A 922,746-nucleotide genomic window follows, 5' to 3' on the forward strand; every position below is an offset into this window, starting at 1 on the left:
TCTCCGAAAAACTCAACCATATCCGTACGTTCGAATTCCCCGTGAACAAGCACATCAAGTCCGAGTTCCTCTTGAGTCGTAATCCATTGTGCAATTTGTTCTTGAATAAACGCCTCGTATTGTGCAGGGCTCCATTCGCCGCTTCTCCAATGCTTGCGTGCATTTCTAACCTCAACCGTTTGCGGAAAGCTTCCGATCGTCGTCGTTGGGAGGAAAGGGAGCTGCCACTTCTGTTCTTGTAGAACGCTGCGTTCAGCAAAGCTTTTGTTCCGCTTGCTTGGAGCGGCGGAGATATTTGCTGTCGCTTGCTGAACTTGCTGCTTATTTCTGTAAGCCGAAGTGCTTATCGCCGCAATTGTTTGTTGGTTGGCACTCAGTTCAGCTGCAATTGCATCTTTGCCTGCGTTCAGAGCCTCTGTTAAGATTGTGATTTCACTTAACTTCTCTTCGGCAAAAGATAAAGCATTGCGCAGTACGGGCTCCAGTTTGGATTCTTTGCGCGTTGTGACCGGAACATGGAGTAAGCTGCTTGAAGGCTGAATCAGTATACGCTCATAAGGAACAGACGAAGCGGCAAGAGTTTCTAACAGTTGAAGCTTCTGCTGAAGATCCTCCAGCCAGATGTTACGACCGTCGATTAGACCCACACCTAGGACTTTATCGGTTGGAAACCCAATCTTTTGGATGTTCTGTAAGTTCTGTACCAACCCATGAACAAAGTCGAGTCCAATTCCTTTCACAGGCAGAGCCACGAGTTCTTCATAGTATTCGACAGCATCGAAATACGTTTGCAGCATGATGTTGAGCTTAGGTGCAGCTGCGGCAAGCGCTGTGTAAATATGGTGAATACGCGTTAGGTCCTCTTTAGACAATGATTGAACCAAGATCGGTTCATCAATTTGTACCCAAGTCACACCTTCCTGCTCAAGCTCAGTCAAAATCTGCGTGTAGAGCGGAAGGAATACTTCAATAAGCTCATCGATTTTATCGGATTTAAAGCCTTTTGAAAGCTTTAAAAAAGTATAAAGCCCAATAAGTACGGGTTTTCCCTCGATGCCTAGCTTTTGTTTGGCCTCACGGTAAGCTTCCAGCGGTTTGTTCACGGTTAGCTTAGGTTCAGTCTCATTTAATTCTGGGACAATGTAATGATAGTTGGTATTGAACCACTTGGTCATTTCACAAGCTGTTGCCCCTTGGCTTCCGCGCGCCATTGCATAATAGGTAGTAAGGGGAACAACGCCGCCTTCGTAAGGAAATCTTTTTGGAACAATACCGAACATGGTGGAGGTGTCCAGCATATGATCGTAAAAACTGAAATCATTGACTGGAATAAGCGCAATGCCTTTTTCCTGTTGAAGCCTGAGGTTACTTAACCGAATTTCTTCGATCTGCTTTAAAAATGCAGGTTCTTCCAATTTGCCAGCCCAGAACGCCTCCAGTGTTTTTTTCCATTCACGATTTTCTCCGATTCTTGGAAATCCCAGGTTACTGCTTACGATTGCTGTGGACATTTGAAAATACCTCCCGTGAATATTAATTTTTTGAAAAGTGGCCATAAAAAAGGGCATCTTTAACCTTTAGAAAAAGGTTAAAGATGCCTCGTGTTTGTGCAAACCCTGGCTGCCATCTCTAACACCTCCCTATCTCCCGTAGGTAAACACAGTGCTGTCAGAATAGGCAGGTCTCCTGGCTTCAGGATCATCATCAGACGTCAGCCTTCCCAATCCTAAGATCAGTGGCGCTAGTGGCGTTGATTCCTCTGTTACAGTGGCGGGACCGCGTCGGTATTACACCGAACTTCCCTTTTAAGCTCTGGTACGACATCATGCCAGAGCACCTATTCCCACAATATAAAATTTATAATTTATCTGAATAAATATACAATTTAATTGATAATTATGCAAATATTTTTTGTGTTAATGTTTTAAACTCTTCAACGCTCCTCGGGGGAAGCATCCCCTTCTCTTGGCGAATGGCTGCTGGTAAAGCGTGCCAAATGTCTAAAAGCATCGGCATATCTAATCCCAAACCTAAGATGGCGGCTGGATCGCTAAATATGTCATAAGGAGTTCCTTCCATGATACACTGACCTTTCTCCATGATCAGAATCCAGTCGGCCCATGAATAAGCTAGATTCATATCATGAGTGGCCATTACTAAGGTTACGCCTCGCTTATGAATACGTTCAAGTTCTTGGACGAGCTGCTGCTCAGATATGCGATCCAGATATGCGGTAGGCTCATCAAGGAGCAGCAATTCAGGTTCCAGTACTAGCACGCCTGCGAGCGCTACACGCTTCTTTTGACCGAGGCTTAAATGATGGATTGGCGTGTGAGCTAAGTGCTCTAGCCGCATCGTTTGAAGCATCTCTTTGGTTCGCTGCTGGATTTGCACCTCCGCGATGCCCGCATTGCGAAGCCCATAAGAAACATCCTCGAAAGGTGTGTTTAGGATAAGCTGCTGCTCGGGATCTTGAAAGACGAGTCCTACTTGCTGGCGTAATTGTTTGAGCTCTTTGCTGGTATAGGATAGAGGCGCGTGCTTCCAAAGGACTTGTCCTGAAGCAGGTGAATTAATCCCTATTGCCTGAAGGAATAAGGTGGATTTACCGGAACCATTATGGCCGCATATGGCTGTTTTTTTTCCTTCAGGAATGCGAAGGTTTAATTTGTGCAGAGCCTCGGTATTTGTACCTGGATAACTGAAACTTAATTCAACGGTTTCTAAAATCGAACTCATGCGATATTCCCCCAGCGGAGCCAAATTTCCAAAAGCAACAGCAGCGCAACGCCGATGCAGCTTTCCACTTTATAGCGACGAGGGATGGGCTTGGCTTGATAAGGCGCCATCTGAATGATATCCGTAAATCCTCGTGACAGCAGTCCATCGGACAGTGCTTTATAGCGCTGCATCGTTTTTATAAACATCCTTACAATGAGAATAGCTGTATCCTTTAAACGGTTACGGAAACCAGTTTGACCGCCTCTAGAGCGTTGGGCTACATACATGTCGTGAGCGATTTCAGAAAGGATAAACAGAAATCGATACATAATGAGCATGATTTCAAGCACGAGTGAGGGCACACGCACTTTTTTCATAACCTGTAGCAATTCCGAGAAAGGTGTGCTGAACATGAGAAAAGTCATACAGGAAAGGCTTGCCAAGATACGTATGAACAGCTTGCCCGCCAATACAATTCCTGACGAAGTTACGAAAGCGCTCCAACTTAGAAAAGGATACGAAATGATAACATTTGATGTCCGTACATTTTCATACAAAGGTCGGATTTCAATGATCATAGCAGGTAGGCTGGCCACAAAAAACAAACAGGCTGCTCCAGTGATAAGAAAATAGTTTTTCATAGGGATTCGAGCATAGCCTATCGTCCAGATAGCCATCCACACCGTAAGAATGATTTGTACCGCAGGGTGCGTTACATAAGAGAGAAGCAGCATAACAACTGCGAATCCACTTTTCCACATTGGAGAGATGGCTCGCAGCTGATTATGATAAGAAAGCGTGTCAATGAGCTTGATCATTGGTCTTTGGATTTGGAAGCTTTCCCTTTAAATAGGCCAATAGCAAATCCGATGAATCCGGCACCGAGGGCTGCTTGTAAAGCGAACAGCATGCTTTCTGTTTCTGACGGCAGCTCAAAGAGCGAAGAGAACCAGGGTTCATAGGAGGGATGAAGGGACTGAATCAATTGCTCAGCCGCATCATCGGCCCCTCCGAATTCGCCTTTAACAAAAACAAGCGGCAGCACAGCAAGTAACACGACTGCGATGAGCATTCCTATATTTTTCGTGCGAGCTTTCATAGTTCTCGTGCTCCTTTCATTTTACGTTGCAAAATGGATAGTTCCTTTGGATTGTAGGATTGGATCCAGTTCCAAATTAACACCGTGAGAATCCCTTCACTAATTGCGAGAGGAATTTGCGTAATAGCGAAGATACCGCCGAATTTTACAAAAGAAGCTGCAATGCCGCCATGTTCGGCAGGGAAAGCAAGCGCTAGCTGAATGGAAGTTACTATATAAGTAGATAAATCCGCGAGAGCGGCAGCTAGGAAAATGGACCACTTCATCTTACCCGTTGTTTTCATCATAGCTTTGTAAACGAAGTAACCGACGATTGGGCCGCAAACGGCCATAGAAAACGCGTTAGCCCCAAGGGTTGTCAAACCGCCATGCGCAAGTAAAACGGCTTGAAATAAAAGAACAATGGAACCTAGCACGCTCATTGGCAACGGACCGAACATGACAGCGCCCAAGCCTGTCCCTGTTGGATGTGAACTGCTTCCTGTAACCGACGGGATCTTCAGGGCAGACAATACGAAAGTAAAAGCGCCAGCTAACCCTAGCATGATTTTTAATTCTGGGTTTTCTTTTGTGATTCGGATGAGCGAGCGAAGTCCTAGAAAAAAGAAAGGTAAGAAGGCAACCCACCAGAATATCGCCCATCCAATAGGGAGGAAACCTTCCATAATGTGCATAGCAAAGGCCGATTCAGGTTCATTTAGAAATAAATACAGCGTAAATCCGAGCGCTACAAGCAAAAAGCTTGTAAGCTTAGTTGTTTTGGACTTCATTTCCATGTTCTTCTTCATTCCTCCTAATTATAGTTAAGTAAAAAAACCAATCCTGACGGATTGGTTTTGGGTACGTACGAATAGACGACAAAACATAGTAGTGTCGAGTCTCTTGACGTACACCGCTCCTCTCCGCGAAGGCACTTGTGTGTATAAATGAAGGTAGGTCTCCTGGCTCTCGGATCGTTGTGTTCTTTCGCCTTCCCTGATAGTTGATCAAGTGACGTTTTGAAAGAAACTCCCCGAATACAGTGGCGGGACCGCTCGGGATTTTCACCCGATTCCCTGTTACCCCTTGCTGCTTGCAAGGGCACCTCATTTATTGATATTTGCAATTACTTGATTATAGCACAAAAAAAGTAGATTTGATGAGAGAAATCTACTTTTTTACTATTATATGAATGAACACAAAAAAGACCGCGATTTCTCGCGATCTTTTTAATCAAACCTAAACGTCCCAGGAGGGATTCGAACCCCCGACCGTACGCTTAGAAGGCGTATGCTCTATCCTGCTGAGCTACTGGGACACGGACTTGTTTCACTTGCGGATAACCATCCGTGTAGCGAAGCAAGAGTTATATTATCATATCGATTTGATTGAAGTCAACCCCTTCTTCAAAATTATTTTGCAATCGAGTACGCAATCAAGTAAACTGTCACCAGCGAGACCAAGTGCTTGAGGTGATTATCATAACGGAACCATCTATCAACAATCTAGTTCTGTTTCCCAAAACAGAGCAATTTTATGAAGAAGAAATTACTCGATTTCTACAACATGAACAGTATAACGATGCGCTGCAACTGCTCACGTTTTTACTGCGATTCCCCAATGCCGATCAGCAAAAGACGGACCAGTGGGAGGCGCTGCTTCACTGGCTCCAGACGATGCATCCGGAAACTTTGTTTCCAGCAACGAGCGTAATGGAAGAGGAGCAGGAGGAAGAAGAGGAATTGCTGCGTCAGTATATCCAGGAGAAAACGACAGACGACAGCGCCTATATTGAGAAGACGTTGAATATGCTCCGGGAGGGCTCGCTAGAACAACAGGTTGCTGCGCTAGAGCAATTAGCTTTTGTGGAGCTTTCGGAAGTAAGCCAGGCTGTTAAACGTTGGATTACAGAAAAGGGAAGACATCCCCATGTTCAGTTCAAGGCGCTACAAACCTTGAAAAAGATGGGAGAGCAAGGCTTCATCGAACTGCCTAAAAATGGAGGTTTAGTCTTAGTAGAAATCGAAGAGACGCCTCTTATCCCGGAAGATTTTCCAATGCAAATTAGGGATATGATTCGCAGAGTCGGAGAAATTAGTGAAACAGAACAACCTGATTTTGTTTATTTTGCTAGCCAAACATGGCATGAATTTCTATCATACGCGTACGGAACTTCGATTTACTCTGACTTACTGAGGATGGAAGAAGGGGCTGTTGATGTCTGGGCTTCCGCTTTGCACGTAACCCTTCAGGAGAAATTGTTTGGGATGGCGAATCGGGAGGAGCTTCTGGATGCCTATGGGATTGTCGATTCCATGAAACTCCAATGGAAACGAGCTCATCTGACGTTGCAGACGTTCATGAATCAAATGAATCCCAACCCTTCATAAGGGGGAGAAAGTATCTGCCTTGAAATGAAAATGTTATATGGTATAATAGAATGGTTATAATGGTCGGTAGAGGTATTTTTACATACGCTCCACTCGCCAGAACGTGAAAATAATGTCATGGAACATTTTTGGAGGGGAAGGCATAAAATGAAAGCAAGTTGGGAAAAAATAGAGAAGAACGTAGGCGTTCTTGAAATTGAAGTAGGCGCAGAGCGCGTCGCAGATGCATTGGATAAGGCATTCAAAAAAGTATCCGCGAAAGTGAACGTTCCAGGTTTCCGTAAAGGGAAAGTACCTCGTTCTATCTTTGAAGCTAAATTTGGTATTGAAAGCCTGTACCAAGATGCATTGGATATCATCTTGCCAGAAGTTTACGTACAAGCTATTGAAAAAACGGGGATTGAGCCAGTTGATCGCCCAGAAGTTGACGTTGAGCAATTCGGTAAAGGTCAAGTTCTGAAATTCAAAGCAAAAGTAACCGTGAAACCGGAAGTAACGCTTGGCGACTACAAAGGCATCGAAGTTCAAGCTGTAGACGCGAACGTAACAGACGAAGAAGTGAACGAAGAATTGACTCGTTTGCAACAACGCCATGCTGAGTTGGTTGTCATTGAAGAAGGACAAGCAGCAAACGGAGACGTCGTTGTTCTTGATTTCGAAGGATTCGTTGACGGTGAAGCGTTCCAAGGCGGTAAAGCGGAGAAGTATTCCCTTGAGCTTGGTTCTAACAGCTTCATTCCAGGTTTCGAAGAGCAACTAGTTGGACTTGCAAAAGGTGAAGAGAAGGAAGTTGAAGTTACCTTCCCTGAAAACTATCACTCCGAGGACCTTAAAGGCAAAGTAGCTGTGTTTAAAGTGCTTATTCACGACATCAAACGCAAAAACTTGCCAGCTCTCGATGATGAGTTTGCAAAAGATATAAGTGAGTTCGATACCCTTGAAGAGTACAAAGAAGAAGCCAAAAAACGTCTTCAAGAGCGTAAAGAAAAAGACGGCGAAGCTGCTGTTGAAACAGCTGTTGTCGAAAAAGCTGCAGCTAACGCTGAAGTTGAAATTCCAGCAGCGATGGTGGAAGCTGAGCTTGATGTGATGGTGAAAGAATTTGAGAGACGTCTTCGTTCCCAAGGAATGACACTCGAAATCTACTTCCAGTTCTCGGGTCAAGATGAAAGCGTACTGAAAGATCAAATGAGAGAAGATGCTGAGAAGCGTGTTCGCAACAACCTTGTTCTTGAAGCTATCGCAGCAGCTGAGAAAATCACAGTTTCCGATGAAGAAGTAAACGTGGAACTCGAAAAATATGCACAATCTTACCAAAAATCCGCAGCTGAACTTCGCGAGTTGTTTGCTTCCAATGGCAGCCTTGAAGGTTTGACTAACGATCTTGTAGTAAGAAAAACCGTTGACTTCTTGCTCGAAAATAGCAAGCATGTTTCCGCAGCAGTGTAAATAAGGTAAGTAGAGGCACGTACGGAATGCTGGCGTGCCTTTACTTTACCCACTTTTATGCCAAATTTGTCTCGCTTACATAAGAAATATCGCTATACATAGGCTTGCCTTGAAAAAATGACTTTGCTACCCAAACGTGTTAAACTGTTAGTTAGATGGGAAAGGAGCTTATTGAGTTTCCTGTTTCTATCATAGATCCCGCATAGGGTGAAACATGGCTATTGCCGTAAAAGGAGTTGGTACAATGAGTCTTATTCCTATGGTTGTTGAACAAGAGGCTCGTGGGGAGCGTTCATACGATATCTACTCGCGCCTGCTCAAGGACCGCATTATCTTCATCGGGAGCGCCATCGATGACGATGTGGCTAATTTGGTCATTGCCCAGCTGCTCTTTTTATCCGCTCAGGATCCTGAGAAGGATATCCACTTATATATCAATTCCCCAGGTGGATCTGTAACAGCGGGGATGGGTATCTTTGATACCATGCAGTTTATTAAACCGGACGTTTCTACGATTTGCGTAGGAATGGCTGCAAGCATGGGTTCTTTGTTGTTAACAGCAGGAGCCAAAGGTAAGCGATACGCGCTGCCGAATGCAGAAGTAATGATTCACCAACCGCTCGGAGGCGTTAGAGGTCAAGCGACTGATATCAAGATCCACGCGGATTGGATTATTAAAACGAAACAAAAACTCAACCAGATTTATGTAGAGCGCACGGGTCAGCCGCTTGAAAAGATCGAAAGAGACACCGATCGCGATAACTTTATGAGCGCTGCTGAGGCGAAAGCGTATGGGTTAATCGACGAGGTTATCACTCGAAACGACTTGAAATAAAGGAGTGATCCCATGTTTAAATTTAACGATGAAAAAGGCCAACTCAAATGTTCCTTTTGCGGGAAATCCCAAGACCAAGTACGTAAACTTGTAGCTGGTCCGGGAGTTTACATTTGTGATGAATGTATAGAGCTTTGCACGGAAATTGTAGAAGAAGAATTAGGTCATGAAGAAGAACTGGATCTAAAAGATGTTCCGAAGCCGAAAGAAATTCGGAATATTTTGGATCAGTATGTTATTGGTCAAGATCAAGCTAAGAAATCGCTAGCTGTAGCGGTTTATAACCATTATAAACGTATCAATTCACAGAATAAGCTTGAAGATGTAGAGCTTCAAAAAAGTAACATTGTTCTTCTCGGACCAACAGGAAGCGGTAAAACGCTGCTAGCGCAGACACTTGCCAAAATCCTAAACGTTCCGTTCGCAATCGCTGATGCGACTTCTTTAACGGAAGCTGGTTATGTTGGCGAAGACGTAGAGAACATTTTATTGAAGCTGATTCAAGCTGCTGATTACGATGTAGAGAAAGCCGAGCGCGGTATTATTTACATCGATGAAATCGATAAAGTAGCTCGTAAATCAGAAAACCCTTCGATTACGAGAGATGTTTCTGGTGAGGGCGTACAACAAGCTTTATTGAAAATTCTCGAGGGAACGGTTGCTTCTGTACCTCCGCAGGGCGGACGCAAGCATCCACACCAAGAATTTATTCAAATCGATACTACGAATATTTTGTTTATTTGTGGCGGTGCTTTCGATGGCCTCGAGCAAATCATCAAACGTAGGATCGGCAAAAAAGTTATCGGTTTCAGCACTGACGGGTTGAAAGTGGATTTGAAACCAGGCGAATACCTTTCCATGGTGCTCCCGGAGGATTTACTGAAGTTTGGTTTGATCCCGGAATTCGTTGGTCGTCTACCGGTTATTTCGACGCTAGAGCCACTTGATGAGCCTGCACTTGTTCGTATTCTCTCCGAGCCGAAGAATGCGCTCGTGAAACAATATCAGAAGATGCTGGAGATGGATAATGTCTCGCTCGAATTCGACGCAGAGGCACTTGATGCCATTGCCAAAGAAGCGATTAAGCGCAATACTGGCGCGCGCGGTCTGAGAGCGATCATCGAAAGCATTATGCTCGATGTGATGTTTGAAGTCCCTTCAAGAACAGACGTCTCAACTTGCATGGTAACCAAAGAAACCGTGCAAAACAAAATAACGCCCGTTTTGACTACCAAAGAAGGCGTTCAGACGGCTGGAAAGAAGAAAGAAGAAAGTGCGTAACCCATAATTTCACAAATACATTCACAGCCTCCAATCCGGTTTCCGTTAGGAAATTGGAGCGGAGGATGTTTGGTGTCATGGGGAGAGAAACCATAATGTTCCATAGAAAAGAAACCCGCCCTGTACGTGTGGGCGATTTAATGATTGGCGGCAGCGACGAAGTCATCATTCAAAGCATGTGTACGACCAAAACGGCAGATGTGAAAGCAACTGTTGCCGAAATTCTCCGTTTGGAGGAGGCCGGCTGCCAAATTGTCCGTGTAACTGTTAACAATAAAGAAGCTGCGGAAGCAATAAAGGAAATAAAAAAACAGATTCATATTCCACTTGTTGCCGATATTCATTTCGATCATCGCTTGGCACTTGCTGCCATTGAGAACGGAATTGATAAAGTTCGTATCAACCCGGGGAATATTGGCCGCCGCGAAAAGGTGGAAGCGGTTGTTAAAGCATGTAAGGAACGCGGCATTCCAATTCGGATTGGCGTCAATGCAGGATCGCTAGAGAATCATCTTCTTGAGAAATATGGCTACCCTACACCAGATGCAATGGTGGAAAGTGCTTTGTTCCATATTAACATTCTTGAAGAACTTGATTTCCATGATATCATTGTTTCACTGAAAGCATCAGATGTGCCAATGGCTATCGCGGCGTATGCCAAAGCGGCCAAAGCATTCAACTACCCATTGCACCTTGGCATTACAGAGGCTGGGACGCTGTTTACAGGCGCTGTGAAGAGTGCCGCGGGCATTGGTGCACTGCTCAATATGGGCATTGGCAACACGCTGCGCATCTCGCTTAGTGCAGATCCAGTCGAAGAGGTTAAAGTGGCTCGCGAGCTGCTCAAAACGTTTGGGTTGATTACGAATGCAGCAACGCTTGTCTCTTGTCCGACCTGTGGCCGCTTGGATATTGATTTGTTTTCCATCGCCAACGAAGTTGAGGCGTACATCTCGAAGATCAAGGTTCCGATTAAGGTATCTGTTCTCGGCTGTGCGGTAAACGGCCCCGGCGAAGCGCGCGAAGCGGATATTGGCATCGCGGGAGCTCGTGGAGAGGGCATGCTTTTCCGTTATGGGGAAATGATTCGTAAAGTTCCTGAAGCGGAACTGCTTGCTGAGCTTAAGAAAGAAATTGATATCATTGTTGAATCTTATGAGAAGACGGGAGTAATTCCTGGTCGTAAACATTAAATGAAAAGCCCATGAGGAGAAATCCTTATGGGCTTTTTTGCTGTATCAACCTAATCATGCATATTCCTCGAGCAAGCGAAGCATAATGAGTAAATCTGGAAGGCACTGCTCGCAAAGCAAGTTTTTTTGCAGGTTAAAACTCAAAGGAGAATGAATATGGTCATGAAAAAATTAGTGCCTTTACGGCAGGTTATTCTACCTGTTATGGTGAGCGCTTTGCTGCTAATCCTTCCCTTTCAGGTGGGGGCTTCTGACGAGCCTATGCCATCGACTCAACCGCCTAACGGTCCTACCAAGCAGGTAGCCATCGTCATTGATGATTTTGGTAACAATATGGAGGGGACAGCCGAGATGTTGAGCTTACCCATTCCACTCACTGTTGCTGTAATGCCCTTTTTACCCTCAACCAAGCAAGATGCCCAACTAGCTCACGAGAAAGGGCATGAGGTTATTTTGCATCTCCCAATGGAGCCTGTGCGCGGTAAAAAGAGCTGGTTGGGGCCAGGGGCGATTACAACTGATCTTTCCAATGATGAAATTCGTAAACGAGTGCTTGCAGCTATTGAGGATGTTCCCTATGCGATAGGTATTAATAATCATATGGGCTCCAAGGCCACAGCAGACGAAAGAGTCATGAAAATTGTGGTGGAGATATGCAAAGAAAAAGGCTTGATCCTTCTGGACAGTAAAACTTCTTCCAAAAGTTTAGTTGGGAAAATAGCAGGACAGATGGGAGTCCCCTACTCAGAGAATCAGCTATTTTTCGATGACCTCTATACGTACAGTCACATAAGCAAGCAAATGGTTAAATTTAAAAAGCTGATCCTTCAAAAAGAAACCAGTATTGCTATTGGCCACGTAGGCCCTCCAGGGAAAAAAACAGCGCAAGTGATCAAAGAAGCTATTCCTTCTATTCAGAAGGAAGCTACATTCGTTTCAATTTCTAAAACGATGAAAACTCCAACCGTTAAGAAGGATGAATCATAGCAAAATATTGCTGCACAGCGGTACTGATCGCTTCCGCCAGCTTCGTTTGATGGTGGGAGTTATTCAGTAGTCTGCGATCTGTTTTGTTAGTGATGAATCCCAACTCAATAATAACAGATGGGCTCTTTGTATGTTTGAGTACGTAGTATTTTTTTCCGTATATAGGCAGCTCATTAGTGCCATATAAATGATTTAATGATTCCTGTAAAAGATGAGCCAGTAGAATGCTGTCAGATTGATTTTGGTAAAATACAAGCGGCCCGCGACGATCAGGTTTGCCTGCATTAATATGCATGCTGAGCATCAGCTTGGGCTTAAGCGTGTTGGCAATTCCTGATCGCTGGGCAAGATCTTTACGGTGTCTTCCACCAGAAGACCATGAATTATCGTCACTTAGCGCATAATCCTTGTTGCGATTCATAACGACGCGGTAGCCTTTCTTTTTTAATAACTTAAATGTCTTTTGCGAGATGGCTAGATTCATGGCTTTCTCTTCATATTTTCCAAATATTGCTCCGCTATCGATACCGCCATGTCCTACATCAAGGAGCACATCGGCATCAGGAAGATAAGGGTCACTCCTATGCGCCTTAGCATCTGTACTCATGAAACAAAGGCAAAGGGAAAGTAGAAGGATAGCTAAACAGTGTTTCAAAAGGTCACATCCTTTTTGCAGCCATATGTACCTATATCTTTCTTCCGAAGATGTACTATCATGCATCCAGCAAAAGTTTGCAGCGATTGGATTAACCTTCTTTTACACGGGAATAATGGAAAGTAGTGTGTGTAGACGAGGCCGATTTTCTGAGGAAAATAAAGTCTGAAAGAACAACGACAGTTTTCCAGAAGGGAAACTCTTAGGAGGTATGAAAGATGAGCTTAAGTATTATTCTTATGGTAATTCAGGTTTTTTTCGCTGTTGTAATTGGTTTGTATTTTTGGAATTTGCTGCGCAATCAACAGACGAATCGGTCTGCAGTCGATAGAGAGTCTAGGAAGGAGCTAGAGAAGCTGCGGAAACTGCGCTCGATCTCGTTAACGAAGCCATTATCCGAGAAGACAAGACCTTCCTCCATGCAGGATATCGTCGGTCAAAAAGAAGGGCTAAAAGCGCTGAAAGCCGCGCTGTGCGGGCCAAATCCACAGCATGTCCTTATTTATGGTCCTCCTGGCGTAGGTAAAACAGCAGCAGCTCGTGTCGTTCTGGAGGAAGCCAAGAAAAACCAGGACTCTCCGTTTCGGCCTGATTCTAAATTTACAGAGATTGATGCGACAACAGCGCGTTTTGATGAGAGAGGGATCGCGGATCCTTTGATAGGTTCGGTTCATGACCCTATTTATCAAGGGGCTGGCGCGATGGGGGTGGCTGGGATTCCACAGCCAAAACCTGGAGCTGTGACCAAGGCGCATGGAGGTATTTTGTTCATCGACGAAATCGGCGAATTGCACCCAACCCAAATGAACAAGTTATTAAAGGTGCTTGAGGATCGCAAAGTGTTTTTGGAAAGTGCTTATTATAGTTCTGAAGATACGAATATTCCAGGCTATATACATGATATTTTTCAAAATGGATTGCCCGCTGATTTCCGCTTAGTAGGAGCGACGACTCGGACACCCAATGAGATTCCACCAGCGATTCGTTCTCGCTGTTTGGAAATTTTTTTCCGTCCTTTGCTCCCTGAGGAAATTGGAGAAATTGCGCAAAAAGCACTTAAAAAGATTGGTTTTCAAGAAAGTCCTTCTGCTGTCAATGTTGTAACCAAGTATGCAACTAACGGTAGAGAAGCTGTGAATGTTATTCAACTTGCCGCAGGTATTGCGTTAACGGATAAACGTGAAGAAATTACAGCCGCGGACATTGAATGGGTTGTGAATTCTTCGCAGATTCCGCCGAGACCTGAGCGCAAAGTGCCGGCGCATCCGCAAATCGGCTTCGTGAATGGTTTAGCTGTATATGGTCCTAATCTAGGCACATTACTGGAAATCGAAGTTACAGCCATTCCAATTGCCGTTCCTGGTACAGGAAAATTCAACATCACAGGTGTTGTGGATGAAGAGGAGATGGGTGGCGGTTCCCGTACGATTCGGAGAAAAAGCATGGCTCGGGGATCTGTGGAGAACGTGCTTACGGTTCTTCGGAAGCTTGGGTTTAATACAGCTGATTACGACCTGCATATCAATTTTCCAGGTGGCGTACCGATTGATGGGCCCTCAGCAGGGGTTTCGATGGCTACGGCTATTGCATCAGCGATACATAAAATACCTGTCGACAACAAGTTGGCGATGACTGGAGAGATGAGTATTCACGGTAAGGTAAAGCCTGTAGGCGGGGTTGTTGCTAAGGTAGAAGCAGCTTTTCAAGCTGGAGCGACCAAAGTCATTATTCCAAAAGAGAATTGGCAGGAATTGTTCGCTGATTTGCCTGGTGTTGAAGTTCTGGCTGCTGAATCAATTGAGGAGGTGCTTCAAGCTGCTCTTGGTATCGAGCTACAGGATAATGTGATTCCAATGCCGCTTGCTTCTGAGCGAACAATATCCGCGCCAGCTTTACCCATTTTACATGCCAAATCGCCTAACGTTATTGAGTCTTAATCGGCATTCCTAAGCCTCGCAAACCGCACCACAGCGCCAATTGGTGTTTTGTTTGTAGTTTTGATAAAATGTAAAGCAACAGGGATACAATTATTAGGAGGTGCAGAGGATGGGACCTGGTAAAATCAAGGTGCGCAGATTACCGCTTTTACCTTTAAGGGGACTGTTAGTCTATCCGAGTATGGTTCTACATCTGGATGTGGGGCGGGAAAAGTCGGTAAAAGCGCTCGAGCGGGCGATGGTTGATGACAGCATGATTCTCCTCTGCTCTCAATCCGAGATCAATATAGAAGAACCCTCCAAAGAGGATATCTATCGTATCGGCACGATTGCAAAAGTGAGGCAAATGCTTAAATTGCCGAATGGGACAATTCGTGTGCTTGTCGAGGGTGTGCTTCGTGCTGAAATCACGGAATATCTCGTTAACGACGAGTACTATGAAGTAACAGCCAAAGAGCTTCCGGAGCAAGAAACCACGGATCCAGAGATCGATGCGCTAATGCGAACGGTATTGAATCAATTCGAGCATTATATTAACCTTTCGAAAAAGGTGACGCCCGAAACGCTCGCGGCTGTTTCTGATATCGATGAACCCGGCCGATTGGCCGATGTGATATGCAGTCATTTATCGCTGAAGATTAAAGATAAACAGGAAATTCTCGAGACGGTCGATGTTCGTGAGCGTTTAGAGAAAATGCTGAACATCTTGAATAATGAACGCGAAGTGCTTGAATTGGAGCGCAAAATTAGTCAGCGTGTCAAGAAACAGATGGAAAAAACGCAAAAAGAATATTATCTTCGTGAGCAAATGAAGGCGATTCAGAAGGAGCTTGGCGATAAAGAAGGCCGCGCTGGCGAAGTAGATGAGCTGCGCGCTCAACTTGCTGAAGCTGAGCTCCCAGAAAAAGTGCGTGAGAAAGTCGAAAAAGAAATCGATCGATTAGAGAAGATGCCATCAACTTCAGCTGAGGGCGGCGTTATTCGCAACTACATTGACTGGCTGCTAGGACTTCCATGGTCTAAGCAGACTGAGGATGATCTTGATCTCGTTCAAGCAGAGCAAATTCTCAATGAAGATCATTTTGGACTTGAAAAGCCGAAGGAACGCGTGCTGGAGTATCTAGCTGTTCAGAAGCTTGTGCAAAAGCTGAAGGGACCTATTCTTTGTTTAGTTGGTCCTCCAGGCGTAGGAAAGACGTCGATTGCGCGTTCGATCGCTAGATCGATGGGAAGACAGTTTATTCGCATCTCACTTGGCGGTGTAAGGGATGAAGCGGAGATTCGCGGTCATCGCCGCACCTATGTAGGCGCGATGCCAGGGCGTATCGTTCAAGGAATGAAAAATGCTGGCGCCAATAACCCTGTCTTCTTGCTCGATGAAATCGATAAGATGGCAATGGATTTCCGCGGTGATCCTGCCTCAGCACTGCTAGAAGTACTTGATCCTGAACAGAACAGCACTTTTAGTGATCATTTCATTGAAGTACCGTTTGATTTATCAAATGTTATGTTCGTAACGACGGCCAATGCCGTTCACAATATCCCCCGGCCGCTGTTAGACCGGATGGAGGTTCTCTACATTCCTGGTTACACGGAAATCGAGAAGCTCCAAATTGCTAAGAAATATTTGCTGCCCAAACAAAAGCGTGATCATGGTTTGCAAGAAGAGCAGTTGATTGTTGAAGAAGCGGCGTTAATGAAAATTGTTCGAGAGTACACCAGAGAAGCGGGTGTGCGCAATTTGGAGCAGCAAGTAGCGGGGATGAACCGCAAGGCGGCCAAACAGATTGTGACAGATCCGTCTACACCGGTACATGTAACCGAAGAGAATTTGAAGGACTATCTAGGACCAGCGAAATTCCGGTATAATGTAGCAGAAGAGAAGGATCAGATTGGTGCTGTAACGGGTCTTGCTTGGACAGAAGTCGGTGGCGACACCCTGGTCATTGAAGTCACGGTCATGCCGGGAACAGGAAAACTGACTTTGACGGGAAAACTCGGTGATGTGATGAAGGAATCGGCGCAAGCCGCATTCAGCTTCACACGTACCCGTGCAGCTGAATTTGGAATAGCGGCTGACTTCCATGAGAAAAATGATATTCACATTCATATTCCGGAAGGCGCGATTCCAAAGGACGGTCCTTCTGCTGGAATTACGATGGCAACTGCACTTATCTCCGCATTAACGAATATTCCTGTTTCCCGCAAAGTTGCGATGACGGGCGAGATTACGCTGCGAGGGCGGGTGCTGCCCATCGGCGGGCTGAAAGAAAAAGCGCTAGCCGCGCATCGTGCGGGTATTCGCATCATTTTGCTCCCGCATGATAATGAAAGGGACATCGTTGAGATTCCAGAAAGTGTCCGTAACGAGATGACGTTTATACCGGTGAGCCACATGGATCAAGTGCTTGAACATGCGCTCGTGAAAAATAACCCGCCGGTCCACGTCGGATAACGACAGAAAGTAGTTGAACAACCATGAAGGTCAATCAAGCTGAATTTATTATCAGTGCGGTTGGACCTAGCCAATATCCTGAGGATGCCTTGCCGGAGATTGCTCTGGCAGGGCGTTCTAATGTTGGGAAATCATCGCTTATTAATCGTTTGATCTCCCGGAAGAATTTGGCTAGAACCAGCTCACAGCCAGGTAAGACGCAAACATTGAATTATTACAAAATCAATCAGGACTTATATTTTGTCGATCTTCCCGGCTACGGCTATGCGAAAGTATCCAAAACGGAGCGCGAGAGATGGGGGAAATTCATTGAGAATTATCTCCTGAATCGAGAGCCGCTCAAGTTAGTCATGCAATTAATTGATTTAAGACATCCCCCGTCCAAAGACGATCAGGCGATGTATCAATGGCTCAGACATAATGATCTTCCTGTGCTCGTTGTAGCTACGAAGGCAGATAAGATTCCAAAGAGCCAATGGCAAAAGCACGCCAAAATCGTTCGGGAAACGTTGGGTATGGATCAAGGTTACCATCCACTTCTATTCTCTTCTGAAATTGGGCTCGGTAAGGATGAATTATGGGCAATCCTAGAAGAAGCAATTGATTACGGAAAACCTACAAGTGAAGAAGAAAATCGTGAAGAAGAACCGTCCTCTTAAACAGAGGGCGGTTTTATTTTTTTATAAAGAGGTTTAAAAGATGGAGAGAACCTTGAAGGAGTTGGAGGGAAATTGAGATTTACTGGTGAAAATTTGCTGGCATTCCGTCTTTCCTTCGTTTTTTCAGAATATTTGGCTGATTATCATGAATTCTACGCAGGAATATTAAGTGTTCATGTAGTATAATAATAAGCAAGGTAATAACTTAGGGCTTGAAAACAAAGAATCGAGGGATTTTTATGGCACAAAGGTTAGCGACTGAATATGTCAAAACCTGCCTACAGTTAACAGAAGCCGAGATGTTCAAGTTTTTTCAAATGTTCGTGGATCATCAAGTGACATTGCAAGTCAAAGTTTTGGAAAATGGCAATCAAGAGGTTGTTTTTCAAGACGGTGCAGGTCAGGAAATTGTCCTCTCATTTGAGCAGAAATCGGGCCTATATGAATGCACGGGATCCTGTCGATTAAGCAATACCTTGCTGGCTAATTTAATGCGCAAAGCGGTTTCTGAATACAAAGGAAGCGCGACTGTTAATCGAATTTATCCAGGTTATACGATGGTTTATTATTATGAACGCGGTACAGTTGTTAAGATCGTCGAAGTTAAAGGCACATTATTGACTGTTATTTATGAATACCAAGACAAGATCGGTCTTATGCAGCAGTTGTTCCAAAAGAAAGAAGTGGAACAGGAGATTGAAAGAACTCATGACCAAATTAATCATCTTCTTGACCTACGCAATACCTTGCAAGAGCAAGAAGCACATCAGCAGATCGACTCTCGCCTCAGTGAACTAACGCATCGCTTGTTTGCATTGGAGGCTTAAACCCACATATATCCATTACTTGTAAGGACCTTGTTGATAGGGTCCTTTTTGCATTGTCGCGCACATGTAGGGCGGGATATTCATATTGTAGGTACGAAGTTAAATGACGAGAAAGGTGCTGGCAAAAAAAACTATTGCATTTCTGTTCGATAGATGTTATTTTTAATCTCGTTGACAACAATATAGGAACCAGGATTCACTCAGGACATTGAATGTTGCGAGAGATTATTCCCTCGGGAAGTGAATGACGTAGGTCCTAGCGGATGAAATTTTTTTCAGACATTTTATTCCTAGGAAGGGGGAACCGGAAGATGGAAGAATACTCAACTTTCGGAAGACACGTTGCTGTAGATACTTGGGGGGTAGATTTCGAACTTCTGAACAATGCAGATTGGCTGCAAGCTCAGATGGTAGAAGCTGCCGAGGTATGCGGAGCAACCGTACTATCTGTACAATCTAAGCAATTTGAACCACAAGGAGCAACAGTACTTGTTATGTTGTCCGAGAGTCATCTCTCCATTCATACTTATCCTGAGAGAGGTTTTGCCGCATTAGACTGTTATACTTGCGGTGAGACAGTTGACCCTCAGTTAGCAATCGACTTCATGGTATCCGTACTAAAACCAGAGACGGTTTATGCGAAGAAATTAGTTCGTGGAATCGGTGAATTGCAAGTAGAAACTCCTGAAATAAAGCAAGCAGAGCTTGTTAAATAAGAGACTGCGCATATGGATAACAATGGCCACGGAGAAATCCGTGGTCATTTGTTTGTCCCAAATCCCATAAACTATTACTGCGGTACTTGGAATTCGTATCAGGGGAGGGACTGGGCGCGGTATGAGGAAGAGCCTTACGAAAAAAATGGTTATGTACGGGATTATACTTTGTCTCGTGGTAGGGTCGTGTTACCAAATGATTAGCATGCTGAGCAGTCATAAAGAAGATCATGATGCTACACATCTGCTTTTTCAAGTATCGCTTTTCCAAATGGAACTTTTGAATAGCTACCTAGAGGAAGCGAGGAAGATGAAGGATACAGCGGAGTTGAATGCCATCAAACAGGCGTTGTATTCGGCAGCCTACACGCACGAACGGTTAGTGCTCGCAGTTGGGGGAAATGAGCACTTGAATTCGATGTCTAGCCTAACGCAGCTTATGCAGTACATACAGAGACTTCAGATAGGCGGCGAACGGCAGTTGAAGCCCGACGAAATTCAAACCTTGCAGGAAACAGCGAATCAATACAAAGACATGTACCAGCTATATGAAAAAATTATGGCTTCCAGTGGTGGCGTAATTTCTTCTCAAAACGTGAAGCTGACTGAGCTCAATGATGCGTTGACAATAAAAATTCACAAAAAAATGCTGCAATGATCGGGTTATATACCAATTCTGGTATATACGAGCAATTTGCTGTTAAAACTAACGAGCAGAGCGAAGCATTCATAATTTAGTCAAAAAAATTGTCGGATTGCTTGTTTTGCTGTGCTATAATAATTCATAGAAATGAACGGGAAGGCAGGTGACCCCATTGCATATTATCGCAGTAGGCTTAAACTATCGTACAGCTCCGGTTGAAATTCGTGAGAAATTCACTTTCTCAGAACGTGATTTACCAACGGCTATAGCAGAATTGAAAGAGACCAAAAGCATACTTGAATGTGTAATTGTCGCCACCTGCAACCGTACGGAAATTTATGCGGTCGTAGATAGAGCCCATTTATGTAACTATTACATTACAAATTTCATCGAGCGTTGGTTCGGTGTTGCGAAAGATCAATTTCAAAAGCATTTATATATGTACGAAAACGATAAAGCTACTGAGCATCTTTTCCGAGTCACAAGCGGCTTGGATTCGATGGTTATCGGAGAAACGCAAATTCTTGGACAAGTGCGAGATGCTTTTTTATTGTCGCAAAATTTGAAAGCGACAGGAGCTTTTTTCAATACGTTGTTTAAGCAATCCGTTACACTTGCCAAAAGAGCGCATTCAGAAACAGGGATTAGCGATAATCCCGTTTCAATTAGCTACGCGGCGGTTGAACTTGGCAAACGTATCTTTGGTTCCTACATGAATAAAACCGTCATGATTATAGGAGCAGGCAAAATGAGCGAGTTAACTGTAAAACATTTGTACGTAAACGGGGCAGATAAAGTTATTGTTGTGAATCGTACGTATGAACGGGCAGTTGAACTGGCTGAGAAATTTAATGGGATTGCTTGCACCATTGATAAGATGCTGGAAAGGTTGCCTGAGGTAGACATTATTATTAGCTCTACTGGAGCACCTGGTTATGTTCTCACGAAAAATGATATTCAGCCTTATTTACAGAAAAGAAAATCACGACCTCTCTTTATGATGGACATCGCGGTGCCCCGAGATCTTGATCCGGAAATTAGCGACTTACCGAATGTGTTTCTTTATGATATTGATGATTTGGAAAATATTGTTGATAAGCACTTGCAGGAAAGAAAAAAGGAAGCCGCTAAGATTGAAACGATGATTGAGACTGAAATGGCTGTTTTTGAGCAGTGGACCAAAACACTAGGCGTAAGCCCAGTTATTCACGCGCTTCAAACAAAAGCGAATCAGATTCATGAAGAAACCATGGAAAATATGTTAAAGAAGCTTCCTGATCTGGATGAACGGGAAGTTAAAGTTATTCGCAAATTAACGAAGAGTATTGTAAACCAAGTGCTTCGCGATCCGATCCTGCGGATAAAGGAAATGGCGGGAGAACGTCACGGGGACGATGCTTTAGAGATGTTTACCAAGCTGTTTGCATTGGAAGAAACGTTGGAGATGCAGGAGCAGGCAGATCAATTGGCGCAAGAAGCAGAGCGAAGAGCAGTGGAATTGGAAGATCAGCGTATAAAGGATGAGAAGATGTCCGTACGCAGCTTACAACCTGCAGACGGTCTAGCGAGATCTTGAGAGAAGGCGGGATATAATCGCCAAGGAGAGGTGCCATGGTCACACGTAGTTGGTTGTTTGATGCAATGATTTATATGTATGCCCTGAGCCTACTGTTTTACTTTTCCGACTTCGCCAATGCGAACCGGAACGCAAAACGGATGGGGACTGGGCTGCTTTTGTTTGTATGGGTTTTGCAAACCGTTTATTTGGGGCTCAACCTTTATGATCATTTGACGCAATGGGCGTTTGAACGTTCGGATGTTCTATTTATGTTTTCGTGGTTAATCGTGACTATTTCGCTGATCGTCAATCGTTTTTTTCGTATTGAATTGTTCGTGTTTTTTGTGAATGTACTTGGGTTCGCCATTCTTGCTTTAAATGTGTTTGGAAATCCGCGGGTAAAGCCGATTATAGCAGGTTGGGACATCAACGATGAGTTATTATTTATCCATATCACACTAGCTATCGGAAGCTATGCGGCTTTCTCGATTGCTGCAATATTTTCAGGCATGTATCTGTTTTTGCATAGAATGTTAAAGGAGAAGAAATTCTCCCAGACAGTTATGAGGCTGCCCTCGCTAGAGAAAATTGAGCAATATACCTATACAGCGGTTATTATCGGGGCGCCTTTGCTAATGTTAGCTTTAAGTTTAGGTATTGTGTGGGTTTTACTTGAAGGTAACAATAATTTGCTTTACGATCCAAAAGTGCTCAATTCCGTTTTTATTTTACTAGCGTATGCCTTTTACTTATTTCAGCATTACGCTATGCGCATTTCAGGCAATAAGCTTGCGGTATGGAATCTTACGGCATTTGTCATTGTGGTTATCAATTTTGTAGTCTCTAATTTTTTATCAGGTTTTCATGGCTGGATTTGGAGTTGAGCGAAATGAAACACAAGTATCCAATTATGTTGAATGTAGAGGGGCGGAGATGTCTCGTTGTTGGCGGGGGAAGCGTAGCTGAACGCAAAATACGTTCTCTCTTAAGCGTTGGGGCTCTTGTAGCAGTGTTAAGTCCAGAAGTAACCGAAGGCCTTGTCGAGATGGCGTGCCGTGGTGAAGTAGTTCTATACAGACAGACGTTTTCGTTGAACCGAATGTCTGAAATTTTATCGGTAACAACCTCTCCTTTTATGCTTGTGGTTGCCGCAACGAATGTAGCCGAAGTTAATACACAAGTGTATGAAGCAGCAATAAGCCAGGGCTTGCTCGTCAATGTAGTCGACCAGCCCGAGCTGAGCTCTTTCATTGCACCATCGGTTATACGAAGAGGTAAGCTTGTCATTGCCGTTTCTACTGGAGGCGCAAGTCCTTCCGCGGCAAGGAAAATAGCCAAAGAGCTTGAACATACATATGGTACTGAATATGAGGTTTATTTTGATTTTTTAAGTGAAGTGCGCTTGAAGGTGCAGAAGCAAATCGCGGATAAAGAAACACGACAGATCTTGTTCAGAGAGATGTTGGAATGGGACGTGTTAACCAGAATTCGTTCAAGCACGTTTGAGCTATGGAAAGATGAACTATATACGCTTATAGATAAAGAACCAGGATTGTCTGCGATTGCGGCTTTTGGTCGGCAAGTACAGAGAGGCGGGGTTACATAGAAATGAGAACAATTACTGTAGGTACTAGACAAAGTGCGTTAGCCTTAACGCAGACAGGACAAGCGGTGGAACTGTTAAAGCAGTTAGCTGCTGAACATGGAATCGAATGTCAATTTGAAATTAAGAAAATTGTGACGAAGGGTGACCGCATATTGGATGTAACCTTATCCAAGGTAGGCGGTAAAGGTTTGTTCATCAAGGAAATCGAACAGGCTCTAATGGACGGAGAAATCGATATAGCCGTCCACAGCATGAAGGATATGCCCTTCGAGTTACCTGAAGGGCTTGTCGTAGGGGCTGTACCTCAGCGCGAGGATGCGCGCGATGCGCTGATTACTCGCGGATACAGCTCGCTGGACGAGCTGCCGCAGGGCGCTCTTGTAGGCACTAGCTCGCTGCGCCGCGCAAGCCAACTCCAGCACCGTCGCCCTGACCTTCGCATCGAGTCGATCCGCGGGAATATCGATTCGAGGCTGCGCAAGCTCGAAGAAGAGAATTTCGATGCGATTCTGCTTGCCGCGGCCGGTTTGCACCGGATCGGCTGGCAGGATCGCATCAGTGCGTATTTGCCGCCCGAGCTGTGTCTCCCTGCTGTAGGGCAGGGAGCGCTGTGCATCGAGTGCCGGAGCGGCGATGCGTTCATACTGGACCTGCTCGGCAAGTTCCAGCATGAGCCTACTGCGCTCGCGGTGCGAGCGGAGCGGGCCTTCCTGGGCAGACTCAATGGAGGCTGCCAAGTGCCGCTTGGCGCTTACGCGAGTATAAGCGAACCAAACTCCGGCGAAGAGCCGCTGCTGACGCTGACAGGCATGGTAGCGTCGCCAGATGGCCGTACCATGTTGAAAGAAGCGGCAACTGGAACAGATCCGGAAGCGCTTGGTTTGCTCGTAGCCAACAAGCTAATCGAGCAGGGAGCTGACCGCATCCTTGCTGAAGTAAGGGAGTGATCGGGTGAACAAGGGGAAGGTATACTTAGTAGGCGCGGGTCCAGGAGATCCGAAACTGATCACGATTCGCGGCTTGGAAGCAATCCAGAAGGCGGATGTCATCGTATACGACCGTCTGGCAAGTCCCCGTTTATTAAAACACAGAAAACCGGATGCTGAATTAATCTTTGTAGGCAAGCTTCCGGATAAACATATGTTGAAGCAGGAAGAAATTAATCAACTGCTGGTTGATTTGGCTATGAAAGGAAAAGTGGTCACCCGTCTTAAAGGCGGGGATCCAAGCGTTTTTGGACGCGTAGGCGAAGAAGCGGAGCTGCTTGCGGATAATGGAGTTACTTATGATATTATTCCGGGAATAACCTCTTCCATTGCAGTTCCAACTTATGCGGGTATTCCCGTTACACACCGGGACTTTACCTCATCCTTTGCTATCGTCACGGGGCATGAATACCCGAATAAAACGTACTCGAGCCTCGATTGGGAGCATCTTGCGAAAGCCATCGGCACGATGGTTTTTCTCATGGGAGTAGCTAATTTAGAACAAATCTGTCGCGAGCTGATTCGCTGCGGCAAACCGCCGCAAATGCCAGTAGCCCTTGTGCGTTGGGGAACCTGGACGGAGCAGCAAACCCTAACGGGCACCTTAGAGGATATTACTGAAAAGGTCAAACAAGCGAATTTCAAATCACCTGCTGTTATCATTGTCGGGGAAGTTGTGAAACTGCGTGAGAAGCTGGCGTGGGTCGAGAAAAAACCGCTATTTGGGCGCAGAGTCCTCGTTACACGAGCGCGAAGCCAAGCGAGCGAACTGGTTGATTTGATTGATGAGCTGGGTGGAGAGGCTGTGGAGTTTCCAGTCATTCGTCTTCAAACCCCAAGCCGTCCTGAGTCTTTGCTGGCGCTAGACGAAGCTCTTGATAAGCTTCATGAGTTCGATTGGATTTTGCTTACAAGCGTTAATGGCGTTGAATTCTTTTTCCGCAGAATGTTTGAGAAGCGCATTGATGTGCGGCGGATGGGGAAAGCGCGCATTGCGGCAGTGGGCCCTAAGACCGCAGAAGCCCTCGCTGAGCGAGGCATCATTGCCGATGTACTTCCTGATAAATATCAAGGAGAAGGCATGCTAGAGGCGATTCAATCGGAGCTAAAGCCAGATCAAAAGGTGCTGCTGCCGACAGCTGACCTTGCTCGTGATTATTTACCGTCTAAACTCAAAGAATTAGGGCTTCAGGTAACGGAAGTTGATGTGTACGAGAACGTGCTCTCCATCGAGGATGGGGAGGAAGTGGTTAGTCTTTTGCAAGATCAAGGCATTCATATTATAACTTTTACGAGTTCATCAACCGTTACAAATTTGCTGGAGGCTTTGAGACAGCTTGGGATCGAAGACCCGTTGGCTTTGCTGCAAAACGTAGAGATCGCTTGTATTGGACCCAAAACGGCAGAAACCGCTCGTCAGGTTGGTTTGTCGATTACGTATATGGCGGAAGAAGCAACCGTCGCTTCACTAGTTGAAAGCATAGCTGAGCGGAAATAACAACATGACATAACGGATAACGTTAACGTTAGTTATCCATCATTCATCAATAGGAGGTTGATTCCTTATGAGTTTTCCAGTTATTCGTAACCGCCGCTTGCGCGGTACAGCAGCACTTCGTAATTTGGTTCGTGAGAATCAAGTTACGGTGCATGATGTGGTGCAGCCTGTTTTTGTCACTTTTGGCACGAACATTAAATCAGAAATAACTTCCATGCCTGGTGTTTACCATTTTTCATTGGACCGTGTTGAAGAAGAAATCAAAGAAATTACGTCTCTGGGCATTCAGGCGATTCTGTTATTCGGAGTACCTGAGCATAAGGATGCTGTAGGAACGTCCGCTTACGACGAAGAAGGTATCGTACAGCAAGCGACTCGACGTATCAAAGAGTTAAACCCTAACTTACTGATCATTGCTGATACGTGCTTGTGTCAATTTACGGATACAGGTCATTGTGGTGTTATTCATCATAATCCAAGCACAGGACATGCTGATGTTCATAATGACCATTCCTTGGAGCTGCTTGTTCGTACGGCTGTGTCTCAAGCAAAAGCTGGGGCTGACATTATCGCTCCTTCCAATATGATGGATGGCTATGTCCATGCTATTCGCTCAGGTCTTGATGAGGCTGGATTCGAGAACGTTCCGATTATGGCGTATTCCGTTAAATTTGCTTCCGCTTATTATGGTCCTTTCCGTGATGCGGTTCACTCAGCACCCCAATTTGGAGATCGTAAAACGTACCAAATGGACCCGGCGAATGGTCGAGAAGCTTTACGTGAAGCAGAAAGCGATGTGATGGAGGGGGCTGATTTCCTCATGGTAAAGCCAGCGCTGGCTTACATGGACATCATTCGCCTGCTGAAGGACAACTTCGACTTGCCTGTGGTAGCTTACAACGTTAGCGCGGAATATTCGATGGTTAAAGCAGCAGCCCTACAAGGCTGGATTAATGAAAAAGATACGGTTATGGAAACGATGACGAGCTTCAAACGTGCAGGTGCTGACATTATTTTGACATACTTTGCTAAAGATATTGCTCGTTATTTGCAGAATCGTTAGGATCTTGATGGAAGAACCATTCACCCTAAGGCAATTAGGGGAGTGGTTCTTTTGTCATACTTTTGTCGCAATCCGTGGGCTTCCTTCGGTTGTGGCAGGCGTATAATTAGGGCATAATGGATGAGAATAGAAGGAAACATAATGGTTGGGAAAAAGAGGAAGGTGCCTCATGAGTTATAATGACAATTTTATTAAGGCTTGCCGTAAGGAAAACGTAGACACACTGCCTGTTTGGTACATGCGTCAGGCGGGTCGTTACGATCCAGATTATCGTAAAATTAAAGAAAAATATTCACTTCTTGAAATCTGTCAACAACCTGAGCTCGCAGCGGAAGTGACGATGATGCCGGTTAAAAAATTAGGCGTGGATGCTGCTATACTTTACTCGGATATTATGAATCCAGTTGCATCGCTTGGGGTCGATTTTGATATCGTCAAAAATATTGGTCCGGTGATCCATACACCTGTACGAACTGCTCAAGACGTAGAACGTCTCCGTCCTATCGATGTTGAGAAAGATCTCTCTCATATTATCCAAACGATTCAAATTTTACATAAAGAACTTGAGGTTCCTTTGATTTCTTTCGCTGGGGCTCCTTTCACGATCGCTAGCTACTTAATCGAAGGCAAACCTTCTAAGAGCTACATCCTCACCAAACAGATGATGTACTCGGAGCCTAAAGTCTGGTTTGCATTGATGGACAAACTTGGAGATATGGTCATTACGTACTTGAAATCTCACATTGCCGCTGGGGCAAAAGCAGTTCAGGTGTTTGATAGCTGGGTTGGAGCGCTTTCCCCTAGGGATTTCCAGATGTACGTATTACCTACAATGACTAGAATATTCAATGAACTATCCGATCTAAAAGAACCGAAAATTTATTTCCCAGGCGTAAGTTCTGGCGAATTGCTGCCTTACCTGACCCATCTACAGGCGGATGTTATTGGTCTTGACTGGCGTATTCCGATTACGGAGGGCCGCAAAAGAGTCGGGGACCGTTTTGCTGTGCAAGGAAACTTGGACCCTTACGTGTTGACGGCTCCGATGGGTGTCATTGAGAAACAAGCTAAAGCGATTATTGATGAGGGGCTCGAGCTTCCAGGCTACATTTTTAACTTGGGTCATGGTTTGTTCCCAGAGGCTTCCTTAGAGAAGTTGAAGGAGCTTACTACATTCATTCATACGTATTCCCATTCGGTTTTAACTCAACGAGCAGAAAAGAGTGGTGTCTAAAATGGCAAATCGTCGTGTTGGTGTGTTAGTTATGTCCTATGGGACTCCGGAAAGCTTGGATCAAATTGAAGCGTACTACACACATATTAGGCGCGGTAATCCGCCAACGGCAGAGCAGCTTCATGAACTGAAATCACGTTATGAGGCGATTGTGGGCGGGTTCTTTCCACTGCGGGAAAATACGAACAAACAGGTGAAAAGTTTAGAGAATACACTTAATCATGAACATCCTGATCTGGATTTCGTCTGTTACCAAGGCTTAAAGCACGCGCAACCTTTCGTAGAAGACGGGGTTGAGCAGATGGTGAAGGACGGTATTACGGAGGCTGTTGGCGTGGTGCTTGCCCCTCATTATTCGACAATGAGCGTTGGCGGCTACGTGAAACGAGCGAAGGAGAAGGCAGAAGAGCTGGGCTTGAAGATTGATTTCGTTCATAGCTATCATTTACATCCAAAGCTATTGGAAGCACTAAGCTCACGTGTCGAGAAGGCGCTGGAGAAATTTATAGACGTGGGCCCAGAAGACGTACGTGTTATTTTCACCGCGCATAGCCTCCCAGAGAAGATATTGGAAATGAAGGATCCATATCCAGATCAACTATTGGCGACATCCGAGGCAATCGCAGAACGTGTGCAGTTGACGAATTGGCAGTTTGGTTGGCAGAGTGCCGGTCAGACTGCAACACCGTGGCTAGGTCCAGATATTCTGGATGTTCTCCGAACCGTTCGGAAAGAAGATGATGTCAAAAACGTCTTGTTGTGTCCAATCGGTTTCGTATCCGATCATCTGGAAGTTCTGTACGATATCGATATTGAAGCGCAAGCTTTAGCTCAAGAGCTTGGACTTCATCTAGAACGTACGGAGTCGCTGAATACAGATCCCCTGTACATGCAAACTTTGAGTGATGTTGTATTCGAGAAAGTGACTAGTGTTTCGGAGTTGTCATGAGTACGACTAAACCGCACTTCCTGATTATCGGGGGGGGGATTACAGGACTAAGCGCTGCTTTCTATTTGAAGAAGAGCTTAGCGTCTGCTGGCATTGATGCTCATCTGAGCATCGTCGAGAAATCATCAGTGATGGGCGGTAAAATCCATACGATAGAGCGAGATGGGTTCGTCATCGAGAAGGGGCCGGATTCTGTTCTGGCGCGTAAACGACCAACCATTGATCTTGCGCGCGAGCTAGGCCTTGAAGGCGAACTGACCGGTACGAATCCCAAAGCGAAGAAGACTTACATTGTGCGACAAGGGAAGTTGCACCAAATGCCCCCAGGCCTTGTTCTGGGCATTCCGACTAAAATGGCACCGATGATGAAAACTGGACTCCTATCGCCACTTGGCAAACTGCGTGCTGCGATTGATTTACTAAAGCCCAAGCGCGAGGAAACCTCAGATGAGTCATTGGGGCACTTTTTGGAGCGCAGGCTGGGTAAAGAAGTATTAAAGCGTATTGTGGAGCCGCTCCTTGCTGGTATCTATGCAGGCGATACTTATAAGCTCAGTCTGAAGGCAACGTTTCCACAATTTCAAATGATGGAGCAGGAGCATCGGAGCTTAATCCTTGGCATGATGGCGAGTCGCAAAAATAGTGTAGAAGAAAGTGCCCACGTGCCTGCGGCCGTTCGTAGCTCGGCCTTTGTAACCTTTAAGAAAGGTCTTCAAACGCTTGTAACAGGTCTAGTAGGTGCGTTAGATGGCGTTAATATGCGGACTGAGGTTGGCGTCCTTTCGATGAAAAAACTTACGTCTGGGAAGACGGAAGTTATCTTTGAAGATGGACATCACGAAGTGGTTGATGGCGTCATTGTTTCCACAACAACATTTCAGGCTGCGGAACTTTTATCAGATTTGCCCGCTGCTGCAGTTTTAAAAAAAATTGAATATATTTCAGTAGCTAACGTGATCATGGCTTTTGATCGTAAGGACATTCCATTCGAGCTGGATGCTTCTGGTTTTCTGGTTCCACACTATGAAAATAGAGCAATTACAGCGTGCACGTGGACGTCAGCAAAATGGCTTCACACGGCACCCGAAGGCAAAGTATTATTGCGCTGCTACATTGGTCGGTCTGGACAACAGGAATGGTTAAAGTGGAGTGACGAAGAGCTGGTACAGAAGGCCCGTCATGATCTTGGTGAACTGTTAGGTCTTCAAGCCGTGCCGTTATTCACTGAGGTGACACGGTTGATTAAGTCGATGCCGCAATATCCAGTCGGTCACTTGGAGCAAATCGCGAGCTTTCGTAATGAGCTTGCTGCGACCATGCCGAGCGTATTCGTGACAGGAGCGGGTTTCCATGGAGTTGGAATTCCTGATTGTATTAAGCAAGGGCAGGAGGCAGCTTTACAGCTTGCTGATCACTGGATGAAGAGAGCGCAAAAAGAGCTGCAAGCTACGTTTTAATAACATAGGTTGATAACATCGACACATTTTTACCATATCTAGCAAGGTAGGAGTATGAAACTTATGAAAAATTCAAGCAGAATCGATACCCTTTCTTCTGCTGCTTTTGAGGCGTCTAAGAAAGTGATTCCGGGCGGGGTGAACAGTCCTGTACGCGCCTTTAAGTCGGTTGGTCTAACTCCGTTGTTTATGGAAAAAGGCGTTGGATCCCGCGTAACGGATATCGATGGAAACAGCTATATTGATTATGTGGGTTCATGGGGTCCGCTAATCGTTGGACATGCTCATCCCGTTGTTTTAGAAGCGATTAAGGCTACGGCAGAAAATGGCACAAGCTTTGGAGCGCCGACTTTGTTGGAAACCAAAATGGCTCAACTGGTCATTGAACGTGTTCCGTCTATCGAAATGGTCCGCATGGTTAATTCAGGTACGGAAGCAACGATGAGTGCCCTTCGGCTAGCTCGCGGATTTACGAAGCGGAACAAGATCGTCAAATTCGAGGGCAGCTATCATGGGCATGCGGATGCGCTTCTTATTAAAGCAGGCTCTGGCGTAGCGACCTTAGGGTTGCCAGATAGTCCAGGTGTGCCAGAGGGTGTCGCTGCAAACACGATTACAGTGCCTTACAATGATTTGGAATCGGTCAAACTCGTATTTGAAAAGTTTGGCGAGGATATTGCTGCGCTGATCGTGGAGCCAATAGCAGGGAATATGGGCGTTGTCCCTCCAGCTCATGGCTTCCTTGAAGGCCTTCGTGCAATAACGAAGCAGTATGGCACCTTACTTATCTTTGACGAAGTAATGACTGGTTTTCGCGTTCACAAGCAGTGTGCACAGGGCCTGTATGGCATTACCCCGGATCTGACTTGCCTTGGCAAAGTTATTGGAGGAGGGCTGCCGGTAGGCGCATATGGCGGCCGACTGGATATTATGGAGCAGATTGCTCCAGCAGGGCCGATCTACCAAGCAGGCACGCTATCGGGAAATCCCCTTGCAATGGCAGCGGGGTTCGCGACACTATCTTTGCTAGGAGAGCCGGGAGTATATGAGGAATTAGAACGCAAATCAGCTCTGCTGGAAGCTGGTTTTGTAAAGAATGCGGCTGAGGCAGGTATTGCGAGTACAATTAATCGTGTCGGTTCCATGATTTGCCCCTTCTTCACCGAGCAGAAGGTGATTAATTACGAAACGGCTAAAACCTCGGACTTAGGCAAGTTTAATGCGTATTTTGGCCATTTGCTAGATCTTGGTGTTTCGGTTGCACCATCCCAATTCGAAGGCATGTTTATGTCCACTGTTCACACGGATGAGGATATTGCAGAAACGATAAATGCTCATCGCGAAGCATTGAGACGTCTATAAGGCAAACAAAAGAAGCTGACCCAATCGGGTCAGCTTCTTTTATGTATACCGTATTAATTCGTTTTGGTCGATGGTTCAGATGTCGGAGATGCGGAGTTCCCGGTGCCTGTTTGTGATTGCTGAGCTGAAGGGCTTGCGCTAGCCACAGGTGCCTTACTCTCTTTAGGCGCTGAGGAGGCCCCAGCGTTGTTGCCTCCTGTTTCAGTTCCATTCCCTGATCCTGTAGTTGCATTGTTATTTCCTTGTGCATTCCCTTGATTAGGGGAAGCTGTTGGTGAGGATTCCGGCTTTCCAGACTGGCTTGGTTTGACTGATCCGTTATCCGTGCTGGATGGCGGATTGGATGCCCCATTTTTCCCAGCTTGCACATCTGAGCTTGATTGCGGTTTGGTCGAAGGCGTTGTTGATGGCCTCGGAGTCGCCGTTGATTTAGGTGGATTCGCTTTTTTCTCTGCTTGCTCTTTCAAAAATTCAGGATGGTCATAAGCGCCACCTGGATCGATTGTGGTGAGACCTTCCCAGATATTTTTCACTTTTACATCCTCTGGATGGTCAAAAACAAGAAATGCCGATGGCAATCTACGCTCTCCGTAACGACTTGAAGGTTTGGTGACCAAGTCATTGTTGTAAACTAATTCAGATGAAGCGCCACCATCTAAGAAGCCTGCATTAATGACGCCATCCTCAAGAAATAGATCCTGAACTTCTTTCAGCGTTGCTCCTACGCTATGCGTTTGACGACCATCAATGACGATGAAAATAACGGTTCCGTCCGCTTTTTGGCCGACAGCTGTGCGAGGCGCTCGTCCCCATCCGCCATCACCGCTAGTAATGAGCGGCTTGCCGTTAGCGATAACGCGGGGATAGAAAGACACAGCTTCCGTCACACTAAGTTTAACAAGATCATTAATCGTGTACTTACCGATAATGAGGGTTCCTTCTTTGGTAAAGCCAACAATGTGTTGAGGTATGGAGCCGTCTTGGTCGGTATAAAGGATGTTGCCTCCGGACATAATAGCTCCAATTGGGGCAAAACCATTTCCAAGACCGTCTGGATCATTAAATCCTCCGCCATTGACACCTGCGACAGCTCCAGTACGAGAAACCATGGATGTAATTCGTTCTCCTTCACCTTTCTTGGAAGGAACAACCACTCGAATTGTTCTAGGGTCATAAACGTACATTTTTTTGCCCTTCCAGAACTGGCCGGAAATGTCTTCAACTTTCACTAGACTCTCCATAGAGCGGTTTTTGTTATACTTCACCGCATGTAGATCTTGTTTCTCTACAGAGTTAATTTCTGTAAGATTCTGCATTTCTTGAACAAGCTGGTCTCTACGCTCCGCTCCCACGAAAATCCAAGCCCAATCGCGATGTTGCGTTGTGATGACCGTCTTGGCCAAGTACTCGCGGATATATTCCCCAGGCGGGGTCAAAAATAAAAAGCTTGAACAAAGAAAAGCTAACGCTGCTATGACAAGCAGCATTCGTTTCAGCCAACTATAATTACGAAAATGATCCATTATTGCAGTACCCAAGGTTGTTCCTCTCCTGCTCTCTTTTTCTATTTACTCTATGTTGTCGAAAAAACTCAATACTAGACTTATATTATCATAATTTCACATGCAATTGTTATTGGTAATTGTTAAAATAAATTGTACGATATTCCTCATCCTTAAGGAGCTTTCATAATTATGAAAAGATATTACTTTTTTGATTTCCCGATAGATCTATGGGTACTGATGTTTGGCTTTCTTCTTATTTTATTCGTCATCGTGATGGCCTTCCGTAAAGGGACTCGGTCATGATCGATTGGGTTCGCCAAGGAGAATGGCTTGAGCTGCCTATTCCTCATGACAAGTGGAAGCCGCTGCAGCCGCGTGCGATTGAAGAGTTGGAAGGCATATTGCGGGTGCCTCGCAAACTATTTCTGAGATTAGCGTCTCAAGGCGGCGTCCGCGTGCTAGACAATAAGCTATTGCTGCATGTGTTCCCCAAGGAGAAGGCTGCTATTGCGCCAGAGGTTTATCAGCTTGATATCGGGTATGAAGATGATTTCTGCCTTGTTGTTAATAAACAAGCAGGCATGTCCATTCACCCCGCTGAAGTTGGCCAAAAAGGGACGTTGGCTGCTGCTGTAGCATACTACTACGCTTCAACGGGCCAAGCCTGCTCGATTAGACATATTCATCGCCTGGACCAAGACACAACAGGCGCTGTGCTGTATGCCAAAAATGAATGGGCACACATTTTGCTTGATGAAGCCATGCGGGAGAAACGAATCGATCGTAGATATGTAGCCATCGCGGAAGGGGTGTTCCGCAGCAAGCAGGGAACGATTGAAGCCCCCATTGGCAAGGATCGCCACCACGCGGGCAAACGTCGTGTAACTCCTGGAGGTGATGCAGCGGTTACCCATTATCAAGTACTAAAGCAAATGAAGAGAGCAGCGCTAGTCGAACTTGAACTGGAAACAGGACGCACCCATCAGATTCGCGTGCATTTACATTATTTGGGTCATCCTTTAATTGGAGATTCGCTTTACGGCGGATCTACAAACTTTCTGCGTCGGCAGGCGCTTCATGGAGAGAGACTGTTGTTTGATCATCCTGTAACTCGTAAACAGATTGTTGTGCAAGCCGCTTGGCCGCAAGACATGTTAGCCTTGTTGGAGAAGCTGAACACTTTATAAAAATGTAGTCATGCCTAGCCCGACTCACCCATATACTTTTAAAGACAAACAAGGTAAATGGTTGAACAATTCGAAGGTTTGCCAGTACTTCGAATTAGAGGAAGGGAGGATCTATATAGTGGCTGAACAACAAACAGGCTTAAGATTTGATATTTATGAACGTGTCCATTTGCAAGAAGGGTTAGCGGGGATAGAGGAGTTAAACGATGTCGAGCTGCTTCCGCATATTCAGGTAATTACTCTTGATGATCAGGCTATTCTCAAAGGGAATTTGTTGTTAACAGGCAATTATATCAGTGATGGAAGCCAAGAGCCTCGATCTTTAGAACATTTGATTCCTGTAGAAATTACCCTTCCGTTGAATCGTATTCATCGGGTAGAGGATATTTTGGTTGAAATTGAGAACTTTGATATTGATCTTTTATCAGAAAGAAGCTTGAATGTGACAGGCGTCTTGTCTTTGCAGGGAGTAGAAATGGTGTCTGCACCTGTGCAAAGTTGGCGTGAGGAAGAAGAGATAACTTTTGTCCATCAGACGGATCACCCGCGCTTTGAGCCGGGGCCTCCAACGCCTCCCCCAGCGCCTACGGTTTCAACAGGTCCAGTTGCTGGAGAGCCAGAATCTTCACTAACTGCACCTGCGCAAGTAGTGCCAGCGCCGATACCTACCTCTTATCAAGAGCCAGCGACGCACACATCAGAGCAGTCGTACGCGGCGCCGTTTACTCAATCGCCACTCGTCCAACAACCAGAGGCTGCGATTGAAGAACCCCCAACGACTGAACAGAATGACCTTATTATTGGACAAATTGAAGATACAGAATTGAAGTTGACTGACTATCCAGAAAGCACGATTGTTACGGAGGAAAAGAAAGAACTCAAAGTTGCCTTCGGAAAGAAAGCGAATGAAGCCGTTGATATTAATCCGCACGGCATCAAATCGCTTTTGTCCAAAGCGGGCTCGTTTCTTCACGACAAACGTAAAGAAGAAGCGCAAGCTGCGCTTGCAGAAGAAACGAGAATAGATGCCGTTGAATGGAAACGTCTATTTTTACAAAGCAGCACAAGCTCGAATGAATTCCGCAAGTTGAAAATGTGCATCGTGCAGAGGGAAGAGACGCTGGAGACGATTGCCAAGCGCTATCAACTGAATCCTCGCGAGCTTCAATTGTTAAACCGTCTCAGCGATCAAGACGTCAGTGTGGGCCAGGTCATTTACCTCCCTAAATAAAGTACATAGGCAAGAGCCTCTAGCTGCGTGATGATGCGGCTGGGGGCTTTTATGTTGTTTGCATGGTCTTTTGTTCGGAAAGGCGCTACAAGCTCTATTTGCTTGATCAGTAGCGCGAACTGGAGGCATTAATTGGAGGCTGTTGATGTGAAAACAGATTATTATGCAAGTTTGCTGAAAAATCAGAGTTCCTTTTCATATGAAGCATAATTTGCTTATAATCGGTAATACTTGAAGGATATATTGACTCTATTTCAAATGTTCGTTATCATATGATGTAAACCATTTTGAGTTATATTGGAAACGTTGAACGGGAGTAGTAGGCGGTATGCCCTTCAGAGAGTGGAACTGCAGCGCTGAAAGGTTCCATAGGAAGCAGCCGATCGAAGTCGCCCCGGAGTTGTAAGCGTGATAGGAAGTATGAGTACTGCTCATACATTTTTTAGCGTTTGCCGGCCGCAGCCGTTATCTGTTTGAGAGCCACGCGCTTCTTATTTGAAGTTGTGTGGAATGAAGGTGGTACCACGGAAGCAATCCTTTCGTCCTTTGCGACGAAGGGCTTTTTTTATTTTCCGGCCTCATAACATAAAAAAGGCCAAATACAAGGATTCACAGGCTTCCTATGCCTGTTTGACAGCGATAATAGTGATGGAGGTATTCATATGACCGAAGCCAATGAAACGAAAGCGCAGCTCGAAATGCCGACTACGTATGATCCGAAGGAAGCAGAACGCAAATGGTACGACTACTGGATCAAAAATGAATATTTCAAAGCCGGTAACCGTCCGGATGCAGAGACGTATACAATCGTCATTCCGCCTCCTAACGTGACAGGGATGCTGCACATTGGGCATGCGCTTGATTTTACGCTGCAGGATATTTTGACGCGCACGAAGCGGATGCAGGGCTACGATACGCTCTGGCTCCCAGGATCTGACCATGCTGGGATTGCAACGCAGACGAGAGTGGAGCAAAAGCTGCGCGAGCAAGGGCAGAGCCGATACGATCTCGGACGTGAGAATTTTCTAGAGAAAGTTTGGGAATGGAAAGATCAATACGCGAATACGATTCGTGAGCAGTGGGCCAAAATGGGCTTCTCGCTTGATTATTCACGCGAGCGTTTTACTCTCGATGAAGGCTTATCACAAGCGGTTCGTGAGGTGTTTGTAAGTCTATATAAAAAAGGCTTAATTTATCGTGGAAATTATATTATTAACTGGGATCCGGCTGCGCGCACGGCATTGTCCGACATCGAAGTTGAGTATAAAGAAGTTCAAGGCGCTCTTTACCATTTGGAATATAAAACGACAGATGGTTCAGGCTCCATTGTTGTTGCAACGACGCGACCTGAGACCATGCTTGGCGATACGGCTGTTGCCGTTCATCCTAAGGACGAGCGTTATCAGCATCTCATTGGCAAAATGCTGCATCTCCCCATCGTAAATCGTGAGATTCCTGTTATTGCCGACGAATATGTGGAAAAAGAGTTTGGAAGCGGAGCGGTTAAAATTACGCCTGCCCATGATCCTAATGATTTCGAAGTTGGTAAACGTCATGACCTTCCACAAATTCTTGTGATGGATGAATCTGGAACAATGAATGCGAACGCGGGTCCTTATCAAGGCATGGATCGTTTTGACTGTCGCAAGCAAATTGTAGCGGATTTGAAAGAGCAAGGTGTGCTTCTGAAAATTGAAGAACATGTGCATCAAGTGGGCCATAGCGAGCGAAGCGGCGCGGTCATCGAGCCGTATTTATCCACGCAATGGTTCGTGAAAATGCAGCCTTTAGCCGCTCAAGCGATTGATGCGCAAAAAACAGGCAAAGGCGTTAATTTCGTGCCGGATCGTTTCGAAAAAATTTACTTGCACTGGATTGAGAATGTGCGCGATTGGTGTATTTCCCGTCAGCTGTGGTGGGGACACCGAATCCCGGCTTGGCACTGCGCAGATTGCGGCGGCGTAACTGTAGAGTGTCAAGACGCGACAGTTTGCTCGCACTGTCAAAGCACGAATATCAGTCAAGATAATGATGTACTTGATACTTGGTTCAGCTCCGCATTGTGGCCGTTCTCAACCCTGGGCTGGCCCAATGAGACGGAGGATTTGAAGCGATTCTATCCGACGGCTGTACTTGTAACAGGTTACGATATCATTTATTTCTGGGTATCTCGAATGATTTTCCAAGGTTTGGAGTTTACGGATCAAATGCCGTTCAAAGATGTGCTGCTTCATGGGCTGGTGCGTGATTCAGAAGGTCGTAAAATGTCCAAATCGCTTGGCAATGGCGTTGATCCTTTGGAAGTCATTGAGAAGTATGGGGCGGATGCTATGCGTTATATGATTTCCACAAGCAGCACACCGGGCCAAGATCTTCGCTTCCGCTGGGAACGTGTGGAGCAGGCGCGTAATTTTGCTAATAAAATATGGAATGCTTCCCGCTTTGCTCTGATGAACCTTGAAGGTGTAACTGCTGCGGATATCAATCTCACAGGCAAATTAGGCACAGCAGATCGTTGGATTTTGCATCGCTTGAACGAAACGGTTCGTGATGTCACGCGATTGATCGATAGCTATGAATTCGGCGAAACAGGACGTTTGCTGTACAACTTTATATGGGATGATTTGTGTGATTGGTATATTGAGTTCAGTAAGCTTAGCTTATATGGGACTGATGCAGAAGCGAAGAAAACAACACAGTCTGTTCTTGCTTATGTGCTCGATCAAACCCAACGCTTGATTCATCCATTCATGCCGTTCATAAGTGAAGAGATCTGGCAGCATCTGCCACATGTCGGCGATACGATTACGTTGGCAGCATGGCCAAAAGAAGATCCAGCATTTGAATCTCCGGAGGCCGTTCGTGAGATGGAACTTCTCATGGAAGCAATTCGATCCGTTCGCAACATCCGCGCTGAAGTGAATGTGCCTATGAGTAAGAAGGTTGAACTGCTAGTGAAACCGGCGGGTAGCGAGGCTCAACATATTCTTCGCACGAATGAAGAATACTTGCGCCGCTTCTGTAACACATCCCTACTTGAAATCGATGCAGAGATGGCAGCGCCTGAGAAGGCGATGACGGCTATTATTACAGGCGCGGAGTTATTCTTGCCGTTGGCAGGCCTTATTGATATCGCTCAAGAATTAGTTCGTCTGGATAAGGAACTGCAATCCCTCCATGGCGAAGTTGAGCGGATTGAGAAAAAACTAGGTAATGAAGGTTTTGTTGCCAAGGCGCCTGCCAAAGTGATCGACGAGGAGAAGGCCAAACTGGCTGACTACGTTGACAAGCGGGACAAAGTCATTGCTCGCTTAGCGGAATTAAAAGGATAATGATTGGAAAATAATCTAATTGCCTAGTTACGAAGACAAGGTGATTCATATAGTAAATGAGGATGAGGTCAATGAACGAAATTAAAGATTCCAATCCGACTTCTTTTCAGACAGCAAAAGAAGCGATTGCATGGATTGTAGGGCGTATGGAGAAGCTTGGCATCAAGCCAGGTCTCCAGCGCATGCAAATGCTCATGGAGAAGCTGGGTCACCCGGAACGCAGGCTCCAGTTCATTCACGTAGCAGGAACGAACGGCAAAGGCTCCACTTGCGCGTATTTAACCTCTGTGCTGCGCACATGCGGGTATGATGTCGGTTCCTTTACTTCTCCTTATTTGGAGAAGTACACGAATCGTATTCAAGTTAACGGAGCAGATATTGAAGATGAAGAGCTGCTGCGCCTAGTAAATAAAATGAAACCTATCGTAGATGAGATTGCAGAGACAGAGGTTGGGTCTCCGTCTATGTTTGAAATCTCTACGGCATTGGCCATTTTATATTTTGCGACAGTTGCTTATCCGGATTATGTGGTATGGGAAACAGGTCTAGGGGGAAGGCTGGATAGCACGAATATCGTGAATCCGATCGTTACCGTTATTACCAATGTTGGTCATGATCATATGGAAATACTGGGAGATAGCTTGGAAATGGTCGCTGCTGAGAAGGCAGGCATCATTAAAGCTGGCGTTCCCGTCATCACAGCAGTTGAGCCTCAGGACGTGTGGAATGTGATCGCGAAGACGGCTAAAGAAAAGAAAGCAACCCTTTACTCACTTGGCAATCAATTCGATTATACGACCGTTTCGAATCAACTGGATCATCAAATTTTTGATTTTTCCGGTCCTTTTCGCAATATGAAGGAACTACCGATCTCGCTAAATGGTAAGCATCAGCTGACGAATGCGGCTGTTGCCGTTATGACACTGGAAGTGCTTCGTCAGTATAACGCTTGTATTGTAGAAGATGATGTCCTTCACAAAGGTCTCTTTGAAACACGCTGGCCTGGTAGACTTGAAATGGTCTCTCACGATCCTCGGATTTTACTTGATGGTGCGCATAATCCTGAAGGTGCAGAAACATTAGCTGCTGCGCTGCAAAGTGTATACAGCTATGGGAAGCTCCATTTAATGATAGGGATGCTATCAACGAAGAATCATACAGGCTATCTCAGGCATATACTACCATTGGTGGATACTCTCATTCTTACGGAACCGAATTTTCATAAAAAAGGAGACGCTTCCCGACTTGCTGAGCTTGCTCAGGAACTGCTGCACGATATGGATCGTAAGGTTGATATCCTAGTAGAACGAGATTGGAAGCGAGCTCTAGAAACTCTAAAAAGCAGAACTGAGCAGGATGATCTGGCGGTCGTATCCGGCACGCTGTATTTAATCTCCGATGTTCGTTCTTGGATTACCTATCAAACCGATTCTGAAAAGGGATGGTGAGAACGGCGTGAGTCAAGCAGAACATGTACATTTTATCGGCATCGGCGGATACGGAATGAGTGCCATTGCCAAGGTCATGCTTGAAATGGGATATCGCATTTCGGGCTCTGATTTAGCTCAGCAGGAGCTTACAGATAAGCTAAAAGCAAAAGGGGCACAAGTATATATCGGACATGAGGCGCGGAATGTATCAGGCGCAGATCTGGTTGTTTATTCCACAGCGCTTTCCAAAGATAACGTGGAGATGCAAGCGGCTGAGGAACTGAACATTCCAATTATCCATCGCTCTCAAATGCTCGGACGGCTTATGAATGAGCGCAAAGGCATTGCTGTAGCAGGGGCGCATGGCAAAACAACGACTTCTTCGATGATTGCTCTTGTGATGGAGATTTGCAAGTTGGACCCGACCTATATTATCGGTGGGGAGATTATGAACGTGGGCAGTAATGCTAAAGCAGGCAAAGGGGAGTTCGTTGTTGCCGAAGCAGATGAGAGCGATGGTACCTTCCTTCAATACCATCCAACGCTTGCGTTAGTAAACAACATTGAAGCCGATCATTTAGAAAACTACAATGGGGATTTCGAAAACCTAAAAAAAGCGTATGCGCAATTTCTTAGTCAAGTGAGACCTGGCGGGAAAGCTGTCGTTTGTAAGGATGACATTTTCTTAAGTGAAATGATCCCGCAAATTAAAAGCGAGGTTATCACGTATGGTATAGATGCGGATGCTGATTACGTAGCTTACGATATAACTTTGGGGGACCGCAAGGTTACTTTTAGCGTACAGCACAAGGGTACAAACTTAGGTCAAATCTCACTGTCCGTTCCTGGAAAGCATAATGTTTATAATGCGCTTGCGACACTTATCACATGTTTGGAAGCTGGTCTTTCTTTTGATCAGATCGCCGATGCTATTCTAGAATTTCGAGGAGCGAAGCGGAGATTTCAAGTTTTGGGCGAAATTAATAATATTTTGGTTATCGATGACTATGCTCATCACCCAACAGAAATCCAAGCGACAATCTCAGCGGCGAAAGCAACTGGCAAACGGATTATAGCGGTCTTTCAACCGCAACGCTATACGCGGACCTATTATTTATTCGAGCAGTTCAGCCGTTCATTTGATGAAGCAGATGAGGTCATCATTACCGATATCTACTCTCCAGCAGGCGAGAAACGCATCGAAGGTGTGGATTCCGACAAGCTGGTGGGGCTCATTCGGAGTAACAGCAATCCGAACGTTCAGCATATTCCGACGAGGGATGAAGTGCTCGAATATTTGATTCAGCACGTGAAGCAAGGGGACTTGGTGCTCACGATGGGGGCAGGTGACATCTGGAAAGCGGCAGACGGCTTGGCTAAGACGTTACGCAACCAGTATGGTACTAGTTAGTTAAGCAAGATAAAAAAGATCGCTAGCAGGCCTCTACCAGCTTGCAGCGGTCTTTTTTGCGCATTGAACATATTTGGATTCTCTCAAACATAATCTAGTAGTATAAGACAAGATTGGATAAGGAGAGAATACGATGAATAAAGCAAGAATTACATATCGCTTTAATCAAACGGATCAGTCTGAATCAAGCGGCAACACAAGAGGCCCATCGAACAAAGAGGACAAGGTGATTCCACTCTACCAGGAAGAATTTGCAGTCATAGAAACGCAAGAAGATGAGAGTCCCTCAGTGGGGAGCGTTACACCCACGCAAAAAGCAGAAAGGCAGCAAGTCGAGAGTATGTTTGAATCTCATGCCTTAAACACGTTCACGACGGATTTCGGCAACTGGAACAGTTCCATTGAGACGGAAGGGCAACGAGTGGAACGTATCATTCGAGAGTCACAAACAACTGCTGAGAAACCAGTGGATCGTGTTCAGTCTTCAGATAGACCAACACCGGAAAAGAATAACAATCCAGAGGATTGGACAACCTGGACGAATAGAGGTCCTTGGGTAGAACCGGAAGTTGGAGCTAGATATGCCAAATCCTCAGGCACACCTTGGATTCGAATCGCTACGTCTGTTGCAGGGGCAGTCATTACCGGTGTTGCCTTTGGATTTTTTGTCCTCTCCATGTTCTCCACAGAGCGACAACAAGGAGAGACTATTGGGAAAAATACCGTAACGGTGGCTTCCCCGAATGTGCAGACTACAGTTCCTAGCAAGGCAGCAGCAGGCACTGCTGTGACGGTTACGGATGCGCCTAAACAATCGACAAACCAGGCTCCTGCAATACCGGCAGCTACTGGGAACATCACGCAGGTTCAAATTCCTGCCAAAACATATGCTTTTTTGCAAAATGGCGTATTTAGCTCTTTGTCCAGTGCCCAAGCTGCGCAGGATAGCTTGAAAAAGAAAGGGTTAGCTTCTGCTTTGGACGGAAGCGAAAAGCTAGTCGTCTTCGTAGGTTTCGCACAAAGCCGAGATGAAGCATTAGCTTTGAGTCAACGATTGCAGGTGCAGGACAAATCTTTGGAGGTCTATATCAAAAATGTGGAGATCCCAGCTGCTTCGGAAATCCGTTGGAGTGGTAAGAAGCCAGAGACGTTCGGTTCCTTTATCGCACAGGGGGATAAACTCATTCGGAGTATTTCGGGGGTAACCGTTGCACACTTGGGGGAAACAAAGCCGACAGCGTTGCCTGATAGCTCTCTCCAAATGATTCGCTCTTCACATCAGTCGCTTACAGCTTTGTCTGCGTCGGTTAATGAAGGACTTGGCGATGAAGGGAAGCCGCTCGTGCATAATATGACAACAGCATTGGGCAGTGCGGTTCAAGCTATGGAGGAGTATAAGAAAACGCCATCCACCGCCATACTGTGGCAAGCTCAATCTTCCATGATGCAGTACATTATTGCACAAAAGGAACTGCTCAAGAATGTTGTCGTTTCGTAAATAAATAAGCAGCCTATCGCCGTTGACTTTTCGGTGATAGGCTGCTTATTTATTTGGAATCGTAACGATCCATCATAGCGGCAATTTCCGCTCTCGTTATGGTTCGTTCAGGTTTAAAGGTGTTTTCGCTAGTTCCATTAATAATACCTAAATGCTTCAAAGTGTAAATCGCATTTGCACTCCACAGTGTGGCGGGTACATCGTCAAATGAGGGGTAAAGTGCTTTAGGCCTTTGTTTGGCCGCAGACTGTGCCATTTGAAGTAACCGATCGAATAGAACGGATACCTCACCTCGCGTGATGGATTGATCGGGACGAATCGTACCGTCTTCATAGCCTTGAAGCAAGTTCAAATCTTTCGCTTTTGCGAAAATGGGACTTGCCCAGTGAGTTGCGGGAAGATCTTTGTATTGTTTATTAGACGTGAATGTCGCAGACGAGCTATTGTTGAACGAGCAGCCATACACTGCTGCTGATACTGTTGAGCTATTGCTCGAACTGCAGGGATCTTTTAGTTTGCTGAATGTAAATAATCGATCCATCAACGTTAGAAATTCAGCTCTCGTTAATGCCCGTTCGGGCTCATATCGATTGCCGATGCCTTCGATCAGGTTTTTGTTTTTCATGCGCAGGATAGCTTCACGCGCCCAGTGTCCTATTGTGTCTGTGAACACGGGAGGCGCGTATGCTTCGATGCCTCTTTCAATACCGATAGCCATACGCGTGCGTGCGGTATCATCGGCTAGTAAAGCGGCATCGCCAGTATTGCTTAGAAAAGCGGTCTCAACCAGAATACTGGGGATGGTTCCCATTCTAGCGACATAAACAGCGCTTGGTACGAGGCCTAGATTCACAGTGCCAGAAGCGGCGAGCAAGGAGTTCAACACATGTTGGGCTAGATCTTTACTATAAGGAGTCATTAGCTTCATTGTATCGCTTGCTGGATAATCCTCTTGGGGATAAGCATCATCATAGTAGAGTACCATCGATCCATTTGTTTTCGAACTCGTGTGTGAGTTTGCGTGAACGGATACGAATAAGTCGGCTTTCAAGCTATTCGTGAATTCGACTCGTTGGGCTAATGACCAATAGCGATCGTCCGTTCTCGTCATGACGACATCATAGCCTCTGCGAGCGAGTTCGTCCCTTAATTTTTGCGTGATGTCCAGATTGACATCCTTCTCATTCAAGCCGTTAATACCGATGGCTCCCGGATCGCTACCACCGTGGCCGGCATCGAGGACAACTTTGTAAGCGAATGCTTGATATGGGAAAGCAAACGTAAGTAAAAATGACAAAATGAGGAGTTTTTTCAGTAAGTTCATTTGCAGCAGTACCTCCAGTTACTATCTTACTAGGATCAGCTCGCTGTGTAAGCAGGTAAGATACGCCATTCGATCATGGTTTTCATGGAAAAAAGAAGAACATGCAAGTATAATAGGCTTGTACATAAAAGAGAGGATGGCAGCAATGAAAAAAGGCACCGTCACATTGATCATATTCTTAATCGTGGGGCTCATAACCGGAATCATCGTAGGCCAGCTGCTGGCTCCAGTACCTGCTCTTGCATTTTTGACTAAATCTGCTCAGATCAGTTGGGAGCCCAAAGCGGATTTACAAGTAGTGAAATATGAGTTTCATCTTCTGGTGAAACTAAACTTGTGCAGCATTCTCGGATTAGTCGGAGCTTTCCTCCTATACCGCAAGCTGTAAGCGGAATAGAGAGCGCAACTTGGTGAAATTATCAATCATGTTAGGAGTTGTTCATATTGAGCCATAACCCTACTCAAAGGCTTATTCTTGCTTCGTCTTCGCCGCGCAGGCAGGAGCTGATCCAATCGCTAGGACTTCCCTATATCATTCGGGTTAGTGACGCAGATGAGACCGTCGAAGGAGAAATTACCCCTGCCGAAATCGTGGAATTACTTTCTTTACGTAAAGCTTCCGCTGTACGCGAGCTGCTTCAGGACTCAGAGAAGCATGGAATTATTGTGGGATCGGACACCATTGTCGTTTACCAAAATGAGGTTCTGGGGAAACCGGTTGATGAAGAAGATTCGTTTCAAACGCTCAAAGCGCTTCAAGGCAATACACATGAAGTGTACAGCGGTGTTGCCTGTTTGGATGCGAATACAGGCAGACATGTTGTTTCTCACTGTGTAACTCGTGTATCGATGAAGCCCTTATCTGATGATCAAATCAGACGTTATATCGCAACTGGGGAGCCTAAAGATAAAGCGGGTTCTTATGGCATTCAAGGACTCGGCGCCACCACGATTAAATCGATTGAAGGCGATTATTTCAATGTGGTAGGTCTTCCACTATCTTTACTAAGCGACCTTCTGCTTTCCTTTGATATTCAGGTCTTGTAACTGCCGCTTCGTGCTGAGGTGATCCTTGTTGATGGTTGGTGCGCATTGACTGTGTAATCTGTAACGGTTACAATGACAGTAAGCGATAAGACTTCGCATTTTACTGGGAGGTATCTGGCCATGAACAGCGAATTTACGATAGCCGTTCACAGTCTCGTATTGCTGGCTCATTTGCCTGATCATATGGCAACTAGCGAAGAAATTGCTGTGAATGTTTCTACGCACTCTGCTCGCATTCGCAAAGTGATGGGTTTTCTTCGCAAGGCAGGGTATGTAGCGACGAAGGAAGGCATCGGTGGCGGTTTTATATTGAGCTGTGATCCCCATCAAGTTACACTTGGTGAAATATATCGTTTAACATGCCAAGGATCTCTGAAGCCAAGTTGGTGTTCCGGTGATGAGAGTAAGCCCTGTGTAATATCCTCGAAGATGGATCGATTGATGGGAAAAGTGTTCTCGGATGCGGAAAAGCAAATGGAAATGTATTTCGATCAGCATACCATTGGCAGTATGCTCCAACGCATTATCGAATTGGAATGCCCACAATTGAATAATGAGCAGTTGTCCTAGAAGCCCTCGGATCTTTCATAGCCGAGGGTTTTATTTATGCCTATAGAAGGCGCTGAGTAATGAATGGGATGTAAGGAAGTAACGCAACCTACATAATATGAAAGAGGGGAATTCATGGAAGCTACCAATTTGATGCTTCGAGAAGTACCGCAAGAAGAAAGACCGAGAGAGCGAATGCTTCAGTATGGAGCAGCGGCGCTTAGCAACGCAGAGCTACTGGCTATTTTGCTTCGGACAGGAACCGTTTCTGAATCAGCCCTTCGGCTAGCGGGACGTATTCTAAGTGAATGCGGCGGATTACGCAGTCTCGTCGATATGAGCAAGGATCAACTTACAGAGATCAAGGGAATCGGAGATGCCAAAGCCTTGCAAATTCAAGCGGGAATCGAACTTGGACGCCGATTATCTAAGAGTTCATTGACGGAAAGAATCACGATCCGTTCGCCCAAAGATATAGCGGATTTATTAAGCGAGGACCTTCGCTATCTGCAAAAGGAGCACTTTGTGTGTTTATTTTTGAATACAAAAAATCATGTGCTTGCGCAGGAGACATTATCAATGGGCAGTTTGAATGCATCTATTGTTCATCCGCGAGAAGTATTTCGTGCGGCGATCAAGCGAAGCAGCGCTGCCATTGTTTGCGCACATAACCATCCGAGCGGAGATCCAACGCCAAGCCCGGAAGACATTCAATTGACACATCGACTGATGGAAGCAGGCTCAATAATTGGTATCGAAGTGTTGGATCATGTCATTATTGGCGATCAAAAATTTATAAGTTTGAAGGAACAAGGCTATATGTAATATAATAGTATTTATGCTCGTTATGGCATACTAAAAACCTCGATCCAGAACAGACACAGAGAATAGACGCAACAGGAAAGGAGTAACTGCCATGTTCGGTGGTTTTACAAAAGATTTAGGTATTGATTTAGGGACTGCGAATACGCTTGTTTATGTAAAAGGCAGAGGCATTGTCGTTAGGGAGCCTTCCGTGGTTGCCCTTCGTACAGATACAAAAACAATTGAGGCTGTCGGAGACGCGGCTAAAAAAATGATCGGTCGTACGCCAGGCAACATTCGTGCGATTCGTCCAATGAAGGATGGCGTTATTGCTGATTTCGAGACAACATCGACGATGATTCGTTACTTTCTGAGGCAGGCTCAGAAGCAGCGTTGGTTGTTTCCGCGGCATCCGAATGTCATGGTGTGCGTGCCATCAGGCATTACAGCTGTCGAGAAACGTGCTGTAGAAGATGCTACTAAGCAAGCGGGAGCTCGCGATGCTTATACGATTGAAGAACCATTCGCAGCAGCGATTGGGGCTGATCTACCTGTATGGGAACCGACTGGCAGCATGGTTGTAGATATTGGCGGAGGTACAACGGAGGTAGCGGTCATCTCTCTCGGAGGGATTGTTACAAGCCGCTCGATCCGCATCGCAGGCGATGAGATGGATGAAGCCATCATTCAATACATTAAACGTACATATAATTTAATGATTGGAGAGCGAACATCCGAAACGCTCAAAATGGAAATCGGCTCAGCACTTCCGATGGAAGTTCCAGAAACTTTGGAAATCCGTGGGCGAGATCTTGTTTCCGGTTTACCAAAAACTTTAAGCGTTACTTCACATGAAATTACAGATTCTTTGACTGAAACTGTGAACGCGATTGTTGATGCGGTGAAGGTAACGCTTGAGAAATGTCCGCCAGAGCTATCTGCGGATATTATGGATCGTGGTATTGTATTAACAGGTGGCGGTGGATTACTGCGTAATCTGGATCGTTTGCTGGCCAGAGAAACAGGGATGCCTGTTCTTGTTGCGGAGAACCCGCTGGATTGTGTAGCGATCGGAACAGGGAGAGCTTTGGAAAATATTCATTTGTTCAAAACAAGATCAGGTCCAACTTCAAGGTACAAGCGCTAAACATTGGGTTAGAGGTGTTCATTTTGTTTAAATTCATGGGGAACAAGAGGCTGATCTTTCTGATGTTTGGTCTGGTTTGCTTCTTTATATTAATGGGACTTACGCTGGGAAACCGGGGGCCAATGACGTGGCCTGAGAAGTTTGTGAAAGACTCGGTTTCATGGACGCAAGGAATCTTCTACAAGCCCGCTGCTTCAATAGCGGGTTTCTTTGAGGATATTCGTCAATTGAGAGTCATTTATGAAGAAAATAAGACACTAAAGCTGACACTCACGCAATATGCTAGAGATACGCAGCGCCTGAATGAGCTGGAAGCTCAGAATAAACGGTTGATGGAAGCTCTTGGATTTACCGAGCGGCAGCGACAAGCGAACGTTTATACGTATCGCATAGCTGAGGTAGTCAGTATGGACCCTGATCCATATAATACGACAACAACGATCAATCTAGGAGATAAGGACGGCATTAAGGAAAACATGGCTGTCATGACGGTAGATGGCCTGGTTGGTAGAGTGAGTAAAGTATTTGGTTTTCATTCTAATGTGCAGTTGCTCAAGGAAATTAATGATTCAGACAATAATTCCAAAGCGATAGCCGTCACAGTTAAGGGGAATGAAAATGAACCCTTCGGAATGATCGAATCTTATGATTCCACAACAGGCGAACTCGTCATGAACAAAGTCGAAAAAGCGGATACGATGAAAGTTGGGGACACCATCGTTACTTCAGGACTTGGGCAAGTTTTTCCAAAGGGGATTGAAGTTGGAACGATCACTTCAATAGGCCCAGGGGAATTTGGAATCACATACAAAGTAATGGTGAAGCCCAAAGCTTCGTTCAGCCATATACGCGAAGTGTTTGTGGTTGAAGTTCCAGAAGTGAAATGAGGTGGGGCGCAAAGTGAAACGACATCTACTCTGGCTCATTCTTTTAGGGTTGTTTGTTCTACAAGGAACAATCGTTACTTGGCTTATTCCTTCCTCATGGCAGGCTCAAGTATTCGTGGCGCCGCATTTTACACTCGTTTTCATCTTATTTATCGGGCTTTTTCATCATCGTCATACAGCTCTAATCTATGGGCTGCTTTTCGGACTATTGCAAGATTTCAATTACTATAGTTCAATTCTTGGTATTTATTCCTTTGGAATGGGGCTCTCTGGCTACTTGGCGGGTCTTGCCCAACGAAGACAACCGAATCTTATTTTTTATAATTTACTGATCACGAGCATGGGCTTGTTCATATTTGAATTCATTAACTATGGGATTAATCACTTGTTCAAGTTGATCGATATTGATTTTAAATTTGCACTCACTCACTATATGCTTCCAAGTGTTCTGTTTAATTTGCTCTTTGCCTTGCTATGTTACGTGCCGATGCGCAAACTGCTTGAAGGAAAGACAAGTGCATCGTCTGGGACTGAAGATTAATTTTGCAGGCTTTAAGCAGGAGAACTCAGGACATGAACCGAAATGTATAGTTTGGGAGGTCGGAACGCAATTATGTCCGTATCAAAGCATCATGTGATGATAAAAGGGGTCAAAGACGGCCTTATATTTCTACTTAACGACGCTTGCGATTGGGAAGTTTTGCTGAAAGAGCTTCAGCACAAGCTAGAGAAAACGCATCAGCAAATACTGACTGGACCTATAATCCATGTGCATGTCAAATTAGGCAGCCGAGAAGCAACTGAAGATCAAAAAGAAGAAATTCGCGCGATTATCCGTCAAAAAGGAAATCTGCTTATACAGTCCATTGAAAGTGAGCCCCCTTCAGAGCAGGAGGCCGAAGAACCGGCCATTGCAATCACTACGCTTAGAGGTATCATTCGTTCGGGACAAACCCTCCATCACGAGGGTGATTTGCTTTATCTTGGCGACGTGAACCCCGGAGGAACGATTATTTGCACAGGAAATATTTATGTGATGGGCTCGCTTCGCGGCATGGCACACGCTGGTGTGGATGGGGATGAGAGTGCCATTATCGCGGCATCCCATATGCGTCCAACCCAACTAAGGATTGCTGGGGTCATCAGTCGTCCGCCAGATGAATGGGGTATTGAAGAGGCTTTTATGGAGTTCGCCTACATCAAAGAAGGCAAAATGGAAATCGACAAGCTGCATCAACTCCATCGCATTGGGCCTGAATCCATGATGGGATAAGACTTGTACACGTGAAAATAGAGTGTGGGAGTGAGGATATATGGGAGATGCTATTGTAGTCACCTCAGGAAAAGGCGGCGTCGGTAAAACAACAACTTCAGCCAATCTGGGGACGGCTTTAGCCTTATTAGGCAAGAAGGTTTGCATGGTTGACACCGACATCGGACTGCGCAATTTGGACGTGGTGATGGGTCTTGAAAACCGTATTATTTATGATTTGGTCGATGTAGTGGAAGGGCGCTGCCGCTTACCGCAAGCGTTAATCAAAGATAAACGGTTTGATGAGCTATACTTACTTCCGGCTGCTCAAACCAAAGACAAAAATTCGGTACAACCAGAAGATGTTAGAAATATTATCCTAGAACTCAAAAAAGATTTCGATTATGTTATAATTGATTGTCCTGCCGGTATTGAGCAAGGCTTCAAAAATGCAGTCGCTGGGGCAGATAAAGCAGTTGTAGTTACAACGCCAGAAAATGCGGCCGTGCGTGATGCAGACCGAATTATCGGGCTGCTTGAAAATGAAAAAATCTCTTCGCCAAAGCTAGTCATTAATCGGATTCGTCAGAATATGGTGAAGAAAGGCGAAATGCTGGACATTGACGAAATATGTTCAGTACTTGCAATTGACTTGCTAGGAATAGTTCCAGATGACGAATATGTTATAAAGGCGGCCAATCAAGGCGAGCCAACTGTTATGAATCCCTCTTCACGAGCGGCGATTGCCTACCGCAATATTGCTCGTCGTATTTTGGGAGACACGGTACCGCTTATGCAGTTAGATGACAAAACTGGCTGGGTAAAACGAATGAAAAAGTTTATCGGGATAGGATGATTGTCCTTTGCTTGCCAAACTAAAAAACATAGATATCCCTATCGTTATTATTTTGTTTGCTTTCATGATTATTAGTACGATGATGGTGTACAGTGCATCGGTTGATCATCCGACCATTTCGATCAGCATAACTAAAATTCTGGTCTTGTATGCCGTTGGCTTACTCGCTTTCTTAGGCATCAGCTTGTTCGATTATCGGGTGCTCGTCCGAGTAGCCCCCTTCCTTTACGGAGCGGGCATCATATCCCTCATTGCCGTCTATTTCTTTGGGGCCAAAATTCATGGCGCTCGAGGCTGGTTTGAACTTCCGGGTGGTTTGACATTCCAACCAGCCGAGCTAGTCAAGCTGATTCTAATTATATGCGTTACTGCTTTGTTAGCTAGGCGCGGGGGCGATGTCCTCCGGCTGAAGAGGGATGTTATTCCTGTAAGCGTGGCCGTTTTAATACCTTTTATTCTAGTGCTCATACAGCCTGATTTAGGTAATGCCATCATCTTTATCATAATCCTCGTTGGGATGATTTGGATTGGTAACATCAAGTATACGCATGTAATGTTCACGATTGTCATATTGGTCGGCGCCGGATTTTTGTTGCTTACCCTTTACAAACATTTTCATGAGCCATTGTACCTTTCATTAGAGAAGTACCACTTCAGTCACTGGATGGATAGGATCGATACTTTCCTTTATCCGCAAAACGTTTCTGATGACGATAGCTACCAGGTGCGGAATGCCGTGCGCGCGATTGGATCAGGGGGCTTGGAAGGGGAAGGCTTTCTGAAAGGAACTTCGGTTCATAGTAACTTTATTCCTTTTGCCTACTCGGATTCGATCTTTGTTGTCGTTGGTGAAGAGTTTGGGTTCCGTGGCTCTGCTGTCCTGCTTTTGATTTACTTCTTACTGATCTACCGGATGATTCTTATTTCCATTCAAAGTACGCAGCTAAGTGGTGCTTACATTGTAGTGGGCGTTGTTTCAATGTTCGTATTTCAAATTTTCGAAAATGTCGGAATGATGATTAATATCATGCCATTAACAGGTATTACGCTGCCCTTTATCAGTTATGGAGGCACGTCCTTGCTCATTAACATGCTATCTTTGGGCCTAGTGATGAGCGTCAAGCTGCATCAAGAGCGTGAACCCGAATTATTTTGAAAAAACTAAAGATTTTGGGTAGTCTTAAAAATGATTCCCCTATGCGAAACGAGCCTTAGAAGCGATTCTAGAGGCTCGTTTTTCTGCATTCTTAAACTTGAAAATCAGACTTTTGCAGTGGTCTCGATATCGGGGCTTTTTTCTTTGACCCCATCCACATAATCTTGTCCCTCTACTCATAGGCTGTACTATGCAAGCTCACGATAGTAAATGCTTTCGAGACGAGTTTTCCAGTTGGGAAACTCAGTAACGCTTACGAAGAAAGTTTTACCCAAGCGAAACTCTTAGGAGGGGACTTCCATGGAAGTCAAAGATAAAGTCAAGCAGCGTCGTTTGGAACGGCTACGGAATTTGCGCGAAACAACGGAAACCAGTACTGGAGCTGGGCGCACAATGAAGCCGTATGGTAAGGGAGAGGTCAGTCCTGCCGTTCGATCGACTCGCAGAGAGCAGGGGGTTCCGGTTTACACGGATCCAGAATGGAATCGGCTCATGGAGGATCCCGAATTCGCATGGCGTCATAAGCTGCGGATGGATCCTTCGTTGATTGGTCGCGATGATATCGATGAGGAGCAGAAGAGCTTGTTTTCCCCTCCTACGCGTAGATCGATAGTGATCAAGCTGGTTATCAGTTGTGCACTTTTTGCAGCTATGTATGGCATGTTTCATGTTAATCACCCCTTGGCTGTCAAAGGGAAGCAGTTTGTTACAGCATCCCTTACACAATCCTATGATTTCTCTTCGTTGTCCGCTTGGTATACCGAGCGATTCGGAGGATCGCCTTCGTTCATTCCAAGTTTTCATAATCGAGATGGAGACGAAGCGGTGAAAGTGAGTACAGCGAAGCGCACTCTTTTTTCTCCTGCGAAAGGGAGTATCTTGAGCCCTTATGATGGTACTTCTCATCTGGGTGTGATGCTGAATACAGCGGAGAATGCGCCTGTTTATGCGATGGATACGGGGCAAGTTATTTTTGCGGGTGTAACGACGGAAACAGGCTTAACTATAGTTATTCGCCACGCAAACGGTCTGCAATCCATTTATGGGCGAATAAGTGAGGCCCATGTCGAGGTGAATGATTGGATTAACCGTGGTGAAGCGGTTGGAAAAGTAACGAATAGCCGTACATCCAACGGAACTTTTTATTTTGCGGTTACAAAGGACGGGCACCCTATGAATCCGACGGAAGTGATCACTTTTGATTAAATGGAGGGGAACAACGTATCGCTTTCATCCATTGCTAACACTCGTTTTCATAGGGGCGGCTCTGACTGGTTATTTTCTGGAAGCTGTAACACTGTTTGCTATCGTATTCGTTCATGAACTTGGGCATCTGGCTGCGGCCAGCGGCTTCGGGTGGAGAATTCGTGAGGTGCAATTGCTACCATTTGGCGGGGTTCTTATTGTGGATGAACTTGGGTCTGTTTCAACGAGGGAAGAGCTTGTTGTTGCTTTAGCGGGTCCGTTACAGCATGTGTGGATGATACTGACCGCGATGCTTTTCCAATGGCTTGGTGTTGGTGAACGTGAATGGTGGAACTATTTCATTGAGGCAAATATAATGATTGGCTTATTTAATTTGCTACCCGTTATGCCGCTTGACGGTGGCAAGGTCATGCAATGCTTGATAGGCTATGTTCTCTCTTACCATAACACGATTCTATATACGACATGGATCAGCATGTCCTTGAGCGTAGGCATTATTTGCACAGCGGTCTTCCAATTCGTAAATGGGCGCCTTCCATTAAACCTACTAGTCATCGGTGTCTTCCTGCTTGTGTCGAATTGGTATGCGTATCGTCAATTACCGTACCATTTTTTTCGGTTTTTGATGGCCAGAGGGCAGCGTGTAAGTCAACTGCTGAGAAAAGGTACTTTGGCACAGCCAATCATTGTCACGTCTCGCCGCACAATGGCGGAGACACTAAAACTTTTTATGAGGGAGAAATATCACCTGATCTATGTCGTAAACGAGAAGGGACGCATACAAGCGATACTGCCAGAACAGCAGCTGGTGAGTGGTTATTTGGACGGAAAAAAACCGGGGAGTGCAGTTTCCGATCTTTTCATGTAAAATAACTGTTGAGGTGAAAGCATGAAGCAGCTCATAATCCACTGCGCACCTGAGCTTATACAAGCGGCATTGTTGGAAGAGAGTCGTCTTGTTGAGTATGATACGCAGTATCCGCTTGATTCCCAAAGAGCAGGAAGCATTTATATGGGGCGAATCGTCAATGTACTTCCCGGTATGCAGGCGGCATTCGTCGATATCGGACTTGCTAAGAATGCCTTTCTTTATATAGATGATCTGCTCCCTGTTCACATCGACAAACAGCCCAAGATTAAACCATCCATCACAGAGATTGCCGAAGTCGGGCAAACACTCCTGGTGCAAGTAACGAAAGATCCTCAAGGAACAAAAGGCGCAAGGGTGACGACGCATGTTTCCATCCCGGGGCGCTGGATTGTGTACATGCCTGATGCCGATTATATTGCTATTTCGAGAAAAATTGACCTTGATGCCGAAAGACAACGCTTAAAACAACTCGCGGAAGGAAGCTTGCTTCCTGGTGAAGGTGTGATTATTCGCACTGGAGCGGTTGGACAAAGCGAGGAAGATATTCGCGATGACCTGCAAAATTTACGGGATTTGTGGAGTACCATCCAATCCAAAAGGGATGAGGTCCATGCACCCGCTCAGCTCTATCATGATCTTGATTTATTGCCTCGTCTTGTTCGCGACGTCATCACAGATGAGGTCAAAGAAGTATGGATGAATAATTCGAAAATTTATGAAGACATGAAGCAACTGCTTCGCAAGCAAAATCCGAGTTGGCGTGGCCGGGTGGCCTTTTATGATAGAAAGGTGTCCTTGTTCGACCAATTTGGCGTGACTGATGAATTAAGTCGTAGCTTCAGACGTAAAATATGGCTGCCTAGCGGTGGTTATCTGATCATAGATCAGACAGAGGCTTTGACAGTAATAGACGTTAATACCGGCCGTTATACGGGTTCAATCGATTTGGAGCAAACGGTATTTGACATCAATCGAGAAGCAGCCATTGAAATTCCAAGATTGCTCCGCTTACGTAATATACGAGGCATTATAATTGTTGATTTCATTGATATGAATTTGGATAGTAACCGACTGGCTGTTATGGATAATATCTCGCTTGCGGTGCGCAAAGACCGTTCCAAAACGGTTATCGTGGGTTGGACGAAGTTAGGCCTTCTGGAGATGACACGTAAGCGTAAGTAATTGAAAATAAAGCATTGCATAGTAAAATGTTTCTGTGATATAATACTCGGAGTGTGTTGTTTAGGCATGCTGTAACCGCACGAATCGGGTTTAAGTACGGCGTTGGATTTATATCCTGGCCGTCACCTGGACAAGGCGAGTCTGAGACATGAGGAGGTAATTAAAATGTACGCAATTATTGAAACAGGTGGTAAACAGTACAAAGTTCAAGAAGGCGATGTTCTTTACATCGAGAAATTGAACGCTGCTGAAGGTGATGTTGTTTCTTTTGATCGTGTTCTTGCAGTATCCAAAGAAAGCGGTCTGGTTGTAGGTGCTCCATTGGTATCTGGCGCTGCAGTTTCCGCGAAAGTGGAGAAACACGGCAAAGGCGCGAAAGTTATCGTGTATAAATACAAACCGAAAAAGAACTATCACAAAAAGCAAGGTCATCGTCAACCGTACACAAGAGTGGTTGTTGAGAAAATCCAAGCGTAAGAGGAAGCCATATGATCTATGTGACCATAGAGCGGCTCTCACCGGATTCACCTCAAATCGCATCTTATGTAGTGGAAGGCCATGCTGAATATGACGAACCTGGCAAAGACTTGGTCTGCGCAGCGGTATCGGCGGTAACGTTTGGTACTTATAATTCTATAGAGACTCTGACAGGTATCATTCCGATTCATGAGATGGAACTGGGATTTATGGATATAACTATTCCTGATATTCCTGAGGCAGATCATGTGAAGAGTGAGCAAGTTCAATTGATTATAGAATCGATGATCGTCATGTTACAAACGATTGAACAAAATTACGGTGACTATATAACGATTGAAACAACTTATCGCAAAGGAGGATAACATCATGTTACAATTGAATCTTCAGTTTTTCGCTTCCAAAAAGGGAGTTGGTTCCACAAAGAACGGTCGTGACAGTCACTCTAAGCGTCTTGGCGCTAAACGTGCAGATGGTCAGACAGTTACTGCAGGAAGCATTCTATATCGCCAACGCGGTACGAAAATTCACCCAGGTACGAATGTAGGCATCGGTTCGGATGATACGCTTTTTGCTTTAGTACAAGGCGTAGTGAAATTCGAACGTTGGGGCCGCGATCGCAAAAAAGTGAGCGTATACCCAGTTGATGTAGCTCCTGTGGCTGCAGCTTTAGAAGCATAAAAAAATCCCCGGCGAGCGATAAGTTCGCTGGGGTTTTTATTTATTTGAGCATGATTTTGCTTTCTGGTGTCAACTGTGCATGTGTATGGTGAATTTTACCAAATGTCATGCTATACTTGATAAACGGTTACTAAGCAGGTGAGAACGGAGCGAAGTGGCAATGAAGCAAGCGGGCAGCGCGCAGGTATATCTGACAGCAATTGTGCTTATCGGATTAACTGGATTGATGTTTGTGGAACCCTGGGTAGTCAGGGCGGCTTTATTACTGATTACAGTACTTTGCGGTTATACCGCTTTCAAATTGGAAGCAAGCAGAATACAAGAAAGATGGAGCGAAGAGCTTCATCAGCAGGAGCAACAGTCTGACACGAATGTGCTTAACATCGTCAATCGCTTGCGTCATGATTGGATGAATGAGATGCAGATTTTATTTGGCTATATTCAACTAAAGAAATTTGATAATTTACAGCCCTATATGGAAAAAATAAAGATGAATATGCAGCAGGAAAGTAACCTCTCCAAGCTGGGTATACCGTCGCTAATCGCTTTTCTGGTCCTGTTTCGCGTTCAATCCAAATCGTTGCAGTTAGAAGTTGCTCTAGATCAAGAAGTTAATTTGGGGCAGCTGCCGTTAGGTGGAGGTTTGATCGAGAACGTGGTTCGGAAAACAGTGGAAATCTTCAATCGGCACACAGCTATTGAAGCGGATGAGAGCGGTGTACTGAGTTTGGAGTTTGATGCTCAAGAGGATCACTTACTGCTTGATTTTGTATATCAAGGATCTTATGATAGGGTCCAGCTTGAAGAAGCAGTGAGCCATATGCTCCTGCAGGCAGCAGGCTTGTATTCGTTAGAAGAGAATGAATGGCAAGAGGAAGAAGCGGTCGTCACTTTGCGGTTGCCGTTTCGTACATAATGAGGTGTAGGTATGTTTGTAGATAAAGCGAAGATATTTGTAAAAGGCGGCGACGGCGGCGACGGCTTAGTTGCTTTCAGACGCGAGAAGTATGTGCCAGAGGGTGGACCAGCAGGCGGAGACGGCGGGAATGGCGGAGATGTCGTTTTCCGCGTTGATGAGGGTTTACGGACACTAATGGATTTCCGTTATCAGAAGCATTTCAAAGCAGATCGCGGCGAAAAGGGACGTAATAAGTCTCAGCATGGTGCGAATGCCGAGGACATGATTGTGCGGATTCCTCCGGGAACGACGATTGTTGATGATGATACGCAAGAGGTTATCGCGGATTTGACGCGTCATGGACAAGAAGTTGTAGTAGCTAAAGGCGGGCGAGGCGGCCGTGGTAACACACGCTTCGCGACGGCGCGCGTAACCGCTCCTGAAATTGCGGAGAACGGCGAAGAAGGCGTAGAACGCTGGGTTGTGCTTGAGATGAAGGTGATGGCCGACGTCGGTCTTGTGGGCTTCCCGAGCGTGGGTAAATCAACGCTGCTATCCGTGGTTTCTGCTGCGAAGCCAAAGATTGCAGCGTACCATTTTACAACGCTGACTCCGAACCTTGGAGTGGTGGATGTAGGGGATGGCCGAAGCTTCGTGATGGCTGATCTTCCTGGTTTAATCGAAGGGGCCCACGAAGGCGTAGGACTCGGTCATGAGTTCTTGCGTCACGTGGAGCGCACGCGAGTGATCGTGCACGTTGTTGACATGTCAGCAGCTGACGGGCGTGACCCTTTTGAAGATTTCCTCAAAATTAATGAGGAAATCAAGCTCTACAATGCGAAGCTCGAGCATCGACCACAAATTGTTGTTGCCAACAAGATGGACATGCCAGAGTCAGAAGAGAACTTGGCGCGATTTAAGGAACAGCTTGCTGCTGATGGTAGAGAGCTGAGCATCCATCCAATTTCTGCTCTGACGCGTGGTGGCGTGCAAGAGCTGCTGTATAAGATTTCAGACATCGTGGAGAGTATTCCTGATGCGCCAGAAGTTGAAGATGTAGCGGATAAGGAAGAACGCAAAGTGTATCGATTCGAGAAGCGTGAAGAGAAGGATTACACAATTACTCGGGATAACGATGCATTTGTAATCGAAAGTCCGTCTATCGAAAAACTAATCAAAAGAACGAATTTCAGTACGCAAGATGGTATCGCTCGCTTTGCTCGAATTCTACGTAATATAGGGATTGATCAAGAATTGCGCAGCCGCGGAGCCGTTCACGGACAAACGATTCGAATTGGCGATTTTGATTTCGAATTTGATGAGAAGCAATAAATGAAAAAAGAAACACTTTTCCTTATGGGATGAGTGTTTTTTTTATTTCATCTAACTTAATGTGGTTTGATAAAGTAGGGGTCATGAGGAAGGTTTTCAATTGGCGAAATCGTCGCAGAGAAGAAAAAAATGCTAAAAGTGATGCGACGTTGGGTGGAACAGAATCATCGTATCAGAAAGCTACAAAAACGGTGGCTATGGATATATTACTATCAAATAGTAGGATAATAGATAGTTTACCAGAAAATATAAGAGTAACACCCTGAAACAAGCATGTACATACGAATGTATATGTGGAGGGCATTTCCTTACGAAGAAAGCTTTTCTTCAAGCAAACGAAAACTCGTAGGAGGCTAGGACACACCATGAGAAAACATCTATTGACCTTTATGCTCGTTCCTGCTATTGCGTTTGGCGCAATTACGGTACCACTTCCTGAGCATGCATCGGCATCCACTGCCGGACAAATTGTAAGCAGTGTTAGCTTGAGACAGAGCCCAAATGAGAATTCGGCTCGCATCCGTTATTTAAAATCTGGTGAGAAGGTAACCATTTTAGAAAAAGTGAACAATTGGTGGTACAAAGTTAAGGATGGAAGCGGGCGTATAGGTTACATAAGCACAGCTTCAAAATACATACAGACATCAGGCGGCTCGTCGGGCGGCTCCAATAACGGGTCAGGATCTAACGGTGGCTCTACAACTACTAAAGTGCAGAATGTCATTGCAGCAGGTAAAAAATATATAGGAACTCCTTATGAATACGGCTCAAGTCGTGACAATACCAGTACATTTGATTGTTCCGATTTTGTGCGTCAAGCTTTCTTGGACGGAATTGGTTTGAAATTGCCGAGTGACTCCCGGGGCCAAGGGAATTACGTGAAGTCACTTGGAAACGCCAAAACGAATTGGCGCGATTTGAAAGCCGGTGATCTGATGTTTTTCATGGATTACAGAGGGACGGCCGCTTCGAACTACACGGGAATAAACAAAACAACACAAAGGATTACCCATGTTGCTATGTATTTGGGCGATGGGAAAATTCTATCAACCTATTCCAAAGAGAGCGGAGGCGTTCGGATAGATTCAATCGCTGGTCGGCATTGGGAATATCGGTTCCTCTACGGAGGAAGTGCGTTGTAAGTCAAACAACAAAAAGGACAGCTTCGAGAAAGATCGTGGCTGTCCTTTTTGCGTTTATTACGTTTGAATTGGATCTAGCAGCGGATTCCAATGGATGGTGGGTTCGCCGCTTTCGGGATCAAGGCCAGCTGAGCCTACCCAGGGATGAGGTGTCAACCCAAAAGTGAAAAAATGTTCGAGCAAACAGCGGAATATGAAGGGGATAGGACGGTCTAGCACTTGTTCTCTTGGAATCCAGTGAAGCTCTCCTTCACTCGTGACGATCCGGGGATTAACGTCTGTCGTTCCGATATAGAAAAATTGCTGACGAACTTCTTGTCCATTCAGTCGCAATAAGACGTACTGCATGCGAAGTCCGTGGATCTCATCGTGTTCAATGCCAGTTTCTTCCCAAACTTCGCGTAAGCATGCGTTTCTGGGATGGTTAAGTTCTTCAGGCTCTAAATGTCCGCCGACAGCTGCCCATAATCCTGGGGACAGCTTGCGGGTTAAGGAACGCTTCATCATAAGAAGCTCATCTTTGCTATTCCAAAGGAGGGCTGTGGACATCATGCGTAAGTTAATCACTACTGGGTCTCCTTCTCCTGTGTTTCTTTCAGCTTATCACAGTAAAGAACCCCAAAGATAGTAGCTGCATTTGACGTTTTCATGAAAATTGCCTATTGCTTCAATCAACGTATTTCGATATAATGTCCTCTATAAAGGTACAACAGTCTTTCCAGAGAGGACGGTAACGTGGTGCCGGACAGCAAAGAGTTTTTTCATCCGATTAAGCATGCCGGGCCCGAGCGATACTATTTAGTCCGGGAAGATATTTTGCCGGAAGGCGTGCTTAAGACGGTTCAAGCGAAAGAACTGCTTGCTCGCGGAGAAGTGAAGACGATTCACGAGGCTGTTGAACAAGTAGGGCTTAGCCGAAGTGCTTTCTATAAGTACAAGGATGGTATTCATCCGCTAAGCAAGCTGGAAAGAGAACGTATTATAACGATATCTATGGATTTGGAGCATAAGTCCGGTATTTTATCTAGAGTACTGGCACTCATAGCGAATTTAGATGGAAATGTGTTAACCATTCATCAGACGATTCCTCTTCAGGGGATGGCCAATGTTGTTATCTCCGTTGAAACGTCCTCGATGGGGGAAGAGATTCGTCAATTATTGGATCGACTGCATGCTCAAGAAGGTGTTAAGCGTGCAATGGTCATTGGTCAGGGCAGTTAAAGCTAGAGACTATTCAGGAGGTAATTCGGAATGAAACCGATCAAGATTGGATTATTAGGACTTGGAACTGTTGGAACGGGGGTAGTCCGCATTATCGAGGGACACCAGGAAGATTTACAGCGTCAAACGGGTTCGGCGATTGAAATCGCAAAGATTTTGGTGCAAGATAAAATGAAGATCCGTAACATTTCGGTTGATCCGGACAAGCTGACAGAGAGCGCATGGGATGTCATTAATGATAGCGAAATCGATGTCATCGTAGAAGTAATGGGCGGTGTTTCGACGACAAAAGAACATATTTTAGCAGCCCTCAGCAATGGTAAGCATATTGTAACGGCTAACAAGGATTTAATGGCCATGCACGGTGCTGAAATTTTGGCGAAAGCAGCTGAACATGGTTGTGATGTCCTTTACGAAGCAAGCGTTGCTGGCGGTATTCCAATCATTCGTGCGTTGGTTGAGGGGTTCTCTTCCGATCGTATTACGAAGATCATGGGTATTGTGAACGGAACGACGAATTATATTTTGACCAAAATGAGCCAAGAAGGCGCTGCTTATGCAGACGTACTGAAAGAAGCTCAAGATTTGGGTTATGCCGAAGCAGATCCTACCTCTGATGTTGAAGGGCTTGATGCGGCGCGTAAAATGACGATCCTTTCTACACTAGGCTTTCATGCAAATGTAGCTTTGAGTGACGTTGAAGTAAAAGGGATTTCTAGCGTAAGTAAAGAAGATATTCAGTATGGCAAAAAGCTTGGCTATGAAGTGAAATTACTTGGCATTGCAGAGAATCACGATGGCCACATTTCAGTTAGTGTACAACCTACAATGGTTAAAAATACGCATCCACTCGCTTCCGTAAACGGTGTATACAATGCCGTGTATGTAACTGGGGAAGCTGTTGGCGAGACGATGTTCTATGGCCCAGGCGCAGGCGAGCTGCCTACGGCGACGTCTGTCGTTGCTGACTTGGTTGCTGTAGTACGCAACTTGAAGCTTGGCGTGAATGGACGAACAGTTTTGGCGCCGTACAAAGAGATGAAGTTGAAAACGGACGAACAAATCGCTTCTAAAAACTTTATTCTTCTGCATGTCGAAGATAAAGCAGGCGTACTCGCGCAAATTACGCAAATTTTTGCTCAACATGAAGTCAGCTTGGAGTCTGTATTCCAACATCCGAATACAACGAATCCAAAAGCAGAAATCATTATCATCACTCATGATGCGAACCAAGCCAGTATGAAGAATGTGCTGAAGCAGTTCGAATCCATGGATGTTATTCACTCTGTCAAGAGCCACTACCGTGTAGAAGGCTAAGAATTGCAAGATATCTAGGAAAACTATGCAAGCTAACTTATAGAAAAGAGGCGCTACATCGAAATGAGATATATGGGCTTATTGCAAACTTATAAAAACTATTTACCTGTTAACGAGAACACGCCGCTGCTTACTTTGCATGAAGGAAATACGCCTTTAATCCGCGCTGATAAGCTATCCGATGAGCTTGATCTAGATATTTACTTCAAATATGAAGGCTTGAATCCTACAGGTTCTTTTAAAGACCGTGGGATGGTTATGGCCGTAGCGAAGGCGATGGAAGAAGGCAGTCGCACGATCATGTGCGCGTCAACAGGCAACACTTCGGCCGCTGCTGCCGCTTATGCAGCCAAAGGTAATCTGAACTGTATCGTTCTTATTCCTAATAATAATATTGCACTTGGTAAGCTGGCTCAAGCTATTATTTATGGGGCTAAAGTTATTGCCATTGAAGGAAACTTCGACCGAGCGCTTGAAATTGTACGTGAAATAACAGCAAAGCATCCCATTACGCTTGTTAACTCGGTTAACCCTTACCGCATCGAAGGTCAGAAAACTGCTGCATTCGAGGTGAGCGACCAACTTGGTAAAGCGCCTGATTACTTAGCAATTCCTGTAGGAAACGCCGGGAATATTACGGCTTACTGGAAAGGTTTTAAAGAATATCATGCAGAGGGTAAAATTGCTTCTTTACCGAAAATGATTGGCTTCGAGGCCGAAGGCGCGATGGCGATTGTGAAAGGTGAACCTATTCGCGATCCGGAAACGATTGCTACAGCAATTCGCATAGGTAACCCGGCAAGCTGGGACAGTGCGGTTAACGCAGCGAAAGAATCGAACGGTCAAATTAACTACGTGACAGATGAACAAATCTTGCATGCCTATCGTACGATAGCAGCTAAAGAAGGTATTTTTGCAGAACCCGCATCCGCGGCTTCCATTGCCGGTGTCATGAAGCTGAAGGCGGAAGGCTACTTCAAAGGCGGGGAAAGTGTCGTGTGCGTGCTCACGGGACATGGATTGAAGGATCCAAATATTGCTATTAAAAGCGTTGCTGGCGGCGACCCTGTGGTCGTTCAAGACAATGAGGAAGCGGTTATGGAAGCAATCCGTAAGCTAGAGGGGTGAGCTCTCCATGCCAACACAAAAGGTGAGAGTAAGAGTACCAGCTAGTACAGCAAACTTAGGTCCGGGGTTTGATTCTTTGGGGATGGCCTTGAATTTGTACGCTTGGATCGACATGTCTATCTCAGACAATACGACGATCCACTTGATCGGCGATCAAATGAATGGTGTCCCGGCCGATAAGTCGAACTTGATTTATAAAGTCGCGCAAATGGTGTTTGAGCAAGCAGGGGTTTCTCACCCTGAGCTGGACATTGCCATGTATAGCGAAATTCCGTTGACGCGCGGCCTTGGCAGCAGCGCGTCGGCGATTATTGGCGCGCTTGCAGGCGCGAATGCGTTAATCGGGTATAAGCTCACGCAGGATGAGCTGTTCCAAATCGCAACTCGTCTAGAGAAGCATCCTGACAATGTTGGGGCAAGCTTATTCGGGGGTATCGTAGTTGCATTTTGGGATGGGCATCGAGCGGAATCGATACGGCTTGAGCCTGATGTGAACTTGGAAGTGCTAGTGGCAATTCCTGCTTTTCAACTTTCCACAGAAAAGGCCAGAAGTGTAATGCCACAGCAAGTTATGATGAAGGATGCGGTATTCAACCTCAGCCACTCTTCGCTGCTCGTTGCCGCGCTGAGCACTGGTAATTTGGGTATGATTCGCTATGCTATGAAAGACGCGCTGCACCAGCCTTACCGTGCTCCGCTCATTCCAGGCATGGCAACAATTCTGGAGCAAGCCGACCAATACGGCGCGTTAGGTGCTGCACTTAGTGGAGCAGGCCCTACAATGCTTGCGCTTGTAGATGCGCGCAGCGAGCGGAAAGCTGAACTTGAGACCTTCTTGAAAGAAACGCTCCTCAAGGAAGGCATAGAAGCACAGACGCTCTGGTTGAAGCCAAGTGCTGAAGGAGTAACAACTTCGCAGTTACATGAGGGGGAAGCAGATCTTCAAGCCTTGGTTCAGGGGGAGGTTCTTACATGAAAAGAGTCGCCATCCTAGGGCCCAGTACGTTCTCAGAAGAAGCAACCCGTCATTTTTTCGGGGGGAATTTTGAATATGTATCTTATAAGCTGATTTCTGATGTATTTACTGCAACTGCGTCAGGGGAAACAGATTTAGGCGTGATTCCAATTGAGAACACGTTAGAAGGTTCAGTTCATTTACACGTTGATTGGCTTGTCCACGAAGTAAATCTTCCTATTCGAGCAGAATGGGTTTTTCCAATCGATATGAATCTTATTGGTTACCCTAATCCCAAGGGCACAAGTGAGGGAACGAATCCCTACGGGCATATCCGTAAAGTGCTTTCTCATCATGTTGTGCCTGCGCAGTGCAGCAAATTCATGAAGCGATATTTGAGTGATGCGGAGTTCGAGCAAGTCAGTTCCACAGCGGAAGGCGTCAGGATTGTATCTACGCTCGAAGATCCGTCGGTTGCTGCGATTGGTACTGCAATCGCTTCGATCAATTATGAGGTTCCCATGCTTCAAAAGGAAATTCAGGATCATAAAGATAACATGACACGCTTCTTGCTTGTTGGGGTTGAAGCCTCGGAATTAAAACCATCGAATGATGTGAAAACGACGATCCTAGTCACACTGCCTGAGGATTATCCTGGCGCTCTACATCAAGTTTTATCGGCGTTCGCGTGGCGAAGGATCAATATGTCTAAAATTGAGTCGAAACCAACGAAGAAGAAGCTGGGTACTTATTATTTTTATATCGATATTGCAGGTTCGATGGATTCCGTTCTGCTTCCTGCAGCGATTCAAGAAATTGAAGCAATTGGCTGTCAGGTCCGAATTTTAGGCTGTTATCCGAGTTATTCATATCCCGCGAATATTTCGGAGGTGTAGGAAGCGATATGGCACAATGGATATATGTAGACGGTGATTATGCAACCCGAAATTTATCAAGTGTGGTATTGTCTACACATCACCTTGCTACTGCGGGGCTCTGGAAGGCATTATACGAGCAGCAATAATTGAATTGTGTGTGAGACTGGGCTATACGTTGAAAGAGGAGCCTTCACACTCCATGATGTGTATGTGGCTGATGAAGCTTTTTTCAAGGGTACCGCTGCAGAGGTCATCGTTGTCCGAGAAGTGGACGCCCGATTCATTGGGGAAGGTAAGCCTGATTACGAGTCAGCTCCTTCAAGCGTTTCGAGGTATCGTCGAAGTAGATGGTGTTCGTGTTTTTGAATAAGTTCTTATTACGAATCCTTTGCGCGTCAAGCGTAAGGGATTTTTTTTGTCCGAAAGGAGGTCAAAAGCCCAGAAACGTGCATAAACTGTAATGTCATTGTGAATGGGTAACCGGAAAGGGTACCGCTGAATTATGGTTACGAAACAAGTTTTCTAACGAAAACTCGAAGGAGGTATTGGTGTTGAAAATCCATATTGTCAAAAAAGGCGACTCCCTGAACGAGCTGGCAAAAAAACACCATGTCGAGCTGGATCAGATCATTGCATTCAATCCGCAAATTACCGATCCGAATCACCTGAGTATCGGCGAAAAGGTGAAGATTCCATCGCATCCAAAGCCCGTTGAACTACCTGCGTCCGAGTATGTGTATAAGCATATCGTCCAACAGGGAGATAGCTTGTGGAAGCTGGGAAAAGCCTGGGATGTTTCATTACAGGCGATGATTCAAGCCAATCCGCAGCTGAAAAATCCAAATGTACTTATGACGGGTGAAGTTGTTTATGTTCCGAAGGCACCTGATGGGCATTCGAATGGACTTGAGCATGGGCATGATCATGTGCATATGGGGCATCAACCACTGCCAGGTCACCACCACAAAACGTCAACAGCACCGTTTGTGCAACCAGAGGTTGTGCAGCAAGGGACGCCTACGGAACCGGCTGAACCGCCTTTTATGCCGATTGTTGAAGGTCCAATTAGCCAAGTAACGCCTTCGCCGATTGAAAGCACAGCGCCTTCCCAAGAGATTCCGAGCGTAAATGCGCCAGCGCCAGTCATTCCAATACCTATGATCCCATTGCCTGAAAAAGAGCACAACGAACTCAACGAACCTTATACGCAACCTGCTGTTCATCCATTTCAACAATTTCATATTACGGCAACGGAGGTTTTCGCTTATCCAAGTGCGGAACAAGCAGAAACCGTAAACTATCCTGAGTTCGCTCCGTACCCTCAACTGCCTTGGGAGCATGAACACTATCCGGCGCAGACCGGCCAAATCCCTGTAAGCAATGGTGGATGTGGCTGCGGAGAAACGAATTATACTGAACCGTCATGGAAAGGGTTTCCAACAGGAGGGCCGATAGCATCTCCTTTTTCCGAAGAAGCTCCATGGCAGACATACGCGCAAGCTGCTCCACCGATGCCTGGCTTTTATCCGCAGACTCCTCTGCAAATGGGATCTCCTTATGACATGCAGCAGCCACCCTGCTATCCGCTTGGACCAGAGTTCTATGCTCCGCAGCATGGCACGTTGCCGCATTACGGAATGCCGTTTCCAACACCTTATGAGTCTCCGATTTTGCCACAGGTTCACGCGCATCAGCTAGCAGAAGAGACAGATAAGGAGGAAACGGTAGAGATTGATATTCGTTCCGATAAAAAGAGTGGAAAAACAACGAAGGCAAACACCAATCCCGCTAAAAAAGCAAGGCAGTCAGGTTCGTCAAATATTAGCGCGCTTTCGAGAAGGCAGCAGGCTTCAGAGAAGCAAGAACCAAAAGCGAATGTTCCCTGGATTAACGTCTAAATGGTGTAGATTCCTTCTAGGCTTAATAAAAAAGCAACCCATCAACTTTATTAAAAGTTGGGGGTTGCTTCTTTATTAAGCGAGCATGCCTATTGTGAAGAACACCATTAAGCCAACAACAAAATTCATGCCCCATTTTTTGCGGAGGAGTTCTCTTCCACGGTGAAGACGTGTTTTAATTGTTGTTATGGGTAAATTCAACTTCTCGCTAATTTCTTGCAGCGAAAGTTCCTCTAAATAATACAGGGTTATGACGCTTTTATATTTATCAGCCAATTTATTGATGGATGTGTGCATGTGCTCTTGAATTTCGGTTTGGAGAACAGCATGCTCGGGCGTATGATCTTGACTAGCTAATTTACTGTAGTAGCTGTAATCATCGTCATTCTCCGACAATTCTGCATCTAAAGATTGAACCGGCTTCTTTTTGCGAAGCAGATCGATGGCCACGTTCTTACCGATGCGGTAAATCCAAGTGGAGAAATTTTGACTTTCGTCATAGTGGTTTAAGTTCAAGTAAACACGGATAAATGTTTCTTGGACGATGTCCTCGGAATCAGGTTTATTGTGAAGCATACGAAAAGCAAGTCTTTGAATTTTGTTACGGTACAACTCCACCAATTCCACAAATGCGTTCCGGTCTCCCCGGCGCGATAACTGAATCAATTGAAGTTCTGCCACGTTCATGCTGTTCCCCTCCTTAAGAGTTTTCCTTGGGAAAACTATCTTCATAAACAAGCACTGTGTTTTTCCATAGGAAAAATGTCTTCAGACGTAAAATTAGTTTATTCAAATATATATCATTTTGCCTGAATAAGTGTGAGAAAAATTCATCTACTTCTGACTATAACATTTTTGTGGCTACAGTCAAATTCTCCTTTTATGGCGAACTGATTTTTTGACTATTTGTGTCTGGATGAATAGCCGTATGATTGTTTAATTGCGTTGGAGTTACGTTTGAAGCCGTAGTAGAACGTGGAGAGGATAATCCGGCTTCGCTTCGCTGCACCCCGTTCCAAATCGCTACAGCACCCCAAAGAAGGATCGCTCCAATGACGAGAAGTGTTGTTCGTTTGATTCGTTTTCTGGCTTTCATCCAACTTCACCGTCCGTCTTTATTGGTTTCACGCTTCTCTCTATGGTAAATGATGTATAGCGTCTAGTGCAAATGGAAACAATACGGAGAAACGAGAATAGAAGGGGATATCGGTGAATGTATTTAGCTTTTTAAAACATTTGAAAAGAAGGCTGCGCTGGAAACGTGGTTGGATCGTATTGGGAACGGTTATTGTCATTTGCACGCTTGGATGGATTGCTCATACATCAGATTTACTTCCCTCCAATAAGGAAGCATTGTCTCAAACGACATTCGCCAAGCTGACGCCAGGTGTGGATCAACGATTAAAAGAAGCGATTACAACATTGAAAGGTATTACAGATAGCAGAACAACGTATCTGCTTAAATCATATATATGCGGCGAAGAACGGCAACAATTGGGTATGCAGTCGCCCGATCAAATGATTGAAGCCCAGATGAAGCATCCGAATTGGTTTCTTAGTGTGAGTGCAAACGGAGAGGTCTCTTTTACGGAGCACATCAATGATTTATCGCCGGAATGTAAACTGAAAGCCGTCTTTGGTTTGGATGAAAGCGGCAATTTGTCTCTTTTCAAGGGCACTCCAAGCAAGGAGAACATCATACGAACCTTTTTCCAATTAAACATTAAGCATCTGGAAAGCAGTTTGCCAAGTGAAACGGTTAAGCAATTACATGATGGCATTCGTGTATCGGATCTAGAGGAGTATAATAGTGTACTGTCGACATTCAGTGATTATGCAGTAGAAGAAACGGAGCGGGCGATGATGAGTCCGTGAACAAACAGGATAAAAGAGGTAGGCGGGGGGGAGACCCGAGTCTATCTCTTTTTTTTGTTATCTGCTATAATGAAATGACTACATATGTTCGCTTTTTTAGGATGGGAGAGAAATAGCTTTGCGTATTCTGGGTATTGATCCGGGGATCGCTATTGTTGGTTTTGGCTTTATTGATAAAATTGGTAGCAAGCTTGTTCCCGTGCAGTATGGCTCTATTCAAACTGAGGCTCATACGGACCCAGGCATCCGGCTTAAGGATGTCTATGACGCGACTACACAATTAATAGAAAAGTATAAACCAGATGCGATGTCGATAGAGAAGTTGTTCTTTAATCGCAATGTGACAACGGCATTTACGGTAGGGCAAGCGCGAGGTGTGATGATACTTGCGGGAGTTCAAGCGGGTTTGCCTATTGCTGAATATACACCGCTTCAAGTCAAACAAGCAGTAGTCGGATATGGGAAAGCAGAGAAGCATCAAGTCCAAGAAATGGTCAAGATTTTACTGAAACTATCTCAGGTACCTAAGCCTGACGATGTTGCGGATGCTTTGGCCATTGCTATTTGCCATGCGCATTCCTCGGCTTTGCAATCTAGGATAAATGAGGTCGTGAAAAGATGATAGATTTCCTTAGAGGAAAAGTAGCCCTGCGCGAGAGTGACTATGCAGTTCTGGATGTGAACGGAGTCGGGTATCGTGTGTTTTGTCCTAATCCTTACGCATTGTCGCATAAGGAGGACGAGGATGTGACGATGTACCTTCATTATCATGTTCGTGAAGATGCGCACTTACTATTTGGCTTTCTTTCTCGCGACGAGCAGTCGCTGTTTCGGCTCTTATTGGATGTCACCGGAATTGGCCCTAAGGTAGCGCTCGGTATTTTGGCTGCAGGAGGAAGACCGGAAGCGGTTATTATGGCAATTAGCCAGGAAAATTTGGCTTTTCTGACGAAGCTTCCAGGGATCGGTAAGAAAACGGCGCAGCGAATTATTTTAGATTTGAAAGACAAGTTAGGTTCTGTAAGCTTGTCCAGTCCGGAAGCAGCGGTGGCCATGAGTATTGTTGGGTCCACACAGATTGGTGAGGGCGGTACGGCTTGGTCAGAGGCTAAGGAAGCTTTGATGACGCTAGGTTACACAGAAGCGGAAGCGGATCGTGCTTGGCTGCAGGTGAAACCGAAAGCCCAGGCATCGGATTCTGTCGATGTGTTGATGAAGCTTGCTTTGCAGGCTCTGTATACGATGTAAGGAGGACAATTGATGGATAATGACCGTATTATATCGGCTAATTTGATGATGGAGGACAATGCAATCGAATACAGCCTGCGTCCCCGTTATTTGTCCGAATATATCGGCCAGAAGCAGGCGAAGGAAAATTTGAAAATCTATATAGAGGCAGCGAAAATGCGTAAAGAAGCACTCGACCATGTGCTGCTCTACGGACCTCCAGGGCTCGGTAAGACGACGTTGTCCAACATTATCGCTAATGAGCTTGGCGTGAATATACGAACGACCTCCGGCCCTGCTATTGAGCGGCCGGGGGATCTCGCTGCCATCCTGACCAATTTGCAGGAAGGCGACGTGCTTTTCATCGACGAGATTCACCGACTCCACCGTACGGTGGAAGAGGTGCTGTATCCAGCGATGGAGGATTATGCCCTTGATATTATTATCGGCAAGGGACCTAGCGCACGATCAGTACGTTTAGACTTGCCAGCTTTTACCTTAATTGGCGCAACTACGCGGGCCGGCTTATTGTCAGCGCCGCTGCGCGACCGCTTCGGGGTCGTTAGCCGGCTGGAATTCTATACGGTGGACGAACTCACCTACATCGTCAGCCGGACAGCTGATATCCTGCAGGTTGGCATCGTCGGCGAGGCTGCGCGCGAGATCGGCATGCGCTCGCGGGGGACACCGCGAATCGCTAACCGATTGCTTAAACGGGTGCGCGATTTCGCTCAAGTAAAAGGCGATGGCATCATTACGCTAGACATCGCTAAAACTGCATTAAAGCTCATTCAGATTGATGACCTCGGTTTGGACGAGATCGATCACAAGATGCTGAGAGCGATCATTCAGAGCTTCCAGGGGGGGCCTGTAGGACTGGAAACAATTGCAGCGACGATTGGCGAAGAGAGTCAGACGATCGAAGATGTTTATGAGCCTTATTTATTACAAATCGGCTTTCTACAGAGGACTCCACGGGGGCGAATGGTCACGCCTCAAGCCTATCAGCATCTAGGATTACCGTTGCCGGAGCAACGCTAGTTTCCCTGTTCAAACGTGTCTCTTGTCTCTGCTGGAAGGCGGCAAGAGATTTTTTTGTCCCAAATGTCTCTATTAAACAAAACTTCTTGACGTTCCTAGAGTCTAAAACACTAGAATACCAACGAAGGAAAGGAATTTTTGTCGAATGAAATGGAACAAGCTGCTTAAACCTAAGACCATCGTATTCATTACTACGGCTGCTTTGACCCTAGTAACATTGCCCGTCCTTCCATTGAATGAAGCACATGCAGATGGTGTGCCACAACAATTAGATCAGATTCGTGTGGCCCTCTTTATAGATTCAACGAAGTATAGTCTTGTAGAACCTACCATTACACTGTCTTCTCCGAGTGGACTTGAGATCGGGGTTCGTAATGGCGGGGCTGGAACTGAAAAAACATGGGTATCATCCTCAGATGCTTCTGCGATTCGATTGTCTTTGGACCAATACAGTGTAAACATGCTGGAAACGCCAGACTTTGCAGTGGCAAAAGCGCTGCATACGAAGCTTTCAACGATGCAACCAGATAGTTATGTGTTGAGTCGTGTAAAGCTAGGTAAAACGCTATATCAAGTGCAATACGGCAGCTTTCCAACGAAAGAGGCAGCAGAAATTGCAAAGGTGCAAGCACTGAAAGACAGCACAGTTGCGGCATTGACGAAGTCTGTTTCGCCTGTCTTGTCAGGCCCACTGCATTGGAGCGCGGGTGTTTATCCCACTGAGGCTGCGGCCGTGCAGCAAGCGGGCGTTTACGCGCAGGCTGGGGTTAACGCAGACGTGGTTCTTCAGGAGGATTCAGCCGGTCAACTCACCTATGGTGTGTGGGTTGGGGGTGAAGCTACGACGGAGCAGTTAGGCGCAGTGAAGCAGCTTGCATTGGGCGTGGCTCCTATGGTTCCACTGCAAGCGGCTAACATAAAAGATTCTTATCTAATCCGCCGAACAGATGTAACTGCCTCAACAAATGGCGCCGTTTCAGCACCTCATTATGCAGCCGGAACTGCTGGGCAGAAAACTTGGATTCATCCCAAGGGTACGGGGATAACGGTTAAAGAACGAGCAGAGCGCAGCTATCGAGGTGATATGGAAGTGAGCGCTTATCACGATAAGCTGACATTGGTCAATGAGGTGCCGCTTGAACAGTATTTGTACGCTGTCATGGGCTCGGAGCTGAGCGCCGGATGGCCGGTAGAAGCGCTCAAAGCGCAAGCTGTTGCAGCCCGTACATATGCACTTAAACAAGGGAATAAATATGAGATCGCTCAAGTGACAGATACCACTTTAGATCAGGCCTATTACGGCATGCAGAAAGAGTTTGCCAGCGGAACACAAGCCGTTGAAGCGACTAGGAGTGAGGTCCTTAAAGATAAAAACGGGTTGATTTCACCTGTTTTTTCATCGAATGCTGGAGGTATGACAGCAGACCCATCCGAAGTATGGGGGAATCCCGTTGCTTATTTACGTAGTGTGCCTAGTCCGGATGAGGGCGCGGAGAAAGGGAAGGCCAACTGGTATCGCATCCAGCTCACGAATGGTAAAATTGGCTTTGTGCATGCCATGTATGTGAAGGATACCGGGGTTAAGAACAAGGAAGGCGCTGCGTACTTTGAGGCAACCGAAGCAGGTGTTAATGTACGCTCGGCCCCTTACGTGGACAATACGGGGAATCCATCCATTGCGCAGTTAGCTGCCAAAGAACGCGTGCTGATTCTTGGCCAAGAGAAAGAATCCAACGCCTTCTCATGGGTGCGTGGCCCCTATAGTGCAGAGGAACTCAAAAGTAAGCTGAATACAGCAGGGGTTGCCATCAGTGGGGAGTTATTGTCGCTAGAAATTTCTAAACGCGGCCCTTCTGGCAGGGTCACTGAGCTTAAAGCAAACGGAGTTGTTGTTAAAGTTCCTTACCCAGATGCCTTACGTTCTGCATTAGGAGGACTCCCGAGCACACGGTTTGAAATTGAAGCAGCAGGAAGTTATACTGGTACTACGCCTAGTCCATCCAGTGTAGTTCTTATAGGAGCAGGGAGTACGGGAGGCAACACGGTAAGCTCTGATTCCATTTACGTGTTAGCCAGTTCTAATTCGCAACCGACAGCAGTAAAGAAGACAGATCTTATTGCCCTTGGATCGGCCGGAACGTCAAAATCGGCAACGTCATCTTCAAGTGATCCTTCTCTCCCACAAACCAGTGGATCAGTGCAAGGCAAGCAGTTTATTTTTCGAGGAACAGGTTTCGGACATGGTCTTGGTATGTCGCAGTGGGGAGCAAGAGGCTACGCAGACCTAGGCTATAATTATCAGAAAATACTCCAGACTTACTATACTGGGGTCAACATAACTAAGGAATGAATGCAGATCATGGATGTACATGCTTTTGATTTTGAGTTGCCTGAATCATTGATTGCCCAGACGCCTCTCCTTGATAGAACGGCGTCTAGGCTGCTAACGTTAAAGAAACAAACAGGCGAAATTAGCCACCAAAGGTTTGAACAATTGGCTGATTATGTGGAAGCCGGGGATTTGCTCGTGATGAACGACACGCGAGTCATTCCAGCCCGGCTTTTTGGCGTGAAAAAAGATACCGGCGCCAAAGTAGAAATTCTCCTTTTAAAGCCTGTGGGCGAAGACCGGTGGGAAGCTTTAGTCAAGCCTGGTAAAAGGATGAAGCAGGGTGCTGTTGTAGTTTTTGGAGTTGAAGCTGGTTCCATGGAACGGCCTCTTCTAAGCGCGGAAGTACTAGAAGTGGGCGATATGGGAGCGCGCGTGCTTCAATTTAGCTATAGCGGTATTTTCAATGAAATTTTGGATAAGCTTGGACAGATGCCACTCCCGCCTTATATTAAAGAGCAACTACCTGAGAAGGAACGCTATCAAACCGTGTATGCGAAGCACGAAGGGTCAGCAGCGGCACCAACGGCTGGACTACATTTTACAGAAACGTACTTGGAACGACTTCGTTCGAAAGGCGTGCAGATTGCTTTTGTCACCCTGCATGTAGGGCTAGGCACTTTTCGTCCCGTTTCCGTGGACACGGTCGAAGAACATCAGATGCATGCGGAATACTATGTATTGTCACCGGAGACAGCTGCATTGATTAATGAAACGAAAGCAAAAGGAAAGCGTGTAATCGCTGTTGGAACAACGTCAGCACGGACTTTGGAGACCGCAGCCGGGTTAAGCAGGAAACAAGGTGAAACCTCTGGTACTCAAGATGCGTGTTTTGAAATTGAAGCCTCTCAAGGCTGGACGAGCATTTTTATTTATCCCGGCTACAAATTCCAGGTCGTAGATGTTTTACTCACCAATTTTCATCTACCTAAATCGACGTTACTTATGCTCATCAGCGCTTTAGCTGGTCAAGAGCATGTGATGGAAGCTTATCATCAGGCGGTTAGAGAGCAATACCGTTTTTTCAGTTTTGGAGATGCAATGTTGATTTACTAGAGGATGCTTAGAATAGGAAGTGGAAATTTTGGCAGCAGCAGTAACTTACGAGGCTATAAAAACATGTAAACAATCAGGGGCGCGTCTGGGACGTGTTCACACGCCGCATGGTGTGATTGAAACGCCAGCATTTATGCCAGTTGGCACACAGGCAACAGTGAAAACGATGAGTCCTGAGGAATTGAAAAAAATGGACGCTCATATTATTTTGAGCAATACGTATCATCTTTTTTTGCGCCCAGGACACGAGCTCGTGAAAGCGGCGGGTGGACTGCATAAGTTCATGAATTGGGATCGACCGATTCTGACTGACAGTGGCGGTTTTCAGGTATTCAGCTTAAGCGATATTCGGAAAATTACGGAGGAAGGCGTTCAGTTTAAGTCCCATTTGAATGGGGATAAGCTGTTTCTTTCCCCTGAAAAAGCAATGGAAATTCAGAATGCGCTAGGCTCCGATATTATGATGGCTTTCGATGAATGCCCGCCGTATCCAGCGGAGTATGATTATTTGAAGAAATCGTTGGAACGGACTTCACGTTGGGCAGAGCGCTGTTTGCAAAGTCATGCGAGACCAGAAGATCAAGGCTTATTCGCCATCGTTCAAGGTGGGATGCATGAGGATCTACGTCGACTCAGTGCGCAGCAGTTGACTTCGATGGATTTCCCGGGGTATGCTATTGGTGGACTGAGTGTAGGCGAGCCTAAGCACTTGATGTATGAAGTGCTTGACTATACGACACCTCTGCTTCCAGCAAACAAGCCTCGTTATTTAATGGGTGTTGGATCACCTGATGCCTTAATTGAAGGTGCTATCCGCGGTATTGACATGTTTGACTGTGTGCTGCCAACCCGTATTGCCCGCAATGGAACCTGTATGACAAGCGCTGGTCGGCTTGTGATTCGCAACGCCAAGTATGCGGCAGATTTCGCTCCCCTTGATCCGAAATGCTCTTGTTATACCTGTCAGAATTACAGCAGAGCTTACATTCGACACTTAATTAAAGCGGATGAAACCTTTGGGATCAGACTGACTACTTATCATAACCTTCACTTTCTATTACAGCTCATGCGTGATGTGAGACAAGCGATTATGGAAGACCGATTACTCGATTTCCGTGATACTTTTTTTGAGGCATATGGGCTGAATGATAATGATAGAGGATTTTAAGAAAGGAGGATACCCATGTTTTTATTAGCTGACACTGCGCCTGCAAGCACAGGAGCGGTAGGATACTTGTATACATACGGGCCGTTAGTACTCATGTTTGTAGTACTTTACTTCTTACTTATTCGTCCACAGCAAAAGAGACAAAAGACCCGCAATCAAATGCTAGGGGCGTTAAAAAAAGGGGATAAAGTCGTAACAATCGGTGGGCTGCATGGAACGATTATGGAAATTACAGACGATATTTGCGTGCTTCGTGTTAACGATGCAACGAAAATGACGTTCGATCGTTCGGCAATTAATGCTGTTGCTAAGGAATAGTTAAGAAATACAATAAAAAGCGAGATCCTCTTATCAGGCTCTCGCTTTTTATTTGGTTTTTTTAATTGAGTTGGTTACAACTGGTTTTTCTTAATACGTTGGAATAGCGCGCGTTCCCCGAGCACCAATCGGCCTTCGGCTATGCGAAGTGCAAGTCTTGCCGCAACGACACCGAGCACCACGCCTGCACACATGTCAGACAACCAATGAATACCTAGATAAAATATTGTGAAAATAATAAAACCAGAAGAGCAAGGCACAAATACTTTCCAAAACGTGCTGCGGCTCTTCATTGCGATGACTGCCATGGATACAGAAATCGACGTATGCAAGCTAGGGAAACAATTATCCAGCCCTGATAATGGACGATAGTCTTGTTCAAAGGTCGGGAATACATCGAGGATAAGCAGCTTCACATTAGGATGAAACGACCAAACTTCGTTAACCGGGAAAAACAGATAGAACGGGATCGCAATCATATAATTGAACATGAGCGCATAACAGAGTGCGTAAAATAGCTTATAGTTTTTTTGATACGTATAGATAGCGATAGATGCAATCATAACAGCTGGAAAGATGACTACATAAAAATAACTGCTGACATAGGTGAGTATGTCTTGTTGAAAGAAGTGTTGAATCGTCGGTACAAAATTCCCTTCAATGAGATAAATAGACTTTGTAAAATCAGCTTTAAAGTCTATTTTTTGTTCCATCCAAAGCTCGACTTTATTAAAAAATAAAATGATGACCAAAGCAAAGAAATGCAGCAGATACTTCCGTGACGTGAATATCTCTTGAACAAAGCTTCCGGCAATGGCAAACGGGTTGGTACGCGTTGATAAGATTAGAAAGGCGAGTACCGTTATGACGATATAAACCGTCGCGTGTGTCATAGACTGAAAGGGACTCATGGTGTTTTCCCCCTAAAAATGGAAATTAATTGCGTCAAGAACTATGACATTATACCACACTAGTAGGGGGAGAGTGTTAATTTCACGAAAACGTCTTATTTACGTGTGTTTACGCCAAGCATGCCACCGAGGGCTCCTGATACGAATAAAATGATAACTAATTGCAAGGAACGCCAGTTGAGCCCTGCGTCAAAAGCGAGAAAACCAACTAAGAAAATAAGGATGAAGTAAATAAGGCCAAGCATGCCTCCATAGTACCAACCGCGATTGCCAGCACGTTTGCCAGCAACCCAACCGCCAATAAAAAGAGAAGCGGCATGAATGATTGTAGTTAACGCATGCAGAGAGCTTTCCTGCGTACTCGTCAGCAACAAAAACAAAGATGTAACTAATGTACCGATTGACATCATGATTAATGAATATACAAGTCCAGAAAATAAAGGAGACGTAATTCGAACCTGACTGACGTTGCGCATGGGGTTCATAAGCACCAATCCTTTCTTATTTTCGATGATTCCGTTAACATCATTGTATGGTCAAGCACATAGAATTAGTACAAACTGTTCGAGAGGAAGTGAATATATGACAGAATTTTCACAAGGTCCAGTGATGTGGCAATCCTATATGGCCATAATTATTTTTGCAGCCACTTATATTTGTATATTAATTGAAAAATGGAGCCGTACGTATACAGTCTTAGGTGGCGCTCTGCTTATGGTTTTACTAGGCATTGTACCTATTGGAAAGGCGATATCCACGTATGCAAATTGGCACGCTTTGATTTTCTTTATTAGCCTTTTTATTATAAGCGTTGTTTTTCAAAAAAACGGTCTTATTGCTTATTTGGCAAGCGCAGTTATTCGAAAGTTTCGACTACAGCCATTGATGATTATGTTAGGCTTATCTTTACTAGCAGCAGTAATTTCAGCTTTTGTTGATGGTATTCTAGCTATAGCTATTATTATTCCTATAACACTTAGCACGGCCAAGATGTTGAAGTTGTCACCTGTCCCGTTTTTAATTTCAATTATTTTGTCAGCTAATATTGGTGGAGCGGCATCGCTCTTAGGCAATGTACCCAATCGCTTAATTGGAGCGGCTGCTCATTTAACCATGGGGCAGTTTCTTGCTGCACTCGCTCCTTTGGTCATTGTTATGCTAGCTGTTATTTATATCGCTATGTGGATCCTGTATGGCAAAAAGATGATTGTCTCTGACGCTCATAAGAGGGAGCTATTGAGTCTACAGCCAAAGTCTTATCTAACGCAAGACCGTATTTTATTGTATGGTGGCAATGTAGTTCTCGCGTTAACAGTGGTTGCCTTTGCTTTGCAAGGATGGCTTGGCTGGAAAACTTCTTACATTGGTGCGGCCAGCGCTCTGGTCCTGCTGGCGTTGGACTATAAATCATTGTGGCGCTTAGTGAAAAGTAAAAACTATCGACTTGTTCTAAATGGTTTGTTGGAATCTCAAATCTTGTTCTTTTTTGGGCTTTTTATTATGGTAGGAGGGCTCGCGTACACGGGAGCTTCCGGTTATGTGGCGATGAGAGGATTAGAAATCAGTCAAGGCAGCGTACCTTTTCTATCTATGCTGGTGATGTGGTTGACAAGTTTCGGTTCGGCAATGATGGATAATATTCCCTATGTGGCGGCTATGGTCCCTGTTATTGAACAAACAGGTACGCTGCTTTCGGGCGTTAGCGATGTAGCTATCACGCCTCTCTGGTGGTCCTTGTTGGTTGGTGCGGCAGTTGGCGGTAGTGCAACGTTGCTAGGATCCACGGTTAGCATGTTTGCTGCTGGAATTGCGGCGCAGGATGGGGGAGGGCTTTCGCAGCGAGAGTATCTCATCGTGGCTGGTCCTCTATCCATACTTCTTCTTATCGTGGCTACAATTTATTTCAACTTCTTTTTGCTGTAATTGCCAAGAATTGAATACGCAAAATCTGTATGAGTATACACAACAGCGGTCAGAATACCATTGAACTCCGAAAATAGCTAAAGCTTTCCGTAGGAAGGCTTGTATCGTAAGCATAAGCTTTAGATCAGGGAGGCTCAATCAATGGATATTCTGACCATTTTTTTACGTACGGTGCTGATTTATTTCGTTGTATTCCTGATGCTTCGCATCATGGGGAAGCGGGAAATTGGTAAGCTGTCTCTGTTTGATTTGGTGATTTCAATCATGATTGCCGAGATTGCGGTGTTCGTTTTGGAGGATGCTCAAAAACCACTCATGGACGGGCTTATTCCGATGGCGACGCTTGTGCTAATTCAAGTTGTAATAGCTTGGATTACATTGAAAAGTCGAACCATCCGTGTGTTGTTTGATGGGAAACCAAGCGTTTTAATTCAAAATGGTTCATTGAATCGCGAGGAAATGAAGAAACATCGCTATAATTTGGATGACTTGATGCTCCAACTTAGACAGAATAGGATCATGAATGTGGCTGATGTGGAATTTGCCATCTTGGAGTCCTCAGGAAAGCTTAGTGTCGTGGAGAAGGAAGTGAAAGAGACAGAAGTCTTTGATGATTCCCTGAAGGGGAAGATTCGCTTTGAAGGACTTCCCTTGCCTCTCATTATGGATGGTAAAGTGCAGGACGATAATCTTGAGAAAATTGGGAAAACAAGATTTTGGCTCAAAAATCAGCTTCAACTGAAGGGTTCGCATGATTTCAAGGAAGTATTCTATTGTTCAATTGATTACAAAGGCAGATTATTTTTAGATCGCAAAAGATGACAAATTAGCGGATAAATTTCTTGCCCATCTTGAAAATGCGGATAAGATCATTTTGATGAATGAGACGGAACAAAATGATGAACAACAAGTACATGATAAACCCAATGATACAGGAGGCCGTAAAACGCAGCCATTCCGCAGGTGACCAAGGCGTGTACATGACTGCATAGCTGCAGAGACCAGAGAGTGCCATGGCCGCCACGATTTTGGCTAGATCGCTGCCCTGCATGCGGAATTTCAAGAGCCTTACGACACTATTCCAGTGAAGAAGCGTCACAAGCACAATGTTTACATTGATTGCGAATACAGCTCCACGAATGCCCATTTCAGGCTTACTGGCGAGCCAGTAAATTAAGATGAGCTTAATGGTAGAACCAATTAATGTATTGATTAAAGCTGCCCCCGGTTTGTTTAAAGCTTGAAGCGCTGATTGCAAGGGCGCTTGAAAATAGATGAACAAGGCGACGGGGGCCATCATTTTCAGCAGAATGCTAACATCGGGTTTATTGTACATAAACGTACAGATGGGCTCGGCAAGCACGAACATTAGAACTGCAAAAGGGGCGCCTGTCACTAACGCGAGTCGAAGTGCTTGATGCAAGCGCATATGAATCGACTTGGTATCTTTACGCGCTGCTGCTTCACTGAGAGAAGGAACCAGTGAAACGGATAAGGACATCGTTAGTGCGCTAGGCAGTAAGATGATTGGGATAATCATACCTTGTAGGGCGCCGTATTGCGCTGTAGCTAAGGAGGTCGAAATTCCAGCAATGGCCAGGCTTTGGGCAATAAGAATGGATTCAAGAAGGTAAGAACTAGCTCCGATTAACTTACTTCCAGTTACAGGGATCGAAATCCGCAATATCCGCCAGAGATTGGAGAGTCTTCCGCCTATTTTGTTTGTTACTATTTGTATTTTCGCTGCCGGGGGAGATTGGTTCTTGCTGTGTTTAAAATGTATGGCGAGTACGAGCAGTCCGGCAATTTCGCCAGCTAATACGCCAACCATGGCTCCAGCGGCTGCATATTCGATGCCATATGGAATCATAACATAAGAACAGATGAGCACCATCACGATACGAATGAGTGTCTCAACAATTTGTGAAGATGCGGTAGGAATCATGTTTTGTCTGCCTTGAAAGTAGCCGCGGTACACAGCAGATATTCCGATAATCGGAATCATTGGACTCATACATAAAAAGGTGTAATAGACTCGGGAGTCGGTTAGCAGATGACTTGTAATCCAAGAAGCCCCGGCTACGCAAACTACGGTGAAAATGAGGCTTAGGCTTATCGTCAGCAAGAGAGAGATTCTCAGAATACTGCGAATGCGTGCTTCGCTGCGCTCAGCTTCAGCCTCTGCGATCAATTTGGCAATGGCTATGGGAATTCCACCTGTAACAATCGTTAAGATGACAGAGAGGAAGGGCCAACCCATATGATAAAGACCGATGCCTTCCGCTCCGATGACGCGCGGTAGTGTAATACGCGGTATGAATCCAAGAATGCGGTTCAAAATACCTGCGACTAACAGGATCATCGTTCCCCTGATAAATGACTGCTTGGTCAATGCCATTCCCTCTTCCCATATGAATATATCCTATGAATATGCGGACATTGGCCAAGCTCATGCTAACATTTTATGGACATGTTGGAATTTTGGCAGGAAAATGAAGGATAAACAGCGAATAAAGTAGCAGTTATTGCTTACGATGCCAGTTTTGCTTAAGCAAAACTCCTAGGAGGATCTCCCGATGAATGAAAAAGACGATCAGGTGCAGGTAGTTCCAGCGGATAAAGAGGATGAAACAATCGAGGAGTCTGTAACAGAAGCCGAGGAGATGGATGGCGAAGGGATTGCAATGTCTGATTATGAATTGAACGAGGTCATAGAAAGCCTATGTTTAAGTAAAGTGGAAGAGTTTATCATGCTGGGCTATGAGCATGTGACGGGGAAAGATATTTGGGATTGCGTTAGCGACAAATATCGTAAAGTCGGCACACCGCCTCTTCATCAAATTGTTAACGATATTTTATCTCTGAAATCGACCCAATTTATGAACTGGATGACCCTGAGTGCTTTTAAAGGAGCCCAATTTTAAGCTAAGGGCTTATTTCTTTTGGATTCATTGTGCATGAAGCATGCAGAATTGAGCACATTACATAAACTGGCTTAAATTGACTCGATTTTCGCACCTGAGTATAATAGGAATATTGAGTATGGAAGGGAGACAAGCAAGAGATGTTGGATTGGAAAAGAGTCTCGTTCTTTTTTTTAACGGTCATAGTTGTACTGGGATGCATTGGTGCAACAAGTCCGAATCTTGTAGACCGAATTAAGCTTGGATTGGATTTAAAGGGTGGGTTTGAAATTCTGTATACGGCAGAACCTTTAACAGCAGGTCAACCACTGACAAAGGTAACACTTAATCAAGCGGCTGAAAGTCTTGCCAAACGCGCAGACAGCCTTGGTGTTGCAGAGCCTGAGGTCAGTACGGAGGGAAGCGACCGCATTCGTGTTCGTTTAGCTGGTGTGAAGAATGAAGAAGAAGTTAGAAGCTTGATGTCTAAACCAGCTGTACTTACCTTCAGAGGACCAGACGGTACGGTCTATATGAATGGGACAGATTTCGTAGAGAATGCTGCGAAGTTGAGCTACGATCCAAATACGAAACAACCGATTGTAGAAATTAAATTGAAAAGCAGAGAAAAGTTTAAAGAAGTTACAACAAAACTTACGGGAAGCACGCTTTCTATTTACTTGGATGAAGAATTACAATCTACCGCATCAGTGCCTTATCCAATTGATAGTGATGCCGCGATTATTAACCAATCCAGTGTGACTGAAGCAACCAAAGTTGCAAAATTAATTAACTTAGGCGCAATGCCTCTAAAGTTGACTGAAAAGTATATTCAACGTGTTGATGCTACGCTAGGTACAGCATCGTTGCATGAAACAGCACGAGCGGGACTGATTGCTTCAATTTTGATCTTTCTTTTCATGGTGTTTTATTATCGTGCACCTGGCCTTGTAGCTGCGTTCACATTAATTACATATGTTTGGGTACTATTGGCTGTATTTGACTGGATGAATGCCACGTTAACCTTGCCGGGTATTGCCGCTCTCGTCTTAGGAGCAGGTATGGCGGTCGATGCCAACATCATTACATACGAAAGAATTCGTGAGGAAATCCGGTCAGGTAAGAGTATTCTTTCATCTTTAAAAGCGGGCTCCAAACATTCGTTCCGAACCATTATGGATGCCAACGTAACTAACTTGATCTCTGGTATTGTTCTCTATTATGTCGGGAATGGTGCTATTCGGGGGTTTGCGGTTATTACGATGATGAGTATTATAATCAGTATTTTAACGAACGTCATTTTGTCCAGATGGCTGCTTCATCTGATTATCCGAGGCAACTTGCTGAAAAAGCCAAGTTATTTCGGTGTAAAGGAGGCAGACATCCGTGGGCTCTAAGAAACAGTTCGATTTTGTAAAGAATCGTAATAAATTTTTTGCTGCATCTATCATCCTTGTAATTGTAGGCTTGGCCGTCATGCTCTTCGCTGGCATGAACTTCGGGGTAGATTTTAAAGCGGGAACGAATATTGATCTTGTTGTAGGCAAGCAGCTTGACAAAGCTAAGGTTGAAGAGATTATGAAGCAACTGGCGTCAAGTGGCGATGTGAAATCGAAATACGCGGATCCGACGATTGGTGGTAACAATAGCGACCGTGTCTCCATTCGTTTCGATGATGTATTAGCGGATGCTGTAGTGAGCAAGATCCAAGCTGCATTTGCTACCGCTTATAGCACGGAGGTTTCGAAGGAAGTTAATACTGTAGATCCGCAGCTTGCAAAGGAATTGCTGTTGAAGGCTGTTTACGCAGTGGCTATTGCGAGTGTTCTGATTTGCGTGTATGTAAGTATTCGTTTTGAATGGCGTTTTGCTTTGGCAGCTATTATCGCAATTCTCCATGATGCGTTTCTCGTTATTGCGGTATTCGCCATTTTCCGTCTCGAAGTAAATTTACCGTTTCTTGCGGCAGTTCTAACAACGATCGGTTATTCCATTAATGATAAAATTGTTATTTTTGACCGAATTCGGGAGAATCTCAGATTTGCCAAGCTGAAAACAGATGAAGATCTCACTAAGCTTGTCAACGATAGTATTTGGCAGACGATGGCGCGGAATATCAATACGGTTCTTGTCGTGTTGTTAGCCGCAGGCTGTCTCTACATTTTCGGAAGCGAGTCAATTAAACTATTCGCACTCGCGAAACTAGTCGGATTAACAAGCGGAGCTTATTCATCTATCTTCATTGCTTGTTCACTCTGGTATTTATTCAAAAGAAAATCTTTAGGTTCTAAAAAGAAAGCTGCAGCGTAATAACCATAATATCCGGCCGCGTGTATGTTGCGCGGCCTTTGTATCGGTTCAGGGGGAGTGCCAATTCATGAATGATGAGCGGTTTCAAAAGGCTGAATTCGCTGCCTGGGTAGGTATTGTTGGCAACATAGCTCTTGTACTTCTCAAGGGTATTGTCGGTATTATGGCGCAAAGTAAAGCACTGCTCGCAGATAGCGCTCATTCGGCAACAGACGTTGCAGGTTCTTTTGCTGTGTTAATTGGACTGCGTGCAGCTAGAAAGTTGCCTGAGGAAGTTCAATCATTTGGAAATGGAAAGTCATCATTCATCTCATCTATTGTTGTGTCTGTTCTTTTAATGATTGTTGGGGTAGAAATCGCGCTTTCAGCTACTAAGTCGATTTGGCAAGGAATTGAGATGGCTCCAAAGGTATATGCTCTTGCCGCGATTGGATTTTCTTTCGTTATAAAAGAAGCGATGTTTCAATATAAATTAAAGCTAGCAAAGCGAAAAAACCCTCAGGTAATAATTACCAAGGCATGGGAGCGTCGTTCCGATGTATACTCTTCTATTGCAGCGCTAGTTGGAGTCTTTGGGGCTCTGCTAGGTCAGTATTTGGATATTAGGGTTCTTTATTACCTAGATCCATTAGCGGGTTTATTCATCTCGCTGCTTATCTTGAGAAGGGGATATTTGCTAGTTAAGGAAGCTTTTCATGCAACGATGGATCATGCGCTGCATCATGAGGATGCCGCTGACCTTATTACAACGGTTCAAACGATTAAAGGGGTCATCACTGTGGATGACTTGCGTGCAAGAGAACACGGTCATTATGTTATTGTAGATATTAAAATAAGCGTTAACCCACGGATCTCGGTACTTGAAGGACACGATATCGCTAAATTCGTTAAACATCAATTGATGAAACGGTTTCATCATGTTTCAGATGTTTTCGTTCACGTCAATCCTTACGATGCGGGATATCCTTATAAAAATAATTCGGATATGGAACGAAGTGAACATCCGTCCATTTTCCATTAATAACGTTAGTCAAGAAGGTTTTGCGCAGCAAAACTCAGTGAATGCTTACGAAGAAAGTTTTGCGAAGCAAAACGCTAAGGAGGACACATCAGGTGCTATCCGCTAAGGCAAGATGGAGCATAGGCAGTGCAGATGAGGCGCTTGTCGAGACATTCGTCAGCGAGTTACAGATCGATCCGCTTGTGGCCAAAATGCTCGTTCTCCGACATCTAGGCACCGTTCATGAAGCCGAACAGTTTTTGCATGGAGGACTTGAAAATTTTCACGATCCCTTCCTGTTGGATGGGATGCTTCCAGCCGTAGAACGAATCAAGAAGGCATTGGAGCGCAATGAACACATTCGTGTGTACGGCGATTACGATGCCGATGGCGTAAGCAGCACATCGCTGATGGCACATCTGCTTCAGGGTCTAGGAGCGCGCTTCGATACCTATATTCCCCATCGGATACGTGAGGGTTACGGGTTGAATCGTTCGGCGATTGCGTTAGCCAAAGAACAAGGGGTTTCGCTGTTGATTACGGTTGATACCGGAATTAGCGCGGTAGGTGAAGTCCAGTATATTCAGGAGCTGGGCATGGATGTTATTGTTACGGATCACCATGAGCCACCAGAGACACTCCCGGATGCATTGTCTATCATTAATCCGAAAAAACCTGGGTGCCCTTACCCGTATAAGCAGCTTGCAGGGGTTGGCGTTGCTTTCAAGCTTGCACACGCGCTGCTCGGTCGCATACCTGAAGAACTGCTGGAGTTTGCTGCGCTTGGCACGGTAGCTGACTTAATGCCTCTAACAGGCGAGAATCGACTGATTGTGAAGATGGGCTTGGTTCGCATGCAGGCTTCCGCTTATCCGGGTTTTCGCTCGTTAATTGGTGTATCAGGCATAGAACGCAAGGAAGTGACGGCTTCTCACATCGGATTTTCACTTGCTCCTCGTATTAATGCAAGCGGGCGCTTGGAATGTGCGGATGATGCGGTAAAGCTGCTTACCACAACAGATGAACAAGAAGCGGAACAAATCGCTTTCGAACTAGACATGTTAAACAAAGAACGTCAACGTATCGTTGAAGAAATGGCAGCGGAAGCGCTGGAGATGGCTGAGCAGCAGCGGAGCAAGGGACTAGATAAAGTCATTGTCGTTGCTAAGGAAGGCTGGAATGTCGGTGTAGTCGGTATCGTTGCCTCTAAGATCGTGGAGAAATTCTATCGGCCAACGCTTGTTTTAAGCATTGATCCCGAAACTGGCATTGCTAAAGGCTCTGCTCGTTCCATTGTCGGCTTTGATCTATACAAAGCATTAACCGAATGCAAGCATTGGCTTGACCATTACGGTGGGCATCAAGCAGCTGCTGGGATGAGCTTGAATCATATTCATTTGGATGCTTTCTCGCACAAGTTGAACGAGCTTGCAGAAACAACTTTGTCAGAGGAAGACTTGATTCCATTCCTTAGAGCGGATGTGGCATGCAGTCTGGCGGATGTTCCCATATCGAGTATCCAGCAGTTGGAGAAGCTTGCTCCGTTTGGTATGGGGAATCCTGCTCCGAAGTTTGTATTCACAGATTTGCTGCTAGGGGACATCCGTACGATGGGCAAAGAAAAGCAGCATCTAAAGCTTGGACTATCACAGATGGACAATGAAATCAGCAATTCTGTTGAAGCGATCGCTTTTGGCAAAGGTAATCTTGCACATGTAATCGCCCCAGCGGCACGACTTGATGTACTTGGCGAGGTTTCCATTAACGAATGGAACGGTATGCGAAAGCCGCAAATCGTCATGCAAGATTTACGTATCACGCATGTGCAGCTGTTTGATTGGCGCGGAGCACAGCAATTGGAGGCCAAACTTAGCCAACTGAAAGAAGCTCTTTCATCGGGTATAGGAAATATGGCCGTTAATAATTCCATTCCAGCCATTGTGTTATTTAATGAATCCGATGTCGCAACATTTGCAAGCTCATCTTTTCAAATAGGTGAAGCTATTCCTTATTGGATTGTTCAAGATTCGGGTGGGTTGATGGCAGGTAATGAGCAAGCTGCTGAATTAGATTTTGCAAGCATGCAAGATATTGTGCTTTATACAATTCCTCGGAATGCAGAAGATTTACGGAATATATTGCAACAAGCTCGCGGGATCATGCGCTGCTATGCAATTTTTGCGGAATTTGGGACAAATAGTGGAAGTACAATGCCAACTCGTGATATGTTTAAGCTTCTGTACGGCACATTGCAGAAAGAGGGATCTCTCAATGTGCAAGACCAAAGGTTGATGCAAGCTTTAAGTAAACGTTCAGGTCTTTCCCCGACTATGATACAATTTATCGTATCGGTCTTTGAAGAGTTAGGCTTTATAGAGCGACAGGGGGCTGTCGTTAAGCTGCAAGCTACACCAGCCAAAAAAGATTTAACTACATCGCGGTTATATCAAGATAGATTGCATCGTCAGGAAGTTGAAACGATCGTGATGTATTCGTCAGCCAAAGAGCTAGAGCAATGGATTGTCGAACAGCTAACATTTCAAAATGAATTATTGGAGGAAATTGTATGAATTTCAAAGATTACATTCGCATTATCCCGGATTTTCCGCAACCAGGTATCCGCTTCAAGGATATTACTACATTGCTTCAAGATGGACCTGTGTATAGAGAGGCAATCAATCAGCTTAAAGAGCTTATCAAAGAAAAAGAAATCGATGTCATCGCAGGTCCGGAAGCTCGTGGTTTCGTAATCGGCGCTCCTTTGGCTTACGCTTTGGGTGTAGGTTTCGTACCGATTCGCAAGAGCGGCAAGCTGCCTGGGGAGACGATTGAAGCCGATTATGCCCTTGAGTATGGCAAGGACAAATTAGCTATGCACAAAGACGGTATTAAGCCTGGTCAAAAGGTCCTCATTGCTGATGATCTGCTCGCGACAGGCGGTACGATTCAAACCTCGATCGATTTGATCAAACAGCTTGGCGGAGATATTGTTGGCGCAGCATTCCTTATCGAGCTTTCCTACCTAGACGGCAGGGATAAGCTTGATGGAATTGACGTCGTTTCATTGCTTCAATATTAATTTATGAGAAAACACCTCGTCATTGCCTTGGCAATAATGAGGTGTTTTCTCATTCAGGGCAGCAGGATTATTTAGCTCCTAAATGGTTGATACTAGTAAAATATTAAAGTACTGATCTACCTGCTCCTTGTTAGATTTGATTAAAAAGTGAGCGCTTTAGTAGAGAAGGCTGTTATTTTGTCGAAAGTATGCGAGCGAGCAGTTGACGCGGAGCCTGCCTTGCAGGCATAATGGATAAAAATCGACTAAAGGGAATGGGTAAATGCATGGGTATAGAGCAGCTGCTAGAGAAGGCCGCCACCTATCTGAAAGAGAATGACTTACAGAGGATTCGGGAGGCCTATGAATTTGCCGATGAGGCCCACCATGGCCAAGTGCGCAAATCGGGAGAACCCTATATTCTGCATCCCTTAGCTGTTGCAGATATTTTGGTGAATATGCAGATGGATGTCACCTCGGTGATTGCAGCATTGCTTCATGATGTCGTAGAAGATACGACGGTTTCACTTGAAGCCGTTCAAAGTAAATTTGGGAAAACCTGCGCTATGCTTGTAGATGGGTTGACCAAGCTAGAGCGTATCAAGTTTAAATCCAAAGAAGAGCAACAAAACGAAAATTACCGTAAAATGTTTGTAGCGATGGCTCAGGACATACGGGTTATTTTGATCAAACTAGCAGATCGTCTGCATAACATGCGCACATTAAAATATCAGTCAGAAGAGAGTCAACGTCGCATTGCGGAAGAAACACTGGAAATTTTCTGTCCGATCGCGCACCGTCTCGGTATTTCCACCATCAAGTGGGAGATGGAAGATATTGCCCTTCGTTATTTGAACCCGCAGCAATACTACCGGATCGTTAATTTAATGCAGAAAAAACGCACTGAGCGTGAACAATATATTGAGGACGTCATTCAGAGCATTAAAGAGAAGCTCGAAGAGATGGGTATCCAAGGTGATATTTCGGGGCGTCCTAAGCATTTATACAGCATTTATAAAAAAATGAGTTCACGCGGCAAGCAGTTTAATGAGATCTATGATCTAATGGCGCTGCGAGTTATTGTCGACGGGATCAAAGATTGCTACGCATCGCTTGGAATTATTCATACATTGTGGAAACCAATGCCGGGGCGTTTCAAGGACTATATCGCAATGCCGAAGCCGAATATGTATCAGTCGCTGCATACGACCGTGATTGGACCCAAAGGCGAGCCGCTCGAGGTGCAAATACGCACTTTTGAAATGCACAAAACCTCAGAATTTGGGATTGCAGCCCACTGGGCCTACAAAGAAGGTGGCTCAGTTGTTCCCTCGGGCACATTTGAAGATAAGATGAGCTGGTTCCGCGAAATTCTCGAACTGCAGCATGAAACAAACGATGCCTCTGAGTTCATGGAATCCATGAAGATGGATTTCTTCTCCGACCTTGTATTCGTTTTTACGCCAAAAGGAGAAGTGATCGAGCTTCCTGCCGGCTCTGTGCCGCTTGATTTTGCTTATCGGATTCATACTGAAGTTGGCAATCGGACGATTGGCGCTAAGGTGAATTCTCGAATTGTTCCTCTGGACCATAAGCTAAAGACCGGTGATATTATCGAAATCTTGACCTCTAAGCACTCTTACGGACCAAGTCAAGATTGGGTGAAAATCGCACAATCCTCACATGCCCGAAGTAAGATAAAGCAATGGTTCAAGAAAGAAAAACGCGAGGAAAATGTAGAAAAAGGCAAGGATATGATTGAGCGTGAGCTAAAGCGCTTGGCCATTGACCCGCCAACGCTCATGAGTGATGATAAGATGCTGGAAGCAGCGAAGAAGTTTAATTTTAATGATATTGAAGACATGCTGTCTGCCGTTGGTTTTGGCGGTATCACAGCTGCGCAAATCTGTACCAAACTCACAGAGAAGATGCGCAAGGAAGCAGAAGAAGCGCAGGTCATGCAGTTGACCAGTGAGGTTAAAGAGGTTAAGTCACAGACACAAACTGCGCGTAAGAGCGGTCCAACAAATGGTGTACGGGTTAAAGGTGTCGATAATTTGCTCGTTCGCTTTGCCCGCTGCTGTAATCCAGTTCCCGGTGATTTAATTATGGGTTATATTACACGCGGGCGTGGTGTGTCGGTTCATCGTTCAGATTGCACGAATATCCCTTCCAGTATGGGGGAAGAGGAGCGCGTCATTGAAGTGGAATGGGCGGAAGTAGTGGAATCAAACTTCAATGTTGAGATCGAGATTACTGGGCACGATCGTCGGGGCTTCCTTAACGAAGTGCTGCAAGCTGTTTCCGAAAGCAAGACGACGTTGTCAGCTGTATCCGGGCGTTCGGATAAAAATAAGATGGCTACGATTCACATGACGATCCTGATAAAAAATATCGATCACCTGCAGGCAGTAGTGGAAAAAATTAAGCGGGTGAAAGACGTATATTCTGTGCAGCGGATTATGCAAACGTAACGGACAGCTGATACACACAGTTTTCCGACTGAAAATGCTAAGGAGTTATATTAAGCGATGAGAGTTGTTGTGCAACGTTGTAAAAAGGCTGAAGTGATGGTTGGCGAAACAACCGTTGGCCAGATTGAGCATGGACTTATGCTGCTCGTAGGTGTTACTCATGAGGACACAGAGCAGGATGCCAAGTATTTGGCTGATAAAGTAGCGGGACTGCGCATTTTTGAGGATGAAATAGGAAAAATGAACCTTTCTGTCCTTGAAACAGGCGGTCAGATCTTGTCTGTTTCTCAGTTTACCTTATATGGCGATTGCCGGAAGGGCAAAAGGCCGAATTTCATGTTAGCTGCAAGGCCGGAGCTCGCGAAGCCCCTCTATGAAAAATTCAACGAGCTGCTGCGTGCGCAAGGTCTCATTGTTGAAACAGGGGTTTTCGGTGAAATGATGGATGTTAATTTTACAAATTGGGGGCCAGTGACCCTTATCCTTGACAGTAGATAGCTGCGATAGACTGCGAAAAAAAGGTTGAATGTTTGATCGGCTGGCTATACTAGATCTGTAGAATCTAGTTAGTTAGGAGCATCCAGATGCGGCAATCGATTAAACATAAAGTGATGACGGCACCCGAGCAGCAGCTTCTTCAGGCTTCGGTAGCGGAGCGGATGAATCAAGCGCCTGTGCTAGCCGACGTAGAAATGAGCGCTGAATTCACTTCTGAGCAGGAAAAGTTGAAAAGCATTCCAAAGAAATCATATCGTTAAACGTAAAGCCATCACTCTGTGCGAATACAGCGTGATGGCTTTATTTGATAAATGCGGCAAGATTTCTCTCTAACTTGAAAATGTGGTAAACTAACATTTGGTATTTGCACAAGAATAAAAGCCGGAATGAAGCTCAAAGAACAGAAGTAAAAGAGGCAGGTGTTTTTGAACGAATGACAAGTTCTAGACGTAACGAATCCACATCCAAGGGATGGATGTTCTTGATGGGAGCCTTAATACTACTTGCAGTGCTTGCAGCTGCATCCTCTCTCTATTATCAATACAAGCATCCCGCAAATCGTGGACACAGTATGAAAAAGATGAACCTCGAAGAGGTGAAATCGGTAAAGAAAGCCAAAGATGCTTATGATGTTATCGTAATCGGTACTGATCCTGAAGGCGTTGCAGCTGCTGTATCAGCGGCTAGAAATGGCCTATCGACTTTACTCGTGGATGGGCGCAATCGAGATATTCTGGGCGGGTTGATGACTTTGGGATGGATTAATTCCATCGATATGAACTATTCCCCTAACAAAAATATTCTCGGTAAAGATGATGTGTTTAATAAAGGCTTTTTCTCTGAGTGGTACGCCAAGATCGAAGGCGATTCGTTTGATGTTAACACAGCGGCAAATGCTTTTTACGATTTAGCTAAAAATGAAAAAAACATTGATATTTTGTTGAAAACACAAAAAATAGAGCCGCTGCTAGCCCAAGGACAAACGCAGATACAAGGTGCCACGATTACGTTGGAGGGTGGAAACTCGCAGGTTGTGAAAGCATCTGCTGTTATCGATGCCACACAGGATGGTGATTTTGCAGCCGCAGCGGGTGTGCCGTTCACAATTGGTCATGAAGACATTGGTGATCCCAAATCGAAGATGGCAGTCACACTTGCATTTCGTTTGAAAAATGTGACACCTGAAGTATGGGATATGATGGCGAAGCGCCTAAATAATGACGATGACGTTAATTCAGGTGTGAATGAAGTGAGTGTATTCGGATACAAAGAAATGAGCAACTACCCGCCTCTTAACAAGGAACGTGCCAAAATGAGAGGGCTCAACATGGGTAGAGAGAATGATAATACAGTTCTTATAAATTCATTGCAAATTTTCAATGTAGATACCTTTAATCCGAAGTCAGTTGAGGAAGCCTTTGAGATCGGAAAAAAAGAATTGCCTAATGTAGTTGCTTATATGCAAAAATCGTTTCCAGAGTTTGCTCATCTGGAGCTAGATGGCACTGCACCTGAGCTATATGTGCGAGAAACTCGCCATATGCAGGGTGAGTACCGCCTAAGTATTGTGGACGTTTGTACCAATAATGATCAATGGGATCGCATTGGCTTCGGTTCATATGCAGTTGACATTCAGCGGATAGCGCCTACAGATTCAGGAAACGTAGTATGCAAACCCAAGCAATACGCAATTCCTTTCCGCAGCATTGTGCCGCAGAAAGTAGATGGTCTGCTTGTAGTTGGCAGAGCGGCCAGCTATGACACGCTTCCGCATGGTAGCGCGAGAGTCATGCCTACGGGAATGGCTGAAGGGGAAGCAGCAGGCGCAGCAGTGAAAATTGCGCAGGCAGAGAAGCTGACGTTCCGTCAAATGACGGCATCCAAAGAAGTGATCGCTAAGTTGCAAGACCAGCTTACCAAGCAGGGGATGGAGATACAGCCAATGACGCTGAAACCTCAGCCTTTCATGGAACATAAGGAATACGAAGGTTTGAAAACAGCAATGATGCTTGGGCTAGCCTCTGGAGCTTACAATAATGATTTTCACTTGGATGATAAAGCTAATCCGAAGCGTATGACGAATCTGGTGAATGGTGCGAAGAAAATGAAACCAGATGCTTTTAAAGGAGATGCGACTGCTGCTATCGCGAAGCTGGAAAACAACGATAAAATCGCATTGACGTTAGAACAAGCGAGCTATACGCTCACACAAGCGATTGGTTTGAAAGTAGATGCGCAGCAAGCGCAGGCAGAGCTTCTTAGCAGTAAATTATTGACAGATGCCACTTTGAATCTTATCGGCGATAAGCAAAACCTAACGAATGCCGATACGTATATGATGATTAGAGATTTGAAAATTGGACTAACAGGCAAGCCATAGGTTGATAAATAAGAGCCTTACTACCGTGTGAATGAGGGTAGTAAGGCTCTTAGCTTTTTGTCAGATGGGGGTGAATTTCGCTTGCAATTACTCGGTGGTGTCTGGGGAATCCGCTTCAGCTTCAGCGGATTCCTCGTCAGGCTCTTCGCTATCCGCCTCCGCTTCCACTTCGGCTTCCGCATCCTCAGTATCTTCTGATAAATCTTCCTCCACGGCCTCTTCTTCTGTCTCCTCAGAAGCTTCTTCAGCTTCCTCTTCAGCTACTCCACCGATTTCTTCTTCGGCTTCTTCTGAGAAGAACACGAGCAGATCTTGCAATTCTTCTTGAATTTGAGTTGGCATGGTATACAGCCTCCTGAGCTTGTATTCAAGGTTATTTGCCTTGTTGTACAATGTATATGTGAAAAGGGGCTGAATATACGAGGACATAGAAATGAAAATCCGTGAAAATCACTTACATCAAAGAATCCAAGGAATATTCGCCTGCGCCCATGAGAGCAACGCCTACAGCGATGGCAATTAAGGCAATATTGTACTCAATTCCGTTAGAAGTAACCCAGTACCCGTTCTTACCGTGAACTTTAATAATGGCAACTAGCATTGTCAATACAATGAGAGCTGCTCCAACAATGGTCCATAATCCAGCAGCGAAGAGCAGGCCTCCTATCAATTCGGCCAAACCCGCTAGGATAGCCATGAGGATGCCTGGCTTTATACCGATAGATTCAAAGAACCCCCCAGTGCCTTTAGGGCCGTATCCACCAAACCAACCAAACACCTTTTGAGTACCGTGCCCCGCGAATGTCAAACCGATAACTAAACGAATAATAAGCATGCCTAATGCCATAACTAACAACTCCCTATTTGATATATTTTGTATAACAACTTACTTTATGTTAGTATATTATTACGAAGCACTTACTTTTGTCAAGCGACTATGCTAAAATTGTTAATAAGGAGATGATTCATATGAAAGACTATCAACTGTGTCCTAAATTTGAGAATGCATTTGAATTGCTGGGGAAGCGTTGGACTGGACTCATCATTACGGTGCTGCTTTCTGGACCGAAGCGTTTTAAAGATATATCAGAGCTTATCCCGAGTATGAGCGATCGAATGCTTTCAGAGAGATTCAAGGAGCTTGAGGCTGCTGGGATCATCCTCCGTCATGTATACCCTGAAACCCCAGTTCGAATTGAGTATGAATTAACGGCTAAAGGAAAAGGTCTAAAACCTGTAATGGAAGAGTTGCAAAAATGGGCTGATCATCATTAATGAATATCGTGGAGCAACCTGTATTTTAGCACCTCTCTCTCTTGACTTTGATGCTTTCAATGTTTACAATTAGCAATAATGTAAATCGATATTTCTATGATCCGCTGAAGGGATAAAGTAATTCGCCTCCACATAACCAGAGAGGGAAGTCAAGGCTGTAAACTTCCTTATGATGAGCGAATGAAAGGACCTCCCCGAGGACGAGTAGGGAACTGTATAATTACTTTCAATTTGAAAGTTGTATGCATAGTAGCTGCTACGCGTGTAACGGGCGTTAACCGTAAAGAGCAGAACCGCTATGAAATGGCCCTATGGCTATAAAAAGCGTTATGCTGAATGTGGGTGGTACCACGGGTGAATTTGGTTATCAAATCTCTCGTCCCTGACGCTAAGTCGGGGGTGGGGGATTTTTTTGTTATATTAAAGGATTGTATGCAAACCTTGGAGCGCTTATAAGTAAAAACTATGACTAGGAGGTTGAACAAATGAGTATTCAAAAGCCGAAAGGCACACAGGATCTCCTCCCCGGCGAGGTCGAGAAATGGCAGTATTTGGAGTCGAAAGCAAGAGAATTGTGCAGGAGATTTAACTACAACGAAATCCGCACACCGATCTTCGAGCATACTGAGTTGTTCTCAAGAGGGGTCGGAGAGACGACAGATATTGTAGAAAAAGAGATGTACACGTTTCTTGACAAGGGAGATCGCAGTGTTTCGCTTCGTCCTGAAGGAACAGCTGGGGTTGTGCGAGCTTATGTAGAGAATAAAATTTACGGAGAGCCGGATGTCAGTAAGCTTTACTATGTTGGACCCATGTTTAGATACGAGCAGCCGCAAGCGGGCAGATACCGTCAGTTTCATCAGTTTGGCATTGAGGCTTTCGGTTCGGTTGATCCGAGTATCGATGCAGAAGTGATTGCGCTTGGCTACACGTTCTACAAGGAGATAGGGCTGAAGGAAGTTACTGTAGAAATCAACTCCGTTGGAACGCCGTCAGTTAGAACCGCCTACCGCGAAAAGCTTCAAGAGTTTTTCGCACCTGTTAAGGATCAGCTATGCAAAGACTGCCAATCTCGTTATGATCGAAACCCAATGCGTATTTTAGATTGCAAAAAAGATCAAAAGTTCGGAGAAGACGCACCGAATATTTTGCAATATTTGGATGAAGAATGCCAAACCCATTTCGAATCGCTTCAAGAGCATTTGCAGGGAATGGGAGTTCCATTCCGAATCAATCCTCGCCTTGTTCGCGGGCTTGATTATTACACGCACACGGCTTTTGAATATAAAGCGGCAGGCATTGGAGCCATTGATACGATTGGTGGAGGAGGACGTTACAACGGCCTTGTAGAACAAATCGGGGGCAATGATCAACCAGGCGTAGGTTTAGGACTTGGACTTGAACGGATTCTGCTTGTGCTGCAAGCGCAAGGCGTTGAAGTTCCAAAGCCGCAGCCACTGGATGTATATTTGATTGGCTTGGGTGATGCGGCTGAAAAAGAAGTAACGAAGCTATTGCATCAGCTCAGATTGCAAGGCATAGCGGCGGAGAAAGATTATTTGGGTCGCAAAATGAAGGCTAAAATGAAATCAGCTGATCGCCTTCAAGCGACTTATGTGGCTATTCTTGGAGATGATGAGCTAGCTCGAAACGAGATTACTTTGAAGAAGATGGAAACTGGTGATCAAGTAACCGTGAGTTTAGCGGACCTGACCGCGAACGCAGCTAAGACGCTTTTTGCATAAAAAACAACCAATCTTATTACCTATGAGGAGGATTTATTATTATGATGCTCAAAACACATCATTGTGGGCAGTTGACAAAAGCAGATATTGGACAGACCGTATTACTGAATGGATGGGTGCAAAGAAGACGTGATCTTGGGGGCGTACTATTCATCGATCTTCGTGATCGCAGTGGTCTGGTCCAAACGGTATTTAACCCGGATTTCTCTGGGGATGCACTTGCTATCGCGGATCGTGCGCGTAACGAATATGTGCTAGCGGTTAAAGGAAAAGTAGTTGAACGTGACGCGGAGACGGTTAACAAAAATCTTGCTACAGGCGAGATCGAAATACAAGTAACTGAAATCGAAATCATGAACGCGGCTAAAACGCCTCCGTTCTTTATCGAAGACGGCGTAGACGTCGATGAGGCTGTACGTTTGAGATATCGCTACCTCGATCTGCGTCGCCCAGAAATGCAAAAAACACTGATGCTGCGCTCCAAAGCATCGAAGGTATTCCGTAATTTCCTTGATGACCAAGGATTTATTGAAGTAGAAACACCGATTTTGACAAAAAGCACGCCAGAAGGCGCACGTGATTATTTGGTTCCGAGCCGCGTACATCCAGGCGAATTTTTCGCGCTGCCGCAGTCTCCACAAATCTTCAAGCAATTGCTGATGGTTGGTGGCTTGGAGCGTTACTACCAAATCGCTCGCTGCTTCCGAGATGAAGATCTGCGTGCAGACCGTCAACCTGAATTCACACAAGTCGACATCGAGACTTCCTTCTTATCTCAGGATCAGCTTTTGGATATTTTGGAAGAACTCGTAGTTAATCTAATGAGAGATACAGCTAATGTTGAAATTCCACGTCCGTTCCAACGGATTACTTATGCGGATGCTATGGGTAAATACGGCTCTGATAAGCCGGATCTTCGTTTCGGTCTAGAGTTGGAAGATGTCTCGGATATCGTTGAAACTTCCGGCGTTCAGGTGTTTGCGAATGTCATTAAAGGCGGTGGCCAAGTTAAGGCCTTGAACGCCAAGGGCTGTGGAACATGGAGCCGCAAAGAAATTGATGATCTTGCCCCTTTTGCAGCGCGCTACGGTGCTAAGGGCTTAGCTTGGATTCAAGTGAAAGACGGTGAATTCAAGGGACCTATCGTAAAATTCTTCAATGAAGCTGAGATTGCTGCTTTGACAGAACGTTTGGGCGCTGAAGAAGGAGATTTGCTGCTTTTCTCCGCTGATAAGAAAAAAGTAGTTGCAGATGTACTTGGCAACCTGCGTCTTAAAATTGGCCGTGAGCTTGGACTCATCGATGATTCAAAGTTCAAATATGCGTGGGTCGTCGATTTCCCATTACTTGGATATGATGAAGAAGCGAAACGTTATGTAGCTGAGCATCACCCATTCACGCGTCCGAATGAAGAAGATGTTCATTTCTTTGATACGGATCCAGGTCAAATTCGTGCACAAGCTTACGATTTGGTCTTGAACGGTTATGAAGTAGGCGGCGGTTCCATGCGGATTTACCAACGCGACGTACAAGAAAAAATGTTCGCAGCCCTCGGTTTCTCGAAGGAAGAAGCAACTGAGAAGTTCGGCTTCTTGCTTGAAGCATTTGAGTACGGCACACCTCCACACGGTGGCTTTGCATTCGGATTTGACCGTTTGGTTATGCTGATTACGGGCCGGACAAACTTGAGAGAAACGATTGCATTCCCGAAAACGGCGAGTGCGACTGATCTGTTGACCGATGCGCCTGGTACTGTAGATGATAAACAATTAGAGCAACTGTCGATTCGCTTGGCGCTGAAGCAGCCTGCTGCTAAGGCTTAAGAAACAAAGAAAGAGGACGTGTTTCCATGCTTCATCAATTTTCCCGGACGGAATTAGCTATAGGCCCAGAAGGCCTTGAAGTGATGAAAAATAGCACGGTCGTTGTGCTGGGCATTGGCGGCGTAGGCGCCATTGCAGCCGAAGCGTTAGCGCGCACAGGGGTTGGGCGTATTATTCTCATCGACAAGGATGTTGTCGATATCACGAATATTAACCGTCAAATCCACGCGCTTACGACGACTGTGGGACAGCCTAAAGCAGACCTTATGCGCGAGCGGATTAAATTAATTAATCCGGAATGCGATGCTATTGCTCTTCGTATGTTTTATACGGAAGAAACCTATGAACAAGTGTTTGCTTATCCCATTGATTATGTGCTGGATGCAAGTGATACAATTTCTTACAAGATTCATCTCATCAAGCAGTGCTTAGAGCGGAATATTCCAATCGTATCCAGTATGGGTGCTGCTAACAAGATGGACCCTTCGCAGTTCAAAGTAGCTGATATCTCCAAAACAAGTATGGACCCGATTGCGCGAGTCGTGCGTCAGGGGCTGCGTAAGGAAGGAATCAAGAAAGGCGTGAAGGTTGTATTCTCAACGGAACCGCCGATGAAACCTCGTGAGGATGTTACTCAGCAGATCGTTCCTGAGAATGCGCCGGAAATTCGCAAAGCCAAACAGCCGCCTGCTAGCAATGCCTTCGTGCCGCCTGTGGCTGGATTAATTATGGTGAGTGTTGCTGTAAAAGATTTACTGGAGCAAGCACAAAAGAAAAGTTAGCGGGGCTGTCTCAAAAGTCATTTTTGGAATTCTGAGCCCCCACTATGTAAGTGATTTTAGGATGGAAAAGAACCTTCACAGTGGTGTGAAGGTTCTTTTGCTCGTATATTGGATGCCTCCACTCGCCTTTACCATTTTGAGACAGCCCCATATAATGGAATTGCTACCTTTGGGCTCTCTTGCATCTGAACCAAAGACCGTGATTATTTCTTCTAAACCCCATGAGCAGTCGTCTCTCTCTTTTGTATTCCGCTTATCTAGCGGGTTATAATAGAGCATAAATTAAATAGAACCTAGTAAAGGAATTTACCAATATGGATTTATTCACATTTGCTTCAGGACAGGAACCAAGTGGGAAGCTGTTAGCCGATCGGATGCGACCAACGACGCTTGAAGAATATATCGGTCAGGAACACATTGTCGGCCAAGGAAAGTTATTGAGACGAGCCATCGAGGCCGATCAGGTTACTTCTATTCTGTTGTATGGACCGCCAGGAACAGGTAAAACTACCTTGGCGAATATTATCGCGAATCGGACACAAGGTGAGTTCATCAAGCTGAATGCTGTTGATGCATCAGTCAAAGATGTGCGGGAAGTCATTGAGCTAGCGAAGTCTAACAAGTCCTTATATGGACGCAAAACTACGCTGTTTCTTGATGAGGTGCATCGCTTCAACACCTCTAGACAAGATGCGCTATTGCCCGCCGTGGAGCAGGGCATTCTGATCTTCATCGGTGCGACGACAGAAAACCCGTTTCACCATGTGAACGGGGCTTTACTGTCACGCTCGACGCTGTTTCAGCTTGAAGCCCTCACGGCGCACCACGCGCTGATCGCTATGCGACGAGCCATCACTGACCCCGTGAAGGGACTTGGTTTCATGCGCCTCGAGGTTCAAGAGGAGGCGCTGCAGCATATTGCGACGATGGCTGTTGGTGACATCCGCCGCTCACTTAATGCGCTGGAGCTGGCAGCGCTCACGACCTCCCCTGAACCGGATGGTTCGGTTCAGATTACGCTAGAGGTGGCGGAGGAGTCGATCCGCCGCCCTATCGTGAAGGCAGACGAGTCCACGCAGTATGATGTGCTCTCAGCCTTTCACAAGAGCGTCCGCGGCTCTAGCGACGCAGCGTTGTTCTGGTTCTTGTATGCGGTCGAGAAGCTCGGCATGGACCCCATGACGTTCTTGAGGCGGCTAATCGTCGCCTGTAGTGAGGATATAGGTCTTGCCAACCCACAGGCCATGGTGCAATCGGTGACGGCCATGGATGCTTATCACAAGATCGGGTGGCCAGAATCAAAGTACGTCATTTCCCAGGCAATTTTATTTGCCGTAGAAAGTCCGAAGTCGAATTCGATTCCAATAGCTATCTCACGAGCGACCCAGCTTATGGAACTTGTTAAATCTGCAGATGTGCCGATGCATCTGAGAGACACGCACTACAAAGGTGCAGAAAAATTAGGGCATAAAGGGTATATGTACCCGCATAATTTCCCAGGACATTACGTTGAGCAGCAATATTTACCGGATGAGATTAAGTATGAAGTCATCTTTAGCGCGAGTGATCAGGGAACAGAAGAGAAAATGAAGCATAATCAACATAAAAGAAGAGGGAGACCTGCCGACTCATAAGAGTTGGAGGTTCCCTCTTTTTTCTTCTTCCATCGAAATCGTGAACATTTTCTGTGTTACTGGATCATACCGAATGGATACGATCAAGGGAAATTCATCGTCGTTCTTTTTTGCCCAGAAGCGGAATTGCTGTTGGGCTACTCCTGGCGCTACGTTCGAGCGTCCCAGATAAAGATAGTTTAACAAGGTGTATACGTTGCCAGCCTCTTTAAAGGCGACGCGGCTCCATTGAGCATATTCGAGTTCCGATTGCTGGGATTGCTCTTGTCTATGAAATACAGCTTCGCTTTTTACATTTATCGTAGCTGCTGCATTTCCGCACGCAAATGTACAAATAAAGAAAAGTACGGCTGCTGCTTTGCTCATTCGCTCACACCCTTCGTAATTATCCTTTGCTTGAGACAAAGCCAACATACGAAAGAAGGTGGAGGTAATATCTTCAACAAGCTGTGGCAAACTTATTTATGAACCTTGTCAATGATACCGCCACCTAGACATACTTCACCTTCATAGAAAACAACAGATTGACCTGGTGTCACTGCCTTTTGAGGTTTATCGAAGACAACTTCACAAGTCCCATCTGAGGAAAAAGTAATTTTTACACCTTGGTCAGGCTGACGATAGCGAAATTTGGCTGTACAGGCGAATGTGTTGGAAGGCTTGCTCGGACTAATCCAATTCACGTCCGTTGCCGTCAAACCTTTGGAATAAAGCCCAGGATATTGCTCGCCCTGAACAACTAACAAGCGATTAGTTTCTAGGTCTTTATCAACGACGAACCAGGGTTCTCCTGTACCAGATCCACCAATACCTAGACCCTGTCTTTGCCCCAGCGTATAGTACATAAGACCATCATGACGACCCCTAACCTCATTATTGCGGATATCGACCATATCACCTGGCTTGGCTGGCAGATACTGGCTTAGGAAGCTCTTAAAGTCCCGCTCACCAATAAAACAAATACCCGTGCTATCTTTTTTCTTCGCTGTAGCTAAGCCAGCAGCCTCCGCAATCTCCCGAACCTTCGGTTTAGGCAAATGGCCAATAGGAAACATCGCCTTCGACAGCTGCTGTTGGTTAAGCACATTAAGGAAATAAGTTTGATCCTTGTTAGTGTCATTGCCACGAAGCAGCGTATACTCGCCATTATGTTCCTTCACTTGCGCATAGTGACCTGTAGCGATGTAATCGCCACCCAGATCCATGACCTTCTGGAGCAGTTCGCCAAATTTAATCTCCCGGTTGCACATCACATCTGGATTGGGTGTGCGTCCCTTGGTGTACTCGTCCAAGAAGTAGGCAAATACCTTGTCGTAGTATTGCTTCTCGAAATTAACTGTATAGAAAGGGATATCGAGCTGGTCGCATACCCTTCTGACATCCTCTGCATCTTCTTCAGCCGTACAATGTCCGAACTCATCGGTATCGTCCCAATTTTTCATGAAAATGCCAATAACCTCATAACCTTGCTCCTTGAGCAGCAGCGCGGCGACTGAAGAATCGACACCTCCGGACATGCCGAGAATGACTCGTGTTTTTTTACTCATAGCTGTGAACCTCTTTTCTATCCTTCAAGACTTTGTGAAACTCTCACTATTATACATCTCTGTCCTAGAAATTTAAAATATTTCATGAGAATGTCATTGTTTTTTCACCACAATAGAAGGAATTATGATAACATATATACGATATACGGGTGTTTAGGAATGTTTTGGCTCAAAATGGAAACGCTGTTTATCAGGATAGGGACGACCTTGATGGCATAAATGTTGAATGAGGTGTTATTTTTGAAAATTTCTACAAAAGGCCGCTATGGTTTAACAATCATGATGGAGTTGGCCAATCGTTTCGGTGAAGGGCCGACTTCACTTAAAAGCATTGCGGAGAAGCATCAGCTTTCCGAGCATTATCTGGAACAACTTGTAGCTCCGCTGCGTAATGCGGGTTTAGTTAAAAGCATTCGTGGAGCTTACGGTGGCTATATTCTTTCTAAATCTCCCGAGCAGGTTACAGCAGGAGAAGTTATTCGAGTGTTGGAAGGGCCAATTAGCCCGGTTGATTTTACGGAAGAAGACGATCCAGCGAAAAGGGATCTTTGGATTCGTATTCGCGATAGTATTGCAGACGTATTAGATTCAACTACACTTGCCAACTTGATTTCTTTCGAAGATCAAGGCAAGAATGACAACTATATGTTTTACATTTAAGGTGAGATATGAATCCTATTTATCTCGATCACGCGGCGACAACGCCAGTGCATCCCGACGTCTTGGAAGCCATGCTTCCTTTCTATACAGCTTTTTTTGGCAATCCTTCTAGCACACACAGCTTCGGAAGAGGGACAAGAACCGCTTTAAACCGGTTTCGTGACTCAACCGCCAAGTTGTTAGCCTGCCCGCCCTCACAGCTCATTTTTACGAGTGGCGGGACGGAGAGCAACAATATGGCAATCTTCGGGATAGTGAATGCGGATAAAGTTGGCAAAAAGCATATCATTACGACACAAATCGAGCATCATGCTGTTCTGCATCCTTGCGAGCGGTTGGAGAGTCTCGGGTACGAAGTTACCTATCTGCCAGTAGATCCGACCGGTCTTATTCAAATCGAGGATGTAGAGGCAGCAATACGTCCGGATACGGCTCTAATCTCCATGATGTATGTCAATAATGAAGTGGGTACGATTCAGCCCATTGAGCAAGTAGGGCAGCTGGCGAGAAGTCGCCAAATCCCATTTCATGTGGATGCGGTGCAAGCTCTTGGCAAACTCTCGTTGAACTTGGATACGCTGCCTGTTGACTTAATGAGTCTGTCGGCTCATAAAATATACGGACCCAAGGGCGTCGGCGCGCTTTACATTTCTAAGAACATGATGGTTTCGCCTCATGTTTATGGCGGTTCCCAGGAAAGAAAGCGCCGAGCAGGCACGGAAAATGTGGCCGGCATCGCGGGGTTTGCGAAAGCTGTCGAAATTTTCTTGCCGATGATGGAGCAAATGCAACCAAAAGTTGTTGAGCTTCGTCAAATTATGATAAGCGTTCTAGAACAACAATTAGGTCTTGAGAGTTTTACCATCAATGGTCACAAGGAACAGTCGATCCCACATATTCTTAACATCAGCTTCCCAGGTATTTCTACTGAAACATTACTCATGAATCTTGATCTTGAAGGCGTAGCAGCTGCAAGTGGCTCCGCATGTACTTCGGGATCATTAGAAACTTCCCACGTATTGAAAGCAATGAAGCTTCCAGAAAATGTTACAGCCTCCGCGGTTCGATTTAGCTTTGGAATGGGGAATTCTATAGAGCAAATTGAAACAACTGCCCAAAAGCTTGCAGCCATTGTTAAAAGGTTACGTAAGATATAGAACTGGGTAGTTCTAGGAGGGTATGACGTTTGCGCAAAGCGCACGATCTAATCGGACTTCCCGTGTTAACGGTACAATCCGGTAAGCAAATAGGTCAAGTCAAAGATTTGTTGTTAGACCCGATGTGGAACATAAAAGGCATCGTACTTGAAACGAAGCAATGGTTTTCTTCCCTTCGTTATATTCCTTGGGAGGATCTCGTTGCAGCTGGAGAAGATGCCGTTACCATACTGAACGATAATGTCATTCAAGAGCTGGAGCAAACGGAAAGCCTGCATGCATTACTTGAAGGAAGCCGCAAGATTAAGGGTCTTCCCGTCATTACGGTGGGTGGACAGCAATTAGGCATGGTAGAAGATGTTTATTTGAACCAAGATTGGGGTAAACAAATAGTAGGCTATGAACTGTCCGAAGGGTTTATTTCTGATTTGAAGGAAGGGCGTAGATGGCTCCCGATGCCGGATTCGGCAACCAAAGGGGAAGATGCTATCATAGTGCCTGTACATTGCACTGAAGAAGTAATAGATCTCTTCGTATCCAAAGAAGAATAGGGTGAGTAACATGATGCGTTGTCCAAACTGCAATTCCAAAGATATCGGGAAAATTGGTTCCCATCAATTTTACTGCTGGGGCTGCTTTATTGAGCTCAGCGTAAATGGCGATAAAATGTCCGTGTATCAAGTAGAGGAAGATGGTACGTTAAGCTCTCTTGATGACTTGTTTTTTGAGGAAGAGATTCCTCAAGTTCACGTTCACGCCAATTAAGAGGTATGTTAATTAACGAAACGTCATGACTCAGGTGCTTACCCTAAAGCGCTTGAGAAGATGGCGTTTTTTGTTGCGTTTGTTTTCATTTTCCTGCGTCGGATTAATTTTCTAAGGTTGTACATATACTGTACTAGCGAAAGATTATGCCTGTGTCGGGGTGAATAGATGGAACGATTCTGGAAAAATAAATGGTTTATTGTATTAATCTACGCGCTGCTCGCGTTGTCGACGCTCTGTCTTTTGTTGCAAATAAAGCCGATTATTTTTAGTCTATTTGGTTTTTTTAAAGCGATTTTAACTCCTTTTTTTATCGCTCTCATTATTTCCTACATACTGAATCCCGTTGTGAATATTCTTAACCAACGGAAAGTACCGAGAACGATCGCGGTGCTTTTGATCTACAGTGTGTTCATCTCGTCATTAACGGTTGTTATTATGAATATGACGCCTATGTTTATCGCACAAGTCGCTGAGCTGAATGAGCATATGCCAGAGATGTCCATGCGCGCCCAATCGTTAGTGGATGGATTTAATCAGAATCAATTATTACCTGACAGCGTACGGACGGGATTCAACGATTCATTGGCAAAGTTGGAGAATGCCATTTCAATGGCGATTTCTAATTACGTGCATCAAATTGGAAATACGATTAACATGCTGTTAATTGCCTTCATCGTGCCTTTCGTTGCCTTCTATATGCTTAAAGATTTTCAACTTATGGAGAAGACAGCATTGGCTATTGTGCCGAAAGAGCATCGCAAAAAGATCGTCAAGCTGCTTATTGATATCGACACAGCGCTAGGCAATTACATTCGTGGACAGTTGCTCGTCTGTTTGATTATAGGAATTTTTGCTTATTTAGGGTATTGGCTCATCGGGATGCCTTATCCGCTGTTGTTGGCAAGCGTTGTGGCTGTGTTTAATATCATTCCGTATCTAGGCCCCTTCTTTGGCGCGGCCCCGGCGATTCTTATGGCCTCGACTGTTTCCTTAAAAATGGTTTTATTGGTGGCGATGATTAATTTGGTTGTGCAAATATTGGAAGGAAATGTAATTTCTCCGCAAGTGGTTGGAAGAACGCTTCACATGCATCCATTATTCATTATTTTTGCCCTTCTTGTGGGTGGAGAGGTGGCGGGGATCGTTGGCTTGATCTTGGCTGTTCCGTTTTTTGCTGTGCTAAAGGTGATCATTCAGCATGTGTTTTTGCACTATGTGCATCGTCCGACAACGTAAAGATAAATGGATAGAGCTAAGTGAACGCACAAAACCCCTCTGAGCCATGACTTGCGGGATCATGGTTCAGGGGGCTTTGCACGAGGGTTGAGGATATGAAAGGAGTGGCAATACGTAAACCATCGAATAGGAGCCACGGAATTCGTATATCTAACAAGCAGCATTTCCATTCGATAATGAAAATCATTATCACTAAAGTAATTATACTTCCATTGAGAATCATTGTCAACTAGAATGTTTTTTGCTTTTTTAGATGTTTATTTTTGTCGTCGCCTTGATCGTCATCTTCTTCTTTTTGTTCTTTTTGTTCTTGGAATTCGATCCTCGTTTGACCAGTTATATAGTCAAAAGGGTTATATCTATTATCAGGTATTTCTTTTTTTATAAGTGTTTTAGCCATGATGTAAATGATTAAAATAAACACCGGCCCGATTAAGGCTAATACGACAAGAGATGAGAAATCCATCGTAAGATCCTCCTAACGCTTATACATCTTCTTAGGTTATACGATACCTAGACAGGGAGGTTTCATGAATTTGTAATTACAAAAAAATAAGTTTATGTTCTGATTGAATGTGTTATGGCAAATGGCCAATATTGACAGGGTGAGAGCATAAAGCTATAATTTGCCTTATCTATAACTATTGTGAAAACATTGATGAAACTTAAGTAGGTCATAGTCCATCGTCAGAGAGAAGGTTCCGGTGCACAGCAAATAAAACGCTCTGTATTTGGCTGAGAGAACCTTTCGATGTTAGGATGACTGAACGCTCGTTTCGGAGTGTGGATGAACTCCACCGGTTGGACCCGTTACAGTTCGCACAAGGAGATTGAGTTTGTTGTCCTGACTAGGGTCGGATGCCATGAACGCAATAACCAGGGTGGTACCGCGATGATTCGTCCCTGTTTAGCTACAGGGGCGTTTTTTGTTTAAATACATGAGAACACATCTATATTGGGGGCATGAAACAGATGAAAGCAAGTGAAATCCGTTCGAAGTGGTTACAGTTTTTTGCTAGTAAAGGTCACAAGATTGAGCCTAGCTCATCGCTAGTTCCACACAATGATCCTTCCCTCCTTTGGATCAATGCAGGGATTGCTCCCCTCAAACCTTATTTGGATGGTCGCGAAATTCCCGATAATCCAAGAATTACGAATGCTCAGAAGTGCATTCGAACCAACGATATTGAGAATGTGGGCAAGACGCGTCGTCATCACACATTTTTCGAGATGCTAGGTAATTTCTCAATTGGCGATTATTTTAAGCAAGAGGTTATTCCATGGGCATGGGAGTTTCTTACCGACCCGCAGTGGATTGGTTTTGACCCCAATCGGATATCCGTTACTGTCCATGAGGACGATGAGGAAGCTTTCGAGATATGGCATAAGCAGATCGGAATTCCCGAAGATCGTATTTACAAGTTGAAGGAAGATAATTTCTGGGATATTGGCGAAGGGCCTTGTGGTCCATGTACGGAAATTTTCTACGATCGCGGTGACGCTTATGGAGATCTGGCAGATCCAGAATGCTGGCCTGGTGGGGAGAACGAACGTTTCCTAGAAGTCTGGAACCTGGTGTTTACACAATTCAATCATAATAAGGATGGCAGCTATACGCCGCTTCCGAACAAGAACATTGATACAGGTGCAGGACTAGAGCGCTTTGCTTCGATTCTGCAAAATGTAGATTCGAATTTTGACACGGACCTGTTTAAACCGATCATTGATAAAACATGCGAGCTTACTGGCGTAGCTTATCACACGAACGAAGAGTACGATGTTGCATTGAAAGTAATTGCGGATCATATTCGTACGGTAGCCTTCTCCGTTGGAGACGGTGTGCTCCCTTCTAATGAAGGACGTGGCTATGTCATTCGCCGTTTGCTTCGCCGTGCGGTACGTTACGGTAAGGTACTAGGGTTGGATAAACCGTTTCTGCATAAGTTGGTTCCCATTGTTGGAGATATCATGGGCGTTTACTATGCAGAAGTTGTGGACAAGCGTGAATTTATCGAGAAGGTCATTCGGACAGAAGAAGAGCGTTTCCATGAAACGTTGAGTGATGGCCTGAACATCCTTGCAGAAATGGTAGAAAAGAGTCGTCAGGCTGGCGAAAACCAAATCAGCGGGCCGGATGCATTTAAGTTGTATGATACGTATGGTTTCCCTTTCGATTTAACGGAAGACTTCGCAGCAGAAAAAGGCTTAACCGTTGATCGTCAAGGTTTTGATGCTTCTATGCAAGAGCAGCGTGATCGGGCAAGAGCAGCCCGTCACGACGAAGGCGGCATGAAGGTACAAGGCGGCCCACTGGCCGATTTCACGGTTAAAAGCGATTTTGTTGGATATAATGAGTTGGTAGTTACTGCTAATATCGTGGCTATTGTTCATGAGAATCAATTTGTTGATTTCGTTGGGGTTGGAGAATCTTGCCAAGTTATCCTGGATCAAACCCCTTTTTATGCAGAAAGTGGCGGTCAAGCTAGTGATTATGGTACAATCTCGAATACTCAAGTAATACTGAAAGTGGAAGATGTGAACAAAGCGCCCCACGGTCAGCATGCGCATAGAGTTATCGTCGAATCTGGTGTACTGCGCAAAGGAGATACCGTGCAAGCAGCTGTAGCTCCCGCACAGCGAGGAGATACGATAAAGAACCATACGGCGACTCATTTGCTGCATAAAGCGTTGAAAGAGGTACTTGGTACGCATGTTAATCAAGCAGGGTCGTTAGTAGAACCTGATCGCTTGCGTTTTGACTTCTCGCATTTCGGCAGCATTACTGCTGAAGAGCTGCTTGATGTCGAGCAACGTGTAAATCGCCAAATATGGCATAACACGCATGTAGACATTTCGCTCAAAGCAATTGCTGAAGCGAAAGAGATGGGCGCAATGGCCTTGTTTGGCGAAAAGTATGGCGATATCGTGCGTGTTGTGCAGGTCGGCGACTATAGCCTTGAACTGTGTGGTGGTTGCCACGTTCATAATACCGGGCAAATCGGTTTGTTCAAAATCGTAAGCGAGTCCGGTATTGGTTCCGGCGTTCGTCGGATCGAAGCCGTAACGGGGCGCAGTGCTTATGAATTCCTCGACCAGCAGCTGCAATTATTGAAGGAAGCGGCTGGAATGCTGAAATCCAATGTGCAGGATGTCCCGAAACGTTTGGAGAGCACGTTAGGACAATTGAAAGAGTTATCTCGCGAAAACGAATCGCTGCGGAGCAAACTTGGTCGTATCGAAGCGGGGTCGCTTATCGATCAAGTGAAGCAAGTTGTCGGTGTTACTGTACTTGCGGCGCAAGTGAACGCAGGTGACATTGATTCGCTTCGCAACATTGTGGATGAAATGAAAGTAAAACTAGGGTCGGCGGTAATCGTTCTAGGTTCAGTAGCGGATGATAAAGTCAATCTAGTTGCTGCTGTTACGCCAGATCTTGTTGCAAAAGGCTTCCATGCTGGGAAGATCATTAAAGAAGTCGCCTTGCAATGTGGGGGAAGCGGCGGTGGACGTCCAGATATGGCGCAAGCAGGCGGTAAAGATGCATCTAAACTGCAAGGCGCACTCGCTGGAGTCGAAGGTCTCGTAGCACAATTTGCATAATTATTTTTATTTGGGACAGGAATTATTAAACCCGTAGAGAATATATCACTGTATATACGGAACATTTTCTAATATTTTACAAAGGTATCAAACGGAAAGTGGGGTGCTCCTGATGAGTTCCATGGATAAAACGATGAAGTTCAACGTTAAGGCGGAAGAGATCGAGACATCACCCAAAGATGTGTTACTAGCGGTTTACGATGCTCTTCAGGAAAAAGGATATAATCCGATAAACCAGATTGTCGGGTACTTGCTTTCTGGAGATCCTGCGTACATTCCGCGTCATAACAACGCTCGAAGCCTTATTCGTAAACGCGAGCGTGACGAACTGATCGAGGAACTAGTACGCGCTTATCTGGGCCAACACAAATAGTAGGAAAAGAGAACCGGCATGAGATGGATGGGCTTGGATTATGGAGACAAAACGATCGGTGTGGCGATAAGCGACGAGCTGGGGTGGACGGCTCAAGGGCTTGAAGTCATACATCGCCGTAAGCCTGGAGAAGATTTTGACCGACTTACGGCGATAGTTAGTCAGTATGGCGTCACTGAGATTATCGTAGGCTTACCCAAGAATATGAATAACACAATAGGCCCACGGGGCGAAATTGCAATTGCATTTTCTGAGGAATTAAAGCAAAAAACTAATGTACCTGTACACTTGTGGGATGAGCGATTAACAACTGTTGCTGCGACCAGAGCGCTTCTTGAAGGCGATGTGAGTCGCAAAAAACGGAAGGCGGTTATTGATAAAATGGCTGCACAGCTTATCTTGCAAGGGTATATGGAAGCTAATATGAAGAGGTGAACGAACATGTCCAAAGAAGAATTGCGTGAAGAAGAACCAGAAATCATTTACATCCCAGACGATGAAGGCAACGAGGAAGAGTTCGAGGTCATCATGAAATTCGAAGTGGACGGTTCTGATAAGAAGTATATGATGGTCGTACCCATGGATAGCGGAGACGAAGAAACGGATGAAGTGTATGCATTCCGTTATGAAGAAGATGATGACGGCGAGGATTTGAAGCTATTCACAATTGAAGATGAAGAAGAGTGGAATATTGTTGAAGAAACCTTCAATACGTTAATGGCTGAGTATGAAGAGGAAGAAGCATGAGTACATCGCCTTCGACCGTATTGCGTAATGTTTATGGGGATGATATCATTTTGTTTGATGAGCAAAATGAATCGACCGTCTTCCATTTGCTAGCGGAATTCGTTTATGAGAATCAGACGTATGCTGTTTTGCAATCTGATGAACTCAAGAAGGAAGATGATGTTGCCATATTCCGAGTAATCGAAAATGCCGAGCAGCAGTATGAGTTGGAAACGATTGAGGATGACGATGAATGGGAAACTGTTTCTGAACTCTACGACGAGATGGTGTTCCCCGAGCAGGAAGATTTGTAATAAGGAGACATCCTAGTGGAATGCATCTGCTTTTTTACCATATAAGAACGTACATGTTTTCGATTCGCGGAAATGGCATTCTTATTGGAGATAAAACATACCTCTAAGCGCGGTCACTCATCCATGAGTGGCATCGATAGAGGTTTTCTCATTTGTTGGGGGAGGAACCATGTGAACGATTTATTGGATCAAGAAAACGAAGTAGAGAGGCCCAAGCGAAGCAAAGTCAAACTCGTGCTGCTCATTATTGGCTTGATCCTGCTTCTGATCATCGGAGGAGCGAGTGGCATCGGGCTGTACATTGCTAATGCCATGCAACCTATGCCAGCATCAGATCAAGAAGTTAGGGTGTCCATACCGCAAGGAGCGGGCTCATCAACCATTGCTAAGGAGCTTGAGGCGAAGGGACTTATTAAGAACTCATCCATTTTTACTTATTATTTAAAAGTAAAGAAGCAAGGGTCTCGTCTTCAAGCAGGGGAGTACAATATGAAGCCGGGCATGTCCTTTGATGCAATGATTGAAAAGCTAAATAAAGGCGATACCGTGAAGAAAGAAGTTATTCGCGTGACGATACCAGAAGGTTACACGATTCAGCAAATCGCGGACAAGCTTCCGGAGCAAACGCCTTGGAAATCCGATGTATTCCTCCAACAAGCAGATGCACCGGGGCAATTTCAAGCTGAAGCTATTGGAACACTTCCTGATAATAAGAATATTAAGCATCGGTTGGAAGGCTATTTGTTTCCGGAAACTTATGAATTTAAAAAAGACTCGACGGAACAAGAATTCATCGAACGGACGTTGCAAGAGCTTGATAAGAGGCTCTCTACACTGCCTCCAGACTGGCAGACTAAGCTCAAAGCTCGCGGCTTGACTATCCATCAATTGCTGACCATTGCTTCGCTGATTGAGCGTGAGGTCGTTGTGGATGAAGAGAGAGCGCTTGTATCAGGTGTTATTAACAATCGTTTGAAAAAGAATATGCCGCTGCAAATTGACGCAACGGTGCAGTATTTATTCGATAAACCGAAAGAGCGGCTGATGGAAAAAGATTTACAAATCCAGAGCCCTTATAATACGTATTTAAATGCAGGCTTGCCACCAGGGCCGATTGCTAGTCCAAGCCTAGCGTCTATTAAAGCAGCGTTATATCCAGAGGAAACGAAGTATTTGTTCTATGTGACAAAGAAAGATGGCACCAAGGCACATTTATTCGCGGAGACGTTTGAGGAACATAAGAAAAATATCGCAGCGAGTAAGAAAGTTGCTAATTAGCCCGCAGGAATGCGAATGGATAGAAGGAAGGTAAGCACTTGAAAAAACCAGAGTTAGTAGTAAGCAGCGGCTCTGTCACTGAACTGAAGCGATTGATTGAAGCAGGTGCAGATGCTGTAATTGTAGGAGAAGAGCGTTATGGGCTTCGCCTTCCGGGTGAAGTGACGCAAGAGGAACTTCGGACTGCCGTGAATTGGGCTCATGAGCGAGGGGCCAAGGTCTATGTAGCCGTAAACAACATTTTGGATAATGCTAGTTTGGAAGCTCTAATCCCTTATCTTGCTAATCTGCAGGAATTTGGGGTAGATGCGTTCATCTTCGGTGATCCTGCGGTTTTAATGGCTGTACGTAGCTTGCCAACTCCAGTAAAACTGCATTGGAACGCAGAGATGACGTCGACCAATTATGCTACCGCCAATTATTGGGGGCAGCACGGTGCAGCCAGGGTCGTTCTGGCACGTGAATTGAATATGGAGCAGGTACTGGAGTTTAAGCAGCATACGGACTTGGAGATTGAAGTTCAAGTACATGGTATTACGAATATTTATCATTCTAAGCGAGAGCTAGTAAAAAATTATATGGAGCATCAAGGGAAAGATGCTTCTTCGCAAGATCGTTCGATCGAGCGCGGGTTATTTCTTATTGAGCACGAACGGCGTGATCAGCGTTATCCTATCTACGAGGATCAAAACGGAACGCATATCATGAGCTCTGAAGATATTTGTATGTTGGAAAATTTGCCTGAGCTTATGGATGGGTTTGTTGATAGTGTGAAAATCGAAGGTCTATTAAAATCAATAGCCTATAACGAAGCGGTTGTAAGAAGCTATCGTGCGGCCATTGATGCATATGCTGCGGACCCTGAAGGGTATATATTTAACCAAGAATGGCTCGATGCGATTAATCAATTACAAGATCCTGATCGTGAATTGTCCTATGGTTTTTTCTATAAAGAACAGGTTTATTGAGGGAAGGTGTTATTCAACATGACTATAGCAGTGGAAGAACGCGCGCGAGGCAAACGAGTCCGCTTGGATAAACCGGAATTGTTGGCTCCAGCTGGCAGCTTGGAAAAGCTGAAATTTGCGATTCATTATGGTGCGGATGCCGTATATATTGGCGGGCAAAAGTACGGTTTACGCTCTAACGCGGATAATTTTACGTTTGAAGAAATGCGCGAAGGCGTACAATTTGCTAACCAGTACGGAGCCAAGGTGTTTGTTGCGACGAATATTTATGCTCACAATGAAGACATAGATGGTTTAGAAGCCTATCTAGCTAGTTTGCAGGAAGTGGGAATCTCGGCGATTATTGCTGCGGATCCAATTATTATGCAAACCGCTAGACGAGTAGCTCCAAAGCTAGAAGTTCATTTGAGTACACAGCAGTCTACAATGAACTGGCAAACGGTAAAATTCTGGAAAGAGCAGGGCATTGAGCGCGTCGTTCTCGCGCGTGAAGTAAGCATGAAGGAAATTGATGAGATTAAACAGCATGTAGAAGTAGAAATCGAGGCCTTCATTCATGGTGCAATGTGCAGCTCCTACTCAGGCAGATGCGTGTTGTCTAACCACTTCACAGATCGAGATTCGAATCGAGGCGGTTGTTCGCAATCCTGTCGTTGGAAGTATGATCTTTTTGCGAAAGATCAACCATTATCTGCGCCGCTTGCAACGGATTTGCCTTTGTTCGGAGAAGAAGACGATGCCTTTACAATGGGCTCGAAGGATTTGAGCATGATTGAGCACATCCCGGAGATGATTGAATCAGGGGTTGACAGCTTCAAAATTGAAGGTCGAATGAAAAGTATTCACTATGTGGCAACGGTTGTGAATGCTTACCGTCAAGCGATTGACGCTTATTTTGCAGATCCAGAACACTATGAGCTGAATCCGCTGTGGCAGGACGAAATTTATAAAGCAGCTAACAGACCGCTGAATTCCGGGTTTTTCTATGAAGCCCCAGGGCATGAAGATCATATTTTTGAGCCGGAGGATAAAGTCGTAGGCTTTGATTTCGTCGGTCTGGTCATGGATTATGATGCGGAATCAGGCATTGCGGTTATTCAGCAGCGCAATCATTTTAAACCAGGCCAAGAAGTGGAATTTTTTGGACCTAACGGCACGCAATTCAAACAAAAAGTCGATACGATTTGGGATGAAGAAGGGCAGGAATTAGATGCTGCGCGGCATCCGTTGCAAATTGTAAAGTTCAAGACAAACCAAATTGTAAAAAAATGGGATATGTTACGTAAGAAAACAGGTAAATAGTACCATGGAAGCTTTCACCAATGTAGGTTATATTGGTGAAAGTTTCTTTTTTTTTTGGAAAATAGCGCAATATTTAAAGGAAAATGTTGCAAGATGTCGAAAACATTAATACAAAGCTCGTGAAAACCTTTTGATTCTAGTGCAAACGTAAGAATACTCTAGCAAACAGAAACTAATGGTGGTGAAAGCAATGAAAAATGGACTTCAAAAGATAACTTCGTCTTTAGTCAAACTTGGTAAGGCATTCATTCAAATCATTCAAAATGTGAAGTGGGGTAAGCTCGCACGAGTCGCGCAGCAAAAATCAAAGCAAGTAGGTACGGTCGCTTTTCAAGAGATGAAAAAAGTTAAGATTGAAAACCCAGTGAAATCGGTTGGCATGAAATTGTTTTTAATGTTTTTTGCTAGCATTCTTTTCTTTGTTATCATCGTAGGGATGATCTCCTATTCGATTTCGAAAAGTGTGATCAAGAATAAAGTAGCTGAGTCGAGTTTGCAAACGGTGACGCAGGCAGGCCAGAAATTAGATTTCCTGTATCAGACGTTTGATGATGCAACCTTACAAATCATGCTTAATAAGGATTTGCAAGATTTATTGGAAAAAATACCGAATTTGGATCCTTCTTCTTACGAATCGCTAGATGTTATCCGTCAATTGACGGAGAAGTTAAATGTAATTACTTTTTCTAATAAAACGATTAAAACGCTTCATCTTTATAAACCAGACGGCAAGCTCATTGTTATAACGGGCAGTGGCGGTAACACATTGTCTGATAATATTGGCAGCAGCGATTGGTTTAAAAAGATTGTTGACGGCGCTGGAAAAGTGGCTTGGCTAGACAGCAAGGTTAAAGGATATTCGAGTAACTCGGCTAATACATTCGCTATAGGCCGCGTGATGCGAAATACGTTGACGAATAATACAGCAGCGGTGCTTGTGCTCGAGCTCAGCACGGAAACCTTAAATAAAGAAATTAATGGCATGTCGTTAGGTGACGGTAGCAAAGTCGTTATCACAAATGCAGATAACAAACATATTGCTACACTGGTTCCAGAAGAACTAGAGAAGGATGCAGCAATTAAGTTGACGAAAGAGCAACAGCAAAAAGAACATGATTCCTTTACAACCAAGGATGATCATCTGGTTTCTTATTACAAATCAAATGTATCCGGTTGGAACCTTGTAGGAGATATTCCAGTAAGTTCTTTGGTGAAGGATGCAAAGGAAATCTTTAACTGGACACTTGTGATTGCCCTATTTGCGGCACTTGCAGCGGTCTTAATAGGCTTGTTTGTAGCTAGAATGATAGGCCGTCCGCTCATCAATCTCCGCAATTTAATGCAGCAGGGTGCCAAAGGCAAGCTGACAGTTCGTGCCAACTACACGACACAAGATGAGATTGGTCAATTAGGAGCAAGCTTTGACTTGATGATGCAGCAGATTACTTCGTTAGTTCAGCAAACGAGCGAGTCTGCAAAGCAGGTGTTTGAAACAGCAACCGAGCTAACGAATTCTTCCAAAGTGACGGCTACGGCAGCGAGAGAAATTGCAGTGGCTACCGATGAGATTTCCAATGGTGCTGCGGGTCTGGCAACTGAGTCGGAAAAAGGTAACGAGTTAACGCATCATATTGGTCTTCAAATGACAAATGTAATTGAAGCTAACTTAGAAATGGGTACGGCAGCTGCGGATGTTCAAAGCGCTAGTGAGCAGGGTACCCGATATATGACGGAGCTCATCGGTAAAACGAACCTGACGGAAGAAATGATTCGTTCGATGGTAGATAAAGTTGATAATTTAAAGGATAGCACGAGATCTATTCGTAAAATTCTTGATGTCTTAAACAATATGACGAAGCAAACGAATATTTTGTCTTTGAATGCTACAATTGAAGCTGCACGTGCTGGAGCTGCTGGCAAAGGCTTCATGGTTGTAGCTGATGAAATCCGCAAGCTGGCGGATCAATCCCGACAATCGATTGATGTGGTTGGTCAAATCACAGAGACGATTCAAAAAGAGATCGATGAAACTGTGAAAGTGCTATCTAACGCAAAGCCGATCTTCCAAGAACAAATTCAGGCTGTCAAAGAAGCGGATACCATTTTCAAACAAGTGACAAGTCATATGGGTGGATTTATCGAGCAGCTCAGTACGGTGAGCGATTCAATCAGTACGTTGGAACAATCACAAGTTGTTCTCTCTGATGCAATGACGAATGTCAGCGCTGTGGCTGAGGAATCACTTGCAACTTCTGAGGAAGTAGCTTCCTTAAGCTCAGAGCAACTAAGCATAAGCGATGGTTTGGTAAAGCTTTCGGATAAGCTGGATCTGCTCTCCAAATCGTTGAATGATACACTCTCCAAGTTCGAAGTTTAATACGATGAATTCAAACAAAAAGAATCTGCTCTCCGACTTGGGGGCAGATTCTTTTTGTTTGAACAAGGAGGTGAACGTTGGATCTTTAGCGTTTGCTGATGAACAGGAATGACTATACTGAAATCAGAAGCTTAGCTTTGTAGCGTAGAAGGGGACATGGTATATGAAGGAGAGTTGCTTGACTGCAGTTGAAAAACGCAGAATGTTTCTAATACTCGTCGTCATTTTGCTCATATTTAGTGCGATTGTAAGTAAGTTGTTCTGGATTCAGATAGCAGCAGCGGAAAACTATTCTTCAAGGGGAGTGAATCTCGTTAAAAATTCGGTTTTGCAAAGGCAGCGAGCGCTCGTGCTTGATAGCGGTCGCGGTCAAATTGTGGATCGAAATCAAAGATCTTTAACTGGAACCATGGTTAAAGTGCTCGTTGCTTTCCCGATAAATAAAAAAATAATAAAAGATAGCCAACAAGTGGAGCAGCTTATTAAAATTTTACGGACTACGAGGGAAGCCTGGTTCGCTTTTTCTACCGACTTGAAGGACCCGAAGGTGTGGGGCGATTCTAAAGGTGGTAGGCGAGTTGCTCTCAGCGCGGAACAAGAGGAGCGGATCCAAGCTCTGAAACTGCCGAATCTTAAAGTTGTTGAGATGGAGGATCGTTATCCTTCCGAGATGACAGCTCGACAATTGATTGGTTTCATCGGACAAAATCCGGATAGGATCATGCATGTCTATGGATCAGAACTGGAGTCGGGTAAGCTTGCTCTAACGAGTAAAATCGGTGGAGCTGGGCTTGAGAAATCATTTGATTTCTGGCTCCGCGGTATTGGTGAGACATCCATCTCTTATTTTATGGATGCAGGGAAAAAGCCGCTTCCTGGATTAGACGCGCGGATGATAGCACCAGATAATGTTTTCTATCCGTTGAAATTAGTCACTACACTGGATTTGGCTATCCAGCAGCAAATCGAAATGCTCATGGACAAGCTGCATATCCGTGAAGGAGCCGCAGTTGTTCAGGATGCGTTACAAGGGGATATCGTGGGAATGGCCAGTAGGCCAAATTTCGATCCTGACGAAGTAGACTTAAGCACTAATAACTGGAGTAATTATGCAGTAAAGGCAACAGCACCTGGGTCGATATTCAAGACTGTCGTTGCGGCAGCAGCACTCGATGAAGGACTGGTTGGTTCGAATGAGACCTTTGATTGCGAAGGTGCACTGGGCAAATATGGGTTTACTTGTTGGAGAAAGGATGGGCATGGTCCATTGACACTGGAGGAGGGCTATGCGCAGTCCTGCAATATTGTGTTTGCTAAAGTCATGCAGCGACTTAGCCCTACGCAACTGGAAAGTTACGCGCGCAGGCTTGGTGTACTTGATGAAGTTGGATGGTCAGGGAAGACAGACAGCAGCACTGTCATCCATCAACTGGATTCGGAGGAGAGCGGTCAGTTGTTTGCTTCACATACCCCTCACGACGATGAAGGTGTATTGATGCAAACGGCTATCGGTCAACGAGATGTCATGATGACACCCTTGCAAGCATCCAACATGATTGTGACGCTTCTCCACGATGGGCAAGGGTTTACGCCAAGGGTTGTTCGAGAAATTCGCTTTCAGACTGATCGGGTGATGGAACAGTTCCCAATCAAGAAGTTGGAAGTAGGGAAAAAAAGGGTGACCGCGACTACAAGTCGGAAACTGTTAAGTTGGATGCAAGAGGTTGTCACAGAAGGGACTGGGCAGGGATTGAAAGGGGCGAAATGGGAGCTGGCCGGAAAGTCTGGTACCGCTCAAATACAAAACGGTAAACAGGAGAAAATAAATCAGTGGTTTATTGGTTATGGACCTGTCCATATACCCAAATATTCGGTATCCGTTGTAATTAAGAACACCGATCCTCTGGAAAGTAATAAAGCCATTCCATTATTTAAGGGAATTATGGATATCTTGGCGACGTCGTCAAACGGAAGGTAATGAAATCGTAAAGGAAGTACCTCTATCAGGCTGACTCGTTACTTCAATGCTTCCTCCGAACGTTTTGATAATCCGGTAAGAAACCATCATGCCAAGACCTGTACCTTTATTTTTGGTTGAATAAAAGGGAGTGCCTAACCGCTCAACCTGTTCAGCTGTCATCCCGATTCCGCTATCTTTAATTTCAAGCATAATCGTAGAAATATGTTTGTAGCCAATAATATGAAGAGTGCCTCCATTGGGCATAGCTTCAATCCCATTTTTAGCTAAATTGACGAGACATTGAATGAGTTTCTCACTGTTCGCACTGACGAGCAAAGAGGGTGCCATGTTGAAGTTAATGTCTACTCCACGCATGGAAGCATAGGGATTGATCAGATTCAGTAGTTTCAGTGCGGACTCGTATACATCGATTTCTTCTAGCTTCTCTGCTTGAGGCTTGGCAAAAGATAGATAATCACTTATTATGCTTTGTGCACGATCGATCTCTTCGATGACCATGGTTGTATACACACGTTTTTTCTCTTCAGTTACTTCGGATTGGCTAAGAATTTGCATGAAACCACGGGCGACAGTCATGGGATTGCGAATTTCGTGGGCAACGGAAGCGGCCAATTCGCTTAGCACATTGAGTTTTTCAGAACGCTGAACTTCCTGGCGCATGGCAATATTTTCGCGTATTCGTTCAATTAAATAAGTTAGCAGCCACATGGTCAACATATGGACGATGCAGAACAGGCCTCCGACAAGTAAGAAACTAGCATTGATAGTCTCATTCATTTCAATACGGAAAACGAGTGTAATAAAGAAGGTAGCTACACTGCTAACAAACGCAAGTAAGCTAGGGAACATAACCTTGGGCGTGCGGTGTTTCCAATTCGTAAGGGCAATAAAGGCAAGGATGAAAGGTACAAGCAAGGCTGTTAAGGTTGCGATCCAAATAAAATCAGGGCCTCCCAAGTAATACCTGTAGAGAATAATAACGAGAGAAACGAGCAGACCTGATCGGATGCCTCCATATAAAAATGCCGCTAGCAGCGGGATGATACGTAAATCGTAGTCATTCCCTGTTAAAGTGAAAAAAGGATGAGACATACAAAAAAGGACGGCTAATGAACAGATCATACCTACAAAGGTTCGTCCCCATACGTTGAAATTGATGGAGACTGGACGATCGAGCCAAAATATATGATACAGCAAGATAGGAACCGTCAAAACAAGCACATTAAGCAGCAAATCGTTTATCGCATTCAATGGTTTCGCCTACTTATCGAATTTTGGGTATATTTCTACTATTTCGACAAGGAATTTGAAATTCCTCTGAATTCCTACCAATATCTTGATGTTTTTTGCCAAGTTCTGGCGGATGCTCCGTGTAAAAGACAATCCTCTATTCCTGTCAAAAAAAGCGGCATTTGAAGGGCTTTTATTGCGGCAATGGTGCCTATCGCTTACAATTCTAGAGATAGACAAAATGCAACGCAGGAGTGACAACTAATGACGAATACACAACTACCTTCCCAGATGGTCATTTGGGATCGTTCTCATGATAGTGAAGCGCGGGATATCTTGCATGCATTTGCGTTGGAAGAACTTCTATGTAGGGCAATTGGTCAAGGCGCTCCACCTATCCTCCATATTTGGAGGCATCCGCGCGCATTCGTGATGGGACTCCGAGATAGTCGCCTCCCTAAAGCTAGAGAAGCAGATCGATGGCTCCGCGATCAAGGATATGACACAGCGGTGCGGAATTCTGGCGGCGCCGCCGTTCCCCTTGATTTAGGGGTAGTAAATGTATCGCTGCTGCTGCCTAAGACTGCAGGAGATATGGAGCATCGCAAAGATTTTGAGCTCATGGTGACGTTAATCCGCGATGCGATGAATAGGATGACAAACCGTATTGAACAAGGCGAGGTTGTGGGATCCTTTTGTCCGGGCGAATTTGACTTAAGTGTGGGAGGAAGAAAGTTTTGCGGTATTGCGCAGCGGCGTCAGCAATATGCTTTGTCTGTACAAGCGTTTATTATCGTAGAAGGAATAGGCGAGGGAAAAGCGGATTTGGCTAGGGATTTCTATAGACAAGCGGCCGGTTCGGTTGGGGAAGGTGAGTATCCGCAAGTCGCGCCTGGCAGTATGGCAAGCTTATCTGAATGCTTACATATGCCTTTGACCGTTGAACAATTTATTTCGAATTTAATTGAGGTAATGCAGGCCAGAGGGATCAAATCTATGGACTCGGAGCTGCTTGCGGAGGCACCCGAAGAAGAGAAGATAATGGAGATGGTTGAACTGCTTAGGAAGCGGTATGCCATTAAGGCGTAACTTCAATAGATAATTTAACTATAAAAGCGGTCCCGAACTTCTTCAAGAGAAGGAAGGAACCGCTTTATTAATTGTAGGTCTATAACAAGCAGCTAACCTAAGAAATAATGAAGCGCAGCGTCCAGTTCGCCTTGCCAAAAGCCCCATATATGCTTGCCGGGCTTCTCAATATAATGAAGTGCGGTATCTTTGCTTTCCAGCATTTCCTTCGTCAATCGATTTTCCCGAACGAAGTCGAAGGTACCTCGCTCTGTTTTTACATCGGTCTCATCCAAGCCAACAAGCATATAGAGCTCCAGCCATGACAAATCGTCCTCTGCTTTAATACGTTCTCTTGTAATGTCAAAAAATGCCCCTGACAAGGATATAACGCGGCAAAAAAGGCTACGATAATCGAAGGCGAGATGCAGAGAGACAGTTCCTCCTAAGGAATCTCCAGCAACAATCCGTTCTGTGCGATCATCTCGAATCGGGTATCGGCTTTCTACATAGGGGAGTAGTTCCTCTGCGAAAAATCGGCAATAAGCGTCATGACGCTCTCCCTCAGGCGCATATTCGGAAGTGCGAGTAGTTGTGTCCACGTCCACGCCAACGACAATCGCTGGCTCCAAACCATCATCAAGGATGCAGCGTGTCAGTGTAGTAGCAATTCGTCCAAAGTTAAAAAATTGTTCCCCATCTTGACAATAAATAACCGGATAGGAGAGCAGTTCATTATAACCAGGTGGAAGATAGATGCGAAGGGTTCGGGTTTCACCGAGTAGGGTCGAAACAAGCTCGTCTTTCACGACGGTTCTTTTGTAATAGCGAGAGTCATCCACTTGTTAGCCTCCTTAGCTTTTTTGTTCAGGAAAACTTGCATCATAAGAATGGTTTTGGCGTGCTTGAAATTTCTGAATTACGTAAGCCATTGGTGTGAAAATGGGTAAGGTGTATTATAGCAGTTGTAAATTTTTGATTAACTGTATTATACATTTTTCGAAACTGTACTATTCACACATCACAAAAAACATCATATTCTTAAAGGATACAGGTGTACAATTCAACAAAACAGGTTTATAATAATACTATAACAGAAGTGAAGCTAGCAGGCATTAAAATCATATACGAGGTGAAATGGTATGAGTAAGCCACTTGTCAGCCATGCAAATTATGAAGTGACCACAGAGAAGATTGAGCCTTTACAGGTTCTTGCTCCAGACGGCACCGTTGTCAATCCTGACAAAATGCCTAAACTTAGCGATGATCAATTAAGAGAACTAATGAGAAGAATGGTATTCACACGCGTATGGGACGAGAGAGCAGTTAATCTCGGTCGTCAAGGACGTCTTGGTTTCTATGCGCCGGTATCCGGACAAGAAGCTTCCATGATCGGTAGTGAATTCGCACTAAATAAAGACGATTTCATTTGCCCAGGTTACCGCGATATGCCGCAGCTCGTGTGGCACGGTCTTCCGATGTATCAAGCATTTTTGTATTCCCGCGGTCATCAACATGGTGGTCAAATTCCGCAAGACGTGCACGTGCTTATGCCGCAAATCATCATTGGCGCACAAGTTCTGCATGCTACAGGCGTAGCGATGGCGTTCAAAAAACGTAATCAACCACGCGTAGCGATAACGTATACAGGCGACGGAGGAAGCTCCGAAGGCGATTTCTATGAAGGCATGAACTTTGCAGGAGCATTCAAGCTGCCTGTGATTTATTTTGTACAAAATAATGGCTATGCTATTACAACTCCATATGCGAAACAAACCGCTGCTCATTCCGTTGCTCATAAAGCGCTCGCTGCTGGTATTAAAGGCGTGCAAGTAGACGGTATGGACGTTCTGGCTGTTTTCCAAGCGGTTACCGAAGCGGCTGAAAGAGGACGCAGAGGCGAAGGCGCTACGCTGATTGAAGCATTAACTTATCGCTATCGTCCGCATTCCATGGCGGATGACACGACGAAATATCGTACTAAAGACGAAGAAATTGAGTGGGAGCCTAAAGATCCGCTTACTCGCATGCGTCTGTTCCTTACCCAAAAAGGTCTGTGGAGCGAAGAAGAAGAAGCTCGCGTGAAAGAAGAAGCGAAAGCAACAGTTGCCGAGCACATTAAAAAAGCCGAGGAAACTGAGAAAATGACAGTTGCAGGCTTGATTGATTCCATGTTTGAAAAGACACCAGCGCATCTTGAAGAACAAAAACAAGCGTTTAAATAGGTTTATGCTTACGAAACAAGTTTTCTAGGAGAACTATTAGGAGGCACGGATAAGTCATGGCACAAATGACGATGATTCAAGCGATTAAAGACGCAATGCGCGTCGAACTAGAGAGAGATCCCAACGTAATTTTGTTCGGAGAAGACGTAGGACACGTAGGCGGCGTATTCCGTGCTACGGAAGGTTTGCAAAAAGAATTCGGCGAAGAGCGCGTATTTGATACGCCTCTTGCTGAGTCCGCTATTGGTGGGCTTGCTGTAGGTCTTGGTATTCAAGGCTTCCGTCCAATCGCTGAAATTCAATTCGTAGGTTTCATCTACGAAGCACTTGATCAAATTTGCGTACAAGCTGCCCGTATGCGTTACCGTTCCGGCGGTCGCTACAACGCACCTATCGTTTTCCGCACACCTTTTGGTGGCGGTGTTAAAGCGGCTGAGCTGCATACCGATGCACTGGAAGGCTTATTGGTTCAAACACCAGGTATCAAGGTTGTTGTTCCATCCAACCCTTACGATGCCAAAGGCTTGCTTATTTCTGCAATTCGCGATAATGATCCTGTTTTCTTCATGGAGCATCTGAACTTATATCGCGCATTCCGCGCAGAAGTACCAGAAGGCGAATACACAATCGAGCTAGGCAAAGCTAATGTCGTGCGTGAAGGTTCTGACGTTACTATCATTACTTACGGCGCGATGGTTCATACTTCGGTGAAAGCAGCTGAAGAAATCGAAAAAACACAAGGCGTTAAAGCCGAAGTTATCGATCTTCGTACACTGATTCCACTCGATATCGAAACGATTGTTGCCTCAATTAAGAAAACAAACCGCGCAATCATTGTGCAAGAAGCACAAAAAACATCCGGCGTAGCCGCTGAAGTGATTGCTCAAATTAACGAAAAAGCGATTCTGCACCTGGAAGCTCCAGTACTGCGTATTGCTCCGCCAGATACAATCTATCCGTTCGCACAAATCGAAGACGCTTGGTTGCCTAGTCCAGCAAGTGTCATTGCAGGCATCAATAAAGTTCTCGAATTCTAATCACAGTCGAAGGTAATAGGAGGTAGTGCACGTGGCATTATTCGAATACAAGTTCCCGGAGCTTGGTGAAGGCATACATGAAGGCGAGATCGTGAAGCTTTTGGTCAAAGCGGGTGATACCGTAACCGACGAAACGATTCTCATGGAAGTTCAGAATGATAAAGCAGTTGTTGAAGTTCCTTGTCCAGTTGATGGGAAAGTCGTTAGCGTTACTGTTAAAGAAGGTCAAGTCTGTAACATCGGCGAGCTCGTGATGACGATTGAAGTGACAGGCGAACTGCCTGCGGCATCCATTCACGGTGGCAGCAGCCACGCCGCTCCTGCGGCAGCGGAACCAGCTCCTACAGCGGCACCTGCGGTAGCAGCACCGGCACCAACAGCAGCGCCTGCGGCAGCTGCTGCACCTACAGCCGCACCAAGCACTGGCGCGGCAAAAGAAGTGCTTGCGACGCCTAGCGTGCGTAAGCTGGCAAGAGAAAAAGGCATCGCACTCGCAGAGGTGACGCCAACAGGTAAGCACGGCCGCGTAACACGCGAGGACGTGCTGGGCTTCAACGGAGCGGGCGCTGCCGCGGCTTCGGAAGCAGCAGATCCAGCTGCGATCGCAGCAGCTGGTGCAACGGCACCTGCGCCTGCAACGCAGCAAGTGGTTGTAGGCGATCGCGTCGAAGAACGGATTCCGTTCAAAGGTATCCGTAAAATCATCGCGAACGCAATGGTGAAATCTGTGTACACGGCTCCGCACGTGACATTGATGGATGAAATCGACGTATCCGCGTTGGTTGCTCTACGTGAGCGCACGAAGCCGCTAGCTGAGAAAAAAGGCGTGAAATTGACTTACCTGCCTTTCATCGTCAAAGCATTGGTTGCGGCTTGCCGTCAATTCCCAGTGATGAATGCAATGATCGACGAAGAGAAACAAGAGATTGTCTACAAGAAGTACTACAACATCGGTATCGCAACGGATACAGATAACGGCTTGCTAGTTCCAGTTATTCATGATGCTGACCGCAAAAACGTTTGGAACATCGCTTCTTCCATCAAGGATTTGGCTGTTCGCGGACGCGAAGGCAAATTAGCTCCGAATGAGCTGAAAGGCAGCACGATTTCGATCACAAACATTGGTTCCGTAGGCGGTATGTTCTTTACACCAGTTATCAACTTCCCTGAAGTTGCGATTCTGGGTGCAGGTCGTATTACTGAGAAGCCTGTTGTGAAAAACGGCCAAATCGTAGCCGCATCGGTTATGGCGCTTTCCCTAAGCTTTGATCACCGTATCGTAGATGGAGCGACGGCGCAAAGTTTCCTGAACTACATCAAGCAGCTTTTGGCTGATCCTGAGCTTCTAGTTTTGGAGGTGTAACAGCATGGTAGTAGGAGATGCTTCTTTAGATATTGACGTATTGGTTATTGGTGCAGGTCCTGGCGGTTATGTGGCTGCCATTCGCGCCGCTCAACTAGGCAAAAGCGTTTTAATTGTTGATAAATCGGACTGGGGCGGCGTATGTTTGAACCGCGGCTGTATCCCATCCAAAGCTTTAATCTCTGCCGCACACACTTACGAGCACGCCCAACATGCTGACAGCATGGGGATCTCAGTTGAGAATGTGAAGGTTGACTTCGCGAAAGTGCAAGAGTGGAAAAATGGGATTGTGAAGAAGCAAACAGGCGGCGTTAGCGCGCTGCTTAAAGGCAACAAGATCCAAACATTCCAAGGCGAAGTGATGTTCATCAATGAGCACGAAGCTCGTGTGTTCAACGATCAAGAAGCTCCGCGCTACCGCTTCCAGCATTGTATCATCGCGACGGGTTCCCGTCCGATTGAGCTGAAGGCATTCCCTTACGGAGGCAGAATTATTTCTTCCACGGAAGCGTTGAATTTGCCTGAGATTCCGAAAAGCATGGTCGTTATTGGCGGCGGCTACATCGGAATCGAGCTTGGCCAAACGTACGCGAAGTTCGGTACGAAAGTGACCGTGCTTGAGGGCTCTGACCATGTGCTTCCAGGTTTCGAGAAAGAATTGACGAAGCTTGTAGCGCGCAACTTGGATAAAGTTGGCGTTGAGGTTCATACCGAAGCGTTGGCTCAGTCTTGTACCAAGAACGAAAATGACGTAACAGTTACGTTTACAGTTAAAGGTGAAGAGAAACAAGTCACAGCTGATTATGTACTGGTGACGGTTGGTCGTCGTCCAAATACAGACGGCGAGTTGGGTCTGGATCTGATCAACTTAAAACTGACGGATCGTGGTTTAATCGAAGTCGATAACCAAGGCAGAACAAGCATTCCTCATATCTTCGCAATTGGCGATGTTGTTCCTGGTCTATCCCTTGCACACAAAGCTTCGTATGAAGCCAAGGTCGCTGCTGAAGCAATTGCTGGGCAATCCAGTATTGTTGATTATAAAGCCATGCCAGCTGTCGTATTCTCCGATCCGGAGATTGCGGGTGTAGGTCTAAGTGAAACTGAAGCGAAAGCTCAAGGTCTCAACGTAACGATCGGTAAATTCCCTTACGCAGCTAATGGCCGCGCTAACTCTTTGAATGCGGGTCAAGGCTTCGTGAAGCTTGTCGGTGACAAAGAAACAGGCCAACTGCTTGGTGGTCAAATCGTCGGTCCAGAAGCCTCCAACTTGATCGGTGAGCTTGCGCTCGCGATTGAAATGGGTGCTAACTTGGAAGACATCGCGCTTACCATTCACGCACATCCAACGTTGACGGAAATGGTCATGGATGCAGCGGAAGGCGCTCTGGGTCACCCGATTCACCAACTGAAATAATTTTTGTTCTCCAAGTGGTATGACTACCTTTAGATAAAAGTCCTGAGAGCTGGCATGATGCCTCTCTACGGGACTCTTTTTATTAATAAATAGGGAGCTCATGGGCGAAAACGCTTCGGAGTTGGATTCGGAAGACCTGGCCGCTACGGCTGGGTCTATTTGTTTTTCTACCGACGTCTTCCTCGGTAGATGGGTAAGGTATCTAAGTATTTATCGCAGCAATGAGAAGGGGAGTCATGGGAGATTCTTGACTTTTGACAAAAGTAAAAATAGTGCACACTTCCGTAAAAATCGTTGCCGGGAAAATTTGAGTTTGCCCGTTATAGTTAAGGTATAACAAATGACTGAGGTGAGCATCATGTCAAGCGTACTGGAAAAGGCGAGGCCTTCCACGAAGGTGCGGGGCCGATTATGGAGCAACAGCCGGAAGGAAGCTTTTTTTGGATGGTTGTTTCTGGCTCCTGAATTAATTGGTACCTTACTGTTAGGAGTATTTCCTATTCTTTTCTCGCTGTTTCTAAGCTTCAGCGATTGGAATTTGGTTGGTGGCCTTTCCACGATTAAATTCGCAGGACTCGATAATTTCAAAATGCTTTTAGAGGACGATAAATTCTTGCTTGCGCTGAAAAACAACTTCACCTATACCATCATCGTCGTTCCGGTCGGATTGTTTCTTGCTTTGATTTTATCAGTACTTATTCATTCGCGGGTATATGGAAAGAGTTATTTCAAAATTGCCTTTTTTATTCCGTACATTTCCTCCATTATCGCTCTTGGTGCTGTCTGGAGTGCTTTGTATCATCCTTCTCAAGGGCCCATCAATCGTATTTTAGTCAGCATAGGCATTACGGAACCGCCGAAATGGTTGGCAGATACGCACTATTCGCTCTATGCGATTATCCTTATTTCCATCTGGGCGGCTATCGGGTATCAGATTATTATTTTCATTGCCGGTTTAACGAATATACCGGACGAACTCTATGAGGCCGCGAGTATCGATGGCGCTACATCTGTGCAGCAGTTTTTCCGTGTGACGCTGCCGTTGTTAGGTCCGACCGTTTCGTTCTTGTTTATCACGACGTTGATGTCCTCCTTCAAGGTATTCGATTTAATATCGTTCCTTACCGCTGGTGGTCCCAATGACTCCTCAACCGTGCTGGTGTACCGGATCTATGAGGAAGGATTTCTGAACTTCCGCATGGGTTACGCTTCGGCGATCTCGTGGGTACTGTTCCTCATCGTCGGTATCATCACCGCGATAACGTGGAAATTACAAAAACAAAGCAATACGGTATAACAAGGAAAGTTGGTGTAAAGTGATGAAACAGATCAGCCTATCGAAGCTTGTCACAACGATTCTCATGGCGCTGCTTTCTATCGTTTTTCTGATCCCGCTCTTTTGGATGGTATCGGCGGCGTTTAAGTATGAAGCAGATGTGATGACGTATCCCATTCAATGGATTCCTGTGAGATTTAATTTCGTGGATAATTTTAAGCAAGTTTGGTTCGGTAAAGTTCCGTTCTCGCTCTTTTATTGGAATTCCTTCAAGCTATCCTTGATGATGACGCTCTCGACGTTAGTTTTCTCTTCCATGGCGGCCTATTCGTTTACTAAGCTGCAGTTTCGCGGGCGCAATGCGGCATTCATGCTGCTGCTCAGCTGCATGATTATTCCGAATGAGGCGACACTTGTCCCGCGCTATCTTTTGTTGAAATGGCTGCACTTGTATAATACGCATACAGGGCTCATTTTCATGGGGATGTTCTCGATTTACTTCACGTTTTTGCTTCGCCAATTCATGATGGGCGTTCATAATGAATACATTGAGGCCGCCAAAATAGATGGTGCCGGATATTTTCTCATCTACGCTCGCATCATGCTGCCATTGACCAAGCCTATCCTGGCCACGGTCGCTATCATTAAATTCATATGGTCGTGGAACGACTACCAAGGGCCGCTTATTTTTCTGATCAAACAAAAGCTATATCCGATTCCATTAGGCATTCAACTGTTTAAAAATGAGTTTGCTGATAATTACGCGGTGCTCATGATGGCTTCATTGGCTGCTATTGTCCCCTTGCTCATTGTTTTTATCGTCATGCAAAAGCAAGTGATCAAAGGGATTGCCATCGGCGGTGTCAAAGGATAAGGTCAACAGAGTGCACAAACAACTCAAAATTGTACACGGATCAAGCAGATCATCCATTGTATGATGCATGTGTAGCCAAAACATAACCTCTGGGGGTAATTCAATATGAGAAAGATACAGACAACTCTTCTTGCCAGCGTATTCATGAGCATGTCAGTCCTAAGCGCTTGCGGTTCGACAGGCGATAACGCTGGTCAGTCATCCTCGACGGCTGCGTCATCGGCAGCTTCTTCATCTAAGCCAGCTCAAAATATAACACTTAAATATTATAATTGGGATAATGACGTACAGGCGGCTTCGACGAAAAAATTAATTGAAAATTTCCAAACCAAAAATCCAAACATTAAGATCGAGCATATCTCATTGGTTCCTAACAATTCTGTTGAAAGCTTGAAAAAGATGGATGTAACAATGTCCTCTGGTGAACAAGTGGACATTGTGCTGCTGCCAAATATCGAAGAAGTGACGGCAAGAGCTGCACAAGGCGTACTTGCACCGTTGGATGATTTATATCAAAAGGATAATGTAAAGGCAGAGGATGAGTATTACATTAATCCGAAGTTCAAGGGTAAATACTATGCGACGATGAACACGTCAAGCGATTGGTTCGTTGTGTTGAACAGCGATGCCCTTAAAGAAGCCAATCTGCCTGTACCGACGTTCGGTTGGACATGGGATGATTTCCGTGATTATGCGAAGAAATTGACGAAAGGAGATGGCAACGACAAGCGTTACGGGGCTTACTTCCATTCTTGGGGCGAGTACACCAATCCAATTGTCTACACGGATAAGAAGAACCCGTATTTAACGGCAGAATTGAAACCGCAATTCGATGATCCTTCGTTCAACTATTATTTTAATCTTCGCCGAGCGATGGAAAAGGACGATAAATCCGTGAAGCCGTTATCTGATGTCATTGGCGCGAAGTTAAACTATACAAATGAGTTTGCAACAGGTAAAGCAGCGATGCTCATGAGCGCTACGTTCATTTTGCCTAACATTGCCGACACAGCCAAGTATCCGCATACGTTTAAAACGGCTGTTGCTCCGCTTCCACGCTCTTCGAAGGATGCGCCAACTGGCTTAACGAATATCGGTGGGAACTATTCAGCGATTGCCGCAACATCTAAGTATAAGGAACAGGCGTACCAATTTATTCGTTACATGACCACAGAGCAGGATGCTCGCATCGAATTGTCTGGCTGGAAAAAAGGCGATTCCAAGTCCGTTATTGAACGTCTGTACGGCGCTAATAAAGACTTAATCGATATCCCTTCATTGACTTTGACATTGAATGATAAGCAAGTGAAAACTTCCTTCTCCTCAGAAATTGCTGTCTCCTATGGAGCTCAATTGAAGAAAGTCATGGAAAATGGATTTTCCAAGTATATGTTGGATGGCGTTTCTGCAGAGGATGCCCAGAAATGGATGGTAGATGAAGCGGATAAGGTCATTAAGCAGTCAGCGAAATAAAGGTAAAGCAGTCGGGATAGGGCGCAATTGCCCTATCCTTTTTGTCAATAAGCGGGCATTCCCTTTATAATAGAAGGACACATTCCGTATGGGGAAGAAGAGGAGATGTTCGCATGATTCCGCAGTTTCGGTTTACTTTTTACCGGCGCATTCAAATCTCCTTTCTTCTGCTGATTTTGCTGCCGACGGTGCTCGTTTCTTTTTTTAATTACTCAACAACAAACCGACATGTCAAAGAAAAGATAACGCTTAGCAATGAAGCGGTTCTTGCTATCATGGGTAAGGATTTAAGCAAAATGATTGATGATTTAACGTTCGCCTCTAACTTTTTCGTGCAGGACCCCAATGTCAGGAAGCAATTGCGTAGTTTTGCTGATGTTGAAGCCATTGATAGCTCTGCAAAGCTAAATAGTTACCAGCAGATTAAAGATTTTTTCAGTATGATTACGGCCAAAACGATGAACCGAGAAATTATTATGTTCCTAGCTAATCGCTCAGGATTTATTGTGCAATCGGCTGACAGCTATGAACCTGATGACATCATTCATGATTGGAATGCGGTTAGAACACGTGTAGATGCGGACAAACCTCTATTCATTCAATGGCTGGGGTTAGTTGAGGGTGGAGGCAAGCAAGGCCACATTTATTATATGTCCCGCGTTTTACGCGATCCTAGTGATAATGCGTTATTAGCTACACTGCTTATCGGTGTGCCTGACGCGTATTTTCGTAAGTTTTTTCAGCAAACGCCATCGGAAGCGTTGAGCCTGTTTGATGCCAGTGGCGAGCGAATCGCGGGAAGCGCCAATATTCCGTATGAACGTCAGTCCAAGGATCATCGTAACATCCGCAGTGAGCTGGTGATCGATAATGCGGGATGGAAACTTGTATACGAGACGCCAAGCTCGCAGGTAACTGGGCAAATCTCTCGTACCTTCTATTTATCTTTGCTCATTGTATTGCCATTTTTCATTTTATTTTGGCTGATCTCCTTTTTAATTGCTAAGCGGCTTTATCGGCCTGTTCGGTTATTGCAACGAGGCGTTCGGCAATTCGGCGAAGGCAACCGTGCGATTCGTTTCCAAGCCGAGGGAAAGGATGAGATAGCAGAGCTTGGACAAACGCTCAATGAGATGCTGGAACAAATCAACACGCTGATTAGTGATATCGAGCAGGAGCAAGAACAGAAGCGGGTGATGGAGCTGCAGGCTTTGTTTGCGCAAATTAGACCACATTTCTTGCTGAACACACTCAATTCGATTAAATGCAATCTTCGCCTTGTAGATGACACGGTTCATAGTGGACAGATTGATTCTCTAATGAGCATGCTTCGAGCCTATATGCGTATAAATGAGCCTTCTACACTGGAGAGCGAATGTAAGCTGCTTGTTCATTATGTGGATATTATGAAAATGCGCAGCGATCTTGAAGTTTCACTGGATATAACGCTGGCGGACGCAGTTGCTGACAAAGAAATTCCGAAGCTGCTGCTGCAGCCTATCGTGGAAAATGCGATGGTTCACGGCTTTGCCGAGACCAGGCAGGCGCAATCGCGCATTGAGGTTGAAGCGATAGTGATGGAGGGAATGTTGGAAATCCGTGTTTCCGATAATGGCATTGGATTGGTAGCATCCAAGCAAACGGAGTTGAATGAGATGTTGGAGCAAGGCGAGGGGGCAATCCAAGCTTCTTACAAAAGAATTGGATTGTTTAATGTACGGCAAAGGCTTCGTCTTACCTATGGTTCTACGGCAATCATGCGACTGGAAACAAATCAAGGCGGAGGAACAACCGTGCTTTTGCGAGTCCCTTTGTAAAAATACTTCACAAAAGGGTAAAAAATATGCCTTACTATGAAATGGTATCCGGCCTATAGTGGAGAAGTTAAGTAAGGATGTAAGCGCTTAACAATATTATGGGGGAGGGTGAAGTAATGAAACATGTTCGAAGGTTTACAGCGATTTTATTAGCATTGTTGCTTAGTTTGGGACTCGTCCCTATTGCTGCACCACCGCTTGCTCTAGCAGCTGGGAGCACGTACTATGTCGATGCTTCAAGAGCCGACGATAGCGGGAATGGATTAAGTCCTTCCGCTGCCTGGAAGTCATTAGGCAAGGTAAACAGCACCACCTTTCAACCAGGGGATCGTCTATTGTTTAAAACGGGTGGCGTGTGGACAGGTCAGCTATGGCCCAAAGGTTCGGGAGCTGCAGGTAGTCCTATCGTCATCGATCAGTACGGAACAGGCAGCAAGCCTGTAATCCATGGCGCTGGTAATAGCTACAATCAGACGATATCCAAATCAACAACGACTTATAATACGGGCACAGTGCTGCTGAAAAACCAGGAGTACTGGGAGATCAATAATCTGGAAGTGACGAATGACGAAGATTTTGCCACGGATAACAATGATACATCTGCCCTCAGAGGCGGGATCTACTTCGTTATCGATTCCAACGAATCGGATCGCTTATACAGCCACATTTATATCCAAAATTGTTATGTTCATGACGTAGACTCTTATAATAATGCAGGTTCCAAAGAAAATGGAGCGATCATTGGTGTGATTAAAGGAACCTCCGCGACCTCGCAAGTGACAAAGGCTCGTTTCGACGATCTGCGAGTTGTGAACAACACGATTGATAAAGTAGACCGTGTCGCGATTCGATTGGCGGCTCATGCCAATTATGTAGGCGATGACAGCTTTTCTACAACAGCGACGTACAAGTACGGCAACTGGAATACGAACGTCTACATTGCGAATAACGTGATGTCTGATGTGGGTGGAGACGGTATTATTTTGAGGGATACCGATGGAGCGGTTGTTGAGTACAACACGCTTAACAATTTCAGTAAGCGTATTTCCAGCGCAGCAGCCGGAATATGGACGGCCGTTTCGAAAAACTCCGTTTTTCAGTACAACGAGGTGTATGGAGGTCCAGCTTCTAATCAAGATGGATGCGCTTATGATTTGGATGAATTTTTGGAGAACGATGTCTACCAGTACAACTATAGCCATGACAACCCAATGGGCTTCATGCTCTTCATGGGAACGAACAAGAATGATATCGTTCGCTATAATGTTAGTCAGAACGATGGCCTAATTTGGCGCCATTTTGCCTTTAATGAGTTGTCCCCGGCATATGTGTACAACAATGTTTTTTACTATAACAGCGCAAGCAGTGCCATTAATGGAGATACGTCCGTGAAGACGGGCTACAACTTCTACAATAATATTTTCTACAACACGAATCCATCACAGACAACGAACTGGAACTGCACAGGCTGTTGGAACGCTTTGACTTACAACAAAAATGTGTTCTACGAAGCAAGCGGTAACCATTCCACTAATGAGCCGACCGATACGGGAAAAATAACGGCAGATCCACAATTCGTGAATCCAGGCGGTGCGACTCTGGGACTCGCTTCAGCGGATGCCTATAAATTACGCACAGGCTCGCCAGCGCTTGGAACAGGCAAAGTGATCGCCAATAACGGAGGCAAGGACTATTTTGGCAACACGGTATCGGCCACAGCAGCTCCGAACATCGGGATCTATAATGGGGCTGGCCTGAGTGTTACAGCTCCTTCACCTTCCAAGGCTAATCCGATTGCTGACGCCTATGTACGGGATGGTAGTTACGCAGGCAATAATTATGGCTCAGCGAGCATTCTCGGGGTGAAAAGTGAAACCTCAAGCTACAACAGGAAAGCGTACTTGAAATTCGATGTTTCGGGTTATTCTACGATTTCATCGGCTAAGCTGCGTTTATATGGAGGTAATGGTCAAAATTTTGCAAATGTGAATGCTCAAATTTATGGAACTGCGACGGATAGCTGGTCGGAGACAGGCCTTACTTGGAATAATGCTCCTTTGGCGACGACGGGGCTGCTCCAGTCGATGAGCTTAAACAGCATGTATGCATATCGGGAAGTGGATGTTACATCGTTCGTGCAAGACCAGCTTACTGACGGAGCGGCGTCGTTCATCGTGCAGCAGGCAAATCTTGAAGCGAAGCTCATTGAGTTTTTTAGCAAAGAGAGCAGTATCAAGCCTCAGCTTATTATTGTGGGACAACAAGCGCCAGTCTCGTTAACTAAGAGTGCTATAGCCGATGCATACGTACGCGATGGTTCTTATGCAGCAGCCAATTATGGGAGTGACACCACTTTAGTTACCAAAGACGGCACATCGAGCGGATACACGCGGAAATTGTATTTGAAATTCAATGTATCTGATTTGACTAACGGCATTCAGTCAGCGAAGCTCCGTCTTTATGGAGGTAATGTTCAGGACAGCGCAGCTGTAACGGTTCAAGTGTACGGTTCAACGACAGATAGCTGGGTGGAAGCCAGCCTGAATTGGAACAACGCGCCAGCGGCAACAACCAGTCTGTTGGCAGCTGCCACAGTGAATTATGTACTTGGTTACCAGGAGTTCGATGTGACCTCCTTTGTGCAGGATCAACTTATGGATGGCACTGTCACACTTCTTGTACAAGGCGCTAATGACGAGGATAAGACGATACAGTTTAATAGCAGAGAGAACACAGCAAACAAGCCACAGCTTGTGATGAACTAAGTTGTTCTTGATGGACTGACATGAATCTGAATCCAGAATAAAGTTGTTTTCTAAGAACTTTGCTGATTTTTAACAGAGGGTTGTTTTAGCTAGTTCGGAAGGGTGATCTTGTAAAGCACCCTTCTTACTCTTAGATGATCAGGTATTTAAAGCGGTACGGTTAAACAAAAACGAGGAGGACTTGATATGCGTTATAAATACGCAGCTGCAGCGGTCTTCCTTATGATCGCGCTCGGGTGTGCAGGGTACTGGTTTGCGGAGAACAAAATTCAGCTCCACGATGATACGGTTATTGCTCTTGTAAATGGAGAACCCATAGCGTATAGGGAAATGCTGCAAGTATTGAAGCCCCTGCGCAGTACAGTTTCTGCTGAGAAGTTGAAAGAGAACGCGCTAGATGAGCTGGTTAAAATAAAAATCGAGCAGCTGTGGGCCAAGCAGAAAGGGCTTGTGGACCAAATCGATTATGAACATTTTCGTGCAAATTGGATCAATGAAAATAACCGGCGTAAAGAGGCGCTAGCTAAGAAGGAGCCTGTCTACGGACCGAAGCAATATACAGAGGGAGATTATTACCGATACCTACATACGAATCTACAGATTCGGCTGAAGGAAGCGCATGGCAAGGAGGAGTTCGTCTTGACTTCTGAACAGCTTATAGCACGCTATGAGTCTACGAAAGAACGTACATTCAAAAAGCCTGCCTCAATCCGCATTCAGAAAATTGTAGTAGCCTCAGCAGGTGATGCTGCTCAAGAGAAAATCAATCAGGCCGCGGCAAAGTTAGCGCAAGATGAGGATTTTGAACAGGTTGCTCAGGTGTATTCGACGCAACCTAGGATCGAGCAGTTTTTTGACGCGTCGAGGCGTAAAATAGATTTGGAAAATGATCAAGTTGTCGTAGAAATTGCCGATAAACTGGTCATTGGCCAAATTAGCGATGTTATTCAAGATCGAGGGATGCTGATGATCATCAAATGCATAGAGCGAGTAGAAGGTGGTTATGAAGCATTTGATAAAATGAAAGCCAATTTGCAAGCGATCTATACAGATGAGCAGTTTGGGAAGCAGCTAGAAGCTCGCAAGAAGGAAGCGACGGTGGACATTAGGCGTGAAGCGTATGATCGGGTAAAAATAGATGCGATTAATGGACAGTAGGAGATTATGCATACAGAGGGCCGATAGGCTCTCGAATGAAGGAAAATGCTAAGGAGGAATGACGATGTTCAAGGTCATGCTCGTCGACGATGATGTGCCGATGATGAAATACGTAACAAAGCTGATCGATTGGAGTGCGCTCCAATTAACACTAGTAGGCTCTGCCTCATCCGGAGTTAAGGCGCTCGCTTTGTTTCACGAGCATCGACCAGACTTGGTCATTACAGATATTGGCATGCCGCAAATGGATGGCATTGAGCTAGCGGCCGAGCTTCAAAAGCTAAAGCCGGATGTGAAAATTATGTTCCTGACCTGTCATGAAGAATTTCATTACGCGCGCAAAGCGGTCCAGCTAGACGCCGAGGATTACTTAATTAAAGATGAACTGACGACACAGCAATTAGAGTCAGCCCTGCTCAAAACGATTCAGGCCTTAACATCGGATAAGGAGCGGTTCGAAGAGTTAACGTACAAACAAGATATGCTCAAACATCGCGAGACATGGAAAGCGCAATTCTGGAGCGAACTGCTTTCTGGAGTATCCGTAGCGTCAATTCACAGCCAGAGTGCTAGGCTAGGGATTGCGTGGAAGCGGCCGCATTTTATGTTAGCCATAGGCGACATCCAGTATGGTTCATTCCCTCAGAAGTATCGCTATAACGACGTCCCCTTATTGTTGTACGCCATTTCCAATATTTGCGATGAACTGCCGTTAGACGGCTTTTCGTTAGTTACGCTTACTGACAAAGAGACGCGTCTTGTGTGTATTGCTAATTATCAGCATGATCTAACCCGTAATGCGGTTGAAGACGTCCATAAGCACCTTACTCTTTTGCAGCAAAACATCGCCGAATATTTGAAAATCGACATTAGCTTTCGTTTCGGGATGCCATTCAAAGAGGTTGAAAACATTCAACACCAATACCGTTCATTAATGCAGCGAGAGCGCTGGATGTTCTATGAGCAGATGAATAACGTTCAGCCACGCATCGTTGAAAGTAGAATCTGGAATCATGATATTATGGGGGTTCTTGGAGGCGATTGGCAGCGACTTGAAGAGGCGGTCAAAGGCGGCAATGAATTGCTATTAGCAGAAAGTTTAAATGCGCTCCAAGCTAAAGCAGAGACATTGAGACTCGATCCTGATGAGCTTCTGCTCAAAAGCTCGCAGTGGATGCGTCATATGGAGCTGCAGCACAACCAGCCGAGCTTGGACGCGTTTCATCGTTGCTTGCTGCATTGCGGGAGGTGGGAACAGGCCATGCAGCTGCTGCGTAGTGGGATGAGGTCTTTGTTAGGCAGTGCGACAGATGCGTGGATTGAAAAGAAGCCGAAGCTCCAACTCATCGATCAGTATATTTCGGATCATTTGTCGGAAAATATTTCTTTAGTGGATATTGCCAATTATTTGTTTCTAAATCCGAGTTATTTCTCTCGGTATTTCAAACAGGAATCCGGCCTCAATTTCACCGACTATATGCACCGATACAAAATGAAGATTGCGTGTAAATTGCTAAAAGAAAAGCAGCACAGCACGGAAATCATCGCGATGAAGCTCGGCTACATGGAGCGAACCTATTTCTCGAAGGTGTTTAAAAAATATGTCGGCGTAAGCCCAAAGGACTATCGGTGATCAGGCAGTTAGGAAAGAGAGAAGATACCTTGCATGCATAACACATGTAAAGTCTCTTCTCTCTTTGTGACCATAGAAATAAGTGCTTAATGATAGGGCTACTTCACGGTTTTGTTGTAAGTGGCAATTTTCTCTGTAATGCTTTTGGCGGCGCCGTCAAGTGCATCTTTCGGTGCTTTCTTCCCTGTCAAAGCTTCTTCAATGGCACCTTCTACGATTTGGCGAGCCTCTGGGAATACACCCATGACAGCGCCTTGTGTTGCTTTGTTTGCTTTCGTATTGTGCAATTGGTCAATTGCGGTTTGGAACTGTGGATATTTGGTAAGGTTATCTTTCACTAATTGCTCGTCATATGCTTTTTTGGTAATAGGGAAGTAGCCTGTGTTCACGTGCCACCATGCTTGTGTTTGTGGAGTAGTTAGAAATTTAATGAACTCCCAAGCGCCTTTTTGTTCAGCTTCGGATTTGTTGTTCAAGATGTACAAGCTGGCTCCGCCGACAACAACTCCACCGTCTTTGGCATCTGCTGGTTTGGGCAGGGATGCAGTGCCAACTTGGAATTTGCCGTCTGCGCCGGCTACGATACCGCGAAGCGATGCTGTTGAATCCAATGTCATAGCAACCTGACCGGCTAAGAATGCTTTCTTCGTATCATCGGTTTTGCGACCAAGGTTAGCTGCTGATTTGTTGTCGACCATTTGTTTCCACCAAGTCAATGTCTTCACGCCAGCCTCATTGTTGACTTGAGATTCAGTGGCACCCGCTGTACGACCGTTGCCATTATTCAAGTACTCTACACCTTGGTTAGCAAAGAATTGCTCCATAAACCAGCCGTAAATAGCGAAGGAAGCGCCTGATTTGCCATCTTTGCTAAGCGTCTGTGCGGCTTTGGCAACATCTTCGTATGTTGTAGGCGGTTTCTCTGGATCAAGGCCTGCCGCTTTAAACAGGTCCTTGTTGTAATATAGAATCGGATTGGATGTATTGAAAGGCATGGAGTAAAGCTTGTTGTCGAATTTATAATAGTTCAAAATGTTGTCTTCGAGTTGGGATAAATCGAATTTATCGGCATCAACAAAGCTTTGCACGGGTGTGATGGCCTTGGAATCGATCATGAAACGGGAGCCAATTTCGTATACTTGAATGAGAGAAGGGCCGCTCTTGGTGTCCATAGATGCCTTCATTTTATTGATACTCTCGTCATAAGTACCTTGGAATACGGCTTCGACTTGAACATCTTTATGGGAAGCGTTGAAATCCGCTACGAGCTTGTCCACAGCTTTACCTAGTTCTCCGCTCATGGAGTGCCACCAAACAACTTTGACTGGGGTCGTTGATTTTTTGGCATCTGCGGCTGTCGGGCTTGCGGCTGGGGAAGTTTTGGCGTCTCCGGTAGGGCTGGAGCCTGGCTTCTCGGCGGTACCGCAAGCCGTAGTGAGCATCATAACGAGCGCTGTCATCGCAATGACGGAGCTTCTCATTTTCAAATGTTTCATTTCTTGGTTTCTCTCCCTTTATGGTTGTTTATTTATGGTGATCGTCTCCGGCATCAAGCCGCAGATGAGGGTCCATCTGGTAATCGGGTAAGTGAAATTATTAACCTTTCACAGCGCCAGCGGTCAGACCGCGAACAAGCTGTTTCAAGCCAAGCACAAGCAGGAGGAGCGAAGGCAGCAAGACGATGGTGACGCCTGCCAGCACCAGATTCCACACAGTAAGCTCTTCGAATTGCAACATGGCAATGCCAATTTGTACGGTTCTCATTTTCTCGCTATTCGTGATCAGCAGTGGCCACAAATACATATTCCATGAGCTGAGGAAGGAATATACCGCTAAGGTTGCAAGCGCGGGACGCGAGAGCGGCAGTACGAGACGGAGGAAGCAGCGGATATGACCGCAACCGTCAAGCTTGGCAGCTTCGAATAGCTCGCGTGGCAGCTGAAGGAAAAATTGGCGCAGAAGGAATGTGCCGAAGGCGGACGCTAGGAACGGAATCGTCAAGCCCTGCATGCTGTCGAGCCAGTCCCATTTCTTCACAGTCAAATAGTTCGGGATGATGGTAACTTCCCAGGGAATCATCATCGTAGCCATGAAAATGGCAAAGATGAAGGCTTTTCCTTTGAAGGAAATATTGGCAAAAGCATAGGCAGCCATACTCGCGGTTAGCAGCTGCCCGAGCATGATCGTGATGGATACAATCAAGCTATTCGTCATAAATGTACCGATCGGCACTAATTTGATAACGTCTAGAATGCTGCCGATATAGAAGCTGCTGGGCCAGAAGCGCGGAGGGTAAGATGAGGCTTCAGCTGGCGTCATGAAAGTCGCCGTAAAGGTATAGAAGATTGGATATAAAATAAGAGCGGCGAAAATCGATAGCACGACGTAAACGAGTGTATGTTGTAAACGATTTTTCATTGATAGTGTACGTTCCTTTCAAAAGCTTTAAATTGCACAACGGTAAGAAGGAGAATTAACACGAACAGTACGATCGCTTGCGCGCTTCCCGTTCCAAACCGGAAGTTGATAAAGGCATCCTGATAAAGCGAGTAGACGAGCACATCGGTAGCGTTCACGGGACCGCCCTTGGTTAAAATATGAATTTGACCAAAGGACTGAAAAGCCCCTATTATCGATACGATCGTGACGAAAAACACAGTTGGCGACAAGAGCGGCATAATAATTTGCACAAAAGTACGGAAAGGTCCGGAGCCGTCGATTTTAGCGCTGTCATAAATCTCTTCAGGAACGCTCTGCAGTCCGCTTAGAAGAACAATGTAATTAAACCCGAGATTCATCCATACGGTCATCATTGAGACGGAGAGAAGCGCCCATCTTGGGTCAGTCAGCCAGGCAACAGGTTCAAGCCCGACTAGGCTGAGCATGTAATTGAGCATGCCTACGCTTGGATGAAAGAGCATCATCCAGATGACGGCTGATGTACCGACGGAGAGAACAACAGGCAATGAGAACACGAATTGAAAAATGCGCATGCCTTTTAAATGGTTGTGCGTGAGTGCGGCAAGCAGCAGAGCAAGCGCGATGCCAGTCGGTACGGTTAGCAGTGTGAACAAGCCTGTAACTTCAAGGCTTTTGTAAAAGCGTTCGGATGTGAAGATGGCAACGAAATTATCCAAGCCAACAAAAGAAGCGACCCTTCCGCGCGGATCGGTTTCATGCAGGCTAAGATAGACAGACTGCACAAGAGGATAAAAAAGGAAGATGCCGAACAGCAGCAAGGATGGAAATAAAAATACATAGCCGAGCGCGGTTTCTGTCCATTTGGCTGCGGTGAGTGTTCTTGTTTTGCCTTGCAGCTTGAGCGTTTGGGATGGAAGCTGTAAATCTTTTTTTATGGTATGCATGCTGAATCCTCCACGAACTTAATTAAGCGCTTAACCCATCTCTAGGTTATCGCTACTGTATTTGTGCAGTGTTAAGCGGATGTAATATAATTGTGGATTTTCTCTATTCATTTACATAAGCTTAATGAATGTTCACTGGGCAAAAGTTGATAAATACCCTTATAATTTGAACATAAAATTAAGCAGATCAGTTGGGAGTGGTAACGATGGAGAGGCAAAAGCCGATCGTAATTGGACATCGAGGAGCGGCAGGAGAAGCGCCGGAAAATACGTTAGCCTCTTTTGCGCTTGCTTTGGAGCAAGGGGCCGAGGGTATTGAGCTGGATGTACATATAACGAAAGACGGAGAGATCGTCGTCTGTCACGATCCTACTTTGGAGCGGACAACGAATGGTGCCGGATGTATTTGCGAGATGACATGGGATGCTGTGAAACAATTGGATGCGGGGGCTTGGTTTTCAGAAGCATTCCGTGGAGAGCGGGTTCCCTTGCTCCGCGAAGTATTTGCTTTGGTGCCCGCGGGGATTCTCATCAACGTGGAAGTCAAGCATTCATACGAAGGCCGCATGGAGCATGCACTTTTGGATTTTTTACGCAAAAGCGGTAGATTAGAGGACGTGGTGATCTCATCATTCGACCACAAATGCATCCGTCGGATTAAGCAAGCGGAGCCTGCGGCAAAAGTAGGCTTGCTGTATGCGGCTAACTTACTTAATCATGCCGCTTACGCGCAGCAAATGGATATCGATGTGTTCTCGCTGCATCCGTACTTTCACTCTTTTGATCAGGATGACGTCGATGGCGCCGCAGCCGCGGAACTTGCCGTTTATCCTTACACGGTTAATCGTCCAGAGGATTATCAGAGGATGATTGATTACGGGGTGACGGGGATTATTACGGATTACCCAGGGCGGTTGGCGGAGTTTCTTAAATGATTGGATAAAGATAAAATAAATGCGATGGTTATCCAAGGAGTCAGTTAAATGGCTGCTGGGATAGCCTTTTTAGTATATACAACTAAACTCTTTACTATTAAACTATGAACTAGTATATACTAGTAAAGGAATTATAAACCAATTTTAAACGGAAAATAGGAGGAGTTAATTTTCATGTTCAGACATCATCGACAGGTGCTAGGACTTACTTTATTTATGTTTATTTTTTCTGTTTTTATGCCTTTAGTTGTTTTTGCAGCACAGTCATTTCAAGTAAATTATAGTTTCTCAGATGGTAAAGTAAGTGGAGCTGTATATACGGATGTCTATGATTCTAATTCTATCAAAATTAAAGCGAACCTATCTGATGGCAGTTCAATTAATATTACTGACGCCATTTATAAAAATGTTTATGCTGTTTCAGATGCGGTTTATAGAATAGAACTTGCTGGAATAGCACCAACTCAGTTAGCTATAAGTTCAATAACAGTTTTTGATGGAGTTTATAGTAATTCTCAGAATAAAAGTGTAGTTGACGCAGTTTATTCGTTCTCATATGAGAAGAAAGACACTGTTTGTAGTACGGATTCACAAATTAGCTCAGGATATTTTACTTCTTATATTTTAAAAGACGATTGTAGTGTCTGGTTTGCTGGAGCAAGCAATAGCGGGAATGTAGTAAATTTTGAGAAAGTTTCTGGGTTAGATCATGTGAGTAAAATAGCTGCAGGTGGTGGTCATACACTGGTGCTAAAACAGGATGGAACTGTCTGGAGCTGGGGCAGTAACTATAATGGAGAATTAGGCAACGGTAGCACTGTAACCTCACAAACATATCCGCAACAAGTGAAATTGCTTGATGATATTATTGATATCACTGCTGGAGCACAGCATTCTTTAGCGCTTAGCAAAGATGGTACTTTATGGGCTTGGGGAAGGAATGATTTTGGTCAGTTAGGAATAGGAACATATGACGATCATACAACAAATTATGGGAAAAATATTCCAGTTAAAATTAGCAGCATAGATCATGTTGTGCAAATAGCTGCTGGAAATATTCATTCTCTAGCGTTAAAAGATGATGGCACAATCTGGTCATGGGGGCAAAATGGCAATTTTCAATTAGGCGATGGTACAACAGTTTTAAGTAGAAATACGCCGACTTTAGTTGAAAATTTAACTCATGTTACAAAAATATCAGCTGGACTATTTCACAGTTTAGCTGTGAAAAATGATGGAACGGTTTGGTCTTGGGGGACAAATTTTTATGGGCAGTTGGGAGACGGTACTTTGACATGGAGAAATTATCCCGTTAAAGTATTAAATTTAGAAAATGTAGCGTCAGTAAGCTCAGGTTTCCATAATCTGGCGTTAAAGAAAGATGGCACGATCTGGAGCTGGGGGCATAATTCGTCTGGACAATTAGGTGATGGCACTACAACCGACCAATTAACTGCACTAAGAGTAACTGGGCTTGAAGATGTTAAAAATATATCTTCTGGCGCCTATCATTCCGTAGCGCTTGAGAAAAATGGTAGTATCTGGGTTTGGGGTAATAATGCATATGGACAATTAGGCGATGGAACATTTAAAGATTCTTTCTTACCCAAAGAGATCGTGCCCGGAAGTGTAGAAGAAGGTTTTATATATGATTTAAATAGCCTTACTAAAAAGTTTGATGCTTATATTGTAGGAGATCAGAACGGACTACATTTACAAAATAAATCAGGTAAGATTATTGGAGATTTGTATTATGACACCATAGAGAAGAGATATAAGTTTAAATAAAAAGTGGTTGGGGGATTTTCAGATTTGACGTAAATCAATAAGATTTTAAGTTGTATGTATAAAAGTAGCGCCAAGATGTTTTATGGCGTTACTTTTATTATTTTCTGAGGTACTAGTCAAAGTTAGTACTATCACCTTTGTCAGAAATGCATACAATGAAATTATGACCAGGTATTAAGAGAAGCCTATAATTTCATTTATGCTTATGATGCGGAGGGATTCACCATGATGAAACGCTTGTTTTATATGTTGCTTAAAATCGTACTCCCTATCTTGCGTCCTGTCGTTTTAGCGAGCTTCCGGGTAAAGGTTAGCGGCTTGCAGCAATTGAACTTTACAGAACGGACCGTGCTTATTCCGAACCATGTTTCTTTGCTGGATGCTGTGCTGTTAGCGCTCATTTTACCGAAGGAAGTAGCGTTCGTCGTCAATACAAAAATAGCCCAACGATTTGCTTGGCTGCTCCTGTTCAGGAACCATATCCCAGTCGATCCGCTCAATCCGTATTCGGTAAGGAAAATGCTCAAAACCGTGCAGCGCGGAACCCCGCTGGTTGTATTTCCCGAGGGGCGAGTGACAACGACGGGGGGCATGATGAAGGTTTATGGAGGAATCGGCTACATTGCGCTAAGATCGCAGGCTCAGATGGTTCCCGTTGCGATAAGAGGGTTGGAGCACGCCAAATTATCTTATCTCCGCGGCAAGCTTAAGCAACGTTGGTTTCCAGCCGCGACAATTTCTATCGGCGCACCGTTTCAAGTACCCGTGAGTGATGAAAGTTCGATGCGTGTGCAAAAAGAACGGGCTACCGAAGTTATCCGCAGCCATATGCAGAACCATTTGCTGCAAAGCCAGTTGAAGCCCGAGCTGAATTTATTTAACGAATTGCTGGCTGCCAAGCAACAGCATGGCGCTTCCTTCGTTATCTGTGAAGATATTGTCAGTGATACGTCCTTAACCTACCGAAAGCTGCTTCTAGCTGTGTATACGATGGCTTATCGATTAAAGCCGGAGCTTGTTCATCAGCAACGGGTTTCGGTGCTACTGCCCAATGCCGCGGCGCATGTTATTACATTGTTTTCTTTGTTTCGTTTAGGCGTGACACCAGCCCTTCTCAACTATTCGGCCGGCAAGCAAGCGATGCTGGATGCCTGTGAGACGGCTTCGGTTCAGATCATCTTGACGTCCAAGACTTTTATAGATAAAGCAGGTTTGCATGATTTTATTGAATCAGCGGCCAACAAACACACGATTATTTACCTCGAAGAGGTTAAACAAACGATTCGATTAAAGCACAAAGTCATGGCTCTAATTCAATACATGAGCAAGGTGCAAGGCCCAGTTGATAAGGATAGAAATGAAGTTATTTTATTCACTTCGGGGAGTGAAAGCAAGCCGAAGGGCGTCATCTTGACGCACAGGAATATTTATGCGAATATTCAGCAGGCACGGACTGTCATTGCGTTCAATTCTACAGATGTTGTGCTTGGGGCTATGCCAATGTTTCACTCATTCGGGCTGACGGCGGGTACGATGCTGCCCATTCTTTCTGGTATGAAAGTCGTCATGTATCCGAATCCGCTGCATTACAAAGTGATTCCAGAGCTTGTGTATGATCGGAGTATTACGATACTTTTTGGTACTTCGACGTTTCTGGCCGCTTACGCAAGAACGGCTCACCCTTATGATTTTGCCTACTCGCTGAAATATGTGGTGGCAGGGGCGGAGAAGTTGAAGGAGGAAGTACGCCAGACCTGGTCGGATAAATTCGGTATTCGTATTTTAGAGGGGTATGGTACGACAGAAACAGCGCCTGTTGTTTCGCTGAATACACCGATGCATACGAAGAAAGGCACCGTTGGACGACTATTGCCCGGAATGGAGTATCGATTAGAGACCGTAGAAGGCATTGAGCATGGAGGCAATTTATTGGTGAAAGGGCCGAACGTGATGAAAGGCTATCTGATTCATGGAAAAGGGTTCATGCCTTGTGCAGAATGGTACAGCTGCGGAGATGTAGTGCAGATTGATGAGATGGGCTACCTCACCATTCAGGCAAGACTTCAGTCCTTTGCTAAAATTGGCGGCGAAAAAATTTCACTGCCAATGGTAGAAGAGTTCGTTGCTGTTGCCCTTCCGCATGCAGTTTGCGCAGCGGTAAGCGTTCCAGATGCTCGCAAAGGCGAGCGGATCGTCATTTATCACAATGATTTATCGGCTCAACTCCAGCAAGTGAAAGAGTCGATCAAGCAGCAGGGACAGCCAGCTATTTACATGCCTTCAGAGCTGCGCTATGTAGAGAAGCTTCCGCTTCTAGGGAGCGGGAAAGTTGATTACGTAACGATCAAACGAATAGCGGTGCAGGAAAACCAAGATCATCCGGCCAAAGGAGCTAATTAATATGAAAATGAAGCCGATTCAAACGCTCTATGTGACGCAATTTCTTTCTGCTTTTGCCGATAATATGATTCTTTTCATTACACTGGCTATCATTAAGCAAAATGCGTATCCAGATTACTATATTGGTGTTGTGCAAGCTTCTTTTCTGGTAGCTTTCGTGGTTCTGGCTCCGTTCGTTGGGGCGTTTGCCGACAAAAACGCGAAATCGCATGTGCTGCTGGTTGGGAATGCGATTAAGGCATTTGGTATCCTTGCTTTGTTTATGAATCTGGATCCTGCGATCAGCTATGGCATCGTTGGCATTGGAGCAGCTGTTTACTCGCCTGCCAAATATGGGATTCTGCCTTCCCTTACCCATTCCGAGTCAGAGTTGTTGCGAGCGAACGCGCGGATTGAAGGCTATACAATTATGGCTATTTTGCTTGGTTCCGTTTGCGGTGGTCTCTTGGCCAAATTTTCATTGACAGGTGCTATTGCAGCTTGCTTCGGGCTCTATTTCATTTCTTTGATCATGACGCTGCAAATTCCCAAAATTCAAGGGAATCCCAGTATCCGTTATAGGAAAGAAGCGAAGCTATTCACTTCAGACCTAGCCGTGCTGCTCAAAGATCGCGCAACGCGCTTTTCGCTAGTGGGCACAGGTTCTTTCTGGATGACCTCCTCCGTTGTCCGTCTTGCCATTATTGCTTGGGTGCCAGCACATTTGGGGATTCAGTCCGTTGACCAGATATCGATGCTCGTTGCGGTGACGGGAATAGGCATCATGACAGGAGCACTTATGACCCCGAAGCTTATTCCTGCGCGTAAATACTATAATTCGTACGTATTTGGCCTCTTAATGATTGTGAGCATTCTGCTGTTTCCATTAATTACTAACTTGTATATAACCATAGCGCTTCTACTTCTTGTAGGTTTCAGCGGCGGTGTGTTCATCGTTCCGATGAATACAGTGCTTCAACACAAGGGGCAGGGAATGGTTGGAGCCGGTAAAACAATCGCTGTCCAAAATTTAATTGAAAACGCGATGATGCTTGGCGGCGTAACCTTATATACACAAATTGCAAAAGTAGGCATTTCACCGGATTTCTCGATTACGGGCATTGCCGCGATACTCGCTGGCTTCGTTGGTTACCTCATGCTGCAACGTAGACAGCTGAAATTGGCGTCCTAGACAGAATGATTTCGGCCTACGCGACCGATAACGGTTATTGCAGAAGGTAGAATTTCGATGTGCAGCGGCGTAGAGTTAGCAAACTCTCCATCCGCTTGTATCATTAAAGGATGTTCGGTGTGGAGACTAAGCTTTTTTCCTCTAAAAAAAGAAACAGCGGAATGCTCGGTATGCTTTCCTTGATACACGGTAAATAGAATGGGCAGCAATCTGAACCTTCCTCTACTTTGGATGACAACGACATCAGCCAGTCCGTCATAGGGGGAAGCGGAAGGACAGATTTGCATCGAACCGCCATAAAAAGGGATGTTCGCTGTCGCCGCGAGCCACATATTGGGTAATTCATGAACGATACCGTCTACCTCTAACCAAGCTTTGCTAGGTTTATATGTTACAAATACACGAACAATCGTAATGAGATAGGCAAGCTTTCCGAGGCCGAGTTTATTCAAAAGCTTTTTGTAACTAGCTTCGTTCGTTAATTTGGCTACCAGACCATCAAACCCGGCTCCGATACTGTTTACGGCGATCATTCCATCGGGAGTGCGCAAGAGGTCAATTTGAGCAAAATTCCCTTCGGATAGTGCTAGATCCAGTGCTAGGTTGGCGTCAGTTGGGATGCCATAAGCTTTGGCAAAATCGTTGCCAGTTCCAGCAGGGATGACTGCAAGTTTACATGCGCTACCGCTTATGGAGCATGCTCGCCATAATCCGCCCGCCACTTCATGGATGGTACCGTCTCCACCGATAACAATAACTCTTTCTACGCCATGCTCCCTAACGAATGACTCCGCTAATTGACTAGCCTCGCCGGATTTTTGTGTTATGACTGCCAGGTAGGGAATGGATGTCTCCAGCAGTCTCGTACTTACTTCTCTCCATATGTCAGAACCTCTGCCATCACCAGAAAAAGGATTTACAATAATCCCGATCATATAACTCTTCCTTTCTTTCTGCGATTTGTCTGTTTGCTGGAAGAAATTATCGTTCGTTCTGCCTATCCCCATGCGGTTTGTGTCGATAATTGTCTTTACAGGAATGACTGATTTTTGTAAAATAAACCATAGGTAAATTAATTGAATATGATGTTAGATATTGTGTCACCAATTATTAGAAGAGATGGTTTTCTTCCGGACTGGACAAGGCAGACGCAAGATCAAACTACTCGAGAAGGGGAACTGTCCAATTTGAAAGCCAAGATGAGATTGAATGTAAAGTCCGTTGAGCGGTTGAAGAACTTGAACTTAAAAGTGAATATGACCATGCTCCGGAATTTGAAGCTTCGGTTTAAATTGCTTCTTATGAATGCGATTGCGATTATATTTTTGTTAATTGTAGGTTTTACGGGCTATCATTACATGGATAAAATGGCTAGTAATTCTATTAGAATGTACGAGGAAAGTCTATTATCTGTCAAATGGATAAATCAATTGAAATCGAATTTCAATGAAAGCCAATCGACTTTACTCGAAATGATGTTGACTACCGATATTAAGTACAAAGGTAAATTAAAAACGCAGTTGACTGATGGCACGATGACCAACAATGAATTGGTTATGAAATTGGGCCGGATTCCAATGAACGATAATGAAACTGCAGCTTACAATAAATTCGCGAAATTGAACACGCAATATCGTGAGATTAGCGCGACGGCGGTAGAGCATGCCACGACTAACAACCAAGTGGCTTACACCGTATATAACACGCAGGTATCCCCACTAGGGAAGCAAACGGTGGAGGCATTAACTGAATTGGTTAATCTGAAGGAGTACGCAGCGGAACAATTCGCGAAGAGCAGCTCTAGCGACTCTGCAATTTCACACTGGGTTATTATCATCACTGTTATACTTGCCTTCATTATCTTAACGGCGAATGCGTTGGCGTTAAACATGATAATTACAACGCCGATTCGTAATTTACAAGAGAACATGGAGAAAGCCGCCAACGGAGACTTATCCGTGCAAGGAGATTATCCTTATGAAGATGAGGTTGGCAGATTAACGAGCTCCTTCAACGTTATGACGGGAAGTCTGCGCAACTTGGTTGCTCAGATTGCCGATAACGCGTTAACTCTTTCAGCAAGCTCGGAAGAATTGCTCGCAAGTTCAGAGCAAAGCTCGACCGCGGCTAAGCAAGTTGCTTCTTCCAGCCAACAATTGGCGGCAGATTTTGAAAAACAATTTGCTGGCGTTAGCCAGGCCAATGAGGCTGTGGCGCAAATGCTTTCTAGTACGAAGCGGATTGATGCTTCTTCTCAAGAGGTTGCTGTTTTAGCTGAACAAGCGACAACAGCTGCTCAGAACGGAAAGCAGTCTGTGATATCTATTGCAGGCCAGATGAACGAAATCTCAGAAGCCGTTAAAGAAGTGAATGGCGTCATCGAAGCGCTAGGTAAAAATGCACATGAAATTGGCAAAATCATTAATGTTATTAACGAAATTGCAACACAGACGAATCTCTTGTCTCTCAATGCGGCTATCGAAGCCGCAAGAGCGGGAGAGTCAGGTCGAGGCTTCGCTGTTGTTGCCGATGAAGTACGGAAGCTGGCGGAACAATCGTCTTCTTCAGGACGTAACATCACGACGCTAATCGCAACCATTCAAAGACAAATTAATCATGCCGTCGTCTCGATGCAAGTGGGGGCCACGAAAGTTGAAGAAGGCTTGATTATCTCTGAACACGCGCAAGAGTCATTTATACATATCGAAACCTCTGTAGATAAAGTAAACGCCAAAGTAGATGATGTGAATCAAGCCATCCATCACCTGGTTGAAGCCAATGTGCGCATCGAAGAAGTTATGCATATCGTGAGTTCCGTTTCCGAGACAGGCATCGGTGTGAGCCAAGAAACCTCCGCCGCCAGCCAAGAGCAAATGGCAACAACTGAAGAAATTGAAAATTCCGCGAAGTCCTTAGCCGGATTAGCGGAAGAGCTGCAGCTCTCTCTGCATAAGTTCACTGTATAAGGAGAACCGCGGGAGCGATCCCTGCGGTTTTTTTGAATATTGGGCGCTTCTTTTCTTCGATAGTCGCAGGGGATTTCCTTTTTAGAGGGATTTAAATTTTTGATAAAATGTTGTTTTGGATTCGCCCCCTCTAAAGCCAATCTTTTTCGATAAACATCATCACTGGGATGCATGTATAGAAAAAGGGCCGTCAGGATGATCTTCACTGACAGGTTAGCAAAAAGGAGTAGAAGGCAGCCCCAAGTAGAACAAAAAGGGGATGGGTATGGGGTGGAGAAGCGTAAGCGGCCGCCTTTAAAGTCGTGTTCACACCACCTTGTAAATTCAAGGAACACGACTTTAACAGCGGTTGGAACCCCATACCCAATCCACTCCCATGCATAAGCATATGGGTTTAGACAAGGACCTCGAACAATAAGTGGAAATTTGTTGACATACATGCTGTGAAGTGTGTATAATATAAAGATTGATTGAAATGAAACATATAAACACTTTAAACCAAACCTCATTTACCCCACGCGAACGATTAGCGAGATGAAAGTTTTAACCCCCTTTCCTTGTTTGTTCTTCTCCCAATGCGCAGAAAACTTAGCTCATTTATGGTAAACCCGAGGCGGCGTTTTAGTGTTTCGGCAACAGGTGTTTGTAAAGCAATTCGCACTGGCGCGGTCATTGGAGCCGCAAGGATGGAAGAGAGGTAGGGCTTTCATTGTTTTGATTCCAACACAGTATATACGCAAATCATAGATATCAATGTTTAGAAGGCTGTTATATCCGAGAGGATAGAACAGCCTTTTGTATTGCCGCTTATTCAAATAAGGATGGGCACATAGTTGGTAATCTTATAGAATATTGTCTATAGTGTGGTGAATATAGGAAGAGTGAATTCAAAAAGATCATTTCCTGCGGGTTCAAGCTGCAAATGGGAACGGTCTTTTTGCATGTAAGCAACCCTGCATTTTATAAAATGGACATCTCCATATCCATAAACAAAATCCACAAACTGGAATAAAAAAGCCTATTGAATTACAATGAATAAAAGAGATTTGTGCGAGAACGCACATGAATAGCTGACCCGCAGTGGAAACGAGAAGAAAGAGGTGTCGGGGATGAACGAACATGAATTTGGACTTAAAGCCACATGGTCCGGAGGCCTGTATGGGATGGGGATGATCCAAACAGGTAGTTTGGCATCCTCCATATCCATTCCTGCTCCCTTAGGCGGGCCAGGAGTAGGGACGAATCCAGAAGAAATGCTGCTGGGTGCTGCCTCTACTTGTTATTTAATTACGTTAGGCGCCCTGCTGGAAAGGCAAGGTATTGATCAATTGCAGCTTACCTCACAATTATTTGTGAGCATGAAGCCCGTTATGAAAGTGAGCAAGCTTATTCACCGACCAATTATTTTAGTGGCTTCCCAAACATCAGAAGATGAATGGGATAAAATAAAAAAATCTGCGATTCGAGCAGAGCAGACATGCATGATCAGTAAAGCGCTGCGAGGCAATGTAGAAATCGTAGTAGAGCCTGTAATTAAAAGGCTAGATCGTATCGAACGATGAGTATTTGTGTCCTTGTATGTGATGTTCACCCTTCATAATTGAAACCTATCCCTAGGAGCTCAAATTAAGGGTCATTTATAATAGAAGGTAGTGAGAAGACACCTAGACATAAGAAGGGTGCCTGATCCTGTTTGGAGGGAGCCTGTACCTGCCGATGAATTTAAACAAAAAAGTATTTATTGGGTTTCTTACCTTCATCATTATTCCATTATTCGTCTTAGGGTCAGTGGTTTATACCGTCTCGCAGCAGTTGATTGAAAAGAAGTATGGTGATTTGACTGAGGTTACCCTGCAAGCGATTTCTCGTAATATTTACTACATGTTCAAAGAGGCAAATTATTTTTCTGATTTTTGGATGGTCAAGGAAGGCATTCAGGGCATTTATCGCTCGATCGATGAGGTAAAGCCTAACGAAGATACACTTTCTTCCTATGATTTAAATACGTTTGATACGTTATTGCGAAGCTCCATTTTGACTTACTCTCCCGTGCAATCTGTTGTTATTTATAATAATCATGGGAAATCCTTCAATGCTGGTCGGACTAGCGCTAGTTCCTTACCTTGGACATCGCTGCTGGATAGCTCGGCGTTTAAGCAGATTCAGCTGTTAAATGGCAGCCCGCTTTGGATTGGACCAGCTGAATACAAGGAATTTCCAATCGGGCATCGGGAATTTTATCAAGCGCGTATGGTCAAAGATTTTTGGACGATGGATAACCGCGGCTACATGCTGCTTCGTTTTCGTTTCAATGAGTTGGATCAAATTTTCCGTTCTTTCAATACGAGCGAGGAGAGCTCCAAACGATATTTGCTGGTTAACAACAGCGGGTTAATTTTTTATGACAACAAGATGAGCTTGGAGGGGGCTAACGTTCTTCAGCTACTGCCTGGCAAATTAGATCTTTTGAAGCCAAATGGCAGCTTTCAAGCCGATTTTCAGAATGAACGTAGCCTTGTCTCACTCTACCATCTGGATTTGAATCAAATGGGTGTCCAAGATTGGAGCGTTGTGTCTATTACTTCATGGAAGTATGTGGCTGGTGAAATTGAGACCATTATGAAATGGGTTGCTGGCATTACGTTTATCTGCTTATTTTTTGCCCTCGTTTACAATTTGGTTTTCGTGAGAAGAATCATTCAACTCATTCTGCGTATTGTGTCTTCCATGAAAAAGGTGGAACGCGGGGACCTGACCACTCGACTGGACGTCAGCGGTAGCGATGAGACTACGGCGCTAGTCAGAGGTTTCAATAGTTTAGTTGCTCGTGTAGAGGATCTGCTTGAAGAGGTCAAGCGGCAGCAGGATCGTAAAAATAAGGCCGAGCTCATGCTGCTACAGGCCCAGATCAAACCTCATTTTTTATTCAATACGCTCGAATCAATCAATGTGTTAGCGATTCAAAACCAAGGGAAAAAGGTTAGTCAAATGGTCTACCGCCTTGGCAATTTGTTACGTATTGGCATGGAGAACAGAGAGGAGATCACACTTAAGCAAGAGTTGGAGCATCTGAAAAGTTATTTGGAAATTCAGGAATATCGCTTCGAGGACCAGTTTCACTACGAAATCGTCGCACCACCCGAGCTGCTTGATTTCTACATCCTTAAACTGACCCTCCAGCCGCTAGTGGAAAATAGCTTGCAGCACGGTTTTGAACCGATCGACTACATGGGCTTTATTTCAATAAAGGTTGTGGATGAGGGGGAGCGCATAGGTATTTACGTAACGGATAATGGTGCAGGCATTACGGAAGAGAAGTTGGCTAAATTCCGTTATAAGATGGAGCTAGAGACCCCTTTTCACGAAATTATGGATGTGAATGAAGAGCGTAGGGGACTCGGCGTAAGCAATGTGGCTGACCGAATCCGCATCCAATATGGCGGGCATTACGGAATGTTTATTTGCAGTTTGGAAGATCATGGCACAACGATGAAAATTATCATTCCCAAAAACAAGGGGGTAGGCCTATGAGATTGAAGGCAATCTTGGCTGATGATGAGCCTAACATTTTACGCAATTTACAGGTAGTTATTCCATGGGAAGAGCTTCAAATTGATATCGTGGGTACAGCGAAGAACGGTGTTGAAGCGTTGGAGTTATCTAGTTTACTTAACCCTGATCTCGTTATGAGCGATATCCGGATGCCTCAGATGGATGGGATTACATTTGTCGAAAAGCTTCGTCAGATTAATGAGAGCTGCGTAGTCTTGATAGTTACAGGTTATCAAGACTTTGAATATGCGCGTTCTTTGATGCGATTTGGCGTTAGCGACTACATATTGAAACCAATTAATTATGAAGAATTAGAAAATACCATTCGCAAGCTGGTTGAACAAATGCGGGCAAAGAAGCAGAGTAAGTACGAGGAAGAACAAAAATGGGGGAAGATGAAGAATTTGGCCTATGAGAAAATTTTGTGTGATGTGCTTTTGAATTACACAGAAATAACGCCAAGTACGCTTTTACCCATCGACGAAATCGACTTGGAAAATCTGACTTACTCATTTGCCATGATTGACGTGGATGATTACTCGCAAAAGTCTCTGCAATGGACGGAAGAAGAAAGGAAGCTGTGGAACTTCGCGGTGAGAAATGTCATGCAGGACTCCCTCACCGACGAGAAACTGAAGTTTAAGGTACTCCAGATGCGTGAGGGGGAGTGGTGCTTACTTATTCAATCCGAGGCTTCGACAGTGGGACATGCACCTCCTTGTATGGAGGACTTAGCAGTTAAGTTGCAAAACAACGTGCTTCGGACAGTCAAATTAGGGATTAGCGTTGGCTTGTACGCAGACGCTGTAGGTATTCGGCAGCTGGCAAATGTATATAAGAAGCTGCAGCGCTTCATGCAGCTCAGCCTTGGCAAGCAACAATCCGTGCTTCATTATAAGGACTCGAAAGAGCCGTCGGATGCCAACATCTCTCTATGGTATTTAGTTGAGGAGATTGTCACTGGTTTGAAACAGCCCAACCGGACGAAAGCTGAAGATGCGCTTGATCGTTTGAAGTCCTTGTTGGAGGGGCTGCCGGACAGCTCTTTTGCCCGAGCCTATCAAATGCTGCATTTTCTTATTCTTCATTTACTGCGCGAATTGCGTGAAATGAACAGTATCGATAGTAACGAGGAAGAAGAAGTATGGCGGAAGCTAGATAAGAGCGAGAGCATCCAACATTTGCTTCAAGTCATGGTGCAGCTTGTGGCTTTCGGCTTGGAAGGTACGAATAAAAAGAAAAACAGCGAACTTCTCATGACGGCGGCAAAAGAATATATCCGTACCCATTATTCTACGGATTTCGGGATTGAGGATATAGCCAGTGCGCTGGGGATCAGCAGCTCCTACTTTAGCTTATTATTTAAGCAGCATTTTGGAGAAACGTTCGTTGAGTACGTAACGAAGCATCGAATGGAGTTAGCCAAATCCATGCTGCTGCTCACAGACAAGAGCATTACAGATATCGGAAAATCAGTTGGATACACGGAACGTCGCTATTTTACAAAGGTATTTCAGAAGTTTACAGGGGAAATTCCATCGGAGTTTCGCGACAAACGACGGGAGGGTTATTAGAGGATTTTACCCCTCTATTAGGAGTTTATAGGCCTTTAGCCCGCAGTGCCTCCACTTTATAATTATTTTGCAAGCCCAAAGGAGCTCATAATTAAATGAGAAAAAGAACGTTGATATCCGCAGCAGGTATGCTTGCTTCTTCGTTCGTGTTGTCTGCTTGCGGTGGTCCCAATACGGTAAATGAAAGAAATCGGATCCTACCAGCAGCTACCGATAACTTGGGAAATGCTAAAGTTGAGCCGATTTCGTTAACCATCCGTCATACTCAAGTGAAGGATACGCAGAAGAAACGCTTTGCTATGCTGCAGGACGCTGTCAAAGCAACTGAAGCAAAGGTGCCGGGTCTATCGATTACCTTGGATGGTGTGGAAGATAAAGTCAATCGCTTTGAAAAGCTGCGGGCAGAGATGGCCGCAGGCAATCCACCAGAAATATTCGATTTGTTCGGGGGTACGGATACGCGGGACTACGTCAAGGCAGATCGACTTCTGGATTTAACGCCCATTTTGAATGAGCTTGGGCTCATCGATAAGTTTTATAGCTTCGATGAATTTACGGTAAATGGTAAGATTTACGGCATCCCGATGGCTGGTTATGTAGAAGGATTGTTTTATAACAAAAAGATTTTGGCTGCTCATAGCTTGAATCCGCCACAAACCTGGGATGAGTTACTGGCAGCAGCGGAGATTCTGAAATCCCGGAAAATAACGCCATTTGCAATGGCAGCCAAAGATTCGTGGGTTATTAATATGATGAGCAATACGATGTGGGTACGTACAGCAGGTGTTGAATCCATTGAAGGATTCCTTGATGGGAGTAGGCATTGGACGGACCCAAGCGTCGTGGAGGCTTTTTCCAAATACGATACCTTGGTGAAAAAGGGTTATTTTCAGGAAGGCAGCTTAGCGCTGGCCTATGCAGAGCAGCAAAACAAGTTTAGCAGTGGGGAAGCGGCATTCATGTTCGATGGCAGTTGGGCAAACACACCGCTGCTTGACATGGAGAAGTCGTCCATCGTGGAAGATTTGGGTTTTATCAATTTCCCAGCTATGGGGGGGCCTGGTGACGGGTTTATCAATGGTGGATGGTCAAATGCCTATGGTTTCAACAAGAAGTTGAATCCAGATCAACTGCTGGCAGTTAAAGAGTTTATCAGACAGATGTACAATGAACCTATGCAAAAAAGACAGCTCATGGAAGAAGGCATGCCACCCGCTATGAAATTGCAGGATGTGTCCAATGTAAATCCAGTGATTACGGAGATTCTGAACGTATTCTCGAATGCTAAAGGGACGTTTCCTGCGTATGATTCACGGATTCAAACGAAGGTGAGAGAAAAATTGGAGCGCGGTATGCAGGAGCTAATCGCCGGTAGAACAAACCCAGTTTCGTTGATGGCGGATATACAGAAGCAGCAGGAAGCTTCAAATAAAGAAGAAGCGCATACGAAATAGCAGGATGAAGAATGAATAAAACACTAAAAAACCCATATGCCTATGCGCTCTTTACGATTCCTACGATGCTGCTGTTCTTGATTTTTTTCTTATATCCGCTATTGACTTCTCTGAGGTATGGTTTCACTCAGTGGAACGGTATATCGAATCCCAAATTTAATGGTTTTGACAACTTTATTGCGGCGTTTCAGGATAAATATTTCTGGGTTGCGGTGAAGAACAATGTTTATTTTATTGGTTTTTCGCTGTTTGTGCAGATTCCGCTCATCCTTGTAGTGGCTCTGCTCATCAGCCGAGTAAGACGCTTTGTGTCATTTTATAGAACAAGTATTTTTCTTCCTACAATACTTTCAACTTCGGTTGTTGGTGTGTTATGGGCATTCGTCTATCATCCGCAAGCGGGCCTGCTTAACCAGCTTCTTGAAATTGTTGGTTTACCGACTTGGAAGCATGTATGGCTCGCGGATGAAGCAACAGCTATGTTGTCTGTACTAGTAACGAATGCCTGGCAGTGGAGCGGGTTCTATGTCGTCATCGTGTTATCAGCTATTTATGCAATTCCTAAGGAGATTATGGAAGCGGCGGAAATTGACGGCGCTAAGAGCTGGATACGAGCTTGGTTCATCACATTACCGCTCTTACGTCCGGTCATTCTATTGATGCTGCTGCTATCTGTAACGGGAGCGATGAAAGCACTGGATATTGTCTTCGTTATGACAGGCGGAAATCCATATGGAATTACTGAAGTGATGGCAACCTATATGTATAAAAAAGCATACCGATTAGGTGAGTACGGGTATGCAAATGCAATTGCTATTCTGATTTTTGTATTCACGCTCATTCTGACATCTTTGTTTCGACGGCTATCCAAGACATCCGAGGAGGTACAATATTGAAGGGGAAACCACTCGGCAGCGTCCTCCCACATATTGTGCTTATAAGCTATTTGTTCGTTATCCTTTACCCATTGCTTTGGGTGTTGAACTCCTCGTTCAAACAGAATAAGGAAATCATCACGTCGCCGTGGTCATTTCCGGAGCAATTGACGCTGACGAATTATATGAATGCATGGACAAGTTCAAATGTTGATATTTATTTCTTGAATAGTTTGTATATCTCGGTGTTTTCAGCCGTTGCGACCCTCATCCTGGGCACAGCAACGGCCTATGCGATTGCGAGAATGAAGTTTCCGAGACTTAGCAAGTTAGTGTCAGGTGCCTTGATGCTGGCTTTGCTCATTCCCGCCGGTTCTTTACTCGTTCCGTTATACATATTACTTAGAAAGATGCACATCTACAATACGCCCTTTGCGCTTGTGATGCCATATGTAACCTTCGGGTTACCCTTGACCGTATTCATCGTAGCCGCTTACTTAACATCCATTCCTCGTGAGTTGGAAGAAGCAGGGATTATGGATGGTTTATCGGCCTACGGTCTTTTGCGGCGTATCATTATGCCCATTACGATGCCAACGCTTGTCACTGTATTCATGCTTAATTTCTTAAGCAACTGGAATGAGTACATGATGGCTAATCTTTTTCTGGCCAAAGAAAAGCTTAGGACATTGCCAGTTGCTATGGTTGCTTTTTATGATCAGTTGAATATGAACTATGGCTCGTTGTGTGCAGCAATTATGTTTAGTGTCATTCCGGTTGTTCTGATTTATGTTTTTTTGCAAAACCGAATAATAGAAGGTTTAACTACAGGAAGCAACAAAGGATAGTGTCACTATATAGAGGAGAGTGTACTGATGTTACCTAACAATCAACCGTTAACCTTGCGTCAAAAAGTTGGGCAAATGTTTATATGTGGATTTGGAACCTTGGAACCAAACGCTGAAATTACAAATTTGATTGAGCAGTATGGCTTGGGTGGCGTCATTTATTTCCGCAGAAATGTAGAAGATGCCCACCAATTGGCCCATTTGTCAGCAGAACTGCAAGAAATGAGCCGCAAAAGCGGAGGTCAACCCTTATTTATTGCTGTAGACCAAGAGGGCGGCATGGTATCCCGCATTGAGAAGGGGGCAACGCTGCTTCCAGGCAATATGGCGCTAGGTGCCACTTTCGCACCGTCTGGCGTTTACGCTAGCGCGAAGGTGATGGGGAAAGAACTGCGCCAAATGGGCATTAATATGAACTTTGCTCCTTGCCTGGATATTAACAACAATCGCCTTAATCCGGTTATTGGCGTGCGCTCTTACGGGGAAACAGCTGAGCTTGTCAGCGATCTGGGAACGCATGCTGTGAAAGGGCTGCAGAATATGGGCGTCATTGCAACGGTGAAGCATTTCCCTGGGCATGGTGACACCTCTGAAGATTCCCATCACGATCTTCCTGTTATTCCGCACAGTATGGAACGTTTGTTGGAGCTGGAGCTTGCTCCTTTCGCGAAGGCGATTGAAGGCGGCGTGGACGCCATTATGACAGCGCATGTTGTTTTTGCAGCGCTGGAGGAAGCAAGTGTACCCTCTACGTTATCGTACCGCATCTTGACGGAATTACTTCGTCATAAACTCGGCTTTGAAGGCTTAATCGTAACCGATTGTCTAGAGATGAAAGCTATTTCTGAAGGCATTGGTGTGGCTGAAGGCGCAATTAAGGCAATTGAAGCGGGTTCAGACTTGATCCTCGTCAGCCATTTGCTGGATCGGCAAGTGTCCGCACTCGAAGCGGTTATCGCTGCTGTGGAGAGTGGGCGCATTCCTGAGTCCCGTATCGATGAGTCGGTTCTGCGAATTATGACATATAAATGCAAAAGAGATATTCAATTTGATAAATTGACTCCCATTCCGGAGGAAGCTATTTCGACGCCAGAGCATCAAGAATTAGCTCTTGAGCTTAGCCGTAAAAGTATTACACTGGTTAAAGATGAAGTAAACCAGCCATTGAATACGAACGAGCCGACGCTTGTCATCTGGGCCGAGGTGCAATCGAATACCGAAATTGATGAAATCGTTGAGAGAGAAGGAACGCTGGGGTGCATATTATCCGAGATTTCGGATATCCCTGTTGAAGAAGTGTACGTTGGGCTGTTTCCAACCGAGGCTAATATTGAAAGCATACTAAAAGCAAGTGAGGGCAAAAAACAAGTTATTATGGTAACTTACAATGCCACGTTCTCTGAAGGGCAGACGAAGCTCGTGAAAACATTAGCAAGCCAGCCAGACCTGCATTTCATCGTGGCTGCCGGTCGCAATCCTTATGACTTGCTTGAGTTCCCAGAAGTTAAAACCTATTATGCTTGTTATGAAAATCGTCCGCTTGCAATGGGCTCTCTTGCGAATATTCTTCTTGGAAAAGAAAAAGCTGTTGGGCGTCTTCCTGTGACGATATCCGAGCAATATCCAATTGGATGGAGGCAGGTATAAAAGTGACAATCATAGCGGAGAAAACAAAGCTGCAGGCGTATTATGTAGGTGTAGATTTGGGTGGGACTAAAATGCTTGCTGCGCTCGTTAGCAGCGATGGGCAAATTATCACCAAAGAGGAAGTTCCGACCCTTGCGCAGCAGGGGCATGAAGCAGTGCTCGATCGGCTGGGCAACCTGATCGAAGGGCTGCTGGTGGCTGCGACGAGCGGCAGCCGGGATGCGCTCCGCGGTATTGGCGTCGCCATCGCGGGCACGCTCGATACGGCTAATGGTGTCGTCGCGTTAGCTAGCAATCTTGGCTGGCGCGACGTCCCCGTCGCCGCGGTATTAGCGGACCGTTTTGCTTGCGCGGTCCTGGTGGAGAATGACGCCACCGCAGCCGCGGTGGGCGAATGGCTTGCCGGCGCGGGGCAGGGTACGTCGGATTGCTTGTACGTGACGATCTCCACGGGGATCGGCGGTGGCATTATTTCCGGCGGTCGCGTAATCGCCGGTGTGAACCACAACGCAGGGGAGTTCGGTCACATTTCCATCGATGGAAATGGGCCGCTCTGTCCCTGCGGGAATGTCGGGTGCCTGGAGCTATACGCGTCAGGCACTGCCATAGGTCGTCGCGGCGCTGAGCACGTGCGCCGCGTGGCCGAAGGCGCCGGCGATAGCTCCGGCGCGCTCGTACGGCTCGCGGGAGGCGACCCGAACCGCGTTGATGCGCGGCTTGTCGCAGTCGCAGCCGCTGAAGGAGATGCCGATGCAAGCGGCATCCTGCGTGAGGCCGGACGAGCCCTTGGTGTTGGGTTCGTCAGCATTCTCCACCTGCTGAATCCGCAGGTGGTCGTTTTGGGCGGAGGCGCTTCGCATATCGGCGAGCCGCTCTTTGGACCGATGCGGGAAATTATTGAGGCACGCTGCTTACCCGCGATTCGCGGCCCGGTCCGTTTCGTCCCTTCCGTTCTGGGATCCTCTGCTGGTGCAGTCGGAGCGGCATTAATGATGTCAAGACCTACGAATTAATTGATCATATGACTGGTCATATGACGGATGTCACTAGACGATAGAACACTCTTTTAGGTAAGGTAGATAGGCAGTAATCACTTTTTTTCCTGAAATTGTAAGGGAAAAGAGGGAGGTTGGCTATCTACTTTTGCAAAGGGGTGTTTTCTTTTTATGTCTTCATCAACGACTATGGAAGCTCCAACGATGCGTTCATTTTTCGCGAATCGCTTCGTGCGAGCCATTTTACTATCTGGTTTATTTCTTCAAATCGGAATCTGGGTGCGTAATTTTGCTGTACTCCTCTATGTAACCGATATGACAAACAATGATCCAGTTTCGGTTTCTTTAATTTCCGTTGCAGAATTTGCGCCGATTTTTATTTTCTCATTTATCGGCGGGGCATTTGCGGATCGTTGGAGGCCCAAATTAACGATGGTCTGGTGCGATATTCTTAGCGCCGTATCGGTGTTTGCCGTTATGCTTACGCTTTATTATGGATCTTGGAAAATGATTTTCTTTGCAACGTTGGTATCGTCGATTCTGTCGCAATTCTCTCAACCTTCTGGAATGAAATTATTTAAAGTTCATGTGCCAGAATCTCAAATTCAGTTGGGGATGTCGATGTACCAATCGATGATGGCTATCTTTATGATTTTGGGTCCGATCATGGGTACATTCGTATATTTTCACTATGGCATCCAAATTGCCGTAGCTATTATGGGCGTTTGCTTTCTTTTATCCGCAGTTGTGCTCATGTACCTACCTTCCGATCGTAAAGCAGAGCGGGCTGAAAATGAGCCGCGTACACATGTGTTTACTGACATTGGTCAAGGGTTTCGCTATGTATTGAAAAATAAAATGCTTGTTACATTAGGCGGTTGTTTTGCTGTAGCTGGGCTGGCCTTGGGTTTAATTAGTCCTCTAGGGATTTATATCGTCACCGAGAATTTGGGCTTGCCCAAGGAAAACTTGCAGTGGTTAATGGCAGCAAATGGAGTGGCGATGATCGTCGGCGGTGGATTAGCGATGGGCTATGCCAAGAAAATGTCTCCGCAAGCCATGCTAACGTTAGGGATGGCGGTGAGCATAGTCACGATTGCGGTGATTGGCACGACGCATCTGGTATGGCTAGCACTTGTTACGCAATTCATTTCTGGACTCGTGATGCCAGCCATCCAAATTGGGATCAACACGATGATTCTTGGTAATACGGAAGAATCTTACGTAGGCAGAGTGAATGGGATTTTGAATCCGTTGTTTATGGGAGCCATGGTGATCACGATGAGTTTGGCAGGGAAAATCAAAGCTTATTTCCCGCTTGAAGCGATTTATCTTACGTCATCAGCCTTATTCATAATCGGTGTCCTCATTATGCTACCTTCACTTAAGTATCGGTCACAAAGTGAAAAAGAAAGCCAAACAAACCCCTCGTGATGAATACTGAAACTAAAAAACTCGATCCCTCTGGCTAGGCAGCCGGGATCGAGTTTTTATTTATAATGGGATTACAGAAAAGTAGTCCCCGCTTCTTTGAACGCGTGGATCATTTCAGGTGTGATGGATGAGTCGCTGATGATGCCGACCGTGTCTTGGACGTCGCCAATTACAAAGAGCGAGCTGAGGCTGAATTTGGAATGATCGGCAACAAGGTACGTTTCCATGGATCGTTTCATCATGCAGCGGTTCGTTTCGGCCTCGAGTTCGTTATAGATCATCATGCCGCGGGACAAAGAAACGCCATCCACGCCCATGAAGGTTTTGCGAATACTTAGATTTTCTAAGGTTGCGTTCGCAAGAGGGCCGGAGAGTTCGAAGGTTTGGGTACGAATAACACCGCCTGTCACAATAAGCTGAAGCCCAGGAGTACCAATCAACTCGTAGGCGATGTTAACCGCATTCGTAATGACTGTAAGATTCTTGAACTGATTCAGTTTTTTGGCGATAAAAGTAGTGGTAGTTCCACCTGTTAAACCGATGATGTCGCCATCTTCGATGTAACGAAGCGCTTTTTCAGCGATTTCTTTCTTTTCATCGGTATAAAGATCCATTTTGTTAAAAAAGGGGACTTCGACCTTTAAGCTTTCCAGCACGGCACCGCCGAATGTGCGGATACAGCGTTTTTCTTGTTCGAGAATTTCCAAATCTCTTCTTGCTGTCGCCTCAGACACTGTAAATTGCTGTACAATGTCCGTTAAAGCGATAGATCCTTTATCTTTAATCACCTGCATAATCGCATCTCGGCGAACGTCTGTCTTTCCCATGGATCCTCCTAAAAACTTTCCGTGAGGAAAGTCAGTATCTGTAGTCTATATTTTTAGACTTTCCAGCTGGAAAGCTATTTCCAAAGCTTGGGTAGCGCTACTCTTTATCTTATCATGTCCATTGATAGAACGTCTATCTATCGAGTAAGGAAGAGCAATGTCTGTGCAATTTCAAGCACTGGAAGAGTAATGCAACTAAAGAACCTCAGACCCTATGGAAATAAGGTCTGAGGTTCTTTTGCACGTAGTCTTACGGTAAGTTCTTCCTTTGAGGGAAAGTGCTGATACAGCGTCATTTTTGCTATGCCAGCTTCTGCGGCAATGTCATCCATGCTAGCTAATGAGTGACCTCTGGAATTCATCAACTCATGGGCTGCAGTCAAAATGGTTTCTTCTACTAAAGTTGATTACTTTTTTTCGGACATTTTCTGAAAAATATCATTGATATTTTTCATGCGATCTTCCACTTTTTTTGCTGCCGCATCGAGTGTATATCCGTCTTCAACGAGCTCCTGGACGAGCACGATTTTTTTGATGTTCAAATAGTCATAACGGCGTGTGGAGCCATCGGCTTCCTGTACGGAACACACGATGCCCTTGTCTTCCCAATAGCGAATTTTGCGCGTAGGGACGCCAGTTATTTCCGAGACTTCACCGATGCCCACAACGAGCTTGCTCAGCAGGTCAAAATCGTAATAGGTTTGATTTTCATCTTGCGTCATCAGATACTGCCTCCTTGGTCAGGTGCTTAAAATGTTTCTTTTCTTGGCTATATTATAATCCATATTGTTTCTTTCTTACAATGAATTGAACATATTAACAATATAACAAAGTATCAGTACTACAAAAAGTTAGTACTTTTAGAAATAGTTGTGTCGAGGTAACCTAATCTTGAGAGATAAACAAGGGGGCACAACGATGATATACAGAATCCCGTTTAAACAAAATTGGCAGTTGCATCTTATCATGGCTATTTTTATAGGCGTATGGATTTGGATGGCCGTGGCGCCCTATAATAGGTTCGACTGGTTTTTGGAAAATTTATTGATCTGGGCTACGCTTCTGCTTCTTGCTGGCACCTATAATCAATTTGTTTTTTGTAACTTTTCCTACGCATTGATTGCTTTGTTTTTGCTGTTGCATACCTTGGGAGCACACTATTCTTATAATGAAAATGTGATTGATATTTGGTTAAAGCTCATTTTTCATTCAGAGCGAGATCATTACGATCGATTGGTTCATTTCAGCTTTGGCTTGCTTCTTGCTTACCCGATTAGGGAAGTTATGCGCGCATGGACCAGTCTAGGGAGTAAATGGCTCTACGCAATCACTTGTATCTTTGTGCTTGCTATGGGGGCTTTTTATGAGCTGATTGAAATGTGGGTGGCTTTGATGGTCGCTCCCGAAATCGGAACGATGTTTCTAGGGACGCAAGGAGACCCTTGGGATTCTCAACACGATATGGAGCTAGCCCTGTATGGATCGATCATCGCGATGCTCTTAACAGCAGTAAATCGAACTGTCTTAGCGAAAGCAAGGAAGTGAAAATGCAGAAGTTTAAATAAAATTTGGAATATAAATGAAAAAGTTGATAAAATAGAGGAATGTGAGTAAATAAGCATGGAAGTGCTGAATGGAGGTTGATCGTCAAAATGGCTAATGAACTGGAAAACGTGTTGTATATGTATGTTGGTTCCTACACAGATGAGCAAAATCACGAGGGGATTAGGTTATATGCTTTCGATCGTCAAAATGGGGGAATTCAGCTAGTCGATTCTTATGCTGATCTTCCAGATGCCTCTTTTCTAACGATTAATCAGGCTCAGACTAAGCTCTATGCGGTAAGTGAAACGGCATCGTATGAAGGATTGTATGGGGGTTCAACTGCTGCCTACGAAATCGAGCCGGGCTCAGGTAAGCTAACGAAGTTGAACCAACAGCCAACCCATGGCGCAGCCCCTTGTTATGTCAGTATGGATGCAAATAATCGCAGCGTATATGTGGCTAATTACACAGGCGGGAACGTTACGGTTTATCCGGTTGAAGCAGACGGAAAGCTAGGCGAGAACTCGCAATTGCTGAAGCATGAGGGAGGTCTTGGACCTGTTGCGGATCGTCAAGAAGCCCCGCATGCGCATTCGATTGTACCGGCACCGAATAATCGATATGCCATCTCAGCTGATCTAGGACTCGATCAGCTCATTATTTACACGATTGATGCGGAGACTGGCGCTCTTGAACCGCACGGAACCGCGGCGCTCAATCCGGGCTCAGGCCCGCGTCACTTCGCTTATAGCACGGACAATCGGTACGTGTATGTAGCAGGCGAGCTGGATAGCACCGTGACGGCAATGCATGTTGATACAGATGCGGGAACGTTGACTGCGTTCCAAACGCTCACGACGCTGCCGGAAGGCTACAGCGGAGAGAACTCTTGTGCGGACATTCATCTCTCTGGAGATGGCCGCTATCTGTATGTTTCAAATCGCGGGCACGATAGCATCGCGGTTTTTGCCGTTGATGAACAGCATGGGACGCTATCATTGGTTCAGCTGCAGGCTACGCTTGGACGGACGCCGCGTAATTTTGCGCTGACGCCGCAAGGAGATTATCTGCTAGCGGCCAATCAGGAATCGCACAGCATTACGGTATTCCGCATCGATGCGGAGTCCGGGAAGCTGGAAGCGACCGAACAAACGGCTGCGGTATCGCGGCCGGTATGTATTCAATTTCTTTAGGCGTAAGTATATAAATGCCAAAAAGGCCGCTGCACCCAAGATGAAAATGCTTGGGGTAACGGCTTTTTTGCTGTGAGTAAAGACTTGCAAATATTCGGAGTCGAAGAAGGTGAACTCAAGGACAACCCAATTTCTCTTTTACGTATCCTGAAGATTTAAATATGGATGATCGCATAAGGCAGAAGGGAGATTCTTGTCCTTTTTTGAAACGACAAGGTAAAATTTTAACAATTGATAGAAAAACATTTTGACATCGGTTACGTCTAATTTTGCGAATACATCTTATGTGGTTTTCCAATTTAATCCTAAGGAGATTGTTATGTTAAATAAATTCATACCATACATATTCATGATTGCTCTGTTTTTTGTAGGCACAAGTCACAGTGCTTATGCGTCTAATAGTGATAAGATGGTAGTATCAATGCCCGATTTTATGATATCAGTCAATGATTCAGTCATCGATAATATACACAGCAAGTACCCGTTATTCCTCTATCAAGGAATCACCTATTTTCCGATGACCTGGCATAATGCGGCGGCGTTAGGACTTCAAGTAAGCTGGGATCAAGTTCATGGATTAAATGTATCCAAGCTTCAATCCTGTCAACCTCTACAACAGGAATTAAAGCCTATAGTAAACGTGAATTCGGAGAATCAAGCAACATTGGTAACGTTCCCTGTTACGGTGAACGGAAAGGGGATCGATAATGAAAATGAATCTTATCCAGTGCTCTTGCTTCAAGATATTGTTTACTTCCCTATGACGTGGGCATTTACGAATGATGAATTTAGCTGGCATACCACATGGGATCAAACCGACGGTTATCAGATAGCTGCTTGTGGCGCGCATGAGCTTGCAATCGAGCAGGCGAAGAGGGAACAGTTTGCTGCGAGAAATCTATTAAATGGAGGAAAACTCGCGGCCAGTGAAGAGTGGATTTTCACAAATTCGTCTGACAAAAGCTCCTCTCTTGCTAAATGGTCGAAGGATGGGACTCAAACATTCAAGCTGTCAGACGATGATGCTAGGTCAATAAATGCAATTGGAGAGTGGTTGTACTATACGGTGCAAGCCGATTTATTGCCTAATGGTCAATATGATTATTCAGGGATTTATAAAATTCGTCAGGATGGAACAGAAAGAACAAAGATTTCCTCCGTTAAGGCTTCCCATATAAGGGTAAAACAAAATTGGATTTATTATCTGGATGCAAACGATATGGGCATCAACCGGATGAAGCTCGATGGATCTTACACCGAAAATGTGATGCCAGATAAAGGGGTATATGATTTTATTATCTACAATAATGAAATTTATTATTTTCAAACTGGCACAACGTCAGTTCTTTATCGAATCGATATAAACGGCGCTGGCAAACATAAGATTGATGAAAACGTCTCAAGCAGTATTATTATTGTAGATGGTTGGATTTATTATATAAAGTGGGATAACCAGTTTTATAATCTCTATAAACAAAGTATAGACCAGTCTACCTCAATTCTGTTATATAGCGTAGATCCGATGAAGGACAATGGTCCACTTAGTTCTCTTCAGTATCGTAATGGATGGATCTACTTTCTACACGGAAAGATCAGTTTGAGTGGGCATGTCAATATCGAAAAGATTCGCATGGACGGAACCAAGCCTATGATTGTGTCCAATATCGGCTATGCATCAGAATTATATGACGTTGATCCTTTCTTTTATTTATGGAAATTTGGTCCTTACAGTACCGAAAAATATATATGGCGAGTCACCGAATGAACGGAGCGAGAAAAACGTAAGAGCTAGGAAAAAGCGCAGTCAGTAACCTATTTGTTAGGTTGCGGCTGCGCTTTTTTGCAAGCAAGTACATGCACAGTTACGCTCTATCTCACCATTATTTGATACAGATCGTAGAATTAAACTTTTTCAGCAGTTGTCCGAAGCTTTCGCACTCTTCCTCAGACCAATCCTTGAGTAATTCGGTGATTCGCGCTAATCGGGCCTGTTTGTACGCGATTAATTCCTCTGTCCCTAGTTCTGTTATTTGAAAGGAATAGGCTCTCCCATCCAATGGATCAGGTATTTTGTACAGGTATTCTTTTTGTTCCAATGCGGCAGCTTGTCTGCTGACCGTAGATATATCCAAATGGAATTCATCTGCTAAAGCTTTGACGCCAGATGAACCATAAACAGAGATTTGATGCAGTAAAAGATAGGCGGACCGATCCAGATTGGCAATTTTCTTGTCAGATGCGATGGAGGTGATCCGGCGAATTAATAATGCCATTTCAAGCTCAATGCATGCGAGCGAATGATGTTCCATTTCTTTACCACCTCACTACGATAGGGAAACTTTTAAAGAAATCCAATCGCGATGTACATTATAATGCTTGAAATAAAAAGAGTATTGACATCACTCATTATAGTTGTATAATGCAATAATATAGTTTCATGATACAACTTGTTGGAGGGGGAGTCAATTCAAATCAGGCTTTACCTATAAACTCAACTTAATTTGCTAGGTAGATAGAGTGAAAGCATGAGTCTTATTAAACAGGATTCAGCAACCTATCGACTTGATTATGAGACAAAAAGGAAAAGAAGGTAGAGGAGAAAATATGAAGCGTAAAGCAATGTTGTATGTCATATTGACAGCTTTGGTAGTCGTCGGCGGGGGAATCGGCGGTTATTTTTGGTATGAAGGTCATAATTTCGTCTCAACCGATGATTCAAGGTTAGCCGGAGATATCTACAAAGTAATGCCGCGCATTACCGGTAAAGTCACTTCCCTGCAGGTTAGCGAAGGGGAGCATGTGCTTGCAGACCAGATTGTCGGCCAGCAGGATACTAACAATTTGCCTACAAGCAGCCTGGATCAAGCTGTGCTGCGATCGCCGATTGAAGGTACCGTTATTCGCACACTGGTCAAAGCAGGGGAAGTTTCCTCGCCAGGTCAGACCGTAGCAATGGTCGTGGATACGAAGAAATTGTACGTATCGGCCAATATCGAGGAAACGATGATTACCAAGATTCAGGAAGGCCAACAAGTGGAAATCCACTTGGACAATTTCCCAGGCAAAGTGCTAACAGGCAAAGTGAAAGAGATCAGTAAAGCCACTGCATCGACTTTTTCGCTGCTACCTTCAACGAATACCAGTGGTAATTTTACTAAAGTGACGCAACGGATTCCGATCAAAATCGCGATCGACGATAACCAAGGGTTGGATTTGTCACCCGGCATAAGCACTACGATTAAAATTCATTTAAAGGGCAACTAGAAAAGAGGAGTTAGTCAACGATGAAAAAACTTAATAACTTAATCGTTCCCGCGGTTCTTATGCTTGCGGTAGTCAGTGTACTCCCGGGCTGCGGCGCAACAGTTTCAGGACAATCAGATCGTATGGCGGTTTCCGTCCAAACAATTAAGCTTGGTCAACCCGTAACCGCCGGCTTGAGCGGGAAAATCATACCCGATCAGGATATCAAAATTGTATCCAAGGTAGCAGGTAAAGTTAGCGTTGTGAACGTGCAGGAAGGCAGTAAAGTAAAAAAAGGCGATGTGCTCGTCCAACTGGAGACGGATGATTTGGCGAAGCAGGTCAAACAAGCGGAATCCTCTGTTCTTGCTGCTCAAGCAAAGCTGGCTGATACGCAAGCAGGTGCCCGTGTACAGGAGATTAGGGGACTGGAAAGCACAGTAAATGCGGCTCAGGGGGCTTACGGACAAGCAACGGCAGCGGTGGAGCAAGCGAAAGCGGGGTTAGACCTATCTACAAGCGCTTATAATCGCTTACGCAATATGTATGACAGCAGCTCCGGTGTTACGCAGGAAGATCTGGATAAAGGGACGTTTGATTATGAGAAAGCAAAGGCTGGCTATGCTCAGGCACAAGCTGCACAAAAAGCAGCGGCAGCGCAAGTGCAGGGAGCAGAAGCTAAGCTTGAGCAGGCCAAGGCCGGACCGACGGATAATACGATCAAAGCGCTGCAGGCGGATGTTGATCGTTTGCATGCAGGCTTGGAACTTGCGAACAGCGGAATCAATAATGCGATGATCACCGCTCCGATTGATGGTGTTATCGTGAAGAAAAGTATTTCCACAGGCGAGATGGCTCAGCCAGGTGTCCAGCTCCTTTCTTTGGTCAGTATGGATCAGGTCCAAGTGGAGCTTAGTGTGGCTGACAGTCAAATTTCACAGGTAAAGGTTGGTATGCCGGTAGATGTGAACGTACAGAATGTACCGAATAAAAGTCTACAAGGGGAGATTGCTTTCGTCAGTCCTGTTTCTAACCTGAACAGCAGTACGTTCCCTGTTAAAGTGAAAGTTGACAATAAAGAAGGATTGCTTTTTGCCGGTATGGTGGCAGAAGTCAAATTGGACGCTGCCGAGCAAAGCCGTCTAGAAGTGCCAAAGAGCGCGATGATTAAAAAAGACCAGAAAGATTATGTATTCACGGCAGATAATAATACGGCACACCTCGTTGAAGTGAAAACGGAGGAGAAAAACCAGGATTGGCTGTATGTACGGTCAAACGATAAGCTTAAAGCCAATCAACAAATTGTTGTGAATCCAACAGACAAGATCGTTGAAGGCACGAAGATAAAAGCCGAATAGGAGGTGCAGTTATGGCCGATGCATCGGCAGATCATCAACAACAAGCAGAAGGCAACGGCAAGATGTGGTTTTCACTGATTGCTATTGTTATGGGTACCTTTGTCGCTGTTTTGAACAGCAGCTTAATGAACGTGGCCATGAACAAATTCGTAGCTGTATTCGGATCGGATATCAATACGATGCAGTGGATCATAACGGGATATACGCTGGCATCGGCGATGGTCATTCCAATGAGCGGGTTTCTAGGCGCGAAATTCGGTAACAAGAACATATTTATATACTCGGTCGCCGGTTTTACGTTATTTTCAGTTGTTTGCGGTTTGGCATGGAGCGCAAGTACGATGATTCTCTTTCGGATCATTCAAGGGTTCGCTGGCGGATTCATCATGCCGATCGGGATGTCGATTATTTATACGACGTTTCCTCGGGAGAAGACGGGGACGGCGATAGGCCTTTGGGGTGTTGCAGCCATGGTAGCGCCTGCTCTAGGGCCAACCTTCGGCGGTTATTTAATTCAAAATTTCAGTTGGCGGCTTCTGTTTTTCATCAATGTGCCAATTGGGATTCTTGCCGTTATTTTAGGTAAGATTTTGTTAAAGGATTCACCGAGAAAAGAAGGCTTGAAATTCGATACGGCGGGCGCGATATTGTCCATGCTTTTCTTTGGCAGCTTGCTGCTGGCCTTAAGTAAAGGGCAGCAGCAGGGCTGGACGTCCTTATTTATTATTAGTTTGCTGTTTATCTCTGTGTTTAGTTTACTATTGCTGATTTGGGTAGAGCTCGGTGTGAAGCAGCCCGTGCTGGACTTGAAGTTGTTTAAAAATCTTAAATTTACCATTAGTGTCATCGCGGGCAGTTTGGTTATGATGGGGATGATGGGGGGGACGTTCCTAACCCCCTTGTATCTTCAAAATATTCAAGGACTTTCTGCGATGCAGACGGGTCTTCTTATGATGCCCCAATCTATTGCGATGGCACTCATGATGCCGATTAGCGGAAAGCTAGCCGATAGATTCGGAATTGTTCCCTTATGTATTACAGGTCTAGCCATATTAGGGGTAATGACTCTGGAAATGCACCATTTGACGACAGATACGCCAAATCATTGGCTTAATGTGCTGTTAACCATCCGTGGTATTGGGATTGGGCTTTGCATGATGCCGTTAACCTCGGCGGGCATGAGCGCGGTGACTCCGCAGCAGGTCGGCAACGCCTCGCCGCTTTCTAACGTTTGCCGTCAGGTCGCAGGTTCCCTTGGGATTGCTATGTTTACAGCGCTTATGAGTAACCGCCAGCTCTTACATTATCAGCATATTTCGGATAGTGTGCCTGTGGATGCCATTACAGCGAATGACACGATAACCATGCTCTCCGGAGCGATTTACGCATGGTCGATTGATAGGGGAACTGCCTCGGGAACCGCAGCAGCCTATCTAGCAGGTTTCATGCAGAAAGAAGCGCTGGTACGCTCGATTGCCGATACTTTTTTCATCTCCGCGATCCCGGCTTTTGTTTGTATTCCTTTCGTCCTTTTCTTTATTAAAAGAAAAAAGGCCTCAGTTGAAGTCAAAGAATAGAGTCATGCACGAACAATGCTGGCTGGCATAGGTCTTAAATTGATTTATTTTTAGGAGGAGTAAGAACATGAAGAAAAGTTTAGCAGTTATGATGAGCGCAACAATGGCTCTTACCGTATTTTCATCGGTGGCTTTAGGAGCCAATGGACCGAAGTCTTCCGCTGATTTCAGCGATTTAACGAATCTAGATGCCGGAACGAAGGCCAAATTCGATAACATGATTTCCGCGGGTATTTTCGATGGGGTCAGTGAGCGGATTTTTGGCTTGAATGATAAAATGAACCGCGCCCAATTCGCTAAAGTAGCCGCTTTGATTTTCGGATTGAAAGTGAATGCTTCTCAGCGCGTTTCCAGCTTCACCGATGTGAGTGCGACAGACCCGGCTAACGGTTACGCTTTACCTTATATCGAAGCCCTTAAAGCAGCCAACCTTACGGATGGCTATGGTCAAGATACGTATAACCCGGCGGGCGAAGTAACCAAAGAACAACTGGCGGCGTTCCTGATTCGCGGATTGAATAAAGAAGCTGATGCTAAAGCAATCGTTGGTGGAAGTGACAGCACGGTCTCTAGCTGGGCAAAAGGGTACGCGGCTTTATCCGTACGATTGAATCTGCTGGGGAATCAGGCGGACGGTACGTTTGGGGGGATGTCAGCGGCAACTCGCAATTTGCTCGTGACTTCCTCTTATGAAGCCAAGCAGCAATATGTACCTGGAAACCGAGGAGGAGCAGCACTTCCTGAAGAAGAAAAGATAGCCTATACGATTACGGGCGATGCTCAGGCTGAAATTAAAAGCTTACTTCAAGAAAAAACACCAGATGGCTGGAGAGTTGGGGCTGTCATCAAACTAAATAACACATCGAGTGCCACAATCCGAATTCCAGATTATGAGCTTCGCGTGAAAACGGCAGACGGTACCATCTATACGCTGCAGGCAAGCGCTAGCAATGCTCGATCGATACTTCCTCAGGGCTATGTCACCTTAAGCTATCTGGCAGACATCGATGTGAAAACGGACGTTAGCTTGACAGATCTGCTATGGATCGATGTTAATCAGAACGTATATCCGAAACAGGAAACGCTGCTTGTTGATGCTCCGATCCTATCCAAAGTATGGCGCGGTAAGGATGCTGTCATCAATGACCCGTCCTTACTTGGAGACTGGGGGGCAACCTTTTCTGTTCCGGGCGCAACTTCCGCTTTGAAGTTTTCGGCATCGAGCTTGTCTAAGCAGTTTACAGGACAATTACCGACCTATCTTGTCCAAATAAGAGTGGACAATCCGGGAAGCAATGCGGAAACCGTGCCTGACTTTACGCTGAGCGGGAAGTCTGACGGGCAATCATTTATTGGTAAACGCGTTGAAGAGGGGCCCATCAGTCTGAATGCGGGAGAGCAAAAATATATACATTTTGCAATCACAACCGATACGGATACCAAGTTGAATGCTTTTTACATTCTTACGCCTGAAAGCTTCTTAAAGCAAGGACAGACGACGCCGATTCCATACTTTACGGGACGAATCGGATTCGGACTTCCTGCGAATGCAGCCGAGGGAACTCATACAGGAACGGTTGCAAGCGACTATACCTTCGGTACGCCAATGGTATTCGAGCAATCAAATGCATTTATTAATCCGAATTTAGCGGTTTCTCTGGAAGAACTGCATGTAACGAATAATGAAGAAACCGGTAATAAAACCGGCCTGGCCAAATTCAAGCTGACAAACAAAGGGGATAAGCCTATCCCCGTTCCAGTGCTGCAAGCGGAATTGGTCGGAAAAGACGGCTATACGTATGCGGGAAGCCGTCAGACGATGGGTACGCAGGATATAGCTCCTGGATCAGGGATCGTAATTAACTATGGTTTTACCCTTCCTTCAACGGATCAAAGCGATCCATATAGGTTGAATGTACAAGGGGTACTGGGAAGCGGAGCTCAGGGCCAACCACCAGCAGCGGGGACTGCATCCTACAAATCCACAATCGCCAGTTACAATGTGAGTATTCAGAGCGACAACGATCATCATAACGTTTCCTTATATCCATTCAAATTAAACTTTAAAAGCTGGACGTTGTCGCAGCTGACCATGATGGGCACCACTGGATTTACCTATACGTATAAATTGAATTTGGATATGGACATTACCCGTAATCCTGAGGTTGAGCTTGATAGTAACAGCTCCAAGCTGAAATTCGATCTGGTTGATTCTTCGGGTCGTTCCTTAGGCTCAAGTTCTTTCCCTCTCATCGGGACTAATCGTTTAGTTAGCGGTACGCAGTTACTGAGTTTCGCTAATCTTACTCAAAATCAAATACAAAATAATGTTTCCATAAAGGTGTACGAAACGGTCAATACACCAACGGGTGAAGTGAACAGATTCATCACAGAACTGAAATAAGTCTAGGTGAAAAAAGTGGAATAATCTAATAAGAAGGTGGATCAAATGGTTAACTTTGATCTGCCTTCTTTTTATTGCGGAATAATAGTTGCACTTGCAACGGATCAAGCGTATGATAAAAATAGTAGCAAGTGCAACTAATTTTCATGCGAGTAGAGATGGGGGAGATTGCCATGATAGACGCCAAGAACTCGATACCTCGTTGGGTATCGCTTCTTTATCGCTATGGACAAATGTACATCGGTGAACACCTCAAAAATTATGAGATCGGCAGAGGTCAACATATTTTTCTTAACGCGCTCTATAAAGAAGATGGCTTGAGCCAAGAAGATTTGGCCGATTATTTGAAGATCGACAAAGGCACGACGGCGAAAGCATTAAAGAAGTTGGAAGAGCAAGGCTACATAACAAGGAATGTAAGTGAAAAAGATAAACGGTGCAACGAAGTGCATTTGACGCAGAAAGCGCTGCTGATTAAGGAAGATGTGCGTAAGGTGTTAACCGATTGGCGAGAGCGGTTGACGTACGGATTGACCGATGAGGAGAAGCAGCTCGCTCATTCTATTTTGGAGAAAATGGGCAACAACGCAGCCCGATTCGCAGAGGAGAAGGTGGAGGTATGAACATTCGTACCGCGGGATCTACGTTTGTCGATCAACATTTTCACGCGCTGACGCATCGCAATTATCGGTATTTATGGTTTGGCCAGTGTGTGTCGCTGATTGGTACTTGGATGCAAAATATTGGGCAATCCTGGCTCGTGCTTACGATTACTGGCTCGCCTTTCAAGCTCGGTGTTGTTGGAGCGTTTCAATTTCTGCCTATTCTTTGTTTTTCATTGTTTGCAGGTATTATCGTGGATAAGTTTCCAAAGAAAAACATTTTGCTCGTCACCCAAACGGTGTCAATGATTCTTGCGTTTACCTTAGCGATCCTAGTCCTAACGGATACGGTAAAATATAGCTATATCTTGGTGCTTGCGCTTCTCCTCGGGCTTAACAATACGCTCGATATGCCGACGCGGCAGGCCTTCAATATTGAAATCGTAGGCAAAGAGGATTTAATGAATGCAATCGCCTTAAATTCGGCGACCTTTAACATGGCTCGAATTTTGGGCCCTGCTATTGGTGCCCTTATGATGGCGCTGCTCGGAGCGGGCTGGTGCTTCCTTTTGAATGGCGTTAGCTTTCTTGCCGTTCTGTATGGTTTACTCCACATTAAAGCTGCGCCTTACGTCAGGAAACAACGATCCCGTGAGGGGATGATGAAAGAAATAAAAGATGGGATTGTTTATATTGCAAGAGACCCGCTGTTGGCTCAAACGGTTCTACTCGTTACGGTAATTGGGACATTGGCGTTTAACTTTAACGTCCTTATTCCGGTGTTCACCAGAAATGTGCTGCACATGGGAGAAACCACATATGGCACATTAATGTCTTGTCTGGGCATTGGCTCCTTCGCCGGTGCGCTGACGATGTCATTACGGAGTAAACAAGGACCGCGAATGAAGGTAAGCATCATCTGTAGCTTACTTGTCGCTATATGCTTGATTTTCAACGGATTAAGCAGCTCAGTGTGGATGGTCGGGGCACTGCTCGCCTTCACCGGATTTTTCAACATTATGTTTGCAACTAATAGTAATTCCGCTCTGCAGATGCATGCCAAAGACGAATATAGAGCACGGGTGATGAGCGTCTATTCACTTGTGTTTGCGGGCTCGACGCCAATCGGCAATTTGTTCGCTGGTTATGTCGCTGATCGTTATGGCGCGAACGGCGCATTCCTCAGCTGCGGCGTACTCGCTATCCTTCTCTGCGGTCTTATCATTTGGAAGTTTAGGAAAACGTCTAAGGGGAATTTGTTGGAAGAAGCGGAAAGCAGCGCAATGTAGAATAGAAGATCAAGATCTGACTGCTACGAAAACCAAAAACGCAATCTTCCATTCGTTGAAAAGTAGAATAATGCTTGAAAAGGTGGGAGTTTAGACTCATTTTTAAGTGGATATCCATAAACTGGATTGTCAACCTTCGAAGTTTCTACTACAATATGTTGTAGATTCATGTCAGAAATGGGGGAGAAGACAATGCTGGGGCTTTTCAAAAAATGGCTGCGTACGCCAAAGCAGGAACCTGCCAAATCTGTGGATTACAAGACAATGGAAGTTGATGTTGTAATCAAATGTTTCGTTTCGGATAAAGAGAAGCCGTTTCGGGTCATATTTAAAGTCGAGAAACAGGGTTCTTTTTTTAGTAAAGATATTTTCGTGGAAAATGTGGATGCCAAGACAGCTTACGAGCTCGCTCATAATTTCTCAACGCTTGGAATGAATTATGAGGAGCTGAAGAGGTATGGAAGCATCGATCATGCTGAGTACAGCTTCGCAACTTTAGAGGAAGCCAAAAAGGTGAAGGATACGACCGTTGATTACATCCGGTTTCTACTTCGCGAACATCAACAAGAAACGCTTGCCCAAATATCATAAAGAAAAGGAGCTTGCGATTACATCGCGGCTCCTTTTTTGCCTATTTATTCATTTCTTCCAGAGCGGCTTCTGTTCGGTGCTGCTGCCAAATTTCTTTCAAACGATGCTGCCGAAGCTTCGTAATCGTCGTATGTTTGGACTCAGAGCCTTTAGTTTCAAAGTAAACTTTACCGTCCTGTATGTGGATGATTTTTCTTGTATTGACGTAACAGTCAGTGTTGGCTTTAAAGAAGACGATGTCTGATGTAATTTCAAGAATTTGCTCCGACGACATTCGTTTCTTAACGTGATAATTTTTTCCGTGAAAACTGACAAGTCCTCGTTCTCCAACCCGGAAGTACATAATATCCTTTTGCAGTATAAAGTCTTCATAGGTATTTTTGAAATCGAGCGCTACATTCATTTGTTCAGCCCCCTCATTTACAATGGCAACGCTTACAAATTGAGAACGCTTTCATTTTAACATACTATGGGGCGTTGGAAAAGGGTTTTGAAGGAAAAAATAGAGGAAAACCCACTTGCTTTCACAAGGTTTTTTTCCTCTTTCGCTACCCTTTATTATTCATACGGTCAATTACATGCTGTGCAACTCAGACGCCAGCAGCACCTACTTGAGCCAAGCCACGTGTGATACCAGCCCTGTCGCCTCGTTCGTTTTAAACTAGATTAGAGGGTCTGTAAATAGTATAATAGCTATCGGAAATGAATGGAATAAGATGGGGATATGTAGAAGAATTTTCTGCTTATAGCTAGACACAGAGAGGACTCGGAGGGATTAATTTGAAAGTAACCTTTTTAGGCTGCGGAGATGGGTTTAGTGTGCTTCAAGGTCATAACAGTGCTATCCTTGCTTTTAACGGCACGAATCTTGCGATCGACTTCCCAGAATCAAACCATTATGCTCTACACCAAATGAACATGACGCTCAATCAAATCGAGCATATCTTTATTACACATCTACATGAAGATCACATGAATGGCCTTCAGAAGCTAGCGCTGTTTCATCGGGTGTACCCAGGGAGGACAAAACCTAAGCTTATCGTCCCAATTGGTCTCAAAGAGGATTTATGGCAATGCCTGCGGCATGGACTTGAGCTGACCACGCGTGGAAAGTTAACCTTCGAGGACTATTTTGATATTGAATGTGTGGACAGTGAGTTTATCGTTGAAGGAGTAAAGTTTGAGCTTGTTCGAACCCTGCATGTGCCAGACATGCTAAGTTACGGACTTGTATGTAAACCTTTTTTCTATTTCAGCGGGGATACGAGGTTTGATGAGAGCTATATTCGGCGCATTGCCGATGAGGTACAGACGATTTATTATGAATGCCACATGCAGGACGATCAGCTTCCCTCGCATACTTCTTTAGCTGAACTGCTCACGCTGCCTGAGACTATTCAGGAGAAGCTAGTTTTGATGCATTATGTAGATGATTATTTGGAGCCAAATCTGAGGGAACCGTTTCACGCGAAGATGAAGGTTCGATTGGCAGAACCTGTATGGCGAAATAGGGTATCACAGTGAAAGGGATAAGGTGCAATGAAAATCGAACAGAAAATGGGGAAAAGAAATGATAAAGATCTCAACCAATATTACAAGATCAGATTACTGGAATTACAATAAGTATGCTTATTTCAATATACCTAAACTAAGAAATAGATTTATTATTAGCAATTTATCGTTACCAGTCATAGTGATGGTTCTCCTATTATTATTTAAACTTCCATTGATTTTCTCTTTATGTTGGGGAATCTTTGGAGGAGGATTAGCGAGTTTATTTGCCTATTTACGTATGAAAAAAAGAGTTATGAGCCTTCCAGAAAGTAATGATGGAATATTAGGAGAACGTTTGATTGAAATAGATGAAACCGGAGTATATCAATCAAATTCAGTAAGCCAAAGTAGTTATAAATGGAATGGAGTTAAATCTATAGAACAAAATGAAGCATATATATTTATCTTTGTTGATACAATTATGGCTTATATTATTCCGAAGCGTTCGTTCGTAAGTGATAAGGACTGCTTGGAGTTCTATCATCAAGCTCAAATTTATTTTTCTAAGTATTTATCTTAGTGCGATGACATATTTGGTGCGCTGGTAGAGAAGAAGCTATTCTCTCGCCAGCGCATTTTGTATTTGTATAGAAAAGTGATGTGCGCCGATAGTTTAAACTTCTTGAAGAGAGAGATAAGTTACATCCCAATACGTTCCTTTATCGGCAACATCATAAAAGCGCAAATCATCAAATTCATCAGTGGAGTAATTACGTGGAATTGAATTCGTTGTTGGATAAAGTGATTTACTAAAATTAATGTGAACTTTAACTTTAATAATGCCATTAGGAGCGCTTGTAGAAGTAGTGTGGGACGTTGCTGCTTGAACGGATGATGATAGTGCCAGTGCTGCTACAATAGATGCTGCCAGTAAAATTTTTTTCATTTTCATTTGTGATTACCTCCATTTTTTTATAATGCTAATAAATTAGCCATACAATGAAACATCTCGTTATTTCTAAATATGTCATATAGCATCATTTATTACATTAAATTCTAGATGTTTGTTCATGCGTTGTTTGTTAGATTGCGCTGTCGAATCTATTCTTTTTTCAGGAATTTCACAAAATCATATACAGGTAATATTCGACAAAGGTATAATTTAACAGCATACAAGTTATGGGATTGTTGCTACTGATGCTCTTCATTTCGTTGTAAAAAGAATGGTATATAAATGTCAACATTTTTGCTAATCGTACTAGTGCTTGATATAGTTACTCTGTATGACGGGTCTCCCAATAAAATACATTCCTAATATTACCTTGTATATTTTGATTATGAAACGTTAATCCATATCTAGGATTGTGGTGAGGTTAGTATGAACATCAGGTATGAACAAACAACTTCTCTCAATATTCGTATCATCGCCGTTTTAGGAGATAAGTCTCAAGATAAGAACGTGTGTTTCTGTTATCATTTGAGTTAGCAATGTTGTGGAAAATAAATCCGATAAATGCTTCTGAATATTTACATGTAAGGTGGAGAAATCATCTGTGAAATTGTACGTAACGGTTAAAAGCTTGGGTAAACGGAAAAATGTACTGACAAGGCTTGCAATAGAGCTTCAAGTCAATCCGACAACGCTGAGGGAGCTCATTACCGAAGTTGTTCTCATGAATGTGCAGAAGCTAAACGATAAGCAACAGAATACTGCACTGATTCCATTCTTAACGAGAGCGGAGATTGAGGAGCGCGGGGAGAATGGAAAGGTAGGATTTGGTTCGGTATACAATGAACAGATTCCTGAGCTTGCCAAAGCAGTCGAGACCGCATTATTAGCTTTTGAAGATGGGCTATATAAAGTATTTATTCGCGAAGAAGGGATTAGTCACTTGGAATCACCGCTTAAACTTATGGAAGAGGATGAAATTGTATTTATCAGATTCACAATGTTAGCTGGAGGCCTATGGTGAAGGAGACAATGATTGATGGAGAAGCATGAACAAGAGAAGCACTACTATGCATTATTACAAGAAAAAGCAGAGGGGGTAGATCCTCATCTTTTACCATTAGCAAAGTTAGTGGTAGAGATGGCGCAAGTAGGGTATGTGCGTCCGGAAGAAGAATGTTTTTTGAAATGCCAAGAGATATTGCTTTCACTTGCTGCGGGGAATGACAATCTACTATTCGAACCATTGGTGAAAGTTGTGAGGCAGCTTACAAATGAGTACATAGGCGAAGTATTTGATTATATTACTGATCATGCGACTGAATACCCATATAGCACAGGATACGCGCGTAGGCCTTTCCGCACATCGGATTGTAATGCCCACTTGGGCAAGGTGATTATCAAGATGAACTCACTTATATTTATGGATTGTCAAGGGTTTGCTATTATAGATTATTTGACATTAGCAGACTATCCATTGAAGCATAATTATAAGTTGGCGCAGACGATCAGTGACGTTATTGCTTATGAGTTAGATCGTAACAATACAGAAGTACTTACGGCACTTAAGGAAATTGTATATGGAGATAACCAAACGGCGTTACTTACTCAAGGCATGATCAAAGGGATATTTATGAGTCATCATGAGGAATTGTACGTAATGATGAGCGAACTGTTAACTGCTGCGCGCCTGCAAGAAGGGCTTCGACAATCTATTGTGGAACGAATGGATGAGGGGACGTTGAAAGCGAACCTGTACATGCTCAAGGTTATCATTGACCAAGGAATGATTCGCTATAGTTCTGTCGTGAGAGCGCTTGGCGTATGGACAGGTATGGGATTAGAATCAACAAATCAGCGTGTAGCTGGACAACTGATCGAGGGGGCTTATCGTGCTCTAAATGATGTTGCGATTCGTGAGTCTTGGTTGTCTAGCGATAATGCGAATCAAGTTTATTTAAGCTTATGGGCTACAGCGGTATTTGAAGAATGTGATTTTTTTAGTAGGATTGAGTATTTGATGGAACATGGAAAGCTGTATCAGAAGATCATAGCTCAGTATGTACTCGCGAACAGTGAGAATAAAAATGTTCGTTACGGAATAGCTCGACAATACTTAGATGTTGCGGACCCTGAATTACAGCATTGGATTCTATCCAACTATAGTTATGATTACAATCGCATATGGAAAAAAGAGGAGGATGATGGGCCGAGTATTACGATTGAACGTAGTACTCTTCTAGAGAACAAGGAGGAGCGGCGACGTGAATTTGAACAGCTTGAGGCGATGTTTCTTGGCGGTATTCGCAAAGAGACATCTGCTCCTTCCAAAGTGCTAGATTTTGCACATGTTCATTACAACCCTGATCTCCCTATTCGCAAAATGCTTTACCTTACAGCGTATGACATGGATAGCGAGTGGATCGCAAAAATCATTGCCTTGAAGGATCGGTTAAGTGCGGATATGCGTGGAGAGCTGTTATTTCATTTCATGGAGGATATGGACCATAGCATACAGCGTGAGTTTATATTTACCTCTTTATCAGATAAGAGCATGAGTAATCGCGAGAAGGCACTCGATAAGGCGAAAAAATTAACGTTAGCGGACGAAGAGTTGAAAATGGTGGAAGATTTGTTGAAGCTGAAGACGGGCTCCTTACGCCAAAGTGCTATTGAGTTGCTGCTGCGTCAGCCCGAGGACAGTGTGAATGTCTCACTAACTAGGCTATTGCAAGGGAAGAGTGAATTGCAGAGACTGGCGGCGCTGGAGACGATTGTTGAGATTTTTGAGGATAATGAACGCGCTGAGCAGTATGAAGTCTTGAGCTCGTTGCCTAATTTAATCGAGAATCCGACGCATAAGGAACAGCAATTGATCGGGAGACTTCGTCAAAAAAATGAATATACAGCAGCGAATGGCTTCGGTTTATTCGACCCGAAGGTTATCGAACCTTGGCTTACAGAGATACCAGTAATAGGAGAATTCGACTGGAAGCATATTTTCACTATGTCGGTGGAAGATGTGATCCGTTTTCTCTCTGGGCTGGAGCAAGAAATTCATAATCATCGTGATTATGAATATGAGGCGGAGTACTACTCTGGTTACAAGGATACGCTGCTGTTGGGGACAGAATTAAGAAGGATTCGTCCATTCCAAGAGGAAGAGGACGATACAGCTGAGCTTACGAAATATCCGCTGTACGAGGTTTGGAGAGATTACTTAGAACGAAGTAATTTAGCGGCCTCTGAATTAATGGAGATCTACTTCTATTCCATATTGGCCCCCCTTGATCAGACACTGAACCAGTATTATCGGTATTTCTCGGATGTTGAGAAGGATTACGGCAAGCTTGAAAAACATACGCTGTTAGAGGGTTCGCGTAAGGAGTTTGCGGAGCAGGTGTATCCTGTTGCTCAAATTCAAGAGATTAAAGATGTGCTCAAAGGATTTAAGTATAGTAGACAGATCAGTAACCTGCTTTTTGCTTACTTCATGGATAGCGATAAAAGCTCAACATTTGACTTAACGATAAATGCCTTGAGTGCTGTGATGCAAGCGATGCCTAAAGAGAAAATATCCAAAGAGTGGGGGATATTGCAGCTCTTAGCGAATCCATGGTTCTCAATGTCCCGTAGTCGAATGCATGATGATGACAGCTTTAAGCGAATGTTCCATACTTTCTATACATTTAATATCATGAACCCGAATGGGAATGTTGATTCCACACTTGACCTTAAGGATTATTTACGTGCTTTTGAAGCGGGAATGATCGGTACAGGGGAAGTATATCGGGAATTAGTAGGCAGTCATGGCAGTCGCAATCATATACGCAATATTACGTCTAAACGATATGATTGGATAGATCACAAGTCTAAGTTAATGACGATTCGTCAGACCGCTGTTGAGCGAATTCTAGAGGTGGAGCTCGAACGTGGCGATCTGGCTACTGAGTTAACACCTCTGGCCATGGGGCTGGAGCGGATCGAGGGTATGGAGCATTTCATTCATATATTATCCGGGCTGCAGCAGGAAACCTTCATCCGTGGCTATATCTATGGATATGGGGATAGTATTACGAAGAAGGAATCTTTCAGTCATCTGCTTAAGATCAGTTATCCACGTAAAGGTGAAGACGATACACGCTTGAAACAAATGTTAGAAGGTCTTGATATTACGGAGAAAAGGTTGTTAGAGGCAGCCATGTATGCCCCTCAATGGTTAGATATTGTAGCGAAATATTTAAATTGGGATGGGCTGCGCAGTGCAGCTTGGTATTTCCATGCGCATATTAACGAAGGCTTCTCTGCCGAGAAAGAAACGGTAGTGGCGCATTATTCACCGATTCTAGCGCAAGACTTCAATGATGGAGCCTTTGATATAAAATGGTTTAAAGAGGCTTATAATACGTTGGGCGAGAAGCGATTCGACTTATTGTACGATTGCGCTAAATATATTTCGGCTGGAGCTAATCACCGAAGATCACAGCTGTTCGCAGATGCGACATTGGGTAAGCTTGATATCATCGAAATACAGAAGTCAGTAGAAGAGAAACGGAATAAGGATCACTTGCTCAGCTATAGCCTTATTCCACTAGTTAACAATCGTGAGCAAGATATTCGAGAGCGCTATGAATTTATCCAGCGTTTTCTGGCGCAGAGTAAGAAATTTGGCGCTCAGCGTCGGGCAAGTGAAGGTATGACTTCGCAAATTGCACTTGGCAACTTGGCGAGAAATGCCGGATATGGAGATGTAATTCGGCTGATGTGGGATATGGAAGCACGAAAGCTGGACGATATGCAATCTTATTTCCAGCCATATATGCTAGACGAGGAGACGGCAGTACAGCTTCTTATTGATGAAGAAGGACAATCAGAGATTGGCATTACTCGAAAAGGTAAAGAGTTGAAAGCCATCCCGGCTAAGTATAAGAAGGATGAATATGTTGACGCATTGAAAGAAATGAAGTCGGAACTAACAGAGCAGTATCGGAGGGCCCGCAAGGAGCTAGAACGCTCCATGGAATCAGGAAATACATTCACTTTGCAAGAATTGAAGGGGTTATCAGGGAATCCAGTGATTACACCTCTATTGCGGACGTTGGTGTTTAAGTCGGGAGAGATATTGGGATACTTCGATGCAGCTTCAGGAGGACTTATCGATCCAGCGGGTACATTAATGCTGATAGGGGATTCAGAAGAACTCCTTATTGCGCACCCCCTTCATTTATACGAAAGCGGAGATTGGAGTCAATATCAGAAGGACTTGTTCGATCGTCAACTTCGTCAACCTTTTAAACAGGTGTTCCGCGAGTTGTATGTTCCGAATGCAGATGAGCGGGCTCAGGGTACGATTTCCCGCAGATATGCTGGGCACCAAGTGCAGCCAAGAAAAACAGTTTCCTTGCTTAAAGGCAGGCAGTGGACAGTTAGTTATGAAGAGGGACTGCAGAAGGTATATTATGCTGAGAATTTGATTGCGAACCTCTATGCGATGGCGGATTGGTTCTCTCCTTCGGAGATTGAAGCACCTACGCTGGAAACAGTTCAATTCTTGGATCGGAACACGTATAAGAGCGTCACCTTGGATAAGGTTCCTCCCATTCTATTCTCAGAAGTGATGCGCGACATCGATTTAGTTGTGAGTGTCGCTCATGTTGGCGGCGTCGATCCAGAAGCCAGTCTGACAACGATTGAGATGCGGAGAGTGATTGTCAAAGAGTCACTGCGTCTCTTGAAGATTGATAATGTTCGCTTAGATGGTAATTATGCTCGAATTGAAGGTGCCCTTGGCGAGTATGGCGTACATTTGGGCAGTGGTATGGTTTACAGACAAGCTACAGGAGCTATGCATATCATTCCTGTACATTCACAGCATAGAGGTCGTATATTCTTACCCTTTATTGATGAAGATCCGAAGACAGCAGAAATTCTGTCGAAGATCGTGATGTTGGCCGAGGATAAGAAGATTAAAGATCCGCAGATTCTAATGCAATTGCAATCATAAAGAAGGGAGCAAGCTCTCACACCACTTGTATTACGGCATGAGTGAGAGAAATCTATTTGCTCATTTTAAGGGGATAGCCCGTGTTTAGGGGTTATCCTTTTTCATGATTAAGGGAGACATGCACGCTAACATCGTAGGGTATAAGGATCATTTCGAAGATAATGGTACGGCTTGCAATTTTTGCTTCACTGGGATTTTCTCCGCTTGAGTTCTATTTGGGGCCTATCTTATATAAAAAGCTCCCCATGGCATGAGGAGCCTTTTGCTAAAGTTTAATAACGATTACTTAACACCAAAATAAATTTTTGCAGCAGCAATGTCAGCTTCATACTGTGCATTTTGTTGGTCAAGTTCCCATTGGTCATGAGCGTTGCTTCCATCAGTCCAATATTGTTGTGTCAATGCAGTTAAATATGAACCATAGCTGTTGTAATCATGTAGATTAACAAGAGGATGGGCATAAGCAGCAGAGGCACTCAAAGTCGAAAGAACGATGACAGCAGATAGTACAACAGATTTAAAAGATTTCACTAGGAATACCTCCAAATGGTATAATTTGTATTACACAGGTATCATATAACATGGGAATTGGTGCTTCAAGTGATTTACTGAAAAATAACAATTTTTGGGGTTTCTAAAATATGGGAGTTAACGGTTGTCTAATTTCATGCAAACTAACTTTTATCAAATCAATATAGGGGTGGACGTCGTGTTTGAAAAAATACTTAACAAAAAAATCTTATCGGCAAGAATATCAGAGTTTAAAGAAGAACTAGTTTTAGAGTTAGAAGATGGAGTGGAGATCAATGTTCAGATTGTAATGCCAGTAAAAGGGCAGTTTGAGCTTGAAGTGGATATAGAATGAAAGTTCACAGATCAAAATAATAAATTGGAGTTAGGTGGAATAGGCAAATGATTATAAGAACATATGTAGAAAATGATCTGGACAGAATGATGGAGATTTGGCTTGAGGGTTCAAAACAGGCTCATAATTTCATTGATGAAGATTATTGGGAATCAAATCAGATAGCAATGAAAGACGTATATCTTCCTATGTCTCAGTCATATGTCATTGAAGTGGATGGTGTTATAAAGGGTTTTATTTCTATGGTTGATAACTACTTGGCAGCTTTGTTTGTAGATACCAATGAGCAAGGAAAAGGGTATGGAAAGATACTTCTGGATCACGTTAAAGATCAAAAAGAGACTGTGGATTTAAAAGTATATCAAGAAAACAAAAATGCGATTAGATTTTATCAGAAAAATAGCTTTAGTATTTCAACAGAGTCGATTGATGAGAATACGTCTGCCAAAGAGTATGCTATGACTTGGAGAAAAGAGTAGATCAATGAAAAGGTCTGTTGTTTGATTGTAATCAATTGGACGCAGTACCATAAGAAATCCATTTAAAGGGTTGATGAAGAATATGAGCAAACTATATGCAATCGATTTAGCAAAGAAATTATATAGAGAAAATAATAAATCTTATTATGTGATTCAAGAACCAGAAACAGATGAATTTAATGTTGTGGATAAGGATGAGTTGGTAAAAAAGAATTTGAATCGATATGTTATTTTTAGTATAGAAACGGATTAAAACTTTAAATTGATTGGAAATACTAGCGTTACTTTCGGAATTCAGAATAAATGTTACTCCGATGAGTTTGAAACGGTATGCTTACGATTGTCCAATACTTCAACGCCCACATCGAACGTAGTCTCTTTGCCCATAAAATGAAGCAATATTTTTGCTCTATTCTTATGTTTATCGATCTTATGAATGATGTTCTCTTTACCCTGCAGGGGACCGGAAATGACAGAAAATCTGGAATTTTCCACATATACATTCGAATAATTGATCGTATCTCTCTCATCCAGAAGCTGCAAAATTGGAACGATCTCATTTTCACAAATTTTCGAAAAATAGATACCTCGATCTCTTGAATAATAGGGGCCATTATTTACCAGCCATAAGCTTTTGGGAATTTTTTCGAGCCGATAAAAAATATCGGTGTTCATGTTCGTTTTTATGAGTACATAACCTGGGAAAAAAATTTTGAGCACATGATTGACGGTGCCAAACTTTTTCTCAGGAATTTTTCTTTTGGGCACTATGGATAATAAAGTTTGATGATCAAAATAGAGCTGCAAAAATTTCTGAACAACTTCTTCTTTCCCTGTTTCTACGAAAAGTGCATACCACTCCAAGAAGATCAGTCCTTTCTATAGTAAAATTGGTTGCTTGAAAATAATAGAAAAATACGTAAAGAGGATATATTTGGACAATTATATAATGTTTGATTTAAAAAAATTGTATAAGCATGTCGACTGGAAAAAGATGGGGCAAACAGCCTGTTTGTTCATTCGCGTTATCATGTTTTTATTATTAATAGTTTGACACGCATCAAATGATTGAATATACTAGATTTAAAATAATATACAATTTTTGTAACTTCTTGGGCATCTAATTATATTCTATAGTAATCATATAAGTAGTCTAATCGATGTTTCGGCACGTTGGAGGAGCTTAGATGATCAGAGAACCAATCGAATGGATATAGGGAGTAGTTTGCCTATAAATAATAGCGTATATCCTAAGATATCAGAAAATTCAGACTTGTATAAGGAGGTGAATTATATTTCTGCCAGACTCCTTTCAACAAATCCAAACACGATGATGCAAGAGCTGTTATTCGAAGGAGTAACTCGAGAATATAAGGCTCATTTTTGCATTTCTTATTTTCCTGAGGACTATCGGTACGCTGATATGAAGCCGATTCTGCATCCGAAAGAACTTGAATATTACACGACGCTCCGATTCGAACGGCGGGCACAGAGCTACCTTGCTGGCCGATATGTTGCTAAGAAAGCAGCCTCGCTCCTTTTTAAAGAGGATAATATGGCCTCTATTTGTATTGACCAAGGAATTTTTTATCAACCGATTGTTATATACCCGGCCAGTTCCAATACGCAAGTAAGCATTACACATGGCGGTGGTCTTGCGGCAGCACTTGCATTTTCAGAACGATTTCCGTTGGCAATCGATATAGAAAAGATATTGATTAAAAAAGAGTTTTTTATGAGTCAATTTACGGATCCAGAAATTACGCTCATTCAAAGCTTGTCGTTTGCTAATGATACGGCCTTTACCGTATTGTGGACGGTGAAAGAAGCTTTGTCTAAGACATTGAAAACAGGTTTGATGGCCCCGCTTTCCATTTATGAAGTAAATCACATGGAAGTAAAGGATGGCGTTCTATACAGTTCCTTTGCAAATTTTATGCAGTACTCGGCGGCTTCGCTTATTTTCGATACCTATGTATGCTCGATTGTCTATCCGAAGAGGATGCCACTTGTGGTCGGCACTCTCAATGAGACGTTGGTACGTTTCATGGCGATTTCCAAAATCCCCCCCAACAAAATTGGAGGGGGTTTTTTTCAGTGAATGTCAAGGTACCGAAGCGATTATCTGTATGCCAAGGGGATACTCAAATTTACTATATCAGGAGGAATTTAGGATGAGTACACGTGTTGAACCGATTTATTTGAAGGAAATTTCCAAGCTTGGATCGCCTAAGGAAGGCTGGGGGCCGTATCAATGGTACAAGGATATGAGAGACAATCAACCCGTTTATTACGATGCTGAGCAAGCTTTTAGCTCGGAAAATTTAGTGAGTTGGGAAGCCCGAATTCAACGCATCGTCAACGAAATGCTGGATGAGCTTGCGGACCGCTTCGAAGCCCGCTTGAAAGTAAAGACGGCATTAACGACATTTATTCAACGCTTTTCACATGCACAGCTAATTGTAGCATGAAGAGTACCTATGAGATCATTCGACTGAAGGCTGGTTCGCCGCTGATGCCCAACTACATGTACGTGATTTTGGACAGAGCTACTCATGAAGCTGCGATTATTGATCCCGGGTGGGATCTGGAGCTGATTACGACATGTTTTAGGGAATTAGGGGCGCAACCCTCTATTATCCTGCTGACACATTCCCATTTTGACCATGTAAATATGGTAGAGCCTTTAGTTGAAAGATTCGGATCACTGGTGTATATGTCTGCTATAGAAAGCGAGTATTACCAAATTAGACCAACTAATTTAATCCAATTTCACGATTTGGATGCCATTTATTTGGGCCAAACTCGCATTCAATGTATGATAACCCCAGGTCATACCGCAGGGGGGAGCTGCTTCCTTCTGTCTGACAGTTTATTTACTGGAGATACGGTTTTTATTGAAGGCTGCGGCGTGTGCAATATGGAGGGAGGATCTCCTGAGCAGATGTATGAGAGTATTCAAAGAATTAAACGGGTCGTAGCTCCCCATGTTCGTATTTATCCAGGACATTCGTATGGAAAGCCGTTAGGCAGTACGTTGGGTGATTTGGAAAAGTGCAATATTTACTTTGGTTTGGATGTCAAAAAGCATTTTGTCGATTTCAGAATGCGTAAAAATCAGAAGCCTTATTTTCCAATAGACTTTAGAGAATTGTAATTCGGCAGATCAGAATGAAAGAAGAGGTGACACATGGGCAATCCTGTCGTTTTTATGTTTTCCGGACAAGGTTCTCAATATTGGAATATGGGAAAAGAACTCTATAATCAAGATCCTGTCTTTCGTAAATGGATGCTGGAACTCGATGATCTCGTGCAGCCGATGATAGGGAAATCTGTGCTGGCTCATCTGTACAACCCTCAAAAAGGGAGGAATGAGATCTTCGATCAACTGACATACTCACACCCGGCTGTATTCATGGTTGAATATGCGTTGGCTCAATCGTTGAAAGCCAGTGGCATTACTCCCGACCTTGTCATAGGGAGTAGTTTGGGGGAGTTTACTTCGGCTACGGTAGCTGGTGTTCTCGATGTGGAATCGTCGCTCGAATCGATTACAGAGCAAGCGCGGATTATTCAGACTTATTGTGAGCGAGGGAGCATGTTGGCGATTCTTCACAATGTGAGCCTATACGAGGAAACAGAAACGCTGAACAAGTTCTCAGAGTTGGCTTCGGTTAATTTTGACTCCCATTTTGTCGTTTCGGGAGGAAGTGAGCCTATCAAGGAGATTCAGTCCATGCTTAAGGCGAAGGGGATACTGTGTCAGGCGCTGCCAGTATCTTATGCATTTCACTCCACCTGGATAGATCCTGCAGAAGATGTGTACAAAAACATACTGCAAACGCAATCATTTCGGACTCCTCAGATCACAATGGTGTCTTCAGTCAATGGTCAGGTTGAAAGCCACATACAGAGGGAGTACTTCTGGGAGGTTGTGAGAAAACCGATTCAATTCACAATGGGCATTCAGCAAGTTGAGAAGCTAGACTGCCCTGTTTATGTGGATTTAAGCCCGTCGAGTACTTTGGCTAACTTTGCGAAAAGGAATATAGATCGTTCAGAGCTCAAATGTTTACCCATTTTGACGCCCTTTCATCAAGACTTAAAAAATATGGAAATGGTGAAGGGGATGCTGCGCAATTGGCAGAAGTGCCCAGAGAATCTCTAATGCTGATGAAAGAGCACATGACCGAACCAATCAAGAAACGGATTACAGCTGTGTTAGAGAAAGAATGGGAGATGCAGCAAAAAAACCTTCGTTAACAAGCCGGAGGTGCTGCGAAAGATCTTGACTGTTTTCGAGCAGTCTCCCGCGGGGAAGAATGCGCCTGAACTCATTTCCCTGAACCGCAGTACGCGGGGGAATCCTGTGTTTTGGCTGCATGGAGAGCGGAGCTTGTCTCGCCGAGGGCAACCTCAAAAAAAGCGATGGCACGATGGTCAAAGGCCCTGCCTTGCATTATGATACAGTAAAAGAAATGCTTAAATATGCGGCTGTTTCCGCGATGCTGGTAGCGACCTTGTCGTGTTGCTGGATCTATAGCCGATCAGGGTCTTTCTCGATTACGGGAATACTGCTTCTTGTTGAGCTGAGACTTTTCAATCGGGAGAGCCATGAGCACCAGCTCTCCAAAATACCGATAACAGATATGAAATGAGGGTTGGTATGGAGGATTTACCATGTAAAGGGTGCAAGGGCTTGTGCTGCGGACCTGTTCCTGTTACGGAGCAAGAGCTTAAACTGATCAAAAAGAAAGTGAAATCCATGCCCAAAAAGAGCAGGATGGAGCTTGAGAATCAAACGAGATATTATGGGACCTGCATGTTTTATGATTTAGAAAAAGATAGATGCGGTATTCATTCGGCCAGACCCGGGGTTTGCCGCGCCTTCGGCTATTATAAATCGCTTGTTTGTTTTCGTAATCCGGAAATGGCAACCCAAGATAATTGGACTCCTCAGGATAAACCGGTTGGTATGCTATCGATAGACATTACGTGGAAAACTTTTTAAACAGCAGGGGTGTGTTTCCAGATCATTGGAAATGCACCCTTGTTTGTTGTAAACATTTGGCGCAGGCATTCATGATTGCCCAATTTACAAAAAACTAAAAAAACCTTATTCGAAGGAGCATCGAATAAGATTTAAAAGACTATTTTATAAGGATCAAAGATCTTTACATATATAAAATGAAATAAAATCCTGAAAATGGAATAAGAAGTTGAAAAAGGTATTATATTAGTTTATAATATAAAAAAGGCATTCTTACATATCGTAACACAATAACGACATGATGTCAAGAAGTGAAATTAGCATTTTACAGGAAAGAGGTTAAAGAAAGTAAATTTAAACGAAATTGTTTCGATCTGCGTTTAGAAAATCAAACGAACGCAGCAATCCAGATGTCGGCTGTTGAGAAATAGGAACGATTGGAAAGGATCATACAAGCTTGAAGAACAAGAGTAAGTTCTGTTTTCCAGGAAGGAGGAGTTAAAGGATGACGAACGAACAGCATGCAGGATTAGAGACTGAACTTACGCTTGAACAGACGAAAGAACTTTTATTTGAACTAGGGAAAAAAAGCTCTTCGCTGGCCTATAAAGAAATTATGGAGAAACTTGCCCCTTTCGATCAGGATTCAGAGCAAATCGATGAATTTTTCGAGCAGTTGGCTGAAAGCGGGATTGATGTCGGCAACGAATCAGATGACGATCCTGTTCATGGACCAGGCGATCATGATCAGGATGACTTGAATTTTGAGGATAACCTGACCTTGCCGCCTGGCATTAACATTAATGATCCTATACGCATGTATTTGAAGGAAATCGGACGTGTCCCTTTGCTTTCAGCAGAGGAGGAAATCGTGTTAGCCAAAAGGATCGAGCGGGGTGACGAAGCAGCGAAGCGCAGATTGGCTGAAGCGAATCTGCGCCTTGTGGTCAGTATTGCCAGACGATATAACGGCCGTGGCCTGCTTTTCCTAGATTTAATTCAGGAAGGTAATATGGGTCTGATCAAAGCGGTAGAAAAGTTTGATTATACTAAGGGGTACAAATTCAGTACGTATGCAACTTGGTGGATTCGTCAGGCGATTACGCGAGCCATTGCCGATCAGGCTAGAACGATCCGGGTTCCGGTGCACATGGTGGAGACAATCAATAAGCTTATCCGAGTTTCCAGACAGCTGCTGCAAGAAATCGGGCGTGAGCCTACGCCGGAAGAGATCGCTAAGGTGATGGAGCTCAGTACCGACAAGGTGAGAGAGATTATGAAAATCTCTCAGGAGCCTGTTTCATTGGAGACACCAATCGGTGAAGAGAACGACTCGAATCTAGGTGATTTTATCGAGGATCAGGAAGCGCTGGCCCCAGCGGATGCCGCTGCGTATGAACTGTTGAAGGAGCAGCTAGAGGATGTGCTGGATACACTCACTGAACGTGAAGAGAATGTTCTGCGCCTTCGATTTGGACTTGATGATGGTCGTACACGTACCCTTGAGGAAGTGGGCAAAGTGTTTGGAGTTACCCGTGAGCGCATTCGCCAGATCGAAGCGAAAGCGCTGCGTAAGCTGAGACATCCGAGTCGCAGCAAGCGATTGAAAGATTTTTTGGAATAACAATGGATGAATAACGAATGAAGGCGGTGGGTATATGGAATCTGGATTTATTATCCGGTGTTTGAAATGCGGCGAGGAACAAAAAATAGTGCCCGGGAGACGTTCCAACTATCGCAATGAACCCATTGTTTTTGGGACGGACAATTACGGCGCGGATCAAATGTCTTGTGAATGCGGGAATGCTCTTGAAGAGCTGAGCAAGCATGAAGGCGAGGGATTTGAAGGAGAATTTATTGTAGAATGGCGCGACATTTCTAAGTAAGGGATGTTGACGTTGACATCCTCTGCCCGAAATAAAATCCTTGATGGACATATGAATAACAATGAATTCGTTACATAACGGCTAGAAGCTAAAATCTCCGTGCGGCTGCTGATTTGCTGAGGAAATCCGATATTGTAGAGGATGTTATCAACGCGATGACGAAGCGATAGAAAAGATGAGACCCGATGGAAGCAGGAAATAAGGGCATCGCAATGAAGTAAACTTTTGTGTACATGCACGTCTAGGCATTCACCCACATACAATATTACTATTCACCATGTGACCAGTAGTTGGCGACATCATTGAGGGGGTAGTTGATAATGCCTGGTTTTTTTTCTGCAATAGCCATATTTGTAAAACAGTTGATGATGCTCGTTTCATATGTGAAAAACAATGCTTTTCCTCAGCCTCTTACTGAGGAGGAAGAAGAAAAACATCTTCGTTTAATGGCTGAAGGGAATGATCACTCTCGGAATATGCTGATCGAGCATAACTTAAGATTGGTCGCCCACATCGTCAAAAAATTCGATAATACGGGTGAAGATCTGGAGGATTTGATCTCCATCGGGACGATTGGATTGATCAAAGCGATCGAATCGTTCTCGCCGAACAAAGGCACGAAGCTCGCGACCTTCGCAGCTCGATGTATCGAGAACGAAATCTTGATGCATCTGCGATCGCTGAAGAAAACGCGGAAAGACGTGTCCTTGCATGATCCCATTGGAACGGACAAAGAGGGGAATGAGATTACGCTGATCGACATCCTGGGCAGCGAAGCGGATGACGTGGTGGATGTGGTACAGTTAAAGATAGAGAAGTCGAAGATCTATAAGAATTTGGAAATATTGGATGAGCGGGAGAAGGAAGTCGTCGTAGGGCGGTTTGGGTTGGAGCTTGGCGGGGAAGAGCGCACGCAGCGGGAGATTGCGAAGGAGCTGGGGATTTCGCGGAGTTACGTTTCGAGGATAGAAAAAAGGGCGCTCATGAAGCTGTATCATGAGTTTTATAAGGCGAAGAGATAAACACTGTAATAGCTTGCCTTGTTGGCAGACCTCTATGCCTTTTAGACGGAAATTCATCTTATGTCAGTATTGCTTTATTTGATAAGGACGGAGGGGTTACGTGTGTTAAACTAATTCTTCGATATTTTTTGCGGCTTGGCTTGATGCGGGAAACCTCCAATCCCCTTGCTCCCACGGCTTAGATATATTTAACGTTTACAATTGGGACCTGCTCTACGGTGGTCGTCCAATCTTCTAGGGCTACCCTGTACACGAGCTTGGTCGCATGCACATGACGCTAGATCGCATTTCTCAATCTTAACAATACGCATACGTATAGGTCTATTCGATGTTCAGAAGATCGCCAGCCAGCCTCTTATACAGCTGGTTGGCGATCAACTTTAAGAACTTATTAATTGCGGGGATCCCCGCAAAGTACCTGAATCCGCTTTGAAGCCAAGGCACCACTTTGAGGTGGTGTTTCTTTTTATTTCAATAAGTTGTAAACCGCTTGAGCCGCTTCTGCTCGTGTCGTGTGTTCAGCCGGTACGAACAGCCCTTCTTGGCGTCCCGTCAACAGCTTCGCTTTGATTGCACTATTAACATAAGGCAAGGCCCAATCGCTGATCATTGAAGCATCAGAGATTTCCGTTGAAGCTTTTTCTAATTTTACACCCGTTCGATATTCATAAGCGCGGACGAGCATAATGGCCATCTCTTCTCTGGTAATGGTTCGATTCGGATCGAACATTTGCCGGGAATCACCTGTGATAATGCCTGCTTTATAAGCTGCGAATACTTCTTTGGCATACCATGCGTTTCCAGCCACGTCACCGAATGGAGCCGTCTCGGAAGACTTGAGATTAAGTGTCCGTACGAGAAGCGATGCAAACTCAGCACGGGAAACATCTTGGGTTGGTGCAAAGCTTGAGTTCGTCACTCCGTTCACGATATTCCGGGCGGACAGCTCTTGAATCGTCGAGTATGCCCAATGCATGCGTGTTACATCACTATAATTTTTTTCCAATGAAAGGACTGCGTAATGGCCGAGTCGGTCAATCCCGACTTCGATTGCGGTATTGCCGATTGTAAGCGTTCCACCTAAGTACGTAAGATTTCCGTCATCCAGAATCTTATAGATACCGGCCAGCTTCGGATTCATTCCGACTGGGATCGGGAATGTAATTGTTACAGGCTTTTTCAACTCATTCATTTCATACTGCTTCCCGGCTGCATCGGTCACGAAGATCGCGAGGTCGAATACCTTTCCGCCGAGCGTATAAAGACCGTTATCCTTGCTGCTCGCTTCTTTTAATGTCCGGTTCGCTTGTTCTGCTGAGATCGGTTCAATTTTCACCGTAATCGCAGCGGTATTGTCAACAGATGGCAGCAAGCTGGCTACGGATTTCAATAAATCAGCAGGAGCGCTCAGTTTTACATCGTGTGTCTGGACATTTAATGGACGCCCATTAAGCTGATTTACCTGCGCGATTGGAATGATAATGCGATTCTGTCCTTCCGTCAGTGCGACGGATATGGATGCAGAGTTTTTTTGCAGGTCTTCGTCCTTGATTACAGCCGAGTTACCCGGCCGCTCCGGCTTCATTGGCGGTACTACTGCCGTTGGAGATGAAGGTGACGAGTTTGATGATTCCGACGAATTTGGCAATCGACTAACTAGTATCACATATTCTTTAGTAGTTCCGTTCTGTGCAGTGACAAGGACAGAGATACGATTCAAGCCGACGAGCAGGCTACTGCCACCAGTAACAACTACTTGGGATGTGGCATGCTCGGCGGAATAAGTCACCGTCGCTACCGTTGTGCCAAAGGATACATCAATCGTATAACTCAGCTTGTCCGGTGCGAATCTGTTCAATGCGATATTATTGACACGCAAATCAAGCAGGTTAGCGTTGGACGATAGCGCTTGAGGTTGTCTGCTTATCGCGATGCTATAAATACGCTTAGTTCCGTCTTGAGCTGTTATCGTAACCGTAACCGTATTTACTCCGACAATTAATTTATCGCCACCGGCAATCACAACTGTTGCAGCTGGATTTGCTGTTGAGTAAGTTATGTTTGTCACCGTAGTCTCATACGGTACCGACAATGAATAATTGAGCTTGTCTGAAGCGAATCCATCCAACGTCTTTCCGTTTACGCGCAGATCGAGCAAGGAACTGTCGGACGATAGCGCCTGAGACTGTCTGGTAATCACGATGCTATAAATGCTCTTAGTCCTGTCTTGAGCTGTTACCGTAACCATAACCGTATTTTTACCGACAGTTAATTTATCTCCGCCAGTAACCACCACAGTTGAAGTAGGACTTGCTGTTGAATAAGTTATGCTTGTCACCGTGGTCTCATACGGTACCGATAATGAATAGTCAAACTTATCCGATGCGAAACCGCTTAACGTCACCCCGTTAACGCGCAAATCACTCAAAGAAGCAGGCGATATGTCGGCACGGTTCAGATTGATGACATACGATCTGACGTTTCCGTTCGGTGCTGTTATGGTCACTGTCACAACGTTATTGCCAACCTGAAGGTTGGAGCCGCCATTGACAACTACCGTTGCCTGAGGTTCTGAAGTCGTATAAGTAACTTTCGCATTCGTCACGTTATTCGGAACGTTCAGCGAATACTCTAATGTATTCGGAGCGAAGCCGTCTACCAAGACACCGTTAATTTTCAGATCCGTCAGGTTCGCGTTCCCGCTTGTAACTTTATCACCGGTAAAGTCGATCTCGCTCATGCTTGTAAATGTTTTGGATGGATCCGTATTGTAGGTTCCGGTAACTATGAATTTTACGTAGCGGCCCTGCAGAGCCTTATCCAAAGAGACAAAGTCTGTATATACGTTGCCTGTCCAAGTTTTCCTAAACATGCCGGAGGCTTTGTTGGCCGCATTGCTCAAGAATGCAGGATCGTTTAAGTCGGCCGGGTTATCGGACGCGTACAATTCGAATGTTTTCGGAAATTCGACCGCACTTTGGTTAGCTCGGCTCTTTCTCTGAATACCATTCAGTTTATACGTGCTCTCCATATCAATAATGACCCAGTGCGGGAATGGTGCAGCAGGCGCTTCCCATTTGGAATGCCAGATGGTTGTTTCTTGACCGTCCAAGATGTTGCTGGGTACAGCGTTCTCATTGTCCGCATAAGAGCTAAAAGAATGGATAGAGAAAGCCGTTTTTGGAATGAATGTATAGATAATGCCATTCTGGGCAGTTTGCAAAGCCCACATCAAATCGAGATAGGCTTGATCGATCGCAGTAGCGCTATTGCCAGAAGTAATAGTCTTGGCATTAGCAAGTCGAGCCTCCAGTTCATTTTGTGCCTGTACGGGAAGCGATAATCCTGTAGTTCCTTTGACATACGCAGTGAATTGTTCCGCTTCCTGAATTTTAGCTGTCAATTGATTAAGGTTGTACAAAGTTGTCGACTGGTACGAATCGGATAACGCTTTGGCTTCCGTGGCGGATAGGGCGCGCTTCCATATCTTTAAATCGTCCAGCGTAACGGTTGCTCCGCCGTTTCCTTTATTACCGTCTGCACCGATGATGACGTGATAAGGAGTATCCATACTGGACGTACCCAGTGCGGTGATATCCTTGGTCGCCTTCATGACACCGTCGACGTAAGTGGAGGCCGTCTTGTTCGTCCTGTCTACTGATATGGTGAAGTGGTGCCATTCTGTCCCTACACTTTGAGCCGAATAATCGATACGATTGGTGCCGTCTGCCATGTTAAGCGTCATATTGTTTGCAGTCGCAGGCCCAATATACCATCCGGCATTCTTACCGGAATTCCAGTCTTTGTTAGAGATTACCGATTGATCGCCTGCCAAATTGCCGGCGTGCCAGAACGATACGGTGAAATCGCCATTACCGAACTTCAAGTCGGATCTGTCTCCAAGATCGATATAATTGGCATTGCCAGCCGTAATGCTGGCCGCTTGTCCGGATTTGCCTGCCAAATAAGTGACATTACCAGCAGAGGTGGCCAGACCTGTTGCACCGGCAGCAGCATCATTCAAATTGCCGTCAAATTTCATGTCGGACACAAGCTGGTTCCACATTGTACTAGGATCGATCGGCGTCAATTCCGGTGCCGTGCCCTCCGTTCGTAAGTAAGTCTGCAAAGGTGCGCTTTTGTTGCCGTAAGCATCCACTGCCGATATGGTAAGGACGTAGGACGTAGCCGGGCTCAGACCCGTTATCGGGATATTCATTTTGTTCGGAATCGGAGAGAAGTAAAAGTCCGATAAAACATTGTACGACTTTGCGACTTCTGCCGTACGCTGGTTATACACTTTGATTTCATAATGATGCATGGATTGATCGTCTATGGCTTGCTTGAATGAGAGCATCGGCACGTTATTCGAACCCGGCAATACTTTAAGGTCGGGGTTCGCCGGGAATTGCGGTGCCGTTTTGTTGCGGTTGCTTGAGGTATACGTGAAATTACTTTTTATTTCATCCTTCGTATTGCCTATTAATTTCACTACCCATTTTTTTCCCGCTAATGCACCGGCACTGTTATAAGGTGTTGGGGAATTATTGCCTTGCCATACGCCCCCCAGATAGATAGAGCCTGGATCTCCGTTATACTCCATGCGTTCAATCTCTACACGGTCCTTGTATACCTCAATGAGTTGGGATTGGTTGACAGGAAATTCGAATCGCCCATCCATCAATCCTTCTTCCGTGACAGCGGAATAGCCATGATCTGCCTCTATGTATGACATGGATCCAAGATTGATAGCGGTAAAATCTTTCTGATAGATCGAACGATCATCATTAATATCCAAATGCGAATGGCCGGATAAAACAATGACTTGAGGATAATCCTTCAAATCCGTAGACAGGATCTGATTGCTTCCTTGCTGGCCGTCCATGGCGGTGCCGGACACAGGATGATGCAAAGTAATGAAGATAGGCTTATTCAGATTCGCCGGATCGGCTGTTATTGCTGCGAGCCGACCCTTCAGCCAGTTTCTTTGTCCTGTGTCACCGTTATAATTGTTCCCGTTTAAAAAGAAAAACGAATAGCCGCCGATTGTTTTCTCGTAATAGCCATTCGGCTGATCAGTAAACCATTCCGCCGGGTAATAGTTTTTCACTTCGGCTACGCTTGCGTCATGGTTGCCAATCGCAATCTGAACGGGCATGTCCGACCAATTTTTGCGTGCCAATTGTTTTTGCAGAACATCGCGTGCAAACAGATGATCAGGCCCTTTGCCATTACCGTTGTCATTGATGATGTCGCCTGCGATAACTATGGCATCCGGATTGGGAAAGATGGAAGAAAGAACATCGAAATTGCTGGCATACCTTGCGTGTGTCTTGGCATTCTCAGCATCCGTGCCGGGACCTACATGGATATCCGACATCGCAGCGAATTTCAGCAGCGGTTTTTCGGTCGTTTTGATGATGTAGCCGTATGTAGCGGGTTTACTCCAGACGCCGTCTTTCAAGGCGATTACTGAGATATTCGTCGACCCCGTAAGGACAATCGGCGTTCCGTTAAACTTAAGGCTTGTTTCGTCAGGCATGGTCCCGTCCAACGTGTAATAGATGTCGGCACCTGATGTGGTGGAGTTAAGCGCAACAGTAACAGATTGCTCATAGCGTCCTGCGGGTACGGAAACGACCGGCGTGTCGACTGTAGCTGCTGCGATCGCTACCGGTATAGAGCCTGCCCCTACTGAAAAAACAACAGAAGTTGCTATGGTGCAAGCCAGGAATGCGGATACAAATTTTTTGGTTCTCAACAAGCGAAGTCCTCCCTTTCACAAGCTTGAATGATTGATTGATGTAAATAGCTTCATGTGTGCTTGTACCGATGATTTAGATAGGCATTCCTCCTTTACCTATAAAACAATATAAAAACATATTAATTAGTTGTTTTTATAATTGTTTAATTGCATTTTATTTGTATTTTGTTTTTGTGAGATTAAATAAAGGTAATGTTTTTGTAAAGGAAAAGAGGGCTGGGCTTTTGAAAATCAATAAAAACGGCTTGATGGTCTTCGTATTTTCTTAATAATGCGTTGATGTTGATATAACAATCAGAAGTTAAACTAAATAAAGGGAAAAACACGATAAACAAATTATTCAAATTTAAATTAGTTGTTTTTATTATGATTTATTCTTGATGAGGTGGCCCGATGAGTTTTCTAAGTGATTTTCGCACAATGGTGGTTGGCATTTTACTCGAATCGTTTCCCTTTATTTTACTTGGTGTCGTGATTTCTGCTTTGCTCCAAACGCTGGTTAGTGATCAACTGCTACAGCGATGGATACCGAAAAAAACGATTCCCGGCATCCTTTTCGGATGTTTGCTGGGTATAATTTTTCCGCTATGTGAATGCGGGATCATCCCTGTTGTGCATCGGTTGATTCGCAAAGGCATGCCGCCTTATATCGGCATTGTGTTTATGATGGCAGGGCCGGTCATCAATCCGGTCGTATTTACTTCTACGTTTGTGGCCTTTCGGGCCCAACCAGAGATGGCTATCTCCCGTATGGTGCTGGCATTTGCCGCATCGGCCTTCATTGGGTTATGGGCTTCTCGGGGAGTACATGCTTCTGCGCTCCCTAATACAGTGAGCAACGCTAATGAACAGGCCGCTACAGGCAAAAAAAACATCAAGCACCATCCCAACAAAGCGCCAAACGCAGCATGGAAAACTAAATTGCATGAAACGTTGGAGCATGCTGCCATTGAAATGTTTGATGTAGGCAAATATTTAGTTTTGGGCGCTGCCGTTACAGCTTTGCTGCAAACAGCTGTAAGCAAGAAGTGGCTTCTTACGTTAAGTGATGGGGACTGGACCCCGCATTTGTTTATGATGGGGCTTTCCTATGTCCTTTCCATTTGCTCCACAGCAGATTCTTTTGTCGGAGCTACGTTCATTCCCGATTTTAGTTTAGGTTCAGTGCTTGCTTTTCTCGTATTTGGCGCCATGCTGGATATCAAAAGCACTTTGATGCTGCTAAAAGTCTTTCGCTTCAAAACCGTCGCTACGGTTCTGATCATTTCAGCAGTCGTTGTTCTGTTGGGGTCTGTCGCCTTCGATCAACTGTATATGCACTTATAAAATGGAGGCGGGGTAATCATGAAAATAAGTTCCGCGTTTGCACATCGAACGATTCGAGCTGCGGTCTTGATCGCATTTGTTTTTTTTATTGTCTGGATTAGCCAGTCGGATGCGTTGAGCTATTATGTGGCTCCAAGAATGGAGCTTTGGGTAAAAGGTCTTGCCGTTGGTTTGTATGTACTGGCCATGCACCAGCTTTATTTGGCGGTTCGAGATGTCTTGTCCAAAAAGAAGACTGCTGCGATCACTTGTGCTTGTTCATCACATAGTCACGATCAATGGAAACCAAGCGTTATTATCATGTATGGGGCTTTGATCGTTCCGCTTGTTCTTGCCTTTTTATTTCCCGATGCGGTATTAGGAAGTCAGATGGCGGCCAAAAAAGGGTTGAATTTAACCCCTTCAGGTATATTGCTTAATAGCAATTCCGGTGATGCAGCTCCAAACTTAATTCCCAATAATAATTGGATTCGGGACCGTCTTTTCCATTCAATGAATACACAAGGCCCTATGCCAAACAGGCTGCGGATATGTACAATCAGCCTCTCATTACGATTAACGATGATATTTATATTGAATCGCTGACGTCGATGGACTTGTATCAAGAGCAATTTATCGGTAAAAAGGTGCAGATTAGCGGATATGTTTACCGTCTCGACAGTATGAATAAAAACCAATTTGCCGTGGGAAGATTCGCGATGCGGTGCTGTGTCGCAGACTCCATACCGCTTGCTATCCTTGTAGAAACCGATACCCCCGAACAATGGAAAAACGATATGTATGTGGTCGCTCTCGGCACCATTGAAAAACGTAATTTTGATGGCAAAAGCGTATTGGCTATCGATGCCAAATCGATAGACACCCAAAAAATGCCTACAAATCCTTACGTTTATGGAAATCCGTATTTTGGAAATTGATGAAACAAAGAAGAGTTCCACTGGTTACATCGTTTTGTGTTCACATCGTCAAAAAATTCGACAACACAGGCGAAGATCTGGAGGATTTGATCTCCATCAGGACGATCGGATTGATCAAAGCGATCGAATCGTTCTCGCCGAACAAAGGCACGAAGCTTGCGACCTTCGCAGCTCGATGTATCGAGAACGAAATTTTGATGCATCTGCGATCGCTGAAGAAAACGCGGAAAGACGTGTCCTTGCATGATCCCATTGGAACGGACAAAGAGGGGAATGAGATTACGCTGATCGACATCCTGGGCAGCGAAGCGGATGACGTGGTGGATGTGGTACAGTTAAAGATAGAGAAGTCGAAGATCTATAAGAATTTGGAAATACTGGATGAGCGGGAAAATGAAGTTGTGGTTGGACGGTTTGGATTGGAATTAGGCGGGGAAGAGCGGACGCAGCGGGAGATTGCGAAGGAGCTGGGCATTTCGCGGAGTTACGTTTCGAGGATAGAAAAAAGGGTGCTCATGAAGCTGTATCATGAGTTTTATAAGGCGAAGCGGTGATTTTTCTTAAAGTTGAAAAGCAAAAAGGGGCAGTGGATTTTCAAATTATCTCTGCCCCTGTTTGATCATTTGCAACGTTTCAAGCTGGGGTTTGTATGCAGCCATGGTAAGTTTGTACTTCGGAATTTCTTTTTGGATGAATGGCGAATGTAAGTTTTTTGAAAAAGCGCACATATCATGCAAATGGATCGATCTACCAGGCGAGATATCCTAGTGTTCCAGCATATAACATTTCTGACTGTATAGAGGGATTTAATTTACGGTAATTACCAGTGTGATCGGTCTGCTAGAATCTTAGCAGTGAATTCGCAGAAATATTGGAGACCGAATGCTATAAGCAATATCTCGGAAGAGTTTCTCACCTGTAAGAAGTGCGCTAAATATCATTAAGAACGAGTATTAAAAAACCGAATTTATTAGTAGTGTTAATACATGTGGAATGGGGACTGACGTTATTTATATAAAGACAGTTATCTTTGCTAAAAGTCCATTATTTTTATTAATGTTATTGTTGACTGCTGCCAGAGGAAGATACGACTAAGGGAACTTGGCGAGTTGGTTGACGGGGCGAGTAATGCTGATCCCGTCTTTGACTCCTTGAATATATAGCCATTCTTTTTCAAAAGTGTGTTTCCCATTCGGTGAATAAATTGTTGGTAGTTTCGTTGGAGCTACATTTAATATGATCCGATAACAGTGAAATTTGCTTGCTAAACGGTGAATGTGGATTTTGTTGCCCGACGATGAATGATAACTCATCAAAACGATGTTTAAGCGCATGAATGAACCAATCTGGCCAATCTTCCATAGTGCTGTCCCCTTCCTGTTGTTCGAGTGTGTGTATGTTAACTCTGATGGGAAGGGATGGCAAGTTGTTTGTTAGTCTGTAAGATACTATAAATTTATTGTTGGAATTGTTGGAATTGTTGGGATTTCATATATATACTGGAATGAGTGAAGGCAGTAATAATCGGTTAAAAGAATGATTTTATCTGGTGGGGTGAGCTTCTTTGATTCAATCGCTATCAATAGATAGTTGGAATGGTAATATCGACATAGGCGAAACTTATGATAATCCTTCTTGGGAGTTAATACTAGCATCAATTGCAAGGCTGAACGGAAAAAGACACACCTTGGTATCGTTGAATATGAAAGACGATTCATACATGCTAATTGGTGGTGGTGAAAGCGGTAAGTACATTGTAACAACGTCTTTTAATAACGTTTCTTTTTATAACTTAGTGTTCGGGTCAATGGGATGTGAACCTATACAATTGGTGGTTGGTGGACAACTTGGGGATTATCCTCAAAAGATGTGCGTTGATTTTGATACCATGTCTTTAGCTGTGAAGACGTATGCATTAGAAGGGAAAATTGATAATTCATTGGTATGGGAACTTGATTAAAACATGGATTTCATTAACAAGTAGGAGGATATGTTGAAGAAAATTATTATTATTGCATCTTTCCTTATAATCATTCTCATCAGTTTTGCTATTTATCAATTTAATCAACCAGCCCTAACGAAAAATGATGCTATAGCTAAAGCAGGTATATATCTAACCACTGTAATTGAAAAAATGAATCTTCCTTATAACACGAAGAACGTAGAAGAAAGCAGTTGGTATATTAGTAAAAACGATTTTTGGAATAAGGCAATTGGCAATACAAGATGGATTGGTTTTATTGATGGAGTTGGTATTAACATAAAAGCGGATACAGGAGATTTTATTCAAATGATATTTCCACTAGATGGTGTCATAACGAAAGAGGAACATCCTGATTGGTTCAAATAAAAGAGAAGTTTCATATGATCTCGTTTGAGTTAAAGTCGAGGACGGGTAAAATAAAATTTGTCTCTCATTCTAGTAGGACCATCCCCTTCCTGTTGTTCGAGTGTGTGTATGTTAACTCTGATGGGAGGGGATGGCAAGTTGTTTGTTAGTTTGTAAGATACTTTAAATTTATTCTTGGAATTATTGGGATTTCGTATATATACTGGAATGAGTGAAGGCAGTAATAATCGGTTAAAAGAATGATTTTATTGAACGGGCTTTTAGTTTAAACAAAGATTATTTTTATTGACTATGTCCAGTAACATGGAGTTGAGTATATGAACATTAAACCAAATGCACAGGAGTTAACTAAAGTCAGTAATATTTTAGGCATAGATATAGTTATATTGAATGATAATGACTCGAATAATTACATTAAAAGTATAATCAATAAGTTTAAGCCTTTTAAAATTATAGGACACTTATCAATTGGAAATGATTCTCTAACTATCCCATTGGAAAAATACGAATTTTTATACTCTAAGTTATTAAATTGTGAGCCAGCTTACATTTTCTTTGACCAAGAAGGTTTTGATAGAAATACAGTTGTTGTAGTTAAGGATGCTAAGTTAATTGGGAGTTTAATGGAGAACTCTTATGGAATGGAGTACTTTATATCTAATGAAAAATTGGATTATCTGATTGCTGTAAATTGGTACGTGATTGAAGCTTCGGGGTCTGCAATAGAATACCTATCTAAATTAAGTTTGGGCTAAAACCCAAAATTTTATCTGTACATATTTGGAAAGCGAAGAACATAAAAGCACGATTTTATTTGTAAAAGTAAAGGGAGGGTTACTATTGCAAAAGTACACTTGCCCATGTTGTGGCTATAAGACGTTGGAAAGTGATGGTCATTTTGATATATGTGAAATTTGCTTTTGGGAAGATGACCCTTATCAAGAATTTAAGCCGTATGATGGGTATGGGGCTAACCATGTATCATTAGCGGAAGCACAAAATAATTATATTACTTTTGGAGCATGTGACAAGAATGGTATCGACAACGTACGGAAGCCAACTCATGACGAAAAAAGGGATGCTAACTGGAAACCAGTAAAGGAAGATGTAAGGGCAGACAACCTGTTTGAATTGAAACTTACTTGTAGAAAATTTAAGCAAGGTATCTATAGCATTGTTGAATTAGGGCGTAGCTTGGCATGGATAGATGTACCAAATGAATTTGTTCATATTGTAAAGGATGCTGAAAATCAGCTTGAAATGATACGCTTTTGTTCGAGTGATTACAAGCAACAAGAAGAAGCAGATGAAGTGGTTAAACGGTTGCAAGAACAGTTGAATATCGAAATAGAGGATTAGTTAAAAGAGCAATTTCATTATGGGGGTATAATGAAGAAAAGATTAAAGAAGAAACTAGGCTTACCTTGGTTGTATCCAAATAATGTTTTGCAAAATGCAATACGTCTGAACCGCCAGAATAAGCGTAATAAGAGTTGGTACGTTTTACTCTATGAGTTTATTCCAATAGGGGCAAAGGATTATGAAGCCTTATGTAAAGAATATTGGGATGATGAAATCCAAACAAGCAAGTATGCATATGCCACACATTGGTTAATTACCTTATGTTATTATGACCACAATATCCCACGTATTCTGATAGCACCCACAGCAAGTGACGGGAGCAGTCCAAGCATTTCACCTGTTGGGATGACTGTATACGATAGGAAAAATCCGCCAGAATTAGATTCTGTTTTGAGAACTTTTAATCAGAATGTGGAAACAATGAACAACGATAAATATTGGAAATGAATTCAAATAAAACATAGATTTCATAAATGAAAGAAATTCAAAAAAGGTTGGTATGAAATGACAAAAAAATCAAAATACATACTGTATAGTGGTTCTTTACTCTATGCTGTAATCATTTATTTACATATTAGCTATCAATGGCAGTTTCTCACTCTGTGCATAATTTCACTTATATTATCATTCTTGGTTGATGAGCCAAGTAAAAGTTACATTAGAAAATTAATTAAAGTATTTCTTTTGGTTCTGTTTGTTGGTTCATTAATGTTTGTTGCGATTGCTTTGTTAATGGTTCTAGCAAAGAATTTGTTTTGAAATGATATTCAATAAAAGAGAATAAAATTGAGGTTTTATTGGGAGTTGAATCACGATGCAAGTTATAATTAAAAAAGTCAGATCGGAGTATCCATATAGACTAGTTCTCTAATTGGGAATAGAATCCAAGCCTTTGAGGTTTCGACTGCTTGGACTCTATTCGGTTAGAAAGTGCTACAGAACGAGCAAAGTGATGATCGTATTCTACATAATGTTGTGACTAAGGAGATTTGGGAGAAGAGTAACTGAATTGCAATTTGATAATAATTGAGAAGACATGAAGAACTTGAATTTAGTAGCGCTTTGTGATTAATATGCTTGATGTAATGTCGTTAAATCCGTATGGAACCAAATCGGGAATCGTGATGCCCTGTTGATAAGGATTAGCACTAAAACTCAAACTTCTTCCAGTAAAGTCTGCATGTTCGAATATCGTTATATCGTAGAAGCCGACGATACGAATGGATGAAATCTTGTCATTAAGCGGGATAGTGTTCGCGCTTGAGTTTAACTTGATCCAATCGCCGCTCATTCCGTAGTTATCGTACAAGTAAACTCCATTAAGCGCTTCAGCTTGAACAGGCCCATTAACCCACAAAGAAGAAGCTTCATCGTTCCCAATATATTCGTCACTCATGTCACGATCATTGAACAAATAAGTAGTGCTACGTCCATTATAAGCTAAGTGTTCGAAAACAGTTACACTGTATCGATTATCTACAATCTTGATTGAGGAAGCCTTGTCATTGAAGCTATAGATGGGTGGGTACCCCCCAATTTCATCAAGTCTAAGAATCCTCTGGTCCGCGTATAGAGGCATGCAATAACCTTGATAGTCTGCATCTTCACACAAATATGCAACTGGTTGAGGACCAATGATTGAACCTGTCCCATTCGCAGATACGGGAACTGACCATAATGTAACAAAAAGCAACAAATACGTTGTTAAAGCACCTATTAACTTCACTACACCTTTCATTTTAAATCCCCCCTATTTAACTAATTTTTACTACAAATATACTTTATTACAATTATCAAAATATGGCAATATATTTATTTTATTACTCAACTTCACATATAATGTTAATTGATATTAGTTCAAAAAATAATTTAAATAAATTGGCTGCGTGTTATTTTTATATTGCTATTAGGAGAAAGATTGGTAATGAAACTGAGATTTCATGGGGAAGGACTGAATGATGGACGAGAAAGTAGAAGTTAAAGATACTGCTGTTTGGAAAGAGGAAAGAGGCAGTTGGAGCAACTGGAACCATTAAAAGTGTATTAACCAATATTTCAAACTCAGAAGACCTTTATCTTATTAACTTCGATGACGCAAAAGTTTTATTAAATAGTCGATCATATGGAGGATTTACCTTCAGATATGACGATTTATAATTCCTTTAAAACGGATACTTCATGTACTTAAGTTTATACAAAGATTTAAAAGTTTTGAAAACCAATATATCCCTTTCAAGGTCTCCACACATGTGGAGTGCGTGGTAAGGATATATCGAGAGGATTGAAATAATTTTAAAGTAAGGGGCTTTCTTAAGAGGAGGTTCTTTTTTTGTGCACACTTCGATTACTAATGTATTAATTTGGTGAAAATTGGTATAATTAATGTAGTGAAATTCAGATTTTATCAAAATACGATAATCAGTTAATCATACTTGATTTGAATGTGTCAGTATGATTTATGAAATTGACCCAAAAAAATTCCTGAACAGTTTAAAAATAAGAGAATAGTTATTGAAAATCTCGATGATGAGGGTGAGATCATATCATCAATGGTACTGGAATTTTATGATAAAGAAGCTGTTTTATCAGCACTATGGGCTAAGCACGGCCCTATAATTTATGTTAGAGAAAAATATAGTCACCTGTTCAACGAAAATGAGTTTGAATTGGTCGAAAAAGTGTTTTATACAAATAAAAGTCTGATTTTATAAGAGGTGAGTCATGGGTAATTATGGGTGGACAGAAGAACAAGATAAAATACTTGCTGAAACTGTACTATCTTTTTTGAATAAGGGTAAAACAAGACTTGCTGCATTTGAGATTGCTGGAGCGAAACTTCTTAAAACCGCATACACTTGTAAAGCAAGATGGGATAACGTTTTGAGGGACAGGTATAACATTCCAAAAGAAGTATCTACTCAAGTTATCGATCCTGATTCGCTTGGATTTAGGTTGAAAGCACTTAGAATAGCAGTGGGTTTGACTCAGGAGGAACTTGCAAAGAATATATCTCTTGTAAGCAAATCAAGTGAACTAAGATCATTAATTGCTAGTTATGAGTTGAATAATAGTAAGCCACCAATAGATGTTATTGTTAAACTATCTGATTACTTCAATGTGAGTTGTGATTTTCTATTGCGCGGCAAAGAGTTTGAAAGGCGATGAAACACGGATTTTATAAGGAGATGATTGGTAATGGTTTTAAATAATTTCATTCACAATTGCACATGTGGAAGGAAATGGGAAGTTGTTAAGCGCAAATTGATAATTAGAGATAATGATAGTGAAGTGTGTAAGTGTGGAGAAACGATCATTAGTTGGAATGGAGCAGTTATGTATATTGCAAAATTGATTTCGAACGAAGAAACCAAATAAAAGACTGGTTTTAATCAAAATTGGGAGGTAAGTTTTAGATGAAAGTATATCTATTGGATACTCATCCATACTTTTTGCAATTAGGGTATAAAGACTACGAGGAATATAAAGAGCATAAAATTTTATTTAAGGGGAATTCGCTAAAAGAAGCTTGGAATATTTATGAGATGATTGTCGAAAAAGAAGGAGAGCATTCCGATTTTCCATATGCCAACCTTGGAACAGTCATGGCGTCGGAAAGAGTTAGAAATTTATTAATTGAAAAATTACAAAATAACATAGAATTTTTGCAAGTAACCACACCTATTGGGAGTCATTATTTTATTAATGTAATTAATAAGTTAGATTGTATTGATCATGATAATTCACTCGCCAAAAGATATTCGGACGGTATGTTGGACGAATACACTAACCTCAGTCTATTGGAAGACAAATTACAAGATCAGTATATCTTTAAAATATATGTGCCAGAAATTAATGATGTTCTATTTAAAACATATGTAACAGATAAGTTCAAGTCAATTTTAGAGGGCAATAACTTGACTGGATATCAATTAATTGAGGTTTGGGACTCTGAAATATCTTGGCAGGAAAAAGAACGTAAGTACAATGATTTGATCAATTCGATAACTGAATCGCTAACACGTAAATTCGATTTTGGTGAAGCGTGTAGACTTGTAAAAGAAGAGAATGCAACTGTCTTTAGTGAAAAATGGTCAATGAAGTTGACTACAGAGGGAGAACTTTCATTAGGAAGACTTCTTGAAGATGGTACATATTCATGGATATTACCAGCATACTACCCTCCCGTTATTCTATATCAAGATTGGGGCGTTAAATAATTAATCTTCCGATAAAATACTAGTTTCAATAGGAGTTATATGAGTGTATATAATCTTGATTCAATACTCCTATATTAAGTACAGCAATAACAGCAATAACTAAGTTTATGTGTCGGAAGTGAAACAATTTATGAAGCGGATAAACTCATAAAATTTTAATTTTATCGGAGCAGATTGCATTTAGACTACTAACATAAAAAAGCAGGAGAGATTAATCTCACTGCTCTTTGGAGTGCTATATTTACCATTTATTTACATATTATTAGAGAATGGAGTTAGAGTCCAGTTACTTCCATATCCACTTAGTTTGCACTCAAGAGTAACTCCTACAACCGGATCTCTAGCAACACTCCCAGATTTTGCGGTATCTACAGATGTCCAGTTTGAAGGCGCAGTATATGAAAAAGTATCAAATGGGGGATTAAATGTTTGGGATTGTTGAACAGGCGTAACACCATGAAGTCCTGTTGTTCCCATTCTCACCACTTTGTTCGTAACAGCTACTACCGGATCAGAGTTAGCAAATCCGCCTGTAGCTGATGTAAGTCTCCAATAATCACGACCATTTTCTGATGTTCTTTCAACATAAATCGTTGAATATACCCTAACTGATATTGTCTTATCCCAATCCTCATTGCTTTTAGATTCAGTGGCAGCGGTTACAGCAAAAGTTTCAACAATATTATTATCAGGAGTTAAGGCTCTTTCCAAAAGTTGAGCAGTGCGGTATTTAGTTACTTTAAACTTACCTTTCTTTCCTGAATCTGAAGTTAGCGTGGTTTCAGAAGATTCAACTGTACTATCATCTGATTTATAATCGGTAATTCCTTTTTCTGCTCTTTCGATCAATGAGTCTAAATTGGAAATCTGATCTGCTTTATAGAGTACCTTCTTGCTATGCTGGTTGCTGTTTTGATTCTGTTCAGGAGAGGCGAACGCTAAAGAAGCTGAACTAATAAGTAACATTGAAGTGAGGCATAAAGTAACTGCGATTTTCTTTTTCATAGAGTGTGACTTCCTCTCAGTATGTATTGTGCTAATCTTTAAAAATAGAGTATAAAAATAATAGTCCACTTACTGTTGCTAAAATATTAATGTTTGGATTGAGATTGAATAGGATATTGATAGGTTGAAAAAATGACAATACAAAACAAGGCAATAAAATAATAATGGCAAGAGGCAGATTGATTTTTAATTTCCATCTACGTATTAATGGAATGGCAATATACACTCCTAAGAAAAAATAAATCAAATAAATATCCAATGTATGAATTTCATAAGTTTGCTGAGCTTGCTGTTTAATTTTTTCTTCAAAAAAACTAACTAACCGTAATACCAATACAAATCCTACCATCCATAAAATGTATAGAAGGTATTTAAGTTGTTTTCGACTCAATCTTCACTCCACCTTTTGTAAATCATCAAATTGTTGTGGTATCAACACCTCACTTATACCGAACTTGCCTTTATCAATAACTTTTTCCACATATTGAGAATACCATGTTATTATTAAAAATGGAATAGGATGTTAGAATTTAGGGAAAAATGTAAAACTATGAGAGTACATGTGAGTCTAATTTACTAGTAAACTTTCAATTGTTTGATGATGATGCCCCATGAAATGCAAGTTTCAATGGATTAGTTGAAATTAATTAACTTCACAACAGAGGAATTCTGCTGAAAATGTCGAATAATGGAAATGGGATAAAATAAGAGTAAGGTGGTTAACCTCTTGGTTAAAGCATTTAGAACAATTTTCATTGTATCTGTTTTGAGTTTTACTGTTTTAGTTGCATGTAATAATTCCGATTCATACAAAAAGAAAATCTCTGCTTTGGAAACTGAAAACGAGGGTTTAAAGAAGCAAATAGAGGAATTTAAAAAAACTATGCTTCGAGAAAAAGAAACTGCTTCTCCAATTCCATCGCTTTCAGATAAAAAAGCAGAGAATATTAAGAAAACTATTGAGGAAAATAAAGCAATAACTGTGGTAGATGTTGGTGAGTTTACCTTAAAAAAAGCAGTATTTGCAAAAGAAGTTGCGCCACCAAAAGCTACTGGAAATACTATAAAATTTGAAAATAAAGAATCTATCATATACTTGGATACTATAATTAATTTGAAAAATTTATTACCAAACTCGATGTTCGTCGGAAGAATTGTTGACGTTAAAGTGAAGTACGATGGGAAATATAACTACAACTCCTTTGGACTAGTTGAAACTTTTAAAGGAGCAAATTTTGGCTTTGCTAGTGAATCAGTAATTGACCCTTTGCATACTGAAATTGTGCATTTTGTCACTGAACTACCTGAAGAAGCATCTACAGATGGAAAGTCAATCCAGATATCAGTATTATGCAATGAGGAAGAGTATATTTATAATTTACGATAAAGGATAGAGTTTAATTGTTATAAAACTATGCAGTTAGAGGGTATTTGTGTACGTGCTGATCAACGATTGTTTAAAATTGAATGTTACAGCTATGGATAATGGGAGTCCAGTTGCAAATCCAACGATTACTTTTACATCAAGCGATCCCAGTGTTGTTAGTATAGATAATCAAGGTAGGGTCATAGGGATACAAATGGGACAAGCAACGATAACCGCGAAATTGATGTATCATTCAAGCATTGTAGCTACGATTCAGATTACAGCAGTTGAGATGCTGACACCTACATATACGATTTCGGTAACAGGTAATTCTACTATTAAAGTGGGTCAAACCGCCTCTTACGTCAGCCATATTTATGACAATGGAACAGAAGTGTTTGACCAGTCTGTACAGTGGAGTTTGCGAAATGAAGATCATTCGAATTCTATAATGGGGAATATCACAGCAAGCATAGGAAATAGTCTAACATTGAAGGCTGGCAGCAGTAGTAGATATATCAACAAATACATCGTGTTGATTGCCACGCTTACGAGCGATCCCACGATTACAATAGAAAAGACGATCCAGCTTAAAAGTCTATTATAACCACCAAACATACGGCTTGCCCTCGTGGGTGGGCCTATTTTTATTTATAAGGAGTCAACACATATGAACAAGAAATCTATCGATTACATGCTAAGCGTAAGCCTATTAAAGCAATTAAAATCACAAAATTTAATCACCGAAGAAGAGTTTACGGAGATCGATTTATTGAATAAAAAGTCCTTCAACAGCCCGTAGAATGGGTTGAAATGGACTTGATGATGTGTAGAAGTAATCGTAACATGTGACAGTAAAAGGAATATATCTAAGGGGGAATTGTATGGTAAAAGTATTGAAGAAAGTAGTCGTTGTACCAGTCAAATCGTTAGACATTATAGATGGAATTATGAGAATACAAAAGAAACGAGTAGCAGCGTATTGTCGAGTGAGTACTGAGCATATGGAACAAAAAGAGAGTTACGAGAACCAATTACGACATTATACTCGGTATATTCAAAACAATCCTGATTGGGATTTCGTAGACATCTATGCCGATGAAGGAATATCAGGCACTGGAACCAAACACCGAGCTGATTTTAATCGGATGATACAGGATGCGCGGGAAGGCAAGATAGACTTGATATTGGTCAAAAGTATATCGAGGTTTTCGAGGAATACTTTGGACTTGTTGAAATATGTGAGGGAACTGAGAAGCCTCGGAATAGCCGTATTATTTGAAAAAGAGAACATCAACACACTTGAATCATCCGGCGAAGTATTCTTAACCATTTTCAGTTCGATTGCTCAGGATGAAAGTCGGAATATCTCGGAGAATTCTAAATGGGGCATTCAAAAAGGATTTCAGAATGGTAAAGTACACTGTAACACCACGCGTCTCCTCGGCTATGATAAGGATAAGGAAGGCGAACTTATTATTAATGAAAAGGAAGCCGAAATTGTACGCCGTATTTATGAAGAGTATTTGGAAGGGAAAAGTTATCAAGCGATAGCGAACGGCTTGATGAAGGATAAGATCCAGACTGTAACAGGGAATGTGAAATGGTGGGATTCGACCATTACGATCATACTAACCAATGAGAAATACTACGGAGCTTTACTTCAGCAAAAGACAGTCACGGTTGATTTCCTCACCCATAAGCGGGTTAGAAATAAAGGACAAGAACAGCAATATCTGATTGAAGATAACCATGAACCTATCATATTCAAAGAAATGTTCGAAATGGTACAGAAGGAAAAGGAACGCCGAGCAAAGCTAAAAGGAAGTGTGATGGGAGAGCATAAGAAATATTCCAGCAAATATTCACTTAGCGGTAAAATATTCTGTGAATGCTGTGGAGCTAATTTCAAACGTCGAACATGGAACAGCAATAATATATCCAAGAAAGTTGTGTGGCAATGCCGAACCTATGTGAATGAAGGCAAAGAAGCTTGTGATGCCAAAGCAGTAGACGAATATGTGTTGCAGGATGCCTTTGTACGGGTATTCAATCGGATGCATGAAAACAAAGATAGATTTATTCGAACGCTGAAGGCGAATATTGAAACGATACTGTCAAAGCGTGATGGGCATGAGCCGTTACTTCAAATAGAGCAGAACATTGAACAGTTAAAAGCAGATCTCAAGGGATTAGTTAGTTTGAAACTTCGGGATCAGATTAACGAGACTGTATATAATGAAGAGAATGTCCGGCTATCCTATGAGTTGGATGAACCCGACATAAGAGGGCTATGCTGGAGAAGGACAGAGATCAGAAAGAACAAATTGCACAACAAGTTAGTGAAATGATAGAAGTCATGAACGAAAGACAGGGTTTACTTGAACAATTTGATGATGACCTATTTAATGCGCTGGTAGAGACGATAACCATTCTCTCGCCAGCGCATTTTGTTTTTGTATTGAAAAGTGGGTTAGAGCTTGAAGAAGAAGTATAGGAAGATACGACTAAGGAAACTTGGAGAGTTGGTTGACGGGGCGAGTAATGCTGATCCCGTCTTTGACTCCTTGAATATATAGCCATTCTTTTTCAGAACCATGTTTGCGAGTGAGGGCATCTTCCCATTCGGTGAATAGATTGTTGGTAGTTTCGTTGGAGCTAGATTTAATATGATCCGATAACAGTGAAATTTGCTTGTTAAACGGTGAATGTGGATTTTGTTGCTCGACGATGAATGATAACTCATCAAAACGATGTTTAAGCGCATGAATGAACCAATCTGGAAAATCTCCCATAGTGTTATCCCCTTCCTGTTGTTCGAGTGTGTGTATGTTAACTCTGATGGGAAGGGATGGCAAGTTGTTTGTTAGCTTGTAAGATACTTTAAATTTATTGTTGGAATTGTTGGGATTTCGTATATATACTGGAATGAGTGAAGGCAGTAATAATCGGTTAAAAGAATGATTTTAATTGAGCAACTTATGGTAGATTTGGGTTTATGACAGTGGAGAAAAGAGATATAAACGAAGCGAGGGAAACTTTTGAATATATACATAGTAAGGCATTGTAAGGCAGAAGGGCAGTCACCAGAAGCAAATCTTACCCAAGATGGACAGAATCAAGCGGAAAAACTAGCTGAATTTTTATTGGGTAAGAACATTGATGGAATTATATCAAGTCCTTTCGCAAGGGCATATCAATCAATTTATCCTTTTGCAATGAAGTCTGAAATAAAACTGATAACAGATAATCGCCTTTCGGAAAGGATATTATCTGACGAAAATCATCAAAACTGGCGTGAAATGCTTCGTAATACATTTATTGATTTTGAATTACGTTACGACGGTGGAGAATCAAGTAATGGGGCGACAAATCGTATTTTGGCAGTTATCAGGGATTTGAAGAATAGCGGACTAAACAACGTTGTTCTAGTTACTCATGGCAATCTAATGTCGTTATTACTTAAACATTATGACAATCGATATGGATTTGAAGCATGGGAAGCATTAACGAATCCTGATGTATATCAACTAAATTTTAGCGGTGTTTTGTCGTCTACAGTAAGTCGAATTTGGGTTGAATAAAATTGAGATACAAGCACGATTTTATTTGGAGAGGATATGGTTTCAATCATGGAAGTGAACTCTTATACCTTATGGATTGAAGCAGAGAATTGGGCTGAAGGAGAATGGGATGAGTTTGACTCCAACACGGATGTGATTGTTCACTTTCCAGATGCGTCAAAATGGATTGCTTCTTTTTTTACCTATAAAAATATTAATACACTTGTTGAAAAGAACATAATAAGTGGCGAGTGTTTGCATGGTAGATACTACTGGTCAAGTGACTTGATACTTATTCAAAAATGCAGTAGAAATCTAATTGAAGAAGTGGTCAATTACCTAAAGGAATTTAAACGACGAGCAGCAGATGTCCAGATCCAAGCATTGAAGAGTTTTAGAGAAGCCCACTCAAGTCTATCTCACGCCCCAACTAGCTTATTACAAGGACTCGAAGCATATGAAGAATATAAACTGGCTAAGAGTAACTTCAAGAAAATATCAGATAAAATAATTACTGAATTGCAGTCCATCTCGGAGGATAGAAGTAAGGATATAGTTTTTAAAAGTGTATTGGAAATTTATTATCTAAAGGGAGTAACTTGTGTTGAAAATAATCCAGCTATAATTGAAAGAGCAAAAATCAGGCACTTACTGGGCGAGCCTCCGGGGTCTAATAGCGTAACTATTGGAGATGAAGTTATTTGGGAAGCTTTGCTTGACACAGTTCAAGAAGATCTAATAATTATTACTAATGATAAATCCTTCAAAAATAACATTATTGTTTTGAAAGATGAATTTAATGAAATAACTGGACGTAACCTTTTTATGGTAGAGAAATTATCTGAAGCTATTAAGATGTTTGGAGGTTTGCCATCGAAATCATTAGAGGATTATGAGAATAAAGTCAAATTAATGACTTATGCCGAGGTAAAAGAAAAAGTAAAACAAAAAGGTTATAATTACTTTCCTGGAGATATTCATATAATAATTTTTAGTATTGGACCTGATAAAATTGTTAACATGTCTGAAGAAACATTAAAGCAACTGTTAAATGATATGAAAAGTGACGAAATAAGAAACATAAGGGATAGCGAAAATGTAGAACTAAAAGAAGCCATTTTAAGGCTTGAAATTTATGATTTAGAGCAAAATTCTGTAACGGATTCATACGTCAGGCGCATTAGGAAAGAAGCAATGACTTTAATATAGTGATGTATAGTATTTTAAGCCTATTTTTGAGTTGATACAAAAAATGATGTTTCAATAAAAGAGAAGATTTATTGTAGTGTTCGAATAACCACAGAGAGACCAAGTAGATATAAATTGTAGAACGTGAGGACTATTGCTCAATGATAAAGCAGGTATTTTTCCTATCATTCATTTGTTTTATTTTAATTTCTTGTTCATCGAATCGTGCCACTTTAGAAAATGATAATTCACAAAGTTTTGAGCGTAGCAGAACAGGTTTCCATACAAAATTGATAAAAAATGAGCCAGCCCCTCAAGAGTATTCTAAAGATCTACCTCCAAGAGGTGTTTCGGAAATTAAATATAAATCAGGTGATTTGGAGTTAAGAGCGTGGATATCTGAATTACCTAACAATGGAGAACAACATCCTGCGGTTGTTTACGTTCATGGTGGCTTTTCTTTTGGAACAGAAGATTGGAAAAATGCAAAAAGGTTCCAAGATGCTGGATACATTGTTTTAACACCAATGTTAAGGGGGGAAAACGGTAATCCAGGAAGTTTTGAATTATTCTTTGGCGAAGTAGATGATGTTATTTCAGCAGGGAATTTACTGTTATCATTCAAAGATGTCGATCCTAAAAGAATCTTTTTAGCGGGGCATAGCTCAGGTGGGACAATTTCAATGCTTGTTTCTATGCTACCATCGACATATAGGGCAATTGCTACTTATGGTGCGGCACCAGATCAAGAAAGATTTTTAAAAAGTGGTTGGGATAAAGTAGCTCCTTTTGATGCGAAAGACGTAACAGAAGTGGCAATGAGATCACCAAATAAATTCATTCAGAGTATCCAGAAACAACTAATTGTTTACGTTGGTAAAAAAGATACAGATCACTTAAAAGAAAACAATAATTTTGTTCAAACTGCGAAGCAAAATGGGGAAAGTTGCGACTTTACTTTAATAGAGGGCGACCATTTTACTTCACTGGACAAGTCAATATTAGACAGCATAGACAAGTTTAATAAAATGCAATAACAAATTTTGGAATGGTTCCAGTAGGAATCAGATTAGATGGTTGCAAGAAATATATCCCTTTCACGGTCTCCACACATGTGGAGTGCGTGGTTGGGATATATCGGAAAGGCCTAAACCACATTTCAAAACAATAGATTTTGAACTATCTCATGTTGAGATTGCATGAGATAGTTTTCTTGGGTTTTACTCAGTGGGAGCATGTTTCGCTTGCAGTGAAAATGTCAGGGGTTCGACTCCCTTCCGCCTCCACCACTAAAACCAACAAATTTCGACAAGAAGTTTGTCGGTTTGTTTTTGCGAAAATTTATGATATTTTGTAATAGAAAAAAATTGCATATCTTCGTCTTAGGCAAAGAAGGCGAACTATGGGTTATTTATAACACGAAAGGCAGAATAAATATGGGTGATATAATCGGTTCCTTACCGGAGAAAGGCGAAAAGAGAGCCAATGAAATTTTAGCATTGGGAAATGATAAAACAAATGCGGAAGCGCTAATGACCCTGATTTCAACGGAAAAAGGGAAATGCAAAACAGCCGCGCAGAAAGCGCTTGCCCAGCTTGACGGGCTGATTCCTGTTTTTACGAAAGCAATTTTAACAAAGCCAAAGGAAACCGTATATGATGAATTTTCGAGATACTTGACTGACCGCAAAACCGCTGTTTATCTATATAATGTTTTCGGAATACTTTTCTATGAGGACTGTCCTAAGGCATTTGAAAAAGATAAAAATTACATAAAAAGCCATAAAAAGGATATTATGCGTTGATTTTTTTGGCAATGTCTCCTATGGTTTGTATGATACTCAGCACTCGTTCAAATGTCCTGTTGAACTTGATGAAAGCTGGCTGTTCTAGCTTGCGAAAAATCCCGAGGAAGAAAAACCAAAAGTTACACTGCAAAGTTATAATCGCCGTATGGGCGGGGTGAAATATGAAGATTATGATGAGATGCTCTTGGGTTTGTTGCCGCTTGAGATAGAAACCGGAGAGTTGAAGCAGGCTTTAGCCAATAACTATTTAATACGGTCAAAGACAGATGCTGGACAAAGCAGTGTATACGTGATGCGTTGGAGCGTTTTTCAAAATAAATGAGCACAGATTATGAGCATTTGGCTTAGTGCGCCCCATGGGTCGAAGGCGGCTAATATATGCTTCAATGAAAAATATCTTTTTTCCCTATTGCTCCATAATTTTTTTGTCGAAACCTGTCGAATTTAAGTAGGTAAATACTGGTATTTAAGTAAATATTATTTATATTTTGTGTGCCTTTGGCAATAGAGGTGCAGATTTATTCACAGTTTTTATGGTAAACTTGTTTTGTCTCTTTTAGGCACACTTTCTACAAATAGGAACAAGGCAAGGGAATCATGATAATAGGCAGAATAAGCCCAAAAGGAGCATTGGAATGTTAGTAAACATAAATGGTACAACGATATTTTATAGAACAGCAGGAACGGGATCACCACTTATCTTATTACATGGTAATGGTGAAGACCATCATATTTTTGATAAGATAATAGAGAAATTGGAGGGCGATTTTAGCATTTATGCAATTGACAGCCGGAATCACGGCCAGAGCATGAAAACAGGGGATTACTCGTATGAAACCATGTCTGAGGACATTTATGCATTCATTCAAGCCTTGAAATTAGAGAAAGTTAACGTTGTCGGTTTTAGTGACGGTGCAATTGTTAGTTTGATTCTTGCGATGAATCATGGAGAGTCTATTGAAAAGATGGCTCTGCTGGGGGTCAATCTTAAACCAGAAGACTTTACGGAGAAAAGCTATCAATTCATCATGGATACCTACAAAGAGACAAGTGATCCTTTATTTAGATTAATGCTTGAGCAACCAAATATCGAACTCAAAGATGTCGAAAAAGTGAAAACCCCTTCTCTAATAATTGCTGCTGATAACGATATATTTAAACCGGAAACTTTTGTGAAACTTACAGAAGCCTTACCTAATGCGGAATTGAAAATCATGAAAAACCATGAGCATGATAGTTATATTGTAGACCAAGATATTCTATATGCAGATTTTATTCACTTTTTCAAATAGAGGATTTACTCACTTTTAGTCTGAGGCGTAGGTAAACAGAATTATATCCCGCCTATTTGGCCTGCACAACCGGGCTTACAACAGATGATGGCTCATTTGGATTTTTCTGTCCCGGATAATGTTTGAAGACGTAAGAGAACAGCTCAGGATAAATGGCTGATGTTGGTTATTGTATTATGGATAATAGAACGAGTGCCTCAATAGGTATTTATAATATAGAACATAGGAGGATTACATGGCCTGGAGCAAATTGAAGCAACATCTGGAGGGTTTTCTCTGTCCTGCGTTATATGGAAGAGTCGAATACCGTGCAACTAGCTACCGCTATTTACCTGATAAAGCAGGACTTTGTTATATTATGGTAGATAAAAAGAACGTACTCAATATGAGTGATATAACTACCTTAATCAGATGGTATCAGACGGAGCTGGAAATTAAGAATGATTCAGATATCCAAATTCCTATCAACAATGAAGAAATTGAAGCGGTCAGAATAGATACCAAGGGGGTAGTTCCGGAGGAACGTCTAAAAGTAATTGCAAGAAGTAGAAAAATATCAGAATATGCAAAGGAGATTTTGTCTGCACAGTCATCATTAAGTAAATCAAATTTTACCGTTGTAGCTAATAAGTTTTTATCCACTTCTATAGAGGACAGCATAGAGAGTGATGATATTTTATTGAATATTTTAGCTTTGGTGGACAGACGAGTTGGCAAAAAGCGGATTTTAAACATGACCGAGATGATGAAGTTAAAGCATCCAATTGTACAGTATTTTTATGAACTACGGCTTAGTACGTTATGAAAATAAATAACTCATTCACCTCCAATCGGGAGGTTTTTTCATGTGAGCATATACTTACTAACAGATTAGTCTCGGTTGTACGGTGTATAATGATGGAAATCATTTGTCGAATAAAGGAATTTCCAGTGAATAATTCAAATGACAGGATTAAAAATGTGTTTATTAATATTTTCCCTTCACAATATAAATCCTTTTGTCTTTTTTCTTGGCTTATGGTTTATTACTTTGGAAGAACTAGCTGTTCCATTTTCTAATAATTTAATTGAACATTTGAAACTCAATGATAAACAAACCACTTCCCAATCGAGTACTATGCTCAATGCTTGTCGGCAATTTATTGCTGGAGAAATTTTATAAATGAGCAACTGATCCAGCAAACAGTAAAATATGGTTTTGTTTGTGAACCAAGGGGATATCCCAGTAAAATTTTTCGAGAGTGACAGGAAGGCAAAGCACAGCTTTATGATTGATAGCCATCATCCGCTAAGAGAGACTTTGATAAATCAATCTGGAAAAACTGAAGTTGAACGAGCAAAATTTTTAGGTGATGTCGACAGGCAAGTCATAAACAAACTTATACATCGCTGGCAGCCAGTATATGAATTTGAAGCTGTATTTTAAAATATTATTAGGGGGGAAATCAAGTGATAGTCTACAACAAACTTATTCGAGATAAAATCCCGCAAATTATTGAATCTAAAGGCAAGAGAGCGGAAGTTCGAGTAATGGATACTGATGAATATGCAAATATGCTTAATGTAAAGCTTCAAGAAGAATTGGATGAATATAAAGAAGCAGGAGAAGCAGACCAAATTGCTGAATTAGCTGATCTGGTCGAAGTAGTTTATGCGATTTTGGATAATAAAGGAGTAAGTATTGATAGTTTTGAAAAGGTTAGATTAGATAAACAGGCAGAGCATGGTGGTTTTAAGGACAAGTTATTATTGGTTAAGGTTGAATAAAAATCGGAGCCGTATCCTTTTTAGTCCTTAAACTTGAAGATAGAGAAAGAGGGTATAAGTGGCCGCAGCGATTTGAATACCTACCACCAGGCTTCTGGTCAAAGGTGAAATCCATCATATCCTCATTCAGGATTTGCGTTTTGAACGGGATGAGACGCTGGTCTTTTTTCGGAATTCGACAGATTTATTGCTAACGAAGGAGCAAGTGACGGAACTGTACGATCAGACCGAGGGTTGGATCGGCGGGCTGCGGCTGGCGGCGATCTCTCTGCAGCGCAGTGATAATATAGCGGAGTTTATTCATCAATTTAGAGGTCATCAGCACCATATATCTGATTATCAGTCTACTCGGAGCCAGTTATTTTTATTTCTCTCACCGTAATGCTGTAAAGAAGTTTTACGTTGGCTTGGAGGAACCGGACATCGTAGAAATACAGTGTTTATTTAGTAAAAGGTGACTATTTATAGGTTATTGCTGAAATATGCAAATATTATTCATGATCCCTTGGATAAATATAACTTGAAAAATGCTTCTTAAGAAATCTTTTGGGGCAGTGTAACTTGTGGGAGAGCGCATCGCTGGCAGCGATGAGGTCAGAGGTTCGATCTCCCTAGGCTCCACCATAACTATGATAATAACTCTTCGATATTTTATATCTGATTAGAATTAGCCTAAAAGGAGAGTGTTTACGGAAATGGGTAAAAATCTTACTGATCATTTAATTGATCTATCGTATAATCAATTTTTAACAGTCTGTTGTTCTGTTATTTAGTTATGAATAAGGAGTTGTGTCATAATGACAATGGATCAAATGCAAACGCGGGAACGTAATGAAACGAAGCTGGTTGGTTACACTGTAACGGCGTCGTTAAATCAAGATCTAGAATCTAGAATTGTCGGAAGATTACGAGAAGAACTCTTTGGCAAGCGTCATGAAATTGCAAATCGATTAGACGGGATTTACTTAGTCCAAGTTTACCCGGACGGCGAATGGACGCCAGATGTTCCGTTCGTAAGTATTGTTGCGGTAGAAGTCAGCGATTTTGCCCATATTCCTGAGGGATTAGTTCGGCATACGATACCAGCTGGAAAATATGTGAAGGTTACTCATAAGGGACCTGAATCCCAAATAGGAGAAACCTATGATTCAATCCGTGATAAAGGTATCGGCGGTTCTCGGCCTTTTGATTTCGAGTATTGGGCTGATATTGATTCTCTTGAGCAAGAGGAGAGCACTATAGATATTTATTTGCCCTTGGAAGCTTAAACCGGTGCCAACAACAAATGTCGGATGACAAGAATATGTACCGATTCAAACCCGCGTAAATCGTGGGTTTTTTCATTTTATCGGAATAGATTCTTGTCACAAGTCAAAGTCAAGAATCTGTTTCGAAGGGTAGTGTAATACCCCAAGGTGGTAGTACGAGCTGGTTGGTTACACTATCCCAAAGAAAATGCATATCAGCATTAGGATTGATCTTGGCTGAATTAGTTCAACTGGTGAACGTGGGTCACAACTAAATATGGGGCTATAGTTTAGGGGGGAAATAGGTCGCTAGCAGCGATCAGTCCGCGGTTCGATTCCGCGTAGCTCCACCACATCTTAAACACAAACGGCAGAGATGCCGTTTTTTTTGTTTTACGTACTATAGACATGTGAAGTGTCTAATAATGATGGCAGGTTACCGCAATAGAAATCAATTGCATTCCCATGGTTTTTCTATGTTAATATAGCAATAAGAAGAAAATTATTCGGGATGGACTAATACCGTCATGAAGCTTCTTATTTGTTTATTGATGTAACGGGCAGCATTCCTATTATGAGAAAATACGAGGTTTGAAGAATAAAAAGACTCCTTGGTATGATGTTTATGGGTCCCAGATGCAGGCCAGCGTCGGATCCAAAAACAAAACCAAGGAGACTACAACATGCATTCTACTCAAAATGAACGAATTAATCAAATCACTTATTCTACCTTAATTATCGGAGTCGACATCGCAAAATTCAAACATGTGGCTCGTGCACAAGACTTCCGCGGAGTCGAGTTCGGGAAGCCTATTACGTTTGAAAACAATAGAGAAGGCTTTGAGTTGTTCATGAGCTGGTTTCAGAAGATTTCAATGGACCAAGGGTTTCAGGATGTTATAGTTGGCATGGAACCTACAGGTCACTACTGGTTAAACCTTGTTCATTTCCTAAAAGAAAAGCAAGTGAAGTACGGTGTGGTGAATCCATTACACGTGAAAAAAAGCAAAGAACTAGACGACAATTCACCTACGAAGAATGACACTAAAGATGCGAAAGTGATTGCACAGTTGGTCAAAGACGGGAGATACGCCGTACCTAGCCTTCCTAAGGGCATTTATGCCGAACTCCGGGAAGCTATGAAAATTCGCGAACACCTAACAACTGACCTTTGTGTTGTACAAGCACGTGTCCATAACTGGTTAGATCGGTATTTTCCAGAGTTTCTGACGGTCTTTAAAGATTGGGAATGCAAATCTGCCCTCCAAATGTTAAACCTTCATCTACTGCCTCACGAACTTGTTCACGTGCCGGATACAACCTTACTACAACACTTGAGAGAAGCTGCAAAGCGAGGGCTTGGTCTTGGTCGAATTATTAGTTTGAAAGCAGCAGCAAGCTGCTCTGTCGGCATACGAGACGGTTCAGAGTTAGCTAAAATGGAGTTGAAGCTGCTGCTGACCCAGTACGAATGGTTTCAAAACAAGCTTGAAGAGCTCGGGGCAAAGTTGGATGAACTGCTCATACAGATCCCACATGTGCAGCAATTGTTGGCCATAAAAGGGATCGGCAGGGACACCATTGCAGGTTTTCTAGCTGAGGTGGGCGACATTGGTCAGTACCGTCACCCCAAGCAGATCACGAAACTTGCTGGATTGAACTTGAAAACAAACTCATCAGGTACACACATTGGACAGACGAAGATAACCAAGCGAGGTCGTAAACGTCTTCGTGCATTGCTCTTTCGAGTGATGATGCCGTTAGTCGCTAAAAACGCAGCCTTCCAGGCCTTGCATGAGTATTACACCAAACGACAGGTGAATCCGCTCAAGAAGATGCAATCTCTCATTGCTTTGTGTAATAAGCTTATACGAGTCTTTTTCGGCATATTAACAAAAGGACATGAATTTAGTGAAGAAAAGATGATGCAGGATATCCCTCGATTTACAGAATTACCGCAAGCAGCTTAAATAGCGAACTTAGTATTGATGATCTAAGCAAAGAAAAGAAAAGAAAAGATAACAAGAAGCACGGATGAGTCGGAAAGGCACTATCCATACGGACGAAGATCCCGTCGGGCAGCATATCTGACCTCCACCTCATGGACAGGTTGAATGAAGGAATGTGGGAGCGTAGACTCTGCGAGACATGGGAGGGTTGACCGCCATGAGCACATGTGGAGATCCAAGGGTGCAACCATACTTTACCATATTATCCACAATTTAAAATAGGTGGTTTAGGGGAAGAGATTTTTGCGCACCTACATACCCATATATTTCTTCGAGCACAACTTAATTCCAATTAAAAGTTATCTTCTAAGAAGTAATTATGGTCTAAATCTAAGGAAACGAGAGCATTTAAGAGCTAAGTGATTCTCCATAGAGGGAGGATATGTTAATCAATTCGCGAATACTTCAAATCATCATTAGCAAAGATTCTGCATGAACAATAAAAAATGGTATCCTCAAAAAAGTGAAGGGGCAGCATAGCCTTATGAAACTAGGACATATAATGATTTTCGTCAATGACATGACAAAGGCGAGATGGTTTTATTCTGAATTGCTGGGTTTGGAAACACTGTCAGAGCAAGAAAATAAGCTTGTATTTGCCCTTGACGGCTGTCAGCTTATTGCTTTTAAGTGTGAAAAGACCAAAGAAATTGGAGATTATTCAAACGAGGCTAGAACAGTTTTGGTGTTTGAGGTCGTATCTGTTGAGCAAACTTATAAGGAAATGAAGGAAAAGGGTATTCAATTTTTGCATGATAAACCTACTCAAGGGCGATATGCTGCTTTCGTTGATCCGTTTGGTAACGTGCATGAAATCGCTGAATCGTTCGATTGAGAGTCGTTAACTTTGTTACAAACAACGTGGTGAAACATATTACAAAGGTATTGCACTAACGGAGAACAATCGTTCAATTAACCGCTCTTATCATGGGCGGTTTTTTTGATGTCTAAAATCAACAAGAAATGATACACATAAAGGATAGCTCTGCATATCTTGCACGACTTTCCCGATCAAGCTAAAATCAACAAAATTTGTTTGATGGAGCAAATCTGACTGATCTCGTACAAAATCCTTGAATATAGAGCCATTCTTTTTCAGAACCATGTTTGCGAGTGAGGGCATCTTCCCATTCGCTGAATAGATTGTTGGTAGTTTCGTTGGAGCTACATTTAATATGATCCGATAACAGTGAAATTTGCTTGTTAAACGGTGAATGTGGATTTTGTTGCTCGACGATGAATGATAACTCATCAAAACGATGTTTAAGCGCATGAATGAACCATTCAGGTCAATCTTCCATAGGACCATCCCCTTCCTTTTGTTCGAGTGTGTGTATGTTAACTCTGATAGGAAGGGATGGCAAGTTGAGTTTTCATTCGTTATTGATTTGAGCAGCTATTATAAAGAACATTAAGCAAGATTACCCGGAATGTACCTTTATAGACAGTTTTGAAATGTATTCTTACAAATCCCCCTTTTTTCAATAGCCAGACTGATCTACTCTCAAAATCCATGGTATAATTTTACTATTCTAAAACTTGAAATGGTTTAATCGTCAAAGGTGGTGGTACTACTGAGAAATATAATTAACTTCTTAGTGACTGTGTTGGTTTTTTGGATTGGTAATCAATATTTTAGTCAATACATTTCTATTTCTGATACGAAGACATTGATACTTGCATCCTTACTTATGTTCATAATTAGCTTCATCTATGTTTGATAATGGCGGCGTCAATGGTGTCAATTGTAATAGGCATTGGCTGTTTAACAACGCCGTTGCTAATCTTAGCTTCCCTTATCTTAACACCGATAAAGTTATGGTTGCTTGACAGATATTTATCTGGTTTTGAAATTCATGGCTTCTGGACATACGTGATAATGTCTATTGTATTAAGTATCTTCACGGCAAAAGCAAAGTCTAACAACAAGGAACGGTAAAAAGAAGAAAACAATCAAAGGAGAGAAGATACATAATGACGTGGAAGCTAGATAATGCTTTTGAACTTCATAAGGAGTCACCTTATACGTTTTATCTTCCAAGCGATCAAGTAATAAGTCAACTGAAAGTAGGCGATTTAGTTAAGCTAATATTCATGGCAGCGGAGACACTTGATAATGGATGTCGAGCGGAGAGAATGTGGGTGGATATCCTTGAGCGAAATGAAACTGACTTCCGTGGGAAGTTAGTTAATCAGCCGTACTATTTGAGTTCACCTCAACATGGTGACTTGATTGATTTTAAATCAGAACATATATGCAGTACTCAGCTAGATGATCCGTATTCTAAGGACATGGACTATTATTTTGATAAGAAAATTACAGTAAGTAATGACGTATTATCACGAAATGAGTTTAACTTCATGTTACGGTTCGACCCAGATGATGAGCATGATTTGGGATGGGTCTTTTTTAGTGGATATGAGGATGATGAATTCACTGCTGATTCAAAGAACTATCAGGTGATTTCAGTCGGAAAAATGTTAAACATTGATGATTCTATTTTGGAGTTTATCGATAATTCCGAAACCATTCATTGTGCATATGAGAGAAACAAAGATACAGGAAACCTTGCTAAAATTGAGAATTATGACTGGAGTATACATGATTGAGGCAGAAGGTGTGAAATACCACGAGATTATAAAGTGAAATTAGAAATATACTGGAGTAATTAGCATGTTACATATAGCGTTTCTTGAGAGCAGAATAGCAGATGTGTATTCTAAAATATCCTTTAAAACAAAAAACTTCTTTCACACGGCACTCCAAGATGATCTTACAAGATCAACTCAGGTATTTCAGCGTAAAGGTATTAAGGAATTCAAAGTCACCGAGATAATTGGATATGAAGGGAGATCTGGCTTTATCGATGTTGTACTCGTTGACAGTAATAATCAGAGGATTTATAGAATCAACTGATCCCAACAAAGGCGTAACATTTATTCAAAATCCCCTCAAACTTGGAAAGAACAAAGATTTTGGAATAACAAAGAAGTTTTATAGATAATCTTTCAATAAAAAATGAATTGTTACTGGACTTGGCAATACAAATGAAAAGATAATTTTATGGAGATGAAAAGCAGATGGACTTGAAGAAAATTAATTCACTAACCAAATATCCAAGCATCCTTACATATCATGAATTAGGTGAAAGAGGTCGCTTAACCAATGAATTATCTGAGTCAAAAGGATTTTCTGATTACGATGAAGTCTTTGTTTACGAAAAGGTAGATGGTGAAAATTCAAGAATTATATTCTTTAAAAATAATTACAATGAAGTCGATTATCTAATCGGATCGAGAGAAGAATTACTGTATGCAAAGGGTGATAGGATCGGCAATCCTTACGGTAACATTGCAGAGTTCCTTAGACCACTGGCTGAAAGATTAACTGCTGACATATTTCCCAAAGGAGATTGGGCATTAACAGTAATTTATCAAGAATCTTATGGAGGAAAGACAAAAGCTGCTAAGAACTATACGGATATTAAGACTCAAGGGTATCGAGTATTTGACGTATTTTCTTTAAATCAGGATGAATTAGACAGGCTTTTTGAGTTACCACAAGAGAAGATTGCCGAGTGGAGAGATCATGGAAATCAACCTTTTTATGATGAAGTCGAGAAAAAGAAATTTGTTGAGAGTATGGAGTTAGAATTTGCACCTCTATTAGGAATGGTCAAGGGTTCGGATTTTCCAACTTCTCTTGAGAATACATTTTCGTTTTTAAAGCAGTTTGAGGGTACAAAGGTAGGAATCGATTCTTCTGGAAAATCTGAAGGAATTATTGTTCGTACCTTAGATCGTAAACACATTAGGAAAATTCGTTTTGAGGACTACGAAAGAACCTTTAGGAAATAAGTTAATAAAACAACAATTTGATTAGGAAGTGTATCAATTTGCACATGAAGAAAATCAATGAATATGAATAATTAAAAAGGTAACACATACTAGATCATAATAGTTGGAGGTTCGTGATGAGAAGAGAAACAATATGCCCTGAATGTGGTGAAACTAAATTTGGTGAAGGTACGTCACGAGGCGAAGGTAGAATGTATCCTAGTAATAAACTCTTCTCTATGGGTTCAGAAATTACCCATGTTATCTGCATTAAGTGCGGATTAATTATCAGAAGCTTTGTTAAAGAACCTGAAAAATTTGATAAAAAATAAAGTGTATCTTTACATTTATGAATACAGTAAAACAAATATTTCAATGGGAGATGATATATCATGAATGAGAAAGAAATAGAGGTTGTAGAAGTTTTAACGGGATCTTATGGAATTTATTACGATTATGCAGTACAAATCGCTAAGGTGACTTACGGCGACATGACTAAGGCGAAAATTGCTGCGGATATGATGAATATTCAGAATGCATCGATTGAATCAGTCATTGCAGCTATTACATTGAAATAATACTTTCAATGGGTAGCAAAATCTTAAGTGAAGAAGGCAAGAAATAATGAAGTTATTTGATTGTCCCAATTGTAATACCTACAGTAAGGAGTGTATCATCGTCACTCATAATATCTTGACCCTAATAAAGAGAGACTGAAGTGCAGCCTTTGTTCATAGAGCGGAAAATGGGAGGACATGAAAGTGCGGGAGGTTCAACATTATTATTTGTATTTTTTTCATAAGAATAACCAAAACTAGTTTTAGATGATGTTCGTGTTTTACTAAGCTAATAAAACAATTCTTTTAAGGGGAAAAGGAAGGTATATAAAATGAAAAAAGATGATTTTGGCAACAGGATGAAGGCATATGAGAATGCTTATAGATACAATTTACCAAGTAGACTTCCAGTCATATTAAGAATTGACGGTTGTCACTTTCATACTTTTACAAGAGGAATGAAAAAACCTTTTGATGAAATTTTAACAAGTGCTTTGTGGGAAACATGCAAGTACCTAGCTGAGAACATTATGGGATGTAAAATCGTATATCATCAAAGTGATGAAATATCCATCTTACTTACCAACTATGATAAATTAACAACTCAATCATGGTTCGAAAATAATATTCAAAAAATGGTCTCAGTATCTGCATCGATGGCGACAGCGAAATTCAATGAGATAATCAAACAGTATTATCCAGATAAGCCTTTGGCAACTTTCGATAGTAGGGCGTGGGTGATCCCACATGATGAAGTTACGAACTATTTCTTATGGAGACAACAAGATGCTACAAAGAATAGCATTTCTATGGTGGCACAAGCAAACTTTCCTCAAAAAGAACTACATGGTCTTACTGGAAAGCAACTTCAAGATAAGTTATTTTTAGAAAGAGATATTAATTGGAACGACTTACCTGTGTGGCAGAAGCGAGGAGTTTGCATCACAAAGCAACAGTATTACAAAGGTGAAACACAAAGAAGTAAGTGGGATGTCGATCACGAAACACCGATCTTTTCACAAAATAGAGATTATATCAATAAATACGTCTATCTGGATAAGGATGAGTAATTGTGGAATGCGTGATTTTTACTGGTATTCAAGCTTCAGGTAAATCAAGTTTTTATAAAGAAAGATTCTTTAATACTCACATAAGGATTAATATGGATATGTTGAAGACAAGATATAGAGAAAAATCTCTAGTAATGGCTTGTATTCATGGCAAACAATCTTTTGTAATAGATAACACAAATCCAACAAGAGAAGATCGAGTAAAGTATATTGAAGCAGTGAAGCAATGGCGCTTTAAGGTGATTGGATACTATTTCGAACCTGATTATGATGAATCCGTTTTAAGGAATGAGACGCGACAAGGGAAAGAGAAAATACCTAATGTTGCAATTAAGAGTACGATTAGCAAACTTCAAAAACCATTGTTTGAAGAAGGATTTGATGAACTGTACCATGTGAAATTGATCGATGGGTATTTCCATGTGCAAGAATTACAATAAAAGTGATAACTTTTATCGGAAATGAGGTATGACATGTCAACTTTATCTAGAGCAATTATCATTGCTACACAAGCTCATGAAGGTCAGATAGACAAAGGTGGGAAGCCATACATACTGCATCCATTACGATTGATGTTGAAAGCCCCAGACAATGACTCTAAAGTTGTATCCGTTCTGCATGACGTAATCGAGGATACGGATGTGACGATGGAGCAACTTAAAGAAGAGGGTTTTTCAGAAGTTATCATAGAAGCTGCTAACATTGGCATTCCCAGCCTCAATAATTACTCCTGTTCAACAGACACTAGTTTTATAAGTAGCTCGAAGTCGTCTAACATCCTATAGATATATCGGGAAAACTCAATCGAATAGCAGATCTTATAATTTAGCCCTTTCGTATAGAGAGAGGGTTATTTACATTTCCAAGACATCTCTAATAAAGTGAAATTTTAAATATTTCAAGTGAAAACTATGGTGAATAATGACTGTTTGCGATGATACATTGAAGTACGTTGGAATTGATTGTCGAAAGGAGTCATTATATGACGCATAAATGGAGAAAAAGAGTATCAACGTTAGTAATCAGTTCAGTTCTATCAACTTCACTACCTTTGGAGGTGTTGTTGCTTCGCCAACTATTAGAAGGAGTGAGCTAAGCAAAGACATAGCTCTGGAGCAAAGAACTCAACAATCAAGTTCGAGTACAGTGAAATTGGTACACCCAGCTTACAAATCATCAATGCTGTCGTCTCTGAGACGTTTTAGTTGTTGGGGATACGCATGTGAAACCTAACTATTACCAAATCGTATACATATCAGAAAATATATTTTTTTGTCGATAAAGGGGAGAAACGATTGTTTATCCATGTTGCTTCAATTTTATTAATTTTATTCGGTTTGATCGTACTTCCATTCGTTTCGTACAAGTACTTTAAAAAGAAAGAAATTTTTTGGATATTTTTTATTATGAGTCCTTTGGTTCAAATAGCTATGGTATCAGTAGGTTTGTTGATCAATTTAAGTTGGTTTGATAAACATCTGAGCTTTACAGAACCATTCTATTATTTTGTGCTTGCTTCAGCATCGGTGCAAATTTATTATTTTATAGTAATTGCCGGAAAGTGGTTAATACGTTTCCTGAGTGGAGAAAGTGAATTAGATAAAAAGAAGCCTAAAACGAGAATTATTTTCATGTTAGGGCTTTTGGTGTGTTTTTTATTACTCCCCAATGTTGTATCAGCTTTGCTGTACCAACTATGGGGTGTTCTATTTTCAGATACTAATCTAGGTGTGGGTGATAGTATTTATTTTGCATTTGCAATAAACTATTCCCTTCCCTTGTATGGTGTTTTCGCGGACTTTCAGGTTGCCGTTAATGAGCATGCAGTTTTAAGATATGTGCAAGGCAATCAAGTTGTAATCTCTAAAATTATTGAGTTTGTAATCATTGGTTTCTTGGTAACAAGGCTGACAGGAAGTATTCAACAGACTCTTAATAAAAAGAAAGGTGCAAAATATTCCAAGCGAAAATAGCTGAACCATTCGCCGCTCTGCGACTACGGGAGGGATGGTTTCTTTTTTCTCAGATTTATTATTGATAATACAGGCGAACATCTGGAGGATCTGATTTCCATAGGGACTATTGGGCTGATTAAGTCAATCGAGTCGTTCTCCGCCAAGCATAACCCTTCACTTGATTTCTGGACTTCATGTGATGATCTAGGTATGCTATTGATGTACGAAACATTGTCGGTTATTTCATAGCGTGGCCAGCCAATACTAAGCGAAGTACATCTTGGCTCAACAGAAGTCCTTGTCAGATAGACAGTTATACCTTTAATACTGCTTTTGTTACAACATTGTTTTTAAACTTGCAATGGTCGAAATCGTACAAGCAGGAAGTCGAAAACGGAGTAGTGAGTGTCCGTTCCAGTTTCTATAATAAATATCATTGTATGATTCACAAATCGTTAATAGGAGAAACCAGCTGACTGCTGGTTTTTTTGAATTGAAAAGGGGGAGCATGCATGCAAGGCCAATTTTTTCGAATTCCTTTCAATTCCATTCGTTTCAAACTGATCGTCGGCGTGCTGCTGATCACGGTACCATTAAGCTTGCTGCTCATCTATAGCAATTACTATGCGATCGGCGTTGTTCGGAGCCAAGTAGCCGATTCCAACAAAAAAATGATGTCTTTGTATATGGGACAAATCGATGAACAATTACGGTTCGCAGAATCATATTTAATGGGCTTGACTATCGCCGAAGCCGACTTTACTGGCATTGAGAACAAAGTTTCGGAAAGTGATCGCTACTTCGCTTTAAGAAGATTATCTAACCGGATTACCGAAAATATGTTGAATTTCAAATCGGTGGACGGCTTTTTTATTTATTCAGCTCCCAATCAATATTACATGAATGCATTTCGGGAAGTTACGAATTATGCTGAACGAGAATCGGTCAGAAACTTTATTGAGGATGAAACCGGAAAGGCAACGCCAAATCTGCCGATCAATAGTTGGTACGTGCAAGAAATCGGAGAAAAATATTATTTGTTGCGTACGATCAAGGTGAGCAATACGTATGTCGGTACATGGATCTTGATCGACAATTTAATGGTGCCGCTAAATCTTATCGGACTAGGGGAAAAAGGGGCGGCTTTATTTACGACGAATGACGGCGTGCCTTTGGTGAATGCGGAAATTGTCAAAGATAACCGACTTGATGTCAATAAAAATCTTCAACACTATTATTTAACCGGGGACGATCATCGTTATCTGGTAGTCGGCGAAAAGTCGGCTGTGGGGAATTTCAATCTGATTGCCCTCATACCGGATGAACAAATATTGAAAAATCTCCCTATCCTCCGAAACATTGTCAATTTCATTCTCGTCGGAGTTTTCATCCTATTACCCGTCTGTTTGCTCCTTCTCCGGAAAACAGTGCTCCTTCCGATCAATCGCCTGATTTTGGCGATGAAACGGATTAAGGACGGCAATTTGGACATGCGGATTCAATCGTTTAGGACATCTGATGAATTTCAGCTTGTTTATGAAACCTTTAATACGATGATGTCACAAATTCAAGAATTACGAATCCATGTCTATGAAGAGCAGATGAACAAGCAAAAGGCGGAGCTCCAGCATTTGCAGTTGCAAATCAATCCGCACTTTTATTTGAATTCGCTTAATATTATGCACACGCTCGCGCGCGCCAAAAATTATGCGTTGATTGAAGAGATGGCGCAATGTTTAGTTGGCTATTTCCGCTATATGTTCCGAAGTAATTTGACTTTTGTCTCTGTGCAAGAAGAATTACAGCACGTTCGAAATTATTTGCGCATTCAGGAGCTGCGATTCCCGAATCATTTACAGTGTACGATTCATGTTCCTGACTATTTGCTGCGTACCCCGATCCCGCCGCTTGTCGTTCAAACCTTTGTGGAAAATGCGATCAAGCATGCGGTAACAATGGACGAACCGGTTCTTTTGACGATCGATATGGAACTTGACGATGTGGCTGCGGCCCCTACACTCAAAATAACCATACAAGATACAGGGCCGGGTTTTCCGGAGGATGTGCTGGAGGGAATTCGCAGCGGAATCCAGATGATGAGTACGCAAGGTGAACATATCGGAATTTGGAATGTTCAACAAAGGCTGCTGCTGTTGTACCAGAGCCGTGCTGACATCTCATTTGCCAATAACGCTTCTGGAGGTGCTGTCATTGTCATTACGCTGCCATTACAGCCAGATATGGGAAAAGGAGAGCGATTATGATGCAAATGCTCATTGTGGATGATGAAATGCTGTTCGTGGAAGGACTCAAATCAGATTTGCACTGGGAGACGTTTGGGGTCTCAATCGTCCACACGGCTTATAATATTAGGCAAGCGAAGGAGATTTATGAGGCTCATCCCATCGATATCATGCTTTGTGACATTGAAATGCCGCAAGGTAGCGGTCTTGAGCTCTTGACATGGGTACGGGAGCATTATCCGAAAACGGAATCGATTTTCTTAACTTGTCATGCCGATTTTAAATTTGCGCAGCAAGCTATTCAGCTTGGCTGCTTTGATTATTTGTTGAAACCCGTTGCTCTTGCTCAGCTGGAAGAGGTGATTGTAAAAGCAGGGGCAAAGATCAATAAAGAGAGCGAACTTCAGCAATATAGCCGTTACGGCCAATTCTGGGTCCAGCACCAGCCGATCCTGATTGAGCGATTTTGGCTCGATATTTTGCATGAAACCATTCCATCAGACCTGGAAGCTATTCGAGAGTCTGCCGCGGATCGCAATATTCCTTTTTCAGAGGAAATGAGGTTTTTGCCTGTTCTGATCAGCGTTCAACGTTTCTATAAAGAGTTGAGTTTGCGCGATGAGAAGATTCTGGAATATGCCATTCAAAACAGTGCCGAAGAAATGATCGTTGAACAGAAAGAGAAGGGACAAGTGCTGCAGTTGGGCAGCCAAAATCTGCTTGCGATCGTGTCCTGGGATCAGGAGGCTGAACCGGAGATGGAGCAATTGAAACAAAAGTGCGAAGCCTTCATCTCGTCCTGCAGACAGTTTTTCAATTGCGATATCTCCTGCTACATCGGGAATCGGGCGTTCGTACACGAACTGCCATCGATGGTTCACGAGCTGTCTCATCTCGTTAAAAATAATGTTGCCTATAACAATAAAATTTTCATGTTATCTGGAAAAAAACAATCTTCAAAGCCTGCTTCAATGCCGGATATGCATGTGTGGTCGGTCATGTTGAAGGAAGGTTCAATGACGAAGGTGTTATCGGAGGCTGAGCGATATTTGGAGAGCATGATGCATACAGGAGAACTAGATGCGAAGGTGCTGCATCAATTTCATCACGATTTCCTGCAAATGCTGTACCACGTCATCATGCTCAAAGGCATTCAAGCACGTGAACTGCTAAGTGACGCCATATCGATGGAGCTTGCCCCGCGTGCTACGCGTTCTGTAACGGATACGATTGCATGGATCAAGCACATCATGGAGAGATCTCTTCAATACGTGAATACGGTTGAACAAACGCAATCCGTCGCGGAGCGTGTTAGAAATCATATTACGCTTCACTTAAATGAACAAGATTTGTCACGCGAGGAAATTGCTAATCATGTCTATTTGAATCCGGATTATTTGGATCGCATCTTCAAGAAAGAAACCGGAATGTCGGTTACTGAATATTTGGTTCAGGAGCGTATGGGGATAGCCAAGGAGCTGTTGTCCAAAAGCGGCATGTCGATCAGCAGCATCGCCGCGCATGTCGGGTATTCGAATCTCGCGCATTTCTCCAAACGATTCAAAAGTATGACAGGGATGAACCCGAATGATTATCGACAGCATGGTCGGAATGGTACAAACGGAAAGTCGAAAACGGAGTAGTGACAGTTCCGCTCCGTACTTATAATGAAATTGTATCGGATAACAACAAAAAAAGGAGATAACCATGAAGAAAAGATTGAGTTTCTTAAGTTCAATTGTGGCATTGACGGTTATTGTTTCAGGTTGCGGTTCCGAGAATGGTGCAGCAAGCTCCAAGCAGCAGGACGAAAAGACGACCGAAGCACCATTTGAACTCACGGTGGCGTTTCCTGTTAAAGGTGCAATTCCGAAAGACATGCAGTTGGTAAATGACGAGATTAACAAAATTGCCAAAGAGAAAATCAACGCCACGGTTAAGCTGCTGCCTATCAGTTACAGTGCATATGTGAACCAAATGAATTTGATGATGACTAGCGGTGAAAAACTCGATTTAATGGTGCAGTGGGGAGCGTTTTACTCCAGCTATATCGCAAAAGGACAAGTGCTTGCGCTTGATGATTTGCTTAACAAGTATGGTAAAGATGTTTCAGAATCGTTGGGGCCTGTATTTCTAAATGCTCCGAAAGTGAAGGGTAAAATTTACGGCGTGCCGACCATTCGTGATTTAGCGCAAGATTACGGATTTACCATGAGAAAAGACTTGGTAACCAAATACAACATCGATTTGAGTAATGTGAAAAAATTGGAAGATCTTGAAAGTGTACTAAAGACACTCAAAGAAAACGAGCCGAGCATGGCTCCTATGACGAATAAGGTGACTACTTCCCTATACGGTTCGTTTAGCACTAGAGATTCTTTGGGCGACGATTTAGGGGTGCTTCTGAATAATGGTCAAGGCGAGTTGAAAGTCGTGAACTGGTACGAGACTCCTGAATACGCCAACGTGGTGAAGCTCATGAGAAAATGGAATCAGGCGGGATATGCGATTAAAGATGTCGTGACAAACAAAGAAAGTGAGAACACCATTATTAAAGCAGGCAAAGCAGCAGGAAATCTTACACACATGAAACCGGGTTTTGCTGAACAACAAACAAAAATAATCGGAACTGAAATGACCGCGATCAAACTTGCGCCAGCAGTTGTGAATACGAGTACGGTAAATGGCGTGATGTGGGGAATTCCTCAAGGTTCAAAAAATCCGGATAAAGCTATGCAGTTCCTTAATCTCATGTACGCTGACAAAGATATTGTCAACTTATTCAATTGGGGTATTGAAGGCAAGCATTATGTTAAAAAGCAGGATGGTTTTGTAGGCTACCCTGCAGGAGTGAATGAGAATAATTCAGGTTACGATTTGAACCAAGGGTTTATGTTCGGTAATTCATTCCTTGCCGATGTATGGGAAGGTAATGACAAGAATATATGGCAAGAAATGAAGAAGTTCAACGAGAGTGCTACCCGGTCGAAGGCGCTTGGGTTTACGTATGACAACACTTCGGTGAAGACAGAAGTTGCCGCTGTAAGCAACGTCGTGAATCAGTACCGATTAGGGCTGGAGGATGGAGCCTTCGATCCGGATAAAGAACTGCCTAAGTTCATTTCTGAGTTGAAAGCTGCCGGAATCGACAAAATCATTGCCGAAAAGCAAAAACAGTTGGATGTTTGGGCCAAAGAAAATAACGTGAAGTAAGCGAAATATCAGTGAAATTCAGGAGGATATGATGGAAACTGTCTACAAGCAAAGAGTAGAGGAAATAGAGCGCAGAACCAACTTGCGTAATTTAGGTGGATATCGCACTGCAGATGGAAGGACAATCAAGCCTAATCTATTGTTCCGTTCCGCAGAGCTAGCGGAAATGAACGAAGCAGATATTGTTTACCTGCAAGAAAACGGTTTGCGTTATATTTGCGATTTCCGTTCGGAAGGTGAACAAGAGGCAAAGCCGAATCCAGTCGTCGCTGGTGCGGAAAACATCCATATTTCCGTACTTGGCGGAGTTGTCAATCCGCAAGATATGATTGCCTTTATTAAGGGGATTGACATAGCCGAGCTCGAGGGGGATTTCCTGGAAAAGGTCTATGTACAGTTCGTCTCTGATCCTATTGCTCAGGCTGCTTATCGTCGTTTTTTTGAGCTGGTGCTGCAGGCAGAAGGCAGTCCGCTGCTCTGGCACTGTGCAGCAGGTAAAGACCGAACGGGATTTGCTGGAGCTATCTTGCTTCTTGCGCTAGAGGTGCCGATGGAAACCGTTATGGAGGATTTCTTAAGAAGCAACAATAACCGGAAAGAAGCGATTGATCACATGCTTAGCTCGATTCAAGAGAAGCTAGGAGATGACAACAAGTTTGCCAAGGTTAGAGAAATGATGGCAGTAAAACAGGAATACTTGACTACGGCACTGCGTGCAATCATAGAGAATTATGGGACCATGGAAACTTATATGGAAGAAGTGCTCGGATTGACATCCGAAGCGCGCGAAAAACTGAAAAGCATTTATTTAGAGTAAAGGTGAAAAGGCCAAATCGACATAAGAGAAGAGGGACGATACATGGTTGATTTGCATGCAAAACCTTTTCATCTAGACGATGATGGGATTGAGTGGGTTAAGGACACCTTGGCCTCCATGGATCTTGCTGCCAAGGTGGGACAGCTGTTTTGTCCGATCGGATTCACCGATGATAAGGAGCAGCTTGCGAAGCTGACGCAAAAGATGAGAATCGGTGGTATTCTGTATCGACCTGGTTCAGGGGAGAAAGTCCAAGAAACGCATCGCTACTTGCAGGAAACTTCGGAAATTCCTCTGCTTATTGCTGCCAATCTGGAAGCAGGGGGCAACGGCTCCGCTGTGGATGGTACTTTTTTCGGCAAGCAATTGCAAGTTGCAGCTACGGACAATACGGAGATGGCTCGGAGGCTCGGTGTTATTGCTGCCCGGGAAGGTGGTGCCGTAGGCGTAAACTGGGCGTTCGCTCCAGTTGTGGATATCGACGTTAACTTCCGCAATCCAATCACGAATGTGAGAACATTTGGTTCCGACCCAGAGCGCGTTGCTCGCATGAGCAAAGCTTATACAACTGCGGTTCAGGAACATGGCGTGGCTGTTTCGATTAAGCATTTTCCAGGTGACGGCGTGGATGAGCGCGATCATCATTTGTTAACATCGATCAATTCGTTAACGATAGAGGAGTGGGACGCTACGTTCGGCAGCGTGTATCAAACCTGCATTAATGCTGGAGCCATGAGTGTTATGGTCGGACATATTGCTCATCCTGCTTACAGCAGGCATCTTCGTCCGGAGCTCAAAGATGTGGATACTATGCCTGCGACTTTGGCGCCGGAGCTGCTAAACGATCTGCTCCGAGGGAAGCTCGGATTCAATGGACTTATTACGACGGATGCTACGCCTATGGCCGGTTTTATGATGGCGATGAAGCGGGAGACAGCCGTTCCAGCTTCGATCGCAGCCGGCTGCGATATGTTCTTGTTTAATAAAAGTGTAGAGGAAGATTTTTCCTTTATGATGAAAGGGATCGAGCAAGGCATCCTGACTTTGGAGCGAGTGGATGAAGCGGTGACACGCATTCTCGGTGTTAAAGCGTCGCTTGGTCTGCATACGAAGAAGCGGGAAGGGATCCTTGTGCCGGGTGTAGAGGCGCTATCCATTCTGAAATGCGACGAGCATAGGAGATGGACTGGGGAATGTGCGGATCAATCCGTTACGCTCGTAAAGGATACGCAGCAATTGCTGCCCATCAGCCCAGAGCGTCACAAGCGTATTCTACTCTTCTCGCTCGGCGGCGAGGATGGCTTGTTCAAAAGTACGAACATTACGCCGTACTTCATTTCCAAACTGGAAGTGGAGGGCTTCGAGATCAAGGTGTTTGATACGAAAAATTTCGATTTCAGAACGATGTTTGCTGGGGTGAAGGAGATGAGTGATCAACATGACGTTGCTATTTACTTCTCCAATTTTGAGACGCACAGCAACCAAACTGTTGTCCGTGTTAACTGGGCGCCTCCTTTTGGTGTAAACATGCCGTGGTTCATTCAGGAGCTGCCAACGATGTTTATTTCCGTAGCTAACCCGTACCATCTCCTGGATGTGCCGCGTATACCAACGTTTATTAATGCGTATTCAGCCAGCGAGCATGTCGTGGACGCGATTGTCGAGAAGCTGCTGGGACGCTCCTCCTTCAAGGGGATCAGCCCTGTAGATCCATTTTGCGGCTATTGGGATACACGTCTGTAAGCAATACGTGCAAGCCGGATTATGAAAGGGAATTCTACCATGTCGATACTAGCAGTCATTTTTGATTTGGACGGAGTGCTTGTGCATACAGATCAGTATCACTACCAAGCGTGGAAGCGTATGGCGGACGAAGAAGGCATTGTATTTGATGAGTCCGTTAACGACAGACTGCGTGGCGTTAGCCGGATGGAGAGCTTGGAAGTTATCCTTGAGAAGAGCGGCAGAACGTATACAAGCGTGGAAAAAGAAGCTTTGGCTGAGAAGAAGAACGGCTACTACCGAGAACTGCTTGACCGTTTGACTCCCGCAGATGCGGCACCTGGTTCCCGTGAGATCATAGCTGCCTGCAAGCAGCAGGGAACTAAAGTCGCGATCGGATCATCGAGTAGGAATACGCCGGTCATTTTGGAAAGGCTTGGCCTTACGCATATGTTTGAAGCTGTGGCGGATGGCAATGAGATCGTTAACAGTAAGCCGGATCCCGAAGTATTTCTACTCGCAGCGAAGAAACTTGCCATTGATCCTGAATGTTGTATCGTCGTAGAAGACGCCGAGGCTGGACTTGTCGCCGCTAAGCGTGCTGGCATGAAGACGGCTGCCATGGGTACTATGATAAACAGCCCGACAGCAGACTATCGGCTTCATCGTTTGGACGAGCTGAAAGCTGTCATTTGGGGTTAAATAAACATAAAAAGAAGGAGCAGGCGAGGTGGCTGCTTCTTTTTTTTATATTACACGTCTCACTTTTCCATAAGGAGAGATCTTTTATGATGGAAAGTATTAATTATCGGTCTGGAACGCGAAGTTCGCGATAAGCCGCTAGGGCTGTCGGCAGGTCGGAATGGTACAAACGGGAAGTCGAAAACGGAGTAGTGACTGTTCCGCCTAGTTCCTATAATGAAAGTGTAAGCAAACAATAGATGCCATGAAGTGGAGGAAGTGAGTATTATGACACAAGCAATAACGAATAAATCCTCAACGAGTAAAAGGCTGAGTAGGTGGAAAAATTATTATCCGCTTTACCTTTTGATGATCCCAGGCGTGCTTTACTTACTCATTAACAACTATGTACCGATGTTCGGTGCTATCATCGCGTTTAAAGATATCAATTATCAGGCAGGTATTCTCGGCAGCGATTGGATCGGCTTTAAAAATTTTGAATACTTGTTCAAGACCAAAGATGCCTTAATCATTACACGCAATACGATTCTGTACAATTCGCTTTTTATCGTTGTTCACACGGTAATAGCTATATTTGTGGCAATTTTGCTGAATGAAGTGAAGAAGAAATTTTTATCCCGTTTTTATCAAAGTGTCATTTTGCTTCCTTATCTGATTTCGATGGTCATTGTCAGCTATCTCGTCTATTCCATGTTAAGTGTCGAATCAGGCTTGATGAACAAGGCCATTCTTCCGCTGTTCGGAATTGACAGCATTTCTTGGTATTCGGAAGCGAAGTATTGGCCGTACATTCTAACGCTGGTGCATATCTGGAAAGGTGTCGGATTCCTATGCGTGGTTTATTTAGCATCCATCATCAGCATCGACACGGAGTATTACGAGGCCGCGACACTTGATGGCGCTTCAAGATGGTATCAGATTCGCTCCATTACCATTCCTTTGATCATGCCTGTCATTATTATGATGACCATGATGGCGATCGGACGCATTTTTTATTCGGATTTCGGCTTGTTTTATCAAGTGCCAATGGACTCGGGCGCGTTGTCCAAAACGACAAATGTCATTGACACCTACGTGTATAGAGGTCTGATGAACCTCGGGGATATCGGGATGTCTTCGGCAGCCGGTTTGTACCAATCGCTTGTCGGATTCGTGTTGGTTATCGTATCCAACTATGCGGTGCGCAAATTTAGCAAAGACAATGCATTATTTTAGAGGGGGAAAAGATTCATGGCACAAGATAGTAAAGCGCTGCAGTGGACTACTCATATTGTTCTGATCGCATTATCCGCTGCAAGCCTTCTGCCTTTTTTACTGCTCATCATGTCCTCCATTTCAAGTGAGACAAGCATTATTCAACATGGATACTCACTGTTTCCGCAAGAATTTAGTTCCAAAGCGTATGTGTATTTACTGGATCACTGGCAAGAGTTGGGCCGCGCGTATGGGATTACCGTATTCATTACGGTAGTGGGCACCACTGCCAGCTTAGCCATCACGTCGATGCTGGCGTATCCGATTTCCCGTCAAGATCTGCCGTGGAAGAAATTCTGGGCATTCTTTGTTTTCTTTACACTTTTATTTAATGGGGGCCTTGTCCCTACGTACTTGATTTATACGCAGGTTTTACATGTGAAAAATACGATTTGGGCGCTGCTTATTCCTGGATTGCTCATGAACGGATTTAACGTCCTGCTCGTCCGCACCTTCTTCATGACGTCCATTCCGCCAGCGCTTATCGAAGCGGCCAAAATCGATGGGGCGGGTGAGATTAAAACGTTCTACAAAATCGTTCTCCCGCTGTCAGTTCCGATCATGGCGACCATCGGACTTTTCGAAGCCATCTTGTATTGGAACGATTGGTTTAACGGATTAACTTATGTGACCAACCCGAAGCTGTTTAGCATTCAAAATATTTTGAATCGGCTCATTCAAGATGTCCAATTTTTGAGTAGCAACTCCGACATGGCATCGGGCGCTGGTGCGAAGGTCGCAGAGCTCCCGAGCACATCGGTAAAAATGGCGATTGCTGTCGTCGGCGTACTTCCGATTCTAGTGGCGTATCCGTTCTTCCAAAAGTACTTCATCAAAGGGATTACAATTGGTTCTGTGAAATAACGGAAAATATTGGGAGGATACAGCTATGAGAGCAGTCATGATCATGTTCGATTCTTTAAATAAGCATATGCTGCCGAATTACGGCTGCGAATGGATTCACGCTCCTAACTTTCAACGTCTGTCTGAGCGGACAATGACGTTCGACAAATGTTACGCGGGCAGCTTGCCCTGTATGCCGTCACGGCGCGAGATTCATACAGGACGTTATAACTTTTTGCATCGAAGCTAGGGGCCGCTTGAGCCTTATGACGATTCGATGATCGATTTGCTTCGGAAAAGCGGTGTGTATACGCATCTAACGACCGATCATAATCATTACTTCGAGGACGGGGGAGCTACGTATCACACGAGGTACAATTCGTGGGAATTTGCCCGCGGTCAAGAGGGAGATCCGTGGAAAACCATCACCGGAAGTGAGTGAAGATGACGTTGTCCAGCTTGCGACGAGCTTGTTTGGCAATCACGCGCCACGGCTTGTCGGTTTTCTGAAAATGCTCTTGGTGTAAGGGATGATATGGCGGATAAAACACATAAAGGAGTTTGCAAAATGAAGGATGCAGGACGAAAACCTAACTTCTTGTGGATTACATTGGAGGATACGAGCCCGAGAATGGGCTGCTACGGAGATTCTTTGGCGCGTACACCCCACATAGATCGCTTAGCCCAAGAGGGGACTTTGTATCGTAACGCATTTGCCACGGCGGGAGTATGCGCTCCCAGCCGATCCGCGGTCATTACGGGCATGTATCAAACCGCGATAGGCACGCATCATATGCGAACCGCACATACCAATGTGCACACACCGGAGCTGCCGACACCTTATTTTGCAGTCCCCCCCGCTCATGTCAAAACGATTCCCGAAATCATGCGGGCCAGCGGATATTATTGCACGAATAATGCTAAAACAGATTATCAGTTTCAGGCGCCTCTAACGGCATGGGACGAGAATGGCAAGGAAGCCCACTTCCGCAAACGGGATGACGGTCAGCCCTTCTTCGCCGTATTTAATTATGACGCTACGCATGAAAGCGGCATGTGGCCGGCTGAGTCAATGAGGCAATTTATGCCTAACTACGAAGAGAGACCGCTCACTACCGACCCGGATCAGGTTGAGCTTCCACCCTACTTGCCGAATACGCCGAAATCGCGAGCAGCGCTTGCCAGACATTATGATAATGTGGCCAATGCGGACGAGTTTGTAGGTCGCATTCTTCAACAACTTGAGGAAGATGGTTTGACTGACAATACAATCGTCATGTTATGGAGCGACCACGGAGAAGGATTGCCGCGTGCCAAACGGTGGACGTATGATGCAGGAATCTGCGTGCCGCTTATCGTCAGGTGCCCCGAAAAGGTGGAAAACGGCCAAGTCAGCGAACAACTGGTCAGTATGATCGACTTGGGACCAACGGTGCTCTCCTTGGCTGGGATACCCGTTCCCCGGCATATCCAAGGTCAGCCGTTCATGGGAGAGCATGCAGAATCGAGAGACTATGTATTTGCCACGCGTGACCGTTATGACGAGGCTTATGATAAGGTTCGCGCTGTAAGAAATACGCAATTCAAATACATTCGTAATGATTATCCCGATCAACCTTACCTTCAGTGGATCCCGTTTAGTCATCTTCATCCGATATTCCAGGAGCTGTGGAGATTACAATTGACAGGCGAATTAGAGGGCGATAAGCAAGTGCTCATGCAAAATAAGCGTCCTCCGGAGGAATTATATGACTGTTTAAACGATCCGCATGAACTGCATAATTTGACGAACGATCCATCGTATCGGGATGTAAGGATTCGTTTGCGCAAGGAGCTTGATGATTGGTGCGGAAAATACGATGTTTGGGGAGATATTCCAGAGGCGCAAATGGTTGCGACCATGTGGCCGAATGGCATTCAACCACAAACTGCTAAACCGCTCTTCATCCCGATCAATAGCCAGTTGCTGGGTAAGAATGCGGTGGATGAGGGAACCTTCAAAGAACCGACAGCGGTCATGCTTCATTCAGCAACACAAGGTGCTTCCATTGCTTATACGACTGATGAAGATTTGAATCCTCGTTGGAAGCTGTACACAGGCCCGATCATCTTAACCGATGGTCCTGCGTGCATTCGAGCGATTGCGGTGCGCATCGGCTATAAGGATAGTGAGGTGACGGAGGCTGCGTTTGAACTCGGTTTTTGAACGATATTGAGATATTTAATGTTAAGGAAAGGAGCGATCTCCAATAGATAGCAATAAACTATCCTGTTGCTCAGCGGGGCGGAGCCCTATTCATCAAACTGACGTAATCCCAGAGCGATTAATTGATCTTTCACAGGTGCAAACAAAATCAAAGTGCCAAACAGAAAATATGATTTATCTACCAGGAGGCAAGTTTTTAATGGGGACTGACGATCAAGAAGGCTTTCCATCTGATGGTGAGGGACCCGTCAGAGAAGTTTTCGTTAACCCATATTACATCGATGCTACAACAGTAACAAATGAAGAATTCATGAAATTTGTTGAGGATACAGGATATCAAACAGAAGCTGAAGCCTTCGGGTGGTCCTATGTTTTTCATCTTTTTGTTTCTGATGCAACTGCGTTGCAAGTGAAAAATTCGGCACAACAAACACCATGGTGGTGGGTTGTATATGGTGCTGACTGGCTTCATCCCGAAGGACCTGATTCCGGGATTCAAGATCGGATGGACCATCCGGTCATCCATGTATCCTGGAATGATGCAGTTGCGTATTGCCAATGGGCTGGGAAAAGGCTATTAACAGAGGCTGAATGGGAGTTTGCTGCCCGTGGCGGACTCGTGCAGAAGAGATACCCATGGGGTGACATATTGAAGCCGGACGGAAGGCATATGTGCAATATTTGGCAAGGAAAGTTTCCAGAGAAAAATCATGCTAGCGATGGGTATGTGGGCACGGCGCCAGCCAGATCCTTTGAACTAAACGGATACGGTCTTTATAATGTATCTGGTAATGTATGGGAATGGTGCTCGGATTGGTTTAGCCCTACCTATCATCATGATGGTGCAAGGGATAACCCCACTGGCCCTCCATCTGGAGACAACAAGGTTCTAAGGGGAGGTTCGTACTTGTGTCATGCTTCCTACTGCAATCGATATCGCGTGGCGGCGCGGAGTAGGAATACAGCTGATAGTTCTGTGGGAAATATAGGTTTCCGTTGTGCTGCTGATGCTTAATTACGCACAATTGATTTCATGCTGAATCGTTGGTGTATCCAAAGGCAGCCATGAGATGGCGAGTTTCCGAGGTAATCGTGGAATAAGCGCAATTGTTATTCTCTAGGGTGCTGAAATCCTGCGAATGAGTAAGTATACGTAAGATAAACCCGGAGAACCAAGGAAAGTGCAGGAATGTTGAGGGACTTTAGTGAGAATCTGAAACAATTGCGTGAATCAATACGTTGATAGTAGAAGAACTAGCGTGGTTGAAGGGAGTAGTTATTAAATGCAAATGAAAATCGGGTTATTATTGGGGGTATCACTTATAGTTCTTACAGGTTGTTTTAACAAGGAAAACAAATCAGTTGAACCAGTGCCAAGTCAAACATCAACTCCCACGTCATCACACGATTTTAAATTATCCGCCAAAGAACAAGAGGTGTATAACAACTTTCAAAAAGACTTAAATGAACAAAAATTAAATGAGTTAGAACCAATGAGTATTGCCAAGTTATATGTTCAAGCAAGATTAGAAAATAAAAATGATGTTGTTTATGCACTATACACGGATAAAGAAGGGCATGTTGAATGGACAAAAGAAGAGGATGAAAAAATCCCTAATTCCGACAGAGGAACTAGAGAACAAATCCTCAAAACATTTAATAATATTGAAAAAGGAAAATTCATACAAACAAGCGATGTTGAAGGATATATTGAGTATCAGTCACGCGAAGACGAAGAAAGTAAGTCTGGCTTTAACATGATTAGAGATGATGATGGTATTTGGAATGTTTCATTTAAACCTATTCAATAACTTAAATTAAGTGAGATTACGCTGATCGACACCAACGTTCTTCTGTGGCGCAGGAAGCTGTCGACTTCATAAATTAGCTGATATATAGGAATGAACCAATCGAATAATGTATCGGATAGGATAGCCCTCTTGTGGTAGAGAGGGTTATTTTTAATTTCTGAAATGCGGATGAAAATTTCAAATGTATAATAATTTAAATCGAAAGTTACCATGGTAAATAATTACTGTATAAGATACATTTAAGTATGTTGGAATTAATTGTTGAAAGGAGTCGTTATATGACTTGGACATGGAAAAAGAGAGTATCGGTACTCGTAGCAAGTGTAATTCTATTAACCTCATTACCGTATGGAGGTATAGCAGCATCGCCATCAAGTGGAGGTAGCGAATTAAGTAACGTAGTACCGACAAACGAATTACCTACAAACCTATTACCAACAAGCCTAGTACCTAGAAACGTAGCACCGACAAACGAATTACCGACAGAAGATCAAAGCGTTCAACCAGTAGAACAAAGTGTTCAACAACAAAATAGTGAGGTTTTGGCTACGACTCCTCCTACTCAATCTGCTATATCCGAAAGTATTACAGGTGAGGATGAACAGCGGGTTATTGTAACGTTCAAGGACAAGAAAAAAGTCGATAAGAGTCTTATTAAAGGAAAAATTAAGCGAGAATATAAGCATTTGCCATCTGTATCTGCAAAAATGTCTTCGAAAGAAATTGAAAAGTTGAAGAAGAGTGCTGCCGTGGAGTCCGTTGAGCCAGATATTCAGCTGCAAGCAGCCTCTCAAACAATGGATTGGGGAATAAGTGTAGTTAACGCAACCTACGCTTGGAATAACGGCTACACAGGTAAAGGGGTTAAGGTTGCCGTTTTGGATTCTGGCATTAATACGCATCATGACGACCTTAATGTAGCTGGAGGGGCTTCGTTCGTTAGCTATACGTCCTCGTATGATGATGATTTTGGGCATGGCACGCATGTTGCTGGAATCATCGGTGCTAAGAACAACGATATCGGAGTTGTGGGTGTTGCTCCAGATGCGTCTTTGTATGCTGTGAAAGTATTGGATTCACACGGTATAGGCTATCTGTCAGATGTGATTCAGGGAATTGACTGGGGAATAGATAATAAGATGGACATAATCAACCTTAGCATGGCAACCAGCGTGGATTCTCCTTCGTTACATCGTGCGGTAGATAATGCACATGCAAGCGGGTTACTTGTGGTAGCTGCTGCAGGGAATACGGGAAATGCGCAAGGATCAGGCGAAAGTCTGCAATACCCCGCAAAGTACATGTCTGTCATTTCCGCTGGAGCTGTTGACCCAAGTCATCAGCGGGCCCCTTTCTCTGCAACCGGCAATCAGTTGGAAGTAGTAGGGCCGGGTACTAGCATTAATAGCACTTATTTGAATAATGCCTATGCGACACTTAGTGGGACATCCATGGCAGCAGCTTTTGTGAGCGGTGAGTTAGCGATTTTGAAACAGAAAAATTCCGCCTATACTAACGTTCAACTGCGTGGCCAGTTAGATCAGAGCAATGAGGATCTTGGACAAAAAGGTAAAGATTCATGGTACGGATATGGTTTGGTTGGTGTAGAAAAAGGAATAAATACGATTCCAGTGGATGCACCAGCCCCTCCGAAAGACACCGTCTATGCCAGCGTATATGCCAGTGTATACAGAAATAGCATGATTAGTTCTGCGGGTGTGAGTATTACTACTGGGGCGAACATGCAGTTTACTACATATCTACATACACAGAGCGTTTTAAAAGATGGGAGGGTTTTAGTTTCAGGTGGTAGGATGGGAATGAATACTATTTGTTCAGGGACATGTGCTTTTTCTATGATTTATGATCCTGCTGCAAATAAGTGGACAGACACAGCTTATATTCCACTTCCTCGAGACGAGGTCTTGGCATATCATGGACAAAGCACATTGAGCGATGGCCGCGTTTTTATTACAGGGGGTACAAAATCTAAACATAGCTCATATATGTATAACCCCTCAACTAATTCTTGGTTGAAAAGTGAAAATTATGTTCCAGTTGCATATACACATGCGCAAAGCATCTTAAATGATGGAAGAGTGTTAGTAACAGGAGGCATTGATGATGACGAGGATAAACCTAGAAGGTATTCTGTGATTTTTAATCCAATCAGCAACACGTGGGGCGAGGTAGCGACAGCAGCTATGCCAAAGGGCTTGTTACTACACTCTCAAATAACTCTAAAAGATGGAAGAGTGTTAGTGACTGGGGGAACTGATGATTATGATAGCCCTAAGGGATTGAATTCAGCCTATATTTACGATTTGACAACTAATGTATGGACTAAAGCCGCCGATATGCCAATATCAGTAAAGCTACACTCTCAAAGTGTTTTGCTTAATGGACAGGTTCTATTAACTGGCGGTGAGTTGGCTGACGGGACAATCAACACAAATGCTTATCTATATGACCCCATTCAAAATACATGGAGTGCAGTTATGGCCAATATGCCGCCAAGATTTGGACAGGCTCAAAGCACAATGCCTGATGGCCGCGTTGTTATTACAGGAGGCTCAGACAATTCTAATTCAGACAATTCTCGTACGTACTCGACAACAACGATATATACAATCAATACACCGTCAATGTTAACGGTCAATCCCACCAATCAGGTAGTCCTTAATCAGGCTGGTCAGGTTATTACTCTTTCTGGTACGGTCAACGACATGGATAATAATAATGTAACGATAAGCGCCTCTATCGGTGGGATTACCAAATCCGTCGTAGTAAGTAATACGATGTCGTCCCCAGTATGGACCTTACAATGGGTGCTAGGTACGGATAATGTTCAGTCCAATGCGTACACCAATATTACAATCACAGCAAACGATGGGTTCTCAACTTCTTCAACGACCTTTGTGGGCAGTATTACGATCGATCAGTCACCTAATATATCAACAAATTTAATCCCAACTGGCTCTTCAGCGAGTCCCGCATTTATTGCCGGTACAACCCCGGTACTAACTTGGGGCTTTTCAGATCCTGATAGTGGAGACAGTCAATCTGCCTATGAAGTCGTTCTTTATGAGGGCGCGAATGTTATTTTGGATACGGGCTGGGTTAGCTCTAGCGCTTCGTCGTATACCCTTCCAACGGGTAAGCTTATTCGAGGTAAAACGTACTCATGGAAGGTCAACGTGAAGGATAGAGTGGGAATCGCATCAAATTTCACAGGCCTGAGTTATTTTCGGACGAATACCATCCCTACACTCTCATTGACTTCCTACTCAGATGGCCAAACTGTTCCAGATAATAAGCTTACCTTTACATGGACTTATGCGGATACGGACGGGCAGCAGCAAGCAAGCTATCAGGTTCTAGGCACTCAGGATAATTGGTCAACGATAGGATATAACTCGGGTGTTCAAAGCGGTAACTCAGCTGCATTTGCTACACCACCTCTGGCCAGTGGGACATGGAGCTTTAAAGTACTTGCTAGCGATGGGTTTGAATGGTCGGCAGGTGTGCTCAGAAATAATGTAACGCTTCCGAATGCATATGAGCCAAATGACACGAGTTCACAGGCATTTGCTGTTAACTACGGACAAAACTACTCGTCGCTCATAAGCTCAGCGAGTGATATTGATTTCTACACCTACAAAGCTGCTGCAACAGGTATTGATCGTATTACGGTAAATGTACCAAGTGGCTTGAATTACGATGTCTTTGTTTATGATGCAAGCTTGAATTTAATTACTTCAGGAAACAGGATCGCTGGTCTTTCTGAAAATGTGCTGTATGACGTCACAGTAGGCAGTACCTACTACATTAAGCTGGCTGGTGTTAGCGGCAATTTCAGTGCGGCAGTACCGTATTTTTTCAAATTGAATAAAGCGATAATACAGGCGCAGTCTACTTATCAATACGATAGCAATGGGAATATCACTAACAAAACTACGACTACAACTCATAACTAAGGAGGTATTCCATTGCATAAGATGTTAAAACGAGTATTAAGCATTGTCCTCATTAGCCATGTATTGTTAACCAATCTGCCTTTAGTTGGTTTGCAGGATACATATGCCGCCACTTTCCAGTCAGAGCCCGAGCGTAAAGAAGGTGGAGCTGCAGAAGTAAGGAAACGGGAGCTGGAGTCCGTTTACTCTGTTTCTGATGAAGACATACAGGCGCTCTTGGATCAAGGCTATTCGTTAGACGACGTAGCAGTGGCACTGGAGGATCAACGATCCTCTGGCGGTCAGCTTGCAGATAGTCTGAATAAAGTAAGGCCTCAATTCGCGAATACTTCTGAGGAAGCGAAAAGCACAATCACTAGTAATGTGGGAACAGTTAGCTATGCTGCAACGGAGATAAAGGCAGCAGCAGCTCCGCCAGATTATAGTTATGTGCAAACGAAACCGGATGAAGCCCCTTACTCTGTCCGACTTAACCAAGAAACCATTTCTACGCTTTCTGGAGGGGTCTCCTTACAAGCCTCCGACCTTTCGCTACCTGGGCGCAATGGTCTTGGCTTCACACTCACGAGAAAGTATGACAGCGGCGAATCTCAATTGAACCAGATGGTTACATATGGAGATTCTAACAGTACCATACAGCCTTTTTCGGAAAAATATTTCCCTATAGGTAAAGGCTGGAGCTGGAACCTCTCATATATCGAAATTAACGGAAGCAATAAGTTTCTTCACTTGGCAGGTTCTGGCGTTTATGAAATTGTTAATAATAATTTGCTAGGGAATCCTTGGAAGGATCTGACCTTTAGCGCAGATACATCAGTTACAGTTAATTCCGTAGTATCTGCTTACTCAGTAAAGAGCATTCAAGGGATTACCCAGCATTTTGACTCACTAGGCCATCTGATTCAAATTTCAGATCCTTACGAGAATAAAATTACGTTCTCTTATATTTCGGACGCAACATATGGAACAGTACTTAATGCTATCTCCGATTCAATCGGAAATAGCATAACCATTGCCTATAGCACAACTTCGGTGGTTCTAACCAAAGGGAGCGAAATTGTAAAATATAATAAATCTGTTCAAAATGGCAAAGAACTCTTGGGACAAGTCATTGACCCGCTAGGCAGAACGACGACTTATGATTATACAGTCAAGGATGCCCAGTTTAATCTTCTTGGAACTTCCCCCAATACGAGTAATCCTTACGCTCTTCTAACTGGTGTGACTCATCCAACCGGTGGAAAGACAGTCTACACGTATGAAGAGAATGCAGTAACGCGATATATTGGAGCGAATAAAGTCAACCAGGTGTTTAGAATGCAATCGCGTAAGGATCAGATAAATGGATCCTCAGAAAAAAATAACCATAAGGATATTACCTATCCTTCCGGGGATATGGGAATAATTTGGGGCTCGGACAACACATTTTCTGTCATGATCAGCGACGGTCTTAGCCAAACTACGTTTAACAATAAAAGGGATTTTATTGATGATAACATTCCGGCTGCCTTTTACAACACGAATATTACGGCGGTTGCTACTCAAAATGGGGTTACTTATACAAACAAAACCGACTATACGTACGCTGAAGCAAGCCGCTATCCAGTACCTTTAACAACAACGGAAACGAGATCAGCTTCAAACACAAGTAATTTGGCAACTTACGATTCATCGAAAGTGTATGATCCTTACGGCAATGTAACAAGTTCAACGGACATCATGGGAATAACGACCTTATATGCGTATGATAATACTTCCCATCTATTGAACAGTGTGACGAAACCCATTAGTTCCTCGAAGCAACAGTTCACAACCTATTTCCGTAATAAACAAGGGACGGTTACTCAGGTGCAGGTTTATGAGGGTTCTTCAACAGCAGGGACGCTTTTGCAGCAGATAGGATACGAAAACATAGATGGCTATGGCAACGTAAGACAGATTCGTGTGAAGAACGGTACGACAGAAAATTTGTATCAGACACAGTACGACACCGCTGTCTACAAAGGGGCATTTCCGACTATGCAAGCCTTTACGGTGCGCAATGCAGACGGACAATCGTCTACGATTACTAAACAGTATGAATATAACCCCTCAAACGGCAGACTAACAAAATATACAGATGGAAACTCAAACGTTACGCAGTACCAATATGATGCGTTAGGAAGGGTTTTGAAAGCGACACATCAAGCCGACGGCAGCTACGTTACTGTCAATTATGTGGATGGTCAGAACCAGATTCAAACGACAGATGAAACTGGAATCATTTCGGTTACGAATTGGAACCCGCTTGGCTGGAAAACAGACGCGGGGATTTTAGACCGTGGAATCTATAAGGCTAAAGCCAAGTACGGATATGACACAAATGGACGTTTAACTTGGACAGAGGATGCTTTAGGTAATCGCATCAGCTATGGCTATGATCAATGGAGCCGACAAAATCAGGTTACAAACCCCGATGCTACTAAAGCAGGCATTTTTTACGATGATATGACTAACACAAAAACGAGCACAGATGCAGAAGGCTATGCAATTAAGGAGTACTACGATAAAGCGGGTCGAACAAAGAGCAAGGAAGAGACGAAAAAGGTAGCCGCCGGTACCCAGACTACGACGTTGGGTACATTCACATATGATTATGCGGGCCATATGCTCACAGCGACAGACAATGTAACACCGCAACATACGACCACCTATAGTTATGATGTACTGGGACAGTTAACCAGCGTGCTGAACGCCAAGAGCGAGCTGACCTCGTACCAGTATGATAATGTGGGTAATCTGTTGCAAGTTACCTATCCAGACGGTAAAACTAATCTTAAGAAGTACGATGAGATCGGCCGATTGATTCAAACGACGGATGCGAACAGTAAATTAGAAAAATTCTTCTATGATGCGAATGGGAACCAGACGGGCTTACTTGACCGAAATAGTAATCGATTCAAGTATACATTTGACAATCGGAACTTCCTCATCAAGAAAGAAGTCACGGATGCCGCTTGGAATCCCTTAGCTGGGGAAGAAACGATTGGATTCAAATACGACTTAGCGGGACGCCGCACAGAAATGAACGATGGCACAGGTACGACGAAATATGCCTTTAATTCTTCAACAGGTGCATTGAATACGCAAACTTACCCTGATGGAAAAACCATCAAGTATGATTACGATGCTGCAGGTAATCGCTTTGTCATGAACGATCCGTTTGGTGTGAATACGTATTATCACTACGATTCACGAAATCGTTTGGATATCGTTGCGCCATCTGCAGATTTCCTCAAAGACACGGAGACAACTAAGACAACAGACTACGATGCCAAGTATACGTATTACAAAAATAGCTTGCTTAAGCAGATAACACATCGTAATGGGGTTACATCGGATTTTGGTTATGACGGTCTTCGGATTGGTTCTCTTACTGAGAAGAAATCTGATGGAACTACGCTGAATACATTCGCCTACACCTATGATAACAACGGAAATCAGAAAACAAAGACAGAGAATGGAACGACGAATAACTTCAACTACGACCAGCTTAATCGTATCTCAACGTCGGATCAGTTTAATGAGAGTTACGGATATGATAATCGTGGTAACCGTACCAGCATGACGACGAATAATCCATTTGAAAGTCCGGATTCAGCACGTACCTTTGATAAAAGGGACAGGCTGAATAACGTTGCTTTAGCCAGTGGTGGCAACGTATCTTACAAGTACAACGGTGACGGATTGCTTTATGAAAGAACAGAGAATGGGCAGACGACGCGGTACTACTGGGATGGCAGTCAGGTTATTGCAGAAGGTAACGTCGTAGGTGGAATTGCTTCGCTGAAAGCACGTTATGTTCGCGGTCAGGGGCTTATCGCTCGTGAAGATGGTCAAGGTAAGGCGTACTATCTTCAAAACGGACACGGTGACGTGGTAAACTTGATGGATAGCACGGGGAGGACGAAGCTTAATTCGTACTCGTATGACATTTGGGGCAATATAGTTAGCCAACAAGAAAATATACCACAGCCGTTTAAGTATAGCGGCGAGATGATGGATGATAAGGTTGGGCTGCAATATTTGAGGGCTAGATGGTATGATCCGAGTATGGGGCGGTTTGTTGGGGAGGATAGCTATGGTGGGCAAATTGATAATCCACTGAGTTTGAATCGTTTTACTTATGTTAGTAACAATCCTTTAATCTATACTGATCCGACTGGTCATGAACAAGAAGGTGATAAGGATCTTTTAGGTCCTGTTGGATACCAACGTATTTTAGAGTTAACTGAAGCGTATAAAACTGCAATTAGGAATAAGGCAGATGCCGAATGGGCTCACGATTACTATCATGGTCTTGCAGAAACAATAAGAAAACAATATGGTACACATACTGTGATTATTAATAACGAAGAAAAAACATTTATACAACCAACTACAGTTAGCCGTAATAGTAGTCCTAATGGTAGTGGTTCAGATAGTTCAGGTAGGCCATCTAGCAGTTCAAGTGAACCTAGTGAACCATATGACCGAAAAGCACAAAAGGATTTAATTGACAATGTACTTGATTCAGAAGAGGCAAGAGAAGCTCAAGAAATAGTTGTTGGAATGTATACTGGTGGTGTTAAAGGAAAATCATTTAGAGGAGGAAATAAAAATACTCGTGACAATTGGTACGGATATAGTGATAGTGAATTCCAAAAGTGGTGGCATAGAGAAGGTAAGAGAGATTTCGGTGGCGATGATATCGAAGATGCTCAACATGCAAGAGAAATATATGAAGCGTGGGTAGCGGCTGGAAAACCAAAAGTAAAATAGGGAGAATAAAGAATGAAACTTAATGAATTGCAAATCGCAATAAATGAAAACAATATTGACTTGGCAATAAGTATAGTCGAAGAGATTGGGAATACTAGAGTCATAGAGGCGGTTCCAGTTCTTATTCACTTTCTACTAAATACCGAGGAGAATATTTTGAGAAATGCAATAGCGATTGCGTTATCTGATATCGGTAGTGAGGAAGCTGTGGAACCATTGATTAGCCTGCTTAAATCCCCTAAGACAATAAAATCGAGAGGAACAATATTATATGCTCTTGAATCATTCGACTGTTCTGTACATGCGGAACTGTTGTTAGACTTATTAATCAATGGTAACTTTGAAGTGAGTAGGCAAGCATTTCTGCTTTTAGATTCTAATGTCAGTAGAATCTCGAATCAAATGAAAGTTAAATGTTTAAAGATTATACGAGAAGAGATTAAGAAACAAAAAAACAATACTGAAATTCTTTTAGAACTAGTTGAAATCTTCAAGTAGTAAACATATATCCTAACCGCCTTGCGACTATCGCTTGGCGGTTCTTCTTTTCCGCCGCTGTAACGCTAACAACGAAAAATGCGGCACAGCAAAGCACAACTTCCCTTCTGTGGAATCCTACGTTGCGTTGTTCATCAGCTCCACCGAATCAACTACACAATCACAGAGATTCGTTTTTGCTCGTCAGGATTTAAGGGACTCACCTATGCAGATGAATATTTTGCAAATATCATGATACATGGTATTATAAAAATAAAATATGTTAAAAGAGTTGATGTTTATGGCAAATGTTATCTATGAAGATCGAATGTTCAATGAAGAAATAAAACGAAAATTCATGATCCAGTATAATGAGGGTAGTCAGAAAGTCATACATCGTCTGTTTAAGATAGCAGCTTCAATCGAATATAAACTAAATCAGGACTTATACTCGTTCAATGAGAAGCAACTTATCCATTATTTCTCTCTACTGATGCCAAGTACCGAGCATTCGTCTAAGAACAATGTCCGATGGATTGATTTGTATATACGGTGGTCAATTGCCATGGGATACTGGAAAGAAAGCAATCCGCTTGATGAAGTTTCCACGGAATGGAAAGAACAATTTACTCATCGACGTAACAAGACGCTGTGGACTGAGGATGAAATGGTCTCAATTATTAGTCGATGTGTCAATGCACAGGATGCGGTCATTGTCTCTCTGATTTTCAACGGTATATATGGAAAGCAATACAGCGAAATATTAAATCTTACCAAGAGCGATATCGATGCGGAGAATAGTCAGTTACATGTAGTAGATGACGCTGGAAACGAGTCAAGAATCGTGACTGTTTCAGAAAGTTGTATCCTCTTATGTGGTAAGGCACTCCATGAAACTTGCTACGAAAAGAAAAACGGTAAAGCTGTCAATAGTAAGGCTCCTACAGCGCAATTAACTGAAAGTGATTATGTTGTAAGACCCGCGATTACGCAAACTAAAAATATGGATCGAGCTGATAAGCACACGGTTCATCGGAGAATTGCCATGCTTGGGGAAGACATTGGTGAGATGGACTTTATCCCACGAAATATTGCTTATTCGGGCATGCTGGCTATGCTACACAAGTTTTATTTACAGGAGGGCGAGATTACGAAAAAAGCCTATCTTAGTATTTTGAAACAATTCGGCATTTCTGGAAAAGCTGGAGAAAATCAAACGCTATTCCGACTCAGACATGGATTTCTGAATGAAGAGAAAATGAAGGAGATGTATCCAAAGTCTTAATTCTTCTTCAAGTCAATAAAATAAAAAAAGTTAAAAATATCTTGACTTGTTGATGTTCAATTTGTTAGGATAACCTTACCAGCAGGGGAAAAGGAGAGAAGATTGGAGGGAGATTAGTCGAAGGTTACTTACGATTAAACGTAAAATATGTTAAATTTAAAAATAAAATAAGTTAATCAAATTGAAGCAATATATCGTACTTCCATGTCAGGCGCGGTAAAAATGTTGAAAGGGGTGATGCGTGGATCAACTTAGCAAATGGGCCAAAAAGCAACCGACACACAATCGAATGATGCTCGTTGATTGTTCTTATAACATGCCGAATTTTATCCAATATTTTAGAATCCAATTAATCCAAGGGGGAATTATTCACTTACATGTTCGATACGATTAAACTGAAAGCCAAATTTATTACCATTGATCCTATGATTCTTGATCAGCTACAAGCTAAATCTATTACTTTCCTAGAGAAAAGTACAGGGCAACTAATAACGAAATATACCATCAAAGATGCGCTATTACCTTCGATTACATACTACGAATTTAGTCAAACGCTAACTATTCAAGTATCCATCCCCAAATTTTTATACGGAAATAATGTTACCCTCCTTAAAGAAAGTGATATTCCTCTCTTCTTTCAAAGGTTACATGAACGACTGTACGAATTGTTCCATATTCAATTACATACACAGAATTGGAAAGATACTGAACGGATCGACGTTTGTTGGAACTTCCCGAGACAGGATACTATAAGCAGTTATATAAAGGAACTGAGCGGAATTCAGTTGCCATTTACTAAGCCAAGCACCCATGGGCATTCAGAAACAGCCATACATAGCAATAAGAGCAAACGAATTTGCTTTTATAATAAACAGCAAGAATGTATCGACCATAAGGAACCGCAGTCTATCATAGATCAAGCTAAAGGTTTGCTCCGAATGGAAATTAAACCGAGCTACGTTGTCATGAGAAAGTATTCAGCACAGCGGCGAGCAATTGATTTGCTTACGAAAGACTTTTTTGAATACATAACGAATCAAGTTCTCACAAAGATATCTCTTCCTACACACATAGAAGGGCTTACACTTGAATGGTTTCAATCACAATCTCATTCAATAGGTCAAATTGAGAGTATGCTTGGTTTTCAAGTCTTACAGACTTACTTAAATGAATCAGAATTAAAACAAATATATCGCCCATCTACCTTTGCAAATAAGAAAAAATTAGCTAAGCAAATTCAGTTTCCAAGTGACCTATCACTGGAACCATTAACGATTGATTACTCACATATAAGCTAATAAAGTCATCCATACATACCAATTTGTTATCGATACGATTGTAGTATTATTTGCATCGAAAATGACCATAAAGCCAGTGTTTATAAGGCTTTCTCGATATAGCTTCATCATACATATGATTTTGTAGTAAACGGGATTAAACGCGCTAATACCATAGGAAACAGGAGGAAAGAAACGATTCCCCCGATTGATTGACGTTAAAATAATGATTTTATAGCAAGAAGGTAGTCGGGGGTAATTTACATTGTTTGACTGCTTGGAATTGGCTGTAGAGCGCATGTCTGATGCTGCCATACATCGTTGTTAGAAATTGGACGATTGGGACTTATCCTTTTTCAGTAACAACTAACTCGCTGATATCAATTTCTAAGGCGTCGCATATTTGTTCTAAGGTTCTGAGGTAAACTCGATCAACGTTTTCAGAACATAGATGATTTACTGTAGCTATTCGCATATTCATTGATAAGGCGAACTGTCTTTGAGAAATTTCACGTTCAGCTAGAATTTCTCTCAAACGGATTTTAATTTTCATAATGTCCTCCGTCTATTACTTTTAAGAGTTCTAAAAACTACTAGTACTATATCATATTTTAACTAAAAAGTGGTTGAATTATACTCTTAAAAGTAATAAAATAAAGAAACAGAATATTACTCTTAACGGTTTAAACTATTAAGCGTAACAGTAATCTCAATTTCTGTAACGGAGGATGCTTTCAATGAATGTAATCGGCTATATAAGAGTATCAACAGCAGGACAAGCAAAGGATGGTTACAGCTTGTCTTATCAGCAGGAGGAAATCGAAAGTTATTGTCAGCAACAAGGCTGGAACTTGATTCATATTTTTTCTGATGAAGGCATCAGTGGTGCAAAGGTGGACGAGGACGCATTAGAGGTAAACAGGGAAGGGTTTCAAGATATGCTTTCCCTGCTCTCTACGCAGCCTATCGCTTATGTGGTGGTACTGAATACAAATCGCCTGTGGAGAAGCGATATCGTCAAAGTATTGGTTCATCGGGAGTTCAAGAAATTCAAAGTTGATGTGAAATCAATTGAACATCCTACTTACTCCATTTATAAGAAAGACCCTTCCGACTTTCTAATTAATGGCTTGATGGAATTGTTGGACGCCTACCAACGCCTAGAAATTGCGATGAAACTAGGCAAAGGACGCAACAAGAAAGCCATGGAAGGCGGTTATGCAGGAGGACGAGCAACATTCGGCTACACGGCAAAGAAAGGCTCTAAAGTTATTGAAATTGACGAGAAACAAGCCGTAGTCGTTCAACGCGTATTTGAGTTAAAGGACTTATACCCATGTTGGAGTTTATCTGAAATTGCAAGTCAACTGAACCTTGAAAACTTAACAACACAGCAAGGAAACTCATTTACCAAAGTCCAAGTCAAACGTATTCTTGACCGCAAAGCTTTTTATAGTGGCATGTATTGCTATGCAAATGTTCAAGCGATTGGCAAGCATCAAGCCATTATCTGAAAGGTGGTCACAGAATGAATACGTTGGCTGAAAAGTATAGTCAATTAATTCAGCAAGAAGATTCTTATTTCAAGCAAGTGAGAACGACTGAAATGTGTATGACAGCGTTGTTTGAGTACACCATCCAGTATGGTGAATTGTTGAATAAGTTAGCTGTCGAAGACATTTTGAATGCCATTCATCAAATTGAAATGAATATGCGTACAGAGCTACTTCATTTGCGATTAGAAAAAGCTTTTCTGGCTTGTGCAATGAAAGAATATTAATAACCCTGTTCATCCAAAAGGTTGCAGGACAATATGTTTGAACCAAGTTTCGCTCTACCGTTGTTGTAGCCTCGTCTACTTTTAAGTACAATGCGACCGCCAAACATATTGTCTTGCAACGTTTTAGGAGATACAAATAATCTTTGGAGGCGTTCATATACTGCAACCTGAAAGAACGATTTACATAGGAATCGATTTACATAAAAATCATCATACAGCCTGCATTATTGATTGTTGGGGGAAGAAGCTAGGGGAGATAAAAGTTGAAAATAAACCCTCAGCCTATCCAAGCTTTATGAATGAACTGAAAAAGTATTCAAAGAAGAATACGACTGCTGTTTTCGGATTAGAAGATGTAAGGAATTACGGTAAATCATTATCCAGATTCCTTGTTGAACAAAAGAAAATCGTCAAAGAGGTTAATCCAGCTTTATCGAGTGCCAGACGCAATAGCAAACCCATTCCTCAGAAGGATGATAGTTGGGATGCTGAATGTGTTGCAAAGGTTCTACGTGATGAATTTGAAGCCCTTCCTGATGCAAAGCCACTTGATGTGTATTGGGCGATCAACCAATTGTCGAATACCCGTAAAGGATTGCTCAAAAACATGACTGCGACGGTGTTTAGACTGCATCAAAGAATTAGTAATCATTATCCGTCATATCGGAAATTCTTTGGTCATGTTGATGGGAAAACGGCTTTATTGTTTTGGGAAACTTATCCCTCACCTTCCTATCTAAAGCATAGTTCACCCGAAGAAATCGGGGTATTCATTAAGCAAATTCGCTCACCGCTTACATTGGAAAAAGCGATTGCAAAAGGAGCTAGTATTTTAGAAATGGTTCATGCGGATGGTGCAACAGAAATTCAGTTTCAAGAACAACAAAACGTAATTGTTCGCTCACTGGTAAGTAGTATTCGTAACTCTCAGCAAGAAATCGAGGTCTTAGATAGAGAGCTAAAGTCACTAATAAAAGACTTAGGCTTTAAACTGGAAACGATGATTGGGCTAGACTGGGTAACGGTTTCCTCATTGATTAGTGAAATTGGAGATATTCACCGTTTTCCTTCTCCTAAGAAGTTAGCGATGTATGCTGGAATAGCTCCTGTTGTATTTGGCTCAGGAAAAAAGGTGAAAAACCTTAAGAACTATCTTGGTAATCGAGAGTTATACATGATGTTCAGGAATCTAGCCATTAAGCAGATCACCGTTCAAAAAGGTAGAGACCAAGCGAATAATCCCTATTTGTTTGCGTATTTCGAAGGCAAAATAAAGGCTGGAAAGACAAGACAACAGGCGTATGTTTGTGTAATGCGTAAGCTCGTTAATGTCATTTTTAGCTTGATGATGAGTAAAAACGCATATGTAGTACCAGCCATAGAACAGAAGCAAGCTGGATGAGATGATGACGTGGTGATGGAATTTCATTGCCACTTTTATTCTTTAAAAAGGATGTCTTACTAGTACAACGGTGACGGATTGCTGTGGGAGCGTACGGAGAATGGTCAGGCAACGCGGTACTATTGGGATGGCTCACAGGTTATTGCAGAAGGTAATGTAGTAGGTGGAGTAGCAACGTTAAAAGCTCGTTACATTCGAGGACAAGGGCTTGTCGCCCGCGAGGATGGTCAAGGCAAAGCCTACTATCTTCAAAACGGACATGGTGACGTGGTAAACTTGATGGATAGCACGGGGAGGACGAAGCTTAATTCGTACTCGTATGACATATTCGGGAATATAGTTAACCAACAGGAGAATCTGCCACAGCCGTTTAAGTACAGCGGCGAGATACAGGATGATAAGGTTGGGCTGCAATATTTGAGGGCTCGATGGTACGATCCAAGTATGGGGAGATTTATTGGGGAGGATAGCTATGGTGGGCAAGTTGATAATCCACTGAGTTTGAATCGTTTTACTTATGTTCATAATAACCCTCTGACGAATGTTGATCCTACAGGTCATTGGTGTAGCTCTGGACCATATTCTCATGCAGGAGATTGTGATGATGGTAACAGATCTGATGGTAGATATAGCCCTGATTCAGATCATGCTGATAACGAACGACAGTACTGTGGTGCAAGTAAATGTTCTGAATATCGTACTAGTACTGGAGTTACAATTCCATCTGATACTGATTGGAAGGGATGGGTAGATCCTTCTGGAGGAAATAAAGGTAGTTCAAGTTCAATTGACAAAGAAGCTAATTTAGCTACAGCATTAACCATTGCTTCACTTGCTTCATGTGGGATGTTTTGTATGAATCCGTCGGGAGCGATGGAAGATTCATTAGAATCACAGGCAATATCTAGGTTTGCACTAAGTCAGTGTTTTATTGCTGGAACCATGATTCTTACGGATAACGGTGAGAAACGGATCGAAAATATTCGGGTTGGAGATAAGGTTCTCGCAAAAGATGATAAAACAGGGGAAATGCAATACAAAGAGGTTAAACAGCTTTTCCAACATGAGGTTGATCAAACAATTACTATCTCAGTAGGTAGTGAAAAAATTACGACAACTAAGGAACATCCATTTTGGATTGTTGGGAAGGGCTGGGTTAGCTCAGAAGATTTGATGGTAGGAGAAAGGTTAACTACTAGTGAAGGTAAGGAAATTTCTATTGATCGTATAGATGTTAAAAATGAACATGTAATTGTCTATAATTTTGAGGTTCAGGATTATCATACTTATTTCATTTCTGATTTAGGAATATGGGTGCACAATGCATGTACCACCAATTGGAAAAGTTCAAAGCAATTTGGACATACATTTACAGAACATGGTGCCAAAAGAGCTACCTCTAGCTTGATGGATCGCGCCAGAAGTACAAAAGATGATCAAGGTCAATGGCTTAATAATGAACAAGCCGCCGATTTCCTACATTCACTAGGCTCCATATCAGAAGTAATAGATGTTGATATACCTACGGGACTTGGACAGATAATTACTCCTAGTGGTGAAATAATATCTGCTACAAGAGCTAGAATTGTCCCGTCTGGCACTGGAATAAAAACTGCTTTTCCTATAAAGTAAATAAAACTATTAAGGAGATTACAAGATGTTTTCAATGAATTTGATACCTACAGAATCTTTAGATGAATTTTCTAAATTGAATTATGTATTAGATAAAGATTATGATATTGAGTTAGATGATGGAAGAGCAATCATATATGATATTTGCAAAATATTTGAAGAGTCTAAAAAAATACAATTTATTGTTTCTGGGTTTGGACAAAAGAGATGGTCTGTAGATTGTGGGATAGATTTAGTTACTATTATTGAACAATTACCAGATATTCTAAAGAAATTGAATAGTGATGACTACAATTTTGTATTGGATTTCTATGAACAAGGTATTGAACGAGTAATACAGTTTGAAGAATATGCTGATTTCATTAAACTAAAATGCTTAAGTAGGACCTCGTGGATTCCTAATCCAGTTGAGATTATTATGGACAAAGGACAAGTTTTATATATGTTTAAAAGTTTATACGACATGTTCGTAAAATTGGCAGAGTACTATTGTTATGATTTGGCTAATCATCCACTGTACAAAGAATGGATGAAGGGATAAGACCTAAAAGGTCAGTATTTATATTAATCCCTAACCACCTTGCGACTATCGCTTGGTGGTTCTTCTTTTATCCGCTGTTTAGGTGTCTTACTAGTACAATGGTGACGGGTTGCTTTGGGAGCGTACGGAGAATGGTCAGACGATGAGGTACTATTGGGATGGTTCACAGGTTATTGCGGAAGCTAATGTTATTGGTGGAGTTGCGACATTGAAAGCACGTTACATCCGTGGGCAAGGGCTTGTCGCCCGTGAGGATGGTCAAGGTAAGGTTTACTATCTTCAAAACGGACACGGTGACGTGGTAAACTTGATGGATAGCACGGGGAAGACGAAGCTCAATTCGTATTCGTATGACATTTGGGGGAGTATAGTTAGCCAACAGGAGAATCTGCCGCAGCCGTTTAAGTATAGTGGTGAAATACAAGATGATAAGGTTGGACTGCAATATTTGAGGGCTAGATGGTATGATCCGGGCATAGGGCGGTTTGTTGGGGAGGATTCGTACAAAGGGCAGATTGATAATCCGCTGAGTTTGAACTTGTATACGTATGTGGAGAATAATCCGTTAACTAGATGGGATCCAAGTGGGCATAGTTTACTCGATCCTGGAAAGGTTCTTTCTTTATGGAACAATACAAAAGACTGGGTTACTGATAAATACGAACAGTACAAAGCGTGGAAAGAAAAGAGAGATGCTGATTTTTATGAAGGTAACATAAGCTACGAAGAACTGAAGGACATCGCACTGTCTTTCGCTTTTCCACTAGGCGCAAGTAAAGGTGCTATTAAAGCGGGAGTTAGCGTAGCAAATATAGAAAGAACCACGAATTTTAGTTCTGGTGCAATGGAGCATATTTTTACTGGAGTTGCTGGGAGGAAACGTTCATCAGGATGGCACTATGCTGGGAAGGATTCTTTAAACGGAAATACAATTTTAGATATTCAAGAGCCCGCTGACACATACGGTACTATTGTTGCACAAGTGCAGATAGGTAGTAACAAAAAGTACTCATCATTTTTCAGTTCAGAGTATTCATCACAAGAAGTTGTAGATATGATCAACCAAGCTTTCTCTAATAGAAGTGCCTATAGCATTACTAATACAGATGGATCGATTACTACGGCATATAGAGGTACAGCAGGCAACGGAATGACAATCGATATGTTTTTAAATGGGGATGGGTTAATTGATACTGCTTTTCCTGTCCACCAGAGTTACCTCGGCGGTGCACCGTATAAGTAATAAATTTATCTCAAAGCTAGCCTTAGGGATGACTCTAGGGCTGGCAATATTTAAATATGGGGATGATTGATAGTGATGGAGAGTTTAATAAAAATCATTGAAAAAACCTCGAATTTGTTAGAGGGAAACTATGTACCCAGTATCAATGGAAGTATTGAAATATGTATGTTAGACACATGCAACAAAGATGAACTCAAAACTTATTACATGGAAAACATAGAGGATAAGATTGAACGCTTAAGTCTAATAGAAATGAACGACTGGCGAAAAGAATTAATGGAACAATTCTCTTTTTTTGTAGTCATCAATCAGTTAAGCCAAAACTTCATTAATGAGTTTAATGATGCTATCGCTTGTATTGAAGATAACATCAGTGTACTTGCTATTCAAACTCAACCTCAGAGGTACCACTCATTTATGTTAAAAGAGTATTTAATTAAGTTTGATCAAAACCAATATTTATTCATTATGGATATACTTCCATAATGAATAAATTCTATTATTGAGTTGACTACAAGGTTTAACAACACAATTTATCAATACTGGTGCTTCAACTTCTAAAACAGTGATTGGGTATGGACCTGATATTAAATACTCAGTAGTAAAAGGAGCACAAAATGAAGGGTTTACTGTAATCACTAATTTTAATGAACTTTTGGAGTTTGTTGGTAAATAACTTAAGAAAGCGAGACTAAAAGTGCAGTCAATTATATTAATTGGTGATGAAAGTTTTAACTTAAGAGCTATAAGCCAATTTGGTCATAGTGGAAGCCGTAGTGAATACATGATTGTTCCTAACAGATATGTTATCGAATATGAAAATGTGCATGTATATTATGACGATATTAATAACTTTGTTAACGAGTATGATGAAGACGAATTATTAAAAATACCATTTATAAAACCAGTATTTATCTCAATGACCTATACTTCTAACGAGTTAATGAGAGATATATTAAGCCAAAGTTTTTTCTCGAAAAATTTATATGTAGATAATGACCATGGTTGTATTGTTCCTTTAAAAGACTTTATTAATATTTAGCATCATTTTTACCGCCTTGCGACCATCGCTTGGCGGTTCTTCTTTTTTGCCGCTGAAAAACCTTAGAAACAATCTCGGTAATCGAGAGTTGTATATGATGTTCAGGAATCTAGCCATTAAGCAGATCACCGTTCAAAAACTCATTGCCACTTTTATTCTTTAATAAGGGTGTCTTACTAGTACAACGGTGACGGATTGCTGTGGGAGCGTACGGAGAATGGTCAGGCAACGCGGTACTATTGGGATGGCTCACAGGTTATTGCAGAAGGTAATGTAGTAGGTGGAGTAGCAACGTTAAAAGCTCGTTACATTCGAGGACAAGGGCTTGTCGCCCGCGAGGATGGTCAAGGCAAGGCGTACTATCTTCAAAACGGACACGGTGACGTGGTAAACTTGATGGATAGTACGGGGAAGACGAAACTTAATTCGTACTCGTATGACATATTCGGGAATATTGTAAGTCAGACGGAGAATCTACCACAGCCGTTTAAATACTCTGGCGAGATGATGGATGATAAGGTTGGGCTGCAATATTTGAGGGCTAGATGGTATGATCCGAGTATGGGAAGATTTATTCAAGAAGATTCCTATATGGGGCAGATTGATAATCCACTTAGTTTGAATTTGTATACTTATGTTGGGAACAACCCTCTAACTCGAATTGACCCAACAGGACATGACTGGGATTATGTTTGGAAAAGTGTGAAAGAGTTTCTTACAATGGCTTTAGAATATCCTGGTTCCCCAACAGGTTCAGTTAAAAATTTGGCGAAGGGGTATATAACTAAACGGGCAGCAGGCGAGGCTGCAGAGCGAGCGGCAAAAGAAGCTACGGAAGATTCAGCATTATATATGGCAAGACAAGCAGCAAAGGAGACAGGAGAACAAGCAGATAATTGGTTTCAAGCATTCCATTCTAATACAAAAAATCGTGTATCTGATTTAGCCTCACTTGAAGCTTCTTACGCTAAAAAGGGAGCACATTTGCTTTCAAAACATTCAGGCAAGACTAATGAATTCTTGTACAATCGTATTAAAAATAGTCACAGCATACCTTCATCAACATCTTTTATGCCAGGTGAAGCGCAAAAAGCTGTTAATAGTATTGTAGCGGATGAAGGAAATGCTAAACAGATCGCAAGTTGGCTTGCCAATGGTAAAAGTGCCACTCTTGATCTCTCTTATGTAGGTAATGGAGTTGATCCAATCGGTTATGGTTATGTTAAAGGTGCAAGTAGTATTGATGATGTTCAATTCTTTTACAATGCAAAGATAACTTTAAAGATGGATAATAATGACTCGTTCTTTATTCTAACTGGAGAATTAACGAAATGAGGTGATGATTGTTGAAAGTTATTTATGGAACTAAAGGAAGACCTAAATATGATGTAAAATATTACGGAAATACTGAACAGTATAATTATATTGGCAATGATATATATGATTTTTCTCATCATGATATTAATCAATTCCCTTATATTGGTGATTTTGAGATCATTCTAGTAGATAATGAATATCATAAGATAGGGAATCACATTAAATTCTATAGTCATAAAAACGGAATTTTGGCAGATTTTCCATGGTGGGATCACGCAGACAAAGATATTAAAAATTATAATAGGAACGATATTCCTAACGGAATTTTGAATGCGCCGTTCGATGACTTCGAGGAAGGTTGGCAAATCGTTATTTTTGAGAAAGAGAGCTTTGTCTATGTTTTAATTGGTTCCAATCCATCATTTAGTAGGGTTTTCCATACTTGGTTTAAGGTGGACAAACATGAGTACGAAAGAGCATGGGTAACTTTGATCGAGCATTTAAATTAATTCACTCCAAACCGCCTTGCGACAATTCGCTTGGCGGTTTTCTTTTTCTGCCGCGGTATTGTTTGTTTTAAAGATACGATAGATAAAACGGACACGGTGACGTGGTAAACTTGATGGATAGTACGGGGAAGACGAAGCTTAATTCGTACTCATATGACATATTCGGGAATATTGTAAGTCAACAGGAGAATCTACCACAGCCGTTTAAGTATAGCGGAAATGCAGGATGATAAGGTTGGGCTGCAATATTTGAGGGCTAGATGGTATGACCCGAGTATGGGGAGGTTTGTTGGGGAAGATAGTTTTACTGGTCAGGTAGATAATCCGCTGAGTTTAAACCGATTCACTTATGTGAAGAGTAATCCCTTGATTAATATTGACCCTTCAGGGCACTACCCAGTATGTGATGGTTGCAGTGACAAGGAGCAAGAAAAAGAGAAAAAGGATTATGTTAAAAGTCGTAATCCATCCAGTGTCAGCGAGAAGTTAGTTAAATTTGTTGCCAACTATAAACAATATTTTTCTAGATCATATCGTGGGCAGGATAATAAGAACCGAACCATAGGGTATGGGCATGCGATATTAAAGGGTGAGGACTTTGGCGAAAAAACGGAGGAAGAAGCTCGTGAACTACTTCTGAGAGATCTACAATCACGGATAGAAACGGTCAGTAATTGGGCAAATAAATACAATGTGCAGTTAAATCAACAACAGTTTGATGCACTTGTGAGTTTTGTATTTAATGCGGGGCCAAAGGTTCTAATAGATAAGGATGCAGATGTTGGGAAAATAATTAAATCTGGAGATTACACATCTGAAAAATTAAAAGAAGCTTTTTTAGATGTTGTTAAAGTAAGTACTACAGAAGGAAAGATAAATTCCGCAGGGCTGTTTAGAAGAAGAATGGATGAATGGCAGATTTTTAGTTTCGGAGAGTATAATCGTGACTTTCCGACTACACCCAAAGGATATAAATAATTAAAAAAATTCTGAAAAGGAAGTGATAGGAAATGAAATTTCTACTAACTTCATCTTTTGTAACATTGATTATACTGATCATTGTATCTGCGTGCAGTGATCGTTACTCTGTAAGAGAGGGAGTGCCGTCAGCCACTCAGATTCAAGCAACTTCTAAAGTTATTAAAGGAGATGAAAAGAAAGTAGAACTCTTAGAAAAAGAGGAAGTAAGCATAAGCAAGAAAAATACAGTGTTCTATGGCGACTGGATTGTTACGGGAGTTTTAAAAAGTGCTCCAGTTAGCACACATGATGATGATGACATTAAGTTTTTAAAAGGCAAAAAAATTACGTATTCAGAGGGAAATGCAATTTTTGATGGGAATGTATTAACTCGTCCATTTTACAGTGAAAGTAGTATTTCAAAAAAAGATTTCTTTCCACTTTATTATGTAGATTTAGAAGAATTAGGTATGCAAACAGATTCTGTAATCTCGATAGATGTATGCAGTGATCAGAAGTGTATTGATGATTGGCCAGGTATTGGTAGAAATAACATCGGCGGTAGTTTTATTATCAAAGATAAAGATACCTTAATTGTTAGTAAAGGTGGCGACTTTTTTGAGTTAAAAAGAGTTGAGCCTAAGTAACATGTTTTCCAACCGCTTTGCGACTATCGCTTGGCGGTTCTTCTTTTCTGCCGCTGAATCGTTGAGTTTCGATGACACTATAGATAAAACGGATACGGTGACGTGGTAAACTTAATGGATAGTAGGGGAAGACGAAGCTTAATTCGTACTCGTATGACATGTTCGGGAATATTGTAAGTCAGACGGAAAATCTGCCACAACCGTTTAAGTATAGCGGCGAGATGATAGATGATAAGGTTGGGCTGCAATATTTGAGGGCTAGATGGTATGATCCGAGTATTGGGCGGTTTGTTGGGAGGAAAGTTATACTGGTCAAGTAGATAGTCCGCTGAATTTAAACCGATTCACTTATGTGAAGAGTAATCCCTTGATTAATATTGACCCTTCAGGGCACTACCCAGTACAGGGATTATCCCGACTTACCTAAAAAGTCAAAATAGTGATAGGTATAACATACTAGATTTTCTCGAAAGGATTGATTTATATGAGGTTTATTATGTATGTATTGGTGATTTTATCAACTTCATCTCTCGCAGCATGTAATGATCATAATCCAGTTAACTTATCATCTAGTAATGAGTTGTCGCAAGAATCTATCAAAGTCTCCCCCACCCCCTCAGTGTCACAAAAGAAAGATGAGGTGTTTTATGGAGAGTGGGTTATTAAAAAGTTGCTGGCAAGCGACTCGATCACTACGCACGGGGATGAGGATATACAATTTCTACTCGGTAAGAAAATAACTTATTCTGCCGACTCGGTAATTCTCTATAACGAAACAACTCTAAAAAATCCGCATTACAAGCTCAGTTTAAATACGAAAGAAGAATTTTCAAAGGAAAATGATAACGAAATTAGTCTTGAACAATTAGGGATCGAGGGTAATTCAGTTACAAGTGTTATGATATATGAAGATGAAGCTTCTAAAGTACCTTGGATCATATCAGGGAAAAATAAAATAGGTTGGAGTTTCATGATTAAAGATAAAGATACCTTAATAATTGGTAACGGTGGCGATTTTTTTGAATTGGTTAGAAACTCCAAGTCCTCCTAAAACTTAACCATTGTAGCCTTATGAAAAAATATAGTACTTAGCCGCCTTGCGACTATCGCTTGGCGGTTTCAGTGAGCCATGGGATCACCAAACAGAGGTTGAAAATGCCGCGGCAGGATTGAGGAAAGCGGTACGTGGTCTGGAAGGTAGTTTAAATAATCCTAAGTTAAATTTAGAAGTAAGAAATAAATTTGAAGAAGCAGTTAGACAAGGTAAAGAGATACTCGATAGGGTGGATAAAATAAAGGAAAAGTACCCTCAAAAATAGTGATATTACAAACCCATTTTGTGTAAGGAGTTGAATATTCAATGATTGACAGAAAAATAACTATCTCGGCAATTAGAAAAATAGAGGGGCGTACTCTCCATGTAAACAAAAATGAATCAGCTCCTTTATCAATTTGGTATCAAAGTATTCTTGATAATTCTCTTGAAAAACTTCCAGAAGGCGATCTTGCAAAACTTATCAGACAAAAGAAACACCTTAACTTTGTGCTTTGCGAGGCAATGATCAGAATCTCTAACAATCCACTTGCAGGTGAACTGTATGATGGTTGTATTTGTCAACTGAAAATCCAGCCACGCAGTCATTTAAAAACCAGCCACCCCGTCAAAAAAATAAAGGCCTTTCCAGCCATGGTTTTAATGGAACCAGTAAAGAAAGTGTGGAACCAGTAAAAAAACTGTGGAACTAGTAATAAAAGTGTGGAACTGCTAGAACAGTCCCGATGATGCTTGTATAGATCATCGGGACTGTTTAATTAAGAAGGGGCTGTCGCCAGTGTTAGGAGAGCAAATTAGAGAAATTAGAAAGAAACATCATCAAACTGTTTTTTCTTACCTTATTGGTGTGTCTCAAGGAACTTTGAGTGAGCTAGAGAAAAACAAATACAACCCTTCTTTGGAGACTATTCTAAAACTTACCCCTACAAAAATTAAAAAAGGCTTCTCTGCCCGACCATCAAGTATAATGCAAGTAAAATGACCACCATGGCCAAAAAACCGATCGGGATCGATATTTTGCTCCATTTCCAATAATCGCCCGGCATCTCGCGCCACTTGTTTTCTTCCGAATGCAAGGCGATGCGGTGCAACCGACTCTCGTACCGCAAACCGATCCCAAATAATGCGAATAAAGCTATAAGCATGATCACAGATTGGAAAATCCACCCTTCCAACAAAGAACGATGAAGGATGGAGGTTAACCCGATGCCGCTGATCGCTAAAACAACTAAAGAAGGAAACATGAGAATTTTATTAAAATACATGGTGAACGTCATGGCTGAAGCGATTCGATGTACATTTCCGGTGCGATCCGATAACAATTTGGCCATACCATTGGTTATCGTCGTACCAATCATAATGATTGCAGCCATAATATGGATATATTTGAACCATTCATATATGCTCATTTTTTTTCACTCCCTACTGGTGCTTGCTCCCGCAATTTATGCTCAAACAGGAAGTCGAGCTGCTTATGCATGCGGCGAGAAACTTCATCGACCGTAACGTGGTCGTTAAAAACAAATTGAATAAATTCAAACATAAATAATCCGTATAAACTTCGCGCTAAGGCAAATTTTGGTCTGATAGCCGAATCTCTGGTCGTTGACCTCGGCTATTTTTTGCTGAGGATCAGCATACTGTATTGGTGGAGCATGATGTGGATGTCGTAACGGAACTAAAGAAAAATACCAAGATTCCGGAACACTGTTCCCCTGAAGGCAAGCCAGAATGTCCGTAAGGGCACGCTCTTCATTGGGATGGATTTGAGAAAGAGAGCTACATATTATTGCTACACATTATGGTTTGTCGACGATCAAGATAAATGTAATTCCTGCCCGCTGCAAGGTCGCTGTGATCAATAATTCGGATATTCGTTCGTCGATAAAACCTTCTTGTACGGCCCCGTTCTGCAAGGCAGTGAGTTGCAGGAACGAATGATGCGCTACCGAAAACAGGTGGAGGTTGATTTTGCCCAAGAGTCCAACCAACAGGATTCTGTCATGCGACAAAAAAAAATTGCCCGTACGCCAAACGACGAGAGTACAGTCCTTCCTGATCATGAGGGACATGCTCCGGCTCATCCAGCGTATGATTGGTCATATACGGAAAACAATACTGCCAGTCAATCATATGGAGCAAATTCACAAATTGCGGGACCAGCAAATTGAGCAGTTGTCACTGCCGTTCGCCTCGTAGTAACTACTGCAACCCCAAAAAGCTCAACAAGGAAGACGAGATATGTCTGTCCAAATATAGACAGAGACATGGATTTTCTAGATTCGTAAGAATCCAAAATCCATGTTGCTTTCATTTCCATTTTAGGAAACACGTCTGACTGGTTTGTAACCGCAATCTCATGAACATAAAAGGTTTTAAACAGACTCTATAAGATCCAAAAAGATCTTATATTTTGAGAAAGCTTGGATTGTCTATTGTGATGGCTCACCAGATAAACGGAATTAATTTTTTTGTTTTCTTTTTGTATGCTGTAAATTGCTCTCCATATTTGTTTTGTAAATAATCATCTGATTTTGGAATATAGCCAAAAACAAATACTAAGAATATACCTAGAGGAATAAGCAAACTATAAATATTATTAGATATGAGTGCTAAACCTAGTACCCAAAGGCAATCTCCAAGATAATTAATATGAATCGCATATTTAAACAACCCGCCTGAATACAACTTTCCTTTATTAGCAGGATTGTCTTTAAAAGGTTTTCTAAGCAATTCTGAAACAGTGTTTAACATACTGCCTACAAAAAACAATACCCAACCTAGAATAAGTAAAGTCAAGTTAGGCTCCTGATTACCGACTATCATTAAAATGGGGAAGCCTAAATAATAAATTCCAAAAGCTGCACTGTTCATGATGGCTTCTTGCCAACTAATGCCCCTAGGTAGCCAGATAAACATCATAGCTGTTAATCTTAATGTTGTAATAATTAAAGCGATAAAAAGCCCGATTGAAATGGCTGATTTTTCATAAGCAATGAAAAGTAAATAATATGCAATGATTAAATATATAATTTCGGCAAAAAAAATCAAGATTTTTTCTTTTATAGTTGATGTGTTTATACCATACATGGTGATATGCTCCTTCGTGTATTTATTTTATTGGGAAATATATTTCTATGATAGTATTTTCCTCCTGTGTTGTATGAGGGTCCGTTTGATAAACTTCAAAAGGAGCACCACTCAGTTTATAATGATTTTCTTCAATCCATGCATGTAACTTTGTATGAATAGAAGGTAATTCATCATAAGAACCAATTAACGTTGCCATTGCACAAAGACCAGGGTTAAACACTTTTGTTTCATTTGTGGTTTCTACAATGGGGATCGCAATTTCTACGTCATAATTTTCTGGTACATATTCTGCACTATGAAAAATAGCAAGCGGATTAGCCGCAGGTCTTAATTTTTTAAAAACTACTTTGCTAAACAATTCATTAAAGTGCATTAAGAAGTCAGAAATATTAATTTGTTTTCTCTGAGATAAAATATTTAATTTTAAGTGATCGACAAGTTTGATGTCAATCTGGTTTAAATAACCCATGATGGTTTTCTCTTCTTTTAATAGTTGAATATCAAGCTCCAATTTCTTTAATAGAGATGAATAACAAGTTATCTGTTGCGTTAGATTTTCTTGTTTGGCCTTCATTTTAGCTTGAAAAAGATCGGCATCCTGCCAATTAGTAAAAATAACCTTGATTTCTTCGAGAGTAAATAAATAGTTTTTTAAGCGTGTAATCAATAATGCTGTTTCCAATTGTGAGACATTATAGTAACGATATCCGCTTGTAGCGTCTGTGCAAGCAGGCTTTAGAAGACCAATTTCATCATAGTAGCGAAGCGTTTTTAGAGTGAGATGTGATATTTTAGAGAACTCACCAATTGAAAGCATAACAATCACCTCCTGTTGTGTAGTACTTTAAATATAAAGGTTCCTGTAAGGGTAAGGTCAATCAATACAGATAAATTTTCTTTAATTATTTATAATTTACGTCATACATACAATATTGAATCTGTCTTCCAAATTAACAAGGTTTTTAAATGTTCCAATAATATAGACCAAGAATAGCCTCCACTTTGTTTAATTAGATTATGTAGACACAGCACGAAGATTCACAGCACATCAATTTCTGATATTTTTCACTCACACTGCCCTTGGAGTGTGGGAAACGAAAATGGCCGTCAGACTAAGTTTCCAACTTTTTCTAAATGGTAAATTCTAGTGGTTCCAGACTTTAACTTTTTCGTCCTTATCACTTATCGAGGCAAATCCAGTTAAATCAACAAAAATGGTTCCCCACTTTTATATCACCTAACATTTAATTTAATTGCTGAGTTTGCAGCCACTCCTTCGTTTCCTTTAACCGGTACGAATTTCCGTTCATATTCACAAGGTAGGATTGGTGGGTCAAACGGTCTATCATCGCAGCGGTCATGACTGGATCACGGAAAATTTCACCCCAACGCTCAAAAGATAAGTTCGTCGTGATGATCGTAGATTTTCGGCCTGCACGAAGGGACAGATGGGTAAATAACAACTCGGAGCCCTCCTTGTCAAAAGAGATATAGCCCATTTCATCGGCAATGACCAGGTCATACTTTTCGAACCGGTTCTGGAAGGCCCGCAGCGTTTGCTGGGAGCGGCATTCCTTGATCTGGTTAATGAGCAAAGGGACGGTGGTAAACCACACTTTATACCCTTCTTGGCAAGCCCTCAGGCCCAACCCGATCCCAATATGGCTTTTCCCGGTCCCGGGATTTCCGGACAAAATGACGTTTCGCCCTTCTGCGATGAAGGTTAAGGACTGGAGGTGCTTTAGCTTTTTCTGGGCATCCTCAGGCAAATCCTTCAGGGACAGGTCCTCCAAATATTTCTTGTGGGTAAATTGGGCGAGGCGAATGCGGCTGGTACGCGCGGCCTCCACCCGGGCATCACACTCTTTCTGTAACAAGAGTGCCAAAAATTCCTCATAGCACAGGTCCAGTTGGTTCGCTTCTTGTACGTGCGTTTCCAAATGCTGGGCCATCATGGGCAGCCTCAATTCCTTGCTGTAGGCGGCCACTTTTTCCATCCACGCTTTGCGTGACAGTTGGCTCATGCAACGGCCTCCTTGGGCGGTACAGGCTGGGTTTGGAACAGTTCGTCATACAGGCGTAGATGTTGCTGGGCATGCGCCTCAATGTCTTGGGACTCTTGTGAGGACAAGGCTTGTGGCGGCAGGACTTCCCGTGCCCTGGCACACAACGCCTTAATTTTATCGGTAGTTACGTGGCTCGGATGGATCCGGCACAGCTCTGCCACACTATGCTCCACCTCCACGAGGGTAACTCCATCTGCCATCATTTGCAGGAGCTCTACAAAATCTTTCTCCCGTCTGGTATAATAGGTTTCATAGATGTTTTTCCATTTTGTTTGTGCCTGCTGCAGTGCCGTGCTACCGGCCAATGCACCAGGTTTTTTCTTTAGGGTTTCGAGGTAATGGCTAAGCTCCAAACGCCATTCGTGGCACCCCACAAGCCGGGCATGTTCTGCGACTTGCCTACCGTCATGGAAGCATTGGATCCGGCCTGAATAGACCTTGATCGCTAATTGGCCGACGAAATGATCCGGTACGGAGTAATGGTTCTGGTCAACAATGACGGTTGCATACTTATCCACACGGGCGAAAAAGCTGCGTGACGCATCGAATAGGGGCATCTTCGGCAACAGGCAAGAACGTTCTTCTTCCAGGCAGGCTTCTGCGCTTTTCCCTTCGCGGCTATCCTGGGGTTTACCATTTAGCTTCCCACAGACCGCAAGCAAGTAAGCGTTCGCTTCCTCCAAGGTATCAAATGTATCCCGAACCGAGAAGGCTTTACGGCGGGCCACTTCCACCGTGCGTTCTACGTGCCCTTTTTCATTTCCACTGCGGACATTACAGAACCGGAACTGGAATCCGTAATAAATAGAAAGCTGCAAAAGCGCTTCCGTCGGTTCTTTCTCTGCCCCTATAAAGCTTTTGACGGCGACTTTCATGTTGTCATAGACCAGGGTTTGGTGCACGCCACCTACATGCTCGAAGAACCGGGCATGGGCTTCCTGGAAGCATTCTGTCTTTTGTTTAGTGAACAAGCAGGCATACCGGTAGTTGCCATAGGCGGTTGTGAAGGCAGCCATTTGGAACGTGCGAAGAGTGCCGCCAATGGTTAATTTAACCTCTCCCCAGTCGAATTCACACACGTCCCCAAGCTCGTAGGATGCTTTAATAAACGCTTCTTTAGGCTGCTGTTCCAGGCTGCGGACCACACGGAGTACCGTACTGTAGCTGATGTCCATCCCTTCTGCTTCCATCGCTTCAAAGATATCCACAGGCTTTTTCTGCTGCTTGCGTTGCCCCTTATTCCGTTTCTCTTCATTTTCATCCAAATGCTCTTGGATCTTTTGCTCCATGGATTCGGTTAGCTTTCGCTTAGGACGGTTGCCTACTTGGTATTTCGGTGCTGCCGTTAACGATTCAATTAACGCTTCGATTTCAACGGAAGAACTCCCCTCCGCCAAAAGCTGCCGCCTTCTTTCTTCATATTTTTTAATGTGCTTGCCTACCGTTTCCCGGTTCATTCCCACTGATCTTGCAATGGCTCTGCAGGACATTCCCTCCTGCGTGTGCTTCATGATGATCTGCTGCATGATGTTCATTTGGATCATTCTCTCCTACCCCCAACCTGTCTCTGATCTACAGGTTGGTTTATCGGTTGTGGCTGGTTTTTCAATGACTCCGCTGGCCTACTTTTAAGTTAACAGATACAATGATGGTGAAGTTGTCAATTCTTTAAACAAGGTATCTCCAGAATATTGGAAAGGAAATATAGGATTACTCGATGATCTTTTGGAAACTCTTAATAGAACAAATACATCAAAGAAAGAAAAGTTGCTTACTTTTAATGACGAAATTGAAGAAGATGAGTATTATTCTATGCTAGAATCCACAATAAGATATTTACAAGAAATGAGAAATGAGAAATGAGAAATAAGAAATAAGATATAAGATATAATGATCTACCGCCTTGCAACCATCGCTTGGCGGTTTTTTTGTCCGCCGCTGTATCGCTACATTAATTTTTAGAATAATATCTGGAAAATAGTTATTGCGTAAATTACGCAATGGTGTTATATTCTTAACGAAGTGCGTAATTTACGCATAACGACTGGAGGATAGTCATGACAGGATTTGAGTTTATCGCGAAGGCATTTAAAGCATCATATACCGATATTGCCAAGAGACTTAATATGACCCCTTCGGCTATAGCAGATTGGGCAAGTGGCAGAAGACCGATTCCCAAGGATAAGCTTCCTCTGGTATCCAAGTTGTTCAGAATTGATGAAGAATACTTTAAGAAAAAAGAGTTGACTGAAGTAGAGAAAATTAAAATCGAGATTAATTATCTGGAAAGATTATCAAAACGAGATACAGAGCAAATTCCCGATACTTACACAGACGATGAAGGCAATCAGCATGAGACTTATTTTTGGTACAATCCGCATGAAGGAGAACTGCGTTACAAGTATGAGGAGTTAGCATATGAAGAATTAGTTTTACGGATAAAACGAATCCTTACGCATGATTTTGCTTTGGATATGGAATATCAACGTACCAGAAATCATTTTCACGTTGTTAAAGAGCTTACAGAATTACTAGATCAAGACGATGGCACAGTTGGGATTATGGAATTTGAGGATATCTCAAAGGAAGAAGCACAACGCAGAAGAAATCTCGCTGATAGGGTGAATTCGATAAGTAGAATGTTGTATTTCTTAAATGGTGGAAAGTTACATGCGTTTGGAAAAATAGATGAGTTTGATGAGGAATTATTCAAGTTACTTCGTAAATTCAAGATTATCGATACGAAGTTACCTAAAAAATTGAAAGAACTTGATGACCCCTTTGATCATCGCTTATGAATATTTTGCTAATAGATTAGCATTACAATCATAAAGATTGAAAAGATTAAATGGTTGTATGACGCACAGACAGTAGTATTTATACCATGGCCCCAACCGCCTTGCGAATATCGCAGGGTGGTTTTTTTGCAAAGGAGTGGCGTTAAAGCCACATTTATACGCTTTAGATACTAGGAGCCTTGCGTTCAGTTTACCTTCTTCACAGATAGGCGTATTACAAGAATTACAAACGAGGGCACCTTCAATGGGTGTCCAAATACAACAGAGGGAATGTGTAAGTATAACCCATAATTCGACATCATTCTGGGATTTATCACCAATTTGGAGAAGATACCACTTTTTAGGTATGGAAGCATATGGGATTACACCCTAAAATCACAAGTGAGCCACAATTACTTTTATTTAGAAAAGGAATGATTCGATGTATTTAAAATTAGGGGAACACGGTTATGTTGAGTGCGGAGGTCGGCCAGAACTAAGCTTTGAGGGGTTTCGCAACTACACTTTCGCTGCTTGGATCAGAATGAATGAACATGGACAAGGTGGAACATTATGGGCTAAGTCGGACAGTGTGTCTGATGTCGAATACCTCGTATATATTGACGGAAACACTCGCAAGGTAAATGCCTATCGCAATGTAGAGGACTGGGTGGCTGTCAGTGAAACCATTTTGCAACCCAACCAATGGTATCATATTGCGACTACCTATGAGGCACCGATCAGCGGCCCTTGGCCTCAACGTTTTCCGAGCCGTCTGTACATTAACGGCGTGCTTGAGGGAGAGATGTATTCTACGTCGATCCCTGGATATAAACATTCACCATTCATGATCGGCGCAGGGTACAACGCCAATGGTCAACATGCAAGCTTCGGAGGAGATATACGCGAGCTGCGCGTTTGGGACGCGGCATTAACGAAAGAAGAAATTCGGCAGGAGATGGAATCATCCGTACCCATACATCAAGGCATTGTTAGTTGGTTTAACTTTCAGAAAGCGACCGGTCCGCAAGAGGCAGGCGTGCATTTAGGCGGTGGCGCTTCGCTTTTCGATGACAGCCCCATGATTACACTGTCCAATCAATCTCAAATTACGCAGCACTATTGGACCTCATTCTATGAACCGTTAACCGAGGCGGAATCGAATCAAATCGTTGGAGAAATTGAACCGGATGGCAGCCTTGCATTTTACACAAGCTTATCCAACCCGATTCAACCTGAAGCAAATGGACTAACCTTCCGTATTCGCGAGGAAAGCAATGGCACGGGTTGGATGGAAGAAAATTTACATATTCCAGCTATTTCAACAAAGTTGTATTATAGCAAAAATAGCGGATCAGAAGGACATGAACTTGTAACACTCGGTCAGACTACTAATAACCTACGCGAGTTAGCAGTATGGAGCGTACATCATCAAGAGGGTACCGTGTCCAAGCGGGTGTCTACGCTGATTAACAGTAAGTTCGAGCAATTATACTCGCATACGCACGAAGGCTCGCATCAAACGATCGTTTACCTATATGCTGAACAACTTCGTAGACTTATAGGGTATGACATGGAAAGCATGCGATATTTTGAAATGATTTTGAATGAAGAATTGGGCTCTTTCATTGAACGCCAAGAACCTGAGTATTATGTGGAACCTAAACAAGGAATATCACCAGATTTTTATTATCTATCTAAGCAAGGCCGCTTGTATGCAATTCTTGAGCTTAACAACGCTCCGGATATTATATTGGATCAAGCCCAGATCCTGCTTCCGTGTCAAGGAATTCGGAGTGGTGCTGTAATCGAAGATTATGAGCAAAATATTCATATGTTCATGATCGACTCAAACGGACAGCTACAGTACGGTAAAGGTAAATTCGAGCAATTTATGCATCACCCGGATCAAACTAGTTGGACGCCGCTCTTTGATCGAACGTTTAAGAGCGTACAGGGGGCTATCGTAGATAAAAGAATCGAGCTCTTTTTAACAACAGAGACTGATGAACTACAGTACGCATCGTATGACTTTGCAGAGTGGGAACTTCCTGCTTACGTAGGAGTCCCTTGCAGTTCATTAATTGTTTGCCCTTCTTGGAACGGGGAAACGAACTTGCTAGCATTGAAAGAAAAGGAAATCCACCGAGTCCGTCGCAATCGCAACACAGGATACTGGAGCTCAGACAGAATCCGTCTTGAAGCGAAGGTAAAAGCGGCGCAGGAGTTTCTGTCGTACTCCACGCAGATTTTCGTTGTTGATCAGGATGACAATCCTTTGGCAAATGAAATGATCGAAATCGAGGCAGAAAAAGATACGCTCCTGCTGGTTAACCAAAAAAGGCATCTGTTGCGATCAGGTGGGAAATTGACAGTGCCAACGTTGATGGACGGTACCATCTCGATCATCCTGCAAGCGGAATCGTTATATACATTCGCTCTTAAAGCAAGACCTGTTCGTAGACCCGAAGTAGAGATGGTTATTGACCCGCATCAGGATATAAAACGTAGATTATCGGCTCTAACAACGGATGATCTGATGCAAGCAAAGGAAAACGGCGTGTATCTTGTTCCTGATCAATACCGAAATACGGAGGCGTTGCAGCAGGTCGTTCAAGGTGTACAAAATTGTATCACAATCGCTAATCAGCCTCCATCAGCCAATATCGCTTCTAATACTAGACTGCATGGAGAAATTCAAAGCTTAGAGAACTCCTTTCCCTTTGTTGTGTTTGATTTTACAAATATGACTTCAAACGAATTCTCCAACATCCCGCTAGCGACGAGAAACGAGACAAACCTGCTCGGCGGGTTCTGGGATTGGATTTGGAGTGCTGGGCAATTTGTTGCAAGTGTTGTGAAAAAGGCAGTACAAGTTACCAAAATGATCGTCGAGAAAGTTGTCGATGCCGTAAAAGCCACCTTCACGGCTATTGTTGATGGCATCAAAAGAAGCATTCAAGTCGTCTTTGAGCACGTTGGGCAAGTGGTTGATGCCATTGCAGGAATATTCAATACGATTGGCGTGAAAGCCAAGCAATTGATCCAATACGTCGCTGACAAAATCGGTTGGAGTGATATTATAAAGGCAAAGGATACGTATAAAAGTTACTTGACTGGCTATTTCGATTCCATGGGTACCATGATCGAAGTTTTTCAAGACAAGGCGGATTATTTATGGAAGACGCTGGATGACTATCGCGCAGAGGGCTTCCGCAAATTGAAGGAACAACCCTATTATGCAAATACGAATAAGCTCAAAGAAGAGCAATCTAAATACAAGTTAATTCAAAGAGACAATCGCTTCGCGCTCATAATGAATCCACTTATGGGGATGTTGGGCACAAATAATGAACAAATAAACCCGAATGAGCGATGGAATGATGTGAACAGTGACTTGCAGGCGGATACATTAAGTGACTCCGGTGCAACCATCTTGGATAAATTGAAATCTTCCATTAAAGAGATCAAGGAGGATTCAAGCTTTGAGGATTTGAAGTCGAGAGTTTCCCAAATTGCTTCCAATCCCTCTCGCCTGTATACAGAAGGTGTCTCCTTACTTGTGGACATAACTGACCTCATTTTATCGGCAACAGTGAAAGGCGCTAAGGTTGCCACGAATGTGCTATTCGATGTGCTGAGAGATATTGTCGGCGCATTGGCTGATGTCCTGAAGATGGAGCTGCAAATTCCAGTAGTATCTGATCTGTATGAGTTTATAACCGGCTCAAAGCTTACCTTGATCGATCTATTATCGCTTGTGATGGCAATCTGTTTGAACATTTTCGACGGACTTTTCAATATTTCCGTGAATTACGACAAGATGTTCCAATTGAGAGATAAATTCACCAAATCATACTTCTCTAATGGCGTTCGCGGCATTCAGTCTGTGAATACAACCCAGGTGGATCCCATAGAAGAACTCGATCAGGATCTCATCCAAATCAATAAGTATATGCAAGTCGGTGGATTCGCATGGATTACAATTTCAGACACGGTGAGTCTCCTCTCAAGCATGGTCAAGGTGGGAAGGATTAATAAATTCTCGAAGAAACCGATGGATACCTCGAAGTATCCGAACTGGAATAACATGACACAATCTGAGAGAACGAAGGCCAAATTAAAACAGATCAGCGAAGATATGAATCAAGATAGTACGATGGGCGCATTTGATTTTTTAAATTTGTTTTTTAGCTTTGCCCCGCTCCTTCGTACAGCACTGATTCCGCCAGTATGGTTCAGCGAGTTTGGTAAAGAGTGGCGCAGAGGCTGGGCTAATGCTGCGGGCATTTGCATCTGGGGGTTGCAAACCATATTTGCTCTCGGGTCTGTCCTATGTGGTTCAATCTGGATTATTGTGTCCAAAGCGATGAAATACTTTAACGTCAATCTACGGGGTGGTTTGCGTGCATTCACTGATAAGATCAGTCCTTATGTAGTGATATTTTTCCAGGTTTTAACGACGCTATCGAGTTTGAGCTTTGCGATAATTTCCTGCTGTGCCCCAAAGGATAGCAATAACAATCCGAATGGGGTCGCAATTGCGAACAATTTCGTCATTTTCGCGAGCTATGGCTTCGGTACAACGGCGACGATACTCGGACTATCAAAGTCCAATATTTATGTAGCTGCTGCGGCAGCCGCTTGCACGGGTCTCATGGTTCTGTCGGATGGAACATCGCTCGGGTTGACAGCAGCACAACTATAAGCCTATTTGATGTCGTAATTTCATTCAGACGCGAATTGATAAAACGATCATGGGCGAAGCTGTCGTAGATCAGGTTATTGATCGGAGCAAAGTGACGGGGGAGCGGGTTTCCCGTATCGTCATGGATCATCTCCCGGGCGATATTCCCGATGAGCTAGCCGTAGAACTTACTCCAGGCAGTGTTTCAACGCTGGCTAATGCCAATATGTCCCTTCAGGTTGAAAGTGAAACAGCGGTATTAACTTTAAATCAGTCTGTTTTAGAACGAATGAGACAACAAACGATGGATTTGTATTTCCGAATTGTACCTATTCGAAATGAGCAAAAACGCCAGGTTATCGCCAATCAAGTTATGCGAGAACCCCTTGTCGGACAAGCTGCCGGAGCAGGAAGCATCTCGATTGTCGGCATCCCTCAGACGATCGAAACAAATTATAGCAACTTTAGAACAAAGCTGCTCATTCCTTTCAACGGCATTGTTCCACAGTCGAATCAAAGTGCTTTTCTGAACGTGCTGCGTGTATTTATTGAGCATAGCGACGGAGAGAAGGAGCTTACAGCCGGCAAGATCGTTTATCAATCAGGTCAGCCATATGGCATTGAAATTGAAGTTGATAAGTTCAGCACCTTCACATTAGTACAGCTCGATAGGGTGTCCAGCTCAGAGTCAGACAACTCCAGCTCTAATCCAACGCCGGCTACTAAGCCAGCCGACGAGAAATCTACTACAGCTTCGGTTACGGATGGGAATCGAATTGTCATCGAGCATAATGGCTCAAATGAAGGCATAGCGAACAAAAATTTTGACGTAGAAATCAATGGCAAGACGGTAGAAATTATTGGGATCACTTTGGAAAAAGGGAAAATTATACTCGTTCTGGGTCAATCTGTTCGACCAGGGGATCATATTACTGTCATGTACGCGGGTGATAGCACTGGCGAAAGCGACGCTCGCAAAAAGCTTTTTCATTTGACAGTTACAAATAAGAGCGAGCATCGCGGTTATGTTTATGGGTATCCCGATGGCACGTTCAAACCAGAAAGATCAATTATTCGTGCCGAGATGGCTGCTCTGCTGTCCCGTGTGTATGAGGGGAAATCTAGTGAAACGTCGTCTTCCTATGCGGATTTGACCGAAGACTACTGGGCTTATAAAGATATTATGGATGTAGGGCGCACAGGACTGATGAAAGGGATGCCGGACGGCCCTTTCCAGCAGGAAAGGGCGATTACAAGGGCTGAAATGGCTTCGATCATTACTGTATGGGCGGGATTGGAAAAGCCAGCTTCTGCGCAAACAGCGGATATTCGAGGACATTGGGGCGAGGCTATTATTGCTCAAGTCATGGCGGCAGGATTAATGGATGGTTACCCGGATGGGACGTTCCAGCCAGACCGCGAATTAACAAGAGCAGAAGCTGTTGCTATTCTGAATCGCCTACTGACAAGGGGCCCTCTGTATGGCATAACGAATCCTACTTGGTCCGACGTTCTTCAGAAGCATTGGGCTTTTGGGCACATTGAAGAAGCATCTACGAATCATTTCTTTGAGCGTCGAGCTGAAGGTGGAGAAAGGAAGATGAATTAATCTTCTAAATTAAGAGAAAAAGCATGCTTGAACAGTGAGTCACTGTTGAGCATGCTTTTTCTTTTGTCTCAATTATTTTGGAAACGAGGAAATGCAATCCGAAACCAAGATGAGGTCTTGTGAGTTTTTTGCGAGTGTGAAATGATAGAATGAATGGTGTCGAATTTTGAAGGTAGGGGTGCTTAATCGTGAAGAGTTTTCGCAAACTCATCGGAATCAGTTTGATCTTTTCATTCTCTATCTTGTTATTCATAGGCATTTATTCTCAGACCATACCTAATCGGGACATGCAACCTGCGAAGCGGGGGGTGCTTGATTTAACAAGCTGGGATTTCCGTGAGATGGGATTGGTCAGTCTGGATGGCGAGTGGGAGTTCTACGAAGGTAAGCTGCTGAGTCCAGCTGATTTTCCTCAAGGAACGCGCGCTGATGCGTCGTATTTATCTGTACCTGGAACCTGGAAAGGGAAATCCAAGGATGGGGGAATGAGCAAAAAAGGCTTCGGGACCTATCGACTCAAGGTGCTTGTGCATGCTACGGACGATATATATGGCATGAAATTGAGAAGTATTCGAATGTCTCATCGGTTATACATTGATGGAAAGCTAGAGGGGATGAGCGGGCGCCCTGCAGCAGATAAGGAAGCGCATGTACCGGGGAATACACCGTATAGCACTTTTTTTCATACAGATGCCAAAGAAATTGAGATCATTATTCAAGTGTCAAACTTTGTGTTTGTAAACGGCGGTATTGTTAACTCCATCCAATTCGGCTGGCATGAAGATATTACGAAGTTGAACAGCATACTCATCGGAAGCGATATTGCGGCTATATTTATTCTGATTATCTTCGGGGCCTATCATCTCAGTCTTTATTTTCTGCGTAAAAGAGAGAAAACCTATTTGCTCAGCGGTGCGTACATGTTGTCCCTTTCATTGATCCATTTACTGTTTGGCGAGAAGATTTTTCAGAGACTGCTGCCAGACGTTCCTTTTGATTTTGCCTACAAGGCGCTGGATGTGAGTGAGTTTTCGAGTGCGGTCTTAAGTATTTTGTTTTTCTGCTCTATCGACACTCGGCTTATCTCACAGAAAAGGAAGGGATGGTTATTATCTCCGCTTGTGCTTTACATAGCCTTAATAATCGTGCTGCCTTATTCCGTGTACAATGAGTTTAGAAGTGTATTCTTCATTTATTTAGGGCTTGCTCCCATTTATATTCTAGGTAGAATGATCTATTTGTACGGCCGAACACAGCGAGGCTCGTCCAAACGAAAAGAGCTCCTGTTGTTTATTGTTTCGAACATTTCATTGCTGGTTTATCTCGTGGATGGGACTTTGTATTCAGAAAATCTGGTCGCTACAGATCTGACAGGTAAAGTCGGCATTGTTTGTTTCATTGCCTTGATGAATATTTTGCTAGCGGTTCGGTTTACGAATGCTTATGAGCAGACTGAAATTTTGATGCAGCAACTGACGGTTTCCAATCAGCTGAAGGACGAATTCTTAAAGCACACTTCACATGAAATCAAGACTCCGTTGCATGGGATTATGAACATAACGTCCTATTTACTTGATGACGATGAACATAATCTTTCTTCCAAGCAAAAGCAAAATCTTTGGCTGATCAAGGATACGTCTGTCAAGCTTTCGATGTTGATGCACGATTTGATCGATGTCACCCGCTTGAAGCATGGTGAACTGCATTTGCAATTAACGATTGTAGATGTAAAAGTACTGACGCAGATTGTATTCGACGTTTTGCAATTTGAACTTTTAGGTAAATCGGTCCGCCTGGTCAATCAGATCCCCGCGAATATATGTGTGCATGCAGATGAAAATCGGTTGCGCCAAGTTATGTACAATCTTGTGCATAATGCTATCAAACATACGGATCAAGGTACAATCCGCGTGAGTTCAACTATCGCTGATGGGGAGGTATACATCTCCGTAGAGGATACGGGAATTGGTATTTCCGAAGAAAAGTATTCGAAGGTTTTTGAGTATTTTGAGCAGCTTGATCAAGTTCTTCCGAATGATGGCTATACGAGGATGGGAGTAGGCTTGTTTATAAGTCGTAAGCTTGTCGAGCGTATGGATGGAGAGATTTGGATCGATTGGTCAGAGGTTGGGCAGGGAACACGCATGACTTTTTCGCTGCCAAGCGTAGAGGAGCATTTACTTACACAGCAGGCTCCCACCCATATCCATACCGATCCGCAGCTGCAAAGGATTTTTGAAGATCCTTACTCCCTCGATATACTTGAACAGCATGCGTATACGATACTGATTGTGGATGATGAGGCTTCGAACATTCATACACTACTAAACATATTGAAGCGGCATCGGTATAATGTGATTGCAGCATTCTCGGCTAATGAAGCAATGGTCAAAATAAAAGAACATCCACAAATTGACCTTGTCATTTTGGATGTGATGATGCCTGGCATTTCAGGCATCGAGCTCTGCCGCCTGCTGCGCATCCAATATTCGATTCTCGATTTGCCCATCTTGTTCGCTACGGCCAAGGATACTTCGCAAGACATCACACTCGGCTTTAGGGCTGGCGCGAATGATTATTTGACCAAACCCTTTGAAGCGGAGACGCTGATAGCTAGAATTCAGACGCTAATAGCAATGAAAAACTCGATTAAAGAGGCAATTCGTAATGAATTAGCGTTTCATCAAGCCCAGATTAAGCCGCATTTTCTATATAATGCGCTGAGCAGCGTCATCTCCTTCTGTTATACGGACGGAGAAAAAGCAGCCTATTTATTATCTAAATTGAGCCAGTATTTACGTTACATTCTAGATATGGATCGCAATCATCTGTTCGTACCCCTTCATCGTGAGTTAGAACTGATTGAAGCGTATGTCGAGATCGAGAAGGCACGCTTCGGGGAGCGATTCGACTTTTTTTGTCACGTTGATAAAAGTGTACAGCATACAGCCATTCCTTCTTTGTGTATCCAGCCGTTTGTTGAGAATGCAATTCGCCATGGACTGTTCGAAAAGGAAGGCTACGGTGAGGTTACGCTGACTATTCAGGAAGGGGATCGTTACATCCAAGTCACGGTTGCTGACAATGGCGTTGGGATTCCTGATGATCTTCTTTATCAGATTGCCAGTGGTGAGCGAGGAATGGGTGGCATTGGCATCTCAAATATCCACAGGCGTCTAGATTCGATCCCAGGGGCTACAATGAATGTCAGCTCAGAGATGGGGCGTGGAACGAAGGTAACGATGTATTTGCCTTTGGCTAGTCCTGATCATGAAAGCATCGATGAAAGGAGGGGGAAAGTTGTTTAACGTTGTTATTGTGGAAGACGAAAAACCGATTCTTGAATTAATGAAAGTCATTATCGGGCGGAATCCGCACTGCGTGATTATTGGCGCCTTTACTAACCCCCTTGAAGCGCTAGCCAGCTTGGCTGAGCTTCAACCTGATATTGCCTTCCTTGATGTGGAGATGCCTAAGATGAATGGGCTTGAGCTCGCGCTCAAGATCAATGAAATCTCGGAGCAGACACGAATTATTTTTACAACGGCTCACAGAAATTATGCTTTGAATGCCTTTGAGGTATATGCCTTTGACTATATTCTGAAGCCAGTAACGCCAACTGCTATTGAGCGAGTTACGAATCGTTTGATCAAGCTGGTTAACCGAACCGCTGTGGTAGAGCAGCAGGCTCAACAACCTTCGATTCGGTGCTTCGGAGGCTTCGAGGTTTGGAATATGGAAGGCGCGCTTGTGCGATGGCCAACACGTAAGACGGAGGAGCTGTTTGCTTATTTCCTCTGTCATCCAGGTCAAGATATAAATAAATGGCATTTGGCCGATATTTTATGGCCGGATATGCTTGAAGATCGGGCCTCACATAATTTGCACAATACCATTTATCGATTAAAGAAGATTATGAAGGAGCAAGAAATCGGCATGGATATTATCAAAACGAATGAGGGGTATATGTTGGATACTTCGAATGCGATGTATGATCTGTTGGAATTCCAAAAAAGTGACTTGGCGCTAGGGGAAGGCATGCAGGACACAGCAAAAACGGAACAGGTCTGTTCCTTGTATAGCGGCCCTCTTTTGGAACGGAAAGATTATTTATGGAAGGCTAAGCTGGAGGAAGGGTACTATAAACAGTATACATCGCTTGTTCGCAATCTGATTCAACGAGATATGGATGGAAAAGAATGGAGTAAGGCTGAACAGAAGCTGGACGTTTACTTGTCTATGTACCCCTTAAATGAAGAGATGCACCAATTGTTAATGGACATCTATGCGAGCAGCGGGAAAAGAGAACGAATCGCAAAGCATTTTGCCCGTTTCGAAGCCCTATATCTCAGGGAACTGGGGATGGAGCCGTCGAAGGAAATGAGAAGCAAAGTAGCCGCTTATTTGGAATAAGGGTAGGAAGCGGAGCGACAATTGTAGGGCAGGGAGAAGAGAAGCTCCTTGCTCTTTTTACTTCTGTAGATTGTAGAATGGTCAGCAGCAAAAGGAAAAAGTTGTTCGTGCAGCTGAAATACATAGGAAATTAGACTCGGATCCGGCATGGATTCCGATTTTTTGTCGTTTTTGTGAGAATCTTGTGAGTGACATGTAGTAATATACCTAAATAATGTTCAATATATCGCTGGGTTGGTGGTGAATTGGGTAAATAGACCTATGAATGAGGTACTATATCAAAAAATGATAGACGGACTTGTGAGAGGAGAAGCGAGATGAGACAGAAGCGGATGAGAAGAAAGAAAGATAGGTTGAAAAAAAAATATTCGCTGTTAGTTGCTATGCTGGCAGTGCTAGGCATGCAAACGACTTTAGCTAGTAAGGCTGAGGCTAAGCCTGCTTGGGCAGATGATAACTTTCTTCAGTATGTTAATTACAGCAGCAAGTTCTCAGAGTACGATGGCTATGATGAATCAAATTTACAGGCAAACAAAAGCTATAAACCTAAATTTCCTAATGATCTTCAATTAAGAGCCAAAATTGCAGACGATGAAGACGATGATGGGTTCGCTCTTGGCGGTGTCATCGGTCCATCCGATCTACCCGCTGAAATGGTGGATTCTGCCAAGATGGGGCAGTTGGAATATAGAATCGACACGGTAGCAAGAATCGATAATAATGACACCATGATTGTTGTAGCTAACGGAGAGAAATATGCTAGATCCAAGAATAGCGAGGATGGAGGGTTAGCAGTACCCTACCCAATAACATCAGGATGGAACGCATTTAAACCAGGCGAGAACGTGCTTCAATTCGTGCTTGACGATGTAAGAACGCCACTCAGCTATTTTGAGAGTATCAAACTGTCTTTGGTGGATAGCGTAGGGCCTGGCTTGCAATATATTGCCTTGCCGAATGCTGGTGACGGTAAGTTCCATCTTGGCGAATCGATCGATATCGTCCTTCACTTCGATGAGGCTGTGACGATTGACACCTCCTTCGAGCTGCCGATGAATACAGGCAAGAAGGCGATTTATTACGCGGGCAATGGTTCCAAAGAAATCACGTTCCGTTATACCGTTGTAGCCGACGATATGACGCGCACCGATGTAGGTAAGATGCCCTACAATCAGGGGAAATACCTCGGTATAGGCGTTAGGACCAAAAATGAATGGGAGCTCCCTCAAGGCGGAGACGATAAGATCGGTGGTACCCTTCCATCTAACGTGAAAGATCCGTCAGACAATCAGATGCTTGGTAGCACAGATGCAAATCCTTACAACTGGAAAAGTAAATATGACACTGCTTATAACTACACAGGGGGCTCCAGTTACTATAACCAACTAGACAGCAGCAAGCTGCAGGTTGACGGTATTGTGCCGATTATTAACGATGCTGAGGTCACAACTTCAACAGGAACGAAATATTTGAAAGCAGGAGACAAGCTCACGATCAAGCTGACGTTGGATGATGTCGTCGTCGGCACCGCGGGTTACATTGCGTTCAACAATGGCAAGGAAGCTGTTTATAAATCGGGCAGCGGCTCCAAAGTAGTTACCTATGAATATGTTGTTCAGCCTGAAGACGAGGGTAACAACCTAGCCTATAAGGACTTTGTCAAAAATTTAGGGATTACAGACGACTTTGGAAACACGCCAATCGTACAGAATGGCTACAACCCTCCTCTTTCGTTAGCGGGTGAAGCGATCTGCGTCGATGCAAAGCTGCCGACCGTAGAGTTTATTCCCGATACCGCAGGAACGTATGAGCGTCAGCATACAGTAAAGCTGAATGTCATTGAGAAAGGTTCAGGTCTTGAGGGAGATGTGCTTAAGTACGCATGGGTTCAGTCCCCAGAAGAGAAGACCGTCACATGGGTAACTTATGGCATAATGGATGGTAAAATTCCATCAGTTTCCAAAGATAAGGTCAATGGAAACTGGTATGTAACCGTCTTGATGTCGGATAAGGCTGGGAATATCAATCGGGTTACGAGTCCAGTGATTCGTTTTGATAATATCATACCGGGTATTTCTTTGCGGCGTGATGGCAGCGATAAGTATGAAGGCACGCTTACGCCACAAGTGAATGTGACCGATGCGCATGCCGGTCCTGACGATACAAGGCTGGAGTATCAGTGGCTGTATCATGATGATGAAATCAGCGAATCGTCCTGGCTTCCGTTTCTCAATGGCCAACCCGTACAGACGCCGAAATTCCCAGAACACGGAAGGTATACCTTGCAGGTACGTTCATTTGACCGCGCGGGGAATAAGGCAGAGATGACTTCCCAACCGTATTACCTGGATACGAAACCACCGGAGATCACGATTACGCCGGATGGCAATATGACGCAGCAAAAGACGCAAAAAGCCCAGCTTCACATTCTCGACGCGAACAGTACCCTGAAGCCGATATCTTATTACTGGAGCCAAGATGCCGACACGAAGGAGCCCAAATGGAAGGATCTTGGGGGACAAATTGAGGTGTCAACGGATGTCGAGAGCCAGCCGATGGAAGGCGTGTGGTTCCTGCACGTTCGCGCAGCAGATATTTGGAACAATGAGAGTATTCAGAGTAGAGCCTTTTACGTTGACAACACGCCGCCTAAGGTAGCGTTCGAATACGCGCCTTCTCTCACGGAATCGGTTAAGGAAGCTAAAGTAAGCGTGAAAGCAACCGATGTGAATACGATCTCCGCGCTTTCTTATCAGTGGACGAACACAGGGACGAAACCTAGTTCATCCGACGCTGGCTGGGCTAGCTTGAACAATGGCGACACGTTGACGAAGGACAAGGCTGATGGCGATTGGTATGTTCATATCAAAGCGATAGATTCCTTTGGCAACGAGAGCATCACCACATCTCGCGTGTTTAAGTTAAGCAATGCAGCACCGAAGATCTCCGATTTTCAAATTGAACTGCCGAGTCATACGAATGTGTCTGAGGTGAAGGTTCATATTAGTACTGCATCCAAGGAGCCATATACCTATCATATTGAGGATCATAACCATAATGAGATCCGAAGCGGCGCAGTAGCGGGTGGTGCAGCTGATTTCACGCTTGATGTGCCGACCGTGGAGGGAACCTATGATTATTTTTTCAGTTTTGAAAATGAGGTTCATAACCACAGCGAGAAACTGACGAAGTCGATCGTGTATGATAGGACGTTATCAGTTGCTGATGCGGTGTATAGCGAAACGGCGGCAACCCGCCACCCTGTGACAGTTAGTCTCGTGAACTTAAGCGATAATGCAACACCTGTGAATGAGATCAAGACACCTAACGGCAGCAGCCATGTCTTTGCGGAAAATGGCAGTTACACATTCACAGTGGTCGATCTGGCAGGAAATGAGCGGCAGATTCCTGTTCATGTGGGGAACATTGACACTGTTCTACCGAATATCCGAATCGTTCCTGTCTGGGGACTTCAGCCGAGCCAGACTGTCAGCGCTACCGTCTATGGCACTGACAATATGACAGCCTTGACGGACATTAGCGTTTCGTACCAGTGGACGAATACGCAAAGGACGCCTGAGGCGTCAGATAGCAGTTGGAAATCTGCCGTCAACGAATCTGTGATTTCAGGGACAGATCTAGCAAACGGCGAGTGGTATCTGCATGTGAAAGCGGTCGATCAGGCCGGTAATACAGCCATCCAAACGAGCGAGAGGCTGCTTGTCGATCGTGTGGCACCCTCAGCTTCCGTTACGTACTCGATGTTAGAGCCGACGGCAAATACGATAACTGCTCATCTTGTATTTGACGAACCGGGTATTCGTGTGCTGAATACGCCACAGGGTATCCCGTACCATGAGTTTACAGAGAATGGCTCTTTCACCTTTAGGTATGAGGACGAAGCTGGCAATCAAGGTGCCACAGAGGCAGTGGTAAATCACATCAATCCGATGCTGCCAAGGGCGAAAATCGTGTTCTCGACCAACGAGGTAACGAAAGATGATGTGACAGTTACCGTTGCCACGTACGACAATCGTTACATTTTGACTGATTTCGTGTTCGATGCGGATATGGGCGAACATCTGGTAAGCTCCAAATTGGACGGTCAATCTGTGACAGAATCCGTTTATAAAATTTCTCATAACGGGAATATCGCATTTGTAATTAAAGATACGCTCGGAGCAAATGCTGATCAGCCTGTCAAAGTTCCAGTGTGGAACATCGACAAAAAGGCGCCAGTTGCGATCCTACGGTATAGCTTATCCAACATGACAAGAAATAGCGTGAGCGCTAGCTTGGTGCTTGAAGATGAGTCACCGACCGTTATTCTTAATAATGGCGGCAATAATACCGTCCTGTTCAAGGAAAATGACTCCTTTACTTTCGAGTTTCAAGATATCGCAGGTAATCGTTCCACAATGACGGCTCAGGTTACTAACATTGATAATGAAATTCCAACAGCAACTGTCACATACAATACGACGGAGATGACGAATAAGCCGGTAACAGCTACCATTCTTCCCGTAGATAACAGCGGGGCACCTGTAACGATCATGAATAATGGAGGTCAAGCAAGCTATGCGTTTACGGAGAATGGCAAGTTTACCTTCATCGTGCGAGATCGCGTAGGCAACGAAAGCACAATTCCTGTCGAGGTTGCGAATATTGAGAAATCGAAACCGACAGGCAGTGTGGCTTACAGCGTCAAAGCGCTGACGAATCAGGATGTGATCGCTACGTTAACGGCGGTTGACGATAGTGGCGAACCTGTAGCGATCACAAGCGAAGGCGGCCCTACGCATACGTTTAAGTCAAATGGCGTATTTACTTTTACGTTCAAAGATAAAGCAGGTAATGAAGGAACCGTTGTCGCGGGCGTGAATTGGATCGACAAAACTCCGCCTCGCGGGTATATCGTGGCGTCGGAAAGTAAACCAACACAGAACGATGTCACTTTAACGCTGAATCTGCCTGATGGCGGAAACATTCTGAATAACGACGGCAAGCCTACGATCGTGGCCCATGAGAATGGCGACTATACGTTTAAGGTTGCTGACAGCCTAGGCAACTCGGTGGATATGACGTATCAAGTGAGCAACATCGACCGTAAAGCTCCGATTGGACAAATCGTTTACACCACAGACCGGCCGACGAATAAAGATGTTATTGCAACGGTGATGGCTGGTGAAAGCTTTAAAGTGCTGAACAATAGCGGAAGCAAGCAGGTTGTGTTTAAAGAGAACGGCGAATTTATTTTCAACCTTGAAGACGAAGCAGGCAACAGGTCATCGGTAAAAGCGACGGTGAATCAGATTGATCGGACAGCTCCAACTGTCACTGTTAAATACAACATGACGCAGCTTACGAATCAAAATGTTACAGCTGCCGTATACGGTGAAGAAGGCGAGAAGCTGATCGCTATTAATAATGATGAGAAGACGAGTATGGTGTTTAAACAGAACGGTTCCTTTACTTTCATCGTCGAAGATGAAGCAGGAAATCGGGTACGTGTAGGCGCGAAAGTTCAAAACATTGATAAAACAGCGCCTCTAATCAAATTTGTTAATCCATTTATGGTGTTTCAGCCTGGCGAGAGAATCGACCTGAAGGATTATGAAGCGTATGACGATCATGATGGCGCCCTAGCTGCCGATGCTGTCAAATTTACGCCAACGGAGTTGGATGCCTCCAAGGGTGGCAACTACGAGGTCACGTACAGTGCGACGGATCAGGCGGGTAACGTTGCCGAGGCGAAGCGTCCTATCAAAGTATTGTCTCCCAAAGACTTCCTTGTCCTTGTGAATGGTCGGTTCGAGCCTAGCGCTCAATACATGGTTGAAGGCAGTCAGGTCACGTTCAAGGTGGTTAACTTCGTTGAGCAATACAAAGCTGCTTATAAAACCGGGGGCGGGATTCTGAAAAGCGGCGATTTCAAGCTAAGCTCGGAGGTTCTAGAAAATGGCGCTCATGGAGAGCCCGTTGCTAAAGAAATTGTGTATCAGGCTAAGCAGTCTGGCTGGCACACTTTTTATTTCCAGGATTTAAATCGAAGAACCGTTGTCATCAACATTTTCTTCCTTGGAAGCGAATAAGAAAGGAGCCAAACTGTGTACAGATGGATAAGTAGTTTATTAGTGATGTTAATGCTGTTTATGTACCCTTTTGTGGACATTGTTAGAGCTGCTGGGGAGGATGCGCCATTAGAACTAGATAATGGCATTGTGAAGTTAGTTGTCGATGGCAAAGGGCACTATACGATTAAAACCGTGGCAGGCAACCCGCTCAGAAAAGCCGACGATGATAAATGGTTATTGTTCCAAAATAAGAGTCCGGACACGTCGTTCACGACGTTCCGGATCAATGATGAGGACTACATTTTCGGGGAAGGCTACGGGTTTAGTTTAGCCAGAAAAGCTTCCCTGCAAGGTCAACCAGAAATCCGAGGGAAAGGAATTGTGACGACCTGGGATATTGATGGCGTGGAGATCAAACAAAAGTTGGAGTTAGTGGTGGATAAAAGCAATCCCAACTTCGGAAATGTGTTCATTCAATACACCGTTAATAACAAGACATCGGCCTCTGTTCAAGTAGGCAGCCGCATTCTGCTGGATGTCATGACAGGAACAAACGACGGCGCTGGCATTAAGATCGGGAATCAGTTTATTGATACAGAAAAGCAATTCAAAGGTAGTGAGGTGCCCAAAATTTGGCGCGCAAGCGACAATGAGTTTGCTCCCAATGTAATTTCCTACGGACTTACTAGCGGATGGGGGAATAAAACACCCGATGCGATGACCATTGGCCATTGGCAAGGATTATCCAAATCTGCCTGGGACTATCAAGTGAAGCCGGAGCTCAACTTCACGATTGAATCGGAGTACGGGAAGAAAGATACGGCGGTCGCCTTCTATTGGAATCCGACCCCGCTTCCAAGTGGTGATACAACCGTTTTTGAAACGTATTACGGAATTGGGGAAGTACCGGATAAAGCGTACACGTATAATGTGCAGCTGTCCTCTATTTCCAAGCTGAACGTAAACGATACTTTTAATGGTTATAAAGAAGAAGAATTTGAGATCACGGCTTATGTTGAAAACAACCTGCCGGGATCAACGGAGGTTTATGGTTTAACGGCTTCCATTAGCTTCGAAAAAGGGATTCAACTTGTTAAAGGCGAGGAAACTACGAAGGTGAAGAGGCTTCTCAAAGTAGGCGAGCAGCAAGCATTTACTTGGAGAGTCAAGGCTTTGCCGCAAGATATTTACAAGATGGAAAAGTACCGGGTTGATGTGTACGATGAAAGGCATATCGAGCCTGACGGCAAGGTCAACACTTCCGAGATTTATAGTACAAGCCGTTTTGTACTGCTGCCGAGTGTAGATGGAGGACCGCCGAAGACGCATTACAACACCGTGAGTCCAGACAAGCTCTACTATAGCGGTAAACGTTCGTTCACGATCAAAGGAACGGGCTTCGAAATGTTCAAGGACACGAATAAATGGAAGCTGCTGCTGCAAAATGCGGCAACCAAGGACGAATTCAAAGTGCCGTCCAATCAAATTTCGGTGCCCGATGATACGACAATTTTGGCCACTTTAGAAGACGAACTGCCTGTCGGGGAGTATAAGATTATTGTCGAAAAGAACGATAACACAAGAACGGAATTGCCGTTCAAGCTGATGTTCTCCAAAGACAAAAAATATATTTCCAGAAATTACGGAATACTGGCGGTTCTCAAAGATTATGAGCTGAATAGCTCAAATGGAGAGCCGAAATACTTCTATCGCCTCTTGCCGCTTAAGAATGAAGAGCAGCTTGAGCAGCTGAAAGCAAGCTTGCCTAAGGGCGAAAAAGCAGAGAAAAGCGTGCTCTTGACCGTGAAAGGCGATATTCGCGAGGTTCTCACGCCTGCGGGGAAATTGTCCAAGTATTTGGTCTACTCCGCTCACAAAAAGGCGATTATTAACGATGTTATGACGTATAGCTCGCCTGTTCCGATGATTATTTCGGATAATAAGCAGCAGGTGCTGAATATAGATCCTGCTCATAAGTTCGATTTCGATTTCAAGAAGAATCCGGAACTCGGTGATAGCTTCCAATGGAAACCGGAGCCTATAAGCGGAGCGCTTCAGCAAGGGACCAATGTGATTCCAGATATGGGCGCTGATCTGGGGTTGCCCGAGTTTGGCTTCGACCGAGCCTTTAAAGCTACAAACACAGGATTCGATATTGATTACCCTTATAACTCGGGTCAAGCTGGCATGAATAAAGATCAATTGAACCAGTTGAAGAAAACGTACGTGTATATTCAAGGGCAGGGCTTGCTAGGCGTTAATGCCAAGAACGGCTTTGATTTCTGGTATGACAACTTCTCCATCGCGCTGGAGGACGGTCACAAATACACGTTGGAAGGTGATCGTGAAAAAGCGAAGGATGAAATGATCGTTGTTCATATGGATGGCGTCGGCAAATTCCTGAACGTCATGCTGTCTGGCTTGCCGATCGATATTAATGAACTGGTCCTGGCCAATCATGAGGACAAAGATATGCTTTCCTTTGGCGCCAAAGTGTCATTACCGTTTCTGGGAGGTAAGAAGGGCGAGGGCGAAGAGGAATCCAAAGGAGCACTTTCCATTGATGCCAAAGATATCTTTTTCTCCAGAAAAGGGTATGAAGGATTGATCGCAGAAGGGGAGCTATCTTTATCCAATTTCGGTATGGTCAAGGGTATAGAAGCCAAAGTAGGCGTTGACACGTTCAATGGCAAATATAATGTAGACGGATCTGCAGAAATAGGTGTTGTCAAAGCGGAGGTTAGCTTCGAAATTGTTCGTGAACGCCAAAATGATACGTGGTATTTAAACAAGCTTGTGTTGTCAGGCGAAGGCGATCCTGGTATCCCTGTTGTTCCAGGCAGTGTTTATGTCACGAAGCTTGGCGGCGGCGTAGAAAATTTGGCTGAACTGACCAATCCGTATTATGGCGGAGCGGAAATTTTTACGGTTGTCGTGCTGAGCGACATCAGTGCAGTTAAAGTATTCAAGGGTGAGTTTGAAGGTAAATTCAACCGCAGAAAAATGCGTATTGACGGTAATTTGGACGTTGCTAGCTTGCCAATCTTCAAAACTGCTTATCTGGAGGCTTCCTGGGATACAGGGACAGATGAGAGCTTCTATGTGACGGGCGGAGGCACCATCGATATTTTGGATGGGTTAATTGAAGGTGGCGGCAGCGTTTATATTTCCGATAAACGATTTGACGGAAGAGCGTATATTGAGCTGAAAATTCCGAACTCGGTTCCATTTATTGGTGGAGAAACGCTGGCGAAAGCTTCAGCGGGCATTAACGATGAAGAAGTTTGGGCGGCGGCACAGATTAATCTACTGCTCGTGTCTATCGAGCTTTCTGCCGATTATTATTGGTCTGGAGGTTTGGAGGTAGGGGTTGATATCGCATCGTCTGATCCCCGATACGTGCCTCGCATGGACCGTCCTCAGGGCATATACGAGATGCCAGTCAAAGACGGAGATAAAGAGGGCACGATGGTGTACGGTACGAATATGCGCATTATTGGCAGCTCGAAGCCGACATCTACACTGGCATCACTTGGCGGGAACCTTGGCTTGAATGAGTCTCCTGTTTATGGTACGGGCTCAGCTCTTGCAGTAACGAATGGTAAAAAGACACATGCGTTTACGATGGATGGCTCGAGCAGCTATTTAGTTGAAATGGCCTACGAGGGAACCCTTCCCAACGTGAGTGTAACAGATCCGGGTGGTGCATCGATAGATCTCGTAGAGAAAGGAAACTATTTCATTCGTAAAGCAACTGTGGCTGGTGTGGAAAAGCAGTTCATGGTCATTGCTTTTGAGAAGCCGGCTGCAGGTGTATACACGTTGAATTCTGACCAAGAGGTCGAAACGAAGTTGGCGCAGGTGCTTCCCGTGCCGAAGCTGAAAGGTGCGAGCGCTGCGCTTACAGCTGACAACAAGTTGAAGCTGAATTGGAGCGGTGAGCATTACAAAGAATCCGCTAATGCCGAGGATGCGTCAAAGCTAATTATTTCGTTGTCAACGGAGGAGAAAAATGTAGGCAGAGTGATTGCTACTGTGGATCCGAAGACAGGCGGGCAGACAATTGCCATTCCAGAGGATATGCAGACAGGTGATTACTACGTACATTTCGGTCTCTCAACGAAGAAAATGTCTTATAGCGAGTTGGACTCCGAGAAGCTGCACATCGTGAATCCGAAAGCTCCGGCGGCCGTTAGTTCGGTGAAGGGCGTGAAGAACGGCAACGGCATGCTGCGAGCGAGCTGGCCAGCTAGCGTAGACCCTGCAACAACGGGGTACAACATTGACGTATTCGACACGAACGGCAAGGCTATTGAGAAGTTCGGTACGGCTTATGTCGATGCGAAAAAGGCAACTAAGGATAAAGATGGGAATTTGAATGTAGTCATCGGAGGCACATACAAAGAGCATCTACCGAAAGATTTCTTTAAAGATCCGAGTAAGAATAACAAAACGCCTGAAGTATTGGGACTAGAAACAGGCAAATCTTATAAAATCGGCATTACGCCAGTACGCAAAGAGGCTGATGCAACAGATAGTATGAAGAGCAAAACGTATTATGGAGCTACGACGATCAGCACGCAGGTTGATTTGCCAAAAGCGAATCCTCCGCAGATAACTGTCGGAGTTGTTGGGAAAACGACTGAAGCAACGCCGATCAACGATACGGAAACAGTTAAAAATGTCAAGGATATAACCTCTTTGACAACGCTCGGTGTTAAGGAACGCGATGTTAAGCTCAAGCTTAGCGCGGAGGAAGAAGTTACGGCTGATATTTATGTGGATGCTGTTAAATCGAGTAAACAAATGAAAGGCAAGTTAGACGAACTCATGCTGTACCAACTGACGGACGGCAATCATATTGTGGATATCGTTGCCAAAAATAAAGATGGAGATATAACGGTGAAGCGACTGAAGTTCATCGTGGATACCAAAGCTCCGGTCTTATTACTGGATAACCCTACAACAGATTCCATTGCTCTAGGCGGGAAGGCAGAGATTCTAGGAAGGACGGAAGCGGGATCTAAGGTGGTTATTGACGGTCAGGAAGTTACCACTGACGACAAAGGATATTTCCATACTTCGATTCCGTTAAGCAATCAGTTCAAGAGTCAAATTCAAATCGCTTCAACTGACGCTGTTGGCAATAAGACGACTTCTCAGTTGCAAGTTATCAACGGAGCGATTAGGCCGTTGAAGAAAGTACACTTGACTCCGAATGTGGAGAAAATGAAAGCCGGAGAGTCTGTACAGCTTCAGCTTACTGGGATTCAAAATGATGCTGCGGGGACCGAAATGGTCATTGATCCCGAATATGTGAAATGGGAGTTTATGGAGGGCAGCTCCATTGCTAACGTGGACGCGACCGGGAAACTTACAGTCAATCAGGAAGGCGATGTCGTTCTTCTCGCTTCTTATCAGGTGACTGACACGTATGCATTCCAGGATGCGGTTGTCGTGAAAGTTGGTTATGTTTCGGATATCAAACCGGTTAGTAAAGTGAAATTGTCTCCACAAGTACAGAAAATGTATATTGGAGATTCAATTAAGCTAGATCTTATTGGTGCCAAAGATGATAGTACCGAAGTCATACTCGATGAGACCAGAGTAAAGTGGGAACTTGTGCAAGGCGAAGATATCGCGAGTATCGATCGTAAAGGTAACTTGTCTGCTCACGGAGAGGGAAATGTAAAAATACGCGCTTCCTACAAGCTGAGCAACGGAAGTCTTACACAGGATGAAATCACGGTTAAGGTAGAAAAGAAACCGCAGATTATGCTACTTACTGGTGTAAAGATATCGCCAAAAATCGAGAAGATGAGAGCCGGGGAATCACGCCAGCTTAAGCTTACAGGCGTTCAGAAAGATGGAACCGAAGTTGTGCTCGATTCAAGTAAAATAAACTGGGTACTGGAAAAGGGCAGTTCAATCGGCTCCATCGATACGTCAGGCAAATTGACAGTCCATGAAGCTGGCGAAGTAAGTATTCTTGCCTCCTACACGTTGGATGATAAGACGGTTATGCAGGCTAGTATGACGATCAAAGTCGAGAAAGATGCTAAAGATGAATCCGACAAACCGAATCCGACTTCCCCGACCTCTCCTCCTGTCGAGGTTGGCAAGAAGGATAAGGAATTGGAAGAGCAGCTCAAACAAGCTCTTGAGCAAATGAAGACGCAAGGGATGACGGAAGCAGGTATTTTCGATCTTTATCCGGATACTGATTTGCGCGGTAAGCGAGTTGAAGAAGTGACCATTTCTGTGAATAAAGGAACGGTTAGCGAAGCAGATAAATTGTACGTTGGTAAAGTAACCGATGCCACTAAATTAATAAATGACGAGGAAAGTCGCAGCAAAAAAGCGATTACTAGCATTTATGAGTTGGGTATCGTCAAGAATGGTAAGAATGTGAGCAAGCCCGTTGAGGTGAAGTTCCACTATGACACAGGGCGCGTTCAGAATTCGAGCGGTTTGGCAGTTTATCGATACAATGAATATATGCACAAATGGGAAGTCGTACAGGGGACTGTCGATTCCGCTACTGGCGAGGTTGCAGTGAATATTAATCGTCTAGGCAAATATGCACTATTCAATGTAGACGCTCCTTTCAAATTTACTGACCTCTCCAAAGATAGATGGTCCGCTGCCAGCGTTTATGCCCTGCAGTCGTTGGGTATCGTTGATGGCGTTTCAAGAGGGAACGGCTTATTCTATGAGCCGGAGCGCAGTATCTCACGGGCAGAATTTATTAAATTGCTTCTTGCAGCGAAGAAGCTGCCTGTTCAAGTGGGTAATTTGGAAAGTGATTTCAAAGATTGGAATAAGGTTCCGGACTGGGCTAAACCGTATATGTATACCTCCATCCTTCATAATATAATGGGAGGCCGCAAGACGGATAATGGCCTTGTACTAGATAGCGAGACACCGGTAACGCGAGCAGAAGCCGTTACGCTTCTTGGCAGAGTGTTGGAGAGTAAAAATGCTTCAGCCGCGCATGCACAATCGTTTGCAGATGCAGCGGACATACCGGATTATGCGCGAGTTTATGCTGATCAAATTCGTCAAAAGGGACTGCTGAACGGGTATGAAGACGGAACATTCAGACCTAACAATCCTATGACGCGTGAAGAAACAGCTGCATTGATTTACAGATTAATTAGTCATCTAGACATGTAGAGATGTAGGCATATTGTCGATGAAGCAGCAAGTAAATAAAAATGGGATAGATCCTTTGGGATCTGTCCCATTTTTTAATTTGTGAGGACATTCTGCGCAACGTAGCGCGAGGTTTACAAAGGTTGGAACCCCATATTCCTCCCTCCTCATGCACACATCAATGCATCCGCAGAAGAGAATTAATAGCATTCGGGCCTGAGAGAAATTTGAGAGAATGGTTTAGTAAAATAGGTATTAACCCACATGATGACACGCTCCCTTTAGTCAAGGTCGGAGAGTCCTTTATAGATTTGAGTGAGGAGCGTCAACTGCGTATTCAGGAAATAATTTTTTGAATGTACGTTGTCAGAAAGCATGTAGTCCGCATGAGAAGGAGCTTGATGATTGTGAAGGCTAAAATAATGATTGTGGATGATGCCGCATTTATGAGAGCAATGTTAAAAGATATCTTAACAACCTTAGACTATGAGGTCGTGGCGGAAGGCAGCAGCGGTCTTGAAGCCGTACATTTGTATAGACGGTTGAAACCCGATTTAGTGACGATGGACATAACAATGCCAGAAATGGATGGGATCACAGCACTTAAAGAAATTAAACTATTCGATTCGCAAGCAAAAGTGATTATGTGCTCCGCTATGGGGCAACAAAAATTGGTAGTCGAGTCGTTCCAAGCAGGGGCTAAAGATTTTCTCGTTAAGCCTTTTAATAAGGATAGAATCGTTGATGCTATTGGAAAAGTATTAATATCAAAGTAAAGCTTGAATTCGTTCTATGAAAGCAATAAGGGCGAAAACTCAGCGCTTAATATGCTATATGTTGAATTAGTAGGAACTAAAAAAGAGTAAACTGCCGCGGCAGTTTACTCTTTTTTTGAAACGAGCCCCAAATTCTCAATTAGAATTAAACAGGATTTCTCTTTTTGTATCAAAAAAGTATCATTTAGGTAACTATATGAATTTAATATCACTACTTCCGAAAATGAAATTACTTCATATATAATAGGTGAACCGACCCGATCTCATTTGTAAAGAGGAGGTGACTATCTGCCGTTGGCACTTTGCAAACGGGCGCATTCTTCGGAGTTGGATGATACGCCATTAAAAGATAAGGGAGCAACAATATGCGTTTACAAATAAGAATGAAGAAAACAATGACCAGTATGGCTATTCTCTGTGGGATTGTTATTCTAATGACTGCATGCAGCGGTACGAAAACAACAGCTTCTGCGACTAAGACATATGAGCAATCCCAAACCGATATTCAATTGTTACAGGATCTTCCCCAACCTAAGTCGATGACAATTGATCCTTCCTTGACTCCTAAAGAAGCAACCGCAATCGTTCAAGTTGCGCAGCATTTCTACGCATTTTGGAATACTGGCAATGAGGAACTCATTTCACAAACGGTTGCGCCTAGCTTCATCGACAACACGTTACCCAAGGGAAGACCACAAGGTCCAGAGGGTTTGAAATTTGCCTCCCGCGGCTTTCGTCATGCTGTTCCTGACTTGCAGTGTACGATCGAAGATTTATTGGTAGTTGGCGACAAGGTGACAGCCCGTCTTGCATTCACGGGCACACATCAGGGTGAATTTATGGGAAGTAAGCCAACAGGCAAACCCGTTCAATTCTTTGCTATCGATATTTTACATATCAAGGATGGGAAGGTCGTGGAGGATTGGCACTTAGAGGACAATCTGACCTTGATGCAGCAACTTGGGGTAGTACCTGTCAATTAAGCGATTTTGAACGGGTGCTTATCGAAACTAAACAATGTTAACACAAAAGGAGAAGAAGCAGATGAAAAACATCCTAATTATTAATGGTCATCAGAAATACGGTTCAACAGAAGGTAAATTAAACCAAACGTTGGTAGACCGTATGCAGACTCTATTAAGTGAGAAGCACCATATACAAACAACGATTATTCAAAACGGTTATCGCATCGAGGAAGAACAACAGAAGTTTCTGTGGGCGGATATTATCATTTACCAAACCCCTATTTATTGGTTTAGTGTTCCGGGTTTATTTAAAACGTATATGGATGAAGTTTATGCGTATGGGGTGTTTTTTAAAGGATCTGATGAATATGGAAGAGGTGGACTATTAACTGAGAAAAAATATATGTTTTCGACGACATGGAACGCTCCTGAAAAAGCATACAACGATCCCACACAGTTTTTTGAAGGTAGAGATGTAGAAGAAGCGATAAGTCATTTGCATCGCGTACAGGAATTTCTCGGAATGAAACCTCTAAAGAGCTTCACTTGTTATGATGTCATCAAAAATCCAAATATAGATAAGTTCTTATCCGAACTTGAAGTTCATCTGCAAGAGGTAATCGAGCAATAATTCGCTTTACGTAGTTCTATTCAGACAGTAAGTACGAAGCTTTGAGAACCCACATTAAAAGTGGAACTCAAGGCTTCTTTTTTTACAAGCAAAAACGTCATTTATTCCTGCGATAGGATCAGGCTTAACAATTCATCGGGTGGAACAGGTTTACTAAAATAGTAGCCTTGATAATAATCACAGTCTATTTCCCTAATTATGTCCAACTGTTCCTTCAGTTCCACGCCTTCAATGACGATTACAATCCCCAATGTTTTGGCCATGGTTGTTATCGAATTTAAGATGATTCGGTTTTTCAGATCATACGGAAGACTTTCTGTGAATGTTTTATCAAGCTTGACTTCGTCAAAATTCAGCCGTGAAAAATAATGAATGGACGAATAACCAACCCCGAAATCGTCAAGTGAAAAAGAGAAGCCGTGATTTTTCAAAAGCTGTATAGATTCATGAACTCTTTCGATATTGCTGATGAGCGTGGACTCCGTGATTTCGAACGTAACGAATGCCGGATTTATGTCATAATGGGCGGCAGTCGTCTTAACTAATTGCACGAAATTAGGCTCCATTAACTGAGAGGGCGATAAATTAATCGACAATCCAATGGAAACATGGTCTTTTGTCTGAATCTTCCTAAGGAAAGAGAACGTCGTTTTCATCACATGATAGCCGATTTCATGGATAAGTCCCAGTTGTTCGGCCAATGGAATGAAAATTTCTGGTGAAATATAAGTTCCGTGATGATTCCAACGAATTAAAGCTTCTGCACCTACTATGCGGTTATGAAGTAAGGAGACTTTAGGCTGGTAAACGACTTCCCATACATGCTCATCTGAAGCCTCACGAAGGGCATTTTCCAAGGATAATCGTTGTTTAAGAATTTGGAACATTTCATCGCTATAATAAGCAATCGGTTGTTTCTGAATGAAAGCAGATTGGGAGGCTAGCTCCATTTCTTGTATGAGTATATCGAACGTTTTTGGAGCTGTTGACCATTCCGTTGCTCCAATATAGGAGTCGAAGCTTCTACCAAAGAAGCGGTTGGCGTTAAACATCTCTTGAATATTGCTTATTAAGCCTTGACCTGTCTCATGATCGCCAAAGTGTACAAGAATGAAACGATCTGAGTAAAATCGATAAATTTCATCTTTTACGATACATAGTTTTTTAAGTCGCAAAGCAACTTCAAATAAAGTAGAGTTTCCCTTTTCGTAACCTACAAAATTACTGAAAGCTTTGAAGTTATGTAAATTAATTAAATAAAATTGAATCTGCACCAATGAGCTTGCGCGCCAGTTCGAACGAAAGGTAGTAAGATCCTCTTGCAAATGATAAACGTTTTTGATTTGCGTGATTTGATCGAAATAGGCAAGCCATGTGATCCGCCTCTCTGCCTCAAGTAATCGATCATTTTTTAATTGGATCCGCTGGATATTGTCCAAAATATGAATTGAATAAATTTCGCAGTAATACACAAAAAAACCGACAATTAACAGCATGGAGAGTGCGAGGTCAAGCGTAAGCGTGAAATGAAAGCTAATCCATGGATTTAAGTTATTAATGATAATAATGATAATAATGATACTGATCCCGCTCAATAAATAGAGAAGGCCTACATGCGCTGCTTTTCTGTTGTGCTTTAAAGCCGCTTTAGCAAATAAAATCGACATGGTAGAAAATAGACCCAAGGAGAAATTCAGTATGGTGTGCAGAGGTAACTTGAGCCAAAAGCAGACAATAACAGCTGAAATAAGGAGAATGCTTGCGGGAAAAAGGGGGATGAAATGAAATTTCTTTTTCTTGAATAGATCGATGGCACCGATCAAAAGAATACTGACAATTAACGCTGTAAAACACATGATTTCAAGTACAACTCTATGGTGTTCTGAGTTATTTTGATATAAGAAGGAAAGCACGATCACCATGCAAAAGATAATCCAAATCATTGAAAAAGCGATAATATTATCAACAAAATGAATATGTTCAGCCTGTTTACCATTTTTAATCTCACAATACGCAAAAAAAACATACATCGATAACGATAGGATGGTCAATATCACAATGAGTACTTCGAACTGATCGAAAATCTGAGAGATAGACATTTTGATTGCCTCGCGCAAGAAGGTTATTTTTGTAAATGTTTCAACAAACTTTTTACTATCTTAGCATAAATACTCGAATTTTGTTTACTTTTTTCCAAATTAAATACAATTTACGTTAATTTATGGTTATTTCGAGTGGCGCTGAATAAAACGAGCCTCAGAATCGCATCTAAGGCGTGTGTGCTTTCTGTAAGTCCCTATTTATCTGATCTCCTTCTTATTGATCCTCTATTAGCTGAAGATTTAGCCACTCGCCGGAGTGGTTTTTTTGACTTCAACCGGATATCCATAATCGTTTTTAAATGATAACGAGCATTTGAATTGGATTCAATTGTCCTAACAATCGTAATTTTCTATCCAATCTATCCTGAAAATCATCCGAAATCGAAGCTATTTGAGTTCGATTTTATGAAAATAGCAAAATTGTATGTATAAAAAACGAACTAATCCATGCAATTTGGAATAAAAAGATAGCAAGAATTATCTGAAAATTGATTTGTATGACCTAGACATAGGACGTCTAGCAGGGGAGCCATTCATCTCATCAGTGTTTTCCAATTCACACCATGCAGGTATGTGTTGTCAGGAGTCAGCTAACCTAAAGACCTAGTCTTAGTGTGATTGGCCTAAAATGTGATTTAAAACAAGAGTCGAACAGCTGAGGATTATTAGGTAAGAACCTTTTATTTATACGCTCTAGTTGAGGATTTTCTATATTCCTAATTGCTGGCGGATTAATATTACATTTAAATGCATAAAAACAATTACAAAACCTATATATGTAAAAATATGTATATTAAATTTTAGTTTTTACCCTAAATAATGGATTATAATTACCAAAAATCATAATTAATTAACAATTAATTGGACTTTAAATAATCTTATAAGACTAAGTAATACACAACTATGCTCCCTGATCGCCTGAAAAAATATATGTCATAATTTAGATATAGTCAGGATCAGGCGGGAGGAAGAAGCAGGTTGATCGATATCCATAGCCATATTCTACATAACTTGGATGATGGGCCTAGAACGATGGAGCAATCGCTCGAACTCGCTCTGATGGCCGTTCACGAAGGAGTTTCGACTATTATAGCAACACCTCATCATCGAAATGGAAGCTATATGAATGCTGCAGATTCCATAATAGAGGCAGCATCTCTTTTCCAGGAGCAATTGATCAAGAATCATATACCATTGACGGTTTATCATGGACAAGAGATTCGTGTGTATCCGCAAATGATCGACGATTATGAAGGAAATTCGTTATTAACGCTCCATGGATCTTCCTACATGCTGATCGAATTTCCGCCGTCCAAGCTGCCTGAAAGAATTGATGAGATATTTTACGAACTATCGCTGTTACATATTACACCGATTATTGCTCATCCAGAACGAAATAGAGAGATTGCGGATCAACCGGATAAATTATTCCGTCTAGTGGAGCAAGGTGCATTAAGCCAGATAACTTCCCATTCTATCAATGGCCTATTCGGACCCAGTGTTCAGTCTTTATCTTTGGAGCTCTGCCGTAGGAATCTCGTACATTTCCTTGCATCGGATGTTCATGATGCCATTCATAGGCCTTTTCATTTGCAACAAGCTTATAGGACTGTGGAGAATTTGCTTGGAGGTGATTACGTTAAGTACTACCAACAAAACGCGGAGCGTTTAATCCGTCATACAGAAATTGAAAGATGGAAGCCTATTGCAAAGACGCGGAAAGGATTTCCTTTAAATATAATTTCAAGAATATTCAGTCTATAAAGTTACGCATGAATGGAGAATGCATACATGTCAAGAGAACTGGACCTAAAAATGCTTACGGGCATACTACGAAAGAGGATATGGTTAATTGTTCTCATTGTAGTCTTAAGCTGTACGGCAACAGGAATTATCAGTTATGTATTCATAAAACCTACTTATCAGGCTTCAACGAAGTTGATTATTAATTCGTCAGCCGATCAAACGGGACTTGTGAAGCTGGATTTAAATGCGGTAAACACGAACATATCGCTCATCAACACATACAAAGAAATTATTAAAACGCCGGCCATCATGGATATTGTCTCCAAGGAACATCCTGATTTTGGAATGACATCGGATCAATTGATCGACAATATTAGGCTGAGTTCGGTGAATGAGACCCAAGTACTTACGATCTCCATCCAAGATCCCTCCTACGAAAAAGCATCAAAAATTGTAAATGCTGTATCTCAAGTGTTTAAAAGTCAAATACCACGGATTATGAAAGTAGATAATGTTATTCTTTTGAACCAAGCCGATTCGGCTAAACTTCCGAAGCCAGTTAAGCCGAATCCCAATTTAAATATTGCGCTGTGCTTTCTAGTCTCGATAATGCTTTCCATCGGTTCTGTATTCTTGCTGGAATACTTTGACGATTCGATAAAAACGGAAGCTGATGTCGAACGTTATCTTGGGCTGCCAACCTTGGCCATGGTCACACAGATGGGCGAAGGGGATCTGAAAAGGCACGGGGAAAACATGTCCTCAAGGGGGAAAGTTGGTGAATTATCCAATGTCTAGATCCGTTAAGCAGCGCCCTATCATTACTAACCTTAATCCGAAATCGCCTATTTCTGAGGTCTATCGAACGTTACGAACGAATATTCAATTTTCATCTGTGGATATGCACTATCAAACTTTAATGATTACCTCTTCAGGACCCATGGAAGGAAAATCGACAACGATTAATAATTTGGCGGTTGTATATGCACAGACGAATAAAAAGGTACTGCTGATTGATGCGGATCTACGCAAGCCAACCGCACATCATACCTTCAGAATTTCGAATCGGCATGGTCTTACAGACATGATTACGAATCAATGCTCGCTCGATATGTCGATTAAGGAAACAGACATTCAGAATCTTTCTGTAATGACAGCGGGGACGATCCCTCCGAATCCTTCGGAGATTCTGGCATCCCAGAAAATGAGCGGGCTGCTGGAAGAATTAAAAGAGAAGTTTGACTTCATTTTGATTGATACGCCTCCAGTGTTGGCAGTAAGCGATGCGCAAATTATCGCGACTAAATGTGACGGCGTCATTCTCGTTGTGGATGCTGGGAGGGTCAAGCGCGAGGTAGTGCTTAAAGCCAAAAGTTCTCTGGAATTTGTAAAAGCCCACATATTGGGAGTGGTGCTCAACAAGATATCTCAGAAGGAATCCGTCAATCCCTATTTCTATTACGGAGGAGAGGAAAGCCAATAATACGAGTTGATTTTCAACAAAATGATGGAGGGATATTATGAATTACTCAAAAAGAACGGGCATTTTGGTCATAATTGATCTTTGCCTGGTTTGGCTCAGCGTATATTCCGCATTCTACTTTTCTTACCGAAGCGCTATTCCTGCAGAGCAGGTTCAGCTTTGGCTATTATACAGCAGTATTTCATCCATAGTGAGTACGATATGTATGTTTCTTTTTAAGTTATATAACCGAATTTGGCAGTATGCCAGCATCGGAGAGCTGATTTCCATTGCCAAAACGGTCGTGGTCAGCACGCTAGCTTCTTACCTAATTACGAACGTAATCGTTACGAATGACATTCCATTATCTATGTTTATTCATACGGCTGAGACGATGTTGTTACTGCTTGGTGGGAGTCGGTTTGTATGGAGGGTATTTTGCGATAAATTTGGAGTTAAAAAAGTAATGGGTACCGATATGCCTAAGAAAGCACTCATCGTCGGTGCAGGCAGTTGTGGAACGCTTTTTGCTAAGGAACTTAAAAATAATGAAAATTACCACTCTGTACCGTTTGCTTTTGTCGATGACGACCCCTACAAACAAAATCTGCAGGTATATAATCTACCTGTTCTAGGGGGCAGTAAAGATATTCCTGCTATCGTAGAAAAGTACGGTATCGATGAAGTGATTATTGCGATGCCCTCCGTATCAAAGGCGCAAACGACCTTGATTATTAACATTTGCAAAACAACGAAAGCGCGATTGAAAATTATTCCTCATTTGCAAGAAATTATTTTGGGCAAGACAACGCTAAACCAAGTACGCGATGTTCAGGTAGAGGATTTGCTCGGTAGAGATCCGATTAGAATCGATCTGGATGGCATTGCGAATTATGTGGAAAATAAAATCGTCCTAGTCACTGGTGCGGGTGGTTCCATAGGTTCCGAGCTTTGCCGGCAGATTGCGCCCTTCCAACCTAAAAAGCTGCTGCTGCTGGGTCACGGTGAAAACAGTATTTATACGATTGAAATGGAGATGAGAAGGCTCGCGCCGGAGTTGCAGTTGGAAACCATTATTGCCGATGTGCAGGATCGCTCGAGATTGGAGGAACTGTTTATGACTCATCAACCCCAAGTTATTTTTCATGCGGCTGCTCATAAGCATGTGCCTTTGATGGAGCGTAATCCCTCCGAAGCGATTAAGAACAATGTGTTTGGAACGAGAAATGTGGCAGAGTGCGCTGATATGTTTCACGCTGAACGTTTCGTCCTCATCTCTAGCGATAAAGCGGTAAATCCAACAAGCGTTATGGGAACTACCAAGCGAATTGCTGAAATGCTCATTCAAAGCTTGGACAAACAAAGCCAAACCAAATTTGTCGCTGTACGTTTCGGTAATGTGCTCGGATCAAGAGGAAGTGTGATTCCCATGTTCAAGGAACAAATTCAACGAGGCGGACCGGTTACGGTCACCCACCCGGAGATGGTTCGTTATTTTATGACGATTCCAGAGGCCGTACAGTTGGTCATTCAAGCAGGTGCATTTGCGCAAGGTGGAGAGATTTTCATTCTAGATATGGGTACCCCTGTCAAAATTTATGATCTAGCTGCCGATTTGATCCGTCTATCCGGCTACGAACCTCAGGTTGACATCCACATTCATTTCTCAGGCATGCGTGAAGGAGAGAAATTATATGAGGAGCTGTTGACGAACGAGGAGGGAATATCCTCCACGGTGCATGACAGGATCTTCATCGGAAAACCAATGAATATTAACCGGACAGAGCTTGAGTTCGAGATCCGTAAGCTGGAAAAAGTGCTCGGTAATGGTCAGAAGGAAATTCGCGAAGTGCTTAAACATTTGGTCCCGAGTTATAGTAACGTATCTTAACCCAAGTTTAGATCATACCATGAATAAAAGAAGGTAGTTATGAACCCAAATAATGCTCAACCAGAAACGAATATTTCTAGAAAACTGGCAAAAAGCGGTTCATTATCTTTTCTGCTCAATGTTGCAGGTGTGGGCCTTGCTGTGCTCATGCAGGTAGTGCTTGCCAGAGTGCTTGGCGTTACGAGTTACGGCAACTATGCCTATGTGATGACGGTGATAACCTTCCTTGTATTTCCCGCCAATCTTGGGTTTGATACGGCGATTATGCGGTATGTCTCATCCTATAAATCGAATCATTTATGGGGAGAAATTAAAGGTCTTTTACGCAGAGCGAATCAACTGACATTCATCGTTTCAATAACCATTATGGTGATTAGCGGAGTGGTTATCTATGTGATGTACAGGAACAATCAAGGCGAATTATACAGCACATTCTTAGTTGGCTTGTTGATTATCCCTCTGATGGCTGCATCCAGCTTAAGACAAAGCTCGCTTCTTGCTTTAAAAGAAGTGATGTTCGCCCAGTTTCCGGAGAAAGTGATGCGGCCTGTATTCTGCATCTTAATTTTACTCGCCTACAAGGCTGTCTTTCATGTGCAAGCCAATGCCTACGAAGCCATGGTTATCTTCCTCACTTCTATGCTGCTATCGTTTGGATTCGGAGCTTGGGTGTTACATCGCAAGCTAACACCAAGCACGAAGCTGCAGCCAGTAAAGTACCACACCAAGACTTGGGTCTCGGAATCCATGACGCTCATGGTGAATTCAGGAATGTATCTGATTCTCGGACAGCTAAGCGTTGTTATGATTGGCATGATGCACGGTACGAGCGAGTCCGGTATCTTCTCGGCAACCGTACGAATCGCAACGATGGTATCTTTCGCCATCACATCGATTAATATGATTGCAGCGCCGATCATCTCAGAGTGTTACACCAAAGGTGATATGAAGCAAATGCAAAGAATATGCACCCTCTCAGGCAGATCTGGATTTGTGTTTGCGAGTTTAGTATTCTTGACGGTTCTGTTTTTCGGTCAGTGGCTATTGGGATGGTTCGGTGAGGAATTTAAGGCAGGTCAGTCGGCATTGATTCTCCTGTCCTTAAGTCATCTGGTTCATTCCTACTGTGGGCAATCCGGCACAGTGATGACGATGACCGGGCAACAGCGTGCTTCCAGCCGACTATTGATGATCTCAACCGTGATGAATATTGTTCTAAATCTAGCGCTCATTCCGAGTCTGGGTATGATTGGAGCCGCCATTGCCAATTTAATTTCTACGGCGTTCTGTTACTTTAGCATGATGGTTAAGGTTAAGAAGTCGATGCAGATTACTACGGGTGTCTGGATGTGGAGAACAAGATGAATAAAATAAAAATATTGCATGTGGTCGGAAAAATGGATCCTGGCGGCATCGAAACACTGCTCATGAACATCTATAGGAACATTGATCGGGAACGATACGAGTTTCATTTTGCCGTTCAGTATGTAGATAGGGGATTTTATGATAGCGAAATCGAGGAATTGGGCGGTAAAATACTCATTCAGCCGCATCCAAGGAAGGGATTAAGAGCATTTCAAGAACAATTTATGTCTAATGTCAACAATTATGGACCCTACGACGCTATTCATAGCCATATTTTTCAATTTAGTGGTTATGTTCTCAAAATAGCTGCACAATTACAAATTTCAGTCCGTATTTGCCATAGTCATACGATAATGCCTCAAAAGCGAGCGACTTTCATTCGGAGTCTATATCGGCGGTATATGAGGTCGCTCATCTTCAAACACAGCACGCACATGATTGGTTGCTCCAAATCAGCTTGTGAATCGCTCTTCGGAAACCAATGCTGGCAGGATGCGAGAACGGAATTGATGGCGAATGCGATAAATCTCTCACCCTATGAGCAGTTGCCCCTAGAAAGAAGCGGACTGAGGAAGCGGATTGGCGTAACCGATCCAACTTTGCAAGTTATAGGCCATATCGGTAGATTCAGTGAAGAGAAGAATCATCGATTCCTACTTGAGACGTTTGCGCTTTATGTGGAGCATCATCCAAATACAATGCTCGTGTTGGTAGGAGAAGGCAAACTGCGTAAGGAGATGGAGGGACTAGCTGAAAGCTTAGGAATACGAGAGCAGGTCGCTTTTTTAGGAATTAGAAAAGATATCGCTGAGATTATAGGTGCCTTCGACCTCTTCCTGCTGCCTTCTTTGTATGAGGGTTTAGGGATGGTTGTGATCGAAGCTCAAGCTGGCGGTGTCCCAAGTATTGTATCCGATCATGTTCCGCCGGAAGCTAACCTCAAGTTGGATATGGTACAGCATCTGGGGCTGCAGCCGCAAGTTTGGGTAGCTGGCATCGCGAGGGTTATGAGCCACTCAAGTTCAAGTAGGCCGGATTGGTCGACGAGATATCGTGCCCTACAAAAGCATGGCTATGATATTCACACGAATATCCAAAGGCTGGAGAAGATCTACCATGCCTAACAGGAGTGAAAATCTTCATCAAATGCGAAGGGGTTTAAATCTATTTCAAGGGATTATGATTTGCCTCTATCTATGTTTGCTATTGCTAATGACCAAGTGGATAGGTGAGTGGGATCTTAATATTGGCATCGTTGTATTCTTTATACTGATGATTCCCTTCTATTTTATGTTGAAATGGCCCCACCAGCCGTTCGTCCTTTATGTCGGGTTTATGGTTATGTTGATTGGGAAATTTATTTATGCCCGAACAACAGATCCGTTGTTCGGTCCAGATGCCAAACATTATTTTGGTCAAGTTTCCTTTTATCCGCAACTGACGGATTTCATGCAGTACGCTACCGACCACATTACAACCAATTGGCTAAATTCTTCAGCATATCCTGTTTTCGGGCTGCTCTACATGCCTTACTTTAAGTTCCTGAACATGTCAGACCCGCTAGTGATTATTACGTTTAACTCATTCTTGTTAATTGTTTGCTGCAATATGACGTATCGGCTTAACGAGAAGTTTTTCACGTATGAGCTGCCGGAAGTGCGAACAAATACGTATCATGCTGTGTTGATCATCGGCCTGCTCGCTAGTCCAGCGTTCATGTACATGTCTTCTGTATTTGGAAAAGACATAACCTGTGCCTTACTTGGCTTGCTTTGCACCCAGCTTTTACTAAACCGGAAATATCTGCTATTCCTAATTGTGTTATTTTATGCGAGTATGCTTCGGGATTATTCGATTGTCTACATCCTTTCCTTTTACTTTCTATTTCGGCGGAGTCTTAAATCTGCCATTGCCATGCTGCTAACCGCTATGGGGGTAGTATTGTGGAAAGTGGGAACGGTTGGTTTATTGAATGCTTTTCTATTGACGTTATTCTTATTCATTTCGCCCAATCCTTCCAAGGCTATGAATTGGGATGTGGAATACATCATGCGCACACTCGAAGCGGTATACATGATGGTTACTCTAGGTATGTCAGTTATCGTCTGGTTTCTTCATAAAGAAACACGTTCCTTTTATACGATGTGCTTGCTCCTGTTGTTTACCTTCGGGTGTACGCTCGTGCTTGTCGGTTATATGACGGTAACTGAAAGAGATCTGGATTACGGGGTAGGTACGGTTGGAGACAACATGGTGCGTAAAAAAGTGCCCATACTGCCGATCCTCTACATGATGAATGCCTATACCTTGGCCTGGTTGACTAAATCCAAAGCATCTTATTCGAAGAGAGGAGGAGCTTATGATCAGGGGCAGGGACAAGTTCAATCGATACAAAACCATGTTGCAACTGCTAACCGCTATGTTAATCGTCCTGCCAAAGCCGCTTCTCACCTCCATGTGGAGGGCAAGCGATCTGCTGCCGGAGAGTCCAGGGCTCGCGCTGCGCTATTGTCTTCTGAAAAGATTGATTGCGAAATGCGGAGATAACGTATTTGTCGGCAGATCTGTAGAAATCAAGCATTGGGAGAAGCTCAGTATCGGAAACAATGTAAGTATTCATAAGCAATGCTATTTGGATGCACTGGGAGGAATCCACATCGATCACGATGTGTCGATCGCGCACCAGACGTCGATGATTTCGTTCGAGCATACATGGGAAATACCGTCCTTACCTATCCGGGATAATCCGGTAAAAGCAGCGGAAATTAAGATTCATTCCGATGTCTGGATAGGCTGCGGCTGCCGTATTCTTGCGGGTGTGCAAATCTTCAGCAGGGCGGTTGTCGCTGCGGGTGCGGTTGTGACTAAAGATGTAAGTGCGCATACGATAGTCGGCGGCGTTCCTGCAAAACCAATTAAAACCATATGAGAAGAGGGTATAAGGAATGAAAGTATTGTGGGCTCATGACCATACATTTTATTTTAATGATTCGGGAAAATTCTTCTCCAGCGGTAAGCTTCCTTATGCGGTTTGGGAAAGATACCTATCCGTGTTTGATGAAATAACGGTTGCCTCCAGGGCGAAGAAAATTTCGTCCGAAACAGAAATTGAAAACAAGAGCCTATCCAGCGGGAAAAATGTCGATTTTATCGTGCTGCCGTCACTAAGCAATCCTGTGAATAAGCTTACAAAAAAGGGTTACATCGAAAGAGTGCTAACGGAGTCGATTCAACAAGCGGATGCTGTTATTGCCAGATTGCCGAGTGAAATAGGATCCGAAGCGATTGAAATCGCGAAAAAGCTAAATAAGCCTTTTGCCATCGAAATGGTCGCTTGTGCGTGGGATGCTCTATGGAATTATGGAAATGTCCAAGGAAAGGCATACGCCTTGTTTGCTACCTTAAAGACGAAATCACAAGTTAAGGATGCTCCTTTCGCTATCTATGTGACGAAGGAATTTCTACAGAATCGGTACCCGAATGCCAAAGGTCATACCGAAGGATGCTCGGATGTGGAAATACCTGAGACTTGCTCGACGATACTCGATAAACGTTTGAATAAAATAGAAACAGCTACGAAGCCCGTCGTATTGGGGCTCATTGGAAATCTCAATGGGAAAACGAAAGGGATTGCGACAGCGTTGGAAGCTTTGGCCAAAGTACAATCTAAACTTCCCCCATTTCAGTTCCGTATCCTAGGAGGGGGTGAGATTGGTCCATGGAAGGCTCTCGCTGCCAGGCTTGGGCTGCAGGAGCAGGTGTATTTCGATGGTGTTCTGCAGAGTGGCGAGGCTGTTTTTCAGTGGTTAGATGAGGTGGATGTTTATTTACAGCCGAGCTTTCAAGAGGGTCTTCCTAGAGCGACGGTTGAGGCTATGAGCCGAGGGTGTCCGGTTATCGGATCCACAGCCGGAGGTATTCCAGAGCTGATTGATAAACGATATTTGCATAAGCCTGGCAATGAGAAGCATCTCGCCCGCCTAATTGAAGAAAATATAACCAACAAGACGTGGTTAATGGAACAAGCAAAGGCGAATTTTCTCAAGGCAGGCAGCTATACCAAAATTCATTTGGATCAAAATAGGCAGGAATTTTGGGAGAAATTCTCGAGATTCGTCAAGGAAGGGGGGCTTCAGGCATGAAGATTCTAGTCACCGGAGCTGCTGGTTTTATCGGGTATCATCTGGCTGCAAACCTATTACAGAACGGCTATTCCGTTGTCGGCGTGGATAACCTGAATAACTATTATGATGTGGGGCTTAAAGAAGATCGTTTGAATGGGTTAACGGCGTATTCCGAATACACCCATTACACCTTTGACCTCTGTGATCAAGCTGCTCTAGATCATGTATTCGCTTCCCATGAATTTTCGGCTGTTGTTCATCTAGCCGCACAGGCAGGGGTTCGCTACTCGATGGTCAATCCGATGGCCTACATTGATTCCAATATTACTGCATTTACCCATATGCTGGAGTGTTCACGTAAGAATAACCTTGCGCATTTCATTTATGCTTCATCCAGTTCCGTTTATGGTGCTAATGTGAAGATGCCATTCTCCGTGCATGATGCCGTTGATCATCCCGTTAGCCTCTATGCGGCAACGAAAAAGGCGAATGAGCTTATGGCTCATACCTATAGTCATCTGTATGGATTACCTACGACAGGGCTGCGTTTTTTTACCGTGTATGGTCCTTGGGGAAGACCTGATATGGCCTATTTCTCTTTTACTAAAGCGATTTCGGAAGGCAAGCCCATTCAAGTTTTTAATGAAGGCCAAATGATGCGCGACTTTACATACATCGACGATATTGTTCAGGGGATTGTTAGACTACTGGGTCGTCCTCCAGTTAGCAACGAAGATTGGGATCGTGCTCATCCAGATCCTTCCACCTCCTATGCGCCTTATAAAATTTATAATATCGGCAATAATCAGCCTGTTCCGTTAATGAAATTTATCCATACGATCGAAGAATGCCTTGGGAAAAAAGCGATTATCGAGTACATGCCTATGCAACCAGGAGATGTTCAAGCTACTTTTGCCGATATCAATGAAATTACTAAAGAGGTCGGCTTTAGCCCGCAGACAAGCATTGAGGACGGCATAAAAGCTTTCGTTCATTGGTATTCCTTCTATTATAAAAAGGTATTCGTATGATGAAAGTAGCTCATATTTGTACAAGTAGTATTTCTCATAAAATATTGGCAGACAAGCTGACTGTTCTACAGCAAACAGGCTATGACGTTCATCTGGTCTCTTCCCCGGATGGTTATGAAGAGTCGTACATGAAGCCATATAACTTAAAGCTTCACTTCTTACCGATGAACCGCCGCATTCACATTTGGGACGATATGCAGTCGATCTGGCGGATGCGCAAGCTGTTTAAGGACGAGCAATTCGACATTGTGCACACGCATACCGCCAAGGCGGGACTCATCGGACGGATTGCAGCTTGGCTGAGCGGTACGCCGATTATCCTGCATACCAGTCACGGGCTCCCCTTTTTCGATGGGCAGAACAGGATCCGAAGTTCGGTATACCGCAGCTTAGAGAGATTGGGTGCACTGTTCTCCGATGCGTTATCTTCTCAAAACCGTGAGGATATGTCGAAACTGCAAGAACTGGCGCCAGGGAAGCCAGTTTATTACGAGGGCAACGGGGTCGATTTGAATAAGCTCGATGCCATTCAAAAGAGCATAACCGCATCAGACATGAGAATGCTGCGGATACAGGCTGATGTACCTGAAGGTAAGCGAATTATCCTCATGGCCGCCCGTTTGGAGCCGATCAAAGATCATGCGTTTTTGTTAGATGCACTTCAGGCTCTAAAAGTGAATTTCATTCATGATTTTGTATGTCTAATCGCCGGAAAAGGACCCTTGGAAGCCGAAATAACCCAAAGAATCAAGGAGCTTGGCCTTGAGAATGAAGTGCGGATGATCGGTCATCAAGCGAATATTTACCCTTGGATTAAGTTGGCGGATCTCGTGGTATTAACCTCTGAGAAGGAGGGAATTCCCCGTTTTTTGATGGAATCGATGGCTTTTCAAAAGCCTTCTGTAGCTAGCGATGTGTTGGGCACAAGAGAGCTTGTCAAGCACCAAGAAACGGGAATCTTAGTTCCTTACAAGCAATCAGAGGCATTCTCCTTAGCGCTGAATGAGCTTATGAAGAGTGATATCTTGCTCAAGAAATTGGGTCAAGGGGCACGAAGAGTGATCGAGAATGAGTATACCGAACAAGCGGTTGTTCAAAGACTTCATAAGATCTATACGGAAATCAAGCTGATGAAATCAGCACAAAGAAGAAGACAGTTACAGTGGATCAAACGTGTGGTGGACTTTACTGCAGCATTAGGAGCTTTTATTGTTCTGAGCCCTCTATACGTGATAGTCGCGATATTGATTCGTACGAAGCTGGGCTCGCCAGTGGTCTTCAAGCAGCAGCGACCTGGATTACATGGAAAACCATTTTATGTATACAAATTTCGTACGATGAATAATCAAAGAAATGAAAAAGGTGAGCTTCTGCCCGATGCGCAAAGACTTACACGCTTTGGTAAGCTGCTTCGGAAAACGAGTTTGGACGAGCTGCCGCAGCTTTTCAACGTGATACGTGGCGATATGAGTTTAATTGGCCCAAGACCGCTGCTAATGGAATATTTATCTTTATACACGGAGGAACAGAAAAAGCGGCATTGGGTACGACCTGGTATTACCGGATGGGCTCAGGTAAATGGCAGGAATGCGATATCCTGGGAGGCCAAATTCAAGCTCGATGTTTGGTATACAGAACATCAAAGCTTGAAGCTCGACGCAAAAATCGTCTGGATGACGGTGAGAAAGGTCTTCTATGCCGAGGGTGTCCAGCAGGCAGGCCATGCCACAACAAGTAAGTTTACAGGCAACCGAAAAGTGGGGGGTTATTAATGAAAAAGCTCATCCTTATAGGTGGCGGCGGCCATGGTAAGGTTGTCCTGGATGTCATGACGGCACAAGGCGTATACGTGCTTGCAGGTGTTGGAGATGACAGATTCTCACATACTTTCTTGCAGCATGGAGTCCCTCACGGGCCAATAACTGACATGATAAAGCTACTGGAATATGATGAGTTTTCCCTCCTTATCGCTATAGGCAGTAATCGAAGCCGACATGCTGTCGAACAACGAATTGGAGTTGCAAAAGCTAAGTATGCGACCCTGATTCATCCCAAAGCGGTTATTGGAAGCGGAGTGACAGTTGGTGAAGGTTCTGTCATTATGCCGGGGGCGATTATCAATTGTGGGGCCCATATAGGTCGGCACTGCATTATCAATACGGGTTCCATCATTGAACATGAGAACGTGATCGGAGACTTTGTCCACCTCTCTCCTACGGCTGCTTTAGGTGGCGATGTCGCCATAGAAGACGGTGCGCACATTGGCATGGGAGCTAAAGTAATCGAGGGAAGAAGGATAGGCAGTTGGAGTACGCTGGGCGCAGGGGCAGTTGCCATTACGGATATTCCTCAGCTATGCACAGCTGTTGGAGTCCCTGCCAAGCCTATTAAGTATGCAGAGGATAAACAGATTCTGATTCGACAGAGGAGGGCATAACAGGATGCAGGTAAATCAAAGGATATATTTATCTCCACCACATATGGGGCAAGAAGAGCAGCAATGGGTTCATGAGGCATTTGCAACGAATTGGATCGCACCATTAGGCCCCAATGTGGATACTTTTGAAAAGGACGTAGCGCATTATGTTGGAGCAAGTGGCGCTCTATCGTTAAGCTCTGGAACTGCGGCCATTCATCTCGCATTGCGTTTGCTCGACGTGGGTCCAGGGGATGTAGTGTTCTGCTCGACGTTAACCTTTGTAGCCAGTGTGAATCCCGTTCTTTATCAAGGAGCCGAACCTGTCTTTATTGATTCTGAGCCCGAAACATGGAACATGTCATCAAGAGCGCTGGTACGTGCCTTAATCTCTGCACAACGCAATGGAAAATTGCCAAAGGCGGTTATTGTCGTTAACCTCTACGGGCAAAGTGCAGATATGGATCCAATCGTGAACATATGTGAGGCTTACAATATTCCGATTATTGAGGATGCTGCTGAATCTTTGGGCGCGACCTACCAGGGCAAGGGAAGCGGCACGATTGGAAAGTTCGGAATTTATTCATTTAATGGGAACAAGATTATTACGACCTCTGGTGGAGGTATGCTGGTGTCCGATGATCTTGAGGCCTTGGATAAAGCCAGATTCTGGGCGACGCAAGCGAGGGATCAAGCTCCGCATTACGAGCACAGCGAGGTTGGCTACAATTACCGGATGAGCAATGTGCTAGCGGGTATAGGCATTGGTCAGCTTCGGGCGCTTCCTTCACGAATCCAGGCTCGACGCGCTATTTTTGCCAATTACGTGGAGGCACTAGGTCCGATTAAGGGATTTAACTTTATGCCGGAAGCAACTTTTGGCACATCGACTAGGTGGCTGACAGCACTAACAATCAATCCACAGCAGGCAAAAACAACGGCAGCCAGCATCATCCAAGCACTATCAGCATTGAATATCGAATCCAGACCGGTTTGGAAACCGATGCACCTTCAACCGCTATTCAAAGATTGCACGTATATTTCGCACACCGAAGGGAACAGCGTATCTGATCAGTTGTTCGAGCAGGGATTATGCCTGCCGTCTGGCTCAAGCCTAACTGAATATGAGCAAGAACGTGTTATCGAAGTCATTAAATCACTTGTCTATGGAGGAATGACTCATGAAATTGCGTAAAGCGATTATCCCAGCAGCGGGACTAGGAACACGCTTCTTGCCTGCAACGAAGGCGCAGCCGAAGGAAATGCTTCCAATCGTTGATAAACCAACGATTCAATATATTATCGAAGAGGCGATTGCCTCCGGTATTGAAGATATCCTGATCATTAGCGGTCGCGGAAAACGAGCCATCGAAGATCATTTCGATAAATCCTTTGAACTGGAAGAAACCCTGGATAAAAAAGGAAAGCAAAAAGAACTCGAACAGATCCGAGCGATCTCGGAAATGGCTAATATCCATTATATTCGTCAAAAGGAACCAAAAGGTTTGGGACATGCGATCTGGTGTGCACGCAGTTTTGTCGGCGATGAGCCTTTCGCCGTTCTGCTTGGAGATGACATTGTCCAATCGAATGTGCCTTGCCTCAGCCAATTAATGCGGGTTCATTCCAGGTATTCATCATCCGTTGTGGGTGTTCAGAGAGTAAGTGATGAGGATGTATCCAAATATGGGATTATAGCGCCTCGTGGCTCATCCATCGAACCGGAAGTGTTCCTGTTGGAAACGTTAGTCGAGAAGCCGTCGAAAAAAGCTGCGCCTTCGAATTATGCTATTATGGGCCGATACATCTTAACTCCGGATATTTTTGACATCCTGGAAGGACTTCCAGCCGGTGCTGGCGGTGAAATTCAATTAACGGATGCGCTCAAACGACTCAATGAAAAGAAACCAGTCATTGCTTATAATTTTGAGGGCATTCGTCATGATGTCGGTGATAAATTCGGGTTTATTAAAGCGACCATTGATTTTTCCTTGCAGCGGGAAGATTTAAGGAACGATGTTCTGAATTATATCCAGACGGTCTACGAGGCACAGCCCAAACTACTTAGTAAGGTGGCGAAATGATTTTATGCAAAAAATTACAGTGATTGGCACCGGCTATGTCGGTTTAGTCTCAGGTACATGTTTTGCAGAGTTGGGCAATCAGATCGTCTGCTGTGACGTTAACCAAGAGAAAATCGCGATGCTGCGCCAAGGGGAAATCCCTATTTACGAACCAGGGTTACAAGAGCTGGTCGCCAAGAATGTGAAAGAAAATCGGCTTTGTTTCACATCAGAAGTCGGAGAGGCGATTGAAGACTCGGACATCATCTATATCGCCGTCGGTACCCCAATGGGAGAGAATGGGGAAGCCGATATGCGTTATGTAAAAGAAGTAGCCAAAACCATCGGGAAGCATTTGAATACTTACAAAATTATCGTTAATAAAAGTACGGTACCGGTGGGTACCGGAGAACTCGTTCGCACGATCATTAGCAATAACAGATCGAACGACCGCATTCATTTTGATGTAGTATCGAATCCAGAGTTTTTACGTGAAGGATCAGCGATTATGGATTGCATGAATATGGATCGAGCGGTGATCGGAACGACGAGCGATAAAGCGGCTAAGGCGATTGCTAAGCTCCATGAACCGCTGAACACGAAGATTTTCATCACTGATTTGCAGAGCGCGGAGATGATTAAATATGCGGCGAATGCTTTTCTGGCAACTAAGATTTCTTTCATTAATGCCATTGCCAACATCTGTGAACGCGTCGGGGCGGACATTAACCAAGTCTCAGAGGGAATGGGGCTAGATAGCCGAATCGGCGGGAAATTTCTGCAGGCAGGGATCGGTTATGGCGGCTCCTGCTTTCCGAAGGACACGTTGGCTCTCACCCATATGTCGGATCAAGTTGGATATGATTTCTCGTTGCTCAAATCAGTTATTTCTACGAATAACTCACAGCCGTCTGTGCTTCTAGACAAGCTAGAGCATTCGCTTGGCGATTATGCAGGAAAGCGGATCGCTGTGTTGGGATTGGCATTTAAGCCGAACACAGACGATATGAGGTGCGCTCCGTCTCTTGTTATCATTCCAGAACTGCTCAAAAAGGGGGCCATTGTGCATGCCTATGACCCGGTTGCTACGAAAACTGCCAAAGCGCACCTTCCAACTGAGGTCACTTATTATCAAAGTATAGAGGAAGCGGTAGCAGGCTGTGATGCCTGTCTCATTTTGACGGAATGGCAGGAGATTGTGAGTATGGAACTATCTGGTATTCATAAACTGATGAATGTCCCTAATATTGTGGATGGACGCAATTGTTTCTCGCTAAGTAGGATGTATGATCATGGGTTCGACTATCAATCCGTGGGCAGGCCAGCAGTAAAATCGGCTAGGAGTGAATCTCATCCGGTCAATTACTAAGCTTATTCCCTTAGTGTCTGTATGGCTGTGGACGCTGCTCATTTTTTACTTCTCCTCCCAGTCGCATCAAGAGCAGAGCATACAGCCAATTTTACATAAATGGTTCACGAAGGAGGGGATGCTTAGCGTAATACCTGAAATTACGGTTCACTATCATCATGCTACGATTGAAGCCAAGGAGCAGCCCTACGAGTTTGCAGAATTTATTTTTCGTAAAAGTTCTCATTTATTTATGTACGCAGTACTAGCGGTTAGTGCGTATTGGGCGCTATTTCATTTAAGATGGAGATTTATAGCCAAGATGCTGCTAGTGGAAATTTATGTGATACTTATCGCCACTGCAGATGAATGGAACCAAACGAGAAGCGTACAGCGAACTAGTGCATTGCAGGATATAGTCCTGGATTCAGTTGGTGGTCTCCTTGGCCTGGTGGCAATCAAGTTTTGTTTGTTCATATTTCCCAAAATCAGACGTAGTAGAACGCTTCGAAGAGGTGAGGTTAAATGGCAACGAAAGTGAAAAAAGCTATAGGGGTTAGCATATTGGCTGTTCTTCTGTTTATTGGCAGTTATTTGGCGAAGAATACTTGGAGCGATAAGTCATTGAACGCGACAACGGATCAAGTCGTTTACCCAGCTCAATTGGTTCCTGATGTCCAAGCTGTTCAATCGCCGAAAAATAGTGAACTGCCAGCTGCTTACCAGAAGAACCCAATACCGACAGCAGTTTCAAGCCCGACGATAGCCCCCGTTCCGACGGAGGTCTCTGTCCCAACCCCGGCCAATGAACATTCCACTGCCACTTCTCCAAAGCCCAAAAAAGAAGCGTACTCGGCTGAGGTCACCCATGAGAAGGCAGCAGAAGTAAAGGATGAAATTCCGCTATCTGAACAAATGAAGATTACCGCCATTCTGCTCAAAAAGCTTAGTGCCAGTGATCTTAAGCTGTTCCAGAATCTTTTTGATAGCGGGATGTCTCTGGATGAAAAGAAGAAGGCCAAGCAAGTCATCATGGAGAAGCTAACGGAAAAGGAATATGACGAGTTAATTGCGATTGCCTCCAAATATGGTTTAAGCAAAGGCAAGAGCTATGAGGAATCTCTTCAAGAGAAGAAATAAGTAAAACAGACTTATAATAAAGTAAGGAGTGAATAAAGTGAAGGTAAACAAATCAAAGCATTATGTATCAAAGCTGTTGTCGGCTATGGTATTGGCCGCATTAATTTCTCCTGTTTTACCTGCTAAACAGGTAGAAGCGGCGTCCGTTAATATTCAGAACAACGCCCCAATCATCATTATCAATGGATCTACAATTAATTTAGGCTCGTTCTTCGAGCAAATATTTAATTTCGAAAAGTGGAATAACAATAATAACGGCAATTCCAATAAGCCCGACCAAGGAAAGCCAGGCAAAGATAAGCCGGAGCAAGGAAAGCCAGACAAGGATAAGCCGGAGCAAGGAAAGCCAGACAAGGATAAGCCGGAGCAAGGAAAGCCAGACAAGGATAAGCCAGACAAGGATAAGCCGGACAAGGATAAGCCAGACATGGATAAGCCGGACAAGGATAAGCCAGACAAGGATAAGCCGGACAAGGATAAGCCAGACAAAGATAAGCCGGACAAGGATAAGCCAGACAAGGATAAGCCGGACAAGGACAGCAAAAAAGAATATGAGGCCATTACGAAAGAAGCGACTAGTCAACTGAGAAATCTCCGAAATGAGAGCAAATTCGAATTAATGGATATTGCTATACAAGCAAAAAACACGAAAAACGCCAAAGAGCGTTCCAAAATGTACGAAAAAGGTCAAGCCATATTTAAAGAAAAGGAAAGTCAGTTTAACGAAATTATTAACAATGTAAGGAGCAAGCTGGAAACAAAAGGTTTCAGTACAGAAATAATCAATGAATACAATGCAGAATTTACAAAAGAAGTAGAACTAGGAAAGAGCCTACTTTCAAATTTGGTTAAGTAAACATCAAGACTGGCGACGCCACGTGTCATTGTGAAATCTATGCATGGGACAGCGTCATAGTCTAACCCAATAAAGCCCTGAGAATCCTCTGTTTCATCAGAGAACTCGGGGCTTTGTTTTATTTGCGTAATTTTACTTAAAACCAGTCCTTTGGGCTAGAAAAAGATTTTTTCTTGCAATAGGGAATGATTGGGTGTATATTAATTAAGTAATCAATCAGTTAATTAATAGATGAAAGAATGGAAAGCGAGGCGGAGAATTTTGGCAAGACCCATCAATGAAGAAAAAAGACAAGAAAAGCGTAGTCTGATCCTCAAGGAAGCTATTTCCCTTTTTGCAGAAAATGGTTACTCGAATGCGACAACGGCTCTCATTGCACAAAATGTAGGAGTGACTTCAGGTACAATATTCCAATATTTCCCTAACAAAGAAGCTTTATTCTGCACCGCTGTCCTTGAGCCGCTTAAAGACATCAGGGAAAAGGCGATTGCCAATCTCAAGCAAGAGGGAAGGCCAAGGCTATTAATCAAGAAAATGGTGGAGGAACAGTTCGATCAAATTTATTCTTATTCGAATGAATTGCGACTTGTTCAATATGTATTGGGACAGCGAAACAGATTTCCTGAACTTACACAAGCGATTCTTCAAAGTACAAAAGAAATGACTGATGCCATCGAACACACGTATGCCATGGGACAGTTATTGGGCGAATTCAATAGGAATTTCTCTCCAGCTACGGTCTCTCGGGCCTATATTTCTTACTTAAACGGAGTATGCTTAACGCTCGAGGAAGGTATCCATCATCCTGAGTGGGATGGTCTGAAAGGACATGCATTTTATTTGTTTGGATCTCTATAAAATGAAAAACAACAGGAGGAAGTCAGATGAGTCAAACATCTTCTTTACAATCGAATACAACATCTCGCGTTCGTACGAGAAAATTGCGTAAAATCTTAATAGGCACAGGGGTTTTGCTGTTACTTTTAGCTGCTTTTGTATTTTTTATCTCATATAAGGTAATGGATACCTTGATGCACCATCCTAGAGACACTAATGTCAGTTACGAAATGAATCCCGATAAAACGCCTTATGAAAAAGTTGAGTTTAAGAGCTTGAGGAATAATTTGACAATTAGAGGTACCTTCTTTCCTGGAAGCAATCTTTCCGACAAAACGAGTGATCGAACGATTATTGTCGTCCACGGATATACAAGCAATCGTTTAGTCAAAGGACGGACTAGAAGTCTAGTTGAGCATTTAGTTCCGAAGGGGTATAACGTATTGGCATTTGATCTCAGTAGTCAGGGAGAATCCGATGGAGATCTTATCACACTTGGTTTCAATGAAAAATACGATGTCCTTGGAGCTGTCAGCTATTTAAAGTCCAGAGGAAGTGCTGGGGATAACATTGGTGTTATAGGCTTTTCAATGGGAGCTGCGACCTCCTTGATAGCCGCTAGTGAAAGTGATGACATCAAAGCTGTGATCGCAGATAGCCCTTTTCGTAATGCGGGTTTATTTCTGAGAGAAGGATTGAGCTTTTTTTCCGGTTTGCCTTCGTTTCCATTCGGTTGGACATCGATATGGGTAGGAAATTGGATCTTTAAGGTTGATTTTGATTCCGTATCTCCAATGGATGCAGTAAAAAAGATGCCAAACAAGCCGATTATGTTGATTCATGGTACTGGAGATCCCCAAATTAGCTACAAAAATTCAGAGATAATCTTTAGTTCATTGAAAGGGAATTCTCATGCGGAGGCTTGGTATCCGGCAAACACAGAGCACATCGATGCTATTAATCACTATCCCACGGAATATTTCCAAAGAGTAGACCGCTTTTTGGATAAGTATATAGGAAGCCCTGCTATAGAAAATTAGAATTCCGGGTGCTGACGAGTTGATCAATTAAATCCATATTAACACGATTGGAATTATATGTTATACTTTCGCTAGGTTTATATAAACGAAAGGAGTGAGCATTATACCTATTACAACATTTAAAGCGACAGCACATTTACAAGAGGGTGTTGTTGTCAAAGTTCGTTCCAGAAATTTCGAGTTTACGATCGACGAGCCGAAAAGCTTGGGGGGAACCGATACAGGCCCAAATCCAGTAGAGGCGCTGCTCGGTTCGTTGGGTGCATGCCAATCGATAGTAGCCAGAGTTTATGCGAAGAAATTTAATATTCGTCTTGATGATTTTTGGGTGGAAGTCGAAGGCGACCTTGATTTGGACGGATTCTTTAAAAAATCGGATGTCCGTCCGGGTTATTCCGAGATTCGTTACACCTTTCATATCAAAACGGATGCACCCAAAGAACAAGTTGAAGAATTTGTTCAGTTTCTGGAACAGACTTGCCCAGTTGGGGACACGATTGCTAACCCAGTCACTCTCAAATTAAGCGGTATAATCATCGAAAATTAATAGCATAGAACCAATAGATTTTTAGCGCACCTCGTTATTGCTGTAATAGCAATGACGAGGTGCTTTTGTCATTTGCATCTTGGTTATACAAAGCGTTTACACTTTTTTCCGCTCAAGGAGAGGATCAGGCGTGTAATAAAATACGAGCATTGCCAATTTTATGAGAATGATTATCATTTACATTGGTTTCTAAACCTGTTATGTTAATCTGTGTCGGAGAGAATGATAGAATGACCAAGGACATGAGCGGTTTAGAAAGGGATGAAGTAAGAAGGATGAAACTTAGTGACCCTATCATGCTGTGGAATCATGTTTTCATCAAAGTGATGGATGTGCGCCATACAATCATAGAGGCAGAGAAGGAATTACACGCCTATCGGTTGCCGACCAGTGCGTTTATCTATGTAGTACGCGGCAGTGCTGAGGTACGGTTGGATGGAACAGTAAACATTGTGAAACGGTTTCATATTCTGCATGGTGGCAAAGGGTTGAGCCTAGATATTGCGGCTAAAGAAATCTTTGAGTACTACATGATTTTGTATAAAGCAATTTTGCCATTACCTGGTCGTCAAGAGCTACTGAGGCTTATGGAATCCGATAATCCGTTTCAAAGGCAATATGGCTTTGCTCCGCTTTACCCGATTTCTTTATATGAAAAGGTTGAGTTGATTGTTAAAGAGTGGCAGCAATCAGACACACTAGGGCAATTGCATGTCAAAACGCTGTTTTATCAATTTGTATATGAGGTTTTGGGACAATTGCATCAACAAGGGATCTCTACCAGCAAGCCTGATCTGGTGGCACAAGCCATTCGTTATATACACGAACATTATAGGGAGCACGTTACGCTCGAATCATTGGTAGAAATGTTGGATTGTAACTCTAGGCAGTTTTTGAGATTGTTTAAAAGTCAGAAAAATACCAGCCCCATCGATTATTTAATTCATGTTCGCATGAACAAAGCCAAAGAATTATTGCTTAACACGTCGCTTACATTGAAAGAAATTGCGGAGAGTGTCGGATATTCCGACAGCTATTATTTTAGTCGTATCTTTAAGAAATATGAGGGGGTCGCTCCAACAAGTTTCAAAGAGAATACCCATAAAATGGATGGAAGTCGATATAGTCCATCCTATTTGTCGAATTATCCTATTGTGGCAAGAAAGCCTCGACGTTATATTGTTAATGAATATGATAATCATTTTCAATATAGAAGAGAAGGAGATTTACCAATGTATAGAAGCTCTAAAACCTCAATGGCGGTAACTTTGTTATTTTGCTTCACTTTATTGTTAAGTGCTTGCACGACTGGCACGACAAATTCGAGCGTTTTGAATGGGAGTTCGGCGGTACCGAGCAGCAATGTCGCAACATCGGCTCCAACGGCAACTCAGTCATTGGAAGTTGAAGCACCCCGAGTAATTAAACATGCGATGGGCGTAGAAACCTTAACTGGTACTCCTAAACGCGTTGTTATATTAACTAACGAAGGAACCGAGGCCCTTCTTGCAGTCGGTATAAAGCCAATCGGTGCTGTTCAATCTTGGATTGGAAATCCATGGTATGACCATATCAAACAAGAGATGCAGGATGTCACCGTTGTTGGTGATGAATTACAGCCGAATATCGAAATGATCGCCAGTCTTAAACCGGATCTGATTATTGGCAATAAAGTCAGACAGGAGAAAATATATGAACAATTGAAGCAAATCGCCCCCACCGTATTCGCAAAAGATTTAGGCGGGGACTGGAAGGACAACTTCAAGCTGTATATGGAAGCAGTGAATAAGAAAGAAGAAGGCGAGAAGGCTATGGCCATCTTCGACAAACGCGTTTCTGATGTAAAGGCTAAACTTGGCAGCAAAGCAGCTACGAAGGTTTCGATCGCACGCTTCTCCGCTACACAGGTGCGAATTTATCAGAAGCAAACATTTTCTGGCGTACTCTTAAGTCAATTAGGATTTGATCGCCCTGCTTCACAGAATAAGGACTCCTTTATCGAGGTAATGACTAAAGAAACAATTCCTAGTATGGATGGGGACGTTCTATTTTACTTCGTCACAGAAGCTGCTGGTAAGACCGATGCATCCAAAGCAGTAAAAGAATGGATGAATGATCCGTTATTCAAAAACTTGAATGTATCGAAAAACAACAAAGTTGTGCAAGTAGATGAAGCAATTTGGAACACGGCGGGCGGCTATAAAGCAGCTAATTTACTTCTGGATGAACTCATTACCTATTTTGAAGTGAAGTAGATTGGCTGAGTTAAACAGCAAGCTGATGTCAGTATTTTTTGGCATCAGCTTGTTTATTATTTCAACCGCGGTGTCTGACTGCTTGTGGGCATATCCAACTGGGTGTAAGAGTCAGCCTCGTCGCAATGACCAAGCATGCACGTGAAAGGGTGAACGAAAATGGCATTATGGATGCAAAGCCGTTGGCGAAAGCTAGTTGGTCTGGGCGTAGGATCAATCTTGCTGCTTATTAGTATTCTTGCCAGTATTTTATTCGGTCTTAATCAATTCGGAATAAGAGACTTATGGCTGGCTTATAGTCAATTTGATGGCTCCAATGAACACCTTATTATTACGACTACACGTGTACCCCGAGCATTAATTGCTGCTGCGGTAGGAGCCAGTTTGGCTATTGCTGGGGCTATCATGCAGGTATTAACGAAGAATCCGTTAGCTTCCCCATCCATATTTGGGATTAATGCAGGTGCAGCCTTATTTATTGTGATCGGATTGGTTGCTTTTGGCTCGTCTCTAACGATGAGCAGCATGATCTGGATTGCGTTTATAGGTGCAACCTTGACTTCCGTATTGGTATATACTTTGGGCGTACAGGGAGGAAGCGGGTTTGAACCTATTAAACTCATACTAGCCGGGGCGTCTGTTGCTGCATTCGCATCATCTGTCACATCTGGATTGATCCTGATTAACAAACAGTCCCTAGAAACTGCTTTGTTCTGGATGATCGGCTCCGTTTCGGGAAGGCAATTGGATCATCTGCTGATCGTGTTTCCATATATGGTCATAGGATGGTTCATATCCATGCTGCTATCAGGATCGTTGAATGTAATGGCGCTGGGAGATGATAGCGCGAAGAGTCTTGGTCAACGGATGATGCTCACACGTGTAGTGTCGGGTATTGCTGTCGTTTTGTTGGCCGGAAGTTCTGTTGCGACTGTTGGCCCTATTGCTTTCATAGGGCTTATCGTCCCTCATCTATGTAGGTACATAGTAGGGAATGATCATCGTTGGTTGCTGCCTTATTGTGCTCTAACAGGTGCATTGTTGCTTGTGACAGCAGATATTGCTTCGCGGTTTATCCTCATGCCTAAGGAAGTTCCTGTAGGTGTAGCTACAGCACTTATTGGCGTTCCGTTCCTAATTCATGTGGCGAGAAGGAGGAAACATGCTTAAACATCGAAGACGGAAATACATGGCAATCCTTTTCACACTGAGTCTTCTTGTAGCTGTCTTGTCTCTAATTTGTTTATCAATAGGCGGAGTGCGTATTCCAATCAAGGAAGTTTTCCTCTCGCTCATCGGTCGGAACGAAGGCAGCAGTGACTTAATCGTCATGCAGTTCCGTTTACCTCGAATCGCAGCAGCGCTATTGATCGGAGCGGCGTTGTCCGTTTCTGGGGCCTTACTCCAAGGAGTTGTTCGCAATCCGCTTGCCTCTCCGGATTTACTTGGAATAACAGGAGGAGCCTCGGTTGCAGTAGTCGCTTTTATGACCTTCTTCGCAGGCTACAGTGTTCACTGGGTTCCATTCATAGCCATCGCGGGTGCCTACATTGCTGTTGCTCTCAATTATGTGCTTGCATGGAAAAAAGGAGTGTCCCCGTTCAGGCTTGTGCTTATTGGCATTGGTATTTCCTCGGCGATGGGCGCACTTACGATGTTCTTGCTCATAAGCGGTCCTGCTTACCTGGCTGCACAAGTATTGAATTGGATGACGGGAAGCATCTACGGCACCAATTGGAGATATATCGAAGCCCTATGGCCTTGGATCGCTGTTTTTATTCCTCTGTCCCTGCTATATGCGAAAGAATTAAATATTCAATCGTTGGGTGAAGAAGCGGCTGTCGGGCTTGGAAGTCGCCTGCAACTTAGTCGCATCCTATTATTATTCTATAGCGTCGCACTCGCTGGAGCTGCGGTCGGGGTAGCCGGAACGATTTCGTTTATCGGATTATTAGCTCCACATATCGCAAGAAGGCTTGCAGGCAACTCTTATTTAATCTTGATACCAGTTTCTGCGTTACTTGGTGCAATTATTTTACTATTGGCAGACTTGGCAGGAAGAATGCTTTTCCAGCCACTGGATATTCCAGCAGGCGTCTTCACCGCAGGTATAGGCGCTCCCTTTTTTATGTATTTGCTATTTAAACGTAAAGCTGTTTAAATCAGCTGTATCCGATAGAAGTTCGTAAGCCAGCAGTCGGGTCTTGAGACGACCTTTTTGTTGGCTTATTCGAATTTAAAATCAGTCTTGGCAGCTTAATTCATTTTGTGTGCAGACCTGTTGTATTACAAATTGGCATTGGATTTGCTTACAGCTGTTGATGCCAGACTCTGCTTGGCGAACAAGATTGCCAGACCCATGATCAATGCTGTGCAACCAAATAGCAGGAAGATCCCTCCCCCTTGATAGAGCAAACTTCCCAACAACGGTGCTGCAGCCATCCCTAAGTAACGTACAAAGTTATACACTCCGAGGGCTGTCGCCCGTTCATTTACGAATTCCTCTGTAAGAAGTGTAGGAGGGACCGACATGGTAAGACCTGCTGTGAAGCCTGCTAGAGCAAGCGATACAAGCAGCCACACTAAGGCAATCTTGGCTACGAGCATGAATATAACAAGACTAAGTAACGCGAGCGTACAAGTGAAAAACAAACTTTTGACTGATCCCATGTTCCCTTGCAATTTTCCGCTGATTTTACTTCCAATGAAGCTAAAAGACATCAACATCAGAAAAGTGGAGCCGATTTGTTTTAAATCAAGCTGATAGGTATGAGTCAAGATATCGGGTAGAAAAACAATGAAGTTATAGAACATATCGTACAAAATAAATCCTAGTAACAGAACGGCAGCTCCGGTTTTATTTCTGAAAATCCGAGCAAACGATTGAACACCGAAGCTTTTTCGTTGTGTTACGACCGGCTTGGTCTCTGGAAGAACAAGAGATGCGACGATTAACATAATCACGGCCATCACAGATAAGAAGAGAAAAGCACCCTGATACCCTGCGAAGCTACCTATAATGCCTCCGATCAGTGGACCCAATGCGGGTGCGATACCTAAGATCATCTGATAAGTCGCCATTCCTTTCGCTCGTTCCTTGCCTTCAAATATATCTCCAATCATCGTTGCAGCAACTAGCGGTACGGCTGCCGCTCCTATTCCCTGCAGGAGACGGAAAAACAAGAGTGCATCTATCGAGCTGGATAAAGAGCAGCCGATGGAAGCTAAAGCATATACAATCATGCTGGGAAGTAATACGGCTCTACGCCCTTTATTGTCAATCATCGGGCCAAAGACAATTTGCATCACGGCGAGTGCAATTGTAAAGATCGAGACGGTCATATTCACGAGATAAAAAGAAGTATGCAGGTGATCTTGCAAATTGGGAAGAAGAGGTACGTACAAATTCTGGGCTAACGATACGATAGCCGCGCAGAAGCCAAGCACATACAAGATGAGTTTAGAATTCATAAACATCACACATCCTTTTCAAGTAGTTAACTTTAACTGACTGACTGTCAGTCAGTTAATAAAATCATTTTAGTACATTGACTGACTATCAGTCAATAATTATATTTAACTGTAGAAACATAAACGGTGAAGGGGACATAGATATGCCACGAATTGCGAAAGATCCTCTAGAGCGGCGCAACGAAATCTTGGATGCGGCTATGGAGTTATTCAATACCAAAGGCTATGAACATACGTCCGTCAGCGATATTGTCAAGAAGGTCGGCGTCTCTCAAGGGACATTTTATTATTATTTCAAATCCAAAGAAGAGATCGCCAATACCGCTCATGAGCGGTCCCTGTCTGCACGGTTGTTTTTTGTGAAAAATGTAATTGAAGACACGAGTCTCTCCGCCTTGGAAAAACTGCGAAAAGTACTGCTGCAGGGGTTTCCTACTCCAGAGTCAGACAAAGTGATTTTGGAATACTTACATGATGAAAGCAATAGCGTCCTTCATCAAAAATGGTTAGTAGCTAAAATTACCGCCTTTACACCTTATCTGACGGAAATTGTACAACAAGGAATCAAGGAAGGTGTATTTCGCCTCGACCTCGACACTTCCGGAGAGGTCACCGAATTTCTATTAGTAGGCATATCATTTTTATTCGATCGTGGATTATTCAACTGGTCCGATGAGGAATTAACCAGGAAGTATCAGGCTCTAGAGAAAATTGTTGATGCTCTGTTGGGAGGGGATAATCTGATCTCGACGGATGCATTTTTGGAGATTAAGAATCGTCAATAGAAGGTTTTTAAATGATTATGGTAGGGATGTGGAGAAAATTGGGATACCTACAAATAACAAAAAACAATATTGAAAATGAACATATATGTTGTGCTCTAGGTGCAAAGCAATATGAGAAAGCAGTGCACGAGAAGAAGAAATGGTTGACAGAGCGAATGGATGAAGGATTAGTTTTTTATCGTTTAAACGAACGTGCAAAAGTATTTATTGAATATTTACCAGCTGTGATGGCATGGGTTCCTATTCAAGCACCGAATTATATGTATATCAATTGTTTATGGGTTTCTGGAAGATATAAAAATAGTGGATATGCAAAACAATTATTAGAATACTGCAAAAAAGATGCAATTAGTCGTGGAATGGATGGGATTGTACATATCGTAGGCAAGAAAAAGTACCCTTATTTAAGTGATAAACGTTTTTTTGAACATGTAGGTTTTGAGTTAGTAGACCAAGCAGAACCCTATTTCGAATTAGTTGTTTTAAGTTGGAATCAACGAGCTGTTGTACCATCATTTAAAAAACAGGCGAGGACATCTTCGATGGAAGAAGGTATATCCATTTATTATACAGCTCAGTGTCCCTTTGCTGTTGGAATTTTGGAAGAGCTAAGAAAAGTAGCGGAAAATAAAGGTGTTCCCTTTAATGCTCGTAGGTTAACAACGAGAGATGAAGCACAAAACTCACCCGCAATATGGACAACTTTTGGTCTGTTTTTTAATGGGGCATTCATTACACACGAAATGATGAGTTCAAACCAATTTGATAAATTACTAACAAAACTCATAGCAGAAGTCTAAGGGGCTTCTAATTTATTCAGCTAACTGAACATATCGTGCGTTTTTTCCACCGCCTGTAGGCGATAGAGTTGTGGTGGAACAGCTAAACGGTACCTATCCAAATCTACCATTCGGGACGTATCAATTAACTTGGACAGGAAATCTGGGTGGAAGATTCAGCATTCACCTCTAAACCTGAATTATCTATCATTTAACGCTGTATAACTAAGCATCTCGTTATTGCTGTAATAGCAATAACGAGATGCTTTTGTCATTTTAGTTTAGGTTAGTCCATCTCCATGCTGCTATCCATCAAACAATGGTTTCAACTAAGATTTTGTCAATTTCCCCTTGGACGTCTCCTTGGAACAAACCTCCATGGTAGCAAATAACCGTCTCAATCTCATAAGCTTTCAGCCGTTCCAAGGACTGAACGGCCTGCTTCATGTCGGGCGTGTCTGCGGGCTTCGGCGCTTTCAGTCTGCCCTCCGCGGCTATCATCGCATCCCCGGCGATCAATGTTTTACTTTTTGGTAAATAGAAGCTTATATGGCCTAGCGTATGGCCTGGTGTCTCGATTACATAGATGCCGCCGCACAGAGGAATGATATCTCCACCAGCCACTAGCTTGTTAACTGGGGCTTTCGGGGGATTCATGCAAAGCGCCTCTGTTTTCTCGCGAGCCTCTGGAGGAAGCGACTGCAGGCGCTGCTGCAAGCTTGGTTGGCTCAAATCCATTTTCATTAAAGGTTTCAGACCCTCAATGTAGGGGCGCTCCAATTCATGCGCGTAAACCATGATTTTGGCCGCGTTCTGTTCAATGATCGCTGGTAAGCTTCCAATATGGTCGATGTCGTGATGCGTGAGAAGGATAGACTTTAATTTGCTAAGCGGCACTCCAGCATCTTCGATTGCCTTCATAATCTGGCGCTCCATTCCTGGCATTCCCGTATCCACAAGCACGGCGTCCTCCCCGTCCCAGATCAGTAGGGGGTAAAGTGACAACATATGTCCGAATGCCTGTACTTCCATTTTAAGCAACTTCACTTCGACTGTCATATTCATTGCTACTCCTCCTTGTAATTAATTAGCATGCTAAGTTTATGATCAACAGAACTTCCTGTTAAAAGTTCTGCAGTACACGGGTTAACAGCCGCATAAAGAACGCTATCTCATCCTGCGTAAGCCCTTCAAGCGCTTTCGCATTGACGGCATTCGCTTCTTTATCCAGTGCTTCAATCATTGCTTTACTTGAATTTGTTAAATATACGCGTTGTACTCTGCGGTCAGACGCATCGGGAACGCGCTTGATTAAGTCTTGTTTCAGCAGACGATTCAGAAGCCCAGTCACCGTTGCTCCTTCAATGGATAAGCGTTGTTGGATCTCTACCTGTGAGATGCCTTCCTTCTGCGATAAAAGGGTAAGCACAACCCATTGTGAGATCGTGACGCCATGACGCTTTAGCCTCACGTCCAAATCGTTACCCATGCGGTGGGAAAGCTGGCTTACGAGAAACCCAACACTTTCGGGTAGGTTCATCTATTACATCACCTCTATATACTTAGCATGCTAATAATATAACAACTATGTTTTTAATTAGCAAGCTAATTTTTGTGGAGATGTTTTTGTAAGGACCTAATAGTGATAGTGACTGAATATTAAAGAGGTGCATGCTAGTACTTTATTTACAAGTAATGGACTGCACCTCTTTTAGTTTATATGGTCAGTCTAAGACGATATTTCTACAAACAGTGGGCACTTTTAAAGTCCAAAACAAGGCTTCAAGTTCATCGCTCCGCAAACAAATACCAAACTCGAACCTTAGCTTGAATGGTCAACTGTCCCGTTTGAATGGGAGTGACTGCGCTCTTCAAAGATAGGGAGGCTGCGTAGGGCGTAGGTTCAGCTGCTCCGAAAACTTCTTGGACGCGACTTGGTACTGTCAAGAGGGTAACGCCCATCGCAGCGGCGATTGTCATCGCTTTTTGATATGCGTTTTGAATGGCATGTGACAATGCCGCATTCTTATGAAATTCTGGATGTGAAGTCGTAAACGAAATGCTTGTGATATGATTGGCACCCTGGGCAACGGCAGCGTCAACAATAATTCCCGTCTGTTCAACTACTTCATTGGTGATTTGAAGGAGATGGGTCACTTTATAACCGCGAAAAATTTGTTTGCCTTCTTGATAATCGTATTGGGTCTGGATGTCATAATCATAGGTCTGTATCTTCTCTCTGGGTATGTTTAGATGGAGTAGAGAATTAATGACGTTTGTTATGATTTTTGCGTTATCGCTTTGCGTGGAAGGTAAGACAGAACCTTCTGTAATGGCTCCTAGCACGATCACAGCCTGGTTAGGAGTTACAGTCGTTGCTCCCTCACCTAAGACTTCGATGGTGCCCGGGGATTTAGCTGGAGAAGTAGAAGGCATGGTGTAACCTGGATAGCGGTACATGGAAGCACTCCTTTCTTATGAAGCCTATAACCTAATGTATGGAAAATGAGCATCCAAAATTCCCATTTAGTTAGCTTATGCATGAGTCCATTAGCATTAAGGGGAGAGTAAGTCTTTACGTCGTTCCTGATTCTATGTGGTAAAATCGCGAGTTTTTTCCTGTAATAGTAGTTTTTGTAACAAAAAAACCGCCTTCGCAGGCGGAAAAATAATCGTTTATTTGCACATGTACAGGTCTACGAGCCGACGTTAAAAGCGCTCACGCCAAGTACGGCGGCAGTGGTCAAAACCGCACTCCAGAAGACGATTCCAATCGTCATCCATACAAACAACTTACGCGGGTTGGCGCCTAAAGAAATTCCAATAGCTGCCCCTAAGGGTGCTCCGGTAATGAGCGGTGATAAGAAGCCTAGTCCTGGGATGCCAAACTTGTCCCAGATGCGGGTCATGCGGCTGCCTCTTCCGCCACTCTTGCGTTGCAAGCGCTGGATCAACCAATTTCTTAATGAGGTACCGAAGAAGATGACGACTATCGCGCTCAGCATGGAACCAAGTCCGCTTAGTAAAGCTGTTACTATGGGATGCAGCTTTAGGGCAAATCCAAGCGGAATCGCCGCCCATAATTCCAATACGCCGGTGCCGATGACCGATGCCCATGCCAGCAGATTATTCATTCAAATCACCATTCATTGCTTTGCATTTGATTCTACTCAAGCTGTCTTCAATCCTTCCATGATGGCATATTTTATTGCTCAGGAAATACTATACGTTTTGGGCTGAAAAAAAGTAACAAGTAACTAAGGAAAAAGATCAGCATTCTGTTGGTTTCAAAAGGTGTGAACGGAACTTATGGTAACAAAGGAAAGAAAATATTGTCAATAGGCAAGGAGTTTGTTAAGATATGACTGATCAGTCAGTCATGCGAGTAATTGGGAGAGTGAAGAAGGAAATGAGTAAGATGAATAATAAAAAAAGCCTTTCAATCATGATGTTAACTCTTCTACTCGTTGCTTCCGGTTGTGGAGTAAAGCAGACAGAAGAAAAATCAGCCTCGTCTTCTCTTTCAGCCGCTAAGGTAGTGAGTGTGGGTACGGTTCAAAAAGTTAAATGGGATGAACATACCGAGCTAGCTGCCGATGTGATACCCTTTCTCGAATTGGACGTGGTAGTGAAAGCTAACGGAGATGTCGTCAACGTAAACAAAAGACGGGGAGACACCGTTAGCAAAGATGAAACGATTATGGAAATCGATAAGACCGATATATTAAGGGAAAAAGAGAAGGTCGATGCAGCGCTGCTATCAGCAACCGAACAGTATGACAAAGCAAAAAAAGATTTGGCAGATAGCAAGAAAGAAATTGAATTGTCGATCGCCAAAACTGATCTATCGGTATCAGATTTGGAACGGGATTATGCCAAGCTGCGGAACGACTATGATCAAGGTCTAGCCGAAAAGAATCAGATTAAACTGATGGAAACAAAGCTGAACCAAGTACGTTTGGATCTTGAATTATTACATAGCAAGAAAAATACCCTTGAAACGAGCAACCCACTCAGCCAAGCGGAGTATCAGCTTAAATCGGCACGAATTTCCCAAGAGAATTGGCAGCGGTCGTTGTCATATTACGATGTGAAGGCGCCAATAAGCGGGATACTAACGTATATGCCTGCTGAAGAAGGAATGACTTTACAAAGTGGGATGCAAATCGCGAAAGTGCAGCAGCAAAATTTGGTTAAGCTTAAGGCTAACCTAACAGAGTCCTACTGGCTGCTCGCCCAGGGTAAAAATGAGTTGGGCTTTACGAATCCAAGCACTGGAGAATCCTTTACGGGAAAAGTGATTTATGTGTCTTCCACAGCGGATTTGCAGACGAAAACGTTCGAATTGCAGCTTCAAGCGGATAATTCACAAGGCAAATTAAAACCCGGCACACGTGTAATGCTCCAATTCAATGAATCCTTGCCTAATGAATCCCTAACAATTCCGGCAGATGCGATTGTGAGTGACAATGGACAAACCTTTGTTTTTATTGTTAAAGGGGAGAAAGTGGAGAAGCGGGTAGTGAAAACGGGGAAATTGAAGGATAACAAGCAAGAAATCACCTCCGGTCTAGACGGAAGCGAAAAGCTTGTCACGCATGGTCAACTGAGATTACAGGATGGAGAACAAGTATCAATCGCACAACCCTAATTAATGAGGTGCTAACTGTGGTAAAGGATAATGAACAAACCAAACAAAAACTGCTTAACGCAGCCTTAGAGATTTTTACGGAAAAAGGCTATTATGAGACGAAAGTTTCTGACATTGTCAAAAAAGCTGGTGTCGCCCAAGGTACTTTCTATCTGTACTTTCAAACGAAAGAGAGTATTTTCACCTCAATAATCAAAAGTACGAATGAGGTGATGATCGATCAGGTTGAGCGTATTTTCACGGAGAAGGCTTCTCCATTGATGTCCAAAGAAGAGTTTATGCAGCGCTTGCACGAAACCGTCTATAGCTGTATGTCCGTATATCGTGATCATAAGGCAATTATGTATATGATGCGGGTACACGGCGCTTCGCAATTTGGGGAGGCGGAACAAGTCGTTGAAGCATGGAATGAATGCTTACTCGGTATTATTATTAAACTTTTTCACAAGTTTCAGCTATTCCCTAGCTATAATGAATTTCAATTTGAAATCGCGGCGCGTGCAATAGATGGGATGCTAAATGAAACTTGCATGCAATATTTAATTTTACGAGATTCGACCGATGAGCAAATCTCCCAAATATCCGGGGTTGTCACGGAAATGATCTATGATATGACACTTGGAAGAACCCAGTAAGCAGATGGAAGGAAGAGTATAAATGATCGCTAAGGCGCTGAAATATCGTAAAATCACTTTACTGTTTATGCTGATTGCGATAATCATCGGTATAACGAATTTTATCGGGCTTCAGCAGCGGGAAAATCCCGAGATTACAGCGACAGTAGCAAGTATTCGCACCCTCTATCCGGGGGCATCTCCCGATAAGGTCGAGCAATTCGTTACCAAGAAGCTCGAAGATAAAATCAATGAGATGGAAAACATCTTGAAGATCACTTCGACTTCGCAAGAAAGCGTGTCATCCATTGTCGTAGAGCTCGTGCCTGGAACAGACACGCAGCAATCGTGGGATACACTGCGTCAAAAGCTCCAATCTGCCGAAGGAGATTTACCAGACAACGCCGAGAAGCCTGTCATCAATACGAATATAACCGAAATATCAGAACAGATTCTGCACCTTGTTGTGGAGCGACCTGAGGAGTTCGAAGGGCTGCGTACTCTGACCGAGAACTGGAAAGAACAGCTCCGCACCGTATCAGGGGTTAGCAGTGTAGAGATTATAGGGCTGCCTGAGCAGCAAATCAAGGTGGAGTTGGACGCTGCTAAGCTGGAGAAATACAAGCTGCACTGGGGATTGATTTCCCAAGCTTTGCAAAACTCCCGGGAGCGCATTCCTATTGGCACCCTTGATCAAAATAACAAGCGGCTCTATCATCAATTAACTGGTGAGTGGGGCTCCGCAGAAGACGTGGCGAATACGATCATATTCCGGACGGAGACAGCAGGCTCTTCGCTGAAGTTGAAGGATGTCGCAGATGTACAGCTCTCTACCAAAAAGCTAGAGCAGAAAATCTTTTATAACGGTAAACCTGCTATCGACGTTGCTATTAAAGCGCAAAAAGGGGTCGATATTCCAGCGCTGCAAGAACGTATCGATGAAAAGATGGAGTCGCTTAAACCCCAGCTCCCTTCGCAGGTTCAGCTCATATCCGCTTTTAATCAAAAAGATAACGTACATAAGTTATTTTCCGATCTTGGCAAGGAATTGCTGATCGGAATTATTGCGGTAATTCTCGTATGTTCACTGGGCTTATCGTTGAGCACTTCGCTGCTCGTTTCAACGGCAATCCCTTTATCCATCCTGATCGGTTTAATTCCAATGAAGCTGTTTGGCGTGGATTTGAATCAAATTTCAATTGTGGCGCTTGTTATTGTACTCGGTATACTCGTTGACGATGCTATCGTGGTGAATGATAACATCGAACGCCGATTGCAGCTTGGAGACTCTCCGCATGCAGCCTCCTTAGGAGGAAGCCGTGAGGTCGGAATCTCGATATTGACGGCTACGATTGCCACAGCGTCGGCCTTCTTTCCCTTGTACTTTTTAAAAGGAAATATCGGTGATTTCATTCGCCCGATTCCGCTTGTCATTACGTGTACCTTAATTGTTTCCATGGTCATGTCATTGACTGTGGTACCCATTGTACGGCAATGGCAGCAGGAACGATTGCAAAAACGAAGCCGCAACCGCATCGTACAAGAAAAAAGCGCTCGTTACCCGGGTCTCCTCGGACGGCAATTTTATAGGCTAAGTCAGTTCTATGAAAAGCAGCTTCGTGGCATTATGAAAAGGCCATTACTAGCAGGTATTATCGCTATGGCGATTGGGACTTCCAGCTTTGGTTTACTGCCTTTGTTGGGTGTCCAATATTTCCCTCCGGCAGAACGAGAGCAAATGTTGGTTGACATCGAATTGCCAACGGGAAGTACCTTTGCAGATACCACGGATACGACAGCTGCAATTGGGGCTTGGATCCAAAAGCAAAATGGCGTGAAAAATGTATCTGCTTACGCAGGTCGTACGTCTCCGAAGTTTTATTATACGGAAGTGGATAAATTCGACAGCCGAGTCGGTCAAGTATTAGCAATCGTCGATCAGCGAAAGGTTACTACTTCAGAGCTCGTTTCTAATTGGCGTAAAGGGCTTACTGCCCTGTATCCTGGTGTCCAGATTACCCCGCGTGAGCTTGAAAATGGGCCACCAGTAGGGGCACCAATTGCAATTAGAATCAGCGGAACAGATTTGAACGAGCTGCGCGTTGTATCGAATCAAGTGCAGCAACTGCTTCATGACTTACCAGGTGCTGTTGATATTTCTGATGATATTGGGAAGGCGATTCCAACAGTCAAGATGGCGCTGGATAAAGATAAGGCCAACTACTTTGGCGTCACGGAAAAAGATTTATCCGCGACGTTACGTTTAGCGACGGATGGCATACACGCCTCCGATATGCAGCTCGCTAATCGGTTAATCGATATTAACTTGTATAGCGATGTAGCTTTAGGGAATGGAAATGGCAAACAAACGGTGGAAAATTTGCTGATTCCATCCCAGAATGGACATTTGTATGCCCTAAAAGAGTTCGTGTCTTTCCATGAGGCGGAAACAATGTCCAAAATTCAACGTTATAATCAGATGCGAACGATTACTGTTCGTTCCTATACAGATGGCGCGCTTGCGGCTGATGTGATGAAGCTCCTACAGCCGAAGCTGAATGCCTTGAAACTGCCAGATGGATATTCCATCAACATTGGCGGTGAGAACGAGGAGCGCGACAAATCTTTTGCTGCGATCGGTCAGCTGTCGCTAGTGGTCCTGATGCTCATTTACATCATTATCGCTATGCAATTCTATTCCTTAACGACACCAATCCTTATCTTATCCACGGTATATCTTGCTTTGGGTGGAGCTTTGATCGGTTTATACATTACGGGGGCACCAATCGGTTTCATGGCACTTATGGGGGTCGTAAGTCTTTCGGGAATGGTAGTAAGAAATGGGATTGTCATGGTTGAATTCGTTGAGCAGGCAAGGGAAGAGCGAGGATTGAATTTAAATGATGCTATTGTGGAAGCAGGTAAGGCACGACTGCGCCCGATTCTGCTAACGGCAGCTACAGCGGTTAGCGGATTAATGCCAATGGCGATTGCAGGCGGGAGCTTATGGCGCCCGATGGCGGTCTCCATCATAAGCGGTTTGATCTATTCAACCGTCTTAACCTTAGTTGTTGTGCCATCGCTCTATAAAATTTTGGCGTCATGGAAGATGCGTCGTTCGGCACATCATGGTCAACACGAAGTTGAGCAGCCTCCGATCGATTTGTAAGCATAATGAGCATGGTAAGGCAAATCCATGGTATAATTTATGTCGAATATTGTCGCATCAGCAAGATTTCCCCTTGAAACGATAGGATAGATCGTGTACGATATACAAAGTAAAAACTTCATAGACTCGTATAATTGTGGGGATACGGCCCACTAGTTTCTACCGGACGACCATTTTAATCGACCGACTATGAGTGAAAGTGCATCTAGGGTTCCGTTTTTTTCCAAGAGAGAAAGAAGGACTGGTCCAAGCGATGCAGGCACTTTTTTGTGTTACACCATAAGGGGAAAAAGCCCAGAAGGACAGCTTCACTTGAGAGATTGACTCAAGGAATCTGTCCTTTTTTTATTTGGAGAAGGAGCGATAAACGTAAAATGAAAGTACTTGAAGAACGCATACGGCAAGAGGGATTGATCCTGTCTGGTACGGTTTTGAAGGTAGATTCCTTCTTGAATCATCAGGTGGATACCGAGCTTGCGTTGGAGATAGGGCGGGAGTTTGGACGAATTTTTGACAATCATGGCATCACAAAAGTATTAACAATTGAGGCTAGCGGCATTCAGTTCGCGATGGCGACAGGGATTGCCCTGCATGTTCCTTTTATTTATGCAAAGAAGAAAAAAGCCGTTACGCTCACTGAGCGTGTATATGCGGCCTCTGTGCATTCGTTTACCCGTCAGGAAACTTATCAGGTTAGCATCTCGGCAAAATATCTTAACGCAAATGATAAAGTGCTGATTGTAGATGATTTTCTGGCGACAGGCGCGGCGCTTGTGGGACTAGTTGATATCGTCGGGCAATCGGGAGCCGAGCTTATGGGTGTCGGTTGCGTTATCGAAAAAAGCTTTCAAGAGGGACGCAGCCTGTTAGAAGAAAAAGGCGTGCGTGTCCATTCCTTGGCTCGCATTGCTTCCATGTCGCCGGGTGAGGTTCATTTTATAGACAACGATCGTATCGTTCATCACGCTTGAGGGAGAAGCCAAGATGTTAAGTAAACAGAAAGTATTCACGTTAGGCTTTCAACATGTGCTTGCCATGTATGCCGGAGCCGTCATCGTGCCTCTTATCGTTGGGGGAGCGCTTAAGTTAACAGGCGCTCAAATGGCGTATCTCATTGCAGCTGATTTATTTACCTGTGGAATCGCTACGATTTTACAAATAATGGGTACGAGGTTTTTTGGCAGCAGGCTGCCAGTTATTTTGGGCTGTACCTTTACGGCGGTAGGTCCGATCATTGCCATTGCTTCCACTTCGAATTTAGCGACAGCATATGGAGCTATTATTATTTCTGGCCTGTTTGTTGTCCTTGCAGCACCACTTTATGGGAAATTGCTGAAGTTCTTCCCTACGATTGTGACGGGGGCAGTGGTGACAATTATCGGACTTTCATTGATTCCAGTAGCCATGAACAATGCAGCCGGAGGTCAAGGTAGCGCTGATTTCGGTCAACCGAGAAATTTACTTCTGGCGCTTCTTACGCTGATTGTTATTTTAGTAATCAACCGTGTGGCAACAGGCTTCTTACGCTCCATTTCTGTGCTCGTCGGGTTAGTTGTCGGAACGTTAGCCGGGTACGCGATGGGCATCGTTCATTTCTCACCCGTATTGGACGCGTCATGGGTAAGCATTGCACAGCCATTCTATTTTGGAATCCCTCAAATTAGTATCACAGCAATCATCACGATGATTATTGTTAACATCGTTAGTATGGTTGAGTCAACAGGCGTTTATTTCGCAGTTGGAAAGGCGATTGAACAAAAGGTTGAGCAGAAACAGATTGTGAATGGTTTGCGCTCTGAAGGTATCGCGATTATGCTTGGCGGGATCTTCAATGCGTTTCCTTATACCGCTTTTTCACAAAATGTCGGATTGATCACATTAACGCGCGTTAAAACCCGAAATGTAATTTTCGCTGCTGGGAGCATTATGGTTGTTTTGGGCTTACTGCCTAAGCTTGCTGCATTAACCACAGTAATTCCGAATGCTGTGCTTGGCGGCGCGATGATTGTCATGTTCGGATCGGTTGCCGCATCGGGGATAGCCATTCTTTCGGAGGTTGACCTTCGTAAAGGAGATAATCTACTCATTGTGGCTTGCAGCATTGCTGTCGGTCTCGGTTCAGCTACCCTTCCGCAAATGTTTGATCAACTGCCGAATTTCGCCAAAATGCTGCTGCAAAACGGCATTGTTTCTGGGTCTTTGACTGCTATCGCGTTGAATTTACTCTTATCTAGGCCGGAAAGTGTTGCGTCTGAGACGAAATCCAAATGAAATAGTAGACTCATGGTTCAATTACCGTGGGTCTATATTTGTTGTAGAAAGGAAAGAATTCGCATGAAGTATAAATGGCTTATTATTTTTGGTGGTATTGGATCGGTAGTCATTGCTACAAGCTTTGCTTATGGAGCATGGATAAATAAGCATATGAATTTTAGCTCTGATGGCACATGGGGTGGATGGGAATCAAGTGGAGTATTTGGTGATTCGTTCGGGGCACTAAATACCGTATTTTCGGGATTGGCTTTTGTCGGTGTAATCACCACCATTTTTATGCAACAAAAGGCATTAAGGGATCAAGATTCTGTAAGTAGAATGCAGTTTAATCAAAATCGATATGAGTATTTGATGGGCCAAGTAAAGGCCTGGGTACGCCATAACCCTGATGTTTCCAAAAATCTTACTGAAATAGATAAATTCGTAGAAGCTCTGTCTTCCACCGGTAGTTCTACGTTTATAACTGATGCTGATTTCTTACTTGTAAAAGCTGAATTCAGCAGTAAAGTTAAAGAACCTTTGGATTTAAACCACTTCGCGTATATGTTTAAAACCGTATATCACTTCATTATGAAAGCATACGTACCTCAAAATCCTTTTTTACAAGATATTGAAGAAGAGAAAAGAGTCTATGTTAACATTTTAAAAAGTAAAGTTAGAAAGGATCATATCATTTTATTAGCTGTTTACGCGATTATTGAGCAAGATACTGTTTTACTACATATATTTAAAGATAATCATGCAAGCAAGGTTGATTTAGCTATAGCTGACTTTAAAATGGATGATCAAATCTTACATTCTTTACCTTTAATTATGAGATTACTAAAAGAAGAAGGAATTACTTAAAAAATAGATGGAAGTAGACCCATGGGCTAATAGCCGTGGGTCTCTTTTTTGTGTTAAATAGGTGAGCAAAGATTGAAAATGACATAAGTCACCGACGTATCATTACTTCTTTCACTACTTTCATCTCACCTAATTAGCGATAATTCATTTATAAACGTACGAAGGAGTGTTTAAAAAATGAATGCCACAGTATCTTTGGTAATCTCAATACTTATCTTTTTCTTAATCATGCGGGGACAATTGCGCGGGATGCAAAAGCCGCTTAAAAAGTCAGGAATTCCTTTGTTACTGCCGATTTTATACATCTCCACCTCCTTGTTTCAATTATTAGATCCAACGATGCATATACAGAGAGAGCAAGTCATCATTTCGCTTTTGTTAGGCTTGGTTATTTCCGTCCCGCTTATTTTAACAACGAATTTTGAAATTAGGGGAAATGGAGAACTGTTCATTAAACGCAGCAGAATCGTGTTTGTCCTTCTAATCGTCATCTTTGCCTTACGGTTCGTGTTTGTTGCGAATTATAAGCTTATCGATCCAAGTACGTTGGGATTTATGTGTAATTTAATCACTTTGAGTTATGTAACGGTTTGGCGGTTGGTTAGTTTTATGAAGTTTCGCAGTCTCATTCATCATAAATCCTTATCAACGAGAGCATAAGGGAGGATTGAACGACTTCGCTGGTCCTGCAAAAGTTAGTTATCAAATTCCAAAATAAAAGGAAAGAATGGTTCATATATACTATTACAGCCTGAGGAGCCCCAACTTGTGATGTCAGCACTTTCATCCAAGGTTTAACTGGAAGCGAAGGGGAGGTTCAGTAGATGGGGATTATCGGTTTATTTGTGGTCGGATGTTTGGCTGGATACATGCTATTTAGAAAAAATAAGGTGTTGGTCAGCGATGAACCTTGTCTGAACAAAGCGAGGTTGTCCGTCATTATTCCGGCAAGAAATGAACAACACAATTTACCCAATCTTCTCCATTCTCTTCAAGCACAAACGATTCAACCCTATGAGATCATCGTTGTGGATGATTGTTCGGACGATCAAACGAAGGAGATAGCGGAAAGCTATGGGGTCAAGGTCATTGCGAATCCGAGTCTTCCCCAGGGCTGGACAGGTAAGAACTGGGCGGTATGGAACGGCTATTTACAGGCTTCGGGTGAACTTCTTGCTTTTCTTGATGCGGATATAAGGTTGGCCCCACGCGCTTTGGAGTCGTTGATTAAGGCGAGGGATGGAGCGAGTGGAGTCATTTCCGTCGTTCCTTTCCATCATACTGAAAAGTGGTTTGAAAGACTTGCGCTCATTTTCAACTTTCTTGGCGTGTTTACGTTTATGTCGCCTTTTGAGAAGAAAAATCCTAAAAAAGGACTCTATGGCTCCTGTATCCTAACGACAAGGAAGGATTATGAAAAAATCACTGGCCACGAAAGCATCAAGTCTGAAGTGTTGGATGATTTGAGTCTAGGAGCGAAATATATGGAAGCCGGAATCCAAGTAACCAATTTCATCGGGTATGATTTGGTTTCCTTTCGGATGTACCCACAGGGCATCAAAAGTGAGATTCAAGGCTTCGGCAAAGGAGCTGTCCTAAGCACATCCACGTTGAACGTTTACACAATCATACTGATTGCGATTTGGGTTGCTGGGCTGATCGTTGCGGAAAGCGCCTTATTTTTTATCAACACATCGTGGTTTATCCCCTTAATCATTGGCTATCTCCTTTATACGCTTCAATGCCTGTACTTCGTTAAGTATATAGGCATTTTTGGTATCTTCATGCCGATTTTCCATATCCTTTCAACCTTGTTTTTTATTTTCGTCATGTTTTATTCCGTCTATCAGGTTGTTTTTTTGGGGCATGTTTCTTGGAAAGGCAGACACATCAAAGTAAGGGGCAGACGGGACCTATGATTATTCTGTGGACAGTTTGTGCCTTTGTATCGGGATCTTTGATGTTTTCTTATTGGCTTGGTCTTATCGCTCGTACTAATATTAAGAACGTTGGCGATGGAAATCCGGGAGCTTCGAATTTGTGGCGGGCTGCAGGCTATAAGTGGGGGATTGTCGGCATTCTCCTTGATTTTTTAAAAGGCTATCTGATCCTAATAGGGCTAAGTAGCAGTGTCAACGGTTACGAAATCGTTCCGCTTGCCATAGCTCCTATTATCGGTCATGTCTATTCACCTTTCCTTAAAGGTAAAGGGGGGAAGGCGATTGCAGTCACTTTTGGCGTATGGAGTGCGTTAACACAATTTGAAGTCGCGCTTGTGTATGCGCTGATTCTTGCGCTTTTACTAGGTCTCACGAAAGTCATCATCCCAAATAAGCCGACATCTACCGATGCGGACGGCCTTCAGGTCGTTGTAGGTATGCTGTTCGTAGTTATCTATTTGTGCATAAGGGATTTTCCGAATGAAATCCGTTGGGTTGGGTTTGGGAATTTTGTTGTACTCGGTTATACTCACAGAAACGAGTTTAATCAAATTCTAAGAAAAATTTTGCGAAAAGTGAACAGATCCGATAAGCAAGGATAGTCAACCCTATAAGCTTGCGGAAAACATTCCAAGAGGTGAAGAAGGATGAGCATACAACTTGAGACAGCTGTTTGTCGACTATTTAATATCCGCTATCCAATCTTTCTAGCATGGCGGGAGGTCCTTCAACAGCGAAATTGATGGCTGCTTACATGGAGCCTGCTGCAATCCGTGAAGCGATCCGAGAAATTCGATTGCTAACGAATGCTCCTTTTGCAGTTAATTTATTTGTTAGTGGACGAAAAGGTGCCGGTCATTAGCACGGCGTTCGGCGTTCTTCCAGAACCGTTCATGCGACTGGCCCACTCGGCTGGCCTCTAGTTGTGACGATGGTGACGACGGTTCGTGAGGCAATTGTGGCTGAGCAAGCAGGCTGCGATGCACTTGTTGCTCAAGGAAGCGAGGCGGGGGGCATCGGGGAACATTTGATGTATCAGCTCATCCCATGGGCGCCAATATTGGTACATTTGCATTAGTGCCGCAAAGTGCTGGCCATGTGAAGATTCCCGTCATCGCTGCAGGAGGCATTATGGATGGACGCGGGCTTGCTCAGGGGCACACCTCGCTTACAAGCAGGCACTGCTGGAAAGTACGGAAGAGAGCACCGTGTTAACGAAGGCGTTCTCAGGTCGACCTGCGAGAGGGCTGCTCAAAGTAACGCAGATTATATGTCCTTATGGGCAGGACAAGCTACAAGCTTGCTGACATCTGGACAAACGGCAGGAGAAATCGTTGAAGAGACAATCAAACAGGCGAATACGTTATTATCATAGATTTTGGGAAGCTTAGAACCGAGGGGCCGTAAGGGGCTCCTCGGTTTTTTTGCAAATTTTAGTCTGATCCTAGATGGCCTCCGTTGGCCTGAATGTTTTCGGTGTTCGTCCTTCGGGCAGATGCGCAGGCTGGTTCTTTAAGAGGGTTCCGTCTTCAAGATGAAGCCAAGAGTCGAAATCGCGTTGGCCTTCCGTTAGCTGAATTATTCTTGCCCCTGTCAAGAAGGGGCGATTCAGATAAGCATTGCGCGTGGTCCGGCCATAACACAACCGAATACCGTGCAAAGTTCCCCAGAAATCATTTCCGTGATCATGACCGACAAAGGTTCCCATGATGTCACCCATTTCCACCATAGCTGCGAAAAACCCCGTATTTATCCAAGGTGCAGAGCAATAGGAGTCTTGCTTTTGTCCATAGCACACGCTCATATCCCAAATCTCATTATACTCTGGTAATGGAATATGAAAGAAGGCTAGCGAGGGCAACGGTTGTCCTCCATTTTCTGTTGTTAAACGGTACGATTGTTCCACGTACCAATTGATTTGGCTTCTCCGAATCCAGTCGTAGAAGCCCAACCTCAGGTATTCAAGCGGGGAATAGCTGCCTGAATCCAGAAAATAAAGCGCTGCGGCAGGATCATTGTACCGATCATGAATCGTCAGAACGTAATTACCAACTCCGCTGACTTGCGGAGGATCAGGTTTGGCATAACAAAACGGATGTGCCAGTTGTAAGGCATGCAGCTGCTCCCGGGTCAGGTTCGCCGCTTCGGAGTCATGATTGCCGAAGACGACTGCCCACGGAATTTGCATCTGGTCAGGAACGGATACGGCATTGCGAAAAGCTTGCACGGCATCTGAACTGCTGCCGCTAGCGATAACGTCTCCCGTGTAGACGACGAGGTCTGGCTTTTCCGACTCCAAGATACGCTGCATCATGGCTTTCATTTTGATTTCATCTGCATCTTCACTGTGACAGAACTCTGCGTCAGCGAATTGGACGATCTTAAATGTGGCATCCTCACGAAATTTTAGCTGCTTTTTCATAATTCCCTTACCTCCAAGGAGGAATCCTTATAGCCATATCGCGATAAACTTTCCAAAAGGCGACGGTGTGCTTGATGAAAAGTTGTTATATCGACGTTCACCTCTGTAAAGCTTTTCATACAGGAATTGAGGATTTCATCTGCCAATGGTTGGTTATGTGTCGCAAGCAGTTGGAACAGTTCATAATCTTCGACGCCGGCTCTCATAGCTTCTAAGCGCATGCTAAGCATGGGCCCGTCAGAGCCTGGATACACAATATGGGTATCGCCTGAGGGAACTCGTTTGGCATGTACGCCTGGCGCGAGATACGGACAAGTTAATTCAAATGGGTTTTGATTGTCCAAATACTGATTGAATCCCCAGTGCAGGTATCCCTTCAAGCCATACTTATAATTGCCCCAGTGCAAATAACGCGTTTTTAATAATGAAACATCCAGGAAGCGATTTAAATAGTGTCCCCCAGGATTCCAACAGGTGTAGAACCATACCGTTTCCCCAAGCTGGGCAAGACGTTCAAAATGTTCTCGGTGCTGGTCATACCCTTCATTCGTAGGGACCCAGATGTCGATCGATCCTTCAATTTCGGGATAAATCATTGCTTCAATGAGCGGGATGCCCGGCATGAACTTACGAACGATGCTGGATAAGACGCGGAAATCAGTGGCAGACTCCAGAATCGGTTCGTCGGCTACGTGCTGAATCGTTAACTCCAACCAATCGTTTTGCTGCAAAAATGCGTACCATGCCGGAAGAAATTGGGACAAGAAGGCGTACCCTTCAGATTTCGTAGCTTGGATATCTTGCTTATAGGAAAGAACAAAATAGGGAGCATCCCACTCTGTGCGTCCGGCAATATGCCCCGCCTCGATCCATCTAAACCCAAGCCCAAGGAAAAGCTCAATGTATCTTTTCACACGGGAGAATTCAAAAAGATACTGACCGTCCTCCTCTTGAATAGTTATGAGCTCTAAGCCAACTAAGAAATGTGTCTGTCTCGTCCGGCGCATGGCCTCGCCATATTGACGAAGCATCGTCCAGTGCTCTTCAGACCATTCTTCTAATCCGTGATATTGAGCGACATTCTTATTGGACAGCCAATTGGTCGTTTCTAACGTTTCCTGCTGCGGAAGCGTTGCAGGGAAAACTTCTAATGAGACAGCAATGCTCGTAAGCTCTTCGCCAACTTTCACGATGAAATCTCCTTGGTAGATTCCAGGATCCATTGAAGTGGGGATGTTCCAACATACATAGATCGCTTCTGTATGTGAATGCGCTAGGAATTCATGCCCCACGGATTGCAAGGCATCATAGACACGAAATGGAGCAGGTCGAGTGACATACTCCGCGGGCGTTCCTATAGGAATTGTTGAATATTTAGGTCCTGTATTTTCGTTTACGAGTACATCAATCATTTGGTAGATTTCAATCTGAATCCAATTATTCTCAGAAGGAGAGGCCTGATTGGAGCGGTACTCCCATTGAATAGAAGCTCCATCAGGTAACGATTGGAGCAAGAGTTGGCAGCTTGCACGAGATCCGCGAGCGGCTGAGATCGAGATGCTGCGCATGCCTGAATCGGTTATTTCGCTATCGGGATAAAGCCACTCACACGCATGAAAAACTTGATAGTTCATTTACTCAACACCTTTCTTCATGGTTACCTCAAACAGAGAGTCGGGTAATTTCGCATCCCAAACGGCTGGTGCCTGCAATCCTAATGCATAAGCGACAATAGCAGCTGTATCGACAAGGGACAATTGTTTGATTTCAGTACCAGCCGCAATGGATGAACCGACACAACTCCAAAATACTTGTTTATCCATCGGATGATCGCTGCCGTGACTGTACTTATCTGCTCCCCCACCGCCATGATCGGTCAAGAGAATGACAAGGCTGTCGGCAAGAAGACCTAATTTCTCTATCGATTCAAGTACTCGACCAAATAGATGATCGCATGTCGTAATCGCTTTCAAGTACTCGGGAGAATCAGGACCATAGCCATGCGTATGTCCAGATCCATCTGGCTCATCCAACTGCATGAACAATAGTTTGACATCCTGATTATCCGTTAGATACTTTTCAATCGAAGCTACAAGCTGTTGATCGGGGAGTGATTCTTTATGGATATTCAAGCCGTCCTCAACAATGCCATGGTTAATCGGCGACCAGCTCGTAAATGAGGCTAATTTAGCTGTTGGCCAAGCTTCTCTTGCCAAACGGAATAAGGAAGGATATGGGGAGTCAGCTGGATACACCTCTTTTGCTGCGGTTTCATTATTTAATAAATGTTTATTCGGCAGTACGCCATGTAGGACAGAACCCCAACATTGGGCGCTAATCGTAGGCGATACTGCGAAATACGTTATCTCGTCAATCAGTTTGTCATTTTGTTTTTAGCATAAAGAGTCCCATTTCCACTGTCAATAACGCTAGCGCCCATTCGGACAACAAGTCACGATCGTTGCAGTAGGAAGTCATGATCCTAGTGGTTGCCAGGTTATAGGCTGTATTATAATCATGTTGTAAGCGATTGCAAGTCAGGAAGGGTGGGCTCATGAAAGCATCAGGGACGGTTTCAAGGCAAACAGGTTATGCGACTACAATACGTAAAAAGCATGTATTTCTCAGAAAGCTGAATAAGTTCAAGTGGCTGCTGCTAATGACGCTGCCCGGGGTACTGTATTTGTTCATCAACAATTATATTCCGATGTACGGACTGATCCTTGCCTTTAAAAATTTTAATTTTGCTAAAGGTATGTGGGGCAGTGATTGGGTAGGGATGAATAACTTTAAATTTCTATTTAACTCGCCAGACGCTTATATCATTACACGGAACACGATTCTGTATAATGTGGCATTTATCTTTCTTAACCTGGTGCTGGCATTGCTTGCGGCGCTCCTTATCAATGAAATCAAAGACAAAGTCATTTCGCGTTTCTACCAAAGCACCTTCTTGCTGCCGCACATTATTTCGATGGTCATCGTTGCCTATCTCGTGTACAGTTTCTTAAATATGGAAAGTGGGCTGATCAATCGGTTGATGGAGAAATGGTTTCATAAGGATCCCATTTCCTGGTATAGCGAAGCAGGTTACTGGCCTTACATTCTTGTTATTGTGAATGCTTGGAAGAACGTTGGCTATTTATCGATTATTTATTTCGCAGCGATTATCGGTATTGATAAAGAATATTATGAAGCTGCCAGAATTGATGGCGCTAACAAGTGGCGGCAGATGACTCGGATCACTTTACCGTTAATTGCTCCTATCATCACGACCATGACCTTATTATCGGTTAGCAGCATTCTTCGCTCAGATTTTGGCTTATTCTATCAGGTGCCTATGAATACTGGCGCGCTCATCTCGACCACGAATACGATCGATACCTTCGTATACAGGGCGATGGGACAACTGGGGGATATCGGGATGTCGTCTGCGGCTGGATTGTATCAATCGTTCGTATGTCTAATCCTCATCCTTGCTGCAAATTATGCTGTACGTTTTATAAATAAACAAGATGCCTTATTCTAAGAAAGGGGCGAGCTTGATGGTCATCAAGAACAAAATAGGTCAATGGGGCATCCATATTTTCTTCTGGTTATTTACAATTGGATCATTACTACCTTTTGTTCTTATTTTTATGGTGTCGATATCCGATGAAACTTCGATTGAATTGAATGGTTATTCGTTATTTCCCAGTAAAATCAGCTTTGCGGCCTATCAGTTTTTATTTTTTGATTTCACTGAAATCGCTAGAGCTTATGGGGTTACTATCCTATGCACAATTCTTGGAACATTGTTAAGCTTATTCATCACAACGCTTTTGGCGTATCCGCTATCTCGGATGGAGCTGCCATTCCGGCGCAGCCTCAGTTTTTTCATCTTTTTTACGATGGTATTTAGCGGAGGCATGGTACCTTGGTACATGACGTTCGTAACGCTCTTTGCTATGAAAAATACGCTGTTAGCCATGATTATTCCAGGTATGCTGTTAAGCGCATTCAATGTGTTGTTGATGCGAAGCTTCTTTTCCAATTCGATTCCTGAATCGGTTATTGAATCGGCAACGATGGACGGGGCAAGCGAATTTCATATTTTTTATAAAATAATTGTTCCGCTTTCCTTGCCCATCATGGCCACAATCGGATTGTTTACAACGTTAGCTTACTGGAACGACTGGTATAACTGCATGCTGTTTATCGACAAACCGACGCTTTATAACATTCAATATTTAATGACGAAAACCCTTACCAATATTCAATACCTCATTATGAAATCAAACACCTCTGCCCAAGCGGGAGAGCTGCTGGCCAAGATGCCAAGAGAAACCGTTCGGATGGCGCTGGCCATTATCGGTATCGGTCCCTTGCTGCTGGCCTACCCTTTCTTCCAAAAATATTACATCAGCGGGATTACCAGCGGTGCGGTCAAAGGCTAACGAAGTTAATTATGCTTCGCTTACATACATAGCCATACACATTGAGAGGGGACTTACTATCCATGGAAAAAGCTTTGAAGATTGTTATGGCTACGATGGTTTGCAGTGTCGTTACTTTATCAGGTTGCAGCAGTTCTGTAAAAGAGGGGGCTTCCGCAACAAACCAGCCGACGTCCTCATCCGCAATAACAAATTCCGGCTCTACGTTGTCTCCTTACAAAATTACACTTGTTTATCCAGGCTCCGCACCCAAGGACTTAGCTCTTGTTCAAGCTGAAATGAGCAAATACTTGACGGAGAAAATCAATGCGACGATTGAGCTGAAGCCGATCGAGTGGGGGTCATGGGATGATAAGACGAATTTGATGAAAATATCCAATGAACCGTTCGACCTGATGTTTACAGCGAGCTGGTACTACTATCCGCGTGATGCAGCGAAAGGGCAGTATCTAGAGCTGGATGACCTCATGTCCAAGTACGGAAAAGAGATTCCGGGTATTCTTGGCCCTGATTTTATCAAAGGTTCTCGGATTGGCGGTAAATTGATGGCCCTTCCTACGAATAAAGAATTTGGCCAGGGTTTTGGATTTCTATTAAATAAAAATTTAGTGGATAAGTATAAGTTTGATACGAACGGGATCAAATCCATGGACGAGCTCGAAGCGATGTTTAAGACAATCAAAGATAAAGAACCGGGAGTTACGCCTATTATTAGCAGTAAATTTTCGAAAATTTGGCAAGCAGCTAACTATGATGGAATCGTAGCAGGTCTGTCCGTACCTCGCGGTAGTAAAGAAATCAAACTCGTAGATACGTTAGAAGACCCGACGATCATCGATTTTTATAAACGAATGAACCAATGGTACAAGAGCGGTTGGTTTGATAAAGATGTCCTGACATCCGATATCGATCAAGCGATGAACATGATCAAAGCAGGCAAGGGCTTTGCAGTGGCCTCCTCCTTGAAACCAGGCAAAGATAAAGAGATGAGCCTAACCTCGGGAACCGAAGTTGTCCAAATCGAAACGGCCAAGCCGTTCACGACAACAGGCGATGCGCAAGGAGCGATGCTGGGAATTTCACGCACATCCAAAGACCCGGCAAGAACAATGATGTTTCTGAACCTGTTATATACAGATGCCAAATTGTTAAATTTGCTGGATTGGGGCATGGAAGGCAAGCATTATGTGAAGAAATCGGACTCCATCATTGATTACCCGCCGGGAATGAAGGCGGATACGCAAACTTATCCGAACCCAGGCGGCTGGATGTTCGGTAACCAATTCAATTCCTATTTATTCGCTAACGAAGACGCGAACAAATGGAAGCTTTTCAAAGAATTTAACGATCGCTCGGAGCGCTCGATTCTTCTTGGTTTCTCTTTCAATCAAGAGCCTGTGAAATCCGAATTAGCCTCGATAGCGAACGTGGAAACCGAATTTAAATCTCTTTACACCGGAGCCGTGGATGCGGAGAAGACGATGGCTAAATGGAAAGAGAAGCGGGCAGCGGCTGGCTTCGACCGGGTGAAAGCTGAGGTGGAAAAACAATTGAAAGAGTGGGCAGCTTCACAAAAATAATGTAATCTCCCTCATAGGGAATCTTGTACCTTTATAGAATATATATAAAGGGAAGGGTTCCCTATTTTGTACGTTATCTTTATACTTTAAGTATCATCTATCGATAGGAGTTCGTGTACAGATGAGACGTTCTCTTCGCTATAAACTAATTATCGGGTTCATGACCATCGCCATCCCGTTGGTCATTTTGCTTATGTATAACAACTTATACGCTTCCAGCACGGTGAGAGAACAAGTTGCTGAATCGAACAAAAACGCGATTATCTTATATTCGAATCAAATTCAGGCGGAGCTTAATCGAGAAACGAATTTTTTATACAATTTAGCTTACGAGGATCCGAATATTGCCTTACTTTCACGAACTATTGATGATCCAACTGAGTATATTTTGACCAAGGGGCGCATCATCAACGAATTGAACCGTTATCATCGCTTTGACAGCAGTGTTGATTTTCAGTTTATTTATTCGCTTAAAAATCATGATTTGTTTAATACGTTGATTAAAACCAAATCTTATGATGAACTGATTACGATTCAATCTACGATTGAACAGCTACTGAATGATATCAAGCCAGATAGCGCTTATTTTCAAATGTGGAAGACGATTAAATATGGGGATGAATACGCTCTAGTCCGTTTGGTCGATACGGGGGAAGGCTATTATTTGGGTGCTTCCGTTCGAATGAGCAACCTGATGATTCCACTGGATTTGATTCAATTGGGCCAAGAGGGTTATGCCTCCTTTCTCTCGCAGGAAGGAAACATCATCGCCAACAGAGAGATGATGAACCAATTTTCATTGGGATCCTCATTCAGCTTTCAACCACGAGATTCGTACCAGCAAATTAAGCTTCAAGAGAAAAAATATATCGTAGTGACGAATCCGATTAAAGGGACGGACACTTTGTTAAGCGCTTTCATTCCGGAGCGAAAAATGCTTCAGAAATTGACCTATTTTCAAGGCATTATTTTCATCATTCCCGTACTGGCCGCTATCGTGCTTTGCTTTTATTTATTTTACTTGAATAACATGATCCTAAGACCGCTGAACAACTTAATTCAAGGGATGCGGAAAATTAAACAAGGAGACTGGAAATTTCGTCTGCATCCGTCCAAATCTAGAGAATTTACGATCATTAACGAAGCGTTTAACGATATGGCTCTGCAAATCCACGAGCTTAAGATTAATGTGTATGAAGAACAAATCAAAGCGCATAAAGCGGAAGTAAAGCATTTGCAGCTGCAAATTAATCCCCATTTTTTATTGAATTCAATGAATATCGTTTATAATCTCGCTCAGATTAAGAAATACGACATCATTCAATTGATGTGCCTCAATCTGATGAAATATTTCCGGTTTACGACGCAAACTCATCGTAATGTCGTAACGATTGCTGAGGAAATGGAGCATATGGAAAGTTATATTAACATTCAGCAGCTTCGCTTTCCAGAGCGGATCACGTACACGTTCGATATTGAGAAGGAACTGGAACAGGTGTGTATTCCCCCACTGCTGATTCAGCCTTTTATCGAAAATTGTATGAAATATGGCTTTGATTTTATGGAGCATCCTTTTCAGATAAGCATTCGCATCCTAACCGTCCCAGACTCGCCTCTGATGAAAATTGTAATTTCCGATAATGGAGCCGGATTTTCAGAAGAAGTGTTGACAGAACTGCATAATGGACTTTATTTTGCCACGCAAAATGGCGATCATTTAGGCATATGGAATGTGTATCATCGATTAAAGTTTATTTTTGGGCAAGAGTCCAATTTACTCTTCAATAATGTGCCAGATTCCGGCGCAAACGTTACGATTCTGATGCCAATTCGAACCCTTGAGCAATTCAATTAAATCATACGAGTCGTAGGAAAGGCGGATATCGATGAACAGGAAAGCACTCATTGTGGACGATGAAATCTATGCTGTCATGGGAATTAAGAGTGGGCTGAACTGGAAGGATCTCCAGATTTCTGACGTGTACGAAGCATATAATATGCGCGAGGCGATTAAGATTTTTGAACGGACAAGCATTGATATTCTTATATGTGACATTGAGATGCCTAGAGGAACGGGGATCGAATTGCTGGAGTGGGTGAATGAGCATTCACCGGAGACAGAGACGATATTTCTTACGGCGCACGCTGATTTTGGTTTTGTTCAAAGAGCAGTTCAGTTAGACAGTTTTGACTACATGCTGAAGCCCATCGCATTTGATGTCCTGCAATCGACCGTAGCGAAAGCGCTGCAGTCCATTCAACAAGAACAAGAGCTGTACCAGCTTCGGGAACAATATAAACCGTATTATGAGCTTTGGATAAAGAAAAAAACGCTTATCGCCGATAAGTTCTGGAGTGATCTGTTCACGAAAAGGATGCTAGCAACGCCGGAGAATGTGGACAGCTTAATTGAAGAGTATGAACTTCCTGTAACGCCTCAAGTGCGGATTCTGCCTATTGTTATTAGTGTGGAAGCATGGCTTCAAGAATTCAGCAGTCATGATGAAGAGATGTTAGAGTATGCGCTGAGAAAAGCAGCCGCTGAGCTGCTGCTGACTGGCGCTAAGGGAGAGGTCATTCAAACCAAATCGGGTGTCAATGTCGTAGTGCTGTTTATGGAGCAGGACGAGAGAGAGCCAGAAGAGCTTATTCATCAAAGGTGCGCAGCTTATATTGCGTATTGCAAACAATCGCTTAGCTGCACGATCTCTTGTTACATCGGTGAAGCCTCAGCTTTGTATGAAGTTCGTGGGACATACAATCAGCTGTTAGAGATGGAATATAACAATTTACAGAAATCAAATCAAGTTTATTGGTACAAAAATTACAATAGCAGCCTAGTTATCCCCAAGCTGCCAGAGTTTTCTGCGTGGACGATTCTTATTGAGCAAGGCAAAAGGGCAGAGATGGAGAAGGAAATCAAGCGATATTTCGCAGAGCTGGCGGCAGATCATCGACTAGGCGCGAATGCACTGCATGCTTTTTATCAAGGATTTTTACAAATGATTCATTATATTTTGCACAAAAACGGGCTGTCTGCCCACGAGTTATTGCAGGAGAACGGGGAGATGCCGAAGGGAACCTTCCCCCGTTCGCTTGAGCAGTTACAAGTTTGGGCCTTTCAAGTCATTGCGATTATAACCCGCTATTTGCACGATAATGATTCTGTCATTCAAAGGCTTCAATGTTATATAGCTGATCATTTGAATGAACCGGTTACTAGAGAGCAGCTTGCGGCTTATGTACATTTAAATCCGGCCTACTTATCCCGTCTTTTTAAAAGAGAGGCTGGCGTATCCATTACGGATTATATTTTGCATGAACGCATGAAACTAGCAAAAGAGCTTATTCGCAATTCGACGATTCCGATTTCAGACATTGCCAAATCGCTCGGTTATAGCAATTTCTCGTACTTTTCCAAAATGTTCAAAAAAGTGTGTACGAAGACGCCCCAGCATTATCGGCGGGAAGTGGAAGCTCCCTCATAGAAGGATTGAGCAACAAGTCACCATCGTCTTAATAGGAAGTCATGATCCTAGTGGTTGGCAGGTTTTAGCTCGTATTAAAATAGGAGTTGAAAGCCAATACCGATTCATGGGAGAAACAAGTTTCTAGACTCGTAATCAAGTATCAGCCAAAAGATAGATCATTCAAGCGAAGATCACGTTTGATCCGATTCAAGGATGCATATCGTGGTTGCAGGAAGGCGAGGAAAATGAGAAAACAGAGAATAGCCATCATTGGGGCAGGCCTTCGTGGTGATATTTATGCCAATTATGCCTTGAAACATCCACACGAGGTGCAGGTTGTCGCAGTTGCTGAGCCTAATCCAAGCAGAAGAGCCAGCTTTCAAAAGCGGCATCACATTGAAGACGCTCATTGTCATTCCGATTGGAGGAGTCTACTGGACGTTCCCAAATTGGCAGATGCTGTTGTTATCTGCACACAGGATCAAATGCATCTCGAACCTGCGATGAGAGCCCTGGAAAAAGATTATCACGTACTGCTTGAAAAACCAATGTCCACGACTGCGGAGGCATGCATCTTACTGGGTGAGCAAGCCGATAAATGGAATAAAGTATTTTCCATCTGCCATGTTCTTCGTTATACGCCTTTTTTTTCGCTGCTCAAAAGCATGTTGGATAGGGGCAAAATCGGTAGACTCATCTCGATCCAGCATAATGAAAATGTGGGCTACTGGCATCAAGCACACAGCTTTGTGAGAGGAAATTGGAGGAACACGAAGGAATCCAGTCCCATGATACTGGCCAAATCATGCCATGATCTGGATATTCTGCTCTGGCTTGCAGGTGCAGACTGCGTCAATATTGCCTCCTTTGGAGCACTGACGCATTTCAAAGCCGAGAATGCCCCTGCAGGTGCACCCCTTCGTTGTTTAGACGGATGTCCGGTAAGCGATGAATGTCCGTATTACGCACCGAGGCAATATTTAACTGCGAATACCGAGTGGCCGACCGCAGCGATTTGTGAAGATATGAGCTATGAAGCGCGCTACAAAGCTCTTCAAGAAGGGCCTTATGGCCGATGTGTATACCATTGCGATAATGATGTTGTCGATCATCAAGTAGTGAATATGGAATTCGCCAATGAGGTGACGGCGGCCTTTACGATGACGGGTTTTACAAATGATTGCAGCCGTACGTTGAAGCTCATGGGAACCAAAGGTGAGATTCGCGCTTCGATGGAGAAGAATGAAATCGAGATCACGTACTTCGGTTCAGGGATGCAGGAGCTCATTCGGTTAGGGACAGCGCAAGGACATGTGGGCCACGGCGGAGGCGATGATGGGTTAATGCGCGATTTCGTTAAGCTGATCGCGCAAGATACAGCGCATACTGGGAAAACGGCAGCAAGTCATGCGGTGCAAAGTCATTTGATGGCCTTTGCAGCGGAACAATCAAGGCTTGAACGTAGAGTTATCCATCTGCCAGTATTTATGACTTAATCATTGTTTTACTAGGAGAGGTACAGGATGGAAAGATACGAGCTTGCAAAGCCGACGAAACAACAAATGGAGTGGCAGGACTTGGAACTGGGGATGTTCTGCCACTTTGGCATCAATACTTTTTGCAATAAAGAGTGGAGTGACGGGACGGAGCCTGTGAGCATATTCAACCCTGCTGAGCTGGATGCGAGCCAGTGGGTAAAGACGGCGAAACAGGTAGGGTTTAAGTACTTTATCTTAACGGCAAAGCATCACGATGGTTTCTGTCTTTGGCCGACCCAAACGACGGACTATTCCGTAAGGACCACGTCATGGAAGGAAGGTCGGGGGGATGTTGTTCGGGAAGCAGCGGAAGCTTGCAGGCGCGAAAACATCGGTTTTGGCATTTATGTGTCGCCATGGGACCGCAATGCTGCTTGTTATTCGGACCCGCAGGCTTATGATGACTTCTACGCTGCGCAATTGATAGAGCTGTTGACTCAGTATGGTCCCCTTGTTGAGGTTTGGTTTGACGGAGCAGGCTCTGAGGGAAGGCAATATGATTGGAAGCGAATCATTTCACTTGTTAAACAACATCAACCGGATGCGATGATTTTCAATCTGGGGGCGCCAACGATACGCTGGGCCGGTAATGAAGATGGCGTTGCTGAATACCCATGCTGGAACACTGCCGAAACGGCTAAGGTCAGTATGTTTACGAATAGCACCAATCAGTGGCTGCCAGAAACGCCTAGATGGGTGCCGGCCGAATGTGATGTTCCGATTCGAAAAAATCACTGGTTCTGGCATCCGAATGATGAACATAGCCTGCTTAGCCTTGATCAATTACTCGATGTTTACTACCGTTCAGTTGGGCATGGAGCCACTCTGCTGCTTAATGTGGCACCAGATAACAGGGGACTGCTTCCTGAATGTGATGTACAAAGAGTGCTGGAGTTTGGTAAAGAAATCAGGCGCAGATTTTCTCAGCCTAAAGGCTCTGTTTCAGCAAGTGGGGACTTCATTGAACTGGTGTTTACTTGCGAAACAGCAATCAATCATGTGGTTACAATGGAAGACATCGCACATGGCGAACGTATTCTAGCTTATGTCATAGAGGCTGAGCAAGAGGGACATTGGGTCGAAATAGCCAATGGAAGCGCGATTGGTCACAAGAAAATAGACCGATTTCCCTCCATACGCACGAAGCGAATTCGGTTGCTTGTCAAGGAGCAGGCAGCGGAGCCCAGGCTCAGAAGTTTCGCTGGTTATTATGCTGCGGAAACGGAATCGCTGGATGAAGAGTAGGTGAAATGAAGAAGAGAAAGGCGGGGAGCTCCCTGCCTTCTTTTCTTCATTTTATGGCTTAGAGCTGATGCCATGCTGCTGCTTATACTTTTGGGAATTAAACCGAATTTCTGTTCTTTTTGGCATTTGAAGAAGAACATACGACAAGCATAAAAGGATATATTCGGAAAAAAGGATGATTTTTAAGTAGAATAGAATAATAATGCTTGATTTTAGAGAAAAAGACGAACGATTTACTTGATTAATTCAGAAATCCTATGTATTATTAGGATAGATTTTAATGAATAAAGGTCGATTATTATCTTTGAAGGTGATTTCATGTCCTTGCCAGATACGAATGATTATAAGAAGAAGCTGTGTCACCTGTATAATGAGATTTCCAAAGAATTGTTCGGGTTTGGTACAACGCTATTGAAGGTGTCTCTGGATTCGAACATTATTACTTTTCACGCCAAGCACCGTCGTTCTCCGCGTTCTTCTGCCTTAGAAGGTGAGGCGCCTACGCTTAAACACGAAGTTGATTTCTATATGTCTTCGATTTACAAGAAGAGAATTCGCGAAAAGCTGGAGCAAGAACTAGGTTTATCCAACATTGAAGCGGTATTAAGAGACTACGATCCGCCGACGCAGTGGGCCATAACGAACATCATTCTTAAATAAAACGAATAGTCAAGTAGGCGGTGTTTCTCTTTTGATCTATCTTAAGAGGAAACTGCATGTATATCCGCAGATGTCTCTTTCCATTGTTTACAATGAAAAGTGCTCTTGTTAGAAAGCAATTTCTATCAAGGGTACTTTTCTTTTTTATAGCTAGAGAAGCAGGGCGCGCATATAAGTGGAGCTGTGGGAAGCATACTAGTATAAATTTAACAGGTGATTGACGATTCAAAACATACATATTTTAAACTTGGGAGGATAATAAAGATGAAAAAAATAATGGTTCGAGGTTTGCTTTCTCTTTCCGTAGTAGGACTAGCTTTGACAGGATGTGGGACAACACCAGCGAAGGATCAGAGTCCAAGTACGGCGACAACTGCGCCTAAAGGAGAGACTAAGCAATTAGTTATTTCCACTTGGGGTTTCTCTGATGATTACTTTAAGAAAGAAGTTTATGCGCCTTTTGAGAAAGAGCATAACGTCAAGATTGTTTTGGAGATAGGAAACAACTCAGAACGCTTAAACAAAGTGAAGCAGAGCAATACAAGCGTAGACCTTATTTATTTGTCCGACTACTACGCGCAACAAGGCATTGAAGCAGGGCTGTTCGACAAGATCGACCGCAGTCGAATTCCTAACTTAAAAGACATTTACGATGTTGCGAAGGCGCCGTTAGGCGAAGATTACGGTCCTGCGTACACGATAGGTCGCTTGGGCATTGCCTATAATCCGAAGACTGCCGGCAAGGAGATCAAGTCGTGGAGCGATTTATGGAGTCCTGAACTTTCGAAGAAGCTTACTCTGCCTAACATTACTTCGACGACAGGCCCAATGATCCTGGATGCAGCTTCGCTTGTTGCTGGGAGTAGTGCCTTTAATGAAGATCAAGCTTTCGCTAAAGTGAAAGAGCTGAACAAAGGCGTTGTCAAATACTACGGCCAAACTTCCGAATTCGTCAACATGTTCGCCCAAGGAGAAATTGCTGCCGGACCGATTATGGAAATGTATGTGAAGGACCTGAAAGCGGCTGTACCGGAAACACAATTCGTCGCTCCGCAAGAAGGGGCTTATGCCGTCATGAATACAGTTAATGTGATCAAAGGAAGTAAAAATAAGCAGTTGGCGGAAGACTTCATCAACTGGCATTTGAGCAAGGAAGTGCAGGAGAAATCCGCTAAAGCGAAAGTGGATTCACCTGTGAACACCACGCTTCAGCTTTCGGCTGAAGAAGCTCAAGGGATTACTTATGGCGCAGACGTCGTCAATAAGCTGCGCAAATTGGATATGAAATTCGTTAACCAGCACCTCAAATCATGGATTGATCGCTGGAATAAGGAAGTTGCTCAATAATTCCTGATAAAACGAGGGAAGTGTAGTCATGAAAAAGAAGGTTATCTTGGATGTGGATACAGGGGTAGACGATGCGCTTGCTATCCTGCTTGCCATTCGCAGTGGGGAGTTGGATATACTTGGGATTACGACGGTGAACGGGAATGTTTCACTGGACCAAGCGACACAGAATACGTGCAAGATTCTTAAGCTATTAGGGATGGAACATGAGATTCCGGTCGTTAGAGGGGCCAATAAACCTTTGATGCGAGCCGCTCATTTTGAGCATCGTGTTCATGGCAGCGATGGACTTGGCGGTGCTTTACAAGATATGCAGGTCGATGTGCTGCCGGCTCACGGGCATGCAGCGGATTTTCTTGTAGATCAAGTAAGGCAACATGACGGCGATGTTACTTTGATCATGACCGCGCCGTTAACGAATCTCGCTTTAGCGGTTATGAAGCATCCCGATCTGGTTCACCAGGTCAAGGAAGTGATTGTGATGGGAGGCGTAGTTCAGGGGTTTGGCAATGTGACCCCTACGGCGGAGTATAACATGTACGTCGATCCGGAAGCTGCCAAGATCGTTTTTCAGGCTGGCTTTCCCGCTTTAACACTCGTAGGGTTGGATGTAACTCGTAAGGCGCTGCTCACAGATGAACATATTCAGGCACTCGGGGACTCTCCCCTAAGCCGCTATATAAAGGAAAGTACGGCAGATTACATGCAGCGTTATTACGAACGCAACGGTGTTCGCGCTTGTGCGCTTCATGATCCACTAGCTGTTGGAGTAGCTTTGAATAAGCAACTCGTTACTACGCATCCTTATTTTGTTGATGTAGAAACCAAGAGTGAATTATGCGATGGACAAACGGTTTGTGATTTTCAGAACCGCTTGTTAAAGGAAGCGAATGTTCATGTATGTACCGATGTATCAGCCGATGAATTTCTCCAGCTATTTATCCACGCGCTGCGTGCCTAGCGAACCAAGGAACAGGAGTAAAGCTGCATGAAAAAAACGTACTTATCTTTACTATTGCTACCAGGACTGCTGTTCCTTATGGTTTTCATGGTAGTTCCGATTCTTCTTACGATAGGTTCAACCTTTTTCGATAAAGGGACATTTACGTTCGGGGGCTACTTGAATTTTTTTAAAGATCCGTATTTTCTCAAAATATTGTGGACGACGCTGCGAGTCAGCTTGGTAACGACGCTTCTCTGCATCTTACTTGGCTTTCCGGTAGCATACTTTATCTCCAAACAAAGTCCCAGACAGAAGGCCATTCTACTAGCGCTAGCGATTTTCCCCCTGCTTACAAGCTCGGTCGTTAGGTCGTTCAGTTGGATGATTATTTTGGGCAAAAAAGGGCTTCTCAACAATGCCTTGATTGCCATCGGTCTTATTAAAGAGCCATTAGATCTTTTATATACACCTACGGCCATGATGATTGGTCTGATTCATTTATTTCTGCCGCTCATCATTATTACGTTGGTTGGTGTTCTTGAGAACATAGATCCAGATTTGATCAAAGCAGCAGAGAGCCTAGGAGCCAACCGATTTACAGCTTTCATTAAGGTGATTGTGCCGCTTAGCGTACCTGGATTAATTATAGGCAGTATTCTGGTATTTGTCGGAAGTTTGACGGCTTATACAACACCAGCGCTGCTTGGAGGCAAGCAGCGGGTTATCTCTACATTCCTTTATCAGAATGCGATTACACTGAACGATTGGTATCTCGCCTCTGTCATTGCCGTCATTATGATCGTGATTACGTTCTTAGTCATCGCGCTTATGAACAAACTGGCTACTAAATTAAATCCGAAGGGGTAGACGTATGAAGGAGAAGAATCGAGGCCTGGCCTTATTTACACTTCTGGTCTATGTATTTTTACTCGGGCCGCTCGTTATTATAGCTTTTGCTTCCTTTGAACCTGGGAGTATATTGAAATTCCCGCCGACAGGATTTTCGTTGAAATGGTACCGAAACATTCTGGAAGTCAAGATGTTCCTAACCACCTTCAACACTTCGATTATTGTATCTTTGATCGGTAATTTGTTTGCGCTGCTGCTTGGCATCCCAGCCGCTTATGCGTTGAGCCGGTTCGAGTTCAAGGGGAAAACGGCGCTAAACGCAATTTTTATTTCCCCTGTGCTCATTCCTGGAATCGTGCTTGGTTTTACGATGCTTAAGTACCTGATCGTTGCCTATCACCTGCCGATTTATGCAGCGCTGCTGATGGGTCATACTGTGATCATGCTGCCATTTATTATCCGTGTCGTAGCATCGAGCTTGTCCAATTTCGATTTTGCGGTTGAGGAAGCAGCGTTGAGCCTTGGCGCTGGTCATCTGAAAACTTTTTTTAAAGTCGTATTACCTAATATCAAGTCCGGTATTATCGCCGCTGTTCTCATTGCGTTTCTGGAATCATTTAACAATGTCGACATCTCGGTCTTCATGACGGGGCCTGGGGTCAGCACGCTGCCTATTCAGATGTTGACGTACGTTGAAAACCATTTTGACCCTACGATCGCCGCGATTTCGGTGTTGCTAATGATCTTCACTGCGGTACTTATGTTTATTATTGAACGGTTGATGGGATTATCCTACTTCACCAAACGATAACGGAGGCTTTCATCCATGGCATTGCTATCACTGGAAAATATATCGGTTGCCTATGACCAGAACTATATCCTGCAGGACTTCAACCTGAGCGTTGAAAAAGGAAGTCTGATCTCGCTGCTTGGACCAAGTGGATGCGGGAAAACTACGACCTTACGGCTTATCGCGGGGTTCATAGAGGCGAAGGCGGGGAAATTCTCATTAAACGGGAAGGATTATACGCGCATTCCTGTTAACAAAAGGAACTTCGGATTCGTGTTCCAGAGCTACGCTTTGTTCCCGCACTTATCCATTTACGATAATGTGGCCTTCGGTCTGCGACTTCGGAAAGTGAATGGAACGGAAATGGATCGGCGTGTTCGCAATATTTTGGATATCGTCAGCTTATCCGGCTTTGAAAAGCGCTTTCCTAAGGAGCTTTCCGGGGGGCAAAGACAGCGGGTGGCCATTGCCCGCGCACTTGTGATTGAACCAGAGCTGCTGCTCTTTGACGAACCGCTAAGTAATTTGGACGCGAATCTGCGCATCAACATGCGTGTCGAAATCCGTCGCATTCAGCAGGAGCTGGGCATCACTACCGTTTACGTATCGCATGATCAGGAAGAATGTTTCTCTATTTCAGATCAAGTTGCCATCATGAACAAAGGGATCATCGAGCAGTTAGGCGCACCTGCTGCGATCTTTAAATATCCGAAGACCGAGTTCGTTGCACGCTTTATTGGGTTTACTAACTTTATTACGTTCGATGAAAGACGAGAAGGCGACGAAGAGATCGGACTGAAAGTAAAGGACTATACCTTTACCGTAACGAAGCATCCCAATAAGGGTGAGCAGCTTGGGAAGCAAGGGGCTATACGTCCGGATGATGTCCTTATCGGATTGACAGAGGACATCCAGGAGGGGCCGAATCGATTGACAGGCCGCGTCAAAGTGAGCACTTTCCTCGGGAGAAGCTATCAATATGTCGTCGAGACAGAGCTGGGTGACTTCACTGTGAATAAAGAAATGGAACATCCTTACCTTGGCGGTCAAGAAGTCCGGCTTCTATTTCCTAGTGAGAAATTAGTTCTAGTTGAGTAGTGGACTTGGAGGCGAAGATGATGCATGTGGATTTACTGATACAGAATGTACAGATTTATAACAGCTATTTTAAAAAATTCATCCAAGGCAACGCAGCGATCTTGGACGGGAAGTTTCTATATATCGGTAAGCGGGGAACGGAGAGCTTCGAACCAGCGGAACAATTGGACGGAAAAGGACGGTATTTAATTCCTGGTCTTATTGATATTCATCTGCATATTGAAAGTACGATGGTCACGCCAGAGACTTTTTCCTACGGTCTCATTCGTAACGGTGTTACTACGATTGTGCCGGAGCCCCATGAGATGGCCAATGTGTTCGGAATTGACGGTGTGAAGGAAATGATCAAAGCAAGTCGGGATTGCGTTGCCGACATGTTCTACGCATTGCCTAGTTCGGTTCCAGCAACTTCGATGGAAACATCGGGAGGCTCGATTGAAATTGAGGATTTAGATGAGCTTCTGCGGACGGAAAGAATCATTTGTTTAGGTGAGATTATGAATTTCGTGGATGTCATCACGAATCCAGATTGCAAGACGAATCACATCTTAACCCACATCCGCGGTCAGTACCCTCACTTAATTATCGAAGGGCATGTGCCGAAGCTGCTGGATTTGGATTTGCATCGAATGATCTATAGCGGTGTGGATTCTGATCATACGCATCAAACGATTGAAGGCATGGAAGCGCGGATTGCAGCTGGCATGTTTATCGAAATCCAAGAGAAGTCGATGACGCCAGAAGTCATGGCGTATTTAATTGAGCAGGACGTCTCCGAGCATTTTTGTTTTGTAACGGATGATGTTATGGCCGATTCCTTCGAACTTCGCGGTCACTTGAATCACATTGTTCGCAAAGCGATCGAGATGGGGATGGCGCCTGAGCATGCCATTTATGCCAGTACGCTTTCTCCAGCCAAAAGGATGCGGATGTATGATCGCGGCGTGATTGCGCCGGGCAAAATTGCCGATTTTCAGCTGATTTCGAATCTGGAGCAGTTGGCCATCGACCAAGTTTTCAAGCAGGGTCGTAAGGTTTACGATAAAGCGGAGGGCTACACCGCTAAAACAAGCGCTCCGGCTTTTCCGGCACACTATTATAAAAGCGTCAGCATGCCGCTGCTAACTGAAGCGGATTTCACAGTGAGCACAGAAGCTGCGGATGGCCGTTATCCTTGTCGCGCGATGATGGTCAAGGATGGGTCAACGTTTACGGAAGAGCAGCATGTGGACGTTGAAGTGCAGCAAGGCAAGCTGAACTGGCAGCAAAGCAGCCATGGACTTATTGCAACATTCGAACGTTACGGGAAAAATGGCAATCGCGCCTATGGTCTGATCGGCGGAGATACGATCAAGCGAGGCGCAGTGGCAACAACCTATTCGCATGATAATCATAACTTGCTTGTCGTAGGGCACAATCCTGAAGATATGCGGATTGCGGCTAATGAAGTGATAGCCAAGCAAGGGGGATTTAGCGTCGTTGAGAATGGTAAAGTCATCGCTAGTCTTCACTTGCCGGTTGGCGGGATTTTGACAGAAGCGCCGCTTGAGCAACTTGCCAAAGAAGTAGAGCAGCTGCGCAAAGCCATGGAATCGTTAGGCTACCGTCATTATAATCCGATCATGTCCATTAGCACGCATTCTTTACCGGTCAGTCCTGCATTGAAAATTACGGATTTCGGTTTGATTGATGTGAATAAAGGTGAAGTCGTACCTTTGATTGTGGAAGAAGCATTGATTGCCACTCACCGTTCTATGTGAGGCAATGAATCATTGGAAAAAGCTAAGTCCCGTGGATACTACCACCTGGACTTAGCTTTTTCTCGTTGCTTTCACGTTCAAGGCGAAAAATGTAATGTTTTTCTGAAATTTTATCGGTATATTTGATCAGCATGTGGTTGAAATATGACGGGGATGTCGTTCGTGAAAAAGCAAGTAATCTTCTAGAAAAATAAGTTTTTTTAGTTTAATATTGTATGTACTAGTTATAGTTATTTAAAAATAGAACGGAGTGAAGAGCAAATGAACTCAAGTTTGAAGTCATCGAAAGTTTTTATGGTTGGGTGGTTGTTTTTCTTACTTTTGTTACCTTGCTCGTATCGGCGGGTATTCGTTCCATGCCGAGCATTTTCATGCTTCCGTTTGAGAAGGAATTTGGCTGGAATCGCGGAAGCATCTCGGGTGTCATATCGATGGGGATCTTATTATATGGATTAACGGGTCCTTTTGCCGCCGCTTTGTTGGCCAAATTCGGTATCCGAAGAGGTATGCTTGTGTCTCTTGCCGTGTTAGCAGTTGGGCTCCTTCTTACACCTCAAATGAAGTCTTTGTGGCAGTTTGAGCTATTGTGGGGACTTGTTGCCGGACTTGGGACGGGGATGATGGCTAATGTGCTCGGCGTAGCGGTCAGTAATCAATGGTTCGTAAAGCGCAGAGGTCTCGTCGTTGGGCTGTTAACAGCAAGTGCCGCCACAGGTCAATTATTGTTCTTGCCTCTGTTAGCCAAAATAACGGTTGAGGCGGGCTGGAGAACTTCGATTTATACAGCCGTAGCAGTCATCGTTGTCGTGTTTGTCCTAGTGGCTATTTGGATTCGAAATAATCCGTATGAGGTTGGTGCCTCTCCTTATGGTACGGTTGAACTTGTCAAACCCGAGACGTTCAAGGGAAGTGTATTTCTCACGCCGATACGCACCCTTCGTGCTGCACTAAAAAATAAAACGTTCTGGTTGCTTGCTGGAACTTTTTTTTCTGTGGTTTTTCGACAAATGGTTTAATTGGTACGCATCTGATTCCAGCATGTGGCGATCATGGTATTCCAGAAGTGATGGCGGCAGGATTACTTGCTTTAATGGGGCTTTTGATCTCGTTGGCAATACACTTTCGGGATGGTTGTCAGATCGGTTCGACAGCCGTATGTTTAGTGAAAATAAAGTATTAGATCGTGAAAATAAAGTTGTAGACTGGCGATGCGTCATTAAGCTAACGGGCAGTAGAGCGTGGTGGAAGTTTGTGTTAGGACTACGGCTTTTTTGAGATGATTGCTTGATCAATGCAGTTGCATTAGAAGGCTGTCTAGTCGTTATGATGATGTTATGTAAGTTTGAGGTGGGGGCTTGGTTTCCACCTTTTTTTGTTTATCATTTTTTGAATATGCCATAGGGACTACCAGACCTATTAGGGGTACCGCCAACAAAACGCGGAAAACGTAAGCTAAGCGAAAATTTATTCAAACAAGCTGGATAATCCGGCTTGATTTTACTGGTATTTATTTTCTTATGGAAGATCAACTTATAAACGTATTGCTTCTTAGCTTCCTCGTCAATTATGACACAGGGATATGCAGTAAAAGCGACTCGCGCAGCCGCTTTTAACGAAGTGTTCTAATACACAACCACCTGGAGTATGGGTTACAGAAAATTAGAAATTTAAGAGACATGTTCAATCTTATTTGTTAATATATAAGTATATTACTATTATTAGACATATACACCCTGTAATTATCATGGCATTGTGAGGTGAATGTAAATGAGAATAAGAGCGACAATCTCATGGTTAGCTGTAATTGTATCAGTTCTTATAGTGTCAATGTTGTTTTATTATTTTTTTGCATTATCTAGAGTAGCTGCTGTTGGAACGGTAACGAAGAAGATGGAGGATTCTATAACGGTTAGTTTCGAAGATGGAGTTATTCAAACTATTAGGGTTCCCTCGGATATGCAACACTTAGTAAAGGAGGGGGGGAAGTATTTTGTAGTCTACCACCAAAATGTTTTAAGAAAACCTTTTATTATTAAGCTTGATGAATTACAAAAAAGTTGAGGTCCTAATGACAGTGCATATGCAAAATTTATTTTTTTCTGTTAAGCGGCTCATTCCCTTTTTGTATTTTCAATTGTAAGCAAAGTTAACTTATTCTTCTTTAATGATTTATTTTCCAGAAATGCCGGCCAGTATGGGCAAGGCAAAGTAATTTAAATAAAGAGAAAACCCAGTGCTGGACTGAGCACTGGGTTTTCTCTTTCAATTTAGTCGTAGCACCCGTGAATTTCTATGAAGAACTTCCAATGGTGAAAGTGTTTACCCAATTATATTCATCTCCTATGAAATCATCCCAGGAAATTGAAAGGTAGTTTAACGCAGCCCTCACTACAGCGCTAGAGTAAGGATGAGCATAAGAAGAAATGAAGGTACCTGTTTGGCTTTTATTACCAACTGGTATTCGCACTTCATCATGGAGTGCTCCCCATTGTTTGCATACAGATCCATAAAGTTCAAACTTCGATTGGCTTCCACCAATTGAAAGCTTTATATCGTCATTTGGATCATAAGGAATCTGCTGTGTAGAAGGATTTAAGCAGTTATTCTGATAATTGTGCGCTCCGTTAGTGGTTACTCTGGTAGTATGAGACTGCCATGCTTGTCCTACAGAATCTTCATAATTGAAATTAGGGGGACCATTCCAGTTGTAAGACGTATAGTAGTCATATTTATACTCTGCCCCATTTGTTGTGGTTCCGAGATAAAAGAGATATGCTTTTGCGCTGAATATACCATCTGAAACAGATCCCATGCTCAAAACAGAAACAGGTCGATCTAATTTTAAATTTTTCTCATCATTTTTACGTATACGATCAATGTCTTCTTTATTTTCAGGCGTAACAATATGCTGGTTACCTTCTCTATCTCTATAAATTTGTTTCTTCTCTGAGTTTAACTCTACCTTGACTCCACCGCGGGAAACTAAATTCTGCTTGAATTCGAGGGGGAAATCTTTAAGATCTGAATTCTGAACATTCATTTCTCGTAAAATTTTATCAACTTGGACTTCTGTCAATTTTGATACATTAGGAATCGGAACTATACGGCCATCCTTGTGCTTTACGATTTTGATACCGGGTTCAATTTCAAGCTGCAGATCTGAATTTTCTGATGTTGCAAAAGCAGAAGGCACAAGAGATACTAAAAGCAATGCGGTTGCGGCGATGGTTGATACGATTTTTTTCATATAAATATCTCTTATTCCATTTAGTGGGTTATTTATCATTTATAGTATAACTTATATTTCTATATATTGGCAATATATGATTTTAATATATGATAGAATCAAAATTTATCATGGAGCATTTCCGGCGAACCTGTTACCAAGTGCCAACTTGTAATATCGGAAATTGGTAACGTTATCCCAGTCTATGAGCTATTTTTACATATTAACCTGAATTACGAAAGTCCGTTTTAGCTAGGAGTATCCTAGAAGCTGTTTAGGAAATCGGTGGTAACAATGGTGATTTAGATGATGGAATTCAGGGATTATTCCTTCTCAGGGCAGACTTTCCCCCTCCCCATTAGAGCGGTCTACTCAATTTCCATGTTATGTTGTTTGAAAATTTCATTCCAGTAAGACTACCTTATTGGCGATTCGTTGCCATGAATGCCGATTAAAAAAGTCATTTGCAAGTTTCAGCACAATTCTACGACTGTGCTGAACCATGACACCAGCGCACTGGAAGAATTCCAAGCGAAATCGAGCAATGGTATATCCTTGCTGAATCGGTTCGCAACAATCCTTTTTAAACCGTTCGTACAGGTTGTACGCCAACAACTTGGTATGCATGTCGATTTCGTTGGCTGTAAAATCATCGGTAACAATGCGATCGATTGCAAATCCATATTTGACTTCCTTGATGTGGTTTTCCATGCAACAACGTTGGTTATAAAAGCGCCAAATATCAATCGGCTCCCAGTCCAGATTCGTTACGATGGCTTCAAATTGCCAATCTGATTCCAGTATCATTTGAGTCTGATCGCCATAGAACTGCTGCGCTTTACGAATAATAATGATGCGTCTTGGCTTATCCCATGAGGTTGCTTGGTAGATGAGAGTTATGCCTTCGATGATCCATTCTTCATCTACAAACCGTTTCCAATAACGGCATTGCTTGACTTCGGCTTGCAAGCGCTTAGTCCACTTCATCTTCCCGACATAGCCGATCTTTCGAAGTTCCCAGAGACTATAGAATTCTTCACCTCCAAAACCTTTGTCAAATCGAGCATATTTGACTATTCGTTCACCAAGTAAGTCTAAGGTTTCTTGCACGAAGTTTCCTGCATCGCGAGAGGAATGTACGTTGCCTGCGCGAAGAACTGCATTTAAACACAAACGGGATTGACCTTCAAAGGCCAGAAGAGGATGCAGACTTTTTCGTCCTGGCTTATGTGAATTGGCCCCAACAGCAGCCCCTTCCTGATTTCCGTATACAGTCTCAACCGTTGAGTCTAAATCGAGAATCATTTCAGTTGGTAAGCTCGGCGCAATGATTTGTTGATTAAGTTTCTTTAGATTTGGTATAAGGAAGGGTTGGTTTTACTGAGCCGTTTCAACCCTTTATTCAGAAGGGTGTGATGAGGACAACGCCCTCCTAGCAATCGCTGGATTAATGAATCATTTTGCAGTTTGCGAAAATGAAAGAGCCGCTGGCAACCGAGCATCCAGCCTACAATGAGATACAGTAGAATTCGGCAAACTGGAAACATAGCGTTCCAATGTTTGCTGCAATGGAGATCAGCTAGGGCCTGAGGGAATTTAATTTTTTCTAGGTAGTCCAGAAAAATCTTTATTCCTCCGTTGGAGGTTGCGTTTTGGAGAGAAAATTCGGTCTTGATTTTAGTTGTAGATGTGATAGACTTCACCTAAAGGGTGCTCCTCTCTTGGGATAATGTGGTCTTCGCAAACTCCATTATACCAAGGGATCGGGCACTTTTTTACTATGTTTAGGAGATTTTACTTTCGTAATTCAGGATTAATCCTTGTGAGGGCAGGGGCATGACTGATGAATCTTCTGTAATGGGAGTGGAGGAACAGCCCCAAGTCTAACTGAAAAGAAAAATTGTTTTCCAAGCGTGAATTGCACCGATCAGGTAGGAACGTGGGGACATCAATGGATGCCACAGTGCAAGCTACTAGGATGACAAACCGTCAATATCCTTGAGTAACGAGGAACTTATGATTTAGTAAATTCAGTTAGAGGGAACGCCGGATGCCGGGAAACTGGCACGTCCGGTGTGGAGCAGGGGAAAAGCTGGAGATGACATCAAATGCTTACCTATTGTTACCGATAGCTCAATAAAACAGTGGTAGTCTAGGACTTTATTTTCTCGTCCAAGGCTGCCGCTGTTTCTTTTATTGGGGTCAGTCTAAAACTTATTTTACGAAGGCTGCCGATTTTGTAATTCTAAAACCCGCGTGGGATCAACAACTCCAGTCTAAAACTTTATTTTCAACGAACGCCGTAAGCTGCTCTTCTGGTATTATGGGCTTCGTGGCCTTTCCTTACTTTTCTTACCGTATGCACTTGATGCGAGTCCAATGGCGCTCTTGATTTTCTCTATCTTCTATGGTCTTGATTGGATTGCTACGGTACCGCCTACCGTCAAACTGGCGTCGAATGAATTTGGTAAAGAAAAGGCTGGCATGATCTTTGGATGGGTTGTTGTTGCTCATCAAATAGGCGCTTCCACGGCTGCCTACGGGGCAGGACTTATGAGGGATTTGCTAGGCGATTATACAATTCCATTTGTCACGGCAGGTTTCGTGTGTTTGTTTGCTGCTGTAATGGCGATTCGTATTTCGAAACGTAGTAGTGCGGCAGGGCAAGTGCAGGCTTAAGAAAGCCTGTTTTTATGCAAACGCGTTATTTGATAGCTGAATGCTCCGTTATACAACCAACTGCTCTTTGAGTCCATTTCATACACATGCTCTGGCCGCTATAGGCGGCTTTTTAGACGTTTTACTGCTTGCAATGACCCATTCCTTTTGGTTGGCATTGACATATGATAATCCAAATACTTGTTAAATGGAGTTGAAAATATGTCACTTTCCCCAAACGTCCAGTTAAGCAGCACAACAAAAATAGATATTTTAATCCCTGCGATCGAGAAGGATTTAGGGACACTGCCTTTCGTCATTGATGCGGTAAGAAAATATGTCAAGCATCCAATTGGAGAAATCCTCATAGTTGCCCCAAAAAGAAAGAAAATGATAGAGATATGCAGAAGAAAAGGATGTAAATTCGTCGATGAAGATAAGGTTCTTCCCCTTACAAAAAAAGACATCAACTATCGGTCAAAGACATGGGATCGATCAGGGTGGCTTTTCCAACAATTTTTAAAGCTTAGCGGCGATTCCATCTGCTCTTCTAACTTTTATTTGGTTATTGATGCGGATACAGTGTTGATTCGTCCGCATACTTTCAGATCGGCTCAAAAGACGGTGTTTTATTGCCGCAACTGGAGTCAAGATGAATATTTTAAAACGTATAAAAAGCTCTTGGGGAGAAAGCCTTCCTCGTCCTTATCTTTCGTTACCCATTACATGCTGTTTGAGAAGTCGAAGCTTGTACAGCTGAAAAGGGCAATAGAGTCCAAGCATGGCACACGCTGGTATTTGGCGATCTTGCGAAATATGAACAAATCGAAGCAGTTCGCTTTTTCAGAATTCGAGACCTATGGGAATTTTATCCATGCGGCTGTTCCTAGCAAGCTTATTCTAAAGCAAGCTTTGAATAAGGGGTTACACATGAATGTTACACAAATTTCGAAATCACAAGTGGCCCTGTTATCGAAAAAGTACAGGTCCATCTCTTTCCATAAACGTAAAGACTATGTAAGGAAATTACAGGTGGGGCGCCCATGACAAATTATGAAGTCGTTTGGAAGGGCCCTGTACAAAAAGCGTCTGGTCTTGGCATTGCGAGTAGATCGTATGTTAGGGCCTTAAAAAGGCACGGTGTAAGCATACAGGTAGGTAGTGCGATGAAAAAAAACTTGCGTGAAGGGAAAATAAAAAAGCGGAGAGTATTAATATATCATCAGCTTCCTAAAACGATCAACTTTAAGAAGGATCGAGCATCGTTTAACTCGATCATTCTGAATACCGTTTGGGAAACGAGCCGGATACCTAATCGCTGGGTGCCATATATGAATAAATTTGATGCCGTGTGCGTACCCTCGAATCAAAACAAACAGGCACTGAGAAATAGCGGCGTCAAGGTTCCAATATTCCTAGTCCCCCACGGTGTAGACACAAAGATGTACACGCCCAACAATAAGAGTTTTCCCTTACGCGGCGCAAAGGGCAAGTTTATCTTTGTTTCTATATTTGGTTTCCAGCATCGGAAAAATCCCGAGGCTTTATTGAGGGCCTACTGGGAGGAATTTTCACCTGCTGATAATGTGCTTTTGGTCATCAAGACGAATGGATACGCGGCTCACGAAAATGAAAAATGGATTAAGACTACCATACGACGGTACAAAGAACGATTAGGAATTCGTAAAAAAACGGCTCCTGTCTTGGTTATTAGCCATTATCTAACTTCTAAAGAGCTTAAAGGGCTTTATACGCTAGGCAACGTATTTGTTCTTCCTACTCGTGGGGAGGGAGTCGGATTACCATTCCTTGAATCATTGGCAAGCGGTATCCCTGTCATCACTACGGGATGGGGGGGACATATGGACTTCCTAACTCATAAAAATTCTTTTCTAATTCCCTATCAATTACAAAATCCTGTAAGTAGCATGAATAGTAAACACGCGATTTCGCGTAAATTTCGCAATTTGTTTGCTGAAAAAGGCCAGCGATGGGCAGAGCCAAACCTGGGCAGTTTAAGAAGGCTCATGAGATTGGCTTATCAGAACCCCCGTTTATGTAAGAAAAAGGGACTTCAAGGCAGAAAGGATATATTGAAGCTAACCTGGGGTAGGGCTGGCTTGTCCTTCAAACAAGCTGTAGAAAAAGTGATTAGGTCAAAAAAATAGGGATGATACTCAGCTCGTCTAAGGGAGGGATATATCTTGCGTATCGTTCTGTTGTCTGGCGGTTCTGGGAAAAGGCTTTGGCCGCTTTCTAATGAGATTAGATCTAAAGCATTTCTTAAAGTTTTAAAATCGGATGACGGTGTAATGGAATCCATGATTCAAAGAGTGTGCAGGCAATTGGATGAGGTAGGACTGCTTCAATCCACTTGCATCGTAACCCATAAAAGTCAAGTAGAAATCATACAAAACCATGTGGGCGACAGAGTTCCTATAATTAGTGAATCCCATAAAAAGGGTACATTTACAGCAATCGCTTTAGCTGCTAGTTATTTTCATTCAGTGAAGCATGCAGATCTGAACGAAACGATCTGTATTCTTCCGGTCGATACTTATGTCGAAACCGCATTTTTCCAACTGCTTCACAAGTTTCCTCCTGTTCTTTCTCACTCTCAAGCCGATCTCGCACTTCTGGGAACTTCTCCAAAGCATCCTTCCAGCCAATATGGTTATATTGTGCCGATCCCGCCAATTGATAATAAGCATGGTTATTTATCCGTAAGCCAGTTCGTGGAAAAACCAGATGAAGAGAATGCAAAGCTTTTGATAGATAGGAATGCTTTATGGAACTGCGGTATTTTCGCTTTTTCTTTAGCGTTCATGCTTGCTAATTTAACGGACAAGGGGCTACCCACACGATACGAGGACTGGCAACTTCATTATGAAAAGCTTCCTGAGATCAGCTTTGATCATGAAGTTGTAGAAAAAATAAGCCATGCTGTGGTCATTCCTTATAGCGGAACTTGGTGGGACCTAGGGAGCTGGAGCACATTAACAAACCATTTTGAAAGTAACGTGATCGGGATAGGTCAAATATCAAAAGAATCGGTTAACACACATCTTGTTAATGAGCTTTCTTATCCCATCCAGGTTATTAACGTATCTAATATTATTGTAGCTGCAAGTCCTGATGGTATTCTTGTCGCAAATAAAAATAATTCTGATCAAATTAAAGAAAGGCTTAGTTACACGCGCCAAATACCTATGTACGAAGAAAAAAGATGGGGTAATTATCGGGTATTGGATCATTCCATAGCGGAAACGGAAGCAATCGTTAAGAAGATGATGCTGCTCCCAGGAAAAAACATAAGTTATCATAAGCATCAGAGGAGAAAAGAAATCTGGACCATCCTATCTGGATCTGGAGAGTTTATTATGGACGATCATTTGTACTGTATTCAGACAGGAAGCGTTCTCGAGATCCCATGTGGCGCCAAACACGGAATGAAAGCTACTACAGCGCTCGAATTTATTGAAATCCAAATTGGGAGCGAACTTGTTGAAGAAGATATCATACGTATAGCGATGACCTGGGAAGATTCTGTTCAATTTTGCAAGAACAGAGATTGAACGATTCGACTATCCTTTACGATGATCGACCAGTGCGGACAATCAATTGGCGAAGAGATGATATCGGAGACTACTGTGTAAACAGGAAGTCTCTTTTTTTGTGCTGAAAAAATGAGATAGCGCTGAGGGATGCTGCTGTCCGCAACCTGCTTGGTATATGGGTTTAAGCGGCATGGTAAATTTATTTTCTGGTTTATAGAGGGATTTATGTATTTTTATACTAGTCGTTTCGTAGATATTATTGTATGATAGTTTTGTTTGAAAGCACTTACAAGTCTAATTCTTTGAAGTATGAGAGGAGATTGGGTAAATGAAAAAGAAATGGCTGAATTCTGTCACAACTGTCGCAATTGCAGTGACTGCGTTGTCCACACCGTTCATTCCGTTAAGCACGGAGACGGTACTCGCAGCTGTTGATCAGGCAACGGAGACAAAACCGTCTTATACAACTCGCGCAGACATACCGTCCACATACAAATGGAAAACGGATGATATCTATGTGGATAAGGCGGCATGGGAGGCGGATGTAAAAAAAGTACGCGACCTGGCAGCAACATTTACCTCCAAGCATCAGAATAAGCTTGGGTCTTCATCTGCCGAACTGAAAGCAGCACTTGATGATTACACCGAGCTGAATCGTATTTTTGATAAAGCTTATGTGTACGGGCATCTACGCTTCGATGTAAATAGCAGTGATGCGAATATGCAGACGCTTTCGGATGGCGCAGATGCACTTAGTACCGACATTGGTTCCAAATTGGCTTGGTTCACTGTAGAACTCAATGCCATATCGGACGACCAATTAAAGACGCTATTGAGCTCGCAGGAACTGAAGGCTTACAAAATTTTTGTTGAAGACAAGGTTCGTACGAAGACACATATCCTTTCTAAGGAAATGGAAGAAGCGCTGGCAAAAACAGCTCCACTTTCTCTTAATCCAGAAGACACGTTTAAGATGTTGACGAAGGATATCAAATTTCCGACGATCAAAGACGAGAATGGCAAAGATGTTCAATTGAGCCGTTCAAACTTCATTACTTATATGGAAAGCAAGAACCGCGATGTCCGTAAGTCAGCTTTCGAGGCATACTACGGCACGCTTGAGAAGTATCAGGACACCTTCTCCAAAACGCTAGGCGGTGAAGTACAAGCGAATAATATTAACGCGAATTTACACAAGTACGGCTCTGCGTTGGATAGCGCTTTGACACCGAATAACGTTCCAACCAAAGTATACGACGAGCTGGTTGATACCGTAGACCGTAATTTGCCTCTGCTGCATCGTTATATGGATGTAAAGAAGAAACTGCTCGGTGTCGACCAATTACATATGTATGATATTTACACGCCTGTTGTCGAATACCAAGAACGTTATATCCCTTATGAAGAAGGCAAGAAAATGGTTCTCGACGGCCTGAAACCAATGGGCGAGGCTTATGTGAATGTCCTTAAGGGCGCATTCGACAAGGGATGGGTCGACGTCTATCCAACGGACGACAAGCGAAGTGGCGCCTACCAATGGGGAGCCTTCGATACCCATCCTTATGTGCTGCTTAACTATGAGGGCACGTATGATTCTGTGAGTACGATCGCGCATGAACTCGGACATGCAATGCAGTCTTACTATACGAACAGTAAGCAGAATTACGTAAACTCGAATTATCCGATCTTCACAGCGGAAGTAGCTTCAACCATGAATGAAACGCTTATGTTCAAGTCCATGTATGCAAATGCGAAATCTAAGCAAGAGAAGCTTTACTTGCTCAATCAGTACCTGGAAAATTTCCGAACCACCATGTTCCGCCAAACCCAATTCGCTGAGTTCGAACGTGCGATCCATGAGACAGCGCAGAAGGGTGAATCGCTTAATGCGGAAACATTGAAGAAGCTATATTTAGACATCAATAAAAAATATTATGGCCCAACCATCGTGTCAGATGATGAAATTGCGATGGAATGGTCAAGAATTCCGCACTTTTACTACGGCTACTACGTGTATCAATATGCGACCTCATTCGCAGCCTCGGCTGCATTGGCGAATCAAGTGCTGACGGAGGGTCAGCCTGCGGTTGATCGCATTCGTGACAACTTCCTGTCCGCCGGTAACTCGGCGTCGCCGATTGATGTGCTGAAGGCCGCGGGCGTAGATATGTCCTCGCCGAAGCCAATCGAAGAAGCCATGAAAGTGTTTGAAGGAACATTGAACGAATTTGAGAAGCTCGTTGCCGAACTAGAAAAAGAATCGTCTTTAAAAGTTACCGTAAATGGAAAAGAACAGAGCTTCAAACAAGCGCCAGTCAATCTAAACGGCAATGTTCTCTTGCCGACTAGCGGTGTATTCGATACACTGGGCGCAATCGCAACATGGAACGACGACAAGAAGTCAATCACCATAACCAAAGGGGATAAGAAGATCGTTCTCACAATCGATGCCGAGACAGCAACGGTTGACGATAATGTTGTAGCGCTGGAGCAGAAGGCGCAGTTGGTGAATGAAGATAAGATGGTTCCGGTTCGATTTATCGCAGAAGCACTTGGTGCGAAAGTGACCTGGGACAACGACACCCATACTGTTATCGTCGTAACAGAGTAACAGTATCAGTAAGCGGGTTTGCTGAAAGTTAGCTTCACCCCAAAAAACCACCGTAAATAAATGAGACTGCTGAGAAACTTTCCTGTTTTTCAGCGGTCTCAAATAAACACGGTGGTTTTTTTGCATGCGCAGCTCCGTAAATACTAGTTGTGCATATTACATTCAAGAAAAACGTAAAGGTTAGGAGCGTAATTCCCGCAGCTTTTCACTGCGGTTTTTTCGTTTTTCAACTAATGAAAGTAAGCCGTCTAGATTGGCAATAACAGTTCCTACGATTATCGTAATCACCCCAATCATCGTTACCCAAGTCATGCTCTCTCCGTAGAACAGCACGCCAATTGTAAGGGCGATAAGTGGAGAGATGTAGAGCCATGTTGCAGGAAAGACAGGGTTCGTTTTGGCGACAAGCCAATAGAAAAGGCTGTGCCCGACCATGGAGCCAATGACAATTAAGTAAAATAGCGAACCAATCGCACTTGGTGTCAGCAAACTATTGATCTGTACGTGCTCGGTGCTAGCTGAAAGCACTAACAAAAGCAGGCCGCCATACAGCATTTGAGCCGCGTTTAGTGCAATGGGCGAGGCTTTTGGGAATTGTTGAATGACCCGTTTGGAGTAAAGGGCCCCCGAAGCATAGAAAAACTCGCCGAACAAGATCGCCATGCTTCCGAGCACCCACCAACCGCTTGCGGAAAGGGTAAGGCTTGGCAGCAGAAGGAGAATGACGCCTGTGAAGCCTACGAGGCAGCCAATTGCTGCACGCGCTGATGGTTTCTGGCGCAGCACGACAAGCTGGAGGAGAAGAATCATGAGTGGACCTGTAGCCGATAATACGGCTGCGATACCGGATGAAACGTATTGTTCGGCCCAATACAGCGTTGAAAACGTACCGAACGTGAGACCGATTCCTGTAAACAGCATTTCTTTGCGAAGCAGCAGCGTAAAACTAGCTTTTTTCCTCCAAACCATCCAAAGGAACAGCAGCAAGCCTGCAACAAAAAAACGAATGCCCGCCGAGAAAAAAGGTGGAGAAGCGGCATCCACACCAATTTTGATAGCCAGAAAGGTTGTGCCAAATATTAGACATATGAGTAAGTAATTGAAAATGATCATCGTGGCACGCCCCCTTTGTTAACTATCATACAGGGAACGCAATAGAACAGATGTAGGTGAATAGAACAGTTTAGCCGGAAATGGTGTACAATCATACTAAAGAGGAGGGTGGCACCTATGTTATTCAAACAAGTTTATGATTATATAGTCACCCGGATTGAACGGGAAGAATGGAAGGTGGATGACAAGCTGCCTTCCATTCGAGTGCTTGCTCAAGAGTTGGGGATTAACCGGCTAACGGTATTCAAGGCGTATCAACTGTTGAAACAGAACGGGAAAGCTTATGTAAAAGAGAAATCAGGCTATTACGTGTGCTCACGCAATCTAAATCAACTCACATACGAGCCCATGGAGAGTCAGCCCATTCAATCCTCCGGGCATTTGAAAAACAATTTGTCGGAAATTCAACAGGTGCCTGTCAGGTATCAGTTTTCTCAAGCGTTGATCGATCCGAATTTACTTCCGAATCTGTTCCTTTCCGAATATGTGAAAAAAGTATTCAACATCTATCCGAAATTAATGGGCACTTATTCGACCGCACAAGGGGATGAGGAGCTGCGAGAGGTTCTTTGCCAATATATGGTCCGACATCATCGTGTTCAATTAACGGCAAATGAACTCGTGATTACGACGGGAGCGCAGCAAGCGATTGATCTTTTGGCGCGTGTGTTTATTAGACCGCTGGACGCTATCTTGGTAGAACGGCCTACATATAGTGCGGCAATTGATATTTTTCGTCAACAGGGTGCTCGCTTCCTTCCTGTGGATATTCGCCCGGACGGCTATGATTTGGAGAAGGTCGAAGACCTGATGAAGCAGCATCGACCGCGGTTTTTCTATATGAACCCAACCTTTCATAATCCAACAGGGTATACGGTTCCCTCCTCGCAACGCAAGCAGCTCGTCGAGTTGGCAGAAAGATATCGATGCTTGTTGATTGAAGATGATGCCTTTCATGACATGTATTTTGACCAGCTACCTCCCCAACCTTTGTTCACCTACGATACAGAGGGGTGGGTTGTGCATCTTCGCAGCTTTAGCAAGTATGTGGCGCCTGGTCTACGGGTATGCGCGGTCATCGGCCGGAGCTCGGTTATCCAGCCTCTTATTACGGCTAAATCACTGGCTGATAACGGAACACCGCTAGTTAATCAGAAAATTTTTCTGCATTACTTCGAATCAGAACGGCTGCAGAAGCATTTGGCTAAATTGCGCATCGCTTTGCAAATAAGAAGAGACATTATGGAGGAAGGACTGAAAGCCACCGGCTGGGAATGGACGACTCCTCAAGGTGGGCTTAGCTTGTGGCTCCAACTGCCCGACAAGTTTCCGGTTGAAGCATTCTTACAAGACTGTTTCCAACAATCGGTTTCCTTCGTTCCCGGCATAATTTGTGATCCGTTGAACGAAATACGGTCAAGGATGCGTTTGAGCTATTCCTTTGTGAATGAAGATGAATTGCGAGAAGGGATAAGGCGACTCGCGAACGCTGCGCAAGGCTATTAAATACGAGAAAAAACGCTCATGAGAAGGATGATGGACATATCCACATCTCATGAGCGTTTTTTTCGTATTTTTCAAAGAAAACGGGGGGGGGGTTAGGGAATAGGATTGAAGTCTCGATTAAGCTTCTACTTTCTGTAATTTCCGTTCTTTCAGCGTTAAGCCGGACTTCGAGGACTTCGAACGGGATAAACTGAAGGATGCGGCGGCAGTTCCTACTGCGATGGCGACTCCCGCGGCGCCGATCCAGCTAATGGAGGTCAGCGAGGTTTGTTCCACGACAATGCCTCCAATACCAGCCCCGGCAGCCATTGCGAGCTGCAAAACAGAGCTGTTAAGGCTAAGCATAATGCCCGAGGCTTTCGGGGCGAGCGATATTAAATGATACTGCTGCGTAGGGCCAGTTGACCAGGCAGAGAATGCCCATAGCATGAGCAGTGGGAACACGAGCACAGGGGAACTAGCCGCGAACGATAGGAGTAAGAGCGACGCGGTGTGCAGAAGCATGCCACCGATTAGCGTGCGGGGAGCTCCCCATTTGTCCGTACTAAAGCCGCCGAGCTTGGAACCGATTAAGCTGGCGATACCGAAAGCAAATAATCCTGCGCTTACCGTCTTTTCACTCATACCTGTAACGGTAAGGAGGAACGGGGAAATATAGGTGTATGCGATGGAGTAGCCCGCAATCCAGAAGAAGGTTACGGATAAGGCCAGAGCGATTCGGCGTTCTTTTAACAGCCCCAATTGTTTGCGAAGAGGTACTGGCTCTTCGCCTTCTGTTCGTGGAATGACGAAGGCTACGATGAGCATGGCGAACAGACCCAATAACCCGATGCCTCCAAAAATTGCCTTCCAATCGTAGACGGAAGCAATGACTCTTCCCAGAGGCACACCAACAATCAATGCAGTGCTGAAACCCATAACGAGCGTGGCAATAGCGCTCCCTTGCTTTTCGGGCGGAGCCATATTAGAAGCTACGGTTAATGAGGTAACCACGAATACGCCAGAGCTTAGAGCTAAGATGATTCGTGAGGCGATAAGGGATTCAAATCCAGGCAGTGCTAGGGCAATCGCATTTCCAATAATGAACACGCCCAAAGCGTAAAGCATTAACTTGCGTCGTTCCACGCGGGCCGTCATAGCCATAAGGAAAGGGGTGCCAAATGCGTAAGCTAGCGAAAATACCGTAATTAATTGACCGGCTGCAGATACAGAAACGCCAATGTCGAGCGCAACCTTATCTAGTATTCCTGCGATAATGAATTCCGACGTTCCGACGAGAAAACTGATGATAGCCAGCATGTATATTTTCCACGTGTATGACATAATTGTACTTGCTCCTCTCTCTACTCCATTATTTTATATTTCTAAAAATATAGAAATAATAACAAAAAATTATTCCAGCAAATACGGTGCGTATTTTCGCGCCATGTCGCGGTTCACGCTGTAGTATATATACGTTCCGTCTTTTCTGAGCTCTAACAGGCCGCAATCTGTCAATTGTTTCAAATGGTGTGAGAGCGTCGATCCAGCGATGGATTCAAGCTTGCCCCCGATATCAGAGCAGCACAAATTCCGTTCCTCAGTAAGCATGAGGGCAATTTTGAGTCGAGTTGGTTCCCCGAGTGCCTTATATACTTTGACGGCTTGTCGAACTTCCACGTTATCTTCTACCATTGTAAACTCACCTTTGCCTATGTTGTAGTTATTTCTATATGTATCGAAATAAAAATACCATAGGTAACTGCTAAAGTAAATAAGTATTTTTAAAATATCTCTTGCACGTTGGCTTCTCGACAAGAACCAGCAAACCTTAACGGGAGTGGGGTATGGGTTCCGCTTACGGCATAGGCGCTAATGGGAGGAGGGATGCCCATCCCTGAAGGAGGTAGCGAAAAGCTTGCACAAGCCTTGGTTCAGCTGGCGCAAAACTATGGCGGAACCATCCGTACACGTGGCGCAAGCGCAGCGTATTGTTGTGAAGCATGGCCGTGCCGTTGGCGTCCGAACATTGGACGGCGAGGAATTCCATACGAAGCAGGCGGTCACAGCTTCGACGGGTCCGGATCAGATGTTTCGCCGCTTCCTGCTCAGCCCAGCCATCGAACAGAAGTGCCTAATCTGTTTATGCTAGGTGCGGCAACTTTGCCAGGGCACGGGATCAATGGAGGCTCGGGCTACATTGTTGCCCAAAAGCTGCTCTCTAACGACTAACATGTTTAACACAACTTGTAGGTAGTTTTCATCTTCGGATAATAAATGAATTCTATAATAGGAACATAACCCCCTTTAAAGTTATGAATTAAGATCCGCAGCGTTTGCTGTGGGTCTCTTTTTTTATGAATCTTAAAATCTTTAGAAATCCCCTCTAGAGTTCTCAGGAGGGGATTTTAAATGTTAGATGAGAAAATATTAGAAGTTATTCATGTATCCAAGACAATTGGTAGGAGAGCACTAGTTAGCGATGTATCCTTTGAGGTCAAGCGGCGTGGGGAAGTGTGCGAAATCGTTGGCCCTATTCTGAAATAATTATTCAAGATTGATTTCCAGTTAACAAAGATCAGTCTTTAGGTGGATGAGGGAATGGGTGGCATGCTGACGCAGGTGTTCGAGGAAGTCGCTCTAACTACGGCTGCTGACGGGACAAAGGGGATGTAACGGTTGTATTCGCTTCTGGTTGGGGTACGGCCAATCCGTATGTTGATTTTTATCCGCTGTATGAGAAGCTTGCGCCACATGCTAAATTTCTACAATCGGGCTATAGTTTTTGCAACCATTGATATTTTTGAATCGACGTATTGAAATTTCGATTATTGGGATCAAATAGAGTAAAGTACGAGCGACGCAGTTCGTACTTGGATGGGTCAAATGTGAAAAAAACCGTACATTCATTCCAAAAGAAGGAATAATGTACGGTTTTTCTATAGCATGCCAGTCAACTAGTTCAACATCACCAAATACGCGGCTCAATTGAATGTATTGGATGGGGCTTTCTTCGATCTTGAGTTCATCGTATTTCTCCTTGCAAAGACTCTGCCTTAATTGCTAACTGGGCTATCTGAAGTTGTTCCGTCAGGGTTCATAACAAATAAGTAAACTCGATTATCTTTAGGATTAACATAAGAAATTGAATACAGGTGTGTTTTATTATTTTTCCATCCAATAAATAAATAAGCTCCAATTTTTTTGGTCTTCAGACCGTCTTCGTCAACAATATGATCAGGTATGTCTGGACGACTATAACCAGGTTCTTTAAAGAAATTATATTTCCAATAGGCATCACTTCCATTTTCTAAATCACCATTACCTTGTGCTAACTCATACTTTTCTTTAAATAATGCTTGTACTTCTTCTTGCGTTAATCCTAGTTTTAATTTCTCTTTCACTTCATTTACTTTTTTTATTATCATTTGATCTCTTTCAGTAACTTCTCTAGTAGAAGTGATCACGATGGTCTTTGTATCGTCGTTCCACTGAGCCTGTCCGTTAACCGCCTGAGCGACTGCTTTGATAGGTAGATAAGAGGTTCCATTAAGGATGACCGGAGCCAGCACAACACCTTCATCGTCTTTAGGTGTCCAAGCTTTACCATTGACAGTAAACTTGATATCGTGATTTAAATAAGCTTGTATCTTCTCTATACCTCCGGCTCCAGCCGCGTAGCAAGTAACTCCAAATACCAAGCTGCAAACACAAATTGTTGTAATAGGTTTCCATTTCATTCTTTACCAACCTCCATTTAATGGGTAGTAATATATTTTTTAACATAGATACAAAATAAGTGTATCATAAACGATACACTTATTTTAAATTTCTTTTATTTACTATACCTGTTTGTATGTATGTTAAAGTAACTTATACCATACATAATTCTCCGCTATTCCGCCGAAGACCCGTATATTCTTAGTTCGGTTGCTTTAACTTTCTCTACTGTAAGCTCATTGATTTTTTTCTCTGATAAATTAAATTCTTTTTTAAAATTTGTTAATGTACGATTATCTAAATTTGTTGATTCAAACCATCTGTTGAATTTATCCTTACCGACAAAGTTTATAACATTATTATCGAAAAAGTACTCTTTACTATTATGATATTTATTATCATGTTTTTCATCTGAGTCTACTGGATTAGAAAGTTTTGCAAATGAAATACTAGGATAGAATTGCATAGGATTTATAGTCTGAGAATCAGTAGGATACGTTGCATTCACATTATTAACATCAAAATGTAAATGATATCCTACGTTTCCAGTATTGCCAGAAGTAGCAATAGTAACATATTGACCAATGTTATCTCCTGTAGAATAGGTTTGACTATTTGCCTTTAAATGTAGGTATCGTGTGACCAAATATTTATCAGTTGCAGGGTCTTTTGTGTTATGTCGCATTGTCATTGCTACAATACCATCAGAATATGTACCAGATTGAATTATCACCCCTGTTGCAGCGGAACGAACAGGTACTAATTTAACTCCTATATCTACACCTTTATGATAACGTGAGCCTACGTTTCCAAATCCTTCTGTAATTGTTGTGCTGTCTGTAGGCCAAGACCAGTTTAAGTCAGCATAAAAATTACTTAGTAAAGATTGAGAAGAAACTACCTGTGATGTGGAACTTCCATTATTACTAGTGTCACTCCATGCAGCAGATGCAGCAGTAGCACCTCCTAAACACAAAGTAAGCGACAGTGATGCCAACAACATTTTTCTTTTAGTAAATTTCATGATTAAATATCAACCTCCTAATTGGGATGTAAACAATATACTACAAAAAAATAACTAATGGTTATATTTGTATAAAAATGATTATATTGGACTAGTCTATCGTATTTTTTGAAATATTATGTAAAAAAATTTATCTTAAGCCCCCCGATAAATGCGAGTAATTTGTTATTTGAAGTCGTTTTAATAACGAAATTTTAATTTAGAATTTTTAGCCAAAATCTAAAATAGGGTGTACACCTTTTGTTAGCCAGGGCTTATGCAACGCTAGTGATGAATCTTATAAAATCTTTAGAAATCCCCTCTAAGATGTTCTCAGGAGGGGATTTTACATGTTAGATGAGAACATATTGGAAGTTATTCATGTGTCCAAGGCAGTTGGCAGAAGAGTACTCGTTAGTGAGGTATCCTTTGAGGTCAAGCGTGGCGAAGTGTGCGGATTCGTTGGCCCTAATGGTGCAGGCAAAACAACGTTAATTCGGATGATAACGGGCCTAATTAAACCGAATGCAGGGCAAATCATGATTGCTGGGGTTAATGTCCAGCAGGAACGTATAAAAGCTTTGTCACAAGCAGGAGCTATTGTTGAGTCTCCAATCTTCTTTCCCTATATGACTGGAAGAGATAACTTATTGAACCTTGCAAGGCTCCACCCTAACTTATCTGCTGCGCAGAGGAAAGACCGGGTTGAAGAAGTTCTTGCAATTGTTGGTCTAAGCCAGCGTGGAGCAGACAAAGTGAAAACATACTCCCTTGGGATGAAACAACGCCTTGGCATCGCACAGGCTCTGCTTGGTTATCCTGAGTTAATTATTCTGGATGAACCAGCCAATGGTCTGGACCCCATGGGGATTCGAGATCTGCGTAATCTAATTTTGAAGCTGCGCGATGAGCATGGAATTACCTTTTTCATATCGAGCCACCTTCTAGATGAACTTCAGCGGATCTGCAATCGGTTTGTCATTCTGAAAGAAGGTCGCATGATTTGGCAAGGAACGAGCGAGCAATGGTTGGAAATCGCGGGTACGCAAGGACTTGAGGATCATTTTGTGGAGATGATGACTTCATGAAATCGTTATTCCAAAGTGAGTTTGAACGTTTATGGAAGCAAAAGCTAACCTGGTTGTTTTTTGCTGCGATTCCATGTATTTTGTTTGCCACAGCAAAGTACTATTTATCAAATAATCTACGCGTACCTCTGCAAAGTCCGGAGTATGTGACTGCAAATAATTTTCCAGTTATGGCACTGGTCGAGCAGCTTATCGTTGTATTTAACGTCATGTCACTAGTACTGCTGACACTGTCTTTTACGGAAGAATATCGGACAGGACAACTGAGAATGGTCATGCTGCGTGCGTTTACTTTGGGCCAGTTATTTCGTGCCAAAGCGCTGGCTTATCTCGTGACGATGCTCATGTTCTTCCTAACTTATCTGGCAGTATCAGGTGTAGTGGGGCAGTTATTTTTTGATTCCAGCGTTACGACGAATTTGTTTTATCAGGATACGAAAGCTTCTACATTAGATGTAATTATGTATACAGTTAACTATTACGCGATTTCTCTTGTTACAGTGGTCACCATTGGAAGTGTGTTCATTGCCGTTGCCGTGTTGAGCCAATCGACGACGGCCGCCATTGGCATGGGTATGGGCTTTCTGCTGCTTTCATTGGGTTATCCAATTGTGTTCACGATGATGAATTACGCATGGAAGCTGGGGCTGCCCTCATCGTGGCAGTTTCTCTCTCTGACTCAAGTTCAATATGAAGGAATTGCATTCCTGCTTGCGGATACAGTTGCCTTTTCTAATCGCCAATTTTGTTTGACAACATGGCTGATATTAGTCGGCTATATCACCGTTTGTGGATCAACAGCCTATTTTGCGTTTACGAAAAAAGATCGATGGATTTAGGAGGGACGAACATGAAGCGACTATTTCAAAGTGAATGGGAACGAATGTGGAAACGGAAAAAAACAAAGGTGAGTTTACTTCTTTTGATGTTGATTGTTTGCTTTGATTGTTTATTCTTGAACATGCAGCGGGTTGGCGCATTTAATGCCAGCGACTCTGTGCCCTTAGTGGCTCAGAACTTCTCTGTATTTTTGCTTAAAGAAGTGTCGTTCTTTCTTACGCTAATTATAGGTCCACTTTTAATTGTCGATAGTCTGAATGGAGAGAACACATCAGGACAGCTGCGGCTTGTGTTAATACGCCCGATCTCCATTGCTAAATTGTTTCTGGCTAAATGGCTTAATCTTGCTTGCATGCTGTTCCTATTTGTTAGTCTAACGTTTGTCATTGGGGAAGCGTTTGGACATTTGCTATTACCAAGCGTAGATAGCCTATTTTATTTAAATCCTACTAACAGGTACGATAGCTTGGGCGCATTTATGTATGGGTTAAAAAGCTATGGATTATTTTTCCTTATTTTACTAGCGGAGTTAAGTATAGTTTGCTTGATCTGCACCCTATTGCCGAATGCAATTATTTCCTATTTCATATGGATTGGGGTGATGATTGGGACTCTCTATGTATCCGATTCACTTCAGTTCTTTCTGTTAAGTGCTTCAACGATATTTAAACTCATGGCCGATAGGTACGCGTATCCTTTTTATCTGCCTTTAGGGGGATGTATCGGATTCGGATTCCTTGTTACAATGGCGATATGGAACCGGAAAAATTGGTCCAAATGACACCGAGTCACGAACTGCCGAGGGAAATGAGGAAATAATGAGCCAAAAAATAGTCATTGTCGATGATGAAGCCGAAATTGTATCGCTGATCCAACAATCGCTTGCGCTAGAGGGGTATGAGGTATACACGGCAAGTAATGGGCAAGAGGCACTTAAACATCTTGAACGTCAACCGGATCTCATTATTCTGGATGTTATGATGCCCATGCTAAATGGATTTGAACTTTGCCAAATGATTCGAGATGAAGTAAGCTGTCCCATTCTATTCGTCAGCGCAAGGCAAACGGAAACGGATCGGATTCAAGGATTGTCCATCGGAGGGGACGATTATATCACGAAGCCGTTCAGTCTCCGGGAACTCAAAGCGCGAATTGCTGCGCATCTAAGAAGGAATCAGCGCGCAGCAGCTGTGATAGATCAGCGAGTGACCCTGCGTTATGGTTATTTACAATTGGATCTCAAGGGACGTAAGGTTAAAATTAGACAGACGATAGTTCCTTTTACAACGAAGGAATTCGATATTATGGAGTTGCTCGCTTTGCATCCGGGTCAGGTGTTCTCCAAAGAACAAATGTACGATAAAATTTGGGGGCTAGAGGCGATGGGGGATGCTGCAACGATTACAGAACATGTGAAAAAGATTCGCGGCAAGCTGAGCGTGGCAGATCCTGACACCAATTACATAACTACGGTTTGGGGTGTAGGTTACAAATGGGAGGCACTTCCTTCATAGAACGGTATTCGATCAAAAAACAGCTGAGTATTACATTTATTATGATGATGGCTCTGAGTATTGGGATGACGGTTCTTACACTCGGCGCAGGCGGGTATTGGCTATACGCCGCTGATTTCTTACGACCAGCTAATCACTATGAACAAGAGATTCCAATCATTGAAGCTTATGTAAAGCAGCATGGGGAGGAGTTACTGAATGTAAGTGCCCGCGATGCACTTGAGCAAGTGATCTCACTGGGTGGCATTCAATATCAGATCATGGATGTACGAGGAGCCTTCAAATACGGTTCAATAGAAATGCCTTTGATTAGCAACAATGAAGCCTTGATTGAGAAAATAAATACAACAACAATCAGTGACGCTTCCCTTGGAATAGGAGGCGTAATAACAAAGGTTATCCCGATTACGGCAGCGGAGGGGCAATGGCGTGGAGCGATGCTTCTACAATATAAAATGGAAGTGTCCTCCAGTAGTAAAGCCTCTCGTCTTTTACTGGTACTCGTTATTTGCTTATTATTTGCTTCGCCCTTTATGTATATCGCCTTATTCACCTGGCTATTCGCAACAAAGCTTGGGAAGCGAATGAATAAGCCGATTTCGGAATTAATTCATGCTGCAAAGAGAATCCAGAAGCAGGATCTGGATTTTTCGATTTCTTACGCAGCCAACAACGAAATTGGCATCCTATCCCAATCTTTCGAAAGTATGCGACAAGAATTAAAAAATGCACTGCTACGGGAATGGAAAATGGAACAAGAACGACGGGATATGATGGATGCTATTGCTCACGATTTTCGTACCCCAATGATGATTATTCAAGGGAATGTGGAGTTGTTGACGGAAGTAACGGAGCTTACACAGGAACGATTACATAATCATTTGCGCGTGATTGAACATAATGTGAGACGAGTAAATCGGCTCTTTCAAGATATTCAGGTTGTTTCTGGGAAAGACTTAGAATACTTCCCTTTTGGATTAGAGAAAGTGGATTTGCCGACGTTTATCGACATGAAGGAACATGAAATTCGCTATTTATGCGCAAGCAAACAGGTGGGATTTAAGTTCAGTATAGAAGAAAGGCGCCGCCTGCAGGATAGTCCCATTTATATGGATATGCAGAGGATAGGACAAGTGTTGGATAATATAATTTCCAATAGCCTCCGTTTCGTGCCAGCCCATGGTGAAATTGACGGACGTGTCATTCTTTATGACGGTCTCATCCAATTTGAAATTTGCGATACAGGTCCAGGGTTTGATCTGAAAGACATTCCCTTTCTATTTCAAAAATTTTACCGTGGAGAGAAAGGACAATCAGGGCTTGGGCTCTATACGGCGAGCATTATCGTTGAGAAGCATGGAGGAAAGATAGAGGCATATAATCGTGCAGAGGGCGGAGCCTGTCTGGTGTTTACCATGCAAACTACTTTGCAGTCTTAAGTTTATGACGTTCAACATAATCATTCACGCTTAGCGTGAGCATGGATGATCGAATGTGTTACATGATGGAAAAGCGACTGCGTTGTTGAAGACAGGCAGAAGATGGGTGTCATCCAAAGAAGGACTTTAGAAAGGATTGTTGGGTAAATTGGGGCGTTCTCAGGGAATGTACTATTGGGGCATGGTCTTAACGATGATTTTATGTGTGCTGGGCGAATTAATTTGGCTGCCCGATCCTTTGCGTTTTGGTATCGGCTATTTTTGGATGGATGCTCTTAATCTGCTCGTTTATTTACTCGCCCTTATTCCACTTCTGTGGATGATAGCTTCAATACGGACATTGCTTAGGGTGAGACCCGCTGCAATCGATTTTCGTTGGACTCGCATCCGCAATTGGGCTGTATGCATCGCGGGTATAGCTGCAATACTCTGCATTCTCATTGCCCCGAAGCAGCTAACATTATCGTTAGGCGCATTTGGATTAACTTGGTTACTCGTGTTTGTGGAGGTTTACTTCAGTGAGCGCTTGCGGCGAAAGCTTCCCTTTCGAAGTTTAACTGCGTTTGTGTTGACGATTTGTTTCTTATGCTTCCTGTTTTGGCCGACTCGTTATATGGTCACTTATCCTGGTCTATCCATGAATATGAATCGTTATGCGCAGGTGAGCGGTGGAAATGTGCATGGGGAAATTTCGGGTGTGCTTGTTTTTGAACGACCTGCATTCCCCGTAGACTGGGTGTATGCAAAACTATTTCCACATTATACGTTCGAACGAGAGAATTTGGGCATGTCGTTAGGAGCTTACAATCAACTTGTACAAACGATGAAGGAAGATGCGAACGCGTCAGGTAGCGCGATTGCTTTTCAAAAGGTCGGTAAAGGAAAAGGGATTATCTCAGAGGGGGTTCTTGTCACAGCTATCGCGAAAGGCAGTCCTGTGGAAGGCATTATGCAGCTTGGCGATGTGATCGTCGAAGTGGAGGGTCATCCCCTTATAACCTTGCAAGAGCTTACTGCGCGCATGGCGGTGATTAATCCGGGTGATCGGGTAGAGGTCTCGGTGCTGCGCGGCAATCAACGAGTCATGCTCGCTACCGCGACTCGCGCTAATCCAGATGATCCTAAACGGGCTGTTTTTGGCATTCAAGCAAGCAATAAATTGCAGTATGATATTCCTGAAATTGTGCGCTACCATAATTATTTGCTTCACGAAGGAGGGCCATCGCATGGGGCGATTCTTGCCCTTACATTGATTGACCAGCTTACACCTTGCGGCGTAACGTACGGAAATCATGTAGCCGGCACCGGAACCATTGGAGCTGATGGTTTAGTAGGCACAATCGGAGGCGCAGAGCAGAAGGCTTATACGGTCAGCCGGACGGATGCTGATGTTTTCTTTGTTCCTGTTGATAATGAGGCGGACGCTAGAAAAGGAGCGCCGGGCTTGCAAGTCGTGCCCGTCCATTCGCTGGACGACATGATCAACTGGCTGCGAGCACATCCAAAGCAAGGGAATTCGCCATCCTGCACAAAAGAGAGCCATTGAGGGCTCTCTTTTGTGTTGGGCTGTTCTTTGATTGTTTATTTATCCAGTTGCCTTAATGGCAGACTCGCGCAGCTTCGTCACTTCCGAGGCAAAATACGTTTGCAGCTCCACAAGCTTCCGCGGATCGGTAAGCGCGACCTTGTCTTTCAAATAATGTTCAACAAGGAAGTCCCAGTCGTGAACATATTTTTTAACTGACATGTCGCGGACGGCATTTTTCACGAGTCTTCGTTCCTTGGCATTCGAGTAGACATCTTTGTACTGCTGTATGCGTTCGAAATCTAACTCGTTGAAAATGGCCCGAAATATCTCGGCTGTCATCCGTGCGTCGTCCAATGCGCGATGGGCCGAGCCTTCGTTCGTAATCGAGAGTTCGAGTAAAGCAGCCTCGACGCTTACGTCGTTCGTGACATTTGTATGGCGCAGGTAGCCTTTTAACAAATCAAAATAGTTAGCAGCCATCCAATAGGTATCATCGAGTTTATGCATCCGTGTATCAAACACGATGCGTTTCAAATCCTCGCCGCCCCAGGTAACGAGCAGGACAGATTGGCTTCGATTGAGCCAGTCTGAGAAGTCAGTGATCACTTTACGAAAGCCATCTGCTTGATCAATGCCTTCCTGCGGAATCCCTGTCTTCTTCTTAATAAAGCTGTTTAAATTGGAGAAATAAACAGGTTTGATCAAGGATGAGAACTCATCTATGTGCTGTAATGACGAATTGAGCCTGACGGCTCCGATTTCGATGACCTCCATCGGTAAATCGCTGGCAAATTTTCGTCCGTTGAATTCGATATCCAAAATAATATAGTCCATCATACTGGCCCCCTGATTTCTAGCTCGTGCTTTTCATTCTATCAGAAAAAGGTTACTTAATGGGCTGCCATATTTTGCTTAGCCAAAATTTAAAAAAGCTAAGTCAAGTAGCCGTGAAGCGGCCTGACTTAGCTTTTGATTATGAACAACGTCTTGCCATGTTCTTAGTATGCTAGAGCAAACAGACCTTCGATATGGGACAAGTAGCGAATGTTGCTCGCTTCTTTCATAAGTGTAGCCGGCAAGCCTTTCAGCTGAGTGCCGTTTGCACCAATGGTACCGATACCGTCTTTGCGGCCAAGGCTTCCCAGTGTTCCGGAGAATACCGGTGAGAACTTGTCCATGACGCCGCCCTTGAATTGGACAGATAGGTTGTAGCCAACGGTCTCGCCCATTTGCCATGCAAGCTGAGCAGTCGGCGGGAACGGACGCTCGCCACCTTCTGGGAATACAACTGCACAGTCGCCTGCAAGGAAAACATCAGGATGTGAAGAGGATTGCAGGGTGGACGTAACCGTCGCACGACCGCGATCTTCAGCAATGCCACAGCTGCCGACAACCGGGTTACCTTTAACGCCGCCAGTCCAGATGATCGTGTTGGACTGAATCGTCTGGCCAGTTTTGAGGGATACTGAATTTTTAGTAGCTTCCGTAATCGCAACGCCCATCAGGAAAGTCACGCCGCGCTTCTCAAGGCTCGTTACCGCGCGCTCGATAAGTACTTTAGGGAAAATAGGCAAAATCGCCGGTCCAGCTTCTACGCAGTATAGCGAGATATCGTTGAAATCGATGCCTTTGCTGCGACATACCTCAGGCAGCTTGTCAGCGAATTCGCCTACAAGCTCAACGCCAGTTAAACCGCCGCCGCCGACGACGATTGTTGCATCGGCTTTATCTCCGGATTTCTTGTAAGCATCTAGACGTGCTTCAACATGCTCGCGAATACGATTAGCATCAGCGGCAGATTTCAGAACGAAGCTATTTTCTTCAAGTCCTGGGATACCGAAGTAGTTAGTTTCACTTCCAAGGGATACAACAAGCGCATCGTAAGAGTAAGTTGCGCCGCTTTCCAGAATCACTTTTTTGTCATCTGGCTTAATTTCTTTGATGGTATCAACAACGACATTAACATCTTTACCGCCAAGCAGCTTGTTTAAAGGAAGAGTAACAGCTTTCTCTTTAATCGTGCCTCCTGCTAAACGGTGAAGCTCCGTAATAATTTGATGCGTTGGAAAACGGTTGATGATTGTAATGCTCGCTTCCGCCGCAGTCAAGTATTTCCGTGCTGTCAGCGCAGTTAGAACACCGCCGTAACCGCCGCCCAAAATTAGAATTTGTTTCGACATGTTCATCATCCTCTTGTCCGTATTAATTTTTGCGCTCAGCCAATACGTTCAAAAACGCTTGAGCAAAACGAAGTGTCTTCTGTACTTCTGGATCTTTCAGCATTTTCAACATAGCGAATAGGCCAACTGTCGAAGTTGCTTCAGCTTGTGAACGCTCGCTAGCTTCGATTGCTGCTGATGCGATGCCTTTTGCTTTTTCTTGAACGGGTTTCACAAATTCGCCAATTCCGTGCGCAAACTCGTTAATTAACACTTTGTCGGTTGCAATGCCTTGGGCAAAATCGTAGGCTTTCGTCATCAATGTGACCATTTCAGCCAATTTTGGCAGGTTATCTACCAGAATAGTCAAGGATTGTTGAACCTCAGGCTTCATCAACTGGTCAAGTACGTCTAATGATTTTTGTTCTTCGACAAGAGCTGGCTCTTGAAGAGCATTTGTCTGTGACATAAGAGAAAGTCCTCCTTTACATTGAAAAAAATTCCGGTGCTGTCGCGATTGTGTTATGGGGTTGTACCATTTTTCACATAAGAGTTTGAAGGATGCAATCATGTATGAACACATTTATGCGGTCGAGCTCTTGATGCAAAGATAGTGTCAAGTCTACATGACCCAATCGGATTTGAACCTTATAGATATTCTACATCTTTTGACAACAAATTTAAAAAGAAAATATTTCAATTTCGTGACTAATTTTTAAATCTTTCTATCGAAGCTGTCACGAATTGTTCTTATTTGGATTATTCTGAATTAATTTCCCTTTTTCGGAATTTTCCTGGAGGCAGCTTCTTTACTTCCATAAACAAACGTGAAAAATAATGAACAGAAGAAAACCCGACAACTTCGGAGATTTCCTTTATCGACAGATTACTGGTCAATAAAAGGTGAGTAGCTTGGCGTATCCGTTCGCTGCGAATAAAATCCGTATACGATTCGTGGATGCCAGACGAAAACAGTCGTGACAGATGGCGCTCAGATACATGCAAATATTCGGCAACATGCTGTAGGCTGAGCGGCTGAGACAAATTGTCGCGAATATAGAGCTTCGCTTGCTGCAGTAGTGAATTCGGTCTTTTACGATGCGTGCTCGGCTCGCGCTGCCTGCTGCCAAAAAGAGTCAGAAAAGAAAGCAGCAAGGTGTAGGCCAGCGTCGGAATGGCGACTGCTGGAAGATTGCCTGTAGCGCCTTCTTGAAGCAGCAGCGACTTCCATAGAAGTGCTGTCGGATTGTGCGCATCTTGTCGAACGCAGCTTTCTATGTTCTCTGCTAGCTGGCGGAAGGCGTCGCACAGGGTGTCCTTCGATTGCGTCTCATCAACCTCAAAAGCTACATATAAGAGAAACAACCCTTCTTGCGTCCGAATCTGATGGCTAACTCCCGGCCGGGAACAAAAGTGAGTTCCTGCCTGCAGGGAATAGCTAATGCCCATGTCCGTGTATTCGCCTTCGCCTTCAAGGACATAGCAAACTTCAAAGAAGGAATGCTTATGTATAGGATTGTCGAACAACCTCGGAACAATACCCCAATAGTGCACATTAAAACAAATTTCGCTTCCTCTAAGCACCGTGGCAATTTCATTTAACCTTGAATTGGTTTCTTTACATAGATACATGGGTACACCTGCTTTATTCAATATGTCCTTATTTTATAAAAAAATGTCCTCTTTCAAAAAAGACAAGAGAATCTAGTTTTTCCTATAATTATAGGAGCAAGAAGGGAATAAAACTAGCTGTTCTATTGGGAGGATTAAACATTGATAAGCGAAAAAGAAGTAGAATTTTATAAAGAAAATGGGTACTTGCTCGTCAAGGGAGTGTTTAATAAACAGGAAGTGGAGGAGATGAGACATGCGGTTGAAGGCATCATCCTTCGTGCAGCACAATCAAAAGCGGATAGCAATGCGGCATGGCAGGGTGATTTTCTTCCAGCAGATGAGCTTAAGAAGCTGGTTTTGAAAGGATTTCATGATGTGCATTATCACGATGCCTCATTTACACGCGCGGCTACACACCCTCATATGCGGGCTGTGCTCGAACAAATCATAGGGGCAAATGTACAGCTGCATCATTCCAAAATGCTGGTAAAGCCGCCTGAGCATGGCGCTGCCTTCCCGATGCACCAGGACTACCCGTATTTTCCTCATGAGAAGCATTCCATGTTAGCGGCTAGTGTGCATCTGGATCATGCGGACGAGGAAAACGGCTGCCTCCGCGTCATCCCAGGATCACACAGGGCCGGTTCCTTGCCGCATGTGGGCTCTTACTATTTGAATCATAAGGAATACCCGATTAAAGAAGGCACGCCATGTGTCGCTGAAGCGGGCGATGTCCTGTTCTTTAATTACTTGACGATTCATGGATCTGAAGCGAACCGAAGCTCGAGAACGAGAAGAAACGTCTTGTTTCAATATCGCGATGCAAGTGACTTTCCGACTGAAAATGTTCATTTCGATTGGGGAATGGGACTGATGGTGAGCGGGGAAAATCCACATTTTACGAAGGTAAAACCTAATTTCACCGTTTCTTAATGACTGAAAAGTCTTGCTGGCTATTGGCCAGTTAAGGCTTTTTTTTGTGCTGATGTTGGCTTATGGATAAAAGTGTCGATGAAACATAAAAGCCTATTGAATTAAATGATATATTTAATATATTATTAAGACATATTGAACATATTCCCAAAAGGATGGTGTCTGAAATGCCGTATGAAATCATTCGTGTAGAAAGACTGAAGCAGACTTTGAAAAAGATTGAAGAACATATTTATGAACCTATAGCTTCTTTGTCAGTTAAGGCTTATGTAACGAAAGAGCCTGTTAGCTATGAAGAAAAAACAGCTGGACGAGAAATTCAGTTGAATCCCGGCGACAAGTGGGGAGAGCTGTGGGATTGCGCATGGTTTCATTTTGAGGGCATCGTGCCCCCTTCGGCTGCGGAGAGTAAAATTGTCCTCCTCCTCGATATCAACGGAGAGCTTTGTCTCTTCGACGAAGAGGGCACTCCCCTACAAGGTTTAACGAATGTGAATTCAGAGTTTGACCTTACGCTTGGTTTGCCTGGAAAACGTGTCGTCCCCATTCATTCACAGGCGGCTGGGGGAGAAATCATCGATTTATGGGGCGATGCTGGATGCAACGACTTGTTTGGTTATTATCGAAGCGGGACGTTGAAGGAAGCGCTAATTGCCGTTTGCGCAGAAGAGACTAGACAGCTCTTCTATGATTATGAGGTGCTTTTGGAGTTAGCGGAGCATTTGGAGGCGAATTCGGCAAGAAAAGAGCGCATTCTGCAAACGCTGTATGACGCGCATCTGCTGCTCGTGGATCTGTCAGCGGAAACGGTTGCGAAGGCGCGTGAACTGCTTGATGAGCAGTTGTCCAAGCAAGGAGGGGACGCGACCTTGTCTGTAAGCGCGATTGGTCACGCGCATATTGACTTGGCTTGGTTATGGCCTATTCGGGAGACGAAGCGCAAGGGAGCACGCACTTTCGCGACCGTGCTCAGGTTGATGGAGCAGTATCCCGACTACGTTTTTGGTGCCAGTCAACCGCAATTATATGCATGGATGAAGGAAGAGCATCCCAAGCTTTATGAGCAAATCAAGCAGCGCGTGGCAGAAGGCCGTTGGGAAGTTCAAGGCGGCATGTGGGTAGAACCGGATTCTAACATTTCCGGGGGCGAAGCGCTTGTGCGGCAAATTTTATACGGGAAGCGCTTCTTCTTAGAGGAATTTGGAAAAGATATGAAAATCTTATGGGTCCCGGATATCTTTGGTTACAGCGCCTGCTTGCCGCAGCTGCTGCAAAAATCAGGGATGACCTATATGATGACGCAAAAGCTTTCATGGAGCGTTTATAACGACCATCCTCATCATACATTTTTCTGGGAAGGGCTTGACGGAAGTCAGGTACTCACCCATCTGCCTCCGGAGGATACGTACAATGGGCCTGCTGCACCTCGGTCTGTCCTTAAAGCGGAACGGGGGTATACGGATAAAAATGTGTCCGATCACTGCCTGCTGCTGTTCGGTATCGGCGATGGCGGAGGAGGTCCCGGCGAGGAACATTTGGAAAGGCTGAAACGGGAAAAAAATTTGCAGGGGCTGGCGCCCGTACAGCAAGAGCCCGCGCTCCAGTTTTTCGACAAGCTGGCGGCAAAAAGCGAGCGGTATAAGCGTTGGAAGGGTGAGCTTTATTTAGAGAAACATCAAGGAACGCTAACGAGTCAAGCCAGAAATAAAAGCTACAATCGAAAAATGGAAAAGGCCCTGCGTGAGCTGGAATTTGCTGCGGCGCTGCACACAGCCTCGGGAGGCGACTATCCTAGCGATGAATTGGATGAGATTTGGAAAGAGGTACTCTTGTATCAGTTCCACGATATTTTGCCGGGTTCATCGATAAAGCGAGTATACGATGAATCGTTAGCCAGATATGAAATCTTGCTGTTCCGCGTTCAAGAAATGATTCAAACTTACTACGAGCAAGCAGCAAATAAAATTGATACGACAGGAGAAAAACAGCCAGTTGTCGTCTTCAACTCGCTTCCTTGGGAGCGAAAAGAGTGGCTGCAAGTGAACGGTCATTGGATAGAGGCTGCGGTTCCATCAATGGGCTACCAAACGATAGATGCTGCCGCGGCTAGAACTGTAGAATTGCACGATCTAAGCGCTGAACGCGATACACTTGAGAATGAAGTTATTCGAGTGAAATTTAACATAGATGGCAGCATTCATTCGATTTTTGACAAGGAGCTTCAAAAAGAGATCATCGACGTTGGCGGCAAAGCAAACGTTCTGGCTGTTTATCACGACGATGGCGATGCTTGGGACTTTCCCGCGGATTATGCGCAGACGAAGGCTTCAGCGATGAAGCTAACGGAGGTTAAAGCCTATCTAGATGGGCCCCGGGCCATTGTGGAACAAGTTTATGCATATGGTAAATCGTCTCTCACGCAGAAAATTATCGTAACCTTGGCGAGTAAACGCGTTGATTTTGAGACAAAGGTCGACTGGCAGGAGGATGGTAAAATGCTCCGTGCTTCTTTCCCGGTTCAAGTGTATACGGATCACGTGAATTGTGAAATCCAATTCGGTCATCTGAAACGGCAAACACATCGGAATACGCTCTGGGATCACGCGAAGGACGAGATCTGCGCGCATCAATGGATTGATCTTTCTCAGCCTGATTACGGCGTGGCGCTTTTAAACGATAGCAAGTACGGGTTCAGCGCGCAGCAGAATGTGCTCGATATCCATTTGCTTCGCAGCCCTTCTTTTCCAGATCCGACTTGCGATCGCGCTCAGCATGAGTTCGTCTATGCGCTTCTACCTCACAAAGGGGATTTCGTGAATGCTCAAGTTTATAAACAAGGCTATGAGCTGAATGTGCCGCTTCAATTGATCCCTGTAGCGACTAAAGTGGGGGAGCTGCCTAACAATAAGTCTTACTTTGTCGTCAATTCCTCTCAAGTGATGGTCGAGGCAGTAAAAAAAGCGGAGGATCGGGAGTCGCTGATCATTAGGCTATACGAAACTTCTGGCTCCAATGCGACCATTGATTTCCAAATTAATCTACCCTACGAGAGAGTAGCTTTAGTTGATTTAATGGAAAACGAGCTGGAGCAATTCGTTCGTGAAGGAGCTAGTCAGGATGCAGCGGTACAACTTGATTTCACTCCTTTTGAAATCAAAACACTAGAGATAAAGTTGACGCAAAAGACCTATTTGATATAATGAGACCATTCATTATATAGGTGATTTGGAGGCGGTACACGTTGCAAAATGATAGACAACCGCTTTATATACAAGTGCAAGATCATTTTAAGTCTTTAATTGCATCGGGCGATTTGGCTGAAAATGACAAAATTCCGTCAGAAAGAGAGTTGATGGAGCAGTTCAGTGTCAGCCGAATTACCGTCGCTAATGCGCTAGCAGAAATGGCGAAAGAAGGATGGATTTATCGAATTCCCGGTCGCGGCAGCTTTGTCAATCATGGCGTACAAGATTTGGTCGAGCAGTTGAAGCCGCTGAATGCGAAGCAGGAGGATCATCAGCCGTCTCAATCTGCGAATCGGTCACGCCGCAAAATGATCGGTCTCATCATTCCGTCAATTGGCGACTATTTTGCCATACGGATGGTCGAAGGCATCAATCAAATCGTGGGTGAATCTGACTATTATTTGGTTATTCTGTTTACTTACAATTCAGCTCATCGTGAAAAAGAAGCGATCGTCGAGCTGATTCAAAAAGGGGCAGAGGGACTTATCATTTTTCCGTCAGACGCGGAGAATTATAATGAAGAGATATTGACCTTGAAGCTTAATGCTTACCCTTTCGTTCTGGTTGATCGTTATTTCCCTGGCGTGGAAACGAATTACGTTTGCTCGAACGGGTTTCTGGGGACGCAGTTAGCTGTGGATCATTTGTGGGAGCTTGGACATCGCGATATTGCCATATGCTCCGATTCTCCACTGCCGACGTTCACGGTTGAAGACCGTATAGCGGGTTACATGGATGCGCTTAAGAAGAAAGAGGCATTGATTAACCCTGCGCTGATGTTAACGGAAATCGACATTGTTGACGATGATACTGAAGAAGAGCACATGTTATTGTCTCAAATGAAAAATCGGCTGGCGACTGCTTTTATTGCATTGAACGGACGGTTAGGTCTGCATATTGCTTCAATGGCCAAAAGTTTGAATTTGCGAGTACCTGAGGATATTTCAATTATTACTTTTGATGATCCTTCACCTAGCTTTGAGCCCTTTCACTATTTCACGCATGTGGCTCAGTCCGAGGAAACGATGGGGGCCCAGGCTGCGCAAATATTGTTAAATCAGATCCAAGCGCCAGCGCAATCCCCTGCGAGTTACAGTAAGGTTGTCTTACAGCCTCAATTGGTAATCAGGCATACAACGGCTCGGTTCGTTTAACGCTGCGAATGAAAAAACGGTTAGGACAATTGTCCATAACCGTTTTTTATTATAAGGAGAGCGTTGGTTGTAAGATGGGAAGAAGCCCAGATAAGTTCTTAACCTCGTAGGTTGGCTGATTATCAAGAGGAGCAGTTCGCTGAGCATGATTGATCCAAATATTAGGCATACCCACCAGGTTCGCACCTTTAATATCGGTATTGAGGTTATCCCCAATCATCATCGCTTCGTTGGGAGCTAATCCTAATAGCTTCAGGGCGTGCTCAAAGATTGATGGTGACGGCTTTCCCGCACCGAACGTGCCGGATATGATGATGTGATCGAAATAGCCAGCTAAATGAGGGATGCTGTCTATTTTTTCTTGCTGTAGATCAGGTGCGCCGTTAGTCAAAAGCAACAACGGGTAATGAGGCTTGAGAAGGTCAAGGATTCGGAAGGTATCGTCATAAACGAGCGGACGCTTCCTGCGCTCGGCGGCAAAATATTCAGCCAGCACCGCGCCAAATGCAGGCTCATCGATGCCGAGTTTACGTAAACCGCTAATCCAAGATTCCCGCTGGTAGATGGGAGCCCATTGATGCAGTTTGTTGAATGAGGGATTCTCGCCTCGCTCAAACCGCCCCCATAGGGCCTCTAGATAGGTGACCTCAAGCATATTCGCCCACTCAAACATGTCCATTTCGCTGAAAAGCTTCTCGGCGCATTCGCGTACAGCGCTCTCCAAAGCTTCGGGCTGCAGGGTCAGCGCTGCTGAGGCTTTTAAGCAGGTTGCTTCGAAAGCTTCGTCAATACTTCTCTCATCCCATAACAATGTATTATCCAAATCAAAGATAATGGCTTTTATATTAGACATTGATACCCATCCTCTCCGTGCCATGTAAGTCTAATTTGCAACAAAAACGGTAAAAAGTCAACAAAAAACTAATAGAAACAACAAGATTAAAGGTTGGAATCAGCCGAATACAACAATCAATAGGGAACCTGATTGGAAAATTCGTTCGATTTAGCAGAAGGCGGGACAAAAGTCACAAGACTACGAAAGTTCAAATCAGAGAGACTCAGGTTCAAACTTGACAAATGTATCACTTTCAAGTGAAATTAAGCAGATGGAGAAATCCTTTGACCATCGAGAAGCAAGTATACGGGAGGTAAATAGATGTCGCGTAAGTGGGAAAGAATGGTGACTAAAAACGCGAAGACAGTTAATAAAAACCGGTTGAAACAAGGCATTGCTCCGGTCACTGATCCAGATCAGTCCGTCGTATTTAAGGGGAGAAGCATCTTACTTTCACTGTTTTTTGTTTGCGTAGCTGTATTTCTGATGTCGAGTTTGGCTAGGTCGGGTGCAGACAGCATGTACTGGTTTACGACAATTAGTTATTTCTTTGTTGGTTTGTTGATTTATTTTGTTCGTCGTCCTTATTTGAAGGTGGGCAGAAATAGTCTCTCCAAGAGAGGGTATGCAAAAGAAAAGATCCTAAACGCAGAAAATATTAAGCAAATTATTTATACACCAGGTAATATACTGATTGAACTGGATGGGAAATCGCGGTGGGGTTATTCGAAGTTTTTTAACCGTTTCGATGTGGCAGCAATGGCTGACAAGCTAAAGCGGTTTTCGGAGCAGAATAACATTACGTTCGTAGATAAAACAACGAACGGATAAAGCGGACAAGTGTAGTGCAGGGATAGTTGAGGTGACGAATAAGCATGGCGAGGTTTGCCTGAGCAAACTTCGCTATGCTTTCTTTTTTTCAACTGGACGACCTCTAGGCAGAGAATGTTCTAGGAAAATAATGAATCGTATAATTTAACATAGAAAGAGCGATTAATATGAAGAACAACTTAAAAGAAGGAAAAGCGATTGTTATTGGCGGAAGCATTGCTGGATTGCTAAGTGCAAGAGTACTTTCCGATTATTATACGGAAGTTTTCATTGTGGAACGAGATGAGCTTCCCGAAGGACCTGTGAATCGCGCTGGTACCCCCCACTCTTTTCATCCCCATCGGTTGACACCACGGGCTAAGAAAATTATCGATCGTCTCTTTCCGGGGTACAACGATGATTTACTGGCAAATGGAGCCTCCTCGTCTTTGAACAAGAGCCTACATATGATGAACGAGCATGGAAGCATCGTTCTGGGGCCAAACGCGCAGAATCACGCAACAAACAGCAGGGCCTTACTGGAGTGGGTTTTTCGTAAGCGTGTACAAAGGATTTCTAATGTTCATTTCCTTGTTAAGCGAGATGTCCTCGGCTTGCAAGCAACACCTGATCGGACACAAGTCACAGGTGTTATTTTGAGAGAAAGGGGAGGATCGGGGAAGACGCAGATACTTTTAGCTGACAGGGTACTGGATACCAGCGGCCGCTCCTCGCAAATCGTGGAATGGCTGCAGAATCTTGGTTACGATGTGCCCCAGCCAGACCTCCTGAAAGTTGCCCTAGGGTATAGTACTCGTCACTATAAGGTTCCGCCTGCTATCGCTGAAAACTGGGATACAATTCGCATTGAAGGCGATCCTTCTAAAGGGAGCTATACAGGTGTTTTTTCGATGATTGAAAATCAGCTTGCAGAAGTGATGCTTTACAGGCCGGGCGGGCAATATCCGCCAACGAAAGTGGAAGATTTCGAGAAGGAGGTTGCTCAACTCGCAAGTCCCCTGATTGCTGAAGTATTGCAAGGGCTCGAACCGATCGATACCCCTCGTGGCTATCGCCTTCCCGCGTGTTTTCGTCACCACTTTGAGATTATGCAGAGGTGGCCATCCGGCTTCTTAGTTTTGGGGGATGCGTTCTGTAATTTTGATCCGATATTTGCTCAAGGAATGACGGTCGTTGCGTTGGAAGTGGAAATGCTAGAAGGCTGCCTGCAAGAGCAGCGTCAAGACCCTAGGTTGGATTTTGAGCGTAATGTAATTCGAAAGATGCAGGAAGTTGTTGAGCCTGCCTGGTGGTTGAATTGCGTTGCGGATCTACGTTGGTCCGGTGTAGAATATGTAGGCTCTGAGCCGCTAAGAGGCATAGCTTTTGCCCAAAAATATTTGGATCTATTTCTCAAGCTTGCTATGAGTAAGGAAAATAGTCAGATGTATGGATTATATTGGCTAGTGTCCTCCGCAAGCATATCGCCGCGTGAATTGATCAACCCACAAATGATTTCCAACATTCTTGCTGCTGATGGATCAGATGAAGCCAAACAATTTCTTAACGAATTCTTGCAAGGAAATGGTCAATCTTTGGATGACTTTTTGAATCAGATCCTCCCGACTTAATCATACTTCTCATCGTCAATCCGGCTCGTATGTTCAAGGATGAGCTCGGCTTCGGTTTCGAAATTCAAATGTAGAGGTGCAGGTAGCTTATTAAGAATATGCTTAATTAACGTTAATTTAAGCAGTTCATCCAGTGTCTGAGGTCGTTGATCTAAGGCATTTACCCATTCCCGGACTGCGTCGATAAATTGATAAAAAGAAGATTCAAATTCATCCGCGGTGGATTCTGCTTCACTTTGTCCTGACCCCGACATCATGTTCCAATTTCTTAGAGTGACTTCTAGAGCCTCCTCAACTTTCACATTCATAGGGTAACCTCCTGAGTTGAAAACGGTATATGATTTAAAATGATAACTTGTTTTATTGTGCTAGTAAAGGCGATTCAATCAAGGATGGAATCAATTCCCACCCGTTAAAAAGAGAAGAGACCTTCCGTAGTTGGAGGGTCTCTTCTTATTTTCTTAATCCTAATGGTTTGAGCTATTTTTGCGTTAATTCAACAACGATTTTCCATGCATGACCGATTGGCGGCAAGCTTTTTGTCATGGCTGGCTGATAAAAGCCTACAACCTTAACTCCCTTAACAAGTGTGCTTTTTTCGACGGTTTCCCCAGCGTTGTTGATGAAAGAGGTTCCGTTTGTAAGCTGCAGGATCACTTCGCTTGGTGATTGATCATTTAAGCCAGTTCCTTTAATCAAAAGACTGGTGCTGCCGTCAGTATTGCTTCGCACTTCTTCAATTGTACCAGATGTGCCTAGCAGATCAGCCTGCTTCTTAGCGTCCAATACAGTAATTTTGTACGTAGGCGTTTGAGGCGGCAAGCTGAGCGTAGCAGCCATGGAGTGTTCGGCTTCAACAGTTAGACCGATATGTAGATCGGAGAGGTTAAGCTTAGTACCGTCAGCCATTTGATAAACGGTATCTTTTCCTACATTTAGCACGATTCCATCCATGCCTACGCCTTTAATTTGTACAGAGGCATAGTTGCCCGAATTTTTGATAGCTGTGATAACGCCTTTTTCTATCATGGTTTTCTGTTGTTCTTCCAGCGAAATTGCAACAGAGTTGCCTTCTGTTGTAACCGTGCCATGTAGTACTTTACTAACAAAGGATGCAGGCACATACAATTTGTTGTCTAACAATTCAGGCGCTGTACCGAGGGTTGTTAACATTTTATTGATGCTATAGCGATCTTCACCTGTCTTTACAGTGGTGAAGAGGTTCTTTTTCGTTAAATCGACAGAAAGACTCTCTTGATTCCAAACCAAAGTAAATCCTAAGTTTTCTGCAACCGTGCGAAGAGGAAGCATAGGCTCTGTGCCACCTGATTTTTGAAAGCCCTTCTCTGTCACCGCTTCACCGTTAATTTGGATAGAAATTGGCAATGTGGTAGATTGAGAAGTAGTGACGGGTACGACTGTATTCGTTTGTTGTAAATCATTCGTTGCAGCGTAAGCAGCGCCGGTAGTCATCAGTGTGGACAAAGCTAGAACAGTGAAGCTTTTTTTCATTATGGGATTCATGATAGTAATTCCTCTCTGAAGTCAGTTTTGATGTTGCTTGCAAAGTTATTAACGAAGTAGTCTGTAATTATGTTGCAGAATGCAATTATTTTAATGGCAAGCTGTGGATTATTTGTTGTTTATGTTTCAAATAGTAGATGCGCTAACTTGAAGAAAATGAATGACTATGGTAAATTAGCTGGAAATATCTTCATGGTTCAGATTGTTTATGTGCATACAAATTTTTATGAGGAGACTGTCCGATGTATCGCATTATGATTGTGGAAGACGATCCGAAAATTGCTGAATTACTGCAATCCTATATAACCAAGTATGGCGATGAAGGGGTTATCGTTAGTGACTTTGAACATGTGCTCGATAAGTTTCAAGAGACTCAAGTACATGTCGTGTTGATGGATATTAATCTGCCAAGTTTTGATGGATTTTATTGGTGTCGTCAAATTCGCACAGTTTCGACTTGTCCGATTATTTTCATTTCAGCGCGAAACGGCGAGATGGATCAGGTAAGGGCAATTGAAAACGGAGGAGACGATTATATAACGAAACCGTTTCACTATGAGGTTGTCATGGCCAAAATTCGTAGTCAACTTCGACGTGTGTATGGGGATTATGCCGCTAAGATGAAGGAGCGGACTGTGGAAAATGCCGGGATTATCCTCTATCCAGAAAGAATGGAACTCCATTTAAAGGATAAAATGGTTCCGTTGACGAGGAAGGAAACGATTTTGATGGAAACCTTAATTGAACGCTGTCAGCGGATCGTTAGCCGAGAAACAATTCTCGAAAAGCTCTGGGACGATGACACCTTTGTCGATGATAATACACTTAGCGTAAATATGACGCGCATCCGCAAGAAAATGGCGGAACTGGGGATTGAGGATGCGTTAGAAACGATACGTGGTGTCGGTTACCGGCTTAGCGCAAAGTGGCAGGATAAGGAGTAGTCATGAAATTATTTCTGCGTGAACAAGTGCCTTTGCTTATATTTACGATTGTGCAATTATTCGTGGTTTTACTTGTATTTTGGTTTGATGGGTATAATCGACTTTCGACCGCCTTATATGCCGTTTTTTTAGGCGTATGTATGTTGATTGTCTTTCTCGTCTATCGGTTTCTTAGTCATCGTGCTTTCTATAAGCGGCTATCTCATCCGCCAGCGATGTTAAATGAAACGATAGAACCGTTTGAAAGCACGCCGTTACCCACCGCGCTGCACGAATTGTTAACAGCGCAATATGGGCATTACGCGAGCCAATTGAAATCATGGGAACACAAACATCAAAAGCATGTGACCTTCATGAATCATTGGGTACATCAGATGAAGACGCCATTATCGGTTATTGAATTAATAACGGATGATGGTGACGATCCAAGGCTGGAAAGCATATCCGAAGAGGCAGATCGGATCCGGCAAGGGCTGGAAATGGTGTTATATATGGCTAGATTGGAGACATTCGAGCAAGACTTTCATGTCGATCAAGTATCGTTAAAGGAACTTGTCAACGAGGTGATACATATAAATAAACGGCTATTCATTCGCAGTTACGTGTACCCTGAAATCCACGTGGATGCTATATTCTCGGTGAATACCGACGCGAAATGGCTCCGTTTCATTCTCCAACAGTTAGTATCCAACGCGATTAAATATTCAGAGGGCAGCCGAGAGAACGTGACGGTGAGCGTTAGTTCGCAAGGTAGGGCCGTTATACTAGAAATACGGGATCGGGGTGTTGGTATTCCGGCTTCGGACATAGCGCGTGTATGTAATCCTTTCTTTACGGGCGAAAATGGCCGAGCATTCAAAGAGTCCACAGGAATGGGGCTTTACCTCGTCAAAGAAGTGCTGGATAAATTGAATCACGAATTCCAAATTGAATCCGTTGTTGGCAAAGGAACGACGGTACGCGTTATTTTCCCTTATGCTGCCGAGTAAAAGTGGCTATCCTAGAAGGGTATTAGCGAATTTATTATGTATTTTGGTGAACGAAGATTACCCCTAGTGGTAGTGAATACAAGATTAGTCATATACGTCAAATCTAAAAAGGACCGTCAGGATGATCTTCGCTGACAGGTTAGCAAAAAGAGAAGTAGAAGGCAGCTCAAAGCAGAACAAAAAAGGGGATGGGTATGGGGTGGAGAAGCGATAGCGGCCGCCTTTAAAGTCGTGTTCACACCACCTTGTAAATTCAAGGAACACGACTTTAACAGCGGTTGGAACCCCATACCCAATCCCCTCTCCATGCATAAACATATGGGTTTAGACAAGGACGCCGTTAGGCGTTTTTTTAAATCCTGCCGCCAACCTTACAAAGTTGTTAGGTAAATGAAAGGCTTTGTCATATGAAAAAAGATAAGGCTAGTTTAGACTGAAACAAGAACGCGCGGTACTTGTGGAAAGATAACTAAAGGTAAGGAGAATGACCATGGATATTTTAAAAGTGAGTAAGTTGAATAAGATTTACCCGGGAAAGGTTGCCTATGAAGCGCTTTCCAATATTGATATGACAATTAGCAAAGGTGAATTTGTAGGCATTATGGGGCCGTCAGGAAGCGGAAAAACAACCTTGTTGAATCTGGTTTCAACCATCGATTCCCCCTCTTCGGGAGAGATCTGGATTCAAGGAGAGAATCCGCATCGATTATCAGCGGAAAAGCTTGCTTTTTTTCGGCGTCGTGAATTGGGGTTTGTTTTTCAGTCGTTTAATCTTCTCCATACCTTAACGGTAAAAGAGAACATTATTCTCCCGCTGACCTTGGATGGTAAGGATATCAAGGAAATGAATAGGCGAGTAGAAGCTATTGCAGAGAAATTGGGGATCGTTCCCATCTTAAATAAGCGCACTTATGAAATTTCTGGCGGACAGGCGCAGCGAACAGCTATCGCTCGTGCGCTGATTCATAGTCCCAAATTAGTGCTTGCGGATGAACCTACAGGCAACTTAGATTCAAAATCCGCTCGTGATGTCATGGAGCTATTAGCCAAATTGAATCGAGAAGAGGATGCCACAATGATGCTTGTGACGCATGACGCGATGGCGGCCAGTTATTGTGATCGCGTCATTTTCATTAAAGACGGACAACTCTACAATGAAATACACCGCGGTGACAATCGATCTTCTTTTTATCAGAAAATCATGAATGTGCTGTCGTTATTGGGAGGGAATGGACATGAACTTCCGACAATTCGCGTTTAATAATATCCTCCGAAATAAACGTGCGTATATGGCCTACTTCTTGAGCAGCGCCTTCTCGGTTATGATTTTTTTCACTTATGCACTGTTGTTGTTTCATCCTAATTTACAAGGCGAGCTGGCTTCAAGCAGCGCAACATTGAGTATTTTAGCAACAATGGGCATGAAAGTTTCGCAGTACTTAATATTTATATTTTCATTCTTCTTTCTGCTCTATTCAGTGAGCGCATTTCTCAAAATGCGAAAAAAAGAGTTTGGGATTCTGATGCTGCTTGGAATTTCACCCAAACAACTAAATAAGCTTGTATTCATCGAGAATATGTTCATTGGGATTGCATCCATAATGTCAGGCGTTGTTATTGGGTTGATTTTTTCCAAGCTGATTTTATTAATTAGCGCAAGCGTCCTCTTCATTCAGAAGGGATTGCCTTTTTATGTGCCGATACAAGCGGTTTGGATGACTGGGGGATCGTTCTTTCTACTCTTTCTTGTGATTTCGTTATTTACAGCTAGATTAGGAAAGCGGGTGCAGTTGGTTGAGCTTATGCAATCAGAAGATAGACCGAAGCCGGAACCTAAATCGTCTATCTTACTAGCATTGCTAGCGATAACGCTTATCGGATTAGGGTATGCAGTCGTGTTTTTTGTTGTACTAGAGAAGGCATTTTCACTAGTACTCCTAACTGTAGGGGTAGCACTGGTCGTGTTAGGAACCTATTTCTTATTCACCCAATTGAGTGTGCATGTTATTCGAGCCTTAAAAAAGAACGAACGTCTGTTTTTCAGAAAAACTAATGTATTGACCTTATCTGAATTGACGTATCGCATGAAAGATAATGCGATTATGTTCTTTATCGTAGCTACTGTATTGGCCGTTGCATTCACGGGAATGGGGAGTTGTTTGGCCCTCGCAAATCCGGGTCTGGCCCAAATGATGAACCCGTATGCCTTCACCTATGTCTCCACCCAGAAGAATCAGCAAGACAGTGCTCATCTTCTAGCAATCAAACAGCAGCTGAAGGACGCTAACTTCGCTTATCGAATGGGTTCGGCTCTTCCGAAATATACGGAAAACGGGTTAACTGTTGTGAAGTTAACCGATTTTAATAGTCTTGCCGAAGCGCAAGGTTACCCAAAGGAAATGCTAAGTAGCGATGACGAAATCATCTATACGCCAGCAAACATGACGGAAAAACAAGAGTTCTCCAAGCACGGGAAGGTGCCTGTTTCCGTTCCCTTCCGGCAAGGTAAGATGGAGATCAATTTGCAAGTAAAGAAGGCTGTTCCTTATGTGGTCCTGCCTAATGCGGAGAGAACCATTGTTGTTACCGATTCGTTGTATGACAAGCTGCCTGCAGATGCGGAAATGCATCATTTGCAAACTTCTTATTACTTCATTGTAGAAAATTGGAAGGATACTCAAGAAGTATCCCAAAAGCTAAAGGAAATTATCAAGGAAGATGTTGATAGTCAATATCATTTCCGAGCTCTTGTTTTCGAGTGGATTACGACCAAACAACAAAATGGTATTTTGTTAATGGTCAGTGTATTGGTAGGCATTGTATTCTTCACATTTGCAGCAAGCTTCATCTATTTCCGCCTGTATGCGGATATGGAACGTGACGAGCGGCAATACCAAATGATTTCCAAAATCGGTTTAACTAAAAAAGAGCTAAGGAAAATCGTTACGGGGCAGCTTCTGCTGATGTTTTTCCTGCCAATTGTGATGGCAATCATTCACAGTGGAGTTGCCTTTGCAGCTTTACAGCAGCTTATCGATTATTCAGTCGTGAACAGCTCGATCACTATTTTCGCGTCCTTTGTAGCCGTTCAACTCATCTACTACTTCATTTATCGTTGGTGTTATTTGCAGCATTTATACCAGAAGATGGTCTGATTCCGGTTTACAAGGGTTACAAGCGATACAAGGTTTGCCGTAAAGTCCCTTCCAAGGTAAAATATTTATTAACGGTAAAAGCAGTTGCGATCTGCTAAGAGGGGACTTCAAACGGATATGAAAATAGAAACGCCGAAAATGCCAAAGAATCTGTCTAACCGGATAGCATTCGAACACCGGATAGAATCAGAAGATGAGTTCAGTCTGGGAATGATTAGCGATTGTACAATTGAAGACCAGAGGGCTCATAAGGTCTCGTTTGAGAAGGTCATCTTTCAAAATGTCACGTTCACAGATACAGCATTGACGGATATTGAGTTCACCGATGTCATTTTCGAAAAATGCGATCTGTCCAACGTTAATTTTAATGGAGCAACCATTCATCGAACCGAGTTTAGGAACTGCAAAATTATAGGTATCGATTTGATGGGGGCAACGTTAAGAAATGTTCTTTTTGACCATTGCTTGGGGGACTATGCGACTTTTCGTTTTTCCAATTTCAAGCAGGTCATTTTTCAAGACTGCTCCTTAGTAAGCGCGGATCTATATACGTGCACCTTGCAGAAGGTAGATTTTAACGCTACGAATATAGATCGTGCTCAACTATCGAGCACGAAGCTAGACGGAATTGACTTAAGCGATTGTGCCTTCATGCAATTAGGGGTAGGTGTTGAGGATTTGCAAGGATGTATCATTTCACGGGGACAGGCGTCTGTCTTTGCAGAGCTCTTTGGCCTAGTGGTTAAAGAATAAGCGGAATTGCATAGGTTGAAAATAACCCCAAAGGGTAAATCGAGTGTAGATTTTCATGCTCGATTTACCCTTTTTTGCGTTGTATTTGGGGAGCAAGGGAACGAAGAAGCAACATATAATCTTCACGTCTAATTAACACTCGGATAACACTAGCTTGTTATTGTTGAATTGTTGTAAGAAGGTTTCGAGTTTAGATACGCAAATTGGAGGTTCTCGATTGAGTGTTACGATTATTGACATTGCGAGGCGTGCAAACGTTTCAAAATCTACGGTTTCACGAGTAATTGCCGGAACGGGCTATACAAGTCCTGAAACTCGTAAAAAAGTCCTGGATGCCATCGAAGAACTGGAATACAAACCGAATGCGGTGGCTAGAGCGATGGTATCGCAACGTACCTATAACATTGGCGTCATCATTTACCGGCAGCATCACCCGATTATTTCCCATCCTTTTTATGGGAAAATACTCGATGCGATTCTGGCGACAGCTGAACGTCTGAACTACTCGGTTTTCGTTTCGACGGATAAAGAGATGTCGCTGCGGTCCGCTGACGATATGCTGGAGAAAAGAGTCGACGGTTTGGTGCTAATTAGCCGGCTTAACCAGGAAATGATTGGCTATCTCGATCGTTTCCATATTCCATTTCTAATGGTGAACGGCACGACGGAAAGCGAGCACGTGATTCAACTTGTGAACGATGACAGACGATGCGGCGTATTGGCAGCAGACCATTTATTTGCCTTAGGCCATCGGCAAATTGGCGTCATTGCAGGCCCGCAGGAACACCGGAGTCACTATTTGCGTTTAGAAAGCTTTCGGGGGCGGCTGCGTGATTTAGGCTGTGGAGTTTCGGAAGAGCAGGTGGGCTATTCGCCTACATCGATGTTTGATGATGGGCAACAATGTCTTTTGGCAATGTGGGAACGTTCCCCTATTAAACCGACTGCTGTTTATGCGACCAATGATCTGCTAGCGCTTGGTGCCATAAGGGCTATTTTGGAAAAGGGACTGCGAATTCCGGAGGACATTTCGGTTATTGGGTCAGACAACATTGACTATGCCCATTTATCTACGCCATCGTTAACTACGATTCATATCGAAAAGGAAAAGATGGGAGAGGATTCGGTTTACATGCTGGATCGTCTGATACAGAAACAGGCTTTGGACGGGAAGAGAATTGAGTACGAACCGAAGTTGATGGTTCGGGGAACCACGAGTGCAATAAGTACGAGCAAGTAATAGATTTGTTTAATTTATCTGGATCTCCAAGTCACAATATGTTTATTTCATTGCAGCATTATGAGTTATGTGGGAACGTTCCCACTAGGAAAGGAGATCTTATGCGAGGCCACACCAATCCACGTAAACGAAATTCAGTCATCTGGTACTTTTTTCTGCTTCCCACTTTTATGGGTATTCTATTGTTTATGGTGTACCCCGTTATGGAATCGTTCCGCTTAAGCTTTTATCACGCAGGGGGAGCCATTGAAACGTGGGCCGGGCTTGATAATTACAAAACGGTATTAAGTTCAAATGTATTTTGGCAAGCGGTGTTTAACACCTTCTACATGGGCTTTTTCCAACTGCTTCTCACCATTCCTTTGGGATTTATTTTAGCTACGCTCATCAACGAGCTAAAGTGGGGGAAAAACTTCTTTAAGGTGATGTTCTTTATCCCTTACATAACCTCGGTTGTTGCTGCTTCGATGTTATTCTTGTTCGTGCTTCATCCTGATTTCGGACTCTTGAATTATTTTCTTAGTAAGCTTGGCTTGCCAACTTCGGTTTGGTTAGCGGAACCTGCGAGTGCGCGTTGGGGTGCGATTTTACTTGGATCCTGGCATTGGCTCGGCTTTGTCATCATCATTTTCCTAGCCAACTTGCAGGCGATCTCGGAGGATATTTATGAAGCAGGAGCTATTGACGGAGCAACGGGTTTTCAGAAATGGCGCTATTTGACCATTCCGAATATGACGGGGACGTTCTCCTTTCTTATTGTCATTGGTTGGATTGGCAGCCTTCAGCGGTTTACAGATATTTATTTGCTGGGGGGAATCCAAGGAAGTCCTGCTCGTTCGCTTTATACGATCGTCGGCTTTATTTATGAAAGAGGTTTTGGCGGTACAGAATACGGCGTTGCTTCGGCAGCGGCTTATGTACTCTTTGCAATGATTTTATTTTTCACCGCACTCAATTTAAAAATAACGAAGATGAAAATCTAAGTAAGAGGTGAACTACATGCGCATCACGAGTCTTTTTCGAAAGAAGCTGTCCGCAGCGGATATTATCATTTTAGCGGTTCTTCTTGTCTTAAGTATCCTCATGATTTCACCTTTTATTTGGATGCTGAGTATTAGTTTTGAACGGACTGCTAATTTGCAGCCGCCGTTTCCGCCCTCTTTTTATCCGAAAAATGCGTCTGTGTTCAATTACGATATCGTGATGGAAAATGCGACGCTATTCAAGTCGTATTTGAACTCTGGCCTTGTGGCTGCATGTGTCGTGTGCTTAAGTGTCTCCAGTTCACTGTTGGCAGGGTACGCGTTCGCTAAGGGGCAGTTCAAAGGTAAAAAAGCGTTGTTTCTTATCGTCCTCGCTACGATGATGATTCCGATGGAAACGAGACTTATCCCCTTATTTACGATGTTCAATAAATTTGGACTGATTAATACGTTCATCCCGCTCATTGCACCTGCCATTTTGTACGGTTTTGGTATATTGCTTTGCAAGCAGTACTTTGACCAGCTGCCCGACAGTTTGCGGGAAGCTGCACAGATTGATGGCTCTAGTGAGGGAAGGACATTTCTCCAAATTTATGTGCCGCTAACGGGACCGATTATCGCCACATTGGCGATCCTGTCCTTCCTTGAAAGCTGGAATGCATTTCTTTGGCCGCTAGTTGTGATTAACGATCACGAGCTGCGTACGATTCCGATTTTTCTTGCCAGCTTCTCTTTTGAGAATGGGACGCGTTTGGCTGGGCTCACGATGGCACTGGCGGCAGCCAGCATTGCGCCGATTATTGTGGTCTTCCTCTTTTTACAAAAATATATCATTCGCAGTATTGCATTAAGCGGTTTGAAGGGAGAGTGAGCGGAGCCAGGAGCTGTGGGCCGATTTCCGATTTCAAGATAAGGTTATGAACGAGGTCAAAGTCAATTTAATTTCAGGAGGCTGAGAAGCATGGTTAACAAGAAGACGAAAAAATGGATGGTAGCAGGCAGTTTGGTCACTTTATTAGCGGTGCAAGCATTGACAGGCTGCGGAAGTAAGGCTGTTGAAAATAAGGCAGCTCCATCGAGCGAGACGAACGCCGCAACGAAAGTGTCTGATAAGAAAATGTCAGGCTCGCTCAAGGTGCAATTGATTGGCGACTTCAGCATGGACGACAAAACAGATCCGCTTTCGGGCAAAAAAATTAAAGGTGTGTCTGTTCTGAAGAAAGAGTTCGAACGGATTTATCCAGGTACGACCCTTGATTTCGTCCTGATGGGCTGGGACGGTTACACGCAAAAAACGGAAGCGATGCTCAGCTCCAAAGGAGCAGATGTATTTCAAGTGCCCGGGATCGCGAGTTGGGCCAATCAAGATTTACTCGAACCGCTGGCTCCTTATATCGAGAAGGACAAGCTTGATTTAGGCCTGTACATCGACAATCAAGTTGAAGGCTGGAAAGCGATGGGGCCTAAGGATAAAGAACTGCAAGTGTATGGCCTTCCTTTTATTGGAGATACTCGCTTTATCGCTTACGACAAAAAGATTTTCAGTGACTGGGGCGTAGAGCCGCTTACCAAAAATCCGACACCTGAAGAGATTTTAGAAAAAGCAAAGAAAATGACGGGCACGAATCCTAAAACGGGCAAACAAAACTACGGCGCTTTCTATGCTGGAGCAGATGCTGCGGATTCGGTTGTTAATGCGGCCGAATCGTACGGCGGCACTTGGGGGAAAGGCTTTCAGTTCAAAGGAATGGAAGTGAACTTCAACTCTCCACAAATGCTTAAAGGGTTAAAGTGGATGAATGAGCTGAATGCCCTTTCACCAAAAGGGGCACTTGTGAAACAAGGTGGCGAGAAATGGGGGACGGCAGCGAATGACATTGCCATTCACATCCGCGTACAACCGATCTTCATCAATACCATTTATGCTGCGGGCTTGCAGGATCAATATGGCGTCTCTCAATTGTTCGTGAATCCGGATAAGAAAATGGGTGGTATGTTCGCAGGCAGCCCGTACTCGATTGCCAAAAGCAGCGCAAACAAAGAATTGGCTTGGGAGTTTTTGAAGTTCAGCTCTAGCGAATTTTTCCAGAAATATATGTGGGATGAACAAAGCGCTCAGTTCCTTCCTGTCATCAAGTCGGCTATGAAATGGGACAGTATCCAAAAAAGTCCACACGCGCAGCTAGAACTGGAGTCTATGGGTAAACTGTGGGCGCCACGTTATCCGTATCGTTCAGGTCAGCCGAGATCCATCTTATCTACAAGCGTAGAAGAGGCTTTGCTGAACAAATCGACACCGGAGGCTGCACTGGATAAAGCGCAAAAAGAATCGACAGATTGGTTGGCTGCACAAAAATAAGTCGAGCAGATCGCCCGTAAGGGCGGTCTACTTTTAACTAAAGGTGGACATCTAGATGAGGAAATTGCTAGTGGTAGAGGAAACGTTAACGTTCGTACAGTCACAGACGCATGTGACGTATTCGTTTGTCGTATCTGAACAAAGTAAAAAGTTAGGTATCGATTTTAACTATTCGCCAAAATCATTGGACGATGAAAGGTTGTCTAAAGAGATCATTCAGCTCAGCTTGCAAAAATATACCGTTGCTAATGAACTTAAAAGCAATGGGCCATCTTTTGAGCAAAACTGGCAGCGATTCCTGCCGTTGAAAAATTTAATCACGGTTTCAGTTGACGACCCTAATGGGTTCAGGGGAGCTTGTCACCGTCATGATCCTGAACAAAGCTTGTATCTTACGCAGGAGTTGGCGTCACCAGGGTTAATGCCTGGACCCATCGGAAGCGGGACTTGGTCCGTAACGCTGAGTATCCACGCGTTGGTGACCGCTACGTGTAACTTTCAACTGATCGTATGGGAAGGAGTGGATACCGTATGAAACAATGGCTTCCCTATGAGCTGCACACCCATACGTATCATAGCGATGGCGAGCATTCGCTGCTTGAGCTGGCCAAGAGCGCCAAAGAGCTAGGACTGTTCGGTATCGCGATGACCGATCATAATACGATGTCTCCTTTATTAGACGGCCAGTCCGTTCAATCCGAGACGAAGCTGCACATCATTCGAGGGATGGAATGGACGACATTCTTTGGCCATATGCTCGCTATCGGGATTAGCGATTATGTTGATTGGAGAGATTTGGGCATTAAGGATATTCACAAAGGTATTGAGAGGGTTCATCAGCAAGGCGGGATTGTTGGCATCGCGCATCCGTTCCGAATTGGCAGTCCTTTGTGTACAGGCTGCTACTGGGAATATGAGATTACAAACTGGCATGATATTGATTATATTGAGGTCTGGTCTTACACGTTTCCGTCCATCTTGAATAGCAATATTCGAGCATTTCAGCTCTGGACTGATTTACTGAACCAAGGCTATAAGATTGCCGGCGTTTGCGGTAGGGATTGGCATGTTTCTTCCGTTTCCGTAGTGGAACCCATCGCTGTGTCCTATTTGGGCATGGAGAACGATGCCTGGCTGACTTCCGATGAAGTGGATTACGAGAGGCTGGCAGTTAACGCGATCCGTAGAGGCGCAGTTAGCGTTACGATGGGACCACTGATTCTGTGTACGGTTCAACTCGCTGACTCAGGACATAGATTCCATAGTGGAGACGAGGTTCCTGCAATTGGTGAGGCGGAGAAAGTGCTCATTCATGTAGAAGTAGATTTCGCGACAAGGTCGTCTTATTGGCAATTAGCTGAGCAGGAATTGACGGTCACTCTGTCCAGTAATATGGGCCAGCTTGCTAAACTCAATGTGTCTAGATCCGATTCTGCCGTGTGCTGCGAAGTTGATCATAGAGGGTTGAAGTGGCTTCGGGCAGAGCTCAGTGGGGTATTTCATAGCTGCTACACGATGATTGGTTTTACGAATCCGATTTATTTTCAAATTTGACCAAGGCGTGGGGGATATTGATGATTGAAGCTGACTTTCCTATAATTGCTGCGCATACGGGGTGTGGCCAAGCACCCGATAACACGATCGAATCCTTTCTTGAAGGAGTTCGCTCGGGGGCGAACATCGTTGAAGTGGATCTAAGAATAACGAAGGAGGGGACGGTTGTATTGCTCCACGACGACCACCCGTATCTTCATACATATACCTATGAACAGTTGAATCAATATGAAGTAAGATCCAGCATAAGTCCGATCTATGAACAGCATGAATTGGTCAAATTGACCCAACTGCTTGAGGTTGCGAAGCAATATGAGGTGGCTTTGAATTTGGACATCAAGATACCTGCAGCGATTGAACCTGTTATGAAGGTGATTAAACAGTTTGATCGTTTAGATCACATCTTTATTACCGGCTGCAGTGATCAGATCACGAACGGCCATATGGATACGCAGGTCTTATACAATACGCCGAGAGAATTCACTGCGCAAGAGCAGGCAGCGTATACCTTATACGCGACTAAAGTTTGCCAAACAGCTTTAGCTGGTCGTTATTACGGGTTAAATCTGGACTATTTAACGTGCCGTCAAGAGCTGGTGGAGCTTGCGCATGCTTCGGGACTAGCCGTGTGGGTGTACACCGTAAATCTTTCTGCAGATTTAAGGCGATTTATCGAGATGGGAGTAGACGTGATTACGACCAAAGAGGTCACCTTGCTGGCTGAACTCAAAACGGGAAGGTAAGTTCGCTGTTTGGAATTCGCAGTTTTCAGTTTTCAGTTTTGAGTTCTGAGTTCGCTGCCTCCTACGAGTCCGAGAACATACTCGGCTCGCGAAGGAGGCAGGAACAAAGGGGCCTTCACTATCAATGAGGGGATCTCCCAGTAGTTGAAAGATATCGCTTACAATGATGTGAGGTTATATAACACAACTATTTTAAAATGGTTGACACCCTTAATGAAAAAAGCTACTATGTATGTATTAAGTATAAACGTTTATACTTTGTGAAAATGCATATTTGTCTTGTGGCTTATAAAAAAGAGGAGGGTTACATTTGAAAAATTTAAAGCTGAAAAGTGTTGTTTCATTTTTAACGGTGACTGTTTTTCTGGCGGGCTGCGGTACGGTGCCAACGAAATCAGACGGTGTCAACGCATCATCCACTGCTAAAGCGACAGAGTCTTCTACTGTCTCGGATAAATCTGCTAGTGAATTAAGCTGGGATAAAGTGAATGATCCATCGTTAAAGGGGCAAGAAATTACGGTTCTTGTCGTAGATACGGACGGGAAGATTGGAACGTTATTCAAACAATTCACGGAAAAAACAGGAATTAAAGTCAACGAGCTTGCTGTAGATTATAACTCCTTATACGGGAAAATTACGACAGCAGCTTTATCCAATTCTTCTGACATTGACGTTGTTGAGATGGACACCATTTGGGCGGGACAATTTTTCAAAGGGAACATTGCGGAGGATTTAAGCAAAATTGTTCCGGCAGATGTTCAAAAGAAATACACGCAATCCTCGCTTTCTTCGGCCATGTTTGATAATCATCTTATGGGCATTCCGTATTATTCCAGTACAAAACATTTTTATTGGAACAAGGATTTATTGAAAAAGGCAGGTTACGAGAATCCGCCAAAAACGTGGGACGAGTTTAGAGAAGTATCTAAAAAGCTGACAGCTAATGGCGTTTACGGTTCTGGTTGGGCATGGAAACAAGCGGAAGGCTTGCTGTGCGACTATGTTGGCATGGTTTACGCTTTCGGCGGAAATATGCTTGGGGACAATGGGAAGCTTGTTGTGAATTCCAAAGAATCGGTACAAGCGCTGCAATATATGTCAGACTTGATTAATGTAGACAAAACGGTTGACCCTGCAAGCCTGCAATGGACGGAAGAAGATGTGAAAAATGCCTTCATGGCTGGCAAAATTGCGATGATGAGCAACTGGGAAAACATGTATCCTGATCTCAATGATCCAACGAAATCGAAAGTTGTGAATCAAAGCGATGTAGGATTATTGCCAGGCCAGGGAAATGTGGTTTCTTCTTCGGTTACGGGTTCCGAGGGTATCGCAATTATGAAATCAAGTAAGAAAAAACAAGCAGCGCTTGCGTTCTTAAGCTGGATTGGATCACGGGATTTCCAAGTTCCATTTTATGCGAATACGGGTACATATCCATCTCTGCAGGAGCTTTACACCGACGAAGCGATCATTAAGGCAGATACGACAAAGTCATTGAGTAAAATTATGCCGGAATTCCAATATGGGCACAATCGTCCGAATGCTCCTGGATATGTGGAATGGGCCGATATTTTGTCCAACCAAGTTGTTGGTGGGTTGACGAAGCACCAAACGCCTCAACAAGCACTGGATGAAGCTGCCAAAAAAATCGACGAAGCTATACAAAAAGCAGCTAAGTAAAGCCGTGTCAGGAGGGGACGCAAATGCATAATACTCAAGTTGACACAAGAAAAACTTTCCTGCCTTACTCCAAGAAGGAACGCAAAGATATCTTATTTGCTATTCTGTTGCTAGCGCCTACGTTGTATCTTTTATTAAGAATTTTTATCTTACCCATCGTACAGTCGCTAGTTTGGAGCTTTTTTAAATACAATTTGATGGATGGTTCCGCCATTGAGTATGTGGGTTTAAGGAATTTTATCGATATTTCAGTGCTGCAAGACTTTTGGATTTCCATGCAGAATACGAGTTATTTCACTGTTTTTTCAGTGGTCATTGAATTAGTTATTGGTTTTCTTTGCGCACTTATACTCAATCAAACCTTCATTGGCAGATCGTTTTTTCGGGGCATCATCATTATACCTTGGGCCATGCTGACGTTAGTAAACGGATTGTTATGGAATTGGATTTATCAGCCAGGGTATGGCGCTTTGAATACGATTCTGCACAAGCTGCATGTGCTGGGGGCCGACACGAATCCTGTGTGGCTCTCCAGCTCTACCAAAGTTGTATTTTTTACTGCGGTAACGGATATATGGAAAATGACTCCTTTTATGACCTTGCTGCTTCTAGCGGGCATGCAATCCATTTCGGCGTCGTTGTATGAGGCAGCGGCTATTGACGGGGCTAATTTTTGGAAAAAAATATGGCATGTAACACTCCCGCAGCTTATGCCTTCTCTAATGGTTGCCTTAGTGCTGCGAGTGATCGGTGCTTTCAGAGTATATGATATTTTAACCGTCTTTACAGGAAATCCGAATACGTCGGTTAGTTATTTAACGTACAACTTCGCTTTCCGGTACTTTTATTTAGGTAGAGCTTCCGCGATGGCCTGGATTTCCACCATTTTTATTTTGATTTTCATTGTCATCTATATGATCATGCTGAAAAGACAGCAAAAGGAACATTAGAGGAGGAAAAACGTTGAGCAAAGCGACAGCAAACACGGCCCAATCCTGGAGGGTTCGTTTATTTAAAGTCAGTCCTAGTGAGCTTATTCCTCCTATCTATCTATGGATCGGCATTTCACTGTTAACCATCTTTACCCTTTCGCCATTTCTTTATTTGATGATTTCTTCCATTAGCCAATCACAAGAGCTACTATCAGGGCATTTGTTCCCTCATATGCCAACGTTTGCAAACTATTTGAAGCTGTTTCAGGGCAATACGGGGAAAGATTTCATTCACGCTTTGGAAAACAGTCTTTCGGTTTCCTTATGGACAACAGCGATTACGATTTTTGTTGGGGTATTTGCTTCCTATGCGCTAGCGAGAATCAAATTTCCTTTCCGTGTATCGTTACTTTTCGTTATTCTAGCCATGCAGTTATTACCGTCGATCAGTATCATTGTGCCGTTATACATTATGATGCGAGAAGGAATTAGCATTTCAATTCCTTTCACATCCATTCAACTTCTGCAAACGAAGCCTCTGTTAGATACGACATGGTCATTGGTTATTGCCTATATAGCCACTAGTTTGCCGTTCGCCATATGGCTAATGAGCGGTTACTTTCAATCTATATCCAAAGAGATGGAAGAAGCAGCGTATATGGATGGGTGCAGCAAATTCAAAACGATGCACAAGATCATTTTACCCTTGGCGCTGCCGGGCATTGCTGCAACCGCGATTTTCACCTTTTTAAATGCGTGGGATGAATTCATATTTGCAAGTGCCTTCAGTCAGACGTATGCATCCAAGACGCTGCCCATCGCTGTTCGCGAATTTATTGGTAAACATAGCATTGACTGGGGCTTAATGACCGCAGGCGGATTCGTGGCCTCGCTGCCACCCGTTATTATTTCCTTATTTTTGTACAGATATATCGTTAGCGGCTTGTCAGAAGGGGGATTAAAGGAGTAATATATAGCATATAAAAGTATAAACGTTTATATATATTGAATGAAACCAATAGGCAGCTAAATACCAGCATAGAGAAACGTAACAATGAACGTAGGAGTGAGGAAATTGAGCTACTATCTAGGTGTGGATGCTGGCGGCACGAAAACTTACGCTGTCATTACTGACGAGACAGGGCATTGGCTGGCAAGCGGCAACAGCGGCCCAGGCAATCATCAAATTCAGGTAGAGATGGCACGTACAAATATACGAGATGCGGTATTTCAAGCGCTCGAGCAAGCAAATCTTCAGCCTGCCGATATTGCAGTCGCTTGGTTCGGTCTAGCAGGAGCAGATCGGGAAGCGGATTATCGGATCTTAAGACCGATGATTCAACAGCTTGGATTTCCTAATTCTCAAATCGTTTGCGACACGATTATCGCCATGCGCGCAGGAACGGCAAAGCCCTATGGCGCCGTGCTTATATGCGGAACTGGGATGAATGCAGCTGGAATCAATAAGCATGGCGATATGCTCCAGTGCGGGGGATTTGGCTATGAATACGGTGATTTCGGCGGGGGCAGCGAGCTGTCGGTCGAAGCGTTTCGAACCGTTATTCGGGCTTGGGAAGGACGCAGTAAAGCAACCTTGTTGACCGATATGATTCTTGAATCGCTGGGCTATGCTTCTGTGGAGGAAATGTTTCATAGCTTTCTTGATCTTCATAAGCGCATTCCGTCTGATTTGACGAAGCTGATCTTCGATGCTGCGACAAGGGGAGACAGCGCATCTATACAAATTTTACAAAAACAAGGCGTTGAATTAGGATTATCCGCCAGAGCGGTTGTAGAACGCTTGCATATGCAGGAGGATAACTTCGATCTTGTCTTGGCCGGCAGTGTTCTAACGAAAGGCCATAGCGAATTTATTCATCCTTATATTGCTGAAGCGGTTCGCGAAGCAGCCCCAGGCTGTCAATTGAAAATATTGACGGTAGAGCCTGTAGTGGGATCGATTTTGCTAGCGATGGAGAAAGACGGCATAGCCATCACAGCTTCCATCTATGAAAAGTTAAGCCAGATAGTTAACATCAAAGGAGTTGTCCACAATGAATAAAAAATTGAAAATTGCTGTTATTGGCGGAGGATCATCTTACACCCCGGAATTAATCGAAGGCATTATTCTGAATCACGCACAGCTGCCTGTGACTGAAATCTGGTTGGTCGATATTCAAGCAGGTCAACATAAACTGGATATCGTTGGGAATTTGGCGAAGCGTATGGTAGAAAAGTCAGGCTTGCCGATTGCTGTTCATTTAACAATCAATCGTCGAGAAGCGCTGGAGGGGGCTACCTTTGTCTCCACGCAGATGAGGGTTGGTCTTCTCGAAGCGCGCATCTGGGATGAGACGATTCCGCTTAAATATGGCGTGATTGGACAGGAAACAACAGGTCCCGGCGGCATGATGAAAGCGATGCGTACAATCCCTGTTTTGCTTGATATTTGTAAAGACATGGAAGAGCTTTGCCCAGATGCTTGGATGCTTAATTTCACCAATCCGGCAGGCATGGTCACGGAAGCCATCAACAAATATTCGAAAATCAAAACAATTGGCTTGTGTAACGCGCCAACAGGCGTATACAAATGGTTGTCGGAGCTATTTGAAGTTCCAACAGAGCGAATTTATGCGGAATTCGTTGGTTTAAACCATTTGCATTGGGTGACGAAAGTAAGCGTCGATGGGGAATCGAAGCTGGAAAAGCTGTTCGATCTTCGCGAAGGCTATTCCGCGAAAAATGTACCGCAATCCGCATGGAATGCCGATTTCATTCATGGTTTGGGCGCAATTCCATCTTATTACTTGAAATATTATTATTTGACGCAGGAAATGTTGAAGGATCAGTTGGAGTCTTCAGCCAAAGAGGGAACTCGCGCAGAAGTTGTTAAACGCCTGGAAGATGAGTTGTTCGAGCTGTACCAAGATCCGAATTTAGCTGAAAAGCCGAAGCAGCTGGAGAAGCGTGGTGGCACGTATTACTCCGAAGCCGCTGTGAATCTAATGAAGTCACTCTATAATGACACACGCGATATTCAAACTTTAAATGTGGCTAATGGCAATATTATTGATTTTTTGCCGTCTGATGCGTGCATTGAAGTTAATTGCGTGGTCACTAAGCAAGGGCCGATTCCGCTGCCAGTTTCGCATATTCCGGCTTCTGTGAAAGGATTAATGCATGCGGTTAAAACCTATGAACAACTAGCAATTGAAGCTGCTGTTCATGGAGATCGCAGTCTGGCTCTGCAAGCATTAGGGCATCACCCGCTAATTCCTTCCGTAAATGTTGCTGATCGTATGTTGAAGGAGCTGTTAGAACAAAATAAAGCCTTCTTACCGCAGTTTTTTAAAGCGTGAATGAGGGGCTCTATTCATTAGCTCATTGGTCTGATTACGCAGGGGGGAGGTAGCTGTTTCAAGCTCTGGCAGAAATGAAAATGCGCAATGTATGTTTTCAAAACTAAGGAGGAACGACATCTATGAAAATCAAAAAAATCGTTAGCTTTTTCACGGTTGCGGCACTCGCAGTCACTTTATCAACAGGTTTAACTACAAAAGCAAGTGCTAATTCCCCGATTATTTTAGGTTACTACACGAATGATTCGTCCAATGCGCTTACTAACTATCACAGCTACATCAATCAAATATCAACCGATACCTTCAATACAGACGCGAATGGTAATATTGTAGGAGCGATTCCTACCCAAGCAGTTGCTTATGCTAACTCCGTAGGTGTTCTCCCATACGCTTTGGTTTCCAACTATGGTACTACAGATTGGGACAGTCATGTAGCTCATGAAGTATTAACGAATGCAACAGCCAAAAAGAATTTGATTGCTAACATGGTTTCTTTAGTTAAAACGAATAACTATAAAGGCATTAACATCGATTTCGAAGCTGTTTTGGCAAGTGATCGCAATGCGATGACTAGTTTTGTTAAAGACGTCGCTAGTGTTATGAAGGCACAAGGATTTCTGACGATGGTTTCCGTGCCAGCGAAGGCGCAAGATGATCCTGCGGATGATTGGACGGGAGCATTTGATTTTGAACCGCTTGGCACTTATGCGGACATCATTCAAGTGATGACCTATGATGAGCATGGCGTTTGGGCAGACCCAGGCTCCGTGGCAAGTAAGCCATGGATCATGGAAGCTCTTAAATTTGCCATTACTTATGTTCCTTCCGAGAAAGTGCTCATGGGGATTCCTGCCTATGGGAATGACTGGAATTTATCGGACAAAACGAACAGCAGCAACAAATTGATTCCGTGGAAAGATATTCCGCAGTTGATTTCAAGCACGAAAGGCAAGCCAACAAGAGATAATGCAACAGGATCGATGACTTTCAAATATACGGCGAAAGACGGCTCTAAACACGTGGTTTGGTACGAGGATGAAACGAGTATCAAAACCAAAACGCATTATACATTGACTTACGAGCTTGCAGGCGTATCTGTTTATGCAATGGGTGAAGAAGACGAGAAATTCTGGAAAGCAATTGCTGCTGGTTTGAAATAAATTGGCGGATAGTAGTGCGATCAAATAATTGGAATCTGGCTGTCCTTGAAGGTCTGAAAAGACTGGATGGGACAGTTTTTTTGTGGAACAAGTGGTCGGGTGAGGATAAAGCGCTGTATGAATAGGTAAACAGCCACATTCCTAAGGGTTATCCAATAGGCATGTGGCTGTTTATTTCATTTATTTCGTTTACTTTTGCAGCGCCGCTAGCGCATAGTTTAATTCTACGTCTTGTCCCTCCACGTACATGGCTTTAAATGTTTCTTCGTTTAGTGGAATTTTAATATCGGGAACCGCACCGCCCTGTCCGGTATAATCCGCATCCCCTTGAATGACTTGCTTCGCATTGAGTGACCTTCCATCCGGAAATTCAACGAAATAGCCTTCTGGCATATTAAATGTAATAGGACTAGTCACAATTCCGAATGAACCTGCTGTAGAGGTGAATCCAATGATCGTAACATTAGGTAAGCCTTTGAGGATAAGAGGCATGCCTTCTCCTGAACTTCCTGTTCGACTATTAATAAGAATAGCGATTTTACCTGTGTAAGAGGGCTTGGTAGGCTGCACGGTAAGATAATCGCTATGATTTATTTCAAATTTGCTCGTATAGCGATTGTAATAACTTGCATATTCATAGATTGTCTTCTTTTTGACAAAATGTCCAGTCAGATTAGCCGCCAGTGCATCCACGCCGCCTGGATTGTTACGAAGATCGATAATTAAGCCATTGAGCGGCTTCGTTTGTAGCTTCTTCAATTGGTCTTCTAGCAATTTCTCAGGGTTAGGTGCTGTGTCGCTAGGAGCAAAATGGGTGATTTTAATATACCCATACCCATTATCCAGTGCCTTACCTTCAATAGAGGGACCATCCAGATCGGCTTGGGTAAATTTCACCTTGGTTTGCTTAAGTGTCTCATACTGGTCGTCATAGGCTTTTAGCATGACTTTACTTATTTTCTTATCTCCGACATTCTGAAATCCTACTTGGATTTCTTTACCGATCGGAGATCTCGCCATAAATCGTCCCTGATTAATTCGCTTAGCCTCATCGGTAGCTATGCTGCCATCGCTCCATGTGGTGGAGGCAAAAGCTTCTTTTACATCCTTGCCGTCCCAGGTTACAATCTCTGAACCTAGCTTGATTCCATTTTTTTGAGCGGGACTATTTTCCAGAACTAAGCTGACGAGCACTTTGCCATTATCCAATTGCACGGTGCTGATCCCGAAGCCACCGCCGACTTCATTTTTAAATACTTGATTTTCATACACCTTGTCATTCACAATTCTGACGTGCCCGTCTCGGAAGGAGCTGAGGTAATCTTTTAAGGTTTTGTAGTATGCTTCTTTATTTTTATCTTGATCGATTTGCTTAAATAGAGGTTCGTACTTGTTTTGTAACGCCTGCCAGTTCACGTGTTTCCATTCACCGAAGGGATATTCTTTGGTTAATCGCTGATTCAATTGAACAAAAGCCTTCGCGTAGCTCAGTTTGCTAAGATCACTAGTTGGGTTATAACGAAGCTCGCCAGCATGCTGCAGTGCTACGATTAGAGGAATTGCGCCGCATATACAAAAAATCGCTCTTACGAATCGATACTTAGGGAGCCTGATTCGTCCAGTTGGTCTAAATAATCGTCTGACTGTACATAGAAATATAACCAAGGAAACGGTATAGATGGCAATAGCCGGAGGTGTTGTATTACCTGATAGCAGGCTTATGATGGCTATAAGTAAACCCGCACTAGGCACAAAGTCAAACCAACGATAGCTTTTTTGAATCGGCACAGCATATCTGACTAAAAGCATCAGATTCATAATCAATAGGATGATTTCCCCAACCGTCAACCACTTTACTGAAGCCAGAAAACTGTAAATTTCCATCGTAACCTCCTATATAAATAAAGGAATTTATTTCCTTTCCATATGTATATCCTAGATGAAAAAGGTCGTTGTTAACACAGACTTGTGTCGGTATAGGGAGCTAGACTTAAGTCGGGGTATGGAAATAGGAGACTGTCCAGGCAATTACCAGGAATCCAAAAACTTCAGGTTTTAAAGCTGCTGTTACGAGCATTATAGCTAATTTGCCGCTAGTTAACAAATTTTCCCTGTATGTAACTGCTTGGCTCGCCCCCATAAAATGAGAGCTCGACCAGAATACTATAACTACGTATGCCACCTCCAAACCATAAATAGCTACACAAACAAAGGAGGAATTATTCAATGTTTAAACAATTCGATAAGCTGTACGGGATTGACTTAGGAACCTCAAACACCGTCATTTTCGAGAAGGGAAAAGGCATTGTGCTTAACGAGCCATCCGTGATTGCTTATAACCAAAAAACAGGTGAGCTGTTGGCAGCAGGCGAGGAAGCGCGAGCGATGATAGGCCGAGCTCCTGATCATGTGGAAATCACTTATCCCTTAGTGAATGGGGTCATTGCCAATTTTGATAAGACAAGCAGGATGCTTCAATATTTTATAAAAAAAATTCAAGGACGGCCTTCTTTTTTTCGAAGCTCTCAAATTTACATATCGGTGCCATGCGGGATTACGAATGTACAGAAACGGGCCATTGAAGAAACCGTCGTCCACAAGGGAGCCAAGAAGGCAATTGCGATAGAAGAGCCGATAGCGGCAGCTCTGGGCGCAGGACTGAGGCTCGATGAACCCGTAGGCCATTTAGTTCTGGATATTGGTGGCGGTACGTGCCAAGTAGCTATTTTGTCGCTAGGAGGCATCGTCGCAAGTCATACGATTCAACGAGCGGGAATGTCGATTGATCGCAATATCATCGAGTATGTTAAACGGCAATACAACCTTGACATCGGGGAGCGAACGGCTGAGGTCATCAAGCAACAGATCGGAACAGCAAGCATCTCAATCCCTGAGCGGACGCTCGACATCCGAGGACGCGATTTGATGGAGGGGTTGCCTAGATCCCTTCGGTTGACCTCAAGTGAAATTTATACAGTGGTGAATGAATTCTTAGGCACATTGGTGGATGCCATTCGCGCGACACTTGAGCTGTGTCCACCTGAACTTGCTGGAGATGTAATGGAACAAGGGATTTTGCTTTGCGGAGGTGGAGCCTTGATCGAAGGTATTGATGAACGAATTCGCACAGAGACAGGCGTAGCCGTACATATTGCAGATCATCCACTTGAATGTACAGCCCTTGGTATCGGTAGAATGATGGGCGTACAGGTAAGTAAGAGCCGCCCCATCAAGCAAGAGGAGAAGACAGAAGAAACGGCAATGTAGAAGATGGAAGAACAAAGGCTAGTCCGTATGGAAGTTAACGGACTAGCCTTTGTTTGCCTTATTTATTAAAGGAAACATGGTATGAAACCCGACTTCTTGGCGTTAACGAATATTTTTTTTCATCGGGCTATGTTGGTCTTACGCCATCGTTTGTTTTTTCAATCCAGTAAAGGAAGATTCTATACGTATCAAGAATATAGTTGGGTATGGAAAAGAAGAAATCCTTAATGCCGAGGAGCTATCTCCAAATGAGGAGCGTGAGAGAATCATGGATTTCAGAAAATACAAGACATTTCAAGTTGTTGCGGATTGTTTGAACTTAACCAGAGCTGCCGATCAGCTTGGATACACACAGCCGACGATTACGCTTCAGCTGCAATCGCTGGAAAGCGAGCTAGGTGTCACGTTATTTAATCGAGTAGGGAAGAAGACGTATCTGACCCCTTCAGGCAAATTGGTTAAGACGTATATAGATCGAACGTTTGCGGTGCTCGAAGAGATGGAGCAGGAACTAAGGAAGCTCGATAATCCCCATGGCGTATTAACGGTTGCGGCTCCAGAATTTTACTGTACGCAATACTTGTCACTCATCATACATTCCTATATTTCTCAAAATCCGCAGGTTAAGCTGCAGTTGTTCTCCTGCGACAGCAATGACGCCTTGAAAAAGGTGGCGACGAATGAGGCTGACCTAGCAATCATTGCGGGGCCATGTCCTTCGACCGATATGGAATCTTTGCCGCTTGGCAAAGAGGATCTTGTTCTGGTTACGACGAAGGAGCTGTTTGAAAAATATGATGCGAGAACGCTAATGGAGAAATTTCCGTTTATCACCTATAAATCGGGCTCCAATATTCAGCTTCTTGTTAACGAATGCTTGGACGAATACGGATTCACACCAGAAAATTATATTGAATGTGTTACGGACGAAACGATCAAAAGAACAGTTTTATACCATACAGGCATTGCGCTGCTGGGTTCTGCTCTCGTAGAGGAGGAGTTAAGAAAAGGAACGTTGGCCGAAATCCACCGTTTTTCTGGTAAAATCCAAACCTCTATGGTGATTCTAAAAAAACGTACGGAGGAGAAAAATATTGATTCGTTTGCCGAGATTGTGAAACGAATTTGGCTGGAGTGCAGCTAATTAAGGACATGCTCCGACGATGAATCGCGTTATTTTCATATAATTGCCCAAAGAAGCTCACTTTACACTGGTACCCATAGTCTGGACACTTTGAAAAAGTGTTCAGACTATGGGTACCTTTTTTTGTATACTGAGTAAGCCCCGGAGGGGATTACATCATGTCTAAGAAAATCTTTAGCGAAAAAGAACGAAAGCATTTATCAACGAATAAATACGTTGTCAAGGCAAGCACGAAATCAATAATCTATGCCGATGAATTTAAGCGGTTGTTTATCGACCTTTACATGTCAGGAAAGACTCCTAAAGAAATCTTTGAAGCTAATGGATTTGATGTCAGCGTAATTGGAATGAAGCGAGTTGAACAAAGCGCAAACCGTTGGAAGAAAGCATACGGAAAAGACGGAATCATTGGACTAGCCGACTCCCGCAAGGAAGCTTCTGGACGTCCCCTGAAGCGTGAACTAACGCAGGATGAAGTGATTGCAAGACAGGAAGCAAGAATGAGACTCCTTGAGTCTCAGGGTGTAGAAAGAAAATAAAGTATTAGACTGGAAAATAAAGTTGTAGACTAAGAAAATAAAGATGTAGACCAGGAAAATAAAGTCTTAGACTATCGATGCATCATTAACCGAGGGACGGGCAGATTTGTTTAAAACCAGCGAGACTGAGCAATTGCCAGAGGTTGCTCTTTTGGCGAACCGAAGAGTGTGGCTGATCAGGAAACTATCTGCGCTTGGAAAGTAGTGTTAGCTGTTGGGTAAAGTAAAATTCCGCAAAAAATATCAAAACAGAGCGTTCCATCTGTCGTAAAGTGAGTATATCGATATGGAGGCATTAAAGTGAACTATAAGGATTTGGTAATTAAGGCCATTGCCTATATTGAGGATCATCTGACCGATGAAAGCTTAAGCACCAAGGTTACGGAGGCTGCGGGCTATTCGCCGTACCATTTTCACCGGATCTTCCTATCGGTTACGAGAAACTCCGTCTCGGAGTACATACGCAAGCGGAGATTGACGCAAGCAGCATACGATTTATTTTATACCAACCAAAGGATCATAGATATTGCCATCCTGTACCGGTTCGAGTCTCAGGAATCCTTCGCCCGAGCCTTTTGGAAAATGTTCTCCATCTCGCCTGGACAATTTCGCAAGCAAAGGGACATGAAGGACACGCTGTTCCGGGCAATGGAGAAGCTTCCTTTGGATGAAGTGGGGCTACAGCATTTGAATAAGAGCGTCTCCCTCGTGCCAGCTTTTGTCTGCCTGAATAAGCTGCATCTGGTCGGCATGTCGATACCGGGTGTCAATTCGGACGAGGTCGGAAAGCTATGGCGGAGCTTTAGGCAGCGTTTGTTTGAAATTGAGCGAAAGCCGGATACGGAAGACATATTTTATGCGGTCATTGAACTTACAGGTAGGCAATGGGAAGTCACTTATATCGCTTGTGTCGAGGTAGCCAGCGAGGAGAGTGTAGTTCCCTTGGGAATGGTCGCTAAGCTGCTCCCAGTGGTGACTTATGCGGTTTTTACTCATAAGGGGACAGTATCGAGACTCAACGATACGTTCCAGTACATTTATGAAACGTGGTTACCCCAGTCAGGCAGCGTTCGTACGAATTACCCGGAGTTTGTGCGTTACGACCATCGATATCTAGGACCGATGAACGAGGATTCGGTATTAGACATATATATTCCCGTTGGCTCGCCATATTAGGAGCATGTAGCTCAAGGAGAGGAAGAGATCAAGATGAACAAAATAGAAGACATTGTTGAAGTATATGCAGGTTGCTGCGAGGTACAAATTACCGACAACGCATTGAGGGTGACCGTTCCCATGATCGTGATGTATCCGACAGATGCACCGGAACAGACTGATAGGATAGGGCCGTACTCGTTGGAGGTGGCCAGAGACGCAGCGCCGCTGGATGGAAAATTTAGGCTAGTGCTCATTTCACACGGTACAGGCGGTTCACCGCATGTGTACCGGTCGCTCGCTCGGCATTTGGCGCGCAGCGGCTTTATCGTTGGCCTGCTCGAACATCCATTCAATAACCGCAACGATAATAGTTTGGTAGGTACTGTCCAAAACCTCACCTATCGCCCCCGGCACCTTCGCATGGCAGCCGACTGGTTTTTTGAAGATGAGAGGTTTAAGGGGCTTCTCCAGCCGGGAGGCCATTCGGTCATCGGGCATTCCATGGGGGGCTACACCGCGCTTGCAGCAGCTGGCGGCATCCCGACCTCCTTCCCTAATGAGAGCCCGGATGGGAAGCCGCAGCAGATCGATGTCCCTCATGATTCACGCATCCGGTCCCTGATTTTGCTAGCCCCGGCGTCCGTTTGGTTCCGTAATGAGGGAGCATTAAGCAACGTTCGGCTCCCCATTCTCATGTTGGATGCCGAGCGAGACCCTTACACACCTCCTTTTCACGCGCAGATCATCATGAATAGTGTTGCTGAACCGCAAATGATTCGCTATCGGACGGTGGAGAATGCCGGACATTATTCCTTCCTGACTCCTTTCCCAGCTGAGATGATTTCACCAGCCTTTCCCCCCTCGCAAGACCCGCCCGGCTTTGATCGCGTGCAATTTCACGAAACGCTGAAGGCTGAAGTAGTAGAGTTTCTGTTGACTTAACATTAGGAACAATCACTTTCCGTCGAAATCAAATGTTAACTAAGAGTTCGATTAACTAATCGTTACGCTAACTGGGGAATGTTAGTTCAATAACAGGCTGAAACAGCAGCGGCAGTCTAAGACTTTATTTTCACGTCTTAGTCCGCCGCTGCTTACTTTATTGGAACAGTCTAAAACTTATTTTGCGAAGGCTGCCAAATTAATAATTGAAAAACCACATTAGATCAACAACTCCAGTCTAGAACTTTATTTTCAACGAACACCTAAACCACTCTTTTTTTCAAGTGTCCTTGACAGAGGGTCCAGATCACTTAGCGAGCTTTTTCTTTAGTTTTTTTGTTTGCTGATTTTCGTGTCGGATCATTTAGATACATTTTGTTTACAACTTAGAGAAGTTTTATTAACATCTTTGTTTAAAAATAAAAGGTGGATGTGGGAAGAAGCAAATCTAAATAAACAGGATGAGGAGAGATGAAAAGATGAAAAAAGCATTGATGATGATGACAGGTGCAGCGTTACTATTAACAGCTGTAGCTTGCAGTAATGGGAATGAGAAGGTTAGTGGGAATAAAGAGCTTCAAATGGATAAAAGAGCAGGTGAAAACATTTCGCAGCCGAAAGACAGCTCTTCTCAAAGTAGCACAACGCCAAAGGAAAGTGAACCAGTGACAAACATGCAATCGTCAACTGAGCCTACATCTAAAACGGATGCTACAGCGACGACGGGAAGTGTATTGTCTACGGATGTAGGGGCAGGAAGCGAGCCAACGGCGGGTGCAAGGGTGCCAAAGGGAAGTGAGTCAATGACGGTTGTAAGTGCGCCAACAGCGGCTGTAAGGGTATCAAAGGGAAGTGAGCCAACGGCGGCTGTAAGGTCGAAAGCGGGAAGTGAGCCAACGGCGGTTGTAAGGCCGAAAGCGGGAAGTGAGCCATCGGCGGAAACGAAACCGTCAGAAGGAGTCCAGCGCTCAACAACTACCGAAGCTCCGAAAGCTGTTGAGCTGCCAGCAAGTGAAGCTCCGAATGCACAAGCCCAACCTTCTCCACAGTAAAAGTTCGGCTTCCTCTCGCATTTGAGCCTGAAAGTAAGTATGATATGATAACTTCAACGTTGTCTTATGGTTAGTTGTGGTGAGGATGGAGTGGAAATTGTGGAGCGTGCAAAAATTCTTATAGTTGAAGATGAAATTGCCATATCCGATTTGCTTTCTTATAGTTTAAATAAAGAAGGTTTTCAAACAATGACCGCCAATACGGGGGCAGAAGGTTTAAGAGGGGTTGAGCAGTTTCAACCGGATTTGCTCTTGCTTGACTGGATGCTTCCCGATATAAGTGGACTTGAAGTTTGCAAAAAAGTAACGGCAACCCATAATCTGCCCATTATTATGATTACTGCCAAATCTGATATCACAGATAAAATCGTAGGTTTGGAGTTCGGTGCGGACGATTATATGACCAAACCCTTCGATGTAAGAGAGGTTGCCGCTAGAATACGCACCGTTCTTAGGAGATTGGCCCAAGGGAGTCAACCTATAGAGGAATCAGGACCTAGTGTCCTACAATTTAAAAACATAGCTATTATTGTTGAGGAAAGGCAAGTCAAAAAAGATGGGGATATTATCGAGCTTACGCCCAAAGAATTCGATCTGCTCATGAAGTTCTATCAATATAGAGGGAAGATTTTTTCCAGAACAGAATTATTGGATTTCGTTTGGGGATACGAGTATGCCGGTGATACTCGAACCGTCGACATTCACATCCAACGCTTGCGTAAGAAGCTTGATTTGAATGACATCATTGCAACCGTATTTGGCGTTGGTTATAAATTTGAAAAAAGGTTTGGATGAATGGCATGGCCCCGACAATAAAAGTTAAGTTTCTAGTTGGTTTTTTTCTAATTTTTTCCATATCTCTATTGCTAATGAATCATTTTGTAGTTCGCATCATCGAAACGAGTCATGAGAAAGTTATCACACAGGACTTGATCAGTATTAAGAAAAATAGCAATATTTACGTCAAGCAAGCTTTTCTGATCAATCATTTTACGCATGATGAAATGTATTTTCAACAAATTTCCCGGGAAATGGTAGATGACCTGCAACGCGTCACATCCGGTGAAAGTAGCGCCTATACCATAACCGGGGAGTTATTATACGCTTCTAATAAGAGTAAGTTCTCAGGAGTAGACGATGATGATCTTAAACATGCGATAAACGGGAAAACAGCTTATACGATTCACTATACGAACAGCACCGCGCAAGTATATTATTCGTATCCTGTCGTTATCGACGGTAAAAAGGTTGGCATATTGCGATTCGTCAAAGATTTCTCTTTTCTGTATGAACAGAGCAAACATATGCTGGATGTTATATTTTATTTGACAAGCGGAATTTTTGCGGCAGCATTTTTATTCTCTTATATCTTATCCAGAAATATCACGATTCCGATTATTAAGCTGAGCAAAATTTCTACAGAGGTTACAAATGGAAACCTGGATATTCGCATTTCGATCAAAAGAAAAGATGAAATTGGCCGGCTTGCCAGTAACTTTAGTCAAATGATTGATAAAATTAAACTGCAAATTAATCGAATTGAAAAAGACAGAGATCGTTTGATCGATCTGAATCATCATCGCAAACAATTTTTTGATAACGTTACACATGAATTGAAAACACCACTGACATCTATTTTGGGCTATGCGCAAATGATCAAAGAAAACAGATGGACGGACGAGGCTTTTTTTGATAAAGGTATGAACCATATTGTTAACGAAAGTCAAAGACTTCATCAAATGGTCGTTAGTCTTTTGGAATTGTCCAAAGAAACCTCCACCGAAGAAGCATTGGAAGCCATTGAATTAGGTCGTCTTTTGCAGGACGTATGCGAAGGCATGACGTTTAAAGCGATTAGATACAAGAAAACCATTGTAAACAATATTCAAGAAGGGCTCTTTGTTCAGGGAAGTGCGAATAAGCTAAGGCAGCTGTTCATTAACGTGATCGATAATGCGATTAAATATGGATATCCCCATACCTATATAAGTGTCACGGCATTGCTTGTAAAAGAAACCATTCAAATCTCGATTATGAATAAAGGGGAAGAAATAAGCTCGGAGGATGTGGCCAGCTTCTTTGATCCGTGCTATCGATCTGAAAAGAGGAAAGTAATAGAAGCAGGAAGCCGCGGCTTAGGATTAACGATTTGCAAAGCCATTGTTGAGGACCACGGGGGTCAGATTTCAATGACGTGTTCGAACGAAGAAATCTGCGTAAGTATGCAAATACCTTATTTGCAAGCAAAGAGGGAACAGGGATGAGGAAACGAGCTGTGAGGTTGGGAGGACTGCTCCTAGTTGCTGTCATTGTCCTAGGCGGATGTATGAATCAGTTAAAATCCAAAACGATCATTGTTGACGACACGGAAGAAAATAAGAAGTCATCCGCAGTGAAAGCGGATTTTGAAGTGAATAAAATATATAAAATTTCCGGTAATGAGAATATCCTTGGATGGTTAGATAACGATCATATCCTAGGCGATTCTGGAAGAAACGATCAGGAGCTGAGACTAGAAAGCATAGAATACCAATATAATTCTCGCCAGAAGCAAATGAGCGTGAATAAGGATATGGAGGCTGGAGACTTATCCCCAGATGGATTGCAGCTGTGTGTAGCTTCAAATGAGCATGAGAAACAAATCATAAAGCTAATTGGGTTAAAAGATCATAAGGAAACGCTCATTGGCGAGATTGGCAATGATCAGTTGAGGATGGGAGCAATCGTTTGGTCAAGTAGCAGCCGTTACATCTCCTTTGCAAAAAAGGATCGAAGTAAAACGGAAGCGAGAATCGTCGTTTACGATGTGAATCTCCATAGTTCGAAGGAGTATGTGTTCACTCAATTGAAGGGCGGGTTCGTTTCTTATGTCAAAGTTTCAGATGATGGGGAAAGTGCCCTTGCTGTTATCCTTCGAGAGGGTCAAGATGACATTATCACTGTTGGAGCTTTGAAAGAAAATGAATTTATTAGTCAGTACGAGCATGAAGCGAGACGTGATGGGAATTTTGATTTTATGAATAACGATCAAGTTGTATTTGTTGGGCAAAATGGCTCGTTAACGTTATATGACCGTCGAAATGAAACGGCAACTACCTTAGCGGAACAAGTAAGTACATTTGGGCTTTCGAATGATCGGAAATACATCGCTTATTCCAAGGATCGTGAAAATATGTATGTGGCTAGCCTGCAGGGCAATCGTTTATTAAATGAACAGGTCTCTTATAAAGGCAGAAATTTCTATCAAATGTATTGGAGTCCTGATGCCAAGAAAATCTTAATCACGGGGATTAAAAGCTATGGTACTCGTCCTGGCGTCGTGAGTGCTCAGGAGAATGTGCCGTTGGTCATTGAATTTAAATGAAGATGAACAACGGCAGCCAATTTTCATAATCAATATGATGATTTATGTAAATCCTTCTAGAGAAGAAGTCCGTTTACCGGCTAATTCATTAGAGGGATTTTTGTGGTTTTAAACATAATGTTTTTCAATTGTTACGATTGGATAATTCAATGATTTCAAAGGAAATTACTGTGTTACAATGACCATAATACGGGAAATATGAAGGGGTGCAGCGGATGAATGCTACGATGAATAACCATATTTCTATCATTGGCGTCCCCATGCAGTATGGCGCCGACCGGCACGGTGCGGATATGGGACCAGGCGCGATTAGAGCCTCCAACATTCACCATAGGCTGGAATCATTGGGCTTTCAAATCGAAGATCTTGGCGATCTTCCTGTGAATCGAGTCATCGAGGCTTATCAAGCAGGCGAGAAGCTCAAGTATCTGAAAGAGATTATTCAAGTGAATCATAAATTATGCGAAACGGTTGCGAGCGAAATGAAAAAGGGGCAATTCCCGCTCGTACTCGGAGGCGACCATAGTATTGCCATAGGAACGATTAAAGGCGTCTTGCAGCATGTCCCCAAATTAGGTGTGATCTGGTTTGATGCTCATACAGACGTTAATACGGAGGAAACGACATTCACGGGAAATATACACGGGATGTCATTGGCTGTCGCCCTGGGATATGGTCATCCAGAGCTCCTTTCCATCGGGGGGATTGAAGCCAGGCTGCGACCAGAGAATGTGGTCATCATCGGTGCGCGATCCATTGATCAGGGTGAACGGAAATTTCTGAAGGATAAAGGCATACGAGTATTTACGATGCATGAAATTGATCGGAACGGCATGAAGCAGGTGATGGAAGAAGCGCTTCAGATAGTTACCGACGGTACAGACGGCGTTCATTTGAGCCTGGATTTGGACGGTATGGATCCAGGGGATGCGCCTGGTGTAGGTACGCCAGTCTCTGGAGGCATGTCTTACAGAGAGAGTCACTTTGCAATGGAGATGCTGCATGAACGTGGTTGTCTTGTCTCTGCTGAGTTTGTGGAAGTGAATCCGATGCTGGATCAAAACAATAAAACAGCCAAAACGGCGGTAGAGCTGATCGGTTCTGTATTTGGTGAACGTATTCTGTAGCATAATGATAAGCAGGAGAGTGACAACAAGATGAGCGACACAAGCCAAATTATTGAACAAACCGAAAAATTCGGAGCCCACAACTATCATCCGCTGCCGATTGTAATTTCACAGGCAGAGGGTGTTTGGGTCGAGGATCCGGAAGGCAACCGGTTTATGGATATGTTAAGCGCTTATTCGGCCCTGAATCATGGACATAGACACCCGAGGATTATTCAGGCGCTCAAGGATCAAGCGGATAAAGTGACATTGACATCGCGCGCTTTTCATAACGATCAGCTTGGGGAGTTTTATGAAAAGCTGTCAGCGTTGACAGGGAAATCGATGATTTTACCGATGAACACCGGAGCTGAGGCGGTAGAAACGGCCCTCAAAGCAGTGAGGCGTTGGGCTTATCAAGTTAAGAAGGTTCCTGCTAATGAGGCCGAAATCATCGTTTGTGAAGGGAATTTCCATGGACGAACGATTACGGTGACCTCCTTTTCATCCTCTGAGGAATATAAAGATGGCTTTGGGCCGTTTACACCTGGCTTCAAGATCATTCCATACGGGGATCTGGCATCGCTGAAGCGGGCAATAACCCCGAAGACGGCGGCTTTCCTCATTGAACCGATTCAAGGAGAAGCGGGGATTGTTATTCCTGGGGAAGGCTTTTTGCAGCAAGCGTATCAGCTATGTAAAGAAAATAACGTTCTCTTTGTTGCCGATGAGATTCAAACAGGGTTTGGTCGAACAGGCAAGTTGTTCGCTTGTGAATGGGAATCTGTGAAGGCAGACGTTTATATTATGGGAAAAGCGCTTGGCGGCGGCGTGTTCCCGATATCTGCTGTTGCGGCTGATGCGGATATTTTGGGCGTGTTCAATCCCGGCTCGCATGGGTCCACATTTGGCGGTAACCCGTTGGGATGCGCAGTTGCGATTGCAGCACTAGATGTGCTGAAGGATGAGCATTTGGTTGAACGTTCATTGGAACTGGGGAATTACTTTATTGAGAAATTACGCGAGATTCGAAATGAAGCGATCCATGAGGTGCGAGGACGCGGCTTGTTCATCGGCGTTGAACTAACCAAGCCAGCGAGGCCCTATTGCGAGCAATTGAAAGAGCTTGGCATTCTGTGCAAAGAAACGCACGAAACGACAATCCGTTTTGCCCCACCGCTTACGATTTCCAAAGAACAGCTAGATTGGGCGCTTGAACGCATAAAGCTTGTATTTTAAACCAATATGAAGAGAAGAAGGTGATGATGATGACTCATCAGACGAATAAACAGCTAAGTCTCATTCAGGTGCCTTTCGGACTTGGAGCGGGTCGACCAGGTACAGAAGAAGGGCCTGAGAGCATAGTTCAGGCAGGGCTCCTCCGCCAAATACGTAAGACATCCTATGAGCTTGTTGGCGAATATAAGGTGAGATGTCCTCTACCTTCGTCTTCCTCGTCTAGCGATGGCAAGGTTAAGCATCTCCCGGAAGTGATTGACATGAGCAAGCTTGTGGCGAAGCAAGTTTCGCAAGCCATTGGCAGCGGGACGTTCCCTCTTGTGCTAGGGGGCGACCATAGCGTAACGATTGGAGTGCTCGCTGGCGTAACTTCTCATTTGGCGAATCTAGGCGTAATATACTTCGATGCGCATGTTGGTCTGAATACCGAGGAGACAAGTCGGACGGGGCATGTCAATGGGATGTCCCTTGCCGTAGCGCTTGGCATAGCGGGGCTTAAGCTGAGCGACATTTCCGGTTCAGAAGCTTTGATTAAGAAAGAGAACGTGGTCGTCATCGGCGTTCGAGATGTGGAGCCGAATGAGAGAGAGTTGATCGTGTCAGAAGGCATTTCTTGTTTCACGATGCATGACATCGATCGAATGGGCATTGAGAAAGTCATTGAAAGGGCGCTTGCAATTGCGGGAGAAGGAACAGACGGTATTCATATCAGCTTTGCTGCTGATTCTTTAGATCCGCTAGAAGCCCCAGGTGTTGGGCTTCCGCTGCCAGGGGGGCTTACGTATCGGGAAGCGCACTTTGCCTGTGAGCTGCTGGCCGAATCCCATCGCATAGTGTCTATTGACGTTGTGGAAGTCAATTCAGCGCTGGATGAAAGCAGACGCACTGCGCGGCTTGCGGTAGGTCTGATTACTTCACTGCTTGGCAAAAAAATTATATGAAAAAAGTCGTTGCGGATGGCTTGAATCCATCCGTAACGACTCTGTAAACGACCGCAAAGACTATTCTAGCTGATAGTCTTTTATTTTGTTGTACAACGTCCCGCGGGAAATTCCGAGAAGTTTGGCAGCTGCACTTTTGTTGCCTGCTGTTTTCAACAAGGCTTCTTCAATGAGGTCAATTTCTTCTTGCTCGGTGCCTTTGGACTTTGGTATCTTGTCTGCTGTAAGCAGCGTATCCATTTCTGGATAGGCAAGACTTGGCTGTTGCTCTTGTAAGGAATGTGGTAAATGATCCAGCGTAATCAGATCTTCATCACTAAGAATGACACAGCGTTCGATGACATGTCGAAGCTCTTCTACGTTCCCGGGCCAACTGTAGTTGGTGAAAGCCAGTATGACCTCGGGCGAAAGTAGGGGAACCGGCTTATGATATTGTAAGGAAAATTGCTTCAGGTACATTTGGAGCATTGCTGGCATATCTTCGATTCTTTCCCTTAAAGGCGGGATTCGAATGGAGATGACACCAAGCGAATAGTACAAATCAGATCGAAACTCGTGATTCTCTACTAACATAACCAAGTCCTGTGTAGAGGAGGCGATGATTCGTGTGCGTACAGGAATCGGGATGCTTCCCCCCGTACGAATGATCGTTTGTTGGTTGATATAGTCATAAAGCTTGGCCTGTAGGTCTAAAGGAAGTCGATCAATTTCATTGATAAATAGGGTGCCATCCTTGGCTTGTTCCAGCTTGCCTGCTTGTCCAGTATCGCTTCCTGTGAAAGCCCCGCCCTGGAAGCCGAATAATTCGGTTTCCAGCAAACCTGGGGGGACAATTCCGCAATTAACAGAAAGGAACAATTGAGTGGAGCGAGGGCTTGCGTTATGAATGATTTGCGCAAGCTGTTCCTTACCTACGCCTGCTTCACCAACTAGCAAAACAGGTGTATCCATAATGGCGACCTTTTTGGCCCACTGAACAACTTTGCCGATAGCGGGTCCCTTGCCTTTGATCAATGAAAAAAGATCCTCCGTATTCGGCTTGTGAGGAAGCTCGAAGGTATGAGAAGTCGTTAATTGATCGTTCAAGCGAACTAATTGTGTAATGTCTTGCTCGGCTGCAATCCCGCCGATAATGAGCCCCTGCATATCTCGTATCGGCGAGGCATTGATGAGCACGTGGGTGTCCGGCCGAGGACGATGGTACGTATTTCGAATCATTCGCCCTTCGTCCAGAATTCTCAGAACCATAAGATTCTCCGTGTCAAAAAGATCGCCAATGCCTCTTCCTAAAATATCAGCTTGAGGAAGATCATAGATTTCTTCGGCAATTGTGTTCCAGCAGATGACTGCGCCGTGCTGATCGACGACCGTTACCGCATCGGTAACGGTTTCAGCCAATGTGGAGAAGTAAGCCGACCATCGCTGCTGCTCCTTGATTGAAAACTGTAGTAATGCAGATAGGAGAGCGTACCCTTTGATATGTCCATCGCTATCCTTGAAGAGAAAAGGACGATTGGCGGTTGATGGAAGATGAACCAGCAGGGAATTCCAGCTGTTCGTTTCTTCGTAAGGAAGAATCGTACTGAAAAAGTATCGATTTCCTGCCAAATAAGCTGCGATATCAATGTTTGAATTTGTTTGAAACTGTATCAGACTCAAATCCTCTGGGATGAATAAACAAGCCTCGCTGCTTACTGCAACTAAGACGGCTTGTTTGTTTTGCAAATAGGACGAGAGCTCTCCAATTGTAGATGAAGCAGAAAGCTCATGGAAATGAGTGTTCAATGGAAAGTGTTCATTTTTGAACATAGTTTACCTCGCGGACTTGTCATTCGTTTCGTTTAAATTTACCATGAAAGCGATGTCGATTCAACACGATTGGTGAGGAAAATGAATATTTATAGAGATAACGATAGGATACAAATATGAAATTATTTTTCAATGCGTGTTCAATGGGGGGTGTGCAATTTATTCCCATTTAATTTATTTTAAACAACATCTGTTCAAAAGTGAAGTTATGTTGTATAGTTAACTCATGCAATTATACAACATTGTTCAATTCCAATGGAGGAATATATACATGGAAATCATGCTGAGAAATATGTTTCAAGCATTGGGGAAGAGCCGCTCTGCTAATCGATTAGCCAAGAAGTACGGTCTTCGCTTTGGGGCCGCCCGATTTGTTGCGGGTGAGACGATCAAGCAATCCATTGATGCTGTGCGAGGATTAAATGTAAGCGGTCGCATAGCCACATTGGATCATCTGGGCGAATTCGTTTTTAGTGAAGAGGAAGCCAGAGAATCTGCGGATATGTGCATTCAAACGTTGGATGCGATAGCTGAATCTGGTGTTCAATCCAATCTTTCATTGAAAATGACTTCCCTAGGTCTTGATATAAGCAAAGACCTTTGCATGAACAATATGAAACGCATTTTAGATCGTGCGCGTCAGCATGGCAATTTTGTTCGGATCGATATGGAGGATTACGCGCATTGTCAAATCTCGCTTGATATTTATCGAGAACTTCGAGAACAATATGATAATGTGGGCATTGTGATTCAAGCATATCTCTTCCGCACAGAGCAAGATATTCAGGATTTGAGTGCGCTTAGAGCTAATTTGCGTCTCGTTAAAGGCGCTTATAAGGAATCAGTACAAGTCGCTTATCCTGAAAAAAAAGATGTTGATGAGAACTATAAAAAAATTATCCAAATGCACCTGAAAAATGGCCATTACGCAGCGATTGCCAGTCATGATGAAGTCATTATTAACTTCACGAAGCAGTTCGTCAGTGCGCAAGGAATTAGCAGAGATCAATTCGAATTTCAGATGCTTTATGGGATTTGTGAAGAGCTTCAAAAACAATTAGTGAGCGAAGGGTACCGGGTGCGCGTTTATGTGCCTTACGGTGTCGATTGGTTCGGATACTTTATGAGACGTTTAGCTGAACGACCAGCCAATGTTTGGTTTGTTCTTAAAAATATGTTCAAATAGACCCGCAAAGGGAGAGGAGCAATAAGATGACTACATTCACAAAAGTAAGCGCATACGCAAACGAACCTTTTACTAATTTCGCTTTGGATGAAAATAAACAAGCGATGGAAGCGGCAATTGCCAAAGTAAAAAGCGAATTAGGCCAAGAGTACCCGTTGTATATCGGAGCTGAAAAAGTGGTCACCGAAGCTAAAATCAAATCGATTAACCCAGGTAATGTGGATGAAGTGATTGGTTATGTAAGCAAAGCGGATCAAGCTCTAGCGGAAAAGGCGATGCAAGTCGCTTTGCAAACTTTTGAATCCTGGAAGCGGGTTCCGGCTCGGGAACGTGCAGAATATTTGTTTAAAGCGGCTAAGCTTATGCGTGAGCGTAAACATGAATTTTCTGCGCTTATGATTTTAGAGTCCGGTAAAAATTATGTAGAAGCTGACGTAGATACTGCGGAAGCTATTGATTTCATCGAGTTCTATGCACGTGAAATTATTCGTTTGAGTGAAATCAACGAGACGCAACCACTAGCCAAACTTGCTGGCGAAGATAATAACATTTCTTATATCCCACTTGGTGTAGGCGTCGTTATTCCGCCATGGAATTTCCCTTTAGCGATTTGCGTAGGTATGACAACTGCTGCTGTGGTATCAGGGAATACAGTGCTACTTAAACCTGCTTCCACAACGCCTGTGATTGCTCATAAGTTTGTTGCGCTCATGGAAGAAGTAGGACTTCCTGCCGGTGTTATTAACTTCATCCCGGGAAGCGGTGCAGAAGTTGGCGATTATTTAACGACACATCCGAAAACTCGTTTCATTAGCTTTACAGGCTCCAAAGAGGTTGGTTTGCGCATCAACAAGCTGGCCGCAGACACTGTTCCAGGTCAAATTTGGATCAAACGCGTTGTTGCTGAAATGGGTGGAAAAGACGGTGTCATCGTCGATGAAACAGCGGATCTGGAAGCAGCAGCGGCTGCGATCGTTGCTTCGGCCTTCGGTTTCCAAGGACAAAAATGTTCGGCTGGTTCAAGAGCGGTTATTGTTGAATCCGTCTATGATCAAGTTGTTGACCGAGTTGTCGCTTTGACGAAACAACTGCAAATAGGTCTACCTGAGCACAATTATGCAGCAGGTCCGGTTATCGACAAGACCTCATATGAAAGAATTCTGGACTACATCGAAGTCGGGAAGCAAGAAGGTACTTTGCTTGCTGGTGGGGAGAAGGCTGAAGGCAATGGTTATTATATTCAGCCAACCGTTATCGGCGATGTGAACGGCAAAGCGCGCATTATGCAAGAAGAGATCTTCGGACCTGTTTTGGCTATCGCAAAAGCAAAGGACTGGCAAGAAGCGATTGCAATCTACAACGACACCGAGTTTGGTTTGACAGGGGCATACTTCTCAACGAATGAAGAACGTATTGCTGAGGCTCTCGAAACGGTTCATTGCGGCAACTTATATATCAATCGTAAATGCACAGGCGCTTTGGTTGGTGTACATCCTTTCGGCGGATTCAATATGTCGGGAACGGATTCCAAAGCAGGCGGCTATGATTACCTCTTGCTCTTCACACAAGCGAAATTAACATCGCGTAAAATTTAATCTAGCAGAGGGCCTTCCAAAAATATTTGGAAGGCTCTTTTTTTGTGACATTCATCACAGCGGCGTCTGGCGAATGCTTGATATGATGATTTCATCAAAACAAAGAGGTGAGAGAATATGCTGTACGCCAAAATTGTAGTCGCATATGACGGTTCCGAAGCATCTGAGAAAGCGCTAGACGCCGCACTGAAATTAGCCAAATTAAATCACTTTTCCAAATTAGAAATTGTTCATGTTTTTAATCTTCCGACTTACGTCATCGGATCATCTGTCATTATTCCGCCAATTGCCATTGAACGTAATTATCTTGATTATTCCGACCAAGTCGTAGAGAAGCTGAAAGAGACGATTGTCGATTTCACGAATACGAATATTCAGATCAAGCAAGGTCCTATCGCCAAAACAATTATCGACTATGCAGATGAAGTTAATGCAGATCTGATTATTGTCGGAAGCCGTGGACTCAACAGCTTTGGAGAATTCGTGCTGGGCAGCGTCAGTCATAATGTTGTCCATCATGCGAAGAAGCCGGTACTGGTTGTGAAGTAATTGTTGTCTCTATCCGTTTTCAAAGTTTTTATAGTTCATGAGCGACCGCGAAGGTCGCTTTTTTTTGCCTAATTTTGTTCAAAAATATGATCGCGATTGTGATATTCATCACATGCAAAGCACGCTTTGCGATTTATACTTATAACGAAAAGAAGGGAGGCGCTAATTTTGGAAGCATTAGACCTAAGTCGGTGGCAGTTCGGAATAACAACAGTTTACCATTTTTTAATCGTACCTCTATCTATTGGTCTTGCGTATCTGATTGCTTGTATGCAAACGATGTATGTGGTCAAAAAGGACGACAAGTACAAAACAATGGCACAATTTTGGGGTAAATTGTTTCTCCTTAATTTTGCAGTAGGCGTCGTGACAGGGATTATGCAAGAGTTTCAGTTCGGAATGAACTGGGCAGATTATTCTCGGTTTGTTGGAGCCATCTTTGGCGGGCCTCTTGCCGTAGAGGCTTTAGTTACTTTTTTCTTAGAATCAACATTCCTAGGCTTATGGATTTTCGGTTGGGATCGGCTGTCGAAAAAGGTGCATTTGGCATGCATATGGATTGTAGCGATTGCAGCCACTTTATCTGCATTTTGGATTCTGAGCGCAAACTCCTTTATGCAGGAGCCTGTCGGCTACGCTATTCGGAATGGACGTGCGGAGATGACGAATTTCTTCGCGCTGATCGGCAACAAACAGCTATGGGTAGAATTCCCGCATGTCATTTTTGGGGCTCTTGCCACTGGAGCGTTGTTCGTGACAGGCGTCAGCGCCTATCAAATCCTACGCAAACACAGGGTGGATATATTTAAAGCCTCTTTTACAATAGGGATCGTGTTTGCGCTCGTGGCAAGCTTTATGACAGCTGTAGCTGGACATGGGCAAGCCCAGCATTTGATGAAATCTCAGCCGATGAAGATGGCTGCATCAGAAGCACTTTGGAATACAACGGGGGATAGCGCCCCTTGGACCGTATTTGCTCGAATCGATGTCAAGAAGCAGGAAAACAAGTCTCAATTAGAAATTCCCTATGCATTAAGCATTCTTTCGTATAACAAACTTACTGGCAGTGTGCCTGGTATGAATCAACTGCAGGCCGAGTACGAGGTGAAATACGGTCCTGGCAACTATATTCCGCCAGTGAAGACGACCTTCTGGAGCTTCCGCATCATGGTAGCGGCTGGCGTACTCATGATTCTGCTTAGTCTGGTCGGAACCTACGCCGCTTTGCGCAATCGCTTAGAAGGGTACCGTCGTTATTTGAAATGGATGATACCCGCCATTAGTCTTCCTTATATCGCGAACTCAGCGGGCTGGATCATGACAGAGGTGGGAAGGCAGCCTTGGACTGTATTCGGTTTGCATAAGACAGAAGACGGGGTGTCGCCTCTTGTTTCCACTTCCATGGTAGCGACCTCGTTAATCGGTTTTGTGCTTGTTTATGGCATTTTGGCAATCGTGTTTGTGTACCTTGTCGTCCATTTCGTACGCAAGGGAGTCGAAGAGGAAGGCCACGGTCTTCATGCTCAGGACGAACGTGAGGGAAGCATGGCAACCCTGCTGTAAGACAGGGAGCTGATGAATAATAAGAAAGTGAGGGGAAATCACCTATGCTTGAAACCTTATGGTTTGTACTGATCGCGGTGCTGTTTGTCGGCTTTTTCTTTCTGGAAGGATTTGATTTCGGCGTGGGCATGCTGACGCCGTTCCTTGGCAAGACGGATAGGGAAAGACGTGTTCTTATCAATGCCATTGGCCCCGTCTGGGATGGCAACGAAGTGTGGTTCATTACAGCGGGCGGCGCGATGTTTGCCGCATTTCCAGGTTGGTACGCAACCTTATTCAGTGGATTTTACATGGCTTTGTTTCTCATGCTCATTGCCCTAATTGGAAGAGGGGTTGCGTTTGAGTTTCGCAGCAAATTACCGAATCCGAAGTGGCGTCAAACGTGGGATTGGATCATCTTTTTCGGCAGCTTGCTGCCTCCGTTGCTATGGGGCGTCGCGCTAGCGAATTTGATGAAGGGGGTACCGATCGATGCGAATACGAATTACGTTGGCTCGTTTTGGGATTTGATTTCACCCTTCTCGGTTACGGCTGGGATTAGCATCGTACTCTTGTTTTTACTGCATGGTGCGCTCTATCTTTCGCTCAAAACAGAAGGGGAGCTCCGTGAACGAGCTCGCCAAGCTGCCAAACGTTTTGGGGCGTGGACAAGCGCAGTGCTTCTGCTCTTTGTTCTGCTGTGCTACTTCCAGACAGACATGTTTACCCGTGACGGTATTATGCCGGGAATGGTTCCGCTTATGGCGGGGATGGCCTTATTGTCTGTCCACTTCTTCCTCAAGGCAGGTCGTGACGGTTGGGGGTTCATTATGACGGGCTTAACGATCACGCTGTCCACCATTACGGTGTTCATGTCGCTGTTTCCAAGAGTGATGATCTCTTCACTGAATCCTGAATGGACACTTACGATATATAACACGGCTTCTAATACGTATACGCTTAAAGTGATGACGATTATCGCCCTAACGACAGTTCCTCTGGTTATCGCTTATCAGGCATGGACGTACTGGGTATTCCGCAAACGGGTCAGTGTGAAAGACCACCTGGAATACTAGCATGATGAAGAAGCTATTATTGAAAGTGCCCGGGACGCTTAAATTATTTGCTGTTTGTATTGTGCTTGGCCTAGCAGGAGGCGGGCTCATTATCGTAGAGGCCTCCTACTTGGCTCAGATTGTCAATGGGGCATTTATGAAAGGGCTCGGGCTTGCTGCTCTGTTTCCAGTGTTGGTTGTGCTTCTCGGTTGGATTGGCTTGAGAGCGGTAGTTCAAACGGCGAGTGACTATGTGTCATCCCGTATGGCGCTGCGCATTAAGAGCGATCTTCGTATAAGGCTGTTGCAAAAAATCGCCGACTTAGGACCGAACTACGCCAAAGGCGAGCGCAGCGGAGAACTGATAAGCACCGTGTATGAAGGCGTTGAACAATTGGAAACGTATTTGGCCCGCTATTTGCCGCAGATGGCCTTGTCCATGCTCATTCCTGCCGCAGTCTTTTGTTTTGTCGCAGGCTTGGATTGGCTGTCTGCGCTCGTGCTGGCGATTACCTTCCCACTGCTCATTATATTTATGATTCTCGTCGGAATGGCCGCCAAATCGAAAGCGCAAAAGCAGTTTAAAACGCTCGGCCGACTGGGCGGTCACTTTCTAGATGTTCTGCGTGGATTACCGACACTGCAAATTTTTAATCGCAGCCGTGCACAAATTGAAATTATTTCCCGGATCAGCGAAGAATACCGTAAAACGACCATGGGCACATTGCGACTGGCTTTTTTATCGGCGTTTGTTATGGAGCTGTTTGCAACCCTTAGTACAGCAATTGTTGCTGTATTTCTGGGTTTGCGCTTGATTGCGGGAGAAATCGGATTTGAGCATGCTTTCTTAGTGCTTCTTTTGACACCCGAGTTTTATGTGCCCGTGCGAGCGCTAGGGACTCAGTTTCATGCGAGCACGAATGGGATGGCTGCCGCTGCGCGCATCCTCGATATTTTGGAGACAGAATCCCCAGGTTGGATGGAGCGGGAAGGCAGTCCACACCCGGTTACGAGTCCCAAGGGTTACAAAATTGAATTTCAAGCGATTGGTCTCACCTATCCTGGTGAAAATAGGGCGGCGATTTCAAATCTGACGCTGACGCTTGAACCTGGAGAGCGAGTAGCCGTGATTGGGCCATCGGGCTCCGGTAAGAGTTCGCTTCTTGACGTGCTTCAAGGGTTCATTCGGCCAACAGAAGGGCGAATTCTAATCGACGGTATGGAGCTGTCAGAGCTATCAATGACGTGGTGGCGCGAACAACTTTCCATCGTAAGTCAAAATCCAAGGCTTTACCATGGTACATTGAAAGATAATTTGACCATGGGCTGTCAAGACGTCGTTGAAACCGATATGACTGTCTCGCTTCTAGCTTCTGGCGTCGATTTCATTGATAGGCTTCCTCAGGGCATTGAAACGATGATGGGCGAGTCCGTTCGTCTTTCGGGCGGTCAAGTGCAGCGCATCGCGATTGCTCGCGCGTTGCTGAAGCAAGCTCCGATTCTGCTGCTCGACGAGCCCACCTCGGGCTTGGATCTCATTCATGAAGCTGTCGTAAGAAAGGGGCTGAATGAGCAATTGAAGGACCGGATGTCGATAACGGTTGCGCATCGTCTGGAAACGGTGCAAAACGCGGATCGCATCATTGTCATGGAGAGCGGGCGAATTGCTGAAATCGGGACGCCAGCTGAGCTATTGGCCGCTGGTGGCCTATATGCTCGCATGATGGAAGCTAACAGCAGGGGGGAAATGGAAGAAGATCAAAACCATTTCGAAGTTCATCTATCTACAGCAGGCGAGGCCGCAGAAGTGGTTAGCCAGCCTGATTCTGGCCAGGCATCAAGGGGAAAAGAGGATACAAGCATTCGCAGGGGGACATTCCTGCGCATGCTTGAGTTCGTTCGTCCGTATAAAGGACGGACCGCTTTGGCTGTACTTCTAGGTTGTCTGACGATTGCGGCTAATGTGGGACTGATGGGAACCTCCGGCTACCTCATTGCTCAAGCGGCGCTTCGTCCCGAATCGGTTCTATTGCTTTGGATTCCCATCGTAGGTGTTCGATTTTTCGGCTTATCAAGAGGCGTGTTTCGCTACTTAGAACGACTCGTTTCTCATGATCTTACCTTCCGAATTTTACATCGGATACGTGTTTGGCTTTACGAGCGATTGGAACCAAATGGCGTGAAGCTGTTAGAAAAAGGGCGAAGCGGAGAACTGCTTCATGCGGTCATTGGCGATGTGGAACAATTGCAAAATGTATATTTGCGCGTTCTTGCGCCTCCGCTTGTTGCCTTGCTTACCGGACTTCTGGGTTGTATCGTGATGGCTGTCCATCATGTTGAACTAGCGATCCTCCTTGCTTGCATGCTGTTGTTTGCCGGAGTGGGCATTCCTTGGTTCAGCGCCAGATCCGCAAAATCACATGGGGAGGCCATCATGCAAGCGAGAGGCAGGATGTATGCCGAAACAGCGGACCTCATCGCAGGTGTCAAAGATTTGACGGTGTTCGGTAGCGCTAATAACCGCGTGCTTCAAATTGATGAGATACAGACTCGTTCGAATGTGTACCAAACGAATCAACTTAAGGTGGCTGCCTATGCAAGCGGGGGTATGCTCGGAGCTGCTCATTTGTCCATGTGGTTAATCCTTGCAGCTTCGGTCTATTTGGCCAGCAGAGGGCAGATAGAGGGTGTTGCGATTCCAGCGCTAGCTATGATTACGTTAGCTTGCTTTGAAGCCGTTACGCCGCTGCCGGCTGCGCTGCAGAATATGGGTCTTACACTCTCATCGGCCAATAGGCTGTTTCAAATAGCAGATGAGAGCCAGATTGTGGAGGATATGACCAAGAGAACCGAGCAAATTCCCCTGGAGCCAGCAGCAAGTGAATGGAACGATTGTTTACCTGACGATTGGTCGACCTCTATACATGGACTCTCGTTCCGGTACGGCCCAGAGGAGCCTTATGCGATTCGTGACCTATCCATGACATTGAAGCGAGGAACGATGACCGCTATTGTCGGCGAGAGCGGGGCGGGTAAAAGCACGCTGCTGCACCTGCTCTTGAAGCTGCGTACGTATACGGAAGGCTCTATTAGGATGAACGGGCGGGAGCTTCGCGATCTGCCAGCGTCGCTTGTACGTTCGGAATTTGCCGTTGTCTCCCAGAACGCTCATTTATTTAACGCGTCTGTGAATGCGAATTTGAGGCTCAGCTGTCCAGATGCGACAGAGGATGAGCTGCGAGAAGCTGCTCGCTTGGCACAAATCGACGGAACCATTGATCAGTTCCCTCATGGATACGAGACCGTCATTGGCGAGTGGGGGAGCTTGTTGTCCGGTGGTGAGCGGCAGCGCCTAGCCTTGGCTCGTGCGCTGCTGCGTAAAAGTCCCGCCGTTCTGTTCGATGAACCGTCAACAGGGTTAGACGCATTGACGGAAATGGCGATTAGGAGCAATTTGGATACGCTGCTGAAAGATAAAGCTGTGCTGTGGATCACGCACAAGCTAGCAGGCTTGGAACGCATGAACGAGATTATCGTTATGCACGATGGTTGCGTCCAAGAACGAGGGACGCACTTTGAACTGCTCCGTCGTAGAGGCTACTACTACCGTCTTTGGCAGCTTGAGAAGGAGACAGACTGGCAGCATACACCTAAGAGTGAGCCTAATACGGTTCATGCCTCGGCATGAAAGAGCGAATGAGGAGGAATGAGCATGATTACGTGTGAGCAATGCGGTAAGACGAACGGTCATGGAGTAATTGGGACCAACTGGGTCTGTGGAGATTGTAAAATGGGTGAAGGTGAGTCGCGCGAGCTCGAACTGAACGTCGACGATGGAATAACGGTAGATAAGAAGTCAGAATGAATAACTTTTAAGCTGTGATTTTTTTCACATCTTATCCAGTGCTCATCAACTATACTAATCTCATCAACGAGAGGAGATGGTTAAAGTGATGAAATGGCTAAGAGAAAATAAAGTGGCTGCGGTCCTGTTGACGCTAATTAGATTGTATGTAGGGTATGAATGGATCGTAGCAGGGTGGCACAAAATTTCGGGTGCTAAGGCTTTTGATGCTTCGGGTTATTTGAAGGGAGCCATAGCGAAGCCTGTTCTGGAATCGGGCACTACGGATATGGTGTACGCGAACTATGTTGCTTTTTTGAAAAACGTCGCCTTACCGCATGTGGGAATATTTAATGTCATTGTGCCGTGGGGCGAATTATTAGTAGGTTTGGGTTTGTTGCTAGGTGGTCTAACAACAGCCGCGATATTCTTTGGTTTAATGATGAACTTCATGTACATGTTCGCAGGTACTGTAAGCTCGAACCCTTGGCTGGTACTGCTTGGATTTGTGATCCTTGCGGCTGGCGCGAATGCAGGGAAATTCGGCATGGATTATTGGGTCCTCCCTATTGTGCGCAAAGGGTTCGATAAATTCAGAAATTACTTTCAGCTGAAGCTTAAATGGAGATGACACAGACACCTTAACCTTACATGCTAGCTATCATCCCCGAATGGTTGACAGTGGATAACGTATTCACTTTGCTGCCAGATGGGGATTTTTTACCTATTTGTAACATGAAGTTTGAATGTAAGGAGTGATAAAGATGCTGACTGGCGTTGTGTTAGCAGGCGGCGCGAATCGCCGAATGAAAGGGGAGCTCAAAGCGCTTCTGCCAATCGAGGGGCAGCCGCTCATTCTTCGGCAGCTTGAACGTATGCGACCTTTATGCAAGGAGTTTATCGTCGTGACGAACGACCCTAAGCCGTATTTGCCTATTCTTGATCGTTCCATCCGGATTATTACAGACTATTTCCCCTCTCAGGGCCCACTTGGAGGGATGCATGCCGCGTTATCGCTAGCTAAATATCCGTCGGTATGGCTGGTTGGCTGTGATATGCCTTTTATTTCTTACCAGGCCGCTTCGCACATGCTGAACCGCAAGAAAGACGGCTTTGATGCCGTTGTTCCATTGATTAAAGGGGGGCTTTATCCCTTACATGGTATTTACGACCGGTCGTGTAAGGCGCCTATCGTTACGCTTTTGCAGAAAGGAGAAACAAGCATTTCATCCCTGCTGCATCATATTTTATGGAGGGAATTTACAGATAGAAGCTTCCAGGAAAACGGCGTGGAAATGAATTTCATTACAAGCATCAAAACAATGGATGATTATGAAAGTATTCAAAGCTTGCTGTGATTTAAATCATAGCTGCCATCGGCTGAAAACAGTACGCTGAAAGTAGAAAACAGAAACAAAGAGCTACTCGATTACACAAACTGAGGAGTGGAGCGAACATGGCGGTAAAAGAAACGAAAGCTAACGTTCAAATTTCGGCTTACGAGGAAGTTAACGAGTTAGTCCTGCGTGCTAAGCGAGCACAGCAAGCTTATCTGGAACTGGATCAGATTCAAGTGGATACCATTGTACAAATGATGGCACTAGCGGGAGTCGATAAACATATGGGCCTCGCTAAGCTAGCGGTCGAAGAGACAGGTCGCGGGGTTTACGAGGACAAAATCACGAAAAATCTGTTTGCCACCGAATACATTTATCACAGTATTAAAAATAACAAAACCGTAGGCGTAATTGAAGAAAATGTGTATGAAAGCTATCGCATGGTCGCAGAACCCGTGGGGATCATTGCCGGTGTGACGCCAGTCACCAACCCGACATCCACTACGATGTTCAAAGCGCTTATTGCTGTGAAAACACGCAATCCGATTATTTTTGCCTTTCATCCGTCAGCACAAAACTCCAGTTCAGCCGCTGCGGCTACCTTGCTGGAAGCAGCGGTCAAAGCAGGAGCTCCTGAGCACTGCATCCAATGGGTAAAGCATCCATCCGTGGAAGCGACGCAGCTGCTCATGAATCACCCTGATGTAGCCCTTGTACTGGCAACAGGCGGTTCTTCGATGGTAAAGGCAGCCTACAGCACTGGAAAACCAGCGCTTGGCGTAGGGCCTGGCAATGTGCCTTGCTTGATTGAGAAAACAGCGAATTTACCGCAGGCTGTTAATGATTTGATTTTATCGAAAACATTCGACAATGGCATGATTTGCGCTTCTGAACAAGCGGTGATCATTGAGGAGGCCATTTACGCGGAAACCAAAAAATTAATGACTGATCAAGGCTGTTACTTTCTCAATAAAGAGGAAACGGACGCAGTATCCAAATTGGTCATTAATTCGGAAAAATGCGCCGTTAATGCGGTGATTGTCGGCCAATCAGCTGTGAAAATCGCAGAAATGGCTGGCATTAAAGTTCCCGCTGCCACCAAAATATTGATCGCTGAGCTGCATGGCGTCGGAGAATCCTATCCCTTATCAGCTGAAAAGCTGAGTCCGGTTCTGGCCTGCTACAAAGTGAAAACTGCCGAGCAAGGTATCGAAAGGGCGGTGGAAGTCGTGAAATTCGGCGGCATGGGCCACTCATCCGTGATTCATTCACAGAATCAGCAAGTCATTCAAGCTTTTTCAGCCAAGCTGCAAACGGGACGTGTCATCGTCAATTCACCATCTACGCATGGAGCAATCGGAGATATCTACAACACAAACCTGCCTTCCTTAACGTTGGGCTGCGGTTCATACGGTCATAACTCCACAACGTCGAATGTAAGTGCGGTAAATCTGATTAACGTGAAACGGATCGCTTACCGGACCGTGAATATGCAGTGGTTCAAGATTCCGCCGAAGATTTATTTTGAAAAGGGCGCGACGCAATATTTGGAGAAAATGCCGGACATCACTCGTGTCTTGATTGTTACCGATCCCATGATGGTAAAGCTCGGATACGTAGAACGGGTTGAATATTATTTGCGCAAACGGCAGCTGCCTGTTTATATCGAAGTGTTCTCCGATGTTGAGCCAGATCCTTCTGTCGATACGGTTGAACGCGGCCGTCAAGTCATGGCTAGCTTCCAGCCAGATTGTATCATTGCGCTGGGGGGCGGTTCCCCGATGGATGCAGCCAAAGCGATGTGGCTCTTCTACGAGTATCCGGATACGAGCTTCGATGCATTGAAGATGAAGTTCATGGACATTCGTAAACGGGTTTACAAATATCCGCGTCTAGGTCGTAAAGCCAAGTTCGTCGCCATCCCGACCACATCGGGAACAGGTTCGGAAGTAACGTCCTTTGCCGTTATTACGGACAAAGAGAAGGGCAATACGAAATATCCGCTGGCAGATTACGAGCTGACGCCGGATGTGGCGATTATTGACCCGGATTATGTGTACAGCTTGCCGAAAACGGCGGTAGCCGATACGGGTATGGATGTTCTGACGCATGCAATTGAAGCTTATGTTTCGGTCATGGCTAATGATTATACGGATGGTTTGGCGATGAAAGCTATTCAGTTGGTATTCCAACATTTAGAGAAGTCGTTCGCTACTGGCGATCCGGTTGCTAGAGAGAAAATGCATAATGCTTCGACGATAGCAGGTATGGCCTTTGCCAATGCGTTCCTTGGCATTAACCACAGCTTAGCACACAAATGGGGCGGTGAGTACCATACGGCTCACGGACGCACGAATGCTATTTTGATGCCGCATGTGATTCGTTATAATGCGCAGAAACCGACGAAATTCACATCGTTTCCGAAATATGACCACTTTGTTGCGGATGAACGGTATGCAGAGATCGCCCGTACGCTCGGTCTTCCAGCCAAAACGACGGAAGAAGGGGTAAATAGTTTGATTCAGGCGATTCGGCGATTGAATAAAACCCTTGGAATTCCAGAGAAATTCCAGGATCTCGGGTTTGATGCGCAGAAGTTCGAAGCACGTGTAGATTATTTGGCCGATCGTGCCTTTGAGGACCAGTGTACAACAGCAAACCCACGCATGCCGCTTGTAACAGAGTTAGCTGATGTTTATCGTCATGCGTTCTATGGAAAGTTTGAATAGCGAGTTGGGAACTTATTGCTTTGCAAAGCAGGCAATTATTCACGGTACTTTTTGGAGGTGCATGCACAATGGCTATTGTAGAAGCAGATAGAGACAGCTTAACGATCAAGGATCGCGTGTGGAGAAGTTTTATTGGCGGAAATTGGGAAACGCATGTCAATGTGAAGGACTTTATTGATAAGAATGTTAAGCCGTACACAGGAAACGCCTCCTTCTTGGCAGGGCCATCCCCGGCTACTGAAGAGCTTTGGCGAATCGTCAGCGAGCTGACTCGCAAGGAGCGTGAGAATGGCGGCGTTCTGGATATCGATGTGAATACCGTGTCGTCGATCATCTCTCATGGGCCAGGATATATCGCTAAGGATCAGGAGCAAATCGTTGGTCTGCAAACAGATGAACCATTTAAGCGTTCCATTCAGCCTTTTGGCGGCATTCGTATGGTCATTGATGCATGTGAAGCTTACGGATTCAAGCTTCCTGAAGAGATTGCGCGATTGTTCACCGACATTCGCAAAACGCATAACCAGGGTGTGTTCGATGCCTATACAACCGATATGAAAACAGCCCGTAAGGCAGGAATCATTACAGGACTTCCAGATGCTTATGGGCGGGGGAGGATTATCGGAGACTACAGACGAGTCAGCCTCTATGGGGTGGATCGTCTTATCCAAGAGAAGAAGGCAGATCTCTTACAGCTAGAAGTAGATGCGATCACAGAAGAGGTCATCCGTCAACGCGAGGAGCTTTCCGAGCAAATTAGGAGCTTGGGCGAGTTGAAGCAAATGGCTCGTTCGTACGGTTTTGATATTTCCCAGCCTGCTGCGAATGCCCGTGAAGCGGTACAGTGGTTGTATTTCGCTTATCTAGCTGCAATTAAGGAGCAGAATGGCGCAGCAATGAGTCTGGGACGTGTATCCAGCTTCCTCGACATTTATTTCGAACGGGATATTCGTGAAGGAGTGCTGACAGAAGAGCAGGCGCAAGAGCTTGTCGACCACTTCGTTATGAAGCTGCGGATCGTGAAATTCCTGCGGACGCCCGATTATAACGAGCTGTTCAGCGGTGACCCAACATGGGTAACGGAATCGATTGGCGGTATGGGGATGGATGGCCGAACGCGCGTCACCAAGAGCTCCTTCCGATTCCTTCATACCTTATATAACTTGGGACCAGCGCCAGAACCGAACTTGACGGTGCTTTGGTCCACTCAACTCCCCGAGGGCTTCAAAACGTATTGTGCTCAAGTTTCTGCAGAGACGAGCTCCATCCAGTACGAGAACGATGATCTGATGAGACCTTTCTACGGCGATGATTACGGTATTGCCTGTTGCGTTTCAGCCATGCGAATCGGTAAGCAAATGCAATTTTTCGGAGCTCGAGCGAATCTTGCCAAGGCTTTGCTCTATGCCATTAATGGCGGCGTGGATGAAAAGCTCGGGATTCAAGTAGGTCCGAAAACAACACCGATCACTGGGGATGTTCTGCATTACGAGGAAGTACTCGACAAATTCGATGCTGTGATGGAATGGTTGGCTAAGCTGTACATGAATACCTTAAATGTCATTCATTATATGCATGATAAATACTGCTATGAGCGGTTGGAGCTGGCGCTTCATGATCGTGAAATTGTACGTACAATGGCCTGTGGCATCGCCGGGTTATCTGTAGTAGCAGACTCGCTGAGCGCAATTAAATATGCAAAAGTACGTCCAATCCGCAACGCAAATGGGATTGCGGTCGACTTCGAGATCGAAGGCGAATACCCTCAATACGGGAATAATGATGACCGTGTTGATGTGATCGCCACGCAATTAGCGGAAGCTTTCATGAATAAGCTTCGTAAGCATAAGACGTATCGTGGTGCGATTCCGACGATGTCGGTCCTTACGATTACTTCGAATGTGGTCTACGGGAAGAAAACTGGGAGCACACCGGATGGCAGAAAAGCTGGCGAGCCATTCGCGCCGGGCGCTAACCCTATGCATGGCCGCGATCGCAAGGGGGCGCTGGCTTCCCTGGCTTCTGTATCCAAGCTGCCTTACGAGCATTGCCTCGATGGCATCTCGAATACATTCTCGATTGTACCCAAAGCACTCGGCAGGGAAGAGGAAGCTCGAATTTCTAATCTTGTTTCCTTACTTGATGGTTACATGGCAAGCGGCGGGCATCATTTGAATGTTAACGTTTTTGATCGGGCACAGTTGCTTGATGCGATGGAACATCCTGAGCAGTACCCGCAGCTCACGATTCGAGTTTCGGGTTATGCCGTGAATTTCATCAAATTAACGCGCGAGCAACAGCTTGATGTTATTCACAGAACTTTCCACGGGACGATGTAAGCTAATCTTGAAAGGAGCGCGGATTCGATGAAAGGACGCATACATTCCTTCGACACCTTCGGTACCGTTGACGGTCCGGGCATCCGCTTTGTTCTATTCATGCAGGGTTGTGCGCTGCAGTGCAAATACTGCCACAATCCTGATTCGTGGGAAATGAACGCAGGTCGACAGATGGATGTTGAAGACATAATGAAGGAAATAGAGCCTTATTTAGTCTATTACCAGCGCTCAGGCGGAGGCATAACGGTAACAGGGGGGGAGCCGACTTTACAGGCTCCCTTTCTTGCCCGCTTGTTCGCCGAGTGCAAGAAACGCTGGGGACTTCATACCGTTCTGGATACGAACGGTTTCTGTGAGCCCTCGCATGCACAGGAACTGCTTGCGGTTACGGACCTGGTCCTATTGGACTTGAAACAGGCCAATCCCGAGAAGCACCTCGCGTTAACCGCGCAGCCGAATGACCGCATCAAGCGTTTCGCTGAAACGCTCAGCGAGCAGCGTATTCCCATGTGGATTCGCCATGTATTAGTTCCAGGCTGGACAGATGACTACAACGACTTGATGGAGTTGGGTGTCTTGATCGGTTCGCTCAGCAGTGTCGAGAAGATTGAACTGCTGCCTTATCACCGGATGGGTGTATATAAGTGGAAGCAAATGCAGAAAGAATATCCGCTTGAGCAGTGTCCGACCCCGACGGATCAAGAAGTTATCAGAGCACGCAGCCTCATAGATATGGGGATTAGTAGGCAAAGGAAGGACAGGACAACAACAAAGAGTTAACTTTGGAGGGATCGTCTATGGCACTCACAGCTACCGGTTATAAGTTGGGTATGGCTGCTGCTAATCCTTTGGAATTACTTTCGGCAGTGAATCTGCTTTATATTAAATGATCATATGACGATGGAGGAACATTTGGTGTTTCCGCTCACAGATCAAGTATTCACAGAGCTTGACTATTTCTTTTCCTAACACGCTTTTCAAATGCTGGGCACATAGCCTGTAAATGAGAGGAATTTATCCCCTTTTTGTGGAAATAAAGCCTGTCCGTTTTGAAATCTTCTGTATAAGATGGGGATATCATCCAAACTTTGACGAGATATGCCTATTTTCAACAAGAGGGGATGTATCTTCAAGATGTAAGCACTGGCAGAGGGAAGAAGGAAGTTAAGAATGGAATATGCGAAGTGGAGGGAACACAGATGGATGCTTTTCAACTCCCAGTAATGAATCCGCCGATCAGAGGCTATTTAAGGTGGGCGTATCTATTGTCGATTACGTCGCGTTATGAGAAAACGCTGCCTTGGTATCACAGTAATTTCATTCAATTATCCTGTACGAAATATTTTTTGGAAGACAAGATCGAATACTTTTTTGACTTTTACAGAGGAATACCCAATGAACTGAATTATAACAATCCCTTTTTGCTGACCTGCTCCGTCAACTACGATATCTTATCTTTTCTTAAGCAGCAGGATGATATTATTTCTTTCTTTGTTAATCAAATTCGCAGCGGTTATTATTGTGTGGCGTTTCTGGATGAATCACGCATTCCGCACAGCAGTACTTATAAGAACGAAGCTGTACCATCTTTTCCACATCATGTTCTACTTTATGGATATGATGCGAATGCCAGAACGTTTCAAATCGCGATGTTTGATCAATCCTTTATTTATAGGATGCTGGAGCTTTCTTTTGATGATTTTTTCGAGGCTTATCAGTCTATGAACAATCTGATTGTTAGTAAGGAAAGAGCCGATCATCACTCTTATTTCTATAAATTTGATGACAGCAAGCACTATGAATTCGATAAAACCGTCGTAGTTTCGCAAATTAAAGATTATTTGGCTAGTGAAACCACTTGTAACCGGATTAACTATAACGCTTACGATTTGGCTTTCGGCCTTGAAGTTTATGAATATTTGAAAAAGTTTCTGTGGGCTTTGAAGGAAAACAATCCTTCACTTGCGAGTAGGCCAGTCCTTCGAACCATTCACGTATTGTTGGAACACAAAAAGTTGATGGTAGATCGTATCAAGTACATGGAAGAGATTGGCGTTATGAAGCGCGATGAGGAGCTTTTGAAAGGATTTGAAGAGCTGACTGCGAAGGTGGAAGTTATAAGGAACAACCTCATTCGCGGAATAAGAAGGCCTGGCACTGATATCATTCCTAAAGTGGTTGCGGAGGTAGATAACATCAGGGAGAAGGAAGAAGTCTTAATGACACGGCTTTTGCAGCAATTGGAAGCTAACTAATTTGAAAAAGGATGTGGCTGATGTCCCCTGCTATGGTGAGTAAATCGCTGAATTTTGTTTTTGTCGATAAAGAGAAGATGGCATTGAAAGAAGAAGAAGTGCCAGCTTTAGGACCTGATGATATTCTATGCCGCGCGATTGTATCTTTAATTAGCGCCGGTACGGAGCTTGCCTGCTTGAGAGGGGTTTTCGAGCCAGGAACCTCTTGGGAAAGTTGGGTGAAGTACCCCTTTTATCCCGGATATTCGATGACGGCGGAAGTTTTGCAAGTTGGGGAACGCGTCAAAGGTATTCAGCCTGGTGAGCGAATTATTTGTCAAGCGAGGCATATGCAATTCTTCGTTATGAATGTGAACGAAGTGACGAAGCTGCCTGAAGGGATAAGCGATGATGAAGGGGCCTTTATGCAAGTTGCCAAGATAACGCTTGTTGCTCTCAGACGCGCTGAACATCAGTTAGGCGAATATGTAGGTGTCATTGGGGCAGGCTTGTTGGGGCAATTCGTCATTCAATACGCGAAGTTGATTGGAGCTAGGAAAGTGATTGCGATAGCGCCTAGCGATGCGCGGTTACAATTAGCCAAAGAAAATGGCGCAACGGATTTGCTGTCCATGGAGGTTTCGGAAGCGCTCCCTTATATCCAGACTTTGACGGCGGGCAGGCTGCTGGATACCGTCTATGATGTCACCGGAGGCTATGAAGTTCTCTCGTATGCCACACAATTATCCAAAGAATTAGGCAAAGTAATTTTGTTAGGCGATTGCACAGAGCCTTCTAAGCAATCCATTGGGCCAACGGTTGTTTTCAATTCTGTCTCGATTCTAGGTATCCACGGAAGAATGATGGCTAATTTTAAGGGATGGACCGAACAGGATATGTCGGAAGTCATTTTCGAATATATGATGCGTAAAGAAATCAATGTGCAGAAGCTGATCACCCATCGATTCAGCCCCAAAGAAGCCGTAAGTGTTTATGATTCATTAAGAGAGAATCGGTTAAACGCAATGGGAATCATGTTTGATTGGAAGGATTTGTAGTATGATACCGCTTGTAAACATGTCACTCAGAGAGAAGATCGGGCAAATGATGATGGTCGGTTTTGAAGGCTTTACGCCTAGTGCCGAAATCATAACGCTTTTGAGGGAATATAAAGTCGGAAGTCTTGTTTATTTTTCCAAAAACATCGATACGCCAGAGCAAGTGTTTCATTTAACGAAGCAATTGCAGCAGTTGGCTAGCGAAGCAACGGGCATCCCCTTATGTATCGGCGTCGATCAAGAGGGCGGTATGGTCGTTCGCTTCAAAGAAGGCATTTCTCAGCTGCCTGCCAGTATGGCTGTAGGCGCCGCCCGCAATGCTGCCAAGTTGTATGAAGCCGCTAAAGGCACAGCAAAAGAACTAAGCTTGCTTGGCATTAATATGAATTTCGCCCCCATTGTAGATATTAATAGTAACCCGCTTAATCCGATCATCGATGTTCGCTCATTCGGGGATCGTGAGGAGATTGTCAGTGAGATGGGAATTGCAACGCTAGCCGGCTTGCAGGATGGCGGCATTTCTGCGGTGGTCAAACATTTCCCTGGTCATGGAGATACGGAAATGGATTCGCACGTTTCCTTGCCTATCATTAAGCACGATTTGGAACGCATCCGTACGGTGGAGCTAGTTCCTTTCCAAAAGTGTATAGCTGCGGGCGTAGACGCAATTATGACCGCCCATGTAGTCATTCCTGCGATCGATCCGGATAAGCTTCCCTCCACCTTGTCTGAAAAAGTAATAACGAAATGGTTAAGAGAAACATTCCAATTTGATGGTGTGATCATAAGTGATTGCATCGAAATGGGAGCCATCTCTGAGGAGTACGGAGCAGGAAATGCTGCAGTAATGGCCGTTGAAGCTGGCGTTGACATTGTGATGTCCGGCCACACGTACGAGATGCAAATCGCTGCTGTGTTAGCCCTAGAAAATGCGGTGAATAGCGGTCGATTATCGGAAGAGCGCATTAATCAATCCGTAGAACGGATTCTGCGGCTGAAGGAGGCAAGGAAGATAGGCCTTTCCCTGCTATCATGGGAGGAAATTCGTCCACAGCTCATGGATGAACAAACGTTGCGTGCAATTAAACAACTGCGAGAAGAAAGCATTACGGTCATTAGCAACGAATCATCGCTTCTACCTTTAGCAGTAAGCCAAAGCACGTATATTCTTTGGCCGACGATTGTAGCGGCGAGTCATTCAGAGAATTTGTTTACACACGAGGCATCTTTGGGTACTTACTTCACCTCGCACATGAACGCAACTATTACCGAGGAAAGCTATGAAACGAATCCGTTGACGGATTCTATTGCCCGATTCGTGGAAACGGCACAAAAGCATGAACAAATCATTGTGGGCCTTTTTGATGTCAAAAATAATCCTGGTCAAGTTGAACTCGTGAAAGCTTTAACTGCCATTTCGGACAAGGTCATCGTTGTTTCCGTTCGCAATCCAGTTGATTTTACGAAAATGCCGACATTATCCAGTATGGTTGTTTGTTATGAGCATCACCCTGTTACATTAGAAGCACTAGCTGATGTGCTATTAGGACATTTGGAGGCAAAAGGAAAACTACCTGTCACAATATCCGATGACTATGCATTCGGCTGGTCCTATTGACGAGAGCTGCTTTACCAACTTGCTTGTCAGCAGGTTACGGATTACATTCTGCAAATGTCCACTGGGCAATTCTCACAATGACAAATGTCGCGTAAATACGATAAATCATTGATGAAGAGATGACCATTTTGAATTTCTACAACGTTAGCTTTCTTCATATCGCTTAGCATACGGTTGACGCTTTCGCGCGTCGCGCCAATCATATCGGCCATTTCGGTATGATTGATTTTGTAGTCAATCATGATTTGACCATCTTGTGTTTTCCCGTAAGAATTGCTCAGTCGGATGAGCAGGGAGCAAAGTGCGCCAGGCTTGCCAAACATCATCAAATCGCGCAGCTTGGTCTCTGTCATCCGATGCATGAGCCCCATCCACTTCATAAATTCGATCGCCAGATCACCGTGCTGCCATAATAAAACTTCGAGATCTTTCCTCAGCATGACGCCAATCTCACTATCTTCTGTTACTTCCGCGCTTACACTGTGAACGGAATCATGAAAGGGGTCCACTTGACCGAACAAGTCTCCTGTTTGGTACAAATGGAGGATAAAGTTTTTACCGGTTTCCGAAAGCTTCGTACTGCGGACGCCACCTTTTTGCACGAAGTATAATTTGTCGGCCGCATCCCCTTCCCAAAAGAGAAAGTCCCCTTTATTCACTTGTTTAGCATACATAATACTTTGCAAACGATTGAAATTTTCAGCCGAAAAATAATTCGCAATCCCCTTACTGTCTGTGGTCATAACAGCTATCATACACATTCAGCCTCCATTCATTTCCTGTTACCTCTATCATAATTGGTTTTCATGCATTTGGTTATCGGGAGTTCCTCTGATTTATTGCTGCCATTAACCCTATGTAAACCCTGAGAAGGAATTCAGGGTTTTCCCTTACTTACAAAGGGCAAAGAAAAGATTACAATGGTAGTTAACAAACGATGCCAAGGTGTTCATGCGAAACGGAGGTGATCAGCATGACAGATGCAGGTAAGGAATTGAAAGAGGAGCTAGAGCGACTTCGCGGCTTGACATCTAGCGATTTTATTGCGCTTGCTCCGTTTCACGAGCAGGATCAGCGCTTCCGTTGGACATATGTAACTGGCAATCGGAATGACCGTAACCAACACATGACGATCAAAGTCGGGCAAGGCTTGTCGGGCTCGGTACTGCGCTTTGGAAGATGGGTGAAGGTAGATGATACGAATCCTGACGCTGAGCGAGCGCGACTGGAATGTCCACTCATGCTTGCAGAGCATCTTAGAGCAGCTGCGGCTTTCCCTATTTACGTAGAAACTGTGGTAAAAGGTATTCTTTATATCGGTAAACGCTCCCATACCACGTTCCAACAAGAAGAAGTCGAGGAGATAACAGCAGCTATATCGAAATTGGCTGTAGGTTTGGCGAAGCGAATCCATGAACATGTGAAATGAATGCCGTGATGGGGATTCATTTTTTTGTTATGATGAGAGCAGTAGGTTGAAGTAGGGAGGAAAGATATGATTAAGGTACTCGTTGTCGATGACCATGCGGTTGTTAGATCGGGTCTTATGATGCTGCTTAATGGGAAGCATCAGATTGAGGTTGTTGGTGAAGCAGCGGATGGAAGAGAAGGCATAGACGCAGCGATGCGGCTAAAGCCTGATGTCGTATTAATGGATATCAATATGCCTCAAGGGATGGATGGGCTCACAGCAACAGACGAGCTTAAGCGGCAAATGCCTGATTTAGCTATTCTGATCTTGACCATGCACGATGACGATGAATATTTGTTTCGAGCCATTCATGCAGGAGCTTCTGGATATATTTTGAAAAGCGCCCCGCATGAAGAATTGCTGACAGCCATTCAATGCGTAGCCTTGGGAAATGCATATCTTTACCCAACAGCAACAAAGAGATTGATGAATGAATATTTGGAAAAGCTTAAGCATGGAGAACATACGGGAACTTATGAATCTCTGACTGAACGAGAACGAGAAATCTTGGCGCTCATCGCTAAGGGCTTTTCCAATAAAGAAATTGCCGAGCAGTTGATCATTAGTGTGAAGACGGTAGAAACACATAAAAGCAATGTGATGGAGAAGCTGGGTTTGCGAACAAGGCCTGAACTAGTGAAATATGCAGCTAAGAAAGGATTGTTGAACTTTGAATAAGGATAGTTCCATTGCCAGCGGTGAAGCTCTTAAGCAATCCCTTAAACAATTATCTGATGTCAAGTTCGCTCTGGATGAATCTTCAATCGTAGCAGCGACTGACCCTAATGGTAAAATCGTGTACGTTAACGATAAGTTTTGTGAAATATCTCAGTATGAGCGAGCTGAGCTAATCGGACAGGATCATCGGATTATTAACTCAGGCTTCCATGGAAAAGCTTTCATGAAGGAGCTGTGGCAGACGATCTCCTCTGGTAAGGTGTGGCATGGGGATATCAAAAACAAGGCCAAAGATGGCACCTACTATTGGGTACATACGACTATCGTACCATTTATAGACGAAACGGGCGCCCCCTATCAATACATGGCGATTCGAAACGAGGTAACACGGTTAAAAAGAGTGGAAGAGGAACTACAGTTAATGATGGCGCAAGTGATGCAAATCCAAGAAGAGGAGCGGAGCAAGTTCTCTCGTGAGCTTCACGATGGGATCGGGCAAAGCTTGTTTTCTTTATTAATTCAAATGGATCGTTTAATGGGTGAAGAGATGAACCCTGAGATGATGAAGCTTAGACAGAGCGTTTCGTCTATCATTGAAGAGGTTCGCGGCCTGGCTTGGCAAATTCGCCCATCCGTTTTGGATGATCTTGGTGTTGTGCCAGCGATTCGCACGTATATTGAAAATTATGCGCAGCATTACGGGATACGCGTGCAATTGGATAATAATTTGCGCAAACGGCTGGATACGTTGGTGGAAACGACCATTTATCGCGTCATTCAAGAAGCGCTAAAAAATATTGCTAAATATGCCGACGTCTCCGAGGCGAGAGTGTACGTTCATGAAGCTGAATCCGAGGTGGAAGTGATTATCGAGGATCAGGGAAAAGGCTTCGTCAGAAACAGGAACGTCAAAGGGGTTGGGCTGTTCAGTATGGAGGAAAGGGCGAAAAGTGTCGGGGGGCATTTAGTTATACGCTCAGAGCTTGGAAGAGGGACTACGGTTTCATTAACGGTACCTAAACAGTGATTCTTCTCACAGCCTCTCTGGTGATGACTACCTATACTGAAGAAAAGGGGTTGTGAGGAGGAAGCCGTATGGGGTTCGTGAAACCAAACATAATTTGGGAGCGCGCGGTGGAAGCAGGCTTGCATAAAATAAAGTTGAGCTTAACGAGTCAGCTAACATTAGGTTTTCTAGGTGGCGCCTATATTTCAATCGGCTTTTTGTTATATGTCCGAGTGAGCGCGAGTTTTCCAGCAGCGTGGAGTGAAATAGGCGGTTGGATGGGCGCTTTATTTTTCCCCCTCGGCCTTATTCTAACGTTACTTGCCGGAGGAGAGCTGCTGACCGGAAATATGATGGCCGTACCAGCGGCTTACTTTTGCCGCAAAATCCCACTGCGTGCGCTTCTGCAAAATTGGCTTGTTATCACAATCGGCAACTTCATAGGCGCCTTGTGTGTTGCTTATGCCTTTGGGCATTTGCTTGGTTTAACTGAACATGGCATCTACGCAGACAAGGTGATTAAACTTGTTCATGCCAAGCTTGATGAGCCCTTCATTTTGGCGCTTGTCTCAGGCATAGGCTGCAATTGGTTAGTTTCATTGGCTGTATGGTTATCCTACGGAGCAGAGGATGGAATTGGTAAAATAGCGGGCATATGGCTTCCTACAATGGCCTTCGTGGCCTTAGGCTTTCAGCACGTTGTGGCAAATATGTTTATCATTCCAGCGGCCATATTTGCAGGGAGATTTACCTGGATGGATTATTTGTATAATTTCATCCCGGTTTATATTGGAAATGCGCTAGGCGGCGCGATTTTCGTTGCTGGAGTTTACGGGCTCGTTTACCAGCGTAAGGGGTAGCCTTACGATGAAAAGGACAGGGGAGTCCTCATGACTTCTCCTGTCTTTTTGGCATGGCTTAGCGTTAATTTAAATGAGTCCCTGAGAAAGCATGCCAAATAGAGCGCTCATTCTGGAATAAGGCTCATTTCACTTGTCAGAGTCGGGCAATTTGTAACTTGGGGGCAGATATTTCTCTAGTAACAGGTTTGTTAAAATACCTTTTTCATTTACGAAAAAAGAAAATCAGATTAAAATTGGATTGTATTTCCTTTTTGTTGAATTATTGATTAATGAGAGAAAGATACGATGGGAGGTTTTGTAATGTAGTGGTATTTATATTTGTTTTTTTCAGATAATATGTCGATTTCAGGTGCATTAGGCAGCACTGAAATGACTGATACTGGTGTAACATTCTCATTTTAAGAGGATTATCAATACTAATTTATTGGAACACATACTCATTTTTTAGTAGGTATGTTCCATATTAGGGGATGTATGGTTTGGTGGGTCTAATTTTGTATTGTACACCTATACTTTCTGCAATTTTATTTATTATTATTACTAAGATAATTGTAAATGTTCACCATAATAAGGAAATAACTAATTTAAAATATACGGGAGCTTTTTTAGTGATGGTGATTACTTTTAGTATATTATTTTTAGTAGGAATCAAATAATCTCGTAGTAAAAGTGATTGAAATTATGGATGTAGCTAATATGTACTGAAAAAATGCCGTTAGTTAGGATGAGTGCTCCTACTAACGGCATACTTATTTTGTGGATTGCCTTACCTCAGATTCGCGGTTTCAGGAATGATCCACGTTGAACCAATAAGCCTTCGCTTTCGGCACCTTTACGGTGCAAGGGCCCATTTCGAGAAATAGGTCATCGTCAACGAATATCGGTTGTCCTCCAATTTCTACCATATATCGGTAATACGATCCCATGAAGAGATACTGACGAATGACACCATCTAACACAAAATGCTCGTCCTCTTCCCAAACATGCTCTTGGCCTTCTCTAATCTGCCGCTTATTCTGATTACCCTCAAGGATTGGTTCTACCTTGGCGTCACCCGAGCGAATGACGAGTTTTTGTATGCTGCCCTTATAGTAAAGCGAAATCGTATGGCTTTCCCCAAGAAATTGAGCGGTGAAATAGGTACTTGGCTGCTGGTAGATTTCTTCCGGTGTTCCCGCCTGTTCCACGCGTCCCTCGTTCATAACAATGACATAGTCGGCCATAGATAAGGCCTCTTCTTGATCATGGGTTACATAGACGGCTGTAATGCCAAAGGATTGCTGAATACTCCGAATGCCGATGCGAAGCCGTTGGCGTACTTTCGCGTCCAGGTTGGATAACGGTTCGTCGAGCAGCAGCACTTCAGGCTGTACGACCAAAGCGCGCGCCAAGGCAATTCGCTGTTGTTGACCGCCAGAATACTGCTGAGGGTAGCGGGAGGTCATATCCGACGTATCGATCTCCACCCGCTCCAGAACTTCACGTACGCGGGTTTCTCGATCCTTTGCCGGTATTTTTTGAAGCTTAAGCCCATAAGCGACGTTGTCAAACACGCTCATATGCGGCCAGAGCGCATAATGTTGGAAAACCATAGCAGCCTTCCGCTGCTGCGGTGAAGTATGTGTCACATCGCGAGGGCCGAATGAAATGCGGCCCTCATCCGCCGTTAGAAATCCTGCGAGCGTCCTCAACAGCGTAGTTTTCCCACAACCGCTAGGTCCTACAATCGCCGTTAATCCACCTTTGGGAAATTGCAGATTAATATCAATGATGCCTCTTTTTTTACCATAATGCTTGAACAAGCCTTCAATGGTGATACCCATCCTATACCCTCCCGAATGCAGCCAAATATTCTGAACGCATAAACCGCTGTAGGAAAAACAGCAGCGCGATCCCCGGCACCATCAATAACACGGACGTGACGGAGGCGACTTGCATCTCGTAACCATTCGCCGCATTGTACATAAAGACTGGCATCGTAATATGAAAAGGTGCCCCGATTAATAGGCTGCCGGTAAATTCATCTAATGAATATAAAAAAACTAATAAGGAGCCCGCGATGATGCCTGGGGAAGCCATGGGAAGCACCACATGAAAAAACGTATACACTTTTCCGCCACCGAGCATATAAGAGGCTTCTTCCATAGATTCTGCGACAGATTGGAAGACAGATACTAAGGTCCACACTGAAAACACAATTGCTCCTACCAAATGGATTAGAATAAGGCCAGTCAACGTACCAACGAGATCGAAGCGATAAAGTAATACCATGGCATTCGTAAATACCGGAAGCTGTGGAAACGCCTGCGGCAGTAAAAATAGTAAGAGGATAAAATGCTTCAGCGGAAGTCGATTTCGCGCGATTAAGTAAGATAAAGGAACGGTTAGGACCAGGCATAAGAGCGTGACTGTAATTGCAATAACAAAGCTGAGTCCAAGAGAAGACAGCATTTTGCCCTCGAATACCTGATGCCAATATTTGAATCCCCATACACTAGGAAACGGATGCGGCCAGAACCATTTTTCTGCTACCGACCATAGAACAAGGCTAGACAAAGGACCAAAGATGAAGAAAAACGACAGCACATAAATCACCAAACGCCGCGTTATGCGGGAGAATGGAACTTTGTTCGCAATGGCGCGCACTGGACCGTTCGAAGTAGCTAATGAACTGGATGTGTTCATTTCTTTGACAACCCCTTTAAGTAATAGATGGCAGCTCCAAGGGATGCCATATAAGTGATAACGCCGATTGCATTGGCTAGTCCGTAATTATGCTGGAAAACGGTTTGATGGTACAAATCCATCATTAGCATTTGACGCCCGCCCGGGTTCCCCAGCATGGCGGGGATGGAAAAGCAGCCCAACATCGAGGTGAAGGTAAGTATGGCCATAACGCCGATGCTACCTTTGTTCATTGGAACAAGAAAATGCCAGATCAGCTTGAACTTGCCTGCTCCCATACCTCGAGCTGCTTCCAGCATGTTTTCATTCACAGAGCGAAAGCCGCCTAGCACCAAAAGAAGCGCTAAACCGAGGTTTTTCCAAACCAAGGCGGCAATCAGGCCAAATGTCGTGAACGCAAAAGAGGGAAGCGAATCGGGATTAAACCAACCCGTTACCGCAATCGCTGAATTTAGCGTACCATGGGGTGCTAAAAATACTCGCATGGCGTGACCGACGACCACGAACGGTACGAACAAAGGAATCTTGAAGATGAATTCCAAAACAGGGTGTGCGGTTAATCGCAGAAAGCCTCCAATCATCGCAGTCAAGAGGATGAGCAGAGCGAGACTGACGAGGCAAACCCAAAGCGTAAAAAGCAAATCGCCTCCATATAGGGAGAAAGCTTCGGTATAGTTGCCGAACGTCCAGACCTCATCCTGCGAGCGTAAACTGGATATAAAGGAAAGAATAAATGGATACACAAAAAGCAGCGCAACGACGGCAATCGCAGGAGCGGCTAGGCCAACTCCTGCAAATTTTCTCCAGATAACCATCGGTTGTGGATTAGTTTTTCTCATACGCCGTTTTTAAGTGAGTGAGATAAGTATTAATCGGCATCGATTGACCTCGTTTGTTCAGATCATCCGCTGTAATATCTTTAAACAACTTCTTCTTACCTGCTTCACTAACCTTTGGAAGTACGACATTCGCGTCTATACCCGGATACCAGCTGTTTTTCTCAACGATCACTTTAGCCTGAATTTCAGGGGAGGTGAGCAAATCGGCGTAACGCAAGGCGGCTTCTTTATTTTTGGCGTTTTTCGGAATCACTACGTACATCGGTTGACCAGGCATGCCGGGATCAATGATTTTCAGACCATAATTGGGATTCATTCGACCTTCATCTACCCATAAGTTAAACATGTCGACCCATACCGGTCCCATATCGATTTCACCGCGGTTTAGCATATCTAGCGTACCGTTATTCCCATTCGTGTACGTTACGGGCAATGCCTTGAGCTCTTTTAAGATTGCAGGCCATTTTTGTTCCAGGGATTCATCAAAAGGACCTTGGCTCAATGTCTTGTAATCGCCCGATTTCCAATATGTATAGGAGGTGGCGAAGGCAACGCCGCTTGCACCGTTCAGGATACCGTTATAGCCAAAACGCTTAGGGTTGGCTTTGATCCATGTGGACAGTTCTTCAAAACTGGCAGGAAATTGCTTTACTTTATCGGGGTTATAAGCAAAGGCGACCTGACTGTGGAAGAGAGGAATGACGTAGCCTTCCACATTCGTGCCTAAACTGTTTTTACTATCGGGAGAAACGACATAAGCTTTATTAGCTGATTGCGGAACCCATTTATCCAGTAAGTCGTTATCAATTAATTGCTGCATACCGCTTTGATGAACAATGGCGAGATCGACATCCCACTCCTGCTTGCCGGCATCTTTTTGTGCCTTCAATTTTTCAAATATTTTTTGTGTCCCGCCATCGCCTGCGCCTGTATTGACAACACGAATTTGAGAATCAGGATACTGTTTTTGAAACTCGCCAACCACGTTTTTTTCTTGCAAATCGGTCATATTCGTATCTCCGGCTGTCGCCAGATTCATTTCATATTTCTTGGGAGCTGCCTTGGTAGGTGCTGTCGTATTCGCTCCACTTGTAGCGACGGCATTATTCGTATCCGTCGATGCCACCTTCGTTCCGCAACCCGCTGCCAAAACAAGGGTAAGCGATAGCGCGCATAGTACGTTCAATTTCTTCATCGTATTCCCCCGCCTTTTTAGATTATTGAAATGCTGTCTAGACATCTTCAATACCTATTATGGAGGAGGATTGTTAACCGTTAATCAAATTCACATGAAGAATTTGTTAATTACCGTTGGGATTCCAACTATCGTCTGCGGTTCACCCAGAATTGGAAAACATCGTTGCGGAAATAATCATACGAGAATAAGACGGGCTTATGATGCTGATCGAGATGCAATTGTTTCATTAAGAGGACGGTTGTGTCCTGTTTAACTTGAAGTTTCTTGCATATCGGGTCTGTATGATGAGGAACGACTAGCTCTGTATTCGTACCCATCAATCGAATGCCGCATTCCGTCTCTAGGAAGCGAGCCAAGGATCCCTTCAAGGACTTTTTTTGAAAAGCCTGCTCGACCAAGGCTAGAGGCATGATATTAATATTATGAGCGACCGGTTCTTCGTTGGCCGTTCGGGTCCTCTCATTAATGATCACTGGAGTCCCTACTGAAATATTTAGAAAGCGAGCCCATTCCTCTTGGCAAGACGCTGTTCGAATCGATTGCTCCAATTGACCTTCTATCAATCCAGCCGAACGGATGCTGTCTTCAGTCGTAATGAACCTTTCAATACTGCTTGGAATAGAGGGTAAGGGATGCCTCACAAAACGCCCTACGCCTTTTCTAACATCCAACTTTCCTTCGAGCTCCAGTTGTTTCATGGCAGCGCGTACGGTTTCTCGGCTTACTTGAAACTGGCGGGCTAGCTCGATCTCTGGAGGCAGGCGATCACCGATTTTCAGTTCCCCACTCTTCATCTTTTGATCGATATCTTCTTTGATTTTCAAATAATAAGTAATTCGTGTTGGATTCGTCATATGCGTTTCATCCCCATCTTCGCTGTGGATTGGACCCGTTCTTGCCTCTATCCTATCAAACTCATGGATGAGTGTAAAAGATATAACCCGGGCGTGCTTTCTTCTTACAAAATCTTAACGCGCTACTAACAGCCCGAAAACAAATAAGGCCTATGATAAAAATAGATGTTGTCTAGACATCCTATACTACACCAAAATGTTGAAGGAGGAAATGAATCAAATGAACACGGTACCCTTGAAATGGACAACCAAATGGCGCAGCTACGTAATGGTGAGCGCCGCTCTCGCTTCCGTCGTTATTGGATCTCTGTTTGCTTCCACCACTTCCTATGCGATTACTGACGCTGATCTAGACGGAATCGAGGATAGTCTAGAGCAAACACTGCTAACGCAATATGCTCCTAAGCTATATCTCCATCCGGATGAAGACAATAAACCTTCAAGCATCGACTGGTATCTTCAACGAGTATCTATGCGCTTTCACCACGATGGTGGCTGCAGTGACGACCAGATCCTAGCTCTTGGATCTGTTACGCAAACCAATCTATCCCAACAGGCTCACCAAACCAAAAACTGGGTATGTTCCCATTCAGGGGATAACGTCCTTTCTAGTCAAGCCCGCAATACGAGGGCAGACGAGGGCTTTTTCCTGCAGCCACCCAACGATAATCACATGGATGATACCGTACATTTGGGTTCATCGGACAGCGCAGACTGGAAGGCCTATGCTCATGTGAAACCCAGCAGCGTTTCGGCTGGAGGTTATGACATCCAATATTGGTTCTTTTACCCTTATAACGATGCCCCATCCGTCGCTGGCTTGGATTTCAATCACGAAGGCGATTGGGAGCATATCACCGTTACTGTGGATAGCAGCAAGCGCTTCGTTTCTGCCTATTTCGCCGCCCATAATGGGGAAGGGAAAGATTACTCCGCATCTCAACTCCAGTTCGCTACAAAGGATGGCGTTCTTGCAACCAACAGCCAAAAATTGACCAATGATTATACGCACCCCGTTTTGTACTCCGCTATCGGTACCCATGCGAGTTATCCGACCGCTGGCACGCAATCCAGAGGTGGTGTGCTTCCCAATGATTACACAGGTAATGGAAGCAGCTCAAATACGTACTACCATGTCGTTAATCTTGGGGAATTAAAACATCCGCTGAATGGTCAGGCGTTCATCAATTATGCTGGCCTATGGGGAGAAATTGGCGCTACCGATATTTCCACGGGTCCAGTGGGGCCCGCTTTTCAAAGTGCCTGGAACACCAAGTAGTCGTTAATTCAATGTCTGTCTATTTCAGAATAAAGAGGTAAAAATCAGCTCAGTTTGCTTGAGTTGGTTTTTGCCTCTTTTCTATCTAGTTTTCTGGGATAGCTAACAAAACACTTTTTCGTGATAACATCAAAAATTAATGTCAATTTCACATCTAGCAAACATAATATCCCTATATTTATTTTAACTAACATATTATTACATAATGCCTATAGCTATAAGTCATCCGAGAAGCCTGTACGGGAAAAGGAGAAGGGAGGAATAAACTTGACGAGAGGGTACAGTTGTTTAAAATGTGAGCGTGTGTTAGTGGATGAACAAGCAGATGGCACTTTGCGGATTAGGGTAAGGTTACTATTGATCCCACCTCTAAGAGAGGACGTGCAGGCATTATGCCCGCAATGTAAAGAATTAGCTTCGCTTCCGTTCAGGTTCATGCTGGACGAAAAGGAAGGGAACAAGATGTGTCCGAAATGAAAATGATACGAAATGTTTCAAGAAAATCCAAATAACCTTTAGACTGCTCGTACATTGCGTTAACATTTTTATCCAAATTACATGCTATACTGAACTCGTTGGTGCAATAAGGTCCTCGAGACGGCCAGGTTATATGGCTGTTTCTCGAGGACTTTTTTTGTTGGAAAGGGGGAGATTAATGACCGTTTTCGGATGGAATCTTCAGATGAAACATGGTTACAGTGACGGCGATCATCATCTTGCAGATCAGGATCGTCTAGGCAACAGAGTCTCGACTTAACTGCCCTAGCGCTTAGTTATCCAATTTGTTTAAATTTGAGGAGGAAAAACCAAATGAAGCTTTTCAATAAAATTGCCCCGGCCATCGTGGCTGCAACGCTAATTGCCAGCTTGTCCCCAATCGCTCCACAAGCAAATGCCGCTTCTACAGGCATTGTTATCGCAGAAGTATTTAACGCTTCGACAGATGCGCAAGAATGGATTACGATTGCGAACCTAAGCACAGCTCCTATCGATGTGACAGGCTGGGCATTGCAAGACTACAGTTCTTCCGGCGTTGCACAAGCCAAATGGTTTTTCCCATCGGGAACGACGATTCCAGCTAAAAAGCTGCTCGTTATTGAAAAGACAGCAGGTAATTCAAGTTCTGCGGCTCAAGGCATAGCGACGCTTACTGGTGGAAACTTTAACTTCGCTGGCGCCAGCGATCGCGTTGAAATTTATAATGCAAGCAATGCCCTTGTTGATGGTGTGGCTTGGGGGACTCCAAATACAGTAGAAGGCTTTTCGATTTCTGGTTCATCATCAAGCGGCACTTCATTTGAACGCAAAACGGTGACTGACACGGACACAGCTGCAGATTGGCAGGCTGTCACTGGTGCAAGTGTACAAGCTTACGCTTGGGCTCCGCTTCCACAAACGACAAGCGCTCCTGTCGTACAATCTGTAACACCTGCTGATCTTGCAGTCAACGTGGCAACAAATGCTGCCTTGAGCGTTACGTTTGATAAGGCGCTTGTTAAAGCGGCTGGTAGTGCAACGATTTTAAATAAATCAAATTCAACGGTGCTGGCTAATGTAGCTATTGGCTCGGCAACACTTTCTAATGGGAATAAAACGCTGACGCTTCCCCTTCCTGCTGGTACGACTTTGCAAGCTGGGAAAAAGTATGAAGTTACGATTCCTGCGGGGTATGTAACAGATTCGACGGGTGTTTACGGCAATGGACTAAAAACATGGTCATTCTCAACTGCGCCTGTTCAATCAGCTAACGTAGCAGCTGTTCGTTCAGCAGCAGCTGGTACTATTGTGTCCGTTCGCGGTGAAGTATCAGGCGTCCTCGGCACGAACAACGTATGGATTCAAGATACGACTGCCGGTATTCGCTTGTATCAAGCAAGCGGAGTAGGCACTTTGGCTGTGGGACAAGAAGTTATTGTAACAGGAACACTGAACAATTATAACAACGATTTGGAATTAGACGTTTCTGCGGTTCAAGTCCAATCGTCCAACACGATTACGTTACCTGCGCCTCCGGTTGTTGCTGTTAATCAAGTAGGTTCAGCGAATGCCGGAAGCTTAGTAAAAGTATCTAACGTCTGGGTCAAATCAGACTATACGGTTGGCGCTGGCGGTATCGTTGTAACAGACGGCACAAATGATTTGATCGTGTACGCTCAAGCAGGAACAAGCTTGAAAACCTACTTGCAAGGCTTGCCGAAGTCATCTGCAAACAAGTTTAGCATTGTAGGCGTGAGCTCTGTCTTTAATACAACGATCGAGTTATTTCCTCGTACCAATGCAGACATTACGCCTTAAGTTAAGGCACTGGTAAGGTAAGTATAAAAGTTGATTTTACCCGAATTCAGCCTTTTCCTGTTGGAGAGGCTGAATCGGGGTATTGGCTTGTTTGTAAACACAAGACTTAACTCAGTCTCTATAAAGACATGGAGGATAACAATGGCAAGATGGAATTGGAATCGTCAATTATGGATCGCAATCCTGCTAGTGGCGGAACTGTGTCTCGGACTATTCGGTAGTTTGACAGGAAATCTGCCCACTGCTGCTGCCGCAAAGGGTCAAGAGGTGTTGATTGCCAAGTATCATAATGGAGATTATGGCATTTGGATTACCTTGGCGAATGTTACCGATCACGATATCGATCTGACGAATTGGTACATGAATGATTATAAGTCGCCCATCAAAATGAATCCTAAATGGAAGTTCCCTGATCATACTACGATTAAAGCGAAGTCCTTATTAATTGTGGAGCAAGTAGGCGGCTCGGGCTCCATTGGAGCCAGCGAGCATGGAATTCCGGTAGTCGCATCACCTGATATCGCTGCATTTACGCTTTCTCCAGGCGGCGAATATCTTCAGTTATGGAAGGGAGAGTCTCTTCAGGATGAGCTAGCTTTCAGGTTTGCCTATCCAGACGCTCCATTTTTTATTGCTGATAGTCTTGAAAATAGCTACTCGTCTTTCGAAAGAAAATCCACAGTGGATACCGATACAGAAGAGGATTGGCAGCGAATTGACAATGCAGAACGTCCAGATCTGGCGTGGGAGTGGGGACCGTTAACGGGAAGTCCAGTCTCAACGACGACACCGCTTGCGGACAAAATAACATTCGCTACGCCCCAATCAACGCCAGCTCAATTGAGGGGTCAAGACGGGGCTGTGGAAGTAAATGCTGAGGTTAAGGTATACACGGATAGCTCTAAAGAAGTATGGCTAGCCACGGCAACAGCCACCAAAGAGGGCTCCTTTCAAACGTCTTTCAACAATGAGTCGCTTCTGCAAGAAGTATACATAACTGCGAAGGCTCCTGGAAAGACGGAGAGCACGGCGACAGCCGTTAAAGCAGCGGCTCCTGAAACAGATAAAGTATTGATTGCTAAATATCATGTAGGTCATTATGGCAGTTGGATTACGCTTGCTAATGTAACGAATCATGATATTGATTTGACAAACTGGCAGATGAATGATTATAAGACGCCTGAGACAGCGAATCCCAAATGGAGCTTTCCCGCTCATACCATCATCAAAGCGAAATCCTTACTGGTCGTAGCAGAGACGAATGGTTCGGGCACTTCGGGAACTGCTGATAGCGGAATTCCCCTTGTGGAAGTGCCAAGCGGTTCAACGTTTGGCCTATTAGCAGGAGCAGAGAAGCTCGTGCTTTGGCAAGCGGATGGCCAACAAGCGGACGAGCTTATTTTCAAATTAGCTTATCCGGACTCTCCATTTATCATAGAAGATGATTTGAATGACGGAGATTCTGCTTTCGAGCGCAGCACGATCTTAGATAGGAATAAAGCGGAGGATTGGAAGAAAGTTACGCAAGTTACGCCAATCGCTGCATGGGTTTGGAGTCCTTTGACCGGCAATACGAACACAGAGCAAACAGCAGCGCCAGGCGCAAGTCTAATCAGATTTCATCATACAAATCCTTCATCGGCACAAGTTACGGGCCAGGATGGAGCCGTTGAGCCTAGTTCAACCGTTGTTCTGTATGATCGAGCGCTTGGCAAGGTATTGGGCCGGACGAAAGCAACAGCCCAAGGAGCATTTGATTTGACGTTCAATGATGAAACAATGAATAAAACGGTTGTTCTAACGGCTAGAGCACCGCGCAAAACCGAAAGCGTGGATGTTGTACTGACAGAATCTTTCGATGAAACAACGAAAGCACCAATCGCGGATCGTGTTATTTATAACGACACTTTTCCTGAAAGTGCCCTCATCACTGGACAGGCTGGGGCTGTTGAGGCCAATGCGATTGTCACTTTTTATGACAATGCGGCAAAAGAGCATGAGCTTGGTCGTATAGATGCAGGACCAGATGGTGCTTTCCAAGCATCCATTACTCGCGAATTATCGCTGAAAACCATCTATGTGACGGCGATTGTGCCGGGCAAAAATGAAAGTGTCGCAGTGGCGTTGCCTGCGGTGGTGTTTCCGCCAACCACGGACCCCGTTGCTGAGAAAATGACGTTTGAAAATACGAAACCTTCTGCCGGGGTCATCGGTCAGGACGGAGCCGTAGAGCCTAGCGCCGACATTCAATTTTATAATAGCGCCAACAAAGGCGAGTTTTTGGGTGGCGTGTCGGCAACAGCGACCGGATCGTTTCAATTCTTTTTTAACAATGTGAATCAATTAAAAACAGTGTATGTGGTGGCATGGGCACCAAACAAACCAGCTAGCAAAGTGATAGCTGTGCCGCTGGTTGGCGAAGCATTGCCGCCAACCGAAGTATCTCATACGCCTGCAAGCGGAGCAGCGGATGTGGTGGGGAATGCGCCTGTAGAGGTCGTCTTCAATATGCCGATCACTGCGGGTTTGGAGATACAAAATGTATCAATTAAAGACCAAAATAACAAACTCGTAGAGGGAGTTCAGGCTTCTGTGAGCGGGAGTAAACTCCTTATCTCACATGCGCCTTTTGCAAATACTACCTCCTACAGGGTTAACGTGCCAGCACAATCGGTACAAGACGTAGCTGGAAATGTTAATGTCAGTGAGCTGACGTGGAGTTTCACAACCTCAACGGTTAATGTGGCTGCAGCAGAAGTATCGATTAACCTTCCTGATGGAAACAAGGTGAAGCAAGGGCAGGTTTTTGATGTTGATGTGCTGGTGAATAAATTTACAAGCGTATATGGCGCTCAATTTCAATTAAAATATGATCCCCAAAAACTAAAGGTTGTTCGTTCTGTGGAACCTCAACTTCTACCTGGAGAGCTTTGGAACGATCATGCGGACGTTACTTATATTCAAAAGGATCAACCTGACATCGGAATCGCCACGTTTGCAGGCGCACTAGTTGGCGAATCGGCTGGTATGAATGGCACAGAGCCGATCTCTATCGCTAAAGTCAAATTCGAGGCGATTAGCGAATCGGGAATGACTACACTAGATTTACCAACTGACAGCGTCAAGCTAGCTGCTTATCCAGGGGGAGCGGGGAGCATGTCCATCCCGGTTCAATTAGCAGGTCCTGTCCAGATTAACCTTCAATCGGGCACCCCTACAAGTAAAGCGACGGTTTCCTTGGCTACAGTGCAGACCGAAGTGCAAGCAGGCAAACCTTTCACAGTACAAGTAAATGTTTATGAGTACACGGATGTTCACGGCGCTCAAGTTCAGCTAACTTATGATCCAGCGCGATTGCAGCTCCAAGATAATAACAGCAGCGAAGCTGGCGTTCAAGTGAAAGCCGGAACTTTATTCGCTGAGCAGGATGCAATTGAACTATACAATCAAGCGGATATAAAAGCAGGTAAAGTTAACTTTGCCTCCATGCTTCGTGGAGCAACAGAAGGCGTATCTGGGAAGAAAGCAGCTACAATCGCGGAGCTGACCTTTATTCCGACTGGTAATTTCGTCGGTCCGACTAGCCTTATTCTTGAAGCGGGACAAGTTAAATTGGCAGGAAATCCTTCTTCGCATACGGGCGATTGGAAGCTACCTTTCGATGTAAAAGGAACGCCGTTAGTCGTTCATGTAAATGAGGGTGGGCCTGATCAGGTGGCGCCAACATGGCCGATAAACAGCAAGCTCGAAGCGGAGCAGGTAACGAATCAGTCGGTTACGTTAAAATGGACGCCTGCTAGTGATCAGGTAGGTGTGACGCAGTATAAGATTTTCAAAGAAGATCTCCGACTGGCTTCTGACTCAGTATTAAACAGTGTCTACAGTACAGTCACCCATGCAGTCTATCGACAAGAAGTGGTCACTACCCATGAATCTTCTTACACCGTGAACGATTTATTACCAAATGCAAGCTATCGATTCAGCGTAGAAGCTGGCGATGCCGCTAATAACTGGAGTGTTAATGGGCCAAGAGTAACCGTAACGACACTTACCTATGGCGATCAACAACCGCCAACATGGCCAGCCAATTCGAAGCTAGTGTTGAGTGATATCGGCTACACCACAGCAAGCTTAAAATGGCCGCAAGCTCTGGACAACATGAAGGTTACAGCTTACCGCATTTATCAAGACGGTAAGTTTCTAACTACAGTGACTGGGGACGTATACGGGTACACCGTGACGGGGCTCTACAGCAATACGGCATATACTTTTGAGGTACAAGCTGGCGATGCGAGTGGCAATTGGAGTTCGAAACTGACGCTGGCCGTGACGACAAATCGTTACAGCTCAGGTGGTGGCGGAACAAGTGGTGGTTCTCCAAGTCCGACACCAAAACCAACAGAGGCACAAACGTTATCGCCAAATGGCATCACTTTACCAAAAGAAGCGATGAAAATTACCCGAAAAGAAACGACCGCCTTCGTTACTTTCGACGATAAGATGCTGGCTGACGCTTTCCGTCAATTGAAAGGAGCTAGTGCAGGGGCACAGCGAATTACGATTCCTCTTGATGTGACAGAATCAACGGTACAGCTGCAGTTCAATGCTCAAGTATTGGCTTCTGGTGCCGCTGATGCTCCCAATGTTAACCTTGTCGTGCAGTCTGGTTCAGTCGGGTATGAGCTTCCTATCCACTTATTGAGCCTCGTAGAGAAGGCGAAGGAACTAGGCGTAGAGCTCAAAGATCTGAAACTTATTATCAAGCTGACAGCAATAACCGGCTCGAAGCTGGATCAGCTTCAAGCGAGTCGACAAGGAATGACGCTGTTGTCCGCAGCTGAGTTTACAATTTCTGTTGAAGGCGGCGGCCAAACACGGATCATAGACAATTTCAATGGGACTTTGGTCAAGCGAACGTTTGCTCTTCCGTCCGGGCTTGATCACAAGCAGCTGACAGGGGTTCGTTTTGAGAATAATCAACCCGTCTACGTACCAACTCTATTCCAAACAATTGACGGTGTTCTTACTGGTGTGATTCTAAGCTCGATGAATAGTACGTATGCGATCATTCAGCATAAGAAAACATTCTCGGATCTTGCAGGTCACTGGTCGAAGCCCGATGTGGAGCTGCTAGCATCCAAGTTGGTCGTAGAAGGCACAACGGACAGCAGCTTTAGCCCAGATACGGCTATCACACGTGCTGAATTTGCAGCTATACTCATTCGTGCGCTGGGATTGCCAACGAATGTGAAGGGGGCTGCCTTTAAGGATGTTTCATCCAGTGATTGGTTCTACGGAGCCGTCAGTTCCGCTGTGAAGGCCAGTCTTATTGAAGGCATTGAAGAGGGATATTTCAAGCCCCAAGACCGAATCACTCGTGAACAAATGGCGATTATGATGGCTCGCGCGCTGAAAGTTTCAGGGAAATCAAAAGCTGGATCTACGATGATTTTGGACAAGCTCAGCGATAAAAATAAAGTGAGTGTGTGGGCGATTGATGCTTTGGGTCAGGTGTTAGATGCGGGAATCATGCAAGGAATGACCGATCAAACATTCGAACCAGGGCAGCCAGCAACCCGTGCGCAAGCAGCTGTCATGCTGAAGCGATTGCTTCAATATGTCGGCTATATGAATAATTAAAATCCGGAGGAGCAGATCCATGAAAAAGAAGGAATTCCATAGCTGGAAGCAAATTACGACTTACATCATGCACGCTTCGCTCAGCTTGATCGTGCTGTTCACAGGTTTTGTCGGAACGGGGTATGCGGAATCTTCCGCAGCCTCCTCCGATCAGGAAACGATTGTTCAAGCCGCTTTTGACAATAATGACAGGATCGGGGTTACGGTGAAGAGTGTCACGGACGGTGACACCATCACATTTACACCAGCGATTCAAGTGGAAGGTAAGTCGGTCAGCATTGTCCGAATGCTGAATATTGATGCTCCTGAAGTCGCTCAAAGTCCGCATGGCGCTCAGGCGACGGATGTGCTCAATTCCCTTATTCCAAGGGGGACGGCCGTTAATCTTCAGCTTGATCAAGTGAAGGTGGATTTGTATGGTCGACTACTCGCGCACATCTTTCGGAAGAGTGACAATTTGGATGTGAACCAAGAAATGCTCAGACGCGGGGCAGCCGTTAATTACTACATTTATCCGAACATGCTGTATTTCGAAGAATATGGAGCAGCTGCAAGGAAGACTGCTTCGGAAGGACTAGGCATCTGGAATCCCGCTAATCCACTGCCTAAGCTGGCCTACGAATATCGCGCTGCTGGTTGTACGGAACGGTATGTGGCCGATTATCGGACGAAGAAGTACTACATTCCTAAACGATATACGGATATTCCTTTTGAATTCAGAGTGTTCTTTGGCTATAACAAACAAGAGGCGAAGGATGCGGGTTATACGCCCTTTGATCCCGCAGACCCGAGCCATAATCCAACGACAGATTGCTCAACGGGACAATTAAGCACGATTGCGGATGTGCGCGCCAAGTGGAATACGACCAGTACGTATCAGGTTATTGGCGAAGTGACGGCGATTCACGCACCTGACCATGCTTTTATACAGGATGCAACTGGCGGTATTCATCTATATGGCAAAATTCCGAATGAACTATCAATCGGTCAAGAGGTAAGAGTGGATGGCAATGTGCAAGAGTTCTATAAAGATTTGGAGTTTAAAAACGCCCGAATTGCGGTATTGACTCCAAACACCATTCCGACCCCACAGCCGCTTGAACTGAAATTAAATCAGTTTAAGGATGCCAACGAAGGCTCGCTCATTACCGTGAAAAACGTATGGATCAACGACAATTATAACGGAGGTAATGGGGGCGTTAACCTTACGGACGAGACCGGAGCCACCGTCGCGCTTTATGCGCCATTCAAAGGCGGTCCTCTGTTGACGGCGCTTCAGGCATTGCCGAGAGGACAACAAAATAAATATGATATCGTCGGAAACGTATCGGTGTGGAACAATGTTTGGGAAATCTATCCGCGTTCTCTCGCTGATATTGTTCCCGCACAAAACGGTGGAGAGCAGAATACATCTTCCCCAGTGGCCAGTCTGATTACGTTTAAATCTACAAACGAACCTGCTGAGCTTACGGGACAAAATGGCTCTGTGCCTCCTTCGTCTAGCGTTACGCTATATAATAGCGCCGCCAAGCAAAGCAAGATTGGAACTGTGACGGCTAGCGCAGCAGGCGCATTTACGTTCACCTTTAACAATAGTGCTACCCGCTTACAGTCGGTCTATGTTTCGGCTACGTCTGCTGGCAAAAAGGAGAGTAACCTAACAACCGTTACAGCAGGGGGGGCATCTTCTACAACGATTGCTCAAGCGCGTGAACTTGGCAGCGGAAAAGTTACCGTACGTGGGAAAGTAGCAGCTGTCTATCCCAAATCGAATGCGTATTTGTATGACGGTACAGCGGGATTAAGAATTTTTGGGAACGAGGCAGCTTCACTGACGCTGGGTTCTGAAATTGAAATTACGGGTAACTTAACGGACTACAATGGTGATTTGGAGTTGAAATATCCGTTCACGGTCACTCCGTTGTCTGGGAATAATTTCCCTGACCCGCAGCCAGTTGACCTGCCGGTGAATCAGGTTGGCGAAACAAACGAGGGACAATTTGTCAAAGTGAAAAACGTCTGGATTACAAGTAATTACACGACAGGAGATGGCGGCGTCTCCATCACGGATGGCAGTGGGACGTTAGTTGTTTACGCATTGGATCAGCCGGATCTCAAAACGTACTTACAAGGACTACCTAAAGGTGAAAGCAATAAATTCGAGATTATTGGAGCGAGCTCGGTATTTCGCAGCACGAGACAAATATTCCCTCGAAGTCAAGCGGACATCGTGCCTGCAGGCCAACCGCAGCAAAAAGGGACGATGAAAGGAAACGTTAAAGCAGAAGGTCGTATATCGCAACTGGGGATCGAGATTATCGCCAAGCAGCAGGAAACAGGGAAGGAAACGAAAGTTGTTTCCTCAGCAGATGGCAGCTTTATACTGTCGGATCTTTCAAGTGGGACGTATACAGTGAGCGCCAATTTGAAGCATTATTTCTCTGTAAAAGGTCAGATTACGGTGTTGGCCGGACAAGTTGCCAATATAGGGAATTTAGCAGTTTCAGAAAACGGCGGGACTGCGGATGGCTTGCTGCGCGCAGGAAATACGTATGCGGCTGATCAAGAGGTCAACATTTACGATGCTGTTATTATCGGTGCCAATATCGGCAAGTCAACGGAAGATGCCCTATCAGCAGCGGATATTAACGGCGATGGCGCAGTTAACCAAGCGGATGTGGAATTGGTGAAAAAGAACTTCCTTTATAAGAAAGCAGGCTGACTCCTACGCTAAAAAGGTTTGAAGGCTGCGGCGACCACCTCTCGGAAGAAGACGAGAGGTGGTCGCTGTTTTTTTGCGCATAAAAAAACCTCCCCGCTAGATCGTGAACAAAGCAATTCATATCAGTCATGAACTCTTTTTCAGTATCTATCGCAAGAGGATGCATCTTAATTCGCATGAACGGCAGTCTGCTATCTCAAAGGTATCCAATTCGTTAGGTTCCTGTTAACAATTCATCTGTTTTTTGCTTCAAGGTTTGCGCATCTAGCGCACCCAGCATACCATCGACAATAACGCCATTCTTATCGAGGAAAAAGGTTGAGGGAATTGGTTGTATACGATACTTGGCAGCCGTATCGCCCGCTGTATCGAGTAGTATAGGAAACCGAAAATGGTATCGCTGCACGAAAGCTTGCACGTTCTCAAGCGAGTCTAGCGTTGTTAAATTAATTGCGACGATGTTGACTTGTGACCCATATGCCTCATGCAGCTTCGCAAAGCTCGGCGCCTCATCGACACAAGGACCGCACCAAGAAGCCCAGAAGTTCACAATCGTCGGTTTCCCACGGAATGAGGCGAGTCGATAAGTTTGCGAATCTAGTCCTTCAAGCGTGAAATCTGGAGCTTTCAAGCCAATGTCGACGCCTTCTCCTGGTTGCGATGTAGATTTGGAAGGGGACGGATGCTGATAAAAGACAAGACCAATGCAAATGATCATAACAGCAAGTATGGCCCATTGTGCGTTTTTTTTCACTGTTGCAAGCCTCCAAGTGCCAGCTTATTTTACTTCATTGACTTTAGCGGAAATCATTTGGTGGGCATCGGCAGTTGTCGCATGGACAAGCACGTAATAAACGCCAGACTCAACAAATGAACCTTTCAGCACATACCCGCTCGCAGGATCATATTTCGCTTCCTGCTGGAAATGAGCGCCGTCCTCTTGCTCCGCCTTCCATATTTCAAGGACAACATTGGCGTCTTTGACAGTTTGACTGCCTTTGGTCAGCACTGCTGTCAAGTTAACGGACGCTCCTGTTGTTATTGTTTGAGGATTCGTAGAGAATGTAATCTTCAACTCCTGACCTGGTGCATGAGCTACGGATGCTGCCGCATTCGCCGTCGTGGACGAACCGCAGCCCGGAAGGAGGCTAAGCAAGGCTGGAACTAAGAAGAGGTAAAGCAGCAATCGAGTTCTCATCAGTAACCTCATTTCGTATAGGCATCAAATTTTCTCTGGAACTAATTGAAGTATTTCCAAAATCTCCAAGCGATATTGGAAAAATTGTTTACTATTGCGTATGCGGGGTTTGAGGAGATGAATGTTCACAATTTCTTTGATTTCTGCAGGACGCGGTGTCATGACAATGACACGGTCGCTTAGGTATATGGCTTCGTCGATGTCGTGTGTGACGAGAACCATCGTTGTTCCGCGTTCGCGCCAGATGCGCAAAATTTCATCCTGTAGATTCATGCGCGTGAAGGCATCAAGTGCGCCAAGCGGTTCGTCAAGCAAAAGCACCTTCGGATGGTTCACCAAAGCGCGTGCCAGAGCAGCGCGTTGTGCCATACCCCCAGATAGCATATGTGGATAAACGTTCTCGAAGCCTTTCAAGCCGACTAGATCGATATAGGCATCGACCTCATGTTTTTGCTGCTTTAGAATACCGCGAGCATCCAGGCCGCTGGCCACGTTATCCCACACATTTTTCCACGGAAATAAAGTAGGGTCCTGGAAGACCAACCCCCTTGAATAGTGGGTGCCGTTAATGACTTCGCCATCCAAAGAGACCGTCCCTGATGTTGGCTGATCGAGGCCGGCAATGAGCCGCAGCAGTGTGGATTTGCCGCAGCCGCTGGGGCCGATTAGGGTTACAAATTCGCCCGCTTTGATTTTCAAATTCACGCCGCTGAGCGCAGTGAGGTCGGCTCCTTCGTTATTTTGAAAGACGCGACTCACTTTACGAATAGAAATACTGCCTCTTTCTGTGGCTGCTACCATTTGATCAGCCCCTTTTGCCAGATCAATACTTTGTCCTTCACTTTAAAAAGTAGAGTAATGATTCCTGAGAATAGAAGAGCCATTATGAATAAAGCAGCATACACCTTATAATATTCGCCCCAGCCTTGCGCCCAAGTGATATAGAATCCGAGCCCCGCCTTAACGCCAAGCATTTCAGCGACAATTAAGGTAACGAAGGAAGTTCCGGTTCCCATAAATAAGCCAATGAAAATTTGCGGAAAAGCAGCAGGTATCGCCACTTTCCTAATCAAGTACGGCTCCGTCGCTCCCAGCGTCTTAGCAACTTCGAATAAGGACTTATTCACATTCGAAATTCCTGTCCATGTCATAACGGTGACTGGAAACCATGCGGCAAGGACAAGTAAGAAGACGCTAGCTGAGAAGCTCGTAGGGAAAATGACAAGTACGATAGGAATCCAAGCCGTAGAGGGTATCGGGCCCAGGATTCGGATAAAGGGATTGACCCAATAACGGAATTGTTGGTACCATCCCATTAGAATGCCAGTCGCGAGGCCTAATAGGGTACCGATCGTATAACCAAGAACAAGCAGTCTTAGCGAGTAAGCGGTGCTGATGGCAAGACTGTCGAATTCGCTGATGAGCGCATCGAGCACTTTGATTTGTGAGGGGAAATAGGGCATTGGCAGCAGGCCCCACTTTTGGGTAAGGAGCTCCCAGAGCACGAAGAGAAAGAAGCTAAGTGAAGCAAGCGGAGCGTGTTCTCCCAGCTTTTGTTTCACCTTAGATTTCCATACCGCAAGGGTGAGCCATACCGCGTAATAGGCTGCAAGTATAAGCAAAATAGACGCATAGGTTGTGTTGGAAGCTACGATTTGACGGTTGGGGATCAACAGGTGAACACTGAGAGATAGTAGAAGCACAAGGAGCGGGAGCCCGTGTTTCGAAATGACAGTCTGAACCCAGCGGGATGAGCGAACACCTCGATTGAGTATCAGTGGTTCGGCAGTTTCCATAAATGCTTGTGACCTCCTTTATTAAAATAAAAAAACACAAACCGCTAAGGACGGTTTGTGTTTCCAGTGAACTAGTGAACACGATATATACAATTATTACCATTAAATTAATACGAATTTATCATTAGTTCGAAATTCTGTCAACCGATTATTTTTATGAAGTTAAAGTATTGACAGCAAGCGAATGTATACATAGAATAAGTACCATATATTGCCACTTTAAATACCATTGGATTACTAGGAATTGGTTGACCAGTTCGCTGGAAACTAAATTCTTTCCTCTCATAAATGGGGAAAAGGATTTAGTTTTTTTGCGTTTCTATGAAAATAATAAGGAGAGGAAGCCTATAAACTGTTCGTAACCAACAAGGTGCCAGATTGAAAATCGATCAAAATTGGAAAGGTAGGATACAGGGGAAATGGAAAATATGTCCATGGCGAAAAGAACGGTTTCTGGAGCAGCATCTGCTTTTATCATGATTCATTTGTTAACAGCCTGTGCGACGGATTCGTCGCAGAATACGGCAACTCCTCAGGCAAGTCAAGCGCCCTCAGATTTGGCGGGCAGCACAGCGACTAAACCTTCCGGTGTTCAAACGACAAGCTTCAAAACAGGCAAAAAAATAACGGTTGCCTACTCAAGCAGTACCTGTGAAGCTCCGACTTTTGTAGCCTGGAAGAAAGGTTTTTTTGAAGCGGAAGGCTTGGAGCCAGTTATGGAAAAGATGGACTTCAATACACTGAAAAATGGGATTGCTACTGGCAAGGTAGATGCCACGCAGGGCAATTTCTCCTGGTTTAAGCCTGCTGAACAAGGGTTAGATGTGAAGCTTACCGGAGGTCTTCATGCGGGTTGTATTCAAGCAGTGGCCCCTGCCCATTCAGGTATTACCGCAGTCAAAGATTTGAAGGGCAAGATCATCGGTGTAGATGCCATCGGCGGGGGCCCTATGATTACACTCTCGATCGAGCTGAAAAAGCTGGGTATTGATCCGAAGAAGGACGTTCAATGGAGAGTGTACCCGTCCGATCAGTTGGTTACGGCTGCGGAGAAAAAAGAAATCGATGCCTTCATCGTGTGGGATCCAGCCGCTCAAAAGTCGATTGATGAGAACAAGTATGTGCGCATTTTAAGCAACGCCCACGACGAGCCATATAAATCAGGCTATTGCTGTTATTCCTTCGTCAGTGGCGAGCTGGCGAAGAAAGATCCTGAAAAAGCAGCCGCCTATACACGCGCTATTTTGAAAGCAGCGGAGTGGGTGGGCACACACCAAACCGAAGCTGCTCAGCTGGAAGTGGACTATAAGCTAGTTGGCGCGGATTTGGCGACCAATGAGAAGCTTTTGAAAGATTACTACTGGAGACCAAGCGTGAATACAGCCGTAGAAAACGCTAAATTTTTTATTGGTGCACAGAAGGAACAAGGGGTATTAGATGCTTCCACGGATGAAGAGGTGTTGGCTGATCGCCTGATCTTTAAAGCCATCCCTGAATTTAATGGGAGATGATGAAAGTGCCAGTTAGGAGGATTGGACGTGAAGAAATACAAATACACGCTCGTGGTCGCAGTTTTGATTACAATCGCTGCCTTATATCGATATATTCCACATTTGGTGCTTGCCAAGGAGTCAGCTACGACAATTACCCCCCTTTCGGAAACTACGGTCGATATTCCCTTCTGTCATATCCCAGATGATGGTAGTCCTATCGTAGTGCCGGAGCAAAAGAAATGATTGAAAAAGCCGCAAGCATAGGGACAGTTACTCCATGGGGAGTGCTGCCCTTTTTTGTTTGGTTTCTAGAGCGACAAGCAGGGATATTTAGGAATTTATTGAATTAGTGGATGGGGGGAGCTAAACGGATCGTGAATATTTCTTGGAATGATGCAATTTCCTTCTGTAATCTACTTTCTCAGAAAGCTGGATTGAAAGAGTGTTATTCTATAAGTAATCATAGTGAATATACCATCTGTGATGGGGAATCAGACGGGTAGGACGAAATGAGTGACTATTTTTTTTGGGAGTTGAGCTACTTAAATGTTTCGAAAAAAAATTGCAATTATGATTTCAATCATAATTTTAGGTGTGGTAGCAGTTACGATCTTTAATAACGTTCAGAGTAAAGATACAATGGACTTAGTTATACCATTAAAGGATTTGGGAGGAAACGAAGAGCGCATTATTTTTAGAGATAAGCCAACAGCTATTCTTTTCTTCACTTCATGGTGTCCGTACTGTAAGGAAGATGCTCCTAAAATTGTATCTGTTTATGAAAAGTATAAGAATGAAATTAATTTATATGGTGTTAATCTGATCAATCGAGATGATCGTGATGAAGTGGATAAATATGTCCATAAATATAAGATTGGTTATCCAATACTACTGGATGAGGATAGCATCTTATATAAAAAATACGGATCGCCGGGATTTCCTACCCTTGTTTTTTTTGATAAAAATGGGAAAGAAACGAAAAGGATTGTTGGTTCTACAGATCAAAATATAATTGATGCACAATTTAGAAGATCGTTGATCAATTTTTGAGCAAGGTTAAAATCACAACATGAGAAGGGTTGCAGATTATAAATGATTGATTCGATTAATCTTTCCATTGGTAGTACTTATATAGTTGCACCAGACAATCCAAGAAAAACGAAAAATCGAGGTAGGAAATGCACGATTCTGTCTTTCGATGTCAAGGATGATCAATTGACTATTATGGTCGTTTTTCATGATACAAATCGTGGGGCTTGTTTAGCGTTTAGTGATTTAAAGCCAATTACTAAATAAAATAAATATTTCAGCCGTATGGAAGCAGCTTGGATAGCAGGTATTGGCGTGCTTGGTGGGTCGGCATTAGCCCGAGGTCTAAACGATTATTCTTACGCGGCAGAGCACGCAATTGGACTAAGAATGGGAAGTTGAGAATAAATAAGACCGCTATTATGCGGTCTCAAGTAACTCAACAAAAAAGATGCTGGTTTTAATGATTTTATTAGTACTATCGAGTTTTACATAGATCCATTCGTTTGTTCTACTCGTAATCGTGCCTTTTCCTTCACGTGCTATAACCCTTGTTTCATTTAGTTTGACTGAAAATGGATACTGTGATGATTGACTACGAAGTATTTTTCGTGGCATGCAAACCATCCTTTACTCTATAATTTTATATAAGAGTATACCATCTGTTGCAATAATAAACTGTTAAAAAAGACACAGAAATATACGTATATATAATAAAGTTGGATAGAAGTCCATAAAAAGCCGTTATAACGGCTTTATGGAAGCTACGGAATGAGATGCACTGACTCAGTACGCAAAGCACTGACACGATACATGGGGATTAGACCCAATAACATTTGATGAAACACGGATTTTATTATTATCTATCTAATTAAAAGGGAGCTGCTTCAAATAAACTTATATTACACAGGTGTTTGCCAACTGTTAGACGATAATAAAACAAGAGTAAAATCTGGATACTACATCAAAACCGATGACGGACGAATTGTATATACAGATAATGTTCCATTAGATGTTCGATTGGTAACATTTCAAGAGCTGGAAGATGCATTGTTTAAAGGCTGCAAGTATGTCATTAATGAATTTGCAAATTCAGAGAATAACAAAGATGTCTATGCTTTCAATCTGTATGCGGATGAGCATAACAGTTTTTATATTTACATAAACACAGAAGATTCATTTAGAAATTATGTAGATAGACATTATTCGAGCTATTCCGAAAAGAGGAAACAAGAAGTTAAATATAATCAAGGTGATTTTACGTATCAACTGTATCCAAGCGATATGGGGATAAGCCAAGAAATCATCGAGGAATGTGAAGAGATTGCAAGTGATGTACAGGATGTAGATCATTTAGAAGATTTGTCGGATAAAGACATACCAGTAATCGCATATGAAAAAAGGATTTTCAATGATGGATTTTTCCTTGCTGCATTAAATGCAACAAAGAGGCTGGGCACAACATCTGAATTGAACAGCTTAGATAAATCAAATAACTTTATTTATTATGCAGCAACAGGGAATGACTATGTCGATTACAGCTTAATGATGAGAAAAACAATAGAACCAGATTTGTTTTATACCTGTTTTCCTGAGCTTAAAGACAAAGACAAGCAATTTGAAATTCACTTAGACAGTATTAATCGTAAGAATGTAAAGGAAATTTTAAATTATTGGGAAGAAGCACTTCAAGGTGAATTTAATGAAGGATCTCCTTATAAGTACATCAAAACAGAGTATCAAGTATTTGAAAAATTAGGAAAAATAGGCAGAGATCTAGCGATAGAATGCATTTCTAGGCTATCAGTAGTGATAAATGAGGATTTGAATAACCAAAGTAATCGAAACAAGGTTGAAATATATTTAAAATCATTGGAGTTTCTTGAAATGGATGAAGATTTACGATCAAAGATCAGCGATTTAGAAAAATTAGTTGACATAGCTTGTTATGATGATTTTTTGAAGGACTTCATGATTGGTGTCCACAAAAATATGAGTGCGCTTCTTGAAAATAAATCATTGAATTAGGGACATGCGCTAAATACCCGACCTTTAATTTTTACGAGGATTCAATTCCTAGTTCTGATACAGGTACTGGTACAAGCATGACAAGTTGATTATAGATAATAGGCTGAGTGCTTTTTCAAATGTATTTGAAACAATTGAAAAAGCATTATTTCAATGCTATGAGCAACACACAATACGATTGTTTGTTGTTCCTTTTAGGTTCTTGTGCCTCAGAAAATGATAAGTAATACATTAAAACATGGATTTCATTTACAGTTTATACATGGAGATGCTTTATAATGCTTCCTATTTACGGCAAGATCGCAATGTTATTAATGTTTTTAATCATTATCCCTGGGGCTGGGGTAGCTATTTATTTTGGTTCTGTTAAAAAAAATGAGAGTAAAATGGTTGCTTCTATCGTCATGACTATTGTCCCCTGTATACCATTAGCAATCATGTTGATTACCGCAGCTAACCAAAAGAGCGGTAATGAAATTGAGACTCAAATAAAATCACTAGGTGGAACGCTTGTCTCTGTTCAGAAAGTAAAGTCTAATGAGACACCATTTATACCAGTTCCTAAGACATTCGGTGAACATTATAAGATTCAATATAAATTGAGCGGACAGATACGTGTAGCTTGGTTTCGGAGTGAGAAAGCATTAATTCAATCTCCTGAACCTGTTTTTGAGGAAAAGTGGATACTGCAATAATTAACGGGATGAATGGGTGTATCAACCTTCATAGGCCCAATACATGCGTTACTTTAATCAAGTATGCAATTGAGAATGGATGGGATTACAAGCAGGAAAAAAGAATGATGAGTATCGAACAAGGCGATTTCCTTATTGAATTGATAGAACATATTGTAAATCGGATGTGTCCAAAGTGACATGAAATGTGAATTAGGATTGTCATTTTGTTTTAAATGGAGGAATTGGAGTGAAAAATGCGTTCACCTATCATGACGAAAAATCTAAAAAATTTTGGTGGATAGATTATAGCGGTTGTGACTTTGTTGTTAATTACGGAAAGACAGGCGTTACGGGAAAATATGAAATCAAAGAATTTGAATCTGAAGAAGAATGCATCAAACAAGCTGAAAAGCTTATTACACAAAAACTAAAAAAAGGCTATCAGATTGATAATCATTTTGATTTTATAGATCATTTATATTTTGATGATGAGGAAATAGGACTTCATCCAAAGACATCCCATCCTCATTTTGTTAAACATTTTACAGACGATTTTTATTATGACTGCACCGATGAAGAAGCACCTTTCGGCAGCGATGAAGGGTCTGATGCATTGTCGATATTAACCGAAAATATGCGAAATAAAAGTAAATTGAATTTTGCGGATTTCCCTAAATATATTATTGAAAATGAATGGGGAATGAAATATATTCCCGTTAGCAGCCTCATTGAAGATCAAGTGAAAAAAATAGCAGAAACTGACGAGATGAACATGACACAAAGTGATATGATAACATATGCTATCGCTTTTGGTCAGATAAAAATAACTGGAGGAATTGATCCTAAATTAAAGCAATGTGCTATTGATTCAATGAAAAGAATTAAAATAACAGCAAAAATTTTGAACTGGGGAGAAGATTCAGAAATATTAAGTAAAATGATTGAAGATTTGACTTCATTCTGAAAATAGCATGTTGTACTATGTTATTTTTCAAGGGATTTGGATTGGTTAATTTGAAACTTCGGGATCAGATTAACGAAACTGTATACAATGAAGAGAATATACGAGTTGGATAAATAAGAAGAAAAAATGGAGGTAACAATGAAAACTTTACTTCATGCTAATTTTTTATATGCACAAATTGATGAAGAAATAGACGTATTAATGATTGGTTTTGCTGACGATGAGTTTGACACACAAGAGTACATTCTTCTTCAAAAAACATTGAATCCAAATGAGGAGGATATGGAAGCAGGATTTGATAAAGTTCATATCACTTATAATGGCGAATCACAGTCACTATACGGTGGTATAAAAAAGTTTGTAGTTACACGTAATCGTATTGAAATCATTCTTAATGAAGAAGCGTCCGAGATATTAAATAGTCAAGCTGTAATTGAAATTAACTACGACCAAGATAAGACTGATATCAATGAATTTCAAAACTACTTTATACAGTTGTTTTCTAATGAGAAGGATGTCTATTATTTCGATTTCTAATTGTGTTTTTAATTACCAACACTATTGCAAAGTTTAGAGATTTACACATTAGACGGTCAAGGGGAGAAATGAAGCAAGATAGAATTAACTTTATGTGACTGACGATATTAGCCAAGATAGGAATCATAAGATAAATAAGTCGGTCGAAGGAAATTGATGGTTTAAAAGGAGGAGTAGAAACCATGAAATGCCCTCATTGTAACAATGAGTTAAGAGAAGTTCCTTTATGTTACGGAATGGAAGCGCCATACTATTTTTACACGGTGCCAGAAGAGAAAAGAACAGAGTTAATTAGAGATTTTTGCGTAATTGATGAACAGTATTTTTTTATTAGAGGGCATATTGAAATACCGATAATTGATAGTAAAGAGAAATTTATATGGAGTGTTTGGGTTTCACTTAGTGAAGAAAATTTTTTGAAATCCAATGAATTATTGCACGTACAAGGAAGAGAAAATGAACAACCATATTTTGGTTGGTTATCGACGGAACTTTCAATATATCCAATAACTACACTGTCGTTGAAAACTATGGTGCATACACAAGAAGTTGGCGCTGTTCCGTTAATAGAATTAGAACAGACTGATCATCCACTTGCAGTTGAACAAAGAGAAGGAATTACAATGGAGAGAGTAAAAGAGATTGCTCATTTAATAAATCATAGTCAGTAATTTATGAGAGTTGAAAGCAGCCGACATCTTATAACATCGTGTTCCCGCTGTGGAGTCTCACATCAATTACTCAGAACCAAATATGGGGCTGTCCCAAAAGCAAGTTTATAATTTTTCAGCTCCCACTTTGAACGGGACTTCGTGCATAAAAAGAACCTTCATCTCCACTTTACTAGTGAATTTGAAGGTTTATTTGCGTAAAATTTGGGACTCTCTCTTTCATGCGAACACTTTTGGGTCAGCCCCATTTCGAGAGGGTTAAATTTAATTAGCGTTTCACAAGATCGTGACCCCTCTAGATTGTATAGAGGGGTCTTTTTATGTCCGTGTTTGAAGCTGTATCCGTAAAATAATAGGTAATATCCTTTTTTCTACATGAATATATGTCGGCAAAAATTTATCAATACTCTTTGATGATCTGGAAAGATATGATTCATGAAGGTTTAGCGGTAGGTTCAGAATGTTAACTCATCTTGGCAAGGAACTGTGGACGGTGCATTAATAGGTGGCAAGTCTATAAACATGACGCCTAATTCCATTCAGTACTATAATGAAACAGACGAAACTATTTTTATTGGAACATCTAGTGATAAGTTGAAGTTTCTTAATCCTAAATATAAAGCTGGTAATAGCAGTTGGACAAAACCATTCAGTTTTTCTTTTTCAAATGAAGGAAATAGCAAGCAAGATAGATTATAGCAATTTTAATCAATACGGTGTTTGGTATTACTCCTTGCATATAGAGCCACTCCTTTTCAATGCTGTGCTTATGGGTTAGCGTATCTTCAAATTGGCTAAACAGTCGTAGTGTAGGATCATTAATTGTGAGCTTGATTTCACTTTTTAAGTTTTCGATTATTTCGAGAAATGGTATGACACGATAATGCTGTTCCGCAAGTAATGCGGAGTGATCAAACCTTAACTTTAAAATTATTGTTGGAATTATTTAGGGTTTGTATATACTGGAATGAGTGAAGGCAGTGATAACCGCTCTAAAAGAATGATTTTATTAAAGATAGGTGATAAAAATGAATATGAAAGAATTTGAAGCAGTTGTCAAACTTTCATCTGCGAAAAAGTATGAATATTTTATTAAGAGGGTAGTGGATTTTGAAGAAGTATGGGGTTTATATTCTAATGGTTGGGCAAGTGCTGACGATGGGAAAGGAAACATCGTTATTCCATTCTTTCCAAAAAAGGAATATGCAGAAAACTGTGCTACTGATGTTTGGGAAAATTATAAAGCAAAAAGTATTGATTTATATAAATTTATTGAGAACTGGTTGCCTGGCATGAAAAAGGATAAGGTTAAACCTTCGATTTTTCCAACAAAAGATAATGCTTCTGTGATAGAAACAGATGAACTGTATAAAGATTTGCAAAATGAATTGAACAAGTATTAAATCCATAAAAGCACGATTTTATCATGAATTTCTAGGAGGGCATATGGATAAACCAGTAATCATTGAAGAACACAATGAAGATTGGGCTTTAGAATACAAGCAGGAGGAAAGAAAAATACAGGAATTGCTAGGTCATAAAGCAATTTCCATTGAGCATATTGGAAGCACATCTGTTAAGGGATTAGGAGCTAAACCGATTATTGATTTTATGGTTGGAGTTAATGATTTAAAAGAGGTTGATGAATTGATTGAATCTCTAAAGAAAATTGGGTATGATTACGTGTTTCACAAGGAATTTCCTAATAGAAGGTTTTTTAGAATCGGGCAGTGGAGAGCAGGAACACACCATTTACATATGTATGAATTTGGAAGTGAAGAATGGACTAATAATATCTTGTTTAGAGATTATTTAAGAAACCATCCTGATGTATTAAAGCAGTATAATCAGTTGAAGAAAGACCTTGCTGGAATATATCGTAATGATAGAACTGCATATACAAACGCTAAACATTTTTTTATAACTGACATAATTGAAAAAGCTAAAAAGGACGCAAATACATAAAAGTGCAATTTTATTTAGAGGAGAGTAGCAAGTGATTATTAGAAACTCAGCAAAAGCAATAATAGTTCATGAAAATAAGTTATTGGTAACGAAACTTGAAGATAATGACGGTGTGTTTTACTTATTGCCAGGTGGAGGGCAAAATGCAGGAGAAAATCTTCATGAGACATTAAAACGTGAATGTACAGAGGAAATTGGATTAAAAGTAAATATTGGAGAGCTTGCTTTTATTCGGGAATGCTTTATGGATAAGGGTATACATCGTGTGGAATTTATTTTCTTCTGTACAGTAGACACAATAGAGCACGACAAAATAATAGGAGCAAAAGGAGCATCACTAGATAACAATCAATTAGGTGTCGAATGGATTCCTATACTAGATCTCATTAAACGTCCTCTGTTTCCAAGTACATTGAGAGAGCTAATAGTTCAACATGAGAATGGTTTAAATGGCAGAACAATTTATTTAGGTGAGATTCAATAAAATATGGATTTTATGATGATTAGAAAGTAGTTTTCAAAGGGGGGAGGTCATAAATGTTGAAAATGGTCATCAGGAAAACGATGATTGTATATGGATTTATTGGTTTTTTAATCGGATTAGGTATGTTAGTCCATTCTTTATTCAATAAAGATTTCACTTTCTATGTAGGTGAGAAAGAAGTACACGGCATAGTTTCAGGATTGATTGCTGTTCCGTTTGTACCATTAATAATGGCAATAGTCGGATTCTTTCATGCTATAGTTTTTTGGTTCCCATTAATTTACTTATACAAGAAATTGACAAATAACAATCATTCTAATGGTGGATACTCGCAATCAAGTAAACAGGAAGCGACTGTTAGTGAATAATGCTATATTGCTTATATACGAAATTCACAAATAATATGCTATTTGATTATGGGGGAACTTTATGAAATGTTATTACCATAAGGAAATTGATTCTTTGATTAGTTGTAAACAATGCGAGATAGCACTATGCCTAGAGTGTAGGAATGAAGAATATATTGAATATTGTCACGCATGCGCTTTAGATTATAGGAACAAAGAATATGATAAAACACAAAAAAGCTACCGCAAGCATGATTGGCAATTATCAAACGATAAATGGCTTAGATATATTGGTTGGTATGAAATAATTGGTGGAGTAGTTGGGATATTAACAATCCTTATGGTTATTTTGCAATTTCAAATGTTAAATTTAGTATCAATTTGCTTGATCGCAGGCTTTTTCTTTTTATATATTTTATCAATAGTATCAGGTGTTTTACTTCTTAAGAACAAAGCAAGTGGAACGATATTAAGCGTCTGTTTACAAGTCCTACAAGTACCCCAATTAATGATACATGGTATCACTTACGTATTTATTTCAGGAGCTTCGTTAGCAATAAAGTTCGTGTTTGGTTCTGAAACAGCCATAGGGTTAAATTTCTGGATTTTGAGTAAGTTCCAATTTAGTTTTACTTTCCATAATACGCCGTTTTTAATTTCAATTAACATAATACCATTATTAATATTAGTAATTTTTCACAAGAAGAAACAGTTACTAAATTCATAGGTTCAATAATTAACTCAAGTTTCGCACCTTGAAAAACGCCTCAAAATATTGATGTTACTAGGGTAGCAGCATAAAAATTAGCGAACTTGACAGACCCTTGGCCTGGGAAGTGCCAGCGTTATTTGTTTATATAAATATGACCTCATAGGATACTCAATATTTGAAACGATAGTTTAAATAAAGATGTATGGCAATGCCGAATCTACGTAAACGAAGGCAAAGAAGCTTGTGATGCCAAAGGGATTTCTTTTTTACCATTAAAATACGATTGAAGCATCTGACAGTTGGGAAAGCTGATTGGAAGCAGTTGGAGCGGCCAGCAAAAGAGCGGATTAGGGCGGCAGTACAAAACCATGTTCCTGATATGCGTACTCTTTTCATGCAATATATCGGCGGAGATATTAACGAGTTCATGCTCTGTAACTTGTTGTCATACCTGCGAGATATTTTTATAAAATGACCCTATCTGCACGTTATGAATTAGGAACGTATGTTTGCGTTTATTGGTAGTTTATGGTATCCTAACCATAGGATATTACTGAAGGGGGAATTGCTGTGGCTGTTAAGCAAAACAAAGTATTGAACCAGTTCTCAGATTTTTTGCTTTGGGTTGACAACTTGAAGGAAACCGCCAAAGACTTATGGTTGAACCCTGTATCTACGGGGAAATGGTCTCTTAGGGAGATTTTAACTCACATTTTGTATTGGGATAGGAACAGTTTAGAAATGATGGTTCCAAATATGTTGGAGGGTGCTAAATTATTCTTCGTGGATATTGAGAAACATAACCAAGAAGCCGCAGTATTTGCACAATCGTACAATTCCTTAGATGCACTTATTGATGACCTCATCAAGACGCGAAAGCAGTTACTCGATTTGCTAGAGGAAAAATACAATGACACTACGAAATTCACTATCGACAATCGCAACTATACATATAAGAAGTTTGTTAATGTATTCATACATCATGACGAACACCATAAGAAACAAATCGAAGCCTTTCTAGAGCAAGAGAAAAGTGCATAAGACATAATTTCCCTACCAAATGTTTTATTAATTGACAAAGAAATATTCGAAACGCTTAATAAACATAATATTTGATATGATGTGACACGATTAATGAACCCACCTAAACGTTTACCGTTCGGGTGGGTCTTTTATTGCACAAAGTCATGCCGATCAACCATTGAGCTAAGGGGAGATTAGCGTGGTGATTAATATAATGTCTCATGTTCAAACAAACAGAGAACTATACCTTTACGACTATGAGGTTCGAGTTTTCGAAGGTTTTCGTTTCTTTTTTGGCAGAATAGTTTCAATATTGCTGATGGTTACGTTTTTGTTTGCAAAGGAGTGCTCGGCGGAGTGGCGATGGCTGAAGTATGGATACGACGAATTTGGACAGATGACTCCAATAGTGCGGCGCGACCCCGGCTGAACCCCTTTTCCACCAGTTGCACTTGGTGAAAGCTTCGCCTAGATTACCCCAAGTATACTGAGGTAGGATCCACATGCTCCAAACTTTTTTAATCCTTCAATCGTCTTATGAATATACATATAAAATCCAAATTTGGATAACAATTTCAGGTTTGGTTAGCACCTTGACCTTCGGCATGACAGTAAGCACTTTTGCGAGTGGTCAGCTCAAAGAAGTTAAAGCATTTCTAAAACCAGACGTTAAACTAAATGTCAACGGGAAATAGCTTGTTCATTAGGGGTAATTGAGTCTATAATTCAAGTTCAGAGGCGATACTAGAATTCAAAAGTTTAAAACTATATAAAAGAAAAGTAAACGGTCGTTCCGACTCATGGAAGGTTTTATTTATAAACGATAAACATTACATGGTAACTACAAAAAGGAAGGGGTCGTGCAATGCATATCCGGAAAAAGGTATTTATTTTAGTTTTTGTTACTTTAATGACGGTGTTAATTGGATGCTCTAACAATTCCAGTCAGTCAAATGATACTATAGAAAATAATAATGAAATCCTAGGAGTAACAAATGAGATAAGAAAAATAACGTCGTCTCAATTGACTCATATAAAAAGGGATATGACATACAAAGAAATAATAAAAGCATTAGGCAACACCAGGGATATTGGATCTGGAATATCTATATTCAGATATGAATATGAAAACGGTGAATTCCTTGACATTAAAGTGATTGATCATGATCTTGATGCAAAAATAAGTGAAGAAGTCTACCAGTACATCCAAACGTGTTGAATAATAAGAAACCATAATTCAAATGACGGCCCTGCAGCTGGCAAAATAATCGGCTGCCATATTAACATTAGCCGTATATATACTCTGTCGAAACTTGATGGCTGGCTATAGATTCATCAATCAAAATAAATGGTAGAAAAAATTGGAAAGAAAAAGGGAGCCTTCTCAATAAGAGATAGGGCTCCTTTTTTAAAATATATGCTGGAGTAAACTACCAATGTCTTGCAGCAATGTATACGGTAGCACTATTATAAAAATTACTATAAGATCCAAGATTCCAGCTAAAAGAGCTTGGGTCAGTAATACCGGTGTTAATAGATGCTTGCTGACCATGTTTTTCAGACCATTTACCAGTGTCATTCTGAACCATGAAGTGATAGTCAACCAAATCTGAACTAATATCAACTTTTCCGTTTTTATTAGTATCAATCCAGCCGACTCGGAAAGCGATACGATGCTCATCGCTATTTATCGCAGCTGTTCTACTGGAAAGAATTCTCCATGAATCCTTCAGATATAATTGGTTGTAATTTCCGTCATTAACGATGAGTCCAGCAGTGTAATTAATGTTAGTAAAGTAGCCAGCATCATTTACATTAGAAACACCATCTCCATCACCTGGGTTCAATGCCCAACCGGTGACCGGTATTGTAAAAATCATAGCGGTCATTAATACAGAAACCATCTTCTTCATTATTAATTCCTCCTCGTAATTTTTTCTAGATTGCTTGCTGAATTCATCATACAAGGAAGAAGGCTGTTATATTAAAAGCACACTGAAACGAAAAAAACGATCCCTAAACAGCATGATTGTCTAGGGATCGTTCATTTAAAATGGCAGTAGAATCATATTATGAAATACTTTTTGTTTCGTTTCAATGGTCATATGACCACCGTACTTGTCGCAGATTCTAGCTATATTTGTTAGTCCAATACCATGAAATTCCGGGTTTGGCTTTTGGCTGCGTAAGTGGGGCCTTTGCTTTCATAGGTTTGACTCGTGGTAAAAAAATGTAGTTTGCTTTTGATAGTTAAGCTTTTGGCAGCTTCAATACTAATGAGGTCATCATATTTTATAACAACTTCTTCATAGGCTGACTTGATGACCATAAACTTTTTATCAAGTGCTTGAAAGTATTGGTATAGTTTGATGATTTTCTCCTCCAAGATCGAGGGGGCAATGGGTTTTATCAAATACTGGAATGTCATGACATCAAAACTTTCCACCATATATTCAGGGTAGCTTGTCAGAAAAATAATTTGCTCATCCAGGTTATTTAACCCTCTTTTTTCGGGCTGTTTGAATTCCGTTCATCCCACCCATTTCAATATCCAAAATTAAAATATGGAATGGAGTTTCATGGCGCTCATAATAGGATACTAACTGCTCTCCCGAGCCGAATAATTCGATTTCAAAATCTATATTTGTTTTTATCGACAACGTAATCAGGATGGTTTTAACAAGCTCTCTTTGTTTTTCCTCATCATCGCAAATAGCCACTCTATACATAAATGATATACCCCTTATTTCCATTACCTTTATTCTAAAACTCTATATAAGCATGATACAACCTTCTGACTTTATATAGATAGCTTTTGGATGAAATGCAAATCCGAATCCCTCAATATCACTCTTGAAAAGCGGATAGGAGATTGAGGAATTCATTGACTAACGAAAATCCGAAGAATGTAAGGCGGGAATCCCGTCTTGTACTCCTTGCATATAGAGGCACTCCTTTTCAATGTTGTGCTTGCGAGTTAAAGTGTCTTCATATTGGGTAAATAGTCGTTGTGTAGGCTCATTAGTAGTGAGCTTGATTTCACTTTTTAAGTTTTCTATTATTTCGACGAGTGATCAAACCTTAACTTTAAAGCATCCATAAACCAATTTGGCCATTTTTCCATAATTGCCACTATCCCCTTCCTGTTGTTCGAGTGTGTGCATGCTAACTCTGATGGGAAAGGATGGCAAGTTGTTTGTTAGTTTGTTTGATACTATAAAGTTATTGTTGGAATTATTTGGAGTTCGTATATACTGGAATGAGTGAAGGCAGTAATAATCGGTTAAAGGAATGATTTTATTTGAAGGAGGTTCATATGAAATTTATAATTATTCAACCAAAACTTGAAAAGGACATTAAACAGCTTGAAAATGAGTTGCGAAATAATCCTTCCGTGGATGCAGTTATATTTCCAGAGGGATATTTGAATGAAAATGTGGAACAAGCATGTATTTTAGCAAAAAGCTATAACACAACCCTAATTGGAGGATATAGGAGATTACTGGATAACCCAAAAGATAGAGCAATTATAATAAATCGTAAAGGTGAAATCGTTCTTGATAGATTTAAATATAGCCCAACATCTTTTGTTGTAGAAGAAGGTCTAAGAATTGGTCACATACTTTGTGACGAGTTAGTAGTACAAGGCATTACAAGCGAAGAAGCAAATGATATTGACTTGATTGTTCATCCAATTGGTGTAGGCATGTTTAGCGAAGACCAATTCGAAGAATGGATAAATGAAGCACAAAAAATTGCAATTAAATTTAAAGCTATGATTATTGGTACAAACCATGCCGACGGTTCATTTAGAGATAGTGACGTGTCGATACCTATTGCATATTGCATTGATAGTAACGGAGAGGTTGTTTTTATTTCAAAAAATGACGTTCGTCCACGGATATTAGATATTCGAAATAAAGAGGTTATAGCCTTGCAAATAGCTAATGAATAAAAGCACGATTTTATTATGCAAAGGTGAGCGCAATGCGTTTCCTAGATAAATTTATGAAGCGTACATTGTTTTGCCCAATATGCAATTCAGAGTTGAATTGGTTTGGTACTGTTGTTGGTAAGGGCTTCCAAAAAGGTGAGTTAAAATGCGTGACATGTGACAAGTATTTTATAAATGATTCAGAATTAACGGAAACTGATACTCCAAGACGGCGCGTAGAACATTTCAAACAACAAGGTTTTGACGATAAAGGTTATCAAGGTGTTCCAACAAGTTACTTCTATAAACCTGCTTGGCTACGGAAAATTGAAAAGTTGCTGCGGGTTAAATAAAAGAGCAATTTTATTTAGAAACGGAGCAATGTGTGTAATGTATTGTTGGAGAATAACGAAGTACGACCCACAGTTTCGTTCAGATAGAGGTGTCTACACAAAGGACGAATGGACTTCAATATCCGATTTAGGACGTATTTATGACGGTAAATCGTTCGAACTTCAAACATACAAAGAAACAGAGGATAGATATGTAAATGCTATTTTATCATTTATTGAATGTCTGGAACTACCGTGCTTAATGACTCATGATTTATGGAGACAAGATATTGTTGACTTTGAACGTGAAAGTACCAGTAAGTTTCAAACCATTTATTCAAAGGAGTTGATGGATACTTATATTGACAACGATAACGATGATTAAATATGACATGGATTTCATTAAGTGAATTGAAAGTTTTAATACACGGATGGAAAATGATAGGGAATAGTCTAAAGCTAATCATTAAATAGAATAAAGGGGCATAACCTACAATGTCGTGTGTATTCTGTAGAATTATTAAAAGGGAAGAACCTGCTGAAATTATTTATGAAGATGAATATGTAATATCCTTCTACGGGCTTCATTCTGTAACAAACGCTCATGTACTCGTAGTTCCGAAAAAACATATTGAGAATGTACTTGATATTGAGGAAGTGGATGAGAAATATATAATCAAAGTGTATTTAGCAATCAAGGAAGTTGCTAAACAACTTGGCATAAGTGAAACAGGATTTAGAGTGGTTACTAACATCGGAGAGCATGGACAACAAGAAGTGTATCATATCCATTACCATGTAATAGGTGGACGACAACTAAAATGGGAGTTCTAACCGTATTATTGTTATTGATTTAGATGATCCCGAAGATCCTAATCGTGATTTAATTCCAGAAGATGTTTTGTGGTTCGAGAAATCAGCGGATAGATCATCGGGTAGCGTATTTAAACCCGTAGGCAGCAATATGTTTGCAATTTATACTGACTGCAGTATAAGTGTTAAATATGAAGTTGGACTAAGAGGAAGTGCTGGAGAAGCAAGTAATGGCAGCTATTTTCAAATAGTCGGTTTTCCTAAAGGAGATTTATCTTCGGATAGCGGAAGTGGTTTGATGACCATTTCATTTACAGGAATGAATGACTACGGTTCAAATCAAACACTGAGCCATCCTTTTACGCCCATATATACCTCAATACTTAATCCAAATATATCGCAGTAAAGTGGCTGCAAATACTGGATATTTCGTTGGATGCTGGAAATTAGACTAACCATTATATCTCTATCACCGTCTTCACACATGTGGAGTGCGTGGTTGGGATATATCGGGAAAACCCAATCGAATAGCAGATCTTATAATTTAGCCCTTTCGTATAGAGAGAGGTTATTTAACATTTCCAAGACATCTCTAATAAAGTGAAATTTTTAATATTTCAAGTGAAAACTATGGTAAATAATGACTGTTTGCGATACATTGAAGTACGTTGGAATTAATTGTCGAGAGGAGTCATTATATGACTTACTCAACTTTCGCAACTTAGTTCTCCAAACAAACCCTTGATATAACAAGGCAAACTAGAGATCCATTCGCGGGCATTTCGAAGCAACTGGCCGATTTGCAAGGTTGCTAACTGAGAGTGGAACTGATATTTTATTGGATTGCTTGTTAGAGGTTAAACAAACCCTGCATAATGAAAAACCTATTTTCCTTCATGATAGAAGCAATACAAGTTACTTGTCTACTACAATAAATTTTGATCCTTTAAGTAATAAAAGTAGATTTAACAAGAATGATTTTTATATGATCCGATAACAGTGAAATTTGCTTGTTAAACGGTGAATGTGGATTTTGTTGCTCGACGATGAATGATAACTCATCAAAACGATGTTTAAGCGCATGAATGAACCAATCTGGAAAATCTCCCATAGTGTTATCCCCTTCCTGTTGTTCGAGTGTGTGTATGTTAACTCTGATGGGAGGGGATGGCAAGTTGTTTGTTAGCTTGTTTGATAATTTAAAGTTATTATTGGAATTATTTGGAGTCCGTATATATACTGGAATGAGTGAGGGCAGTAATAATCGGTTAAAAGAATGATTTTATCTGATAGAAAAACAAGGAGAACTAGATGAAATTCGTATATGAGTTAACTGGTAGCGGTTGGGCAGACGGATTTATTGAAATTGAATCTAATAATGTTCGTTTTACTGCAAGTTATCTGACCGATGCATTAGATGATTTGCTTCGTTGTCTAATTTCCATAATTCCAGTGTGTGTACCTTATCCTCAAAATAAAACAGTTTTTGAATTTGAGGAAGAGCCTGATGGTGCGTTATGAGGATTGATTTGATGCTAAAAGAAAGTCCAGTCTTAAAGTTGGATTCCATATGTCCTCTTAATGATTTGGCGAGGGCTGTTCTTATTGCATTGGAAATCCTACTTGAGAAACATGGAGTAGAGGGATACAAGAAATTATGGGTTTTGCATGATTTTCCTATGAATCTTTATTTGAGATTAAAAAGTTACTTGGATGCCAATGGTAAATAAAAATAAAAGCATGATTTTATTAGAAGATGGGTGGAAAATTGAAATACATATGTCCTATTTGTGGATTTGATGAATTTAAAAATGCACCATATGACGAGAATGGTAACGAATCATTTGAAGTTTGCCATTGTTGCGGTTTTGAGTTTGGATTTGATGACGTTCATGAGGGGCATACATTTGAAAGTTACAGAGCAAAGTGGATTGGTGAAGGGGCATTATGGTTTTACCAACCAACTAAACCTATCAATTGGGACTTGAATCTACAGTTGGGAAATATTGAGAAAATACAACCTATGTATTTGCCTTGTTACCTTCGTAACAGAAATCAGTAACAACTTTAATGAAAGAGCAATTTTATTCTGAAAGGGCGAAGTGTCAGATATGCCATATACTCATATGATTTTGGAAGTTCATTGCCTGCATGGAATTGGGGAACAAGAAGAAAATGAACGTATTCCAGAATTTTGTAAACGTGGAGTGGGCAAGTTAGGATATCACTGCATGGAGAATAAATGTGCTTTTATGGCGTTTACAGATGCACCTAATGAAATTGCTTATTCTGGAAATGAAGGTGTGATTCCAGATGGAGATACTCTTATAGGGTTTGGTGGCGATATGGAACCCCATGACTATAATAAACATGAAATAGATGAACTAAAGAATATGTGGGAAAAGATATGTAGAAATAAAATTCAAGAAGCATACGATGAATACATGGTTCTATTCAAGGAGAAATATGGAGAACAGAAATAAAAGGGCAATTCAAATCAATTGTCCAGAAAGATATTGCTTTTTTTGGCTTGATGAAGGAACTTGTGGATGTCCCTTCGGTACTTGTTTTAGGATTGAAGAAGATAATAAGAATAGAGATATGAGCCAAATGAACCAGAGCATGACAAGGCTGGGCTTCCTTACGATTATTTCAATAAAAACAATCAATAAAACATGGATTTCATTAAACGAATGGGCAGAATAAGATAATGAATTAGGACAAAGAAAATAACAATGAAATTATTAATTATGGAGGGAAATGGAAAATTTAAACGATGACAAAAGTAATATTTTAGAAAGCAAAAGAACCAAAAAAATATGCTCAAATTTTACTTTCAATTGGATTGCTATTCATTGGTTTAATTGGATATGGAATTTACTGGGCTTTCTTTGACGTGAATCGCCTACCGACGGGTGATTTAATTGAACAATCTACCTTTCCAAACGGCAAATATACAATTAATGCGTACGTACCTAGCGGGGGGGCAACGACTGACTTTGCTGTAAGAGCAGAACTTGTTTTCAACAAAAACTCTAAGAAGAAAAAGAATATCTATTGGAATTATAGAGAAGAGAATGCATATATCGTATGGATCGATGATGATACTGTTAGAATTAACGGTCACGTCTTAAGATTGCCAAATGAGAAATATGATTTCAGGAGTGATTGAACTTACTATTTAAGGAATTAAGTTTACGGGAAAATTTAGGGGAATTAACAACCCAAACGTATTAAATGTTTATTAATACTTCTTCAAAACCCCAATGATGCCTAATCAAGTTTTCTAAGGCTATACAACGAACTTTCATTATTATCTTCCTCTCTTCCCCTTAAAACATGAGATTCATTGGATATTACCTTTGGATTTCTCTAAATAAAAAAACACAAAATGACATAAGTTTATACAAAAACGGATACCAATAATACACACGACGCAAAAAAATTAGACTCATAGCATTTACAAATTCTTAATTAGCATTATATGGAAGAAGAGGTTATATTACCTATATGACTTGCGCAGGTCAAAAAGATTTTTGGAGGCTACTCAAAAATGAAGAAATTATTTGCTGCAACTGTCCTATCATTTGTTCTAGTATTATCTTCTTCCGCTAATGCTTTTGCTGCCGAATCTACTACAGTTTACAACGAAAGTACATTGCAATCAAAGGTTCAAGATTTTTACAAGAAACATAAAAACCAAGCGGTACTTTCTAAATCCGATCTTGAAGAAGCCGAAGCAATTAATAACCAAGTAATTAGTTTTGTGAGAAAATACGATATTAAAACTACAGGCCCATATAAAGCCTTGGATTACACAGAAACTGACCTAAGCAAAAATATTGAAGCAAGCCTAAATTTAGATGAGCCTTTTTTAAATAGTACAAAAATAGCTACTGCTTTTTTAAATTCAAATACTGCTAGAGATGCCGCTAAAAAATATGCAAAAGATAATGGATATGGTGATATTACTTGGGACAATAAAGCGGATGCCTTAAGACATTTTTCATGGAACTTTTTAATGGGAAAATCAATCGGCGTATCCGAGGCAAGAACAATTGCAAACAACCATGAAATAGCAGGAGTAGCCGCAGCGAACTATATAAATCGTAGTGACCTTACTTATAATGAAAAACTAGTTTATGGTACAATGTACGGGAAACAAACTCGCGAGAAAACACTCAATGATAAGCGAGAGTTCAACCTTGCATTTTATGATCCGAGTATTATGGATCTTGTTAATAATGCAGAAGGTAGAAGTTATTCAAGTAATTCAAGTTATTCAAGTTCTCAGTATTTGGAGGCATTTAACTACGCAGTTGGCAATTCCTCCTACTTAATTACTGATCTTTTCCAAGTATCTAATACTACTAGAGATCGTGCTTGGTTAGTTTGGTACTATTAAAATATTCACAAGTTCACTGCTAACTCCGTAATATTTTTGCTTGCGGAGTTAGCAAGCCTATATTGCAATTTATTAACTTTAAGGAGCGCACTATTTTGAAAAAGTTTAATATCGTCTTTGGCATATTCAGCTTATTGTTTGCATTAGCTTTTTACACAGTTTCTATAATGTGGATTGGTATGAGCAGATTCGACGCTAGTGAAGCCCCACCAGGAGACATCACAGATCAAGCTAAAACTCATTTACTGATATCATATCCCGCATATTTTTTACTCATTCTTTCCGTTATTTATGTTGCAATGCTTTTACCATATAGACCATTTTGGAATAATAAAAAGAATGCATTAGCTTATTATATTTTGCTAATAACTTCAGAGGGAATCCTAATGGCAAGTGCCTTATATTATTTTCTCTGGTTCACATAGCCATTGTTTTGCGATAATCTATTTGCACTCAGTTTAATAGTTACAATTGAAATGTAGTTTTCTATTCGTAACTTCATTTACAGTATGTATAGCGTATCGCGACTCCAGTTCTTTTACTTTTAGCTCCACATCTTTAATCAAGTTAGAGAATTGTTGATATGTTAAATCTCCATGTTTGATATTCAACATGAATTCTCTTTCAGAGCCATCATAGTAAATTGAAGAGGCGAAGTTGGAGAAGTCAGTATCATAAAATCGGATAATAAATTTTAGGAAATGCAATGACATCATTGCTTTTTTTGTGTTGTAGCCATACTTTTCAATAACTTCTTTTTGTAGTTCTGAGTTCGGGTTAAGTATATCTTTCATTTGTCCATGATACATACCATAGCAGCTATTGTATAAATTCCTTAAGTTTATCCTTGTTATTTCATCCCCTCAGTCCAACAATCTTATTTATTTCTGGAATACTAAAAGTCTCAATTTCTACCGAATACAGCAGCTCTAAAAACGTTAGGTTTGAGTTATAAAGCAATTTTTCTAACTTTCGCACATCGTGGATTTCTACATCTTCAATTTCAGAAGTTGTAAAGTTTTTATAGACTACTCCATTATATAAATCATCAAAAGTTGGCAACACAAATAACTTTAGCTTTATTTGAAGCATAATCGTCTGCCACATAATCAAATATAACCCAACTAACACCTTGCGAACGAAGATTTGATAACTTAATGCAAATTTTTTTGTCGCCTATTTTTAAATAATAATGTTTCGCTATTTCAATACTGAATATGGTTTCAGTAGCAATCTCTTTTATTATTTTATCGATTTCTGGATGACCTTTACTATCTCTCCGAATTTTTCTCAGGTACCCCAAAACATTGATTTTTTAAATCGAAAATATCAATATTCTATATAGGATTCATCTTGATGAATCCTTTTTTTAAAAGAATTGATTAGGACTATTTTTGTCCCTATTCACATACCGGAAGCGTTAATCATATATCCCTTTCACCGTCTCAACACATGTGGAGTACGTAATATGGATTTCTGAATAAATAAATCAGATGTGACAATATGACGCCAATGAATTAAACTGATTAACGACTAAGCATCCAAATACCCCTTAATAGGGAGGACAAGATAATGACCATATCTACATGCCGATGAGTGACAGAACGGTTAAAGTGCCGCAAGGTCTAGAAATTACATCTAATAATCAAAGTACATTGAAGGTACAAGGGTTCACGGTCGTAGAGTCCTGCACACGTACGCGTGGGAAGCAAGGTTCTATGTTTCTAGACGATCACCTGCTGTTGTTTGTACTAGAAGGCATTTACAAGATCCACTTTGGAAATCAGACGTATATTGTTCGCAAAAATGAAATGGTCTTATTGCAGAGAGCCATCGTGATTCATTATGAAAAATCAGGCGAGCCCAACAAGGACTATTCGCTGGAATACATGATGTTTTTTCTGAAGGATGAATTGCTCAAAGAATTTATCAAAATGAGTAACATTAAATTCACGCAGCCGTCGGAGCTAGTGCCTGTATTGATTCATCCTGTGAATGTACGGCTGCAGAAATACATAGAGTCGATTAAACCCTATTTCAACGAGTCTGAAAAAATAGAAGACAGTTTGGTCCGCATTAAGTTGCTAGAGCTATTGTTCGATATCGCTAGTGAGAAAGAATCGATGATGCAGCAACTGCTCCAACTTAAGCAACAAGTGCGTTCGAATCTTTCAATGATTATTGAAGAAAATATCATGAATCCCGTATCAATAAAGGATTTGGCCTATTTATCGGGCAGAAGCCTGTCGAGCTTCAAACGGGATTTCCAAAGCATTTACAACATGCCTCCATCCAAATGGATACAACAGCGTCGATTGGAGAAGGCCAAAGAGTTGCTGACTTATACGGCTATGTCAGTTACAGATGTTTGCTTTACAACAGGCTTCGAAAACGCCACTCATTTCTCCAAAGTGTTCAAAGATTACTTCGGCTGTCCACCGTCCTCCCTTAAGCAGGAGTTAAGTTGAATATAAACGAAGAGAAGAAACCCCGATTCGGCACTTTAATTGCTGAATGGGGTTTCTTTCGTTAAACGATTGGACTGGAAATGATTAAAACATAAAGCGAGTGATTGGTGAACGAGAGGCTTACGATAATAAATTGAGCCAAATGAAAAGATAAGTTGGACTTCTAAGAACAGTTGAACGTAAACAGCCGTGTTAAGCTGAAGTCATCGCCTAACTATCAAATATATCTAATTGGGCCGATGAATATATTCCTAAGGAGAGAAATTTATTATGTCCATGTCTGACCTGTCCCCACAAAATAATAAGCGTACTTTTGCCTCTATGAAGGGTCATCATGTTGCTGTACGTGTTCCTGATTACGAGGCAAGTAAACGGTGGTTCGTTGAGAAATTGGATTTCCGAGTCGTGCAAGAGTGGCCTTACGGGGATATGAATCTTGCTTACTTAGCACCTGCGAATGACAATACGTTTTTCATAGAAATTCTTGGTGGGGGAACACCGAGTAACGCTCCCATTCCTTCCACGGTCAACGACAGTCTTCATGAGGCTGGTTACCATCACTTCTGTCTCCATGTAGACAGGATGGACGATATGATCGCTGAGTTGCGTCGGCGTGGTGTAACGATTATCGGCGAACCGTTTGAGTTGGAAGCGATCAATCGTCGCCTGGCCTTCATAGCCGACCAATGGGGCAACCTCATCGAACTCGCTCAATTACTTGAAAATGAAATTTAAGACTTTAATTAAACAGAAACAGGATGCATCATAGCTGCATCCTGTTTCTGCTAGTTTAAATGATAGCTTGCTCATGCGGTGCTTATTGAAAATCATATTGAACGCTAACGCTTGTTTTTATTTTTAACTCTCCTGCAGAAATAGATGTTGCTGCATTAGATGCAGTGCTTTGTTTCATCGCAATAGAACTCACATTATCGAAATAAATCGGTGAAGCATAGCTTCCATTAAGTGTTACATTCATTACACCTTTTAGTTCTTTGCTCGCATTTTTGGCAATTGCTTTTGCTTTATTTTGAGCGTTACTCATCGCTTTGTCGATCGCCTGAATTTCATATTCCTGACGCTTTTCAGTGTCAAATTGGACACCATTAATTTGATTGGCTCCAGCGTCTGAAGCAGAATCTAGTAATAAGCCTATTTTATCCATATCCCTATAGGTTAGTTGAACGGTTTGTGTTGCTGTGTAACCAGTGATTTTAGGTTCCTTGTCATCATATGAATAAACAGGCTGAACTTGAAATCCGGTTGTTTTCACATCTTTTTTGTCGAATTTATAGGTATCATAAAATACCTTCTCAAGATTGGCGAAACTTTGAGCGTTCTTGGTTTGTGCATTATTTGCAGTATCAGCCTTGGTGACAATCCCTAATGTGATATAAGCAACATCTGGCGTTAAAGTGAGCTCTCCTTCTCCAACTACGGAAATGGCATGCTTTTCAGTTTCGCTCGTTGCTGCAAATGCAGGCTTTGAGTTTAAAGGATTTAAATTTGAATACATAAAAAAGGCTAACAATACAACAAAGAATCCTACATAAAATGAATATTTTACTTTTCGGTTCATTCTTAATTCCCCCTGTTCTAAAATGAAATTCATCTATGGAGACGTGGAAATGATAGGAAATGTTGCAGTGCTTTTCGAAAATTATTTTGAGGCTGCTAGGTTTATCCACATACCGAGTAAATCATTTACAATCTGTATCGATAATCGGGGGTCCTATTGACTAATGTAAAAATTTAGCTAAAATTAGCTGGTGATAGGGTGTTTGAACCGAGAAAACTAGAATACTTTGTTGATGAGCCAGCATAGGTATCGACAATAGACGAGTTCCACGTACCGTTCCCCCTGCGATTATTCCCTCCTCATTAATACACTTAAAACAGTCCGTTTTGTCATCTGCTTTAATTTTTTCAATGATTAGAAAGAGGAATGCAAAGCAAGTAAATGCATGTTTAGAAATTCAAATGAAGAGATTTTCCCCCTGGAGGCGTCTATGTTTATCATAATAAATCGTTTAAGAGCCATGATTATTATTGGGTTAATTGGGCTCGCTCTAGGTTCGCAGGGGTGTAGATCAAATGATAGCGTTAATCCTACATCAAGCCTGGTCGAAAGCACACCTACACCAAAGAGCACGGAAACTTTCGTTAAAAATGTTAAAGAGGAAATTATTTTAAAAGACATCATTGGTAATGAGGCATTACAAGATCAAAAGCAAACACCTGAAGAAGCAGTTGTACATTCAATCCAATGGAAAATGTCTAATGATACAATTATTTCTGCATCAAAGGATTCAATCGTATCGAGTCATATAATCGGAAAGAATAGCTTGGTGTCAGTCAAACTACCTGAAACAACGAAAACGTGGTATAACTTTATTTTTCTCTCTTATAAGGATCAGAAGTGGGAGATTACAGGTGTGGTTGATCTGCCAATTCCAACTGCGGAAAACCTTTCTTCTGAAAAAGAAGGCTTATCACTTCCCATGAGTAAGTTCGCTGCAATTAAATTTATGGGTCAAGACTCAAACTCAGATCATAGTTGGATATTTGCAAATGAAAGTAAATTTGCTGTCATTGGAAAGTATCCTCGAGAGGCATTAACGCTTCCTGCTAGTGCTAAGGAAGTTTTGATAAATGGTCATGATGCATGGGTCAGTCTAGAAAAGGAAAGCTCGCTTCTATTTTATTTTGATCAAGAATACCTGATTTGGATCAGTGGGAACATGTCTTTGGAAGAAATTCAGAGCTTAGCGAATTCCTTACCGTCAGTTGCTTCACCAAGGTTTCCTACAAAAATTAATTGAAAATAAACGCTATATCTAAGTATTTAGAGACTTACGAAGACAAATAACTATGTTGCATTCAGAAGCCAAGCTGGTAAACAAGGGAACGGTGATGAGTTTAGGTTTTGCTGTTTTTGCTTATGGCGATAAAGAAAATAGGGAATAATTGATGTGAAAGATGGAAAATCAAGCGGGAAAGGAGCGAACATGATGGAAGTGGATAACTTGCTAGAAGAGCTCTTTGCCTCCCAAGAAGAATGGTTAGTCACCAAGAGTGAGCATGCCTTCACCATTGAGCCAGTTGCCAATCAAGATCACCTAGAATATGAAGACTGATTGATAATCATTTGAACTGAAATCCAATTCTGTCACAATAAGCTTCCTGATTTCGCCTTAGACTTAGATGTCCTAAGTTAGGAGGCTAGGTTATGAAAATTTTAGTTACTGGAGCAACGGGTGTCATAGGGCGCTTGTTGCTTCCTCTTTTAGTAAAAGAAGGTCACGAAGTCATTGGTATGACTCACAACCCGTTATTAACTAGCCAGATTCGAACGCTTGGCGCGTCGGCTGTGCTGGTAGATGCTCTGGATCGAGATGCGGTCGCGGCTTCACTGCGCGAGGCTCGCCCTGAAGTTGTCATTCATCAACTTACCTCACTAAGCACGCTGAATGTGGCGGACAACGCCAAGATACGGACGGTAGGAACGCGAAATTTAGTGGATGCGGCACAAGCGGCAGGTGTGAGGCGCATGATTGCGCAAAGTATTTCCTGGGCTTATGAACCTGGCTCAGAACCTGCAAGGGAGGAAGCATCGCTAGATACGGAAGCTCCCTTACCGCGAAAAACGACAATTGACGGCGTTATTGCACTAGAGCGCGCGGTAGCAGAATTACCAGAGCACGTGATTCTTCGTTATGGCCAGCTTTACGGCCAAGGAACTTGGTACGATCATAATGGATTGTTCGAGGGAAAAGTGCGGCAGCAGCAAGTACCTGCAACGGAAGGCGTTAGTTCCTTCCTGCATGTTCACGATGCGGCTCAAGCTGCCTTAAAGGCACTGCACTGGCCGAATGGATCGGTGAATATCGTCGATGACGAACCCGCACAAGGAAAGGTCTGGCTTCCTTTCTACGCTTCGGTTATTGGAGCGCCTGCTCCGAAAATTGAAGATGTCAGCAATCGAGGGGAACGAGGAGCCTCCAATGCGAAAGCCCGCAATACGTATGGGTGGGAGCCTGCTTATCCCTCTTGGCGAGAAGGCTTCAAAGGTTCATTAAGCGAGTGAATGTATAGATAGACGACGGCTGCCATTATGGCAGCCCTTTTCGTTTTATGGCAGAGAAGAATGAACAACGATTATCTAGAATAGATATAAAGAGAGGTAGACGAGTTTGAAAATCTAACAAAAGCGTAAATGATGGAAGCGCTTGAAAAATGACTTTCAAAACGATGATGGATGAGGTGATTCCAAATGAGTACAAACAAGAACAAGCTGACAACAAGTTGGGGGGCTCCCGTTGGGGATAATCAGAACTCCTTAACAGCTGGTTCACGAGGCCCAACGTTAATCCAAGACGTTCACCTCCTAGAGAAGCTTGCACATTTCAATAGAGAACGCGTACCTGAACGCGTCGTTCATGCGAAGGGGGCAGGTGCGCACGGTTATTTCGAGGTGACGCAAGATTTGACGCCCTATACGAAAGCTAGTTTTTTATCAGAGTTGGGAAAACGCACGCCTTTGTTCGTGCGCTTTTCTACCGTAGCTGGTGAGAATGGCTCTTCGGATACGGTTCGTGATCCACGTGGGTTTGCCGTTAAATTCTATACAGAAGAAGGGAACTATGATTTGGTAGGCAACAACACGCCCGTTTTTTTCATACGGGATGCCATTAAATTCCCAGATTTTATTCATACACAGAAGCGTCACCCGCAAACACATTTGAAAAATCCGAATGCGGTATGGGATTTCTGGTCTTTATCCCCTGAATCATTGCACCAAGTAACGATTCTGATGTCTGATCGTGGCATTCCGGCTACTCTTCGACACATGCATGGCTTTGGCAGCCATACATTCAAATGGGTAAATGCGGAAGGTCAAGGCGTATGGGTGAAATATCATTTTAAGACTGAGCAAGGCATTCGTAATTTAGCACCTGAAGTTGCAGCGCAAATTGCCGGGGACAATCCAGATTACCATACCGAAGACTTATTTAATGCCATTGCCAAAGGGGACTATCCCGCCTGGAAATTGTGTGTGCAAATAATGCCCTTGGAAGACGCCGACACATATCGCTTTGATCCATTCGACGTGACCAAGGTTTGGTCCCAGAAAGACTACCCTTTAATTGAAGTCGGCCGTATGGTGCTGGATCGAAATCCAGAAAACTACTTCGCAGAGGTTGAACAAGCAACGTTCTCGCCGGGAACTTTGGTCCCTGGCATTGACGTTTCTCCGGATAAAATGCTGCAAGGAAGGTTGTTTGCCTACAGTGACGCGCATCGGTACCGCGTAGGCGCCAATCATCAGGCACTACCTATTAATCGGCCGCACAATGAAGTGAATCATTATCAACGAGATGGGCAAATGCGCTTTGATCAGAACGGCGGCAGTTCGGTTTATTATGAGCCTAACAGCTCAGGCGGACCTACAGAGACGCCTGCCAATAAGCAAGTAGCTTATGAGGTGACGGGCGAAGCGGATAGCGTTGCTTATCAGCATGACGATCACTATTCGCAAGCTGGGGATTTATATCGACTGTTGAGCGAGGAAGAGCGCGCTCGTCTCATTCAAACCATTGTTGGCGCTATGAAGCCTGTGGAAAACGATGAGATCAAGCTGCGACAAATAGGGCATTTTACTAAAGCAGATCCAGAGTATGGACAACGCATCGCGGAGGGATTAGGTTTATCTTGATAAAACGAGGTGATCACGGTGGGGACCCGTTTATTATCAGAACGTTTAATTAAAAACCACTTTCCACATCTCAGATATGTAAGAATTCATACCCAAGGCAGAAATGAAGCCACCATTTATGCTTGGAATGAAGATTTGCAATTACCAGAGAAAGAAATACGCGATTTAAGACAATTCGCCTCCGATTATTTGCAACCGTACATCTGCTTTAAAGTAAAGTCGTACAATAGCGTTCAAACTGATCATATTCCGCATGTCCATGATTTGCCGGAATCCATTATTCAAACAGCGATGACGAGAAACCTTGATCAATATGGCATTGTCGCCGCAATCAATCGCTTGTTCTCCGGCGGTCATCTGCGTTTTGACAGATATGATTCAATAAGAGGAACGATTCATTTTGAATTTCAGGCGAGTAAGCATCTCCCCTCGGTGGATAAGGAGTTAATAACGACCTATCTTAGTGAAATGATTCCTTTAGGGTCGAATTGCGAGGTTGCCTTCTCCTCCTGAAAGTCTGATCGCAGACTTGGAAATGCGACAGAGAATAAGCTTAGCCTACTTACCAGATGGTAAATGGACTAAGCTTTTTTTCTTTGATCTATGGCATCGGGCTTATTGAGAAAACACATAGCGAATAAGCCGAGCCGTTTTCTTGCCGCCGGGAATCCGTAAAAATAAGACGGATCTACGCGGATTTTGCTTTTGCGGTCTGTCCATGAACTGTCCAAGCGTCATTGATTCTTTTATCATGCTGATCACCTCGGATTTAGTTATGTATAAGCCTATGTGCGAGAGAAGTTGTCCTATGTGTAAGAAGCGACCTTAATTTGTAGGCCTTGATTAGGGGAAATGGTATAATAGTGATGTGGTTTACAAAATATGGAGTACAGAAGCGCCAAGCGATTCGTTCGTTTCGGTAGCAACCAAGCCATGCCTCTGTTTTCATAAAGGAGTGGAAAGTATGCCAATGAATCAATCTTTACCAAGAAGCCTCCCTGAAGCTCAAGGAATGCCTGCTGAAGCCATTATTTCTTTTGTAAAAGAGATTGAAAATCGTAGTCTGGAGCTTCATAGCTTCATGGTCGTTCGACATGGTCACGTTGTTGCTGAAGGTTCTTGGGCGCCCTACTCATTAGAACGTCCTCATATGCTGTTTTCATTAAGCAAGAGCTTCACATCTACAGCTATTGGATGGCTAGTCGATGAGGGGCGAATTTCATTGAATGATCGGGTTGTTTCCTTTTTCCCAGAGGCTGTACCGGCAGAAGTTTCCCAATATGTATCCGACATGACCATTCATGACTTGCTCATCATGGGGACAGGGCACGCGGAGGATCCGAGTAGAGAAACACGGGATTCCGAAAATTGGGTACAAGCCTTCTTGCACGCGCCCGTTGAGTATGAGCCAGGCACACACTTCGTTTATAACAGTGTGGCTACTTATATGTTGTCAGCTATTTTACAAGAAATAACAGGCACTACGCTATTGGAATACTTGCAGACCCGGTTGATGGAACCGCTTGGCATCCAAGGTGCAACATGGGAAAGCTGTCCCCGCGGCATTAACGTTGGCGGCTGGGGGCTGATGATCACAACAGAAGATATTGCCAAATTCGGGCAGCTCTATCTCCAAAAGGGGAAGTGGCGGGAGGAGCAGATTCTTCCTGAGTCATGGGTGAATAGAGCGACTTCTAAGCAAATCGCCAATGGCTCTAATCCGAATTCCGACTGGACACAAGGCTACGGCTACCAGTTCTGGCGCTGTCGCCATGCTGCTTATCGCGGAGATGGCGCGTTCGGACAATTCTGCATCGTCATGCCAGAGCAGGACACGGTCATTGCGATAACTGCTGGACTGAGTGACATGCAAGCTGTACTCGATGTCATTTGGGAGCAATTGCTGCCAGTCATGAACACGGAGGGGCTGCCGCTAAATCCAGAAGCGAGTGAGGCGCTATCTGAGGTGTTGAGTCGTCTCAGCTTACACCCACCAAGGCTGCACGCCACTTCAACACTAGAAACAGACATTGCGGGAATTCAGTATGAGCTAGAAGATAATGAATATCAGCTACGTGCAATTTCTCTCGCTTTTACCGAAGACATCGTCCATCTGACGTATCGAGATGACAAGGGGGAACATACCGTTCACTTGGGAAGACAGGAATGGTGTGAGGGACGCTGCTCGCTTTATAGTAAGCACGAAGAGTTGGTATACGGATCAGCCACGTGGCAGGATGCGGCTACACTCGTAGTAACCATAAGATATGTGGAGACACCGTTTTATTTGACGTTGGAGTTGGCGTTTACGCAGGGAGCCCTGACCTTGCATGTGCGTCGGAATGTTTCATTCGACAGCGTGGAACCGAAGGCGATTGCTGGAAAAGCATGAGCAAACCTGATCGATCTCAGCTTTGCTCAAAGTGTCCTTGGCCAAGGGGTTGTTAAGAACTAGGTTTCATTATATAGGCAACATAGGGATGATTAAAAAGAGACATGCTGCTTACGTAGCCTGTCTCTTGGTTTGTGGATAAGGGTAAAAATCATACCTTGTATATCGTTCTGATTGTTCCTTTAGTTTTCTTTAAATTCAATATCATCAAAATTAGTAATAATTATTAAATCACGTTGACCACCGATACCATCGAATAGTTCCTTATATGGCGTGTAGGTAATGTCGATCCGGCTGTCTCTTCGATTCCATTGCTCAAATACTTCCTTGGTGATCTCAAATGGAAGCAGCGGCTTAATCGTGCGCTTACTATGTACAACAATTAACCTATCCCCGTCTTTTGCAATCACAACATTGTTTCTATAAATCATTTTTAGATGGTTTTCTTTATTTTGATGATATACGCTCATACGTTCCCCTCCGATGTATACCTTATTATAATAACAATTGGAAAGATTAGCAATGCTATTTCCTTTTCAAAAACATTACATCCCCTTAATCTTCCATTGAAGTTTGTGTGCTACGTTAATTAAAGACTAATCCATGGAAGGAAGCGATTGAATGAAAAATTTACGTACGATTTCTCTCCTAGCTTTTGGAACGATGACGTTGAGTCTTTTAGCAGGTACAGCGTATGCGGAATCGAAAACAGATTTTCATACGGAATGGATGCAAAAAAACGGCATATTAGAAGGGGAAGCTGGTGGTAATCTCGCTGTAGAACGCGACCTCACGACGGCAGAGGCCGTTACGCTGCTTGCGCGTGTAAAAGGAGAAACGAAGCTCCAAGCTGACCCGACCTCCACGCATTGGGCTTCCGCACAGCTTACTTGGGCTGTCAAGAAAGGGTATTTGACTGCGGATGAAGCGAAGCTTCCTGGTAGCAAAGTGACCGCAGCAAGGCTCAATCAACTGTTGACTAAAGCAGGCTACCCATCCGTTCTTCTCCAAGGTGACTCGGTGAAGCGCGGCGCTGCTTTCAATGCGCTGGCCGAAGCCGTGACAACGCACGTCACCATCGCTCATATGAACGATACGCACGGGCATATTACAGAAAATAAATCCGGCGGCGAGTTCGGCTATGCGAAGATTGCTACAGTCTTGAAGGGATGGCGTGCCGAGAACCCGAATTTCCAACTGGTAGATGCGGGCGATACTTTTCAAGGGACCGTTTTCGTCAATCAATTCAAAGGGGAGTCCCTTCCGCCTCTTCTAAAGGCATTAGGCGTTAATGTCATGGAAGCCGGCAATCATGAATTTGATTACGGCGTAGATCAAACCTTGAAGCTGCGCAGCCTGATTCCCTACCCGATGCTCGGCGTGAATGCGGTCAAAAGCGACGGCCAACCGCTATTGGACAAGGTTTATCGTTTCGAAGCAGGTGGACAGAAATTCGTGATGTTCGGATTAGTCACGCCGGAAACAGCAATTTTAACGCACCCTGATAATGTAAAGGGAGTTACGTTCAAAGATCCAATTGAGACAGCGAAGGCAATGGTGGCAGAATTGAAGGAGAAGGGCGAGCACATCATCTTGCTTTCCCATAACGGCGTGGAGATTGACCGAGAGATTGCCAAGCAAGTTTCTGGTATTGAATTAATTATTGGCGGACATTCGCATACGAAAATATCGCAGCCTGAACTGGTGAACGGTACTTACATTGTGCAGGATTGGGAGTATTTCAAGTCGCTTGGTAGGGCCGATTTGTATTATTTGAATGGTAAACTTGTGGGTTTAACGGACAAGCTTAAGGAATATGACGAGAAAGTCACAGAAGATGCTGAAATGGCGAAGCTGGTGAAGGAAGTAACGGACCGTATTGACAAATCGTTGAACGTAACGATTGCTCGCACGGACGTCCTTTTGGAAGGAGATCGAAACATCGTGCGTAAGCGGGAATCGAATCTGGGTAACTTCATTACCGATGCGATGGTGTCCCGTGCTAAGACCATTAAGGGATATGAAGCCGATGTCGCCATCACGAATGGCGGAGGCATTCGAACAGAGATTAAACCGGGGGATATTACCAAGAAGGCGTTGTATGATGTGCTTCCGTTCCCCAATACCATCGTGGTCGTAACAGCAAAAGGCAGTGAGCTTAGAGCAGCTTTAGAGAACGGGGTTTCTCAAGTGGAAAACGGCGCAGGCCGGTTCCCGCAAGTGAGCGGCCTTACTTTTACATGGAATTCGTCCAAGCCTGCGGGTTCTCGCGTTGTTGATGTGAAGGTTGGTAGTCAACCACTTGATTTGAACAAAAGTTATCGGATTGCGACCAATGATTTTATGGCTGCAGGCGGTGACGGGTACGATATGTTCAAGGATAAGAAAGCCTACAACACGGGGATTACACTATATGAATTGATCGAAGAAACGCTGATTCAGCAGAAGAGTGTGTCAGCGAAAACGGAAGCTCGCATTACTGATTTGAAATAGCTATAAAGAGTAAAGGCAGATGCGCATCTGCCTTTATTTTTTCTTCAACATATACAGATTATCCTGAAATATATGATTATTGCCAGCATAATTGCATTACAAAAATTGATACTGAGGTCAAATGTAAACGCTAAAAAAACCAAAGGGATGCTTTCCCTAAGGCTTTACTTCGTCTGGTTCTTTCAATACAAGACTATAGTGCTATTATATTCCGTAAATTATATCGAACATTGTCGAACACCAGATAAAGAAATTTTTAGAAACTACGCGTGTTGTAGAAAAAAATGTTAACATGACTTCTGGGCCTATGACTTTATATATCAGCATAGTGACATTAGACTCAGCATATAAACACAATTATTTGTAACTGGTAGCTCTTGCGCACGGCCTAGGCCGTGCGCAATGCCATACATATCCTTCAGGAGGTCATCACGTAATGAAAACGATTCAAATGAAAAAGTCTGTATTTGTTTCAACCATTGTAGCCGCAAGCTTGATTTTCGGCTCCGTAGGGGTATTTGCTTCAAGTGGTCTGGAAAAGATTCAAGCGTTCTTAAACCACGATATTAAATTCACGGTTGACGGTAAAGCTTGGACGCCAACAGACAGTGACGGTAACGAACTGACACCAATCATCTATGATGGTTCCTCTTACGTACCAGCAAAAGCGGTAGCAGAGAAGATGGGTGGTTCAGTTAAGTGGGATGCGAGCAGTCAAACTATTCGCTTGACGACATCTTCTAACAAGTCCACTGATGGTGTCCCGTACAAAGACGGTGGGTCTTCTTCTACACCTTCGAAGCCAGCTCCGAGTCCAGATCCAGTAGACGTACCTTCTGGTGACGGGGTTATGGTACTTGGTGATAAAGAAGCGACAACAGCTAAAATGAAAGAACAAGCTGTTGCTATCATTAAATTGTACGGGGATGCGTTGGAGACAGGTAGTACGGCTAAATTCGATGCTTATGTCGACAAATTCGTAGCTGAAAAGCGTGATCACTCTCCGATCTCACTTGGTCGTCAGTATTACAAAGATGAGTTCAAAAAGAAAGTAAAAGGCGCGATTGCAGTTAATGATACGGATAAAATTACAGATTATGCAAAAACAATGAAGGCTGTTAAGTCTTCGGATGTTGAAGTATATCATGTAAGCAATAAGACTGAGTTCAGTCAAAGCTTTGAATATAATTTCTACCCGAAAGATTGGAGTGCTTTCAGCAGTGTTTATGTACACTTTACATTCTCCGCGGATCAATATGACAGTAACAACTTCATTCTTGAGGAAGTTAGGATTAGCTAGTATTAATTTAATGTGTTAACAAATGAAAAGGCAGTCGTATATCTGTATATCAGATGTCGGCGAGCCTTTTCTTTTAAATAACGAAATGTATTTTAGATCATGGTCATAGCTTCAAAACCTACAGCATTGCTGTGGGTATTTTTTTATTTAAAATCTAAAAAATAGAAAAAATGAAACTTTATGGGTGTTAAAAGCGTCAATAGCAGTGGAAATGGATATTATTTGGTAAAAGAATAGGAGGAATGAAGATGGAACATGAAGTTTATGCAGATATTGCGATAATAGGAGGTGGTGTCGGCGGCTGTGCGGCGGCTATGGCGGCCTGCAGCTTGGGCAAGAAAGTATATTTGACAGAGGAATATGAATGGATTGGGGGGCAATTGACAAGTCAGGCTGTTCCTCCGGACGAGCATAAATGGATTGAGCAGTTCGGTTGCACGCGCAACTACCGCAAGTTCCGAGGACTCGTGCGTAAATATTATGCGCAATATTTCCCTCTTTCTGATTATGCTCGATCGGTTGCTTACCTGAATCCAGGCAATGGAGGGGTTAGCCGATTATGTGCTGAGCCTCGCGCGATGCTCGCTGTGCTTCAACTGATGCTAGCGCCTTTCTTAAACAGTGGAAGGCTAATTATTAACACTCGCTGCAAAGTAGTCAAAGCAGATACGGTAGGAGACGAGATTAAATCGGTTACTGTGCAAGATATATACGGCGGGAAAATAACCATTCATGCCTCTTACATCCTTGACGCTACGGAGAGTGGTGATGTTCTTCCTTTGGCAGGGGTTGAATATGTCACGGGTGCTGAGTCCAAGTGCGAAACGAATGAACCCCATGCTTTGGATGGGCCGGCGAATCCCCGTGATATCCAGGCATTCACCTATTGCTTTGCCATGGATTATTATGAGGGTCAGAATCATCGGATTGACAAGCCCAAAGATTATCATTTCTGGCGCTCGTATCAACCGGATTTCTGGCCAAATCCGTTGCTAAATTGGGTATCTCCCGACCCTAAGACGCTTGAACCAACAGAGGAAACACTATTCCCCGGCACGGATAAGTATCCGTTATTTATTTACCGCCGTATTATTGATACGAATAACTTTGTACCAGGGACTTATCCTTCAGATATTTCGCTTGTGAATTGGGCTCAAAATGATTACTTTTTAGGTAATATTTACGAGGTTCCGGAGCATGTAGCAGAGAGAAATCGTCAGCAAGCCAAACAATTAAGCTATTCCCTTCTGTATTGGCTTCAGACAGAAGCGCCGCGCCCCGATGGAAAGATGGGATACCCGGGGCTACGCCTGCGGCCGGACGTAGTCGGTACGAGAGATGGGATGGCTCAGGCGCCGTATATTCGTGAATCGCGACGGATAAAAGCAGAATTTACGGTATTAGAACAGCATATTAGCGCTGCGGTTCGGGGTGAGCATGGCGCTGAAGTGTTCCCGGATAGTGTAGGCATAGGTTGTTATCGTATTGACTTGCATCCTAGTATGAGTGGAAGGAATTTCCTTGATATTTCTTCGCTTCCTTTTCAGATTCCACTAGGCAGCCTAATTCCACAGCGGACTAAAAACTTATTAGCTGCATGTAAAAATATTGGCACAACCCATATTACGAATGGTTGTTATCGGCTCCATCCCGTAGAATGGAACATTGGCGAATCGGCTGGTTACGTAGCGGCCTTTTGCTTAAATAAAGGCTGCACACCGAGTGAAGCGCGTGCAAACCCGAGTAAGCTAGAAGAACTGCAAGCGCTGCTAACCGCTCAAGGTGTTGAGTTGTCATGGCCGAAGATTGGAGCGGTCTAGCAACAAGAAAATGAACATGAAGATTACACGTGCATAAAGATGGCTTAGACGCATGTAGGACCGCTGATCTTGATTAGCGGTCTTAGCGTTTTTAAAGCATAATAGGTTTATAAGAGTATATAAGCTTAACTAGATGCAGAAGGCACAATTGGTTGGGGGAATAGCATGACTCATTTCACAGAGCGGGTAATAAAGATTATTCGAAAGATTCCTGAGGGCAAGGTGATGACTTATGGGCAAATTGCCGCATATGCCGGAAGCCCAAGAGGAGCAAGACAGGTTGTCCGAATCCTTCATGCGATGAGCAAAAAGTATCAGCTTCCTTGGCACCGCGTCATCAATGCCAAGGGCGAGATCAGCATCATGGAAGATGAAGCATGCCAGATGCAGGCATTTTTATTGCAGACTGAAGGGGTGGAAATTACGAATGGTCGTCATATCAGTCTTGAACGATACCGTTTTGAAATGGAAGGTACGGAGGACAGATTATAATCTCTGAGGGTCCGATTCCCCGCAACTTGCTGCTGGGAGCATTCATTATGTGACAGACAACATACCTGATCTGGTTCAAGTCATGAATAAAAATGAAGCATGAATGGTGCGTCCAGGCATTTGACTATGGACTTCAGGGCAATTAGAGTAAAAGGCATGGAAGATGGTTAGGAGGTCATTGATATGAAAATTCGCCGCGTATGTGCGCAAGAAGTTCCTGAAGTACATGCACTGACGATAGATGTATTATCTAGGCTCCCCTCTGAAGCGCTTTACGCGATGGTGACGGAAGATGATTTGTACGCTCATGTGCAAGACCACGGTGAAATCCACGGCGCCTTCCTGAACGGTCGGCTTGTGGCCTATACAATCCTTGCCTTCCCTGGTCTTGGGCCGAATAACCTTGGTCGTGAATTCGGAGTCCCGCAGGCCGAGCTTCAACGTGTGGCCTCGCTCGATGGGACAGTCGTTCACGAGTCTGTTAGGGGCCAAGGGCTTCAGCGCCAGTTTCATGAGCTGCGGGAACAGCGAGCACTTGCTAAAGGGTGCCTGTACTTATTTTCCACGGTTCATCCCGAGAATCATGTCAGTCGTCTGAATTTAGAAGCGGCAGGATTTGAACTTAAATTCAGCCGTCCTATGTACGGGGGATTACCACGCCATTGTTATGCCAAGCGGTTAGGTTAAGGAAAACGGCTGGATGTGGTCATGTTAACTTTTCTTTCCGTTATGGTACAATACATACATGATGACAATTAGGAGATGACAACAATGAGTGGACAATTAAATGAGCAAGAACTTCTAGCCTACATTGTGGATAAAACAAAGGCGGATTCCAAAAGCGTTCAGCTTGTTTTAAAGCATGAACAAGCATTCATTAACAACGCAGCCGAGAATGCGAAAGGGGATGTAGATATCGATAGCGATGAGCTGTTGGACTATATACTGAGCAGACCCGATGTGAAATTGGATGAACTTACAGTAGATAGCATTTTGGAAGCAGAGATGGACTACATGATGAAGAATGGCATGGCAGGTTATTTAGACTAGTAGATGGATTAGCTGAAAAAGGCGAGTAACCGTTCAAGGTTACTCGTCTCTTTGCTGTATTTAAAAGTCTTCAATGACAATTTTGCCAATGGTACTGCCTGCCTCTAACAGCGCTAGCACGCACATTCCTGTTGTCTAGTATACAAATTTATACGAACGGCGATTTTGAATAAAATATTATTTTATTATTATGCTTGTAATATTGACGTAATATTTCAATAATTTTATAATGAAAGACAGAATCAGCAATTGGTAGAGGTGAGCAGAAGTGCCCTATGTGCTTGGAATTGATGGGGGAGGTACACAAACTTCCTGTGCGTTTCAGAGAATAGATGATGATGAAAGAGGCGTGCAGCAGACGACCTCGGCTCTAATTGGGGAGGGCTCTAATCCATTATCCGTTGGTTTCGATACCATGAAACATAGAATCCGAGCGCTTATTAAGCAGGCGATGATTGTTCACGACATTCAGCCGAGTGACATCCTAGGTGTCTGCGCAGGGATTGCAGGAACTCGCTTGGAGACGAATCGAATCAGCGTTGAATGTGAGCTTAAACAAATCGGTCATGATCTAAAGTTCCACGAGGAAGTCGTTTACAACGTCAAGAGCGACTTGTACATTGCTCTTCGCGGAGCGATGCATCCGACTGATCAAGAAGGAACTCTTGTTATTTCGGGAACAGGCTCCAATGCGATTCGGCTATCCAAGCAAGGTCAACTCTTTACGAATGGGGGTTGGGGGCATCTGCTTGGCGATGAAGGGAGCGGTTATCATATTGGTCTTGAGGCTTTGAAAACCGTTTGTAGAGTCAGTGATTTGCGAGAAGGCCCGACACAATTAACGCCTATGGTTTTAGAGGCATTAAAGCTTTCGAGCGAGCATGATCTGATTACTTACATGTACCAGGTAAAACCAGAGAAGAAGGATATTGCTAGTCTGGCTAAACTTGTGATTGAGGCATCCAGACAGTCAGATGCAAGCGCTGTTCGCATTTTACAGGAAGCGGGCGATCATCTGGTTGAACTTGTTAAAGGATTACAGAGGAAGTCAGAAGGCTTTCATGAGGAGACGCCTATTACTGTTTCTGGGTCTATTTTTACTTACTCGGAAGTCGTTAAGCGCCGGTTTAAAGAAGGTTTGCGCACACACAAACTTGGAAATTACCAAGAACCTTATGGCGATCCAGTATATGGCGCTCTAAGGGTGGCGGTAGATGCATTAAGAGCGAAAGGAAGATGTTAAAACCACGATGGCAACCCAATCGACAACGGAAAAGCGTAATGAAAGAAGCGAGCAATTAGATCGCTTAAGTGCCAGAGAAATTATTGATTTGATGAATGAAGAGGATCAGAAAGTGCCCCTTGCTGTACAAAAGGCGTTGCCACAGATTGAACTTGCTATAGAGGCCATTGTGGATAAGTTGTCAAGCGGAGGCCGTTTATTTTATATTGGCGCAGGCACAAGCGGAAGACTGGGCGTGCTGGATGCTGCAGAATGTCCACCAACTTTTGGTACGGATAAAGATTTGGTAACAGCTCTTATTGCTGGAGGCTCGAAAGCTGTTTTCGAAGCCGTAGAGGATGCGGAGGATAATCAAGAAGCGGGGAAGAATGAAGTTAGCAGCCATTTGCAAGCAAAGGACGTTCTTGTTGGGCTTGCAGCAAGCGGTAAAACGCCCTACGTGCTAGGAGCTATAGAGGAGGCGAGACGTAAGGGGATTGTAACGATTGGGATATCGTGCAATCGTCATACACCGCTAAGCGACGTTGTTGATTATGCGATTGAAGTCGATGTTGGACCTGAAATTGTTACAGGCTCAACGCGGTTAAAAGCGGCAAGCGCGCAAAAAATGGTCTTGAATATGATTTCAACTGCAACTATGATTCGCATGGGAAAAGTATATAAGAATTTGATGGTAAATGTGCAGGCGAGCAATCATAAGCTGAGGGAACGCGTTGTTGGCATCATACAAGAAGCCGTTGGGGTTGATGAGGAAACCGCCCGAATGTACAGCGATTTAGCGAAAGGTGACACAAGCGCCGCGATATTAATGCTTCAATTCCAGATCGATTATCCGACTGCGATGAAGGAATTACAGAAGTCTAATGGTCACTTCGGGAAAGCCAGAATACAGCTGATGACTCCCTGAGCTTGCTGCATGTCGGCCAAGGAAGTCGTCGCTTGACAGGTGCAGTGAAGGGGAAAGATAATGAAATGTAAACGGATCTGTAAAAGGATGGAGATTCATGCTTAAAGGAGTACTCATTAGTATTGAAGGAGCCTATGACTCGTTATCATCCATGGAAAAACGGGTAGCCAAATATATCATGGATCAGCCGAAGGATATCATATCGATGTCCGTTCAGAGGCTTGCGGAGGAGACGAAGGTAAGCGAAGCGACGATTGTCCGTTTATCCCGTTCCTTAAAGTGTAAGGGTTTTAAAGAGCTTAAGCTTCGTATTGCGGCAGATTTGGCGTTGTTGAGTGAAAATGCGGATGAATTTCATCAATTCCAAATTGGCAGTTCAATGACAGATTTGGTGGAATCCGTTTCTCATAATAATAACAAATCCATTCGGGATTCTTTGACCGTATTGTCAACAGACATGGTGGGTCAAGCCATTCAATATTTAAATCAAGCCAGAAAAATTGGTTTATTCGGAATCGGCGCTTCCGCAGTTGTAGCGGAAGATTTCAAAATCAAGGTTCTGCGCATCAATAAATGGTGCGAAACCGGATTTGACGGAGATATTCAGGCCATTATCGCATCGAATATGATGAATCAGGATGTGGCTCTTGGCATTTCTTATTCAGGTACGAACGAGGATGTTCTGCATGCGCTTCGCATTGCCAAAGCGAATGGCGCGATCATTATTTCTCTAACGCAGTTCGGAAGCAATCCGATCGCAGATATAGCTGATATTCAGTTGTTTACGAGTACATTGGAGCAAAATTTCCGGAACGGGGCAACAGCATCCCGAATTGCCCAACTGAATGTAATTGATATTTTGTATGTGGGGATGGTGACCCACAACTACAAAGAGAGCATTGATTCGATTGAACGCACGAAAAAAGCCGTACGTAATAACAAAGCTTAATCAAGGTAACTACGGTTATCCTGGATTAGGCTTTTTTTGGTCATATTCCTCCTGCTTCCTCATATGTTTGTATAAGCTTGTCTGTGTAGAGGAGGCACGTATGAATTCAATGATTACGGGAAGTCTGGTCACTTCGCTATGCACGGCGTTAGGGGCGCTTCCAGCAATGCTCTTCACGAATGTAACTCACCGTGGAAGAGACGCTTTATTAGCCTTCACCGCCGGAATTATGGTCTCCGCCTCTACTTATGGGCTCATCCCTTCCGCCTTGAAATTATCCAATCTCTTCGTGCTTGCGATAGGCATGTTATTGGGAACCGTTATCCTCACCGTCATGGAGCAATTCATCTCTCACAAGGAACCCGCGCGTTCGAATCTACCTCCCTCCCAAGGAACAAGTTCATCCTTGTTTCTTTTTGCCATGGCTCTTCATAATTTGCCAGAGGGTCTTTCGGTCGGCGTCAGTTTTGGCAGTGCAGATCATGATTTAGGCGCGATCGTTGCTTTAAGCATCGGTCTTCAGAACATTCCGGAAGGCTTCTTAACGGCATTATTTCTAATTACCCACGGGATGTATAAATGGTTAGCCTTACTTTTAGCAACGCTTACGGGGTTGTTAGAGCTGCTCTTCTGCTGGTTGGGTTTTTTATTTATCGGCAGTTTCACGAGCATTGTGCCTTATGGCCTTGCTTTCGCTGCTGGGGCCATGCTCTTCGTTGTATACAAGGAACTTATTCCAGAAAGCCATGGGGACGGGAACGAACGCGTGTCAACCTTTGCTTTTATCTTCGGGCTGCTGACCATGATTGGGATCACACATTTATTAAAATAAGCATCAAACAGAAATGGACAAGTATCATAGCGATCAGTCTGTCACACTGTTTCATTAAAGGTAGGTTAACTGGCTTCACGGGTTGACCTTTTTTATCATGGGCGAACTTCGTCGATGACCGATTTTCTTCTCAATGTAAGCTTAACTTAGGTATGACGCCGCTCAATAATAAATTTGGAAGTGTCGCTGCGTAATATACTCTCGTTATATTCAAATGGAGTTTGATCGGCTAGATAGGAAATGGTTTTTAATTGAAAAGATAGCTTTCCAGGAGCGATTTGAAGCAGTTGGGCGATAGCATCATCAGCAATGATAGGCTCAAGCGTATCAATGGAGTGATCGATTTGAAGCCCATAGTTTTCCCTTAGCTGCTCATATAGCGAGCCATTGCAAATATCGTTGGAAAGACCGGGAGCGAGCTGCCACGGAATATAAGAAACTTCATAAGAGACAGGCACGTTGGCTGATACGCGCAAACGGACAAGCTTCGTTAGAGGCGATTGGGCAGGAACATGGAGATGTTCACTAAGATTAGCATCGGCGGATATGACGGTCGATGCTAATACGCTAGTTTCCGAACGCCGTCTAAGCGCCTGCATATGTTCAGGGTAGCTAATCATAGGAGCTTGGAGCCGGTGTATGATTTGTGAATTGTCTGGCGTAACAAAGGTACCCTTGCCATGAATTTTTTTGATAAGACCGGCTAATTCGAGCTGCTGCAGGGCACGACGAACGGTGGGTCGGCTCACCTTGTGAATGCCGCATAACTCATCTTCAGTGGGTAACTTAGCTCCCTCGCCGTAGACTCCTGCTTGGATGTTATCCATCAGATTTTGTTGAACTTTCATGTAGATGGCTTTGCCTTTGGTGGTACTCATTGAATACCTCCTTTACGAAGTAAATATAAAGTCATTTTATGATGCGAAGGTCAATAAATCAAATCAAGTAACATCCAAGCATTAATTAATTTGTACTTACATCTTAATTATATTGACAGTATGTAATTACATTATATAATAAAAACAAGATGTAATTACAACTAGAAAAGACTACATTTGATTCCTTGTTCATTAGCTAGGCTTGGGGCAGATGCTCCGGACACGTTCATGGGCAGATTTAATCATTAGGAGATAAGATTAGGCTGATTGATTTGAGGAGGAAGATCATGTTGAAATTAGTTGCTTTGGATATTGACGGTACCCTATTGAATGGTGAAGGCATCATCACGGAGCGTACGAAACAAGCGATCGGTATGCTGAGGCTGCAAGGCACGGAAGTGACATTGTGCACGGGCCGAAACTTGCCTCTAGCCCTTCCCTATGCGAGAGAACTGCGAATTACGATGCCCTTAGTTACGTGTAATGGAGCAGAGATTCGCCAACTGAATGAAAGTGTGTTGGATCGCAGGTCGCTTTCGCCTGAGTTGACGAGGCAGGTTTATGAGATTTTACACAAATATGACGCTCTTTACGACATCTATGCAGACGATCGCATAGTGATTGCGAGCAAGTCGGATCATGAGGAACGATTAATCGCCTATTACAGATATGTGAAGGGCAGCGAGAGTGGGTATGAAGCGCTGCTGCGAGATGAGCTCAATCAGCCCTACATGTATGAAGCGCACTCTATTCAAGAGTGGCTGGAAACCGGGAAAACGAATGTGCAAAAGTTTTTTGTGTCAGAGCATCGAAGACAGCAGCTTATGGTCATCTGCGAAGAACTTCGTGGTTTGGAGGGAATTAGCGTAACAACATCGCACCTTACCAACTTGGAAATAACGCATTTATCAGCGGATAAAGGTGGGGCACTCGCTCGAATTACAGAAACATATGGCTGGCAATCCAACGAAGTTGCGGTTATTGGCGACGGGATGAACGATGTGTCCATGTTTCTGTATGCTGGCATGTCCGTGGCTATGGGGAATGCATCCGAGGAGCTCAAGCGATATGCAACCTTCGTGACTGGCTCCAATAAAGAAGAAGGAATTGCTCAAGCCCTGGAAAGCTGGATTATATAAAAAAAATCAGAGGAACCGATAGTAGCCTGCGCATCATGAAACCAGAAATTCACGTCCAGAAGGAGTGTTTGAAATGGAAACAATTGAAATACGCCAAGCGCTTAACCGAAGTGAACTCGATCAGGTTTTTGATATTTGCGCAGAGGTATTCCCTGAAGATCGGCCTTTTTTTCAAGAACGGATTGATTATGATTGTACATACGCTTTGGAAACCACGCATCTTGCTTTCGTGGATGGTATTTTTGCGGCGACTGTTCAAGTGTTCCCATACATGATGCGTTGGGGATCTATTGCGCTCAAGGTTGGCGGTATCGGTAGTGTGGCTACTTTACCCAAGTATCGCAATCGCGGTCTTGCTCAGCAGCTTATGCGCAGGCAGAGCGACTACATGAAAGTAAATGGGTACGATCTCTCTATGCTGCTGACGGGTAGAAACTCCTTCTATGAGCAAGTAGGATGGTGCACTATTCCAGAGGAGCCATGGGTTGCCGACGCTTCACTCCTGCGTGCCGATTCTCTCGAATCATACAGGATTCGGTTTTTCGAAGAGGCGGATTTAGATCAGGTAAGTCAAATTTATGCAGCAAGTAACCTTCAAGCCGTTGCATCCATGGTGCGCTCAATAGCCTATTGGAAGGGACAATTAGCTTGGAAAGCCGTCAAGTCTGAGCGCTTTCTAGTGGCCGAAGGAACCAGAGGGCAGCTCGTTGCGTATTTGAGGTACAAAATTGTGAAAGACAATCAGTTGATTATTGCCGATTGTGGCTATTTGAGCGAAGCCAAGCAAGCGGCTATAGATTTGTTAGGCCAGGCCTTGGCTGCGGAGGCTTGCACGACAGTGAGAGCAATGTTACCCTCATATCATATCCTTAATGACTATTTAAGTGACAACGGAGCGAGACGTGAGATAGATAGAGAAAAAATGTGGAAGGCGTTCAGCCTTACAGGCTCCTTCATTAAAATGGTTCCTGAACTGAAGCGGCGAATACAAAAGAGCCATGTAAAGCTGTTTGAGCAACCCACTTTTCTGTTATTCACAATAGGTTGCTGTGAGGAGGCTCAGCTGTACGTGCATGAAGATAAAGTGGAAGTCATGCAGGTGCATGACTCGCTCACATACAATTTTCGCTTTCAATTCAATGATAAGGAATGGATAACGCTGCTGCTTAAAGGATTTCAAGCGCTTAACCGTGAAGAACTGCAAGGTAGCGAAGTTCTAAACGTTCTATTTCCAGAAACTCCTTACGTATTCTGGGAGGTTGATTATTTTTAACCAAGCGGATACTGGCAACTGCTAGAAGAAATTTCTCTTCGGTTCGGTAAGTGAAGGCCGTCTAATGGACTAGATTTAAGCGTTCAGAGGATGAAGAAAAGAGGTAGGTTATGCAAGTAAAGTCAGATCTCAGCTTATTTCTACGTACCCAAGGCGCGGGGTACCTTCTGTTAGCCATACTTATTTATGGGATTGGAACAGGTATTCTTGCTCCCATGAATGCGGTATATCTGAAGGATCGTCTTGATCTATCAAAAGGTGAAATCGCCTCCATATTCGCGATATCGCTATTTCTGAACATGCTGATTACCTTGTCTGTTGGCATCATCAGCGATAGGTTAAAAGGAAAGAAAACGATTCCCATGATAGCGGCTGTGCTTTGTGCGAGCGGTCTCATCATCTATATGCAGGCAGACGATTATTCTAGCGCGCTAACAGGCATGTCCATTGCCGTTGCTCCCTCAGGCTTGATCATGGGGCAGCTCTTTGCCATGGCCCGCAATCATTTCCAGCAAAGAGCCGAGTCGATTCTGGAAATCGCATTGCTTTGGCTTCGGGCGGGCTATAGCGTTGGCTTTTTTATGGGATTGCTGTTGGGTGCTAATCTATACTTGCTAACAGGTTTCCAAGGGGTACTATGGGGGAATGTTGCTGGATATGTAGGTCTCTTCCTACTTTTATCCATTTATAGCGAGGTGAAAGGGGGGAGTGCGGCGGCAGTCGTCAAAGGCGGCGAGCCATTCTCCTTGGCTATGTTAATCGCCCTTTTGATGCTTTTGTGTGCTGACGCCATCCGTGGTTTATATTTACCGTTAGTTTTCAATGAAAGGTTCGAAAGGCCAGATCTGATGTCGTACCTGTGGAGCGGTCAGGCTGTGTTCGAACTGTTATTCATGACGCTGACGGGTTATTGGGCAGCCAAATACGGGAGTAAGTCTATTATGGTCTTAGGCGGTTTATGTGCGCTTATTACCTATACCGTTTATACGACCACTGCTCCTATAGGTCTGTTTTTTGCAGTTCAACCGCTCTATTCGTTGTCGATCTCTATTTTATACGGGGTAGCAATGGGATACGTGCAGCGGATGTTTATAAACCATACGGGCTTTGGGGCAAGTTTGTATCTGTTCATTTCCCAAACAGCCTCCCTCATCGGCTATTTACTGCCCGTCCTGATTGAGGGGATATCTCCTGCTATTTTTATGATACCTATTACGTTGGTGGTAGTGGCCCTCTTCATTATCGTCAAAGTGCTCTACACGGAAAAAAGATCCTTGAAATCAAATGCGCTAGGAAGATAAAGCGGAGTGAAGAAGGCCGTATCCTCAAAGTCAGCACAAGGCTGCTGCCGGGGATACGGCTTTTTCGTTTGCCAAGAATGGATGTAACCATTGGACAATTATAACAAGTTAGGAATAATAGAGGATTTTATCCCTTGATTCCCGAAATCTCATTCTATAATTTACCGGTGCCTGTTTCTATAATCAAAGTGCAAGGAAAAATAATTGCAATTTATAGGAGGTCAACAATGAAAAAGACGAAAAATGCATTATCTATGGCAATGGTTGTGGCTGTGACAGTAACTTCAGCAGCATGCGGTAATGGCGGTGGCAGCAAGCCGGCGGCTGTAACCTCCCCGGATGCAGCTGCATCCGTCAAACCAGTGGAAGCCGCTAAGGCCAAAGAGTTTAAGATGACCTTGCGACACATAGAAGTTAGAGATACAGCCAAATCGAATCTTGCGATTTTGCAGGATGTGGTTAAAGCCACCGAAGCGGAAGTACCTGGACTCAAATTTGAGTTGGATGGTGTTGAGGATGTTGTCAATCGTGACACCAAACTCAAAGCTGAAATGCAAGCAGGCAGTCCTCCGCCAATTTTCGACTTATTCGGTGGCGCAGATACGACGAATTACGCCAAGGCGGGCAGATTGCTTGAGCTGACTCCGATTATTGCAGAGCTTGGATTGAAAGACAAGTTCATGAACTTGAACGAATTTTCGGTGGATGGCAAAGTATATGGACTTCCTCGATCGGGATTTATTGAAGGCGTTTTCTATAATAAAAAGATGTTCGCTGAAGCTGGTGTCCAAGTTCCCAAAACCTGGGATGAATTTCTGAAAGTATGTGAAGCGCTTAAAGCGAAAGGAATTACGCCGATTGCCATGGGTGGAGGCTCTGGCGATGGTTGGGTCATTAACATGCTCACGAACACATTGATGGTTCGCCTTGGCGGTCCAGAAATTCAAGAAGGTTTCGCAAAGGGCAAGTCCAAGTGGACAGATGCGCCTGTAATTGAAGCGTTTAAAAAGCTGGAGGAGCTCAAGCAAAAAGGATATTTAGACAAAAATGTAATCGCTACCAAATATGCCGATGGTCAGGCCAAATTTTATACAGGCCAAGCTGGCATGCTGTTCGATGGAAGTTGGGCGGCATCTGGCATCATGGGCAAGAATTCTAAGGTAGCCGATGACGCAAGCTTCTTTAATTTCCCGAGCATGGGCGGTCCTGGAGACGATATGATTAACGGCGGTTGGTCGAATGGTTACGGTTTTTCTTCTAAGCTGAATGAAAATGAGCTGAAAGCGGTTAAATCATTTATCAAAAACTTCTATACAGAAGCTAATCAAAAACGTGCTTTGAAAGAATCCGGTAACACGCCAGCGCTTAAGCTATCGGATATCGGAGATGCCAAAGGATTAGTGGCGGAAGTCGTTCAAGGCCAAGTATCTGCCAAGAAAGGCGCCTTCCCTGCATTTGATGCGCTGGTTTCACCTGCTGTGAAGAAAACGTTGGAGGCAACTATGGAAGAACTCCTCGGAGGCAAAGTAACCCCGGAAAAAGCTGCTGAAAAAATGCAAGCGGCACAAACGGCTAAATAATGTACGCTACATGAGCAGTTGGACACCGCCTGTAAACGGTGGTGTCCTGATTTAGAGCTATTTACGCAGCACCTCCGCGACAATCACGTCATTATTATCAAAAAGAGGGGGGATATCATGAATAAAGTATTACGGAATCCGCTTGCCTATGTGCTGTTTGTCGTTCCGGCCTTGGTGCTTTACATGACCTTTTACATCGTACCCATGCTCAGCTCCTTGAAATATTCGGTGACGAGTTGGAACGGGATTAATGAAGCGACCTTTAATGGTTTGGATAATTTCCTTAAAGCTTATCAGGACGAGAAATTTTGGGTTGCACTCAAGAACAATATTTATTTCGTCTTATTCTCGGTGTTCGTGCAAATACCGGTCATTATTTTCTTTGCGATTCTGATAAGCGGTGCTCGTAGATTTCTTGGTTTCTACAAAACAACGGTGTTTTTACCGAGTATTCTGTCGACAGCGATTGTAGGCGTGATCTGGCAGTTTATTTACCATCCTGACGCTGGTCTGATTAATCAACTGCTGCGCACCGTCGGGCTAGAGAAATGGACGCATGCATGGCTAGGCGAAGAAGGATATGCGATGCTTGCTATACTCGTCACGAATGGTTGGCAGTGGACTGGATTTTATATCGTTCTGGTATTGGCTGCCATTTTCTCGATATCCAAAGAAGTGCAAGAAGCAGGGGAAATCGACGGTGCCATCGGTTGGTTGAAAGCGCGTCATATTACGGTTCCTTTGATAAGACCTGTTATCCTCGTGGTTATGATGTTATCGATCACAGGAGCGATGAAAGCATTGGATATCGTGTTTATTATGACAAGAGGCGGTCCGTTCGGAAGTTCTGAGGTCATGGCTACTTACATGTACAAGCAAGCTTATTCGATGTCACTCTTTGGCTATGCTAATGCAATATCCATAATCATCTTCTTATTCACTGTCCTATTGACATTAATCTTCCATTTCATCACCAAAAGGTCAGAGGAGGTCGAATACTAATATGAGAAGAACGGCAAGCGGTATGATCCGGCATCTGATTCTTGTACTGTATTTAATTATTGTCTTATACCCGCTCCTCTTCATTCTTAATTCATCCTTTAAAAACAATTCAGAGGTCGTCCTGCATCCGTGGGGTCTTCCCGAAAAATTCAAAATAGAAAACTATGTGGATGCATTCGCAAGTTCACATATCGGTAGTTATTTTATGAATAGCTTGTATGTGAGTACGACTGCAACGACTGCTGCTATCTTGCTTGCGACGGCAATCGCTTATGCCATAACGAGAATGAAGTTTCCCAAAGTGAGCAAGCTGGTGTACGGAATTCTGCTGCTTTCATTGCTCATCTCGCCAGCATCGCTGCTCATTCCCTTATATATCATGATCAAGAAGCTGGGGATCTACAATACGCCTTTTGCGTTGATTGTTCCGTATACAGCCTTCAGTATTCCGCTTTCTGTGTTTGTCATTGCTGCGTTCTTGAAATCCATTCCCAAGGAGCTGGAGGAAGCGGGCATTATGGACGGACTTTCCGTATATGGCTTACTCTGGCGCATTGTTATGCCGCTGACGCTGCCAACGCTTGTGACGGTATTTATTTTGAACTTCATGGGGCATTGGAATGAATTCATTATGGCGAACCTCTTTTTATCCAGTCAAGATCTAAGGACATTACCTGTTGCCGTTGTCTCTTTCATGGACAAATTTCAGATGAACTACGGAGCTCTTACGGCATCTGTTATGATTAGCGCGATACCGGTTATTATCGTGTATACGGTTTTGCAACGGCACATTATACAAGGGGTTACCTCGGGGAGTGTGAAGGGGTAAGTCTTCGGCTTAAAATGGGATTTCCAAAAGCAAGTTTAAGATTTTTTAGGCCCCACTTTGAGCTAATCTTCGTGCAAAAAAAACCTTCAAATCCATCACTTTACTAGTGGATTTGAAGGTTTTTTTACGTGGAATTTGGGACTCTCTCTTTCATGTAAACACTCAGGGGACAGTTCCTTTGCGTGTGTTAACGACAACAAGGAGAGTACGGTTAAATAGGAGTATGACTCCTAGGCGTTAATCTTTTATAATGAAAGGGGGAGTGAATTCAACCAAATGCCCAATCGTGTAGGACAAATGAGTGCGCTATTTGATCCTATCTTTTTCCGTCTATTCCTCCATTTGGACGAACAGAATGCCGTCTCGTAGAATGACTTCATAATTGGCTAGTTGGGCGCTAGGTATATTATGGCAGCGTCCAGTATGTGTCTCGAATGTCCAACCGTGGAGCGGACACACAAGTTCTCCGTCTTCGAGCTCGACGGTATCGCCAGCATGCGGGCATTTGCGAGACATCAGTTTGAAACCGTCTTCTTCTTCGAATAGAAAATAAGGTCTGCGCTCTACCTGGACTTCTGCGGGGAAAGCTTCAAATTGTTCTCTCGTTCCAATGGCGATTTCTTTCATGACGTGATCTCCTTTTCGAAATGGGTAGTTCGATTATACGCCACATTCGATTTATATACCAAATGAGGGGAAGAATGAGACGTGGCGGCCATGCGCAAGGTAGGAATTGTAGGGGTGTTTTTCTTACGCAGTTAGCCGATGATGGGAAAGTGTGCAAAGACCAAAGGACAAAGAATTGAGGAGGATATATGGCTACGTTTGAAGATTTTGCTGTTTTAGATATCCGTATCGGTACGGTTGTTAAAGCTGAATTTTTCCCAGAGGCTAAAAAGCCTGCAATCAAATTAGAAATTGATTTTGGAACTTTAGGGATTAAAGCTTCTTCGGCGCAAATAACGCGCAGATATGACCCGGAGACATTAATAGGGAAACAAGTAGCTGCTATAGTGAATTTTCCTCCTAGGCGTATAGCTGGTTTTAAATCCGAAGTACTGGTGTTAGGAGCGACTCCTGAAGAAGGAGATGTAGTGCTCTTGCAGCCCGATGTTTTTGTTGAAAATGGAAGTCCCATTTCTTAGTGTGCAAGGGATGAAAGGAATTTAGCTTCCCTTCTGTCAAATAAAGAGGAGCTTCGCCATTGTTTGCATGGCGAAGCTCCTCTTTTGCAATCAAAATCCGTTCTTATAGCTTTTCAAACCTAGTTTTAATGTCCTGAACGAGCAATTTTGCAGCGATGATGCCTCCGGAAGTATTCCAAATGGGCTCATTCACGCTAAAGGTACGTTGTTTTTTGACGACATTCAAGTTTTGGGCAAGCGGACTTTGTAACCATTCGTCCATGGTTTTCGAGGCCTCCGTCTCCCCCTTGCGGTCAGACACAAAATAGAAGAATACGTCTCCGTCCAGCACGTCAATTTGTTCCTTGGTAATGTCAGCAGAGAAATCATCTTTATTTTGAGCATCGGGCCGTGCAAAGCCCAACTGCTTGAGAACGATGCCGGCAAAATTATTTTTATAATACACACGTACCTTTCCAGGTTGGAAACGGGCTAGTGAGATCCGCTGCTTCGTTTTCTCCCCGAGAGACGCTTTGGTTTGTTCAATGATTTGGTTGTACGCGTCCACAATAGATTTCCCTTGAGCTTCTTTATTCAATGCCTGAGCATAAAGCTGGAAGTTCTCAATCATACTGTCGCCCAAATTTTCTGTGAAAACAGTAGGGGCAATGCTAGAAAGTTGTGGATAAATTTTTTCCTGACGAACTTTGGTTCCAAGAATTAAATCCGGTTTCAAGCTGGCAATCAGCTCTAGATTCGGCTGCGTCTCATCGCCTAGCACTTCAACCCCTGTCATTCGGTCTTTGATATGATCGAACCACGGTTCGCCAATCCAAGATTTGACCGCACCTACAGGTTTAATTCCTATTTCTAACAGGGACTCGGTGCCTTGGTTGGTTAATACGACGATACGTTGTGGCGTACCTTTTATCGTGGACGCCCCCATTGCATGCTTAATTGTTCGTGTTTCAACGCTTCCAGCAACTTGTTCAGTAGGGAGCTCTTTCACCTTTCCACATGCGGTAACTAGAAGTGAAACAAAGAGTAAAGCAACCAGTGCATAAATACCTTTTGACTTAAACAAAACAATTCCCCTTCCGAAATAGTAATAATTGCAGCCGATTTCCATCGCTTTTTTCGGAAATTTCGATAATGATTATTATTATTAATGTGAATTTTAAAAAAAGACTTCTAGCCGATGGAAAGTAGCTTGTAAGAAAGCGGCAATGTGTTACAGTTGTAACATATGTTTTACGTTTGTAACATTAATATAAAACGGGGTATTATGCAATGCTTGGCGAGGCCAAACGCGCTAAAATAGACAAAACTAAGGATGTGTAACATGTGATTGAGCCTGCCAATAAACTGTCCTTACGCTCGCAGGAATGGATTCAAACGGCCTTATTTCAACTTATGGAAAAAAAACCGTATTCTCAAATTTCAATAACGGAAATTGCGGATCGAGCTGGGCTAGCCCGACAAACGTTTTACCGCAACTATCTGGATAAGGATGAGATATTATTAAAGTATTTAAATGGGCTGATGATCGGGATGTGGAAGGATTTCAACCAGAGCCAATCGTACAGCGAGGATATGTTTATCATGCTGTTTCGAAACTGGCAGCTTCATGCTCCCAGAGCATTAATCCATAATATTATGCTTACGGACCGTAAAATCAGGCAAATCATTTATAAGAGTTTAAGCGAATTTATCGATGAGCTATTCATCAATAACGATGAGGAATCAACAGCCGATCAAGCGACTAACAGCCGCCGTTATGCGCAAAAGTCTTTTTCTGCGCTTGTCCATGTCATGCTCATTGAGTGGACCTTACAGGAATATAATATGTCCCCTGAAGAGATGGGGAGATTAGTAAATGAGTTATCGGCCTCGATGAGGACGTTTTTATAAAAAGGCGTTTACCGTGCTCATGAAGCGTTTACTTCTAGAACGACTTCGCTTAAGAAAACTATCCATCAGATAATTGCTGCTCAAGGTTGAATATTTATCGAGAAGAAAGACAATATTAGGAAATAGAGGAGTGGGCTGGGTTAATTCGCTAAAGCGACTTGATTTAGCTTCTTCTTTTTACTCCATTATTGAGCAGAGCAGTGGTATAATAGTCGTCAGAGTAAGCTTGAGATTATCAACTTGTGTTATAATGATAACTATGCGCTATATACTTTTATTTCATTAAAAAGAGAAGCTTATGCTTGGAGGGAATACTCATTACTAACGTCGTCCTGAATGATGCAATGACCATGTTAAAGAAAACGAGCCGTACTTTTTATATTCCGATAAGTAGTTTGGATTTAGGTTTAAGAGAAGCGGTAACCTCCGCCTATCTTTGCATGCGGGCTATCGACGAAATCGAAGATCATGATGAAATTTCAGATTCATTAAAAGTAGAACTCCTAAGGGGGGTACATGAAGCATTCCAATCCCCGCATATAATTGAAGCCACACAAAAGGTACTGGCGCCATATGCATCTGTCTTACCGGCAGTTACAATGCAGCTAGATGAGTGGGCGCTTCTTTGTCCGTCTACGGCAGCTCCAATCGTGTTTCGTTACATTGGAGAGATGGCTTTGCAAATGTCTGAGTGGGTTGAGAAAGAGTGGAACATTCAAACGGAAGAGGACTTGGACCGTTATACATATAGCGTGGCTGGCATGGTGGGCGAAATGTTATCCGAGCTATGGCTGTGGCACGATGGTACGCAATCGGATTTAACCAAGGCTGTTGGATTTGGAAGAGGACTGCAGGCTGTGAATATTCTCCGCAATCGTGTAGAGGATCTCAAACGAGGCGCCGACTTCTTTCCTAATGGATGGGATTTTAAGGAAATGCAAGCGTACACGCGCCGCAATTTGCAAATAGCCGATTCCTACATTGCAGATCTGAAAGAAGGTCCTGCATTGAAGTTTTGCAAAATTCCACTAGCACTTGCGCATGCGACAGTTAATCTGATCGCTGCAGGCGGGAACAAGTTAACGCGGGATGCGGTTCTCAAAATTGTAAGCCGGGTAACTTAGAGCGAGGCTGGCTGATCTACCGAGTTTTATTTTAAATAAGAAGAATTAGAAGCCAACTGCTTTAAGCACTGGCTTTTTCGCTTTATGCTGCAGGCTTCTAAGAATAGATTAATTCCAACTAATCCGCTAAGTATAGTTTACAAAATGGATGGTAGTTATTACAATAAACTCAAGGTGCTTTGACAAAGGAAATCACATCGTAGAGGTTGGGGCATGATCAAATCCAGAGGTGATGACGATGAGCGAATTAAAACGGAGAATGATTTTAAACTTAATGCTGCAAAATACAGGGTCGCATCGTGGAGCCTGGCGGCATCCTAGTACAAAGGTCGATGAGCTGCACGACATCAAGTATTTTCAAAGGCTGGCGCAAAAGGCGGAGGCTGCACGCATTGACTCTCTTTTTATCGCGGATGGTTTGTCAGTTGAAGTGAAGGCCCTTCAGCATGGTCCTATTTTGGGATTTGAACCGTTGACGCTGTTATCCGCCATTGCCACAGTAACGGAAAAGATTGGTCTAATTGCAACGGTCTCCACCAGCTTCAACGAACCTTACAATGTGGCAAGGACTTTCTCTTCGCTTGATCATATAAGCGGAGGCAGGGCAGGCTGGAATATGGTGACCACGGGAGTGGAACGAACGGCATTTAATTTCGGCTTGCAGCAGTTGCCGCCTCATACGTATCGGTATGAAAGAGCTAAGGAATTCGCTGAGGTTGTGCTCAAATTATGGGATAGCTGGGATGAAGATGCGCTGGTGCAGGACAAACGCACAGGCATTTATGCAGATGTACAGAAAGTCCGTGATATTTATCATGAAGGCACTCATTTCTCCGTTCGCGGTGCGCTAAATATGATGAGGTCTCCGCAAGGTCGGCCTTTGTTAGTTCAAGCAGGAGCGTCAGATGAGGGGAAAACGTTGGCGGCCCAGTTTGCGGAGCTTATTTTTACCGTTCAAAATACGTTGGAGGATGGGCAGCTCTTTTATCAAGACATTAAAGCAAGAACGGCCAAAGCTGGACGATCTCTGGATAGTGTCAAGGTATTGCCAGGTCTTATCATGATTGTTGGAAGAACGGAGGAAGAGGCTAGACAGAAAGCGAGCGAGCTGAGTGAACTCGGTTCAATTGAGCGCTCGATGATGTCCCTTTCTAATTTATTAGGCATCGATTTCTCTGTTTATTCATTGGATGATCCGTTTCCAGAGCTGCCCGATCCGAGTCAAGTTAATGCGTATCAAAGCTTTCATCAAATGGTGAAAAAGATTACAGAAAAAGAAAAGCTAACGATTCGAGAACTCCTTGAAAAGTATTGGAATGGAAGCGGACAGCTGAGCGTGACAGGTACGCCCGAGCACATTGCCGATGTCATGCAAACATGGTTTACCAGCGGTGCGGCGGATGGCTTTAGCGTGGTGCCGCAGCAAGCCTTCGGAGGAACAGAGGATTTCCTCGACTTGGTAGTTCCTGAATTGCAGCGCAGAGGGCTATTTCCATATACTTACACAGGTGCGAGTTTGCGTGAAAATCTGGGGCTTAGCCGACTGTAGCCCATTAGTTAGTTTAGGGAGGGATTCATGAATGAGTACCGCGAATAATAATGATTATCCTAATGCACAATTGCTTGTTGATGTTCGTTGGGTGGAAGATCATCTTGCGTCTTCAGAAGTTGTCCTTTTGGACGCTAGAGCCCAGGGCTATGACGCGGGGCACATTCCTGGAGCGATCTGGCTGAATGCCAAGCACTTAAAGGATACTTCTAATCATACCTTTGTTTCCGCGGAGGGCTTTAGAGAGGTATTGGAGCGAAGCGGCGTAAGCGACGGGAAGACGATCGTGGTCTATGATGACGGAAGCGGTGTTCTAGCGACACGCGTATTCTATGTGCTGGAGTATTATGGACACATCGACCGAGTAAAGTTACTTAACGGGGGCTATACGGCTTGGACAGCAGCCGCCAAGGAGATTTCGGCTGAGGCACCTCGCGTGCAAATTGGCACAATAGCAGCTGTTTCTGACGAAAGGCGGGTTATAACTAAAGAGGATATTCAAGCAGGGGGGCATAATCGTATTTTACTGGATGTTCGGTCGGCTGATGAATTTTCAGGATCGGATCAACGAACTAATCGCAAAGGGGGACATATCAAGGGAGCGCTTCATAAGGAGTGGAAAGACGCGCTTGGGCCCGCTGACGAATTAGGTGTTGTAAGATTCAAGGATTTTCCTACTTTAAAACAGGAGTTTGAAACGCTGGGTCTAAGCCCTGATCAAACGATTGTTCCATATTGCCAGACGAATCAGCGTGGGGCACATACGTATTTTATTTTGCGCTTGCTTGGTTATTCCGATATTCGACCGTATGAAGGTTCTTGGGATGAATGGGGGAATGCGGAGGACACGGAGGTGGTGAGATAGGTGCTTGGCGCGGCAGGCAAGTCTTTGGGGAAGACGGGTATGGGTAGTTGAATCATGGAGGCATGCTGTTACGACAGCGTGGCCTCTTTTTTTGTTTGAGTGATTAAGATTAATAAAGATAGTCGAACAAGGGAGAGGTTGGGGAAATGTTGAATCAGTAGTAGGGTGATTGAAATTTTATAGATAATATATTAATATATCTATAAATAAATAAACAAAATTAATTACTGTTTACTAAAATTACTTTAAAGTTGAGTGATTGGCAAGCTCTATCTTGTTATCCAGAAAGGGAAGGGAATTCGATGTTAAATAATCGTTATGTTCGAACCGTCATATTTTCGCATGTACTTTTGCAGCTTGGGATTTGGGTAAGGAATTTGGCTATTCTTCTGTACGTGACGGATCTGAATAATAATGATCCGCATTATGTATCCCTTATTTCCGTTGCTGAATTCGCGCCTATCTTCATTTTCGCCATTATTGGAGGAACGTTCGCGGATCGATGGCAGCCGAAACGAACCATGGTAGGATGCGACCTGTTATCTGCTTTTTCTGTCATTATTGTGATTGTTGCCTTGATGTATGGATCGTGGTATTCATTACTTGTGGGTACGTTTTTCTCCGCTATGTTGTCGCAATTTTCACAGCCATCTGCAATGAAATTATTCAAGCAGCATGTACCAGCTGAGCAACTGCAAGGCGTTATGGCGATGTTTCAGTCTTTGATGGCAGTCTTTATGGTCATCGGTCCACTTGTTGGGACGTTCATCTATCAACACTATGGGATTGTAATTTCCCTCATCTTGACAGGAATTATGTTTTTGGGCTCCGCGCTAGTCTTGTTGCTGCTTCCCAATGCCTTGAAACCATCAAGTGAATTACATGCCGAACTCAAAGCTGACTTTAAAAAAGAGTTAGTGGATGGGCTCAAGTATGTATGGGCCAACCGATCACTTCGCGTCCTTAGTGCTACCTTTGCTGTTACTGGACTTGGAGCGGGTTTCGTCCAGCCGTTAACGCTGTTTATTGTCATCGAAAATTTAGGCAAGGATAAATCGTTTTTACAATGGCTACTGATGGCTAACGGCGCTTCCATGCTTCTGGGCGGTCTTGTCACTATGGTTTTGGCTAAGAAGGTGAAGCCGCAAACCTTGCTGGCGATGGGTCTGCTTGTTAGTACCTGTTGTACGATCGGGGTCGGTTGGTCTTCGAATATAACGCTCACTCTTATCTTCCAGGTGGTGAATGGATTTTTTTATCCGTGCATTCACATTGGTATTCAAACACTGGTAATGAGAAATACAGAAAGTGCGTTTGTAGGCCGGGTTGGAGGCGTGATTACCCCGATATTTATGGGGATGATGGTTATCGGAATGTCCTTGGCAGGTTATTTAAAAGATACCTTTTCTTTGATTACGGTTTTTGCAGCTAGCGGTGGATTGTTTCTAATTGGTATCCTTTTTTTATCCCCGCTCTTGCAAAAGAATAGCACGGCAGAGCGTAGAAGTAATTCTTTTAGCAAGTAAGCATTCGCCACTTACTCAAGTAGATTTGGAGGTAGGGAAATTGCTTGAAATTTCTTTACCTGTTCATTATGATTAAGAGAACAATTGATCGATTGATGTGTGACTGGCGGAACATGGGGAACCATGGAGGAGCACATCGATGTTATAGCCGTACGCCTGGGCAGAGGTAAGGGGGAAAACACTCCCTTGCCTTTTTACATTTTAAAAACGAATGAAAGGGCTGACTGGATGTGGATGACAATAAACTAATTTTGGATGGTCTTGCTGTTGCTAACGGCATCAAAGAAAAACTGGTTCACCGTGTACAGCTTCTTGTGGAGAAACGGGTTATGCCCTGCTTGGTGACAATTCTAGTTGGTGATGATCCCTCCTCTGAAACTTACGTGCGAATGAAAGGAAATGCTTGCAAACGATTGGGTATAGATTCAAGGCGTATTCATCTGAGTAAGGATACGACGACGGAAGGCTTAGTTACGGTGATTCGACAACTTAACGCTGATCCTGATGTTCATGGCATTTTGCTGCAGCATCCCGTACCGCATCAGATTAATGAACGTGAAGCTTTTGATGCCATAAGCATAGATAAAGATGTAGATGGAGTAACGACGTTAGGTTTTGCTCAAAACGCGGTTGGATTTGCTAATTACCCGTCTTGTACGCCAGAGGCTATTATGAATATTCTTGACTATTATCGCATTCCTATTGAAGGTAAGCATGTAGTCGTGATTGGTCGAAGTCCGATCTTGGGCAAGCCGGTTTCTCTGATGCTCCTAAATAGAAATGCTACAGTAACCATCTGTCATTCAAAAACAACTGAGCTTCATCGAATGGTGAAGTTAGGGGATATCGTTGTAGCGGCTGTAGGTAAGCCGCGGTTCGTTCAAGGCGATTGGATTAAACGGGGGGCGGTCGTCATCGACGCTGGTTATAATTCTGGTAATATTGGGGATGTCGATTACAAGGCTTGTCTGACTAATGCAAGCGCGATTACTCCTGTTCCGGCAGGGGTAGGACCTGTTACGATAGCCGTGCTGCTGAAGCATACGGTCGATGCCGCGGAAAAAGCTTTGAAGTCCTAGTTTTTATGTTTGGTTCGCATCACGAGAACGCCCAGAGGGAATCGTGGTGCAAATAAAAAAAGCAGTGCCATTTAGACAGTTGCTTCTTGTTTACCGTGTAACTTATCCGTTTTAGTAGCTGAAGCTTGTTCGTCTTCACGAATAATGATTTCATCTAGTTGATCAAACGGTACGCGATCCTCATCATAATACATTGGCCTTGCACCTCCTTATTCAACTATTATAATTCCGTATAGTTACCAATTAATTAACGGAATGTATGCTAAAAGTAAAATAAATAGAACAGCACGTATAAGCATTAAATAAACAAACATAGGTCCGACCAGCGAGCTACGTACATACCCGTTCCTTCATTAGGAAAAACTAGGTAACGTAGCTGAAAGGAGGGCCTATTTCTTGAATAGTACGACATTAAATGAAGAACGCTGGAATGCAGTAAGTCATGGCATCGGCGTGGCGTTAAGCGCCGTCGGCTTTGCGCTTTTACTGCAGCGCTCGGCGCTTTATGATGATCTGGCATATACAATTGGAACTGCCATTTATGGTTCATCGTATTGTTTCCTGTACCTTTCCTCGACACTATTGCATAGTTCTCGCTCGCAAAAATGGGGCGAACGCTTCGAGGTAATGGATCATGCAGCTATCTTTATAGCCATAGCGGGCTCGTACACGCCCTTCCTTCTGATTACCTTAGAAGGCATGTTGGGTTATTCTCTCTTGCTGCTGATTTGGGGATTAGCTTTATGTGGGGTGCGTTATGTGCAATTCATTATTAAACGATTTATGCCGTGGGGGCTGCTATATTATGTTTTGATGGGGGGATTGATTGTATCCTTAATCGGTCCGTTAGAAGAACGTCTTCCCTCAACTGGACTAGCTTGGCTCGTATTCGGAGCGCTTCTCTATATCATTGGTGTGTTATTCTTTCTGTGGCGCAGCTTAAAATATCATCATGCTATTTGGCATGTGTTCGTGCTCGGCGGCAGCAGCTGTCATTTTATCGCCGTGTATATGTATGTCATGCCCGTTATTCAATGAAGAGTGAGTAAGTAGGATTGTGTACCAACGCTTGATCTAATCTAAGTGGTTAAGCTGTATGCGGAGCTCATCTTATTTTTTGTTGTTGTCGATACCTGAATAGATTAACATGAACGTATAATAAACAGTTCGATTCAGTAGGTACAGCGCAGTTTATTGGCGCGGGAATTGCTAAGTCGATAGGATATGAAGAAGCAGACGAACGGCAGGATCTATTTATTTTACAAAATATGAACGAGGGGGAGTTGGTGATAGGATGGAGAGCCAAAGCAGTGATGTAAGGCCTGAAGTACGCGCATACCTAGAACGCATAAATTATAATGGACCTGTTGATAAAAGTGTATCAACCCTGGCCAAATTGCAGGAGTGTCACCTCCATACAGTACCTTACGAAAATCTGGATATCTTGCAGCGGAAGCCGCTCTCACTAGATCGGGAGGAGCTGTTTGAGAAGATCGTCATACGCAGAAGAGGCGGCTATTGTTTTGAATTGAATGCCCTTTTTGGCTGGCTTCTGAGAGAACTTGGTTATACGGTTACGGACTTCATGGCTCGATTTTGGCGTGATGAGCCTAATCTGCCTCCCAAAAGGCGTCACCATGTTTTAAAAGTCGGCGTAGGGGAAGAAACCTACTTGTGCGATGTGGGTGTAGGAGGCATCGTTCCCCGTTTGCCTATTCAGATGGTCGAGGGTCTGGAGCATCAGCAGGGCGATGAATTATATCGTTTAGAGCAAGATACCTATTATGGTTGGATGCTTTGCGAGTTTAAAAAGGGACAGTGGAGTCAGTTATATTCCTTCACTGAAGAGCCGCAATTGCCCAAGGATTTTGTAATGGCCACTTATTGGTGCGAAAATGCCCCGGAATCCATTTTTATCAAGGAAGCTATGGTTGCTATCCGTACGCAAGATGGACGTAATTCAATTGCAGGGAATGAATTTCGAATCTTCACCTCCGATGGCGTAAAAACGTTTATTCCGCAATCCAATGAACAATACAAGGAAGGCTTAATTACTTTCTTCGGACTTCATATTGGTTAAACTGGAAGGGCTTTCATATCTGGTAAACAGTTTAGAGTTGATTTATTTACATATGCAGAATTTATATGTTTTGGTTTTGGGTGAGCGAAGCTACGTCAAACCTAAAAAGGAGCGTTAGGATGATCTTCACTGACAGGTTAGCAAAAAGAAAAGTCGAAGGCAGCTCCAAGTAGAACGAAAAGGGGATGGGTAGGGGGTGGAGAAGCGATAGCCCATACCCAATCCCCTCCCATGCATAAACATATGGGCTTAGACAAGGACGCCGAGAGGCGTTTTTCTTAATTTCATGCTATGAAATCGCTTGCAATTAAGACGTATAAGGTTGACCGACATTTTCTTAAGATATTTGTAATCATTTCACCTAGTTATTTGTCAAATCTTTCAATTATTATATAGTTAAGGTGATTGTCAGCCGCGGCGGCCATCCATTACATTCCTAAAAGGTGAGAGATTATGCAATCATACAATATTCTCGTCGTGGACGATGAGCGAGAAATTCAAGATGCGATAGAGATTTACTTAACCAATGAAAACATGAATATTTTCAAAGCAGATAACGGACTTGAGGCTTTACAAGTTCTCGAGGAGATCGATATTCAGCTGATCATTCTGGATATCATGATGCCGCAGCTAGATGGGATCAAAACGGCTTTTAAAATTAGAGAAACCAAGGATATCCCGATCTTGATGCTGTCTGCCAAAACGGAAGATACGGACAAGATTTTAGGGCTTCATGTCGGTGCTGACGATTATTTGGGAAAGCCTTTCAATCCGTTGGAATTGGTGGCACGCGTAAAGTCACAATTGAGGAGATATACCAAATTCAGTAATTATGCAGCTCGTGAAAATGAAATTGAAGTAAGGGGCTTGATCTTGAATAAAGATACCAAAAACGTAATGGTCGATGGTGAGGAAGTGCGCTTAACTGCAACGGAATATAAGATTCTAGAGCTGCTTATGGTCAATCGAGGGAAGGTTTACTCCATCGAAGACATTTACGATAAGGTGTGGAAAGAACCATATGTGAATGCAGAAAACACAGTAGCGGTTCATGTCCGAAGAATCCGGGAAAAAATTGAAATCAATCCGCGGGATCCAAAATATTTGAAGGTGGTATGGGGCATTGGATATAAAATCGAGAAATAACTATATGCCTTACCTACTCGTAACCGTACTAATTTACGCCAGTGTTCTGGCGATATTAGTCATAACGGATGTCGTCAAGAACAGAGAACTTTTGAAGAAAGATGCTTATTTTCAAAGCCAAGCGTTTCATCATGAAATCGAGCTTGATTATAATCTGATCCGTTATTACCATATTGACAATAAAGACTACCCGTTATACACGGAACAAGCCAAGATTGGAGCAGAGCGCAGTGAGGCTTGGAAAGTGACTTATGAAGGAATGGAACGCAAAAAGAAAGACGCGTACATGGAGAAAATTATCGAAGCGAAGAGGCTTGGTAAATTTGATGAAGCGCAGTATTTCCAGGAGGGAATGAATGGGGAATTTGCTCAAATTGAAAATGAAATTACGGAATTGCTTGCAACTCGGACCAAAGACTACCTTTCTTACAAAAACAAAGAGTATTCCGATGTAGAAAACAGCTTAACCTCACGCAGCCGTTCTTTTCATTATTACATTGAAGATCAAAAAAACAGCAGCGTTTATAGAAATATGGACATAGAACCTAAGGATGCGGATGTCAAACAAGCGCTTTATGCCATTGAACTACCACAAACGTATGTGAAAAATGAAATTCTTCAGCGTATTAACACATATTTTCAGAAGAATTCGCTGAAGGGTTATTTTATTATCCCAAAGGAAGCACGCGGTTTTAGTCAAATTCATGCTGATTATATGTATTTCAATTCAATTCGTGAACGTCTTTTTAAAGAAATCGCTATGCTAGTAGTTAATTCTTTATTGATAGGCGGACTTTTCCTTTATATGAAGAAAAATTATGCGTTCCGCTTTCTGCTAGAAAATATGCCTACGAATAGGCTTCGTCAGATTCCTTTGGATGTACGTCTTCTTATAACGGCAGCTTTGTGCTGTATTCTCGTGAACCAATTTAACACAATTTCCTTTTTTAAGCTTCCGATTCGTCTCAGCATCTTGACGAGTTGGACAATCCTTTCCGTGATTTTGATGGTTTTGGCGCTATTTCTTATCGACGGCATCCGATTATGTCAATGCCGAGATCAATTTGCGAAACAATGGGAAAGCAGCCTGTATAGAAGGATATCCGTAATTTTAACGAATCGGCGCGTGAAGAAATCCATGCTATATAAGGCAGGCTTTGTTTTCTCTGTTACCGTTTTACTAGGCGTAGCCATTCCCTTCACCATATACGGGATGGAAGAGCAAATAACTGGACTAGTCATTTGCGGAATCGTATATGGCCTTCTTTATGCAATAACAATCCTTCCTTTTATGATAAGAAGAATACGGATGCTTCATCGAATCATGGTTGCTGCGGAGCAAATTGCCGAAGGGGATTTGAGCGACTCTTCTATTGTAGAAAGGGGAAAAGGTAATCTAGCCCAGCTCGCCCTACATCTGAATAACATGAAAAAAGGATTCAAAGCATCGATGGAAAAAGAAAAGAAAAGTGAACGAATGAAATCCGAGTTAGTCACGAACGTTTCACATGACCTCAAAACTCCGCTGACCTCGATAATTAACTATGTGGACTTATTAAAGCAAAAAGACTTGCCGCCTGAATCGATAGCAAAGTACATCGAAGTGTTGGATCGAAAATCGCAAAGGCTCAAAGTGTTAATTGACGATTTATTTGAGGCATCCAAAATGGCGAGCGGCGCCGTAGACTTACAGGTGGAAACAGTGAATGTATCTGCTCTTTTGAACCAAGCGTTAGCAGAATTCAGCGATAAAATTGAAAGTTCTGTACTTACTTTCCGCGTTCATGTCGAGCATGCCCATATCGTAGCGCCCTTGGATGGACGGAAAACTTGGCGTGTGTTTGAGAATTTGATTAGCAATGCTTTAAAGTATGCCATGCCGCATACCCGGGTCCATCTTTCGCTAAGCGAAGATCAGGATAAAGTTCTCTTTACGATCAAAAATGTGTCTTCCTATGAAATCGATTTTCATGTAGATGGATTATTGGAACGTTTTAAACGGGGAGATTCGTCCAGACATACGGAGGGATCAGGCCTAGGCCTAGCTATCGCTAAAAGTATCGTGGAGCTTCAGGGCGGTCAACTCATGATTGAAGTAGACGGAGACTTATTTAAGGCGACTGTTATTTTTGACAGGAACACCAGCGCAGCATGAACAATTCCAAAGTGGAATATGTCCATAGTTGACGAAACCAAGGACTTTCAAACACAGAATGTCCTTGGTTCCTTTTTCCAGGAATACAACAATAAAAGTGAAGAAATCGAAATACGCAGCTACCTGATCTTTTTAGGTAGAAAGCGACCATGAAGTCGAGTAAGCTTAAGGACTCTCCGGAACACCTTTGAATCTGGGAGCTTTCTGAAAATAAACGGGTCTGGACGCGTATTCACTTCGAAAATCCATGGGTGTCGCGCGCGGTCGATCCCTACATCGACGCCGATCTCTTTTAATCGTGGAAAGGCGGTTCGTAAATGGCGAGCAATGGTTAAACCTAACTGGGACAACTCCTTGTTGAGATGTTGTCTCTCTTGCACATTCACATGAGGCTTAAGCAGTACATCAAGTGGTAGAGGGGTGCCGCCGTTGTGATAATTGGTCACAATGCGTCTGGGATGAGCAACCCGACCGATCGTTCCCGTGTGCTCCCAATGGCCGCGTTCATTGGTTTGGACCATGATGCGAATATCAAACGGACGGTTGTTGAACTTCAACATGTGGATGCCTTTCTGGACCACATACATACGACTGTTGAACTTTTTTTGTATAGCATGATAGAAAGCGTCAAAGTTGTTAAATCGATAGGTTTGCGTATTCACCGTAAACTTGAATTTCGGTGCTTTGTTCGTTTGAATTTCGGCTTTAATAATTCCGAATCCGCCCGTTCCTTGATTGGGCTTGATATAAACCATCTTATGCTTCTCCAACATGGTGAGGAGGTCTTTTTTCGTTGCCTTTTTCGTTTCAGGGACAAAACGCCTCAAATCCTGACGCTGATTTAGTACGAGTGTTTTTCCCCATTTGTTATTGCCATACCTCTTCATCTGTAATCCTCCCGTCAGGTTCGCTGCTGCTCTGCAACGATTCCTTGCTGCTACTAAGGTTGTGACTCCTATATCGTATGGCTCGTTAGGGGATTGTTTCGGGTTTAAGCAGATAATGGGCGTAGTTCACTCCATGAATGGTTTATGAGTTGCCAATCGCAAGTGGATTTGCGATAATGCGCATAGGACATGAATTGGGATAGGATGTGTGTAATTATGGAAAATAAGAAGAAGATACTCGCATTTATTGGTTCCTATGCAGAATCGAATCAACCAGGGCTATATGTAGGCAGTTACGAGGAGTCAAACGGTAGTCTTACCGTAATCGATGAAGTGGATGGTTTGCAAAACCCAACTTTTCTGGAAGTGAATTCAGACAATCTCAAGGTGTACGCACTGACAGAGGGGATTGGTTCTGAAGGTCAGCGTTGTGGAGCTGCAGCTGCATTCGAGATTGATCCAGCATCGGGCAAGCTATCGTTGTTAAACAAAGAAAATACGGTGCCTGCAACTACCTGTCATATTACTTTGGACCATACTAATCAGTGTATCCTCGTAGCTAGCTATCACGGCGGCATGATTGGTTTGTCCCCGCTGCTTGAGGATGGCCGAGTCGGGGCTATCACTGATATCCAATGGCATAAGGGATCAAGCATATTGCCTGATCAGGACCGACCACATGCCCATTTCGTGTTTATTGACCGACAGAATCGTTTTGTTGGCGTTTGCGATTTGGGTCTGGATCGCATTTTGTTGTATAAGCTGGACCTGGCTGCGCACCGACTCCTTCCACATGGGGAAGTTCAAGTAGCTCCAGGATCTGGACCGCGACATTTCGCCTTTCATCCATCCTTTGCTTACGGGTACGTAATTAATGAACTGAATTCGACGATTACTGCTTTCTCTTATGACGAGGAGCTGGGCGTGTTGACCGAAATTCAGAGCCTGTCTACACTACCTGATGACTTTGAAGGGGAAAATGCTTGTGCTGACATCCACATTTCTCCAGATGGCAATTTCCTCTATGGGTCTAACCGAGGTCACGACAGCATTGTCGTATATGCGATTGATCGCGTAACCGGCAGACTTAGCATCGTTGAGTTTGCTCCAACACTAGGAGGTCATCCTCGTAATTTTGCCCTATCACCAGACGGACAATTTATGTTGGTAGCGAATCGGGATGCGAACAACATCGTCACGTTTAAGAGAGATGAAAGTACGGGGAAGCTTCTTCCTACGGGAAGTGTTTTGAGTGTGTCTAAGCCTGTTTGCATCAAGTTTGTCAGTATCCATTAATCGAATCGGATAACGAACACTTCAATACCCTTCGCATGTGCGGAGGGTATTGTTTGTATTGCACACACTTATATTTGGTATTTATTGATATAATTCGTATATGATAAAAGGGCGAATGATATTTTCTAGGGATAAGAGGGAGGGACCTATGTGGAGTCGTAGTGATTTAAAAACAAGAGCCAAAGAAACGTTAAGATCTTCCTATTGGAAGGCGTTCATCATTAGTTTGCTTCTAGCTATTGTTGGTGGCGAGGAGAGTTCGATTCATTTCGATGGACGAGTTATTAAGGGAGAAGCGTGGAACCTAGGGAATAGCTTTACATCTTTAGGCAATGAGCTTTTCTGGCTAATTTTGGGGGTGGTCATTACTTCGGCTCTTGTTATTTTTATAGTCGTTTTTGCTTTACGTATTTTTCTGGGTTATCCGCTTGAAATAGGAGCTAAACGGTATTTTAAACAAGCAGCGGAACAGGATGTGGATCTGAATCATGTAGGGTTTGCTTTCGAGCAGTCAAGGTATTTGGATACGATTAAAGCTATGTTTTGGCGCGATCTTCTCAATCTATTATGGTTCCTGCTATTGATTATTCCTGGCTTCGTCAAATCGTATGCGTACAGTATGGTTCCGTATATACTAGCGGATAATCCTCATATTGGCTACAAACGTGCTGTTGGTTTAAGCAATGAAATGACGGATGGTCATAAGACGAGCATGTTCGTACTGGATCTCAGTTTTATAGGTTGGTATCTATTAGGAACCTTAGCGTTGTTCGTCGGGGTCATTTTTGTGTGGCCTTATGTCAATGCTACCAAAGCTGAGCTCTACTTAACTTTGCGCCAACGAGCATTAGAATATGGGATAAGCACGACGGAGGAGTTAAGGCTGCAGGCGTAATTCCTTTGAGAATGTCAGGATATAGTAAAAAGCACCCCATAGGGTTCATAACATAGAGGCATTCTCTGTGTTCATGAAACAATGGGGTGTTTTGTTTGTGGTACTATTTGTTCTTGATGGGTAATGAATAATAACCAAATGCAAGATCAAGTAAAGCACTCGCTTCTTGACGAAGCAAAGGTTGCTTAGAACGGAAATCCACAGAGCCGTCCGCTTTTACTTTTGTATCTGGGTCTATAATGCCTTGAGACACTAGTGCGGTGATCGCATCAACCGCCCAAGAATCCGTGTCACCCGTAAGCTTAATATCTGTTGCGGGCTTGGCTTGTTTTAGATTTTGAATCATAACCGCTGCAATTTGTCTTGTAATCGGGGCATTACGATCAAATCCAGGTACGCTGGATACGATCTTTTCTTTGTTACTATCAAGGTAATCACTAAATGTAGCCCATCCATGGGCAAGAATAGCGACATCCGCAAACTCGCCTTGGGTCATTGTGCCGCGTGGCTCGAAAAGGTTGCCTGATTTAGCGCTTATAACATCAAAAGAATGCAGATTGTCGATGTAGGTTTTATAGACGCTGTCACTAGGTACATCTGTGAATGCTGGCTTCAGATGAACCTTACGGGCATCAGAACCATAATCTAAGGAGTTGGGGTTCGTGTAATAGAAGTATTCAACCTGATCTTTATGATCTTTCTTAAAAGCTAATTTGTTACCAGACTCATCTTCAAACAATAGGGGATTTACCATTTTCAAGGTATGCTTGCCGCCAGTTCCTGTCTCCATAAGCAGGTTGCCATCTGCATAAGTAAAGTTGGATTTCAAGAAATAAAATCGCGTATTTTGATAAGATCCCACGTATTTAGCCGCGTCTGACTCACTTAAAGGGACATAAGTGTTTTTCTCTGGCGTTCTCTCGTCTGGGAAATAATGATCCATGAACGCCTCATACACTTCTAAGCTCATCATCGTATCATTGTTATAGGACATATAAAAAGCGGTGTTTTTCTCTGGCAATAAAACGACCAATGATTGATGACCTGGCATGTTCCCTCCCTTGAGGACGACATGGTGGCCATTCATGAGATCATTACGATAGCCTTCAAATCCACCAACGGTCGTCATAGGAATCGATTTGTCGGCGAACACCGCGTAGGTTTGCATCTGCTCCATTGTTTTCTTGCTAACGATTTCCTTCCCATCGAAGGTACCCTGTTGCTGAAACATGATCAAATACTTAGCCATGTCCTCTCCTGTTGAAAGGATACTGCCCTGTGGTCCATCGGTTGGGGCTTGTCCGTATGCCGGGTGAGGCGCACCATCTACACCGTATTGTGTGGCCATTCTGGCTAGAAGCTCAGGAGTGAAACGAGAGCTAGTGGAGTTCATGCCTAATGGCTTGAACACATTCTTTTCCATATACTGAGGGAACGGTATACCGCTTACGGTTTCTACGGCATAACCAGCAAGTAGGAAAGCAAAATTGTCGTAGGTATAAGCTTCTCCAGGCGTTCGAACGACTGTTGGCATATGCTCTGTCATAAACTCTTTCATGGGAATGACCTGATTCACATACTCAGGTCCAACATAGAGTGCTTTATCCGGATAATCAAATCCTGCTGTGTAGGTCAGCATATCGTACATGGTTAACGGTTTATTCGTTTTATTCGGTACTTTCATGCCACCAAGATACTCGGTGATATCGTGCTTGAGATCGATCTTTCCTTTTTCTGCAAGCTGCAAGGCCGCTAAGGCGGTAAATGTCTTCGAAACGGAAGCGATTTGGAAAACGGTGTCTTTATCTACAAGTGTCTTCTTTTCCTTATCGGCATAGCCATACCCTTTATTGACGAGCACTTTGCCGTCTTTGACGACTACGAAATTAGACCCGTTGACATTATATTTCTTCATTTTTTCCGCAAATACAGGGTCCATGAACGCTTCGATTTCTTTTGAATCTTGTGGACCCTTCGCGCTTACCTTAGTCGTTGGTTGAGATACGGCATTGTTAGGTGCGGCACTGGAATCCTGCGCTGAACAAGCAGTAAAAACAGTTGAAGATAATAGTAAAGTAGCGAGAGAGAGATTGCGAGTCATTTTATGCATAGCTTCATTCTCCTTTAAGTGGTTGATAGTTGCTTCGTTGTTTTCCATTCCGGCACGTGTTAAATGATGTTTAGGATTCCTCCTTCCTGCTTGTGTTCTGGATGGCCAACACCCCCTGAGTATTGCAAACAGGCTGTCATACTAACAAGTTACCTTGTGTCACCTCTTCGTATCGTGCCTTTTAATTCGTTTGCTGATCTGTCATATGACATTTTGACACTAGCTATCAAGAGAGTTGGTGGATTAAACTACAGACGAATAAAGGGGTTCAACAAACAAAGGAGGTGTAATGAACATGAAAAAACGGCTCGTACGCAACATGCAAAATGTAATCTTTTTGTTACTTACTTTCACTACGGGATTGTTTTACTTTTGTTTTTACCTAGTTAGTCTGACGCTTGGCGTAAGCCTATCTTTTACATTAATAGGGATTCCGCTACTTACCTACGTGATGCGTACTACGCAAACCTTTGTGCAATATGAACGTATTCAAACGAAGATCTATACGGATATCTCGATAGAGCCATATGAAGGGAAACAACCAATAGACGGCCAGCTTTGGTTGCAGGCCAAAGCTGAGCTTATGGATCGGCGTAACTGGAGCGCGATCTTTTGGTTGATGCAGAAGCTTGTTATTGGGCTTGTGTGTCTCATCGGCACAGTTGTCTTGTACATCATGCCATTGATTTTGATTTTGACACCTTTCCTTGCTCCTTATATAAATATCCAAATACTGGGTATGCCAATAAACACACTGACGAAGTCTCTGTCTGTTATGGTTATTGGGCTTGCTCTTGCCGCTCTTGGATTGTGGATCGGCGAGGGAGCAGTACGCATGTGCGGTGTTTATACGCGTCATATGATCAAGGCGATTAAAGGATATCGAGTTTGAAGCTTTAATACCTAAGTAACAATTTTGAAAAGTGCATACGGGTGGAGGTTGTTCTATAATAGTTAGGGAACATAGGGAGAAGTTTGGAGGAGGTGACTGATTTGTTTGATATGGTAAAACAGTGGTTCTGGTATGACTGGATTATGCTGATACTTCGGCTTATAATCTGTATTTCCCTCATTCTCACCATGGTTGAGGTGCAGGAGCAGTTGACTTTACCCTTGTGGGCAGCTGTTTTCTGGGAGATCATCGCTTTTTCTGTGCCTTGGCTGATCTTGCTGCTTAACTTTCGCTATTATCTCGTTGCAGAAATGATTCTTTACGGTGGCATATGCTTGTACTTAAGCTTTTTATTCCCTGAAGCATATCTTGTCTTTTTGATGCCTGCATTCATGATTGCAGCCAATAGTGCCCAAAAATCATATCGTTGGTCGGGACCCATTACCATCCTCGTTATTCCAATATTGATCAATATGGTCTCTATTCAGAGCAATCCTTGGTTAACAATCGCCCACACCGGACTGGCTTATGCGATAGGTTTTGCTTTTCATCTACTCGTCGTCAATCATCGACAAAATGAGATTATCCGCGATCAAAATACCGTTTTAGAACAGTATTTATCCCAAATTGAGCGCGTAACGCTCCTCGAAGAGCGAAACAGGCTCTCCAAGGATTTGCACGATACAGTCGGACATTCTTATACGTCTATCATCATGGGTTTGGAAACCTTACGGCCTGAGCTTTCGACAAAGCTTGGCGAGGATAAACTTGATTCTTTGCTGCATTTGGCGCGTAGGAGCATAGATGAAGTCAGAGGATATGTACACCAAATGGACTCACCGCAAGACAGGCTGCCGCTGGTCCAGTCATTAAAGCAGCTGATCGATGAGTTTCAGGCAAACTCCAAAGTCAACGTTCGCTTCAGAGCCTTGGGAGACGAATGTTCGTTACCTAAACAGACCCAAATGACCTTTTATCGCTGCCTGCAGGAATCGTTAACCAATGCGGTGCGTCATGGTCATGCAACGGAAATTGTAGTTTCCTTGCAATTTGAGCAGCGTCAGACGCGACTTGAAGTGCAGGATAACGGCCAAGGGGCCGAGAATTTGCAGGAAGGCTTCGGATTGACGGCGATGAAAGAGCGAGCTTTTAATCTCCAGGGGCAAATATCTGTCTACTCGGAGCTAGGCGAAGGAACCGTCGTTACCTGCACATTGCCAAGGCAAATGGAGCTGCCTGATCAAGTTATTCGGTTGCTCCTTGTTGACGACCAGCCGTTCATTCGAGAAAGCCTTCGAATCCTCTTGGAAGGGCAGCGAGATCTGCAAGTGGTTGGTTTGGCTGAGGATGGCGGACAGGCTGTAGCTATGTGCGAGCAGGCGCAGCCGCAAGTGGTGCTTATGGATCTGGACATGCCGAATATGGATGGTATTTCGGCTACCAAAATGATTAAACAGCATTGGCCAGACATTCGCGTACTGATCTTGACTACTTTTCAGGAAAAAGAAAAAGCCATTGAAGTGCTGCGAAGCGGAGCAGACGGTTATTTGCTGAAGTCTATGGAGCCACGCGAATTGGCGGAAACGATTCGCCTCGTCCATCGCGGGGGCGCAATCATCGCTCAGGATATGTCGACGAAATTGTTTGAGGAGCTTGGCATATCTCAAATAGAGACAGAAGCTCAAAGTGCGGAAACGAAGTCAATGGACCCCTATGGGCTAACATCGCGGGAACTAGAGATTTTAGAGTTGGTAGCCAAAGGGCTGCGTTATAAGACGATCGCCTCCAGATTATATTTATCTGACGGAACGGTGAGGAATTATGCTTCAACGGTTTATCTCAAACTGGGTGTACGCAATCGAGAAGAAGCGGTTCAGAAGGCTGTGGAAGCTGGGCTTCTTTAAAGAACTTAAGGGGTGGTAAAAGATGAAACTAACCGCAGAATCAGATGTCAGGAGCCATTATTTACTCGAAACAGAAGAAGTGGATTATAGTCATCCACTCATTATGGAAAAAGCGGAAGACTTATACCTACAATCCGCAAATGAAGTGGATTTTGTGAGACGTACCTATAGCTTTGTACGTGATCATATTTCCCACTCTTGGGATATCCAAAGTTCGCGTGTTACGTGTAAGGCTTCGGAGGCGTTGCTTTATAAGGAAGGGATTTGCTATGCCAAATCTAACCTGTTGAGTGCGCTCTTGAGGTATAAAGGGATTCCAACTGGTTTTTGTTATCAACGTCTTACTCTCGGTGATACACCGGATACTGGGTACTGTATCCACGCTCTAAATGCGGTGTATATACAGGCAATGGATCGGTGGGTTAGGCTCGATGCACGTGGGAACAAGGCAGGAGTTGATGCTCAGTTTTCAATGGATAGCAAGAAGCTTGCTTTTCCAGTCAGAGAGTACTATGAGGAAATTGACTATCCAGTCATTTATGTGAATCCATGCCCAGAAACGATTGCCGTTTTAAAGGAACAGACAGATTGTTTGAATATGTGTCTCAATCATTTACCTACACATTTAAAGGGCGCTGCCACTTTTGAAGCGCAATAATTATCAATGAAAAAGCTTAATCCGAGCAAGTGCTGGACAAAGCTTTTTCTTGTTACAATAAGTTATAGGAATCTATTGTTTGTTAGGTATTAGAAGAACTTTACCTGAGGTCATGTTAGAACAATAATGGTTGATGGCTGAAACCGCTTCATGGAGCGGAAAGGTTTGGTTAATTTCGGTTTGAATCGTAGTACCGATACACTTTTTCATAGAGGATTGCAGAGCGAGCAGCTCGAAAATGGATTGTGTTTTCACCCAGTCGGATGCCCAAAAACCTACAATGCTTTTACGGCGGAAAACAAGGTCTTCCGTTCGGATGGTTGTCGTGCTGCCTCCAAGGAGTCCATATTGATAAACCGTTGAACCATCAGGAAGGGCGGAGAGAACGAGGCCAGTCCAATCACCGCCGACAGCATCAAAGCCAATCGTAGCCCCAAGGTCGTGACATTTCTGCTTTAAATCTTGCTCAAAATGAGCCGAATGACGGTTAATCACATGAGGATTTCCTAGATCCTTTAGAAGGCGTTCATGTTCTTCCTTTCGGACAACACTTATGATCGGCAGCCCATGTGCTTGCCCAAGCTTGACGAGTATTTTGCCAAGTGCGCTGGCCCCGGCAGTTTGTACGATAGCTTTGCTTTTATGCTGTTTGGCGATCTTGATCATGGCTAACGCGCTTGCTGGATTCACGAAGAAGACAGCACCCTGCTCGTCCGACACAGAGTTTGGCAGGACCATGCACGTCATCGCACTTGCTTTGGTGTACGCTGCCCACGATCCGAAACTTTCCGACACGAAGGCGACGCGCTTTCCTTTCAACATCCGCGCAACAAGGCTGTTCCCTGTAGCGACAACCGTTCCACAACCCTCCATCCCGCCAACACAAGGCAGATTCCGCTTAATCCCATAATGCCCGTCCATGAACAAGAGGTCAGCTGGATTAATCGAAGCGGCATGCACCTTGATGAGCACTTCATGACTGTTAATTTCAGGAATCGGCGTTTGGCCGTACACAAGTCCTGAAGGTCCCAAATAATCGTTCAATAACACTGCATGCATCTGTTTTGTCATGCCCTACACCACCCTATGTTTGGAATTTAATTGGATTCAACCTGCTGCTTGATCCTTCTCCAGTCCGCTAAATGCGTCTCCAGGTTTTCAATAAGCATGTCGATGCCGCTTAGAAAGCTTTCTTTATCGGAATTTTGAATGTTGATTGCTTCTGATGTTGAGGGACGGGCTGGAAGGGCGGCGATCAGCTGCTTTAATTGGGCCTCAATAGGATTCATTGTAGTTGTTGATGAGGCTACCGTGTTATGTCCATCTTTCTCAGCCGCATTGTTTGCATCAGCTTTTTTGCTTTTCTTTGGCGCCTTTGGTTCTGCCGACTTTGCTCGTTCTGCTTTGTTTTGCTCAAAGACAGACCAGGTTTGTAGCAGCTCATGTCCCGATTTGTATAATAACTTGCCTTTCGTACTGTCGGAAATATCTTTATCTTTAAATAAGCGAGCGATCTTTTTGACATCGCTCACGGGGAGTTCGTCTTTAGCAATAATGAGAGCGAGCGGATCGCGGTGTTCGATCGCTAAGTCTTTAATTGGCAGGAGTTGATCTTCCGTTAGCTTATCTTTCTTTATTTCTGTGCCGCCTACGATTAGTTTTCTTACGGAGTTTCCGAACTTTAGCAGATCACATTTATTTTTGATATAAGTCTCTGGTTTGCCGAGTTTACTCGATAGGTACTTGGTCGAGCTGCTGAATTTCGGATCGTTCAACAGCTTGTTGAAGGCTTCAGCTTCTTCGATGGGTGAGAAGCCTTCTCTCGTCAGATTTTCTGCGATTTGTTCGAGATAAATTTCCAATTCATTCGTAACCGTAGAGACGATACAAGGGATCGTCTGACGTTCGAGCGTTTTGCAAGCTTTGTACCGTCTATTTCCATATATAATTTTATAGCGCCCCTGTTCGGTAGTTCTTACTTTAATAGGGGATAAAAGCCCGAGTTCTTCGATGCTTTTCATTAATTCAATAAGGGAATCTTCATCAAACTGGTATCTGGGTTGATCCGTATCTTCATCAATTAAATGTGTGGGAATTTCGATAATATCCATGTTCGTTCTCCTATCGTTCAATTAAGTCAGTCATTCAAGCGGTCAATGGGGACATACGTATTATATACTACAGCAGTAGGCGTAGGAATATTTTCTTAATCTACAAATAATGAACAGACCAAAGGAAAACATAAAGCCCGACCTGAGCTGTGCAGGTGCCTTCGTAAAAAATGGCTATTATTCATAGTTTCCTTTCCATTTATACAATGATTTGTGGCATGATAGCAATATGTGCAAATCCATATAATGGAAGGTAGGCCGTGTGATAATGACAGGGCCCACCATAAGAAATGATGAAGGTGAGGTTCATTCATGAATAGGGAACTTGAAGATTGGCTTGTAGAAGCAGATATAAAGAGCATGCAGACAGCTATGGAAGCGGGCTTGCTACGTTCAGAGGAGCTTGTTGTCGCTTATATAGCGCGAATTAGTAAGTATGATGTTAATCTTCATACCGTTTTGGAAATAAATCCAGATGCCGTTGATATTGCCAAGGCGTTGGATAAAGAAAGGGCAGAAAAGGGAAGTCGAGGCAGCCTGCATGGGATTCCGATCCTACTTAAGGACAATATAGACACGCACGATCGTATGCATACGAGTGCAGGGTCGATCGCGCTAGCAGATTCTACAGCTGCTGAAGATTCATTCGTCGCTGCGCAACTCCGCTCCGCAGGTGCCGTTATACTCGGGAAAACAAACATGACGGAATGGGCCGGATTTATGTCAAGTACCATATGGGCGGGTTATAGTTCAAGAGGCGGATTAACGCTGAACCCTTACGATCCAGGCGAGCTATTCGTTGGCGGATCGAGCTCTGGCTCAGCGGCAGCCATTGCAGCTAATTTGGGTGCTGCAGCGATTGGCACGGAAACGTCGGGATCAATCATTAGCCCCGCTAGTCAGAACAGCCTCGTCGGAATAAAGCCTACGGTCGGCTTAATTAGTCGATCCGGCATCATTCCTATTGCACATAGTCAAGACTCAGCTGGGCCAATTGCCAGAACGGTGACAGACGCGGCAATTGTGCTGGGTGCTCTGACAGGGAAGGATGCCCGGGATGTTGACACGTTATCTAGTTTAAATCGTTCGTATCGAGACTACGCGCAGTTCCTGGATGTGGATTACTTGCAACAAGCAAGGATTGGAATTCCCCGTTTTTACTATGAGGACTTGGATGAAGATCGATTAGCTATCGTGGAAGCCGCCATCGTCGTGTTGAAAAATAAAGGCACTACGATCATCGATCCTGTGGAGCTTCCATGTCAATCTACAGTCTGGGACTGGCATGTGTTGAAGTATGAATTTAAAAAGGATCTGAATGACTATTTAGTCCGATTACCTGCAAATATACAGGTACATTCCCTACAGGATGTTATTGCTTTTAATGAAAGAAACACAGAAAAAGCGTTGAAATACGGGCAGGATATCCTCATCGATTCGGATAAAACAAGCGGTACACTGACGGAGCAGGAATATTTGGACAGTAAATCAAAAAATGCGGAGATGTCGCGCAGGCAAGGCATCGATTTCGCACTAGAGAAGCACCGATTAGACGCGCTCTTATTTCTTGGCAATGAGGGAGGCTCGGATTTGGCTGCAAGAGCGGGTTATCCATTAATTACAGTCCCAGGAGGTTACGCGGTAAATGGGGTTATCGCTCCAGGAGGTTATCAGACGAAAGGACCGCAGGGCATCACTTTTGTCGGTACGGCCTATAGTGAACCGACGTTGATCAAGATCGCCTATGGCTTTGAGCAAGCCACCAAACATCGGAGAGCACCTCATTTGGACGCAAAATAGATTCGCCATTATTTAACCGACGGTTGACAAGCTGCCTGAGTAAGCTTTAAGCTTTTGAACAGGATATTCTGGTAATATTAGTATGATTTTTAAGGACGGTTTATAAAAAAATGAGCAAAAAAACAGCATGGAAGCTATTTACTTATGTACCGTTTGTATTGATTTTTCTTGGTATTGGCACCATTCATACGTTGATGCTGGCTAATGAGAAAGCAAAGCCTTATCCAGCGTCTTATGGGCGAGCGACAGCGCTGCCTCATTTAGCTGCGAATGGGAAGGCCGTTCAGCCAATCGGCGAAGGGGCTTTTGCTTATAGATCAGGTCAATCTCTTGTGTATGTGAGCGTAAATGAGGAGGGTCGTCAGGTTTCCCAAACGAGGCCATTGCCTGACAACGGATCCTTCAGATCCTACACGCTAACAAAAGAGGATGCCGTCTGGATTGGAGCGGATAAGAAACTATTCGCCAGTGAATGGAAGGACGGCGCGTGGTCGCCAAAACAATTGCTTAGTGAAATAGGGGTTTCACACGTTCAAGCCGTGAATGGCGCTAACGGAAGCAGGCTGCTGCTCGCTTATAACGAGGATAACCTCTATGTTGGGGCCATCGAAGGGAAGAAAGCAATAAGCTGGTCAAAGCTTGATATTGCAGGCATTAGTCAGCTGCAAGGTGTAATAGAACAGGATGGCAGCTTAGGGATCGTGTATGCAGCTAATCAGGAAGGGAAAGTTGCAATTGGTTATGCCAAGCTAGAAGCGGAATCCTTGCGACCTTTACAGCTGAATAAGCTGAAGGATGTTGAGCTGACGACGAGCAAATTGGATGATATGTCGATTATTCAAGAGGGAACTTCGCTTAAGGTCGCATATACCATCAGCTCGAACAAATCAGGAAAAAGCGCTTTGCATCTGCTTAGCTTTCCATCGAATCGTCCAGAAACCGCTCAGGATGAGCAGATAAACCTTCCTGTCTCGAAAGGGGTAGACTCAGACACCGTTCTGCATCCAACCTTTAGCAAGACACCGTCCGGCGAGGGAGCGTTGATCGTTTCGTCAGTTTACGAGAAGAATCGTCGGTTAACAAGCCAGGAAGTTTACAAGCTGGATCTGAAGGAAGGGAAGCTAAGCTCATCAGAGCGGCTTAGCCATTTCGATGGTTTTGCCGAGTACCCGATCTTGATTTCGGGTAAAGGGCATGGACTTGCAGTCTGGTTGGCTCCAGAAAACGCTGGATCGTTCCGCGTTTACTATGCGACGGATCAATTACCTTATCTAGAGAGAATGAATACCTTGACAGCCCAAGATTACCGTATAGCTGCTGAGACGCTGCCTCTCCTTTGGGGAATCGGACTGCTGACTGCGCTGTTAAGTTTGAAGTGGATCGTTTTACCTGGCCTTTATTTGCTAGTACTTAGCGCCTTCTGGCAGTATCTGTATGACTCGCACGCCAAGCTTAATTTTGGATTGTCGCTTGGTATGTATTTCGTGGTTAAAGTGTTACTAATCAACGATTACCGCAAGCCTCTAGCCTTGCAGGTCATGCCGGATTTTTTACAATCCACCTGGGGCTATCTGCTGCTTTACCTGATTTTCGGTGTGCTTGCGTACGCATTTACAAGGATTTGGAGAAAAGGTTTGGATGAGCGCAATATTGGATTAGAGCTGCTCTATTTCGTATTGCTCGATGGTTTGATGACGAATTTGTGGTACTCGTATTTCATATCGCCAGCTTTTTTATGAAATGAGGTAGTTCCCCATAACCATTTTCATTCGAAGAATACCCTCTTTGATCCTTTCGACTGTCAGTCCTCCATAACCAAGGACCACGCTGTTTGTATACGAACCTTTCGTTAAAGCGAATTGTTCGACGGGATAGACGAGCAGATCGTGGTCTTTAAATTGCTGTACGAGCGTATCATCGAATGTGAGTCCTTCGAATCTGACAACCAGATGCATGCCTGCGGCGTGTCCTAATATTTCGACAGCCCCGAAATGCTCCGTCAAGCTTTTGATTAAAACTTCCCTTCGTTTCCGATACACTTTTCTCATCCGGCGGATATGCCGTTCAAGGTGCCCCTTTTCAATAAAACGAGCCATTATTAGCTGCTCTAGTGCAGAGGTATGGCGGTCTAGATACCACTTATTTTTTTGAAAGGTTGCTAATAGGGACGATGGGAGTACAATGTACCCGATTCGCAGGGAGGGAGATAGGATTTTACTGAATGTTCCTACATAAATGACCTTTTCAGGATCAAGACCCTGCATGGAATGAACAGGTACGCCATCATAGGTGAATTCGCTATCGTAGTCGTCCTCTACAATGTAACAATTCATGGCTCTCGCATACTCGATCAGTTGAATTCTTCGTTGGATGGGTAAGGTGCCCCCCAGGGGAAACTGATGGGAGGGAGTCACAAAGACGAAGCTAGGCCTGTCGGAACGAGACAAACGATCAGGCAGAATCCCCTTATCGTCGACCTGAATGGGGCGCACTTCTGCGCCTGCATAGGTGAATATAGCACGCATTTCACTTGCTGCAGGATCTTCTACAGCAATGTAAGATTGCGTATCAGTAAGCAGTTTTGTGATCAAATATAGCGCCTGGGTAGCTCCGGAGGTAATGAGAATTTGATTGGGCTGGCAGCGAACACCTCTGACCTGTCTCAAATAGGAGGCTAGCGTGCTTCTAAGTGCCAAGGCGCCTTCAGGCTCAATATAGCCAAATAGATGATCAGGAGATTCGTAGCATGTTTCTTTGGCGAGTCGCCCCCACAGATGACGTGGGAAATAGTCCGTTGCTGGTCGGCTCGCATGGAAATCGATGAGGGAGCGGCTTGCTTTTATGGTGGAGAGAACTTCAGGGTCATTGGGATGCTCTGGGCTTGATCTTAGACGCAGTGAAGCGCCTTCGGCAACGAAGGTGCCTGAACGAGGGCGAACCTCCAAATATCCTTCCACCAGCAGTTGATCGTAGGCCTCCATAATAATATTTCGTGATACGCCACATTGAGATGCAAGCTCTCTGGAGGATGGTAATTTCATGCCTTCCACGAGCACCTTGCTCCAGATGGCCTCACGAAGTTGTTCGTATACTTGTGTAGTTAATGTTTGCTCCTTGGTTCGATCGACCGTTAACAGCATGGCACTCTTTCTCCAATCTTACATCTGGTACTATGAGAATAATTAAATTGTGGATCTTTCATGACCAGTTAATGATGTATTATGATGATAACAGGAACGAAGAACATTGCCTAGTAGGCTTACTTGTCATCATGAAATGGAGCAGTGACCAATGAAAACAATCGGCTTAATCGGTGGACTTAGCTGGGAATCAACGACGGAGTACTACCGTCATATAAATCGAATAATGAATGAACGTCTCGGCAGCTTACATTCGGCTAAATGCTTGCTCTATTCCTTGGATTTCGAAGAAATTGTTAAACTTCAGGAACGAGGAGATTGGGAGGAAGCGACTCGAATTATGGTTGAATCCGCCCGGATTTTAGAGAAAGGCGGAGCGGACGTAGTCGTCATCTGTACGAACACGATGCACAAAATGGCCGATGAGGTACAGGCAGCGATTCGAATTCCGCTGCTTCATATTGTCGATGTTACGGCTGAGCGAATCAAAAAACAGGGGCTTACGAAGGTTGGGGTCCTGGGTACACGCTATACGATGGAGCAAGCGTTTTATCGTGAGCGGCTGAATCGTCATGGCATTGAGGTTATCATACCGGAAAGCGATGAGCGAGATTTGATTCACGGCGTGCTGCGGAATGAGCTTTTTAAAGGAAATTGTCTGCCTGAATCCAGAGCTAAATTCATTGCGATTATCGAACGCTTGCACGCACAAGGGGCAGAAGGGATTGTTTTGGGCTGCACCGAAATTCCTTTGCTTATTCAGCAGCAGGATACGAGGATCCCTCTCTTCGATACAACACGCATTCATGCGGAGGAAAGCGTCGAATTTGCAATAGCTTCGAATTATGTGATGAGTTAGACCAATAGCAGAGCAACATGGGGCGTACCTATGGTTGCTTTGCTTTTTTAGTTGGTTCAGGTTTTTTCTTGTTTTTTGACGATAAATATCTAACAAAATGACACCTCGGTATCTACAACGAATAAAAAAAGAAGAAATGCCACATAAGTCCGCTTAGAAAAGCGTTCTTAGGCGGCTTTTTTTTTTGTAAAATTTTTGTGTGGAATGATGGTTTGATGACTTCAAAAAAAGGCAGAGAAAAGGTGAAGCCATGCTCTTTCGATTAAATGAGGTGCCATTCAGCGCGTATGGCTCGTTTATGGCCATAACGGAGATAGTTCCAAGTGATCAAATTCAAGGCATTTACATCAAAAGCGTTCGTGGCGGAGATGAGAAGGCTGGCCTTATTTTTCGCATAGAGGCAACCTGTGAAGATAAGATCGTTCCGTACACTTACCAGGTTTCGGCGACGCTTTTGCAAATGAATTCGGACAAAGGTTACCTTGCGATTTCATTCCAAGAACCGGATGTCATTCGGATCAACGGGGAGGGTATCGGAGTAAGACTCGTTGTTGTAAACGACACCTACGATTACGCGGTTCCGATGGGCGATATCATCGAGCTGAACAGCTACTCGAAGGAGAGGCGGTATGCGCTGCATGCATGCCAAGGCAACATGCAGATGGAGGCTCCTTGGGAAGGCTCGAGATGCCGCAGCATTGCCTTCGACCTTAGCCCAAGCTTAGACGAGGGGCAGATTGATTTGCTTATTCATGAATATGCGGTTGTCCCAAGAGCGGGCTTTAAAGACAGCGCTTCCATCGGAACGAAGGAGCATTTTGAATCATTTTTAGCGCATACGCGAGGCTGCTCTTCGCAATTTGAGACAGCTAGAGAGCTTGCTGCTTATATCACTTGGTCATGTGTTGTCGAGCCAGAAGGCTATTTGCCTCGGAGAGCGATGTACATGTCCAAAAATTGGATGACGAATATATGGAGTTGGGATCATTGCTTCAACGCGATGGCGCTCATCGAGGGCGAACCGCAGCTCGCTTGGGACCAGTTCATGATTTTCTTTGATCGACAGGATGAATCGGGCATGCTGGCGGATTTAATGAATGACAAATATGCCCTGTGGAATGGCTGTAAGCCACCGATTCACGGCTGGACGCTCGCTTGGATGATGCGGCGAACGGATTACGTTACCGTGGAGAGAATGAAAGAGATTTATGAACCCATGGTTCGCTGGACCAACTTCTGGTTCGAGCATCGGGATACCCAGAAGAGCGGCATTCCTGCCTATAACCATGGCAATGACAGCGGCTGGGACAACAGCACTATTTTCCATTTGGGAGTGCCGCTGCAATCACCAGACTTATGCGCTTTTCTTGTGCTTCAGATGGACGTTCTCGGAGAAATCGCACTGCAGCTAGGCTTAATCGGTGAAGCCGAGAGCTGGAGACAGCGCTCGGAGGAGCTTTTGCAAGCTACTCTCGCGCATTTTTGGAATGGCGAAGCCTTCCTAGCCAAGCTGACTGAAAGCAATCAAGCGCATGTAGGCGACAGCCTGCAATTATTTCTACCCGTTGTTCTGGGACATAGGCTGCCAGAAGCAGTCAGAGAAAGGCTTGTTGAAGGGTTGAAGCAATCGGGACGTTTTCTGACCGAGCATGGCTTTGCTACAGAAAGCGTACGCAGTGAATTTTATCAAGCAGACGGCTATTGGAGAGGACCGATTTGGGCACCATCTACCCTGCTGATATACGAAGGACTGAAAGCTTGCGGAGAGCTTGATTTTGCGATGGATATCGCGGAGAGATTCTGCAAGATGGCCGCGCAGAGCGGCATGGCGGAAAACTATGACGCTATAACGGGAGAAGGACTACGGGATCGCGCGTTTACTTGGACCTCTAGCGTTTTTCTAATTTTGGCGAATGAGCTTTATCGACATGAGAATAAATAAAACTAGGTGAACATCATGAAGGAGGCAAAGAAACGATGAACAGCAGTTTGTTAAATATGGCTGGGAAAGTCGCCGTCATTTCCGGCGGCGCATCAGGAATTGGTTACGCTTCCGCAGCAATACTAGCGGAGCAGGGCGCTCACGTTGTCATCTTGGATATTAATGAGCAGCAGGGTGGTGAATCCGCTTCCCGCTTGACACAACGGGGTCTGAAAGCCTCATTCACACGTTGTGATATTACATCGGCGCAAGATTGTAAGCAGGCGATCGATCAGACAGCGGCAGCGCTAGGACGAATCGATATCTTAATGAACAACGCTGGCATCATCCGCCGCAAAACGGTTGTAGAGCTTGAAGAGAATGAGTGGGATGCGGTCATCGACATTACGTTAAAAGGCGCCTATCTGCTGTCCAAATTTACCATTCCGGTCATGGCGCAATCCGGCGGCGGCAGTATTATTAACACCGGATCGGGCTGGGGCTTGAAAGGCGGAGACAAAGCCGCTGCATACTGCGCGGCGAAAGCGGGCATCGTCAATTTGACGCGTGCCATGGCGATCGATCACGGTTCTGAACATATTCGCGTTAACTGCGTTTGTCCAGGCGACACGGATACTCCGCTGCTTCGTGACGAGGCCAAGCAGCTGAACCTAGAGGAAAAAAGCTTTCTTAAGTCCTCGGCTGTTGGAAGACCTTTGGAACGAATTGGGACACCGCAAGACATTGCCAAATCGGTCTTGTTTTTGGCTAGCGACATGTCTTCTTGGGTTACAGGGTCCGTGTTAGTGGTGGATGGTGGCGGTTTAGCTTGATCGCGTAATGGATGTAAAACAATGTATGACAAATTGACATGACGAGAGGTCCAGGAGGAGAACATGAGACAAAATCCGCGTATCCATCCCTATATTCCGAATACAGTACCCGAGGTCAAGCAGGTGATGCTGCAAGAAATTGGCGTAAGCAGCATCGAGGAGCTGTATCGAGGCATCCCGGAAAGCTTGAGATTCAGAGATCAATTACAGCTGCAGCCAGCCCTGACGGAGTATGAGTTGCAGCGCCATATTGAGAAGCTGCTGAGCAAAAATACGTCGGCAAAGGCCAACTTGAATTTCCTAGGTGCGGGATGCTGGCAGCATTTTATCCCCGCTGTCTGCGACGAGATCAGCCAACGCTCTGAGTTCGTCACGGCCTATGCCGGAGAACCCTATGAAGATCACGGTCGCTTTCAGACCCTGTTCGAGTACCAAAGTCTCCTTGCGGAATTGGTCGATATGGATGTTGTCAATGTGCCAACCTTTGATTGGGCGCAAGCCGCGGCTACCGCGCTGCGGATGGCGGTAAGGATAACAGGGAAGCAGGAAGTGCTGCTCCCGGCTATCCTGCACCCAGATCGCAGAATGATCATCGAAAATTACTTATCCCCAGAGATAACTTGTGTATATATCGATGCCATTTCCGACACAGATTCCAAGGGGGGTACGCTTGATCTTAACGATCTACAGAATAAGCTTACTGATCACGTTGCTGCGATCTACATCGAAAATCCGTCCTATATCGGTATTGTGGAGCATCAAGGGCAACAAATTGCCGATCTTGCGCATGCGGCTGGTTCTTTGTTCATCGTGGGCATCGATCCGATTTCACTCGGTGTACTGAAGCCGCCGAGTCAATACGGCGCTGATCTCGTATGCGGCGATCTTCAGCCGCTCGGTATTCATATGCAGTATGGCGGCGGGCAATCGGGTTTCATTGCGAGCCGCGATGAGGAGAAGTTCGTCATGGAATATCCTTCACGTTTATTCGGTATTGTGCCGACGATTGTTGAAGGCGAGTACGGCTTCGGCGATGTGGCCTACGAGCGGACTTCGTTTGCCAAACGGGAAAAGGGTAAAGAATCGGTGGGCACTCAAACCGCGTTATGGGGAATCACTGCTGGCGTTTACTTGGCTTTGATGGGGCCGCTCGGTATGCAGGAGGTTGGACAAACGATCATCCAGCACGCTCAGTATGCCGCTTTGCGTCTGAGCCAAATAAAAGGCGTGAGCCTGCGCTTCACTACTCCTTTCTTCAAAGAATTCGTCGTTGATTTCAATGAATCGGGAAAAACGGTTGAAGCGATTCATCGTGATTTGCTTGCTTGCGGTATTTTTGGTGGCAAGGACCTCTCCCAGGAGTATCCAGAGTGGGGGCAATGCGCACTGTATTGCGTGACAGAAATCCACACCAAAGAGGATTTAGAGCAGTTAGCTGCTGCCGTCAAACAAATCGTAGAAGGATAACCAAAGAAGGGGAGGGAGATCGCTATGAAACGGATTCAAAGAGACACAATGAGAAAATTTCATCAGGCCAAATGGGATGAGCCCATTATTTTTGAGTTACATCGTGCTGGGGAACGCGGGGTGTCAGTACCGCTGGCAGACGCTTCGATCAAAGCCGAAATAGGCGATGGGATATCTGCGCTGCCACCAGAGATGATTCGTGAGGCGGCTCCGGCGCTTCCGGAAATCGGTCAAGCGAAGGTATTGCGACACTATCTCAGACTTTCACAAGAAACGCTGGGCTCAGATTTCAATGTTGAGATCGGTCAGGGAACCTGCACGATGAAATACATTCCGCGCGTGAATGAAATGTTGATTAGAAACGTGAACATGATGGGTCTGCACCCTTTGCAGGACGAAACGACCGTTCAAGGGATCCTTGAGATCTACTATTCGCTTGACCTTGCGATGCGCGAGATATCGGGCTTGGATCAATTTACGTTCCAGCCAAGCAGCGGCACGCAAGCACTGTTCGCTATGGCGTCAATCTGTCAGGCTTACCATGAGCATAAAGGTGAGGCGCAGCAGCGCAATGAGATCATTACGACGATCTTCTCCCATCCTTCGCAGGCGGCAACAGCGGCAGTAAAAGGGTATAAAATCATTACGCTTTATCCAGATGCTGACGGCATGCCTGACATGGAGGCATTAAAACAAGTGGTATCCGAGCGAACAGCTGGGTTTGTGGTAGCCAACCCGGAGGATACGGGCATTTTTAACCCGAGAATCAAAGAATTCACGGATTTGGTGCATGAACACGGCGGTATTTGCTATTACGACCAAGCGAATGCCAATGGTTTGCTTGGGATCGCTCGCGCCAAAGAAGCGGGCTTCGACATGTGTTTCTTTAATTTGCACAAAACATTTGCAGCTCCGCATATGTGCGGAGGCCCTGCTACGGGCGCTCTGGGCGTTGTGAAAGAGCTGATTCCTTTTCTCCCTGGACCCCTTGTGGAGTTCGACGGTCAGACGTACCGTTTCAATCACCAGCTTGCGCATAGCATCGGTAAAGTCAGAATGTTCCACGGGGTTGCACAAACCGTGCTGCGCTCTTATGCATGGATTCGCGCGTTAGGCGCCGATGGGCTGCTCGATGTCGCGCAGACGGCCGTGCTGAATAATAACTATTTATACAGCAAAATTTTGAAAATCAAAGGGGCAAGCGCTCCGTATGTTCAAGGCGGAAGATTGGAGCAAGTGCGGTATAGCTGGGAGCAGCTTACGAAGGATACGGGCATTACAACCGAGGATGTTCAGCGGAGAATGTGCGACTTCGGCTTGCATTACTGGACCAGTCATCATCCGTATGTCGTGCCTCAGCCATTTACGCTCGAGCCAACGGAATCTTATTCGAAGGATGATCTGGATGAATATGTCCAGGCGCTGGAGAGGATTTCATGGGAAGCTTACAATGACCAGCAAGCGATCTTGGACGCTCCGCAGTTCAGCACGGTCCACCGCATCGAAGAGTCAAGCCTTGATGAGCCGGAAGACTGGTGCATCACCTGGCGTTCTTATCTTAAAAAAGCAAAATAGTGCATAGGGAAGTGCCGGGGATATGAGTTCCCCGGTTTATTTTGTTACCGTATACCCCAGTCCCTTTCTGTGAAATGATCTGCTATAATGGCGATATATGTCGAAACGGGAGAGTTGATTTTGAATGCGTTTACATCCTCGTCAGTTGTTGAAAGTTGCTCAGCAAAGCTTGCAAACCAAACTCACGCTATTTATTATGCTGGTTGCAACGATACCCTTGCTGATGTTTGGATTTTTCTCCTATTTGAAATCGTCTCAGATGATTAACCAGCAATTTGGTTTGTATGGGAACAACTCAGTAGCGCTGCTGCAATCCCAGATTGATTCAGGCTTACGACAGATGAAATTTACGGCTACCGATATTTTAGCTTTCCTGCTAGACCCGAAGTTTACCATCTTGCACGAGGAAGTGCCGTCAACTTATAAAGGCTTTCAGGATGAGCAGCAGCTTGAACAGTTTCTGAAAGCACATAAAACCGTGGATACGAAAGGGATCTTCATCATAACTCAGTCGGGCTACTATTACGGTGAAAGTACAATAAATGCTCCAAAAATCATCGAGGAGGAGCTGTTTAATAAGGGAAGCTTATATCCCGACAGCTACTGGTTTGGTATTTATGAGCCTAAACATTATAAAGTGGGGATGACGAATCCCGAAGAAAAAGTGATTGGCCTCTTATTTCAAATCAAAAACCAGAACAGCTTTCTGGAGGGGAGCCATATCCTGATTGAAGTAAGCGCGGATAAACTGCTTGAACTATTCAAAGAATTTGAAGCTGACACCCATTCTCATATTAAGCTGACGGATAAACAAGGCCGACTCATTTATCAGACAGAAGCAGGCTTCAGCGGGAAGGCAACGGATGTCGTGTGGGTCAAATCTTCCGAGGTGACGGACTGGAGCATCGAAGTTCGCATTCCTTATGGCGAGTTCTATAAGTCATCGGTTCTCATCCGCACGTTTACCATGGTGGCTGCGGGATTTGCATTATTGCTCGCGTTGATTCTTTCGATTATTATATCCTCGCGCTTTATTCGGCGTATTAAGCGTCTCAAAGAGACGATTCAGCTCGTCGGCATTGGCAGACTAGAGACGCGTGTAGAGGTTGATTCCGAGGATGAGCTCGGCAGGCTCGCATTCAGCTTTAATAATATGCTCTTTCAATTGGAAACGCTGATCGGCGAGGTACGTCACGCCGAAGGGCTGAAGAAAGAAGCAGAGCTGCGCGCCCTGCATTTTCAAATTAATCCACATCTCTTGCTAAATACGTTGGCCTCGATCCAATGGAAAGCCCGCTTGCAAGGGGCACAAGAGGTGAACAAGATGATCTATCATCTCACCAAGGTGCTTGATGGCAACTTGAATTTCACCCGTGAAATTGTAACCCTGGATAAGGAATTAGATCTGATTGATCACTTTCTGAACATCCAACAGCTTAGATATGGACGTGTATTCTCCTATGAGATCGCCAATAAAGGCATAGATTTAGAACGCGTATGCATTCCTCGGATGACGCTGCAGCCCTTGGTTGAAAATATTTTTTTCCATGGCTTTGAAGACGGGGAGGGCGCTATTAGGCTAAGCATCGGGGTGGATCAAGGCGATGCTGTTGTGACTTTGATCGATAACGGCAAAGGCATCAAGCCTGAGGTTCTTGCTCATATGCTCAATGCGAACGAGCATCAACAATCGTTGAAGCGAATTGGAATGTTCAATGTTGACCAGCGCATTCAATTGCATTTCGGCTATAAGTACGGTCTACGTGTCCAATCGGAGCTAGGCAAAGGAACGTCCATTACAATCCGTTTACCTTATGGAGAAGAGGGGGATGCACATGGTTTCGGAGGCACTTATCGGGGTCATGATCGTTGATGACGAAGCGATTATTCGCAAAGGGTTAAAGGCGACTATTCCATGGGAAAAATACGGTATGAAAGTGGTCGCTGACGCGCCGACGGGCACGAAAGCTTGGGATGCCTTTATGGTCGAACGGCCGGAAGTGGTCATTACGGATATTGTGATGCCAGAAATGAACGGCATCGAGCTTGCCAAGCTAATTAAAGAAAATGAGCCGCAGACCAAAGTGCTGCTGCTCAGCTGCCACAGCGATTTCGGTTATGTGCAGCAGGGAATAAAGCTGGGCGCTTCCGGCTATTTATTGAAAACGTCGTATAACGATGATGAATTAGAAGAGTTTCTTGAGCAATTTCAGCATGAGATTGATACGCATAAGCGGTTGCGCAAGAAAGAGGGGCAGAAACAGTTTCTAGACTGGTTGTATGGCATCGATCTTCATTTGACAGAAACGCTGCCATCTGCAAAGGAATGGCAATGGGTGCTTGAGCCCAGCTTGATTTATTTAGCAGCCAACGCTACCGGAGAAGCTGCGCTTAGCCTGAAAGTCATTGCCGATCAATGGATGTTTGAAGTAATTAAATTTGCTGAAGATCGTTTCTTTCTGCTGGGTCCCGCAGCTTCCTGCAAGGAATTCGATAAACAGCTGATTGATTTGAAAAGTAGGTATCCGCAGCTGCGCTGGATCAAGGAAGGGCCTGTTGCGGGCATCGAGCGCTGGATGGAAGCTGTTAAGCGTGTTTATCGCCAGACGGAGACGGAACATACGTACAACGTCAATCCCGAGGCGTGGCCGGAGCCGATTGCCTTGGCTGTGAAGATGATCGTACAGCGGGTTGATGAGAAATTATCAGTTTCTGATGTGGCGCGTGAGGTAGGTCTTAGCAGAAGCCATTTGAGCAGCTTGTTCAAGAAGACGCTTGGTGAAGGGTTCGTCGCGTATACGTATCGAACGAAGCTCAAAGCAGCGCAGCAATTGCTAACAACAACGGATACGACGGTTCAGGACATTGCTGATAAATTAGGCATGATCGATGCCAAATATTTCAGTAAATGGTTCAAACGATGTACAGGGAAAACACCCAGTGAGTTTAGACATGTGAATAAACATTAGTCAGCTGAGCAGCACAGGGGAGCGCAAAATCTTCAGTGATTTCGTGATTCTTTTGTGTTTTTTGTTATTTATGGCGCATCCTAGTTATCGAAACAGACGATCAGCAACCAGAAGTCGAACAAATTTCCACCTGGGCGAGAATCCATGATGAAAAACAGACAACGTTCTTCCATATACCGTTCATTCCTCGGTTCAGGCAATGGACGTATCGTTTTATAATGAAAGCGATTCACCAAATAGATGGAGGAGGGGTTCTCATGAAACGTTCCATGGTCGTAGTCATCCCAGTATTGTTTACGCTTTCATTGGTGGCGTCAGGATGTGGAGGTTCGGAAGGGAACACAAGTAAGCCGACTGCGGCAGCATCAGATAAGCCGACAACCAGTCCGAGTCAGACGAAGGATAGTACGAACGGAAGCAAGCTTACGCTTCGATTCGCCACATGGGATACGGGGGACGCGCTGAAGATCGAGCAGGACATTGCCAAGAAATTTGAAGAATCGCACCCTAATACCAAAATTCAAGTAGAAGCATATGGCGATGGCTTCGATCAAAAGCTGGCAGCCGCCATTGGTGCCAACGACGCCCCGGATATTATGTACATGTGGGATTTCCCCACCTATGATGCGAATTTGGAGCCGTTAGACGATTTGATGAATAACGATGTGGATTTGAAGCGCGACGATTTCTATCCAGGACTTTTCAATTATGTGAAAGTAGACGGCAAATCGTACGGCCTGCCCGCAGGATTTACGACGCGTATTATGTACTACAACAAGAAGCTGTTCGATCAAGCAGGTGTGCCTTATCCGAAAGAAGGCTGGACATGGAACGAGCTGAAAGAATCGGCTAAGAAATTGACGGATACGTCCAAAAAGCAATATGGCATCGGGATACGCGCCTCCAATGATCCTTATGATTTGCAAGGCATGATCTGGAGCAATGGGGGGAGCTTCATCAGTCCTGATGGTAAAACAATCGAAGGCTTTATGAATGGCAAAGAAACCGCGGAAGCTGCGCAATTGCTCGGTGATTTGTTGAAGCAAAAATCCGGCGTCGTGGTTGGCGGCAAAAATCAACAATCCGGCGACGATATCTTCAAAGCCGGCAAAATTGCGATGTGGGAAAGCGGCATATGGCCATTGGATGATTTTAAGAAAACAGGCGTTGATTTCGGTACTGTCGTTATGCCTTCCTTCGAAGGTAAGCCATTAAAAGGGGTCGTCGCCGAATCCGCTATTTCGATCTCCAAAAATTCGAAATATAAAAAAGAAGCTTGGGAATTCGTGAAGTTTTATGCTTCTGACGTAGCCATCAAGATGCGAACAGCGGATCTTCCAGTGCGCAAAAGCGTAGCGGATCAGATGAAGCTGAGTCAAGATCCACTTTTCCAGCCGTTCTTCAAAATGCTTGAAGCTTCGGACAATACGCCTGCGTTCTTGCTTAATCCCAAATGGAATGAAGTGAATCGCAATTTGACTTCTGCTATTGACGCAGTGATCTCCGGGCAAAATGCGAAAGAGACCTTGGATCTCGCCGTCAAGGATTCCCAAAAGTTTATTAAATAGTCGACCCGAATGGAGAATGACGATGCCTACACAAATATCCAAAACCATTGCAATCCGCCGGGCTTCATTCAAGAGGGGTAGGATCATTCCCTACCTCTTCATCCTTCCTTGGATTATTGGTTTCGCAGCATTTACGTTGGGACCGCTCTTATTTTCACTCATCATCAGTTTATACGATTGGCCGATTACTGGGCAGCGTAAGTTTATTGGGCTGCAAAATTATATCACAATGTTCACGGACGATCCGTTATTTTGGCATTCTCTAGGCGTTACTTCTAAGTTTGCGCTTATGCTTGTACCGCTTAATTTGGCTTTCTCGCTCACGCTTGCGATGTTGTTGAACCAGAAAATTAGGGCAAGCGGATTGTTTCGGACGATCTTCTATTTGCCTTCTGTCATATCGGGCGTTGCCCTTTCGATGATTTGGTCTTGGGTATATAGCGGAGAGTATGGACTGCTTAATTATCTGCTTTCCTTGGTTGGGATCACAGGACCCGATTGGCTGCGCGATCCCCATTGGTCGCTTACGGCGATGGTCGGAGCCAGTCTATGGGCCCAAGGCTCCATGGTGCTTATTTACTTGGCAGGTTTGAAAAATATTCCCAAAGACTTATATGAGTCCGCTTCCATGGACGGTGCGAATGCATTTCGGAGATTTTTTGCCATTACGCTTCCGATGTTAAGTCCAACGATCTTGTTTAATTTAGTGACGTCGATCATTGCAGCCTTCCAGCAATTGACCTTGGCGTTGACCTTAACGGGTGGCGGACCGCTGAAATCGACATATTTTTACGCGATGTACGTCTATGAGAATGCGTTTAAGTTTTTCCATATGGGCTATTCCGCAGCAAACGCGTGGATTATGTTTTTGATTGTGCTCAGTTTGACGGTCTTCGTATTTAAATCCTCTAGCATGTGGGTTTTCTATGAGAGTGAAGTGAAGCAGCAGACGGGCAGCAAACGCGCGAGAAGCAAGGAGGCATCCAAATGAACATGAAAAAAATAGTCGCCTACGGACTACTCGTTTTTTTCTCATTGCTGTTTCTGATGCCCTTTTATTGGCTCGTATCTACAGCTATGAAATCGCCAGAAGAAATCTATATGTTTCCGCCAAAATGGATTCCTTCAACGCTTCATTTTGATAATTTCGTGCATGCCTGGACGATTCAGCCGTTCAATGACTTTCTGAGAAATTCGTTGACTGTTACGATTTTATGCAATATCGGGCAGCTCCTTTCCTCATCCATGGTTGCCTTCGGGTTTGCGCGGTTCCGTTTCAAAGGCAGAGATGCGCTGTTTATGGTCTTGCTTGCGACGATGATGATTCCCTGGGATGTGACCATGATTCCGCTGTATATGGAGTTTAACTTGTTAGGATGGATCAATACGTTGAAGCCGTTAATTGTACCCGCGTGGTTCGGAGCGCCGTTCTTTATCTTTATGCTTCGTCAGTTTCTGTTGACGCTGCCTCGCGAATTAGAAGAATCGGCAAGTATTGACGGGGCGAGCGCATTTTCAATTTATTTGCGTATCTTCGTGCCTTTGATGGTACCTGCGCTGATTTTAGTTAGCGTTTTCAACATGATGGATACATGGAACGATTATTTGGGGCCGTTAATTTTCTTGAATGACGCAAGCAAGTATACGTTGACGTTAGGTTTGGCGCAGTTTAGAGGGATGTTTGGCGTCGATATGACCTCGATCATGGCCGTAACGACGATCATTTGCATCCCGCCACTCCTTATTTTCTTCATGGCGCAGCGATACATCGTTGAGGGAATTGCCAGTACGGGGATTAAATAAAAACACATCATAGAATGGAGGCCTTGCAGTGCCTGAAATACAACGTAACGATTGGGAAAATCATGAGCTGCTTCACCGTAACCGAATGGAAGCAAGAGCGTATTTCATTCCATTTGCCGATGAGGCATCGGCTTTTACCTTAGAAAGGGGCGGCTCGGACCGCTTCCTGCTGCTCAATGGCCAGTGGGATTTCCACTATGCATCCTCTGCGGCGGAAGCGCCGGAGCACTTCTACAAACAAGAGATTGCAACCGATGAGTGGAGGTCAATTCCTGTTCCAGGACATTGGCAGCTGCATGGATATGGCAAGCCGCATTATACGGATTTATACTATCCATTTCCCGTAGATCCTCCTCGCGTCCCATCAGAGAACCCGACAGGATCTTACCGTCGCACTTTTCAAATTCCGCCGAATTGGGTGGGCCAGCAGATTACGTTGAATTTCCAAGGCGTCGATAGTGCCTTTCACGTATGGGTAAATGGTGTTGAAGTCGGCTACAGCCAAGGAAGCCGTCTTGCTTCTGAATTCGACGTGACGCCCTATGTGAGAGAAGGCAGCAATTTACTAGCTGTGCGGGTTTATCAGTGGTCGGACGGCTCCTATTTGGAAGATCAAGACATGTGGTGGCTAAGCGGAATTTTCCGGGATGTGTACTTGGTCATGCAGCCTAAGCTTCAAGTCTATGATTTCTTTTGCAGAACAGAGTTGGATGCCGAATGTATAGATGCAGAGCTTCAAGTCGACATCACGCTTCGCAATCAGAACGCTTTGCAGCAGGGTGCTGAGATTGATATTCGTTTATTTGATAGTTATTTCTCGGAGATTGCTTCTGTCAGATCAGGAGTTCCGTTCATCGATAACGGCGGGATGACCACAATCAATGAAAGGCTTCATGTTGCGTGCCCCCGCAAGTGGACCGCTGAAACACCATATCTATACGTACTGCTCATAACCATTAGAGATGGAGCAGGTCATGTGCTCGAAACGATTCCTTGGCGAGTCGGCTTCCGTAAAGTTGAGATTGCCGGCGGTCAGATGCTCGTCAATGGGAAAGCGATCATGCTAAGAGGGGTTAACCGGCACGATCACCACCCCGATACAGGACGCGCACTGTCGATCTCGACCATGGTGGAGGATATCCTGCTGATGAAACGGTTCAATATTAATGCCGTCAGGACTGCCCACTACCCGAATGATCCTAGATTTTACGAGTTATGTGATCGTTATGGGCTATATGTCATGGAGGAGACGGATTTGGAAACCCATGGATTTGAACTGTTGGGTGATGAAAATCGGCTCTGCAACGATCCTACATGGGAAGCGCCCTATGTGGATCGCATGGAACGTATGGTCAAGAGGGACAAAAACCATGCCTCTATCCTCATGTGGTCGCTCGGAAATGAATCTGGCTTCGGCAGCAATCATGAGGCGATGGCCGCGTGGTGCCATGCTTATGACAGCACGCGCCTGGTCCATTACGAAGGTGATCGTGAGGCTAAGGTGTGCGATGTGGTAAGTACGATGTACTCCTCACATGAGAAATGCATCGGGTTCGCGGAGAAGGATTCGGATAAACCGCACATTTTGTGTGAATATGCGCATGCAATGGGGAACGGACCGGGAGGTTTGAAGGAGTATTGGGATATTTTCTACAGCTCCCCTCGCATGCAGGGCGGTTTCGTCTGGGAATGGATCGACCATGGACTGCGTCAATATACAGAGACGGGTCAGGCTTATTTCGCTTATGGCGGTGATTTTCAAGATGAGCCCAATAATGGCAATTTTGTCATCGATGGTCTCGTTTCGCCTGATCGGGTGCCATCTCCGGGATTACTGGAATTGAAGAAAATTATGGAACCGATTGTGACAGAAGTGCTAGACGCTGCGTCAGGGCATATTCGCATTCATAACAAATATGATTTCATCACGTTAGAGCATGTAAGGCTGGTATGGCGTGTGGACGTATCAGGTGAGGTTGTACAAAGCGAGGAGCTTGCTGTTCCTAAGATAGCTCCAGGCGCAAGCGCAGAGCTTCATATCCCCTTTCGGAAGCCTACAGCGGCTAATGATGCCGATGCATGGTGTACCTTGAGCTTTGTAACGAAGGCGGACACCATATGGGGGAGTAACGGCCACGAAGTGGCATGGACCCAGTTTGCACTACCTGTGAAGACAGTCATTCAAGTGAAGCCGTCCGTAACGGTGGGCCCGGTGCGTTATGACTTGGAACGCGGGCAGCTACGTGTTGAGGCACTGAATTCGCTTGCTACATTTGATCAGCACAAGGGGTTTCTCAAGGCGTGGCATCAAGCGGGGATTCCTCTATTCCAGAAGGGGCCGCAGCTAACGATCTGGCGAGCCCCAATCGACAATGACATGTACGTCGTTGCCGACATGAGGAAAGCTTATTTGGATCGTATGCAGCACAGTCTACGTGATTTCGCTTGGTCAGAGAATGAAGAAGGTGAACTCGTTGTGAGCAGTCAAATTCGTTTTGCGCCACCAGTTCATGAGTGGGGAATAGACTGCGAATATCGTTACACCTTTGGCCGTAATGGGATTCTGTCATTAGAACTTCATGGCAAACCTTATGGTAATTTACCGGCTGTATTCCCGCGAATCGGTATTGAGCTGGAACTCAACCAAAGCTTGAATAAAGTTGTTTGGAGCGGCAGGGGACCTGGAGAAAGTTATCCGGACAGCCAGCAGGCTAGTCGTTTTGGGAAATATCAATCAGTGATTGACGATCTTTATACGCCATATGTGTATCCACAGGAAAATGGTAATCGATCAGACGTCAAATGGGTATCCTTTACCGATTCAATGGGCGCTGGATTGTTGGTGGCTGGGAAGCCTCAATTCAACTTTAGTGCCCATCCGTACACGACAGCGGACTTGGATGGAGCTAAGCATACAATAGACTTATCCAAACGTGATTACATCACGCTGCATGTAGATTATATGCAAAATGGGCTTGGCTCCAACAGCTGTGGCCCCGCACAGTTGCCCGCGTATCAATTGAAACCACACGAGTTCCTGTTTCAGCTAGACTTTATCCCTTTTAATGAAAATGCGGGATCGGCTGGATGGCATTCTCGGAAGTGAACTTATCCCATAAATAAGAAGTCAGGTCGTTCTTTCGCTTAGGCGAGGTGATCTGGCTTTTTTTCATTTAAAATTCATATGTAATGTGTATAGTAAGCCTATACTTATGACAATTTTCGAAGGGGGAACATCAATGGAATTACGTCGAGCAAACACAACTAAACGATTAGGGATCCCCGAGAAAGAGCGGATCTGGGTATTCACGGCAGTAGGGATGACCGTATTAATCCTCATCGTGGGAATAGGGGGGATGCTGCATATGTCAGCGGCTTCTCTGCACAGCAGAAGCTTTGAACATACGTATAAGAATTATGGGTCTAATGCCAGGTTAGCTTTGTTCTTTGTTTTAGCTTATTATGTACTCTCCTTGCTAATCAAACAGCGAATATGGGGACGCATGGAAATTATGAAAAAAGGGGTTGTCATTTTACTTCGAATCGTACGAAAATGGCATACACCAGCTGCGATCTTAGCGATTGGGCTTATTGTCCTTCATGCAGCCGCGGTATTTGTGTACGGCTTTACATTCAATTTCAGTAATGTGAGCGGTCTTCTTGCGCTTATCGTTCTGCTTCCAGTCCCCGTATCGGGATTGTTCAGATATAAACGGTTAGATCGAAGGTGGCACCTTCGATCAGGGCTAGCATTTGCCGTCTTATTTTTGATTCATGCGTTTCTATAGAACAAAGTACACATGAATGTGTACATACAAGCATCCACCTATATAATCCAAGGATCAGGAACACCTTGGGTTATAAGGTGGATGTTTTTGTATTGCAAGATGTAGAATACTGTATTTTATGTCGAAATATATCGTAAATATAGATTTTATGTCGTTATTCTTTTATACTAAATTAGAAATTACTAGAAACTAGATCTAATAGACTAGCGTTAGAGAAACGGGATAGGGGAGACAAGCGCTTGAGTACGACGAACTGGAACAAATCAAAGTTATGGATTGTGACTGTGACTTTTTTGGTCATTACAGCATTTATGGGAAACGCAGTAGTTAGCGCAGATGAGCAGTCTGCAGTTGCAGCTAACAAAGAGATTGTTAACCCATATCAAACGTATACGTATGATTTAATGTCAGAAGATGTGAAGAAGCTGGCAGCTGCCTATCCGGATCTCATCCAAGTAAAGTCGATCGGTACAACAGCGTACGGGAAGGATATTAAAGCAGTGAAATTAGGCAAAGGTGAAGCTAATGTCTTGATTGACGGGGCTCAGCATGCCAGAGAATGGATGGGAACGAACCTTATCCTTTATATGATCGACCGCTATGCGTATGCCTACGAGCATAATATGAAATTCAACGAGTATGTTGTTCGTGAACTACTCAATCGCTGCTCGATTTGGTTTATTCCAATGGTGAATCCAGATGGTGTAACGCTGCAGCAATTGGGTCCTAGTGCTTTTCCTGAAGAATTAAGCAGTCAGTTCATAAGTATGAATGGTGGCAGTAATGACTTTAACCGATGGAAGGCCAATGCTGAAGGGATTGACATCAACCGACAGTACCCTGCCGATTGGACCGGGATTCGCAATGCCTCCAAATACCCGATGTATAAAAACTACAAAGGAGCGGAGCCCGTGGTCACAGCGGAAGCAAAGAGCATGATTCGGTTTACCTACGAGTCAGATCCTGAAATCGCTTTATCTTACCACACGTCGGGACGGGTCTTATACTGGAACTTTCATACAGATTCCAAAAATTTGGAACGAGATAGGAAAATGGCTGAAACGATTAGCGGTATGACAGGATACAGCTTGGTGATGCCGGAGACCAATCCATCTGGTGGCGGTTACACGGATTGGTTTATCGCGCAATTTGGGCGTCCGGGATTCACGGCTGAATTAGGGCCGTACATTGAAGAAGCGGAACTGCCAATCTGGACGTTTTCCGATATTTGGAAGGAGAATGAGACACTGGGGTTATATTTGGCATCCGAAGGGTACAAGTTGTGGCAACAACGCTATCCAATAGAAACAGTTGAGAATAAATTACAATTACTTGAAACGGTTAAACTATATAATCGACCTAGTGAATCTTTCCCTACAGGTGGGGAAATCTCCAGCGGGAAAGTAAGCTCAGACGCTCGTATGGGGGAATGGTACCGTCTCTCCACCTGGATGGGATCGAAGTGGATTCACCTTGATGAGACTGCCTATCTTCAGGGGTATAGTGAGAAATTCGTTCAACTAATTGACTTAAAAGACGTGACTCCGTTATACAAGTATCCAATTGCTGAGAACATGGAACCCATTGGTAAATTGAACCCTCAGCAGGTGAATACGTTGGAACGTTGGAGGGACTGGGTTCTTATTCACACATGGATGGGAGATGTCTGGATCCCATACAAAGAATAGACGGGTTGCTTTAAGACGCCATTCATGAATTGTAAATACGAGGGGAGCAGCAGCATGTTACATATGCGTCGAAGTTGGCTAGCAATCGCAATCATAGGTTTTCTTATTATCGAAATAGGTAGTCCAGTGGCAAACGCTAAAGCACCAGATCAACCGATCATTTGTGTTGACCCAGGTCATCAACGTTACGGGAACAATGGGCTTGAACCCACAGGGCCTGACGCAAAGGAAATGAAACCAAAGGTTTCGTCGGGAACCAGAGGCGTCAAAACGAAAAAACCGGAATATGTTTTAAGTTTAGAGGCAGCGCTGCTTATTAAAGATAAATTGGAGAAACTGGGCTATCAGGTTGTGATGACTCGTGAAACGCATGACGTCAACATCTCCAATAAGGAAAGAGCTTTGATGTGCAATGAGGTAAATGCGGATTTGGCCGTGCGCCTTCACGCAGATGGAGATAGCTCCGCTCAAACACAAGGAATTTCATTGCTCACTCCGGCATGGAGCGAACATAATAAAACGTTTTATTCACAAAGCAAGGAAGCCGCTCAAAGCGTATTGAACGAGGTTCTAAAAACGACAGGAGCTGCTTCCAGAGGCATTGTGGCACGTTCTGATCTCTCGGGATTCAATTGGTCGGAGGTACCGACCATTTTGGTCGAAATGGGGTTCATGACGAATTCAGATGAAGATGAGAAATTGTCGAATCCCGACTATTTGGACAGATTGGCACAAGGCGTTGTAAACGGCATAAATGTGTATGGTGCTGTACAGGTGGAGGGAACGGAAAAAGCGCAGCAAGCTCACCTTTATTTACCGACTCCTAGTCGTTTATATGAGCTTTTGGATGGCAAAATGATCCGCACCGCGATGTCGCTAACGCCTCAAACGGTACAAGCCTCGGCTTCCTGGGGCAATTGGCACCAAGTAGACACTTGGGTAGGAAGCCGTTGGGTATATACGGGGCCAACTCTAATCGAGATCCAACGGCTAGATAAGGAGCTTGAACTCTCGAATTACACAGCAATGTACCGAAGTCCCTTGGATGAACAGCCGATCGGCGGACTGACCCCTCAAAAGGTTCGAGTTAAAGCGCAATGGCAGAGATGGTACATGATCGAAACTTGGCAAGGCGATGCATGGATATTACAGAAATAGTGGAGAAACCAGGACATTTCGCTTAGGCAATTTGAACTGGTTTTTTCTTTTGGCTTGATATCCTTATGAGGTCATGCTTTAATACAAAGTGAACCTATTTCTGTGTAGAGGAGTTTTAAATAATGGGGGTAGTCAATGCCGTAGAGGCAATCGTAAGTGATTTATTCGACGAGTTTCAAAAAAATTATGAGCTGAAATGCGTCTGTGAGCAATGTCAGGAAGATATTCTTGCTTTAGTCTTAAACCAGATTCCTCCTAAATATACGTCCAGTCAAAAAGGTCAATTATTCGTGAAAAGTCTTTATTTAAATACACAACTGCAATCTGATGTGATGAAAGAACTGACGAGCGCAGTTTTCATTGTGGAGCATAACCAAAACCATTCTGAAGATGGTAGTCTTGCCTAACTGTTCGCCGCATAAGGTGAGCAGTTTTTTTGGGGAATGATAACGGGTCTATTCATATACACGTTGAGGCAGGCTTAAAAAAAGACGCAAGCGGCAATGGATAAGATTGCCGCTTGCGTCTTTTTATATTTCTGCTTATTTAGGGCGACGGAGCAAGCGAATAAAGAAGAATAATCCAATAAAGAAGATGACACCGATGACAGCTACTACCCAGATTAATGTTGTTTTGGATACGGGCTTAGTAGCAGGCGGAGCCTCTGGATTCGTTTTCTGCTCAGCTTTAATGTCGAATGACAAAACCTCATTGGATTTGCTCATCACGACAACTTGGCTTGATTTCTGTTCGTTGTTGAGAAATTGAAGCAAGTTGGTATGTACAAAGCTATCTTTCGCTTTTTTGTTATTTTCTCCAGGCTGGAAGACGGCCATGACACGTTCTTTATCCCACATCGAGGTTTGAATCCATGCGGCATAGTCCGTTGTTTCATTAATAATGTTGGAATTAGGTAAGTGCTGGAATTGCCCATTGCCAGAATTTACTAACAATTGATCCATATAGCTTTGAAGCGATACGAATGTATTGGGATTACCAATAACAATGACGTTGCGATCCTTAAGCTTTTTAGCGAGTTCAGGATCTTGATCTCGGACAATGTCTATTGCGCCATGGTTGGAAGACTGACTCGTCATTTCTCTAGTTAGAGTGGCTAACTGACTCAAAAAAGCACCATCAACGTCTTTTGGCAAAAGAAATACGGTATGATCAAGCCCTTGATCTCCGACAAAAGGAGCAGGCCAATTTTTGAAGCTAGTCTCCTTCTGAACCTCATGGGGAATCTGGATCGTACTATTTTTGTCGATGAATATCCATTTACCGTTATTTGATTTTGGCCCGCACGCGTTGGTGTGCGTTTCATTTAAATGCGCCGAGAATGCCATAGTTAAAGTATTCGTTTTTGTTTCTTTCACGTAAGGGGCTAGCGGGATAGGAAGAAGAAAGCTATCATCTTCCTTTTTTGCTTTAACAATTTCCGCAAATGAAAATGTTTTGGGAATGTCATTAATGATCACTGTTAATCCTGCAGTCCCATTGGAGGCAACCGAGGCTGTGCTTTTGTTATCTTTGGAAACGATGATGTCGTTCTGCAAAAGTGAGGATACCCGCACTTTTAGTGTCAATTGACTTTCTCCGGTCAGACTCCAGTATGAAGGAATCGTATAGGTCAAGCGGTCCGAATTAAGATTTGAATCATCAAGTTTAATGTTGGAAGTGCCTAGTGACTCAAATGTAATTGGTTTTATTGGGGTTACCGTTTCAGCTGCTCTTGTTGAAGTATCGATGACTAGATGATTTCCGGCTAGTTGATCAACAAAGTTTTTTTCAGTCAATAAATGAATGTGCTCCTTGATGATCTTATCGTCTGCCGCAGAAACAAGAAGAACTTGTTTAACCTCATTTTTAATTTGGTCTTTTACCGCAAAAGTATCCATGCTCAGCTGTTGGCCTTGCACCTGAATTTGATTAGCTTGTAGCATTTGTTTAATTGGCCCGCCCCAATCGCTGATACTGCCGAGAGCAATGGCTGGAATAAGGCGGCCTTTACTCAACCATTCGGATTCAGTCATGATTGGCGTAGATCTTTTAGTGGCGGTGTTCGATGAAAAATAAGTAGCGACCTGCATAGCCGAAGAAATTAAATCAGCTGAAGGATGATCTGGAAGCAAAACAGCCCCATACATTTCATCCTGTACACTTTGTTCTACAAATGGAAACGGGTAGTTCTTAAGCGCATCATTCGTCGTAAACGTTGTCGTTGTATTTAAGAAAATGGCAGTTGAACGATTGATTTTCACCCAATTCGCAGGATTTTCCTCATCGCTGCATAGATCGTCAGAGACTGTGCTATGTTTGACAATCGTAACGTTATGGAAACCTGGTGTCACGTCTTCACTGCCTAAGAAAATTCTTTTTATAAGTCGGGAACTTGTATCTTTGGTAAGAGAGATACTCTTAAGCGGCCTACCATCGATTGCTACCGTAATCGTAGAACTCGTAGGAAGGAGTAAATCTGAATAACTGATATCCAAGTCGATATAACTGCCATCACTTACGTCAGCTTTTGGTACGCTATAAAATAACTGCTGTGTACTATCAACCCTCGTCATGGAGATATTTTCATTTGTTAGATGCGATAAGTACCCGGGGGAGGCGGATGAAACATTAGAGCTGAATGTAGCTTGAGAGCCGTCTTTCAAATAAGTTGCGGCGATATCCAACTTTTTCTCTAGGTTAGGATCAGTGCTTTCGGCGTAAACGGAGAGCAAAGGTTGGGTGGTAAGCTGTGCGGCTAGCAGACCTAAGCTGCTGCAGATAATTGTTTTGCGGTAGAAGTTCATTCGTTCAAACACCTTTCCTTGCAAATATAATTAGGAGACGGATCCATCTTGCTTTTTCGTTTGTTGGAAGCGCTCCGTTTTGTACCATTTGGTTTCTTGCTTCAGCAAAACACGCTTCATTTCCAAGAATAAGGAATAGAGGACTAGAAGAATCCAAAACTGTGAGTAAGTGAGGTACATGAGCGATACAATGAAAAAGTTTCGTATGTTGAGTTCTGTCTTTTCGATACCAAGAGCGATCATAACCTCGGTAATGTAAAGGAAGTAGGCCAAAATCCAGAGAATAATCGAGACCATACCCACATTGAGATGGAGATCTACGAATAAATTGACAATAAATAAACAGTCAGAAACGATGACGCCGAAAAAGAAAAGGAAATAAGTGAAGAAGAAATAAATCAGGTCGAATATGATACTTTTCCGCTTCAGGGTAAATAGTTTCGCCATGAATTTAAGCACGACATACTGGTTACCTCGAGCCCAGCGTGTACGCTGTTTCCACCATACTTTCCATGTTTCAGGTTCTTGCTCCCAGGTGATGGCTGCAGGAAAGAAGCGAATGTGATACCCCATATTGTAGACACGAATCGTAAGTTCCGTATCTTCTGCCAAGGCCTTCTCATCCCAACCGCCGAGCTCCTCAATAATGCTGCGCCTTATGGCAAAATTGGTCCCGGGGATGGTTGCTACATTAAACCAGTGAAAGCGACCGCCTTGCGCCATCCATTGGAAGCAAATCGTTTCAATATTAATAAAACGTGTCAGTAGGGTCTGAGCTGCATTGATGACGCGGAACTTGCCAACAATGGCTCCTGCTTTTGGATCGTTAAGCATTGCAAGAACTAGATAGTACACGGCTTTACGTTCTGGTGTATTATCAGCATCATAGACGACGATAATGTCACCCGTGGCATGTTTAAATCCGTGATTCAAGGCGCCAGACTTACCACCGCCAATGTTGGGTGGGACGAGATGAACGACTTTCAATTGGGGATATCGGCTGGAGTAGCTGTCAGCGATCTCCCCGGTTCGATCCTTGGAATTGTCATTTATAATGATAATTTCCAACAAATCTTTTGGATATTCTAGCTTAAGCATTGCTTTAATCGTTCTTTCGATCACGACATCTTCATTATGTGCGGGGATCATAACGCTTACCTTAGGCCAGGGATGGTTCTTTTTCTCCCATTCGGCAATTGGGCGCCGGTAGCGGAGATAATGCATATAACCACCCTGCATGAGAAACATATGGTACAACAGCATGAGCCATATGACGGTCAATGAGGCATAAAACATAATATTAGCCACTGATGTTTCGCTCCTCAAATAATTGTTTGCGTAGGTTCATCCTCATGCTAAAGGTGTAAAGGATAAAAAGCAGAACCATAATCGTCACGAGTATAGCAATGCCCCAGAGGATCACTTCTACGCTTCCTAAACGTTTAATGGTTTGCACCACCTGTTGTTGTTCCGAGTGGGGTGAGGCATTCCTGTAATTGATTTGTCCCTGCGGGTCAGTAGTGATTGTAAGATTAGGCGTACGGACAGAAGCATTCATTTTCCTTAAATCCAGCCAATTCAAATTCGGGATATGCTCGACATGCGAGATAAGGGTTTCTAATTTATCCAAGCCCAGGTAAGGGTGATAAAACATGCCCAACATGCCATCTTGGATGAATAGCATTTCACTTATTTTTTGATCTAAATCGGACTCGGGTGTGAGGGATGTGTTGTCATAGAAACCGATCGTTTCTGGAAGCAAAGTCATACCATGTAGAAAAGTTGGCGCTGATTGATATGGCGATACGCCCATGTGTTCCCAATCATTATCACTAATCTGTGTTTGGCCAAGCAGATAGTTGAAGTAATGCGAAACAATTTCATAGCCGGCTTGGCTCATTACATAGTGAGGCGCTTCAAAGCCAAGCGGGTACAAGCCCAGGTCCGTTAACTCTCGGATGCCACTTTCAATTCTGCTATTGACATAGGTTTCCTCAAAGGCCTGTAGTCCCTCCATGTAAGAGTCATAGTGATCCTTGGAAGAAAACTCAAATCGTTTCTTCACTTTTGTATCGCTATCCGAAGGACCCCAGATGGGGGTGTTATTTCTTACATCCCAGAACTCGAATCCTTCTCCTGTCTCCGTTGACCTGTATTGATGGGTGTACCCGTGCAGGAGTATACTTGCGCCGCGATCTTGAAGATAGCGTAATACCTCAACGATTTGCGGCGAATCTGACAAATGGTACTGCTTCTTCGTTTCCGGGTTTGTATAAACCGGAATGAGCGCTATCATGAAGGGAATCCCTTTATCAGCCAAATAATCGCCAGTTTCCTTTAACAGCTTAGGATCAGACTGGGGGTGAACGTCTTCCAGTCGAATAGAGGCCAGACGTTCGGAACGTAGTGGTTTGCCGAAAAAACTCGCAAGTCCTTCGCTTAAGTATAAGTTGAATGGGTTGTATAGGTTATGTGATGCATAATAAGCGCTGTTTTCGTATTGGATAAATAAAGGAAAGGAGAGATCGCCCCTCCACCCTTGAAAAAGGGTAGTTCCTTGTTTCAACTCGACTTGAGTAATTGGATAATTGACCTCAAGCAGTTGAAAAATCGGTTCTTTAGTCGACGGGTCAACCTTAGAAATTTGATTAATGGCGGTTTCAGATCGAGTTGTCATGAAAGAGAAACGTGAACTGAGCTGATCCACATTTTCTCCTATGGCTAGGGTCTGTCCTTTAAATTCAGTAATAAGCTGAATGGTTGGTGCCGGGAGCTTTTTGGCTATACCACCGTAATAGACCAGATGCGTAATGTTTTGCAAATCGTTGCTCGTCACGGATTCATCTTCTTTAAAAGAAACGTTTTGCGCAAACTGTCCTAGCAACAAATCTAATAATCTAACCGACTCGTTGATTGAATCAGAGTCGGCTGAATAGATAACCAGTACCTTAGGATCGATTGGATTGGGACTGTTAGAGAATGCTGTGCTCATAGGTAGAAGTGTGAAGCTGGAAATGATGAACAAGCTAGTAAAGACCCAAAGACGTTTTAGGTTATTGCATATATGCTTCAAGTTCTTGCTTTGCATTTTCAATCAACTCCGAGTAATCATTCATTTCACGTTTGAAACTGGCAGCGCCGAAAGAAAGTGTAAGGGTAACTTCTTTTTTTCCATTGGCGAGTTTATGGTACTTGAGTAATTCCTCGATTTTATCAAGCACGAACTGGACGTTTTCTTCGCCTGTATTAAATAAAATCGTTGCAAACATGTCGTCTTCCACTCTAAACTTGCGATCACTTATCCGTGTTTGTTTCCACAAAACATCCGAAAGCGACTTGATCAAATGCTTTTTCTCTTCCGGACCATACAATTTTTCATACTCTTTAAAGTACTTAAACTGAATCAGAAGGAGTGTGAAGGGTGTATTCGTGCGTATGGATCGCTTAAATTCCTCTTCTAGTTCCAAATGAAACCTTTTCTTGTTATCAAATCCAGTCGCTTCGTCAATCGTGACAAGCTCATCGAATTTGCTTACCATTTCTTTGTGTTCGTTAACTATTGTGACACTCCATCTGTGAAGAAGCCCGCTAATTAAGGCAGAAGCGCCTATGGCGATCATCCAAATAACAATCTCTTTAACTGATAATATAGTTACCGATGAGAAGAACACATTCCAGATGAGCACAGAGCCGAGTAGAAACATGGCAGAAAGACTGATCCCCAACCCAAGCAGTAGTCCACCAAGCATACTTACCCAAGAAATGATAAGGACACTCGCAAAAAGAGTCAGTGTTATCCAAGGAATCGTAGTAAACCCATTCGCATATAAGGTTAATGCCACGATGAAGAGTAAGAAAATACTCTGAATAATGAAGAAGGGTTTCGTATTATTGTAAAATCCTTGCATTATAAAGCTTCCTTTCTGCTAATAAAGGGACAAGATTATCAAAAATATGAGTATCCACTGGTTGATAATTCATGTAACCGCCGTAGTATTCGCTAGTTGGATTAAGGGTTTGGAAACGAATCATACGGTAATAGAGATCTTTTGCAAACTCGCTATCATTGTGTTCCAACGCGCAAAGAATGGCCAACCCGTATACAGAAGGGGATTCAAATTCAACGGCTCGTTTTTTTGTAGTGATGTCATACTTACCATATAAAATTGAATCGTCTTGAAAGGATTTCTTCAAGAAAGACCAAAACTCTGAATCTTTTTGTCCGAATTTGGCTGTAGAATATTCAACGAAGAGTTGATCCAGTAAGTTAACCTGATCATGATATTCATAAGTGCCCTCGTTCACATGATAATTGAATGGATAAAACCCATTGTTCAAAGGTAGATTGATCATGAATTTCTTCGTTTTTTGGTACGCATCTTCGGTTATTTTGCTTTGTTCGTAAAGATTGACGATGGAGAAAGCATCTAAATAAGCGATTGTGATGACATTACTAGGCCACTCCTTCGAATAATCATAAAAATCCCTGAACGTGTTGTTTACGTATTGTCTTTTGAGGATACTTCTTGTGATGGTGTCTGCTGTTTTCTTGAAATCGGCATCTTCCCATTTAGTTCCAGCGCTGTAAAGGTCGTATGTAATACGCAAATCATCAACAAGTGCATTCGTTGTAACTGGTTTTCCGTTTGGATTGACCTTCCAAGCGATCCAACCATCAGACTTCATAAAGCTGTTTTTAATAACTTCGGCATTTTTACGAAATAATGTTAGATCTCCCTTTTCGTAAGCATATTGAAGCCAGAGCCCCATGGATTCCGATAAAGCGTCGTGACCAACCGCTGTTTGCGGATCTGTCGTTTTATTGGATTTCAAATTCGTTCTTAATGTTCCATTCGCATTCAGCATATGGGAAAGAATGAATTGCTCTCCGGGAAGTACACGTTCTATTGATTCTGTGCTCTGCGAATTCACATCGGTTACTGCTAAGTACTTATGATCCAATGGTAGGAGGTCGTATATGACTATAGCACTAGAAACTATACTAAAACTGAACAAGGCTTTTTTGAATAATGTCATTTGATCCCCCAAAAAGATATATTTAATAAATTTTAAAGGTGTTTAGAATGATATGCAACTGGAAAAAAGTGGGTTTGCATAGTTCTTTATAACTACTAAGAAGAAATTAAAGCGAAAAATAGGCCTTTATGACTGTAATTGTTGTGGACTTAGGTCTTTGTGGTTAGTGGATATTCCCGTGTTTAGCGTGTGTAATTTCGTTTAACCATTTTCTCTATTTGTATATCGTACACGTTAAAGGGGGATAATTATTGACTTAGGAACTAGCCATTTATTATAATTCAATTAGTTCATTCAATGGATTTATAAATAAAACACGGAAAGAGGCTTTCTATGGATGAGACGCAAATTTTATTAACTCAATTAAAAAGAGAAGAAGATATTTTAAAGTTCGACGTATTTACGAATGAAACGGCGCTACAATTAGGTGCGAAATTCGTTGAAGTGGCTCTGGAGAGAAAACTTCCGGTTGCGATTGATATTTCCAGAGGTGATTTGCAGCTTTTTCGCGCCGCATTGCCGAATTCTACGAAAGATACGGATAGTTGGATAAGAAAAAAGAATCGTGTCGTGAATCATTTTTTTCAGAGCTCTTATCGAGTAGGCACTCATATGAAGCAATTACACATGAGCATGCAGGATTATGCTTTACTAGATCCAATGGAATATGCGGCTAACGGAGGCGCCTTTCCGATCTTCGTTGACCGTGTGGGCTTTATTGGCACCATTACGGTAGCGGGGCTTTCACAAGAAGAGGATCACGAACTCGTTATAACGGTTTTAAAACAATTTCTGAATAAGGATGTTTAAAAGCACGCAGCCAGTCTCAACATGAGGCTGGCTGCGTGCTTTACGGATGATCATCAATTACCCATTTAAAATGGCATTAATGGTTTGGAGCTCGCTTTCACTAAAATCCAAATTGTTGATAGCGGCCACATTTTCTTCAATCTGGCTTACTCTGCTGGCGCCTACGAGTGCTGAAGTAACATGGTTACCACGCAAAACCCAAGCAATTGCCATTTGAGCCAGGGATTGATCTCTAGCTGCTGCAAGCTCATTAAGCTTACGGGTTTTACTTAAGATGTCTTCGGTGATGTGCTCTGGTTTTAAAAATCTGCTTCCGCTTGCCGCTCTTGAATCCGCTGGGATTTCCGATAAATACTTATTCGTTAAAATCCCTTGGGCTAATGGGAAGAAAGCAATGCTTCCTACACCTTCATCCTCAAGCAAGTCGAGCAAACCATCCTCAACCGTACGATCAAGCATGGAATAAGCGGGTTGATGGATTAAACAAGGCGTTCCCAGTTTATTTAGCGCATCAATTGCTGCTTTGGATTCGTTCACATCGTACGAAGAAATTCCTACGTACAAAGCCTTACCTTGTCGGACGAGTAAGTCGAGTGCGCCCATCGTTTCTTCGATAGGTGTGTTGGGATCAGGTCTGTGGTGATAGTAAATGTCGACGTAGTCAAGGCCTAGACGCTTGAGACTTTGATCCAGACTTGCTACTAGATATTTCTTAGAACCCTCGTCTCCGTAAGGTCCTGGCCACATATCCCACCCTGCTTTCGTAGAAATGATCATTTCATCGCGGTGAGAAGCGAAATCAAGTTTGATGATCTTGCCGAGTGTTTCTTCTGAAGAACCTCCCGGCCAACCGTAGTTATTCGCAACGTCGAAATGGGTGATGCCTAAATCGAAAGCACGGCGAACCATCTCGCGGCAGTTGTTGAATACGAAGCCGTCTCCGAAATTATGCCATAGCCCAAGTGAGATGGCAGGCAGCTTTAAGCCGCTTTTGCCGCACCTATTATATTTCATGTCTGCATATCTTTGTAGGCTTGGTTGATAGATCATGTCTTAATGCCTCCTCTTTATGGGGTTCCATTAATCCAATAATTAATAAATTGCTGGGTCTCAGTCGCATCATTCATAGCGCCTTCAAACCACCAAACGCCTGATCCCGCGACCTTTGCTCCTTCAGAAATGGCATTATTCACTGCGATCGAATGGTTCATCGCGTTTTCGTAAGCTTGATGCCACTGCGTAAGGCGAGATATCCCTTGACCAAGCGGGAGTAGTTCGCAATTTGTAGTGCTCAGGGCATTGCTAATTCTTTTTACGTTATCCTTAATGGCTAGCTGGTAGGACGCGGCATCCGTTGTGTATGGATTCGCAGGGTAAGGAGCGGTTCCGCTTGTATCCCCCGTGTCATAATCCATAAATACGATCATATCCAGCAAAGCGCCGAATTGCGTCAGTTCATTATCTGGCATGTATAAAGAGAAAGGATTTCCGCAGATCGAAAGATGTTTCGTCGGACCAATAGCAGCTCGGACTTTTTGAATTAAAAGACGGTAGTCCTCGCTTCTAGCACCGGGTCCAAGCGGTTCAAAGTCCATATCGATGCCATCTAATCCGAACGTGTCAACAAGATATTTCGCATGGGCTGCAATTCGATCATGCATAACTGCTTTGCTTACCGTAGGCGTATGAATAACTCCTTTATTATCGGAGTAAGGTACTGCTTGCACGTGAAGGGAACTGTTCCCATTAATAGAACCAATTAATTTCATCGTCGGATCATAGGATCTTGATTTGGCAACCCAGTTAGAAAGTGTTGCGTAGGCTGCTGGATCAGCCGTTCCGTCAACTGCACCGCCGACGGTATCCTCATAAGTAGCTGTGCCGGCGACTCTATCGAAAAAACCAACATCGATCATTTGATATTTGATCTTATAGGTTTTCATGTTAGTAATCACGTTCTGAATGGAAGCATCCGTTTGAGGGAACATGACCCAATCCGGGTTGGTGAAGGTTACATTTTTTTGTCGGTAAGACGAATCAAGCGTCCAAGCTTGAACTTCAACAAAGTGGTTGTAGGCATTAACGCTGCTGCCATTGGAATAAATCCGTAAGTATCTTGCGTTTACTGGATTGAAAGTGATTGTCTTTCCTGCACTAGTTTCAGCGTATTCCGCATTCGTGCCTGTTCCTAAGCCAGCAGAGTTATTCGTATCATTGTTAAATACCGTTGTTGTTCCGCTGCCGAAAGTTGAAGAGCTCGACAGCCTAACAATGACATCTTTATAGGTTCTGCCATCGCTAAAATAATGCCACAGATTTACTTTATTAATGGAGTAGCTAGCGCCAAAATCTATCTGAATATACTTAAGTCCAGAAGCAGCCTCAGCAAAGGAATTGCTATCATTGCTTACGCCGTCTGTAGCCAACGCTTTGTTCGTTAAAGTTGCATTTGACGTTATAACTTTCCCAGCAGCAACATTTTGGCTAGCAGCAGAAGCATCGGGTGCAAGAAGAGTTAAGCTTAACGTGAATGCCAGGGTAAGTACCATGAGCGAAGAAATCGATAAAGAAATCATTTTTTTCAACATAAAAGGGTAGCCTCCAAATTTGTATTCATAAAGACGGTTAGTTAAATGTGCACCTCCTTGTAAATTGATGTTTCAAGCTAAATCTAATTAATTATTCCAGTGTACAAATTAAATATAAAATCATCCATTATTTTTGTCAAGACAATGAAGCTAGCGTGGTAGTTGTGAACGATTGTACAAATTAGTAAACTTGTGTCAAAATAGTCCAGTGTACAAATTAATTAAATTTGGTTGTTATGAAATGATTTTGAATACATGTAATCCTATTGTTAGGATATGAAATAAATAGCTGGAAGGGTGGCTTTACATGAAAGAAGTGACTGGAAATTTACAGTTGATGAAAAAAATAAATAGTTCTTTGATTTTAAATTTGATTCATCGCGAAGCTAGTGTGTCGAGAGCGGAAATATCTCAAAAACTCAAATTAAGCCCAACCACCGTTTCCGCTCTTGTAGATGAACTCATTAAACAAAGCTTAATCGACGAGATTGGCGAAAAATCATCTCAAGGCGCGGGAAGAAAAGCGATCGCATTGGAGATTAGCCGAGATAAAGGGTACATCATTTCGATCGGTTTAGGAAATAATCATTTCAATGCGGCACTGATCAACTTTCACAACGAGATCGTGTATGAATTTCAACAGCCAATAATTAAAGGAAATGAACGAATTTATCAATTTATTAAGAAATCTATCGATATATTATTAGGGGCAAGTATGATTAAAGAACAGTCGCATATAAGAGGTATTGCGATCTCGTCGCCTGGAATCATTGATGAGTTTGGTGAAACCATACTTACCTCAACCTTGCTGCAAATAAATAACCTGGAAATAAAAAAAATGTTGGATAATGAATATAACTATCCTATTATTGTTGTAAATGATGTCAAAGCGGCTGCATTTTCTGAATATTACAGCGGCACCAGAAAAACAGAAAATTTATTTTTCTTATCCATTGATTATGGAATAGGCACTGGCTTGATTATTGACGGTAAAATTTATAAGGGGTACAAAGGGGCTTCCGGAGAAATTGGACATATTCAGATTGATCCCAATGGGCTGCTTTGTCAGTGTGGGAAAATTGGCTGTATAGAAACGGCTTTGACGGAGCCGTATATTCTAATAAAGGCGCAAAATGCTGCGAGGAAAAGTAAAATAACGCATATTCCACAAACTTTTGATGAGTTTTTAGAGCGGTATGAGAAGGGAGAGGCGTGGGCTGAAGAAACGATGAAAGCGACTTTTTTTCTGATCGTCCAAATGCTGGCGGCTTTCATTAATTTTATTAGCCCAGAGGTACTTGTCCTTTCTGGTTGGGTAAATCGCTCTGAAAAGCTAATGCGACAGCTCAAATTAGAACTGTCCCAATTTCCATTTCCTATCCCCTTCGAGGAGACGAGAATCGTACCGGCTTCTTTTGGTGAAAAAAACTTTCTCATTGGCGCCGCTACGCTGATGCTGCATCAATTGTTTAGAGCCTACATTTAAAATGTCGAAAAAGTACCTCTACGGATGTTGAAAAGAGGTATTTTTTATTTGTAAAAATTTATGTAAGGGAGGGGCTTGATTTTAAAAGAAATTATCAGTAAACTATTAATAAGTTTAGTGGACGAATTAATTATGCGAGGAGGAAACAGGATGGCTCCAATGAAGCTTTACATGAGTGCTTTTGCGCGTAAGTCTACTCCTCGTAATGAAGCTTAGATGCTGGCCTTCGCAATTCTTTATGAAAAGCAATTAGGCAAATCCAAAATGTAAGCGTTCTCTAAAATGGAGGTGTTTAGGATTGGCGGTCCTACGTGTAACTAAAAAGTCGAAATTCACTTTACTTGTTGAAGAAGTAATCAAGCACAAATGGCTGTATCTCATGTTCTTACCTGTCATGATCTGGTATGTCATTTTCACGTATTGGCCGATGTTTGGCGTTGTGATTGCCTTTGAGAAGTTCAATGCAGTTAAAGGAATATGGGGAAGTGAATGGGTAGGCTTAAGGAACTTTCGGCAAATTTTCAGTGATCCGTATTTGATCCGAATATTGAAGAATACGTTTCTTCTCAATATTTATGGGTTGCTTTTCGGGTTTCCAATGCCCATCCTTTTGGCACTTTGCTTTAACGAAGTAAGGAATATGGTTTTTAAAAAGATTACGCAGACGCTTAGTTATTTGCCGTATTTTATATCGACAGTTATTGTATGCGGCTTTGCCTTGACCTTTCTTTCCCCGAGTACAGGGGTAGTGAACATCATTCTTAATAAATTTGGCATTGAAAGTATTTATTTTTTGCAAGAACCGGGCTATTTCCGAAGCATTTATGTTTTCCTTGGCATCTGGCAAGGTATGGGGTTCTCGGCCATTATTTATATCGCAGCTCTTTCGGGGATCAGTCCTGAGTTATACGAGGCTGCTAAGATAGACGGAGCTAACCGATGGAAGCAGCTTTGCTATATTACGTTTCCCAGTCTAATCCCGACGATTACGATCATGCTCATTTTGAATATGGGGAGTATGCTAAGCGCGGATGTATCGAAGATTATCCTTTTATATAATCCAACCACTTACGAAACCGCTGATGTACTAAATACCTATGTGTACAGACAAGGCTTGCTAGGAACCAATTACAGCTATGCAACGGCTATTGGCCTGTTCCAGGGCATCGTCGCTTTCATTCTCGTATTTGGCGCTAACTTATTCAGTAAAAAGGTAAGCGAAACATCGCTCTGGTAGAAGGAGGGGAGAGAGTATGGGTGTGAAAAGGAAGTCGGATAAGGGAGATTTGCTTTTTGATAGCGTCATTTATTTGCTTATTATCTTCGTGTGTGTGATTACCTTGTATCCGTTCGTTTATGTGATTAGTCTGTCGATTAGCAACACTAGCAATGTGATGCATAATGATGTCTTGCTCTTCCCCAAGGGTTTTAACTTAGCCGCGTACAAAGCAGTTTTGAGTTATAAGGGGATATTTGTAGCTTACGGCAATACGTTGTTTTATACCTTGTTTGGAACCCTAATCAGCTTAATGTTGACAGCGTTTGCAGCTTATCCCTTGTCACGAAAAGAATGGAAATTTCGCAATGTGGCGACGATTTTTTTAGCGATTACTTTATGGTTTGGCGGGGGGATGATCCCGTTCTATTTAATGATGAAGGATATGCATTTGCTTAATACTCGTCTAGGCGTTTTGCTTTATGCCGCCATCTCTACCTTTTACATCATCGTTATGAGAACCTATTTCGCCAGTTTACCCAAGGAATTGGAGGAGTCAGCCAAAATTGATGGTGCCAATGATCTTAGAATCTTCTTCCAAATTGTGTTGCCGCTATCCAAACCCGTGTTGGCTGCAATTGGTCTTTATTATGCCATTGATAAATGGAACTCTTTCTTCTGGGAAATGATTTTGTTAAACAAAGATTCCTTACTGCCTGTTCAAGCGCTATTGGTACGCATCATTCGTGATAGCTCGTTCGATAAAGAGATACAATCGGCCTTAACGCATAACCTAGAGGTACTTCCAATTACGATCCAGTATGCGGCTATTATTGTTACATCGCTACCTATCATATTTGCCTACCCGTTTCTACAAAAGTATTTTGTTAAAGGGGTGATGATCGGAGCCATCAAAAACTGAACATTTGTCAGCCGATATAGTTTAGTTAAAAGTATGTATACATAAAAAGGAGGTTTACCATGTTTCAAACATCCAAATGGTTTACAAAAGTTCTCCTATTATCAACGCTTACGCTTACTATCGCTGCTTGTGGACATACAACAGATGATCAAGGAACATCTACTGGGGCCGAATCGGCTGGGCAGAAGCCTACGAAGCTAACCGTATTTATTGCAAGTCGGACGACAGATGCCTTGTATACGAATGAAACCTTGATCTGGAAAGAGTTAGGCAAACGGTTGAATCTTGAATTTGAGTTTATTACAGGGGATAAAAAAACGATGATAACCAAGCTGCCGCTTATGGTAGCTTCGGGAGAGTATCCGGATATTGTTTCTGGGCAAATTACGGACTTCAATAAATTTGGGCCGCAAGGCGCATTTATACCGCTTAATGAGTTAATCGCTAAACAAGCGCCTAATATTACGAAATATTTGGTAAATGATAAAGAAGCCAAATCGCAGACGATTGCCTTTGACGGTAATTTGTATTCTGTTCCTATGCTATCGGCTGTACGTACGTCCGAAGGACCTCTTGTTCGTCAGGATTGGTTGGATCGCTTAGGTCTACCGCTTCCCGAAACGATCGAGGACTGGCATACGATGCTTAAAGCGTTTAAAGAGAAGGATCCTAATGGCGATGGGAACAATGACGAAGTTCCTTTTTCGACGACAGACACCTATTATTTGAATTTTGCCGATGCATGGGGAATTGACTTGAATGTTGATAGTCGATGGATGCAAAGTAATGGAAAAATGATCTATACGCCAATCGATCCGCGCACGAAGCAATATTTGACGACGATGAACCAGTGGTACTCGGAAGGGCTGTTTGATAAAGAATTGTTATCAAGACAGGATAAAGATTACCAAACGATGATTTTTAACAATAAAGTTGGGGCAACTAACCATTGGATCGGTTATGTTGCAGGGTTCAACGATATGCCGGAAGCTAAAAAAATTCAAGGCTTTCATTTCCAAGTAACCAAACCACCTGTGTTGAATAAAGGTGATAAACCGTTAACGGATCGCCAGCAGCAACTTACAGTGCCTTGGTCATGGGCAATTAGTAAAAGCAATAAAAATGTGGATGCGACAATGAAATTGTTTGATTATGTTTACAGTGATGAAGGCCGTACATTGTTAAATTTCGGCATCGAAGGAGATACGTTCACTAAGCAAGCGGATGGATCGTTTAAGTATACAGATAAGATCGTTAAAAATGCAGATGGCTCTGCGAAAGCCTTGTATCGTATCGGTGCTCAACCGCTACTCGGTTTTCGTCAGGACCCTCAGTATGAAAAAGCATCATGCTTGAGCGCGGATAGCTGTAAGCAGTTATTCAATTATGTAGATCATAATTACTTCAGAGAGGCGATCCCTACCTTGAAATATTCAGATGCCGACATGGAGGAATACAACCGGATTACGACGCAAATCAATACATACGTGGATGAAATGCTGAGCAAGTTTGTTGTCGGTCAAGAACCCATCAGCAAATTTGATAGCTTTGTTACAAAAGTGAAATCAATGAACTATGATCAATTAGAAAAAATTCAAAATAAAGCTTATGAAAAATATAAAGAATTATCGAAGTAGTACTTCCTAGGCGTGATTGATGTTAATAAAAGCTAAGTACGGTCTAAGAAATGATGACCAGCTTAGCTTTTTTATTTCAAATGGAAACAAATGTAACCCCGTGTAACAGTTGTTATGTAAACAATGTATCCGCTTTCAAATTTCTATTGACACATCTTCGACATATGCATTAATATCAAATTAACAAATCGACGCATGACTCAGGAAAACGTTTGGGTGAAATTGGGGTTTATGTTTGGACGAAGGGGTTGTGAGAAATGCCAACACTAAAAGATGTGGCAGAACGCGTTGGCGTCTCCATATCAACGGTTTCCCGTGTAGTGCGTAACGATACCAGCAAACACATCAATCCGGAAACGAAGTTGAAGGTATGGGAAGCTGTACGCGCGCTTGATTATAAGCCTAACGAATCTGCACGTTCCCTTGTGAAGCAGCAGAAAGAAGGCAAACGACAAACGAAACAAATTGGCTGTATCATCCAAGCGGCTCGCATTAATGATGATCATCCTTACTACTCGCCTATTATTACCTCTTTTAATAAAAAAATACTTGAAGCCGGTTATTCCCTAGCCTTCATACATACTTCCGAGGAGCTGACGGATGAAGCTCTTCTGCACAGATGTATGCATGAGATTCAAGTTGACGGCATCATCATTATTGGTGAAGTTGGTCATGAGGTTCTCACATATTTGCAGCAATCAAATGAGCTTGCTATCGTCGGTATTTGCACGAGCGGTACAGAAATTACGATGGTCGATTATGACCGAATTCCTGCAGCCAAATCAGCTGTGGATCATCTCATTTCCCAAGGTCACAGGAAAATAGGATTTGTCGGTGGTCCTGGACATACAGGTGAGTTAAACAGTGAGGAAAGATTCCAAGGTTACAAATTTGCTTTGTATGATGCGGGAATTCCACTGGATAAAGAATGGATCATTGATACGCGTTGGCAAATTGATCGCAGCTATGAACGGTTGGCAGATCAGTTGAAGCGGGAAGAGCTAGAGCGACCAACAGCCATTTTTGCCGCCAGCGATCAGTTAGCGTTACCAGCCTTGCGCGCAGTGCTTGAAAGCGGCTTACGCATTCCAGAGGATATCGCCTTTGTTTCTATGGATAATATCGATTTTGCCCAGTATACAACACCGCCATTATCTTCGGTTCATGTGCCTAAGGTTGAGATTGGCACGAGGGCAGCCGCGACTTTGCTAGACATGCTCAAAGGGCAGGAACCGCTTCTTTCGAAGGTGCTTCTGCCGCATAAATTGATGGTGCGACAATCTTCTGTTTTCAATAGAAACTAAATTTTTTAGTTCATAGGATAACGTTATTATGATTTGGGCCCAAATAAATAATTTAAAAATTAACTTGATTATATAAAGGAGGTGAGGGTACTTTCCCAGCTGGCGTAGATTTGTAATCAAGTGGAGCACTTACAATTTCTTTCCCAAAAAAAATTAAAAAGGGTGATCTTGAAATGGTAAAACACACAAAGAAAGCTGTTTTATTGACATTACTTACTGTGAATATGATTGTTGTTAGCGCTTGCAGTACGGCAAATACATCCAATCAATCGTCAGCTGCTCCCACCAATGATGCCAAAGCTACTGCTGGAGCAACTGGGGAGAAAGTGACCCTTACCTATGGCGGTTGGAAACTGGACACCATAACCGAAGTTATCAAGGCGTTCCAAGCAAGTCATCCTAACATTGAAGTGAAGGCGGAGAATACGCCTTATAAACAGTATTTCACGAAATTAGAAACGTCGGCACAAGGCGGTACCATGCCAGATGTGCTCTTGATGAATGGGCCTAATTTTATTAAGTACGCAGACAATGGCATGCTCAAGGATATTACTGGGAATATCAAGGCGGATCAACTCGATCTCAATAACTTTCCAGCTTCTCTTGTCTCGCTTTATAGCCTAAACGGCAAAAATTACGGGATTCCAAAAGATTACGACACAATCGGATTATGGTACAACAAGAAATTGTTTGATGAAAAAGGGGTTGCTTATCCAGATGCCTCCTGGGATTGGAACAAACTTGTTGAAGCCGCTAAGAAATTAACAGATACTTCAAAAGGCATTTACGGCTTCGCGGCGCCAATGATGAATCAGGAAGACTACTATAATACGATTCTGCAGGCTGGCGGCAATGTGATTTCTGATGATCATAAAAAATCAGGCTATGATCAGCCGGAAGCGATTGAAGGATTGAAATTTTTAACAGATCTTATCCAAGTGCACAAAGTTTCCCCAACCTTGGCTCAAATGACGGAAACAGCTCCAGCAGACATGTTTACTTCAGGTAAGCTAGCGATGTATTTTGATGGCTCTTGGGCAGCATTCACAATTAATCAAAATCAAGACATGAAAAATAATGCAGACGTTGCAGTACTTCCAAAGGGTAAAAAACAAGGGGTTGTTATTCACGGTCTTGGCAATGTGATCTCTGCGAACACGAAGCATCCGAAGGAAGCATGGGAATTCGTCAAGTTTTTGGCTTCCAAAGAAGCTGCGGAAATTGCCGCTAAACAAGGTGGAGCCATTCCAGCTTACAAAGGTAGCGAAACTGCATGGTTAAGCGCATTCCCACAATATCATGCCAAAGCGTTCATCGATATGACAGCGTATGCAAGTCCTTATCCAGTGTCCAAAAACACATCTGTCTGGAATACGTATGAAACCGATATTCTCAAAAATGCTTGGACCGGAGAGAAATCCGTTGCCGATGCAGCCAAAGAGCTTGGAGCTAAGATGAACCAAGCGTTGGCCGCAGAAAAATAAACGAGTGGGAGACTCGTTCTTGTAGCGAGTCTCCCATCTATATGCCACACTCGGGAGCGTAGATATGTATGCGAATGCGATTAATGACGCTTAGAAAAGCATGGTCAGGCTCAAACCGTTATTCTGATTGGTTATGGGCGTATCTGATGATATTGCCGCTCATGCTTGGTTTGATTGTTTTTTACATTTGGCCTGTGTTTCAGACGTTTTATTTCTCGTTCACAGATTGGGGATCCTTCGGTATCCATAAGTGGGCAGGATTAGCGAACTACAAAAGGCTTTTCACGGATATAACGCTGCTTAAGTCTTTCCGCAACACCGCTATTTATATTGTCCTTGCTGTGCCAATTGGGATCATCTTGTCTATTCTTCTGGCTATTTTGCTAAATCAGAAAATCAAAGGATTGTCTTTTTACCGGACGATGTACTTCCTTCCCGTCGTTACGATGCCAGCGGCTATCGCGATGGTTTGGAAATGGTTATACAACTCAGATTACGGATTGATTAATTACTTTTTAAGCTTATTTCATCTTCCAGGGCCACACTGGCTGACAGATAACCGTACAGCGTTATTGTCCATTATTATTGTGGCGGTATGGTGCTCTATCGGCAGTCATATGATTATTTTCCTATCCGGACTGCAAGGCATTTCATCTTCTTATTATGAAGCCGCATCCATAGATGGAGCGAATGCAGTAACCAAATTCATTCGAATTACATTGCCATTATTAACGCCAACACTCTTTTTCGTTACGGTCACTTCGCTAATTAGCGCCTTTCAGGTGTTCGATTTCATCTATATGATGGTTGGGGATATCGTTATTGAATCTACGCAGTCCATTGTTTTCCTCTATTTTAAATACGGATTTTTGCAAAACAGCAAGGGTTACGCTTCTTCCATTGCAGTATTGTTATTCATCATTATTTTACTGATCACGTATGTGCAGCTAAAGATTCAGAAGAAATGGGTTCACTATGAATAAGGAGGCGATCAGATGAATGTGAAATCGCAGCGTTATAAATCAACACGTTTTCAGCTGGGAATCGTCCACCTGATTCTCATCCTCGGCTCCGTCATCATGGTGGGTCCTTTCCTATGGATGTTTCTTACTTCGGTGAAAACATTAGGAGAATCGACGGCAGTACCTCCGATTCTATTTCCACATCAATTTCAATGGTCGAACTATACAAAAGTGTTCGTGAACTTGCCGTTTTTCACCTTTTACTGGAACACGTTCATTACAACCGTAGCCAAGGTAATCGGACAGCTTATTATTTGTTCCTTAGCAGCCTATGCGTTTGCGCGGATCGCGTTCCCGGGCCGCAATTTCTTTTTTATGCTGATGCTGTCCGTCCTGATGGTTCCGGGTCAAGTGTTTCTCATTCCCCAATATATGATCATGAAAGATCTCGGTTGGTTGAACTCACTAACGGCGCTTATCGTGCCGGGGTTGTTCAGCGCTTTTGGCACCTTCTTGTTAAGACAGTTTTTCATGACGCTGCCGCACGAGCTTGAAGAAGCAGCGAAGCTAGACGGCTGCAACCAGCTCCGCATATACTGGCGGATCATGCTGCCGCTTGCCAAACCGGGTATGATCGCTTTGGCAATTTTCACAATGCTGTGGTCATGGAATGATCTCATGTGGCCGTTAATCGTTAACAGCTCTCCTGATAAAATGGTCCTTTCTGCAGGCATCGCGTTCCTGCAAGGGGAGCATCAGACCAACTACACCATTATTATGGCAGGTTCGATGATGGCTATTTTGCCCATGATCATCATTTTCTTTATTTTTCAACGTTCATTTATAGAAGGCATTGCTTTCACTGGAGGCAAGTCATAAGGAAGAGGGAATCGACGATGCAAAAAGTTACGGCAATTCTATTAGGTGCAGGCAGTCGCGGGGCTCATGCCTACGCGCCTTATGCCTTAAATTATCCTCACGAGCTTGATATTCTCGCGGTTGCAGAGCCAGACGAGGAGAGACGAAATGCGTTCGTAGCCGCGCACAATATTGCCGAGGCGCATGCCTATGCGGATTGGGATCAACTATTGGCACAACCCAAAATGGCTGATATCGCGATTATTTGTACACAAGATCAGATGCACTATCACCCGACGCTCAAAGCGTTGGAGCTTGGTTATCATATCCTTCTGGAAAAACCAATGTCTCCAACACCGGAAGAATGTGTAGAAATGGAGCTAGCGGCCAAGAAGCACAATCGATTGCTGACGATCTGCCACGTACTGCGTTATACATCCTTTTGGACGGCGATGAAGCACGTTATTGACGAAGGGAAAATCGGTCAAATCGCTTCCATTCAATTAAATGAAAATGTGGGCAACATGCATATGGCGCACAGCTTTGTTCGTGGGAATTGGAACAACTCGGACACATCAAGCCCGATGATTTTGGCCAAATCCTGTCATGATATGGATATCCTATCCTATATCATGAATGAGCCGTGCGAGCGTGTGAGCTCATTCGGATCATTAATGCATTTCAAAGCGGAAAACGCGCCGGAGGGCGCACCTGCACGCTGTTTGGACGGCTGTCCTGCGGAAGCGACATGCCAATATTATGCACCCAAATATTATTTGGGCACGGGTAGAGGCTGGGCATCCAAGTTTACAATGGATACTAGCTTAGAGGGAATTCTCTCTGCTCTGCGCACTTCGCCTTACGGCAAATGTGTCTACCGTAGTGACAACAATGTCGTCGACCATCAAGTCGTTAACATGGAGTTTGAAAGTGGTGCGACAGCTATGTTCAGCATGTGTGGATTTACTAGAGATAACACCCGTATTGTGCAAGTGATGGGCACGAAGGGCGATATTAAAGGAAATATGGAGGAGAATGAATTTACCGTTCATGATTTCATAACGAATCAGAAGACGACCATTCAAGTTGATGCATCTGCAGAAGGACACAGCGGGGGAGACGCGGGAATCGTACGCAGTTTTCTGCGCGAAGTCAGAAGCTATGCGGGTGGAGAAAGTTCGTCCTCTGCATCGGCGTCAGTCCGAAGCCATCTCATGGCGTTCGCAGCAGAGGAGTCACGTCTCAATCAAGGCAAACCTGTAGAAATCGAAGCCCTTTACCAACGGTTGGTGCCAAATCCAGTCTAGAGATGGCGAAGACCACTTTTAAGAAGCAGGATAGTAGATGATGGTTTTGTACACCGTTTTGGTGTCTGCAACGTTTTTGTAATAGTGCGGACGATCAGCGGTGAAGTGTATCGCATCCCCGATATCGAGGGTGAAGCTTTCTTCGAAGACGGTTAGCTCAAGCTTGCCGCTTACCATCAGAATATATTCCTCAACGCCTTCGTTATGGGGCTCGGAAGCGTGACTGCAGCCGGGCTCCATTTCTACTGTGTACACCTCAAAACCTTTTTGAGGGTTAAAAGGGAAAAGTGGATAGGCGCGGTATTGCCCATCTTCTTCTTCGAAAGGGGATAAATCTGCTCCCCGTACAACGGTAACTTGCGGCTCGTCGTCTTCGATCAGGCTCGTAAAGGAAATTTGTAAACCACTCACAATTTTCCATAAAACCGATATGGTCGGATTTGAATCTCCTCGCTCAATTTGCCCCAACATCGCCTTGCTAACACCTGTCAGCTCGGCTACTTGATCTAAACTCAGACCTCTCGTTCGACGAATGTTTAACAGCTTTCGTCCTACCTTTTTGTGGATCGGCTCCTGCATATTTGTACACTCCTTTTCACGTAATCGTCGCTTATAAAAAATGCCTATTTACAATATAGCATACATTCGTGTAACATCATATACAGATGGTAAAACGCACGTATGTACACTATAGTACATTCATCTTAGGGAGGCATTGCGATGGGCGCAAGTATGATTGGACTGGTTAAAGAGCATCGAGGTTATGGCGCAACATTGAAAGAAGTTCCTGTACCGACTTGTGGGGATGACGAAGTACTTGTTCGTGTTCAAGCGACGTCGATCTGTGGAACAGACTTGCACATTTATAAATGGGATGCATGGGCAGAACGCACAGTCATCACCCCAAACGTTTTTGGACATGAATTTGCGGGAACGGTCGTAGAAGTCGGAGCAAGGGCAGCAGGCGTGCGTGTGGGCGATTATGTCTCCGCTGAGGGACATATGGTGTGTGGCACTTGCAAAGCCTGCCGAACAGGGAATGCTCATGTATGCCCGAATACCAAGAGCTTCGGAATTACAGCGCCAGGCTGTTTTGCAGAATACGCGATTGTGAAAGCCAGCAACATTATTCATAATGACGCTAATCTGCCCAGTGAAATCGCTTGTTTGCAAGATCCGCTAGGCAATGCGGTGCAAACCGTTTTATCCGGAGATATTGTTGGGAAAACAGTTGCGATCATCGGGGTCGGGCCCATTGGTTTGTTAGCGATTAAAGTAGCCAAAGCATGCGGCGCGGGTGCGATCTATGCGGTTGATATTAATCCGAATCGGCTGCAGATGGCTCGGCAGATGGGGGCTGACTCAACGATTCATGCTTTGGAAACGCGTACATCTGAAGCTTTACGCGCGTTAACTGGCGGCGAAGGCGTGGACGTTGTCCTTGAAATGTCCGGCAATCCGCAAGCAATCGTTGATGGCTTTGCAGCTGCGGCCAATGCGGGCAGAGTCTCTTTACTTGGCATTCCGACCCAAGAGGTATCGCTTGACATAACGAATCAAATTATTTTTAAAGGACTGAAGGTCGAAGGGATAACGGGCCGGAAGATGTATCAAACTTGGTATCAAATGAAAGGCCTACTCAATCAACATCGTCTTGATCTTGCATCAGTCATTACACATAAGTTTAAATTAGATCAATATGAAGAAGCCTTTCAATTAATGAACGAAGGGCAATGCGGTAAAATTGTATTTATACACTAACCGTTACAGGAGGCGGCTATGAACTATTTGAATGATTTAGCGGCGGATATTGCAGGGTGGAAACGGGATGGAAGGTATCGTTCGCTTAAGATTTGGGAAAGCGGTTCCGAAACATGGATGCACTTGAACGGAAGGCCAATTCTCCAAATGTCCTCGAACAACTATTTGGGACTCACTACGCATCCCAAATTGAAACAAGCAGCGATTCAAGCCATTGAGAAATACGGGGTAGGCAGCGGATCAGTTCGGACGATTACAGGAACGTTAGATATTCATGACGAGTTGGAACTTGAACTTGCCAAATTCAAAGGCACAGAAGCAGCACTCGTTTTCCAGTCAGGCTTCACGACGAATCAGGGCGCTTTGGCGTCCATCCTTGGGGCAGACGATGTCGTCATTAGCGACGAATTGAACCACGCCAGCATTATAGACGGCATACGGCTGACTAAAGCGAGCAGGAAGATTTTCGCCCATAAGGACATGGATCAATTGGAAGCGGTTCTCAAGGAAACACAGCATCATCGTAAACGGGTAATCGTGACAGATGGCGTGTTTAGTATGGATGGGGACATTGCTCCGCTTCCTCATATTGTGCAATTAGCCGAGGCCTATGACGCGATTGTTTATGTGGATGATGCGCATGCCAGCGGTGTGCTAGGCAAGAACGGCAAAGGATCGACGGATCATTTTGGTCTTCATGGGCGCGTTCACATCCAGATCGGCACCTTGTCTAAAGCGATTGGCGCTGTTGGCGGCTATGTGGCAGGTGCGCAGCTCCTGAAAGAGCATTTGATTCATACGGCGCGGCCGTTTTTGTTCAGTACCTCGCAGCCGCCAGCTGTTGCCGCGACATGTTTGGCAGCCATTCAAGTCCTGCAGGAAAGCTCGGATTTGGTAACGAAGCTGTGGAACAATGCCAATGGATTCCGAGCAGATTTGAACCAGCTTGGCTTTGATACAGGCGCTAGTGAAACACCAATTATCCCGATCATTGTCGGCGATCCGGCCCAAACGATGCGTTTCTCGGATCGTCTGTTGGAGGAAGGCATCTTCGCGCAAGGGATCGTATATCCGACTGTCGCGATGGATAAAGGGCGGGTACGGCTGATTGTGACCGCACAGCATTCGGAGGACGATTTATCCTTTGCCCTGCATGCATTATCGAAGGTTGGTCGCGAATTCGGTCTCATCTCTTAATCGGAATAAAAGCAGAAAGGGTAGACACGAGGTCTACCCTTTTCTCATATGGAGCTTATTTAAAGTCACCTAGCAAATAGTTATAGAAAGGCTCGTCAACCCAGAACTTATAAGATTCAACATCCAGAGCTGGGTTGATTTTTTTGATGCCTGTTACGACATCAGCTGATTTATCGCTAAGCGAAAAGGATTGCGCGTAGTAATGTCCTTTTGTAATTTTGTTGTTAGCGATTTCTTTATAGTCTTTTATGGAAGTGAGGGAGTAGTAAAGCGGCTGCCACCAAGAAGCATAGATAAGTCCGGTTTCATCCTTACTATTTTTCTTTGCGTATTGGAAAATAACTTGTTGGAACTTGTCTTTTTGTTCGGCACTCGTGAATTCGAACTCGATATCATATTCCTTCGCATAGGCGATATAGTTGCCGTTATCGATTTGAACAACTTTGTAATCGTCGGTTTGGGTCGGCTCTCCCCATTCTTTCAAATAAATGAATGCCGATGTTTTTGGCTCCAGTTGCACTTTGGCTTCGATGCCCTCGCTGCGAAGCAGGCCGATCAATTGCGTCGCGTGCGTGATATCGGAATGACCGTATGTAAGGGATAGCTTTTTATCGAAATTCGCATTAAAGCGAGTATCCTTGAGATTATAGCCCGTGACTAGATTCTTTTTCAATGCTTCATCGAACACAGCCCGCAGGTCGCTTGGCGTGATTAAGTCTTCTGTTTGCCAAGCGTCATTTACTTTTCTGAAAATATTCTCGTCGAACGTGGTGCCGATGTAATGCTTATATTGGCCTTGGAAGGTTAGGATTTGGACCAACAAGTCGCTTACAAAGCTGTCAGTTGCAGCGTCATTGGGCTTGAATGCGGAGAGATTCTCCGAAGTCAGGAGACCTGTATCTACAGCAACAGCAAGCTCTTGCGCGGCTTGAAGCGTAAGCTGGTTGTCTTGGTCATAATCAATATGGATTTTATTCAATGCGGCTTTGATTTTATCCTTGGAGTATGTATAAGCTAGCTCTTTTATTCCCGCGGCTTTTACGGCGATGAAGGTGGCTTGGAGCTCTGAAAGCGGTTGGTCGCCTTGCAGCTTATTTTCGCTTAAAATGCCTTTTTCGAGAAGAGCCTGAGCAGCCTTGTAATAGGGGCTGTCTTTTTGCAAGTCAGTAAATTTATTTTCTTGTTCTTTGGCGTCCAACTTGAGAATACGATCAACCGCATTAACGAAGTCCCCTTTAGATAAGGAAGCGGATAAGCTGATGTTGTAATTATCCTTTAAAAACTGCTTGTATTCGGTGGCGGAGCCGTTCGTTTCAGCAGCCAACACAACAGGGCTGAATGCGGAAACCGAGGCGAAAAGTACTGCGGATAATGCGACTGCTTGGACGGTCTTTAAGGAATGTAATCGTTTCATAGGAAGAAAGCACCTCCGAGATTTTTTTAATTCTTATAGGATTAGTATGATTTATTGCACTATATCAAGTATACTATCTTGTGTCAATGTATTTTTGAGTCCCCGTTCAAGCGCTTCTCCATGACTACGTAAGGGAAGCCCTCTTTTGTAAATACCTGATTTGTTTCTTGCAAGCCAAACTTAGCGTAGAAATCCGCTTTAGACTTTCTAGCGTTGCATCGAATGATGCGCACACCTTGAGATTGCGCTTCATTAATGATGAAGTGAAGAAGCATACTGCCGTAGCCTTTTCCTTGTTCTTGTTCTAATGTGGCGAATTTGCGAAATTGAGCTTCATGCTCATGAAGGATGAAGAGGGAGATGACGGATAGAAGGCGTTGACCATCGAAAAGTCCATAATGCAAGCCATTTTCATCATCTTCCAATTTGACAAAATCAATGGGACGGTCAGGCCACATGACCGCATGTCGTAATGTCCAAGCGAGTTCTTTCTCAATACGTGCGATCTTCATAAGGATTCATCCCTCCAAATTGTTGACATGTTAGGTGGAATTGACTACTATCAGTTTAGTTGGAAAAGTCACAATTTGTCGAATAGCAAAAAAATATCTTTGACTATATCCGAGTTATTTAGTAGGATATACCTAAAGTATAGATTATACATACATATGTAAAAGGGGAGAAACCACACACATGAAAAAAGCACTATTTTCAATTTTTGCCGTTACTTTGTTAGTGACGGGTTGCGGTACAGCCAAAACAGAAACGGCTTCACCTGCAGCTACCAAAGCTGCTGAAGCAACTAAGGCGCCAGAAACGAAATCCGCTAAAAAAATCATCCTCATTACGCCAGAAAAAATCGGCGTGAACCCTTTCTTCGCTCAAGAGGATGAAGGCGTGAAAAAAGCTGGGAAAGAATTCGGCGTAGATGTGAAAACGGTAGAATCCACAGATGCAAGCGCAATTGAGCAAAACTTGCGCGCCGCTGTTGCTGATAACTACGATTTGATTATTACGAGCTCCTTCGAATCTGAGGATGCTTTGAAAAAAGTAGCTGCTGAGAATCCGAAGAAAGCTTTTGCTATTATTGATACGGTCGTGGATTTGCCAAATGTGAGAAGCGTTGTTTTCCGTGAGCAAGAAGCTTCCTATTTGCTTGGCGCTGCTGCTGGTCTAGCAACTAAGAAAAACGTCGTTGGTATGGTTGCAGCTGTAGATATCCCGTTAATTAAGAAATATACTTTGGGCTTCCAAGAAGGTTTGAAAGCAACGAACCCGAACGCAAAATTCATCGTGAACTATGTAGGGAGCTTCACAGATCCGGCTAAAGCAAAAGAGCTTGCTTTAACGCAGTTCTCCCAAGGAGCGGACTTTATTGCCGGCGCATCGGCAGTTGGCGATCTTGGCGTGTTCGAAGCGGCAAAAGAAAAAGGCTTTTATACGTCCGGACAAGATATTGATCGTACAGTAACGGATCCTGAGCACATCGTGCTTTCCCAATTAAAAGGAACGGACAGCGTGGCTTACCAGACGGTAAAAGATTTCGTGAATGGCACGTTTAAGTTCGGCGCTGTCGATTACGGCTTGAAAGAAGACGGCGTAGGTCTTACGTTCGTAACAAAAGAAAGTAAATCCCAATTGAGTCCGTTTGTTGGACCAGAAGTTGTAAATAAAGTGAAAGCTATCCGCGATGATATCGTTGCCGGTAAAGTAACCGTAACGAATCCTCTGAAATAGGAAGTTCAACAATCGCATAATGAACCCGGAAACTGTTTACGGAGACGTAGGCAGTTTCCTCATGTCTAGGTAGAGGAGTGCGAAACGGTTATGCTGCTTCAAATGAGCCAAATTACAAAAAGTTATGGGAGCTTAACGGCCAACTCGAATGTAGACTTTTCTTTGCGTGAAGGCGAGATTCATGCGTTAGTCGGGGAGAATGGGGCAGGCAAAACGACCCTAATGCGTATCCTTTACGGGATGGAACAGCCAACAGCAGGCAGCATCCATTTGCGCGGAAAAGAAGCTGTATTTGCGAATCCAACGGACGCCATTCGCTGTGGGATCGGGATGGTACATCAACATTTCATGTTGTTTCCGTCTTTTACCGTGGCCGAGAATATCGTGATCGGTAACGAGCCGAAGGCTGGCGTGAAGTTTGACCGTAAGCAAGCGGCGATCCAGGTCGAGGAGTTGTGCGCTAAGTATCGACTTCCTATCGATCCGCTTAAGAAAGTCGCTGATTGTCCGCTAGGACTACAGCAGCGCGTAGAAATTCTGAAGGTGCTTTATCAGGGCGCAGATATCATTATTTTAGATGAACCTACAGGTGTTCTGACGCCCTTGGAAGCGAAAGAACTGCTTGTTATTATGAAAAGTTTAGCCAGTCAAGGCAAAAGCTTCATTATTATCACGCACAAGCTGCATGAAGTGATGGAGGTTGCGGATCGGATCACCGTCTTGCGTGATGGTAAAATTACAGGAACACTCGACGCATCCGCTACGAACGTAGAGGAGCTGTCGAAGCTTATGGTCGGCAGGGAGTTGGCAAACGCATCTCGAGCTGCCGCTAACCTCGGTGAAACCGTTCTCGAAGTGAAGGACATCTCCATCCAAGGAGGCAAGGGAAAGCCAATTTTGGATCGTGTCACGCTCCAAGTGAAAGCCGGAGAAATCGTTGGTATCGCTGGTATTTCCGGGAATGGACAGTCCGAGCTCATTCAAAGCATCACGGGACTTCAACCAACCGATCAAGGGCAGATTCGTTTAATGGGCAAAGACATAACGGGATGTTCGGTAAGGGAAATCAGAGATGTGGGGCTTTCTCATATTCCTGAAGACCGCTACCAATGGGGGGCGGCGAAGGAGGGAACTGTTCTTGAGAACGGTACGATGGGCCACCACCGAACGAACAGTCGTAAAGGCATTCTGAAAGGAAAATCCCTGCGCAATATGGTGGACGGTTTTATTCAGCAGTTCCAGATTAAAGCAGGCTCACAGGATACTAAAGTGAAATACCTTTCCGGGGGTAATCTGCAAAAGCTGATCGTAGCCAGAGAAATGGCGCAAAATCAGCCCTTCTTAATTGCCGCTGAGCCTACGCGCGGTGTGGATATCGGAGCGATGGAGCTTATACACGATGAGCTGTTGAAAAAACGCAGCGAGCAAGGAGCCATTCTTCTCGTGTCTTCGGAATTAACGGAGATACTCAAGCTCTCCGATCGTATTATTGTTATGTATGAAGGTCGAATTGCCGGCGAATTGTCTGCGCAGGAGGCGACTGAGGAACAAATCAGTCTATGGATGGCGGGAGGCGATTCGCATGCTTAACTGGAAAGCGAACATAAGCGCGTGGTTGCAGCCGCTCATTGCAATCTGCATCGGTCTAATCGGGGGAGCCATTGCTATTGCGTGGATTGGTGGCTCAATTACCGACACATATGCACAAATGTGGAAAGGGGCTTTTGGCAATTTCTACTTTCTGACGAACACCCTAACGCGGGCGACACCACTTATTTTGGTCGGCTTAGGGGTTTCAATTGCATTTCGTGCTGGATTTTTCAATATGGGATCAGAAGGCCAAATGATTCTTGGTGCGTTATCCGCAGCATTAATTGCGCTTTATTTGCCTGGGCCAGCCGTCTTCAAACTGATTGCAGCTATTCTTGGCGGTATTACCGCTGGCGGCATTTGGTCCGCTTTTGCAGGCTATTTGGATGCTAGGTTTAAAATGAACCTTATCATCACGACGCTGCTGCTGAATTACATTGCTGCCTTATTCGCCGGTTATTTAGTCGCCTATCCGTTGAAAGACAAAACAGGCTCCGCGGCGCTCGCGCAAACGATGATGGTGGACAAAAGCGTATGGCTGCCTAAGCTTTTCCAAGGGATGAGTGTGCATGCGGGCTTTATCATCGCAATTGGGCTTGCTGTCCTTTTATACATATTTATTAAATATACGAAGTCCGGTTATGAAATCAGGATGCTCGGTTATAATCCGTTGTTCGCTGCCTATGGCGGAGTGAACAGAGGGAAGCTGATGCTGGCGAGCATGTTTGCTAGCGGCGGATTTGCCGGACTGGCTGGCGCTGTCGAAGTGCTGGGCATGCAGTATCGGTATACCGACGGGATGGTGTCCAACCCAGGCTACGCTTGGTCGGGCATTATGGCGACGCTGCTCTCAGGAGCTCATCCGCTAGGCACTGCGGTGGCAGCTGTTCTTCTGGCGGCTTTGCAGACTGGCGGCATGGGTGTTGAACGAAACACGAGCATTCCATTGGAAATTTCGAGCGTTATTCAATCTCTACTCATCTTGTTCGTCACTGCCAAATTCAGCTACACGATCTGGAAGCGCAGAAAGGGAGGGAAAAGCGATGCAGCATCTTCTTGATGTTTCCTTATTCAATTCGATGATCCGAATGGTCGCTCCCATACTGCTTGCTGCATTAGGCGGGGCGATCTGTTCCAGAGTTGGGTTGTTCAATGTGGGCTTGGAAGGGTTCATATTGGTCGGCGCATTCTCAGCGATTGTCGGCAACCATTATACGGGCAATGTATTTCTGGCTGTCCTCATAGCGGTGGCAGCGACATTACTGTTTTCACTTATTTTTGCTTATATTAGTATTCATCTACAAGCGAATGTCATTGTCGTAGGTATTTCATTTAATTTTCTGGCCCTTGGTTTAACGGCATTTTGCTTAAAAGCTATCTTTCATGTCAAAGGCGCATTTTACGATAAAAATATGGTTGGATTACCGAAGTGGAATATTCCTTACATTCAGGACATTCCTGTAATCGGAGGCATTGTATCGGGGCATTCCCCGCTCGTTTACCTCGCTTTTGTGCTTGTTATTGGCCTTCAGTATTTCTTGTTCAGATCCGTACTTGGATTCCGGTTGCTGGCTGTGGGTGAAAATCCTGTTGCGGCTAAAAGCATCGGCATCAAGGTGAACCGGATGCAGTACGTGGCTGTGCTAATTTGCGGAGTGCTCTGCGGGCTTGCAGGCGCTCAATTGTCACTTGGACAAGTGACGATGTTTACCGAGGGCATGACTGCGGGTAGAGGGTTTATCGCGCTGGTGGCTACGATGCTTGGACAGGCGAACCCGCTTGGCGTTATGGCATCCAGCCTACTATTTGGTTTAATGGATGCATTCAGTATCAGGCTGCAAGGATTCTCACTGCCAACGCATTTCACCCAAATGCTTCCCTATGTTGTAACTCTGCTAGCGATGCTCTTCTTTAGAAAAAGCAGCTACATGGCAGATGCCCAGAAAGCAAACGGCAGCTCTAGGTAGCTGGGATGCGTTCGCTTAAGCAAGACGGTTAGGAGGATATCGAACATGAAAGTAGACAGTAAGGCGGAGCGTATTAAACGGATGAAGCTTCCTGTGTTAAAGGTTGCTCCTGAGCTGGCTGATCGGATACCGCCGGGACAGGTTGTGACGGATCGATTCCCTATTCTGCATGAGGGAGAAGTTCCTAATTACGAGATGAGCGAATGGACCTTGCGTGTGTTCGGTGAAGTGGCCGAAGAGAAAACGTTTCACTATGAAGAACTGCTCGCCCTGCCCCAAACGCAGGTCGTTTGCGATATTCACTGTGTAACCCGCTGGTCTAAGCTGGATACAGTTTGGGAAGGTGTGAGGTTTCGAGATTTTCTTCAGCTGCTGGATATTAAGCCTGAAGGCAAGTATGTTATGCTGCATGCGGATAATGAGTATGAGACAAATGTCCCGCTTGAAGATTTAATGGGGGATCACATTTTACTAGCGTTTAAGTATGACGGACAACCGCTCACGCTTAAACACGGCTGGCCGCTTCGTTTCCTCGTGCCTCATTTGTATTTTTGGAAAAGCGCGAAATGGATTCGCGGGATTGAATTTATGAAGGAAGATCGGGAAGGGTTCTGGGAGCGAAATGGCTTTCATAATACTGCGGAGCCCTTCGCGGAGCAGCGCTTCTCAGGGGAATCGATTCCGATTCCGGAAGATGAATGGGTAAAAAAGGAGTTTGATTAATATGTTGCTACCAATTTTGCAAGTGAATGCGGAAGAGCTATCTCCCTATGCGATCGTGTGCGGCGATCCGTTTCGAGCTGAAATCATCGCTAGTCGATTAGATAATGCGAAGGAGCTTGCTTTCAGTCGGGAATACCGGACATTTGTAGGGGAATCTGAGGGTGTACGGATTACTGTTGTGAGTCATGGCGTTGGATCTCCTGGTGCAGCGGTGTGCTTTGAGGAGTTAATTAAAGGCGGCGTGAAGACACTCATTCGCGTCGGTACAGCGGGTTCTTACTCGTCAGATGTTCCACCGGGCAGCTTGATCGTCAGTACAGCGGCTGTACGGGAAGAGGGTTTAACCAAGCAGTTAGTCCCACATGGTTTTCCGGCAGTAGCGGATCTTGAGGTTGTCAGCGCTTTGTACGAAGCGGCAAGCGAGACAGAAGGTCTAGTCAAAAAAGGAATTACAGTTACCTTAGATGCTTTCTTCCAAGGTGTAGTTGAATTTCCTCATCGGGCGTACAAGCAGGCTGGCGCGCTTGCCGTCGAGATGGAAATCGCAGCCCTGTATGTCATTGCCTCCTTACGGGGCGTACGCGCGGGTGCGATTGTGGCTTTGGACGGTTATGCCGACGCGGATTTGAAAGAAGTTTACAATCCGCACACAGATGTTGTTGCAAATGCGGTTGAGCGAGAGATTCAAGCTGCGATAAGAGCTATCGTTAAGCTGCATGCAACTGAATAGGTTGATAAAAAAATTTCCTTAAATGGAAAAGAAAGAAGCAGTTCTCCACTACAATCGGGAGATCTGCTTCTTTCTTTGTATCCAAACAAGAAAAAGAGCCATTCGGCCCTCTCTTGTTAAAACGTATTATAGATATTTTGGCACGTTTCCGCCGTAGGCTGGTAAAAGCAATGCTTCTTGAAACGAGCCACTAAGGGTTGATTATACCAAGTAGGCGGGCAATCACCTTTTGGTCTGAAATACCACAAGCTGAATTTCGCAGGCCAATGGCGTTCGCCGTTTACTGCTCTTCGTGCCAAGCGTATTTCGCGTTCACGGGCGCTTTGATAAAAGTAACCATGCAGGAGTGCTTCAAAGGCATGCGGTTGGTTGACCATTTGCGGAATTGTGCAGATCCCCTTGAAATCCGAACAATTGGCTCTGACTCGATTGATCCCTACATTGCCTACAAGCTGCATGCCCATTATTCCTTCGCCTTCTGCTTCAGCTCGAAGTAATCGCGCCAAGAGGTTGATATCCTGATCCCTCGCTTTAACAACTGCCATGAGTTCACCCCAGTCTAGATGTGTAGTTATAACAATATATTGTTATAACTAGGTTAGGTGACAGTCTAAGCGGGAATTTTTTGGCGAATGCCGTTATTGAAATAAATACCTTAAATATGCGCCGATTACGTCTCGGGATTTTCCTTCAGATGGAAGCACATGGCTATCCATCCCTGGGAGCACATTGACTTCAATGATGCCGCCGCCGGTGATGGATACAGGTTGGGAAATATGAGGGCATCTTAGATCAATGCCCGCTACATCAATGCCTAGCAAATCAGCAGCTTTGATAGCAATATCAATGTTTTCCATGCAGATCTCATCGGTTCGATCGATGTTGGCGCCGCCTGTAAAGTCATTACTATTTAATCGAACTTGAACAAGCTCACCAAGCGGCAAAATACTACTTAGCTGTAGCTGTAAGGATTGCAGGTGTAAAATGAGCGGTTGGTCGATCGGGATATGCATGAGCGGTGTATTTTGATCTTTCGTTCCACGTCTAGGATCTTGATTGGCTCGTTCAATAAGTTCTTGAATCGTGGACACGCCATCCCCAGTAACCGATGGCGGACATGTTTCTAAGACGCCGACAACGGTTTTATCGATGACTAGAATTCTGTAATCCCGGCCTTCGGCTTGCTCTTGCAAAATAACATGCGAACTGAAGGAAAGGGCGTGCTCTATGGCTGCTTGTAGCTCAAGCGGGTCGCGAATATTCATCACGATGCCGACACCGCGATTCGTATTAAAAGGCTTAACAACCAAGGGAGCGTGCTGGCGCAAGAAGGATTCCGCTTCCACACTGTATGCTTGTACAAGGCAAAAGTGCGGAATTGGCAATCCGGCGTCTCTTAGAAGGATGTTGGTGGCTACCTTGTTCGTGGAGAGGAAACCAGAAATAAAGGGCAGCTTGTTAGATCTTGTTTTGTTAATGTAGATGCGTTTAATCCCATTGTCGAGAAGAAGTATATCTTCTAAACCAGGAATGAGCGGTTCGCAAATAATGCCCATTTCTTGGGCTTTTTCCTTAATTAAACGGTTATGAATATTGGTTACTTGCATGTGAACTCACCTCTTTGGATATTCTTGGATATAAGCATATATAGCCCAATAAACATAGTAGACAGCAAGCACTCATCAGGATAAGAATGGAGGCAATGCTAACTTTCTCAGCTGCAGCGCTGGCAAGAAAGACGCCAAGTGGAATGAATCCGCGATCTGCCATAATGACGCTCATTAATCTCCCACGAAGCCCCTCTGGAGAGGAAAGTTGAAACACAATTCGTATGGAAGTGCGAAATGCTTGGCTGAACAATCCCATAAGAAATAAAGCAATAGCAGCAAGTACAAAGTAATGGCTGAACCCTAATACAAACAAGGAACAAGTGAAGCCTAGCGCAAACCATGGCGTCCATGGAAGGAATCGTTTGGAGTCTATACGTGTTAAGGCAAACGCCCCAAGCACCGCTCCTGCGGCTGTTGCTGTTAATAGGTATCCGAATGTTGCAGGTCCGGTTTGAAGCATTTGCAGGACATAGATTGGAACCAAGGAAGAATAAGAGAAGCCAAAAAGCATGAAGCATACGCTCAAGATAAGAAGGAACAACAATCTAGGCTGTGATCGCAGGAACGAGATAACCGCTCCAAACCCAGCAGATGATGCTTGGGGTTCTTGGACAGGTACGGCTGATTTCCGCGGTATGGCAAACAAGCTAGCGAACACAGCAAGCTGCGCAAAGACGTGAAAGATAAATAAAGGTGCGACTCCGACACGGGCGATCATAATCCCCGCTAAGGCAGGACCAATCATTCGAGCCACATTCAGCATGGTGGTGTAGAGGGCGACACCGCTGGCGATACCATGAGGTGGGACAATGTCGGGTAATAGCGCGTTCCGCACAGGGGGTTCCATCTCATCAAATAACCCTCGAAGAATCACTAGTGTTGAAAGAATCCACATATTCTTCTGACCGGCAGCTACGTACCAAGCTAATATGGCGCCCAAAATCAGGATGGGGATATATAAAATAATAAGTAAAGTACGTTGTGGGAAACGATCAGCGAGCCATCCACCCAAGAGACCTATGAATAAAGCGGGCAACAAACGGAAGAAATTAATCATTCCTAAATAAAAAGGAGAGGATGTCGATTCAAGTACGTACCAATTTAGAGCGGTAACACCGACATAATCTCCAATCGAAGAGAGTAAGCTCCCGGTAAAGAAACGGCGATATACAGGTGAGCTCATTGCGGATACTTGTTTCATTGCCGCTGCGCGCCATTGTCGTAGAGTGGGTTCGCTATCCGCATGTACAAATAGTTTTTGACATTACCTTCAAGGCGCATCCTGGTTAAAGCTTTAGTCTCCACATAAGGGGCAAATAACTGCTGCTCATCCTCAGCTGCATGGTCAGCGAAGCTTGGATCTAGTTTCCACTGCGCATACAGAAGCCTGCATTTTGATTGTACAATTAGCCAAAAATACGATTCAGGCAGGCAATAATAATCGCTTAGACAGTGGACAATTTCACCAAGGTGATTTTGCATGAGCGCATGAATCAGTTTATTTCTTGCTTCATGAGCAGTTGAAAGTATGGAAGAATCAGTCGAGCAGGCCAAGCTAATGCCTTGACGCTCTAGCCGATTTCGATCGACCCTGGCACCGCCTAAATCGCGCACCATTATTCGTTGGGGGACGCCATGTTTAAAAACGAGAAGGCTGTTTTGTAGATGAGCCTCTAAGCCAACGCCATACTTACTGAGCAGTTTCAGCGTGCTTAAAACGATCTCGCAATACGCATTGAAAAAAGAGCATACCCCAGATTGTGGCTCTTTACTTGGGTAGCCCTCCTCGATAAGTTGAACAATAAGCGGCGTTCTTGCTTGATGAACAGACTCGACAAGCGCTGCGCCCACAATAATGACCTCGTCTTCCTTGCGGTATTGATCGGGATTCTCGCGCAGCAAAAAAGCCAAATGCTTGGCTTTGAGAGATCTGTCGCCCTCGATTGGAGAGAGGTAATTGATACCGCCAAGCTCGGCAAGCAATTGAATAACAGAGCTGCTTGTCGGCTCCAGCTTCATTATTGCAAGAAGCGCTTGAGTCAGCAGCGGACCATTTTGCACAGCTTCGTTGGAAAGAGCGCGAATGGCGCTCGTTGTTTGGACGTTGATTGGCAATTTAATATGCGGAGGCACAAGATGAGCGACATCCGGTAAGACGGTACGAACTGAGAGAGTAGGCCATGCAGGTAAAACGGACTCTAATAACAGAATGTGACCGCTTGCGAGATCAGCGCTAAAAAGGGTTGGCAGCGTGTGCTTCCATTGCCAAGGATGAACGGGAACGACGACGTAATCGCTGCTGCAATTCAGTCCCAAACGACGATGCAACTCAGCTTCCAAACCCTCAACGAGTTGAAAAAAAACCTTGTTTATTTCAGCTGTGGATTGTGTCGGGAAAGATGCTTGCACATATTTTCGCTGCACAGCGGCAAAGCGCAAAGAGACTCGTTCCCCGAATTCAGGTGAATAACGAAAAACTTCTTCCGGGCTCATACCGATCTTGCTTTTGGCCCCAGGGTGAATGGAATGCCCATTAAATGCTTGCTGCTCATACCACCAGGTCGCATATAATTTCGTTGGAGAGGGGATTGGAAGAATGGATGTAGAAGAATCGTGTTGATAAGCTTGCCAGGCAAGTGCAAAGGCGAGATTAGCTGAGCTATTTGCGATTTCATACAGAAATGAAGTGATTTGTTGCGGTGGATAATCGCCCTCTGCGGAGATGAATTCAGCAAGCGATAAGGGGGATAGCTGAGTAGCAGTTGCGTGGCCCTTGGACAGAACTTGGGTATCTATCGTTTTTAATCGTGAAAATGATAATTGCTTGGTAATTGAAAAGAGGAGATGTTTTTCGCTTTTTTCAAAATAATAAGCCATTTGCTTAGGAACATCCGATTCTGTAGTTAGCTCGTGACAGGCTCGATCATCAGCCAATTCCCGCATCAAGGCGTTAACCAACCGGTCAGCAATTCGCTCGCGAGCAATGGGGAGTAAGCTGTTGAAATAGGAAACTAGAAACGGTTTGTTGGCTTGAATAAATGTAGCGGTAAGTAATTCTTCAGGCGTATAAGTAATAGCGTCGTTTACAGGAAATGACACAAGGACACCAGCCTTCGTCTAGGAAATAAGTACATATGAATTGGATATTATGAAAATGATTCTCATTATCGTTTGTCGCACAATATAATATCATTAACATTTATTCCTTGTCAATACTATCCATTTTTATAAAATAAGGGTTGCTAATAGATGGAAAACGCAGGTATAATCTCGTATGATGATAATGATTCTCATAATACTACTTTTTGCAAATAAAGGAAGGAAGCTGTCATTGATGATGCATGCCATATCCCCATTACAAAAGTTAGACAAGGAAGAGGAGCAAGTTCTCTTGCACTTGAAGGCCAATCAGCCAGAATTAGTTGATCTGTTTGTTTCTTATGTTGACCAAGCTCGCAAAGGTATTTTACATCGCTTCATGCAATCTATCTTGCGTGAGAATATGATTGGATTAGCTCAAGACGCAGTTGTAAAAGAGGAGAACTCGCTTCTCATTCGAGTATCAGCAGATGTTTCTCTTCACGTACCATTAGGTCGATTTTTTTCGTTCGGCCGATTTGATATCGATGGGGATATTCGGAAAGTAAGCGATCAGCACAATGAGGTGATTAAACATCCGACTGAGGTATTGGATTTACTGAAACAAGACGAGGGAGATGAAGTTAACGAGAGTGAGAAGCAGCATAGATGGCAACGATTCAGAAGCGAATTAAGCAATAGCGCAGCTAACTTGGCTCTTGCTTATGCAGGTGTGCAATGGCGGAAACGCGAACTGGCTAAGGGCATGCAATCCGAAATAACCAGCTCGTTGTTGTGGACGCGCAAGCAAAGGGAACAGGATGAGCACTTCAGCCAGCTGACGTTTTATGAGCAGTGGATTGTCGAGGGTCACCCTATACATCCTGGAGCGAAGCTTCGCATGGGCATGGATGTGAGGGATGTTATTCAAAGCTCGCCTGAGTTCAGTGCGCTAATCAAGCCTGTGCTTCTAGCGATAGCAAAAGGCGAATCGCGTGAAAGCTCGATAGACGGACGAACTTCCAACGAGATTTTAGAACTGGATTATCCCGGTGTGCTTCATGAAGCACAGCATTATTTAGCCAAGCAAGGCCTTAGCTTAAATGATTATCGGCTGATACCCGTCCATCCTTGGCAATACGAGAATGTGATTCAGCATATGCATCAGCATGGCATTCAAAGTAAGCATATTATCCGACTTCCCGATGCCGGTATTGAAACTGCGGCACTCATGTCACTACGTACACTAGCTCCGCTTCAAAAGTCAGGAGACTCGCGTCATCACATCAAAACAGCACTTGCCATCCAGACGACAGGCACCATGCGCACAATTTCCGCAGCCTCTGCGCATAATGGTCCGATTGTATCCCAGCTACTAGAAGATATTCTTAAAAAAGAACAGTATTTTGATCATAAGTTTTTCAGCGTGCCTGAGTGTTTAGGTATTTATTATGATGCTTCAGATTCTACCCAAACAGACGCGCACAGAGCAGAACTTAATAAAAATCTCATTACAATCCTTCGTGAAAATGTAGAATCCTTGATTGCCGACGACGAAACAGCGATGCCTGCATCAGCTTTATTAGCCATATCTCCTTGCAGCGAGAAACGGATTGTGGAAGAGCTTCTCGAGGAGTTCATGCAGCATCACGCTTATACAACAAGGGAAGAAGCAGTGATTTCTTTTATACGTGAATATGCCGTAGTGACGCTTCCAGCGTGTTTGACGCTATTCAGCCGTTATGGAATTAGCCTTGAAGGACATTTGCAAAATTGCATACCTGTCTTTAAAAACGGTCTGATCGTACGCATGTATATGCGTGATTTTGGCGGCGTACGGATGCTGAAGGATCGCTTGCAGCGGCAAGGTATCGTTTGGGATTTTCACCCTGCCTCCATTACGCTGACGGATAATGAGCGCGATGTGCGCAACAAGCTGATCTATCCAGTTATTCAAAATCATTTTGGTGAATTGATTGCTGGCCTTGCTCGCTGCCTTCATATGGATGAAGCCTTATTATGGAATCCCGTCGCCCAAACATGCAAAGAAGTGTACGGATTGCTCAAGCAGGATCAACAAATAGCCGAGCAAGCTCAGCGGGATGAAGATTGGCTTTTTGCCCAACATGTAGAGCTGAAAGCCATGACTACCATGCGATTGCTTGGGAAAATTTCTAGCTACACGTACTCCGAAGTTCCTAATATATTAGCGGAGTTATAAAATTGTTGTTGACATTCGATGTTGATAATGATTATCATTTGAAGATGAATACATAAAATAGAAAAAATTATATTTATAATTTTAAGGGGAGTGCAGTGAAAGTATGTTGGTTAAATCAAAGGGGTTATCGGTATTTGTGTCCGCAAGCGTCATGGGAGCGTTGTTGTTAACAGGATGTGGGAGTAAATCGGCAACTACTCCGTCGGCGGCTACAACATCAGCAGCATCAACTTCGACAGCGGTAGTGTCCGCTTCTCCTGCTGCTGCTCAAGCTAAGGCCATCAAACACATTTGGGGCGAAACGCCAATCCAAGGCGTACCGACCAAGCCAATCGCGTTGGATTTCTTCATCGTTGACATGTTGGTATCCCTCGGGATATCTCCAACAGGTATCGCTGGTACAGGCGCTACTCGCGTACCGGCCTATATAAAAGACAAGGTTACTTCATTTACAGATGTTGGCGAGCGCAAAGCGCCAAATTTGGAAGTTATTAGCTCTGTTAAGCCTGATTTGATTATTGCAAATCCGGAGCGGGCTAAGATGATAAAAGGGGATTTGGAGAAAATTGCTCCATCCATCGCGTTAAGCGATAAGACCTACCAAGTTATTTTGGATGATGTGGACTTACTAGGCGGTATTTTTAATAAACAAGAGCAAGCCAAAAAAGTTCGTGCAGATCTGGAGAAGAAAATCAGCGACGCGAAGGGAAAGGTGAAAAATCAACCTACAGTACTAGTCGTTGGGGCATTCGACGATGAAATGACCGTTTGGGTTAAAAAGTCTTTTCCTTCAAGCCTGTTAAATGATATTGGGTTTAACTATGCATTTGCCGGTGAAAAGGAAAAATCAGAAGGCACAGCAGATATAGCTACGATGACAGTAGAAAAACTGGTGGAGCTGAATCCTGACGTTGTGTTTATTTATGGAGATAGTGTAGATAAAGTGAAAACGAATCCTCTTTTCAAAAACAGCAAAGCCTCAAAAGAAAATCATGTGTTTGTGGTTGAACAAGATCTATGGGCGCGTGCAAGAGGGCCGATTGCGGCTGGTCTTATGATCGATCAAGCCGTCAATTTCGTGAATGGCGAGGCGAAAAAATAATAAAATGGCGAGGTATTTAGGCGTATTTTGCGGGCTAACGCTGCTTCTTGGTATATTTGCATGTGTAGCCCTTAGCTGGCATGTCAAAGGGCTAACGCTTGATCATGTATCTGAAATCTTTCATGTGAAGGCTGAAGACAGTCTGATGGTTTACACGGTCTGGAACATTCGACTTCCGAGGGTGCTCTTGGCCATTCTGCTTGGGGGAGCGCTCGCCGTGGCAGGATGCTTGCTTCAGGGCATTACCCGGAATCCGTTAGCTGATCCTGAGATCATCGGAATCAACCAGGGAGCGTCTTTATTTGTGGTGTTGGGTTTACTGTTGCTCGGCACCAAAGATGTTTCTTTTCTTATCATTGTCTGTGCATTTTGTGGTGCAATCGCTGGAGGAAGTGTGGTTTACATGCTATCCCTCCGAAGTCGATTCACACCAACACGCATGGTGCTTGCCGGGATTGCGGTATCACTCTTTTTTAGCTCCGTGACAACGGGGCTATTATTGATGAATGAGACGACGTTGTCGAATTTAATTTATTGGATGGCCGGTAAATTGTCAGGGGCAGAATGGGCGGATATTCGCCTTTCCGTTTTTGTTTTATTGCCAGTGATTGTTCTTAGTTGGCTGCTTAGTCCACAGTTGAATGTTCTTCTTTTCGGCGATGATGTAGCGGGAAGCCTTGGGCAGAATGTGAAGGTTATTCGGCGTATAGCGATGCTCATGGTTGGTGTGTTAGTAGGAGGCGCTGTGGCATTAGCTGGACCTATTGGTTTTGTAGGATTGATGGTGCCGCATATGGGACGCATGCTTTGGGGACACGATTATCGAATCATGGTTCCACTATCTGCACTGTTGGGTGCTAACTTGCTTTTAGCTTCCGACCTAGTGGGTCAAATGTTGTTTTACCCGGTTGAAACACCTGTAGGTATTCTTACAGCTTTATTGGGTATCCCATTTTTTCTTACGCTAATGCAGAAGAAAAAGGGGGAAGTTCTATGAATACGCGCGAACAGTTTGTGAATCGGCGTTTTCTCCTTGTAAGCTTACTTGGGCTGGGTCTGCTGCTTATTTTTTCCTTACTTAGTTTATGGCTTGGGGCGGTTCATACTTCTTTGGCTCAATTGTGGCAAGTCTTTAATGGGGAAGGAATCGTATTTGAATACCGCTTACCACGACTAACCGCTGCTATCCTAGTTGGCATGAACCTGGCAGTGGCCGGTTCTATGATGCAAAGCATTACGCGAAATCCAATGGCTGCGCCCGATCTGATCGGTATCAATGCGGGAGCTGGACTTGTAATTGTTTTGCTAATTCTCACGGTTCCAGAGTTTTCGCCAATCGTGCTTCCAGTAGCTGCATTTGTAGGAGCAGCGGCAGCTGGAGGACTCGTCTATGCACTTGCTTACCGGAAGAAGGGCTTTACGAATTCACGCCTTGTGCTAAGTGGGCTAGCGGTGGGTAGCGGGCTTCACGCCTTGATTACCCTCGTGTTGGTTAAATATGCGCCTAACGCTTCACAGGCTTTGGTTTTTCTCAAAGGCAGCTTCTACGCGCTTTCTTGGGAGCGGGTAGCATGGCTTGCTCCATGGACGATTTTAGGAATTCCCCTTGCCTTCTTCGTATCCCGTCATTTGACGCTCTTACAGCTTGATGAATCCGTTATTGCTGGTCTAGGCATTCGAGTGAATCGAATGCGCTTGATGCTGCTAGCTCTGGTTGTCGTGCTAGCTGGAAGTGCTGTAGCGATCGCAGGTACGATCGCCTTTGTAGGGCTTATTGTGCCACATTTGGTCAAGTACGTCATTGGCCCGAATTATAAGCTTTCAACACCGCTTTGCGCTTTATTTGGAGCCTTGCTTGTCGTCATGTCAGATATGATCGGACGCATAGTGATGCCCCCAGCGGAGCTTCCTGCCGGTATCGTGACCGCCATTCTCGGCGCCCCCTATTTTTTATATTTACTAGTAAAAAAATCGTAATGTCTCCCTAAATGAGAAACGAGCCTTAGAAGCGATTCTAAGGCTCGTTTTTATTCGTGCGCGATATCTAAACTTTTTTGCTCTTTACTAGTATACAAACGAGCCTGCGCTTTCCTTATACTTGAAGCAACAGGGAGGTGTACGGTATGAAGACAAGCGAGATTCACATACCAAACGTACAAGTCAAAGCAGGCAAGAAAATCAAAAGATGGGAAACGCCTTATATAGGTTACTTATTTATGGCGCCTTGGTTGATTGGACTGTTCATTTTCATTTTATGGCCGATGGCGTTGTCTGTTTATTATTCGTTTACCAATTTCTCTTTATTAGCGAAACCGACTTGGGTAGGAACGAGTAACTATTCGCAAATTTTAGTCGAAGATGATAAATTTCTTCAATCTTTGAAGGTTACGCTGCAATTTGTCGTGATATCGGTGCCCTTAAAGCTCATTTTTGCTTTGCTAGTCGCTATGCTTCTGCGCAAAGAGATCAAAGGCATGTCCTTTTACCGGACATTCATTTATTTTCCTTCGCTGATCGGAACGAGCATTGCGGTTTCTATTCTTTGGAAGCAAATTTTCGGGCAGGACGGCTTTATTAACCATATTCTCGGTTACTTCCATATTACTGGGAAGGCATGGATTGGTGATCCGAGTTCGGCATTAGGAACTTTAATTATTTTGGCCGTTTGGCAGTTCGGATCGACGATGGTCATTTTCTTAGCTGGTCTGAAGCAGATTCCAGGCGATCTGTATGAAGCCTCTTCGGTGGATGGCGCCTCCAAGCTTAGACAGTTTTTCTCCATCACCCTGCCGATGCTTTCACCGATTATTTTATTCAATTTGGTGCTTGCGACGATTCAATCGTTTCAAATGTTTACGCAAGCCTTCATTATTACCAAAGGTGGGCCTGCTAACTCTACGTACATGTACGCATTGTATTTGTACGAAAGGGCTTTCGATCAACTTCAAATGGGCTATGCATCTGCCTTGGCCTGGATCCTGCTTATCGTAATCGGAGTTGCTACAGCACTCATATTCGCCTCATCAAGATATTGGGTATTTTATGAATCGGAACCAGGGAGGAAACAGAAGTGAGCAAAAAAATATCAGGCAGACACATAGGTATCCTTCTTTTCTCTATCGTCATGATATATCCAGTCCTGTGGTGGGTAGGCGCATCGCTTAAGCAGGATAGTGAATTAACCTTGCCGGGGTTATTTCCCCAGCATCCCGTTTTGGACAATTTCGTGAAGGGATGGAGCGCCATCCCGAAGTTCTCATTCACTCATTTCTTTGCGAATACGTTTGAATTAGTCATTATTTTAATCGTTTTATCGCTCATTTCCTGCAGTATCACCGCATTTGCGCTAGCGCGATTGGACTTTCCGCTGCGAAAAGTGTGGCTCGGTATCCTGTTAGTGACGATGATGCTTCCCGCTCAAGTGACCTTGATTCCTCAGTACAGCATGTTTCATTCGTTAAACCTAATAAATACGTACATGCCGTTTATTATTCCTCATCTGTTAGCAGGCGGAATCGGTGGCTCGTTCTTCGTCTATCTGCTAGTCCAGTTCATGCGCGGTATTCCTCGGGAGCTTGATGAGTCAGCCAAAATGGATGGCTGCAGTTGGTTTGGTATTTACTGGCGCATCATGCTGCCTTTAATTAGACCTGCCTTGGTTACGACCGCCCTTTACTGCTTCTTATGGAATTGGGATGATTTCTTCGGCCACCTTATTTATATTAATTCTGTCAGTAAATACACGGTTGGCTTAGCGATTAAGCTGTTCGTTGACACACAGTCCGGCGATGGCTCTTGGGGACAATTGCTTGCCATGTCGCTGGTTTCCATTGTGCCGTCCACGATTTTCTTCTTCGCTGTCCAAAAGCAATTCGTCGAGGGCATTGCTGCGGGGGCACTCAAAGGTTAAAATAGAAAAGCTACGTTTACGTAGCTTTTTTTCTCTTGCAGGAGGTGCATCCTTGACGAAAAATCCGTTCAAAAAATTTGGCATTGATTGGTTGCTTTTCGGTGGGTTTGCTTTGCTTATTTTTATCTTAGTTTCGATCATGACGTGGTTTAATTCGAGCTTTACGACGAAGGAATCCGTTCAAAGCGTTTCATTTTATCAGCAGAAGCTGCTTAACCGCATGGGAGATGAGCTGAGTAACCAAATCAAATTTATTGAGCAAACCGCGTCAACGACATCGTTTAATAATGATTTACAGCAGTTCTTATTTTCTCAGCAAACGGATGTGCTGCGGTTTCAAGATATGAAAGGAACCTTTTCGAACATTGTTTATACGTCCTCTTTTATCAAATCCATTTCGATATTTATAGAAGATCCCAAGTTAACGACAGATATGTATAGCCCTGTTCAAATCCTAGATCTTCATAATTTGAAGAAGGAGCCCTGGTATTCTTTGATTGAAAATACGTCGCAAGCATGGATTCCAGAGCATTCCGTTCAGAGCTATTTGAAAAATAAAACGCCTATGATCAGCTTTACGAAAAAAATTGTCTCTGATTCGGGACAGGATTATGGCGTGATTATGCTGAATGCGAGTGCGGCGAATATCCAGAAAACGATGACAAGTGAATCGGAGGATGTCAGTCGGCTGCTGATTGACCATGAAGGAAGGCTGATTACTTCGATAGGCAGCCGCAGCGAATCCTTTTATAAGAACAATTACAAGCAATTCGCAGAGCAATTAAATCGCCAGAGCGGCTACCAGCGCATCCAGCTTCGCGACGATAAGGATCAGCTCATGGTTTGGTCCAATTTGGATAATTCCGGGTGGTCGATCATCGAATTAACGCCATGGGAGCAAGTGACCGAGAGCAGCGTGAAAAGTGCGCAAATATCGTTGTATATTGGGTGTATCGCCCTCGCCTTTGCGCTAGCGATCGCGTTATTATTATCCCGAGGCTTTACGAAGCCTTTGCGTTTATTGGTTAAACGAATGAATCAGTTCTCGCTAGAGAAGCCATCTGCGCAGCTGCCGTCCGATTATAAGAATGAGTTCGGTTCTTTGTTCCAGGGGTATACGAACTTGCAGGATCGCATCGGTGAGCTCTATCTCTCCTTGGAGCAGCAGTACCGCTTGCGTCAGGAAGTTGAAGTGAAGGCGCTCCAGGCAATGATTAATCCGCATTTTTTGTATAATACGCTTGATCAAATCAATTGGATGGCCATACAGGCTGATCAGTCGGACATTAGCAAAGCGATCTCATTGCTAGGGCGCATGTTTAGGATAGGACTTTCCAACGGGGAGGGACTGATTCGCATCTCAGAGGAAGTTCTTTATACGGAATGTTATTTGTCCATTCAACAAATTCGTTGGGGCGACAATCTTCAAGTGGCGTTTGAAGTCGAACCGCAATGCGTTGACTATTATATACCCAAGCTTACCTTACAGCCTTTTATTGAGAATGCGATCGTTCATGGCTTTAATGGAAGAAGAAAAGGCCATATTCGCATCATGCTGCATCAGGATGAACACGGCATTCAGGTTCAGATTGTCGATGACGGAAGAGGCTTGCAGGATGGATGGGATCAATTGGCGGGAAGAACGACTGGCGGCTATGGGATCAAAAATGTCAAGGAGCGAATAACTGCTCTGTATGGAGCTTCCTATGGCATTCAAATGAGCAGTAGGCCTGAAGGCGGCACGCAGGTTGAAATCCATTTACCTGTTGTAGAAAGATGAGGATGAGAGGAGGGAATTCCTATGTGGAAACTGGTTGTCGTTGACGATGATTATCACATTCTTCAAGGGTTCAAGAAAGCCATTGCTTGGGACACACTTGGAATCGAATGGGTCGGTGAGGCAGAGAACGGACAGGATGGCTATGAACTGATTGTTCGGGAAAAGCCGGATATCGTCCTGACCGACATTTATATGCCGCAGTTGAATGGGCTGGAGATGATTGAAAGGCTGCGCAGCGAAGGAATTGAAGCCAAGTATATCGTGCTAAGCGGTTACTCCGATTTTGAATATGCGCGCAAAGCACTTCGGTTGAATGTAGCCGATTATTTGAGCAAGCCTGTCACATTGGATGATTTGAAACAAGTACTGAATAAGGTATTGGACACGCTGCACGAGGAAATTGAAAATCGTCAGGAGTTCGTTTCGCTTACAGATAAAATTTCGATGTATGAGCCTTTTGTTCAGAAGCAATGGCTGCGGACACTCATCTCAGGGGCAACCGATCCCATTATCCATATGCAGCTGCCGGAAGCATTCTTATCGTGGGATCAGCAGCGTCATTTCGTAATGGCGGTAGAGCTATTGCGAACGCCAAGAATTCGCAATGCAAGCATGCAAGACTGGTATTTGTTCAGATTTGCTGTAGGCAATGTGATTAAGGAGCTGCTTGCCCAGCACTGGCCGGATTCGCAATTCATCGAAATTCAGAGCAGCCATATGATGATTGTTCTCCATCGTGAAAGCGAAGCGCAGGAGCTCGCGGTGATCGAACAAATTACGAATCTAGGACACGAAATGGTACGCTGTATGGAAACCTACCTTCAGCTTCAGGTGCGGGTCGGGGTGGGCAGCCCGCGTTCAGCTTGGAGAGAAATCTCCGATTCGGCCGAAGAGGCTTTTCAGGTGCTAAGCACCGAACAGGTCCATTCTGCGAGTGTTCAGTTCTATAGTCAGTTTAAGGGGACGCAATCGGAGGGAACTGATGTTCTCTATCAGTTAGAAACAGGACCTGTGAAGTTTTTTCAAATTCTAGCCGATTCTTTGCGCTATATGCAGATGGATCAAGCTCGCCAAATCGCACTTGATTTCTTTGGACAATTTGAAAATCGGCCAGTCGATTATTCGTACATGCGTAATTTAGGATTGCAATTGTGGGCGGTACTTGGATATGCACTGAACGATTTGGATCATACGATTCAAGAAACGTATCCGATGATTGATATTCAAAAAGAGATGGAACATATTTATCGGTACGATCAGCTAGAAAAGTGGCTGTTAGATAAGCTTGAGCAGCTATATGGAAACCGGGTAACGAATGAAAACCCTCGTCATAAAGAAGCCGTCGAATTTATGATTCAGTATATTCATGAACATTACGCGGAGGACATTACATTAGAAACGTTAGCGAATAAGATTTTCATTTCGCGGAACTATTTGAACAAAATATTCAAGAAAACCACGGGTGAAACGTTCATGAACTATTTAATTCGCGTCCGCATGGAGAAGGCAGAGCTGCTCTTGCTGCAAGGGAAATGGATGATTTATGAAGTTGCAGAGCAAGTCGGTTATTCCATTCCTTCCTATTTCAGCACGGTGTTCAAAAAATACACAGGCAAAAATCCAAGTGACTTAATGAAGGAAAGAGACTCGAAATCTGACGAATTGTGCGATTTCTAACGATAATGATTCATTTGTGATCTATCAGATTGCTTGTAACCGCTTTATACTTTGTGAGGAAGGTATTCATCTCATACGAAGAAAAGAGGGTTTTCAATGAAAAAGAAATGGTTGAAGATGCTTACAGGCACGATGATGGTGGCCTCTGTTGTTTCGCTTTCCGCATGTGGCGCCGCAGGCAGTCCAGATTCGACGCCGAAAGCGGATGCCAAAAAGACGACTTCTTCTCCAGCAACTGCGGATAAGCCAATTACGTTGCGAATCGTATGGTGGGGCTCTCAGACACGTCATGAAGCAACGCAGAAAGTGTTGGATTTATATACGAAGAAGCATCCGAACATTACATTCGAACCGGAGTTTTCTGGCTTTGACGGCTATTTCCAGAAGCTGTCCACCCAAGCAGCAGCTCATAATGCTGCTGACATTATCCAGATGGACGCTGCGTACTTGGCTGAATATGCGGGTCGCGGTCAATTGGCTGATCTAAGTGAAGGGGTTAACTTGGCAGATGTCGATAAGACATTAGTTGACTCTGGTAAATATAGTGGTAAGCTCTTTGCGGCACCGCTTGGCAATAATGCTATGGGGATGGGTTATAACAAAGCAGTAGTTGACACACTAGGAATCAAAGGGCCGAGTGACGGCTGGACGTGGGACGACTATTTCCAATTCGGGAAAGACGCTAAAGCCAAGCTAGGCGCTGATAAATTTGCGCTCTATAACTCTCTGAATGATTTGTTTACTTACGACATGTATCAACTGAGCAAAGGAAAAGGATATTCGGTTACGCAAGATGGCAAATTCAACATCGACAAAGATACGTGGATCGAGTGGGCGAATAAGAACATTGAGCTGATCAAATCGGGCGTGACCCTTCCTCCAGACCAATGGGCAACTGACAAAATTGGCGATCCAAAACAGGATGTAGTCATCAATGGAAAGTCACTCATTCGCCGTACTTATGCATCTGAGTTTCCAGGTATGGCTACCAATTTGAAAGGCGCTGGTTTAGTCACAAGTCCCAAAGGCAGCGGCTACTTGAAACCTTCTATGTTCTGGAGCGTGAGTGCTGATTCCAAAAATGTGGCGGAAAGCAAAAAGTTTATTGATTGGTTCATTAACGATGCGGAAGCAGCAGATATGCTTGGAACAACAAGGGGCATACCAGTGTCCAAGAAAGTACTTACGGTCATGGAACCGAAGTTTAGTCCGACAGACAAAGCGCAAGTTGATCTTATTAATAAAACAGCACCGACGGCTCAGCCTTTCAATCCAGGCGCAGTAGGTTGGGGGAATTTCCAAAAAGATTATGCAAGCATCGTCGATTTACTTTCTTTTGGGAAAAGCACAGTAGACAAAACGTATGATGAAATTGTTAAAAAAGCAAAAGAATACGAGAAAAACGCTTCTCAAATCGCTAAGTAAATCCATAATTCCTAGAGTAAAGCAGGTTGCTTGTTGAACCTGCTTTTTCAACTAAATATGGCTTGATGGATGAGTTGGCATCTTAACGTAGGAGGTCCCTATGCAGCTCGGTAATTTGGCTCAACAACCTAGACCAGATATGATTTTGAATCGACATTTGAGAGAGAATCCATACTTCATGAAATATGAAGTCATGGACACGCATTTTCAGATGGATTTCCATATGCATATTGGCTATGAAATTTACTTTTTTCATCAGGGTGAAGGTTCTTTTTTAGTTGAGGATCGGGTATATGGTTTGGCTGGCAACGACATGATACTGGTCAATCCCTTGGCCGTTCACAAATCTTTTTTGAGCTCAGCTCAAGGTTGTACGCGTACAGTCATTAACTTTCTTCCTGAGCTAGTCGATGCCAAACATCGCGACAGGCTATTGCAGCCTTTTGATCTTAAAAGTATGGTTAAAGGTCAGTATCTATGTATAGGGGCAGACGCGCAACAGCGTATTTTTTATTTATTGAAGCGCATGTACGAAGCGTACAGCGGACAATCAGGCAGCGATGAAATGGCGTTTTGCATTTATTTAAATGAGCTTTTATTGGAGATCTATCGTTTAAGTGAAGCGGATTCGGAGCGACCGCTGCTCCAGACGGATACCCCTATGCCAAACTCAATCGTCGATAACATGATGCAATACTTAGCTGAGCGATATGCGAACAAAATTTCTTTAGATCATCTAGCGGATCATTTTTTTTTGAACAAGCACTATATTTGTCATTTATTCAAAAAGAAAACCGGCTATACGATAACCCAGTTTTTGCTCCATATTCGGATCAGGCATGCGAAAAAATATTTGACTTATTCGGATTTATCCATTTCAGAAATCGCGGGAAAAGTAGGCTTTAACAGCTTTTCGAACTTTGCTCATGATTTCAAGAAAGTGGTGGGCATTCCGCCAACGATTTATCGTAAAAATGGTTTGCAGCTAACAGATAAACAAGGTTAAGAGCGCAATTTTCACGTAGGTTTAAGCAATTCGCAGATAGAGAGGCGCTACCTACAGATGTATAATGAAAGCGTTGTCAAATGAGATCCATTTAGGAGGAATGAATGATGTTGCAACCTAAGACTATACAAAAGGTGCTAATCTTTGTCGTGATGCTAAGTCTTCTGTTTCAGGGAATCAGTTATGCGGCCGCAGATTATCCTCACGGAAAAGTGCCGATCAAAGATATTTATCCAACGCAGCAAAGCGTCATGGACAATCTAACGATTCAAAAGGACAAGCTGCTAGTCGGACAGCAGCCGGATGGCAATTTTGAAGATTTCCCGCATAATACGAATGTGGTGGCAAATTGGAATTTCGAGAATGGGACAAGCACACCGACGGGTTGGTTATCCCAAACCTATGCAGGTTCTCCAACCTATGCTTATGTGACCAATGATAGCGCTAACGCTCAAGCAGGCAAGAGATTGATCCAAATCAGTTCGAGCTCAGCCGCCAGCCAGGGCGCATGGAAAACAAGCTTAACCGGCATTTTGCCAGGGCAAAATTATTATTTCAGTACCTATTACAAAACGAATAATCTTGCTTCTACAGATCGGGGAGTAACGGCTCGGATATCTTTCCTTGATGCGGCTAATAACTCCGTTGCAGCAAGTGTGTACTTCGACGGGAAGCCGGGGACGCAAGATTGGATCGAGCTGAAAGGGGACGTGGAGATTCCAGCACTTGCAGCGAATCTTGATCACGTAGATATTGAATTGCTGTTGTGGAACGCGACCGGAACGGTATCCTTCGATGCTGCTCGCCTAATGAATCGTAAAATAGCTGCAAATAAAGAAGGCGCGAAGGAAACAGGTTTCGAGAATGTGACGATTGATACGACCAATAACTATGCAGCGCCTTGGAGATTAGTTACTTCTGCGGGGAGTCCGAATGTATCCATCGATGCCAGCCAAGCCAAATTAGGTGCGAAAAGCGCTAAAATTACCGCATCTTCCGCAGCGACGGCATCGTGGACGCAGGACGTTCATTTAACGAAGAAAACGTTTAATATTTCAACTTGGTACAAAACGAGCAATATCGTTTCATCCGATAAAGGTGTTGCGATAGGCATTCGTTTCAAGGATGCGAACAATGGGGATACGGCTCCTGAGGTGTTTTTGAACGGCAGTACGGGGACCAAAGATTGGACGCGTCTTGCAGGCCAGTTCACGGTGCCTAATGTGACTGCTCAGGACCATGTTGAAATTTCCCTGTATCTTTATAATGCCACAGGCACTGTGTGGTTCGATGAACTGCAAGTCGAATATGCCAATGTGCTTATCAATGGAAGCTTCGAGGCATCTGCGAGTGGAACGGCGCCTGATTCCTGGACCTATTCAGCGCCAGAGGGAAGCCCTAAACCAACGAAGCTGTATGAGGTAAGCGGAGCGAACGCGAACAGTGGCGCATATAGCGTGGGCATTAACTCCACTTCGACAACAGGCCGAGCTTACTGGTATCAACCATATACGGGAACGTATCGAGAGGGTGACGGAAGAGTATTTAAAGCGAAATACAAGACATCAGCTGTCTTTAATTCGGATGCTACTCAGACTTCGAGTGGGGTAACACTACGTGTTAATTTCTTGAAAACGGACGGGACGAATGCAGGTAATTCCGTCATTGTTACAGCTCCGCCATCCACCACTTGGCAGGAAATTAGCACCGTGTTTAGCGTGCCCACTGGAACTGTGAAGATTGAAGCGAATTTGGGCTTATGGTACGCCGAAGGGACGGTTTGGTTCGATGATGCCGAATTGGTAGCACCAAGGCAAGGCGGCGATATGACAGATAATACGATAGGTGGAGCAGCTCTACTAACCTATTGGTGGAATCAAAATGGTAAATCCGATGCCGATGTACAGAAGGCTGCTCAAAAAGCGATCGATTTTTATATTAATAAACGAACCTACACAATCGACAACCCAGATACAACCTACTTAAGAACGCTCAACAGCGGTGGATACTATAACCGTTTCTATATCGATGGAGAAAGCGATGCGATTGGGGATTATCCAACAACGGCATGGGCGTTAAACTCGATTGGCCAAATATTGAAATATGGGGCGGAAAGCGGACAGCCTCAGCTTCTTACAGCTCAGCAAAAAACTACGCTTGAAGCTATTGCAAGATCACTTTGGAGATGGTTGACGCGAACCTCTATCTATAACCCGCAAAATGCCGACAACCAAGCGATTGGAACGGTCGTTGGCGGACTTACGCTAGGCAAGGTCTTGAATGATACCGCCTTGCAAAACGAGGCGATAGCTTACTACAATACAGGAGTTGCAGGCACAAATAACCCTGTTAACGATCCGGGTAACGGTGGCGCATTTGGTGGCGTCAGAAATGATCGTATTGCGGTGAATGGACATATGATTTTCGATGAAAAAGAGAAATTCGACGCCCATTATGGATTCTATGCGTTGTCTTTCTTGTCCGATTTGTATCTGCTTGTTAACGATAAAACCTCCAATTTCTACCTGGATGGCGTTGAAATGGCGAAGTACATCGATGAGCGCTTGTCAGAAAACGGATGGTTATATTTCGGTTCCAGACATGATGAGTCTGATGGAGACGAAGGAAACATTACGTTCTACGGAAATAATGTATTCAGTCATGAGACGGGGTACGATCTTGGCAGGCTGTTAGCGGTTAGAGTCAATTTCGCGGATAGCAGCTATACACCGGAAGTGATCGGACATCGTGCGCATTCGAATATTGAGATGCATGATCATTTCAAATCTTGGAGCGGCAGCAAGCCGAGCTTCAATAATGAATATAGTTTGAGTAAAAACAACGTATCGGTTTATTTCAATAAAGCAGGTGCGAATCTGGCTACGCCTCAAGCGATTTCCGTGCAAGGAACTGCTTTCACAGAAGGGGCTGTTGCTGGCAGCAGAGGGGAAGGACTGTATTACAAGGATACGAATAATGCTTGGAATTTTTTGGTCAACTCCTCTTCAGGCACGAATAAATATGTTAGTACAACGAACTACCAAGTACGTAAAGTGGATAAAACGAATTCTGCGTTGTCGAACACGCGTAATGAATACTGGGTGACTAATGGCGATACCCTGTACAACATCATGGCGGTCAAATTTAACGCTAACGTATCCGTAAAAGCTTTGAATCACTTGGTTGGCATGCCTTATATGTCCAGTATGAATCGAATCATGAACGTGTCTAATGGCACTGCGGTCTTGGATTTGGCTCAAAATAGCGGTTCGATTAGCGGAACTCAGCTTACCATGGATAGCTTGAAATTGAACGGCTGGCCGAACCTCGTCATGGAAAATAACACGGACGCAAGCAATTTTGGATTCAATGTACTAGGTAATTATTATAAAACGATTGAAAAATTGCGGGAGAATCCCGATGAGGGCAGCAAAGCCAACTTCACATGGGGAAATATTAAAAATACGGATCGGTTAAATGTTAACGTAATCGATAGCGCTTCTAATGTTTCTTATGCTAGCGGGGAGTGGGTCGTTATGGTATTAAAATATTCGGCAAGCGGAAGCGCAGAAGGCTTCACGGTCACACCGACGTATACGAATGCAAGTACGAAAGCTTTGAGTAATTTGATTGTTGAGGATAACAAAATGAAGTTTAGTCTCACTTGGCCGAATGTCACGTTCACCGACAAGGCGAGCTCGGAAACGATTTCCTACTAAAAGGGAGAAAAGCAATATTACGATAGTTTTGAACAATAAGAGAACAGCCTTCTGAGGCTGTTCTTTTCTATAATGGAAGTAATTATAAAAGAGGAGATGGGCATCGCATGCAGCCATTTACACTAGATACCGTAAGAACAAAGGCGGAAAGTATCTATCAATATATGACGGAAAAATCTTATGCGGATTGGGGGATGGATATCGGCCAGTGGGATTGGGTGCCAGGCGTTGGCGTTATCTCTATTTTGCGCTACTACGAACAGACGAAGGATGCTAAAGTACTGGATTATCTGAAAAATTGGACAGAGACGTATCGTGCAAAGGCGGAGCATGTCAAAGTAATTAATGGTATGGCGCCTTACGCGATTTATCCTTCTTTGTATGAATACACAGGTGATTCCTATTATAAAGAAGCTGCGGAGCAAATCGGAAATTGGATGCTGACTGAGGCGCCGCGTACTAGAGAAGGCGCTTTTGAACATACGGTGACAGAAAAAGCTGCATTTCCTGAGCAAGTATGGGCAGACACAATCTTTATGGCTGTTTTATTTCTAGCCCGACTGGCCCGCGTTACGAAAAATAAGACTTATGCGGAAGAAGCGTTGAAACAAACGGAGCTTCATTTGCGTCTTTTGCAAGATCCAGCTACAGGCGTGTTGTTTCATGGCTGGAATTGCGCCGAAGGTCATCATATGTCCGCAGCGCGTTGGACAAGAGCTAATGCATGGGTCGCCGTAGGAGTTCCTGAAATCTATAAAGAATTAATGGGTTTGATTGAATTTCCGAAGGAGATCGTTGAAAATTATCAACGGCTTATGAACGGTCTATTGAACTATCAAGCACCGAATGGGCTGTGGCACACGGTTATGGATCAGAAGAGCTTCTATTATGAAACTTCCGGCAGCGCTGGTATCGCTTGCGGCATATTAAGCGGAATTCGTCAAGGCTTGCTAGGGAAGGAGCTTCGCCCTTACGCGGTTCGTAGTGTTGAGGCTGTGATGGAACAGACGGAATACAGAGGCAAAGTACTGGGTGTATCCGGCGGCACACCTGTTATGCCAACGATAGAGGCTTATAATACACTTGAAATAATTCCTACTTTATATGGTCAGGGATTGGCCTTGATGCTATTGAGCGAAATGATTTAGTTCAGTACTGCTTGCAGTGATCTTCGCTAAAAAAAGGAATAACCTGTCTTCATGGGTGAACCAAACCTCGAAGACAGGTTATTTATTATTCAAACTGGAAAGGTGATTCAGTCCCGTTCACGAGGAATAGGACTATTCGATCTAGGGAGATGGTTGAATCCAAAAAATTCTAGGTCATAAGAAGGATATTCGTGTAAAAATGTCGAACAAGATCGAATACTTAGACAGTGAAGGAGATTTTCTATGTTTCGTTGGGTTACTTGGATCAGAAAAAAACTCATTATGCGTATCGTAGCCGCAGTTATGGTCGTTATTCTCGCCTTATCGGCCGGATACATTATCATGGAATTAAGAAATGCCAAGAAGGCTGCAACGGAAGCAATAGCGAGCTATGGCATTCGCTTGTCGCAGAGCTATGCGGGTCAACTCGATAAGAATAAAGTGCAGCAATTCCTGAAAGAGGGGAAAGAGAACGACCTCTATTGGAGCTTACGCGAGGAGTTAGATCAATATCGCACGAAAATCGGCGCTCTTTATGTATATTTAGTGCGAATCGATAACAATCAGAAACCGCTCATTATGATTGATGGACAGCCCAAAGGCTCGGATTCCGCTTCGCCTATTAATGAAGTGACGGATATGCCTGCAAAGTCGATTGAGGCCTTGTTGAAGGGCGAATCATCGAGTTCACCGCTCATTGATAATCCCAAATACGGGACCTACTTATCTACGTATGCGCCTGTGATGGGACCAGATGGGAAGATGATCGCCATTCTTGGGATTGATACAGCTGCTGGCGTAACGGAGAGTATAGCTAGTAGTGTCATTCGTGGGAACATGCCCTTGTATCTGTTGATGTTAGTTTTAACGTTGGCGGGACTTGGACTGCTTACCCTTTTAGTCTCACGTGCTCTTCAGCCGTTGCAGTGGATCGTAGCAGGCGCCGAAAGAATGGCCACAGGGGATTTACTTGAGGCCAATCGGCTGCTGACCGAGCATCCTGTGCGATCCATTGATGAAATCGGCGCTGTCTATCAAGCGATGATCAAAATGTCGGGCAATATCAACGGCATTCTGCGGACGATCGTTTCCAACGTCTCGCACACCTCCGACCAATTCGTGGCGTCGACAGAACGATTTACGAAAGAGGCTCATCACTTGCTTGCCATGAATGCCGAAGTTAATGAATGCGTTCAGACTGTAGCTGAGGGAGCGAGCACACAGCAATCCAGCACAGATGAGAGCGCACGCTCGATGGAGGAGATGGCAAGTGCGATTCAGCGTATCTCAGAAGCTGCATTGACCGTTTCAGATGCTTCAGGCCTTGTTCTGCATCGCGCAGAATCAGGTAAAGTAATTATTCATAATATGAATGGTCAGATTACGCTGATTACTTCTGCAACTGACGAAGCTATTCGTCGAGCGTCTTCCTTACGTAGTCATTCCGAGGAGATCGGCGTCGCCATTCATGCGATTTCTGATATCGCGGAGCAAACGAAGCTGCTTGCCCTCAATGCATCCATTGAAGCCGCGCGCGCAGGCGAGCATGGCGCAGGCTTTTCAGTTGTGGCAGGCGAAGTTCGTAAGCTTGCAGACAACGCTTCGAATTCTGCTTTGTTAATCGCTTCTTTATTGCAAAACATCCATCAAGAATCGCTTCGAATCAGTGAGGCTATGGATAACGGGATGAATGAAATTCGCACAGGGGCCGCGCTATCCAAGCAAGCCGAGGAATCATTCACACATATCGTCGAGCAATTCCGCTTTGTGGCGGAGCAAATCCAAGACATCTCGTCAGCAACTGAAGAGATGTCAGCAGGAGCCGAAGAGGTGACCGCTTCTGTCATTGGTATCGCTCATATCGCGAAAACTTCCTCCGTGGGGACGCAGAACATTCATGAGCTGACGCATAAGCAGTTGAAAGTTGCTCAGGATATCGCGGATTCGGCAACTACGTTGAGTGGATTGACGGATGAAATGCGTAAATCTATTCAACAAATTAATGTATAATTGAGTAAAGCTCCGCAGAACATTAGACACACATTATAATGAACCCTTTTCAAGGTAGCGGACAGGAACTTTCAGCCCGCTGCTTTGTAAAGGGTTTTTGACGTTGCACAAAGATATGGTTTAGCTGAACGCGATATCGGATTCTTTATGTAGTAAAGCTTGGTGAGAGGATAGACATAAGTCTTTACTTGATGCATACCATTACAGTATACTGTAAATGATACAGAATACTGTTTGGTATGCATTGTAGTGTAATTGAGAGTGAGGTCAGTGAATATGTATACCGCTAAGCAAGTTGCAGATATCATGCAGAAAGAAGATCCCCAGATGAATTTAAGAACAGTAAGGTATTATACCCAAATCGGTATGGTCCCGCCTCTTGAACTCGTTGGAAATAAAAGAGGTTATACCGAAGATCACCTTGCTCATTTTCGCGCCATCCTTACTTTGTCTAAAAGTGGGGAAACGTTAGCCAATATTCAGAAAAAATTAAAAGGACTCTCCATCGGAGAAGTAGGAAAGATCGGCGAAAACCTCCGTCTATATCAATCCAATCAATTTCTGCAAAATGAAACACATGTCATTCACGAAGATGTCATTATTTCAATGAGTCCGCGTATTTCCCAAGAGCTAAAAACGAAAATGATTGAAGCAGTAGCCCAACTCATGAAGGAGGACAGACATTCATGATGACTGTAAGATTCGCTAAATCCAAGCTTGAAAATGAAGAGGGAATGAACCATCTTTGGATTCAAATCGCTTCTATTGGCGAGGTGGAGGATGCCCGTATTCAGATCGTCCTCCCCGTAGGCATCCATCGAATGCCTAATCTAACCCTGCTTCCTGAAGCACCGACAGGGGAAATCCTCCTTAAGGATCTTACATCCGCGACAGACCTATTCATTGAGATCCTTACTCGCGGGCCAGTCCCCTGTGGGCAAACGGAGCTTGTATTTGCCCTGTCGTGCAAAGATAAACAAGGAAATGGCAGTCGAATTGAGCAAGTTATCCCCCTGACCATTGCGGATGAAGATGGCATGGATAATGTGCTTCTTGATGATGAAGTTGTAAAGCGAATCAAACAGTTACAACAACCTATTGAAGGATGTACACACAATCAACGGATCGACTATGTACCGAGGCAGATTGTCAAGATTGATTCTAATCTGTGTTCTGATTTAGAAAAAAAATACCGAATCGACGGGTTGGCTCATTAAGGGGGACTATGAAGTGAATGTGATACCTTATGTCGTTGAAAGTACGGGAAGAGGCGAACGCACCCACGACATTTATTCGCGTATGCTGCAAGATCGAATCATTTTTTTAACTGGAGAAGTGACAGATACAATGGCAAATGCGATCATAGCGCAGCTGCTGTACCTTGACGCAACCGACTCAGATAAGGAAATTAAACTTTACATTAATAGTCCAGGCGGGTCAATAAGCGCAGGTTTGGGGATTTATGATGCTATGCAATATATCAAATCCGATGTCAGTACACTTTGTATCGGTCTGGCGGCTTCTATGGGAGCATTTCTTCTGTCAAGCGGTACGAAAGGTAAGCGCTACGGCTTAAGGCACAGTGAGATCATGATTCATCAGCCACTAGGCGGAGCACAAGGTCAAGCTAGTGATATTGAGATTTGTGTAAGAAGAATACTAAAGCTTCGCGATAAATTAAATGGGCTTTTGGCCAAACAAACAGGCCAACCTCTAGAAAACATCCAAAGAGATACAGATCGAGATTACTTTTTGACTGCTCAGGAAGCTGTAAGCTATGGCTTGATCGATGCTGTGCTAACAAGCGAATAAAAGTAGCCTTTAGTCCTTCCTGAAGCAGGAAGGACTAAGGGCTACTCGTTAAGGGTTTCCTTTGCTGATCCAGAACGTAACATTGTCGCCCTGCATGCCTTTCGTTCCAGCCGCGGGTTCTTGTTTCGTAACGGTTCCTTTGGCCTGGGAATTCGTTTCCAGCAGGAAGTTGTAATGAAGCCCAGCAGCTAATGCGTGGTTCTCTGCATCCACCTGAGACAAACCTACTAAATTCGGGATGACGGCTTCTTTTTTGGGCTCTGCCTTCGTCTCTGAATCCGTCGGCGTGGCCGTGATCTGAGCAGGTGGTTGCTTCGAAACAGATGGATCTGCTAAGGGCTTAGCAGTCTGGCTTGGTGTAACCGAGACATGACGATTGGACTTCGATGAGGAAGATGGCCATAAGGCCCAGGTGATGAAGACAGCTATAAGAACAAGGGCAAGCACTGTGATATTTGCTCGGGGAAAGGAGTTGAACTTACGAGCTTCGCGGATCGGAATGGGAGCGATGCTCGGTAAAGCCTCCCCCTCATCCACCAGTCCATTCGTCGATAGTAATTTTCGGAGACCAAATATAAACGTGGGCAAGGAGGCCTGTCCTTGACCAACTTGCTTCACTAGCTTGATGAGACCTTGCTTTTGCTCAGCCGTTGCCGTAGGCATTGGCTGACGTTCTAGGTGTGCATGCAGCGTTTCGAAAGGGCCAGGTATTTCAATCGTTTGGGTAATAAATTGCATACATACACGGCATAATCCGATAGCGCCTTGTGCTTGTGATTCTCCATTATCCCAATAGTTGATGACAGAGAGTCGTCCATTCTCACCCAACCATAAATTAGTAGCTTCTAAGGAAAAGCCTGTAACCTGAGTTTCTAGAGCATCAAGGATGGAAACGCCTAAGTCTGAGACGATGTTGATTACGTTGTCGAACGTCAAATGCTTCGTTTGAAGTGCATCCTTCCAGAGAATCCCTGGTTTGGATTGCAGAATAATAACGTCGTAGCCATCCTCAGATACGGTGTCGAGGATATGGTGGAATCCCTCATGCTGAAAACCAGCCTGAAGACTATATGTACGAACAAAAGTATCGCTATTCTGTCCCTCTTGAAGGCGAGTTTTATATAATAGTACTTGTCGATTCAGGACGATATCCTTCCCTCTGTAGATAGCACCATTATGTAAAGTGACAATTTGTGAACTGGGTACATAGCGTGAACTTACTTGCTCATTCATTGCTCATCCATCCTTTCCTGCTTAAGCTATATAATTCGTTGAAATAAATAAATTTAGGTACCTTGGAGGATCTGGAACAATTTGGTTCGCCGCGCATAGCTACGATAAGGTGACCATTGCGATATGCCTCATATAAGGGGACGGCAAGTTATGGAGTTCATGCTATACTGGACAAGGACGCTGCGTCCGATCGGCCAAGCGAGATTTGGGAAATATGTTTACAAAGTAAGTTTTGGGAGGACCCTCATGTTTACATTACCCGAATACGACGTGATTAGACAAATCTATCAGGGTGACCGAACGGTACTATACCGTGCTTATCATCGGAAATCCATGGAGAATGTCATCATCAAAATGCTTCGCTCCGAATTCCCGACGCCAGCGGAAACTTCAAGGCTGAAACGGGAGTATGAGATTGGTAAATTACTTGATATTCCTGGCATCGTGAAGCCTTTAGCCCTTCTAAAGCATCAGAATAGCTTGGTGCTTGTTTTGGAGGATTTCGATGGGGAAACGTTAGCTGGTTATTTCCCAGTATTTCGTCAATCATTGCAATCGTTTCTAACATCGGCGATTCAATTGGTAAAAACGCTAGGTGATATCCATCAAAGATATGTCATTCATAAGGATATTAAACCTAGCAATATTATTATTAACCCCGATAAACAAATTATGAAACTGGCAGATTTCAGCATATCTTCATTATCCAAAGAAAGACAGGAAATGCTTGATCCTTCAATGCTGGAAGGGACGCTAAGTTACATGTCTCCAGAGCAAACAGGGCGTATGAACCGCATGATTGACTACCGTTCAGACTACTACTCATTAGGGGTTACGTTCTATGAAATGTTAACCGGCCGCCTGCCGTTCCAAACGGAAGATCCGGTAGAGCTTATTCATTGCCATTTTGCTGTGTGTCCGGCTCCGCCGGAAAGTTTACGCATAGGAATCCCCAAACCATTATCAGACATTGTGATGAAGCTGCTTGCCAAAAATGCGGAGGAACGATATCAGAGCGCATATGGAATTATACAGGACTTAGAACGCTGTTTAACGATGTTTTTGGGAAAAGGCGAGATTGAGCCCTTTGAGATAGGCTGCTCAGACATGTCGGATAGGTTTCAACTCCCACAAGGCTTGTTTGGCCGTGAACCGGAGTTTGAAAAACTGCTGCAGGTCTATCAGCGGACTGTGCAGGGCTCCCTCGAAGCCGTATGGGTTACAGGCGAATCGGGTTACGGCAAGTCTTTTCTAATTGCGGAGACGATGAGAACGATTATGAAGGACAGAGGCTGGTTTCTATCCGGTCGGTTTGAGCCTAATAAGCAGCATATTTCCTATCACGGGCTGTCTAAAGCTTTACGTCAGTTAGTTCGTCAGCTTCTTACGGAGAAGGATGAGCTTATTGAAGCTTATCGTCCGCGACTCCTTAGCGCGCTTGGAACAAGCGCTAAAGTTTTGACCGATTTGGTTCCGGAGTTGCTGCTTCTCATCGGCGATCAGCCGGAAGCGAAGCTTCTTCCCCCACAAGAAACGCAAAATCGATTTCACTATTTGCTCCAGCAATTTTTGCTCGTTTTTTCTGCGAAAGAACGACCCATTGTTTTGTTTTTAGATGATTTGCAGTGGGCCGACACCGCTTCTTTACAATTTTTGGACTTGCTGTTAGGTAATTTACAGAATCAGCATCTCCTCTTTATTGGCTCTTACCGCAGTGTACGCGATGCCGAAGCTGAGTGTCTAACACATCTGCTCTTACTGGATAAACTGCCAGCTCGCTTAGCCACAGAAGTAATCTGTCTTCAAGCACTTCGTATCGAGGCCATTCAGCAGCTCATTGCAGGGGCGCTTAAGTTTGAGCCGCAGCATGTAGCGGAGCTCTCAGAGCTTGTGCAACAAAAAACAGGTGGCCATCCTTTTTTCGTTAAGCAGTTTCTTACAGCGCTGTATGAGCAAAGTTTACTAAAGTTTAATTATGAAACGAATCAATGGATTTGGGACATGACGGAAATTCAGAAGCTCAGAATGACCGATAATCTGATGTTTTTATTGGCAGACAAGCTGCACCGCATGCCTAAGCGAACGCAGCAATTGCTGCAATTAGCTGCTTGTTTAGGCGCCTCCTTCGATCTCGAATCGCTTGGGAACGTGGCGGAATTATCTTTTGTGGATACGTTGCAAGAGCTGGAAGGAGCTATTCAAACTGGATTGATTATTCCAGTAGGCATGGATTATAAATTTTATCGGGATATGCAGGATGAATCTGTGGCGCAAGATATACGGTTTACGTTCATGCATGATGTAATCCAAGAAGCTGTGTATGGGTCGATTGAAGATGTGACGCTAGCACCTATGCATTTGGGTATCGCCCTTAAGCTGTTGGAGAAATTATCTGATGTTCAGATTGGACAGCGACTTTTTGATGTTGTCAACCATATGAATAGAGGTTCGGATCTTTTGACAGAGTGGGAGACGCTTATTAAATTGTTTGATTTGAATTTGGCGGCGGGAAGGAAAGCGAAGTCTTCTCATGCATACCGACCAGCTTTGGCTTATTATAACAAGGCTTTAGCGTTGTTGCATCAGGATGAACTGGAAGACCGAAGCGATTTGAGTTTCTCTATCCGATTGGAGAAATCGGAGCTTTTGTACTTAAGCGGTCAAGCAGATGAGGCCGAGAAATCATATGCGCACTTATTACTTGATGCCAGAACCGACGAGCTTAAGTTGGACGTATACAATCTTCAAGTTATCTTATATACGAATGTGGGTAAGCAGCAAAAAAGCGTAGAAGTTGGCTTGGAAGCATTAGCGGGACTCGGTATTCGCATGCCAAATGAACCTACGAGTACGCATATTTTTAAAGAATATCTCAAGTTAAAGGTTATGATTGGGCGCAAAAGTACGGACCAGCTCTATAACATGCCGCTCTTAGCTGATGAATACCGAATTAAGCTGATGAGTTTGATGATGAGTGTGGCCGTAGCGGCTTACTTTACGAACACCAATTTGTTCGTCTTGTTCATGTTTTTAATGACTAAGTATTCATTGAAATTTGGCAATTCCCCTGTAATGGCTTATGTGTACGGTGCTTACGGTCTTATTCTTGGGTCTGGATTCGGGGATTATCAGCGTGGATATCAGTATGGCTTGCTTGGAGCACGGATGAACGAAAGATTTCAATCGCATCAGTTCAGAAGCAAGAGTCATTTTTCTTTTGGGTTATTTGTCATCCCTTGGGTGAAACCGATGCAAATTTGCTTGGATCAGCTCCATGAATCTTTCCGAAGCGGCATTGAGGACGGTGATTTAGTTTTCGCGGGGTATGCGTTAACGTATCAGGTTCTTGTTAAGGATTTCCAGGGGGTGGCGCTCTCTGAAGTGTATGAAGATCTAGGCAAACATTACCGAATCCTGGAGCAGACGAATCATCATGACACGCTGCTCATGCTCGAAATGCTGCGGATGGTCATCCATAATTTGGAGGGACAATCGTCGAATCCTCACCTTATCGGCAAGGATATCGAAGAGGAAGAACAATTTTCCAGGAAATTGAAGGCCCACTCGAATCAAGTTATCCTACATGTGTACGCTGTGAAGAAGATGATGCTTTACTATTTATTTGGCGATTATAAAGAAGCTTTGAAGATGGGTGGAAATGCCGAGACGATGCAGTCCGTTTCATTTGGCTTGTTCCATATTCCTGAAAATTATTTTTATTATTTGCTCTCTATAACGGCAATGTATAAAGATGCCTCAATCCAAGAACAAAGACTTTACAACAAAAAGATAGCCAAAATGCTGCGGAAAATGGATGAATGGACTCGTCATAGCCCTGAAAATTTTATGCATCTTAGCTTGCTGATGAGAGCGGAATGGAGTCGCGTGCGAGGACATTTTCAAAAAGCCGAACACAGCTATGAAGCTTCGATACGCCTAGCCCGAGTTAACGGCTTCATTCAGCATGAAGCCATCGCCTGTGAGCTTGCGGGAAGATTTTATAGAGACGGGCTGCGAGAGAAGTTCGCCAAAACATATTTAACGGATGCTTATTACGGTTATTTAAGTTGGGGAGCTAAAGCTAAAGCGGATGAGTTAAAGCTGCGATATCCGCATTATTTAACCTCGCTGAAAGAATCTCAAGACTGGAGTACAACGAGAATCAGCGATTACTCTCTGCAAGCGCTGGATTTCATGACCATCATGAATACCTCGCGCTCTTTGTCCAGTGAGGTCAATTTGGAGCCATTACTGAAACGATTGATGGAAATTGTAACCTATTCTTCAGGAGCGGAACGCAGTATCCTCGTTTTAAAAGAGAAAGATAGTCTCTTGGTCGAGGCGGAAATGCGGACGAAGACGCATGACCGTGAGGGTAAAGATTCGTGCACAGTGAGCTCCATTGCATTAGAGACTAGAGAAGATCTCTCGACAGCCGTTATCCAGTATGTGGCTAGGACCAAAGAAGGCGTTGTGCTGGACGATGCAGCGAACAAAGGATTTTTTACACATGATCCGTACATCCGTGAGATGGAAAGCAAGTCGATCTTCTGTGAGCCTATTCTTCACCAAGGCAATCTGGTAGGTGTCCTTTATTTGGAAAATAACTTGATTCGCAACGCCTTTACCTCGGATCGGCTCGGTATTATTAAACTTCTATCTGCGCAAGCTGCTATTTCCATCGAGAATGCCAGATTGTATAATGATTTGGAGGCAAAGGTCAGGGAAAGAACGAATGAAGTGATACTGATGGAAACTTCCCGACGTGATTTACTGTCGAATATTTCACATGACTTGGGCACACCTCTTACTTCGATACAAGGGTATGTAGAAGCTATTCTGGATGGAGTCATTCAGGATCCGGACGAGCAGAAGAAGTATCTGTCAGTCGTTCATATGCGGATTGTCGGCATTCAGCGTTTAATTACAGATCTCTACCAGCTTAGTAGGCTGGAGACGAAGCAATTTCACTTTCAATTGGCTCCGATAAGCTGCCAAGCGATGGTTCAGCAGCTATTTGCCAAATATGAACTGGATGCAGCCAACGCGGGTATCAACTATAAGTTGGACATGCAGCTCGCGGAAAACGAAGAGATGCTGTTGACTGTCGATACTAATCGCATTGAGCAGGTTTATGCGAATATTTTGTACAATGCGATTAAATTCAGCCCAAGAGGCGGGCATATTGGCGTCAAAGTGGAAACGGCAGGTGAACCGAGCGAGCTCATTATACGCGTAACGGATACCGGAGTTGGCATTGGCGAAGAGGATCTCCCGCATATTTTCGAACGCTTCTACAAGGCGTCTAAATCTCGAAGCACAACGGGTGGTAGCGGCCTAGGTTTGGCTATCGCCAAAGAAATTGTGCAATATCACGGCGGTCAGATTTGGGCGGAAAGTCGTCTAGGCAAAGGCTGCAGCATTTCGTTTTCACTTCCTGTACACCGTGTCTAGTTATATTTTATAAGAAAATAGAGAGAAGAGAGAGAAATCATATGATAACAAAACAATTATCTCCACTTGTTGAAGCACTGCAGTTGAAACAGCATCGCGAAGGCGGTTGGTACAAAGAGCTCTGGAAAGCATCCTTCGAGATCCCGAAGGAGGTTCTAAACGAAGCCTATTCAGGATCGCGTTATGCCGCTACTTCGATTTATTTCTTACTACATCCTGACGAAAGCTCAGATTGGCATACCGTGCTGTCTGATGAACTATGGCTGTGGCATTCAGGAAGCCCACTCGTCCTTTCGCTCGGAGGAACGGGCGAACACCCTGAATTAACGCAGGAGATTATCATAGGTCCGGACGTTCTGAATGGTCAGCAAGCGCAAGCGCTTGTTCCTGCAAATGTGTGGCAAAAGGCCAGACCTTTGGGAACGGAGCCTGTGTTTGTATCTTGTGTCGTTGCGCCAGGCTTTCATTATGACGATTTCAAGCTCATTGCCAAATAAGGTCTTGCCAAAGATGGAGTCTCTTCCTTGTGAAGAAGGCTCTGTTTTTTTCTGTTTTATTCTTTTAAGGCGAGTAGCTATAATAGATACAAGAAAGGGTGTGTCACGGTGAGTTACCGAATAGACGTAGCATTTGAGCCTTTGCATGAGATTATGAATAGTCTACATACCTATATTTGTCGGAAATCCCACAAAAAAATTGATTTAACCTCATCCTGGGCAAAGGAAACCAGAAAGCAATTGACACCTGATTTGGTAGGTCTGCTTGATCAAGTAGAAGTAGACAACGACTGGAAATTAACGTATCTGCTCGTTCATTTATGTCCGGATAAACGAGGCGCGGAGCCGTTTCTCACATGGCTAGAAAGCTTGACGCCGGGAGATTTATATGAGCTGATAGCTGCGTATAGCAATCAGTTTCCGACCAACATGGCCGTTTTTCGTTCTCGGACCTTGTCGTTGTTTACACAATGGAACGAGCAATATTTTAGACAGCTTGATTCAGCCATTATTCATTCATTAAGCAGTGAACAGCAGGCACGTAAGGAAGCGCTGCCAGTCATGACATCAGATGCTTTTGTGGACGAGACAACGAATGGATTGCTTTTTAAACCCATGAAGGGGCTGGAGGAGCTGATTTTGATTCCTCAGTACCATTTTCAGCCCATCAATGTAATATGTTACTTTGGCCGTTTAACGCTCTGCAATTACTCCGCGAGAATTTATTTCAGCGATGAAGAGACGCTTTCTCCCCATGCATATCGCATGATTAAGAGCTTAGCGGAGATGAGCAGATTGAAAATATTAAGATATCTTCACCACGGACCACGAAGCTTTATTGAAATTGTTCGTCACTTGAAATTATCCAAGGGCATTACGCACGATCACATTTCGAAATTACGAAGCGCAGGATTAATTCACGCTCATTTCGAGGGAGAGACGCTGACGGAATACAGCCTAAGAGCTGGAGCCCTTCAGCATATGCATAATAAATTGCTCGGTTATATCGAACAACGTTGAAAAAAAGTAAAGACCATGCGCACTTCGGTTATTCGAAGGAGATTGGTCTTTTTATTTTTGACGAACAAGCAAACAATTCTGTTATTTAAGAAAAAATTTAGAGTTCTCTCTTTACAGAACCGACAATCATTCCTATAATATGAATATCAGCTTAAACATACTATTTTAGTCGGAATTAGAATGAGGAGGATATTTATGAAAAAGAGGTTAATTGTTTTATCCACAGTATTAACGGTAGGTTCGTTGCTCTTGGCTGCTTGCTCGGATAATCAAGGAGCAGCACCAGCGCAAGGCAGCAACACACCGACATCTACCGATGCAGGCAAAACGGCTGCACCTGCTGCAAATGCACTTACTGAACAAGTTAAAGCTGCTGATCTAAGCAAGTTGCCGAACATCGCGAAGCAGCGTACAGATACGATTATTGTTGGACTTACAGATCCGAGCGGAGCTTTTACGCCATATTTTCAAAAAAGCGGTTATGACGGCAACGTCTCCTCCTTGTTGTACACTCCTCTAGTAACCGTGGACAATAAAGGCGTACCGACGCCTGGCCTTGCAGAAAAATGGGATGTTTCATCTGATAACTTGACGATTACGTATCACTTGCGTCCTAATTTGAAGTTCAGCGACGGTTCACCGATTACCGCAGATGATGTGGCGTTTACATGGACGATATTGCATGATAAAGCTTACGACGGCGACACACAAGTCGATGTGCTGCATGTTAAGGGCGGCAAAGACTACAAAGAAGGTAGAGCCAAAACGATCGAAGGCATAAAAGTGATCGACCCATTGACGATTTCTGTTACGTTGGATCAGCCTAATGCAACTGCACTTGTGACGTTAGGTTCCGATGTTCTCTCCAAGGCTTACTACGGTAAAGACTATCAGTTCGGACAGCTGGATTATTTGAAGAAGCTACATGAGAAACCAGTTGGAACTGGCCCTTACAAGCTTGATAAATTCATTCCAGGGCAAGAAGTTCGCTTCGTAGCTAACGAAAATTATTTTAATGGAAAACCGAAAACCGAACATTTTATTTATAAAACTTCACAAGGCGATACGTGGCAGTTCCTGGAAACTGGTGAAGTGGACTACGCATCATTCAGCGCAACGAAAGAAAATATTGATAAGCTGAAGAAATTAGGCTTCCTTAACATTTTGCCTTATACGCCAAGCGTTTATGGCTATGTTCAGGTCAATCTGGAGCACGAGCAATTGAAAGATAAGAAAGTAAGACAAGCTTTTGCTTATGGTTTAGATCGCCAAAGTATTTATGTTGACGCCAACCAGGGTGCAGGAGCGATTGCGAATATTCCCTCTTCGCCGATATCTTGGGCGTACACGGAGGACGGCATCAATCCTTATAAATATGATGTAGAAAAAGCGAAGTCGCTGTTGGAGGAAGCGGGTTGGAAGCCAGGAGCAGATGGTATTCGTGAGAAAGACGGCAAACCGCTATCGATTCATTTCCTTGGTTCGAAAGGCAAACAAACGGACGACTTCATTGCTGTTGCCACGGAGAATTTCAAGGCGCTTGGCGTAAAATTCCAACCTGAGATGTTCGCTGATTTTAACTCCCTAGTGTCGAAAGTAAACAGCGGGGATTTCGATATGGTTACTTTCTCCACTTCTATGCTTACGGATCCGGCCGATGGCCTGCAGCAGTTTGTAGATGGAGAAATTAAGGGCTACAATAACCCGAAATTCAAAGAACTGTATGATAAAGGGTTAGCGACCGTAGACATCGAAGCGCGTAAAAAGATTTACAAAGAAATTTACCAACTGATGAATGATGAACTACCCGTTATTTTTACGAATTATAAGAAAACAGTCTATGCCTATAATGGTCGAATTGAAAATCTGTCTGTAAGTCCATTTAACGGACTGTCAACAAGCTTGCCGAACTGGTCATTGAGCAAACAGCCATGAGTACGTACGTTTCGAAAAGACTCATTTATATGGTTGTCATTTTGTTCGCCGCTTCCTTCCTCATTTTCAGCTTATATGCGCTGACACCGGGAGATTTCATTAGCGGCAACATCAAGCTGACACCGGAAAGAAAAGCGGAGCTTCGGGCCATTTATGGCCTGAATAAACCGCTGCTGGAGCGTTACGCGCTCTGGATGAAAAATGCTTTTCATGGAGATTTCGGATTCTCCATGGCGCAGCAGCAGCCAGTTTTGAAGCTGTTTAATCAATATGTGTGGAATTCGTTTCTGTTAGCTATTGTTTCCACATTCCTAACTTGGTTGATTGCGGTTATCGTCGGGGTAGTTGCGGCGTACAAGCAATATTCATGGTTTGATACGATTGTCATGATCGTCATTTTTGCAGCGATGTCTATACCGTCTTTTTTTATCGGTCTCTATTTAATCAAAGTATTAGCGGTTGATTTGAAATGGCTGCCACCAGGCGGCATGCTAACGACGGGGAGTAATGCGACTGGTATAGCTTACCTGAAGGAAGTGCTGAAACATATGACACTTCCAGTCATTGTCATGACCTTGCTTGGTTTAGGTTCCCTGACACGTTATTTCCGCAGTAACATGATTGATGTTATTAAACAAGACTACATCCGAACAGCTCGCGCGAAAGGGCTAAAGGAAGGCAAGGTACTGTTCACGCATGCGCTGCGCAATGCGCTCTTACCTGCAATCACCCTTGTAGGTTTTGAATTGCCTGCTTTGTTCGGTGGATCGCTGATCATTGAGAAAATATTTAACTGGCCTGGAATTGGCCAACTATATATGCAGTCCTTTGCGCTTCGGGATTACCCGCTGCTAATGGGATTTACGATGTTTATCGCCATCCTTACGGTCATTGGTACGCTTATCTCGGATATTTTGTATCACGTAGCCGATCCGCGAGTCAGACTGTAGCAGGGAGAATAATGAGATGCCATCATCACTTTGGAAGCAATCGCTGCGGCGTTTGCTCAGAAATAAATTAGCAATTATCGGTTGTGTAGTTGTTGTTATTATGTTCATGGCTTGCTTCATTGGCCCGTTATTTTCACCTTATACGAATGGCAAAATTAATATGGCGATGATGAATAAAGCGCCTAACTTGCACCATTGGTTAGGGACCGATTCATTAGGACGAGATGTTATGACGCGTGTCCTGCAGGCGGGGCGTATCTCTTTGACTGTTGGCCTTGCCTCTATGGTGCTTTCTGTTGTCATTGGTTCATTGCTCGGAGCGATTGCAGGTTACTACAGAGGAATTGTAGATCAAATTATTATGCGCATTGCGGATTTGCTGTTGACGATTCCAAGTTTGCCGCTCTTGTTCATCTTTGGGGCACTTTTGTCGGAGTGGAAAGTGCCGACGGGGTACCGGATGTACATCGTTATGCTAATGCTTAGCTTTGTCGGTTGGCCTGGCTTGGCCCGCATGGTAAGGGGCCAATTGCTGAGCTTGCGGGAGCGGGAGTTCATGCAGGCTACCGTTGTACTCGGTTTGCGCGATCGTCGTAAATTGTTTAATCATTTGCTGCCGAATTTAGTCCCGCTGCTCATTGTTATTGCGACATTGAACATTGGCGGGGCCATATTGAGTGAATCGGTACTGAGCTTCTTCGGACTTGGTGTCATGCCGCCAACGCCAACCTGGGGAAATATGATCGATGCGGCTAACAATATGATTGATTTTCAGGAGCGGCCATGGCTGTGGATACCGCCTGGATTTTCGATTTTTATAACAGTCATAGCGATTAATATTTTTGGTGACGGGCTTCGCGATGTGCTCGATCCGAAACAGAAGAGGTAGGTGAGACACATCCAATGAGAGATCTACTAGAGATAGAGCACCTGCGAACGTATTTTAAAACGGAAGACGGCGTCGTTAAAGCTGTTGATGATGTGGGACTTCACGTTCGACAAGGAGAAACCGTATGCATCGTTGGCGAATCCGGCAGCGGCAAGAGTATTACAGCAATGTCGATTATGGGGCTAATCGAAGGACCTGCTGGCAAAGTAAATAGTGGGCATATATGGTTTGATGGCCAAGATTTGTTGTCCTTTAACAAGAATGAGCTTCGCGCCGTCCGCGGGAATGAGATAGCGATGATATTTCAAGAGCCGATGTCTTCGCTCAATCCCGTTTTGACCATTGGACAGCAGCTTATAGAACCTCTTATTGAGCATCAGAAAATGAATAAGAAGCTAGCAAAGAAGCGGGCTATTGAGTTGATTGGCGAGGTTGGCATTTCCAGAGCGGAACAAATTTTCACGTCGTACTCGCATGAATTGAGCGGAGGGATGCTGCAACGGATTATGATTGCGATTGCCATTTCTTGCAGGCCCAAGCTGCTTATTGCAGATGAGCCGACGACAGCGCTAGATGTGACGATTCAAGCGCAAATTCTTGACTTGCTGCGAAAGTTTAAAGCGGATTCGCAGATGTCTATTCTGTTAATTACGCACGATCTCGGCGTAGTAGCTGAGATGGCGGATTACGTAGTTGTGATGTACGCGGGTAAAGTTGTTGAAGAGGGGGAGGTTGTGGAGCTTTTTCAGAATCCGCAGCACCCTTATACACGCGGTCTGTTGAAATCCAAGCCAGTCATTAATCAGCGTCAGGATGAGCTGTACTCGATTCCTGGTCAAGTTCCTAATCCGCTAGAATTGAAGGAATCTTGTTATTTCCATGACCGTTGCGAACACTGCATGGCCATCTGCCGGACCCAAGAGCCGGTGCTAAAAAACGTGGCGAATGGGCAGAAAGTCGCCTGCTGGCTCTATGAGGAGGCGGTTATTCATGTCTGACGCGCTTTTGGACGTTCAAAATTTAAAAAAGTATTTTCCGATAAAAAGCGGGTTGTTAAACCGCACGGTTGGGCAAGTAAAAGCCGTTGATGGCATCAGCTTCACCATTCAGCCGGGTGAAACCTTCGGCCTTGTCGGTGAGTCCGGAAGCGGTAAAAGCACAGTGGGACGCACGGTCATTCGTCTGACGGAGAAAACGGCTGGAGAAGTGAAGTTCAAGGGTGTTGATTTGTACCAGCTGCCGAATGAAGAGCTGCGGAAGATGCGTCCCAAGATGCAGTTGATCTTTCAAGATCCATACAGCTCGTTAAATCCCCGTGTTCGTGTAGGGGATGCTATAGGCGAAGCGCTGATCGATCACGGTCTCTTTCCAGCGAAAGAAGTAAGGGAACGCGTGCTTGATGTGTTGAATGCATGTGGCCTGTCGAGCTATCACATTGACCGCTTTCCGCATGAGTTCTCCGGGGGGCAAAGACAACGGATTGGAATCGCCCGCGCGCTTGTGTTGAATCCTGATCTTATTATTGCCGACGAGCCTGTTTCAGCATTGGATGTTTCCATTCAAGCACAGATCATTAACTTGTTCCGCAAGATGCAGGAAACACGAAATCTATCTTATCTGTTTATTTCCCATGATTTGAGTGTAGTTGAACACTTATGCAATCGAATTGGCGTTATGTACCTAGGTTCAATGGTAGAAACAGCCTCTAGGAATGAATTGTTTCAGAATCCGTTGCACCCGTATACCAAAGCTTTGCTGTCGGCGGTTCCGATTCCTATACCCAAAATCAAAAGAGAGCGAATTGTGCTCAAGGGAGATATCCCAAGCCCAGCAAACCCGCCTTCCGGTTGCAAGTTTCATACGAGATGTCCATTAGCGGTCGCCGCATGTAAGGAACTTGTACCTGAGTTTCGCGAGGTAGGGGGCAATCATTTCGTTGCCTGTCATTTGGTATAATCAATTAACTAAGAGGTTAACGGGGAGGAAGCAGTATGCTGGGCGTTAAATTACCTCAGCCTTACGGACTGAGGCTAGAAATGATTCGCGCCAAAGGCTTTACGGACGCTGAGACGATAGAGCTTTTAAAGAGGAATAATGAAACCGAATTACTGGCTGCTATTCATTCAGAGATCAATTGGGAAGGTTTCATTGCCTATAATCATGAACATGGAGAACTTCTAAAGGCGGCAGTCTTAGATGGTTATCAATTTAGTTTTATAACGATTGGCGGCATCAAAAATTTACTCTCAATCAAGTTTAACAAGCATGAGGGTGCGGATTATGAAATTCAAGGATCTTTCATCACAAAATTAAAACTAAGTGAAGCGGACTTTCTACGAATCAGATTGCTTGTTCCGAAGCATTGGAAACTCATAGTTAGTTCTATTCATGGGGCAACAACTGCGGAATTTGTTGAAGTCGGCATAGAACTTGAAAAAGCATAATAGCTAAAACCGTATGCGCACACTGAAAAGTGTGAGGCATACGGTTTTTCCTTTTTCAATAAAGTGTCGCATTATTATACTTTTTTTGTCCTGAAGTTAGACTAAAAATATATGATTTCCTGTGCTAAAGTAATGGCAGATGTCTGTATTTCATATATTGTAGGTAGTCTGTTCAATAGAAGAGAGGGAAAGCTGTGAGCACAAAGTTAAAGATTGGGATTATCGGTAGCGGCGGGATCGCTGGAGCTCATGTACAGGCATACCGAGAGTTAAGCGAGGTTGAAATTGTTGCTGTGGCGGATACAATCCCCGGGAAAGCAGCTCAATTCACCGATCATTGGGATTTGGCAGAAACGAAAGCGTTTGATGACTACAAAAGGTTGCTTGAACTGGACCTTGATGCCGTTAGTATTTGTACCCCGAACGTTGCTCATTACCAGACAACGGTTGATTCACTCCGTGCAGGCAAGCATGTAATGTTGGAAAAACCTATGTCCGTGACGCTAGAGGAAGCGGTAGAAATGGCGCAAACAGCTGCTCAGACCGGCTTTATGCTCAATGTCGGGTTTCAACCAAGATATGACCCGAATATGAAGCTTATTCAAGATTTGGTCCAATCTGGAGAGTTGGGGAACGTATATTACGTTGAAACAGGAGGCGGACGCCGCAGGGGAATGCCAGGCGGCACGTTTATCCGTAAATCAATTGCCGGAGCAGGAGCTATTGCCGATATCGGGTGTTATTCACTGGATATGGCACTGAATGCGATGGGGTATCCAAAACCACTTACCGTATCCGCTTACAGCAGCAACCACTTCGGTACGAATGCTAGATTTCATAAGGAAGCAAGCCATTTTGATGTTGAAGATTTCGGCGTCGCTATGATTCGATTCGAAGGAGATTTGGTACTGAATTTCAAAATATCCTGGGCGATGCATATGGATACACTAGGTCCAACGCTCTTCCTGGGCACTGAGGCTGGACTCAAAGTAACACCAGCGGGTAAAGGGCCATGGAGCGGTGTGTACGATGGGAAAGTTGGTTCTGTCACGATGTTTCATGATGTTCGAGGTCACCATACGGAAAGTAGTATTCCACTCATTGAACACAGCAAGAACTTGTTTCATGAAAAAGTGCGCGATTTCGTAGAGGCCGTGCAGCAAGGGAAGCCCGCTCCGATTCCAGGGGAACTCATCGTAAGAAATCAAGCAATTATAGACGGCATCCTTCGCTCGTCACAATTGAAGCGTGAAGTTGAAATAAGCTTATAAATCAACATACTGGAGGAATAAACATGTCTCATAGCTATAATATTGGTATTATCGGTTGTGGCGGTATTGCTAACGGAAAGCACATGCCAAGTTTGAAAAAGCTAGACAATGTGAAGATGGTTGCTTTTTGTGACATCGTGAAAGAAAAAGCGGTTGAAGCTGCGAAAGCTTATGGGGCTGAGGATGCAAAGGTTTATACCGATTATCATGAGCTTTTAGAAGATGAATCTATCGATATCATTCATGTGCTTACGCCAAACGATTCACATGCTGTCATTGCGATTGCGGCACTTGAAGCAGGTAAACATGTTATGTGTGAAAAGCCGATGGCAAAGACAGCAGCTGATGCCAAACTTATGGCTGAAGCAGCAGCGCGTACAGGGAAAAAGCTGACAATCGGTTACAACAATCGCTTTCGCGCTGACAGCCAACATTTGAAGCAACTATGTGCAGAGGGCGAGCTAGGCGATATTTATTTTGCGAAAGCGCATGCTATTCGCCGCCGTGCTGTTCCTACTTGGGGCGTATTTCTAGATGAAGAAAAGCAAGGAGGCGGTCCCCTAATTGATATTGGTACACATGCATTAGACTTGACGCTTTGGATGATGAACAATTACAAGCCGAAGGTTGTATTGGGGACTGCTTACCATGAGTTGTCCAAACGTGAAAATGCGGCAAATGCTTGGGGGCCTTGGGATCCAAGCCAATTTACAGTGGAGGATTCCGCTTTCGGTATGATTGTCATGGAGAACGGCGCGACAATTATTCTTGAATCGAGTTGGGCACTGAATACACTTGAAGTCGATGAAGCTAAATGCACCTTGTGCGGTACCGAAGGTGGCGCTGATATGAAAGAGGGACTCCGAATTAATGGGGAGAAAAATAGCCGCCTGTTCACAACCAATGTAGAATTGAAGGCAGGTGGCGTCGCTTTTTATGATGGTGCTACGGATAGTGCTCCCGACGCAGAAATGAGACAGTGGATTCAGGCGATTGAGAACAATATGGATCCTGTCGTAACGCCAGAACAAGCGTATGTTGTTTCGTTAATATTAGAAGCTATCTACGAATCAGCACGAACTGGGAAAGCAGTTTACTTGTAGGAGGGGCCAATGGCCTCTCTTTTTACATTGACGAAAGACTTAGTGACCAGATTGCCTTGGTATCATAAATGAGATTGATCAAGAGGGCATAATGCACTATCATACCCAAAGAGCCCCTCTCCTCGATTCATAATGCATCGTCACTCCCTATGGGTGTTATCCCATCGACTCAGAAAATGAATACGTAGAGTTTAATTTCTCGTGCACCTTTTTAAGACAAACTTCTGTAATCTCGGTTTCAGTAGCAGCGAGTGCAAGCATATGCATAGAATTAGAATTAGAAGCAGAAGTAGAAGTAGAAGTAGAAGTAGAAGTAGAAGTAGAAGCAGAAGCAGAAGTAGAAGTAGAAGTAGAAGTAGAAGTAGAAGTAGAAGTAGAAGTAGAAGTAGAAGCAGAAGCAGAAGTAGAAGTAGAAGTAGAAGTAGAAGCAGAAGTAGAAGCAGAAGTAGAAGCTAGATGATTTATTAAGCGGCAGTTTGAACTGCTTGAGAGCAATTTAAAGTAGGGTTCGAAAAGCATAGATGAGATAAATGAGAGAAGATTGGCGTGTTTTTGATCGAAAGATTGAATCGATAGCAGAACTCAGCTAGATAGGTTTGCAGATGTGCCGCACCGATACCATGGAAGGTTTCATTGAGCCAGCTGCTGGCTTTGGAGGCAAAGGTCATAAGTGGACGAGTACGTTTAGGGCTGTAAAGACCAGTGACAGTTTCAATATGTTTCGATGGTGATTGGATATGTGTATTGTTGAAGGAAATGAGTTCAGAACGGGGAATATGCCGTTCTCTGGGATGATTTGGTGTGATGAATTTTAATTTTAAATAGGTGGATTCTCCTCTTTCATTGAGGGAAGAACCTACAAGCAGAAGGTGCTCTTTTGGGTGTTTGTGAGTAGATGGATTAAAAGGGCGCCCGTAAACGGCCGAATTAATTCGGATTGAACCGGATAGGGGTGTTTTTTGATCTGCTTTTTGTATCGTTAAGCGGATTTTATGCAAAATTAACCATGCCGTTTTATAGGTAACTTGAATAAGTTTAGATAGCTCGACGGCATTAATACTTTTATCCGTACGAGAAATGAGAAAAAGGGCTAGTAGCCACTTATGCAGCTCCGTTCTACTGCCTTCCATCAGAGTGCCGGCGGTTAGAGATGTTTGGTGACGGCAATGAGAACATTCATATAAAGGTAACCTGCGAGTATTTGTTACGTAGGCTTGCCGGTGTTGGCAGCGTGGGCATATGAATCCATCAGGCCATTTAGATTGAAATATATAATCGATGCATGCCTCCTCAGTGGAGTAAGCCATTTGAAATTGTTCCAAAGACATAGTTGCGATAATCAAGGCATCTCCTCCATCTCAATTAAACGAACATTAGTTCCTTCCATTATATCGAACATACGATCTTATTTCAAGCGTGAAAAAACCTTTAATGTGGTATTATCTGAAACTTTTAAAATCTTATCTGAGCCTATGGGATAGTGTGCATAGAGGCGAATATATAAGGGGCTAGCTTGAGAGATTTTGAAGGGAGGCTTCCATTAGTAGAACACCTATCTGAGTCATGGGTATAGTGCGTAAAGTGGGGAGTGTTCTGAAAGAAATAAACAGGCGTTTTCTGAGCTAAAGGGCCAGTAGTCAGATAAGTTGAGTGATCAAAAGGGTTTTTCTATCCAAGAACCACCCCTTGCTGGAAGGGGTGGTTCTTGGTCTGGGATTTATTTTTATACGCGTCGGCCAGTAATATAATGGCTTGTCCAATAGGCATTATTGAAATTTGAAACGACTACACCTTGATTCGGTAAATTGTTTATGAATTGACCATTGCCCATATAGATACCGACGTGGTTGATTTGACCGGGTGTACTTACACTGAAGAATACTAAGTCACCAGGTTGGAGTTGGTCTCTTGGAATAGCAGTACCAACTTGTGCTTGTGCTTTTGATCCCCAAGGAATGCTTATTCCATTAAGTTGAAATATGTATTGCGTGAATGAAGAGCAATCTAGAAGGAGTCGTTGCTGATCTCTGGTACCAAAGACGTATTTTACTTTACCTTGAAATGACTGTGCGGTACTTATAATTTTACTCGCCGAGGAAGCGCTATGTGCAGGTTGCGGAGTCGGCGCTGGCGAAGGTGATGAATTTTTTTCATGTACGGTTACATAAGAGCGAGAAACATAACCCTGTTTACCGTTGTAGTCAACTAATACCCAGTAATTATTGGCAGCTTCAACAGGAAGAACAGTTCCTGCTTTAACGAATCCCCAGACAGGAGCGCTTGTGCTTTGGTCGGCCCGGAAGTTGACCCCTTTGTTCACAGTAGCGGTTGCTACGGGTGAAGCAAAAGCGGTTGTAGAAAATCCAGCGAACATCGATAGAGCTAAACTTAAAGATACGATAGTCGATTTTCCAAGGTGGTTCTTCTTTTTCAATTGCATAGTTGATTTCCTCCTTATGGATCGCAGTAATAGGTTGGTACCTGTTTTTACTTTAACACAGGTGGAATGACCTAATATTTACCGCTAGAGGGGGAAAGCTATACACAGTTTGAAAAAGAGGAGATTATTAGAATTTCATTAGAAATGAATGAGAAATAATTCCTTGACAGGTAAATTAAAAACTGATTGGCATAAAAAGCATTTTCAACGAAAAGGGGCAGTCCTTAAATTTACTTGGTAATTAAATAGAAAGCCCCTGTGCAGCAAATGCTGTAGGCTAGGACTTTAAGGTCGTATGTTCACACGCGTGTGGAGGGGGACGATTGCAGCCAGTTCAAGTACATCGTCATTATACATGCGAATGCAACCATGCGACGTTCGTCTCCCGACGGAAGACGGATTATTGGTGCCATGAATGCCATAATGAGGCTTACTCAGCCCCATCCAAAATGCACCGTAAGGGCCTCCTGGATTGGATTGTTTATTTACAATGTAAAATTGACCGAGCGGTGTTTGCGTTACCATCTTCCCAATACCTACGGGGAAACCACGGGTAACTCGATCTCCATCCAGGAGATATAACTGGAAATCGGATAGATCCACGATAATGCGGTATTTTGGCATAGGGTTATCACCTCAATGTATATTATGTTCATTTGGTAAAAGGAGCAGGGCACTTATCAGGACTGCTGGCTCCCAAATCGCCATTTAAAAGGATCGATGCGCTTCGTAGTTTCTGGACTTGGAGCACCCGAACGATGAAAAGCAAGCTAGTTCCTTTCTGCGCTTCAGCTGAAGGGCTGTTTGCATGCCAGTAAGCATTTTTTCTTGACACGTATTAAAAAGGCAGTTTATAATGAAAACAGAAAGTATGTAACCGGTTACACATTATTTTTTACATGAAGTAATTTGGTTCATATTTCCTTTTAAAACATTGACAATCATAGAGATAAAAGAAAATATCGGATATGTGTAACCGTTACCCTACTTACCTGATTATGGGGGTGTTTAGTTGGTTGCTCGCATCACTAGGAGTGGGAAGTACAAGTGGCAACGATAAGAGATGTCGCGAAATTGGCTGGGGTTTCGGTAGCAACAATCTCTCGTTTTTTGAACAAAAATGGGTATGTTAACGAAGATACCAAGCTAAAAGTGGAGCAAGCGATTAAGACGCTTCAGTATGAGCCTAACGCCATAGCGAGAGGCCTCGCGGGAAGGAAGACGGGAACGATCGCCCTTATTTTTCCCGATATTACAAATCCATTTTTCGCTGAACTAGCCAGAGCTGTTGAAGATGTAGCACGGATGTATGGGTACACGGTAATATTGTGCAACTCGGACAATCAAGCGGACAAAGAGCAAACGTATATTAAGGTGCTGAAGCAGCGTTATGTGGATGGCATTCTATTCGCCTCCTATAATCTTCGTTCTGATGATGTGGAAGCGTTGAAGAATGAAAAAATTCCGCTTGTCATGCTCGATAGAGCGCCGCGAGATGCTTCCTGCTCCGTGGTTAGCTCCAAACATCTAGAAGGAGCCCAGATGGCTGTGCAGCATCTGATGGATGTGGGCTGTAAGAAGATTGCTCACATTTATGGACCACAAGAAACCGTAACGGGAAGAGAGCGGTTGATCGGATACGAACAATCGGTCAAGCATCTTCCATGGTATTCGCCAAGTTTAGTTGAGCCTGGTTACTTCCGCGTTGATGGCGGGATGGCAGCTGTTGAGAACTTGATGCAGCGTCATCCGGATATCGATGGTATCTTTGCAGGCAACGACACCATGGCGCTAGGTGCGCTTAAGAAACTCCAGCGCATGGGGCTACACGTGCCAGATCAAGTGGCCCTTTGCGGATTTGACGGCATTGATTTGACGCTTATCGTTGAACCGGAAATTACGACCGTGTCACAGCCGATTTATGACATGGGCATGCTCTCGACGCGACTTTTGATTAAAAAGATCGAAGGCGATATTAAAGAGGAGCAAACCCATCTGTTCGATGTGAAGCTCATTACTCGAGGATCGACAGAAAGGAAAAGAAACGATGAATAAACCCCGTATTGTGGTCATCGGGAGCTTAAATATGGACATTGTTGTGGAAACGTCCCGATTTCCACGTGTTGGGGAAACACTAACAGGCGAGCATGTCCACTTTATACCAGGAGGTAAAGGTGCGAATCAGGCTGTAGCGGCTGCACGGTTGGGCGCCCAGACGACTATGATCGGCTCTGTTGGAGACGATATGTTCGGACAATCGCTCATCCAATCGCTTCAAAAGGATGGTATTTCCACAGATCATGTCAAGCGGATTACGGGAACGCCGACTGGCATTGCCTCCATTATGCTGGCAGAGTCTGACAACCAGATCGTAGTTATACCTGGTGCGAACGCATCCTGTTTGCCAGAACACATTCAAGCTTTGGAGCAAATCATCAACGAGCAGGATGTCGTACTCGTGCAATTGGAAATCCCGCTCGAAACAGCGACGGCTGCGTGTGAAATAGCAAAGAAGTTAGGTAAGATGGTCATCTTGAATCCAGCGCCTGCCCGCAAGCTATCGGCTTCGCTGCTCAACAGTGTCGATTACATCACGCCGAATCGTCTTGAGCTGGCAACGCTTACTGGGATTGATGCTTCGGGTGATAACCTGCAAACAGCGATGGAAGCTTTGCTCGGTATGGGACCGCGTTGCGTTGTGACTACACTCGGCGAGGAAGGCTCCGCTTTTCTGCGCAAAGATGACACGCTTGGAAAAGTTCCAGCTTATCGTGTTGCTGTCGTTGATACAACGGGAGCAGGCGACGCTTACAATGGTGGACTTGCTTATTCGCTGGCTCTGGGCAGCGGGCTAACAGAAGCCGTAGCGTTTGCCTGCAAGGTGTCTGCCTTGTCGGTAATGAAACTTGGCGCTCAGGCGGGCATGCCGACTAAACAAGATTTGGAAGCGTTCTCTTGAAATTAGTTTTGAAGAATAAATTAGATCATCCTGAGGGGGAACTATTCAATGAGAAAAAGATTAGGAATCACTGCTTTATTGCTGCTGTCTGTACTGGTGTTTTTAGCAGGGTGTGGTGCCAAAACAAGCACGGAAGCTCCGAAACCTAGCGATGCAGGTAAAGCTGCGGCAGGCAAAAAAATCAATGCTGTGTATTTCGTCAATGGCACGCTTGGTGACAAAGGTTTTTTTGACTCCGCACAAAGAGGCGTGAAGCAAGCTGGTGAAACACTTGGCATGGATGTGAAGACCGTAGAAGGCGGTACGAACCAAGCTGATTGGCCTGCAGGGTTGGAATCTCTCGCTTCCAGCGGCAAATACGATGTTATCGTATTAGGTACGAGTCAAATGACAGATATCATTAAAGATGTGGCGAAACGTTATGAGAAGCAAAAATTTATTTTCTTTGATGAAGCCATTTCAGGACTTCCAAATGTATATTCTATGACGTATTCGCAAAATGAAGGTTCCTTTATGGCAGGCGCTTTTGCAGCGTTGGTTACAACAAGCACGGAGCTGAAAGGTGCTAATCCTGAAAAGGTGATCGGTTTTATTGGCGGCATGGACATTCCGATTATTAATGACTTTAAAGCTGGCTATGAGCAAGGTGCAAAATACGTGGATCCTGCAATAACGGTTGTCGCTTCGTATGTTGGTGATTTTGCAAACGCTCCCAAAGGAAAGGAATTAGGGCTTGCTCAATTTAATACGCAAAAGGTTGATATCGCTTTCAACGTTGCGGGCGGGGCGGGGCTCGGTATGCTGGAAGCCGCTAATTCACTAGGTAAATATTCAATCGGTGTAGACTCCAATCAAAATGCCCTATATCCAGGCAGCGTATTAACTTCTATGGTAAAAGCCATTGACAACTCGGTTCTTCGTGCATTGACTTTATTCAGCCAAGACAGACTAGGCTTCGGCAAAAACGAAGTGTTGGGTATTAAAGAAGCCGGCGTAGGTTTAGCGAAAGACGATCTATACAACAAACACGTGCCAAAAGCGATTCAAGATAAAATTATGGAAATTGAACAAAAGCTAAACAAAGGCGAAATCAAAGTACAATCAACTTTGAAATAAGCCGGTAACGAGGGGGAACGCAGCCATGGCTATTTTGCTGGAGATGAAAGACATCCATAAAACTTACCCCAATGGTACGAAGGCGAACCGCGGTGTAGATTTAACCGTGCATGAAGGGGAAATTCATGCGCTGGTCGGCGAGAACGGAGCCGGGAAGTCGACTCTCATGAAAATATTATTTGGTTTGGAGGCGCCGACGAGCGGTTCAATCCTCTACAAAGATCAGCCACTCCGGTTCCAAGGACCTAAAGATGCCATTAAACAGGGCATGGGGATGGTGCATCAGCACTTCATGCTTGTCCCCTCGCTCACGGTTTCGGAAAATATCGTGCTTGGTGAGGAGCCCGTCAAAGGGCTTTTCTCCCTCGTACGGGACCGGGCTAAGGAGTTTTCTGAGATTGAGAAGCTGATTGAAACCTTCAAGCTTAAGGTAGATCCTCAGGCAGCGGTCGAAACCATTTCTGTTGGGCAAAAGCAGCGCGTAGAAATTATCAAAGTGTTGTATCGCGGTGCTCGTCTTATTATTTTGGATGAACCTACGGCAGTGTTGACGCCACAGGAAACGGACGAATTGTTTGAATCGATTCAAACCTTGGTGAGGCAGGGGTATACGATTATTTTCATTACCCATAAATTGCGCGAGGTGATGGAAATATCGAACCGGGTTACGGTGCTTCGGGCAGGTAAAACGATAGCCACATTGATGACCAAGGAAACCAATCAAGAAGAAATTTCCCGTTTGATGGTTGGCCGAGACGTACTTTTTCGCGTGGAGAAAGAGATCGCAAAGCCAAAGGAAACTGTACTTTCCGTTGAAAACTTGAGTGCTGCAGACGATAAGGGCAGTGCAATGCTGAAGCAAGTCAGCTTCGAGATTCGCGCAGGAGAAGTGTTCGGCATCGCTGGTGTAGAAGGGAACGGACAGACAGAGCTTTTGGAAGCGATTACAGGCTTGCGTCAGACTTCGTCTGGAAGCGTGAAATACAAGGGTGACAATCTGCTCGATAAAAGTGTAGCTGATATCCGTGCTATGAAAATTGGTCATATTCCAGAGGATCGGCAAACGACGGGTGCATCTTTGACCTCCACGATTGCTGAAAACTTAATATTAGATGTAGGACGCAATCCCGAATACCGATGGGGACCCTTCTTAAACAAGAAAAAGATTCGCGATTTCTCTCGTAAAATGATGGAGGATTTCAATGTTCGTGGCGCACAGAGCGAAGAAACATTGGCAGGATCCTTGTCTGGTGGGAATTTGCAGAAGGTGATTATTGCGCGAGAGATTTCCAAAAATCCGAAGCTGCTCATCGCAGCGCAACCAACGCGGGGCGTTGATATTGGAGCGATCGAATTTATTCATCGGGAGATTATTAAGAAGCGCGATGAAGGCACGGCGGTGCTGCTCGTCTCTGCTGAGCTTTCGGAAGTCATGAGCTTAAGTGATCGAATTGGTGTTTTATACAACGGGAACTTGGTCGCTGTACTCGATAACAACGATGCGCTGAACGAGGAAGAAATCGGCTATTACATGCTGGGGATCAAGAGTCAGGAAAGGAAAGAGGCGCTCCAATGAATACAAGACAAGCTCTATATTTGGAAATCACAGGTATCATTGCCGCAGCCATCATGGCTATCCTTTGCGGATTCGTCGTCATTTTGTTCTCCAGTCATCAGCCGATGGAGGCGATCAGCTCTTTGCTCGGAGGCCCGTTATCAGGGGCATTTAACATCGGTACGATTTTGAATAAAGCAGTTCCGCTTATTTTCACAGGTTTGGCGTTGTCTGTCGTATTTCAAAGCGGTGTTTTCAGCATGGGAGCGGAAGGTCAGTTATATGTTGGTGCTTTCGTAGGTTCTCTTGTCGCTGTTTACGTACATGGGCTATCCGCATGGATTATGGTCCCCATGGTACTAATTAGCGCGATGATTGGCGGTGCTCTTTATGGTGCGATACCGGGTTGGCTCAAGACCCGCTGGAATGCTAACGAAATCGTGACTACGCTAATGATGAATTTCGTTGCAATTCTTACGACTTCTTATTTGGTTAACAACGTCTTCAAGGATCCGGCAAGCGGCGGTTATGCCCGTATGCATTATGTGGGTGATGGCGCTCGGTTGGGCAAAATATTCGCAGGGTTTCCCGCGCACTACGGTGTGATCGTTGCCCTCCTGACTGCTGTTGTTATTTACCTGTTTATGTACAAAACAAGATCTGGCTATGAGCTGCGTTTAGTTGGTAAAAACAGTCGGTTTGCCGATTATGGCGGTATTTCAACAAAACGTGTTGTTATTATGAGCGTCATGATCAGCGGCGCCCTAGCTGGGCTCGCTGGTATTGTTGAAATTCTCGGTGTTCATGGCACCTACAAGGATAATTTTTCATCCGGATTAGGCTTTGACGGAATCATTATTGCGCTGCTTGCAAGAAACCACCCGATAGGGGTTGTAGCAGTGAGTCTGTTTTATGCCTACCTTCAAGTGGGCGCCACGCAGATGCAAGTTGGCAGCGATATGCCGCGTGAGCTGGCGATTGTCATTCAAGTTATGTTGGTTCTATTCGTATCCTCGCAAGCTATCTTTACGTATTTGAAGCAAAAATTCGCGCTGCGTCAAAAGGCGGTGAAGTAAAATGTTACCAGCTCTCTGGGCACAAATCATCGACTTATCTCTGTTTGTCGTCTTGTTAAGATTTACAACACCGATTTTACTATCGGCTTTGGGCGGACTTATCGCTGATGTCGCCGGTGTTATCAACATCGGTCTGGAAGGCTTAATGCTAATTTCAGCCTTCAGTGCGATTGCCGTCGGTTCCGTTACGGACAGTTGGGTTCTCGGTTTGGTGGCAGGTGTAGCTTCTTCTATGCTCGTGTGCTATGGAATGGGCTTCTTCTCCCTCAAACTGAAAGTGGATATGATCATTACCGGCTTTGCCGTTAATATTTTTGGTTCTGGTGTGACGATATTTTTGATGAACAAAATTTTCGGAGTGACGGGGAACTATTCACCGACCTCGCTTTCAAACATCCCGGTAGTACGCATTCCTATTATCGAAAACGTACCTTATTTGAATAAACTGTTAAGCGGGCATAGTCTTATGACGTGGATCGCCTTCCTTTCTGTTCTGCTTTGTGTATTTATTCTTTATAAAACACCTTATGGCGTCCATCTCCGTTCGGTTGGCGAAGCCCCGCAGGCGGCTAAGTCGCTTGGCATTTCAGTGAATCGGATACAGTTTTCAGCGCTTGCATGGAGCGGGTTGTTTACGGGATTAGCAGGTGCCTACTTATCAATGGGTATGACGAGCATGTTTGTGAAAGACATGACAGCAGGTACCGGTTTTCTTGCACTGGCCGTTGTTCTGCTAGGGAATCGCAATCCGATCGGTATTTTGTTTGGATCGCTTATTTTCGGCTTGGCAAGTGCGATTGCTACTGTTGTACAGACGATTCCAGGCAGTAAGGTTCCAAGTCAGTTTATCCAAATGATTCCTTATCTCGTCACGATTGTTGCTCTCGTATTTTTTGCGGTTCGGAAGAAAAGAAAACTGAATGAAGCACTCAGAGCGCAGGCCGACGGACCAGTAAAAGCGGCAACGGCTTAAAAAAGGAGCGAATCATGGATACTACGACGAAGCGGAAAATAATCATCGACTGCGATCCAGGGCACGATGATGCTATTGCGATCTTGCTGGCAGGTGCCAATCCAAATGTGGAGGTAATCGCGATCACGACGGTCGCCGGTAACGCCGAGGTCGAGAAGACGACACTTAATGCGCTGAAAATTTGCGAGCTGGCCGGTATTACACAGATTCCCGTTGCCAAAGGTGCTGGACAGCCGCTTATTAGAGAACGGAGAACAGCGCCGGACATTCACGGTGAATCCGGTATGGATGGTCCTTTGCTTCCTTATCCGAGTAAAAAGGTGGAGAACGAGCACGCGGTTGATCTCCTCATTCACAAGCTTATGGCATCGGCAGGCGACATAACGTTAGTGCCTGTCGGACCGTTGACGAATATTGCGATGGCGATGCGCAAGGAGCCGGCAATTTTGCCTAAAATACAGGAAATTGTTATTATGGGCGGAGGTACTTTCGGCAATACAACGCCTGCGGCGGAGTTCAATATTTATGTCGATGCAGAAGCGGCTAAGGTTGTTTTCGAAAGCGGCGTCCCCATCACGATGATGGGCCTCGACTTAACGCATCAAGCGATCGTAACCGACGATATCCATGAACGGATTCTTGCTGTAGATAATCACATTGCCCAATTCGTTCACGAGCTATTGGAATTTTTCGCTCATACGTACAAAGAAGTATTCGGCTTCGCTGGCGCGCCAATTCACGATGCTTGCTGCGTCGCTTACTGTATCGATCCGACCGCATTCGGAACGAAGAAGCTGCGGGTAGATATTGAAACGAAAGGGGAGCACACGTATGGAATGACCGTCATTGACCTGCTTGGGGTCACAGGCAGGGAACCCAACGTGAATGTTGCCTTCACACTCGATCAAGTGAAGTTCTGGGACATGCTCATCCAAACTTTGAAAAACTACACATAGAGGTGTTCATATTGCAAAATGTTCGCATGATCCTTGACGTCGATACAGGCATAGATGATTCAATGGCAATTCTGCTCGCCTTGAAAACGAAGCACATTAAAGTAGAAGGCATTACCACGGTATTCGGTAACACTGATGTTGCGCAAGCAACCCGGAACACGCTTCAGGTGATTGAAGTGTCTGGTGTTCCTTATGAAGTACCCGTCGCGATGGGAGCCGATCGTCCACTAGTCCGTGAATGGAGGGGCCCTGTCACGCACATTCACGGCAATAACGGTATCGGCAATTGCGAGCTGCCGATGCCTAAGGGCAAGCCCCTTGCGGAGAGCGCCGCCGAATTCATCGTCCGCATGGTCAACACGCACCCGAATGAGCTGACGCTTGTGTTCGTGGGACGGATGACGAACCTGGCGATCGCCCTCGCCCAAGATCCCTCTATCGCTTCCAAAGTGAAGCGGCTTGTCATTATGGGTGGAGCGGTAAAAGTACCCGGCAACGTTACTCCTGTAGCCGAGGCGAACATCTCAGGCGATGCGGAAGCCGCGCATCGCGTGTTCGAATCCGGCATCCCGATTACGCTCGTCGGTCTCGATGTCACCATGCAAACAATCATTGGCGAGACAGAGCGTCTTCAGCTAATGGCGTCACCCGTTCCTGGCAATGAAAAGGCGGCAGCCTTTATCGGCGAAGCCTTTAAGTTTTATTTCGAAGCGTATGAGAAGCAAAATGGCTTCTACGGCTCTCCGCTGCACGATCCGCTGGCCGTTGCGGTCGCAGCTTTTCCGGATTTGGTTGCGACGGAAGAGCATTACGTTCGAATTGAAACAAAAGGAACTATGTCTTACGGAGCTACATTGGTTGATTTCCGCAGAACAGTTCCCGTTACGAATGCATCTGTTGCTTTAGGCGTCGACAGTCCGCGGTTTCTTGACTATTTCATAAACACATTGAAGAGCTAACGAGGGGAGAAATACGTAATGAAACCGATTATTTTGGATGTGGATACTGGCATTGACGACGCACTCGCGATCAGTTATGCTGTTAATTCGCCTGAGCTTGAATTGCTAGGGCTGACGACTTGCTTTGGTAACGTGACCGTAGAAGAGGCAACACGGAATACACTGCTTGTTCTGGAGCATCTGGACAGCGCTGTTCCAGTCATTCCAGGTGCAACTAAACCGCTATTCGTAAGCCGTGTGAAGGCGAATGCGACCCATATTCATGGGGAAGACGGCATCGGCAATACGCTTACTAACCTACCTACGAGAAAGGCATTGTCGCAATATGCGCCGCAGTTTATTATCGATCAAGTGCGGAGTAAACCGCATCAGGTCACGATCATCACAGTAGCAGCTATGACCAATTTGGCGCTTGCTATTATGCAGGCCCCGGATATTGTTAATTTGGTCGACAATGTGATTGTTATGGGGGGAGCAGTGAAGCGCGCAGGAAACGTGACGCCGCATGCTGAAGCTAACATCTACGCCGACCCGGAAGCGGCGGACTATGTATTTGCTTCAGGGATTCCAATCACGCTCGTCGGTCTCGACGTGACGATGGAAACCCTGCTGCCCAAGAAAGATGTTCAAGCATGGCGCAGTAAAGGAACTGAGTTGGGCACGTTAATGGCGGATATGACGGAATTTTATATCGATGCGTATGAAGATTTTTACCCAGGCATCGGGGGCTGCGGCCTACATGACCCACTTGCCGTGGGCGTGGCCATTTGTCCGGATTTTGTTACGACTGAACCGCTTTATGTCAGGGTTGATTTGGACGGCTTTCATTCCTTGGGCAGAACGATTGGGGATTTGCGGAGCAAGCCGGCGCATGAACCCAACATGCAAGTATGTTTAAAGGTAGATACTGAACGTTTCCTGGAACATTTTCTCAGCAGAGTCGTTTAAATGGAAGCGGCTCGATTTATTCGTAAATTTTTTATATAATGGCATAATAACAAAAGCGTGACGGACTAGGACAGCCCGTTAGACGGAAGATCAATGAGCTGGCAGGGCTTTGTAACACCTGGTTCTCGACTATCTTTCGGTCTGGGCTCAGTCCGTTTTTTCTTTTTCCAGGGAGGCATCATGAAATACATTTTATTTGTGTTAGCCGGAGCTTGCAGCTTCGGGTTGTTATCAACGTTTGTAAAGAAAGCCTATGAATCGGGCTTCAACGTTGGCGAAGTCGTTGGCAGTCAAAATTTATTCGGTGTACTTATGTTATGGTTCTTAGTATTCGTAACCGCAAAATCGACTAAACAGGCATCAGCTTCAAGCTCGTTTAAGGTTACGCGGCGTCAAGTATTCTCGCTCATGGCGGTTGGGACAACAACAGGTTTAACAGGAATGCTGTATTATGCGGCACTTCAGTACATTTCAGCTTCATTTGCAATCATTCTACTGTTTCAATTTACTTGGATGGGCATCTTATTGGAAGCTATCCTCGAGCGTAAACGTCCTGGTAAGGACAAGCTTTTCTCGCTCGTTATTTTATTTATCGGGATTATTATGGCAAGCGGCTATATAGGGGGCGGACAGCAGGCTGTTTCGTGGATTGGGATTACGCTTGGTCTGTTATCTGCTGTTACATATGCGTTATTCATCTGGTTTAGCGGAAAAACAGCAAAAGATGTCGCACCGATCACACGCAGTGCGATCATGCTAACAGGCTCCTTTATATTGGTTATGTTAATTTTCCCGCCTCACTTTCTGGTGAACGGAGCTTTGCACCAAGAGTTGCTGCCGTGGGCGCTGCTGCTTGCGCTATTCGGCGTTGTCATTCCACCGTTATTTTACGCAATTGGCGTACCGAAAGTTGGAGGCGGTCTGGCTACGATTTTGAGCGCAGCTGAATTGCCTACTGCCGTTGTTATGTCATATGTTGTGTTGAATGAGGCCGTTAACTGGCTCCAATGGCTTGGCGTAGCAGTGACCATGTTCGGTATTGCCCTTCCTGAGTTGATGAAGCGAAAAAAAAAACAAGCTATTCTTAGCCGGGCGAATGCAAGCGCGTGATTGCTGGTAATTAATCAAGATGGATGCGAAATCGTAAAGATTTCGTGTTCATCTTTTTTTGTTCGTTTTGTTCGTATTTCTGTTTGTTTTTTTCGTGCTTTTTTTATTTTTCGTAATTGACTTTTTCACTCTTGGTGCGAAAGGCCATAGTGATAAATCATTCAATTTGAAAGCGTTCTCTAAAGTTTCGGCAGATACTGATTTTTATGTTGATAAATACGTAAAAGCGAGATATAGTTTATAACTAAATAAGGAAGGAGGATGCTCCTCTCAAAAATTAAAGCGCTTTAATTTTATTCGCTGTATGAACCTTAAAATAATGTGCGAGGAGCTGTGTTTATGAAAAAGGATTTCACCCAGAAATAATAACAGAGAAGTAGCATTTATTAAGTTTGAAAGTAGCAAGAAATGGTAGGTTAATCTTAAATAAAATACTATTTTTGTAAAGGAGTTTTTAATTTATGAAAAATTTCATGAAAGCAAAATCTCTTAAAAAGCTAGCTTCGATCTTGATGCTTGTCATTCTTGTTTTTACTTTATTGGGCACATCCACTGTCGGAGCTGTAGGAATCAATGGCAAAATTATTGGTGCATATATAACTGATTATCACTTTCCCAATGTGAATACCGTACCTGCGCAAAAGCTGACAAACATTTTCTATGCATTTGCAAGCGTTTCCAAAACAGGGAATGTATCAGGCGGCGATAAGACGCAGCTTGGTCAATTGGTCTCACTGAAATCAAAGAATCCCAATCTTAAAATTAGTATCTCCGTTGGCGGGGACGGCAACAGCGCTAACTTTTCTCCAGCATCATCTACAGAAGCTAACCGCACTGCATTTGCAAATAGCGTGGTGAAGTATATTCGCGACAACCATTTGGATGGCATTGATGTGGATTGGGAGTTTCCGCAAAATAACACCGATAAAGCGAACTATACCAAGCTTTTGGCAAAACTCAGAATCGTTTTGGATGCGGCAAGCGTTGCTGACGGTCGTTCTAGCAACAAATATATCATAACAACGGCTACAGGTTCTGATGACTATGGTCTTCACTACCTGGATCTGGCAGCTGTAAATAAGTATTTTGATTTCATTAACGTAATGACTTACGATATGCAGCCAAACAATAAATCGCATCATTCGAACCTTTATACGTCCTCACTGAACACACAATTCAGTGTTGATAAATCGGTTAAATTTTATAAGAGTCAAGGTGTTCCTGCTAGCAAATTAGTAATCGGAGGCGCATTCTATACCCGTGGTTCGCAGGATGACTTATCTTATGATGATCTGAAAGCTGGCTTTATTAACAAGAATGGTTGGGTGCGTAAATGGGATGACACAGCGCAAGCTCCTTATTTGACAAAGGGGACGGGTTTCATCAGCTATGACGATGCCCAATCGCTGACAGCCAAAACGAATTATGCGAAGCAAAATGGTCTCGGTGGCGTAATGTTCTGGGAGTATGGTCAGAATCTGAATGGAGAGCTGCTTGACGCTATTTATCAAGAAACGATCAAGTAAAAAGCTTATCTCGCAATGTAAGTGCTAAGCCTTTTTTGCCAATTATCGTGGGCAAATAAGGCTTTTTTTACGTTCTCATCAACAGTAGCAATAGGGATACCAAGCCGCTTGGTTAAATCTACCGCCCCTTCGCAGCCAAGGGGAGTTACCGCTGTAGTTATTTCCGGGGAAATACCCCCACAGTAAATGTTCTTTGATATAAATGTCCTTTTAAATACAAAAATAACAATATTACCTAAATTTATTAGGGGTGTAAGAAAAGAGTGTTAAAAGTAAATAAAGTCTTAGACTGAATATTAGCAAGACCTAAACATAAGAAAATCAAATAAAATAAAGGGTTCTACACGCTGATTTCTCCGATTATAAAATTCTCATTAGAAACACCATTGATCAATGAACCTTGGGGACGAAGCCAATTTCAGTTCGTGTTTTTGGGGTAGTAGGAAAACCCCGGATATTTGACGACAGGCCATTTCTCCTTGCGTAAATAATCCAATAATTCTGGTCCAACATGCAAATTGTTTCTAACCAGGTCGCGAGGGGTAAGCGCCATCCATTGGTTTAACGACACATCAACAAATCGGTCGCTCTTGAAAATTTCCAAAAACCATAGAGTTTGATTGCCGGTATTCTGAATATAGTGCCCAGTAGCAAATGGTACATAGCCGACATCACCAGCTCTATAATCAAATGTACGTGCTGTACCATTTCCAGTAAATACTGTCATGCGTCCCTGTCCGGTAAGGTAATACTGCCACTCATCGTTATTCGGATGCCAATGTAGTTCTCTCATTGCGCCCGGTTCAATCTCAACAAGCGCCGCTGCGATATTTTTTGATATAGGAAAATTAGAAGAGTCTACGATTCGTACGCTTCCGCCAGGTGTTTTAATTGGCGGTTGCGACAATAAATGATGCGTAAAACTTTGGGGAATCGTGCCATAAGGCGATTGAACTTGTTGTGATTCTAGCGGTCCTGGTACGTTGTCTTGATATATATACAGTTGTTCGGATGGAATGTGATCAAATGCGCTGATAGGAACCCCAAAGTTAGCAGATAACACTTCTTTGGGTGTATGTGCGAACCAATCTGAAATGGATAACGTATTGAGGTCTGAAAATGTACCATCATCAAAAACAAGCAGAAATTCGCAACCTTCCTCTAAGCCTTGAATGGAGTGGGGAATACCCGGTGGGAAGTACCACAAATCTCCTGGACCGACATCCGCAATAAAATTGCGACCATTCTGATCTACCGATGTAATTCGTGCGCGACCTAAGAGCATATAAGACCATTCAGCTTGTTGGTGCCAATGCAGTTCCCTTACACCGCCTGGCGTCAAACTCATATTTACACCTGCAAGCGTGGTCGCAATGGGTAGCTCCCTGACGGTGATTTCCCGTGACCACCCCCCGTGACTTAATGTCATAGAAGTGTCTGAGAATGAAAATCTCATATTAGGGAGCAAGCCTGAATCCGTTATTGGTGGAACTAGCATGTTAGGGTTTTCAATATCCCGCATAATATCCCTAGGACCGTTATCAATCCCGCCAGCGCCGTCAATTCGGATGGGCTGTGGGACATTTCCGTACATACCTTGATTCCGTTTCGGAATTTCCATTTCGTAGTCTCCTCTCATTAGATGACACTCTCTGTATACTTTTTCTAAAAAATATATGATACAGGTTCTGTGTTAATGATTTATCTTCTGAAGAGATTATAGGTCAATGTTTGCATCACAATACTACAATGTAGGGAGATTTGTGCATTTTGAAATTGACACAAATCTCTCTACATAAAAATAAAAAAGCCTGATTTCTCGGGCTTTTACTGAAAGAAATATGAAGGTACTTTTGTGTCATTGGACATGTAATTCCTTCTATAAATGTAGGCTCGAATGAACGCGTTCACCTTTTCCTCCGTTGAAGAAGCCAACACTGGCTTCTTCATGATCGGGGGGGGGCCTCCTGTTGGATTGTCCTCTTCTTTTCACTGTAATCGATTTATTTAGTTCCCAACAAATTGCGTTAAACCATCCTTGAATCAAATAATCAGACCCAACAGCGTCTACCTGCGTTGTCTGATTATTTGAGTGACTCCAAAATCATTTTATAGTCGGTATTCGGACCTGCCTACCCCCAAGAATATTCGAACCTAGCATCCAGATTAAGATTAAAATCGAATACCTATTTCTGCTGTGAAAGATTGACAATCCAATCAGTCAGATCCTGGGTCTGAGAGAGGAGCGCGATAGGATCACGGTACCAAGAACGATCCTCCCCCCATAGATAGACTCGGCCCTCGCGAACGGCCTTTAGGGAACCCCATACAGGGTCCTTTTGTAATCTCTCCATCGAAGATTCAGTGGTCAGCACGATGTAGTCTCCGGCATATTCCGGCAGCTTTTCCAAAGATGTTTCAGAGTATGTCTTCTCCATCACCTTCTCAGGAAGGGCAGCTGGAGCATCAAGGCCCAGCGCTTGATAAATAATTCTGCCACCGCGACCTGATTTGGCGCCGAACACGAACACCTGTCCATCATACTCCTGAAATACAGAGAATGTGGCATCTTTAGGCAAAACCTCTTCAACTTTGGTTTTAGCCACAGCTATTTGTTTATCATATTGACTCAGCCATTCAGCCGCTTCAGTCTCTTTGCCCAGCACATTTCCAAAGTAGGTCATTTCCTCATGAACACTGTTGAAGGTATTAGAGGCTACTGATACTGTCGGTGCAATTTGACTATATTTATCATAGACCTCCTGCTTGGTAGTATGTGTAATGATGAGATCCGGTTCCATGGTTAGCAGCTTCTCAAGAGAGTCTCCGATCCCTTCAACACCTACTAAATGACCCTTCAGGTAGGGACTTTGCATCAACAAATTATTCGAACCGATCGGTTTAATGCCCAATGCGATAACGGTACCTAGATAGTCTACCGCAGCAACTCGCTTCGGTACCAGCGGAATGTTAATATCACCAAAATGAGTAGATATCGTTTTGGTTTGAGAGGGTTGCGCAGCATCGGTGGGACTATTGGTAGATAGATTACTTGAAGACGTCTTTGTTCCTTCCGAACTGTTCGAACTCGTGCTGGCAGGAGCATTACTACCGGCAGCGCATGCGCTGAGTATAATACTGAAACACAGCCATAGCGTGGATAAAATAATGGCATTGTAGACTTTATGCATGGTGTAATCCCCTTTTTTCATATACTGATAATGATTTTCATTGTCATAATCAATATAGGTTTTAGAGGAGTGGATAACAATGGAGTTTTTTAACGCCTTTTTTGTATGATTAGAACTCTGATCATGACGGGCTATATGTTTATTTCTGAATTGGCCGGGGGCGATGCCCGCATATTTTTTGAACATACGATTAAAATAAAACAGATCCAGGTATCCTACACTGCTCGCGATTTCCTGCAAAGTCGCATCTGTTGTAATCAGTAGACGCTGCGCTTTCTCCATACGTAGCTTTAATTTATACTCGTTAGGGCTGAGTCCGGTCTGCTCCTTGAACTTACGCGACAGATACTGCGGACTGTAATTGAGTTGCAAAGACAATGACTCTATGGATTTCGATTCTTGATAATGCTCAGATAAAAAGCGCAACACCTGCTCTACCAAACTGTGTTGACTAATCTCCCCAGGACTGAGCTGTATCTGACGCAGTAACCTATGTACAAATTGGTAAAAGACTCCCCTAACCTGCAATTTGTCCAACCCGCCTGTTTGACTCCAATCCCGATGCATATTTTGTATGAATTCCAATAATTCTAGAGCATCATGCGGCACGAAGCCGAATGACTGCTCGAATGGATTATCGCTTTGCAAAAGTATTTGAAATTCATAGAGGCAGTTTTGTGGCAATAAAGCCTTATATAGAATCAGATAGTATTCAAAAAGTGTCTCCGCTTCAATTTCCAAGCATGCCCCTTTCCCTCCATGCAATACATAAAACCTGTCGGCATAATGGACATCCCCGTCCAGCCATAACTTACCTCTGCCGAGCGCAGCATAAACAAAGGCACTGGCGGGAATTGTGTACCTGTGCAAGCGCTCGCCTGTCTCCAACACGTTATGCCTGACATCAAGAACTCTAACATTAGCCTGATTCCATAACTGGATGTGATCATTGATGTTCATTTGCTACTTTTCAGATCCTTTCTCTTCTCACGCAGCCGACAAGTAGATATTCCTCAATACTTGGAAGGGGAATGTCGGCGTAAAGGAGATTTTTGAGAATCATTCTCACTTACATTGTATCGAAAAAGAGAAGGTCTTTCAATTCCAACAATCGGGTCACGAAAGTCATTTTTTTCCTTTGAGTAGCCATATATTTTGATTCGTGAAAACAGGCGCTTAATTTTCTTGCTGGTTTATAGACCTTGTTTCCGGAATCCATAACACTAGGGAGAAGGAAATTACATCGAAAGAGGGGAAATATTATGGATTATGTAAAGACCAGAGAGGTCACATACGACCACCAAAGACTTGTAACAGGCGATAAAGTTACGCGGATCGAAGCATGACACATGGCACCCGAAGGGCATGAAATTGGCACTTTTTCGCCGGTTAACTAAGCTGAAGCAAACTTTGCATGCAACAAGACCTTGTCAATGCCAAGGTCTATTGGGTTGATCTCTTTCATGTGTAAACTGAGAACGTAGATTTTTAACAGATCAACGGATGGCTGTCCCGTTTCTGAGGCTCTTAAATAAAGCTTGAAGGTGACGTAACGTCACCGAATATAATAGAAATAACGAGAGGAGGACGAGTGCTTGAAGCCGGAGGAATATCAATACTTGACAACGGGTCAACTCGCGCAGCGAACAGGGATGACTCTGAGAACGCTTCGCTACTACGACAAGATCGGTTTGCTAAAGCCGACACAATACAACCATGCATCCGGCCGCCTCTACAGTAAAGAAGATGTGGTACGGCTGCAAAAGATCCAGATGCTTAAGTATATCGGGTTGTCCTTGGCCGAGATCAGGCAATTTATCCTAGACGACACCGCCCCCGAACAAGACATGGGAAGTTCATTGAAGATGCAAAAAGGAATCATTCAATACAAAATCGCTCATATGCAATACGTATCCAAAGCCATTGAAGAAGCGCTGGGTATGATGGATGAACAGGGACAGGAAGTAAATTGGGAAGGTTTAGCGGACATTATCCAGACGATTCATAAGGAAAAGGACTGGAGTGAGCAGTACCATAATGCGATTCGGCTGCAGGCGAGAATACGGCTGTACGATCAGTTTAGTTGGAACATGATCGGATGGCATCGGTGGTTCTTTGAGCATCTGGGCTCGCTTCCCCGTCTAAAGGTATTGGAGCTCGGCTGTGGTGATGCGGCCTTATGGAGAAGGAATGCGAACCTCGTTCCAGAAACCTGGAGCATTACGCTTACGGATCTGTCGGCAGGGATGCTTGAGGAGGCCCGGATGAGCTTGGGTGCGCATAGCGGGCAGTTCAAATTTCTGCTTGCCGACGCCCAGGAAATTCCTTTCCACGAAAACGAGTTCGATATCGTGATAGCTAATCACATGCTTTATCATGTGCTCGATATTAACCAGGCCGTATCAGAGATGTACCGTGTGCTGAAGCCGGGCGGCTGCTTGTACGCCTCAACGATGAGCAAAAGTCATTTGCAAGAAATCGAGCAGTTGACCCAAGCTTTCGATCCGCATATTCAGGTGCTTGACCCTGTGATGGAACGCTTCCAACTAGATAACGGGAGAGAAACGCTGCAGGCCTCGTTTACCGCGATCGAACAGATCCGGTTTGAGGATTACATGCTGATTGACGATGTGCAGCCGCTCATCCAATACATTACTTCAACGCCGATGAACGCGAGGAAGGTTCTTATCGGCGCGAAGCTCGACCAATTCATAACTTATTTGCGGGCCAAGATAGCGGAAAAAGGAAATCTCTACATCACGAAGGATTCGGGATTCTTCTTGGCTAGAAAAATGCATGAGAATAAGGAGAAATACTTATGAGACCGAAAATTGAAATGGTGAAAGAAGAAATTTTATCAAACAATTGGTACTTGTTAAAAAAAATGACCTTCAAGTATCAAAAGCGCGACGGTAGCTGGGAAACGCAAGCTAGAGAAGCGTATGACCGCGGCAATGGCGCTGTGATTCTGCTGTATAACCGGGAAAAGCAAACCGTAATTCTAACCCGGCAATTTCGAATGCCGACCTATATGAATGGAAATGAAACCGGGATACTTATCGAGGCTTGCGCAGGGCTGCTGGATAAGGACTCGCCGGAGGACTGCATTCGCCGTGAAACGGAAGAGGAAACTGGATACCGGGTAACCAACGTTCACAAGGTTGGGGAGGCTTATATGTCCCCGGGATCGGTTACGGAAATATTATATTTCTTCGTGGCAGAATATACTCCGCATATGCATACGGGCCAGGGCGGAGGCGTAGAAAAAGAACAGGAAGAGATCGACGTGCTGGAGCTGCCCTTCGGGCAAGCACTGAACATGGCGGAGAACGGTGAAATACGGGATGCGAAAACGATTATGCTGCTGCAATATGCCCAACTGCACGGGTTGCTTCATCCTGTGAGTAAGCCTCAGCATATCTTAATAGCGGGGCCTTATCGTTCCAATACGGGAGACGACAAGGTATTAATCGAAGCCAATATGCGGCTAATGAATGAAACCGCCCTGCGCGTTTATGAAATGGGGCATATGCCTGCCCTCGGCGAGTGGTACGCCATGCCGCTAATGGAAACGGCCGGCTCGCACCAGCTCGGAGATGAGATATTCGAGCGTATGTTTCACCCATCGGCCGTTCGGCTGTTATCCCATTGCGACGCGGTTCTTAGAGTAGGAGGGCCGTCCAAGGGTGCCGATGAAATGGTAAGAACTGCAGAGGCCAAAGGGAAAAGGGTATACCGCGATCTCAGTGAAATTCCAGTGCTAGCTTAGGCAGGGGTCGCACCAACAAAACGGGATTATCTAAGGAGCATGTGAAACAAAAGCAGCCCAAAACTGGAACAATACAGTCTGGGGCTGCTTTTTTCTGTTATTCAGCTATCGTTCTTCGTCAATGACTGACTGTTGAACTAAAATAAGGGGATTTTTTTTCCGCATAAAACGATTATCCTTTAAATTTGGGTAATGCAGTCTAATTCTTTATTTTCTCTGGACTAAGAGTGGGGAGTCTAGCATTTTGTGCTATGATATTTTACAACTTGGGAAAGTATCCTTGTCTACTACATGATGAGAGGTCGAGTATGCATGAAGCGATTGAAAAAACCATGGAGAACGTCAACCACACTCTATATTTTGCTTTTTACGATGGTTGTGCTGCCCATTTTGACGATTAGCGCGACCATACTTCAGGTGTATAAAAGAGATTTGCTACAGCAAACGACAGAAAGAACGCTTCAAACCCTCCACGCGGTGACGTATTCGATCGAGCAGGAAATAAACAATGTAGTGACCTTTTCCGCTGCGGTGGGCATGGATTCTGAAGTGCTGGAGACGGCGACTTTACTGCATGAATCAACGACGAGCGAGAGGCAGCCCTATTATATTGATTTATCAAAAGCGCTAGGCAAATATAGCTCTTCCATGTCAGGAAGGGTGCAGTCGATTAATTTTTTTTATAAAGGCGGGGGCGTTTACTCCTACTTAAAAGATTTGGCCATAGAAGATACAAATCTGCGTAAAATGGACTGGTATAAGCCAACAGTCACCGGGCAGGACCACGTGCATTTCTTAGGTAAGCAAGTTGGTGTGCTCTACGGGGCACCCGAATCCACTAGCATTGTAACGACCATTTCACCTAGCTATTTTCAAATGCTACATGATATTGATTTTATTTATTTTGTGTTTAGTCGGGATCATTTCGAGAAAATACTGTGGCAAAATCCGATCAGCGGATCATCCGCTTTCCGCATCGTAACGACGGGTGGAGATGTCATTGCTTCGAGTTATAACTTGCCGCCTAAGGAGCAGGGCATAGAGGCTTCACTCATGAGTCGGATTACCTCGGAGCGTGAGGGGAACTTCGTCGACACGATTCATGGTCAAAAGATGCTGGTTGCTTTTGCAACGGTGGACATTGCGAATTGGAAGGTCGTTTACCAAATCCCCTATAGCGAGTTGACGGCGAATTATCGGAGTATTTACCAACTAGTGCTTTTCGCCACGTTTGTCGTTATTGTTGTATTCCTCATCATTTCTTTCTATCTCGTACATAATTTAATGAAGCCCATTCATGTGCTTGTAGTGAAAATGTCGCGTGTAATGGATGGGAATCTCAATGCCAAAATTGAGGCATCCGGGAGCGCCGAAACCGTCACGCTTGGACGTACGTTCAACCATATGATGGATCAAATTAAGTTGCTCATCAAGCAAACGGAGCAGCAGGAGAAAGCGAAGCAGAAGGCCGAATTCGCGGCGATGCAATCGCAGATTAACCCGCATTTTCTTATTAATACACTCAATTCTATTAAACTCATGGCGATCATTAGCCGCGTGGACAACATTCGCAATATGACGCAGGCGTTGATCCGGTTAGTTTCTTCTTCCTTTAACCGAGGCGGCAGCTTAACGCCGCTCTCCGATGAAGTGGACAACTTAAAGCAGTATATTTTCATCATGGAGACAAGATATGGGAATAAATTCGAGGTGCAATGGGACGTTGATGAATCGGCCAAGCCGCTTTATATTTTGAAACTATTGCTCCAACCCATTCTTGAGAATGCCATTACACACGGTTTGGTGAGCAAAGAGACGAACGGTACGATTCGGATTGTCATTCACAAGAAGGGTGAACAGTTGTGCATTGGCATCGCAGACGATGGCATCGGAATTTCAGACGAGCAGATCGAGAAGTTGCAAGACCCTGATCAGGATTATACCTTCAGTGGGATGGGCATTCTCAATGTGCATCACCGCATTCAACTTCACTATGGACAACAATATGGGGTAACGATAGAACGACTAGAACCGTCTGGTACCAAGGTGGAAATCACGGTTCCAGTCATACGAAGCCGCGAAGAGGATCAATCGGGTAGTTCAAAATAGATCAAGAAAAGAGCAAAAACGATCATTCGGCTGTATGAAAGAATCGATTATGATTAAGGCAAGGTACGAATAACCTAATCGAGATCAGGTGGAGGGTCAATGCGATGAAGAAGAGAAAATGGGTAAGCTCCTTGGCTTTGGTGGGGTTAGTGTCTGTGACGGCTTTGACAGGCTGCGGAGGCGCGAATAAAGCAGTTACGTCAGCAAGTGCAGTGCCGGAAGCGACCAAAGTGGCATCACAGACGGCTAAACCGACTGAACCTGTGAAGTTGAAGCTCGCGATGTGGGACACGAAAGCCGATTTGGAATTTTGGACAGAGAAAGTAAAGGAATATTCCAAAATGAAGCCAAATGTAACTGTCGAAGTTGAGAAAGTGCCTGACAATGGCGGTCAGTATCTCAAAGTTAGACTTGCTGCGAACGATCTGCCTGATCTCATGTATTTGAAGCCTGCGCATTTCCAAATTTATAAGCAAGCGCTGCTGCCTTTGGATGATTTGAACGCAGTTAAAACGAACAAATACCCGACTAAAGTAGATGGCAGGACACTAGGCGTTCCTTTAGTTTCATTCACAGAATTTGTGTACTATCATCCTAGTATTTTCAAAGAATTAGGCATCGAAGTTCCGAAAACGTTTTCAGAATTCATGGCGACAATGGAAAAAGTGAAAGCTAGCGGCAAGTATACGCCATTATCCCTAGGCGGGAAAGAAGACTGGACGTTCTACCCGCTGATGGAGTTCGGACCGCACATTTTGTCGGGCGATGAGAATTATCTTGCCAATCTTGCCAAAAATCCGGCGCCTTTCGCAGCGGGCAGCACCTTTGACAAGGTTGGAAAAGCAGTGAAGGAGATTGCAGACAAAAAGTACGCAGGTCCTGACGCATTGTCGGTATCATTTGATCAATCGACACAATCTTTTGAGGCTAAGAAGTCAGCCATGATTGCACTCGGCCAGTGGTATTACGCTTCTTACATGGAGAAAGTCAAAGCTGATGACGATCTTGGGGTATTTCCGCTACCTTTCAGGGATTCAGAGAGCACAGATTTGCAATCCATCATGATGGCGGATATGAATGTTGGAATTAATAAAAGTTCCAAAAACGTGGATGAAGCCAAGGCGTTCTACGAGTGGATGTTCAGTAAAGACGTGTACACGAGCTTCATTAATAAGCTCCAGCAGTTTTCCACGGTTAACGGCGTGTCAGCGGAACTTCCATTCTTCAATACGTGGACGACGAAATATCCCTATAAACCTTTCGTTTACAACGGAACGGATGAAGGTTATGCGAAGGTAAGCTCCGCTGCGCAGTTTGATTCGAAAAAAGCGGCTCAAAGTATTTTTGCAGGCAAATCGATTGACGCAGTAGAGAAAGAGCTCAATGAGAAGTGGAAGAAAGCCATTGATTCAACGACGAAGTAACGATCATAGCGGGTACTATTTTGGGCAAGATGGAATAGTACCCTTTTTATATCAACGAGAGCTGAATCTCGTTACACATAGGAGTGAGTGAAGATGAGCTACACCGTACAGAAGAAAGTAATCATTTGTTCGTTTTTATTCGTTCCTGTTGCACTCATGCTTTTATTTCTCATCTATCCAACGTTTCAACTGTTTCGCTACAGTATGACGAACTGGGATGGATACAGCGAGGGCTTGATATATATTGGGTTGGAAAACTATCGCAAGCTGCTTTTCGATTTCCCGGATGCGTGGCAAGCGATTGGGAACAATGGCATTTACTTTGTCGTGCACTTACTTTTTATTCCTGTGGAAGTGATGACGGCCGTGCTGCTCAATCGGACAATTCGTGGCAGTTCCTTTTTCCGGTTCACGGTGCTGATGCCTTATATTATTAATGGAATCGCGGTTGCTTTCATGTTCAGCTATATCTACAATCCAGTGAATGGTCCTCTAAATGAGCTGCTTCGATGGATAGGGCTAGAATTCATCATTACCGGATGGCTAAGCAATCTGCATGTAGTCAACTACTCGCTGGTCGCCGTTTCTATTTGGCGCTTCAGCGGGGTTCATGTCATTCTCGTGCTAGCCGGATTGCAATCAATTCCAACGGATTTATATGAGGCTGCCAAAATGGATGGCGCGGGCTTTTGGACGCAGCTGCGTCAAATAACATTGCCAGGCATACGTCGGGTGATGGAAATCATCTTGTTCTTAAACATTTCCGGTGCGCTGCTGCAATACGATATTCCGTACGTAATGACAGGCGGGGGGCCTGGAACAGCGAGCTCCACGTTCGGGTTGTTTTCCTTACAGACAGCGTTTACTTATAACAATTACGGCCTCGCTTCGGCTATGGCAGTCAGTCTTCTGATCTTGATCATTTGCTTCTCTTCCTTACAAAATTGGATCATTAAAGATAGGAGCGGGTCTTAAATGAAACGATCCCTAACGGCGAGTAAACAGCAATTGCTGAGCAATGCGCTATACTATATACTTTTTATAGCGATGTGTTTACTTGTTTTTATACCTATTTTGCTTGTTGTATTCGGCTCCTTGAAGACAAATGCAGAACTGGCCGCTACGTCGCCGTTCTCTTTCCCAAGCAATTGGTTCCATTTTGAAAATTACGTTAAAGCCTTCAACGAAGGACATATTTTACTAGGTTTGCGCAATACGGTCGTGATGGTTGTCATCAGCATGGCTGGCAATGCGCTGCTCGGTACGATGACGGCTTTTGTGCTTAATCGCTTTGATTTTAAGTTCAAGAAATTAGTGCTGCTGCTCTTCATGGTTTCAATGATTATTCCGACCTATACAACGGAGATCGCGCGCTTTCAATTAATTCATTCTATGCATTTGTACAATACGCTAGGCGCTCCCCTGCTTATTTATGTGGGCACAGATATTATGCAGATTTATATTTACATTCAGTTTCTGGAAAAGATATCGGCGCAGCTTGATGAGAGCGCGATGATGGATGGCGCATCTTATTTTCGTGTGTTCCGCTCGATTATTTTTCCTTTACTGCTGCCGGCAACGGCTACGCTTGGGATTCTCAAAAGCGTCACGATCATGAACGATATTTATTTGCAAAATTTATATATGCCCAAAAAGGAGCTGGCAACTTTACCGACGGCGCTCATGGCTTTTGTGGGCGAGCGCAGCTCTGATTTGGTAGCTTTGTGCGCAGGAATTATTATGGTGCTGCTGCCGAGCATGCTGTTTTACATTGCCTTCCAACGGTATATCTTCAATGGATTAATGGATGGAGCGATCAAAGGATAGCCTGTGAGATGGCTAAGAAGCAGTTCTTCATGTGGGGGGTTACTGGGTGTATAAGATGATGATCGTTGACGATGAACCGTTAGTTCGTTTGGCCTTGCATCATTTGATTAATTGGCAGGCTCTCCATATTGAAATTGTGTGTGAAGCGGCTGATGGCGTGGAAGGGCTGGCCATGCTTAAACAGGCTGGCGACATTGATCTGCTGCTTGTTGATATACAGATGCCGCGCATGAATGGCATTGAGCTCCTGAAAGCATTGGCTTTGGATGATCCCGCTTTGCGTAAACGTCCAGTTCCAATAATTCTAAGCGCTTACAGCGATTATAGTTATGTACGAGAAGCTTTTCTGCTAGGGGCGATGGATTACATTGTCAAGGTGGACATGGATGAGGAGCATATTATTCCTGTCATGACCAAAGCAGTGGAGGAGCTTGTTCGCTTACGGATGGTTTCTAGCGCCTCAACTACAGGGGAAACTGGCGAATTCCCACTTGAAGAACGCGAGCAGCATGCGGTTAATCAAAAGTATGGGCTGCAAATCGATCGGGACGCGCAGCTTCAAAAGCTGCTTGATGTAGACCCGAAGCTTGATGCTGAGGGATTTAAGGCATTATCGGCAGAAGCTGCTTTCGTGAATGAAACGAATCAAAAGGCTATTGTTGTCCATGTGGCCAAAAATATCGATGTAAGAAGGTCGCATAGTTTTATTCAGCAGACGATTCATACAGTGCTTCATGAAACGTCGATAAAGCATGAATTGGTTCGGCGAGATGATTTCGAATATGTGCTGTTCTGCGCGTTCCCTCAGGACCGCAGCGTGTCAGCGATTCGGGAGAAGATTCACAGCGCATTGACGATGATTCAGACTAGGTTGCTGCAATATGTGAACGCTGCCATTTCGGTAGGTATAAGCGACTTGAGTCATGGCGTTTCGCAGTGGCACCACCTTTATCATCAGGCGCGCCAACTTGCGCGAAGAAGCTACTTTGAAGGCTTCGGCAAGCTGTTTTATCAGGAATCGGCTACATGTAACGGAAATGTGACCGATCAAATGAGGAAACAGGAACAGTCGTGGTGGGACAACCTCAAAGCTGACCGTCTAGTCGTGCTTCAGGCGCTGAAGCTTACGGATGAGCAACAATGGCTGCTTGTATACGAACGAATGGAAAAGCTCTTGCAAAACACTAAACAGAAATCTCCCGACATCATGAGAGCTTTTTTCATTGATATTTTGTGGGAGATTGGCGCAATTCTTTATGCCAAAGGCATTCGCTTGGAAGAGGTTCAGCCAACGGCTAGCAATCCATTTGACGAAATCAAGCTTATCGGGACGCTTGAGGAAGGCTTGTATTACGTCAAGCAGATTCTGCTTCGTACCCATGCTATGATTCACGAAACTAATTCCAATAACGCTGTTCGCTACAGCACTCCGATCGCTAACGCGAAACGATTTCTTGACTTGCATTATCGCGAGGAAGTCAATCAGACGCTTATTAGTGAGATGGTCGGCGTGAGCGAGAGTTATTTGAGCAAACAATTTGTGAAAGAAGTAGGCTGCAACTTTATTCATTATTTGACAAGGCTGAGGGTTGAAGAGGCAAAAAGATTATTGGAATTGGGGATTAAGATTTCTGATATTTCGGAGAAAATTGGCTATCTGAACCCTGAGCATTTTAGCCGTATGTTCAAAAAAATGACTGGATACAGTCCCAAGGCCTACCGGGAAAGTTTGGGAAAGGCTTAGGCATAGAAGGTCCAAAAAGAGCTGACCTTTCTTGATTTCTTGAGGCAGCTCTTTTTATGATATTAATTTTCAACAAATTTATGGTTTATACGACAAAATTCGTGTAATCTTAAGGAGAAAATATCTAATTTAGGACGCAGGAGGAAGTAGTGAGATGTCTTTTTTTAAGAAAATGCTAGCCAAAGTAGGAATCGGGAATATCGAGGTAGACACGCAATTTTATACAGAGGTGTTTGTTCCGGGAGAAGTCGTAGAAGGCGTTGTTATTGCCAAAGGCGGAAGCGTAGAGCAGACCGTGGATCAACTGTATTTCCAGCTCGTAACGGAATATATCAAGCCGGTGGAAAAAGATGAAGACCGTGATGGGCGAACTGAAATCCATTTTCAAACAGAAACTTTCGTTATTGCTAACTTCGTTTTGGGCGAACGCCTTGTCTTCATGCCCGGTGAAACCATAGAAATTCCATTTAGCATCTTGCTGCCGCATGAAACGCCAATTTCGATTGGCATCAATCCGATCTGGATCCATACGGGATTGGATGTGGACAACGCGATCGATCCTACGGACCGTGACGATATTGAAATTGTGGCTCATCCGTTCTCAGCTATTATTTTTGAAGCGCTTGAAGCGTTAGGATTTCAAGTACGCAAAGCGGAAAATGAATATTACCCGCAAAGAAATTATCATTTACCGTTTATTCAAAAATTTGAATTTGAACCGAATTTCAGAAGTGAATATAAAAAATCAGTCGATGAGGTCGAGCTCGTGTTCTATCCCGATGAACGTGGCGTTGAGATCATTTTGGAGTTTGACCGCAAAATGCGTGGCTTCACTGGGTTTTTGGCGGATATGCTTGATGCTGACGAATCGCATGAGCGGATTTCTTTTCGTCGTGAAGAGCTGGAAGAAGGCGCTTCAGCCATGGCAGAGCGGTTTAGAGAAATTTTTGATGAGCTTTTGGAACACTAATTGGCGGAATCCGCAATTTACAGAAGGTGTTTAAACTTGAAAGGAAGCCAATTAATGGAACAACAAAAAGATTTCACACGACCATCAAAGCATTCTTTAATATTCTGGTTAAGCTTCACGATCTCATCGTTATTATTTATCATATTTTCGTGTGAATTTCTTTACTACGAAACAGACGTAAAAGAAATAAACAACTTTATTTCTGTGTATGTACAGGTAAATGTTACTTCTGCTCTCGCAATTGCTGCACTTGTAGCCAGTATTAGCACATTCAGATGGGATCATTATCGCAAGGCAATTCAAGATAAACCTGTGGAAGTACGTAAAGAAATAATGAGGAATCAAGCAAAAGATCCCTTGTTTAGAGTGATGGAATTTATATGTTCTTTTATTATTATGAATCTGTTAACTCTAATTTCCGGATACGTATTGAATGTTAAATCACAGCCCTCCGGGTATTTTGGGATATGGGTAAGTGCCTTTTTAATCTGCATTTGTTTTATTTTAGCGCTCTTTCTAATTTATTACTCTCTTAAATATATGAAGGAATTGCTTTACAGGTAGATTCAACGAAGAAGAGGCCCGATGGCCTCTTTTCTTATTAAGCATATGCAATTTCTTTAAATTCAAGCTTTACGGTCGTCAAATGGGTTAATTCAGGTGTTGAGAAGAAGTCAGCCAATCTTCGAAGCCGCATGTATATGGTTCGTAAAATAACGGAATCCATTTCAGTGATCATACTTTGATTAGCTAGATGATCTTGTAAGCTAACCTTAATGAGATAATCGCTATCTCTGAGATCAACTAAACTTTGTTTGCTTGGATTGTAACCATTATTTAGTACGTATTTCGTTTGTTGGATAGCACTTTGAAAGAGGTCGACGCATTTTTTTGATAGGTGAACTTGCCTTTCTAGTCCGAAAGAATCTGTTAAGGTGAGCATCTGATTTTTGGCATCTAAAGCTTCTTTCTTGAGGTACACTAATTCATGAGTGCCAATACCTTCAATAAGTAAACGAATTAAGATGGCATCTTGCGGATTAATGCATTGAGTTTCAATAAAACGAATTTTTTCTAGTGTAAGAATACGAAATCATCATCCCTTCAATTGTGTAAAAAATTGGGTTCTTAGTTATATTTTACATGAATATAACGGGAAATCATACGATGAATAATAGGAAGTTTTGTTCCTTCCTGACTAAACATCTATATACTTTATGACAAGAGAATATATATTATTACGGTAAATCTTATATTGTGCAGATGACGGTTTTAAATAGACTATTGACACCTGTTTACGGGCATTTTTTCTTGGATGGCGTTTCTTTGCAACAAGTCAAAAAGATCAATCAATAACAAAATGTATCAACATTTTGTTATCCAGATTAGCTATATAATGGAGGGGAGCCTAATAAGGGGAAGATGAGTTCATGATCGAAATCGGTACTATGAAGTGGAAAATAGGCTGGGCATTAGATACTTTGGTCGCTTTACACTAATTTGTATACGCTTACATCCAGTTCGATCTAGGTTGTAGTCTCCGTTCAGTTGAAGGTGGTGAACAATGCTCTGCTTTTCGATGTGACGAATATTGCCGAGAAAGGGACGACGAAAGTAAGTACGATTGGAAGGAAAAACAAATAGTCTCTGCTCGGTAATTAAGCTATTTCTCAGGCTTAAGACCAGGCAAAGACTATTTTTTTAAATATGTAAAGTCATTCCATCATACGCGACTTGGATTCCATAGGGTTCGAAGATTTCGATCAGATCTTCATGCAGGAGGCCAGCATTATGGGAAAAGTGAGTGACAACCATGGTTCCCTCAGGGTTCAAAACCTGATGCTTCATCAGCCATTCTTTCGTTTCAAGAACTGCATCGACGTTCATATGATTGGTTCGATGGTTAGAACGCCCAACTGTGCATTCCAAAACGACCAGATCTAGTTTCTTGTTCTTGAGCCATGTCCAGGTTTCGTCAGGAAACCAGCCGCTGTCGTGTCCGTACAGGATGGTTTTTCCATCCTTCTCGATGCTATATAGCAAGCACGTTTCAAGAGGATCATGGCTAGCAAGAAGAGGGACAATCGTCGACGTTTGTGTCTGAATGGCTTCGAAGGGTCTTACACGATGCAGCTCGTAATTATGTGTAAGGCCCTGTAACGCCAGCGTTGTCATCCGCAGTGGAACGTCATGCGCATACACATGCAGGGTGCTATTGCCTGATTCCGCATAGCCTTCTGCGCGAATAGCCAGGTCTTCGGCATAAAGATGATCAGAATGTGAATGGGTGATCAGCAAATCTTGCACACGATCCATATCTAGCCCATACCGTAACGAATGGTAGAAGGTATCTGGCGGAAAATCAATCTTTAGTACTTCATCGATCAGTACGGATGTGCGTGAACGGACATTCGAACCTCCGCGTTCACGGGCCTGCCGACAAGTCGCGCACTGGCAAAAGAGCGATGGAATCCCCTCAAATGCAGCCGTTCCAAGAAAATGAATCTTCATTTGTTCCTCCTAAGAGTTTTCGAAGAAAACTAGCATCGAAAGCATAGCTAGCCAAACATTCCGATTAAGATGATGCCGATCGTAATCAGAATTGAGCAGATGATCCGGATAAGTCCTTGTTTTTCTTTGAGGACGATAATGCCTAATAGCGTAGCAAAGACAGAGCCGATTTCCCTAATCGGGGAGATATGGGCTACCGGTGCATACGTTAACGCAAGCAAGAACAGCAGATAAGAGCCAGGGTTAAGAATAGCCCCCAACAGAATGATTTTACCGTTGAGCTTCCATTCCATACGAAGCTGCTTGGAGGCGAGAACCGTTGGCGTCAGAGCCGCTACAAAGCCAATATTCGTTACTTCTAATAAAGTTAGAGCTGAGATATGCTGTAAATTAAGTTTATCGACGAGCACATAACAAGTTGTGCATACGCCCACACACAGTGCTAAGAGAACTGGTTTTATGGTAACGGCAGCTAAGGGTGATTTTGAATGATTACGAACGATTCCGCTTAATAGGATGAATCCGCTAATCATAATAATAAGCCCCATCCATCCCAAGATGGATAGCGATTCTCCTAGAAATAGTACACTAACGATAGGGATTAGGAGTGTGCTTGTGCCCCTCATGATCGGATACACTTGTGAAAGATCGCCCGCGTTATAGGTGCGGGACAAGAGAAGTGCGTAAGCACCTTGCAGCAATGCTGATAAAAGGATGAGTCCATAGGCTTGCAGCGTTAAGGGATTGAACCACATTTCCTTCACAAAAGAAGGAAATAGAATGATGGTTGTCAGCATAGTGATCGACCAAAGAAACACACTTTTATTATTGCTTTTCTTGGCGAATAGACTCCAAATCGCATGCGTTAGTCCAGATGTCAAAACAAGAAGTAGTGCAACAATAAACAAGCCATCATCTCCAAAGGTGACAATTATTTCTCAGGTACGTGTTCAGGTTGCTCCCTTACGACGGTACCATCTGCGAGACGCAGCCATGTTTCAAATTCTCTGACGCCTTGACGGAGGCGTATCATCCGCGCACCACGGGGAAATCCTTCCTTGCCGTAGGTATTATAACCGGATGCCCGACCGTAACAAAGGCGAATACCGTGAAGCTCTCCAGTAAAGTCATTCGTATGATCGTGCCCGACGAATGTCCCCATGACGTCACCCATTTCCACCATTGCGTTGAACAAACCTGAATTCACTTTAGCGCTGCAAACGTCTTCGAATTTATGCCCGTAGCAAGTTTCCTTATCCCAAACCTCTTTGTACTCAGGTAAAGGGATATGAAAGAAAGCCAATGCAGGAAGCGCATTGCCGCCGGCATGATCGCGAAGCTTATGCGATTCCTCTCTATACCAGGCGATCTGATCGCTGCGAATCCAATCGTATCCTTTGACATGTGGCAGCGGAGAGAGATTGCCAGAATCGAAAAGATACAAAACAGCCGCAGGTTTGTCGTCAGAGCCTGCAATTTGCAGCACATAATTGCCGACACCGTTCAGCTGTATGGGTCCAGGTGAGGCAACCGTATGCTTATGTTCAAGAACGCTATTCATAAGTTCTTCTCTAGTAATTGCTTGCTCTGTATCATGATTACCGAAAGCGACAGCCCATGGAATACCACGTGATTCGGCGGCCTGCACAGCATCCTTAAAAGCTTGCAGAGGCTTCTCGCAGATAGGTTCACCAGGTGTTACATAGCCTGTATAGATCACATCTCCTGTAAAAACAACAAGGTCAGGTTGCTCGGCATCCAGCACTTCCTCCATGAGTCGTAGCGAAAGCTGGTCCTCCTCACCTCCGTTTTTCCAGTGAATATCTGTGAATTGTGTAATCGTGAATGTTTGATTTTGGCGAAAAGAGAGTTGATGGGGCACAGTAATAATCCTCCTCATAGTAGGAATTCAGTTGGTATCGTGTTGAATTGACAAATATTTGTTGTTGTTTTGTGACTATTGTATCTCTCGTTTTAGGTGCTGTCAATGTAAATCTGCGCTTAAAAACATAGAAGTTCGTAGACAGATCACAGGAAACCAATGAAGAAATATGATTACCTATGGAAGAAGTCTGAGAGACAATAAAGGAAGCTCACTTGGCAAGCTTCATCCTGCTAACCAATCGGTATGAAAGCTGTATGCCGATAACATGGATTTACCAGATAACGTGTAAGGAAGCCGCCCGTTTCTTTTGTAATCTCAAAATATAAAGATACGGAAATAAATCGTCGATTTACGATTGGATGCGTTCCGCTTATGTTTGTATACGTGTGATAGCGTTTACAATTGAGGAGGGATAATGATGATGAAGTCTAAACAATCGGTTCGACTCCTGCTGCTCTGTTTCCTATTAATAATAGGAACTGTACTGGGAGTTAACCCTCAATCTGCTCAGGCTAGCGATGAATATGATGCATTGGGGGTCAAACTGCAGCGATTACTGCTTGGCGACGGTCAATACTCGCTGCCCCTAACAGATACTATGCTGCAGCAGAAGATTGCCACTATCGACAGATCAACGTCAAGCTGCTCATCGGCACAGGCCCCTTGCGCTAGTGGCAAAGGCTACTGGGACACCATGAATGCGAGTGCAAGCCGCACTTATTTATGGGTTGATTTACCGTTCACAAGTTCAGATAGTTATACCAAATCCGGTGATATCTCCGCTTCTTATGGACGTTTGTATGCGATGGTTTCAGCACTGTATACGCCGGGTTCTGTTTTTTATCAAAATGCAGCATTAAAAGCAGATATTTTAAGTGCATTGGATTGGCTGTACACACAAAAATATAATACGACCGTAACAACTTATGGAAACTGGTTTCATTGGCAGATTGGCGTACCTCAACTGTTGACCAAGACAGTCATTCTAATGGGGAACGATCTTAGTCCGACACAAGTGACTAATTACATGAATGCGGTTAACCGGTTTATCCCGACTGCGTCGGCTCGCACGGTAAGCGGTAGTCCTGTAATGACGGGTGCGAATTTACTGGATCAAGCAATTGCCGTTGCCTATAGGGGAATTATCGTTAAGGATGCCTCAAAAATTTCAAATGCCCGCGATGCATTAAGCAGCGTATTTGAATATGCATCGCCTTCAGCAGCTGTCAACACTTCAGCGCGTGACGGTTTCTATCAAGATGGATCGTTTATTCAACATGCCGCAATGCCTTATATTGGGGGTTATGGAACATCGCTGCTTAATGATGTGGGTATTCTTCTCTACACGTTAGGAGGATCTAGCTGGGATGTTACGGATGTGAACAAATGGAATGCCTATAAGTGGGTATTCGATTCGGTGGAGCCATTTATTTATAACGGCAATGTGATGGATATGGTTCGTGGACGTAATATCGCCTATGGCCCATCTTTAGGGGTAAAGGATGAACAGCCGATCCTGACTGGGAAAGGGCTTATTTCGTCTCTATGTTATCTGCTCATGACGGCTCCAGAAGATAACCAGCAGCTAGGGGCTTCGTATCCGTTGCATCCGAAACAAGCCATTCAGGGTATGCTAAAGTACTGGCTCAGCGTTGATAGCGGAAACCAAATCTTATCAGCCGCTTCCATTTATCAATATATGCAGCTTAAACAGATCGTTCAGGATGCTTCAATTCCATCGCGGGGAGAGAAAATCGGTCAATTTCAGTTTCCAAGTCAGGATCGTGCGGTTCAACTGCGCCAAGGTTACGGATACGGGATTAGCATGTCATCCAAACGCGTGGATAAATATGAATCTGGGAACAAGAACAATGTGAAAGGCTGGTATACCGGTGATGGCATGACGTATTTATATAACAGCGATCCGACGCAATTCGATAATTATTGGCCTACGGTCAATCCGTATCGATTGCCTGGAACGACGATCGATACGCAGACACGTACTGCGAACAGTAATTGGACGAATTACTTAAGTCCGAACACATGGGCAGGAGGGGCGGAGCTGCTTGGCCTTTATGGCGCAACAGGCATGGATTTGAAATCGCCTGGTGATATCGCTACGGGAGGCGCGGTGACTACGCCATCTAGCCTGACCGCGAAAAAATCATGGTTTACCTTTGACAATGAAATCGTTGCTTTAGGCGCGGGGATTACGAACAAAGGGCAAACCGGCAACGGCTGGGATGGCACAACACGTAAAGTGGAAACGATTGTAGATAATCGCAAAATGAATGGCAGCAATGCGCTCACGGTGAATGGCGACGTTCAACCTGCAGCTTTGGGGTGGTCAGATACGTTAAGTGGAGCGAACTGGCTTCACCTGCAAGGCAACACGAGCGGGGATACGTCAAGTATTGGCTATTATTTCCCAGGCTCAACGACGCTTAAAGCGAAAAGGGAAGCGCGAACTGGCACATGGAACGACATTAATCAAGCGACCCCGAATGTATACACCGTTTACAATACAGAAGATACCTATGTGCGGCAAAATGAACCGAATCACGGGACTGAGTCGACGCTGCTTGTAAAGAATGATACTGGCGGCTATGCCCGCGAAAGCTATATTAAGTTTGATCTGAGTTCTTATGTTCCAAGCGGCGCAACGTTCGATAGCGCTCAAGTTACGCTTGTTCCAACTTCGATTGGATCAACGGGAAATGCGATTCAGAACACAGCTGAATGGGTTTCCAGCAGCGCGTGGTCTGAAACCGACTTGCTATGGTCCAATAAACCAAGCTCTACCGCATTAAATCCAGTTCAACAATGGAGCGGCATGCAGGTTGGCACTCCGGTAGCGATAGATGTTACAAATGCGCTTCAAACGGCGCTGTCGAGTAATCAAACCACGGTAACCCTACGAATTTATGCGTCTTCAGAAGCGGATGCCAACGGATGGGTTTACTATGCTAGCCGTGAGAATCCGAATTCTACGTATCGTCCGAAGCTTACGCTTACGAATTATAAGGAGCCAGTCAAAGCGAATTACCTGACATTATGGATGGATCATGGGACGAACCCGAGCAATGCTTCTTATAGTTACGTTGCTTTGCCGAATGCAAGCAGTGCTCAGGTTCAAAGCTATGCGGCTCAGCCTACTGTCACGATACTGGAAAATAGCTCGAGTGCGCAGGCTGTTAAAGAGACTTCGCTGAACATTGTCGCTGCCAACTTGTGGGAAGATAGCGTCAAGACAATAGGTGACGGGAATGGCGGGAATCTGATCACCGTTGATAAGAAAGCGTCCGTACTCGTTAAAGAAGAGAATGGTGCCCTTGATTTCGCCATTTCTGATCCTACCCAAGCGAATGCAGGAAGCATTCAAGTGGAGTTGAATCGCAGCTATGCGGCTGCAGCTTTTCTAGATACGGGTATCACCGTAACGCAATACAGCCCTACTTTAAAGCTGTCTATTGATGTTAGTGGCTCTTATGGCACTACATTCCATGCTCGTTTTACAAACGCGACGCCAACAGTGATTCCCTCACAAGCGGATGCTTGGGTGAGAGATGGCAGCTACGCAGGGACGAATTATGGGAGCAATGGGTATATGGAAGTGAAGAATGAGAGTGTGGGGTACAATCGCAACGCGCTTGTTCAATTTGATCTTTCGACCTACACGGGAACCGTTTCTAAAGCAATGATTATGCTGTCTCCAACGGGAGCGCCGAGTACCCCTGTGTATCATCAGGCGAGACTGCTCTCACAGGTATGGGGTGAAAATACGCTGACTTGGAACAATAAACCTGCTTCTCTGTTGCCGTTAGACCAGTGGAAAGTGCCCGCAGCAGGGAAAAGCGTCTGGATCGACGTAACCGAGCAGGTACGCAGCGCCCTTGCTTCGTCGAACAAACAAATAGGTATTGAAATTTCTTCTTTAACTAACGGTTCATCAACATATGTCAGCTACGCTTCAAAAGAAAACGCGGTTGCCGCAAGTAAACCGATGCTGCAAATCATGCCTTAAAAGCATGGGAATACGCAATAACTTTAAACGCCTTTTACTCCGTTTTTCAGAGTAAAGGGCGTTTTATTTTTGTAGGTCGGATCTCCCTGTCTGTTTGTTGACAGGACCAGTTCTACCTTATACACTGAATGAAAACAACAGGAAACATCATCAATTTAATATAATCGGTCATTTTAGGAGGCTGCTATGTCATTAACGTACGAAGATCGTAGGAAAACGATTCTTGATCATTTGGAGCTGGAAGGCAAGGTTCAGGTGCATCTTCTGTCCGAGCAGTTGAATGTTTCAACGGAAACGGTTCGTCGAGATTTGGATCGATTGGAGAAGGAAGGCAGACTTCGCAAGGTGTACGGAGGCGCAGTGAAAATGCGCGCTGAACTTGTCGAGCCGCCATTTCTAAAGCGGGCACAAATGATGAAAGAAGAGAAAGCGGCTATCGGCAAGCTGGCGGCTTCTCTGGTTAAAGATGGCGAGACAATCATGCTGGACAATGGCACAACAACGATAGAGATTTTGCGTCATTTGAAGGATCGTTCTAATTTAACGATAATTACGCATTCCGTTCCGATTCTGGTTTTGGCCATGGAGATGTTCAAGGGTAAAATTATTTTTGCAGGTGGAGAAGTCAACGTGGAGTATCAGGCAGCAACGGGCTCCATTACGGATCAGCTTCTTGATCAATTTAAAGTTAACAAAGCGTTTATTTCCGTTGGCGGTATTTCTTTAGTGGACGGCATCACCGATTATCATCTAAATGAAGCGATTATTTCACGGAAAATGATGCAGCGAGCGGAAGAAGCGATTCTTGTATCCGATCATACCAAGTTCGGCATGACGACATTTGCCAGGGTATCGAAGATAGAGGAGATTTCTATGATGATCACAGACTCAGGCTGCTCGAAAGAATGGATTGACACGGTTGAGGCGCTTGGCATTGAAGTGCTCATTAGTGATTAACATTTGATGAAGACGAGCTCTTGATGCTCTTAATTGAAAATGGATAAAACATACAAAAAAGGTCGCCTCGTAGGCGATCTTTTTTGTGTGTAAGCGGTTGATCTTACGAAATCGGGAACGAAAGTTAGGCACACGCTCCTGTTATGGAAAAGTGTGTAAAACGACGTGAAACATTGATTTGTTAAGATATTATGTGGTTTGTCTGTTTCCTATGGACAGCGTTATTCCCGTTAAGATAGACTACGTTTGTCAAAGTATGTCGAATAATGTTCGATTTGATTAAAGGTTTTTCAATTAGGAAAATCGATACTCTCTCTGTAATAGCAACTAGACTAGGTTCTTAAAAAATAAATGGGTGGTGTATTATTTTGTTAACTAAAAAATTACTTCGAGTCTTATCCATTACTCCCCTTACTTTTAGCTTACTTATACAAGCTCTACCTGCCACAAAGGTGCAAGCAGCTCCAGCTATTCAAGTTACGCCAAACAATGGCAATAGCACAGGCAAATGGATGACTGGGGAGTTTCACGCGCATACCTATGAATCGGACGATGCCCAGTCTAGACTTGAGGACGTATTAGATAATGCTTTCACTACGTATGGTTTGGATTGGATAGCAACCGCTAATCACCTGAGATCCTCCAAACGGGATGACGAAGGGGTAGATGTACCGGGAGGGCCAATTCCATTTTCACAGGGCGCCATCAATTATGAAGTCCCGAAAATCAAGGCTTTGCAGGCTGCAGGTAAATATGCGGGGAAGACTATTTTCTCTGGATTTGAATGGGATATACCGACACATGACCATGCGGCGATAGGTATTTTAACGGATAATCCGGGATCAACTGAGGCACTTAAAGCCGTAAATCAATTTGAGTACTTGTTTACGAACCGACCTGAAAATATGTTCGATGCCAATGATGTAGCGGCGTGGAAACAGAATGATAGCAAAATAACAAATTTCGATCATTTCGATTCATTAACAGCTATAAAATGGCTTCAAAAGAATTATGCAGACAAAAGTTACTTTCTCATCAATCATCCTTCCAGAGGGAAAAACGGCAACACCCCAAGGACTACGATTACGGATCTACGTGACTTTAATAACGCAGCTCCAGACATCAACTTTGGTTTTGAAGGCATGATAGGCGGCCAGATGGAACCGGATAGAGGCGGGTATAACACAACCTATAACATAGGTAATCCAACGGCTGATGATAATTATAAATTAAGATCATTTGGCGGGTCGGATTACATGATTGCCAAGGTTGGGGGCGTCTGGGACGCACTGCTAGGAGAGGGGCGTAATTATTGGAATTTTGCCAATTCGGACTATCATTTCAAAATCATTAACCCTTACTCCAGCGGATACTGGCCTGGTGAATACGCCAAAAATTATACATGGTCGAACGGAAGCGACATGCGATCAATTTTAAATGGTATGCGGTCGGGGAAATCATTTTCCGTTTATGGGGATCTGATTAACGCTTTGGATTTTAATATTGAAGGAAGTGGCGGCAAGCTAGAAATGGGAGCCGCAAATCCGCAGGTAAACGTGACTGAGGGGGATCATCTTCAACTTACGATACGCTTTAAAAGTCCTGCGAAAAATAATTATGAAACACCTGTAGTAAATGGTGTTCCAGCTAATATAGCCCCCATCGTTGATCATGTGGATCTGATCGCTGGAGATGTAAGCGACGAGAAGGCAGCAGCTGGAACGGCTGCCTATGGCAAAGATACCAATGATTCGACCAAAGTTATCGCAACGTTTACGAACAAGGATTGGACAACAGATGAACAAGGATACAATGTCATTACATATGATCTGGGATCTGCTAAGAAGAAGCAATATTACAGACTAAGAGGCACCAATCTGGGCTTGAACGTACCTGGAGAAACGGACGCTCAGGGGAATCCCCTCCTAGATCCGAAAACGGACGATGCTGATCATACAACTCGCTTTAACAATATTAATGACCGAAATTATAAAGATTTGTGGTTTTATTCGAACCCGATTTTCGTGAAACCAACAGCCTACAGTGATCTACAGGCTGTAACTGATACGAGTAACCATTTAGTATTGGGTGATTTAAACGACGTTTCCAATGACATTCAACTTCCTGTTATTGGTGAACATGGAACTTTCATACATTGGGAAAGTTCAATGCCAACGTTAATTAGTAACGGAGGTAAGTTTATTTCACGTCCAGCTTACAACACCATGGTTAATTTAACGGCAACGATTACGCGCGGAGAAGTAAGCAAATCAAAGGTTTTCCCAGTTATTGTTAAAGGGATAAATAAAGCAAATATTGAGCTGCATGGAAAAATGACTTTTGCTGATGGGCAAGCTTATTCAAACGGCACATGGACAAATCAAAATGTTACCGTCAGTGTGTATGCCAATGTGTATGCGCCTAGCACTTCAGCAATTATCGAGCTATCGAAAGATGGTGGAAAAACATACAACAGTTACGAAAGTAACAGCAAAATTGAAGTTAAAGAACAAGGAGAACATCAACTTCTCTTCCGAGGTACGGATAATCTAAACAACCAAGATTCAATTCCGTTCATCGTGAATATTGACAAAACAGCTCCAGTCATCTCACTTATTGGAGATAAGACTTTATCCATCAAACAAGGCGGCTCTTATAATGAACAAGGAGCCACCGCTACAGATAATGTAGAACTCTCAGGAAAAGTCGTGATTACAGGTACAATAGACACCAACACACCAGGGACTTATTCGATTCATTACAACGTTCGAGATTTGGCAGGAAATACAGCAAACGAGGTCGTTCGCACGGTGGTTGTTTATGAAAAAAGTAGTAGTGGTGGCACATCATCACCAGCTCCGACATCACCAACACCCGAAATAAAAGAGCCTTCACAAACCGTACAAGTTGATGTGAAAGCTACCCAAGGTTCGGAAGGCAGTATTAAAGATGTGGTTAAATTTAAGATCCCTGCCGAGGCTGTGTCTTCGGACAGTAAGATTCATGTAGCAGTTATGGCTGCCAATCAAGCTCCACCTGTAGGAAACTTACAAGCATTGAGTCAAGTACTTGAATTTACTAGCAGTTCGGGTCATACGTTCAACAAGCCTGTGGAGATCACTTTTAATTACAAAATGGATACGAGCATGAAGATTAAAAGTCCGGCGGTCTACTACTATAACGAATTGCAAAAGAAGTGGATTTTTATTGGAGGTACTCTGCATTCGGATGGCACTGTCTCCATTAGCGTTAAACATTTCACGAAATTTGCCGTCTTTAACTATGAGCCAACGCTGTTTACAGACTTGAAGGGACACTGGGCCTCTGCCTATACGGATCGTTTAATCGGTATGAAGGCCATTCAAGGGTATGAAGATCAATCATTCCAGCCTGAAGAAACTGTGACGCGGGCACAATTCGCAAGCATACTCGTCAAGGCGCTTGGACTCGAAGGAACTGAACGCACAACGAAATTTGAAGATGATAGTGAGATTCCTTCATGGGCGAAAGCGGATGTAGCCGCAGCTGTCAAAGCAGGTGTCATCAGCGGGTATGAAGATAAGGGGCAATCCGTTTTCAAAGCGAATCAAACGATTACAAGAGCAGAGATGTCCGTTATCATCGCCAATGCATTAAAGGCAACAGCCAACAAAACTGAAAGTAACTTGAAGCCATTTGAAGATGCTTCAAGCATTCCCAATTGGGCTCAAACTGCGGTTAGCTCAGCAGTAGCTGCCGGTATTCTAACAGGATACGATGATCATACCTTCCGAGCCAACAACGTGGCAACGCGGGCAGAGGCATCGACGATGATTTACAAGCTGTTGGAAGCATTGAACATTTAAAACATCGCTTTATAAAAGTTACGAAAGACCATATGGCTTATGCCTATGGTCTTTCGTGTTTTCGTTTGGAAGACTGCACGGCAAGTGTTATCATATAGTAGAAAAAATCGCCAAGTACTCGCTCGAATAGCGGTGTAAAGGGCGATTTTTCCTTTCATAATCAGGAAATTATCATAAATGGTGTACCCAACAATTAACGTCGATGCCCAATCTTAAGAAAACAATACGTTTGAAAAATCGCCGATATACGCAAGGAATACAGATCCTGTATGCTTCATTCACAGGGCAAATCGGTATCACCCTGTTAGCATCGGACTTACTACATAAGGGGAGTGTTTCCATGAAAAGAAAGCTTCAATTTAAAGCGTTGCCCGTTGTGGCATCCATCCTTGCACTATCTCTTGTATCTGCTTGTGGAAGCTCAGGATCATCCAAAGAAACGGCGAAAGAAAGCGGCGCGCCATCCACAGCAGCAGCTTCTAAAGATCTTGTGAATGTGAAGCTCTGGACTCCGATGAACTCGAATGCCAAAGCGGTTCTCAAAAGCATGAATGAACTGCCGATGGTGAAAGAATGGGAGAAGAAAACGAACGTTAAAGTCGACTTCCTGCATTCCTCAGGCAATACAACGCAAGATGACATTCAACAGTACGGCGTTATGATCGCTTCTAATAACTTACCGGATGCCATGCTCTGGAACTGGAACAATGTACAGGGCGGACTTTCCAAAATGTTTAAAGACGGCACCATTATTAAATTGAATGATTTAATTGAAAAGAATGCGCCAAACTTGAAGAAAGTTCTGGATGCAAACCCGCAGATCGCGAAGCAAATCAAAGCGGATAATGGCGATATCTACGTAATGCCTCACTTGCGCGCTGGTCAAAACGGTCAGTACAAGTCATTCAGCGGTATGATGATCCGTCAGGACTGGTTAGACGAGCTTGGCTTGAAATCACCGGAAACAATTGACGAGTGGGAAACGGTGTTGAAAGCCTTCAAAGAGAAGAAAGGCGTTATTCCTTTCACTTTGAAGAAGGACTATCCAATTTCTAACGCTGACTTTGCTGGTGCTTTTGGCGTTACAGGCATGGGACCAACAGCGACATCGGACAGCTTCTACTTGGATAACGGTAAAGTAAAATTCGGTCCGGCTCAACCGGAATTCAAGGAATACTTGAAAACGATGCAAAAATGGTATAAAGAAGGTCTCATCGATCAAGATTTTGCTTCGAATGACGTGAAAACGATGGATGCGAAAATTACTTCAGGCAAAGCAGGCGCATTCTATGGCTTCATCGGCGGCGGTATCGGTACTTTCATGCCGGCTCTGACGAAAACAGATCCGAAAGCTCAGCTAGCGGCTGTTCAATATCCGGTATTGAAAAAAGGCGATGAGCCTAAATTTATCAAAGCAGCGTGGGAATTTGACAATGTAGGAACAGTTATCACAAGTGCGAATAAGCATGCGGTTGAAACGATTAAAGCGCTTGACTATTTGTACAGCGATGAAGGCGCATTGCTGAAAAACTTCGGGATTGAAGGTCAAACGTACACGAAAGTTGACGGACAACCGAAATATACAGACCTAATTTTGAAAAACCCGGACAACTTGCCGATCAGTCAAGCTATGGCCAAATATTTTATTGCGAATTACAGCTTCAGCGGCTTAGATGATGACCGTTACAACGAACAATACTACCAATTGCAAGCTCAGAAAGACGCTGCCAAAGTATACGCTAAGTATTCACCTAACGCATTTAAAGTGATGCTGCCGCCAGTGGCGCTGACGACTGACGAAGCGAAGGAATCTGCGAAGATTTTGAACGATGTCAGCACGCTTTTGACAGAGCAAATCACCAAATACATCATGGGTGCTGCAAGCGCTGCAGATTTTGACAAAGCAATTGAACAAATGAACAAAATGAACATACAACGTGCTGTGGACATTTACCAAGAAGCGACAGATCGCTACAACAAGCGTTAATAGACAAAGCAGCTGAGGGGGAGCCTGTCTCCCCCTAGCTGTTCAACATATCGGTAAGGAAGTGAAATGAGAACATGGTGAACTCCATTCGGGTTCTAATGACTGACTTGAAGAAGAATCGCGCAATCTACCTGATGGTACTGCCCGTGGTGCTGTATTTCTTCATTTTCAAGTATTTTCCAATGTATGGCGCAGTCATTGCCTTTAAGGACTTTAGTCCAGCGAAAGGGATTTGGGGCAGTGATTGGGTAGGCTTTCAGCATTTCAAAGATTTTTTCTCAAGTTATTACTTCCTACGCGTACTGCGCAACACGTTCCTGATCAGCTTTTATAACCTGATTTTTGGTTTTCCAGCACCTATTATTCTCGCTATTTTACTTAATGAGCTTCGTCAGAAACTGTTTAAATCGATCGTGCAAACGGTGTCCTACTTGCCGCATTTTATTTCTATTGTCGTCATTTCAGGCCTTATTATAGACTTTACAAACCGTGGCGGTATCGCCAACTCGGTGATCATGTTTTTCGGTGGCCAGGATTCTGCGCTGCTGAATGACGCAAACAATTTCCGAGCCATTTTCGTCAGTACTTCGGTTTGGCAGGAGCTCGGTTGGTCTTCCATTATTTATTTGGCGGCACTGAGCGGCATTAACCCCGAATTGTATGAAGCGGCCCGCGTAGACGGGGCTGGCAGGTACAGACAAATATGGAGCGTTACCCTTCCAGGTCTCATTCCAACGATTATGATTCTACTTATCCTCCGCATTGGCGGCTTAATGGAAGTCGGTTTCGAAAAAGTCGTTCTACTTTACAATCCGAATACGTACGAAACCGCGGATGTTATTTCTTCCTTTGTGTATCGCGAAGGTCTTGCTCAAGGCAATGACTATAGTTATACGACAGCCGTTGGACTGTTCCAATCCATGATCAACTTCATTTTACTTATTAGCGCTAACAGCATATCCCGCCGCTTTTCCGGGAACCGGTTGTGGTAGGAGGGACGAACGATGAAAACAAACGCAGTTGACCGTATTTTCGATATCGGCAATGGGATTCTTATGGTGTTATTAATTATTTGCACCTTGTACCCTTTCTACTATGTAGGGGTTGCATCGATTAGCGATTCCAATCTTTTAATCCAGCATTCTGGACTATTGTTCAAGCCGCTTGGTTTTAATCTCGATGCTTTCAAGAAAGTTATCGCGAATCCGAACATTTTGACAGGGTATGGGAATACGCTGCTCATTTTGATTCTTGGTACGGCGGTAAACTTGTTCTTCACTACAATCGGCGCTTACGCATTGACCAGAAAATTCGTCATGCGCAAATTTCTGATGGTGTCTATCGTGTTCACGATGTATTTCAGCGGTGGACTGATTCCTACTTACCTGCTGATCAACAATTATTTGCACATGGGAAATAGTTTCCTTGCGCTCATCATTCCGGTTGCGATTAGCACATGGAACTTGATCATTATGCGTACCTCGTTCGAAGCGATCCCAGAAGGCTTGCTGGAATCTGCGAAAATCGATGGAGCGGGCGAATACCGCATTTTGTTCCAAATTGTAGTGCCGCTATCCATGCCTGTTATCGCCGTGATGGTCCTCTACTATGGGGTAGCTCACTGGAATTCATGGTTTAATGCGATGTTGTTCTTGAATGATCGTGAGAAGTTTCCTTTGCAGCTCATTCTTCGGGAAATTCTAGTGCAGAATAGTACAGATTCGATGACGACGGGCACAGGAAATGCGAGCGACACGCAAGCGATCGGTATGAGCATCAAGTATGCGACGATCATGGTAGCAACGCTGCCCATTCTAATTGCGTATCCGTTCCTTCAAAAGTACTTTGTTAAAGGTGTTATGGTCGGAGCTGTTAAAGAGTAAGCAAAACATGCGCGCTCCCATACCCTACTCCCTTTTTGAGACATTCAAAAAGAGGGTGGGTTATTTGGGTTTTTCCTAGGTTTGGCTGTATAATCACGAAAAATGATGATTGTACAAAAATCGTAGATGTACATGAAGCGGGATTGGTGGGATAATACGACATACAGCAAGAGTAAGGGAGAGGACTTCTAAGTGAAACGGAGCGTTTTTTTATTCTGGCTATACTCCAATTTGACCATTCTATGTATCCCTATCGTCATCACGATGGTCGTTCTTTTTCAATCCCAGCTTCTATTAAGCTCGGAAGTCATCCGCTCCAATGAGGCGCTGCTTAATCAAGTAAAGCAGTCCCTGGACAACCAGTTTAAGGACATCAAACGGATGGGTCTACAGCTATCCCTGGACCCGAAGGTTATCAAATATGTGAGTCAAACTGATTACAATAGCCCGCAAGCCAAGCTAGAGACATTGGATCTCATTTCATCGCTTCGTTCTTATGCGGCATCCAACGGGGACATTAATGATTTATACGTATATATGAAAAAACAGCACTTCGGAATCTCGACGTCTACGATGAACCAGGACGATCTGTTATTCCAAATTTTTCATGCGAATAAAGACTTTACGAAAGATAAGTGGCACGAAGCCGTTGAGAAGACGTATTTCGGAAATTTCGTGCAATTGTCTAGTGACGATATGGTCTATCTGCAATCGCTTCCGATTCAAGATTCTTCAGAAGCGCAAGCCACGCTTGTCGTGATGCTCAACACGGAACGATTGAAAACAGCGATTTCCAACATTCAGATTGCCCAAGCAGGCAGTGTGCTGATCATGGATTCGACGAATAAGCCGCTCATGGTAGCTGGCGGCACCGAACGTGTTTCCAATATGGATTATGGAATGCTAGCAGCGAAAGAAGGCACATTTAATCAAAAATGGGGCAGGGAAGAAGTGACTGTCTCCTACGTCTCCTCGATGGAAAATGGTTGGAAATACGTTTCGATTGTACCAACGAAAATTTATTCCGCGAAGGTCAGTCAACTGCGCAGCTGGATTTATGTAGGTTTGTTTTTGTGTGTCTTCGTCGGTGCGCCGATGTCGATCTGGCTGACGCGGAGGCACTATATGCCGATCCGTCGGATCATGGATCTCGTTTCTCCGAAGGTGAAATCGAATTTGAAAGGGATTGAAAATGAGTTCTCTCTGCTGCAATCCTTTATGACAGAGAACGCGGCGTTACAAGATACGGCGAACCGGACGATACAAATTCAACAAAATGTGTTGCGCAGCCATTTTCTAGCACGCTTCTTGAAAGGACGAGTCGAAAGCGGCTCCGCGCTTGCCCAATCGATGGAATCGTTTGATTTAACATTCGAAACGAATCGGTTTGCAATCCTGCTTTTTCATATCGGTGATTACGGGGATTTGTTTAAAGACAGCGGTGAGCGAGATGCGGAATCCAAATTGCAATACGTCTATTATATTGTAACGAACATTACGGAAGAGCTGATTGGGAGAAAACACCGTGCGTTTACGACCGAGGTCGATGGCATGGTTGCTTTTCTGGTGAATATTCATGGCGATGATGAAGTGCAGGCGAAGCAGGATATCATCGAGGTTGCCCAGGAAGCGCAAGCGGTTATTCAGGGGAAATTCTATATTCAGCTGACGATCGGTATTAGCGATATTCATCCATATTTAACGGGAATTCCGCACGGGTTTGAGGAAGCGCTTGAAGCGCTTGAGTACAAATTTGTGATCGGACCGAGCCAGATCATCCCCTTTGAACGCATAAAACGTCCGAAAAATGAACTCTATTATCCGCTCGATACAGAGCGCCAATTAATTAATCATATTAAAACGGGGCAGTACGAAGAAGCAATGGAAGCTGTAAGCGAGCTCATTGTAACGAATGTATCGGATGGGACCTTGTCGCTTCAGCTCGGCAAATTGCTGATGTTTGAGCTCATTGGTACGATTTTGAAGGCGATTGAACATTTCCCTCAAGGGCCAACGGAGTTAGCGGTCGAGAAAAACGCACTGATCAAGGAGTTGACGCAGTGTGAGTCATTCGTTGAGATCGAAGATGAAATATATAAGTTTTTGAAAACAGTGTGTGACTACGTCGATTCCAAGAAAAAGAGCCACAACACGAATCTGAAGGATCAAGTGATGACCTACATTACGGAGCATTTGTCAGATATGAATTTGAGTCTAACCTCGCTTTCTTTGCGATTTGAAGTTAATGCGCCCTATTTATCGCGGTTTTTCAAAGAACAATCGGGCGAAACGTTCATTGATTATGTCAATAAGCAGCGTGTCCAGTTGGCTAAACAGCTGATGACAGAAACCGAAGATACGATTACGGATATCACCCAGAAGGTTGGATTCACAAATAGTAATACCTTTATCCGCGTCTTTAAGCGGTATGAGGGGATTACCCCGGGACAGTTTCGCAAAGGGGAATAGATAGGGAACAACAGGCTTTTTATCGTAAAAGACAATGTGAATTGACTTTACGGATAAAAAGCCTGTTTGCGCTCAAGGGAGAAGCGTTGCATCTGTTCTAGTTACTGTACGGAATGATGCTTCGGCTTGAAGGCTGTAGGGGACTGCCCCGTCCAGCGGCGGAATTGCCTGGAGAAATGACTGGCCGAGTGGAAGCCGAGTTGTTCCGCAATGTCCGTCATCGGGAGATTGGTCGTAACAAGCAGCTCTTTGGCTAGATTGAGCTTCTGACGGCTGACATATTGTCTAGGCGATAGTCCGTAGACCTTAGAAAAGAGCTTGCTGCATTGGCTGCGGCTCAAATTTAGGTCTTTGGCCACACCAGCGACGGAGGCCTCTTCACATAGACCGTGCGAGAGCTTCTCTTCAATTGCATGCGCAACATCGGCAGCGAAAAGCGAAGAGTCTTTAGTGGCCGCTGAAAGCTGCTTCATCGGAGCAGGGATTTCGCGCAGTAGATTCAGCACGTCATGGATGATGAGCAGGGTATACGATTGCAACAACAGCTTGTCCTCGAAGCGGAGAATAGGTTGCTGCTCCTGCTCAATCGCCTTCTCTGAAAGCGTACGGTGCATAATTCCCTCTAGTTCGCTAACGTAGAAGCGAAGCTTGCTTCGCTCTGCCTCTTGATGAGGAATATGGCGATAGGGGGTGGCGGCAAGAAGGCTGCGAATATCGGGGTCATCGAGATCGAAATGTACATTGAAATAGCCATATTGGGAAGATGACCTATTCACAGATTGATGGCGTACACCCGATTTAATGAGCAACCAGTCACCTTTGCGCACCGTGATCGATTCGCGATTCATTTCTTGTATGACTTCGCCCTCCAGACAGTACAGCAGCTCAAAGAGATGATGGTGATGCCGAGGGTAATGCCATTCAGGGGGCTGTAGGCCAAAATGGCAGCCTACGACCTGTAGGGTGTTGATCATATTAGGAAAACGGAACGCAGCATCCATGGATTATTCCTTTCGTTCAGCTAGTTTCCTTGTGTCATTCTATCATAGCATTGCAGTAGCACATTTGGTATAGAAAATGCTCAATTTGGAGATTGAGTCAAGGGTATCAATTAAGCGATGATACAAGTAGGAACTTACTAAAAACATATTGATTCGGAGGGTATCATTTTGGCTAATTTACAAGTGAAAGATGCGCAATTTCAATTAGATGGAACCCCTTTTCAAATCCTATCTGGAGCGATTCACTATTTCCGTGTCGTGCCTGAATATTGGGAAGACCGACTTTTGAAACTGAAAGCTTGCGGATTTAATACCGTAGAGACCTATCTCCCGTGGAATCTGCATGAACCCCAAGAAAACAGCTTTTGCTTTGAAGGGCTTGCAGATGTGGAAGGCTTTATTAAGCTAGCCGGTGAGTTAGGATTGCACGTTATCGTCAGACCTAGTCCCTATATTTGTGCGGAATGGGAATTCGGCGGGCTGCCGGCTTGGTTGCTGCAATACCCGGATATCCGTCTTCGCTGTATGGATGAGGTGTATTTAAGTAAAGTTGATCGCTACTACGATGAGCTCATACCGCGCCTAACTCCGCTGCTCAGCACGAATGGCGGACCGATCATCGCTGTGCAGGTCGAGAATGAATATGGCAGCTATGGCAACGATACCACTTATTTAACGTATTTGAGAGATGGCCTGATTAAACGGGGCGTGGATGTTCTGCTGTTCACCTCTGATGGACCTGAAGACGGTATGCTGCAAGGCGGCACGATCCCCGGGACACTTGCTACCGTTAACTTTGGATCGAAGCCAGAAGAGTCTTTTGAGAAATTCCGTGAATATCGTTCCGATGAGCCGCTCGTTTGTATGGAGTACTGGAATGGCTGGTTTGATCATTGGTTGAAGCCGCACCACACACGCGATGCTGCAGATGTTGCAGATGTCTTCGACCGTATGATTCGGGCTGGAGCGTCAGTTAATTTCTACATGTTCCACGGCGGGACAAACTTTGGGTTCTACAACGGGGCTAATTATCAAGACAAATATGAAGCAACGATTACTAGCTATGACTATGATTCACCGCTGTCAGAATGCGGCGATGAAACGGAGAAATTCAGAGCCGTTCGCAGCGTAATTGCCAACTACCGGGGAATCGATGAGAAAGATATGCCGCAATGGCCAGCTCCGATTAGTAAAAAAAGCTATGGCCGCATTGTGATGACGGAGAGTGCAGATCTACTAAAGCAGCTGCCGGCAATCTCCACGCCTTTGAAGCGCACATGCCCAGAGCCAATGGAAAAGCTTGGTCAAAACTATGGTTTCATCGTTTACTCGACACAGGTATCAGGGCCTCGCACAGGCGAAATGCTGAACATTCAAGAAGTGCATGATCGCGCGCAAGTATTTTTAGATGGCGTTTATCAAGGCACTGTGGAACGTTGGGATCCGCGTCCGCTCCCACTGGACATTCCAGCGGGAGGCGCGAAGCTGGACATCGTTGTGGAAAACATGGGCCGTGTTAACTATGGACCCAAACTCAAAGATTTTAAAGGGATTACAGAAGGCGTTCGGATGAACAATCAGTTTTTGTTTGATTGGACGATTTATCCGCTTCCGTTGGATGCTACAACATCGCTCCCCTTTGAGCCGATTTCTAAGACGTCTGAAAGAACGGATCGGCCTGCCTTTTATAAAGGCGAATTCACCGTTCAGGAGAAGGGCGATACCTTTATTCGTTTAGATGGATGGTCTAAGGGCGTTGTATGGATAAATGGTTTTAACTTAGGTCGTTATTGGGAAAAAGGACCGCAGCGCACGTTGTATGTGCCAGCGCCTTTACTGCGCCAAGGTCAGAATGAAATCATCATTTTGGAATTGCATCATGCCGAAAACCCGGTTATCGAGTTAACGGATACCCCTGATTTAGGCTAATGGGAGAAGGAGAGAATGGGGATGACAGGAACAACGATCAAGCGGGTTTTCATTCTTGGAATCGATGGTGCAGGAGCATTTAACCGGGAGACCGAAACGCCTCATATCGATGCGCTCTTGCAGGCTGGAGCTCGAACCGATAGCGCGCAGACGGTTTTTCCCTCCAATAGCGGGGAATGCTGGGGAGCACTGCTGCACGGCGTCACGCCGGATAGGCACCGATCCCATACCTATATTAAAGAGGAGCAGCATTATCCTAAAGATTCAGCCACACCTTCTCTGTTTAGCTTAATCAAAAAAGCGTCTCCTGGCAGCAAAATGGCTTCTTTCGTTTCATGGAAACCAATCCTAACCGGCATCATTGAGGATGACAGCGATATTCATAAATATGCAGCGCCAGATGATGAACTGGTTCCGGCGATTGTTACTTATATTCATGAGAACCCTGATCTGAAGCTACTGTTCGTTCAATTAGATGATGTCGACTATGCGGGTCATCGTCACGGCTATGGCTCAGCAGAATATCTGACTAGCATTTCCAAAGCTGATCAGCAAATCGGGGCAATTACCGTCGCGATTCGAGAGGCAGGGCTGCTCGACGATAGCTTGATCATTGTCACAACGGATCATGGAGGCGGTGGCGTGGATGATTTCAATCACGGCAGCGATCATGAGAAGGATATGACGATTTTCTGGGGCTGTCGCGGTCCTGGTGTGCATGCAGACGCCGATTTGTCGGGGTTGTCCATCATGGACACAGCTGCTGTGACTTTAAGAGCCCTGGGCTTGCCGCCGCTTGCCAATGCGGATGCGAAGCTGCCTAACGGGCTGTTTCCGACAGTGGAATAGCTGCTAATGGATGCGAAGCAAGTAAATCAATAAGCAGTTTGCTATACACAAAGGACAGTACGAGGTCTCTCGGCTGTCCTTTGCTGTGTGTTCTGCTGCCGCTTATCTTACCGCCTTAAAATAAGCGTGAAAGATTGTAATCGACAGCGCAGGCGTTATATGGGATTATGAAGCAAATACGGAATTGGAGAAGGGACACGGGAAGGATGAGTGCATCGCGACAGGTCGCTTTGGTGACGGGCGCATCGAGCGGTTTTGGTTTATTGACGTCGATTGCTCTAGCGAAGAAAGGCTATCATGTTGTAGCATCGATGCGAGATTTGAGCAAAGCAGGACGTTTGCTTGAAAGCGCGGAAAAGGCAGGTATTCTTTCCTCGGTGGAGGTCGTACAAGTCGATGTAACTTTGCCGGATACAATTGAACAAGCCGTAGCGGATATCATGAGCAGGTATGGTCGAATGGATGTATTAATCAATAATGCAGGCTTTGCCGTAGGCGGTTATGTGGAGGACGTGCCTATGGATGCATGGAGATTGCAGATCGAAACGAATGTATTTGGCGTTATCGCAGCATCGAAGGCTGTGCTTCCGCATATGCGTCTTCAAGGTTCAGGTTGCATCGTGAATGTCAGCAGCGTAAGCGGCTTGTCCGCTTTTCCGGGTTATGCGCCGTATAGCGCATCTAAGTTTGCCGTGGAAGGCTTCAGTGAATCACTGCGTTTGGAAATGAAGCCCTTTGGGGTTCGCGTCGTTCTTGTCGAGCCGGGAGCTTACAGTACGGACATTTGGGGCAAAGGCTTCAACGCCATTCATACATCGGAAACGTCCCCTTACTGGAGCAAGCTCAGTAAAATGCTCCAATATTCCAAGCAAGCGGCAAACTCCGCGCCTGACCCGCAGGAGGTCGCCGATAAGATTGCCCTTATTGTCGGCACAGCGAATCCGAAGCTGCGTTACCCGCTTGGAAGAGGTGTGAAGCTGGGATTATGGGCAAGAGCTTTGCTGCCTTGGAAATGGTATGAGGCTGTTTTGCAGCGTTTGTTGAGATGAAATTAAGGTAGAGATCCATTTAACGCTTGTGTTGAAGCTCTAATCAGCAGCTCCGAAGGCAGAATCAGCTTACGATTTTCGAGAATAGCTTCTCCTTCAATTCGCTCGATCAGCAGCTGCATGCCTAGCGAACCGAATTGATAGGCTGGCTGCGCAGCTACGGTAAGGAAGGGATTAACCGTTTCTGCATGACCAAAGTCGTCGAAGCATACGACGGAAATATCTCTTGGAACCTGCATGCCGCGCTGCCTTAATGCCCCGATGACGCCTACGGCTAACATATTATTGGCCGCAAAGATGGCTGTCGGCGGCATGGGCTGCTGCAGCAAAGCGTCTAGGACGGACTCATCGTGGAAATCACGATAACTGAGATAAACGATTAAAGCCTCATCGATGGTCAGTCCGCTAAGCAGATGTGCCTCCCGATACCCTGCGTGCCGCAGACGTGCGGTCGATACGTCATGGGCGCCGTTGATTAGGGCGATGCGCCGATGGCCGAGCCCAATCAAGTGCTCGACCAAGTTTCTCGCTCCTTCTTTACTATCCCCCAGAACGACATCCGCATCAAACCCAGGCACTTCCCGGTCGAGTACGACGACGGGAATATTGTGCTTTTGCAATTGCTGCAGATGCTCCAACGATTGATCGCCTGTCGGCGCAAACAAGACGCCATCTACGCGAGTAGATAGAATCATGTCGACATAATCCTTCTCCTTCACGTAATCCTCATCGCTATTGCCGAAAAGCAATCTATAGCCAGAACGTTTGGCTGCATCCTCTGCGCCACGCGCAATGGTTGTATAGAACGGATTCGTTATATCCGTAATGAGCAGAGATAGAATTTTGCTCTTTTGCAGTACGAGACTGCGCGCCATAGAATTCGGGATGTAATGAAGCTCATCCATCACTTTACGGACACGCTTGCGAGTTGCCTCGCTAATCCGGCCTGTGTTATTGATAACTCGCGAGACGGTCATAGCCGAAACGCCTGCTTTTTCAGCAATGTCATAGATTGTAATCACGAGAGTCACCTTTTCATCTGAATGTATCTGTCTATTGTATAGAAAATAAGGATTGACAGCAAGACAGGAAATTGTTAATTTTGAGTTATCGGTAACACACATGAATAAAGGAGGTCGCGCATATGCTAAAAGGAGTCCCTTCGATCCTTTCACCGGAACTTTTGAAGGTGCTTATGGAGATGGGGCATGGCGATGAAATCGTCATCGCGGACGGTAATTTTCCTGCTGCTAGCCATACAAATCGTTTGCTGCGCAGCGATGGACACAATGTGCCTGATTTATTGAAAGCGGTTTTATCTTTGTTCCCCTTAGATACTTACAGCGATCAGCCTGTTGCTTTAATGGCTGTTGTCCCGGGGGATGCGGTGGAAACACCGATTTGGAAAACGTATGAACAGATTATTGATGAACATATCCCTCCTTCCTTTGCTTATATGGAGCGCTTTGCTTTTTATGAACGCGCGAAGCAAGCTTACGCGATTGTAGCGACTAGCGAAAAGGCGCTGTATGCCAACATTATTTTGAGGAAGGGCGTTATCAAGGAGTAATCAATATTCATTTTTAACGCAAAATTTTACGTAATATGAATTATCGATAACTCTACTTTAAACCTTGCTGAACACGCTTATACACCCGTTTTTAGACGGGAAATCTAATGCTTATATCCTTTGGAAGCCGCTTATACGGGCACAAACATTTAAGGAGGCAATAACATGGCAACTACTCATGATCACAGATGGCAGCAGACATTCCCCAAAATTGGTATTCGACCAACGATTGACGGCAGAAGAAAAGGGGTCCGCGAATCACTGGAAGAGCAGACGATGAATATGGCGAAAGCGGTCGCCGCTTTGCTTAGCGAAACGTTGAAGTATCCGAACGGGGAGGCTGTCGAGTGTGTCATCGCCGACACTTGTATAGGCGGTGTGGCAGAAGCGGCAGCGGCAGCCGATAAATTTACAAAATCGGGCGTCGGTGTGTCGATTACGGTTACGCCTTGCTGGTGTTACGGTACGGAAACGATGGATTTGGACCCATCGACCCCGAAAGCCATTTGGGGCTTTAACGGCACGGAGCGTCCTGGAGCAGTTTATTTGGCGGCCGTGCTTTCCGGTCACGCGCAAAAGGGCATTCCCGCATTCGGTATTTACGGCAAGGATGTGCAGGATGCCGGAACAACCGATATTCCGCAAGACGTACAGGAGAAACTGCTCCGTTTTGCTAAGGCAGGACTTGCGGCTGCTCTGATGAAAGGCAAATCGTATTTGTCTATCGGCTCCGTCTCTATGGGGATCGCAGGTTCCATTGTAAACGAGGAACTATTTCAAAATTATCTCGGCATGCGCAACGAGTACGTTGATATGTCGGAATTAGTGCGCCGCATCGATGAAGAAATTTTCGACCCTGCGGAGTATCAGCTTGCGCTCAGTTGGGTCAAAGAAAATTGTCCAGAAGGAGCGGATAATAACCGACCTGAGATCCAAACCACGCGTGAAAAAAAGGACGAGGACTGGGAAACGGTTGTCAAAATGTCTCTGATTGTTCGCGATCTCATGGTAGGTAATCCGAAATTAGCTGGTCTTGCGTTCGGTGAAGAAGCGCTTGGACATAATGCGATTCTTTCGGGCTTCCAAGGGCAGCGTCATTGGACGGATCATTTCCCGAACGGTGATTTCCTCGAAGCGATCCTTAATTCTTCCTTCGACTGGAATGGAAAGCGCGCGCCTTACTTGGTCGCTACGGAAAATGACAGCCTGAATGGCGTAGCGATGCTATTCGGCAATCTGTTGACGAATACGGCGCAAATTTTTGCTGATGTTAGAACCTACTGGAGTCCTGATGCGGTAAAAAGAGTGACGGGCCACACACTGAGCGGAGCTGCGAAGGATGGCATTTTACATCTAATTAACTCAGGTTCCGCTGCGCTGGACGGAACAGGTGAGCAGTCGCGTGACGGCAAACCTGTCATGAAGCCTTACTGGGAAATTACAGACGAAGAAGTGAACCAATGCTTGGAAGCCACCTCTTGGCGTCCAGCGGCTGTGGAGTATTTCCGAGGTGGCGGGTACTCAACGGATTTCCTAACCAAAGGCGGAATGCCGGTGACGATGTCGCGCATTAATTTGGTGAAGGGCTTAGGTCCAGTTCTTCAACTCGCCGAAGGCTACTCGATTGAGCTGCCCGAAGAGGTTCACCATACACTTGATCTTCGTACGGATTCGACGTGGCCGACGACTTGGTTTGCTCCTATTTTGACTGGCGAAGGATCGTTTACCGATGTATATGCCGTTATGGATAATTGGGGATCGAATCATGGCGCGATAAGCTATGGACATATCGGAGCCGATCTTATTACGCTTGCTTCTATTTTGAGAATTCCTGTATCCATGCATAACGTAGCGAAGGAACATATTTTCCGTCCGCGTGTATGGAGCAATTTCGGCACATCGGATCCTGAGAGCGCTGATTTCAGAGCTTGCGGCAGCTTTGGACCTTTGTATAAGTAAGTGGATGTGTAAGATTGTGAGGTGAGAGCGTTGGGAACTACCCCTATGCATATGCTAGCTGTTGATTTCGGAGCAAGCAGCGGAAGGACGATTCTTGGGCGTTGGGATGGCACCAAGCTTACGGTGGAGGACATTCATCGTTTTTCGAATGATCCGGTACAGTTAGGTGAAAGCTTGCACTGGGATTTTCTGCGGCTTTTCCATGAGCTGAAAAAAGGAATTCATGCCTATAAACAGCACGCATCGGGGAGTCCATCTTCCATTGCGGTGGATACGTGGGGCGTGGATTACGGCTTCGTGAACGGGAAAGGAAAGCTGCTAGGAAATCCTTACCATTATCGGGATGAACGTAATGCAATAGCGATGGATCAATTATTGACGGTACTGCCGAATATGGAATTGTATCGTCGTACAGGTATTCAGCCCTTATCGTTTAATACAATTTTTCAGCTGTATGCAGAGGTGAAAGACAAGGCCTTGGCTTTCGATGAGGATACGCGCCTTCTGTTTATGCCAGATTTATTTCGTTTTTATTTGTCTGGTGTCCGTTCGACTGAATACACGATTGCCAGTACATCGGGGCTGTTGAATCCCCTAGCCAGAGACTGGGACGGAGAATTGTTGAACAAAATCGGAGTTTCTTCTGATCTGTTGACTCCTCTCGTCATGCCAGGCACAAAGGAAGGCGTTCTGCGTCCAGAGATTGCCGAAGAACTGCACATAGCGGCTATGCCAATTGTGGCTGCAGCATCCCATGATACGGCGTCTGCTGTCGTATCCATTCCTTCCCTGCAAGGGGACTATGCATTTATCTCATGCGGGACTTGGTCCTTAATGGGCGTTGAACTGGAGGAGCCGATCATCAATGAAAACAGCAGGCGTTGGGGCTTCACTAATGAAGGTGGGGCCGAGCATAGGATTCGCATGCTGAAAAATATTATGGGATTATGGTTGCTCCAAGCCTGCAAACGACATTGGGAGTTCGAAGGTGAGACGCTATCTTTCGCTGAGATGCAGGAGATGGCAAAGCGAGAAAAAGGGCTTGCGTGCTACGTGGATCCAGAAGACCCTGTTTTTCTGGCACCGGGTAATATGCCGAAGCGGATTCGCCTTTATTGCTCCCAGTCGGGTCAGCATGTGCCACAAACGAAAGCTGAGCTCATTCGCTGTGTAGTGGATAGTCTTGCTATGAAATTCAAGCAGTCATTAGATGAAATTGAAGGACTGGTTGATCGTGATTTAGCATGCATTCACATGGTCGGGGGCGGCATTCAAAATAAGCTGCTCTGTCAATTAACGGCGAATGCAACGGGAAGAACGGTCATTGCCGGACCTGTCGAAGCGACAGCGATTGGCAATGTGATGATGCAGGCCAAAGCGCATGGCGAAGTCCAATCACTAGCGCAAATTAGGCAGGCTGTGATGGATTCTTTTCCGCCAGAATCCTATGAACCTGAGGACTGCGCTCAGTGGCAGGAGGCTTATGTAACGTATAGACAGGTGATCGATAAGAAATCAGTAAGGAGTTGAGTACGAGCATGTCTGAGCAGAAAACAAGAGAAGAGTTAACGAAATATGCGCGAAAAAGTGTGGCGAAAGGACTTGTCGTTGGCCCTGGGGGTAATATCAGCGCTAGGTACGAGGATGTCATGTATTTGTCCCCGAGTGGCTTCGCACTCGAAGATATTGAGCCTGAGCAGTGGGTTCCTGTTCATATACCAACGGGAGACATTCTGGAGAAGACATATCGTCCTTCATCCGAAGTACTCATGCATTTGTTCTGTTATCGCGTGAATCCGAACATGCAGGCAATCGTGCATACGCATCCTGCGTATTGCATCGCTTTAACGCTCGTTGACGACGAGCTGCCTATGCTGTTCCCTGACCAAGCGGCGCTTGTCGGCGAGGTGGCATTCGTTCCTTATGTTGTGCCAACGACAGATAAGCTGGCGAATCTCGTTGCAGAGAAGGCGGACAGATATAGCTCGATTCTGCTTAATAATCATGGCCTCGTTACGACTGGGAAAAATTTGCGCGAAGCCTACTATCGCACAGAAGTAATGGAGGAGAGCGCCAAAATTTATTTGATCGCGAAGTCCGTTGGCACACCCAGGCGGCTGACGGAGGAAGAGTACAAGGAGATACAAGGTCTGGAAAGCGAAGCCTATCGCGTGAATTTACTGCAACAAATGAAATAAAAGGGTCACAGGATGCGCCCGTTCTTATCGTTTTTTGATGAGGACGGGCGTTTTTGTTTAAGCGAGCGGTCGAAGCCATGACATTTCTAAAAAACTATTAATCTTAAAAAGAGTTTGCCTTTGAGCTAAGCGTGTGTACGATAGGAGCTTCGATATCTGTGGCTTATTTTCAATAAACAACTTCATTCTGGAAAGTAGGATTCATATAAGCCTATAGTTTCCCGAAAGTTATTTATAAGGTATACTGGACAAAATGAAGGAAAAACTCGTAAAAGGATGTTGTTCAAATGAGTACACTTGAACCGATTCAATTAAATAAAGGAACGCCTGGTCGGCCTTGTCCCATTGCCAAAACGATTGATGTAATTGGAACAAAATGGACTTTCCTTATCATTCGCGATCTACTGATTGAAGGTACTATGCGCTTCAGCGATTTGTTAAGGTCGATGGAAGGCATTAGCCCCAAAACACTCTCGTTGCGTTTGAGAGAGCTTGAGGAACACGGTTTAGTCACACGCACCGTTTATCCAGAGGTTCCGCCCCGTGTGGAATATACGATTACCGATAAAGGGAAGCAGCTTGAAAATATTTTCATTGAATTAAAGCGATTTGGGCTTTCCTTATAAATAAAGCTTCAAAAACCAAAGAATGACCGTTACAGCACTAGGCTGAAGGCGGTTTTTTTTGTTTTTCCTAGTAAATTCACAAAAGTAACTTTAATGTTACTATATGAATTTAATAATACTACTTCCCAAAGGGAATTTAAGGAGGTACACTAAGCTCATCCAATTAAATAAACCAATCAGGAGGAACTAACAATGTTACATAATAAAAAGGTAGTTATTATCGGTGGAAGTTCAGGAATTGGCTTTGCAACAGCTCAACAAGCTTTAGCACAAGGTGCAGAAGTGATTATTGCCAGCCGTTCGGAGGAAAAGCTGCGGAAAGCGAAGGAAGAGTTAGGGGCGAAAGCAGCATCCTATGTATTGGATACAACCCAAGAGCAGGAAGTAAAGGCTTTTTTCGAGACCGTGGGTTCCTTTGATCACTTGGTTGTAAGTGCAGCAGAAACTAGCGGAGGGCCTTTCCTTGAAACAGAAACAGCGAAAGCTCGGCAGTTATTTGAAAATAAATTTTGGGGCCAGTATTATGCGACAAAATATGGGACGCCCCACATCTCCAAAAACGGCTCGATCACTTTATTCTCTGGGGTAGTGGCTTATAAATCGATGATTGGCTCGTCTACGCTGGGAGCTGTCAATGCGGCAGTTTCGAATTTGGGCCAAACGCTGGCATTGGAGCTTGCGCCAATTCGAGTCAACGTTGTTTCGCCAGGTATTATTAACACACCTTCTCGCAGCAAAATGCCAGAAGAAGCTCGTAATCAATTTTATGACGCGATTGCGAATAAATTACCAGTCAAACGTGTAGGTAGAGCGGAAGATGTTGCGCAAAGCGTTCTGTACCTCATCCAAAATGGCTTCGTCACCGGGACCGTTTTGCATGTTGAAGGGGGACATATTCTAGCTTAAAGCCCACTGGGTTGTATGTAAAAGGAAGAAGCCGAACATCCTCCCAGAGGAGCGTTTATCGGCTTCTTTATTTGTTCGAGTGTAACTTAGAAGGCTTGCAGCCAAGAAATAAGGGCTCCACCTGCTGCTGAGACGAGTACGATGATCCATGGGGGAAGCTTCCAAAGCATCAATAGACCAAAGGCTGCTAAGGCAAGACAAAAATCATAAACCGTATGAATCGTACTTGTCCAAACCGGATGAAACAAAGCGGCGATTAAAATGCCGACAACCGCTGCATGAATGCCCTTTAGTGCGGCTTGGAAATGGGGTCGACGACGAATAGCGCCCCATAACGGCAATGTTCCTGCAACAAGGAGATAGGAAGGCAGAAACATAGCGATTACAGCGATGAGAGCGCCTAACCATCCATTCATGATAGTCCCTAAGTAAGCTGAGAAGGTAAACAAAGGTCCGGGCACGGCTTGGGCTGCGCCATAGCCAGCCAGGAACTGAGTGTCTGTGACCCACCCCATCGGAACCACTTCCGCTTGCAACATAGGCAGAACAACATGACCCCCGCCAAAAACAAGCGATCCTACGCGGAAGAAGCTGTCGAACATCGCAAGCCAAGTCGCTGGGAACTGGTGTCTGAGAAGCGGCAGGCCAATTAAAAGTGCGAAAAAGATAACCCACGAAATAATGGCTATTCGTTTGCTTAGGTAACTGCGATGGTCAGGCGTTTGCGTATCCTCTGATCTTCGAAAGTAGAAACGACCGAATAATGCTGCCGCAGCAATAACAATCAGTTGGCTAAACGCTGAGGGCACGACCAACACGATGATGGTTGTGACGAGCGCAATACTTCCGCGCGCACGATCAGGAATAAACGAACGCGCCATTCCCCACACCGCTTGAGCTACAACGGCTACGGAAACGATCATTAAACCATGAAGCCAGCCCGCTTGCGTGACATCGTAATTGCGAATGACATACGCGAAAATGAGCAATGCCAGCGCCGATGGCAGCGTAAACCCCAGCCATGAAGCAACGCCTCCAAGCAAACCAGCGCGCATCATGCCAATTGAGATGCCTACTTGGCTGCTTGCGGGCCCAGGAATAAACTGACAGAGCGCTACTAAATCAGCATAGCTAGCTTCATCCAACCATTTCCTTCGATTTACATACTCTTCACGGAAATAGCCTAAATGTGCGATAGGCCCGCCAAAAGAGGTGAGTCCGAGCCTTAACGATACAGCAAACACTTCCCATAAAGAACCTTTGCCTGCTTCAGCCTGTGCAGTCATCCATTGCTCCCTCATCTTTCGTTTCATTAAGAATACTATATCATTTTTTTCTCTGTATTTTTTTTGCTTTTTTTAGATTTAACCGTTGACAGATTCATGTCCAACTTACTATAATCTAAATACAAGTAAATATATCGGAATTATTGGAATCGGATATCGACCAGACAACTGGAGATGCAGCATCCTTAAATGGGATGCTTGCGTCTCTTTTTTTATCTCAAAGTTGTAGGAGGAGTGAAAATGAGAATTGAATGGACATTTTCGATGAACGAACCTTGGATCATAGATCGTGTGCTGGACTTTGTTACCATCGCAAATCAATATACATGCAATATTTATGTGGGCAAAAATGGTAAAATGCTGAACGCCAAAGGGCTGCTTGGCATTGTATCGTTAAGCTTGTCACTGGGCACGAATGAAACCATTGTCCTTGTGCTTGATGGCGCTGATGCAGAGCAAGCTTTTGAACAGGTCGCTGTTTATTTGCAAAATGCTGATTGGACGGTACAGGCGCTTTACCCGCAAAGCTCTTAACTAAGTGTAAGCTGGAAAGGAAGTAGCTGGCATGAACATTGAAAATATGGAGGCCTTTGTCTATGTTATTCATTTTAACAGTTTCAACAAGGCTGCTGACGCCCTATTCCTATCTCAGCCTTCCGTAACGGCGCGCATTCAATCGCTAGAGCGTGAGTTGAACACACTTCTTTTCGAGCGAGAAGGCAGGAACTTTACCTTAACGGAAAAAGGGAAGCAATTTCTTCCTTATGCACAGCAAATTCTGCAAACCTACAAAAAAGGGAAGCAGCAGCTGCAAAATTTATCGACAGCTCCTAACGAGCTGCGAATCGGTTGTACCGTTTCCGTTTCTAATTATGTCATTCCTGAAATTTTACCGCTCATAAAAAAAAAGTACCGCCACCTGCAAATCAAATTGAATACGGCTCCTACTGAGACGATTCTAGAGAAGCTGCTTAATAAAGAAGTAGACGTTGGCTTTGTCCGCAATGTTACGCATCCCCATGTAGACAGTACAGGGTATTATGAAGATCCCATTCGTCTTTTCGTGCATCACCGTCATCCTTTTACCGAAAGAGCGAACATTTCAATCGAAGAGGTAAGCCGGGAATCGCTTGTTTTTTTTGAATGCGGATCACTCGATTGGATGAAAATACATCGTTTGTTTGCGACGCTGGATCATCCGCCCCAGATCGAATATCAGATCGATAATTTGGAAACGGCCAAGAAGCTTGTCACCAAAGGCATGGGTATTTCTTTTCTCCCTGAACTCTGTGTACGCAAAGAAGTGAAAGAAGGACTGCTCGTACCGATTCATATTCCTGCTTTGAACGGTCTCTCTTTGCGAACAAATCTGATTAGCCTCAAAGAAGCAGATACGAATTTTTCGCATATTTTTCTAGAGGCTGCCAAAGAAATTGAGCTGCGAACAAGCGCTTCATAGAAAGATTCTATTGAACGATAGAAGATCTTGATTTGAAATTGACCAGCCTTTGAGCCGGTGATACATTAAATTGAACATTAAATCCGATTAAAACAATTGGAATTATTTTAATTATAGAAGACGCGGGAGGAAACATTGTGGGAATCCAATTAAGCTTGCTAGATCAGAGCCTCATACATGATCAGGCAACGGCAGTAGAGGCTTTCCAACAAACGTTGGAATTAGCTCAGCATGCAGAAGCGCTAGGATATCGCCGATTTTGGGTGTCCGAACATCATGATTCTGATGGTGTTGTGGGATCGTCACCAGAAGTGTTAATTGCGTATTTGCTAGCAAAAACGGAGCGTATTCGCATTGGTTCCGGCGGCGTTATGCTCCAACATTACAGTCCGTACAAAGTAGCTGAGAACTTCAATGTGCTGGCTGCTTTAGCTCCCGGACGAGTCGATCTTGGCATTGGCAGAGCACCAGGCGGTCTGCCTCGATCAACAAAAGCACTTCAACAGGATACTGTCGGAACTAGTATGCCCTTGGCCGACAAACTAGTCTTATTGGATCGCTATATTCATAACACATTGGATGCTGAACATGAGCTTTATGGGATCAAGGCCGTCCCTGTGCCCGAAGTACCGGCTCACTTGTTTTTGCTTGGTGGCGGGGGAGCGAGTACAGAGTTAGCTGGGAGTTTAGGAATCCCTTATGTTTTCGCACAATTCATTAATGGCGATGAATCTCTTATCCAGCAAGCGTTCGCCTCCTATCGTCAACACTTCAAGTCTGTTAATGATTCAAAGCCGCAAGCAGTTCTTGCCGTTTCCGTCATCTTAACGGATTCGGATGATGAAGCCCAATCGCTTGCTGCTGAAATCAAAAACGTCAAAGTGCATCTGGAAAGCGGCCGCACGCTTACCGTGATAACCGTTGAACAAGCGGAAGAGTTCGGCAAACAATCCAATGAGAAATATACCGTGGAAGTCAAAGAAGCAAGCGTTATTCATGGTTCCAAGAACAAAGTAAGAGCCAAGCTTTTAGAGCTTCAAAAGGCTTATCAATTAGATGAAATCATTATCACAGTCGCGATGAAAGAGTTCAACCAGCGGTTGCGCGCCATCGTTCTTTTGCAGGAAGCATTTTCAGAGTTGACCGTGTAGACGGGCCCAACCCACCGTATACTAATGAGTTTGATGATCGTTTTACTAATTGCTCAACTCGAAGGAGGAACTACAATGTCCAAACAAAAGCAATTGAAGCTTGGGGCCATCATTCAAGGAGTCGGTGGGAATATGTCTGCCTGGAGGCACCCAGAGGCTGTCGTTGATGCCAGTGTAAATTTCCAATATTACAAGCAGCAAGCTCAAAAAGCGGAAACAGGTAAATTCGATTTACTGTTTATTGCCGATGGTTTATTCATTAATGAGAAGTCGATACCTCATTTCCTGAATCGCTTCGAGCCCATCACGATCCTGTCCGCGCTAGCAGCTGTGACTTCCCAAATTGGGCTGGTCGGGACACTGTCTACTTCCTACAGCGAGCCTTTCACAGTGGCAAGACAATTCGCTTCGCTCGATCATATAAGCGGTGGCAGAGCGGGATGGAACGTTGTAACGTCACCGCTTGAAGGCTCGGCGCTAAACTATAACAAAAAGCTCGAAGAACATCCTTCCCATCCTAAGCGGTACCGCATTGCTTCCGAGTATTTGCAAGTAACGAAAGGATTGTGGGATTCCTGGGAAGATGATGCATTTGTGCGTGATAAACAATCAGGCGTATTTTTTGATCCAGATAAATTGCATCGTTTAGATCACAAAGGTGAGTTTTTCTCTGTACAAGGGCCGCTAAATATCGGTAGATCCAAGCAAGGACAGCCAGTCGTTTTTCAAGCGGGCTCCTCGGAGGACGGCAGGAATTTGGCGGCCAAAGAGGCGGACGCGATTTTCACGGGTCATCCTACCGTGGAAGACGCTCAGCGTTTTTATGCAGATGTGAAAAGTCGGGCAGTCGGTTTTGGCCGCAAAGCGGAGGATATCGTGATTCTTCCAGGGATCGGTCCGATTATCGGGCAAACAGAAGAGGACGCTGAATGCAAATATCAGCAAGCAGCCAGTCTGGTTACAGTGAAGGAAGCGCTCGACTATTTAGGTCGTTATTTTGATCATCATGATTTTGGGCAATACGAATTAGATGCACCATTTCCTGAATTAGGAGACTTGGGTCAGAACAGCTTCCGCAGCACGACGGATCGTCTTAAGCAAAATGCGAAGGATAAAGGTTTGACGCTGCGTCAAGTTGCTCTACAAGCGGCAACACCGCGCCCGCTCTTTATCGGTACACCGATTCAAATCGCGGATCGCATTCAGCAATGGTTCGAAGCTGGTGCGGCTGATGGATTTATCGTCGGCTCAGGCGTGCCAAACGGGTTGAATGATTTTGTAGATCTCGTCGTTCCGATTCTACAGGAGCGGGGCATTTATCGGAAAGAATACGAAGCAGATACGCTACGTGGCAATTTAGGTCTGTCTGTGCCAACTAACCGATATGTGAAAGAAAAAGTAACAAATTCATAATTTAAATCCGAGTTAAACGATAAGTTATGTATGGAAAACGATCTAGGCGCTTATGAAATAAACGGGGGAATGCACAGATGAGAAGAAAAAAAGATTTGCTGAAATATCATGCGCTAGCTTGGGCGCTTGTTCTCACATTAACAGGATGCAGTTCAGCCAATAGCGACACGTCGCAGACTTCAAAAACGGCCCAGGAAGCGAAGCTGCCTGCGGCTGTCGGAGGCGACCTCAGCTATGGCTTGGCAACCTCGCCAGATACGTTAGACCCTCATCGCAGCGGGCTAGCCGTAGCGGTAAGGGTCATTAGAACGATTTATGATAGCTTGGTTACTCAGCTGCCGGATGGCTCTATTAAACCTTGGCTCGCTGCCGAATGGAGCGTATCCCCGGATGGATTAAGTTACACCTTTAAGCTTCGTAAAGATGTTAAATTTCAGGATGGAACCCCGTTCAATGCGGAAGCTGTTAAATTCAACTATGATCGAATTCTCGATCCAACGACGAAAGCGGCTAACTCAGCGGCATTTCTGAAACCCTACAAATCTGCTGAAGTTATTGATGAATACACGGTAAAGCTTAACCTTGAAACGCCTTCCCGCGCCTTCCTAGGTAACTTAAGTCAAGCGCTGCTTGGTATCGTGTCTCCGGCAGCAGCCCAAAAGGATGGCGATCAGTTTGGCAAACATCCTGTTGGAACAGGCCCATTTTCCTTCGTGAAATGGGAGGAAAATGCAGCTATTCAAGTGAAGCGCAACCCGGATTACAATTGGGCACCGGAGATTGTTGAGAATAAAGGGAAATCATATTTGGATCAAATCACGTTCAAAATTATACCAGAAGAAGCGACTCGGATCGGCAGTGTGCAGAGCAAGCAAGTGTTGGCGGTTGAGACCGTCCCTCCACAAAATGTGGTTTCGCTCAAAAGCGATCCTAATGTGCAAGTGCTGCAAGTGAATACGGTTGGATTGCCGTATACACTATTCTTTAATCACAGACGGCCCCCATGGAATGATGTGAAAGCTCGACAAGCCGTGCAAGCAACGATTGACGTCGATGCGATTGTCAAAACCTTATATCTAGGCACTTATCCTCGGGCATGGTCGCCCTTATCCCCTGGAATTTTTGGGTATGATTCCACGTTGGAAAATGGCATTAAGCCTGACACGGCCAAAGCGAATAAGCTGTTGGATGAGCTAGGCTGGGTCAAAGGAGCTGACGGAATTCGGGAGAAGGAAGGTAAAAAGCTGACGCTTCATTATGTAGATGGCACACCGAATCGTGAAAAGCGCAACGATATCGCGGTCATCGTGCAGCAGCAATTGAAGCAAGTGGGCATTGCGGTAGAGGTAGAAATTACAAAGGATACCGCAAACGTCATTTATACGAAGGGAACCTATGATCTGTACGGGAACAGCCAAGTGAACTCAGACCCAACGGCGCTGTACTCGTTCTATCATACGAGTGACCCGAAAGGGCGTCCGAGTATCCCTGGCCTGTCTGATCCGCAACTTGATAAATGGCTGGAGCAAGGTCTTGTCGAAAACGATGATAAGAAGCGCGCCGAAATTTATAAGCAAGTTCAGCATACGATTATCGATCATGCGTCCATTATTCCTGTTTACGTGTTTCCTTACACGGTAGCGGCTTTGAAAATGGTCAAAGGGTTGAAATTCGACAACCTTGGCTATCCACTCTTTAATGATACTTATCTTCAAAAATAAGCCTGCAAGGAGCTAACGCATATGGCTAGGACAATAACGGAGCGGCTCCTGGTTTCTTTACTGGTCATACTTGGCTCCCTCATTCTGGTGTTTTGTATCCTTTATGTACTCCCCGGAGATCCTGTACTCTCGTTGATCGACCCGACTACGATGTCCCCGGAAGCTATCGAGAATTTAAGGCAGCAATTAGGGCTCAATGATCCTTTCTACGTACAATTTGGTCGTTATTTCGTCTCTGTTCTTCAAGGAGACTTTGGGAAGTCATTGGTGAACAGCAATCCTGTTTTGCAGAAAATTGTGGAGCACTTCCCGGCGACGCTGGCGCTGACCTTCGCTAGCTCAGTCCTATCCATCATCGTAGGTGTTTCATTGGGTGTGCTCTCCGCAATTCATAGAAATCGTTGGATAGACGTCGTAGCTCGAATCGTTGGCTTGTTCGGCATTTCGATGCCAACCTTTTGGTCCGGCATTCTGCTCATTCTCATTTTTTCAGTGAATTTGGGCTGGTTTCCAGCACTAGGGTCAGATGGCTTCGCAACGCTCGTTCTTCCTGCGCTGGCACTGGGCTTCGTTGGTGCAGGCTTCATTGTACGCATGGTACGGAACAGCATGCTTGAGGTTATTCATGAGCATTTCATTGTTACCTTACGTGCGAAGGGATTATCGGAACGCATAGTTATGTATCGGCATGCTTTGCGCAATGCGCTCATTCCGGCAGTTACGATTATTGGGATTCATATCGGTGATCTAATGGCAGGTACCGTTATTATCGAAACCGTATTTTCTAGGCAAGGGATAGGCAGAGTACTTGCAGATGCCATTATGGCCAAAGACTTGCCGGTCGTTCAAGGAGTCGTTTTTTTCTCAGCGATCGTCTATGTGATTGTCAATCTGCTTGTGGATATCTCTTATACGTTTATTGATCCAAGGGTACGCAGAATGCAGTAGAAAGCGGTAGCTAAGAGGGGAGAATTCAGCGATGAAGGAAGCCATATCTGCAAAGGCAATTTGGCAAGAAGAAAGACTGCGTATACCGACTGCTCGTGTGACAAGGAACATCAATGTGACTGAAATATTCGTATATGCCGCAGCAGTAGTCACGTTATTTATTGTAGGCTGCGCGGTTGTACCTCAGTGGATTGCGCCATACTCGCCTACGGTAATGTTAACGGATTCTATTCTTAGTCCGCCGAGTCTAGCGCACTTGTTTGGAACGGATTATTTCGGACGGGATGTATTCAGTGTTGTTGTATATGGGAGTCGCGATTCGTTGTACATCGGCTTCGCTTCCGTGCTGGCCGGGGGATTGATCGGTGGTGCAATTGGAGCGGTTTCGGGGTATGTAGGCGGCATCGTGGATACGATATGTATGCGATTCATTGATGTATGGATGACGATACCTGGCATTTTATTAGCATTAGCTATCGCTGCCTCATTAGGTCCTCATTTATATAACATCATCTTTGCAGTAGCTGCTGCTGCCATTCCCCAATATGCGCGAGTCATGCGCGGACAAATAATAAGCATCAAGAGCCGATCGTTCGTAACCGCGTCCCGTTCGATTGGGGCCTCTAATATCCGTATTTTTTTCAGTCATGTGTTGTCGAACGCTTGGTCTCCGATGCTGGTTATGGCAACGATAGGATTGGGATCGTCCATTTTGGTGGGATCTGGTTTGAGCTTTCTAGGGCTAGGCGTTCTCAAAGAAATACCGGATTGGGGAACACTGTTATCGCAAGGAAGAGGTTATTTAACGGTGGGGTGGTGGATTTGCACCTTTCCAGGTCTGGCCATCACGCTGTTTGTGCTCTCCGTCAATTTAATCGGCGATAAACTGCGAGACAGCTTAGATCCCAAGCAAAGATGAGCTAAGCAGGGAGGGTTGACACATGGCGAATCGATTGCTTGATATTGGAAATCTAAGCGTTGAGTTTGCTACAAAGAGAGGCCCGCTTACCGCAATTAGTGATGTTACTCTTCATATCGAAGCTGGCGAAACTATTTGTTTAGTGGGAGAGTCAGGGAGCGGGAAATCGGTCACCTCTAAGTCTGTGATGAGACTGCTGGATTATGAGAATGGATTCATATCCGGGGGGCACATTGTACTTGATGGCGTAGATTTGACGACCTTGTCACAGAAGGAGCTCCGTGCCTGGCGCGGGAAGAAGATGGCGATGGTATTCCAGGAGCCTATGGCTGCTTTTGATCCTGTGTTCACGATTGGCAGCCAAATTGTTGAAGTCATCCTTCAGCATGAGCAAGGCAGTAAAAGCCAGGCGTGGCAACGCGCCGTTCATCTGCTGCGGCGCGTGGGCATTCCCGAGCCGGAAATCCGGCTGAAGCAGTACCCAGGCGAGCTGTCCGGCGGCATGCTCCAGCGGGCGATGATTGCGATGGCGCTTGCCTGCGGCCCGCAGCTTCTGATCGCAGATGAGCCGACCACGGCCTTGGATGTAACCATCCAAGCTCAGATTTTGCATCTGCTTCAGGAGCTTAAAGCTGAATTCAACATGTCTATCCTGCTTATCACACATGACATGGGGATTGCCGCCGAGATGGCGGATCGAATTGTTGTCATGTACGCAGGGCAGATCGTTGAACAAGCTACGGTTCAACAGTTGTTTGATAAGCCACATCATCCTTATACGCGGGGCTTGCTTCGCTCCATAACCACGATGGACAGTGATCGCAGCACACGATTATTTTCCATCGAGGGTTCCATTCCTAGCCTGTCGGATTTGCCGGACGGCTGCCGTTTTCATCCTCGCTGCCCGCATGCCACAGAGCGGTGCCGCAAAGACAGCCCTCCACTTCAGGGAGTGAACGGGCGTCAAACGGCTTGTTGGTACGCGGAGGAGCTCGCGGAAATGGCAGACTGGAAACAGCAAAGTGCTCCTGCTGTAAGGATTGCAGGAAGCAGCAACGAGCCAAAGCCTGAAACGGTGGAGCGAACCAAGCTTTTTGAGGTAATTGGGATCAGTAAATATTACCCAGTCGGGAAGGGGTTGCTTAATCGCACGAAATCACCGATTCGCGCTGTAGATGATGTCTCTTTTACGATTGAGAAGGGTGAAACGTTTGGCTTGGTCGGCGAATCTGGGAGCGGCAAGTCCACATTGGGTAGAGTACTGCTGCAGTTGGAGAAGGCAACGAGCGGACAGGTTTTGTTTGAGGGTCGTGACTTAGCCAAGCTTAACGTAAAGGGTCTTCAAGAAGCTCGTAAGGATATGCAAATGATTTTCCAAGATCCCTATAATTCAGTAAATCCTCGCTGGCGTGTAGGCAACATCATTGGTGAACCGCTGGATGTTCATGAATCGCTAACCTCTGGGGAAAAGCGGCAAAGAGTTGAGCATTTACTGGAATTAGTCGGTTTAAGCCGTTCCGTGTATGACCGATTTCCTCATGAATTTTCAGGGGGACAGCGGCAGCGCATCGGTATAGCGCGAGCTATTGCCCTGAATCCGCAATTTATTTTGGCAGATGAAGCCGTGTCTGCACTGGACGTGTCTGTGCAAGCACAGATTGTTAATCTGATGCAGGATTTGCAGAAAAAACTGGGGTTAACGTATTTATTTATCGCGCATGGCTTGAACATTGTGCGCCATTTATCCGATCGAATCGGTGTGATGTATTTGGGGAAGCTGGTGGAGATCGCGTCTAGTGAGGAGCTGTTCCAACACCCTGCTCATCATTATACGAAGGGGCTGCTATCGTCTATTCCTTCTACAGATCCCACTAGAAAAAGAGAATGGTTCGCCATTGAGGGGGAGATCCCATCCCCAGCGAATCCGCCTAACGGCTGTCGGTTTCATACGCGTTGCCGAGCGGCAACCGCAAGGTGCAAGCAAGAGGAGCCAAAGCTGCTCCAAGTCAGGCAAGGACATTGGACGGCGTGCCACTATCCCATATAAAGGAGTTAACTCATGTCAAGCATCATTCATCCAGAAACACGAATTGGCTATGTAGAGTTAAAAGTAAGTCATTTGGAGCAATCGATTACCTTCTATCGCAATGTAGTCGGACTGGAGCTTGAGCGCATAGAAGGAGGCAAAGCGTATCTCTCCGCCCATGGCGGCGTTGAACCGCTGCTCGTTCTTGAGCAGCCAGAGGGCGTATTCCCGCAAGGCTCTCGAACGACAGGGCTTTATCATTTCGCGCTGCTGTTGCCGACTCGTCAAGATTTCGCAACTGCGTTCTTCCACATTCTTCGCTCGAAGGAAACTATCGAGGCTCCAACGGAACAGGAATCGCGTTATACGTATTCATCAGAAATTTTACCTATTTCTAGACTGAATAGCGCAAGTGACCATACGTATAGCGAGGCGTTCTATTTGCAAGACTTGGATGGCAACGGTATTGAGATTTATGCGGATCGTCCACGTGATGTATGGCCGCCTGATGGTCGCGGGGGGAGTCATCCGCTTGATTTGAAGTCATTGGCAGGGATAGCTGATTATGCATTCAAGGGACTTCCCGCAGGTACGGTCGTGGGGCATGTGCATTTACGAGTGGCCGATATCGACCAAACGCGAGCGTTTTACGTAAATGCGCTTGGATTTGAGGAACAAATCAGCAGTAGCGATGTCTTGTTTGTTTCAGCAGGCGGCTACCATCACCACATAGGAACAAATACATGGAATGGTAAGCATCATCCCTATCCTGGTGAACAGGCTACTGGACTCAAGCTCTATTCGATTGTTTTACCACATAATGAAGCGTTGGAAGATGTGAAAAAGCGTTTAGCTGAGGCTGGCTATGAGATCGTTAACGAAGAACATAGCGATCATTTTATTACAACAGATCCAAATGGAATTGGCGTGAAATTTACTTTGTTTTATAAAAAATAGATAACTATTTTAGAGGAGGCTTTTTATTATGAAAAAATTAACCGTTCTATCAACCGTTCTACTTACGACTGCATTCGCAGCTGGGTGCGGCAATCAAGCCAAAACAGCTGGAAGTTCTCCAGCAGCGACCGCTGCGTCTACAACCCAAGTGGCAAGCACGACTACGCCGGCAGCTTCCAAAGCCGTAAAGAAAGTCGTTGTCGGCACAGGCACACAGTTTCCTAATATTTGCTTCATAGACGATAAAGGTAACTTGACAGGGTATGACGTTGAGCTTGTTAAAGAGATTGACAAGCGCTTGCCCGATTATGAGTTTGAGCTAAAAACGATGGAATTCAAAAATCTTTTGCTCAGCTTGGAAACGAATAAAATTGACTTTATCGCCCACCAAATGGAAGTAAATGATGAAAGAAAAGCCAAATTCTTGTTTAATGACGAGGCTTATAATATTTTCCCCAATAAAATTATCATTCATCGAGATAACAACGCCATTAAATCCATTGACGATCTCAAAGGAAAAAAATTGTTAGTTACAGCGACAAGCAATGCGGCTGTTTTAGCTGAGAAATACAATAAAGAGCATAACACGGGCATTAATATCGTTTATACCGGCGCAGGTGAAGACGCCAAGGCTTCGATCAAGGCGGGACGTGCAGATGCGTCCATCAGCACCCAATTTGCGATTGATTTCTTGAATAAAACAGCAGATGCGCAATTAAAAACAGTTGGCGATTCGTTGTCGAATTCAAAAACTTACTTCATTTTACGTAAAGATGAAGCGGATTTGAAAACGAAATTAGATGAGGCTGTGAAAGCCATTAAAGCGGATGGTACTTTAGCCAAATTGAGCACCCAATGGCTCGGAGCCGACTACTCGCAGGGGCAATAGATGGGGAAATCATTCGATATTACGCTCGTTTTAGATTTTCTTCCTAAGCTTCTGTATTATTTGCCGCTTACGCTGCTTATTCTTGTGGCTTCCTTGGCGATTGGCTTCGCGCTGGGGTTGTTGATTGCTCTCACTCGGTTATACCGAATTCCGGTGCTTAGCCAGATCTCTGTCGTCTACGTGTCTTTCATTCGTGGAACGCCGATTCTTATCCAATTGTTTCTTGTTTTCTACGGATTGCCAATGTTGCTCCAAATCGTGCAGGTGGACATTTCGCGGATGGACCCGATTTATTTCGTCATCATTACATATGGCCTTAGCATTGCAGCCTTTAAGTCCGAGAATATCCGAGCGGCCGTCAATTCGGTCGATCGGGGACAAACGGAAGCCGCTTATGCAGTAGGAATGACGGGCACGCAATCTTTTTTGCGAATCGTTGTGCCCCAAGCGCTGCTTATTGCATTTCCGAACTTTGCGAACTCCGTCATTGGTTTTCTCAAGGACACGTCGTTGGCTTTTTCAATCGGCGTTATGGATATGATGGGACGGGGGCAAACGCTCATTGCCGCTACAGCGCACACGCTCGAAGTCTACATCAGTTTAACGATCATTTATTACATAACGGTTCTGCTATTTGAGAAAGTATTTAAGGTTACTGAGTTCAAGCTGCAAAAGCATGAGCGTCCGTTAGCCGGGTGAGGTGAGGAAGATGAGCATTGATGTTGTGTTTATTTATACCGCATTTTTTGAAATTTTAAAGGCTTTGCCATTGACGCTCGTGCTGACCTTTGTCCCTCTCGTTATCGGCTTTGGGATTGGCTTGGTTACAGCTTTTGCAAGGATTTATAAAGTGAAGTATATATATCGGCTTCTTGATTTTTATGTATCTTTTCTGCGGGGGACCCCGATTTTACTGCATATCTTCCTTATTTATTGGGGATTGCCGCTCGTTATCGATCGGATATCGACCTATTATGGATGGGGCTTCAAATCTTCGTCCATTCCTTCCTTACTCATCGTATTGACGGCATTTTCGATCACCGCAGGCGCCTATATGTCAGAAATTATTCGTTCGGGCATCATGTCGGTGAACAGAGGTCAGATCGAGGCCGCATACTCGGTAGGCATGAGCACGCCTCAAGCGTTATGGCGCATCGTTATGCCGCAAGCCATCGGTGTTATTTTGCCTAACTTATGTAACATCTTTGTTGGCTTCCTGCATACGTCTTCCTTGGCTTTTAACGTGTCACAGCTGGAGCTGTTAGGCAAGGCTAACGTCGTAGCATCTGTCAGCTTGAAGTTCTTGGAGGCGTTCATCGCTGCTGCCTTTATTTATTGGGGGCTTACCCTGCTGGCCGAAAGACTGACTGCTTTTTTGGAGAAAAAAGTGAATGCCTACAATCGAGGAGGGGTCGTATGATTCGGTTAACGAATATCCATAAATCCTTTGGCAAAAACAAGGTGCTGAATGGTATTAACCTTACTGTGCAAAAAGGGGACGTGGTCGCCATTCTTGGTCCTAGCGGTTCGGGTAAAACGACGCTGCTGCGCTGCGTAAACTTTCTTGAGAAGCCGAATGATGGAGAAATTTCGATCGGAGATTTCAAAGTAAGCGGAAAGCATCCTAGCAAGCAGGATATTATTCAGCTGCGCAGGAAAACTGCGATGGTGTTTCAGCACTATAATCTGTTTAAACACAAGACGGTGCTTGAAAATGTGATGGAAGGACTCCTTATCGCGCAAAAGCAACCGAAAGACGAGGCTAAGCGAAAAAGTCTGGAAGTTTTAGACAAAGTTGGACTTCGGGAAAAGGTAGACGCTTATCCAAGCCAGCTTTCCGGCGGGCAGCAGCAGCGGGTAGGGATTGCTCGCGCTCTTGCGCTGAATCCAGAAGTTATTTTGTTCGATGAACCGACCTCCGCGCTTGATCCAGAATTAGTTGGCGAAGTACTTGCAGTTATTCAAAAAATTGCCCGAGAAGGGGTGACGATGATTATCGTAACCCACGAAGTCGGCTTTGCAAGGGAAGTATCAAGCCATGTCGTGTTCATGGATGGCGGCGTCATTGTGGAAGAAGGGCAGCCGGAAGAATTATTTGTTAGGCCGAAGGAAGAGAGAACGAAGCAATTCTTGAAACGCGTTACACCAGAATGGAGCTATGTCATTTAATAGGGGGCGTAATCAATGAGTCAAAGTATTATTGATCTTCAGAAATTTACGAATACGTATGAACAGCTCCGCTCAGCCGTGGAGGGTTTGACAGATGATCAAGCGAAATGGAAAGCTTCTGAAACCAAATGGAGTGTTACGGAAGTGCTGTCTCACTTAGTGGATCATAGCTTAATCACCTCTTTTCGAATTCGCAAAATTGTTGCCGAATCACGGGCAGGTGTGATTCAAATTCCGTCATTTGACCAAGATCCATGGGTAAGCAGTTCCAAAGCGAATGATAGCTCTGTGGCTGAAGTGCTGGACGTCTACCAGTCTTTGCTCACGTACAATGGACTTTTTTTCAAGCGGCTATCCGCTGAAGATTGGGAGAAATCAGGTGTGAATGTCAAAGGGAAGACGCTCACGATATCAGAGCTGTACGAAGGATTTGTTAATCATGTGCAGGTCCATCTTGCACAGATCGATAGAATTAAGCAAGCGTTATGAGTCCTTCGACATCGTATGACGTTATTGTTATAGGCGCGGGCTCGATGGGCATGAGCGCGGGTTACTTTTTAGCCAAGCATCAAGTTAAAGCCCTGCTTATTGATAAATTTGACCCTCCTCATGGGGCTGGGAGTCACAATGGCGAGACTCGGCTGATCCGTCATGCCTATACAGGCAGCCGCACTTATACCGCTATGGCGCTGCGCGCAGATCAATTGTGGACAGAACTTGAAGAGCAGAGCGATCAGCCCTTGCTCGTTCGCAGTGGTGTGCTGAATATGGGAGCGAATGAGTCGGGCAATTTGGAACAAAAATGGCAAACAACCGAAGAATTCGGTCTGCAAGTAGAACGGTTGGATGCAGACGAGATCCGTAAAAGATGGCAGGGCATCCAGCTTCCTGAATCGTATGTGGGCTTGTATGAGAGAGAGGCGGGCTTCCTCTACAGCGAGGCATGTATAAGGGCATATCGCAAACAAGCTTTGGCGCTTGGCGCGAGGCTGTTAGTGAATACGCATGTGACCCGCATCCAAATAGAGAAAAGCGGTGTTACTGTCCATACGTTAGAGCGTTCCTACCATGCGGATCAGCTTATATTGTGCGCAGGAGCCTGGTTTGGAGAACTGGAATCGCTTATTCAGCTGCCGATTCGTTCCGTTCGCAAGGCAGTCGCTTGGTTTGAAGCGGACGAGACTTTGTACGATGTGTCACGGTTCCCTGGGTTCACATTCGGCGGAATCGGCGGCGGCTTCTATGGCTTTCCTAGCATTGGTGGTTCGGGCGTCAAGATCGGACGTCATGATGAAGGCCAAGAATGGCGGCCTGGCATGCCGTTCCAGCCGTTCGGCCATTTCTCCGAAGACGAAACTCATCTGCGGCAAGCGTTGGAGACTTTTCTGCCTCAAGCGGCTGGACGAATTCTTCGCTCAGCGGTTTGTAAGTACGAGTTTACGCCTGACGAGCATTTCATTATCGATCGCCACCCCGAGCATAAACATGTGTTCGTGGCTGGAGGTTTTTCGGGTCATGGGTTTAAATTTTCCAGTGTTGTCGGTGAAATATTGGCTGAGCTTACGCTGAAAGGTAGGACGGAACAGGACATTTCTCCTTTTGCGCTAGCTAGATTTCATGACCAGCATGTGAACTTGAGGTGAATGGCTGATGATTGTCGTACAGCATCTTAACAAAACGTATCATACCGCAAGTACCCGTACGAAGGCATTGGATGACATTAATTTGCAGATTGAAAAAGGCGAAATCTTCGGCATCATCGGCTTTAGCGGCGCCGGCAAATCTTCCTTGATTCGCTGCTTGAACCGCTTGGAGGAACCAGATTCCGGGAAAATCATCATTGGCAATAAAGTAATCACGGATTTAGACAAAAAAGAATTGCGCGAGGCTCGAAGAAAAATCGGGATGATTTTTCAGCAGTTTAATTTGTTGGATGCAAGGACGGTGTTCCAAAACGTAGCCTTTCCTCTGGAAGCTGCGGGGCTGCCGAAGACTAAAATCAAACCAAGAGTGGATGAAATTCTAGAGCTTGTGCAGCTAAGCGATAAAGCGGACGCTTATCCCGAACAGCTCAGCGGCGGGCAGAAGCAGCGTGTAGGCATCGCACGCGCGCTAGCCAATGAGCCAGATGTGCTGCTCTGCGATGAAGCTACGTCAGCACTTGATCCGCTGACGACGTTTGCCATTCTTGAGCTGCTGCAAGAGATTAATCGCAAGCTGAAGCTTACGATTGTGTTTATTACCCATGAAATTGATGTGCTTCAGCATATCTGTGGTCGTATGGCAGTTATTGAACACGGGAAAATCGTAGAAACGGGCTTGGTCGATAAAATCTTTCTGGAGCCAGAAAGCGAAACCTCCCGCAGCTTTATCCGAATTATTCAAGGGTACCAGAGCAAACGCAGCTTGACGCAGAAAGTAGGTGCTCTCGTATGAATGAAGATTTAATGGGTCTCTTGCTGCAAGGGTTAGGAGAGACCCTCTACATGGTTGCCTTATCGACCGTGTTTGCCTTGCTTCTAGGTTTTCCTCTTGGCATCGTGCTCGTTGTGATGGAAAAAGGAAATCTGCTTCCCGCTCCGAGGTTTCACAAAGTGCTGAGCATCCTTGTTAATATCATTCGATCTTTTCCAGCTATTATTTTGATTGTCGTACTACTGCCCCTATCCCGCTTTGTCGTGGGCACGACGCTGGGTGCTACTGCTGCCGTTGTTCCGTTAGCGATTGGTTCTGCGCCGTTTCTGGCGAGAATTATCGAAAACGGCATGAAGGAAGTGAGCTTTGGCAAAATCGAAGCGGCTCAAGCTGCTGGGGCTACGCCTTATTTTATTATTACACGTGTGCTAATCCCAGAAGCGCTTCCTTCCCTTGTTCGTGGTGTGACGCTTTCGATTATAACGATCATCGGGTTTACAGCGGTAGCGGGAGCGATTGGCTCCGGCGGACTAGGCAGTTTAGCGATCCGTTTCGGCTATATGCGGTTTAGGACTGATATTTTATTTTTCACCGTGCTGCTGCTTGTTGTGCTAGTGCAGCTCATTCAATGGCTTGGCGATTACATAGCAAAGAAAATCAATCAAAAAAGATACAAATTCGAATAGGTTGTATACCCCAACTACTAGGAGAGATATGAAATGAAAAATCAAAAAATCGGAGCGACTTCCGTTCTTGCATTGACCATTGGTCTATTAGCTGGCTGTGGATCGTCCGCACCAACAGCATCTACAGTTTCCCCTTCTCCCAAAGCAAGTCAGGCACCTAGCGCCGAAGCTAGTGCAGCAGCAACCACAGCGGCAACCGCTCAGCCGAAGGCGGAAGTGAAATTGAAAATCGGTGCGGCAGCTGTTCCTCACGCAGAAATTTTGAATTTCGTAAAACCGAAATTAAAAGAGCAGGGAATCGACCTGAATGTGCTTGTACTGGATGACGAAGGGCAGTTAAATCCGTCATTGGCCGAAAAGCAGCTTGATGCGAACTATTTCCAACACGTGCCTTATCTCGAATCGATATCCAAGGAAAAAGGGTACAAATTTGCCGTAACGACCAAAGTGCACGTGGAGCCGATTGGCTTTTACTCAAAAAAACTGAAATCGATCGAGGAAATCAAGGATGGAGCGACGATTGCGATTCCTAATAATCCTTCGAATGAATACAGATCGTTAGTGCTCTTGCAAGCGAAGGGCCTAATCAAGCTCAAAGAAGGCATCACGACATACTCCGCAACGCCGAAGGACATAACTGACAATCCCAAAAAGCTGAAGTTTAGCGAAGTGGATTTCGCGCAGCTTCCTAGAGTTCTGCCTGATGTAGATGGCGCAATTATTAACACCAATCTTGTATTAGAAGCCAAAATTGATCCCAATTCGGCCTTATTCCGTGAGGATGCGAATTCACCCTACGCCAATATTATTGTCGTTCGCCAAGGGGATGAAAATCGTCCGGAAATTAAGAAGCTCGGCGAGGTGTTGACTTCACCTGATGTGAAGAAGTTCATTCAAGAGAAGTACGGCGTTGCTGTAGTTCCGGCATTCTAATAAACACTATTGCATAGAGGGGAAGATGATTGTGGCTGGAAAAAGACAAATTAAATTGTCGGCCTACTTGGTGGGCACGGGTATGCATGTGGCCTCTTGGCGGCATCCGGACGCACAAGTCGATTCAAGCATCGATATCGCTTATTACCAGAGGCTGGCGCGATTAGCTGAGCGCGGTAAGTTCGACATCGCCTTTATCGCGGATAGCTTGGCGATTAATGAACAATCGCATCCGAACATATTGAATCGGTTCGAGCCGCTTACGTTAATTACGGCGATTGCGGCTGCCACGAGCAGAATCGGTGTTGTTGCTACAGCTTCTACGTCGTATATAGAACCCTTTAATCTTGCCCGATTATTCATGTCTATCGATCATATTAGCGGGGGCAGGGCGGGGTGGAATATCGTAACGACGCGGGATCTTTCGGGAAACACGGCTCGGAACTTTAACGGCACTGAGCACTTTGAGCATAGCTATCGGTATCAGAGAGCAGAGGAATTCATCGACGTTGTGAAAGGGCTCTGGGATTCATGGGAAGATGATGCTTTTATCCGAAATCAGGCAAGCGGACAATTCTATGATCGCAGCAAGCTGCATCGAATTGATCATCAAGGCGAGTTTTTCTCCGTTCAGGGACCGCTGAATATCGCTAGATCGCCGCAAGGGCATCCCGTCCTCGTGCAAGCGGGTTCCTCCGAGTCTGGCCAGCAATTCGCTGCGCGGTCGGCGGAAATCATTTTTTCTCATAAAAACACGATTGAGGAATCGAAAGTATTTTACGAGGCGTTCAAAAGCAAGGTCGCTGCAAACGGACGAACCCCTGATGATGTCTATATTTTGCAGGGTATTTCACCAATTATCGGAGAAACTGCGCAGATCGCAAGAGAAAAGGCGACCTACTTGGATTCGTTGATTCCTGAAGAGACGGGGCTGAGCTTCCTTACGGATTACTTGAATGGTTATGATTTCAGTAGATACACATTGGAAACGCGAGCAAGAGATATTGGCTTGCAGGAGCTTAGGGAAGTGCGCTATGAATTTAAGCGATTTCAAGCAATCATTGCCAAAGAAAATCCTACCTTGCGCCAGCTGTATTCCTTACTAACGGGTTCCTACAGTGACGACTCGTTCATTGGAACCCCGGAACATATCGCCAACAATTTGGAAACATGGTTCACCGAGCGTGCGGCAGACGGTTTCATGTTGATGACACCGCTTCTCCCCAGCGGGTTAGCAGATTTCGTGCAGGAGGTTGTACCCCTTTTGCAAGAAAGAGGCTTATTCCGCACGGAATACGAGGGGACAACGTTACGCGGGCATTTTGGTTTAAGCGTGCCTGCTAATCAATTTGAAAAAGGAAGGTGATTACGATGAGCGACAAGTATCGGTTAGCGACCAACGCAGATGCGGAAATGATGCTGGAAGTGATTTCACAAGCGTATGAGTCCATTCGCGAGCTTGGCATCGCCTTTAGAGCTGCTAGTGCGGATTTGGACATGATCAGCGAGAATATAATAAATAGTTCTTGCTACGTATTGGAAATCGATGGTTCGATAGTAGCGACGATCTCTTTGAAAAATCTAGAGGAAGTGACGGACCTACCTTTTTTATACTGGTTCGCCGTTTTACCTTCCTACAAAAATCAAGGTGTAGGCAATCGCCTTCTTACCTACGTCGAGGAGGTTGTTGTAAGGGATACATTGTTAGCGCCTGGCGTTGTGCTTGCAACGTCCCGCAATCATCCTTGGCTACTCGCGATGTACGAGCGTAAGGGCTACGAGCCCTTTCATGAGAAGCCGCTTGGAGAAGCAGATACGCTTATTTTTTTGAAAAAGACATTAATCAAGCACACCCAGCTTGTTCAATAAGGACGAAGGAAAGACGGCCAAGAGAAATCTCTCGGCTGTCTTTTACTATTCTGTGCTTTTTTATGCTACAGTTTAAAAGAGGTTTCAGGGATAGTTTTTACTCTGACGAAAGAAACACCGTTGTGATAATCGGTGTTTTTCCGTATGCATAAGGCGACTAATGTCACATGAGCGTTTGATTACAATTCATTCTTAACGCTCGGCTTGCTACTATAGATTTAAAATGATAAGTATTTACCATAGCAGAATTTTAGGAGGCACATCATGTATCGAATTTTTATTGTGGAAGACGATGATAAAATAAGTGCTATTTTGAAAAAAAATATGGAGAAATACGGATTTGAGGCTTCTTCCGTTTCGCAATTTCGCGAAATCATGCCGGAATTGGAGGCGTTTGCGCCGCACTTAGTGTTGCTGGATATTAATCTCCCTTATTTCGACGGCTTTTATTGGTGCAGGCAAATTCGAAAGAGCTCGAGTATCCCCATCATCTTCATATCCGCGCGGGCAGGTGAGATGGATCAGGTGATGGCTATCGAGAACGGCGGAGATGATTACATCACGAAGCCAATACATTTGGATCTCTTAATGGCAAAGGTGAAAGGTGCCCTAAGAAGAGTTTATGGCGAATATGCCACTGCCTCTGGGCTTGACTCGGCAGTAGAAAATACACTTCATGTTCAAGGATTGCGGTTGCATCTCAGCCGCAGTGAGCTGGTTTGGAACAAGCAAAAGGCTCAACTCACAAAAAATGAGCAATTGTTGGCTGAATGCTTGATGCAGACACCTGGAGAGATCGTCTCTCGTGAACAACTTCTGGAAGCACTGTGGGATGATGTGCAGTTTGTAGATGACAATACATTAACCGTTAATGTAACTAGACTTCGGAAGAAGCTGGAAGATATTGGACTGCCAACGGCGGTTGAGACGGTTCGTGGTCAAGGCTATAAGCTTGTACTGGAGTGAGGGGTTGAGTTAATGAATAAGAGATTAGTCGCATTTTTTGTAAGTGATCGGTTATTCCATATTTTTTTATGTGTGTTTATTATCGGGTTGAGTGTGGGATTCATGCTGTTGGATAGGGAACGTTATCCAGGTGCAATGGAATGGGGGACGATTTCTTATTTTGTAGTGCTTGCTTTATTTTTTATCGGTTTGTGGCTGGCTGTTGATTATGTACGTCAGAAAGCTTTTTTCATGCAAGTTAAGCATGCAATAGAGCGTTCTGGTGATTTGGGGGGCTCAGCAATCGTGCAATCTGCTGTAACGAGGGAGCAACAATTAGTTGTTCGCTTGTTGGAGGAACAGCACAGCGCTTATTTGAATGAACTTGGAAAATATCGGCGCAGCCAGGAGCTGCACAATCATTTTGTGCTGCAATGGGTGCATCATATGAAGACGCCAGTATCGGTTATCGATATGCTATCACAAGATGCTTTACAGCAGATGCCCGGTACAAAGGAGGAGCAGAAGCAGCTTATTGAGAGCATGAAGGAAGAAGCTGAGCGTATGACTAGAGGTCTGGAGATGATGCTTTATACAGCGCGCCTTGACAAGTTCGAACTCGATCTTCTTCTCAAAAGAGTGCCTCTCCACGAGTTGATTCGTGTTGTTATGAATACGCATAAGCGTCTCTGTATCCGTCATTCTATATTTCCGCGAATCGAAGGAGAAGCATGGTTGGAAACGGATGAGAAATGGATAACGGTTGTTCTGAATCAATTTGTTAGCAATGCGGTCAAATACAGCAAGAGCAAGCCGGGAGCCAAAGGGCTCGTTTTTCAATTGGAGTCCTTTGCTGACGGAGGCGGAAAGCTTTGTGTGACCGATGAAGGCATAGGAATAGCACCACACGATATGCCGCGCATCTTTGATCCATTTTTTACGGGTCAGAACGGACGGGAAACTGGGGAGTCGACGGGTATGGGGCTATATTTGGCGAAACAGGTGTGCGATCGACTCGGACACAGCCTTTCTGCAACTTCTGAACTTGGCGTAGGTACGACGTTTACGGTCACTTTTGAGTCTCGGGGTATTCATTTGTTCAGCAGCAAGTGACAATTTTGTAAGGTGTTTTGAAAGGGAAATCGATGGGTTCAATGCCTCCTTCGGGCTATACTTACGATATCGAAGCTTCGACAGACCGAAACAAGGAGGTAGCGAATCATGATTGTACTTAAAACGCAGGGACTTGGCAAAATATATAGTTCTATAGGAAATGTTGCTTACCAAGCACTAGAAGACATTGATTTACAGGTAGAGAATGGTGAGTTTGTCGGAATCATGGGACCTTCGGGAAGTGGAAAGACGACCCTTCTCAATTTATTGGCGACGATAGACAGTCCTACAGCAGGCCATATTGAAATTAACGGGGTTAATCCGAGCAAGCTTAGCGATAAAAATCTGGCGCTGTTTAGGAGACATCAGCTTGGGTTTGTCTTTCAGGATTTCAACCTGTTGGACACTTTGTCGATCAAGGAAAATATTATTTTACCACTGGTGTTGGAAGGCATAGCTCCCAAGGTAATTGAACAGAGACTTCAGCCGCTTGCTCAGTTGCTGCAAATCGCTGGTATTTTGGATAAACGAAGTTACGAAGTTTCCGGTGGGCAGAAGCAACGAGTGGCGATTGCTCGCGCCTTTATGCATCAACCTTCCCTTGTGTTAGCGGATGAGCTAACCGGGAATCTAGATTCAAAGGCTGCGAAGGATGTCATGGATGCGTTGAAAGATATGAACGAACAATCAAAAACGACTGTGCTCATGGTGACTCACGATCCTTTCTCGGCGAGCTACTGTGGGCGTATTATCTTCATTAAAGATGGCAAGATTTTCTCGGAAATACGGCGCGGCGTTAATCAAAAAGCTTTTTTTCAACAAATATTGGACGCGCTGAGCGTGCTGGGAGGGAATTTCGATGACGTTCCGATCACTCGCTTTTAGCAACATTCGAGGCAAATGGCGGTCCTATAGCGCATTTTTTATGAGCAGTGTGTTTTCCGTGATGATTTTCTATATTTATGCTGCTTTTCTTGCACATCCCGACGTAGTGGGTGGCCATCTATTGGCCGCTGAGAAGGTAAGGCAAGGCATGGAGTTTTGCGAATATGTGATCGTCATTTTCTCCTTTTTGTTTGTACTCTATTCGAATTCAGCGTTTTTGAAGACAAGAAAGCAAGAATTCGGGCTCTTTTCGTTGTTTGGGATGACTCGATTACAAATTCGCAAACTTCTCATCTATGAGAATATGGCAATCGCGATATTAGCCATCTTAACGGGCATCGGCCTGGGCATGTTGTTCAGCAAGCTGTTCTTTATGGCGCTTGCAAACCTGCTGCATATGAACAATTCCATTGCTTTTGCAGTACCCCTCCAAGCAATATGGCTAACGGCAGGGGGGTTCTTCATGCTGTTTACACTCATCTCGCTATGGACGGCGCTCAGGGTGAGCAGATTGGAAATCGCGGAAATGCTTCGAGCTTCACGGCAGCCGAAGGGACGGCTTGTTTATTCGCCATGGTTTGCTTTGCTTGCCGTTATTTGCCTAGGAGCCGCTTATGTTATGGCGTTGCTCCTCACTCCGGCCAATCTCGATCTGTTTGTACTGCTTATCCTGATTATGGTAATGATCGGTACATATTTATTATTCACTCAGCTAAGCATAATGCTGCTTCGGGCTATTCAAAAGCGTTACAGTGTCTATTACTATCGAACGAATATGATCGTTATTGCCCAGCTTAGCTACAAGATGAAGGATAATGCGCGAATGTTATTTATCGTATCGATTTTAAGCGCTGTAATTTTAACGGTTTCGAGTGCCTTTTACATTTTAGGATATACGGCTCAATATGATGATATGAAGGAAAAGGCTGCGTTGATGAGGTTTATCGGGCTGTTTATCAGCCTGCTGTTCTTCATCGCATCCGGCAGCATAACGTACTTCAAGCTTTTTACAGAGCTGCTGGAAGATCAAATGCAATTTCAAGCACTGACCCGGATCGGCATGACTGAAGGTGAAATTCGAAAAATCATCAATACGCAAATCGGTCTTATTTTCTTTGTACCTTGCATAGTGGGCATTGTCCACTCACTGGTCGCGATGAAAGCATTAGACAATCTGCTGCAGTCATCCAATTGGATCTATTCGTTCGTCGTTATCGGCATTTATTTGGTCATGCAGACGGTATACTTCCTTGTCACCTGCAACAGCTATATGAAAAGCATACTTCCGAGGAGAAAATTACTATGAAGATCAAATTATACAAGTTGATGATGATTGTAACGTTTACGTTATACGTTTTATTTTCACCGTTTACAGCTTATGCCGAGTCGGATGAATGGAATGTCGATGCGGCAAAAATCGATACGTTCATGGAGTCTGCTATAAACAGATTTCACATACCCGGGGCTGCACTCGGCATAATAAAGGGCGATCAGACGGTTTATCTAAAAGGCTACGGTTTCTCCGGTCCTGAGAAAACGCCTGTCACGCCGCAGACTCCATTTGTCCTCGGCTCTACGAGTAAGTCATTTACTGCCTTAGCTATCATGCAATTGGTTGAAGAAGGAAAGATTGATCTAGATGCGCCGATAAAGCGATATTTACCATGGTTTCGATTAGCCGATGAAGAAGCGTCCAAACACATTTTAGTCAAACATTTATTGAATCAAACTAGCGGACTTTCCACTTATGACGGCCGACTTGGCATGATGAACGGTAATAAGTCCGTAGAGGAACATATTCGAGATCTGACACATACGTCGCTTTCCAATCCTGTTGGATCTGTATTTCAATATTCAAACTTAAACTATAATATTCTCGGTGGAATCGTTCAAGCGGTATCTGGAGAACCTTTCACCCAATATGTAAGCAATCACATCTTCAAGCAACTGGACATGGTGCATAGCTATGCTTCACCAGAAAAGGCTCAAAATGATGGTTTGGCAACAGGGTACCAGCCTGTATTTGGCTTCATGGCTCCGACCAAACAATTAAGACATGAGGGTACGGTTGCATCAGGTTATTTAATTTCAAGTGCGGAGGATATGTCGAATTATTTAATTGCTCAAATCAACCGCGGACATTTCAAAAACAAGACCGTATTATCCGAAGAAGGTGTTGAGCTCATGCACCGTCCCTCTTCATCTATGGGAGATGGCGTATTTTACGCGATGGGCTGGAGTGTCAATAAGAATGTAATTTTCCATAACGGTGTAACTGAAAATACGTATTCATTTATGGTTATGAATGGGGATTATGGCATAGTCCTTCTTATAAACGCAAATGATTTCCTCATTTCCTACGATAGCATTGTTGCGGGGATTAACGGAATTCTCCACGGGCAAGAGCGATCACAAGCTGACTTACCCGATTTTAGCAAGACATACCTGATTGTAGATCTAATCGTACTGATAGGTTTAGGTTTAGTCTCGAGGTCGATCTACAATCTATTTAAATGGAAAGCGAGATTTAAAGCCACGACTTTGCGTATTTTTATCAATTATGTCTACATTTTGTTATTTAACTTGTTGCTTCCTATAGGGATAGTTATATATTTACCTAAACTAGCTCAAGCTCCCTGGTCGGTTGCATTTTCATTCTTACCAGGATTAGGACAGGTTCTTTATTTCATATCTATCCTATTGCTATGTATGGGGTTGGTCAAAGCAGTTCTTATCATTCGTAGTATGGATGGTGACAAGAAGGAGGACTTAAATCTGGTGAATTCAAGTTCGTAGGATAATATTACTCATTATCCAGGAGATTCAACTTGCGATGAACTACCCTTACACGGAAACGGATCTTGCACAAATCAGAGGCGCTCGCCACAAACATATTGTTGGCACGCCGCAGCAGGTGAAAGAAGAAATCCTCAATAGCTTGCTCCAGATGCGACTGAGGGGGACAGACAAACTGTAAAAGAAAATATTGAGGAGCATCTATTAATGAGTTAACCAAGCAGGCTTGGGCATTGTTTCTGTATTCGAAACGACTGCGAGCCGAGCATTAGGCGGTCGTGCTGCAGGCCTTGCCGATGGCGCAACGGCCGTTCAAGTAGCACAGAAAGTAGGACAGCCAACTGGCAGCTGCATATACTTTGCTGTTGACTTCAAAGCCACTCCAGAGTTTACAACTGGTGTGTACGGATCGCACGCGGTAGTGGAAGCTGTCCGAGCAGCAGGCGCATGCTCGCGCTTCTGGCAAACCAGAGCATGGAGCTATGGTAAGCATTCGGCAGCGGCACATATTTATCAATACGATTGTGGCCCATAAGGTTTAGGTATGCCAATAAACGGAATTGGCGTAGATCTGAACTATGGATATGGGAATGAAGGAGCATGGAACGCGCGGATAAAATTATTGGTGTTCTAGCAGCTGTGTATGGCGTATGTGTGGATCAAACAAGTAAAGATGAGGTCCATAGGTTAGCTAACGAGCTGCGAAAAGCATCTGGGCAGCCTGAGCAGTAAAAGATGAAATCCCCGCTGGCGTAGGCTGGCGGGGATTTTTTTATGTATTTACATTAATCTGCATCTCTGATCACAACAGTTGTCTCTGATTTTTCACCTATTGCCGTTACATGGCCATCTGGTCTATACAGCTTTATGCCAAAAGTTTCTAATGGTTCAGTTTTATGATCATTAATTAGTTTGATTTCGATTGTTTTACTTGTTTCACCAGGTCTAAAGATTACAACCCTTTCATGATCTTCACCTGGAACATAATCTTTATAACTTATAGCGGATCTATCGACTGTATAGTAACACAATACCGATCTTTCGCTAACGTTTCCTTTGCGGACTAGCTTAATAGTGGCTTTTCCATTTTCCTCAGAGGCCATTTGTGCGCGTGTGTCGAATTCAATCGTCGGACTAGGTTCATAAAAAACGGTTCTGGTTTCCTTGAGTACTTTACCTGAATGGAAGGTTAACTTAAATGTTATCTTTTTCTCACCTCTTTCCATGCCAGCTAATGATACAGTATCATAAATTAACCACTCCCACTTCCAATTTTTCAAAGGGAAAGAACGTCCTTCGACTTCTAAAGTTGCGGTATACTGTTCAGGTACAGGCGCAGAAATACTAGCATGAACATAAAAAATCGTTCCTACAACTTCGGATTCTAGAGGACTCCATCTAAGTCCAATCTCATCTTCTGCAAGGGCTTTATTTGGAATCTGAAGGGCGGAGAAGAACAGCGGTACGACAATTAATAATACGAAAGCTAGTTTTTTCCAATTTAAAATCATTTCTTTATAAACCTCCTAGTTAATTATCCCATAATTATAGCGGGAAAAGTAAATATCTGGAATAGGCTTGGAGGAACATAAGTAATTGTGAAACTGATAGAACAGTGTCGAAAAAACGAAATCCCTCGTTGACCTTAAATGGTTAGTGTTTTTTTTTGCTAACCTTTTTGTGGCCGCAACCAGTAAATAAGATGTTCGGTGTCGGCTCGCGCATGACAGCACATTTTGCTCGTCTTGGAATGACCGCGATCGGCGATTCCATATCGAACCCATGATCTTTCATTTCTTGCACCCAATATGTTGAATTCCAACGATCATACTGAATTCGACGAAAGGCTTGGACGAGAAACTAAGGCTATTCAACATAGACGGATCCGACAAAGAGTGATCTTATAAGGAGAACTACCGATGAATCGTGATGATAAGCGGCGCATTTTTCAAAAATTAAGCGAACGCTTTTCTTGAGCGCTTAGTTCGGGATCAATAGACCGACTCTCAGGGTTGGGAATTGAAACAGTAGTAAGAGGAATGATTCTAAGTTGAAATTCTTCGTTGATAATGATAATCTTTATCATATAGAAAAAGGAGGAGAACAAATTGTACTTGAAAAAAAAAGTAGTTTTAATAGTTATGGGTGTACTGATCTTGACCACACTTTTTGGTTGCTCTTCAAATAAGGAAGCAAAGAGTAATGAGGGCATAAAAACTTCCTCATCTCAAGCTCGGGTGATTAAAGACCTGAAAGGGGAGCAAAGATTAACCGACATTCCCAAAAAAATTGCGGTTCTTGCACCTAATTTTGGGGATTATCTAGTAGCCTTAGGCGTGAAGCCTAATTCTTCTGTAGCTATAGAGAACGATCGGTTTATTAAGTATTTGACTGAAGGCTTCCAGGGGGTAAAGCCGCTAGGTACGATGAGCGCACCTAATCTTGAAGCTACATTGGAAGCTAGCCCTGACTTGATAATTGCCTTTGAATCCCAAGATAAAGTATATGATCAATTACAAAAAATAGCGCCTACCTTGCTACTTGAGCGTTTTGCTGATTGGCGGACGAATATTGTCACTTTTGGGCAAATCACAGGTAAAGAGATCGAGGCGAAGAAAGTAATTGCAGATTACGATAAGAAGACAAGTGAATGGAAGACCAAGCTTTCTCAAAAGCTAGGAGAGCAAACGGTTGGCGTACTGCGGGTCAGAGATAAGGAACTGCGACTCTATATGAAATCAGGTATGGTAGGAACGAGGCTGTATAAAGAGCTTGGTTTGAACACGCCTTCATTGGTCGTAGATAGTAAGGACGAGTGGCTTCCGATGTCCATGGAAATGTTACCGAAAATCAATCCGGATCATATATTTCTAATGGTAGATGATGAGGACAAAATGAAAGAATTGAAAGAATTACCCCTATGGACAAATTTGAACGCTGTTCGTTCAGGTCATGTTTATCCGATTGACACCGAATTATGGATTACAGGGAATGGGCCGATAGGTATTAATTTGGTAGTCGATCAGGTGGCAGAGAACCTGATGCGATAAGAATATATATCGTTTTGATTCCTTAACATCCATATGCAAGTTTGTAGAGAGGGGGAGAGCAAATGGAAAATAGATGTCTACATGCAAACTTTCATGAGTGGTTTTACGTTGAGGCTGAAAAATTAAATCTTTTCGTAGAATATGATTCATATACCGATTACGTAACCATTCCAGCTGCTCTGGGTAAAGGAAGTATCCAAAGGATGATCCTAAGCCCGAGTATGGAATTAGTCTATTCGAATTGTCGTTTCCATAACAAGATGGCTCTTCCTCTCCCTGACATTGATATCTTTCAAATTAACATTCTCTAGGTGATATGTGGCAGTTGGCGTCTTAATTCCCTGATGAGAAGACGGTATTTGCGTTTTATGCCTATTCCCTTTACACTTAAATCAAAAATGGAGTGGTGAAATGAGTAAAGGCAGAGTATGGAACAAAGGTAAACGCAATGGCGGAGGAGGCCCTCCTGCTGGAACGGGCTATAAAGAGAAGCTAGAGGCTGCTCAAAAAGCATCTGGTATCGAAATCATCGATCCTACAAATCCAATCAATCAAGTGAAGCGGATGAATCGAGACAATTGGGTGGAAAGACCCGTCAGACCGAATCAAAGCCGACCTAAAGAATAGCAAGTAAGCCTATTCAGACGCTTTAGCATGGCTGAGTAGGCTTTTTTATGTTCTAAATAACCGATCGATAGGTCTTATTTTTAAAAGTTGGTTCGAATCCTATACAGCTACGATGACATGACAAATAAGGAGATTTACATTCATTATGCTTCAAAAAACTCATAGTGTTGCCGGCTTCATTTCGGCCGAGATTGTACTTGTGTATCAAGATGTTAGCTTTTTCTCTTGGGAGTCCGCAGGAGCACTTTTACTAGGTTGTTTGGTCGGCACTTTGGCGGATGTAGACAAACCAGGGTCTACAATGGCTAAGGTGCTTTTTCCTTTATCCGCATTGCTTCGACTTCTCAAAGTGCGCCATCGCACAGTGACACATTCTATTCTGATTATGTTACTGCTTTTGCTTACGACGTCATCATTACCCCCTTTATTCTATTGGGTCTTTATGGTTGCCTATGCCTCTCATCCGCTTATCGATTTGTTTAATGACAAAGGCGTTCAGTTATTTTGGCCGATTCCATGGAAAATTCGCCTGCTTCCGAAATGGATGGCTATTACGACCGGCACAGGGGCAGAAACGGTTTTTCGCTGGTTACTTTTCTTAGTAAGCCTAGGGATACCGTTATTAAGATTTAGTGCATTTCAGCTGCATCCCTAGGTAAGGCTTGTACGTGTTTTAAATGAGCGGATACGTTTTCGTCATCACTATGCGGGAGGACAGCAAGCGCACAATTTGACCAAATTAGAAAAGTAGTAGATGATGAGATTATACAGGAAACATATGACAAATTAGGAGGTTTTCGATGGAAATTATTTATCATGGTCACTCTTGCCTACAAATCTTTGTCGGTGACAAGTCACTTGTCATTGATCCATTTCTACGAGGCAACCAACTAGCCATTGCCAAACCTGAGGACATTTAAACGAATTACATTTTATTAACTCATGCGCATATGGATCATATTTTGGATGCTGAGCCAATCGCGAAGGCAAATCATGCTTCGGTAGTGGCTAACCCCGAACTGTCCGCATTCATGTCATGAAAAGGCGATTCGTACAGCGGCTTGACGAGCGTGGGATAAGAGGGAGTGTACTTGCTCCAGGTGAGAAAATGGAGATCAACCTTGGATAACGCATCTAGTTGCTAAAAAGCTCAAAATAGTCTACTCTCCTCCTGAATAAATGAGTGAAAACTATCACTGCTTTGAGGGGGCTTTTTGTTGTATGATGATCGAGATAACAATAGCTTTTCAATGGAGGGATAAACATGTTCAGTGAACAAGACAAAGATGCCCTATACAAGATCATTAACGCTAGACGAGATATCAGAACCTTTTTGAGTGATCCTATTCCCCAGGAAACGATCATGCACTTACTTGAAGCAGCACACCACGGTCCGTCGGTTGGGTTTATGCAGCCTTGGAGCTTTATTTTAGTTACCCAAGAGACCATTAAAGAACGGCTTGCTTGGGCCGCGGATAAAGAAAGAAGGGCGCTAGCCATTCATTACGAAGACGATCGCCAGGACCAGTTTCTTGGACTGAAAATCGAAGGCCTCAAACAAGCGCCGTTAACGATCTGTGTTACCTGTGATCCTACTCGCGGCGGCTCCCATGTGTTGGGCCGTAATTCAATACCGGAAACGGATATGTTATCCACCGCTTGCGCAATTCAGAATATGTGGTTGGCAGCTTGTGTGGAAGGCTTGGCACTGGGGTGGGTCAGCTTTTACAAAAAAGCCGATGTTCGCGATATTTTGGGTATCCCGCCGCATATTGAGCCCCTTGCGCTGCTCTCGATCGGATATACCGAAAATTACCCTTCCAAGCCAATCCTTGAATCAGCGAATTGGGAGAAAAGAAGAAAATTGGATGATTTGATTTATCACGAAACCTGGGGAGGCACTGCATGCCAAAGCTAGTGTTTTTCTTAGGCCCTGCAGCAGCAGGGAAGACAACACTTGCCAAAGCTATAGTGGCCAAACGGCCAGCCGCTTTTTTGGACATGGATACGTTGTCCAGGCCCGCAGCAGAAACCATTATGAGACTCTCTGGACTCGATCCTAACGATCGGGATTCGCCTATTTACAAACAACACTGCCGTGATCTTGGTTACCGAATAACGATGGATGCTGCGCTGGAAAACGTTGGAATAGGCGTAAACACCTATGTTGTCGGTCCATTCACCAAGGAGATAGCAGATCCCTTATGGTTAGAGCAGGAACTTTCACGCGCAGGCGCGTCGTTAAGCCATATTGCTGTAAAAGCAATTTACGTGTATCTTCCCGACGAGCATGCGTATCGACTTCGACTTGCGGAAAGAGGCTCAGTGCTGGATGCTTGGAAGCTTGAAAACTGGGCAGCATTCAGCCCATCTTTGGAGCGGCAGGACATTCAATGGCCGCTTCCTGCTTCTGCCAAGCTCTATGTGGACAACTCGGACATACTTTCTGATGAGAAGCTGTCAATGATTGAGGGGTTTATTTATGGTGGGGCGGAAAAGGACAATCTCCGTTCATGAGTTTGGATGATTAGAGCGATAATTACAGACATTGAGCCTGGCTAATTGCCTGGTTCTTTTTTTATTTCGTGATCGTCTCAAACGACATGTTGGGAGGTTATCAAGACTGAAATCACAAAAAAAGCCATATGGATAAACAAAGAACAATTCGACTATAAGGGAGGAAGCAGATGAAATCCGTCTTGAAGCTCGAACTGGAAGAAGCCAAGATGATGGTGGAGGCGGGGATACAGGCAGCCCGAGAGGCCAATGCATTAGAAACGATCTGCATCGTTGATGATGGCGGCTATTTAATTGCTTTGGAGCGAATGAACGGAGGGCGCATTACAAGTCCAGATATGGCAATGGCAAAAGCATTTACAGCGAGCGGTCATAAGCGCTCTACGCACTTGTTCAATCAGCCAGGAGGTCCAGCGACCACGACAGGGGAGGCGTTTGGCATTCATGCGATGTTGCCTGGGAAATTCGCGATCTTCGTCGGTGGATTTCCAATTGTGGTGAATGGGAACGTGATTGGCGGGGTTGGGGTTAGCGGAGGGAGCGGCGAGCAGGATATTGCTGTGGGTATGGCTGCTTTGAAGGCGCTGCAGAACTATCTGGGGAACTCTTACGAGGTTCTGACAGAGCCTGATATCAAGAAATAGTCAAGCAAGAAAACCCCCGTTTCCTCTTCATGATTAGATGATGAGAGTGAAAGGGGGTTCTCCATTTTTAGGGCAAAAGATTTCTTACATACTGGATCGTCTCATTGACCGTTTCGTCAGTCAGTTGTTCCAAGGAAATATCGATGCCCGGTTTATGTTGATGAAGCTTATGAAGGAAGGAGGCTGTCTGAAATACACCAGTTCCTGAGCGTACCGCTTCTAGCTGGTCATGGTTGACGATGACATCCTTCAAATGAGCAAGTACGATGCGATTGCCAAAAGCAGCAAACGCCTGATCTAGGAAAGCGTCTTGCGCCTCAATAGCCGCTGTAGAAATCAAGTTCACGGGGTCGAAAACAACGCCCAGATTACTTGAGGGCACTTCTTCAAGTATCCTTGCCATCTTCTCTACACTGGATAGTGTGTGGGTACGTACGGGTTCGAGTCCGATGAAGACGCCCCAGCGTTCCGCTTCTTCGGCTAGCTCCTCGATGGTTTGCTTAAGGATTGACCAACCGATCGACTCGTATCGCTGAGGATCTTGCGCTATATAGGTAAGCAGATCACCCGTTTCAGTAGCGACGATGGAGGTTCCAAAGTCTCTAGCATAACGCAGATGCTCCTTGAAGCGATCGATTTCTTGCCGCCGCTGCTGAGCATCGGGATGAATCGGGTTGATGTAGCAACCGAGAACGCCGATTCGCACGCCACTCCGTTGGAACTGCTCGCCAATATGATTGGCCAGTGCAGGGCTCAGTTTGCCGAGGCTTGTGTCGATATCACGAATGGCTTTGCCTGGCGCTAGCTGGACGAAATCGATTCCGCGACCGTGCAGTTTAGCCGTCAGTTGTGCGAGCGGCAGCTTCCCAACCGTATGAGCAAGTGTACCGATGCCCATCTATCTCGCCATCCATCCGCCGTCCACGCAGAGCACATGTCCGTTCATATAATCAGAGGATGAGGAAGATAAGAAGACTACAGGACCTTTCAAGTCTTCAGGCGAGCCCCAACGGCCCGCTGGAATTCGTTCCGTAATCGCTTGCGTGCGCTTTTCGTCTTGCAGAATAGGCGCAGTATTGTTCGTAGTCATGTAGCCTGGAGCGATGGCATTAATTTGGATGCCTTTTCCAGCCCACTCATTGGCGAGTGCTTTGGTAATACCGGCAATCGCATGCTTGCTTGCCGTATAGCCAGGCACATTGATGCCGCCTTGGTAAGTTAGCATGGAGGCGATGTTGATGATTTTACCGCTGCCGCGCTCAATCATGTGACGGCCTACAAGCTGACACAGGAAAAAGGCGGAGTTCAAGTTCAGATCAATAACCGCGTGCCAATCTTGGCGAGCGTGATCGGCTGCTGGCGTTCGGCGAATAATGCCTGCATTATTCACGAGAATATCGACACGGCCATAGATGCCCACCGCCTGGTTCACGACATCCTCCAAAAGATCCTCATTACTAAGGTCAGCGGCGATAAGCTCGGCTTGCCCGCCTATTGCTCGGATCGCTTCTACGGTTTGCACGCTTTCTGAGGAGGAAACGGCAACGACTTTAGCTCCGGCTTCTGCTAATCCGATGGCCATAGCTTGACCTAGCCCCCCGGAAGCACCTGTTACGAGAGCAACTTTACCTGCCAAATCAAATAAGTTCATGAGAGGCACTCCTTTATCAATGTCAATGTGTTTCTAAGCGAACACCCGCTTGGCGGAACTGTTCGGCTGTTTCAGCAGGAAGCGCGCTGTCGGTTAGTATCATCGAAATCTCTGACAATGAGGCAAATGTTCTAAGCGCGCATTGCCCGAATTTGTAATGATCGGCGACGCCAAATACGGCTGCGCTGGACTGTATTAAAGCTCGTTTGTAGTCAACGAGATCGCTTGTGTAGATGGTGAACCCGTGCTGTAAGTGTACGCCGGTGGCAGAAAGAAAGGACTTCTGTATGTTGAGCTTGCTCACATATTCCGCGGCTTCTGGCCCTGCGAGCATATTGCGTAATCGGTAGCCGCCAGGAACGACTAGCCTAATTTCATCTTTGTGAACGAGCTCTGAGATGATATAAAGGTCGTTCGTTACAATGGTTAACGGTTGATTGTCGAGTCTTCGGGCAATCTCCAGTGTTGTGCTGCCGCCATCCAACGCAATGATATCATGCGGCTCGATGTAGCGCAGCGCGATTTGGGCGATTTCCGTTTTCTCGTCCGCATGCCTGACGATGGGCTCTTTGGCCGACAAAATACCGAGCTGGTCGCTTTGGGCGAGCATAGCGCCGCCATGGACCCGCACGAGCAGTCCTTTTTCTTCGAGCTTCGCCAAGTCTTCGCGGATTGTTTTACCCGTGACCTGGAGGCGTTCGCTAAGCTCATTGACGGTTACTTCTTTTTGTGCGAGCAGCACTTCCATAATGGTTTCGTATCTGCGTAAAGGGTTCATCGGTTTCATCGCATCCGTTTCTAAAGATGATATACGGATTATTTTAAATCTTTCATAGCAACGGCGTCCATATCTTCGAAAATTTGATTTTCGCCAGCCATGCCCCAAATGAAGGTGTAGTTGCTTGTTCCTACGCCGCTATGAATGGACCAGCTTGGAGAAATAACCGCTTGTTCGTTACGCATGACGATGTGACGCGTTTCTTGCGGTTCACCCATCATGTGGAAGACAACGCCGTCTTCCGGCATATCGAAGTACAAGTAAACTTCAGACCGACGGTTGTGTGTATGTGAAGGCATCGTATTCCACATATTTCCTGGCTTCAACAGCGTCATGCCCATAACGAGTTGACAGCTTTTCACGCCGCCGGTGTGAATGTAACGGTAAATCGTACGCTCGTTGGAATTAGTGATGCTTCCCAGGTTGTTAGGGGATGCTTCGCTGATCGCGATTTTGACCGTTGGATAAGTCTGATGCGCAGGTGTGGAGTTGAAATAAAATTTAGCAGGTTCAGCAGCATTATCGCTTGCAAATGTAATTTCTTTGGCTCCAAGGCCAATATAAAGGCCGTCTTTGGAGTCCATCGTATAGACTGTTCCATCTACAGTAACAGTCCCTTTGGCGCCAATGTTAATGATTCCGATTTCGCGACGCTCAAGGAAATAATCCGCCGCCATTTCTTTTTTATCTGCTTGTAATTGAAGCGGTCCGAGAACGGGCACAACGCCGCCTACGATGAAACGATCTACGTGGGAGTAGACGAGTTTAATTTCATTCGGTGTAAACAACGAATTGATGTGAAACTCTTCCCGCAAACGGTCTGTGTCGAATTGTTTAACTTCTCTCGGGTGTGAAGCATAGCGAATATCCATGTAAAATCGCTCCTTAGATTAAGTTTAAATTAGTTTATATAAGTTCATATACGTTTAAGTTACTCCAATTATGCCTTTTAATCAAGATGAATTTAGCAGGCTGTTTGAAAAGGCCGGTAGGAGGTGAATAAATGATAACGGATCGGTGAACAACTACATTGATTTGTAATTTCATTAGGAGGGATTCACGATGGATAAAAGTCACTATTTCGATCACGTATGCAACGATACGATTCCTACGCAGCCAGATGAAGAGGATGTAACAGCCTTGGATATGGTCAGTGAGGCCGTCGAGGAAATTATGGATAATGTGAAAAATGCCTTCACCCCGAAGGATCCGGATGAACGCGATTAAATTGTCATTGATGATAGGATGAGAGTTGTTCCTGGAGGAGCAGCTTTTTTTTTGCAAACTATCAGCAATATCAACCAACTTTTAGCTGGTGCAGATGGCTTGCGCTGCTGTTCAAATCGAGATGTTCATTTTCATTCATATATGTTCATATAGGTGCTTATCGATTATACTGAAAGAGCAAGCGAGGAAAAATGTATGGTCTTTTCTTTTGTAACCACATGTTCGAGAACAGGAAGGGGAAGCTCTAATGTCTAATATTGGGGTGTGGGAAGCAGCAGAGCCGGGCGTTAAGCGCTGCATTTTGAAGGCTGAGGTTGGCTTGATGATGATGGAAGTTCATTTCGAGCCCGGTGCAGAAGGCTATCAACATAGTCATGTGCATGAGCAGATGTCTTATTGTCTAAAGGGTAAAATTGAATTTACGATTGATGGTGTTACGACCACGATTGAGCAAGGACAAACGATTTACATACCAAGCGGTGCCAAGCATGGTGTTACTGCGCTGGAAGCCTCTGCTTTACTAGACGTCTTCACGCCAATTCGGGAAGATCTTGTTAAGCGTTAAACCAGTTGCTCATGCAACTGGTTTATCTTTATGGAGGCCCCTGAAGGCAATAATGATATGCGGAGCGCTCTTGTTACATTTGAATGCGCTTACATGATTGTTGGAGGAGGCTGCACACAGTTGCGTAGAAAAATGCATAGAGCATGGGTATCGTTCTATAGAAACTTGTTGTTGCGTGATCGTCCGCTCACGGTAAAGCTGCTCGTATATTCTGCCATGCTAGTTGTCATTCCGCTGCTAGTGGTTGGAATGATTTCATTTCAGAAATCGTCGACAGTGCTTCGCGAAGAAGCGAACCAGAGTAACCAGCAAATTATTGAACAGGTGAAGCTGCACATCGAATACTATATTCGTGATTTCGAAATTGATTCTATCCGCATGCAGAACCATCCGTCCATGCAGCGGTTTTTAAGGATGACAAGCCAGCAGGAAGTGGAGAATTCCGGTATTGAGGAGCCGATGATGCAGTTATTGAAGGATACGGCCTACTCTCGTTCAGATATTTCAAGAATCATGCTCATTATGGGCTATCAAACCGTTCTGGATACAAGTCTGAACAAAAGTGTGACACCTGCGTTGCAACTCATCGAGGAGCCGTGGTTCCAAAGTGTGCCAACCAATAGTGATATTATGCTGATCATCAGGCCGCCTTCAGCGCGTTATGAGCTTGAAGACCTGCCTGTCCTCTCCATCGTGAAACGCTTGGTAAGCCCTAATACGCTCGAACCTGTGGCTACACTGGTTATGGAAGTGAATTTTAAGCGCATTCAAGAAATAGCAGATAGAGTGACGGTGGGCCGAACGGGGTATTTATCGATTCTCGATCCTTATGGCCGCTACATCTACTCACCGGAATTTTCGGAGATTGGACATCTCGCCCCTTGGGATCAGCTAGGGTGGAACTTGCAGCAGGAAAGAGGCTCGTATCAAGCTCAGGCAGGGAATAGACTCTTTTATACCTTTAGCCTCTCTTCCTATTTGAACTGGCGCTTAGTCACGACGATTCCCGAAAAAGAGCTTACGCGTGGCACCGAATATATTAGGCAAACAATCTGGTGGACCGTCGTTGTTACCCTTGTAATCGCATATTTAATTGGCATCGGCTTTGCAGCGAGTATCGTGCGTCCAGTGAGGGCACTGCAATTTTTTATGAAAAGGGTTAAAGAAGGCGATTTTTCCGCAAGAGCAGACATTGAATCGAAGGATGAAATCGGTCAATTAACCAATGATTTTAACAAGATGGTCGATAAACTTCAGGTGCTGCTGGATGAAATTTATGTTTCGCAACTGCGAGAAACGGATCTTCAACTGCGACAAAAAGAAACAGAGCTGAAAGTGCTCCAGTCTCAAGTAAATCCGCACTTCCTGATGAATGCGTTAGAAACTGTGCGCGGCATGGCTTTAGAAAAAGAGATGTCCGACATTTCTGTTCTTGTTGCTTCACTCGGAAAGCTGCTGAGATACAATTTAAACCATTCGGCAGCAACGATTTCTTTACGCGAGGAAATTCAAATTTGTGAGCTCTATTTGCGCATCCAAAAGTATCGGTTTGAAGACAGGATTTCCTATATCTTTACGATTCCTGAATGGGCGAAGGAGCAGGCTATTGCCAAATTCGCGCTGCAGCCGTTAGTTGAGAACTGTGTTATTCATGGCATCGAAATAAGCAATCAACCTGTGCATATTGAGATTACTGCAAGGCGTCTTTGTGAGCACGAATTTGTCGTGGAACTGCAGGATAGTGGAGTTGGTATTTCACCGTCTAAACTGAGATCGCTGCAAATTGATTTACAGCAAAAAGATATGATAACGGCGGATTCACACATCGGCATCGTGAATGTTCATCGGCGTATTTCGTATTTGTTCGGAAGTGAATTCGGTATCGAGCTCGAAAGTAAACCTGACGCAGGGACTTTGGTGAAAATCAAATTGCCCCTCAGCATGTATAAAGACGAAGAGGGGGGTGGAGAAACATGTACAAACTAATTCTAGTGGATGATGAAAGATGGGTACGAGTCGTGCTGCGTAAAGCTGTTGAACAAACGAAGCTTCCCTTTGACATTGTGCAAGAATGTACAAATGGACTGGATGCTTTGGACACTTTAGGGCAGCAGAGCGTAGATCTGGTCATTTCCGATGTGAAAATGCCAGTCATGGACGGGATTGCGCTAGCCGAACAGATGGAATCGATGTCTGCTAGCTTGGTTCTAGTTAGCGGCTACGATGATTTCCAGTTGGCTCAGAAAGCGATACGCTATGGGGTCAAAGATTACTTGTTGAAGCCGGTAGAGATGGAGGCGATGGCAGACTGTTTGGGAAGATGGTTGCTGGCCAAAGCAAGCGCCTCTGAATGGAGTGCAGCTGAACGCTCTAATTTTGAGTGGGAAGGTTTGTCAGCGATTGAGCAAGTGAGGAATTTTATCGGTTCGAATCTAGCGCGAGATATAACACTGACGGATGCCGCTGCGTTGGTCCATTTAAATCCTAGTTATTTGAGCCAACTATTCAAGCAGCAGACAGGGGGCAAATTCGTTGACTATGTGATCGGAATGCGGATGGAAGAAGCCAAGAAGCTGCTGCTCAAAACGTCGCTGCGGGTTTCTGAAATTGCCCAAAGGATTGGTTATGGGGATATTGCGTATTTCAGTAATACGTTCAAGAAATTGTCTGGCTGCTCGCCGCTAGAATATCGGAAATGTGCGGGACGTATGGATGAAAAAGGACATAAATAAGGTTACTAACCTTATACATGTCCTCTTCATTTTTTATTTCTTTGTTTTTTCAATCGCTTCAAGCGTATCTTTGTAGTCGTTTCGGTACTTGTCAATCACGGGTTTTACTGCCTCCTGCCAAGACTTGAGGTCGCTCACCTCCGTAATCGTGACACCAGCCGCTCGTACTTTCGTTTCCGAATCTTTTTCGAATTTGGCCCATTCTTCTTTTTGCGTTTTGACAGAATCGAGCGCAGCTTTCTTGATAAGCGCTTTGTCCTCAGCGGAAAGCTTATCCCAGGCGACTTTTGAGATCAACAGCACCTCGGGTACGCGTTGATGTTGGTCCAGAATTAAATGTTTAGCCTGTTGAAAATGATTCGACGAAAAATAGCTCGGGTAGTTGTTCTCCGCCGCATCGATGATGCCAGTTTGTAAAGCGTTAAAAACATCCCCGTATGGCATCGGCGTCGCATTGGCGCCAAGCGCGTTCATCAGATCAATGTTGACTTTGTTTTGAATGACTCGAATTTTGAGCCCTTTCAGGTCAGTGATGCTTTTGACAGGTTTTTTTGAGTAAAAATGACGCGCTCCAGAGCTGTAGTAAGCAAGTCCCTTCATGCGAGAGGCCTCTAAGCTATCCAGCAGCTTCGTTCCTTGCTCGCTCTCGAGGAATCTCCACTGATGTTCGTCATTGTCGAAAAGATAGGGCAGGCTGAATACCTCATACTGCTTGTTGAAGCCGCCAAGCGCCCCGGTGCTGACACGGGTAAATTCAATGGCGCCAAGCTGCACCTGCTCGATCACGGCTTTCTCTTCGCCTAATTGAGAGGCGGGGTACACATCGATTTTGATCCGTCCGTCAGATGCTTGATTGACGAGTTCAGCGAACCTCTTATCTCCTAGCGTTGTCGGATAATCAGCTGGATGCGTCTCCGCGAGACGGAAGCTGAGTTTGGGACCATTGGCTTTTGTTATGGCTGTGGCCGACGGTGCAGCCGTTGGGCCGCTTTTATCTCCAGCATTCGTTGTCGTTGTGCCTCCGCCGCAAGCGGCAAGCAAAAAGCTGCTGCTAATCATTGCGGTTATGATGGTTACATATCGTTTTTTCGTTTTCATCTTGTCGGTTCACCCTTTTTATCAAAATAGGAATGAAAAAGCGCATCATATAGTCAAAAAGAAGTTATTTCATTAAATTAGGCAGCCACATGACAAGCCCAGGCACATAGGTCAGAATCATCAGAACAACGCACATGACATAAAAGAATGGTATCATGGCCTTCGTACCTGCGGATATGGAAATATTGCCAATCGCAGAGCCTACGAATAAGACGGTTCCTACGGGGGGTGTCAGCAAGCCAATGCCTAAGTTTAACATCATAATAATGCCGAAGTGAACAGGATCCATGCCCAGAGTGGTCACAACCGGGAGCAGAATGGGCGTCATGATCAAGATGAGTGGAGCCATATCCATCGGCGCGCCGAGCAAGAGCAAGAGTACGTTAATAATGAGCAGTATGATGAACGGACTGTCGGTGATGCCTAGCATCCAATCGGTCAGCATGGCGGGTACTTTCAGGAAAGCGAGCACCCAGCTGAAGGCAGCCGATGCGGCAATGAGGAAGAGAACCATGGCTACGGTACGGAAGGTGCGCTTCAGAATAATCCACATCCGGCTTATGGGGATATCTCTGTAGATGATGAATGTGAGAATGAATGCGTATAAGCATGCTAAAGCGCCGCTCTCAGTTGCAGTAAACCAGCCGCTGAAAATACCGCCCAGAATAATGACAGCAGTCATAAGTGAAAGGAGTCCGTCGCGGACAATTTTTGGGATTTCTCGAATAGGAACAGGCTCGCTCTTGGTGTAACCGCGCTTGATTGCGATGAAATAGCTGGTAATCATAAGGGAAACGCACAAGATCAAGCCTGGGACAATGCCTGCAAGGAATAGCGATGTAATCGAAATTCCGCCGCCGGCGGCCAAGGAATATAAGACAAGGTTGTGGCTGGGAGGCACAACAACACCTTGAATCGCTGCAGATACGGTGACGCCGACAGCGTAGTCGGTATCGTACCCTTTCTTCTTCATCATTGGAATCATAACGGAACCGATAGAGGAAACATCTGCGATGGCTGATCCCGAGATATTGCCGAAGAACATGCAGGCCACGCAGTTGACCATTGCCAGACCTCCGCGAATGCCGCCGACAATGACCTGAGCCAGATTGATGAGACGAAGCGCCATTTGTCCTTCCCCCATGATTTGGCCCGCCAGAATAAAGAAGGGGATGGTGAGGAGCGAATAGGAATTCATCCCTTGAATCATTGTCTGTCCGATAGTCGCAAGCGGAACTTTCAAGTAAAGGACAGTCAGCAGCGCAGAGGCAGCTAAGGCTAGGGAGATCGGAAAGCGCAGCACGATCAGAAGAGCGAATGTGAGGCAGAGGATGAGGATCGCTATCGTCGGGTCCATTTATTCACTACTTCCTTCCTGAATGTGGTGGTGCCGCTTCGTTTCGATACCGAACAGCTGCAAGAGGGAGTAAACGCAGGTCATTATGCCGGTTAGCGGCATAATGGCATACAAGATACTGTTAGGCCATCCAGTTGCGGGAAGTTCCGAATCATTCATCATGACGGTGAAACCCCAGCCGTAGTAGACCAGGTAAGCACCGAAGGCAAGGATTACCGCTTCGATAATTGTATCGAGGGCTTTGTTAACCGAAGCTGGAAGCTTTTGAGTAAAAGAGTCGATCCCTAGATGAAGCTTCTCGCGAAATCCGATGGCGATTCCCATGAAGGAGAACCAGATCAATAGCAGCATCGTGACTTCTTCGGACCAGAAGAAAACGAAATGAAACAGCTTCCGAGTAAGTACCTGTGTGGTAACGATGAGAATCATGCAGAGCAAGCCAATTAGGGCTGCTGACTCCATCCATGAATCGATCCCGAGGGCGATTTTGCGAAGTAGGCTCATGGTCAAGCGGACCTCCTTTCTCTGTTTTGTAAGTGCTTCCATTTAACTTGATTTCATTATAGCGTTCCGTCTTCATCGCAGGTACGCCACAGTTTTTAGTTTTATTTGTATTTTTTTTAGGTGATGACGAGTCTTACGCAAAAAGGTAAAGATCAGGTAATTGTGGAAGGAATTCGTAGCTTTGCAGCTCATATTCCATCAGAATCTCGAATATCCAATATTGCGTGTTTATGGAGGTTTAAAGGAAGCAAGTTCAGCTCTTGCTTGAAATGAAAAAGACACCCTATTGTCACCTAGTTAGGCGTCAAAGTGTGTCTCCGGTGAAACGGTAGATGTATACTTGATAATTCCAATTAAAAACAGAGTATAACTGATGCTAATATCAATTTTCTTACCTAGCAACCAATAGACGTACAACCTGAAGAGATTCATTCAGGGCTGCCTAGTTCATTATATCTACAAATAGGTTGTTTTTTCCTGGTAGCACGTTCGTGGAGTCGATGGTGTTTCCGCGGAAGGATACCCGACAAATACGGTACCGATAATTTTTTTATTTTCGGGAGAGCCTAGGAATTGATATAATCTATTATCACGAACCAGTCCGATGCCGCGTGTTCGCCAAACGAGACCTAGTCCCAACTCTTGCGCGGTAAGCCACATGGAATGAATCGCGCAAGCGGCAGCATATTCATTGTCTTCGGATGAGGCTTCATCGCCAGGTATGATGTCCGCTGTGACAACGATAACGAGCGGTGTGTTTTCTAACACAAGCAGCGAGTCTTTTACGAGATTAGGTTTCGTTGGGAAACGCTCTTCAAGAAATTGTTTGGCTAGTTGCTCGTATCTGGATTTGGCTTCCCCGCGAATGACATAAAAGTGCCAAGGTTCGCGCAGTCGGTCATTTGGAGACCAAACAGCTGCCTCAAGTAGCGATTCGATTTTGCTATCCTCCACTTCGCGTGGTTCATAATTTCTTACCGCTCTTCGCTGTTTTAATATTTCAATTACTTGCATACGATACAACCATCCTTTCCTCTTGCATTCTTTCTCGTATTCTATCATAATCGTTTACGAATATGAATTTTTCAGTCCGTTCTACATCCTTGCTCGTCCAATGTTTCATTAAGTTAGTTACACCCATTGACTTATGAAACAACTTCTAGTAATTTGAATTCAAACAAGGGTAAGAAAGGGCTGTCATTATGTCGCTGCGAACGGAGCAACAGCAAGCGGAAATCATCAGGGAGTTTCTTATCACCATGGGGCAATCCCTCCAGCAATATCAATACAGCTTTGCGTGCAGCGCCGAGCTTTCTCGTCATGAATTCAATGTCTTGTACATTCTTCGGCTGCGAGGTCCCATAGTTGTCAAAGAAATTGCACAGCAATTACCTGCAGTCTCCTTGAGTACGCTAACAAGGCTATTAGACAGCCTCGAACAAAAGAGCTTTATCGAGCGGAAGCTCGATCCATGTGATCGGAGAAGCTTCATTATTTCTCCCACTGACGAGGCGCATCGATTGATGGAGCATTTTCCCCAACATTGCGAATGTTTCGTTCAGCGCATTACACAATCGCTTACTTCGGAAGAGCAAACGACACTTGCGGAGCTTTTCATCAAAATAAAAGCACATCAGTAGCCATTGAACCAGCCAATTGCGGTTGGTTTTTTTGATTGTAATGGGCATATTCTTAGCCCAAAGATTATCCATAAGCGTATATACCTTTTGATGGGTATACGCTTTTTTGTAGCTTATATCGTTCGGGAAGGTTTGCACGAACCTGCCCATGGTTGAATACACTGGATACTACGCTAGTGGATGCGTATAGGATTTAGTTATATTTTGGGGGAGGAGCCCCGTATGAGAACATACAACGTAAAGCGCGATAAGCGTGATTTTCGCGATTATTTTTATCGAAGTGTGAACTATATCAGGGAGCAACAACTGCCGCGTAAAGTCGATCTGCGGAGTCAACTATCTCCGATTGTGAACCAAGGTCAACTGGGCTCCTGCACATCGAATGCCATCGTGAGTGGATTACGCGAGTATTGGCTGCGCAAGGAAAGAAATTCGTCCATGCGTTTATCTCGTTTGTTCCATTATTGGCATGAGAGAAAGCTTGAAGGAACAGTAAACCGCGATTCAGGCGCTACGGTTCGAGACGGGATGAAGGTGCTGCAGAAGATTGGCGTTTGTTCCGAAGAAGACTGGCCCTATCGGACTGCCAGATATAAGGTAAAGCCGGATCAAGTTGCGGAATCGACTGCGGGTACATTTCGCATTGCTGCCTATCATCGAATTTACGATCTTGCCGGGATTAAAGCAGCGCTTGCTGATGGTCACCCTGTCGTGTTTGGCATCTGGCTGTACGAATCATTCGAAGGCGCGGTAGCTACAAGAACAGGGAGAATCCCTTATCCTAACCGTAAAAAAGAGCAGTTGCTAGGTGGTCATGCCTTACTTGCAGTTGGATACCAAGACGGCAAACAAAAGGGGCAGGGCGTAATCATTGTTCGAAACTCATGGGGCAAGGATTGGGGAGACAAGGGCTATGGCTATATCCCCTATTCTTTTTTTAAAAATAGCTTGCTGACTTTTGATTACTGGACAGGGAAATAACGCAAGAGGGAGGAAGGGCCTTCATGATAAGTGCGCAGGATGCAAATACGATTATTGCTTTCTTATCAGCAGCTTACAATGCGACACAAGACCTGGAAGCGAGAGCCGAGTTTCACCGATTGGCTAACGAGCTGCGCAAAGCTTCTGGGCAAGCTTTGGAGTAAGAAGAAGGAAAATCACAGAGGAATGAGGACGGCCTTGATGGCAAAAGAGCAATTCGTGCTGCTTGTTTTAATTTTGTTTATGTTATTAAGCTTGTTATTCATCATAGGGCTATGAAACAAAACAGCCTACTGCGAATCTTGAAATCGCAGTAGGCTGTTTTTGAATCATTCAATTAGAAACCCTTATATTGGGGTTCTTCATTTTCCAATTGTGAAACACGCGAAGCGACTTGATCCACAATGTCTTGTGTGGATTTGGCAGCCGTTTCAAAAAGTTGTTTGGCTTCTTGATTTTGCGTGCTCAGGGCGAAGGTTTCCAAATTCGCTTGAGCGCTTTTTAAAGAAGCCAACGTTGTTTTTACTTGTGCGGATACAGTCAAGATATTCACCTCCTGGCATCATTCGTTTTGCAATACGCAAAGCGCAAGATGACTTCGCTTAATAAAGAGTATTGGCGCTCATTAATATGCCCATTAATGCATTCTCCATAATTACCAATTAAATCCATGGAGGAATGGTGATAGTTGTTTCAAAAAAAGCACATAATGATTTTGTTTGGAGCAAAAGGCAGGGAGGTAAAAATAATGCCGGACTGGTTACATATTGTCGTTAGATCGTTAGGGGCGCTAGCTACTCTTTTTGTGTTAACGAGAATTCTGGGGAAAAAACAAATATCCCAACTTACTTTTTTCGAATATATCATTGGTATTACGCTAGGGGACTTGGCTGGAGTCATATCGACAGATGTGGAAAGTAATTTTTTTCATGGCTTCATAGCTATCCTTGTTTGGTGTCTTATACCCCTTTCTCTAGAACTTTTCGCACTCAAAAGCAAGACTTTACGCCAATGGTTCGAAGGCAAGGGTACCGTTTTCATCAAGGATGGGAAGATCCTCGAAGACAATTTGAAAAAAGAACGTTACACAGCAGATGAGCTGCTAGAGCAGCTTCGTACCAAAAGCGTGTTCCGAGTGGCGGACGTTGAGTTTGCTATGCTGGAGTCAACAGGGGATATAAGCGTGCTGCTCAAAAGCGAGTATCAGCCTCTAACGCCGAAGCATATCGGATTGAAGCTTGTCGCTGACAAGCCTGCGCAAGCCGTCATTATGGATGGAGCTATCCAAGATGAATTTCTAGCCGCTGCGGGCAAAGGACGTGGCTGGCTTCATGAGGAGTTGGATAAAATAGGGGTTACGAAGGAAAATGTGTTTCTTGCTCAAGTGGACACGCATGGAGAACTAACCGTTGATCTCTACGATGATAAGCTTAAAGTACCTGAGCCAAGTCAAAAGCCGTTGCTGCTAGCCACCTTGAAAAAATGTGAAGCAGATCTTGAACTGTTCTCGCTGTCAACAATGCGTCCTGAGGCGAAACAAATGTACAGCGCATGCTCAGAGGCGATGCAGAAAGTGATCAAAGAACTAAGCACCATTCTTCGAACGTAGACACTGATCGGCAGGAGGGATTGTATGGCCAATAACAAGAAAAAAAACATGACAATGACACAACAGGAGTATCAGAAGTTAGCTAAGGAAATGGAGCCGAAAAGGCCTGTTTTGCAAAACTGTATACGCGCGTTTCTAGTTGGCGGATTCATCTGTTTGATTGGTGAATGCTTGATGAAGATGTTCATCCACTGGTTTGGTTTCACCGAGAAGACGGCGGGGAATCCAACGGTTGCCGTGTTGATTTTTATTTCCGTTCTTTTAACAAGCCTGGGCGTTTACGATAAAATCTCGCAATGGGCAGGGGCAGGAACGGGGGTTCCTGTGACCGGATTTGCCAATTCCTTAGCCTCAGCTGCGATCGAGCATCGCGCCGAGGGTTTGGTGCTTGGGGTAGGGGGCAATATGTTTAAGCTCGCAGGCTCCGTGATCGTATTCGGAACGGTTGCCGCTTTTATCGTCGGTCTTGTTCGTCTCATCATTATGGGAGGAGGTTGAGCGTATGCTGAAGGGGCATCAGAGCTGGATCTTTGAGAATCGACCCGTCATCTTGGCGACGGGAACAGTCGTTGGTCCTGATGAGGCAGAGGGGCCCATCAGTGAGGATTTTGATATCGTTCACGGGGATTTGACCATAGGTCAAAAAACGTGGGAAAAGGCGGAGAAGGCGCTGCTCGAAGAGGCAGCGCAGCGCGCCCTCGACAATGCTGGGTTGACCGGAGGGCAGATCCAGTTCTACATCGGAGGCGATCTGATGAACCAGATCATCTCGAATACGTTCGCTGCGCGCACGCTGAATATGCCTTATCTCGGCATATTCGGCGCTTGCTCCACGTCTATGGAGGGGCTGGCGCTTGCCGCGCAACTGCTTGATTCGGGCGCCGCCAAGTATGTGATGGCGGGCACATGCAGTCACAACTGCACGGCGGAGAAGCAGTTCCGTTATCCAACGGAATACGGGTCCCAGAAGCCGCCGACGGCGCAGTACACAGTCACTGGCGCTGGCGTCGCCGTGCTCGGGAAATCGGGTGACGGTCCGGTTGTCACCTCGGCCACGATCGGTCGGATTGTCGATATGGGGATCAAGGATCCGTTTAATATGGGGGCCGCCATGGCTCCGGCAGCTGTAGATACCATCCAAGCGCACTGCCGAGATTTAGGCAGAGAGCCTGGCTACTACGATCTGATCGTGACCGGGGATCTTGCGACAGTCGGGCATGACATTGCGAATGAACTGTTCAAAAAACACCAGTTTCCAATTGAACAGACCCAATTTGACGATTGCGGCTTACTCATTTTCGATCGGGACAAGCAATCTGTGCAAGCGGGCGGAAGCGGGTGTGGGTGTTCGGCAGCGGTTACCTATGGACATCTGTTAAAACGGATGAAGAAGGGAGAACTGAAACGAATTCTTGTCGTTGCGACAGGTGCGCTCCTTTCACCACTTTCTTTCCAACAGGGTGAGAGTATTCCCTGCATCGCGCATGCTGTTTCTATAGAGTCTGGAGGGTTGTACGCATGAGTTTCGTATGGGCTTTTCTTATCGGAGGAGCGATTTGTGTATTCGGTCAATTGCTTATGGATGTAGGCAAACTAACGCCAGCCCATACCATGAGCATACTTGTTGTTCTTGGGGCGATAGCGGATGGCTGTAACCTGTATGAGCCTTTCATTGAATTCGCCGGTGCTGGCGCAACTGTGCCGATTACTAGCTTTGGCAACGCGCTTGTGCACGGAGCGATCGAGGAATTGCACAAGGACGGCGCTATCGGCATTATAACCGGTATATTTAAAGTAACAAGCGCGGGTATTTCGTCGGCTATTATTTTCTCGTTTTTGGCGGCGGTGATCGTCAAACCCAAGGGTTGACGACCACTGTAATAAAGTTCGCTCGCAAGACAAGCCTCTTCGGATGAAACCGATGAGGCTTGTCTTGCGTCTATAGCTTATTAAGAATGGATCGCGGAAAATGGTTATATTTAACAAATAAATTTAGAGAATTTACAAGTATACGGACGAAAAACTTTCCTGTAAACTAGATTTACGCTCGTTTACCTATATTTTCTAAAGATTGCTAGCCTTTTCGTGTGAATTCAGGATTATTTTAGCTTTATTGGCAAGCGCTTACGAAAATAGTTGAGACGATAGTTTTCCCTGAGGAAAACGCTGAGGAGGATCAGACATGGAAACGACAACCCAACATCACGTAGAGGCTCTAGCGAAACTGAAAGCCAATTTGGAATCTTGTATTCTGGGCAAGAGCTCAGAGATTGAATTATTGCTTACCGCGATGCTAGCCGGCGGGCACGTTCTGCTTGAAGATGTGCCAGGAACAGGTAAAACGGTTTTAATTAAAGCTTTAGCGCGTTCCATAGACGGTCAATTTCGCCGTATTCAGTGCAATCCGGATCTATTGCCTTCCGATATTACAGGTGTTTCTATATATCATCCCAAAGAAGAGAAGTTTTTGTTCCGCTCGGGCCCCATTATGACGAACATTTTACTTGTCGATGAAATTAATCGAGCTACAACGAAGACGCAATCAGCCTTGTTAGAAGCGATGGAGGAGCAGCATATCACTGTAGATGGCGATTTATATGAGCTTCCTTCTCCCTTTCTGATGCTTGCCACTCAAAATCCGATTGATTTCGAAGGCACTTATATCCTGCCGGAAGCACAGCTTGATCGCTTCATGATTAAGCTCAGTCTCGGCTATCCGAATGAAGCAGCGGAGAAGCAGATGATTGCCTCACAGAGCAAAGCGCACCCCATTGAATCTCTGCAAGCTGTTATGGATACAGATCAAGTGCTGGTCGTTCAAGACCGAGTTCGTCGTGTACATTTGGATGAAGCAGTTGCCGATTATTTGCTTACAATTTCAAGAAAGACCAGAGAACACAAGGCTGTCTTCCTTGGAGCTAGCCCACGGGCAACACTCTCGCTCGTTCACGCCGCGAAGGCTTACGCCTTCATTAATGGAAGGGATTATGTCATTCCAGATGATATTAAATATCTGGCTCAATACGTCCTTGGGCACCGAATGATTCTTCATTCGGAAGCTCGGCTGGATGGAGCAACTGTCACCTCTGTTCTGGGATCGATCTTCGAGCAGGTGCGTGTGCCAGTCCGATTGGAGAAGTGAGCCGCATGAATCGTCTGTTCTTGAAGCGATTTGGGGAGCTCTCCAGGGTTCCGGCAGCTTTCTGGATGCTTGCTTCCTGCCTGATAGGCAGTCTGTTTTTCCTTTTGTTTCAAGGTGGGAAGCTGGCTTCCATGCTGTTTATTATTATTACGCTATTATCCGTATACTTGATTTTGGGTAATTGGAGCGGCGTCAAGCGGACCCATGGTGTGCGCAGGCTGCCTAACACGCATCAGGACGCGAATCTTGAAGCTGGCCATTCCCTTCAGATTGGTATTCAGGTGCAGATTCCAGGCTTTTGGCCAATTCCTTACATGATGATTAGAGATAAGCTTATTCGTCAGAACGGGGAAGAAACGGTGTTCGAAGGGTCTCTTGTGCCGGATTGGAAGCGAAGAGGTGAATTGCTTTACAGCACCCTGCCATTACGAAGAGGGTCTTATCGATTTGGTGCAACCGAATGCTTAACGGAAGATATTTTCGGTTTTTTTCAACACAAAGGTCGTTTAGAGCTCCAACAGCAGATAACGGTTTACCCTCAAACAGTACCCATACGAGAATGGACTCAGTTTCATCAAATGTTAAAAGGGATGCAGCATCATTCCACGACGACACGCGCACACCGTGAGACGACACAAATCAACGGCGTTCGTGAGTACATCTACGGGGATCGCTTGTCTCGTATTCATTGGAATGCAACAGCTAAAACGGGCACGTGGAAATCCAAAGAATTCGAACGCGAATCTCTTCCCAAGACGATTATATTATTAGATCGTACGGATCGCGCTTATCAGGATGCGGCGGAATTCGAGCTAGCTGTATCAGTTGCGGCTTCGTTGTTTCGATATGCTTCCAGTCGAGAACTTGCGCTGGGCTTGTTGTCCGTTGGTAAGGAATCGACTTACTTAGAACCGAAACAAAGTCAGAACCATCATAAGCAGATTATGAATCATTTAGTCAGTGTAGAGGCGGACGGCTATCATTCTCTGAATCAGATCATGAAAGAGCGCTCTCGTCAATTACCAGCTGGCTGTTTTTTTGTATTAGTTTCTCCGCAAAGGGGAGCGCTCATGCTGCAGATGCTGCACCACCTTGAACATCTTCAGATGAATCCATGCCATATTTGGGTTCATGGATCACCGACGGGGCTGTTCAAAGGGCAAACCGTTGAGCCTTCTAGTGGGCAAGAAGATTGGATTAAGCAGATTCGCGCTCAAGGATTTATGGGGTACGAAGTGGGGCAGCTTTCTGAACTCTCTAACTTGTTGGGAGGGACGAGGCGATATGCGTAACGCTATTTGGAAAAGAGTGTTGCTTGCCGATTGGCCACACCGTATGACAGCTATAATTACCGGATTATTTCTGTTTCAATTTGTACTCTGGATTCAAAAGGAAGATGGACTCTGGCTGCCGCAGACAGCATCCTTGGTTAGTGCAACATTATGGATCGTCGTGATTACCTACATGGTGCCCTATTTCAATCAAACGGGGCGAACGGCGATTCAATTTATGCTGATTATTATCCTTCATGGTTTTGCGCTTGGTTACACGTTTACTCAGGTAACGTTTCATAGTTGGAAGGATATATTGAAATGGGTAACGCTTAACGTTAGCCAGATAGAACCGTATATTTGGTTTAGTTTTTCTGCGTGGATGGTCTATTTATTCGTCATGTGGGCCGTGGAGTCCAAATTTCGTATTTTCGTGCTGATGGTCGCTAGTGTTCTATTTTTCGCCATTCGCGATTCGTTTAGCATCATCTTCTTATGGCAGCAGGTCGCTATCGTCTTGTTCTGCGGCTTCTCTCTCTTGATGATGCGCCATTTTACGAATTTGAGGCAGCGAGCACCTATGATTTGGGAGACGATTATTGAATATCCAGCTTCTATTGGCGTACCGATTCTACTCATTGTTGTCGTTACCTTAACCGTTGGCGTGATTTCACCTACGGTGGACCCCATTCTAACAGACCCATATACCGCGTGGAAGATAAGTCGTGGTGAGTCTGTTCCTTTACTAGGCAAAGGCATCAGTACCTCTGCATCGACTGCGGACGCTTCGTCAGGCTATAGCCGAGATGATAGCAAGCTAGGTGGGAGCTTTCGGTACGACTATACGCCTGTGATGACCGTGGATACGACCAAACGGACCTACTTTCGCGGTGAGACTAGATCTCTTTATAATGGAAAAGGTTGGGAGCTTAGCCCTGCCGAGAAGAAGCTTCAGCTCATGAAAGTCAATGAGAACGTGCTACAGAAAGATCGAAGACTCGATCAGTCCCTTCTAACGACCAAAGAGGTTACCCAAAGCGTTGTCATGAACAGAGATGAGGTATTCCCAGTCTTGTTCGGCGGATTTGCGATTGATAAAATTGAAGAAATAAATAAGGGCGAAAATCCTTTTCAACAATTGCTATGGTCCCCGCGTCAGGCAGAACTTCGTTTCATTGATAAAGAGAATTATCCCAAAGCATATAAAATCATTACGCAAGAGCCGATTGTCGATGTGCCGGGCTTGCGTGAAACGAAGTCAGACTTCGTGAAACAGCCGGAGTGGAATGAATATCTACAATTGCCTGCAGAATTGCCTGAACGCGTTAAACAATTAGCTATAGAAATTACAAAATCAGCTAACAACGGTTATGACAAGGCGAAGCTTATTGAAAAATATTTGGCAGAACACTATCCTTATACGAATACCCCTGATGAGAGTAAAGGAAAGAGCAAAGACTTTGTAGACCGATTTTTGTTTGAAATTAAACAGGGTTATTGTGATTATTATTCTACATCTATGACTGTACTAACTCGTTCGATTGGACTTCCGGCTCGTTGGGTCAAAGGATATTCGTCAGGTGCTTCTCCAATTCCTGAACAAATCAGAGAACATGGCATCATGAGTCAGTTTGGTTCTGAATTTGATGTGGATGGAGCGGGCACCTATACGGTCAGGAACTCGGACGCCCACTCTTGGGTCGAAGTTTACTTTGAGGGATACGGATGGATTGCTTTTGAACCAACCTCAGGCTTCAAGCTGCCGACACTATTTCCTGAAACTAAGGTGGAGCCGGCGAATGCTCCCGCGAGCAGCCCGCTCCCGGCCGTTCGTGTTGAGACGGAAGTTACCCCGAGTTACACGTGGCTGTGGTTGACGTTAGCTGGATTCTTCCTGCTTGCTGTTATGAGTTCAGCATGTATCTTACTCATTAGAACCGCTTCGTGGAAAGCTTGGAGAACGCGTCGCAAACAAGCCCATGCAATTAATTTTAACCAGAAAATTATTGTGGAGTTCGAGAAGCTGCTTCGACTAAGCAGGCGCAAGGGGTATACACGACTTGAACACGAAACGATGCGTGAAGCAACGAATCGGTGGTCCAAACAAAGCAAGTGGATGAAGCAAGAGCTAGAAATGGTACTTTTACTGTTCGAGCGTGCAAAGTATAGCCAAGTCAGTTCTACAGAACAGGAATATTTGCAGGTGACACAGGCGGTAATCAAATTAAAAGAACAAATGAAATAGGCTGAGAAACCACTCGCCACAAAGGGGGTGGTTTTCCCTATGAGAGGAGAAAATAAATCATGGCATTTATCGACTGTCATTTTTACTCGGAGGCCTTGGGCGTTTCTGCATCCATGCACGTCATTTTACCGCAAGCAGCTCACAGTCAAATCGGGATGGCATCCCAAACACGGGGGAGTAAGCATCCCACCTTGTTTCTTCTTCATGGTTTGTCAGATGACCATACGATATGGATGCGGAACACCTCGATCGAGAGGTATGCTTCGGAGTTAGGTATTGCGGTTGTCATGCCAGCGGTTAATCGCAGTTTTTACACGGATATGGCTTTGGGATCTAAGTATTGGACTTTCATTAGTGAAGAGCTGCCTGCACTTGCTAGATCGTTCTTCCCATTGGCGGAGGAAAGAGAACGGAATTTTGTCGCTGGTTTGTCCATGGGTGGATATGGCGCGATGAAGCTCGCGCTTTCGCATCCTGACCGCTTTGCAGCAGCAGCGAGTTTGTCGGGTGCGCTTGACATAGACCGCTTCGCCAGAGAACAGGCTCTTATGGAAGATTTTAAGTTGATTTTCGGGGAACTAAACCGGATTGAAGGCAGTGAGAACGATTTATTTGCGTTAGCTGATCACTTAGTGTCGAGCAAAAAACCAGCTCCTCACTTGTTCCAATGCTGCGGAACCGAAGATTTTCTGTATGAAGATAACTTGCGATTTCGGGACCATCTTCGCAAACTTTCCATTGAATTGACCTATGAGGAAGAATCAGGTAACCATGATTGGGGCTATTGGGATCGGAAAATACAAAATGTGCTACGCTGGCTGCCGCTTCCAGCGCGTTCCTAGTGGGAAAATACGTTCTTTTCTTTTTGCAACAAACGGGTCACTATGGTATAGTTTCACGTATATGTCGAGGAAGCAGTTGGAGGGAATTGGTTTGCTGAAAAAGCTCGTGCCTAGACAGTCCGTGAAAACGATTTATGATATTGATGCCGATCATCTATGGGGATTCGGCATTCGTGGCATTATTACAGACCTTGATAATACGCTTGTAGGGGCTCGCGATCCGCAGGCGACTCCTGAGCTCATTGAGTGGTTGAAACGTGTGCAGCAATTGGGCTTCAAGGTTGTGATTGTGTCCAACAATAACCATGGACGAGTCTCCGCCTTCGCTAAGCCGCTGGGCATTCCGTTCATTCACCGAGCCAAGAAGCCTGCCAATGTCTCCTTTCACAAAGCCATGCAATTGCTTGGAACGAATGCAAGGCAGACGGCTGTTATCGGCGACCAAATGTTAACTGATGTGTTAGGCGGGAATCGCATGGGGCTCTATACGATCCTCGTTCAGCCGATTTCTATTGGGGATGAAGGTTTTTTTACCAAAATCAATCGACGCATTGAAAAATTGGCCCTATCGATGATGAAGAAATAACAGAGACTATTAGGGGGATTCATGATTAAAGAAGAAGTTATGCACTGTGCCGGTTGCGGCGTGGAGCTACAGACGGAAGAACCAAGCAAGCTCGGTTATGTGCCTGCAGAAGCTTTGCAGAAGGAACCTATCATTTGCCAACGCTGCTATCGCATTAAGCATTATAATGAATCGTCGAGCATTACGTTGAAGCAGGACGATTTCCTCAAGTTGCTAGGTCACGTCGGTCAGACAAAGGCTTTAGTTGTCAACATTGTCGATATTTTCGATTTTGAAGGCAGTATGATCAGCAGTTTATCCAGATTTGTTGGAAGCAACCCGATTTTATTAGTCGTGAACAAAATTGATTTGCTTCCGAAGGTGACGAACCCGAACAAAATTATTAACTGGGTACAGCGCCGAGCCAAAGAACAAAATCTCCGTGTGGTAGATATCGTATTATGTAGTGCGAAGAAGAACATGGGCTTTGATCGTGTTATCTCTGCCGTTGCGGAACATCGAGGCAATCACGATGTGTATGTAGTAGGAGCAACAAATGTTGGTAAATCAACGTTAATCAATCGTTTGATCAGCGATTACAGCGATTTAGAAGCTGAATTGACGACTTCTCAATATCCAGGAACGACGCTTGACTTGGTGAAAATACCTCTGGATGACGGCTGCTATATTGTCGATACGCCAGGAATTGTGTATGCCCATCGCTTGACGGAGGTCGTCACAAAGCGTGATTTATCGCAAATTATGCCGGATAAACCGCTCAAACCGATGGTCTTTCAACTGAATGAAAGCCAGACACTGTTTTTCGGAGCGATGGCTCGGTTTGATTTTATCAAAGGTGAGCATCAGTCGTTCACTTGCTACACATCGAACGCGATTCAAATTCACCGCACTAAGCTGGAAAAAGCGGATGAATTGTATGAAGGGCATAAAGGTGAGATGCTGACGCCTCCGCGCAAAGCAGATTTGGACGAACTGCCTAAGTTTGTGAAGCACCCGATTCACATTCCAAAAGGGAAACGAATCGATGTGCTAATTTCTGGTTTAGGCTGGATCAAAGTAAACAGTGAAGCTGGCGCTGATCTTGCGGTGCATGCGCCAAAAGGTGTTAAGGTCATTGCGCGGGAGTCTTTAATATAGGATTGATGCGGATAATGGAAGTTCTGCCAAAGTAAAACGCTAAGGGGGAAGCCATGGAGAGCAAACGGACGCTAGACAGCCATACCATCCTTTATGGTGTTTTCGGGGATCCGATTCGGCATTCGCGTTCGCCGATTATGCTGAATCGTGCATTCCAAGAGACAGGTGTGAATGCGGCGTATGCGGCATTCCACGTAACCCAACAAGGTTTAGGCGATGCGATTCGCGGTATTCGCTCTCTGGGTTATCGTGGCATTAATGTGACGATTCCACATAAGGTGGAAGTGATGCAGTATCTTGATGAGATTGATGAAGGGGCGCAGGTCATCGGCGCCGTTAATACGATTGTTAACGATGCTGGTCGTCTAATTGGTTACAATACAGATGGCATCGGCTACGTTCGCTCATTGAAGGAAGAAACCGGCATCGAGCTGCAGGGGAAAACCGTGCTGCTGCTGGGCGCAGGCGGCGCGGCGCGAGGTATAGCCTACGCCCTTGCCAAAGAAGGAGCGGCATGTATTTATATTGCTAATCGCACCAAAGAACGAGCGGTTGAGCTTGCCGGAACCATTGGCGGTTTCACGAAAGCCATTGGGCTAGGTCTGGACGAACTAGAACAAGTCATTGGCGATGCAGAGCTTATTGTGAATACGACGTCGGCAGGCATGCATCCGAATGTGGACGAGCTGCCCATGTCGGCTGACCTTTTGCGTTCTCACCATCTTGTCAGCGATTTGATTTACAATCCGCGGATTACCAAATTTCTCCGAGTAGCTGAGGCATTAGGAGCTCGCATTCACGGAGGATTAGGTATGTTTATTTATCAAGGCGCTTATGCTTTTGAATATTGGACTGGCACACCTGCGCCCGTTGGGGCAATGAGACAGGTTGTAGAACAGTCTTTAGCTGAATAGAATAGAGGGACATCCATGTTAACAAGCAAACAGAAACGTTATTTGCGCTCGATGGCGCATCATTTAGATCCGATCTTCCAAGTAGGAAAAGGCGGTGTAAACGATCATTTGATTCGTCACATCCAAGAAGCAATTGAAGTTCGTGAATTAATCAAAATTACGGTACTCAACAACAGTGGGGAAGATCGCAGTGAAGTGGGTACTGAATTGGCTGAGAAGTCAGGTGCTGATCTCGTTCAAGTCATTGGTAAAATTGTTGTGCTTTACAAAGAATCGCGGGATCAGAAGAAAATCGAATTACCGCGATAAAGAGGTGCAAGCATGCTGGTCGGAATTATGGGAGGCACCTTCGACCCGATTCATACCGGTCATTTGATCGCAGCGGAACGGGCGAGGGTGGAAGCAGATCTGGATGAAGTATGGTTAATGCCCGCGAACGTGCCGCCGCACAAGCCAAATGCTCCTAAAGCAACGGCTAAGCAGCGTTGGGAAATGGTCGTCGTGGCTGCAGAGGGAAATCCGTTTTTTCGTCCACTAGATATCGAAATTGGTAAAGGCGGCGTATCTTACAGTATTGATACGATTGAACTGCTTTGTGCAAACAACCCCAATACGGAATTTGTCTATATCATTGGGGCGGATATGGTGCAGTATTTGCCGCAGTGGCATCGCATTGATGACATCGTGCGGCAAATTCAATTTATCGGCCTAGCCAGACCTGGTTACGAGCTTGATATGGAGAAAATACCAGCACATATTCGTTCGCGTGTGAAGATTCTACCTATGCCTCTTATTGACATTTCTTCGACAATGATTCGGGAGGAAATGTATAAAGGAAGATCGGTTCGTTACCTTGTTCCAGATGCTGTGCATACTTACATGGAGGTGAATCGTTTGTATGGATCGTGAACAATTGATTTCCGCTGTGAAAGAGCAAATGCCTGAAAAACGGTGGCTGCATACGCTAGGTGTTATGGAAACAGCCGTTATATTAGCTAAACGTTATGGAGCGGACCCGTCCAAAGCGGATTTGGCAGCAATTTTGCATGACTATTGTAAATATTGGCCTGTCCAAGAACAAGCAAAGATTATTCGAGAGAACAACGATCTTCCGCAGGATTTACTTGCTTATGACAAAGAGCTTTGGCATTCACATGCTGGCGCCTATATGGCAAAGTCGCAATTCGGTGTTCATGACGAGGAGATTCTCGACGCGATTCGTTATCACACGTCTGGTCGTGAAGGCATGACATTGCTTGACAAAATTGTATGTTTGGCTGACTATATGGAACCTGGTCGCGATTTTCCTGGTGTGCATAATATTCGTGAAATCGCTGAACATAGTATTGAGAAGGCGCTTATTGCCGGTTTCGATTCTACGATCAGCTTTTTAGTTTCCAAAGGTAAACGGATTTACCCGTTAACGATATTGACACGTAATGATTTAATTGAACAGATACAGAGCGAATCCTAGGAGGATGATGGAATGAGTATAACCCCAGAAGCAATTATGAAATTCGTGGTAGAAGCTGCAGAAGACAAAAAAGCAATGAACGTGGTGACACTAAACTTGCAAGGCATTTCTATTGTTGCCGACTACTTCGTTATTTGCCATGGTAATTCAGAGACGCAGGTGCAGGCAATCGCGACGGAAGCGAGAAAGAAAGCTCAGGAGCATGGCGTGCGAATTAGAGGCTACGAGGGTGTAGATACCGCAAGATGGGTACTGCTTGACCTAGGGGATGTAGTTCTTCATGTATTCCATCGCGACGAACGGGAGTATTACAATATTGAGAGACTTTGGTCGGATGCTAAAGTTGTGGAGCGCGTATGAGAATGGAAGCAGGAACACTCGTCACCTTAGAGGTGGCGAGGGAAGTTCCACCCAACGGTTATTTCTTGACCGACGGCTATCAAGATGTGCTTCTGCCCTATGCTGAAATCGTAGGCTCTATGATCAAGCCTGGAGATAGCGTAGAAGCGTTTCTGTTTCATGATACACAGGACAGGTTGATGGCTACGATGAAACGGCCTCATTTAGTTATGGGTGAGGTTGGACTTCTGGAAGTGGTGGACATTCATCCGCGATTTGGCTACTTTTTGGAAATAGGTCTAGGCCGCAATTTGCTGCTCCCTTATCGAAATGTGCCAGAATTGGAAACTCTACGTCCTGTAGTTGGAGATAAAGTGTATGCTACGCTAGCTCATGATCGCCAGGGGCGCTTAATTGCGAAGCTCGCTTTAGAAGAAGACTTAGCTCCGCTTTGTGTGCGGGCACCGTCCACGTGGAGCAATCAATGGGTCGATGCACGTGTCTATCGCCCCTTACAAATAGGAACTTTCGTTATTTGTGAGGCGGGTGTTTTAGGTTATGGTGTTATCGGGCTTATAGCGGCTCCAGAACGGACTCGTCTGTTGCGTGTGGGTGAGTTGGTTAAGGTTAGGGTTTCTTTTGTCCGCGAGGAAGACGGACGGGTTAATCTCTCGATGCGGCTTCCAAAAGAGTTAGGTCGCGATGAGGATGCCGAGCGCATCCTGAGCGCGCTCAAAGAGCGAACAAATGGCGCTATGCCTTTTTCCGATCAGACATCCGCAGATATGATTAAAGATCGATTCGGCATGAGTAAAGCTGCCTTCAAACGCGCAATGGGCAAGCTCATGAAGGAAGGACTTATCTATCAGGAGGATAACTGGACTTATCTGAAACAAGAGGAGACGCAGGGCTAAAGATGAGCTACGAAAGATTTGCGTACACATATGACCGCCTGATGGAGAGCATGCCTTACGGGGAATGGCTCCGATTTGCCAGAGAAAGCTTTGAACGATTCGGTACCAAGCCAACTGCGTTAGTTGATTTGGGATGTGGAACCGGAACATTAGCGATTCCTCTTGCCCTTGAAGGCTATCGGGTAACGGGCATCGATTTATCAGAGGATATGCTTGCTGTTGCAGAACAAAAGGCGGAACAGCGTAGTACGCTTTTGAAAAATGGTTCGCTGCGTTGGGTGCAGCAGGATTTGCGCGAGTGGGGCATCGGCGAGCAGGTGGATGCAGCGATTTCGTTTTGTGATTGCATCAATTATTTGTTGGAAGAAGAAGAGATTATACAGACATTCCAGCAAACGTATGATGGGCTTAAGCCTGGAGGTTTATTTTTGTTTGACGTACATACCCCTGAGCAGCTGTTTGCTTACGCCGAATCACAGCCGTTTTTTTTGGATGAAGAAGATGTGTCTTACATTTGGACAAGCGAGTTAGATGATGAGCGCGTTCAGATTGAACACAATTTGACGATCTTTGTTCAAGACAAAGAAGGTTCAGATCGGTTTAGACGTATTGATGAGATGCATGTACAGCGCGCTTATCCACTAGGATGGTTGGAACAACAGCTTCATGAGGTCGGATTTAAAGAGGTGCACAAGGGGAGTGATTTCACATGGAATTCGCCAACCGTGACAACAGAGCGAGCATTCTTCGTAGCGAAGAAATAGCGAAGTTATCGTTAAGCGTGGCTTGACAGTGCGGCATTAATTTACATATAATCATAGCTAATTAGTTGTTAGAAAAGCTTTGAAGAGGAATAGTAGCTGGGCGCAGCATTTTTCAGAGAGCCGGGACTCAGGTGGAAACCGGTAGATGCAGCAAGTGAACTCGCCTCGGAGCTAGATAGTGAACATCGTTACAGACGGTGCTAGCTGGATCGTTTCACCCGCGTTAAGGGGCAGAGTGAACACAGGCAAAGTATGCCGTGTGTTAACTAGGGTGGTACCACGGGAATTCAACCTCTCGTCCCTAGCGATATCCGCTAGGGATGAGGGGTTTTTTTGCAGCACTTTTATGAACATAGGTAAGGCGCTAGCCTTACCTCAGGGAGGATCTTGTATATGTCAGAGGAAATTAAAGAAACAAGAGAACAGCTTGGGTATAACCCACAAGTGATCGAGCCGAAATGGCAAGCGGTTTGGGACGCAAAGAAAACATTTAAGGTGCTCGAAAATTCGGAAAAACCGAAATTTTACGCACTCGATATGTTCCCATACCCATCTGGTGCAGGTTTGCATGTAGGGCACCCGGAAGGTTACACAGCAACAGATATCGTTTCGCGTTTCAAGCGGATGAGAGGCTATAACGTACTTCACCCGATGGGGTGGGACGCTTTTGGTTTGCCTGCCGAGCAGTATGCACTGGATACAGGGAATGATCCGCGTGATTTTACGAACAAGAACATTGACACGTTCCGCCGTCAAATTAAGTCACTTGGCTTCTCTTACGATTGGGACCGTGAAATCAGCACAACGGATCCTGAATATTACAAATGGACACAGTGGATTTTTATCCAGCTTTATAATAAAGGTCTGGCTTATGTAGACGAAGTGCCAGTAAATTGGTGCCCGGCTCTGGGGACAGTTTTGGCCAATGAGGAAGTCATTGACGGATTGAGCGAACGTGGTAACCATCCTGTTATTCGCAAGCCGATGCGTCAGTGGATTCTAAAAATTACTGAATACGCAGAGCGTCTTCTGGAAGATCTTGAGGAGCTGGATTGGTCTGAAAGCATTAAGGATATGCAGCGCAACTGGATTGGGAAATCTACGGGCGCTGAGGTGCGCTTCGCAATTGAGGGTCATAGGGAACAAAGCTTGACTGTGTTTACTACACGTCCAGATACTTTGTTCGGAGCAACTTATTGTGTGCTTGCGCCAGAGCATGAGCTTGTGCAATCCATCACAACAGAAACACAAGCGCCTGCGATCAAAGAATATCAAGAGAAAGCTTCTCGCAAAAGCGATTTGGAGCGCACCGATTTGGCGAAAGACAAAACAGGTGTATTCACGGGCGCTTACGCGATTAATCCAGTGAACGGAGCCAAAGTTCCCATTTGGATTGCCGACTATGTGCTAGGCGGCTACGGGACAGGAGCCATTATGGCTGTGCCTGGCCACGATCAACGCGACTGGGAATTTGCGAAGCAGTTCGATCTGCCTATTATCGAAGTTGTACAGGGTGGTAACGTTGAGAAAGAAGCTTATGCAGGAGACGGTCCTCACGTCAACTCTGAGCCAATCAATGGGCTGAACAATGAGCAAGGGATTAGCCATATGATCGCATGGTTGGAGCAGAACGGTAAAGGGAATGGAAAAGTCACTTACCGCCTAAGAGATTGGTTGTTCAGCCGTCAAAGATATTGGGGGGAACCGATTCCAATTCTCCATTTGGAAGATGGCACAATGAAGCCGGTGCCAGTGGATCAACTGCCGCTTCTTCTTCCTCAGGTCGATGAAATCAAGCCTTCAGGTACAGGAGAATCACCACTTGCAAACGTAGCCGATTGGGTGAATACAGTCGATCCTGAAACGGGAATGAAAGCTCGTCGCGAAACGAACACGATGCCGCAATGGGCTGGAAGCTGCTGGTATTACCTGCGCTTCATCGATCCGCATAACGATAAGGCTTTTTGCTCACATGAAATGCAGCAGCAATGGCTGCCTGTTGATCTTTATATCGGCGGCGCAGAGCATGCTGTGCTTCATCTGTTGTATGCGCGTTTCTGGCACAAAGTGCTCTACGATCTTGGTTTTGTGCATACCAAAGAACCATTCCATAAGCTCGTGAACCAAGGTATGATTCTTGGGGAAAATATGGAGAAAATGAGTAAATCTCGTGGTAATGTCGTGAACCCTGACGATATTGTCAGTGATCAAGGTGCTGATACTTTGCGTATTTACGAAATGTTCATGGGTCCGCTTGAAGCTACGAAACCTTGGAATACAACAGGCGTAGATGGCATATTCCGCTATTTGAGTCGTGTATGGAGATTGTTCGTTGATGAGAATGGCAACATACATCCAAAAATCAGCGCCGAGGAAACGCTTGGCAGCGATTCGTTCAAGCGCACCTGGCATCGCACGATCAAAAAAATTACTGAAGACTTTGAGGCTCTGCGTTTTAACACCGCAATTAGCCAAATGATGATATTCGTCAACGAAGCTTACAAGACAGAGCGCTTACCGCTAGAAGCAATGAAAAACTTTGTGCAGGTGCTTTCTCCAATTGCTCCGCATTTGGCGGAAGAGCTGTGGGAGAAGCTGGGAGGCACAGATTCGATTACCTATGAGCCGTGGCCTTCTTATGATGAGGCTTGGACGGTTGACAATGAAGTTGAAATCGTTGTGCAAGTTAATGGGAAAATCGTAGAACGCGTATTGATTTCCAAAGATACAGATGAGAAGGCAATGGAAGAACTAGCTTTAAACCTTGACAAAGTCAAAGAAGCGACCGCCGGAAAGGCCGTTCGCAAATTGATTGTTGTTAAAGGGAAGCTGGTTAATATCGTTGTAGGTTAAGTAAGGAAGTTGGCAACTGGGAAGGTTATTGTTTCAATGTAAATTGATGCTCTGCCTTCTCAAGGTCAGCTTCGAATTTGGCATGAGTGGCGTGTATGACATGTTGGAACATTCCCGCTAACTCATTTTCCATTATGCGTAAGCCTTCGGCTGTAATACCGCCAGGAACGGATACTCGTTTTTGAAGCTGGGCAGGACTGAATCCGCCGGTTGTTAGCAACCTACCAGTACCTAATGTCATCTCGCTGGCAAGCAGCGTAGCTTCTTCAATAGAAATCCCCGTTTCGACCACCGCGGCTTCGATGAACGATTGAATAAAATAAGCAAGAAAAGCGGGTCCGCAACTAGATAGATCCGAAGAAATACGTGTATAGTGCTCAGACACCCGAATAGGGGTGGAAATATGAGTGAGTACATTTTCAATCCATTCTTTATCCTCTGGCTGCATCCGATTTCCATGAATACAAAGCGTAGCCCCGCTCAACACATAGTTTGTAATACTAGGAATAATCTTACTGATTTTGGCTGGCAGCAAACCTTCCAAATGCCTGAGCAGAACTGGACTAGTAATCGAAACAAACATCTGAGAGGAAAGCACGTCCTTTTTGATTTCATCAATAACCGTTTTGAACTCAGAAGGTTTCACACATAGAAAAACAAGATCGCTCTCCGTTACAACTTCTCTATTTGATCGGGCGACCTTTAGTCCCGGATAAGTCTCTGCAAGACGCTCAACTTTGTTTATTGTCCGATTTCCTGCAATAATTTGCTCCGGATTAAACGCACCGGAATGAATAAACGCCTCAATTAGAATACTTCCCATACTCCCAGTACCGATGAATCCTACTTTCATCAAGTAATCCCTCCCGAAAAGTCAGTCATCTTGGCGAAAGTTTACGAACTTTTGAATTCTCCAGTAAACTCGCGCCTTTATCCTTGTTGTCCCTCATACAGTTGGTTAGAACTGGGGCTATGATTTGCATTCCATTCAGATGCTTTTTCATTTATATGCCCTGCTGTAAATAATTATGCTACAGAAGGAGTGAATTTGTGGATTTATTTAGTAAAAGGAAAGGCGTGATCGCACTCTGTGCTGCGTCTGTTTGTTTATTTAGTTACTTGATTTGGCAGTTTATGCTTGGAGGTCGATCTGCCATTCAAAATGAATTCCAGCCTGTTAATAGTCAAATGCAGCAGGTCATTGCCCAAACTGCAGAAAAAAACAACCAGCTATCTTCTAAAAAAGAATCGAATGGCGAACAAAAAAGCGCATCTCCTGAATCTGAAAAAGGGAAAGAAAACGAGAGCGAAAAAGCAGTAGTTGGCGCGACAGAGGATAAGCAAAAGAACGAAAATAAAACCGTGAAAAAGAATGAAAAAGAGAATGGAAAGCAAAACAAAAAACAGAATAACGAAGAAGAAGGCGTTAAAGAAGCAAGTGAAGGAACAGGAAGAAAACCTATATCGTCGAAAACGCCTTCTAAGTCATCAGCCCCATCTAAATCGAACGCTACAACCTCTGAGACATTAAGCGGACAACGCTTAGATTTGAATACGGCTACTTTGGAGCAGCTAAACTCACTACCTGGAGTTGGTGCAAGCAAGGCTAAGGAGATCATTGCATACCGCAAGAAAAATGGCGGATTTAGTCGTCTCGATGAGTTGATTGAGGTAAAGGGCATCGGTGAGAAGCTGTTGGACAAGCTAAAGCCTCACCTTTATGTAACTGAAAAGTAGTCTTTCTTTTAATTTGTTAGGAATTGTGAGAGAATAATAGGGAAATATTACCTAGGCACCTGCTTACGGGGCTAGTTAATTGGTGAAAATTTTAAGGAGGAATGAATAAAAAATGTCCGCAGACCGTAAATTATCTATCGAAACATTAGCTGTACATGCTGGTCAGGAAATCGACCCTACCACGTTATCGCGAGCTGTCCCTTTGTATCAAACTAGTTCTTATGGCTTTCGTGACACGGAGCATGCTGCAAATTTGTTTGCACTTAAAGAGTTTGGTAATATTTATACGCGATTGATGAACCCGACGACAGATGTTTTTGAAAAGCGGATTGCAGCGCTTGAAGGTGCTCCAGCAGCATTGGCTACTGCTTCCGGTATGGCGGCCATTACTTATTCTATTCTTAATATTGCCGGAGCCGGTGATGAAATCGTATCTGCTTCGAGTTTATATGGCGGCACTTATAATCTATTTTCAACAACGCTTCCGAAACTCGGTATTCAGGTTGCTTTTGTAGATCCGAGTAATCCAGAAAATTTTCGAGCGGCGATTACAGATCGAACAAAAGCGCTCTATGCGGAGACGATTGGTAACCCTAGAGGGGATGTTCTGGATATTGAAGCCGTCGCAGCAATTGCGCATGAGCATGGGATTCCGCTTATCGTAGATAATACCTTTCCAAGTCCTTACCTGCTTCGACCGATCGAGCATGGAGCGGATATTGTTGTACACTCAGCGACAAAGTTTATCGGCGGGCATGGCACGTCAATTGGTGGCGTTATTGTAGATGGCGGCAAGTTCGATTGGCAAGCAAGCGGTAAGTTCCCTGGTTTAACTGAGCCGGATCCAAGTTATCATGGTGTAGTTTACACGACAGCGGTTGGCCCGATAGCTTATATTATTAAAGCAAGAGTTCAGCTTTTGCGAGATATGGGAGCGGCCATAGCGCCATTCAACTCCTTTTTACTGCTTCAAGGCTTGGAAACCCTACACCTTCGTATGGAAAGACACAGCTCGAATGCATTGAAAGTTGCGGAGTTTCTGGAGAATCACGAAGCGGTGGAGTGGGTCAACTATGTAGGCTTACAAAGCCATCCTTCGTATGAACTTGGTAAAAAATACTTACCTAGAGGTCAAGGAGCTATTTTAACATTTGGCATCAAGGGTGGTCTAGATGCCGGCCGCAAAGTTATTAATGCGGTTCAATTATTTTCACATTTGGCAAATGTCGGTGATTCCAAATCGCTTATTATCCATCCTGCCAGCACAACACATCAGCAGTTGGGTGAGGAAGAACAGGAATCAGCAGGTGTTTCACCAGGGATGATTCGTCTTTCTATCGGTACAGAAGGAATTGATGATATTCTTCACGATTTGGATCAGGCAATTAAAGCGAGTCAGTCATAAAAGGAGTACAAAGAGCAGTTATGAGTAATCGTAAGGATTGGGATACTTATTTCATGGATATCGCCTATATGGCTTCTACACGATCACAGTGTAATCGCAGGCACGTTGGCGCCGTATTGGTTCAAGGGAAGAAGCTGTTGGGAACAGCATACAATGGAGCCCCGATGGGGGTTCCCGATTGTAGCGAGGCGGGCTGTATGTTGGTTGAGGAAATCGAGTTGAAGGTCGTTGAAGACAAGGAAGAAGTTTTGCGCAAACAGCGATGTATCCGTACAATCCATGCGGAACAAAATCTTTTGCTCTTCACTGACCGGGATGATCGGGAAGGTTCAACGGTGTATGTTACTGATCAACCATGCTGGACCTGTGCCAACATGCTAGCCAATAGCGGGATAACGGAAATTGTGTTTCATCGGGAATACCCAAAGGATCAAGCTAAGGTAAGCGGCCTCATGCTGGCCAGAGGCATTGATTTCCGTCAAATGGAAGCCTATGAGCCTCCACCAGGTACTCTAACGGATGTTATTAATTGAATATGAACGGGGAAGAACCTCTTTCTGCAACGGCCTCAAAGTCGTTGCAGAAAGAGGTTTTTTTGTTTTTCATGACTTAATCCTCATGGAGGGTGATCGAGTCTTGGAATCTGATGATTTTTGAAGTGTTTATAGGGGAAGTAAAAGCATAGGAGGTATAGATTGAAGAGACCTGTTGTTCTAGGAGGTTGCCTGTGGATAACTGGCTATGTGCTTGCGCTCTATGCCGAGCCGTCTTGGTTGTCTTTGAAGGTGAGCGTGTTATTGTTGGGTGCTCTAGTTGTTATTTATGTACTACGAATACCAGGGAGATTACCGTTGTGTGCGCTGCTGCTGGTCGGTGTAGCCTGTGGCTATTATCACTGGAACGATCAGCGGAACGTATCCGCGCTGCTGCCTCTCGCGGAGCAGCAAGAGCGGCTGGACGGCAGCGATATTACGCTGACTGGCCGTATTGCTAGCCCTGTCTCCGTCGATGGCGACAGGGCTAGCTTCGCTGTGAAAGCGGAGTCGATTCGCTTTCAACACGCGACCGACGCTTTCTCGCTTGGCGGGGAAAGTGTGCAGGTTTCACTGCGCCTATTGAAACAGGCGCAGCAAAAACAAGCCGCGAGCTGGCGACGTGGCGATACGATAAGTCTCGACGGAATGCTGCGTAGCCCGTCACCCGCTCGTAACTTTGGCGGCTTCGATTACCGCCGATATTTGCGCCTTCACCACACCCACTGGCTCCTTACGGCCAAAGGGACTGAGCAGGCGCAGGTTGAGCCTGCTGGCTTTCGTGTTAATTTCGTTCAACTGCTGCGCTGGAACGACGAGCTGCGCGACGCTTTAAGCAAGCGGATGGATCAGATATTCCCCGCATCGCAAGCAGGATTTATGAAAAGTATGCTAATTGGTATGCAAGACGATCTCGATCCTGAACGTTTTCAGCAATTCTCGGAGCTGGGGCTTACACATATTTTAGCTATCTCTGGGCTGAATGTTGCTGTGTTTTTAGGTGTTTGCATGTGGATCATGCGTAGACTGAAGCTGGCAAGAGAAACTTATTTGCTCATTTCGATGCTGCTCTTGCCCGTTTATATCCTTTTGACAGGGGCTTCGCCGTCTATTGTAAGGGCAGGACTTATGGCTATGGTTGCTTTGTACGCTGCCAGACGTGGGTTATTGAAGGATGTACTTCATATTATCGCGATCGTCGCATGGGTTATGCTGCTCTGGGAACCTTACTATTTGTTAGATGTTAGTTTCCAACTTTCTTTTCTTGTCACGCTAGGACTGATTATCGGAGTCCAGAGAGTGAATGATCTACTTCAAGGAAGCATTTCCTTGCAGTTCATCAGGAATACACTTTCGATTACCGTTGTTTCTCAGTTGATTTCCTTTCCTGTTTCGATCTATTATTTTAATCAATTCTCCTTATTATCTTGGGCTGCAAATGCAATTTTGGTTCCGGTTATTAGTATGATTGTGTTTCCTATGGGACTACTCGCTCTGGTGCTAGGGCTTATTAACATATCCGCAGGGAGAAGTATGGGTTGGCTTTTAACATGGTTAAACGATGCTGTGTTCTGGATAACGGATAGGCTTGAACAGCTGAGAGGATTTAAAATGATTTGGCCCTCGCCTAGCTTGACTTGGATAGTTGCTTTTTATTTATTGCTTGTTTTGATTTATCTAAGTTTACATAAGAATTATCAAAACTTAAGCATGCATCATTCGATTCTTCTGGAATCGTCTTCACTCAAGAGAAGGTATGTGCAGGCTAGCCTTCTATGTAGTGTGCTATGTTTCATCATTTTACTGTGGATCGGGTATGCGCCGAATCGGTTGGAGCGATCAGGTCTTGTTCAGTTTATCGATGTTGGACAAGGGGACAGCATTCTGATTCGCACGCCTTACGGGAAGCACCTACTGATCGATGGCGGCGGAACCGTCACGTTTCAGAGACAAGGAGAGGCGTGGAAACAACGCAAAGATCCCTATGAAGTGGGGCGCAAAATGCTCGTCCCGCTTTTGAAGAAACGAGGTGTTCATGCACTTGATTTTCTTGTGCTGACTCATGAGGATGCCGATCACAGTGGGGGATTGCAGGCAGTTGTTGAGCAAATTCCGATTAAACGCTTTCTTTTTAACGGAACTTACAAGCCGGGCAAAAGCGTTGAAAAATTATTCACTACTGCTTTGAATCGTAAGATACCACTGGTGACTGCTGAATCAAACAAGTGGATTGAGATTGATCCCGATACAAAGCTCCAGGTTCTATACCCTCTTAGTGATGGTGATCATGCAAGTCAAATTGATATCGTTAAGGAACAGAATGGCCAGTCCATTGTATTTTTATTAGAAATGCAGGGGACGCGCTGGTTGTTTACAGGAGATATGGAGAAAAACTCGGAGGAGGTCTTGCTGGAAAATCTAAAAAGCAACATAGATAGAGGGCAGGGGGTATATTCCAAAATTGATGTTCTTAAAGTTGCCCACCATGGCAGTAAAACATCGACAATTTCATCGTGGCTGGATTATTGGAAACCTTCGCTTGGTGTTATTTCTGTAGGCCAAAATAATCTTTACGGTCATCCTGCGCCTGATGTTGTGCAGAGGTTGAAACAGAATGGTGTGCGTGTATTTCGAACGGATGAGATGGGGGAAATTCAATTCGAAGTTCGTCAAGGGATAATATTAAATAGAACGAGGATACATTACTATTTTCCTAGTTCTTAAGTGCTTACTTTCATTAAAAAAAATGTTAAAAATGATTGAAATAGTCATTTTTCATGGAGGATATCGCAAGAATCTGTCGAATGTTTATTAATATCTAGATGAGAGTGAGAATATGTAACATTAAAACTACATGGTGGTGATAGGTTTATGGCGATGAAATGGGTCCACGTAATTTTCAAAACTGCAGGAAAGCCTAGACTAGGTAAAAAGGTACAGACCTCTTCAACCAAACCCATCGATTGGGGAACTAGGTTGCATTCAGTGGGCGTCAAGTTGAGCCTATCGATTATTGCCAGTATTTTATTTTTTGTTATTTTTATGGGGATAGCTTCTTATCAAATTTCAAAAAATGTGATGCAAAAGAAAGTGACGGATGCATCGCTTCAAACGATCGTGCAAACCGGTCAGAAACTCGATTTCTTGTATCAACAGTATCAAAAATTAACACTGCTCCTAGTCATGGATGGACCGCTTCAAAATCAAGTATCTAGAGCTATTCATTTAAATAAAGGGTCTCGCGAGTATATTGAAAATATGTCCGAGTTAGAAGCGACGATGTCATCTTATCTTTACTCTAATGAAGGCATACAATCTGTTGAGATCTTTTCACCGGATGGACATATCATTCAAACGAAAGCTAGTTTGATGACAGAGAAAAATTATGCGGATCAGGATTGGTTCAAAGCCATTATTGCAAAAGATGGTGAACCTGTATGGATGCCTACCAAATTAAAGGATAATCGGATTTCAACGCCTGTGATTTCGGTTGGTAGTGTCATTCATCAAGCGAACTCGAAAGAATTTTACGTGGCTGTCTTCGATATCAATTTGGATCTGGTCAAGAAACAATTGGAACATATTAAAATGGGTGAAACGGGTACCATTCAAGTAACAGATGTAAATGGAATGATTATTTATAGCCAAGATCAAGCGCAGATGGGGACGATATCTAACTATAAATTAACGGATGAACAGAAGGCCAAAGAGAGCGCTTCCTTTCCGTCCGCGGATAAAGAGAAGGAAATTGTTTTTTCGAAATCAGAGCTTACGGGCTGGTTTACAGTAGGTATGATTCCTGTAAATGACCTAACCAAGGATATGAAGGTCATTTACGACCTCACTATCATTGTCTCCATATGTGCGTTAATTATGGCCATAGGAATCGGTTATTTGGTTGCTAGAATGATCGGGAAACCGTTAGGGCACATCCGTAATCTCATGGAGGAGGGGGCTCAGGGGGATCTTAGAATTCGAACGCAGACGAATTCAAAGGATGAAATTGGACAGTTGGGAAGCAGCTTCGATACGATGATGCAGCAGATTACTGAACTCTTTAGACAGACGAATCAATCTTCTGAGGAAGTGCTTAGAACAGCTGGAGAGCTATCGGTATCTTCCAAATATACAGCAACGGCGGCGAGAGAGATTGCTGTAGCCACAAGCGAAATTACAACGGGAGCAGCAGGCTTGGCTACGCAAGCTGAACGCGGTAACGAGCTGACGATCCATATCGGTCATCAAATTACGAGTGTTGTTTTGGCTAATCAGGAGATGGGCGTTGCGGCTGAGGAAGTACAAAGTTCAAGCCAACAAGGAACGAAATATATGGAAGAACTGATCGCCAAGACGAATATCACGGAAGAAATGACGCGTTCTATGGTTGAGAAGGTCGACAAGCTGAAAGAGAGCACACATTCCATACGCAAGGTATTGGATATTTTGAGTCGAATGACGAAGCAAACGAATATTTTATCGCTCAACGCTGCGATTGAAGCTGCGCGTGCTGGATCAGCTGGTAAAGGTTTTATGGTTGTAGCCGATGAAATTCGCAAACTTGCCGATCAATCAAGACAATCTATCGAAATTGTAGGTCAGATTACCGAAACGATTCAGTCTGAAATTGATGATACAGTGAACGTATTATCGGAGGCTTACCCTATCTTTCAAGAGCAGATTCATTCTGTGAAAGAAGCGGATCTGCTATTCAAGCAAGTGCAAAACCGGATGGGCGGTTTCATCGATCAATTAGGTTCTGTCAGTCAATCTGTTCAGCAATTAGAAGAGTCGCAATTCGTACTTAGCGATGCCATGACGAATGTGAGTGCTGTGTCCGAAGAATCGCTTGCAACTTCGGAGCAGGTGGCTTCCTTGAGCACTGAGCAGCTAAATATTAGTGAAGGGTTAGTTAAACTTTCCGATAAGCTGGAGCAGCTTTCGGTGACGCTTCAAGAGTCATTGTCTAAATTTAAGGTGTAATCGCAGTATATTTAATTTTGGATAGATTCACTACAAGACACTCTACTTTGAGGAATTTTGTAGTGCTTTTTTTTGTTTTGGATTTTGATCTTGATTTTGATGTAGATTTTGAGTTTGGTGAAGTTGTTGATGATCAGGTAGTTGCTCATCCTCTGGCTGAAGCTTCCATGGCGGATCTCCATGTTTATGAAGCTCTTCGTTAATCCAATTGATGCTAAAGGGGATGATGAATGCCAGAAGGGTTCCGATAAGAACCATCCCAGGAGGCATTTGTCCTAAAATTGCCTTCCACATGTCTAATCACTCCTTCTTTGTTTCGTTAATGTTACCGATTCGGCGGATAATTGATTCAGCATGCACTTCGATGATAACTTGAGAGAATAGGTTATCCCCAGAATCCCAGTTATTTTCTACTGGCTTCCACAGTTTGTAGTGGTTTTGATATAAATATGGGCCAAGACCCAAGGCATCCTTCTTATAGGTTTGCTGCAGCTTTTTTATCGCCTTATAAGCATTTTTTTCAATCATCTCCGTGATGCTTTTCTCAATTCGTTTGAGTGCTTGTTCTTTGGAAGGGTCAATATTTGCTATGGATTTATCGAGGTTTCCTTCGGCAAGAATTTGAATAACAAATTTAAAGCGGTTCGGGCCGAGAAGCTGCATCGTGATTTTACGCTCTGATCGTTCCAAGAGAAAATCAACCGTATTTTCATCTATTTTCGATTCGACTATGCCGCCTTTCATTTGATTCGTAATAAAATTTAAACCTTGTGTTTCTGCTCCCGATAGAAAGCCTACCATCCGCTTTGTATCACCTGCAAATATGGCGCATCCTGATAAAGAGATTCCCTGATCTTCGATTTTGACTTTCTGAATGGCGAAACTTTCGTGTTTGACGAGATTTTCATGGACATCCCCAATACGGGATTGGGGGATCATAAAATTCGTTTTTCTATTATTTTTGGCAATGGACGTTATGTAATCAATCGGCATCGTTTCATTATTGGCTTGGATATTTAGGACGTCCGCTGCTTTGCCTTCAGTGATTAGGATTTGGACACCTCTTCGCATCTCACTGTTTCGTAAATAATAATCCAATAAATCAGCGAAATTAGATTTACTCTTCGCGAGTTTATCTGAAATTAGAATCATTTTTAAGTGCTCAAAGTAAGGAGAACGGCTTGTTTTCGAAGACATTCGGCCAGAGAGAGCCGGCATTGAATTCTCTGTCGTTGACAAATTGAAGTAGGCTTTGCCTGAAGCACCACCTCCGCCTCCGCCGGAGCCCCGGGTACTTTGCTTCAAACCGCCTGGAACGACGAACTGAAAGGTGCCTAAGTAGTTATGTTTGGCGTCGGCTGCCTCTGGTTGGTCAATGGCGATTCCGACAACGAAGCCGCGCTGATCTATTTCTACGCGATCCCAGCAGCCTGTTGTCAGGAATAGTAAAAGGCTAAGGTATATAGAGATCACGATAGATTTAGGTAGCATCGCTCTTCACCTTTCGAAGTTTAGCGATTAAATAAACGAGCCCGGGAGCGATGATGGCTATTACCATACCAAAATAACTAATGAACGTGCCTAATTTTGAGAAATCTGACATGTTTCTTGGCAGCATGCAGGTCATGTAGATCGCAGGGCTCAGAATAAGAACCCAAGTTTTGCGTTTCACTTGGGTGAACATCGAGCGCAAGGCGCAAATAGAGCAGTCAAAGGCCATGATGGTTGTTGTGAACACGGTCATAATCCAAATCGTAAAGAAGATAGATTCAAATCGCTCGAAAAATTCCCCTGGAATTTGCATTTCTTTAGCCAGCTCCACTGCGGGAAAAGTTATTTCTTTTAAGGCAAATTGGGAGAACACACCTACACAGATGATATAGATAGCAATGTAAAGAAATACTGGAATGGCCACGCCGATGATGGCTGCTTTTGGGGCATCCTTGGGCTTACTCATCAATGAGATATAAAACAAAATGATCTCAAATCCGAGAAAAGAGAAGGTGCTATCTTTCACGCCAATCGCTAAATCCCGCCAGTTCGTTATGAAAAAAGGTTTTAAATCTTCGAAGCTGAAGATGCTTGTACTGAATATAAGCACCGTTAGTGTAATGCCAAAAATGAAAGGAAGAAACAAAATATTAAGGCGAATGAGTCCAACTCGGCTGCCGGAAACCGCATAAACGACGACCATTAAAAAAGTCAGTGCGATTGCTTCAACGGGCGTGCGCTCAAACAAGTATTGTTTGGCAATATTCGCGATAGCTCTTGCTTCAAAAGCGCAAAAGGTTAAGAAGTAAATAGCAAGAGCAGTGGTCACCACATAGGCTACTGGCTTTGTGACGGCGGCGGCGGCATATGCGAAGAAGCCTTGTTTACTAAAATGAATGGCGATTTTTGCAAGATACCAAGCAATACCGATTGCTAGAAGTCCTGCCACTGTCATAGAAATCCAACCATCGGAAGAATGAGTTGTTTGTGCGAGACTTCTTGGCAGGATGAGTACGCCGACTCCGATAATCATGGAGGCAATCGTGACAGCCATATCCATGAAGTTGACTTCTTTCTCTCCGTATTCGAAAAACTTCATCGATTCACCGCTTCTCTTTATTTAATCGATCCTTATCTTGAGGCTGTAGCATTTGGGGTCTTCTCTTCATGAACATGATCGGAGATCTTAGAACGAGATCTTTCCAGTCCTGAATGAAAACTGGCGCAAAAGGCGTTGAGTAAGGTACGCCGAAGCTTTTCAGATTAACGATATGGATGTTAATCATAATATAGGCCAGGATGATGCCGTAAAGCCCAAAGAAAGCTGCTACTATCATAATTCCAAAGCGCATGACACGCAGAGAAATGGCAAATGAGTAGGAAGGCAAGGCGAAGGAAGAGATGGCTGTGACCGCAACGACGATAACCATAACTGGACTAACCATTCCTGCGGCAACAGCCGCTTCTCCAATAACCAAACCGCCAACGATACCGATGGTTTGACCAATCGGCTTCGGTAAGCGGAGTCCGGCTTCCCTTAAGAGCTCAAGTGTGAATTCCATGACAAAAGCTTCAATGACGGCAGGGAATGGGACGCCTTCACGCGCACCGGCAATCGAGAATGCGAGCTTGGATGGGATCATACCGTGATGGAATTCCAGCAAAGCAATGTATAGTGCAGGTAAGAATGTAGCGATGAAAGAGGCTGCTAAGCGCAGCAAACGTGTCAGTGTTGTAATCAGCCAATGCTGATAATAATCTTCGGGTGACTGTAGACTTGAAGCGAACGTAAGCGGCAAGATGAGCGCGAAGGGGTCGCCATCCACAAGAATGGCTACACGGCCCTGCAGAAGTGATCCTGACACTCTGTCAGGTCGTTCTGTATTGAGGATGAGCGGGAAAGGACTTAGGAAGCTATCTGCCAGCCATTGCTCTAAATAACCGGACCCTTCGATATCATCGATGTCTATAGTTTGGATTCTTCGCTTCACTTCTTCTACGAGCTTGGGATGGACGATGCCATCGAGGTATGTGACAACCACTTCTCTTTTGCTTCTTTTCCCAATGCCATAAGTGTCGAAAACAAGGCTTTTCGCTTTGATTCTTCTTCTCAGCATAGCGGTATTGGTGCGTAAATCTTCGGAGAATCCCGCTCGCGGGCCGCGTATTATTGATTCCGTTTGAGGCTCTTCAATTCCTCGTGTTTTCCAACCGCTGCTGGAGATAACGAGACATTTTGCGACATCATCAATGAAGAGAATTGTGCTCCCGGATAAAAGGGAGGAAATGACTTCATCTACTAGGTCTATATGCTCTAGTTGATACGTGGTAAGAACCTGTTGTTCAAGTATGGTCAGGAGTTCTTCGGGAGAAGAGACTAAATAATCAAATGAATGAAGCATCGGTTTAAGCATTTGTTCATTAATAAGGGAAGTATCTACAAGCCCGTCAATACTTACGAGCGCGCAAGAATACTGATCGCCGATTGTAAATTTTCTTGTCATTAAATCACTGGGATCATGCAAAATATTTTTCATAGTGATCAAGTTTTCTTGCAATTGCATGTGTAAGGTTTGATTGGTACTTGGATTCAATAACGGGTTATGTGTTTGAGCGGATGCCTTTTGTGCAAACGACTTTCTGCCGAATAACTGTTTAAACATGATGAAGTTCCTCACTTTCAGCGAGTGCTCTTATCAATATTCTCTTCTTTGGATGGAATTAAACGGATATGGCATTTGTCATCTCGAAGTAGTGATAAGCGTGTAATGAAGAAGTGAGTGAAGGAAGGTAAATGGCCTAAAATGAAAGTTAATTTAACTTTTATTCAGAAAGGGGCTGAACCCGTTATCGACGGTCATGAAAGTAAACCAATTAACGTTTGCTACGTCTAATATACATAAAAGCGCAACATAAAGCTGACTCCAGCGTATTTATGTATGATTATTATACAGAAGATGTATATTTCTGCTCGAATATTTGCTATTGTTTTAAATGCAAGTCGTTATTATTTTTTTATTATAAACACTGCAACCTTATCAGAAGCATCTGCGTCTGTAAGATTGCAAGAGGGAGGGATCCCAGTGGTAGCACCCGAACTGGTAAGAAGCGCTCAAGCCGGTGACCGTGATGCTCTCATTACCCTATTGCGAGAAATTGAATCTCATGTCTATCGAACCGCTTACTATATTTTGAATAATGAACAGGATGCCCTTGATGCTTCGCAGGAGGCGCTGGTCCGTATTTATACCAAAATTAATTCTTATGAGGAAAAAGCGTTGTTCAAGACGTGGGTGCAGCGGATTGTAACGAATATCTGCATCGATAAATTTCGCAAGGCGAAACCGACGGTTTCTATTGATGAGCATGAAATGACATTTACAGCAGAGCATAATGTAGAACATGAAATTATGACGGGTTATCTGGCCAAAGATATCCGCGAAGCGATCGATAAGCTCCCTGATCACCACCGATCTGTTGTTGTTCTTCGGTATTTGCAGGACTTCTCGTATCATGAAATTGCAGAATCGTTAAATTTACCGCTAAATACGGTCAAGTCTTACTTATTTCGGGCTAGACAGCAATTGCAGTCGTTGCTCCAAGAATATCAGAAAGGAGGTGTTCGGGGATGAATTGTCAAGAGGTGATGGAGCTTATGCAGAGGCAGCTGGATGGAGATTTAGATGCACAGGAAGAAGAAGAGCTTCACGTTCACCTGATGGATTGTTTAGACTGCGCGGAAATGTTTGAACGATTGCAAAGGTTATCGGATGAATTGAACCAATTACCAAAGGTCGTTCCTCCATACAGTTTGGTCGATGCTATACTGCCGCAACTTGGTGAAATGGATAGGCTTGCCGCGGCATCCATTACCGAACCGACGGCTGCTTTCAGCATGACTACCGAGACTCCAACACGAAGCCAGCCTCCCCAACTTCCTTGGACACGCCGATTCGGATCGCAGTTTTCTTGGAAACTCGCTAGCGGCGTCGTAGCCGCGGGCCTCATTATTGGATTTTTTGCCTTCAATATGAAACAGCCGATGCTGGATCAAGCTGATGGTTTATTGCAACCAAGTACGCAATCGGAATCTACTAGTATGGCGCAAAGTGCACCGGTATCTGGCTTAACGACCGGAGCAGAAGAGAAAAAACCGACCATAAAAGATACCGAAACCCAACCTTCTTCGCCAGTTTCAGATGGCAAGCAGGAGAAGGTAGAGCCTTCAGCTGTTAGCGCTCCTGTGGCTACCACCGACGCTAAGCTTGAAAAGCCTCAGGCGATAGACCAAACGGCAGCTTCGACAAATAAACCGAAAGATGCAATATCGTCGAAGATGGCACCCTCGACCTCAGAGCCTGAACGGTTGAAGGATCCCAGGTCATTTGGGACAGAAGTGAATGTGCCAGAATTGAAGCCTTCGGATTCGGAGATCTCAAATAAGGCGACAGAAGTGCCCAAAGAGGCGATTTCAGCCAAAACCGCGGAGCCTTCATCTTCACCAACGCCGTTATTGAAGAAGGCGGATCCTCAAGAAGGTTCGGATAAGGCTGATATGTATTCGTTGATGGTGGGGCCGACAGATCCTATACTGAAGTCGGTATCAGGTACGTTCGAGGCAGTTGTTGAAGAACAGCATGTAGTTATTAGGGACAGCTCCTCACAAGAAATCGTGTTTGCTTCCAAACAAATCTGGCAGCAATCCGATGAAATTAATTTAGTTGAATGGTCTAAGGATGATAAGCTGTCCTATCAAGTTCTGAGTGGTGATTCTTCTAAAACCTTCGTTGTAGATATGAAGACGAAAAAAGAAATAGTTCCTTAGAATTATTTGCTAAATGGATGCACTAAATGGCTAAATCTGCGTATGCTATATCAAAAGCACGGATTATTCGTTGGTGGTTCGTTCACTCGGTTAAAGGTTTCTAGAGCCTTTATACCGGTGTTTAAATAGATGCTGCTTCCGGGAGGTGGATCTTCCGGAACCTATTCGTCTAATTGCTCTACAAAGGGATTGTGTTAACGTCTTCGGACTTTGACGCAATCCCTTTGTTGTTGGTAAGATGGTAGTGAGGAGTGTGCGAGACATGGATGTAAAAAAAGCTTTGAGAGATATTCAAGCAGGACGGCCGGCACCTGTTTATTTATGCTATGGTCCTGAGAAATATAAAATGAGAGAGTTTATCCAAGTGTTATCGGAATCCTTGATTGAGCCAGAGCATAGAGAATTTGCTGTAAGCAAATTTGACTTGAGCGAAATTAGCCTCTCGGCGGTTTTGGAAGATGCGGAGACGCTTCCATTCATGGTACCGCAAAAGCTTATTATTGCAACGAATGCTCTTTTTTTTACGGGAGCCAAAGAAAGCACCAAGGTAGAGCACCATTTGGACCGCTTAATCGATTACTTAAAATCCCCGGCCGAGCATACCATTATCGTGTTCACTGTAGATGCGGATAAGCTGGATGAACGGAAGAAGGTCGTTAAATCACTTAAAGAACGTGAAGCTGCTGTACCCTTCCTGACGCTTAACGCTGAAGAACTACAACAATGGGTGGCTCAGCGGGCTCAGAAATCGGGGTTTTCCTTCACAGAGGGAGCGGCGGATCAGCTCATTCTGTATACAGGCGGTAATTTACAATCACTTTCAGCGGAAATTGAGAAGATTTCTTTGTATGTGGGGGATGGGGGGACAGCCTCGCCTGACACGATTGATCAGTTGGTGTCCCGGAGTACGGAACAGAACGTGTTCATCTTAATTGAAGATATCGTAAATCTGAGGCTAGAGCGTGCCTTCGTTATTCTCGAGGAGCTCTTGAAGCAGCGAGAAGAGCCTATCAAGATTGCGGCGCTGATCGCCAGGCAGTTCCGGATTATGCTTCAGGTGAAGGAACTAAGCAAGATGGGGTATTCGCAGCAGCAAATGGCTTCCCAAATCGGTCTTCATCCTTTTGCGGTGAAAGTGGCTGAAGGCCAGTCGCGAAAGTACGAATCGGACAAGCTTTGCGCGATTATGTCTCAGCTGGCTGATCTTGATTTCCAGATGAAAAGCGGGAAAATCGATAAAGTGTTAGGTTTGGAAATGTTTCTACTCAGGCTTGCTGCCTGAGTAGAAAACAAACCTGAAGAAAAAAACGAAAAAAGTCCATTTCTCTTTGTGGGAGAATTGGACTTTTGCTTGTATGTTCTTGGGTTACGCTTGAGCCGTAAGAGCGTTTAGCTTTTTAGCCAGACGGGACTTCTTGCGGTTAGCGGCATTTTTATGGATTAAACCTTTAGAAGCTGCTTTGTCTAATTTCTTAGAAGCATTAATCAGAGCATCTTTGGCAGATTCTACATTATTGCTAGCTGCAGTTTCGAAAGCTTTCACAGCAGTGCGCAATGCGGACTTTTGGGAAGCGTTACGAAGACGGCGCTTTTCGCTAACTTTTACTCGTTTAATAGCGGATTTGATGTTTGGCATGAAATTCACCTCCTACTTCATAAAACACGTTCAACTTTACATTTGCATGTTTGCTGACAACTTTATGTATTTTATCATGCAAACATTGAAAATGCAATACCTATCAGTAGGTTCTCTTCTGGTTTCTATTTTGCATAAGGGATCAGGGTTCGTTGCACAATAAACGATGCAGTGCTACCTGAGAAAGGGGAACAACGATGGATTTAGGCTCATTTTCTACACATACCGATCTGGCCTTAGATGCAAGAGACATAGCGCAAGCCGCCAATCAGGGGCAGCCCTTACCGGGTATTGAAACCGATTCGAAACGAGAGAACGGGATTCGGGTTACGAAGATCAATGTGCTCAATGAAGAAGGCTCCAGATCGCTTGGCAAGCTTCCTGGTCATTACATAACGATTGAGGTGCCTGCTCTTCGGCAAAAAGATAGTCCATTGCAGGATCGCGTCGCTACGAAGCTAGCTCAAGAGTTTGAACAGTTCTTACGAGATATTGGCATTCCTAGAAATGCGAAGGCACTTATTATTGGACTAGGTAATTCCAATGTGACGCCCGATGCACTCGGTCCGCTAGTTGTGCAAAATATCATGGTGACACGTCATTATTTCGAATTAATGCCTGAAGAAGTGGGGCCAGGTTATCGTGCTGTCAGTGCTGTTGCACCAGGAGTACTAGGTACTACGGGGATCGAAAGCAGTGATATTGTTCAGGGAATCGTCGAGAAATCAAAGCCTGATTTCATCATTGCGATCGATGCGCTTGCTTCTAGGTCTCTTGAGCGTGTAAACACGACGATACAAATTGCCGATACCGGCATACATCCCGGTTCAGGCATTGGCAATAAGCGCAAAGGACTGACGAAGGAGGCTCTTGGTGTTCCTGTAGTCGCTATAGGTGTACCGACGGTTGTATACGCCTCAACAATCGTTAATAATGCTTTTGATTTGATGCACAAGCATTTCGGTGAGCAGACGAACAACACAGGGCAAATCTTAGGGCTTTTGGACAATATGCATGAGGAAGAGCGACTTCAGCTTGTGAAAGAAGTGCTTAATCCAGTCGGACATGACCTGCTTGTGACGCCGAAGGAAATTGATCAATTTATCGAGGATATCGCGAATATTATCGCTAGCGGTTTAAATGCGGCCCTGCATGATGCTGTTAGCGCCGATAATGTAGCGGCATATACCCATTAAATAAAAAGCTGTTTCTACAGATTTAAGTAGAAGCAGCTTTTTTTCATCACGCAGTCTAATTCTTGAACAAACCAAGCAAAAAATGGATATTTTTAGGTGGGAATGAAGGAGGCGAGAAGCTCATGTCGAAGTAAGTTGACAATGATTACCTATAGAAGCTAGGAAGTGATCCTGTGAGTCATACTGAAAAAGCCAAATTATTCATTGGGTCCTCAGCTGAAAGTGTAGAGGTGGCTGAGGCTTTGCAAACTAATTTACAGTATGCGTTCGATGTGACGGTGTGGAGCCAATTGCTGTTCCCCCCTTCTCAACCGACGCTAGCTCCTCTCATTAAGAAGGCTTCAACGACTGACTTTGCTATCTTTGTATTTCAACCTAATGATTTGACGTTATTTCGAGAGACGGTGGTAAGCACAGTGAGGGATAACGTTATTCTTGAATTAGGCTTATTCATCGGTCAAATTGGTTTAGATAGAACCTACTTTCTAGTTCCCCAAGGGGAGACCTTTCATTTGGCTACCGATTTAATCGGATTAACACCACTGAAGTATAATCCGCAGCATAGCGCTGGCTTGTTGGCTGGGTTAGGTCCAGTTACTTTTACGATGAAGCAAATGTTTCAAGAAATCGGGTTGAGAGTGAAATGAAACCGAAACTGTTTATCGGGTGCTCACAGAAAAGCGCAATCTGGGCTGAGTTTTTTCAAGCGCAGTTATCGAATGTTTCAGAGGTTACAGTCATTCATCAAGGTGTGTTGGCTGCGTCAACTCACAAACTGAATAGATTAAAGAAACACATGGAAGAGGCTGATTTTGGGCTCCTTATTGTGACTCGTGCTGATGTTGAACAACCGTCCATCTATCATAATCTACTAGTTCTAATTGGACTATGTATAGGTGAATTAGGACATGCCAGAACGTTTATTTTGATGTCCCAAAGTTGCATACTCCCTGACTATCTGGAGGGATATCATCCACTGCTCATTGATGACAGTGATGAAACGAGGGACATCGATCAAATCGCGGGTCCCCACCTGTATCCTTTGAAAATAGGAATCACTGCGCATAGGGAGCGTTTTAAGAAATCAGATATTAAAAAGAGCGAGGCTCTTCGCAGTTTTCTGTTTGATTCTTTGGATTCCCTAAGCGTTTCGAGCGTAGATTATGATCGCGTATTGGATAAATTCCATAAGACATTTGATTCCAATTGTGGTATTATTGAGCTTCAAGAAGTTACCGCAGCTACCTTGTTTGAACTCTTGGAAGATGGGGTTACCTTGAAACAGTTTGCCCGTGCCGGTCAAGTTGGCAGCAATCATCATTTTAAAATTAGTGATCCTACCAGTTACATGGCAGAGTGTTATAGGGGTAAGGATACGAACATATATTTAGGTCGAGCGAGAGACAAGGAAGACGGCGAGTTTGAATACATCTACTGTGTTAAGCTGCACCCAACGATAGTCTCCTCTATCCATTTCAAAACGAAAACAGATATTCCTTCAAGAAATCATCATCAAGTAATGATGGAACTGTCAGCAAGAAACGCTAAGCTGATGTCTTCACTCAAATCCATTGTGAAAGGAAGGATGAATTATGTTGAAACACACGAAGAAAGTTCGTAATAAATCACGTAAAAAAGGCGATCAGCCGGCAAGCACCACATTGGGGAAATTATTTAATGGCCCGACTGTTCTCAATAAGACGAGCGGGGTAACGATTGTGGCAAAGGGCTCGTTTGATTTCGAATCTGTTGTATAGCCTTTCTTAAGAAAAATTGATGTAGACGTCGATATCCTAGCGGATATGCGGCGTCTTTTTGTGTTCTCCCCTATATAAATAATTCCGAACCCCGTGAGGGGTTCTTTCTCTTTCATTTCTAGCAAAAAAATCTACTGTTTTTTGGTTCTACTGAAGGGGCTCGTTTCATAGATTAAATTAAGTACTAGATTAGCAACGCTTTCACGATGAGAGATTTGCTAAAACGGCAAATGCATTATGAAGTAGGTTTTCCTACGGAGAACGCTTAGGAGGAATTACACTATGAAATGGACTTCAGCCACACTGAATCTCAGTCAAGTTCGCAAAACGTTCCAGAGCGCTGGGACCGTCGGGAAAATATTTTTCATCCTCAGCGCAGCTACGCTTGCCTTATTCGTTCTTCTCGGCGTTGGAAGCTACTTACAAGCTCGCGTGATGACGACGTCTCCCGTTTCTTCCATGAAAGGTCTCGCCGCGTCCGTCACCAATCAATTTTTTATTGATATGCTAGGCATGGAAGTGCCCCATCTACATACAGACCAGAAGAAATTTACATTTTCGCAGCACAATGTCTTCAATTTTGCATTCCGTTTCATGACAGATATTAACCCGCGAGATCCAAAGAGTTTAATTGCAAGTGAAGTGCCTGGCATGAATGTGGATAAATCAACGGTGCTTGTGAAGGGGAGCGCAACGAACCCAAGTGATCCGATCGACTACAATCCGAACTCGGATGACTTGCAAGGGGAAGCCAAACTACCACAGTCAACACTAGCGACTGAGCCTACGCCCATAACGGTGCCTGCAACACCGACTTCTTCTTCCGGACAGCCGCCCAAAACAGCGGGGAGCAACATTGCCTTCGTGTATCAAACGCACAGTAACGAATCTTTTTTACCTGAGCTAAAAGGAATAACGGATCCTGATAAGGCCTACAGTGATAAAGTCAACATCATTTCAGTCGGGAAAAGATTAGCACAAAACTTAGAGAAGGACGGCATAGGCGCTGTTCATTCCGAGACGGTTTATCCGTCCACCGTGAAAAATTTTGAATACCCGTATTCATACAAATACTCCTTGAAGACGCTTCAGGAGGCTATGACCTCGCATTCCGATCTTCAATATTATTTTGATATTCATCGAGATTCAGCGGCTCGCGGCAAAACGACGGCTACGATCGAGGGTAAGGATTACGCGCAAGTGTATTTTATTATCGGGGGGAAAAATCCGAGCTGGAAAAAGAATGAAGAATTCGCCGACAAAATTCATCGGGTACTGGAAGCCAAGCATCCAGGCATATCCAAGGGTATTCATGCCAAAGAAGCGAATGAAGGCAATGGTTTGTACAATCAAAATATTTCGCCTAATAACATTTTGATTGAAGTCGGAGGTCCTTATAATACGCTGGAAGAATGTTATCGAACGACGGATTGGCTGGCGGAAGCCATTTCGGAAGTCATTTTGAACGCGAAGAAAGTGGACGCACCACTTCCTGCCCCTAAGAAAACGTAATCTTGAGTCTGTAAGGAGGAGAAAATGAGGATGAGACATTTTTATTTCAAAGTGAGTTTATTCGGTCTGCTGCTGCTGTTCTGCATCTTGTTTGGGGTGAGTCTTGCAAACACTGGCGTGGAGCGCATCCAGGGGCCACTCACTCCATCCTCCAAAGATGCACAAGAGGCAATTGCGAAGGTGAAGGTGACGGCGCTTGCTGCAGAGACCACTCCTGCTCCCGCGAAAGCGGAGGTCAAAGCGAAGGAGGCTAAGGCCCCCTCCAAGAACGAAAAAGAAACCAAAGATGAACCCGTAGCTGATCACGATAACGCTTTAAACCATGTTGGAAATAAATTAGGCGATCTGCTGCAAATCGCCGCACACCATGGAATCAAGCTATTTGTCTCGCTATTTGATGCGGTGCTGGGCAAAGGATAACGAGGGTGCATTGCTGCGAGTTCCTACAACTGCTATAATGAAAATTATTTGCATGTAGTGGGGGTTAGTCTTTAGCATGACGGACATTCGAGCTAGACAACAGAGAATTCGTAATTTTTCAATTATCGCTCATATCGATCATGGCAAGTCAACGCTTGCCGATCGCATCTTGGAATATACAGGAGCATTGTCTTCTCGTGAGATGCAAGAGCAAGTGCTCGATCAGATGGACTTGGAGCGTGAGCGTGGGATTACAATTAAGCTGCAGGCTGTTAGATTAGCCTACAAGGCTGAGGATGGTGTGGAATACATCCTCAATCTGATTGATACACCTGGGCACGTAGATTTTACGTATGAGGTATCCCGAAGTCTTGCCGCGTGTGAAGGCGCGCTGCTCGTCGTGGATGCGGCACAAGGCATTGAAGCACAGACACTTGCGAACGTGTATCTTGCACTGGAAAACAATTTGGAAATTTTACCGGTCATTAATAAAATTGATTTGCCAAGCGCGGATCCTGAGAGAGTGAAGCAAGAGGTTGAGGACGTTATTGGCCTAGATGCCAGTGAGGCTGTTCTAGCTTCCGCCAAGGCAGGCATTGGAATTAAAGAGATTTTGGAGCAGGTTTGCAAAAAAGTGCCGGCCCCGCAAGGTAATCCGGACAATCCGTTGAAAGCGTTGATCTTCGATTCTCATTACGATAGCTATAAAGGTGTTATCGTGTATGTGCGTGTCGTTGACGGCTCGATCAAAGCAGGTTCCAAAATCAAGATGATGGCAACAGGGAAGACATTTGAAGTGATTGAAGTAGGAGCATTCAAGCCAAGAATGTCGTCAGTGCCTTCACTTGAAGTTGGAGATGTAGGTTTTGTTATAGCCGGCATCAAGAACGTTGGGGATACACGAGTTGGGGACACAGTCACCGATACAGAGAACCAAGCGCCTGAAGCACTTCCAGGCTATCGTCGTATCAATCCAATGGTATTCTGTGGGCTGTATCCGATTGAAACAACAGACTACAATGATCTGCGTGAAGCTTTGCAGAAGCTGGAGCTCAATGATGCTTCTCTGCGCTTTGAACCGGAAACATCAACAGCATTAGGCTTCGGTTTCCGCTGCGGATTTTTGGGATTGCTGCACATGGAAATCGTACAAGAACGGATTGAACGTGAGTTTAATATTCCGTTGATTACCACCGCGCCAAGCGTTATTTATCGCATTACCTTAACGAACGGTGATGTCATCGATATCGATAATCCGTCGAACTACCCGGATCCACAGCGGATCGACTACGTGGAAGAACCGTATGTTAAGGCATCCGTGATTGTTCCGAATGATTATGTAGGAACGATTATGGAACTGTGCCAAGGAAAACGCGGCGAATATTTGAACATGGAGTATTTGGATACGAATCGCGTGACCTTAAGTTACGAAATCCCTTTATCCGAAATCGTGTATGATTTCTTCGATATGTTGAAATCCAGAACGAAGGGATATGCTTCGTTTGATTACGAAATATCAGGTTACAAAAAGTCCAATCTCGTTAAAATGGACATTTTGCTAAATGCGGAGCAGGTCGATGCACTTTCATTCATCGTTCATCGCGATACCGCGTATCACCGCGGCAAAATTATTTGTGACAAACTGAAGGAACTCATTCCGCGCCAAATGTTTGAAGTGCCGATCCAAGCGGCGATCGGGCAAAAGATCGTTGCTCGCGAGACCGTTAAAGCGATGCGTAAGAACGTTCTCGCTAAGTGCTATGGCGGTGACATTTCCCGGAAACGTAAGCTGCTGGATAAGCAAAAAGAAGGTAAGAAACGTATGAAGCAAGTGGGTAGCGTTGAAGTGCCACAAGAAGCGTTTATGGCAGTTCTCAAAATCGACGAGTAGATTAACACGTGAAAAGCCAGGGTGGCAGAGTACTCTGCCCCTTGGCTTTTTCTTAAACAGAGAGGAAAGACCCTTATGTTAGTAACCTATGCGGCTCCAACAGCTGTGTATATTCATATCCCTTTTTGTACGAATAAATGTCATTATTGCGATTTCAACTCTTACGTGCTTAAAGGCCAGCCCGTTATGGAATATTTGGATGCGCTTGAGCGTGAAATGGAATTGACGGTAAGAAATAATCCTCCTATTAACGTAGAAACGATTTTTGTTGGGGGCGGAACGCCAACTGTGCTGTTGCCAGATCAAATGGAGCGATTCCTCCGGATGGTTCGAACTTATTTTCCGGCAGATCCTACGAAAGTTGAATTCTCGATGGAGGCGAACCCTGGGACAACCGACGAAGACAAGCTAGCGGTTATGAAAGAAGGCGGGGTCAACCGGATCAGCTTCGGAGTTCAGTCGTTCAATAACGATTTATTGGCAGCCATTGGGCGCATTCATAACACAGATGACGTCTTCCGCAGCATTGAAAATGCGAAGAAGCTTGGATTTGATAACCTTTCGATCGATTTGATGTTTGGACTGCCGAAGCAAACCGTGGACATCATGCAGGCTACATTGGATACAGCTTTAGGACTTGATCTCCAGCATTATTCGATCTACAGTCTCAAGGTGGAAGAAAATACGCTATTTCATACCTTATTCAACAAGAATCAACTTCCGCTCCCGAGCGAGGACGAAGAAGTGGATATGTATGAACTGATTATGAAGCGCTTGGAAGCTGCAGGCTATAAGCAATACGAAATTAGTAATTTTGCTAAGCCGGGCTATGAAAGCAGACATAACACCATGTATTGGCGTAATCGATCATACTATGGTCTCGGGGCAGGTGCACATGGCTACATGAACGGTCAACGTCATGTTAACATCAAAGGCATTCAGCCCTACATGGACGCATCCAAGCTCGGACTGCCGATTCTTGAGCAATTTGAAGTGCCGCGGCAGGAAGCAATGGAAGATTTCATGATGGTTGGTTTACGCTTGCTTGAGGGCGTCAGAAACGCGGATTTCATCGAACAGTTTGGTATGGAGATCGAAACGCAATTTGCTGCTACACTAGAACAATGGCTTCATAAACAATTGCTAGAACGCACGCCGGATGGGTACAAACTATCCAAGCATGGGATTCTCTTGGGTAATGAAGTTTTTGCTTCCTTCCTGTCGTAAGTCGCTGCAAAAAAGCCTTGTGCAAATATACGGTTTGTTGTATATTTATACATGAATCCACGAGCGAAAATGCGGCAAAGCCGCTGCAGAGCTGGCGTGGGTTTTATGCATTTTCGCGATTGGTGGGATGATGGTGAATTCAACAGTGACCGTTAGAAAAGCTTCCATAGAGGACATTGAGAAGCTTTATGAAATTATACAAGGCTATGCTAAGCAGGGGATTATGCTGCCGCGCACCAAAGAGATGCTGCAAGAGCACATCGATACCTTTGTAGTAGCGGAATATGATAACTTGCTCATTGGCTGCGGCTCTCTGACACGTTTGGGACCGGATCTCGTAGAAATTCGCTCATTAGGAATGACGCCTGGTTACAAAGGACAAGGTATCGGCGGCAAGCTCGTCAACTTTCTTGTGGAAGAAGCGCGGAGCCAAGGCATTATCAAAGTTATGGCACTCACTTACGAGGTTGCCTTTTTTCAGAAAAACGGCTTTACCTTAGTGCCTAAAGAGATTTTTCCAGAGAAGGTATGGAAGGATTGCATGCATTGTAAAAAGCAGTATTGCTGCGATGAAATCGCTGTACTTAAACGATTGGATTGACTTGACAACAGACCTTAGGGTCTGTTATTTTTGTATTAGGATTTAGCACTCGCTAAATAAGAGTGCTAACGAACATCGAAACAACACAAAATATAAACCTATCATGTAGGTTTTTTACAAAGAAAGTTAGCCTTATTGCTTCGCACAGCAGATTTACTAAAGCAGATCGATTAGGAGGGATACTATGTTGTCGGAACGCCAGCGTATGATTCTTAGTGCAATTATTGATGATTATGTTCGTTCAGCAGAGCCGATCGGTTCGAGAAGTATTTCAAAGCGAGGTGATGTCGGATTTAGTCCGGCTACTATCCGTAACGAAATGTCCGATCTCGAAGAGATGGGCTTTCTCGAACAACCACATACGTCCGCAGGGCGTATTCCCTCCCACAAAGGTTACCGCTATTATGTAGATCATCTGCTGCAGCACGGCTCTTTGCAGACACATGAGGTGGATGCAATGAAGGTCGTTTTTGCCCAACGGATTCAAGAGATGGAAGATGTGATCCAGCATGTTGCTGGCATGCTATCAAGTCTCACTAATTATACGTCTATCGTTCTCGGGCCGGAGGTGTTCAGTACGACACTTAAGCATCTGCAGATTATTCCGATAACTGAAACGACGGCAGTTGCTATCATCGTGATGAATACAGGGCATGTGGAAAACAAAACGGTTTCCATTCCCGAAGGCATTCCGATGTCCGAGATTGAGAAAGTCGTTAATATTTTGAATGCGCGGCTTCAAAACGTACCTTTAATTCAGTTTAAATCAAAGTTATATAATGAGATATCAAGCGAGCTAAGCAAATACGTCAATGGGTACCAAGAGCTCGTTTCGGTTGTGGAAAGTGTGCTTCAGAGCGACGAGAAAGACCGCGTGTTTCTCAGTGGCATGACCAATATGCTGATCCAGCCTGAGTTTAAGGATGTAGAGAAAGTCAAGAGCATCTTTGACTTACTGGAAGAAGCGCCCACGCTCATTAAACTGTTTACGCCGTCAAATGAAGGCATCGAGATCAAAATTGGTGCTGAAAATAGCCTTGAAGCGATTAACAACTGCAGCCTGATTACTGCTTCTTATTCGATCGGTGATAAACCGCTCGGGACGATAGGTATTCTAGGTCCTACTCGAATGGAATATGGCAGGGTTATTAGTTTACTAGAGCATTTATCCAAACATCTTGAAGTTGTGCTCGGGCGTTGGTACGGCAAATGAGCGGAGTGAATACTGTGCATAGCGAAGGGGAAGGGCGTTTCTCAACGCTCGTGAACAACGCGGCCGCGGTAAGAGCGATTTGCTCAGCAGTAGAAGGCACACTAGGACCTAAAGGGCTGGATACCATGCTGGTTGGTTCGCAGGGCGAAGTTATTATTACGAATGATGGTGTGACCATTTTGGAAAAAATGGACGTGAATCATCCTGCGGCCAGGCTGCTCATTCAAGTCGCCAAAAGCCAACAGCGCCAAATCGGCGATGGCACAACAACCGCAACCGTGCTAGCTGGTGCGCTTGTACAAGAAGGCGTCGCACAAGTAACTCGCGGCGTGCCTGTCGCTAAAGTTGTTAGCGGGATGCTGCAAGGCATAGAGCTAGCGGTTAGTAGCCTTCGCGTTCGGAGCCGCGTCATAACGAATTTGGGTGACGATGCACTGAAGCGGATCGCCATTACAGCGGGGCGCGAGCAAGTTGATATTGCGAAGCTGATTGTCGCTGCTGCTGAGGCAGTAGGCGAAGCTAAGATGCGCGAAGATGCGTATCGCTTCGCCGATAGCGTGATTGCTCACGAAGAGGCGAGCAGCGAAGTCTGGCCCGGTATTCTGCTACATCAGAAGCCAATGAACTTGCATCTCGAGCATGAGCAGCGCAATGCTAGCATTCTCGTGCTGCACGATGCCTTGGAGCCTGAGGCGGTCAGCGAGGAGTCGCTGGTTACCGAGGCTGGCTTCCAACGCTACATGCAGCTTCGGGAACAGTTCCGTGGCAGCCTAACTTTACTGCTGGAATTGGGCGTCGGTCTAATTGCCTCAGACCGCGGAGTTGATCCTGAGGCGGAGCAATTTTGCTCCGACCATGGCATCCTCGTGCTGCAGCGGTTGTCCCGTAGGGACTTGCAACTGCTGAGCGAGCACACTGGCGCTAGGCCAGTGCGGCGCACCGCGCTGCGCAAGAGCGCGTCTGAGCTCGGGGCTGCCCTTGGTTACGCCGGTTACGCCAGTTACGATGAGCGGCTTGAACTCGTGCGTGTATGCCGAGGTCGCGGCGAGCAGCACGTGACCGTTATCGTAGGCGCTGCAACACGCGAAGCCGCGCACGAGCGCTCGCGTATTGCGAAGGATGCCGCTTCAGCGGTTCAAGCCGCTGTTCGCGGCGGGTACCTGCCTGGCGGTGGCGCCGTTGAGATGGCGGTCGCTCATGATCTTGAGCGGCATCGCGAGACGATGAAGGGGATGGAAGGCTTCGGTGTTGCCGCTGTCGCTGGAGCACTGCGCAAGCCGCTGTCACAAATTGTCGTCAATGCGGGATATAACCCGTTAGAGAAAGTCGAAGAGCTAAAGGCGGCACAGATTGCTGCGGATAATGATAGTCTTGGCATCGATTGCGATACGGGTCAAGTGACCGATTTCATTGAGGATGGCGTTATTGACCCGGCTGACGTGAAAATTCATGCCCTGCAGGCAGCTGGAGAAGTGGCAGCCGCTGTGCTTCGCATTCATACCGTGATCAAAATGAAGAACCCTTTTGAAGAAGCGTGAAAATGGGTACACTGACGGCTAGAGAGTTTATGAACCTGCATGCTAATGAACATGCAAATTTGTTAAGGAGGTGAAGGACAATTGAGTACTGGAAATAACAAAACAGAAGAGCAAGATGTGAATGCTACATATGCAGCCGAAACCGAGCAAACAGCTGAACATCAAGAAGAAGTGGCTCAGCAACAATCGCAAGCCGGTGTATCCGAGGAAGCTGTGGAAATTAGCGAGTTGGATCAACTGCGTGTGCAATCCGAAGAAAACTATCAGCGTTTATTGCGCGTTCAAGCGGACTTCGACAACTTCCGCCGCCGCGCTAGAGCGGAGAAGGAAGATTTCGCAAAATATGCTTCTCTTAAATTGATTGAGCAGCTTTTACCTGTAGTTGATAACTTCGATCGTGCGCTCACTTCGAGTAAAGAAACGAAGGATTTCGATGGCTTGGTCAAAGGCTTAGATATGACATTCCGTCAATTGGATCAATTACTTGGACAAGAAGGGCTTAAACCAATCGAATCGATAGGCCAGCCGTTCAATCCTGAATTCCACCAAGCGGTTATGCAGGTAGAATCCGATGAGCATGAAGAAGGTATTGTTGTAGAAGAATTACAAAAAGGTTACATTTTGAAAGATAAAGTAATCCGACCAGCGATGGTTAAAGTTAGCGTTTAAGGTGTAATGGATCTTATTATTCCAACATTCAAATAAAAAATATGTTCCACAAGAGCCAAAGGAGGCAGCTTTCATGAGTAAAGTAATTGGTATTGATTTAGGCACAACAAACTCTTGCGTAGCCGTTATGGAAGGCGGAGAAGCAGTCGTTATCCCTAACCCGGAGGGTAACCGTACAACCCCATCGGTTGTTGGATTTAAAAAAGACGGTGAACGCGTTGTTGGTGAAACAGCGAAGCGTCAAGCGATTACCAATCCTGATAAAACGATTAGCTCCATCAAACGTTACATCGGTACAAACCACAAAGAAAACATTGATGGCAAGGATTACACGCCTCAAGAAATTTCTGCGATTATTCTTCAAAAGCTCAAATCCGATGCAGAAGCCTACCTAGGTCAATCGGTAACACAAGCTGTTATCACGGTACCAGCTTATTTCAATGACAGTCAACGCCAAGCAACAAAAGATGCCGGTAAAATTGCGGGTCTTGAAGTTTTACGTATCGTCAATGAGCCAACGGCAGCAGCCCTGGCTTACGGTCTAGAAAAAACAGAAGATCAAACGATCCTCGTTTATGACCTTGGTGGTGGTACCTTCGACGTATCCATTCTTGAGCTAGGCGATGGTTTCTTTGAAGTAAAAGCAACAAGTGGGGACAACCGTCTTGGCGGTGACGATTTTGACCAAGTTGTTATCGACTATCTCGTGGCTGAATTCAAAAAAGAGCAAGGCATTGACCTGAGCAAAGATAAAGCAGCGGTACAACGTTTGAAAGATGCTGCTGAAAAAGCGAAAAAAGAGCTTTCTGGTGTTTTGACAACAACGGTATCCCTGCCATTCATCACTGTTGCTGACGGCGTTCCTCAGCATTTAGAGTTGAACCTGACTCGCGCTAAGTTCGAAGAAATTTCAGCTGCTCTTGTTGAAAGAACATTAGGACCAACTCGTCAAGCGCTTAGCGATTCCGGTTTGTCCACAAGCCAAATCGATAAAGTTGTTCTTGTCGGTGGTTCCACGCGTATCCCTGCAGTTGTAGAAGCAATTAAAAAATTAACAGGTAAAGATCCACATAAAGGCGTTAACCCTGATGAAGTTGTTGCTCTAGGCGCGGCGGTTCAAGCAGGCGTATTGACTGGCGAAGTGAAAGACGTTGTTCTTCTTGACGTTACACCACTTTCCTTGGGTATTGAAACAGCAGGCGGCGTATTCACTAAAATGATCGACCGCAACACAACGATTCCTACGACGAAGGCGCAAGTGTACTCCACTTATGCTGATAACCAAACAAGCGTAGAAATCCACGTTCTGCAAGGTGAGCGTTCCATGGCAAATGGAAACAAAACATTAGGTCGCTTTATGCTTGGTGATATTCCTCCAGCTCCACGCGGTATCCCGCAAATCGAAGTTAGCTTCGATATCGATGCTAACGGTATCGTTAACGTTTCTGCGCTCGATAAGGGCACAGGCAAAAGCCAAAAAATCACGATTACTTCTTCCAGCGGCCTAAGCGACGCTGAAGTTGAGCAAATGATGAGAGATGCTGAAGCTCACGCTGAAGAAGATCGCATTCGTAAAGAGCTTGTTGAAGCTCGCAACGAAGCAGATCAGTTGGTTTACTCCGTTGACAAAACGATCAAAGATCTTGGCGATAAAGTAGACCAAGGCGAAATCGACAAAGCGAATGCAGCGAAAGAAAAAGTAACAACTGCACTAGCTGGAAACGAATTGGAAGAAATTAAAAAGGCTACTGAAGAACTGACAGAGATCATTCAACAGCTTTCCGTGAAGCTTTATGAGCAAGCTGCTCAAGCACAAGGCGCAGGTCCTGAAGGTGGCGCTGCGGCTGGTGAAGGCACCAAAGGCAGAGAAAATGTTGTTGACGCTGACTACGAAGTAGTTGACGAACAGAAAAAGTAAACATATCCTATTGTAAGGAAGTTTAAAAAGTTCACCTTTTTAAACACGTATGGTAGACGGGTGAAGTCAAAGCTAATTGGAGTTTCTCCGTGGCTTTGACTTTCCGTTTGTAGTCTTGAACATGGGAGTGGAACAATGAGTAAACGTGATTTTTATGAGGTGCTTGGGGTTGGTAAAGACTCCTCGCAGGATGATATCAAGAAAGCCTACCGTAGAATGGCGCGTCAGTATCATCCAGACGTGAATAAAGCGGCGGATGCCGAAGACAAGTTCAAAGAAGCGAAAGAAGCGTATGACGTACTAAGTGATGATCAGAAAAAAGCGCAGTATGATCAATATGGCCATGTGGATCCTAATCAAGGCATGGGCGGTCAAGACTTCGGTGGCGGTTTTGGGGATATTTTTGACATGTTCTTTGGCGGTGGCGGCGGTGGAAACCGACGTAATCCGAATGCTCCGCAGCGCGGCAACGATTTGCAGTATACGATGACGATTGAGTTCAAGGAAGCGATATTCGGTAAAGAAACGGATATCCATATTCCACGTACAGAGAACTGCGACACATGTTCGGGTTCAGGCGCTAAGCCTGGAACAAAGCCGGAAACTTGCGGCGTTTGTCATGGCAGCGGGCAGCAAGAAGTCGTTCAAAACACGGCTTTCGGCCGCATCGTTAACCGACGTGTGTGTTCCTCCTGTAACGGGCAAGGTCGTATTGTGAAAGACAAATGCGGTACTTGTCATGGTGCGGGCAAGGTGAAGAAACAGCGTACGATTCACATCAAAATACCTGCAGGGGTAGATGATGGCGCACAACTTCGTGTTACAGGCGAAGGCGAAGGCGGAACCCGTGGGGGCCCGGCTGGCGATCTCTACGTTGTCATTCGTGTGAAATCACATGAATTCTTCGAACGTGAAGGCAATGACGTTTATTGCGAAGTGCCGTTAACGTTTATGCAAGCGGCATTAGGTGATGAGATTGAAATCCCTACATTGACAGAGAAGGTTAAGCTCAAAATTCCGGCAGGTACACAAACGGATACGTATTTCCGTTTAAAAGGTAAAGGTGTTCCTCATTTGCGCGGATTCGGACAGGGCGACCAACATGTGAAAGTTATTGTTGTTACGCCAACGAGTCTTACCGAAGACCAGAAGGAACTGCTTCGTCAGTTCGGCAAAGAGAGCGGCGAGCATACACATGAACAGAATCAATCGATTTTTGAGCGTATGAAAAGAGCTTTTTTAGGTGATTAATTCCTATAGCAAGAAATGGAACACTCCACTAGGAGGAGTTCACAGATGTAATTATCTGTTGAACTGCTGATGTGGAGTGTTTTTTTTGTTTTGTTTACAATCGCCTAACAATCTATTGAATATTTTACATTGCGTATACGTGAGATTAACGCTCTGCGAATCTATGAATCGTAAGATAGATAAGGTGAAATACTATTTTTGGAGGGAATACATATGAAAAAAGGGTTGAAACAAATTATTGGTTCCAGTTTGACGGTTTCCTTGCTTTCCTTGAGCGTATGTGGTGCGGCTTTAGCTGCAGACACAACGACGACGACAAAACCAACAGCACCTGAGACAACAGCAGCGCCTTCCAAAAACTTGATTGTTCTAATCGGCGATGGGATGGGACCAGCAGAAATTACTGCGGCTCGTTACTATTCCAAAAAGATTTTAAATAAAGACCGCTTGGAGCTTGACGGTGGTTACTACGTGGGTAAAGCAACAACTTATTCCCAAGCAGGCCCTTACTCAAGCGAATCTGGCGCAGTAACAGACTCTGCTGCGGCTGCAACGGCATTCTCGACAGGCAACAAAACGTATAACAATGCAATCAGCGTGTCCAATGGCGATGTGGCTAAGCCTTACGGTTCGGTTATCGAGGCGGCTATCAAGCAGGGTAAAGCAACAGGCCTTGTAACGACAGACAACATCACAGGAGCAACTCCAGCGGTGTGGGCTTCGCACGTACGTCAACGCAGTAACCAAAATGCGATTGCTTCCCAATATTTGAACAGCGGCGTTAACGTATTCTTCGGAGGCGGCAAAGTCAACTTCACGACGAAGGATGAAAAAGGTAAACGTACGGACAAGAATATCATTCCTGATTTTGAAGCAAAAGGCTACAAAACTGCTTATGATAAAAATGGATTAGATGCAATTCCTGCAACAGCTGACAAAGCGCTTGGTCTTTTTGCTGGAGCGGAAATCCCATATGTGCTTGATCGTGATGATAAAACACCAAACTTGCCGCAGCTGGCGCAAAAAGCCTTGGACATTTTGTCCCAAAATAAAAATGGATTCGTGTTGATGGTAGAGCAAGGTCGTATCGACCACGCGGGTCATGCGAACGATCTTCCTGCGAACATTCAAGAAACACTTGAATTGGACGCCACATTCAAAACATTAGTGGATTTCGCGAAGAAAGATGGTAATACATCTGTTGTCGTAACGGCTGACCATGAAACTGGCGGTTTGTCCCTTGGTATCAACAATGTGTACGAATTGAACGTGGATTTGTTTAACAAAGAGAAACACTCCTACGAATATTTGGACAGCATTTTGAAAAAAGCAGAAACAGCTGACGATGTGCGTAAAATTGTCGCTGATAACATTGGCTTTACAGATTTAACTGATGATGAAATTGCTTTGATCCTCAAAGGCGACGGTTCATCTTATGGACGCGGTGGCGGCTACAATGCAGTAGTTTCCAAACGTTTGGCTGTTGGTTGGACGGGTCACGGTCATACTGGCGTTGACGTTGGCGTATGGGCTTACGGTCCAATAGCTAACTTGGTCAAAGGTGATGTTGATAACACGGATATCGCGAAAAGTGGCGCGAAAGTAATTGGAGCGGATCTAGCGGAAGCTACGAAAGAATTACAAAACAAATACTTGTACCCATTGTTCAAGGTAACTCGCGATAACAAAACACTGTTTACAGCTAAATCACTTGCAGAATCGCTAGATATTAAAGTAGCTTGGGACGAAGCTACGAAGTCCGTAACACTTTCCAAAGACAGCAACAAGCTTTCCGTTCTTGTTGAAACAGGCGCAATTACTGAAAACGGTGCGGTAAGCACGCTAGTTGGTAATATCGATAATGGCAAGCTGTACTTACCTATCGAAGCTTTTAACAAATTGACTGGTAAAAACTTTACGTGGGATTCCTTCAACGAGCGTATCTTGAAAAACTAGTTTTAGAGGAAAAGTGAGAGGACAGGGGATTACATTGCCCCTGTCCTGTTTTCCTTTTTAGCCTTTTGAGGAGGGTTTAACATGATTGAGGTAAAAGGAGTTAGCAAGTCTTTCGCCATGCACGGGAACAGCTTGCCGATTCTGAACGTAAACCATTGGCAGGTTCAGCGTGGAGAACGAATCGCTTTAATTGGTCCTAGCGGAAGCGGGAAAAGCACGCTGCTGCATCTGCTCAGCGGCGTCATGACACCGGATGAAGGAGAAATTTGGGTGGATGGTCAACCGCTGCACCAGTATTCAGAAGCGAAGCGCGACCGTTATCGAGCAGAGAAGGTCGGTTATATTTTTCAAGATTTTCATCTGATCTCTTCGTTAACTGCTAAACAAAATGTAGAACTGATTATGCCAAGTAATTGGTCCAAAAAGCAAAGCAGCGAACAGCTGGATTTCTGGTTTGAGCGAGTAGGACTGAGAGATCGTCAGCATCATCTTCCCTCGCAATTATCTCGAGGTCAGCAGCAGCGGGCAGCGATCATCCGCGCATTAATCGCGAAGCCAAAATTAATTTTGGCCGATGAACCGACGGGTAGCCTAGATTGGGAGACGGCAGGCGATATTATGTCGCTGCTCCTTGATATTTGCGAAGCGGAGCAGCTGACGTTATTGTCGGTTACCCATGATTTGCATTTAGCAGCTATGTATCCTAAACAAATTAATATTCAAGAGCTGAATGAAATCGTGAGGAGAGAAGCGGTATGAAACTGGTTTCATTACTTTGGAGCAATATCCTTCACCGTAAAACCCTTTCGCTTCTGACGATATGTTCTGTTGCCGTTACTGTAGCGCTCGTTGTGTTTCTGTTGTTATGCAGTGCAGGTGTGGAACAAGGAGCTGAGAAGGGCTATGGTCCCTTTGAAGTAACGATCGGAGCGAAGGGAAGCGCTTCGCAATTAGCCTTGAATACGTATTATCACATTGGTGCGCCAACAGGGAATGTGCCTCTCGCGCTACTCGAAGAAGTGCGAAAGGACTCGCAGGTGGATAGCGCTTTTGCGATGACCACAGGAGATAATTATAACGGGTTTCCAATTGTCGGAATGGAAGCTGGGTATTTTGTTACTCGCTACGGAACGGATAAACAGATGGCAAGCGGGAATCTATACAACAAGTTGGGAGATGCCGTCATTGGTTCGCATGTGGCGAGTGCGTTAGGCCTACATGTTGGCGACAAGTTTCAAGGAGCGCATGGACTTGTGAAGGGGGCGGTTGATGAGGATGACGATGATGGCGCTGGCGCAGAAGAACACGGCCATCAACATAGTTTTTCGTATAGCGTTGTCGGAATATTACCGCCCTTGCTAACCTCGGATGATCGTGCTATTTTTACGACGCTTGATTATGCTTGGACTGTTCATGAGAGTGAGCAGAGCGATCATAAAGAGGTTACGACCATCTTGGTGAAGCCAAAGACGCTGGTAGGGGCGCAAGCCATCAAGAACAAATTTGGTCAAATGAGTAATGTGCAAGCGATCTATACAAGTAAGGCCGTTGCGGATGTCGTGAACGTAGTGGATAAAGGCACACAAGCGCTCAGCGTAGTGACAGTAATCTGTATTTTACTTGCGGCTGGCTCCATTTTGCTTTCTTTGATTGCGGCTGTGAACGAGCGTAAGAAGGATGTCGGTCTCTTGCGATTAATTGGCAAATCAAAAAAATTCATTTGGGTATCCCTGATTGGCGAAGGTGTTTTGTTGACGCTTATCGGTTTAATCTCAGGTTTGTTGATTGGCCATGTGGGAGGCTTCTTTAGCAGAGCATGGGTATTCGAATTTTCTGGTCTGCAAATTCAGTCATGGCAATTGATGCCAGGCGAGTGGCTGCTCGTAGCAGGCACACTGTTGATCGGCGTCTTAGCTTCTGTAGGGCCGGCGCTGCAGGCTTATCGGGTGGACCCTCTTCAATTATTCAGATCTTGAGGTGATAGAAATGAAATTACTAACAGGTATTTTGTGGGTGTGCTCAGCGGCGCTGTTAATTACTGTTTCAGGCTGCGGGCAAAAGAAAGCGGAATCCGCAGGCCAGTCCTTTGGCAGTGCAGTAACGGTTCCCGTTACTTCGCCATCTGCCAGTTCAGCTGTAAGTCCGCAGGAGAGCCAGAAGGCGTCTCCGGCAGCAGGGCACAATGATGCGGCCGCTGCACCAACACCTTCCGCGTCACCCGCGGCAGAGACAAGCGCAGCCAAGGCATCAGTGGATGCGAAACCATCTGAGGCACCTACGGCTAAGTCTGCCGAGAAGCCGCAAGCTGCTGCAAGCTCTATGCCAGCAGAAGGGGTGACTGTGAAGAAAGTAGATGCTGCAGCCCTCCCATCCGCCGAGCCGAAGCAAGCTGAGGCACTGCCAAGCGCTAAACCGAAGGCAGAACGTTCATCCAAAGAAATCAATTGGTTGCAGTTTTTCGATGATGATAAGCAGGATCGACCTTCAGAAGACTTCTGGAATAAAAGCGGTCAGAGCGTGCAGATCAAAGGATTTATGGGCGAAGTGCTTTCATTTGATAAGCATTGGTTTCTATTAATTCCTAAGCCAGGCGCCGAGTGCCCGTTTGATAATGGCGACGAGACATACTGGAACAAAATTATGATCGTTTTTGTGCCCGATGATGTAAAGCTAAGGTACACATCGGGCCCGTTAATGATCACAGGCAAACTTGATGTGGGTGTTAAGCTTGATGAATCTGGCTATAAAACGATGTTTCGCTTGTATGACGCTACCTTTGAAAAGATCAAAGAGTAACTGGCGGCCATTTGAGCATAAAAATGAACCTTCATGGAACAATAAAACTTGTTTACCTAAAGTGGTTTAGCTTTGTAGGCGAGACTAGTTTTCCAAGTAAAATTCCATGGAGGTTCAGAGATGAGTGAGAACAAGAATCAGCAAAAATCCGATTTACCGATAACCAAGAGTGAGGACGTCGAATTTTCCGCTGAGGTAGCGGATGCCGATGATTTTGAAGCAGCGGAGAGAGCGCAAGCCGCGGATTACAGACAGGAAGAACAGTAATGGCAGAAAAGAGTATTCTTGCTTATTTTCATTCGCCTGAACAAGCAGAAGGCGCTGTATCTAAACTTAAAGCCCTGCGGGCGATTGATGTATCCATCGACCGTTTCGGCCGCAACGCGGGCAGTGGGCTGCAATCCGTTATTAATCCGTATGCCGGAGATTTCGGGAGTCTGGGTACATTGACACAGGCAGCGGACATCTCCACACCGGACGAAGGGATTCTAGTTGCGGCCGACCCAGCGGCAAGTGGGTTAAGTGATGGCGGCAATGGCGGTGTAACGGGGATTGATATTGTTTTAGCGGCTGTCGTTGACGAAGGTGTATATGAACAGGCAATTCGTGTGATTGAAAGCGCGGGAGGCTCCGTTTAAACTGAAAAGCATCTGTCATCTCGTGCTAGGGCACAGAGGGACAGGTGCTTTTTGTGTTAACAATAGCCGATTTTACCCGAGAAGCGAAGTGTAGTACAATAATCAGTATGAATTTAGCTGAATTCACGCGAATCTACGTGAACCCGACAACCGACAGGAGGAGCAATACCCATGCTTTGGCACGAACTTACCGTACATACAACAGAAGAAGCGATAGAAATGATTACCAATTTTGTTCATGAGCTAGGCGCCGGAGGCGTATCCATTGAAGAATCAGGTACTTTAAACAAAGAAAGAGACACCTCTTTTGGTCAACTGTATGAAATGCCGTTGAATGATATTCCAGAAGGAAGAGCCGTAATTAAAGGTTACTTTTCGTTAGACAACGATATGGAAACCATTTTGAATCATCTCAAAGGCTCTGTAGAACAACTGCAAGAGTTTGATATCGATACAGGTAATCCGATTTATGAAGTAAAAGAAGTAGACGATGAAGATTGGGCGAATGCATGGAAGCAATACTTCAAACCGATTCGCGTCTCCGAACGATTGACGATTAAACCTACATGGGAGACCTACGCGGCTTCTCCGGAAGAACTGATCCTTGAACTTGATCCGGGGATGGCTTTCGGAACGGGAACGCATGCGACGACAGCGCTTTGCCTTAGAGCCTTGGAAAAGTACATTCAGCCAGGCGACGACGTCATCGATGTAGGAACAGGCTCAGGGATTCTGTCCATCGCGGCAGCGAAATTGGGCGCCAAGCATGTACTTGCGGTCGATCTAGATCCAGTTGCCGTATTGAGTGCTCAGGATAACACGAAGCTAAACGGACTTGATAGTCAGATCACCGTTAAGCTTAGTGATCTGCTTGGTGTCCTGAAAGCAAATGAGACGGAATCGGCTACACAGCTTGGCGTAAAACTGCCTGTGCAGGTCGTTGTCGCAAACATTTTGGCGGAAATTATCGTTCTCTTCGTTGGGGATGTCTATGAAGTGCTGCAATCCGGAGGCTATTATGTAACATCGGGTATCATTACACGCAAGGAAGCGGATGTTGAACAAGCGCTAGTCGCAGCTAACTTTACGATTGTAGACAAGAGCTATGAATCGGATTGGGTTGTGATTGTAGCTAGAAAGCCGTAGGAGGTTCTTTATGGGAGGTTTATTGTTTTATGACTGGAGTACACTGCCTTTTGTCATTTTAGTTTTAATTATTTCTTTTACAATTCATGAGTTTGCACATGCTTATAGCGCCTATAAACTAGGAGATTCTACCGCTTATCAATTTGGAAGAGTCTCGCTGAACCCCATGGTTCATCTGGACTTGTTCGGTACAATCATGCTGCTGATTGCCGGATTCGGTTGGGCGAAGCCAGTGCCGGTGAACCGTGGTAATTTTAAAAAGCCGCGATTGATGGGAATTATTGTAACAGCAGCGGGGCCGATCTCGAACCTGATTCTTGTTTTTATCAGTTTATTTATTTTTATGGCGATGATGAAATTCGGCTGGCTTACGGGGATGTCTGAGGGCAGCGCCAAAGCAATTAAACTATTTTTCAACTTAATGCTTAGCATTAATCTTACCCTTTTCTTATTCAATTTGATCCCGATTCCTCCGTTGGATGGCTATCGTATTATTCAAGATTTGGTCAATTTGAAATATAGCGATGCTCTTGTGAAATTTGAACAGTGGGCTTCGGTCATTTTCTTGTTAGTTGTATTCATCAGACCGCTTAGGCAGGTAACTCTAGACCCGTACCTGAGTTTAGGTAACGATATTTTGCAAATACTTAGCATACCGATTGTAAAGATCCTTGGTCTTTAGATGAGCTGCCAGCAACGAACTCTAGATTTTCCCTACCAAAACAGGTAAGATGTTGGGTGGAAGTTTTAATAAAAACATAAAAAACTAAAATGTGAAATTATGAACAGATAGAGAGGCTTTGACCCTATGCAGCGTTATTTTTTGCCGCCTGAGCAATTTCAACAGGCTACCCAGACCGTCACGATTGAGGGCGATGATGGGCATCATCTACAGCGTGTCATGCGAGCTCAAATCGGGGACGAAGTGATCTGCAGCAACGGTGTGAATCGCGAAGTGCGGGTGCGTATTACGGAGTTGGATAAGGGACGAGTCATCGCTGAAGTTGTAGAAGAGTTGCCTATGCATGCTGAAGCGGCTGTTCAGGTGTGGGTTGCTCAGAGCTTGCCAAAAGGCGATAAAATGGAAACGGTGATTCAGAAAGGGACCGAGATCGGGGCAGCCCGGTTTCTTCCTTTTTTATCGGAACGTACAGTTGTTCAGTACGATGCCAAGAAGGAAGCCAAGCGTACTGAACGATGGCAGAAGATCGCTAAAGAAGCCGCAGAACAAGCGCATCGCAATCGAGTTCCTGAGGTAGAAGGTTTACACACATGGAAGCAGCTCCTACAGCGTGCGAAGGAAGCGGATGTTGCCTGGATTTGCTATGAGAAGGAAGATGGGCAGCAGTTGAAGCCAGCCATTCGAGATGCGGTCGCAGCAGGTAAGCTGGGATCTGGAAAGAAAGTCTTATTAGTTGTTGGTCCTGAAGGCGGCTTTTCGGAGCAGGAAATCCAGCAGGCTGAAGAGGTTGGGTTTCGTTCGGTTTCGCTTGGCGCACGTATTTTACGCACGGAGACTGCTGCAATGGTAGGGCTCACGTGCCTATTCTATGAAACCGGAGAAATGGGAGGATAAGCATTATGGCAACGGTTGCGTTTCATACACTAGGCTGTAAAGTGAATTTCTATGATACAGAGGCCATTTGGCAGCTGTTCAAAAATGAGGGATATGAACAGGTTGATTTCGAGCAAACCGCTGACGTGTATATTGTGAACACATGTACAGTTACGAATACAGGGGATAAGAAGAGCCGTCAAATGATTCGTCGGGCGATTCGCCGTAATCCGGAAGCGATTGTCGCTGTAACGGGCTGTTACGCGCAAACATCGCCAGCAGAGATCATGGCGATTCCAGGTGTGGATATGGTTATCGGGACGCAGGATCGTGAGAAAATTATTCCGCTCGTGAGACAATTTGAACAAGATCGCCAACCCATTAACGCGGTGCGCAACATTATGAAAACGCGTCAGTTCGAAGAATTGGACGTGCCTGATTTTGCCGATCGTACAAGAGCTTTTCTGAAAATCCAAGAGGGCTGCAACAATTTCTGCACGTTCTGTATTATTCCTTGGTCCCGTGGCTTAATGCGCAGCCGCGAGCCTGAAAGTGTTATTCAGCAAGCGAAAACGTTAGTTGCCGCTGGGTATCAAGAAATCGTATTGACCGGTATTCATACAGGTGGTTATGGTGAAGATATTGAGGATTACAGCTTAGCCAAGCTGCTTTGGGATCTTGACAAGGTCGAGGGATTGAAACGTATTCGCATTTCCTCCATTGAAGCAAGCCAAATTACCGATGAGGTTATCGAAGTTTTGAAATCGTCTGATAAAATGTGCCGCCACCTGCATATTCCGCTTCAAGCCGGAGATGATCAAGTGCTTGCACGCATGCGTAGGAAATACACAACAGCTGAATTTGCTCGCAAAATCGAGCGACTTCATGAAATTATGCCGGATGTTGCGATCACAACGGATGTGATTGTCGGCTTTCCAGGGGAAACAGACGAAATGTTCCGCAATGGAGTTAAGTTCATGGAGCAAATGAAATTTTCCGAAATGCACGTATTCCCTTATTCCAAGCGGACTGGAACACCTGCTGCACGTATGGATGACCAGGTTGACGAAGAAATTAAGAATGCGCGTGTACATGAATTGATCGATCTTTCCGAAAATATGCAGCTCGCTTACGCGAAAAAGTTCGTTGGACAAGTGCTGGAAGTCATTCCAGAACGCGCCCACAAAGGCGCTCCAGACAGCGGGTTAATTATGGGTTACTCGGATAACTACGTTCAGCTGGTTTTCGAAGGATCAGAAAGTCTCATCGGTGAAATATGCCGTGTTCGTGTAACAGAAGCAGGGGTAAACGAGAGTAAAGGTAATATGGTACGTATCGTGGAGCCTGCACAAGTAGTGAGTCTATAGAGACAAGATGAGGATTTCATTCCGCCCGACGGTGGGGCGATGTCCTCTTCTTCGTCATTTAATCTACATAAGTTGGGGGATAAGCATATGAAGGAAATATCAGCTGGCGGGGTTGTATTTCGTAGACAGAACGGCGAACTGCAAATTCAAATGATTCAAGATCGTTATGGCAAAATGACTTTGGCCAAAGGAAAAATGGAACCAGGCGAAACGGTGGAAGAAACGGCCCTCCGTGAGATACTGGAGGAAACGGGAATTCATGGACAGATCGTGGAGTCTGTTGAAATGATCGCTTATCAGTATACGAATCCTTCAGTTGGCCTTGTAGACAAAGAAGTCCATTATTATTTGGTAGAAGCAATTGACGGCTCCCTGCAGGCACAGGTTGAGGAAATTCGCGGTGTAGAGTGGCTTGAGCCGCAGGAAGCATGGCGTCAGCAGCAAGAGTCAGGCTATGACAATAACAATAGTGTGTTAGGTACAGCGCTGCTCAAATTAGGCATTGAAGTGAAATAATTATTCTCATGGTGAAAGAATTCACACAGATTAGTGTCACGATTAGCCTCGAAGTTCAATACGTGTCCACAGACGAAGGTAACAAATTGGCAGAGCTAGCAGCGAACTGACAACGTTAAATATAGTTTGTGCTCGGGCAATTTGCTCAGAAGCCCCATCGGCTAGTAAGGCTGAGACACTGACAAGTTGATGGATTAATGGGTAAAAGAGAACTGCGCCTCCAATATTGAGAATAATGTGTGACCACGCAACGTACCGGCCTGCACGAGATCCGCTTATGCCAGCGATGAGTGCGGTCGCACAAGTGCCTATATTGGCGCCGATTGTGATCGCCACGCCAAGCTCGACGGGGATGCCTTGGATCGTGGCAAGTCCCATGGCCATCGCAATGACGGCGGCGCTGCTGTGGACTAGCGCGGTGATGGCAGCGCCAGCGATGACACCCCACAGCAGGCTTGTCTGCGCTTGGTGGACGAACCAAGTGAATAGACCGCGGGACTGCAACGCAGGCCCGATGGTTTGCATGATCTCGATGCCAAGCAGCACGAGCGCGAAGCCAGCCGCCGCTAGCGAGGCATAGCGCACGCTGCGGAGCCAGGCGGGCCGAGGGGTAATGGGCACGCTTCCGCTTTGGGCTAAGCCATGACCGTCCTCAGGAGGTGAGAGGGGGCCAGCGATCCAACTGGCGAGCCAAATGCCTCCGCTTGCGAGCAGCATTGGCACGCCGATGCCGCCGATGCTAAGCCCGATCAGCTCGGTCGTCAGGCACGTGCCGATGTTCGTGCCGAGAATGATACCAAGCGTTCGCGGGAAGGTCAGTACACCTGCGTTAACGAGACCGATGGCAATGACGGTAATAGCGGTGCTGCTTTGCAGCGCCGCGGTCAGCATGGTGCCCGTAGCGAGACCGCGCACAGGCGTGCGGGTAAACCGCTCCAACCATTGTTGGAGGCGGAAGCCTGCCCAGTGATGAAGTGCGGTTTCCATCAGCTTCATCCCAAAAAGAAACAAAGCTAAGCCTGTCAACACAGGCAATACAATCGTAGTCACCATAAGCAGCGAATCTCCTTCGTGGGCTTGTATCGTTTTTAACCAATATATGTGACCGTACAGACGAGCATGACAAGCTGGCGACAGACGGCGGTATCACACAAAGGATGGCACACCATACAATGGCAGCAGTAATTTTACATAAGAAACGGAAACCACGCTTAGAACAGGGACATCCATGGGTATTTCGCAGCGAGATTGAACGTGTTGACGGAGAGATAGAACCAGGGCAATTGGTGCCTGTGCATACGTATCAGGGACAATATTTAGGAACGGGCTATTACAATCAAGCTTCGCAGATTACGGTTCGAATCGTATCCTATCAGCCTCTTGAGTCATTAACGACTGAAGTGTTTGTTGAGCGGATCACGAAATGCTTGCAGCATCGCAAGCGCTTTTTGAAGGATGCGGCCTCTTATCGCTTGGTTTATGGAGAGGCTGATTTTTTACCTGGATTAATCGTTGACAAGTTTGCTGATGTTCTCGTTGTTCAACTGCTTACCTTGGGCATGGACCTCTGCCGAAAACAAATCGTTGAAGCGTTGGTACAAGTTATGAATCCAACTGGCATCTATGAGCGCAGCGATGTAGCTGTTCGTGAGTTGGAAGGTTTGGAGCAGACGAAGGGCTTGCTGTATGGCGAGTGTCCGAAGCATGTAAACATTTTAGAAAATGGTTTGCGTATTCGCGTTGATATTGAGGAAGGCCAGAAAACAGGCTATTTCTTCGACCAGAGAGAGAATCGCGCTTCCATCGCGCCACTCATGACGGGCTGGGGCATTCGCAGCGGTATTGAGCTAAAGCAAGTTGAAGAAGATGGGGTAAGCCAACTTTTGCCTGTCAATGCGAATGACAAAGTCGTAACGTTCCCTTTCTGGGATGGCGCTACGGTTCTGGAATGCTTCTCCCACACGGGCAGCTTTACGCTTAATGCTTGCAAATATGGGGCGAAAAAAGTTACATGCCTGGATATCTCCGAACATGCGATTGAGAGTGCAAGAACAAATGTCCAACTGAATGGGTTTGAAGATCGTGTGGAATACGTAGTAGCTGATGCGTTTGAATACTTGCGTCAACAAGTTAAAGGATTGGATGAGCGCAAGGTGCGTGCTTCTGCAAACGTAGGGCAGGCCAAAGTGGATACATCGAAACCAGTGAGCGCTGGACGTTCATGGGATGTCGTCATCCTGGATCCCCCAGCATTCGCCAAAACGAAGAGCGCTGTCGAAGGAGCATGTCGAGGATACAAAGATATCAATCTGCATGGGTTAAAGCTCGTGAATGAAGGCGGCTATCTGGTTACCGCCAGTTGCTCTTATCACATGCATCCCGAGCTATTCCTAGATACGATTCATGCGGCAGCTACGGATGTAGGTAAAATCTTGCGGCTGGTAGAGTTCCGCGGAGCGGGTATGGATCATCCCCGCATCCTTGGTGTGGATGAGGGACATTATCTAAAATTCGCCATCTTTGAGGTACGCAGCAAATCATAGACACCCAGAAGCGAGGCTGAAAAGCCTCGTTTTCTTTTTTACGACTTCTTGACATTGCCCTAAGGGCAATCCTTTAGAATGGGGATGTTCCTTTATTTTACTTGCAGAAAGGTGTGGCTTTGTTTGTTAACGGTAGGTCAGATGGCGCGCATGTTCGAGATTACGCCCAAAACATTAAGGCATTACGATGCGATCGGTTTGTTTTCGCCAAGCGCGGTGGGCGAGGACAATCAATACCGCTACTACAAGCCTGAGCAAATGATTCAACTGCGGCGTATTTTATTTTTTCGCCATACGGGCCTTGGACTTGAGGTCATTCGTGAGCTGGTTCGCAGCGGTGCGATGGATGATCCAGTTCGGATCAGTCATATCCTCCAGGAGCATGCCGCATCACTTCGTGAAGAAATCGCGAATAAGCAGAGTCTGCTTACCTCTGTAGAGGAAATGCTTGGAACAATCAACCAATCAGGAGGAAAGCTAATGAAAGCTCAAGTAGTAACGTTACCGGCGTTTCATGTTGTTGGCATGTCTTGGCGAAGCGGAGATGAGGGGACCATTCCTGATCTTTGGGGTCGCTTCAATCCACGTGAAGGTGAAATACAAGGGAAATTGAATGCTCAGGTGTGTTATGGCCTTTGCGTTCCAATTGAGGACGGCGGAGTTGAATATACGGCTGGCTTCGAGTCTACTGGTACATTCATTCCGGATGGGATGGTTTTCAAAACAGTGCCTGCTCAGACGTATGCATGGTTTACACATCGGGGATCACTTAGCGGTCTTAGTAAAACGATGGAAGATATTTATACGACCTGGCTGCCACAGAACGGGTACAAGGCTGTAAAAGGGATCGATTTCGAGCTGTATACGGAACGTTTTACGGATCCAGATGATGAACATTCCGAGGTTGATCTTTACATCCCGATAGAAGCAGTTGAGCCATTGATTTGATAAAATAATATGATTGATAAATAAATTGAATTTACTTTTTTTTATCACTTACTAAGAAAAGCTGAATTGGATGAAGTTGTAAATACCGAGTAAGATGAAGAAAATCAACATTTTGAACTTCATTCTGAAAGGTGGGATCCATCATGGCATCTGTTACAGGTTTAGATGGTGTTGTTGCGGCAGAGACCGAATTGTCATTGGTCGATGGCGAAAAAGGGCTACTTATCTATCGAGGCTACGAGGCAAAAGAGCTTGCTCTTCACGTAAGCTTTGAGGAAGCAGCCTACTTATTATGGAATGGCCAGCTGCCTACAGCTGAACAATTGTTTTATTTTCGCTCAAAATGGAAAGAACTTCGCGCCGTACCTGCGGGATTGACAGCCATTTTGGATGTGCTGCCTGCGGAGTGTGACATGATGAGTGTCTTGCGAACGGTCATCTCTGCTGCTGGAGCTGAACACGGGAAAAATTCTGTGTGGCCTCCTCAGCAAGAGGACATGATTCGTTACACTGTTTTGCTCCCAACTCTTATCGCTTACCGTCATAGGAGGAACGCAGGTCTTGTATCTGTTGAACCACACCCGGAGTTAGACCATGTCGCTAATTATTTATATATGCTTACGGGGGAGGTTCCGCTGCCTGCTCATGTGAAAGCATTAACTGCTTATTTCATTCTGGCCATGGAGCATGGCATGAATGCTTCTACGTTTGCCGGTCGTGTTGTACTCTCTACGCAGTCCGATGTTGCATCAGCGCTTTGTGCATCGATTGGCGCCATGAAAGGGCCGCTTCACGGCGGTGCGCCTTCCGAGGTCGTTCATATGCTTGACGATATCGGAACGAAAGAAAACGCAGAACGGTGGCTCCGTGAGCAGCTTGAAGCTGGTCAACGCCTGATGGGCTTCGGGCATCGGATCTACAAGACGCTCGATCCCCGAGCGGAGGCGCTGCGTATTCTGATGACGGAACTCTCGATGGAAGACGCTTGGTTTGAGCTTGCTGTTCATGTTGAGGAGACCGCTGTTGGGCTGCTCCATGCGTATAAGCCTGGAAGGAAGCTCCATACGAATGTAGAGTTTTATGCCGCGGCCGTGCTCAGGGCCGTCTCCATGCCCAAGACACTATTTACGTCTACGTTTACAGCAAGTCGTATGGTGGGTTGGACAGCCCATCTGCTCGAGCAAGCGAGTTGCAATCGCATATTCCGGCCGCAGTCCGTTTATGTTGGACCAGGACGGACGTCGCTAAGCGAATCTAATCAGAATGAAAAATAGCTAAAAACTGCTCCGTGTCATGTATACGAAATGTGACCTGCGAGAGGGACACTTTGCAAAAAAAAGTGCCTTCTTAAGGGTCTCAGCTTCGTGTATGACGATAGAGGCAGTTTTTTATTTTCTAGAGAGACTATGATTTTTCCTACACCTTTAGGTGGATGCTGCATGAATGGAAATCAACTTGTGGATGGACTTTTCTTCGTCATGGATGACGAAGGAAAAGGAGATTCGACCGAATCGAATGTGGATTACGCCCGCTCTGTTCGCTTGGTTAACTTACTCGAGTATTACCCAATTTCCTAATCTGACAGGACGCAAGCGGTCGTTTATGCCATAAGGAACAGGATCGTAGATTGATGAAGTTTTGCAATCCAACCCAGCATCAAAAAGAAACATCAAAAAAATCAGCTCTGCGAGGAGCTGATTTTGACTGCAAGATCATGATCGATTTCACTTAGCGTCACTTCAGCTAATTCACGTTCAAGCGCGGCTTGCGCCTGCTGCAATTTGAGCTGAAGAACGGATTGAATATTGTTGCCGACTGGACAATTCGGGTTAGGGTGCTCATGAAAATGGAATAACTCCGTTTCTTCAGCTACTTCTACAGCGCGGTAAACATCCAGCAGTGTGATTTCTTGCGGAGGTTTGGCCAGTGCTGCGCCGCCAACGCCAAGTCTGATGTGAATCAAGCCTGCTTTTTTGAGCATGCCGCTCACTTTACGTACGATAACAGGATTAATGTTAATGCTGCCCGCAATCATTTCTGATGTGCAATTTTCACCATTCTCCATATCGATTAAGGAAAGGATATGAACACCAATGGTGAAGCGGCTGCTGAACTTTTTCATAAGTCTCACCTTCTTTGTTGTACATATTTTAATTACAGCTCTGCAGAATGTCAAGGTATCGTTTGGACGCGGTAAGCCCATGATCTGCCACCCCTCCTTTCTAGTTAAAGTATGATAGAATAGAAGGACGAAAAAGTAGGCTTAATTTAATTTTCATGAAATCAGCTTCCCAACGGAAAGCTTGGATTATGCTTGCAAAGTCAGCTTTTCTTAAAGCGCGAAGGAGATCCCCCATGGCCGTACGTTTTGTGATTGGTAGAGCCGGTAGCGGCAAAAGTGAACGCTGTTTGCAAGAGATCAAACAGCAGTTGGCTGCGGAGCCAGAGGGTCATCCATTGATTCTGCTAGTTCCTGAGCAAGCGACATTTCAGGCAGAGCATGCCCTTGTGTCGGATCCTCATCTTGGAGGAATGATACGTGCGCAGGTATTAAGTTTTCACCGTTTAGCATGGCGGGTGATGCAGGAAGAAGGTGGGACAGCGAGGCTTCCCATTGATGAGACAGGTAAAAAATTGCTCCTGACGAGCATTTTACATAAACAAAAAGAACATTTACGCCTGTTCGGACATTCCGCCGAACAAATGGGTTTTGTTGATAGGCTTAATCAATTATTCACAGAATTGAAACGGTATTGTGTCACTGCTGAGCAGCTTGATCAACAGGAGTCCAAACGCAGTTCATCGATTGGAGAAACTGGCTTGCTAAGGGAGAAGATGCACGACATCAGGCTCGTATATCGTGAGTTTCAGTCGATGCTGTCAAGGCAATATTTGGACGGAGAAGATTACCTGACACTGCTGGCGGAGCAGATCCCGAATTCCGCTTATTTGCGTTCGGCTTCTATTTGGATAGACGGATTTCATGGGTTTACACCACAGGAGTTTGCTGTGCTTGGAGGACTTTTTGCGTCGTGCAAAGAGGTGACGATTACGCTTTGTGTGGATCGTTCGCTAGAAGCTGGCGATGCACCGGATGAACTGGATTTATTCCATCCAACGGCAACGACAATGGTACGGTTACAAGAAATGATAGAGCAGTTGGGACTTAGCCGATCGGAAGTATTGCTTTTAGCGCCTGAGAATTCTCCGCGTTATGAGGAGAGCCCAGTTCTGGGCTATTTAGAACGTATGTTTGATAGCCGAATCGGTGGGAGCGTAAGGCCCTACAAGCTGAATGAAGGGCAAAAGCTGAGTGATCAACTCGTCATTAAAGAGGCTGTTCATCGACGTGCAGAGGTCGAAGGCGCTGTAAGAGATATGCTGGAGCTTGTGCGGGAGCAGGGCGTGCGCTGGCGTGATATCGCGGTTATGGTTCGCAATATGGAGGGGTACCAGGATTTATTAAAGGCAATCCTAACTGATTATGATATCCCTCACTTTTTTGACCAGAAGCGGACGGTTCTCCATCATCCTTTGGTGGAGTTCATACGCTCGGCCCTTGAAGTCGTGCAGCATAACTGGCATTACGACGCGGTATTCCGATGTGTCAAAACGGATTTGCTGCTTCCAGTAGAAGCTGCTTCAGAACGCCACCTGATGGACAAGCTGGAAAACTATGTGCTCGCGTTCGGCATTCAAGGCTATAGATGGACTGATGGTAAGCCTTGGACTTACAAGTTCCGAGCCAACTTGGAGCAAGCCGATGAGGGTATTCAGGAAGAGACAGCCGCACTCCAACAGTTAAATGAAAGCAAAGATCGGATTGTAAAGCCGCTGCTTGATTTCTCCAAACGTCTTAAGCAAGCTAGCTCTGTCAAAGAGCAGGTAGAAGCTCTATATGAGCTGTTGGTAGAAGCGCAGGCTCCGAGCAAATTAGAGGCGTGGAGCCTGCGGTCGTTAGGCGAAGGGAAGCCAGAAAAAGCGCGCGAACACGGTCAAATGTGGAACAGCGTCATGGATATGCTCGATCAGCTCGTCGAAACGATGGGTGAAGATGATTTATCCCTGGAGCTGTTCACGGGACTTATTGAAACAGGTATGGAGAGTATGAAGCTAGGATTAGTACCGCCTTCTATGGATCAACTGCTTATAGGCAGCATGGATCGAACGCGCTCTAGCGGCATCCGTTATGCATACATTTTAGGTGTCAGCGATGGGGTTATTCCAGCGCAGATGAGTGAAAAAGGAGTCCTTACGGAGTCTGAGCGGGAGGTTCTTACGGATGCAGGCTTGCCGATGGCAAATAGCAGTAGGCGCAAGCTGCTCGATGAGTCGTTTATTATATACACTTCGCTAACCGTTCCAGGCAAGCGTCTGTGGATGAGCTATCCGTTGGCTGATGAGGAAGGGAAATCGCTGCTTCCTTCAGAGTTGATCAAACAAATGCGGAAAATGTTTCCTGGGACGGAGCATCCGTTGTTGTTGGCTGAACCATCTAATGAAGCGGGGCAGACGGAACAGTCGGCTTACATTGTTCATCCGAGTCAAGCGATTTCTTATTTGGCTGTGCGTATGAAGCATTGGATGTTGGGCGGCCGCATGGCCGATTTATGGTGGGAAACCTACAATTGGTACGTGACTCAGCCGAAGTGGCATATGCAGCTGCATGCCTTGACAAGTGCGCTGCAGTATACGAATAAAGAAGCTGGTCTTAGCTCCTCGACAAGCCAGCTGTTATATGGACAGCATTTGCGAGCCAGCGTTTCTCGGATGGAGAAGTATGTGGCGTGCCCGTTTTCACACTTTTTATCCCATGGTTTAAAACTGAAAGAAAGACGCGTATATCGTTTGGATGCGCCGGATATCGGGCAGTTATTCCATGCAGCGTTGAATCAATTTGTTCAAAAGCTCCAGCAGGATCAGCTTGATTGGGGATCGCTTTCAGCTGAGGCTTGTATGGAGCGCTCCGCTCAGGTCGTGGATGAGTTGGCCCCGAGGCTGCAGGGTGAAATCTTGCTAAGTTCGAGCCGATTTGCTTATATTGCAAGAAAACTGAAGCAAGTCGTCGGCCGAGCGGCAGTTGTCTTAGGCGAACACGCGAAGCGCGGGCAATTCCAGCCGCTTGGGCTGGAGATTGATTTCGGTCCAGGCAAGGAACTGCCGCCGCTTACTTTTGAATTGGACAACGGTTGTACGATGGAAATTATTGGTCGTATCGACCGTGTAGATCGCGCGGATGGCGAACAGGGTGTGCTGCTCCGCGTCATTGATTACAAATCGAGCCAGACGTCTTTACAGCTTTCAGAAGTCTATTATGGTTTATCTCTTCAAATGCTGACCTATATGGATGTCATCATTACGCATGCCGAGCAGTGGCTAGGTATCCCTGCGAAGCCGGCGGGCGTGCTCTATTTCCATGTGCATAATCCGATGCTGCAGCAAAAAAATGCTTTGGATCCAACAGAAGTGGAAAAAGAGCTGCGTAAGCGATTCAAAATGAAAGGTTTAGTCACGGCTGACGCTAGCGTAGCGGGTCTTATGGATGAGCAGTTGGTTCACACCGCAGGACACTCTCAGCTCATTCCGGTTGCATTGAAAAAGGACGGGAGCTTCTATTCCAGCTCATCTGTCGCGACGGATGCACAGTGGGATACATTGCGCAAATATGTACGTAAGCAGGTCAAACAAATTGGGACGGGCATCACGGATGGACATGTTGATATTGCGCCATACCGTTTGGGGAAAAAGACAGCCTGTCTCCATTGTTCGTATAAATCAGTTTGTCAGTTCGATCCTTTATTTGAAGGCAATGAAACTCAGGTTTGGAAGCAACGAGGGAAAGAGCAGCTATGGTCCGAGCTAGAGCAAAGCGCAGGCACATAACGAATGTGGAAAGGAGAGCATAAACGTGAATAAACAACAACCAAAGCCTCCTGGCAGTACGTGGACGGATGATCAATGGGATGCAATCACATTAAGCGGTCAAAATATGCTGGTAGCCGCTGCGGCAGGCTCAGGCAAAACGGCAGTACTCGTGGAACGGATCATTCGCCGCATCTCGAATGAATGGGAACCAATTGACGTGGATCGCTTATTGGTAGCCACATTTACAAAAGCAGCGGCATCCGAGATGAAGCATCGCATACGAGATGCACTAGAGAAGGAACTGACGAAACAACCGAATTCGCAGCATTTGCGCAAGCAACTGGCTCTGATGGGGCGTGCTTCGATTACGACGTTGCATTCTTTTTGCTTAGAGGTTGTACAGCGATACTTCAGTCTTATTCGTCTGGATCCCGGTTTTCGTATCGCCAACGAAACGGAAGCGGAACTGCTCCGTCAAGATTTGCTCGGGGAAATGCTCGAACAATATTATGCGGAAAGTGAAGAGGGCAGCGCCTTCTGGCGATTAGTCGATTCATTCAGCGGCGAGCGTAATGACGATGCGATTATGCAGCTCATTCAAAAGCTGTACGATGTATCGCGCAGCCATCCATGGCCGGAACACTGGCTGCGGTCGACGGCCTCGCTGTTTGGACCGCCTGCATGGAAGGATGAACAGTTGACAGACGAGGAACTCTCCGTCCTTCAGGAGGCGCTGCCTTATGTTGCCGCAGCGGCAGCTCCAGTTGACTATTCGATTTGGGAGAAAAGTCTCGTTCGCGACCTGTCTTTAGAGCTGGAAGGAGCAGCAGATCTGCTCCGCCAAGCGCAGCAGTTAGCTGAGCTGCCTGGTGGTCCAGCGCCGTATTTGGACAACTTACGGGACGATCTGCTTCTAGTTGAGAATCTACGCGAAACGACGGATTATCCCTGGTCTGTCTTGTATATGGGCTTTCAAACGGTGGAATTCGGAAAATTAAAAGCGTGTAAAGGCGATGATTACGACAAAGAACTTCAGGAAGAAGTGAAGGAGCTGCGTAATCGCGCCAAAGAGCAAGTAAACAAAATCAAGGAAGAGCTATTTGGGCGGACTCCAGAACAATTTGGCAGGGAAATTGCTGAGCTTGCTCCTGTACTTCATACCTTGGTAGATCTTGTGGTTGATTTCGGCAAGCGATATCAAGCAGCTAAAGCGGTCAAAGGGTTGATTGATTTCGCCGATCTTGAGCACTACTGCTTGCAAATTTTAGCTGCACCCGGTTCGACGCCGGAGGAGCTTTATCCATCAGAGGCGGCGCTTGCTTATCGCAAACAATATGTGGAAGTGCTGCTGGATGAGTATCAAGACACGAATCGTGTGCAAGAAGCGATTGTTTCCTTGATTGCAAATTCAAAGCCTGGCAATCGCTTTATGGTTGGGGACGTGAAGCAAAGTATTTATAGGTTCCGTTTGGCGGAGCCTGGCCTTTTTTTAGAAAAGTATAAAGCATACCGTTCAAATAATGAGGAGGCCAGCAGTCAACAACTCACAAGTCAGTCTGTGGGATCAGGGGAAGGCGGCAGGATCGATCTGGCGCGTAATTTCCGCAGTCGGATTCAAGTTGTGGATGCGGTGAATTTCTTATTCAAGCAAATCATGAATGAAACCGTCGGAGAAATTGAATATGACAAGCGGGCTGAACTTGTTTATGGGGCGGGGTATCCCGCTCCGGCTTCGGATTGTTCAGTGGAAATGTTGATTGTTGATCGTTCTACGGATGTCCCGGACAAAACGGAGGCTTTTGATGGGGATTCCGAGGATTTAGAGAATAATGAAGCGGAATATGCTGGAGAGGGAGCTCCTATTCTTATGGACCCGATTCAGGAGGCGCAAGAGTTAGAAACTGCGCAGCTTGAAGCGCGTACGATCGCGCGTCATATTCGTCATTTATTAGGCGATGGAGGAACGCAAGAACCCTTTCAAGCATTTGATAAACGAACGGGTGGCACTCGTCCTGTGACGTATCGAGACATTGTCATCTTGCTGCGGGCCACACAACAATGGGCCCCTGTTATTATTGAAGAGCTCAAGCTGCAGGGAATTCCTGCTTATGCGGATTTGAGCACAGGCTATTTTTCCGCGACTGAGGTTGAAGTCATGTTATCCCTTTTGAAGGTGATCGATAATCCGTATCAAGATGTGCCCTTGGCGGCGGTTCTACGCTCCCCGGTTGTACAGTTGACTGCTGAAGAACTTGCACAAGTTCGAGTTACGGATAAATCCTTGCCTTTCTACGAGGCTGTGCTTCAGTTTGTTCGTGATGAAGAGAAGCGTGATAAGGCAAGCTGTTCTAAGTTATTATTGGACAAGCTAACTCACTTTCTGAAGCTGCTAGAGCAGTGGCGTCATGAGGCTAGGCAGGGATCTTTGGCTGATTTAATTTGGCAGATTTATAAACTAACAGGTTATTACGATTTTGCCGGAGGTTTGCCGGGAGGGATGCAAAGACAAGCGAATTTAAGGGCCCTCTATGATCGAGCCAGGCAATACGAAAGTACATCGCTGCGCGGATTGTTTCGCTTTCTAAGATTTATTGAGCGGATGAAAGAAAGTGGAGGGGATCTCGGAACAGCCAGAGCCCTTGGGGAGCAGGAAGACGTCGTTCGAATTATGTCGATCCACAAAAGCAAAGGACTGGAATTCCCGGTTGTCTTCGTGGCGGGCATGGCCAAAATGTTTAATCAAAGGGATTTGAATGACTCCTTTTTGCTGCATAAAGAGCTTGGTTTTGGACCTCGTTTTGTGGATACGGTCTTACGCGTTAGTTACCCTACGTTGCCTTCACTTGCGATCAAAAGGCGTATGAAGCTTGAACTGCTCGCCGAAGAAATGCGCGTCCTTTATGTAGCGCTCACGAGAGCCAGAGAGAAACTCTACCTGCTCGGAACGGTCAAATCGCTTGACAAACTGCTTCGTCAATGGGGGCGCAACTTGTCGAGAACAGCGTGGTATCTCCCTGATTTTGAGTTGGCCAAAGCTAAAAGCTATCTCGATTGGGTCGGGCCCGCCCTGCTGCGTCATCCGGACGCGACAATGTGGCGAGAACGGCTTGGCATTAGTGACGCCTCACCGGAGGTGAGGCTGCTGCAGGATAATTCGGAGTGGAAGCTGACGGTGCTTACGCCACAAAGCTTACAGCGAGACGAAACCGCTGAGTTTAGCGATCCGGTACCAGATGAAGATAAGCTAGAAGCGATTCGCAGCGGACAACCTGTGACGACGGGAGGCAGTTGGAAGGAATGGTTGCAGGGACGGCTTTCGTGGTCCTACGAGCATCCTGATGCACCTAAACAATTTGCCAAAACAACGGTGTCTGAATTGAAACGTTTGTCGGAACAAAACCGCTTGACCGGCGAATTGGAATATAGAACCTCCGACGATGGGACATTGTTGATCAATCCGTCCACTGAAGCTTTTTCGAAGTCATCAACGTCCATTTGGCGCAGACCTCGATTTATGGAGGAAACGAAGCTAACCGCAGCTGAAAAGGGAACCGTTGTTCACGCTGTGATGCAGAACCTATCCCTTGCGTCTATGCCTACGGAGGCCAGTATTAACCAAACGCTGGATGACATGATGAACAAACAGACACTAACTTTACAGCAAAGAGAAGTTGTTCATATTCCTGTCATTTTAAGTTTTTTTCAAACCGATGTCGGGCGGCGTATGGTGCAAGCAGCGAATGTGCAGCGAGAGGTACCGTTTAGTTATGGTTTGCCAGCTAGCGAAGTTTATGCAGGGACGGATCGCTCTACGACCAGTGAAACGGTGCTCATTCAAGGGATCATCGACTGCTTGTTTGAGGATGAGCAAGGACTTGTTTTGGTCGACTACAAAACAGATGCGGTTAAAGGCAGCAGTGCTGAAGAGCTTAGAGACCGTTATGAAAAGCAAATTACCTTATATACAAGAGCTGTGGAGCATATATGGAAACGTCCTTTGACAGGGAAATATTTATATTTTTTTGACGGGGCTAATTTGTTGGAGATGTGAGTGAAAAACCAGAGGAAATGTGATCTGGAAATGAATCATTCACGTCGCATGGAGAGAAAGGTGAAAAAATGCGCATTTTACACACGGCTGATTGGCATTTTGGTCGAACGCTTGAAGGACGCAGCCGCATGGAGGAGCAGATCGCTTTCATGGACGAGCTGGTACAAATCGTACAGGATCAGGAAATTGATCTTGTATTGGTCGCTGGAGATATTTACGATTCCGTGAATCCTCCAGCAGCAGCAGAGCAGCTTTTCTATGAAGGCATTTCGAGGCTTGCCGATGGAGGTAAGCGACACATTGCCATTATTTCTGGCAATCATGATCATCCGGATCGACTTGCCGCCTCGGGGCCATTGGCAACTAAAATGGGGATTACGCTTATCGGTCTGCCTATCCCGGACGTCCAATCAATCGGAATCCCCAGAACGCGAGAGTTGGCAAAACTAGTCGCATTGCCGTACCCATCTGAATCGCGTCTGAAGGAACTTCTGTCGGATGTAGCTGAAGAAGAAGTGCTCCGAAGCAAGTACTCTGAACGAGTAGGGGCACTTGTTCGCCGTCAAGGGGCTTCCTTTGAACCGGGTACCGTGAATCTGATAATGAGTCATCTCTATGTTTTAGGAGGCCATGAAACGGATTCAGAACGTCCTATACAAGTTGGGGGGGCCTACACCGTAGACACCACGGCGCTTACAGCTGGAGCGCAGTACGTTGCGCTTGGGCACTTGCATAGACCGCAAAATGTGAAAGCGGCATCGCCGATCCGTTACTGCGGATCACCGATTGCGTATAGCTTCTCAGAAGCAGGACAAGCGAAGTCGGTGACGATTCTTGATTTGGCTCCTGGTCAAGTGGCTGAGCCGCAGGAAATCTTTTTAAAAGCAGGTCGTCCTCTTGTGAGCTGGAAAGCCAAGGAAGGCATTCAACAGGTTTTTCAGTGGCTAGACGAACGCCGCGACCCTAAAGCATGGATCGATTTGGAAATCATGATGACCGAAGCCATGTCCATGGAACAAATACAGTCGCTTCGCAAAGCGTACGACGGCTTTATTCATATTCGTCCGATCTATCCAGAAATGGAAGCCGTGAGAGCTGCTACACCGCTTCTTGCGCTTTCAATGGAGGAACATTTTGGGCGTTTTTATGCCCGCCAAACCGGAGGCGCGCAGCCTGAGCCAGAACTCGTCCGGTTATTTCTGGAGCTGCTGCATGAGCATGAAGCAGCAGACACGATTGGAGAGTAAGGGCAGGAATGACAGGGAGAGAAAGTTATCCCATATTACTGCTTGTGGATAACTTTATATGACGAAAGGCTTGCTCATTTTTATGAGGCAGACTTTTCTATGAAAAGGGTTTAGGAGGACTTGAACCATGCGTCCAATCCAGTTACAAATGTCAGGTCTTCAAAGTTATCGTGAGCTACAAACGATTGATTTCAGCCAGCTTGTGGATGCTGGCGTATTCGGAATTTTCGGCCCTACAGGCAGCGGGAAATCGTCGATTCTCGACGCAATTACACTAGCTTTGTATGGAAAAGTAGAGCGAGCCAGCGGAGGGACGCAGGCCATTATGAATCATGCGGAGCAGACGCTGTTCGTTTCTTTTACGTTTGAGCTGACGAATGCTACTGGTACGGAACGTTATCGCGTCGAGCGACAATTTAAGCGGGGTTCGGAGCTATCGATCAACGGTACCATCTCCCGTCTGCTGCATATAAGAAGGGACGAAACGATTGTTCTCGCCGATAAAGCGGGTGAACTCAATTCACAGGTACAGCGAATTCTAGGGCTGTCGATGCAGGATTTTACAAGAGCAGTTGTACTGCCTCAAGGGAAATTCGCCGAATTTCTTATGCTGACTGGCAAGGATCGTCGCCAAATGCTGCAAAGACTTTTTCATCTCGAACCGTACGGGGATCATTTAAGCGCTAAAGTTAGCTCCAAAGTGAAAGAAACGGATAGCGTCGTGAAGCAGCTGGCGGCAGAGCAGCAAGGACTTGGCGATGCGTCCAAACAAGCGTTAGAGGAAGCTCAGGTGAGACGTTTAGAAGCGGAGCATGAAGCGGAACGAACCCGTATCGAACTGCAGCGTTATGAAGCAAGACATGACGAACATAAGCAGGTGTTTCAATGGCAGGTTGAAAAAGCTGCGTTCGAACAAAAAGAACTGCAGCAAAAGGAGCAAGAAGATGATATTCGTGCGAAGGAGCTGCTGCTGCAAAAAGCGGAGCAGGCGGAGCGAGTCAGGCCCTATTTGGAACAACAAGCACTTGCTTGCAAAGAAGTGCTCATGCGAACAGAGCAGTTGCAGCTGGCTGAAGCGAATCAGAAAGTAGCGGACGTAAGCTTTTCACAGGCAGAAACCGCATTTGAACAAGCGCAGCAGGAACTAGGAGCAAACGAAGGACCTCTCATTTTGCGTTTGGATCAATTGCAGCAAGCGTTGGTGCTCCAGCAGGAATTGGACCAAGTGCAGCAGCAAATGATGGAAGCGGAAAAGAATGGGAATGCGGCTAAAATCCTGTATGAGAGCATTCAAACGGAGCTAAATAAAACGAATGAAACCAAACAGAAAGCACTTGTGAAGCAAGCCGAGCTTAAAGAACAGTTGAAGCGGGTTGAGACAAGTGCAACTGCCAGACAACGATTGCAAGCGGCACAGCAGGAGAAGAAGACGATTGCATTACTGCAAGTGCAGGAGCAGGAGGCTCGCAAGGAGCGGGATGATAAAGCAGCCAGTCTAATCGTGTGGGATACAAATCAGTCACAATTGGAAGCGAAACGTCAAGTTCTTCAAGAACAAATATTAACATGGCGGTCACAAGCTCGCAGGGTTGGCGATAGGATGAATGAAGATCGTGCTCGAATTACTTCGTTTCTTCCTGCTCTTCAAGTTTACTTAGATGATCAGAAGAAGAGATGGAGACAGCATGAAAGGAATTCGCTTGCTGCTGTTCTGGCTGATCAACTCATTGAAGGCGAGGCTTGTGCGGTATGTGGATCAACTGAGCATCCATTACCAAGGCGCATACTTTTGTCAGGTTCCATTGAAAAGGAAGGGGTCCCTTTTGAGCCAAACGAAGAAACCCTTCAACGTGTGCAGGACGTACTCCAGTCAGTGAAAGAATTGCAATTCACATATACGCAGCAGATACACAAAGTCGTTGCGATCAGTCAGCAAGCAGATATGCTAGGGCAGTCAGGTGAACTTACAGTTTCCTTAGCGTTAGCAGAAGGAACCGTTTCTTCTCGTGAATTAGTTTCACAGGAGCAGCAGGTTACTAAAGACGTTAATCAGTTTATGGCTGAGGTCGCAGCAGCATCAGAGGTAGAGAGCACTGCGATATTATGTACAAAGGATCTAACGAGTTTGGATGAAATTACCTCTGAGTGGCAGTCGATTCAAGAAATAACAGCAAGTAGTGGACCTCTAGTGGAACAGCTCGAGCAAAGTTTTCTTTCCTTGAACAAAGATCAGCAGCTAATCGATCAGCAAGCTGTACAGGCTGTCGCTCAACAGCAAGCTGCAAGCACGATGCTCAAGGAAGCAGAGCGTAAATTAGCTGCTGTCATGGTAACGCTCAGCGAGCAACTCGCCCGCTGGAGTGATTGCTATAAAGAACTTTCTTGGGATTTTATCGACCAGCAACTAGAACAGCTTCTCGAGAATGAACGCGTTGTGGACGAGCTTCGCGGACGCATCGATAAGAGCGTCCCGTTCCTTGATGGGCTGCTCGTCAAGATCGAGGAGCTCCAGCGCGCTGCGCTGGAGCAGGACAAGACCTCCTTGCAGCTGCACGAGCGGCTGCAAGGGCTGGCGCAGCTCGCCGCCGACAAGTCGCGACAGCTCGCCCAGCGCGCATCCGGCGCTGCTGTGTCCCAGCTAATCGCGGAGGCGACCTCCGCGCTAGAGAGGCTGCGGCAGCTCGCGCAGATGACCAAGCTCGCTCATGCTGCTGCGCAGGGCGAGCTGCAAGTGGCGGCGCAGCGTCACAGCGCCGCCACCGAAGCAGCTGCCGCTGCGCAGCGGCAGCTGACGCAAGCCGAGCGCGTGCTACATGCCGCGCTTGAAGAGAACGGCTTCGCGACGCGCGAAGCCGCGGAAGCGGCGGTGCTGGCACCTGAGCAGCGCCGCACTTGGACTGCGCTCGCAGCGGAGCATCGCGAGCAAGAGCAAGCGCTGCGCGTTCAGTTGGCGCAGCTCACAGCGAAGCTGCAGGGTCGCGTGCTGAGCGAGGCCGAATGGCAAGAGACGCAGGCGCAGCTAATCGCGGCGAAAGCACTTGCGGAGACTGCGCTCGAGAAGCGCGCCAAGGCGGAGCAGGGCGCTGAGGAGCTCGCGGTTAGGCATGCGCGATGGAGCGAACTGGAAACACGCCGGTTGGAGCAGAGGGTATTGCTTGAACGATTGGGTAAGCTGCAAGCCGTACTGAAAGCGAATGCTTTCGTTGAATATCTGGCTGAAGAGCAGCTCATGCAAGTCAGCCGAGCGGCTTCCGAGCGGCTGGGTGAATTGACCCGTCGACGCTATGCGATCGAGGTTGACTCTGGCGGTGGCTTCGTTATTCGTGACGATGCCAACGGCGGGGTGAAGCGTCCAGTCAGTACGCTATCTGGCGGGGAAACCTTCCTCACCTCGCTGGCTTTAGCGCTCGCGCTGTCAGCCCAGATCCAGCTAAAAGGGGAATATCCATTGGAATTCTTCTTCCTCGATGAAGGATTCGGTACGCTCGATCAGGAACTGCTGGATATGGTCATCGGAGCACTGGAGAAACTGCATATGGATCGTCTTGCTGTTGGCGTTATCTCGCATGTACCTGAATTGCGTGCTCGTCTTCCTCGCAAGTTGCTCGTCCATCCAGCCGAGCCGTCTGGTCAAGGCAGTCGCATCGTCATGGAAGAGCTTTAAGTTGACAGATCTATGTTCATTTCAACCTTTCACAGGCTGCCGACGTTCAAGCGTCGGTTAGCCTTTTTTGTGCATCTATATCTAGTCCTATAGGTAAAGTCCTCAAGCCAATTCGTACAAGTCCGCATACACTGCACCAACCTTTCAGAAAAAGGAGAATGCGAATGGCGACTTTTTACGAAGCTTTAAAGCACAAAAATAGAATGTCTCCTGTTTTATTGAAAAGAGCTGAGGTTTTGGCGGTAGGTGTCGGTTATGCAGATCCAAGCAAACCTGCATTGGGGGCAGGCGTTCTGGTGTATACACGCCAAAAAATCGTTCCCTCAAGTTTAAACAGCTTAAAATCGACCATACTCAAAGCCGGCACATCGGTACCCGTGCGTTTTGTTACATCGGGCCGATTTAAAACGAACATGGCCAAGGTGAAACCGAAGGCTAATTTATCCTTCGGCAGGTTCCGACCCGTACCTGGCGGGGTCAGCATAGGTAGAACGAATCCTGTAGCCACAGGTACAGCTGGTCTTATCGTTACGAAGAACAACCAACTATTCGTTCTTAGCAACAATCACGTTCTGATTAAAAATAACAGCACGGCTTTGTCGGGAACGCTGCAGCCAGGGCCAGCAGATGGTGGGTTTGCCAGTAGAGATACGGTGGGGCGGGCCTTTCAGTTTGTAAGATTGCGCTCGGGAAAGGTCAACTTTCAAGATTCTGCCTTAGCTATTCCTACGTCAAATAACTTGCTGAATCCTCGTTATTTAATCAGTTCAACGGGGCAATTAGTTACAGTACCTGGTCACTTATTAAGCTATCCAGTAGGCTTGCAATTAGTAAAATCAGGTCGTACAACCGGTTATGTTACAGGTGTTGTGGAATCAAACAATGTGGATGTTAGAGTCAGCTATGGCGGTACCCTGGGTACGCTGCTTTTCCGTAATCAATCCGTCATTCGTGGAACGAATGGTCCGGTTTCATTGCCCGGTGACTCTGGTTCGGTCTGGCTCCGTGCCAGAGATCGATTCGCTGCAGCGCTCAATTTTGCGGGAACTATAGATGGTATGCGGTCTATAAGCAACCCTATTGGGCTAGTGATGTCAACGTATGGAGTGCGTGTCGCTATTCCGGCTGCGAGCGGAAAGGTCAAAGAAGGCGTAATCAGAGGGGCAGCTCCGAGCGGCAATCATGCTTACATGCAGCCATTGACGGAGCAACAGCGTAAACGTATACGTGCTGTCCTTGTAAGATCGACCAAATAACTTGATAGGCCATATTGAAACCAGGATTGGTTTCTTTTTTTTGCACCGTGCTACTTTCACGCTTTAAAAGCGTATCAGTTTAGAAGGCTTTTCACTATTTGGAAGTTAACGCTCAGAAATTACTATCAATCAGTCAGTCAGAATGGAGTTGATCTTGCTTGAAAGTTATCAAAAGACGAATGGGTATCTTGACCTTAGCTATAGGCGTTATCGCAGCTGGTCTCGTAAACGATCCTAAGCAAGCTAAGGCTGATGTTGTATGGGATCATTGGAAACAGGCGCAATCTCTTGCCGCAAGCGGCAATACGGGGGCAGCTGTACCCCATTGGCAATACCTTGCGAATTATTATGCAAGATCAGGGGAATGGGAGAACGCCGCGCTTTTTTACGGCAATCTCGATGCCTATTACGATGCCAATGGCGATTATGAGCAAGCGATTCGATATTATGAATTAGAAAATGAGTACTGGGTGAAAGCAGGAAAAGATTGGGGAGCCGTGAAGCTGCAGCGAGCGGATCAGATTCGAACGACGATTGAATTGTACCGTCAGGATTCCGATCAAACAAGTATTCAAGCAGATGCACTACCCAGTAACGGAAAGTTAGCTAAATTCGAGCCTGCTTACGGCGTTTACATAGGTATGTATTCAGAGCAAGATCCTAAGGTTGGCAATATGTTTACGAAGGCTGAGTCCGTGTATGGTAAGAAGCATGCCATTTATTTGGCTTATTCACACTGGGGGCAAGCCTTTCCGGCTACGTATGCCAAGAGGGCAAAGGAGGCAGGTGGAGCCTTACAGATTGCTTGGGAGCCGGACGATGGACTAGATCCTGTTGCAGATGGCGCCTATTTGCGCAAATGGGCACAAGATGCGCAATCTGCGGGAATCCCCATCTTTTTAAGGTTTGCCGGCGAGATGAATGGAGCCTGGGTAAAATGGCATGGAAATCCAAGCCAGTACATTGCGAAGTTTCAAATGCTTCACGATGTATTTGCAACCGAAGCTCCGAATATTGCCATGGTCTGGAGTCCAGGTGATGTTCCAGCGGACGATATAGATCCTTATTATCCTGGGGATGCTTATGTGGATTGGGTAGGGGTAAGTTTATATATTGAACCGTATGAGAATGGTGATCCATCGTTGCCTTCTATGCTTGCGACTAGCAGTGTGGAGAGATTGACGAGGCTCTACAATACGTACGCTGATCGTAAGCCACTGATGTTAAGTGAAACTGGAATTCCACATTATTCCCATTCTTCAGATGAAGATTTTACAGAATGGGCCAAGCTTAATTTGCAACGATTATACGAAATTATGCCTTACAAGTATCCTAGATTGAAAGCTATAACGTATTTTAACGTTGATCAGAAAATGAACAATGCCAAAAACAACTACGCAATTAGTGATTCAAACGGGATTCAGAGTTACTACAATAAGTTGGTAGCAAATTCGTTCCTGTTATCCAAAGTGTCGCAAGGGGAGAAACCGTCCGATGGTATCGGGTATGTCCCTGTTGATGCCAGTCAAGCATTCACGAAAAAGACTAAACTTACGCCCTTTGTGAAAATACCTGATGTATATATCGGGAAAGTGGAGTACGTGTTAAATGGCCGAGTCATCGCATCACAGACTGATTTGCCATATGGACTAGAGCTGCAAGCCGGGGAAGTCCCAGAAGGTTCTGTTCTTCAACTGCGGGTGTACAATCAAGCGGGAAAACAAGTTGCAGACCGTTCATTCGGACTTTCTTCACAAGTTTCCATCGCTATAGATGGAAAGAATCAAGATTTCGAGCAAGCCCCTGTTATCGTGAATGGTTCGACGATGGCGCCGCTTCGTGCAATCTTTGAAGCGCTAGGCGCAACCGTGGAGTACGATGCTGCCACTCGCAGCGTAACGGCTAAGAAAGGCGACATCACTTTACGCCTAATTCTCGATCAGAAGACCGTCTACCGAAATGGTCAAGCGTTTCAAATTGATGAGCCTGTTCAATTAGTCAATGGCTTCACTGTAGCGCCAGCTCGTTTCGTGGGGGAAGCATTTGGTGGGAAAGTGACTTGGGATGGTAAAAACAGAGAGGTTACCATTTCAACGAAATAAGTAGCTAATTTCCGTGTAGTAAATAAGAAAGAATGGCCCTTTCGCATCCATTGTGAGAGAGCCATTCTTTGTTTTGCTGCTTATTAAGCGTGCTGTAGTGCTTGCTGTACTTCCTCAACAATAGATGCTGCTGCAGTTCGGGCGCTAGAGAATGCACGTTCGGCAAGCTCACCCTTACCTTTGCAACCGTCTCCACAGAAGTAGAAGGGTACATTTTCTAAACGTATAGGCAGCAGGTTGTTCGTAGCGATGTTTTTCACACTGGAAACCATGGCTTTCTTGGAAACCCGTTTCACAGCTGTTACCTCTCTCCAACCTGGATAGTGCTTATCGAAAAGAGCTTCCATTTGCATTGTTTTTTGATCCAAGTAGGATTTGCGTTCTTCCTCGTTCGTAAAGCGGTCGCTCAAGTAAGCGATACCTTGCAGCAATTGTCCGCCCTCCGGTACGAGCGTATGATCCGTAGCGGAAACATCGCTGATGAACAGTTTGTTATCCATATCGCTAATATAACTGAAAGGTCTTGCGACTACGCGGCTGAGCCCGATATCATAGACCATAACTTCTGTCGCTGTATTGGATTCATAAGGAGATAGGAAAGGTTCCCATGCTGTACCTTTAAGCAGCTTAACAACCTGTTGAACAGGCATTGCGAAGATGACTTTATCAAAAGCGACTTCACGGTTTTTCGTTTGCAAAATAAATTGTTTATCAGCGTAGCGAAGACTATCAACGCCTTCTTGAATGGCGATTTCCCAACGTCCTGTGCTGGTTACCTTTTGTTTAAGCTGATTTGTAATGACTGCCCAACTGCCAAGCACGTAATTAACGGGTTTACTTGATAGGAACAGGTTATGATAATATTCGCTGATTACTGCGCCAGAAACGTTGCGAGCGTCTTCTGGCGTGATGAAGAAATTAGAGCAAACGAGATGTTCCCAAAGCTCTTTAACATCCTCATCCGCGTTGGAGTCAGCCAAATAATCAGCTAATGTAGCATAGTTTTTTAGATTATGAATATTCGCGATGATTGCGGCAATTTCACCGACGAAGCGTACTTTTTGAGCGGTGCTGAGCAAATCCGTTTTCAGCAGGTTTATAGCATCAAGAGGGGCTGGAGTCAGTTGATTATGTTTAGCATAGAACACCTTTCGCTTGTCAACTTGCTTAGAGCTAAAGGAAAGTCCCAGTTCTTTTTCCATGGAGGTTAAGGTATGACGGTCGATGCCATATATTGCATGCGCGCCGTAGTTCAGCGTAAAGCCTGCTTTTTCGTAAGTAAAAGCTCGCCCGCCTAATTGCGGACTACGCTCAAATAATATGCCTTCAATATGTGGATTTTCAGAGAGATAGGCAGCCGCAGTTAGTCCTGCCAAGCCACCGCCAATAATTGCTACTTTCATTTTATTTTCCTCCTTGGGGACTGGTTCTACCTGAAGTGTCGCAATGATCTCTTGTGAACGGAGACCTGCCCACAACCAGGCTAAGTTGTTTTTCATCATGGAGAGTAAATCGTCATCGTCTTCGCTGCACCATTTGAGTACAGTGCCTGCGTACATACAGACAAGCAGTTCAATTTTTGCTGATTCCGGCAGCCAATGGTGCAAGCTTTCGGTTAGTATGCGCAGTTGTTGTTGTTCTTCCATTTTTACCGTGTCATTTTGCAGAGCTAAAGCTTGTAAACTCCGAATAAGACGAGGCGATTCACAGATATTGGACGCCAAGTCTAAAAACAAACGATTAATGTGGCCCTCGAGTGATTGCACTTTAGAGGGAGGCTGCGCTACCCATACTCTGATTGATTCAATTTGTTTACTGTAGATTGCTGTTATGATTGCATCTTTACTTTTAAAATAGTGGTAAAAAGTCCCTTTGGAGGTGCTCGTTGCGGCGATGATGTCGTCTACGGATACATTTTCGTAGCCTTTCTCCATAAACATGGTTAATGCGACTTCCATCATCACATCCCGCTTCTTGCGGGTGGAAGCTCTCATGAACTGACTCATCCGCTCACCCCGTTTCAACCATCAATTTACTTCTATTATATGCCTTATTAGACTAACAGTCTACAAAAGAATTGACCCATTCTCACCCTGTATTTAACTTGGGAAAAAATGATTTACAACCATTGTTTACCGTGTGCTCCTTCTCGCTGCGGACTATACTTTGAAGTAGAAACACGTGAGAGGATGAAATTGAAGATTGAATCTGACTGATTTGGGATGGAATCCCTATTTTGAAAAAGCTTTTGAACCCTACAAACAAGAAGGATACCAGGCTGGACGCGTTTGTTTGGAGCACAAGCATATGTACCGTGTTCTGACAGAAACGGGGGAAGCGTTAGCAGAAATATCAGGTAAGATGCGTCATAATGCTTTGCGACGTGAGGACTATCCGGCAGTAGGGGATTGGGTTGTGCTTTCTCTCAGAGCCGAGGAACAAAAGGCTACTATTCATGCCGTACTCCCGCGTCAGAGTAAGTTTTCCCGCAAAGTTGCGGGTCAAGTCACGGAAGAACAAATTGTAGCTACGAACGTAAATACCGTGTTTTTGCTAACTGCTCTGAACTTGGATTTTAATGTGCGACGCATCGAGCGCTATCTCGTGCTGGCGTGGGAAAGCGGCGCAAATCCTGTTATCGTGCTGAGTAAAGCGGATTTATGCGACGATTCAGCGGAAAAAGCAGCTGAAGTTGAAGCCGTAGCTTTTGGCGTGCCCATTCATATTATTAGCTCAGCGGAGAATCGCGGACTCACCGAGCTTGCTCCATATGTTACAAATGGGCAAACCGTAGCACTTCTTGGTTCATCAGGCGTAGGAAAGTCCACGTTGATCAATCGGATTTACGGGGAGGAAATCTTGGAAACCGGCGATATACGGTATGGAGATGATAAAGGTAAGCATACTACTACTCATCGTGAACTCCTTGTACTCCCAGGGGGCGGGATATTCATTGATACTCCGGGCATGCGGGAGCTTCAATTATGGGAGGCATCCGATGGGTTGAAATCCTCTTTTCAAGATATCGAAGAGCTGGGAGCGAGCTGTTTTTTTCAGGATTGCAAGCATGAGAACGAACCGAATTGCGCGGTTAAGCTTGCTCTTGCCGAAGGCCATCTGGAACAAGAACGATTTCTAAGCTATTTGAAGCTTCAAAAAGAACTGGCTTACTTGGCGCGAAAAGAAGATAAGGCGCTGCAATCCGCAGAAAAAGAGAAATTTAAAAAAATGCGCCAAGCCTTTAAAAATCAACACAACGGTTAAACGAAGAAGCATTGAAAGCAGTGAGATAAGCCCATTTCTCCTGCTCCGTGTAGACTTTTGCCTATAGCAGAATATGCTGTGGGTAAAAGTTATGAATAAGAAAGAAGCACATTGCCTTGTGCAGAAATCACATGTACCGCTAAGTGAGTGTCACGGTGGTTGACGGAACGCTGTACGATGGTATTGTTGAACATGTAGACGAAGATCACTTATACTTGGCGGTTCCAACAGGGGGAATGGACCAAGAGCAAACGAGAGCCTTCCAACCGTATCCATATCCATATCCGTTCTATGGTCCTTTTCCGGGCTATGGCATACCTAGACGCCGGTTTGCCAGGCAAGTACTTCCACTTGCTGCTTTGCTTGCTTTGTCGCTGCTGCCATATTATTAAAATAGATAAGACAGGCAGGAGAACATCATTAGCCAAGCGTGATGTTTCTTTTTTTGCAATTATTCCATGAACATGTGGCTTGAGGATTGGATTTTTTCTTATCTTTCCGATAAAATTAAGATAGCCAGGATTTCATGAAAGCAGAGGAGAAGCATGCGATGAGCGATTGCATTTTTTGTAAAATAGTTGAGGGAGAGCTTCCTTCGAAAAAGGTTTATGAAGATAATGAAGTCGTAGCTTTTTATGATATTGAGCCCGCGGCTCCAATTCATGTGCTGATTATCCCTAAGAAGCACTTTGCTTCACTAAATGAAGCGACTGATGAAGATTGGGCTGTGATTGGACAAGTTCAAAAGGCCGCCCAGCAAATCGCACAAGAATTGGGTGTCGCTGAATCTGGATACCGCGTAGTGACCAACTGTGGAGCTAATGCTGGACAGATCGTGCATCATCTGCATTATCATTTTCTAGCTGGAGCTAAATTGGCCCCATTAGGTGTAGCTAATTAAACTATTTCGTAACAAGGTGAGATTCAGATTGACACTCTAAATACTATAACCTATAATGAGAGTTGATGAACCGCTTTGTCTTAGATGGTCTGTTCGGAGGGAGGGAAAACTGTTGTCAGAAACTCGAGTTCGTAAGAACGAAACTATAGATGCTGCACTTCGTCGCTTTAAGCGTTCCATCGCTAAGGATGGCATTCTAGCAGAGGTTAAAAAACGCAAACATTATGACAAGCCCAGCGTTAAGCGTAAGCTTAAATCTGAGGCTGCTCGGAAGAGAAAGTTCTAGGAGGCAACATGAGCTTAAGCGATCGATTGAACGAAGATATGAAGCAAGCGATGAAGAGTCAGGACAAGTTCAAACTCTCTGTAATCCGTATGGTTCGTTCTACAATTAAGAATTCAGAGATAGATCTGAAGAGAGCCTTAGATGACAATGAAGTGCTTGACGTTCTAACTCGTGAGATCAAGCAGCGTAGGGACTCCCTCCAAGAATTTGCAAAAGCGGGCAGAGATGATCTGGCCGATAACCTTAAGGCGGAACTTGTTATTTTAGCTGAGTACATGCCGCAACAGCTTTCTGAGGAAGAAGTTAAAGTCATTGTACAGCAGACCATACAACAAGTTGGTGCTTCTTCCAAAGCGGATATGGGCAAAGTGATGACTGCATTAATGCCACAGGTAAAAGGGCGCGCTGATGGTAAAATTATCAATCAGTTGGTCCAACAATTGTTAGGTTAAATCAAAATATGTTATGAAGAGACCAGGTGGATGAAAATCCCCTGGTTTTTTATTTATTTAGAAAAGGACGAAACAGTTTGTGTTATCAAACGTACATAATTAATGAAAAGCAAAGCGAAGAGGAATTCAGGGAAGGGAGTGAATGAGTATGCTTGTGGACAATTTATCTGCCTTTCTGACTCATCCGGTTACAGCGACTGTGCTTTTGGTTGTAGGGATTGTAGGGATTGCGTTAGAGTTGCTTTTTTTCAGCAGCGGATTGTTGGCAGCCGCGGGGATTGCCGGCTTCGCATTCTATTTTTTAGGGTTTTATTTAGCGGGCTTCGCGGGATTTGGGGATTTGGCGGTATTTGGTATCGGCATTGTACTCTTAATCTTGGAACTCATTGTTCCTAGCTTCGGTATTCTTGGCGTGTTGGGAGCGATTTGCCTTTTCGGTGGGGTATTAATGGCCTCCTCTGATCCCAAGGAAGCGGCAATCATGCTAGGTGTGGCGCTATTGATTGCGATTATCACTGTCGCTTTTGCCATAAAGTATTTTAAACATCGGGGAGTTTGGAATCGTTTTATTTTAAGAGAGCAGTTAACAACAGACAAGGGTTTTACGTCTAGTCCCGATCGTTCGTATCTACTGGGTTTGATAGGCGAAGCGATAACCCCTCTGCGACCTGCAGGGACAGCGCTTATAGGTGGAGAACGAGTTGATGTCGTTACAAACGGGGGCTTTATACCCAGTGGAAAGGAAGTCGTGGTTACGGAAATTGAGGGGAACCGTGTCGTGGTTAAAGAAAAAAATGATTAATTAAGTAACTCATGGATTCATGAAGATATCATGGGAAAATCGAAGGAGGATATTAAATGACGATAGAACCTAGCTTATATTTTTTATTTCTTGCAGCCGTTATTGTAATTGCACTTGCTATTTTGTTGAGCGTGGTGCCGGTGATGCTGTGGATTTCCGCGCTCGCATCTGGCGTGCGTATCAGTATTATTACCTTAATTGCTATGAGGCTCCGCCGCGTGACGCCAAGTCGAATTGTAAACCCGATGATTAAAGCGACCAAAGCGGGGATCGATTTAAGTGTAAACCAGTTGGAAAGTCATTTTCTAGCGGGAGGTAATGTAGATCGGGTTGTCAATGCACTGATCGCAGCCCATCGCGCTAAGATCCATTTAGAGTTTGAACGTGCAGCGGCTATTGACCTCGCAGGACGCGACGTGCTGCTGGCTGTACAAATGAGCGTTAATCCGCGTGTCATTGAAACGCCGAATGTATCGGCGGTTGCGAAAAACGGTATTGAAGTAAAAGTTATTGCGCGGGTCACGGTTCGCGCTAATATCGACCGCCTCGTTGGAGGCGCGGGCGAAGAGACGATTATTGCCCGTGTAGGCGAAGGGATTGTAACAACAGTTGGTTCCAGCGATTCTCACAAGGATGTGTTGGAGAATCCTGATTTAATTTCGCGCACTGTTTTAGGCAAAGGTCTGGATGCAGGCACTGCTTTTGAAATTTTGTCGATTGATATTGCCGACGTGGATGTAGGTAAAAACATTGGCGCTCACTTACAAACGGAACAAGCCGAGGCTGACAAACGTATTGCCCAAGCAAAAGCTGAGGAGCGGCGTGCAATGGCTGTAGCTGCCGAGCAAGAGATGAAAGCTAAGGTTGTTGAAATGCGCGCTAAAGTTGTTGAATCCGAATCACAGGTGCCGCTTGCAATGGCGGAAGCGCTTCGTAATGGTCAACTTGGGGTTATGGATTATATGAATCTAAAGAACATTGAATCAGATACGCAAATGCGTTCTACGCTTGGTAAAATTAATGACGGCAAGAGCGATAAGGAATAAATGCTAGGTTTCATTTCCTAGGTCAGGTTTCAAAATCGCTAAGGAGGTGCTCTGGTGGAACACCTGATTGAATTTGTACTCAAGCATTGGTACCTAGCTATCATTGTGGTGACTTTCTTATATCAAATCAAAACGAAATGGTCAGATGCTAAAAAGGGGAATTCGAAAGCTCAAGGAATGCCCTCTTTTGGAGGGAGTTCTAACGGCCCTGGAAAGGCTTCAGAAGCTCGTCAGACAGTCAAACAGCCATATGCCTCTATGAAGCAGGGGAAGAGCCGAGAAGATGGATACATGCGGCCTGGAGCAGAGCCGGCAATGACGACGGTGCTTCCGGAAAAAAAGGAATCTCTTTTTGGGTCAGCTTCTCCGTTGGCTTCCGTTAGTGCTGCCATGGGCTCGGATACGCAGCACAATTCCATTGCGTTGCCTGAACACCCTACAACTCAGCAAATCTTGCAAGGCGTGGTGTGGTCAGAAATTCTCGGCCCTCCGAGATCTAAAAAGCCTTTCCGCAGGTAAACCCTATGTATAGCCTAAGTCCTTCTCTGCCTTGGAGAAGGACTTTTTTTGTTTGCCATTAGGCAAATCTTCTCGGGCGCTCAACTCGGGGATGTTTTTCACATAAAACACGGCTCTTCCGCATAATTTGGTAAAAAGTCTATGCGCGAACCTGCTACCAGGATCATCTAGTTAGAGGGGGTATTGCCCAGCTATGCGTCGCTTGACCCGCAAATGGAACCAGTTCACGGCCAAAATCCTCGATCTCCCCCAGGATGTGGTACAGGACTTGCCGCGCATCACGATGATCGGCAACGTACAGCTTTACGTGGAGAATCACAGAGGCGTCCTGCATTTTTCTAGTGAAATTTTAAAGCTTGAATTAACAAGAGGCACGCTTGAAGTTTACGGGAAGCAGTTGGTTATTCGCGCAATTTTATCAGAGGAAGTTTTTATTGAAGGCTTGATCGACAATGTAAAGTATATTCCATAAATCAGATGCTTGTTTAAAAGCATCCATGTCAATGTTATGAAGCCAGTTTTCTTGGCGAAACGTTAAGGAGGCTTTGTCATGAAGCAATCGATTTTCATAGCCCGACTGCGAGGTTATGTGCGCGTACAACTGCGTGGAAAGGGTTGCGAGAACATCATTAATCCAATGTTAGAGAGCGGGTTCTCCATTTGGGATATTGAACCTAATGGAGATGATAAGCTAGAGATGCACATCCTAATCAAAGATTTTTTTCGGCTGCGGCCGTTATTGAAAAGGACAGGCTTCAGGATGCATGTCCTGCATCGGCACGGGCTTCCCTTTTTTATGGGCAGGCTAGGCAGACGAAAACTTTTTCTTGGTGGGATTGCTGCCTTCGTTATTGCACTGTATGTGTTAACATCTCTGGTTTGGCAAGTAAGTGTCGAGGGGAATGAGCGCATATCGACTGTAGACATTTTGCAAGCTGCCTCCAAGCAGGGGATCCATACGTTCCAATGGAAATTCAAGCTTAAAAAAACGGAGGAGCTCTCTCGCGAAATTCAAGGGATGCTGCCGAATGCGGCATGGGTTGGCGTCGAAATACGTGGAACGCATGTAACCATTAAAGTTGTGGAGGCGACGGTGCCTGATAAAGGGCCGCTGATGAATCCGAGAAATCTGGTTGCCTCTAAAAGTGCGATTGTTACGGAAATCTTATCTGTAAAGGGAAGGCCGATGGTAAAACCAAACACCTATGTTCGCAAAGGGGACGTGCTGATCTCGGGGACAATTGGAGATGAGCAGAACAATCAAGTTGTCGTAGCTCGCGGAAAGGTAAAGGGGATTGTTTGGTACACGTCCCACATCGAGGTTCCCTTGACGAGAACATATAAAGTCTACACGGGAGAAACTTCAAATCGTAATTACCTCGTGTTTGGGACAAGGGCTTTACAAGTTAGCGGCTTCGGGAAACAGAAGTACGAGCAGTTTGAAACGATTCCTGAGCGCAAATCTTTGCAGTGGCGTTCTTTTGCACTTCCGATTGGCTGGCTTCACGAAAAGATCATGGAAGTGAATAACATCGAGGAGCCTGTTGAAGCGATAGACGCTAAAAAGGGAGGTTTAGAGCAAGCGAGAAGTGAATTATTGACTTTAGCGGGCCCAGAATCTCGTGTTGCTGGTGAAAAAATTTTGCATGAGAAAACAGAGAATGGTAAAGTTTATATGGAAGTGCATTTTGAAGTGGAAGAAAATATTGCAGAAGAGCAACCTATTGTGACAAGAGGAGAATGAGGCCTGTTGATAGAAAACGCACAATCTGTTAAATTATCACTGAAAAATCCGGCTGAAGGACTAGCATTATTCGGTCCGCAGGACAAATTCTTGCATCTGATCGAGCGTGAGATTGAGGCGCAAATCTTTACTCGCGAAGAGGAAATAACGATACAAGGCGCTGCTGCGGAAGTGAACTCACTTCAGCAGCTTTTTGAGGTTCTTCTTCAACTTATTCGCAATAATTATACGCTGTCGGAAAGAGATGTCTTGTATGCAGTTGAGCTTGCTAAGCAAATGAAAGCGGATCAACTGCTAGATCTATTCAAAGGCGAGATTACAACAACGCATCGCGGTAAACCGATTCGGGTCAAAACGATGGGACAGCGTCAGTATGTGGCGACGATCAAAAAGAAAGATATTGTGTTCGGAATTGGTCCTGCGGGTACGGGTAAAACGTATTTAGCTGTTGTACTTGCCGTAACGAGGCTTAAAGAAGGAGCCGTCAAGCGAATTGTTCTGACGCGACCTGCTGTTGAGGCTGGGGAAAGTCTTGGCTTCTTGCCCGGGGACCTTCAGGAAAAAGTTGACCCTTATTTGCGGCCATTGTATGATGCTCTTAATGATGTGCTAGGTCCTGACCAAGTGGCCAAGTCGTTGGAAAGAGGATTGATCGAGATCGCTCCGCTTGCTTATATGCGAGGCAGAACCTTGGACGACTCTTTTATTATTTTGGATGAAGCGCAAAATACAACGCCTGAGCAAATGAAAATGTTCTTGACCCGCCTTGGATTCGGTTCCAAGATGGTCATTACTGGAGATGTTACTCAGATTGATTTACCACGAGGCAAATCATCTGGACTGGTAGAAGCAAACCGCATCCTTCAAAATATTGAGGAAATTGGCTTTATTCATTTTGATGAGCAGGATGTTGTTCGTCATTCCCTTGTACAGAAGATTATTATGGCCTATAACGATGAAAAGGATAAGTGAATAAGCTCGCTTGATTCTTAGAGAGGAATGACCTCCGTGATGAAGAATGAAGTGCAAATCAAAGGCAAATTTCATTACAGGCTGATCGGATGGAAATACAGCAATTGGTTGCGGTTGCTGTTGTTTCTCTTGCTCGCGCTCATTTTTTATATGTCGCTATATGCCAAGCTAGTCCCACAAGTTTATGATATTCAGCTAGGCGCGACTAGCGAGAAGACGATCTATGCACCCAGACAAATCGAGAATGCTGTCGCCACCGAACAGGCCAAAGAAGATGCAGCTAAACGTGTTCAACCTGTCTATCGGGTTGTCAATTTAAAAAATGATGCCCTTATTGATGCTATTTATGATAAGTTATTGCAGATTAACGTGGATGAAGACGTTAAATTTGATGACAAGGTAAGTATTTACCGTAGAGTTATTCCGCAGTTGATTACCGACTTGGAAAACCAGTCGGTCAAAACATTGCGGACCAGCGGTCAATACAATGATTCTTTGCTCGAACAAATCCAACAAGGGCTTGCAGAGCAGCAGTATCAGCTGCCAGAGGAAATTTATTTCAAGCTTCCTCGCTTGACCAAGGAAGATTTAGCAGCGATGCTCCCGGTCACCAAGGATATTGTGTCAAAGCTGATGAATGATCAGATTCTTGATGCGCAGACGGCTCGGGCCAAAGTAGCAGAGCTTGTGAATACTTCGAACCTGACGAAAAATACGACAAGGGAACTTGTGACTGAAATTGTAAGATCCGTCATCACACCAAACAAATTTTTTGATCAAAAAGGCACGGACGATGCAAAAGGACAAGCGCGAGAAAACGCCAAGCCTGTCTATATTAATAAAAATGATGTGCTGGTGAATGTTGGCGACAAGATAACCGAAGAAATATATGCAAGACTAGATAAACTTGAACTGCTAAAGGATAAAGCGAATCATCTTCCTCAGCTTGGATTAGCGATTTTAGCTTCATTATTCTCATTTGTTATTTACATGTTTGTCAGGCAGAGTTCACTGCCAATTGCCTATAATAATTCACAGTTTGTTATGCTCATTCTTATTTTTTTGATCAATATTGCTGGTATGAAAATTATATCTTTAGGTCAGAACCTGGATTATCCATTTATCGGCTATTTGGCTCCTACAGCGCTAGGCAGTATCCTAATCGCCATTTTGCTAGATGCTTCAATGGCCTTCATTTCATCGGTTTTATTTGCCTTAATGGCAAGTATAATATTTAATACGGAGCATGTATTGCTCTTTGATTTCCGATATGGTTTAGTAAGTTTGGTCATTTGCTTCAGTGCTGTATTTACGATTCAACGTGCGAGTCAACGCGCTACGATTCTGAAGGCTGGACTCATGATCTCTTTCTTCTCAATGCTGACAATCACCTCGATGATGCTCTTGGAGGATCACTTCTCTCAGAAGGAAGCGATCATGTCACTCTCCTTTGCGGCAGCAGGGGGGCTGTTAACGGTTGTATTCGTCATCGGGCTACTGCCCTTCTTCGAAGTCGCCTTTGGTATTCTTTCTCCATTGAAGCTGGTGGAACTCTCAAATCCGAATCATCCGCTGCTTCGCAAGCTGCTTACGGAGACGCCAGGCACTTATCACCATAGTGTGATGGTCGGCAACCTGTCTGAGGCTGCGGCAGAATCGATCGGTGCTGATGGTTTGCTTTGTCGGGTTGGGTCCTATTATCATGATATTGGCAAAACGAAACGTCCGAGTTATTTTATCGAAAATCAGACAAATATTGAGAATCCGCATGATCGAATTGATCCGAATTTGAGCAAATCGATTATTATTGCACACCCTCGGGATGGTGTCGAAATGCTGAAAGATTTCAAAATGCCAAAGCCGATTCGCGATATTGCGGAGCAGCATCATGGCACAACGCTTTTGCACTATTTTTATCATAAGGCCGTTAAACATGCTGAAGATGAGGGTAGTGAAAAAACGTTTCGCGAGGAGGATTTCCGTTACCCAGGCCCCAAAGCGCAGTCAAAAGAAGCGGCCATCGTAGGTATTGCGGATAGTGTAGAAGCGGCAGTACGTTCTCTGCGCAATCCGACACTAGAACAAATTGACTCTATGGTTCACAAAATTATTAAATCTCGACTGGATGATGGTCAATTTAATGAATGCGATCTGACGTTAAAAGAGTTGGATACGATAGCCAAAACCTTAAATGAAACGCTTTTGGGTATATTCCACTCCAGGATTGAATATCCGAGTGAATTGACTGCAAAAAAAACGGGTGCCTAGTTAAAGCAAGCTATGAAATTTTTTTGAAAAAACAACTTTGTATGCCAGTTTTCTGGCGACAAACCCTTAGGAGGCTGCCTCGATGGCAAGTGTAGATTTAACGCTCGAATGGAGCAGTGAGCAAGAAGTGAGGGAGATTACTACTGAGTTTGCTACTAAACTTGAGGAGTTGCTTCGTCTTGCCGGTGAGCTTGAGGGCGTTACGGCAGGAGAGGTTGCACTTACTTTTGTTGATGATGAGGCCATTCACGAGCTCAACAAGCAGTACCGCGGTATGGATAAACCGACGGATGTTCTTTCTTTTGCTATGAGTGAATTTGGAGAAGATGAAATTCAAATCAATTATGAAGACGAAGAAGAAGCAGACATTGAGGAAGGTGAGGGTTCCGTATCGGAATCTTTCATTGAGCCACTAGGCGATATTATTATCTCAGTGCCGCGTGCAATTGCTCAAGCGGAAGATTATGGACATTCGGTTGAGCGTGAGCTCGGATTTCTATTTGTTCACGGCTTTCTGCACTTGATTGGCTATGACCATCAAAGCGAGGAAGAAGAGAAAATCATGTTCACTAAGCAGGAGGACATTTTGCAGAAGGCAGGTCTGATCCGCTAATGGCAGACGGCTTCCGTAAATGGCGCAGGAGCTTCCGGTACGCATATGAAGGAATCAAATATGCGCTCGATACGCAGCGCAATATGAAATTTCATTTTAGCGTTGCTTTTCTTGTTTTGTTGGCAGCCTTGTTTTTTAAGTTAGCCAAAACGGACATCCTGTTTATTTTGTTAGCCGTTACGTTAATGATTGTCACGGAGCTTATTAATACAGCAGTGGAAAAAGCTGTTGATCTGGCAATGCCAGATCAACATCCCCTTGCGAAAATTGCAAAGGACGTCGCCGCGGCGTCCGTCTTGGTGTCCGCTGGATTTGCCGTCATCGTCGGGATGATTGTGTTTTATGAGCCTATTGATCATTGGTTCCGTGCGTCGAAGCAGCAAGAAGCACCAATGTCGGCTGGCACGATATGGGTGTTGATCGCACTGGTGGTATTCACGGTCATCGTCATTGAGACGCGATTCTCAGATAAAGGGAAGCTTGTTCGACCAAGCTTGCTTGTTGCAATCGCATTTTCGGTTGCTACAGTCATCGCCATATTCGTTGATTTGACTATTGTAGCCCTGCTTGCTTATACCTTATCAGCACTTATTTTTATGATCTTATATGATAAAAAGACGAGGCGTTTCCCTGCTTTGCTGCTGGGAGCAATAATTGGAACTGTGGTGACAATCATTGCTTTTGTTTGCTTACATCTTTTGTAGAGCGATTAAATTTTGAAGGGACGATGTCCATGAATCCGCAAGAACTTATTCAACAAGCTACAGAGGCTATGAAAAGAGCCTATGTGCCTTATTCTAATTTTCAGGTAGGCGCCGCTTTGCTCGACGCTAACGGTCATGTCCATTTTGGATGTAATGTCGAAAATGCTGCTTATGGCCCTACGAATTGCGCGGAACGAACAGCGCTCTTTCGGGCAATCGCTGACGGGAATAAAGCGGGCTCCTTTCAAGCCATTGCCGTAATGGGCGATACAGAAGGACCAATTTCACCTTGTGGCGTTTGCAGACAAGTGCTTGTAGAATTGTGTAAGCCGGATATGCCGGTTTATTTAGGGAATCTTAAAGGCGCCTTCGTTCAGACGACAGTCGCTGACTTATTACCAGGTGCTTTCACAACGAAAGATTTGCATTCAATGGAGGAAAAGAAGTGACTAAAAAAGATTTTAAATCTGGCTTTGTAGCCATCATCGGACGTCCAAATGTAGGGAAATCTACATTGATGAATCAGATTATAGGACAGAAGATTGCCATCATGTCAGACAAGCCGCAAACAACAAGAAATAAAATTCACGGTGTATATACTTCGGAAAATGGACAAATTGTATTTCTTGATACACCAGGTATACATAAACCCACATCTAAGCTAGGCGACTATATGAGCAAGGTTGCTTACAGCACGCTTGGCGAGGTTGATGCAATCTTATTTCTCGTTGATGTCGCGGAAGGATTAGGTGGCGGCGATCGCTACATTATCGAACAGCTCAAGCGCTTGGAGACACCGGTTATTCTCGTCTTAAACAAAATGGATAGAATCAAACCAGAAGAATTGCTCCCGATTATTGTAAGCTATAAAGATCTTTACAATTTCGCAGAAATCATTCCGATCTCCGCGTTGAAGGGGAAGAACGTAACAACCTTGCTAGAGCAAATTGTTCGTTATTTGCCAACAGGGCCGCAATATTATCCTGCAGATCAAATCACCGATCATCCGGAACAATTTGTTTGCGCGGAGCTCGTTCGCGAAAAAATTCTTCACCTGACACGTGATGAAATTCCGCATTCTATTGCTGTACAAATCGAGGATATGAAGGTTGAAGCTAATGGTGTTGTTCATATATCAGCTGTTATCTTCGTTGAGAGGGATTCGCAGAAAGGGATCATTATCGGTAAGCAAGGTAATTTGCTTAAAGAGATTGGCAGACAAGCCCGCAAAGATATCGAAGCCCTGCTTGGCTCTAAAACTTTCCTTGAACTATGGGTTAAAGTGAAAAAAGATTGGCGCAATCAAGATAGGGTCTTGCGTGATTTAGGTTTCCGTCACGAATAATCGTTTCGGATACCTTTAAGAAAGTACCAGTTATTGCAAGGCATAGAGAAGCTTCCTCCGTACCATCCTATAGATATCATGATCGATGGGGAGGATGCTGCACATGAAAGACTTTTCGTGGAAGTATTTTTCAATGACCGGTGATGTGGATGCGTATTTGCTATATAAACATGTTGCTGTAGAGCCTGGGATGGATACAGATATACAGCAAGAGGATCAAAGTAATGAAGAGCCGTTCGAAGGACTGGATACCTAATCTATTAGGTATAGAGTGGCGATCATGGGGGATGTAAATTGCTGCGCAGCGTACAAGGAATCGTGCTTCGTAGTATGGACTACGGAGAGGGGAACAAGATTATAAGCCTATTCACCCCCGAGCTTGGCAAAGTCAGTGTAATGGCTCGGGGAGCCAAAAAAGTAAAGAGCAGACACGCCGCCGTTACGCAGCTTTTCACGTACGGCGACTTTGTGTTTTTTAAACAGAGCGGTCAAATGGGCTCATTGAATGGGGCTGAAATTATTTCGGCCCACCACGCGTTGCGAGAAGATTTGCATATGTCAGCTTACGCTTCATATTTAGTCGAAATGACAGATAAAATGCTGGGTGATGAAGAGGGTAGCACGTATCTGTTTGAACAAGTAAAAGCAGGACTATCCGCGATTGAAGAAGGCAAAGATATGCAGATAGTCATTCATCTCTATGAAATGAAAATGTTTGACTTAGCTGGATACATGCCGGTCACTGATGTATGTGTATCATGTGGAGCGAATACATCGCTAACAAGCTTCAGTCCGAATATGGGCGGAATATTATGTGCGCGTTGTGGCTATAAGGATACTACCGCCATCTCAATCGGCGAAGGGGCCTTAAAGCTGTTGAGATTATTCCCTAAAATGGATATGCGAAGACTTGGAGCCATACAAGTCAAAGATGAGACGAAAATTCAGTTGAAACAATGCATGCGCGCTTATATGGATGTCCACATAGGCGTCCAGTGGAAGGCAAGAGGGTTTATTGAACAAATGGAAAAATACAACATTTAGCGCCAAGGTAAGCAGTTTGACATGTGGATTACACTCTGATATGATTTCTTGGAAAACGTCTCGCCCTTGTGCTGTCAGCATATCGGGTGAGTTTTTTTATGCTTTCGTTCTGTTCTTGCCAAGCTTACATACTATTGACTAGTGTAGGGCCCCATCCCTATTGAAAGGAGAGCAGGGATATGTTGGACCAATCATTACCAACTCGCGTATATGTCGTTTCTGACTCCGTTGGAGAAACCGGTGAGTCAGTCGTCCGTGCCGCGGCCATGCAATTTTACCCTGCGCCCGTGGAGATCGTTCGCGCCCCATTTATTCATAATTACGAGGGCATTGATAGGGTATTAAATGCGATCCGTATTCATGGAGGCATTGTCGTTTTTACTTTAGTCGTCTCTGAACTCCGCGATGATTTAATTCGAAAAGCAAAGGAATATAATATTCCTTACATTGATTTGCTCGGACCCATAGTTTCCACATTAGGCCAAGCGCTTCAGCAGGAGCCTCGCAGACAGCCAGGGATGATTCATCCGCTAGATGAAGATTATTTCAAAAAAGTCGAAGCTGTTGAATTTGCAGTTAAATATGATGACGGTCGAGATTTCAGTGGTATTCAAAAAGCGGATATTATTCTGCTAGGCGTTTCACGCACTTCCAAAACTCCGCTATCCATGTACTTGGCTCACAAGCGCTTTAAAGTAGCCAATGTTCCGTTAGTTCCCGAAATGCAGCCGCCTTCTGCCATCTATTCAGTGCCGAAAGAAAAAATAATCGGACTTCGAATTGACCCAGATAAACTCAATGTTATTCGTCAAGAACGTCTGCGAACATTAGGTCTTGCGGAAAATGCAACCTATGCAAATGTAGAACGTATAAAATTAGAACTGGCTTTTGCTGATAAAATTATGAGTAAAATCGGGTGTGTCATTTTTGACGTCTCCAATCGTGCGGTTGAAGAAACAGCCAGCTTGATCATGGATCATATTGAGCGAATGGACTAAGGTTTTATCTTCTTATTAGCAGGATTTTTTGCAAGTTCATCGTATATAATATTATAGTGACATTTCGACAGAGCATCGGAGGCTTAGAATGAGGCGTGCGAGAAGTATTATCGTAGATGCCGATGCTTGTCCCGTGAAATCCGAAATTGAGCAGGTTGGGAAGCGATTTGGTGTGCAGGTTGTACTTGTTGCCTCCTTTGATCACCGGATGAAGCAAAATCTTGACGTCAAAGTTGTTCAGGTGGATCGGTCTGATCAATCTGTCGATTTATATATCGCTAATCATATTCATCACGGCGATATACTCGTGACGCAGGATTTCGGTCTTGCCGCTCTCGGACTGGCTAAAGGGTGCATCTGCTTGACCAACCGCGGCCAGGAGTACACGGACAGCACCATTGATTTCCTTTTGGAACGCAGGCATGTATCTGCCAAATTACGCAGAGGCGGGAAGCACACAAAGGGACCAAGGCCCTTCACGGAAGCGGATCGCGAACAATTTCTACAAGGTTTGACAAAACTTTTATCTCAGTTGCAGGAAATTGAAAATGAGTAGCGAATAGTAATAAGTCGGAAAAGCGACCTGAATTGTAGGTGGTACGAACATGAGGTACGGACGCATACCTGAAGAGGTCATTGAGGCTGTCCTCACACGTCATGACATCGTTGATGTGATTGGCAGGCATGTACATTTGAGTAAACAAGGGCACTATATGAAAGGACTATGTCCTTTTCATTCAGAAAAGAGTCCATCTTTTACCGTAACACCAGAGAAGCAAATTTATCGTTGTTTTGGCTGCGGAGCTGGCGGTAATTTAATTCGGTTTTTGATGGAAATTGAAGGTCTCAGTTTTTCAGAAGCCGTGACCAAGTTGGCTGAAGATGGCGACATTCCAATCACTTGGGAAGAAACAACGGAGGAGCAAAGTGAGCAGCAGGTAGAGAAAGCCAATTTACTGAAAGCTTATGATTTTGCTGCGAAGTTGTATCATTATATATTAGGCAATACAGAGCAAGGAAAAGTAGCTAAAGGCTATTTAGTTTCTCGAGGAATTTCGGATAAGCTGATTGACACTTTTCAAATCGGTTACGCGCCTGCCATGTGGGACACACTTGTACAGCAGTTGGAAAAACGAGGTTTCTCGTTGCCGCTGATGGAAAAGGGAGGACTCATATCTGCTAAACACGAAGGTAACGGTTACGTGGATAAATTTCGGGAACGTATTATTTTTCCGATTTGTGACGGGACTGGTAAAGTTATCGCGTTCGGCGGAAGATCGATGGGCGATGCTCAGCCCAAATACTTAAATAGTCCTGAATCTATTCTCTTCAATAAGAGTAGGACGATGTACAATCTTCATCAGGCCAGGCCTCATATGCGAAAGCTTCAGCAAGCTGTTCTTTTCGAAGGCTATGTGGATGTAATTAAGGCTTGGGAAGCCGGGGTTAGCAACGGCGTTGCTACCATGGGAACTGCCTTAACCAAAGAGCATTCGGCTTTATTGAACCGCAACGCGGAAAAAGTCGTCGTATGTTACGACGGAGACAACGCAGGGCAAACTGCTGCATACAAAAGTATTCCGATGCTAGAAGAATCTGGATGCCAGGTTACTGTTGCAATGCTCCCTGATGGTAAGGATCCGGATGATTATGTAAGTACCTATGGTTTTGACCGATTTGTGCGGGAGATCATTGAACCTGCCGTGCCATCGATGAAATATAAACTTTTATATGTTCGTAAAAATTTTAAGCTGCATGAGGATGGTGACCGACTTCGTTATCTGCAAACTGCAGTTAAAATGATTTCCGATCTTCATTCAACCATGGAACGTGATTATTATTTGAAACAGCTCGCCTCAGAATTTCCAGATTCGTCTTACGAGACGATGAAGTTGGATCTTCACGAAATCCTGCTGCAATCGGAAAAAAACCGACCAGAGGGGGATAAGAAACCGATTCTGTGGAATAATGTTATGAATAATGGGAGAACAGCGGAGCGAACACGCACAAAAAAAACACCGCTATTACCCGCCTATCACAATGCGGAACGGCTACTTCTAGCCATCATGATGCATGATCGCGAGATTTGTATGCAAGTGGAATCGCAATTAGGCGATGAATTCAATGTTGAAGCTCACGCAGTTTTAGCTGCTTATTTATATGCTTACTTCGCTCAGAATTCTGAGCCCGATGCAAGCCGCTACATTGCCATGCTGCAGGATGAGCAGCTTGAGAGCTTGGCCAGTTCCATCATTATGATGGGAGCAGGTCACGGAGTAAATGAACAAGTGATTGACGACTATATTCGCCAAATCCGCAAAGTTCCAATGCAAGAAGAGATTGAGCGTAAGAAAGAAGAGAGTGTCCGGGCCCAGCGCGCGGGTGACCATCTAAAAGCTGCACAAATTGCAATTGAGATTATTGCCCTAGAAAAAAGATTGAAGTCAACTTAGAATTTACTGCATGACTAGGGAGGAGGGAGTCCGTACTATGGCGAATGATCAGCGTACAGAATTAGAGACAGAATTAACCCTGGACCAGGTGAAAGACCAACTTATTGAGCAGGGGAAGAAGCGATCCTCACTAACTTACAAAGATATTATGGAGAAATTGGCTCCCTTCGATCAGGATCCGGAACAAATCGACGAGTTTTTCGAGCAGCTCTCTGAGCATGGCATCGATGTAGGTAACGAGTCTGATGATTCGATGAATCCTGACGAACAAGAACGGGATGAATTCAATTTTGATGATGATTTGGCATTGCCGCCGGGCATTAAGATTAACGATCCTGTTCGGATGTATCTGAAGGAAATTGGTCGTGTACCTCTTCTTTCGGCAGAAGATGAGGTTGATTTGGCCAAACGAATTGAAAATGGTGATGAAGAGGCCAAAAGACGCTTAGCAGAAGCAAACCTTAGACTCGTAGTCAGCATTGCCAAACGTTATGTTGGTCGAGGCATGTTGTTCTTAGATTTGATTCAAGAAGGTAACATGGGGCTTATTAAAGCTGTTGAAAAGTTCGACCATACAAAGGGTTACAAGTTCAGTACGTATGCGACATGGTGGATTCGTCAAGCTATCACGCGTGCAATCGCCGACCAAGCGAGAACAATTCGTATTCCTGTACATATGGTCGAAACGATTAACAAACTGATTCGGGTTTCCCGCCAATTGCTTCAGGAACTAGGACGCGAACCGACGCCTGAAGAAATTGCTAAAGAGATGGATCTGAGCACAGATAAAGTTCGCGAAATCATGAAGATTGCACAAGAGCCTGTATCGCTCGAAACACCTATCGGTGAAGAAGACGATTCCCATTTGGGTGATTTTATTGAGGATCAAGAAGCATTAGCGCCTGCTGATGCAGCAGCTTATGAGCTTCTGAAAGAGCAGCTTGAGGATGTTCTAGATACATTGACTGAAAGAGAAGAGAACGTGCTTCGATTGCGTTTTGGCCTGGATGATGGTCGTACACGCACGCTTGAAGAGGTGGGTAAAGTGTTTGGCGTTACTCGAGAGCGGATTCGTCAAATTGAGGCTAAAGCGCTTCGCAAGTTAAGACACCCGAGCCGAAGCAAACGTTTAAAAGATTTCTTGGAATAAAACGCTGTGAGAAGGCCCTGCCCGTTTGCGGTGGGGTTTTTTTGTATATATCTTTATAAAAATTACTGCTAATACGTTCAGTGCATTTCACCGATAAAGTAGCTAGGAAGGTGAGCGAATAATGGATGCCGAGAAAAGAAAAATAATTGTAAAAGAAATCGAGCATTGGCGTAGGAGCAGGTTGTTGCCTGAACATTATTGTGATTTTCTAATGAATCTATATTTGGATGAAGGAATCGAAAAACAGCAATCGTTGATGGGTGTGTCTGCATCAGCTTTGGCAAACAGTAATTGGAAGATATGGATGGTTGTTATAGCAGTCATAGCCGCTGCAGCCTTATCTGTTCTTAATTTTAACTCTTTTGGAATGCCAATGCAAATTGGGATTTCCACTCTTTTTGTCGTAATTTGTTATGTTTTTGGATACAGGCAAAAAAGTAAATCGCCTCTTGCAAGTTATTTGCTTTATGGTCTTGCTTCAATCTCCTTGCTTTTTATCGGTCTTTATTTATTAGACATGTATGAGATAAGTTCAGCATCTGCATTTGTTGGATATGTGGCTTTTTGTAGTGTAGTCTGGCTAATTAATGGACTTGCTGGACGAATGGGAATCTTCCAATTTTGTGGATGGATCGGTTTGATCGGCACCTATGGTTGGCTGCTTCTGCGTAAGTTAGATAATCCGGGATGGTTCGCGCTTGAAATTAGCTGGATTCCGGTTAGTATAGTACTTATATGGATTGCTTGGTTGGTGCATCATACGAATAAGCAAGCAGCTGGCGTGCTATTGCTGGTTGGCGGACTTGTTTGGTTTGCTCCCGAGGCGTTAACGTTCCTCGTTGATGTTGACATAAGTTCGCGTGTAATTCAGCTATCGTTTACAGGTAAGCTGGTTTCTGCGGGCATCGCGTTGTTTTTGTTACGTAAAAAATGGGTAGAGTGGGTAATGTAACGTATGGTGAAACTATCAAAAAGACTACAAATGATTGCTGACAGAGTTCCAAAAGGGGCCAGGCTTGCCGATATCGGCTCAGATCACGCGCTGCTTCCCACCTATTTGGCGAAGAATGGTGCGATTTCGTATGCCGTTGCGGGTGAAGTGAATCCTGGACCATTTGAAGCAGCGATCCGTCAAGTTCTTGAGAGTGGCTTGTCAAAAGTAATTCATGTAAGATCAGGCGATGGCTTAGCCGTGATTGAGCCTGAGGAAGTAAACGTCATTACTATTGCGGGTATGGGCGGAAGCTTGATGGCAAGTATATTGGATGCGGGGAAAGCTAAGCTGCAAGGAGTTACTAAACTCATTCTACAGCCTAATGTTGGCGAAGATCAGGTGCGGCGTTGGTTGGATGCACACGGTTGGTTATTGGAATCAGAAGCAATCCTGGAGGAAGATGGAAAAATATATGAAATATTGACGGCTGTCACTGTTATCAATGACACGGCAAAGCAAATGCAGGCTATTTATCAGGAACGCCGTTTGTCAGGACATAAAATCGTTGATAAAGAACGTCTTTTGCAAATGGGTCCATTTTTGATGACGGAAGCTTCTCAGGTGTGGTTTCGAAAATGGGCAAATGAGTTGGAAAAGCTTGCGATGATAGAGGGGCAATTGTCGCGCTCTTCGGCGGAAGCTTCGAAATTAAAAGCGGAACAAATCGCTTATGAAATACGTGAAATTAAGGAGGTGCTGGCTTGCTCGCAAAAGGTCAAACTGTAGTTCAATTGTTTGAACAGCTTGCACCCAAGCATTATGCGATGCCTGATGATAAAATTGGGTTACAACTGGGCTCCTTGCAAAAGGAAATTAAAAAAGTGCTTGTTGCTCTTGATGTCACTGATGAAGTTGTAGAAGAAGCGATACGCTTAGAAGCGAATCTAATTATAGCGCATCATGCGATTATTTTCCGCCCGCTTGCGCATCTACAAACCGATACACCAGCTGGTCGCTTGTATGAGAAATTAATTAAACACGATATTGCTGTCTACATAGCACATACGAATCTCGATGTTGCCGAAGGCGGCATTAATGATATGATGGCGGATGCGCTCGGTCTGACTGACCTTACGCACCTGGAGGATGTACATACGGAAAAACTTCAGAAGTTGGTTGTTTTTGTCCCTGAGAGCCACCACCAGCAGGTGCTGGATGCCCTTTTCACCGCGGGAGCGGGGTGGATCGGGGAGTACAGCCACTGCAGCTTTAACATGCCTGGAACGGGAACATTCCTACCGCAGGAAGGGACGCGCCCGTATATCGGGGAAGTAGGCAAACTTGAACGCGTGCAGGAAGTACGTGTGGAGACAATCGTAACAGCCAGTGTACAGCGCAAGGCTGTCCAGGCAATGCTCAAGGCCCACCCCTATGAAGAGGTGGCCTATGACCTCTACCCGATGGATCTCAAGGGTAGAGTGTTTGGCCTTGGCCGTGCGGGCAAATTACGCACCGCCGCGACGCTCCGCGAGCTGACAGAACTCGCGAAGAAGGCATTCGACCTTCCGGCGGTGCGCGTTGTCGGTGACCTTGATCGGCCCATTCGTAAAGTGGCCGTGCTGGGGGGCTCTGGCGGTCGCTACATGCGGCACGCTATGTTTGCCGGCGCCGATGTCCTTGTCACTGGCGATATCGACTACCACACCGCACACGATGCACTCGCGGCGGGAATTGCTCTTCTTGACGTTGGACATAATGTCGAGAAGATTATGAAGCGTGGCGTGGCTGATTATCTTGCTGCGGCGCTAGTGAAGACGGATACGCAGGTGGTGGCGTCTGCGGTTAATACCGAACCTTTTCAATTTATGTAGGAATTGAGAGTTGTAATTCGAGGGCATTCCTTGTATACTAGCAAATGCGCCGGAAAGTTTGACAGACAATCGCTGGTGTGGTTTCCCACACGAGAGGAAAGTCCGGGCTCCATAAGGCAGGGTGCTGGATAACGTCCAGTCAACGCGAGTTGAAGGATAGGGCCACAGAAATGGACCGCCGATGGCGTTTCCTAAGCGTAAGCTTAAGAAGCGCACAGGCAAGGGTGGAACCGTGGTGTAAGAGACCACGAGGTTCTATGGTGACATAGATCCTGGTAAACCCCACTTGGAGCAAGACCTAGAGGAACGCAAGCCGCTCTCGAAGCGGCAGTCTTCGCCTGAGACGCGTTCGGGTTGGTCGCTTGAGCTGTGCAGCAATGTATGGCCTAGATAGATGATTGTCGCTTCAATGGTGGCAGGGGAGCAGACGCCCGTTACGACCACTGGAAGCACAGAACCCGGCTTACGGCAAACTTTCCATACTGTCGGTTACCCGCAAGGCTTATGCCTTGCGGGTATTTACTTTTTTGCGTACTCTGGATGAATCGATATCTTTGATGCAAGAACTGGTTACTTAATCCCCGATGAATACCCGACCGAATGCTCTATTCTTAATATGATTCATTAGCATCTAAAAACGCCACCCCCAGAGGGATGGCGTTTTATTGTTTGTTTAAACATTTACTTGCTACTTCATGTATTTTTGGACAATACGATCTAGTAACCGAGAGGTGTTCTGTGGCCAGTAAGAAATGGAACTTTTGGCTTGCTGAGCGCTCTCCACTGCTTTTACAACATCAATCAAGCCGAAGCCAAAATATTTGTCTCGTCCAGGTGAGCCAAGATCCTGAGCCGATTGTCTGATGATCTCATAAACCTCTGTATTCTTAAGCGACGGATTCGTCGAACGGATCAAAGCCGCTAAGGCGGTCACATGGGGGCTTGCCATTGAGGTGCCGGATAACGCTGCGTACTGGTTGTTAGGATACGTGCTTGCGATGCTGACACCAGGTGCAGCGACATCGATGTAATCTCCAAAGTTGGAGAAAGGCGCTTTCTTATTATCTGCATCGGTTGCCGCTACTGCAAATACTTCTGAGTACGCGGCTGGATAGCCGGGTCTTTCCGTATTATCGTTACCGCTTGCCGCAATAATGGCCACATCCTTGTCGAAGGCATATTTAATGGCATCGTGCAAAAATCCAGAATCGGCGTAATTACCTAGGCTCAGATTCATCACCTTAGCGCCATGATCAGCTGCCCATATAATACCTTGGGCAACTGAATAGGTACTTCCTGCCCCAGTTTGATCCAATACTTTAACAGGGAGTACTTTATTGTACCAGGTCATTCCTGCGACACCCAGATTATTGTTGACGAGTGCAGCAATTACCCCGGCGACGTGTGTGCCATGTCCAACATCATCTACTGGTGAATCGTTGCCGCTAATGACATTGTAACCCGAGAGCAGTTGGCCCTGTAAATCAGGATGCTGTAAATCAACACCGGTATCAACAACAGCAACAACAACGTCTTTGGCACCGCGATTGACTTGCCAACCTTGAACGGTTTCAATCAACGGTAGATTCCATTGGTACTTGCTATATAGATTATCATTTGGGGTGAAATTCTGGCTAATTGTGGCGGTATTGGGATTTGTAGCATGGTTAGCATCTCTATTAGAATTATAATAACTTGAAGTATTGGTGTTCGCATCATCATCATAATTGTTTGTTAAATATAAGAAATGGGGCTCTACATAGGCTACATTTAGCTTGTTAAAATAACCCATTAACTCTTTAGCATCCAAGTTCTCTGTACGAAATACATACGTGTAGCCTAGTTTTTGAACGGAGGTAGCTCTTATGTCTGTTTTCATTTTTGTGAGCTCAGCTTCGGTGGGATCTTGCTTAAAGCGCACAACAACTTCATTTTGGTGATAATGGCTTGTTCCTTGATTATCTTCGGGATGATCAACAACTTTGTTCTTCAACGTATCCGTGTCCACGGATTCCACCTTCCAACGATTTTCGTTGGGGTAGGGTTCAAGACGCAAATTTTTGCTCTGATGATCTGCAACTTGAAATAAGATGTCTTGATGAATGACTCCAATCAGAGAACCATCTGCTTTGTTAGATGGAACACCCAGAACAAAATAAACATATTTGCCTTCACCGAACTTTGGAGATTGGTAATGCTGTCCGTTTTGAACAGCGGTTTTGGCTTCTTTCATATACGTATTCGCTTGATCCTTAGATGGGGCTTGAATATCGCCGGTTTTTATTCCTTGATCCAGGGATTGATTGTTTTTAGACCAAATCAGGATGTCCATTTTTTCATGTCCAGCTTTCATTTGCCGCAGTACGGTATCTGGTTGTTCCCCAGCCTCAATTTGACTAATCATTTTAGTGAAATCGAGCGAGCATTGCGTTCGACATAAATCATCCGTTAATTTTACATCCTGATTCAGTAGCATTTTTTTGCTGGCAGTTTCATCATTTACACTGTAAACCTCGGGTCCGGGTTTGGTATGGTGGTTTGGTCGTTCTGCCAGTAGAAAAATGCCTAATCCAAATACTAGAATGAAAGAACATACATAACGCCACATGAATAGGCCTCCTCGAGTTTTCTGCCAAAAACGTACACTGAAAGCGGAAAAATACCTTCCTAACGGGAAACACTTCTCATGAAGTAGGGTTAGGAGCGAAGGTTTGTTTTATGCATCATAACTAGAGTTTTACATATACCTTTTCATGCTTTTTTATGGTAGGATAGGAATAGCGCAATTAGAGGAGGTCTTCATGTATGGCTGTTTTCAATGTTAAAAATATTTGTGATTCTACCCGTACAAAATTAAAAGAGACAACTGCCAAAATGGAGCTGTTTCTGAATCAAAACTCACTTACTCAGTTAAACGTGGAAAATGATCCGGCAATGGATGAGTTCTACCGCGGTTACCTGCAAGATACTCGCCATCTGCTTGTATTTTGTGAAGTCACATACGAGAAATTGGGCGTTTGCTTGAGACGTCCTACTTTTAATGTGGATTTTTCTGAAAAAGTGCTTTATGAAGTGTATCATACATGCGTAAATACATTTTTCTACCCTAAAAACGAATGTTATTCCGAAGATGGCCGTTATGCCTATACAGGACAAGATGCTATTCGTTTCCGTAAAAAACCTTCACGCGAAGTGCGAGATCTAACGATCGAGCTTTCCAAAGTGTTTGAGGAACTACGCGAAGATTTGGCATATTATGAAACCGATTATATTACTCAACGCCGTATGCAGGGCGAAAAGGTATAACAACTTCAATTCATACACAAAATGACAAACAAGGGATGCGACCTATACCGCATCCCTTTTCTATTAGGAGGTGTTCAGGATCATGGATCGAGATCAATTGGTTGCAAGCAGTATCTCCATTATTAGTCTGAATCAACATCCGCGAGGGGGTTATGTGGCTTCCCCCTTATTTGCGCCTTATACATATAGTTGGTTAAGAGACGGCACTTTTATTGCTTATGCGATGGATCAAGTTGGTGAGACAGACAGCGCGGAGCAGTTCTATCGCTGGATACATTATGCACTTAAGGATAAGCGAAGCATCGTAGATGATCTTATCGGTAAGCATGAGCGCAAGGAATGGATCGATCGTTCTGAATTTATGGGGACTCGTTATCATTTGGATGGTCGAGACGATCGTTCGGAGTGGGGGCATTTTCAATTAGATGGCTATGGCGCTTGGCTGTGGGGGATAGTGGAGCATATTCGTGCAACAGGAAATTACGCGATTCTTGAGGAACTTCGCGAAAGTGTCGAGATCACGGTTGATTATTTGATGATATTCTGGCACTATCCTAATTTTGATTGCTGGGAAGAATTCCCTGAATTCGTTCATCCAGCTACGCTTGCATGCGTGTATGGTGGATTAAAAGCTTTGGGCGAGTTGGAGAATCGTGCTGTTTTGCTTGAAAAGGCGGAGCAGATACGTCAGTTTATTATGGATCATGCCATTAAGGACGGTCGCTTTGTCAAGTCGATTCAGTGCGTGAATGAGAACTGGCAGCCTGCGCTTCCTGGCGTTGATGCAAGTTTACTTTGGCTCGCAGTTCCATTTGGCGTGTGTGTTCCTACGGATCCCATTATGCAGCAAACCGTATCCGAAATCGAGCGGGAACTCAAGCAAGGGGGCATACAAAGATACGAAGCTGATGTCTACTACGGTGGCGGCGAGTGGCTTCTATTGACCGCTTGGTACGGCTGGTTCAAAGCAGAGGCTGGCGATCAAGATGAGGCGCGTCGCTGTTTAACATGGATAATCAGCAAAGCGGATGCATTAGGAAGGCTTCCTGAGCAAGTCGGCGATGTAGTTCGGAATCCTGCTGCTCGCGAGGAATGGATTGCCAAATGGGGAGAACCTGCTCTGCCGCTGCTTTGGTCACAAGCGATGTTTTTGGTGCTATCTAACAAATTGAAATAAGGATAGCTCCCCCTAACGACGGGTAAATTGTAAATGGGGGTGATTCTTATGCCGGATGTCAAATGTGCAGTTGCCAATTGCGAATATTGGACGCAAGGCAATCGTTGCAACGCGAATTCCATTATGATCGAAGTAGATCAGCACGCTACTGCCAATTACAAAGAGGAATTTGCTGGAGAATCGTTTGGGAGCGACCATCAAGATGCGGCTAATAAAGCTGCGAGTACATGCTGCCATACCTTTGAGTTCAAGAAAAGTAAATAGTTTTAAAACATCGCGGAGGCAATATGAAAAATGACGATGTCCCTATCGACAAAATGACGAAGGAACGCTTTCAGCAGGATCAACTCCGTATAGAGAGCGGGTTGGGTCACAAGGAAGAATACGCAGCTGAGATTGCCTCTCCGATGCGTAGGATCACCTACGCAGATCAATATAAGGCTGTGAAAGCGGAGAGAAGTGAGGCTCGATCTGAAACTGTACAAGATGAAGAGATAGAGGAGTTAGTTGCAGCTGTAACTCGCAATAAAGCGGTTGGCTATATGGCCTTGTTTGTTGCGTTAGCTGCTCTTTTTGTGTGGCCTGTACTGTTGGGGGTCTCTGGTATTATTTTAGGTATTATTGCATTCTTTTATGGAAACAAAGCGTTGGGAACTTGGTCTATTGCACTTGGTTTCATCGCCGTTGCTGCTTATTTTTTATTAGTTCCCTTTTATGCGTAACCAGAATTAGAGCAAGCCGAGCGATCGGCTTGTTTCTTTTTATTTGAGGATGAAAAATCGGATTATTCGGGTTTCAGAAGGTTTATTGGCGGGTAAGGTACCATTGTTGGTGATTATCTACCCCTATGCTTCCGTTTGCTCGTACTTTTTGACTTCAGGAGTCATAAACGCACCTTTGAATGCTTACAGTATTATTATATAATAAAAAGTGATATTTCAATTTTAAATTGACTTTTAAGGGAGGTGTACCTACTCTCCTTGGTGCGCATATGCACTTTAGAGGGGATAGGTAAGGTATTGGATGATCCTTTACCCGCAACGTTGATTAGTTTCTTATTAATGCTTGGTTTGGTGTTGTTAAACGCATTTTTCGTGGCTGCTGAATTCGCAATGGTTAAAGTAAGAGGCAGTCGAATCGATACACTGGCGGAAGAAGGCCACCGGAATGCGAAATTTGCCAAAGGCATTATCAATAATCTCGATGCATATTTATCTGCTTGTCAGCTAGGCATTACACTTACTTCGCTCGGATTGGGTTATGTCGGCGAACCGACATTCGCCAAAATTTTAGAACCGATCCTCGGTCCCTTGCATTTACCGGATTCGGTGTTTCACACTATTACATTTTTTATTGCTTTCTCGCTTATGACTGCACTGCATATTACGTTAGGCGAGCAATTCCCTAAAACATATGCTATCCGGAAAGCAGAGCAAGTGACCTTATTGGCCTCAGGTCCGATGATCATCTTTTACAAAATTATGTATCCTTTCATTTGGATATTGAACGGAATTTCCAACTGGATGCTGCGGCGTGCCGGGATCGAACCTACGACCGAGCATGAAATAGCGCACACCGAGGATGAGATCAGAGTCCTTATGAAAGAAAGCCACAAAAGTGGTCATATCGATAACACAGAGCTTACGCTTGTTGATAATATATTTGACTTCGCAGAGACCACAGCCAGAGAAATTATGATTCCTCGAACGGAAATGGAATGTCTGTATGCAGGGCTATCCTACGCGGAAAATCTTGCCATTGCGATTAAAGAAATGCGCACGCGGTTCCCTGTTTGCGATCCCGATAAAGATAATATTATTGGATTCGTCCATATTAAGGATCTCTTAAAGCCGGATGCGAACCTTAAAGGTATTAAAAAAATTATTCGACCGATTACAACGGTCCCGGACTCCATTCATATTAGTGATTTGCTTAAAATTATGCAGAAGCGTAAAAGTCAAATGGCACTGCTCATTGATGAATACGGTGGAACTTCTGGTTTGGTGACGCTTGAAGACATTATGGAAGAGATTGTTGGGGAAATTCAAGATGAATTTGATGAGGAACGTCCAACGATTGAAATCAAAGATGACTTCACGTTTTCCATCGACGGTTTGTTGTTGATTGATGAAGTAAACGAATATTTTGGGATTGATATTGAATCTAATGACTACGATACGATTGGCGGATGGATTTATTCGCAAACCGAAATTTCTCCGATAAAGAACCAACAAGTTATGTATAATGATGAATTACTATTCATTGTCGAAGAAACCGATCATTTACGCATTTCACGTGTAATGGTACGTAAACTATCTGAACAAAATGAGCTATTGCAGCAAAACATCTCTTGAAAGAATGAAGGAACAGTCTAAGGGCTGTTCCTTTTTTTTAGTATGCCGATCCTATTTATTAAAATTGGGGATGGTCGTAGGGGCTCAAAACGTGTACAATGAAAGCAACAACTATGGACAGAAACGAGGTCTCAGGATGAACAGCATCGATCCTAGAGTTATGAAAGAACTGCTGCAGCTTCAACTGCTGAATAAGATGAGCTTGATATCAGGCGATTCGTCGACATCAAGCTCTGATGGCTCGGGAGACTTCAGCGCTCTTTTGGAGACTGTGATGGGACAAGCTTCGGGCAATAGCAGCCAGGGTCAAGACCCGTTATCCACATTACTTGGCAAGACGAGCAGCATGGTGCCAAATTCACTCGGTGCATTGAATAAAGCATATACCCCATTGCAATCAGTTAGCAAAGCCACTGCTACCTCACAGTACGATGATGTTATTCAAGCAGCTAGCAATCGCTACGGCGTTGATACATCACTTGTTAAGGCCGTTATTCAGCAAGAGTCGGATTTCAATCATCAAGCGGTATCAACAGCAGGTGCGAAAGGCCTGATGCAGCTTATGGATGGAACAGGAAGCGGCTTTGGTGTGACGAACCCTTTTGATCCGAAACAAAATGTGGATGCCGGGACGCACTTTCTAAGTAATCTCATGAAGAAGTACAATGGGAATGAAGGGGTTGCGCTCGCTGCGTATAATGCAGGACCTAACCGTGTAGATCGATTAGGAATCCAAAACGATCAGGATTTGGCGAACAAGCTTCATTTATTACCCAAAGAGACACAAGCTTATGTAAACAAAGTACTCGGGTACAAAACGAGTTTTACCTTATAAAACAAGTTGTAGAAGGCTGATGTCCGTCTGAAAGCGGATATCGGCTTTTTATGTTGTTGGCTGAAATACTTGAGTTAATCTCTATTTTAAGTTTTAATGATGAAAGGAATCGAATCCGGTTAGGATGTAACTAAAGGGGAATGAATGAGGTATGCTTTATCTGGATTATGCGGCAACGACGCCACTTTACGATGAAGTGATTGGGGCTGTTACGGAAGTGATGAGGTTGCACTATGGCAACCCTTCATCCATTCATCGGTTGGGTATGCAGGCTGAGAAGCTAGTGCAAAACTCAAAAGAAGTGTTGGCTGGGGCTTTGGGCGTGTCGCCGAATGAAATCATTTTTACGTCCTGTGGGACAGAAAGCAACAATCTAGCCATAAAAGGCACGGCGTATAGCTATCGGAATCGCGGAAATCATTTGATCACAACACAAATTGAGCATCCATCTGTTCGAGAAGTGTTCCGACAGTTAGAAGCAGAAGGGTTTCGTGTTACTTATTTGCCCGTTGACAGTAGAGGCATTGTGCAGATAGAAGCTCTGCGAGAGGCATTAAGCGATGAAACGATACTGGTAAGTGTGATGTATGTCAATAACGAAGTTGGCAGCATACAGCCGATTTGTGAAATTGGGGAAATTCTGGCGAATTACTCGAAGATTATATTCCACGTTGATGCTGTACAAGCCATCGGGAAGTTGCCGTTTCAACCACAGCAGTGGCGGGTAGATCTATGTAGCGCTTCCGCACATAAATTTCGCGGTCCCAAAGGTACTGGTTTCTTGTATCGACGACAAGGCGTACAGCTGCAGCCTTTGCTTGCAGGAGGAGGTCAAGAATATGGGGTACGGTCAGGTACGGAAAACGTCCCTCTCCTCGTAGGCATGGCTAAAGCATTAAGGCTCTCAATGGAGAATCTTAAGACGAAGACGGAGAGACTCTACGCCGTTAGACGACGTATTGTTGAAGGGATTGCTTCTATCCCGGAGCTAACGATTTCAGGTTCTGAGCGTGAACATGAGATGGCCCCGCATATTGTTCATTTTGCATTTGCCGGTATGAAGGCGGAAGTTGTCGTGCATGCTTTAGAGCAGAGAAATATTTATATATCTACGAAATCGGCTTGCGCTTCTGATGCTGCTGACCCCAGCGAGGTCATGCTGGCGATGGGCTGCAGCAGGCAAAGCGCGTTGAGTGGATTACGCGTCAGCTTCTCAGACGAGCAAACAGAAGCAGATGCAGATCGATTTATAACAGCGTTACGGCAAGTTGTGAATGAGCTTGTCCCATTGTTAGTCGTGCCATCAGTCAGAAGGGGGAAGCGAAGATGAAGCCAGATTGTATGATTTTACGATTAGGAGAATTAACGCTGAAAGGAAGAAATCGCAAGCGTTTCGAGAAAAGCGTCCTTAATCAAATTAAAAAAGTATTAGCCGCATTTCCGAATATGAGGTATATTCCTGAGTATGGCCGCGTATATGTGGAGCTAGGGGGAGCTCCTTATGAGGAGGTCTCGGTGGCGCTGCTCAAAGTTTTTGGACTGGCTTCCTTTAGTCCTGCGTACCACACTGAGCTTACGCTGGAAACTATACAGGAGCGGGCATTGACGATGATGCAAGATTTGCCTCAGCAACCAGCTACGTTTAAAGTGAGTGTTCGTAGAGTGAATAAATCATTTCCTCATGACTCGCAGCGGATGAATTATTTGGTTGGTGGCTATGTGCTGCAAGCTTGCCCAGGGCTTCAGGTGGATGTTCGCAATCCGGAGATGGAACTGCGAGTTGAACTTCGCGAGGAAAAAGCTCTTCTGTATGTAGAGGTCATGGAAGGCGCTGGGGGATTTCCGCTTGGTACAAGTGGGAGAGCGCTTCTGCTGTTGTCGGGAGGAATCGATAGTCCTGTAGCTGGTTGGTTAGCTATGCGTAAAGGGCTTGAACTTGAAGCCATTCACTTTTATAGCTACCCATATACAAGCGAACGAGCCAAAGAGAAGGTTATCGAGCTAGCCAAACAGCTTGCCGGCTACACAAGCTCAATTAGACTTCATCTGGTTCCGTTCACAGAGGTGCAAACATCGATTCATCGTGCGTATCAAGATAATTTATTGGTCACACTAATTCGAAGAGCCATGTATCGTATTGCGGAGAAAGTGGCCGATCGCGAAGGTCTAGAGGCATTGGTATCAGGAGAAAGCTTGGGGCAGGTTGCAAGCCAAACACTGCCTAGCTTGAATGTGATTGGCCGTGTTGTTACAATACCGATTTTGCAACCGCTGATTATGATGGACAAGCAAGAAATTGTTCGAACTGCTGAAAAAATAGGCACGTTTCCTATCTCGATCTTGCCTTATGAGGATTGCTGTTCGTTGTTTTTACCGCCATCTCCAAGCACGAATCCAAACCTTCGTATGGTAGAAAAGCTAGAAAATAGCATGGCTTTCTTACCAGAATTGATTGAACAAGCCGTGCAGCAAACGGAGACGATAGAAATTGTTCATGATCGGGAAAAAGCAAACGTCGAGCAGCACTTGTTCTAAAAAAAGTTATTGAAGCTGTGCGAAGCGTTTAAAAGTATGCCAGTGGAGGTTGAGAATAATGGTAGATGCGCTAATTTTATTTTTGCAAATTATGTTGATTAATATTGTGTTAAGCGGAGATAACGCGGTGGTCATAGCCTTAGCAAGTAAGAATCTTCCGCTGGCAGAGCGCAAAAGGGCAATCTGGTGGGGGGCCTTTGGGGCAATTGCCCTACGTTTAGTTCTCACACTAGTAGCCGTTAGTCTCTTGGATATTCCTTATATCCAAGCTGGAGGCTCGATCTTGTTGTTCTGGATTGCGATCAAACTGCTTACGGATGACGACAGTCATTCTAATGTGAAGGAAGCTTCTACACTAGGCAAGGCCATTTGGACAATTATTGTTGCGGATTTTGTTATGAGTCTAGATAATGTACTGGCTATTGCTGCCAAAGGTAATGGGAACAATACCGTTATAATTTTAGGAATTGGGCTAAGTATCCCGATCATCATTTGGGGAAGCACCCTGATAATGAACTTATTGAACAAATATCCGATACTGATCTATATCGGCTCAGGCATATTAGGCTATACAGCCGGGGAAATGTTCGTCAAGGACGAGAAAATGATTGATTGGTTCTTAATGGACTACGAATTCTTACATGTTGTGATCCCAATAGCTACTACTGTATTGGTTGTTGCCATTGGATTAACAGTTAAATGGGCACGTGCTTTCAAATTGAGAACGAGGAACGAATAGATAGTTAAAAACCATCAAAGCTGAGCATTGTCAGCTTGATGGTTTTTTTTGTTTTTACTTGATCTTGAAATTTGCTTTAAACGGCTGCTCACCCGATTGAAACTTTTTTCCAATTTTGACGTCTAGAAAGGTATATAGAAAGAAATGAAGGGAGCATATCGTGTGAAATTAGGTTGTAAAAGGGGACAATCCTTTTGGATTATTAGCTTTATTGGGTGTATGCTGCTTACTGCACTTGCGCAGGTACTTCCTTTAAGTACAGGGCTGGCGTATGCGGAACAAGCAACAATTGAAATTCAGTCGGAAGTTGGATTTGGAGCCTCTAATGTGAAACAAGGCAGCGTGGCTCCTGCCACGATTACCCTTAAGAATACAGGAGCGAGTGTATCGGGTGATTTGGTCATACAAATTGGAAATCCAGATGGTAAGGATTTCAGTTATGCCCAGCATGTAGAGCTTCCGCAGGGAAGCACCAAAGTCATTAAGATGAGCTTGCCGAGCTATGCGTATTCAAAAGATAATAATAGTCTTTCTTTCTATGAAAATTCAGTCCAAAGCGGTAAGAAACTTTCCTTGTTGGGAAATACGTATTTGGAAGCGTTCTTTATGTCCAAAGACATTGTACAGGTCGGGGTGCTAGCCCCGGATGTTGATACGTTGAATTTTCTTGCGCTTCTAAGCCAATTCGGAAAAAAAGTGAATGTCCTGCACCTCAAGCAGCCTGACATTTCTGAATCTGCCATGGGATTGGATATGCTAGATGTGTTGGTGCTAAACGACTTCGCGTCCGATACACTAACACACAAGCAAGTTGAGGCTATTCAAGTATGGACGAAACGTGGAGGTACGCTTATTTTGGGAGGAGGCGCTGGCTACGCCAAAACGGCAGCACCCTTTGCTAAGGATGCACCTGTCGTGTACCAAGGGACATTATCTGTACAAGAGCTTCCAGAAATGGCGAAAACAGGTGAGAAGGAACTGAAGCTTTCACAGCCTTTCACCATTTCGCAGGGACAACTCACTCAAGGCGCTGAATCGCTAATTGTTGAAGATGACCTTCCTATTTATGCAAGAAAAGCTTATGGGATGGGGTTTATCGTTTATGTGGCCTATGATCTATCTCTGAACCCAATCGCTTCTTGGAATGGGAACCCAAGACTGTGGGAAAGAATGCTTGCTTCCCCCTTAGATACGGCAAGTGCGATTACGGGGAATCAGATGAGATACGGAACTGATCCGTATTGGGAAATGGCTCGCGCTTTAGAGTATTTCCCGACTTTGCAATCGCCGAAACTTGCTGGATTAGCTTGGGTGCTGTTGTTGTATGCAGTTACCGTTGCTCCACTGCTCTACTTCATCCTTCGTCGATTGGATCGAAGAGAATGGGCCTGGGTACTTATTCCCCTTCTCTCCCTTGTGACGAGTATCGGTATTTTTCAGTTTAGTGCGACGAATCGCGGAAATATGATGGCTCAAGCTTTGCATACGATTGAACTGGATGGTTCGGGTTCTGGCGTCAAGCACTCCGCACTGTCTGTTTTCCTGCCCAAGGGTGGGAGTTTGGAACTGCCTTTTACTCCTGGTGAGGTGGTTCGTCCCTTCATGAGAAGCGAAAACTATTCGATGCAGCAGTTGAACAAGGCTACTGAACTTGTTATTCGTCCACTTGAAGAAGGGGCCAAGGTTCGTTTGCAAAATATACCGTATTCTTCTCTGAGTAAAATGGTAGTGGATGAAGAAAAGCCAGTTTCAATCGGAAAGTTGGATTATAAGATAACGATGATGATGGGGAATGCGGCAAAGGGTGAAGTGACGAACAATACAAAAAAAGATCTCGTAGATGCAGCAGTTTTAGTGAATCAATCTTATATCAATCTTGGCAGCTTAAAAGCAGGGGATTCTGTAAGCTTTGATACTTCAAATGGGATTGGCGTGAACGATTATCAAGGTGTGGCAAATTCAGCATTTCCGGATACGTCACAGCGGGGAATCGATCTTAAGTTTCACCAGCGAACTATATTAAGCTCTTATTTATTTGCGAAAGCCAGGTTAACGGGTGGTTTTGAACCGATGATCATGGGGTGGGTTAAGGAGCAAACGCCAATGATGCTAGCCAACGGTAAGAAACTACCGACGGAACAGTTAACGCTATTCGTTCAAAATATGAAAATTAATTATGTTTCCAGTGATGGGAAAATAGCTATTCCTAGTGCTTTATTGTTTCCAGAGTTAGTGGATAATCATTTGAAAATGAGTGCATTTAATTTCAGGAATGACACTCATATGGAGATCGGTAGCGGTGACGTCACATTCGAATATCGCTTGCCAGTCATTCCTAAGGCTGTCTATCAAACCATGAGTATGCAAAGTGAATCGAATAAAGATGTGACCTTTGAAATATGGAATGGACAATCCCAATCTTGGGAGGCTCTTGATGTAAAGCCACTAATGAAATGGGAAGGTGACGCTTTGCAATCTTATCTTGTGGAGGGGAAGAAGATTCGATTGAAGGCGGCTACTGCACAAAACAATACGTTACTCCGCATTCCAGCGGTTTCACTTGAAGGGGTGGTGAAGCCATGATTGAACTTACGCAGCTAACCAAAAAATACGGAAATTTCACAGCATTAGATACATTGACGATGCAGATTGATAAAGGCACTGTTTTCGGCTTCGTTGGTCCCAACGGTGCAGGTAAGTCAACGACAATGTCCATTTTAGCAACGTTGTTGAATCCTTCGTCGGGGACGGCGAAGGTCGGGGGTTATGATGTCACGGAGAAGCCCAAGGAAGTTCGTAAACTGATCGGTTATATGCCTGATTTTTTTGGAGTGTACGATAATTTTAAAGCGACGGAGTATTTGGATTTCTATGGAGCAAGTTATGGCATTTCGAGAGCAGACCGTTTGAAGCTCATTCCTCAACTGTTAGACCTCGTTAATTTAACGGAAAAAGCGGATTTCTACGTAGATTCGTTGTCTAGAGGAATGAAGCAGCGGCTTTGTTTAGCAAGATGTTTAGTGCATGAGCCAGAAGTTCTGATTCTCGATGAACCGGCTTCCGGTCTTGATCCGCGAGCGCGTATAGAAATGAGGGAAATCCTCAAAGAACTAAAGGCCATGGGCAAAACGATTATTATCTCATCTCATATCTTGCCTGAGCTTGCGGAAATGGTGGATGAAATTGGGGTTATTGAGTATGGAAAGTTAATCGCTAAAGGCAAAGTAGCGGATATACAGAATCGAATGAAAGCGAATCGCGTGCTGCATGTGCGTGTGGTTGATCATAGGGAAGAAGCTAAAAGATTTCTAGAAGAGCAGCCGCTTGTTACCATGGTGTTTGCAGATGAGAAGGGGATTCATGTTCATTTCAGCGGGAGTGATGCAGAACAGTCTCAGCTTCTTATTCAGCTTGTGCAAAGGGGTTATCAAGTTCTTTCTTTCAGTGAGGCATTGACCAATCTGGAAGATGTATTTTTGGAAATTACCAAAGGGGGTGGAGCGCACGATGAACAGCAAATTAAACTGGATTAATCCTGTGCTGGAAAAAGAGTTTCGCTTGCGCATGCGCTCGATTCGATCACCGCTATCCATATTTGTTTATTTAGTAGCTATCGGACTTTTCGCACTTGGCTTTGCTTACATCAATACAGGAAATCAACCGGGCGGGGCGCTTAGCACAACCAAGAGCAGTGAGCTGTTTTATTTCCTGAGTTGTGCGCAATTAGTGCTCATTGCGTTCATGACACCAGGATTGACTGCTGGCGTCGTAAGTGGTGAACGTGAAAAACAGACCTTAAATATGCTGCTGACGACTCAGCAAAGTTCGGCCACGATTATTTTGAGCAAGCTGCTTTCCTCGTTAAGCTTCATGCTGTTAACTGTAGTCGCTTCTATGCCTCTTTACAGTATTGTTTTTTTGTATGGTGGCGTATCGCCTTGGCAGTTGTTGTACGTTTTTATTTTTTATGTGTTCGTTATGTTTTTGCTCGGAGCTGTGGGAATTTTCTTCTCAACGTTATTGAAAAAAACAGTCGTATCTATCATAGCTACTTATGGGTTTGTCCTATTTATTTTTGGATTCACGGCCCTTGCGGGCATTTTCTTCGGGAAAATCAGCAGTTCAACTAGAAATGAGGAAATACTAGGCTATTTCCTTAGCTTTAATCCTATGGCTGTTTTGTTAAGCATTATGATGCCGGATTTCACGAAGCAATTATTTAGAGGACACACATGGCTGCAAATGTGGCATTTTTTTTTAGGCGGATATACGATTCTTTCTGTTGTCCTGCTCTGGCTTAGCATTCGGTATTTGCGTCCTAGAATGAAACAGAAGAAGTTGAATAATTGAAATTCTGAGCTTGGTTGAAGGATGCTAATTTATAATTTAGAAAGGAGATGTCAGAACGTGAAGCAAGATGAGTTGGATACTTGGATGCATCCCGTACGAAATCGTCTTTGGATGGCGCTGAGTTTGCACTTGCTTGCTTGGGGCGCAATAGTTGGTTTGGCAGCAGCCTCGATGTGGCTGTTACTTGGACGTTTTATTGTGATTCATGGCTATCGATATGGCGCAATGTTCACCTTAATGGGTGTAATTGTCTTAAGTGCAATATGGCTTTTATTTCATCGACCGAATGTAAAAGATGCCGTCAAATTGCTTGATCATAACGGGTTGGATGATCGAGTGTCCACGGCACTTGCTTATCGCGAGAAGACATCACTGTTAGCGGTGCTTCAAAGGCAAGATACGGTTGAGAGGGTATCGCGATTTGTTGCAGCGGAGCTGCGCGTTGTCGTACCTTTAAGAATATCGCGTAAACTGTGGCGGTTGGGCATAGGGGCAATTATTATGTTTGGTCTACTTCTCCTCCTTCCTAATGCGAATGATACAATTCTTGCGAACATGAAAAAAGAACAAGCTTGGGTGCAAGAGCAGCAAAGGCTTGTTGATGAACTTGTGAAAAAAACACAAGTTAAGTCGGCGGCGACTCCGGCTGTAAAACAGATGACAGAAGCTCTGAAAGAGTTGGAGCGTAAGCTCGGACAGTCACCGACGTCTGCTAAAGGACTGGAAGAATTGGAAAAAACGTTGAAAAAGCTGGAAGCGGGATTAAATGAATTGGAGAAACAAAAGCAGCGAGCGGATCAGTTGGCACAGTCGATGCAGCGAACCGAAGCACTTCGTGAACTCGGCAAAACTATGCAGCAAAATCATGCGGGAAGCATTCAAGATGAGGTCGCAAAGCTTGGTATGCGGGTAGAGAAGATGACAACGGAGCAAAAGCAGCAGCTTGCCAGTGAGCTTGAGCGTCTCGCTGACTCAGCCTCTACAGCATCGCCAGCGAAGGAGCAGGAGCCTCGCTCACAGTTTCAGCAAGCCGCGAGCATACTGCGTAGCGGCGGTGACGAGCAGGCTGCTCTCGCCGGACTGCAGGCTGGTCTTACGGCTTCCGCAACTGAGCAGCAAGCACTCGCGGAGCAGCAGGCACAAGCTACGCAAGCCGCCTCGAGGCTAGCCGCAGGCGCGCTGCCCAAGGCTCGTGAGCTAGCTGCGAGCGGAATGAAGCCTAGCGAGGCGTGGGCGCCAAGCGGCCTTGCAGAGCGGCTCGCTTCCGCAGAACCAGCGGGAGCGCCCGGGGCGAGTATGCCACCAGAAGCAAGTGTGTCAGCAGGCTCGGCGAAGCCGCAACCAAGCGGCACCGGAAGTGGCGCTGTTGGTGCAGGGGCCACAGGAGGACCGCCAAGCGGCGGCCATGCTGCAGGCGGGAGCAATGCAGGCAGTGGCGGTGATATGGGGGGAGGCCGTGTAGGCACCGGAAGCGGCGCAGGGGGGACGCAGGGCGGTACGGGTGCGGGAACGCGTGGGCTTGTGACTGCGCCGCGGGAACGCTCAGGCAGCGGCAGTACTTACGCGGATGGTGGGCCCTCACGCGGTAGTGGCGGGGAAGTGAGCCAAGGCGGCTCCGCGCCAGCTATGGACGGAGTGTCACAGCCCTATGAGGATGTTTACGCAGATTACGCAGCGGAGGCGTCCAGTTCTTTGAATCGTTCTGATTTACCACAACATATGCAAAATTTAGTAAGGGATTATTTCTTAGAAATCCAACCGCAACAGTAATCCTTAAAAAGAACTTGAATTTTGCCTCATAGGGAGTGATTGCGGCCATGATCGAATCAGAAGAGCAACTGGCTTCTTGGAGCCTTACGGTCAATCAAATAAAAGAACAAATTGGGCGCGTTATTGTCGGCCAACACGATGTTGTCGAGCAATTGCTGTGGTGTATGTTGGCAGGCGGGCATGCGCTTCTGGAGGGGATACCTGGACTCGGCAAAACGATGCTTGTCAAAACAATTGCCGATACAGTTGATCTCAGTTTTTCGCGTATTCAATTTACACCCGATTTGATGCCGGCTGATATTACGGGAACGAACATTATTCAATTTGGCAAGCAAGGAGACACCTCTTATCGTTTTCAAAAAGGCCCTTTGTTCGGCCATATTGTGCTAGCGGACGAAATAAATCGGGCTACACCGAAGACACAAAGCGCTTTGTTAGAAGCGATGCAGGAGAGAACGGTAACAATCGGTTCTGAAACATACACGCTGCCGTCTCCTTTTTTTGTGCTAGCGACGCAAAACCCGCTAGAGCAGGAAGGAACTTATCCGCTTCCTGAAGCGCAGCTTGATCGATTTATGCTCAAAATCCATGTGACTTATCCGACGAAAGTCGAGTTAAAAGAAATTGTGCTTCGCACTACAACTGCTGTCCAACAGCAGGCTGAGAAAGTAGCGGATGGCGATCTCTTAAGGAACATTCAGCAGGGGCTAAAAGAAATTCTCGTAGCTGAGGACGTGCTTGATTACGCAGTGCAAGTACTTATGAACACGCACCCGGAAGAGTCGACTGCCCCGGACTCTGTCAAGAAATATGTTCGTTTCGGGTCGGGTCCTCGTGGCGTCCAGTCGATGATTGCCGTATCTAAAGTACGAGCTTTCCTTGCCGGACGTTATCATGTTTCAAAGCCGGATATCGCAGAAGCAGCATATCCGGCTTTGCGCCATCGGTTATTTTTAAACTTTGAAGGTCAAGCCATGGGTATTTTACCGGATACGATCATTCAATCTGTCATTCGTTCTATGGAACATGTCCGATGAACGGCAAATCTATTCATTTATTGGAACCGGTTTTCATGCAGCGTTTGGATCAAATGAGTATAGCGTCGAAGAGTCGTATCCGCGGTACCATGCAAGGAAAGCGCCGTTCAAGCGAGTACGGTTCCTCCTTGGATTTTGCCGATTACAGGCTGTACAGCCAAGGGGACGATACGCGTCAGTTGGATTGGCATGCTTATGGAAGGACAGGCAAGCCGTTCGTTAAATTATTTAAGGATGAGCAAGAGCTGCAGGTAAATCTCTGGCTGGACGCCTCTCAATCGATGAACTTCGGCAAAATCGAAGGGGCAACGCCTCTACGCTCAAAGTGGGAATATGCCAGACAACTGGCAGCAGCCATCGGCTACATTTCCTTGTGTCGCTATGACCAAGTGAGTGCCTCAGCTTTCACTACACATATCACAAAGAAGCTGAAGCAGCTAAGAGGCAAGGCAAGCTCTCAGCGATTATTTGAATTTTTAGAGGGGTGCCAAGCAGAAGGAGTTGGCGATGTGGGCGCTGTTTTTTGTAACTCGTCCTTTCTTCCTCGTCAATCGGGAATGACCTGGTTATTTTCCGATTTTTTGTACGATCAGGGTGTGGAAGAGGCATTAGCTTATTTGCTTGCGGCTAAGCAGGAAGTTGTCGCTGTGCAAATTCTTGCCCCTGATGAACTTGTGCCCAAGCTTGCGGGGGAGCTGCGTCTCATTGATAGCGAGTCAGGGGCAGCCAAAGAAGTGGCAATAAGCAGCAGCGTGCTTGAGGCCTACCAAATAGAGATTCAAAAATATACGTCAACACTTCGGACGTTTTGCTATGAGCGAGGCATTACCTACGTGCTTGCGATAACAAATGTGCCCGTAGAGGATGTTCTGTTGAAGGAATTTCGCCGTAGTGGAATAATTCGGTAGCCCTGATTGAAGGCTTCCTCCTTCTTAAGAGGATGCTCGCTGCATAAGGTGGACACCTCGTTTTGCTTGCCAGAGGCACCAACCATAAATGAGCAGGAATATGATCATGAGAAGGATAGAAACACGGTACATCACCGCATAGCTCCCGCTGTACGTCGCGATTGCGCCCAAGAGCATAGCGCCTGCGCCAATGCCGAGATCATTGGCAGAGAAGAACGTACCGCTAGCAGCTCCTCTGCGATTCGGGGCTGCCCTGGAAATTGTCCAAGCTTGCAGCGCCGGTTGCAAGGAACCAAAGCCAACCCCATAGCACAGTGCGGCTACAGCCAAGCTTGCTTCTGAATGGGCGTAAGAAAGAAGCAATAAGCCGCCAATTGTGAAAAATGCACCTGGAAGAAGCACCCATTTGGGTCCCTTTCGATCGAACAACACGCCAGTTACGGGACGTACGATTAACACCATACCGGCATTGCAAAGAAAGAACCATCCAACATTCGAAATGCCGGCTTCACGGCCGAAAAGTGTAATGAACGTGACGATGCCACCATAACATACTGCAGTACAGAGAAGCAGTGCGGAAGGAAGTAGTGCCGAGCGTTCTAGCAAGCGATCGACGAGGTTTGGCTTTTGAGCCGGCTTTTCGAGTGGCAGTGCCTTGGGATAGGAAATAAACAATGAGCTTACGATGGATAAGACGGCAAGACATGTAGAAAGTAGAAGCACACGGGGGAAGCCGTATTTTTGCATCAGCCATAAGCCCGTTAGGGGTGCCAACGCGAGTGCAAAGGTATTGGACAAACCGTAGTAGCCCATTCCTTCTCCGCGCCGCTGCGCAGGAATGATATCCGCGATAACAGTGCCTAGTGATGTGGTCGACATGCCCCAACCGATACCGTGTACGAAACGAGCTGCGAGAATGAGCGTGATAGCAGCCATATAGGAGTAGCCGGCAATAGTTAGGGCGCAAATTGATAAGCCGACAAGCAGAACGTGCTTTCTGCCGAATCGGTCAAGTGCTTTACCGGCAAATGGTCGCGTCAGCAAGGAAGAAATGGTGAATACCCCAATTACCAAGCCTACCTGAACATCGTTGCCACCTAACTGCGATACATGAGTAGGAATGGTTGGGATCAGCATTTGAAAGCTGAAAAACAATAACAAATTCGACAATGAAGTAAGAAGAAATGTTTTTGTCCAAAGCGGCTTCTGCCGTTTGGAGGCGTTAGAATGTTTCATGAGCCCTCCTTTTTTTGAATATACCTTGAACAAATGTGAAAGAAGCCTTTTTGTGTAGTATGCCCCAGCAAAGGAAATCGAACGCAGGACGCGGCCCGCGTACTCATGTTCAGAAAAAGGTGAGATGATATGCATTTCGCATCGCTTGGCGGGTTGTGGTTTTTGCTTTCATTGCCCTTTATTGTTTTTCTGTACTTGCTAAAGCGCCGTTATGTCGATACGGAAGTATCCAGTCATTTATTATGGCAGCGTGTTCTTCGTGAACAGGAGGCTAATCGGCCGTGGCAAAGTCTGCGCCGTCAGCTCTTATTGTGGTTACAGCTCCTTGCTGCATGCTTATTTGTATTTGCTCTCATGCAGCCCTTCATTCAAACAAAGCCAGTCGCTAAAGCTCATGTTGTCTTCATCCTTGACGCATCGGCTAGTATGATGGCTGCTGATGCGCAGAGCACAAGGTTTGAACAAGCCAAAGCGGCACTTATTGACTATGCGCGTGTGCAGGCTCCTCACAGCCTGTATACGCTTTTAGTCATAAAAGATCAGCCGGAAGTACTTTTAAAAGAGAACAATGATGCCTCGTCTTTGCAGTCGGCGATTAACAAAGTTACCCCCTTTTACGGCAATACTAATTATGAAGAAGCGCTCTCCTTAGCTTCAGCTTTAACAAGAGATGAAACAAATGGGGAAGTCCACATGTTTACAGACTTGCAATGGACGGAGCAGGCAAATGACATGTTTTTCACGGTTCCCTTTACCGTTCATCCGTCTCAGGCGACTCCCGTAATCAATGCAAGCGTTACCCAATTTGGTATTAAAAGTGTGGCTGATAGCTCACGATATCAGGCTGTAGCTGCTTTGAAAAATTGGGGAGGGACACCTGTTTCTCTAAAAACTACAGTTTTCATCGATGGGCAAGCGGCAAAGCAAAATTCGCTAGAACTTCAAGCAGGCGAACAAAAGTCTATGTTTGTAGATGGATTAGCTCAGGGTCTTGTGTACAAAATGCAAATCGACACCATAGATGGTTTGCAAGCGGATAATGCGGCTTATGCATTTCCAGAAGGAAAAGGACGTGTAGAGGCTGCGTATATTGGAGAGGGAAATCTATTTCTGGAAAAGGCGCTTGCCCTGGCCCATGTTGATATGCTTAACATTCAACAAAGTACGGACGGAACCTACCCGCTTCCTCTAGGTCGTCGTCCAGATCTTTTAATTATTGACGGTGTGGAGCCGTCAACCTTGGAAGGCGACGCATGGAAGCGGATTCTAGCCTCGACGCCGGTGTGGCGGTTGGCTTCCGCTCACGAATCTGCAAAGGGTGAGTCGGTTGGGTCGCCGTACACAATCGTCGATCATCCGATTACTCGCTATCTTCGTTTGCAGGACATGCGTGTAATTAGCGCCACGAAGAGAGCATTAAGTTCGTGGGAAAAACCGATCGTATTAGCGGATACACTGCCGTTGATTGCAGCAGGATCTGATGAAGGTATTCCCAAATTAACGTTTGCTTTTTCGCTGCAGCATTCGGATTTTGCTTTGCGTTCAGAGTTCCCTATTCTCGTGAATCAGGCTGTGGATTGGTTAACGCAATCACAAGGGGGTAGCTTAGGGCGATGGATAGCCGGCGAAAGAAAAGAGGTTTCGCTTCATCCTGAAACGGTTAAGGCAGTATGGAAGCGAGAGTCTGAGCTAGCGGAAGAAGTGCCTGCCGAACGAAACGGGGATGGGGTTTCAACGAACCAAGAAGCGCCAGACAAGCCAGGGCTATACCGGTTCATAGAAACGAATAAAGGAGGGAATGTGGTTCAATCCCGATTGCTCGGAGTTTCTATGGATCCAAGAGAATCCAACGTTAACAATAAGGTGGAATTCAAGCCTAATTCAGTCAATAATAAGGCGGATGAAGGTGTTCAATTTAAGCAAGAAATTGTTGAGGTGCCGATCCTGCCTTGGATTATTGTAACGTTGCTAATCTTGCTGCTGCTCGAATGGGAGGTGTATCGGCGTGGGCATACAGTTTGAACGAGGATGGGCGCTGCTACTGCTTATGCCGGTTGTGTTGTATATAGGATGGCTTTGGGTAGGTATGTATAGGCTTCAAGGCTGGCGCAAGAAGCTTGTTGTTGTTCTTCGTACGATGGTGCTCATCTTACTTGTCTTAGCATTGGCAGGGGCTCAATGGTATACACTTATAGATCGGAAGAGTGTCGTTTTTGCAGCAGACCGCTCGGCAAGCGTTAAAGCTGAAAACAATCTTGAGGCTTGGATTGGGAAAGCTGCGCAAGAGCGCGCTCCAGAGGATGAGGTCGGTATCGTTTCGTTAGGCTTGAAGGCTGCGATAGAGAAAGCATTGGACGCACGCGGTTTGGATGCGTTTAAGTTTACCGCGCAGACCAACTCGCAGTTTACTAATCTGGCCTCTGGTTTACAGCTATCTGCTAGTCTTATTCGCAACCAGAAGAGCGGCAGGATCATTTTACTATCCGATGGCGAGGAGAATGCGGGTGACTTCCTGCGTCAAGGAAAACTGCTTCGAGATCAAGGTGTGAAGATTGATGTAGTGCCTCTGGCAGCGAAAGAACGGAAGGATGCTGCCGTCGAAGCTTTGCGAGTTCCAGATAAGCTGTATCAAGCGGAAGCTTACACGTTGGAAGCTGTCATTCGATCAACCTCAGCAAGCTCAGCGCTATTGCGCATATTTGAAGATGATCAAGAGATAACGGCACAGAAGGTTGTTTTGAGCAAAGGAGAGAATCGATTCGCTGTTCAATCACTCGCGAAAGAGCCAGGCTTTCATCGTTATCGAGCAGAAATCTATGTAGAAGGCGACGAACAGTCAGCTAACAATACACACTATGCATTCAGCAAGGTACAAGGCCCGCCAAAGGTGCTTGTTGTTGAAGGGAAGTCAGGCATTTCCAAAAATGTCGAAGCTGCACTCCAGTCGGCGCTCATCTCCTTCGATACGATAACTCCCGAGCTGTTATCAAACGATTTTATAACGTATGTCAGTTATGAAAGTATCGTTATAAATAATGCGGCGGCTACGCAAATCCCGCAAGCGAAGATGGAGATGATCGAGCAGGCTGTCCGCGACTATGGCGTTGGACTTGTTATGTTTGGTGGGGAAGATAGTTACGGCCTAGGCGGTTATTTCAAAACTCCGATTGAACGAGCCTTACCCGTTTATATGGATCTGCGCGGGAAGCGTGAAATACCGTCGCTGGGTATCGTTCTTGTCATGGATAAATCGGGCAGTATGGCTGGAGAAAAAATCAAACTTGCTCAAGAAGCCGCCTCCCGTACAGTAGATTTGCTGCGAGATAAAGATACGATCGGCGTTCTTGGTTTTGACGCTTCGCCTCAGTGGTACGTGGAACCGCAGAAACTAAGCGATAAGGCTGGAGTCCTTGATAAAATAAATGCAATCCCAGCTGATGGCGGAACGGAAATTTATACAGCCGTAGAGCAAGCGTATGAGAAATTATCGCAAGTGGATGCGCAGCGTAAACATATTATTTTACTTACGGATGGTCAGTCTGCAACAAATCAAAGCTACGAGACCTTAACGGCAAGTATGCAAAAGAACAATATCACCATGTCCACGGTTGCCATCGGCACAGATGCGGATCAATATCTGCTAAAGAGGCTGGCGGATCTTGCTAAAGGCCGCTACTATGCAGCAGTGGATCAAACGACAATTCCAGCCATTTTTAGTCGGGAAGCCGTACTGATTTCACGAACGTATATCGTGAATCAACCATTCGTACCAAGTTTTTCTGGCGGTTCCGATTGGAGGAGGTTGCTTGGTCAAGGACTTCCATCTCTTAATGGCTATATCGCTACAACGGTCAAGGAATCGGCGGAAGCCGTGCTTACTAGTCCTGAGCCCGATCCTATTTTTGCACGGTGGCATTATGGCTCCGGGCGGTCTGTCGCTTGGACGAGTGATGTCACAGGCGCTTGGACTGCGAATTGGATCGCATGGCCAGCCTTTTCTCAAATGCTGACACAAATGATCAAGTGGACGTTCCCCCAATTTCAATCCTCTCCAATTGAGCTTAGCAGCCAGCTTGTGGGAAATGATTTGACACTTGAAGCGAAAATGCTCAGCGATCGTGAAAGCCCTGTTGGATATGGTGAGCTGCATGCTGTTGTGACTGATGAGTCTCTGATTCAGCACGAAGTTAATTTCACATCGACAGCGCCTGGTGAATTTTCCGCGCAGCTGTCTGTGGATAAATCTGGCGCATATATGGCGAAGACGGAGCTGTTGGCAGAAGGAAGCGATGTAGGGGGAGAGAAGCGTATCTTAGGAAGCGCTACCTCCGGTTTTGTCATTCCTTATTCACCTGAATATCGGATAACGGATGGACAAGGACTTAACAAGTTGCAGCAGCTTGTTGAGATGACGGGTGGGCGCATGCTTGCTTTGGAGCACCCCGAAGAAGCTTACAACTTCGCTTCTGCGGCAGAGAAGCAATTGACATCTATTGCCGTATATTTGCTGATGGCCGCGTTGATAGTGCTGCTGCTTGATATTGCAGCAAGGCGCATTTCCCTGCCACCTGACACGCTGGCGCGCTTGGCAGCCTTGTTCCGAAGGAGGCGGGCTGCTCTTGCCAGCCCGCCCTCACTTGCAGAGACGCCGCTAGCACGTCTCCACGAGCGCAAGCAGCTTGCAGAGCATAAGCTGCTGCGTAAGGCGGGGCGCCCCGCTGAAGGTGGCGCTACGGTAGTCGCGGCCTCATCTGCGCAGATGAGGCCGCAAGATGAGCAGTCAGCGCCAAGCGCGACTGTTCCCGTACCTGAGGCGGCGAGCGAAGCGATGCCGGACGCGATGAGCCGCCTGCTGGAAGCCAGGCGTCGCAGCCGCAAATAAGCGTAAAAAGCTACCTAGTATTTTTAGGCCAGGTGCGATAAACTACTTGTAAAAGGGTGTCGAAAAAGACACCCAGTTGACAAGTGAATAGGGAGGGATTTTTCGTATGGCTAGAAATAGCTACTCCATTGGCATGCTTTTAATCGGCTTGGCCGTGCTTCTTCTACTCGGCAAGCTAGGTGTTTTTCATTTTCTTGTTTCATTTTTATGGCCGCTTGTTCTTCTCATTCCGGGACTCCTGTTCCACTTTCTGTTCTTTAACCGCACGCTGCCTGCGGGTGTGCTTGTTCCAGGCGGCATTTTATCTACGTACGCGTTAATGTTTTTTTATTGTAATATATTTGGCTGGGGCTCGATGAGCTACTTATGGCCAGGGTTTATTCTTGGGGTAGCCGTTGGTTTATATGAACTGCATTTATTCGATCGGAGTAGTGATCGTGGTGTTCTCATAGGAGCGATGGTTCTGGGAATAATTGCTGCCGTATTTTTTGGCATCACTTTATTGTTCAAGCTTGGTATCTATGTAATCGCTTTGCTGCTTGTTCTAGCTGGGGTTGCAATCATTTTCGGTAAGCCCAAAGCATGGTGAGTGAGAGTCGCGGCACGTAAAAGTTTTATATTGCTTGGCTTTTGTCTTGCATAATGTCGATTATTTGCGTATAATAAGGGTAAATGTCAAGCGTCGGCGCTTTTGTCCGACGCTTCTTTTATGAAGAGAGACGAAAATTATAGGGTAGAGAGGGTTTGACATTCATGCACGCAAGAGACAAGATCCGCAATATCGCAATTATCGCGCACGTTGACCATGGTAAAACAACGCTCGTAGATAAGTTGCTTCAACAATCAGGTACGTTCCGTGAAAACGAAGCTATACAAGAAAGAGCTATGGACTCCAACGATCTCGAGAGAGAACGCGGAATTACCATTTTGGCAAAAAATACAGCTATTCAGTATAAAGACTACCTAATTAACATTGTAGATACACCTGGACATGCTGACTTTGGCGGCGAGGTAGAGCGTATTATGAAAATGGTTGACGGTGTTCTTTTGGTCGTCGATGCATTTGAAGGAACAATGCCGCAAACGAAGTTCGTACTTCGCAAAGCCCTTGAGAGTAACCTATCTCCAGTTGTCGTTGTTAATAAAATTGACCGCCCTAACGCACGTCCATCTGAAGTAGTAGATGAAGTTCTAGATTTATTCATTGAACTCGGCGCTACAGATGAACAGTTGGATTTCCACGTTGTTTATGCCTCTGCCCTTCAAGGGACTTCAAGTCTTGACCCTGAGAAGCAAGATGACAATATGTCCGCTATTTACGAGACCGTTGTTAATCACATTCCTTCACCAACGGAAGATGTTGACCAACCCCTTCAATTCCTTGTTACTTTGATGGATTATAACGAATATTTAGGCCGTATTGGTGTAGGTCGTGTGAACCGCGGCAAGATTCGCGCAGGCCAAACCGTTGCTGTCATGACTCGCGAGGGTGGCATGAAGCAAGCGAGAATCGAGAAGCTATTCGGTTTCAGTGGTTTGAAACGTATTGAAATTGAAGAAGCGGCAGCAGGTGACATTATTGCCATCGCGGGTATCAAGGATATTAATATCGGTGAAACGGTAGCTGATCCAGCGAACCCGGAAGCTCTGCCGGTTCTTAAAATCGATGAGCCAACGCTGCAAATGACTTTCGTAGTGAATAACAGTCCATTTGCAGGACGCGAAGGTAAATGGGTAACATCCCGTAAAATTCGTGAGCGTCTTTACAAAGAACTGGAAACTGACGTGAGCTTGCGTGTCGAAGATACAGATAGCGCAGATGCTTTTATCGTTTCGGGTCGCGGTGAGCTTCACCTTGGTATTCTTATTGAAAACATGCGTCGTGAAGGCTTTGAATTACAAGTTTCCAAGCCTGAGGTCATCATTCGCATGATCGATGGACAAAAGATGGAGCCGATCGAGCGCTTGATTATTGACGTGCCGGAAGACAGCATGGGCTCTGTTATGGAAAGTCTGGGGTCACGTAAAGCTGAGATGGTCAATATGATCAACAACGGCAGTGGAAATGTTCGTTTAGAATTCCTTATCCCTGCAAGGGGCTTGATTGGGTATAGAACCAACTTCTTGACATTGACTCGTGGTTATGGAATTATGAACCACGCTTTCGATAGCTATGGACCTTACCAAGGAGCTAACGTTGGCGGCCGTCACGAAGGCGTGCTTGTAGCAAGTGAAACAGGTTCTTCGACACTGTACGGTATCTTGTCTGTAGAAGACCGCGGTATCCTTTTCGTTCACCCGCAAACAGAAGTTTATGAAGGTATGATCGTTGGTGAACATACACGTGATAATGATATTATCGTGAACATCTGTAAGGAAAAAGCGGTAAACAACATCCGTTCTGCAAACAAAGAAGAGACTGTGAAAATGAAAACTCCACGCCTCTACTCTTTGGAGCAAGCACTTGAATATTTGAATGATGATGAATACTGTGAAATCACACCTAAATCCGTTCGTCTTCGCAAGAAGATTTTGAACAAAAGCGAACGCGAGCGTGCTGATAAACAACGCAAAACAGCTGAAGCAAACGTGTAATACTAGCTTGATAAGGAAAAGGGAAATGTCGGCATTATGCTGCATTTCCCTTTCCCTGTATGTATAGATGCTTTATCAATTGTTTAATTTCGTATAAGTGGGGTGACGTTATGTTAACTGAGTGGTTTGGAAACCATATTTACATTACATACCTGTTAATTTTTATTTTTATGACTTACGTATATAATAAAGTGTTTCGTACGCGGAAATTACCTATCTTAAAGTCAGTAATTATTTATGTGCTTCTTGCAATTGGCTCAGTGATGCTGCTTATTTTCCAAATAGCCGGGCTGCCTATCGTTTTAAGCTTGGCTGTTGCTGTCTTTCTGATGCTGCTTGTCCGTGTGCGTTATTTTGTTGAGAAAAGAAGCGGAAATAAGCCCACTCAATAAATAGCCATAGGAGGGACAGATGATTCGATACTGGTTAACCCCAATCGTCAACAAGTCACCCTTAAAGTTTGGGAAGGCTAGAGTTAATTGTGAGCCATTATTAGAGCTTGAAAGCTTAAGAAATCTGTCACATCAATTACATCCGAGACTTCTTCCTATGTTTAAAGCAAGTCTTTTATTGAGCGATGATGAAGATGTATGCGGTTCAACCTATACCGAGCTGAATTTATCAGATGCGAACGAGGTCGTATTTGATGGTCATCCCTATCATTTATCACATTGCGCAGAAGCGTTTTTGGAGCGGGTGCTCAGGCCGGCGGAAGCTTTAGGATTCGTTTCATCTATGGATTTGAATGTGTTGGAAGGAGTCTCGGGACAGTCGAAGTATTGGAGACGCCTTTGGATAGAATGGCTGGAATCTGGCTGGGAAGTTATTTTGCTCAGAGAGGATGGGGGTTGAAAGTGAAGCTTCAGGATGCGCTTTTTAATTGGCTGCAAATGCATATTGTGCTGGAAGCAAGACCAGATGATGAGGCTGCGCGAGAGACACGTGATTTTTTCACGGTTATCTTACAAGAGGATCATTTGATCAGTAACTTTCATATTATAGATGAAGAGGATTCGATTGCCATTCAAATTGCTTATGAGCAAGAGGGTGTCAGTAAGGTTCAGCAGTTCGATCGTGAATCTGCTGAGAAACTCCTTGAGGATATTAATTCGAATCCTAAATATAATAATCAATAGCCGTTTGAGTTTCGCGACATAACTTTTCCAATCTAACGTACAATAAGGTATATCTGAGATTAAAAGGAGTGTTCGATAGGGCGCAAAATAAATACTTTGCGGTAGATGGCTCGCCACCACTATGCTATACTGATTGCGTGAGGATCGTTTTTAACCACCTTGTAGGAGGCGCAAACGAATGGCTGAACTTATCCCAGCTTTACCGGAGCAGTTGTATACCGCTTTGCAAAGAGAGAAGTTTGTGCTATTGAACAGCGCCTTTATTTTAATTGAGCCTGAAAGCCCTAACCTTTATGACATCCGTGCAGCCGAGCAGGCGGACGGACAAGTTTTAATGCGAAAAAAGCCTTGACCTGCGTTAGCAGTCAGGCTTTTTGTTGTATTTCTAGAATTATAAGTTGGGATTACCAACCTGATTGGCATCGCTAGGGACAGGATTACTGGGCGGATTACGAATATCACGCGGAAGCTGAGGCATGATGCGACCCATGATATCTGCCATTTGCTCGGCGAATCCAGTAACGGGTCTTCCAGCTTTGACATTATCGCGTATGTTGCGTAGGCGCTGATCTAGATCCAAATCTGCTGTAACAATGGCGTTCACGCCATAGGGATCTTTCTTTAGCGCTTCTGCTACCGAATATTTCACAGTACCGACTCTTGCTCGGTCCATATCTTTCTTAATGTTGATACCAACGACAGCCGTGTTCCCAAAAACTACGCAATGCGCGCTTTCGACCTGAGGAATGCTGGTGGCCAGCTGCTCCAGACGTTCTGCAACTGCCTTGGAATCTTTAATTTCTAGTTTTTGCGGAGCGATTTGCTGCACTTTAACTTGATTTTTAGTTGGATCTTGAGGGGGGGCAGTACCATTTTTAGGCGCTTGACTACACCCGGTAGCGAGGGATAGTACCAGAAATATGAAGCAGATCATTCTCACTAGCATCGTTCCTTTCTTTTCCTCGAATCTTGCGCTTAGTTTGTCCTACACAGTTAGGTTGTATGTACGAATCACTTGGATTGCAGGATATTGTGGCATGAGATTGATTTGTTTGAATCAATATTGCATTGATTCTAATGACCAAAGATCTAACGCCAAATCTGGGAGGGGACACACAAATGAGAAAAATTTACGTGTTAGATACCAATGTGCTGCTTCAGGATCCTAATGCATTATTCGCTTTCGAAGATAATGAAGTGGTCATACCTGCTGTGGTGTTGGAGGAAATCGATTCGAAAAAAAGAAATGCGGACGAGATTGGACGAAATGCAAGACATGTGTCCAGATTATTGGATGGCCTTAGAACAAAGGGAAATTTATCAGATGGAATTACTCTCGAAAATGGGGGGAGTATTAAAGTAGAGTTAAATCATAGAAGCTTTGCAAAGTTACAGGAAACTTTTGCTGAACTTACGAATGATAATCGGATTCTTGCTGTTGCGCTCAATTATCACCTCGAGGAGAAAGAAAATGATCTCCCGAGACCTGTTGTAATCGTTAGCAAGGATACACTGGTAAGAATCAAAGCGGATGTGCTGGGCCTTACTGCCCAAGATTATTTAACGGATCGTATTGTCGCACAAACGGACATGTACACAGGTTATTTAACCTTACATGTTCATCCATCCATTATTGATGAGTTTTACTCATATCGCTTCTTAAGTGTGAACTCGCTACATGTGGGCTACACGCTTCATCCGCATGAGTTTGTTATTTTACGCGACGAGCTTGGAACTTCGAAATCAGCTTTGTTAAAAGTTGATGCAGATGGTAAGAAGCTGGAGCCGCTCTTTATGAGCAATGAGCCCATTTGGGGCATAGCGGCGCGTAATGCACAGCAGCGCATGGCGCTTGAGTTACTGCTTAATGACGAAATTCCGCTTGTTACGATGACAGGGAAAGCGGGTACAGGGAAGACGCTGCTAACACTCGCAGCAGGCCTCATGAAAATAGAAGATGACCATAAGTACAAAAAACTGTTAATCGCACGGCCTGTCGTCCCGATGGGCAAAGATATCGGTTATCTGCCTGGTGAAAAAGATGAGAAGCTGCGTCCATGGATGCAACCGATCTATGATAATTTGGAATATTTATTCGATACGAAAAAACCGGGTGATATTGAGAAAATATTGGCTGGACTTGGTAGTATCCAAGTAGAAGCTTTAACGTACATTCGAGGCCGCTCGATTCCAGGGCAATTCATTATTATTGATGAAGCACAGAATTTATCCAAGCACGAAGTGAAGACGATCGTCTCACGAGTTGGTGAAGGCAGTAAAATCGTTCTTCTCGGTGATCCTGATCAAATTGATCATCCATATCTGGACGCCTCTAGCAATGGCCTTACCTATGTAGTAGAACGTTTTAAAGCAGAGGGAATTAGCGGCCACATTACGCTGGAACGCGGAGAACGTTCACACTTGGCTCAACTCGCTGCGGATTTACTCTAATTTATGGATAAAGCCCTCATCCAATCAAGGATGAGGGCTTTGTGTTGTCTAGGAAAGCATTTCAATTTGGCAACGGTAGGCCTTAGCTATGCCGTGCATCAATTCTTCCAGTTGTCGATCAACGATGTACACTTGTTGCTCTTGATGACTGAATTCAGCTAAAAGATGCTCTTGTATTTGCAACAGCGCTTGTTTAACATCGGACTGTTCACCTATCTGATTTACGCGAAACAAGCAGATAATCTTTTCATATAAATAAGCATGTTCAGAGCGACTAATGAAACCATAGTCACTGAATAACTCCGTGAGTTCAGCATCATCAGGCAGCAATCTAAGGTGCATGATTTCGGTTTCGATATGATAATGAGTCATAATATCCCATACTGCTTGCTGCTGCTGGGGGGTGTTGACAATGAGCATTTCTTTGTCTCTATCGAATAGCTCAACTTTACCGGCAAGCGCTTTAATAATTTGGGCGTAAAAACCCGGTGCTTTACCTTCGGGTAAATCCATCAATAAACCAATCTTGGTTTCCATTTTCGATTTCCTCACTTTGATGTTTTGCATCCTATTATTATGAAAATGAGAAACGATTGCAAATTCGATTTAGCATCTTGTCTCACAGTGTGAGTTTTAATTTTACAACAGCTATACCATTCTTCGTTTCAACGCCAACGACATCTAAATAGCTCACTAATTTCTTGGGTATGAACCCAAGCTGAAATTCTTTCATGAAATCATCGATTGTTGTATCCGGCAATTGATAACCATTGAAGTCGAGTCGATCTACGAGGAAACGGACTTCATTCATGTCTGATTTTTCGACTAACAAAAATTTTCCTTGCATGGCAATTTGGATACTATTTTGTTTACCTTTTGCGATAATGTGGTCATCGGCAAACTCGAAATCTAAATTTTGCAGTAATTCATTTTTATTATGAAGATAAGCATTGAAATCCGTATCGCTTAGTGTAATAACGGGATTTTTAAAATTAGATAGATCTAAATATTTATTGTTGCTTTGCGTTACATATTGAGGAAGCTCATTAAATGCTGCTGATAAATTAGTTAAATAGTTTCTGAATAACGGCATGCCTTGTTCTTTCCATTGCGTGTTCAAGCTTTTAATTTGCTCTTCGATGATGTTGGCTTGTGCGCTGATCGCTAACTGTTTGTCTAACTCCTCTTGCAGACTAACAAGCCGTTCTCGTTGGTGCAAATAGTTATCCTTTGTTTTTTTGAGCTCTTCACGAGATGCAGCTAGACTCGTTTGTGAATTTTTTAGTTTTGTAAAAGAATCAGTAAAAGTAGATAAAGCTCGGTGATCGTTGTTGATAATCATTTGTAAATATTCAAACATTCTTAGTGCGTCGGCAAAAGAACTTACGGAGAACACCAACATCCAGATTGAATCTCGATCTCCTGTATAATAAGCTCTGAGTACTGTGCCGGCATGTTTTCTTGTAGTTTCCACATCGCTGCTTTGTTTTGCGATATTTTGTTCATTCAGCTTGATTTGCTCAACGAAATTGGTATCTTGCTCATTTAAACGGATAAGCTCTTTATCTATCTCGTAAATAGTAAGCCCTTTTTGGACAAGAGCTTTGGTTTCATCCGACGAATTAACAATTTCTTCGGCAAAAACCAATTGAGTTGAAGCTTTTAAGCTTAACAATGATATGATCAGCATAAGTATGGCGGTTTTTTTATATTTCATCTAACTTACTCTCCCCCTATAAACAGATTATCATATTTCTATTAAATGAAGCACAAAAAAATACTTACCTCAAAAAATGAGGTAAGTATTCAAGAGTCACATCTATTTTTTAGGAGGAGTGATAAGTTTAAGGACATCCTCGAAGTTTTTTACGTTTTTCGGCACTTCCTTCGTTAAGGCAGGTGCTTGATTGATCAGATCATACGTCTGGTGCAAGGTGATATGATTACTCGCAGCTTTGCTATCAGCCCCAATAATGGAGAAGTTGATATCAATCGATTCGTCACGGATGAAGCCTTGATCATCAATAGCTACAATCCACTTACCAGGCGCTTGTAATTGCAATGCGTTTGGTTGTGCTTTTTTTAGCTGTTCAGCCTTATCGGCAGATATCAAACCATTATTTTGCAATAAACTAATGAGTTCAGGTAATTTTGCTTGCAGCATCGTATTTAGTTCTTTTTCATTTTTGCTTGTTAACTCGATACTGATTGATTTTGCTGCTGTTCCATCTTTGAGTTTGATGGGAGCCTTCTCTTGTTTATACCATTTGGCATCCGTAGCGCTGAAAATCAAACCAGCAAGTGTTGAAGTCAATTGAGAGGTATTTCTTAAACTGTCAAGCGTTAAAGGTGTTTTGCTGCTTTGACTCATTTTTTGCATATCGATAGCATAATACTCATCAGCCGTTTTATTTAGAGCTGGCATATTGAAATACAATTTGCTATCTTTAATGAGAACTGGGATCTCAAAAGGGGAAGACGAGCCCTTCGGCGTTAATTTCAAGTCAGTTTGGAATTGTACGAGATCGGCATTACTAATGCCTTTCCATTCAATCGTGCTTTCTCTAATGAGGGACAACAATCCATTCGTTAAAGGATTAGATGACTTTAGTAAAGTATCGCTGATGGATAAAGTCGTACTACCGTCAAATGCGTAGGATTTCATTTCTTTCTGTTTGTTTATTGATTGTTCAACTGCTTCTTTAACCTTAGAATTGTCTGTACATGCTGTTAACGATGTCACGCTGAGTGCCGCAACCACCGTTAAGGTAACCCATTTCTTGGACATGCTATTATGTCTCTCCTTCCGTAAATGCTTCTTCATTATAAAGGTTATCTGTTGTTTTGTCTTCAAGTAAAGAATTGGAGGGACTATCGTTTGAATACACAGTTAGGACATCTGGATATTGTCTATCAGCTAAAAACTGCAATTCGTAAGACGGAAAAACAAATGATCACTTTCCGCGATTATATGGATATTTGTTTATACAGTGAACCCAATGGCTATTACCGAAATGCACGATTGAAAATAGGTAAGGACGGTGACTTCTACACCAGTTCTTCCATAGGCTCTGTAATGGGAGAGGTGTTGGCTTCATTCATTATCAAACAAATCCAAACGAATGAACACCGAGACAGTCCCATTCAACTTGTTGAGTGGGGAGGAGGAAATGGGCGTTTAGCGCTTCACTTACTAGATGAAATCAAGGGAATTGCCTCGGAGATATACGAACGATTGTCTTACACAATGATTGAATCAAGCGGCTATCATCGACAAGCTCAGAGAGAGACGTTGGAATCTCATGCTGCAAGGGTTAGATTTCTAAGTGAAGAAGAATGGTTCTCTAATCACCCGACTGATGGCGTCTATGTTCTTGCGAATGAGCTGTTGGATGCTTTTCCAGTTCACAGAGTTCGTTACCAGGATGAGAAATATTGCGAGTCTTTTGTCGTCTGGAACGAACAAGTGCAAGCCTTCGAAGAGAGTTGGATATTCCTTGATTCGAAGCCCTTATTAGACTATATTGCGCGTTTAAACGTTCAATGGATAGATGGACAAATCTTTGAGGTGAATCTGGCGGCGGAAACATGGCTAAGCACAGTGGTTAAGCAAATTAGCAGTGGAAGTATTATTATTATTGATTATGGGGATGACAAGGATGAGATTTACAGCGCTCATCGACAGCAAGGCACTCTGATGTGCTACCGCAAACATCAAGCCCATGGGAATCCTTTTATGTACCAAGGGGATCAAGACATTACATCTCATGTGAATTTTACTTCTTGTATGGATATCATCCTCCAAAATGGATTCAAAGAATTTACACTGCAAACGCAACGCGAATTTTTAGTTGAGCATGGGGTTTTACAAAAGCTTCAAAATCATTTCGATCCAAATCCATTCAGTGATATTTCCAAGCGAAACAGAGCGATTCGTCAACTGCTGCTGAGCGATAAGATGAGTGAGCTGTTTAAAGTGCTTGTCGCAATAAAAAAAAGGTGACCCGATTGTTTATCAATCGGAGCACCTTTTTGCTTTTTTTGTTGTAGGTTTGTCGAATTATACGGACATTTTGAAAAATGACCAGTAAGTGAATCCGCCAAAGGAAATAATCATGTATCCCCAGAACAACAATATGTAAGTGCGTTCTGACAAGCGCATATAGCCTAGAATGACGAATACGGCTGTTTGGAAAAAGAAAATCAGAGACA

At 44.2% G+C, this 922,746-nt stretch carries 814 protein-coding genes, 2 tRNA genes, 1 other RNA gene, 11 pseudogenes, 4 riboswitches and 3 other annotated features (2 of these 835 running past the window's edge); of the genes and pseudogenes, 678 read left to right on the forward strand and 150 right to left on the reverse strand.

The window, feature by feature from the left end:
* The 6 genes from metE to GK047_RS00275 form a co-directional block, all read right to left on the reverse strand.
* A protein-coding gene (metE, locus tag GK047_RS00250) for a 5-methyltetrahydropteroyltriglutamate--homocysteine S-methyltransferase (protein ID WP_163940054.1) crosses the window boundary here: on the reverse strand, positions 1-1,511 show its 5' portion. It extends 793 nt beyond the left edge of the window; the window shows 1,511 of its 2,304 coding nt (coding positions 1-1,511); it begins with the start codon at positions 1,509-1,511; its stop codon lies beyond the left edge, outside the window.
* A gap of 148 nt (positions 1,512-1,659) precedes the next feature.
* A riboswitch (cobalamin riboswitch) is annotated at positions 1,660-1,856 on the reverse strand.
* 40 nt (positions 1,857-1,896) lie between these two features.
* Positions 1,897-2,739, reverse strand: a complete 843-nt coding sequence (locus GK047_RS00255) for an energy-coupling factor ABC transporter ATP-binding protein (RefSeq protein ID WP_163940055.1) — start codon at positions 2,737-2,739, stop codon at positions 1,897-1,899.
* Positions 2,736-3,539 (reverse strand): cobalt ECF transporter T component CbiQ, encoded by an 804-nt coding sequence (cbiQ, locus tag GK047_RS00260; protein ID WP_163940056.1) that lies wholly within the window; start codon positions 3,537-3,539, stop codon positions 2,736-2,738. Before cbiQ ends, GK047_RS00255 begins: the two co-directional genes overlap by 4 nt.
* A complete protein-coding gene (locus GK047_RS00265) occupies positions 3,536-3,820 on the reverse strand; it encodes an energy-coupling factor ABC transporter substrate-binding protein (RefSeq protein ID WP_163940057.1) in 285 nt (94 codons plus the stop codon). Before GK047_RS00265 ends, cbiQ begins: the two co-directional genes overlap by 4 nt.
* A complete protein-coding gene (locus GK047_RS00270) occupies positions 3,817-4,596 on the reverse strand; it encodes an energy-coupling factor ABC transporter permease (RefSeq protein ID WP_481855937.1) in 780 nt (259 codons plus the stop codon). The genes GK047_RS00265 and GK047_RS00270 overlap by 4 nt, the downstream gene beginning before the upstream one ends.
* Positions 4,597-4,734: 138 nt before the next feature.
* A riboswitch (cobalamin riboswitch) is annotated at positions 4,735-4,922 on the reverse strand.
* A gap of 121 nt (positions 4,923-5,043) precedes the next feature.
* A tRNA-Arg gene (locus tag GK047_RS00275) sits at positions 5,044-5,117 on the reverse strand.
* A 145-nt stretch (positions 5,118-5,262) separates the two neighbouring features.
* Between GK047_RS00275 and GK047_RS00280 the strand changes: the two genes are divergently transcribed.
* From GK047_RS00280 to GK047_RS00305, 6 genes are all read left to right on the forward strand, one after another.
* Positions 5,263-6,189, forward strand: a complete 927-nt coding sequence (locus GK047_RS00280; RefSeq protein ID WP_163940058.1) for a hypothetical protein — start codon at positions 5,263-5,265, stop codon at positions 6,187-6,189.
* Positions 6,190-6,336: 147 nt separating this feature from the next.
* On the forward strand, positions 6,337-7,638 hold the full coding sequence (tig, locus tag GK047_RS00285) for a trigger factor (protein ID WP_163940059.1): 1,302 nt from the start codon (positions 6,337-6,339) through the stop codon (positions 7,636-7,638).
* A 244-nt stretch (positions 7,639-7,882) separates the two neighbouring features.
* Positions 7,883-8,473, forward strand: coding sequence for an ATP-dependent Clp endopeptidase proteolytic subunit ClpP (gene clpP / locus GK047_RS00290; protein ID WP_163940060.1), 591 nt, complete (start codon positions 7,883-7,885; stop codon positions 8,471-8,473).
* Positions 8,474-8,485: 12 nt separating this feature from the next.
* Positions 8,486-9,754: an ATP-dependent protease ATP-binding subunit ClpX gene (gene clpX, locus GK047_RS00295; RefSeq protein ID WP_163940061.1), complete on the forward strand. Its 1,269-nt coding sequence runs from the start codon at positions 8,486-8,488 to the stop codon at positions 9,752-9,754.
* 95 nt (positions 9,755-9,849) lie between these two features.
* Positions 9,850-10,947, forward strand: coding sequence for a flavodoxin-dependent (E)-4-hydroxy-3-methylbut-2-enyl-diphosphate synthase (gene ispG, locus GK047_RS00300; protein ID WP_163940062.1), 1,098 nt, complete (start codon positions 9,850-9,852; stop codon positions 10,945-10,947).
* Positions 10,948-11,109: 162 nt separating this feature from the next.
* On the forward strand, positions 11,110-11,934 hold the full coding sequence (locus GK047_RS00305) for a divergent polysaccharide deacetylase family protein (protein ID WP_481855913.1): 825 nt from the start codon (positions 11,110-11,112) through the stop codon (positions 11,932-11,934).
* Here the strand turns inward: GK047_RS00305 and GK047_RS00310 are convergent.
* Positions 11,915-12,541 carry an N-acetylmuramoyl-L-alanine amidase family protein gene (locus tag GK047_RS00310; RefSeq protein ID WP_163940063.1) on the reverse strand — a complete coding sequence of 209 codons (627 nt, stop codon included), beginning with the start codon at positions 12,539-12,541 and terminating at the stop codon, positions 11,915-11,917. The genes GK047_RS00305 and GK047_RS00310 overlap by 20 nt on opposite strands.
* A gap of 266 nt (positions 12,542-12,807) precedes the next feature.
* Between GK047_RS00310 and lonB the strand changes: the two genes are divergently transcribed.
* The 16 genes from lonB to hemL all read left to right on the forward strand — a co-directional run bounded on the left by lonB (position 12,808) and on the right by hemL (position 31,539).
* Entirely contained in the window at positions 12,808-14,526 is a 1,719-nt protein-coding gene (gene lonB / locus GK047_RS00315) for an ATP-dependent protease LonB (protein WP_163940064.1), read from the forward strand.
* 109 nt (positions 14,527-14,635) lie between these two features.
* On the forward strand, positions 14,636-16,981 hold the full coding sequence (gene lon, locus GK047_RS00320) for an endopeptidase La (RefSeq protein ID WP_163940065.1): 2,346 nt from the start codon (positions 14,636-14,638) through the stop codon (positions 16,979-16,981).
* 23 nt (positions 16,982-17,004) lie between these two features.
* A complete protein-coding gene (gene yihA / locus GK047_RS00325) occupies positions 17,005-17,640 on the forward strand; it encodes a ribosome biogenesis GTP-binding protein YihA/YsxC (protein WP_163940066.1) in 636 nt (211 codons plus the stop codon).
* A gap of 239 nt (positions 17,641-17,879) precedes the next feature.
* The gene (locus GK047_RS00330) at positions 17,880-18,467 is read left to right on the forward strand and encodes a non-ribosomal peptide synthetase module (RefSeq protein ID WP_163940067.1); all 588 of its coding nucleotides are present in this window, start codon (positions 17,880-17,882) and stop codon (positions 18,465-18,467) included.
* Positions 18,468-18,778: 311 nt separating this feature from the next.
* On the forward strand, positions 18,779-19,183 hold the full coding sequence (speD, locus tag GK047_RS00335) for an adenosylmethionine decarboxylase (protein ID WP_163940068.1): 405 nt from the start codon (positions 18,779-18,781) through the stop codon (positions 19,181-19,183).
* A 196-nt stretch (positions 19,184-19,379) separates the two neighbouring features.
* The gene (locus GK047_RS00340; protein WP_163940069.1) at positions 19,380-19,841 is read left to right on the forward strand and encodes a hypothetical protein; all 462 of its coding nucleotides are present in this window, start codon (positions 19,380-19,382) and stop codon (positions 19,839-19,841) included.
* A 157-nt stretch (positions 19,842-19,998) separates the two neighbouring features.
* The gene (gene hemA / locus GK047_RS00345; RefSeq protein ID WP_163940070.1) at positions 19,999-21,402 is read left to right on the forward strand and encodes a glutamyl-tRNA reductase; all 1,404 of its coding nucleotides are present in this window, start codon (positions 19,999-20,001) and stop codon (positions 21,400-21,402) included.
* Between the two features lie 35 nt (positions 21,403-21,437).
* Positions 21,438-22,268, forward strand: a complete 831-nt coding sequence (locus tag GK047_RS00350; RefSeq protein WP_163940071.1) for a cytochrome C assembly family protein — start codon at positions 21,438-21,440, stop codon at positions 22,266-22,268.
* Positions 22,269-22,273: 5 nt separating this feature from the next.
* Positions 22,274-22,990: a precorrin-2 dehydrogenase/sirohydrochlorin ferrochelatase family protein gene (locus GK047_RS00355; protein ID WP_163940072.1), complete on the forward strand. Its 717-nt coding sequence runs from the start codon at positions 22,274-22,276 to the stop codon at positions 22,988-22,990.
* A 2-nt stretch (positions 22,991-22,992) separates the two neighbouring features.
* Complete coding sequence (gene hemC, locus GK047_RS00360; protein WP_163940073.1) at positions 22,993-23,937, forward strand: hydroxymethylbilane synthase; 945 nt, start codon at positions 22,993-22,995, stop codon at positions 23,935-23,937.
* A 4-nt stretch (positions 23,938-23,941) separates the two neighbouring features.
* On the forward strand, positions 23,942-25,474 hold the full coding sequence (gene cobA, locus GK047_RS00365) for a uroporphyrinogen-III C-methyltransferase (RefSeq protein WP_163940074.1): 1,533 nt from the start codon (positions 23,942-23,944) through the stop codon (positions 25,472-25,474).
* Between the two features lie 67 nt (positions 25,475-25,541).
* The gene (gene hemB, locus GK047_RS00370; RefSeq protein ID WP_163940075.1) at positions 25,542-26,537 is read left to right on the forward strand and encodes a porphobilinogen synthase; all 996 of its coding nucleotides are present in this window, start codon (positions 25,542-25,544) and stop codon (positions 26,535-26,537) included.
* Between the two features lie 169 nt (positions 26,538-26,706).
* On the forward strand, positions 26,707-27,771 hold the full coding sequence (gene hemE / locus GK047_RS00375) for a uroporphyrinogen decarboxylase (protein ID WP_163940076.1): 1,065 nt from the start codon (positions 26,707-26,709) through the stop codon (positions 27,769-27,771).
* A gap of 1 nt (position 27,772) precedes the next feature.
* The gene (gene hemH, locus GK047_RS00380) at positions 27,773-28,720 is read left to right on the forward strand and encodes a ferrochelatase (RefSeq protein WP_163940077.1); all 948 of its coding nucleotides are present in this window, start codon (positions 27,773-27,775) and stop codon (positions 28,718-28,720) included.
* A complete protein-coding gene (gene hemG / locus GK047_RS00385; RefSeq protein WP_163940078.1) occupies positions 28,717-30,177 on the forward strand; it encodes a protoporphyrinogen oxidase in 1,461 nt (486 codons plus the stop codon). The genes hemH and hemG overlap by 4 nt, the downstream gene beginning before the upstream one ends.
* Before the next feature lie 63 nt (positions 30,178-30,240).
* Entirely contained in the window at positions 30,241-31,539 is a 1,299-nt protein-coding gene (hemL, locus tag GK047_RS00390) for a glutamate-1-semialdehyde 2,1-aminomutase (protein WP_163940079.1), read from the forward strand.
* A 53-nt stretch (positions 31,540-31,592) separates the two neighbouring features.
* Here the strand turns inward: hemL and GK047_RS00395 are convergent, their stop codons facing one another.
* Positions 31,593-33,077: a phosphodiester glycosidase family protein gene (locus tag GK047_RS00395; protein ID WP_240343722.1), complete on the reverse strand. Its 1,485-nt coding sequence runs from the start codon at positions 33,075-33,077 to the stop codon at positions 31,593-31,595.
* Between the two features lie 266 nt (positions 33,078-33,343).
* Here GK047_RS00395 and GK047_RS00400 point away from each other — a divergent pair, with 266 nt between their 5' ends.
* From GK047_RS00400 to GK047_RS00425, 6 genes are all read left to right on the forward strand, one after another.
* A complete protein-coding gene (locus GK047_RS00400; protein WP_205516178.1) occupies positions 33,344-34,231 on the forward strand; it encodes an RluA family pseudouridine synthase in 888 nt (295 codons plus the stop codon).
* Between the two features lie 118 nt (positions 34,232-34,349).
* The gene (locus GK047_RS00405) at positions 34,350-35,462 is read left to right on the forward strand and encodes a LysM peptidoglycan-binding domain-containing protein (RefSeq protein ID WP_163940080.1); all 1,113 of its coding nucleotides are present in this window, start codon (positions 34,350-34,352) and stop codon (positions 35,460-35,462) included.
* 297 nt (positions 35,463-35,759) lie between these two features.
* Positions 35,760-36,012, forward strand: a binding site (T-box leader).
* 112 nt (positions 36,013-36,124) lie between these two features.
* Positions 36,125-38,794: a valine--tRNA ligase gene (locus tag GK047_RS00410; RefSeq protein ID WP_163940081.1), complete on the forward strand. Its 2,670-nt coding sequence runs from the start codon at positions 36,125-36,127 to the stop codon at positions 38,792-38,794.
* Positions 38,795-38,856: 62 nt separating this feature from the next.
* On the forward strand, positions 38,857-40,242 hold the full coding sequence (locus tag GK047_RS00415; RefSeq protein ID WP_481855914.1) for a bifunctional folylpolyglutamate synthase/dihydrofolate synthase: 1,386 nt from the start codon (positions 38,857-38,859) through the stop codon (positions 40,240-40,242).
* A 7-nt stretch (positions 40,243-40,249) separates the two neighbouring features.
* Complete coding sequence (gene murC / locus GK047_RS00420) at positions 40,250-41,635, forward strand: UDP-N-acetylmuramate--L-alanine ligase (protein ID WP_163940083.1); 1,386 nt, start codon at positions 40,250-40,252, stop codon at positions 41,633-41,635.
* A 133-nt stretch (positions 41,636-41,768) separates the two neighbouring features.
* Positions 41,769-43,133 (forward strand): SPOR domain-containing protein, encoded by a 1,365-nt coding sequence (locus GK047_RS00425; protein WP_163940084.1) that lies wholly within the window; start codon positions 41,769-41,771, stop codon positions 43,131-43,133.
* Between the two features lie 49 nt (positions 43,134-43,182).
* Here the strand turns inward: GK047_RS00425 and GK047_RS00430 are convergent, their stop codons facing one another.
* Positions 43,183-44,457, reverse strand: coding sequence for an N-acetylmuramoyl-L-alanine amidase (locus tag GK047_RS00430; protein WP_163940085.1), 1,275 nt, complete (start codon positions 44,455-44,457; stop codon positions 43,183-43,185).
* 136 nt (positions 44,458-44,593) lie between these two features.
* Here GK047_RS00430 and GK047_RS00435 point away from each other — a divergent pair, with 136 nt between their 5' ends.
* The 20 genes from GK047_RS00435 to GK047_RS00530 all read left to right on the forward strand — a co-directional run bounded on the left by GK047_RS00435 (position 44,594) and on the right by GK047_RS00530 (position 59,944).
* Positions 44,594-44,845, forward strand: a complete 252-nt coding sequence (locus GK047_RS00435; protein WP_346010261.1) for a DUF4321 domain-containing protein — start codon at positions 44,594-44,596, stop codon at positions 44,843-44,845.
* Positions 44,846-44,901: 56 nt separating this feature from the next.
* Positions 44,902-45,504, forward strand: a complete 603-nt coding sequence (locus GK047_RS00440; RefSeq protein ID WP_163940086.1) for a Maf family protein — start codon at positions 44,902-44,904, stop codon at positions 45,502-45,504.
* 120 nt (positions 45,505-45,624) lie between these two features.
* Positions 45,625-46,074 (forward strand): RrF2 family transcriptional regulator, encoded by a 450-nt coding sequence (locus tag GK047_RS00445; protein WP_163940087.1) that lies wholly within the window; start codon positions 45,625-45,627, stop codon positions 46,072-46,074.
* Positions 46,075-46,188: 114 nt separating this feature from the next.
* Positions 46,189-46,878: a RadC family protein gene (gene radC / locus GK047_RS00450; RefSeq protein WP_163940088.1), complete on the forward strand. Its 690-nt coding sequence runs from the start codon at positions 46,189-46,191 to the stop codon at positions 46,876-46,878.
* A 91-nt stretch (positions 46,879-46,969) separates the two neighbouring features.
* Positions 46,970-48,004 carry a rod shape-determining protein gene (locus GK047_RS00455; RefSeq protein WP_163940089.1) on the forward strand — a complete coding sequence of 345 codons (1,035 nt, stop codon included), beginning with the start codon at positions 46,970-46,972 and terminating at the stop codon, positions 48,002-48,004.
* A 14-nt stretch (positions 48,005-48,018) separates the two neighbouring features.
* The gene (gene mreC, locus GK047_RS00460; protein WP_346010262.1) at positions 48,019-48,891 is read left to right on the forward strand and encodes a rod shape-determining protein MreC; all 873 of its coding nucleotides are present in this window, start codon (positions 48,019-48,021) and stop codon (positions 48,889-48,891) included.
* Positions 48,892-48,904: 13 nt separating this feature from the next.
* Positions 48,905-49,432, forward strand: coding sequence for a rod shape-determining protein MreD (gene mreD / locus GK047_RS00465; RefSeq protein WP_163940090.1), 528 nt, complete (start codon positions 48,905-48,907; stop codon positions 49,430-49,432).
* A 72-nt stretch (positions 49,433-49,504) separates the two neighbouring features.
* A complete protein-coding gene (minC, locus tag GK047_RS00470) occupies positions 49,505-50,164 on the forward strand; it encodes a septum site-determining protein MinC (RefSeq protein WP_163940091.1) in 660 nt (219 codons plus the stop codon).
* 40 nt (positions 50,165-50,204) lie between these two features.
* Positions 50,205-50,999: a septum site-determining protein MinD gene (gene minD, locus GK047_RS00475; protein WP_163940092.1), complete on the forward strand. Its 795-nt coding sequence runs from the start codon at positions 50,205-50,207 to the stop codon at positions 50,997-50,999.
* 7 nt (positions 51,000-51,006) lie between these two features.
* Positions 51,007-52,155: an FtsW/RodA/SpoVE family cell cycle protein gene (locus tag GK047_RS00480; protein ID WP_163940093.1), complete on the forward strand. Its 1,149-nt coding sequence runs from the start codon at positions 51,007-51,009 to the stop codon at positions 52,153-52,155.
* A gap of 300 nt (positions 52,156-52,455) precedes the next feature.
* Positions 52,456-53,361 carry a M23 family metallopeptidase gene (locus GK047_RS00485; RefSeq protein ID WP_163940094.1) on the forward strand — a complete coding sequence of 302 codons (906 nt, stop codon included), beginning with the start codon at positions 52,456-52,458 and terminating at the stop codon, positions 53,359-53,361.
* Complete coding sequence (locus GK047_RS00490) at positions 53,354-54,229, forward strand: M50 family metallopeptidase (protein ID WP_163940095.1); 876 nt, start codon at positions 53,354-53,356, stop codon at positions 54,227-54,229. Before GK047_RS00485 ends, GK047_RS00490 begins: the two co-directional genes overlap by 8 nt.
* Positions 54,230-54,250: 21 nt before the next feature.
* Positions 54,251-55,414, forward strand: a complete 1,164-nt coding sequence (locus GK047_RS00495; protein WP_163940096.1) for an Rne/Rng family ribonuclease — start codon at positions 54,251-54,253, stop codon at positions 55,412-55,414.
* A gap of 63 nt (positions 55,415-55,477) precedes the next feature.
* Positions 55,478-55,567: a sequence feature (ribosomal protein L21 leader region), on the forward strand.
* Between the two features lie 12 nt (positions 55,568-55,579).
* A complete protein-coding gene (gene rplU, locus GK047_RS00500; protein ID WP_163940097.1) occupies positions 55,580-55,891 on the forward strand; it encodes a 50S ribosomal protein L21 in 312 nt (103 codons plus the stop codon).
* An 11-nt stretch (positions 55,892-55,902) separates the two neighbouring features.
* Positions 55,903-56,256, forward strand: a complete 354-nt coding sequence (locus GK047_RS00505) for a ribosomal-processing cysteine protease Prp (RefSeq protein WP_163940098.1) — start codon at positions 55,903-55,905, stop codon at positions 56,254-56,256.
* A 4-nt stretch (positions 56,257-56,260) separates the two neighbouring features.
* The gene (gene rpmA, locus GK047_RS00510; protein ID WP_163940099.1) at positions 56,261-56,572 is read left to right on the forward strand and encodes a 50S ribosomal protein L27; all 312 of its coding nucleotides are present in this window, start codon (positions 56,261-56,263) and stop codon (positions 56,570-56,572) included.
* A gap of 160 nt (positions 56,573-56,732) precedes the next feature.
* Positions 56,733-57,488: a Spo0B domain-containing protein gene (locus tag GK047_RS00515; protein WP_240343795.1), complete on the forward strand. Its 756-nt coding sequence runs from the start codon at positions 56,733-56,735 to the stop codon at positions 57,486-57,488.
* Between the two features lie 12 nt (positions 57,489-57,500).
* The gene (obgE, locus tag GK047_RS00520) at positions 57,501-58,802 is read left to right on the forward strand and encodes a GTPase ObgE (protein ID WP_163940101.1); all 1,302 of its coding nucleotides are present in this window, start codon (positions 57,501-57,503) and stop codon (positions 58,800-58,802) included.
* A 29-nt stretch (positions 58,803-58,831) separates the two neighbouring features.
* Positions 58,832-59,068, forward strand: a complete 237-nt coding sequence (locus GK047_RS00525) for a hypothetical protein (protein ID WP_163940102.1) — start codon at positions 58,832-58,834, stop codon at positions 59,066-59,068.
* A gap of 99 nt (positions 59,069-59,167) precedes the next feature.
* Positions 59,168-59,944, forward strand: a complete 777-nt coding sequence (locus tag GK047_RS00530; protein ID WP_163940103.1) for a C40 family peptidase — start codon at positions 59,168-59,170, stop codon at positions 59,942-59,944.
* Between the two features lie 57 nt (positions 59,945-60,001).
* On the opposite strand, the gene GK047_RS00535 is transcribed toward GK047_RS00530, so the two are convergent.
* On the reverse strand, positions 60,002-60,511 hold the full coding sequence (locus GK047_RS00535) for an NUDIX domain-containing protein (RefSeq protein ID WP_163940104.1): 510 nt from the start codon (positions 60,509-60,511) through the stop codon (positions 60,002-60,004).
* Positions 60,512-60,682: 171 nt separating this feature from the next.
* Between GK047_RS00535 and GK047_RS00540 the strand changes: the two genes are divergently transcribed.
* The 7 genes and pseudogenes from GK047_RS00540 to GK047_RS00565 all read left to right on the forward strand — a co-directional run bounded on the left by GK047_RS00540 (position 60,683) and on the right by GK047_RS00565 (position 67,341).
* Complete coding sequence (locus GK047_RS00540; protein ID WP_346010263.1) at positions 60,683-61,165, forward strand: ACT domain-containing protein; 483 nt, start codon at positions 60,683-60,685, stop codon at positions 61,163-61,165.
* Positions 61,166-61,195: 30 nt separating this feature from the next.
* Complete coding sequence (locus GK047_RS00545) at positions 61,196-62,482, forward strand: homoserine dehydrogenase (protein WP_163940105.1); 1,287 nt, start codon at positions 61,196-61,198, stop codon at positions 62,480-62,482.
* 63 nt (positions 62,483-62,545) lie between these two features.
* Positions 62,546-63,610 carry a threonine synthase gene (thrC, locus tag GK047_RS00550; protein ID WP_163940106.1) on the forward strand — a complete coding sequence of 355 codons (1,065 nt, stop codon included), beginning with the start codon at positions 62,546-62,548 and terminating at the stop codon, positions 63,608-63,610.
* 7 nt (positions 63,611-63,617) lie between these two features.
* Complete coding sequence (thrB, locus tag GK047_RS00555; protein WP_163940107.1) at positions 63,618-64,586, forward strand: homoserine kinase; 969 nt, start codon at positions 63,618-63,620, stop codon at positions 64,584-64,586.
* Positions 64,583-65,461: a prephenate dehydratase gene (gene pheA / locus GK047_RS00560; RefSeq protein WP_205516181.1), complete on the forward strand. Its 879-nt coding sequence runs from the start codon at positions 64,583-64,585 to the stop codon at positions 65,459-65,461. The genes thrB and pheA overlap by 4 nt, the downstream gene beginning before the upstream one ends.
* 55 nt (positions 65,462-65,516) lie before the next feature.
* Positions 65,517-65,813 (forward strand): annotated as a pseudogene (locus GK047_RS29125) (aminotransferase class IV); the annotation flags it as partial.
* Positions 65,814-65,994: 181 nt separating this feature from the next.
* The gene (locus tag GK047_RS00565) at positions 65,995-67,341 is read left to right on the forward strand and encodes a LysM peptidoglycan-binding domain-containing protein (RefSeq protein ID WP_163940108.1); all 1,347 of its coding nucleotides are present in this window, start codon (positions 65,995-65,997) and stop codon (positions 67,339-67,341) included.
* A gap of 75 nt (positions 67,342-67,416) precedes the next feature.
* Here GK047_RS00565 and sigW read toward each other — a convergent pair whose 3' ends face one another.
* Positions 67,417-68,028 (reverse strand): RNA polymerase sigma factor SigW, encoded by a 612-nt coding sequence (gene sigW, locus GK047_RS00570; protein ID WP_163940109.1) that lies wholly within the window; start codon positions 68,026-68,028, stop codon positions 67,417-67,419.
* A 193-nt stretch (positions 68,029-68,221) separates the two neighbouring features.
* Positions 68,222-68,437 (reverse strand): hypothetical protein, encoded by a 216-nt coding sequence (locus GK047_RS00575; RefSeq protein ID WP_163940110.1) that lies wholly within the window; start codon positions 68,435-68,437, stop codon positions 68,222-68,224.
* Between the two features lie 140 nt (positions 68,438-68,577).
* Here GK047_RS00575 and GK047_RS00580 point away from each other — a divergent pair, with 140 nt between their 5' ends.
* From GK047_RS00580 to yajC, 8 genes are all read left to right on the forward strand, one after another.
* On the forward strand, positions 68,578-69,216 hold the full coding sequence (locus GK047_RS00580; protein ID WP_163940111.1) for a BofC C-terminal domain-containing protein: 639 nt from the start codon (positions 68,578-68,580) through the stop codon (positions 69,214-69,216).
* 118 nt (positions 69,217-69,334) lie between these two features.
* Positions 69,335-69,838: a crossover junction endodeoxyribonuclease RuvC gene (ruvC, locus tag GK047_RS00585; protein WP_163940112.1), complete on the forward strand. Its 504-nt coding sequence runs from the start codon at positions 69,335-69,337 to the stop codon at positions 69,836-69,838.
* Positions 69,835-70,464, forward strand: a complete 630-nt coding sequence (ruvA, locus tag GK047_RS00590; RefSeq protein WP_163940113.1) for a Holliday junction branch migration protein RuvA — start codon at positions 69,835-69,837, stop codon at positions 70,462-70,464. Before ruvC ends, ruvA begins: the two co-directional genes overlap by 4 nt.
* A gap of 12 nt (positions 70,465-70,476) precedes the next feature.
* Complete coding sequence (gene ruvB, locus GK047_RS00595) at positions 70,477-71,484, forward strand: Holliday junction branch migration DNA helicase RuvB (RefSeq protein WP_163940114.1); 1,008 nt, start codon at positions 70,477-70,479, stop codon at positions 71,482-71,484.
* Positions 71,485-71,629: 145 nt separating this feature from the next.
* Entirely contained in the window at positions 71,630-73,834 is a 2,205-nt protein-coding gene (locus GK047_RS00600) for a SpoIID/LytB domain-containing protein (protein WP_163940115.1), read from the forward strand.
* A 9-nt stretch (positions 73,835-73,843) separates the two neighbouring features.
* The gene (queA, locus tag GK047_RS00605) at positions 73,844-74,929 is read left to right on the forward strand and encodes a tRNA preQ1(34) S-adenosylmethionine ribosyltransferase-isomerase QueA (protein ID WP_163940116.1); all 1,086 of its coding nucleotides are present in this window, start codon (positions 73,844-73,846) and stop codon (positions 74,927-74,929) included.
* A gap of 28 nt (positions 74,930-74,957) precedes the next feature.
* The gene (tgt, locus tag GK047_RS00610; RefSeq protein WP_163940117.1) at positions 74,958-76,097 is read left to right on the forward strand and encodes a tRNA guanosine(34) transglycosylase Tgt; all 1,140 of its coding nucleotides are present in this window, start codon (positions 74,958-74,960) and stop codon (positions 76,095-76,097) included.
* A 15-nt stretch (positions 76,098-76,112) separates the two neighbouring features.
* A complete protein-coding gene (gene yajC / locus GK047_RS00615; protein WP_163940118.1) occupies positions 76,113-76,415 on the forward strand; it encodes a preprotein translocase subunit YajC in 303 nt (100 codons plus the stop codon).
* 74 nt (positions 76,416-76,489) lie between these two features.
* On the opposite strand, the gene GK047_RS00620 is transcribed toward yajC, so the two are convergent.
* Both GK047_RS00620 and GK047_RS00625 read right to left on the reverse strand, forming a co-directional pair.
* Positions 76,490-77,326, reverse strand: a complete 837-nt coding sequence (locus GK047_RS00620) for a phosphatase PAP2 family protein (protein WP_163940119.1) — start codon at positions 77,324-77,326, stop codon at positions 76,490-76,492.
* A gap of 95 nt (positions 77,327-77,421) precedes the next feature.
* Complete coding sequence (locus GK047_RS00625) at positions 77,422-77,802, reverse strand: TIGR04086 family membrane protein (protein ID WP_240343724.1); 381 nt, start codon at positions 77,800-77,802, stop codon at positions 77,422-77,424.
* A gap of 106 nt (positions 77,803-77,908) precedes the next feature.
* Between GK047_RS00625 and GK047_RS00630 the strand changes: the two genes are divergently transcribed.
* Both GK047_RS00630 and GK047_RS00635 read left to right on the forward strand, forming a co-directional pair.
* Positions 77,909-79,249, forward strand: a complete 1,341-nt coding sequence (locus tag GK047_RS00630; protein ID WP_163940121.1) for an ArsB/NhaD family transporter — start codon at positions 77,909-77,911, stop codon at positions 79,247-79,249.
* A 141-nt stretch (positions 79,250-79,390) separates the two neighbouring features.
* Positions 79,391-80,071, forward strand: coding sequence for a DUF421 domain-containing protein (locus GK047_RS00635; RefSeq protein ID WP_163940122.1), 681 nt, complete (start codon positions 79,391-79,393; stop codon positions 80,069-80,071).
* A 4-nt stretch (positions 80,072-80,075) separates the two neighbouring features.
* On the opposite strand, the gene spoVB is transcribed toward GK047_RS00635, so the two are convergent.
* Positions 80,076-81,641, reverse strand: coding sequence for a stage V sporulation protein B (gene spoVB, locus GK047_RS00640; protein ID WP_163943497.1), 1,566 nt, complete (start codon positions 81,639-81,641; stop codon positions 80,076-80,078).
* A 184-nt stretch (positions 81,642-81,825) separates the two neighbouring features.
* On the opposite strand from spoVB, the gene GK047_RS00645 reads away from it, so the two are divergent.
* The 10 genes from GK047_RS00645 (at position 81,826) to GK047_RS00690 (ending at position 93,872) form a co-directional block, all read left to right on the forward strand.
* Positions 81,826-82,173, forward strand: coding sequence for a post-transcriptional regulator (locus tag GK047_RS00645; protein WP_346010264.1), 348 nt, complete (start codon positions 81,826-81,828; stop codon positions 82,171-82,173).
* 143 nt (positions 82,174-82,316) lie between these two features.
* Complete coding sequence (gene secD / locus GK047_RS00650; RefSeq protein WP_240343796.1) at positions 82,317-83,549, forward strand: protein translocase subunit SecD; 1,233 nt, start codon at positions 82,317-82,319, stop codon at positions 83,547-83,549.
* Positions 83,539-84,462, forward strand: a complete 924-nt coding sequence (gene secF / locus GK047_RS00655; RefSeq protein ID WP_163940124.1) for a protein translocase subunit SecF — start codon at positions 83,539-83,541, stop codon at positions 84,460-84,462. Before secD ends, secF begins: the two co-directional genes overlap by 11 nt.
* A gap of 67 nt (positions 84,463-84,529) precedes the next feature.
* On the forward strand, positions 84,530-85,483 hold the full coding sequence (locus tag GK047_RS00660) for a cation diffusion facilitator family transporter (RefSeq protein WP_163940125.1): 954 nt from the start codon (positions 84,530-84,532) through the stop codon (positions 85,481-85,483).
* 92 nt (positions 85,484-85,575) lie between these two features.
* Positions 85,576-88,032: a single-stranded-DNA-specific exonuclease RecJ gene (recJ, locus tag GK047_RS00665; protein ID WP_163940126.1), complete on the forward strand. Its 2,457-nt coding sequence runs from the start codon at positions 85,576-85,578 to the stop codon at positions 88,030-88,032.
* Positions 88,029-88,541, forward strand: coding sequence for an adenine phosphoribosyltransferase (locus tag GK047_RS00670; protein WP_163940127.1), 513 nt, complete (start codon positions 88,029-88,031; stop codon positions 88,539-88,541). Before recJ ends, GK047_RS00670 begins: the two co-directional genes overlap by 4 nt.
* Before the next feature lie 266 nt (positions 88,542-88,807).
* Entirely contained in the window at positions 88,808-90,994 is a 2,187-nt protein-coding gene (locus GK047_RS00675; RefSeq protein WP_163940128.1) for a RelA/SpoT family protein, read from the forward strand.
* A gap of 57 nt (positions 90,995-91,051) precedes the next feature.
* A complete protein-coding gene (dtd, locus tag GK047_RS00680) occupies positions 91,052-91,492 on the forward strand; it encodes a D-aminoacyl-tRNA deacylase (protein ID WP_163940129.1) in 441 nt (146 codons plus the stop codon).
* An 86-nt stretch (positions 91,493-91,578) separates the two neighbouring features.
* A complete protein-coding gene (locus GK047_RS00685; RefSeq protein WP_163940130.1) occupies positions 91,579-91,752 on the forward strand; it encodes a hypothetical protein in 174 nt (57 codons plus the stop codon).
* 173 nt (positions 91,753-91,925) lie between these two features.
* Entirely contained in the window at positions 91,926-93,872 is a 1,947-nt protein-coding gene (locus GK047_RS00690) for an FAD-dependent oxidoreductase (RefSeq protein ID WP_163940131.1), read from the forward strand.
* Positions 93,873-93,959: 87 nt separating this feature from the next.
* Here the strand turns inward: GK047_RS00690 and GK047_RS00695 are convergent, their stop codons facing one another.
* Together GK047_RS00695 and GK047_RS00700 are read right to left on the reverse strand one after the other, a co-directional pair.
* Positions 93,960-94,214, reverse strand: coding sequence for a hypothetical protein (locus tag GK047_RS00695; RefSeq protein ID WP_163940132.1), 255 nt, complete (start codon positions 94,212-94,214; stop codon positions 93,960-93,962).
* A 112-nt stretch (positions 94,215-94,326) separates the two neighbouring features.
* The gene (locus tag GK047_RS00700; RefSeq protein WP_163940133.1) at positions 94,327-94,719 is read right to left on the reverse strand and encodes a DoxX family protein; all 393 of its coding nucleotides are present in this window, start codon (positions 94,717-94,719) and stop codon (positions 94,327-94,329) included.
* Positions 94,720-94,841: 122 nt separating this feature from the next.
* Between GK047_RS00700 and GK047_RS00705 the strand changes: the two genes are divergently transcribed.
* The 5 genes from GK047_RS00705 to GK047_RS00725 all read left to right on the forward strand — a co-directional run bounded on the left by GK047_RS00705 (position 94,842) and on the right by GK047_RS00725 (position 101,131).
* Positions 94,842-95,147 (forward strand): winged helix-turn-helix transcriptional regulator, encoded by a 306-nt coding sequence (locus tag GK047_RS00705; protein WP_163940134.1) that lies wholly within the window; start codon positions 94,842-94,844, stop codon positions 95,145-95,147.
* 485 nt (positions 95,148-95,632) lie between these two features.
* Positions 95,633-96,892 carry a histidine--tRNA ligase gene (gene hisS, locus GK047_RS00710; RefSeq protein ID WP_163940136.1) on the forward strand — a complete coding sequence of 420 codons (1,260 nt, stop codon included), beginning with the start codon at positions 95,633-95,635 and terminating at the stop codon, positions 96,890-96,892.
* 41 nt (positions 96,893-96,933) lie between these two features.
* Complete coding sequence (gene aspS, locus GK047_RS00715) at positions 96,934-98,715, forward strand: aspartate--tRNA ligase (RefSeq protein ID WP_163940138.1); 1,782 nt, start codon at positions 96,934-96,936, stop codon at positions 98,713-98,715.
* Positions 98,716-98,741: 26 nt separating this feature from the next.
* On the forward strand, positions 98,742-99,497 hold the full coding sequence (locus GK047_RS00720) for a tRNA threonylcarbamoyladenosine dehydratase (protein WP_163940139.1): 756 nt from the start codon (positions 98,742-98,744) through the stop codon (positions 99,495-99,497).
* A 314-nt stretch (positions 99,498-99,811) separates the two neighbouring features.
* Positions 99,812-101,131 carry a replication-associated recombination protein A gene (locus GK047_RS00725; protein ID WP_163940141.1) on the forward strand — a complete coding sequence of 440 codons (1,320 nt, stop codon included), beginning with the start codon at positions 99,812-99,814 and terminating at the stop codon, positions 101,129-101,131.
* Here GK047_RS00725 and GK047_RS00730 read toward each other — a convergent pair.
* Positions 101,126-101,497, reverse strand: coding sequence for a DUF3889 domain-containing protein (locus tag GK047_RS00730; RefSeq protein WP_163940143.1), 372 nt, complete (start codon positions 101,495-101,497; stop codon positions 101,126-101,128). The genes GK047_RS00725 and GK047_RS00730 overlap by 6 nt on opposite strands.
* A 92-nt stretch (positions 101,498-101,589) precedes the next feature.
* A complete protein-coding gene (gene mnmA, locus GK047_RS00735; RefSeq protein ID WP_163940146.1) occupies positions 101,590-102,678 on the reverse strand; it encodes a tRNA 2-thiouridine(34) synthase MnmA in 1,089 nt (362 codons plus the stop codon).
* 240 nt (positions 102,679-102,918) lie between these two features.
* Between mnmA and cymR the strand changes: the two genes are divergently transcribed.
* The 5 genes from cymR to GK047_RS00760 all read left to right on the forward strand — a co-directional run bounded on the left by cymR (position 102,919) and on the right by GK047_RS00760 (position 106,499).
* Positions 102,919-103,338, forward strand: a complete 420-nt coding sequence (gene cymR, locus GK047_RS00740) for a cysteine metabolism transcriptional regulator CymR (RefSeq protein WP_163940148.1) — start codon at positions 102,919-102,921, stop codon at positions 103,336-103,338.
* Between the two features lie 8 nt (positions 103,339-103,346).
* The gene (locus tag GK047_RS00745; RefSeq protein ID WP_163940150.1) at positions 103,347-104,495 is read left to right on the forward strand and encodes a cysteine desulfurase family protein; all 1,149 of its coding nucleotides are present in this window, start codon (positions 103,347-103,349) and stop codon (positions 104,493-104,495) included.
* Between the two features lie 29 nt (positions 104,496-104,524).
* Positions 104,525-105,046 carry a PRC-barrel domain-containing protein gene (locus tag GK047_RS00750; protein ID WP_163940152.1) on the forward strand — a complete coding sequence of 174 codons (522 nt, stop codon included), beginning with the start codon at positions 104,525-104,527 and terminating at the stop codon, positions 105,044-105,046.
* Positions 105,047-105,056: 10 nt separating this feature from the next.
* The gene (locus GK047_RS00755; protein WP_163940154.1) at positions 105,057-105,260 is read left to right on the forward strand and encodes a hypothetical protein; all 204 of its coding nucleotides are present in this window, start codon (positions 105,057-105,059) and stop codon (positions 105,258-105,260) included.
* 168 nt (positions 105,261-105,428) lie between these two features.
* Positions 105,429-106,499, forward strand: coding sequence for an AI-2E family transporter (locus GK047_RS00760; protein ID WP_163940156.1), 1,071 nt, complete (start codon positions 105,429-105,431; stop codon positions 106,497-106,499).
* A gap of 229 nt (positions 106,500-106,728) precedes the next feature.
* Here GK047_RS00760 and GK047_RS00765 read toward each other — a convergent pair whose 3' ends face one another.
* Positions 106,729-106,965 (reverse strand): DUF3951 domain-containing protein, encoded by a 237-nt coding sequence (locus GK047_RS00765; RefSeq protein ID WP_163940158.1) that lies wholly within the window; start codon positions 106,963-106,965, stop codon positions 106,729-106,731.
* A 506-nt stretch (positions 106,966-107,471) separates the two neighbouring features.
* Here GK047_RS00765 and alaS point away from each other — a divergent pair.
* The 10 genes from alaS to GK047_RS00815 all read left to right on the forward strand — a co-directional run bounded on the left by alaS (position 107,472) and on the right by GK047_RS00815 (position 119,415).
* A complete protein-coding gene (gene alaS / locus GK047_RS00770) occupies positions 107,472-110,099 on the forward strand; it encodes an alanine--tRNA ligase (RefSeq protein ID WP_163940160.1) in 2,628 nt (875 codons plus the stop codon).
* Positions 110,100-110,211: 112 nt separating this feature from the next.
* Complete coding sequence (locus GK047_RS00775; RefSeq protein ID WP_028555746.1) at positions 110,212-110,472, forward strand: IreB family regulatory phosphoprotein; 261 nt, start codon at positions 110,212-110,214, stop codon at positions 110,470-110,472.
* 18 nt (positions 110,473-110,490) lie between these two features.
* Positions 110,491-110,907, forward strand: coding sequence for a Holliday junction resolvase RuvX (gene ruvX, locus GK047_RS00780; RefSeq protein ID WP_163940162.1), 417 nt, complete (start codon positions 110,491-110,493; stop codon positions 110,905-110,907).
* Positions 110,908-110,913: 6 nt separating this feature from the next.
* Positions 110,914-111,219, forward strand: a complete 306-nt coding sequence (locus tag GK047_RS00785) for a DUF1292 domain-containing protein (RefSeq protein WP_163940164.1) — start codon at positions 110,914-110,916, stop codon at positions 111,217-111,219.
* Complete coding sequence (locus GK047_RS00790) at positions 111,216-111,512, forward strand: DUF1292 domain-containing protein (RefSeq protein WP_163940166.1); 297 nt, start codon at positions 111,216-111,218, stop codon at positions 111,510-111,512. The genes GK047_RS00785 and GK047_RS00790 overlap by 4 nt, the downstream gene beginning before the upstream one ends.
* A gap of 171 nt (positions 111,513-111,683) precedes the next feature.
* Positions 111,684-112,790: an endolytic transglycosylase MltG gene (gene mltG / locus GK047_RS00795; protein WP_346010265.1), complete on the forward strand. Its 1,107-nt coding sequence runs from the start codon at positions 111,684-111,686 to the stop codon at positions 112,788-112,790.
* A gap of 38 nt (positions 112,791-112,828) precedes the next feature.
* The gene (locus GK047_RS00800; protein ID WP_163940170.1) at positions 112,829-113,758 is read left to right on the forward strand and encodes a peptidase U32 family protein; all 930 of its coding nucleotides are present in this window, start codon (positions 112,829-112,831) and stop codon (positions 113,756-113,758) included.
* 18 nt (positions 113,759-113,776) lie between these two features.
* A complete protein-coding gene (locus GK047_RS00805; protein ID WP_163940172.1) occupies positions 113,777-115,060 on the forward strand; it encodes a peptidase U32 family protein in 1,284 nt (427 codons plus the stop codon).
* A gap of 190 nt (positions 115,061-115,250) precedes the next feature.
* On the forward strand, positions 115,251-117,437 hold the full coding sequence (locus GK047_RS00810) for a methyl-accepting chemotaxis protein (protein WP_240343725.1): 2,187 nt from the start codon (positions 115,251-115,253) through the stop codon (positions 117,435-117,437).
* Positions 117,438-117,600: 163 nt separating this feature from the next.
* On the forward strand, positions 117,601-119,415 hold the full coding sequence (locus tag GK047_RS00815; RefSeq protein WP_163940175.1) for a peptidoglycan D,D-transpeptidase FtsI family protein: 1,815 nt from the start codon (positions 117,601-117,603) through the stop codon (positions 119,413-119,415).
* On the opposite strand, the gene GK047_RS00820 is transcribed toward GK047_RS00815, so the two are convergent.
* On the reverse strand, positions 119,401-120,669 hold the full coding sequence (locus GK047_RS00820; RefSeq protein ID WP_163940177.1) for an ATP-binding protein: 1,269 nt from the start codon (positions 120,667-120,669) through the stop codon (positions 119,401-119,403). The genes GK047_RS00815 and GK047_RS00820 overlap by 15 nt on opposite strands.
* 243 nt (positions 120,670-120,912) lie before the next feature.
* Here GK047_RS00820 and GK047_RS00825 point away from each other — a divergent pair, with 243 nt between their 5' ends.
* Entirely contained in the window at positions 120,913-121,737 is an 825-nt protein-coding gene (locus GK047_RS00825) for a lipoate--protein ligase family protein (RefSeq protein ID WP_163940180.1), read from the forward strand.
* Positions 121,738-121,829: 92 nt separating this feature from the next.
* Here the strand turns inward: GK047_RS00825 and GK047_RS00830 are convergent, their stop codons facing one another.
* Positions 121,830-122,558: an alpha/beta hydrolase-fold protein gene (locus tag GK047_RS00830; RefSeq protein WP_163940181.1), complete on the reverse strand. Its 729-nt coding sequence runs from the start codon at positions 122,556-122,558 to the stop codon at positions 121,830-121,832.
* Positions 122,559-122,858: 300 nt separating this feature from the next.
* Here GK047_RS00830 and pdhA point away from each other — a divergent pair, with 300 nt between their 5' ends.
* From pdhA to GK047_RS00885, 11 genes are all read left to right on the forward strand, one after another.
* Positions 122,859-123,941, forward strand: a complete 1,083-nt coding sequence (gene pdhA / locus GK047_RS00835) for a pyruvate dehydrogenase (acetyl-transferring) E1 component subunit alpha (RefSeq protein WP_163940183.1) — start codon at positions 122,859-122,861, stop codon at positions 123,939-123,941.
* A 56-nt stretch (positions 123,942-123,997) separates the two neighbouring features.
* Positions 123,998-124,978, forward strand: a complete 981-nt coding sequence (locus GK047_RS00840) for an alpha-ketoacid dehydrogenase subunit beta (RefSeq protein ID WP_163940185.1) — start codon at positions 123,998-124,000, stop codon at positions 124,976-124,978.
* A 31-nt stretch (positions 124,979-125,009) separates the two neighbouring features.
* Positions 125,010-126,341, forward strand: coding sequence for a 2-oxo acid dehydrogenase subunit E2 (locus GK047_RS00845; protein WP_163940187.1), 1,332 nt, complete (start codon positions 125,010-125,012; stop codon positions 126,339-126,341).
* Between the two features lie 4 nt (positions 126,342-126,345).
* The gene (gene lpdA, locus GK047_RS00850; RefSeq protein ID WP_163940190.1) at positions 126,346-127,758 is read left to right on the forward strand and encodes a dihydrolipoyl dehydrogenase; all 1,413 of its coding nucleotides are present in this window, start codon (positions 126,346-126,348) and stop codon (positions 127,756-127,758) included.
* A gap of 358 nt (positions 127,759-128,116) precedes the next feature.
* Positions 128,117-129,055, forward strand: a complete 939-nt coding sequence (locus tag GK047_RS00855; RefSeq protein WP_163940192.1) for a carbohydrate ABC transporter permease — start codon at positions 128,117-128,119, stop codon at positions 129,053-129,055.
* Positions 129,056-129,077: 22 nt separating this feature from the next.
* The gene (locus GK047_RS00860; RefSeq protein WP_163940194.1) at positions 129,078-129,908 is read left to right on the forward strand and encodes a carbohydrate ABC transporter permease; all 831 of its coding nucleotides are present in this window, start codon (positions 129,078-129,080) and stop codon (positions 129,906-129,908) included.
* 105 nt (positions 129,909-130,013) lie between these two features.
* Positions 130,014-131,381: an ABC transporter substrate-binding protein gene (locus tag GK047_RS00865; RefSeq protein WP_163940196.1), complete on the forward strand. Its 1,368-nt coding sequence runs from the start codon at positions 130,014-130,016 to the stop codon at positions 131,379-131,381.
* 113 nt (positions 131,382-131,494) lie between these two features.
* Positions 131,495-133,198, forward strand: coding sequence for a sensor histidine kinase (locus GK047_RS00870; protein WP_163940197.1), 1,704 nt, complete (start codon positions 131,495-131,497; stop codon positions 133,196-133,198).
* A gap of 116 nt (positions 133,199-133,314) precedes the next feature.
* Positions 133,315-135,963 carry a CBM96 family carbohydrate-binding protein gene (locus GK047_RS00875; RefSeq protein WP_240343726.1) on the forward strand — a complete coding sequence of 883 codons (2,649 nt, stop codon included), beginning with the start codon at positions 133,315-133,317 and terminating at the stop codon, positions 135,961-135,963.
* Between the two features lie 186 nt (positions 135,964-136,149).
* The gene (locus tag GK047_RS00880; protein WP_163940199.1) at positions 136,150-137,121 is read left to right on the forward strand and encodes a peptidylprolyl isomerase; all 972 of its coding nucleotides are present in this window, start codon (positions 136,150-136,152) and stop codon (positions 137,119-137,121) included.
* A gap of 64 nt (positions 137,122-137,185) precedes the next feature.
* Positions 137,186-138,754: a response regulator gene (locus tag GK047_RS00885; protein WP_163940201.1), complete on the forward strand. Its 1,569-nt coding sequence runs from the start codon at positions 137,186-137,188 to the stop codon at positions 138,752-138,754.
* Between the two features lie 98 nt (positions 138,755-138,852).
* Here the strand turns inward: GK047_RS00885 and GK047_RS00890 are convergent, their stop codons facing one another.
* The 3 genes from GK047_RS00890 to GK047_RS00900 form a co-directional block, all read right to left on the reverse strand.
* Entirely contained in the window at positions 138,853-140,250 is a 1,398-nt protein-coding gene (locus tag GK047_RS00890) for an ABC transporter substrate-binding protein (protein ID WP_205516184.1), read from the reverse strand.
* Positions 140,251-140,350: 100 nt separating this feature from the next.
* Positions 140,351-141,172 carry a carbohydrate ABC transporter permease gene (locus GK047_RS00895; protein WP_163940203.1) on the reverse strand — a complete coding sequence of 274 codons (822 nt, stop codon included), beginning with the start codon at positions 141,170-141,172 and terminating at the stop codon, positions 140,351-140,353.
* A complete protein-coding gene (locus GK047_RS00900; protein ID WP_163940205.1) occupies positions 141,169-142,119 on the reverse strand; it encodes a carbohydrate ABC transporter permease in 951 nt (316 codons plus the stop codon). The genes GK047_RS00895 and GK047_RS00900 overlap by 4 nt, the downstream gene beginning before the upstream one ends.
* A gap of 206 nt (positions 142,120-142,325) precedes the next feature.
* On the opposite strand from GK047_RS00900, the gene GK047_RS00905 reads away from it, so the two are divergent.
* The 4 genes from GK047_RS00905 to lplT all read left to right on the forward strand — a co-directional run bounded on the left by GK047_RS00905 (position 142,326) and on the right by lplT (position 148,413).
* A complete protein-coding gene (locus tag GK047_RS00905) occupies positions 142,326-143,054 on the forward strand; it encodes a glycerophosphodiester phosphodiesterase (protein WP_163940207.1) in 729 nt (242 codons plus the stop codon).
* Between the two features lie 174 nt (positions 143,055-143,228).
* Complete coding sequence (locus GK047_RS00910) at positions 143,229-144,842, forward strand: RCC1 domain-containing protein (protein ID WP_163940209.1); 1,614 nt, start codon at positions 143,229-143,231, stop codon at positions 144,840-144,842.
* A 225-nt stretch (positions 144,843-145,067) separates the two neighbouring features.
* On the forward strand, positions 145,068-147,242 hold the full coding sequence (locus tag GK047_RS00915) for an AMP-binding protein (protein ID WP_240343727.1): 2,175 nt from the start codon (positions 145,068-145,070) through the stop codon (positions 147,240-147,242).
* A gap of 1 nt (position 147,243) precedes the next feature.
* Positions 147,244-148,413, forward strand: a complete 1,170-nt coding sequence (gene lplT, locus GK047_RS00920; protein ID WP_205516185.1) for a lysophospholipid transporter LplT — start codon at positions 147,244-147,246, stop codon at positions 148,411-148,413.
* Here lplT and GK047_RS00925 read toward each other — a convergent pair.
* Positions 148,410-149,348 carry a diacylglycerol/lipid kinase family protein gene (locus tag GK047_RS00925; protein WP_205516187.1) on the reverse strand — a complete coding sequence of 313 codons (939 nt, stop codon included), beginning with the start codon at positions 149,346-149,348 and terminating at the stop codon, positions 148,410-148,412. The genes lplT and GK047_RS00925 overlap by 4 nt on opposite strands.
* Before the next feature lie 162 nt (positions 149,349-149,510).
* Here GK047_RS00925 and GK047_RS00930 point away from each other — a divergent pair, with 162 nt between their 5' ends.
* The 10 genes from GK047_RS00930 (at position 149,511) to GK047_RS00975 (ending at position 163,758) form a co-directional block, all read left to right on the forward strand.
* On the forward strand, positions 149,511-151,379 hold the full coding sequence (locus GK047_RS00930; RefSeq protein WP_205516189.1) for a methyl-accepting chemotaxis protein: 1,869 nt from the start codon (positions 149,511-149,513) through the stop codon (positions 151,377-151,379).
* A 1,109-nt stretch (positions 151,380-152,488) separates the two neighbouring features.
* Entirely contained in the window at positions 152,489-152,941 is a 453-nt protein-coding gene (locus GK047_RS00935) for an OsmC family protein (RefSeq protein ID WP_163940215.1), read from the forward strand.
* A gap of 154 nt (positions 152,942-153,095) precedes the next feature.
* Positions 153,096-154,910, forward strand: a complete 1,815-nt coding sequence (locus GK047_RS00940) for a sensor histidine kinase (RefSeq protein WP_163940217.1) — start codon at positions 153,096-153,098, stop codon at positions 154,908-154,910.
* Complete coding sequence (locus tag GK047_RS00945) at positions 154,907-156,505, forward strand: response regulator transcription factor (protein WP_163940219.1); 1,599 nt, start codon at positions 154,907-154,909, stop codon at positions 156,503-156,505. Before GK047_RS00940 ends, GK047_RS00945 begins: the two co-directional genes overlap by 4 nt.
* 95 nt (positions 156,506-156,600) lie before the next feature.
* Positions 156,601-157,959: an extracellular solute-binding protein gene (locus tag GK047_RS00950; protein WP_163940221.1), complete on the forward strand. Its 1,359-nt coding sequence runs from the start codon at positions 156,601-156,603 to the stop codon at positions 157,957-157,959.
* An 11-nt stretch (positions 157,960-157,970) separates the two neighbouring features.
* Positions 157,971-158,855 carry a carbohydrate ABC transporter permease gene (locus GK047_RS00955; RefSeq protein ID WP_163940223.1) on the forward strand — a complete coding sequence of 295 codons (885 nt, stop codon included), beginning with the start codon at positions 157,971-157,973 and terminating at the stop codon, positions 158,853-158,855.
* Positions 158,852-159,682 carry a carbohydrate ABC transporter permease gene (locus tag GK047_RS00960; protein ID WP_163940225.1) on the forward strand — a complete coding sequence of 277 codons (831 nt, stop codon included), beginning with the start codon at positions 158,852-158,854 and terminating at the stop codon, positions 159,680-159,682. Before GK047_RS00955 ends, GK047_RS00960 begins: the two co-directional genes overlap by 4 nt.
* 27 nt (positions 159,683-159,709) lie before the next feature.
* Positions 159,710-161,329 (forward strand): beta-N-acetylhexosaminidase, encoded by a 1,620-nt coding sequence (nagZ, locus tag GK047_RS00965; RefSeq protein WP_163940227.1) that lies wholly within the window; start codon positions 159,710-159,712, stop codon positions 161,327-161,329.
* Positions 161,314-162,342, forward strand: coding sequence for an ROK family protein (locus GK047_RS00970; protein ID WP_275901614.1), 1,029 nt, complete (start codon positions 161,314-161,316; stop codon positions 162,340-162,342). Before nagZ (GK047_RS00965) ends, GK047_RS00970 begins: the two co-directional genes overlap by 16 nt.
* A gap of 153 nt (positions 162,343-162,495) precedes the next feature.
* The gene (locus tag GK047_RS00975) at positions 162,496-163,758 is read left to right on the forward strand and encodes an MFS transporter (protein ID WP_163940231.1); all 1,263 of its coding nucleotides are present in this window, start codon (positions 162,496-162,498) and stop codon (positions 163,756-163,758) included.
* A gap of 71 nt (positions 163,759-163,829) precedes the next feature.
* On the opposite strand, the gene GK047_RS00980 is transcribed toward GK047_RS00975, so the two are convergent.
* From GK047_RS00980 to GK047_RS00990, 3 genes are all read right to left on the reverse strand, one after another.
* A complete protein-coding gene (locus GK047_RS00980) occupies positions 163,830-164,585 on the reverse strand; it encodes a DeoR/GlpR family DNA-binding transcription regulator (protein WP_163940233.1) in 756 nt (251 codons plus the stop codon).
* Positions 164,586-164,797: 212 nt separating this feature from the next.
* The gene (locus GK047_RS30490) at positions 164,798-164,968 is read right to left on the reverse strand and encodes a helix-turn-helix domain-containing protein (RefSeq protein ID WP_163940235.1); all 171 of its coding nucleotides are present in this window, start codon (positions 164,966-164,968) and stop codon (positions 164,798-164,800) included.
* 24 nt (positions 164,969-164,992) lie between these two features.
* A complete protein-coding gene (locus GK047_RS00990) occupies positions 164,993-165,307 on the reverse strand; it encodes a MerR family transcriptional regulator (protein ID WP_163940237.1) in 315 nt (104 codons plus the stop codon).
* Between the two features lie 196 nt (positions 165,308-165,503).
* Here GK047_RS00990 and GK047_RS00995 point away from each other — a divergent pair, with 196 nt between their 5' ends.
* From GK047_RS00995 to GK047_RS01005, 3 genes are all read left to right on the forward strand, one after another.
* Positions 165,504-166,130 carry a DUF2238 domain-containing protein gene (locus GK047_RS00995; protein ID WP_163940239.1) on the forward strand — a complete coding sequence of 209 codons (627 nt, stop codon included), beginning with the start codon at positions 165,504-165,506 and terminating at the stop codon, positions 166,128-166,130.
* 107 nt (positions 166,131-166,237) lie between these two features.
* Positions 166,238-167,323: a lactonase family protein gene (locus GK047_RS01000; protein ID WP_163940241.1), complete on the forward strand. Its 1,086-nt coding sequence runs from the start codon at positions 166,238-166,240 to the stop codon at positions 167,321-167,323.
* Positions 167,324-167,642: 319 nt separating this feature from the next.
* Positions 167,643-169,088 (forward strand): DUF5050 domain-containing protein, encoded by a 1,446-nt coding sequence (locus GK047_RS01005; RefSeq protein WP_163940243.1) that lies wholly within the window; start codon positions 167,643-167,645, stop codon positions 169,086-169,088.
* 115 nt (positions 169,089-169,203) lie between these two features.
* On the opposite strand, the gene GK047_RS01010 is transcribed toward GK047_RS01005, so the two are convergent.
* On the reverse strand, positions 169,204-169,632 hold the full coding sequence (locus tag GK047_RS01010) for a MarR family winged helix-turn-helix transcriptional regulator (RefSeq protein WP_163940245.1): 429 nt from the start codon (positions 169,630-169,632) through the stop codon (positions 169,204-169,206).
* Between the two features lie 295 nt (positions 169,633-169,927).
* Here GK047_RS01010 and GK047_RS01015 point away from each other — a divergent pair, with 295 nt between their 5' ends.
* The 7 genes from GK047_RS01015 to GK047_RS01045 all read left to right on the forward strand — a co-directional run bounded on the left by GK047_RS01015 (position 169,928) and on the right by GK047_RS01045 (position 178,387).
* Positions 169,928-170,587, forward strand: a complete 660-nt coding sequence (locus GK047_RS01015; protein WP_163940247.1) for an HlyD family efflux transporter periplasmic adaptor subunit — start codon at positions 169,928-169,930, stop codon at positions 170,585-170,587.
* Between the two features lie 20 nt (positions 170,588-170,607).
* Positions 170,608-171,924, forward strand: a complete 1,317-nt coding sequence (locus tag GK047_RS01020) for an efflux RND transporter periplasmic adaptor subunit (RefSeq protein ID WP_163940249.1) — start codon at positions 170,608-170,610, stop codon at positions 171,922-171,924.
* A gap of 11 nt (positions 171,925-171,935) precedes the next feature.
* Positions 171,936-173,501 carry a DHA2 family efflux MFS transporter permease subunit gene (locus GK047_RS01025; protein ID WP_163940251.1) on the forward strand — a complete coding sequence of 522 codons (1,566 nt, stop codon included), beginning with the start codon at positions 171,936-171,938 and terminating at the stop codon, positions 173,499-173,501.
* Positions 173,502-173,568: 67 nt separating this feature from the next.
* Positions 173,569-175,905: an S-layer homology domain-containing protein gene (locus tag GK047_RS01030; protein ID WP_163940253.1), complete on the forward strand. Its 2,337-nt coding sequence runs from the start codon at positions 173,569-173,571 to the stop codon at positions 175,903-175,905.
* Between the two features lie 173 nt (positions 175,906-176,078).
* Positions 176,079-176,528 (forward strand): MarR family winged helix-turn-helix transcriptional regulator, encoded by a 450-nt coding sequence (locus GK047_RS01035; protein ID WP_163940255.1) that lies wholly within the window; start codon positions 176,079-176,081, stop codon positions 176,526-176,528.
* Positions 176,525-177,796, forward strand: a complete 1,272-nt coding sequence (locus GK047_RS01040) for an MFS transporter (protein WP_163940257.1) — start codon at positions 176,525-176,527, stop codon at positions 177,794-177,796. The genes GK047_RS01035 and GK047_RS01040 overlap by 4 nt, the downstream gene beginning before the upstream one ends.
* A 192-nt stretch (positions 177,797-177,988) precedes the next feature.
* A complete protein-coding gene (locus GK047_RS01045) occupies positions 177,989-178,387 on the forward strand; it encodes a hypothetical protein (RefSeq protein ID WP_163940259.1) in 399 nt (132 codons plus the stop codon).
* 40 nt (positions 178,388-178,427) lie between these two features.
* On the opposite strand, the gene GK047_RS01050 is transcribed toward GK047_RS01045, so the two are convergent.
* Positions 178,428-178,790 carry a hypothetical protein gene (locus GK047_RS01050; protein WP_163940261.1) on the reverse strand — a complete coding sequence of 121 codons (363 nt, stop codon included), beginning with the start codon at positions 178,788-178,790 and terminating at the stop codon, positions 178,428-178,430.
* Between the two features lie 377 nt (positions 178,791-179,167).
* Between GK047_RS01050 and GK047_RS01055 the strand changes: the two genes are divergently transcribed.
* On the forward strand, positions 179,168-179,911 hold the full coding sequence (locus GK047_RS01055) for an MBL fold metallo-hydrolase (protein ID WP_163940264.1): 744 nt from the start codon (positions 179,168-179,170) through the stop codon (positions 179,909-179,911).
* A 46-nt stretch (positions 179,912-179,957) separates the two neighbouring features.
* Complete coding sequence (locus GK047_RS01060; protein WP_163940266.1) at positions 179,958-180,461, forward strand: YcxB family protein; 504 nt, start codon at positions 179,958-179,960, stop codon at positions 180,459-180,461.
* 93 nt (positions 180,462-180,554) lie between these two features.
* Here GK047_RS01060 and GK047_RS01065 read toward each other — a convergent pair whose 3' ends face one another.
* A complete protein-coding gene (locus GK047_RS01065; RefSeq protein ID WP_163940268.1) occupies positions 180,555-180,833 on the reverse strand; it encodes a hypothetical protein in 279 nt (92 codons plus the stop codon).
* Between the two features lie 601 nt (positions 180,834-181,434).
* On the opposite strand from GK047_RS01065, the gene GK047_RS01070 reads away from it, so the two are divergent.
* Complete coding sequence (locus GK047_RS01070; protein WP_163940270.1) at positions 181,435-181,854, forward strand: hypothetical protein; 420 nt, start codon at positions 181,435-181,437, stop codon at positions 181,852-181,854.
* Positions 181,855-181,869: 15 nt separating this feature from the next.
* Entirely contained in the window at positions 181,870-186,834 is a 4,965-nt protein-coding gene (locus GK047_RS01075) for a DUF4132 domain-containing protein (RefSeq protein ID WP_163940272.1), read from the forward strand.
* 282 nt (positions 186,835-187,116) lie between these two features.
* Here the strand turns inward: GK047_RS01075 and GK047_RS01080 are convergent, their stop codons facing one another.
* Complete coding sequence (locus GK047_RS01080) at positions 187,117-187,365, reverse strand: hypothetical protein (protein WP_163940274.1); 249 nt, start codon at positions 187,363-187,365, stop codon at positions 187,117-187,119.
* Positions 187,366-187,543: 178 nt separating this feature from the next.
* Here GK047_RS01080 and GK047_RS01085 point away from each other — a divergent pair, with 178 nt between their 5' ends.
* The 3 genes from GK047_RS01085 to GK047_RS01095 all read left to right on the forward strand — a co-directional run bounded on the left by GK047_RS01085 (position 187,544) and on the right by GK047_RS01095 (position 188,431).
* The gene (locus GK047_RS01085; protein WP_163940276.1) at positions 187,544-187,699 is read left to right on the forward strand and encodes a hypothetical protein; all 156 of its coding nucleotides are present in this window, start codon (positions 187,544-187,546) and stop codon (positions 187,697-187,699) included.
* Between the two features lie 47 nt (positions 187,700-187,746).
* Positions 187,747-188,178: an N-acetyltransferase gene (locus tag GK047_RS01090; protein WP_163940278.1), complete on the forward strand. Its 432-nt coding sequence runs from the start codon at positions 187,747-187,749 to the stop codon at positions 188,176-188,178.
* 82 nt (positions 188,179-188,260) lie between these two features.
* Positions 188,261-188,431, forward strand: coding sequence for a hypothetical protein (locus GK047_RS01095; RefSeq protein ID WP_163940280.1), 171 nt, complete (start codon positions 188,261-188,263; stop codon positions 188,429-188,431).
* Positions 188,432-188,484: 53 nt separating this feature from the next.
* Here GK047_RS01095 and loaP read toward each other — a convergent pair whose 3' ends face one another.
* On the reverse strand, positions 188,485-189,042 hold the full coding sequence (gene loaP, locus GK047_RS01100; RefSeq protein WP_163940282.1) for an antiterminator LoaP: 558 nt from the start codon (positions 189,040-189,042) through the stop codon (positions 188,485-188,487).
* A gap of 421 nt (positions 189,043-189,463) precedes the next feature.
* Between loaP and GK047_RS29385 the strand changes: the two genes are divergently transcribed.
* The 9 genes and pseudogenes from GK047_RS29385 to sigK (GK047_RS01145) all read left to right on the forward strand — a co-directional run bounded on the left by GK047_RS29385 (position 189,464) and on the right by sigK (GK047_RS01145) (position 196,076).
* Complete coding sequence (locus GK047_RS29385) at positions 189,464-190,279, forward strand: 4'-phosphopantetheinyl transferase superfamily protein (protein WP_163940284.1); 816 nt, start codon at positions 189,464-189,466, stop codon at positions 190,277-190,279.
* 73 nt (positions 190,280-190,352) lie between these two features.
* Positions 190,353-190,484, forward strand: a pseudogene (locus tag GK047_RS30495) (cytochrome P450); the annotation flags it as partial.
* 161 nt (positions 190,485-190,645) lie between these two features.
* Positions 190,646-191,335: an MBL fold metallo-hydrolase gene (locus GK047_RS01115; protein ID WP_163940288.1), complete on the forward strand. Its 690-nt coding sequence runs from the start codon at positions 190,646-190,648 to the stop codon at positions 191,333-191,335.
* A gap of 33 nt (positions 191,336-191,368) precedes the next feature.
* The gene (locus GK047_RS01120) at positions 191,369-192,346 is read left to right on the forward strand and encodes an acyltransferase domain-containing protein (RefSeq protein ID WP_163940290.1); all 978 of its coding nucleotides are present in this window, start codon (positions 191,369-191,371) and stop codon (positions 192,344-192,346) included.
* A gap of 214 nt (positions 192,347-192,560) precedes the next feature.
* A complete protein-coding gene (locus tag GK047_RS01125; RefSeq protein ID WP_163940292.1) occupies positions 192,561-192,836 on the forward strand; it encodes a hypothetical protein in 276 nt (91 codons plus the stop codon).
* 8 nt (positions 192,837-192,844) lie between these two features.
* Positions 192,845-193,189: a YkgJ family cysteine cluster protein gene (locus GK047_RS01130; RefSeq protein WP_163940294.1), complete on the forward strand. Its 345-nt coding sequence runs from the start codon at positions 192,845-192,847 to the stop codon at positions 193,187-193,189.
* Between the two features lie 484 nt (positions 193,190-193,673).
* The gene (rpoD, locus tag GK047_RS01135) at positions 193,674-194,792 is read left to right on the forward strand and encodes an RNA polymerase sigma factor RpoD (protein WP_163940296.1); all 1,119 of its coding nucleotides are present in this window, start codon (positions 193,674-193,676) and stop codon (positions 194,790-194,792) included.
* Between the two features lie 34 nt (positions 194,793-194,826).
* The gene (locus GK047_RS01140) at positions 194,827-195,054 is read left to right on the forward strand and encodes a hypothetical protein (RefSeq protein WP_163940298.1); all 228 of its coding nucleotides are present in this window, start codon (positions 194,827-194,829) and stop codon (positions 195,052-195,054) included.
* 320 nt (positions 195,055-195,374) lie between these two features.
* The gene (sigK, locus tag GK047_RS01145) at positions 195,375-196,076 is read left to right on the forward strand and encodes an RNA polymerase sporulation sigma factor SigK (protein ID WP_163940301.1); all 702 of its coding nucleotides are present in this window, start codon (positions 195,375-195,377) and stop codon (positions 196,074-196,076) included.
* 466 nt (positions 196,077-196,542) lie between these two features.
* Here the strand turns inward: sigK (GK047_RS01145) and GK047_RS01150 are convergent, their stop codons facing one another.
* Positions 196,543-201,837, reverse strand: a complete 5,295-nt coding sequence (locus GK047_RS01150; RefSeq protein WP_163940303.1) for a cadherin-like beta sandwich domain-containing protein — start codon at positions 201,835-201,837, stop codon at positions 196,543-196,545.
* 396 nt (positions 201,838-202,233) lie between these two features.
* Here GK047_RS01150 and GK047_RS01155 point away from each other — a divergent pair, with 396 nt between their 5' ends.
* The 9 genes and pseudogenes from GK047_RS01155 to GK047_RS01195 all read left to right on the forward strand — a co-directional run bounded on the left by GK047_RS01155 (position 202,234) and on the right by GK047_RS01195 (position 208,242).
* Positions 202,234-203,166: a permease gene (locus GK047_RS01155; protein ID WP_163940305.1), complete on the forward strand. Its 933-nt coding sequence runs from the start codon at positions 202,234-202,236 to the stop codon at positions 203,164-203,166.
* Positions 203,167-203,184: 18 nt separating this feature from the next.
* A complete protein-coding gene (locus GK047_RS30065) occupies positions 203,185-203,751 on the forward strand; it encodes a DUF1980 domain-containing protein (RefSeq protein WP_163940307.1) in 567 nt (188 codons plus the stop codon).
* Positions 203,697-204,083 carry a TIGR03943 family putative permease subunit gene (locus tag GK047_RS30070; protein WP_163940309.1) on the forward strand — a complete coding sequence of 129 codons (387 nt, stop codon included), beginning with the start codon at positions 203,697-203,699 and terminating at the stop codon, positions 204,081-204,083. The genes GK047_RS30065 and GK047_RS30070 overlap by 55 nt, the downstream gene beginning before the upstream one ends.
* Entirely contained in the window at positions 204,083-204,637 is a 555-nt protein-coding gene (sigK, locus tag GK047_RS01170; RefSeq protein WP_163940311.1) for an RNA polymerase sporulation sigma factor SigK, read from the forward strand. The genes GK047_RS30070 and sigK (GK047_RS01170) overlap by 1 nt, the downstream gene beginning before the upstream one ends.
* 1,010 nt (positions 204,638-205,647) lie before the next feature.
* Positions 205,648-206,043, forward strand: a complete 396-nt coding sequence (locus tag GK047_RS01175; RefSeq protein WP_205516195.1) for a hypothetical protein — start codon at positions 205,648-205,650, stop codon at positions 206,041-206,043.
* A 30-nt stretch (positions 206,044-206,073) separates the two neighbouring features.
* Positions 206,074-206,433, forward strand: coding sequence for a hypothetical protein (locus GK047_RS01180; protein WP_163940313.1), 360 nt, complete (start codon positions 206,074-206,076; stop codon positions 206,431-206,433).
* Positions 206,434-206,750: 317 nt separating this feature from the next.
* Complete coding sequence (locus GK047_RS01185; RefSeq protein ID WP_163940314.1) at positions 206,751-207,188, forward strand: hypothetical protein; 438 nt, start codon at positions 206,751-206,753, stop codon at positions 207,186-207,188.
* Positions 207,189-207,273: 85 nt separating this feature from the next.
* A pseudogene (locus GK047_RS29395) lies at positions 207,274-207,531 on the forward strand (CPCC family cysteine-rich protein); the annotation flags it as partial.
* A gap of 291 nt (positions 207,532-207,822) precedes the next feature.
* A complete protein-coding gene (locus GK047_RS01195) occupies positions 207,823-208,242 on the forward strand; it encodes a hypothetical protein (protein WP_163940316.1) in 420 nt (139 codons plus the stop codon).
* Positions 208,243-208,846: 604 nt separating this feature from the next.
* Here GK047_RS01195 and GK047_RS01200 read toward each other — a convergent pair.
* Positions 208,847-209,533 (reverse strand): hypothetical protein, encoded by a 687-nt coding sequence (locus tag GK047_RS01200; RefSeq protein WP_163940318.1) that lies wholly within the window; start codon positions 209,531-209,533, stop codon positions 208,847-208,849.
* Between the two features lie 983 nt (positions 209,534-210,516).
* Here GK047_RS01200 and GK047_RS01205 point away from each other — a divergent pair.
* Positions 210,517-210,960 (forward strand): helix-turn-helix domain-containing protein, encoded by a 444-nt coding sequence (locus GK047_RS01205; protein WP_163940320.1) that lies wholly within the window; start codon positions 210,517-210,519, stop codon positions 210,958-210,960.
* A 248-nt stretch (positions 210,961-211,208) separates the two neighbouring features.
* Positions 211,209-212,012 (forward strand): imm11 family protein, encoded by an 804-nt coding sequence (locus GK047_RS01210; RefSeq protein ID WP_163940322.1) that lies wholly within the window; start codon positions 211,209-211,211, stop codon positions 212,010-212,012.
* Between the two features lie 252 nt (positions 212,013-212,264).
* Here GK047_RS01210 and GK047_RS01215 read toward each other — a convergent pair whose 3' ends face one another.
* Together GK047_RS01215 and GK047_RS01220 are read right to left on the reverse strand one after the other, a co-directional pair.
* Entirely contained in the window at positions 212,265-213,017 is a 753-nt protein-coding gene (locus tag GK047_RS01215; RefSeq protein WP_163940324.1) for a hypothetical protein, read from the reverse strand.
* A gap of 31 nt (positions 213,018-213,048) precedes the next feature.
* Complete coding sequence (locus tag GK047_RS01220; protein WP_163940327.1) at positions 213,049-213,366, reverse strand: hypothetical protein; 318 nt, start codon at positions 213,364-213,366, stop codon at positions 213,049-213,051.
* Between the two features lie 378 nt (positions 213,367-213,744).
* On the opposite strand from GK047_RS01220, the gene GK047_RS01225 reads away from it, so the two are divergent.
* The 5 genes from GK047_RS01225 to GK047_RS29400 all read left to right on the forward strand — a co-directional run bounded on the left by GK047_RS01225 (position 213,745) and on the right by GK047_RS29400 (position 216,880).
* A complete protein-coding gene (locus GK047_RS01225; protein ID WP_163940329.1) occupies positions 213,745-214,404 on the forward strand; it encodes a hypothetical protein in 660 nt (219 codons plus the stop codon).
* A 52-nt stretch (positions 214,405-214,456) separates the two neighbouring features.
* Entirely contained in the window at positions 214,457-214,990 is a 534-nt protein-coding gene (locus GK047_RS01230; RefSeq protein ID WP_346010266.1) for an Ig-like domain-containing protein, read from the forward strand.
* 63 nt (positions 214,991-215,053) lie between these two features.
* On the forward strand, positions 215,054-215,185 hold the full coding sequence (locus tag GK047_RS30075) for an SHOCT domain-containing protein (RefSeq protein ID WP_275901615.1): 132 nt from the start codon (positions 215,054-215,056) through the stop codon (positions 215,183-215,185).
* 82 nt (positions 215,186-215,267) lie between these two features.
* The gene (locus tag GK047_RS01235; protein ID WP_240343728.1) at positions 215,268-216,734 is read left to right on the forward strand and encodes a recombinase family protein; all 1,467 of its coding nucleotides are present in this window, start codon (positions 215,268-215,270) and stop codon (positions 216,732-216,734) included.
* Positions 216,735-216,742: 8 nt separating this feature from the next.
* On the forward strand, positions 216,743-216,880 hold the full coding sequence (locus tag GK047_RS29400) for a hypothetical protein (protein WP_240343729.1): 138 nt from the start codon (positions 216,743-216,745) through the stop codon (positions 216,878-216,880).
* Between the two features lie 10 nt (positions 216,881-216,890).
* On the opposite strand, the gene GK047_RS01240 is transcribed toward GK047_RS29400, so the two are convergent.
* Positions 216,891-217,178, reverse strand: coding sequence for a hypothetical protein (locus GK047_RS01240; protein WP_163940331.1), 288 nt, complete (start codon positions 217,176-217,178; stop codon positions 216,891-216,893).
* Between the two features lie 246 nt (positions 217,179-217,424).
* On the opposite strand from GK047_RS01240, the gene GK047_RS01245 reads away from it, so the two are divergent.
* The 42 genes and pseudogenes from GK047_RS01245 (at position 217,425) to GK047_RS01440 (ending at position 261,324) form a co-directional block, all read left to right on the forward strand.
* Complete coding sequence (locus GK047_RS01245; RefSeq protein ID WP_163940333.1) at positions 217,425-217,967, forward strand: histidine phosphatase family protein; 543 nt, start codon at positions 217,425-217,427, stop codon at positions 217,965-217,967.
* A gap of 48 nt (positions 217,968-218,015) precedes the next feature.
* The gene (locus GK047_RS01250) at positions 218,016-219,155 is read left to right on the forward strand and encodes a PIN domain-containing protein (RefSeq protein WP_163940335.1); all 1,140 of its coding nucleotides are present in this window, start codon (positions 218,016-218,018) and stop codon (positions 219,153-219,155) included.
* Positions 219,156-219,295: 140 nt separating this feature from the next.
* Positions 219,296-220,171, forward strand: a complete 876-nt coding sequence (locus tag GK047_RS01255; protein WP_163940336.1) for an alpha/beta hydrolase family protein — start codon at positions 219,296-219,298, stop codon at positions 220,169-220,171.
* Positions 220,172-220,570: 399 nt separating this feature from the next.
* Positions 220,571-220,939, forward strand: a complete 369-nt coding sequence (locus GK047_RS29135; RefSeq protein WP_205516197.1) for a hypothetical protein — start codon at positions 220,571-220,573, stop codon at positions 220,937-220,939.
* Positions 220,940-221,087: 148 nt separating this feature from the next.
* A complete protein-coding gene (locus tag GK047_RS29140; protein WP_205516199.1) occupies positions 221,088-221,264 on the forward strand; it encodes a hypothetical protein in 177 nt (58 codons plus the stop codon).
* A gap of 313 nt (positions 221,265-221,577) precedes the next feature.
* A complete protein-coding gene (locus GK047_RS01265) occupies positions 221,578-222,234 on the forward strand; it encodes an alpha/beta fold hydrolase (RefSeq protein WP_163940338.1) in 657 nt (218 codons plus the stop codon).
* Between the two features lie 235 nt (positions 222,235-222,469).
* Positions 222,470-223,039: an SF0329 family protein gene (locus GK047_RS01270; RefSeq protein WP_163940340.1), complete on the forward strand. Its 570-nt coding sequence runs from the start codon at positions 222,470-222,472 to the stop codon at positions 223,037-223,039.
* Positions 223,040-223,177: 138 nt separating this feature from the next.
* Positions 223,178-223,396, forward strand: coding sequence for a hypothetical protein (locus GK047_RS01275; RefSeq protein WP_163940342.1), 219 nt, complete (start codon positions 223,178-223,180; stop codon positions 223,394-223,396).
* 36 nt (positions 223,397-223,432) lie between these two features.
* Positions 223,433-223,660, forward strand: coding sequence for a hypothetical protein (locus tag GK047_RS29145; RefSeq protein ID WP_205516201.1), 228 nt, complete (start codon positions 223,433-223,435; stop codon positions 223,658-223,660).
* A gap of 23 nt (positions 223,661-223,683) precedes the next feature.
* Positions 223,684-224,001 (forward strand): pyrophosphohydrolase domain-containing protein, encoded by a 318-nt coding sequence (locus tag GK047_RS01280; RefSeq protein WP_163940344.1) that lies wholly within the window; start codon positions 223,684-223,686, stop codon positions 223,999-224,001.
* Between the two features lie 133 nt (positions 224,002-224,134).
* Positions 224,135-224,383, forward strand: coding sequence for a hypothetical protein (locus tag GK047_RS01285; protein WP_163940345.1), 249 nt, complete (start codon positions 224,135-224,137; stop codon positions 224,381-224,383).
* 415 nt (positions 224,384-224,798) lie between these two features.
* Positions 224,799-225,269 (forward strand): GyrI-like domain-containing protein, encoded by a 471-nt coding sequence (locus GK047_RS01290; protein ID WP_163940348.1) that lies wholly within the window; start codon positions 224,799-224,801, stop codon positions 225,267-225,269.
* A 258-nt stretch (positions 225,270-225,527) separates the two neighbouring features.
* Positions 225,528-225,601: transfer RNA gene (locus GK047_RS01295), tRNA-Ala, on the forward strand.
* Between the two features lie 330 nt (positions 225,602-225,931).
* Positions 225,932-227,218: an IS110 family RNA-guided transposase gene (locus GK047_RS01300; RefSeq protein ID WP_163940350.1), complete on the forward strand. Its 1,287-nt coding sequence runs from the start codon at positions 225,932-225,934 to the stop codon at positions 227,216-227,218.
* Between the two features lie 523 nt (positions 227,219-227,741).
* The gene (locus GK047_RS01305; RefSeq protein ID WP_163940352.1) at positions 227,742-228,092 is read left to right on the forward strand and encodes a VOC family protein; all 351 of its coding nucleotides are present in this window, start codon (positions 227,742-227,744) and stop codon (positions 228,090-228,092) included.
* 1,139 nt (positions 228,093-229,231) lie between these two features.
* Entirely contained in the window at positions 229,232-229,867 is a 636-nt protein-coding gene (locus GK047_RS01315; RefSeq protein WP_163940356.1) for an immunity protein Imm33 domain-containing protein, read from the forward strand.
* Between the two features lie 471 nt (positions 229,868-230,338).
* The gene (locus GK047_RS01320; RefSeq protein WP_163940358.1) at positions 230,339-231,115 is read left to right on the forward strand and encodes an RNA ligase family protein; all 777 of its coding nucleotides are present in this window, start codon (positions 230,339-230,341) and stop codon (positions 231,113-231,115) included.
* Between the two features lie 116 nt (positions 231,116-231,231).
* Complete coding sequence (locus tag GK047_RS01325; protein ID WP_163940360.1) at positions 231,232-231,426, forward strand: transcription initiation factor TFIIIB; 195 nt, start codon at positions 231,232-231,234, stop codon at positions 231,424-231,426.
* A gap of 60 nt (positions 231,427-231,486) precedes the next feature.
* Positions 231,487-231,672 (forward strand): hypothetical protein, encoded by a 186-nt coding sequence (locus GK047_RS01330; RefSeq protein WP_163940362.1) that lies wholly within the window; start codon positions 231,487-231,489, stop codon positions 231,670-231,672.
* A gap of 311 nt (positions 231,673-231,983) precedes the next feature.
* Positions 231,984-232,721: a tRNA(His) guanylyltransferase Thg1 family protein gene (locus GK047_RS01335; RefSeq protein ID WP_163940364.1), complete on the forward strand. Its 738-nt coding sequence runs from the start codon at positions 231,984-231,986 to the stop codon at positions 232,719-232,721.
* A gap of 2 nt (positions 232,722-232,723) precedes the next feature.
* Entirely contained in the window at positions 232,724-233,161 is a 438-nt protein-coding gene (locus GK047_RS01340) for an AAA family ATPase (protein WP_163940366.1), read from the forward strand.
* A 33-nt stretch (positions 233,162-233,194) separates the two neighbouring features.
* Positions 233,195-233,506 (forward strand): GTP pyrophosphokinase, encoded by a 312-nt coding sequence (locus tag GK047_RS01345; protein ID WP_205516203.1) that lies wholly within the window; start codon positions 233,195-233,197, stop codon positions 233,504-233,506.
* 621 nt (positions 233,507-234,127) lie between these two features.
* On the forward strand, positions 234,128-234,694 hold the full coding sequence (locus GK047_RS01350; RefSeq protein ID WP_163940369.1) for a hypothetical protein: 567 nt from the start codon (positions 234,128-234,130) through the stop codon (positions 234,692-234,694).
* Positions 234,695-234,751: 57 nt separating this feature from the next.
* Positions 234,752-234,836, forward strand: a pseudogene (locus tag GK047_RS30500) (RNA polymerase subunit sigma-70); the annotation flags it as partial.
* Between the two features lie 352 nt (positions 234,837-235,188).
* The gene (locus GK047_RS01360) at positions 235,189-236,940 is read left to right on the forward strand and encodes a sensor histidine kinase (RefSeq protein WP_163940371.1); all 1,752 of its coding nucleotides are present in this window, start codon (positions 235,189-235,191) and stop codon (positions 236,938-236,940) included.
* Positions 236,937-238,562: a response regulator transcription factor gene (locus GK047_RS01365; RefSeq protein WP_163940373.1), complete on the forward strand. Its 1,626-nt coding sequence runs from the start codon at positions 236,937-236,939 to the stop codon at positions 238,560-238,562. Before GK047_RS01360 ends, GK047_RS01365 begins: the two co-directional genes overlap by 4 nt.
* 64 nt (positions 238,563-238,626) lie before the next feature.
* Complete coding sequence (locus GK047_RS01370) at positions 238,627-240,132, forward strand: ABC transporter substrate-binding protein (protein ID WP_163940375.1); 1,506 nt, start codon at positions 238,627-238,629, stop codon at positions 240,130-240,132.
* Between the two features lie 28 nt (positions 240,133-240,160).
* Entirely contained in the window at positions 240,161-240,949 is a 789-nt protein-coding gene (locus tag GK047_RS01375; RefSeq protein WP_163940377.1) for a tyrosine-protein phosphatase, read from the forward strand.
* Positions 240,950-240,991: 42 nt separating this feature from the next.
* Entirely contained in the window at positions 240,992-242,692 is a 1,701-nt protein-coding gene (locus GK047_RS01380; protein ID WP_163940379.1) for a glycoside hydrolase family 3 protein, read from the forward strand.
* 39 nt (positions 242,693-242,731) lie between these two features.
* Positions 242,732-243,373 carry a beta-phosphoglucomutase gene (pgmB, locus tag GK047_RS01385; RefSeq protein ID WP_163940381.1) on the forward strand — a complete coding sequence of 214 codons (642 nt, stop codon included), beginning with the start codon at positions 242,732-242,734 and terminating at the stop codon, positions 243,371-243,373.
* Between the two features lie 267 nt (positions 243,374-243,640).
* Positions 243,641-244,588 (forward strand): ABC transporter permease, encoded by a 948-nt coding sequence (locus tag GK047_RS01390; protein ID WP_163940383.1) that lies wholly within the window; start codon positions 243,641-243,643, stop codon positions 244,586-244,588.
* A gap of 15 nt (positions 244,589-244,603) precedes the next feature.
* Positions 244,604-245,491, forward strand: coding sequence for a carbohydrate ABC transporter permease (locus GK047_RS01395; RefSeq protein WP_147947619.1), 888 nt, complete (start codon positions 244,604-244,606; stop codon positions 245,489-245,491).
* A gap of 25 nt (positions 245,492-245,516) precedes the next feature.
* Positions 245,517-245,720, forward strand: coding sequence for a sulfatase-like hydrolase/transferase (locus GK047_RS30275; protein ID WP_346010267.1), 204 nt, complete (start codon positions 245,517-245,519; stop codon positions 245,718-245,720).
* Positions 245,721-245,747: 27 nt separating this feature from the next.
* Positions 245,748-245,912 (forward strand): hypothetical protein, encoded by a 165-nt coding sequence (locus tag GK047_RS30280; RefSeq protein WP_346010268.1) that lies wholly within the window; start codon positions 245,748-245,750, stop codon positions 245,910-245,912.
* A 126-nt stretch (positions 245,913-246,038) separates the two neighbouring features.
* Positions 246,039-247,676 carry a sulfatase family protein gene (locus GK047_RS01405; protein ID WP_163940384.1) on the forward strand — a complete coding sequence of 546 codons (1,638 nt, stop codon included), beginning with the start codon at positions 246,039-246,041 and terminating at the stop codon, positions 247,674-247,676.
* A 43-nt stretch (positions 247,677-247,719) separates the two neighbouring features.
* Positions 247,720-248,691: a formylglycine-generating enzyme family protein gene (locus GK047_RS01410; RefSeq protein WP_481855938.1), complete on the forward strand. Its 972-nt coding sequence runs from the start codon at positions 247,720-247,722 to the stop codon at positions 248,689-248,691.
* Between the two features lie 268 nt (positions 248,692-248,959).
* Positions 248,960-249,487 carry an RNA polymerase subunit sigma gene (locus GK047_RS01415; protein WP_205516205.1) on the forward strand — a complete coding sequence of 176 codons (528 nt, stop codon included), beginning with the start codon at positions 248,960-248,962 and terminating at the stop codon, positions 249,485-249,487.
* Between the two features lie 278 nt (positions 249,488-249,765).
* On the forward strand, positions 249,766-253,464 hold the full coding sequence (locus tag GK047_RS01420; protein ID WP_163940386.1) for a S8 family serine peptidase: 3,699 nt from the start codon (positions 249,766-249,768) through the stop codon (positions 253,462-253,464).
* 21 nt (positions 253,465-253,485) lie between these two features.
* On the forward strand, positions 253,486-258,264 hold the full coding sequence (locus tag GK047_RS01425; protein WP_240343802.1) for an RHS repeat-associated core domain-containing protein: 4,779 nt from the start codon (positions 253,486-253,488) through the stop codon (positions 258,262-258,264).
* A 12-nt stretch (positions 258,265-258,276) separates the two neighbouring features.
* Complete coding sequence (locus GK047_RS01430; RefSeq protein ID WP_163940388.1) at positions 258,277-258,762, forward strand: HEAT repeat domain-containing protein; 486 nt, start codon at positions 258,277-258,279, stop codon at positions 258,760-258,762.
* Between the two features lie 280 nt (positions 258,763-259,042).
* On the forward strand, positions 259,043-260,026 hold the full coding sequence (locus GK047_RS01435) for a phage lytic cycle repressor MrpR family protein (RefSeq protein WP_163940389.1): 984 nt from the start codon (positions 259,043-259,045) through the stop codon (positions 260,024-260,026).
* A gap of 377 nt (positions 260,027-260,403) precedes the next feature.
* Positions 260,404-261,324 (forward strand): phage/plasmid replication domain-containing protein, encoded by a 921-nt coding sequence (locus tag GK047_RS01440; RefSeq protein WP_163940390.1) that lies wholly within the window; start codon positions 260,404-260,406, stop codon positions 261,322-261,324.
* A 325-nt stretch (positions 261,325-261,649) separates the two neighbouring features.
* Here GK047_RS01440 and GK047_RS01445 read toward each other — a convergent pair whose 3' ends face one another.
* Positions 261,650-261,856 carry a helix-turn-helix domain-containing protein gene (locus tag GK047_RS01445; protein WP_163940391.1) on the reverse strand — a complete coding sequence of 69 codons (207 nt, stop codon included), beginning with the start codon at positions 261,854-261,856 and terminating at the stop codon, positions 261,650-261,652.
* A 184-nt stretch (positions 261,857-262,040) separates the two neighbouring features.
* On the opposite strand from GK047_RS01445, the gene GK047_RS01450 reads away from it, so the two are divergent.
* The 17 genes and pseudogenes from GK047_RS01450 (at position 262,041) to GK047_RS01535 (ending at position 274,412) form a co-directional block, all read left to right on the forward strand.
* On the forward strand, positions 262,041-262,817 hold the full coding sequence (locus GK047_RS01450; RefSeq protein ID WP_163940392.1) for a recombinase family protein: 777 nt from the start codon (positions 262,041-262,043) through the stop codon (positions 262,815-262,817).
* A 14-nt stretch (positions 262,818-262,831) separates the two neighbouring features.
* Positions 262,832-263,083, forward strand: coding sequence for a hypothetical protein (locus tag GK047_RS01455; RefSeq protein ID WP_163940393.1), 252 nt, complete (start codon positions 262,832-262,834; stop codon positions 263,081-263,083).
* A gap of 190 nt (positions 263,084-263,273) precedes the next feature.
* Positions 263,274-264,485 carry an IS110 family RNA-guided transposase gene (locus tag GK047_RS01460; protein WP_346010297.1) on the forward strand — a complete coding sequence of 404 codons (1,212 nt, stop codon included), beginning with the start codon at positions 263,274-263,276 and terminating at the stop codon, positions 264,483-264,485.
* Positions 264,486-264,563: 78 nt separating this feature from the next.
* Positions 264,564-266,117 (forward strand): polymorphic toxin-type HINT domain-containing protein, encoded by a 1,554-nt coding sequence (locus GK047_RS29405; RefSeq protein WP_240343730.1) that lies wholly within the window; start codon positions 264,564-264,566, stop codon positions 266,115-266,117.
* 25 nt (positions 266,118-266,142) lie between these two features.
* Positions 266,143-266,658 carry a hypothetical protein gene (locus tag GK047_RS01475; RefSeq protein WP_163940394.1) on the forward strand — a complete coding sequence of 172 codons (516 nt, stop codon included), beginning with the start codon at positions 266,143-266,145 and terminating at the stop codon, positions 266,656-266,658.
* Positions 266,659-266,800: 142 nt separating this feature from the next.
* On the forward strand, positions 266,801-267,901 hold the full coding sequence (locus GK047_RS01480) for an RHS repeat-associated core domain-containing protein (RefSeq protein WP_163940395.1): 1,101 nt from the start codon (positions 266,801-266,803) through the stop codon (positions 267,899-267,901).
* A 72-nt stretch (positions 267,902-267,973) separates the two neighbouring features.
* Positions 267,974-268,387: a hypothetical protein gene (locus tag GK047_RS01485; RefSeq protein WP_163940396.1), complete on the forward strand. Its 414-nt coding sequence runs from the start codon at positions 267,974-267,976 to the stop codon at positions 268,385-268,387.
* A 211-nt stretch (positions 268,388-268,598) separates the two neighbouring features.
* A complete protein-coding gene (locus GK047_RS01490; protein ID WP_163940397.1) occupies positions 268,599-268,943 on the forward strand; it encodes a hypothetical protein in 345 nt (114 codons plus the stop codon).
* A gap of 195 nt (positions 268,944-269,138) precedes the next feature.
* Positions 269,139-270,278: an RHS repeat-associated core domain-containing protein gene (locus GK047_RS01495; RefSeq protein ID WP_163940398.1), complete on the forward strand. Its 1,140-nt coding sequence runs from the start codon at positions 269,139-269,141 to the stop codon at positions 270,276-270,278.
* An 11-nt stretch (positions 270,279-270,289) separates the two neighbouring features.
* On the forward strand, positions 270,290-270,769 hold the full coding sequence (locus tag GK047_RS01500) for a hypothetical protein (protein WP_163940399.1): 480 nt from the start codon (positions 270,290-270,292) through the stop codon (positions 270,767-270,769).
* A gap of 219 nt (positions 270,770-270,988) precedes the next feature.
* Positions 270,989-271,747 carry a glycoside hydrolase family protein gene (locus GK047_RS01505; protein WP_163940401.1) on the forward strand — a complete coding sequence of 253 codons (759 nt, stop codon included), beginning with the start codon at positions 270,989-270,991 and terminating at the stop codon, positions 271,745-271,747.
* Between the two features lie 32 nt (positions 271,748-271,779).
* Positions 271,780-272,376 carry a hypothetical protein gene (locus GK047_RS01510; protein ID WP_163940403.1) on the forward strand — a complete coding sequence of 199 codons (597 nt, stop codon included), beginning with the start codon at positions 271,780-271,782 and terminating at the stop codon, positions 272,374-272,376.
* A gap of 152 nt (positions 272,377-272,528) precedes the next feature.
* A pseudogene (locus GK047_RS01515) lies at positions 272,529-272,696 on the forward strand (RHS repeat-associated core domain-containing protein); the annotation flags it as partial.
* A 176-nt stretch (positions 272,697-272,872) separates the two neighbouring features.
* On the forward strand, positions 272,873-273,427 hold the full coding sequence (locus GK047_RS01520) for a hypothetical protein (RefSeq protein WP_163940406.1): 555 nt from the start codon (positions 272,873-272,875) through the stop codon (positions 273,425-273,427).
* A gap of 46 nt (positions 273,428-273,473) precedes the next feature.
* Entirely contained in the window at positions 273,474-273,695 is a 222-nt protein-coding gene (locus tag GK047_RS01525) for a polymorphic toxin type 28 domain-containing protein (protein WP_163940408.1), read from the forward strand.
* Positions 273,696-273,736: 41 nt separating this feature from the next.
* Positions 273,737-274,105: a contact-dependent growth inhibition system immunity protein gene (locus GK047_RS01530; protein ID WP_163940410.1), complete on the forward strand. Its 369-nt coding sequence runs from the start codon at positions 273,737-273,739 to the stop codon at positions 274,103-274,105.
* 103 nt (positions 274,106-274,208) lie between these two features.
* Complete coding sequence (locus tag GK047_RS01535) at positions 274,209-274,412, forward strand: helix-turn-helix transcriptional regulator (RefSeq protein ID WP_082063145.1); 204 nt, start codon at positions 274,209-274,211, stop codon at positions 274,410-274,412.
* Here GK047_RS01535 and GK047_RS01540 read toward each other — a convergent pair.
* Entirely contained in the window at positions 274,363-274,839 is a 477-nt protein-coding gene (locus tag GK047_RS01540; RefSeq protein WP_044877867.1) for a DUF2269 family protein, read from the reverse strand. The genes GK047_RS01535 and GK047_RS01540 overlap by 50 nt on opposite strands.
* 486 nt (positions 274,840-275,325) lie before the next feature.
* Between GK047_RS01540 and GK047_RS01545 the strand changes: the two genes are divergently transcribed.
* A complete protein-coding gene (locus GK047_RS01545) occupies positions 275,326-275,601 on the forward strand; it encodes a hypothetical protein (protein WP_205516208.1) in 276 nt (91 codons plus the stop codon).
* Positions 275,602-275,875: 274 nt separating this feature from the next.
* On the opposite strand, the gene GK047_RS01550 is transcribed toward GK047_RS01545, so the two are convergent.
* The 4 genes from GK047_RS01550 to istA form a co-directional block, all read right to left on the reverse strand.
* On the reverse strand, positions 275,876-276,520 hold the full coding sequence (locus GK047_RS01550; protein WP_044877869.1) for a methyltransferase family protein: 645 nt from the start codon (positions 276,518-276,520) through the stop codon (positions 275,876-275,878).
* A gap of 22 nt (positions 276,521-276,542) precedes the next feature.
* Positions 276,543-277,340 (reverse strand): MerR family transcriptional regulator, encoded by a 798-nt coding sequence (locus GK047_RS01555; RefSeq protein WP_044877870.1) that lies wholly within the window; start codon positions 277,338-277,340, stop codon positions 276,543-276,545.
* Between the two features lie 427 nt (positions 277,341-277,767).
* Positions 277,768-278,547 (reverse strand): IS21-like element helper ATPase IstB, encoded by a 780-nt coding sequence (gene istB / locus GK047_RS01560; protein WP_163940414.1) that lies wholly within the window; start codon positions 278,545-278,547, stop codon positions 277,768-277,770.
* Positions 278,544-280,133, reverse strand: a complete 1,590-nt coding sequence (gene istA / locus GK047_RS01565; RefSeq protein ID WP_163940416.1) for an IS21 family transposase — start codon at positions 280,131-280,133, stop codon at positions 278,544-278,546. The genes istB and istA overlap by 4 nt, the downstream gene beginning before the upstream one ends.
* A gap of 513 nt (positions 280,134-280,646) precedes the next feature.
* Here istA and GK047_RS01570 point away from each other — a divergent pair.
* From GK047_RS01570 to GK047_RS01615, 10 genes are all read left to right on the forward strand, one after another.
* Entirely contained in the window at positions 280,647-281,387 is a 741-nt protein-coding gene (locus GK047_RS01570; protein WP_163940418.1) for a helix-turn-helix domain-containing protein, read from the forward strand.
* 421 nt (positions 281,388-281,808) lie between these two features.
* A complete protein-coding gene (locus GK047_RS01575; RefSeq protein ID WP_163940420.1) occupies positions 281,809-286,074 on the forward strand; it encodes a LamG domain-containing protein in 4,266 nt (1,421 codons plus the stop codon).
* Positions 286,075-286,123: 49 nt separating this feature from the next.
* On the forward strand, positions 286,124-287,662 hold the full coding sequence (locus GK047_RS01580) for an S-layer homology domain-containing protein (RefSeq protein ID WP_163940422.1): 1,539 nt from the start codon (positions 286,124-286,126) through the stop codon (positions 287,660-287,662).
* 188 nt (positions 287,663-287,850) lie between these two features.
* On the forward strand, positions 287,851-290,970 hold the full coding sequence (locus tag GK047_RS01585; RefSeq protein ID WP_346010269.1) for a hybrid sensor histidine kinase/response regulator: 3,120 nt from the start codon (positions 287,851-287,853) through the stop codon (positions 290,968-290,970).
* Positions 290,963-292,075 (forward strand): response regulator, encoded by a 1,113-nt coding sequence (locus GK047_RS01590; RefSeq protein ID WP_163940424.1) that lies wholly within the window; start codon positions 290,963-290,965, stop codon positions 292,073-292,075. Before GK047_RS01585 ends, GK047_RS01590 begins: the two co-directional genes overlap by 8 nt.
* Positions 292,076-292,392: 317 nt before the next feature.
* Complete coding sequence (locus GK047_RS01595) at positions 292,393-298,167, forward strand: Ig-like domain repeat protein (RefSeq protein WP_163940426.1); 5,775 nt, start codon at positions 292,393-292,395, stop codon at positions 298,165-298,167.
* A gap of 15 nt (positions 298,168-298,182) precedes the next feature.
* Positions 298,183-305,325, forward strand: coding sequence for an S-layer homology domain-containing protein (locus GK047_RS01600; RefSeq protein ID WP_163940428.1), 7,143 nt, complete (start codon positions 298,183-298,185; stop codon positions 305,323-305,325).
* 380 nt (positions 305,326-305,705) lie between these two features.
* Positions 305,706-306,080 (forward strand): response regulator, encoded by a 375-nt coding sequence (locus tag GK047_RS01605; RefSeq protein ID WP_205516210.1) that lies wholly within the window; start codon positions 305,706-305,708, stop codon positions 306,078-306,080.
* A gap of 383 nt (positions 306,081-306,463) precedes the next feature.
* Positions 306,464-307,063, forward strand: a complete 600-nt coding sequence (locus GK047_RS01610; protein ID WP_240343732.1) for an ester cyclase — start codon at positions 306,464-306,466, stop codon at positions 307,061-307,063.
* Positions 307,064-307,124: 61 nt separating this feature from the next.
* Entirely contained in the window at positions 307,125-307,676 is a 552-nt protein-coding gene (locus tag GK047_RS01615) for an NAD(P)H-dependent oxidoreductase (RefSeq protein ID WP_163940432.1), read from the forward strand.
* A gap of 101 nt (positions 307,677-307,777) precedes the next feature.
* Here GK047_RS01615 and GK047_RS01620 read toward each other — a convergent pair whose 3' ends face one another.
* The gene (locus GK047_RS01620; protein ID WP_163940434.1) at positions 307,778-309,775 is read right to left on the reverse strand and encodes a putative bifunctional diguanylate cyclase/phosphodiesterase; all 1,998 of its coding nucleotides are present in this window, start codon (positions 309,773-309,775) and stop codon (positions 307,778-307,780) included.
* Positions 309,776-310,756: 981 nt separating this feature from the next.
* Here GK047_RS01620 and GK047_RS01625 point away from each other — a divergent pair.
* From GK047_RS01625 to GK047_RS01740, 24 genes are all read left to right on the forward strand, one after another.
* Positions 310,757-311,542: a tyrosine-protein phosphatase gene (locus GK047_RS01625; RefSeq protein ID WP_163940436.1), complete on the forward strand. Its 786-nt coding sequence runs from the start codon at positions 310,757-310,759 to the stop codon at positions 311,540-311,542.
* A 27-nt stretch (positions 311,543-311,569) separates the two neighbouring features.
* A complete protein-coding gene (locus GK047_RS01630) occupies positions 311,570-312,322 on the forward strand; it encodes a YveK family protein (RefSeq protein WP_163940437.1) in 753 nt (250 codons plus the stop codon).
* The gene (locus GK047_RS01635; RefSeq protein WP_163943538.1) at positions 312,315-313,007 is read left to right on the forward strand and encodes a CpsD/CapB family tyrosine-protein kinase; all 693 of its coding nucleotides are present in this window, start codon (positions 312,315-312,317) and stop codon (positions 313,005-313,007) included. Before GK047_RS01630 ends, GK047_RS01635 begins: the two co-directional genes overlap by 8 nt.
* Positions 313,008-313,044: 37 nt before the next feature.
* Positions 313,045-314,877, forward strand: a complete 1,833-nt coding sequence (locus GK047_RS01640) for a polysaccharide biosynthesis protein (RefSeq protein ID WP_163940439.1) — start codon at positions 313,045-313,047, stop codon at positions 314,875-314,877.
* Positions 314,878-314,916: 39 nt separating this feature from the next.
* Positions 314,917-316,242 (forward strand): flippase, encoded by a 1,326-nt coding sequence (locus tag GK047_RS01645; protein WP_163940442.1) that lies wholly within the window; start codon positions 314,917-314,919, stop codon positions 316,240-316,242.
* Positions 316,239-317,366 (forward strand): glycosyltransferase, encoded by a 1,128-nt coding sequence (locus GK047_RS01650; protein ID WP_163940444.1) that lies wholly within the window; start codon positions 316,239-316,241, stop codon positions 317,364-317,366. Before GK047_RS01645 ends, GK047_RS01650 begins: the two co-directional genes overlap by 4 nt.
* An 88-nt stretch (positions 317,367-317,454) precedes the next feature.
* Positions 317,455-318,789, forward strand: a complete 1,335-nt coding sequence (locus GK047_RS29410; RefSeq protein WP_240343733.1) for a hypothetical protein — start codon at positions 317,455-317,457, stop codon at positions 318,787-318,789.
* Positions 318,767-319,171 (forward strand): acyltransferase, encoded by a 405-nt coding sequence (locus GK047_RS01660; protein ID WP_163940446.1) that lies wholly within the window; start codon positions 318,767-318,769, stop codon positions 319,169-319,171. Before GK047_RS29410 ends, GK047_RS01660 begins: the two co-directional genes overlap by 23 nt.
* 16 nt (positions 319,172-319,187) lie before the next feature.
* Positions 319,188-320,384 carry a glycosyltransferase family 4 protein gene (locus GK047_RS01665; RefSeq protein ID WP_163940448.1) on the forward strand — a complete coding sequence of 399 codons (1,197 nt, stop codon included), beginning with the start codon at positions 319,188-319,190 and terminating at the stop codon, positions 320,382-320,384.
* Positions 320,381-321,397: an NAD-dependent epimerase gene (locus GK047_RS01670; RefSeq protein ID WP_163940450.1), complete on the forward strand. Its 1,017-nt coding sequence runs from the start codon at positions 320,381-320,383 to the stop codon at positions 321,395-321,397. Before GK047_RS01665 ends, GK047_RS01670 begins: the two co-directional genes overlap by 4 nt.
* The gene (locus tag GK047_RS30285) at positions 321,394-323,169 is read left to right on the forward strand and encodes a sugar transferase (protein WP_163940452.1); all 1,776 of its coding nucleotides are present in this window, start codon (positions 321,394-321,396) and stop codon (positions 323,167-323,169) included. The genes GK047_RS01670 and GK047_RS30285 overlap by 4 nt, the downstream gene beginning before the upstream one ends.
* Positions 323,169-323,834: an acetyltransferase gene (locus GK047_RS01680; RefSeq protein WP_163940454.1), complete on the forward strand. Its 666-nt coding sequence runs from the start codon at positions 323,169-323,171 to the stop codon at positions 323,832-323,834. The genes GK047_RS30285 and GK047_RS01680 overlap by 1 nt, the downstream gene beginning before the upstream one ends.
* Positions 323,835-323,838: 4 nt before the next feature.
* Positions 323,839-325,008 (forward strand): DegT/DnrJ/EryC1/StrS family aminotransferase, encoded by a 1,170-nt coding sequence (locus tag GK047_RS01685; RefSeq protein ID WP_163940456.1) that lies wholly within the window; start codon positions 323,839-323,841, stop codon positions 325,006-325,008.
* Entirely contained in the window at positions 324,995-325,897 is a 903-nt protein-coding gene (gene galU, locus GK047_RS01690; protein ID WP_163940458.1) for a UTP--glucose-1-phosphate uridylyltransferase GalU, read from the forward strand. The genes GK047_RS01685 and galU overlap by 14 nt, the downstream gene beginning before the upstream one ends.
* 4 nt (positions 325,898-325,901) lie before the next feature.
* Positions 325,902-327,245, forward strand: coding sequence for a UDP-glucose 6-dehydrogenase TuaD (gene tuaD, locus GK047_RS01695; RefSeq protein ID WP_163940460.1), 1,344 nt, complete (start codon positions 325,902-325,904; stop codon positions 327,243-327,245).
* A gap of 13 nt (positions 327,246-327,258) precedes the next feature.
* Positions 327,259-327,765 carry a VanZ family protein gene (locus tag GK047_RS01700; RefSeq protein WP_163940462.1) on the forward strand — a complete coding sequence of 169 codons (507 nt, stop codon included), beginning with the start codon at positions 327,259-327,261 and terminating at the stop codon, positions 327,763-327,765.
* Positions 327,750-328,364 carry a hypothetical protein gene (locus tag GK047_RS01705; RefSeq protein WP_163940464.1) on the forward strand — a complete coding sequence of 205 codons (615 nt, stop codon included), beginning with the start codon at positions 327,750-327,752 and terminating at the stop codon, positions 328,362-328,364. The genes GK047_RS01700 and GK047_RS01705 overlap by 16 nt, the downstream gene beginning before the upstream one ends.
* A gap of 28 nt (positions 328,365-328,392) precedes the next feature.
* Positions 328,393-329,220, forward strand: coding sequence for a hypothetical protein (locus GK047_RS01710; RefSeq protein WP_163940466.1), 828 nt, complete (start codon positions 328,393-328,395; stop codon positions 329,218-329,220).
* A 261-nt stretch (positions 329,221-329,481) separates the two neighbouring features.
* Positions 329,482-330,078 carry a TetR/AcrR family transcriptional regulator gene (locus GK047_RS01715; RefSeq protein ID WP_163940468.1) on the forward strand — a complete coding sequence of 199 codons (597 nt, stop codon included), beginning with the start codon at positions 329,482-329,484 and terminating at the stop codon, positions 330,076-330,078.
* A gap of 26 nt (positions 330,079-330,104) precedes the next feature.
* Positions 330,105-331,097 carry an alpha/beta hydrolase gene (locus GK047_RS01720; RefSeq protein WP_163940470.1) on the forward strand — a complete coding sequence of 331 codons (993 nt, stop codon included), beginning with the start codon at positions 330,105-330,107 and terminating at the stop codon, positions 331,095-331,097.
* A 103-nt stretch (positions 331,098-331,200) separates the two neighbouring features.
* Complete coding sequence (locus GK047_RS01725; protein WP_163943544.1) at positions 331,201-331,644, forward strand: OsmC family protein; 444 nt, start codon at positions 331,201-331,203, stop codon at positions 331,642-331,644.
* A gap of 242 nt (positions 331,645-331,886) precedes the next feature.
* On the forward strand, positions 331,887-333,899 hold the full coding sequence (locus GK047_RS01730; RefSeq protein ID WP_240343734.1) for an AraC family transcriptional regulator: 2,013 nt from the start codon (positions 331,887-331,889) through the stop codon (positions 333,897-333,899).
* 159 nt (positions 333,900-334,058) lie between these two features.
* Complete coding sequence (locus GK047_RS01735) at positions 334,059-335,069, forward strand: FecCD family ABC transporter permease (protein WP_163940472.1); 1,011 nt, start codon at positions 334,059-334,061, stop codon at positions 335,067-335,069.
* A complete protein-coding gene (locus GK047_RS01740; RefSeq protein ID WP_163940475.1) occupies positions 335,062-336,060 on the forward strand; it encodes a FecCD family ABC transporter permease in 999 nt (332 codons plus the stop codon). The genes GK047_RS01735 and GK047_RS01740 overlap by 8 nt, the downstream gene beginning before the upstream one ends.
* Positions 336,061-336,185: 125 nt before the next feature.
* Here GK047_RS01740 and GK047_RS01745 read toward each other — a convergent pair whose 3' ends face one another.
* Positions 336,186-337,370 (reverse strand): MFS transporter, encoded by a 1,185-nt coding sequence (locus tag GK047_RS01745; protein WP_163940477.1) that lies wholly within the window; start codon positions 337,368-337,370, stop codon positions 336,186-336,188.
* 143 nt (positions 337,371-337,513) lie between these two features.
* On the opposite strand from GK047_RS01745, the gene GK047_RS01750 reads away from it, so the two are divergent.
* Both GK047_RS01750 and GK047_RS01755 read left to right on the forward strand, forming a co-directional pair.
* Positions 337,514-338,155 (forward strand): TetR/AcrR family transcriptional regulator, encoded by a 642-nt coding sequence (locus GK047_RS01750; protein ID WP_163940479.1) that lies wholly within the window; start codon positions 337,514-337,516, stop codon positions 338,153-338,155.
* A gap of 38 nt (positions 338,156-338,193) precedes the next feature.
* The gene (locus tag GK047_RS01755; protein WP_163943548.1) at positions 338,194-338,955 is read left to right on the forward strand and encodes a GNAT family N-acetyltransferase; all 762 of its coding nucleotides are present in this window, start codon (positions 338,194-338,196) and stop codon (positions 338,953-338,955) included.
* Between the two features lie 291 nt (positions 338,956-339,246).
* Here GK047_RS01755 and GK047_RS01760 read toward each other — a convergent pair whose 3' ends face one another.
* The 4 genes from GK047_RS01760 to GK047_RS01775 all read right to left on the reverse strand — a co-directional run bounded on the left by GK047_RS01760 (position 339,247) and on the right by GK047_RS01775 (position 342,068).
* Positions 339,247-339,999, reverse strand: coding sequence for an MBL fold metallo-hydrolase (locus GK047_RS01760; protein WP_163940481.1), 753 nt, complete (start codon positions 339,997-339,999; stop codon positions 339,247-339,249).
* 58 nt (positions 340,000-340,057) lie between these two features.
* Complete coding sequence (locus tag GK047_RS01765; RefSeq protein WP_163940483.1) at positions 340,058-340,474, reverse strand: MarR family winged helix-turn-helix transcriptional regulator; 417 nt, start codon at positions 340,472-340,474, stop codon at positions 340,058-340,060.
* A 248-nt stretch (positions 340,475-340,722) separates the two neighbouring features.
* Entirely contained in the window at positions 340,723-341,394 is a 672-nt protein-coding gene (locus GK047_RS01770; RefSeq protein ID WP_163940485.1) for an SIMPL domain-containing protein, read from the reverse strand.
* 236 nt (positions 341,395-341,630) lie between these two features.
* Positions 341,631-342,068 (reverse strand): small multi-drug export protein, encoded by a 438-nt coding sequence (locus GK047_RS01775; RefSeq protein WP_163940487.1) that lies wholly within the window; start codon positions 342,066-342,068, stop codon positions 341,631-341,633.
* 227 nt (positions 342,069-342,295) lie between these two features.
* Here GK047_RS01775 and GK047_RS01780 point away from each other — a divergent pair, with 227 nt between their 5' ends.
* The 10 genes and pseudogenes from GK047_RS01780 to GK047_RS01825 all read left to right on the forward strand — a co-directional run bounded on the left by GK047_RS01780 (position 342,296) and on the right by GK047_RS01825 (position 353,803).
* The gene (locus GK047_RS01780; RefSeq protein ID WP_240343735.1) at positions 342,296-343,585 is read left to right on the forward strand and encodes an efflux RND transporter periplasmic adaptor subunit; all 1,290 of its coding nucleotides are present in this window, start codon (positions 342,296-342,298) and stop codon (positions 343,583-343,585) included.
* A gap of 17 nt (positions 343,586-343,602) precedes the next feature.
* Positions 343,603-344,220: a TetR family transcriptional regulator gene (locus GK047_RS01785; protein ID WP_163940489.1), complete on the forward strand. Its 618-nt coding sequence runs from the start codon at positions 343,603-343,605 to the stop codon at positions 344,218-344,220.
* Between the two features lie 22 nt (positions 344,221-344,242).
* Complete coding sequence (locus GK047_RS01790) at positions 344,243-347,368, forward strand: efflux RND transporter permease subunit (protein ID WP_163940491.1); 3,126 nt, start codon at positions 344,243-344,245, stop codon at positions 347,366-347,368.
* Between the two features lie 106 nt (positions 347,369-347,474).
* Positions 347,475-347,578: riboswitch (purine riboswitch) on the forward strand.
* 164 nt (positions 347,579-347,742) lie between these two features.
* Positions 347,743-348,339 (forward strand): xanthine phosphoribosyltransferase, encoded by a 597-nt coding sequence (locus tag GK047_RS01795; RefSeq protein WP_163940493.1) that lies wholly within the window; start codon positions 347,743-347,745, stop codon positions 348,337-348,339.
* A 13-nt stretch (positions 348,340-348,352) separates the two neighbouring features.
* Complete coding sequence (locus tag GK047_RS01800) at positions 348,353-349,639, forward strand: nucleobase:cation symporter-2 family protein (RefSeq protein WP_163940495.1); 1,287 nt, start codon at positions 348,353-348,355, stop codon at positions 349,637-349,639.
* 63 nt (positions 349,640-349,702) lie between these two features.
* On the forward strand, positions 349,703-350,488 hold the full coding sequence (locus tag GK047_RS01805; protein ID WP_163940497.1) for a hypothetical protein: 786 nt from the start codon (positions 349,703-349,705) through the stop codon (positions 350,486-350,488).
* A 177-nt stretch (positions 350,489-350,665) separates the two neighbouring features.
* The gene (locus tag GK047_RS01810) at positions 350,666-351,148 is read left to right on the forward strand and encodes a CcdC protein domain-containing protein (protein WP_163940499.1); all 483 of its coding nucleotides are present in this window, start codon (positions 350,666-350,668) and stop codon (positions 351,146-351,148) included.
* Positions 351,149-351,312: 164 nt separating this feature from the next.
* Positions 351,313-352,407, forward strand: coding sequence for a glycosyltransferase family 2 protein (locus GK047_RS01815; RefSeq protein WP_163940501.1), 1,095 nt, complete (start codon positions 351,313-351,315; stop codon positions 352,405-352,407).
* Positions 352,404-353,030: a glycerol-3-phosphate acyltransferase gene (locus GK047_RS01820; RefSeq protein WP_163940503.1), complete on the forward strand. Its 627-nt coding sequence runs from the start codon at positions 352,404-352,406 to the stop codon at positions 353,028-353,030. The genes GK047_RS01815 and GK047_RS01820 overlap by 4 nt, the downstream gene beginning before the upstream one ends.
* A gap of 45 nt (positions 353,031-353,075) precedes the next feature.
* Positions 353,076-353,803: pseudogene (locus tag GK047_RS01825) on the forward strand (NAD(P)H-dependent flavin oxidoreductase).
* Positions 353,804-353,872: 69 nt separating this feature from the next.
* Here the strand turns inward: GK047_RS01825 and GK047_RS01830 are convergent.
* The 3 genes from GK047_RS01830 to GK047_RS01840 are packed head-to-tail and all read right to left on the reverse strand — an operon-like array spanning position 353,873 to position 357,105.
* Positions 353,873-354,850, reverse strand: a complete 978-nt coding sequence (locus tag GK047_RS01830; RefSeq protein ID WP_163940505.1) for a metallophosphoesterase family protein — start codon at positions 354,848-354,850, stop codon at positions 353,873-353,875.
* The gene (locus tag GK047_RS01835; RefSeq protein ID WP_163940507.1) at positions 354,847-356,484 is read right to left on the reverse strand and encodes a DUF4091 domain-containing protein; all 1,638 of its coding nucleotides are present in this window, start codon (positions 356,482-356,484) and stop codon (positions 354,847-354,849) included. The genes GK047_RS01830 and GK047_RS01835 overlap by 4 nt, the downstream gene beginning before the upstream one ends.
* Positions 356,485-357,105, reverse strand: coding sequence for an alkaline phosphatase family protein (locus GK047_RS01840; protein ID WP_163940509.1), 621 nt, complete (start codon positions 357,103-357,105; stop codon positions 356,485-356,487).
* Between the two features lie 404 nt (positions 357,106-357,509).
* On the opposite strand from GK047_RS01840, the gene GK047_RS01845 reads away from it, so the two are divergent.
* From GK047_RS01845 to GK047_RS01920, 17 genes are all read left to right on the forward strand, one after another.
* Entirely contained in the window at positions 357,510-358,379 is an 870-nt protein-coding gene (locus tag GK047_RS01845; RefSeq protein WP_481855939.1) for an ABC transporter permease, read from the forward strand.
* A 16-nt stretch (positions 358,380-358,395) separates the two neighbouring features.
* The gene (locus GK047_RS01850) at positions 358,396-359,286 is read left to right on the forward strand and encodes a carbohydrate ABC transporter permease (RefSeq protein ID WP_163940513.1); all 891 of its coding nucleotides are present in this window, start codon (positions 358,396-358,398) and stop codon (positions 359,284-359,286) included.
* Positions 359,287-359,348: 62 nt separating this feature from the next.
* Complete coding sequence (locus GK047_RS01855; RefSeq protein WP_163940515.1) at positions 359,349-360,866, forward strand: ABC transporter substrate-binding protein; 1,518 nt, start codon at positions 359,349-359,351, stop codon at positions 360,864-360,866.
* A 121-nt stretch (positions 360,867-360,987) separates the two neighbouring features.
* A complete protein-coding gene (locus tag GK047_RS01860) occupies positions 360,988-362,721 on the forward strand; it encodes a sensor histidine kinase (protein WP_163940517.1) in 1,734 nt (577 codons plus the stop codon).
* 31 nt (positions 362,722-362,752) lie between these two features.
* Entirely contained in the window at positions 362,753-364,354 is a 1,602-nt protein-coding gene (locus tag GK047_RS01865) for a response regulator transcription factor (RefSeq protein ID WP_163940519.1), read from the forward strand.
* 227 nt (positions 364,355-364,581) lie between these two features.
* Positions 364,582-365,832, forward strand: coding sequence for a Gfo/Idh/MocA family protein (locus GK047_RS01870; protein WP_163940521.1), 1,251 nt, complete (start codon positions 364,582-364,584; stop codon positions 365,830-365,832).
* A gap of 27 nt (positions 365,833-365,859) precedes the next feature.
* Positions 365,860-367,119, forward strand: coding sequence for an alpha-L-fucosidase (locus GK047_RS01875; protein ID WP_163940523.1), 1,260 nt, complete (start codon positions 365,860-365,862; stop codon positions 367,117-367,119).
* Positions 367,120-367,437: 318 nt separating this feature from the next.
* Positions 367,438-367,779, forward strand: a complete 342-nt coding sequence (locus GK047_RS01880; protein ID WP_163940525.1) for a DUF2294 domain-containing protein — start codon at positions 367,438-367,440, stop codon at positions 367,777-367,779.
* A 264-nt stretch (positions 367,780-368,043) separates the two neighbouring features.
* Complete coding sequence (locus GK047_RS01885) at positions 368,044-369,126, forward strand: ABC transporter substrate-binding protein (protein WP_163940527.1); 1,083 nt, start codon at positions 368,044-368,046, stop codon at positions 369,124-369,126.
* A 28-nt stretch (positions 369,127-369,154) separates the two neighbouring features.
* Complete coding sequence (locus GK047_RS01890; RefSeq protein WP_163940529.1) at positions 369,155-370,087, forward strand: nucleoside hydrolase; 933 nt, start codon at positions 369,155-369,157, stop codon at positions 370,085-370,087.
* Positions 370,088-370,114: 27 nt separating this feature from the next.
* The gene (locus GK047_RS01895; RefSeq protein WP_163940531.1) at positions 370,115-370,936 is read left to right on the forward strand and encodes an ABC transporter permease; all 822 of its coding nucleotides are present in this window, start codon (positions 370,115-370,117) and stop codon (positions 370,934-370,936) included.
* 4 nt (positions 370,937-370,940) lie between these two features.
* On the forward strand, positions 370,941-371,729 hold the full coding sequence (locus tag GK047_RS01900) for an ABC transporter permease (protein WP_163940533.1): 789 nt from the start codon (positions 370,941-370,943) through the stop codon (positions 371,727-371,729).
* A 15-nt stretch (positions 371,730-371,744) separates the two neighbouring features.
* The gene (locus GK047_RS01905; RefSeq protein ID WP_163940535.1) at positions 371,745-372,806 is read left to right on the forward strand and encodes an ABC transporter ATP-binding protein; all 1,062 of its coding nucleotides are present in this window, start codon (positions 371,745-371,747) and stop codon (positions 372,804-372,806) included.
* A gap of 20 nt (positions 372,807-372,826) precedes the next feature.
* A complete protein-coding gene (locus GK047_RS01910; protein ID WP_163943551.1) occupies positions 372,827-374,566 on the forward strand; it encodes an adenine deaminase in 1,740 nt (579 codons plus the stop codon).
* 302 nt (positions 374,567-374,868) lie between these two features.
* Entirely contained in the window at positions 374,869-375,582 is a 714-nt protein-coding gene (locus GK047_RS01915) for an MFS transporter (RefSeq protein WP_346010270.1), read from the forward strand.
* A 22-nt stretch (positions 375,583-375,604) separates the two neighbouring features.
* Positions 375,605-375,841: a hypothetical protein gene (locus GK047_RS29425; protein WP_240343736.1), complete on the forward strand. Its 237-nt coding sequence runs from the start codon at positions 375,605-375,607 to the stop codon at positions 375,839-375,841.
* 492 nt (positions 375,842-376,333) lie between these two features.
* Positions 376,334-376,627 (forward strand): hypothetical protein, encoded by a 294-nt coding sequence (locus GK047_RS01920; RefSeq protein WP_163940536.1) that lies wholly within the window; start codon positions 376,334-376,336, stop codon positions 376,625-376,627.
* A gap of 229 nt (positions 376,628-376,856) precedes the next feature.
* On the opposite strand, the gene GK047_RS01925 is transcribed toward GK047_RS01920, so the two are convergent.
* On the reverse strand, positions 376,857-377,813 hold the full coding sequence (locus GK047_RS01925; RefSeq protein WP_163940538.1) for a hypothetical protein: 957 nt from the start codon (positions 377,811-377,813) through the stop codon (positions 376,857-376,859).
* Positions 377,814-378,194: 381 nt separating this feature from the next.
* A pseudogene (locus GK047_RS01930) lies at positions 378,195-379,495 on the reverse strand (IS1380 family transposase).
* 676 nt (positions 379,496-380,171) lie between these two features.
* On the opposite strand from GK047_RS01930, the gene GK047_RS01935 reads away from it, so the two are divergent.
* The 5 genes from GK047_RS01935 to pepF all read left to right on the forward strand — a co-directional run bounded on the left by GK047_RS01935 (position 380,172) and on the right by pepF (position 386,618).
* Positions 380,172-380,471 carry an MFS transporter gene (locus tag GK047_RS01935; protein ID WP_240343737.1) on the forward strand — a complete coding sequence of 100 codons (300 nt, stop codon included), beginning with the start codon at positions 380,172-380,174 and terminating at the stop codon, positions 380,469-380,471.
* 201 nt (positions 380,472-380,672) lie between these two features.
* Positions 380,673-381,497: a DUF6492 family protein gene (locus GK047_RS01940; RefSeq protein WP_163940540.1), complete on the forward strand. Its 825-nt coding sequence runs from the start codon at positions 380,673-380,675 to the stop codon at positions 381,495-381,497.
* Entirely contained in the window at positions 381,494-382,618 is a 1,125-nt protein-coding gene (locus GK047_RS01945; RefSeq protein WP_163940542.1) for a glycosyltransferase, read from the forward strand. The genes GK047_RS01940 and GK047_RS01945 overlap by 4 nt, the downstream gene beginning before the upstream one ends.
* 36 nt (positions 382,619-382,654) lie before the next feature.
* Positions 382,655-384,025 (forward strand): sugar phosphate nucleotidyltransferase, encoded by a 1,371-nt coding sequence (locus GK047_RS01950; RefSeq protein WP_163940544.1) that lies wholly within the window; start codon positions 382,655-382,657, stop codon positions 384,023-384,025.
* 310 nt (positions 384,026-384,335) lie between these two features.
* Positions 384,336-386,618, forward strand: a complete 2,283-nt coding sequence (gene pepF, locus GK047_RS01955) for an oligoendopeptidase F (RefSeq protein ID WP_163940546.1) — start codon at positions 384,336-384,338, stop codon at positions 386,616-386,618.
* 180 nt (positions 386,619-386,798) lie between these two features.
* Here the strand turns inward: pepF and GK047_RS01960 are convergent, their stop codons facing one another.
* Positions 386,799-387,731: a DMT family transporter gene (locus GK047_RS01960; RefSeq protein ID WP_163940549.1), complete on the reverse strand. Its 933-nt coding sequence runs from the start codon at positions 387,729-387,731 to the stop codon at positions 386,799-386,801.
* A 117-nt stretch (positions 387,732-387,848) separates the two neighbouring features.
* Between GK047_RS01960 and GK047_RS01965 the strand changes: the two genes are divergently transcribed.
* Positions 387,849-389,237, forward strand: a complete 1,389-nt coding sequence (locus GK047_RS01965) for an aminotransferase-like domain-containing protein (protein ID WP_163940551.1) — start codon at positions 387,849-387,851, stop codon at positions 389,235-389,237.
* A 117-nt stretch (positions 389,238-389,354) separates the two neighbouring features.
* On the opposite strand, the gene GK047_RS01970 is transcribed toward GK047_RS01965, so the two are convergent.
* The gene (locus tag GK047_RS01970; protein ID WP_163940553.1) at positions 389,355-390,560 is read right to left on the reverse strand and encodes an MFS transporter; all 1,206 of its coding nucleotides are present in this window, start codon (positions 390,558-390,560) and stop codon (positions 389,355-389,357) included.
* Between the two features lie 69 nt (positions 390,561-390,629).
* Positions 390,630-390,911 (reverse strand): ArsR/SmtB family transcription factor, encoded by a 282-nt coding sequence (locus GK047_RS01975; RefSeq protein ID WP_163940555.1) that lies wholly within the window; start codon positions 390,909-390,911, stop codon positions 390,630-390,632.
* Between the two features lie 192 nt (positions 390,912-391,103).
* Between GK047_RS01975 and GK047_RS01980 the strand changes: the two genes are divergently transcribed.
* Positions 391,104-391,448: a hypothetical protein gene (locus tag GK047_RS01980; protein WP_163940014.1), complete on the forward strand. Its 345-nt coding sequence runs from the start codon at positions 391,104-391,106 to the stop codon at positions 391,446-391,448.
* Positions 391,449-391,628: 180 nt separating this feature from the next.
* Entirely contained in the window at positions 391,629-391,763 is a 135-nt protein-coding gene (locus GK047_RS30080) for a hypothetical protein (protein ID WP_275901619.1), read from the forward strand.
* Positions 391,764-392,272: 509 nt separating this feature from the next.
* Here GK047_RS30080 and GK047_RS01985 read toward each other — a convergent pair.
* Together GK047_RS01985 and GK047_RS01990 are read right to left on the reverse strand one after the other, a co-directional pair.
* The gene (locus tag GK047_RS01985; protein WP_163940557.1) at positions 392,273-392,956 is read right to left on the reverse strand and encodes a stalk domain-containing protein; all 684 of its coding nucleotides are present in this window, start codon (positions 392,954-392,956) and stop codon (positions 392,273-392,275) included.
* A 155-nt stretch (positions 392,957-393,111) separates the two neighbouring features.
* Entirely contained in the window at positions 393,112-393,960 is an 849-nt protein-coding gene (locus tag GK047_RS01990) for a M23 family metallopeptidase (RefSeq protein WP_163940559.1), read from the reverse strand.
* Positions 393,961-394,289: 329 nt separating this feature from the next.
* On the opposite strand from GK047_RS01990, the gene GK047_RS01995 reads away from it, so the two are divergent.
* The 6 genes from GK047_RS01995 to GK047_RS02020 all read left to right on the forward strand — a co-directional run bounded on the left by GK047_RS01995 (position 394,290) and on the right by GK047_RS02020 (position 400,366).
* Positions 394,290-395,027, forward strand: a complete 738-nt coding sequence (locus GK047_RS01995; RefSeq protein ID WP_163940561.1) for an ABC transporter ATP-binding protein — start codon at positions 394,290-394,292, stop codon at positions 395,025-395,027.
* The gene (locus tag GK047_RS02000) at positions 395,024-395,866 is read left to right on the forward strand and encodes an ABC transporter permease (protein WP_163940563.1); all 843 of its coding nucleotides are present in this window, start codon (positions 395,024-395,026) and stop codon (positions 395,864-395,866) included. Before GK047_RS01995 ends, GK047_RS02000 begins: the two co-directional genes overlap by 4 nt.
* An 11-nt stretch (positions 395,867-395,877) precedes the next feature.
* Positions 395,878-396,648 (forward strand): ABC transporter permease, encoded by a 771-nt coding sequence (locus GK047_RS02005; protein WP_163940565.1) that lies wholly within the window; start codon positions 395,878-395,880, stop codon positions 396,646-396,648.
* Positions 396,649-396,685: 37 nt separating this feature from the next.
* On the forward strand, positions 396,686-397,381 hold the full coding sequence (locus tag GK047_RS02010) for a response regulator transcription factor (protein WP_163940567.1): 696 nt from the start codon (positions 396,686-396,688) through the stop codon (positions 397,379-397,381).
* Positions 397,360-398,820 (forward strand): HAMP domain-containing sensor histidine kinase, encoded by a 1,461-nt coding sequence (locus GK047_RS02015; protein WP_163940569.1) that lies wholly within the window; start codon positions 397,360-397,362, stop codon positions 398,818-398,820. The genes GK047_RS02010 and GK047_RS02015 overlap by 22 nt, the downstream gene beginning before the upstream one ends.
* Before the next feature lie 166 nt (positions 398,821-398,986).
* Positions 398,987-400,366 (forward strand): PDZ domain-containing protein, encoded by a 1,380-nt coding sequence (locus tag GK047_RS02020; protein WP_163940571.1) that lies wholly within the window; start codon positions 398,987-398,989, stop codon positions 400,364-400,366.
* Between the two features lie 39 nt (positions 400,367-400,405).
* Here the strand turns inward: GK047_RS02020 and GK047_RS02025 are convergent, their stop codons facing one another.
* From GK047_RS02025 to GK047_RS02040, 4 genes are all read right to left on the reverse strand, one after another.
* On the reverse strand, positions 400,406-401,185 hold the full coding sequence (locus GK047_RS02025; protein WP_240343738.1) for a 3'-5' exonuclease: 780 nt from the start codon (positions 401,183-401,185) through the stop codon (positions 400,406-400,408).
* Positions 401,186-401,346: 161 nt separating this feature from the next.
* Entirely contained in the window at positions 401,347-402,528 is a 1,182-nt protein-coding gene (locus GK047_RS02030; RefSeq protein WP_163940573.1) for an NAD(P)/FAD-dependent oxidoreductase, read from the reverse strand.
* A 22-nt stretch (positions 402,529-402,550) separates the two neighbouring features.
* Positions 402,551-402,976: a DUF1641 domain-containing protein gene (locus GK047_RS02035; protein WP_163940575.1), complete on the reverse strand. Its 426-nt coding sequence runs from the start codon at positions 402,974-402,976 to the stop codon at positions 402,551-402,553.
* A gap of 290 nt (positions 402,977-403,266) precedes the next feature.
* Positions 403,267-404,139 carry an AraC family transcriptional regulator gene (locus GK047_RS02040; RefSeq protein WP_163940577.1) on the reverse strand — a complete coding sequence of 291 codons (873 nt, stop codon included), beginning with the start codon at positions 404,137-404,139 and terminating at the stop codon, positions 403,267-403,269.
* A 141-nt stretch (positions 404,140-404,280) separates the two neighbouring features.
* Here GK047_RS02040 and GK047_RS02045 point away from each other — a divergent pair, with 141 nt between their 5' ends.
* From GK047_RS02045 to GK047_RS02055, 3 genes are all read left to right on the forward strand, one after another.
* A complete protein-coding gene (locus tag GK047_RS02045) occupies positions 404,281-405,054 on the forward strand; it encodes a phytanoyl-CoA dioxygenase family protein (protein WP_163940579.1) in 774 nt (257 codons plus the stop codon).
* A 167-nt stretch (positions 405,055-405,221) separates the two neighbouring features.
* Complete coding sequence (locus GK047_RS02050; RefSeq protein WP_163940581.1) at positions 405,222-408,254, forward strand: alpha-mannosidase; 3,033 nt, start codon at positions 405,222-405,224, stop codon at positions 408,252-408,254.
* 41 nt (positions 408,255-408,295) lie between these two features.
* On the forward strand, positions 408,296-409,453 hold the full coding sequence (locus GK047_RS02055) for a GntR family transcriptional regulator (protein ID WP_163940583.1): 1,158 nt from the start codon (positions 408,296-408,298) through the stop codon (positions 409,451-409,453).
* 49 nt (positions 409,454-409,502) lie between these two features.
* On the opposite strand, the gene GK047_RS02060 is transcribed toward GK047_RS02055, so the two are convergent.
* Positions 409,503-410,306 carry an HAD family hydrolase gene (locus GK047_RS02060; RefSeq protein WP_163940585.1) on the reverse strand — a complete coding sequence of 268 codons (804 nt, stop codon included), beginning with the start codon at positions 410,304-410,306 and terminating at the stop codon, positions 409,503-409,505.
* A 303-nt stretch (positions 410,307-410,609) separates the two neighbouring features.
* Here GK047_RS02060 and GK047_RS02065 point away from each other — a divergent pair, with 303 nt between their 5' ends.
* Together GK047_RS02065 and GK047_RS02070 are read left to right on the forward strand one after the other, a co-directional pair.
* On the forward strand, positions 410,610-411,119 hold the full coding sequence (locus tag GK047_RS02065; protein WP_163940587.1) for a hypothetical protein: 510 nt from the start codon (positions 410,610-410,612) through the stop codon (positions 411,117-411,119).
* A 167-nt stretch (positions 411,120-411,286) separates the two neighbouring features.
* Positions 411,287-412,729, forward strand: a complete 1,443-nt coding sequence (locus GK047_RS02070; RefSeq protein ID WP_163940589.1) for an FAD-dependent oxidoreductase — start codon at positions 411,287-411,289, stop codon at positions 412,727-412,729.
* Here the strand turns inward: GK047_RS02070 and GK047_RS02075 are convergent.
* Both GK047_RS02075 and GK047_RS02080 read right to left on the reverse strand, forming a co-directional pair.
* Positions 412,726-413,037, reverse strand: a complete 312-nt coding sequence (locus GK047_RS02075; protein ID WP_163940591.1) for a hypothetical protein — start codon at positions 413,035-413,037, stop codon at positions 412,726-412,728. The genes GK047_RS02070 and GK047_RS02075 overlap by 4 nt on opposite strands.
* A gap of 172 nt (positions 413,038-413,209) precedes the next feature.
* Positions 413,210-414,253, reverse strand: a complete 1,044-nt coding sequence (locus GK047_RS02080) for a copper amine oxidase N-terminal domain-containing protein (RefSeq protein ID WP_163940594.1) — start codon at positions 414,251-414,253, stop codon at positions 413,210-413,212.
* Positions 414,254-414,495: 242 nt separating this feature from the next.
* Here GK047_RS02080 and GK047_RS02085 point away from each other — a divergent pair, with 242 nt between their 5' ends.
* The 18 genes from GK047_RS02085 (at position 414,496) to GK047_RS02170 (ending at position 434,108) form a co-directional block, all read left to right on the forward strand.
* Complete coding sequence (locus GK047_RS02085; RefSeq protein WP_163940595.1) at positions 414,496-415,197, forward strand: response regulator transcription factor; 702 nt, start codon at positions 414,496-414,498, stop codon at positions 415,195-415,197.
* A gap of 2 nt (positions 415,198-415,199) precedes the next feature.
* Positions 415,200-416,186, forward strand: a complete 987-nt coding sequence (locus tag GK047_RS02090; RefSeq protein WP_163940598.1) for a sensor histidine kinase — start codon at positions 415,200-415,202, stop codon at positions 416,184-416,186.
* A 490-nt stretch (positions 416,187-416,676) separates the two neighbouring features.
* Positions 416,677-417,447, forward strand: a complete 771-nt coding sequence (locus GK047_RS02095; protein WP_163940600.1) for an ABC transporter ATP-binding protein — start codon at positions 416,677-416,679, stop codon at positions 417,445-417,447.
* On the forward strand, positions 417,422-419,341 hold the full coding sequence (locus tag GK047_RS02100; RefSeq protein ID WP_163940602.1) for an ABC transporter permease: 1,920 nt from the start codon (positions 417,422-417,424) through the stop codon (positions 419,339-419,341). Before GK047_RS02095 ends, GK047_RS02100 begins: the two co-directional genes overlap by 26 nt.
* Before the next feature lie 117 nt (positions 419,342-419,458).
* The gene (locus GK047_RS02105) at positions 419,459-420,094 is read left to right on the forward strand and encodes a pentapeptide repeat-containing protein (RefSeq protein ID WP_163940604.1); all 636 of its coding nucleotides are present in this window, start codon (positions 419,459-419,461) and stop codon (positions 420,092-420,094) included.
* A gap of 217 nt (positions 420,095-420,311) precedes the next feature.
* Positions 420,312-421,334 carry a LacI family DNA-binding transcriptional regulator gene (locus tag GK047_RS02110; RefSeq protein WP_163940606.1) on the forward strand — a complete coding sequence of 341 codons (1,023 nt, stop codon included), beginning with the start codon at positions 420,312-420,314 and terminating at the stop codon, positions 421,332-421,334.
* Between the two features lie 101 nt (positions 421,335-421,435).
* Entirely contained in the window at positions 421,436-422,317 is an 882-nt protein-coding gene (locus GK047_RS02115; RefSeq protein WP_163940608.1) for a carbohydrate ABC transporter permease, read from the forward strand.
* Positions 422,318-422,333: 16 nt separating this feature from the next.
* Positions 422,334-423,188 (forward strand): carbohydrate ABC transporter permease, encoded by an 855-nt coding sequence (locus tag GK047_RS02120; RefSeq protein WP_163940610.1) that lies wholly within the window; start codon positions 422,334-422,336, stop codon positions 423,186-423,188.
* A 90-nt stretch (positions 423,189-423,278) separates the two neighbouring features.
* Positions 423,279-424,676, forward strand: a complete 1,398-nt coding sequence (locus GK047_RS02125; protein ID WP_163940613.1) for an extracellular solute-binding protein — start codon at positions 423,279-423,281, stop codon at positions 424,674-424,676.
* 55 nt (positions 424,677-424,731) lie between these two features.
* Positions 424,732-425,211, forward strand: coding sequence for a hypothetical protein (locus GK047_RS02130; protein WP_163940614.1), 480 nt, complete (start codon positions 424,732-424,734; stop codon positions 425,209-425,211).
* Positions 425,208-426,230, forward strand: a complete 1,023-nt coding sequence (locus tag GK047_RS02135) for a CehA/McbA family metallohydrolase (protein WP_163940616.1) — start codon at positions 425,208-425,210, stop codon at positions 426,228-426,230. Before GK047_RS02130 ends, GK047_RS02135 begins: the two co-directional genes overlap by 4 nt.
* Before the next feature lie 20 nt (positions 426,231-426,250).
* Complete coding sequence (locus GK047_RS02140) at positions 426,251-426,973, forward strand: glycerophosphodiester phosphodiesterase (protein ID WP_205516215.1); 723 nt, start codon at positions 426,251-426,253, stop codon at positions 426,971-426,973.
* A 310-nt stretch (positions 426,974-427,283) separates the two neighbouring features.
* Entirely contained in the window at positions 427,284-428,657 is a 1,374-nt protein-coding gene (locus GK047_RS02145; RefSeq protein WP_163940618.1) for an extracellular solute-binding protein, read from the forward strand.
* 23 nt (positions 428,658-428,680) lie between these two features.
* Positions 428,681-429,607, forward strand: a complete 927-nt coding sequence (locus GK047_RS02150; protein WP_163940620.1) for a carbohydrate ABC transporter permease — start codon at positions 428,681-428,683, stop codon at positions 429,605-429,607.
* A 13-nt stretch (positions 429,608-429,620) separates the two neighbouring features.
* Positions 429,621-430,559: a carbohydrate ABC transporter permease gene (locus GK047_RS02155; RefSeq protein WP_163940623.1), complete on the forward strand. Its 939-nt coding sequence runs from the start codon at positions 429,621-429,623 to the stop codon at positions 430,557-430,559.
* Between the two features lie 105 nt (positions 430,560-430,664).
* On the forward strand, positions 430,665-431,651 hold the full coding sequence (locus tag GK047_RS02160) for an N-acetylglucosamine kinase (protein WP_163940624.1): 987 nt from the start codon (positions 430,665-430,667) through the stop codon (positions 431,649-431,651).
* On the forward strand, positions 431,644-432,948 hold the full coding sequence (locus GK047_RS02165; RefSeq protein ID WP_163940626.1) for a 6-phospho-beta-glucosidase: 1,305 nt from the start codon (positions 431,644-431,646) through the stop codon (positions 432,946-432,948). The genes GK047_RS02160 and GK047_RS02165 overlap by 8 nt, the downstream gene beginning before the upstream one ends.
* Positions 432,949-433,070: 122 nt before the next feature.
* The gene (locus tag GK047_RS02170) at positions 433,071-434,108 is read left to right on the forward strand and encodes a glycosyl hydrolase family 18 protein (RefSeq protein ID WP_163940628.1); all 1,038 of its coding nucleotides are present in this window, start codon (positions 433,071-433,073) and stop codon (positions 434,106-434,108) included.
* Positions 434,109-434,297: 189 nt separating this feature from the next.
* Here the strand turns inward: GK047_RS02170 and GK047_RS02175 are convergent, their stop codons facing one another.
* Complete coding sequence (locus tag GK047_RS02175) at positions 434,298-435,992, reverse strand: S41 family peptidase (protein ID WP_163940630.1); 1,695 nt, start codon at positions 435,990-435,992, stop codon at positions 434,298-434,300.
* 342 nt (positions 435,993-436,334) lie between these two features.
* Here GK047_RS02175 and mreB point away from each other — a divergent pair, with 342 nt between their 5' ends.
* The 12 genes from mreB to rocF (GK047_RS02235) all read left to right on the forward strand — a co-directional run bounded on the left by mreB (position 436,335) and on the right by rocF (GK047_RS02235) (position 448,860).
* On the forward strand, positions 436,335-437,375 hold the full coding sequence (gene mreB, locus GK047_RS02180) for a rod shape-determining protein (protein ID WP_163940632.1): 1,041 nt from the start codon (positions 436,335-436,337) through the stop codon (positions 437,373-437,375).
* A gap of 268 nt (positions 437,376-437,643) precedes the next feature.
* A complete protein-coding gene (locus tag GK047_RS02185) occupies positions 437,644-438,519 on the forward strand; it encodes a LysR family transcriptional regulator (RefSeq protein ID WP_163940633.1) in 876 nt (291 codons plus the stop codon).
* A 158-nt stretch (positions 438,520-438,677) separates the two neighbouring features.
* Positions 438,678-439,058, forward strand: a complete 381-nt coding sequence (locus GK047_RS02190) for an HTH domain-containing protein (protein ID WP_163940635.1) — start codon at positions 438,678-438,680, stop codon at positions 439,056-439,058.
* 300 nt (positions 439,059-439,358) lie between these two features.
* A complete protein-coding gene (locus GK047_RS02195) occupies positions 439,359-440,234 on the forward strand; it encodes a GyrI-like domain-containing protein (RefSeq protein WP_163940637.1) in 876 nt (291 codons plus the stop codon).
* A gap of 33 nt (positions 440,235-440,267) precedes the next feature.
* Complete coding sequence (locus GK047_RS02200; protein WP_163940639.1) at positions 440,268-441,158, forward strand: alpha/beta hydrolase family protein; 891 nt, start codon at positions 440,268-440,270, stop codon at positions 441,156-441,158.
* A gap of 479 nt (positions 441,159-441,637) precedes the next feature.
* Positions 441,638-442,210 carry a hypothetical protein gene (locus GK047_RS02205; protein ID WP_163940641.1) on the forward strand — a complete coding sequence of 191 codons (573 nt, stop codon included), beginning with the start codon at positions 441,638-441,640 and terminating at the stop codon, positions 442,208-442,210.
* A 99-nt stretch (positions 442,211-442,309) separates the two neighbouring features.
* Entirely contained in the window at positions 442,310-443,005 is a 696-nt protein-coding gene (locus GK047_RS02210) for a response regulator (protein ID WP_163940643.1), read from the forward strand.
* 5 nt (positions 443,006-443,010) lie between these two features.
* Positions 443,011-444,474: a sensor histidine kinase gene (locus GK047_RS02215; RefSeq protein ID WP_163940645.1), complete on the forward strand. Its 1,464-nt coding sequence runs from the start codon at positions 443,011-443,013 to the stop codon at positions 444,472-444,474.
* Positions 444,471-445,574, forward strand: a complete 1,104-nt coding sequence (locus GK047_RS02220) for a TolB-like translocation protein (RefSeq protein WP_163940647.1) — start codon at positions 444,471-444,473, stop codon at positions 445,572-445,574. Before GK047_RS02215 ends, GK047_RS02220 begins: the two co-directional genes overlap by 4 nt.
* Before the next feature lie 215 nt (positions 445,575-445,789).
* Complete coding sequence (gene rocF, locus GK047_RS02225; protein WP_163940649.1) at positions 445,790-446,701, forward strand: arginase; 912 nt, start codon at positions 445,790-445,792, stop codon at positions 446,699-446,701.
* Positions 446,702-446,731: 30 nt separating this feature from the next.
* Positions 446,732-447,919, forward strand: coding sequence for an ornithine--oxo-acid transaminase (locus GK047_RS02230; RefSeq protein ID WP_163940651.1), 1,188 nt, complete (start codon positions 446,732-446,734; stop codon positions 447,917-447,919).
* Between the two features lie 23 nt (positions 447,920-447,942).
* The gene (gene rocF, locus GK047_RS02235) at positions 447,943-448,860 is read left to right on the forward strand and encodes an arginase (RefSeq protein WP_163940653.1); all 918 of its coding nucleotides are present in this window, start codon (positions 447,943-447,945) and stop codon (positions 448,858-448,860) included.
* A gap of 60 nt (positions 448,861-448,920) precedes the next feature.
* Here the strand turns inward: rocF (GK047_RS02235) and GK047_RS02240 are convergent, their stop codons facing one another.
* Entirely contained in the window at positions 448,921-450,669 is a 1,749-nt protein-coding gene (locus GK047_RS02240; RefSeq protein WP_163940655.1) for a sigma-54 interaction domain-containing protein, read from the reverse strand.
* Between the two features lie 271 nt (positions 450,670-450,940).
* Between GK047_RS02240 and GK047_RS02245 the strand changes: the two genes are divergently transcribed.
* The 15 genes from GK047_RS02245 (at position 450,941) to nagZ (GK047_RS02315) (ending at position 471,755) form a co-directional block, all read left to right on the forward strand.
* On the forward strand, positions 450,941-451,855 hold the full coding sequence (locus tag GK047_RS02245; protein ID WP_163940657.1) for a proline dehydrogenase family protein: 915 nt from the start codon (positions 450,941-450,943) through the stop codon (positions 451,853-451,855).
* Between the two features lie 26 nt (positions 451,856-451,881).
* Entirely contained in the window at positions 451,882-453,450 is a 1,569-nt protein-coding gene (gene pruA, locus GK047_RS02250) for an L-glutamate gamma-semialdehyde dehydrogenase (RefSeq protein WP_163940659.1), read from the forward strand.
* A 117-nt stretch (positions 453,451-453,567) separates the two neighbouring features.
* On the forward strand, positions 453,568-453,999 hold the full coding sequence (locus GK047_RS02255) for a universal stress protein (protein WP_163940662.1): 432 nt from the start codon (positions 453,568-453,570) through the stop codon (positions 453,997-453,999).
* A 168-nt stretch (positions 454,000-454,167) separates the two neighbouring features.
* The gene (locus GK047_RS02260) at positions 454,168-455,562 is read left to right on the forward strand and encodes a cytochrome ubiquinol oxidase subunit I (RefSeq protein WP_163940664.1); all 1,395 of its coding nucleotides are present in this window, start codon (positions 454,168-454,170) and stop codon (positions 455,560-455,562) included.
* 44 nt (positions 455,563-455,606) lie between these two features.
* Positions 455,607-456,617, forward strand: coding sequence for a cytochrome d ubiquinol oxidase subunit II (gene cydB / locus GK047_RS02265; RefSeq protein ID WP_163940666.1), 1,011 nt, complete (start codon positions 455,607-455,609; stop codon positions 456,615-456,617).
* A 1-nt stretch (position 456,618) separates the two neighbouring features.
* Entirely contained in the window at positions 456,619-460,284 is a 3,666-nt protein-coding gene (gene cydD, locus GK047_RS02270; RefSeq protein WP_163940668.1) for a thiol reductant ABC exporter subunit CydD, read from the forward strand.
* A 24-nt stretch (positions 460,285-460,308) separates the two neighbouring features.
* A complete protein-coding gene (locus tag GK047_RS02275; RefSeq protein ID WP_163940670.1) occupies positions 460,309-460,461 on the forward strand; it encodes a hypothetical protein in 153 nt (50 codons plus the stop codon).
* Positions 460,462-460,549: 88 nt separating this feature from the next.
* Entirely contained in the window at positions 460,550-461,071 is a 522-nt protein-coding gene (locus GK047_RS02280; protein ID WP_163943557.1) for a DoxX family membrane protein, read from the forward strand.
* Between the two features lie 133 nt (positions 461,072-461,204).
* A complete protein-coding gene (gene mobA, locus GK047_RS02285) occupies positions 461,205-461,798 on the forward strand; it encodes a molybdenum cofactor guanylyltransferase (protein ID WP_163940672.1) in 594 nt (197 codons plus the stop codon).
* Between the two features lie 98 nt (positions 461,799-461,896).
* Positions 461,897-464,506: a bifunctional acetaldehyde-CoA/alcohol dehydrogenase gene (gene adhE / locus GK047_RS02290; protein ID WP_163940674.1), complete on the forward strand. Its 2,610-nt coding sequence runs from the start codon at positions 461,897-461,899 to the stop codon at positions 464,504-464,506.
* A gap of 68 nt (positions 464,507-464,574) precedes the next feature.
* Entirely contained in the window at positions 464,575-466,845 is a 2,271-nt protein-coding gene (gene pflB / locus GK047_RS02295) for a formate C-acetyltransferase (RefSeq protein ID WP_163940676.1), read from the forward strand.
* A gap of 27 nt (positions 466,846-466,872) precedes the next feature.
* On the forward strand, positions 466,873-467,625 hold the full coding sequence (pflA, locus tag GK047_RS02300) for a pyruvate formate-lyase-activating protein (RefSeq protein ID WP_163940679.1): 753 nt from the start codon (positions 466,873-466,875) through the stop codon (positions 467,623-467,625).
* Positions 467,626-468,044: 419 nt separating this feature from the next.
* Positions 468,045-469,100: a hypothetical protein gene (locus GK047_RS02305; protein ID WP_163940681.1), complete on the forward strand. Its 1,056-nt coding sequence runs from the start codon at positions 468,045-468,047 to the stop codon at positions 469,098-469,100.
* 20 nt (positions 469,101-469,120) lie between these two features.
* Entirely contained in the window at positions 469,121-470,137 is a 1,017-nt protein-coding gene (locus tag GK047_RS02310) for a zinc-dependent alcohol dehydrogenase (protein WP_240343739.1), read from the forward strand.
* 19 nt (positions 470,138-470,156) lie between these two features.
* Complete coding sequence (gene nagZ, locus GK047_RS02315; protein WP_163940686.1) at positions 470,157-471,755, forward strand: beta-N-acetylhexosaminidase; 1,599 nt, start codon at positions 470,157-470,159, stop codon at positions 471,753-471,755.
* A 41-nt stretch (positions 471,756-471,796) separates the two neighbouring features.
* Here nagZ (GK047_RS02315) and GK047_RS02320 read toward each other — a convergent pair whose 3' ends face one another.
* Positions 471,797-472,510, reverse strand: a complete 714-nt coding sequence (locus GK047_RS02320; protein WP_205516219.1) for a Crp/Fnr family transcriptional regulator — start codon at positions 472,508-472,510, stop codon at positions 471,797-471,799.
* A gap of 218 nt (positions 472,511-472,728) precedes the next feature.
* On the opposite strand from GK047_RS02320, the gene GK047_RS02325 reads away from it, so the two are divergent.
* The 4 genes from GK047_RS02325 (at position 472,729) to GK047_RS02340 (ending at position 475,770) form a co-directional block, all read left to right on the forward strand.
* Entirely contained in the window at positions 472,729-473,184 is a 456-nt protein-coding gene (locus tag GK047_RS02325; protein ID WP_163940690.1) for a GAF domain-containing protein, read from the forward strand.
* 66 nt (positions 473,185-473,250) lie between these two features.
* Positions 473,251-473,904 (forward strand): response regulator, encoded by a 654-nt coding sequence (locus GK047_RS02330; protein WP_163940692.1) that lies wholly within the window; start codon positions 473,251-473,253, stop codon positions 473,902-473,904.
* Positions 473,897-474,931, forward strand: a complete 1,035-nt coding sequence (locus GK047_RS02335; RefSeq protein WP_163940694.1) for a PAS domain-containing sensor histidine kinase — start codon at positions 473,897-473,899, stop codon at positions 474,929-474,931. Before GK047_RS02330 ends, GK047_RS02335 begins: the two co-directional genes overlap by 8 nt.
* Before the next feature lie 68 nt (positions 474,932-474,999).
* Positions 475,000-475,770: a formate/nitrite transporter family protein gene (locus GK047_RS02340; RefSeq protein WP_163940696.1), complete on the forward strand. Its 771-nt coding sequence runs from the start codon at positions 475,000-475,002 to the stop codon at positions 475,768-475,770.
* 788 nt (positions 475,771-476,558) lie between these two features.
* On the opposite strand, the gene GK047_RS02345 is transcribed toward GK047_RS02340, so the two are convergent.
* The 5 genes from GK047_RS02345 to GK047_RS02365 all read right to left on the reverse strand — a co-directional run bounded on the left by GK047_RS02345 (position 476,559) and on the right by GK047_RS02365 (position 481,349).
* Positions 476,559-477,596 (reverse strand): ABC transporter ATP-binding protein, encoded by a 1,038-nt coding sequence (locus GK047_RS02345; RefSeq protein WP_163940698.1) that lies wholly within the window; start codon positions 477,594-477,596, stop codon positions 476,559-476,561.
* Between the two features lies 1 nt (position 477,597).
* Positions 477,598-478,458: an ABC transporter permease gene (locus GK047_RS02350; RefSeq protein ID WP_163940700.1), complete on the reverse strand. Its 861-nt coding sequence runs from the start codon at positions 478,456-478,458 to the stop codon at positions 477,598-477,600.
* Entirely contained in the window at positions 478,455-479,297 is an 843-nt protein-coding gene (locus GK047_RS02355; RefSeq protein WP_163940702.1) for an ABC transporter permease, read from the reverse strand. The genes GK047_RS02350 and GK047_RS02355 overlap by 4 nt, the downstream gene beginning before the upstream one ends.
* Positions 479,284-480,492, reverse strand: a complete 1,209-nt coding sequence (locus tag GK047_RS02360) for an extracellular solute-binding protein (protein ID WP_163940704.1) — start codon at positions 480,490-480,492, stop codon at positions 479,284-479,286. The genes GK047_RS02355 and GK047_RS02360 overlap by 14 nt, the downstream gene beginning before the upstream one ends.
* 128 nt (positions 480,493-480,620) lie before the next feature.
* Positions 480,621-481,349, reverse strand: a complete 729-nt coding sequence (locus tag GK047_RS02365; RefSeq protein WP_163940706.1) for a GntR family transcriptional regulator — start codon at positions 481,347-481,349, stop codon at positions 480,621-480,623.
* Between the two features lie 220 nt (positions 481,350-481,569).
* On the opposite strand from GK047_RS02365, the gene GK047_RS02370 reads away from it, so the two are divergent.
* From GK047_RS02370 to GK047_RS02385, 4 genes are all read left to right on the forward strand, one after another.
* Positions 481,570-482,628 carry a Vps62-related protein gene (locus GK047_RS02370; RefSeq protein ID WP_163940708.1) on the forward strand — a complete coding sequence of 353 codons (1,059 nt, stop codon included), beginning with the start codon at positions 481,570-481,572 and terminating at the stop codon, positions 482,626-482,628.
* 810 nt (positions 482,629-483,438) lie between these two features.
* Positions 483,439-484,923 (forward strand): lamin tail domain-containing protein, encoded by a 1,485-nt coding sequence (locus GK047_RS02375; protein WP_163940710.1) that lies wholly within the window; start codon positions 483,439-483,441, stop codon positions 484,921-484,923.
* A 141-nt stretch (positions 484,924-485,064) separates the two neighbouring features.
* On the forward strand, positions 485,065-490,563 hold the full coding sequence (locus GK047_RS02380; protein WP_163940713.1) for an S-layer homology domain-containing protein: 5,499 nt from the start codon (positions 485,065-485,067) through the stop codon (positions 490,561-490,563).
* A 19-nt stretch (positions 490,564-490,582) separates the two neighbouring features.
* Entirely contained in the window at positions 490,583-493,285 is a 2,703-nt protein-coding gene (locus GK047_RS02385) for a thermonuclease family protein (RefSeq protein WP_163940715.1), read from the forward strand.
* Positions 493,286-493,499: 214 nt separating this feature from the next.
* On the opposite strand, the gene GK047_RS02390 is transcribed toward GK047_RS02385, so the two are convergent.
* Genes GK047_RS02390 through GK047_RS02405 form a run of 4 tightly spaced genes read right to left on the reverse strand, consistent with a single transcriptional unit; the run spans position 493,500 to position 496,279 of the window.
* Positions 493,500-494,039: a TlpA family protein disulfide reductase gene (locus GK047_RS02390; RefSeq protein ID WP_346010275.1), complete on the reverse strand. Its 540-nt coding sequence runs from the start codon at positions 494,037-494,039 to the stop codon at positions 493,500-493,502.
* 24 nt (positions 494,040-494,063) lie between these two features.
* Positions 494,064-494,483, reverse strand: a complete 420-nt coding sequence (locus GK047_RS02395) for a FixH family protein (protein WP_163940717.1) — start codon at positions 494,481-494,483, stop codon at positions 494,064-494,066.
* 24 nt (positions 494,484-494,507) lie between these two features.
* A complete protein-coding gene (locus GK047_RS02400; RefSeq protein ID WP_163940719.1) occupies positions 494,508-495,284 on the reverse strand; it encodes an ABC transporter ATP-binding protein in 777 nt (258 codons plus the stop codon).
* Complete coding sequence (locus GK047_RS02405; RefSeq protein WP_163940721.1) at positions 495,278-496,279, reverse strand: ABC transporter permease; 1,002 nt, start codon at positions 496,277-496,279, stop codon at positions 495,278-495,280. The genes GK047_RS02400 and GK047_RS02405 overlap by 7 nt, the downstream gene beginning before the upstream one ends.
* Positions 496,280-496,713: 434 nt before the next feature.
* On the opposite strand from GK047_RS02405, the gene GK047_RS02410 reads away from it, so the two are divergent.
* From GK047_RS02410 to GK047_RS02495, 18 genes and pseudogenes are all read left to right on the forward strand, one after another.
* On the forward strand, positions 496,714-497,790 hold the full coding sequence (locus GK047_RS02410) for an ABC transporter substrate-binding protein (protein ID WP_163940723.1): 1,077 nt from the start codon (positions 496,714-496,716) through the stop codon (positions 497,788-497,790).
* 27 nt (positions 497,791-497,817) lie between these two features.
* Complete coding sequence (locus GK047_RS02415) at positions 497,818-498,015, forward strand: hypothetical protein (protein ID WP_163940725.1); 198 nt, start codon at positions 497,818-497,820, stop codon at positions 498,013-498,015.
* Between the two features lie 113 nt (positions 498,016-498,128).
* Positions 498,129-498,272, forward strand: a pseudogene (locus GK047_RS29430) (formylglycine-generating enzyme family protein); the annotation flags it as partial.
* Positions 498,273-498,318: 46 nt separating this feature from the next.
* The gene (locus GK047_RS02425) at positions 498,319-498,822 is read left to right on the forward strand and encodes a TlpA family protein disulfide reductase (protein ID WP_163940727.1); all 504 of its coding nucleotides are present in this window, start codon (positions 498,319-498,321) and stop codon (positions 498,820-498,822) included.
* A 999-nt stretch (positions 498,823-499,821) separates the two neighbouring features.
* A complete protein-coding gene (locus GK047_RS02430) occupies positions 499,822-500,829 on the forward strand; it encodes a DUF4303 domain-containing protein (protein WP_163940729.1) in 1,008 nt (335 codons plus the stop codon).
* A gap of 278 nt (positions 500,830-501,107) precedes the next feature.
* Entirely contained in the window at positions 501,108-501,524 is a 417-nt protein-coding gene (locus GK047_RS02435; protein ID WP_163940731.1) for a hypothetical protein, read from the forward strand.
* A gap of 229 nt (positions 501,525-501,753) precedes the next feature.
* Positions 501,754-502,470 carry a WGR domain-containing protein gene (locus GK047_RS02440; RefSeq protein ID WP_163940732.1) on the forward strand — a complete coding sequence of 239 codons (717 nt, stop codon included), beginning with the start codon at positions 501,754-501,756 and terminating at the stop codon, positions 502,468-502,470.
* Positions 502,471-502,608: 138 nt separating this feature from the next.
* The gene (locus GK047_RS02445) at positions 502,609-503,007 is read left to right on the forward strand and encodes an Imm10 family immunity protein (protein WP_163940734.1); all 399 of its coding nucleotides are present in this window, start codon (positions 502,609-502,611) and stop codon (positions 503,005-503,007) included.
* Between the two features lie 182 nt (positions 503,008-503,189).
* The gene (locus GK047_RS02450; protein ID WP_163940736.1) at positions 503,190-503,678 is read left to right on the forward strand and encodes a DUF2199 domain-containing protein; all 489 of its coding nucleotides are present in this window, start codon (positions 503,190-503,192) and stop codon (positions 503,676-503,678) included.
* 486 nt (positions 503,679-504,164) lie between these two features.
* Complete coding sequence (locus GK047_RS02455; protein ID WP_163940738.1) at positions 504,165-504,377, forward strand: hypothetical protein; 213 nt, start codon at positions 504,165-504,167, stop codon at positions 504,375-504,377.
* 329 nt (positions 504,378-504,706) lie between these two features.
* The gene (locus tag GK047_RS02460) at positions 504,707-505,081 is read left to right on the forward strand and encodes a DUF2750 domain-containing protein (RefSeq protein ID WP_163940739.1); all 375 of its coding nucleotides are present in this window, start codon (positions 504,707-504,709) and stop codon (positions 505,079-505,081) included.
* A 43-nt stretch (positions 505,082-505,124) separates the two neighbouring features.
* A complete protein-coding gene (locus GK047_RS02465) occupies positions 505,125-505,643 on the forward strand; it encodes a GrpB family protein (protein WP_163940741.1) in 519 nt (172 codons plus the stop codon).
* A gap of 31 nt (positions 505,644-505,674) precedes the next feature.
* Positions 505,675-506,127, forward strand: a complete 453-nt coding sequence (locus GK047_RS02470; RefSeq protein ID WP_163940742.1) for an NUDIX domain-containing protein — start codon at positions 505,675-505,677, stop codon at positions 506,125-506,127.
* Positions 506,128-506,180: 53 nt separating this feature from the next.
* Positions 506,181-506,495 (forward strand): hypothetical protein, encoded by a 315-nt coding sequence (locus GK047_RS02475; protein ID WP_163940744.1) that lies wholly within the window; start codon positions 506,181-506,183, stop codon positions 506,493-506,495.
* Positions 506,496-506,556: 61 nt separating this feature from the next.
* A complete protein-coding gene (locus GK047_RS02480; protein ID WP_163940746.1) occupies positions 506,557-507,201 on the forward strand; it encodes a hypothetical protein in 645 nt (214 codons plus the stop codon).
* A 268-nt stretch (positions 507,202-507,469) separates the two neighbouring features.
* Entirely contained in the window at positions 507,470-507,661 is a 192-nt protein-coding gene (locus GK047_RS02485) for a hypothetical protein (RefSeq protein ID WP_163940748.1), read from the forward strand.
* Between the two features lie 95 nt (positions 507,662-507,756).
* The gene (locus tag GK047_RS02490; protein WP_163940750.1) at positions 507,757-508,227 is read left to right on the forward strand and encodes a DinB family protein; all 471 of its coding nucleotides are present in this window, start codon (positions 507,757-507,759) and stop codon (positions 508,225-508,227) included.
* Between the two features lie 847 nt (positions 508,228-509,074).
* Positions 509,075-509,428, forward strand: a complete 354-nt coding sequence (locus GK047_RS02495) for a hypothetical protein (RefSeq protein WP_163940752.1) — start codon at positions 509,075-509,077, stop codon at positions 509,426-509,428.
* A 211-nt stretch (positions 509,429-509,639) separates the two neighbouring features.
* Here the strand turns inward: GK047_RS02495 and GK047_RS02500 are convergent, their stop codons facing one another.
* The 3 genes and pseudogenes from GK047_RS02500 to GK047_RS30295 form a co-directional block, all read right to left on the reverse strand.
* Positions 509,640-510,122 carry a hypothetical protein gene (locus tag GK047_RS02500; protein ID WP_163940754.1) on the reverse strand — a complete coding sequence of 161 codons (483 nt, stop codon included), beginning with the start codon at positions 510,120-510,122 and terminating at the stop codon, positions 509,640-509,642.
* Positions 510,123-510,257: 135 nt separating this feature from the next.
* A pseudogene (locus GK047_RS30290) lies at positions 510,258-510,401 on the reverse strand (GHKL domain-containing protein); the annotation flags it as partial.
* Positions 510,365-510,938 (reverse strand): annotated as a pseudogene (locus tag GK047_RS30295) (LytR/AlgR family response regulator transcription factor); the annotation flags it as partial. The pseudogenes GK047_RS30290 and GK047_RS30295, both read right to left, overlap by 37 nt.
* A gap of 587 nt (positions 510,939-511,525) precedes the next feature.
* On the opposite strand from GK047_RS30295, the gene GK047_RS02515 reads away from it, so the two are divergent.
* From GK047_RS02515 to GK047_RS02530, 4 genes are all read left to right on the forward strand, one after another.
* Positions 511,526-512,164 (forward strand): amidohydrolase family protein, encoded by a 639-nt coding sequence (locus GK047_RS02515; RefSeq protein ID WP_163940756.1) that lies wholly within the window; start codon positions 511,526-511,528, stop codon positions 512,162-512,164.
* A 23-nt stretch (positions 512,165-512,187) separates the two neighbouring features.
* Positions 512,188-512,496, forward strand: a complete 309-nt coding sequence (locus tag GK047_RS02520; protein WP_163940757.1) for a hypothetical protein — start codon at positions 512,188-512,190, stop codon at positions 512,494-512,496.
* 474 nt (positions 512,497-512,970) lie between these two features.
* Positions 512,971-513,309, forward strand: a complete 339-nt coding sequence (locus GK047_RS02525; protein ID WP_163940759.1) for an HIT domain-containing protein — start codon at positions 512,971-512,973, stop codon at positions 513,307-513,309.
* Between the two features lie 130 nt (positions 513,310-513,439).
* Complete coding sequence (locus GK047_RS02530; RefSeq protein ID WP_163940760.1) at positions 513,440-513,694, forward strand: hypothetical protein; 255 nt, start codon at positions 513,440-513,442, stop codon at positions 513,692-513,694.
* A gap of 540 nt (positions 513,695-514,234) precedes the next feature.
* Here the strand turns inward: GK047_RS02530 and GK047_RS02535 are convergent.
* Positions 514,235-514,399 carry a hypothetical protein gene (locus GK047_RS02535; protein ID WP_163940762.1) on the reverse strand — a complete coding sequence of 55 codons (165 nt, stop codon included), beginning with the start codon at positions 514,397-514,399 and terminating at the stop codon, positions 514,235-514,237.
* A gap of 200 nt (positions 514,400-514,599) precedes the next feature.
* Here GK047_RS02535 and GK047_RS02540 point away from each other — a divergent pair, with 200 nt between their 5' ends.
* The 7 genes from GK047_RS02540 to GK047_RS02570 all read left to right on the forward strand — a co-directional run bounded on the left by GK047_RS02540 (position 514,600) and on the right by GK047_RS02570 (position 518,118).
* Positions 514,600-514,809, forward strand: a complete 210-nt coding sequence (locus GK047_RS02540) for a hypothetical protein (protein ID WP_163940764.1) — start codon at positions 514,600-514,602, stop codon at positions 514,807-514,809.
* 235 nt (positions 514,810-515,044) lie between these two features.
* On the forward strand, positions 515,045-515,350 hold the full coding sequence (locus GK047_RS02545) for a hypothetical protein (RefSeq protein ID WP_240343741.1): 306 nt from the start codon (positions 515,045-515,047) through the stop codon (positions 515,348-515,350).
* Between the two features lie 64 nt (positions 515,351-515,414).
* On the forward strand, positions 515,415-515,771 hold the full coding sequence (locus GK047_RS02550; protein ID WP_240343742.1) for a hypothetical protein: 357 nt from the start codon (positions 515,415-515,417) through the stop codon (positions 515,769-515,771).
* Entirely contained in the window at positions 515,755-515,994 is a 240-nt protein-coding gene (locus GK047_RS02555) for a hypothetical protein (protein ID WP_163940765.1), read from the forward strand. The genes GK047_RS02550 and GK047_RS02555 overlap by 17 nt, the downstream gene beginning before the upstream one ends.
* A 121-nt stretch (positions 515,995-516,115) precedes the next feature.
* The gene (locus GK047_RS02560) at positions 516,116-516,460 is read left to right on the forward strand and encodes a DUF5412 family protein (protein WP_163943566.1); all 345 of its coding nucleotides are present in this window, start codon (positions 516,116-516,118) and stop codon (positions 516,458-516,460) included.
* A 381-nt stretch (positions 516,461-516,841) separates the two neighbouring features.
* Complete coding sequence (locus GK047_RS02565) at positions 516,842-517,693, forward strand: DUF6973 domain-containing protein (RefSeq protein WP_163940767.1); 852 nt, start codon at positions 516,842-516,844, stop codon at positions 517,691-517,693.
* Positions 517,694-517,788: 95 nt separating this feature from the next.
* The gene (locus tag GK047_RS02570; RefSeq protein WP_163940769.1) at positions 517,789-518,118 is read left to right on the forward strand and encodes a hypothetical protein; all 330 of its coding nucleotides are present in this window, start codon (positions 517,789-517,791) and stop codon (positions 518,116-518,118) included.
* Positions 518,119-518,548: 430 nt separating this feature from the next.
* On the opposite strand, the gene GK047_RS02575 is transcribed toward GK047_RS02570, so the two are convergent.
* The gene (locus GK047_RS02575; protein ID WP_163940771.1) at positions 518,549-518,800 is read right to left on the reverse strand and encodes an acyl-ACP--UDP-N-acetylglucosamine O-acyltransferase family protein; all 252 of its coding nucleotides are present in this window, start codon (positions 518,798-518,800) and stop codon (positions 518,549-518,551) included.
* A 485-nt stretch (positions 518,801-519,285) separates the two neighbouring features.
* Here GK047_RS02575 and GK047_RS02580 point away from each other — a divergent pair, with 485 nt between their 5' ends.
* Both GK047_RS02580 and GK047_RS02585 read left to right on the forward strand, forming a co-directional pair.
* Complete coding sequence (locus tag GK047_RS02580) at positions 519,286-520,161, forward strand: AraC family transcriptional regulator (RefSeq protein WP_163940773.1); 876 nt, start codon at positions 519,286-519,288, stop codon at positions 520,159-520,161.
* A 270-nt stretch (positions 520,162-520,431) separates the two neighbouring features.
* Positions 520,432-520,896 carry a VOC family protein gene (locus tag GK047_RS02585; protein ID WP_205516223.1) on the forward strand — a complete coding sequence of 155 codons (465 nt, stop codon included), beginning with the start codon at positions 520,432-520,434 and terminating at the stop codon, positions 520,894-520,896.
* A gap of 82 nt (positions 520,897-520,978) precedes the next feature.
* Here GK047_RS02585 and GK047_RS02590 read toward each other — a convergent pair whose 3' ends face one another.
* Positions 520,979-521,740 carry an SIMPL domain-containing protein gene (locus GK047_RS02590; RefSeq protein ID WP_163940774.1) on the reverse strand — a complete coding sequence of 254 codons (762 nt, stop codon included), beginning with the start codon at positions 521,738-521,740 and terminating at the stop codon, positions 520,979-520,981.
* A 385-nt stretch (positions 521,741-522,125) separates the two neighbouring features.
* Here GK047_RS02590 and GK047_RS02595 point away from each other — a divergent pair, with 385 nt between their 5' ends.
* From GK047_RS02595 to GK047_RS02610, 5 genes are all read left to right on the forward strand, one after another.
* The gene (locus GK047_RS02595; protein ID WP_163940776.1) at positions 522,126-522,983 is read left to right on the forward strand and encodes a hypothetical protein; all 858 of its coding nucleotides are present in this window, start codon (positions 522,126-522,128) and stop codon (positions 522,981-522,983) included.
* Positions 522,984-523,169: 186 nt separating this feature from the next.
* Positions 523,170-523,298: a hypothetical protein gene (locus tag GK047_RS30085; RefSeq protein ID WP_275901624.1), complete on the forward strand. Its 129-nt coding sequence runs from the start codon at positions 523,170-523,172 to the stop codon at positions 523,296-523,298.
* Between the two features lie 92 nt (positions 523,299-523,390).
* Positions 523,391-524,248 (forward strand): NAD-dependent epimerase/dehydratase family protein, encoded by an 858-nt coding sequence (locus tag GK047_RS02600; RefSeq protein WP_163940778.1) that lies wholly within the window; start codon positions 523,391-523,393, stop codon positions 524,246-524,248.
* A gap of 186 nt (positions 524,249-524,434) precedes the next feature.
* Positions 524,435-525,877 (forward strand): catalase KatA, encoded by a 1,443-nt coding sequence (katA, locus tag GK047_RS02605; protein ID WP_163940779.1) that lies wholly within the window; start codon positions 524,435-524,437, stop codon positions 525,875-525,877.
* 18 nt (positions 525,878-525,895) lie between these two features.
* A complete protein-coding gene (locus tag GK047_RS02610) occupies positions 525,896-526,390 on the forward strand; it encodes a hypothetical protein (protein ID WP_205516225.1) in 495 nt (164 codons plus the stop codon).
* A 102-nt stretch (positions 526,391-526,492) separates the two neighbouring features.
* On the opposite strand, the gene GK047_RS02615 is transcribed toward GK047_RS02610, so the two are convergent.
* Complete coding sequence (locus GK047_RS02615) at positions 526,493-526,630, reverse strand: hypothetical protein (protein WP_163940780.1); 138 nt, start codon at positions 526,628-526,630, stop codon at positions 526,493-526,495.
* A gap of 211 nt (positions 526,631-526,841) precedes the next feature.
* Here GK047_RS02615 and GK047_RS02620 point away from each other — a divergent pair, with 211 nt between their 5' ends.
* Positions 526,842-528,269, forward strand: a complete 1,428-nt coding sequence (locus GK047_RS02620) for a serine hydrolase domain-containing protein (RefSeq protein WP_240343743.1) — start codon at positions 526,842-526,844, stop codon at positions 528,267-528,269.
* 182 nt (positions 528,270-528,451) lie between these two features.
* On the opposite strand, the gene GK047_RS02625 is transcribed toward GK047_RS02620, so the two are convergent.
* On the reverse strand, positions 528,452-528,739 hold the full coding sequence (locus tag GK047_RS02625) for a hypothetical protein (protein ID WP_163940781.1): 288 nt from the start codon (positions 528,737-528,739) through the stop codon (positions 528,452-528,454).
* 151 nt (positions 528,740-528,890) lie between these two features.
* Here GK047_RS02625 and GK047_RS02630 point away from each other — a divergent pair, with 151 nt between their 5' ends.
* The 10 genes from GK047_RS02630 (at position 528,891) to GK047_RS02675 (ending at position 539,355) form a co-directional block, all read left to right on the forward strand.
* Positions 528,891-530,762: a bifunctional metallophosphatase/5'-nucleotidase gene (locus GK047_RS02630; RefSeq protein WP_163940782.1), complete on the forward strand. Its 1,872-nt coding sequence runs from the start codon at positions 528,891-528,893 to the stop codon at positions 530,760-530,762.
* A gap of 436 nt (positions 530,763-531,198) precedes the next feature.
* Positions 531,199-532,062: a stalk domain-containing protein gene (locus tag GK047_RS02635; RefSeq protein WP_163940783.1), complete on the forward strand. Its 864-nt coding sequence runs from the start codon at positions 531,199-531,201 to the stop codon at positions 532,060-532,062.
* Between the two features lie 248 nt (positions 532,063-532,310).
* Positions 532,311-533,882, forward strand: a complete 1,572-nt coding sequence (locus tag GK047_RS02640; protein ID WP_163940784.1) for an FAD-dependent oxidoreductase — start codon at positions 532,311-532,313, stop codon at positions 533,880-533,882.
* Positions 533,883-534,047: 165 nt separating this feature from the next.
* Entirely contained in the window at positions 534,048-534,374 is a 327-nt protein-coding gene (locus GK047_RS02645) for an MGMT family protein (RefSeq protein ID WP_163940786.1), read from the forward strand.
* 183 nt (positions 534,375-534,557) lie between these two features.
* Entirely contained in the window at positions 534,558-535,061 is a 504-nt protein-coding gene (locus GK047_RS02650) for a GNAT family N-acetyltransferase (protein ID WP_240343744.1), read from the forward strand.
* 84 nt (positions 535,062-535,145) lie between these two features.
* Positions 535,146-535,424, forward strand: a complete 279-nt coding sequence (locus tag GK047_RS02655) for a hypothetical protein (protein WP_163940788.1) — start codon at positions 535,146-535,148, stop codon at positions 535,422-535,424.
* 268 nt (positions 535,425-535,692) lie between these two features.
* Positions 535,693-536,667 (forward strand): BadF/BadG/BcrA/BcrD ATPase family protein, encoded by a 975-nt coding sequence (locus GK047_RS02660; protein WP_163940789.1) that lies wholly within the window; start codon positions 535,693-535,695, stop codon positions 536,665-536,667.
* A 7-nt stretch (positions 536,668-536,674) separates the two neighbouring features.
* Entirely contained in the window at positions 536,675-537,574 is a 900-nt protein-coding gene (gene murQ, locus GK047_RS02665; RefSeq protein ID WP_163940790.1) for an N-acetylmuramic acid 6-phosphate etherase, read from the forward strand.
* Positions 537,575-537,671: 97 nt separating this feature from the next.
* Positions 537,672-538,523, forward strand: coding sequence for a MurR/RpiR family transcriptional regulator (locus GK047_RS02670; RefSeq protein WP_163940791.1), 852 nt, complete (start codon positions 537,672-537,674; stop codon positions 538,521-538,523).
* A 100-nt stretch (positions 538,524-538,623) separates the two neighbouring features.
* Entirely contained in the window at positions 538,624-539,355 is a 732-nt protein-coding gene (locus tag GK047_RS02675) for a ZIP family metal transporter (protein ID WP_163940792.1), read from the forward strand.
* A 146-nt stretch (positions 539,356-539,501) separates the two neighbouring features.
* Here GK047_RS02675 and GK047_RS02680 read toward each other — a convergent pair whose 3' ends face one another.
* The gene (locus tag GK047_RS02680; protein ID WP_163940793.1) at positions 539,502-540,233 is read right to left on the reverse strand and encodes a GntR family transcriptional regulator; all 732 of its coding nucleotides are present in this window, start codon (positions 540,231-540,233) and stop codon (positions 539,502-539,504) included.
* A 287-nt stretch (positions 540,234-540,520) separates the two neighbouring features.
* Here GK047_RS02680 and GK047_RS02685 point away from each other — a divergent pair, with 287 nt between their 5' ends.
* The 6 genes from GK047_RS02685 to GK047_RS02710 all read left to right on the forward strand — a co-directional run bounded on the left by GK047_RS02685 (position 540,521) and on the right by GK047_RS02710 (position 547,357).
* Entirely contained in the window at positions 540,521-541,372 is an 852-nt protein-coding gene (locus GK047_RS02685) for a Cof-type HAD-IIB family hydrolase (protein WP_163940794.1), read from the forward strand.
* A 73-nt stretch (positions 541,373-541,445) separates the two neighbouring features.
* The gene (locus GK047_RS02690) at positions 541,446-542,645 is read left to right on the forward strand and encodes a GNAT family N-acetyltransferase (protein ID WP_163940797.1); all 1,200 of its coding nucleotides are present in this window, start codon (positions 541,446-541,448) and stop codon (positions 542,643-542,645) included.
* A 110-nt stretch (positions 542,646-542,755) separates the two neighbouring features.
* Positions 542,756-543,946, forward strand: coding sequence for an MFS transporter (locus tag GK047_RS02695; RefSeq protein ID WP_163940799.1), 1,191 nt, complete (start codon positions 542,756-542,758; stop codon positions 543,944-543,946).
* A gap of 227 nt (positions 543,947-544,173) precedes the next feature.
* On the forward strand, positions 544,174-545,526 hold the full coding sequence (locus tag GK047_RS02700) for an extracellular solute-binding protein (protein WP_163940801.1): 1,353 nt from the start codon (positions 544,174-544,176) through the stop codon (positions 545,524-545,526).
* A 117-nt stretch (positions 545,527-545,643) separates the two neighbouring features.
* Complete coding sequence (locus tag GK047_RS02705; RefSeq protein ID WP_163940803.1) at positions 545,644-546,528, forward strand: carbohydrate ABC transporter permease; 885 nt, start codon at positions 545,644-545,646, stop codon at positions 546,526-546,528.
* Position 546,529: 1 nt separating this feature from the next.
* Positions 546,530-547,357, forward strand: coding sequence for a carbohydrate ABC transporter permease (locus tag GK047_RS02710; protein WP_163940805.1), 828 nt, complete (start codon positions 546,530-546,532; stop codon positions 547,355-547,357).
* Positions 547,358-547,687: 330 nt separating this feature from the next.
* Here GK047_RS02710 and GK047_RS02715 read toward each other — a convergent pair whose 3' ends face one another.
* On the reverse strand, positions 547,688-547,984 hold the full coding sequence (locus GK047_RS02715; protein WP_163940807.1) for a Rieske (2Fe-2S) protein: 297 nt from the start codon (positions 547,982-547,984) through the stop codon (positions 547,688-547,690).
* 188 nt (positions 547,985-548,172) lie between these two features.
* On the opposite strand from GK047_RS02715, the gene csaA reads away from it, so the two are divergent.
* Positions 548,173-548,502 (forward strand): chaperone CsaA, encoded by a 330-nt coding sequence (gene csaA, locus GK047_RS02720; protein WP_163940809.1) that lies wholly within the window; start codon positions 548,173-548,175, stop codon positions 548,500-548,502.
* Between the two features lie 103 nt (positions 548,503-548,605).
* On the opposite strand, the gene GK047_RS02725 is transcribed toward csaA, so the two are convergent.
* Positions 548,606-549,565, reverse strand: coding sequence for an ABC transporter substrate-binding protein (locus tag GK047_RS02725; RefSeq protein WP_163940811.1), 960 nt, complete (start codon positions 549,563-549,565; stop codon positions 548,606-548,608).
* A gap of 260 nt (positions 549,566-549,825) precedes the next feature.
* Between GK047_RS02725 and GK047_RS02730 the strand changes: the two genes are divergently transcribed.
* From GK047_RS02730 to GK047_RS02755, 6 genes are all read left to right on the forward strand, one after another.
* Entirely contained in the window at positions 549,826-550,392 is a 567-nt protein-coding gene (locus GK047_RS02730; RefSeq protein ID WP_163940813.1) for a TetR family transcriptional regulator, read from the forward strand.
* A 344-nt stretch (positions 550,393-550,736) separates the two neighbouring features.
* Positions 550,737-551,516, forward strand: coding sequence for a squalene/phytoene synthase family protein (locus tag GK047_RS02735; RefSeq protein ID WP_163940815.1), 780 nt, complete (start codon positions 550,737-550,739; stop codon positions 551,514-551,516).
* Between the two features lie 238 nt (positions 551,517-551,754).
* Positions 551,755-553,065, forward strand: coding sequence for an LLM class flavin-dependent oxidoreductase (locus GK047_RS02740; RefSeq protein ID WP_163940817.1), 1,311 nt, complete (start codon positions 551,755-551,757; stop codon positions 553,063-553,065).
* 31 nt (positions 553,066-553,096) lie between these two features.
* Positions 553,097-553,930 carry a sulfurtransferase gene (locus GK047_RS02745; protein WP_163940819.1) on the forward strand — a complete coding sequence of 278 codons (834 nt, stop codon included), beginning with the start codon at positions 553,097-553,099 and terminating at the stop codon, positions 553,928-553,930.
* 302 nt (positions 553,931-554,232) lie between these two features.
* Positions 554,233-555,456 (forward strand): MFS transporter, encoded by a 1,224-nt coding sequence (locus GK047_RS02750; RefSeq protein ID WP_163940821.1) that lies wholly within the window; start codon positions 554,233-554,235, stop codon positions 555,454-555,456.
* A gap of 89 nt (positions 555,457-555,545) precedes the next feature.
* Positions 555,546-555,625: riboswitch (ZMP/ZTP riboswitch) on the forward strand.
* Positions 555,626-555,686: 61 nt separating this feature from the next.
* Positions 555,687-556,535 (forward strand): tetrahydrofolate dehydrogenase/cyclohydrolase catalytic domain-containing protein, encoded by an 849-nt coding sequence (locus tag GK047_RS02755; RefSeq protein WP_163940823.1) that lies wholly within the window; start codon positions 555,687-555,689, stop codon positions 556,533-556,535.
* 71 nt (positions 556,536-556,606) lie between these two features.
* Here GK047_RS02755 and GK047_RS30090 read toward each other — a convergent pair whose 3' ends face one another.
* Entirely contained in the window at positions 556,607-556,729 is a 123-nt protein-coding gene (locus tag GK047_RS30090; protein WP_275901625.1) for a hypothetical protein, read from the reverse strand.
* 202 nt (positions 556,730-556,931) lie between these two features.
* Here GK047_RS30090 and trhA point away from each other — a divergent pair, with 202 nt between their 5' ends.
* The 4 genes from trhA (at position 556,932) to GK047_RS02775 (ending at position 561,916) form a co-directional block, all read left to right on the forward strand.
* A complete protein-coding gene (gene trhA / locus GK047_RS02760) occupies positions 556,932-557,573 on the forward strand; it encodes a PAQR family membrane homeostasis protein TrhA (RefSeq protein WP_163940825.1) in 642 nt (213 codons plus the stop codon).
* 256 nt (positions 557,574-557,829) lie between these two features.
* A complete protein-coding gene (locus GK047_RS02765; RefSeq protein WP_163940827.1) occupies positions 557,830-558,615 on the forward strand; it encodes an arylamine N-acetyltransferase family protein in 786 nt (261 codons plus the stop codon).
* Between the two features lie 453 nt (positions 558,616-559,068).
* On the forward strand, positions 559,069-559,761 hold the full coding sequence (locus tag GK047_RS02770; RefSeq protein ID WP_163940829.1) for a response regulator transcription factor: 693 nt from the start codon (positions 559,069-559,071) through the stop codon (positions 559,759-559,761).
* Positions 559,739-561,916 (forward strand): HAMP domain-containing sensor histidine kinase, encoded by a 2,178-nt coding sequence (locus GK047_RS02775; RefSeq protein WP_163940831.1) that lies wholly within the window; start codon positions 559,739-559,741, stop codon positions 561,914-561,916. The genes GK047_RS02770 and GK047_RS02775 overlap by 23 nt, the downstream gene beginning before the upstream one ends.
* Before the next feature lie 119 nt (positions 561,917-562,035).
* Here the strand turns inward: GK047_RS02775 and GK047_RS02780 are convergent, their stop codons facing one another.
* Positions 562,036-562,803 (reverse strand): YheC/YheD family protein, encoded by a 768-nt coding sequence (locus GK047_RS02780; protein WP_163940832.1) that lies wholly within the window; start codon positions 562,801-562,803, stop codon positions 562,036-562,038.
* A 216-nt stretch (positions 562,804-563,019) separates the two neighbouring features.
* Here GK047_RS02780 and GK047_RS02785 point away from each other — a divergent pair, with 216 nt between their 5' ends.
* Entirely contained in the window at positions 563,020-564,099 is a 1,080-nt protein-coding gene (locus tag GK047_RS02785) for a lactonase family protein (protein WP_163940834.1), read from the forward strand.
* Positions 564,100-564,247: 148 nt separating this feature from the next.
* Positions 564,248-564,994, forward strand: coding sequence for a DUF975 family protein (locus GK047_RS02790; RefSeq protein ID WP_163940836.1), 747 nt, complete (start codon positions 564,248-564,250; stop codon positions 564,992-564,994).
* A gap of 103 nt (positions 564,995-565,097) precedes the next feature.
* Here GK047_RS02790 and GK047_RS02795 read toward each other — a convergent pair whose 3' ends face one another.
* Positions 565,098-567,104, reverse strand: coding sequence for a serine hydrolase domain-containing protein (locus GK047_RS02795; protein ID WP_163940838.1), 2,007 nt, complete (start codon positions 567,102-567,104; stop codon positions 565,098-565,100).
* A 295-nt stretch (positions 567,105-567,399) separates the two neighbouring features.
* Between GK047_RS02795 and GK047_RS02800 the strand changes: the two genes are divergently transcribed.
* The 3 genes from GK047_RS02800 (at position 567,400) to GK047_RS02810 (ending at position 570,558) form a co-directional block, all read left to right on the forward strand.
* Positions 567,400-567,996, forward strand: a complete 597-nt coding sequence (locus GK047_RS02800; RefSeq protein WP_163940840.1) for a sensor domain-containing protein — start codon at positions 567,400-567,402, stop codon at positions 567,994-567,996.
* Between the two features lie 101 nt (positions 567,997-568,097).
* Positions 568,098-569,900 (forward strand): helix-turn-helix transcriptional regulator, encoded by a 1,803-nt coding sequence (locus GK047_RS02805; protein ID WP_163940842.1) that lies wholly within the window; start codon positions 568,098-568,100, stop codon positions 569,898-569,900.
* 22 nt (positions 569,901-569,922) lie between these two features.
* Complete coding sequence (locus GK047_RS02810) at positions 569,923-570,558, forward strand: transglutaminase-like domain-containing protein (RefSeq protein WP_163940843.1); 636 nt, start codon at positions 569,923-569,925, stop codon at positions 570,556-570,558.
* Between the two features lie 72 nt (positions 570,559-570,630).
* On the opposite strand, the gene GK047_RS02815 is transcribed toward GK047_RS02810, so the two are convergent.
* Positions 570,631-571,629 carry a zinc-binding dehydrogenase gene (locus tag GK047_RS02815; RefSeq protein ID WP_163940845.1) on the reverse strand — a complete coding sequence of 333 codons (999 nt, stop codon included), beginning with the start codon at positions 571,627-571,629 and terminating at the stop codon, positions 570,631-570,633.
* Between the two features lie 26 nt (positions 571,630-571,655).
* Positions 571,656-572,669, reverse strand: coding sequence for a ParB/RepB/Spo0J family partition protein (locus GK047_RS02820; protein ID WP_163940847.1), 1,014 nt, complete (start codon positions 572,667-572,669; stop codon positions 571,656-571,658).
* Between the two features lie 312 nt (positions 572,670-572,981).
* Here GK047_RS02820 and GK047_RS02825 point away from each other — a divergent pair, with 312 nt between their 5' ends.
* Positions 572,982-574,469, forward strand: coding sequence for an amidase family protein (locus GK047_RS02825; protein ID WP_163940849.1), 1,488 nt, complete (start codon positions 572,982-572,984; stop codon positions 574,467-574,469).
* A gap of 110 nt (positions 574,470-574,579) precedes the next feature.
* Positions 574,580-576,208: a hypothetical protein gene (locus GK047_RS02830; RefSeq protein ID WP_163940851.1), complete on the forward strand. Its 1,629-nt coding sequence runs from the start codon at positions 574,580-574,582 to the stop codon at positions 576,206-576,208.
* Here the strand turns inward: GK047_RS02830 and pdxR are convergent.
* The gene (pdxR, locus tag GK047_RS02835) at positions 576,203-577,609 is read right to left on the reverse strand and encodes a MocR-like pyridoxine biosynthesis transcription factor PdxR (RefSeq protein WP_163940853.1); all 1,407 of its coding nucleotides are present in this window, start codon (positions 577,607-577,609) and stop codon (positions 576,203-576,205) included. The genes GK047_RS02830 and pdxR overlap by 6 nt on opposite strands.
* 151 nt (positions 577,610-577,760) lie before the next feature.
* Between pdxR and GK047_RS02840 the strand changes: the two genes are divergently transcribed.
* The 15 genes from GK047_RS02840 to GK047_RS02910 all read left to right on the forward strand — a co-directional run bounded on the left by GK047_RS02840 (position 577,761) and on the right by GK047_RS02910 (position 597,645).
* The gene (locus GK047_RS02840) at positions 577,761-578,468 is read left to right on the forward strand and encodes an aspartate/glutamate racemase family protein (protein ID WP_163940854.1); all 708 of its coding nucleotides are present in this window, start codon (positions 577,761-577,763) and stop codon (positions 578,466-578,468) included.
* A gap of 250 nt (positions 578,469-578,718) precedes the next feature.
* Positions 578,719-580,410 carry an amylo-alpha-1,6-glucosidase gene (locus GK047_RS02845; RefSeq protein ID WP_163940856.1) on the forward strand — a complete coding sequence of 564 codons (1,692 nt, stop codon included), beginning with the start codon at positions 578,719-578,721 and terminating at the stop codon, positions 580,408-580,410.
* Positions 580,411-580,445: 35 nt separating this feature from the next.
* On the forward strand, positions 580,446-581,222 hold the full coding sequence (locus GK047_RS02850; RefSeq protein ID WP_163940858.1) for an SDR family NAD(P)-dependent oxidoreductase: 777 nt from the start codon (positions 580,446-580,448) through the stop codon (positions 581,220-581,222).
* 63 nt (positions 581,223-581,285) lie between these two features.
* Positions 581,286-582,689 (forward strand): aminomethyl-transferring glycine dehydrogenase subunit GcvPA, encoded by a 1,404-nt coding sequence (gene gcvPA, locus GK047_RS02855; RefSeq protein ID WP_163940860.1) that lies wholly within the window; start codon positions 581,286-581,288, stop codon positions 582,687-582,689.
* A gap of 24 nt (positions 582,690-582,713) precedes the next feature.
* The gene (gene gcvPB, locus GK047_RS02860) at positions 582,714-584,264 is read left to right on the forward strand and encodes an aminomethyl-transferring glycine dehydrogenase subunit GcvPB (RefSeq protein ID WP_163940862.1); all 1,551 of its coding nucleotides are present in this window, start codon (positions 582,714-582,716) and stop codon (positions 584,262-584,264) included.
* Positions 584,265-584,388: 124 nt separating this feature from the next.
* The gene (locus GK047_RS02865) at positions 584,389-586,137 is read left to right on the forward strand and encodes a sensor histidine kinase (RefSeq protein ID WP_163940864.1); all 1,749 of its coding nucleotides are present in this window, start codon (positions 584,389-584,391) and stop codon (positions 586,135-586,137) included.
* Complete coding sequence (locus tag GK047_RS02870) at positions 586,100-587,233, forward strand: response regulator transcription factor (RefSeq protein WP_163940866.1); 1,134 nt, start codon at positions 586,100-586,102, stop codon at positions 587,231-587,233. Before GK047_RS02865 ends, GK047_RS02870 begins: the two co-directional genes overlap by 38 nt.
* Positions 587,234-587,490: 257 nt before the next feature.
* Complete coding sequence (locus GK047_RS02875) at positions 587,491-588,801, forward strand: ABC transporter substrate-binding protein (protein WP_163940868.1); 1,311 nt, start codon at positions 587,491-587,493, stop codon at positions 588,799-588,801.
* 22 nt (positions 588,802-588,823) lie between these two features.
* Positions 588,824-589,792, forward strand: a complete 969-nt coding sequence (locus GK047_RS02880) for a carbohydrate ABC transporter permease (protein ID WP_163940870.1) — start codon at positions 588,824-588,826, stop codon at positions 589,790-589,792.
* Positions 589,793-589,794: 2 nt separating this feature from the next.
* Positions 589,795-590,604 carry a carbohydrate ABC transporter permease gene (locus GK047_RS02885; RefSeq protein ID WP_163943575.1) on the forward strand — a complete coding sequence of 270 codons (810 nt, stop codon included), beginning with the start codon at positions 589,795-589,797 and terminating at the stop codon, positions 590,602-590,604.
* A gap of 28 nt (positions 590,605-590,632) precedes the next feature.
* Complete coding sequence (locus GK047_RS02890) at positions 590,633-593,710, forward strand: glycoside hydrolase family 2 TIM barrel-domain containing protein (protein ID WP_346010276.1); 3,078 nt, start codon at positions 590,633-590,635, stop codon at positions 593,708-593,710.
* A 133-nt stretch (positions 593,711-593,843) separates the two neighbouring features.
* Positions 593,844-594,392, forward strand: a complete 549-nt coding sequence (locus GK047_RS02895; protein WP_163940872.1) for a hypothetical protein — start codon at positions 593,844-593,846, stop codon at positions 594,390-594,392.
* A 239-nt stretch (positions 594,393-594,631) separates the two neighbouring features.
* Positions 594,632-596,080 carry a M14 family zinc carboxypeptidase gene (locus GK047_RS02900; protein WP_163940874.1) on the forward strand — a complete coding sequence of 483 codons (1,449 nt, stop codon included), beginning with the start codon at positions 594,632-594,634 and terminating at the stop codon, positions 596,078-596,080.
* Positions 596,081-596,134: 54 nt separating this feature from the next.
* Positions 596,135-597,238, forward strand: coding sequence for an N-acetylmuramoyl-L-alanine amidase (locus GK047_RS02905; protein WP_163940876.1), 1,104 nt, complete (start codon positions 596,135-596,137; stop codon positions 597,236-597,238).
* A 122-nt stretch (positions 597,239-597,360) separates the two neighbouring features.
* Positions 597,361-597,645, forward strand: coding sequence for a late competence development ComFB family protein (locus GK047_RS02910; RefSeq protein WP_163940878.1), 285 nt, complete (start codon positions 597,361-597,363; stop codon positions 597,643-597,645).
* 135 nt (positions 597,646-597,780) lie between these two features.
* Here GK047_RS02910 and GK047_RS02915 read toward each other — a convergent pair whose 3' ends face one another.
* The 5 genes from GK047_RS02915 to GK047_RS02935 form a co-directional block, all read right to left on the reverse strand.
* On the reverse strand, positions 597,781-600,042 hold the full coding sequence (locus GK047_RS02915) for a cellulose biosynthesis cyclic di-GMP-binding regulatory protein BcsB (protein WP_205516230.1): 2,262 nt from the start codon (positions 600,040-600,042) through the stop codon (positions 597,781-597,783).
* Positions 600,043-600,072: 30 nt separating this feature from the next.
* Positions 600,073-601,350, reverse strand: coding sequence for a glycosyltransferase (locus GK047_RS02920; RefSeq protein WP_163940882.1), 1,278 nt, complete (start codon positions 601,348-601,350; stop codon positions 600,073-600,075).
* Positions 601,343-603,034 (reverse strand): polysaccharide deacetylase family protein, encoded by a 1,692-nt coding sequence (locus GK047_RS02925; protein WP_163940884.1) that lies wholly within the window; start codon positions 603,032-603,034, stop codon positions 601,343-601,345. Before GK047_RS02925 ends, GK047_RS02920 begins: the two co-directional genes overlap by 8 nt.
* A 61-nt stretch (positions 603,035-603,095) precedes the next feature.
* A complete protein-coding gene (locus GK047_RS02930) occupies positions 603,096-603,950 on the reverse strand; it encodes a GGDEF domain-containing protein (protein WP_163940886.1) in 855 nt (284 codons plus the stop codon).
* Complete coding sequence (locus GK047_RS02935) at positions 603,931-605,079, reverse strand: hypothetical protein (protein WP_163940888.1); 1,149 nt, start codon at positions 605,077-605,079, stop codon at positions 603,931-603,933. Before GK047_RS02935 ends, GK047_RS02930 begins: the two co-directional genes overlap by 20 nt.
* A 333-nt stretch (positions 605,080-605,412) precedes the next feature.
* Here GK047_RS02935 and GK047_RS02940 point away from each other — a divergent pair, with 333 nt between their 5' ends.
* Positions 605,413-605,889, forward strand: coding sequence for a heme-degrading domain-containing protein (locus GK047_RS02940; RefSeq protein ID WP_163940890.1), 477 nt, complete (start codon positions 605,413-605,415; stop codon positions 605,887-605,889).
* A 57-nt stretch (positions 605,890-605,946) separates the two neighbouring features.
* Here the strand turns inward: GK047_RS02940 and GK047_RS02945 are convergent, their stop codons facing one another.
* The gene (locus GK047_RS02945; protein WP_163940892.1) at positions 605,947-606,939 is read right to left on the reverse strand and encodes an aldo/keto reductase; all 993 of its coding nucleotides are present in this window, start codon (positions 606,937-606,939) and stop codon (positions 605,947-605,949) included.
* Positions 606,940-606,956: 17 nt separating this feature from the next.
* On the reverse strand, positions 606,957-608,477 hold the full coding sequence (locus GK047_RS02950; RefSeq protein WP_163940894.1) for a galactose-binding domain-containing protein: 1,521 nt from the start codon (positions 608,475-608,477) through the stop codon (positions 606,957-606,959).
* A 307-nt stretch (positions 608,478-608,784) separates the two neighbouring features.
* On the opposite strand from GK047_RS02950, the gene GK047_RS02955 reads away from it, so the two are divergent.
* The 9 genes from GK047_RS02955 to GK047_RS02995 all read left to right on the forward strand — a co-directional run bounded on the left by GK047_RS02955 (position 608,785) and on the right by GK047_RS02995 (position 619,653).
* Positions 608,785-609,963, forward strand: a complete 1,179-nt coding sequence (locus GK047_RS02955; protein WP_163940896.1) for an ROK family transcriptional regulator — start codon at positions 608,785-608,787, stop codon at positions 609,961-609,963.
* A gap of 379 nt (positions 609,964-610,342) precedes the next feature.
* Entirely contained in the window at positions 610,343-611,200 is an 858-nt protein-coding gene (locus GK047_RS02960) for an ABC transporter permease subunit (RefSeq protein WP_163943582.1), read from the forward strand.
* 16 nt (positions 611,201-611,216) lie between these two features.
* The gene (locus GK047_RS02965; RefSeq protein ID WP_163940899.1) at positions 611,217-612,101 is read left to right on the forward strand and encodes a carbohydrate ABC transporter permease; all 885 of its coding nucleotides are present in this window, start codon (positions 611,217-611,219) and stop codon (positions 612,099-612,101) included.
* Between the two features lie 59 nt (positions 612,102-612,160).
* Complete coding sequence (locus tag GK047_RS02970; protein ID WP_163940902.1) at positions 612,161-613,738, forward strand: extracellular solute-binding protein; 1,578 nt, start codon at positions 612,161-612,163, stop codon at positions 613,736-613,738.
* Positions 613,739-613,995: 257 nt separating this feature from the next.
* On the forward strand, positions 613,996-615,042 hold the full coding sequence (locus tag GK047_RS02975) for a LacI family DNA-binding transcriptional regulator (RefSeq protein WP_163940905.1): 1,047 nt from the start codon (positions 613,996-613,998) through the stop codon (positions 615,040-615,042).
* 173 nt (positions 615,043-615,215) lie between these two features.
* The gene (locus GK047_RS02980) at positions 615,216-616,526 is read left to right on the forward strand and encodes an ABC transporter substrate-binding protein (protein WP_163940909.1); all 1,311 of its coding nucleotides are present in this window, start codon (positions 615,216-615,218) and stop codon (positions 616,524-616,526) included.
* A gap of 68 nt (positions 616,527-616,594) precedes the next feature.
* Positions 616,595-617,509: a carbohydrate ABC transporter permease gene (locus GK047_RS02985; RefSeq protein ID WP_163940913.1), complete on the forward strand. Its 915-nt coding sequence runs from the start codon at positions 616,595-616,597 to the stop codon at positions 617,507-617,509.
* Positions 617,510-617,521: 12 nt separating this feature from the next.
* Complete coding sequence (locus GK047_RS02990) at positions 617,522-618,367, forward strand: carbohydrate ABC transporter permease (protein WP_163940916.1); 846 nt, start codon at positions 617,522-617,524, stop codon at positions 618,365-618,367.
* 17 nt (positions 618,368-618,384) lie between these two features.
* Positions 618,385-619,653: a Gfo/Idh/MocA family protein gene (locus tag GK047_RS02995; RefSeq protein ID WP_163940919.1), complete on the forward strand. Its 1,269-nt coding sequence runs from the start codon at positions 618,385-618,387 to the stop codon at positions 619,651-619,653.
* 18 nt (positions 619,654-619,671) lie between these two features.
* On the opposite strand, the gene GK047_RS03000 is transcribed toward GK047_RS02995, so the two are convergent.
* Positions 619,672-620,232 (reverse strand): helix-turn-helix domain-containing protein, encoded by a 561-nt coding sequence (locus GK047_RS03000; RefSeq protein WP_163940922.1) that lies wholly within the window; start codon positions 620,230-620,232, stop codon positions 619,672-619,674.
* A 141-nt stretch (positions 620,233-620,373) separates the two neighbouring features.
* On the opposite strand from GK047_RS03000, the gene tdh reads away from it, so the two are divergent.
* The gene (gene tdh, locus GK047_RS03005; protein WP_163940925.1) at positions 620,374-621,414 is read left to right on the forward strand and encodes an L-threonine 3-dehydrogenase; all 1,041 of its coding nucleotides are present in this window, start codon (positions 620,374-620,376) and stop codon (positions 621,412-621,414) included.
* A gap of 18 nt (positions 621,415-621,432) precedes the next feature.
* On the forward strand, positions 621,433-622,611 hold the full coding sequence (locus tag GK047_RS03010) for a glycine C-acetyltransferase (protein WP_163940927.1): 1,179 nt from the start codon (positions 621,433-621,435) through the stop codon (positions 622,609-622,611).
* A 55-nt stretch (positions 622,612-622,666) separates the two neighbouring features.
* Here GK047_RS03010 and GK047_RS03015 read toward each other — a convergent pair whose 3' ends face one another.
* Positions 622,667-624,025, reverse strand: coding sequence for an S-layer homology domain-containing protein (locus GK047_RS03015; protein WP_163940930.1), 1,359 nt, complete (start codon positions 624,023-624,025; stop codon positions 622,667-622,669).
* A gap of 83 nt (positions 624,026-624,108) precedes the next feature.
* Positions 624,109-624,537 (reverse strand): GNAT family N-acetyltransferase, encoded by a 429-nt coding sequence (locus GK047_RS03020; RefSeq protein ID WP_163940933.1) that lies wholly within the window; start codon positions 624,535-624,537, stop codon positions 624,109-624,111.
* 181 nt (positions 624,538-624,718) lie between these two features.
* On the opposite strand from GK047_RS03020, the gene GK047_RS03025 reads away from it, so the two are divergent.
* The 6 genes from GK047_RS03025 to GK047_RS03050 all read left to right on the forward strand — a co-directional run bounded on the left by GK047_RS03025 (position 624,719) and on the right by GK047_RS03050 (position 630,772).
* On the forward strand, positions 624,719-625,762 hold the full coding sequence (locus GK047_RS03025) for a BMP family lipoprotein (RefSeq protein WP_163940936.1): 1,044 nt from the start codon (positions 624,719-624,721) through the stop codon (positions 625,760-625,762).
* A 90-nt stretch (positions 625,763-625,852) separates the two neighbouring features.
* Positions 625,853-627,352, forward strand: coding sequence for an ABC transporter ATP-binding protein (locus GK047_RS03030; RefSeq protein ID WP_163940939.1), 1,500 nt, complete (start codon positions 625,853-625,855; stop codon positions 627,350-627,352).
* Positions 627,345-628,412, forward strand: coding sequence for an ABC transporter permease (locus GK047_RS03035; protein ID WP_163940942.1), 1,068 nt, complete (start codon positions 627,345-627,347; stop codon positions 628,410-628,412). Before GK047_RS03030 ends, GK047_RS03035 begins: the two co-directional genes overlap by 8 nt.
* Positions 628,396-629,319, forward strand: coding sequence for an ABC transporter permease (locus tag GK047_RS03040; RefSeq protein WP_163940945.1), 924 nt, complete (start codon positions 628,396-628,398; stop codon positions 629,317-629,319). Before GK047_RS03035 ends, GK047_RS03040 begins: the two co-directional genes overlap by 17 nt.
* 45 nt (positions 629,320-629,364) lie before the next feature.
* Complete coding sequence (locus tag GK047_RS03045; protein WP_163940948.1) at positions 629,365-630,042, forward strand: sulfite oxidase-like oxidoreductase; 678 nt, start codon at positions 629,365-629,367, stop codon at positions 630,040-630,042.
* A 1-nt stretch (position 630,043) separates the two neighbouring features.
* The gene (locus tag GK047_RS03050) at positions 630,044-630,772 is read left to right on the forward strand and encodes a nucleoside phosphorylase (protein ID WP_163940951.1); all 729 of its coding nucleotides are present in this window, start codon (positions 630,044-630,046) and stop codon (positions 630,770-630,772) included.
* Positions 630,773-630,888: 116 nt separating this feature from the next.
* Here the strand turns inward: GK047_RS03050 and GK047_RS03055 are convergent, their stop codons facing one another.
* The 4 genes from GK047_RS03055 to GK047_RS03070 form a co-directional block, all read right to left on the reverse strand.
* Positions 630,889-631,317, reverse strand: a complete 429-nt coding sequence (locus tag GK047_RS03055; protein WP_163940953.1) for a cell wall hydrolase — start codon at positions 631,315-631,317, stop codon at positions 630,889-630,891.
* Positions 631,318-631,410: 93 nt separating this feature from the next.
* Positions 631,411-632,379: a hypothetical protein gene (locus tag GK047_RS03060; protein WP_163940957.1), complete on the reverse strand. Its 969-nt coding sequence runs from the start codon at positions 632,377-632,379 to the stop codon at positions 631,411-631,413.
* Positions 632,357-633,583 carry an MFS transporter gene (locus GK047_RS03065; RefSeq protein ID WP_163940960.1) on the reverse strand — a complete coding sequence of 409 codons (1,227 nt, stop codon included), beginning with the start codon at positions 633,581-633,583 and terminating at the stop codon, positions 632,357-632,359. Before GK047_RS03065 ends, GK047_RS03060 begins: the two co-directional genes overlap by 23 nt.
* Positions 633,580-635,481: an IucA/IucC family protein gene (locus GK047_RS03070; protein ID WP_163940962.1), complete on the reverse strand. Its 1,902-nt coding sequence runs from the start codon at positions 635,479-635,481 to the stop codon at positions 633,580-633,582. Before GK047_RS03070 ends, GK047_RS03065 begins: the two co-directional genes overlap by 4 nt.
* Before the next feature lie 235 nt (positions 635,482-635,716).
* On the opposite strand from GK047_RS03070, the gene GK047_RS03075 reads away from it, so the two are divergent.
* The 16 genes from GK047_RS03075 (at position 635,717) to clpP (GK047_RS03150) (ending at position 657,270) form a co-directional block, all read left to right on the forward strand.
* Complete coding sequence (locus GK047_RS03075) at positions 635,717-637,681, forward strand: IucA/IucC family protein (protein WP_163940964.1); 1,965 nt, start codon at positions 635,717-635,719, stop codon at positions 637,679-637,681.
* A 103-nt stretch (positions 637,682-637,784) separates the two neighbouring features.
* Positions 637,785-638,783 carry an ABC transporter substrate-binding protein gene (locus GK047_RS03080; protein WP_163940966.1) on the forward strand — a complete coding sequence of 333 codons (999 nt, stop codon included), beginning with the start codon at positions 637,785-637,787 and terminating at the stop codon, positions 638,781-638,783.
* Positions 638,784-638,787: 4 nt separating this feature from the next.
* Positions 638,788-639,780: a FecCD family ABC transporter permease gene (locus tag GK047_RS03085; RefSeq protein ID WP_163940968.1), complete on the forward strand. Its 993-nt coding sequence runs from the start codon at positions 638,788-638,790 to the stop codon at positions 639,778-639,780.
* Positions 639,777-640,760, forward strand: a complete 984-nt coding sequence (locus GK047_RS03090; protein ID WP_163940970.1) for a FecCD family ABC transporter permease — start codon at positions 639,777-639,779, stop codon at positions 640,758-640,760. Before GK047_RS03085 ends, GK047_RS03090 begins: the two co-directional genes overlap by 4 nt.
* 146 nt (positions 640,761-640,906) lie before the next feature.
* The gene (locus GK047_RS03095; RefSeq protein WP_163940973.1) at positions 640,907-641,857 is read left to right on the forward strand and encodes a carbohydrate ABC transporter permease; all 951 of its coding nucleotides are present in this window, start codon (positions 640,907-640,909) and stop codon (positions 641,855-641,857) included.
* A 50-nt stretch (positions 641,858-641,907) separates the two neighbouring features.
* Positions 641,908-642,693, forward strand: coding sequence for a carbohydrate ABC transporter permease (locus GK047_RS03100; protein WP_163943584.1), 786 nt, complete (start codon positions 641,908-641,910; stop codon positions 642,691-642,693).
* A 52-nt stretch (positions 642,694-642,745) separates the two neighbouring features.
* Positions 642,746-644,473 (forward strand): sensor histidine kinase, encoded by a 1,728-nt coding sequence (locus GK047_RS03105; protein WP_163940976.1) that lies wholly within the window; start codon positions 642,746-642,748, stop codon positions 644,471-644,473.
* 21 nt (positions 644,474-644,494) lie between these two features.
* Complete coding sequence (locus tag GK047_RS03110) at positions 644,495-646,150, forward strand: response regulator transcription factor (RefSeq protein WP_163940980.1); 1,656 nt, start codon at positions 644,495-644,497, stop codon at positions 646,148-646,150.
* 96 nt (positions 646,151-646,246) lie between these two features.
* Positions 646,247-647,575, forward strand: coding sequence for an ABC transporter substrate-binding protein (locus tag GK047_RS03115; protein WP_163940983.1), 1,329 nt, complete (start codon positions 646,247-646,249; stop codon positions 647,573-647,575).
* 100 nt (positions 647,576-647,675) lie between these two features.
* Positions 647,676-648,581, forward strand: coding sequence for a helix-turn-helix transcriptional regulator (locus GK047_RS03120; RefSeq protein ID WP_163940986.1), 906 nt, complete (start codon positions 647,676-647,678; stop codon positions 648,579-648,581).
* Positions 648,582-648,685: 104 nt separating this feature from the next.
* Positions 648,686-652,300 carry a hypothetical protein gene (locus GK047_RS03125; RefSeq protein ID WP_163940989.1) on the forward strand — a complete coding sequence of 1,205 codons (3,615 nt, stop codon included), beginning with the start codon at positions 648,686-648,688 and terminating at the stop codon, positions 652,298-652,300.
* A 107-nt stretch (positions 652,301-652,407) separates the two neighbouring features.
* Complete coding sequence (locus tag GK047_RS03130; RefSeq protein WP_205516231.1) at positions 652,408-653,448, forward strand: glycoside hydrolase family 88/105 protein; 1,041 nt, start codon at positions 652,408-652,410, stop codon at positions 653,446-653,448.
* Between the two features lie 243 nt (positions 653,449-653,691).
* Positions 653,692-655,458, forward strand: a complete 1,767-nt coding sequence (locus GK047_RS03135) for a methyl-accepting chemotaxis protein (RefSeq protein WP_163940993.1) — start codon at positions 653,692-653,694, stop codon at positions 655,456-655,458.
* A gap of 276 nt (positions 655,459-655,734) precedes the next feature.
* On the forward strand, positions 655,735-656,148 hold the full coding sequence (locus GK047_RS03140) for a MerR family transcriptional regulator (RefSeq protein WP_205516232.1): 414 nt from the start codon (positions 655,735-655,737) through the stop codon (positions 656,146-656,148).
* Positions 656,145-656,675: a hypothetical protein gene (locus GK047_RS03145; RefSeq protein ID WP_163940999.1), complete on the forward strand. Its 531-nt coding sequence runs from the start codon at positions 656,145-656,147 to the stop codon at positions 656,673-656,675. The genes GK047_RS03140 and GK047_RS03145 overlap by 4 nt, the downstream gene beginning before the upstream one ends.
* 13 nt (positions 656,676-656,688) lie before the next feature.
* On the forward strand, positions 656,689-657,270 hold the full coding sequence (clpP, locus tag GK047_RS03150) for an ATP-dependent Clp endopeptidase proteolytic subunit ClpP (RefSeq protein WP_163941002.1): 582 nt from the start codon (positions 656,689-656,691) through the stop codon (positions 657,268-657,270).
* A gap of 48 nt (positions 657,271-657,318) precedes the next feature.
* Here the strand turns inward: clpP (GK047_RS03150) and GK047_RS03155 are convergent, their stop codons facing one another.
* Positions 657,319-658,503 (reverse strand): Stk1 family PASTA domain-containing Ser/Thr kinase, encoded by a 1,185-nt coding sequence (locus tag GK047_RS03155; RefSeq protein ID WP_163941005.1) that lies wholly within the window; start codon positions 658,501-658,503, stop codon positions 657,319-657,321.
* A 246-nt stretch (positions 658,504-658,749) separates the two neighbouring features.
* On the opposite strand from GK047_RS03155, the gene GK047_RS03160 reads away from it, so the two are divergent.
* The 11 genes from GK047_RS03160 to GK047_RS03210 all read left to right on the forward strand — a co-directional run bounded on the left by GK047_RS03160 (position 658,750) and on the right by GK047_RS03210 (position 674,066).
* Positions 658,750-663,957 (forward strand): AAA family ATPase, encoded by a 5,208-nt coding sequence (locus GK047_RS03160; RefSeq protein ID WP_163941008.1) that lies wholly within the window; start codon positions 658,750-658,752, stop codon positions 663,955-663,957.
* A gap of 44 nt (positions 663,958-664,001) precedes the next feature.
* Entirely contained in the window at positions 664,002-664,454 is a 453-nt protein-coding gene (locus tag GK047_RS03165; RefSeq protein WP_163943590.1) for a cupin domain-containing protein, read from the forward strand.
* Between the two features lie 108 nt (positions 664,455-664,562).
* Complete coding sequence (locus GK047_RS03170) at positions 664,563-665,474, forward strand: ArsR family transcriptional regulator (RefSeq protein WP_346010277.1); 912 nt, start codon at positions 664,563-664,565, stop codon at positions 665,472-665,474.
* Positions 665,475-665,669: 195 nt separating this feature from the next.
* Entirely contained in the window at positions 665,670-667,409 is a 1,740-nt protein-coding gene (locus tag GK047_RS03175) for an ABC transporter substrate-binding protein (protein WP_163941011.1), read from the forward strand.
* Complete coding sequence (locus GK047_RS03180) at positions 667,406-668,359, forward strand: ABC transporter permease (protein WP_163941015.1); 954 nt, start codon at positions 667,406-667,408, stop codon at positions 668,357-668,359. The genes GK047_RS03175 and GK047_RS03180 overlap by 4 nt, the downstream gene beginning before the upstream one ends.
* Positions 668,360-668,375: 16 nt before the next feature.
* Entirely contained in the window at positions 668,376-669,248 is an 873-nt protein-coding gene (gene opp4C, locus GK047_RS03185) for an oligopeptide ABC transporter permease (RefSeq protein WP_163941018.1), read from the forward strand.
* Positions 669,249-669,262: 14 nt separating this feature from the next.
* Positions 669,263-670,246 carry an ABC transporter ATP-binding protein gene (locus GK047_RS03190; protein ID WP_163941021.1) on the forward strand — a complete coding sequence of 328 codons (984 nt, stop codon included), beginning with the start codon at positions 669,263-669,265 and terminating at the stop codon, positions 670,244-670,246.
* On the forward strand, positions 670,239-671,204 hold the full coding sequence (locus GK047_RS03195; RefSeq protein ID WP_163941024.1) for an ABC transporter ATP-binding protein: 966 nt from the start codon (positions 670,239-670,241) through the stop codon (positions 671,202-671,204). The genes GK047_RS03190 and GK047_RS03195 overlap by 8 nt, the downstream gene beginning before the upstream one ends.
* Positions 671,205-671,239: 35 nt before the next feature.
* Positions 671,240-671,692, forward strand: coding sequence for a hypothetical protein (locus GK047_RS03200; protein ID WP_163941027.1), 453 nt, complete (start codon positions 671,240-671,242; stop codon positions 671,690-671,692).
* Between the two features lie 194 nt (positions 671,693-671,886).
* Positions 671,887-672,963, forward strand: a complete 1,077-nt coding sequence (locus tag GK047_RS03205; protein ID WP_163941029.1) for a Gfo/Idh/MocA family oxidoreductase — start codon at positions 671,887-671,889, stop codon at positions 672,961-672,963.
* Between the two features lie 23 nt (positions 672,964-672,986).
* On the forward strand, positions 672,987-674,066 hold the full coding sequence (locus GK047_RS03210) for a Gfo/Idh/MocA family protein (protein ID WP_163941032.1): 1,080 nt from the start codon (positions 672,987-672,989) through the stop codon (positions 674,064-674,066).
* A 464-nt stretch (positions 674,067-674,530) separates the two neighbouring features.
* Here the strand turns inward: GK047_RS03210 and GK047_RS03220 are convergent, their stop codons facing one another.
* From GK047_RS03220 to GK047_RS03230, 3 genes are all read right to left on the reverse strand, one after another.
* Entirely contained in the window at positions 674,531-675,409 is an 879-nt protein-coding gene (locus tag GK047_RS03220) for a transposase (RefSeq protein ID WP_163941035.1), read from the reverse strand.
* 380 nt (positions 675,410-675,789) lie between these two features.
* Positions 675,790-676,506: a C40 family peptidase gene (locus GK047_RS03225; RefSeq protein WP_163941038.1), complete on the reverse strand. Its 717-nt coding sequence runs from the start codon at positions 676,504-676,506 to the stop codon at positions 675,790-675,792.
* A 285-nt stretch (positions 676,507-676,791) separates the two neighbouring features.
* On the reverse strand, positions 676,792-677,130 hold the full coding sequence (locus tag GK047_RS03230; protein ID WP_163941043.1) for a L,D-transpeptidase: 339 nt from the start codon (positions 677,128-677,130) through the stop codon (positions 676,792-676,794).
* A gap of 423 nt (positions 677,131-677,553) precedes the next feature.
* Here GK047_RS03230 and GK047_RS03235 point away from each other — a divergent pair, with 423 nt between their 5' ends.
* From GK047_RS03235 to GK047_RS03285, 11 genes are all read left to right on the forward strand, one after another.
* Positions 677,554-678,561, forward strand: a complete 1,008-nt coding sequence (locus GK047_RS03235; protein ID WP_163941046.1) for a substrate-binding domain-containing protein — start codon at positions 677,554-677,556, stop codon at positions 678,559-678,561.
* Positions 678,554-679,465: a ribokinase gene (gene rbsK, locus GK047_RS03240; RefSeq protein WP_163941049.1), complete on the forward strand. Its 912-nt coding sequence runs from the start codon at positions 678,554-678,556 to the stop codon at positions 679,463-679,465. Before GK047_RS03235 ends, rbsK begins: the two co-directional genes overlap by 8 nt.
* A 48-nt stretch (positions 679,466-679,513) precedes the next feature.
* Complete coding sequence (locus tag GK047_RS03245; protein ID WP_163941053.1) at positions 679,514-680,581, forward strand: BMP family lipoprotein; 1,068 nt, start codon at positions 679,514-679,516, stop codon at positions 680,579-680,581.
* 25 nt (positions 680,582-680,606) lie between these two features.
* Complete coding sequence (locus tag GK047_RS03250; RefSeq protein WP_163941056.1) at positions 680,607-682,157, forward strand: ABC transporter ATP-binding protein; 1,551 nt, start codon at positions 680,607-680,609, stop codon at positions 682,155-682,157.
* Positions 682,154-683,212 carry an ABC transporter permease gene (locus GK047_RS03255; protein ID WP_163941059.1) on the forward strand — a complete coding sequence of 353 codons (1,059 nt, stop codon included), beginning with the start codon at positions 682,154-682,156 and terminating at the stop codon, positions 683,210-683,212. Before GK047_RS03250 ends, GK047_RS03255 begins: the two co-directional genes overlap by 4 nt.
* Before the next feature lies 1 nt (position 683,213).
* Positions 683,214-684,185, forward strand: coding sequence for an ABC transporter permease (locus GK047_RS03260; protein WP_163941062.1), 972 nt, complete (start codon positions 683,214-683,216; stop codon positions 684,183-684,185).
* Positions 684,186-684,199: 14 nt separating this feature from the next.
* A complete protein-coding gene (locus tag GK047_RS03265) occupies positions 684,200-685,141 on the forward strand; it encodes a nucleoside hydrolase (RefSeq protein ID WP_163941066.1) in 942 nt (313 codons plus the stop codon).
* A 2-nt stretch (positions 685,142-685,143) separates the two neighbouring features.
* The gene (locus tag GK047_RS03270) at positions 685,144-686,100 is read left to right on the forward strand and encodes a nucleoside hydrolase (RefSeq protein ID WP_481855922.1); all 957 of its coding nucleotides are present in this window, start codon (positions 685,144-685,146) and stop codon (positions 686,098-686,100) included.
* Between the two features lie 18 nt (positions 686,101-686,118).
* Positions 686,119-687,048, forward strand: a complete 930-nt coding sequence (locus GK047_RS03275) for a nucleoside hydrolase (protein ID WP_163941073.1) — start codon at positions 686,119-686,121, stop codon at positions 687,046-687,048.
* A gap of 180 nt (positions 687,049-687,228) precedes the next feature.
* The gene (locus tag GK047_RS03280) at positions 687,229-688,158 is read left to right on the forward strand and encodes an EamA family transporter (RefSeq protein ID WP_163941076.1); all 930 of its coding nucleotides are present in this window, start codon (positions 687,229-687,231) and stop codon (positions 688,156-688,158) included.
* 461 nt (positions 688,159-688,619) lie between these two features.
* Positions 688,620-689,684, forward strand: coding sequence for a glycoside hydrolase family 18 protein (locus tag GK047_RS03285; RefSeq protein WP_163941079.1), 1,065 nt, complete (start codon positions 688,620-688,622; stop codon positions 689,682-689,684).
* A gap of 418 nt (positions 689,685-690,102) precedes the next feature.
* Here GK047_RS03285 and GK047_RS03290 read toward each other — a convergent pair whose 3' ends face one another.
* Together GK047_RS03290 and GK047_RS03295 are read right to left on the reverse strand one after the other, a co-directional pair.
* Positions 690,103-691,305: an oxalate decarboxylase family bicupin gene (locus GK047_RS03290; protein WP_163941081.1), complete on the reverse strand. Its 1,203-nt coding sequence runs from the start codon at positions 691,303-691,305 to the stop codon at positions 690,103-690,105.
* A 565-nt stretch (positions 691,306-691,870) separates the two neighbouring features.
* On the reverse strand, positions 691,871-693,835 hold the full coding sequence (locus GK047_RS03295; protein ID WP_163941084.1) for an AraC family transcriptional regulator: 1,965 nt from the start codon (positions 693,833-693,835) through the stop codon (positions 691,871-691,873).
* A 635-nt stretch (positions 693,836-694,470) separates the two neighbouring features.
* On the opposite strand from GK047_RS03295, the gene GK047_RS03300 reads away from it, so the two are divergent.
* The 8 genes from GK047_RS03300 (at position 694,471) to GK047_RS03335 (ending at position 704,718) form a co-directional block, all read left to right on the forward strand.
* Positions 694,471-695,697: a MerR family transcriptional regulator gene (locus GK047_RS03300; protein WP_240343746.1), complete on the forward strand. Its 1,227-nt coding sequence runs from the start codon at positions 694,471-694,473 to the stop codon at positions 695,695-695,697.
* Positions 695,694-696,644, forward strand: coding sequence for a GDP-mannose pyrophosphatase NudK (gene nudK / locus GK047_RS03305; protein ID WP_163941087.1), 951 nt, complete (start codon positions 695,694-695,696; stop codon positions 696,642-696,644). Before GK047_RS03300 ends, nudK begins: the two co-directional genes overlap by 4 nt.
* Positions 696,645-696,956: 312 nt before the next feature.
* The gene (locus GK047_RS03310) at positions 696,957-698,753 is read left to right on the forward strand and encodes a cache domain-containing sensor histidine kinase (RefSeq protein WP_163941090.1); all 1,797 of its coding nucleotides are present in this window, start codon (positions 696,957-696,959) and stop codon (positions 698,751-698,753) included.
* A gap of 104 nt (positions 698,754-698,857) precedes the next feature.
* Positions 698,858-700,177 (forward strand): ABC transporter substrate-binding protein, encoded by a 1,320-nt coding sequence (locus GK047_RS03315; protein ID WP_163941095.1) that lies wholly within the window; start codon positions 698,858-698,860, stop codon positions 700,175-700,177.
* A gap of 93 nt (positions 700,178-700,270) precedes the next feature.
* Positions 700,271-701,152: a carbohydrate ABC transporter permease gene (locus tag GK047_RS03320; RefSeq protein WP_163941099.1), complete on the forward strand. Its 882-nt coding sequence runs from the start codon at positions 700,271-700,273 to the stop codon at positions 701,150-701,152.
* The gene (locus tag GK047_RS03325; RefSeq protein WP_163941102.1) at positions 701,153-702,004 is read left to right on the forward strand and encodes a carbohydrate ABC transporter permease; all 852 of its coding nucleotides are present in this window, start codon (positions 701,153-701,155) and stop codon (positions 702,002-702,004) included.
* 55 nt (positions 702,005-702,059) lie between these two features.
* Positions 702,060-703,748 (forward strand): helix-turn-helix domain-containing protein, encoded by a 1,689-nt coding sequence (locus GK047_RS03330; protein WP_240343811.1) that lies wholly within the window; start codon positions 702,060-702,062, stop codon positions 703,746-703,748.
* 154 nt (positions 703,749-703,902) lie between these two features.
* Positions 703,903-704,718: a sporulation protein gene (locus tag GK047_RS03335; RefSeq protein ID WP_163941108.1), complete on the forward strand. Its 816-nt coding sequence runs from the start codon at positions 703,903-703,905 to the stop codon at positions 704,716-704,718.
* A gap of 601 nt (positions 704,719-705,319) precedes the next feature.
* Here GK047_RS03335 and GK047_RS03340 read toward each other — a convergent pair.
* From GK047_RS03340 to GK047_RS03355, 4 genes are all read right to left on the reverse strand, one after another.
* Positions 705,320-705,805 carry a phage lytic cycle repressor MrpR family protein gene (locus GK047_RS03340; protein WP_481855940.1) on the reverse strand — a complete coding sequence of 162 codons (486 nt, stop codon included), beginning with the start codon at positions 705,803-705,805 and terminating at the stop codon, positions 705,320-705,322.
* A gap of 614 nt (positions 705,806-706,419) precedes the next feature.
* Positions 706,420-707,229: an MBL fold metallo-hydrolase gene (locus GK047_RS03345; RefSeq protein WP_163941116.1), complete on the reverse strand. Its 810-nt coding sequence runs from the start codon at positions 707,227-707,229 to the stop codon at positions 706,420-706,422.
* A gap of 47 nt (positions 707,230-707,276) precedes the next feature.
* The gene (locus GK047_RS03350) at positions 707,277-708,137 is read right to left on the reverse strand and encodes a DMT family transporter (RefSeq protein ID WP_163941119.1); all 861 of its coding nucleotides are present in this window, start codon (positions 708,135-708,137) and stop codon (positions 707,277-707,279) included.
* Between the two features lie 23 nt (positions 708,138-708,160).
* Positions 708,161-709,111: a metallophosphoesterase family protein gene (locus GK047_RS03355; RefSeq protein WP_346010278.1), complete on the reverse strand. Its 951-nt coding sequence runs from the start codon at positions 709,109-709,111 to the stop codon at positions 708,161-708,163.
* Positions 709,112-709,529: 418 nt separating this feature from the next.
* On the opposite strand from GK047_RS03355, the gene GK047_RS03360 reads away from it, so the two are divergent.
* From GK047_RS03360 to GK047_RS30300, 7 genes are all read left to right on the forward strand, one after another.
* The gene (locus GK047_RS03360) at positions 709,530-713,138 is read left to right on the forward strand and encodes a polysaccharide lyase family 8 super-sandwich domain-containing protein (RefSeq protein ID WP_163941125.1); all 3,609 of its coding nucleotides are present in this window, start codon (positions 709,530-709,532) and stop codon (positions 713,136-713,138) included.
* Positions 713,139-713,324: 186 nt separating this feature from the next.
* Positions 713,325-714,095, forward strand: coding sequence for a DeoR/GlpR family DNA-binding transcription regulator (locus GK047_RS03365; RefSeq protein WP_163941128.1), 771 nt, complete (start codon positions 713,325-713,327; stop codon positions 714,093-714,095).
* A 368-nt stretch (positions 714,096-714,463) separates the two neighbouring features.
* A complete protein-coding gene (locus GK047_RS03370) occupies positions 714,464-717,940 on the forward strand; it encodes an S-layer homology domain-containing protein (protein ID WP_205516237.1) in 3,477 nt (1,158 codons plus the stop codon).
* Between the two features lie 340 nt (positions 717,941-718,280).
* A complete protein-coding gene (locus GK047_RS03375; protein WP_163941130.1) occupies positions 718,281-719,927 on the forward strand; it encodes a type 2 periplasmic-binding domain-containing protein in 1,647 nt (548 codons plus the stop codon).
* Positions 719,928-720,001: 74 nt separating this feature from the next.
* Positions 720,002-720,919 carry an ABC transporter permease gene (locus tag GK047_RS03380; protein ID WP_163941132.1) on the forward strand — a complete coding sequence of 306 codons (918 nt, stop codon included), beginning with the start codon at positions 720,002-720,004 and terminating at the stop codon, positions 720,917-720,919.
* A 12-nt stretch (positions 720,920-720,931) separates the two neighbouring features.
* Positions 720,932-721,810, forward strand: a complete 879-nt coding sequence (locus GK047_RS03385; RefSeq protein ID WP_163941136.1) for a carbohydrate ABC transporter permease — start codon at positions 720,932-720,934, stop codon at positions 721,808-721,810.
* 192 nt (positions 721,811-722,002) lie between these two features.
* Positions 722,003-724,279 (forward strand): helix-turn-helix domain-containing protein, encoded by a 2,277-nt coding sequence (locus GK047_RS30300; protein ID WP_163941139.1) that lies wholly within the window; start codon positions 722,003-722,005, stop codon positions 724,277-724,279.
* Between the two features lie 101 nt (positions 724,280-724,380).
* Here the strand turns inward: GK047_RS30300 and GK047_RS03395 are convergent, their stop codons facing one another.
* Positions 724,381-725,280, reverse strand: coding sequence for an AraC family transcriptional regulator (locus GK047_RS03395; protein WP_163941141.1), 900 nt, complete (start codon positions 725,278-725,280; stop codon positions 724,381-724,383).
* Positions 725,281-725,448: 168 nt separating this feature from the next.
* Here GK047_RS03395 and GK047_RS03400 point away from each other — a divergent pair, with 168 nt between their 5' ends.
* The 3 genes from GK047_RS03400 (at position 725,449) to GK047_RS03410 (ending at position 729,107) form a co-directional block, all read left to right on the forward strand.
* Complete coding sequence (locus GK047_RS03400; protein WP_163941144.1) at positions 725,449-727,209, forward strand: glycoside hydrolase family 35 protein; 1,761 nt, start codon at positions 725,449-725,451, stop codon at positions 727,207-727,209.
* Positions 727,210-727,230: 21 nt separating this feature from the next.
* Entirely contained in the window at positions 727,231-728,058 is an 828-nt protein-coding gene (locus GK047_RS03405; RefSeq protein WP_163941147.1) for an alkaline phosphatase family protein, read from the forward strand.
* A 206-nt stretch (positions 728,059-728,264) separates the two neighbouring features.
* Complete coding sequence (locus tag GK047_RS03410; protein WP_163941150.1) at positions 728,265-729,107, forward strand: SDR family oxidoreductase; 843 nt, start codon at positions 728,265-728,267, stop codon at positions 729,105-729,107.
* Positions 729,108-729,109: 2 nt separating this feature from the next.
* Here GK047_RS03410 and GK047_RS03415 read toward each other — a convergent pair whose 3' ends face one another.
* On the reverse strand, positions 729,110-730,129 hold the full coding sequence (locus tag GK047_RS03415) for a substrate-binding domain-containing protein (RefSeq protein WP_163941153.1): 1,020 nt from the start codon (positions 730,127-730,129) through the stop codon (positions 729,110-729,112).
* A 122-nt stretch (positions 730,130-730,251) separates the two neighbouring features.
* Here GK047_RS03415 and fucU point away from each other — a divergent pair, with 122 nt between their 5' ends.
* From fucU to GK047_RS03445, 6 genes are all read left to right on the forward strand, one after another.
* Positions 730,252-730,677, forward strand: a complete 426-nt coding sequence (gene fucU, locus GK047_RS03420) for an L-fucose mutarotase (RefSeq protein ID WP_163941156.1) — start codon at positions 730,252-730,254, stop codon at positions 730,675-730,677.
* Positions 730,678-730,842: 165 nt separating this feature from the next.
* Positions 730,843-732,636 (forward strand): L-fucose isomerase, encoded by a 1,794-nt coding sequence (locus GK047_RS03425; RefSeq protein WP_163941159.1) that lies wholly within the window; start codon positions 730,843-730,845, stop codon positions 732,634-732,636.
* Positions 732,637-732,687: 51 nt separating this feature from the next.
* The gene (locus GK047_RS03430; protein ID WP_240343747.1) at positions 732,688-734,166 is read left to right on the forward strand and encodes a rhamnulokinase; all 1,479 of its coding nucleotides are present in this window, start codon (positions 732,688-732,690) and stop codon (positions 734,164-734,166) included.
* A gap of 8 nt (positions 734,167-734,174) precedes the next feature.
* A complete protein-coding gene (locus tag GK047_RS03435) occupies positions 734,175-734,834 on the forward strand; it encodes a class II aldolase/adducin family protein (RefSeq protein WP_163941166.1) in 660 nt (219 codons plus the stop codon).
* A gap of 287 nt (positions 734,835-735,121) precedes the next feature.
* Entirely contained in the window at positions 735,122-735,460 is a 339-nt protein-coding gene (locus GK047_RS03440; protein WP_163941168.1) for a winged helix-turn-helix transcriptional regulator, read from the forward strand.
* Between the two features lie 192 nt (positions 735,461-735,652).
* Positions 735,653-736,366 (forward strand): SDR family oxidoreductase, encoded by a 714-nt coding sequence (locus tag GK047_RS03445; protein WP_163941171.1) that lies wholly within the window; start codon positions 735,653-735,655, stop codon positions 736,364-736,366.
* An 86-nt stretch (positions 736,367-736,452) separates the two neighbouring features.
* Here GK047_RS03445 and GK047_RS03450 read toward each other — a convergent pair whose 3' ends face one another.
* Positions 736,453-737,679: a chromate transporter gene (locus tag GK047_RS03450; protein WP_240343748.1), complete on the reverse strand. Its 1,227-nt coding sequence runs from the start codon at positions 737,677-737,679 to the stop codon at positions 736,453-736,455.
* A gap of 213 nt (positions 737,680-737,892) precedes the next feature.
* Between GK047_RS03450 and GK047_RS03455 the strand changes: the two genes are divergently transcribed.
* From GK047_RS03455 to GK047_RS03590, 28 genes are all read left to right on the forward strand, one after another.
* Positions 737,893-738,186, forward strand: coding sequence for an HPr family phosphocarrier protein (locus GK047_RS03455; protein WP_163941174.1), 294 nt, complete (start codon positions 737,893-737,895; stop codon positions 738,184-738,186).
* Between the two features lie 31 nt (positions 738,187-738,217).
* Complete coding sequence (locus GK047_RS03460; protein ID WP_163941177.1) at positions 738,218-739,111, forward strand: LysR family transcriptional regulator; 894 nt, start codon at positions 738,218-738,220, stop codon at positions 739,109-739,111.
* Positions 739,112-739,248: 137 nt separating this feature from the next.
* Positions 739,249-740,262: an MsnO8 family LLM class oxidoreductase gene (locus GK047_RS03465; protein ID WP_163941180.1), complete on the forward strand. Its 1,014-nt coding sequence runs from the start codon at positions 739,249-739,251 to the stop codon at positions 740,260-740,262.
* Positions 740,263-740,337: 75 nt separating this feature from the next.
* Positions 740,338-741,675 (forward strand): LLM class flavin-dependent oxidoreductase, encoded by a 1,338-nt coding sequence (locus GK047_RS03470; RefSeq protein WP_163941183.1) that lies wholly within the window; start codon positions 740,338-740,340, stop codon positions 741,673-741,675.
* Positions 741,676-741,752: 77 nt separating this feature from the next.
* Positions 741,753-743,396, forward strand: coding sequence for an ABC transporter substrate-binding protein (locus GK047_RS03475; RefSeq protein ID WP_163941185.1), 1,644 nt, complete (start codon positions 741,753-741,755; stop codon positions 743,394-743,396).
* Between the two features lie 21 nt (positions 743,397-743,417).
* Positions 743,418-744,344 (forward strand): ABC transporter permease, encoded by a 927-nt coding sequence (locus GK047_RS03480; protein ID WP_163941188.1) that lies wholly within the window; start codon positions 743,418-743,420, stop codon positions 744,342-744,344.
* Between the two features lie 31 nt (positions 744,345-744,375).
* Positions 744,376-745,263 (forward strand): ABC transporter permease, encoded by an 888-nt coding sequence (locus GK047_RS03485; RefSeq protein ID WP_163941192.1) that lies wholly within the window; start codon positions 744,376-744,378, stop codon positions 745,261-745,263.
* 22 nt (positions 745,264-745,285) lie between these two features.
* Positions 745,286-747,310, forward strand: a complete 2,025-nt coding sequence (locus tag GK047_RS03490) for an ABC transporter ATP-binding protein (RefSeq protein WP_163941196.1) — start codon at positions 745,286-745,288, stop codon at positions 747,308-747,310.
* A gap of 12 nt (positions 747,311-747,322) precedes the next feature.
* On the forward strand, positions 747,323-748,246 hold the full coding sequence (locus GK047_RS03495; RefSeq protein WP_163941200.1) for a VOC family protein: 924 nt from the start codon (positions 747,323-747,325) through the stop codon (positions 748,244-748,246).
* Between the two features lie 28 nt (positions 748,247-748,274).
* Positions 748,275-749,135, forward strand: coding sequence for a transporter substrate-binding domain-containing protein (locus tag GK047_RS03500; protein ID WP_163941205.1), 861 nt, complete (start codon positions 748,275-748,277; stop codon positions 749,133-749,135).
* On the forward strand, positions 749,136-749,834 hold the full coding sequence (locus GK047_RS03505) for an amino acid ABC transporter permease (RefSeq protein WP_163941208.1): 699 nt from the start codon (positions 749,136-749,138) through the stop codon (positions 749,832-749,834).
* 10 nt (positions 749,835-749,844) lie between these two features.
* Positions 749,845-750,555 (forward strand): amino acid ABC transporter permease, encoded by a 711-nt coding sequence (locus GK047_RS03510; RefSeq protein ID WP_163941213.1) that lies wholly within the window; start codon positions 749,845-749,847, stop codon positions 750,553-750,555.
* On the forward strand, positions 750,552-751,304 hold the full coding sequence (locus tag GK047_RS03515) for an amino acid ABC transporter ATP-binding protein (protein WP_163941217.1): 753 nt from the start codon (positions 750,552-750,554) through the stop codon (positions 751,302-751,304). Before GK047_RS03510 ends, GK047_RS03515 begins: the two co-directional genes overlap by 4 nt.
* 15 nt (positions 751,305-751,319) lie before the next feature.
* Positions 751,320-751,793 (forward strand): DinB family protein, encoded by a 474-nt coding sequence (locus tag GK047_RS03520; protein WP_163941219.1) that lies wholly within the window; start codon positions 751,320-751,322, stop codon positions 751,791-751,793.
* Positions 751,790-752,947 carry an N-methyl-L-tryptophan oxidase gene (solA, locus tag GK047_RS03525; protein ID WP_163941223.1) on the forward strand — a complete coding sequence of 386 codons (1,158 nt, stop codon included), beginning with the start codon at positions 751,790-751,792 and terminating at the stop codon, positions 752,945-752,947. The genes GK047_RS03520 and solA overlap by 4 nt, the downstream gene beginning before the upstream one ends.
* Positions 752,948-752,954: 7 nt before the next feature.
* Positions 752,955-753,740: a methionine ABC transporter ATP-binding protein gene (locus tag GK047_RS03530; protein WP_163941227.1), complete on the forward strand. Its 786-nt coding sequence runs from the start codon at positions 752,955-752,957 to the stop codon at positions 753,738-753,740.
* Positions 753,737-754,405: a methionine ABC transporter permease gene (locus GK047_RS03535; RefSeq protein ID WP_163941231.1), complete on the forward strand. Its 669-nt coding sequence runs from the start codon at positions 753,737-753,739 to the stop codon at positions 754,403-754,405. The genes GK047_RS03530 and GK047_RS03535 overlap by 4 nt, the downstream gene beginning before the upstream one ends.
* A gap of 33 nt (positions 754,406-754,438) precedes the next feature.
* Positions 754,439-755,338, forward strand: a complete 900-nt coding sequence (locus tag GK047_RS03540) for a MetQ/NlpA family ABC transporter substrate-binding protein (protein WP_163941234.1) — start codon at positions 754,439-754,441, stop codon at positions 755,336-755,338.
* A gap of 31 nt (positions 755,339-755,369) precedes the next feature.
* Positions 755,370-756,704, forward strand: coding sequence for an NtaA/DmoA family FMN-dependent monooxygenase (locus GK047_RS03545; protein WP_163941237.1), 1,335 nt, complete (start codon positions 755,370-755,372; stop codon positions 756,702-756,704).
* Between the two features lie 5 nt (positions 756,705-756,709).
* Positions 756,710-757,207 (forward strand): GNAT family N-acetyltransferase, encoded by a 498-nt coding sequence (locus GK047_RS03550; RefSeq protein ID WP_163941239.1) that lies wholly within the window; start codon positions 756,710-756,712, stop codon positions 757,205-757,207.
* Between the two features lie 264 nt (positions 757,208-757,471).
* Entirely contained in the window at positions 757,472-758,173 is a 702-nt protein-coding gene (locus GK047_RS03555) for a response regulator transcription factor (protein ID WP_163941242.1), read from the forward strand.
* 12 nt (positions 758,174-758,185) lie between these two features.
* Complete coding sequence (locus GK047_RS03560; protein WP_163941244.1) at positions 758,186-759,265, forward strand: sensor histidine kinase; 1,080 nt, start codon at positions 758,186-758,188, stop codon at positions 759,263-759,265.
* Between the two features lie 108 nt (positions 759,266-759,373).
* Positions 759,374-760,150 carry an ABC transporter ATP-binding protein gene (locus tag GK047_RS03565; protein ID WP_163941247.1) on the forward strand — a complete coding sequence of 259 codons (777 nt, stop codon included), beginning with the start codon at positions 759,374-759,376 and terminating at the stop codon, positions 760,148-760,150.
* Positions 760,125-761,456, forward strand: coding sequence for an FtsX-like permease family protein (locus tag GK047_RS03570; RefSeq protein ID WP_163941250.1), 1,332 nt, complete (start codon positions 760,125-760,127; stop codon positions 761,454-761,456). The genes GK047_RS03565 and GK047_RS03570 overlap by 26 nt, the downstream gene beginning before the upstream one ends.
* A complete protein-coding gene (locus tag GK047_RS03575; protein WP_163941253.1) occupies positions 761,453-762,946 on the forward strand; it encodes a serine hydrolase domain-containing protein in 1,494 nt (497 codons plus the stop codon). The genes GK047_RS03570 and GK047_RS03575 overlap by 4 nt, the downstream gene beginning before the upstream one ends.
* Positions 762,947-762,983: 37 nt before the next feature.
* The gene (locus tag GK047_RS03580) at positions 762,984-763,127 is read left to right on the forward strand and encodes a hypothetical protein (protein ID WP_163941256.1); all 144 of its coding nucleotides are present in this window, start codon (positions 762,984-762,986) and stop codon (positions 763,125-763,127) included.
* Positions 763,128-763,172: 45 nt separating this feature from the next.
* On the forward strand, positions 763,173-763,481 hold the full coding sequence (locus GK047_RS03585; protein WP_163941258.1) for a glycoside hydrolase domain-containing protein: 309 nt from the start codon (positions 763,173-763,175) through the stop codon (positions 763,479-763,481).
* Between the two features lie 65 nt (positions 763,482-763,546).
* Positions 763,547-763,678 carry an N-acetylmuramoyl-L-alanine amidase gene (locus tag GK047_RS03590; RefSeq protein WP_163941261.1) on the forward strand — a complete coding sequence of 44 codons (132 nt, stop codon included), beginning with the start codon at positions 763,547-763,549 and terminating at the stop codon, positions 763,676-763,678.
* Between the two features lie 53 nt (positions 763,679-763,731).
* Here GK047_RS03590 and GK047_RS03595 read toward each other — a convergent pair whose 3' ends face one another.
* On the reverse strand, positions 763,732-764,457 hold the full coding sequence (locus tag GK047_RS03595; protein ID WP_163941264.1) for a Calx-beta domain-containing protein: 726 nt from the start codon (positions 764,455-764,457) through the stop codon (positions 763,732-763,734).
* A gap of 597 nt (positions 764,458-765,054) precedes the next feature.
* Here GK047_RS03595 and GK047_RS03605 point away from each other — a divergent pair.
* The 7 genes from GK047_RS03605 to GK047_RS03635 all read left to right on the forward strand — a co-directional run bounded on the left by GK047_RS03605 (position 765,055) and on the right by GK047_RS03635 (position 769,784).
* On the forward strand, positions 765,055-765,996 hold the full coding sequence (locus GK047_RS03605; RefSeq protein WP_163941267.1) for an ABC transporter substrate-binding protein: 942 nt from the start codon (positions 765,055-765,057) through the stop codon (positions 765,994-765,996).
* Between the two features lie 411 nt (positions 765,997-766,407).
* On the forward strand, positions 766,408-766,623 hold the full coding sequence (locus GK047_RS03610) for a hypothetical protein (RefSeq protein ID WP_163941270.1): 216 nt from the start codon (positions 766,408-766,410) through the stop codon (positions 766,621-766,623).
* A 145-nt stretch (positions 766,624-766,768) separates the two neighbouring features.
* The gene (locus tag GK047_RS03615) at positions 766,769-767,278 is read left to right on the forward strand and encodes a metal-dependent hydrolase (RefSeq protein ID WP_163941273.1); all 510 of its coding nucleotides are present in this window, start codon (positions 766,769-766,771) and stop codon (positions 767,276-767,278) included.
* A 274-nt stretch (positions 767,279-767,552) separates the two neighbouring features.
* Positions 767,553-767,663, forward strand: a complete 111-nt coding sequence (locus GK047_RS29450; RefSeq protein WP_346010300.1) for an MBL fold metallo-hydrolase — start codon at positions 767,553-767,555, stop codon at positions 767,661-767,663.
* A 224-nt stretch (positions 767,664-767,887) separates the two neighbouring features.
* Entirely contained in the window at positions 767,888-768,541 is a 654-nt protein-coding gene (gene bluB / locus GK047_RS03625) for a 5,6-dimethylbenzimidazole synthase (RefSeq protein ID WP_163941275.1), read from the forward strand.
* On the forward strand, positions 768,529-769,140 hold the full coding sequence (locus GK047_RS03630) for a P-loop nucleotide/nucleoside kinase family protein (protein ID WP_163941278.1): 612 nt from the start codon (positions 768,529-768,531) through the stop codon (positions 769,138-769,140). Before bluB ends, GK047_RS03630 begins: the two co-directional genes overlap by 13 nt.
* A gap of 170 nt (positions 769,141-769,310) precedes the next feature.
* Positions 769,311-769,784 (forward strand): GlcG/HbpS family heme-binding protein, encoded by a 474-nt coding sequence (locus GK047_RS03635; RefSeq protein ID WP_163941281.1) that lies wholly within the window; start codon positions 769,311-769,313, stop codon positions 769,782-769,784.
* 67 nt (positions 769,785-769,851) lie between these two features.
* Here GK047_RS03635 and GK047_RS03640 read toward each other — a convergent pair whose 3' ends face one another.
* Genes GK047_RS03640 through kduI form a run of 4 tightly spaced genes read right to left on the reverse strand, consistent with a single transcriptional unit; the run spans position 769,852 to position 773,085 of the window.
* Entirely contained in the window at positions 769,852-770,682 is an 831-nt protein-coding gene (locus GK047_RS03640; protein WP_163941284.1) for a sugar phosphate isomerase/epimerase family protein, read from the reverse strand.
* Positions 770,683-771,435: a 2-dehydro-3-deoxy-D-gluconate 5-dehydrogenase KduD gene (gene kduD, locus GK047_RS03645; RefSeq protein WP_163941287.1), complete on the reverse strand. Its 753-nt coding sequence runs from the start codon at positions 771,433-771,435 to the stop codon at positions 770,683-770,685. It abuts the gene before it with no gap.
* Between the two features lie 22 nt (positions 771,436-771,457).
* The gene (locus GK047_RS03650) at positions 771,458-772,213 is read right to left on the reverse strand and encodes a DeoR/GlpR family DNA-binding transcription regulator (RefSeq protein WP_163943604.1); all 756 of its coding nucleotides are present in this window, start codon (positions 772,211-772,213) and stop codon (positions 771,458-771,460) included.
* 38 nt (positions 772,214-772,251) lie between these two features.
* Positions 772,252-773,085: a 5-dehydro-4-deoxy-D-glucuronate isomerase gene (gene kduI, locus GK047_RS03655; protein ID WP_163941290.1), complete on the reverse strand. Its 834-nt coding sequence runs from the start codon at positions 773,083-773,085 to the stop codon at positions 772,252-772,254.
* Positions 773,086-773,275: 190 nt separating this feature from the next.
* Here kduI and GK047_RS03660 point away from each other — a divergent pair, with 190 nt between their 5' ends.
* The 4 genes from GK047_RS03660 (at position 773,276) to GK047_RS03675 (ending at position 776,737) form a co-directional block, all read left to right on the forward strand.
* Positions 773,276-773,440: a hypothetical protein gene (locus GK047_RS03660; protein WP_163941293.1), complete on the forward strand. Its 165-nt coding sequence runs from the start codon at positions 773,276-773,278 to the stop codon at positions 773,438-773,440.
* Positions 773,441-773,687: 247 nt separating this feature from the next.
* Positions 773,688-774,005, forward strand: a complete 318-nt coding sequence (locus GK047_RS03665; protein ID WP_163941296.1) for a cupin domain-containing protein — start codon at positions 773,688-773,690, stop codon at positions 774,003-774,005.
* Positions 774,006-774,125: 120 nt separating this feature from the next.
* The gene (locus tag GK047_RS03670; protein WP_163941299.1) at positions 774,126-775,991 is read left to right on the forward strand and encodes a sensor histidine kinase; all 1,866 of its coding nucleotides are present in this window, start codon (positions 774,126-774,128) and stop codon (positions 775,989-775,991) included.
* Complete coding sequence (locus tag GK047_RS03675; protein WP_163941302.1) at positions 775,979-776,737, forward strand: response regulator transcription factor; 759 nt, start codon at positions 775,979-775,981, stop codon at positions 776,735-776,737. Before GK047_RS03670 ends, GK047_RS03675 begins: the two co-directional genes overlap by 13 nt.
* 33 nt (positions 776,738-776,770) lie before the next feature.
* On the opposite strand, the gene GK047_RS03680 is transcribed toward GK047_RS03675, so the two are convergent.
* The 4 genes from GK047_RS03680 to GK047_RS03695 all read right to left on the reverse strand — a co-directional run bounded on the left by GK047_RS03680 (position 776,771) and on the right by GK047_RS03695 (position 780,710).
* Entirely contained in the window at positions 776,771-777,835 is a 1,065-nt protein-coding gene (locus GK047_RS03680; RefSeq protein WP_163941305.1) for a TRAP transporter substrate-binding protein, read from the reverse strand.
* A gap of 64 nt (positions 777,836-777,899) precedes the next feature.
* Complete coding sequence (locus GK047_RS03685) at positions 777,900-779,192, reverse strand: TRAP transporter large permease (protein WP_163941308.1); 1,293 nt, start codon at positions 779,190-779,192, stop codon at positions 777,900-777,902.
* Positions 779,193-779,696: a TRAP transporter small permease gene (locus tag GK047_RS03690; protein WP_163941311.1), complete on the reverse strand. Its 504-nt coding sequence runs from the start codon at positions 779,694-779,696 to the stop codon at positions 779,193-779,195.
* Between the two features lie 456 nt (positions 779,697-780,152).
* Positions 780,153-780,710 carry a nitroreductase family protein gene (locus GK047_RS03695; protein ID WP_163941314.1) on the reverse strand — a complete coding sequence of 186 codons (558 nt, stop codon included), beginning with the start codon at positions 780,708-780,710 and terminating at the stop codon, positions 780,153-780,155.
* A gap of 188 nt (positions 780,711-780,898) precedes the next feature.
* Between GK047_RS03695 and GK047_RS03700 the strand changes: the two genes are divergently transcribed.
* The 3 genes from GK047_RS03700 (at position 780,899) to GK047_RS03710 (ending at position 782,481) form a co-directional block, all read left to right on the forward strand.
* A complete protein-coding gene (locus GK047_RS03700) occupies positions 780,899-781,336 on the forward strand; it encodes a MarR family winged helix-turn-helix transcriptional regulator (RefSeq protein WP_163941317.1) in 438 nt (145 codons plus the stop codon).
* Between the two features lie 222 nt (positions 781,337-781,558).
* Positions 781,559-782,317 carry a C1 family peptidase gene (locus GK047_RS03705; protein WP_163941321.1) on the forward strand — a complete coding sequence of 253 codons (759 nt, stop codon included), beginning with the start codon at positions 781,559-781,561 and terminating at the stop codon, positions 782,315-782,317.
* A 23-nt stretch (positions 782,318-782,340) separates the two neighbouring features.
* On the forward strand, positions 782,341-782,481 hold the full coding sequence (locus tag GK047_RS03710; protein ID WP_163941324.1) for an N-acetylmuramoyl-L-alanine amidase: 141 nt from the start codon (positions 782,341-782,343) through the stop codon (positions 782,479-782,481).
* Between the two features lie 173 nt (positions 782,482-782,654).
* Here GK047_RS03710 and GK047_RS03715 read toward each other — a convergent pair whose 3' ends face one another.
* On the reverse strand, positions 782,655-782,861 hold the full coding sequence (locus tag GK047_RS03715) for a DUF1657 domain-containing protein (RefSeq protein ID WP_163941327.1): 207 nt from the start codon (positions 782,859-782,861) through the stop codon (positions 782,655-782,657).
* Between the two features lie 204 nt (positions 782,862-783,065).
* Here GK047_RS03715 and GK047_RS03720 point away from each other — a divergent pair, with 204 nt between their 5' ends.
* The 18 genes from GK047_RS03720 to leuS all read left to right on the forward strand — a co-directional run bounded on the left by GK047_RS03720 (position 783,066) and on the right by leuS (position 800,407).
* Positions 783,066-783,926 carry a DUF421 domain-containing protein gene (locus tag GK047_RS03720; protein WP_163941330.1) on the forward strand — a complete coding sequence of 287 codons (861 nt, stop codon included), beginning with the start codon at positions 783,066-783,068 and terminating at the stop codon, positions 783,924-783,926.
* A gap of 24 nt (positions 783,927-783,950) precedes the next feature.
* Positions 783,951-784,424, forward strand: coding sequence for a stage V sporulation protein AC (spoVAC, locus tag GK047_RS03725; protein WP_163941332.1), 474 nt, complete (start codon positions 783,951-783,953; stop codon positions 784,422-784,424).
* A gap of 4 nt (positions 784,425-784,428) precedes the next feature.
* Positions 784,429-785,448, forward strand: coding sequence for a stage V sporulation protein AD (gene spoVAD / locus GK047_RS03730; RefSeq protein ID WP_163943608.1), 1,020 nt, complete (start codon positions 784,429-784,431; stop codon positions 785,446-785,448).
* The gene (spoVAE, locus tag GK047_RS03735) at positions 785,445-785,795 is read left to right on the forward strand and encodes a stage V sporulation protein AE (RefSeq protein WP_163941334.1); all 351 of its coding nucleotides are present in this window, start codon (positions 785,445-785,447) and stop codon (positions 785,793-785,795) included. The genes spoVAD and spoVAE overlap by 4 nt, the downstream gene beginning before the upstream one ends.
* A gap of 313 nt (positions 785,796-786,108) precedes the next feature.
* The gene (locus GK047_RS03740) at positions 786,109-787,068 is read left to right on the forward strand and encodes an AAA family ATPase (protein WP_163941337.1); all 960 of its coding nucleotides are present in this window, start codon (positions 786,109-786,111) and stop codon (positions 787,066-787,068) included.
* Positions 787,069-787,073: 5 nt separating this feature from the next.
* Entirely contained in the window at positions 787,074-788,360 is a 1,287-nt protein-coding gene (locus tag GK047_RS03745) for a DUF58 domain-containing protein (RefSeq protein ID WP_163941341.1), read from the forward strand.
* Positions 788,353-790,584, forward strand: a complete 2,232-nt coding sequence (locus tag GK047_RS03750) for a transglutaminase TgpA family protein (RefSeq protein WP_163941345.1) — start codon at positions 788,353-788,355, stop codon at positions 790,582-790,584. Before GK047_RS03745 ends, GK047_RS03750 begins: the two co-directional genes overlap by 8 nt.
* A 59-nt stretch (positions 790,585-790,643) precedes the next feature.
* Positions 790,644-791,426 (forward strand): alpha/beta hydrolase, encoded by a 783-nt coding sequence (locus tag GK047_RS03755; RefSeq protein WP_163941347.1) that lies wholly within the window; start codon positions 790,644-790,646, stop codon positions 791,424-791,426.
* Positions 791,427-791,517: 91 nt separating this feature from the next.
* The gene (locus tag GK047_RS03760) at positions 791,518-792,012 is read left to right on the forward strand and encodes a YqeG family HAD IIIA-type phosphatase (RefSeq protein WP_240343750.1); all 495 of its coding nucleotides are present in this window, start codon (positions 791,518-791,520) and stop codon (positions 792,010-792,012) included.
* Between the two features lie 21 nt (positions 792,013-792,033).
* Positions 792,034-793,149, forward strand: a complete 1,116-nt coding sequence (gene yqeH, locus GK047_RS03765; RefSeq protein WP_163941351.1) for a ribosome biogenesis GTPase YqeH — start codon at positions 792,034-792,036, stop codon at positions 793,147-793,149.
* A 53-nt stretch (positions 793,150-793,202) separates the two neighbouring features.
* Positions 793,203-794,063, forward strand: a complete 861-nt coding sequence (gene aroE, locus GK047_RS03770) for a shikimate dehydrogenase (RefSeq protein WP_163941355.1) — start codon at positions 793,203-793,205, stop codon at positions 794,061-794,063.
* A 15-nt stretch (positions 794,064-794,078) separates the two neighbouring features.
* Entirely contained in the window at positions 794,079-794,372 is a 294-nt protein-coding gene (gene yhbY, locus GK047_RS03775) for a ribosome assembly RNA-binding protein YhbY (RefSeq protein WP_163941358.1), read from the forward strand.
* 12 nt (positions 794,373-794,384) lie between these two features.
* Entirely contained in the window at positions 794,385-794,972 is a 588-nt protein-coding gene (locus tag GK047_RS03780) for a nicotinate-nucleotide adenylyltransferase (RefSeq protein ID WP_163941361.1), read from the forward strand.
* Complete coding sequence (gene yqeK, locus GK047_RS03785; protein ID WP_163941364.1) at positions 794,962-795,537, forward strand: bis(5'-nucleosyl)-tetraphosphatase (symmetrical) YqeK; 576 nt, start codon at positions 794,962-794,964, stop codon at positions 795,535-795,537. Before GK047_RS03780 ends, yqeK begins: the two co-directional genes overlap by 11 nt.
* Positions 795,538-795,549: 12 nt before the next feature.
* The gene (gene rsfS, locus GK047_RS03790) at positions 795,550-795,897 is read left to right on the forward strand and encodes a ribosome silencing factor (RefSeq protein WP_163941367.1); all 348 of its coding nucleotides are present in this window, start codon (positions 795,550-795,552) and stop codon (positions 795,895-795,897) included.
* Positions 795,894-796,790 (forward strand): CvfB family protein, encoded by an 897-nt coding sequence (locus tag GK047_RS03795; RefSeq protein ID WP_163941370.1) that lies wholly within the window; start codon positions 795,894-795,896, stop codon positions 796,788-796,790. Before rsfS ends, GK047_RS03795 begins: the two co-directional genes overlap by 4 nt.
* Before the next feature lie 2 nt (positions 796,791-796,792).
* Positions 796,793-797,554, forward strand: coding sequence for a class I SAM-dependent DNA methyltransferase (locus tag GK047_RS03800; protein ID WP_163941373.1), 762 nt, complete (start codon positions 796,793-796,795; stop codon positions 797,552-797,554).
* Positions 797,555-797,624: 70 nt separating this feature from the next.
* Positions 797,625-797,860 (forward strand) — a binding site (T-box leader).
* Positions 797,861-797,947: 87 nt separating this feature from the next.
* Positions 797,948-800,407 (forward strand): leucine--tRNA ligase, encoded by a 2,460-nt coding sequence (gene leuS, locus GK047_RS03805; protein WP_163941377.1) that lies wholly within the window; start codon positions 797,948-797,950, stop codon positions 800,405-800,407.
* A gap of 25 nt (positions 800,408-800,432) precedes the next feature.
* Here the strand turns inward: leuS and comER are convergent, their stop codons facing one another.
* Positions 800,433-801,260 (reverse strand): late competence protein ComER, encoded by an 828-nt coding sequence (comER, locus tag GK047_RS03810; protein WP_163941380.1) that lies wholly within the window; start codon positions 801,258-801,260, stop codon positions 800,433-800,435.
* A 197-nt stretch (positions 801,261-801,457) separates the two neighbouring features.
* Between comER and GK047_RS03815 the strand changes: the two genes are divergently transcribed.
* From GK047_RS03815 to GK047_RS03835, 5 genes are all read left to right on the forward strand, one after another.
* The gene (locus tag GK047_RS03815) at positions 801,458-802,144 is read left to right on the forward strand and encodes a helix-hairpin-helix domain-containing protein (protein ID WP_163941383.1); all 687 of its coding nucleotides are present in this window, start codon (positions 801,458-801,460) and stop codon (positions 802,142-802,144) included.
* A 112-nt stretch (positions 802,145-802,256) separates the two neighbouring features.
* On the forward strand, positions 802,257-803,549 hold the full coding sequence (locus GK047_RS03820) for a homocysteine synthase (RefSeq protein WP_163941385.1): 1,293 nt from the start codon (positions 802,257-802,259) through the stop codon (positions 803,547-803,549).
* Between the two features lie 20 nt (positions 803,550-803,569).
* Positions 803,570-804,082, forward strand: coding sequence for a deoxycytidylate deaminase (locus GK047_RS03825; protein ID WP_163941388.1), 513 nt, complete (start codon positions 803,570-803,572; stop codon positions 804,080-804,082).
* A gap of 162 nt (positions 804,083-804,244) precedes the next feature.
* On the forward strand, positions 804,245-806,806 hold the full coding sequence (locus tag GK047_RS03830; protein WP_240343751.1) for a DNA internalization-related competence protein ComEC/Rec2: 2,562 nt from the start codon (positions 804,245-804,247) through the stop codon (positions 806,804-806,806).
* Positions 806,807-806,953: 147 nt separating this feature from the next.
* Complete coding sequence (locus GK047_RS03835; RefSeq protein ID WP_240343752.1) at positions 806,954-809,062, forward strand: methyl-accepting chemotaxis protein; 2,109 nt, start codon at positions 806,954-806,956, stop codon at positions 809,060-809,062.
* A gap of 42 nt (positions 809,063-809,104) precedes the next feature.
* On the opposite strand, the gene GK047_RS03840 is transcribed toward GK047_RS03835, so the two are convergent.
* From GK047_RS03840 to GK047_RS03855, 4 genes are read right to left on the reverse strand one after another with little or no spacing between them, the layout of a single operon-like run.
* On the reverse strand, positions 809,105-809,356 hold the full coding sequence (locus GK047_RS03840) for a hypothetical protein (protein ID WP_163940015.1): 252 nt from the start codon (positions 809,354-809,356) through the stop codon (positions 809,105-809,107).
* Between the two features lie 6 nt (positions 809,357-809,362).
* Entirely contained in the window at positions 809,363-810,553 is a 1,191-nt protein-coding gene (locus tag GK047_RS03845) for a Ger(x)C family spore germination protein (protein WP_163941391.1), read from the reverse strand.
* Positions 810,543-811,652 (reverse strand): GerAB/ArcD/ProY family transporter, encoded by a 1,110-nt coding sequence (locus GK047_RS03850; RefSeq protein ID WP_163941393.1) that lies wholly within the window; start codon positions 811,650-811,652, stop codon positions 810,543-810,545. The genes GK047_RS03845 and GK047_RS03850 overlap by 11 nt, the downstream gene beginning before the upstream one ends.
* 4 nt (positions 811,653-811,656) lie before the next feature.
* Positions 811,657-813,216: a spore germination protein gene (locus GK047_RS03855; protein ID WP_163941402.1), complete on the reverse strand. Its 1,560-nt coding sequence runs from the start codon at positions 813,214-813,216 to the stop codon at positions 811,657-811,659.
* Between the two features lie 420 nt (positions 813,217-813,636).
* Between GK047_RS03855 and GK047_RS03860 the strand changes: the two genes are divergently transcribed.
* From GK047_RS03860 to holA, 3 genes are all read left to right on the forward strand, one after another.
* Complete coding sequence (locus GK047_RS03860; protein ID WP_163941405.1) at positions 813,637-814,185, forward strand: sigma-70 family RNA polymerase sigma factor; 549 nt, start codon at positions 813,637-813,639, stop codon at positions 814,183-814,185.
* Positions 814,182-815,378 (forward strand): anti-sigma factor family protein, encoded by a 1,197-nt coding sequence (locus GK047_RS03865; RefSeq protein WP_163941406.1) that lies wholly within the window; start codon positions 814,182-814,184, stop codon positions 815,376-815,378. Before GK047_RS03860 ends, GK047_RS03865 begins: the two co-directional genes overlap by 4 nt.
* Positions 815,379-815,640: 262 nt before the next feature.
* Positions 815,641-816,660, forward strand: a complete 1,020-nt coding sequence (gene holA / locus GK047_RS03870) for a DNA polymerase III subunit delta (protein WP_163941408.1) — start codon at positions 815,641-815,643, stop codon at positions 816,658-816,660.
* An 84-nt stretch (positions 816,661-816,744) separates the two neighbouring features.
* Here holA and rpsT read toward each other — a convergent pair whose 3' ends face one another.
* Positions 816,745-817,014 carry a 30S ribosomal protein S20 gene (rpsT, locus tag GK047_RS03875; protein WP_079411747.1) on the reverse strand — a complete coding sequence of 90 codons (270 nt, stop codon included), beginning with the start codon at positions 817,012-817,014 and terminating at the stop codon, positions 816,745-816,747.
* Between the two features lie 197 nt (positions 817,015-817,211).
* On the opposite strand from rpsT, the gene gpr reads away from it, so the two are divergent.
* The 25 genes from gpr (at position 817,212) to GK047_RS04000 (ending at position 842,181) form a co-directional block, all read left to right on the forward strand.
* Positions 817,212-818,210 carry a GPR endopeptidase gene (gene gpr, locus GK047_RS03880; RefSeq protein WP_163941410.1) on the forward strand — a complete coding sequence of 333 codons (999 nt, stop codon included), beginning with the start codon at positions 817,212-817,214 and terminating at the stop codon, positions 818,208-818,210.
* A 173-nt stretch (positions 818,211-818,383) separates the two neighbouring features.
* A complete protein-coding gene (locus tag GK047_RS03885) occupies positions 818,384-818,857 on the forward strand; it encodes a TIR domain-containing protein (protein ID WP_163941412.1) in 474 nt (157 codons plus the stop codon).
* Complete coding sequence (locus GK047_RS03890; protein WP_163941414.1) at positions 818,854-819,831, forward strand: TIR domain-containing protein; 978 nt, start codon at positions 818,854-818,856, stop codon at positions 819,829-819,831. Before GK047_RS03885 ends, GK047_RS03890 begins: the two co-directional genes overlap by 4 nt.
* Entirely contained in the window at positions 819,803-819,967 is a 165-nt protein-coding gene (locus GK047_RS03895; RefSeq protein WP_163941417.1) for a hypothetical protein, read from the forward strand. Before GK047_RS03890 ends, GK047_RS03895 begins: the two co-directional genes overlap by 29 nt.
* Before the next feature lie 282 nt (positions 819,968-820,249).
* Positions 820,250-821,479 carry a stage II sporulation protein P gene (spoIIP, locus tag GK047_RS03900; RefSeq protein ID WP_163941418.1) on the forward strand — a complete coding sequence of 410 codons (1,230 nt, stop codon included), beginning with the start codon at positions 820,250-820,252 and terminating at the stop codon, positions 821,477-821,479.
* A gap of 30 nt (positions 821,480-821,509) precedes the next feature.
* Positions 821,510-821,899: a DUF3679 domain-containing protein gene (locus GK047_RS03905; protein ID WP_163941420.1), complete on the forward strand. Its 390-nt coding sequence runs from the start codon at positions 821,510-821,512 to the stop codon at positions 821,897-821,899.
* Between the two features lie 76 nt (positions 821,900-821,975).
* Positions 821,976-823,790, forward strand: coding sequence for a translation elongation factor 4 (gene lepA / locus GK047_RS03910; protein WP_163941422.1), 1,815 nt, complete (start codon positions 821,976-821,978; stop codon positions 823,788-823,790).
* 75 nt (positions 823,791-823,865) lie between these two features.
* Positions 823,866-825,017, forward strand: coding sequence for a radical SAM family heme chaperone HemW (gene hemW / locus GK047_RS03915; protein WP_163941425.1), 1,152 nt, complete (start codon positions 823,866-823,868; stop codon positions 825,015-825,017).
* A gap of 130 nt (positions 825,018-825,147) precedes the next feature.
* Complete coding sequence (locus GK047_RS03920; RefSeq protein WP_205516431.1) at positions 825,148-825,618, forward strand: N-acetyltransferase; 471 nt, start codon at positions 825,148-825,150, stop codon at positions 825,616-825,618.
* 184 nt (positions 825,619-825,802) lie between these two features.
* The gene (hrcA, locus tag GK047_RS03925) at positions 825,803-826,831 is read left to right on the forward strand and encodes a heat-inducible transcriptional repressor HrcA (protein ID WP_163941429.1); all 1,029 of its coding nucleotides are present in this window, start codon (positions 825,803-825,805) and stop codon (positions 826,829-826,831) included.
* A complete protein-coding gene (locus GK047_RS03930) occupies positions 826,828-828,369 on the forward strand; it encodes a TCP-1/cpn60 chaperonin family protein (protein WP_163941431.1) in 1,542 nt (513 codons plus the stop codon). Before hrcA ends, GK047_RS03930 begins: the two co-directional genes overlap by 4 nt.
* Positions 828,370-828,450: 81 nt before the next feature.
* A complete protein-coding gene (gene grpE, locus GK047_RS03935) occupies positions 828,451-829,038 on the forward strand; it encodes a nucleotide exchange factor GrpE (protein ID WP_205516253.1) in 588 nt (195 codons plus the stop codon).
* 73 nt (positions 829,039-829,111) lie between these two features.
* Positions 829,112-830,956: a molecular chaperone DnaK gene (gene dnaK, locus GK047_RS03940; RefSeq protein WP_163941433.1), complete on the forward strand. Its 1,845-nt coding sequence runs from the start codon at positions 829,112-829,114 to the stop codon at positions 830,954-830,956.
* A 135-nt stretch (positions 830,957-831,091) separates the two neighbouring features.
* A complete protein-coding gene (gene dnaJ, locus GK047_RS03945) occupies positions 831,092-832,207 on the forward strand; it encodes a molecular chaperone DnaJ (protein ID WP_163941436.1) in 1,116 nt (371 codons plus the stop codon).
* A gap of 213 nt (positions 832,208-832,420) precedes the next feature.
* Positions 832,421-834,163, forward strand: coding sequence for an alkaline phosphatase (locus GK047_RS03950; protein ID WP_163941439.1), 1,743 nt, complete (start codon positions 832,421-832,423; stop codon positions 834,161-834,163).
* An 81-nt stretch (positions 834,164-834,244) separates the two neighbouring features.
* On the forward strand, positions 834,245-834,922 hold the full coding sequence (locus tag GK047_RS03955; protein WP_163941442.1) for an ABC transporter ATP-binding protein: 678 nt from the start codon (positions 834,245-834,247) through the stop codon (positions 834,920-834,922).
* Positions 834,919-836,139 (forward strand): ABC transporter permease, encoded by a 1,221-nt coding sequence (locus GK047_RS03960; protein ID WP_163941446.1) that lies wholly within the window; start codon positions 834,919-834,921, stop codon positions 836,137-836,139. The genes GK047_RS03955 and GK047_RS03960 overlap by 4 nt, the downstream gene beginning before the upstream one ends.
* 10 nt (positions 836,140-836,149) lie before the next feature.
* On the forward strand, positions 836,150-836,959 hold the full coding sequence (locus tag GK047_RS03965) for a hypothetical protein (RefSeq protein WP_163941448.1): 810 nt from the start codon (positions 836,150-836,152) through the stop codon (positions 836,957-836,959).
* A gap of 120 nt (positions 836,960-837,079) precedes the next feature.
* A complete protein-coding gene (locus GK047_RS03970) occupies positions 837,080-837,226 on the forward strand; it encodes a YfhD family protein (RefSeq protein ID WP_163941451.1) in 147 nt (48 codons plus the stop codon).
* The gene (locus GK047_RS03975) at positions 837,226-837,597 is read left to right on the forward strand and encodes a hypothetical protein (RefSeq protein ID WP_163941454.1); all 372 of its coding nucleotides are present in this window, start codon (positions 837,226-837,228) and stop codon (positions 837,595-837,597) included. Before GK047_RS03970 ends, GK047_RS03975 begins: the two co-directional genes overlap by 1 nt.
* Positions 837,598-837,768: 171 nt before the next feature.
* Entirely contained in the window at positions 837,769-838,743 is a 975-nt protein-coding gene (prmA, locus tag GK047_RS03980) for a 50S ribosomal protein L11 methyltransferase (protein WP_163941457.1), read from the forward strand.
* A gap of 10 nt (positions 838,744-838,753) precedes the next feature.
* Positions 838,754-839,425 (forward strand): site-2 protease family protein, encoded by a 672-nt coding sequence (locus GK047_RS03985; RefSeq protein WP_163941460.1) that lies wholly within the window; start codon positions 838,754-838,756, stop codon positions 839,423-839,425.
* A gap of 126 nt (positions 839,426-839,551) precedes the next feature.
* Positions 839,552-840,319, forward strand: a complete 768-nt coding sequence (locus tag GK047_RS03990) for a 16S rRNA (uracil(1498)-N(3))-methyltransferase (RefSeq protein ID WP_163941463.1) — start codon at positions 839,552-839,554, stop codon at positions 840,317-840,319.
* A gap of 5 nt (positions 840,320-840,324) precedes the next feature.
* Positions 840,325-841,665: a tRNA (N(6)-L-threonylcarbamoyladenosine(37)-C(2))-methylthiotransferase MtaB gene (gene mtaB / locus GK047_RS03995; protein ID WP_163941466.1), complete on the forward strand. Its 1,341-nt coding sequence runs from the start codon at positions 840,325-840,327 to the stop codon at positions 841,663-841,665.
* Between the two features lie 87 nt (positions 841,666-841,752).
* A complete protein-coding gene (locus GK047_RS04000; RefSeq protein WP_163941470.1) occupies positions 841,753-842,181 on the forward strand; it encodes an NUDIX hydrolase in 429 nt (142 codons plus the stop codon).
* A 42-nt stretch (positions 842,182-842,223) separates the two neighbouring features.
* On the opposite strand, the gene GK047_RS04005 is transcribed toward GK047_RS04000, so the two are convergent.
* The gene (locus GK047_RS04005; RefSeq protein ID WP_163941472.1) at positions 842,224-843,234 is read right to left on the reverse strand and encodes a Na/Pi cotransporter family protein; all 1,011 of its coding nucleotides are present in this window, start codon (positions 843,232-843,234) and stop codon (positions 842,224-842,226) included.
* Positions 843,235-843,353: 119 nt separating this feature from the next.
* Here GK047_RS04005 and GK047_RS04010 point away from each other — a divergent pair, with 119 nt between their 5' ends.
* From GK047_RS04010 to GK047_RS04025, 4 genes are all read left to right on the forward strand, one after another.
* A complete protein-coding gene (locus tag GK047_RS04010) occupies positions 843,354-844,724 on the forward strand; it encodes a class I SAM-dependent rRNA methyltransferase (protein ID WP_163941474.1) in 1,371 nt (456 codons plus the stop codon).
* A gap of 123 nt (positions 844,725-844,847) precedes the next feature.
* Positions 844,848-845,672 (forward strand): MerR family transcriptional regulator, encoded by an 825-nt coding sequence (locus tag GK047_RS04015; protein WP_163941477.1) that lies wholly within the window; start codon positions 844,848-844,850, stop codon positions 845,670-845,672.
* A gap of 143 nt (positions 845,673-845,815) precedes the next feature.
* Positions 845,816-846,946 (forward strand): citrate synthase/methylcitrate synthase, encoded by a 1,131-nt coding sequence (locus tag GK047_RS04020; protein WP_163941480.1) that lies wholly within the window; start codon positions 845,816-845,818, stop codon positions 846,944-846,946.
* A gap of 165 nt (positions 846,947-847,111) precedes the next feature.
* The gene (locus GK047_RS04025; protein ID WP_163941483.1) at positions 847,112-847,249 is read left to right on the forward strand and encodes a hypothetical protein; all 138 of its coding nucleotides are present in this window, start codon (positions 847,112-847,114) and stop codon (positions 847,247-847,249) included.
* 101 nt (positions 847,250-847,350) lie between these two features.
* Here GK047_RS04025 and GK047_RS04030 read toward each other — a convergent pair whose 3' ends face one another.
* Positions 847,351-847,794 carry an Rrf2 family transcriptional regulator gene (locus GK047_RS04030; RefSeq protein ID WP_163941486.1) on the reverse strand — a complete coding sequence of 148 codons (444 nt, stop codon included), beginning with the start codon at positions 847,792-847,794 and terminating at the stop codon, positions 847,351-847,353.
* A gap of 233 nt (positions 847,795-848,027) precedes the next feature.
* On the opposite strand from GK047_RS04030, the gene addB reads away from it, so the two are divergent.
* The 6 genes from addB to GK047_RS04060 all read left to right on the forward strand — a co-directional run bounded on the left by addB (position 848,028) and on the right by GK047_RS04060 (position 863,857).
* Complete coding sequence (gene addB, locus GK047_RS04035; RefSeq protein WP_163941489.1) at positions 848,028-851,555, forward strand: helicase-exonuclease AddAB subunit AddB; 3,528 nt, start codon at positions 848,028-848,030, stop codon at positions 851,553-851,555.
* 25 nt (positions 851,556-851,580) lie between these two features.
* Entirely contained in the window at positions 851,581-855,588 is a 4,008-nt protein-coding gene (addA, locus tag GK047_RS04040; RefSeq protein WP_163941492.1) for a helicase-exonuclease AddAB subunit AddA, read from the forward strand.
* Positions 855,589-855,656: 68 nt separating this feature from the next.
* A complete protein-coding gene (locus GK047_RS04045; protein ID WP_163941495.1) occupies positions 855,657-856,835 on the forward strand; it encodes an exonuclease SbcCD subunit D in 1,179 nt (392 codons plus the stop codon).
* Between the two features lie 127 nt (positions 856,836-856,962).
* Positions 856,963-860,499 carry an SbcC/MukB-like Walker B domain-containing protein gene (locus GK047_RS04050; RefSeq protein ID WP_163941498.1) on the forward strand — a complete coding sequence of 1,179 codons (3,537 nt, stop codon included), beginning with the start codon at positions 856,963-856,965 and terminating at the stop codon, positions 860,497-860,499.
* 164 nt (positions 860,500-860,663) lie between these two features.
* Positions 860,664-861,755, forward strand: a complete 1,092-nt coding sequence (locus GK047_RS04055; RefSeq protein WP_240343753.1) for a S1 family peptidase — start codon at positions 860,664-860,666, stop codon at positions 861,753-861,755.
* A 158-nt stretch (positions 861,756-861,913) separates the two neighbouring features.
* Positions 861,914-863,857 carry a stalk domain-containing protein gene (locus GK047_RS04060; RefSeq protein ID WP_163941504.1) on the forward strand — a complete coding sequence of 648 codons (1,944 nt, stop codon included), beginning with the start codon at positions 861,914-861,916 and terminating at the stop codon, positions 863,855-863,857.
* A gap of 83 nt (positions 863,858-863,940) precedes the next feature.
* On the opposite strand, the gene GK047_RS04065 is transcribed toward GK047_RS04060, so the two are convergent.
* Positions 863,941-865,863: an FAD-dependent oxidoreductase gene (locus GK047_RS04065; RefSeq protein ID WP_163941507.1), complete on the reverse strand. Its 1,923-nt coding sequence runs from the start codon at positions 865,861-865,863 to the stop codon at positions 863,941-863,943.
* Positions 865,864-866,059: 196 nt separating this feature from the next.
* Between GK047_RS04065 and rsgA the strand changes: the two genes are divergently transcribed.
* From rsgA to rnpB, 26 genes and pseudogenes are all read left to right on the forward strand, one after another.
* Entirely contained in the window at positions 866,060-867,121 is a 1,062-nt protein-coding gene (gene rsgA, locus GK047_RS04070; protein ID WP_163941510.1) for a ribosome small subunit-dependent GTPase A, read from the forward strand.
* Positions 867,122-867,216: 95 nt separating this feature from the next.
* A pseudogene (locus tag GK047_RS04075) lies at positions 867,217-867,513 on the forward strand (hypothetical protein).
* A gap of 158 nt (positions 867,514-867,671) precedes the next feature.
* On the forward strand, positions 867,672-868,022 hold the full coding sequence (locus tag GK047_RS04080; RefSeq protein WP_163941512.1) for a histidine triad nucleotide-binding protein: 351 nt from the start codon (positions 867,672-867,674) through the stop codon (positions 868,020-868,022).
* Between the two features lie 112 nt (positions 868,023-868,134).
* Positions 868,135-868,308 carry a 30S ribosomal protein S21 gene (rpsU, locus tag GK047_RS04085; RefSeq protein WP_029195880.1) on the forward strand — a complete coding sequence of 58 codons (174 nt, stop codon included), beginning with the start codon at positions 868,135-868,137 and terminating at the stop codon, positions 868,306-868,308.
* 8 nt (positions 868,309-868,316) lie between these two features.
* Entirely contained in the window at positions 868,317-868,760 is a 444-nt protein-coding gene (locus tag GK047_RS04090; RefSeq protein WP_163941514.1) for a GatB/YqeY domain-containing protein, read from the forward strand.
* 142 nt (positions 868,761-868,902) lie between these two features.
* The gene (locus GK047_RS04095; RefSeq protein ID WP_163941516.1) at positions 868,903-869,562 is read left to right on the forward strand and encodes an NfeD family protein; all 660 of its coding nucleotides are present in this window, start codon (positions 868,903-868,905) and stop codon (positions 869,560-869,562) included.
* Between the two features lie 56 nt (positions 869,563-869,618).
* Entirely contained in the window at positions 869,619-870,608 is a 990-nt protein-coding gene (gene floA, locus GK047_RS04100) for a flotillin-like protein FloA (protein WP_205516259.1), read from the forward strand.
* 54 nt (positions 870,609-870,662) lie between these two features.
* A complete protein-coding gene (locus GK047_RS04105; protein ID WP_163941518.1) occupies positions 870,663-871,127 on the forward strand; it encodes a hypothetical protein in 465 nt (154 codons plus the stop codon).
* A gap of 193 nt (positions 871,128-871,320) precedes the next feature.
* Positions 871,321-871,599: a sporulation protein YqfC gene (gene yqfC / locus GK047_RS04110; protein WP_163941520.1), complete on the forward strand. Its 279-nt coding sequence runs from the start codon at positions 871,321-871,323 to the stop codon at positions 871,597-871,599.
* 78 nt (positions 871,600-871,677) lie between these two features.
* Positions 871,678-872,871, forward strand: a complete 1,194-nt coding sequence (yqfD, locus tag GK047_RS04115) for a sporulation protein YqfD (RefSeq protein ID WP_163941522.1) — start codon at positions 871,678-871,680, stop codon at positions 872,869-872,871.
* A gap of 6 nt (positions 872,872-872,877) precedes the next feature.
* Positions 872,878-873,843 carry a PhoH family protein gene (locus tag GK047_RS04120; RefSeq protein ID WP_163941524.1) on the forward strand — a complete coding sequence of 322 codons (966 nt, stop codon included), beginning with the start codon at positions 872,878-872,880 and terminating at the stop codon, positions 873,841-873,843.
* Between the two features lie 39 nt (positions 873,844-873,882).
* On the forward strand, positions 873,883-876,111 hold the full coding sequence (locus GK047_RS04125) for an HD family phosphohydrolase (RefSeq protein WP_163943628.1): 2,229 nt from the start codon (positions 873,883-873,885) through the stop codon (positions 876,109-876,111).
* 82 nt (positions 876,112-876,193) lie between these two features.
* The gene (ybeY, locus tag GK047_RS04130; protein ID WP_163941527.1) at positions 876,194-876,724 is read left to right on the forward strand and encodes an rRNA maturation RNase YbeY; all 531 of its coding nucleotides are present in this window, start codon (positions 876,194-876,196) and stop codon (positions 876,722-876,724) included.
* Positions 876,724-877,428, forward strand: coding sequence for a diacylglycerol kinase (locus GK047_RS04135; protein ID WP_163941530.1), 705 nt, complete (start codon positions 876,724-876,726; stop codon positions 877,426-877,428). Before ybeY ends, GK047_RS04135 begins: the two co-directional genes overlap by 1 nt.
* The gene (gene cdd / locus GK047_RS04140; protein ID WP_481855924.1) at positions 877,410-877,877 is read left to right on the forward strand and encodes a cytidine deaminase; all 468 of its coding nucleotides are present in this window, start codon (positions 877,410-877,412) and stop codon (positions 877,875-877,877) included. Before GK047_RS04135 ends, cdd begins: the two co-directional genes overlap by 19 nt.
* Positions 877,874-878,773, forward strand: coding sequence for a GTPase Era (era, locus tag GK047_RS04145; RefSeq protein ID WP_163941535.1), 900 nt, complete (start codon positions 877,874-877,876; stop codon positions 878,771-878,773). The genes cdd and era overlap by 4 nt, the downstream gene beginning before the upstream one ends.
* 103 nt (positions 878,774-878,876) lie before the next feature.
* The gene (locus tag GK047_RS04150; protein ID WP_163941538.1) at positions 878,877-879,029 is read left to right on the forward strand and encodes a YqzL family protein; all 153 of its coding nucleotides are present in this window, start codon (positions 878,877-878,879) and stop codon (positions 879,027-879,029) included.
* A gap of 38 nt (positions 879,030-879,067) precedes the next feature.
* The gene (recO, locus tag GK047_RS04155; protein WP_163941541.1) at positions 879,068-879,817 is read left to right on the forward strand and encodes a DNA repair protein RecO; all 750 of its coding nucleotides are present in this window, start codon (positions 879,068-879,070) and stop codon (positions 879,815-879,817) included.
* A gap of 179 nt (positions 879,818-879,996) precedes the next feature.
* Positions 879,997-880,815: a pyruvate, water dikinase regulatory protein gene (locus GK047_RS04160; protein WP_163941544.1), complete on the forward strand. Its 819-nt coding sequence runs from the start codon at positions 879,997-879,999 to the stop codon at positions 880,813-880,815.
* Between the two features lie 88 nt (positions 880,816-880,903).
* The gene (locus GK047_RS04165; RefSeq protein ID WP_163941566.1) at positions 880,904-881,371 is read left to right on the forward strand and encodes a YaiI/YqxD family protein; all 468 of its coding nucleotides are present in this window, start codon (positions 880,904-880,906) and stop codon (positions 881,369-881,371) included.
* A 49-nt stretch (positions 881,372-881,420) separates the two neighbouring features.
* The gene (dnaG, locus tag GK047_RS04170) at positions 881,421-883,268 is read left to right on the forward strand and encodes a DNA primase (protein WP_163941569.1); all 1,848 of its coding nucleotides are present in this window, start codon (positions 881,421-881,423) and stop codon (positions 883,266-883,268) included.
* 37 nt (positions 883,269-883,305) lie between these two features.
* The gene (gene rpoD / locus GK047_RS04175; protein ID WP_163941573.1) at positions 883,306-884,418 is read left to right on the forward strand and encodes an RNA polymerase sigma factor RpoD; all 1,113 of its coding nucleotides are present in this window, start codon (positions 883,306-883,308) and stop codon (positions 884,416-884,418) included.
* Positions 884,419-884,539: 121 nt separating this feature from the next.
* Positions 884,540-885,370: a hypothetical protein gene (locus GK047_RS04180; protein ID WP_163941577.1), complete on the forward strand. Its 831-nt coding sequence runs from the start codon at positions 884,540-884,542 to the stop codon at positions 885,368-885,370.
* A gap of 3 nt (positions 885,371-885,373) precedes the next feature.
* Positions 885,374-886,138 (forward strand): tRNA (adenine(22)-N(1))-methyltransferase, encoded by a 765-nt coding sequence (locus GK047_RS04185; RefSeq protein WP_163941580.1) that lies wholly within the window; start codon positions 885,374-885,376, stop codon positions 886,136-886,138.
* On the forward strand, positions 886,114-887,223 hold the full coding sequence (locus tag GK047_RS04190) for a Nif3-like dinuclear metal center hexameric protein (RefSeq protein WP_163941595.1): 1,110 nt from the start codon (positions 886,114-886,116) through the stop codon (positions 887,221-887,223). The genes GK047_RS04185 and GK047_RS04190 overlap by 25 nt, the downstream gene beginning before the upstream one ends.
* A 53-nt stretch (positions 887,224-887,276) precedes the next feature.
* An RNA gene (gene rnpB / locus GK047_RS04195) (RNase P RNA component class A) lies at positions 887,277-887,704 on the forward strand.
* Positions 887,705-887,911: 207 nt separating this feature from the next.
* Here rnpB and GK047_RS04200 read toward each other — a convergent pair.
* Complete coding sequence (locus tag GK047_RS04200) at positions 887,912-889,831, reverse strand: S8 family peptidase (protein WP_163941598.1); 1,920 nt, start codon at positions 889,829-889,831, stop codon at positions 887,912-887,914.
* 197 nt (positions 889,832-890,028) lie between these two features.
* On the opposite strand from GK047_RS04200, the gene GK047_RS04205 reads away from it, so the two are divergent.
* The 15 genes from GK047_RS04205 to GK047_RS04275 all read left to right on the forward strand — a co-directional run bounded on the left by GK047_RS04205 (position 890,029) and on the right by GK047_RS04275 (position 906,234).
* The gene (locus GK047_RS04205; protein ID WP_163941600.1) at positions 890,029-890,529 is read left to right on the forward strand and encodes a YpuI family protein; all 501 of its coding nucleotides are present in this window, start codon (positions 890,029-890,031) and stop codon (positions 890,527-890,529) included.
* A gap of 82 nt (positions 890,530-890,611) precedes the next feature.
* Positions 890,612-891,706 carry a glycoside hydrolase family 15 protein gene (locus tag GK047_RS04210; RefSeq protein WP_163941604.1) on the forward strand — a complete coding sequence of 365 codons (1,095 nt, stop codon included), beginning with the start codon at positions 890,612-890,614 and terminating at the stop codon, positions 891,704-891,706.
* A gap of 48 nt (positions 891,707-891,754) precedes the next feature.
* Positions 891,755-891,970: a DUF1540 domain-containing protein gene (locus GK047_RS04215; RefSeq protein ID WP_163941606.1), complete on the forward strand. Its 216-nt coding sequence runs from the start codon at positions 891,755-891,757 to the stop codon at positions 891,968-891,970.
* Positions 891,971-891,993: 23 nt separating this feature from the next.
* Complete coding sequence (locus tag GK047_RS04220) at positions 891,994-892,428, forward strand: hypothetical protein (RefSeq protein WP_163941609.1); 435 nt, start codon at positions 891,994-891,996, stop codon at positions 892,426-892,428.
* Between the two features lie 339 nt (positions 892,429-892,767).
* A complete protein-coding gene (locus GK047_RS04225) occupies positions 892,768-894,060 on the forward strand; it encodes a hemolysin family protein (protein WP_163943630.1) in 1,293 nt (430 codons plus the stop codon).
* A gap of 91 nt (positions 894,061-894,151) precedes the next feature.
* Entirely contained in the window at positions 894,152-894,895 is a 744-nt protein-coding gene (locus GK047_RS04230; RefSeq protein ID WP_346010280.1) for a lytic transglycosylase domain-containing protein, read from the forward strand.
* A gap of 151 nt (positions 894,896-895,046) precedes the next feature.
* Complete coding sequence (locus GK047_RS04235) at positions 895,047-896,225, forward strand: cysteine desulfurase family protein (RefSeq protein WP_163941612.1); 1,179 nt, start codon at positions 895,047-895,049, stop codon at positions 896,223-896,225.
* Positions 896,222-897,430: a tRNA uracil 4-sulfurtransferase ThiI gene (gene thiI, locus GK047_RS04240; RefSeq protein WP_163941616.1), complete on the forward strand. Its 1,209-nt coding sequence runs from the start codon at positions 896,222-896,224 to the stop codon at positions 897,428-897,430. The genes GK047_RS04235 and thiI overlap by 4 nt, the downstream gene beginning before the upstream one ends.
* 58 nt (positions 897,431-897,488) lie before the next feature.
* On the forward strand, positions 897,489-898,169 hold the full coding sequence (locus GK047_RS04245; RefSeq protein WP_163941619.1) for a TerC family protein: 681 nt from the start codon (positions 897,489-897,491) through the stop codon (positions 898,167-898,169).
* A gap of 162 nt (positions 898,170-898,331) precedes the next feature.
* Positions 898,332-900,752, forward strand: a complete 2,421-nt coding sequence (locus tag GK047_RS04250) for a DUF7408 domain-containing protein (protein WP_163941623.1) — start codon at positions 898,332-898,334, stop codon at positions 900,750-900,752.
* Complete coding sequence (locus GK047_RS04255) at positions 900,749-901,702, forward strand: ABC transporter ATP-binding protein (protein WP_163941627.1); 954 nt, start codon at positions 900,749-900,751, stop codon at positions 901,700-901,702. Before GK047_RS04250 ends, GK047_RS04255 begins: the two co-directional genes overlap by 4 nt.
* A complete protein-coding gene (locus GK047_RS04260; RefSeq protein WP_163941629.1) occupies positions 901,677-902,519 on the forward strand; it encodes an ABC transporter permease in 843 nt (280 codons plus the stop codon). The genes GK047_RS04255 and GK047_RS04260 overlap by 26 nt, the downstream gene beginning before the upstream one ends.
* 57 nt (positions 902,520-902,576) lie before the next feature.
* Positions 902,577-904,289: a hypothetical protein gene (locus tag GK047_RS30095; protein WP_163941632.1), complete on the forward strand. Its 1,713-nt coding sequence runs from the start codon at positions 902,577-902,579 to the stop codon at positions 904,287-904,289.
* A 47-nt stretch (positions 904,290-904,336) separates the two neighbouring features.
* A complete protein-coding gene (locus tag GK047_RS04270; RefSeq protein ID WP_163941636.1) occupies positions 904,337-905,326 on the forward strand; it encodes an AAA family ATPase in 990 nt (329 codons plus the stop codon).
* Positions 905,323-906,234 carry a DUF58 domain-containing protein gene (locus GK047_RS04275; RefSeq protein ID WP_163941639.1) on the forward strand — a complete coding sequence of 304 codons (912 nt, stop codon included), beginning with the start codon at positions 905,323-905,325 and terminating at the stop codon, positions 906,232-906,234. The genes GK047_RS04270 and GK047_RS04275 overlap by 4 nt, the downstream gene beginning before the upstream one ends.
* Before the next feature lie 24 nt (positions 906,235-906,258).
* Here the strand turns inward: GK047_RS04275 and GK047_RS04280 are convergent, their stop codons facing one another.
* Complete coding sequence (locus GK047_RS04280) at positions 906,259-907,470, reverse strand: MFS transporter (protein ID WP_163941642.1); 1,212 nt, start codon at positions 907,468-907,470, stop codon at positions 906,259-906,261.
* 129 nt (positions 907,471-907,599) lie between these two features.
* Here GK047_RS04280 and GK047_RS04285 point away from each other — a divergent pair, with 129 nt between their 5' ends.
* From GK047_RS04285 to GK047_RS04320, 8 genes are all read left to right on the forward strand, one after another.
* On the forward strand, positions 907,600-909,492 hold the full coding sequence (locus GK047_RS04285; RefSeq protein ID WP_163941643.1) for a vWA domain-containing protein: 1,893 nt from the start codon (positions 907,600-907,602) through the stop codon (positions 909,490-909,492).
* Complete coding sequence (locus GK047_RS30305; protein WP_163941647.1) at positions 909,476-912,352, forward strand: VWA domain-containing protein; 2,877 nt, start codon at positions 909,476-909,478, stop codon at positions 912,350-912,352. The genes GK047_RS04285 and GK047_RS30305 overlap by 17 nt, the downstream gene beginning before the upstream one ends.
* Before the next feature lie 106 nt (positions 912,353-912,458).
* Positions 912,459-912,941 carry a hypothetical protein gene (locus tag GK047_RS04295; RefSeq protein ID WP_163941649.1) on the forward strand — a complete coding sequence of 161 codons (483 nt, stop codon included), beginning with the start codon at positions 912,459-912,461 and terminating at the stop codon, positions 912,939-912,941.
* Positions 912,942-913,105: 164 nt separating this feature from the next.
* Entirely contained in the window at positions 913,106-914,947 is a 1,842-nt protein-coding gene (gene typA, locus GK047_RS04300) for a translational GTPase TypA (protein WP_163941652.1), read from the forward strand.
* A gap of 110 nt (positions 914,948-915,057) precedes the next feature.
* Complete coding sequence (locus tag GK047_RS04305) at positions 915,058-915,339, forward strand: YlaH-like family protein (RefSeq protein WP_163941655.1); 282 nt, start codon at positions 915,058-915,060, stop codon at positions 915,337-915,339.
* A gap of 19 nt (positions 915,340-915,358) precedes the next feature.
* A complete protein-coding gene (locus GK047_RS04310; protein WP_163941658.1) occupies positions 915,359-915,799 on the forward strand; it encodes a hypothetical protein in 441 nt (146 codons plus the stop codon).
* Positions 915,800-915,801: 2 nt separating this feature from the next.
* Complete coding sequence (locus GK047_RS04315) at positions 915,802-916,083, forward strand: hypothetical protein (RefSeq protein ID WP_163943636.1); 282 nt, start codon at positions 915,802-915,804, stop codon at positions 916,081-916,083.
* A gap of 178 nt (positions 916,084-916,261) precedes the next feature.
* Complete coding sequence (locus GK047_RS04320) at positions 916,262-916,435, forward strand: hypothetical protein (protein WP_163941661.1); 174 nt, start codon at positions 916,262-916,264, stop codon at positions 916,433-916,435.
* Positions 916,436-916,474: 39 nt separating this feature from the next.
* Here GK047_RS04320 and GK047_RS04325 read toward each other — a convergent pair whose 3' ends face one another.
* Complete coding sequence (locus tag GK047_RS04325) at positions 916,475-917,029, reverse strand: YhcN/YlaJ family sporulation lipoprotein (protein WP_163941664.1); 555 nt, start codon at positions 917,027-917,029, stop codon at positions 916,475-916,477.
* Positions 917,030-917,202: 173 nt separating this feature from the next.
* On the opposite strand from GK047_RS04325, the gene GK047_RS04330 reads away from it, so the two are divergent.
* On the forward strand, positions 917,203-918,534 hold the full coding sequence (locus GK047_RS04330) for a PhoH family protein (RefSeq protein WP_163941667.1): 1,332 nt from the start codon (positions 917,203-917,205) through the stop codon (positions 918,532-918,534).
* A 48-nt stretch (positions 918,535-918,582) separates the two neighbouring features.
* On the opposite strand, the gene GK047_RS04335 is transcribed toward GK047_RS04330, so the two are convergent.
* The 3 genes from GK047_RS04335 to GK047_RS04345 form a co-directional block, all read right to left on the reverse strand.
* Positions 918,583-919,071: a hypothetical protein gene (locus tag GK047_RS04335; RefSeq protein ID WP_163941669.1), complete on the reverse strand. Its 489-nt coding sequence runs from the start codon at positions 919,069-919,071 to the stop codon at positions 918,583-918,585.
* Positions 919,072-919,153: 82 nt separating this feature from the next.
* A complete protein-coding gene (locus tag GK047_RS04340; protein ID WP_163941672.1) occupies positions 919,154-920,251 on the reverse strand; it encodes a coiled-coil domain-containing protein in 1,098 nt (365 codons plus the stop codon).
* A 102-nt stretch (positions 920,252-920,353) separates the two neighbouring features.
* The gene (locus GK047_RS04345; RefSeq protein ID WP_163941675.1) at positions 920,354-921,322 is read right to left on the reverse strand and encodes a hypothetical protein; all 969 of its coding nucleotides are present in this window, start codon (positions 921,320-921,322) and stop codon (positions 920,354-920,356) included.
* 90 nt (positions 921,323-921,412) lie between these two features.
* Here GK047_RS04345 and GK047_RS04350 point away from each other — a divergent pair, with 90 nt between their 5' ends.
* Positions 921,413-922,537, forward strand: a complete 1,125-nt coding sequence (locus tag GK047_RS04350) for a class I SAM-dependent methyltransferase (protein WP_163941678.1) — start codon at positions 921,413-921,415, stop codon at positions 922,535-922,537.
* A gap of 57 nt (positions 922,538-922,594) precedes the next feature.
* Here GK047_RS04350 and GK047_RS04355 read toward each other — a convergent pair whose 3' ends face one another.
* Positions 922,595-922,746 carry the 3' portion of a DUF2626 domain-containing protein gene (locus tag GK047_RS04355; protein ID WP_147949813.1) on the reverse strand. It continues 79 nt past the right edge of the window, so 152 of the gene's 231 nt are visible here — the last part of the coding sequence; its start codon lies beyond the right edge, outside the window — the gene reads right to left on this strand; it ends in the stop codon at positions 922,595-922,597.

Source organism: Paenibacillus sp. SYP-B3998, from assembly GCF_010820665.1.
Lineage (GTDB): Bacteria > Bacillota > Bacilli > Paenibacillales > NBRC-103111 > Paenibacillus_E.

What these genes read in the sequence shown, in the direction of transcription:
- GK047_RS00255 (WP_163940055.1), bottom strand. Translation starts at nt 2,739, where the DNA reads ATGAGTTCGATTTTAGAAACCGTTGAATTAAGTTTCAGTTATCCAGGT.
- cbiQ (WP_163940056.1), bottom strand. Translation starts at nt 3,539, where the DNA reads ATGATCAAGCTCATTGACACGCTTTCTTATCATAATCAGCTGCGAGCC.
- GK047_RS00265 (WP_163940057.1), bottom strand. Translation starts at nt 3,820, where the DNA reads ATGAAAGCTCGCACGAAAAATATAGGAATGCTCATCGCAGTCGTGTTA.
- GK047_RS00270 (WP_481855937.1), bottom strand. Translation starts at nt 4,596, where the DNA reads ATGGAAATGAAGTCCAAAACAACTAAGCTTACAAGCTTTTTGCTTGTA.
- tig (WP_163940059.1), top strand. Translation starts at nt 6,337, where the DNA reads ATGAAAGCAAGTTGGGAAAAAATAGAGAAGAACGTAGGCGTTCTTGAA.
- clpP (WP_163940060.1), top strand. Translation starts at nt 7,883, where the DNA reads ATGAGTCTTATTCCTATGGTTGTTGAACAAGAGGCTCGTGGGGAGCGT.
- clpX (WP_163940061.1), top strand. Translation starts at nt 8,486, where the DNA reads ATGTTTAAATTTAACGATGAAAAAGGCCAACTCAAATGTTCCTTTTGC.
- ispG (WP_163940062.1), top strand. Translation starts at nt 9,850, where the DNA reads ATGTTCCATAGAAAAGAAACCCGCCCTGTACGTGTGGGCGATTTAATG.
- GK047_RS00305 (WP_481855913.1), top strand. Translation starts at nt 11,110, where the DNA reads ATGAAAAAATTAGTGCCTTTACGGCAGGTTATTCTACCTGTTATGGTG.
- GK047_RS00310 (WP_163940063.1), bottom strand. Translation starts at nt 12,541, where the DNA reads ATGAGTACAGATGCTAAGGCGCATAGGAGTGACCCTTATCTTCCTGAT.
- lonB (WP_163940064.1), top strand. Translation starts at nt 12,808, where the DNA reads ATGAGCTTAAGTATTATTCTTATGGTAATTCAGGTTTTTTTCGCTGTT.
- lon (WP_163940065.1), top strand. Translation starts at nt 14,636, where the DNA reads ATGGGACCTGGTAAAATCAAGGTGCGCAGATTACCGCTTTTACCTTTA.
- yihA (WP_163940066.1), top strand. Translation starts at nt 17,005, where the DNA reads ATGAAGGTCAATCAAGCTGAATTTATTATCAGTGCGGTTGGACCTAGC.
- GK047_RS00330 (WP_163940067.1), top strand. Translation starts at nt 17,880, where the DNA reads ATGGCACAAAGGTTAGCGACTGAATATGTCAAAACCTGCCTACAGTTA.
- speD (WP_163940068.1), top strand. Translation starts at nt 18,779, where the DNA reads ATGGAAGAATACTCAACTTTCGGAAGACACGTTGCTGTAGATACTTGG.
- GK047_RS00340 (WP_163940069.1), top strand. Translation starts at nt 19,380, where the DNA reads ATGATTAGCATGCTGAGCAGTCATAAAGAAGATCATGATGCTACACAT.
- GK047_RS00350 (WP_163940071.1), top strand. Translation starts at nt 21,438, where the DNA reads ATGGTCACACGTAGTTGGTTGTTTGATGCAATGATTTATATGTATGCC.
- GK047_RS00355 (WP_163940072.1), top strand. Translation starts at nt 22,274, where the DNA reads ATGAAACACAAGTATCCAATTATGTTGAATGTAGAGGGGCGGAGATGT.
- hemC (WP_163940073.1), top strand. Translation starts at nt 22,993, where the DNA reads ATGAGAACAATTACTGTAGGTACTAGACAAAGTGCGTTAGCCTTAACG.
- hemB (WP_163940075.1), top strand. Translation starts at nt 25,542, where the DNA reads ATGAGTTTTCCAGTTATTCGTAACCGCCGCTTGCGCGGTACAGCAGCA.
- hemE (WP_163940076.1), top strand. Translation starts at nt 26,707, where the DNA reads ATGAGTTATAATGACAATTTTATTAAGGCTTGCCGTAAGGAAAACGTA.
- hemH (WP_163940077.1), top strand. Translation starts at nt 27,773, where the DNA reads ATGGCAAATCGTCGTGTTGGTGTGTTAGTTATGTCCTATGGGACTCCG.
- hemG (WP_163940078.1), top strand. Translation starts at nt 28,717, where the DNA reads ATGAGTACGACTAAACCGCACTTCCTGATTATCGGGGGGGGGATTACA.
- hemL (WP_163940079.1), top strand. Translation starts at nt 30,241, where the DNA reads ATGAAAAATTCAAGCAGAATCGATACCCTTTCTTCTGCTGCTTTTGAG.
- GK047_RS00400 (WP_205516178.1), top strand. Translation starts at nt 33,344, where the DNA reads ATGATCGATTGGGTTCGCCAAGGAGAATGGCTTGAGCTGCCTATTCCT.
- GK047_RS00410 (WP_163940081.1), top strand. Translation starts at nt 36,125, where the DNA reads ATGACCGAAGCCAATGAAACGAAAGCGCAGCTCGAAATGCCGACTACG.
- GK047_RS00415 (WP_481855914.1), top strand. Translation starts at nt 38,857, where the DNA reads ATGAGGTCAATGAACGAAATTAAAGATTCCAATCCGACTTCTTTTCAG.
- GK047_RS00425 (WP_163940084.1), top strand. Translation starts at nt 41,769, where the DNA reads ATGAATAAAGCAAGAATTACATATCGCTTTAATCAAACGGATCAGTCT.
- GK047_RS00430 (WP_163940085.1), bottom strand. Translation starts at nt 44,457, where the DNA reads ATGAACTTACTGAAAAAACTCCTCATTTTGTCATTTTTACTTACGTTT.
- GK047_RS00435 (WP_346010261.1), top strand. Translation starts at nt 44,594, where the DNA reads ATGGCAGCAATGAAAAAAGGCACCGTCACATTGATCATATTCTTAATC.
- GK047_RS00445 (WP_163940087.1), top strand. Translation starts at nt 45,625, where the DNA reads ATGAACAGCGAATTTACGATAGCCGTTCACAGTCTCGTATTGCTGGCT.
- radC (WP_163940088.1), top strand. Translation starts at nt 46,189, where the DNA reads ATGGAAGCTACCAATTTGATGCTTCGAGAAGTACCGCAAGAAGAAAGA.
- GK047_RS00455 (WP_163940089.1), top strand. Translation starts at nt 46,970, where the DNA reads ATGTTCGGTGGTTTTACAAAAGATTTAGGTATTGATTTAGGGACTGCG.
- minC (WP_163940091.1), top strand. Translation starts at nt 49,505, where the DNA reads ATGTCCGTATCAAAGCATCATGTGATGATAAAAGGGGTCAAAGACGGC.
- minD (WP_163940092.1), top strand. Translation starts at nt 50,205, where the DNA reads ATGGGAGATGCTATTGTAGTCACCTCAGGAAAAGGCGGCGTCGGTAAA.
- GK047_RS00485 (WP_163940094.1), top strand. Translation starts at nt 52,456, where the DNA reads ATGGAAGTCAAAGATAAAGTCAAGCAGCGTCGTTTGGAACGGCTACGG.
- GK047_RS00495 (WP_163940096.1), top strand. Translation starts at nt 54,251, where the DNA reads ATGAAGCAGCTCATAATCCACTGCGCACCTGAGCTTATACAAGCGGCA.
- rplU (WP_163940097.1), top strand. Translation starts at nt 55,580, where the DNA reads ATGTACGCAATTATTGAAACAGGTGGTAAACAGTACAAAGTTCAAGAA.
- GK047_RS00505 (WP_163940098.1), top strand. Translation starts at nt 55,903, where the DNA reads ATGATCTATGTGACCATAGAGCGGCTCTCACCGGATTCACCTCAAATC.
- rpmA (WP_163940099.1), top strand. Translation starts at nt 56,261, where the DNA reads ATGTTACAATTGAATCTTCAGTTTTTCGCTTCCAAAAAGGGAGTTGGT.
- GK047_RS00515 (WP_240343795.1), top strand. Translation starts at nt 56,733, where the DNA reads ATGAAGCAAGCGGGCAGCGCGCAGGTATATCTGACAGCAATTGTGCTT.
- obgE (WP_163940101.1), top strand. Translation starts at nt 57,501, where the DNA reads ATGTTTGTAGATAAAGCGAAGATATTTGTAAAAGGCGGCGACGGCGGC.
- GK047_RS00525 (WP_163940102.1), top strand. Translation starts at nt 58,832, where the DNA reads ATGAGTGTTTTTTTTATTTCATCTAACTTAATGTGGTTTGATAAAGTA.
- GK047_RS00530 (WP_163940103.1), top strand. Translation starts at nt 59,168, where the DNA reads ATGAGAAAACATCTATTGACCTTTATGCTCGTTCCTGCTATTGCGTTT.
- GK047_RS00545 (WP_163940105.1), top strand. Translation starts at nt 61,196, where the DNA reads ATGAAACCGATCAAGATTGGATTATTAGGACTTGGAACTGTTGGAACG.
- thrC (WP_163940106.1), top strand. Translation starts at nt 62,546, where the DNA reads ATGAGATATATGGGCTTATTGCAAACTTATAAAAACTATTTACCTGTT.
- thrB (WP_163940107.1), top strand. Translation starts at nt 63,618, where the DNA reads ATGCCAACACAAAAGGTGAGAGTAAGAGTACCAGCTAGTACAGCAAAC.
- pheA (WP_205516181.1), top strand. Translation starts at nt 64,583, where the DNA reads ATGAAAAGAGTCGCCATCCTAGGGCCCAGTACGTTCTCAGAAGAAGCA.
- sigW (WP_163940109.1), bottom strand. Translation starts at nt 68,028, where the DNA reads ATGAACGTGGCAGAACTTCAATTGATTCAGTTATCGCGCCGGGGAGAC.
- GK047_RS00575 (WP_163940110.1), bottom strand. Translation starts at nt 68,437, where the DNA reads ATGAAAGCCAGAAAACGAATCAAACGAACAACACTTCTCGTCATTGGA.
- ruvA (WP_163940113.1), top strand. Translation starts at nt 69,835, where the DNA reads ATGATAGATTTCCTTAGAGGAAAAGTAGCCCTGCGCGAGAGTGACTAT.
- ruvB (WP_163940114.1), top strand. Translation starts at nt 70,477, where the DNA reads ATGGATAATGACCGTATTATATCGGCTAATTTGATGATGGAGGACAAT.
- GK047_RS00600 (WP_163940115.1), top strand. Translation starts at nt 71,630, where the DNA reads ATGAAATGGAACAAGCTGCTTAAACCTAAGACCATCGTATTCATTACT.
- queA (WP_163940116.1), top strand. Translation starts at nt 73,844, where the DNA reads ATGGATGTACATGCTTTTGATTTTGAGTTGCCTGAATCATTGATTGCC.
- yajC (WP_163940118.1), top strand. Translation starts at nt 76,113, where the DNA reads ATGTTTTTATTAGCTGACACTGCGCCTGCAAGCACAGGAGCGGTAGGA.
- GK047_RS00620 (WP_163940119.1), bottom strand. Translation starts at nt 77,326, where the DNA reads ATGAGTCCCTTTCAGTCTATGACACACGCGACGGTTTATATCGTCATA.
- GK047_RS00625 (WP_240343724.1), bottom strand. Translation starts at nt 77,802, where the DNA reads ATGCGCAACGTCAGTCAGGTTCGAATTACGTCTCCTTTATTTTCTGGA.
- GK047_RS00630 (WP_163940121.1), top strand. Translation starts at nt 77,909, where the DNA reads ATGACAGAATTTTCACAAGGTCCAGTGATGTGGCAATCCTATATGGCC.
- GK047_RS00635 (WP_163940122.1), top strand. Translation starts at nt 79,391, where the DNA reads ATGGATATTCTGACCATTTTTTTACGTACGGTGCTGATTTATTTCGTT.
- GK047_RS00645 (WP_346010264.1), top strand. Translation starts at nt 81,826, where the DNA reads ATGAATGAAAAAGACGATCAGGTGCAGGTAGTTCCAGCGGATAAAGAG.
- GK047_RS00660 (WP_163940125.1), top strand. Translation starts at nt 84,530, where the DNA reads ATGAATGATGAGCGGTTTCAAAAGGCTGAATTCGCTGCCTGGGTAGGT.
- GK047_RS00670 (WP_163940127.1), top strand. Translation starts at nt 88,029, where the DNA reads ATGAATTTCAAAGATTACATTCGCATTATCCCGGATTTTCCGCAACCA.
- GK047_RS00675 (WP_163940128.1), top strand. Translation starts at nt 88,808, where the DNA reads ATGGGTATAGAGCAGCTGCTAGAGAAGGCCGCCACCTATCTGAAAGAG.
- dtd (WP_163940129.1), top strand. Translation starts at nt 91,052, where the DNA reads ATGAGAGTTGTTGTGCAACGTTGTAAAAAGGCTGAAGTGATGGTTGGC.
- GK047_RS00685 (WP_163940130.1), top strand. Translation starts at nt 91,579, where the DNA reads ATGCGGCAATCGATTAAACATAAAGTGATGACGGCACCCGAGCAGCAG.
- GK047_RS00690 (WP_163940131.1), top strand. Translation starts at nt 91,926, where the DNA reads ATGACAAGTTCTAGACGTAACGAATCCACATCCAAGGGATGGATGTTC.
- GK047_RS00695 (WP_163940132.1), bottom strand. Translation starts at nt 94,214, where the DNA reads ATGCCAACTCAAATTCAAGAAGAATTGCAAGATCTGCTCGTGTTCTTC.
- GK047_RS00700 (WP_163940133.1), bottom strand. Translation starts at nt 94,719, where the DNA reads ATGGCATTAGGCATGCTTATTATTCGTTTAGTTATCGGTTTGACATTC.
- GK047_RS00705 (WP_163940134.1), top strand. Translation starts at nt 94,842, where the DNA reads ATGAAAGACTATCAACTGTGTCCTAAATTTGAGAATGCATTTGAATTG.
- hisS (WP_163940136.1), top strand. Translation starts at nt 95,633, where the DNA reads ATGAGTATTCAAAAGCCGAAAGGCACACAGGATCTCCTCCCCGGCGAG.
- aspS (WP_163940138.1), top strand. Translation starts at nt 96,934, where the DNA reads ATGATGCTCAAAACACATCATTGTGGGCAGTTGACAAAAGCAGATATT.
- GK047_RS00720 (WP_163940139.1), top strand. Translation starts at nt 98,742, where the DNA reads ATGCTTCATCAATTTTCCCGGACGGAATTAGCTATAGGCCCAGAAGGC.
- GK047_RS00725 (WP_163940141.1), top strand. Translation starts at nt 99,812, where the DNA reads ATGGATTTATTCACATTTGCTTCAGGACAGGAACCAAGTGGGAAGCTG.
- GK047_RS00730 (WP_163940143.1), bottom strand. Translation starts at nt 101,497, where the DNA reads ATGAGCAAAGCAGCAGCCGTACTTTTCTTTATTTGTACATTTGCGTGC.
- mnmA (WP_163940146.1), bottom strand. Translation starts at nt 102,678, where the DNA reads ATGAGTAAAAAAACACGAGTCATTCTCGGCATGTCCGGAGGTGTCGAT.
- GK047_RS00745 (WP_163940150.1), top strand. Translation starts at nt 103,347, where the DNA reads ATGAATCCTATTTATCTCGATCACGCGGCGACAACGCCAGTGCATCCC.
- GK047_RS00755 (WP_163940154.1), top strand. Translation starts at nt 105,057, where the DNA reads ATGATGCGTTGTCCAAACTGCAATTCCAAAGATATCGGGAAAATTGGT.
- GK047_RS00760 (WP_163940156.1), top strand. Translation starts at nt 105,429, where the DNA reads ATGGAACGATTCTGGAAAAATAAATGGTTTATTGTATTAATCTACGCG.
- GK047_RS00765 (WP_163940158.1), bottom strand. Translation starts at nt 106,965, where the DNA reads ATGGATTTCTCATCTCTTGTCGTATTAGCCTTAATCGGGCCGGTGTTT.
- alaS (WP_163940160.1), top strand. Translation starts at nt 107,472, where the DNA reads ATGAAAGCAAGTGAAATCCGTTCGAAGTGGTTACAGTTTTTTGCTAGT.
- GK047_RS00775 (WP_028555746.1), top strand. Translation starts at nt 110,212, where the DNA reads ATGAGTTCCATGGATAAAACGATGAAGTTCAACGTTAAGGCGGAAGAG.
- ruvX (WP_163940162.1), top strand. Translation starts at nt 110,491, where the DNA reads ATGAGATGGATGGGCTTGGATTATGGAGACAAAACGATCGGTGTGGCG.
- GK047_RS00785 (WP_163940164.1), top strand. Translation starts at nt 110,914, where the DNA reads ATGTCCAAAGAAGAATTGCGTGAAGAAGAACCAGAAATCATTTACATC.
- GK047_RS00790 (WP_163940166.1), top strand. Translation starts at nt 111,216, where the DNA reads ATGAGTACATCGCCTTCGACCGTATTGCGTAATGTTTATGGGGATGAT.
- GK047_RS00805 (WP_163940172.1), top strand. Translation starts at nt 113,777, where the DNA reads ATGACTATAGCAGTGGAAGAACGCGCGCGAGGCAAACGAGTCCGCTTG.
- GK047_RS00810 (WP_240343725.1), top strand. Translation starts at nt 115,251, where the DNA reads ATGAAAAATGGACTTCAAAAGATAACTTCGTCTTTAGTCAAACTTGGT.
- GK047_RS00815 (WP_163940175.1), top strand. Translation starts at nt 117,601, where the DNA reads ATGAAGGAGAGTTGCTTGACTGCAGTTGAAAAACGCAGAATGTTTCTA.
- GK047_RS00825 (WP_163940180.1), top strand. Translation starts at nt 120,913, where the DNA reads ATGACGAATACACAACTACCTTCCCAGATGGTCATTTGGGATCGTTCT.
- pdhA (WP_163940183.1), top strand. Translation starts at nt 122,859, where the DNA reads ATGAGTAAGCCACTTGTCAGCCATGCAAATTATGAAGTGACCACAGAG.
- GK047_RS00840 (WP_163940185.1), top strand. Translation starts at nt 123,998, where the DNA reads ATGGCACAAATGACGATGATTCAAGCGATTAAAGACGCAATGCGCGTC.
- lpdA (WP_163940190.1), top strand. Translation starts at nt 126,346, where the DNA reads ATGGTAGTAGGAGATGCTTCTTTAGATATTGACGTATTGGTTATTGGT.
- GK047_RS00855 (WP_163940192.1), top strand. Translation starts at nt 128,117, where the DNA reads ATGTCAAGCGTACTGGAAAAGGCGAGGCCTTCCACGAAGGTGCGGGGC.
- GK047_RS00860 (WP_163940194.1), top strand. Translation starts at nt 129,078, where the DNA reads ATGAAACAGATCAGCCTATCGAAGCTTGTCACAACGATTCTCATGGCG.
- GK047_RS00865 (WP_163940196.1), top strand. Translation starts at nt 130,014, where the DNA reads ATGAGAAAGATACAGACAACTCTTCTTGCCAGCGTATTCATGAGCATG.
- GK047_RS00870 (WP_163940197.1), top strand. Translation starts at nt 131,495, where the DNA reads ATGATTCCGCAGTTTCGGTTTACTTTTTACCGGCGCATTCAAATCTCC.
- GK047_RS00875 (WP_240343726.1), top strand. Translation starts at nt 133,315, where the DNA reads ATGAAACATGTTCGAAGGTTTACAGCGATTTTATTAGCATTGTTGCTT.
- GK047_RS00880 (WP_163940199.1), top strand. Translation starts at nt 136,150, where the DNA reads ATGCGTTATAAATACGCAGCTGCAGCGGTCTTCCTTATGATCGCGCTC.
- GK047_RS00885 (WP_163940201.1), top strand. Translation starts at nt 137,186, where the DNA reads ATGTTCAAGGTCATGCTCGTCGACGATGATGTGCCGATGATGAAATAC.
- GK047_RS00890 (WP_205516184.1), bottom strand. Translation starts at nt 140,250, where the DNA reads ATGAAACATTTGAAAATGAGAAGCTCCGTCATTGCGATGACAGCGCTC.
- GK047_RS00895 (WP_163940203.1), bottom strand. Translation starts at nt 141,172, where the DNA reads ATGAAAAATCGTTTACAACATACACTCGTTTACGTCGTGCTATCGATT.
- GK047_RS00900 (WP_163940205.1), bottom strand. Translation starts at nt 142,119, where the DNA reads ATGCATACCATAAAAAAAGATTTACAGCTTCCATCCCAAACGCTCAAG.
- GK047_RS00905 (WP_163940207.1), top strand. Translation starts at nt 142,326, where the DNA reads ATGGAGAGGCAAAAGCCGATCGTAATTGGACATCGAGGAGCGGCAGGA.
- GK047_RS00910 (WP_163940209.1), top strand. Translation starts at nt 143,229, where the DNA reads ATGTTCAGACATCATCGACAGGTGCTAGGACTTACTTTATTTATGTTT.
- GK047_RS00915 (WP_240343727.1), top strand. Translation starts at nt 145,068, where the DNA reads ATGATGAAACGCTTGTTTTATATGTTGCTTAAAATCGTACTCCCTATC.
- lplT (WP_205516185.1), top strand. Translation starts at nt 147,244, where the DNA reads ATGAAAATGAAGCCGATTCAAACGCTCTATGTGACGCAATTTCTTTCT.
- GK047_RS00925 (WP_205516187.1), bottom strand. Translation starts at nt 149,348, where the DNA reads ATGATCGGGATTATTGTAAATCCTTTTTCTGGTGATGGCAGAGGTTCT.
- GK047_RS00935 (WP_163940215.1), top strand. Translation starts at nt 152,489, where the DNA reads ATGAACGAACATGAATTTGGACTTAAAGCCACATGGTCCGGAGGCCTG.
- GK047_RS00940 (WP_163940217.1), top strand. Translation starts at nt 153,096, where the DNA reads ATGAATTTAAACAAAAAAGTATTTATTGGGTTTCTTACCTTCATCATT.
- GK047_RS00945 (WP_163940219.1), top strand. Translation starts at nt 154,907, where the DNA reads ATGAGATTGAAGGCAATCTTGGCTGATGATGAGCCTAACATTTTACGC.
- GK047_RS00950 (WP_163940221.1), top strand. Translation starts at nt 156,601, where the DNA reads ATGAGAAAAAGAACGTTGATATCCGCAGCAGGTATGCTTGCTTCTTCG.
- GK047_RS00955 (WP_163940223.1), top strand. Translation starts at nt 157,971, where the DNA reads ATGAATAAAACACTAAAAAACCCATATGCCTATGCGCTCTTTACGATT.
- nagZ (WP_163940227.1), top strand. Translation starts at nt 159,710, where the DNA reads ATGTTACCTAACAATCAACCGTTAACCTTGCGTCAAAAAGTTGGGCAA.
- GK047_RS00970 (WP_275901614.1), top strand. Translation starts at nt 161,314, where the DNA reads ATGGAGGCAGGTATAAAAGTGACAATCATAGCGGAGAAAACAAAGCTG.
- GK047_RS00975 (WP_163940231.1), top strand. Translation starts at nt 162,496, where the DNA reads ATGTCTTCATCAACGACTATGGAAGCTCCAACGATGCGTTCATTTTTC.
- GK047_RS00980 (WP_163940233.1), bottom strand. Translation starts at nt 164,585, where the DNA reads ATGGGAAAGACAGACGTTCGCCGAGATGCGATTATGCAGGTGATTAAA.
- GK047_RS00990 (WP_163940237.1), bottom strand. Translation starts at nt 165,307, where the DNA reads ATGACGCAAGATGAAAATCAAACCTATTACGATTTTGACCTGCTGAGC.
- GK047_RS00995 (WP_163940239.1), top strand. Translation starts at nt 165,504, where the DNA reads ATGATATACAGAATCCCGTTTAAACAAAATTGGCAGTTGCATCTTATC.
- GK047_RS01000 (WP_163940241.1), top strand. Translation starts at nt 166,238, where the DNA reads ATGGCTAATGAACTGGAAAACGTGTTGTATATGTATGTTGGTTCCTAC.
- GK047_RS01005 (WP_163940243.1), top strand. Translation starts at nt 167,643, where the DNA reads ATGTTAAATAAATTCATACCATACATATTCATGATTGCTCTGTTTTTT.
- GK047_RS01010 (WP_163940245.1), bottom strand. Translation starts at nt 169,632, where the DNA reads ATGGAACATCATTCGCTCGCATGCATTGAGCTTGAAATGGCATTATTA.
- GK047_RS01015 (WP_163940247.1), top strand. Translation starts at nt 169,928, where the DNA reads ATGAAGCGTAAAGCAATGTTGTATGTCATATTGACAGCTTTGGTAGTC.
- GK047_RS01020 (WP_163940249.1), top strand. Translation starts at nt 170,608, where the DNA reads ATGAAAAAACTTAATAACTTAATCGTTCCCGCGGTTCTTATGCTTGCG.
- GK047_RS01025 (WP_163940251.1), top strand. Translation starts at nt 171,936, where the DNA reads ATGGCCGATGCATCGGCAGATCATCAACAACAAGCAGAAGGCAACGGC.
- GK047_RS01030 (WP_163940253.1), top strand. Translation starts at nt 173,569, where the DNA reads ATGAAGAAAAGTTTAGCAGTTATGATGAGCGCAACAATGGCTCTTACC.
- GK047_RS01035 (WP_163940255.1), top strand. Translation starts at nt 176,079, where the DNA reads ATGATAGACGCCAAGAACTCGATACCTCGTTGGGTATCGCTTCTTTAT.
- GK047_RS01040 (WP_163940257.1), top strand. Translation starts at nt 176,525, where the DNA reads ATGAACATTCGTACCGCGGGATCTACGTTTGTCGATCAACATTTTCAC.
- GK047_RS01045 (WP_163940259.1), top strand. Translation starts at nt 177,989, where the DNA reads ATGCTGGGGCTTTTCAAAAAATGGCTGCGTACGCCAAAGCAGGAACCT.
- GK047_RS01050 (WP_163940261.1), bottom strand. Translation starts at nt 178,790, where the DNA reads ATGAATGTAGCGCTCGATTTCAAAAATACCTATGAAGACTTTATACTG.
- GK047_RS01060 (WP_163940266.1), top strand. Translation starts at nt 179,958, where the DNA reads ATGATAAAGATCTCAACCAATATTACAAGATCAGATTACTGGAATTAC.
- GK047_RS01065 (WP_163940268.1), bottom strand. Translation starts at nt 180,833, where the DNA reads ATGAAAATGAAAAAAATTTTACTGGCAGCATCTATTGTAGCAGCACTG.
- GK047_RS01075 (WP_163940272.1), top strand. Translation starts at nt 181,870, where the DNA reads ATGGAGAAGCATGAACAAGAGAAGCACTACTATGCATTATTACAAGAA.
- GK047_RS01090 (WP_163940278.1), top strand. Translation starts at nt 187,747, where the DNA reads ATGATTATAAGAACATATGTAGAAAATGATCTGGACAGAATGATGGAG.
- GK047_RS01095 (WP_163940280.1), top strand. Translation starts at nt 188,261, where the DNA reads ATGAGCAAACTATATGCAATCGATTTAGCAAAGAAATTATATAGAGAA.
- GK047_RS01115 (WP_163940288.1), top strand. Translation starts at nt 190,646, where the DNA reads ATGAAGAGTACCTATGAGATCATTCGACTGAAGGCTGGTTCGCCGCTG.
- GK047_RS01120 (WP_163940290.1), top strand. Translation starts at nt 191,369, where the DNA reads ATGGGCAATCCTGTCGTTTTTATGTTTTCCGGACAAGGTTCTCAATAT.
- GK047_RS01125 (WP_163940292.1), top strand. Translation starts at nt 192,561, where the DNA reads ATGGAGAGCGGAGCTTGTCTCGCCGAGGGCAACCTCAAAAAAAGCGAT.
- GK047_RS01130 (WP_163940294.1), top strand. Translation starts at nt 192,845, where the DNA reads ATGGAGGATTTACCATGTAAAGGGTGCAAGGGCTTGTGCTGCGGACCT.
- rpoD (WP_163940296.1), top strand. Translation starts at nt 193,674, where the DNA reads ATGACGAACGAACAGCATGCAGGATTAGAGACTGAACTTACGCTTGAA.
- GK047_RS01140 (WP_163940298.1), top strand. Translation starts at nt 194,827, where the DNA reads ATGGAATCTGGATTTATTATCCGGTGTTTGAAATGCGGCGAGGAACAA.
- sigK (WP_163940301.1), top strand. Translation starts at nt 195,375, where the DNA reads ATGCCTGGTTTTTTTTCTGCAATAGCCATATTTGTAAAACAGTTGATG.
- GK047_RS01155 (WP_163940305.1), top strand. Translation starts at nt 202,234, where the DNA reads ATGAGTTTTCTAAGTGATTTTCGCACAATGGTGGTTGGCATTTTACTC.
- GK047_RS30065 (WP_163940307.1), top strand. Translation starts at nt 203,185, where the DNA reads ATGAAAATAAGTTCCGCGTTTGCACATCGAACGATTCGAGCTGCGGTC.
- GK047_RS30070 (WP_163940309.1), top strand. Translation starts at nt 203,697, where the DNA reads ATGTACAATCAGCCTCTCATTACGATTAACGATGATATTTATATTGAA.
- sigK (WP_163940311.1), top strand. Translation starts at nt 204,083, where the DNA reads ATGAAACAAAGAAGAGTTCCACTGGTTACATCGTTTTGTGTTCACATC.
- GK047_RS01180 (WP_163940313.1), top strand. Translation starts at nt 206,074, where the DNA reads ATGTTGAAGAAAATTATTATTATTGCATCTTTCCTTATAATCATTCTC.
- GK047_RS01185 (WP_163940314.1), top strand. Translation starts at nt 206,751, where the DNA reads ATGAACATTAAACCAAATGCACAGGAGTTAACTAAAGTCAGTAATATT.
- GK047_RS01195 (WP_163940316.1), top strand. Translation starts at nt 207,823, where the DNA reads ATGAAGAAAAGATTAAAGAAGAAACTAGGCTTACCTTGGTTGTATCCA.
- GK047_RS01200 (WP_163940318.1), bottom strand. Translation starts at nt 209,533, where the DNA reads ATGAAAGGTGTAGTGAAGTTAATAGGTGCTTTAACAACGTATTTGTTG.
- GK047_RS01205 (WP_163940320.1), top strand. Translation starts at nt 210,517, where the DNA reads ATGGGTAATTATGGGTGGACAGAAGAACAAGATAAAATACTTGCTGAA.
- GK047_RS01210 (WP_163940322.1), top strand. Translation starts at nt 211,209, where the DNA reads ATGAAAGTATATCTATTGGATACTCATCCATACTTTTTGCAATTAGGG.
- GK047_RS01215 (WP_163940324.1), bottom strand. Translation starts at nt 213,017, where the DNA reads ATGAAAAAGAAAATCGCAGTTACTTTATGCCTCACTTCAATGTTACTT.
- GK047_RS01220 (WP_163940327.1), bottom strand. Translation starts at nt 213,366, where the DNA reads ATGGTAGGATTTGTATTGGTATTACGGTTAGTTAGTTTTTTTGAAGAA.
- GK047_RS30075 (WP_275901615.1), top strand. Translation starts at nt 215,054, where the DNA reads ATGAACAAGAAATCTATCGATTACATGCTAAGCGTAAGCCTATTAAAG.
- GK047_RS01235 (WP_240343728.1), top strand. Translation starts at nt 215,268, where the DNA reads ATGGTAAAAGTATTGAAGAAAGTAGTCGTTGTACCAGTCAAATCGTTA.
- GK047_RS29400 (WP_240343729.1), top strand. Translation starts at nt 216,743, where the DNA reads ATGAACGAAAGACAGGGTTTACTTGAACAATTTGATGATGACCTATTT.
- GK047_RS01240 (WP_163940331.1), bottom strand. Translation starts at nt 217,178, where the DNA reads ATGGGAGATTTTCCAGATTGGTTCATTCATGCGCTTAAACATCGTTTT.
- GK047_RS01250 (WP_163940335.1), top strand. Translation starts at nt 218,016, where the DNA reads ATGGAAGTGAACTCTTATACCTTATGGATTGAAGCAGAGAATTGGGCT.
- GK047_RS01255 (WP_163940336.1), top strand. Translation starts at nt 219,296, where the DNA reads ATGATAAAGCAGGTATTTTTCCTATCATTCATTTGTTTTATTTTAATT.
- GK047_RS29135 (WP_205516197.1), top strand. Translation starts at nt 220,571, where the DNA reads ATGGGTGATATAATCGGTTCCTTACCGGAGAAAGGCGAAAAGAGAGCC.
- GK047_RS29140 (WP_205516199.1), top strand. Translation starts at nt 221,088, where the DNA reads ATGGGCGGGGTGAAATATGAAGATTATGATGAGATGCTCTTGGGTTTG.
- GK047_RS01265 (WP_163940338.1), top strand. Translation starts at nt 221,578, where the DNA reads ATGTTAGTAAACATAAATGGTACAACGATATTTTATAGAACAGCAGGA.
- GK047_RS01270 (WP_163940340.1), top strand. Translation starts at nt 222,470, where the DNA reads ATGGCCTGGAGCAAATTGAAGCAACATCTGGAGGGTTTTCTCTGTCCT.
- GK047_RS01275 (WP_163940342.1), top strand. Translation starts at nt 223,178, where the DNA reads ATGACAGGATTAAAAATGTGTTTATTAATATTTTCCCTTCACAATATA.
- GK047_RS01290 (WP_163940348.1), top strand. Translation starts at nt 224,799, where the DNA reads ATGACAATGGATCAAATGCAAACGCGGGAACGTAATGAAACGAAGCTG.
- GK047_RS01300 (WP_163940350.1), top strand. Translation starts at nt 225,932, where the DNA reads ATGCATTCTACTCAAAATGAACGAATTAATCAAATCACTTATTCTACC.
- GK047_RS01305 (WP_163940352.1), top strand. Translation starts at nt 227,742, where the DNA reads ATGAAACTAGGACATATAATGATTTTCGTCAATGACATGACAAAGGCG.
- GK047_RS01315 (WP_163940356.1), top strand. Translation starts at nt 229,232, where the DNA reads ATGACGTGGAAGCTAGATAATGCTTTTGAACTTCATAAGGAGTCACCT.
- GK047_RS01320 (WP_163940358.1), top strand. Translation starts at nt 230,339, where the DNA reads ATGGACTTGAAGAAAATTAATTCACTAACCAAATATCCAAGCATCCTT.
- GK047_RS01325 (WP_163940360.1), top strand. Translation starts at nt 231,232, where the DNA reads ATGAGAAGAGAAACAATATGCCCTGAATGTGGTGAAACTAAATTTGGT.
- GK047_RS01330 (WP_163940362.1), top strand. Translation starts at nt 231,487, where the DNA reads ATGAATGAGAAAGAAATAGAGGTTGTAGAAGTTTTAACGGGATCTTAT.
- GK047_RS01335 (WP_163940364.1), top strand. Translation starts at nt 231,984, where the DNA reads ATGAAAAAAGATGATTTTGGCAACAGGATGAAGGCATATGAGAATGCT.
- GK047_RS01345 (WP_205516203.1), top strand. Translation starts at nt 233,195, where the DNA reads ATGTCAACTTTATCTAGAGCAATTATCATTGCTACACAAGCTCATGAA.
- GK047_RS01350 (WP_163940369.1), top strand. Translation starts at nt 234,128, where the DNA reads ATGAGTCCTTTGGTTCAAATAGCTATGGTATCAGTAGGTTTGTTGATC.
- GK047_RS01360 (WP_163940371.1), top strand. Translation starts at nt 235,189, where the DNA reads ATGCAAGGCCAATTTTTTCGAATTCCTTTCAATTCCATTCGTTTCAAA.
- GK047_RS01365 (WP_163940373.1), top strand. Translation starts at nt 236,937, where the DNA reads ATGATGCAAATGCTCATTGTGGATGATGAAATGCTGTTCGTGGAAGGA.
- GK047_RS01370 (WP_163940375.1), top strand. Translation starts at nt 238,627, where the DNA reads ATGAAGAAAAGATTGAGTTTCTTAAGTTCAATTGTGGCATTGACGGTT.
- GK047_RS01375 (WP_163940377.1), top strand. Translation starts at nt 240,161, where the DNA reads ATGATGGAAACTGTCTACAAGCAAAGAGTAGAGGAAATAGAGCGCAGA.
- GK047_RS01380 (WP_163940379.1), top strand. Translation starts at nt 240,992, where the DNA reads ATGGTTGATTTGCATGCAAAACCTTTTCATCTAGACGATGATGGGATT.
- pgmB (WP_163940381.1), top strand. Translation starts at nt 242,732, where the DNA reads ATGTCGATACTAGCAGTCATTTTTGATTTGGACGGAGTGCTTGTGCAT.
- GK047_RS01390 (WP_163940383.1), top strand. Translation starts at nt 243,641, where the DNA reads ATGACACAAGCAATAACGAATAAATCCTCAACGAGTAAAAGGCTGAGT.
- GK047_RS01395 (WP_147947619.1), top strand. Translation starts at nt 244,604, where the DNA reads ATGGCACAAGATAGTAAAGCGCTGCAGTGGACTACTCATATTGTTCTG.
- GK047_RS30275 (WP_346010267.1), top strand. Translation starts at nt 245,517, where the DNA reads ATGAGAGCAGTCATGATCATGTTCGATTCTTTAAATAAGCATATGCTG.
- GK047_RS30280 (WP_346010268.1), top strand. Translation starts at nt 245,748, where the DNA reads ATGATCGATTTGCTTCGGAAAAGCGGTGTGTATACGCATCTAACGACC.
- GK047_RS01405 (WP_163940384.1), top strand. Translation starts at nt 246,039, where the DNA reads ATGAAGGATGCAGGACGAAAACCTAACTTCTTGTGGATTACATTGGAG.
- GK047_RS01415 (WP_205516205.1), top strand. Translation starts at nt 248,960, where the DNA reads ATGCAAATGAAAATCGGGTTATTATTGGGGGTATCACTTATAGTTCTT.
- GK047_RS01420 (WP_163940386.1), top strand. Translation starts at nt 249,766, where the DNA reads ATGACTTGGACATGGAAAAAGAGAGTATCGGTACTCGTAGCAAGTGTA.
- GK047_RS01425 (WP_240343802.1), top strand. Translation starts at nt 253,486, where the DNA reads ATGTTAAAACGAGTATTAAGCATTGTCCTCATTAGCCATGTATTGTTA.
- GK047_RS01430 (WP_163940388.1), top strand. Translation starts at nt 258,277, where the DNA reads ATGAAACTTAATGAATTGCAAATCGCAATAAATGAAAACAATATTGAC.
- GK047_RS01435 (WP_163940389.1), top strand. Translation starts at nt 259,043, where the DNA reads ATGGCAAATGTTATCTATGAAGATCGAATGTTCAATGAAGAAATAAAA.
- GK047_RS01440 (WP_163940390.1), top strand. Translation starts at nt 260,404, where the DNA reads ATGTTCGATACGATTAAACTGAAAGCCAAATTTATTACCATTGATCCT.
- GK047_RS01445 (WP_163940391.1), bottom strand. Translation starts at nt 261,856, where the DNA reads ATGAAAATTAAAATCCGTTTGAGAGAAATTCTAGCTGAACGTGAAATT.
- GK047_RS01450 (WP_163940392.1), top strand. Translation starts at nt 262,041, where the DNA reads ATGAATGTAATCGGCTATATAAGAGTATCAACAGCAGGACAAGCAAAG.
- GK047_RS01455 (WP_163940393.1), top strand. Translation starts at nt 262,832, where the DNA reads ATGAATACGTTGGCTGAAAAGTATAGTCAATTAATTCAGCAAGAAGAT.
- GK047_RS01475 (WP_163940394.1), top strand. Translation starts at nt 266,143, where the DNA reads ATGTTTTCAATGAATTTGATACCTACAGAATCTTTAGATGAATTTTCT.
- GK047_RS01480 (WP_163940395.1), top strand. Translation starts at nt 266,801, where the DNA reads ATGAGGTACTATTGGGATGGTTCACAGGTTATTGCGGAAGCTAATGTT.
- GK047_RS01505 (WP_163940401.1), top strand. Translation starts at nt 270,989, where the DNA reads ATGCAGGATGATAAGGTTGGGCTGCAATATTTGAGGGCTAGATGGTAT.
- GK047_RS01510 (WP_163940403.1), top strand. Translation starts at nt 271,780, where the DNA reads ATGAAATTTCTACTAACTTCATCTTTTGTAACATTGATTATACTGATC.
- GK047_RS01520 (WP_163940406.1), top strand. Translation starts at nt 272,873, where the DNA reads ATGTATGTATTGGTGATTTTATCAACTTCATCTCTCGCAGCATGTAAT.
- GK047_RS01530 (WP_163940410.1), top strand. Translation starts at nt 273,737, where the DNA reads ATGATTGACAGAAAAATAACTATCTCGGCAATTAGAAAAATAGAGGGG.
- GK047_RS01540 (WP_044877867.1), bottom strand. Translation starts at nt 274,839, where the DNA reads ATGAGCATATATGAATGGTTCAAATATATCCATATTATGGCTGCAATC.
- GK047_RS01550 (WP_044877869.1), bottom strand. Translation starts at nt 276,520, where the DNA reads ATGTATGGTATAAACACATCAACTATAAAAGAAAAAATCTTGATTTTT.
- GK047_RS01555 (WP_044877870.1), bottom strand. Translation starts at nt 277,340, where the DNA reads ATGCTTTCAATTGGTGAGTTCTCTAAAATATCACATCTCACTCTAAAA.
- istB (WP_163940414.1), bottom strand. Translation starts at nt 278,547, where the DNA reads ATGAGCCAACTGTCACGCAAAGCGTGGATGGAAAAAGTGGCCGCCTAC.
- istA (WP_163940416.1), bottom strand. Translation starts at nt 280,133, where the DNA reads ATGATCCAAATGAACATCATGCAGCAGATCATCATGAAGCACACGCAG.
- GK047_RS01570 (WP_163940418.1), top strand. Translation starts at nt 280,647, where the DNA reads ATGACAGGATTTGAGTTTATCGCGAAGGCATTTAAAGCATCATATACC.
- GK047_RS01575 (WP_163940420.1), top strand. Translation starts at nt 281,809, where the DNA reads ATGTATTTAAAATTAGGGGAACACGGTTATGTTGAGTGCGGAGGTCGG.
- GK047_RS01580 (WP_163940422.1), top strand. Translation starts at nt 286,124, where the DNA reads ATGGGCGAAGCTGTCGTAGATCAGGTTATTGATCGGAGCAAAGTGACG.
- GK047_RS01595 (WP_163940426.1), top strand. Translation starts at nt 292,393, where the DNA reads ATGAGACAGAAGCGGATGAGAAGAAAGAAAGATAGGTTGAAAAAAAAA.
- GK047_RS01605 (WP_205516210.1), top strand. Translation starts at nt 305,706, where the DNA reads ATGATTGTGAAGGCTAAAATAATGATTGTGGATGATGCCGCATTTATG.
- GK047_RS01610 (WP_240343732.1), top strand. Translation starts at nt 306,464, where the DNA reads ATGAAGAAAACAATGACCAGTATGGCTATTCTCTGTGGGATTGTTATT.
- GK047_RS01615 (WP_163940432.1), top strand. Translation starts at nt 307,125, where the DNA reads ATGAAAAACATCCTAATTATTAATGGTCATCAGAAATACGGTTCAACA.
- GK047_RS01620 (WP_163940434.1), bottom strand. Translation starts at nt 309,775, where the DNA reads ATGTCTATCTCTCAGATTTTCGATCAGTTCGAAGTACTCATTGTGATA.
- GK047_RS01630 (WP_163940437.1), top strand. Translation starts at nt 311,570, where the DNA reads ATGTCAAGAGAACTGGACCTAAAAATGCTTACGGGCATACTACGAAAG.
- GK047_RS01635 (WP_163943538.1), top strand. Translation starts at nt 312,315, where the DNA reads ATGTCTAGATCCGTTAAGCAGCGCCCTATCATTACTAACCTTAATCCG.
- GK047_RS01640 (WP_163940439.1), top strand. Translation starts at nt 313,045, where the DNA reads ATGAATTACTCAAAAAGAACGGGCATTTTGGTCATAATTGATCTTTGC.
- GK047_RS01645 (WP_163940442.1), top strand. Translation starts at nt 314,917, where the DNA reads ATGAACCCAAATAATGCTCAACCAGAAACGAATATTTCTAGAAAACTG.
- GK047_RS01650 (WP_163940444.1), top strand. Translation starts at nt 316,239, where the DNA reads ATGAATAAAATAAAAATATTGCATGTGGTCGGAAAAATGGATCCTGGC.
- GK047_RS29410 (WP_240343733.1), top strand. Translation starts at nt 317,455, where the DNA reads ATGACCAAGTGGATAGGTGAGTGGGATCTTAATATTGGCATCGTTGTA.
- GK047_RS01665 (WP_163940448.1), top strand. Translation starts at nt 319,188, where the DNA reads ATGAAAGTATTGTGGGCTCATGACCATACATTTTATTTTAATGATTCG.
- GK047_RS01670 (WP_163940450.1), top strand. Translation starts at nt 320,381, where the DNA reads ATGAAGATTCTAGTCACCGGAGCTGCTGGTTTTATCGGGTATCATCTG.
- GK047_RS30285 (WP_163940452.1), top strand. Translation starts at nt 321,394, where the DNA reads ATGATGAAAGTAGCTCATATTTGTACAAGTAGTATTTCTCATAAAATA.
- GK047_RS01680 (WP_163940454.1), top strand. Translation starts at nt 323,169, where the DNA reads ATGAAAAAGCTCATCCTTATAGGTGGCGGCGGCCATGGTAAGGTTGTC.
- GK047_RS01685 (WP_163940456.1), top strand. Translation starts at nt 323,839, where the DNA reads ATGCAGGTAAATCAAAGGATATATTTATCTCCACCACATATGGGGCAA.
- galU (WP_163940458.1), top strand. Translation starts at nt 324,995, where the DNA reads ATGAAATTGCGTAAAGCGATTATCCCAGCAGCGGGACTAGGAACACGC.
- tuaD (WP_163940460.1), top strand. Translation starts at nt 325,902, where the DNA reads ATGCAAAAAATTACAGTGATTGGCACCGGCTATGTCGGTTTAGTCTCA.
- GK047_RS01705 (WP_163940464.1), top strand. Translation starts at nt 327,750, where the DNA reads ATGGCAACGAAAGTGAAAAAAGCTATAGGGGTTAGCATATTGGCTGTT.
- GK047_RS01720 (WP_163940470.1), top strand. Translation starts at nt 330,105, where the DNA reads ATGAGTCAAACATCTTCTTTACAATCGAATACAACATCTCGCGTTCGT.
- GK047_RS01730 (WP_240343734.1), top strand. Translation starts at nt 331,887, where the DNA reads ATGAGCGGTTTAGAAAGGGATGAAGTAAGAAGGATGAAACTTAGTGAC.
- GK047_RS01735 (WP_163940472.1), top strand. Translation starts at nt 334,059, where the DNA reads ATGGCATTATGGATGCAAAGCCGTTGGCGAAAGCTAGTTGGTCTGGGC.
- GK047_RS01740 (WP_163940475.1), top strand. Translation starts at nt 335,062, where the DNA reads ATGCTTAAACATCGAAGACGGAAATACATGGCAATCCTTTTCACACTG.
- GK047_RS01745 (WP_163940477.1), bottom strand. Translation starts at nt 337,370, where the DNA reads ATGAATTCTAAACTCATCTTGTATGTGCTTGGCTTCTGCGCGGCTATC.
- GK047_RS01750 (WP_163940479.1), top strand. Translation starts at nt 337,514, where the DNA reads ATGCCACGAATTGCGAAAGATCCTCTAGAGCGGCGCAACGAAATCTTG.
- GK047_RS01760 (WP_163940481.1), bottom strand. Translation starts at nt 339,999, where the DNA reads ATGAATATGACAGTCGAAGTGAAGTTGCTTAAAATGGAAGTACAGGCA.
- GK047_RS01765 (WP_163940483.1), bottom strand. Translation starts at nt 340,474, where the DNA reads ATGAACCTACCCGAAAGTGTTGGGTTTCTCGTAAGCCAGCTTTCCCAC.
- GK047_RS01770 (WP_163940485.1), bottom strand. Translation starts at nt 341,394, where the DNA reads ATGTACCGCTATCCAGGTTACACCATGCCTTCTACTTCTCCAGCTAAA.
- GK047_RS01775 (WP_163940487.1), bottom strand. Translation starts at nt 342,068, where the DNA reads ATGAATAATCTGCTGGCATGGGCATCGGTCATCGGCACCGGCGTATTG.
- GK047_RS01780 (WP_240343735.1), top strand. Translation starts at nt 342,296, where the DNA reads ATGACTGATCAGTCAGTCATGCGAGTAATTGGGAGAGTGAAGAAGGAA.
- GK047_RS01790 (WP_163940491.1), top strand. Translation starts at nt 344,243, where the DNA reads ATGATCGCTAAGGCGCTGAAATATCGTAAAATCACTTTACTGTTTATG.
- GK047_RS01795 (WP_163940493.1), top strand. Translation starts at nt 347,743, where the DNA reads ATGAAAGTACTTGAAGAACGCATACGGCAAGAGGGATTGATCCTGTCT.
- GK047_RS01800 (WP_163940495.1), top strand. Translation starts at nt 348,353, where the DNA reads ATGTTAAGTAAACAGAAAGTATTCACGTTAGGCTTTCAACATGTGCTT.
- GK047_RS01805 (WP_163940497.1), top strand. Translation starts at nt 349,703, where the DNA reads ATGAAGTATAAATGGCTTATTATTTTTGGTGGTATTGGATCGGTAGTC.
- GK047_RS01810 (WP_163940499.1), top strand. Translation starts at nt 350,666, where the DNA reads ATGAATGCCACAGTATCTTTGGTAATCTCAATACTTATCTTTTTCTTA.
- GK047_RS01815 (WP_163940501.1), top strand. Translation starts at nt 351,313, where the DNA reads ATGGGGATTATCGGTTTATTTGTGGTCGGATGTTTGGCTGGATACATG.
- GK047_RS01820 (WP_163940503.1), top strand. Translation starts at nt 352,404, where the DNA reads ATGATTATTCTGTGGACAGTTTGTGCCTTTGTATCGGGATCTTTGATG.
- GK047_RS01830 (WP_163940505.1), bottom strand. Translation starts at nt 354,850, where the DNA reads ATGAAAAAGCAGCTAAAATTTCGTGAGGATGCCACATTTAAGATCGTC.
- GK047_RS01835 (WP_163940507.1), bottom strand. Translation starts at nt 356,484, where the DNA reads ATGAACTATCAAGTTTTTCATGCGTGTGAGTGGCTTTATCCCGATAGC.
- GK047_RS01845 (WP_481855939.1), top strand. Translation starts at nt 357,510, where the DNA reads ATGACGCTGCCCGGGGTACTGTATTTGTTCATCAACAATTATATTCCG.
- GK047_RS01850 (WP_163940513.1), top strand. Translation starts at nt 358,396, where the DNA reads ATGGTCATCAAGAACAAAATAGGTCAATGGGGCATCCATATTTTCTTC.
- GK047_RS01855 (WP_163940515.1), top strand. Translation starts at nt 359,349, where the DNA reads ATGGAAAAAGCTTTGAAGATTGTTATGGCTACGATGGTTTGCAGTGTC.
- GK047_RS01860 (WP_163940517.1), top strand. Translation starts at nt 360,988, where the DNA reads ATGAGACGTTCTCTTCGCTATAAACTAATTATCGGGTTCATGACCATC.
- GK047_RS01865 (WP_163940519.1), top strand. Translation starts at nt 362,753, where the DNA reads ATGAACAGGAAAGCACTCATTGTGGACGATGAAATCTATGCTGTCATG.
- GK047_RS01870 (WP_163940521.1), top strand. Translation starts at nt 364,582, where the DNA reads ATGAGAAAACAGAGAATAGCCATCATTGGGGCAGGCCTTCGTGGTGAT.
- GK047_RS01875 (WP_163940523.1), top strand. Translation starts at nt 365,860, where the DNA reads ATGGAAAGATACGAGCTTGCAAAGCCGACGAAACAACAAATGGAGTGG.
- GK047_RS01880 (WP_163940525.1), top strand. Translation starts at nt 367,438, where the DNA reads ATGTCCTTGCCAGATACGAATGATTATAAGAAGAAGCTGTGTCACCTG.
- GK047_RS01885 (WP_163940527.1), top strand. Translation starts at nt 368,044, where the DNA reads ATGAAAAAAATAATGGTTCGAGGTTTGCTTTCTCTTTCCGTAGTAGGA.
- GK047_RS01890 (WP_163940529.1), top strand. Translation starts at nt 369,155, where the DNA reads ATGAAAAAGAAGGTTATCTTGGATGTGGATACAGGGGTAGACGATGCG.
- GK047_RS01895 (WP_163940531.1), top strand. Translation starts at nt 370,115, where the DNA reads ATGAAAAAAACGTACTTATCTTTACTATTGCTACCAGGACTGCTGTTC.
- GK047_RS01900 (WP_163940533.1), top strand. Translation starts at nt 370,941, where the DNA reads ATGAAGGAGAAGAATCGAGGCCTGGCCTTATTTACACTTCTGGTCTAT.
- GK047_RS01905 (WP_163940535.1), top strand. Translation starts at nt 371,745, where the DNA reads ATGGCATTGCTATCACTGGAAAATATATCGGTTGCCTATGACCAGAAC.
- GK047_RS01910 (WP_163943551.1), top strand. Translation starts at nt 372,827, where the DNA reads ATGCATGTGGATTTACTGATACAGAATGTACAGATTTATAACAGCTAT.
- GK047_RS29425 (WP_240343736.1), top strand. Translation starts at nt 375,605, where the DNA reads ATGTGGCGATCATGGTATTCCAGAAGTGATGGCGGCAGGATTACTTGC.
- GK047_RS01920 (WP_163940536.1), top strand. Translation starts at nt 376,334, where the DNA reads ATGAGAATAAGAGCGACAATCTCATGGTTAGCTGTAATTGTATCAGTT.
- GK047_RS01925 (WP_163940538.1), bottom strand. Translation starts at nt 377,813, where the DNA reads ATGAAAAAAATCGTATCAACCATCGCCGCAACCGCATTGCTTTTAGTA.
- GK047_RS01935 (WP_240343737.1), top strand. Translation starts at nt 380,172, where the DNA reads ATGGCGCTCTTGATTTTCTCTATCTTCTATGGTCTTGATTGGATTGCT.
- GK047_RS01940 (WP_163940540.1), top strand. Translation starts at nt 380,673, where the DNA reads ATGTCACTTTCCCCAAACGTCCAGTTAAGCAGCACAACAAAAATAGAT.
- GK047_RS01945 (WP_163940542.1), top strand. Translation starts at nt 381,494, where the DNA reads ATGACAAATTATGAAGTCGTTTGGAAGGGCCCTGTACAAAAAGCGTCT.
- pepF (WP_163940546.1), top strand. Translation starts at nt 384,336, where the DNA reads ATGAAAAAGAAATGGCTGAATTCTGTCACAACTGTCGCAATTGCAGTG.
- GK047_RS01960 (WP_163940549.1), bottom strand. Translation starts at nt 387,731, where the DNA reads ATGATCATTTTCAATTACTTACTCATATGTCTAATATTTGGCACAACC.
- GK047_RS01965 (WP_163940551.1), top strand. Translation starts at nt 387,849, where the DNA reads ATGTTATTCAAACAAGTTTATGATTATATAGTCACCCGGATTGAACGG.
- GK047_RS01970 (WP_163940553.1), bottom strand. Translation starts at nt 390,560, where the DNA reads ATGTCATACACGTGGAAAATATACATGCTGGCTATCATCAGTTTTCTC.
- GK047_RS01975 (WP_163940555.1), bottom strand. Translation starts at nt 390,911, where the DNA reads ATGGTAGAAGATAACGTGGAAGTTCGACAAGCCGTCAAAGTATATAAG.
- GK047_RS01980 (WP_163940014.1), top strand. Translation starts at nt 391,104, where the DNA reads ATGCCCATCCCTGAAGGAGGTAGCGAAAAGCTTGCACAAGCCTTGGTT.
- GK047_RS30080 (WP_275901619.1), top strand. Translation starts at nt 391,629, where the DNA reads ATGTTAGATGAGAAAATATTAGAAGTTATTCATGTATCCAAGACAATT.
- GK047_RS01985 (WP_163940557.1), bottom strand. Translation starts at nt 392,956, where the DNA reads ATGAAATGGAAACCTATTACAACAATTTGTGTTTGCAGCTTGGTATTT.
- GK047_RS01990 (WP_163940559.1), bottom strand. Translation starts at nt 393,960, where the DNA reads ATGAAATTTACTAAAAGAAAAATGTTGTTGGCATCACTGTCGCTTACT.
- GK047_RS01995 (WP_163940561.1), top strand. Translation starts at nt 394,290, where the DNA reads ATGTTAGATGAGAACATATTGGAAGTTATTCATGTGTCCAAGGCAGTT.
- GK047_RS02000 (WP_163940563.1), top strand. Translation starts at nt 395,024, where the DNA reads ATGAAATCGTTATTCCAAAGTGAGTTTGAACGTTTATGGAAGCAAAAG.
- GK047_RS02005 (WP_163940565.1), top strand. Translation starts at nt 395,878, where the DNA reads ATGAAGCGACTATTTCAAAGTGAATGGGAACGAATGTGGAAACGGAAA.
- GK047_RS02010 (WP_163940567.1), top strand. Translation starts at nt 396,686, where the DNA reads ATGAGCCAAAAAATAGTCATTGTCGATGATGAAGCCGAAATTGTATCG.
- GK047_RS02015 (WP_163940569.1), top strand. Translation starts at nt 397,360, where the DNA reads ATGGGAGGCACTTCCTTCATAGAACGGTATTCGATCAAAAAACAGCTG.
- GK047_RS02020 (WP_163940571.1), top strand. Translation starts at nt 398,987, where the DNA reads ATGTACTATTGGGGCATGGTCTTAACGATGATTTTATGTGTGCTGGGC.
- GK047_RS02025 (WP_240343738.1), bottom strand. Translation starts at nt 401,185, where the DNA reads ATGATGGACTATATTATTTTGGATATCGAATTCAACGGACGAAAATTT.
- GK047_RS02030 (WP_163940573.1), bottom strand. Translation starts at nt 402,528, where the DNA reads ATGTCGAAACAAATTCTAATTTTGGGCGGCGGTTACGGCGGTGTTCTA.
- GK047_RS02035 (WP_163940575.1), bottom strand. Translation starts at nt 402,976, where the DNA reads ATGTCACAGACAAATGCTCTTCAAGAGCCAGCTCTTGTCGAAGAACAA.
- GK047_RS02040 (WP_163940577.1), bottom strand. Translation starts at nt 404,139, where the DNA reads ATGTATCTATGTAAAGAAACCAATTCAAGGTTAAATGAAATTGCCACG.
- GK047_RS02050 (WP_163940581.1), top strand. Translation starts at nt 405,222, where the DNA reads ATGCCGTATGAAATCATTCGTGTAGAAAGACTGAAGCAGACTTTGAAA.
- GK047_RS02060 (WP_163940585.1), bottom strand. Translation starts at nt 410,306, where the DNA reads ATGTCTAATATAAAAGCCATTATCTTTGATTTGGATAATACATTGTTA.
- GK047_RS02065 (WP_163940587.1), top strand. Translation starts at nt 410,610, where the DNA reads ATGTCGCGTAAGTGGGAAAGAATGGTGACTAAAAACGCGAAGACAGTT.
- GK047_RS02070 (WP_163940589.1), top strand. Translation starts at nt 411,287, where the DNA reads ATGAAGAACAACTTAAAAGAAGGAAAAGCGATTGTTATTGGCGGAAGC.
- GK047_RS02075 (WP_163940591.1), bottom strand. Translation starts at nt 413,037, where the DNA reads ATGAATGTGAAAGTTGAGGAGGCTCTAGAAGTCACTCTAAGAAATTGG.
- GK047_RS02080 (WP_163940594.1), bottom strand. Translation starts at nt 414,253, where the DNA reads ATGAATCCCATAATGAAAAAAAGCTTCACTGTTCTAGCTTTGTCCACA.
- GK047_RS02085 (WP_163940595.1), top strand. Translation starts at nt 414,496, where the DNA reads ATGTATCGCATTATGATTGTGGAAGACGATCCGAAAATTGCTGAATTA.
- GK047_RS02090 (WP_163940598.1), top strand. Translation starts at nt 415,200, where the DNA reads ATGAAATTATTTCTGCGTGAACAAGTGCCTTTGCTTATATTTACGATT.
- GK047_RS02095 (WP_163940600.1), top strand. Translation starts at nt 416,677, where the DNA reads ATGGATATTTTAAAAGTGAGTAAGTTGAATAAGATTTACCCGGGAAAG.
- GK047_RS02100 (WP_163940602.1), top strand. Translation starts at nt 417,422, where the DNA reads ATGAACTTCCGACAATTCGCGTTTAATAATATCCTCCGAAATAAACGT.
- GK047_RS02105 (WP_163940604.1), top strand. Translation starts at nt 419,459, where the DNA reads ATGAAAATAGAAACGCCGAAAATGCCAAAGAATCTGTCTAACCGGATA.
- GK047_RS02115 (WP_163940608.1), top strand. Translation starts at nt 421,436, where the DNA reads ATGCGAGGCCACACCAATCCACGTAAACGAAATTCAGTCATCTGGTAC.
- GK047_RS02120 (WP_163940610.1), top strand. Translation starts at nt 422,334, where the DNA reads ATGCGCATCACGAGTCTTTTTCGAAAGAAGCTGTCCGCAGCGGATATT.
- GK047_RS02125 (WP_163940613.1), top strand. Translation starts at nt 423,279, where the DNA reads ATGGTTAACAAGAAGACGAAAAAATGGATGGTAGCAGGCAGTTTGGTC.
- GK047_RS02130 (WP_163940614.1), top strand. Translation starts at nt 424,732, where the DNA reads ATGAGGAAATTGCTAGTGGTAGAGGAAACGTTAACGTTCGTACAGTCA.
- GK047_RS02135 (WP_163940616.1), top strand. Translation starts at nt 425,208, where the DNA reads ATGAAACAATGGCTTCCCTATGAGCTGCACACCCATACGTATCATAGC.
- GK047_RS02140 (WP_205516215.1), top strand. Translation starts at nt 426,251, where the DNA reads ATGATTGAAGCTGACTTTCCTATAATTGCTGCGCATACGGGGTGTGGC.
- GK047_RS02150 (WP_163940620.1), top strand. Translation starts at nt 428,681, where the DNA reads ATGCATAATACTCAAGTTGACACAAGAAAAACTTTCCTGCCTTACTCC.
- GK047_RS02165 (WP_163940626.1), top strand. Translation starts at nt 431,644, where the DNA reads ATGAATAAAAAATTGAAAATTGCTGTTATTGGCGGAGGATCATCTTAC.
- GK047_RS02170 (WP_163940628.1), top strand. Translation starts at nt 433,071, where the DNA reads ATGAAAATCAAAAAAATCGTTAGCTTTTTCACGGTTGCGGCACTCGCA.
- GK047_RS02175 (WP_163940630.1), bottom strand. Translation starts at nt 435,992, where the DNA reads ATGGAAATTTACAGTTTTCTGGCTTCAGTAAAGTGGTTGACGGTTGGG.
- mreB (WP_163940632.1), top strand. Translation starts at nt 436,335, where the DNA reads ATGTTTAAACAATTCGATAAGCTGTACGGGATTGACTTAGGAACCTCA.
- GK047_RS02185 (WP_163940633.1), top strand. Translation starts at nt 437,644, where the DNA reads ATGGATTTCAGAAAATACAAGACATTTCAAGTTGTTGCGGATTGTTTG.
- GK047_RS02190 (WP_163940635.1), top strand. Translation starts at nt 438,678, where the DNA reads ATGTCTAAGAAAATCTTTAGCGAAAAAGAACGAAAGCATTTATCAACG.
- GK047_RS02200 (WP_163940639.1), top strand. Translation starts at nt 440,268, where the DNA reads ATGAACAAAATAGAAGACATTGTTGAAGTATATGCAGGTTGCTGCGAG.
- GK047_RS02205 (WP_163940641.1), top strand. Translation starts at nt 441,638, where the DNA reads ATGAAAAAAGCATTGATGATGATGACAGGTGCAGCGTTACTATTAACA.
- GK047_RS02215 (WP_163940645.1), top strand. Translation starts at nt 443,011, where the DNA reads ATGGCCCCGACAATAAAAGTTAAGTTTCTAGTTGGTTTTTTTCTAATT.
- GK047_RS02220 (WP_163940647.1), top strand. Translation starts at nt 444,471, where the DNA reads ATGAGGAAACGAGCTGTGAGGTTGGGAGGACTGCTCCTAGTTGCTGTC.
- rocF (WP_163940649.1), top strand. Translation starts at nt 445,790, where the DNA reads ATGAATGCTACGATGAATAACCATATTTCTATCATTGGCGTCCCCATG.
- GK047_RS02230 (WP_163940651.1), top strand. Translation starts at nt 446,732, where the DNA reads ATGAGCGACACAAGCCAAATTATTGAACAAACCGAAAAATTCGGAGCC.
- rocF (WP_163940653.1), top strand. Translation starts at nt 447,943, where the DNA reads ATGATGATGACTCATCAGACGAATAAACAGCTAAGTCTCATTCAGGTG.
- GK047_RS02240 (WP_163940655.1), bottom strand. Translation starts at nt 450,669, where the DNA reads ATGTTCAAAAATGAACACTTTCCATTGAACACTCATTTCCATGAGCTT.
- GK047_RS02245 (WP_163940657.1), top strand. Translation starts at nt 450,941, where the DNA reads ATGGAAATCATGCTGAGAAATATGTTTCAAGCATTGGGGAAGAGCCGC.
- pruA (WP_163940659.1), top strand. Translation starts at nt 451,882, where the DNA reads ATGACTACATTCACAAAAGTAAGCGCATACGCAAACGAACCTTTTACT.
- GK047_RS02255 (WP_163940662.1), top strand. Translation starts at nt 453,568, where the DNA reads ATGCTGTACGCCAAAATTGTAGTCGCATATGACGGTTCCGAAGCATCT.
- cydB (WP_163940666.1), top strand. Translation starts at nt 455,607, where the DNA reads ATGCTTGAAACCTTATGGTTTGTACTGATCGCGGTGCTGTTTGTCGGC.
- cydD (WP_163940668.1), top strand. Translation starts at nt 456,619, where the DNA reads ATGATGAAGAAGCTATTATTGAAAGTGCCCGGGACGCTTAAATTATTT.
- GK047_RS02275 (WP_163940670.1), top strand. Translation starts at nt 460,309, where the DNA reads ATGATTACGTGTGAGCAATGCGGTAAGACGAACGGTCATGGAGTAATT.
- GK047_RS02280 (WP_163943557.1), top strand. Translation starts at nt 460,550, where the DNA reads ATGAAATGGCTAAGAGAAAATAAAGTGGCTGCGGTCCTGTTGACGCTA.
- mobA (WP_163940672.1), top strand. Translation starts at nt 461,205, where the DNA reads ATGCTGACTGGCGTTGTGTTAGCAGGCGGCGCGAATCGCCGAATGAAA.
- adhE (WP_163940674.1), top strand. Translation starts at nt 461,897, where the DNA reads ATGGCGGTAAAAGAAACGAAAGCTAACGTTCAAATTTCGGCTTACGAG.
- pflB (WP_163940676.1), top strand. Translation starts at nt 464,575, where the DNA reads ATGGCTATTGTAGAAGCAGATAGAGACAGCTTAACGATCAAGGATCGC.
- pflA (WP_163940679.1), top strand. Translation starts at nt 466,873, where the DNA reads ATGAAAGGACGCATACATTCCTTCGACACCTTCGGTACCGTTGACGGT.
- GK047_RS02305 (WP_163940681.1), top strand. Translation starts at nt 468,045, where the DNA reads ATGGATGCTTTTCAACTCCCAGTAATGAATCCGCCGATCAGAGGCTAT.
- GK047_RS02310 (WP_240343739.1), top strand. Translation starts at nt 469,121, where the DNA reads ATGTCCCCTGCTATGGTGAGTAAATCGCTGAATTTTGTTTTTGTCGAT.
- nagZ (WP_163940686.1), top strand. Translation starts at nt 470,157, where the DNA reads ATGTCACTCAGAGAGAAGATCGGGCAAATGATGATGGTCGGTTTTGAA.
- GK047_RS02320 (WP_205516219.1), bottom strand. Translation starts at nt 472,510, where the DNA reads ATGATAGCTGTTATGACCACAGACAGTAAGGGGATTGCGAATTATTTT.
- GK047_RS02325 (WP_163940690.1), top strand. Translation starts at nt 472,729, where the DNA reads ATGACAGATGCAGGTAAGGAATTGAAAGAGGAGCTAGAGCGACTTCGC.
- GK047_RS02330 (WP_163940692.1), top strand. Translation starts at nt 473,251, where the DNA reads ATGATTAAGGTACTCGTTGTCGATGACCATGCGGTTGTTAGATCGGGT.
- GK047_RS02340 (WP_163940696.1), top strand. Translation starts at nt 475,000, where the DNA reads ATGGGGTTCGTGAAACCAAACATAATTTGGGAGCGCGCGGTGGAAGCA.
- GK047_RS02345 (WP_163940698.1), bottom strand. Translation starts at nt 477,596, where the DNA reads ATGGGTATCACCATTGAAGGCTTGTTCAAGCATTATGGTAAAAAAAGA.
- GK047_RS02350 (WP_163940700.1), bottom strand. Translation starts at nt 478,458, where the DNA reads ATGAACACATCCAGTTCATTAGCTACTTCGAACGGTCCAGTGCGCGCC.
- GK047_RS02355 (WP_163940702.1), bottom strand. Translation starts at nt 479,297, where the DNA reads ATGAGAAAAACTAATCCACAACCGATGGTTATCTGGAGAAAATTTGCA.
- GK047_RS02360 (WP_163940704.1), bottom strand. Translation starts at nt 480,492, where the DNA reads ATGAAGAAATTGAACGTACTATGCGCGCTATCGCTTACCCTTGTTTTG.
- GK047_RS02365 (WP_163940706.1), bottom strand. Translation starts at nt 481,349, where the DNA reads ATGACGAATCCAACACGAATTACTTATTATTTGAAAATCAAAGAAGAT.
- GK047_RS02370 (WP_163940708.1), top strand. Translation starts at nt 481,570, where the DNA reads ATGAACACGGTACCCTTGAAATGGACAACCAAATGGCGCAGCTACGTA.
- GK047_RS02375 (WP_163940710.1), top strand. Translation starts at nt 483,439, where the DNA reads ATGAAGCTTTTCAATAAAATTGCCCCGGCCATCGTGGCTGCAACGCTA.
- GK047_RS02380 (WP_163940713.1), top strand. Translation starts at nt 485,065, where the DNA reads ATGGCAAGATGGAATTGGAATCGTCAATTATGGATCGCAATCCTGCTA.
- GK047_RS02385 (WP_163940715.1), top strand. Translation starts at nt 490,583, where the DNA reads ATGAAAAAGAAGGAATTCCATAGCTGGAAGCAAATTACGACTTACATC.
- GK047_RS02395 (WP_163940717.1), bottom strand. Translation starts at nt 494,483, where the DNA reads ATGAGAACTCGATTGCTGCTTTACCTCTTCTTAGTTCCAGCCTTGCTT.
- GK047_RS02400 (WP_163940719.1), bottom strand. Translation starts at nt 495,284, where the DNA reads ATGGTAGCAGCCACAGAAAGAGGCAGTATTTCTATTCGTAAAGTGAGT.
- GK047_RS02405 (WP_163940721.1), bottom strand. Translation starts at nt 496,279, where the DNA reads ATGGAAACTGCCGAACCACTGATACTCAATCGAGGTGTTCGCTCATCC.
- GK047_RS02410 (WP_163940723.1), top strand. Translation starts at nt 496,714, where the DNA reads ATGGCGAAAAGAACGGTTTCTGGAGCAGCATCTGCTTTTATCATGATT.
- GK047_RS02425 (WP_163940727.1), top strand. Translation starts at nt 498,319, where the DNA reads ATGTTTCGAAAAAAAATTGCAATTATGATTTCAATCATAATTTTAGGT.
- GK047_RS02435 (WP_163940731.1), top strand. Translation starts at nt 501,108, where the DNA reads ATGCTTCCTATTTACGGCAAGATCGCAATGTTATTAATGTTTTTAATC.
- GK047_RS02445 (WP_163940734.1), top strand. Translation starts at nt 502,609, where the DNA reads ATGAAAACTTTACTTCATGCTAATTTTTTATATGCACAAATTGATGAA.
- GK047_RS02450 (WP_163940736.1), top strand. Translation starts at nt 503,190, where the DNA reads ATGAAATGCCCTCATTGTAACAATGAGTTAAGAGAAGTTCCTTTATGT.
- GK047_RS02460 (WP_163940739.1), top strand. Translation starts at nt 504,707, where the DNA reads ATGAATATGAAAGAATTTGAAGCAGTTGTCAAACTTTCATCTGCGAAA.
- GK047_RS02465 (WP_163940741.1), top strand. Translation starts at nt 505,125, where the DNA reads ATGGATAAACCAGTAATCATTGAAGAACACAATGAAGATTGGGCTTTA.
- GK047_RS02475 (WP_163940744.1), top strand. Translation starts at nt 506,181, where the DNA reads ATGTTGAAAATGGTCATCAGGAAAACGATGATTGTATATGGATTTATT.
- GK047_RS02480 (WP_163940746.1), top strand. Translation starts at nt 506,557, where the DNA reads ATGAAATGTTATTACCATAAGGAAATTGATTCTTTGATTAGTTGTAAA.
- GK047_RS02495 (WP_163940752.1), top strand. Translation starts at nt 509,075, where the DNA reads ATGCATATCCGGAAAAAGGTATTTATTTTAGTTTTTGTTACTTTAATG.
- GK047_RS02500 (WP_163940754.1), bottom strand. Translation starts at nt 510,122, where the DNA reads ATGAAGAAGATGGTTTCTGTATTAATGACCGCTATGATTTTTACAATA.
- GK047_RS02515 (WP_163940756.1), top strand. Translation starts at nt 511,526, where the DNA reads ATGAAATTTATAATTATTCAACCAAAACTTGAAAAGGACATTAAACAG.
- GK047_RS02525 (WP_163940759.1), top strand. Translation starts at nt 512,971, where the DNA reads ATGTCGTGTGTATTCTGTAGAATTATTAAAAGGGAAGAACCTGCTGAA.
- GK047_RS02530 (WP_163940760.1), top strand. Translation starts at nt 513,440, where the DNA reads ATGTTTGCAATTTATACTGACTGCAGTATAAGTGTTAAATATGAAGTT.
- GK047_RS02535 (WP_163940762.1), bottom strand. Translation starts at nt 514,399, where the DNA reads ATGGGAGATTTTCCAGATTGGTTCATTCATGCGCTTAAACATCGTTTT.
- GK047_RS02540 (WP_163940764.1), top strand. Translation starts at nt 514,600, where the DNA reads ATGAAATTCGTATATGAGTTAACTGGTAGCGGTTGGGCAGACGGATTT.
- GK047_RS02545 (WP_240343741.1), top strand. Translation starts at nt 515,045, where the DNA reads ATGGGTGGAAAATTGAAATACATATGTCCTATTTGTGGATTTGATGAA.
- GK047_RS02550 (WP_240343742.1), top strand. Translation starts at nt 515,415, where the DNA reads ATGATTTTGGAAGTTCATTGCCTGCATGGAATTGGGGAACAAGAAGAA.
- GK047_RS02555 (WP_163940765.1), top strand. Translation starts at nt 515,755, where the DNA reads ATGGAGAACAGAAATAAAAGGGCAATTCAAATCAATTGTCCAGAAAGA.
- GK047_RS02565 (WP_163940767.1), top strand. Translation starts at nt 516,842, where the DNA reads ATGAAGAAATTATTTGCTGCAACTGTCCTATCATTTGTTCTAGTATTA.
- GK047_RS02575 (WP_163940771.1), bottom strand. Translation starts at nt 518,800, where the DNA reads ATGTGGCAGACGATTATGCTTCAAATAAAGCTAAAGTTATTTGTGTTG.
- GK047_RS02580 (WP_163940773.1), top strand. Translation starts at nt 519,286, where the DNA reads ATGAGTGACAGAACGGTTAAAGTGCCGCAAGGTCTAGAAATTACATCT.
- GK047_RS02585 (WP_205516223.1), top strand. Translation starts at nt 520,432, where the DNA reads ATGTCCATGTCTGACCTGTCCCCACAAAATAATAAGCGTACTTTTGCC.
- GK047_RS02590 (WP_163940774.1), bottom strand. Translation starts at nt 521,740, where the DNA reads ATGAACCGAAAAGTAAAATATTCATTTTATGTAGGATTCTTTGTTGTA.
- GK047_RS02595 (WP_163940776.1), top strand. Translation starts at nt 522,126, where the DNA reads ATGTTTAGAAATTCAAATGAAGAGATTTTCCCCCTGGAGGCGTCTATG.
- GK047_RS30085 (WP_275901624.1), top strand. Translation starts at nt 523,170, where the DNA reads ATGATGGAAGTGGATAACTTGCTAGAAGAGCTCTTTGCCTCCCAAGAA.
- GK047_RS02600 (WP_163940778.1), top strand. Translation starts at nt 523,391, where the DNA reads ATGAAAATTTTAGTTACTGGAGCAACGGGTGTCATAGGGCGCTTGTTG.
- katA (WP_163940779.1), top strand. Translation starts at nt 524,435, where the DNA reads ATGAGTACAAACAAGAACAAGCTGACAACAAGTTGGGGGGCTCCCGTT.
- GK047_RS02615 (WP_163940780.1), bottom strand. Translation starts at nt 526,630, where the DNA reads ATGATAAAAGAATCAATGACGCTTGGACAGTTCATGGACAGACCGCAA.
- GK047_RS02620 (WP_240343743.1), top strand. Translation starts at nt 526,842, where the DNA reads ATGCCAATGAATCAATCTTTACCAAGAAGCCTCCCTGAAGCTCAAGGA.
- GK047_RS02625 (WP_163940781.1), bottom strand. Translation starts at nt 528,739, where the DNA reads ATGAGCGTATATCATCAAAATAAAGAAAACCATCTAAAAATGATTTAT.
- GK047_RS02630 (WP_163940782.1), top strand. Translation starts at nt 528,891, where the DNA reads ATGAAAAATTTACGTACGATTTCTCTCCTAGCTTTTGGAACGATGACG.
- GK047_RS02635 (WP_163940783.1), top strand. Translation starts at nt 531,199, where the DNA reads ATGAAAACGATTCAAATGAAAAAGTCTGTATTTGTTTCAACCATTGTA.
- GK047_RS02640 (WP_163940784.1), top strand. Translation starts at nt 532,311, where the DNA reads ATGGAACATGAAGTTTATGCAGATATTGCGATAATAGGAGGTGGTGTC.
- GK047_RS02645 (WP_163940786.1), top strand. Translation starts at nt 534,048, where the DNA reads ATGACTCATTTCACAGAGCGGGTAATAAAGATTATTCGAAAGATTCCT.
- GK047_RS02650 (WP_240343744.1), top strand. Translation starts at nt 534,558, where the DNA reads ATGAAAATTCGCCGCGTATGTGCGCAAGAAGTTCCTGAAGTACATGCA.
- GK047_RS02655 (WP_163940788.1), top strand. Translation starts at nt 535,146, where the DNA reads ATGAGTGGACAATTAAATGAGCAAGAACTTCTAGCCTACATTGTGGAT.
- murQ (WP_163940790.1), top strand. Translation starts at nt 536,675, where the DNA reads ATGGCAACCCAATCGACAACGGAAAAGCGTAATGAAAGAAGCGAGCAA.
- GK047_RS02670 (WP_163940791.1), top strand. Translation starts at nt 537,672, where the DNA reads ATGCTTAAAGGAGTACTCATTAGTATTGAAGGAGCCTATGACTCGTTA.
- GK047_RS02675 (WP_163940792.1), top strand. Translation starts at nt 538,624, where the DNA reads ATGAATTCAATGATTACGGGAAGTCTGGTCACTTCGCTATGCACGGCG.
- GK047_RS02680 (WP_163940793.1), bottom strand. Translation starts at nt 540,233, where the DNA reads ATGAGTACCACCAAAGGCAAAGCCATCTACATGAAAGTTCAACAAAAT.
- GK047_RS02685 (WP_163940794.1), top strand. Translation starts at nt 540,521, where the DNA reads ATGTTGAAATTAGTTGCTTTGGATATTGACGGTACCCTATTGAATGGT.
- GK047_RS02690 (WP_163940797.1), top strand. Translation starts at nt 541,446, where the DNA reads ATGGAAACAATTGAAATACGCCAAGCGCTTAACCGAAGTGAACTCGAT.
- GK047_RS02695 (WP_163940799.1), top strand. Translation starts at nt 542,756, where the DNA reads ATGCAAGTAAAGTCAGATCTCAGCTTATTTCTACGTACCCAAGGCGCG.
- GK047_RS02700 (WP_163940801.1), top strand. Translation starts at nt 544,174, where the DNA reads ATGAAAAAGACGAAAAATGCATTATCTATGGCAATGGTTGTGGCTGTG.
- GK047_RS02705 (WP_163940803.1), top strand. Translation starts at nt 545,644, where the DNA reads ATGAATAAAGTATTACGGAATCCGCTTGCCTATGTGCTGTTTGTCGTT.
- GK047_RS02710 (WP_163940805.1), top strand. Translation starts at nt 546,530, where the DNA reads ATGAGAAGAACGGCAAGCGGTATGATCCGGCATCTGATTCTTGTACTG.
- GK047_RS02715 (WP_163940807.1), bottom strand. Translation starts at nt 547,984, where the DNA reads ATGAAAGAAATCGCCATTGGAACGAGAGAACAATTTGAAGCTTTCCCC.
- csaA (WP_163940809.1), top strand. Translation starts at nt 548,173, where the DNA reads ATGGCTACGTTTGAAGATTTTGCTGTTTTAGATATCCGTATCGGTACG.
- GK047_RS02735 (WP_163940815.1), top strand. Translation starts at nt 550,737, where the DNA reads ATGACCATGTTAAAGAAAACGAGCCGTACTTTTTATATTCCGATAAGT.
- GK047_RS02740 (WP_163940817.1), top strand. Translation starts at nt 551,755, where the DNA reads ATGAGCGAATTAAAACGGAGAATGATTTTAAACTTAATGCTGCAAAAT.
- GK047_RS02745 (WP_163940819.1), top strand. Translation starts at nt 553,097, where the DNA reads ATGAGTACCGCGAATAATAATGATTATCCTAATGCACAATTGCTTGTT.
- GK047_RS02750 (WP_163940821.1), top strand. Translation starts at nt 554,233, where the DNA reads ATGTTAAATAATCGTTATGTTCGAACCGTCATATTTTCGCATGTACTT.
- GK047_RS30090 (WP_275901625.1), bottom strand. Translation starts at nt 556,729, where the DNA reads ATGTATTATGATGAGGATCGCGTACCGTTTGATCAACTAGATGAAATC.
- GK047_RS02765 (WP_163940827.1), top strand. Translation starts at nt 557,830, where the DNA reads ATGGAGAGCCAAAGCAGTGATGTAAGGCCTGAAGTACGCGCATACCTA.
- GK047_RS02770 (WP_163940829.1), top strand. Translation starts at nt 559,069, where the DNA reads ATGCAATCATACAATATTCTCGTCGTGGACGATGAGCGAGAAATTCAA.
- GK047_RS02780 (WP_163940832.1), bottom strand. Translation starts at nt 562,803, where the DNA reads ATGAAGAGGTATGGCAATAACAAATGGGGAAAAACACTCGTACTAAAT.
- GK047_RS02785 (WP_163940834.1), top strand. Translation starts at nt 563,020, where the DNA reads ATGGAAAATAAGAAGAAGATACTCGCATTTATTGGTTCCTATGCAGAA.
- GK047_RS02790 (WP_163940836.1), top strand. Translation starts at nt 564,248, where the DNA reads ATGTGGAGTCGTAGTGATTTAAAAACAAGAGCCAAAGAAACGTTAAGA.
- GK047_RS02795 (WP_163940838.1), bottom strand. Translation starts at nt 567,104, where the DNA reads ATGCATAAAATGACTCGCAATCTCTCTCTCGCTACTTTACTATTATCT.
- GK047_RS02800 (WP_163940840.1), top strand. Translation starts at nt 567,400, where the DNA reads ATGAAAAAACGGCTCGTACGCAACATGCAAAATGTAATCTTTTTGTTA.
- GK047_RS02810 (WP_163940843.1), top strand. Translation starts at nt 569,923, where the DNA reads ATGAAACTAACCGCAGAATCAGATGTCAGGAGCCATTATTTACTCGAA.
- GK047_RS02815 (WP_163940845.1), bottom strand. Translation starts at nt 571,629, where the DNA reads ATGACAAAACAGATGCATGCAGTGTTATTGAACGATTATTTGGGACCT.
- GK047_RS02820 (WP_163940847.1), bottom strand. Translation starts at nt 572,669, where the DNA reads ATGGATATTATCGAAATTCCCACACATTTAATTGATGAAGATACGGAT.
- GK047_RS02825 (WP_163940849.1), top strand. Translation starts at nt 572,982, where the DNA reads ATGAATAGGGAACTTGAAGATTGGCTTGTAGAAGCAGATATAAAGAGC.
- GK047_RS02830 (WP_163940851.1), top strand. Translation starts at nt 574,580, where the DNA reads ATGAGCAAAAAAACAGCATGGAAGCTATTTACTTATGTACCGTTTGTA.
- pdxR (WP_163940853.1), bottom strand. Translation starts at nt 577,609, where the DNA reads ATGCTGTTAACGGTCGATCGAACCAAGGAGCAAACATTAACTACACAA.
- GK047_RS02840 (WP_163940854.1), top strand. Translation starts at nt 577,761, where the DNA reads ATGAAAACAATCGGCTTAATCGGTGGACTTAGCTGGGAATCAACGACG.
- GK047_RS02845 (WP_163940856.1), top strand. Translation starts at nt 578,719, where the DNA reads ATGCTCTTTCGATTAAATGAGGTGCCATTCAGCGCGTATGGCTCGTTT.
- GK047_RS02850 (WP_163940858.1), top strand. Translation starts at nt 580,446, where the DNA reads ATGAACAGCAGTTTGTTAAATATGGCTGGGAAAGTCGCCGTCATTTCC.
- gcvPA (WP_163940860.1), top strand. Translation starts at nt 581,286, where the DNA reads ATGAGACAAAATCCGCGTATCCATCCCTATATTCCGAATACAGTACCC.
- gcvPB (WP_163940862.1), top strand. Translation starts at nt 582,714, where the DNA reads ATGAAACGGATTCAAAGAGACACAATGAGAAAATTTCATCAGGCCAAA.
- GK047_RS02865 (WP_163940864.1), top strand. Translation starts at nt 584,389, where the DNA reads ATGCGTTTACATCCTCGTCAGTTGTTGAAAGTTGCTCAGCAAAGCTTG.
- GK047_RS02870 (WP_163940866.1), top strand. Translation starts at nt 586,100, where the DNA reads ATGGTTTCGGAGGCACTTATCGGGGTCATGATCGTTGATGACGAAGCG.
- GK047_RS02875 (WP_163940868.1), top strand. Translation starts at nt 587,491, where the DNA reads ATGAAACGTTCCATGGTCGTAGTCATCCCAGTATTGTTTACGCTTTCA.
- GK047_RS02880 (WP_163940870.1), top strand. Translation starts at nt 588,824, where the DNA reads ATGCCTACACAAATATCCAAAACCATTGCAATCCGCCGGGCTTCATTC.
- GK047_RS02885 (WP_163943575.1), top strand. Translation starts at nt 589,795, where the DNA reads ATGAAAAAAATAGTCGCCTACGGACTACTCGTTTTTTTCTCATTGCTG.
- GK047_RS02895 (WP_163940872.1), top strand. Translation starts at nt 593,844, where the DNA reads ATGGAATTACGTCGAGCAAACACAACTAAACGATTAGGGATCCCCGAG.
- GK047_RS02905 (WP_163940876.1), top strand. Translation starts at nt 596,135, where the DNA reads ATGTTACATATGCGTCGAAGTTGGCTAGCAATCGCAATCATAGGTTTT.
- GK047_RS02910 (WP_163940878.1), top strand. Translation starts at nt 597,361, where the DNA reads ATGGGGGTAGTCAATGCCGTAGAGGCAATCGTAAGTGATTTATTCGAC.
- GK047_RS02915 (WP_205516230.1), bottom strand. Translation starts at nt 600,042, where the DNA reads ATGAACTTCTACCGCAAAACAATTATCTGCAGCAGCTTAGGTCTGCTA.
- GK047_RS02925 (WP_163940884.1), bottom strand. Translation starts at nt 603,034, where the DNA reads ATGAGCACAGCATTCTCTAACAGTCCCAATCCAATCGATCCTAAGGTA.
- GK047_RS02930 (WP_163940886.1), bottom strand. Translation starts at nt 603,950, where the DNA reads ATGCAAGGATTTTACAATAATACGAAACCCTTCTTCATTATTCAGAGT.
- GK047_RS02935 (WP_163940888.1), bottom strand. Translation starts at nt 605,079, where the DNA reads ATGACATTATTCAAAAAAGCCTTGTTCAGTTTTAGTATAGTTTCTAGT.
- GK047_RS02940 (WP_163940890.1), top strand. Translation starts at nt 605,413, where the DNA reads ATGGATGAGACGCAAATTTTATTAACTCAATTAAAAAGAGAAGAAGAT.
- GK047_RS02945 (WP_163940892.1), bottom strand. Translation starts at nt 606,939, where the DNA reads ATGATCTATCAACCAAGCCTACAAAGATATGCAGACATGAAATATAAT.
- GK047_RS02950 (WP_163940894.1), bottom strand. Translation starts at nt 608,477, where the DNA reads ATGTTGAAAAAAATGATTTCTTTATCGATTTCTTCGCTCATGGTACTT.
- GK047_RS02955 (WP_163940896.1), top strand. Translation starts at nt 608,785, where the DNA reads ATGAAAGAAGTGACTGGAAATTTACAGTTGATGAAAAAAATAAATAGT.
- GK047_RS02960 (WP_163943582.1), top strand. Translation starts at nt 610,343, where the DNA reads ATGTTCTTACCTGTCATGATCTGGTATGTCATTTTCACGTATTGGCCG.
- GK047_RS02965 (WP_163940899.1), top strand. Translation starts at nt 611,217, where the DNA reads ATGGGTGTGAAAAGGAAGTCGGATAAGGGAGATTTGCTTTTTGATAGC.
- GK047_RS02970 (WP_163940902.1), top strand. Translation starts at nt 612,161, where the DNA reads ATGTTTCAAACATCCAAATGGTTTACAAAAGTTCTCCTATTATCAACG.
- GK047_RS02975 (WP_163940905.1), top strand. Translation starts at nt 613,996, where the DNA reads ATGCCAACACTAAAAGATGTGGCAGAACGCGTTGGCGTCTCCATATCA.
- GK047_RS02980 (WP_163940909.1), top strand. Translation starts at nt 615,216, where the DNA reads ATGGTAAAACACACAAAGAAAGCTGTTTTATTGACATTACTTACTGTG.
- GK047_RS02985 (WP_163940913.1), top strand. Translation starts at nt 616,595, where the DNA reads ATGCGAATGCGATTAATGACGCTTAGAAAAGCATGGTCAGGCTCAAAC.
- GK047_RS02990 (WP_163940916.1), top strand. Translation starts at nt 617,522, where the DNA reads ATGAATGTGAAATCGCAGCGTTATAAATCAACACGTTTTCAGCTGGGA.
- GK047_RS02995 (WP_163940919.1), top strand. Translation starts at nt 618,385, where the DNA reads ATGCAAAAAGTTACGGCAATTCTATTAGGTGCAGGCAGTCGCGGGGCT.
- GK047_RS03000 (WP_163940922.1), bottom strand. Translation starts at nt 620,232, where the DNA reads ATGCAGGAGCCGATCCACAAAAAGGTAGGACGAAAGCTGTTAAACATT.
- tdh (WP_163940925.1), top strand. Translation starts at nt 620,374, where the DNA reads ATGGGCGCAAGTATGATTGGACTGGTTAAAGAGCATCGAGGTTATGGC.
- GK047_RS03010 (WP_163940927.1), top strand. Translation starts at nt 621,433, where the DNA reads ATGAACTATTTGAATGATTTAGCGGCGGATATTGCAGGGTGGAAACGG.
- GK047_RS03015 (WP_163940930.1), bottom strand. Translation starts at nt 624,025, where the DNA reads ATGAAACGATTACATTCCTTAAAGACCGTCCAAGCAGTCGCATTATCC.
- GK047_RS03020 (WP_163940933.1), bottom strand. Translation starts at nt 624,537, where the DNA reads ATGAAGATCGCACGTATTGAGAAAGAACTCGCTTGGACATTACGACAT.
- GK047_RS03025 (WP_163940936.1), top strand. Translation starts at nt 624,719, where the DNA reads ATGAAAAAAGCACTATTTTCAATTTTTGCCGTTACTTTGTTAGTGACG.
- GK047_RS03030 (WP_163940939.1), top strand. Translation starts at nt 625,853, where the DNA reads ATGCTGCTTCAAATGAGCCAAATTACAAAAAGTTATGGGAGCTTAACG.
- GK047_RS03035 (WP_163940942.1), top strand. Translation starts at nt 627,345, where the DNA reads ATGCTTAACTGGAAAGCGAACATAAGCGCGTGGTTGCAGCCGCTCATT.
- GK047_RS03040 (WP_163940945.1), top strand. Translation starts at nt 628,396, where the DNA reads ATGCAGCATCTTCTTGATGTTTCCTTATTCAATTCGATGATCCGAATG.
- GK047_RS03045 (WP_163940948.1), top strand. Translation starts at nt 629,365, where the DNA reads ATGAAAGTAGACAGTAAGGCGGAGCGTATTAAACGGATGAAGCTTCCT.
- GK047_RS03050 (WP_163940951.1), top strand. Translation starts at nt 630,044, where the DNA reads ATGTTGCTACCAATTTTGCAAGTGAATGCGGAAGAGCTATCTCCCTAT.
- GK047_RS03055 (WP_163940953.1), bottom strand. Translation starts at nt 631,317, where the DNA reads ATGGCAGTTGTTAAAGCGAGGGATCAGGATATCAACCTCTTGGCGCGA.
- GK047_RS03060 (WP_163940957.1), bottom strand. Translation starts at nt 632,379, where the DNA reads ATGCAAGTAACCAATATTCATAACCGTTTAATTAAGGAAAAAGCCCAA.
- GK047_RS03065 (WP_163940960.1), bottom strand. Translation starts at nt 633,583, where the DNA reads ATGAAACAAGTATCCGCAATGAGCTCACCTGTATATCGCCGTTTCTTT.
- GK047_RS03075 (WP_163940964.1), top strand. Translation starts at nt 635,717, where the DNA reads ATGATGCATGCCATATCCCCATTACAAAAGTTAGACAAGGAAGAGGAG.
- GK047_RS03080 (WP_163940966.1), top strand. Translation starts at nt 637,785, where the DNA reads ATGTTGGTTAAATCAAAGGGGTTATCGGTATTTGTGTCCGCAAGCGTC.
- GK047_RS03085 (WP_163940968.1), top strand. Translation starts at nt 638,788, where the DNA reads ATGGCGAGGTATTTAGGCGTATTTTGCGGGCTAACGCTGCTTCTTGGT.
- GK047_RS03090 (WP_163940970.1), top strand. Translation starts at nt 639,777, where the DNA reads ATGAATACGCGCGAACAGTTTGTGAATCGGCGTTTTCTCCTTGTAAGC.
- GK047_RS03095 (WP_163940973.1), top strand. Translation starts at nt 640,907, where the DNA reads ATGAAGACAAGCGAGATTCACATACCAAACGTACAAGTCAAAGCAGGC.
- GK047_RS03100 (WP_163943584.1), top strand. Translation starts at nt 641,908, where the DNA reads ATGATATATCCAGTCCTGTGGTGGGTAGGCGCATCGCTTAAGCAGGAT.
- GK047_RS03110 (WP_163940980.1), top strand. Translation starts at nt 644,495, where the DNA reads ATGTGGAAACTGGTTGTCGTTGACGATGATTATCACATTCTTCAAGGG.
- GK047_RS03115 (WP_163940983.1), top strand. Translation starts at nt 646,247, where the DNA reads ATGAAAAAGAAATGGTTGAAGATGCTTACAGGCACGATGATGGTGGCC.
- GK047_RS03120 (WP_163940986.1), top strand. Translation starts at nt 647,676, where the DNA reads ATGCAGCTCGGTAATTTGGCTCAACAACCTAGACCAGATATGATTTTG.
- GK047_RS03125 (WP_163940989.1), top strand. Translation starts at nt 648,686, where the DNA reads ATGATGTTGCAACCTAAGACTATACAAAAGGTGCTAATCTTTGTCGTG.
- GK047_RS03130 (WP_205516231.1), top strand. Translation starts at nt 652,408, where the DNA reads ATGCAGCCATTTACACTAGATACCGTAAGAACAAAGGCGGAAAGTATC.
- GK047_RS03135 (WP_163940993.1), top strand. Translation starts at nt 653,692, where the DNA reads ATGTTTCGTTGGGTTACTTGGATCAGAAAAAAACTCATTATGCGTATC.
- GK047_RS03140 (WP_205516232.1), top strand. Translation starts at nt 655,735, where the DNA reads ATGTATACCGCTAAGCAAGTTGCAGATATCATGCAGAAAGAAGATCCC.
- GK047_RS03145 (WP_163940999.1), top strand. Translation starts at nt 656,145, where the DNA reads ATGATGACTGTAAGATTCGCTAAATCCAAGCTTGAAAATGAAGAGGGA.
- GK047_RS03155 (WP_163941005.1), bottom strand. Translation starts at nt 658,503, where the DNA reads ATGAATGAGCAAGTAAGTTCACGCTATGTACCCAGTTCACAAATTGTC.
- GK047_RS03160 (WP_163941008.1), top strand. Translation starts at nt 658,750, where the DNA reads ATGTTTACATTACCCGAATACGACGTGATTAGACAAATCTATCAGGGT.
- GK047_RS03175 (WP_163941011.1), top strand. Translation starts at nt 665,670, where the DNA reads ATGAAAAAGAGGTTAATTGTTTTATCCACAGTATTAACGGTAGGTTCG.
- GK047_RS03180 (WP_163941015.1), top strand. Translation starts at nt 667,406, where the DNA reads ATGAGTACGTACGTTTCGAAAAGACTCATTTATATGGTTGTCATTTTG.
- opp4C (WP_163941018.1), top strand. Translation starts at nt 668,376, where the DNA reads ATGCCATCATCACTTTGGAAGCAATCGCTGCGGCGTTTGCTCAGAAAT.
- GK047_RS03190 (WP_163941021.1), top strand. Translation starts at nt 669,263, where the DNA reads ATGAGAGATCTACTAGAGATAGAGCACCTGCGAACGTATTTTAAAACG.
- GK047_RS03195 (WP_163941024.1), top strand. Translation starts at nt 670,239, where the DNA reads ATGTCTGACGCGCTTTTGGACGTTCAAAATTTAAAAAAGTATTTTCCG.
- GK047_RS03200 (WP_163941027.1), top strand. Translation starts at nt 671,240, where the DNA reads ATGCTGGGCGTTAAATTACCTCAGCCTTACGGACTGAGGCTAGAAATG.
- GK047_RS03210 (WP_163941032.1), top strand. Translation starts at nt 672,987, where the DNA reads ATGTCTCATAGCTATAATATTGGTATTATCGGTTGTGGCGGTATTGCT.
- GK047_RS03225 (WP_163941038.1), bottom strand. Translation starts at nt 676,506, where the DNA reads ATGCAATTGAAAAAGAAGAACCACCTTGGAAAATCGACTATCGTATCT.
- GK047_RS03230 (WP_163941043.1), bottom strand. Translation starts at nt 677,130, where the DNA reads ATGCCAAAATACCGCATTATCGTGGATCTATCCGATTTCCAGTTATAT.
- rbsK (WP_163941049.1), top strand. Translation starts at nt 678,554, where the DNA reads ATGAATAAACCCCGTATTGTGGTCATCGGGAGCTTAAATATGGACATT.
- GK047_RS03245 (WP_163941053.1), top strand. Translation starts at nt 679,514, where the DNA reads ATGAGAAAAAGATTAGGAATCACTGCTTTATTGCTGCTGTCTGTACTG.
- GK047_RS03250 (WP_163941056.1), top strand. Translation starts at nt 680,607, where the DNA reads ATGGCTATTTTGCTGGAGATGAAAGACATCCATAAAACTTACCCCAAT.
- GK047_RS03255 (WP_163941059.1), top strand. Translation starts at nt 682,154, where the DNA reads ATGAATACAAGACAAGCTCTATATTTGGAAATCACAGGTATCATTGCC.
- GK047_RS03260 (WP_163941062.1), top strand. Translation starts at nt 683,214, where the DNA reads ATGTTACCAGCTCTCTGGGCACAAATCATCGACTTATCTCTGTTTGTC.
- GK047_RS03265 (WP_163941066.1), top strand. Translation starts at nt 684,200, where the DNA reads ATGGATACTACGACGAAGCGGAAAATAATCATCGACTGCGATCCAGGG.
- GK047_RS03275 (WP_163941073.1), top strand. Translation starts at nt 686,119, where the DNA reads ATGAAACCGATTATTTTGGATGTGGATACTGGCATTGACGACGCACTC.
- GK047_RS03280 (WP_163941076.1), top strand. Translation starts at nt 687,229, where the DNA reads ATGAAATACATTTTATTTGTGTTAGCCGGAGCTTGCAGCTTCGGGTTG.
- GK047_RS03285 (WP_163941079.1), top strand. Translation starts at nt 688,620, where the DNA reads ATGAAAAATTTCATGAAAGCAAAATCTCTTAAAAAGCTAGCTTCGATC.
- GK047_RS03290 (WP_163941081.1), bottom strand. Translation starts at nt 691,305, where the DNA reads ATGGAAATTCCGAAACGGAATCAAGGTATGTACGGAAATGTCCCACAG.
- GK047_RS03295 (WP_163941084.1), bottom strand. Translation starts at nt 693,835, where the DNA reads ATGAACATCAATGATCACATCCAGTTATGGAATCAGGCTAATGTTAGA.
- nudK (WP_163941087.1), top strand. Translation starts at nt 695,694, where the DNA reads ATGAGACCGAAAATTGAAATGGTGAAAGAAGAAATTTTATCAAACAAT.
- GK047_RS03310 (WP_163941090.1), top strand. Translation starts at nt 696,957, where the DNA reads ATGAAGCGATTGAAAAAACCATGGAGAACGTCAACCACACTCTATATT.
- GK047_RS03315 (WP_163941095.1), top strand. Translation starts at nt 698,858, where the DNA reads ATGAAGAAGAGAAAATGGGTAAGCTCCTTGGCTTTGGTGGGGTTAGTG.
- GK047_RS03320 (WP_163941099.1), top strand. Translation starts at nt 700,271, where the DNA reads ATGAGCTACACCGTACAGAAGAAAGTAATCATTTGTTCGTTTTTATTC.
- GK047_RS03325 (WP_163941102.1), top strand. Translation starts at nt 701,153, where the DNA reads ATGAAACGATCCCTAACGGCGAGTAAACAGCAATTGCTGAGCAATGCG.
- GK047_RS03330 (WP_240343811.1), top strand. Translation starts at nt 702,060, where the DNA reads ATGATGATCGTTGACGATGAACCGTTAGTTCGTTTGGCCTTGCATCAT.
- GK047_RS03335 (WP_163941108.1), top strand. Translation starts at nt 703,903, where the DNA reads ATGTCTTTTTTTAAGAAAATGCTAGCCAAAGTAGGAATCGGGAATATC.
- GK047_RS03345 (WP_163941116.1), bottom strand. Translation starts at nt 707,229, where the DNA reads ATGAAGATTCATTTTCTTGGAACGGCTGCATTTGAGGGGATTCCATCG.
- GK047_RS03360 (WP_163941125.1), top strand. Translation starts at nt 709,530, where the DNA reads ATGATGATGAAGTCTAAACAATCGGTTCGACTCCTGCTGCTCTGTTTC.
- GK047_RS03365 (WP_163941128.1), top strand. Translation starts at nt 713,325, where the DNA reads ATGTCATTAACGTACGAAGATCGTAGGAAAACGATTCTTGATCATTTG.
- GK047_RS03375 (WP_163941130.1), top strand. Translation starts at nt 718,281, where the DNA reads ATGAAAAGAAAGCTTCAATTTAAAGCGTTGCCCGTTGTGGCATCCATC.
- GK047_RS03380 (WP_163941132.1), top strand. Translation starts at nt 720,002, where the DNA reads ATGGTGAACTCCATTCGGGTTCTAATGACTGACTTGAAGAAGAATCGC.
- GK047_RS03385 (WP_163941136.1), top strand. Translation starts at nt 720,932, where the DNA reads ATGAAAACAAACGCAGTTGACCGTATTTTCGATATCGGCAATGGGATT.
- GK047_RS03395 (WP_163941141.1), bottom strand. Translation starts at nt 725,280, where the DNA reads ATGGATGCTGCGTTCCGTTTTCCTAATATGATCAACACCCTACAGGTC.
- GK047_RS03405 (WP_163941147.1), top strand. Translation starts at nt 727,231, where the DNA reads ATGACAGGAACAACGATCAAGCGGGTTTTCATTCTTGGAATCGATGGT.
- GK047_RS03410 (WP_163941150.1), top strand. Translation starts at nt 728,265, where the DNA reads ATGAGTGCATCGCGACAGGTCGCTTTGGTGACGGGCGCATCGAGCGGT.
- fucU (WP_163941156.1), top strand. Translation starts at nt 730,252, where the DNA reads ATGCTAAAAGGAGTCCCTTCGATCCTTTCACCGGAACTTTTGAAGGTG.
- GK047_RS03425 (WP_163941159.1), top strand. Translation starts at nt 730,843, where the DNA reads ATGGCAACTACTCATGATCACAGATGGCAGCAGACATTCCCCAAAATT.
- GK047_RS03430 (WP_240343747.1), top strand. Translation starts at nt 732,688, where the DNA reads ATGCTAGCTGTTGATTTCGGAGCAAGCAGCGGAAGGACGATTCTTGGG.
- GK047_RS03435 (WP_163941166.1), top strand. Translation starts at nt 734,175, where the DNA reads ATGTCTGAGCAGAAAACAAGAGAAGAGTTAACGAAATATGCGCGAAAA.
- GK047_RS03440 (WP_163941168.1), top strand. Translation starts at nt 735,122, where the DNA reads ATGAGTACACTTGAACCGATTCAATTAAATAAAGGAACGCCTGGTCGG.
- GK047_RS03445 (WP_163941171.1), top strand. Translation starts at nt 735,653, where the DNA reads ATGTTACATAATAAAAAGGTAGTTATTATCGGTGGAAGTTCAGGAATT.
- GK047_RS03450 (WP_240343748.1), bottom strand. Translation starts at nt 737,679, where the DNA reads ATGAAACGAAAGATGAGGGAGCAATGGATGACTGCACAGGCTGAAGCA.
- GK047_RS03455 (WP_163941174.1), top strand. Translation starts at nt 737,893, where the DNA reads ATGAGAATTGAATGGACATTTTCGATGAACGAACCTTGGATCATAGAT.
- GK047_RS03460 (WP_163941177.1), top strand. Translation starts at nt 738,218, where the DNA reads ATGAACATTGAAAATATGGAGGCCTTTGTCTATGTTATTCATTTTAAC.
- GK047_RS03470 (WP_163941183.1), top strand. Translation starts at nt 740,338, where the DNA reads ATGTCCAAACAAAAGCAATTGAAGCTTGGGGCCATCATTCAAGGAGTC.
- GK047_RS03475 (WP_163941185.1), top strand. Translation starts at nt 741,753, where the DNA reads ATGAGAAGAAAAAAAGATTTGCTGAAATATCATGCGCTAGCTTGGGCG.
- GK047_RS03480 (WP_163941188.1), top strand. Translation starts at nt 743,418, where the DNA reads ATGGCTAGGACAATAACGGAGCGGCTCCTGGTTTCTTTACTGGTCATA.
- GK047_RS03485 (WP_163941192.1), top strand. Translation starts at nt 744,376, where the DNA reads ATGAAGGAAGCCATATCTGCAAAGGCAATTTGGCAAGAAGAAAGACTG.
- GK047_RS03490 (WP_163941196.1), top strand. Translation starts at nt 745,286, where the DNA reads ATGGCGAATCGATTGCTTGATATTGGAAATCTAAGCGTTGAGTTTGCT.
- GK047_RS03495 (WP_163941200.1), top strand. Translation starts at nt 747,323, where the DNA reads ATGTCAAGCATCATTCATCCAGAAACACGAATTGGCTATGTAGAGTTA.
- GK047_RS03500 (WP_163941205.1), top strand. Translation starts at nt 748,275, where the DNA reads ATGAAAAAATTAACCGTTCTATCAACCGTTCTACTTACGACTGCATTC.
- GK047_RS03505 (WP_163941208.1), top strand. Translation starts at nt 749,136, where the DNA reads ATGGGGAAATCATTCGATATTACGCTCGTTTTAGATTTTCTTCCTAAG.
- GK047_RS03510 (WP_163941213.1), top strand. Translation starts at nt 749,845, where the DNA reads ATGAGCATTGATGTTGTGTTTATTTATACCGCATTTTTTGAAATTTTA.
- GK047_RS03515 (WP_163941217.1), top strand. Translation starts at nt 750,552, where the DNA reads ATGATTCGGTTAACGAATATCCATAAATCCTTTGGCAAAAACAAGGTG.
- GK047_RS03520 (WP_163941219.1), top strand. Translation starts at nt 751,320, where the DNA reads ATGAGTCAAAGTATTATTGATCTTCAGAAATTTACGAATACGTATGAA.
- solA (WP_163941223.1), top strand. Translation starts at nt 751,790, where the DNA reads ATGAGTCCTTCGACATCGTATGACGTTATTGTTATAGGCGCGGGCTCG.
- GK047_RS03530 (WP_163941227.1), top strand. Translation starts at nt 752,955, where the DNA reads ATGATTGTCGTACAGCATCTTAACAAAACGTATCATACCGCAAGTACC.
- GK047_RS03535 (WP_163941231.1), top strand. Translation starts at nt 753,737, where the DNA reads ATGAATGAAGATTTAATGGGTCTCTTGCTGCAAGGGTTAGGAGAGACC.
- GK047_RS03540 (WP_163941234.1), top strand. Translation starts at nt 754,439, where the DNA reads ATGAAAAATCAAAAAATCGGAGCGACTTCCGTTCTTGCATTGACCATT.
- GK047_RS03550 (WP_163941239.1), top strand. Translation starts at nt 756,710, where the DNA reads ATGAGCGACAAGTATCGGTTAGCGACCAACGCAGATGCGGAAATGATG.
- GK047_RS03555 (WP_163941242.1), top strand. Translation starts at nt 757,472, where the DNA reads ATGTATCGAATTTTTATTGTGGAAGACGATGATAAAATAAGTGCTATT.
- GK047_RS03560 (WP_163941244.1), top strand. Translation starts at nt 758,186, where the DNA reads ATGAATAAGAGATTAGTCGCATTTTTTGTAAGTGATCGGTTATTCCAT.
- GK047_RS03565 (WP_163941247.1), top strand. Translation starts at nt 759,374, where the DNA reads ATGATTGTACTTAAAACGCAGGGACTTGGCAAAATATATAGTTCTATA.
- GK047_RS03570 (WP_163941250.1), top strand. Translation starts at nt 760,125, where the DNA reads ATGACGTTCCGATCACTCGCTTTTAGCAACATTCGAGGCAAATGGCGG.
- GK047_RS03575 (WP_163941253.1), top strand. Translation starts at nt 761,453, where the DNA reads ATGAAGATCAAATTATACAAGTTGATGATGATTGTAACGTTTACGTTA.
- GK047_RS03580 (WP_163941256.1), top strand. Translation starts at nt 762,984, where the DNA reads ATGAACTACCCTTACACGGAAACGGATCTTGCACAAATCAGAGGCGCT.
- GK047_RS03590 (WP_163941261.1), top strand. Translation starts at nt 763,547, where the DNA reads ATGGAACGCGCGGATAAAATTATTGGTGTTCTAGCAGCTGTGTATGGC.
- GK047_RS03595 (WP_163941264.1), bottom strand. Translation starts at nt 764,457, where the DNA reads ATGATTTTAAATTGGAAAAAACTAGCTTTCGTATTATTAATTGTCGTA.
- GK047_RS03610 (WP_163941270.1), top strand. Translation starts at nt 766,408, where the DNA reads ATGAGTAAAGGCAGAGTATGGAACAAAGGTAAACGCAATGGCGGAGGA.
- GK047_RS03615 (WP_163941273.1), top strand. Translation starts at nt 766,769, where the DNA reads ATGCTTCAAAAAACTCATAGTGTTGCCGGCTTCATTTCGGCCGAGATT.
- bluB (WP_163941275.1), top strand. Translation starts at nt 767,888, where the DNA reads ATGTTCAGTGAACAAGACAAAGATGCCCTATACAAGATCATTAACGCT.
- GK047_RS03630 (WP_163941278.1), top strand. Translation starts at nt 768,529, where the DNA reads ATGCCAAAGCTAGTGTTTTTCTTAGGCCCTGCAGCAGCAGGGAAGACA.
- GK047_RS03635 (WP_163941281.1), top strand. Translation starts at nt 769,311, where the DNA reads ATGAAATCCGTCTTGAAGCTCGAACTGGAAGAAGCCAAGATGATGGTG.
- GK047_RS03640 (WP_163941284.1), bottom strand. Translation starts at nt 770,682, where the DNA reads ATGGGCATCGGTACACTTGCTCATACGGTTGGGAAGCTGCCGCTCGCA.
- kduD (WP_163941287.1), bottom strand. Translation starts at nt 771,435, where the DNA reads ATGAACTTATTTGATTTGGCAGGTAAAGTTGCTCTCGTAACAGGTGCT.
- GK047_RS03650 (WP_163943604.1), bottom strand. Translation starts at nt 772,213, where the DNA reads ATGAACCCTTTACGCAGATACGAAACCATTATGGAAGTGCTGCTCGCA.
- kduI (WP_163941290.1), bottom strand. Translation starts at nt 773,085, where the DNA reads ATGGATATTCGCTATGCTTCACACCCGAGAGAAGTTAAACAATTCGAC.
- GK047_RS03660 (WP_163941293.1), top strand. Translation starts at nt 773,276, where the DNA reads ATGGATAAAAGTCACTATTTCGATCACGTATGCAACGATACGATTCCT.
- GK047_RS03665 (WP_163941296.1), top strand. Translation starts at nt 773,688, where the DNA reads ATGTCTAATATTGGGGTGTGGGAAGCAGCAGAGCCGGGCGTTAAGCGC.
- GK047_RS03675 (WP_163941302.1), top strand. Translation starts at nt 775,979, where the DNA reads ATGTACAAACTAATTCTAGTGGATGATGAAAGATGGGTACGAGTCGTG.
- GK047_RS03680 (WP_163941305.1), bottom strand. Translation starts at nt 777,835, where the DNA reads ATGAAAACGAAAAAACGATATGTAACCATCATAACCGCAATGATTAGC.
- GK047_RS03685 (WP_163941308.1), bottom strand. Translation starts at nt 779,192, where the DNA reads ATGGACCCGACGATAGCGATCCTCATCCTCTGCCTCACATTCGCTCTT.
- GK047_RS03690 (WP_163941311.1), bottom strand. Translation starts at nt 779,696, where the DNA reads ATGAGCCTACTTCGCAAAATCGCCCTCGGGATCGATTCATGGATGGAG.
- GK047_RS03695 (WP_163941314.1), bottom strand. Translation starts at nt 780,710, where the DNA reads ATGCAAGTAATTGAAATATTAAAACAGCGAAGAGCGGTAAGAAATTAT.
- GK047_RS03700 (WP_163941317.1), top strand. Translation starts at nt 780,899, where the DNA reads ATGTCGCTGCGAACGGAGCAACAGCAAGCGGAAATCATCAGGGAGTTT.
- GK047_RS03705 (WP_163941321.1), top strand. Translation starts at nt 781,559, where the DNA reads ATGAGAACATACAACGTAAAGCGCGATAAGCGTGATTTTCGCGATTAT.
- GK047_RS03710 (WP_163941324.1), top strand. Translation starts at nt 782,341, where the DNA reads ATGATAAGTGCGCAGGATGCAAATACGATTATTGCTTTCTTATCAGCA.
- GK047_RS03720 (WP_163941330.1), top strand. Translation starts at nt 783,066, where the DNA reads ATGCCGGACTGGTTACATATTGTCGTTAGATCGTTAGGGGCGCTAGCT.
- spoVAC (WP_163941332.1), top strand. Translation starts at nt 783,951, where the DNA reads ATGGCCAATAACAAGAAAAAAAACATGACAATGACACAACAGGAGTAT.
- spoVAD (WP_163943608.1), top strand. Translation starts at nt 784,429, where the DNA reads ATGCTGAAGGGGCATCAGAGCTGGATCTTTGAGAATCGACCCGTCATC.
- spoVAE (WP_163941334.1), top strand. Translation starts at nt 785,445, where the DNA reads ATGAGTTTCGTATGGGCTTTTCTTATCGGAGGAGCGATTTGTGTATTC.
- GK047_RS03740 (WP_163941337.1), top strand. Translation starts at nt 786,109, where the DNA reads ATGGAAACGACAACCCAACATCACGTAGAGGCTCTAGCGAAACTGAAA.
- GK047_RS03745 (WP_163941341.1), top strand. Translation starts at nt 787,074, where the DNA reads ATGAATCGTCTGTTCTTGAAGCGATTTGGGGAGCTCTCCAGGGTTCCG.
- GK047_RS03750 (WP_163941345.1), top strand. Translation starts at nt 788,353, where the DNA reads ATGCGTAACGCTATTTGGAAAAGAGTGTTGCTTGCCGATTGGCCACAC.
- GK047_RS03755 (WP_163941347.1), top strand. Translation starts at nt 790,644, where the DNA reads ATGGCATTTATCGACTGTCATTTTTACTCGGAGGCCTTGGGCGTTTCT.
- yqeH (WP_163941351.1), top strand. Translation starts at nt 792,034, where the DNA reads ATGATTAAAGAAGAAGTTATGCACTGTGCCGGTTGCGGCGTGGAGCTA.
- aroE (WP_163941355.1), top strand. Translation starts at nt 793,203, where the DNA reads ATGGAGAGCAAACGGACGCTAGACAGCCATACCATCCTTTATGGTGTT.
- yhbY (WP_163941358.1), top strand. Translation starts at nt 794,079, where the DNA reads ATGTTAACAAGCAAACAGAAACGTTATTTGCGCTCGATGGCGCATCAT.
- GK047_RS03780 (WP_163941361.1), top strand. Translation starts at nt 794,385, where the DNA reads ATGCTGGTCGGAATTATGGGAGGCACCTTCGACCCGATTCATACCGGT.
- yqeK (WP_163941364.1), top strand. Translation starts at nt 794,962, where the DNA reads ATGGATCGTGAACAATTGATTTCCGCTGTGAAAGAGCAAATGCCTGAA.
- rsfS (WP_163941367.1), top strand. Translation starts at nt 795,550, where the DNA reads ATGAGTATAACCCCAGAAGCAATTATGAAATTCGTGGTAGAAGCTGCA.
- GK047_RS03795 (WP_163941370.1), top strand. Translation starts at nt 795,894, where the DNA reads ATGAGAATGGAAGCAGGAACACTCGTCACCTTAGAGGTGGCGAGGGAA.
- GK047_RS03800 (WP_163941373.1), top strand. Translation starts at nt 796,793, where the DNA reads ATGAGCTACGAAAGATTTGCGTACACATATGACCGCCTGATGGAGAGC.
- leuS (WP_163941377.1), top strand. Translation starts at nt 797,948, where the DNA reads ATGTCAGAGGAAATTAAAGAAACAAGAGAACAGCTTGGGTATAACCCA.
- comER (WP_163941380.1), bottom strand. Translation starts at nt 801,260, where the DNA reads ATGAAAGTAGGATTCATCGGTACTGGGAGTATGGGAAGTATTCTAATT.
- GK047_RS03820 (WP_163941385.1), top strand. Translation starts at nt 802,257, where the DNA reads ATGTCCGCAGACCGTAAATTATCTATCGAAACATTAGCTGTACATGCT.
- GK047_RS03825 (WP_163941388.1), top strand. Translation starts at nt 803,570, where the DNA reads ATGAGTAATCGTAAGGATTGGGATACTTATTTCATGGATATCGCCTAT.
- GK047_RS03835 (WP_240343752.1), top strand. Translation starts at nt 806,954, where the DNA reads ATGGCGATGAAATGGGTCCACGTAATTTTCAAAACTGCAGGAAAGCCT.
- GK047_RS03840 (WP_163940015.1), bottom strand. Translation starts at nt 809,356, where the DNA reads ATGTGGAAGGCAATTTTAGGACAAATGCCTCCTGGGATGGTTCTTATC.
- GK047_RS03845 (WP_163941391.1), bottom strand. Translation starts at nt 810,553, where the DNA reads ATGCTACCTAAATCTATCGTGATCTCTATATACCTTAGCCTTTTACTA.
- GK047_RS03850 (WP_163941393.1), bottom strand. Translation starts at nt 811,652, where the DNA reads ATGAAGTTTTTCGAATACGGAGAGAAAGAAGTCAACTTCATGGATATG.
- GK047_RS03855 (WP_163941402.1), bottom strand. Translation starts at nt 813,216, where the DNA reads ATGTTTAAACAGTTATTCGGCAGAAAGTCGTTTGCACAAAAGGCATCC.
- GK047_RS03865 (WP_163941406.1), top strand. Translation starts at nt 814,182, where the DNA reads ATGAATTGTCAAGAGGTGATGGAGCTTATGCAGAGGCAGCTGGATGGA.
- holA (WP_163941408.1), top strand. Translation starts at nt 815,641, where the DNA reads ATGGATGTAAAAAAAGCTTTGAGAGATATTCAAGCAGGACGGCCGGCA.
- rpsT (WP_079411747.1), bottom strand. Translation starts at nt 817,014, where the DNA reads ATGCCAAACATCAAATCCGCTATTAAACGAGTAAAAGTTAGCGAAAAG.
- gpr (WP_163941410.1), top strand. Translation starts at nt 817,212, where the DNA reads ATGGATTTAGGCTCATTTTCTACACATACCGATCTGGCCTTAGATGCA.
- GK047_RS03890 (WP_163941414.1), top strand. Translation starts at nt 818,854, where the DNA reads ATGAAACCGAAACTGTTTATCGGGTGCTCACAGAAAAGCGCAATCTGG.
- GK047_RS03895 (WP_163941417.1), top strand. Translation starts at nt 819,803, where the DNA reads ATGTTGAAACACACGAAGAAAGTTCGTAATAAATCACGTAAAAAAGGC.
- spoIIP (WP_163941418.1), top strand. Translation starts at nt 820,250, where the DNA reads ATGAAATGGACTTCAGCCACACTGAATCTCAGTCAAGTTCGCAAAACG.
- GK047_RS03905 (WP_163941420.1), top strand. Translation starts at nt 821,510, where the DNA reads ATGAGACATTTTTATTTCAAAGTGAGTTTATTCGGTCTGCTGCTGCTG.
- lepA (WP_163941422.1), top strand. Translation starts at nt 821,976, where the DNA reads ATGACGGACATTCGAGCTAGACAACAGAGAATTCGTAATTTTTCAATT.
- hemW (WP_163941425.1), top strand. Translation starts at nt 823,866, where the DNA reads ATGTTAGTAACCTATGCGGCTCCAACAGCTGTGTATATTCATATCCCT.
- GK047_RS03920 (WP_205516431.1), top strand. Translation starts at nt 825,148, where the DNA reads ATGGTGAATTCAACAGTGACCGTTAGAAAAGCTTCCATAGAGGACATT.
- hrcA (WP_163941429.1), top strand. Translation starts at nt 825,803, where the DNA reads ATGTTGTCGGAACGCCAGCGTATGATTCTTAGTGCAATTATTGATGAT.
- GK047_RS03930 (WP_163941431.1), top strand. Translation starts at nt 826,828, where the DNA reads ATGAGCGGAGTGAATACTGTGCATAGCGAAGGGGAAGGGCGTTTCTCA.
- dnaK (WP_163941433.1), top strand. Translation starts at nt 829,112, where the DNA reads ATGAGTAAAGTAATTGGTATTGATTTAGGCACAACAAACTCTTGCGTA.
- dnaJ (WP_163941436.1), top strand. Translation starts at nt 831,092, where the DNA reads ATGAGTAAACGTGATTTTTATGAGGTGCTTGGGGTTGGTAAAGACTCC.
- GK047_RS03950 (WP_163941439.1), top strand. Translation starts at nt 832,421, where the DNA reads ATGAAAAAAGGGTTGAAACAAATTATTGGTTCCAGTTTGACGGTTTCC.
- GK047_RS03955 (WP_163941442.1), top strand. Translation starts at nt 834,245, where the DNA reads ATGATTGAGGTAAAAGGAGTTAGCAAGTCTTTCGCCATGCACGGGAAC.
- GK047_RS03960 (WP_163941446.1), top strand. Translation starts at nt 834,919, where the DNA reads ATGAAACTGGTTTCATTACTTTGGAGCAATATCCTTCACCGTAAAACC.
- GK047_RS03965 (WP_163941448.1), top strand. Translation starts at nt 836,150, where the DNA reads ATGAAATTACTAACAGGTATTTTGTGGGTGTGCTCAGCGGCGCTGTTA.
- GK047_RS03970 (WP_163941451.1), top strand. Translation starts at nt 837,080, where the DNA reads ATGAGTGAGAACAAGAATCAGCAAAAATCCGATTTACCGATAACCAAG.
- GK047_RS03975 (WP_163941454.1), top strand. Translation starts at nt 837,226, where the DNA reads ATGGCAGAAAAGAGTATTCTTGCTTATTTTCATTCGCCTGAACAAGCA.
- prmA (WP_163941457.1), top strand. Translation starts at nt 837,769, where the DNA reads ATGCTTTGGCACGAACTTACCGTACATACAACAGAAGAAGCGATAGAA.
- GK047_RS03985 (WP_163941460.1), top strand. Translation starts at nt 838,754, where the DNA reads ATGGGAGGTTTATTGTTTTATGACTGGAGTACACTGCCTTTTGTCATT.
- GK047_RS03990 (WP_163941463.1), top strand. Translation starts at nt 839,552, where the DNA reads ATGCAGCGTTATTTTTTGCCGCCTGAGCAATTTCAACAGGCTACCCAG.
- mtaB (WP_163941466.1), top strand. Translation starts at nt 840,325, where the DNA reads ATGGCAACGGTTGCGTTTCATACACTAGGCTGTAAAGTGAATTTCTAT.
- GK047_RS04000 (WP_163941470.1), top strand. Translation starts at nt 841,753, where the DNA reads ATGAAGGAAATATCAGCTGGCGGGGTTGTATTTCGTAGACAGAACGGC.
- GK047_RS04005 (WP_163941472.1), bottom strand. Translation starts at nt 843,234, where the DNA reads ATGGTGACTACGATTGTATTGCCTGTGTTGACAGGCTTAGCTTTGTTT.
- GK047_RS04010 (WP_163941474.1), top strand. Translation starts at nt 843,354, where the DNA reads ATGGCAGCAGTAATTTTACATAAGAAACGGAAACCACGCTTAGAACAG.
- GK047_RS04020 (WP_163941480.1), top strand. Translation starts at nt 845,816, where the DNA reads ATGGCATCTGTTACAGGTTTAGATGGTGTTGTTGCGGCAGAGACCGAA.
- GK047_RS04025 (WP_163941483.1), top strand. Translation starts at nt 847,112, where the DNA reads ATGAATGGAAATCAACTTGTGGATGGACTTTTCTTCGTCATGGATGAC.
- GK047_RS04030 (WP_163941486.1), bottom strand. Translation starts at nt 847,794, where the DNA reads ATGAAAAAGTTCAGCAGCCGCTTCACCATTGGTGTTCATATCCTTTCC.
- addB (WP_163941489.1), top strand. Translation starts at nt 848,028, where the DNA reads ATGGCCGTACGTTTTGTGATTGGTAGAGCCGGTAGCGGCAAAAGTGAA.
- GK047_RS04045 (WP_163941495.1), top strand. Translation starts at nt 855,657, where the DNA reads ATGCGCATTTTACACACGGCTGATTGGCATTTTGGTCGAACGCTTGAA.
- GK047_RS04050 (WP_163941498.1), top strand. Translation starts at nt 856,963, where the DNA reads ATGCGTCCAATCCAGTTACAAATGTCAGGTCTTCAAAGTTATCGTGAG.
- GK047_RS04055 (WP_240343753.1), top strand. Translation starts at nt 860,664, where the DNA reads ATGGCGACTTTTTACGAAGCTTTAAAGCACAAAAATAGAATGTCTCCT.
- GK047_RS04065 (WP_163941507.1), bottom strand. Translation starts at nt 865,863, where the DNA reads ATGAGTCAGTTCATGAGAGCTTCCACCCGCAAGAAGCGGGATGTGATG.
- GK047_RS04080 (WP_163941512.1), top strand. Translation starts at nt 867,672, where the DNA reads ATGAGCGATTGCATTTTTTGTAAAATAGTTGAGGGAGAGCTTCCTTCG.
- GK047_RS04090 (WP_163941514.1), top strand. Translation starts at nt 868,317, where the DNA reads ATGAGCTTAAGCGATCGATTGAACGAAGATATGAAGCAAGCGATGAAG.
- GK047_RS04095 (WP_163941516.1), top strand. Translation starts at nt 868,903, where the DNA reads ATGAGTATGCTTGTGGACAATTTATCTGCCTTTCTGACTCATCCGGTT.
- floA (WP_205516259.1), top strand. Translation starts at nt 869,619, where the DNA reads ATGACGATAGAACCTAGCTTATATTTTTTATTTCTTGCAGCCGTTATT.
- yqfC (WP_163941520.1), top strand. Translation starts at nt 871,321, where the DNA reads ATGCGTCGCTTGACCCGCAAATGGAACCAGTTCACGGCCAAAATCCTC.
- yqfD (WP_163941522.1), top strand. Translation starts at nt 871,678, where the DNA reads ATGAAGCAATCGATTTTCATAGCCCGACTGCGAGGTTATGTGCGCGTA.
- GK047_RS04125 (WP_163943628.1), top strand. Translation starts at nt 873,883, where the DNA reads ATGAAGAATGAAGTGCAAATCAAAGGCAAATTTCATTACAGGCTGATC.
- ybeY (WP_163941527.1), top strand. Translation starts at nt 876,194, where the DNA reads ATGGCAAGTGTAGATTTAACGCTCGAATGGAGCAGTGAGCAAGAAGTG.
- GK047_RS04135 (WP_163941530.1), top strand. Translation starts at nt 876,724, where the DNA reads ATGGCAGACGGCTTCCGTAAATGGCGCAGGAGCTTCCGGTACGCATAT.
- GK047_RS04150 (WP_163941538.1), top strand. Translation starts at nt 878,877, where the DNA reads ATGAAAGACTTTTCGTGGAAGTATTTTTCAATGACCGGTGATGTGGAT.
- GK047_RS04160 (WP_163941544.1), top strand. Translation starts at nt 879,997, where the DNA reads ATGTTGGACCAATCATTACCAACTCGCGTATATGTCGTTTCTGACTCC.
- GK047_RS04165 (WP_163941566.1), top strand. Translation starts at nt 880,904, where the DNA reads ATGAGGCGTGCGAGAAGTATTATCGTAGATGCCGATGCTTGTCCCGTG.
- dnaG (WP_163941569.1), top strand. Translation starts at nt 881,421, where the DNA reads ATGAGGTACGGACGCATACCTGAAGAGGTCATTGAGGCTGTCCTCACA.
- rpoD (WP_163941573.1), top strand. Translation starts at nt 883,306, where the DNA reads ATGGCGAATGATCAGCGTACAGAATTAGAGACAGAATTAACCCTGGAC.
- GK047_RS04180 (WP_163941577.1), top strand. Translation starts at nt 884,540, where the DNA reads ATGGATGCCGAGAAAAGAAAAATAATTGTAAAAGAAATCGAGCATTGG.
- GK047_RS04185 (WP_163941580.1), top strand. Translation starts at nt 885,374, where the DNA reads ATGGTGAAACTATCAAAAAGACTACAAATGATTGCTGACAGAGTTCCA.
- GK047_RS04200 (WP_163941598.1), bottom strand. Translation starts at nt 889,831, where the DNA reads ATGTGGCGTTATGTATGTTCTTTCATTCTAGTATTTGGATTAGGCATT.
- GK047_RS04205 (WP_163941600.1), top strand. Translation starts at nt 890,029, where the DNA reads ATGGCTGTTTTCAATGTTAAAAATATTTGTGATTCTACCCGTACAAAA.
- GK047_RS04210 (WP_163941604.1), top strand. Translation starts at nt 890,612, where the DNA reads ATGGATCGAGATCAATTGGTTGCAAGCAGTATCTCCATTATTAGTCTG.
- GK047_RS04215 (WP_163941606.1), top strand. Translation starts at nt 891,755, where the DNA reads ATGCCGGATGTCAAATGTGCAGTTGCCAATTGCGAATATTGGACGCAA.
- GK047_RS04220 (WP_163941609.1), top strand. Translation starts at nt 891,994, where the DNA reads ATGAAAAATGACGATGTCCCTATCGACAAAATGACGAAGGAACGCTTT.
- GK047_RS04225 (WP_163943630.1), top strand. Translation starts at nt 892,768, where the DNA reads ATGCTTGGTTTGGTGTTGTTAAACGCATTTTTCGTGGCTGCTGAATTC.
- GK047_RS04235 (WP_163941612.1), top strand. Translation starts at nt 895,047, where the DNA reads ATGCTTTATCTGGATTATGCGGCAACGACGCCACTTTACGATGAAGTG.
- thiI (WP_163941616.1), top strand. Translation starts at nt 896,222, where the DNA reads ATGAAGCCAGATTGTATGATTTTACGATTAGGAGAATTAACGCTGAAA.
- GK047_RS04245 (WP_163941619.1), top strand. Translation starts at nt 897,489, where the DNA reads ATGGTAGATGCGCTAATTTTATTTTTGCAAATTATGTTGATTAATATT.
- GK047_RS04255 (WP_163941627.1), top strand. Translation starts at nt 900,749, where the DNA reads ATGATTGAACTTACGCAGCTAACCAAAAAATACGGAAATTTCACAGCA.
- GK047_RS04260 (WP_163941629.1), top strand. Translation starts at nt 901,677, where the DNA reads ATGAACAGCAAATTAAACTGGATTAATCCTGTGCTGGAAAAAGAGTTT.
- GK047_RS04270 (WP_163941636.1), top strand. Translation starts at nt 904,337, where the DNA reads ATGATCGAATCAGAAGAGCAACTGGCTTCTTGGAGCCTTACGGTCAAT.
- GK047_RS04275 (WP_163941639.1), top strand. Translation starts at nt 905,323, where the DNA reads ATGAACGGCAAATCTATTCATTTATTGGAACCGGTTTTCATGCAGCGT.
- GK047_RS04280 (WP_163941642.1), bottom strand. Translation starts at nt 907,470, where the DNA reads ATGAAACATTCTAACGCCTCCAAACGGCAGAAGCCGCTTTGGACAAAA.
- GK047_RS04285 (WP_163941643.1), top strand. Translation starts at nt 907,600, where the DNA reads ATGCATTTCGCATCGCTTGGCGGGTTGTGGTTTTTGCTTTCATTGCCC.
- GK047_RS04295 (WP_163941649.1), top strand. Translation starts at nt 912,459, where the DNA reads ATGGCTAGAAATAGCTACTCCATTGGCATGCTTTTAATCGGCTTGGCC.
- typA (WP_163941652.1), top strand. Translation starts at nt 913,106, where the DNA reads ATGCACGCAAGAGACAAGATCCGCAATATCGCAATTATCGCGCACGTT.
- GK047_RS04305 (WP_163941655.1), top strand. Translation starts at nt 915,058, where the DNA reads ATGTTAACTGAGTGGTTTGGAAACCATATTTACATTACATACCTGTTA.
- GK047_RS04310 (WP_163941658.1), top strand. Translation starts at nt 915,359, where the DNA reads ATGATTCGATACTGGTTAACCCCAATCGTCAACAAGTCACCCTTAAAG.
- GK047_RS04320 (WP_163941661.1), top strand. Translation starts at nt 916,262, where the DNA reads ATGGCTGAACTTATCCCAGCTTTACCGGAGCAGTTGTATACCGCTTTG.
- GK047_RS04325 (WP_163941664.1), bottom strand. Translation starts at nt 917,029, where the DNA reads ATGCTAGTGAGAATGATCTGCTTCATATTTCTGGTACTATCCCTCGCT.
- GK047_RS04330 (WP_163941667.1), top strand. Translation starts at nt 917,203, where the DNA reads ATGAGAAAAATTTACGTGTTAGATACCAATGTGCTGCTTCAGGATCCT.
- GK047_RS04335 (WP_163941669.1), bottom strand. Translation starts at nt 919,071, where the DNA reads ATGGAAACCAAGATTGGTTTATTGATGGATTTACCCGAAGGTAAAGCA.
- GK047_RS04340 (WP_163941672.1), bottom strand. Translation starts at nt 920,251, where the DNA reads ATGAAATATAAAAAAACCGCCATACTTATGCTGATCATATCATTGTTA.
- GK047_RS04345 (WP_163941675.1), bottom strand. Translation starts at nt 921,322, where the DNA reads ATGTCCAAGAAATGGGTTACCTTAACGGTGGTTGCGGCACTCAGCGTG.